This window comes from Methanosarcina vacuolata Z-761, from assembly GCF_000969905.1.
Taxonomy (GTDB): Archaea; Halobacteriota; Methanosarcinia; order Methanosarcinales; family Methanosarcinaceae; genus Methanosarcina; species Methanosarcina vacuolata.
Window position 1 is genome coordinate 2,018,501 of sequence record NZ_CP009520.1, and the last position, 922,746, is coordinate 2,941,246.

The 922,746-nt window shown below is 39.6% G+C and carries 730 protein-coding genes, 7 tRNA genes, 34 pseudogenes and 1 CRISPR repeat array (2 of these 772 only partly in view); of the genes and pseudogenes, 381 read left to right on the plus strand and 390 right to left on the minus strand.

Annotated features, from left to right (window positions below):
* The 4 genes from MSVAZ_RS21180 to MSVAZ_RS08445 all read right to left on the minus strand — a co-directional run.
* A protein-coding gene (locus MSVAZ_RS21180; RefSeq protein ID WP_048120165.1) for a PAS domain S-box protein crosses the window boundary here: on the minus strand, nt 1-1,977 show its 5' end (the start). The gene continues 4,032 nt to the left of window position 1, outside the view; 1,977 of the gene's 6,009 nt are visible here — the first part of the coding sequence; it begins with the start codon at nt 1,975-1,977; its stop codon lies beyond the left edge, outside the window.
* 885 nt (nt 1,978-2,862) lie between these two features.
* The gene (locus MSVAZ_RS08435; protein ID WP_048120167.1) at nt 2,863-4,098 is read right to left on the minus strand and encodes an adenosylhomocysteinase; all 1,236 of its coding nucleotides are present in this window, start codon (nt 4,096-4,098) and stop codon (nt 2,863-2,865) included.
* A gap of 181 nt (nt 4,099-4,279) precedes the next feature.
* The gene (locus tag MSVAZ_RS08440) at nt 4,280-5,578 is read right to left on the minus strand and encodes an amidohydrolase family protein (protein ID WP_048120169.1); all 1,299 of its coding nucleotides are present in this window, start codon (nt 5,576-5,578) and stop codon (nt 4,280-4,282) included.
* Nucleotides 5,579-6,131: 553 nt separating this feature from the next.
* Nucleotides 6,132-8,399 carry a PKD domain-containing protein gene (locus MSVAZ_RS08445; RefSeq protein WP_052727928.1) on the minus strand — a complete coding sequence of 756 codons (2,268 nt, stop codon included), beginning with the start codon at nt 8,397-8,399 and terminating at the stop codon, nt 6,132-6,134.
* Between the two features lie 523 nt (nt 8,400-8,922).
* Here MSVAZ_RS08445 and MSVAZ_RS08450 point away from each other — a divergent pair.
* Nucleotides 8,923-10,551 (plus strand): IS1634 family transposase, encoded by a 1,629-nt coding sequence (locus MSVAZ_RS08450; RefSeq protein ID WP_048120172.1) that lies wholly within the window; start codon nt 8,923-8,925, stop codon nt 10,549-10,551.
* 182 nt (nt 10,552-10,733) lie between these two features.
* On the opposite strand, the gene MSVAZ_RS18810 is transcribed toward MSVAZ_RS08450, so the two are convergent.
* The 5 genes from MSVAZ_RS18810 to coaBC all read right to left on the minus strand — a co-directional run bounded on the left by MSVAZ_RS18810 (nt 10,734) and on the right by coaBC (nt 18,847).
* A complete protein-coding gene (locus MSVAZ_RS18810; RefSeq protein ID WP_052727929.1) occupies nt 10,734-13,826 on the minus strand; it encodes a tetratricopeptide repeat protein in 3,093 nt (1,030 codons plus the stop codon).
* Between the two features lie 839 nt (nt 13,827-14,665).
* Nucleotides 14,666-15,319 (minus strand): HD domain-containing protein, encoded by a 654-nt coding sequence (locus MSVAZ_RS08460; RefSeq protein ID WP_048123820.1) that lies wholly within the window; start codon nt 15,317-15,319, stop codon nt 14,666-14,668.
* A 2-nt stretch (nt 15,320-15,321) separates the two neighbouring features.
* A complete protein-coding gene (locus MSVAZ_RS08465) occupies nt 15,322-16,083 on the minus strand; it encodes a 4-phosphopantoate--beta-alanine ligase (protein WP_048120174.1) in 762 nt (253 codons plus the stop codon).
* A gap of 481 nt (nt 16,084-16,564) precedes the next feature.
* The gene (locus MSVAZ_RS08470) at nt 16,565-17,467 is read right to left on the minus strand and encodes a pantoate kinase (protein ID WP_048120176.1); all 903 of its coding nucleotides are present in this window, start codon (nt 17,465-17,467) and stop codon (nt 16,565-16,567) included.
* Nucleotides 17,468-17,587: 120 nt separating this feature from the next.
* Complete coding sequence (gene coaBC, locus MSVAZ_RS08475; RefSeq protein WP_048120178.1) at nt 17,588-18,847, minus strand: bifunctional phosphopantothenoylcysteine decarboxylase/phosphopantothenate--cysteine ligase CoaBC; 1,260 nt, start codon at nt 18,845-18,847, stop codon at nt 17,588-17,590.
* A 461-nt stretch (nt 18,848-19,308) separates the two neighbouring features.
* On the opposite strand from coaBC, the gene MSVAZ_RS08480 reads away from it, so the two are divergent.
* Entirely contained in the window at nt 19,309-20,205 is an 897-nt protein-coding gene (locus MSVAZ_RS08480) for a Vms1/Ankzf1 family peptidyl-tRNA hydrolase (protein WP_048120180.1), read from the plus strand.
* Nucleotides 20,206-20,788: 583 nt separating this feature from the next.
* Here MSVAZ_RS08480 and MSVAZ_RS08485 read toward each other — a convergent pair.
* Nucleotides 20,789-21,640, minus strand: a complete 852-nt coding sequence (locus MSVAZ_RS08485) for a 2-oxoacid:ferredoxin oxidoreductase subunit beta (protein WP_048120182.1) — start codon at nt 21,638-21,640, stop codon at nt 20,789-20,791.
* On the minus strand, nt 21,627-23,351 hold the full coding sequence (locus MSVAZ_RS08490; protein WP_232316262.1) for a 2-oxoacid:acceptor oxidoreductase subunit alpha: 1,725 nt from the start codon (nt 23,349-23,351) through the stop codon (nt 21,627-21,629). The genes MSVAZ_RS08485 and MSVAZ_RS08490 overlap by 14 nt, the downstream gene beginning before the upstream one ends.
* A 625-nt stretch (nt 23,352-23,976) precedes the next feature.
* On the opposite strand from MSVAZ_RS08490, the pseudogene MSVAZ_RS20250 reads away from it, so the two are divergent.
* A pseudogene (locus MSVAZ_RS20250) lies at nt 23,977-24,170 on the plus strand (IS5/IS1182 family transposase); the annotation flags it as partial.
* A gap of 124 nt (nt 24,171-24,294) precedes the next feature.
* On the opposite strand, the gene MSVAZ_RS08495 reads toward MSVAZ_RS20250, so the two are convergent.
* Both MSVAZ_RS08495 and MSVAZ_RS08500 read right to left on the minus strand, forming a co-directional pair.
* The gene (locus MSVAZ_RS08495) at nt 24,295-25,110 is read right to left on the minus strand and encodes a nitroreductase family protein (RefSeq protein ID WP_048120185.1); all 816 of its coding nucleotides are present in this window, start codon (nt 25,108-25,110) and stop codon (nt 24,295-24,297) included.
* Between the two features lie 144 nt (nt 25,111-25,254).
* A complete protein-coding gene (locus MSVAZ_RS08500; RefSeq protein WP_048120187.1) occupies nt 25,255-26,145 on the minus strand; it encodes an MBL fold metallo-hydrolase in 891 nt (296 codons plus the stop codon).
* A gap of 134 nt (nt 26,146-26,279) precedes the next feature.
* Here MSVAZ_RS08500 and MSVAZ_RS08505 point away from each other — a divergent pair, with 134 nt between their 5' ends.
* The 7 genes and pseudogenes from MSVAZ_RS08505 to MSVAZ_RS08545 all read left to right on the plus strand — a co-directional run bounded on the left by MSVAZ_RS08505 (nt 26,280) and on the right by MSVAZ_RS08545 (nt 33,978).
* Nucleotides 26,280-26,657: a winged helix-turn-helix transcriptional regulator gene (locus tag MSVAZ_RS08505; RefSeq protein WP_084626107.1), complete on the plus strand. Its 378-nt coding sequence runs from the start codon at nt 26,280-26,282 to the stop codon at nt 26,655-26,657.
* A 605-nt stretch (nt 26,658-27,262) separates the two neighbouring features.
* Nucleotides 27,263-27,907, plus strand: coding sequence for a YggS family pyridoxal phosphate-dependent enzyme (locus tag MSVAZ_RS08510; protein WP_048120190.1), 645 nt, complete (start codon nt 27,263-27,265; stop codon nt 27,905-27,907).
* A gap of 597 nt (nt 27,908-28,504) precedes the next feature.
* Entirely contained in the window at nt 28,505-28,720 is a 216-nt protein-coding gene (locus MSVAZ_RS08515; RefSeq protein WP_048120192.1) for a type II toxin-antitoxin system HicB family antitoxin, read from the plus strand.
* On the plus strand, nt 28,713-28,940 hold the full coding sequence (locus MSVAZ_RS08520; protein ID WP_048120194.1) for a type II toxin-antitoxin system HicA family toxin: 228 nt from the start codon (nt 28,713-28,715) through the stop codon (nt 28,938-28,940). The genes MSVAZ_RS08515 and MSVAZ_RS08520 overlap by 8 nt, the downstream gene beginning before the upstream one ends.
* Before the next feature lie 151 nt (nt 28,941-29,091).
* Nucleotides 29,092-30,525, plus strand: a pseudogene (gene tnpC, locus MSVAZ_RS08530) (IS66 family transposase).
* 628 nt (nt 30,526-31,153) lie between these two features.
* A complete protein-coding gene (locus MSVAZ_RS08540) occupies nt 31,154-32,635 on the plus strand; it encodes a tetratricopeptide repeat protein (RefSeq protein WP_084626108.1) in 1,482 nt (493 codons plus the stop codon).
* Nucleotides 32,636-33,606: 971 nt separating this feature from the next.
* Nucleotides 33,607-33,978, plus strand: a complete 372-nt coding sequence (locus MSVAZ_RS08545) for a PRC-barrel domain-containing protein (protein ID WP_048120200.1) — start codon at nt 33,607-33,609, stop codon at nt 33,976-33,978.
* 244 nt (nt 33,979-34,222) lie between these two features.
* Here MSVAZ_RS08545 and MSVAZ_RS21185 read toward each other — a convergent pair whose 3' ends face one another.
* On the minus strand, nt 34,223-34,546 hold the full coding sequence (locus MSVAZ_RS21185) for a hypothetical protein (protein ID WP_048120202.1): 324 nt from the start codon (nt 34,544-34,546) through the stop codon (nt 34,223-34,225).
* Between the two features lie 563 nt (nt 34,547-35,109).
* On the opposite strand from MSVAZ_RS21185, the gene MSVAZ_RS08555 reads away from it, so the two are divergent.
* Nucleotides 35,110-35,724: a transglutaminase-like domain-containing protein gene (locus MSVAZ_RS08555; protein WP_048120203.1), complete on the plus strand. Its 615-nt coding sequence runs from the start codon at nt 35,110-35,112 to the stop codon at nt 35,722-35,724.
* A gap of 29 nt (nt 35,725-35,753) precedes the next feature.
* Nucleotides 35,754-35,933, plus strand: coding sequence for a hypothetical protein (locus tag MSVAZ_RS20260; protein WP_157206052.1), 180 nt, complete (start codon nt 35,754-35,756; stop codon nt 35,931-35,933).
* Here MSVAZ_RS20260 and MSVAZ_RS08560 read toward each other — a convergent pair.
* Both MSVAZ_RS08560 and radA read right to left on the minus strand, forming a co-directional pair.
* Entirely contained in the window at nt 35,930-36,610 is a 681-nt protein-coding gene (locus MSVAZ_RS08560) for a phosphoglycolate phosphatase (protein WP_048120205.1), read from the minus strand. The genes MSVAZ_RS20260 and MSVAZ_RS08560 overlap by 4 nt on opposite strands.
* A gap of 134 nt (nt 36,611-36,744) precedes the next feature.
* Nucleotides 36,745-37,722: a DNA repair and recombination protein RadA gene (gene radA / locus MSVAZ_RS08565; protein ID WP_048120207.1), complete on the minus strand. Its 978-nt coding sequence runs from the start codon at nt 37,720-37,722 to the stop codon at nt 36,745-36,747.
* A gap of 318 nt (nt 37,723-38,040) precedes the next feature.
* Between radA and MSVAZ_RS08570 the strand changes: the two genes are divergently transcribed.
* The 3 genes from MSVAZ_RS08570 (at nt 38,041) to MSVAZ_RS08580 (ending at nt 39,897) form a co-directional block, all read left to right on the plus strand.
* Nucleotides 38,041-38,511, plus strand: a complete 471-nt coding sequence (locus MSVAZ_RS08570; RefSeq protein WP_048123822.1) for a phosphopantetheine adenylyltransferase — start codon at nt 38,041-38,043, stop codon at nt 38,509-38,511.
* A 205-nt stretch (nt 38,512-38,716) separates the two neighbouring features.
* Nucleotides 38,717-39,049 carry a hypothetical protein gene (locus MSVAZ_RS08575; protein WP_048120209.1) on the plus strand — a complete coding sequence of 111 codons (333 nt, stop codon included), beginning with the start codon at nt 38,717-38,719 and terminating at the stop codon, nt 39,047-39,049.
* A gap of 14 nt (nt 39,050-39,063) precedes the next feature.
* Nucleotides 39,064-39,897: a TIM barrel protein gene (locus MSVAZ_RS08580; protein ID WP_048120211.1), complete on the plus strand. Its 834-nt coding sequence runs from the start codon at nt 39,064-39,066 to the stop codon at nt 39,895-39,897.
* Nucleotides 39,898-40,151: 254 nt separating this feature from the next.
* On the opposite strand, the gene MSVAZ_RS08585 is transcribed toward MSVAZ_RS08580, so the two are convergent.
* Nucleotides 40,152-40,442: a DUF378 domain-containing protein gene (locus MSVAZ_RS08585; protein WP_198146825.1), complete on the minus strand. Its 291-nt coding sequence runs from the start codon at nt 40,440-40,442 to the stop codon at nt 40,152-40,154.
* Nucleotides 40,443-41,419: 977 nt separating this feature from the next.
* Between MSVAZ_RS08585 and MSVAZ_RS08590 the strand changes: the two genes are divergently transcribed.
* From MSVAZ_RS08590 to MSVAZ_RS08600, 3 genes are all read left to right on the plus strand, one after another.
* Nucleotides 41,420-41,635 (plus strand): hypothetical protein, encoded by a 216-nt coding sequence (locus MSVAZ_RS08590; protein WP_048120213.1) that lies wholly within the window; start codon nt 41,420-41,422, stop codon nt 41,633-41,635.
* Nucleotides 41,636-42,240: 605 nt separating this feature from the next.
* Complete coding sequence (locus MSVAZ_RS08595) at nt 42,241-43,761, plus strand: AMP phosphorylase (protein ID WP_048120217.1); 1,521 nt, start codon at nt 42,241-42,243, stop codon at nt 43,759-43,761.
* 58 nt (nt 43,762-43,819) lie between these two features.
* Nucleotides 43,820-44,353, plus strand: a complete 534-nt coding sequence (locus MSVAZ_RS08600) for a tRNA (cytidine(56)-2'-O)-methyltransferase (protein ID WP_048120220.1) — start codon at nt 43,820-43,822, stop codon at nt 44,351-44,353.
* A gap of 122 nt (nt 44,354-44,475) precedes the next feature.
* Here the strand turns inward: MSVAZ_RS08600 and MSVAZ_RS08605 are convergent, their stop codons facing one another.
* From MSVAZ_RS08605 to MSVAZ_RS08630, 5 genes are all read right to left on the minus strand, one after another.
* Nucleotides 44,476-45,930 (minus strand): phytoene desaturase family protein, encoded by a 1,455-nt coding sequence (locus MSVAZ_RS08605; protein WP_048120222.1) that lies wholly within the window; start codon nt 45,928-45,930, stop codon nt 44,476-44,478.
* 1,262 nt (nt 45,931-47,192) lie between these two features.
* Nucleotides 47,193-47,702: a hypothetical protein gene (locus tag MSVAZ_RS20265; RefSeq protein ID WP_157206053.1), complete on the minus strand. Its 510-nt coding sequence runs from the start codon at nt 47,700-47,702 to the stop codon at nt 47,193-47,195.
* A 794-nt stretch (nt 47,703-48,496) separates the two neighbouring features.
* Entirely contained in the window at nt 48,497-48,913 is a 417-nt protein-coding gene (nikR, locus tag MSVAZ_RS08615) for a nickel-responsive transcriptional regulator NikR (protein WP_048123824.1), read from the minus strand.
* Between the two features lie 676 nt (nt 48,914-49,589).
* Entirely contained in the window at nt 49,590-51,194 is a 1,605-nt protein-coding gene (locus MSVAZ_RS08625; protein ID WP_048120228.1) for an amidohydrolase, read from the minus strand.
* Nucleotides 51,195-51,258: 64 nt separating this feature from the next.
* Nucleotides 51,259-52,194 (minus strand): SAM-dependent methyltransferase, encoded by a 936-nt coding sequence (locus MSVAZ_RS08630; protein WP_048120230.1) that lies wholly within the window; start codon nt 52,192-52,194, stop codon nt 51,259-51,261.
* Between the two features lie 221 nt (nt 52,195-52,415).
* Here MSVAZ_RS08630 and MSVAZ_RS08635 point away from each other — a divergent pair, with 221 nt between their 5' ends.
* Nucleotides 52,416-53,063, plus strand: a complete 648-nt coding sequence (locus tag MSVAZ_RS08635; RefSeq protein WP_048123825.1) for a TetR/AcrR family transcriptional regulator — start codon at nt 52,416-52,418, stop codon at nt 53,061-53,063.
* A 28-nt stretch (nt 53,064-53,091) separates the two neighbouring features.
* Here the strand turns inward: MSVAZ_RS08635 and MSVAZ_RS08640 are convergent, their stop codons facing one another.
* On the minus strand, nt 53,092-54,276 hold the full coding sequence (locus tag MSVAZ_RS08640; protein ID WP_231592547.1) for a hypothetical protein: 1,185 nt from the start codon (nt 54,274-54,276) through the stop codon (nt 53,092-53,094).
* Between the two features lie 534 nt (nt 54,277-54,810).
* On the opposite strand from MSVAZ_RS08640, the gene MSVAZ_RS08645 reads away from it, so the two are divergent.
* The 4 genes from MSVAZ_RS08645 to MSVAZ_RS08660 all read left to right on the plus strand — a co-directional run bounded on the left by MSVAZ_RS08645 (nt 54,811) and on the right by MSVAZ_RS08660 (nt 60,473).
* On the plus strand, nt 54,811-55,608 hold the full coding sequence (locus tag MSVAZ_RS08645) for a class I SAM-dependent methyltransferase (RefSeq protein WP_048123826.1): 798 nt from the start codon (nt 54,811-54,813) through the stop codon (nt 55,606-55,608).
* A gap of 283 nt (nt 55,609-55,891) precedes the next feature.
* Entirely contained in the window at nt 55,892-57,553 is a 1,662-nt protein-coding gene (locus MSVAZ_RS08650; RefSeq protein ID WP_048120234.1) for an IS1634 family transposase, read from the plus strand.
* 180 nt (nt 57,554-57,733) lie between these two features.
* A complete protein-coding gene (locus MSVAZ_RS20830; protein ID WP_198146826.1) occupies nt 57,734-58,627 on the plus strand; it encodes a hypothetical protein in 894 nt (297 codons plus the stop codon).
* A gap of 289 nt (nt 58,628-58,916) precedes the next feature.
* Complete coding sequence (locus MSVAZ_RS08660; RefSeq protein ID WP_048120236.1) at nt 58,917-60,473, plus strand: sulfatase-like hydrolase/transferase; 1,557 nt, start codon at nt 58,917-58,919, stop codon at nt 60,471-60,473.
* Nucleotides 60,474-60,521: 48 nt separating this feature from the next.
* On the opposite strand, the gene MSVAZ_RS08665 is transcribed toward MSVAZ_RS08660, so the two are convergent.
* The 4 genes and pseudogenes from MSVAZ_RS08665 to MSVAZ_RS19480 form a co-directional block, all read right to left on the minus strand.
* Nucleotides 60,522-60,800: an acylphosphatase gene (locus MSVAZ_RS08665; protein ID WP_048120238.1), complete on the minus strand. Its 279-nt coding sequence runs from the start codon at nt 60,798-60,800 to the stop codon at nt 60,522-60,524.
* A 234-nt stretch (nt 60,801-61,034) separates the two neighbouring features.
* Nucleotides 61,035-61,139 (minus strand): annotated as a pseudogene (locus MSVAZ_RS20835) (ATP-binding protein); the annotation flags it as partial.
* Between the two features lie 73 nt (nt 61,140-61,212).
* A complete protein-coding gene (gene ltrA / locus MSVAZ_RS08675) occupies nt 61,213-63,021 on the minus strand; it encodes a group II intron reverse transcriptase/maturase (RefSeq protein WP_232316263.1) in 1,809 nt (602 codons plus the stop codon).
* Between the two features lie 509 nt (nt 63,022-63,530).
* Nucleotides 63,531-63,716 (minus strand): ATP-binding protein, encoded by a 186-nt coding sequence (locus MSVAZ_RS19480; RefSeq protein WP_269746821.1) that lies wholly within the window; start codon nt 63,714-63,716, stop codon nt 63,531-63,533.
* 421 nt (nt 63,717-64,137) lie between these two features.
* On the opposite strand from MSVAZ_RS19480, the gene MSVAZ_RS21190 reads away from it, so the two are divergent.
* Together MSVAZ_RS21190 and MSVAZ_RS08685 are read left to right on the plus strand one after the other, a co-directional pair.
* Nucleotides 64,138-64,803, plus strand: coding sequence for a restriction endonuclease (locus MSVAZ_RS21190; protein WP_232316264.1), 666 nt, complete (start codon nt 64,138-64,140; stop codon nt 64,801-64,803).
* Between the two features lie 1,607 nt (nt 64,804-66,410).
* Complete coding sequence (locus MSVAZ_RS08685; RefSeq protein WP_048120243.1) at nt 66,411-67,871, plus strand: WD40 repeat domain-containing protein; 1,461 nt, start codon at nt 66,411-66,413, stop codon at nt 67,869-67,871.
* A 163-nt stretch (nt 67,872-68,034) separates the two neighbouring features.
* Here the strand turns inward: MSVAZ_RS08685 and MSVAZ_RS08690 are convergent, their stop codons facing one another.
* The 3 genes from MSVAZ_RS08690 to MSVAZ_RS08700 form a co-directional block, all read right to left on the minus strand.
* Entirely contained in the window at nt 68,035-68,802 is a 768-nt protein-coding gene (locus MSVAZ_RS08690; RefSeq protein WP_157206054.1) for a CDGSH iron-sulfur domain-containing protein, read from the minus strand.
* Between the two features lie 199 nt (nt 68,803-69,001).
* Nucleotides 69,002-69,415 carry a pyridoxamine 5'-phosphate oxidase family protein gene (locus MSVAZ_RS08695; protein WP_048120245.1) on the minus strand — a complete coding sequence of 138 codons (414 nt, stop codon included), beginning with the start codon at nt 69,413-69,415 and terminating at the stop codon, nt 69,002-69,004.
* Nucleotides 69,416-69,706: 291 nt separating this feature from the next.
* Nucleotides 69,707-69,979 carry a hypothetical protein gene (locus MSVAZ_RS08700; protein ID WP_048120247.1) on the minus strand — a complete coding sequence of 91 codons (273 nt, stop codon included), beginning with the start codon at nt 69,977-69,979 and terminating at the stop codon, nt 69,707-69,709.
* Between the two features lie 316 nt (nt 69,980-70,295).
* Here MSVAZ_RS08700 and MSVAZ_RS08705 point away from each other — a divergent pair, with 316 nt between their 5' ends.
* The 4 genes from MSVAZ_RS08705 to MSVAZ_RS08720 all read left to right on the plus strand — a co-directional run bounded on the left by MSVAZ_RS08705 (nt 70,296) and on the right by MSVAZ_RS08720 (nt 74,342).
* Complete coding sequence (locus MSVAZ_RS08705; RefSeq protein ID WP_052727930.1) at nt 70,296-70,982, plus strand: LolA family protein; 687 nt, start codon at nt 70,296-70,298, stop codon at nt 70,980-70,982.
* A 54-nt stretch (nt 70,983-71,036) separates the two neighbouring features.
* Entirely contained in the window at nt 71,037-72,140 is a 1,104-nt protein-coding gene (gene dinB, locus MSVAZ_RS08710) for a DNA polymerase IV (RefSeq protein WP_048120249.1), read from the plus strand.
* Nucleotides 72,141-72,406: 266 nt separating this feature from the next.
* Nucleotides 72,407-73,429: an AI-2E family transporter gene (locus tag MSVAZ_RS08715; protein ID WP_232316265.1), complete on the plus strand. Its 1,023-nt coding sequence runs from the start codon at nt 72,407-72,409 to the stop codon at nt 73,427-73,429.
* A 4-nt stretch (nt 73,430-73,433) separates the two neighbouring features.
* Nucleotides 73,434-74,342 carry an MBL fold metallo-hydrolase gene (locus tag MSVAZ_RS08720; RefSeq protein WP_048120253.1) on the plus strand — a complete coding sequence of 303 codons (909 nt, stop codon included), beginning with the start codon at nt 73,434-73,436 and terminating at the stop codon, nt 74,340-74,342.
* A gap of 167 nt (nt 74,343-74,509) precedes the next feature.
* On the opposite strand, the gene MSVAZ_RS08725 is transcribed toward MSVAZ_RS08720, so the two are convergent.
* The 3 genes from MSVAZ_RS08725 to MSVAZ_RS08735 form a co-directional block, all read right to left on the minus strand.
* Nucleotides 74,510-75,313 carry a helix-turn-helix transcriptional regulator gene (locus MSVAZ_RS08725; RefSeq protein ID WP_048120256.1) on the minus strand — a complete coding sequence of 268 codons (804 nt, stop codon included), beginning with the start codon at nt 75,311-75,313 and terminating at the stop codon, nt 74,510-74,512.
* A gap of 732 nt (nt 75,314-76,045) precedes the next feature.
* A complete protein-coding gene (locus MSVAZ_RS08730; protein ID WP_048120258.1) occupies nt 76,046-76,972 on the minus strand; it encodes a hypothetical protein in 927 nt (308 codons plus the stop codon).
* A gap of 957 nt (nt 76,973-77,929) precedes the next feature.
* Nucleotides 77,930-78,541 (minus strand): superoxide dismutase, encoded by a 612-nt coding sequence (locus MSVAZ_RS08735; protein ID WP_048120259.1) that lies wholly within the window; start codon nt 78,539-78,541, stop codon nt 77,930-77,932.
* Between the two features lie 812 nt (nt 78,542-79,353).
* On the opposite strand from MSVAZ_RS08735, the gene MSVAZ_RS08740 reads away from it, so the two are divergent.
* Nucleotides 79,354-79,794, plus strand: coding sequence for an ester cyclase (locus tag MSVAZ_RS08740; RefSeq protein WP_048120261.1), 441 nt, complete (start codon nt 79,354-79,356; stop codon nt 79,792-79,794).
* Nucleotides 79,795-79,959: 165 nt separating this feature from the next.
* A complete protein-coding gene (locus MSVAZ_RS08745) occupies nt 79,960-81,012 on the plus strand; it encodes a metal-dependent hydrolase (RefSeq protein ID WP_048120262.1) in 1,053 nt (350 codons plus the stop codon).
* Nucleotides 81,013-81,480: 468 nt separating this feature from the next.
* Here the strand turns inward: MSVAZ_RS08745 and MSVAZ_RS08750 are convergent, their stop codons facing one another.
* Nucleotides 81,481-81,903: a secondary thiamine-phosphate synthase enzyme YjbQ gene (locus tag MSVAZ_RS08750; RefSeq protein ID WP_048120263.1), complete on the minus strand. Its 423-nt coding sequence runs from the start codon at nt 81,901-81,903 to the stop codon at nt 81,481-81,483.
* Between the two features lie 161 nt (nt 81,904-82,064).
* Nucleotides 82,065-82,580 carry a hypothetical protein gene (locus tag MSVAZ_RS08755; RefSeq protein ID WP_048120266.1) on the minus strand — a complete coding sequence of 172 codons (516 nt, stop codon included), beginning with the start codon at nt 82,578-82,580 and terminating at the stop codon, nt 82,065-82,067.
* 919 nt (nt 82,581-83,499) lie between these two features.
* Between MSVAZ_RS08755 and MSVAZ_RS08760 the strand changes: the two genes are divergently transcribed.
* The 9 genes from MSVAZ_RS08760 (at nt 83,500) to pspAB (ending at nt 91,297) form a co-directional block, all read left to right on the plus strand.
* Nucleotides 83,500-84,141 (plus strand): HAD family hydrolase, encoded by a 642-nt coding sequence (locus tag MSVAZ_RS08760; protein WP_048120268.1) that lies wholly within the window; start codon nt 83,500-83,502, stop codon nt 84,139-84,141.
* A 241-nt stretch (nt 84,142-84,382) separates the two neighbouring features.
* Nucleotides 84,383-84,637: a hypothetical protein gene (locus MSVAZ_RS18820; protein ID WP_052727931.1), complete on the plus strand. Its 255-nt coding sequence runs from the start codon at nt 84,383-84,385 to the stop codon at nt 84,635-84,637.
* On the plus strand, nt 84,630-84,797 hold the full coding sequence (locus MSVAZ_RS20270; RefSeq protein WP_157206055.1) for a hypothetical protein: 168 nt from the start codon (nt 84,630-84,632) through the stop codon (nt 84,795-84,797). The genes MSVAZ_RS18820 and MSVAZ_RS20270 overlap by 8 nt, the downstream gene beginning before the upstream one ends.
* Before the next feature lie 372 nt (nt 84,798-85,169).
* Nucleotides 85,170-85,592, plus strand: coding sequence for an IS1/IS1595 family N-terminal zinc-binding domain-containing protein (locus tag MSVAZ_RS08775; RefSeq protein WP_048120272.1), 423 nt, complete (start codon nt 85,170-85,172; stop codon nt 85,590-85,592).
* 737 nt (nt 85,593-86,329) lie between these two features.
* Nucleotides 86,330-87,079 (plus strand): AzlC family ABC transporter permease, encoded by a 750-nt coding sequence (locus MSVAZ_RS08780; protein ID WP_048120274.1) that lies wholly within the window; start codon nt 86,330-86,332, stop codon nt 87,077-87,079.
* Between the two features lie 236 nt (nt 87,080-87,315).
* Nucleotides 87,316-87,654: a branched-chain amino acid transporter permease gene (locus tag MSVAZ_RS08785; protein ID WP_048120276.1), complete on the plus strand. Its 339-nt coding sequence runs from the start codon at nt 87,316-87,318 to the stop codon at nt 87,652-87,654.
* A gap of 218 nt (nt 87,655-87,872) precedes the next feature.
* On the plus strand, nt 87,873-88,730 hold the full coding sequence (locus tag MSVAZ_RS08790; protein WP_048120278.1) for a 4Fe-4S binding protein: 858 nt from the start codon (nt 87,873-87,875) through the stop codon (nt 88,728-88,730).
* A gap of 932 nt (nt 88,731-89,662) precedes the next feature.
* Complete coding sequence (gene htpX / locus MSVAZ_RS08795) at nt 89,663-90,547, plus strand: zinc metalloprotease HtpX (protein WP_048120280.1); 885 nt, start codon at nt 89,663-89,665, stop codon at nt 90,545-90,547.
* A gap of 150 nt (nt 90,548-90,697) precedes the next feature.
* Nucleotides 90,698-91,297, plus strand: a complete 600-nt coding sequence (gene pspAB / locus MSVAZ_RS08800) for a PspA-associated protein PspAB (protein WP_048120282.1) — start codon at nt 90,698-90,700, stop codon at nt 91,295-91,297.
* 43 nt (nt 91,298-91,340) lie between these two features.
* Here the strand turns inward: pspAB and MSVAZ_RS08805 are convergent, their stop codons facing one another.
* Both MSVAZ_RS08805 and MSVAZ_RS08810 read right to left on the minus strand, forming a co-directional pair.
* Nucleotides 91,341-92,303, minus strand: coding sequence for a carbohydrate kinase family protein (locus MSVAZ_RS08805; protein WP_048120284.1), 963 nt, complete (start codon nt 92,301-92,303; stop codon nt 91,341-91,343).
* A 295-nt stretch (nt 92,304-92,598) separates the two neighbouring features.
* Complete coding sequence (locus MSVAZ_RS08810; protein ID WP_232316266.1) at nt 92,599-93,111, minus strand: DUF1670 domain-containing protein; 513 nt, start codon at nt 93,109-93,111, stop codon at nt 92,599-92,601.
* Between the two features lie 170 nt (nt 93,112-93,281).
* On the opposite strand from MSVAZ_RS08810, the gene MSVAZ_RS08815 reads away from it, so the two are divergent.
* Entirely contained in the window at nt 93,282-94,865 is a 1,584-nt protein-coding gene (locus MSVAZ_RS08815; RefSeq protein WP_048120287.1) for a transglutaminase-like domain-containing protein, read from the plus strand.
* 18 nt (nt 94,866-94,883) lie between these two features.
* On the opposite strand, the gene MSVAZ_RS08820 is transcribed toward MSVAZ_RS08815, so the two are convergent.
* Nucleotides 94,884-95,147: a hypothetical protein gene (locus MSVAZ_RS08820; protein WP_048120289.1), complete on the minus strand. Its 264-nt coding sequence runs from the start codon at nt 95,145-95,147 to the stop codon at nt 94,884-94,886.
* 883 nt (nt 95,148-96,030) lie between these two features.
* On the opposite strand from MSVAZ_RS08820, the pseudogene MSVAZ_RS08825 reads away from it, so the two are divergent.
* Both MSVAZ_RS08825 and MSVAZ_RS08830 read left to right on the plus strand, forming a co-directional pair.
* A pseudogene (locus MSVAZ_RS08825) lies at nt 96,031-96,978 on the plus strand (ankyrin repeat domain-containing protein); the annotation flags it as partial.
* A gap of 404 nt (nt 96,979-97,382) precedes the next feature.
* Entirely contained in the window at nt 97,383-97,898 is a 516-nt protein-coding gene (locus MSVAZ_RS08830; protein ID WP_048120295.1) for a hypothetical protein, read from the plus strand.
* A 600-nt stretch (nt 97,899-98,498) separates the two neighbouring features.
* Here the strand turns inward: MSVAZ_RS08830 and MSVAZ_RS08835 are convergent.
* Both MSVAZ_RS08835 and MSVAZ_RS08840 read right to left on the minus strand, forming a co-directional pair.
* Nucleotides 98,499-98,849, minus strand: coding sequence for a hypothetical protein (locus MSVAZ_RS08835; protein ID WP_048120297.1), 351 nt, complete (start codon nt 98,847-98,849; stop codon nt 98,499-98,501).
* A 14-nt stretch (nt 98,850-98,863) separates the two neighbouring features.
* A complete protein-coding gene (locus MSVAZ_RS08840) occupies nt 98,864-99,049 on the minus strand; it encodes a hypothetical protein (protein WP_048120300.1) in 186 nt (61 codons plus the stop codon).
* 388 nt (nt 99,050-99,437) lie between these two features.
* On the opposite strand from MSVAZ_RS08840, the gene MSVAZ_RS18825 reads away from it, so the two are divergent.
* The 3 genes from MSVAZ_RS18825 to modA (MSVAZ_RS08855) all read left to right on the plus strand — a co-directional run bounded on the left by MSVAZ_RS18825 (nt 99,438) and on the right by modA (MSVAZ_RS08855) (nt 103,133).
* Complete coding sequence (locus MSVAZ_RS18825; RefSeq protein WP_052727932.1) at nt 99,438-101,471, plus strand: tetratricopeptide repeat protein; 2,034 nt, start codon at nt 99,438-99,440, stop codon at nt 101,469-101,471.
* Between the two features lie 409 nt (nt 101,472-101,880).
* Entirely contained in the window at nt 101,881-102,567 is a 687-nt protein-coding gene (locus MSVAZ_RS08850) for an HAD family hydrolase (RefSeq protein ID WP_048120302.1), read from the plus strand.
* A 191-nt stretch (nt 102,568-102,758) separates the two neighbouring features.
* Entirely contained in the window at nt 102,759-103,133 is a 375-nt protein-coding gene (gene modA / locus MSVAZ_RS08855; RefSeq protein ID WP_232316267.1) for a molybdate ABC transporter substrate-binding protein, read from the plus strand.
* Nucleotides 103,134-103,202: 69 nt separating this feature from the next.
* Here the strand turns inward: modA (MSVAZ_RS08855) and MSVAZ_RS21195 are convergent, their stop codons facing one another.
* The 3 genes from MSVAZ_RS21195 to nikR (MSVAZ_RS08865) all read right to left on the minus strand — a co-directional run bounded on the left by MSVAZ_RS21195 (nt 103,203) and on the right by nikR (MSVAZ_RS08865) (nt 104,835).
* On the minus strand, nt 103,203-103,508 hold the full coding sequence (locus tag MSVAZ_RS21195; RefSeq protein WP_232316268.1) for a GNAT family N-acetyltransferase: 306 nt from the start codon (nt 103,506-103,508) through the stop codon (nt 103,203-103,205).
* Between the two features lie 9 nt (nt 103,509-103,517).
* Nucleotides 103,518-103,772 carry a hypothetical protein gene (locus MSVAZ_RS21200; protein WP_232316269.1) on the minus strand — a complete coding sequence of 85 codons (255 nt, stop codon included), beginning with the start codon at nt 103,770-103,772 and terminating at the stop codon, nt 103,518-103,520.
* A gap of 637 nt (nt 103,773-104,409) precedes the next feature.
* A complete protein-coding gene (gene nikR / locus MSVAZ_RS08865) occupies nt 104,410-104,835 on the minus strand; it encodes a nickel-responsive transcriptional regulator NikR (RefSeq protein ID WP_048120307.1) in 426 nt (141 codons plus the stop codon).
* Nucleotides 104,836-105,443: 608 nt separating this feature from the next.
* Between nikR (MSVAZ_RS08865) and MSVAZ_RS08870 the strand changes: the two genes are divergently transcribed.
* From MSVAZ_RS08870 to MSVAZ_RS08880, 3 genes are all read left to right on the plus strand, one after another.
* Nucleotides 105,444-106,208, plus strand: coding sequence for a peptidylprolyl isomerase (locus MSVAZ_RS08870; protein WP_048120309.1), 765 nt, complete (start codon nt 105,444-105,446; stop codon nt 106,206-106,208).
* Between the two features lie 153 nt (nt 106,209-106,361).
* Nucleotides 106,362-106,446, plus strand: a tRNA-Ser gene (locus MSVAZ_RS08875).
* A gap of 527 nt (nt 106,447-106,973) precedes the next feature.
* On the plus strand, nt 106,974-107,330 hold the full coding sequence (locus MSVAZ_RS08880; RefSeq protein ID WP_048120311.1) for a carboxymuconolactone decarboxylase family protein: 357 nt from the start codon (nt 106,974-106,976) through the stop codon (nt 107,328-107,330).
* Between the two features lie 1,596 nt (nt 107,331-108,926).
* Here the strand turns inward: MSVAZ_RS08880 and MSVAZ_RS08885 are convergent.
* The gene (locus MSVAZ_RS08885) at nt 108,927-110,243 is read right to left on the minus strand and encodes an acyltransferase family protein (RefSeq protein ID WP_232316270.1); all 1,317 of its coding nucleotides are present in this window, start codon (nt 110,241-110,243) and stop codon (nt 108,927-108,929) included.
* A gap of 853 nt (nt 110,244-111,096) precedes the next feature.
* Between MSVAZ_RS08885 and MSVAZ_RS21550 the strand changes: the two genes are divergently transcribed.
* A complete protein-coding gene (locus tag MSVAZ_RS21550; RefSeq protein WP_269746814.1) occupies nt 111,097-111,231 on the plus strand; it encodes a hypothetical protein in 135 nt (44 codons plus the stop codon).
* 248 nt (nt 111,232-111,479) lie between these two features.
* Here MSVAZ_RS21550 and MSVAZ_RS08890 read toward each other — a convergent pair whose 3' ends face one another.
* The 4 genes and pseudogenes from MSVAZ_RS08890 to MSVAZ_RS08905 all read right to left on the minus strand — a co-directional run bounded on the left by MSVAZ_RS08890 (nt 111,480) and on the right by MSVAZ_RS08905 (nt 116,747).
* Complete coding sequence (locus MSVAZ_RS08890; protein WP_048120315.1) at nt 111,480-112,547, minus strand: phosphatase PAP2 family protein; 1,068 nt, start codon at nt 112,545-112,547, stop codon at nt 111,480-111,482.
* Nucleotides 112,548-112,810: 263 nt separating this feature from the next.
* Nucleotides 112,811-114,438, minus strand: a pseudogene (locus MSVAZ_RS08895) (IS1634 family transposase).
* 381 nt (nt 114,439-114,819) lie between these two features.
* Nucleotides 114,820-115,647 (minus strand): methylthiol--CoM methyltransferase, encoded by an 828-nt coding sequence (locus MSVAZ_RS08900; RefSeq protein WP_048120317.1) that lies wholly within the window; start codon nt 115,645-115,647, stop codon nt 114,820-114,822.
* Nucleotides 115,644-116,747, minus strand: a complete 1,104-nt coding sequence (locus MSVAZ_RS08905; protein WP_048120319.1) for an MtaA/CmuA family methyltransferase — start codon at nt 116,745-116,747, stop codon at nt 115,644-115,646. Before MSVAZ_RS08905 ends, MSVAZ_RS08900 begins: the two co-directional genes overlap by 4 nt.
* A gap of 1,088 nt (nt 116,748-117,835) precedes the next feature.
* Here MSVAZ_RS08905 and MSVAZ_RS08910 point away from each other — a divergent pair.
* The 4 genes from MSVAZ_RS08910 to MSVAZ_RS08930 all read left to right on the plus strand — a co-directional run bounded on the left by MSVAZ_RS08910 (nt 117,836) and on the right by MSVAZ_RS08930 (nt 123,171).
* Nucleotides 117,836-118,777, plus strand: a complete 942-nt coding sequence (locus MSVAZ_RS08910) for a glycosyltransferase family 2 protein (protein WP_048120322.1) — start codon at nt 117,836-117,838, stop codon at nt 118,775-118,777.
* The gene (locus MSVAZ_RS08915) at nt 118,755-119,648 is read left to right on the plus strand and encodes a lysylphosphatidylglycerol synthase transmembrane domain-containing protein (RefSeq protein ID WP_048120323.1); all 894 of its coding nucleotides are present in this window, start codon (nt 118,755-118,757) and stop codon (nt 119,646-119,648) included. Before MSVAZ_RS08910 ends, MSVAZ_RS08915 begins: the two co-directional genes overlap by 23 nt.
* A gap of 509 nt (nt 119,649-120,157) precedes the next feature.
* Nucleotides 120,158-120,742 carry a class I SAM-dependent methyltransferase gene (locus MSVAZ_RS08925; protein WP_048120328.1) on the plus strand — a complete coding sequence of 195 codons (585 nt, stop codon included), beginning with the start codon at nt 120,158-120,160 and terminating at the stop codon, nt 120,740-120,742.
* Nucleotides 120,743-120,966: 224 nt separating this feature from the next.
* Nucleotides 120,967-123,171 carry a hypothetical protein gene (locus tag MSVAZ_RS08930; RefSeq protein WP_048123834.1) on the plus strand — a complete coding sequence of 735 codons (2,205 nt, stop codon included), beginning with the start codon at nt 120,967-120,969 and terminating at the stop codon, nt 123,169-123,171.
* A gap of 280 nt (nt 123,172-123,451) precedes the next feature.
* On the opposite strand, the gene MSVAZ_RS08935 is transcribed toward MSVAZ_RS08930, so the two are convergent.
* From MSVAZ_RS08935 to MSVAZ_RS08945, 3 genes are all read right to left on the minus strand, one after another.
* Entirely contained in the window at nt 123,452-124,150 is a 699-nt protein-coding gene (locus tag MSVAZ_RS08935; RefSeq protein ID WP_048120330.1) for a methyltransferase family protein, read from the minus strand.
* Between the two features lie 58 nt (nt 124,151-124,208).
* Nucleotides 124,209-124,838 carry a matrixin family metalloprotease gene (locus MSVAZ_RS08940; protein WP_084626226.1) on the minus strand — a complete coding sequence of 210 codons (630 nt, stop codon included), beginning with the start codon at nt 124,836-124,838 and terminating at the stop codon, nt 124,209-124,211.
* Nucleotides 124,839-125,153: 315 nt separating this feature from the next.
* Nucleotides 125,154-125,714: a YqhA family protein gene (locus MSVAZ_RS08945; RefSeq protein WP_048120334.1), complete on the minus strand. Its 561-nt coding sequence runs from the start codon at nt 125,712-125,714 to the stop codon at nt 125,154-125,156.
* Nucleotides 125,715-126,316: 602 nt separating this feature from the next.
* On the opposite strand from MSVAZ_RS08945, the gene MSVAZ_RS19485 reads away from it, so the two are divergent.
* Together MSVAZ_RS19485 and MSVAZ_RS08950 are read left to right on the plus strand one after the other, a co-directional pair.
* Nucleotides 126,317-126,514, plus strand: coding sequence for a type II toxin-antitoxin system HicB family antitoxin (locus tag MSVAZ_RS19485; RefSeq protein WP_232316292.1), 198 nt, complete (start codon nt 126,317-126,319; stop codon nt 126,512-126,514).
* Nucleotides 126,511-126,687: a type II toxin-antitoxin system HicA family toxin gene (locus MSVAZ_RS08950; protein WP_232316271.1), complete on the plus strand. Its 177-nt coding sequence runs from the start codon at nt 126,511-126,513 to the stop codon at nt 126,685-126,687. Before MSVAZ_RS19485 ends, MSVAZ_RS08950 begins: the two co-directional genes overlap by 4 nt.
* A gap of 614 nt (nt 126,688-127,301) precedes the next feature.
* Here MSVAZ_RS08950 and MSVAZ_RS08955 read toward each other — a convergent pair.
* From MSVAZ_RS08955 to MSVAZ_RS09020, 13 genes are all read right to left on the minus strand, one after another.
* Nucleotides 127,302-130,856, minus strand: a complete 3,555-nt coding sequence (locus MSVAZ_RS08955) for a tetratricopeptide repeat protein (protein WP_157206056.1) — start codon at nt 130,854-130,856, stop codon at nt 127,302-127,304.
* 14 nt (nt 130,857-130,870) lie between these two features.
* Complete coding sequence (locus MSVAZ_RS08960) at nt 130,871-131,983, minus strand: hypothetical protein (protein WP_048120339.1); 1,113 nt, start codon at nt 131,981-131,983, stop codon at nt 130,871-130,873.
* Between the two features lie 674 nt (nt 131,984-132,657).
* Nucleotides 132,658-133,185, minus strand: coding sequence for an LURP-one-related/scramblase family protein (locus tag MSVAZ_RS08965; RefSeq protein ID WP_048120341.1), 528 nt, complete (start codon nt 133,183-133,185; stop codon nt 132,658-132,660).
* 52 nt (nt 133,186-133,237) lie between these two features.
* On the minus strand, nt 133,238-134,728 hold the full coding sequence (locus tag MSVAZ_RS08970) for an arylsulfatase (RefSeq protein ID WP_048123835.1): 1,491 nt from the start codon (nt 134,726-134,728) through the stop codon (nt 133,238-133,240).
* 151 nt (nt 134,729-134,879) lie between these two features.
* Nucleotides 134,880-136,196, minus strand: coding sequence for an anaerobic sulfatase maturase (locus tag MSVAZ_RS08975; RefSeq protein ID WP_048120343.1), 1,317 nt, complete (start codon nt 136,194-136,196; stop codon nt 134,880-134,882).
* An 804-nt stretch (nt 136,197-137,000) separates the two neighbouring features.
* Entirely contained in the window at nt 137,001-138,113 is a 1,113-nt protein-coding gene (locus tag MSVAZ_RS08985) for a mechanosensitive ion channel family protein (protein WP_048120347.1), read from the minus strand.
* Nucleotides 138,114-138,354: 241 nt separating this feature from the next.
* Nucleotides 138,355-138,738, minus strand: coding sequence for a DUF1330 domain-containing protein (locus MSVAZ_RS08990; RefSeq protein WP_048120349.1), 384 nt, complete (start codon nt 138,736-138,738; stop codon nt 138,355-138,357).
* Between the two features lie 206 nt (nt 138,739-138,944).
* Nucleotides 138,945-141,296, minus strand: a complete 2,352-nt coding sequence (locus tag MSVAZ_RS08995) for an arylsulfatase (protein ID WP_048120351.1) — start codon at nt 141,294-141,296, stop codon at nt 138,945-138,947.
* 150 nt (nt 141,297-141,446) lie between these two features.
* Nucleotides 141,447-141,581, minus strand: a complete 135-nt coding sequence (locus MSVAZ_RS19490) for a DUF1269 domain-containing protein (RefSeq protein ID WP_082091080.1) — start codon at nt 141,579-141,581, stop codon at nt 141,447-141,449.
* A 216-nt stretch (nt 141,582-141,797) separates the two neighbouring features.
* Nucleotides 141,798-142,898, minus strand: a complete 1,101-nt coding sequence (locus tag MSVAZ_RS09005) for a mechanosensitive ion channel family protein (RefSeq protein WP_048120353.1) — start codon at nt 142,896-142,898, stop codon at nt 141,798-141,800.
* A gap of 142 nt (nt 142,899-143,040) precedes the next feature.
* A complete protein-coding gene (locus tag MSVAZ_RS09010; protein ID WP_048120354.1) occupies nt 143,041-144,327 on the minus strand; it encodes a cation:proton antiporter in 1,287 nt (428 codons plus the stop codon).
* A gap of 16 nt (nt 144,328-144,343) precedes the next feature.
* Complete coding sequence (locus tag MSVAZ_RS21205; protein WP_232316272.1) at nt 144,344-144,541, minus strand: sulfatase-like hydrolase/transferase; 198 nt, start codon at nt 144,539-144,541, stop codon at nt 144,344-144,346.
* Between the two features lie 375 nt (nt 144,542-144,916).
* Nucleotides 144,917-145,423: a DUF1269 domain-containing protein gene (locus tag MSVAZ_RS09020; RefSeq protein WP_048120358.1), complete on the minus strand. Its 507-nt coding sequence runs from the start codon at nt 145,421-145,423 to the stop codon at nt 144,917-144,919.
* A gap of 552 nt (nt 145,424-145,975) precedes the next feature.
* Between MSVAZ_RS09020 and MSVAZ_RS21210 the strand changes: the two genes are divergently transcribed.
* The 5 genes from MSVAZ_RS21210 (at nt 145,976) to MSVAZ_RS09045 (ending at nt 151,059) form a co-directional block, all read left to right on the plus strand.
* On the plus strand, nt 145,976-146,161 hold the full coding sequence (locus tag MSVAZ_RS21210; RefSeq protein ID WP_232316273.1) for a hypothetical protein: 186 nt from the start codon (nt 145,976-145,978) through the stop codon (nt 146,159-146,161).
* On the plus strand, nt 146,134-146,355 hold the full coding sequence (locus MSVAZ_RS21215; RefSeq protein ID WP_052727934.1) for a metal-sulfur cluster assembly factor: 222 nt from the start codon (nt 146,134-146,136) through the stop codon (nt 146,353-146,355). The genes MSVAZ_RS21210 and MSVAZ_RS21215 overlap by 28 nt, the downstream gene beginning before the upstream one ends.
* A gap of 210 nt (nt 146,356-146,565) precedes the next feature.
* On the plus strand, nt 146,566-149,373 hold the full coding sequence (locus tag MSVAZ_RS09035; RefSeq protein WP_052727935.1) for a HEAT repeat domain-containing protein: 2,808 nt from the start codon (nt 146,566-146,568) through the stop codon (nt 149,371-149,373).
* A gap of 271 nt (nt 149,374-149,644) precedes the next feature.
* Entirely contained in the window at nt 149,645-150,487 is an 843-nt protein-coding gene (locus tag MSVAZ_RS09040) for a fumarate hydratase (RefSeq protein WP_048120362.1), read from the plus strand.
* A complete protein-coding gene (locus MSVAZ_RS09045; protein ID WP_048120364.1) occupies nt 150,487-151,059 on the plus strand; it encodes a FumA C-terminus/TtdB family hydratase beta subunit in 573 nt (190 codons plus the stop codon). The genes MSVAZ_RS09040 and MSVAZ_RS09045 overlap by 1 nt, the downstream gene beginning before the upstream one ends.
* Nucleotides 151,060-151,339: 280 nt before the next feature.
* On the opposite strand, the gene MSVAZ_RS09050 is transcribed toward MSVAZ_RS09045, so the two are convergent.
* The gene (locus MSVAZ_RS09050; protein ID WP_232316274.1) at nt 151,340-151,615 is read right to left on the minus strand and encodes an ArsR family transcriptional regulator; all 276 of its coding nucleotides are present in this window, start codon (nt 151,613-151,615) and stop codon (nt 151,340-151,342) included.
* A gap of 249 nt (nt 151,616-151,864) precedes the next feature.
* Nucleotides 151,865-153,430: an MFS transporter gene (locus MSVAZ_RS09055; RefSeq protein ID WP_048123839.1), complete on the minus strand. Its 1,566-nt coding sequence runs from the start codon at nt 153,428-153,430 to the stop codon at nt 151,865-151,867.
* Between MSVAZ_RS09055 and MSVAZ_RS21220 the strand changes: the two genes are divergently transcribed.
* On the plus strand, nt 153,375-153,593 hold the full coding sequence (locus MSVAZ_RS21220) for a hypothetical protein (RefSeq protein WP_232316316.1): 219 nt from the start codon (nt 153,375-153,377) through the stop codon (nt 153,591-153,593). The two genes, MSVAZ_RS09055 and MSVAZ_RS21220, sit on opposite strands and share 56 nt — an antisense overlap.
* 137 nt (nt 153,594-153,730) lie before the next feature.
* On the opposite strand, the gene MSVAZ_RS09060 is transcribed toward MSVAZ_RS21220, so the two are convergent.
* Together MSVAZ_RS09060 and MSVAZ_RS09065 are read right to left on the minus strand one after the other, a co-directional pair.
* Complete coding sequence (locus MSVAZ_RS09060; RefSeq protein WP_048120366.1) at nt 153,731-154,111, minus strand: hypothetical protein; 381 nt, start codon at nt 154,109-154,111, stop codon at nt 153,731-153,733.
* Between the two features lie 33 nt (nt 154,112-154,144).
* Nucleotides 154,145-154,714 carry an HdeD family acid-resistance protein gene (locus MSVAZ_RS09065; protein ID WP_048123840.1) on the minus strand — a complete coding sequence of 190 codons (570 nt, stop codon included), beginning with the start codon at nt 154,712-154,714 and terminating at the stop codon, nt 154,145-154,147.
* Nucleotides 154,715-155,350: 636 nt separating this feature from the next.
* Here MSVAZ_RS09065 and MSVAZ_RS09070 point away from each other — a divergent pair.
* The 3 genes from MSVAZ_RS09070 to MSVAZ_RS09080 all read left to right on the plus strand — a co-directional run bounded on the left by MSVAZ_RS09070 (nt 155,351) and on the right by MSVAZ_RS09080 (nt 159,478).
* Entirely contained in the window at nt 155,351-155,872 is a 522-nt protein-coding gene (locus tag MSVAZ_RS09070) for a DUF367 family protein (protein WP_048120368.1), read from the plus strand.
* A 197-nt stretch (nt 155,873-156,069) separates the two neighbouring features.
* Nucleotides 156,070-156,588 (plus strand): TIGR00725 family protein, encoded by a 519-nt coding sequence (locus tag MSVAZ_RS09075; RefSeq protein ID WP_198146828.1) that lies wholly within the window; start codon nt 156,070-156,072, stop codon nt 156,586-156,588.
* A gap of 556 nt (nt 156,589-157,144) precedes the next feature.
* Complete coding sequence (locus MSVAZ_RS09080; protein WP_048120370.1) at nt 157,145-159,478, plus strand: DNA topoisomerase I; 2,334 nt, start codon at nt 157,145-157,147, stop codon at nt 159,476-159,478.
* A 643-nt stretch (nt 159,479-160,121) separates the two neighbouring features.
* Here the strand turns inward: MSVAZ_RS09080 and MSVAZ_RS20275 are convergent.
* The 3 genes and pseudogenes from MSVAZ_RS20275 to MSVAZ_RS09090 all read right to left on the minus strand — a co-directional run.
* Nucleotides 160,122-160,280 (minus strand): hypothetical protein, encoded by a 159-nt coding sequence (locus tag MSVAZ_RS20275; RefSeq protein WP_156151020.1) that lies wholly within the window; start codon nt 160,278-160,280, stop codon nt 160,122-160,124.
* Between the two features lie 183 nt (nt 160,281-160,463).
* Nucleotides 160,464-160,760 carry a hypothetical protein gene (locus MSVAZ_RS09085; protein WP_048120372.1) on the minus strand — a complete coding sequence of 99 codons (297 nt, stop codon included), beginning with the start codon at nt 160,758-160,760 and terminating at the stop codon, nt 160,464-160,466.
* Between the two features lie 947 nt (nt 160,761-161,707).
* Nucleotides 161,708-162,013 (minus strand): annotated as a pseudogene (locus MSVAZ_RS09090) (ABC transporter permease); the annotation flags it as partial.
* A gap of 64 nt (nt 162,014-162,077) precedes the next feature.
* Between MSVAZ_RS09090 and MSVAZ_RS09095 the strand changes: the two are divergent.
* Nucleotides 162,078-162,878, plus strand: coding sequence for a CHAT domain-containing protein (locus MSVAZ_RS09095; protein WP_048120376.1), 801 nt, complete (start codon nt 162,078-162,080; stop codon nt 162,876-162,878).
* Between the two features lie 254 nt (nt 162,879-163,132).
* Here MSVAZ_RS09095 and MSVAZ_RS18840 read toward each other — a convergent pair whose 3' ends face one another.
* Entirely contained in the window at nt 163,133-164,089 is a 957-nt protein-coding gene (locus MSVAZ_RS18840; protein WP_232316275.1) for a class I SAM-dependent methyltransferase, read from the minus strand.
* A gap of 673 nt (nt 164,090-164,762) precedes the next feature.
* Here MSVAZ_RS18840 and MSVAZ_RS09110 point away from each other — a divergent pair.
* Both MSVAZ_RS09110 and MSVAZ_RS09115 read left to right on the plus strand, forming a co-directional pair.
* The gene (locus MSVAZ_RS09110) at nt 164,763-165,956 is read left to right on the plus strand and encodes an MBL fold metallo-hydrolase (RefSeq protein ID WP_232316276.1); all 1,194 of its coding nucleotides are present in this window, start codon (nt 164,763-164,765) and stop codon (nt 165,954-165,956) included.
* 603 nt (nt 165,957-166,559) lie between these two features.
* A complete protein-coding gene (locus MSVAZ_RS09115) occupies nt 166,560-167,105 on the plus strand; it encodes a ferredoxin domain-containing protein (protein ID WP_048120383.1) in 546 nt (181 codons plus the stop codon).
* Nucleotides 167,106-167,406: 301 nt separating this feature from the next.
* Here the strand turns inward: MSVAZ_RS09115 and MSVAZ_RS09120 are convergent, their stop codons facing one another.
* Nucleotides 167,407-168,564, minus strand: coding sequence for an LL-diaminopimelate aminotransferase (locus MSVAZ_RS09120; protein WP_048120385.1), 1,158 nt, complete (start codon nt 168,562-168,564; stop codon nt 167,407-167,409).
* Between the two features lie 125 nt (nt 168,565-168,689).
* Entirely contained in the window at nt 168,690-169,835 is a 1,146-nt protein-coding gene (locus tag MSVAZ_RS09125) for a hypothetical protein (RefSeq protein WP_052727938.1), read from the minus strand.
* Between the two features lie 146 nt (nt 169,836-169,981).
* Between MSVAZ_RS09125 and tnpC (MSVAZ_RS09135) the strand changes: the two are divergent.
* Nucleotides 169,982-171,415: pseudogene (gene tnpC, locus MSVAZ_RS09135) on the plus strand (IS66 family transposase).
* A gap of 4 nt (nt 171,416-171,419) precedes the next feature.
* Here the strand turns inward: tnpC (MSVAZ_RS09135) and MSVAZ_RS09140 are convergent.
* Nucleotides 171,420-172,043: a hypothetical protein gene (locus MSVAZ_RS09140; protein ID WP_048120389.1), complete on the minus strand. Its 624-nt coding sequence runs from the start codon at nt 172,041-172,043 to the stop codon at nt 171,420-171,422.
* Nucleotides 172,044-172,583: 540 nt separating this feature from the next.
* On the opposite strand from MSVAZ_RS09140, the gene MSVAZ_RS09145 reads away from it, so the two are divergent.
* The gene (locus MSVAZ_RS09145) at nt 172,584-173,342 is read left to right on the plus strand and encodes a PKD domain-containing protein (RefSeq protein ID WP_048120391.1); all 759 of its coding nucleotides are present in this window, start codon (nt 172,584-172,586) and stop codon (nt 173,340-173,342) included.
* Nucleotides 173,343-173,608: 266 nt separating this feature from the next.
* Nucleotides 173,609-174,130 carry a protein-tyrosine phosphatase family protein gene (locus MSVAZ_RS09150; protein WP_048120393.1) on the plus strand — a complete coding sequence of 174 codons (522 nt, stop codon included), beginning with the start codon at nt 173,609-173,611 and terminating at the stop codon, nt 174,128-174,130.
* A 315-nt stretch (nt 174,131-174,445) separates the two neighbouring features.
* On the opposite strand, the gene MSVAZ_RS09155 is transcribed toward MSVAZ_RS09150, so the two are convergent.
* The gene (locus tag MSVAZ_RS09155; RefSeq protein WP_011307989.1) at nt 174,446-174,652 is read right to left on the minus strand and encodes a hypothetical protein; all 207 of its coding nucleotides are present in this window, start codon (nt 174,650-174,652) and stop codon (nt 174,446-174,448) included.
* 644 nt (nt 174,653-175,296) lie between these two features.
* On the opposite strand from MSVAZ_RS09155, the gene MSVAZ_RS09160 reads away from it, so the two are divergent.
* The 6 genes from MSVAZ_RS09160 (at nt 175,297) to MSVAZ_RS09185 (ending at nt 181,069) form a co-directional block, all read left to right on the plus strand.
* Complete coding sequence (locus MSVAZ_RS09160) at nt 175,297-176,511, plus strand: hypothetical protein (RefSeq protein WP_048120395.1); 1,215 nt, start codon at nt 175,297-175,299, stop codon at nt 176,509-176,511.
* A gap of 164 nt (nt 176,512-176,675) precedes the next feature.
* Nucleotides 176,676-177,869: a tetratricopeptide repeat protein gene (locus MSVAZ_RS09165; RefSeq protein WP_048120397.1), complete on the plus strand. Its 1,194-nt coding sequence runs from the start codon at nt 176,676-176,678 to the stop codon at nt 177,867-177,869.
* Between the two features lie 421 nt (nt 177,870-178,290).
* Nucleotides 178,291-178,863, plus strand: coding sequence for a DUF6155 family protein (locus tag MSVAZ_RS09170; RefSeq protein ID WP_048120399.1), 573 nt, complete (start codon nt 178,291-178,293; stop codon nt 178,861-178,863).
* Between the two features lie 24 nt (nt 178,864-178,887).
* Nucleotides 178,888-179,469, plus strand: a complete 582-nt coding sequence (locus MSVAZ_RS09175) for a hypothetical protein (RefSeq protein ID WP_048120401.1) — start codon at nt 178,888-178,890, stop codon at nt 179,467-179,469.
* Between the two features lie 24 nt (nt 179,470-179,493).
* Nucleotides 179,494-180,093, plus strand: coding sequence for a hypothetical protein (locus MSVAZ_RS09180; protein WP_048120404.1), 600 nt, complete (start codon nt 179,494-179,496; stop codon nt 180,091-180,093).
* Nucleotides 180,094-180,475: 382 nt separating this feature from the next.
* Nucleotides 180,476-181,069, plus strand: a complete 594-nt coding sequence (locus MSVAZ_RS09185) for a hypothetical protein (protein WP_048120406.1) — start codon at nt 180,476-180,478, stop codon at nt 181,067-181,069.
* 111 nt (nt 181,070-181,180) lie between these two features.
* On the opposite strand, the gene MSVAZ_RS09190 is transcribed toward MSVAZ_RS09185, so the two are convergent.
* Nucleotides 181,181-181,447, minus strand: a complete 267-nt coding sequence (locus MSVAZ_RS09190) for a hypothetical protein (RefSeq protein WP_048120409.1) — start codon at nt 181,445-181,447, stop codon at nt 181,181-181,183.
* 236 nt (nt 181,448-181,683) lie between these two features.
* Here MSVAZ_RS09190 and MSVAZ_RS09195 point away from each other — a divergent pair, with 236 nt between their 5' ends.
* Nucleotides 181,684-183,093, plus strand: a complete 1,410-nt coding sequence (locus MSVAZ_RS09195; RefSeq protein WP_048120412.1) for an alanine/glycine:cation symporter family protein — start codon at nt 181,684-181,686, stop codon at nt 183,091-183,093.
* Nucleotides 183,094-183,247: 154 nt separating this feature from the next.
* Here MSVAZ_RS09195 and MSVAZ_RS21225 read toward each other — a convergent pair.
* Nucleotides 183,248-183,364: pseudogene (locus MSVAZ_RS21225) on the minus strand (IS630-like element ISMba10 family transposase); the annotation flags it as partial.
* Between the two features lie 754 nt (nt 183,365-184,118).
* Here MSVAZ_RS21225 and MSVAZ_RS09200 point away from each other — a divergent pair.
* From MSVAZ_RS09200 to MSVAZ_RS09245, 10 genes are all read left to right on the plus strand, one after another.
* Nucleotides 184,119-185,684, plus strand: coding sequence for a hypothetical protein (locus MSVAZ_RS09200; RefSeq protein ID WP_048120414.1), 1,566 nt, complete (start codon nt 184,119-184,121; stop codon nt 185,682-185,684).
* 90 nt (nt 185,685-185,774) lie between these two features.
* Nucleotides 185,775-186,221: a hypothetical protein gene (locus tag MSVAZ_RS09205; protein WP_048120417.1), complete on the plus strand. Its 447-nt coding sequence runs from the start codon at nt 185,775-185,777 to the stop codon at nt 186,219-186,221.
* A gap of 325 nt (nt 186,222-186,546) precedes the next feature.
* Nucleotides 186,547-188,052 carry a COG1361 S-layer family protein gene (locus tag MSVAZ_RS09210; protein WP_157206059.1) on the plus strand — a complete coding sequence of 502 codons (1,506 nt, stop codon included), beginning with the start codon at nt 186,547-186,549 and terminating at the stop codon, nt 188,050-188,052.
* 125 nt (nt 188,053-188,177) lie between these two features.
* Nucleotides 188,178-189,383: an ABC transporter permease gene (locus MSVAZ_RS09215; protein WP_048120419.1), complete on the plus strand. Its 1,206-nt coding sequence runs from the start codon at nt 188,178-188,180 to the stop codon at nt 189,381-189,383.
* A gap of 202 nt (nt 189,384-189,585) precedes the next feature.
* Nucleotides 189,586-190,215, plus strand: a complete 630-nt coding sequence (locus MSVAZ_RS09220; protein ID WP_232316293.1) for an ABC transporter ATP-binding protein — start codon at nt 189,586-189,588, stop codon at nt 190,213-190,215.
* A 777-nt stretch (nt 190,216-190,992) separates the two neighbouring features.
* Nucleotides 190,993-191,457 carry a hypothetical protein gene (locus tag MSVAZ_RS09225; RefSeq protein WP_048120421.1) on the plus strand — a complete coding sequence of 155 codons (465 nt, stop codon included), beginning with the start codon at nt 190,993-190,995 and terminating at the stop codon, nt 191,455-191,457.
* Nucleotides 191,458-193,752: 2,295 nt separating this feature from the next.
* Nucleotides 193,753-195,261, plus strand: a complete 1,509-nt coding sequence (pap, locus tag MSVAZ_RS09230; protein WP_048120423.1) for a polyphosphate:AMP phosphotransferase — start codon at nt 193,753-193,755, stop codon at nt 195,259-195,261.
* 388 nt (nt 195,262-195,649) lie between these two features.
* On the plus strand, nt 195,650-196,432 hold the full coding sequence (locus MSVAZ_RS09235; RefSeq protein WP_232316278.1) for an ABC transporter ATP-binding protein: 783 nt from the start codon (nt 195,650-195,652) through the stop codon (nt 196,430-196,432).
* A 252-nt stretch (nt 196,433-196,684) separates the two neighbouring features.
* Nucleotides 196,685-198,097 carry a hypothetical protein gene (locus MSVAZ_RS09240; RefSeq protein WP_048123846.1) on the plus strand — a complete coding sequence of 471 codons (1,413 nt, stop codon included), beginning with the start codon at nt 196,685-196,687 and terminating at the stop codon, nt 198,095-198,097.
* A 103-nt stretch (nt 198,098-198,200) separates the two neighbouring features.
* Nucleotides 198,201-198,611 carry a potassium channel family protein gene (locus tag MSVAZ_RS09245; protein ID WP_048120428.1) on the plus strand — a complete coding sequence of 137 codons (411 nt, stop codon included), beginning with the start codon at nt 198,201-198,203 and terminating at the stop codon, nt 198,609-198,611.
* 591 nt (nt 198,612-199,202) lie between these two features.
* Here the strand turns inward: MSVAZ_RS09245 and MSVAZ_RS09250 are convergent.
* Together MSVAZ_RS09250 and MSVAZ_RS09255 are read right to left on the minus strand one after the other, a co-directional pair.
* On the minus strand, nt 199,203-200,606 hold the full coding sequence (locus MSVAZ_RS09250) for an aspartate aminotransferase family protein (RefSeq protein WP_048120432.1): 1,404 nt from the start codon (nt 200,604-200,606) through the stop codon (nt 199,203-199,205).
* A gap of 52 nt (nt 200,607-200,658) precedes the next feature.
* The gene (locus MSVAZ_RS09255; protein WP_048120434.1) at nt 200,659-202,140 is read right to left on the minus strand and encodes an aldehyde dehydrogenase family protein; all 1,482 of its coding nucleotides are present in this window, start codon (nt 202,138-202,140) and stop codon (nt 200,659-200,661) included.
* A 124-nt stretch (nt 202,141-202,264) separates the two neighbouring features.
* Between MSVAZ_RS09255 and MSVAZ_RS09260 the strand changes: the two genes are divergently transcribed.
* From MSVAZ_RS09260 to MSVAZ_RS09275, 4 genes are all read left to right on the plus strand, one after another.
* Nucleotides 202,265-203,257 carry a right-handed parallel beta-helix repeat-containing protein gene (locus MSVAZ_RS09260; protein ID WP_048120436.1) on the plus strand — a complete coding sequence of 331 codons (993 nt, stop codon included), beginning with the start codon at nt 202,265-202,267 and terminating at the stop codon, nt 203,255-203,257.
* 1,052 nt (nt 203,258-204,309) lie between these two features.
* Nucleotides 204,310-206,688, plus strand: coding sequence for a CoB-CoM heterodisulfide reductase HdrA2 (gene hdrA2, locus MSVAZ_RS09265; RefSeq protein WP_048120438.1), 2,379 nt, complete (start codon nt 204,310-204,312; stop codon nt 206,686-206,688).
* Entirely contained in the window at nt 206,688-208,145 is a 1,458-nt protein-coding gene (locus tag MSVAZ_RS09270; protein WP_048120440.1) for a 4Fe-4S binding protein, read from the plus strand. The genes hdrA2 and MSVAZ_RS09270 overlap by 1 nt, the downstream gene beginning before the upstream one ends.
* 339 nt (nt 208,146-208,484) lie before the next feature.
* The gene (locus MSVAZ_RS09275) at nt 208,485-208,700 is read left to right on the plus strand and encodes a winged helix-turn-helix domain-containing protein (protein ID WP_082091085.1); all 216 of its coding nucleotides are present in this window, start codon (nt 208,485-208,487) and stop codon (nt 208,698-208,700) included.
* 65 nt (nt 208,701-208,765) lie between these two features.
* On the opposite strand, the gene MSVAZ_RS09280 is transcribed toward MSVAZ_RS09275, so the two are convergent.
* Together MSVAZ_RS09280 and MSVAZ_RS20280 are read right to left on the minus strand one after the other, a co-directional pair.
* Nucleotides 208,766-209,206 (minus strand): universal stress protein, encoded by a 441-nt coding sequence (locus MSVAZ_RS09280; protein ID WP_048120442.1) that lies wholly within the window; start codon nt 209,204-209,206, stop codon nt 208,766-208,768.
* 287 nt (nt 209,207-209,493) lie between these two features.
* Nucleotides 209,494-209,655: a hypothetical protein gene (locus MSVAZ_RS20280; protein WP_156151025.1), complete on the minus strand. Its 162-nt coding sequence runs from the start codon at nt 209,653-209,655 to the stop codon at nt 209,494-209,496.
* 978 nt (nt 209,656-210,633) lie between these two features.
* Between MSVAZ_RS20280 and MSVAZ_RS09290 the strand changes: the two genes are divergently transcribed.
* Both MSVAZ_RS09290 and MSVAZ_RS09295 read left to right on the plus strand, forming a co-directional pair.
* Nucleotides 210,634-211,218: a UPF0228 family protein gene (locus MSVAZ_RS09290; RefSeq protein ID WP_048120443.1), complete on the plus strand. Its 585-nt coding sequence runs from the start codon at nt 210,634-210,636 to the stop codon at nt 211,216-211,218.
* A 316-nt stretch (nt 211,219-211,534) separates the two neighbouring features.
* Nucleotides 211,535-213,082 (plus strand): PKD domain-containing protein, encoded by a 1,548-nt coding sequence (locus MSVAZ_RS09295; protein WP_231592583.1) that lies wholly within the window; start codon nt 211,535-211,537, stop codon nt 213,080-213,082.
* A 263-nt stretch (nt 213,083-213,345) separates the two neighbouring features.
* On the opposite strand, the gene MSVAZ_RS09300 is transcribed toward MSVAZ_RS09295, so the two are convergent.
* Both MSVAZ_RS09300 and MSVAZ_RS09305 read right to left on the minus strand, forming a co-directional pair.
* Nucleotides 213,346-214,365, minus strand: a complete 1,020-nt coding sequence (locus tag MSVAZ_RS09300; RefSeq protein WP_048123849.1) for a glycoside hydrolase family 130 protein — start codon at nt 214,363-214,365, stop codon at nt 213,346-213,348.
* Between the two features lie 16 nt (nt 214,366-214,381).
* Nucleotides 214,382-216,457 (minus strand): amylo-alpha-1,6-glucosidase, encoded by a 2,076-nt coding sequence (locus tag MSVAZ_RS09305; protein ID WP_084626114.1) that lies wholly within the window; start codon nt 216,455-216,457, stop codon nt 214,382-214,384.
* A gap of 508 nt (nt 216,458-216,965) precedes the next feature.
* Between MSVAZ_RS09305 and MSVAZ_RS09310 the strand changes: the two genes are divergently transcribed.
* A complete protein-coding gene (locus MSVAZ_RS09310; RefSeq protein ID WP_048120446.1) occupies nt 216,966-218,126 on the plus strand; it encodes an iron-containing alcohol dehydrogenase in 1,161 nt (386 codons plus the stop codon).
* On the opposite strand, the pseudogene MSVAZ_RS21805 reads toward MSVAZ_RS09310, so the two are convergent.
* Nucleotides 218,098-218,172, minus strand: a pseudogene (locus tag MSVAZ_RS21805) (hypothetical protein); the annotation flags it as partial. The gene MSVAZ_RS09310 and the pseudogene MSVAZ_RS21805 overlap by 29 nt on opposite strands.
* A gap of 21 nt (nt 218,173-218,193) precedes the next feature.
* Here MSVAZ_RS21805 and MSVAZ_RS21810 point away from each other — a divergent pair.
* The 3 genes from MSVAZ_RS21810 to MSVAZ_RS09320 all read left to right on the plus strand — a co-directional run bounded on the left by MSVAZ_RS21810 (nt 218,194) and on the right by MSVAZ_RS09320 (nt 220,099).
* Nucleotides 218,194-218,277, plus strand: a complete 84-nt coding sequence (locus MSVAZ_RS21810; RefSeq protein WP_369799542.1) for a hypothetical protein — start codon at nt 218,194-218,196, stop codon at nt 218,275-218,277.
* 114 nt (nt 218,278-218,391) lie between these two features.
* Nucleotides 218,392-218,919, plus strand: coding sequence for an LURP-one-related/scramblase family protein (locus MSVAZ_RS09315; protein ID WP_048120448.1), 528 nt, complete (start codon nt 218,392-218,394; stop codon nt 218,917-218,919).
* A gap of 112 nt (nt 218,920-219,031) precedes the next feature.
* The gene (locus tag MSVAZ_RS09320) at nt 219,032-220,099 is read left to right on the plus strand and encodes an AI-2E family transporter (RefSeq protein ID WP_048120450.1); all 1,068 of its coding nucleotides are present in this window, start codon (nt 219,032-219,034) and stop codon (nt 220,097-220,099) included.
* Nucleotides 220,100-220,384: 285 nt separating this feature from the next.
* On the opposite strand, the gene MSVAZ_RS09325 is transcribed toward MSVAZ_RS09320, so the two are convergent.
* Together MSVAZ_RS09325 and MSVAZ_RS09330 are read right to left on the minus strand one after the other, a co-directional pair.
* On the minus strand, nt 220,385-220,588 hold the full coding sequence (locus MSVAZ_RS09325) for a hypothetical protein (protein WP_156151026.1): 204 nt from the start codon (nt 220,586-220,588) through the stop codon (nt 220,385-220,387).
* Nucleotides 220,589-221,091: 503 nt separating this feature from the next.
* Entirely contained in the window at nt 221,092-221,673 is a 582-nt protein-coding gene (locus MSVAZ_RS09330; protein ID WP_048123851.1) for an MJ0548 connectase family domain-containing protein, read from the minus strand.
* A gap of 627 nt (nt 221,674-222,300) precedes the next feature.
* On the opposite strand from MSVAZ_RS09330, the gene MSVAZ_RS09335 reads away from it, so the two are divergent.
* From MSVAZ_RS09335 to MSVAZ_RS09380, 9 genes are all read left to right on the plus strand, one after another.
* Nucleotides 222,301-222,696 carry a hypothetical protein gene (locus MSVAZ_RS09335; protein ID WP_048120453.1) on the plus strand — a complete coding sequence of 132 codons (396 nt, stop codon included), beginning with the start codon at nt 222,301-222,303 and terminating at the stop codon, nt 222,694-222,696.
* Between the two features lie 19 nt (nt 222,697-222,715).
* Entirely contained in the window at nt 222,716-222,922 is a 207-nt protein-coding gene (locus MSVAZ_RS09340; RefSeq protein ID WP_048123852.1) for a helix-turn-helix transcriptional regulator, read from the plus strand.
* A 179-nt stretch (nt 222,923-223,101) separates the two neighbouring features.
* Nucleotides 223,102-223,842, plus strand: coding sequence for an ABC transporter ATP-binding protein (locus tag MSVAZ_RS09345; RefSeq protein ID WP_048120455.1), 741 nt, complete (start codon nt 223,102-223,104; stop codon nt 223,840-223,842).
* Nucleotides 223,843-224,385: 543 nt separating this feature from the next.
* Nucleotides 224,386-225,744, plus strand: a complete 1,359-nt coding sequence (locus tag MSVAZ_RS09355; protein ID WP_048120459.1) for a COG1361 S-layer family protein — start codon at nt 224,386-224,388, stop codon at nt 225,742-225,744.
* A 34-nt stretch (nt 225,745-225,778) separates the two neighbouring features.
* Nucleotides 225,779-227,194 (plus strand): ABC transporter permease, encoded by a 1,416-nt coding sequence (locus tag MSVAZ_RS09360; RefSeq protein ID WP_048120461.1) that lies wholly within the window; start codon nt 225,779-225,781, stop codon nt 227,192-227,194.
* 411 nt (nt 227,195-227,605) lie between these two features.
* Nucleotides 227,606-228,115 (plus strand): phosphate-starvation-inducible PsiE family protein, encoded by a 510-nt coding sequence (locus MSVAZ_RS09365; RefSeq protein ID WP_048120463.1) that lies wholly within the window; start codon nt 227,606-227,608, stop codon nt 228,113-228,115.
* 529 nt (nt 228,116-228,644) lie between these two features.
* On the plus strand, nt 228,645-229,409 hold the full coding sequence (locus MSVAZ_RS09370) for an endonuclease III domain-containing protein (RefSeq protein WP_048120466.1): 765 nt from the start codon (nt 228,645-228,647) through the stop codon (nt 229,407-229,409).
* Nucleotides 229,410-229,738: 329 nt separating this feature from the next.
* Complete coding sequence (locus tag MSVAZ_RS09375) at nt 229,739-230,464, plus strand: HD domain-containing protein (RefSeq protein WP_232316279.1); 726 nt, start codon at nt 229,739-229,741, stop codon at nt 230,462-230,464.
* 120 nt (nt 230,465-230,584) lie between these two features.
* Nucleotides 230,585-231,301 (plus strand): histidine phosphatase family protein, encoded by a 717-nt coding sequence (locus MSVAZ_RS09380; RefSeq protein ID WP_198146829.1) that lies wholly within the window; start codon nt 230,585-230,587, stop codon nt 231,299-231,301.
* A 187-nt stretch (nt 231,302-231,488) separates the two neighbouring features.
* On the opposite strand, the gene MSVAZ_RS09385 is transcribed toward MSVAZ_RS09380, so the two are convergent.
* Together MSVAZ_RS09385 and MSVAZ_RS09390 are read right to left on the minus strand one after the other, a co-directional pair.
* On the minus strand, nt 231,489-232,112 hold the full coding sequence (locus tag MSVAZ_RS09385) for a SagB/ThcOx family dehydrogenase (RefSeq protein ID WP_198146830.1): 624 nt from the start codon (nt 232,110-232,112) through the stop codon (nt 231,489-231,491).
* 203 nt (nt 232,113-232,315) lie between these two features.
* The gene (locus MSVAZ_RS09390; RefSeq protein ID WP_232316280.1) at nt 232,316-232,630 is read right to left on the minus strand and encodes a metal-sulfur cluster assembly factor; all 315 of its coding nucleotides are present in this window, start codon (nt 232,628-232,630) and stop codon (nt 232,316-232,318) included.
* Between the two features lie 497 nt (nt 232,631-233,127).
* On the opposite strand from MSVAZ_RS09390, the gene MSVAZ_RS09395 reads away from it, so the two are divergent.
* A complete protein-coding gene (locus tag MSVAZ_RS09395; protein WP_048120468.1) occupies nt 233,128-233,358 on the plus strand; it encodes a ferredoxin in 231 nt (76 codons plus the stop codon).
* A gap of 226 nt (nt 233,359-233,584) precedes the next feature.
* Here MSVAZ_RS09395 and MSVAZ_RS09400 read toward each other — a convergent pair whose 3' ends face one another.
* Entirely contained in the window at nt 233,585-234,358 is a 774-nt protein-coding gene (locus MSVAZ_RS09400; protein WP_048120470.1) for a winged helix-turn-helix domain-containing protein, read from the minus strand.
* A gap of 323 nt (nt 234,359-234,681) precedes the next feature.
* Here MSVAZ_RS09400 and MSVAZ_RS09405 point away from each other — a divergent pair, with 323 nt between their 5' ends.
* Complete coding sequence (locus MSVAZ_RS09405) at nt 234,682-234,882, plus strand: hypothetical protein (protein WP_048120472.1); 201 nt, start codon at nt 234,682-234,684, stop codon at nt 234,880-234,882.
* 328 nt (nt 234,883-235,210) lie between these two features.
* Nucleotides 235,211-235,648: a hypothetical protein gene (locus MSVAZ_RS09410; protein ID WP_048120474.1), complete on the plus strand. Its 438-nt coding sequence runs from the start codon at nt 235,211-235,213 to the stop codon at nt 235,646-235,648.
* Between the two features lie 310 nt (nt 235,649-235,958).
* On the opposite strand, the gene MSVAZ_RS21230 is transcribed toward MSVAZ_RS09410, so the two are convergent.
* The 6 genes from MSVAZ_RS21230 to dph5 form a co-directional block, all read right to left on the minus strand.
* Entirely contained in the window at nt 235,959-236,105 is a 147-nt protein-coding gene (locus MSVAZ_RS21230) for a hypothetical protein (protein ID WP_157206060.1), read from the minus strand.
* Between the two features lie 547 nt (nt 236,106-236,652).
* Nucleotides 236,653-237,324 carry a diphthine--ammonia ligase gene (locus MSVAZ_RS09415; protein ID WP_048120476.1) on the minus strand — a complete coding sequence of 224 codons (672 nt, stop codon included), beginning with the start codon at nt 237,322-237,324 and terminating at the stop codon, nt 236,653-236,655.
* A gap of 120 nt (nt 237,325-237,444) precedes the next feature.
* The gene (locus tag MSVAZ_RS09420; RefSeq protein ID WP_048123856.1) at nt 237,445-238,344 is read right to left on the minus strand and encodes a carbohydrate kinase family protein; all 900 of its coding nucleotides are present in this window, start codon (nt 238,342-238,344) and stop codon (nt 237,445-237,447) included.
* A 266-nt stretch (nt 238,345-238,610) separates the two neighbouring features.
* The gene (locus tag MSVAZ_RS09425) at nt 238,611-239,000 is read right to left on the minus strand and encodes a DUF555 domain-containing protein (protein ID WP_048120478.1); all 390 of its coding nucleotides are present in this window, start codon (nt 238,998-239,000) and stop codon (nt 238,611-238,613) included.
* 295 nt (nt 239,001-239,295) lie between these two features.
* Nucleotides 239,296-239,577 (minus strand): DUF357 domain-containing protein, encoded by a 282-nt coding sequence (locus MSVAZ_RS09430; RefSeq protein ID WP_048120480.1) that lies wholly within the window; start codon nt 239,575-239,577, stop codon nt 239,296-239,298.
* 39 nt (nt 239,578-239,616) lie between these two features.
* Nucleotides 239,617-240,417 (minus strand): diphthine synthase, encoded by an 801-nt coding sequence (gene dph5 / locus MSVAZ_RS09435; RefSeq protein WP_048123857.1) that lies wholly within the window; start codon nt 240,415-240,417, stop codon nt 239,617-239,619.
* A gap of 157 nt (nt 240,418-240,574) precedes the next feature.
* Here dph5 and MSVAZ_RS09440 point away from each other — a divergent pair, with 157 nt between their 5' ends.
* Both MSVAZ_RS09440 and MSVAZ_RS09445 read left to right on the plus strand, forming a co-directional pair.
* Nucleotides 240,575-240,817 (plus strand): glutaredoxin family protein, encoded by a 243-nt coding sequence (locus MSVAZ_RS09440; RefSeq protein WP_048120482.1) that lies wholly within the window; start codon nt 240,575-240,577, stop codon nt 240,815-240,817.
* A gap of 55 nt (nt 240,818-240,872) precedes the next feature.
* Entirely contained in the window at nt 240,873-241,802 is a 930-nt protein-coding gene (locus tag MSVAZ_RS09445; protein ID WP_048120484.1) for an NAD(P)/FAD-dependent oxidoreductase, read from the plus strand.
* A 502-nt stretch (nt 241,803-242,304) separates the two neighbouring features.
* Here MSVAZ_RS09445 and MSVAZ_RS09450 read toward each other — a convergent pair.
* Nucleotides 242,305-242,586, minus strand: a complete 282-nt coding sequence (locus tag MSVAZ_RS09450; protein WP_048120486.1) for a MarR family transcriptional regulator — start codon at nt 242,584-242,586, stop codon at nt 242,305-242,307.
* Between the two features lie 242 nt (nt 242,587-242,828).
* Here MSVAZ_RS09450 and MSVAZ_RS09455 point away from each other — a divergent pair, with 242 nt between their 5' ends.
* The 6 genes from MSVAZ_RS09455 to thiI all read left to right on the plus strand — a co-directional run bounded on the left by MSVAZ_RS09455 (nt 242,829) and on the right by thiI (nt 253,525).
* A complete protein-coding gene (locus tag MSVAZ_RS09455; protein WP_048120488.1) occupies nt 242,829-243,338 on the plus strand; it encodes a response regulator transcription factor in 510 nt (169 codons plus the stop codon).
* Nucleotides 243,339-244,305: 967 nt separating this feature from the next.
* Nucleotides 244,306-245,184, plus strand: a complete 879-nt coding sequence (locus tag MSVAZ_RS09460) for a tetratricopeptide repeat protein (protein WP_048120490.1) — start codon at nt 244,306-244,308, stop codon at nt 245,182-245,184.
* 409 nt (nt 245,185-245,593) lie between these two features.
* The gene (locus tag MSVAZ_RS09465) at nt 245,594-246,253 is read left to right on the plus strand and encodes a nitrite/sulfite reductase domain-containing protein (protein ID WP_048120493.1); all 660 of its coding nucleotides are present in this window, start codon (nt 245,594-245,596) and stop codon (nt 246,251-246,253) included.
* Between the two features lie 689 nt (nt 246,254-246,942).
* Nucleotides 246,943-247,791 (plus strand): methanogenesis marker 8 protein, encoded by an 849-nt coding sequence (locus tag MSVAZ_RS09470; protein ID WP_048120495.1) that lies wholly within the window; start codon nt 246,943-246,945, stop codon nt 247,789-247,791.
* Between the two features lie 739 nt (nt 247,792-248,530).
* The gene (locus tag MSVAZ_RS09475; RefSeq protein WP_048120497.1) at nt 248,531-251,965 is read left to right on the plus strand and encodes a tetratricopeptide repeat protein; all 3,435 of its coding nucleotides are present in this window, start codon (nt 248,531-248,533) and stop codon (nt 251,963-251,965) included.
* Nucleotides 251,966-252,214: 249 nt separating this feature from the next.
* Entirely contained in the window at nt 252,215-253,525 is a 1,311-nt protein-coding gene (gene thiI / locus MSVAZ_RS09480) for a tRNA uracil 4-sulfurtransferase ThiI (protein ID WP_394297467.1), read from the plus strand.
* Nucleotides 253,526-253,714: 189 nt separating this feature from the next.
* Here the strand turns inward: thiI and MSVAZ_RS09485 are convergent, their stop codons facing one another.
* On the minus strand, nt 253,715-254,116 hold the full coding sequence (locus tag MSVAZ_RS09485; RefSeq protein ID WP_048120499.1) for a response regulator: 402 nt from the start codon (nt 254,114-254,116) through the stop codon (nt 253,715-253,717).
* 1,664 nt (nt 254,117-255,780) lie between these two features.
* Nucleotides 255,781-258,546 carry a HEAT repeat domain-containing protein gene (locus tag MSVAZ_RS09495; RefSeq protein ID WP_048120502.1) on the minus strand — a complete coding sequence of 922 codons (2,766 nt, stop codon included), beginning with the start codon at nt 258,544-258,546 and terminating at the stop codon, nt 255,781-255,783.
* A 712-nt stretch (nt 258,547-259,258) separates the two neighbouring features.
* Between MSVAZ_RS09495 and MSVAZ_RS09500 the strand changes: the two genes are divergently transcribed.
* A complete protein-coding gene (locus MSVAZ_RS09500; RefSeq protein ID WP_232316041.1) occupies nt 259,259-260,599 on the plus strand; it encodes a hypothetical protein in 1,341 nt (446 codons plus the stop codon).
* A gap of 150 nt (nt 260,600-260,749) precedes the next feature.
* Here MSVAZ_RS09500 and MSVAZ_RS09505 read toward each other — a convergent pair whose 3' ends face one another.
* The 3 genes from MSVAZ_RS09505 to MSVAZ_RS09515 all read right to left on the minus strand — a co-directional run bounded on the left by MSVAZ_RS09505 (nt 260,750) and on the right by MSVAZ_RS09515 (nt 265,002).
* Nucleotides 260,750-262,552, minus strand: coding sequence for a nitroreductase family protein (locus tag MSVAZ_RS09505; protein WP_048120506.1), 1,803 nt, complete (start codon nt 262,550-262,552; stop codon nt 260,750-260,752).
* 87 nt (nt 262,553-262,639) lie between these two features.
* Entirely contained in the window at nt 262,640-263,182 is a 543-nt protein-coding gene (locus MSVAZ_RS09510) for a DJ-1/PfpI family protein (RefSeq protein ID WP_048120508.1), read from the minus strand.
* 464 nt (nt 263,183-263,646) lie between these two features.
* Nucleotides 263,647-265,002: a TIGR00297 family protein gene (locus MSVAZ_RS09515; RefSeq protein ID WP_048120511.1), complete on the minus strand. Its 1,356-nt coding sequence runs from the start codon at nt 265,000-265,002 to the stop codon at nt 263,647-263,649.
* A 495-nt stretch (nt 265,003-265,497) separates the two neighbouring features.
* Here MSVAZ_RS09515 and MSVAZ_RS09520 point away from each other — a divergent pair, with 495 nt between their 5' ends.
* Complete coding sequence (locus tag MSVAZ_RS09520) at nt 265,498-266,928, plus strand: dihydrolipoyl dehydrogenase (protein WP_048120513.1); 1,431 nt, start codon at nt 265,498-265,500, stop codon at nt 266,926-266,928.
* A gap of 68 nt (nt 266,929-266,996) precedes the next feature.
* On the opposite strand, the gene MSVAZ_RS09525 is transcribed toward MSVAZ_RS09520, so the two are convergent.
* Nucleotides 266,997-268,028: a class I SAM-dependent methyltransferase gene (locus MSVAZ_RS09525; RefSeq protein ID WP_048120516.1), complete on the minus strand. Its 1,032-nt coding sequence runs from the start codon at nt 268,026-268,028 to the stop codon at nt 266,997-266,999.
* Between the two features lie 201 nt (nt 268,029-268,229).
* Between MSVAZ_RS09525 and MSVAZ_RS09530 the strand changes: the two genes are divergently transcribed.
* The 7 genes from MSVAZ_RS09530 (at nt 268,230) to MSVAZ_RS09560 (ending at nt 275,845) form a co-directional block, all read left to right on the plus strand.
* Complete coding sequence (locus MSVAZ_RS09530) at nt 268,230-268,637, plus strand: inorganic diphosphatase (protein WP_048120517.1); 408 nt, start codon at nt 268,230-268,232, stop codon at nt 268,635-268,637.
* A 538-nt stretch (nt 268,638-269,175) separates the two neighbouring features.
* On the plus strand, nt 269,176-270,318 hold the full coding sequence (locus tag MSVAZ_RS09535) for a TIGR04083 family peptide-modifying radical SAM enzyme (protein ID WP_048120519.1): 1,143 nt from the start codon (nt 269,176-269,178) through the stop codon (nt 270,316-270,318).
* Between the two features lie 93 nt (nt 270,319-270,411).
* Entirely contained in the window at nt 270,412-270,954 is a 543-nt protein-coding gene (locus MSVAZ_RS18845; RefSeq protein WP_052727939.1) for a hypothetical protein, read from the plus strand.
* 553 nt (nt 270,955-271,507) lie between these two features.
* Nucleotides 271,508-272,119, plus strand: coding sequence for a TetR/AcrR family transcriptional regulator (locus MSVAZ_RS09545; RefSeq protein WP_048120521.1), 612 nt, complete (start codon nt 271,508-271,510; stop codon nt 272,117-272,119).
* Nucleotides 272,120-272,379: 260 nt separating this feature from the next.
* Complete coding sequence (gene tes, locus MSVAZ_RS09550) at nt 272,380-273,897, plus strand: tetraether lipid synthase Tes (protein ID WP_048120523.1); 1,518 nt, start codon at nt 272,380-272,382, stop codon at nt 273,895-273,897.
* A 542-nt stretch (nt 273,898-274,439) separates the two neighbouring features.
* Nucleotides 274,440-274,616 carry a 4Fe-4S binding protein gene (locus tag MSVAZ_RS09555; protein WP_048123860.1) on the plus strand — a complete coding sequence of 59 codons (177 nt, stop codon included), beginning with the start codon at nt 274,440-274,442 and terminating at the stop codon, nt 274,614-274,616.
* On the plus strand, nt 274,613-275,845 hold the full coding sequence (locus tag MSVAZ_RS09560; protein WP_048120526.1) for a digeranylgeranylglycerophospholipid reductase: 1,233 nt from the start codon (nt 274,613-274,615) through the stop codon (nt 275,843-275,845). Before MSVAZ_RS09555 ends, MSVAZ_RS09560 begins: the two co-directional genes overlap by 4 nt.
* 553 nt (nt 275,846-276,398) lie before the next feature.
* Here MSVAZ_RS09560 and MSVAZ_RS09565 read toward each other — a convergent pair.
* The 3 genes from MSVAZ_RS09565 to MSVAZ_RS09575 all read right to left on the minus strand — a co-directional run bounded on the left by MSVAZ_RS09565 (nt 276,399) and on the right by MSVAZ_RS09575 (nt 280,301).
* Nucleotides 276,399-277,829, minus strand: coding sequence for a TrkH family potassium uptake protein (locus tag MSVAZ_RS09565; RefSeq protein ID WP_048120529.1), 1,431 nt, complete (start codon nt 277,827-277,829; stop codon nt 276,399-276,401).
* Nucleotides 277,830-277,889: 60 nt separating this feature from the next.
* Nucleotides 277,890-279,236, minus strand: a complete 1,347-nt coding sequence (gene trkA / locus MSVAZ_RS09570; RefSeq protein ID WP_048120530.1) for a Trk system potassium transporter TrkA — start codon at nt 279,234-279,236, stop codon at nt 277,890-277,892.
* A 288-nt stretch (nt 279,237-279,524) separates the two neighbouring features.
* Entirely contained in the window at nt 279,525-280,301 is a 777-nt protein-coding gene (locus tag MSVAZ_RS09575) for an exodeoxyribonuclease III (RefSeq protein ID WP_048120532.1), read from the minus strand.
* Nucleotides 280,302-280,787: 486 nt separating this feature from the next.
* Here MSVAZ_RS09575 and MSVAZ_RS09580 point away from each other — a divergent pair, with 486 nt between their 5' ends.
* Nucleotides 280,788-281,387 carry a thiamine-phosphate synthase family protein gene (locus tag MSVAZ_RS09580; RefSeq protein WP_048120534.1) on the plus strand — a complete coding sequence of 200 codons (600 nt, stop codon included), beginning with the start codon at nt 280,788-280,790 and terminating at the stop codon, nt 281,385-281,387.
* Nucleotides 281,388-281,864: 477 nt separating this feature from the next.
* On the opposite strand, the gene MSVAZ_RS09585 is transcribed toward MSVAZ_RS09580, so the two are convergent.
* A complete protein-coding gene (locus tag MSVAZ_RS09585) occupies nt 281,865-282,317 on the minus strand; it encodes a hypothetical protein (protein ID WP_048120536.1) in 453 nt (150 codons plus the stop codon).
* A 543-nt stretch (nt 282,318-282,860) separates the two neighbouring features.
* Between MSVAZ_RS09585 and MSVAZ_RS09590 the strand changes: the two genes are divergently transcribed.
* Nucleotides 282,861-283,316 carry a universal stress protein gene (locus tag MSVAZ_RS09590; RefSeq protein WP_197078750.1) on the plus strand — a complete coding sequence of 152 codons (456 nt, stop codon included), beginning with the start codon at nt 282,861-282,863 and terminating at the stop codon, nt 283,314-283,316.
* 139 nt (nt 283,317-283,455) lie between these two features.
* Here the strand turns inward: MSVAZ_RS09590 and pspAA are convergent, their stop codons facing one another.
* Both pspAA and MSVAZ_RS09600 read right to left on the minus strand, forming a co-directional pair.
* Complete coding sequence (gene pspAA / locus MSVAZ_RS09595) at nt 283,456-283,734, minus strand: PspA-associated protein PspAA (RefSeq protein ID WP_048120538.1); 279 nt, start codon at nt 283,732-283,734, stop codon at nt 283,456-283,458.
* A 2-nt stretch (nt 283,735-283,736) separates the two neighbouring features.
* The gene (locus MSVAZ_RS09600; RefSeq protein WP_048120541.1) at nt 283,737-284,489 is read right to left on the minus strand and encodes a PspA/IM30 family protein; all 753 of its coding nucleotides are present in this window, start codon (nt 284,487-284,489) and stop codon (nt 283,737-283,739) included.
* Nucleotides 284,490-285,274: 785 nt separating this feature from the next.
* On the opposite strand from MSVAZ_RS09600, the gene MSVAZ_RS09605 reads away from it, so the two are divergent.
* Complete coding sequence (locus MSVAZ_RS09605; RefSeq protein WP_048120542.1) at nt 285,275-285,508, plus strand: DUF2795 domain-containing protein; 234 nt, start codon at nt 285,275-285,277, stop codon at nt 285,506-285,508.
* 129 nt (nt 285,509-285,637) lie between these two features.
* On the opposite strand, the gene MSVAZ_RS09610 is transcribed toward MSVAZ_RS09605, so the two are convergent.
* The 6 genes from MSVAZ_RS09610 to frhA all read right to left on the minus strand — a co-directional run bounded on the left by MSVAZ_RS09610 (nt 285,638) and on the right by frhA (nt 292,966).
* The gene (locus tag MSVAZ_RS09610; RefSeq protein WP_048120545.1) at nt 285,638-285,937 is read right to left on the minus strand and encodes a carboxymuconolactone decarboxylase family protein; all 300 of its coding nucleotides are present in this window, start codon (nt 285,935-285,937) and stop codon (nt 285,638-285,640) included.
* Between the two features lie 616 nt (nt 285,938-286,553).
* Nucleotides 286,554-288,557 (minus strand): TIR domain-containing protein, encoded by a 2,004-nt coding sequence (locus MSVAZ_RS09615; RefSeq protein ID WP_048120546.1) that lies wholly within the window; start codon nt 288,555-288,557, stop codon nt 286,554-286,556.
* A gap of 949 nt (nt 288,558-289,506) precedes the next feature.
* Complete coding sequence (frhB, locus tag MSVAZ_RS09620) at nt 289,507-290,382, minus strand: coenzyme F420 hydrogenase subunit beta (RefSeq protein ID WP_048120547.1); 876 nt, start codon at nt 290,380-290,382, stop codon at nt 289,507-289,509.
* A complete protein-coding gene (frhG, locus tag MSVAZ_RS09625) occupies nt 290,375-291,199 on the minus strand; it encodes a coenzyme F420 hydrogenase subunit gamma (RefSeq protein WP_048120548.1) in 825 nt (274 codons plus the stop codon). Before frhG ends, frhB begins: the two co-directional genes overlap by 8 nt.
* Entirely contained in the window at nt 291,118-291,447 is a 330-nt protein-coding gene (locus MSVAZ_RS20840; RefSeq protein ID WP_198146730.1) for a hypothetical protein, read from the minus strand. The genes frhG and MSVAZ_RS20840 overlap by 82 nt, the downstream gene beginning before the upstream one ends.
* A gap of 148 nt (nt 291,448-291,595) precedes the next feature.
* Nucleotides 291,596-292,966 (minus strand): coenzyme F420 hydrogenase subunit alpha, encoded by a 1,371-nt coding sequence (gene frhA / locus MSVAZ_RS09630; protein WP_048120550.1) that lies wholly within the window; start codon nt 292,964-292,966, stop codon nt 291,596-291,598.
* 892 nt (nt 292,967-293,858) lie between these two features.
* On the opposite strand from frhA, the gene MSVAZ_RS09635 reads away from it, so the two are divergent.
* The 3 genes from MSVAZ_RS09635 (at nt 293,859) to MSVAZ_RS09645 (ending at nt 296,624) form a co-directional block, all read left to right on the plus strand.
* Complete coding sequence (locus MSVAZ_RS09635) at nt 293,859-294,191, plus strand: hypothetical protein (protein ID WP_156151031.1); 333 nt, start codon at nt 293,859-293,861, stop codon at nt 294,189-294,191.
* Nucleotides 294,192-294,659: 468 nt separating this feature from the next.
* The gene (locus MSVAZ_RS09640) at nt 294,660-295,718 is read left to right on the plus strand and encodes a hypothetical protein (protein ID WP_232316044.1); all 1,059 of its coding nucleotides are present in this window, start codon (nt 294,660-294,662) and stop codon (nt 295,716-295,718) included.
* Nucleotides 295,719-296,624, plus strand: coding sequence for a mechanosensitive ion channel family protein (locus MSVAZ_RS09645; protein WP_048120554.1), 906 nt, complete (start codon nt 295,719-295,721; stop codon nt 296,622-296,624).
* 173 nt (nt 296,625-296,797) lie between these two features.
* On the opposite strand, the gene MSVAZ_RS09650 is transcribed toward MSVAZ_RS09645, so the two are convergent.
* A complete protein-coding gene (locus MSVAZ_RS09650; RefSeq protein WP_231592163.1) occupies nt 296,798-297,697 on the minus strand; it encodes a mechanosensitive ion channel family protein in 900 nt (299 codons plus the stop codon).
* 308 nt (nt 297,698-298,005) lie between these two features.
* Nucleotides 298,006-300,486 (minus strand): plasma-membrane proton-efflux P-type ATPase, encoded by a 2,481-nt coding sequence (locus tag MSVAZ_RS09655; RefSeq protein WP_232316045.1) that lies wholly within the window; start codon nt 300,484-300,486, stop codon nt 298,006-298,008.
* A 412-nt stretch (nt 300,487-300,898) separates the two neighbouring features.
* Between MSVAZ_RS09655 and MSVAZ_RS21815 the strand changes: the two genes are divergently transcribed.
* Nucleotides 300,899-301,441 (plus strand): helix-turn-helix domain-containing protein, encoded by a 543-nt coding sequence (locus MSVAZ_RS21815; protein WP_394297487.1) that lies wholly within the window; start codon nt 300,899-300,901, stop codon nt 301,439-301,441.
* Nucleotides 301,327-301,928: pseudogene (locus MSVAZ_RS21820) on the plus strand (ISL3 family transposase); the annotation flags it as partial. The gene MSVAZ_RS21815 and the pseudogene MSVAZ_RS21820, both read left to right, overlap by 115 nt.
* Before the next feature lie 278 nt (nt 301,929-302,206).
* On the opposite strand, the gene MSVAZ_RS09665 reads toward MSVAZ_RS21820, so the two are convergent.
* Nucleotides 302,207-303,169, minus strand: a complete 963-nt coding sequence (locus MSVAZ_RS09665) for a glycoside hydrolase family 130 protein (protein WP_048120557.1) — start codon at nt 303,167-303,169, stop codon at nt 302,207-302,209.
* An 844-nt stretch (nt 303,170-304,013) separates the two neighbouring features.
* On the opposite strand from MSVAZ_RS09665, the gene MSVAZ_RS09670 reads away from it, so the two are divergent.
* The 3 genes from MSVAZ_RS09670 (at nt 304,014) to MSVAZ_RS09675 (ending at nt 305,829) form a co-directional block, all read left to right on the plus strand.
* On the plus strand, nt 304,014-304,688 hold the full coding sequence (locus tag MSVAZ_RS09670) for a class I SAM-dependent methyltransferase (RefSeq protein WP_048120559.1): 675 nt from the start codon (nt 304,014-304,016) through the stop codon (nt 304,686-304,688).
* Nucleotides 304,689-305,209: 521 nt separating this feature from the next.
* A complete protein-coding gene (locus MSVAZ_RS20845) occupies nt 305,210-305,359 on the plus strand; it encodes a hypothetical protein (RefSeq protein ID WP_198146731.1) in 150 nt (49 codons plus the stop codon).
* Between the two features lie 38 nt (nt 305,360-305,397).
* Nucleotides 305,398-305,829, plus strand: coding sequence for a response regulator (locus MSVAZ_RS09675; RefSeq protein ID WP_048120562.1), 432 nt, complete (start codon nt 305,398-305,400; stop codon nt 305,827-305,829).
* Nucleotides 305,830-306,173: 344 nt separating this feature from the next.
* Here MSVAZ_RS09675 and MSVAZ_RS09680 read toward each other — a convergent pair.
* The 4 genes and pseudogenes from MSVAZ_RS09680 to MSVAZ_RS09695 all read right to left on the minus strand — a co-directional run bounded on the left by MSVAZ_RS09680 (nt 306,174) and on the right by MSVAZ_RS09695 (nt 310,487).
* A pseudogene (locus tag MSVAZ_RS09680) lies at nt 306,174-307,761 on the minus strand (IS1634 family transposase).
* A gap of 527 nt (nt 307,762-308,288) precedes the next feature.
* The gene (locus tag MSVAZ_RS09685; RefSeq protein WP_048120564.1) at nt 308,289-308,651 is read right to left on the minus strand and encodes a nascent polypeptide-associated complex protein; all 363 of its coding nucleotides are present in this window, start codon (nt 308,649-308,651) and stop codon (nt 308,289-308,291) included.
* A 69-nt stretch (nt 308,652-308,720) separates the two neighbouring features.
* A complete protein-coding gene (locus tag MSVAZ_RS09690; protein WP_048120566.1) occupies nt 308,721-309,041 on the minus strand; it encodes a HesB/IscA family protein in 321 nt (106 codons plus the stop codon).
* 291 nt (nt 309,042-309,332) lie between these two features.
* A complete protein-coding gene (locus MSVAZ_RS09695) occupies nt 309,333-310,487 on the minus strand; it encodes a hypothetical protein (RefSeq protein ID WP_048123864.1) in 1,155 nt (384 codons plus the stop codon).
* A gap of 183 nt (nt 310,488-310,670) precedes the next feature.
* On the opposite strand from MSVAZ_RS09695, the gene MSVAZ_RS09700 reads away from it, so the two are divergent.
* Together MSVAZ_RS09700 and hisI are read left to right on the plus strand one after the other, a co-directional pair.
* Nucleotides 310,671-312,650, plus strand: a complete 1,980-nt coding sequence (locus MSVAZ_RS09700; RefSeq protein WP_048123865.1) for an amylo-alpha-1,6-glucosidase — start codon at nt 310,671-310,673, stop codon at nt 312,648-312,650.
* A 91-nt stretch (nt 312,651-312,741) separates the two neighbouring features.
* The gene (gene hisI / locus MSVAZ_RS09705) at nt 312,742-313,110 is read left to right on the plus strand and encodes a phosphoribosyl-AMP cyclohydrolase (RefSeq protein WP_048123866.1); all 369 of its coding nucleotides are present in this window, start codon (nt 312,742-312,744) and stop codon (nt 313,108-313,110) included.
* A gap of 523 nt (nt 313,111-313,633) precedes the next feature.
* Here hisI and MSVAZ_RS09715 read toward each other — a convergent pair.
* From MSVAZ_RS09715 to MSVAZ_RS09725, 3 genes are all read right to left on the minus strand, one after another.
* Complete coding sequence (locus MSVAZ_RS09715) at nt 313,634-314,089, minus strand: hypothetical protein (RefSeq protein ID WP_048120571.1); 456 nt, start codon at nt 314,087-314,089, stop codon at nt 313,634-313,636.
* A gap of 508 nt (nt 314,090-314,597) precedes the next feature.
* Nucleotides 314,598-315,488 (minus strand): DHHA1 domain-containing protein, encoded by an 891-nt coding sequence (locus MSVAZ_RS09720; RefSeq protein ID WP_048120572.1) that lies wholly within the window; start codon nt 315,486-315,488, stop codon nt 314,598-314,600.
* 504 nt (nt 315,489-315,992) lie between these two features.
* Nucleotides 315,993-316,997, minus strand: a complete 1,005-nt coding sequence (locus MSVAZ_RS09725) for an STING domain-containing protein (RefSeq protein WP_048120580.1) — start codon at nt 316,995-316,997, stop codon at nt 315,993-315,995.
* 603 nt (nt 316,998-317,600) lie between these two features.
* Between MSVAZ_RS09725 and MSVAZ_RS09730 the strand changes: the two genes are divergently transcribed.
* Nucleotides 317,601-319,523, plus strand: a complete 1,923-nt coding sequence (locus tag MSVAZ_RS09730; RefSeq protein WP_048120582.1) for a PINc/VapC family ATPase — start codon at nt 317,601-317,603, stop codon at nt 319,521-319,523.
* Between the two features lie 112 nt (nt 319,524-319,635).
* On the opposite strand, the gene MSVAZ_RS09735 is transcribed toward MSVAZ_RS09730, so the two are convergent.
* The 5 genes from MSVAZ_RS09735 to MSVAZ_RS09755 all read right to left on the minus strand — a co-directional run bounded on the left by MSVAZ_RS09735 (nt 319,636) and on the right by MSVAZ_RS09755 (nt 326,574).
* Nucleotides 319,636-320,361, minus strand: coding sequence for an RAD55 family ATPase (locus tag MSVAZ_RS09735; protein WP_048120583.1), 726 nt, complete (start codon nt 320,359-320,361; stop codon nt 319,636-319,638).
* A gap of 732 nt (nt 320,362-321,093) precedes the next feature.
* Nucleotides 321,094-321,735 (minus strand): hypothetical protein, encoded by a 642-nt coding sequence (locus tag MSVAZ_RS09740; RefSeq protein WP_052727940.1) that lies wholly within the window; start codon nt 321,733-321,735, stop codon nt 321,094-321,096.
* 628 nt (nt 321,736-322,363) lie between these two features.
* On the minus strand, nt 322,364-323,053 hold the full coding sequence (locus MSVAZ_RS09745) for a potassium channel family protein (RefSeq protein WP_232316046.1): 690 nt from the start codon (nt 323,051-323,053) through the stop codon (nt 322,364-322,366).
* A 298-nt stretch (nt 323,054-323,351) separates the two neighbouring features.
* Complete coding sequence (locus tag MSVAZ_RS09750; RefSeq protein WP_048123869.1) at nt 323,352-324,392, minus strand: potassium channel family protein; 1,041 nt, start codon at nt 324,390-324,392, stop codon at nt 323,352-323,354.
* A gap of 388 nt (nt 324,393-324,780) precedes the next feature.
* A complete protein-coding gene (locus tag MSVAZ_RS09755) occupies nt 324,781-326,574 on the minus strand; it encodes a site-2 protease family protein (protein ID WP_048120584.1) in 1,794 nt (597 codons plus the stop codon).
* A gap of 949 nt (nt 326,575-327,523) precedes the next feature.
* On the opposite strand from MSVAZ_RS09755, the gene cutA reads away from it, so the two are divergent.
* From cutA to MSVAZ_RS09770, 3 genes are all read left to right on the plus strand, one after another.
* The gene (cutA, locus tag MSVAZ_RS09760) at nt 327,524-327,847 is read left to right on the plus strand and encodes a divalent-cation tolerance protein CutA (protein ID WP_048120586.1); all 324 of its coding nucleotides are present in this window, start codon (nt 327,524-327,526) and stop codon (nt 327,845-327,847) included.
* A gap of 215 nt (nt 327,848-328,062) precedes the next feature.
* Nucleotides 328,063-328,145: transfer RNA gene (locus MSVAZ_RS09765), tRNA-Leu, on the plus strand.
* A 175-nt stretch (nt 328,146-328,320) separates the two neighbouring features.
* Nucleotides 328,321-328,405 (plus strand) — tRNA-Leu (locus tag MSVAZ_RS09770).
* Between the two features lie 363 nt (nt 328,406-328,768).
* Here the strand turns inward: MSVAZ_RS09770 and MSVAZ_RS09780 are convergent.
* A complete protein-coding gene (locus MSVAZ_RS09780; RefSeq protein WP_198146732.1) occupies nt 328,769-331,051 on the minus strand; it encodes a PKD domain-containing protein in 2,283 nt (760 codons plus the stop codon).
* Nucleotides 331,052-331,061: 10 nt separating this feature from the next.
* Here MSVAZ_RS09780 and MSVAZ_RS20850 point away from each other — a divergent pair, with 10 nt between their 5' ends.
* The 4 genes from MSVAZ_RS20850 (at nt 331,062) to MSVAZ_RS09795 (ending at nt 338,242) form a co-directional block, all read left to right on the plus strand.
* A complete protein-coding gene (locus MSVAZ_RS20850; protein ID WP_232316047.1) occupies nt 331,062-331,244 on the plus strand; it encodes a hypothetical protein in 183 nt (60 codons plus the stop codon).
* 808 nt (nt 331,245-332,052) lie between these two features.
* Nucleotides 332,053-333,591, plus strand: a complete 1,539-nt coding sequence (locus MSVAZ_RS09785; RefSeq protein WP_048120590.1) for a class I SAM-dependent DNA methyltransferase — start codon at nt 332,053-332,055, stop codon at nt 333,589-333,591.
* The gene (locus MSVAZ_RS09790) at nt 333,588-334,805 is read left to right on the plus strand and encodes a restriction endonuclease subunit S (RefSeq protein ID WP_048120592.1); all 1,218 of its coding nucleotides are present in this window, start codon (nt 333,588-333,590) and stop codon (nt 334,803-334,805) included. The genes MSVAZ_RS09785 and MSVAZ_RS09790 overlap by 4 nt, the downstream gene beginning before the upstream one ends.
* Nucleotides 334,802-338,242 (plus strand): DEAD/DEAH box helicase family protein, encoded by a 3,441-nt coding sequence (locus MSVAZ_RS09795; protein WP_048120594.1) that lies wholly within the window; start codon nt 334,802-334,804, stop codon nt 338,240-338,242. The genes MSVAZ_RS09790 and MSVAZ_RS09795 overlap by 4 nt, the downstream gene beginning before the upstream one ends.
* A gap of 253 nt (nt 338,243-338,495) precedes the next feature.
* On the opposite strand, the gene MSVAZ_RS09800 is transcribed toward MSVAZ_RS09795, so the two are convergent.
* The 3 genes from MSVAZ_RS09800 to MSVAZ_RS09810 are packed head-to-tail and all read right to left on the minus strand — an operon-like array spanning nt 338,496 to nt 340,083.
* Nucleotides 338,496-338,897 (minus strand): 5-(carboxyamino)imidazole ribonucleotide mutase, encoded by a 402-nt coding sequence (locus MSVAZ_RS09800; RefSeq protein ID WP_048120596.1) that lies wholly within the window; start codon nt 338,895-338,897, stop codon nt 338,496-338,498.
* A 20-nt stretch (nt 338,898-338,917) separates the two neighbouring features.
* Complete coding sequence (locus MSVAZ_RS09805; protein WP_048120597.1) at nt 338,918-339,205, minus strand: chorismate mutase; 288 nt, start codon at nt 339,203-339,205, stop codon at nt 338,918-338,920.
* The gene (locus MSVAZ_RS09810; protein ID WP_048123871.1) at nt 339,202-340,083 is read right to left on the minus strand and encodes a shikimate kinase; all 882 of its coding nucleotides are present in this window, start codon (nt 340,081-340,083) and stop codon (nt 339,202-339,204) included. The genes MSVAZ_RS09805 and MSVAZ_RS09810 overlap by 4 nt, the downstream gene beginning before the upstream one ends.
* A gap of 601 nt (nt 340,084-340,684) precedes the next feature.
* Here MSVAZ_RS09810 and MSVAZ_RS21695 point away from each other — a divergent pair.
* The 6 genes from MSVAZ_RS21695 (at nt 340,685) to MSVAZ_RS09840 (ending at nt 345,689) form a co-directional block, all read left to right on the plus strand.
* Nucleotides 340,685-341,323: a phosphate uptake regulator PhoU gene (locus MSVAZ_RS21695; protein WP_332310011.1), complete on the plus strand. Its 639-nt coding sequence runs from the start codon at nt 340,685-340,687 to the stop codon at nt 341,321-341,323.
* A gap of 774 nt (nt 341,324-342,097) precedes the next feature.
* On the plus strand, nt 342,098-342,739 hold the full coding sequence (locus tag MSVAZ_RS09820) for an Era-like GTP-binding protein (RefSeq protein WP_048123872.1): 642 nt from the start codon (nt 342,098-342,100) through the stop codon (nt 342,737-342,739).
* A gap of 5 nt (nt 342,740-342,744) precedes the next feature.
* Nucleotides 342,745-343,104 carry a DUF2073 domain-containing protein gene (locus tag MSVAZ_RS09825; RefSeq protein ID WP_048120601.1) on the plus strand — a complete coding sequence of 120 codons (360 nt, stop codon included), beginning with the start codon at nt 342,745-342,747 and terminating at the stop codon, nt 343,102-343,104.
* A 14-nt stretch (nt 343,105-343,118) separates the two neighbouring features.
* Nucleotides 343,119-343,631 carry a hypothetical protein gene (locus tag MSVAZ_RS09830; protein WP_048120603.1) on the plus strand — a complete coding sequence of 171 codons (513 nt, stop codon included), beginning with the start codon at nt 343,119-343,121 and terminating at the stop codon, nt 343,629-343,631.
* A gap of 260 nt (nt 343,632-343,891) precedes the next feature.
* Nucleotides 343,892-344,506, plus strand: coding sequence for a 6-phospho-3-hexuloisomerase (gene hxlB, locus MSVAZ_RS09835; RefSeq protein WP_048120605.1), 615 nt, complete (start codon nt 343,892-343,894; stop codon nt 344,504-344,506).
* Between the two features lie 70 nt (nt 344,507-344,576).
* A complete protein-coding gene (locus tag MSVAZ_RS09840; RefSeq protein ID WP_048120606.1) occupies nt 344,577-345,689 on the plus strand; it encodes a pyridoxal phosphate-dependent aminotransferase in 1,113 nt (370 codons plus the stop codon).
* 501 nt (nt 345,690-346,190) lie between these two features.
* Here MSVAZ_RS09840 and MSVAZ_RS09845 read toward each other — a convergent pair.
* The gene (locus MSVAZ_RS09845) at nt 346,191-347,369 is read right to left on the minus strand and encodes a right-handed parallel beta-helix repeat-containing protein (protein WP_198146734.1); all 1,179 of its coding nucleotides are present in this window, start codon (nt 347,367-347,369) and stop codon (nt 346,191-346,193) included.
* Nucleotides 347,370-347,942: 573 nt separating this feature from the next.
* Between MSVAZ_RS09845 and MSVAZ_RS09850 the strand changes: the two genes are divergently transcribed.
* A complete protein-coding gene (locus MSVAZ_RS09850; protein WP_232316048.1) occupies nt 347,943-348,881 on the plus strand; it encodes a cytochrome c biogenesis CcdA family protein in 939 nt (312 codons plus the stop codon).
* A 157-nt stretch (nt 348,882-349,038) separates the two neighbouring features.
* On the opposite strand, the gene MSVAZ_RS09855 is transcribed toward MSVAZ_RS09850, so the two are convergent.
* The 3 genes from MSVAZ_RS09855 to MSVAZ_RS18855 all read right to left on the minus strand — a co-directional run bounded on the left by MSVAZ_RS09855 (nt 349,039) and on the right by MSVAZ_RS18855 (nt 354,917).
* On the minus strand, nt 349,039-350,559 hold the full coding sequence (locus MSVAZ_RS09855) for an aminoacyl-histidine dipeptidase (protein ID WP_048120609.1): 1,521 nt from the start codon (nt 350,557-350,559) through the stop codon (nt 349,039-349,041).
* A 690-nt stretch (nt 350,560-351,249) separates the two neighbouring features.
* Nucleotides 351,250-352,794, minus strand: a complete 1,545-nt coding sequence (locus MSVAZ_RS21240) for a PKD domain-containing protein (RefSeq protein ID WP_052725406.1) — start codon at nt 352,792-352,794, stop codon at nt 351,250-351,252.
* A gap of 503 nt (nt 352,795-353,297) precedes the next feature.
* Nucleotides 353,298-354,917 (minus strand): PKD domain-containing protein, encoded by a 1,620-nt coding sequence (locus MSVAZ_RS18855; protein WP_052727942.1) that lies wholly within the window; start codon nt 354,915-354,917, stop codon nt 353,298-353,300.
* A gap of 803 nt (nt 354,918-355,720) precedes the next feature.
* Between MSVAZ_RS18855 and MSVAZ_RS09870 the strand changes: the two genes are divergently transcribed.
* From MSVAZ_RS09870 to MSVAZ_RS09890, 5 genes are all read left to right on the plus strand, one after another.
* Nucleotides 355,721-356,575, plus strand: coding sequence for a hypothetical protein (locus tag MSVAZ_RS09870; RefSeq protein WP_048120611.1), 855 nt, complete (start codon nt 355,721-355,723; stop codon nt 356,573-356,575).
* A gap of 16 nt (nt 356,576-356,591) precedes the next feature.
* Nucleotides 356,592-357,611, plus strand: coding sequence for an AAA family ATPase (locus MSVAZ_RS09875; RefSeq protein ID WP_048123876.1), 1,020 nt, complete (start codon nt 356,592-356,594; stop codon nt 357,609-357,611).
* A 202-nt stretch (nt 357,612-357,813) separates the two neighbouring features.
* Nucleotides 357,814-358,695 carry a DUF58 domain-containing protein gene (locus MSVAZ_RS09880; protein WP_048120613.1) on the plus strand — a complete coding sequence of 294 codons (882 nt, stop codon included), beginning with the start codon at nt 357,814-357,816 and terminating at the stop codon, nt 358,693-358,695.
* Nucleotides 358,696-358,703: 8 nt separating this feature from the next.
* The gene (locus MSVAZ_RS09885) at nt 358,704-360,680 is read left to right on the plus strand and encodes a BatA domain-containing protein (RefSeq protein ID WP_048120619.1); all 1,977 of its coding nucleotides are present in this window, start codon (nt 358,704-358,706) and stop codon (nt 360,678-360,680) included.
* Entirely contained in the window at nt 360,677-363,325 is a 2,649-nt protein-coding gene (locus MSVAZ_RS09890) for a vWA domain-containing protein (RefSeq protein WP_232316049.1), read from the plus strand. Before MSVAZ_RS09885 ends, MSVAZ_RS09890 begins: the two co-directional genes overlap by 4 nt.
* Before the next feature lie 774 nt (nt 363,326-364,099).
* On the opposite strand, the gene MSVAZ_RS09900 is transcribed toward MSVAZ_RS09890, so the two are convergent.
* Nucleotides 364,100-365,368, minus strand: coding sequence for a right-handed parallel beta-helix repeat-containing protein (locus MSVAZ_RS09900; protein WP_394297468.1), 1,269 nt, complete (start codon nt 365,366-365,368; stop codon nt 364,100-364,102).
* A 759-nt stretch (nt 365,369-366,127) separates the two neighbouring features.
* Between MSVAZ_RS09900 and MSVAZ_RS09905 the strand changes: the two genes are divergently transcribed.
* Complete coding sequence (locus MSVAZ_RS09905; protein ID WP_048123878.1) at nt 366,128-367,324, plus strand: aldo/keto reductase; 1,197 nt, start codon at nt 366,128-366,130, stop codon at nt 367,322-367,324.
* Nucleotides 367,325-367,547: 223 nt separating this feature from the next.
* Here MSVAZ_RS09905 and MSVAZ_RS19505 read toward each other — a convergent pair whose 3' ends face one another.
* Nucleotides 367,548-367,880 carry a flavin reductase family protein gene (locus tag MSVAZ_RS19505; RefSeq protein ID WP_232316050.1) on the minus strand — a complete coding sequence of 111 codons (333 nt, stop codon included), beginning with the start codon at nt 367,878-367,880 and terminating at the stop codon, nt 367,548-367,550.
* A gap of 464 nt (nt 367,881-368,344) precedes the next feature.
* Here MSVAZ_RS19505 and MSVAZ_RS09915 point away from each other — a divergent pair, with 464 nt between their 5' ends.
* Entirely contained in the window at nt 368,345-369,175 is an 831-nt protein-coding gene (locus tag MSVAZ_RS09915) for a hypothetical protein (protein ID WP_048120623.1), read from the plus strand.
* A gap of 332 nt (nt 369,176-369,507) precedes the next feature.
* Here MSVAZ_RS09915 and MSVAZ_RS09920 read toward each other — a convergent pair whose 3' ends face one another.
* Together MSVAZ_RS09920 and MSVAZ_RS09925 are read right to left on the minus strand one after the other, a co-directional pair.
* Complete coding sequence (locus tag MSVAZ_RS09920; protein ID WP_048120625.1) at nt 369,508-369,690, minus strand: hypothetical protein; 183 nt, start codon at nt 369,688-369,690, stop codon at nt 369,508-369,510.
* 33 nt (nt 369,691-369,723) lie between these two features.
* Entirely contained in the window at nt 369,724-371,364 is a 1,641-nt protein-coding gene (locus MSVAZ_RS09925; RefSeq protein ID WP_048120626.1) for a HEAT repeat domain-containing protein, read from the minus strand.
* Nucleotides 371,365-372,045: 681 nt separating this feature from the next.
* Between MSVAZ_RS09925 and MSVAZ_RS09930 the strand changes: the two genes are divergently transcribed.
* Entirely contained in the window at nt 372,046-372,363 is a 318-nt protein-coding gene (locus tag MSVAZ_RS09930) for a hypothetical protein (protein WP_157206063.1), read from the plus strand.
* Nucleotides 372,364-372,736: 373 nt separating this feature from the next.
* Here MSVAZ_RS09930 and MSVAZ_RS18865 read toward each other — a convergent pair whose 3' ends face one another.
* Nucleotides 372,737-373,120 (minus strand): hypothetical protein, encoded by a 384-nt coding sequence (locus MSVAZ_RS18865; protein ID WP_052727944.1) that lies wholly within the window; start codon nt 373,118-373,120, stop codon nt 372,737-372,739.
* 266 nt (nt 373,121-373,386) lie between these two features.
* Here MSVAZ_RS18865 and MSVAZ_RS09940 point away from each other — a divergent pair, with 266 nt between their 5' ends.
* Nucleotides 373,387-374,751 (plus strand): NAD-dependent succinate-semialdehyde dehydrogenase, encoded by a 1,365-nt coding sequence (locus MSVAZ_RS09940; protein WP_048120628.1) that lies wholly within the window; start codon nt 373,387-373,389, stop codon nt 374,749-374,751.
* Nucleotides 374,752-374,945: 194 nt separating this feature from the next.
* Entirely contained in the window at nt 374,946-376,580 is a 1,635-nt protein-coding gene (locus tag MSVAZ_RS09945) for an acetolactate synthase large subunit (protein ID WP_048120630.1), read from the plus strand.
* 449 nt (nt 376,581-377,029) lie between these two features.
* Here MSVAZ_RS09945 and eif1A (MSVAZ_RS09950) read toward each other — a convergent pair whose 3' ends face one another.
* The 6 genes from eif1A (MSVAZ_RS09950) to MSVAZ_RS19515 form a co-directional block, all read right to left on the minus strand.
* Nucleotides 377,030-377,359: a translation initiation factor eIF-1A gene (eif1A, locus tag MSVAZ_RS09950; protein ID WP_156151156.1), complete on the minus strand. Its 330-nt coding sequence runs from the start codon at nt 377,357-377,359 to the stop codon at nt 377,030-377,032.
* A 1,275-nt stretch (nt 377,360-378,634) separates the two neighbouring features.
* A complete protein-coding gene (locus tag MSVAZ_RS19510) occupies nt 378,635-378,838 on the minus strand; it encodes a CxxC-x17-CxxC domain-containing protein (RefSeq protein WP_082091092.1) in 204 nt (67 codons plus the stop codon).
* Between the two features lie 856 nt (nt 378,839-379,694).
* The gene (eif1A, locus tag MSVAZ_RS09970) at nt 379,695-380,039 is read right to left on the minus strand and encodes a translation initiation factor eIF-1A (protein WP_255678829.1); all 345 of its coding nucleotides are present in this window, start codon (nt 380,037-380,039) and stop codon (nt 379,695-379,697) included.
* Nucleotides 380,040-380,120: 81 nt separating this feature from the next.
* Nucleotides 380,121-380,264 (minus strand): hypothetical protein, encoded by a 144-nt coding sequence (locus MSVAZ_RS09975; RefSeq protein WP_157206064.1) that lies wholly within the window; start codon nt 380,262-380,264, stop codon nt 380,121-380,123.
* A 303-nt stretch (nt 380,265-380,567) separates the two neighbouring features.
* Nucleotides 380,568-380,774 carry a CxxC-x17-CxxC domain-containing protein gene (locus MSVAZ_RS09980; protein ID WP_048120641.1) on the minus strand — a complete coding sequence of 69 codons (207 nt, stop codon included), beginning with the start codon at nt 380,772-380,774 and terminating at the stop codon, nt 380,568-380,570.
* Between the two features lie 716 nt (nt 380,775-381,490).
* On the minus strand, nt 381,491-381,712 hold the full coding sequence (locus tag MSVAZ_RS19515; RefSeq protein WP_082091094.1) for a CxxC-x17-CxxC domain-containing protein: 222 nt from the start codon (nt 381,710-381,712) through the stop codon (nt 381,491-381,493).
* Nucleotides 381,713-382,553: 841 nt separating this feature from the next.
* Between MSVAZ_RS19515 and MSVAZ_RS09985 the strand changes: the two genes are divergently transcribed.
* The 8 genes and pseudogenes from MSVAZ_RS09985 to MSVAZ_RS10040 all read left to right on the plus strand — a co-directional run bounded on the left by MSVAZ_RS09985 (nt 382,554) and on the right by MSVAZ_RS10040 (nt 394,580).
* The gene (locus MSVAZ_RS09985) at nt 382,554-384,008 is read left to right on the plus strand and encodes a phytoene desaturase family protein (RefSeq protein ID WP_048120642.1); all 1,455 of its coding nucleotides are present in this window, start codon (nt 382,554-382,556) and stop codon (nt 384,006-384,008) included.
* 627 nt (nt 384,009-384,635) lie between these two features.
* On the plus strand, nt 384,636-385,289 hold the full coding sequence (locus MSVAZ_RS09995) for a methyltransferase cognate corrinoid protein (RefSeq protein WP_048120646.1): 654 nt from the start codon (nt 384,636-384,638) through the stop codon (nt 385,287-385,289).
* A gap of 19 nt (nt 385,290-385,308) precedes the next feature.
* Nucleotides 385,309-386,685 (plus strand): annotated as a pseudogene (locus MSVAZ_RS20305) (monomethylamine:corrinoid methyltransferase).
* Between the two features lie 784 nt (nt 386,686-387,469).
* Nucleotides 387,470-388,321, plus strand: coding sequence for a hypothetical protein (locus tag MSVAZ_RS10015; protein WP_232316051.1), 852 nt, complete (start codon nt 387,470-387,472; stop codon nt 388,319-388,321).
* Nucleotides 388,322-388,730: 409 nt separating this feature from the next.
* Nucleotides 388,731-389,369: a hypothetical protein gene (locus MSVAZ_RS10020; RefSeq protein WP_197078752.1), complete on the plus strand. Its 639-nt coding sequence runs from the start codon at nt 388,731-388,733 to the stop codon at nt 389,367-389,369.
* Nucleotides 389,370-389,901: 532 nt separating this feature from the next.
* Nucleotides 389,902-391,434, plus strand: coding sequence for a NosD domain-containing protein (locus tag MSVAZ_RS10025; RefSeq protein WP_052725410.1), 1,533 nt, complete (start codon nt 389,902-389,904; stop codon nt 391,432-391,434).
* A 316-nt stretch (nt 391,435-391,750) separates the two neighbouring features.
* Entirely contained in the window at nt 391,751-392,635 is an 885-nt protein-coding gene (locus MSVAZ_RS10035) for a hypothetical protein (RefSeq protein ID WP_048120659.1), read from the plus strand.
* A 682-nt stretch (nt 392,636-393,317) separates the two neighbouring features.
* Complete coding sequence (locus MSVAZ_RS10040; RefSeq protein ID WP_232316052.1) at nt 393,318-394,580, plus strand: ATP-binding protein; 1,263 nt, start codon at nt 393,318-393,320, stop codon at nt 394,578-394,580.
* 244 nt (nt 394,581-394,824) lie between these two features.
* Here MSVAZ_RS10040 and MSVAZ_RS10050 read toward each other — a convergent pair whose 3' ends face one another.
* From MSVAZ_RS10050 to mtbC, 3 genes and pseudogenes are all read right to left on the minus strand, one after another.
* Nucleotides 394,825-396,339, minus strand: a complete 1,515-nt coding sequence (locus MSVAZ_RS10050; RefSeq protein WP_048120665.1) for an APC family permease — start codon at nt 396,337-396,339, stop codon at nt 394,825-394,827.
* Nucleotides 396,340-396,362: 23 nt separating this feature from the next.
* Nucleotides 396,363-397,766: pseudogene (gene mtbB, locus MSVAZ_RS10055) on the minus strand ([dimethylamine--corrinoid protein] Co-methyltransferase).
* A gap of 63 nt (nt 397,767-397,829) precedes the next feature.
* Nucleotides 397,830-398,474, minus strand: coding sequence for a dimethylamine corrinoid protein MtbC (mtbC, locus tag MSVAZ_RS10060; protein WP_048120666.1), 645 nt, complete (start codon nt 398,472-398,474; stop codon nt 397,830-397,832).
* Between the two features lie 552 nt (nt 398,475-399,026).
* Between mtbC and MSVAZ_RS10065 the strand changes: the two genes are divergently transcribed.
* Nucleotides 399,027-399,776 carry a class I SAM-dependent methyltransferase gene (locus MSVAZ_RS10065; protein WP_084626118.1) on the plus strand — a complete coding sequence of 250 codons (750 nt, stop codon included), beginning with the start codon at nt 399,027-399,029 and terminating at the stop codon, nt 399,774-399,776.
* A gap of 259 nt (nt 399,777-400,035) precedes the next feature.
* Here MSVAZ_RS10065 and MSVAZ_RS10070 read toward each other — a convergent pair whose 3' ends face one another.
* The 3 genes from MSVAZ_RS10070 to MSVAZ_RS10080 form a co-directional block, all read right to left on the minus strand.
* The gene (locus MSVAZ_RS10070) at nt 400,036-401,760 is read right to left on the minus strand and encodes a hypothetical protein (protein WP_048120667.1); all 1,725 of its coding nucleotides are present in this window, start codon (nt 401,758-401,760) and stop codon (nt 400,036-400,038) included.
* Between the two features lie 124 nt (nt 401,761-401,884).
* Entirely contained in the window at nt 401,885-402,973 is a 1,089-nt protein-coding gene (locus MSVAZ_RS10075; RefSeq protein WP_048120668.1) for a radical SAM protein, read from the minus strand.
* A gap of 79 nt (nt 402,974-403,052) precedes the next feature.
* Nucleotides 403,053-403,250, minus strand: a complete 198-nt coding sequence (locus MSVAZ_RS10080) for a hypothetical protein (protein WP_048120669.1) — start codon at nt 403,248-403,250, stop codon at nt 403,053-403,055.
* A gap of 140 nt (nt 403,251-403,390) precedes the next feature.
* Here MSVAZ_RS10080 and MSVAZ_RS10085 point away from each other — a divergent pair, with 140 nt between their 5' ends.
* Nucleotides 403,391-403,708 (plus strand): DMT family transporter, encoded by a 318-nt coding sequence (locus MSVAZ_RS10085; RefSeq protein WP_048120671.1) that lies wholly within the window; start codon nt 403,391-403,393, stop codon nt 403,706-403,708.
* Nucleotides 403,709-403,895: 187 nt separating this feature from the next.
* On the plus strand, nt 403,896-404,774 hold the full coding sequence (locus MSVAZ_RS10090; RefSeq protein ID WP_232316053.1) for an SDH family Clp fold serine proteinase: 879 nt from the start codon (nt 403,896-403,898) through the stop codon (nt 404,772-404,774).
* Between the two features lie 158 nt (nt 404,775-404,932).
* Here the strand turns inward: MSVAZ_RS10090 and MSVAZ_RS10095 are convergent, their stop codons facing one another.
* Nucleotides 404,933-406,867 carry a DUF790 family protein gene (locus tag MSVAZ_RS10095; RefSeq protein ID WP_048120673.1) on the minus strand — a complete coding sequence of 645 codons (1,935 nt, stop codon included), beginning with the start codon at nt 406,865-406,867 and terminating at the stop codon, nt 404,933-404,935.
* A complete protein-coding gene (locus MSVAZ_RS10100; protein WP_048120675.1) occupies nt 406,854-408,359 on the minus strand; it encodes a DEAD/DEAH box helicase in 1,506 nt (501 codons plus the stop codon). Before MSVAZ_RS10100 ends, MSVAZ_RS10095 begins: the two co-directional genes overlap by 14 nt.
* A 389-nt stretch (nt 408,360-408,748) precedes the next feature.
* On the opposite strand from MSVAZ_RS10100, the gene MSVAZ_RS10105 reads away from it, so the two are divergent.
* On the plus strand, nt 408,749-408,937 hold the full coding sequence (locus MSVAZ_RS10105; protein ID WP_048120677.1) for a hypothetical protein: 189 nt from the start codon (nt 408,749-408,751) through the stop codon (nt 408,935-408,937).
* Nucleotides 408,938-409,265: 328 nt separating this feature from the next.
* Here MSVAZ_RS10105 and modA (MSVAZ_RS10110) read toward each other — a convergent pair whose 3' ends face one another.
* From modA (MSVAZ_RS10110) to MSVAZ_RS10170, 13 genes and pseudogenes are all read right to left on the minus strand, one after another.
* Nucleotides 409,266-410,120 (minus strand): molybdate ABC transporter substrate-binding protein, encoded by an 855-nt coding sequence (gene modA, locus MSVAZ_RS10110; RefSeq protein ID WP_048120678.1) that lies wholly within the window; start codon nt 410,118-410,120, stop codon nt 409,266-409,268.
* Between the two features lie 619 nt (nt 410,121-410,739).
* A pseudogene (locus tag MSVAZ_RS10120) lies at nt 410,740-412,349 on the minus strand (IS1634 family transposase).
* A 149-nt stretch (nt 412,350-412,498) separates the two neighbouring features.
* The gene (locus MSVAZ_RS10125) at nt 412,499-413,329 is read right to left on the minus strand and encodes a YihY/virulence factor BrkB family protein (protein ID WP_048120681.1); all 831 of its coding nucleotides are present in this window, start codon (nt 413,327-413,329) and stop codon (nt 412,499-412,501) included.
* A gap of 646 nt (nt 413,330-413,975) precedes the next feature.
* Nucleotides 413,976-414,806 (minus strand): energy-coupling factor ABC transporter ATP-binding protein, encoded by an 831-nt coding sequence (locus MSVAZ_RS10130; protein WP_048120683.1) that lies wholly within the window; start codon nt 414,804-414,806, stop codon nt 413,976-413,978.
* Nucleotides 414,807-414,813: 7 nt separating this feature from the next.
* Complete coding sequence (gene cbiQ / locus MSVAZ_RS10135; protein WP_048120685.1) at nt 414,814-415,749, minus strand: cobalt ECF transporter T component CbiQ; 936 nt, start codon at nt 415,747-415,749, stop codon at nt 414,814-414,816.
* A gap of 416 nt (nt 415,750-416,165) precedes the next feature.
* A complete protein-coding gene (locus MSVAZ_RS21245) occupies nt 416,166-416,480 on the minus strand; it encodes a PDGLE domain-containing protein (protein ID WP_048120687.1) in 315 nt (104 codons plus the stop codon).
* 9 nt (nt 416,481-416,489) lie between these two features.
* Complete coding sequence (gene cbiM, locus MSVAZ_RS10145; protein WP_048120689.1) at nt 416,490-417,209, minus strand: cobalt transporter CbiM; 720 nt, start codon at nt 417,207-417,209, stop codon at nt 416,490-416,492.
* A 1,238-nt stretch (nt 417,210-418,447) separates the two neighbouring features.
* Entirely contained in the window at nt 418,448-419,998 is a 1,551-nt protein-coding gene (locus tag MSVAZ_RS10150; RefSeq protein WP_048120691.1) for a flippase, read from the minus strand.
* Nucleotides 419,999-420,019: 21 nt separating this feature from the next.
* The gene (locus tag MSVAZ_RS10155) at nt 420,020-420,385 is read right to left on the minus strand and encodes a hypothetical protein (RefSeq protein ID WP_048120693.1); all 366 of its coding nucleotides are present in this window, start codon (nt 420,383-420,385) and stop codon (nt 420,020-420,022) included.
* A 1,559-nt stretch (nt 420,386-421,944) separates the two neighbouring features.
* Entirely contained in the window at nt 421,945-423,465 is a 1,521-nt protein-coding gene (locus MSVAZ_RS10160) for a NosD domain-containing protein (protein WP_052727945.1), read from the minus strand.
* Nucleotides 423,466-423,935: 470 nt separating this feature from the next.
* Nucleotides 423,936-424,067, minus strand: coding sequence for a DUF1328 family protein (locus tag MSVAZ_RS19520; RefSeq protein ID WP_231592638.1), 132 nt, complete (start codon nt 424,065-424,067; stop codon nt 423,936-423,938).
* Between the two features lie 621 nt (nt 424,068-424,688).
* Nucleotides 424,689-425,249 (minus strand): DUF1269 domain-containing protein, encoded by a 561-nt coding sequence (locus MSVAZ_RS10165; protein WP_048120695.1) that lies wholly within the window; start codon nt 425,247-425,249, stop codon nt 424,689-424,691.
* A gap of 329 nt (nt 425,250-425,578) precedes the next feature.
* On the minus strand, nt 425,579-426,643 hold the full coding sequence (locus tag MSVAZ_RS10170) for an AI-2E family transporter (protein ID WP_048120696.1): 1,065 nt from the start codon (nt 426,641-426,643) through the stop codon (nt 425,579-425,581).
* Nucleotides 426,644-427,355: 712 nt separating this feature from the next.
* Here MSVAZ_RS10170 and MSVAZ_RS10175 point away from each other — a divergent pair.
* Complete coding sequence (locus MSVAZ_RS10175; RefSeq protein WP_048120697.1) at nt 427,356-428,648, plus strand: TIGR00341 family protein; 1,293 nt, start codon at nt 427,356-427,358, stop codon at nt 428,646-428,648.
* Here the strand turns inward: MSVAZ_RS10175 and MSVAZ_RS10180 are convergent.
* Entirely contained in the window at nt 428,611-428,994 is a 384-nt protein-coding gene (locus tag MSVAZ_RS10180; protein ID WP_048120698.1) for a CRISPR-associated endonuclease Cas1, read from the minus strand. The genes MSVAZ_RS10175 and MSVAZ_RS10180 overlap by 38 nt on opposite strands.
* A 124-nt stretch (nt 428,995-429,118) precedes the next feature.
* Here MSVAZ_RS10180 and MSVAZ_RS10185 point away from each other — a divergent pair, with 124 nt between their 5' ends.
* Complete coding sequence (locus MSVAZ_RS10185) at nt 429,119-429,652, plus strand: hypothetical protein (RefSeq protein ID WP_232316054.1); 534 nt, start codon at nt 429,119-429,121, stop codon at nt 429,650-429,652.
* A 459-nt stretch (nt 429,653-430,111) separates the two neighbouring features.
* Nucleotides 430,112-430,249 carry a hypothetical protein gene (locus tag MSVAZ_RS20320; RefSeq protein WP_157206065.1) on the plus strand — a complete coding sequence of 46 codons (138 nt, stop codon included), beginning with the start codon at nt 430,112-430,114 and terminating at the stop codon, nt 430,247-430,249.
* A gap of 11 nt (nt 430,250-430,260) precedes the next feature.
* Here MSVAZ_RS20320 and MSVAZ_RS10190 read toward each other — a convergent pair whose 3' ends face one another.
* Nucleotides 430,261-431,598 (minus strand): NAD(P)-dependent malic enzyme, encoded by a 1,338-nt coding sequence (locus MSVAZ_RS10190; RefSeq protein ID WP_084626120.1) that lies wholly within the window; start codon nt 431,596-431,598, stop codon nt 430,261-430,263.
* Nucleotides 431,599-431,985: 387 nt separating this feature from the next.
* Between MSVAZ_RS10190 and MSVAZ_RS10195 the strand changes: the two genes are divergently transcribed.
* Together MSVAZ_RS10195 and MSVAZ_RS20860 are read left to right on the plus strand one after the other, a co-directional pair.
* Nucleotides 431,986-432,381 (plus strand): Mov34/MPN/PAD-1 family protein, encoded by a 396-nt coding sequence (locus MSVAZ_RS10195; protein WP_048120701.1) that lies wholly within the window; start codon nt 431,986-431,988, stop codon nt 432,379-432,381.
* A 572-nt stretch (nt 432,382-432,953) separates the two neighbouring features.
* Nucleotides 432,954-433,127: a hypothetical protein gene (locus MSVAZ_RS20860; RefSeq protein ID WP_197078753.1), complete on the plus strand. Its 174-nt coding sequence runs from the start codon at nt 432,954-432,956 to the stop codon at nt 433,125-433,127.
* A gap of 339 nt (nt 433,128-433,466) precedes the next feature.
* Here MSVAZ_RS20860 and MSVAZ_RS21560 read toward each other — a convergent pair whose 3' ends face one another.
* The 4 genes from MSVAZ_RS21560 to MSVAZ_RS10210 form a co-directional block, all read right to left on the minus strand.
* Nucleotides 433,467-433,598, minus strand: a complete 132-nt coding sequence (locus tag MSVAZ_RS21560; protein ID WP_269746765.1) for a hypothetical protein — start codon at nt 433,596-433,598, stop codon at nt 433,467-433,469.
* Between the two features lie 121 nt (nt 433,599-433,719).
* The gene (locus MSVAZ_RS10200) at nt 433,720-434,289 is read right to left on the minus strand and encodes an RPA family protein (RefSeq protein WP_048120704.1); all 570 of its coding nucleotides are present in this window, start codon (nt 434,287-434,289) and stop codon (nt 433,720-433,722) included.
* Nucleotides 434,290-435,561 (minus strand): replication protein A, encoded by a 1,272-nt coding sequence (locus tag MSVAZ_RS10205; protein ID WP_048120706.1) that lies wholly within the window; start codon nt 435,559-435,561, stop codon nt 434,290-434,292.
* 528 nt (nt 435,562-436,089) lie between these two features.
* The gene (locus MSVAZ_RS10210; protein ID WP_048120715.1) at nt 436,090-437,511 is read right to left on the minus strand and encodes a type IV pilin; all 1,422 of its coding nucleotides are present in this window, start codon (nt 437,509-437,511) and stop codon (nt 436,090-436,092) included.
* Nucleotides 437,512-438,298: 787 nt separating this feature from the next.
* On the opposite strand from MSVAZ_RS10210, the gene glmU (MSVAZ_RS10215) reads away from it, so the two are divergent.
* The 4 genes from glmU (MSVAZ_RS10215) (at nt 438,299) to glmU (MSVAZ_RS10230) (ending at nt 443,962) form a co-directional block, all read left to right on the plus strand.
* Nucleotides 438,299-439,516, plus strand: a complete 1,218-nt coding sequence (gene glmU, locus MSVAZ_RS10215) for a bifunctional sugar-1-phosphate nucleotidylyltransferase/acetyltransferase (RefSeq protein WP_048120717.1) — start codon at nt 438,299-438,301, stop codon at nt 439,514-439,516.
* A gap of 18 nt (nt 439,517-439,534) precedes the next feature.
* Nucleotides 439,535-441,388 carry a glutamine--fructose-6-phosphate transaminase (isomerizing) gene (glmS, locus tag MSVAZ_RS10220; protein WP_048120719.1) on the plus strand — a complete coding sequence of 618 codons (1,854 nt, stop codon included), beginning with the start codon at nt 439,535-439,537 and terminating at the stop codon, nt 441,386-441,388.
* A gap of 79 nt (nt 441,389-441,467) precedes the next feature.
* Complete coding sequence (glmM, locus tag MSVAZ_RS10225) at nt 441,468-442,772, plus strand: phosphoglucosamine mutase (protein ID WP_048123887.1); 1,305 nt, start codon at nt 441,468-441,470, stop codon at nt 442,770-442,772.
* A complete protein-coding gene (gene glmU / locus MSVAZ_RS10230; protein WP_048120723.1) occupies nt 442,769-443,962 on the plus strand; it encodes a bifunctional sugar-1-phosphate nucleotidylyltransferase/acetyltransferase in 1,194 nt (397 codons plus the stop codon). Before glmM ends, glmU (MSVAZ_RS10230) begins: the two co-directional genes overlap by 4 nt.
* Nucleotides 443,963-444,816: 854 nt before the next feature.
* Here the strand turns inward: glmU (MSVAZ_RS10230) and MSVAZ_RS10235 are convergent.
* Together MSVAZ_RS10235 and MSVAZ_RS10240 are read right to left on the minus strand one after the other, a co-directional pair.
* Entirely contained in the window at nt 444,817-445,620 is an 804-nt protein-coding gene (locus MSVAZ_RS10235) for a M48 family metallopeptidase (protein WP_052725412.1), read from the minus strand.
* Between the two features lie 517 nt (nt 445,621-446,137).
* Complete coding sequence (locus MSVAZ_RS10240; protein ID WP_048120726.1) at nt 446,138-446,509, minus strand: hypothetical protein; 372 nt, start codon at nt 446,507-446,509, stop codon at nt 446,138-446,140.
* 672 nt (nt 446,510-447,181) lie between these two features.
* Here MSVAZ_RS10240 and MSVAZ_RS19525 point away from each other — a divergent pair.
* Nucleotides 447,182-448,375: pseudogene (locus MSVAZ_RS19525) on the plus strand (ISH3 family transposase).
* A 408-nt stretch (nt 448,376-448,783) separates the two neighbouring features.
* On the opposite strand, the gene MSVAZ_RS10250 reads toward MSVAZ_RS19525, so the two are convergent.
* From MSVAZ_RS10250 to rpl7ae, 6 genes are all read right to left on the minus strand, one after another.
* Nucleotides 448,784-449,191, minus strand: coding sequence for a 30S ribosomal protein S6e (locus tag MSVAZ_RS10250; RefSeq protein WP_048123889.1), 408 nt, complete (start codon nt 449,189-449,191; stop codon nt 448,784-448,786).
* Between the two features lie 149 nt (nt 449,192-449,340).
* Nucleotides 449,341-451,116: a translation initiation factor IF-2 gene (gene infB / locus MSVAZ_RS10255; protein WP_048120728.1), complete on the minus strand. Its 1,776-nt coding sequence runs from the start codon at nt 451,114-451,116 to the stop codon at nt 449,341-449,343.
* 154 nt (nt 451,117-451,270) lie between these two features.
* Entirely contained in the window at nt 451,271-451,720 is a 450-nt protein-coding gene (ndk, locus tag MSVAZ_RS10260) for a nucleoside-diphosphate kinase (protein ID WP_048120730.1), read from the minus strand.
* Between the two features lie 40 nt (nt 451,721-451,760).
* Nucleotides 451,761-451,949, minus strand: a complete 189-nt coding sequence (locus MSVAZ_RS10265; RefSeq protein WP_048107264.1) for a 50S ribosomal protein L24e — start codon at nt 451,947-451,949, stop codon at nt 451,761-451,763.
* A 15-nt stretch (nt 451,950-451,964) separates the two neighbouring features.
* Nucleotides 451,965-452,186, minus strand: a complete 222-nt coding sequence (locus MSVAZ_RS10270) for a 30S ribosomal protein S28e (protein ID WP_048107265.1) — start codon at nt 452,184-452,186, stop codon at nt 451,965-451,967.
* Nucleotides 452,187-452,210: 24 nt separating this feature from the next.
* A complete protein-coding gene (rpl7ae, locus tag MSVAZ_RS10275) occupies nt 452,211-452,573 on the minus strand; it encodes a 50S ribosomal protein L7Ae (RefSeq protein WP_048120732.1) in 363 nt (120 codons plus the stop codon).
* Between the two features lie 308 nt (nt 452,574-452,881).
* Here rpl7ae and MSVAZ_RS10280 point away from each other — a divergent pair, with 308 nt between their 5' ends.
* The 4 genes and pseudogenes from MSVAZ_RS10280 (at nt 452,882) to MSVAZ_RS10295 (ending at nt 458,085) form a co-directional block, all read left to right on the plus strand.
* The gene (locus tag MSVAZ_RS10280; RefSeq protein ID WP_048120734.1) at nt 452,882-453,529 is read left to right on the plus strand and encodes a TatD family nuclease-associated radical SAM protein; all 648 of its coding nucleotides are present in this window, start codon (nt 452,882-452,884) and stop codon (nt 453,527-453,529) included.
* Between the two features lie 720 nt (nt 453,530-454,249).
* A complete protein-coding gene (locus MSVAZ_RS10285; RefSeq protein ID WP_156151040.1) occupies nt 454,250-455,032 on the plus strand; it encodes a hypothetical protein in 783 nt (260 codons plus the stop codon).
* A gap of 807 nt (nt 455,033-455,839) precedes the next feature.
* Nucleotides 455,840-456,884, plus strand: a pseudogene (locus tag MSVAZ_RS21830) (ISAzo13 family transposase).
* A gap of 634 nt (nt 456,885-457,518) precedes the next feature.
* Nucleotides 457,519-458,085, plus strand: coding sequence for a hypothetical protein (locus tag MSVAZ_RS10295; RefSeq protein ID WP_157206066.1), 567 nt, complete (start codon nt 457,519-457,521; stop codon nt 458,083-458,085).
* 263 nt (nt 458,086-458,348) lie between these two features.
* Here the strand turns inward: MSVAZ_RS10295 and MSVAZ_RS10300 are convergent, their stop codons facing one another.
* A complete protein-coding gene (locus MSVAZ_RS10300; RefSeq protein ID WP_048120740.1) occupies nt 458,349-458,864 on the minus strand; it encodes an NTPase in 516 nt (171 codons plus the stop codon).
* A 187-nt stretch (nt 458,865-459,051) separates the two neighbouring features.
* Here MSVAZ_RS10300 and MSVAZ_RS20325 point away from each other — a divergent pair, with 187 nt between their 5' ends.
* The 6 genes and pseudogenes from MSVAZ_RS20325 to MSVAZ_RS10320 all read left to right on the plus strand — a co-directional run bounded on the left by MSVAZ_RS20325 (nt 459,052) and on the right by MSVAZ_RS10320 (nt 463,182).
* A complete protein-coding gene (locus tag MSVAZ_RS20325) occupies nt 459,052-459,207 on the plus strand; it encodes a hypothetical protein (RefSeq protein WP_157206067.1) in 156 nt (51 codons plus the stop codon).
* A 440-nt stretch (nt 459,208-459,647) separates the two neighbouring features.
* The gene (locus tag MSVAZ_RS10305) at nt 459,648-462,149 is read left to right on the plus strand and encodes a CHAT domain-containing protein (RefSeq protein WP_048120742.1); all 2,502 of its coding nucleotides are present in this window, start codon (nt 459,648-459,650) and stop codon (nt 462,147-462,149) included.
* 36 nt (nt 462,150-462,185) lie between these two features.
* Nucleotides 462,186-462,272 (plus strand): annotated as a pseudogene (locus tag MSVAZ_RS21565) (tetratricopeptide repeat protein); the annotation flags it as partial.
* 42 nt (nt 462,273-462,314) lie between these two features.
* Nucleotides 462,315-462,506 carry a tetratricopeptide repeat protein gene (locus MSVAZ_RS10310; protein ID WP_255352001.1) on the plus strand — a complete coding sequence of 64 codons (192 nt, stop codon included), beginning with the start codon at nt 462,315-462,317 and terminating at the stop codon, nt 462,504-462,506.
* Complete coding sequence (locus tag MSVAZ_RS10315; RefSeq protein WP_048120744.1) at nt 462,503-462,712, plus strand: hypothetical protein; 210 nt, start codon at nt 462,503-462,505, stop codon at nt 462,710-462,712. Before MSVAZ_RS10310 ends, MSVAZ_RS10315 begins: the two co-directional genes overlap by 4 nt.
* Nucleotides 462,709-463,182: a hypothetical protein gene (locus MSVAZ_RS10320; protein WP_048120747.1), complete on the plus strand. Its 474-nt coding sequence runs from the start codon at nt 462,709-462,711 to the stop codon at nt 463,180-463,182. Before MSVAZ_RS10315 ends, MSVAZ_RS10320 begins: the two co-directional genes overlap by 4 nt.
* 184 nt (nt 463,183-463,366) lie before the next feature.
* Here MSVAZ_RS10320 and MSVAZ_RS21570 read toward each other — a convergent pair whose 3' ends face one another.
* The gene (locus tag MSVAZ_RS21570) at nt 463,367-463,495 is read right to left on the minus strand and encodes a hypothetical protein (protein WP_269746766.1); all 129 of its coding nucleotides are present in this window, start codon (nt 463,493-463,495) and stop codon (nt 463,367-463,369) included.
* Nucleotides 463,496-463,713: 218 nt separating this feature from the next.
* Here MSVAZ_RS21570 and MSVAZ_RS10325 point away from each other — a divergent pair, with 218 nt between their 5' ends.
* A complete protein-coding gene (locus MSVAZ_RS10325; RefSeq protein WP_048120749.1) occupies nt 463,714-464,040 on the plus strand; it encodes a DUF2769 domain-containing protein in 327 nt (108 codons plus the stop codon).
* A gap of 336 nt (nt 464,041-464,376) precedes the next feature.
* Here MSVAZ_RS10325 and MSVAZ_RS10330 read toward each other — a convergent pair whose 3' ends face one another.
* A complete protein-coding gene (locus MSVAZ_RS10330; protein ID WP_198146737.1) occupies nt 464,377-465,219 on the minus strand; it encodes an Mrp/NBP35 family ATP-binding protein in 843 nt (280 codons plus the stop codon).
* Between the two features lie 419 nt (nt 465,220-465,638).
* On the opposite strand from MSVAZ_RS10330, the gene MSVAZ_RS10335 reads away from it, so the two are divergent.
* Nucleotides 465,639-468,434, plus strand: coding sequence for a PocR ligand-binding domain-containing protein (locus tag MSVAZ_RS10335; protein WP_048120753.1), 2,796 nt, complete (start codon nt 465,639-465,641; stop codon nt 468,432-468,434).
* Nucleotides 468,435-469,011: 577 nt separating this feature from the next.
* On the opposite strand, the gene MSVAZ_RS10340 is transcribed toward MSVAZ_RS10335, so the two are convergent.
* Entirely contained in the window at nt 469,012-470,001 is a 990-nt protein-coding gene (locus MSVAZ_RS10340; RefSeq protein WP_048120755.1) for a hypothetical protein, read from the minus strand.
* A gap of 349 nt (nt 470,002-470,350) precedes the next feature.
* Here MSVAZ_RS10340 and MSVAZ_RS10345 point away from each other — a divergent pair, with 349 nt between their 5' ends.
* Entirely contained in the window at nt 470,351-471,226 is an 876-nt protein-coding gene (locus MSVAZ_RS10345) for a cation diffusion facilitator family transporter (RefSeq protein ID WP_048120757.1), read from the plus strand.
* A gap of 518 nt (nt 471,227-471,744) precedes the next feature.
* Here the strand turns inward: MSVAZ_RS10345 and MSVAZ_RS18870 are convergent.
* From MSVAZ_RS18870 to MSVAZ_RS10365, 5 genes are all read right to left on the minus strand, one after another.
* Nucleotides 471,745-473,625: a PKD domain-containing protein gene (locus MSVAZ_RS18870; RefSeq protein WP_052727946.1), complete on the minus strand. Its 1,881-nt coding sequence runs from the start codon at nt 473,623-473,625 to the stop codon at nt 471,745-471,747.
* A 692-nt stretch (nt 473,626-474,317) separates the two neighbouring features.
* On the minus strand, nt 474,318-476,105 hold the full coding sequence (locus tag MSVAZ_RS18875) for a PKD domain-containing protein (protein WP_052727947.1): 1,788 nt from the start codon (nt 476,103-476,105) through the stop codon (nt 474,318-474,320).
* Between the two features lie 411 nt (nt 476,106-476,516).
* Nucleotides 476,517-476,660: a PKD domain-containing protein gene (locus tag MSVAZ_RS21255; protein ID WP_232316294.1), complete on the minus strand. Its 144-nt coding sequence runs from the start codon at nt 476,658-476,660 to the stop codon at nt 476,517-476,519.
* Nucleotides 476,661-476,723: 63 nt separating this feature from the next.
* Nucleotides 476,724-478,421, minus strand: a complete 1,698-nt coding sequence (locus tag MSVAZ_RS10360) for a right-handed parallel beta-helix repeat-containing protein (protein ID WP_048120760.1) — start codon at nt 478,419-478,421, stop codon at nt 476,724-476,726.
* 658 nt (nt 478,422-479,079) lie between these two features.
* Nucleotides 479,080-482,820, minus strand: coding sequence for a hydantoinase B/oxoprolinase family protein (locus MSVAZ_RS10365; RefSeq protein ID WP_048120762.1), 3,741 nt, complete (start codon nt 482,818-482,820; stop codon nt 479,080-479,082).
* Between the two features lie 217 nt (nt 482,821-483,037).
* Between MSVAZ_RS10365 and MSVAZ_RS10370 the strand changes: the two genes are divergently transcribed.
* The 7 genes and pseudogenes from MSVAZ_RS10370 to MSVAZ_RS20330 form a co-directional block, all read left to right on the plus strand.
* The gene (locus tag MSVAZ_RS10370) at nt 483,038-485,671 is read left to right on the plus strand and encodes a COR domain-containing protein (RefSeq protein WP_052727948.1); all 2,634 of its coding nucleotides are present in this window, start codon (nt 483,038-483,040) and stop codon (nt 485,669-485,671) included.
* Between the two features lie 1,260 nt (nt 485,672-486,931).
* Entirely contained in the window at nt 486,932-487,213 is a 282-nt protein-coding gene (locus tag MSVAZ_RS10375) for a ferredoxin-thioredoxin reductase catalytic domain-containing protein (RefSeq protein WP_048120764.1), read from the plus strand.
* Between the two features lie 674 nt (nt 487,214-487,887).
* Nucleotides 487,888-488,352 (plus strand): (Fe-S)-binding protein, encoded by a 465-nt coding sequence (locus MSVAZ_RS10380; protein ID WP_048120766.1) that lies wholly within the window; start codon nt 487,888-487,890, stop codon nt 488,350-488,352.
* Nucleotides 488,353-488,362: 10 nt separating this feature from the next.
* Nucleotides 488,363-489,610 carry a formylmethanofuran dehydrogenase subunit B gene (locus MSVAZ_RS10385; RefSeq protein WP_048123893.1) on the plus strand — a complete coding sequence of 416 codons (1,248 nt, stop codon included), beginning with the start codon at nt 488,363-488,365 and terminating at the stop codon, nt 489,608-489,610.
* The gene (locus tag MSVAZ_RS10390; protein ID WP_048120768.1) at nt 489,610-490,008 is read left to right on the plus strand and encodes a molybdopterin dinucleotide binding domain-containing protein; all 399 of its coding nucleotides are present in this window, start codon (nt 489,610-489,612) and stop codon (nt 490,006-490,008) included. The genes MSVAZ_RS10385 and MSVAZ_RS10390 overlap by 1 nt, the downstream gene beginning before the upstream one ends.
* Nucleotides 490,009-490,117: 109 nt before the next feature.
* Entirely contained in the window at nt 490,118-490,405 is a 288-nt protein-coding gene (locus tag MSVAZ_RS10395; protein WP_048120770.1) for a hypothetical protein, read from the plus strand.
* A 60-nt stretch (nt 490,406-490,465) separates the two neighbouring features.
* A pseudogene (locus MSVAZ_RS20330) lies at nt 490,466-490,742 on the plus strand (IS1 family transposase); the annotation flags it as partial.
* A gap of 229 nt (nt 490,743-490,971) precedes the next feature.
* On the opposite strand, the gene MSVAZ_RS10400 reads toward MSVAZ_RS20330, so the two are convergent.
* A complete protein-coding gene (locus MSVAZ_RS10400) occupies nt 490,972-492,438 on the minus strand; it encodes a tetratricopeptide repeat protein (RefSeq protein ID WP_232316055.1) in 1,467 nt (488 codons plus the stop codon).
* Nucleotides 492,395-492,895, minus strand: coding sequence for a PASTA domain-containing protein (locus MSVAZ_RS10405; protein ID WP_048120772.1), 501 nt, complete (start codon nt 492,893-492,895; stop codon nt 492,395-492,397). The genes MSVAZ_RS10400 and MSVAZ_RS10405 overlap by 44 nt, the downstream gene beginning before the upstream one ends.
* Before the next feature lie 1,174 nt (nt 492,896-494,069).
* Here MSVAZ_RS10405 and MSVAZ_RS10410 point away from each other — a divergent pair.
* The 3 genes from MSVAZ_RS10410 (at nt 494,070) to MSVAZ_RS10420 (ending at nt 495,892) form a co-directional block, all read left to right on the plus strand.
* Complete coding sequence (locus MSVAZ_RS10410) at nt 494,070-494,423, plus strand: hypothetical protein (RefSeq protein WP_048120774.1); 354 nt, start codon at nt 494,070-494,072, stop codon at nt 494,421-494,423.
* A 51-nt stretch (nt 494,424-494,474) separates the two neighbouring features.
* The gene (locus MSVAZ_RS10415) at nt 494,475-494,957 is read left to right on the plus strand and encodes an Ig-like domain-containing protein (protein ID WP_048120778.1); all 483 of its coding nucleotides are present in this window, start codon (nt 494,475-494,477) and stop codon (nt 494,955-494,957) included.
* 710 nt (nt 494,958-495,667) lie between these two features.
* Nucleotides 495,668-495,892 (plus strand): hypothetical protein, encoded by a 225-nt coding sequence (locus tag MSVAZ_RS10420; protein WP_232316056.1) that lies wholly within the window; start codon nt 495,668-495,670, stop codon nt 495,890-495,892.
* 298 nt (nt 495,893-496,190) lie between these two features.
* On the opposite strand, the gene MSVAZ_RS10425 is transcribed toward MSVAZ_RS10420, so the two are convergent.
* Both MSVAZ_RS10425 and MSVAZ_RS10430 read right to left on the minus strand, forming a co-directional pair.
* Nucleotides 496,191-496,433, minus strand: coding sequence for a hypothetical protein (locus MSVAZ_RS10425; RefSeq protein ID WP_048120780.1), 243 nt, complete (start codon nt 496,431-496,433; stop codon nt 496,191-496,193).
* Between the two features lie 398 nt (nt 496,434-496,831).
* The gene (locus MSVAZ_RS10430; protein WP_048120782.1) at nt 496,832-498,124 is read right to left on the minus strand and encodes a hypothetical protein; all 1,293 of its coding nucleotides are present in this window, start codon (nt 498,122-498,124) and stop codon (nt 496,832-496,834) included.
* A 621-nt stretch (nt 498,125-498,745) separates the two neighbouring features.
* Between MSVAZ_RS10430 and iorA the strand changes: the two genes are divergently transcribed.
* The 3 genes from iorA to MSVAZ_RS10445 are packed head-to-tail and all read left to right on the plus strand — an operon-like array spanning nt 498,746 to nt 502,525.
* Nucleotides 498,746-500,596: an indolepyruvate ferredoxin oxidoreductase subunit alpha gene (iorA, locus tag MSVAZ_RS10435; RefSeq protein WP_232316057.1), complete on the plus strand. Its 1,851-nt coding sequence runs from the start codon at nt 498,746-498,748 to the stop codon at nt 500,594-500,596.
* Nucleotides 500,593-501,192 carry an indolepyruvate oxidoreductase subunit beta gene (locus tag MSVAZ_RS10440; RefSeq protein WP_048120785.1) on the plus strand — a complete coding sequence of 200 codons (600 nt, stop codon included), beginning with the start codon at nt 500,593-500,595 and terminating at the stop codon, nt 501,190-501,192. Before iorA ends, MSVAZ_RS10440 begins: the two co-directional genes overlap by 4 nt.
* A gap of 25 nt (nt 501,193-501,217) precedes the next feature.
* A complete protein-coding gene (locus MSVAZ_RS10445; protein ID WP_048120787.1) occupies nt 501,218-502,525 on the plus strand; it encodes a phenylacetate--CoA ligase family protein in 1,308 nt (435 codons plus the stop codon).
* Between the two features lie 133 nt (nt 502,526-502,658).
* Here the strand turns inward: MSVAZ_RS10445 and MSVAZ_RS10450 are convergent, their stop codons facing one another.
* Complete coding sequence (locus MSVAZ_RS10450) at nt 502,659-503,714, minus strand: mechanosensitive ion channel family protein (RefSeq protein WP_048120789.1); 1,056 nt, start codon at nt 503,712-503,714, stop codon at nt 502,659-502,661.
* Between the two features lie 506 nt (nt 503,715-504,220).
* Nucleotides 504,221-505,141 carry a mechanosensitive ion channel family protein gene (locus MSVAZ_RS10455; RefSeq protein WP_048120790.1) on the minus strand — a complete coding sequence of 307 codons (921 nt, stop codon included), beginning with the start codon at nt 505,139-505,141 and terminating at the stop codon, nt 504,221-504,223.
* Nucleotides 505,142-505,488: 347 nt separating this feature from the next.
* Between MSVAZ_RS10455 and corA the strand changes: the two genes are divergently transcribed.
* Nucleotides 505,489-506,553: a magnesium/cobalt transporter CorA gene (gene corA, locus MSVAZ_RS10460; protein ID WP_048120792.1), complete on the plus strand. Its 1,065-nt coding sequence runs from the start codon at nt 505,489-505,491 to the stop codon at nt 506,551-506,553.
* Between the two features lie 75 nt (nt 506,554-506,628).
* Here corA and MSVAZ_RS10465 read toward each other — a convergent pair whose 3' ends face one another.
* Nucleotides 506,629-506,814: a hypothetical protein gene (locus MSVAZ_RS10465; RefSeq protein WP_048120794.1), complete on the minus strand. Its 186-nt coding sequence runs from the start codon at nt 506,812-506,814 to the stop codon at nt 506,629-506,631.
* A 149-nt stretch (nt 506,815-506,963) separates the two neighbouring features.
* On the opposite strand from MSVAZ_RS10465, the gene MSVAZ_RS10470 reads away from it, so the two are divergent.
* From MSVAZ_RS10470 to MSVAZ_RS10480, 3 genes are all read left to right on the plus strand, one after another.
* Nucleotides 506,964-507,707, plus strand: coding sequence for a DUF432 domain-containing protein (locus MSVAZ_RS10470; RefSeq protein WP_048120795.1), 744 nt, complete (start codon nt 506,964-506,966; stop codon nt 507,705-507,707).
* A complete protein-coding gene (locus tag MSVAZ_RS10475) occupies nt 507,695-508,606 on the plus strand; it encodes a mechanosensitive ion channel family protein (protein ID WP_156151045.1) in 912 nt (303 codons plus the stop codon). Before MSVAZ_RS10470 ends, MSVAZ_RS10475 begins: the two co-directional genes overlap by 13 nt.
* Before the next feature lie 396 nt (nt 508,607-509,002).
* Nucleotides 509,003-511,045 carry a M3 family oligoendopeptidase gene (locus MSVAZ_RS10480; protein ID WP_232316058.1) on the plus strand — a complete coding sequence of 681 codons (2,043 nt, stop codon included), beginning with the start codon at nt 509,003-509,005 and terminating at the stop codon, nt 511,043-511,045.
* 118 nt (nt 511,046-511,163) lie between these two features.
* On the opposite strand, the gene MSVAZ_RS10485 is transcribed toward MSVAZ_RS10480, so the two are convergent.
* On the minus strand, nt 511,164-511,535 hold the full coding sequence (locus tag MSVAZ_RS10485; protein ID WP_048120797.1) for a hypothetical protein: 372 nt from the start codon (nt 511,533-511,535) through the stop codon (nt 511,164-511,166).
* A gap of 1,090 nt (nt 511,536-512,625) precedes the next feature.
* Between MSVAZ_RS10485 and MSVAZ_RS20875 the strand changes: the two genes are divergently transcribed.
* From MSVAZ_RS20875 to MSVAZ_RS10500, 3 genes are all read left to right on the plus strand, one after another.
* Nucleotides 512,626-513,159 (plus strand): methyltransferase family protein, encoded by a 534-nt coding sequence (locus MSVAZ_RS20875; RefSeq protein WP_255352002.1) that lies wholly within the window; start codon nt 512,626-512,628, stop codon nt 513,157-513,159.
* A gap of 334 nt (nt 513,160-513,493) precedes the next feature.
* A complete protein-coding gene (locus MSVAZ_RS10495; protein ID WP_048120798.1) occupies nt 513,494-514,918 on the plus strand; it encodes a hypothetical protein in 1,425 nt (474 codons plus the stop codon).
* Nucleotides 514,919-515,474: 556 nt separating this feature from the next.
* Nucleotides 515,475-516,914, plus strand: coding sequence for a hypothetical protein (locus MSVAZ_RS10500; RefSeq protein WP_048120800.1), 1,440 nt, complete (start codon nt 515,475-515,477; stop codon nt 516,912-516,914).
* A gap of 306 nt (nt 516,915-517,220) precedes the next feature.
* Here the strand turns inward: MSVAZ_RS10500 and MSVAZ_RS10505 are convergent, their stop codons facing one another.
* Both MSVAZ_RS10505 and MSVAZ_RS10510 read right to left on the minus strand, forming a co-directional pair.
* Nucleotides 517,221-517,415 carry a hypothetical protein gene (locus tag MSVAZ_RS10505; RefSeq protein ID WP_048120801.1) on the minus strand — a complete coding sequence of 65 codons (195 nt, stop codon included), beginning with the start codon at nt 517,413-517,415 and terminating at the stop codon, nt 517,221-517,223.
* Nucleotides 517,416-517,878: 463 nt separating this feature from the next.
* On the minus strand, nt 517,879-518,694 hold the full coding sequence (locus MSVAZ_RS10510) for a G1 family glutamic endopeptidase (protein WP_052725417.1): 816 nt from the start codon (nt 518,692-518,694) through the stop codon (nt 517,879-517,881).
* A gap of 534 nt (nt 518,695-519,228) precedes the next feature.
* On the opposite strand from MSVAZ_RS10510, the pseudogene tnpC (MSVAZ_RS10520) reads away from it, so the two are divergent.
* The 3 genes and pseudogenes from tnpC (MSVAZ_RS10520) to MSVAZ_RS20335 form a co-directional block, all read left to right on the plus strand.
* Nucleotides 519,229-520,479 (plus strand): annotated as a pseudogene (gene tnpC / locus MSVAZ_RS10520) (IS66 family transposase); the annotation flags it as partial.
* Between the two features lie 105 nt (nt 520,480-520,584).
* Nucleotides 520,585-521,775 (plus strand): ISH3 family transposase, encoded by a 1,191-nt coding sequence (locus MSVAZ_RS19535; RefSeq protein ID WP_082091142.1) that lies wholly within the window; start codon nt 520,585-520,587, stop codon nt 521,773-521,775.
* 207 nt (nt 521,776-521,982) lie between these two features.
* Nucleotides 521,983-522,171: pseudogene (locus MSVAZ_RS20335) on the plus strand (IS66 family transposase); the annotation flags it as partial.
* 221 nt (nt 522,172-522,392) lie between these two features.
* Here the strand turns inward: MSVAZ_RS20335 and MSVAZ_RS10530 are convergent.
* Nucleotides 522,393-522,977: a cysteine hydrolase family protein gene (locus MSVAZ_RS10530; RefSeq protein WP_232316059.1), complete on the minus strand. Its 585-nt coding sequence runs from the start codon at nt 522,975-522,977 to the stop codon at nt 522,393-522,395.
* 689 nt (nt 522,978-523,666) lie between these two features.
* Between MSVAZ_RS10530 and MSVAZ_RS10535 the strand changes: the two genes are divergently transcribed.
* Both MSVAZ_RS10535 and MSVAZ_RS19540 read left to right on the plus strand, forming a co-directional pair.
* The gene (locus tag MSVAZ_RS10535; protein ID WP_048120802.1) at nt 523,667-524,200 is read left to right on the plus strand and encodes a hypothetical protein; all 534 of its coding nucleotides are present in this window, start codon (nt 523,667-523,669) and stop codon (nt 524,198-524,200) included.
* Nucleotides 524,201-524,445: 245 nt separating this feature from the next.
* A pseudogene (locus MSVAZ_RS19540) lies at nt 524,446-524,709 on the plus strand (restriction endonuclease); the annotation flags it as partial.
* A 366-nt stretch (nt 524,710-525,075) separates the two neighbouring features.
* On the opposite strand, the gene MSVAZ_RS18885 reads toward MSVAZ_RS19540, so the two are convergent.
* Nucleotides 525,076-525,600, minus strand: coding sequence for a DUF4405 domain-containing protein (locus MSVAZ_RS18885; RefSeq protein ID WP_052725418.1), 525 nt, complete (start codon nt 525,598-525,600; stop codon nt 525,076-525,078).
* 1,545 nt (nt 525,601-527,145) lie between these two features.
* Here MSVAZ_RS18885 and MSVAZ_RS10545 point away from each other — a divergent pair.
* The 5 genes from MSVAZ_RS10545 to MSVAZ_RS10565 all read left to right on the plus strand — a co-directional run bounded on the left by MSVAZ_RS10545 (nt 527,146) and on the right by MSVAZ_RS10565 (nt 533,654).
* The gene (locus MSVAZ_RS10545) at nt 527,146-528,120 is read left to right on the plus strand and encodes an ABC transporter ATP-binding protein (RefSeq protein WP_269746767.1); all 975 of its coding nucleotides are present in this window, start codon (nt 527,146-527,148) and stop codon (nt 528,118-528,120) included.
* A gap of 9 nt (nt 528,121-528,129) precedes the next feature.
* Entirely contained in the window at nt 528,130-529,602 is a 1,473-nt protein-coding gene (locus tag MSVAZ_RS10550) for a COG1361 S-layer family protein (RefSeq protein ID WP_084626121.1), read from the plus strand.
* Nucleotides 529,603-529,733: 131 nt separating this feature from the next.
* The gene (locus tag MSVAZ_RS10555) at nt 529,734-530,978 is read left to right on the plus strand and encodes an ABC transporter permease (RefSeq protein ID WP_048120803.1); all 1,245 of its coding nucleotides are present in this window, start codon (nt 529,734-529,736) and stop codon (nt 530,976-530,978) included.
* A 481-nt stretch (nt 530,979-531,459) separates the two neighbouring features.
* Entirely contained in the window at nt 531,460-532,422 is a 963-nt protein-coding gene (locus MSVAZ_RS10560; RefSeq protein ID WP_232316060.1) for a transglutaminase domain-containing protein, read from the plus strand.
* A 587-nt stretch (nt 532,423-533,009) separates the two neighbouring features.
* Nucleotides 533,010-533,654, plus strand: coding sequence for a YkgJ family cysteine cluster protein (locus MSVAZ_RS10565; protein WP_232316061.1), 645 nt, complete (start codon nt 533,010-533,012; stop codon nt 533,652-533,654).
* A 270-nt stretch (nt 533,655-533,924) separates the two neighbouring features.
* Here the strand turns inward: MSVAZ_RS10565 and MSVAZ_RS10570 are convergent, their stop codons facing one another.
* The 6 genes from MSVAZ_RS10570 to MSVAZ_RS10595 all read right to left on the minus strand — a co-directional run bounded on the left by MSVAZ_RS10570 (nt 533,925) and on the right by MSVAZ_RS10595 (nt 539,498).
* Entirely contained in the window at nt 533,925-536,114 is a 2,190-nt protein-coding gene (locus MSVAZ_RS10570; protein WP_048120805.1) for a sensor histidine kinase, read from the minus strand.
* Between the two features lie 451 nt (nt 536,115-536,565).
* Nucleotides 536,566-537,420, minus strand: coding sequence for a DUF1638 domain-containing protein (locus MSVAZ_RS10575; protein WP_048120807.1), 855 nt, complete (start codon nt 537,418-537,420; stop codon nt 536,566-536,568).
* A gap of 107 nt (nt 537,421-537,527) precedes the next feature.
* Nucleotides 537,528-537,749 (minus strand): hypothetical protein, encoded by a 222-nt coding sequence (locus tag MSVAZ_RS10580; protein WP_048120809.1) that lies wholly within the window; start codon nt 537,747-537,749, stop codon nt 537,528-537,530.
* 101 nt (nt 537,750-537,850) lie between these two features.
* Nucleotides 537,851-538,087: a hypothetical protein gene (locus MSVAZ_RS10585; protein ID WP_048123906.1), complete on the minus strand. Its 237-nt coding sequence runs from the start codon at nt 538,085-538,087 to the stop codon at nt 537,851-537,853.
* Nucleotides 538,088-538,177: 90 nt separating this feature from the next.
* Nucleotides 538,178-538,582 (minus strand): pyridoxamine 5'-phosphate oxidase family protein, encoded by a 405-nt coding sequence (locus MSVAZ_RS10590; protein WP_048120810.1) that lies wholly within the window; start codon nt 538,580-538,582, stop codon nt 538,178-538,180.
* A gap of 247 nt (nt 538,583-538,829) precedes the next feature.
* A complete protein-coding gene (locus tag MSVAZ_RS10595) occupies nt 538,830-539,498 on the minus strand; it encodes an SAM-dependent methyltransferase (protein WP_232316062.1) in 669 nt (222 codons plus the stop codon).
* Between the two features lie 376 nt (nt 539,499-539,874).
* Here MSVAZ_RS10595 and MSVAZ_RS19545 point away from each other — a divergent pair, with 376 nt between their 5' ends.
* A complete protein-coding gene (locus MSVAZ_RS19545; protein ID WP_232316063.1) occupies nt 539,875-540,627 on the plus strand; it encodes a fasciclin domain-containing protein in 753 nt (250 codons plus the stop codon).
* Between the two features lie 434 nt (nt 540,628-541,061).
* Here the strand turns inward: MSVAZ_RS19545 and MSVAZ_RS10605 are convergent, their stop codons facing one another.
* The 3 genes from MSVAZ_RS10605 to MSVAZ_RS10615 all read right to left on the minus strand — a co-directional run bounded on the left by MSVAZ_RS10605 (nt 541,062) and on the right by MSVAZ_RS10615 (nt 544,517).
* Nucleotides 541,062-541,502: a pyridoxamine 5'-phosphate oxidase family protein gene (locus tag MSVAZ_RS10605; RefSeq protein ID WP_048120815.1), complete on the minus strand. Its 441-nt coding sequence runs from the start codon at nt 541,500-541,502 to the stop codon at nt 541,062-541,064.
* 514 nt (nt 541,503-542,016) lie between these two features.
* Nucleotides 542,017-543,006, minus strand: coding sequence for a GAF domain-containing protein (locus tag MSVAZ_RS10610; RefSeq protein WP_048120816.1), 990 nt, complete (start codon nt 543,004-543,006; stop codon nt 542,017-542,019).
* A gap of 521 nt (nt 543,007-543,527) precedes the next feature.
* Nucleotides 543,528-544,517 carry a GAF domain-containing protein gene (locus MSVAZ_RS10615; protein WP_048120818.1) on the minus strand — a complete coding sequence of 330 codons (990 nt, stop codon included), beginning with the start codon at nt 544,515-544,517 and terminating at the stop codon, nt 543,528-543,530.
* A gap of 520 nt (nt 544,518-545,037) precedes the next feature.
* Here MSVAZ_RS10615 and glgP point away from each other — a divergent pair.
* Both glgP and MSVAZ_RS10625 read left to right on the plus strand, forming a co-directional pair.
* Entirely contained in the window at nt 545,038-546,714 is a 1,677-nt protein-coding gene (glgP, locus tag MSVAZ_RS10620; protein ID WP_048120821.1) for an alpha-glucan family phosphorylase, read from the plus strand.
* 465 nt (nt 546,715-547,179) lie between these two features.
* Nucleotides 547,180-548,580 carry a tripartite tricarboxylate transporter permease gene (locus MSVAZ_RS10625; protein ID WP_048120823.1) on the plus strand — a complete coding sequence of 467 codons (1,401 nt, stop codon included), beginning with the start codon at nt 547,180-547,182 and terminating at the stop codon, nt 548,578-548,580.
* Between the two features lie 377 nt (nt 548,581-548,957).
* On the opposite strand, the gene MSVAZ_RS10630 is transcribed toward MSVAZ_RS10625, so the two are convergent.
* Complete coding sequence (locus tag MSVAZ_RS10630; protein ID WP_048120825.1) at nt 548,958-550,097, minus strand: hypothetical protein; 1,140 nt, start codon at nt 550,095-550,097, stop codon at nt 548,958-548,960.
* Nucleotides 550,098-550,383: 286 nt separating this feature from the next.
* Between MSVAZ_RS10630 and MSVAZ_RS10635 the strand changes: the two genes are divergently transcribed.
* The gene (locus tag MSVAZ_RS10635; protein WP_157206068.1) at nt 550,384-550,623 is read left to right on the plus strand and encodes a hypothetical protein; all 240 of its coding nucleotides are present in this window, start codon (nt 550,384-550,386) and stop codon (nt 550,621-550,623) included.
* 21 nt (nt 550,624-550,644) lie between these two features.
* On the opposite strand, the pseudogene MSVAZ_RS20340 reads toward MSVAZ_RS10635, so the two are convergent.
* Nucleotides 550,645-550,755: pseudogene (locus MSVAZ_RS20340) on the minus strand (hypothetical protein); the annotation flags it as partial.
* Nucleotides 550,756-551,049: 294 nt separating this feature from the next.
* Between MSVAZ_RS20340 and MSVAZ_RS10640 the strand changes: the two are divergent.
* Complete coding sequence (locus MSVAZ_RS10640; RefSeq protein WP_231592194.1) at nt 551,050-551,388, plus strand: hypothetical protein; 339 nt, start codon at nt 551,050-551,052, stop codon at nt 551,386-551,388.
* A 630-nt stretch (nt 551,389-552,018) separates the two neighbouring features.
* Here the strand turns inward: MSVAZ_RS10640 and MSVAZ_RS10645 are convergent.
* Complete coding sequence (locus tag MSVAZ_RS10645; RefSeq protein WP_048120829.1) at nt 552,019-553,101, minus strand: DUF7544 domain-containing protein; 1,083 nt, start codon at nt 553,099-553,101, stop codon at nt 552,019-552,021.
* Between the two features lie 382 nt (nt 553,102-553,483).
* A complete protein-coding gene (locus MSVAZ_RS20345; protein WP_157206069.1) occupies nt 553,484-553,657 on the minus strand; it encodes a hypothetical protein in 174 nt (57 codons plus the stop codon).
* A 22-nt stretch (nt 553,658-553,679) separates the two neighbouring features.
* Here MSVAZ_RS20345 and MSVAZ_RS10650 point away from each other — a divergent pair, with 22 nt between their 5' ends.
* On the plus strand, nt 553,680-554,366 hold the full coding sequence (locus MSVAZ_RS10650) for a hypothetical protein (protein WP_048120833.1): 687 nt from the start codon (nt 553,680-553,682) through the stop codon (nt 554,364-554,366).
* A 54-nt stretch (nt 554,367-554,420) separates the two neighbouring features.
* Here MSVAZ_RS10650 and MSVAZ_RS18890 read toward each other — a convergent pair whose 3' ends face one another.
* The 13 genes and pseudogenes from MSVAZ_RS18890 to MSVAZ_RS20350 all read right to left on the minus strand — a co-directional run bounded on the left by MSVAZ_RS18890 (nt 554,421) and on the right by MSVAZ_RS20350 (nt 564,116).
* On the minus strand, nt 554,421-555,281 hold the full coding sequence (locus tag MSVAZ_RS18890; protein ID WP_052727951.1) for a DUF2726 domain-containing protein: 861 nt from the start codon (nt 555,279-555,281) through the stop codon (nt 554,421-554,423).
* Between the two features lie 285 nt (nt 555,282-555,566).
* Entirely contained in the window at nt 555,567-556,472 is a 906-nt protein-coding gene (locus MSVAZ_RS10660; protein WP_048120835.1) for a F0F1 ATP synthase subunit gamma, read from the minus strand.
* Nucleotides 556,469-558,187, minus strand: coding sequence for an alternate F1F0 ATPase, F1 subunit alpha (locus tag MSVAZ_RS10665; protein WP_048120837.1), 1,719 nt, complete (start codon nt 558,185-558,187; stop codon nt 556,469-556,471). Before MSVAZ_RS10665 ends, MSVAZ_RS10660 begins: the two co-directional genes overlap by 4 nt.
* Nucleotides 558,188-558,294: 107 nt before the next feature.
* Nucleotides 558,295-559,317, minus strand: a complete 1,023-nt coding sequence (locus MSVAZ_RS10670; protein ID WP_048120838.1) for a F0F1 ATP synthase subunit B family protein — start codon at nt 559,315-559,317, stop codon at nt 558,295-558,297.
* Nucleotides 559,318-559,336: 19 nt separating this feature from the next.
* Entirely contained in the window at nt 559,337-559,612 is a 276-nt protein-coding gene (locus MSVAZ_RS10675) for a F0F1 ATP synthase subunit C (protein ID WP_197078757.1), read from the minus strand.
* Between the two features lie 37 nt (nt 559,613-559,649).
* Nucleotides 559,650-560,339, minus strand: a complete 690-nt coding sequence (locus MSVAZ_RS10680) for a F0F1 ATP synthase subunit A (protein WP_048120840.1) — start codon at nt 560,337-560,339, stop codon at nt 559,650-559,652.
* A complete protein-coding gene (locus MSVAZ_RS10685) occupies nt 560,329-560,643 on the minus strand; it encodes an N-ATPase subunit AtpR (protein WP_048120841.1) in 315 nt (104 codons plus the stop codon). Before MSVAZ_RS10685 ends, MSVAZ_RS10680 begins: the two co-directional genes overlap by 11 nt.
* Entirely contained in the window at nt 560,636-560,974 is a 339-nt protein-coding gene (locus MSVAZ_RS10690; RefSeq protein ID WP_048120843.1) for an AtpZ/AtpI family protein, read from the minus strand. The genes MSVAZ_RS10685 and MSVAZ_RS10690 overlap by 8 nt, the downstream gene beginning before the upstream one ends.
* Nucleotides 560,967-561,401: a F0F1 ATP synthase subunit epsilon gene (locus MSVAZ_RS10695; RefSeq protein WP_232316064.1), complete on the minus strand. Its 435-nt coding sequence runs from the start codon at nt 561,399-561,401 to the stop codon at nt 560,967-560,969. Before MSVAZ_RS10695 ends, MSVAZ_RS10690 begins: the two co-directional genes overlap by 8 nt.
* Nucleotides 561,398-562,087 carry an ATP synthase beta subunit C-terminal domain-containing protein gene (locus MSVAZ_RS10700; RefSeq protein WP_332310047.1) on the minus strand — a complete coding sequence of 230 codons (690 nt, stop codon included), beginning with the start codon at nt 562,085-562,087 and terminating at the stop codon, nt 561,398-561,400. The genes MSVAZ_RS10695 and MSVAZ_RS10700 overlap by 4 nt, the downstream gene beginning before the upstream one ends.
* A gap of 47 nt (nt 562,088-562,134) precedes the next feature.
* Nucleotides 562,135-562,914 (minus strand): hypothetical protein, encoded by a 780-nt coding sequence (locus MSVAZ_RS10705; protein ID WP_269746769.1) that lies wholly within the window; start codon nt 562,912-562,914, stop codon nt 562,135-562,137.
* A gap of 416 nt (nt 562,915-563,330) precedes the next feature.
* Nucleotides 563,331-563,868 (minus strand): annotated as a pseudogene (locus tag MSVAZ_RS19555) (transposase).
* A gap of 110 nt (nt 563,869-563,978) precedes the next feature.
* Nucleotides 563,979-564,116, minus strand: a complete 138-nt coding sequence (locus MSVAZ_RS20350) for a hypothetical protein (RefSeq protein WP_157206070.1) — start codon at nt 564,114-564,116, stop codon at nt 563,979-563,981.
* Nucleotides 564,117-564,697: 581 nt separating this feature from the next.
* On the opposite strand from MSVAZ_RS20350, the gene MSVAZ_RS10710 reads away from it, so the two are divergent.
* From MSVAZ_RS10710 to MSVAZ_RS10730, 5 genes are all read left to right on the plus strand, one after another.
* Nucleotides 564,698-565,714 carry a type II glyceraldehyde-3-phosphate dehydrogenase gene (locus tag MSVAZ_RS10710; protein ID WP_048120845.1) on the plus strand — a complete coding sequence of 339 codons (1,017 nt, stop codon included), beginning with the start codon at nt 564,698-564,700 and terminating at the stop codon, nt 565,712-565,714.
* Between the two features lie 230 nt (nt 565,715-565,944).
* Nucleotides 565,945-566,751, plus strand: coding sequence for a bifunctional fructose-bisphosphatase/inositol-phosphate phosphatase (locus tag MSVAZ_RS10715; RefSeq protein ID WP_048120849.1), 807 nt, complete (start codon nt 565,945-565,947; stop codon nt 566,749-566,751).
* Between the two features lies 1 nt (nt 566,752).
* Nucleotides 566,753-567,580 carry an NAD(+)/NADH kinase gene (locus MSVAZ_RS10720; RefSeq protein ID WP_048120851.1) on the plus strand — a complete coding sequence of 276 codons (828 nt, stop codon included), beginning with the start codon at nt 566,753-566,755 and terminating at the stop codon, nt 567,578-567,580.
* A gap of 688 nt (nt 567,581-568,268) precedes the next feature.
* Entirely contained in the window at nt 568,269-569,486 is a 1,218-nt protein-coding gene (locus MSVAZ_RS10725; protein ID WP_048120853.1) for a homocitrate synthase family protein, read from the plus strand.
* A 253-nt stretch (nt 569,487-569,739) separates the two neighbouring features.
* Nucleotides 569,740-570,024 carry a hypothetical protein gene (locus MSVAZ_RS10730; protein WP_052727952.1) on the plus strand — a complete coding sequence of 95 codons (285 nt, stop codon included), beginning with the start codon at nt 569,740-569,742 and terminating at the stop codon, nt 570,022-570,024.
* Nucleotides 570,025-570,176: 152 nt separating this feature from the next.
* On the opposite strand, the gene MSVAZ_RS18895 is transcribed toward MSVAZ_RS10730, so the two are convergent.
* The 14 genes and pseudogenes from MSVAZ_RS18895 to MSVAZ_RS21845 form a co-directional block, all read right to left on the minus strand.
* Nucleotides 570,177-572,804, minus strand: a complete 2,628-nt coding sequence (locus MSVAZ_RS18895; RefSeq protein WP_052727953.1) for a tetratricopeptide repeat protein — start codon at nt 572,802-572,804, stop codon at nt 570,177-570,179.
* Between the two features lie 43 nt (nt 572,805-572,847).
* The gene (locus MSVAZ_RS10740; protein WP_048120855.1) at nt 572,848-573,258 is read right to left on the minus strand and encodes a hypothetical protein; all 411 of its coding nucleotides are present in this window, start codon (nt 573,256-573,258) and stop codon (nt 572,848-572,850) included.
* A 597-nt stretch (nt 573,259-573,855) separates the two neighbouring features.
* Complete coding sequence (locus MSVAZ_RS10745; protein WP_048120859.1) at nt 573,856-574,170, minus strand: protease inhibitor I42 family protein; 315 nt, start codon at nt 574,168-574,170, stop codon at nt 573,856-573,858.
* 672 nt (nt 574,171-574,842) lie between these two features.
* Nucleotides 574,843-577,743, minus strand: coding sequence for a DNA gyrase subunit A (gene gyrA / locus MSVAZ_RS10750; protein ID WP_048120861.1), 2,901 nt, complete (start codon nt 577,741-577,743; stop codon nt 574,843-574,845).
* Nucleotides 577,744-577,754: 11 nt separating this feature from the next.
* On the minus strand, nt 577,755-579,656 hold the full coding sequence (gene gyrB, locus MSVAZ_RS10755; protein WP_048120864.1) for a DNA topoisomerase (ATP-hydrolyzing) subunit B: 1,902 nt from the start codon (nt 579,654-579,656) through the stop codon (nt 577,755-577,757).
* A 1,033-nt stretch (nt 579,657-580,689) separates the two neighbouring features.
* Nucleotides 580,690-581,196 (minus strand): hypothetical protein, encoded by a 507-nt coding sequence (locus MSVAZ_RS10760; protein ID WP_048120866.1) that lies wholly within the window; start codon nt 581,194-581,196, stop codon nt 580,690-580,692.
* A 495-nt stretch (nt 581,197-581,691) separates the two neighbouring features.
* A pseudogene (locus tag MSVAZ_RS21260) lies at nt 581,692-582,025 on the minus strand (transposase); the annotation flags it as partial.
* A gap of 667 nt (nt 582,026-582,692) precedes the next feature.
* The gene (locus tag MSVAZ_RS10765; protein ID WP_048120869.1) at nt 582,693-583,802 is read right to left on the minus strand and encodes a DNA topoisomerase IV subunit A; all 1,110 of its coding nucleotides are present in this window, start codon (nt 583,800-583,802) and stop codon (nt 582,693-582,695) included.
* 2 nt (nt 583,803-583,804) lie between these two features.
* Nucleotides 583,805-585,670, minus strand: a complete 1,866-nt coding sequence (locus MSVAZ_RS10770; RefSeq protein WP_048120871.1) for a DNA topoisomerase VI subunit B — start codon at nt 585,668-585,670, stop codon at nt 583,805-583,807.
* 527 nt (nt 585,671-586,197) lie between these two features.
* Nucleotides 586,198-586,356 carry a hypothetical protein gene (locus MSVAZ_RS21840; protein ID WP_082091103.1) on the minus strand — a complete coding sequence of 53 codons (159 nt, stop codon included), beginning with the start codon at nt 586,354-586,356 and terminating at the stop codon, nt 586,198-586,200.
* Nucleotides 586,352-586,762 (minus strand): hypothetical protein, encoded by a 411-nt coding sequence (locus MSVAZ_RS10775; protein WP_048120873.1) that lies wholly within the window; start codon nt 586,760-586,762, stop codon nt 586,352-586,354. The genes MSVAZ_RS21840 and MSVAZ_RS10775 overlap by 5 nt, the downstream gene beginning before the upstream one ends.
* 531 nt (nt 586,763-587,293) lie before the next feature.
* Entirely contained in the window at nt 587,294-587,524 is a 231-nt protein-coding gene (locus tag MSVAZ_RS10780; protein ID WP_048120875.1) for an Lrp/AsnC ligand binding domain-containing protein, read from the minus strand.
* A gap of 965 nt (nt 587,525-588,489) precedes the next feature.
* Nucleotides 588,490-589,185: a hypothetical protein gene (locus MSVAZ_RS10790; protein ID WP_232316065.1), complete on the minus strand. Its 696-nt coding sequence runs from the start codon at nt 589,183-589,185 to the stop codon at nt 588,490-588,492.
* A gap of 329 nt (nt 589,186-589,514) precedes the next feature.
* Nucleotides 589,515-589,580: pseudogene (locus tag MSVAZ_RS21845) on the minus strand (SHOCT domain-containing protein); the annotation flags it as partial.
* 608 nt (nt 589,581-590,188) lie between these two features.
* Here MSVAZ_RS21845 and MSVAZ_RS10795 point away from each other — a divergent pair.
* From MSVAZ_RS10795 to MSVAZ_RS10840, 11 genes are all read left to right on the plus strand, one after another.
* The gene (locus MSVAZ_RS10795) at nt 590,189-590,815 is read left to right on the plus strand and encodes a magnesium transporter (protein WP_048120881.1); all 627 of its coding nucleotides are present in this window, start codon (nt 590,189-590,191) and stop codon (nt 590,813-590,815) included.
* An 83-nt stretch (nt 590,816-590,898) separates the two neighbouring features.
* On the plus strand, nt 590,899-591,390 hold the full coding sequence (locus MSVAZ_RS10800) for a magnesium transporter (RefSeq protein ID WP_048123914.1): 492 nt from the start codon (nt 590,899-590,901) through the stop codon (nt 591,388-591,390).
* A gap of 206 nt (nt 591,391-591,596) precedes the next feature.
* Nucleotides 591,597-592,796, plus strand: coding sequence for a potassium channel family protein (locus MSVAZ_RS10805; RefSeq protein ID WP_048120883.1), 1,200 nt, complete (start codon nt 591,597-591,599; stop codon nt 592,794-592,796).
* Nucleotides 592,797-593,074: 278 nt separating this feature from the next.
* Nucleotides 593,075-593,953 (plus strand): DUF362 domain-containing protein, encoded by an 879-nt coding sequence (locus MSVAZ_RS10810; RefSeq protein ID WP_048120885.1) that lies wholly within the window; start codon nt 593,075-593,077, stop codon nt 593,951-593,953.
* 193 nt (nt 593,954-594,146) lie between these two features.
* Nucleotides 594,147-594,305 (plus strand): hypothetical protein, encoded by a 159-nt coding sequence (locus tag MSVAZ_RS20365; RefSeq protein WP_157206073.1) that lies wholly within the window; start codon nt 594,147-594,149, stop codon nt 594,303-594,305.
* Between the two features lie 136 nt (nt 594,306-594,441).
* A complete protein-coding gene (locus MSVAZ_RS10815) occupies nt 594,442-594,648 on the plus strand; it encodes a hypothetical protein (RefSeq protein ID WP_048120887.1) in 207 nt (68 codons plus the stop codon).
* A 304-nt stretch (nt 594,649-594,952) separates the two neighbouring features.
* A complete protein-coding gene (locus tag MSVAZ_RS10820) occupies nt 594,953-595,537 on the plus strand; it encodes a YbhB/YbcL family Raf kinase inhibitor-like protein (RefSeq protein ID WP_048120889.1) in 585 nt (194 codons plus the stop codon).
* Between the two features lie 132 nt (nt 595,538-595,669).
* Nucleotides 595,670-596,215 (plus strand): peptide-methionine (S)-S-oxide reductase MsrA, encoded by a 546-nt coding sequence (msrA, locus tag MSVAZ_RS10825; RefSeq protein ID WP_197078762.1) that lies wholly within the window; start codon nt 595,670-595,672, stop codon nt 596,213-596,215.
* Between the two features lie 252 nt (nt 596,216-596,467).
* Nucleotides 596,468-597,292: a hypothetical protein gene (locus MSVAZ_RS10830; RefSeq protein ID WP_048120891.1), complete on the plus strand. Its 825-nt coding sequence runs from the start codon at nt 596,468-596,470 to the stop codon at nt 597,290-597,292.
* A gap of 263 nt (nt 597,293-597,555) precedes the next feature.
* Nucleotides 597,556-598,530, plus strand: a complete 975-nt coding sequence (locus MSVAZ_RS10835; protein ID WP_048120893.1) for a hypothetical protein — start codon at nt 597,556-597,558, stop codon at nt 598,528-598,530.
* Between the two features lie 139 nt (nt 598,531-598,669).
* Nucleotides 598,670-599,767 carry an NADH:flavin oxidoreductase gene (locus tag MSVAZ_RS10840; protein WP_048120895.1) on the plus strand — a complete coding sequence of 366 codons (1,098 nt, stop codon included), beginning with the start codon at nt 598,670-598,672 and terminating at the stop codon, nt 599,765-599,767.
* 13 nt (nt 599,768-599,780) lie between these two features.
* On the opposite strand, the gene MSVAZ_RS10845 is transcribed toward MSVAZ_RS10840, so the two are convergent.
* Nucleotides 599,781-600,257 carry a GNAT family N-acetyltransferase gene (locus MSVAZ_RS10845; RefSeq protein WP_048120897.1) on the minus strand — a complete coding sequence of 159 codons (477 nt, stop codon included), beginning with the start codon at nt 600,255-600,257 and terminating at the stop codon, nt 599,781-599,783.
* A gap of 977 nt (nt 600,258-601,234) precedes the next feature.
* Between MSVAZ_RS10845 and MSVAZ_RS10850 the strand changes: the two genes are divergently transcribed.
* The 3 genes from MSVAZ_RS10850 to MSVAZ_RS10860 all read left to right on the plus strand — a co-directional run bounded on the left by MSVAZ_RS10850 (nt 601,235) and on the right by MSVAZ_RS10860 (nt 604,121).
* Nucleotides 601,235-601,813 (plus strand): helix-turn-helix domain-containing protein, encoded by a 579-nt coding sequence (locus MSVAZ_RS10850; RefSeq protein ID WP_048120899.1) that lies wholly within the window; start codon nt 601,235-601,237, stop codon nt 601,811-601,813.
* 103 nt (nt 601,814-601,916) lie between these two features.
* Entirely contained in the window at nt 601,917-602,360 is a 444-nt protein-coding gene (locus tag MSVAZ_RS10855; RefSeq protein ID WP_048120901.1) for an acyl-CoA thioesterase, read from the plus strand.
* A 108-nt stretch (nt 602,361-602,468) separates the two neighbouring features.
* Nucleotides 602,469-604,121: an AMP-binding protein gene (locus MSVAZ_RS10860; protein ID WP_048120903.1), complete on the plus strand. Its 1,653-nt coding sequence runs from the start codon at nt 602,469-602,471 to the stop codon at nt 604,119-604,121.
* A gap of 1,632 nt (nt 604,122-605,753) precedes the next feature.
* Here MSVAZ_RS10860 and MSVAZ_RS10870 read toward each other — a convergent pair.
* From MSVAZ_RS10870 to MSVAZ_RS20885, 3 genes are read right to left on the minus strand one after another with little or no spacing between them, the layout of a single operon-like run.
* Nucleotides 605,754-606,536: an energy-coupling factor transporter transmembrane component T family protein gene (locus MSVAZ_RS10870; RefSeq protein ID WP_048120907.1), complete on the minus strand. Its 783-nt coding sequence runs from the start codon at nt 606,534-606,536 to the stop codon at nt 605,754-605,756.
* Nucleotides 606,533-608,110 carry an ABC transporter ATP-binding protein gene (locus MSVAZ_RS10875; RefSeq protein ID WP_048120910.1) on the minus strand — a complete coding sequence of 526 codons (1,578 nt, stop codon included), beginning with the start codon at nt 608,108-608,110 and terminating at the stop codon, nt 606,533-606,535. The genes MSVAZ_RS10870 and MSVAZ_RS10875 overlap by 4 nt, the downstream gene beginning before the upstream one ends.
* Nucleotides 608,107-608,631, minus strand: a complete 525-nt coding sequence (locus MSVAZ_RS20885) for a tryptophan transporter (RefSeq protein WP_048120912.1) — start codon at nt 608,629-608,631, stop codon at nt 608,107-608,109. Before MSVAZ_RS20885 ends, MSVAZ_RS10875 begins: the two co-directional genes overlap by 4 nt.
* A gap of 591 nt (nt 608,632-609,222) precedes the next feature.
* Here MSVAZ_RS20885 and MSVAZ_RS10885 point away from each other — a divergent pair.
* Nucleotides 609,223-610,146, plus strand: coding sequence for a hypothetical protein (locus MSVAZ_RS10885; protein ID WP_052727954.1), 924 nt, complete (start codon nt 609,223-609,225; stop codon nt 610,144-610,146).
* A gap of 295 nt (nt 610,147-610,441) precedes the next feature.
* On the opposite strand, the gene MSVAZ_RS10890 is transcribed toward MSVAZ_RS10885, so the two are convergent.
* Nucleotides 610,442-610,519, minus strand: a tRNA-Glu gene (locus MSVAZ_RS10890).
* Nucleotides 610,520-610,805: 286 nt separating this feature from the next.
* On the opposite strand from MSVAZ_RS10890, the gene MSVAZ_RS21850 reads away from it, so the two are divergent.
* Both MSVAZ_RS21850 and tnpC (MSVAZ_RS10900) read left to right on the plus strand, forming a co-directional pair.
* Nucleotides 610,806-611,087, plus strand: coding sequence for a DUF6444 domain-containing protein (locus tag MSVAZ_RS21850; protein ID WP_394297469.1), 282 nt, complete (start codon nt 610,806-610,808; stop codon nt 611,085-611,087).
* 15 nt (nt 611,088-611,102) lie between these two features.
* Nucleotides 611,103-612,232, plus strand: a pseudogene (gene tnpC, locus MSVAZ_RS10900) (IS66 family transposase).
* A gap of 96 nt (nt 612,233-612,328) precedes the next feature.
* On the opposite strand, the gene MSVAZ_RS10905 reads toward tnpC (MSVAZ_RS10900), so the two are convergent.
* The 9 genes and pseudogenes from MSVAZ_RS10905 to MSVAZ_RS10950 all read right to left on the minus strand — a co-directional run.
* Nucleotides 612,329-612,406: transfer RNA gene (locus MSVAZ_RS10905), tRNA-Glu, on the minus strand.
* Nucleotides 612,407-612,606: 200 nt separating this feature from the next.
* Nucleotides 612,607-613,023 carry a helix-turn-helix transcriptional regulator gene (locus tag MSVAZ_RS10910; RefSeq protein ID WP_048120916.1) on the minus strand — a complete coding sequence of 139 codons (417 nt, stop codon included), beginning with the start codon at nt 613,021-613,023 and terminating at the stop codon, nt 612,607-612,609.
* Between the two features lie 32 nt (nt 613,024-613,055).
* Nucleotides 613,056-613,280: an LSM domain-containing protein gene (locus tag MSVAZ_RS10915; protein WP_048107204.1), complete on the minus strand. Its 225-nt coding sequence runs from the start codon at nt 613,278-613,280 to the stop codon at nt 613,056-613,058.
* A 497-nt stretch (nt 613,281-613,777) separates the two neighbouring features.
* The gene (locus MSVAZ_RS10925; protein ID WP_048120920.1) at nt 613,778-614,179 is read right to left on the minus strand and encodes a DUF3467 domain-containing protein; all 402 of its coding nucleotides are present in this window, start codon (nt 614,177-614,179) and stop codon (nt 613,778-613,780) included.
* 180 nt (nt 614,180-614,359) lie between these two features.
* Entirely contained in the window at nt 614,360-616,837 is a 2,478-nt protein-coding gene (locus MSVAZ_RS10930) for a DUF5814 domain-containing protein (protein ID WP_048120922.1), read from the minus strand.
* A 513-nt stretch (nt 616,838-617,350) separates the two neighbouring features.
* A complete protein-coding gene (gene mtnP, locus MSVAZ_RS10935; RefSeq protein ID WP_048120924.1) occupies nt 617,351-618,127 on the minus strand; it encodes an S-methyl-5'-thioadenosine phosphorylase in 777 nt (258 codons plus the stop codon).
* Nucleotides 618,128-618,218: 91 nt separating this feature from the next.
* A complete protein-coding gene (locus tag MSVAZ_RS10940; protein WP_332310048.1) occupies nt 618,219-619,163 on the minus strand; it encodes a DUF373 family protein in 945 nt (314 codons plus the stop codon).
* Nucleotides 619,164-619,367: 204 nt separating this feature from the next.
* The gene (locus MSVAZ_RS19575; RefSeq protein ID WP_082091142.1) at nt 619,368-620,558 is read right to left on the minus strand and encodes an ISH3 family transposase; all 1,191 of its coding nucleotides are present in this window, start codon (nt 620,556-620,558) and stop codon (nt 619,368-619,370) included.
* A 104-nt stretch (nt 620,559-620,662) separates the two neighbouring features.
* A pseudogene (locus MSVAZ_RS10950) lies at nt 620,663-620,863 on the minus strand (DUF373 family protein); the annotation flags it as partial.
* A gap of 325 nt (nt 620,864-621,188) precedes the next feature.
* On the opposite strand from MSVAZ_RS10950, the gene MSVAZ_RS10955 reads away from it, so the two are divergent.
* The 3 genes from MSVAZ_RS10955 (at nt 621,189) to MSVAZ_RS10965 (ending at nt 622,939) form a co-directional block, all read left to right on the plus strand.
* A complete protein-coding gene (locus tag MSVAZ_RS10955; RefSeq protein ID WP_048120928.1) occupies nt 621,189-621,530 on the plus strand; it encodes a hypothetical protein in 342 nt (113 codons plus the stop codon).
* A gap of 242 nt (nt 621,531-621,772) precedes the next feature.
* Nucleotides 621,773-622,165 (plus strand): RDD family protein, encoded by a 393-nt coding sequence (locus MSVAZ_RS10960; protein ID WP_048120930.1) that lies wholly within the window; start codon nt 621,773-621,775, stop codon nt 622,163-622,165.
* Nucleotides 622,166-622,318: 153 nt separating this feature from the next.
* Nucleotides 622,319-622,939, plus strand: a complete 621-nt coding sequence (locus MSVAZ_RS10965) for an HAD family hydrolase (RefSeq protein ID WP_048120932.1) — start codon at nt 622,319-622,321, stop codon at nt 622,937-622,939.
* Nucleotides 622,940-622,999: 60 nt separating this feature from the next.
* On the opposite strand, the gene MSVAZ_RS10970 is transcribed toward MSVAZ_RS10965, so the two are convergent.
* Together MSVAZ_RS10970 and MSVAZ_RS20370 are read right to left on the minus strand one after the other, a co-directional pair.
* A complete protein-coding gene (locus MSVAZ_RS10970) occupies nt 623,000-623,824 on the minus strand; it encodes an alkaline phosphatase family protein (protein WP_048120934.1) in 825 nt (274 codons plus the stop codon).
* Nucleotides 623,825-624,090: 266 nt separating this feature from the next.
* Nucleotides 624,091-624,369 carry a hypothetical protein gene (locus MSVAZ_RS20370; protein WP_157206074.1) on the minus strand — a complete coding sequence of 93 codons (279 nt, stop codon included), beginning with the start codon at nt 624,367-624,369 and terminating at the stop codon, nt 624,091-624,093.
* Nucleotides 624,370-624,513: 144 nt separating this feature from the next.
* Here MSVAZ_RS20370 and MSVAZ_RS10975 point away from each other — a divergent pair, with 144 nt between their 5' ends.
* The 4 genes from MSVAZ_RS10975 (at nt 624,514) to MSVAZ_RS10990 (ending at nt 627,159) form a co-directional block, all read left to right on the plus strand.
* Complete coding sequence (locus MSVAZ_RS10975; protein WP_048120936.1) at nt 624,514-624,978, plus strand: hypothetical protein; 465 nt, start codon at nt 624,514-624,516, stop codon at nt 624,976-624,978.
* A gap of 532 nt (nt 624,979-625,510) precedes the next feature.
* Nucleotides 625,511-625,765, plus strand: a complete 255-nt coding sequence (locus MSVAZ_RS10980; RefSeq protein ID WP_332310015.1) for a hypothetical protein — start codon at nt 625,511-625,513, stop codon at nt 625,763-625,765.
* 73 nt (nt 625,766-625,838) lie between these two features.
* A complete protein-coding gene (locus tag MSVAZ_RS10985) occupies nt 625,839-626,132 on the plus strand; it encodes an ArsR/SmtB family transcription factor (RefSeq protein WP_048120939.1) in 294 nt (97 codons plus the stop codon).
* 154 nt (nt 626,133-626,286) lie between these two features.
* Nucleotides 626,287-627,159: a nicotianamine synthase family protein gene (locus MSVAZ_RS10990; RefSeq protein ID WP_048120944.1), complete on the plus strand. Its 873-nt coding sequence runs from the start codon at nt 626,287-626,289 to the stop codon at nt 627,157-627,159.
* Nucleotides 627,160-627,253: 94 nt separating this feature from the next.
* On the opposite strand, the gene MSVAZ_RS10995 is transcribed toward MSVAZ_RS10990, so the two are convergent.
* Together MSVAZ_RS10995 and MSVAZ_RS11000 are read right to left on the minus strand one after the other, a co-directional pair.
* Nucleotides 627,254-628,849 carry a hypothetical protein gene (locus MSVAZ_RS10995; protein WP_157206075.1) on the minus strand — a complete coding sequence of 532 codons (1,596 nt, stop codon included), beginning with the start codon at nt 628,847-628,849 and terminating at the stop codon, nt 627,254-627,256.
* 254 nt (nt 628,850-629,103) lie between these two features.
* Nucleotides 629,104-629,958 (minus strand): MerR family transcriptional regulator, encoded by an 855-nt coding sequence (locus tag MSVAZ_RS11000; RefSeq protein WP_048120948.1) that lies wholly within the window; start codon nt 629,956-629,958, stop codon nt 629,104-629,106.
* A gap of 649 nt (nt 629,959-630,607) precedes the next feature.
* Here MSVAZ_RS11000 and MSVAZ_RS11010 point away from each other — a divergent pair.
* The 3 genes from MSVAZ_RS11010 to MSVAZ_RS11020 all read left to right on the plus strand — a co-directional run bounded on the left by MSVAZ_RS11010 (nt 630,608) and on the right by MSVAZ_RS11020 (nt 634,221).
* The gene (locus tag MSVAZ_RS11010; protein ID WP_232316067.1) at nt 630,608-630,964 is read left to right on the plus strand and encodes a hypothetical protein; all 357 of its coding nucleotides are present in this window, start codon (nt 630,608-630,610) and stop codon (nt 630,962-630,964) included.
* Between the two features lie 735 nt (nt 630,965-631,699).
* Nucleotides 631,700-632,509, plus strand: a complete 810-nt coding sequence (locus MSVAZ_RS11015) for an epoxyqueuosine reductase (protein ID WP_048120954.1) — start codon at nt 631,700-631,702, stop codon at nt 632,507-632,509.
* 365 nt (nt 632,510-632,874) lie between these two features.
* Entirely contained in the window at nt 632,875-634,221 is a 1,347-nt protein-coding gene (locus tag MSVAZ_RS11020; RefSeq protein ID WP_048120956.1) for an APC family permease, read from the plus strand.
* Nucleotides 634,222-634,519: 298 nt separating this feature from the next.
* On the opposite strand, the gene MSVAZ_RS11025 is transcribed toward MSVAZ_RS11020, so the two are convergent.
* From MSVAZ_RS11025 to uvrA, 4 genes are all read right to left on the minus strand, one after another.
* On the minus strand, nt 634,520-635,395 hold the full coding sequence (locus MSVAZ_RS11025; RefSeq protein WP_198146740.1) for a hypothetical protein: 876 nt from the start codon (nt 635,393-635,395) through the stop codon (nt 634,520-634,522).
* 872 nt (nt 635,396-636,267) lie between these two features.
* On the minus strand, nt 636,268-638,280 hold the full coding sequence (uvrB, locus tag MSVAZ_RS11030) for an excinuclease ABC subunit UvrB (protein WP_048120959.1): 2,013 nt from the start codon (nt 638,278-638,280) through the stop codon (nt 636,268-636,270).
* Between the two features lie 170 nt (nt 638,281-638,450).
* Entirely contained in the window at nt 638,451-640,010 is a 1,560-nt protein-coding gene (gene uvrC, locus MSVAZ_RS11035; RefSeq protein ID WP_048120964.1) for an excinuclease ABC subunit UvrC, read from the minus strand.
* Nucleotides 640,011-640,153: 143 nt separating this feature from the next.
* Entirely contained in the window at nt 640,154-643,201 is a 3,048-nt protein-coding gene (uvrA, locus tag MSVAZ_RS11040) for an excinuclease ABC subunit UvrA (protein ID WP_048120966.1), read from the minus strand.
* A gap of 1,084 nt (nt 643,202-644,285) precedes the next feature.
* On the opposite strand from uvrA, the gene MSVAZ_RS20375 reads away from it, so the two are divergent.
* The 7 genes from MSVAZ_RS20375 (at nt 644,286) to MSVAZ_RS11070 (ending at nt 652,969) form a co-directional block, all read left to right on the plus strand.
* Nucleotides 644,286-644,426, plus strand: a complete 141-nt coding sequence (locus tag MSVAZ_RS20375) for a hypothetical protein (protein WP_156151057.1) — start codon at nt 644,286-644,288, stop codon at nt 644,424-644,426.
* Nucleotides 644,427-645,010: 584 nt separating this feature from the next.
* Nucleotides 645,011-645,541, plus strand: a complete 531-nt coding sequence (locus MSVAZ_RS11045) for a metal-dependent hydrolase (protein ID WP_048120967.1) — start codon at nt 645,011-645,013, stop codon at nt 645,539-645,541.
* A 680-nt stretch (nt 645,542-646,221) separates the two neighbouring features.
* Nucleotides 646,222-647,964: a bifunctional metallophosphatase/5'-nucleotidase gene (locus tag MSVAZ_RS11050; RefSeq protein ID WP_052727955.1), complete on the plus strand. Its 1,743-nt coding sequence runs from the start codon at nt 646,222-646,224 to the stop codon at nt 647,962-647,964.
* Between the two features lie 769 nt (nt 647,965-648,733).
* A complete protein-coding gene (locus MSVAZ_RS11055; RefSeq protein ID WP_048120969.1) occupies nt 648,734-649,243 on the plus strand; it encodes a shikimate kinase in 510 nt (169 codons plus the stop codon).
* A 518-nt stretch (nt 649,244-649,761) separates the two neighbouring features.
* On the plus strand, nt 649,762-650,040 hold the full coding sequence (locus MSVAZ_RS11060) for an ACT domain-containing protein (protein ID WP_048120970.1): 279 nt from the start codon (nt 649,762-649,764) through the stop codon (nt 650,038-650,040).
* A 98-nt stretch (nt 650,041-650,138) separates the two neighbouring features.
* The gene (locus MSVAZ_RS11065) at nt 650,139-651,500 is read left to right on the plus strand and encodes a PFL family protein (RefSeq protein ID WP_048120973.1); all 1,362 of its coding nucleotides are present in this window, start codon (nt 650,139-650,141) and stop codon (nt 651,498-651,500) included.
* Nucleotides 651,501-652,168: 668 nt separating this feature from the next.
* Nucleotides 652,169-652,969, plus strand: coding sequence for a thiamine pyrophosphate-dependent enzyme (locus tag MSVAZ_RS11070; protein WP_232316068.1), 801 nt, complete (start codon nt 652,169-652,171; stop codon nt 652,967-652,969).
* 27 nt (nt 652,970-652,996) lie between these two features.
* On the opposite strand, the gene MSVAZ_RS11075 is transcribed toward MSVAZ_RS11070, so the two are convergent.
* The gene (locus MSVAZ_RS11075; protein ID WP_048120979.1) at nt 652,997-653,893 is read right to left on the minus strand and encodes a hypothetical protein; all 897 of its coding nucleotides are present in this window, start codon (nt 653,891-653,893) and stop codon (nt 652,997-652,999) included.
* A gap of 446 nt (nt 653,894-654,339) precedes the next feature.
* Here MSVAZ_RS11075 and MSVAZ_RS19580 point away from each other — a divergent pair, with 446 nt between their 5' ends.
* On the plus strand, nt 654,340-654,945 hold the full coding sequence (locus MSVAZ_RS19580; RefSeq protein WP_269746825.1) for a phosphoribosyltransferase: 606 nt from the start codon (nt 654,340-654,342) through the stop codon (nt 654,943-654,945).
* A gap of 445 nt (nt 654,946-655,390) precedes the next feature.
* Here MSVAZ_RS19580 and MSVAZ_RS11085 read toward each other — a convergent pair whose 3' ends face one another.
* From MSVAZ_RS11085 to MSVAZ_RS20890, 5 genes are all read right to left on the minus strand, one after another.
* Nucleotides 655,391-655,819, minus strand: coding sequence for a hypothetical protein (locus MSVAZ_RS11085; RefSeq protein WP_048120981.1), 429 nt, complete (start codon nt 655,817-655,819; stop codon nt 655,391-655,393).
* A 66-nt stretch (nt 655,820-655,885) separates the two neighbouring features.
* Nucleotides 655,886-656,233 carry a P-II family nitrogen regulator gene (locus MSVAZ_RS11090; protein WP_048120982.1) on the minus strand — a complete coding sequence of 116 codons (348 nt, stop codon included), beginning with the start codon at nt 656,231-656,233 and terminating at the stop codon, nt 655,886-655,888.
* Nucleotide 656,234: 1 nt separating this feature from the next.
* Nucleotides 656,235-657,644, minus strand: coding sequence for an ammonium transporter (locus MSVAZ_RS11095; protein WP_052727956.1), 1,410 nt, complete (start codon nt 657,642-657,644; stop codon nt 656,235-656,237).
* 613 nt (nt 657,645-658,257) lie between these two features.
* Nucleotides 658,258-658,995, minus strand: a complete 738-nt coding sequence (locus MSVAZ_RS11100; RefSeq protein ID WP_084626126.1) for a metallophosphoesterase — start codon at nt 658,993-658,995, stop codon at nt 658,258-658,260.
* A 364-nt stretch (nt 658,996-659,359) separates the two neighbouring features.
* Nucleotides 659,360-659,533 carry a hypothetical protein gene (locus tag MSVAZ_RS20890; RefSeq protein ID WP_198146742.1) on the minus strand — a complete coding sequence of 58 codons (174 nt, stop codon included), beginning with the start codon at nt 659,531-659,533 and terminating at the stop codon, nt 659,360-659,362.
* 293 nt (nt 659,534-659,826) lie between these two features.
* Here MSVAZ_RS20890 and aspS point away from each other — a divergent pair, with 293 nt between their 5' ends.
* The 8 genes from aspS to MSVAZ_RS18905 all read left to right on the plus strand — a co-directional run bounded on the left by aspS (nt 659,827) and on the right by MSVAZ_RS18905 (nt 677,464).
* Nucleotides 659,827-661,161, plus strand: coding sequence for an aspartate--tRNA(Asn) ligase (gene aspS, locus MSVAZ_RS11105; protein ID WP_048120987.1), 1,335 nt, complete (start codon nt 659,827-659,829; stop codon nt 661,159-661,161).
* Nucleotides 661,162-661,316: 155 nt separating this feature from the next.
* The gene (gene rpiA / locus MSVAZ_RS11110) at nt 661,317-662,015 is read left to right on the plus strand and encodes a ribose 5-phosphate isomerase A (protein WP_048120989.1); all 699 of its coding nucleotides are present in this window, start codon (nt 661,317-661,319) and stop codon (nt 662,013-662,015) included.
* Nucleotides 662,016-662,260: 245 nt separating this feature from the next.
* The gene (gene thsA, locus MSVAZ_RS11115; RefSeq protein ID WP_048120991.1) at nt 662,261-663,904 is read left to right on the plus strand and encodes a thermosome subunit alpha; all 1,644 of its coding nucleotides are present in this window, start codon (nt 662,261-662,263) and stop codon (nt 663,902-663,904) included.
* 362 nt (nt 663,905-664,266) lie between these two features.
* Nucleotides 664,267-667,428, plus strand: coding sequence for an ATP-binding protein (locus MSVAZ_RS11120; protein ID WP_052727957.1), 3,162 nt, complete (start codon nt 664,267-664,269; stop codon nt 667,426-667,428).
* Between the two features lie 205 nt (nt 667,429-667,633).
* A complete protein-coding gene (locus MSVAZ_RS18900) occupies nt 667,634-671,077 on the plus strand; it encodes a midas domain-containing protein (RefSeq protein ID WP_052727958.1) in 3,444 nt (1,147 codons plus the stop codon).
* An 875-nt stretch (nt 671,078-671,952) separates the two neighbouring features.
* Nucleotides 671,953-672,705, plus strand: coding sequence for a nucleotide exchange factor GrpE (gene grpE / locus MSVAZ_RS11130; protein WP_048120993.1), 753 nt, complete (start codon nt 671,953-671,955; stop codon nt 672,703-672,705).
* 1 nt (nt 672,706) lies between these two features.
* A complete protein-coding gene (locus MSVAZ_RS11135) occupies nt 672,707-674,338 on the plus strand; it encodes an Hsp70 family protein (RefSeq protein WP_048120995.1) in 1,632 nt (543 codons plus the stop codon).
* Between the two features lie 342 nt (nt 674,339-674,680).
* Nucleotides 674,681-677,464: a PKD domain-containing protein gene (locus tag MSVAZ_RS18905; RefSeq protein WP_052727959.1), complete on the plus strand. Its 2,784-nt coding sequence runs from the start codon at nt 674,681-674,683 to the stop codon at nt 677,462-677,464.
* Between the two features lie 387 nt (nt 677,465-677,851).
* Here the strand turns inward: MSVAZ_RS18905 and MSVAZ_RS21700 are convergent, their stop codons facing one another.
* Nucleotides 677,852-678,754: a DUF2119 domain-containing protein gene (locus tag MSVAZ_RS21700; RefSeq protein ID WP_332310017.1), complete on the minus strand. Its 903-nt coding sequence runs from the start codon at nt 678,752-678,754 to the stop codon at nt 677,852-677,854.
* Complete coding sequence (locus tag MSVAZ_RS11150) at nt 678,678-679,388, minus strand: SAM-dependent methyltransferase (RefSeq protein ID WP_048120997.1); 711 nt, start codon at nt 679,386-679,388, stop codon at nt 678,678-678,680. Before MSVAZ_RS11150 ends, MSVAZ_RS21700 begins: the two co-directional genes overlap by 77 nt.
* Before the next feature lie 555 nt (nt 679,389-679,943).
* On the opposite strand from MSVAZ_RS11150, the gene MSVAZ_RS11155 reads away from it, so the two are divergent.
* The 3 genes from MSVAZ_RS11155 (at nt 679,944) to MSVAZ_RS11165 (ending at nt 684,739) form a co-directional block, all read left to right on the plus strand.
* Nucleotides 679,944-680,924 carry a bile acid:sodium symporter family protein gene (locus MSVAZ_RS11155; protein ID WP_269746770.1) on the plus strand — a complete coding sequence of 327 codons (981 nt, stop codon included), beginning with the start codon at nt 679,944-679,946 and terminating at the stop codon, nt 680,922-680,924.
* A 614-nt stretch (nt 680,925-681,538) separates the two neighbouring features.
* Nucleotides 681,539-683,620 carry a M13 family metallopeptidase gene (locus MSVAZ_RS11160; RefSeq protein ID WP_048120999.1) on the plus strand — a complete coding sequence of 694 codons (2,082 nt, stop codon included), beginning with the start codon at nt 681,539-681,541 and terminating at the stop codon, nt 683,618-683,620.
* Between the two features lie 315 nt (nt 683,621-683,935).
* Nucleotides 683,936-684,739 (plus strand): hypothetical protein, encoded by an 804-nt coding sequence (locus MSVAZ_RS11165; RefSeq protein WP_048121000.1) that lies wholly within the window; start codon nt 683,936-683,938, stop codon nt 684,737-684,739.
* 254 nt (nt 684,740-684,993) lie between these two features.
* Here MSVAZ_RS11165 and MSVAZ_RS21575 read toward each other — a convergent pair whose 3' ends face one another.
* Nucleotides 684,994-685,119: a hypothetical protein gene (locus tag MSVAZ_RS21575; RefSeq protein ID WP_269746771.1), complete on the minus strand. Its 126-nt coding sequence runs from the start codon at nt 685,117-685,119 to the stop codon at nt 684,994-684,996.
* Between the two features lie 637 nt (nt 685,120-685,756).
* On the opposite strand from MSVAZ_RS21575, the gene MSVAZ_RS11175 reads away from it, so the two are divergent.
* Nucleotides 685,757-686,518 (plus strand): DUF488 domain-containing protein, encoded by a 762-nt coding sequence (locus tag MSVAZ_RS11175; RefSeq protein WP_232316070.1) that lies wholly within the window; start codon nt 685,757-685,759, stop codon nt 686,516-686,518.
* A gap of 52 nt (nt 686,519-686,570) precedes the next feature.
* Complete coding sequence (locus MSVAZ_RS11180) at nt 686,571-687,329, plus strand: hypothetical protein (protein ID WP_048121007.1); 759 nt, start codon at nt 686,571-686,573, stop codon at nt 687,327-687,329.
* A gap of 180 nt (nt 687,330-687,509) precedes the next feature.
* Here the strand turns inward: MSVAZ_RS11180 and MSVAZ_RS11185 are convergent, their stop codons facing one another.
* Nucleotides 687,510-687,842 carry a hypothetical protein gene (locus MSVAZ_RS11185; RefSeq protein ID WP_232316071.1) on the minus strand — a complete coding sequence of 111 codons (333 nt, stop codon included), beginning with the start codon at nt 687,840-687,842 and terminating at the stop codon, nt 687,510-687,512.
* A gap of 58 nt (nt 687,843-687,900) precedes the next feature.
* Between MSVAZ_RS11185 and MSVAZ_RS11190 the strand changes: the two genes are divergently transcribed.
* Together MSVAZ_RS11190 and MSVAZ_RS11195 are read left to right on the plus strand one after the other, a co-directional pair.
* Nucleotides 687,901-688,095: a YwbE family protein gene (locus MSVAZ_RS11190; protein WP_048121009.1), complete on the plus strand. Its 195-nt coding sequence runs from the start codon at nt 687,901-687,903 to the stop codon at nt 688,093-688,095.
* A gap of 886 nt (nt 688,096-688,981) precedes the next feature.
* Nucleotides 688,982-689,734 carry a hypothetical protein gene (locus MSVAZ_RS11195; RefSeq protein WP_048121011.1) on the plus strand — a complete coding sequence of 251 codons (753 nt, stop codon included), beginning with the start codon at nt 688,982-688,984 and terminating at the stop codon, nt 689,732-689,734.
* Nucleotides 689,735-689,863: 129 nt separating this feature from the next.
* Here MSVAZ_RS11195 and MSVAZ_RS11200 read toward each other — a convergent pair whose 3' ends face one another.
* The 8 genes from MSVAZ_RS11200 to MSVAZ_RS11230 form a co-directional block, all read right to left on the minus strand.
* Nucleotides 689,864-690,466: an aminodeoxychorismate/anthranilate synthase component II gene (locus MSVAZ_RS11200; RefSeq protein WP_048121013.1), complete on the minus strand. Its 603-nt coding sequence runs from the start codon at nt 690,464-690,466 to the stop codon at nt 689,864-689,866.
* Complete coding sequence (locus MSVAZ_RS20380) at nt 690,463-690,600, minus strand: hypothetical protein (protein WP_156151059.1); 138 nt, start codon at nt 690,598-690,600, stop codon at nt 690,463-690,465. The genes MSVAZ_RS11200 and MSVAZ_RS20380 overlap by 4 nt, the downstream gene beginning before the upstream one ends.
* Nucleotides 690,601-690,633: 33 nt before the next feature.
* Nucleotides 690,634-692,274 carry an anthranilate synthase component I gene (gene trpE, locus MSVAZ_RS11205; protein WP_048121015.1) on the minus strand — a complete coding sequence of 547 codons (1,641 nt, stop codon included), beginning with the start codon at nt 692,272-692,274 and terminating at the stop codon, nt 690,634-690,636.
* Nucleotides 692,261-692,977, minus strand: a complete 717-nt coding sequence (locus MSVAZ_RS11210) for a phosphoribosylanthranilate isomerase (RefSeq protein WP_048121017.1) — start codon at nt 692,975-692,977, stop codon at nt 692,261-692,263. Before MSVAZ_RS11210 ends, trpE begins: the two co-directional genes overlap by 14 nt.
* The gene (trpD, locus tag MSVAZ_RS11215) at nt 692,974-694,071 is read right to left on the minus strand and encodes an anthranilate phosphoribosyltransferase (RefSeq protein ID WP_048123927.1); all 1,098 of its coding nucleotides are present in this window, start codon (nt 694,069-694,071) and stop codon (nt 692,974-692,976) included. Before trpD ends, MSVAZ_RS11210 begins: the two co-directional genes overlap by 4 nt.
* A gap of 137 nt (nt 694,072-694,208) precedes the next feature.
* On the minus strand, nt 694,209-695,000 hold the full coding sequence (trpA, locus tag MSVAZ_RS11220; protein ID WP_048121019.1) for a tryptophan synthase subunit alpha: 792 nt from the start codon (nt 694,998-695,000) through the stop codon (nt 694,209-694,211).
* A gap of 1 nt (nt 695,001) precedes the next feature.
* A complete protein-coding gene (trpB, locus tag MSVAZ_RS11225) occupies nt 695,002-696,282 on the minus strand; it encodes a tryptophan synthase subunit beta (RefSeq protein WP_449288752.1) in 1,281 nt (426 codons plus the stop codon).
* 175 nt (nt 696,283-696,457) lie between these two features.
* Nucleotides 696,458-697,264 carry an indole-3-glycerol-phosphate synthase gene (locus tag MSVAZ_RS11230; RefSeq protein WP_048121022.1) on the minus strand — a complete coding sequence of 269 codons (807 nt, stop codon included), beginning with the start codon at nt 697,262-697,264 and terminating at the stop codon, nt 696,458-696,460.
* Nucleotides 697,265-697,844: 580 nt separating this feature from the next.
* Here MSVAZ_RS11230 and MSVAZ_RS21855 point away from each other — a divergent pair.
* The 5 genes and pseudogenes from MSVAZ_RS21855 to MSVAZ_RS11260 form a co-directional block, all read left to right on the plus strand.
* A pseudogene (locus MSVAZ_RS21855) lies at nt 697,845-698,573 on the plus strand (6-bladed beta-propeller); the annotation flags it as partial.
* Nucleotides 698,550-699,467 carry a PKD domain-containing protein gene (locus MSVAZ_RS21270; RefSeq protein WP_394297489.1) on the plus strand — a complete coding sequence of 306 codons (918 nt, stop codon included), beginning with the start codon at nt 698,550-698,552 and terminating at the stop codon, nt 699,465-699,467. The pseudogene MSVAZ_RS21855 and the gene MSVAZ_RS21270, both read left to right, overlap by 24 nt.
* 501 nt (nt 699,468-699,968) lie before the next feature.
* The gene (locus MSVAZ_RS11245) at nt 699,969-701,576 is read left to right on the plus strand and encodes a PKD domain-containing protein (RefSeq protein WP_052727961.1); all 1,608 of its coding nucleotides are present in this window, start codon (nt 699,969-699,971) and stop codon (nt 701,574-701,576) included.
* A gap of 539 nt (nt 701,577-702,115) precedes the next feature.
* Nucleotides 702,116-703,549, plus strand: a pseudogene (tnpC, locus tag MSVAZ_RS11255) (IS66 family transposase).
* A 139-nt stretch (nt 703,550-703,688) separates the two neighbouring features.
* Nucleotides 703,689-704,324 carry a hypothetical protein gene (locus MSVAZ_RS11260; protein WP_048121023.1) on the plus strand — a complete coding sequence of 212 codons (636 nt, stop codon included), beginning with the start codon at nt 703,689-703,691 and terminating at the stop codon, nt 704,322-704,324.
* 670 nt (nt 704,325-704,994) lie between these two features.
* Here MSVAZ_RS11260 and MSVAZ_RS11265 read toward each other — a convergent pair.
* From MSVAZ_RS11265 to MSVAZ_RS21280, 4 genes are all read right to left on the minus strand, one after another.
* Complete coding sequence (locus MSVAZ_RS11265; protein ID WP_048121026.1) at nt 704,995-705,543, minus strand: hypothetical protein; 549 nt, start codon at nt 705,541-705,543, stop codon at nt 704,995-704,997.
* Between the two features lie 404 nt (nt 705,544-705,947).
* Nucleotides 705,948-706,724: a GTPase gene (locus tag MSVAZ_RS11270; RefSeq protein ID WP_048121028.1), complete on the minus strand. Its 777-nt coding sequence runs from the start codon at nt 706,722-706,724 to the stop codon at nt 705,948-705,950.
* Between the two features lie 181 nt (nt 706,725-706,905).
* Complete coding sequence (gene hepT / locus MSVAZ_RS21275) at nt 706,906-707,187, minus strand: type VII toxin-antitoxin system HepT family RNase toxin (RefSeq protein ID WP_332310050.1); 282 nt, start codon at nt 707,185-707,187, stop codon at nt 706,906-706,908.
* Nucleotides 707,183-707,332, minus strand: a complete 150-nt coding sequence (locus tag MSVAZ_RS21280) for a hypothetical protein (protein WP_232316072.1) — start codon at nt 707,330-707,332, stop codon at nt 707,183-707,185. Before MSVAZ_RS21280 ends, hepT begins: the two co-directional genes overlap by 5 nt.
* A gap of 163 nt (nt 707,333-707,495) precedes the next feature.
* Here MSVAZ_RS21280 and MSVAZ_RS20385 point away from each other — a divergent pair, with 163 nt between their 5' ends.
* Nucleotides 707,496-707,648 carry a hypothetical protein gene (locus MSVAZ_RS20385; protein WP_156151061.1) on the plus strand — a complete coding sequence of 51 codons (153 nt, stop codon included), beginning with the start codon at nt 707,496-707,498 and terminating at the stop codon, nt 707,646-707,648.
* A gap of 303 nt (nt 707,649-707,951) precedes the next feature.
* Nucleotides 707,952-708,449, plus strand: coding sequence for a GNAT family N-acetyltransferase (locus tag MSVAZ_RS11280; RefSeq protein ID WP_048121030.1), 498 nt, complete (start codon nt 707,952-707,954; stop codon nt 708,447-708,449).
* Between the two features lie 118 nt (nt 708,450-708,567).
* Here the strand turns inward: MSVAZ_RS11280 and MSVAZ_RS11285 are convergent, their stop codons facing one another.
* Entirely contained in the window at nt 708,568-709,059 is a 492-nt protein-coding gene (locus MSVAZ_RS11285) for a DUF1648 domain-containing protein (RefSeq protein ID WP_048121032.1), read from the minus strand.
* Nucleotides 709,060-709,391: 332 nt separating this feature from the next.
* Nucleotides 709,392-709,880: a C40 family peptidase gene (locus MSVAZ_RS11290; protein ID WP_048121034.1), complete on the minus strand. Its 489-nt coding sequence runs from the start codon at nt 709,878-709,880 to the stop codon at nt 709,392-709,394.
* Between the two features lie 353 nt (nt 709,881-710,233).
* On the opposite strand from MSVAZ_RS11290, the gene MSVAZ_RS11295 reads away from it, so the two are divergent.
* Together MSVAZ_RS11295 and MSVAZ_RS11300 are read left to right on the plus strand one after the other, a co-directional pair.
* Entirely contained in the window at nt 710,234-710,752 is a 519-nt protein-coding gene (locus tag MSVAZ_RS11295) for a 4Fe-4S dicluster domain-containing protein (RefSeq protein WP_048121037.1), read from the plus strand.
* Nucleotides 710,749-712,512 carry an aldehyde ferredoxin oxidoreductase family protein gene (locus MSVAZ_RS11300; protein WP_048121039.1) on the plus strand — a complete coding sequence of 588 codons (1,764 nt, stop codon included), beginning with the start codon at nt 710,749-710,751 and terminating at the stop codon, nt 712,510-712,512. The genes MSVAZ_RS11295 and MSVAZ_RS11300 overlap by 4 nt, the downstream gene beginning before the upstream one ends.
* Before the next feature lie 70 nt (nt 712,513-712,582).
* On the opposite strand, the gene MSVAZ_RS11305 is transcribed toward MSVAZ_RS11300, so the two are convergent.
* Nucleotides 712,583-713,329, minus strand: coding sequence for a class I SAM-dependent methyltransferase (locus MSVAZ_RS11305; protein ID WP_048121046.1), 747 nt, complete (start codon nt 713,327-713,329; stop codon nt 712,583-712,585).
* A 997-nt stretch (nt 713,330-714,326) separates the two neighbouring features.
* On the opposite strand from MSVAZ_RS11305, the gene MSVAZ_RS11310 reads away from it, so the two are divergent.
* From MSVAZ_RS11310 to MSVAZ_RS11340, 7 genes are all read left to right on the plus strand, one after another.
* On the plus strand, nt 714,327-715,259 hold the full coding sequence (locus MSVAZ_RS11310; RefSeq protein WP_048121048.1) for an ABC transporter ATP-binding protein: 933 nt from the start codon (nt 714,327-714,329) through the stop codon (nt 715,257-715,259).
* The gene (locus MSVAZ_RS11315; protein WP_048121050.1) at nt 715,252-716,217 is read left to right on the plus strand and encodes an oligopeptide/dipeptide ABC transporter ATP-binding protein; all 966 of its coding nucleotides are present in this window, start codon (nt 715,252-715,254) and stop codon (nt 716,215-716,217) included. The genes MSVAZ_RS11310 and MSVAZ_RS11315 overlap by 8 nt, the downstream gene beginning before the upstream one ends.
* Before the next feature lie 273 nt (nt 716,218-716,490).
* Entirely contained in the window at nt 716,491-718,086 is a 1,596-nt protein-coding gene (locus tag MSVAZ_RS11320) for an ABC transporter substrate-binding protein (protein ID WP_157206078.1), read from the plus strand.
* Nucleotides 718,087-718,392: 306 nt separating this feature from the next.
* The gene (gene nikB / locus MSVAZ_RS11325; RefSeq protein ID WP_048121052.1) at nt 718,393-719,337 is read left to right on the plus strand and encodes a nickel ABC transporter permease; all 945 of its coding nucleotides are present in this window, start codon (nt 718,393-718,395) and stop codon (nt 719,335-719,337) included.
* Nucleotides 719,321-720,154, plus strand: a complete 834-nt coding sequence (gene nikC / locus MSVAZ_RS11330) for a nickel transporter permease (protein WP_048121054.1) — start codon at nt 719,321-719,323, stop codon at nt 720,152-720,154. The genes nikB and nikC overlap by 17 nt, the downstream gene beginning before the upstream one ends.
* A gap of 167 nt (nt 720,155-720,321) precedes the next feature.
* On the plus strand, nt 720,322-721,617 hold the full coding sequence (locus MSVAZ_RS11335; RefSeq protein WP_048121057.1) for an MFS transporter: 1,296 nt from the start codon (nt 720,322-720,324) through the stop codon (nt 721,615-721,617).
* A 309-nt stretch (nt 721,618-721,926) separates the two neighbouring features.
* Nucleotides 721,927-722,457: a putative ATP-dependent zinc protease gene (locus MSVAZ_RS11340; protein ID WP_048121059.1), complete on the plus strand. Its 531-nt coding sequence runs from the start codon at nt 721,927-721,929 to the stop codon at nt 722,455-722,457.
* A gap of 68 nt (nt 722,458-722,525) precedes the next feature.
* Here MSVAZ_RS11340 and MSVAZ_RS11345 read toward each other — a convergent pair whose 3' ends face one another.
* On the minus strand, nt 722,526-725,036 hold the full coding sequence (locus MSVAZ_RS11345; protein ID WP_084626128.1) for a PocR ligand-binding domain-containing protein: 2,511 nt from the start codon (nt 725,034-725,036) through the stop codon (nt 722,526-722,528).
* 659 nt (nt 725,037-725,695) lie between these two features.
* Between MSVAZ_RS11345 and MSVAZ_RS18910 the strand changes: the two genes are divergently transcribed.
* The gene (locus tag MSVAZ_RS18910) at nt 725,696-726,085 is read left to right on the plus strand and encodes a hypothetical protein (RefSeq protein WP_052727962.1); all 390 of its coding nucleotides are present in this window, start codon (nt 725,696-725,698) and stop codon (nt 726,083-726,085) included.
* 509 nt (nt 726,086-726,594) lie between these two features.
* Here the strand turns inward: MSVAZ_RS18910 and MSVAZ_RS11355 are convergent.
* Entirely contained in the window at nt 726,595-727,323 is a 729-nt protein-coding gene (locus tag MSVAZ_RS11355) for an HAD family hydrolase (RefSeq protein ID WP_048121062.1), read from the minus strand.
* Nucleotides 727,324-727,573: 250 nt separating this feature from the next.
* Between MSVAZ_RS11355 and MSVAZ_RS11360 the strand changes: the two genes are divergently transcribed.
* Entirely contained in the window at nt 727,574-728,764 is a 1,191-nt protein-coding gene (locus MSVAZ_RS11360) for a tetratricopeptide repeat protein (protein ID WP_048121063.1), read from the plus strand.
* Nucleotides 728,765-729,055: 291 nt separating this feature from the next.
* Here the strand turns inward: MSVAZ_RS11360 and MSVAZ_RS11365 are convergent, their stop codons facing one another.
* Entirely contained in the window at nt 729,056-729,454 is a 399-nt protein-coding gene (locus tag MSVAZ_RS11365; protein WP_048121065.1) for a hypothetical protein, read from the minus strand.
* A 151-nt stretch (nt 729,455-729,605) separates the two neighbouring features.
* On the opposite strand from MSVAZ_RS11365, the pseudogene MSVAZ_RS11370 reads away from it, so the two are divergent.
* Nucleotides 729,606-730,017 (plus strand): annotated as a pseudogene (locus tag MSVAZ_RS11370) (transposase); the annotation flags it as partial.
* 321 nt (nt 730,018-730,338) lie between these two features.
* On the opposite strand, the gene MSVAZ_RS11375 reads toward MSVAZ_RS11370, so the two are convergent.
* The 6 genes from MSVAZ_RS11375 to MSVAZ_RS11400 form a co-directional block, all read right to left on the minus strand.
* Entirely contained in the window at nt 730,339-730,746 is a 408-nt protein-coding gene (locus tag MSVAZ_RS11375) for a DUF1699 family protein (protein ID WP_048118606.1), read from the minus strand.
* A 101-nt stretch (nt 730,747-730,847) separates the two neighbouring features.
* Nucleotides 730,848-732,149, minus strand: a complete 1,302-nt coding sequence (gene hisD / locus MSVAZ_RS11380) for a histidinol dehydrogenase (RefSeq protein ID WP_048121067.1) — start codon at nt 732,147-732,149, stop codon at nt 730,848-730,850.
* A gap of 282 nt (nt 732,150-732,431) precedes the next feature.
* Nucleotides 732,432-734,639 carry an ATP-dependent DNA helicase gene (locus MSVAZ_RS11385; protein ID WP_048121068.1) on the minus strand — a complete coding sequence of 736 codons (2,208 nt, stop codon included), beginning with the start codon at nt 734,637-734,639 and terminating at the stop codon, nt 732,432-732,434.
* A gap of 219 nt (nt 734,640-734,858) precedes the next feature.
* Nucleotides 734,859-736,625 carry a ribosome biogenesis/translation initiation ATPase RLI gene (locus MSVAZ_RS11390; protein WP_048121071.1) on the minus strand — a complete coding sequence of 589 codons (1,767 nt, stop codon included), beginning with the start codon at nt 736,623-736,625 and terminating at the stop codon, nt 734,859-734,861.
* Nucleotides 736,626-737,076: 451 nt separating this feature from the next.
* Entirely contained in the window at nt 737,077-737,490 is a 414-nt protein-coding gene (locus MSVAZ_RS11395; protein ID WP_231592205.1) for an EMC6-like membrane protein, read from the minus strand.
* Between the two features lie 375 nt (nt 737,491-737,865).
* On the minus strand, nt 737,866-738,885 hold the full coding sequence (locus MSVAZ_RS11400) for an MBL fold metallo-hydrolase (RefSeq protein WP_048121075.1): 1,020 nt from the start codon (nt 738,883-738,885) through the stop codon (nt 737,866-737,868).
* Between the two features lie 402 nt (nt 738,886-739,287).
* Here MSVAZ_RS11400 and MSVAZ_RS11405 point away from each other — a divergent pair, with 402 nt between their 5' ends.
* The 4 genes from MSVAZ_RS11405 to MSVAZ_RS11420 all read left to right on the plus strand — a co-directional run bounded on the left by MSVAZ_RS11405 (nt 739,288) and on the right by MSVAZ_RS11420 (nt 746,230).
* A complete protein-coding gene (locus MSVAZ_RS11405) occupies nt 739,288-741,018 on the plus strand; it encodes a class I SAM-dependent DNA methyltransferase (RefSeq protein ID WP_048121077.1) in 1,731 nt (576 codons plus the stop codon).
* On the plus strand, nt 741,008-742,420 hold the full coding sequence (locus tag MSVAZ_RS11410) for a restriction endonuclease subunit S (protein ID WP_048121079.1): 1,413 nt from the start codon (nt 741,008-741,010) through the stop codon (nt 742,418-742,420). Before MSVAZ_RS11405 ends, MSVAZ_RS11410 begins: the two co-directional genes overlap by 11 nt.
* Before the next feature lie 10 nt (nt 742,421-742,430).
* A complete protein-coding gene (locus tag MSVAZ_RS11415; RefSeq protein WP_048121080.1) occupies nt 742,431-745,589 on the plus strand; it encodes a type I restriction endonuclease subunit R in 3,159 nt (1,052 codons plus the stop codon).
* Between the two features lie 449 nt (nt 745,590-746,038).
* Complete coding sequence (locus MSVAZ_RS11420; RefSeq protein ID WP_048121081.1) at nt 746,039-746,230, plus strand: hypothetical protein; 192 nt, start codon at nt 746,039-746,041, stop codon at nt 746,228-746,230.
* A 202-nt stretch (nt 746,231-746,432) separates the two neighbouring features.
* Here the strand turns inward: MSVAZ_RS11420 and MSVAZ_RS11425 are convergent, their stop codons facing one another.
* The gene (locus MSVAZ_RS11425; RefSeq protein ID WP_048121083.1) at nt 746,433-746,840 is read right to left on the minus strand and encodes a DUF1699 family protein; all 408 of its coding nucleotides are present in this window, start codon (nt 746,838-746,840) and stop codon (nt 746,433-746,435) included.
* Between the two features lie 682 nt (nt 746,841-747,522).
* Nucleotides 747,523-747,789, minus strand: coding sequence for a thioredoxin (trxA, locus tag MSVAZ_RS11430; protein WP_048123938.1), 267 nt, complete (start codon nt 747,787-747,789; stop codon nt 747,523-747,525).
* Between the two features lie 43 nt (nt 747,790-747,832).
* Between trxA and MSVAZ_RS20390 the strand changes: the two genes are divergently transcribed.
* Both MSVAZ_RS20390 and MSVAZ_RS11435 read left to right on the plus strand, forming a co-directional pair.
* Nucleotides 747,833-747,976 (plus strand): hypothetical protein, encoded by a 144-nt coding sequence (locus tag MSVAZ_RS20390; RefSeq protein ID WP_157206079.1) that lies wholly within the window; start codon nt 747,833-747,835, stop codon nt 747,974-747,976.
* 1,108 nt (nt 747,977-749,084) lie between these two features.
* Nucleotides 749,085-749,279: a hypothetical protein gene (locus MSVAZ_RS11435; protein ID WP_156151064.1), complete on the plus strand. Its 195-nt coding sequence runs from the start codon at nt 749,085-749,087 to the stop codon at nt 749,277-749,279.
* A 365-nt stretch (nt 749,280-749,644) separates the two neighbouring features.
* Here the strand turns inward: MSVAZ_RS11435 and cofE are convergent, their stop codons facing one another.
* From cofE to folP, 4 genes are all read right to left on the minus strand, one after another.
* Nucleotides 749,645-750,454 (minus strand): coenzyme F420-0:L-glutamate ligase, encoded by an 810-nt coding sequence (cofE, locus tag MSVAZ_RS11440; RefSeq protein ID WP_048121086.1) that lies wholly within the window; start codon nt 750,452-750,454, stop codon nt 749,645-749,647.
* Between the two features lie 473 nt (nt 750,455-750,927).
* Nucleotides 750,928-751,806 carry a methylenetetrahydrofolate reductase gene (locus MSVAZ_RS11445; protein WP_048121088.1) on the minus strand — a complete coding sequence of 293 codons (879 nt, stop codon included), beginning with the start codon at nt 751,804-751,806 and terminating at the stop codon, nt 750,928-750,930.
* A 353-nt stretch (nt 751,807-752,159) separates the two neighbouring features.
* On the minus strand, nt 752,160-752,774 hold the full coding sequence (locus MSVAZ_RS11450; protein WP_048121091.1) for a methylenetetrahydrofolate reductase C-terminal domain-containing protein: 615 nt from the start codon (nt 752,772-752,774) through the stop codon (nt 752,160-752,162).
* Between the two features lie 2 nt (nt 752,775-752,776).
* Complete coding sequence (gene folP, locus MSVAZ_RS11455) at nt 752,777-754,003, minus strand: dihydropteroate synthase (protein ID WP_048121093.1); 1,227 nt, start codon at nt 754,001-754,003, stop codon at nt 752,777-752,779.
* A gap of 1,450 nt (nt 754,004-755,453) precedes the next feature.
* On the opposite strand from folP, the gene MSVAZ_RS11460 reads away from it, so the two are divergent.
* Nucleotides 755,454-755,861 carry a DUF1699 family protein gene (locus tag MSVAZ_RS11460; protein WP_048121095.1) on the plus strand — a complete coding sequence of 136 codons (408 nt, stop codon included), beginning with the start codon at nt 755,454-755,456 and terminating at the stop codon, nt 755,859-755,861.
* 646 nt (nt 755,862-756,507) lie between these two features.
* On the opposite strand, the gene MSVAZ_RS11465 is transcribed toward MSVAZ_RS11460, so the two are convergent.
* Together MSVAZ_RS11465 and thiD are read right to left on the minus strand one after the other, a co-directional pair.
* On the minus strand, nt 756,508-757,806 hold the full coding sequence (locus tag MSVAZ_RS11465) for a TrpB-like pyridoxal phosphate-dependent enzyme (RefSeq protein ID WP_048121096.1): 1,299 nt from the start codon (nt 757,804-757,806) through the stop codon (nt 756,508-756,510).
* 515 nt (nt 757,807-758,321) lie between these two features.
* Nucleotides 758,322-759,668 carry a bifunctional hydroxymethylpyrimidine kinase/phosphomethylpyrimidine kinase gene (gene thiD, locus MSVAZ_RS11470; protein ID WP_048123940.1) on the minus strand — a complete coding sequence of 449 codons (1,347 nt, stop codon included), beginning with the start codon at nt 759,666-759,668 and terminating at the stop codon, nt 758,322-758,324.
* A gap of 436 nt (nt 759,669-760,104) precedes the next feature.
* Here thiD and MSVAZ_RS11475 point away from each other — a divergent pair, with 436 nt between their 5' ends.
* The 4 genes from MSVAZ_RS11475 to MSVAZ_RS11485 all read left to right on the plus strand — a co-directional run bounded on the left by MSVAZ_RS11475 (nt 760,105) and on the right by MSVAZ_RS11485 (nt 763,853).
* Complete coding sequence (locus MSVAZ_RS11475; protein WP_048121098.1) at nt 760,105-760,323, plus strand: LSm family protein; 219 nt, start codon at nt 760,105-760,107, stop codon at nt 760,321-760,323.
* A gap of 148 nt (nt 760,324-760,471) precedes the next feature.
* Nucleotides 760,472-760,642, plus strand: a complete 171-nt coding sequence (locus MSVAZ_RS19590) for a 50S ribosomal protein L37e (protein WP_080942245.1) — start codon at nt 760,472-760,474, stop codon at nt 760,640-760,642.
* Between the two features lie 49 nt (nt 760,643-760,691).
* Nucleotides 760,692-762,125 (plus strand): amidophosphoribosyltransferase, encoded by a 1,434-nt coding sequence (gene purF, locus MSVAZ_RS11480; RefSeq protein WP_048121099.1) that lies wholly within the window; start codon nt 760,692-760,694, stop codon nt 762,123-762,125.
* A gap of 663 nt (nt 762,126-762,788) precedes the next feature.
* Complete coding sequence (locus tag MSVAZ_RS11485) at nt 762,789-763,853, plus strand: bactofilin family protein (protein WP_048121101.1); 1,065 nt, start codon at nt 762,789-762,791, stop codon at nt 763,851-763,853.
* Nucleotides 763,854-763,973: 120 nt separating this feature from the next.
* On the opposite strand, the gene MSVAZ_RS20400 is transcribed toward MSVAZ_RS11485, so the two are convergent.
* Nucleotides 763,974-764,111 (minus strand): hypothetical protein, encoded by a 138-nt coding sequence (locus tag MSVAZ_RS20400; protein ID WP_156151066.1) that lies wholly within the window; start codon nt 764,109-764,111, stop codon nt 763,974-763,976.
* A 320-nt stretch (nt 764,112-764,431) separates the two neighbouring features.
* Here MSVAZ_RS20400 and MSVAZ_RS11490 point away from each other — a divergent pair, with 320 nt between their 5' ends.
* The 10 genes from MSVAZ_RS11490 to MSVAZ_RS21290 all read left to right on the plus strand — a co-directional run bounded on the left by MSVAZ_RS11490 (nt 764,432) and on the right by MSVAZ_RS21290 (nt 773,916).
* On the plus strand, nt 764,432-765,151 hold the full coding sequence (locus tag MSVAZ_RS11490; RefSeq protein WP_048121102.1) for an alpha/beta hydrolase: 720 nt from the start codon (nt 764,432-764,434) through the stop codon (nt 765,149-765,151).
* Between the two features lie 264 nt (nt 765,152-765,415).
* Entirely contained in the window at nt 765,416-766,051 is a 636-nt protein-coding gene (gene trmY / locus MSVAZ_RS11495; RefSeq protein WP_048123942.1) for a tRNA (pseudouridine(54)-N(1))-methyltransferase TrmY, read from the plus strand.
* Between the two features lie 129 nt (nt 766,052-766,180).
* Nucleotides 766,181-767,476, plus strand: a complete 1,296-nt coding sequence (locus MSVAZ_RS11500; protein ID WP_048121105.1) for a tRNA pseudouridine(54/55) synthase Pus10 — start codon at nt 766,181-766,183, stop codon at nt 767,474-767,476.
* Nucleotides 767,477-767,624: 148 nt separating this feature from the next.
* The gene (locus MSVAZ_RS11505; protein WP_048106216.1) at nt 767,625-767,918 is read left to right on the plus strand and encodes a 50S ribosomal protein L21e; all 294 of its coding nucleotides are present in this window, start codon (nt 767,625-767,627) and stop codon (nt 767,916-767,918) included.
* 657 nt (nt 767,919-768,575) lie between these two features.
* Nucleotides 768,576-768,929 carry an RNA polymerase Rpb4 family protein gene (locus tag MSVAZ_RS11510; protein ID WP_048121107.1) on the plus strand — a complete coding sequence of 118 codons (354 nt, stop codon included), beginning with the start codon at nt 768,576-768,578 and terminating at the stop codon, nt 768,927-768,929.
* Between the two features lie 355 nt (nt 768,930-769,284).
* Nucleotides 769,285-770,007 (plus strand): DUF655 domain-containing protein, encoded by a 723-nt coding sequence (locus MSVAZ_RS11515; RefSeq protein WP_048121109.1) that lies wholly within the window; start codon nt 769,285-769,287, stop codon nt 770,005-770,007.
* A gap of 219 nt (nt 770,008-770,226) precedes the next feature.
* Nucleotides 770,227-771,063, plus strand: a complete 837-nt coding sequence (gene rsmA, locus MSVAZ_RS11520; protein ID WP_084626234.1) for a 16S rRNA (adenine(1518)-N(6)/adenine(1519)-N(6))-dimethyltransferase RsmA — start codon at nt 770,227-770,229, stop codon at nt 771,061-771,063.
* Between the two features lie 65 nt (nt 771,064-771,128).
* Nucleotides 771,129-771,737 carry a HemK2/MTQ2 family protein methyltransferase gene (locus MSVAZ_RS11525; protein ID WP_048121114.1) on the plus strand — a complete coding sequence of 203 codons (609 nt, stop codon included), beginning with the start codon at nt 771,129-771,131 and terminating at the stop codon, nt 771,735-771,737.
* Between the two features lie 962 nt (nt 771,738-772,699).
* Nucleotides 772,700-773,029: a hypothetical protein gene (locus MSVAZ_RS21285; protein ID WP_232316314.1), complete on the plus strand. Its 330-nt coding sequence runs from the start codon at nt 772,700-772,702 to the stop codon at nt 773,027-773,029.
* A gap of 47 nt (nt 773,030-773,076) precedes the next feature.
* Complete coding sequence (locus MSVAZ_RS21290; RefSeq protein ID WP_232316300.1) at nt 773,077-773,916, plus strand: right-handed parallel beta-helix repeat-containing protein; 840 nt, start codon at nt 773,077-773,079, stop codon at nt 773,914-773,916.
* A gap of 274 nt (nt 773,917-774,190) precedes the next feature.
* Here MSVAZ_RS21290 and MSVAZ_RS11535 read toward each other — a convergent pair whose 3' ends face one another.
* Nucleotides 774,191-775,348: a multidrug effflux MFS transporter gene (locus MSVAZ_RS11535; protein WP_232316073.1), complete on the minus strand. Its 1,158-nt coding sequence runs from the start codon at nt 775,346-775,348 to the stop codon at nt 774,191-774,193.
* A 312-nt stretch (nt 775,349-775,660) separates the two neighbouring features.
* Here MSVAZ_RS11535 and MSVAZ_RS11540 point away from each other — a divergent pair, with 312 nt between their 5' ends.
* Together MSVAZ_RS11540 and MSVAZ_RS11545 are read left to right on the plus strand one after the other, a co-directional pair.
* Nucleotides 775,661-776,425 carry an alpha/beta fold hydrolase gene (locus tag MSVAZ_RS11540; protein WP_048123946.1) on the plus strand — a complete coding sequence of 255 codons (765 nt, stop codon included), beginning with the start codon at nt 775,661-775,663 and terminating at the stop codon, nt 776,423-776,425.
* 72 nt (nt 776,426-776,497) lie between these two features.
* Nucleotides 776,498-777,133 carry a LysE family translocator gene (locus tag MSVAZ_RS11545; RefSeq protein ID WP_048121123.1) on the plus strand — a complete coding sequence of 212 codons (636 nt, stop codon included), beginning with the start codon at nt 776,498-776,500 and terminating at the stop codon, nt 777,131-777,133.
* A 317-nt stretch (nt 777,134-777,450) separates the two neighbouring features.
* Here MSVAZ_RS11545 and MSVAZ_RS11550 read toward each other — a convergent pair whose 3' ends face one another.
* Entirely contained in the window at nt 777,451-777,756 is a 306-nt protein-coding gene (locus MSVAZ_RS11550; RefSeq protein ID WP_048121124.1) for a DUF3303 domain-containing protein, read from the minus strand.
* A 1,308-nt stretch (nt 777,757-779,064) separates the two neighbouring features.
* A complete protein-coding gene (locus MSVAZ_RS11555) occupies nt 779,065-779,559 on the minus strand; it encodes a hypothetical protein (protein WP_048121125.1) in 495 nt (164 codons plus the stop codon).
* Nucleotides 779,560-779,940: 381 nt separating this feature from the next.
* Here MSVAZ_RS11555 and MSVAZ_RS11560 point away from each other — a divergent pair, with 381 nt between their 5' ends.
* Together MSVAZ_RS11560 and MSVAZ_RS19595 are read left to right on the plus strand one after the other, a co-directional pair.
* Nucleotides 779,941-780,258 (plus strand): hypothetical protein, encoded by a 318-nt coding sequence (locus tag MSVAZ_RS11560; RefSeq protein WP_157206081.1) that lies wholly within the window; start codon nt 779,941-779,943, stop codon nt 780,256-780,258.
* A 429-nt stretch (nt 780,259-780,687) separates the two neighbouring features.
* A pseudogene (locus MSVAZ_RS19595) lies at nt 780,688-780,925 on the plus strand (IS5/IS1182 family transposase); the annotation flags it as partial.
* A 333-nt stretch (nt 780,926-781,258) separates the two neighbouring features.
* Here the strand turns inward: MSVAZ_RS19595 and MSVAZ_RS20895 are convergent.
* The 4 genes from MSVAZ_RS20895 to ileS form a co-directional block, all read right to left on the minus strand.
* Entirely contained in the window at nt 781,259-781,480 is a 222-nt protein-coding gene (locus MSVAZ_RS20895) for a hypothetical protein (protein ID WP_048121128.1), read from the minus strand.
* 1,196 nt (nt 781,481-782,676) lie between these two features.
* The gene (locus tag MSVAZ_RS20900) at nt 782,677-782,889 is read right to left on the minus strand and encodes a hypothetical protein (protein WP_198146743.1); all 213 of its coding nucleotides are present in this window, start codon (nt 782,887-782,889) and stop codon (nt 782,677-782,679) included.
* A gap of 1,603 nt (nt 782,890-784,492) precedes the next feature.
* Entirely contained in the window at nt 784,493-785,125 is a 633-nt protein-coding gene (locus MSVAZ_RS11575) for a 6-hydroxymethylpterin diphosphokinase MptE-like protein (RefSeq protein WP_048123948.1), read from the minus strand.
* A gap of 71 nt (nt 785,126-785,196) precedes the next feature.
* Entirely contained in the window at nt 785,197-788,373 is a 3,177-nt protein-coding gene (gene ileS, locus MSVAZ_RS11580; protein WP_048121135.1) for an isoleucine--tRNA ligase, read from the minus strand.
* Nucleotides 788,374-788,456: 83 nt separating this feature from the next.
* Between ileS and MSVAZ_RS11585 the strand changes: the two genes are divergently transcribed.
* Entirely contained in the window at nt 788,457-788,858 is a 402-nt protein-coding gene (locus tag MSVAZ_RS11585) for a tyrosine-type recombinase/integrase (RefSeq protein WP_269746827.1), read from the plus strand.
* A gap of 243 nt (nt 788,859-789,101) precedes the next feature.
* On the opposite strand, the gene MSVAZ_RS18915 is transcribed toward MSVAZ_RS11585, so the two are convergent.
* From MSVAZ_RS18915 to MSVAZ_RS11605, 4 genes are all read right to left on the minus strand, one after another.
* Nucleotides 789,102-790,973 carry a tetratricopeptide repeat protein gene (locus MSVAZ_RS18915; RefSeq protein WP_052727963.1) on the minus strand — a complete coding sequence of 624 codons (1,872 nt, stop codon included), beginning with the start codon at nt 790,971-790,973 and terminating at the stop codon, nt 789,102-789,104.
* A gap of 87 nt (nt 790,974-791,060) precedes the next feature.
* The gene (locus tag MSVAZ_RS11595) at nt 791,061-792,119 is read right to left on the minus strand and encodes an IS5-like element ISMeva1 family transposase (protein WP_048121142.1); all 1,059 of its coding nucleotides are present in this window, start codon (nt 792,117-792,119) and stop codon (nt 791,061-791,063) included.
* A 959-nt stretch (nt 792,120-793,078) separates the two neighbouring features.
* Nucleotides 793,079-793,465 carry a hypothetical protein gene (locus MSVAZ_RS11600; RefSeq protein ID WP_048121145.1) on the minus strand — a complete coding sequence of 129 codons (387 nt, stop codon included), beginning with the start codon at nt 793,463-793,465 and terminating at the stop codon, nt 793,079-793,081.
* 10 nt (nt 793,466-793,475) lie between these two features.
* Nucleotides 793,476-794,846, minus strand: a complete 1,371-nt coding sequence (locus tag MSVAZ_RS11605; protein ID WP_084626131.1) for a hypothetical protein — start codon at nt 794,844-794,846, stop codon at nt 793,476-793,478.
* A 713-nt stretch (nt 794,847-795,559) separates the two neighbouring features.
* On the opposite strand from MSVAZ_RS11605, the gene MSVAZ_RS11610 reads away from it, so the two are divergent.
* Nucleotides 795,560-795,832: a hypothetical protein gene (locus MSVAZ_RS11610; RefSeq protein ID WP_048121147.1), complete on the plus strand. Its 273-nt coding sequence runs from the start codon at nt 795,560-795,562 to the stop codon at nt 795,830-795,832.
* A gap of 25 nt (nt 795,833-795,857) precedes the next feature.
* On the opposite strand, the gene MSVAZ_RS11615 is transcribed toward MSVAZ_RS11610, so the two are convergent.
* The 7 genes from MSVAZ_RS11615 to galU form a co-directional block, all read right to left on the minus strand.
* The gene (locus MSVAZ_RS11615) at nt 795,858-796,823 is read right to left on the minus strand and encodes a DMT family transporter (RefSeq protein WP_048121149.1); all 966 of its coding nucleotides are present in this window, start codon (nt 796,821-796,823) and stop codon (nt 795,858-795,860) included.
* 169 nt (nt 796,824-796,992) lie between these two features.
* Nucleotides 796,993-798,684: an adenosylcobalamin-dependent ribonucleoside-diphosphate reductase gene (locus tag MSVAZ_RS11620; protein ID WP_052727964.1), complete on the minus strand. Its 1,692-nt coding sequence runs from the start codon at nt 798,682-798,684 to the stop codon at nt 796,993-796,995.
* A 313-nt stretch (nt 798,685-798,997) separates the two neighbouring features.
* On the minus strand, nt 798,998-799,465 hold the full coding sequence (locus tag MSVAZ_RS11625) for a peptidylprolyl isomerase (protein ID WP_048121151.1): 468 nt from the start codon (nt 799,463-799,465) through the stop codon (nt 798,998-799,000).
* 513 nt (nt 799,466-799,978) lie between these two features.
* Nucleotides 799,979-800,212 carry a hypothetical protein gene (locus tag MSVAZ_RS11630; RefSeq protein WP_048121153.1) on the minus strand — a complete coding sequence of 78 codons (234 nt, stop codon included), beginning with the start codon at nt 800,210-800,212 and terminating at the stop codon, nt 799,979-799,981.
* 125 nt (nt 800,213-800,337) lie between these two features.
* Nucleotides 800,338-800,859 carry a thioredoxin family protein gene (locus MSVAZ_RS11635; protein ID WP_048121155.1) on the minus strand — a complete coding sequence of 174 codons (522 nt, stop codon included), beginning with the start codon at nt 800,857-800,859 and terminating at the stop codon, nt 800,338-800,340.
* A gap of 780 nt (nt 800,860-801,639) precedes the next feature.
* Nucleotides 801,640-801,840: a hypothetical protein gene (locus MSVAZ_RS11640; protein ID WP_048121157.1), complete on the minus strand. Its 201-nt coding sequence runs from the start codon at nt 801,838-801,840 to the stop codon at nt 801,640-801,642.
* A gap of 173 nt (nt 801,841-802,013) precedes the next feature.
* The gene (galU, locus tag MSVAZ_RS11645) at nt 802,014-802,946 is read right to left on the minus strand and encodes a UTP--glucose-1-phosphate uridylyltransferase GalU (protein WP_156151071.1); all 933 of its coding nucleotides are present in this window, start codon (nt 802,944-802,946) and stop codon (nt 802,014-802,016) included.
* Nucleotides 802,947-803,219: 273 nt separating this feature from the next.
* Between galU and MSVAZ_RS11650 the strand changes: the two genes are divergently transcribed.
* The gene (locus MSVAZ_RS11650) at nt 803,220-803,399 is read left to right on the plus strand and encodes a hypothetical protein (RefSeq protein WP_048121162.1); all 180 of its coding nucleotides are present in this window, start codon (nt 803,220-803,222) and stop codon (nt 803,397-803,399) included.
* A 46-nt stretch (nt 803,400-803,445) separates the two neighbouring features.
* On the opposite strand, the gene MSVAZ_RS20420 is transcribed toward MSVAZ_RS11650, so the two are convergent.
* The 3 genes from MSVAZ_RS20420 to MSVAZ_RS11660 form a co-directional block, all read right to left on the minus strand.
* Nucleotides 803,446-803,583, minus strand: a complete 138-nt coding sequence (locus MSVAZ_RS20420; RefSeq protein WP_157206083.1) for a hypothetical protein — start codon at nt 803,581-803,583, stop codon at nt 803,446-803,448.
* 746 nt (nt 803,584-804,329) lie between these two features.
* The gene (locus tag MSVAZ_RS11655) at nt 804,330-805,307 is read right to left on the minus strand and encodes an NADH:flavin oxidoreductase (protein ID WP_048121164.1); all 978 of its coding nucleotides are present in this window, start codon (nt 805,305-805,307) and stop codon (nt 804,330-804,332) included.
* Nucleotides 805,308-805,793: 486 nt separating this feature from the next.
* Nucleotides 805,794-806,171: a response regulator gene (locus MSVAZ_RS11660; protein ID WP_048121166.1), complete on the minus strand. Its 378-nt coding sequence runs from the start codon at nt 806,169-806,171 to the stop codon at nt 805,794-805,796.
* Nucleotides 806,172-807,235: 1,064 nt separating this feature from the next.
* Here MSVAZ_RS11660 and MSVAZ_RS11665 point away from each other — a divergent pair.
* Nucleotides 807,236-807,706, plus strand: a complete 471-nt coding sequence (locus MSVAZ_RS11665) for a beta/alpha barrel domain-containing protein (protein WP_052727965.1) — start codon at nt 807,236-807,238, stop codon at nt 807,704-807,706.
* Here MSVAZ_RS11665 and MSVAZ_RS11670 read toward each other — a convergent pair.
* The 6 genes from MSVAZ_RS11670 to MSVAZ_RS11695 all read right to left on the minus strand — a co-directional run bounded on the left by MSVAZ_RS11670 (nt 807,651) and on the right by MSVAZ_RS11695 (nt 814,603).
* Nucleotides 807,651-808,349: an ABC transporter ATP-binding protein gene (locus tag MSVAZ_RS11670; RefSeq protein WP_048121168.1), complete on the minus strand. Its 699-nt coding sequence runs from the start codon at nt 808,347-808,349 to the stop codon at nt 807,651-807,653. The two genes, MSVAZ_RS11665 and MSVAZ_RS11670, sit on opposite strands and share 56 nt — an antisense overlap.
* Nucleotides 808,331-809,356: an ABC transporter ATP-binding protein gene (locus MSVAZ_RS11675; RefSeq protein ID WP_232316076.1), complete on the minus strand. Its 1,026-nt coding sequence runs from the start codon at nt 809,354-809,356 to the stop codon at nt 808,331-808,333. Before MSVAZ_RS11675 ends, MSVAZ_RS11670 begins: the two co-directional genes overlap by 19 nt.
* Entirely contained in the window at nt 809,353-810,312 is a 960-nt protein-coding gene (locus MSVAZ_RS11680) for an ABC transporter permease (RefSeq protein WP_048121169.1), read from the minus strand. The genes MSVAZ_RS11675 and MSVAZ_RS11680 overlap by 4 nt, the downstream gene beginning before the upstream one ends.
* Entirely contained in the window at nt 810,299-811,258 is a 960-nt protein-coding gene (locus tag MSVAZ_RS11685) for an ABC transporter permease (protein ID WP_048121171.1), read from the minus strand. The genes MSVAZ_RS11680 and MSVAZ_RS11685 overlap by 14 nt, the downstream gene beginning before the upstream one ends.
* A gap of 174 nt (nt 811,259-811,432) precedes the next feature.
* Nucleotides 811,433-813,217, minus strand: a complete 1,785-nt coding sequence (locus MSVAZ_RS11690; RefSeq protein WP_048121173.1) for an ABC transporter substrate-binding protein — start codon at nt 813,215-813,217, stop codon at nt 811,433-811,435.
* A gap of 381 nt (nt 813,218-813,598) precedes the next feature.
* Nucleotides 813,599-814,603, minus strand: coding sequence for a PHP domain-containing protein (locus MSVAZ_RS11695; protein ID WP_232316077.1), 1,005 nt, complete (start codon nt 814,601-814,603; stop codon nt 813,599-813,601).
* 213 nt (nt 814,604-814,816) lie between these two features.
* On the opposite strand from MSVAZ_RS11695, the gene MSVAZ_RS11700 reads away from it, so the two are divergent.
* The 3 genes from MSVAZ_RS11700 to MSVAZ_RS11710 all read left to right on the plus strand — a co-directional run bounded on the left by MSVAZ_RS11700 (nt 814,817) and on the right by MSVAZ_RS11710 (nt 816,681).
* Nucleotides 814,817-815,062 (plus strand): hypothetical protein, encoded by a 246-nt coding sequence (locus tag MSVAZ_RS11700; protein ID WP_052725441.1) that lies wholly within the window; start codon nt 814,817-814,819, stop codon nt 815,060-815,062.
* 325 nt (nt 815,063-815,387) lie between these two features.
* Nucleotides 815,388-815,819 (plus strand): thioesterase family protein, encoded by a 432-nt coding sequence (locus MSVAZ_RS11705; RefSeq protein ID WP_048121175.1) that lies wholly within the window; start codon nt 815,388-815,390, stop codon nt 815,817-815,819.
* A 10-nt stretch (nt 815,820-815,829) separates the two neighbouring features.
* Nucleotides 815,830-816,681 (plus strand): methanogenesis marker 8 protein, encoded by an 852-nt coding sequence (locus MSVAZ_RS11710; RefSeq protein ID WP_048123961.1) that lies wholly within the window; start codon nt 815,830-815,832, stop codon nt 816,679-816,681.
* 116 nt (nt 816,682-816,797) lie between these two features.
* Here the strand turns inward: MSVAZ_RS11710 and MSVAZ_RS11715 are convergent, their stop codons facing one another.
* Together MSVAZ_RS11715 and MSVAZ_RS11720 are read right to left on the minus strand one after the other, a co-directional pair.
* Nucleotides 816,798-817,736, minus strand: a complete 939-nt coding sequence (locus tag MSVAZ_RS11715; RefSeq protein ID WP_048121177.1) for a hypothetical protein — start codon at nt 817,734-817,736, stop codon at nt 816,798-816,800.
* Nucleotides 817,737-818,028: 292 nt separating this feature from the next.
* Nucleotides 818,029-819,165, minus strand: coding sequence for an ABC transporter substrate-binding protein (locus MSVAZ_RS11720; protein ID WP_048121179.1), 1,137 nt, complete (start codon nt 819,163-819,165; stop codon nt 818,029-818,031).
* A 673-nt stretch (nt 819,166-819,838) separates the two neighbouring features.
* On the opposite strand from MSVAZ_RS11720, the gene MSVAZ_RS11725 reads away from it, so the two are divergent.
* The 5 genes from MSVAZ_RS11725 to MSVAZ_RS19600 all read left to right on the plus strand — a co-directional run bounded on the left by MSVAZ_RS11725 (nt 819,839) and on the right by MSVAZ_RS19600 (nt 823,390).
* Nucleotides 819,839-820,870 (plus strand): FecCD family ABC transporter permease, encoded by a 1,032-nt coding sequence (locus MSVAZ_RS11725; RefSeq protein WP_048121181.1) that lies wholly within the window; start codon nt 819,839-819,841, stop codon nt 820,868-820,870.
* Nucleotides 820,867-821,676, plus strand: coding sequence for an ABC transporter ATP-binding protein (locus MSVAZ_RS11730; RefSeq protein WP_048121183.1), 810 nt, complete (start codon nt 820,867-820,869; stop codon nt 821,674-821,676). The genes MSVAZ_RS11725 and MSVAZ_RS11730 overlap by 4 nt, the downstream gene beginning before the upstream one ends.
* A gap of 52 nt (nt 821,677-821,728) precedes the next feature.
* A complete protein-coding gene (locus MSVAZ_RS11735; protein WP_048121186.1) occupies nt 821,729-822,814 on the plus strand; it encodes an ABC transporter substrate-binding protein in 1,086 nt (361 codons plus the stop codon).
* Nucleotides 822,815-822,912: 98 nt separating this feature from the next.
* Nucleotides 822,913-823,122 carry a hypothetical protein gene (locus tag MSVAZ_RS11740; RefSeq protein ID WP_048121188.1) on the plus strand — a complete coding sequence of 70 codons (210 nt, stop codon included), beginning with the start codon at nt 822,913-822,915 and terminating at the stop codon, nt 823,120-823,122.
* Between the two features lie 28 nt (nt 823,123-823,150).
* Complete coding sequence (locus MSVAZ_RS19600) at nt 823,151-823,390, plus strand: hypothetical protein (protein ID WP_232316301.1); 240 nt, start codon at nt 823,151-823,153, stop codon at nt 823,388-823,390.
* A gap of 116 nt (nt 823,391-823,506) precedes the next feature.
* On the opposite strand, the gene MSVAZ_RS11745 is transcribed toward MSVAZ_RS19600, so the two are convergent.
* The 12 genes from MSVAZ_RS11745 to nifH form a co-directional block, all read right to left on the minus strand.
* Nucleotides 823,507-824,007, minus strand: coding sequence for a LeuD/DmdB family oxidoreductase small subunit (locus MSVAZ_RS11745; protein ID WP_048121190.1), 501 nt, complete (start codon nt 824,005-824,007; stop codon nt 823,507-823,509).
* A gap of 201 nt (nt 824,008-824,208) precedes the next feature.
* Nucleotides 824,209-825,390 (minus strand): ABC transporter substrate-binding protein, encoded by a 1,182-nt coding sequence (locus MSVAZ_RS11750; protein ID WP_052727966.1) that lies wholly within the window; start codon nt 825,388-825,390, stop codon nt 824,209-824,211.
* Nucleotides 825,391-825,543: 153 nt separating this feature from the next.
* A complete protein-coding gene (locus MSVAZ_RS11755; protein WP_048121192.1) occupies nt 825,544-825,975 on the minus strand; it encodes a NifB/NifX family molybdenum-iron cluster-binding protein in 432 nt (143 codons plus the stop codon).
* Between the two features lie 25 nt (nt 825,976-826,000).
* The gene (locus MSVAZ_RS11760; RefSeq protein WP_048121195.1) at nt 826,001-827,341 is read right to left on the minus strand and encodes a nitrogenase component 1; all 1,341 of its coding nucleotides are present in this window, start codon (nt 827,339-827,341) and stop codon (nt 826,001-826,003) included.
* Nucleotides 827,326-828,855 (minus strand): nitrogenase component 1, encoded by a 1,530-nt coding sequence (locus tag MSVAZ_RS11765; protein ID WP_048121197.1) that lies wholly within the window; start codon nt 828,853-828,855, stop codon nt 827,326-827,328. The genes MSVAZ_RS11760 and MSVAZ_RS11765 overlap by 16 nt, the downstream gene beginning before the upstream one ends.
* 79 nt (nt 828,856-828,934) lie before the next feature.
* The gene (locus MSVAZ_RS11770) at nt 828,935-829,621 is read right to left on the minus strand and encodes a ZIP family metal transporter (RefSeq protein WP_048121199.1); all 687 of its coding nucleotides are present in this window, start codon (nt 829,619-829,621) and stop codon (nt 828,935-828,937) included.
* Nucleotides 829,622-829,638: 17 nt separating this feature from the next.
* Nucleotides 829,639-831,024 carry a V-containing nitrogenase subunit beta gene (gene vnfK / locus MSVAZ_RS11775; RefSeq protein WP_048121201.1) on the minus strand — a complete coding sequence of 462 codons (1,386 nt, stop codon included), beginning with the start codon at nt 831,022-831,024 and terminating at the stop codon, nt 829,639-829,641.
* A gap of 19 nt (nt 831,025-831,043) precedes the next feature.
* Nucleotides 831,044-831,382 carry a V-containing nitrogenase subunit delta gene (gene vnfG / locus MSVAZ_RS11780; protein ID WP_048121203.1) on the minus strand — a complete coding sequence of 113 codons (339 nt, stop codon included), beginning with the start codon at nt 831,380-831,382 and terminating at the stop codon, nt 831,044-831,046.
* Nucleotides 831,379-832,821, minus strand: a complete 1,443-nt coding sequence (vnfD, locus tag MSVAZ_RS11785) for a nitrogenase vanadium-iron protein, alpha chain (protein WP_048121205.1) — start codon at nt 832,819-832,821, stop codon at nt 831,379-831,381. The genes vnfG and vnfD overlap by 4 nt, the downstream gene beginning before the upstream one ends.
* Before the next feature lie 20 nt (nt 832,822-832,841).
* A complete protein-coding gene (locus tag MSVAZ_RS11790; protein ID WP_048121207.1) occupies nt 832,842-833,213 on the minus strand; it encodes a P-II family nitrogen regulator in 372 nt (123 codons plus the stop codon).
* Nucleotides 833,214-833,260: 47 nt separating this feature from the next.
* Nucleotides 833,261-833,578, minus strand: coding sequence for a P-II family nitrogen regulator (locus MSVAZ_RS11795; protein WP_048121209.1), 318 nt, complete (start codon nt 833,576-833,578; stop codon nt 833,261-833,263).
* Nucleotides 833,579-833,596: 18 nt separating this feature from the next.
* Nucleotides 833,597-834,424: a nitrogenase iron protein gene (gene nifH, locus MSVAZ_RS11800; RefSeq protein WP_048121211.1), complete on the minus strand. Its 828-nt coding sequence runs from the start codon at nt 834,422-834,424 to the stop codon at nt 833,597-833,599.
* Nucleotides 834,425-835,149: 725 nt separating this feature from the next.
* Here nifH and MSVAZ_RS11805 point away from each other — a divergent pair.
* Complete coding sequence (locus tag MSVAZ_RS11805) at nt 835,150-835,362, plus strand: hypothetical protein (protein ID WP_048121213.1); 213 nt, start codon at nt 835,150-835,152, stop codon at nt 835,360-835,362.
* Nucleotides 835,363-837,264 carry a radical SAM protein gene (locus MSVAZ_RS11810; protein ID WP_048121215.1) on the plus strand — a complete coding sequence of 634 codons (1,902 nt, stop codon included), beginning with the start codon at nt 835,363-835,365 and terminating at the stop codon, nt 837,262-837,264.
* Nucleotides 837,265-837,639: 375 nt separating this feature from the next.
* Here the strand turns inward: MSVAZ_RS11810 and MSVAZ_RS11815 are convergent, their stop codons facing one another.
* Together MSVAZ_RS11815 and ilvD are read right to left on the minus strand one after the other, a co-directional pair.
* Complete coding sequence (locus tag MSVAZ_RS11815) at nt 837,640-838,152, minus strand: thioredoxin family protein (protein ID WP_048121217.1); 513 nt, start codon at nt 838,150-838,152, stop codon at nt 837,640-837,642.
* Nucleotides 838,153-838,648: 496 nt separating this feature from the next.
* Entirely contained in the window at nt 838,649-840,310 is a 1,662-nt protein-coding gene (gene ilvD / locus MSVAZ_RS11820; RefSeq protein ID WP_048121220.1) for a dihydroxy-acid dehydratase, read from the minus strand.
* A 231-nt stretch (nt 840,311-840,541) separates the two neighbouring features.
* Between ilvD and MSVAZ_RS11825 the strand changes: the two genes are divergently transcribed.
* The 4 genes from MSVAZ_RS11825 (at nt 840,542) to MSVAZ_RS11840 (ending at nt 843,980) form a co-directional block, all read left to right on the plus strand.
* Entirely contained in the window at nt 840,542-840,823 is a 282-nt protein-coding gene (locus tag MSVAZ_RS11825) for a MarR family transcriptional regulator (RefSeq protein WP_048121222.1), read from the plus strand.
* A 679-nt stretch (nt 840,824-841,502) separates the two neighbouring features.
* Complete coding sequence (gene purS / locus MSVAZ_RS11830; RefSeq protein ID WP_048118445.1) at nt 841,503-841,754, plus strand: phosphoribosylformylglycinamidine synthase subunit PurS; 252 nt, start codon at nt 841,503-841,505, stop codon at nt 841,752-841,754.
* A 63-nt stretch (nt 841,755-841,817) separates the two neighbouring features.
* On the plus strand, nt 841,818-842,516 hold the full coding sequence (gene purQ, locus MSVAZ_RS11835) for a phosphoribosylformylglycinamidine synthase subunit PurQ (protein WP_048121224.1): 699 nt from the start codon (nt 841,818-841,820) through the stop codon (nt 842,514-842,516).
* Nucleotides 842,517-842,954: 438 nt separating this feature from the next.
* Nucleotides 842,955-843,980, plus strand: coding sequence for a right-handed parallel beta-helix repeat-containing protein (locus MSVAZ_RS11840; RefSeq protein ID WP_048121227.1), 1,026 nt, complete (start codon nt 842,955-842,957; stop codon nt 843,978-843,980).
* 174 nt (nt 843,981-844,154) lie between these two features.
* Here the strand turns inward: MSVAZ_RS11840 and rnhB are convergent, their stop codons facing one another.
* Nucleotides 844,155-844,826, minus strand: a complete 672-nt coding sequence (gene rnhB, locus MSVAZ_RS11845; RefSeq protein WP_048121229.1) for a ribonuclease HII — start codon at nt 844,824-844,826, stop codon at nt 844,155-844,157.
* 549 nt (nt 844,827-845,375) lie between these two features.
* Between rnhB and MSVAZ_RS11855 the strand changes: the two genes are divergently transcribed.
* The 5 genes from MSVAZ_RS11855 (at nt 845,376) to pheT (ending at nt 854,114) form a co-directional block, all read left to right on the plus strand.
* The gene (locus MSVAZ_RS11855) at nt 845,376-847,706 is read left to right on the plus strand and encodes a CRISPR-associated endonuclease Cas3'' (protein WP_198146744.1); all 2,331 of its coding nucleotides are present in this window, start codon (nt 845,376-845,378) and stop codon (nt 847,704-847,706) included.
* Between the two features lie 13 nt (nt 847,707-847,719).
* Nucleotides 847,720-848,391 carry a type I-C CRISPR-associated protein Cas5c gene (gene cas5c, locus MSVAZ_RS11860; protein WP_048121233.1) on the plus strand — a complete coding sequence of 224 codons (672 nt, stop codon included), beginning with the start codon at nt 847,720-847,722 and terminating at the stop codon, nt 848,389-848,391.
* Entirely contained in the window at nt 848,388-850,280 is a 1,893-nt protein-coding gene (cas8c, locus tag MSVAZ_RS11865; protein ID WP_048121235.1) for a type I-C CRISPR-associated protein Cas8c/Csd1, read from the plus strand. Before cas5c ends, cas8c begins: the two co-directional genes overlap by 4 nt.
* Nucleotides 850,277-851,125 (plus strand): type I-C CRISPR-associated protein Cas7/Csd2, encoded by an 849-nt coding sequence (cas7c, locus tag MSVAZ_RS11870; RefSeq protein ID WP_048121237.1) that lies wholly within the window; start codon nt 850,277-850,279, stop codon nt 851,123-851,125. Before cas8c ends, cas7c begins: the two co-directional genes overlap by 4 nt.
* Nucleotides 851,126-851,177: 52 nt before the next feature.
* A CRISPR array of direct repeats spans nt 851,178-852,327; the repeat unit is 32 nt; unit sequence GTCGCACCCTTCGCGGGTGTGTGGATTGAAAT.
* A gap of 158 nt (nt 852,328-852,485) precedes the next feature.
* A complete protein-coding gene (pheT, locus tag MSVAZ_RS11875; RefSeq protein WP_048121239.1) occupies nt 852,486-854,114 on the plus strand; it encodes a phenylalanine--tRNA ligase subunit beta in 1,629 nt (542 codons plus the stop codon).
* A gap of 93 nt (nt 854,115-854,207) precedes the next feature.
* Here the strand turns inward: pheT and MSVAZ_RS11880 are convergent, their stop codons facing one another.
* Together MSVAZ_RS11880 and MSVAZ_RS11885 are read right to left on the minus strand one after the other, a co-directional pair.
* Nucleotides 854,208-854,828, minus strand: coding sequence for a restriction endonuclease (locus MSVAZ_RS11880; RefSeq protein WP_048121241.1), 621 nt, complete (start codon nt 854,826-854,828; stop codon nt 854,208-854,210).
* A 482-nt stretch (nt 854,829-855,310) separates the two neighbouring features.
* Entirely contained in the window at nt 855,311-856,108 is a 798-nt protein-coding gene (locus tag MSVAZ_RS11885; protein ID WP_048121243.1) for a helix-turn-helix transcriptional regulator, read from the minus strand.
* 545 nt (nt 856,109-856,653) lie between these two features.
* Here MSVAZ_RS11885 and MSVAZ_RS21295 point away from each other — a divergent pair.
* Nucleotides 856,654-857,352 carry a formylglycine-generating enzyme family protein gene (locus tag MSVAZ_RS21295; RefSeq protein ID WP_269746772.1) on the plus strand — a complete coding sequence of 233 codons (699 nt, stop codon included), beginning with the start codon at nt 856,654-856,656 and terminating at the stop codon, nt 857,350-857,352.
* 681 nt (nt 857,353-858,033) lie between these two features.
* On the opposite strand, the gene MSVAZ_RS11895 is transcribed toward MSVAZ_RS21295, so the two are convergent.
* Entirely contained in the window at nt 858,034-859,395 is a 1,362-nt protein-coding gene (locus MSVAZ_RS11895; protein ID WP_048121245.1) for a right-handed parallel beta-helix repeat-containing protein, read from the minus strand.
* A 179-nt stretch (nt 859,396-859,574) separates the two neighbouring features.
* On the opposite strand from MSVAZ_RS11895, the gene MSVAZ_RS11900 reads away from it, so the two are divergent.
* The gene (locus tag MSVAZ_RS11900) at nt 859,575-860,096 is read left to right on the plus strand and encodes a hypothetical protein (protein ID WP_048121247.1); all 522 of its coding nucleotides are present in this window, start codon (nt 859,575-859,577) and stop codon (nt 860,094-860,096) included.
* Between the two features lie 8 nt (nt 860,097-860,104).
* On the plus strand, nt 860,105-861,487 hold the full coding sequence (locus MSVAZ_RS11905) for a M48 family metalloprotease (protein WP_048121249.1): 1,383 nt from the start codon (nt 860,105-860,107) through the stop codon (nt 861,485-861,487).
* A gap of 58 nt (nt 861,488-861,545) precedes the next feature.
* Here MSVAZ_RS11905 and MSVAZ_RS20425 read toward each other — a convergent pair whose 3' ends face one another.
* The 3 genes from MSVAZ_RS20425 to MSVAZ_RS11920 form a co-directional block, all read right to left on the minus strand.
* Nucleotides 861,546-861,815 carry a hypothetical protein gene (locus MSVAZ_RS20425; RefSeq protein WP_048121252.1) on the minus strand — a complete coding sequence of 90 codons (270 nt, stop codon included), beginning with the start codon at nt 861,813-861,815 and terminating at the stop codon, nt 861,546-861,548.
* Nucleotides 861,816-862,403: 588 nt separating this feature from the next.
* Complete coding sequence (locus tag MSVAZ_RS11915) at nt 862,404-863,810, minus strand: glutamate decarboxylase (RefSeq protein WP_082091121.1); 1,407 nt, start codon at nt 863,808-863,810, stop codon at nt 862,404-862,406.
* 147 nt (nt 863,811-863,957) lie between these two features.
* Nucleotides 863,958-865,511: a M20/M25/M40 family metallo-hydrolase gene (locus MSVAZ_RS11920; RefSeq protein WP_048121254.1), complete on the minus strand. Its 1,554-nt coding sequence runs from the start codon at nt 865,509-865,511 to the stop codon at nt 863,958-863,960.
* A 1,543-nt stretch (nt 865,512-867,054) separates the two neighbouring features.
* Between MSVAZ_RS11920 and MSVAZ_RS11925 the strand changes: the two genes are divergently transcribed.
* Nucleotides 867,055-867,393 (plus strand): hypothetical protein, encoded by a 339-nt coding sequence (locus tag MSVAZ_RS11925; protein ID WP_048121256.1) that lies wholly within the window; start codon nt 867,055-867,057, stop codon nt 867,391-867,393.
* A gap of 71 nt (nt 867,394-867,464) precedes the next feature.
* Here MSVAZ_RS11925 and MSVAZ_RS11930 read toward each other — a convergent pair whose 3' ends face one another.
* The 4 genes from MSVAZ_RS11930 to MSVAZ_RS21300 form a co-directional block, all read right to left on the minus strand.
* A complete protein-coding gene (locus MSVAZ_RS11930; protein ID WP_232316080.1) occupies nt 867,465-868,433 on the minus strand; it encodes an MBL fold metallo-hydrolase in 969 nt (322 codons plus the stop codon).
* 165 nt (nt 868,434-868,598) lie between these two features.
* A complete protein-coding gene (locus MSVAZ_RS11935; protein WP_052727967.1) occupies nt 868,599-869,447 on the minus strand; it encodes an SAM-dependent methyltransferase in 849 nt (282 codons plus the stop codon).
* A 632-nt stretch (nt 869,448-870,079) separates the two neighbouring features.
* Nucleotides 870,080-871,084 carry a tetratricopeptide repeat protein gene (locus tag MSVAZ_RS11940; RefSeq protein WP_232316081.1) on the minus strand — a complete coding sequence of 335 codons (1,005 nt, stop codon included), beginning with the start codon at nt 871,082-871,084 and terminating at the stop codon, nt 870,080-870,082.
* Nucleotides 871,081-871,230, minus strand: coding sequence for a hypothetical protein (locus MSVAZ_RS21300; protein ID WP_232316082.1), 150 nt, complete (start codon nt 871,228-871,230; stop codon nt 871,081-871,083). Before MSVAZ_RS21300 ends, MSVAZ_RS11940 begins: the two co-directional genes overlap by 4 nt.
* Nucleotides 871,231-871,672: 442 nt before the next feature.
* Here MSVAZ_RS21300 and MSVAZ_RS21305 point away from each other — a divergent pair.
* Nucleotides 871,673-871,882 (plus strand): annotated as a pseudogene (locus tag MSVAZ_RS21305) (IS4 family transposase); the annotation flags it as partial.
* Nucleotides 871,883-872,080: 198 nt separating this feature from the next.
* Here the strand turns inward: MSVAZ_RS21305 and MSVAZ_RS11945 are convergent.
* The 3 genes from MSVAZ_RS11945 to MSVAZ_RS11955 all read right to left on the minus strand — a co-directional run bounded on the left by MSVAZ_RS11945 (nt 872,081) and on the right by MSVAZ_RS11955 (nt 876,162).
* Entirely contained in the window at nt 872,081-872,785 is a 705-nt protein-coding gene (locus MSVAZ_RS11945; RefSeq protein ID WP_052727968.1) for a pentapeptide repeat-containing protein, read from the minus strand.
* A gap of 368 nt (nt 872,786-873,153) precedes the next feature.
* Nucleotides 873,154-875,346, minus strand: coding sequence for a hypothetical protein (locus MSVAZ_RS20905; RefSeq protein ID WP_052727969.1), 2,193 nt, complete (start codon nt 875,344-875,346; stop codon nt 873,154-873,156).
* Nucleotides 875,347-876,068: 722 nt separating this feature from the next.
* Nucleotides 876,069-876,162, minus strand: a tRNA-Arg gene (locus MSVAZ_RS11955).
* Nucleotides 876,163-876,635: 473 nt separating this feature from the next.
* Between MSVAZ_RS11955 and MSVAZ_RS11960 the strand changes: the two genes are divergently transcribed.
* The 5 genes from MSVAZ_RS11960 (at nt 876,636) to MSVAZ_RS11985 (ending at nt 882,408) form a co-directional block, all read left to right on the plus strand.
* Nucleotides 876,636-877,343, plus strand: coding sequence for an ATPase domain-containing protein (locus MSVAZ_RS11960; RefSeq protein WP_048121260.1), 708 nt, complete (start codon nt 876,636-876,638; stop codon nt 877,341-877,343).
* Nucleotides 877,344-877,347: 4 nt separating this feature from the next.
* A complete protein-coding gene (locus MSVAZ_RS11965; RefSeq protein WP_084626133.1) occupies nt 877,348-878,205 on the plus strand; it encodes a methanogen output domain 1-containing protein in 858 nt (285 codons plus the stop codon).
* 557 nt (nt 878,206-878,762) lie between these two features.
* Nucleotides 878,763-879,620, plus strand: coding sequence for a hypothetical protein (locus MSVAZ_RS11975; RefSeq protein WP_048121265.1), 858 nt, complete (start codon nt 878,763-878,765; stop codon nt 879,618-879,620).
* A gap of 546 nt (nt 879,621-880,166) precedes the next feature.
* A complete protein-coding gene (locus MSVAZ_RS11980; protein ID WP_084626134.1) occupies nt 880,167-880,631 on the plus strand; it encodes a PadR family transcriptional regulator in 465 nt (154 codons plus the stop codon).
* Between the two features lie 4 nt (nt 880,632-880,635).
* Nucleotides 880,636-882,408, plus strand: coding sequence for an MFS transporter (locus tag MSVAZ_RS11985; protein ID WP_198146745.1), 1,773 nt, complete (start codon nt 880,636-880,638; stop codon nt 882,406-882,408).
* A 405-nt stretch (nt 882,409-882,813) separates the two neighbouring features.
* Here the strand turns inward: MSVAZ_RS11985 and MSVAZ_RS11990 are convergent, their stop codons facing one another.
* From MSVAZ_RS11990 to MSVAZ_RS12000, 3 genes are all read right to left on the minus strand, one after another.
* Nucleotides 882,814-883,218: a carboxypeptidase regulatory-like domain-containing protein gene (locus MSVAZ_RS11990; protein WP_052727971.1), complete on the minus strand. Its 405-nt coding sequence runs from the start codon at nt 883,216-883,218 to the stop codon at nt 882,814-882,816.
* Between the two features lie 626 nt (nt 883,219-883,844).
* Nucleotides 883,845-884,534, minus strand: coding sequence for a hypothetical protein (locus MSVAZ_RS11995; protein ID WP_084626135.1), 690 nt, complete (start codon nt 884,532-884,534; stop codon nt 883,845-883,847).
* 177 nt (nt 884,535-884,711) lie between these two features.
* Complete coding sequence (locus MSVAZ_RS12000; RefSeq protein ID WP_048121272.1) at nt 884,712-884,930, minus strand: hypothetical protein; 219 nt, start codon at nt 884,928-884,930, stop codon at nt 884,712-884,714.
* Nucleotides 884,931-885,745: 815 nt separating this feature from the next.
* Between MSVAZ_RS12000 and MSVAZ_RS20430 the strand changes: the two genes are divergently transcribed.
* Nucleotides 885,746-885,958, plus strand: a complete 213-nt coding sequence (locus MSVAZ_RS20430) for a hypothetical protein (RefSeq protein ID WP_232316083.1) — start codon at nt 885,746-885,748, stop codon at nt 885,956-885,958.
* 247 nt (nt 885,959-886,205) lie between these two features.
* Here MSVAZ_RS20430 and MSVAZ_RS12010 read toward each other — a convergent pair whose 3' ends face one another.
* From MSVAZ_RS12010 to MSVAZ_RS12020, 3 genes and pseudogenes are all read right to left on the minus strand, one after another.
* Nucleotides 886,206-886,667 carry a peptidase associated/transthyretin-like domain-containing protein gene (locus MSVAZ_RS12010; RefSeq protein WP_048121276.1) on the minus strand — a complete coding sequence of 154 codons (462 nt, stop codon included), beginning with the start codon at nt 886,665-886,667 and terminating at the stop codon, nt 886,206-886,208.
* A gap of 41 nt (nt 886,668-886,708) precedes the next feature.
* A complete protein-coding gene (locus tag MSVAZ_RS12015) occupies nt 886,709-887,191 on the minus strand; it encodes an Ig-like domain-containing protein (RefSeq protein ID WP_048121279.1) in 483 nt (160 codons plus the stop codon).
* Between the two features lie 669 nt (nt 887,192-887,860).
* Nucleotides 887,861-889,071 (minus strand): annotated as a pseudogene (locus MSVAZ_RS12020) (ISL3 family transposase).
* 705 nt (nt 889,072-889,776) lie between these two features.
* On the opposite strand from MSVAZ_RS12020, the gene hisH reads away from it, so the two are divergent.
* Both hisH and MSVAZ_RS12030 read left to right on the plus strand, forming a co-directional pair.
* The gene (gene hisH / locus MSVAZ_RS12025) at nt 889,777-890,385 is read left to right on the plus strand and encodes an imidazole glycerol phosphate synthase subunit HisH (RefSeq protein ID WP_048121280.1); all 609 of its coding nucleotides are present in this window, start codon (nt 889,777-889,779) and stop codon (nt 890,383-890,385) included.
* A 202-nt stretch (nt 890,386-890,587) separates the two neighbouring features.
* On the plus strand, nt 890,588-891,913 hold the full coding sequence (locus tag MSVAZ_RS12030) for an AIR synthase-related protein (RefSeq protein ID WP_048123982.1): 1,326 nt from the start codon (nt 890,588-890,590) through the stop codon (nt 891,911-891,913).
* A 152-nt stretch (nt 891,914-892,065) separates the two neighbouring features.
* Here MSVAZ_RS12030 and MSVAZ_RS12035 read toward each other — a convergent pair whose 3' ends face one another.
* The gene (locus MSVAZ_RS12035; protein ID WP_232316084.1) at nt 892,066-893,394 is read right to left on the minus strand and encodes an NfeD family protein; all 1,329 of its coding nucleotides are present in this window, start codon (nt 893,392-893,394) and stop codon (nt 892,066-892,068) included.
* Between the two features lie 53 nt (nt 893,395-893,447).
* Entirely contained in the window at nt 893,448-894,230 is a 783-nt protein-coding gene (locus MSVAZ_RS12040; RefSeq protein WP_048121282.1) for a slipin family protein, read from the minus strand.
* A gap of 561 nt (nt 894,231-894,791) precedes the next feature.
* On the opposite strand from MSVAZ_RS12040, the gene MSVAZ_RS12045 reads away from it, so the two are divergent.
* The gene (locus MSVAZ_RS12045; RefSeq protein WP_048121284.1) at nt 894,792-896,924 is read left to right on the plus strand and encodes a DHH family phosphoesterase; all 2,133 of its coding nucleotides are present in this window, start codon (nt 894,792-894,794) and stop codon (nt 896,922-896,924) included.
* A gap of 422 nt (nt 896,925-897,346) precedes the next feature.
* Here MSVAZ_RS12045 and MSVAZ_RS12050 read toward each other — a convergent pair whose 3' ends face one another.
* Together MSVAZ_RS12050 and MSVAZ_RS12055 are read right to left on the minus strand one after the other, a co-directional pair.
* Nucleotides 897,347-897,961 carry an orotate phosphoribosyltransferase-like protein gene (locus MSVAZ_RS12050; RefSeq protein WP_048121286.1) on the minus strand — a complete coding sequence of 205 codons (615 nt, stop codon included), beginning with the start codon at nt 897,959-897,961 and terminating at the stop codon, nt 897,347-897,349.
* Nucleotides 897,962-898,172: 211 nt separating this feature from the next.
* Nucleotides 898,173-898,673 (minus strand): NOB1 family endonuclease, encoded by a 501-nt coding sequence (locus MSVAZ_RS12055; protein ID WP_048123986.1) that lies wholly within the window; start codon nt 898,671-898,673, stop codon nt 898,173-898,175.
* 617 nt (nt 898,674-899,290) lie between these two features.
* On the opposite strand from MSVAZ_RS12055, the gene MSVAZ_RS12060 reads away from it, so the two are divergent.
* Together MSVAZ_RS12060 and MSVAZ_RS12065 are read left to right on the plus strand one after the other, a co-directional pair.
* Nucleotides 899,291-899,887 carry a sugar O-acetyltransferase gene (locus MSVAZ_RS12060; RefSeq protein ID WP_048121288.1) on the plus strand — a complete coding sequence of 199 codons (597 nt, stop codon included), beginning with the start codon at nt 899,291-899,293 and terminating at the stop codon, nt 899,885-899,887.
* Nucleotides 899,880-900,431 (plus strand): flavodoxin family protein, encoded by a 552-nt coding sequence (locus MSVAZ_RS12065; RefSeq protein WP_048121290.1) that lies wholly within the window; start codon nt 899,880-899,882, stop codon nt 900,429-900,431. The genes MSVAZ_RS12060 and MSVAZ_RS12065 overlap by 8 nt, the downstream gene beginning before the upstream one ends.
* Before the next feature lie 533 nt (nt 900,432-900,964).
* Here MSVAZ_RS12065 and MSVAZ_RS12070 read toward each other — a convergent pair.
* The 4 genes from MSVAZ_RS12070 to purD form a co-directional block, all read right to left on the minus strand.
* The gene (locus MSVAZ_RS12070) at nt 900,965-901,654 is read right to left on the minus strand and encodes a DUF169 domain-containing protein (protein ID WP_048121292.1); all 690 of its coding nucleotides are present in this window, start codon (nt 901,652-901,654) and stop codon (nt 900,965-900,967) included.
* Nucleotides 901,655-902,311: 657 nt separating this feature from the next.
* A tRNA-Leu gene (locus tag MSVAZ_RS12075) sits at nt 902,312-902,396 on the minus strand.
* Between the two features lie 222 nt (nt 902,397-902,618).
* Complete coding sequence (argF, locus tag MSVAZ_RS12080; protein ID WP_048121295.1) at nt 902,619-903,527, minus strand: ornithine carbamoyltransferase; 909 nt, start codon at nt 903,525-903,527, stop codon at nt 902,619-902,621.
* A gap of 207 nt (nt 903,528-903,734) precedes the next feature.
* Nucleotides 903,735-905,036, minus strand: coding sequence for a phosphoribosylamine--glycine ligase (gene purD, locus MSVAZ_RS12085; RefSeq protein WP_048121296.1), 1,302 nt, complete (start codon nt 905,034-905,036; stop codon nt 903,735-903,737).
* A 553-nt stretch (nt 905,037-905,589) separates the two neighbouring features.
* Between purD and MSVAZ_RS12090 the strand changes: the two genes are divergently transcribed.
* On the plus strand, nt 905,590-905,901 hold the full coding sequence (locus tag MSVAZ_RS12090; protein ID WP_048121298.1) for a carboxymuconolactone decarboxylase family protein: 312 nt from the start codon (nt 905,590-905,592) through the stop codon (nt 905,899-905,901).
* 36 nt (nt 905,902-905,937) lie between these two features.
* On the opposite strand, the gene pyrE is transcribed toward MSVAZ_RS12090, so the two are convergent.
* The 6 genes from pyrE to MSVAZ_RS12120 form a co-directional block, all read right to left on the minus strand.
* Nucleotides 905,938-906,501, minus strand: a complete 564-nt coding sequence (gene pyrE, locus MSVAZ_RS12095) for an orotate phosphoribosyltransferase (protein WP_048121300.1) — start codon at nt 906,499-906,501, stop codon at nt 905,938-905,940.
* 89 nt (nt 906,502-906,590) lie between these two features.
* Complete coding sequence (locus MSVAZ_RS12100) at nt 906,591-907,118, minus strand: CDP-2,3-bis-(O-geranylgeranyl)-sn-glycerol synthase (RefSeq protein ID WP_048121303.1); 528 nt, start codon at nt 907,116-907,118, stop codon at nt 906,591-906,593.
* A gap of 649 nt (nt 907,119-907,767) precedes the next feature.
* Nucleotides 907,768-908,001: a hypothetical protein gene (locus MSVAZ_RS12105; protein WP_048121305.1), complete on the minus strand. Its 234-nt coding sequence runs from the start codon at nt 907,999-908,001 to the stop codon at nt 907,768-907,770.
* Nucleotides 908,002-908,152: 151 nt separating this feature from the next.
* A complete protein-coding gene (gene pyrG / locus MSVAZ_RS12110) occupies nt 908,153-909,757 on the minus strand; it encodes a glutamine hydrolyzing CTP synthase (RefSeq protein WP_048121308.1) in 1,605 nt (534 codons plus the stop codon).
* A 1,016-nt stretch (nt 909,758-910,773) separates the two neighbouring features.
* Entirely contained in the window at nt 910,774-911,517 is a 744-nt protein-coding gene (locus tag MSVAZ_RS12115) for a DUF7524 family protein (RefSeq protein ID WP_048121311.1), read from the minus strand.
* Between the two features lie 14 nt (nt 911,518-911,531).
* Nucleotides 911,532-911,714 carry a methytransferase partner Trm112 gene (locus MSVAZ_RS12120; RefSeq protein ID WP_048121313.1) on the minus strand — a complete coding sequence of 61 codons (183 nt, stop codon included), beginning with the start codon at nt 911,712-911,714 and terminating at the stop codon, nt 911,532-911,534.
* Nucleotides 911,715-913,096: 1,382 nt separating this feature from the next.
* Here MSVAZ_RS12120 and cooS point away from each other — a divergent pair.
* The 6 genes and pseudogenes from cooS to MSVAZ_RS20435 form a co-directional block, all read left to right on the plus strand.
* A complete protein-coding gene (gene cooS, locus MSVAZ_RS12125; protein WP_255351931.1) occupies nt 913,097-915,022 on the plus strand; it encodes an anaerobic carbon-monoxide dehydrogenase catalytic subunit in 1,926 nt (641 codons plus the stop codon).
* 13 nt (nt 915,023-915,035) lie between these two features.
* Nucleotides 915,036-915,545: a 4Fe-4S dicluster domain-containing protein gene (locus MSVAZ_RS12130; protein ID WP_048121315.1), complete on the plus strand. Its 510-nt coding sequence runs from the start codon at nt 915,036-915,038 to the stop codon at nt 915,543-915,545.
* Between the two features lie 179 nt (nt 915,546-915,724).
* The gene (locus MSVAZ_RS12135; RefSeq protein WP_048121317.1) at nt 915,725-916,180 is read left to right on the plus strand and encodes a universal stress protein; all 456 of its coding nucleotides are present in this window, start codon (nt 915,725-915,727) and stop codon (nt 916,178-916,180) included.
* Between the two features lie 260 nt (nt 916,181-916,440).
* Entirely contained in the window at nt 916,441-917,379 is a 939-nt protein-coding gene (locus MSVAZ_RS12140) for a nucleoside recognition domain-containing protein (RefSeq protein ID WP_048121319.1), read from the plus strand.
* Between the two features lie 904 nt (nt 917,380-918,283).
* Nucleotides 918,284-918,739, plus strand: a complete 456-nt coding sequence (locus tag MSVAZ_RS12145; protein WP_082091127.1) for a universal stress protein — start codon at nt 918,284-918,286, stop codon at nt 918,737-918,739.
* A 158-nt stretch (nt 918,740-918,897) separates the two neighbouring features.
* Nucleotides 918,898-919,101, plus strand: a pseudogene (locus MSVAZ_RS20435) (IS1182-like element ISMac20 family transposase); the annotation flags it as partial.
* Nucleotides 919,102-919,300: 199 nt separating this feature from the next.
* Here the strand turns inward: MSVAZ_RS20435 and MSVAZ_RS12150 are convergent.
* The 3 genes from MSVAZ_RS12150 to MSVAZ_RS12160 form a co-directional block, all read right to left on the minus strand.
* Nucleotides 919,301-920,530, minus strand: coding sequence for a clostripain-related cysteine peptidase (locus MSVAZ_RS12150; protein WP_048121321.1), 1,230 nt, complete (start codon nt 920,528-920,530; stop codon nt 919,301-919,303).
* Nucleotides 920,531-921,178: 648 nt separating this feature from the next.
* On the minus strand, nt 921,179-922,489 hold the full coding sequence (locus tag MSVAZ_RS12155; protein ID WP_048121323.1) for a TldD/PmbA family protein: 1,311 nt from the start codon (nt 922,487-922,489) through the stop codon (nt 921,179-921,181).
* Between the two features lie 2 nt (nt 922,490-922,491).
* Nucleotides 922,492-922,746: the final stretch of a TldD/PmbA family protein gene (locus MSVAZ_RS12160; RefSeq protein ID WP_198146841.1), read on the minus strand. Its footprint extends 1,074 nt past the window's final position; the window shows 255 of its 1,329 coding nt (coding positions 1,075-1,329); its start codon lies off the right edge, out of view; it ends in the stop codon at nt 922,492-922,494.

The following is a 922,746-nucleotide window of genomic DNA, read 5'->3' on the forward strand; positions in this document are numbered from 1 at the left end:
TGACCGCACAAGGTCAGCCCGCTTGTCTCCGTTATGCTGTACGTCTTCGGAAACGATAAGGCAACCGTTACTGGCTACACAGCCACATATAGCAATTCCTTCATCAAGCCATTCGATCTCTTTAGCCGACTCTGCGCTTGTCCCACCGTAAGCTTTGAGATGTAGCCTGCTTTGTACCTCGTCAAAAACGTAGTTAAAGAATACATCACAATTCAGGTGTCGCATTACCTTCTCGGCGATAGTCTGAATCGTGGTTTCGGGCTCTTTGCTTGAAAGGAGGAGGGCATTCGCCTCGCTTAGGAGCTCGAAGCGTTTTTTGCTTTCGCTTAATGCTTCATAAGATTCCTGAAGATCATCGGTCTGAGCCTCCAACTCTTCCGCTTGCACCTGAATATTCTCATAAGCCTCACGCAAAGCATCTTCTGCACGAGTTTTGGCAATGGCAATGGCAAGATATTCAGCCAAACGTTCCCACAATGAAATTGTTTCAGGAGAAAACTGCCCTTTACGTCTATCGTTCAACTGGAGAAGACCTAAACATTCGCCGCCCACTCGTAGAGCAATCAGAGCTACAGATTCGTATCCTTCACCATTACACCTGTTACGCGTGTTTGCTTGACGGTCAGCATCAGTTGTGGTAGCGAGAAGTTCAGTAGTGGAATTTGTGCAGAAACTTCCCTTCTTTGTGAAGAACAACTTCGATGGATCAAACCTTCCGTGAATAATGTTTCCGCACATGCATTCATGGATTGGATAGCCATTACTATCGCGAATAGGCTGTCCGATGGGATCTCTTGTACAGAGGCTATTCTCAAACCTTACAAATTCCTCAGGGAAACCAGAAGTTTCGAAGTAAGGATAATCTTCGCCTTCCCTGAGCCTAATGCCGACAGCCTCAAAGCCGGAGCGTCCCTTAAAGAATTTCACGGAAGAATGAACTAGTTCTGATGTACTTCTACTTTCATTTACGAGACGTAAGAATTCCACAATAATCTCACGTTCTAGTTCGGCACGTTTGCGTTCGGTGATATTACGGGCAACATGAATAGATCCAACAATTTTTCCTTCATAGTCATGAATAGGAGATACACTTACTATGAAATCGCCACCCAGGCTGTCTTCGTGAACCTCTGTTATATGTTCAAGTCCGTCTGCAAGCAACTGACGGTGAGGACAAAAGGAGGGCGGTTTGTTCGTCCCATGAATAGCACGATAACATTTTAACCCTACGCATTCTTCTGGTGTCACTCCAAGCCTTTCAGCTATGGCTTTGTTTGCACGAACAACTCGATATTCCTCGTCGATTATAGCTATTAGGTCTGGTACAGAGTCAAATGTATGTTCCCAATTTTTTGTGGCTTGAATAGCTGTTTTTTCGGCTTCTTTGCGCCTGGAACTCTCGATTTGTGTCCATTTCTCTTCTTTTTTAACCAGGGCAAATTGGTGGTTGATAACTACATCAATAATTTCGGTTGCACTGCACCTCTCGAGGCAATATGTGCACAGGGCTATCATGGAGTAATTGCCAATGATGCTGTCGATCTCTTCTTCATAATCGACAAAATTGTTCCAGTCTTTTTTTTCCAGCCAGAAGGTGTTTCCGCTCAACCTTAAACCGTCGTAGCCGTTAGCCAGGGCTCGGTTGAGTTTTTCTATCCAGCCGTTAAGCACTTTTTGAGAATCGAAAATTCCCTCTTTGACATACCAGTAAGTGTAAGGAATAATCTCAATTTGTCCTTTTTCCAGATAAACATCAATCTCAGGAATAGCTTTTCTAAGAGCTCCTTTTGCCTCTTCCACATCAAGGGGCTCTGATGTAACCCACATGCAGAATTCGTTATTTTCCAGGCCGGCTTTAAAATAAGGAACAAGTATGTCAATTAAATCCTGTTTTGTCTGGTAGAATTGGCAGAAGTGCGTTCCCCAGGGTACCTCTCCAATAATGTCAATCCCAGATTTTCTCAAGCTTTTTTCCATTTCAACCCTTTCCGAATTCAAAGGTAATTTAAAGCTAGTATTTAACCAGGTGCGAGAAATTCGTAACCTTCAAGTTATTTGTCACCTATAAGATCAGGCAACTTTTATAAAATTCTGCCATATCAATCAGTTTATTCATTATCCCTTTGTCAGGACTTTCAAAACCCAGAACCTGACAGTAAACATTTAGATGCAATCGCTCAATCTAATCGTTTGATGTTCAACGCTAAATTTTTAACCCACTTTCTGTAACGTTTAAGACTCTGGATGTTTTCTCATACGCCAGATGTCCATTATTTTCTAATTTATGTTAATCAATAGTTTGTAGTCAGGATCTCAAGATTGCTTTACAGTTATCATTGCTATCGATTTCACGTAAACGTTCCTTATTAAAAGCGAGTTTAAATATTTTTATAAAAAGTAATAAATACTTTATTTTTCCAAAGGCAGTTGTAAATAAATTATACATTCATTATGTCCTTTACGAGTTATTAGTTATAAAACTGCCTATAATAAATGTCAAAATATTTAGTCGTAATCAAAAATTATTAAAAAAGAGGCGCAACGATTATTATCACATATAAAGAATAGATATAATGTATGGCAATACTTATGAAGTAAAGTAATTTTTATAAGGCAACATTTATTTTATAATTATGTTAAGTTTTTACAGCACATGTTAATCTTTTGCAGAGTTTCGTATTAATTTTTTACAGAGTATTGTAGTTTTTATAAATGCCGTAAAGACCCTGAAATGCAGTAAATAGTATCACTTTGTGAAGATTGAACGCTATCAAAAATTAAAAGCAATAATATTCACCGCATTTCTAAAATATTATAGTTTCTTGATTGCGGAAATTATTCTCTACTGCTTTTTTTTCTAAATTACGTTCCGCACTCCCAGCCGCTCATGTAGCATTCCTGAGTCGTCGTGAGTTCGTCGATGGTTATGCCCATTGACTGAAGTTTCATTCTTGCCACAAAAGTATCAAGTTCCAGAGGTACCTTATGGACTCCGTTCGGAAGCTTATTTTCGGCAATATAACGCACACAGAGGGCCTGGTTTGCAAAACTCATATCCATAACCTCAGCGGGGTGTCCGTCACCGGCAGCCAGATTGACCAGCCTACCTTCAGCTATGACATTGATGCGCCTGCCGCCGATATCGTATTCCTTTATATTGTGTCTTACAGTTCGGGTGGATTTGGCAAGGGAGGCAAGGGCTTCCATATCGATTTCCACATTGAAGTGGCCGGAGTTTGCAAGGATTGCCCCATCAGGCATGGACTTGAAATGTTCGGCTGTGAGGATATCGCGGTTTCCGGTGGTGGTCACAAAGATTTCACCTAATTTTGCAGCATCTGCCATCTTCATGACCCTGTACCCGTCCATCCTTGCTTCAAGAGCTCTTACAGGATCGACTTCGGTAACGATTACATTTGCCCCAAGGCCTGAAGCACGCATTGCAACTCCGCGCCCGCACCAGCCGTAGCCTGCAACAACGACGTTTTTGCCTGCTACCAGGAGGTTTGTCGTCCTGTTAATCCCGTCCCAGGCTGACTGGCCTGTCCCATAGCGGTTATCAAACAGGTATTTGGTCATGGCATCGTTTACTGCGATTACCGCCATTTTCAGGGCTCCTTCTTTTTCCATCGCATGAAGCCTGTGGACACCAGTTGTTGTTTCTTCGCAACCGCCAAGGATATTCGGAAGCAGGTCGGTCCTTTCTGTATGTAATTTGAATATAAGGTCTGCCCCATCATCTATTGTGATATCGGGTTTAATGTCCAGGACCCGGTCGATTGCTTCGTAATATTCCTGGCTCTCGACACCGTATCTTGCAAAACAGCATATGTTCTTGCGAGTGCCGAGGGCAAGGGACACGTCGTCCTGAGTGCTTAGAGGATTGCAGCCGGTAATTGCTACCTCTGCACCGCCTGCAGCGAGAGTCTCTACAAGGACTGCAGTTTTTGCTTCCACATGCAGAGCCATCCCTACCTTCATCCCCTTAAGGGGTTTTTCCTCCTCGAATTTTTTCCTTACGATGGCAAGTACGGGCATATGGTTTCTTGCCCAGTCCATCTTCATGTTTCCAGATTCTATGAGTTCTTTTTCGGTCATGTTGATCCCGTGATATCAAGTATACAGTTGAGTTCGATCTTTATTCTAGCTTCGAACATAAGTGTTTATCTTTTACTCACTCAGATTACTAATTCAGGTCCCACAGTGGAACATTATTGGCATCAATTATTCTTGACATAAATTATTCTTGACATATATTTTTTTGTCATAAATAGAGTTTTCAGGCGTTTACCCTTGCAACAAGCTCTTCTGCGGTTTTTTGAGCCTCTTCCATTACCTTCTGCTCGTCCAGGGTCAGCACTTTGTAATCATCCATAAGGACTTTTCCATTTACAATTGTTGTCCTGACATCGCTTCCTTTTGCAGAGTACACCAGGTGAGAGGGAACGTCAAAGCAGGGGGTAAGATGCGGTTTTTTCATATCTACCACGATAAGGTCCGCCTTCATTCCGACTTTCAACATGCCGGTTTCCGTGCCAAGGGCTTTTGCACCGTTTATCGTACCCATTTGGAGCACTTGCTGCGCAGGAAGGGCAATTGGATTGAAAGTATTGACTTTATGCAGAAGAGCAGCCGTTTTCATTTCCTCAAAAAGGTCAAGGTTATTGTTTGAGGCACAGCCGTCAGTGCCAAGGCTCACGTTGACTCCTTTTTCGAGCATCTTGTGAACAGGTGCAATCCCTGAAGCCAGTTTCATATTACTTATGACATTATGGGAAACATTCACTCCTCTTTTCCCCAGGATTTCTATGTCGCCGTCCGAAAGCCAGACGCAGTGAGCAGCAAGCACATCCGGCCCTAAAAACCCTATGTCTTCCAGTAGATGTACCGAACATTTTCCGTACTTTTCTTTCATAGCCAGGAGTTCGGCTTCCGTTTCAAGGAGATGGATATGGATTCCTGCACCGTCTCTGTTGGCTTCTTCCCTAACCTTTGCAAGAAATTCATCAGAGCAGGTATTCGGAGCATGGGGCCCATACATTGTTTTTATCCTGCCGTCAGCCGCTCCCTGCCAGGCCCGGACAAAGCGCTTCCCTTCCTTAAGGTCTGTTGCCCCTTTTTCTTCGTTCCAGAGTTCTATGAGCCCATGGCAAAGCGAGGCCCGAAGCCCTGATGCCTCAACAGCTTTTGCAGTCTCGTCCATATAAAAGTACATGTCTGCAAAAGATGTGGTGCCTGACCTGATCATCTCCATGCATGCAAGCAGACTGCCTTTATATACATCGTCTGCAGTCAGCTTTGCCTCGGCAGGCCAGATATGCCCTTCAAGCCAGTCTGCAAGCTGTAAATCGTCGGCATAACCCCGAAAAAGAGTCATTGCGGCATGAGTATGCGTGTTCACAAGCCCTGGCATTACTACCGAGTGTTTTGCATCAATCACGGTATCGGCACTTTCGCTGGTCTTTTCCCCGATCTCCGTAATCTTTCCATCTTCGATGACAACAGTCCCGTTTTTGAGGTCTCCCGCATCAGGGTCCATTGTCATAACGTAAGCATTTTTTACAATTATGTCAGCCATACAATCAGATCCGTAAGGTAATGAACTGAAACTGTTAAATTATTCTCTAAATTTAATAATTCTATCCAAATTAAAGAAGTACTGGACTTAACAGACAAATGAAATTAAAAGGTATTGGAATTAAGAGGTTATCCTAAAAAAAGTTGTCCTGAAAATTACGCTAAAAACATGTGAAAAATTCATAAATTTATGAGAAAATAAGAATTCCTGAGAAAATAGGAATGAATCAGTTCCAAAATCTAGTGATTTTTTATTTTTACTTTCATCACAGATTTTGGCATTGTGTCCACAGAAGCCTAAAATTATATAGGCGGCGTTTTGTTGGAATTTACCAAATCTATTGTAGGGTTCTTTAAACTCATATTTCAAATTTTAGCATACTTGTACAAACTCATGGTACAAATATGCCACTTTTTTGAGGTTCTATTAACCAAATGGCTACTATACAGGAATTATTTGTCCCTATTGGGGCAGGGGGTGGAAATGTGGATTTAAAGAACCGCTGACATTTAGGTTTTTAAAAGCACTAATCGGATAGAGATATACCATCGTTTTATTCGCTTTCAGAGTATATACCCGGTCTTGTATTCGTTGTCACTGTTATGTAATTTGTTTTTGTTGTAGTATTGCTGCCTGCCACATTGCTTACTGTAAGTGTAACCTTATATTTTCCTTCCTGTAAATACTGATGTTTTGGATTCTGGACTGTTGAAGTTTTTCCATCTCCAAAACTCCATTTCCATTTAGTTGGCACCCCTGTACTTTTGTCAGTAAAAGCAACAGTCAATGGAGCTTTTCCTGAGGTCGGTTTCGCAGAGAATGAAGCAACCGGCTTCGTTACCACTTTAATATAATCTGTTTTTGTTGCAGTGTTACTACCTTCAGCGTTTGTTGCTGTAAGTTTAACAGTATATCTACCTACTTTGGAATACTTATGCGTTGGATTCTGCTGGGTTGAAGTTGTTCCGTCTCCAAAGCTCCATTTCCATTTAGTCGGTGTTCCTATGCTTTTGTCAGTAAATGAAACTGTTAATGGAGTTTTTCCTGAGGTTGGGGATGCAGAGAAAGAAGCAACTGGTTGAGTAGATGCTACTTTAGCAAACTTCTGAATTCGATTATTTAAAGTATCGGCAACATAAACATTGCCCAGGGAGTCGAGAGCAATCCCTTCTGGTTCATTAAATTGGCCGTCGCTGTTGCCATCAGAACCCCATTTGGTAATAAATTTCCCACTGCTATCAAATTTTTGAATTCGATTATTGCCTGAATCGGCAACATAAACATTGCCAGAGGAATCTACAGCGACACCAACGGGACCATTAAATTGTCCGTCGCCGCTGCCCTCTGAACCCCATTTGGTTATGAATTTACCGTTGCTGTCAAACTTCTGAATGCGGCTATTGCCCGTATCGGCAACATAAACATTGCCTGAAGAATCTACAGCAACACCCTGAGGCCAATAAAATTGCCCGTTACCGCTGCCCTCTGAACCCCATTTGGTAATGAATTTACCGTTGCTGTCAAACTTCTGAATGAGACTATTATCATCGGTAACATAAACTTTGCCAGATGAATCGACAGCGATACAATTTGGTTTAACCTCACCATCCATAGGGTCCATATACCATGAATCTGAACCCCATTTGGTTATGAATGTGCCGCTACTGTCAAACTTCTGAATGCGAAAATTCCATGAATCGACAACATAAACATTGCCAGATGAATCAACGGCAACGTCAGGTGGAGAATCAAATTGTCCGTCGCCACTGCCCTCAGAACCCCATTTGGTTATGAACTTACCGCTGCTGTCAAACTTCTGAATGCGATTATTTAAAGTATCGACAACATAAACGTTGCCAGATGAATTGACAGCAACACTCTCAGGATACTCAAATTGACCGTCTGCGGTGCCGCTTTTAGAACCCCATTTGGTAATAAACTTCCCATTGCTGTCAAACTTCTGAATACGATAATTCTCTACATCGGCAGCATAAACATTGCCTGAAGAATCTACAGCAACACCCTTAGGCCACTCAAATTGTCCGTCGCCGCTGCCCTCTAAACCCCAGTTGTTAATGAATTTACCGTTGCTGTCAAACTTCTGAATGCGATTATTTAAAGTATCGACAACATAAACATTGCCAGAGGAATCGATAGTAACACCCTCAGGATCAATAAATTGACCTTCATCGCTTCCTTCAGAGCCCCATTTGGTAATAAATTTTCCACTGCTGTCAAATTTTTGAATTCGATCATTGCCTGAATCGCCAACATAAACATTGCCAGAGGAGTCTACAGCAATACCAGACGAGCCATCAAATTGACCGTTGCCGCTGCCCTCTGAACCCCATTTGGTAATGAATTTACCGTTGCTGTCAAACTTCTGAATGCGATGATTATATTTATCGGCAACATAAACATTGGCAGAGGAATCGATAGTAACACCCTCAGGACCATGAAATTGTCCGTCGCCGCTGCCCTCTGAACCCCATTTGGCAATAAATTTTCCACTGCTGTCAAACTCCTGAATGCGGTTATTGCCTATATCAGCAATATAAATATTGCTAGAAGAATCAACAGCCATACAGCCTGGACCATTTAATTGTCCGTCGCCGCTGCCCTCTGAACCCCATTTGGTAATGAATTTACCGTTGCTGTCAAACTTCTGAATGCGGTTATTGCCCGTATCGGCAACATAAACATTGCCAGAAGAATCGACTGCAACACCCATTGGATTGTAAAATTGTCCGTTGAGGCTGTCATCAGAGCCCCACTTTGTAACAAAAGTATAAGTTTCAGCATGCGTAACAGAAGCGCTCATCAATCCAAAAAATAATACAATAAAACATAAAAACACTTTATTTCGAATAGTAAATTGTTGAAATCTAATTTTTAAACCCTCCTCATCTATTGGAATTCATTTAGAAAGTTAACTCCCCTGAAGTAATTTTTTTTAGAAGATTGCCGATGCGAAACTTAAAATTGATGAAAATAGCTTACTGTAACTGTCTGTTTTTAAGCTATTACTCGCAAATTTACCCTTTTAAATAAAACAGTATATAAATTCAAAGTATATAATAATGTGCATATGTTAGGATGTTGATATATTTCAGTAAGCAATGAGAGGGACTTATCCTCTTTAAGTGATAACGTTTTTCAAAATTCCATAAAATTAAAAGGCAATTGAAGCTCCTGGAGCTAAAAAGCCATGTGGCGATCTTGGCAATAAAATTTACGAATTTTTTCTCAAAGCAGATTTAAAGTCAAAAACAAAGAGCCTAGCTTCGGCAGGTAAACATATAATTTAATATAATTAATTTTCCTATCTCTTTTCTTGATCTTCCATGGCAGATAAAAACAACAGTAGAAGAGTTGAATCCTCAATAAAACGTACAAGCTTCTTAGGTCACCTTGGTCTCATTGCTGGAGTTTTCCGCGAACTTGAAGTTGACAAATTGATCGATGAGAAACTTCCTAAAGAACGAGATCACAAGGTTCCTCACTCCGTCTGTATCCTTGCCATGGTACTCAATGGTCTTGGTTTCATAGGGCAACGTCTGTACCTTTTTCCTGATTATTTCAGGACTATTTCCATAGGAAGACTTTTTGGAGACAGCGTCACACGAGAAGACCTGAATCAATATGCTATTGGAGAAACTCTTGACAGAATAGTAAAGTATGGTCCTACAAAACTGTTTACGGAAATCACTCTTCACATTATGGCTCGTCTACCTATTCCTCTCCATTGTTTACACGCTGACACTACAAGTGTCAGCGTTTATGGCGATTATGAAGACGAAGAAACTGAGTATATTGATATTACTTTTGGAATACCAAAAAACGGAAGATGGGACCTCAAACAATTTGTTTTGAGCTTGATTGTAAATCAGCATGGGATACCACTTTTCATGAACACCCATTCAGGGAACGCTTCAGACAAAAGCACAATTCTGGAAGCAATCAAGTCTCTCAAATCAGCTTTAAGCCCTGAAAGCAAAGTGTACTATGTAGCTGATAGTTCTTTTTACACTGACAATAATATCAAGAACATAGGAAAGTCATTCTGGATCAGTCGTGTTCCTGCAACAATTAATGAAGCAAAGGAACTGCTAACTGCAAATCTAAACCTGAAAACGTTGAAAAGCGACGAAAGATACTCATTTTATCAAACCTTTGTAGAATATGGTGGAGTTAAACAAAAATGGGTTTTGTTACTCTCTCATAAAATGAAAGAAAAAAAAGAGGCAACTCTAACAAGAAAGCTTGAAAAAGAGCTTGAAAAAGCAGAAAAGTCGCTTAAAAAGCTGGCAGGAGATGACTTTTTCTGTGAAGAAGATGCATTAAAAGCAGCAGAAAAATGGATTGCAGATTTCCCTTCTGTTCTTTTTGAAAAAGTAGATTTGAAAACCATTAAAAAACGTGAAGCAGGTAAAAGAGGCAGAATTTATAAAGATGAGAAATTGAAGACATGTTATAGGATTGATGGAATTATAAAGGTTAATGATGCTTTTGTTTTGAATGAAATGGAAAAAATGGGACTTTTCATTCTTGCAAGTAATGATATCCGTCTTTCCCCTGAAGAGATGCTGAAGTATTACAAAGGACAGGATAAAGTAGAAAAAGGATTCCGATTTTTGAAAAGTGATACCTTTAGCATATCGAAGGTGTATCTCAAGAATAAATCAAGAATTGAAGCGTTGACAATGATAATGGTTCTCTGCTTAATGATTTATGCAATTGCAGAATGGAAATTAAGGACAAAGTTAGAAGAAGAAAATGAAACGGTTCCAGATCAAAAAGGGAAACCAACAAAAAGACCAACAATGAGATGGATATTTTTCAAGTTTCAGGGAATTACAGAACTTATAACGCAGAAAAAAGGGAAAACAAAGTCAGAAATACTGAATATGGAAGAAATTCACTGGAAAATATTGAGGCTCATGGGGGAGGAATATGAAAATATATATCTCTAGTTGCGTTAACCTGCCGAAGCTAGGTTCTATTGCTGCGAATTCCAATGCAAGTATGTCGATTATGCATACTGAAGGTAGTTTGCAATTTTTCTGATATTTGTTATTTTACAAAAATTTCGCGACACTGCCTTTTGGTATCATCTCACTGGTTAGAGGGATATTTCATTAGAATTTTGTAGATTCTACTTGTATTTATGTTGTATCTGTTTGAAGTGTAGAAATTTAATATCTAAATTATTTGATTCGAGAGCTTTAAGTTTCCTTTCGATCAAACTTGGAGCAAGTTCGAACGTAGAAGGGGGACGTATTTCTATTTCTATTTGGCTACTTTTGAAGCGCTGCAAAATTGGTGAACCTAAGATAAAAATTATGATTAAAGCCATAAAAGTTAGTGATATCGTGTTATCTTGCCAATTAATTGAAGAAAAGAAACCGCCTAAAGAAATAATTATCATTGATATTAATGATTTAATAATCGGATAATTTAATGCTGGTTGATAAACAGAAATAGTTTTCAATACCAGGTCATTTATAAAATTAATCATTTTACTGAATACAGAGGGAAGTAAAATTCCAAACAAAGAAAAAATAAGTATTACAAATGTTACCCTTCGAGTCCAGCGTTTTAAGGGTGAATATAACCACCAGACCCAGATCGAAGGTCTTACTTTATTATCCCATATATTGTTGAGAGTCTCACAAGCTGATCTCTTAGTATCATAATCCGATTTCGAATCAGTGCACTTTTTTAAACAGTCGACTGCTGTAGAGTAATCATTGATTTTATAGTAAAAACAACCAAGGAAATAATAATTATACGCTATGATCTTAGGATTTTCTAGCTTGCTTATCAATATGTCCATTTTTTCGGACATGCTTACTGTTAATTTTTCACTTCTATTTAAATAAATTAAAGTACTTTTTGCAAGTTTTGTTAAGTATATAACCAAACTTTTTAAACATTGAGGAATCATTTTTAAATTATTTTCTTCTTGAGAAACACATGTATCTACCTTTTCAAGTTCTCTTATGATTGCAAGTAGCATATCTTGATACTTTTTTTCACTGGATGAAAATTCTAATTCTGCATTTAAGTATTTCGCATAAGAATCCCATAGAAGATAAGTCGGATTCATTAAATCTGAAGAAATTGCTTTTTTAAAATACTTAATTGATTCAATATAGTCTTGTTCCTCAATTTTGATCTTGCCTTTTAGGCCTAATGCAAATGCATTTTCATTATCCATTGAGAGAACTTTTTCGACATACTTTGACGCATTTATAAGATCACCAAAGGTTAAATAACATTCAGCTAAGTAGTTATTAACACTAGGCTCATCTGGATCAATTGAAATCGCTTGTTCTAATGAATCTTTACATTCGATGTATTTACGGCGTCTTTTTGAAATAATAGCCTTGTTTATAAATAAATTTATTTTCTTTTTGTCTAGTAAAGTTGCTTTACTAATCAGCTCAGAAGCACGACCATATATCTCTAAATCGATAAATATATTGCTTTTGCCAACCCATGCATCTGTATTTTCCGGGTCGATGCATATCGCATTATTAAATGCTTTCAGAGCTTCTTTGTACTTCTTAAAATAGTTGGTTAGAATAGTCCTTTTATTGTTCCACGCCGTTACATTATGAGGTTTTATCTCTATTACTTTTTCAAATACTTCCAGAGCTTCTTCATATTTCTTAAAATAATTGGCTAAAACTGCTCCCTTATTAAGCAATGCGCATATGTACTTTGGCTTAATCTCTATCGCTTTTTCATATGCTTCCAGGGCTTCTTCGTGCTTACCAATATCTTCAAAGATTTTGCCTTTTTTAACCCATACCATTGCGTTATCTGGTTCGATCTCTATTGCTTTCTCAAAAGCTTCTAGAGCCTCTTCGTACTTTTCAAAACTGTCGGCTAGAACTATCCCTTTACTAATCCATGCATCAGAGTTTTCTGGCTCGATTTTTATTGCTTTCCCAAATAATTCCAGAGCCTCTTCGTGCTTACCAGTATCTTCAAGGAGATTACCTTTTTTAACCCATACCGTTGCATCATCCGGTTCGATCTCTATTGCTTTCTCAAAAGCTTCCAGAGCCTCTTCGTACCTCTTAAGATTATTTAAAACTGTTCCTTTATTGCTCCATGCTGTTGCATCATCCGTTTTGATCTCTATTGCTTTCTCAAAAGCTTCCAGAGCCTCTTCGTATTTTTTAAAACCGTTGGCTAGAACTGTTCCTTTATTTCTCCATGCTGTTGCATCATCCGGTTCGATCTCTATTGCTTTCTCAAAAGCTTCCAGAGCCTTTTCGTACTTTTTAAAATGGTTGGCTAGAACTGTTCCTTTATTAATCCATGAACTTGCGTTATCCGGTTCGATCTCTATTGCTTTCTCAAAAGCTTCCAAAGCCTCTTCGTACCTCTTAAGATTATCTAGAACTATTCCTTTTTTAACCCATATCATTGCGTTATTCGGTTCGATCTCTACTTTTCCATATGCTTCCAGAGCCTCTTCGTATCTCTTAAGATTATCTAAAACTATTCCTTTATTGCTCCATGCTGTTGCATTATCCGGTTCGATCTCTATTGCTTTCTCAAAAGCTTCCAGAGCCTCTTCGTACTTTTTAAAATGGTTGGCTAGAACTGTTCCTTTATTAATCCATGAACCTATTTCCTTTGGCTCAATTTCTGTTACTTTCTCATATGCTCCCAGAGCCTCCTCGTATTTTTCAAGATCAGATAAGGCATATCCTTTAACAGTCCATGCTGTTGCATTATCCGGTTCGATCTCTATTGCTTTCTCAAAAGTTTCCAGAGCCTTTTCGTACTTTTTAAAATGGTCGGCTAGAACTATTCCTTTATTAATCCATGCTGTTGCATTATCCGGTTCGATCTCTATTGCTTTCTCAAAAGTTTCCAGAGCCTTTTCGTACTTTTTAAAATGGTCGGCTAGAACTATTCCTTTATTAATCCATGCTGTTGCATTATCCGGTTTGATCTCTGTTGCTTTCTCAAATGCATCCAGAGCCTCTTCATACCTCTTAAGATTATCTAGAACTATTCCTTTATTGCTCCATGCTGTTGCATCATCCGTTTTGATCTCTATTGCTTTCTCAAATGCTTCCAGAGCCTCTTCGTACTTTTTAAGATTAGTTAGAATCGTTCCTTTATTGCTCCATGCATCAGAGTTTTCTGGCTCGATTTTTATTGCTTTCCCAAATAATTCCAGATTGTCGTCTTCAATCAATGTATCTGTATTCTCTATTTTCATATCACTTATAATACTATTTGTTTAGGTCAATAAATTAAACTATCGTAATTATTTAATGAGCCTATCCCAAAACATCATACAATCTCATTATGGGGTACCGCCAACATTTCCGACAAGATACCCTAGTGCCGAGAAAACGTAATTATGGATCGCCTGAATAAGCTTTGAATCCCTTTACTCAAAGAAGCTTGCTCTTGTCGATTTGTTATGAATAACTATCCAAGTTTTATGCTCCATAACTAAATTTTCGTGGTACTAGTGTAAATTTACAGAAAACCTAATACATTGCCCTATTCCCAATATAAGCTAATTACTTTGCGTCTATGGAACATGGGTATTTTGCAGCTGCCAGGACTCAAGTGAATCCGAATAGCTTTAGGGGAAAATCTGTGTATTTTTGCAGTTTATTCAATGCACAGGTTTTATTGTAAAAGCTCTGTGACGGCAGTTGTCCAAAATACCTTATTTTTTAAAAGAAAGAGGTAGGCTGCTGCTTCATAAGAAGTCAGTCCGATATCCTGAAGAAGCCTCTTATTTTGCATATATAACTCAACTGCTGATATTAAAATATGTTTCAAATCTGGGATTCACTTTTATATGAGAGCGTCGTAAAAGTCCATTTGATTCTATAAATAGGATAAATTAATGTCCAATAAGGTTGGTGTTTACCTAAATTCTATGCAAAATCTTACAACCATATTTAAAGTCAACGTTTTGATGATCCAATTGTAGAATTGTTTTGACTTTTGCGACGCTCTCTTATATATGAAATAAAAGATCGAAAATAATAAAAAGTCTCTAAAAATTACAATAGGTAACAATACTTTTCGGATAGACTCTTAGAGCCCTCTTTCGTCAATTCCGGCCTCTAGGTTCAGTGCTTCGAGGTAAAGGCGCATGATTTTCAGCCTTTCCTCGGCAATCTTTTTTGCAGCATCGGTATTCAATTTTTCAGGAATGGTGAAAGGTTTGTACTGCATATATTCATTAAAGCCTTCAATAGGGTCTTCGATGTACACGGTTCTTTTTGAACTTCCCTTATCCATCCCAGTTGTGTGCTTTAACATCCTGAGAGCTCCCATCGAAAGAACAGCCCTGAAAATCCCCACTGCTCCAAGGGCATCAATCCGGTCGGCGTCCTGCAAAATTCGAGCTTCGAGACTATCCGGCTTTTCCCCTGCGCTGAAGCGGTGTGTCCGGATACAACTGGTAACAGCTTCAATAACCTCTTTTCCAAGCCCTGTTCTCGAAAGAAATTCAGAGGCGATATCGGCACTGTATACGGCATGGTCCCCGCCTTCTTCATGTTCCTTAATTACGCCGACATCATGGAGGAGAGCTGCAAGCTGAAGTACGAGAGGGTCTCCCCCTTCTTCCTTCTGGATTTCCAGGCAAAGGGCTTCTACCCGGTTTATATGGGACATATCGTGGGAACTGGGCTCACCTTCAAGAAAAGTGGCTACAAATTCCCTCGTTTTTTCTATCAGGTCCATATTCATTGTTCCAATTCTACAGCCATAGCTTTAAGGTATTCCTGGATTTCAGAAATCGCCTCTATGAGGGTTTTTTTATTATCATAAGTCGTGATTAATTTCACAAGTTCTTCATTTCTCTCCTTTTTCAGTTCCACTCCGAACTTGATCATGTTTTCTAGTGCACGGGTAAGGTTGTCAACTATCGAGATTGTAGACATCTTTGAAGTCCGTGAGAGAGGGTTCAGGTCAATAGCTATGACCGTTTTTCCCATTTCTACAAGTTTCTCACACCGGTCTCCGTCTTCCAGCGGGACAAGAACTACGTCTGCAGAATATATCCCCCGGCTTTCTACCAGCCGCCTGGCATGAGATAGTTCAAGGCTTGCATCCGGATTTTTCCCGAGCACCTCGGAAGCCCCGTTGGCTTTGAGTTGTTCTATTATAAGGTGGACCCTTGTTTCGGTCCTGTGAAAAAGATTGACCTCGAGCTTTGCTCCTGTTACATCTGCAAGGGAAACAATTTTATCAGGAGCGAGAGCTGCAGCATTGCCGTTTACGGAAATTACAGGATTTTTTGCCAGTAGCAGAGCAGCAACTGCCGCTCTTTCAGCATACAGGGCAGACTTGGTGCTTCGCTCGCCTATAAGGTAATCAAAGCTTTCGCCTCTTCCCTGAGAAATCAAACCCTGAATGCTTGTCATTCCCATTTTTACCCCGGCTGCAACCTTTTCACGGGCTAGCAGGGACTCATACCTCGGGTGGTCTTTGGGTATCTCGGTCATATCGGTCGCTTACCTTTTTTTAATTGACTTTCCAGCATCTTTTTTTATTTATGAACTTAATCCGTAAATGAGTTTTATCAGTTTTAACATAAACTAATTGAGTATCAGTTTTAGCATAAACTGCTTGAGTATCAGTTTCAACATGAACTGCTTGAGTATTAGTTACAACATAAACTACTTGAGTATCAGTTTTAACATAACCTGCTTGAGTATCAGTTTTAGCATAAACTGCTTGAGTATTATCAGTTTTAGCATAAACCGCTTGAGTATTATCAGTTTTAGCATAAACCGCTTGATTAGTTCAGACACTCAAATAAAAAACTAAAATGAGTAATCTGAATTATATATTACTATTTGATCCCAACTTTCGACCTTTACTTTATTTTAACTCTCTTTAAGTTATAAGGAAATTAATTACGCAGCAATTTTCTGCAAGTATTTTTTATTTTCCTGGCCCATTCAAAATATGTTCTGCCTGAACTCATTCGTTCATCAGCTTCGGCACACAGGTGCTTATGCCGTATTCCAGCACCACCCCGAATTCCTGGAGGGCTTCGTAGAGACGGAACTGTTCGGAGTAAGGGGCAATTGCGAAAACCGTATCCCCAAGCATTGCCTGGGAAGCTAGCCCACCATTTGCGTTTGCAGCTTCGATCACATCTTTTGCCTTGCTGCTCATAAGGTCTGCTTTACTGGCAAACACTTTTGACTGCTGCATGAAGTTCTCAAGAGTGGGCTTTTTAAGCAGCTCGGACATAGCTTCTTTTCCCGCGCTGTTAATTCTTGAGGCTGCAGCTTCATCTCTCAGGACCGAACCGGTAGAGATCTCGCCAAGCACAATACAAAAAACCCTGGCTTCGGAAGTCGGAATTCTGTCCACAAGCCCAAACTCGGGTCCACCCGGCTGCAGTCTGATCACGACTCCACCGCTTGACTGGGCAGCAATATCGCCAAGTCCGCTGCAATTGATGACCTCAGCCACATGGGCATATTCAGTCAGACTTTTTACGGTCTGATCCAGGGAAAGTGCACTATTCAGGGCATAGGCTGTCCCTAGAGCTCCTGCACCTGAAGCTCCAAATCCGCATCCGGTTGGGATTTCTGACCAGCTCCTTATTCTTACAGGCAGTTCCGTCATCATCTCTGCGACAGTCCGAGTAGTTCTGCCTTCAACTCTCTTTCCATTAAGGAAAATTTCGGTTTTTTCCACAGATCTCCCGATCTTTACTTCGGTGGTTACGCCTCCATTCAGGACGATTCCGCAGCCTGTAGAACCCTTACGATGAGGGTTTTCATGCTCGTGGATCTGGAAAAAACCTGTGATGTGTCCCGGAGCATAGGCTTTTGCCTGAATGTCTGCTCCTTCACTCTCATATGTATACATAGAAAACGCCTTTTTGCCACTTAAATCATTTTTTCAAAGTTCGTTCGTGTTTTGCAGGATACTTTGCAAAATGCTTTCGGATTTTTGTGAAATACTCTGGGATACTTTGCAGCAGATTTTTTACTTTAACAGATCGGCTACCTCTTCAAGGATAAAGGCTGCAAGTTTGCGTTTGTTCCCACTTACGTGCCCTGGTTCGTTTTTTTCCCGTCCAAGCAGGTACAGTTCATTCTCTTCAGTACCCATTCCGCCTTTTGCGACGTCGTTTGCTGCAATCAGGTCCAGTTTTGAAGTTTTAAGGGCTGAAGCTGCCCTTCTAAGGAGTTCGTCTTTTTCAATTCCGGTCTCAGCTTTGAAACCTATAATCACGAGGTCAGGATACCTTTGACGGCATTCTTTAATCAATTTGCGGGTGGGATTCAGTTTCAAGGTAAGTTCTCCTCCCGATTTTATCTTTTCGGGAGAAGGATTAACTGTATAATCTGCAATTGCTGCTGAACTGATAAGGACATCGTATCCTTTTTCAAGTTCCGAGAGGACAGCATCAGTCATGTCGGCGGCGCTTTCTGCAAAAATTTCCCTGATCCCTGCAAACCCAAGTTTGTCCCTATGGACCAGGGTGACATCGGCTCCATTGCGATAAGCTTCAAGAGCAAGTTCCCTGCCAGTTTTACCCGAAGCCCGGTTTGTGAGAATTCTGATGGGGTCCAGGCTTTCGGCAGTAGAACCGCTTGTGATAATTATCTTTCGGTTTTCGAGGGTTTTATTTCCGAGAGCTCTTTCTACCTCGAGCACGATTTCCTCATTTGCCGCAATTTTTGCGATTCCTTCTTCAAGTCTGGGGCCTACAATAGAGATTCCCCAGCTTTTCAATTTTACCAGATTCTCAGCTACAGCAGGGTGCCTGAACATTGATTCGTGCATTGCAGGAACAACCATCACAGGCACACCCGAGCCAAGGGCAGTTGTTGCAAACGAGGTAACAGGGGTATCATCTATCCCGTATGCGATTTTTCCTATGGTGTTTGCGGTTGCAGGAGCTATAAGGAGAAGGTCGGCCCTGCCTTTAAGCCCGCAGAACTCCACATGCTCAACCCTGCCTCCAAGTTCGGTAATTGCTGGATTTCCGGTAGCATAGTGCAGGGCATCAGGGTGCAGGATATGTGTAGCAGCCTCTGTCATAACAGCATGGACCTCAGCCCCGTTTCTGATTAGCTCTCTTGCAAGTTCAACTACCCTGACTGCTCCAATGCTTCCCGTAACGCCAAGAACTATGGTTTTTCCGGCAAGGAAAGAGCTCTTTTGCCCCTGGATCCAGAGTGTGGGATGGAACTTTTCGGCTCTGGACCTGGTGGCCTTTTGCTTATCTTCTTTATCCATTTCATCTACTCTATCCGGTCCCTTTGACCGGGGCTTTCCTGTTTAGGGTCCTTCTGCCTGTCCGGGTTTAAAAGTCTTTTAATAATGTTTCATTCAGGCAGTGGAGTGATCTATAAGGTTAATATCTGGGCAACAATTTTTTAAATCAGCCTGCTTTTCAGAAAATGATCCTGAAAACAAAGTGACATTCAATACGATATTATTAAAACTTTCGAAATAATAAGGATTAAAATTAATTAATAAATAAACTTTATAGAGAGTTATTATTTTATTAATCCGATATCCAAGTCAAAAATAACAGAATGTGAGGGAGACAAATCAGCGACAAAAACACAAAAAAAGAAGCCTCTGAAGTTCCAAAAAAAGGTTTAAGCACATTTTTAGGGAAGATTTCAGGGAAGGAGCAGCTCGAACTTGAGATAGAGAGTCTCAACTCACAGATTGTTAAACTGGAACTTGATTTGCAGAGTGCAAAAAACCAGCTTGAAAAGAAAGATATTCTTGCAAGGCAGGCAGTTTCGGACAGGCAGGAAGCTGAGGCTCTTTTAAACCAGGAACGTATTCGCACCCGGACTATTTCTCACGAACTCGAAACAATCAGAGCTGAGTCCCAGAGTAAACTGAAATTTCGCGGAATTGAAACCCTGAGCCTGCAAGCTATTCAGGCTTACCTCTCCAAGCTCAAGTCCTTCCACGCCCCTGCAGACGACCTGCTGACCGCTTACCTGCCCTCCGGTACCCGACTCTCAGGTGTGATAAGTGAAAAAGTTCTTGAACGCGTGGAAGAGGAAAACCTTACCCTTCTTGACAGGCTTGAGACTGAGACCGGCATTGTACTTTTTTATGATATTCACCGAATGATCTGCGAAGCTATAGCTCCTTCTTTTCCAGTTACTTCCTCCTCCTGGCAGCTTGGGGACAGTTTTGAGGTTTCTTTGCTTGAAGAGATCTTAAATAAGGACTACAGGATGCTTGTCCTTGTCCTGCACGCCGGCGAATCCTTCATAGGTTTTGCTCCCGATGCTCGGGTTTTCGATACCGAGGAGCTTATCCGCAGCAGCGTAAAAGAGAAGCACAGTAAAGGAGGCTTTAGCCAGCGCCGTTTCGAACGCCTCAGGGAAGAGGATATCGCACACCACATGGATAAGGTTATCGAGGCTCTTGATAGGGTTCTTGAAGAAAACAAGCTTATCGACTGCGTTATTCTAAGCGGAGATTTTCAGCTAATTGGGGAAATTCGAAAACGCCTTCCTTTCAATCTTGAGATAATTGAAAAGCCGTCTGACATCAGGGTCGAGAAATCAGGCGGTGAAGAGATTCTCAGGACGGTCTTGAGCTCCAGAAGATATCTGCTTTGAGAAGATATTTACTGTAGGATTTCAAGAAAGATATGTTGTAAAGTTTCGATAAAACGCTAGAAAAAAGGAGACGAAACTTCATCTTTAAGAAATTCTCTGTAATCAGGTTGTATCAAAACCATTTTGATTTCAGTCAAATACCCCGCCATGCGTCTTCGGTTAAGTGAAAAATCATGATAAATTGCGTCAATTTTCCATAACATTTGTCAAATATTTTAATAAAAAAGGTGGGTAAAAACTACTTTCATTTCTTTGTGCCTGTTATTCGAAGAATTTCATGTGTTGTTTGGTCAGATGTACACAGTTTTCTAAGAAAACTGTATACATAGTCTTAGTCCTGATCATGCTTATGTCTTAGTCCTGATCATGCTCATTTCTGAGTTCTGATCATGCTCGTGTATTAGTTCTGACCGCACATATGTCTCGATCCTGATCATTCTCGAATACAAGCTCCCAGGAAAAGAAGCGATTCTCTGAGTATTTGACTTTCCTTTGTCGCTATTCTTTTCCTGGACTATTCCTGACTGGAACCGAAATGAAGATATCCTTTTTCTAAACATGTCCCAAACAGGAAGCCGATTAATTAATAAAATTTTTCAATTTCGTGCTTTACGTCCTCAATAGAGAATTTTTGTCTGACAAGAGGCTCTTCCTGAATCGTCGGTATTCCTTCTTCAAGCGTTTCTCTTTCATTTTTATAGAAAATGCCGTTAGGAATCCTATCTCCCCATTCCAGAGACCTTTCGAACGCTTTTAAGCGGTTATGTGGGTCATATTCTTCTTCGAGTTTATACACCCTGTCCCGATACCACTTAAAAGTGTTTATCTTATTAAAGGTAACACAGGGCTGAAGGATATCAAGAAGAGCAAAACCTTTGTGTGATATAGCAGCCTTCATGAGCTCTTTCAGATAAGCCTTATCTCCTGCAAAACCTCTGGCTACGAAACTGCAGTCCTGAGATATTGCCAGAGCAAGTGGGTTCAACGGCTCTTCAAGGACACCATAAGGCTGGATTTTGGTGCGAGTTCCCTGAGCTGTGGTAGGAGAAGCCTGCCCTTTTGTCAGTCCGTAAATCTGGTTGTCGTGCACTAGCAGGGTAATATTCGGGTTGCGGCGAATTGTGTGAAGGAAATGGTTTCCGCCTTCTCCATAACAGTCCCCATCCCCTGCAACTGCTATTACGTGCAAAGAGTGATTGGCAAGTTTTGCAGCCGTAGCTACGGGCAGGGTCCTTCCATGAAGCCCATTAAATGTGTGGCACTTAGTATAATGGGGTAGTTTTCCAGACTGTCCTATCCCTGAAACCATAAGCACTTCCCAGGGCTCAATGCCAAGTTCTACAAGTGCCTCTTCGACAGTCGAAAGGATATTGAAATTTCCGCACCCTGGACACCAGGCAGGAACCTGGCCCTTATAATCTTCAGATGTAGGCATGCAATTCCTCCTTCAGATTTTCGATTGTAAAAGGCCTCCCATCATACCTGAGAATCTGGTGGGAAAATTCAAACCCTGTTTCTGCTCTCATTAGTTTTGCAAACTGTCCGGTAGCACTGTTTTCTATACAGATGGTAAGATCAGCATTCTCAAGAAGTTCAATATAATCAAACTTATCCCGCTCCGGAAGAGGATAGACCTGGCTAAAGTGCATCATCGCAACCTTGTGATCCTTAGAAATAGTATCGACAACCTCTTTTATCACACCATAAGTAGAGCCACGCCCTACAAGCACGATTTTTGGAGAAGAATCGCCATAAAGAAGTGGTGGGTCAATCTCTTTCTTTATAAGAGGCAATTTATTCAATAACCTTTTCTGGACCATTTTGATCCGGGTCTCGGAATCTTCTATGATATGCCCTTCTTCGTCATGTTCATCGCTATCCGCTACAACGAGGTGTTTTCCGGTTTCTCCGGGAACTGCAAGAAGAGAAATTCCTGTACTGGAATATTTAAAACGTTTATAAACCTCAACACCTTCAAGGTCTTTTTCTCTCAGCCGATAATCATTGTAAATTATATTCTCAAGGTCGAATTTTTCATAAGTCCATTCGGTATCCACAAGATACTGGTCTGACTGGATGAACACAGGGATCTGGTACTTTTCCGCAAGCTCGAAGGCCCTGTTAGTGAGGTAAAAAGCCTGTTTTGGGTCTCCAGGCTCAAAAATCACCCTTGGAAACTCTCCATGCGCTGCATAAAGGACAAAAAGCAAGTCTGCCTGTTCCGTGCGTGTAGGTAAGCCGGTTGCAGGCCCAGGGCGCTGCATTTCTGCAATAACGATAGGAGTTTCGGTCATTCCTGCAAGAGAAAGGCCTTCTACCATCAGGGCAAATCCTCCACCCGACGTTCCGGTCATTGCCCTTACGCCTGCAAAAGAGGCTCCTATCGCCATATTAATAGCTGAAATCTCGTCTTCAACCTGTTCAACGACCAGGTTGTACTCTTCTGCTCTGGAAGCCATATAGTTTAGAATCCCTGTTGAAGGCGTCATAGGGTAACCGGAATAAAACTTACAGCCCGACATAAGGGCGCCCATTCCAATTGCATTAACCCCGTCAATAAGCATGAGTTTTCTGTTTTCAGGTTCACGGATTTCGGGAGCTTCGCAACGGAGACAATTTTTACGAGCATAATTATACCCCGCTTCTGCGCAGGCTATATTTCCCTGGATTACTTCCTCCCCTTTTTTCTCGAAAGCTTTTCTTAGAACATTCCTGAGGGTTTCAAGCCCAATATCAAGAATCCCAAGCGCTGCTCCGGTAGCTACAGTATTTGCCATCACGCTTTTTTTTCCTACATCAAGGGCTATTTTTTTGAACGGGATATCTATGAACTCGGGTTCTTCAAATTTCTTTTTGGTAATTTCGGAATCATAAAGAATAAATCCTTCATCCCGTACGCTTTTTCTATGAATTTCTATAGTGTCCAGGTCAAGAGCCAGGAGGATATCAACCATATCTCTTGAGGCAGAGATTTCCTTTTCAGAAAAGCGAATTTGATAAAAATTGTGCCCACCACGTACCCTGGACATATAGTCCTGGTGAGTAAATACGTGAAATCCTGTTTTGGAAAAGACCTGTGCAAGAGCTCCACCTATGGTCTGCAGCCCCTGTCCGGCCTCTCCTCCTACTCGAAGTGTGTACTCCAAATATTTTACCCCCAAATATTTTTTATTTTTTAATTTTGGTTCGATTGTTCGAATAAGTTCAAGTCACTAATACGAACTCTAATACAAAACTTGTTTGAGCAGTTTCGTAATGATTGCAGCAAAACAGAGATTCTTTATCAACTTCCTTTTTTATGTTGTTATTAACCCTGTTTAACCGCCTTATCTTTTCAGCTCCCTGAATAATAGTTATTATTCAGTATTAAATATTCTTGTAACTTGACTATTTTCGAAAAGAATACGCCTTTAAGGTAGTGTCAAAATTGACAGAAGGCTGTAGATATAATCAAGGTGAAAGGTTGATTCCCTGGACAGTAGGTGAACGAGAGTTCCCTTACCAGCAGGAAAATATGAAGCCTATGTTCTTACAAAATCTGTCTGAATACTATGATATTATAGACCTATTGTAAATTTTCAACATGCATTACTGACTTTTCGGATAGGCTCTTTGATTGAAAATTGGGGGGACTTAAACCTATTAGGACTTAGAACTATTAGGACTTAGAACTATTAGGACTTAGAACTATTAGGACTTAGAACTATTAGGACTTAGAACTATTAGGACTTAGAACTATTAACTTAGAACTATTAGGACTTAGAACTATTAGGACTTAGAACTATTAGATCTCTCATAGAGGACGAGTTTTAATTAGACAAAAAACGTGTAATACGGAGAATTTAAACCAATATACAATGATCTCCGTAAAAAGATACTGTTCTCTGGCTGTATTTTTGATAGGGGCAGTTATAGCTTTCTTTATTAATGATAAAAAGGGATTAAAACGCTTGGCTGAGAGTTAAGAAAAAAAGCACCATATTCTGTGCTTTTTATGTTCTTTTCTTTGCCACTAAATTTTAATTCCATATTTATGATTTTTTGCACCAGAACCCACAAAACAGCAAAGAACCAATAACTTTGATATGGTTATCTCCATATAATATCCGCTTTTTTTCTACCGGGTATTTTTCTATGTTTATATTTTGGGTATCCAAAAAGCATTGGAAATTGCAAAACAAATCCTGCAGGAATACCAAGAGCTTCTTTTAATGGCTGATATTCTACTGCTGCTCTATGTAGTAGTCCTACCCAACAAGTTCCAAGACCAAAAGAAGGAGCAATGAGATCAAAGGTTGTCAGGGCTATAATGCTGTCAGTGTATCCAGAGGCATTTTCTGAATAAGCATAGACAAGTCCCGGAGAATTTCTACAAATGGGATCAAAGCCTGCATCAGCGAGAGCAACAAGAATAGGAAAATAACGCTTAAGAGGATGGTCTGCGTCTTTTTCTGCCATCATTCTCATCCAATCAATAGTAAGATCTGCAAACTTTTTAATCTTCGATGCATCAGTTACAACAAGCCACTTAACAGGTTGTCCATTCATGCCAGATGGAGCAAAGCGGACGGCTTCAAAAATATCTCTGATTTTCTCTTTTTCAACGGGCTTATTTTTGAAAATCCTTATCGAGCGTCTGCTTTGAATATATTTTTTAAGTTGTTCAGGGTTAATCTGCTCAATGCTAGCATTATCATCTTCAGGAGGGAATGACTGATAATTTACCATAATTGCATTCGCAGGACAAACAGCTTCACAGTGCCCACAACGAGTACAAAATGCCTCATATTCGGTGGGTAAGGACGGAGCACCTTTTTCTCCAGGCATGATTATATTTACAGGACAAACCATAGAACAAATTCCACAAGCTGTACATTTTTCCACGTCAAACGAAATAAGGCTCATTTGCTAACCTCTTTTTACAAAACTACTCTTTATTTAACTCTTTTTTCCGTTCGGTTGCAATCTCGGCACGTTTAAATATCAACTGCAATAGATCGCGACAAAGGAAACTTATCAATTCCTGACAACGCAACAGAAACTCCTGCGTCAGCAGAACTGCCACACAAAGCGGCCTCCCTTACGGGTTACGCGCCCCGCTGAGGTCTCTGCAAAATGTGAACTGAAAAACAGGGCATGCCGGTCTGCAAGATAATCCAGCGCCCACCGCCGTGAAGCACGGGCTTGCAGTGCATCTTCACAGTACACCGAGTTCCATTCAGGGCGGTATACCTGGATGGGATGGTGCATGACATCCCCACCAAAAAGAGCTTCTTTTCCGCCGGAAGTAAGGCAGACTGCCATCTGGCCAATGCTGTGCCCGGGTACCGGATATAAGGAGATTCCCTCAAGAAACTCCGTCCCATCAGGTTCAATGATTTCGGCCTGCTCTGCCTGGATCACCGGCAGGATGCTGTCTTCGTATACTATGAATTTGACGCGGTTATTCACCGGGTAGTTTTCCGGGTCGGAATAATGCATCTGCTCGGCCTTTGAGAAGACATACGTTGCATTGGGGAATGTCGGTTCCCATACACCATCAACAAGCTGCGTATTCCATCCAACGTGATCCACGTGAAGGTGTGTTAAGATAACATAATCCACCATTGCCGGAGTCACACCTGCGGCTTTGAGCCGTTCCAGGTAGGGGGATTTCAACCTGTTTAACCGGGGCATCCAGATACGTTCCTTGTCGTTTCCCGTCCCTGTGTCAATAAGAATCGTATGTTGCTTTGTCCGCAGCACCCACGTATGGATACTCTGGAAGACATGCGTACGGGTCTTGTCCATGTTTCCGGGAACCAGCCATTTTTCATGCTCCTGAATGAATGAAGGGTCCCACTGGGGATACAGATATTCAGGAGTGTTTGAATCGAGAATAAGTTCGGATACGCGGGTTACTGTGGCCTCGCCCACGCGATATACGCGATTTGTGTCCATGATGCTTCTACCTTTTTGCCCGTCTTTTCCTGTCCGGGCCGCTTCAATGCAGGTAAAAGACCGTAAGTGCTGTAGTATTAAAAAATGAGCAGTTTGCAAAATCGTATATACTATTATAAATGATACTATTGCTTATGCAAAAATCTCCTCCTGTAGGAAAATGTCCGATCCAGATTTCTCTCTCAGTCATTGGCGGAAAGTGGAAGCCAATAATCCTCTGGTTTCTCAAAGACGGACCGGTCCGGTTCTCTGGGATCCAGAAGAAAATCCCCGGGATCACCCAGATGATGCTGACAAAACAGCTCCGCGAGCTGGTTGCCGATGGGATGATCGAAAGGACAGTCTATCCCGAGGTCCCACCACGAGTCGAATATAGTATCACTGATGACGGCCGCTCGGTCTTTCCCGTTCTTATGGCATTAAACGAGTGGGGAAACGAGTACCAGAAGAGGAAATACGGAAGCTGGAACCAGAAGTGTGCGGAAACTTTTCGCGATGATATTAAAGAGTAAGATTAGGTCATGTCAAGTTGTCGGGAGTTAGATCAGGTCTATGTCGAAGATATCTCCTTTATCTCCAAAGACTTGATAGAACCTTTTTTGGTGCTCTGACAAAAGGCCGAAAAAGGCCGCAAGATGACAATAAAAATCCGAAGCAGTTCACCGCGTAAGTAACCCTGGCCTGAAAGAGACCACCTTATGAATAGGATAAAATCGACATACTTATAATATTTTTGTAATGATGAAAGTTTAATAAGTGTAATTCTTATTTTATCTTTTAATTTATATAAAGAAAATGTTCTTTTCAAGCAGAATTTTCCACAAATGCCTGAATGTTTGTTTTCTCGATTGTTCTATGATATATAAGAATAAACTGGTTTCCTCTGATGAACTCCATGGTAAATGCAAAAAGCTTAAGAAACAAAGAAGCAAGACTGAAGCATTAACTTAAGAAACGATTTAGCCATAACTGATTTTTAGGTCTACTTAGTTTAGTTTCATATGTAGTACCGACTCAAATTGTATTAGACGATTACTTCATACCAGAAATACTTATTATAAAAGAGACAAAATACTGAAAATCTCTGCATAGAATGATACCCGTAGAATGATAACATATGATAGAAGACAATGTAAAAGAACTTTTTAAAATGATACCATCTGATGTAACACTTGTCGCCGCAGTAAAATACGCGTCAAAAATACAAATAGACGAAGCCATAAAAGTAGGTGTTACAGACATCGGCTTCAATCATTATCAACAGATGAAAGATCTGGCCCCATATCTTCCACCTGAGATCAAAACCCACTTCATCGGCACACTTCAGTTAAACAAGGCAAAAAAAGTAGTAAACCTGAATCCCTACGTGATAGAAAGTGTTGATTCGTACGAACTTGCAGAAAAGATAAACAACGCCGCAAAAGAAAAAAAAAGGGTCCAGAAAATCCTCATACAGATGAAGACAGACGAAAAAAAACACACTGGATTAGATCCCGGTGACCTCTTAAAGCTTATAGACCAAATCTCAACCCTCGAATACTTAAGTTTTGAAGGCCTGATGACAATCCCGCCAAAAAACGAAGACCCCGAAGATTCAAGAAAATATTTCAAAGAATTAAAAGACCTGAAAGACAAAGCAGAGAAGCACTTAAAAAAACATCTTCAGTATCTCTCAATGGGAATGACAGACGATTATCAAATAGCAATAGAAGAAGGTGCAAGCATCGTCCGCGTCGGTAGAAAAATTTTCGATGTATTATGACAACGTAGAATCATTCTCATTTTCGAAAGTTTTGATAATAAAATAATCCTTTCCGGGCAGAGTTTTACACAAATGCCTATGTCTTTGTTTTCTCGAGTATTTCATGATCTAAAAATATGCTTGTTTCCTTCTGTCAAGAGAATATCAAATGCAAAAATAATGCAAGAAACATATAGGTACTTTTCTCAGTGTCTATTCTTGATGATAAAAAAGATAGTTTTTAGGTGTAAGAGTCCTGCAGCGTCTTGTTGACTCTGATGGTATTGTCAAATTTCTTTTTAAAATTCAGCTGAAAACTTCCCTCCACGCCCGCATGCTCAAGAGGTGAGCATATATCGGGTGAACAATGGGGAAAAAGCCACTGGCAAAAAAGAGGGGCAGAACCCAAAAACACAACCATGAAATAATACACAGATTTTATGGTAAAACCTACGCACAAAAACAAATTGAGTTTCAATCTCTCTAAAACTCAATGGTATAAAGCAAATTTTGAAAATTAAGCATATTACTCGATCAGACAGTTTTCTACGCTAATATAAATAGAATCGCAACAAATATTTTGAAGAAAAACATGTAAAAACTAGGCTTGGAGTGACCATGAGACAATTTCTCGTAGCTATAACAAAAGAAGATGACTTCTTTATTGCAAGATGTCCTGAACTCAATGTGACTTCTCAGGGTAAGACCCTTGAAGAAGCCGAAAAAAATATTAAAGAAGCTATAGAACTGTACATTGAGAGTTTCGGGACTGAAGATCTTCCGCAACAAGTTTCCAAACCTTATCTGACTCTTGTGGAAGTCGCCCATGTCTAAATTGCCAGTTGTATCCGGAAAAGAACTTGTAAATGCATTAGAGAAGGTTGGGTTTGTTGTTGTAAGGCAAAAAGGAAGCCATGTATCACTTCAAAAGATAACCAGTGAAGGAACTTACAGAACAGTTGTTCCTTTACATACAAAACTTGCTAAGGGGACACTTCTTGATATTCTTCATCAAACTGGATTAAGCAAAGAAGAATTGATAGATTTACTCTAAACGTCATAAATGGAGCAAAAGACAGTGCACTGGGTCCATAGTGCATCTAAAAAGATTGATTTTTTGTAACTATTCAGGTAGCCTTGTTAAGGCTACACAATTTTTCCTCGTTCCGAGGAAAAATTGGATATAAAATGAACCATTTTCTTCCTTGATGAAACGTGAAGAGATTCTTGCTTTGTGTGCTTCAAACCCTGAAGTTATTGCTTATATTATAAGTCTTGAATCTCAAATTAAAGACCTCACTGAAAGATTGCAAGTTTTAGAATTTCGCTTAAATCAAAACAGCCGAAACAGCAGTAAACCTCCTTCTAGTGACTATATTTCCAAAGGAAAACCTAATCCAAAGAGTCTCCGTAAACAGAGTGGCAAGAAACCTGGAGGTCAAGAAGGTCATCCCGGGACAACTCTCGAAATGGTTGATAATCCTGATTAGGTAATAGAGCATTCTTTGAACTGTTGCGAAGAATGTGGACATAATCTTAATAATGTTGAAGTTAAAGCTTATGAGAAAAGACAGGTTTTTGATATTCCCCCTGTAAATCTTATTGTTACAGAACATCAAAGTCAGATTAAGATCTGTCCTTGCTGTGGAAGGTTAAATAAAGCTGAATTTCCAGAATCAGTAAATTCCCCAGTTCAATATGGTCCTAATATCGTAGCTTCAGCAATTTACTTTAAAAATCACCATTTCATTCCTTATAAAAGGATTTCTGAATTGTTTCATGATGTAATGGGGATAAAAATCAGTTCTGCTACCATTATTGAAGCAGAAAGAGAATGTTTCCAGAACCTTGAAGAATTTGAAAACGTAATTCGAGAAAAGTTACTCTCTTCTCCTGTTATCCATTGTGATGAAACTGGAATGAAAGTTCACGGAAAAAGACATTGGCTTCATGTAGCTTCTACTGACAAATACACTTGTTATTTTGCTCATCCGAAAAGAGGATCAGAAGCTATTGATGCTATGGGAATTCTTCCAGAGTTTAAAGGGGTAGCAGTTCATGATGGATGGAAACCTTACAACGGTTATAATTGTGATCATGCTCTTTGCAATGCTCATCTCCAAAGAGAACTTATTGGAATTGAGGAGAGTTATAAACAGCAATGGGCTAAAGATATGAATGAGCTGTTATCTGAAATGAAAAAGTATACTGATGAGTGCAAAGAGCAGGGCAAATATCTGGATTTTGAACAAGTTAAGGCATTAGAAAAAAGGTTCGATACTGTAGTCGCGAAAGGAATTGAAGAAAATCCACCTTCTCTAAATCCTGAAAGACAAGGAAAACGTGGTATGTATCCAAAAACCAAAGCAAGGAATCTGCTTGATAGGTTTATAGAACATAAAGAAAAGATTCTGAGATTCCTGAAAGACTTGAAAGTTCCGTTTGAGAATAATCAAGCAGAAAGAGATGTCAGGATGATGAAACTACAGCAGAAAATATCAGGAACTTTCAGAACTACACGGGGAGCGGAAGCTTTCTGCAGAATTAGAGCATATATTTCCACAATAAGAAAGAATGGTTTACCTGTTTTAGAGGGTATTCTTGCGGCGCTCAAAGGAGCGCCGCTAGCTATACCCTGAATAGTTACGATTTTTTAAACTATTTTTCTTATTGGTTGATGGGTACTGTATGGTTTCAAATGATTGAAAATTTACTTGCTCAACCGTAGATGGAGAAATTCTTATCCCCCATAACTACACAAAATCTATTTTTCTGATAGGCTTTGAGTTGCCAAATTTCTTTTTTAAATTCATCTTAAAACTTCCCTCCACGCCCGCATGCTCAAGAAGTGAGCAAATATTAGAAGGTTGCTGGCAAGAAGCAAAGGCTGCCATAAAAAGTGTTTTATTAAGGGCTCTTCGCCGTTCTCTATGGATAAAAATGAAGAGAAATTGAATGCAAAAATACACCTGTAAGAGAGGCAGGAATTGTGGACTCAATATGGACTTTCAGAGGACTGTTGACATTCATGTGTTTTAAACATCAATCGAATAAAGATAGACCATTAATAATATAGTCCACTTCGAAAATCGGTAGATGAAAAGCAAGATAAATGTGTTTTTATCATTTGGAAGTCAGTCTGATAGAAACTATTGAATATAGAGACGTTCCAGAATATTAGAGTCGATGTACTAGATTTCCAGAAAGATGTTTATATTTTCAGATAAAGATATAATTATACTACTTTTTGTTCAGGAGGGGTAAAATATGACTGATTTTAAGAAAAACTTGGGAAAAGAAGAGATTTCTGACGAAAATACCTCTATCAAAGCTAAAGACAAAGATCCAGAGGAAGAAATTAAAAAGGGAACAGGAAAAGAAATAGAAATCGAAACAAAAAATCACAGAACTCTATTTGAAAGGTACGAACAGCGCCTGAAAGATCTGGATCCGGAGCTTATCACCCCTGAAGATGAGATTGCTTTAAAGGAAGCTTTTATACATGCAAAGGAGATTTTTGAGCCAGAGGAACTGGTAAGCTGGTTCACAGTTAAAGCCGAGCCTTTTTACAGGTCCGTATCATGGAAAGTGCTCCTTCCCCTCTATGAAGAACTGCTTGGTATTGTGGAAAAAAACACTGGACCCGAAAGTCCGGAAACTGCTTCTGTACTGAATGGGCTTGCAGGAATCTACCGATATATGGAGAATTATGAAGAAGCCCTCAAGTTTTTTTTAAGGGCCTTAAAAATTCGTGAAAATCTCCCAGACCAGCCCAGACCTGAAACCGGGAATACGCTCAGTGAGCTTGGAATTCTTTATACTCTCATGAATCGGCGTGAAGAAGCTCTTTCGTTCTATACCCGGGCACTGGAGATCCAGAAAAAATTCCTTAACCCTAGAAATCTCGGTGCTGTCAGGACCCTGAACAGGACGGCTTTTTTTTATAAGGGGCTGGAAAAACCCGAGAAAGCTGAAGAATGCTTCATGCAGGCTCTCAAACTTCTTGAAAAGCTTCAGGAGCAGGAACCGGACAACCGCGTGGTTATGGGATACAGAGCCGGGACCCTGAATAACATGGGTGTTCTGCTCTCGGAAATGGGCAAACTTGACGAAGCTGAAGACAGGTATGGGCAGGCTTTAAAGCTTCAGGAAAAGGTTTACGGTCCTGAACACCCGCAAGTGGCCCAGACTTTGAACAACCTTGCCCTGCTTTATTTCCAGACCACAAGGTATGAGAAAGCCTTGATCCTCTATACACAGTCCCTCGAAATTATGGAAAAACTCGGAAAAACCGAGCATACTGGCTTTGCTACAACCCTGAACAACCTGGCAGGTGTATACGTCCAGAAAGGCCGCAACGAAAAAGCCCTGGAACTCTATACAAGAGCTCTCGAAATCCGGGAACGTGTCCTTGGCCCTGACGACCCTGACGTTGCCAAGACTCTAAACAACATGGGCGAACTCTACAGGATCCTCGGACAGCACAAAAAAGCACTTCCTCTCTACACCCGCGCCCTCAAGATCTACGAAACGACCCTGGGCCCGACACATCCAGATGTCGGCACAACCCTGAACAATCTCGCAGGCCTCCACGAAAGCATGGGTGAATACGAAACCGCAATCAATATCTACGAAAAAGCCCTCGATATAATCGAAAAAGAGTACGGACCTGAACATCCTTATTTCAAAATCACACGGAATAATTTAATTGGCCTGTATGAGAAAATGGAGAGAAGCTGGCGGAAATAAAAAAACTTAATCATTTTATCTCGATTTGTAAGCTTCAATTTTTTAGACACGGAATTTCTTAAGGCTTCGTAAGTAACCGTCATAAAATTAATTAGGTAAATTATTCCTAAAGTTAATTTTTAATTGGCGACATTAATCTTGAAAATCAAGGTGTGCAATCAAAATTTATGTATCGTTTATTCTGTGACAACTCCTGAACAGAAGGAAATTGCCTGTTTTTGATAGTTGTTAATATGCAAATAAAGTTAATAAAATCAGATACTAAATAATTTTATTAAGCTGAGCTAACAGGCTGTCCGACAATTACTGATAGTAATGCAAAATTTCTTCTTTTTTAATTTAAACTTTGCTTTCAAAGATGAGTGATTTTCCATTATCTTGTGGCTGTTGTATCCTGAAATAATTTCGCAGATTCAAAATCCGTTAAAAGTTTAATGCCCAATACAACAGCAGGCGACGCAAAGAGTTAAACGTTGAGTAAGTACAATTCCATTTTGGTATTGTGGAATAATCATGTAAAATGAAACAAGTTCGAAATTGGAGTAAAATAGTGGGTCAACTGTATATGATATATGATTAAAATAAAAAATATTAAAAAAGCGAAATTATTTTGGGATGAAATAGTAAAACAGAATTATCTTTAGGAAATGAAAATCTTTGAATTTATATTTTTGTCATTCCTTAGCATTACAGCAGTTGCAAAAACACCTTCAAATTTGGGAGTAATTCATAGACGTTCTTTTGATCACCGGTTTAGTTACTGGAGGAAATGACCTCAAGTGCGTAAAGAATGTATATTATTAATGAACTATTAATATTAATGGGAAAACTCATGGGGGTAATCGAGAAAGGAAACTTACATACTTAAGTCTGGAATGGAGAACTGACAGGCGAAAAGAATGTAATGCTTCTCAGTACGTTTGAAATTAATAAAATACAATAAGTGAATAATACATTAGGAGCTGAAGTATATGGGAATAAATGAAGAACTGTACGTTGCAAAAAAAATGAATTTTGTACCGGCAACTAGAATAAAAGGATCTAAGGTCTTAACTATTAACGATGAAGAACTTGGAAAGATTGAAGAAGTCATGATTGATTCTGAAAGGGGAAGAATAGCATACGTAGTACTTGCTTGTGATTGTTTTATTGGTATGTCCTGTAAATTATTTGCCATTCCTTGGGAAGCTCTTAAAGCAAGTCGAGGTGATTATATCCTTGGAGTTGAGAAAGGAGCATTTAAAACGGCAGAAGATCTGGGTGACAACGTGTGGTCTTTAACTCATAATGATTTGACTAGCATATATGAAAAGTATAATGTTCCTCCTTACTGGAAAGTTTAAAAGCTCATTTTCGAGTAATGAGATGAAAATTGTTGTTTCCAATCCGATTTTCTTACAGAAGAATACAGGAAAGACTTGAGGTTATCAAAAACCTTACTATTTTTGAGAATATGCCCTCTTTTATTGAATAATTTATTTCAGATTTGGAAAAAGAAAATAGCACAACTGGCTAATGTAAACATTTAAACATCAGCCAGTTAGGATTTTTTTATTTAGATTCAACTTTCAATATGCTTATACGTTTTTACTTCCAGTACCAGTAGCCAGGAATCCAGTATTTTTCAGAGGTATACCAGAGAGATTTGTGTTTGCTATCCTTGTTGTGCTTTACTTTTTTATATCCCCAATGACCTTTCATAAAGTATTTTTTCTTGCCATAATGGTTATCGTACTTGTTCTTACTATCGTACTTGTCCTTACTATCGTACTTGTTCTTAGCATCGTACTTTTGCTTACTATCGTAATTGTTCTTAACATTGTTCTGAGTCGCACTTACTGCTGCAGCTGTCACTGACAGCACAAAACAGAGTGCCAGCAAAATACCCAGTATTTTTCTCATTTTCATCATTTACCTACCCCAAAATATTTGCTGTCCTTGTAGCCTTAGTTTGTAGCCTTAGTTTATTATCTAAATTATCTCGCTGACTATTCGCAGCTTGACAATTCCGATATACGCCGGTTAAAATATAAACATACTTATAAATAAAAAAATATAAAAATAAGCTAATTATTAAAATGAGTGTTTTAAAAGGATTAATTGAAAAAAGACAAGTTATAAAAAGTATTTATAAGAAGATAATGAGTTAAACCAGTTATTTACTAAAATAAAGGTTTTAAAAAGTTTATTTTACCTGCGCCCATAAATAAGACATTAAGTCACGATACTACTCTTTTAAAGTTGTATATTTTAAAAAGAAAACTCATTCTAAGCCAATTCTATTTCTAAGTCCATAATATTTCAGAATTGTTCTTATGAGCAGAAACTCGATTGAGGATTCAAAATATGAAATCCAGAAGAGCAATTGGAGTTTCGGAATCAGTTCACAGGCAATTTTAGAAAAGTCGGTTTCTATGTCATACTTAAATTTCATATAGAAGGGCCTTTTAGTACTTATTGACAGGCGAGTAAAAATGTATACTGAAAGCGATAATCTTCAGGATTACCTTAAAAAGAGTGAAGTCATAGACTTTGATAACAGGCTGATCGTTGATAAGTGCCTCGAACTACAGAAAGGCACCGGCGACGAAATCAGCCTGATCAAGAAGGTTTATGAATTTGTTCGGGATGAGATTCATCACACCGGTGATATCGGAGAAATGAGCGTTACCTGCAAGGCATCAGAAGTTCTGGAAGCCGGCCACGGGATATGTTGTGCCAAAGCCCATCTGTTTGCAGCCATGTTGAGATATTTCGGGGTTCCGGCCGGGTTCTGTTATCAGAAACTATCTTCAAGTCGTGACATAAACATAAAATTCCTGCATGGCTTAAACGCGGTATATTTAAAAGATCTGGATAAATGGATAAGATTGGATGCAAGAGGCAACAAGCCAGGCCGTGATGCTCAGTTTTCCATATACGAAGAAAAGATTTCAAAGAAGGTAAATAAAGAACTTGGGGAAGAAGACAGTCCGGTAATCTTCACAGAGCCCAATCCTACTGTTATTGAAATATTAAAGACAAGTAAAGATATGAAAGAATTATGGGATCAATGGGATCTTGGGTTGAAAGACCTGTTTAAAACTTAAAAATTGATCAAGCGAGCCTGAGAGGAGCTTTGAGAAGAGCTTTGAGAAGAGCTTTGAGAAGAGCTTTGAGGAGCCTTAAGATAAATAGGAAAGCTTTAGGGGAGCTTCAGAGGAGTTTCAGAGCTTCAGAGGAGCTTCAGAATAATCTCAGAGAGATTCAAGGAAAACTCATAGGGTTCAGGGAAGGCAGTGAAGATAGAGTTTTTTAAATCCAACCCTTTGATTCAAGAAACTCAAGGGCTTCTACGGCTCCGTCCCCATATGAGGCTTCTGTCACATAATCCGCGGCTTCCTTTATTATTTCATCCCCGTTTCCGACAGCAATCCCGAAACCTGAGACTTCAAACATTTCTAAGTCGTTTTCTGAATCTCCTATAGCTACGAAATTTTTGGATTTCAGGTCCATCATGCCTGCAAGCTTCTGAAGGCCGACCCCTTTATTGATTTTCGTGCTCTTGAGATGGATGGCATATTTAGTATCAACCATCTCGATGTCCAGATCCAGGGTCTTGAGAAGGTATCGAGCTTTTTCGAGATTAAAGTCTCTCCTGAGAGCGATCTCGGTTTTTCGGTATAAAGGGTCAAGTTTGGTGAGCTTGAAATAGTTGGAAAGAACAGAATAGGCTTTCTCGCATTCCTCAAGGCTTTCCTCAAAAGTGCCCTGCAAATCGAAGCGGGAAGTAATAGCCCCTCCGTTTTCTGCGATTACCGCTCCATTCAGGCCGATAAGCCTTGAAGCTGTCCTCGCATAACACAGAGTATTTCCTGTGGCAAGCACGACAGGAATTTTAAGAGAACGGATCTTTTTCATGGCTCCCAGATGAAGTTCCCTTTTCTCGCAGGTGATTGTACCGTCTATATCGGCTACAATAGCTTTGAATTTCATAAAAAAGATTGGGTATGGGTAGATAAAATGTTTCCCTACCCGGCTTTGAATATGTTTATCGGTAATGTATTTACCATTAAACATTTACCGTTAAATTTACAGTTAAAATTGTTTGTATCGTATGATTCACACGTTCACTGGTCTGTGAGTCCTGCTGTAGTAACTGCGATAACAGCTTCTCCTTCGGGCAGGTTGGGAGAGTCAACCAGACGTATGATCCTTTTGTCTCCTTTGGATTTCCGCAGGTAGAGCCTGAAAGTTGCTGTGTGCCCGACTACGTGCCCTCCAACAGGTCTTGTGGGGTCACCGAAGAAAGCATCGGGTTTTGCCATAACCTGATTTGTTACAACCACGCAGGCGTTGAATAAATCCCCGAAGCGGAGCAAGCCGTGCATGTGCTTGTTGAGTTTTTGCTGCCGGTCGGCCAGGGTTCCCCTTCCCACATATTCAGCCCTGAAGTGAGCCATAAGCGAGTCAACAATCAGCAGGCGAACGGGTTTTCCCATATCCCTAAGCTCGTTTGCCAGGTCTGTTGCAGATTCAACAAGAAGGATCTGGTGATTGGAATTGTATGCTCTTGCGACATGGATATTCTGGAGGAACTCTTCTGGGTCAAGCTCCATGCCGTATTTCTCGGAAAGCCCTTTTACCATCTGGGCGACCCTTTCAGGTCTGAAAGTGTTTTCAGTGTCTATGATGATAACCGAACCGTTAAGCCCTCCATGTTCCCTGTCCATCTGGACATTGACTGCAAGCTGGTGGGCCAGCTGGGTCTTTCCTGAACCGAATTCTCCGTACAGTTCGGTAATTGCCTGGGTTTCTATGCCCCCACCCATCATTTCGTCAAATTCAGTACAACCGGTAGTCAACTTGCCTACCATTTTCCGCCTTTCAAGCACGATGTCTCCGGTCTCAAAACCTCCGATATCAGCAGCTTGCCTTGCGGCATTGATGATTTTTGCAGCCGTTGATTCCCCTATTTCGGCTGTAGTTGCAAGTTCAGAAGGAGAGGCAACAGCCACTGCTTCAATGGTATTAAATCCAGCTTCTTTGAGTTTTTCTGCGGTTGCAGGGCCAACTCCGGGCAACTCTTCGAGTGCTATTTGGCTCATTTACAAATTCTCCTAAGATGCACATGTTTGTATAAGGTGCATAACAGTTGCTCCACAATGGTTTTGCAGGTATAAATAACTAGAGGAAGCGAGGTGAAAGTGTTCTACAATGCCTCTAAAACGCGGTTATATTACCGGGAAACCAGGTAAATGGAGGAAAAAAGAAGGTTTTTTCTGGCAGTCATATTTAAGAAAGTAGAAGAAAACAGAGGAAATGAAAATGAAAGAGAAAGAAGGAAAGGAGAAAAATGAGTGAAAATTTCCAAAAAGCCGAAAAAAAACCAAAAATTCTTTTTACTTGGTAGATTATCACCCATCATGCCAAAGGTCGCAGTCGGCGGTACGTTTCAGTATTTTCATGACGGTCACGCCAAACTGATTGAAAAAGCATTTGAGATAGCAAAGGATGGAAAAGTCCACATAGGGCTTACCTCGGACGAGATGCTAAGTAAAAGTCACAGCGTCGATAACTATGAGAAAAGGAGAACCTGGCTGCTGCAATACATAAAAGAAATGGGAATCCCAGATGATAGATACGAAATTACAAAGCTGAATAACCCCTACGGCCCTGCTCTAGAAGAGGATTTCGATTATATAATTGTCTCTCCTGAGACTTATCCGGTCGCCCTCAAAATGAATCGTATCAGGGAAGAAAAAGGAAAGAAGCTCCTTAAAATCGAATACGTTGAGTATGTAATGGCTGAAGATGGAATCCCTATTTCCTCGACAAGGATTGCAAAAGGGGAGATTGACAGGCACGGCAGATTGAAACAGAACACTAAGAATTGAACACTAAGAATTGAACACTAAGAATCGAACACTAAGAATTGAACACTAAGAATCGAACACTAAGAATCGAACACTAAGAATTGAACACTAAGAATTGAACACTAAGAATTGAACATTAAGTAGTTTCACTAACACTATACAATTAGACTTTATTATAATTAGATTAAAGTAGCTATAAATCAGGATAGAGCCATAAAGTGATAATATGCCCAGAGAATTTACACAGAAGGACATTGAGATTTTTAACAAGCTTGCGCCTGAAGCCAAAGGAAACTTAACTTCCAGGGAAGCAGGGCACCAGTTTCCCTTTATCCTGCGCCCGGTATCACACAAGTTTGCCGAGTCTTCTGAAGATTTCAGGAAAAGGCTGGAGAGGCTGAACCCTGAGGAACTTGATTACCTTGTAGGGCTTGCCCTTGAAGGAAAGGAGGATGTTCAATCCCTGGACGAAGATCTTGAAGAGCTGGTTGCGGTAGTTTCCGAAAAGCTGTCTCCTGAGAGGGCAAAGCAGTTAAAAGATTTTGTGGGAATTTTCTAAAAGGATAGTTGAAAATGCCCTCAAAAGATCTACTTTTCGGAACCGCAGGAATCCCGAGAAGCACAAAAGGAACAGGCAGTGTCTCAGGAATCAAAAGGATCCGGGAACTTGGCCTTGACTGTATGGAGCTTGAATTTGTTCAGGGAGTGCGCATGAGCGAAAAAGGGGCAAAAAACGTCCTGGAAGCTGCAAATAACGAAGAAGTGGCCCTGAGCGTCCATGCCCCGTATTACATCAACCTGAATTCTTGTGAAGAGGAAAAATTAAAAGCCAGCCTGGAAAGGATTTACAATGCCGCAAAAATAGGCAACCTCTGCGGAGCTGAATCAATCGTATTGCATGCCGGATTTTATCAGAAAAGTACCAAAAAACACACCTTTGAGAGCATATCAAAAGCTCTAAAAGAACTTACCGGACAATTCCGGGATGAAGGAATCCCTGCAGTCCTGCGGCCTGAAACGATGGGCAAGCGTACGCAATTTGGAACGCTTGAAGAAGTACTTGCGCTAAGTGCAGAGATCGAAGGGGTCATGCCTTGCCTTGATTTTTGTCATCTGCATGCAAGGGAAGGTAAAGAAAATTCTTATTCCGAGTTTATGGAAATTCTATCAAAAGTAGAGGAAAGCCTTGGAAAGGAAGGGCTCTCGAACATGCACATGCATGTCTCAGGAGTTGAGTACGGCACGAGCGGAGAAAAAAGGCATCTGACTCTGAAAGAATCCGACTTAAATTATCCCGAGCTTCTGAAGGCCTTAAAAGAATTCAAAGCCAGAGGAAGGGTCATACTTGAGAGTCCTATTCTTGAAGAAGACGCACTTATGCTGAGGATGCTTTATAACGAAATATAATTTTGATTTTAATTTTATAGTTCTTTAAATTTACCTGGACGCCCATAGCCCAAAAAAATGTATCTGAGATTTCAGATAAGACTATCTAATATAGTTCTTATTTTTTTGCTTAAGCTTTTTAGAAAAATAGCTGCAGGTAAAAGGGATTAATATGTGCTTGGTATTGCAAGCACATATTATTCAAGATACTATTAAGGACGCATTCTAAGCAAATCCGATTAAGCAAATCCGATTGATAAAGCAATTCCTGTATTTTATTGAATGCCGCTCCAACTGTATTGCTTACCGCTATATTGGCGCTTACCCTTTTTAGCCTCGCGCTTTGCTAAATACGTTGCCTTGTATTTTATCACTATGTAAACTCCAGCCAGGCCCACAAGAATGTAGACCAACCGCGAGAGAATGGATTTTTTTCCAAATATAGCCGCTACCAGATTAAAGTTCAGGAGCCCTACAAGACCCCAGTTAAGAGCCCCGATTATCGTTAGCAGCTTAGCCGGAATGTATAGAGTATTATCCATAAGCATTCTATGCATTTTACACATCTTTATCAAACCTCCCCGCTGAAATAGAGCACTCACAAAGGACAGATCATCTTTTTCTGACTTTTTCTGACTTGGAAATAACTCCAGGCTTTTGGATGATCAATCACTTGCTCTCGTAAACAATGTTGGAGATAAGATATTATGAATCTATTCCTTAACCTGGATATCGAGTGTAAAAAATGAGTTTCTATATACTCCTCGATTGAAGCGTACTCAAAAAGGGATAGTAAAGCTGTAGGATTAACCTCAAATAACGTGAATACATTAGAAACCATCTTAAACCGATAATCATTTGTCCATTTGTCACATAATGTCACAAACACATTACAGCCTGATTCTGTTCCTTTTGGTTAAAGTGTATCAACCTGCTTTCGCTTATTTCACTTCACGATTCTTACGATGGTTCACTTTACGTTCCTCATGGTATCTTGACCCTAACAATTATCAAAGCCAGGTTCCTTGAGTTCTTGATATTGTCATATGAGCTTCACACACAAACATTACCAGTTTTGAATGTCACAGTATGATTGCCTCAAATGGAAAAGGTAGCGCGTATGACGCAATTCGCAGTATATCTTCTTGCCGCACTTGCCTTGCCGCACTTGCGGAAAGTTAAACAAAATAAAAAAGTTCATTGAGTGAAAATTGAGGGATTACCGCTCAATTTGAATAGGATACCCTTTTTTAGAGAACCTACTATCAAAAACATGAAACTTTCTGTCTATTTGCACCTGAGGGATTATAATTTCCTAAGATTTATATGCAATTACCCCAATTCTCTGATACATTTCAGGAACCATTATGCTTAGCTACAGACTTACCTTATCCATGAGCTCCCACCTATGGTTTCTGTTACGAAAAAAGTTTACTAAAATAGCTTGCCTTTATAAAAAATTTATTAACCCAATTATTTAATATGGTGTTTTATAAGCCTTAAACTTTAATTTAATGATAATTATTTCAGGATGGATCGGAAAATGGGCAGGGATACTGGAAAAGCTTTAGGAGGCCCGGCAATAGCCTTGGTGGGCATTGGAGCAATAATAGATATCATTTTATTTTACTTCATGTTCAAGTTTGCTGATGAGGAAAACTTGTTTATGGTTCTCTTAACCGCAGCGCTAATAGGAATTATCGCACTGGGGATTGCAAAAGGTCTTGTTTCCCTTTCCAGGCGCAACTATGAAAAATAACTGAATGAATGAGTAACTTTGAAGATTTAGATGAAATACGACTAAATGGTAACTGAGTAATTTTAGATAACTGCTAAGCACTAACATAAACACTAACAGACGCACTAACATAAACACTAACATAAACACTAACTAATGAGAACAACCGATATCCTGGAAGTAAAAATTACTATTCCAGTTTAATTTGTTCCCATTAATCTCTATTCTTTCTTTACTCAAGATCAATTTAAACTATAAAAAAATCTTTTTTTTCAAAATTTTTTGAATTTACTGAAGATACCCGGCAGAAGTTGAAAAGTATATTCCAGTCATAATTACAAATTTTTTTTAATAGTACTCATTTTAATCTCTTTATTCTTGTTTCTTAAGTTTTTTGCGGAATTATTTTAAAATAATATGAAGGTCAATATGTCACCTCAGTTTAGCATTTACAATTTACTCTACTACTCATATTTACTACTCATACTATTGATCTACCTGGTTTTTTCAGGCTGAACTGTCAGTTTTTCAAATAGAGAAACAAACAGAAAGTATGGATTCCAGGGAAACAAATTTCAGTCACAGATTTACACTTATAACAAGAACGAAACGGGAGGAGTTTACTCATGCAATTGAAGTTAGAACATTTTAGCATAAAAATAGGGCAGCACAAGGTATTACTAAATATTGTCGATGCCAAGGAACTGGGGGTTAATCCGGGGGACAGGGTCCGTATTCGCGGGCGTGAAAGCCTTTCCGCAATTGCGGATACAACAGATGATATGGTTCCTCCAGGCACGCTGGGTGTTTTTTCCGAGGTATATGAACACTTTGTAACCTGGGACAAGCCGGTCGAAGTTGTTCCGGCATTCCGTTCAAAATCAGCGTCCGTGATCAAGAAAATGATGGATAAAAGACCTGTTGCGCAGGATGAGATTAAAACACTCGTAAACGATATCGTAGAAGAAAATCTCAGTGAGATCGAACTCTCGGCTTTTATAACATCTTCGTATATTCACGGAATGACCGATGACGAGGTTGAATGGCTTACCAGGGCTATGATTGAGAGTGGAGACACAATTGAATTTGACACTCACCCTATAATGGACAAACATTCTATAGGAGGAGTGCCTGGAAACAAGATTTCTCTCCTTGTTGTGCCTATTATCGCTGCAAACGGCCTTCTTATTCCAAAGACAAGTTCCAGGGCGATTACAGGAGCAGGCGGAACTGCTGACCTTATGGAAGTGCTCTGTCCGGTAGAGTTCAGTTCTCAAGAAGTAAAAGAGATAACCGAAAAAGTCGGGGGTGCACTTGTCTGGGGTGGAGCCACAAACATAGCACCTGCCGATGACAAGCTCATAAGGGTTGAATACCCCCTCTCCATTGACCCTTACTACCAGATGCTTGCCTCGATTATGGCAAAAAAAGGAGCTATCGGAGCAGACAATGTGGTAATGGACATTCCGGTCGGGCCAAGCACAAAAGTTCCAACTATTCAGGAAGGGCAAAAACTTGCGAGAGACCTTATTAACCTCGGGCACAGGCTTGGAATGAACGTTGAATGTGCAATTACCTATGGTTCCTCTCCAATTGGAAGAAAAGTAGGTCCCTCGCTGGAAGTCAGGGAAGCCCTGAAAGTGCTGGAAAGTATGGAAGGCCCTAACAGCCTTATTGAAAAGAGTGCGGCTCTTGCAGGTATCCTGCTTGAGATGGGAGGTGCGGCTCCAAGGGACCGTGGAAAGGAAGTTGCACTGGAAACACTCAGGAGCGGAAAGGCCCTTGAGAAGATGAAACAGATTATTGAGGCCCAGGGCGGAGATCCGAAGATTACCTCGGCTGACATCCAGGTAGGGCAATATACTGCCGACATTCTCGCTTCTGCGGACGGATATGTAATCGAGTTTGACAATAAGTGGATAATTGAAATTGCCAGGCTTGCAGGAGCTCCTAATGATAAAGGAGCCGGGGTCGCTATTCACAAGAAAATGGGAGAATCCGTTAAGAAGGGAGACCCTATCCTTACAATTTATGCTGAAAAAGAGTTCAAACTAGATACCGCATTGACAACGGCCCAGAGGACAAACCCGATAGTTGTTGAGGGCATGCTTCTTAAGAGAATTCCCGGAATCTACGGGTTCCAGTAATCTTCTCTTCTTTTTTTCAGTGAAACCCTTTAATACCTTGCAGGGTTTTAGCACGAGCATGAAAAGAATTGTTTTGCTGCGTCTGGGGCACCGCCCTGAAAGGGATAAAAGAATCACAACTCACGTAGGCTTAACTGCCCGGTTGCTTGGTGCAGAAGGTATGCTCCTTGCCTCGAATGACCCCGGAATAGTAAAAACTCTTGAAGACGTTGTCAGCCGCTGGGGCGGAAATTTCTATATTAAAAATAATGTCAATTACAAGCAGGAAATCAAGGAATGGAAAACTGCCGGTGGAAAAGTCTGCCATCTTTCAATGTATGGGGTCAATCTGCCCGATATTACAGACGAGCTTAAAAGCTGTGAGAATCTTATGATCGTGGTAGGTGCAGAGAAGGTGCCTCCTGAAATTTATCAGCTTGCGGACTGGAATGTTGCAGTTGGAAGCCAGCCCCATTCCGAGGTTGCAGCAGTCGCAATTACTCTGGACAGGATTGCAGACGGCGAGCCACTTGAAAGAGAGTTTCCCAATGCTGAGCTGACAATTGTGCCAGCAGAAAGGGGCAAACAGGTTATAGAAAATTACAAGGATTAAGTTTATTCCCCTTTAACTTTTCTTCGCAGCCTGTGTCTTCTATTTTTCAGGATCTTTTATTTTTTTCATGACCTTACTTTTGGCCTGGGTTTTTAATTTTCAGATTTTTTTCTTTTTATATTTTAATGAAGATTCCCATCCTCATTAAGAATCTTCAGGAGCTCAATGATCGAATACGAAGCTCGGGTAATTCCCATGCTGCGCTTGTCAGTATCGGTACCAGCTACATAGAGGTTCTGAACCGGGGTTCGAATATTTGCGAACTTTCCATTAATTGCGACTGCAGCCTTTTCTGGAATCATTGTTTGTTCGTGTTGCATATCGATATATTTCTCGATTTCTGGATGGGCACGGAAAATTGTATCATAGGCTTTTTTAATCTCCTGCTCTTCACTTTTATTTTCGTCGATTACGAAGGAAAAGCCTATAAGCTGCTTATCCTTTGGGGCTAGCGAAGGATCATAGTTACTTATAGGAGTTGCCCAGTAGGCGAAATCCTTGAACCAGATCTCTGAGCCTGTATAATTAAAATTGGGAAACTCTTTTTCCAGTCCAAGCCAGATGGTCAGGCTTTTACTGTGGACAATTTCCTTGAGGTCTTTAACATACTCTGTGGGAAGATCCTTTATCATCATGGGAATCTCGGTTGCAAAACCTGTGTAGATGACAAGGCCAGACAAATAAATTTCATCGGCTTCCACGCCTGAAACCTTTCCGTCCTGTACAAGAATGGCTTTAACCTCACATTCTGTTTTGATCTCAACAGTTTCGGGAAGGGAATAAATGATGGCGTTGAGAATGGCTTTTAACCCCTTTCTGGGATAGCCCTGAGAGTTGTTTACGTCATTTGTTGCAAGCCTTTCCAGGGATGTAAACGGCTGAGTAACCTTGGTCATTCTTGCATGAAGAGAAGCATGGAGATGATACGGAAGGATGGAGGCAAGGATAGATTCTGTGGACTGGGATTTTTTCGATTCCAGTTTCCCTATCATGGCATCAAATTGTTCCTGGGTAATGCTGTCTCTGACAAAATTGCTGCCATACAGGATACGTTTAGCTGAGGTCTCTTTCATAGATTTCCCAGAAAGGGAAATTGACATTGTGTCCACAAAATCATAGGTATCCTTTGAAAGGCTCTTTGGCAGAAAATCATAAACTGCTCGGTCTGAGAGGTCTATGCCAAATGAGGAAAGGGTAAAGGCTTTGGTGAGAGTCTGAGAGAGTATAAGCCTGTCTTTTCTCGGAAGTATGTCAAAAGTCACGAAATCTTTCAGGTTTGAAGGAACTTTGACAAAAGCATTTTCAGTCCGAATGTAGTAATGCCCATAGTCCTCAAATACAGGCAAAAAATCAAAGTAATTATCCATTAACCTCTTCAGAGGTCCTTTACTCAAGTGGGTGATCGCGTGTACCCCTGTATCTACCTGATAGCCATCTACCATGTAGCTATTGCAATTTCCTCCAATATGCTGATTTTTCTCAAGAACAAGGACTTTTTTCCCGTGTTTGGAAAGCGTTAGAGCTGCTAAAAGCCCGCTTATGCCTGCCCCGACAACAACTGCGTCATACTTTTTCATTTCCAAAACGACCTCTCTTTTTACGACCTATATTTTTTCCGTGAGGCAAGTTTCTAGCCAGTGTAACTGTTTTAATTGTTACGACTCAAAACTTGATCATAATTTTAGACTCTCTCCTTTGAATTTTAACTTTGTGGAGCTCTTTAATTAACAAAAATTTGTACAGGGGCACAGATATATCTCTAAATAAATCTCTGATAACCAGATAATATTTTTATTTATTATTACTATTTGTGAGAAAAGTATTAAATATAAGTTATAGATTGGGTAAAATGTCTACAAACAGACCAGTTCCTCCTGCGGTATTCAGCTTAGCCCTCATATATTCCATTAAATACTCTCCAGGATCTCTTGTTATTATCATATTTTTACTCTGAACCTATCCCAAAAGCTCATTTACTCTGAACTTGTCCCAAAAAGGCTCACATTCAATTATGCGGAATCAATTATATCCAGCATCAATATCCAGCATCACAAAACCTGTGTTCTATCTTTCTATTATCTATCTTTCTATTATCTATCTTTCTGTTATTGAAAAGCCGCTTGTAGTTATTCTCAGTAGTTCTACCGAAGCTGTGCCAGGATCATTAGGGTCAGGGAGACTGTTGAGCCTCCGGTAACAGAAGAGGAAATTAAAATTATGTCTGAGGAAGGAGCTTTATACCTGAAAGTGCCTAAGTCCTGAAGCTTCTCGAGTAGTTTAAGGAAACCGGAGGCATATTGCTTTTATAATGCACATTCCGAACAACTGCCAATTTGGGATAATCATTAATGGCTCTTCTCGGTTCTGTGCGAATATCCTCATGATGTCATCATAAAAATCAATGCGATTTTGGATTAAAATTATCTTAATCCATGGGGAATGACGAAGAGCCATAAAATGGACTTAAATAATAATAACATAAACATCAAAAAACGAAAGGCTAAAACATCATGTAAATTAAAAAAGGAACTAAACAAGCTGTCTCAAAACGATATTTGATTCTACAAATAGGATAATATGCTGTACTTTAAGGAAAATACATAACTGAATTTCAGAGTAACTTTCGATCTGAATTGAAAGTCAACAATTCCAATTATCCAATTGTAGAAATGGGTCGATTTTTGAAACAACATGAAAGAGAATTTCGATAAATCATAAGTGATATTGGGAAATATATAATTACCAAGATAAAGTACTCGAAATTCTCCTCTTGTTTTTATCAAACTTGAATCATGACAGGGTTTTTAAAAGGTTTATTTTTGCATGTGTTCTTTTAATTTCATGCGCAATCTTGGTCGCAGATGACTATGCAGTCGGCAGAGAAGTCGTTTGCGAAATCGTCATCGTCACAGTTTTCACATTCAGAACAGTTTTCACATTCGGAACAGTTTTCACATTCAGAACAGTTTTCACATTCGGAACAGTTTTTACAGCACTCAGCACAGTTTTCACATTCGGAACAGTTTTTACAGCACTCAGCACAGTTTTCACATTCAGAACAGTTTTTACAGCACTCAGCACAGTTTTCACATTCGGAACAGTTTTTACAGCACTCACCATTGCAACTCTGGCCACAGACATCTGCACATTCGTCACAGCAGTTTCCTTCACACTCTGCGCTGTTACAGTTGCCATTGGATGAGATATATTGATAATTATAATCAGTAGAGTCAGCAGTGGATTTCGTAGCTGGACATGCCGAAGCTGCAGAAATTCCTAATATCAACAACATTAATACAACAGAAACAGATGCCGTAATTTTCCATATTGACTTTCTATTATGATTCATTTTTTTCCTCCTTATTCCATTGTAAATAACCACAACAATAATAACTGGATAAATTAATATATAAACATACTTTCTTATTTATACTTTTATAAAACTCAAAAATGGAATTTAAAGCTTTATAACTCTTCATTTTAGTACATGAAAGAGTATAATGTTGTAGATTGTGCGTATCTATACTTTTTATTAGTTAAAAACAAAATAGAGGTCTTTCTGGAGAGTCTTATCTCCTAAAAAGTTAATATAGTTCACCATATTCAAAAAAACCGGTAGGATACTATTTTTTTTACACATGCATGTGTTATTAAGACCACATACCCTTTTTAAAGCTATAATTGTCTTTTTTTAATTAAAAGGTGGCATAATAGCTGCAATATGTGTCTCTTTATTATATTGCCCGTTTATTTTACTTGGAGTCCGTGTAAAGCCAAGCCTTACTCACGCCATGTTGAAATAAATTTAAATATTTAGTTGTATGGTCAGATATTTTAACAGGTCACATCAAAACAGTTTTGATTTCTACAATTGGGTGATTTTCTATCTCAATATTCCTCTCGTATACAGAATTCATTAATTTTCATTAATCAAAATATCTTATTTGCTATATTCTCGCTATAATTCCTCTTTCGTTACAGCTCTGATTTCCTCCTCTAGTGTTGAGTCAAGAAATGCAAAAATACACCTGCAAGAGAGGCAGGAATTGCAGAGTCAATATGGACTTTAAAGGAACTGCTGACATCAGGTGTTTTAAAACATCAATCAAATACAAATTGGCCATAGGTACATTTATACGTACATTATTTATTTAATGATATAGTTGTAAGTTTTGAAAATTTGACTCCTTTCAAGGCTATTATGGATTCAGCAAGTTCTGCAATATCTTCACCTTTTCCATTGATAAAAATTAGCTCAAAACAATTTTCATGATCAAGGTAAACATGAACTGAAGATCTTATCAGGTGAGAATAATTGTGCTGAATATTTGTTAAAATATTTGAAAGCCCTTTTTTTGTGTTGTCATAGATAACCGCAATTGTTCCTATACGATCGCCTTTAACATCATTTATCCATTCATAATGGGAAATATAACTCTTGATAGCATCTCTCATGCCTTCCGAGCGGGAAGAATAACCCCTTTTCTCAACAATCTCATCAAATTTACTCAGAAGGGTGTCTGGAAGAGAGACCCCTATCCTCATAAGTTCAGTTTCTATCATATCACCCACCAGACAGTTTAACTTTAATCGCAAATATTACAGTATTTATTGTATGTATTACCATATATGCTTTTTTCACATATATATTAATATAAAATAGTTATATTAATTAAAAAATTATGGTTGAAGAACGCTTTAGTAATGGGATAAAACAGGAAAAGGACACTTTAGTAATAGAAAACAGCAGAAAAAAGACACTTTAGTAATAGAAAACAGCAGGAAAACGCTTTAGTGGAAAACGCTTTAGTAATAGAAAACAAGCATAAACTAGCATAGCCATTTTTGTATAACAAAGTGATCTTTTTGTAAAGCAAATTGACACAAAAGTACCGATATCTATTTTGGGAGTTAGAAAAGTTGGGACTAAACAAAATTATTTACTTTGATCACACTAATATGGCATTCAATCTTCAATTACAAAAATTTGGTTTTCATTCATTAAAAGCCTCTTAAAAATGTTGGTGAACAAAATAACTTATTTAGGACTTACGCAGTTGAAATGAAAAATCAACAGCATCAGACCGCCAACTGTTTAAAACGTGACTTTAATTCACAGTCTTTGCTGTAATTGATTTTGTTCCTCAAGTGCGTAAGTCTTATTATTCTCCAAATAACACGCATCCACATTTTTTCAATTTTTTCATTTTCACTCATATTTATAATTTTCAAAACTTCAAATTCCCAGGACTCGATGGTCATATACCTTCTTTCCTGCTACCCAGGTTTCAGAAACAACAGGAGGGTTTTTAGGATCAAGATTACCTTCAAGGACTACAAGATCCGCAACCATACCTTTTTTCAACATACCACGCTCTTTTTCCTGTCCACCGGCGTAAGTGCCCCCTGCGGTATACATCCAGAGCCACTGCTCAAAAGGAAGCACTTGATCCGGAAAGATGACATTGCCTGCTCCATCGCTCATAGTTGATCCCATCACAGAACCCTCAATCGGGTCGCGAGCATCCATAAATCCTCCGGGGTTGTCACTACCTGAGGCCACAGTCACTCCTCCCTTCACAAGATCACCATAGGCATACCACTTTCCATCATCTAACACAACCTGTTTTGTATTTTGCGCCCTGGACAGAAATTGAGGTTGGATACACGCACATCCGCCCATGGCGGCAAGGCGTTTGATCTGAGATGTACTTATGAGGGTTACATGTTCAAGGCGTGGGCGCATTTCAAATCCAGCCGGTGCTCGAGTAACAGCATTTTCAAATGCCGTAAGCACCGCATCAGTTGTTGCATTCCCAAAAGAATGGACACATACTCGGAATCCCTTTTCTGTCGCTGCAAAGAGCATTTCCTCAAAGTCATCCCGGTAGTTACCGCTGTTTATAGTCTGCCCTCCGATTTTAAGAGAAAAGGCTACTGTTTCTGCGGTTGCACCGTCAGCGAATAATTTGACAGGACCTACACGCAGCTTTTCATCACCCACTCCGGTGACCGGTCCATGAAGCCTATAACCCAGCTGATTGTCCAGAACGGTCTCTCCATGTGGCATCATAAGTACCGATACCGGAAGCCGTTCTTCATCGTGAAGCTTTTGATATGCCGCCTCAGCAGCCGGTGTGACGCCGGGGTCGTGGACCGCAGTGATACCGAATTTGAGAAGCTCTTTAGCACGCGCCTCTATGAGGTTCGCAAGTGTTTCCGTGTCCGCTTCCATTACCAGTCGGAACACCGGAACCTGTGCATATTCCACAAGCACGCCTGTTGGCATTCCGTTACTTTCCCGGAGAATAATTCCGCAACGAGGCTCCGGAGTTGAGCGGGTGATGCCCACAAGTTCCAGCGCCTGGCTGTTTACTACACTCTGATGGAAGGTAGCCTGGATAAGAAGAACCGGCCTGTCGGAAATAATCTCATCCAGATCGTTTTTCGTCAGGTCGAACCCGCCAATCTTGGCATCGAACCAACCGAAGCCGACAATCCATCCTTTTCCCGGTTTTTTTCGGGCATGCAGTTGAATTTCCTCCATTACGGATTCCTTTTCAGTCAAGCCTATCAGGTTCGCCCAGGTAGGAAAAAAACAACCGAATGAAGATAGGTGGTTATGTGAATCAATGAAAGCAGGAAGTAGAACCCGACCTTTCAGGTCATGAATTTCCGCATCAGGATAAGCTTTAAGGAGACTCCTATCACCAACGTCTACAATATGACTTTCCTTGATAACTACGGTTTCCACGTATTTTTGCTCGGAGTCCATAGTAAGTATCTGCCCACCCGTGAATGCAATCATCGAATCGTTCTTTGCGTCAATATTATTTTTCATAATAAAGCTCCGAAAAGTCTCATTTTCTACTGTCTACGATTGTTTGGCAGTAGCTGATAAGATTTTATTCCACTATTGCATAGGCGAAGTGTGACAGGTAACATACTGGTCGTTTTTCATTAATTCCCTGAAAATAGATCTTTTTATAATCCTCAGTGGTCACATTGCAAACTTGAGAAAAACCGCTCTGAACAATGAATGTTTCTAACATCCCGTCCTTGACGCCGAACTTATAAGGTTCCCCCTGTTGTGCCATGCCTTTTTTAGCATCCATTATTGCAATCTGGTCGCATGCCGTACACTGCACGCCGCATATTCCATTTGTTCTATCAATACTGGACTCATAGACATAATCGAAGATAATGGCACTCCCGACGCCCGAATTCTTTGCAATAAAGCACAACATCTCATCCACGGTTTTTGGCGGAAGGTAGTAGATGAGTCCTTCCATGATAAAGACGGTCTTCTGCGACCTTTCATATCCATGTTCTAACAGCCGATGACTGAAATCTTCGCTCTCAAAATCAACCGAAACATACTCGACGTGATCCGGGAGTGAGCCGAAGATATCTTTGATTTTTTCGATTTTCATGCTTTGAGTTTCAGGGTGGTCAACCTCAAAAATTCTAATCTTACCCCCGAGTCCTTCGATTCTGTATGCCCGGGTATCGTACCCTGCACCCAGAATGACAAGCTGTTCAAGCCCTTCATCAATAAACTTTTTTACGAAATCATCAAAATATCTGACTCTTGCTGAAAGTGAGTTGTGTATTCCGGGGAATGGGGTTTTAGAGGAATCACGAGCTGCCATTTCCAAAAACGTCAAATATTGCTGACTAAGAAAGCGGACGGCGAATGGGTCATAACAGATGCGTTCGCCCTCTGGCTTGAGCGATTCAAGGGCTCTGACGAATGCTACATTCTCAGCTGTAATACTTGATCCTTTTCTCTTTCCGCTAGCCTCAAGAATTCTGTTTTCGGTATTTTCCGGTTTTTCCATGAAAATCCAGCCTCTTACATATGTTTATGCTTTTCTTGATCCTAATCTTGGTTATCCCGATTTTATCCAGGTTTTAATCTTTTCCTTCATGGCTGACAAGGATTTACAATACCAATAATACGTTATAGTAATTAAAGTTACTTATTAGTAACTTTAGTGTTTTATTGGTAAGTTATATATAAATTGACACCAAAACATGAAAGGGTGATTGTTTGTCAAAGATGCTTCCGGAGTACAGAGAAGAAGCAAAAAAAAGAATTGTTGAAGCAGGGCTGGAGGTAATGTATGAGAAAGGATACTGTAACACTACAATGGAAGATATCGCTCGCCGCCTTGATGTCAGCAAACCAGCCCTCTATCGATACTTTAAAAATAAGGATGAATTAATCATAGAAAGTGCAAATTATCTGCAGGCACAATACCGTGATATAAAAACAGGCTGTAATTCTGACATCTGCCCGGTTGATGCGTGGATAGGAATCTTCGATCAGATAATGTCACCTGATATTAAAATACATGCATTATATTTTGAAATTCTGGGAATGACAGTACACAAACCTGAGGTCCAGAAAAGATCAATCGAAGGCATGAAGCATGGTCTTGACCAGCCAACTCATGAAATTGAAGAACAGCAGCAGAAAGGCCTTATTCCATCCGAAACCGATCCGCGTACCCTTGCAATCGCTCTTGTATCATTGTTTAATGGAATGCGGGTTCTGATCCTTCTTGGCGTTGATTGGAAAGAAGTCCGCTCTCGATGGATCGAAACACTACAAAATTTATTTGGAATTATAAAAAAAGGAAAGCAGGCAGAGTGCCCCAGGGATTGTAAAAGATTTGAAGCTTGCAACATTGCACCAAAAGCATGAATGTAATCTTCTCAGGAAAAGTTCCTACTTAAGTATAGTAGTCCCATTGAAAAACTCCCCTGAAGATATCGCAAATGTAATGTCTTATTTGGGTAGAGAGGCTTTCTGATGTACTTCCATATCCAACACTTTCTCCATTTGCAGATTCAATATTCTTGCCACTCTCATAGTCAGTATCCTTCCCGTCATCAGACTCAGTGTTTTTTCCACCTTCATACTCAGTGCCTTCTCTATTATTCGCCAACTTAACTAACCATGCGTTCCCGTTTTTAACGCCCGCAGCTACATATCCACCATCTGAAGTCTGTTGAACGGAATATAGCGTGCAATTAGAAAATATTTTCATCCACTCCTGATTACCTTCACTGTCTGTCTTAAGTATGAAAGCAGCACCTTCAGTACCATAGGAACAGAATTCGGTGTACCTACCAGTCAATAAATAGCCATCATCAGAAGTCACCGAAAGAGAAAACGCAGAATCATCCAGTGGTCCACCAAAGGTCTTGTTCCATTGCTCTTGACCATATTCATCAGTCTTGATAAGCCATATGTCATAATTACTGTTTGTTTCATTTAGATTGACTTCACTGGCAACTACATATCCGCCATTTGGAGCCTGTTTGGCAGAACTTAACAACGGATCTAACGTTTCGGAACTATTCTTTTTACCAAAAGTATTATTCCACTGCTGGATACCATTTATGTCATATTTAGTTAATCTGATATCAGCATCAATTATAAGCAAATCGAATTCACTTCCAACTTCATACTCAACCATATCCCCAACTATGTATCCTCCATCAAAGGTACGTTCAGCTCTATACTGAAGGTAATCTTCGTGAGTAATATTATCAGAAATTTTATCCCACATTTTATTTCCATTCTTGTCGGTCTTAATCAGCCAGGGTTCACCATAACCAGAAGGAAATGTGTAACCTGAGAGCACGTAACCACCATCTGAAGTTTGTCGGGTGAAATATCCTCCATCAAAATAAGTTCCCCCGTAAGTTTTATTCCACTGCATATTCCCACTTTTATCAACCTTGATAAGCCAGGCGTCCGGACAACCTTCTGTACCTTTGCCGTATGAAGCCGTTGTGCCTGCCACTATATACCCTCCCTCTGAAGTCTGTTGAATGCACCAGGCACTATCTTCACCATTTCCACCAAAAGATCTGTTCCATTGTTCTGCAGGTTCTTCTACAGCTGCCACATTTGATACCTGTAAAAACAGAACTAAAAAAAGAAAAATTTGAAAGATTATATATTCAACATTTTTAATCACTGTGCTTCCCTCAAAAAACAACTGTAACAGATAAGTCATGACTTTTGATTAAATATTTAAAGAGTTTTCTCTAAATATGAATGTTGCGGATTATTAATATATTAATATTAAGGGAAAACTTAGGTTTAGAGACCTGTTCCAGACCTATGGATCGGGTAATTTTCAGAGTGTTGTCAAAACTGGACTTTGAGACATAAAACTTAAGCTCCACAACCAAAAACCTGCCATCAAGTTTAAGGTGGAAAGCAATTTAGAAGAGAAAGAATGCAAACCAATGTTATACATTTTTAAATTTGAGCATATTATTCTAATACATAGTCATATTTGTTTAAAATATAATATATTTAGATAAACAGAGCATTTATAAAAATACTTATTTAGCACTAAATTCCTGTACACATAAGTACATCAAAGGACAGATTAATAACAGAAAAGCAATTATTGTGGAATTCGGTAGATAAGATGGATTACGTACACGGATATTCTAATAGAGAGAATTCTAGACTTTGTGATCAGGCAAATGCACTCACTGAGCTATTACATCATGATACTATATACCCTCCAGGAAGTAAAGTGCTTGAAGCTGGCTGCGGTGTGGGCGCACAAACAGTCATACTTAGCAGAAATAGCCCCGAAGCCAGCATTACATCAATTGATATTTCAGATGAATCAGTTGAAAAAGCAAGACAATTGGCTGAAAAAGAGGGGGTGAAGAATGTTGATTTTCAGGTAGCTAGTATCTTCGATCTACCCTATGAAGACGAGACTTTCGACCATATTTTCATATGCTTTGTACTTGAACACCTTAAAAATCCTCTTGATGCCTTATTGTCAGTTAAGAGGGTACTTAAAAAAGAGGGTACGATAACTGTCATAGAGGGTGATCACGGTTCAAGCTATTTCTACCCCAGGAGCGATGAAGCTATGCAAGCAATAAAGTGTCTGATTGATTTTCAGGAACTTTTGGGGGGCAATTCTCTTATAGGCAGAGAAATTTATCCGCTATTAAATCGGACTGGTTTTAAAAACGTAATTGTCTCCCCCAGAATGGTATATGTTGATTCGAGTAAACCCGATCTGGTAGAGGGATTTACGAAAAATACTTTCACTGCGATGGTCGAGGGTGTCAGGAAGCAGGCGCTGGAACTAAAGATGATCGACGAAAAAACGTGGAATAAAGGCATTAACGACCTCTACCGGACAGCCGGGCAAGAAGGCACGTTTTGTTATACCTTTTTTAAAGGCACAGCTATTAAATAATCTCGCCATAGGTCTGTGCTTTCTTGACTCTTTTTGCCAGTATGAAGTCGATCAACTAAGAGATTGTGCAAGGTTTTTAACCAGGCAAACTTATAATTGTTTATTTAAACTTTACTTTCAAAGAAGTGCGATTTTTGCTTGGATTTCTCCTCAAAACCACTATCAGATGCCTTTTCATTTCTCTTTAATTTGTTGATCCTAACTACTAAATTCACTTTAAAAGGTCTAATACTAACGATTTAATTGGAAAAGTATTTATAAATGTTGATCCTAATTAAAGAGTATGGTATTTTTGAGAAAGAAACTTATCAAAGGCAAACCTTACTGGTACATTGTAGAAGCTGCCAGGGTTAACGGAAAGGTAAAGACTGTTTTTCAGATTTATCTGGGTAGTGCAGAAAAAATACTTGAAATGAAAAAACAATGTGAATCGATGCCTTATGATAAACTTAAGTCTTTTGAGTACGGCAAGCTTGCCGCACTCCTTCATGTAAATGAAGAACTTGGATTCATTGACATAGTAAACAAGCATACTGACAAAAAATTAATAGATGGATTGAGTGTTGGAGAATACCTTTTACTCGATATAATTGGGAAAAGTCACGGCATTTTAAGTGAAAACGGGATCGAAGACTGGTTCAAAAAATCCCCAATATCTTTCATGTGGAAGTTTCCTCACAAACTAAATTGCCAGAATTTCCTGAACCAAATGAGTTACATTGATTCAGATACGATGAAAAAGATTGAAGACGACCTTTGTCGGGTTCTTGTTGAGAAGGGGTTAACTCCATCAATAATGTTTGTTGATGAATCAAACTGGTTTACCTTTGCCACTAATTATGATGAAAAAAGTGAACTGCTTCATAAAGGATATAACAAAAAGCATCGTAAAGACAAAAATCAAATTTGTGTATCACTGGCTGTAAATGAAAACAATATACCCTTTATTCACGAAACTTATCCTGGAAATGTTCCTGATTCGGAAGAATTTTCGGGCATTGTAGACAAAATCATAAATCGACTGACTGAATTAAATATCTGTTCTGAAGATCTTGTTCTTGTTTTCGATAAAGGTAACAACTCTAAGGATAACATTGAAAAGGTAATCTCAAAAATGAGTTTTGTAGGAGCCGCAAAAGCAAATCAGGCTGAGGAACTCCTTGATGTTCCACTTTCAAGGTATAATTACTTGTATAAAAACACAAAAGGTAACGAGATTTTTGGATATAGGACAAAACATCAGTTCTACGGAACAGAATTCATAACCGTAATTACCTATAATGAAGGGACTTACAAACTTCAAAAAAGCACTTATGAAACAAACAAATCAAAAATAATTGATCAACTCCAAGACCTGCAGAGAAGATTAGAAAGCAGTAAAGGAAAAGAGAGAAACAGAAGCAGTGTCGAAAATGAAGTTTCAGAAATTATTCTGAAAAAATTCAGGACTGTCATAAAATACGAAATAATTGAAGCTCCTGAAGGTAAGAAAAAACCTCAGTTGAAGTTCTGGGTTGATGAGGAAAACGAAAAAAGGTGTGAAAAAACGTTTGGTAAGAATATTCTGTTTACGGATAAGCAGGAGTGGCATACTAAAAAGATAGTGAAAACATATAACAGTAAAAATCTTGTTGAAGACGATTTTAAGCTGTTGAACGATCATTTACTTGTCCCTGTAGGACCAGTGTATCACCACAAGGATGAAAATATAAGGGTTCATGTATTTTTGGCTATGATTGGCCTGCTTTTCTACAGATATTTGGCCTGGGAAGCAAAGATATATGGGTTTTCTATGAAACAACTGATTGAAAAACTGTCTGAAATTAAGATTGCAGTAGTTCAGGAAAAAGAATCCAAAAAAAGCAAAATTATTGTGGAAGAAATGGACACTAAACAAGCATCGTTATTTTCTTTTCTGAATCTGGAGAAATATCTGCCATCGTAATAGAATCGTTATTGGTAGGATTATTCTTTTATTAGGCATACACAGATAAAGCCGCAGGATAACGTAAAATCAGTCATCTTTGAAAGCAAAGTTAAAATTTCCTAATGTATTCACAATGTATTGGTGAATTCTGTCTTTGTTGGTAAACTCTGTCTTAACTCCACACGCCGAGGCTAAACCATGAGAAATATTGTAAAACATGCAATTTTTTTAGTTGGAGCTCTTTTTTTGCTGACATTAAACGCTTTAGCACTGCCCGATCCTTCAAATGACACTTTCAAACCCGAAAACAATAGTGAAGAACCCATTGGTGTTGACATATGTATAGATTTCGTACCATACAACCATGAGGAGTTGAGAAATTATTCCGACATGATTGTAATAGGCACCGTTAAAGAAATACTTCCGTCCAAATGGAATACCATAGATGGGAAACAACCTGATAAACCAATTTCTGAACTCTACTTTGAAAATATTATTTACACTGACATCGTTATAAGTGTTGATGAGTACCTGAAAAACCCGCTATCATCCAGAGATGTTATTGTGAGAGTTACTGGTGGGACAGTTGGAAATGTCAAAATGACTACAGATGCTGATCCAAGCTTCAAAACGGGTGAGAAAGTTTTGATTTACCTGAACAAGGACAATAATTCAAATACAAAGGATTTTGGCCCTGAACATTTTACAGTTACAAATTTTTATCGGGGAAAATATACATTAACTGACGATGGAAAAGCTATAACACTATATGAAAATACTACTCTTAATGAGTTGCTTCGTACGATTAATAAAACCAAAAATAAGGCAAATGATGCTGGAATATCAAATGATGCTGGAATATCAAATGATGCTGGAATATCAAATGATGCTGGAATATCAAATGATGCTGGAATATTAAATGATATCGGAATATTAAATACCGGAATATTAAATGATACGGAAACGGCGAGCAAGCAGGAACAAAATTCCAGTTCTACTCAGGAACCAAAAAGTGCTCCTTTCCTGAGCTCTTTCTGGGCGTTTGCAGCAGTGATCGGAGTAATCATATATCAAAGAAAGAAAAAACAATAACTGTGTATGTTCTTTCTTCGATTTATTGATTTTTGATTCAGATTTGGGAAGAAAATAGAAAAGTGAGTGTTCATATTAATGGCATTCTTTTATTCAGGTTCAGGAATGAGAGACTTGAAGTAATGCTAGTTCACTCGGGTGGACCAATCTGATCAAAAAAACTATGGAGTGGGGTCAAACCCAAAGGGCTATCCGGTGTAAGAAAATCGGAAAGTAATACAGAATACCCGGCAGAAAGTTTATCCTGAAAAGATAAATTCTTTATAGCTTGAAACTAAACTAATTTACAATGTTTGTGACCGTCCGAAAACCCCACTCCTTTTCAGTTCTATTTATTCTTTTAACGCTTATTGTCTTTTTCATTTTTCCAGTTCCTGCCTCCGGACTGACCGAAGTGGAGGTAAATCCTGTTAACACACCTCAGGGCGCAGTCGTGCTGATTGTAGACGGGCTAAGTGCACCTTTTATCTATCCTGAACTTACACCGCATGCGCTTGACGGGGCATCCCTTGAAAAAGCCGAACTTGAAAATCTACCCGAAATAAGTAAGGAAAGTATCAGAGTTCTGGAATTCCGAGCACCTCAGACCTTTACCGAAGGAGGGCATTCAGTACTTGTCACGGGAAACCCGGGTGCAGACAGTGAACTTGTAAGCTTCAAAGATGCCACTATTTTCGATATTCTACACAGGGAAGGCTATCTCTGTATTGCAGTTATGGAAAGAGGGGATTCCTGGTCAATCCGTGCCGAGCAGGATGTCATTCTCAGGGATGAAAATAACTCTATAAATAAAATAAAAATTGTTCTCGAGCAACCCGAACCTTCCTCTGACAGGTTGGAGGTGCCTGAAGGGCTTTTACAGGTTATGGGAGAAGCAGTTGACAAAGCTCCCGGATATGTCACATCAAAAGAGACACGGGAAAAGTATAGCGGATATAACCGATGGGGAGTCGAGACTGCGTGCAATATTGTTAAGTATATGGCTAGAAACAGGCCGGAACAAAAATACATGCTCACTATCAACGTAGGCGCTGTAGATTCAAGCGGGCACCACCGGGATAATTATGGGTATGTAGACTGCATTGAATGTCTTGATACTGATATTTACCCTCTTTATGAGCTCTGCAAGAAAAATGACCTTGCCTTTGTACTAACAGCAGACCATGGAATGGGTTTTTCCAAAGACGATTCCAAGGGCGGTCATCAGTCAGAGAAATTTACGGAGACTTATGAAGCACAACTCATTCCCCTTATAGTGCATGCCCAGGATGTTGAAAGCGGAATTATCAAGGGAAAGCATGGTCAGGAAGACTTTGCTCCAACGCTGCTTGGAATTCTGGATATCCCAGACAGGCCAAGATTTGCAGAAGGAAAGCAGATTCTTCTGACAGGCCATGTAAACCTGAAAGTGGAACTTCCGGAAAAGGGCTCTGTAGAACTAAGAAAGAATGGGGATGGAAAAGACGGAAACGTGCAGGACGGAAATATTGTAGCTTCCCTGCAACATGATGACGAGTTTCTCTTCCTGGGGCTTGATCCAGAAAGCACCTATACGGTCAGTGCTGTTCTTGATTCCGGAAACAGCCTTGAAGGGCAGGAAAAAGAGCTCACTCTTGAAACCGACTCGGTACTGGAATTCACTGAAAAAGGGCAGAAAATCGAAGAAAGTAGTGAAGAAAATTCAGAATCAGTATCAAGTTCAGGAAAAAACTCTACTGCTAGTTTCTTGAAAAAGGAATCTGGAAAATCTAATTCGAGCTTAACGCACCTGATAGGATACTTTGTAATAGGATTGGTCAATCTTGTAGGAATTGTGATTATTGCAAAGATCCTGAAAAAAAGCTGAAGAGATATTTACCACGCCTTTTTCCTGCTTTTTCGTTCAAGCCTTTTTTCAAAAGGCTTGGTAAACATTTCCAAGGGCTTCTTTAAAAGTGACATCGACATCTTCCACATGAGCAAACATGGGCCCTTTCCTGAGTTCAGCAATATAAAGTTCCACAGATTCAGGTCTTCCTTCGGCAATGACAAAAACCCTGCCGTCCCTTAAATTTTTAGGGTTAGATTCTACGCCCAGACGCTCGGCAGCATTTCTAGCAAATCTTCGAAAACCCACACCCTGCACCCTTCCGGATACAAGGATTTCTGCCCGTACAGTTTCTCCAGAGGTCACAAGTGGCTATTTTGAATAACCCTGATTTATAGTTATGGTTATTTCTGATGGGGAAGTTCGAAGGGAGGTGGTTTTTGAGATCTAACAAGAGGCGAAATATAAGGGAAATAAAGAAAGTTTTCTTAACGCAAATTTGTAATTCAGCATAGTGTCAAGGCCGATTTTTCTTCATTTTAGCCGGATTACTTTTCCCCATCTTTTGATATGAATTTTACTCAATTTTTCATAAACTTGCTATAAATTATTGACAAATATATTTCCTGTTTTAATTCCCTGCATCTTCTTTTCTTTCAGCCTGTAACTTTCTCCTTTGATGTTAATCGTCGCACTATGCTGAAGGTCAGCTAAGTCGGGGAGATTACTCTCCCTTTCTCGCCTAAGAACTGTACGTGAGACTTTCACCTCATACAGCTCAAGCATCTCCTAACCCTTGTGTTGGGCAGCAGTTATTTGATTTGGAGTTAGTTGCGTGGTATTGTCTATGACAGTGTGCATGCAAATAGATTAAGTTGGATGTTCTGTTATCTTCGTGGCTTCCATTCTTGTGATGTAGAGGTCTTTCTACTGCATCAGTATTAATGTCAATTGGAAAATTGCAGATAGGACATATGCCTTCTTGGTTATCCCACACTTTCTTGAATTTTCCTGAAAGCTTTCTTAAGCCTTGATTGTATTTGCGTTCAGAATAGTATCCTTTGTCGAGGTAAGGATTTATACCTAATGTTAGTTTGATGTGTCTAACTATCTTTTTATTTGATAAAAGCTTCAGTTGGTTTGTTTCAGTTGAAAATACCCAATGTCTTGCTCCCTTGGTATGCCAGTATTTCCGACTTATCCAGTGATGGGATCTACCTGGGTGTCTTCTCTTGGCCCACTTCCATGTCATACTCCAGATTCTTTTATCCATTTCAGAGAATATTTCTTTGGATACCACGCCTTGATGGTAATTAGACCATCCAGTTATGATTGGGTTAAGAGTTTGGATTAATTTTTCTTGTGTCCAAGGTTTGCCATTCTTAATGACATCACTGATTTTCTCAGTGACTTTCTGAATGGATTTTTTGGATGGTTTGATAAGAAGCTTTCCTTTGTATTTTCTGAAATTCCAGCCTAAAAAGTCAAAACCATCGTTAATATGGGTAATTAGTGTTTTTTCTTCCGATAATTCCAGACCTTTATCCTTTAGGAATATTTTAATCAGTTCTTTGGCTTCTTCCGCTATTTCCTCAGTTTTTGCAGTAACAATGAAGTCATCTGCATACCTTACAAAATTTACGTTATGTTTATCACGTTGAAATTTTGTTATTCTTCCACTTTTTCCGCGATGATATTTATTTGCCAATATACCTTCAATCCCATCTAAGGTCATGTTGGCAAGAATTGGGGATATGATACCACCTTGCGGTGTACCTTTTTTGGTCGGAAAGAGGTTTTGTTTAAAAACGAAGCCTGCTTTAAGGAATTGTTTAAGAACTGATTTGTCCATTGGAATATTGTCAAGTAACCATTGGTGACTAATGTTATCGAAGCAACCTTTTATATCTCCTTCCAGTATCCAGGATGCAGAGAACTTTTGACATGTGCATCCAAATATTTGTTCGCATGCGTCATGTGTACTTCTGAATTTTCTAAATCCAAAGGAGTGTTTGTCTGCCGTAGCTTCTGAAATCGGGTTAAGTGCTAATGCATATAATGATTGCATAGCTCTGTCGTACATGGTTGGGATACCTAAAGGTCGTTTCTTTGACTTCCCATATTTTTCAATATGAACTCTTTTTAATGGTTTGGCTTTATATCTTCTGTTAGTTAGACTAAGGGAGGCTTTCATCTTGGCGTCGGGAGTTTTCCACAATTCACCATCGATTCCTGCCGTTTTCTTACCTTTGTTCTGAATTACCTTTCTGACAGCTAACAATTTGGCGTAGAAAGAGTGGGTTAACAAATAGCTTAATCTTTTAACTAAGTTCCATTTGCCTTTAAAAACCGCTTTCGTAATCCTGACTTGTAGCCTATTAACATGTGTTTCAACTGCTTTCCAATTGATATTGTTCCATCGAAATTTCAGTTGTTTGTTAGTGAGCTTCTCGTTGATTGGTTCAGCTTGTTCACTATAACAGCCAGTCTCTCTGTTTGTTTTATTCCATAAGAGATTGACAGCAAGTGTTTCTGCTTTCTGAATCAGCGTATTTGAATGACTCCCTTTCATAGGACATACTTTCATTCTTACGTTTTGATACCATAGAGTAAGTCAGCATCCTTTCGGATTAGGGCAAATTTGGAACCCTTATACAATTGATTACAAATTGTCATTCGCTTGCTACTCCCTTCCTCTACCCTCTATGTCATTGTTATCCTTTGCAGGATTCCTACCCTAGGGAACATATAGGGCTTACCAAGTTCTATAACATGAATAATTATGAATACCTTAGAAGCCATCTCTAAGCCGAGAGTTCTTTGTCCATTTCCCATTACGTCGAATAAGCCATAATGGTCTGACTCTTCACCTTTTGGTTCAAGTGTATCAGTCTAATTTCACTTGTCACTTGTTACGACTCTTACAATGGTTCACATTACGTTCTTCATAGTATTCTTATCCTAACAGATGATTTAGATTAGACTTCCAAATTTCTCCATATTGTCCTATGAGCTTCACACCTTGACGTTATCATCAACGCATGTCATAGTAGGATTATCCCAAATGGAAGGGATAGCATTTCTGCAATTCATGCTTTAGCTTTCTTGTCGCACAGTCCTATCAAGTACAGCGACCGCTATCACATGGTCCTTAAATATCTCCCCACATTCTCCCAATGACTTATTCGATGTTAAGGTCGTTTGCTTCTTTTCATAACGTCTTGAGATCAGCTGAAATAGGCAGTGATCTCCTTCTTCGTCAAATGGGAGATATTTAGGTATTCAATTATTACTTGCCACAGAAAAATTGAGTTCAGTATTGGAAACGGCTTTTCAAACGACAGTATATTTATATTAAGTTATTCTTTTAATTGGCAAGTTGCTCTTGGGTTTGAATTGCCTTTCGCTAGAGAGGTATTTCTGTATCACACGATGCAAATGTCATAATAAACAAAGGCAAATCTCCATCGAAATTTAACCTAAGTTTGAGACTTCTACGAAAACCTAAAATTGTCCCGTTATTTAGAGTCTATTCGAAAAGTGGTTATCTACTGCAACTTTTACAGTAATAGGATGAACAATAAAGATGAACAATAACAGGATGAAAAACCAAAGCAGCTACTCTGATTATAGACTTATTGTGACTTTTCAACATATATCATAGATTTTCGGCAGACTTTTAAAAACAGAAGGAAGTACATTGATGAAAATCGGAAAGAGAGAAAAAAGAAGAAAACAACATCACCTTATTACTGAAATATTTAAAATTGTGCTATATCTTTTTCTAAAATTAATAAAGCTACTGTTTAGTTTCCCAATTTACTTACTGAAAGCAATGAGGTTATTGTTTAGTTTCTCACTTCATTTACTGAAAGCAATGTGGCGACTATTCAGTCTCTCAATGCATTTACTGAAATCTTTATGGCTACTCTTCAGTTTCTTAATTCACTTACCGCATAGGCTTGTAAAACAATTCCTTAAAAAACCATCAAAACCAGTACTACCCACATTAGCCGAAATTGATGAAATGAACGGATACAAATTTGAAGAGTTTATGAAATGCGTTTATGAACAGTTAGGGTATTCAGTCTATCACACTCCATTTTCAGGTGATCAGGGTGCAGATCTGATTCTGACGTCAAAAGAAAAAACGAGAATCGCTGTTCAGGTCAAACGATACTCGGGTAAGGTATCAAACAGTGCAGTACAGGAAGTTGTAGCTGCAAAAGGCTTTTACAAATGTACCGAAGGCATAGTAGTTACGAATAGTTATTTCACTGATTCTGCCAGAAAATTAGCTGAAGCAAATCTTATTGATTTAGTTGATAGAAATGAACTTGAAAAACTGATTAATACTATCCTGAATTAAGCTTTGAAAATGGATCAAGCTTGAATGTGAACTGCTTGCTTTTGTGTGACCTTTTGTCTGACCTTTTGTGTGACTTCGTTAAGTAACTATCTGCTCATTCTTCCGGTTTAACTAACCTCTAATTAAACCTTAGTTTGACAGATTCTGTTACTTAATACATTATTTTTTACAAAAAACGCCTCGCGTTGATACATCATTTTGTGGAACAGTAAAATATGTTAAAACTCTTTAAACACAAAGAATAAATTTGAATTGTATAAACAAAACCGAAGTCTGAAGTCAATTTATACATTATGAAATATATGTTTTTGTCAATTTTGGGATATTAAATAATATATATATTTTCCGATGTCTTCTATTCTACTCAGTAAAGAATAATTAGATTTAGAAAGGATAGATGGAAAAAATACCCAAAAATAAGAGAACTTTCCAATGGATATATTGTCAGAATTCCATCACAATTTATTATTTTTAGATAGTAACATTGAGTAATATCATCTCAAATGGTATGATATTTATATTAAATTGCTCATTTAATTAGTAAGTCGCCCTCAGATTTGAGTTCCTTTTCACTAGAAAGGTATGTGTGTTGTTAGACTACGCAGATATTATACTAAACCGATGCGTGCCATACTAAACAGAGGTCTGTCGTACTAAAAACGAACATGAGATTCTTTGAATAACATGCACAACCAATGAAAATGCTTGCAGATGGCAGCATTTTCATGCTAAATAGAGGTAAATCTCATAGAAATTTAAACAAAGTCCGAGAATTTCATGAAAACCTAAAATTGCTCTGTGACTTAGAGCCTGTACGAAAAGTGATTATCCACTGTTGCTTTGAAAATATGCAAGATGTAAAACCGAAGCTGATAAAAGAATATTTAGATCGATTGTAATTTTTACAACATTCGATTACTGACTTTTCGGATAGCTCTATTACCTAATAAATCAAAATCAATATCTGTTACCCCTGGCAATGGTACCAATATTCAATACTAATTAGGCATATGATTACATAGTAGGCATATGGTTACATAGCCAAAAATTTCGTGGAGTTGAACTACGTGAACCCACTACGGCTAAGAAAGAAAGTAGATGTGCTCAAAAAAGCAATAAACCCATTTACCGTTATATTTTGGATATTTGCATCTGTGACTGTAGCCTTTACGTTGCTGGTTTTGAGACGAAAGAAGTCACCTTGATGAAAAATAATTTTATTTTTTTCTTTTTATCCTGAATTGGCAAAAATCCTGATCTCAATTGTTCCTGGATGAAGACTCCAACTTTGAATTTGTTTCTTTTACTTAATCATTCCACAATACCAAAATGGAATTGGAATTTATTCAACGTTTAACCTTTTGTATCGCAGGCTGTTGTATTATGAATTAGACTTCCAAATGATTTTGAGTCTGCGAAATCATTTCAGGATACAACAAAATCTAAAATATGTCAGTTTATTATATAAGATCAGTTAAATAATAATATGACACCATCCGTTATAAAATGATGTTCTGTTTTCTATAGTGACGTTCTTTTTCCCTTTATCTAATTGTGAACTCTTACAAAAAATTCATGTGGAATAAACTCCTAAACTATACATTACTATGAGACAGTTAGCGGGAATATGGTTATTTATAGTACTGGGTCTGCTTTTCGGCCTGTTTGTAGATTTGGGGGCTGCAGATCCTGTTGCCTCGGGCGGGGACGTAAATATTTCAGAACTCAGAGCTTTTGACCTGCTCTGCAGATGTGAAACAGGATGTATAGTTAATACGGTTTCTCTTTCTTCTGACGGAAATTATCTTGCAGTTGGGGATTTTAATCATAATGTTTCTCTTTTTAATTTCGAGGGGAAGAAACTCTGGAATTATACTACTGGAGATATTGTTTACACTGTATCGATCTCTCCCGATGGAACTGGCGTAGCTGCAGGAAGCAATGATAAGAAGGTATACTTTTTTAACAGGGAAGGGAAAGTGCTATGGAGTTACAAAACCGGGGGCAACGTGAATTGTGTTGTGATCTCTTCCGATGGTTCATATGTAGCAGCAGGCAGTGACGACGGCAAGATTTACTTCTTTAATAAAGAAGGCAAGCTGTTATGGAATTTCGATTCCGGGGCTTCCGTCCGCAGTATAGCCCTCTCCAGAGAAGGCCCTTACGTTACAGCCGGAGGTTCTAATTATTGCATTTATCTCTTTGACAAAGAAGGGAATAAAATCTGGGAACGAAGGACAGGTAGTGTAATCAATTGTGTATGCATTACTCCACAGGCCCATTATGTGGCTGCCGGAGGGTCCAATTATAATGTATATTTCCTTAACCAGAAAGGAGATTTTTCCTGGATACACAACCCTGCTTACTGGATCAGCAGCGTTTCCCTGACAAACAACGGTTCATATCTGGCAGCAGGAAGTTTTGACGATAAAGTATATCTGTTTAACAGCACAGGCACAAAACTCTGGGATTATAAGGTAAAAGATGATGTCTACAGTGTTGCAATTTCGCCGGATTCATCATTCATTGCAGCCGGAAGCTGGGACGATACGCTTTATGTCCTCGATCTCGATGGGAAGGAATTCTGGAACTACAGTTGCGGAGGAAATATTAATGACGTGTCCATTTCTCGCGATAGCTCGGCCCTTGCTGCAGCGAGTGATAACGGAGCAACATATCTTTTTGAGCGAAATTCCACGGTTTTTGCACGGCTCTTTAAAGATTCGCGTTTCCTTTCAGGAGACGGGCTCGGACTGCCTTTAAAAGAAGGTACGGCAGTAACGGGAGGCATTGAAAATGTAGTTGAGATTGCTTCAGCCTCTTCAGGTAAAGTGCCAGGTGATACAAAAAGTGAAAATGATCATGCTACGGAGAGTTCAGCTTCTACAGAAAGTTCATCAAGGCTTCAGGGACTACTTAATTTCTTTAAATATCCAATATTCCTTTTACTGGCAGTTTTAATAGTGGCGATCTACCTGAAAAACCGAGCCTTTAAAAAACGGGCAAGAGAAGAAACTACGGAAGACTTTGAGAACCTTGATGATGAAAAACACAGGCCTGAAAACTAATAAGAAAATTCGGAAATCTGAAATTTCAGCTCTGGAGGCTTAAACTTCCAGTTCTGCAGATTTAAGTTATGGAATTTGAATTCATTTGGGCTCGGTTAGGGAACAAAAACTAAGAATAGTTTTGAGACAGCCTGTTGACATCTCTTCATTTTCATCCATTTTCTCAATCTTTCTCAATCTCCGCATGGCTCCCATCGCAGAACGGTTTATTTCTGGATTTCCCGCACCTGCAGAGAGTGACCCTGTTTCTGATCTCGTACTGTTTGCCGTCGGCATATTTTATCGGGATGCCCCCACGTACCCATAGAGGACCGTGCTCGCCCTGGTGAAGCCCTTCCACAACAACAATCGATTTTTCAAGCTCAGGATCAATCGTTTTTCCTGTGGCATTGTCAATAATTACCAACCTGCCTGAAGGGCAGTTACTTGCTTCTTCTATAGCAATGTCTCGAGCTTCCGAGTTTTCGGGTTGCTGGACAAGGTTCCATATTTTCCCTGCCTGTGTGCAAAATCCTGCATGGACACATAGATGCTTATTGTCAATAAGAGTCAGCAAAGAGCCAGTGATAACATTAGTTTCACTAAAGGGCGCAAAGTCTCCTGACTCGGTTCCGTCAAAGTGGATCTTTGAATGTGTCCCATCACAGAAAGGCTTATTCCCTGACTGGCCACATCGGCACAGAGCATACCGGTTCCTTATAGGGTATTTCTTGACTTCACGCCATATTAGACGTTCAGTGTCTTCATCTTTACAAATTTCCCAGGTCATAAGAGGAACTCTACCTGTCACCATATATGGACCGTTCTTAAACACAGTGATCTTCATGGAGTCATTGAGTAAATTTGATTTTTTTTCCATTTCTTCGACCATCTTGCAGCCTCCTATGTGTCTCAGTTTCTCACAATTTTCTATGGCAGAATCACCAATCATTTTCAATATTTTCAAAAAAAGATTGTGAAGATTTATCATCTTCATGACAAGAAAATCATAAACTTATGGATTGGCTAAATTATGGATTGGCTAAATTATGGATTGGCTAAATTATGGATTGGCTAAATTATGGATTGGCTAAATTATGGATTGGCTAAATTATGGATTGACTAAATTATGGATTAAGCTTTAAGCGGGATCAAAGCAGTTTCTGTCCTGGCTCTGCCCCAGCCCCGGGTTTGCACTCATAAACATCAGTAATTTTCATAACTGCAAGGGCTTTTGCAGGGAACCTGTCTCCTTTGCTCTTGACCATTTTATACATTTTCTCGTAATCTTCCCCTTCAGTCTTAATCTCAATATCTCCTTTTATCTGGTAGCAGCTTTTGATTTCCGGGCCCCATACATAGATCGCTCCCCTGGGGTTTTCATCAAGATTGTTGCGAGTTTTATTAAAATAGTTGTCTGCGATCCAGATTGTTTCTCCATCTTCCTGTAGGTCACACATGCCTATTGGTATGACATTTGGTTCTCCACCTTTAGATGCAGTTGCAAATGGAAAAATTTTCATCTTTGCAAAGTCTTCCTTCATTTCATCAGTTAACTTCACCATTTATTTCACCCCTTATTGAATTGGTTTTTATTAATATGGTTACAATCCTTATATAACTTTGAAGGTCTCAAATATATAAAAAGTCCCGGTGATTTTTGTTCCTTTTTTGTGGCTATAAGAAAGCGTACTGGAAGGCATAGAAATATCTGCCGGACTCGACAATCTGAGGTCACCTAATCTCAGCTATTGTCATATTTGATAAACAATCCCCACACCCCTTTAACCTCAATCTTTTTTATCGTTTTTAATCTTGAGGATTATTGTATCCTCTTCAAATTGAGTGGAAGTCCCTCAATTTCCGCTCAATGAACTTTTTTCACTGATGAGTTGAGCCAGAGGGGCCATAGATGGTATCTCGAATTTGTTGGCGACTCTATCACATATGTACTGATATGCATTTACACCCAGTTTCTTTGCTGTCTGAACAATCGTCATAAATGTGTCATTTGTTTTTGTTCCTTCCTCTGTTATGGTCTGAAGGCTCACATCCTTTTTTCTGACCTTTGCTCTCGACGCCAGTTTCGCTGCATTGTTATGCAGTGGACTCTCTGGAAAAATCAGCACCTTTAACAGCTATTCCTTGTTCTCCTTCGTTTTGGTGATTCTTTCATCCAGCTGTTCATATCTTGTTTAGAAATATTCAAAAAATAACTTCATGTTTTTACATTGGAAATTGCTTTATAACTTCACTTCCACAAATAATCATCAAATACAATTTTCATTTTTTCCTTGAAGGTCTCACTTTTTAGCCGCAATCTTGTGCCGGGCAAAGAAGGCACCGAGGTGATGTCAGGTCTGTCTCTGGATAATGTCAGCCAGTAGCAGCAGTGTCACCCTGTGAATACGAATTCAACGAACAAAAATAAAGAGGATGAGTAAAGTGAAAATAAAGAAAATATTCAAGTCAATGCTCCTGTTAATTTTCATAACTCTGGCTCTTTTTACTTCAGGCTGCACGGAAAAAAACCTGAGTGCCGAAGATATTGCAACCCAGATGCTGGAGAAACAGGACAGCATTCAAGATTATTCGTATACAATGCATTCTACTTACTACACCGGGGAAAAGGCCATAGAAACCGAATTTAAAACCATATACAAGAAACCTCATATGATTAAGAACTTTATACAGGAACCAGGAAAAGAGGAAGAGACGCTTGTACTTTCAGATGGAGAATTCCGGTGGACCTATACCCCCGGCACAAATACAGTAATGAAAACAAAGCTCCCCAAAACTTCTGAACTAACTAAAAGTGACTATCTGACCCTAATAGGAATTACCCTTAATGATACGAATGTCTCTTTACTGGGAGTTGAGAAACTTGACAATAGGGAAACGTATCTGCTGAAAACAAGTCCTAAAGAAACCGGAGAAAGTGCTGCACAATACTATACAAAAGTCTGGGTAGATAAAGAAACATGGATGCCTCTTAAGTACGAGATGTACGACAGTAGTGGAAACCTGACAGCAAAAGTCGAAATATGGGATCTTAAGGTTAATTCCGGAATTCCAGATTCTGAATTTGTGTTCAATATTCCTGATGGCGCTGAAATAAAAACAACAGGTTAATACTTTCACTCGACTTCCTCAAACCTTTTTTATATTTTTTTCTATCTAAGAGTAATGCCTATTTCCATTTCGAAAATAAATCCCCCTGAAAGGCGAATTACCTTCCACGCAGATATGGACAGTTTCTTTGCGTCTGTTGAGGTAAGAGAGAGGCCAGAACTAAAAGGTCTGCCTGTAGTTGTGGGATCTGACCCAAAAGGAGGCTCAGGAAGGGGAGTTGTAAGCACTTGCTCGTACGAGGCGCGGAAATACGGAATTCACTCCGCAATGCCCATTTCACAGGCTTACAGGCTCTGTCCGAATGCGTTTTTTCTGCCTGTGAACATGAAACTCTACGCAGGCGTTTCGGAAAAAATAATGGAACTTTTGAAAGGATTTGCAGACAGGTTCCAGCAGGTCAGCGTGGATGAAGCCTATCTTGTACCAGGGCCCGAGATCACGAGTTTTGAAGAGGCTGCCCTTTACGCTCTCAGGATCAAGGATGAAGTACAGAAACAGGAAGGAATTACCTGTTCAGTCGGAGTCGGGCCGAATAAGTTAATCGCAAAAATCGCGTCTGGTTTCCAGAAGCCTGATGGGCTTACCGTTGTCAGGCCCGAAGAGGTGAGGAAATTTCTTTTTCCGCTGCCGGTTTCAAAAATTCCCGGAATAGGAGAAAAAACGGCTGATACACTGAAATCGATGGGCTTAAACAGGGTAGAAGAACTTGCAACCTGTGATGTACAGCTTCTTTCTGAAAAGTTCGGAAAAATGGGACTTCGCATGAAGCAACTGGCAAACGGACTTGATTTTGGGGAGGTTCGGGAAAAGGAAAGTGTAAAATCAATCAGCAGGCACGGAACTTTTGCTGAAGACACCAGCGACCCTGTAAAAATCGCCTGTTCTCTTGACCTGCTTGCTGAAAGTGTGCATAAATCCCTTCTCAAAAACAGGTTCCTTTTCAAAACCGTAACCCTTACCGTGCGGTTTGAGGATTTCTCTACCTATACACGCTCAAAAACCATCCCTATCTGGACTTCGGACATCTTTGTGATCAAAAGGACATCCATGCAGCTTCTTTCCGAATTTATAGGGAATCAAAAACTCAGGCTAGTAGGCATAGGAGTCACCAAACTCCGCGAAAGGGACGAAAAGCAAACCCTGATAACGGATTTTTGATAACTTTGAATATTTTTAGTTCAATCTCAAGCCTTTTGAAAAAAGGCTTGAGCGAAAAACCCAAGCAACGACAGGTCGGCGTGATCAACCGGCGCAACGGTTGATCGAAAACTCCTGGCAACGTTTTAATTTGAGTTCCTTATCCCCGCACCCTATCGGCGTGATCAACCGGCGCAACGGTTGCGGGCCAACGGTTTATTTGGAACAGTCGTAATTATATTTTAATAATAGAAAGCCAATTAAGTTTGATGAAAAAAGCTGTAAAGATGACTTTGGCCCTTCTCATAATTGTTGTTCTGACTGTGCTTATTGCTTATGCTACACTTCCTTTTTTAAATTATATTTTTGGGGCCCTGATCCTTTTCGTTATATTTCGTCCTTTATATCATTTTCTCGTAAGAAAACTAAGGCTCCAGAAGCAATTAGCAGCCATACTTGTAATAATAATTTCTATCTTTGTTGTACTGGTCCCTCTTTACTTTCTTTTGAATACAGTCATCGACGAAATTGAACAGCTTTTAGTTAATCAGGCATCTATTCTCACGTCTATTGAGGCTGGAGGCCACTTTTTAACTGATTCTCTCTCAAGGTTGAATATTCCTGTAGATATATTCCAGAAAAAAATTGAAGAAAAAGCAATGGAACTTGCTTCGCGGGCCGTTAATTACACAAGCCTGTTCATTGTGGGGTCAATCCAGAGTATAAGCCAGCAGTCCATCGGGCTATTGATAATGTACTTCATGCTCTATTACCTCTTTACTGGAGAAGACTCGGATTTTATGCGTCAAGTCTCTGTTGCAGTTCCTTTCAATGAAGAAAATACAGCCACTCTTCTGGATGAATTCCGGAGAATGGTTCGGACGACTCTTATCGCCAGCGGGGCAGTTGCTCTTGTCCAGGGTGGAATTCTGACTATAGTATTTGTTATCTTTAATATCCAGGGAGCTTTCCTCTGGGGCTTCATTGCAGCAATTCTATCCTTCTTGCCTGTTGTCGGAGCGCCTGTTGTCTGGGTTCCTGCAACTATTGTCCAGTTTTTCCAGGAAGACTATACTGCAGCGCTTGCTATACTTGCAGCCGGGATTTTTATAAGTGTTATTGACAACTTCCTCAGGCCCATTATCCAGAAAAGAGTTGGAGAAATCCATCCATTTCTGTCCCTGCTTGGGGTTGTTATAGGAGTATCCCTTTTCGGACTGTTAGGAATCGTTATAGGCCCCCTCTTGCTCTCCTACTTTGTTCTGACCGTACAGATGTTTTCCAGAGAATACCTTTCTGGAAAGGAGTGAAAATGTGCAGATCGAAATACTCGGGTGTGAGTCTTTTGGAGCAAGATCTCTTGCCTGCGTTGTAAAGACGGACGATAGGACGATCCTGATCGATCCCGGAGTTGCGCTTGCACGCTTACGTTCAGGCCTGCTTCCCCACCCAATAGAAGTTGCTGCTGCTTTCAGGATAAGAGAAAAAGTTCTTTCTGCATTTGGGCAGGCGACAGATGTTGTTATCAGCCATTTTCACGGTGACCATATGCCAATGAGGGCTGAAGATCCGTATCAGCTCCCGATGGAATCCCTCCCTTCGCTTGACGGGATAAACTTCTGGTGCAAAGGCCCGGAAAAAATCTCAGGTCTGTCTTCAAAGCGGAGGCGTGAACTTTCGGATTTTCTGGGTTTTCCTCTCCCGGCTTCGGAAGGCGTGAAGTCTGGCAATATGGAATTTTCTTCTCCTGTTCCTCATGGTGCCAGAGAAAAAGGCTTCGGGACTGTAATGATGACCCGGATCTGCGAGGGAGATGATGTTTTTGTCCATAGTTCTGACATCCAGCTTCTGGACAGGGAAACCGTCCTTAAGGTGCTTGCCTGGGAACCTACAATTGTTTTTGCCTCAGGCCCTCCTCTTTATCTTTCACACCGCGTTCCTGAGGCAGGAAAACAGGCCTTGGAAAATGCTCTCCTTCTAGCCAGGCGTGTTGATACTCTGATTCTGGACCACCATTTGCTCAGGTCTTTTGAAGGGTACAACTGGTTAAAAGAACTGGATGGAATGGTTGAAACCCGCGTCCTCTGTGCTGCAGAGTTTATGGGAAAGACCCCGAATCTTCTTGAGGCTCAGAGGAAAAACCTTTATGAAAAAATGCCCGTACCTCCGGGCTGGCACGAAGAATATTCAAAAGGTAAAGCAGGTTTTGAAGAATATCTCTGAAAGGCGGCTGGAAGAAATAGAAACACCCCTTTTTCCCTGGAGCATATAGGCTCACAGGTTGGTTTTTAAAATTCCAATTTTATTCGGTCAGGGGACGCCGGTATAATTATTGATATTCTGCATTGGATGCGATTGTCTATATTACACGTGGGTGTAATTGTCTATATTTACGCTTGGGTGTAATTGTCTATATTCTTAATTTGTTCAGAGTGCTGTTCATAGTAGTCATAGAGTTCTTTTCCCCAGGCCAGAGCTCCTGGCTCAAAGCAGATCACATATTTTCGGTCAAAGACCGTGCTTTTCGGGAAAAGGGCCAATGCCATAAAATTATCCGCGGCTACAACCGCAGATATCCTTTCGCAGTCCGTGCAGACAAAAAGTTTAGCATTTTCCTTTTTCAGGTATTGTTCGGTCTGTTCCCTGTAATCTTCGATCCATCTTTTCAGGATGGACTCGGGGAGTAACAGCGATATAGGGATTCCTTTTTCGGCAATTTCCAGGTAAAAAGAAGGGAAAAGCGGGTGGAAATATGAAATTGCAACCCTTAGCTCTTTTGCCATCCGGACATTTCTGACGTATTCCGGGATCATCTCAAACATATAGTCTACCTGAGGTTCGATTATAGTGCAGTGCCCAAGCTCGCAAATTCTTTGCAGGAGAAAAGGTGGAATCTCATTCACTTCCCTTTCTGCCCAGTAATTCGCGTTCTCTTCTAGAACAGCAAGCGTGTCCACAAGAGGCTTCATCTTCTCAACCACAACTCTGCCTATCTCGCTAAGCTTATAGAGGTTTTTTTCCTGGACTATCAGGTGCTGCTCTTTGAGCTTTTTTACCTGGGGCTGGACTGCGGTTGCACTGGCACTGAGAGCTTTTTTTATTGTTTCAATATCCTTTGGTCCTTCAAGCAGAAGAAGCAGTACATTCTTTCTTTTTTCAGAGAGGAGGATCAGATCGAGTAGATTGTTTTCCATATTATGCACCTTGACCGACTGCCTGCAGGCTTGTAAATGTATAGATGTTTCGTAAATTAGAAGAAGATTCGCAATAAGGAATCTTCACACTAAAAACTGGATTATACTAATGTTAGCATGAAAATGCTGCCATCTGCAAACATTTTCATTGTTTGTGCATGTTATTCAAAGAGTATCATGTTCGTTTAGCATGAAAATACTGCCATCTGCAAGCATTTTCATTGTTTGTGCATGTTATTCAAAGAGTATCATGTTCGTTTTCTATAAAGTTCGTTTTCTATAAAGTTCGTTTTCTATAAAATTTGAAAATTTATAGTTAATATATTTTTCTCTTAAATTTATGAACGTAGTGCATTTTTATCCATTTTTTTCCAAGTAAGTGCTTTTTTCCTGAGAAAAACTCAACTCAGAAACTCAATTTCAAAATGCATATTTGTTCAACGAATTATGTTTATTGAGGTGAAACTCCCAAATCGAGCTACCCAAATTTCACTCTGGAACTTAGAGATCAGGTTAATGGATTCCAGAAACCATTGATAATAATCCCATAAAATTTGGAAACCAAATAATTAGCATGAAAATGCTGCCATCTGCAAGCATTTTCATTGGCTGTGCATGTTATTCAAAGAATATCATGTTTGTTTTTTAAGGAATTAGTTTGCTGCGAAGAATAGATATTTGTCATTAAGAGATACTGTTAATATGAATTAATATGAATTACTTTTTAAACTTTCAGAACAGTTTCGCTGAGCCGTCATTATAGGCTTTATAGTACTTACTATAGTACACATTGTCCAGCCAATATGATTTACTTCCGGTTCCAAAAAATTTAGCAACTTTGGTTTCTGCGTTTTCATATCCATCTACTTGATGTCCAGGAATAATGAGAACACTGTCATCGTGGTGGGCATTTGAAACGACGTTTCCATTTGGTAGTTTCCAGAGCCGTAAATGATAGCCACCGAGAAGTCTGTATTTATTGTCTGCCATTCCGTCTCCAGCAACCCAATTTCCATTAGGATATGATATATAATGAGTGTATTCTACGGGATTGTCAATCCATTTTTTCTTAAGGATCGTATTTTTAACTGTCTTTAGACTTTTCTGTTTCCATATTAAATTTATGGGGTCTGCCACTACGTAATAAGTATTCTGTCCCGAGGTAATCTTTGAGAAAGTCCATTGGGGGTAGGAAATAGAGGCTAAAGAAGAACTGTTCCACCACTCAAAAGGATCATTGCTAGTTGTAATCACTACAGATTTTTGGGTTACAAATTCTTTCTTATCTCCTGGTTTCAGTTTCAAACTATCGCTTTTTGTACTAAGAGCGATCTCTTTTCCGTCAGAGACTGGAAAAGTCTGAGATCTTGTTAGTTCATTTTCCTTAAATTTAGACTTAAGTCCTATTCCCGAATAAGTTTCAGTGATTTTGAGTGTGCCATCTGTTTTATAATCATAAACCGTTGTCACTTCAACTTCCATGGTATGAGACTGTTGCCATTCACTCCATTGTAAATCATCAACAGATTTCTGTTCACTCTCTTCTTTCTCTGTGACTGGTTCTTCCGAAGTGGCATTTGCCACCGGGCCAAGCACTATCCCAAAAAACAGGGCCACTAAAAGCATAACTATAAGCTTTAATCTTTTGTTCTTGTTCATTTGCTCTACTCCGGGTAATTTCATAGAGTGATATGAATAAAGAGCTAGTCTTTTATAGAAACTTGGACACGTATATAACTTTACTAATTTCTCATTTCGTATATATTTATATACTATCAATTGCAGCATTTCGAGAACTTGCAGTCCTTTTCATTGCCTGAGTCCTGTCTCGGGAAGACGGTGTCCTTTTCGCTACGCTGCACTTCGCTCAAAAGGACTGTTTTCGGGAAAGTTTCAAAATTGTATTGTCACGCACGCAGTGTGGCCTTTCAGAAAAAATTAAAAAACATGACAAGTATTTTTGTTTTTTAAAAAACATACATGATATTCTTCGAAAAATGAAGTAACTATTCAGCGTAGGAAAAACACTCTCAATAGGCATCTTCTTAAATTTAAAATGGGCAAAATTCTATTGTCCAATTTTTCATAACTGTTGTTACTGATCGCGCTTTTTGGTTTTATACAGTTGGTAATTCTATGCTTATGAAACATTAAAATCAATAGCAATAAACCTGTTTTTTGTACGCTGAATAGATGCCAATAAATTACCATTTTTCTTGTATTTTTCCTATATGGGAGAAGAGAATCAAACCATTAAAGTAATCAATACAGGTTAAAACAACACAAAGAGTCATTGTTTAAAAACCGGATTCAAGATGTATATCTAAAATATTTTTTTATAAAAATATTATTTGACTTGATGAAGTTAGTTGTTATTTGTTTCATGAAACTATATTTATAACGGAAAAATTATACTTCACGGTTGGGCGTGGAAAGGAAATGTGACAAAGTCAAGATAGAAAGCCCGTTTAAATAAGCTGGAATTGATCTCGATAAAAAACTACCCCTGAAAATAATCTGATTCCAAAAAAATAATCTGATTCCGATTACTTATTTTCCCAATAATGATAAACGTAATCGGAATAGGCGTGAAATCTTTAAAAAGCAACTTTCAAATTATTTCTGGACTTTCGCGAAGTATTTATCGATTTCTTCCCAGTCGATTATATTCCAGAATCCTTCAATGAACTTACCTCTATTGTTTTTGTAATCGACATAGTAAGCATGCTCCCACACATCGAGCGCCATGAGGATAGGGTAATCCGGAGCTATATTTACATTGTGCTTTTCGATCTGCATTATCATAAGTCTATTTGTATCATTACAGAAGGTTAAGGCTGCCCATCCGGAACCCTCAACGCTTGATGCAACCTGGGTAAACTCCTTTTTAAACCTGTCAAAACTTCCAAAGTTATCTTTGATCACCTCGGCCAGTTCACCCACGGCCTCTTTGCTCGCATTGCTCTCAGGGGTCATCTCCCACCAGAAGTAATTGTGAAGGATATGTCCACCCAGGTTGAAAGACAGGGCTTTTGCAGTTGCCTTGTAATCAAAGTCAGTTCCTTCTTTCCTTGCCTTGTCCATCATTTCTATAGCTGCATTTGCGTTAGTAACATAAGCCTGGTGGTGCTTGTCATGATGTAACTTGAGTTGTTCTTCGGAAATATAAGGTGCCAGGTCGTCATATCCATATTTCAAATCCGGTAATTTGTATAATCCTTTATCCATGTTGTTTTACCCTCTTACTGATCGCCGGTTTTGCAAAATTTGTTTGAAACTTAATCTGAAATTTAATTTGTTTGAAGCTCATGTATCGAACTCAAGCTTTAAGACTCGGTTCAATAAAACTCCATTACAAATTCTGCTAACCAGTTCTCCCCTTAACGATATTAACAGAAATCTGTCACTTAAACGATTCTGCTTAAGGCAATTCTAAGGTGAATCTAAAGTGACTCAAAGGTCACTATGCCTTTTTATCTCGTCAATTACATACTAAATTGCCGCATGACAATTCCAGATGTAAAATATAGTTATACGCCACATCTATTTAAAGGTAAAAGATGAAAACTAATAAAATATTTTTGTAATTATTCATCTGGGATTAATATTAAAATTTTGAATATTAAAATAACGATGATTATTTTCTTATGTTTCCAGTACTTAGCAAATTTATATATACCAGAACATTTCGCTACAAAATACAGAATTAAAAATTAATAAATGAAATTTTTGTTAACATTTATAGTTTCCAGTACTGGAGTACCATAAATTTTGTAAGAGAGGCAAAACTCAATTGAATTAATACAAAGCTGCAAGAATATATCTGCATTGAATTATATAATTAACAGCGGCTCAAAAACGTATTTTAAAATTAGGCTCAAAAACGTATTTTAAAGTTAATAAGTACATCCATTAGCTTCCTGTTGGGATTTTTTGGGATAATTGGTACCTAATTATGGGTTTCATTAATTGTTCTGAATCTGTAGTTTAAATTAAATTTATTGATAATCGTTTTTAGGATCTAGAGTAAATAGGGGATGATGGGAGTGACAGTAGAAGAAAACCTGCAACTGATGGTGACTCTGGATGATGCATGGAATTCACAGGACTGGGATACCTTCAAGAAACGTCATGCTGAAGAAGTTGCTGTGTACTGGCCGGGTCAACCGGAACCGACAAGAGGAAAAAATGCACATCATGAAGAAGCCGTGCAATTTTTTCAGACATTTCCGGACAACCATGTCGAGAACAGGCCGTATAAGGTGCTTTTTGGCCAGGGCGACTGGACATGTTCAGTAGCCACATTCACAGGTACCATGAAAGGACCTATGAAAGGGTCCAATGGAAAAGAAATCCAGCCTACTAATAAGAAATTCAAAGTGGAATTCTGTACAGTTGCTCACTGGAAAGATGGTGAGATCATCGAAGAGAAGCTTTTCTATGACCTTGTGGGATTGATGAAGCAGATTGGCCTGATGTGAGGAAAAAATAATCATTTATTCAAATCTACCCTGGAGTTTCTGGTATTTTCTGTTTTTGATATTTCTTCATTTTTTATTTCTCCTATTCTGGCAGATTTTTGCAAGTCCATTCAATTAAACATATATATTTTAACAGTTTTCTTCTTTAATTAAGGGAGAAAGCAAATGGTAAATACACTTTCCCACCTGGGGATCGGTCTTCTGATTGCCCTAGCCTTTGGCTTCAAAGGAAAAAAACGAAATTCTCTCGGGTTTCTGGCAATCCTTCCTGACCTGGATTTTATCCCATACATCCTGTTTGCTCTCATCAGCGGCAGTGTAAGCCACGAGACACGAAACCAGCTCTTCTACCTGCTTGGCCACAGGGAATTCCTGCACTCAATCCTCTTCATCCTGCTTGTCACACTTTTCATCTGGTTTAAAACAAAAGACCACCTGTTCACAGCAGCCGGCTTTGCAGCCATATTTTCCCACATCTACCTTGATTATGTGACAAGCTGGAAAATGCGTCCCTTCTACCCTTTCAGTACCGAGACGTCTACTCTCGGAGCTATTTATTTCTTCGATCCTCTGGCAAATATTCTTCCCCTGCTGCCCGTTTTCGTTTTAGTTATAGCATACATGAAAAGCCGCGGAAAATGGAAAGGAAAATTCAATGATTTCTGTGCCTTTGTCACGAAAAAACGGAGTAAACTCTATCCCGCGCTTTTAATTGTGCTTTTGGTATGGCTTGCAGTCCTGCCGGTGGTAAAATTATTTTTTGTGAATTATATTTCCGGCGCTGAAGGCGCAAAAATCAGCTATCAGGACACCTATCCGTCTTCTGTAGGGAAGTTTATTTCCGCGTATTCGTATAACTCCACTCATTACAGGATTATGGAAGTTAGCTACTGGTCCGGGATCGAAAGAAACAATTACATCGAAAAAGTCAACGTGATCGGCGCTGTTCCGGATGCCTCCGTGTATATTGAAAGAACCGGAAAACTTTATAGTACAGCCGTTCCTCAGGAAATCGATTATCCTGTTTACAGCGTTTCGGAAGAAAATGGCTCGGTAACTGTTACGCTGAGCGATGCAAGGGATCAGTATGTTAAATACTGGGCTTATTTCAAAGCGGTTTACAGGTTCGTTTTTGAGAAGGAAAGCGAGGAATATATTGCTTATGCAAGTGAACCGGGGGAAAGGGAGAAAAGATTGGAGAAGAATTGGTTTGAGTAAAAAACCTATAGAAACATAACAATTTTTGAATATTTTTAGGTCCTTCGTTTTTTTGTGGATAATAACCCCTAGTGCATCGACCCTTATTTTAATATATAATTAAACATTATATTAATTATATAACATTGCTTATGCCTCGTATAAGTCATCGTCCTAAATGAGGAAATTAAGATAGTGTCGAGTCAATCATCAAGGATTCAATGGCTCTGAATAATTGCAATTGATTTTATACGACATTTTGCGGTTGACTCGACAATAGTGATTATTTCCTATGTTGAAAAACCAGGTATTCAGGCAATTGGAAATGTTTAACGCTTCGTGGCTGAATATCATCGAAAGTTTTTTCAGTAAAATGGTGAGAGGCGTGTTGAGATGAATAAAAATATACTCAATAACAAAATTAAAAGAACAATTTAGTCAATATATACCCCAGTTTAACGAGATCCCTCTTTTAGAAAACAAAACTGTTTAACAGTCCCCGAGAATCTGCAGTACGATTCTTCTTACTTTTTCAATCCTGTCAAAGTTAATGTACACAATCTGTTGCCAGGTTCCAAGAGTAAGGTTTTTTTCAACAAAAGGCACTGTAAGGCTCGGACCGATAAGCATAGCTCTTAAATGCGAGCCTCCATTATAATCTCCCCAAGTTTCGTGATGGTGATAGTCCCTGTCAAGAGGAATTAGCTGATCAAGCGTTTCAGAGACGTCTTTTGAGAGATTAGGCTCAAATTCCATCGTGGTTATTGCTCCGGTTGACCCAATACAAAAGATCGTAACCGTTCCATTTCTTATTTTTGATTTTCTTATTTCTTCTGAGATTATTTTGGTAATATCAACAATTCCGCAGTCCTCTTTTCCGGTTACAGAGATATCCCTTGTTTCCACTGGCATGAAAAGATGATTGGTGAGTTGTATTGATAAATTTTTCTAAGTATCTGAGAAATCTCCTGTTAGTCTTGCTATTTTGCACTGCTTCTAAAGAGTAGAATCGATGCAAAAATCAGGAAAAAGTATGGAGATATCCATTTTTTGATTATATAACGCCAATTGCATTAACTTTCACTCTTGAAGCTAATTTGGCGACCCTGTTTTGTTTCACTGCTCGCGCTGGTTTCAGTGTTCGTTCTGGTTTCACTATTCGCGCTGGTTTCACTATTCGCGCTGGTTTCACTATTCGCGCTGGTATTAGCTTTGCTGGTTTCATTATTCTTGCTGGTTTCGAGAGCCTGGCTGTTTTCGAGAGCCTGACTGTTTTCGAGAGTCTGGCTTGTTCCATGTCCCTCTTGGCCTCCAAGGTCTAGTTGACCATCGGGGTAACCTTCATCATAACCGTGTATGTAACCTTCGTTATAGCTACTATTCTCACCTAAGCCACCTTTTACATCATAATATTTGCCATTGAAAGCAGTCTGATAGCTGTCTCGGTAGCCATCTTCGTAGCCATGCTGGTAGTCGGGAGACCTCATGCCCGACATTCTTACTCCTAGTATCAAAGTTAGTATGACAAAGACTGCCAGCAAAACTACACTCACTTTAATCCAGTTTCTATTATTCGATTCGTTTATCAATCAACTTTCCCTCGGCAGATTATTAATAATAGATATTCACACTTATTTCTCTAAATAATATTAAGTAAATAATATTAAGTAGTATTATTATGTCAATTCCGGGCAAAATCTTTTAGGTTATATACAGAAGATTTACATGTGTTTAAAGGTCTTATAAAGAGCTAGTTTGTTTTGTGTTACTTCTTAATGTGTATATTTCTTTTGATTTTATTCTCTTAACCAGCTCATTTATATCTGTTTAAATCTTATTTTTTAATATAAGTTATGAAATAAAATCATACTGGTAATTTTGATCTGGAATTCCAGGACATCAGAATATCCACCAAAAGCTTCAAATTCTGGAATTAACTCATGAAATAGCTTAATTAATTCTAATTAAATTATCCTGTATATGAATTTTTATTTTTTTGTTTAATGGTTATGACAAAAGTACTTGTAGCAAGTGCCTTTAAGAATAATATCTACCCTACATTTTATGGACTCAGTACCAAAATCCAGTGATAAACGTGAAATTGAAAATCACTAGATTTTATAATTGGTTATAATCCATTAAATACGTCCTCTCGATGGAAGTCTTTCGATATCAAATATTGAGTTTGATTGAAGAACGAATTCTTCCTGCAAGTTCATGATTTCAATCGAAAAATACAAAAATCACTAGATTTTGGACCAGAGTCATTTTATGTCTTTAATTCTAAAAATATAAGGCATGCGAATGTAAGGAGTAAATAAAAAACCTTTGTTTTTGGGCGAAAAGATATTATGCCAGTACAGCAGGACTTTATGTTGATATTGCAGGATTCGATGTCACTCTTGCAGGATTTTAGTCCACTCCTGTGGAATTTTAGTCCACTCCTGTGGAATTTTAATCCACTCCTGCAGGATTCTCTATCAACAGCAGGACTCAAGGCGGGAGAGTATGAAATATAGTACTGTTATTTTTGATTTTGATTACACATTAGCCGATGCAACGAGTGGTATTGTGTCAAGTTTCAATTATGCCTTCAGCAAGCTGGACATTCCCTGCTTTGACCGTGAAAGTATAAAAAAAACTGTTGGACTACCACTCGACAAAGCATTTATTCAGCTAACAAAGAACGAAAACGAAGTTTTGATAAATCAGTTTCTAAGCTTGTTTCGGGAAAAGGCTAACGAGGTAATGTCCAGAGATACAGTGCTGTATGCCGACACAGTAAATACTTTAGAACGATTAAAACGGAGTGGGCTCAATACAGGTATTGTAACCACAAAATATCATTTTAGAATCGATGAGACCTTAAACATGCATGGGGTCCTGGATTTAATAGATATTATTGTTGGAGGAGAGGATGTTAAAGTCCCCAAACCGTCTCCAGAAGGATTATTCCTTGCAATTGACAGCCTTAGTGAACAACTTGATAATGTGCTATATATTGGAGATAGTCTGATTGATGCTAAAACGGCCCTGGCAGCAAATGTTGATTTTGCGGCTGTGACAACAGGAACGACAATGGGAACTGAGTTTTTACAATATCCTTATGTAAAGATAGTGAAAAGTTTGTCCGAACTTTTTAATGAGTAAAGACTATTTCTTTTATTTTTGGATCAGCGTATACTTAAAATAACGTAGTCCCAACATTCAGCTGCGGATACACTGCAGACAGGAGAAGAAGAATGCAGAGTTTTGTATCAGGCGTACAAAACCTGGCTGAGAGTGTAGGTGCTCCAATTGAGGCCACAGAAGTGGCCCTGTAACCGTAATTGAAACGCTAAGAACCATGAACCCGAAAGTTATGTAATCCCTTTTGCCAGGCGAGGAGAAAATGAAGGACGTGATGTCCGGCATAGATGCGGTAGGTTATCAGGTCATGGAGAGGGCTGATCCCTTAAAAAACCGGGTGATAAGTAACCTTGTAAGGTTAGTAAACCCTACAAGCCTTCCTGGAATTACAGGACTCTTTACTGAGGACGATCTGGACAGCGTCAATGAACATGCTAAAAAACGGGTATATTCTGCCTTTTGGGCAGTTGTGGGAAAAAGGCTTAACAATTGGAACAGTCCCTACCCCAGTGAATAAAATCATTTTGATGCTCAGGGATACAATAATTGCAGGTGAGGCAAAGCCAGGCTTTATTGTAGGCCACAGTATCTCTATTGAGGACGCGACTGCCGCCTACAGGGAGTTTTCTCAGCGTGCAGAAGGTTATACGAAAGTGGCAATTAAATATGAATATTAAAAAATTTAGATATAACTACCATGAATATAAGTTTAAAGTTAATAATTATGAACAGTGAGGTTTTTAAAACTCATTTTTCATTTTCCCGGGCTAATGAATGTAAAATGTCTCTCTATATGGTTTTGAATGATCTTATGGGATCTAAGTTTCTAATAAATATGAAGTTCATGAGAAAGGCTCTGAGACAGTTTTTATCCATTCTCATAAATAATAAATACAATGGATTTTATTTGTATAATTGTATGAGCCAATCTGATAATGAATTTTAAATAACGCTTGTCTTTATGCTGATGAATCAATCTGAAACAAAGTGTTTGAAACGAACCGAGCAAAATAAATATATTATTGAAGTTACAACTTATTGATTATATTATGTCAGTTGAAAACCAAAATGAGACTGTTTGCCCAAATCCTGAATGTAAGTATTATCTCAGGATAGAAGGGAAAGCTATTATAAAACGAGGAAAGTATAAAACCGGCCATCAGCGGTACTACTGTAAGCACTGTGGAAAATTTTTTATGGATACGAAAGGTACCGCTGTTTATCGCAAGCATCTATCTGCAGATGAGATAAGACTGATATATCGGCTATTCCTTGAAAAAAACGGGATAAGAAGTATTGAACGAATAACAGGGCATCATAGGGATACAATAAGCCACTTGATAAAAGACACAGTAAAGAACCAGAAAACGGAAGAATACTTTGTCAAGCAGATCGGGCTTACAGCCAGTGAATGTGAAAAATTATGGGGACTTCTTGAAAAAAAAAGAGAAACTTCTCGAAATAAACTCTGAAATAGCAGTCATATGTTTATTTTCCTGAGTATAGGCAGACCGATGCATAGTGTCCGAAAGTATATAGCCTTGCAAAAAGAAATATCCGACACTTATGGAAGCATTTAGGGCTTACCAAGTTTCTATACTGCATAATGTGAATACCTTAGAAGCTATCTATAAACCGAGAATCATTTGTCCACTTGCCATAATGTCCGCAGACACATTACAGCCTGATTTCGTACCTTTTGGTTTAAGCATCAACCTGTTTTCGCTTATTCCACTTCACGATTCTTACGATGGTTCACTTTACGTTCTTCATAGGGGTTCACCCTACGTTCTTCATAGTATTCTTATCCTGACCAATTATCAAAGCCAGATTCCTTGAGTTATTGATATTGTCATGTGAACTTCACAAAAAAGTTACCATTTGTGAATGTCACACTAAGATTACCTCAAATGGAAAAGGTAGCCTATAACGCAATTCATAGTATAGCTTCTTGTCGCACCTGCAGAATGTGGGATTCTATTTATCAACAACATTTATCAACATTTGTCAACAGTTTATATTTATTTCATAAATACTCCGTTGCTTGCAGCGGAGTGCGTTAGTGCAAATTTGATTTCTAAATGCAAGCAGTCTGACGGTTCTTACTCCCGAAAGTAATTCTATGTTGACAAAAGATATATATGATAGATATAATTTCTGTATTTCATTTTTCAAAAGAAATTACAGCAGGCAGTAGAAGATAGATAGCATGGTCAGAAATGGGGAGTACAAAAGGGAAGCAGGCGAGCAAAATAAAGATCTTTTAACCATCGCTTTCAAAACCACAATTCCTGTGCTTCTTGGGTACATACCTCTTGGAATGGCTTTTGGGTTTCTTCTTGACGGTGCAGGATATCACTGGATCTATGCTTTTATTATGAGCCTTTTTGTCTACGCAGGTTCTGGCCAGTTTCTGGCAGTAGCTTTACTTTCTGCCGGCGCAGGACTAACTGAGTTTGCCATAGCCACATTACTTCTGAATTTCAGGCATGCTTTTTACGGTTTGTCCCTGCTTGAGAAGTTTTCCGGTATCGGAAAGGTTAAACCTTATCTTATCTTTGCACTAACCGACGAGACATATGCTCTCCTGACCACAACAGATGTCCCGCAGGGCAGCTCAAAATCAAAGTTTTACTTTTATATTGCAGCCCTTGACCACCTCTACTGGATCGCAGGTTCAGTTATGGGAGCTGCACTTGGTTCTGTACTGGATCTTAATCTTGAAGGCATGAGTTTCGTTCTGACCGCGCTATTTGTAGTGTTGACCATAGAGCAATATTTCAGTTCAGAGGCGCGTTTTCCCTTCATAGCCGCAGTTGGTGCGGGGGCCCTGTCTCTTATTCTGTTCAGCTCTGACAACATGTTGCTTGCTTCAATCATTCTTGGGACTCTGATTCTGATTGGCAGGGAAAAGTCAATGCAGAGAGCACAAAGAAAGCAGAAAACACAGGAAACATAGGAAACGGAGAAAACACAGGAAACGGAGAAAACACAGGAAACGGAGAAAACACAGGAAACGGAGAAAACACAGGAAACGGAGAAAACACAGGAAACGGAGAAAACACAGGAAACGGAGAAAACACAGGAAACGGAGAAAACACAGAAAATGCAGGGCATTTCACAAATAAAGAAAGAAATTCGGTTGATTAATACATCCATGCAGTCTGTTGAAGATAAAATAAAGGAGGAAAACTGATGCTGAGCGCTCTTCAAATGTTCATTACCATTGCAGTCATAGCGCTTGCAACCTTTGCAACCAGAGCTCTTCCATTCCTGTTTTTTGGCTCAAGGGAACCCCCTGAAATGCTTGCGGTTATTGAAAAAAACCTGCCTCCTATGATTCTCCTGCTGCTTGTTATCTACTGCTTAAAAGACGTTCAATGGCTTACAGCTCCTTACGGGATTCCGGAATTTGTCACCACAGGTGTCGTTGCCGGGCTGCATTTCTGGAAAAGAAATGCCATGCTTAGCATCTTTATAGGAACAGCGCTTTATATGGTACTCGTGCAGTTCAACGTTTTTTCATTTCTCTGAATTTTTCTCCTGTCTTTCATTGATCCAGTTTTCTTGCCTGTATTTGATAAAAATCTCCTGTTTTCTCTGGTACAGGTATGTTTCCAAATTATTTACATCTCAAGGTTCGGTTAAAGCTGCAATCTTTAAAAAGCCGAAATCTATTAAAAAAGCCAACTGAAAAAAGACAAAAATATTTATATAGGTCAATAATAATGCCTTTGCATAAGTGACCTTATATGAATGATAAAAAAATCGATGTGTCTTTACTAAAAAGTAAAGGATTTCTGCCTCAGAGGCAGGAAAACATGTTTTCAATGCGTCTGAAGGTCGTGAGTGGGAATCTGGATGTCGAAAAACTGCGGGCAATTGCAGATGCAGCCGAGAAGTATGGCTCTGGCTATGTTCACATAACCTCAAGGCAGCAGATTGAGGTTCCTTTTGTTAAACTTGAAGATGCGGAAGCAGCAAACAACGAACTTGAAAAGCAGGGTATTTTTGGAGGCTCTGCCGGAAAAAGGGTAAGAGCCGTGGTTGCCTGCCAGGGAGATAGGGTCTGTAGAAACGGGTTAATTAACTGCGAAAGCATAGCTTGCAAGATCGATGAAAAATACTTTGGGGAAGCTGTCCCTAAAAAACTCAAGATTGCAGTAACAGGCTGCCCTTCAGCATGTGTAAGACCTCAGGAAAATGATTTTGGAGTCATGGGTACTGTAAGTCCCAAAACCGTCGAAGAAAATTGCGTCGGCTGCAAGCGCTGTGAAAAGGCTTGTAAAGTGGGAGCAATAAAAGTCCAGGAAGATAAAGCTTCTATAGATACTGAAAAGTGCATCCTCTGCGGGGCATGTATTGCAGCCTGCCGGAAAGATGCCCTGAGAGCAGAAAAAACCGGATGCACGATCTTCGTTGGAGGCAAGGCCGGACGCCAACCCATGCAGGGGATAAAGCTTCTTGAGCTTGCAGACGAAGAGCAGCTTTTCTCAGTCCTTGAAAAAACCTTTGAGTACTACAGGAGAGAAGGTCTTGACGGGGAGAGATTAGGAGAGCTCATTGAAAGGCTCGGTATTGATAAGTACAGGGAAGAAGTCCTTTCCTGAGCTTTGTAGAAATTCGTAGTTTCAGCTTAAATGAACTTACAATTTCTTTGTTTATTTTGTACCATCACTCTTAATTTTATTTTTTTTATTGATCTTCATCTCTTCTTTTTCTTCTGGTTTCTTGTATCCTCTTCAAATTTTATGGGCAAGAGTAAATTTCATGTATTTGATGAAAATTTAATAATTAAACCAAGTTTAAAAAACAACCTCAAGTGATACATTCAACTTTTCAACTGGATTATAAAATTGTGCACATTTTTTGAGTTGGAAAATTCGACATTGAATTTGAATATGATACGATTTATTTTGTTTAATGGTGTATTAATGATAAGCATATGATAAACATCAGATTTTTAATGATAGACAGTAATTCTTGTCGAATAAAAGAAGCTTTGAGCCTTTCCAGAAGGGGGAAAGGACTTTAATCTTTGAGGAAATATTTTATCCGATATATAGCTGGATTATTTCATATTCCCAAAGAGAAAAACAATCATGTTATGCCTTCGTAACTCTTTCCCAAATCTTACTAAAAATTTTTCTTTTTGTGTGCAGCCTTCTTTGAGTTACAGGTCAATACCTGTAAGTACACTCAGTCAGACTTGGCTTCCATTTAACGGAAGCTATATTTATAAGTTTAATATCAGTATGTTTGATATTTCATATTTAATATTTGTAAGCTTAATATCAGTATATTTAATATTTGCAGGTTTAATATTTTATTTAACATGGGTTTGATTATAATTTAAACTCAGACTTAATAATCATTTAAAACGCGCTTAACTTTAACCGCATATAACTATAATCGCACTTTACTTTAGTTGCAATTCGCTGCAACAGCACTTTACTTAAGGAGTAATCGATTGAAATCATGCATAAGCGCAATTAACAATCAGAGATTTCTACATGTAAATCATACTCAGGAGCAGTAATCAATGAAACGAAAGTGGGAACGGGATTTGGGACTTCAGGGACGGATGATTTTCACGATGTTTCTTCTGGCAGCAGTTTACTTTTTTTTCCTGTTGTTTCTTTCGTACAACGGGACTCCGCCAGTGTTTATGATGCTTTTTGTAGGTTCTTTCATGGCTATCCAGTACTTTTACTCGGATAAACTGGTGCTGTGGTCAACAGGCGCACAAATCGTTTCTGAAAGCGAGGCCCCACAATTACATGGGATAATTACGCGTCTCTGCGCAATAGCTGACCTCCCGAAACCTAAGGTGGCAATTGTCAGGACTCAGGTCCCGAATGCTTTTGCAACAGGCCGAAACCAGAACAACGCTGTTGTTGCAGTTACAACAGGAATTATGGACAAACTATCTCCAGCCGAACTCGAGGCCGTGCTTGCTCACGAACTTACCCATGTCAAGAACAGGGATATGGCTATCATGACAATTGCCAGTTTTATCTCAACGCTGGCTTTTTACTTTGTTCGTTACAGCCTCTACTTTGGAGATATGGGAGGAGACAGGAGAAAAGAAGGCGGAGGCATTTTGCTTGTTTGGTTAGTTTCACTTGCAGTCTGGGCTGTTAGTTTCCTACTTATTCGAGCCCTTTCCCGCTACAGGGAATATGCCGCAGACAGGGGCGCAGCCATTATTACCGGACAGCCGTCGGACCTTGCATCGGCCCTAATGAAGATCAGTGGCGTCATGTCCAGAGTCCCGAGTGAAGACCTCAGGTCAGTAGAGGGGATGAATGCCTTTTTTATCATCCCTGCAATCTCAGGTTCTTCCATAATGGACATTTTTTCCACTCACCCTTCTGTGGAAAAAAGAATAGCCAAACTTGAAAAGATGCAGCAGGATCTGGGCTAACCTGGTGTACTGGCAAAATCCTGGTCACAGGATTAATCCCATTTACAGGACTAATCCCATTTACAGGACTAATCCAGGTCATAAAATATTAGTTAACAGAAACAAATTCATAGCACGAATTAAGAACATGACTTAAAAAGGAGAAACTAAATGGGTCTTCGCGATTTAGTGGACGCCGTTCTAGGGAAGAGTGCGCTTCCGAAAGCAAAAAGTGAGAAACTATTTGCAATGTCTACAGCCAGTATTACTCTGGAAAGCAATCTTGGCCTGAAGCCTTCAGGATCGGCAGGAATCTGTTTTAAGCCAATAGGGGCTTCAGCGTACGAATCTGCGCGAAAGGAAATTCAGGAGCTTCTGGAGTATAGTTCAAAGGAAACAGAAACCGAGTTCAGGCTGGAAAAAGATGAGTTCAATTTCCTGTGGGCTATTTTTAAAGACCCGGATTTAGAAGATCTTGTTGCAAACATTCACCTTGTAAGTGAAACCCTTGAAGAACACGGCTTTGGCGGGCAGCTTCTCTGTGCCATTTACAGGTTTGACAGCGAACCCGAAGCCGGAAAATCCAGCCGTGGAGAAACCGTTTACTGGATCTACAATTTTAAGCAGGGAACTTATTATCCCTTTATCCCGCTTTCCGGCAAGCAGAGAGACAGCCCCTTTGAATTCAGGTTAAGGGCAGAAATGGAAAGGGAAATGCCTATCGAAGAAAATGTAGAAAAGTGGTATCCTCTATGGGGAATTCCATTCTAAAAGACTGCGGTGCCTATAAGTTCAACTTGGTTTTTGATCACGTTCAGGTTTTGATAAAGCTCAGCTTTAATCCTTGAGCTTTGAGCTCTTCCATAAGCTCTTTTGAATAATCAGGTACTGCACCTGCTTTTGATGCAACATACGTTCCAAGGATGCAGGCGATTGAAGCGGCTTTTGAAACTCCGTACCCTGAGAGGCAGGTGTAAAGAAAACCTGCGGAAAAGGCGTCTCCGGCTCCGACGGTATCTACAACCTCGATAGGAGTGGTTTCTACCTCCTCATAAATGCCTTTGTGGTAAATCGCAGCTCCTTTAGGCCCCCTTGAGATGCAGACCACGGAAATTTCAGGATATTTTTCAGTAACCAGGCGGCAGAAAGCTTTGTAAGAAGTAAGAGGCTTACAGGTGTCGGCAGTGCCAGAAAGCAGGCAGGAAATAGTGGCGGCTTCTTCCTCATTCAGTTTTAAAATAGTTGTGTGTTCCAGCGAAGACAGTATCCATTCTTTTTCGTAATTCCCTGTCCTCAGGTTTACATCGTAAAAGAAATATTTTGTTTTTATTTCCGAAAACAGCCTTTGAAGAGTTTTTCGGTTTTCTTCCGATCTCTGGGCAAGGGTTCCAAAGCAGAAAACATCCCATTCTTCCCCGGAAAGATCCCTGAACTCTTTTTCTCCAAGTGTAATTGCATCCCAGGCAACACCTTTGTTAATCATGAAAACCGGAATTCCTTCAGCCTGCAGTTCAACAGTAACCGTCCCTGTCGGCCTTTTTTTATCAATTACGACGTAAGAGGTATCAATCCCCATTGCTTCAGCTCTGGCAAGCAGGCTTTTTCCAAGCTCATCCCTCCCGACTGCAGTAATCACAGCCGATTTTGCTCCCAATTTTGCAAGGTGGGCTGCGAGGTTCAGCGGAGCTCCTCCAAGGTGGGCTGAACCCTTTATAATATCAAAAAGAGCTTCTCCGAATGTAAGGGCTTTAATTGGCTTTAGATGATCCTTTTTCACTCTTTCACTCCTTTATACCACTTATATTAGTTCATCCCAAAACTTGATTTAGGAATGATTCAAGTATAATCTCAAGGTATTTGTTGCCAAGCATCATTATTGAGATAATGAAATTATGGATCAACTCCTGAACTGCAAATTTGAAGTTATATTTTCATTGGTCATCGATTAAGGTTTAAAATGTTATTCTTGCCACTGATTTTACATTACTTAAATATATTCAATTTATTCAATTTATTCAATTTATTCAATTTATTCAATTTATTCAATTTATTCAATGATGTTCCAGCCTCCTCTATTCTTGAAAACACGATCCGGAATATTTTCCCTTAAATGTGGTTAAAGAAACTTGCCAAAAAGAAAGACCAATATCTTTGACCACTCTTTTCAGGGGAACATAAAGTCTCTTTTCTCGGAAATTCTTTAAGTCCTTTTTTATAGTACTGTAACTGCGTTTTAAAAGTTTTACAAGATCTTTGATTGTTAAATGAGCATGCTGATTTCTAGCCTCTTGAGTGATTCGTAGCAATATGCCTTGTCTGTATGCTGAGAAACCAAATTTTTCGTGGACATCCATGTCTTCAGGAGTATCTAACGTTAGGATAACCTCTACATGCTTTGAACCAAGAAGTGATTTTCCAGGACCATCTTCATCAGAGATGGAAAGATAAAGAATTTGACCATTACAAATTCCAGAATTATTATTCTGAAAGAAATTTTTACTAATAATAACTATTGTATCTGCAATTATATGAGCGAAGTTGAAACCATTTATTAAACGAAGACGAAATATTTGCTCCTTAGTCATCCTACTCTTTGTAACATATATGTCGTTTATATGAGCCACCAATGATACATTTAGGTCGTGGGGGCATATGAACCAATAGGAGAAACTTTCAAATAACTACACTTACATAATATTCTTTTAAAGTTGAGCTGGGTTTACAGTATAATTTCTGTTTTCAGGGGGGTGTACTTTTGATTGATGCTGAAATTTCACATACAATCGCCAGGCTAGCCAAGCTAGCAATATTACTTGTTGTTTTGTATGGAGCTGTTCACAGGCTCAGGTCCAATTATACTGCTCCGGCAATACTAATTATTGCTCTCTGTGGGGTAGGGGTGGTTATTGTGGATTTTGATGGAGACAAATTAAATACACCCAGTGAGATTCAGCATGATACCAGTATATTCGCATCTGATTCGGATTCTGACGGAATTTCGGATGGATATGAGGTCAACACACTCCATACTGATCCTGCAAACGGCGATACAGATTCCGATAAAATCTCGGACTTTGACGAGGTAAACAAGTATAAAACCAATCCGTTAAGCGAAAATTCTGATGGAGACTTATACGGAGATTATCAGGAGATATTTGAGTTCGGTACAGACCCCAATTCCAGGACGGTGTCAAAGATAATAGTCAAAACTTCTCCTGTGAATGGTGATATATTCATAGATGGAGAATTTCAGGGTAATGGGCAGATATCAATAGAGTTGAAGCCTGGTGCATACAAAGTGCAATACGGTAATGTAAATAATTATCATTCTCCTCAGTCTCAGTTAGTGACCTTAAAATTTGGACAACAAATGAATATTGTTGGGGATTATGAGTCTTACTCCCCTTCAAAACTGGCGATTTCAAGTGCAGTATCCGATATGTCTGGTGTGAGTCCGGCAGTATATAGTTATTATGTAAATAACAAGAAGAAGCTTTTCCAGGTGACTATTGCTAACAAAGGGGAATCGTCTGCAGAAAATGTTATTCTGTCTACTCGCATTGAAGGTGGAGATTGGATCTCATCATCAATCAATGGGATCTCTCCGAATAAAGTATCGAAAATCGGGGTAACCCCAAGCATACCCGAAGAGTTATTTGAAAAAGCCGGCAAAGAATCAACGAAAAATCTGTATTTGAAACTCGAGTACAGTTCATCAGGAACAAAACAGCCTTTTGTGGAAAGCACTATTCCCCTCAAGGTATATGGTAAAAATGCGCTTCCATTAGCAGATACTTCCAGGCTGGCATCTTCAGATGCAGGTATCTCATCAAAATCGTTTTATTCGTATTACATCGATCCACATGACTCAAATGTGAGGAGTATTGCAGCAAATGCAACAAAGGGCACTGATGACGATCTAGAAAAAGCCAAACTAATTTTTGATGCGCTTGGCCAACACGGAGTATATTATGTTTCCGATCCCCATGACCCATTGGGGACTGGTATAGATTATATCCAGACTCCATCCGAAACTTTATCTCTGAAAGGTGGAGATTGCGACGATCTGGCTGTACTTTATGCGTCTGCACTTGAGTCTGTAGGTGTGAATACGGCACTGATCCATATCCCTGGTCATGTGTTTGTTGCATTTAAAGTGGATGGGATATGGAATTTAATTGAAACAACGATGATTAAAGCTCCGGAGAGTACTGACGACGATGAAGTCTCATATTTTGATCAGGCGACATCCTCTGGATATGATACGTATACAGAAAATGCAAATTCAGCACTAATCGTGATGACTGAAGAAGCCTGGGAACAGGGAATTACGTCGTAAACGGTCTATATAATGATGTTATCTTAAGAAAGCCGTGAAAAGGTTGTGGAGAGGCATGAGGAGGAACGGGATTACAACTGACATTAAAGTCTCCATTTCCTTTTTATGCTTTTGATAATTCAGGTAACATTTTTGCTGTTGTTTTTCACCAGACCGACTGAGAATAATAACAATTAAAAAAGTTTTATAAATGTCTAAACCACAGGCTTTGTCTATGACTTTAATCCCACAAGCTTTGTCTATGACTTCAATCCCACAAGCTTTGTTTATGACTTCAATCATCAAATAATATCACCCAATTTATTTGGCAGTGAAATTGCCTAAAAGCCAGTTTAGCATACGTGATCAAAGTCACACTTGAGCTTTCGATGGCAATTCACTGATTAGTTTAGGGACGGTTTTGAAAAACCAAAATTAGGACAACCTTACTGCCCAAGGTAATGAGGGCTTAATAGTCAAAAAAGAGGGGAGAATATTTTCATTTAGTTGTGCCTGTTATTCGAAGAATTTAATGTGTGTTTATGACTCAAATGTACGAACTTGGAGTAGTTTTGAGATAGCCTGAAAATGGGAATTTTTGATCCTAACTTGAACGCGAAAACACCTAAAATTCCTCATCTGCTGCACATACAGGTAAAGAATTCAGGAGTTATGCGTTCAATTCACAGATTTAGGAGGCTTTTCTATTTTTGTCTGTTCGCTTAGACATATGATACATACGATGAACTTCTATTTAATACTTTTCTTTATGTTTATCATATTTGATGTTATTATATTAAAAACTTGTATTACTGCTATAGATCAACGTCCAGGAAAGATATCTTAACTTTTAAGGTACCTGAGAAATATGGAAATATGAATTGAATTTATGTGCTTAAAAAGCGGAAGTTAGATATGAAATGTGAGTTTAAAAAATTCTATATAGATTTGGTAAATTCCAACAAAAGATCACCTATATTACTTTAGGCTTCTGTGGACTCAAATCCAAAATTTACTGATTTTTACATTTACATTCATCAATGAATTTTGGTACTGAGTCATTCTGAGTGATAAAACTTATATTTTCTCTGAGTTATAATTATATTTTATCTGAGCAATAAAAATTGTACTTTTAATTCCATGCTTCAATCAAAAACGTCAGAATAGCTACAATCAGGTAAATACAAAACATTCGATATTTAAGGAGAAAACAGTGATGGACTTTATATCCAATTTATTTGGAAAAGATAAAAACCAAAATCTTTTCGAGGCTTCTAAGTTAGGGCAGGTAGAAAATGTAGAGAAACTTTTGAAAAGCGATAAAGTTGACATTAACTCGCAGGACACATATGGTAAAACTGCTTTAAATTATGCGGTGAATAAAGGATACAGAGACGTTGTACAATCGCTTATTAAAGGCGGTGCCGATCTTAATATTCAAGATGAAAACGGGGATACCGCCTTAACTTCTGCGGCAAAGATCGAACGTGGGGATATTGTTGAGCAGCTCATTAAAAGCGGTGCCGACCTTAATATTCGGGACGGAAACTGCGAGACTGCTTTGAAGTTTGCAGTAAAAGTAGGATACAAGAGCATTGTTGATATTCTTCTTGAAGGTGGAGCCGATCCTGATATTCAGGGCAGGAACGGTGAAACGGCTTTGATTTCTGCTGCATCCAGGGGGCAAAAGGATATTGTGGAGTTGCTCCTAAAAGGTGGAGCAGACGTTAATCTTCAAGACGAAAATCTTAACACTGCTTTGAATGCTGCAGCAAAGATTGGACATAAAAGTATTGTTGCGTTGCTTGTTAACGCCGATGCTGATCTTAATCTTCAGGATAAAAACGGAAATACAGCTTTGACTTATGCAGCAGATAGAGGGTACAGGGACATTGTAGACTTGTTTATTGAAAGTGGTGCCAGTATCGATGTTCAAGAAGAAAATGGGCTTACCGCTTTGATGCTCTCATCACAGGCGGGGCATAGGGACATTGTAGAGTTGCTTATTAAAAGTGGTGCTGACCTTAATATTCAGGACGAAAATGGCAATACTGCTCTGGATATTGCGGCAGAAATGGAGTTTACCGAGATTGTTGAGTTGCTCCTTCAAAGTGACGCGAATTTAAGGTCGTGATTTGTTCAGAAGGATTAACTTAATAACATTTTCAGGAGAAATACAAAAAACGCACATGAAATTCTTCTAATCACATGCACAAAGAAATGAAAGTACTTGGAAGAACTTTCATACCAAATAACCTGCAATAGAATAAAATGCTTATCAAAAATCATTGGGTCGTCCAGTGTTATATGGTTGATATTGCCATGGTTAAGTATTCATTATGACAAATACTTGCGTTTTTGTGCAAGGAACGCAAGTCAGCTCCATTTGACTGAGGATCGGAGCAAAAGGGCCTAAAAACGACTTTACTAGCATTCTGGGAATAATATCAACCAGGGCATAAAGGATGACCAAAATCATTGTAATTTTGATTACAGTAAAGAAAACAGAGAAAGCCCTCGTATAATTGATATACCATCGTGACAATCCTTACTGCTATGAATGACAGTGAACCCGAAAATTCAGCTTCGCCTTCTCACTTAACTGACCGTGCAGCCCGCGAAAAGGCCCTTGCCGAAAATCTCACTCCTACTTATGAATCAGTTTCGTTTTCAAGTCCGGTCCTTGACCAGTTCAGGGGACTTATGCCTGATTTCAATAAACGCCTCTCACCTAACAGGGATCTTGGACTCTCTTCTTCTGATCACCTCCGCTTGAGTCCGGAAACTCTTCCGAGGCTTGTTTCCAGCTCCTTTACCGGAATAAAATCTACTGGTCTTTTGGAGTCCATGCCCAAAAGCCCGAGGCTGCCTGCAGGAAAAGGGCTTGAGATTTTCCCTGACTTGCCTGGAAGAATGCTGACAGAATCAAGGATAAGCTCTCTGACGCTTAGTGCAGACCTTCCTATGGCTCCTCTTGCAAGCAGGCTTTTAATGCTCAGGCAGACAGATGGGCTGAATGAATCAAGAAGAACAGAGAATAAAAACAAGGACTGAATAGATAAGGGAAAATGTATTTTCTCTTTTTTATTTGAACAATCCGTAGTTATTTGTTGGGTAGGTCAGGAGGATTACTCCTCTTTTCTCCCCAGGAACCGTACTTGAAAGTTTCCCTTCATACGGCTCGAGTGTTTTCAAACCCTTTCTGTATCAGACATCAGTAATTTGCATAACTGATTTTGTGATTCTGGATATAGTCCACTAACATTGTTGTCTGTAAGCTTCTCACCTATTTTGTGTCTTTGAGTATCTTACATTCGTGAGTTTCTCATCGATCAATTTGTCAACTTCAAGCTCTTGAAAAAACCCAACAATGAGACCAAGGTGACCTAAGAAGCTTGGACGTTTTATTGAGGATTCAACTCTTCTACTGTTGCTTTTATCTGCCGTGGAAGATTAAGAAAATATATATGAAAATTAATTATGTTAACTTATATGTTTACCTGCCGAAGCTAGGTTATATGTCTGTCATCTTAATACAATATTTATTGTTAGGGTTGTTCTTTTATTAGGCATATACAAATAGAGTCGCGGGATAACGTAAAATCACTCATCTTATAAAGGAAAGTTTAATGGTTGTGAAATCCGATCTAAAATTCATTTTTCCTCTTCCCCATGCACCAGAGATGCAAAATAAGCTTCTTCAATGTAGTTGCATAATTCAAGAATTCGTGTTTGATGAGTTTCTTCCAGTTTGCGGAATGGATCATCATATACAGCATCCAGCATTTTGCCAGTGTTTTCCAGATATCCAAGGGATTTTTCATCTTTTACTTTATTCTTCAGGACTTCCACAGTTACCTTGACAGCAAAAGCGTCATCGTTTATGCACTGGTTCCTGAGCTCATTAAGGGTTCGTGAAAGATCAAGGGCAGCAAGTTCTCCATCTCTTCTTTCTCCAGTATTCTGAGCTTCTATCCTCATCAATTCGATTTTTGCCTCGGCCATTTTAGCTTCATTTTCTATCTGCTGGTACCCGGCTTTCTCTTCGAATCTCTTTTTTTGAGTTTGTGGAGAAGTTCAAGGCCCTGATTTGCTTCTTCCATATCGGATTTGAATTCAGTGATATCTGCATCTCCTGTGCTTTCAATATTTCTTCCACCTATAATGATGGAATCCTTTATGGTAATTGATCTTGAAGGTCTCATGCCTTTTTGTTATGTTTGTACCTATTTAACTTATGTTATTACATTTTGGAGAAATAATGTAAAAATTTAGATATGTTGTGATAATAAAAATGTTTAGAAGTCTATGCTTATTAGTGAATATCTAAATAGTTTCTGGCTTTATCTCATAAGGACATTTACTCGCTTTTGGGAAATGCGCTGGGTAAAAATACAAAAAAATCATGAAAATCTACCCCACCGGGGTATGCTACTGAGTGGAGCGGACTGGGTGCTTACTAACTATAATTAGGGAGTTACATTCTGATAAAAAGTTTAAGTTCAAATATATTTCTTGAATTTTTTCCACAAAAGCAAAAATTTGATAAATACTTCACTTGTATTATTCTCTCTGACCCGGAGCTGAATATTTATGTCTTCCCATCCCATCACAATAACCCGTACCATATATGATCCTGCCCTCAAAAATTTCGTTTTTGATTCTCCTGAAGAGAAGGTGATGCCTAACGTCAGGAAGTGGATAGAGAAGGAAAACCCTGTTATTTACTGGTACATTCTTCGTGTAGACAACCCTTTCGAACTCCTGTTTGATCAGTGGGCTGTTGAACTTTACACTCATCAAGCTCTTTCCATTACAGATGCTTACATTGATGGCATCGACCGCCGTTTTGAAATGAGAAAACGTGAACGTGACCCCTGGAGCGATAAATATGTCCTTTCAATTCCCAGACAGCTGGGAATTCCCATTGTTGGAAAAGGGATTCGCCGTATTTTCTTCAAAGTTGACATTAACTGCCGTGAAGGTCTGATGCACGAATATGGAATTTCTGGCAAGTTCGTTGCCGAAGGTATTGAGGCTATCGATATCCCGGAAAAAATGTTTCGTTATTCCTGCAAAGTCGGAGAGTTTCGTCAGATCTTCGATAATAACCCTGATGAGGCTTCCATCTATGCTGAAAAACGCCTCTTGGCCCGTTATTCTTCAAATTCCATCCAAGTCTTTACCAACAGTTTTCGGATGATACACGAGCTTTACAAATACTGTCATTCCGGTGATATTGTAAAGGACGACCTTTTTTACAAGCTCAATTCACTGTATTCCAATTTCGAAAAGATTCCCGAAATTGCCGATAAACGTATCAATCCTCTTCTAAATGATGGCATCAAAGTGCTTACTATTCTTGAAGAAGGCAACATGAGCGAATTCAAGTCGCGATACCTCCGGCTCTGTGACTCTCTTGTGGAGCAGTTGCATATCGAAGTTGTGGGTACTGATTTGAAAGCTAATGAGGCGAGTTCCCCTGCCCAGGACCTTTCGCCCAAACGGAATACGGAAAGTATGAAAGAGGATTCAAAATCAGACAATGGGCAGCTGAGATGTCCTGTCTGCAAGAATCTGATTGATTCCTCCAATCGTTCTTTGTTATGTGGGAAATGTGGAGCACATTTTTGCCAGATCTGTGAGAGCTGGTCCCGGGAAGAGAGAGAACGTGGGGAGAGGCCGCTATGCAAAAAGTGTTTTTCAGCTGAACAGGAGAAGTTGAGGGAACAGATGGGAGAAGAGGAAGATAAGGAAAAGGAAAACTCAGGAACAAGCGAGGCAGAAGAAATAGAGAACTTCACAGAGGAAGCGATTCAACACTTCGAGAAAGGGCTGGCATTTTATAAATTAGGCAGATATGAAGAGGCAATAATAGCTTATGAAAAAGCTCTGGAGATCGACCATAAACATATCGATTCTTGGAATAACAAAGGTATTGCTCTTTATTGCTTGGGCAGATATGAGGAAGCACTACAAGCTTATGATCAATCCCTGAAGATAGACTCGAAATCTATCTGTGCATGGAATAATAAGGGTATTACCCTTTATGATTTGGGTAGGTATGAAGAGGCAATAATAGCTTACGATCACTCCCTAGAGATAGACTCGAAATCTACCTATGCATGGAGTAACAAAGGTAATGCTCTTAATAAGTTGGGTAGATATGAAGAGGCAATAAAAGCTTGTGACACAGCCATATCGATAGACTCAAAATGTGACGATGCATGGAACGGAAAAGGGATTGCCCTTAAAAAATTGGGTAGATATGAAGAGGCAATAATAGCTTATGATAAAGCCATTGAGACAGGCCCGAAATATATCCATGCATGGAATAACAAAGGTATTGCTCTTTATTGCTTGGGCAGATATGAAGAGGCAATAATAACTTATAAAAAAGCTCTGGAGATCAACCCTAAATATGTACCTGCATGGAATAGAAAAGGGAATGCCTTTAATGATTTGGGCAGATATGAAGAGGCACTACAAGCTTATGAAAAAGCCCTAGAAATCGACCCGAAATATGTCTATGCATGGCATAATAAAGGTATTGCCCTTGAAAATTTGGGCAGGCATGAAGAGGCGTCTGCTTGTTATAAAAGGGCTGAAGAATTGAAGAATAAATGAAGAAGAAAGATTTAAGATTTTTTAAAAGAAGAAATTATGGCTTATAGAGTGGAACCTTGATTTAGGGAGTAACGGCAAGAGTAATAGGAATAGATGTTTTTATCCGGTATCAACCATTTATATCATTACTTAAATTAACTTGCTGTTTTTGGATTCCTAAAATTCATTTATCTTTCTTCCCATGTACCAGAAATGCAAAATAAGCTTTATTGGTCATCGGTCAAGGAATTTTCTTTCCTGAAAGCTGTCTATTTTGCATTAGAAGCCGACCTTAAATTTTGGTCTGTTTATATGAAATCAATACCATGTTCCAGCGCATAACATATAAAATATTTAGCAAGCATTCTGGAAATGGACGCAATTTGTCAAGATTCCTTACTTAACTGAAGATGCATGAAGGAGTATTACAATGCATAAAAAATATCTTCTGTGGGACTTTGATAATACATTGGCTTATCGGGATGGAATGTGGGGACAAACTATATACGACCTATTACAGGAACATGGATACGGCAGCATTAAACTTGAGGATATTCGTCCACTTCTTACCAGAGGATTTCCCTGGCACACTCCGGAAATATCTCACGAAGAGTTTTTAGGGGGAGTCCAGTGGTGGGATTATATGACACTGCACTTTTCTAAAATAATACATGAAATTGGGGTCAATGAGACATTATCAGCTGAAATTGCAGGTCAAATAAAAATGAAATATTTATATATTGAAAAATGGCATCTTTATGATGATACAATTCCCTGTTTAGAAAGGGCAGTAAGTAAAGGTTATGAAAATATAATCGTTTCAAACCATGTACCTGAATTATCCAGTCTGGTCAGAGATTTAGGAATAAGTGATTATTTCTTTCAAGTATATTCGTCAGCACAGATAGGGTATGAAAAGCCAAATATCCAGATATACAGGAGAGTGCTTGAAAAACTCGAAGATACCAGTGAAGTAACAATGATCGGCGACAGTTATATTGCAGATGTCGAAGGGGCAATAAACGCAGGAATTAAAGCAATATTGGTAAGAAAAGAGAACACTCATAACTATCAAAATTACTGTAAAAGTTTAGATGAGATCGATGCTATCTTATAGGGGAATGCAAAACCTTAAACAAACGTCTGAATTTCATTCTTTTAACAGTAGTGTTTTACACTGGTAATACACCGCAACGGTGCGCTCTTACTTCTTCCAATAGTTTTCGTTTTTGGAGTTTTTAGCTTCCCATGTGGTCATCCGGAATCTTGATCCACACTTGATGTAAAAAATCAAACATATTTAGCGTTGTGACTGAAATCGGCGTTGGAAATCCTGATACAGTTCCTGTCGGAAATTATACACGCACCGCATTGACTGAAGCGGGTTTGTGGAGTCAGCTCGAAAATAAGATGGTATTTGCTGAAGACGTCAAACAAGTACTCACATACGTGGAAAGAGGAGAAGTTCATGCAGGGTTTGTATACACAATCGACGCAAAAACTGCAGAACCAGGAACTATCAAAATCGTTAGAAACGTGCCTGTTAGTATTCCTGTTAAGTGTCCTATAGCTGTGATTTCTTCTTCCGAACATAAAGAAGAAGCTCAGAAGTTCCTTGATTTTGTGACCGGAAAAGAAGGACAGGATATACTGAAAAAGTATGGTTTTGTTTCTCAATCTTGATAAAAGATGAGACTTGCCATTGGAATTAAGGAATTAGAGAGGTCAAGGAATTAGAGAAAGACCTGAGAATTAAAGAATTCTTAATTCCATTTCATAACATGTCTCTTTCGAGCCACAGATGTCTTTTATTTCTTTAATTATCTTAAAGCCCATTTTTTCATACAACCCTATGGCAGGAAAGTTTTCCGTATTTACATATAAGAGAATCGAAGATATCCTATTTATCCTCATTTCTTTAATGCTTTCTTTTAATAAATTCTCTCCATGGTGCTTTCTTCTAAAATTCTTATCTATTGAAATTGAATAGATTACGGATTTTTTCTTAAAACCCTTTAGGGATAGAACAGGCTTCAAATAATATATGCAGTAACCCACAACCTGATCCTAGCTTTTTATCACATAGAAGATCTTTTTCATTCTTTTCGAATATCGTTTAACACCATTTTGGTTTTTAGTTCCAAAACCTTCGGACTGAATTCTGATAATTTCAGGAAGCATGGAATCCTCTACGGATACAACATTTTCTTTCTCTATCTGTATCCATTTTCTAATAAACAGATTAGTTATTACATCCTTCGCCAATCTCTCAAAACTCGTTGCATATACATTTAATGTAACCTGAATTTTTGTTAGACCCATAAAGATCACTTTTAAGCGAGCATAACGATTTGCTAGCTTACCCCTTAATAATTCCTTATATTCTATCCGATGAATTGAGTTTTTCCGCTTCTGAACAAATATACGAGTGGTTTCCGATTCCATGTCTTCAGGAATACTCACAGCTTTTGAAGTGGAATTTAATATCTGAAGTTTGAATAAGACTCTGGTCCAAAATCTAGTGATTTTTGTATTTTTCGATTGAAATCATGAACTTGCAGGAAGAATTCGTTCTTCAATCAAACTCAATATTTGATATCGAAAGACTTCCATCGAGAGGACGTATTTAATGGATTATAACCAATTATAAAATCTAGTGATTTTCAATTTCACGTTTATCACTGGATTTTGGTACTGAGTCTTGAATAAGTAAATTTTAAACTATTTTCCATGATCAGAAAGCTTTAATTCCCATTTTATATTCACTTTTCATGCGTCTTCTGTGAAGTGGAAATCGTGACAAACTGCGTCCATTCCCACAATGCTTGCTAAATATTTTATTAAGTTCTGGGCTGGAATAGGGTGTCGATTTCATGTAAACAGGCCAAATTGAAAGCTGGTTTCTGATGCAAAATCAATACTTCCTGGCAAGAAAATTCCTTAACCGATGACCAATGATTCATTTTTCAATCTTCTCTTCTGGAACAGTTGTTAACCTGGAGTGCTTGACTCCCTTCAAACTTAATATTTTTTCAGTCAGTTCTATTATTTTCTCCCCTTCTCCCTGCAGAATTATTACCTCAAAACACAAGTTTGGCTCAATATGGAAGTGCACTGAGGAATTTATCAGGTCCAGGTACTCGTGCTGAATGCTTGCCAGGGTGCTCGATACCCCTTTTTTTGAGCAATCATATACTATAGAAATCGTTGCAGCTCTTTTGCCCTTGATCTGCTGCATCCAGTCATAGTGCTGGTTATATGTCCTGATGGCATCCCTTATTCCCTCGGATCGAGAGGAATACCCTCTCTTCATAAGAGTTTCATCAAATTTGTCCAGAAGTTCCCCTGGCATGGAAACCCCTATTCTCATAAGCTTCCTTTCCATATACCTCTCCCGAAAACAAAAGTTTTCTGTTAAGTACCTATTCCACACATCTGGTGGTAAAACTCAACAGGACACTTAGCGGAAAAAACTAATAGTAGACCCCAAATTCTCCACTGTGATTCCCAGAATTATACTCTAATATTTGATTGTAATTTCGTTGCATAAATAGTAATCGAAAGACATATGAAATATGAGAAAGTCATTAAACTTAGAAATCACCGACTCTCCGGCTCTCAAAGTGTCGGGATAGAAATTTTTCCTGCCGGAACCTCTGCTTTTGTTCAGGTTGTTTGCAGGAATGCACTCTTTCTACAAAAGCTGGTGCTCACCATAAGCATTAAAATAAAATAGTTTTACCTGCTTATTTTCAAGCCAGTTGTCTGCTAAATGTAAGTCTCAAGGTCGAATGATAGTGATTCTGGTAAATCTTTCCTAAAACTACAATTTTTTGAAAGTATCCGTAAAATCGACAGTAACCCTGTGGATTCCCAAAAAGCTTATTAAAGGCAGAGTTCTATAGCGTGAAACACATTTACGCTGAATTGGCTGACAATGAATAATTTTCTTGCTTATCAATTTAGTTTATTTAATAAAAAGAGTTGAAAATTATGGCAATCCAGAAAGGCGATTTCATAAAGTTGAACTACACAGGTAAGTTCGAAGACGGCAGAATTTTCGATACAACAGACGAAGAACTAGCAAAAAAGGAGGATATCTTTAATCCGCGCGGGCTTTACGGCGGAGACGTTGTTATTGTCGGGGCAAATCATACTATTGAGGGACTTGATGAAGATCTCGAGGGAAAGGAAGTCGGCTACAACGGAAGCGTTGTAATCCCTCCGGAAAAGGCTTTTGGCCTGAGTAATCCCAAGCTTGTAGAAACGATTTCTATCACAAAACTGAAAGACCGAAATGTTCACCCTGGTCTTCCTGTTGAGGTAGATGGCAGAAGAGGAGTTGTCAGTAGGGTTATAGGCCGCAGGGTCACTGTAGACTTTAATGGTCCTCTTGCAGGCAAGACCGTTACCTATGAGTATACTATTGAAAATGTTCTTGAGACTGAAGTTGAGAAAATTCAGGGTCTTCTTGCCCTCTATACCGGCCTCAGGGATCTGGAAATCGAGGCTGTTGACGGTGTTGCAAAGATTTATACTCCAACAGGTCTGACCTTCAACCAGCGCTGGCTCATGGCAAAGGATAGGGTTGCATCCGAACTTTTCAAGTATGCTGGTCTTAAGGAAGTCCAGTTCATTGAAAAGATTACAGCAGAACCCGAAACTCAGATACCAGCCAAGCCCGAAGCTGAAGCAGAGGCTGAACCCGAATCTGAGTCTAAACCAGAAACCGAGGAATCCTCAGAACCGGAAGTCTGATTTCAGCTTTTAATTGTTCAGAGAGGCGAAGAGCACTTTCTCTTCGCAAATTTTATATACCATAATCGGGTTTGTTGTATACGCTTTCCGGAATCAAATGCTAATCTGTATATTTCCCTTTGCGGGAAGCTGTAAGAATGATTTTTTCAACCTGCTGAGGTAGCCCAGCGGACTACGGCGCCGGTCTTGAAAACCGGTAGCGCTTTGCGCTACGGGAGTTCGAATCTCCCCCTCAGCGTTAATTTACTGGGAATATTTTGAAAAAGAAATCTGTTTTTTATTTGTGAAACTTGATTAAATTCTGTTATGGAGTCGCGGCACTTTTAGGTGATGTTATGGCCTCCGTGGCTTGGTTACGGCTTAAATAACAAAAGCAGAGAACAAAACCATAGTATATACTAAAAAGTGTAACTCCAAGCTAGAGTTCATTCAAAAACCTATAGTTGTTTCTCTAAACGTACATGATATTCTTCGAATAACAGGCACAAATGTATGAGTACTTTTTACTACTTTTCACCCACACTTTTTTGATTATTGATCCTGTCATTACCTTGAGTAGTAAGGTTGCCCTAACTATGGTTTTTCAAACCATTGCTAAACTGAGCAGTGAATTGCCATAGAAGGCTTAAATTTGAGAAGGAGCAGAAAATCAAAAGGAGCATCGTTTTTGACACAACCTGAGAAGTTAGTTTTCGGATCAGTTTAATTAAACTAAATAAATACTTAAGTAGAGTTAGAGTAATCCTATTATCGGGATGTGACTACATGGATAAATTTGTCAAAGATAAAATAAATCAAAGTATAAACGATAGAAAGCAACACCATTCTCAATTTTTAGAGAATTGTATTACTTATAACTCTTTTCTTGAATTAGAAAAGAAAGCATTTGAAGCTGGTTGCCTTTCACGGAAACATAAGGAACTAATGGCTCTATCTATTTCTATTGTTACTAAATGTGAACCCTGTATTGAATGGCACGTTCAACAGGCTTGTTTAGCAGGTGCATCAGATAAAGAAATATATGAAACTATAGATGTGGCCATCGAGATGGGAGGAGGGCCAGCTGCTGCTTACTCACGATTTGCATTAAATGCATTGGATTTTCACAAAGACAAAAAATAGAAAACATAAATTTACTTAGCGATTAATTAAAATCTGTGGGATATATTTTAAGAAAATAGGGAGTGATGCATAAGTCACAAGTTTTAAGATTTGCTGGGTGGAGCCTCCGCAAAAAATGTGTCAACATATTACTGTTTTTTATCCAGTATTCGTGTAATAATATTTAGCAGTTTAAACAGAATATAAAACACAAGCCATATCATAAAAACGAGAACTAAAAGGTTCAAAATAAGATTCATGTGATCCACCCATTTTTTCCAAAGATAATAGTTTTTAAATATAAAATTGAACTTATTTTTTTGAGTATAATACATGTTTTAGTATATAACTACTAATTTTATAACATTTATAGTATTTAAAGTTTTATTTAATTATTTTTTTAAAATAATTAGATAATATGTGTAAAATGAATAAAATTCATGTGTTAATCTATTAGACCCCTTGAAAAATGAGTAGTTTTTTAAGGGATATTAAATCTTATTTGCCCAATTAAATATAGTGTCAGCCCTCCCCCCGTTAAGGTACATTTATTAAAGGATCTATTTGCTGTTTAAAGGGTATAAATACTTTAATTGGTAAATTAAACGTTGATTTTTCCTTACTTTTAACATTGGATTTTGTATGGGTAAAAATGACATCAGATGCCTTGTTCATAAATAAATATAAATTGTAAAAGAATAAAGTATTTATCTCGCTCTCTTCTTGATTTAAAAGAGTATTATAGATTATTTATCTAAAAAATTGATTTTTAGAGTGTACCTTAATTGGGGAAACTCTAAATGCATACCTATTATCCAAAATAAGCATTGTATACCCTTAGTTTTAGTACTTATTTGGAAGGACCCTATAATCTATAGAATTATACAAAAATAGAATATGTTAACGACCCTATAGTCACGAGGCTAAATAATGTAACTGCTCTGAGGTACAATGAAGTGTTTTGTTGCAACAATTACAGGCGTGACTATAGTTAAAAAGTGTAAAATTAAATAATATATAAAATCTTTTAGGGTTTGATTAAAAGCTGTGGAACATATTTCAGATAAATTTCAGATAATCTTCTTTTAATTCAGTTTGTAATATGGTCATAGATGTCTATATCTTCTTTCTGAGAGTCTCCCCGGAATTCAGAGATCTGGGTCTGGGACAACCTGCATGCCTTAGCTAGGCCGTGAAGAAATACCGTAAGCAGTGTGGTGTAAGTTTTCCATTTAGGAATGATTCAAATATAATATCAAGGGTTTTTGTTGCCAAAAATGATTATTTGGGAAAATAGAACTATACATCAACTCCCAAACTAAAAATTTGAAGGAATATTTTTATTATTCCTTAGTTTTCCCTGGGGATTATGGGAGCCCAAACGATGAACCTGTTCGGTTGGACCGGACTCGAACGAGACAGAAATAAGGTAAGTTAACCTTCTTGATTCATCTCAGTATCTTCATTATAATTCAGCCTTCTTGAGAAAAGCGAAGCATAGCAAAAATGGTCCTGTCCTCCCGAGATGAGATTCGGGAGACGAAACACGGGAATTAGAGATTTCAGTTCTGAATTTTGAAACTCCGATTTTTTTCACAGGAATTTTTCTACCATAATTCACTTGCCAGAGCTATTTGAATAACCTCTAAAAGGAAAGTCTTTGTGAGTCGCTTTCTTATGAAAAAGATGCTTTTTCAAATATAATTCAAGAATCTGCAGGTGATAAGAGATAACGACCAGGAGAGGTAGCGCTATGAAGATAAGGATTACATCATGCAGGAGTGGATTACTTATAAAGTGCGTCACTGAATTCCAGAGCGCCAGAAATGGCCTGTGGAACAAATAGATACAATATGAAGCTGTAGCGACATACGTAAACGCAGAACTCAGGGAGCTTGAAAATTCATTATTGATAAATTTCATTGCAAATCTGTATTCCAGAACACAGAATATTATAACGAATAAGTTAAGAAGCACAGAATCAATGATGAATTTTAAGATCAGGTAACTCAGGCCCAGTGAATTTGCCATATTTCCTAGCATCGATATCACTGTAGAAGACCCTATCGTGCCACTGCCTGCAGATTCAATAGTAAATGTAGTCTTTGGGTCCAGGAGAAGGGTTGTTCTCGAGCCCAAAACGATAACCAGTACCAGCATAACAGGGAGGGCCGCCAGCAATATCTGGACAAAAGGATTTTTCCTGTTAATCATCATTGACTTTTCAAATAGGCTTTCCTTACAGGTAAGAATCCCAAAAACGAACATTGGGAAAAACGTATAAAAGCGGTACTCAATGATGTTAAAAGCTCTCGAGACTAACAAGCACCCGAGAAATATGAGAGAAGAATAAAGTAAGATCTGTTTTGAACTTTTTGAAAGCATAATGATAAGCGGGTAAATTGCGTAGAAAACAATAATTAAACCTACAAAGTATAATGTCAGCATTGGGGACGCATATGCAGGGGCAAGAAAGATTTGTAGTCCCAGTACATGCATGATTAGATTGTGAAAACTAAACACATGTGCGGCATTGGGAAATTCAAAACCTGAGTTTAGCCTTGGAGCAAATATAAAGAACACAAGTGTAAAAGCAGCAATCGCTGCCCAGTAAAGGGGAAAGATCCTCAGGAGTCGGTTTCTGTAGAAAGACAATACGTTCTGGAACGATTTTATTGAATGGTTGTTATAATATAACAAATATCCACTCATAAATATAAAAAGTCCCAGTCCCATATTTGCAACAAAAGGATCAACGGCATAAAGAGCTAACTTGAGATAAGTGAAAGATAAAAAGTTACTTAAGTGAGCCGGAATAATCATCGCTATTGCTAAAGCCCTCAAGAAATCAAATGCAATTATTTTGTTTTTCATAGTCTCAATTCCTATAAATGAAATTTCATGTAGATGTGAATTGACCTCTGTAGCAACCATTTACTGGCAAGCCAACTTACAAAAATAATTGTTATTTAATAATCATACTTGTATTAAAAATGTACCACTTCCCTTTCTATATAAATTCTACTATTTTTTTATTTACTTTTCGATATAATAAATACTCCGACGCTAATTTTTATATTTATTGCTACAGGTAAAATTTGGGTCTTGCAGATATATTAAATCTTTCGTATCTTCTTCAAATTGAGTGGAAATCTCTCACCTTCCACTCACTGAGCTTTTTTCTCTAATGAGTTGAGCCAGAGATGGCATCTCAAATGTACTGCCGACTCTATCACATATGTACTGATATGTACTTACCCCCAGTTTCTTTGCTGTCTGAACAATCGTCATAAATGTGTCATTTGCCTTTGTTCCTTCCTCTGTATGGTTTGAAGGCTCACATCCCTTTTTCTGACCTTTGCTCTCGACACCAGTTACACTGCATTGTTATGCGGCGGAACCTCTGGCAGAACAAGTACCTTTAACAGCTATTCCTTGTTCTCCTTCGTCTTAGCGATTCTTTCATCCAGCTGTTCATATCCGATTTTGCTAGAAAACAACTGATCAAACTTAATAGATAATTGCTATGTTACCTCTTGAATCTGGTTTTATTCTAAACTCACAAAATTTACCATAAAAATCCCAGTAACTATCCAGCCGACCTTCCGCAGATGTCTTGAAAAAAAGAACATTTTTCTGGCTATTGTTTTTGTGCATTTGTTCAATAATTTGCAATTATTATCTCAACTGAAACTTCCGGAAATAGAGGTTAGAATCTTTCAATGAAATTTGAATAAGCAGGGTAATTTTCAGAAAAAACGATAGCAAGAAAAATTGTGAAAATCGAATGGACATCTGCGGAAAGTCAGATCTAGAAAAGCTGGAAGCTTTTCTCTATGATAAGGAACTATCGGCCTTGATTTCTTGTAGTTTCTACCATCATGAATCCAGCAAAGAGCATGATGATATGCAATTTGCCTGAATTGATGTGCATCATCACGCAAAAGTGCGGTAACCACAAAACAGGCAGTGTGCCAATTATTCTGTAAAATCACAAAACTCAAAAAGTTGCAGGGTCGAAAATTCCATATTGGCAGATCAATTATCGACAAATACGCAAAGACTTGACTTCAAATTTACAGCAAATTTGAGACACTGCCTAATAGATTTCTACTTCACCGCGTTCTTTTTAATGTATTTCTACTCCACCGAGTCCTTTTTGATGTATTTCTACTCCATTCCTTGACCTGGCTGCTCAAGATTTCCTTTCCGGCTGCTTAAGAATTCCCTTTCTCTTCTATACAGGTTGAGCTTTGTGCAGATAACTACAGACACCCAGATTGTAGATGCAGGTATAAAAGCTTTCAAGAACTCGATGAGTGTAGGGCCAAAATAGGCTGCAGTTTCAATATTCTCGAACCCGGTACTCAGAATAAAGCTTGAGATCCCGAACAGCAGAAACGCAATAAATATCCTCAAAACTCTCTGTTCGGTACTTCCAGCATCATCAGGGAGCCCTCTTCGTATAATCAACACATATGCCGCATTCGTGCCGAGGAAAAAACCCGCTGCTTCTGCACTTATCATAGATGAAGCTATAAGAACAAGAGGGATAACAAACATAACGAAATATAAAATTAGGTTCTTGCGTCTGAGTGCAAGTTCAAAATTCTCTTTCTTGAAAAAATCATCTTTCAGGGAGCTTTTGAGAAAGAAGGTAAAAGCAGTCAGGAAAAATAAACCTATAATAGCTCCTCCAAGAATATCTCCAAGGAAATGTCTTCCAAGATACATTCTCGATAAAGCTACAAGCAATACCATAAAAGGAGCCATCATTTTGATTTTCCGGCTGTTGAAAATCGTGGAGCTTCCCCCCCAGAGTGCAGTCGTAATTGCAACATGCCCCGAAGGGAAACCGAAAGGTGACGGGGAAAGTGTTTCTTGAAGACGGAAGGTTTCGAGAACTTCTTTATCGGGAAGTCCGAACACACAATCAGGCCCACTCCCATTGAAAGGGGACGTGCTTTTCACTCCGTATTCAAGGTTCAGTACTCTATTATCTACATAGTCCGGCCTTGGAAAGGCGATTACTGTTTTAATGATCTCGGTAATCAGCCCTGTCCAGATTAAAAGCTGGAACAGAAGAAAACCTTTCCGGAAACTAATCCCGAAAGTTACGATAATTACTATGGAAACTAAAAAAGCCGATGATCCCATTGAAGTTATCAGAATCATAAGGGATGTAAGCCAATCGTTTCCAAGGGATTGCAGGTAGAGTATAGGTTCAGTCTGGAACAAGGGATTTGACTCCTGATTAAATATTTGTCTGCAGATATACTCAGTTTTATCTAAAAAGTCCCTGGTTAAACTGGATATCTGGAATAAGTAAAAAATTTAGATTCGTTTCGTATATTCATTTCGTATATTTGTTTCGTATATTCGTTTCGTATATTTGTTTCGTATATTTGTTTCGTATATTTGTTTCGTATTATTGGGTTTATGACAATGTATTCTGGAGAACTATTTTAAATTTGTATCCTAGATTCGGCAGGTTAACGCAACTATAGATATATATTTTCATATTTCTCTCCCATGAGACTCAATATTTTCCAGTGAATTTCTTCCATATTCAGTATTTCTGACTTTGTTTTCCCTTTTTTCTGCGTTATAAGTCCTGTAATTCCCTGAAACTTGAAAAATATCCATCTCATTGTTGGTCTTTTTGTTGGTTTCCCTTTTTGATCTGGAACCGTTTCATTTTCTTCTTCTAACTTTGTCCTTAATTTCCATTCTGCAATAGAATAAATCATTAAGCAGAGAACCATTATCATTGTCAACGCTTCAATTCTTGATTTATTCTTGAGATAAACCTTCGATATGCTAAAGGCATCACTTTTCAAAAATCTGAATCCTTTTTCTACTTTATCCTGTCCTTTGTAATACTTCAGCATCTCTTCAGGAGAAAGACTGATATCATTACTTGCAAGAATGAAAAGTCCCATTTTTCCATTTCTTTTAAAACAAAAGCATCATTAACCTTTATAACCCCATCAATCTTATAATATGTCTTTAATTTTTCATTTTTTAAAGGTCTGCCTTTTTTACCTGCTTCGCGTTTTTTAATGGTTTTCAAATCTACTTTTTCAAAAAGAACGGAAGGGAAATCTGCAATCCATTTTTCTGCTGCTTTTAATGCATCTTCTTCACAGAAAAAGTCATCTCCTGCCAGTTTTTTAAGCGACTTTTCTGCTTTTTCAAGCTCTTTTTCAAGCTTCCTTCTGAGAGTTACCTCTTTTTTTTCTTTCATTTTATGAGAGAGTAACAAAACCCACTTTTGTTTAACTCCACCATAATCCACAAAGGTTTGATAAAATGAGTATCTTTCGTCGCTTTTCAACGTTTTCAGGTTTAGATTTGCATTTAGCAGTTCCTTTGCCTCAGTAATTGTTGCAGGAACACGACTGATCCAGAATGACTTTCCTATGTTCTTGATATTATTATCAGTGTAAAAAGAACTATCAGCTACATAGTACACTTTGCTTTCAGGTCTTAAAGCTGATTTGAGAGACTTGATTGCTTCCAGAATTGTGCTTTTGTCTGAAGCATTCCCTGAATGGGTGTTCATGAAAAGTGGTATTCCATGCTGATTAACAATCAAGCTCAAAACAAATTGTTTGAGGTCCCATCTTCCGTTTTTGGGTATTCCAAAAGTAATATCAATATACTCAGTTTCTTCGTCTTCATAATCCCCATAAACGCTGACACTTGTAGTGTCAGCGTGTAAACAATGGACAGGAATAGGTAGACGATTCATAATGTGAAGAGTGATTTCAGTAAACAGTTTTGTAGGACCATACTTTACGATTCTGTCAAGAGTTTCTCCAATAGCATATTGATTCAGGTCTTCTCGTGTGACGCTGTCTCCAAAAAGTCTTCCTATAGAAATAGTCCTGAAATAATCAGGAAAAAGGTACAGACGTTGCCCTATGAAACCAAGACCATTGAGTACCATGGCAAGGATACAGACGGAGTGAGGAACCTTGTGATCTCGTTCTTTAGGAAGTTTCTCATCGATCAATTTGTCAACTTCAAGCTCTTGGAAAACTCCAGCAATAAGACCAAGGTGACCTAAGAAGCTTGTACGTTTTATTGAGGATTCAACTCTTCTACTGTTGTTTTTATCTGCCATGGAAGATCAAGAAAAGAAATATGAAAATTAATTATATTAACTTATATGTTTACCTGCCGAATCTAGGTTGTATTGTTTCGTGCCTGTGTATAGCGGGTATTCTCTTCAGGGTCAGATAATTTTTTTTAAGTTTTTTACTGAGTAAAATTACTCTTGTTAGATTACTGTTTCCTCTTTATGGATGTGTAAATTTTCACTAGCAAGAGGAGTATTCAACCAAAATATTTGAAAATTGAATCTGACGCTATTTTCACTTTCCAGCATTCTTTATTTGTTATCGTAGAACGTTTCTTTCCCGATATAGAGTTAAATAAAAAAATTATGGTTGAATAATAAAAATAAAAAAGAAGAATAATAAATAGAGATGGAAGTAAAGTAGAATCAGTAAAGTTCCTGACGGGCTTCTTTCCAGCTCTTTCCTGCACAGATCTTCTTTGCGATTTTTACTGCGTCAAGTGGAGTTTTTCCATATATTGAGTTACTAAAGGTCTCGACGAAATTTCTGTCGATTGCAGCCCCGCCACAGGCTACGGGAACATCTTCAGAATAAAGGATTTCTGCAAGGTCTTTAAGGCCGCCTTTGGTTGTGCTCATGAGAGTTGTTCCGGTAACAAGGTCAGCATTTGTTGCCTTTACGGTTTTAACGGCTTCTTCTACCGTTACATCACTCCCCATATCAACTACCTCGAAACCATTTGCTCTGAGAATGGCAGCTACAATGTTCTTGCCTATATCATGCACATCTCCTTCAATAACGAGGGACACTACTTTCCCCCTGGAGGGGACTTCGCCTATCCTTTCCTGGCAAAGTTTCACTCCTCCTACAAGTGCTTCATTTGCCAGCAGGATTTCAGGTACGTAGCTCTCTCCTATGTCGTAAAGCTCACATACGGTCTGGATTCCCGGCATAAGGGCATTTAATACCAGGTCTGTAGGATCTCTTCCTGCTGCAAGCAGAGCAGTTGTGAGGTTTACTGTTTCGGCGCTGTCCCCCTCGATCACTGATTCTGCCACGGCTGCATATTTGGGATCTTTCGGCATGTTCTGTTTCTTTATCTGGTCGACAGCAGTTATTTCTTTACTTTTGTCTCCAATGTCAACCCCAAGGCCGATCATGATTCCTTCGTCAATGAGTTTTTTAAACCTGGAAGGTTCTTTCTCTTTCATCTCGAATATCTTCTGAACCGCAACGTCGATGTGCCTGATCATTCCTGCACCCCTCCCAGCACATTTTCTTTCATATTCCTACCGATACCGACTCCAATCTGCCTGACAAGATCTTCAACATCATCGCATTTCGGGATTGGGGTTTCTTTACAGGCTCTAACATACGCTCTGAGATTTTCGAGGGAGGTTCCATATGAGACCCCACATGAAGTCCCTACAATATCAGCTCCCTGCAAAATGCATTCCCTAGTTCTGTTATAAACCTGTTCGGGGGTACCGTTTGGCATCAGGTCTATGACATCCAGACTTCCGAGAATGGACATATCGTTGCCCATTACCTTACGGCAATACCAGACTGGAACGGCATCAAAGGAGAAGCAGTCAATTCCACTTTGTTTTATGTAAGGCAAGAGTTTACTGGTATTTCCGCAGATGTGCAGGATCTGAGGGCAGCTTATTTCCTTTGCTATTCTTTTGTGGGAAGGAAGTATAAATTCCCTGTATGTTTCCGCAGAAATCAGGTCCCCAGAAGCCGAAGGATCAGCGAGGAAGATGATATGTGCCCCGTAAATAGTCTGCAACTTCCCGTAAGCTATCACGAAATCGGTTGCTGCTTCAATGAAGGCATGGGCTTTTTCTGGGTCGGTCTTTGTCCACCTGGCTATATTTTCAACACCTGCTATGTGACCTGCTACCGTAAAGGGGGATGTAAGTCCTGGGATTATAGGGAGCATGCCATCGTAGCGCTTTCTCAGTTCTTCGATTGCCCCGAGCACTACCGGTATTCTTCCGGCTTCTTCCAATTTATCGGGCCAGGTTATATCTGAGGAGTCTGTATAAGCAGGGCCAGTTACAGGAGGCCTGTCCGGTTTATTCCAGTCAAGTTTGCACCCAAGGACTTCTGCTTCGAGAGAAATATCGAACTGGGGACGTGCAGCCTCAATGCCGCAGACCTCATAGGGAGCGGCTGCAAGGTCTGCCATCATCTTGCTGTCAAAGTGGGCTTTTGGCCAGGAGGCATTGCATATCTGCATCAGTTCGGTTGTGGTTTGAGCCAGGGGATTTGCAGGGGGTACATAGTCAACCCTGCCTCCAAGCACTGCTGCCAGAACTCTTCGGGTTGGAGTCATTTCACTTACCATGCTATACATCTCCGTTTGATCTGCATTTGATATCAACTATTCATTATATATTTATATGTTTTATTTTGCAGTTAGATCACTACAGAATGCGTTTTTGAATGCTACCCATAGGGTAAAAGAAGTAGTGATCTGTTGTCAGGTAAAGGCCTGTAATGTCTTGTTTTCACGATCCTTTTGCAAGTTTTTCCCGAGTTCCTGATATAAATAAGAAAACTATTTTCTTTTGTGCAAGATCCCACAGTTTTACATTGACATATATTAATATGGATATTTCAATATTTAACTGGATGCTGTTAGCACAACATAGAAAAACTTATATATTTCTCAAAGTTATAATATCAATTTCTTTTGACAGTTGTCTTGTTTTATCTGATCATGGAAATGTTTCTTACAAGAAGAATGAAAAGTACAGTTTTTCCTGTTAATAAGACGCTATTTGAAGAAGATATAAAATAACTTTTATAAGATTATAATTAAATCTTAACTTTTATATGAGAGTAATTTTATTGTTTTTAAGATAATTTCGAGGAAAAACTTTTGGTGAGAATTGAAGATTTTTTCTACGCCAGTAATCTTTATCTAGGTTCATTTTATAGAACAAGAAACTTCAGAGATGAATTCATGCGTCTTCGGTTAAGCAAGGAATAGTGATAAATTGAGTCTGTTTTATAACTTAATAAAAGAATTTGCTAAGTTATAAGCTGGAACAGGGTATTGATTTCATGTAAACAGGCCAAATTTAAAGGCTGGTTTCTAATGCAAGATCGATAGCTTTCTGGCAAGAAAATTCCTTAACCGAAGATAAATGGAGATGCATTAAAAATTGATCTAAAAATACATAAATAAGTTCTGTAGAGACTTCAACGTGGCTAAACAACGTGGCTTAAAGCATGACTAAAAATATAAAACATGACTAAAAATACTGTTGTAAAGAGGCTTTGTTCCAATTTGCTGTCAATTTCAATTCAAATCTTCCTCTATTGAAACTGGCTCTAAATTAAAGTTTGAGATGTATTCGTTTGGTTTCAGAGACTCCTTAAACTACAATTTTACAGTAAACTGAAACACTGTTTAGGAGAAAACGGTAAATGTCCGATAAATTAGATCTCTCAATCATAATCCCGGTTTTCAATGAAGGAGAAAACGTAGGGGAATTATATAATCAATTGAATGTAGTTCTTTCCAAATTGGGAAAAGCATCTGAGATTATTTTCGTAGATGATGGATCTATGGATGATACTTTTAAAAAGTTAAAAACAATCAAAGATAGCAAAATTAAGATTGTAAGATTCCAGAGGAACTATGGAAAAGCTGCGGCTCTTTCCTGCGGTTTTAAGAAATCACAGGGAAATTTTGTTATTACCATGGATGGAGACCTGCAGGATGACCCCAAAGAAATCCCGAGATTTCTTGAAAAATTAGAAGAATATGATATGGTCTCAGGCTGGAAGAGTAAAAGACATGACCCTGTTTCAAAAACCCTTCCCTCAAAATTCTTCAACGCATTAACTCGACATATCACAGGAGTCAAAATTCATGACTTCAACTGCGGGTTTAAAGGTTATAGAAACTATGTCGTAAAGAATATAAGATTATATGGAGAATTCCATCGTTATATTCCAGCTCTAGCTCACTGGAAAGGATACACTGTTGGAGAAATTGAAGTCGAACACCATCCTAGAATTCATGGAAAATCAAAATATGGATTTGAAAGACTACTTAAAGGCTTTCTGGACCTGATCACAGTCACATTTTTGAACCTATACAAGAAAAGGCCTCTTCACATCTTTGGAGGTATCGGCTTCTTACTAATACTCTCAGCAATGATCATAAACCTGAACCTGGTCTCGCTATGGTTCAGGGGTATCAAGATAGGAGATAGGCCTCTGCTGATGTTGAGTATATTAATCACAGTTCTTGGAGCTCAATTTATTTCCCTTGGCCTGATCGGAGAACTGATCACAAACTCCAGAAATAACGATGATTATATTATAAAGTACGATAGCTATGAACTGGAAAACAATAGGTAAAACTGTAGTCAGTTTGGGGCTAATGTTTTACCTGATAGCCAAACTTGACCTGAGGACAATCTACGAGACCTTTACCCAGATGAACCTGGAATTGCTTTCGCTCTCGTTGCCTTTTATTGCTCTGATGTACCTGATAAAAGCGATAAAATGGCAGTCTCTACTTAATTGTATAAATGTCCAAATTCCCGTAAAAAGGTCGCTTGAAATAATTTTGATGGGTAATTTTTATGGAGCCCTTACTCCGGGCAGGGCAGGAGAAGTTTCAAGAGCCTTTTATTTAGATGCTGAGAACTCCAGAAGCATACCAACCGTAGTGATGGACAGAGTCATAGATATGGTCTGTCTCCTGGTTTTAAGTGTACTATCTATAGCTTTCTTTTTTAAGGACAGATATCTAATCTATATAATGACGCCAATGATAATGATTTTTGTCGCAGGTATTTTTGTTATTACAAATGAAAAGATCGTAACTCTTATTTTTGGGATATTTTCGAAGAAAAGTGAATTTAAAGAAAATTATATTCAAACGATAAAACAAATCACTGGAAATAAAAAAGCTATTTTTTCGGTTTCTGCATTAACTCTTGGGTATTATTTACTCAATTTATTTGTATACTGGGTAGTTATAAAATCCTTAAATCCTGCATTAAACAGCTTACTTACCTTTTCCCTTCCAATAGTAGTAGTTCTGGGTAATTTTCCAATTTCCATATCAGGGTTTGGAGTTAGAGAGTTCGTAAGCGTTACAATATTCAAGTTATTGAATGAAAGTTCTGCATATGGTTTTTCCTGCTCTATCGTTCTATATTTCTTGACTACACTATTACCAGCGATATTTGGATTCATGCTTACTTTAAGAAAAAAACCTTAAAATTTCAAGGCAGGTTAAATTGTTATAAAAAGGACATTGGGAATGGATGTTGAGAACGGACATCAAGAGCGGACATAGAGAATGGACATAGAGAACGGACATCAAAAACGAATATTGAAAACGAATATTGAAAACGGATATTGAAAACGGACATAGAGAACGGACATCAAAAACGAATATTGAAAACGGATATTGAAAACGGACATAGAGAACGGACATAGAGAACGGACATCAAAAACGAATATTGAAAACGGACATCAAAAACGAATATTGAAAACGGACATAGAGAAAGGATATCAAGAAAGGATATCAAGAAAGGATATCAAGAAAGGATATCAAGAAAGGATATCAAGAAAGGATATCAAGAAAAGATATTGAAAATGGACATTAAAAATAAGTCAAAACAATTGACACAAATTCAAAATAATCGGGCTATTAAGAATAAAAAGTTAAAACTGAATATTACGAAAAAACAAAATTAAAAACGCGTGTTAACCAGGTGGGGCTAAATGGATCAGAACCAGAGTAGAAATTACAAAAAATACAACTCAAAAAATCCGCTTATGGGCGTAGTGATATCCAATTTTATGAAAAACTTAAAGGAAACGGCCGTTCCTTTAAAAAATATAAATAATGTTATTGATATAGGCTGTGGGGAAGGATTTGTCATTAACTGCCTTAATTATCCAAAAATAACAGGCGTTGATATTTCCAGAAATGCTCTGAGAATTGCAAAGGAGAAAAATCCAGAATGTGAATTTTGTTCAGGCAGCATATGTGACATTTCGTTTAAAGAAAACAGTTTTGATCTTGTTATAGCAACCGAAGTACTGGAACACCTCGATAAACCGGATTTAGCCCTTCAGGAGATCCGACGAATAACCAAAAATTACTGTATTATCAGTGTGCCTAATGAACCCTATTTCCGTGCTATGAATTTCTTACGGGGTAAAAATTTAACACGTTTTGGGAATGATCCTGAACATGTTCAGAACTGGAGTTCAGGAAAGTTTGTGAGTTTAATAGAAACTTATTTTGATGTTCTGGAAGTTCGAAGGCCGTTTCCCTGGACTATGGTTCTATGCAAAAAATAATTATTAATATTTACTTTTTACAAACGTAATCATTTTAAGAGTATATGCATAGTTTATTAAAATAGAGATATATATAGATTATTAAAATATATCTTTTACTAAAATTTACTTTTTGATAAACTTTGTATTTTAATAGCATTTGCCTTTTAATAACATTTATATATTATTCAAAATTTATTTTGAAAAAAGAATAAGAGATATTCAGGAAATTGGGAGACAATTTCGTGGAAATAAGAAAAACATCTAACCCGGAAAAAAACAAAAGTCTTAAGAATAAACATTTTTACAACTCATTGGAATATTCTCTGGTGGGAATCTCATATACTCTTTTGACAATTATTCTTACTTATCCTGTCCTATTTAAGATAAAAACCGATATTCCTGGAACGGGAGCAGATTCGTTTCAGTGGATGAGAATATTATGGTACACAAAAATAGCAATAAAAGAAGCGGATTTAGCAGCTTTGACGCATGACCATCTCCTTTTTTATCCGAATGGCATAGAATCAATGCCCTTTTCATCAGCCTTCAATCAAATGCTATATGTATTGCTGTCGCCCTTTTTAGAACTGCATGTCATATACACGATACTATGGCTCTTAACTTTTATAATAGGGGCTATTGGTTCGTATCTCCTGGTAAAATATCTTACTGATAATAAATATGCTGCCTTTATTGCAGGAATTGTATTCGCATTTTCCCCGTACCATTTTTCTAGAGGACTATACTTTTTTGGGGCAGCAACAGTTCAGTGGATACCCTTTTGTGCACTGTATCTCATGAAAACAGTTAAGGAAAAAGGAATCAAGAACCCGATCCTTGCAGGAATATTTTTCATTCTGGTAACAATGAGTGATCTGCAGTACCTGATCTTTATGGGGATCTTTGCAGGGTTAGTATTCTTCTATGATTTTTACCTGACTATCAGTTCCGGGAAAAACTTTACTCATTCTGTGAAACAAATAATTATAAAATACTTCATTTTTGGCGGGGTCGCTTTTCTCGGAGTACTGCCTTTGACCATTAATGAGATACTCACTGCCCTTTCAAATCAAAACTTCTTAAAGCCAAACGCAAATGAAATTCCCAAATTATCAAATGATTTGATGAGCTTTTTCCTCCCATCTCATCTACATCCGTTGCTCGGTCAGTTTACCGTAGACTTATATTCGAATATACAAAGCTGGCCTGCTGAACATGTGAACTTTATAGGATATATTGTCCTCGGACTTTCAGTCCTTTCACTCCTGAAATCAAGTAGAAAGCCTGATATAAAGTTCTGGTTAGTATCTACGTTTTTCTTTACAATAATTAGCTTAGGACCCATTTTACACTTCAATGGAGCGGTTGCTTTCACGGACTCCAACCTGAAAATTCCACTTCCATATCAGATACTATACAACACGGTTCCTTTCCTGAAAAACTGCAGGACAGTTGGCAGGTTTTTTGTTATCGCAACCCTTGGGTATTCCGTCCTGGCAGGGTATGGTTTTTCAGAATTACTAAAATATAAGCCCGATAGAAAAAAGCTTATCTTTACAATAGTGGGTTTCCTGGTGGTTTTCGAATACCTGGCTATTCCGTATCCGACCACACAGGTAAATGTTCCTGATTTTTACTATAAAATTAGTAACGATGAGGATAACTATTCGATGCTCGAAATCCCACAAAACTCTAACGCAGGATATATGGATTTTCGGTACCTGTACTATCAGACAATTCACAATAAAGCTCTTGTCGGTGGATACGCAGCAAGATATCCGGCCAACGTTAGTGATTTCCAAAGGAAGACTCCGTTTATTAAAGAATTACAGTATTATTCTCTAGGAACTAAAGATATTTTACAGGAAGATGTTACTGATATAGGTACGTCTGTCCTGAATGCCAATAATATAAGGTATGTTATTGTCCACAAAAACCAGTTGTCCAGTGAACAGCTTGAGTTTGTAACCAATTTACTGAAAAAAACCCTTAAAACCGAACCTGATGTATACGAGGAAGACGAGCTTATTGTTTACCGTGTTCCAGATGAAACAATTCAGCCCTTCATGCTTTTAGGTACAGGGTGGAACCGCCTGGAGAATTGGGACGGCACAATGACCAGGTGGATATCAAACAAGGCTACATTATCGGTTTATTCAGGTGTTGCTGAAAATGCAGTATTGAAAATCAGCGCATGCAGTTTACATTCACCAAAGACGCTCGAGGTTTATAATGGCAAAACTCTCCAGAGTAAACAAAATATCAGCACTAATTTAAGCACAGTAAATATTCCTGTTACCTTAAATCAGGGAAAGAATGTCATTCTTTTGAATGTACCTGAAGGCACAGAAAGACCATGTGACTTTCCGGAACTAAAGAATAACGACACAAGAGCGTTAAGTATAGCAATTCAAGGGGTTGAGTTAATTGATTCGTCTGCAAATTGATTCAAAGCCTATCCGAAAAGTAAATAATACATATTGAAAAGATCCGAAAAGTAAATAATACATATTGAAAAGCAACGGTAAGTATAGAATACTAAGAGTTAATCACTGGTAATCTAAGAGTTAATCACTGGTAATCGGTTAAGGAATTTTCTTGCCTGATAGCTCTTGATTTTGTATTTAAAATATATAATACCAATCGGATACAAATTGGCCATCAAAAATTTTGCGCTGAAATTTTTTTGATGGCCAACCATTAGCTACTTTTACGGCTCTATATAACTTACCACAAAAATGGAATTAATCTATAACGAACTTTTTGACAGTATTCTGTATAGCCTTGTAGATTTTTGGATAGAAACTTTTCTTCATCAAGAAGTCTCCAGAGAATTACCAGCGTAAGGGGAATAAATGTAAGTAAGCTCCACCACGATCCAAGCGCGAGAGGAGTGCCTAACATAATAATGAGACCACTCACGTACAGTGGGTGCCGAACTATACTATACGGCCCAGTTGTTATTACTTTTTGATTGGCTGTTACTTCAACAATTGAAGATGCAAAAGCGTTTTCTCTGAAGACAAGAAAGAGTAAATAATATCCTGACACTACAAGAACGTCGCCAAGAACTACAATATAGAAAGGGACGTGCGACCAACCAAAACGATGGTCAAGTGCAGAAATAACGAGAAAGGCAATAAATAATAAGATAACAAAAAAATGTGTAATCTTCTGAGTCTTTTCTTTTTCAGCGCCTGGCCCCGCATTAACCCTACGAGCCAGAAGTTCAGGGTTTGTTTTCCATAAATCAAAAGTAATCGTTGCTGATGATACAACATATATAATTGAATAAACCCATGCTTCCCAAAAATTAAATGAACCTGCAGGAACGAAAAGGAACAAAACGATGATGGCAATAAGCTCTACAAAGCTAAGCAGAGTTTTTATTTTCAGGCTAGAAGTGACTGTGTCAGCAGTATTCATTTAATTAACTCCCCTCTATTGTGGAAGTTACAGATGGTAACTATTTTCGGATAAGCTCTTATTTAGCAACGCGTCCTAATATATAGCTTACAGAGAGGAAAACGGCAATAGCAAGAATAGCGTAAATGGCAAAAAGCAAAAATGAACCGTACTTGCTCAGGATAGGACTTGTGTTATTTATCTGCTCATTTGTTGGATACATAATGTCCTGCTTGTCATTGCTGTGATCCAATCCCAGCGCATGCCCCAATTCATGTTTTGCAATGGCGAGCATTGCAGTATCAGTATATGGGACCCACTCTCCCCATTGAGAAAATCCAACTCCAAGCGTTATATCTATGCGTATAAATCGCCCATCGATAATATATGGAATGGCATCACCTGCAACTCCAGGAGGAACATCCTGTTCTTTCTGCAGGTCTTCGACCCATCTTATTTTGATATCAGCTTTTTCGGAATCCACAATTTTAAAAACAGGGGTGTAATCCAGTTTTCCATTTCCTCCTTCTGCCCAGTAATTCAGAGCTTTTTGTACCTGTGTGTAATAGGTAGGACTATAATGTGGAGGAACACTTTTGTTATCTATATATACGGTTATAGGAGAATGATCCCAGGGATTATCTAATATTTTTGGATAATTAAACTCCGAAGCTGCCTGAGCAATAGGTAAAATAAGTACCGTCAACAACAGTAAAAAGAGTAATCTTATTCCATGCATGCTGTTTCGGGTAATATAAATCTGCCTCCATAGTATAATTATTAAATGATCCTTATTAAAATGATCCTGAGAACTTAATACGATATTATCAACAAAACGCAATTAAAAGTAATTGCTGATCTACACAGGAACTAAGAGCGATCTGCAAAGAAGAAAAGTGAGATAATTGATCTGACTTCAGTCTCTCTTTTTGTTTGTTAACCAATTTAAAAGTGAGACATTTATCTGACTTCAGTCTCTCTTTTTGTTTGTTAACCAATTTAAAAGTGAGACATTTATCTGACTTCAGTCTCTCTTTTTGTTTGTTAACCAATTTGATTCGCTGTTCACAGAGGTCACTTCGCCTATGGTTTTCGTTTGTTCCTCTTCACTACTCCCTTTGCTAATATGTGAGCGTACTTTCATGAAGTAAGCCAGGGCTGCAATGGGCAGGGCATAGCCTATTCCATATACCGCTAAATCTGTCTCTTGCGGTTCAAAGATAACGCTCAAGAAGTTAACCCCAAGTACGACAACAGTAAGTCCCACGAAGTTCAATTCCAGCTCTTCAATATTGTTTACTTTCAGCCATTCTGGTAAAGGTAGCGGCTGGATAAACAACTGGTATAGCCCGAAAGATGTAAGGAAAAGCACCGTACCGACCAGGAAAAGGTGTACGGTCTCCACAATTTCAACAATGACACTCTTTTCTGGACTTTCTTTTGCCATTCCTGTAATGAGTTCTCCCATGAAGTGAACAATATCTATGCCACCTTTAACAAATAAGACACAAGCAGCAATTGCCAACCCTATCACTGGAATCAACACAAAAAAACGCATTCCTGCAATAAACCTTACAACTTTCATTGGCAGACTCCTTCTTGCTTTCCCCAGATGACCAGTATATTTGGTTTCTTTTCTTCCATTCTTAACCCCCAAATTGAATGGTTGATATCTCGGTCGGCAATTTAAAGCAGCCTTCCGAAGTTTGATAGATAAATTTAAATTTTTTTTCTTCGCTATACCCCGTTTTTTCTAACTATTGTATCAGTAATCCAGACTACATCTGAATTTCATCGTGTTGAGCAAAAGAAACAGTGGAAGGAGGTGTAATCGTATTTTGACTGTTTTGCTTTAGAAGTGCCACTATATCTTGAATTTCGTCGCATTTCATGTAAAAACACTAGCATGTAATTTTATAATAATAAATATGTAAATTATTAGCAATGAATGTAATAGAAAAGTAAGTTCGAAGTAGAGGTAACTGAACTTGCTCGTGGACTTATTCCACTGGAATTTTGGACGGGTTGTGCATAGAACCCCATAATTCAACAGTTCTTTATTTTTTATATTTATTTACTTTATTTTTAAATACTTTACTCGTTATAGCGGTAATATGTCCGAGATCACTAAGATCAAGATAACAAAAAAGGTGATAAAAGACGAAAGTAAAAGAATTCCTTGTAATAATTGAAAAAAGTGAAGATGGTGGCTATGTAGCTTTTGTTCCGGATTTACCTGGATGTCATACACAAGGAGATACATTGGAAGATATAAGAAAATACATTAAAGATGCAATCCAGCTTTATCTTGAAGTCGAAAAAGATTATTTAGATGAAGAACCTACAAAATTTGTGAGTGCTGAAATGATTCAGGTTGAAGTATGACAAAAATTAAGCCTCTTTCACATAAAAAAATAATCAAAGCACTTGAGAAAGTTGGTTTCCAACCTGTCAGACAAACCGGCAGTCATTTATTTATGAAAAACCCAGATGGTAGAACTACCATTATACCAATTCATTCAAAGAAATTAAAGTTGAAATCATCAACGCAATTTTAAATGAAGCGAAAATTTCAAGAGACGAATGGATAGAATTAGTTCGAAGTTTGATTATTTTTTAGTCTTCTTTTATTCCTTCAAGTTAGGTATTTTTGCCCAACCTCTCCAAAAGATACAGTAAGGTATTATCGTTATTTGAATGCGTTTTTATTTTTCTTTTTGTAGTACTTATTCAAGTTTAAAATCGATATCATTAGGCGCTATTTAAATGGAGTATGTGTTTCTATGTATTTTTTACATTTGATGGGGGGTTATCGAAGGAAACTAGTGTTTTGAAAATTTAGTTATTGGTCTTATGTTAAATCTGAATAGATATCTTTTGATGAAAAGCTATCAAAAATTATGTTCGATAATTAAGTTGCCATAACACTAGTGTATTCTTATATACCATGTAATGATCGAGAAAACAAATACATAGGCAATTGTGGAAAAATCAGCCTTTAATTGGCAATTTTTATTATAATAATTAGACGATAAAACAAAAATAACATTTTTTGTATTACGGCTTTTAGCAAAATTATGTTAGTTCTGCATACTAGAGGTATTTTGTAATTTTTCAGAAATCTGAAACTTTTATAATATCCATAGGTTATACCATGTAAACCTATTGTTAATTACAAAAGTACTTTTTCGCAGAATATTCTACTTTTTTTAGCTAGATCAGACATATCACGGTTTTGATGTATACAATGGGATACCAATGAGCTATGCATGGTCATGAGTACCCAGACAAAAGCTTTATTTTTTGGATGCTCCGACCAATCTGTAATGCTTTCATAGTCATCATGAATTATCAAGAATGTAGGTGGTTGTTGCTGACCCCACGGTACATTACTGCCTGTAGCACTCGCAGGAAATCCTTCGGATAAAGAAACTTCCATATTACAGTTTTGTACTGCGTCGCTTCTTGTGATCATTTGAAGCGAGAATCCCTTTTCTTTAATTTCCCCAAATTCTAAAATCGTTTTTTGGATATGATCCTTATTTGATATTAATATAAGAGAAAGAGACATTGCCAAACGCTGAACAATAGAATCATCACTTAAACAAATAATTTGGACAATAATAGGTTGTTTCCAGTCAAGTCCAATCGTCCAAATTTTTTTACCATCATGATGTGAACGATAATGTAGATGGTCTATCTTATGGGAGATATTTTTTGCTAACTCTTCAAGTTCATAGACTGAAAGCAATTCGTCACAAGACTGCTCAATAGAAATTGCTAGTGAATTCAATATATTGCTAGACGAAGTTTCTTTAAGTTCAGAAATAAATAGACTTAGAGCTGATTTTAGATAATTGGTTCCATTTCTATATTTAGTTCTTTTACAATAAGCAAGATAATTATACATAAAACAAGTAAATGACAAAAGGGTTCCTTGCTTCAGAAAAAGCTGTAATAAGTTTAGATATTCTTCTTCGCTAACTTTATCATATTCGTCTGGGAAGCTCTCTATAAAATATTCAGTTTCACAATTATCACTTTCACTTAAAAAATTACATTTTAAACTTTGAGAAACACAATAAAAAGCGCGATCAAATTGGGCGAGTGAATTCCATAAGCTTGCTGCTTGGTCAAAGTTAGATACTGCATCATCCCATTGTCCAGCTTTCCCATAATGTATCCCTGAATTTTCATTACTTTTCGCAGCCTCTAGATAATCTCCTAAATCTGTATATGAACGAGCCATATAATTCAATGCTGAACCTATTTGTAGATAATCTCCTATCTTGTAATAAATATTGAGTGCATCTTTCCCAAATTTTATGGCTTCCTCATTAAACCCTTTTAATTGCTTTATTCTCGATAAAAGCATAAGAGCTCTAGCTTCTTGATTAAGGAACCCATTTTCTTTTGCTTTAATTAATGCTTCATTATATGCTCTTTCTGCATCGTCATATTTATGTTGGTCTCGTAGTGCATTTCCAAGGTTTATAATATTAATAGTCTCAGACTCAGTGATTCCAAGTTTTTGGCAAATTCTAATACATTCTTCTAAAACATTTTGAGCAGCCTCAGGATTTTCTTCACGCCTTTTTACCACAGCAAGATTATTTAACCCAGCAGCTTTTAGTCTTGGAAGATTTTTTGTGTTCGCTATCTCAATAATTTCCAACGCATACTTTTTTTGTAATTCGTTATCTCCAAGTTCACCAACACAACCGGCGAGATTCACAAGGCTTTTGTAGATTCCAGATTCATCATTTAGCTTAGTAAATAAATCGAAAGCTCTTTGTGATGCTTTAAACCCTTCTCTAAAACGGGATACTTGAATATAGGCATACCCAAGGTTTAGTTGAATAAAAGCCTCCTTAAAAATATCTTTCCCTTTATAGAACTCTAAAGCATTTTGATGAATAGAAATAGCTTTTTCTACGTCACCTTCTTCAATGAAGATCAAACTTGACCAAATTCTAATAATTTCTATCCATTCACTTTCATTTAATTTGACAAATATTTCGAGTGAAATGTCTGCTTCACGTTTGGCATATTGATACTTTCCCATTTCTTGATATACTTGTGCTAGTAAATACCTCGCGTGAGCTTCACCGTAATTATCGCCATTATCCAAAGTATACCTAATTTTGCATTGAAGAAATTCTTCTGCAAGTATCCAATCTCCATGAAGAGATGCTGCAGTTGAACCTTCTATCAAATATTTTTCCACATTGGGGTTATTAGAGCGAAGAAGATGGAATGCAGTTGGCAAAATCCATTGTTTTTTTATTGCATATTCGCTTAGGATCTGATGATAATGAATCGAGATATTATTCTTGTCAGCCGTTTCTAGAACATAATCTTTAAAATATGGGTGGAATATTTCGTAATATTGACCAGTTTGATTAATAATAGGAGATGCTAAATCAATGAGCTTTTTTGTCTCCATAATTGTTGATGTTACGCACTGTTGCGAATTTATTAATGTATGAATATCTAGTGTGTTAAGAAGTGAGTAACTATGTACAATAAAATTAATAATTTCTTGTTGTAGTGGTGAAAGTTCTTGCCATATAATAGATTGATATTCTGCAAGGTCACTTGGATAAGGAATTACTTGTTTCTGAGTAAAATAATAAAGATACAAAGGATTGCCTTGAGAAGCTGTATATAGTTCTTGCAATTTTCCCGGAGGTAATTTTATGTTACTAATTTCTAGAAAAAGCCTAAACTCATCGTAATTAAATAATTCAACATCAAATTTTGGTATTTGTTGAAAAAGTTTAATTTCTTTAGAACGCGTTGCGTAAACAACACTACAATTGAATAAATCAAGTCCTAAAAGTAATTTTGCAACAATTGGATTTTGATCAACATCATCAATGAGGATCAACTCAGAATTATTAGCAAGTTCCTGTTGAAGTGTAGCATATGCTTCATTCTCAGAAGGAAGAGATTCAGGGTTGCGGTTACGTCTCACTGAGAGATGATTTGCAATATAGGAAAAAACTTGTTGAGCAGTTTTATTTCTTAATGAAATATAAATCGCGTTAAGTTCTGAACCAAGTAGTCCCAACAAATACGTTTTCCCTGATCCAGGATCACCATATAAAACCAGAACCTTTTTTTGATTCAATTTCTCTTTAATTTGGTTTATTAAATTTTCGCGCTTCAATATCGGTTTTTTATCCATTTCTTTACTTAGAACATCTAAGTTATTTTGGAGTACAGGTCTATCTTGTTGTTGGAAGGTATCTAAACCGAAAGATTCGGATAAAAGCTGCATTAAATCATTTTTGAATATTTCAACTAATTCTTCGCTTGTTTTAAATGATTTGTAGCAAATATTTCCTTCATTACGGATACGCTGTAAAAGTTTCTCAAGATTAGGATCTCTTCCTTCTGTAGCCTCTTTTATATATACAAGACGCTTTTTTTGAGAACTAAGATTAAATTCGTCTTCTAATCCAGAGATAGTCATTTTGGGAGAGATCCAGCCATAAGATTTCCAAAAAATACCAACATAGATATGACTTTGCTCAAGATATGCCCGATACACCTCCTGTGGATTGTCGGGACGTGCACCCACTTCAAAGAAGACAGGGTGAAGTTTAAGATCGATTATTGCATTCTTTATTGCCTCACGCTCTTCTTTGAGTTCTGTAATTGTAGAACTAATAAAAACACGTACACGTTGATCTGGTGTTCGTATATTTATTCTTTCAATCATGTTTTTCCCTATGATCACTTGTTTGACAAACAAAGCCTTATGAGTTCACTTTGTGTCTCTTCTGGACTCAGATTCTGTTTTGGTAAATTTGTGTGATCTAAATAACAAATTAACTCAAAGGAATCTGCTTTAATTTGTTCACATATCTCTGAGATTAATAAAAAGTCCAGAGATGGATAAGACAGGGATATATCTTCAAAGTTGTAACACAAATATTTTAATACCTCTATTTGGACCTTATCCTTTTGTTGTTTATTTGAGAGGTTTGTATCTTTATCAAAAAGCTCGGGAACTCTGTATTTTAATATAATGTTACATGTAGCTTGATAGATCTGCCAATCGTAGTAACCCTTTTCATTAAGTTGATTCTTCATCTGGAGAAATTTAAAATTAAATCTTAAATATTCTAGTGAAACAGGAAAAAAACGACTTAGTTGAGTTTCTCTCCGTTTATAAATCTCTATTAGATCCGTTTTTGCTTCAAGAGGAGTTTGAAATGGTTTTTCAAGATCATTACTCTTACAAGACTGAAGCAAAAGAGATTCCATAGTTTGCTCTGAAATCTCGTTTTCTTTATAAAAGTTCACTCTTTTTTTTATTATTCCCAAGTCCAAAATTGATCCATAGTTCAGGGTCCCAGGTGCTAAAACAAAATTCAATGCCTCCACTACAGATTTAAAGTGAGTATAACTTCCGCTTATATTTGAAAATTTTTTAAAAAAACCAGTTGCCACTACAATTGGTTCTATATCAGAAGCATATATTTTAGGTATTGAGCGATTAATAATTTGTTGAAGATCTGGATAAACACAGACACCATAATCTCCCGTTTCGAATTCAATAAAACTAATAGCTATTGCATCTCCATCTTTAGATTCGTAACACCAACTGTTAAAGCGTGAAAAGCATTCTTCCGCTAAATTTTCATCGTTGAACATCATTATTAAAAGTGGAGCATTTGATAAATTCCCAAATTGAGGGACGTAACCATAGCCAAGAGCTATAAATCCATCTCTTAATAATCTTGGAAACTCCATATCTCCTATTATCATTAACCTTGGCTTAATGCCATAATCGTATCCTACTGAACTTTCCACAACAATTCCTTCTATTTTTAAAACTTCCAATGTAGCTTCAAAAAAAATCGATTCTTTTTTTTGTAAAAGGATATGAGAAAATATATACTTTTTAAATAAAAAATATTACGTTTTCAATTGAAGCTAAGAATTTGCACAGGTTTTATTGTAAAACTTGTGTATTTTATCCGCTTTTAACCCAATTTTTACATTAAAACGGTACGAAAAACGTAGGAAATGCACAGGTTTTAGTAAAACCTCATTATTTGTGTATATTTGAGACACTCATAAAAAATCCCATTTGTCTAACTTCCATAATGTTTTATGTAGAAAAGAATATGAGTGCCCAGGTACCTGCCGCAAGTATGATGAAATCGAAAGGTAAAATAAACAAGTTCAACTGAGCAGTTACAAAGAAACTAAACCATCTGTTAGGGTACAAAAATGAAAATGTGTCTTTTCACTTTTGGAGAACGTTAGAACTTGTCTTTAACAGCTTCTTGATTTCTACTTAAATTTAAAAATTGAGCGAAACAGACATGGACTATCTGCGAACACTGAGACTGAAGGAATACAAATGATTATAACTGGTTCTACACGCGCACAAATTTAACTTGAATAAAACCACAATTACAGTGCGCCTCAATGCGAAATCTATCGCGTTGTCAAGTTAACTGCAGATTCGAAAAAGAAAAGGCTCAATTTACTCTTCTCCACCTATCTTATCAATCGTGGGCCATCTGATCGAGCGCAGCTGCAATCGCCAGGATAAGCGCACTGTCCTGTCCGGGCTCAATCTCCACACCATAGGTATCTCTTACCCGGAACCATCTTTTTGATACCTCGGCGACTTTTTCCCTCCCGGCTTCAATCTTATACTCATGGTCAAGAATATTGCCCTGGACCTCCATTTCAGGCCCATCTGCTACTTCAACTTTCCAGCGGTCGCGAAGAGGTGAGATCAGGGCTTTTTTGATCGTTGCGACTGTTTTCCCATCCGCATCCTGGAGGTCCATCGTATCTTTTATCCTGAGAAGCTTCTCCTGGAGTTTATATACCTCATTACCCTGTACATCCTTGATAATCAGGGTGTTGCGTAGGCGGAGAGCTTTGCCGTCCACATAAAATTCCCTCTCCCCAGCTTCGTTTTCTATCCAGTAGTCGTCTCCTATGGAAACAAGTTTTTCGTGCATTTTGTAGCGTTGTATGCTTTCTTCTCCACGGCCTCTGAGACCGCCCATGATTCGTCTCATCAATAATCACTCCTTTTCCTGCAGATTTTTATTTCAAATAAAGCTTTAACCTTCAGTTGCTCCCGATTCCCTGCACAAGCTTTTCCATTATCCTGTCAACGGTAAAGCTTGCTGCTTTCTGGCGTGGAGGGAATTCTTTAAACGTTGCCAGGAAGTCTCCCACAATTCCCTGAGCAGGAACAACCATGAAGGCGTGGTCGAGAAGCCAGTCGTAGTAAGTATTAGAGGTCTGATCTGCTCTTTCATATGGGTCGGTACGCAGATTGAATATTTTTGGTACGCGCAGCGGAACAAAAGGTTCAGCCCAGACCAGGAGCGTACCGGCAGCACGCTGCTCCAAAAAGACCATTTTCCAGTTGTCGTATCTCAAAGCCACCAGGTCTCCATCGTCTGAGAAGTAAAAGAACGCAATACGTGGAGATTTTTCTTCCTTTCCGGTCAGATAGGGCAGCAGATTATAGCCATCAAGATGCACTTTGAAAGTTTTGTCTATTGCTTTGTGGCCTCTTTTAAGCTTCTCCTTAATATCCGGCTCTCCGGCTGCTGCAAGCAAAGTGGGCAGCCAGTCCAGGTGGCTTACAATCTCATTAGAAATTGTGCCTGCCGGGATCTTGCCAGGCCAGCGCATTACCTCAGGAACACGGAAAGCTCCCTCCCAGCAGGAGTTTTTCTCGTTGCGGAACGGAGTCATAGCTGCATCGGGCCAGGAGTTCATATGTGGTCCGTTGTCCGTGCTGTAGAGAACAATGGTATTATCGGCAATGCCGATTTCGTCCAGCAAATCAAGCAGCACGCCTACCTGCCGATCATGCTCAATCATGGCATCATGATATGCGGATTGCCAGCGCCCCGACTGTCCTCGTATCCTGTCAGGGATGTGGGTCCTGAAATGCATTCTTGTGGTATTGAACCAGACAAAGAACGGCTTTTCCGCCTCATGCTGACGTTTAATAAAATCGATGGCTGCATCCAGAAATTCCTGGTCTACGTCTTCCATTCTTTTTTTGGTCAATGGACCGGTATCCTCGATGCGGCCGTCGGCATAGCTATGGATTACGCCCCTGGGACCATAGTTCTTTCTGAAATTAGGAAAATCTTTTTCAGGTGGATAATCGCGTTTTTCAGGTTCTTCTTCAGCATTCAGGTGGTAGAGATTGCCAAAGAACTCGTCAAAACCGTGGTTTGTGGGCAGGTATTCGTCCCGATCTCCGAAATGGTTCTTTCCAAACTGACTTGTGGAATAACCCAGAGGTTTCAGCAGTTCGGCAATTGTCGGGTCTTCGGAATGAAGTCCCATCTTAGCTCCGGGCATTCCCACCTTACTCAGTCCGGTACGGAAGGCGCTCTGGCCGGTGATAAACGAAGCTCTTCCGGCAGTACAACTCTGCTCCCCGTAAGAGTCCGTAAATCTGATACCTTCGTTTGCTATCCGGTCAATGTTTGGTGTTCTGTATCCCATCAGCCCGTCGCTGTAGCAGCTCAGGTTGGTAATTCCGATGTCATCTCCCCAGATGACCAGTATGTTTGGTTTCTTTTCTGTCATTCTTAACCCCCCAAATAAATTGGTTGATATCTCACTCGGCAATTTAAAGCAACCTTCCGCAGTTTGAGAGATAAATTTAATTTTTTTCTTCGCTATACCCCATTTTTTCACAATCGTATAATTGATCCAGACTACGTCTGAACCCTTTGCTTTATCTGATTCTCGTCTCCCCTTTCGCATTATTTTTCCTGAGACCATGACAGCGTTTAAACTTTCGGCCGCTGCCGCAGGGACAAGGGTCGTTTCTTCCGGCTCTTGCAAAAGCCTCTTCCAGAGCCAGGATTTTCATCACTTCTGTTGCCGGATAACCCCTGCGTATAAGACCTGCCAGGATCTGCATCGGAAAGTCGATATGCCGGAAGAAAGCTTTCAAGCCCTCGCATAGGTAGTTAAGTCCGGGTTCCCCAGCAGGAGTTGTAAGGAAGCGGTTTTTAGGGCATTCTCCCCTGCAGGCAAAGAGCACCTCACATTCCCGGCATACCTGCGGGAGAGTGTTGCTTTTGTCCTGCCCGAACCTGTACTGCTTTTCCGAAGCAGCAAGCTCAGAAATCTCATTTTCCAGAATATTGCCAAGCAGGTAGTCCGGTTCCACAAAATGGTCGCATGAGTAAAGATCGCCATTGTGTTCCAGAACAAGCCCAATACCGCACATTTCCTCAAAAACGCACATGCCTGAAGGAAGCCCCAGCCATCTGCGCGCAGAAGCTTCAAAAGTCTGCACGAATACCTTTCCCACATCGTTTCTTACCCACTCGTCAAAAATACGGTTCAAGAAACTGCCAAACTGCTCTGGCTGCACAGAACGGTCCGAAACTGTGTCTCCTCTCTGGTAAAGAGTATGCCCCTCTTCATTGATTCGCTCTACAACCGGAATAAACTGCATCCAGTCTGTCCCTGCTTCATCCCGAAGGAAGTGGTAGACTTCAAGCGGATAATTGGCGTTGACCCTATTTACTGTGGTCAGGACATTGTATTCAACACCGTGTTTTTGCAGCAGTCGAAGCCCCTTCATGACCTGGTCGAAAGTTCCATTCCCCCTTTTATCCACCCGATAGACGTCGTGCAATTCACGAGGACCGTCGATGCTGAGCCCTATGAGAAAATTGTTTTCCTTAAAAAACCGGCACCATTCGTCGTCCAGCAGCGTGCCGTTTGTCTGCATCGTATTTTCGAAAGTCATCCCCGGTTTTCTGTACTTTTCCTGCAGTTCGATTGCACGCCGGTAAAAGTCTATTCCCATCAGAGTAGGTTCCCCTCCCTGCCAGGCGACAGTTACCTGCGAGCTGTGGTGGGCTTCGATAAGCTGCCGGATGTAGTTTTCCAGAACTTCATCTGACATGCGGAACCTGCTGCCTGGATAAAGCAGCTCTTTGTCCAGAAAAAAACAGTAGGAACAAGCCAGATTACAGATCGCTCCTGTTGGCTTTGCCAGTATATGAATTCTGGGAGGCAGGTAGTTTTGTGCCATTCTAACTCTCTTATCAGGTTTATTTTCAGTCCATTCTGTAAACACTTTGTACTCATAGCCTGACAGATCATGTGTAAGGGGTATTGATCTGCCAGGCTGTATATTCCACCATGAGCCAGCGAAGCAATCGTCGTCGTGTCACCCTGTTAGCCAGTAGTCACTTCACCAGCTCGATTTCCCTCGAAGGCAAGATCAGGTATTTACCGCCCGCACCCCTGTCCAGACCGACGATCCCCAAATCGGTGGCATAGCGGAAAGAGCCGAAAATAACTTGCCTCATAAACTGGCAATACGGATCTTTGCTTACAAAAAATTTTTGTAGCTATTTTTCAACAGACTATTCTGGAGAAGCAATTTCAGATTTGTAGACTTTTTAACAGTGGATAGTCCAGGGATAATTTTGTTTGTGACCGAAAAGCAATGAATTTGGTATTCTTCGCCTTCCCGCGCAGAACTTACTGAACCCTGACATCGGGCCGCAACCGTTTTGATTCGAACGGAAAAATAGTATTTTACTCTCTCTTTTTTCCCGCATCCTTTCAAGCTAGCTGATGAAAACCTGTCAGGTGACTGAATTATAATGTCAAAGATGACATTCCAGGCCCGCACCCGACTAATTTTGAGACTATCTGCCTTCCCCATCCATTACTGAACTGCGATATTTACCCCCAAGTTTGCAGTCCGATAATCGCAGTTGTATATTTAAATTTTTATGTATATGAGTTTTATGTGTAGTTTAGTATACTTCTTACTCAATTTTATTGGGTTCCCTGGCATAGAGTGCAAGGTTCCATAGAAATGCAATTAACCGTTCTTAAAATCATTGCCATTTCTGGAAATTGTTAACTCATTTTCCCGGTCAGCGAAATGAACAATATTATGTAAAGAAGGCGCTGCGATACCTGCATTTATCAGGGCCTTGTAAATTGCCGTGTTGAGCCGATCCTCCAAAATCCTGGTTTCCACGAAGTTTTCTATCCAGCATCTGACTTTGAACTTCACTCCGAATTCTGTAAAATCGAATAAAAGTGCCTGTATCGGTTTATCTTGCATGACCCAGTCTTCGTGAGCCAGAGCCTCAAGAATCAGATTTCGCACGTACTCGATATCCGGGCCATAGGATACAATGACAAAGGTCTCGATACGAAACATCCTGTCGGGTATGGAATAATTTGTGACAAGTTCTTTGCCGATAACAGAATTGGGAATTGCTACCTCACGGTTATCCCTGGTAAGAATGCGAGTTGACCGCCAGCTTATCTCTATCACATCCCCCCAGGTGCCGAGCTTTTCTATTAGTATACGGTCTCCAGCCCTGAAGGGGCGATCTATGGAAATTGCAATCCCCGTAATGATGTCAGAAAGCGTATTCTGGGCTGCAAGGCCAATTATAATGCCTCCGATACCGAGAGCAGTAAGTGATTGATGAAAAGCAGCCGTTGTGATCCCGAAACGCTCAAGAAGTATGATTACGGCAAAAAAACTGAAAACCAGCTGAGAAGTATATTGTATGGAGCGAACTGCCCTGCGGTCGATTTCTTCCCTATCCTTCAGGGGTACCCTGGAAAGGTACCAATCTGAAATGATGGACATCAAGCTAAGAACAATATGCGTCCCTATACTCCAGTAGAGAAGGAAAAAGAAATTATCTATAAGTTCTGCATAGAGACTGAAATACTTACTGAACAGCCTTACTGCGGCTTGCGTACTCTGCAGAATGATGATGCTCAACAGGATGCTTTCTAAAAGGAGGAAAATCTTATCTGCAGCTTTTGTTTCTGTCTTTTTGATTGCCGGCCAGAGCCAGCGCTTCAAAATTGATCGGCTGATTATTAAGGCACCGATCATAGCTAACAGAATAACGACCAGCCTCAAGAGAACTATGCTGAGTGACAGCATCCGTCCAATATCGATCACTTATATCCCCCGAGCTTTGGATCTGTTGATCCCACAAAATCATCAGGTATGCCCTTCTTACCTCCCCCCTTTATAGACCAGGTATCAGCTATTTACTGTGCAGCGAGACAAGTTCTGCGGGACTGTAAGAATTCAGTGTCAGGTTATTGAGCACAAAAATTTCGTAAACTCTTTGCACTCATAGACTGAAAGAGGTACAGAGGACGCTGAATCTGTCAGCCTGTCTTCGGTTAGACGACTTTTACTTAGAGAATCGTTCCCCTTCTCCCATTGATGACATCGCATACAACACGGTACGCTCCAGGCCTTGTTCACGGTCGACATGAGCCTTTTGGTATTCCGGACTGTTAATCATCTCCAGAAAGACTTTGCGCGAAGGATACTCAACAAGTATAATGGCATCCCATGTTTCATCGCCCACAAGCAATTCGGTAGCCTTACCTGAATAGACTACGCGTGCGCCACGTGCTTCAAGTATCTTCGAGACGTTTTTCATGTAACGTCCGTATGCCTGGGCTCCTTCTTCACCCCTGAACTTCAGCAGGTTCAGCATAACAACGATGCTTTCATCCGGATTCGAGGCCAGGGCACGCAATGCTTCATCATTTGGTAGAATCGAACTCATACATACTCCTTCTGTAGTTCCGTGATACCTTTAAGAGGTGAAAATGGCCCAAAAATCATTAATCGTTTTCATACTCTTAAGTGGTTATTTTTGTGCCATTCTCACTCTCGTTTCAGATTTATTTTCAATCTATTCTATAAACACTTTATATCATAGCCTACAGATCTCAGATGTAAAGGATACTGAATCTGCCAGACTGTATCGCTTTATTGCCGGGCCATGACCATACGCGCTTCAGCTTCCTTATCCTCGATCAACTGGCCGCTTACATCCACGGTCACGCTATATATCTTGCCGGTAAACTCAAAAGGCGGCTGGTATTCAGGCACAACTGGCGCTCCATGAGCTGCGCCGCAGCTTAACCCGGTTATCCCCCATGAAAGCGGAGTCGTCACAGGTACATCAATTTTGCCGACCAGCTTTTTATCTATATAGAGTTGAGCTATTCCCGGTGCACCCTTGCCGTTAGCAGGATCTGGCTTACCTGTCACCTCGAACTCGAAACCGAGTTGATGTCGCCCTTCAGGAATATTCTCACCGGACTCTACATGATAGAAGGCCTTGGTCACGTAATTGTGTACCCAGTGCAGCTTTCCGCCTTTTACATAGAATATATAGCCAGCCTCAATATCACCCTGGGAGATCAAGACCCCTTCAGCACCTCCTGCAGGGATTTCGACGTCAGCTATGATACTATGCGGGCGGTTGAGGACCCGGACTGCTGCGTTTGCGGGAATCGGCTGAGTTCCGGGATAATAAACGTAGCTGGGCCTATCGGCTGTAATCTGCGGCCGTTCATCGGCAAAGCGCATGACTCCTCGAGAATCTATGGGTAGCACATTATATTTTCCGGCTTCTGCATACCAGGCGGAAATCATCGCTATCAGTCTGGGTCGATTATCTGCAGCCACATTATAGTTCTCTGCCCAATCCTTCTCGACGTGATAAAGCTCCCAGCCTTTTGCATCAAGCTCGGTCAGCACATCTGCCGTAATCGGTGCCCCGAAGAATTTTCCTGATTCTGTGAACGAAGGACCAGGCCATGGACATACGGCACGCCAGCCTTCGTGATACAGGGAGCGGTGCCCCATCATCTCGAAATACTGGGTGTGGTGCCTGGTAGGTGCACTGGCATTGTCCAGAGTATGTGCAAAACTTACGCCTTCAATAGGTGATTGGGTTACACCTTTGATAACCATCGGAGGTTCAATTCCAAGGCAGTCCAGAACCGTAGGAACCATATCGATAATGTGGGCATACTGAGTTCTGATTTCACCTCTGTCTTTTATTCCTTTGGGCCAGTGGACTATAAATGGGTCGCTGATACCGCCACGGTAGGTTTCACGTTTCCAGCGGCGGAAGGGTGTGTTTCCAGCAAAGGTCCAGCCCCAGGCATAATGGTTGAAAGTCTCGGGGCCCCCGAGTTTATCCAGAGCTGCGAGATTCTCCTCCACAGACTCAGACACATTATTGAAAAATCTCATCTCGTTAGTCGATCCCGTAGGCCCGCCTTCTGAGCTTGCTCCGTTATCGGAAATCACCATAATCAACGTGTTTTCAAATTCGCCAATATCTTTGAGGAACTGTAACAACCTGCCAATGTGGTAGTCGGTATGTTCCAGGAACCCGGCAAAGACCTCCATCATACGGGCATATACTTTCTTCTCCTCAGGAGAGCACTGGTCCCAGGGCTTGACATCCGGATCATGGCGAGATAGCTCTGTTTCTTTTGGGGAGATGCCCAGCTCCTTCTGCCGGGCTAATGTCTTCTCCCGGTAAACGTCCCAACCTTCATCGAACTTGCCTTTGTATTTGTCTGCCCATTCTTTAGGAACGTGATGAGGGGCATGCATAGCTCCCGGGCAGAAGTACATGAAAAAGGGTTTGCTGGGTGCTATCTGTTTGGAGTCGGCAATGAACTGGATAGCCCTGTCCACTATGTCTTCATTCAGGGTGTACCCTTCTTCGGGAGTTTTTGGAGGGGCTACTGAGTGATTGTCATAGACCAGCTCAGGGTAATACTGGTGTGTATCTCCTCCTAAAAAACCATAGAAACGCTCAAAACCCCGTCCCAGAGGCCAGCGTTCATAAGGTCCGGCTGCCGAAGTCTGTTCTGCAGGTGTCAGGTGCCATTTGCCTATCGCATAGGTGTTGTAACCATGCTGCTGCAGTATCTCTGACAGAAAGCCGTTCTCAAAAGGTACATTGCCGCTATAGCCCGGATAGCCGGTTGAGCCTTCAGTGATGCAGGCCATATTATTCGAATGATGGTTTCGGCCGGTAATTATACACGAGCGGCTGGGAGAGCACAGTGCGGTAGTATGCATATTGTTATACCTGAGTCCTCCCGCAGCCAGGCTATCAAAGTTAGGTGTCTGGATAGGGCTGCCATAGCACCCAAGTTGTCCAAATCCTGTGTCGTCCAGCACAATGAAAAGTACATTTGGAGCTCCCTCTTTGGCGCGCAATGGTTCCGGCCAGGCTGGTTCAGACTGGTCAAACGTGCGCCCGACAACTCCTGGAAAAGTGGTTCCTGATTTGTATTCTTTAAGCGGCATTTATCCCCCGATCTATTTTGGATTACCTATAAAATTTATAAAAATAAGGGTGTGGAGAGGAACTGAATTTACCCTGTACTCCCACTCATTTTCGTTTTGAATTTTTTTCTTGACTTAAATAAAAGACAGATTTGTAGCAATGATTTCAAACTAGAACTGTTTCATGGAATCTTCTACTCTATCTCCTATGGCATCGCTAGTCATCAAAAAGAGAGCTGAAGCGCCTTCAATTACTTCGCTGCATACTGACTTTATGAAATTCTCACTGATGCCTGCATGAGTCATGGAACCTGCAATACAGGCTAATTTTTACACTGTCAACCCTCCCCAATAGAACCTCCGATATCTCCCCAGGCTCGGTGTTCAATAAATCACTTTATATAATTATTCTTTTATATATATTATTTTATGCATGTTGACTAATTTTATCGGGTCTGCTGAGGAGGATTATTCTATAAAATTAAAGATGTTCTCTTCTTTCTGCTAATCTTATTTCCTTTTTTAATCCTCGTTTCTTTTGGAAATTGTTAACACATTTTCCTTGTCAGCAAAATGAATAATGACATCAGAAGAAGGCATCGCTATATTTGCATTTATCAGAGCTTTATAAATTGTCGTATTTAATCGATCCTCTGAAACTCTTGTCTCCACGTAATCCTCTATCCAGCATCTGGCTTTGAGCTTCATTCCTGACCCTGTAAACTCGAGTAAGAGGACCTGTATGGGATTTTCATGCATGATCCAGTCTTCGTGCTTCATAGCTTCAATAATCAGGTTTCGTACGTACTCTATATCCGGGCCATAGGATACAACTACATCTATCTCGACGCGGTATATTTTATCGGGTATGGAATAATTAGTGATCAAATCCATTCCGATTACAGAATTGGGGATTATTACAAGCCTATTGTCTCTTGTAAGAATACGCGTTGACCTCCACCCAATCTCTACCACATCTCCCCACGTATCGAGTTTTTCGATCCGAATACGGTCTCCGATTCTGAAGGGGCGGTCAATTAAAAGCACAATCCCGGTAATGATATCAGCAAGGGTTGTCTGGGCTGCAAGTCCAATGATTATTCCACCGAGACCGAGAGCTGTAAGTGATGCAGTAAGTGCAGTACCCGTGATCCCGAAATGTCTCAGGAGTATAACTATAGCTAGAAAACCGAAAACAAGAAGAAATATGTATTGTATGGCGCGAACGATTCGCTGGTCAATTTTTTCCCGATCCCGCAGGGGTACCCTGGATAAGTACCAGTTTGAAGTGATAGATATGAGGCGAATAATTATATAGGCTCCTATACTCCAGTAGAGAAGGAAGAAGAAATCATCCACTAATTTTGAATAGATACCTACAGATTCACTGAACAGCCTTACTGTCGCCTGCATGCCCTGCAGAATAATGTAAAGTAACAGGAGATTTTCCAGAAGGCGAAGAATTCGGTCATCAACCGTTGTTTTTGTCTTTTTGATTGCCGGCCAAAGCAAGCGCTTCAGAACTAATCGGCTTATTATTATGGCTCCTATTGTCAGTACCAGAATAACGGCCAGCCTCAGGAGAATTCTACCAAGCGGCAGTATCTGTTCAATTTCAACCACTCACATTTCTCCCAGTCCCTAATTGTTTATGCTCTGTGACCGGTAATGACCGCTTTTTATTTTCATATTTTGCAGTGCTCCGTGTTAAAATACAGCAGGGCTGCCTTTTTCACACTAATCATTTTCTTTTATACCCAGCTAATCAGGTTTGATGGTCCAGGTTATCGGAGCTTATAGAAGGTTCTCCTCCTTTCTTCCTTTCAGGTGCATCAGTAGGCAGCGCCGCTACTATGCGGGAATACCACTCACTTCCAGGGCCTGCTGTAGCTCCCTGGACAAAAACGCTTAGAAAAACAGTCGTGATCACGGCAAGAATTAGAGTTTCACTTCCCCCAATTCCTCCCGTTTCTTCCATAGCAATCAATAACAGAACAACAGATGCGAGACCTCTGGGCCCAAACCAGCCCAGAAAAAGTACGGTCTTAGTATGCAATTTCATGCCTATCAGGGAGATTGCCACAGGTATCATACGGATAAGCGTAAGGCTCAACACCGCATAGATAAATATCGGCCAGCTGATTAAAAAAATTCTTGCAGCCGCTGTAATTCCGAATATGAAAAAAACTGCAAAACTAAGTATGCTTCCTTCAGCTTCTGTAAGGATGATTTCTTCTTCTGTAGCTTTTATTTTACCTGCAGCCTGAGTAATGAGACCACCTGTAAAAGCGGCAATGAACCCACTACCGCCAATGAAGTCTGCTCCAAGCCAGGAAATGACAGCCAGAGACATAAATCCAATTTTGCGGTAAAGCCCCGTCATCCACCCGACTCTTACAGCTTTGCTCGAAAGCCATCCCCCTGCAAGCCCTATAGCTGCGCCCACAAGCACCCCTATACCTATCTGTTCAAACGCCAGGACGATCAAGGTACCTACTGGCCATTTTAGTGCCTCTCCTCTTGCTAGTATCAGAAAAAAGAGAAAGAATGGAATTGCACCCCCGTCATTGAGTCCACTCTCTACGTTAAGTGCCTGCCTGATTTTTGCAGGTACTTTTGTATTGTTAACTATTGCCTGACCAAGTCCTGCATCGGTAGGAGAAAGCATGGCTCCTATAAGACCTGCTTCTGCAAGTGTTATATCTTTTAAAAGAAAAGCGGCAACAATAGCTCCGAAGGCAATTGTTAGCGGCGTTCCAATTATTAGAAGCCGTCCTGGAAGTTTCTCTTCACTCAATAGTGTTTGCAGCTCAATTTTTGAGGCATCCGAGAATAAAGTCAGGACAAGTGCAAGCTCAGCTACACTAAGAACTGGAGTGCTGCTTGAAGAGAAACTCAAAAGGTCAAGTCCTTCTGGGCTGAGCAGCATTCCTGCTGCCACAAAGATCATAGGGGCTGTAACTACAGTACCTGAGATCCTTCGGGAGACAAGGCCAAAGAGAAAGAGCAGCACTGCAAAGGCTATGACAAAATATTCAATTTCTGATGTCATGAAAATTCCTTTTGTTTCAGGTTATGCCATTATGTTGCGTAGTCGATTGTTTTGGAATCTGCTTCTTGATCCTCCGTTGTACAGGCCATGTTGTTTGAATAGTGATTTCGGCCGATTTGTAAATGAGGCCTCCCGCGGCCAGGCTATCCAGGTTTGGTGTCTGGATAGGGTTGCCATAGCACCCAAATTGTCCAAAGCCTGTGTTGTCCAGCACAACGAACAGTACATTTGAAACACTCTTTTTGGCGTGCAATGCTTCGTTCAGGCTGGTTCAGACTGGACAAACGTGAGCCCGATAATTCCTGGAAAAGTAACTCCTGATTTGTATTCTTTGAGTGGCACCCCCTCTATTAATTTTAAAATTCTGTTGAAGTAATAAAAATAAGGGGAAACTTATTTGGCATGAAAGTTCTTTCAAGTACTTTCATTTCTTTGTGCCTGTGATTAGAAGAATTTCATATTCGTTTTTTGTTTTTCTCCCCAATTCATCTTATATTGAATTATTTTTATTGAATTATTTTTCTTGCTTTGCAATCGATCCCAGAAATATTTACATTCCCGGGAGAGTGGCTTGCTTGTCTATCAAAATTCAGTATGCAGGTGCTGCTTCTTCTTCGGCAAACGCTTCACGAAGTTTCTCTTCCTCTTCCTTAGACAGGTTGGATGCAATTATCTCAAACTTGAACTGTTTCATGGATTCGAAGACCCTATCCTGTACAGCATCACTGGTCATCAAAAAGAGGGCTGAGGTGCCTTCTGTAACTTTGCTGCGGACAGATCGGATAAAATCATCATTAATCCCAACATCCGCCATTGAACCGGTCAGTGCACCCAGTGTAGCTCCGACGACCAGGCCAAATATGGGGACAAAAAAGATCAGGCCAAATAGCATTCCCCAAAAAGCTCCGCTCAATGCACCCACGCCCGATAAATCAGTCAATTGTTTGGTTTTTGGTTTCTTTTTACCTTCAGGCCAGGTGACTATGGCTGCATCATGCAGGTTGATCAGATTCTGCTTGCTCAAATCCTTTACCACATCAAGTGCACGTTCTGCACCGTTAGCTGTGTCAAATTTCAGAACTGTTAAAGTTGCCATTCTCAAGCTCCTTTCTGCTTTTAGATTTCTGCTTTCAGATTTCTGCTTTCAGATTTCTGCTTTCAGATTTATTTCTGGTTATCGTGCCAGCCCGCCAATCAGGATTCTGGAGAAGAGCATCTCAGGTCCACAGTTTCTGGTGAGTATCCAGAGATAATTTATTTTTTCACCCAAAAAACCAGGCATATCAAAAACCAGGCATATGATATTTCCACCTTCAAGCAAACAACTTGCTGAATGGTGACATATGGCTGCCGTTGGTATAATCCAAAAGGAAATTTCGACTCTCCCCCTTATTGAACTGCGATATCCACCCCCAGAATTCACGGCCCCACAATTGCAATTGTATATTTAGATTTTTATGTATATTAGATTATACATATAATTCTATTTTAGTAGGATTTTAGTAGGTTCGCTGTTCTATAGAATCACAAGTCCATTTAAGTGCTAATATTAATTCCTGAAATCATTCTATTCTCTGGAAACCGTTGCCTTATTTTCATTTGAATACCCCGCTAGCTTGCTGCGGCGTGCACCAGCGCAACTTTGATTGTGATAAGCCAGATACTTGACCGGCTGAGCAGGCTAGAAGAAAAGTTCCAGGCACATGAAGAGTTAGCTTCCGGACATGGAGAAATTTCACAAGGAACAGCGCTTAAGGATGGGCAAATTTATTCCCTGCTAAAAGATCTGGTCGACCCAGGGGTAGGATGGATATCGTCAAACTGGGACTGGTAAAGGAAGTAATAGTCGACGGACCAAATGTAGACGTAAACCTTGTATTGACAACAAGCGCCTGCCCCATGATCGAGTACTTTAAGGAACAGATCCGGCGAAAAGTCCTGAGTGCGGAAGGGGTAGAAAAGGTTAATGTCAATATCCTTGATGAGCCCTGGAGCTGGGACCGAACCAAAAAAAAGGTCGTTCATTAAAAGTAAACGTCTGTTAAAAACTGTTTTAACTCACTTTTGGATTTTTTGTTTTCAAGACAAGGAATTAGAGGAAAGTTCATTTGGTAATCCAAAGGATAGACTTGAACTCATGCCTGGATTGAAGCAAAATAATCTATGCTATCTATTTTCGAAAACCAAAAAGGAAAATTTTTAAACACCTACTTAATATGATTTTACGGTGTTTGGCAGTTGGTCGACCAGGAGAAAATTCATAATCAATGTCTAAGCGATGATTCAAAAGAGCGTATACATGCGTTAAAGGAATTAAAGAATTTCTTCTCATTTATACCAGATAAACAACAAGCATGGAATGATTTAATTAAACTGATAAATGATGAAGACAACTGGGTTGTGAGATTTATTGCTTCCGAAGCTCTAGGTTCTGCTTTTTCTCAAATGTCAGATAAACAACAGGCATGGAATGACTTAATTAAACTGACAAATTATGAAGACAGTTATGGGAGTTATGTTGCTAAAGCTCTTGATTCTGTGTATTCTGAAGTGCCAGATAAACAACAGGCATGGAATGACTTAATTAAACTGACAAATGATGAAGACATTAATGTGAGGTTTAGGGCTGCCAAAGCACTTAATTCTGTGTTTTCTGAAGTGCCAGATAAACAACAAGTATGGAATGACTTAATTAAACTGACAAATGATGAAGACATTAATGTGAGATTTAGAGCTGCCAAAGCACTTAATTCTGTGTTTTCTGAAGTGCCAGATAAACAACAGGTATGGAATGACTTAATTAAACTGACAAATGATGAAAACATTAATGTGAGATTTAGAGCTGCCAAAGCACTTAATTCTGTGTTTTCTGAAGTGCCAGATAAACAACAGGTATGGAATGACTTAATTAAACTGATCAATGATGAAGACAGGTATGTAATGCCTAATGCTGTCTCTGCTCTTGGCTCTGCTTTTTCTCAAGTTCCAGATAAACAACAGGCATGGGAAGATTTGGTTAAACTGACAAAAGATAAAGACTATGATGTGAGGTCTAATGCTGCCTCTGCTCTTGGTTCTGCTTTTTTTCAAGTTCCAGATAAACAACAGGCATGGAATGACTTACATAGACTGACCCTAGACAAAGACAGTTATGTGAGGTATAGTGCTGCCTTTGCTCTTGGTTTTTCGTTTTCTCAAGTACCAGATAAACAACAGGCATGGAAAGACTTACATAAACTTACCTCTGATCAAGATAACCTTGTGAGGTTTAATGCTGCTAATGCTCTTGGTTCTGCTTTTTTTCAAGTATCAGATAAACAACAGGCGTGGAGCGACTTACATAGATTGACCTATGATGAAGACCATGATGTAAGATTTAATGCTGCTAATGCTCTTGGTTCTGCGTTTTCTCAAGTGCCAGATAAGCAACAGGCATGGAATATCTTGATTAAACTAATCTCTGATGAATACAGCTCTGTGAGATCTAATGCAGCCTCAGTTCTTGGTTCTTCATTTTCTCAAGTGCCAGATAAACAACAGGCGTGGAATGATTTACATAACCTGACCATAGACAAAGACAGATCTGTGAGGTTTAATGCTGCTAATGCTCTTGGTTCTGCTTTTTCTCAAATGCCGGATAAGCAACAGGCGTGGAATGACTTACATAACCTGACTAATGATGAAGACAGGTATGTAAGGTATCATGCTGCCTCTGCTCTTGGTTCTGCTTTTTCTCAAGTGCCAGATAAACAACAGGCATGGAATGACCTACATAGACTAACCAAAGATGAAGATAGTAGTGTGAGGAGAGATGCTGCCTCTGCTCTTGGTTCTGCGTTTTCCCAAATGCCAGATAAACAACAGGCATGGAATGATTTACATAGACTGACCAATGATGAAGACAGGTCTGTGAGATCCTCCTCAAATCATTCTCTTGGAAGAGTTTCAATATTTATGGCTTCTAAGGCGGCAACAGATGAAGATTACAAAAAAGAATTAGAAAAGGCAATAGAATTTTTCGAAATCGCAGCAAAGGAAGCAGTTGGCTTTAATCCAGCTCAGTTTTGTCTCCCTTTTTATCGCTCATTCCATACAATAATTTTCAAAAAACAAGAAGCCAGAGAAGAAGTAAACAAATATCTGAAAGAAGCTAAATCTGCAATTAAAGGATCAGAGAGCAAAAAACAGCTTTTTGAAGCTGTTGAAAACCTCGCAGAAGCATTAAAAGAAGTTCAGAGTATGGGAACTATAGATTTGCCTAGGATGAAAAGTGAGATTAATTTCTATAGGAAATACTGCGAGCATGCTGCGGAAATAATGAAATGCACTGATGAAAAAGCACCGTTTGCGACAGAAGTTCTGAGAAAAGGGCTACCCATTTTAGATAGAAATCTAAAAGAGCTTATTGAAGAGATCAAGGAAAAAGCAGAAGCTGCATGTCAGTTATCTCAAGGAACTGCTAACAAAGAAATTGCATGCACGGTTAACAAAGAAATCCAAAAATGGGAAATCGGCAGTCCGGAAGAAATGAGTTGGTATGTAAACAATCTTGTTACAGTTCTTAAATCAAAAATTCCTCACAATACTGAAAACAAAGAAATTCTTGATATGATTGAGTACATGAAGTTTGAGAAAGACCTTACAAATCAATATAGAACTCTATCTACTGTTATTGGATTAATACCTACAGTTAACGTGGTTGAAGTAGAGCCTGTCGTTGGAAATATTAGCAAAGGATTTCAAGAATTAGGAACAAAAGTAGATGGTCTTTCTCAAGAAATGAATGAGATAAGGATTAGCTTAAGCCCTGGCATAACGCAAGAAATTGAAATTTCTTCAGGAATTGAAATTGCAGGAACAGGTGCAGCGCTAATAACAACGATTCCTTTGCAAGAAATTTCTTACGCTGAAATTAAAGAAGACTTGCAAAGGATAAAAGGAGAACATATTAGCAAATTGTCTGAGCTCCCAAAAAGATTAGCTAACAAAATTAAAGGTTATTTATTACTGAAAGACAGAGAAGATATTGTTGAGCAGTTAACTTGAAGTGGGTTATTTTTAGTGATCAGTCAACAATATATCTATTGCCTGTTTTACTCACTTCATACCTGAACATAAAAACGGCTTTAATCTACCACTTTCTACCAGACAACTGCACAATTCCAGAATATGGGCCGCTCGATATTTAAACATTAAAAACAAAAAAGCGCCCAGAAATTTATCTCATAAAGCGCTCACTGTGTATCCTGTGCAGGATATATATTCATGCCTTCCCTTTGTTCTAAAGAATTCATTTCTCCTATACAATGGTGATCTTTTGTCTACAAAAATTAGCCGTGAAAGTTTTATTCGGTCTATTGCAGACCTATTAAGAAAAACGGAAACCGAACTTCCTGATGATGTGGTAAACGCAATCAGGAACGCTGAGGCCGCAGAAGAAAATAAGGTTGCAAAATTTCAGCTTCGGGCAATCCTGAAGAACCTTGAAATTGCAAAAAAACACAGAGTCCCCATGTGCCAGGACACAGGCATCATGATCTTTTTTGCGGAAATCGGGAGCGAATTTCATCCAGGTTTTGACCTTGAGGCTGCAATCAGGGAAGCAGTGGTCCTTGCAACAGCCGAAATTCCTCTCCGGCCGAACGCAGTCGATCCCCTGACCCGAAAGAACAGCGGAAATAATACAGGAGTTGGAATTCCGGATATTCACTGGAAAATCGTTCCCGGAAGCCAGTTAAAGATCACAGCAGCCCCTAAAGGCGCAGGTTCGGAAAATATGAGTTCGCTGCATATGTTTAACCCTACAGAAACCGGAAGCATCAAAAACTTCGTGCTAGAAACCATAGTGAACGCCGGAGGAATGCCCTGCCCTCCACTGACCATAGGAATCGGTATTGGAGGTTCTTTTGATGCGGCAGCCAGGCTTGCAAAAGAATCCCTTCTTGAGCCTCTTGACGCCCCGATGGAAGGACTGGAAAGAGAAATTTTTGAGTCTGTAAATGCCCTTGGGATAGGCTGTATGGGGCTTGGCGGCAGCACAACTGCCCTTGCAGTGCGCGTGAAAACTGCTCACTGCCACACTGCGTCCCTTCCGGTTGCAGTAAATATCCAGTGCTGGGCGAATCGACATGCTTCGGTTATGTTTGGGGGGGATGAGTAATGGAATATCACCTGAAAACTCCGCTGAAGAAAGAAGATATCGAGAAACTCAATGCCGGAGATATTGTCTATATCTCAGGGGAAATCCTGACAGCCAGGGACGAAGCTCATGCCAGAATTCTTGAAATGGGAGAAAAGAAAGAAGCTCTTCCTTTTTCCCTGGAAGGTGCTGTAATCTACCACTGCGGCCCTCTGATACAGCAAACCGAAAACGGCTGGAAAGTAGTATCTGCCGGCCCTACAACCAGCGGCAGGATGTCAAAAATGACTCCTCCTCTCCTGAAAGCCCATAACGTCCGGGCAATCATTGGAAAAGGCGGGATGAAAGGCGTAGCTGATGCCTTGAAGAATGGGTCTGTCTATCTTGCTTATACAGGCGGATGTGCAGCTCTTGCGGCAGAGTTAATTAAGGAAGTAAAAGCCGTCCACTGGCTTGACCTTGGAATGCCTGAAGCTGTCTGGGTGCTCAGAGTGGAAGAATTCGGGCCGCTTATTGTAGGGATTGATATAAAAGGAAAGGATATTTTTGCCGAGGTAAGGGAAAAAGCTCAAAAACAGCTTGAAAAGCAATGATAAATTTTTAAAAAGCTTGAAAACCAAAACTAAATTTTTAAAAGGTTTGAAAAACAAAGATAAATTCTTAAAAAGCTTGAAAATCAGGGATAAGGCCAGTATTTCTTCATTAGCTGGCAGCAGAGATTGAGGGTTACAGGAAGATGTCGTCCGGGTCTTTACCTTAATCTCGAATAGGCTGCCGGTAGCTAATTCGGAAAAAGGTTTTTGAATAGGCTGCCGGATTAGCAGGTTCAGGAAGAAGGGTTTGCAGATTTTTGAAGATATCTCAAAGCCCTGCTTACTTGTAATTGTTTTCAAGCTGTCTGAAGGCTTTTACAAGAGATTCCATTTTTCTAACAATGATTTTCCCGAGAAGGGAAAGCTCATATATCTTTTCCTCCTGAATCACGAGCCCTTTTTCCTTCAGTTTTTTAAGCTGGGGCAGGATCGCGACTGAGTTCGTATCAAGCTCATTATTGATCTCTTCAATGGTTCGAGGCTTTTCTTTGAGGAGGAGAAGCAGGTCAGTCCTTTTTTCGGAGGACAAAAGAATTGTGATCAGGTTAGATCTCATCACCTTTACTTTATAAAAGATAAATATATATTTTTTCATCCTTAAATTTAAATTCCTTAATAAATTAGTTCAAGGATTTTGCTTAGTAGAAAAGTCCTGTTTTTCAAATAACATTACCAGAAAATAGATAGACGTGTTTACTCTCAATAAAATGGATAAAATAGAAAAAGCATATTCATCCTGCAATATATTTCAAAAAATTCATCCAACCTTAAATCTTCTCATATTCTTTCGAGCTATTGACCATTTTTATATCTTAGTTTGCGGAGGAACCAAAATTTCAGGTGGCAGAAAGATTGAGACAATTATACCAAGTATCGCAAAAACCCCCAGTCCCCAGAGGGAAGCTTTTATCCCGTGGATGCGGACGATTTCGTTTACTCTCAAGACCTTCTGTGAAAGGTCAGGAGGAGCATCTTTCAGGATAGCTGTCAGTTCTTCATTGCTCAAAAAGCGGGCGTGATCCTCTACTGCCGATATCACGGAAGGCTTGAGCTCCTCTGGAATAGCGGTACTGTCATTAATGAGGTTAGTGGCTCCTCCTACCAGGCCCACAATAACTATGGAACCCATCAGGGCAGTTCCAATAGCCATGCCCAAATTCTGGGAAGTGCTCATAAGAGCAGCTGTCTCGCTTGTTCTTTCAGAAACTACCTGAGAGAGGACGAGGTTCATTATCTGCGATGCTATAACTCCTGCGCCTATGCCTATTAAGGCAAAACCGGTCAGCAGGGCAAACCCTTTGACCTCCACATTAATGGTTGCAATAGCCAGTAACAGCCCTGCTATAAGTACGAGTAGCCCTACCTGAATAATGCGCTTTGGGGCTATGCGGGAAGATAACCGAGATGCTGTGAGCGAAGCAATTAAAAGTGGCATGGAAAGGGGAAGGTAGAGAAAGCCTGTCTGCATAGCATTGAGGCCCAGGGCTATCTGGAGGAAAAGAGCCATGCTGAACAGGAAACCTCCTATAAGAACGGTCTGAACCATCTGTACAAAAATACCTGAAGTGACCCTGCGGTCCCTGAGCACGTCAAGTCTTACGAGTGGCATTCTACCCAGATTAATGACATGAAGTTCCCATAGGGCAAAACCCACCAGGATAATGCCTGCTGCAATAAATACAGGGGTAGGAGAAAGGCCGAATGGAGAAATTTCAATTCCTCCTATTGAGAAGGGATGACGCGCCTCCCACCAGCCATAGGTCCCTGCCAGTAATATCCCAAAGACAATAAGCCCCATTCCCAGCGCAGAAATTATAGAGCCGACTATATCCAGCCTGGGTTTTTCTTCAGTCTCAAGGGGTGCATCCAGAATATACCGGCTTAACAGTAAGATTATGAGCACGATAACTACTTCCCCGCCAAAGGCAAGCCTCCAGGTGTACTCAGTTGTCAGCCAGCCTCCTATAATGGGCCCGAGTGCAATCGCGCTTGCAACGATTCCCCCTAATATGCCGTAAGCAAGTGCACGGTCCTTTCCGCTGTAGTTTGAGGTCACAAGCGTCTGAATGGCAGGCATTACAAGGGTAGCTCCTAGCCCTTCAAGGATTGACCAGCCTATAAACAGCACGGCCATTGTCGGGCTGATTGCAGTCAGGAAAGAACCGGTACCGTAGATGATCAGTCCTGTCCTCAATGCCCTTTTTCGGCCAATAATATCTCCAAGCTTTCCTCCGGTGATCATAAGTGATGCCATTACAAGAGAATAGAGTGTAATGGCAGCCTGGACAGTGGCAACGTTAGTGTCAGAATCTTTGATGAGTGTAGAAATAGAAACATTCATTATCGTCGTATCAATAACAAGCACAAACATTGCAAGCACGAGAGCAGCAAGTACAGTCTTTCTTTCTATGTCAACGCCTCCTGTAGTAAAATATAAAGGCGTAATCTCTGCGGGAAGAAGCTTACCTCATTCTGTTTATCTACAGAAAGAAGCTTACTTCATTCTGTTTATCCACAGGAAGAAGCTCACATAATTATGTTTATCTGCAAGAAGAAGCTCACATAATTATGTTTACAGCCAGTAGACCCAGAAATTAAAGAAGAAGCAGGAAGGCATAAACTTTTTTCATTACTTAAGAACCGTAATCTATGCCACCTGCATCTTCGCTCGTTAACCCATTCTGAATGCTTCCCTTACACCCGGCAGCATGATATAGATGAGAATTAGGGTATTCGCGAGAACTGATAAATTCACATCATACCATGAACCTCCTGTAACCAGTAGCACAAAATCAATACACAGGTTGAATATCGTAATAATAGCCAGAAACATCCAGGCTTGCTGGTCCACCTGCCAGAGCATCTGAGCCAGCCACACCCATATGTAGGCGAGCAGGCCATAAAGCAGTGCATACCATAGACTGAAAACACGGCCCTCGATTACCCCTAAAAAAGGCAAAAAGCCGAGAAACCGAAGCATTACAATAGCGTTTAAAAACGCCAGAACAACAGCTACAAAAGTCAGTATTGTGACACCAATAGGTCTTTCCATACTCAAATCTCCCCTGTGCTGCGATAACCTGCGTCAGGTTCTCATTTTTAATCCCCAGATAAGTGACCCGATTCCTCCGAGAATAAGGAAAAAACCGAATATCCATGGCAAAAACAGGACTCCTACCAGAGAATTGGTTAGAAGAAGCAGGCCGAGAATTATGGTGAGGACACCGATGATTCCTATTCCCCATCCTCCTCCTTTAAGGGCCAAGACAATTTTTACGACCCCGTTGATAATAGCCCATACCCCTATGAAAATAACGAATAATGTAAGGACTATGAAAGGACTGTAGATTGGGTACGTCAGTATAACAACTCCTGCAATAATGCTCAGGATACCCGAAAGCAATTTCCATACCCTATTTCCCGAAAATATCAATGCCCCTATGACAGAAAGAATTCCTTCTGCCAGCCAGAAAATACCAAGAATCTGTACAAGAAAAACAGTGGTTCCTGCAGGCCTGTATAAGAGGAATAATCCTACAAGGATGGCAATGATCCCTTCCAGAAGAACCACCCACCAGGGTACCTGCAGTATTTCATACCCAATTTCATATTCAGATTCAATTGATTGTCCCGTGACATCAGCTGGTTGTTCCATATAGTTCACTCCCCAAACATTTAGTTCTTCAACCAGTACTCCCTGCGGCTGGAATATAGACCTGAGCACCGTCAAAGGAATATCTTTTGTCCCTATATGGGACTTCATGTTTCTGGATGACTTATTTACACTTAGAAATAGCCAGAGTCAAAGAGAATATCCTTCCCCCTCTCAAAGAAGAATAGTCTCCTTCTCCAGGTTCAATTCATCGATGGAGCCAGCCATAATTGTGCAATCTCCCCTCATAAATACCGCATAACATTGCTGTTAAAGAACATTGACTGAATGCACTTTTACTAAATGCAATTTTAATGAATACGCTTTTTCCATCGCGAATTACCGGTATGACGCAGGCTAACGTAAAATGTTTATTTATCGCTCAACATCACGAAGATAGGATACTATAAAATATCAGTTTTCAATATTTATCCATCTTCAAGCTTTACCAGAGACGAAGCAGTGGTCTAAATAATTATATATTAATTATTATATATAAACTATTTTATTATTTGTTTTCAAAATATTTTCGAGTTAATAATAAATGTTCGATAACATTCCGCAGGCAAGCAGATAAAAGAGAAAACAGGTAAATAAGGAAGCTGTTTAAATAGTATCTCATCGTCCAGAGGATCAGTAATGAATCCGACAAATCAACGGGATATTCCCCTTTATATCTATCATGCCGGGCAGTGTGACCCGAAAAAATGCACCGGAAGGAAATTGGCTCGCTTTGACCTTGCCCGTCTTTACGACAGGATCTCAAGGTTGCCAAGGTCAGCGATCCTTCTTGACCCTACTGCAGAAAAAGCCATTTCTCCTGCCGACGATTACAGAAAAGGAATCATCGTACTCGATTGCTCCTGGGAAGAAGTGGAAAGGGTTTTCCCCGAACTTGCGAAGCTGAACCTTGAGCACAGGGCCCTTCCATACCTGCTTGCAGGCAATCCTGTAAATTTCGGAAGGCCCTTCAAACTTAATTCAGCCGAAGCTTTTGCAGCAGCTCTCTACATTCTGGGGTATAAAGAACAGGCTGAAAAAGTCCTCTCCAAGTTTAACTGGGGGCACAGTTTTCTTGAACTCAATAAGGAACCACTTGAAGAGTATGCAACCGCAAAGAACAGTACGGAGATCGTGGAAATTCAGAGTCATTACTTCTAATTACATATTGTGCATTATCTCTGACTATCCATTGTCTATTATCTCTGACTATCCATTGTTCATTATCTTTGACTATCCATTGTCTATTATCTCTGACTATCCATTGTCTCTAACTATTTTTGACAGCCAGCAAATCGGGCTTATTCAAAGAAAAAGACTCTTAAAAGACCTGAAATGAAGAAAAGGGTGTTTGCGCAATGAACGTACCTGTGAAAGCAGAGGCCAGAAAACAGATAGGAGTTATAGGTGCAGGGGCTTGCGGCAGCGAGGTCAGGGCTCTTGCAGAAAGGGTGGGAAGAGAGATCGCAAAAAGAGGGGCGGTTCTGCTCTGCGGAGGTCTGGGCGGAGTTATGGAGGCTGCTGCATACGGAGCAAAGCAGGAAGGAGGAATAACCCTGGGGATTTTGCCCGGAGCCCAGAGGGAAGAAGCAAATCTCTGGATAGATATTGCGGTTGTTAGCGGAATGGGGCATGCCAGAAATGCTCTTATAGCGCAGTCCTCGGATGCATTGATTGCGGTTAATGGAGAATACGGAACACTTTCAGAGATAGCTCTGGGTCTGAAGATGGGGAAACCTGTAGTCGTGGTTGAACCAGGCTGGAAAATCGAAGGCGTTCACAGGGCAAAAAATCCGGAAGAAGCCGTAGAACTTGCTTTCAGGCTGATTGAAGATAAGGGAGCATCTTTAAAGGAAAGTACTGGGGAAAATTACTAAAAAAACAGCTAAATACAGTTTAATACCGTTAAATACAGTTAAATACAGCTTAATACATCTTAATACAGTTTAATACTTCTTAATAATTCTTAATACATCCTAATATACCCTAATACATCTTAATACCACTAAAACACAGCTAAATACCGCTTAATACAACTAAAACACAGTTAAAAAACAGCTAAATACAGTTAAAAAATAGTTAAATACAGCTAAAAAATAGCTGAAAAATTTGGGAAGACTTAAAATATTGAAAAGAATTAACAGGAAAAATATCCCATAGAAAATCGTATCCCATAGAGTTGTGAAGAGAGGAATAAGGACAGATAAGTAGAAGAGTTTAACGGATGGATGAAGACTCTTGAAAGGCAGATGAAGAGCTCTGAGCCTAATTATAGTTACGGATGACAGCGTATTTTATGATTCAATCCAAAAATATATATTGGAAAAGGAAACTTCAAAGAATTAGGAGGCAGGCTTTGTCTCAGACTGGAAGGAGTTTTGGGGTACGCTAGTATTCCTCCAGAGAATTTAAAAAATTATACCGGAGTGTTAGATGCACCTTATTGTAACGGAAAAAAATATAGCAGCAAGGAGGATAGCTGCGATTCTGGCTCCAAAAAACCCAAAGAAAGATAGAGTCAGCGGAGTAGACGTATACCGGTATGAGATTGTGTCCGATGGAGAGAAGCAGGAGACTGTAGTTGTAGGGCTGTCGGGCCATATCGTGGGGATCGATTTTCCCAAGGAGTACAATAACTGGCAGAAAGTGGAGGCTAAAACTCTTATCGACGCCGACATCATAACGACTCCTATCAACCGGAAGATCGTAACTGCCCTTAGAAGCCTGGGAAAAGAGGCAAGCAGGGTTACGATTGCTACTGACTATGATCGAGAAGGAGAACTTATAGGAGTCGAAGCCCTCAATATTATAAAAAAGGTGAATCAGGATGTTCCTTTTGACCGGGTGCGCTACAGTGCAATAACCCCAAAGGCGATAGACGCTGCATTTTCAAATGCAACAGATGTTGATTTTAATCTCGCAGACGCCGGCCATTCCAGACAGGTTATTGACCTCGTCTGGGGTGCAGCCCTTACCCGTTATATTTCTCTTGCTGCAGGCAGGCTAGGGAAGATGTTCCTTTCCGTAGGTAGGGTACAGTCGCCAACTCTTTCTCTTATTGTTGACAGGGAAAAAGAAAGGAATGTTTTTGTCCCAATTCCTTACTGGGAAATCTATGCCGAACTTCAAAATACAGACGGAGAAACCTTCTCAACTCAGCACTCAACCCGCCGTTTCCTGGATAAAAAGGAGGCAACAGGAGTCTTCAAAAAACTGGGAAAAAAGGCCGAATTAAAGGAAATTGAAAAAGGGAAAAAAACCGATCAGCCCCCGACTCCGTTTAATACCACAGGTTTCATAAGCGCAGCAAACTCAATCGGGCTCAGCCCCGCAAACGCGATGCGTATAGCTGAATCTCTATATACTAATGGTTATATTTCGTACCCCAGAACTGACAATACGGTTTATCCCGAGACCCTTGACCTGAGGGCGCAGATTGAGATTTTCAAAGAAGGCCCCTTTAAAGAATACGCAGACGCCCTGCTTGAGAAAGCCGAACTCACCCCTACGCGAGGAAAAAAGGAAACTACCGACCATCCACCTATTTTTCCGGCTTCCCTTGCAAAAGAGTCCGACTTAAAAGAGGAAGAATGGAAAGTCTACGAACTTGTAGTCAGGCGCTTTTTTGCGACCTTTGCCGGGCCAAGCGAGTGGGAAACTATGCGCCTGAGGCTCGACATCAACGGAGAAGAGTTCAGGGCAAACGGGGCAAGGCTTGTTGAACCGGGCTGGAGATGGTACTATCCTTACAATGCGCCTGAAGACAGGTTGTTCCCTGAACTTCATGAAGGCGAGTCCCTGAAAGTGATTAAAACAGAGATGCTGGATAAAGAAACCCAGCCTCCAGGCCGTTACGGACAGGGAAGACTTATCAATATTATGGAAGAGCTCGGGCTCGGAACAAAAGCAACGCGACATGAGATAATCAGCAAGCTTTATTCCAGGGCCTACATCCACGGAAATCCTGTGCAGCCTACGAATACCTCTTTTGCAGTAATGGATACTCTTGAGAAGTATTCTCCTACTATCACAAAACCGGACATGACAAAGCTGCTTGAAGAAAACATGGACCTGATTGCTGAAGGCAAGATCAAAGAGTCTGCCGTTCTTGAAGAATCGCGGGATATATTAAAGCAGGTCTTCTCTGAACTCGATAAAAACCGGGAAAAAATCGTGGAATCTCTCCAGGCAGGCCTCAGGGAAGACAAAATCATAGGCATTTGCTCAGGCTGCGGAAACGAACTTATTATCCGGCGTTCGAAAAGGGGAGGCCGTTTTATAGGCTGCAACAATTATCCTAACTGTACCTTTTCCCTCCCTCTGCCCAGAAGCGGACAGATTATAGTTACTGACAAGGTCTGTGAAGCTCACGGCCTGCACCATATCCGTATAATTAATTCAGGAAAACGGCCCTGGGACCTTGGCTGCCCTCAGTGTAATTTCATAGAATGGCAGAAAACCCAGCAGGAAGAACAGGCCAAGCAGCCCAAAAAAGAAAAGCCCAAATCAATTAAGGACCTGGAAGGCGTTGGAAAAGCCATAGCAGGAAAACTGGAAGAAGCCGGTATTACAAGCGTAGAAGCTCTGGCAGAAGCCGACCCTGTAGAGCTTGCAAAAGCAATAAAGACCAGTGTAAAGAGAGTAAAAAGCTGGCAGGTCTCATGCAACGGCACAGTTACAGTAGAAAGCAATAGCACAGATGAGGGCAGTAGTACAGTTAAGGGCAGTAGTACAATTAAAGGCAGTAGTACAGTTGAAGACGCATGAAAATAGTACTCAATGGAATCGTTTTTTCTATTTTTGCCTGTTGTCATATAATTGATGTATTTGGCAAAAGTAGAAGGTTGGTGTTGTATCCTGAAATGATTTCGCAGATTCAAGACTATTTGGAAGTTAATATACGATACAACAGCAAGCGACTCAAAAAATTAACTTGATTTAATTACAATTCTATTTTGATACTATAGAATGATCATGTAAAATGAACCAAATTTGAAGTTGAAGTAAAATGGTGAGTCATTTGTACGCAATATATAACTGCAATAAAAGAAATTTAAACAGCGAAATAATTTTGGGATAAAACAAAAGTAGAAGGTTGGAAAATTGAATATAAATTCTGACCCATGTAACCTTATTCGCTGTCCCATGTCGTTTATATCACGCTCGACGAAGGAGAGCGGTCTTGCAAAATAGAAGAAAAAGAAGAGAATTGGCAAATAGTAATCTATCTCTTTTTACTCCTTTTTACATATCCTCTTCAAATTCAATGGATAATTTTCCAACTCGAAAAATATGCAATATTTTATTATACAATTATAAAGTTGAATGCGTTTCTGCGTTTCTTCTCGTATCCTGCCTGATAATAACCCCGATAATAACCCCGAAAACAACCTGTTTCAATGAGGATATTTCACAAGCCACTTCTCACCCGAACACGCCAGCCCGTAGACGGTTTTACTGCGCATTCTCCATTATCGAACCATGCGCATTGTTCCTCAAGGCATGCTGCAAAGTCAGGTGCTCTGTTTCCTATGGGAGAATTCGGACGCATTGGACATAATTTTGTCATCTTAGTTCAACTCCTTGTAATCCAAAACTGATTTAATATGTTTATACTGTTACTAATAGATAAGATCTTTTCTATGGAGTCCGGTCAAAAGAGAAATCTTGCCTGAAGTGCAACTAATATCGCAGAAGGGTAACTATTAAGAAAATAAGGAATCTCTACAAAGCCAGAAAACGATCTATAAGTTCAGGTAATGTGTTTTATAACCTGTAGAGCCGTGCGCAAACCACCTTCGATAAAGCCCTGGAAATCCGAGTAAGCCTCGCCACATATATGAATATTTTTATTTGATAGCAGTGAACCCTGTAATGAGAACGCAGTTAACTTTTTTATTGCCTCTTCAGCACGGACGCCAGCTTTCCAGATATGACAACCCGCTTCAAACGGCTCACGGCTCCAGTCCCTTATACCGAAACAACTTATTAGTTCCTCTGCTTCTATTTTTTTAACGTCGGTATTGTCAGGACTTGACACTAGTGTCAAGAAAATTTAGTTATTGGTTATTTAAAGCTCAGAGTCGCATTCCTGCCGAAGAAATCGTTTCTCAAGGAGTATCATAGTTTATTTGGCCAGTTAACAGAGAAAAATGAAGATTTAAGAAAGAAAAAAAGAGAAATCACTAAATTATGAAACTGAGTCGCAAAGCAGGAAGAGAAAATAAAGAAACTTAAAGATGACCTTGCTAGACGACAGGAGCAGCTTAATAAGCTGGCAGAACGAGTTAGAGAGGTAGAATAGGGTAAATTATGATAAAAAGAAAAAGAGATAAAAGCAATTTGGTAAATGATGGAATAAAATTAATAGTTCTATGCAAATACGGAGGACTTTGTATTAAGCATCCTAGGACTATGGCAGATGTTATTTGCTTAGGATGCGAGAGAGAAGTAAAAAGGTGAAAATACATATTTAAAAGCTGAATCAAAGTCGCACTGACTCACCTTGCTGCAAGAAACTGAGTAGTCAGCCCCAAAATCTAGCTTACTTCTCTCCCATAGCCTCTACACTCAATTAAAAACAGCTACCTTACCTCTTTTATCCCGAAACATCTTTAGATAATTATTCAATAAGTCTATATATTGACACTGTTGTGACAGATCTGGCACAACAAGGAAACATAGTAGAAAGTTCTAATGAAAGCAAAGGATATAAAGGTTTAAAGCACTCATTTACTCATTTAAATTGCTTGTAAAGCTGTCAGGGATATTATTCTTGTTATTTCTATTTCATAACTCTTTATTTTTAGGCTCTGTAAAAATCCTCAGAAATATCCAATTTTCATAATTTGACTGAGTAATATGATGAGGTTTTAGTCATTTATCTTTAGTCTTTTATAGCTGATTTAGATAGGTTGTCTACAGAGCCTATTTTTAAATTCAATGACAATGAAAGAGGAAATTAAGAAAAGGAATTCAAACCTTCCTTTCCTCAATTTATTCATATCTAAGTGCATCTACGGGCTTTAGTTTAGAGGCTCTATATGCAGGGATAACTCCAGATGTCACCCCTGTTAAAACTGCAAGGACAAGACCTTCAACTATTAGGTAAGGACTTATTCCACTTCCTGAGGTCATATCTCCCATCATTGACTGAAGACCACTTGAAATAGTAGATCCAAGCATAACTCCAAGAAGCCCTCCAACAAAACCTACTAATGCAGAATTAAATATTAATATCATGAGAATATCTTTGTTTTTCGCTCCAATGGCTTTCATAGTTCCTATTTCTTTTGTCTTTTCCCTTTATTTCAGTCAAACGCTCGAATCAGGTTAGTGCATAAGAACCGGATCTTTAACATAACCTTTGAAGCATACAAGGTTATTTCAGATACCTTTCGGAGAATTAAAAAGTCAAACAGGAGTTTACTTCCTTGAAAAATATACAATTAATTATGCTAGTTCGATTGCTGTAATAAAACAAAATATGGAAAGTAAAAGTCTAATAAACCCTTCTATAAATTTAGATCTGCTTGCTCTTGTAAACCCTAAGCCTCTTCTGAATCCAAAACTACAATCACTTGATTTTGCTGAAAATAATTTTTACCGAATTAGTGAATTCTATAATACTTGTACAGTTTTTAAAGGAAATGAAGCTACAAAAGAAAGGTTTAGAGAAGAAGCATCGAAACACACGGTAATTTTTTTAGTGACTCACGCAGAAATATCTAAGAATAGCTCATTAAATCCTTATATTGCCCTGGCAAGAACTACTTGTGACGAAGGACTTTTTGAAACTTCTGATATTTTTACTTTAAATTTGTGTGCTGACCTAGTAGTCTTACTTGGATGTAAAACAGGTGTAGGAAAAATTACAGGGGATGGAGTAATAGGTTTAAGCAGAGCTTTTACATGGGCTGGAGCCTCCTCGCTAATAATAAGTCTTCTGGATGCTCCAGAAGAACAAAGTTTACAGCAAATTTATGAATTTAATGAAAATTGGTTAAGAAAAGGAGAATCAAAAATACAAGCTCTTCGGAAAGTTAATGTGGTCTTTTGCGTCTCCAAGGTCTACAAACACTGCTTCACAGAACAGACACGGATAAAAGTTTTCCATGTAAAAATTTACACGCGCCTACTATATAAAAATATTAAATATGTTGTGTGATGCTCGGATCTGCCTATAATTGGAAAGTTCTGCTTGGTTAATGTATAAAGCAGGAGAATTCCCGAGCCATTTAAGTCAATAATAAAAATATTCATCGATTTCTGAAAAATCAAGAAGTTAAAAAGGCCTGAGAGATGAACAAAAAAACTGAAATATCGAATGGATGAAGAGCCCATTTCTTCATTATATGATTTCATGTTTCTAGTTTTACCTTTTCCGGCTTCTTCACCTTAAGAAAAGACTATCTATAGTTCTCAGATTTGTAAGTGAATTATCTTCATTCTTCCTTTCTCGTCCGTGTAATTCATGAATTGCCTGATTGACGTACTCAGCGAAGGATCACGTGGAATATTTTTAAACATGGAAAACTGTTCTACAACTTTAATGCGGTCGTCCCACTTTGTCATTTCATTTGCATCATCCAGTGCCCATTTACAGGTGATTCCAAGGGATGCTCCAAACTCATGCATTGTCTTACTTTTTTCCTGAGCATTTAGCTCATTCCACCATGTTTCGATATCAACCCATTCTGTTCCGCTGGGTTTGGTAGCTGTTGTCAGAGTACCTAGCACTTTATCTTTCAAACTCTGTGGAATTGCCTTCCAGGCGTTCTTAAACGACTTGAAACGCTCTGCTAGCATTGCGTCTCGTTTTTTAGGTTCATCGTTACTCCATCCTGCTCCGTAGCCTCCTCCATCAGCATCACTGCTCGATTTTGATTCTATATCAAACACAACTTCGCAACCCGGGAAATGATCTGCAAGTAAAAGGAAGAGCTGGCGCACCTTTGCTTCATCGAAGTAACGCAGAAGCCCACAGGCGATGATAAGTACGCCATTTTGAGTGTCAATATCCGTACACCATTCTGGATCTAGAAACGACTTTGCAATGCATGTTGACCTATCCGTTTCCGGAAGCAACTGCTTTCTGACTTCAATTAGCTCGGGAAGGTCAAGATCATACCAGTGGATTTTGCCGTTATCAATGCGATAAAATTCCGTCTCAAATCCAGCCCCAAGATTAACCACAAATGCAAGAGGATGCTTTGTGATGTACTCCTTTACCTTGTTGTCAAATTGCATCGCTCGTGCTGCGGAAGCAAACAATAAATAATCAGTAATTGCCTTTTCAGTTGAAAAATCGTAATCCAATCGTTCAACGAGCTCAAGTGCTTTAGTATCATTGAATAATGAGCCATGCTCTTTACTCACCTTTGCTCGTCCATAAAGGATCAATAAGGAAGTTTGCGGTATGCCACTTAAGTCAACTTTTATTTTGCTCTGTTGCAAATCTATCACTCATCCATTTTAACATTCTGGCGTGGATATTGTTCTATTATTCCAAGACTTTAGTACCTATGGTTAATCTTTCACCGGTACTTGAATAGTTAAAAATGAAATATTTTTCAGATATAATCGTTTTGAAATTGCCTACTTTTTGTCTATCTAACTGTAAAACCCTGGAACTAAGCTCCTTGAAACTAAACTCCTTGAAACTAAACTCCTTAAAACTAAACTCCTTGAAACTGCATAACTCTTCCAAACTGTCCCTGGTCAGAGTCTTGCATGACTGTGAAAACCGTGAGAAAAAACATAAAGAAGATAAAATTGACATGTTTCATATAACTGCAGTATACAGCAGTATACAATGGAACTTTGCTTTTTGGAGAGTGAATACAGTTGAAAACAGCCAGAGAACCGCTCGAAATAATAAAATAAGCAAAATTATTGAGAACTAAGCTTATTAAACTATTAGGCTTAATAATTTAATAAGCTGAATAAATGCGATAGAATTTATTAAATTTAATAAATTCATAAATTTTAAAGAGGTTTTATTCTGGAACTTACCTTTAAAGGCGGGTGCAGGGAAGTAGGACGTTCGGGTTTGCTGGTAAACGAGGAGATTCTGCTTGATTACGGCATAAAGACTGGGGATATCCCGGAGTATCCTCTCAACGGCATGGAACCAAAGGTTGTGCTCGTCTCACATGGACATCTTGATCACTGCGGGGCTGTTCCAAACCTCATGTACCAGAATCCTGAGGTTTTCATGACCCCGCCGACTGCAGATCTAACTTTCCTGCTTGGAAAAGACACCCTGAAGATTGCAGAAAGAACGCTGTCAGGAGTGTCTCCTTTTGATCCCGATGACCTCCAGAAGCTTGCCAATCGGACACAAAAAATCGATTATGACAAACCTTTCAAAAGTCATGGGTACAGAATCTGTTTTTACAACGCGGGTCACATCCCTGGAGCATCTGGAATCTTCCTTGAGTCGGAATCTGGAGAAAGTCTGTTTTATACCGGGGATTTTAGCCTTAAAGAAACAAGGCTTGTGCCCGGTGCAGCCGAATTTCCCGAGGCCGATACTCTTATTCTCGAGAGCACATATTTTGGGGAAGAACATATCCCGCGAAAAGAGACCGAAGAGAGGTTTATCGAATCGATCCTTAGCACTATAGATAGGGGAGGCACTGCCCTTATCCCTGCATTTGCCATAGGCAGAACTCAGGAGATACTTATGCTGCTTGATGCCCACGGAATTCAGGCTTATGTGGACGGCATGGGCAGGGACGTTTACAAGCTCCTTAAAAAATATCCGGAATACCTTAAAAACCCCAAGCTCCTTGACCGGGCTTTCGGGCGTGCCATTTCCGTAAAAGACCATCAGCGGGATTCAATACTTAAAGAGCCTTCGGTTATTGTTACTACAGCCGGGATGCTGAACGGAGGGCCTATACTTTATTACCTGAGCCGGCTTTACAAAGACCCCAGTTCCAAAGTCCTGCTCACAGGTTACCAGGTTGAAGGCACAAACGGCAGGCTGGCTCTGGAACATCGGATGATAGAAACCAACGGAGATGTCCTGGCTCTCAAACCCAGGGTAGAGCAGTATGACTTTTCCGCACACAGTGGAGACGGTGAACTCAAAAAAGTTGTGAAGGATTTCTGCAGGAAAGGTACGGAAAGGGTATTTGTAATGCATGGGGACAAAACCGAAAGCTTTGCACAGTGGATTTCGGAAGAAATCGGCGTGGATGCATATGCGCCCGCAAACGGGGAGTTGTTTACTTTTTAATGAAGATAATGAACTTTTACATTAAAATGCATAGAAAATGATAAAAAGCATTTTTAGCTTTTGCAACTGTTGGAATTTTTAACTCTTGAAGCATAAGAGAAATAACTTTTTAGGAACCGCGAATTACTTTATTTTAGCTTTTTATATAAAGAAGGACGCGGAATTCTGCTGACAGAGGATGCCGATGCAGCCATTCTTACATTTTCTTAAATGTTCATGTTCATAGCTGCAATGGGTATGAATCATGTGTTGATTTTAGAATTGTGGTATGAATCATGTGTTGATTTTATAATTGTGGTATGAATCATGTGTTGATTTTAGAATTGATGTTAGCACTTTCACTTATAAAGCTATATTCTATTGTCAAGTTTTGTTCTGGAAGCTGTAAATACTACAGAAGCCGCTTGACTTTGCTCTGAAACTCCAGGTATAAGGTTCTTTGAAGAAGTTTCAAAGGTAAAACTTGAAACGATGGCAGCGAGACATGAATAAATAGTTGCTCCAGGACAGTATAGCATTGGTTGAAATACCATAGATGCCTGATTTACTCGTGGGAGCTGTCACCTGCAAAGCCTTAAACTCCAGAAGTTCCATTAACTGAATATGATTCTCAATCCTGAATCCGAAGTGCTTGAAACACTTGCAAAGAGTATACTTCTGGCTGCACGGACTGCCCCGAAAGCCAAAGGCGTAGATGATATAGTGACTGCCCTTGTTGAGAAACCTGATATCGAAGTACTTGCCTCGACAATGGAAAGGCTGGCAGAGGAAAAAAGCGCAGGGTTTGCTTTTCTGAAAAGGGATGCTGCAAATCTTCGAAACGCAGGGGCTGCTGTTCTTATCGGTGTTAAAACCAGTGGGGCTGCAGGCCTGGACTGTGGAGCCTGCGGCTCTGAAACCTGTGCTGAGATGCTGAACCGGCAAAAGATAGAAGGAGATTTCAGGGGTCCGAATTGCATGCTCAAATATGTGGACCTGGGAATAGCTATAGGTGCAGCCGTTGCAAAGGCTAAGGATTTCTGCATAGACAACAGAGTAATGTACTCAATTGGTGCAGCTGCCAGGGTTTCTGGTTTGCTTGATGCAGATGTCGTTTTTGGAATTCCGCTGAGTGTAACCGGGAAAAATATCTTTTTCGATAGAAAATAATGCTTGTAAGAAAACAAGACTTGTAAAAATAAGGCTCATGTCAAGGCTTGTAAAAATAAGGCTCATATCAAGACTTGTGAAAATAAGGCTCATATCAAGACTTGTAAAAATAAGGCTCATATAAGGACTCTCAAAAAAGACAGATTTTATATAAAAGAGAAATTTATTCCGGCCTGGCATCCAAGGTGTCTGGCCAGATTATTTTTAATGTTCTAATCTTTAGAATTAATGAAAGCGTCTCTGAAGTTGTAAAGGTGATGAGAGCCTCTCTAAAGTTTAGAACTTCTTCAAGTGCAGTCAGTTAGAATTTCAGTTTTTTCATCCTATCGACTGCTTCTTTAATTCTATCGACCGGTTTTGTAAGGGCAAACCTGATGTAACCTTCTCCAGCGTCTCCGAACCCGACACCAGGGGTTGCAATGATTCCGGCTTCTTCGAGGAGGAGTTTTGCAAAACTCATTGATGTAAAACCTTCAGGTACCGGAGCCCATATGTAGAAAGTAGCTTTTGGCGGCTTTACTTTAAGGCCTATCGCTGTAAGCCCTTCTATGAGAGCATCCCGCCTCTCCTGATAGATTTTATTTGTTTCTTCAACACAGTCCTGGGAAGAACAGAGAGCTGCAATGCCCGCGATCTGAATCGCGTCAAAGACGCCTGAATCTACGTTGGATTTGACCTTGCCGAGCCCTTTTATAAGGTCTTTATTTCCGACTGCAAACCCGAGCCTCCAGCCTGTCATGTTATAGGTCTTGGAATGGGAATAGAGTTCCATGCCAATATCCATTGCCCCGTCGGCAGCAAGGAATGAGGGAGATTCGTACCCGTCGTATGTCATCTGGCAGTAGGCGTTGTCATGCACTGCAATGATGTCATTCTTTTTGCAGAACTCAACGACCTTTTCAAAAAACTGCATATCAGCAGTTGCAGCAGTCGGGTTGTTCGGGTAATTAAAGAAAAATAGCTTTGCTTTTTTCAGGACATCCTCAGGAATTGAGTCCAGGTCAGGCAGGAAATTATTTTCGGCAGTCAGCGGCAGCGGATATGGTTCTCCACCCGCAAACATTGTTCCTATTTTGTAGACAGGATACCCGGGATCAGTATAGAGCACGACATCTCCAGGGTTGACAAAAGCGAGCGGAATGTGTGCAACCGCTTCCTTTGACCCGAGCAGGGCAAGGACTTCAGTTGCAGGGTCAAGCTCAATCCTTTTGTACTTCTTACACCAGTCCGCTGCCGCTTTTCTGAATTCCGGCATCCCGGCATAAGATGGATAATCGTGCGTTTTTGGGTCGCAGACAGCTTCTCGCATAGCCTCCACAATGTGCGGGTGCGTCGGCAGGTCAGGATCTCCTACGCCAAGGTCGATAACATCGACTCCCCTGGCAATCAGTTCGTCCCTCGCTTCGTCTATAGTAGCAAAAAGATATGGGGGTAGTGCATTGATTCTATCAGAGTACATTGATAAAGTCACCTGAAGATGATTGGCGTGCGTAAGTTTTCATAGTTACGGTATTTGGAATATTAAAAGGTATGGGATAAATGAAAACTGTGAACTTTAACATATGTATGGTTAACAGACGTAAATTAAGAGGCATCCAAAGAGTTGTTGCTTTTTAGGAATAACTCGTCCGATTTTTTAACAGGAACTTTAAGTTCGATTCCAACTGGGCCAGACTCTACAAACTCAACTTTCTTATCATTAACTTGAATTCCCAAAATTTGAGTTTTTATATATCTATGTTCTCTTTTTATTATTAACTCGTCATTAGTTTTCATCTTAGGAGACAGATCTAGAAGAATAACTTTTCCATTATGCAATATCTTCACTGGTTCGTCTAATGAAACACAGTTTTGAGGTGAAAATTCAATCAATCCATATTTTAATAAAGCTTTCCGTGCTTCTTCTTTTGATATACAGCCATTTTTTATGGAGAAGTACAAGTTAAATAACTGCCACGTTGTCAATAAACCTCTTTTATCACTTTCAGTATCTTGTATCTGTTCCCTTTTAAACGGAGGATTTTCTCTTAATAATGGAGGCTGATATCTTTGATGATTGACAATATATAAGCCAAAAACGTCAAAATTCTGTCTCTCCTGCATCCTTCTGTTTTTTATTTTTTCAATTTGACTACACTGTCCGTCTGTTGATGTGCCTCCAATACCTTTGATTTCTATAACTAGCAATCCATCTTCAGTATCCACTTGTAAATCTTCTTCCAATAATCCTTCACTTGCATCATCCATGATTCTTATTTTCTTAAAGCCTAACCATTCAAGAAAAGCCTTTACGGATTTTACAAGTTCATCCCCACTTTCTGTTAATAAACGATGTAGGCATTCATACTTTTTGTAGTTAGCTTCAATTTCTTTTTCTTTTTGTTCAATTTCTGCATCGAATCTTTTAATTAGAGATTCTTTTTCTTCAAGCAAGTGTTCTACATTCGGTAACATATACGCTTCTTGTTCAAGCCATTTAAACTTTGAATTAAATGGAAATAGATTTGGCCATAAGGTAGGTAATTGATTTGTCAGTAATTCTTCTAAAAATGAACTTTTTTCTACAATTTGGGGAAATACAAAAAGTAGGCAATTGTCAAAGAATCTAAAAAAAGAAACAATTTCCCCATGAGAGTTTTTAATCAAAGGCAGGAATACTTCAGTTTCTTTATTAATATCTGGATTGCTAAAAAAAATATGATAAGTAGCTCCCTCAGAGTATTTGTTCAAAAAATCATGTAGATTCAGTAGATCTGATTCTTTTTGTATAACTAATTCTCTACCAAATTTGTAACTATTCAGGTAGCCTTGTTAAGGCTACACAATTTTTCCTCGTTCCGAGGAAAAATTGGATATAAAATGAACCATTTTCTTCCTTGATGAAACGTGAAGAGATTCTTGCTTTGTGTGCTTCAAACCCTGAAGTTATTGCTTATATTATAAGTCTTGAATCTCAAATTAAAGACCTCACTGAAAGATTGCAAGTTTTAGAATTTCGCTTAAATCAAAACAGCCGAAACAGCAGTAAACCTCCTTCTAGTGACTATATTTCCAAAGGAAAACCTAATCCAAAAAGTCTCCGTAAACAGAGTGGCAAGAAACCTGGAGGTCAAGAAGGTCATCCAGGAACAACTCTCGAAATGGTAGATAATCCTGATTAGGTAATAGAGCATTCTTTGAACTGTTGCGAAGAATGCGGCCAGAATCTTGAGGATGTTGAAGTTGAAGCTTATGAGGTAAGACAGGTTTTTGATATTCCGCCTGTAAATCTTATTGTTACAGAACATCAAAGTCAGATTAAGATCTGTCCTTGCTGTGGAAGGTTAAATAAAGCTGAATTTCCAGAATCAGTAAATTCCCCAGTTCAATATGGTCCTAATATCGTAGCTTCAGCAATTTACTTTAAAAATCACCATTTCATTCCTTATAAAAGGATTTCTGAATTGTTTCATGATGTAATGGGGATAAAAATCAGTTCTGCTACCATTATTGAAGCAGAAAGAGAATGTTTCCAGAACCTTGAAGAATTTGAAAACGTAATTCGAGAAAAGTTACTCTCTTCTCCTGTTATCCATTGTGATGAAACTGGAATGAAAGTTCACGGAAAAAGACATTGGCTTCATGTAGCTTCTACTGACAAATACACTTGTTATTTTGCTCATCCGAAAAGAGGATCAGAAGCTATTGATGCTATGGGAATTCTTCCAGAGTTTAAATGGGTAGCAGTTCATGATGGATGGAAACCTTACAACGGTTATAATTGTGATCATGCTCTTTGCAATGCCCATCTCCAAAGAGAACTTATTGGAATTGAGGAGAGTTATAAACAGCAATGGGCTAAAGATATGAATGAGCTGTTATCTGAAATGAAAAAGTATACTGATGAGTGCAAAGAGCAGGGCAAATATCTGGATTTTGAACAAGTTAAGGCATTAGAAAAAAGGTTCGATACTGTAGTCGCGAAAGGAATTGAAGAAAATCCACCTTCTCTAAATCCTGAAAGACAAGGAAAACGTGGTATGTATCCAAAAACCAAAGCAAGGAATCTGCTTGATAGGTTTATAGAACATAAAGAAAAGATTCTGAGATTCCTGAAAGACTTGAAAGTTCCGTTTGAGAATAATCAAGCAGAAAGAGATGTCAGGATGATGAAACTACAGCAGAAAATATCAGGAACTTTCAGAACTACACGGGGAGCGGAAGCTTTCTGCAGAATTAGAGCATATATTTCCACAATAAGAAAGAATGGTTTACCTGTTTTAGAGGGTATTCTCGCGGCGCTCAAAGGAGCGCCGCTAGCTATACCCTGAATAGTTACCCAAATTTATTAGTTGCATAGGGTATTTTAGAACAAAAATCATAGTTATAATACGTTTGCACTTCTTCCAAATGAGTTCCAGAGCTTGTGTATGTGGCAAACTGATATTCTTTTTTTACGTAAGCACTAGCAAAAATAATTAAAATAAATTGATGGCCATTATTCTTAGCAATTTCACACCTCAATACATAAGAACCGTAAGGTCTTGGATCAAACAAATTTTCTGGGTATTGACTAAGAAAAAAGCCATCTGAAAATCCTTGAATATACTTTTTAGAATGATGGCCTACATTATATGGAATTACTTCCTTATTTTCCAGATCTAGTACAATAATTTCATACTCATGAAGATTCGGAGGAAAAGATAAATTTGAGAGGCACTTATGACTATTGGAATTATAATTATCTTCATTCGAAACTTTAATTGCTTTACCCAACGTTCCAGATTCGACATTAAGCCCCTTTTTCGTTAAATTCTCCTTAATTTTATCCTCAATATCTATGAGACATATTTGAGGTTTTTCTTGAAAGATAACTTCTTCTTGGACTTTATCCTTCTCCACTATTCCACTAATATTTTTTTCACTTTCTTTTTTGCCTTTCACTAGCTTTCCCATCATTAATTCTCACATTATTTTATTAATTTATGCTTTTAATAAGTTAGACTGATTGTATAAATACTAATTGAGTTTCTTCATTAAACCAAAATTTCGAGATGAGATAAAACACTTTTGACAGTAACATATGCCATACTTTGTTCCTTTCCAAGATTCCTTTCGTAACTCATAATTCTCAGATTTTTTTGCGGCTTGTGAAGTCTACACCTACTTTTTCTAACTTCTCAATTCACTTTTTCTTGTTTTTTCTACAAATCGGCAGATTTTGATAAATTTATTCTATGAATTATATCTGTGCCTTTCAGCACGCTTTTTATCATCAATGTACAACCGACGGCCAGGAAATAAATATAAATAAAGAGAAATTAGTGTTACAGGACTTACACGTTTGAGGGGGTATAATCAAACACGAACGAATTTTTCATATTCTTGTAGTCAAGACAATTAGAAGTCTAATGCTTTGATTTTTCCCTCAACAGCCATGTAAGTCCCATGAAAAACAATTAAACAAGGATAAATGAAATATAAAGAAGGCAATAAAAAATGAAAAATAGGGAAAAGTTGTATGTACTTTTAGCTTCAACAGCCCTTATTTTATCCTTTTCAGTTTCTGCTTTATCCATTTCATCGGCGTCGAGTGACCAGAATGGTCCGGTAATTGTTACTCAGACTCAGGTTATGACAAGCAATGGGACAGTAATCAATGAGTCGTCCTCGCAGTCCTCTCCTATTGTCTACAGCAGCAAAGTCGTATGGCATTATGACAACAGCACTGATAATGGTAGTGTAGATAGTGTAAATATTTATGCTTCCAACGTCTCGACTTCCAGAAATGTTCAGATAGTCTCAAATGAGGCTAATCAGTGGCTGTCGGATGTTCCATTTCTTTCCAGTGAAATAAATAATTTGAGACCTTTTATCTCAAATGACAGGACAATATGGGACAAATGGTTCAACGGGTTCATAAACAAGGACTTCAATAATGACATTAATTCAGATGATTGGTTCAATGACCTTCTGAATGACGATTTACGCATGGATTCTCTTGACTCGAACCTTCAGAAAGTTGATTTTTCCGCAACTCCAACTTCAGGAAATGCGCCACTGAAAGTCGCTTTCACTGATAATAGTACAGTATCGCCCACATCATGGAACTGGGACTTTGGAGATGGGACGAATTCGACAGAAGAGAATCCTGTGCACACGTACAACAGCTCAGGACAATATACAGTTACTTTAACAGAGAAAAACAATACCTACTGTGGCACTAAATCCGTATTTGACTATGTCAAAGTCGCATAAGGGAAGTGAATGCCTTAAATTGAAAAACGATGAAAAGTGAAAAACAGTAGTGGGTAAAAGTGGGGGTTATTTTTCTTTTTCTACAGAAGCTTACTTTTCTGTAGAAGCTTACTTTTCCGTACAAGCTTATTTTTCTACATCGGCTTCTTGTTTAGAAACCTCATTAATTATTTTATATTGGGTAAATTCCTTGACTGTTACACTTATACCTCAAATGTTCTGTCCTTAAATGAAGTTTATATCTTCTAACTCCATACTCTTATAGCATGGCATCTTCTTTATTGAGTCCTCTGGCGATGCCTGAAATAGAAGGCATCCGAATCCCAATGAATTTTTATGTAGTTCTTAAGGAACCTGTACCTCTGGCTGGCATGTCTTATCCCGGAATGTACACGCCCTGGAAGAAAATTAGAAATGCAGGTTTCTCAAGCGTTGTATGTCTCTGTGATTCCGAAGTATCTTATAACCCCTATCCTCTCAAGGTCCTTTTTTCTGCAGAATTAGAAGACCTTCATCATGGCAATTTTCCATATGACCCTGATACACTGGAATGGCTCGTAAGAAGGGCAACTAATGTAATATTAAAAGAAATAGACGCAGGAAAAGGCATTGTTGTCCATTGCATGGGAGGTATAGGCAGAACTGGAACCGTTCTTGGTTGTGTGCTCAAAGATCTTGGTTTTCAGGCTGATGAAGTGATAAATTATCTGGACGATATAAACAAGTTGAGAGGATTTAGAGGCTGGCCGGAAACAGAATGGCAGGCGGAAATGGTACGCAGGTATTAATTCATTTGAAAATTAGTTATTAACGAATATGAGATCAGTTTAATGATGCCGTTCTCATTTTTGAGTTTTATCAATTTAATAGATATTAATGGATATTTATAAATATTAATCGTAAAATAAAGAGATAGATTAGACTCAACCAGATGAAGCTGACTCATAGAGAATAATTGAAAAAATAGAATTACATGCCCCTGAGTTTTAAAAAAGTTTGATGTATAGCTAAGTAACTTAGCTTACTATACACTCGTTTTATTCTTTTCAGATTATATCCTTTTCAGATTACCTTTTCGGGATTGCTCTCAAGTCTACTTTAATTCAGGCGTTGTAGGCGTCATAGAGCTGCCATACCCATATAATCGGCCATAATAAAAATCCAGCCCCGAAAATATGCATCGTCCCTGTGATAATGAAGGCTATCCAGATGCCCAGTGCCTTGAAAAGATGTCCCTTTACAAGCTGACCCAGGCCAGGGAAGAAAAAAGAAAATAAGGCTGGAATTCCGTGTGTTCTGCAATAGTTCATAGAACTTACCTTCTTTAAGTACTTAATAAGAGGGTGTATATAAATAGTTTACATAAAAAGACCTTTCCCTTTAATATAAAAATCTTTTCTTTTTAAATAGTCCCCCTCTAAAAAATATACCTTTCAAAAGTAATTAAACAGCTCAAAAAGTAATTAAACAACTCAAAAAGGAATTAGACATCTAAAAAATGAATTAAACAGCTCAAAAAGGAATTAAGCATTCCAAAAAGGAATTAAGCATCTATTATAAAAGTTTCTTAACCTGTTTTTCATGCACCATAAGCATCGTAAATCTGCGCTATCCAGACAATAATTCCGATTAAAAATCTGATTTCTATGACGCTCTTGAAGATTATAACATTGATCCAATTTGACGGTAAATTGAAAAATTCTGAAGTTGAACTCTTAAGTTGAACCCTTAGCTTTAATCCTTAAGTTTTATCCTTTCTTCTAACTTTTTGAAAATATATCCCCAAATTAATAAATATATATATTATTAAACTATGAGATATATTCTAATTGCGATGCAAAAAAGAATCGAATGTGTAACTTATATTTCAGGTTACCTTTCCTGAAAAATATTGTTTTTCAACCTGCTAAACATGGTTGTTTGTTTTAATTTATAGGTTGTACGGAGTCTAATTATGGATAAAGAGGATAGTAATAATTCAATTGGGGAAAAAATTAAGTCAATGTGGAACTCATTGCCAGAATTTTTAAAATTATTAGGTACCATCCTGAGTATAGCTATAGCTCTAAAAGCTCTTTTTCCTGCGGCGGCGGTCGGAATTAGCAATTTTGATGCCGGCCCGGAAATTATCGTACCTGGAGGATCTTCTGTTTTGAACTGGGACGTTTCTGGAGCTGATAATATTACAATAGAGCCTGGTATAGGACCTGTAAGTTCAAATGGATCCATTTCTGTATCCCCTTCAGAGACTACAACCTATAAATTGATAGCGACTGGTAGAAGAAATGAAAAAGTTGCGCTCTGCACGGTTACGGTCAATAATGAATCTAATGAATCTCAAGAGCCTTTTCTTATCAGCTCATTTGATGCAAGTCCTGATTCCATCACACCAGGCGAGAGTGCAGTTCTCAACTGGCACGTTTCCGGGGTCTCGAATGTTACTATCGAGCCTGATATGGGAGTTACAGAGCCCACAGGAACATTTAATGTGTCTCCTGCCGGTACTACGACATACAAACTTACAGCTTCAAATGGCGAGAAAGAAGACGAAGCTTACTGTACTGTTGCAGTTGAGGAAAATGCTGCATCCTCCGAAAACGCTTCCACATCAAATATTCAGTCTTCGGAAGAAAGCCTGACATCTCAGGAGAGTTCATCGACTAAGGAAAATCCGACATCGGAAGATACTCAGGCTTCCCAGGATACTCAGGCATCGCAGGAAAGCCAGTCATCGGAAGATAATCAAGCATCACAAAATAATTCGGCACTTAAGGAGAGTCAAACATCTAAAGAAAGCCTTCCATCTATCGGTTCGTTTAATGCGAATCCTGATACTATCGAGGAAGGGGAGAGCTCAAAGCTTGTCTGGAGCGTTTCTGGGGCTTCGAAAGTTTCTATCAAACCTGGAATAGGAACCGTAGGTTTAACTGGCAGCCAAAGCATATCCCCCAGTGAAACCACAACTTATACCCTGACAGCCACAAATGAGGTTGGAAGCACGGTGGTTACTAAAGTCGTACTTGTAAAGGAGTCCTCCGCGTCTTCTTCTCAACAAACGGCTTCTAACTCTAGTACGTCAACTTCAACGCAAGAACAGCCCTCAACGGATAATGAGACAAAACTCAATGATTCAACCTCAGGGACTGACTCCTCTGAGAATGGGACATAATAAAAGAGTTAATCTACGATTAAATCTGTAAACTGAGATAAGCATTTGATTTCAATACGTAGTTTCCAATAAAGAATGAAATATTTTCAGTACAAAAACTTCCAAAAAACGAAAAATTTCCGGTAAAAAGAAAAAACTCTGCAAGAAAAAACCCTGCCAAAACTATGATTTGCAAAAAACCGACCTCAAACCCTCCGGAATGGGACCCACCTGCCCCTTCAACAGTCTATATCAAAATTAAAAACATCCCGTACGAGACTTTCAAAGCACGGCTGAATGAGGGGTTGGTTACAACTGAGCTTGACCAGATCCGGTACCGACTGGAAAGGAGAATCTACTGCTGTGAGGTATGTTCCAGGCGCGTTAACGGATACTGCGTTGTTACAAACCGGAAAGTTGAATCTGGATGGATTTGCAAGTCTTTTGTGCCAAAAGAAGAATTCATATACCTCGATTCAAGGCCTGGCTCGGAAACATCTCCGGATTTCAGATACCTTTCAGAAACCGGACTTCGAAAAAGCTATCCTGAAGGCGAGGGTCCGGAAGAAAGTAACCCGAAAAGTGCAGAGAGCTTCTATGAGGAAGGAGTAATTCTTTACAGGCAGGGCAGGCTCAGGCTTGCACTTGAGGCTTTCGATACGGTACTTTCTGAAAACCCCAGGCATTTTCCAGCTCTTTTTCATAAGGGAAATACCCTGTTAAAACTTAAACGCTATGAAGAGGCCCTTGAAACGTTTGAAAGTGCCTCCAGGATAAAACCGGATCATCCAGGGCTCTGGACCAATACCGGGTTTGCGCTGCTAAAGCTTGAGCATCTCAGGCAGGCACTTGAAGCTTTTGAGAGGTCTATTTCCCTGAACCCGGTGCAGAAAAATGCCTGGGATGGGAAGGAAACTGCGCTTGTTAGGGTGCATAAGTGCGAAGAGAAGCTGAAGGAATTTGAAAAAATCCTGGAAATAAATCCTGATGATGCAGGCATCTGGTTCGAGAAAGGCAAATTGCATTTAAAGCTTGGAGAAATTGAGGAATCCAGAAAAGCTTTTGGAAAAGCCCTTGAGGAGAAACTTGAGAATGCAGAGGCCTGGCACCTCAGAGGAAAAGTACTTTTTGAAACCGGCTCTGAAAAAGAAGCCCTGCACGCTTTTGAAATGGCAACCCGGAAGAAACCAGACTTTCCTGAAGCCTGGTATGAAAAAGGCAGGGTTTTCCTGAAGCTTGGAAACCCGAAAGGAGCAGAAAATGCTTTCAAAATCGCGGCTGATCTCTGGAAAAGCAAGGGTCTTGAGGCAAATGCTGAAACTGCTCTTGCAAGGGTTAAAAGCCTGGTTCTGGAGAAAAATGAATTTTCAGGGAATTAAAAAACTGAATGGTCCATCTTTATTTGATTAATGTTTTAAAGCACCTGAATGTCAGCAGTTCCTTTAAAGTCCATATTGAGTCCACAATTCTTGCTTTTTTGCAGGTGTAGTGTCGTATGCGCCTGGAATATTTTTGTCCTCTTGAAACGGTTGAGTTTTATAGGTTTGCTACTTCTTTACAGGGATTTTAGTTCTAGAATTATTGTAACTACTTAGCCTAGGAAAAACAACATCATTAGCCTGATTTAACAGAATTCAATTGGCAAATTTCAGAAAATGTATTTTATTTAATTGTTGGCTATCGGTTGCGTTTTTTCAATTCTCACTGGTCAGAATTCAGACATGCCGATTTCATCAAAATCGATAACGATAAATAGATTCTGGCCTGAATAGTTACACTTTTACTTTATGGGGCTGTAAAATGAAAAAAGATCTGGATTTAGGGTGGTTTGACTTAAAAAAGGCCCTACAAAACACAGATAGAAAAGAACTTATTAATATTATTCGGGATCTTTACAGGTATTCTGAGGAAAATAGAAGGTATCTGCTTGCCAGATCCATAAATACAAATGCCGAGCCCGGAATTCTGGAAGCTTACAGGGAAGTAATAAAAAATGAGTTTTTTCCGGAAAAATGGCATGGGACGCTCAGGTACTCGGTTGCAAAAAAAGCAATTAGCGACTATTCAAAGGCTTCAGGGGATTTTGCAGGGACAATGGAGTTAATGCTTTTTTACGTCGAAAATGGGGTGGAATTTACCTGTAAATACGGGGATATAGACGAGGAGTTTTATCAAGAGATATACAGCGCCTTTGAAGAGTTCTGCACCAGGTTAGAAACACCTGAAGGCAAAACCCTTTATGCCGGTTTCAGGGAAAGGCTTTTGAAGATCCGCAGGAAAACAAAAGGAATGGCATGGGGATTTGGAGACGGAATAAAACTGCGTGTGAAAGAAATTGAAATTTTTTTTGAAGACGCGCAAAGTGATTCATAACACAAAAAATGGAGGTGGGTTTTCATGGAAAAAGCAGATTCTGTAAAATGGGCACAGGTGAAGAAAATCCTGCAGAAAGCCGAAAAAACAGAACTCATCGATCTTATTCGTGAACTTTATGGACATTCGGTTGGAGACCGCATGCTCATAAATTCCAGATACCTTGGGGAGAGCATAAAGACGAAAATGAATAAGATGCTGGAGCAGTATCGGGAAATCATTAAAGAAGAGTTTTCAACGGAGAATGTATCAGGAAAAATCCGTTACTCTACAGCAGAAAGAGCTATCAGTGATTATTCAAATTCTTCGGGAGACCTTATGGGGACTCTGGACCTGATGCTTACATACGTTGAAGGAGGGGTTCAATTTGCCCGTGTTTATGGAGTCATAGACGATGAATTCTATGACAACATTGAAGGGATGCTGGAGAGGTTTTGTGAACAATTAATAACTGAGGAAGGACAGAAATACTATCATTTTTTCAGGGAAAGACTGCTTAAGGTCGATGTGGGTCTGGAAAATGTCGGATGGGGTTTTGAGGAGGCAATTTACGACCTCGTATCAGATATTAAAGATTTCTTTGAGGAAGAGCAAAGTGACTCGTGAATCAAAAAACTCAGGTGAGTTTTAATGGCAGAAGAAGCAACTATAAAATGGTCTGAATTGAAGAAATCGTTACAAGAATCAGACCAGAAAGAACTTATCAACCTGCTGCACGATTTGTACAAAAAATCCGCTGACAACCGCAGGTACATCACTGCCAGGTATGCAAAAACAGAAGACGAGAGCAAAATTCTTGAGGCATACCGGAAAAAGGTTATAAATGCATATTATACCCCACGGGGGGCAGCCAGTAGGCCCCAATATTTGGTAGCAAAACAGGCTATCAACGACTATTCAGAGGCTTCCGGAAACATAAAAGGGATAATGGATCTGGCTCTTACACTTGTGGAAAACATTATGAAGTATATTCATGAATTTTCAGGCATTGACGAAGCATCTTACGTTGGTGGATCTGATATGATGGAAAAGTTTTGTGAGCTGGCCAGGACTGAAGAAGGGCAAAATTTTTACCCGTACTTCAGAGATAGGCTTCATAAACTATACCGGAAATCGGAAAATAGCCCTTACGTAATAGGGGACAATTTACAGTATTATATCTCTAATCTGGTTGATGATATCGCGGAACAGGATGACGATTTTTGTGAAGAAGACGTGCAGGACAACTGATGGTTAGTCCGTCCCGTTTTATTCTGGTTTGTGAGAAGGGAAGTTTCCCTGTGGGAATTAATAATAGATGAATCAATTTTCAAACATCTACAAAAATTTAAATAAGATAAGTCGGTTAAATAAGTACATGGAACTACAGTTAAAAAAAGATTTAATTTCAGCCATTGGTTGGCTTGTCCTCTGGATTATTATCAGAAGCTACATAAATGCCTGTACCTCTTAATTTTGGGACTCTAACAAAGAAACTTAAATAATTTTCAAAGGGAATTCAAAATTACTGAAAGCTGCATAAAATAATTTATGGTTTAACCTTCAGATTTGAAGGCACTGCAGGGAGATTACAAGAAACAATTTTTTATATTTAAAATCCAATTTATTCCCAATGGCTGCTTCCTGGTCTCGATCAAAAACCCTTGGGACAAAGCAGAAGGTCTTTTCCTGGCGGATAGACAGTCGAGGAAACCTTTTCATAAAAAGGAAGTTCAGAAAGAATCGTTTTCCCCGAATCGATAAGATTAGCTGCCGCCATCTTGACAGGCTCTGTGAATTCATGGAGGATAGGGAATGGAAGACCCTTGCAAACAATGCTGCAAAACTGTGCATGGGCACGGAAAAGGACGGCATCGGGAAATCCCTTTATAAACTCCGTCCCGAAGTCTCTTATGCTCAACTTTCAAGCCAGTTAGGAGCTATTTTTTACCAGGCTGGAGTGTGGGAATGGAATGAGCAAAAAAGAGGGATGAAGTTCTTGCTGCTTTCGGAAAACTGGCAGGAAAAAACAACAGAGTATTATAGAGATTCGCTAAGTCCAGAAGATGAAGCCGCTTTTTTTGATAACATTCTTGAGCCTGTTTTTGAGCCCGGACTTGAGCTTGGAGAAATAGTAAAATCTAAGAAACAACAAAATCAGGAAGGTCAAAGTAAATCAATCCAGAACATCGAGCAGATGAAACTTTCGGCTTTTTTCCGGGATTAAAAAAGAATAAAAATTCAGAAATTGGGGACTCATTGAATAATCTAAAAAAGAAAAACCGGAAAAAAAAGAGTTTAGAATAAAAGAATTTTTTTGACGAGTTTCTCTATCATATCAGATAGTTTCAGTCTCTATTTCGATGCCTCCAACCTGTTTTGCAACAATATTATATATTGTGCCAATAAGAAATCCCGCTATTGCTCCCGCAATCCCATAAAAAACAATAAGGAATACAGCTATGAATATACCTTCAGTAAGACCTGTCCCATCCATACTTACCATGAAAAGAATAAGCGGCGAAAATACAATTGCAAAGCAGAGATACATAAGACTCAGGACTTTTGCCAGAGACATGCTATTTAAAGCTGTGATACGCATCATATTAAATCCCCTAAAAAATAAAAAGATTACTTAGTATAAAAATTTACTCTGTTTAACGGGGGAGAAGGTAACCTTTTGCTTGTGGGGATATTTTTCCACATATTTTAAACTCGAAACTCAGTTTTACAGCGAAAGTGCCTGAACATCAAAGTTTAAGACCAGCCTGGAACAAATACTGAGTTAAAATTATCTCAAGACTATGCCTTTTCTTAAACTATCTTTTTGCTTTCTGGGGGCTGGCTTTAACGGAATTATCGGGTGTTAATGTACTTGAGATCCTTACAGGAATAGATCAGTTAATCTGGGGACCACCACTTCTGGTTTTACTTGTAGGGACCGGGATTTTCCTTACCTTGAAACTCGGAATGATTCAGGTCTTCAGGCTGCCTCTTGCTCTCAGGTATGTGCTTAATTCCAGAAAAGCCGAAACTGGAGTACAGGGAGACGTTTCGAGTTTTGGAGCTCTCACCACTGCACTGTCCTCAACTATCGGGACAGGGAATATAGTTGGGGTTGCAACTGCAATAAAAATGGGAGGTCCAGGCGCTCTTTTCTGGATGCTTCTTGCGGGCTTTTTTGGGATGGCAACCATGTATTCCGAGTCCCTGCTTGCAGTCAAATACAGGGTCGTGGACGCAAAAGGGCAGATGTCAGGAGGGCCTATGTATTATATCAAAAATGGGCTTGGGCAGATGAAGTACAGCCGCGTTCTTGCAGACGCTTTTGCTTTTTTTGGGATGAATGTAGCCCTATTTGGAATAGGAACATTTCCGCAGGTGAATGCCATTGTCGATTCGGCAAGGATTGCCTTTAATATCCCTGAAAACCTGAGCGCTTTTGTAATAAGCCTGCTTGTGGCGTTTGTAACGCTTGGCGGGATCAGGAGGATTGCAGCAGTAGCCCAGCTGCTTGTGCCTTTCATGGCAATAAGTTATGTATCGAGCTGCCTGATAATTCTTGGGTTAAACCTTGAGAAAATTCCTGAAATCCTTTCTTTGATAATAAACACTGCATTCACAGGAACTGCTGCACGGGGAGGTTTTCTTGGTGCAGGGGTGATGCTTGCAGTAAGAATGGGAATTGCGCGTGGAATATTCTCAAACGAGTCTGGCCTTGGAAGTGCTCCAATAGCCGCTGCGGCTGCAAAGGTAAAAGAACCGGCCAGGCAGGGGCTTATTTCCATGACAGGAACTTTCTTTGACACCATCATTATCTGTTTCATGACCGGAATCGTCCTGATCGCGACGGACTCCTGGACAGGCAACCTTGCAGGTGCCTACATGACAAGCTACGCTTTTTCCACCATACTTGCAGAGGCCGGAAATTACATCGTAACAGTCGGGCTCATTTTGTTCGCCTTTACAACTATTCTGGGTTGGAATTACTATGGTGAACGATGTGCGGAATATCTCTTTGGCGTAAAAGGAATTCTCCCTTACAAAATAATTTACATCCTGATTGTTGCCTCAGGTGCTTTCCTGACTATAGATATTATCTGGGTACTTGCCGATATAGTAAATGGGCTCATGGCTATCCCAAACCTTATTGCCCTGCTGGCTCTGCGAAAAGTTGTTACGGCCGAGACCAGGCAGTATTTTGAGAAACTTAAGTCTGAAGCCTCGAGTTCGAGAGAGGTATCAAAATAATCCAAACGGACCACTTCCTGCTGAAACCCAAGATTTTCGATCAACCCTTTCTTATTTGAATAAATACCTTTTTGTTGCCTTATTGTTTTTTAGAAAGTTCGATTTTTTTGTTATCTGACAAAAACCTAAAATTCCTTCTTTTATAGTTCTTGCCTCAATTAAATACACTTTTAATTTTAGGATGGAAATTTTCCATCCATTTCTTTGCAAATGATAATGACTTCCCTATTCTTGCAAACTCATCTTTGATTATTTCCATTAGATGTTCTTTTTATCTCATATCAAATGAAATTCAGAACGTTGAACAAAAAGGTATCAATTTCTGCTGTCAATGAAATTATGAAGTATCATAATCCTCTGAACGCGATGAATAGCAGGTTAAAAGGATCATAATCTTTGATATTTTAATTGAAATAGGATGAATTCCCGCTATTGATACTGGTAAGTCTATATTTTTGCTGGAACTGGTTGTAAATTTATAGTAGATAAGGCTCTCAATTAAGAGAGATAGGATTTGCAGAGTGGGAAAATGAATAAAAATCTTTTAAAATCATGGGGCAGATGGGATAAAAAAGTAAGTAGAATCCGAAAAAAGAAGTTAATCTGACAATGTCAAGGTAGTTGAGATTTCGCTTTTTTCAATTTCTTCTCCAAGATGCCCTTCTTTTCGACTTTCTCAAGTTTTATGCACAACTTCAAAATCATGCATAGCGATTCTCCTGTATTAATTCATAGATATTCACATAGATGATAATAATTTATTTGCATTTCATACCATAACCAAATCCAAATGGGAAACCCTTTGATTGAAAATCACTTTCAAGCTTGATGTTTCTATTTTTGCCTAACTATTTTCAACACACAAAACAGTGAAGAGCCATATTTCTATTGTAATTCTTAGAGTAAAAGTATCTAATGCACCTCTATATAATTATATTTATATGAAAAAATTAAAGAAAACGCTTATATTTTAGTTACACTTAGACTGTTTTAAAAGATTAAAAAGTTGTTTTTGGTGTACACATATGAGAGCTGCGTTTAAAACCTCGAAAAAAACAAAAATGACGATAACTGTACTTTTATTAATATTTGGAATTGTCATGTTAAGTGGTTGTTTAGAAAATTCTAAACAGAAGGGATCAGGTGGAACAACGGAAGAAACTACAGATTCAGTTAGCCTCCTCCCATTGGCAGAGAATATTTCTAGTGACTATGGTATTGTATCTGAATATAAAGAAGGTTTGTCTGCAAAAAGAATTATTGTGTTTGAGGAAACTCATGATTCAAGGGCAGTCCAGATTGAAACCGCAATTATGCTTAATCGGCTATATAACAATGGTGTTAGGATTATCGCCTTAGAAGGACTCAAACAAGGGGAAACATTAGATGTTGAATGGTTTCATAGCCTTTCCGATGATCCTATAAAAGAAGATGTTGCTGTAGGACTTCTAGGAGATGGCGAAATAAGTAATGCAGAATTCATGGCCCTTTATTATCCAGACGTTGAGGTAATTGGAATTGAAGATCCTAAGGAATATGAAGTGGATATATCAGAAGACGCGGCAAATTCATTTTTATTTTATTTATTAGCGATTGCAGAAAATTCGCTATCAAATGAGCAAATAGATCAGGCAAATAATCTAATTGAACAAGAAGACTACAATGGATACATAGATTTTGTAATAAATGCAGATCCCTGGACCAGCGAGCGATACAAGACGTTTCTAGAAGCAAATCAAACAAACTCCTTAGAGGACCAATTGGGTATTTTAAAAGAAATTGAAGAAAAAGCAACATCATCTGGAGCAGAAATTGACGAGGAAACTGAATCAGACTTTGAAGATTTAAAAGCATTCTATCAAGCTGCATCAGCACGCAGTAATACAATGGTTAATAATGCTATCCCTCTATGTTCAAAGAGTCCAGACGCACCTATAGTTATGATTATTGGTGCAGCACACACTGATAAAGTGATAGATTTACTAACGGATCAATCTGCTGCATTTGTGATCATTTCACCAAAGTCTTTGGAAAAATCGGATGATAAGAGCGAACTCGATTCTGCTGCTTATGAAAGAAAAAATAATGCCTTATCAGTAGATTCTGACGGCTTGCTTGGATCTTATTTGGACAGAAGACCTGTTAACTATAAGAAGCCACCTTCTGTCACGGGGGAGACATGGTTTAAATCCAAAGCTGAAATGTATTTTGTAACAGAAACAATTGCCACAGCCATCAGTGGAGGAGCTAAAGAACCCTATGACTTCTTGGACAAATTTGATGACCTTGATGATATTAAAGTGGATAACTCGTCTATAAATGTCAAAGATGATTATATAACCTTTAATGCTATGGTATTGGATGAAGAAAATCATGAAATAAAGATTTATGTCCTTGCGCATCACATAGATGCAGGATCTACAGTCAATCTTGAAGATGTTCTTAAAGAGATATTAACAGATGTAACTAATTCAAACACAGATGACAGCGAACGTCTTAATAAAATAACTCAAAACACAGAGGCTATGTATAGTACAGATGTTGAAGAGATAAATGAAGAGTTAAGGAAAAAAATGGTTAGTGATACTTAAGTGATTAAGAATCTCAGCTAACTTATGACTTATACTCCTCTATCAATTTATTTTTTTATTAGGGACTTCCAAATTAGGAATGGTTTTTTTATGAATTTTACTGACATGCTTGGTGTTCTTTTAGCATTTATCTCATTAATTGTGGCTATTTTAGCGTTGAAATCCGCAGAAAAGGCTCTAAAAGCAACCAATCACTCCTTGTTGTTGTCTATATGCTTGCATAAGAGAACTGATTTGATTAATAGTCTTACTTATTTTTATTATCCATTGAATGAGTATCTATTGATTCAAATCACTTCTCAAAGAATTTCTTCAAAAGAATCAGAAGTGGTCGATCTTGAAAAAGAATTGATGCGTGTTTTTAATGAACATATGTATTTAGACGACTCTAACATTAAGGGTGATTTGCCTAAATTAATTAGTTATACTGAAACTGATTTAAGAGATCTAAAACTTCGTGTGAAATCAATAATGACTAATAAAGAAAAAGAAATAGACCAATTGACAAAGAGAATAAAAGAACTTAACGGAGAATGATTATTGTGAAATTATTAATTCAATAATTAGCGGCTTTTTTTGGAGGAATCTGTTCTAGTCGATCCTGTCTCGGAAGCTAGATACGTTCGCTCACATCTTTTGATTGATGCCAATAACATACTCCTGCATCACCACTATAGCCATTGAAAAGGGTTTGTGTGAACGGTTGTGCCACAACCGTTAAGACGCAACCGTTGCGCCGGTTGATCACGCCGCTGTCAGGAGCTTTTCGATCAAACCTTTTTTGAAAAGGCTTGGAATACAACATATTATAGGTTGCAAATAAAGTGTAACCGTTATAAACTAGGCATAAGGACTGTTATATATGAAGCCCGCCTGTCCAGAAAAGCGTTCCTGCATCGGGAAAAAGAAGCAGAAGTTAATAGATCAAATGTCCGCAGACCGAAAATTGATGAGTAAAATATCGGGAGATCGAAGTTCAGTAGACAATTCAGTAGACAAAACATTGGAAGATAAAAGAGCAGTAAGTAAGACATTTGTAAATCGAAAAGCAGTAAGTAAAACACCGGGAAATCGAAGAGTGGTAGATAAAATACCGGGAAATCAAAAATCGGTAAACAGAACACTAACAGATAGAAGCTCGGTATTGCCTCTTCGTTTTGTACTTGCCTTATTGATGATAACTGTCTTTTTGACAGGCCCGGCTTCTGCAGTTGTAGTGTCAGGAAACACTCACCTTGGAGTTGAGGTCTCGGAAATCAACCCCAATCCTGCCAGGCCGGGTGAAGATCTGCTCATAAAGATCAATATTCAGAATGCCGGAGACGAGCCTGCAGAGAACGTGATAGTAGGAATTGAGGAAATTCATCCTTTCATTTTTAAGTATAGTACGTCAGAACTTTACGGTTCCGGGACGAACACGGAGCGAACTTTCCGGATTGAACAGATACAGCAGCGTTCCAAGGTAGAACTGAACTTCTATTTGAGGGTAGATCCAGAGGCTGAGTCAGGGATCTATCAGATCGAGTTTACTATCAAAGACAAGAGCGGAACAAGTTTTTCTAAAAGAATTCCTGTTCGGGTGGAAGGAAATCCCGACCTTGTACTCAGCGGCACTGAAATTCTTCCTGTAAATGATGGAAATTCTTCTTCAGGAGCCATAGTTCCTGGACAGGAGTTCTACCTGAGGACAACAGTTAAGAATGCGGGAAATGGAAACGCAAAAAATGTCAGGGTAATGCTTAACCTCAACAACTCGTCACCTTTAATCCCGCTGGAAGATAATGTTCGTTTCTTTGAGAACCTGAGTGCAGGCAGTTCCGAAAACCTTTCTTTCAAACTTCTCCTGGGCAGCAACGCCGATGTGAAGCCTTACAGGATTCCACTGCGGATAACAGCCTCGAATAATACGGAGACCTTCAAGATAGAAAAGGTCCAGGAAATTGGAATTAACGTACTTAATCGGGCGCAAATTGATATTTCAAGCCTGAAATTTGACCCGGAGATTCCTGTGAAAGGACAGCAGGCATCCCTTACTTTAAGGCTCGAAAATGTTGGGGAAGGAGAAGCTCGCTCAGTTAAAGCCAGGCTTGAAGGACTTGAGGGCAGCGGGAGTACGGGTGCTTTTCTCGGGCGGCTGGATAAAGACGATGATGCTCCTGCAGTTTTTACATTCACTCCTGAAAAGACAGGTGATCAGAATGTGACCCTGCTGGTAGAGTATGAGGATGATTTTGGCGAGCACCAGATTAGCGAGCACCTCACTTTTAATGTGCAGAGGCAGGAGGGAAGCGTTCTTCCAATTGTGCTCGGAGCCGTTCTGGTTCTTGCAGCTGTCAGTTTCTATATGAAAAAGAAAGGCAAGATCTAATATCCGGAAACAAGAATTTTGGAAACAAGAATTTCGGAAACAAGAATTTCGGAAACAAAAATTTCGGAAACAAAAATTTCGGAAACAAGCCCGAAAATGGAATTAACCAGAAAGGATGGCCTATTATGCTCGAAAAAGCGAGAGTTTCCTTATTCCTTGCCAGCCGCTCCATAACCAGAGGTAATAAAGGGATTACAATCTTTACGGTTTTTGTCCTGACCCTTATCTTTATACAGCTTGTGCTTTTTTCAAGCATGCTGGCCGGGGTTACGCTCAAGTTCAATGAACTTATGGTGAACTTTCAGACCGGAAACGTCGTGGTCGAACCGAAGGAAGAAGAACGCTATATAGAGGACGCATCAGCTCTCCAGAAGAAGATAGAAAGTCTCCCGCAGGTAGTAGGGACTTCGGCTCGCTTGAAAACTACTGGAAACTTCCGCTATAAAGAGAAGGAAATAGGAGCTACGGTTTATGGGATAGATCCTGCGGATGAGATTTTTGTAACAGGCCTTGAAGACGCTATAATAAGTGGGGAATTTCTGAGCAGGCCTGATAAAGGAGAAATAATTCTGGGCAGGGAGGTCTCGGGAGGTTTCGGAGCCCTTATGGAATCAAGGTCTTTAGGTGGTGTGGAAGTAGGAGACACCGTTGAACTCACAATCGGAGGCGTAACCCGGGAGTTCAGGGTAAAAGGAATTTATACAACGCGCTATTTCATGGCTGATGCCTCGGCTTATCTTACCAGATCTGACCTTGAAGATATGCTGGGTATTGAGGGCAGGGACCTTGCTCAGGAAATAGCCGTTAAAACCGCAGATGGCACACCTGAGGACGATACCAGGACTGCGCTCCTTTCTCTTGGCATCAGTGAGAATATCCGTACCTGGCATGAATTTGCAGGTATCCTCCGGCTGATCGAAAGCACACTTGGGCTGGTCCGGAATATTATGAATGCTATCGGCTTGCTAATTGCTTTTGTGATCATCTTTGTGGTTATTTACGTAAATATTGTGAACAAAAAAAGACAGATAGGGGTTCAGAAAGCAATAGGGATAGAACAAAACGTGATAGTTGCATCCTTTGTGCTCCAGGCCATGCTTTACGCAGGCGCAGGCGTTATACTTGGCTACTTGTTTATGCGCTTTGGGCTTGTGCCTTATACGGTTTCCCACCCTGTAGAAGTCCCGCTTGGAGACATGAGCCTCAAGCTGGACAATGCAGAAGCCTTAAACCGGGCAGTCCTACTGTTTCTTTCTTCTGTAGTTGGCTCGGTAATTCCTGCGTACAAACTGGCTCAGAAAGATCTTCTTGACCTGATATGGGGCAAATAAATGAGGTAAATAAATGGGGCAAATAAAAGGTGAAACTATGAAAATAATCCAAAAGCAGGCTGAGGAAGCAGTAATAAGTGTGGATAAAATCCGAAAGCAGAATGGGGATGCAGTAAAAAGGATAGATGAAATCCAAAAACCGATAGATAATACTATTGTAGATACTATTATAGAAGGTATCGATATCGTGCGAACCTTTAAGATGGGAGAAGTAGAGGTTCGGGCCCTGCGCAGCGTAAATGTGAGAATCCGGCGTGGAGAGTTTATTGCAATCATGGGCCCGAGCGGTTCAGGCAAGACCACGCTTTTGAACCAGCTCGGCCTGCTTGATACTCCAAACTCGGGAAAGATCCTTATAGACGGTACGGATACCTCCAGACTGTCGGACAGCGAAAAAGGCAAATTCAGGCTTCATAACCTTGGTTATGTCTTTCAGGACTATGCTTTACTTCCAGAACTCAATGCTATGGAAAATGTCTATATCTCTCTTATGATGCAGGGCAAAAGTAAAACCGAATGCGAATCCGCAGCCGCCGAAATTCTTTCTGCAGTTGGGCTTGGCGACCGCCTGCAGCAACTCCCGTCCAAAATGAGTGGCGGCCAGCAGCAAAGAGTCTCAATAGCAAGAGCTCTTGCCCATTCCCCAGAAGTCCTTTTTGCAGACGAGCCTTGTGCCAACCTTGATTCCGAGACCTCAAAGGAAGTCCTTGACCTTTTCGAGAAATTCAATCAGGAAAAAAGGCAGACGATTGTAATGGTTACACATGAAGAATGGCATGCCGAATACGCAGACAGAGTAATAAGGTTGAAAGATGGAATCGTTCAGGAGTGAAACTTCTGTGCAGGATTCTATTTTTCAAAAATTACCTTAGCCAAAATCAATGCTTCTTTTCAAAACTTAGCGAGTTCATCCCTAAATTCAACCTTGGTTCTCTGAATCTCGAATTTTAAAAGATCAATCGAGTTTCTTGTCGTGGAATATAGCTCTAAAATTTGTATTGGTTTAAATATAAATTTAGTAAGATGAACTCAGTGAGGATGAACTCAGTGTTATCTGAACTGGATTTTCAGAGGTTCTCATATTGTCCCAGAAGCTTTGAACCCCATCATTAATGGCGCACATTATGTTAGGGTTACCCCAAATGGAAAGGGTGTATTAAAGCAATTCAGGACATGATTTTATTTAATAGCAAGATTTCAAAAATTATAAAAAATTAGTCTACGTTTTAGAGGAAAATAGTATTTTTGTTCAAATAGATGTATCCAAAATTAAAATAAAAACTGTAATTTTATTTAATTACATAAATTAATTGGAACCTATTATAATTATTGTAAAACGAAATATATAAGAAAAGTCATACTGAATAATAAGAGTATAAAATACAGGAATTATTATGTGAAGAGAATTCTATGAAATCCTCTCTGGAGGACAGGAAAGTAAAATATTAAAATTTTATAAAGGGATGTAAAAATATATGATTTTTCGGATATCCTTACCCGATTAATTTTAATAGGTTTATAACCTTTACAAAGAAAGAGAGTGAAAAACAAGAAAAAGCCTAAAAATCAATAGCATTGGCCCTCTCAGATTCATCCAGGAGCGAATAATATGGAATACAGCTATGACCTTAAAGGAAATAATCTCTACATTGGGGATAACCAAATAAATGCTTATAGCCTGGAAGAAAATGAGATTGGTAACTGCACCATATGCGACTCTATTCTTATGAGCCTTAGTTATCACACGGCAGGAGAAAGAAACGTAGTAGTAACAAAATGCATCTCTTGCGGGTCTTTTTATGCAAACATCTATGATTCTGAATGGAACTGGGTGGATGAGGTCCAGATATCTTTGCTTCCTATTCCAATTCCTATAAGCAGTCAGAGGATCGATGACTGGAAAGGTCTTGAGTCAATTCCCATAAAAAAGCTTGAAGCTGTCTTCTCTAAAGGGGAAATAGAAGCTCTTTTTGCAAGGGCAAAAGATGAAACTCCCATCCGTCAGTACCTATACAGGGCCCGCAAAAAATACAAACTTTTTGAAGAAATATTTGACCTTGAGCTGGCATTATAATTTTATTATATATTTTTAGATTTCTCTTATTTTTTGAAGAGTACGGTGCTTTAATTTGTATTTTTAATTGTAATTATATAATAATACATAAAAATTTGTTAAATGATCTATATAATAATTATTAAATTTATCTATTATTTTATAAAAATATGTATGAAATCAATATATTATTAAAGTTAAATACTAATTTTTTAAACTATATTTTTTAATATATTTATATATTATCTTTAAATAGTATATTGATATTCATGTAATCTCTCAAAATTTAAAGAGTAAAACTAATTTTTATATGTTATTTAAGATCTCTATATATTTTAATCGATAAATCTTAAAGCACGTTCTTGGGGAAAATTGAGTGAATTGTTGGTATGTTTTTTTATTAATTTTTCGCATAGTAAGTCTACACCAATTGAGTTAAAAAGTATTATATAAATATAGGGGCATAATAAGTGAACGTTTATTTTTATATTGTACGTAATATATATTTGCTATATAAATAAAAGTTGGATTGAAAAAGCTTAAGAGAAATTTACAGAAATATACAAAAAAACTAACTTATTCAGACAGACTTCGAGGCTATCCCAAAACCAATTTTATTCTCAAATCGATAGGTTTTTTAGAATTGTTTTCGTGATCCGAAGTTCAATTAATTATTCCAAGTTTGATATTCAGAGATGTAATTTTGAGTTTTGGGATTAGCTCTTCGTCTATTTTTCCATGTATTCCTTATATTCCTTTATAATTATCTGGAAACTCTTACTGAAACTCTTACTGAGTGAACAAAGCTCGGTTTTTGTAATAAATTGTATATCTGTTTATATTGGATATGCATAACAAGAATATTATTTCATGCTGTTTGTTTTATGAAAATTTTCTGCAGGTTCAGACAGCTAAATAAAAGAATCTATTCCTATATATTATAAGCATGTGATTGAAAATTTTCATAAAATCGTTTTTAGACCCCAATTTTGTAAACTCATCTGTTACAATGACTATAAGAATATGGTGTATTTGGCCGACAACCGCCACAGTAAATGCATAAAATAATAAAAGAAAAAAGACAAAGAACTTAACAGAATTCATACTCATATACTATAAGAATGCTTACATTTTTTTCATGCAGAATATAAAAAGGTCTTTATTTTGAAATATCATTATACTTGTCCATCTGTCAACATGCTAGATATATTATAAGATTATTTGTTCCTTTTATAAATATGTGTATTAGTCAAAATTTAAACTGATTAGTGTACACTAATTAGTTGAAAAAGCATATTATAAATATAGTGTTATATTAATAACGTTTTGTAAAAATAATTAAAAATCAGAAAATACATATATATATATTTCAAATGTTTCTTTGAATTAGATTAGTATGTTGAGTGTATATATTTGTTTTAAGGAGTAACTATATTTAATAATATACTCTAATATCGTTTTTATCAAACAATCAAAATGATGATTATTATTCGTAATAACTAGGAAGCAATAATATTAAGATACATAATATACAATACATATCTTTAAATGAAGTATCTAGTTTACAACGTCTTGTCAAAATACATATTCAAAAATACACATTTTAAGTATATCATTTTATAGATATACATGATAAATACAATAAAACATACATTCTAAAATATCTTTACTTAGGCCAGAATAAAATGTTACAAAATAAAACAGTTTATTCATAATCTATATCATATTGAATATTTTTAACTATACGTATTATTTTATGTATTCTTATTATACAAATTACAGATCATTAAAAACATACTTTAAAATATAGGTATATTTGTAAACTATTATAATATAAATTTAAGTATGCTATATACTCTGTATTAAATTATATTGTTTTTTTGCATATTAATAGTTTATTAATACTAAATAGAATTAACTGCTAACTATATTATCTATGGTGACTAAATACAATATATATACTTAAAATCTAATAATTATTAAGCTATGGTTATAAAATAGTTTTCTGTTCTGTTTGTATAGACTTTTATGGATGAATATTGAGCGAAACGAATACTTTGTTCCATAAGTAGGAATTTTCATTATTTTCTATAACATGGTCTAAATATTATCAATTTATGGAATCAGACAATTGATATATATGTTAATTGAAAATAAGTTAACATCTGCAAAAAGACGAAACTAAATTAAATGCAGGTTACGTATCATATTTATTCAGAAAGCTATTATACCCAATTAACTAAATCTTATAAGCCTATATTAAAATATATTATTACTGAGATTAATTTTAATTTAAAAAAATAAGCAGGGCCATTTATGCTTGAAAAAATAGATATCTCCAAGACAATAACAACTGCCGAGTACAAAAAAAATCAAAAAGCATTTAAAGCCATCCTCGGAGAACTACAGCGCAAAGCCTGGGATTTGAAGATACCTGTTATCCTCGTTTTCGAAGGCTGGCACGTGTCCGGAATGGCAGAGGATATCAATCGTTTTATTCTTTCTCTTGACCCCAGAGGATACGATTTTCATACCATGACCAGGCCCTGCTATGAAGAACTCCTTAAGCCCTTTATTGTACGCTACTGGTCTAGAGTTCCTGTGAAGGGAAAGATTGGAATCTTTGATAGAAGCTGGTACAGCAGGGCAATTATAGAGTGTCTGGAAAAGAACAAATCTGAAGAAGAACTGGGGAAATACCTGGAAGAAATAAACTATTTTGAGCGACAACTTGCCGATGATGGGTATCTTTTAATAAAAGTTTTCCTTCACATCAGTGAAAAAGAGCATAAAGAACGTTTTAAAGATCTTAAAAAAATTGATATCCCAATATTTGACGAGTATGAGGATGAAGCAAGACCGGACCTTGACTTCATCCATAAATACAATGAGTATATGCCGCTTGTCGAGAAGATCTTAGAGAAGACCGATATGCCTTATGCCCCCTGGACAATAGTGGAAGCTAATGACCGAAACTTTGCAACTTTAAAAATTATGACGACGGTCATCCATGCGATTGAAGACTCTATTGAACAGGCAACTAGAACACCGGCTGAACAGACCCTCAAATATCTTGATACGGAAACCCCAGAGGTCCCCCAGCTTAACAATTCCATTCTAGAAAAGGTTGAGCTTTCCAAAAAGATGGATACCGATGAATATAAAAAATCAAAAAAGATATACCAGCAAAAACTTGCAGACCTCCAGTATGAGCTTTTTGAGAAAAAACGTCCCCTGATTCTGGTCTTTGAAGGCTGGGACGCGGCTGGCAAAGGAGGAAACATTTACCGCTTTGTAGAAAATCTAAATCCCAGGCTTTACAGGGTAGTTCCTGTGGGTTCGCCAAATGACATCGAAAAAGCCCATCATTACCTCTGGCGTTTCTGTGAAGGAATCCCTCGAGCCGGCCATATAACAATTTTTGATCGGAGCTGGTATGGTCGCGTCATGGTAGAAAGAATTGAAAGCTTTTGCAGCGAGGAAGAATGGAAAAGAGCCTACAGGGAGATCAATGAATTTGAAGAAATCCTGACACAGGCCGGATCAATTGTAATTAAGTTCTGGCTTCACATTGATCAAGAAACTCAACTGGAACGTTTTAACAGTCGGCAACATGACCCTGAGAAAAAATGGAAAATTACAGACGAGGACTGGCGGAACAGAAGCAGATGGGAAGATTATAAAATCGCAGTCGATGAGATGCTTCAGAAAACAAGCACAACAAATGTCCAGTGGATTATTGTAGAATCAAACGACAAACGGTACTCCAGAATCAAAGTACTGAGAAGTGTTGTTGAAACCATTGAAAAAGAGCTGAAAAAATAACATTATTTCAATAGATAATTTTAATAAAATTTTTTCAATAAATATTTTTAATAAAATTCTTTCAATAAATATTTTTAATAAAATTATATTTTTGTTTTATTCTGAAATAATTTCACTTTAAACTTTTTTCATTTTTCCATATTTCACAACCCAAACAATATCATTCCTGTTCTGAATTAAATTCAAAAATATTCTCCGAAACTCTTTTATATATTTTTAGATAATAAGAACTTATAGTAAATTTTTATTCTGTACTATATTACAACTAATCACTATATAATTTCCTTTAATTTACTCTAATTTACTCTAATTTACTCTAATTTACTCTAATTTACTCTAATTTACTCTAATTTACTTTAATTTACTCTAATTTACTCTAATTTACTCTATGATTGGCGTCGTATCTTATTTGCCTGTAAATGTCGGGCTTTCAGGAGCCTTAAAGATGATTGAAGTAAGAAATCTTTCTAAATCCTACGGAAGTACAAAGGCAGTAAATGACATTTCCTTTTCAGTTGGAAAAGGTGAGCTTTTCGGGCTTCTGGGTCCTAACGGGTCAGGAAAAACAACCATAATCAAAATGCTTACTGGTCAAATAAAACCAACTTCAGGTTCAATCAGGGTACTGGGAGTGGATGTGCTCGAAGACCCTGTTCGGGTTCGGAAACTTGCAGGTATTGTTCCTGAACAGGAAACCCCCCCGAGTTTTTTGACGGCAGAAGAATACCTCTATTTTGTTGCAAATATCCGGAAAATGGAAAACTATGAGAAAGCCTGTGAAAAATGGTTCGAATTCCTGGATTTTGGCGACCAGAAAAATTCACTGTGCAAAGACCTCTCAAGAGGCACAAGGCAGAAACTGATGTTTGCCCAGGCTTTTCTGCATGAGCCGGAGCTAGCAATTATTGATGAGCCTCTAATCAATCTGGACCCTGTAATGCAGAGAAAAGTAAAGGATTTTCTCGCAGGCTATGTGAAAAGCGGGGGAACAGTTTTTATTTCAACACATATCCTCGAAATTGCAAAACAGATCTGTACCAGCATTGGGATCATTTACAAAGGAAAACTGGTATATACAGGCCACCTGGACGATCTTACCCTTCAGGAAAGAAACTTTGAAGAATTCTTTCTGGAACTGGTAGGCCAACCAGGGAATTCGGCATTGGTTTGATTATATCTGCACAGTATGCATAACAACATTTCAGGATGTGAGACTCTTTTATCACGCAGGAACTCGCAAATTTACACAAAGATAAGAGCAAAAATCCGCCTGAAATAAAGAAGAAATTGCCTGAAAATAAGAGCAAAAATTGCCTGAAAATAAGAGCAAAAATTGCCTGAAATAAGAGCAGATATCACAAAAACAAGCGTCAAATGGCGCGAAATCAAGACTGAAACTCGGACTATATATAGAAGGGATTTTATGTTTGAGATTTTCAAAAGCATGCTCAAAGAAGAGTGGCGAATGCATTCAAATCTTTTCGGGAACAATGGGTTTTCCCTATTTCCGGTTTTTATTTTCCTGTTTACTTTCTGCGTAAGTCTGGTTCTGCCGGTTTTCAGCGAAATCTTTACGTATGCCCAGATCGCACTCGGAATGCATTATCTTTTCTTGCTTCTGGGAGGCATGGTAGGCGCCTTCGGGCTTATGAGCAGAGAGTTTATGAACCGGCGTTTCGGGCAAGCAAGTCTGATAGCATATTCTGCAAGGACGCTTCCTGTTTCAGAAAGATTGATCTTTGCAAACTTTCTTATAAAAGATATCGTATACTATTTTGTCCTCTATGTGATGCCTTTCATTGCAGGTTTTGCGCTTGCTGTAGCCTTTATCCCGGCAGGAAACTTCCATTTTCCTGTTATCCTTCTCCTTCTCCTGACACTTTCTCTTTCTTTTATGATCGGGCTTTCCCTGGTGTTTTTCTTATCTACTATCTATGCCTATTCCGGAAAACTGTTGACCTGGGGTTTACTGGCAGGCTGCGTTTTCCTGCTTTTTATTTCCGGAAATCTGGATTCAAGAATCTTTTATAGCTTACCTGGCCTTTCTCTTTTCCTGCTTCCTTCAAAAAGCTGTTTCCTGCTTTCCTCTGGGCTTATAATCATTCCTTCAGCTTTATCCCTGCTTTTCCTGAAAGTGGATTTTCCCCAGGCAAGAAAGAGCTTTTCAAATTCATTTTCCAGGCTCTGCAAGGAATTTGGTTCTTACAGGTATGCAGCTTTTGTCGCAAAGGATTTTCTTGACCTTAAAAGAAGTGAGGGAGGACTCGGAAAGTTAATTTTTTCATTTCTGCTGCCTGCAGCTCTTATCTGGATGCTCCTTTCAGCCCTGGAAAAGGTTCTCCCAGCTTTAAATATTTTAATCCTGTTTTCCCTTGTTCTGGGAGTACTTTCCTCTTCAATGTACAACTGGCTTACAGAATACGATATCTTTTCCTCATATGCTTTCTTTCCCCTGAAAGTTTCGGATATGATAAGGAGCAAACTCAACAGTTACCTTTTCTTGAATCTGGTTCCGCTTATACTTCTTATCCTGCTAATCCTTAAAAAAGACCCTGCATTTCTACTACCAGCCCTGCTGCTTTTTCTTTCAATGTCGTTTTACATGGTTTCGATACTTATTTACCTGACAGGGCTTTCCCCTTCGATAAACCTCTATAACGGCAGGACTTTCGCAGTATATGTACTCTCAGTCATGCCTCTTTTGCTGGTTAACATTATTCTGTCAATGTTTGGCCCGTACTATGTGCTTGTAAACTTCCTGCTGGTGCCTCCTTCCCTCTATCTGCTTGGACAAAGCTTCAGAAAGTGGGACAGGATTGAAAGCCCGCGCTTCTAATAGTCGTATAATATCTCAGTCATCTCCCAGTTACGTCAGAATTTACAGCTTGAACATACCTTTTTTTAATCTCAGATTGAAAATATGTTTGGAGAGAAAGATAATGATTCCTTTTCTTTACACATTCTGGACATTTCTGAAAACACTAAAAACGCTGCTTAAAGATCCGAAGTTCAGGGCCCTCCTATATCTAACTGTGATAACTCTCGCAGGAGGTACTGTCTTTTATCATAAAGTCGAAGGCTGGAGATGGCTCGACTCTTTTTATTTTTCGGTTATAACCCTGGTAACGGTGGGATATGGAGACTTTGCCCCTAAAACGGACCTGGGAAAAATTTTTACTGTAGTTTATATTTTTATAGGGCTCGGAATCCTGATTGGTTTTATCAATCCGATTGGAGAATATATTATAGATAAAAGGTTCGAAGTAGTGGAGAATAAAAACGAAGTCAAAAATTCTGAAAACAAATTTTATTTCTTAGGATACCTGGGAAAGATCAGGAAGAAAAAATAGCATTTATAACAGGAAAAAGCTATGCTGAGAAACTGAACTGTTCGACTTACTTATTATGATCACCTTCTCAGTACTGTAAATGTGCGCATGGCTATACATAACTTGTCCTTTAACCTGTTTCAATCTTATCTCGATAACTTTTCAGAGTATTGTCTCTGACTCATATGTCGTCTCTTACTCATGTATTATCTCTGACTCATATGTCGTTTCTGACTCATGTGTTATCTCTGATTCATGTATCGGAATATAATCATCTCAATTTCCATAAAATCTTTTTAGAGATGTGTTACCTTAATGCAGATGATTATCCCTAAGAGACTTACTGCCATTGCAATAGCAGTTATGAAAATAATCAACGCGAAACTGTCTTTCTCAATTAGATCATTGTTCTTATATTCCATATTATTATATATGTAATCTCTACATAAAAGCATTACAATTTTCATTTAATTATTGGGCAGAAACATATTGAACAATCCTTTAATTTATTTATGAAGGCTGCAAAACTCAGCCAGGAAGTCTTTTTATTTTTATTTATATCCGGAAACTCTTTTATTTCATTATATTTTTCGGAAGCTCAAATGCCTGAGCTCAAATGCCTGCTTTTTTCAGAGCTTTTTGGAATTTCTCAAGTCCAGAGTCGAGTTCTTCATCTGTAATAACCAGCGGTGGAGAAAAACGAATTACCGAATCCCCGCAGGGGAGGAGCAGAATTCCTTCTTTAAAGGCTTCCCTCAGAATCCTATCCCTTCGTATCGGGTCTATTGATTTATCAGGTTTTACAATCTCGACTCCGACCATCAGGCCGAGGCCGCGTACATCCCCTATGCATGGAAAGTTTTCCTGAAGTTCCCCCAGGCGTTGCTTCATCTGGGAACCAAGCTCCTTTACTCGGTCCTCAATATTTTCCTTTTCCAGAAATTCGAGAGATGCGAGAGATGCGGCTGAAGCCAGAAGATTTCCTCCAAAGGTGTTTGAATGGACACCCTGGGGCCAGTCCATAATCTCGCGGTCTGCAAGCATTGCTCCCAGTGGAAGCCCTCCTCCAAGAGCTTTTGCAAAGCATGAGATCTCAGCCCTGACCTCAAAATTTTCCATTGCAAGGAAAGGACCTGTCCTGAAGCAGCCTGCCTGGACTTCATCCGCTACAAGGAGGACATCATTATCAGTGCAGATTTGCCTTACTTCCCTATGAAACTCAGGAGGAGGGACGATATATCCACCTTCTCCCTGGACCGGTTCCACAAAAACTGCAGCAGTGTCCATTGGGCTCAATTCCCGCCTGAAAATCAGGTTTTCAAGCTCTTTTGCACACTCGATCCCGCAGGAAGGATATTCGAGTTTAAAGGGACAGCGGTAACAGTAAGCATAATGGGAATGAGCTGTGCGAAGCGCAGGAAAATGTTCCTTTTGCCTGGCTTTTGAGCAGGTAAGAGAGAGGGAGCCCAGAGTCCGACCGTGAAATGAGTTATAAAAAGAGATAAGACCCTGCCGTTTTGTTTTCCAGAAGGCAAGTTTGATTGCAGCTTCCACGGCTTCAGTCCCGCTGTTACAGTAAAATACCTTTGAATAGCCTGAGAGCTCTGATAACTTTTTTGCAAGCTTCACAGGAGGCTCGGCAAAGAAATCCCCGTATCCGCAGTGAGTCATTTTTTCAAGCTGGGCTGAGATTGCAGCTTTAACCTCAGGATTGGAGTAGCCTGCGTTCATAACAGCAATTCCTGCAACCAGGTCAATGTATTCTCTTCCGTCAATATCCCTGATTACGGAACCCTTTGCGCTGTCCACAACCAGAGGATAGGGACGGGCTGTACAGGCTGATGTTATTTTACAGTCCTGTTCGATTATCTCCCTGGCTTTCGGGCCAACGGTATTAAACATTCCTGCTTCATGCTCAAAAAAATCAAAATACTGCCCCGCTTCCATTGCTTTATTTTTTCCCGGCTTTTCCACTCCCTGCGCCTTTTCAAATTCTTCGGTTTTTTCCTGAGCCAAAATGCACTCCTCCCCAGTTTCTCCACACCCTTGAAGTTTAATCCTGTGAATTTTATTCCGTTGAATCAATCTGGGCTTTTTGCAGCCTGCCGCTGTAGTCTATATACACAGCTTTTACCTCGGAAAACTCCTTGACGGCCTCAGTACCGGCTTCCCTAAAACCGTTTCCTGTCCCTTTCACGCCTCCAAAGGGGAGATGGACTTCAGCCCCTATTGTAGGAGCATTAACATATGTGATTCCGGCTTCGATTTTCTCGATTGCCCTGAAAGCGTTTCCTATATTCTCGGTGTAGATTGCCGAAGAAAGCCCGTATCTGGTATTATTGGCAAGCGTTATTGCCTCTTCAAGGTCTGAAACCGTAAAAACCCCGAGGACTGGCCCGAAGATCTCTTCCTGTGCAATCCGCATGTCTGGCCTGACATCCGTAAATATTGTGGGCTCGAAGAAATAGCCAGGAAGCCCGGGATCGATTCTGTTTCCCCCATAGAGAAGAGTTGCTCCTTCTTCTTTTCCTATTTTCACGTATCTCTCGATCTTCTCAAGCTGCGCTTTGTTGATTACAGGCCCGATGTCTGTCTCAGGAAAGAGTCCGCTACCTATCCTGAGAGCTTTTGCTTTTGCAAGCAGCCTTTTCATGAATTCGTCCTTTATTTTCTCATGCAGAATCAACCTGCTCGTAGCAGTACAGCGCTGCCCTGTAGTCCCAAAAGCTCCCCACAGCACGCCCTCAAGGGCCAGTTCAAGGTCGGCATCATCCATAACAATTACCGGGTTTTTGCCTCCGAGTTCCAGAGAGACTCTTTTCATGGTTTTTGAACACTCTTCCATTATCCATTTCCCGGTATCAAGGCTGCCTGTAAAGGAAATAGCCTTTATGTGAGGGTGCTGGACTACAGCTTTACCGACAGTTACTCCGGGCCCTGTTACCAGATTTATCACTCCGGGAGGCAGGCCTGCTTCACTAAGCACCTCTATCAGCTTGAAGGCAAGCAGAGGCGTGTCACTTGCAGGCTTGAAAACAATCGCGTTTCCAGCTACAAGGGCTGGCATAATCTTCCACGCGGGAATAGCAATAGGAAAGTTCCAGGGCGTTATTAAGCCAACTACCCCTATCGGCCTGAGTATGGTCATGCAGAATTTTTCCTTGAGTTCGGAAGTCGTCGTCTCCCCAAGCATCCGCCTTCCTTCCCCTGCGGCATAATTTGTGATATCAATGGCTTCCTGTACATCTCCCCTTGTCTCAGGCAGCACCTTTCCCATCTCTTCTGTCATAAGGACAGCAAGTTCTTCCTTCCTTTCCTGCAAAATCCGGGCTGCCCTGAAGAGTACCTCAGCTCTTTTTGCAGCCGGGATATCGCTCCATAGCCTGAACCCTGTTTCAGCAGCTTCAACTGCCCTGTCCACGTCCTCTGCTCCAGCGACCTGTATTGCTGCCAGGCTTTCCAGAGTAGCCGGATTTATATCCTCAAAAGTCTCTCCGGTTGAAGAGTCTTTAAATTCTCCCCCTATAAACAGCTTGTACTCCTGAACCATAAAATCCCCCCATAAAAGCATGAATATACAAGGAAATAAATATATTCCAGAAATCTTTTGTAGCAGATGAAAATAACATTATTAAAGGTTAATAACATTATTAAAGGTTAAATAATAGATATGTATGTCTCTCGCACAAATTAATAAAAGGTTACTAATTATCTTGTTGTTAATTATTATCGCTTCGGCATTTTATATTTTCCATACAAAAAATAGTGAAGTATATCCCGAAACATGTCTTGGTAATATTAATAACAATTCAATAAATGCTGAAGTGTACCCAGGAGATTCAATACAAAACGCGATAAACAATGTCAGTTTCGGTGGCACGGTTATTGTTCACCAAGGACTATACAAAGAAAATTTGATTGTAGGCAAACCACTGAAGGTTATAAGATCAAACGAAGGAGAAGCCGCATATGCTGCCATTCAAGCTGCAGACCCAGAAAAAGATGTATTCCACATAACTGCGGATAATGTGACAATTATCGGCTTCAATATAACTGGGTCACAGGATAAAGCCGGCATCTATTGTAGCGGGTCTGGTGGCAACATAACTGGAAATAAACTAAGTTATAATAACTATGGAGTTTACCTTAACGATTCAAGCAGGAATATCCTGGAAAATAATGAAGTGAATAACAATTCACTTGGAATCTATCTGAGAAATTCTAATAATAACCAATTAAAAAGTAACAATATCACAGGCGTTGGGATATTTGTTGGCTTAGAGAATAGTGCAACGGGAATTTATCTGGAAGATTCAGACAACAATAAATTAATGAATAACACCATATCAAAGTTATGGGATGGTGTAAACTTCACTGAGTCTTCTAATAATGAGCTAAATAATAACTCGATTTTACATAACTACTTCAGCCTTAGTCTTGTTAATTCAAATAATAATAAAGTTTTGAATAACACTATTTTGAGACGTGGCTATTCGTTTTCAGTTGTTCTTGCCGATTCTCAAAATAACACGTTTCAAGGCAACAGTAAATATTTAAATACTGATTTCAAAATATGTTATAGCTTTAAAAGCACAAATAATACGTTAGAAGGGGAACTCTACACTTCAAACGAACAGGGTACTGGCGGTGTTTTCAGAGTAAAATAGCGTAAAAGTTTACCTATATGTAAAGAAGTTATTTTTGTAAAGAAGTTGTCTTCCTTATGTAATTCCAATAGTAGCGTGCTGCTTTCAGTGAATCATGTTGCTATCAAAGTCTGGCGCACGTGGATGATTATAGGCAACTGCTATGGGTGATAATTTTGCAGTCAAAGCCCGGTTGCACATTCTCCTCGCTACTAGGCTGGGGGAGCAAGAGTATTCAAGATTTTTAACAAATAGATGTACACCTGCACATTGCACATATATGCATACCCAAATCCCTGGCCACTGATTTTTGATTAGTTCTCCACCAGTTTCCCTGACCACTGATTTTTGATTAGTCCTCTACCAATTTCCCTGACTACTAATTTTTGATTAGTCCTCTACCAATTCGGATTTACAGCAGATCTAAGTATTAGAAAACATTGATTTTTATATTGTCTTCTCAATATATCTGTATAAGGATGTATTATAGAAACCCTTATATTATCACAAAAACAAATATTATTTATGTTATGTTATAAAAAAGTAAGTTTAAGCTCCCATTTTTGCTTAATCGACTATGCACACAGATTTCAAATTTTTACAGTCTTGTCAATTTTTCTTCTAATATTATTAAAAAATAACCCAACATTGATAAAGATATTGAGTTGAATCCCCTTGATAAAATAAAGGTTTTGATTTTGTATAAAACACCTATATTTTTATTCAGTTCAAAAGATAAAGTATAGGGATATGTAAAAGTAACTGATTTGTGACTGAGCGCCTAGTTCACAACTGAGTGACAAATTAATTGATAAGTAATAACTGAACTGGTATTAGCAAATTCATGAACTTGAACTGATAAAAACCCTCTCAGTTTAAAAAAAGTCTTTGTTGATCAGCTGTACCAACCTGACTTTTCTGTATAGTAAAATGCCATAGATACACGGTTCTGAATTATGGTCCAGAAACTCTCAGAAATTATAACTTTCAAGTTATATGTAAAACATATTAAAAACTGATTGACGTAATCATTAACATTCAACATAAAACACAGATATATGGAGTCACCAATTATGCGAATCGGAGTCTACATTTGCCACTGCGGGCTAAATATTGCTGGAGTAATAGATGTATTAGCTCTGCAGGAAATGGCGGCTAAACTGGAAGATGTGGTGCTCGCCCGGGAAGTACAGTTTCTATGTTCCGATTCCGGACAGGAAGGCATCATTAAGGATATAAAAGAAAATAAAATCGACAGGGTTGTAATAGCTGCCTGCTCCCCAAGGCTGCATGAAAAGACCTTCAGGCATGTAATGGAAAAAGCCGGGTTGAACCCTTACCTTATGGAGATGGTAAATATAAGGGAGCAGTGTTCCTGGGTACACGCCGATGACCCCCAGATGGCGACCCAGAAGGCTTTTGACCTTATAAGGATGGGAGTCGCAAAGGCAAAGTTCCTCAAGGAACTCAGTGCAACAAGTTCAAAAGCCAGCAGAAATGTCCTGATCATAGGAGGAGGGGTCGCCGGAATCGAAGCAGCCCTGAACCTTGCAGAAGCCGGTTTTCCAGTCACAATGGTAGAAAAGGAATCCACAATAGGGGGCAAAATGGCCCTGATGAATGAGGTCTTTCCTACAAATGACTGCTCCATCTGTGTGCTTGCCCCTAAAATGACGGAAGTTCAGAACCATCCGAATATTACACTTTACACCTACTCCGAAGTTACCGATATTTCCGGATCTGTAGGCAAGTTCCACGTAAAAGTCACACGCAAGCCCAGGTTCATACTTGAAGACAAGTGCAAAGGCTGTGTCGACCTCTGCTCTGCGGTCTGTCCTGTAGAAATCGATAACCCTATGAATTACGGGGTCGGAAAGTCCAGAGCCATATATATGCCAATTCCCCAGTCTGTCCCGCAGGTAGTGCTCATAGACCCTGACCACTGTGTAGGCTGCGGGCTGTGTTTACAGGCCTGCCCTGCCGATGCTGTGGATTACGAGCAAAAACCTGAAGAGATTGAGTTTGAAGCCGGAGCAGTTGTTGTTTCAACAGGTTACCAGCTCTTTGATGCATCACGGAAAAAGGAGTACGGATTTGGGAAATATCCTGATGTTATAACAAATATGCAGCTTGAGCGCATGCTTAACTCTGCAGGACCTACAGGTGGAAGAGTCGTTGTGCCTTCAACGGGCAAACCACCAAAAAGCGTTTCGTTCATCCAGTGTGTCGGGTCAAGGGATAAAACCGTTGGCAATGAGTACTGCTCAAGAGTTTGCTGCATGGCTGCACTCAAGAATTCCCAGATGGTTAAGGAACGCTACCCTGATACCGAGATCACAATCCACTACATTGACATCCGGGCTGCAGGGGAGATGTATGAGGAATACTATGTAAGGACGCAGGAAATGGGCGTGGATTTCATCCGGGGAAAAGTTGCCGAAATTTACGCAGGCGAAGACGGCAGGCCTGTACTCCGTTATGAAAATACCCTTGAATCCCGGGTCGAAGAAGAAGCCTGCGACCTTGTTGTGCTTTCAACAGGTTACGAGCCCAGCAAAGCGGCAGAAGGCATAGGCCGGATGCTAAATCTTGCCCGGCGGCCTGACAGGTTCTTTGCAAGTGCCCACCCGAAAATGCGTCCTGTAGATGCCCCGGTCAGCGGGGTTTTCCTTGCAGGCTGCGCCTCAGGACCCAAAGAGATTCAGGTTTCGATTGCCCAGGGAAGTGCATGCGCATCCAAGGTTATGCAGCTCCTCGGGACAGGAGAACTTGAAGCCGATCCTATGGGAGCTCATGTTGACCCTGAAAAATGTATAGGATGCAGGACCTGTCTTGATGTCTGCAAGTTCGGGAAAATCAAGATAGAGAATAAAAAAGCTGTTGTAGACGAGGTTTCATGTTATGGCTGTGGAGACTGCAGTGCTGCATGTCCTGCAGGGGCAATCCAGATGCGAAACTTCGAAAACGAACAGATTCTTGCCCAGGTTCGGGCTGCAACTGCTCACAGGTCCCAAAGTCCTTTTGTTGTGGCTTTCCTCTGTAACTGGTGCAGTTACGCCTGTGCAGACCTGACCGGGATGTCAAGGCTCCATTACCCGACAAACATCAGAGTTATCCGTACTATGTGCTCGGCAAGGGTAAACCCGGAATTCGTGCTTGAAGCCTTAAAAGGCGGAGCCGACGGAGTGCTTGTTGCGGGCTGCAGGATGGACGAGTGTCACTATATCCACGGGAACTTTGACGCAAAACAGAGGATGGATGTCTTAAAGGAAGTTATAAAGGAAATCGGACTTGACCCCAGACGGCTGAGGACCCTCTGGATCTCGGCTGCCGAAGGAGAACGGTTCTCAAACACAATTAGCGAGTTTGTAAAGGAACTTGAAGAAGTCGGGCCCATAGGAACCGAACTCAAGCTTGGAGAACCCGAAGCTGAACCTGAGGAGGTGGCATAATGAGCGAGGAACACACCGAACAGGAAGTTCACATCTGCAGAGGCTGCTGCGGGGCCGGAGAAAACGAAGTTACGGAACCTGAAGCCACTGTTGAGACCGAGGATTTTGAAGCCGAGGACCTCGAAGCTGAAGCTCCGGAGACTGCTGAGGATGAAGCCCAGGAAAAGATCACAGTTACGACCGGTATGGACCTTCAGGGCTCCCATTTTATTTATACCCAGACAACCGAGAAATCCATTAAAACTCTGGATTATGATTACAAGCGCTGCAATGGTTGTGGAATCTGTGCAGAAATCTGCCCAACAAAAGCTCTTGAAATGGGGCCCCTTCATGAGATTGCAACCGGGCTTGATGCGCCTGCGGTGATGATGGACCTTGAGAAATGTACCTTCTGCAGGATGTGCTCAAACCTCTGCCCTGTGCATGCCATAACCTTTGAGGCTGTGGGGGAAATTCCTGATGAGAAACGGTATCCTAAGTACGATGCCTTTGTTAAGATTAACGAGAAATGCCTCCCCTGCGCTCTCTGTGAGGGGGCCTGCCCTCAGGATGCAATCGAAGTTGAATTCACCTTCCCGAAAAAAGAGGAGATTGCGCCTTTAAAGGAAGGGGCAGAAGGAGAGATCGAAATTGACACTGAGAAGTGCAATTTCTGCGGAATCTGCGCCCGGTTCTGTGATGCCTTCATCCTGCTCGAGCGTGAGCCCACACCTGATAACCCCGTGCCTTTCGAGCAGATCCTTGTGGACGAGGATAAATGCGATTATTGTGTACTCTGCCAGGACATCTGCCCTGAAGAAGCAATAAAGGTTAAAGGGGAACGCCCCTGCGAGGCTCCGAAAGTTGAGGGGAATGTTAAGGTAGACGAGCTGAAGTGTACACAGTGCGCCCGCTGCAAGACCGTCTGTCCGTATGAAGCCATAGACCTGCAAAAACCTATGGAAGGAGGACTGAACCTTATTGAGACAAACCTGAAGGAATGCGATCCCCAGGGCTGCCGCGGCTGTTTCAATGTCTGCCCTTCCAAACTCTGGTATGTGCCCACAGATCCTGAAGACCCGCGAAAAATTGCTTTTGCAGCGGATTTCTGTACCTATTGTGGAGCCTGTGTGAAGGCATGTCACCTTGACGCTATTAAAGTGGAAAGGACCGATGTCCACCACACCGATATTCCTGATGCTCCCTGGGCTGCCCAGTGGAGGGATGCAATCGAGTCCCTGAAAACTGGAGTAAGGAAAGGAGTAGACCGTGCAATACCCAGGGAAACCGAGACCCTTAAAGCCCAGAAGTTCATGGGCATAACGCCCCCTGGAGTTGACGAGGAAATGCTTGCAGCCGTGCAGGCGAAGCTTGAGGCTTTAATGCCAGCTCTCAGGAGCGCGAAAGTCAGGAAACTCTGGGAAACTGACTCTCCGAAAAATGCAGCTGCAGCTGTGAAAAAGAAAATAGAAGGTTAAACAGTGAAAGTTGAAGAAAGTAAAAGTGAGAATTGAAGAAAGTAAAAGTTAATGGCTCTTCGTCATTCCCTGTGGATAAGACGATTTTCAATTCGAGACCGCATTGGTTTTTATGAAGACATTATGAGGATATCCACACAAAACAAAGAAGAGCCGAAATTCTCACTTTACTATTAAACCATTTTTACTTATTGGAAAAGACCTTTACAGAAAAACCTAATATATTGACCCAACATATTATTTAAGGTCTGCCTATTTGGAATTCATAAACTTATAATTCTGAAAACCGTACTTTCTTTTTAAAATAAAACAGTTATGAGGATGAAATTGGTGAGAAATATGCCAGAGAACATGAACTTAAAAATCGGAGAAGCTGCAGGAGTGTTGTATCACAAGCTCGAAGAAGGTGAATGCAGTTTGAACCAGGTAAAGATTCACCTAAGTGCCAATGGTTTTGATTCTCAAATGGCTTTGATGTCTATTGGCTGGCTTGCTAGAGAAGATAAGATCAACATTGATAAAGAATCCAATCGTTGGTATGTCCGATTGAAATAACCCTTCTTGAATTTTTTGATAATATACTCTGTTTTACATCAAAATGATTCTCCATTATGTTTCTATTAGCTTGCTTTTTCTTCAGACTTGCTTTTTTCTCTTACAACCATAACAGGGACCTTTGAGTGCCGTACAACATTTACGGCAACGCTGCCTAAAAGCAACCGATCAATTCCTGTTCTGCCAAGAGTACCCATGACAATAATATCCATTTTCTCTTCTTCGGCGTATCGGATCAGCTCAGTGGCAGGGTGACCTTCAAGCAGGACACACTTGACATTGACATTTTCCATTTCTCCTATTCCTTTTACATAATTAACGGCTTTGCATCCGTCTTTTCTCAAAGCCTCATGCATTCTCTCCCAGTTAAAATCCACAGCCATCGAAGAAAAATACTCCGTTGATATTACATAAACTGCGTAAACCGTCCCTCCACTTAACCTGGCAAGTTCTATTCCTCTATTGGCAGCAAGCCTTGAGCAAACCGAGCCGTCAGTTGCAATCATTATTTTGTTAAAAGTAACGTTCTCTATGCAAAATCCCCCAGTTATTCATTCACTTGCAAGAAATATAATAGCATCGGGTTTCATGAAGTGAGGCCAGGAAATCCATTCGAAAATTTTTGATCTTTCATAAAAGATATAGTGGTGGAAGAATATTTTAAAATTATGAAATTTTCTACAAGAAATACAAGGCAATGCAAACCCCCAACTAATGCAAAGGAATCTGTTATTAATTTGTCGAATTTATCGATGGATTAACCAGATCTCTATTATTTTTGCTCTTCTTCTGTCTAATCAGTACATTTTATGTTATGCAAACTACGCTTACCTTTGTAATGACCAATTAAATAGCCTACACATAAGCCTTTAACAAAACCAATTAAACCAACGCCCACAACAACACCAAAAGCTATTTTTGCAGCTTTTTTGCACATTCTTTTAAACTCACCCATATATACACCTCTATTATTTTAATTTTTGATTAAGTTTTTCTTTATTTCATTGTACTGCTTTAGTTTTATACTACCAAGTGAATATACATTTTGCTATGCTTGGCTCATCGTTGAGATCTATGCGCCAACTAGCTTCATTTTTATGAGCTCGTCCCAAAACCAATTTTTTCTCAACCAGTAAAAGTTTCAGAACTATTTTCCAAGATAAGAAACTGATTGATCATTCCAAATCCGAGATTCTGAACATAATTTTGGGTTCTGGAATAGGCTCTATATATATTTTTGAATATGAGTTGGGGTGTATACTCAAATAAATTACTTGTGGCCAAATCATCCAACAATCAAGGATTCTGAAATAATTAATGATTGAGCTCATCCCAAAACCAATATTATTCCCACATCAATAAGAGTTTCAGAATTATTTTTCAGGATTAGAAGCTCTTATTGATAATCCAGAATACGATATTCAGAGAAGCAATTTTGCGTTTTGGGATCAGCTCATTCGAAAAAAAGTATGAAAAATGGATAGTTTAATGATCTGGTGAAAAAGTTTGTGGCTTATATATAATGTATTAGTAATAGTTTATGGAGTTCAAAAGTACTTTCCAGGTAACCCAAACGCACATCTATTAAATGATGGATGAAGTGGTTGCTATTGATGACCAGACATATTATTATAGAACAAGCAGATCTGAAGGAGGGTTAGGGAAAACTGGTTCATTTGACGATGGGACTCCAATTTTTAGTCAACTTACCTCCAAAATAAAAAACAATAGACATGTAGTTAGTCTGATTCCAGGGCATGTTCAAGTCTGTAGAGGATACTCAGATTCTGGCGTTGGACTACACTATTTGAAGATTAATGCTCCACTACCCATTGGATCGGGGCACCAATTTCTAGAAACTTGGGGAGCTGAAACTTGTCATATATATGTGAAGTGAAGAGCTAAAACTCTTCACTTTTTTGGGGTAATTGGTATGAGTAGAATTAACAAGAAAGTTGCTTTTTTTATTGTTTTTCTGATTCTAGTAATAATTGCAGGGTTATTTGTAAAAACACCAGTAGATACGGAAACGCAAGTTAACGATGAGCTTAAGGTAGGTGATATGTATATTCAATTTGAAGATGGAATTTCCGATTCGGAAGTTCAAACCATTCTTGAAAGCTACAACCTTACTATGAACTATAGCATAAAGTACAATATTGATCACCCGGCGGACAAATACTACATAATGTTAGACAAAGACAATTGGGATATAAGACGTGAACTAAGTCAAAAAATGAAAGAGGAAAAAAAAGATTGGATTACATCTTCTCCTGCTCATGTAATCAGGAAAGGAGATGATTACGTATTTACGGTATCTGAACAAGCTGTTCAAGATGAAAATTTTCTTGAAATACTCGATAAATATGATATTCAAGTGAAAAAGTCTACCTGGTGTTATATTCGTTTTGAAGATGGGTCCAAGAATTGGATTCCGGAAAAAGATGCAATCAGAATAAAAAGTGAGCTCGAAAAGAACGAAAATATTTTCTCTATATATCTTGATTACCGTTATTAGCTGTATCCTCTTCAAACTTTATGGGTAAAAGTAAATTTCATATATTTACTGAAAATTTAAAAATATCTCCATTTACATTATAAATTTGTTCACATGAAAGAAATATAACGCTATCGGATAATGCCCTCAGATTTCAGAAAGTGAAGATCTCCGGTGTTATTTCTTTTTATTTTGGGATTATTTTTTTTGGAACAGAGTCTTCGAACGAGAAAGTTTAAAAATTTAAATAACCAAAGTATTAACATTTTTTATATTAAATATAAAAGGAAGACATAGGAATAAGATAATGAAAATTAACAAAAAATTGCATTCAACAATGTTAGCATTAGCAGCTTTGATTTTTCTAATTTTCGTTATATCTACAGCATCGGCAGCAACCGCACAAAATAATTCACCACTGATCACTGAAACCCAGATCAGTACCAGCGGATCAGCACCTGCTATCTACGGGGATAGGATAGTCTGGCAGGATGACCGCAATGGAAACTGGGATATCTACATGTATGATCTTTCCACTAAAAAGGAAACCCGTATTACCACCAATAAATCAAATCAGATCAACCCCGCTATTTACGGAAACAGAATCGTCTGGGATGATGATCAAAATGGAAAACGGGATATCTACATGTACGATCTCTCCACTAAAAAGGAAAGTAAGATTACAACCAGTGGAAAAACATTGAGGCCCAGAATCTATGGCAACAGGATTGTTTGGATGGATGGCCGCAATGGAGGAAGCCTGGACGAAAGTAACTGGGCTGATGGAAACTGGGATATCTACATGTACGATCTTTCTACCTGCACCGAATACCAGATAACAACTAATGAATCAACACAGGAATATCCCGATATATACAGAGATAAAATTGTGTGGGAAGACAATCGCAATATAGATCATCATAGATTCGATATTTTCATGTACGATCTTTCCACTAAAAAGGAAACTTGCATTTTTAAAGAGGAATTCCAGAGTCATGATCCCAGGATTTACGGGGACAGGATCGTATGGATGTATGAAGATGGAATGGGAGAATACCTTATTAATATGTATAATATCTCCAATCCCACCGAACCAGGTCCCTCTTTCGAGTATATCGAAAATTTCTTACCTGCAGTCTATGGTAACAGGATAGTGTGGACTGATGGTCGTAACTCCTGGGCAGGAAATGATAACTATGATATTTACATGTATGACCTCTCTACTTCTACGGAAACCCAGATAACTACTGATGAATCATATCAGGGCAGGCCTGCCATCTACGGGGACAGAATAGTGTGGGAGGACGGTCGCAATCCAGGAGGTATTTACATGGCTACTCTCAGTTATGGCCCAAGCCTTCCAGTTGCTGATTTTTCTGCCTCTCCTACTTCAGGAAAAACACCATTAAACGTTAAATTTACTGACACAAGCACTGGATCCCCAACTTCCTGGTACTGGAACTTTGGAGATGGGTCAAAGTCATACCTCCAGAATCCCACGCATAAGTATTCCAAAGTAGGGAGTTATACTGTTAGCTTAACAGTAAAGAATGCTAAAGGCAGTAACAAGGTAACAAAAACAGATTATATAATAGTGATAACAAAACCTGTTGCTGCATTCTCTGCATCTCCTACCTCCGGAAAAGCACCATTAAAAGTTAAATTTACTGACAAGAGTACAGGAACACCAACTAAATGGAAATGGAGTTTTGGAGATGGAACAATTTCAAGAGAAAAGAATCCAACACATCAGTATACACAGAAAGGAAACTATAAGATTACGCTTACAGTAAGCAATGCCGCAGGCAGCAATACTATAACGAAGACAAATTTCATAAAAGTGACAACAGATACAAGACCTGGTATATATTCTGAAAACAAATAAAAGGTTAACATAAAAGGAGTGGGGAACTTTTTATAATGTTTGCCTATGTGAGACTAAATTGAAGATAGGTAGATGGTTAAACCAGTACCATCAGGCTTGAGATAAAACATATCTAATTCTACACCTTTTCTTGCGCGATCCGGCATAGAGTTAGAAAAACAGTAGAGAGGATGCATTAAACATTAGGTTTCTTCCATATCAATGTTAAAACTAAATATACAGGATTATGGTTTTCAGTAGACAATCCAAATCCAGTTCCAGATTTATCCTCTTCTCAGATCAACAGTCTTTCCCCTATTTTCTTCAAACCGCCTGCAGTATTCTTCAGGGCACTGTTTTCCAGGGCATCCGCAGATATACTCCATAATATCGCTAAATTTTGCGCTGGCAACTGATACCGAGGTATCGGCAGCTCCGTAATAAATGCGGAGTTCATCGTTTACTACGACCCATCCACAGGGAAAAACAACGTCATTGACATCTCCACTGCGTTCGTATGGCTCACGAGGCCCGAAAATCCAGCCTTCCGACCTGCGGAGCACTTTTGTGGGATCTTCAAGGTCAAGAAGAGCCAGCCCGAGCCTGTAACTAATTTTGGAGGTCGTCTGGCGTACTCCATGGTACATAATTAGCCAGCCTTCAGGTGTACGGAGCGGCTGCGGGCATAAACCGATTTTATAAGCATCCCACCATCCACCTTCTCTGGCATATAGAAGAACTTCGGGTTTTTCCCAGGATTTCATATCATACGAAAAGGAGATCCAGATATTAGCCTTCAAAGTGTGAGTAGTAGGCGCAGGCCTGTGTAATATAGCCCATTTGCCGTTAAACCTTACAGGAAAAACGGCAGCGTCTTTATTATCTGGAGGCATCAACGGTCCTGCTCGGTCAAAGTTACGAAAATCCTCGGTAAAGGCAAGAGCTGGCAAAGGGCCACTATCCGAAAAAGCCACATATACTATAGCCCACTTTCCCATCTCATCGATGTAAGTTATGCGCGGGTCTTCAATGCCATATATCTCTTCAGGATAATTTGCGGGGTCCGGAAAAAAGGTTGGCTCACTGTCAATTTCCCAGCCATCAATTCCGTTTTCACTCCTTGCAACTGTAAAATGAGAAAAACCCCTGTGGTCCTCAACCCTGACCAGCAACAGAATTTTACCATCGATTATGGCAGCTGCTGGGTTAAATACTGAATTGGCTCTATAAGGCCAGTCTTCAACCGTAAGTATTGGATTTTTTCTAGACCGTATAAATAGCTCCCCATGGTCTTTCCAGGTCATATTATTCCCCTTCAGCTTATGTTGTTTTCTCATTTATCTTCATAGATGAGAAGCTCATCATATCCATTTCCTGGGATATTGTGCTTAAGACTACCGGGGATATTGTGCTTAAAAGTGGCCTGACCTCAAGCACATCCTCTACATATGCTCTAAAAATTTCTGCAACGCTCCAGGCCTGAGCTATGCACCCGCCTGGAGAATGAGGATAATCACCATTAAAAACTTCGGAAATGGTACCAAAGCCTGCGGTTTCGAAATGCGTGTCAAAGCCCTCAAGGAGAGCCCTCATATCTTCAAGACTCTTTTTGGAATAATTGTTAACTTTCCGGTAAGCTCTCACATAAGCGCCAAGGAGCCAGGGCCAGGCTGTCCCGTTATGATAAGCTGTATCTCGGGTGAATGCATCCCCGTGATACTGTCCTTTGTATAAAGGATGATCACTCGAAAGACTTCTAAGCCCAAAAGGCGTCAAAAGGTCTTTTTCAACTCTGTCCACAATCGCTTTTTCTTTATCAGGGGGGAGCATGGTATTAGGAAGAGCTACTGCGAAGATTTGATTGGGGCGAATTGCAGGGTCTTTAACCTCGTTTCCGGCTTCATCCTGACATACAAGGTCAAAGAGACAGTTAGTTTCCGGGTTCCAGAAAGTGCTTTCAAAATTTGAGGCAACACCATCTGCAAGCATCTCATATAAAAAGACCTCTTTTCCAAGAATAGTACCCAGGCTGGAAGCAATTTTCAAGGCGTTGTACCAGAGGGCATTGATTTCACAGGCTTTACCTGCTCTTGGAGTTACTGCCCGCTCTCCAATTTTAGCGTCCATCCAGGTTAATTGAGGCCCCTGTTGAATAAGATGATCAGAATCCATGCAGATTCCAAAGTTCGTACCTTTACGGTAGTTATCTATAATAGCCTCTATAGTGTCCCAGATATCTGCGAGGAAAAGAAAGTTGCCCGTATATGCAAAATAGCGGCTAACAGCATGGATAAACCAGAGAGAAGCGTCTACCGTATTATATACTGGCTCTCCTCCAAAAGACGGAAAAGTGTTGGGAATTAAGCCTTTCCTGCAATATTTAGCAAAATTCATGAGAACGGACCTGGCCTCTTCATGACGATAAGGAATTAGATACAGGCCAGTCAGAGAGATCATGGTATCCCTTCCCCAGTCAGAGTACCAGTGATATCCTGCAATTATAGTATTTTCACCTGAAAAAGGATTCTTCACTGTAAAAGTGTCCGTCGCCCTGAGAAGTTTAAGAGCAAAGGGATCTGTAAGCCTGGAATTGAGAATAAGGAGGTTCTGTCGGTTTACTGCCCTTTTATAGAGTTCATCAACTTTCCTGAGGTTAAGAGGAGGAATGTCGTCTGTTGAAGCAATGATAAAGAAACGAGAAGTTCCAGGTTTGAGTTTGCCTTCGAAATAGCCAGGACTGAAATTATCTTCCTGATAGTTAAGCCCTCTTTGCTTTTCAGCATCATACTCCAGGTTATAGTACCACCTGGGATCAGAATGATATTCAAGGTTGGATGAAAGAGAGAAGGTAAAACCATTAGAACTCTCCAGATCTACTCCCTCTGGATAAGCTTTCTGAGAAAAAGAAAGGTATCCTGAGCGAGCAGTGTAATGGAAGTCTCTTGAGTTTATCAACGGAAATATTTTCAGTAAAGCTTCTTCTGTTATGGATTCGATATCATAGAGAATACAGGTCGTGTTACTGTTATGGACCATGAAGACTTTTTTCTTCACGGTAAAATCGCCAGGCTGGTAAACCCAGAGAGGAAATGGGTTCTGAACGTATTCGGAAAGGCAATTGAAGCCCGTGGGAGAAACAGTATCTGTAAATTTATGGACGGCAAGTTTATAAAGTTCTTCATCAGTAGAGATTTCCTCATCAAGAGAAGAAAGCAGTACAAACCTTCCTGGTGAGTTCTCTGGAGCAGCCACAAGCAGCCCGTGGTAAGTCCTGGTCCCTGCCCCGATAACAGTAGAGGAAGCATATCCTCCAAGTCCGTTTCCTATAATCCACTCTCTTTTTATTCCTTCTTCGTATGTTGAAAGACAATCTGCCCCAAGCCTGATCCCACTCATGTATATTTAATTAGGATTGATTTATTAAATAGCTATACGTTTAGAAAAAAACAAGCTTATCCGGAGCTATTGGCTCTTTTTTGTATGTTTTTCAGTTCTCTCGCTTGTATATATTTTAAAATTTATATATGTAGTTATATTTATATTTGTATTTTCATTTACACTAATATTTATACTTGGATTTATATCTATATGAGTATTTTAAGTTTCATTTTGGTAATGTAGAATGATTCTATAAAATGAAACAACTTCGAAGTTGAAGCGAAATGGTGGTCACCTGTATATGACAGATCATTGTAATAAAAGAAATTAAAAAAGCGAAATGATTTCGGGATAAACACTTTACTCTCATAACTTTTGATCACGGCTTCAAAAATTCTGTCACGGAGCAAAACTTTATTAGTTACCGGGAAAAATGATTTCCATTAATATTTTGAGTTTTCAATAAAAAATTCATAAAGATCTGTTTAGAGGTATCTAAAAAGAGTTATCAGGGGGAGTATAAATAATGACCGAAAACAGGACATATATCTATCTAAACCCAAAAGTAGCCCTGATGGGGGCTGGCTGCGTAAAAGAGATCGGCAAGCATGCAAAAGACCTTGGAGCTACAAAAGCCCTTATAGTTTCCGGCAAAAGCAAGCATGGAGAGCAGCTTGCACAGAACATCTACAAAATTCTTAAAGATTCAGGTCTGGAAGGCACCATCTTTCCAGGAGCAGACCCAAATCCGACCGATACTTCAGTTATGGAAGGAGCGGATATTTACAGAAAAGAGAACTGCAACATAATAATTGCTGTCGGAGGAGGAAGCCCTATGGACTGCGCAAAGGCAATTGGAATTGTAGTATATAACGGTGGATTGATCAATGACTATGAAGGCGTAGGAAAAGTTACAAAAGGAACTCCTCCACTTATCACAGTAAATACGACTGCTGGCACTGCGAGTGAGATGACAAGTTTCACAATTATTACGGATACGAAGCGGCATATCAAAATGGCAATCGTCGACCCGCGCATTACTCCTGATATTGCAGTTAACGACCCTGAACTCATGGTAAGCATGCCGCCTGCACTTACGGCTGCAACCGGTATGGACGCTTTAACCCATGCAGTTGAAGCTTATGTTTCTACCATGGCAACGCCTACAACAGATGCAGCTGCTATTAAATCCATAGAACTTATCTCAAAATATTTACGTGAAGCCGTTGCCCACGGAGAAGACGTGGGGATCAGGGATATGATGGCACATGCCGAATACCTCGCAGGTATCGCTTTTAACAATGCAAGCCTTGGTTATGTACATTCTATGGCGCACCAGCTAGGGGGGCTTTATAACTTTCCTCATGGGGTTTGCAACGCGATTCTTCTTCCGTATGTGGAAGCATACAACAAGAAGGTCGTTCCGGAACGTTTTGCCGATATTGCTCGGGCAATGGGAGAAAAAGTGGAGGGATTAAGCTATGAAGAAGCTGCAGACCGAGCTATAGAAGCCATCAGGAAACTTGCATTGGATATAGGAATTCCTTCTGGCTTAAAAGAACTTGGCGCAAAGGAAGAAGATCTCGAAATCCTGGCTGAACATGCAATGCAGGATGTCTGCCGCCTGACAAACCCCAGAGAACTTTCAAAGGAAGATATTATCGAAATATACAGAAAGGCCATGTGAAAAATGCCTGGAGAGAACAATTCTGGAGAGAACAATTCTGGAGAGAACAATTCTGGAGAGAACAATTCTGGAGAGAGTAACTCTAGAAAACTCAAACCTGGAAAGAGCATGCCTGGAAAGAACACCTGAAATTGAGATTTTAAATTGTTAACTATCTTGCCAAAAAACGAACTATTATTATCCTTCTTTGTTTTATGATAAGATCAGTAAATTGCGTCTTCAAGAGAAGGTTTTGAGATTGAATAAATAAGGAGAATGATTCTTGATGAAACTATTTGGCGGCCATGAAGGCCATGACGAAGAAAAAAAGCACATATACAGAATGCACGAAAAACTTGTTTCCATTGGAGATGATTACTGGATCGAGAATGAAGAAGGAAAACGAGAATTTTATGTTGACGGTAAGGCATTTCGTCTCCGAAACACTCTGATTTTAAAGGATTCACAGGGAAGAGATCTTTACAAAATTCAGGAGAGGTTACTAAAAATAAGGGATACAATGGATATAACGCGAGTAGATGACGGCCTGGCTGCAACAATTAAAAAATCGTTCATTAATATTTTGAGGGACAGCTGGACTGTTGAAATTTCGGATGGGCCGGAGATGAAATTAAAAGGCGATATTCTTGATCATGAGTATCGAATTGATGTTGAAGGAGAGAGAATTGCAGAAATCTCGAAAAAATGGTTCCACATCCGGGATACCTATGGAGTGGAAATCGAACCTGGACAGGACAATGCATTCATTCTGGCGATTACAGCTGCACTCGATCAAATGGCACATGAGGACTGAATCCTGGCCTGAGAAGAGCTAAAAGATATAGCTGTGCTAAGGCAAGTAATATTGATAGATTTGACAGATGTTACTTCTATAGGAGGAAAAAGCAGGGCACAAATTTCTATGGATGACTGCGAAAGAATATAGGGGGGATGAAAATATAAATTCAAATGATCACTCAGTACCCGCTAAAATTTTACTTTACAGCACCGCTGCCGTTATTTTGACAATAGGGATGCGGGAAATTGCATCAATACTTACAGTAGTCTTTTTCTCTGTGTTTACTGCACTGATCTTTACTCCACTTGTCCGCTGGCTAAAACAACGAGGGATTCCAGGTACACTGAGTGTTATTCTGGTAATCTTACTATTTACTTTAATTATCCTGGTTCTTGGGGTAATAGTTGTTGAAGCAGCATTGCAGTTTGGAAATCAGATCCCGAGTTATCAAGCTCAGTTGACTGAATTGGCGAATAACCTTACAAAATATATCCCTTCATATGAAGAATTTTCCATACAGTCGATTCTCCGTAGTATCGTGTCGATAACAATTTCTCTCATGGCAAATACCGTTAACGGAATTGTGAATGCTGGAGCAACAGTCGGAATTATTATTGTTACAGCAGCATTTCTGCTAATTGATGCCGCCAATACTTCTGAAAAAGTAGACTCGGAAATTGGAAAGCAGTCCGAACTCCGCTTGAGGATAAGTAAATTTAGCAAGAAGCTGGTAAAATTCATTGTCATAAGAGCAGAAATAAACCTTATAACTGGTATTACAATTGCTCTCCTCCTCTTCATCGGAGGCATTGACTATGCTATTCTCTGGGGAGTCCTCATATTTCTGTTAAGTTATATTCCCTATATTGGTCTGGTTATTGCTTCTGTTCCTCCAATAATGCTTGCGCTTTTTAAGTATGGGCCTCTAGGTGCTCTTGCAGTCATTCTAATTATTGTTGCTGTGGACGCGCTTGCAGAAAATGTTCTTTTTCCATCACTTATGGGAAAAGGCCTGCAACTATCTCCTGCTTTCCTGTTTCTTGCTCTTCTCTACTGGAATTTCGTGTTTGGACTTGCAGGTGTGCTGCTTTCAATACCGCTTACAATAGTTTTGAAGATTATACTTGAAAGCTTTGAGGAAACAAAATGGCTGGCCAGATTGATGGGTCCGATTGAAGAAACTGAAGAAAGTTGAGGAAATGGACTCTTCAAAAGTAAACTTTTGTGGAAATTTTCTTCAAATCAGGATCGATATCGAATCCGAAAATATGAACAAGAAATAAGAAATCGTTGTCGAATCTGAAAATATGAACAAGAAATAAGAGATCACTGTCGAATCTGAAAAGAAGAGTAAAAACAAGAAATTAGTGAAAAAATATGAAACTTTTTCTGTGAGGAATAAAATGTAGAGGTAAATCAAAATCCATGTTTGCCACCTTAAACAGGGATTTTCAATACCTTATGTAGGGTAATTGATTGATCACCATGCTACCCTGTATCCAAAAACCGTGTCCTGACATCCCTGGCACAGTCCTGAAATCTTGAATTCCTTGACAAACGCTTCGCTTCGGAATTCGTCTTCGTCTACTCTCTCCTCACATAACGGACATGTACACTTTGCAACTATCTTAATTTCTCGCCTAAATCCTAGTGATTTTAAAAAGCTCTTTTTTTCCATTTCCATATCTATCAACTCTATAATTCCATGATACAATATGCTGTTTCCGAACAACCACCCAAAAAAAGAAGCAAATATAGATGGCTCAATTATTTCAGCTTAAATGACAGATGCTTTTCAGCATATGTATCAACAAACAATTCTGTCTGCAATTTGCAGTAATGTTTTTATTTATGTTTAGCATGAAAGTTCTTTCAAGTACTTTCATTTAGCACGAAAGTTCTTTCAAGTACCTGCATTTCTTTGTGCCTGTTATTCGAAGAATTTCATGTGTGTTTTGGTATTGCTCGCGAATTTTTATAATATAAAAGTAGTGTAGAATTTTCCTACCGTTTTAACACCTGTTCTAACAGATCTTATTCGCGTATATAATAATCTGCAGAAACCAATATAAATTTATTGGTTTTTTGGTTCTTATTCATTCCCTATGGATAACACTATTTTCAATTCGATATCCGCTGGACTTATAAGAATAGCTGGATTTATTTTCGGTTATTTCTTCTGCTTTTTCAGTTATTTCGGTCCTTCTCTACAATTTTTAAAACATCAACGTTTGAAGTAGTCTGAATCAAAAAGAACTGCTTGCTCACAGACGCGGTTTTCCTTGCTGCAGTTTCCATACAGAGAATGAGAATTTTGATGGCATCCTGAAAAGTGCTCTTCTTCGTCCAGTTGTCTTTGAAGCACTTATTGGCTACCTGCTTTGTGAAATCGTTCCCGAGAACTATTAAATTACTTCCCTTTGTGTGTGAGGTTAAAGTTATCTCGGAATCCCTGATCTCGGCAATTGCGTGGTTCCCGGCTGAGGCGTACAGCCTTCTTTTTTTGGTGACCCCGCCTTCAATTGAGGATACTTCCCCTATTAAAATGCCGTCTCTTTCCGAGATCTTGCTTTTGCAGTCCGTAACAGTTATGCCGACCCCGAATTCTCGGGCTTTTTTTGCGAGCTCGTCATCCGTGACTATTGTCCCGTTGTAAAGATCTTTTTCAAGCTTTTCTCTGTTCTGCTTCTCTCCTTCAAAAGTTATTTCCCGCAGGTCTCCGGTCATTACTGCACCGTTCTTCCCGATAAAAGCGATAACAAGGGTCATTTTAATCCGCTCCAGAACCTGTATAAAAAATATTCTGCATTTTAAGGGATCTTCTGCCTTATAAGCCATTTGTGTTTTTGATCCACTTCAGCTATTTCTGATCTTACATCTACTGGAATATTCTTCTAGTTGTATCGAAATAAATGTCTTGTGGGCTTTCTATGGCTCTGACCAGCGCATAAAATATGCCTTGTATTATGCTTTGTAGCTTTGTCAGAACATTTGTCAGGATAGTCTGGTGTCGAGTCAATCATTAAGAATTCAATAGTTATGGATAATTGCAATTGATTTTATACGACATTTTACTGTTGACTCAACTAGCAGATCAAATGTGAGAAGGACATTTTCAGAAAAAGCTAGATAAAAGAAAAAAGAAAAAAGAAGAAAGAAAGTTTGATTTTGACTCCGGGCTAAGATTTCTTTTTTGATAAACTTTAAATATGAATATATGTTATATGGATCTAATATATGTTAACTATATCTAACTAAATGTTAGAGATAATTAATTAAATGTTATTAATATCTAATAATATGTTGTAAATAAGAAACAATACCGTGGTAATGTAAAATAAAATAGACTCCACTAGGCTACGCTTATTGAAATCAAGATTATTCAAAGGGATAGCTATGAAAAATATAAAAAAGATATATATGTACAAGCTTGCTTTAGGAGTTATTATTCTGCTTGCTGGAATAGTATCAGCAACTTGTTATAAACATGAAGCTTTGGCTTCAAGTTTTCTAATCAGCATGGGGCTAATTCTCTTTATTCTAACAGCTTTCAGGTTCTTCAGGCAGGGTGACTTTCCAGATAGGGATGAAAGGACAAAAAAACTAGCAGCTTATGGGATAACTTATTCCTGGCTTCTGACACTGGTACTCATTTCAGTGTTCTATTTGGCGGACTACTTCAAAATGGTTGAGTTTACTGCTGGAAGCGTGCTTGGTATACTTCTTATCTTCATGATCATTTCAGCAAACGTTTTCAGGTGGTATTTCATGCGAAAAGGCGACATTGAGTAAGGCTTTCGGAGGGCAAACCGTGAAAACAAGAATCAAGGAATTCCGAGCCAGGCATGACCTTACTCAGGAAGCCCTTGCAAAAATGGTAGGTGTCAGGAGAGAAACCATTGTTTTTCTTGAGAAAGGAAAATACAACCCCTCACTAAAGCTTGCATATAGGATCTCAAGGTGCCTGGACACCACAATCGACGAGTTGTTTCTTTTTGAAGATTCGGATTTCGAATGAGTCCTAAAAAATACCTTCGTCCTCACAGTATTTTTAGAACTTTTGTATTTTTTCATTAATTGAAGTTTATATTTTCTTTTATTTTTCTATAAATAGGTATGCCGTTTTAAAAAAAATCAAGATAAACTTTTAAATAATTTAATATTATAATAAGTTTGCTAAGTTTTGCAGGAGAAAACATGGAAAATATACTTATAGCCTTTCAGAATGTCTGGAAAATTTATCAAATGGGAGAAGTCCAGGTCAATGCCCTCAGAGATGTGAACGTGGAGTTCAAAAAAGGAGAGTTCGTTGCAATAATTGGGCCCTCCGGAAGTGGAAAGTCCACGATGATGAACCTTGTTGGCTGCCTTGACACCCCTACAAAAGGTAAGATTTTCCTGAAAGGCCGGAATATAGCTCGCCTTGAAGAATCGGATCTTGCAGCCCTGAGAGGCAGAACAATTGGGTTTGTTTTCCAGCAGTACAACTTGATTCCTGCCATGACAGCTCTTGAAAATGTGCTTTTGCCCCTGGAAATCCAGGAAATTGATGACAGGGTGGCAGAAAAACGAGCAAAGAAAATGCTTTCGCTTTTAGGGCTTTCGGATAAAATTCAACATAAGCCCTCTCAACTTTCAGGTGGCCAGCAACAAAGAGTCTCGATTGCAAGAGCTCTGGCCTGTAACCCTGAAATCATTCTTGCAGATGAGCCAACAGGAGCTCTGGACAGTGTTACCGGAAAAGAATTACTGGGAATTTTATACAGGCTCTGGAAAGAAGAAGGAAAAACAATTGTTATGGTTACTCATGACCTGCACCTTGCGAAATATGCAAGCAGGCACATCGAACTGAAGGATGGTAAAATCATCAGGGATGAAATGAATGAAGAAAAAATTGACCCAGAAACTCAACAAAGGATGCTGGAGACCGAGACCTGAGAGGAAAACTATGGAGCGGTTTTAGAATAGATCCAACTTATATTCAATCTAAGTTTGTATTGCAGACTAAACTAAAGGCTAAGACTAAATTACAACTACTAAGACTAATTAAAAACATCAGGTTTAGCTATGATTGTTTCAGATTAAATTCAGATCATTTCAGATTATTTGGATTATTCAGATTATTTGGATTATTCAGATTATTTGGATTATTCAGATTATTTGGATTATTCAGATTATTTGGATTACTTCAGATCATTTGAATTATTTCAGATCATTTGAATTATTTCAGATTATTTGGATTATTCAGATTATTTGGATTACTTCAGATCATTTGAATTATTTCAGATTATTTGAATTATTTCAGATCATTTGAATTATTTCAGATTATTTGGATTATTTCAGATTATTTGGATTATTTCAGATTATTTGGATTATTTCAGTATTCAAATCATACCAAACTCTATTCGGACCATGTACGCCCGATAAAACCTTTTTGGACATTTTTAGAGTTATGAAAAAAGTAAAAAATGAGGAATTGAGATGGGTTTTAAACTTACAGGTTTTATTTGCTTGCTCTTGCTTTTTTTCTTTTGCGTTCCCCCTGCCCTGGCGGAAGATACTTCAGAAGATGAGAGCACCTCCAATATTAGTTCGGGACTTGATGAAGGCTTAACTCTGGATCTGCTTAACCAGGACCCTGACCCGGTAGAACCCGGAGATGTCCTTGAAATCAGGCTTTCGATTCAGAACACGGGATATGAGGATCTGGAGAACTGTGTTCTGGAAATCAAGCCAGAGTACCCTTTCAAGGCTCTTGCCGGCGAGACGCTTGTAAAGGATATAGGCACTCTGGGAAAACGCTATGCAGATAACCGTCAGAAGGTCGTAAAATTCAAGCTGGGGATTGAAAACAATGTCAATGAAGGCACATATCCTCTAAAAGTATACGTTTACGCAACTAAGGACGACAGCCGGCTTACTCTTACAAAAGATTTTGATATTGAAATTGATAGCGAATCAAACGCTGAAATAGAATATATCAGTGTCGAAAAAATGGTGCCAGGGCAGAAAACCAATCTTGTTTTCGGCATAAAAAATGTGGGAAATTCTCCTCTGAAGAATGCGATGTTTTCCTGGGACTGTACTAATGATGTGATCCTGCCTGTCGGAGCAAGCAATGTTAAGCACATTAACTTGATTGACATCGGAGACACTGAGAATGTCAGCTTTCAGGTCCTGACAAACGTCAATACAAAGCCGGGACTTTATAAGCTGGACATGGTGCTCACCTATGATGATGTCGAAGAACTTCAGACTATAACGGAAGCGGGCACTGTAGAAAACCAGAAGCGAAAAGAGATCACAAGCAAGGCAGGAGTCTATGTAGGAGGCACCACTGATTTCGATATCGCATTTATGGAAAGAAGTCCGACAGGAGCTTATACTTTTACGGTTTCGAACATCGGAAACAACGCGGCAAACTCAGTCAAGATTTCTGTCCCCTCACAGGCAAACTGGACTGTTACGGGTGGTAGCAGTAACTCAGTAGTTCTTGGGAACCTTCAAAAAGGAGACAATACAATTGCCGATTTCGACCTGAAGCCGGTAGCAATGAATAAAGAACTTCCTATTAAATTTGAAATTAGCTATACCTCAAATGACGGAATAAGGCAGACTTTGGAAAAAGAGCTCCCTCTTTATTCTTCGTCTTTTACCCCATCAGCCGAGTCCGATGAATCGGAAGGGGGTAATTCTAGCTCACTGATGTATATCGGATTACTTATACTCGTCTGTGTAGCGGGCGCTGTCATCTACAAAAAACGTCAAAAGAAGATCCAAATGAAGAACGCACAGGAAGATGAGCTTAACAAAATAAAGTTCGATGACCCGGACAAGTAAATCAAAAGAACGCGGAAAATGGAGTCTGTGTTCCATGAAACCGGGAAAAATTTTAAAAATTGCCTTTAGTATGGTCAAAGCCAATAAGCTGAGGAGCTGGCTGACTATAATAGGGATAATAATAGGCATTGCCTCGGTAATGGCGATTGTCACTACTGGGGAATATTTTGAGAAAGAGGTAACTGAAACTCTGGAAGGCTTCGGTGGTGATATCATCACAATCGTAGCCTCAACTCCCTTCCAGGTAAACGATGAAGAATCTGTAGTAGTTGACTCGGAAAATACGGAAGGAAGTTCAGAAGTTTCTGAAGATAGCCTGGAGACAACTGTAGAGACCGAAGAGAACGGAGAAAGTGAAGAGGAAACTCAGATCAATACATCTGATACTGTCGATTTTGAACAGATGACGGAACCTCAACTTACAAATATGGATATACTTACCCTGCGCCGCATTCCGGCTATCGAATATATCAACGTTAATGTTGAAAAAAGCGCAGAAATGAAGATAGGAGCCGAGAGTACCGATGTCTGGGTGACAGGCGTGGACCCAGCTGTCTGGCCTAAAATCTCAAAAAAGGATGTAGAGAAGGGCCGAATGCTGGAAACCGGAGATAGGAACGTTGTGGTTCTTTCAAATGAGCTAGCAAAGAAAACTTTCGAGAGGGAAATCAGGATTAACGAGATAGTTCTATTGAATGGCAAATCGTACAGAGTAGTTGGGATTCTGGCAACAGGTAGTGGGATTCTTGGAGGTCTTTCAGGACTTTTCGGGAGTAGTATATATATGCCTTACCAGGATGCATATTCCCTTTCCAGCAACGAAGACCTTTCTGAGACCGAAACGGATGACTACAGCACAGATGACTACAGCACAGATGTTTACAGCACAATAGAAGTTAAACTCAAAAAAGATGCAGATTATGAAGTAGCCATTAAAGATATCGAGCGCAGCCTAAGGCTCTCGAGAAGAGTTACTGAAGATACCCAGGACTTCTATGTGAATTCTCAAAAAGAAGCAATTGATAGCACAAGAAAGATGATTAACGGCCTTACCGCCTTCCTGGCGTTCATTGCAGGTATTTCTCTCCTTGTAGGCTCTACAGGAATTGCGAATACAATGTTTACGTCTGTCCTTGAGAAAACTAAAGAGATCGGGATCATGAAAGCCATAGGAGCAAAAAACCAAGATATAATGCTGATCTTTCTTTGCAATTCTGCAATGATTAGCCTTGTAGGCGGAATCATAGGTATTCTCCTCGGCACAGTTGCAGTGCAGGCGGTCCTTTTCTTCATCTCTATAAAAATGAATGCTCCCTTCGAATTCGCCCTCAGCTTTAAAGCTACCTTTATTTCGACCTTAGTTTCCATAGTTGTGGGTCTGATTGCAGGTCTCGTGCCTGCAAAGAATGCATCGGAACTGAAACCAGTGGATGCACTGAGATATGAATGAACAGTTTGGAATGAACAGTTTGGAATGAACAGTTTGGAATGAACAGTTTGGAATGAACAGTTTGGAATGAACAGTTTGGAATGAACAGTTTGGAATGAACAGTTTGGAATGAACAGTTTGGAATGAACAGTTTGGAATGAACAGTTTGGAATGAACAGTTTGGAATGAACAGTTTGGAATGAACAGTTTGGAATGAACAGTTTGGAATGAACAGTTTAAAAGAAGAATGTCTTACTAGAGATTATTTCACCTGAAATAATCGTCTTAGAAAGTAACAGAGAAATAGAAAAAGGAATAGAAAAAGAGGTGATTATAAGTCAAAAACTATATTTCTTGAATAAATATGAAGAATTATATGAAAAACTATATATATGGCCTAAAATATGAGAAGCAGTGGATATAGGAGATAAAATGGATAGTATTAAACTATTTAAAAAGGTCACTGATAGTATCAGTATAATCTTTCTTTATATACTACTGCTGGCTTTAATTATGGGAATGGTAAAGACCTTGCTGGATATCCGTCTCATTATTTTTGAGTCTCTCGAAAGCGGATTCAGTCACATGGTAACAAGTGTATTGACGGTTTTTATTGTGATTGACCTTTTCAAAGCTTTTGTTGATTACCAGGAGAACGACAGGATCAGGCTTACGGATATCACAGATGCCACAATATTTATAGTCCTGCGTGAAATTGCAGTCGGACTCTATTCACAGGAATTCGGATATGAATTTATTTTAAGTCTGGCGGCTTTATTGTTTGTACTCAGTATAATGAGGGTGCTTGCTATCAAATATTCCCCCGCAAAATCCCGGGCTCCTGGAGCTGATACAACTAATGTACAGAGTGAAGGGCAAACTGCAAAACAGAGTGTTAGTGCCATCTTAGATAAATGCAAAGCTGCCTCTGAGAGCAATTAATTTCTTTTTTAAAGCGTTTGAGCAGTCTCGCCTCTGCTGTGTTATATTCTGCCTCTAGAAGACAGAATAAAATATTTTTTCTTTTTGATCACGACTCTGGTCCAAAATCTAGTGATTTTTGTATTTTTCGATTGAAATCATGAACTTGCAGGAAGAATTCGTTCTTCAATCAAACTCAATATTTGATATCGAAAGACTTCCATCGAGAGGACGTATTTAATGGATTATAACCAATTATAAAATCTAGTGATTTTCAATTTCACGTTTATCACTGGATTTTGGTACTGAGTCTTGATCACACATGTAAGGATAAATTTAGAATAAATTTTGGCTACGAAGATTAAGTAAAATTAGTAAAGTTAGTAAAGCTGGAAAACTAGAAAGCTGGAAAACTAGAAAGCCAGAAGGTTAGAAAGGTAGTAAAGGCTAGTAAAGCTGGAAAGTTAGTAAAGCTGGAAAGTTAGAAAGGTAGTAAAGGCTAATCCTGAAATAAAAAGTTTTAAACTATTCTTGAGTATGAGATGTTTAAATGAAAGAGAGTGCTCAAAATCTCAATACCGAAAAAAAAGGGCTGAAGCCTGTTATCAGGAAAATATACGATTGTCTCCTTGGCTCCTATGGCCCTCAGGGTTGGTGGCCTTTAACCGAACTTCGTGAATCCGGTGGGACAAATCCCACAAAAACCGGCTCTATCCAGGGGTATCACCCCGCAGATTACACCTATCCACAAACCAGAAACCAGCAGTTTGAGATTATCTGTGGAGCTCTGCTTACGCAGAACACGAGCTGGATACAGGTTGAAAAGGCTCTTCTGAACCTTAAAGATATCCTTAGCCTTAAGCAGACACACTCCTTTTCTCCAGAAGTAATTCTTTCCCTTGACCCGGAAGTCCTGAAAGAAGCTATCAGGCCGGCAGGTTATTACAACCAGAAAGCAGTGCGCCTGAAAAATCTTGCCTTCTGGTTTTTGGAACTTGAAGATCGAATTCCTGCACGTAAAGAGCTTCTTTCTTTAAAAGGCGTGGGTCCTGAAACTGCAGATTCTATTCTGCTCTATGCCTTCAAACAGCCTTCTTTTGTTGTTGATGCTTATACTAAAAGAATAGTGACAAACCTGGGTCTTGTTGACGAAAAGGCGGGCTACAATGAAATCAAAGCCCTGTTTGAAGAAAATTTGCTTGAAGACCTGGCTGTTTACCAGGAATATCATGCACTGCTTGTGGAGCATGCAAAGAGATATTATCAGAAAAAAAGCATTTGGACTAATGATGAGATACTAAAGTGTATATTGTAACATTCAATATATTTTTAGTGAGACTTCAGAATATAATGCCCATCACTAGCTTTTTTAATAATTTGAGTATATCTTAGAGGAATCAGCAAGTAAGTGAGAAGCCATTTATAGTGTCGTGGCGCCTTATTTATGGTGCATAGTATTTTGACATTTTTTCGTCAGCAATCTTTCTGTCCATTTTTAACAAAGTCTCGGAGGTATTGCTCCTAATTATCTTTATCCACAGTATTCCAGAGTTTACAGTACTTATTTATTTGAGCCATTATATCATTTTTGAAGTTTGGACAAAAATAATATTAAATTAATTAATACCAATACAGATAAGAAATGTGTATAAAGGAAGAAATGTGTATAAAGGGGGTTTTAATTCGAATTCGGCCAATAAACCTTCAAGAAGTAATCAGCTAGAGGAAGGTTCAAGCGCAAGGCTATCAGTAGATAAAAAACCTGGGAAAGCCCTTCGTCCCGAGCCTTTGCCTCTGGAAGATCTCTACTACATTTATGAAATTGAACGTAGCCATGCCAATAACGTGGCCAGAAACGCCCTAGAACTCTTTGACATTCTTAATTCAATACACAGACTGAACCCCGAAATGAGGAACCTGGTAGAAATCGCTGCTCTCGTTCACGATGCCGGCGTGACAGCAGATCTTGAAAACCATCACAAAGCAGGAAGGAACATTTTACTCCTTCACCCGCCTTTAGAAGTGCCCGAAAGACTCAGGCCTGTTGTTGCCTGGACTGCTTTCCTGCATAAAAAGAGTGTAGGTAAAGAGAAAGTTGAGAAACTTAAAGGAAAGGACTTCGGGAAAATGCCTGAGGATCTTCAGAACCTCACCCTTAAAGTAGCTGCCCTTGTCCGGCTTGCCGACGCCCTTGATTATAGCAGGATGGAAAGCAGGTTTGGAAAAGTTACCTTCGGGAAGCAAAGTATCAGATTCGAGATCGAAGGGCAAGGAGCTGTAATTGATGCAGAAAGAATGGCAAAGAAAGGCGATCTATGGCATCTTCTCTACAATACCCGGCTTGAGTTCAGGCCTGTACCGAAGAAGTAATAAACCATAGTGTTTACTGGTTTCTGACTATATTTACTGGCTTCTAGCCTTACTTACTGGCTTCTAGCTTTGCTTACTGGCTCCTGGCTATAGAAACTGATTATATGGAGTATCGTTTTAATGGGTCATCTTATACTTGTCAGGCATGGAGAACCTGGCTTAAAGCCCGAGGAAAGGCTTGCCGGCTGGGTGGATATTTCTCTCAGCAGGAAAGGGATCGAAGAGGCTCTTCAATGTGCAGCAGAGCTTGAAAAGTTCGAACTGGACCTTGCTTTTGCCTCAAACCTTGTGCGGACGCAGGAAACACTTTTCTTAATATTGTCCGGGCAGAAGAAAACAGGGGTTGTTGTCCATGAGATAACAGGAAATGAAGAAAATCCAGGGAAAATGGCCTGGTACTCGTATCCTGAAAAGCTCGGTAAAAACCTTATTCCGATTTATTTCACGCCTTCTTTAAACGAGCGCTACTACGGGAAGCTCCAGGGCAGGAAAAAACAGAAAATAGAAGAAAAATACGGAGCCAAAAAACTTGCCTCATGGCGGTGGAACTTTCAGCCAGGCCCACCTGAAGGAGAAAGCCTCAAAGTCGTGTACGAACGTGCAGTGCCTTATTTCAAGGAGAAAATCCTGCCTGCCGTAAAGGCAGGGAAAAATGTGCTGGTCTGTGCCCACCAGGGCAGTCTGAGAGCTCTGGTAAAATATATAGAAGGGATTTCCGATGAGGATATCAGGGAAATCAGGTTTTCCACAGGCGAACTTGCGATATATCAGTATTCTGAGGGCAAGCTAACACGGGAAAACTCTGAGATGAGCCCTGAAACTAAAAAGAACCTCTAAGTTCTTTCTTAAATTCCTTTTTTAGATATTTTTTAGATCTTTTTTAGATCTTTTTTAGATCTTTTTTAGATCTTTTTTCTCCTGTTTTCTTTCCCACTTTTCTGGTTTCGCAGTTTTACATATTATGGTACTGGAAAGGAGTTTGATCGTAAATGACTCTTCGAATGGTTCTGGCGCCGGAAAAGGTTCACATGTAACCCAGAGGCAGAATATAGAGAGGATCTTCGTTTGCTGGCAGTTTAAGCACTTTTCTTACCTCTTCGTCCTCAAAAGCTCCTACTGTACAGGTTCCTATCCCGAGTTCCACTCCCAGGATACATACGTTCTGTGCAGCGTGCCCTGCTTCCATATGAGCATAACGAATGCCTCGACTGCCGTATTTGCCTGTTATCCTTGGATAAACCGCGGAGATTACAAATGAAACGGGAGCATTTCTTATCATGGGCTGTAAGAGAGCAGCTTTTGAAAGTTTCTCCCTCATATCACCGTCAATTTCCCGGACAAGAGTATGGCCTTCGGGAATGTATCTGTAAACCCCAGGTTCAAGCTTTCCATCTTCTCCGGTAACTACATGAATTTCAAGAGGATAAAGCGCACCCGCTGATGGTGAAGTCCTTAAACCGCCATTAGAACTTATACCCTGCGCAGCCCAGAGCAAGCGAGAAATAACGGACTCGGAGAGTTCCCTGTCTTTATATCTTCTTACAGACCTTCGTTTTGCAATGAGTTCCTCGATATGGCTTCTATCCGCAGCTTCTGGCTCAGGCAGTTTGACTTTCATTGGCAGGTCTGTAAGACCCTGATTTCCCATACTTATTTCCCCCATACTTTTGGTACAACATTTTTATTCCTTAATTATCCCTTAATTATCCCTTAATTATCCCATAATTATCCCTTAATTATCCCTTAATTATCCCTTAATTATCCCTTAATTATCCCTTAATTATCCCTTAATTATCCCTTAATTATCCCTTAATTAGTTCTTTTCCGTAATTATTCCTAATTATTCCTTAATTATTTTGTAATCCGCTTCATTGCTTCTTCTGAAATCCTTTCAGGAGTCCACGGTGGGTCCCAAACGAGCTCGATCTTTGCTTCTTTTACTCCTTCTATTGCTTCGACCTTTCGCTTTACATTCTCTATAATGAGCTCTCCCATAGGACAGCCAGGCATAGTTAGAGTCATTTTTATCTGGACCCGATCCCTTTCTACCTCTACCCCATAAACAAGTCCAAGGTCAATAATGTTTATCGGAATTTCGGGGTCGTAGCAGGTCTTTAGAACTTCGATAACTTCTTCTTTCGTAACGATGGTACCATCTCCCCTCAAGTTATGGATCTAAAACAATTTTATGCATTCCATCTAATAAAAAGGTGAATAGAATTAAATAAATTTCCCAGAACCTCAACAAAGGCTGTTCTCCAGTTTGAAAACCTGTGTCCAGCAGTGAAATTATTCAAAAAAAATTACGCAGTTGAACTGATAAATCAACAGCATCGGACCGTTAACTGTCTAAAACGTGATTTTAATCCACAGCCTTTGACGTAGTTGATTTTGTTTCTCAAGTGCGTAAGTCCTAGAGGATACAAAAAAGCTAACGAATAGATGCAAAAAAGTTAATGAATAGATACAAAAAACCTAACGGATAGTTACTAACCCAGCTAGTTACCAAACCAGCTCTTTTTTCGAAATACATGGATGTACGGGACTGTATAGATTATCGAGGAACTTAATTCACTGAAAAAGTCATTTTCAAACGTTAAATTATATATAAAAATCCTCTTAATTACTCTTATTGTGAAATAAACACAATGGGGGAGTGAAGTATAGCCGATAATTCAGATAAAGTTGCTGAAAATATTCCAGGACCTTATTATTGTGACTACAACTGTATAGCCTGTAATCTCTGCGTGGATACTGCACCTGAAAATTTCAAGATGAATGACGACGAATCCAATGCCTACGTATATAAGCAGCCTGAAGACGACGAAGAAAAAGAACTTTGCGAAGAAGCGTTAGAAGCCTGCCCGGTTAACGCAATAGGAAATGACGGCTGAATGATCGTCTGAGGTAGCAGATGATGTAACGGCTGGTAATTTGTTTGATTTAAGCCAATTTTCTGGCTTTTTTTTAGTTTTATTGATTATTATTGCCTTTTTACATCATTATTGCCTTTTTACATCATTATTGCTTTTTTATACCACTATTCTTCATTATTACTTCCTTTTTAAATTATTGCTTTCTTTTACCGTTTTTTATCGCTTTTTCACGGCTTTTGCTTCTTTATTCATTTTCAATTTCAGAATATATTCTGGAAAGCCCCTGCAGGGTAGAGTAACCTTTCCTGGTAATGATATAGTCTCCCCGTTCATTTCGCTGTAAAATCATTCCTGTTTCAAGGAGTTTCTGAAGGTGAAATAGCAGATTCCCGCCGCGCAGGCCTGTAAGTTTGGAAAGTTCAGAAAATGTTTTGCTTTCCCCTGAAAGTGCTTTGAGCATCAAGAGGCGCTGTCGGTTTGCTACCGGCTCGCAAACTTCAGTGACCAGTTTTTCGGGCTCGATTTCGCTAATGTCTATTTTTTTCTCCTCTTCGTTCTTTTCTTCATAGATCTGGAGCGAACGCATAAGTTTGACCTGCTTTTCAAAAAGATTCGTCACTTCCGAAAAACACTTGCTGCAATTTGAGGTTTTAGATTCCTTTTTTACTTCTTCCAGCTTATCCCGATAAAGCTTTATGGTTTCAGCTTCGATCCGGCCTCTTCCAACAAGCCCTGCGGTTTCATGCAAGAGATCACGAAAAGCCTTTTCACAAAAATCCCGCATCCCACAGTCTGCTGTCATCCGGGTATGCATCCTATCGCTTGCGTCCTCACAGAGATAGTCTACCATGGGCCTCATGAAGCTCTTTCTCATCTCCTCAATCATCCCTTCAATATGCTGCTGGTTTGCCTTCTGCAAAAACCGTGAGAATTCGTTCCGCAGGGATGTTACTTCTTCCTTAATAGAGTGAAGTTCTTCCCGGTAATAAGTCTCGGAATTTTCGTTAGCTATTTCCATTTTTTATTTGCCTCGGAAACTTTTTAAAAACTGAACTATAAAAAATTAAAATTATTTTAGTTAAAGTTTGTTGTAATCATGGCCAATAATTACTGTTACTAAAAATGCTGTTAATTGAAGGCACCATTGAATGTATTTATTAAAGTTGAACTTGAAGGGCTTACTAATGGTGTTTATTAAGACTGATATTTGAAGGAATAAGTGAAGGGATTATTAAAGTTTGTTCATTTAAGGTCATTTTTCTATACAATCGGAAGTATGTATATAATTATGACGCTCAGGTATATAAATATACACAACCTTTCTGATGCTGGTGATAAATCATGGAATTACAGGATATAAACAATTTCGTACAGACCGCAAATGAAGATCAGCTCAAAGCATTTGGTTTTCTGGGGCAATGGATGGCGGAAAACGTCCCAAAGTACTGTAACTGTCCCTCAAAGTGTTCTCAGAACTGTGAACTTGCAAAGGCACTCGGCGGAGCGCTTCAGGCGGCAGGACAGAAGCTTCAGGGACAGTAAGCAGGATAAATAGGTAAAAATAGGCAAAAATAGGAAAAATAGGCAGAAATAAGCAGAAATAAGCAGAAATAAGCAGAAATAGGTAGAAATAAGCAGAAATAGGTAGAAATAAGCAGAAATAGGTAAAAATAAGTAGAATCCTATTCGGATCTGCGCTCCTTTTATATTTTTAATCTTTATATACTTCTTTATACCATTTAGATATTATCCGGCCTGATATCTCAGAACCTCTTCCTGTGGTGGTCGGAAGCTGGCTGAAAACTGCGTTGTGATTTTTATATGAGCCAGAAGATATACTTAACTTAGAATCTAATAGGGGGAACTCAAGATGGAACCAACGACATCCGAAAGGGAAAACTTCTGGAACGCAAAAACCTATGCATTCGTCACCGATAATACAAAGCCTGCAATGAAGTGGGCCATATCCGAACTTAAAAACCGGGGCAAAGACGTCTATGTCATTGATCTTTCCGACAAGCCGGAACCCGGCTCTTTAAGAAAAGTCTCTGAACTTCCAGCTGGCCTCAACCGCGCCGTACTGGGCGTCACAATAACTGACCCTGGAAACTTTATCTCTGCCCTGAAGGAGAAAGGCATAAATAAAATCTGGCTCCACTGGAAAACAGAAACCGAAAAAGCTGTTGACACCTGCAAGACAGAAGGCCTTGAATGCATGACCGAACACTGCCCGATGATGTACCTCGGAAGCGGGTTCAGTATACATGGGATACACAGGACGATTGCGAAGATGACGGGGAAGTATTAAAAAGGCGTACTTTACCCGGAACCTTTATTGTCCACATTTTTAAACCCGCTTCCCATTTTCGCCCACTTAACAGCCGGCTTTTGCAGAAATCAATTCGAAAAGCAATATTTGCACACCGGATGATGTCAATTTCAGTGATTTCATACTGGGAAGCAAACTTCACCTATTATTTACTTCAGTATTGGAATATCAACTTAATCAGAATTTAGCTGATGCATCTCACTATCAGAATTTAGCTGGTGCATCTCACTGCAAGCAACGGGATACTCGACTAAAAAAAGAGCACAGGATATCATTAAAGAAATTGTTTTCATTCTCCTACTTCACTTACACTTTTTGATATACCCCGATAATTGCAGGCAAGCAGCATGTCACAAATGGTTTCAGGGGTTGCCACTTGTGCCTGAGCGGGTGCTGCGACTGCTGCGCAGGAAAAACTTGATAACCTCGTCGACAAGCCGCAAGGCAATAACAACGATGATGAAGATCAGCCACTGGTCATTGCTCAGCGAGGTCAGGCCCAGGATTCGTTGCAGGAGACGAAGCTCAGTTGCCCTATCTTGAAATGTATGTAGTGGAACAGATTTTTGTAGATGTTATGACTTTATTCCACTAATTTGACAACGGTAGTAAAGTTGTCGTCAGGACTTTTGTTTCGGCCCGCTGTGGATCGATGATGCCAACTACGACCAGAAGAGTGAGATCCTCCACCAGGTTTGTTCACCTTGGTCTTGTAGGTTAGGAATTGTAGGGAAGGCTCCTTGTTTTGTGATGTACATTGTATCCAATAACCCAAAACAAAGAGCACTTATTTTTATTTAACTTTCAAAGTCAGGTTGAAGAATAAAAAATGAAAAGTTGAAGAATAAAAAATGAGAAATTAAAAAATCTAAAATACAAAGATCATGTTTTAAAGAGTTATAGTGCTTATGGCACTTCTAAATTGTGAAATAAATGAATATATCTTTGGGATTAACCTGTTTCTCAGGAAGCTTTTTTGACAATCACTTTTTATCGACAAGTTTTGCTTCCAGGATCTTTAAGGAGCCAGTGTCACCCTGCCATTCAATTTCACTTTTTACAATCTCAATCCGCTTTTTAAAAAAGGGGGCATCGAGCACAACAGTCTCATATTCTCCGCCTTCTCCGGCCATGTGAACCATGTACCGCTTGTTCAGCGCTTTGAGATGCTCAATCGAGTTTACATTAATAGGGCGACCAAGCCAGGACTCGTCAAGGCCGTCAGCTGCGACTCTGACGATCCGGATATCGAGCACTTTTGACATCTCATTGAGCAATTCTTCAGGGTCTCTGTGCCAGAGAGGAGTATAGACCTTAAGCCCCAGGGCATCGCAGATCTTCTTCACCCTGCCTGCCTGGTACTGGGACTCAATTGCACCTACGGATACGCCGTCTACATCTACTTTCTTGAGGGCAAGGGTCAGGTCATCCAGTTCAAGTTCCTTTATTCCGCTGGACTCCTGCTGAATCAGGGGGATTTCACAGGCGGCAGAGATTAGTTCTACCATGTGGAGGTTGACGGAATGGTACATATAGGAATCGTCCCTTGCGGGAACAATATTAATCAGGTGGGTGACTTCATGCCCTTCCTGGAGGGCTTTATATATGGCAAAAATCGAGTCCTTGCCACCGGAAATCAGTGCTGCGAGTTTCATCTGCATCCCTTTTTGTTTTAATATCTATTTCGTACGTCGGGGGGTTATAATGCGTGGATCATTATGTAATATTTTATATACTTTTTGACTTTTGATCATGCTTCGTCGGCATTTGCAATTTCAGCACTCTTTCTCAAGCCTTCCAAAATTAACTTCATAACGAGCTTTCATTTCTTCCCAGGTGGGAAGGTCTGTCTGGCAACCTCGTGCTTGTACAGCAAAAGAAGCTACGGTAGATCCAATTTTACCGCAGGTGGTAAGCGGGTATCCTCTTGTGAAGGCGAGGAGGAATCCTGCCCTGTAAGCATCTCCTGCTCCGGTGGGATCTGAAGCCTGGACAGAAATTACAGGAATTAAAAATTCGTCTTTACCTGTGTAGATCCTGCTGCCCTGAGAATCATATGTGACCACAATGATGTCGATCATCGCCTTGAGTTCAGAGAAACTTTTTCCGGTCATCTCTGAAACTCGCTTTATCTCGTGCCGGTTCGCAAAAAGGATGTCAGTATGAGCGAGTATGAGTTCAAGGTTTTCTTTTGAATACGTAACAAGATCCTGTCCAGGGTCAAAGGAAACGAAGCCGGCAATTTGTGCAAGTTTAGCGTTATACACCGAGTCAGCGGTTGCAAGATGAACAAAATCAACAGGTTCGGGTTCAAGTTCTTTGAATTTTGAAGAAGCTCCCCAGTAAAAATAGGTTGTCTGGTTGTCTTCCCTGTCAGTGAAAATAAAGGCTTTAGAAATTTTCCGGTCCTCAATTCTATAAAGGCGGGAAAGGTCAACATGCGCGTCTGTAAGGAGTTTTTCATATCCTGAACTTACAAAATCTGTGCCTACAGGGGAAATCAACTGGCTCTTTCCACCCAGCTTTGCAATGGCAACCGCAATATTAGCAGCCCCTCCACCAGGATATTCTTCATAGTCAATGACAGGTGATGACTCGTTTTTTCCTGCGATTCTTTCAACATCTACAATGTAATCAAGGGCAGTATGCCCTACGATGGAAATTATTCTGTCCATGTAGTGTCCTCTTTTTTTCATGGGTTGTGAAAAAACCCGGTTCTTTACGCCGGGTCCAACTTTAAAAACAAAGCCTGAAGGAGAGATAAAACTTGCTTTTTTGCTGGGATTCGATCAGTGATAGATACTCTGTTCTTATGAAAGGCTCTTTTCTTAACAAAATATTCTTTTTAGCCTTATAAAGTAAGTCATGAACAAAACCCATAGACATAACTAACTGCATCATAATGTTTTATTCTTTCCCAAAAGGTTCTGGGAAAAAACTTTTATTTTCCTGTTTTGCTCTTATGCTGCTGTTCGCTCTTCTCAGCTGGCCTTTCGAATTCGGTGACTTCCACAACTGTCAAAGGAATGTCCCGGAGAGATTTTCCGATCACAGATTTTGCGATCCTTTCCGCATGTTCGGCAGACTCAGCATCAAAAACTTTCATCTCAAAAATAAGACCTACAAGAGCAGTGTTTGCCGCTATGAAAACACTGCTAAAGGGCTCACCACATACCGGACAGGATGTAGTTCCCACGTCAACCTCTACGAAATCCAATTTAGGATTCAGGCGTTTTCCAGCTTCTGAAATCGCGACTCCTATAGCATCATCAGCCGTCTTTACATCTCTAACCAACCAAGCTGCTTCAAGTACCACATGGAAGTTTTTCATTATTGTCCACCATAATTATTCAGTTATGCACGTTTTTTAAGAAGATTTCCCGATAGGGAAAAGTTTTCACAGAATCTAAAGAATAGAATAATGTATATAAAATTGTTTCTGCTTCAAATAAACAGTATCATGTTTGCTTTTATATGGTTTTTCAGTTAAGTTTTTAATTCTTGGTCCCACAACTTTAATCCTTTCAACTGAGTATCTATGCTTTCTTCCAGAATCAGGTTCAGGCATTTTTAATTTTCTCTAGTCATTTTCCTCTAGTCATTTTTCTTTTATTCTCATTTCTCATTTATATAGTAAAAAGAGTTTCATCATCAACTGCAAAAACCCCTAGTTTTGCTCCCGCATCGAGCCAGGCGTGACCATAGCTGAAGGAGGCAAGGGCATTTACAGGATCTCTATTTTCCAGAAAATACACCCCATCTTTATAGTAGGCTTCTGCCATTGTATAATAATCCTTTGCAACGGCATACATATGAGACCCCTGGATTGGGGAATATTTGGCTTTCTGGAGGGCTCTTTTTAACATATCCTCGTATCTTTTGACTTTTTCATCAAGATCAGCAGGCATTATAATCACCAGTAGGCGCTATAAACAGTATTCTCTTTTTTACTCCACTTCTTTCATAAATCCTGCTGGGCCTCCTGCAAGTTTCACAAGCGCTTCGGCTTCAAGAAAATGCAGTTTTCCGGGAATTACGAGGATGTGGAGAGGTTTTCCAAAATCAAAGTCCTTGAGTTTTTCCGCATAATCTGCTTTTACGACCGGCTTTTCAGAGCCTGCCCTGGCTATTCCTACTGCAATAGCTCCTCGCATAATTCCTTCTCCCCTTTTTTCCTCAACCTCAAGGAGAAGCTCAAGGGCAGTATTTACAGTCATATAGCCTTTTTCCTTATCTATATCCAGGAACACCAGGGTATGCAGGCCAAGTTCCAGGTTTTGTTTTATAATATCATAAGGAGTTTCCGAGATTATCCTTGTGCCTCTTCTGCTCTCATAGGGATGAGGAATACTTGCGGATTTCCCGAAGCGGTAGTTCTGCAGTCCTGCAAGACCCGAGACAGCCGAGGCAATTGAAGCCCCATGAACCAGGCGGGTCTCTATCCCCAGTTTTTCAGCTCTCAGGCGTAAGTCTACATGAGTTGTGGAGACCATTGTATCCCCGCCAGTCAGGAAGCAAAGATTGCTGTCCTTTGCTTTGGAGAGCCAGTCAGGGTGCTGCTCCACATCCTCTCTTGAAAGCAAAAAGACTTTCTTGCCGTAGAGTTTCTCCATTTTTTCAAGGTTCGTACCCATGAGAAAAGATGTATAGAACTCCGCGTAAACCATATCAGCTTCCCTGATAGCCTCAAGTCCCTTTAAAGAAATGTCATATTCGTCGAAAAGGCCCAGACCTATAAATGTAAGCATAGCCCGCTTTAAGAGCCCTGCTAGTTTAAAGCTTTTTGTTTGAGCAGATCCAGGCAATAATTCTTTATTTTCCGAATTTGAGGATATTCTTAACTTATTTATATATGTAAATTAATATTAGAATGGATTTACAACTGTAATTTTTAAAGGGGTTTTTATGGCTAAAGTTACGCTTATTCACGCCAGCTGGTGTACTGCCTGTCCGGCAGCTCGAAGATTCTGGAAAGACCTGAAATCCGAGTATGACTTTGAATACGAGGAAATAGATGTGGAAACTCCAGAGGGTCAGGCATTGATAGATAAGTATGGCATAGTTGGAGTACCTACGACTATTATTGATGGAGAGGTAGCTTTTACAGGCCTCCCGAAAAAAGCTGATGCTATATCTCGTATTAGCTGAGTAAATCTCAAAAGGGTATTCTATTGAAACTGTTTTCTGGGTTCAGGAGGTAAGTATGTATGACCTTATAATCATAGGAGGAGGACCTGCAGGGCTCGCAGCCGGTATTTATGCCGTACGCCTCGGACTTAATACTTTGATTCTTGAAAGAAGTGAAATTAGCGGACAGATTGCGCTTTCAGATCTCGTGGAAAATTATCCTGGCTTTCCAGCTATCTCAGGGCTAGAATTAATGGAAAAATATAAGGCTCATGCTCAGGCTGTCGGGGTAGAAACAAAGATAACTGAAGTCCTCTCCGTTCGCGCTGAAGGAGAAAAGAGAATAATCTCCACGGACAGTGGAGATCTTGAATCAATAGCTGTCATAGTTGCTACAGGTGCAAACCCCAAGCGTCTGAACGTGCCTGGTGAGAAAGAGTTTATCAGTAAAGGGGTTTCTTATTGCGCCATATGTGACGGGCCTTTTTTTAAAAACAAAACTGTTGTGGTGGTCGGGGGCGGCAACTCAGCAGTTACGGATGCTCTTCTTCTTTCAAAAATTGCCAGGAAAGTATATCTTATTCACAGGAGAGACCAGCTGAGAGCTGTTAAAGTCCTTCAGGATAGGGTTTTTGCAACTCCGAATATTGAATTCATTTTTAATGCCCAGATTCTGGAAATCATGGGAGGCAGCGGGGGAGTTCGAAAAGTCGAAAAAATAAACTATAAGGACCTTAAAAGTGGAGAACAGCGCGAACTGGCTACAGACGGTGTTTTTATTTACGTGGGTATTCATCCAAACACTGAAATCATTGACGTGGACAAGGATGATGAGGGCTTTATCAGGACGGATAACTTACTTGAAACCTCAAAGAAAGGAATTTATGCTGTAGGAGACTGTCGTGATACCCCAATCTGGCAACTTGTGGCAGCTGTTAGAGATGGAGCACTGGCAGCTACTGCTGCGAGCGTGTATATAGAGGACTTCAAAAAAGAGACTACATGAAAACTATCTAAATAAGGATATCTGGCTAAAGTTGCTTGAGATTGGTTACCTGAAGAGTCACTCTTGATTAGAGTCACTCTAATCAAGAGTTGCTCTAATCAAAAGTCACTCTAATCAAAAGTCACTCTAATCAAAAGTCACTCTAATCAAAAGTCACTCTAATCAAAAGTCACTCTAATCAAAAGTCACTCTAATCAAAAGTCACTCTAATCAAGAGTTACTCTAATCAAGAGTTACCCTAATCAAGAGCGATCCTAATCAAGAGCGATCCTAATCAAGAGTGATCCTAATCAAGAGCGATCCTAATCAAGAGTGATCCTAATCAAGAGTGATCCTAATCAAGAGTAATCCTAATCAAGAATGATTCTAATCAAGACCTTCAGGCTGAATTTGCCTTAAAGTTTAATTGTTCAAAATTCAAAACTGTTCAGAAATTTAAAAGACGGGACAGTAGACCGTTTCTGCCCCTATTTTTCGTTTTCCGTACTTTTGTTTTTAAGGCTTATTCCAGCATATGGTTGATTTTATCGTAGAAATCTATTATCAGCCTTGTTGCCTCATTGTCCATGTTCAACTGGAAAGTCCGGATTTGCTTTCCCAGAGGCTTTTCTATGACGATGCCCGATGCGATCAGGGGTGTAATAACCCTTGATACGCTGGAGTGAGACAGGCCAGTTTCTTCAGCTATCCCCGAAAGGTAGGTTGATTCGTTCTGGTGTTCAATTAGATTCTTGAGTACTGTCATCTGTGCGGTTTTACCAAAAATTTTTTCCATTGGATCCATTTATATCATCTCAGAGGTGGCTGTTCTCTGTAAGTGATTCTTATTTCCAATATTAACTTGCTATTTACGGTTATAAACTTATCTCCTAATTGGTCAAGCCGACGATTCATAAGAAGTCTTCTGAATATTTGGATAACTCTATACTCTTTAGACTGTGTTAACTTTAAAACAATGTGATTTTTAAAAGATTTGAGAAATGTTTAAAAGCTAAGAAAATATATACTGTATGGTGATGGAGGGTGATGAATAATAAAAATCTTGATCATGAGATTTTGAAATTAATCGAAACACAACCTGAAATAAGTGAGAGAGAGATTGCATCCCGTCTTTCAGTTCCAGAAGAACTGATTAAGACCCGAATCGCAAATCTTATAGACACGCGGCAGAAAATACTAATAATGGGGGATGGAAACAGTGCCCTCAGTATTAAGGCAACACTTGAAGCTGAAAATTATAATGTTGTCAAAGTCCCTGGTGGTTTTTCCTCACTTGAAGCCATAAAAGCTGAAAAACCCGACCTTGTCTTGTTGGATACTGGGCTTGCAGACCTTGAAGGTTTCAAAATCTGCAAACAAATTAGAACAAGTTCAAGATACTGGTGGATACCGGTTATGGTGCTCAGTGAAAAAGGAGAGGTAAAAAACAGGATTGAGGCTTTTGAATCGGGAGTTGATGACTACGTTACTACGCCTTTTAACCCTGTGGAACTGCGAGTCAGAGTAGGAATGATCTTGAAACGTACGCATTTCTAACTCCAAATCCAGCTTCTAACAGAAAAACTCTTTTGTATTAAAACTAGTAGGATATAAAGGCCGCTCTGAAGGGCTTTTCAGAGCATCCCTTTAAAATTTTTAATTTTTCTGCGTGTCAGAAATACTTTTATGCATTATAATTATTATTAAATAGATTCAGAAAATTTCCTGTTAAATTCCTTATCGAATGTCTTTCTAAAATGTCTCTATCATTATTTTTACGAGCGCCCAAAATTACACTAATTAGTTTATAAAGTGTGCCGGGACTCTTGGGATATTTATCGTTATTATTTTTAAATGATGTTTTTAATAAACTTTAAAAAGATTAGGGGGTATTCAGAGCTAAGTTCGGCCCTAATTAAAGCATCTGGTCCTTACATAAGTTTCTCCAGACCAGAGAATTCCTCAATTCCTCAATGTAAAAAGTCGATAATTAGACTTTTGGCAGGCCGTGAGAGGAGTCAATCTTAACTTTTACCAAAATCAAACTTACCGGATTTTTCAGGTTTTATTTTATAGATCAACTTTCCTCATGTCAGGGCAAAAACACTAATTAAATAAAAGAAAGACGGAGGAATTTTGAAGCTATAATAAATATATTTTTATTAATTTTACAAATAATTGAAAAAACATGTATAAAGTTATCTAACTTTATCGAATTCTTGCTCGCTCTGTGAAAACTCTATTTTTAAAATATTAAAGTAAATGAATTTTTCAAAATCCTTAAAAAAGAGCAAAAACATAGATTATCATGTATAACTGTAAATCATGTATAACTGTAAATCATGTATAACTGTAAATTTGTCTTTAACACAGAAATTATGACATGAAACTGTAGATATCTCCTTATTTTTAGTATGGAGCTAAAGTACAAAATTAATTTAACGCTCTGAAGGCATATTATTATTGCTAGAGTAGATGTGATAAAAAGTGGAAAAACATTATTGGAAAAAGGTGTGGTTGAGTGATGACTTTGAACGAGTGGTACAATACAGGTGTTGCACTCCATGAACTTAGACGATTTACAGAAGCTCTGGATGCATACAATAAAGCTCTGGAAATAAGCCCTGACAATGCAAAAATTCTGTTTAGCAAAGGTATGGTTCTGAAAAGCCTTTTCAGATATGATGAAGCTCTTGATGCTCTTAATAAGTCTCTTCAGATCAATCCTACGGATGCGAAGACCTGGTGCTCTAAAGGTGAACTGCTTGTAGGTCTTATGCAGTATAAAGAAGCTATGGATGCATACTACCAGGCTACATATCTCGCTCCTGAAGACCCTGAAGTCTGGTACAGGCGGGGAATGGCTCTGAGGGAAATGAAGGCATACGAAGAAGCTATGGATGATTTTGAGAAGGCTATCTGCCTCTATGAGAAAAATTATAATTTGGGTTCCATGAGCGCAAGTGAGTGGTGCAAGAAGGGTATGGGGCTCTGCAAGATAAAAAGTTATGAAGAAGCCATCAGCGCTTTTAACAGGGCTCTTGAGTTAAACCCTGCGAATGGGAAGGCCCTTTATAATAAAGGTGTAGCTCTCCGCTGGCTTGGAAAACACGATGAAGCAAGACTTTATACCAAAAAAGCCGTGGAGGTTTTTGACAACAAGATAAAGACAAATCCCGATAATGCTCGGTTCTGGTACAATAAGGGAATTGCCCTGAGAGACCTGGAAAAATACGAAGAGGCACTTCAAGCTTTTGAGAGAGCTATCGATATCAATCCAAGTTTTACAAAAGCCTGGATTGGTAAAGGCATCGTATACGACAGGATTAAGAAACACCAGAAGGCAATGGAGGCCTATGAGAAAGCAGTTGATATAAACCCGATGTATTCTGATCTCCTTTGAGTAGCCAGACCTCAGTTTTTTCCATGTAAATCAAAGACCCAGAGCTAGAAGAAGCCGTTAGTCGAAAACTCCTTTCCAGAATTCTCAGGACTGACGGCCAAAAGTTTTCTTTTCTCCTGACATATTTGCACTATGTCGCCTCGTAACTATATAATCATAAATATTTAAATGTTGTTTGCTAAAAAAACATTTTATGCGGAGATATTATTTGTTCAGAACCAATTTTTCATATAATTAATTATAAATAAATTTAATAATTATTATAGTTTGTAAACTAAAGGGAACAGTCAAGTCTACTAGAGTTAGATATATTTTAGGTTCAAATGCCGCTGTAAAGATATGTTAACCTTTGTAAACTTGACTTAATCACTTGAAAACACTTGACTTAATCGCTTGGAGACATATCTATATGAAAGATAATTTACTTGAAAAAGGCGCAATTGTTCAAAGAGACCGTGAAACTTACACAATAGCTCCCCACATTCCAGGAGGTGTTGTAGATCCTGCAACTCTCAGGAAGATTGCTGATGCTGCTGAAAAATATGGAGCAGCTGCTCTTAAAATAACTTCTGCCCAGAGAATTGCAATTGTGGGCTTGAAAGAAGAAGATCTTGATAACATATGGGCTGATCTTGGAATCAAACCAGGGGCGGCTGTAGGACTATGTGTAAGGAGCATAAAGATTTGTCCCGGTACAACTTTTTGTAAGCAGGCAAAGCAAGATTCTCTGGGGCTTGGTCTGAAGCTCGATGAGAAATATCACGGAATGCCTATGCCTTCCAAACTAAAGATAGGCGTCTCAGGATGCCCAAACTCCTGCTCTGAATCAGCTATTAAAGACATTGGGGTAATTGGCACTTCCAAAGGATACACCCTGATGGTGGGAGGTGCCGTGGCTGCATCTCCAAGACTTGGTGACGTTGTAGCAAAGGAATTATCTGAAGAAGAAGTCCTTGAGGCCATTGATAGGATAATTGATTATTACAAAAATTCAGGTACTAAAAAGAGACTTGGAAAATACATTGACGACGTTGGTCTTGAGAATTTCAAAGCTCAAGTCGGGCTATAAGATCCTGGTGCAAAAATTGGCAAAGCCGGCTGTCTCAAAACTCGACTCATTCCTACAATTGGGCAATTTATATTGTTGACTTTAAATGTAAGCCGGAAATTATTCTGGAATTAAGGTACACACTTGCTTTAAAATCTAATTTTTTAACCCATTTGTAGAATCAAATGTTATTTTGAGACAACCTGAAAAATATAATTTTTCATTACAATTCCTTAAATTTGAGCCTTCGATGGCAATTCACTGGTTAGTTTCTTGACGGCTTCAAGAACCGAAATAAGTACAACCTTCTTGCCCAAGATAATGATGGAGTTAAAGGGTAAAAAAGTAAGGTGAAAGTATTTTCATTTGTCTGTTCATGTTATTCGAGAAATTTCATGTGCTTTTTTAATGTTTTTATCTTAGATGTTTTTCAGAGTACAGAGCAACTGTTTTTGAGACAACCTGACAAAGTAATTATTTAATGCTTAACCCGATGAAGCATGGGCTCAACTTTCCAAACTCAATGGATCGAGAAGTGGCCTGCAAACTACAGTTCAAGTATTGAAAATTTCCAGGTAAAGTTAGGATAAAATCAAAAATTCCTAAAACCAAAAGCTATTATATAAATAGCCACAAACCTTAACTGTTGTTTTTATCTAATTTTAGTTTCTTAACAATTATTTTTTTGCTCAGCCAGTAAAGGTGGAACTATGCCTCATATAATGGAATTACTTGGAAAAACAAGAGTCGTCGTAAAAGATGGAAAGGTTATCGAAGTAGGAGAGCCTGAAGTCGAATGGTGCCCCCTCTTTGCCAAAATCCGCGGAATTAAGAAGATCACCCCTGAAGAAGTCAAGAAGAACATGGAATTCAGGATCAATGACTTTGGAATGTTCACCGACAAACGCCTACTGGAACTCGAGGATTTTGTTGGGTTTGGAGCATCGGAAGTTATGATGACAGGCCTGAGTAGGGGTTTACTCGACACAACAGTAACAGCTTGTGAAGGTGCAGGCACTGTAATTTCCAATAACCCTATTCTCGTTCAGGGCATGGGCGGCAGGATGTCCGGTCTGGTCGAAACCGAACCAATCGATGCCATCATAAACGGCATTCAGGAACGTGGCGGAATTGTGCTTGACCCTTCAACTGCAAAAATGGACCCTGTTGCAGGTATTAAAAAGGCAGCAGAACTCGGGTACAAAAAAATTGCAGTAACCGCAGCTTTCGCAGAAACCGCAAAAGAGTTACGGAAACTTGAAGCCGAACTCGGGCTTGATTTGATAGTAATTGGCGTACATGTCACAGGCTTAAACAGGGAAGAAGCTCAGAGCCTGGTGGAAAATTCAGACATTGTGACCAGTTGCGCTTCAAAGCCTATCAGAGACCTCGTAAAGCCTCTTGCTCAGGTGGGAACTGCAGTTCCACTTTTTGCTCTTACCCAGAAAGGAAAGGAACTTGTGATCGAAAGGGCAAAGGATATCAAAAGCCCGATTCTGATCAATACTATGGCTCTACCTGTGCTTCCTGATCACAAACAGCCAAAAGAACTGAAGTAAAAATGGCTTTATAGAGTCATTATTTTTTTCTTTTTTGAAAAGTCAATGTTCTTTTTAAATCAGGCTTTTTAACTTGACGTTGTCAGATTAGACAGTTATTTCAATCGCTGTTATCGATTTCACTATGAACGATATATTTGACCCACGAGATCTACTGATGGCGTTTTACCTGTTAATGTGATATAGTCAAGTTAACTAAGGTTTAAAAAATTAAATTCTTGTTCTGATTACTGGCAAGTATCAAATTTAGACAGGAAAAATTAACGACAGTGAAAATAGTGAAAGTTTTAATAAGCCGGAAATAAAAACAAAAAACAAACACAACAGGGCAAAAATATTTAAAATTAACTATGTTTGGGTGGAAATTTGGGTGGAAATTTGGGTGAAAATAGGCTGTAATATATACAAAAATGGGTTAATGTGACAATGTCACGTTATTTCTCTAACCATAATATACTGTTGAGTTAAATATAGAGCGATCTGAGGGGTATTTATAAACTCCATAAATTTTATATGGATTAACTGCTAAAATTAAATGGTAATGAATGCGACTGATTTCTCGAACTAACTAAATTATCCACGAGTGGAACAAAAAGATTTTATTTAGTTACTTTTATTCTTTAATTGTTCGCGCTTACGCAGAGTATAGAGATAGTACAGAATATTGAGTATAATGATAGTTTGATACTCTTTGTGAAAAGTCTTCATAAGAACTCATTAGAATAAACAGGGGTATTTAATGAGCTCAGTTAAGAAAAATAATTTGATTGTCGGATCTTTTATTCTCCTTGCATTGATGTTATATTTCGTTTCAGGTTTTTTATCTGTAGCAGGAGCTATTATGGGTAATGAACTGATTGCAGAAGACAATGAGAGGAATGAAGTTTATGAAAAAACTGAAGCCGCTCCTGATTCTTATGAGAAAATGGCACAGCGCCCATCTTCTATAGAAGGTCTAATTGATGAGGGAAATGCATTATACTTTACAAAAAAATATTCATTATCTATAAACTGCTATAATGATGCACTTAAGATCGATCCTAATTCCTCATTGGCCTGGTATGGAAAAGGACGTTCTCTGGTCGGACTGGGAAAGAATGATCAGGCAGTCAGCTGTTATGAGAAGGCCCTTTCGACTTTTCCGGCCTCTTCCGAAAACTGGTATGATAAGGGTAACAAGCAGCTTGAGCTAGAGAAATATATTGAGGCTATCAACTGCTATGACAAAAGCTTTGCTGCCAATACTTATCTCTCCACAGTGTGGTATCGAAAAGCTCTTGCTTCTGGGCAGTTGGGGCTTAATCAGGAAGCTCTGAACTCTTATGACAAATCTATCGAACTGAATTCCAATTCTTCCAGCTCTATGCAGATGCAGGGAATGGCTTACCTCGGCCTTGAAAAGTATCCTGAGGCAATTGAATGCTTTGACAGTGCTCTTAGTATCACTCCTGACAATGCTGAACTCTGGTATCAAAAAGGAGTGGTTCTCGATAAGTCCGGTGATTACGAAACTGCAATAGGCTGTTATGACAAAGCAATTTCTTTTAATCCGGATATGATAAACGCCTGGAATAATAAAGGTGTTAACCTTGAAAAGATGGGAATTTATGATGAGGCGCTTACTTGCTACGAGTTTGTTCTTCTTTCAGAGCCTGAAAATCTTGATGTTTTACAGAGAAAGGGTGTATGCCTTGAAAGGCTTGGGAGAAATGAAGAAGCTCTTCAATGTTATGACGAGGTTCTGGTCTACAATCCTGGCAATTCCGAGGCCTGGTATAGTAAAGGCTCTCTGCTTAATAAGACAGGTCAGTATGACGCTGCAATAGCATGCTATGATAAGGCGCTTAACCCGGACACAGGGATTCAGGTTGAAGAAATCGGAAGTGATTCACTCGAACAGCTAAGCGCTTATGAAGCTGCACTTCCGTCTTATCCCAAAAATCCTGAGTTTAAATCATCTACAGTTAAGATCTGGTACGAGAAAGCCCTATCTTTTGATAAGCTTGAAAAATACGAATCTGCAATTGACTGTTATGATAAGGTTCTTGAAACCGAGTCCGGACATGCTGTTGTCTGGTATATGAAAGGACTGGACCTGGAAAAGCTTGGCAGATATGAAGAGGCAATTGAATGCTATGAACGAGCCCTAAAACTGGGTTCCGGATATGCTAAAGTCTGGTATCAGAAAGGCTTAGACTCTTCAAAAATCAAAGAATACAACGATGCAGTAGAAAGTTATGATAAAGCTCTCGAGATTGACGAAAACTATACACTTGCCTGGGCTGGTAAGGCTTTTGCCCTGGCGAAACTTGGAGAATACGAAAGCTCTCTTACATGTTACAACAAAGTCCTTGGAGCCGTTCCCAGCAGTGCAGTTGCATGGTACAATAAAGGGCTTGCTCTTGATGAACTTGGAAAGCATGAAGAAGCTTCAGAATGCTATAACCAGACTCTCCTGATTGATCCCGAATATTCGGCTGCACGCTTCAAGTTGAACAAAAACATGGAACAGGACTCAACAGAAACTCCAGTATTGGAACACTTTAAAAACAATAGTGCAGATTCCAATCCTTCCCAGGTGCTTTCTGGAAGTTTCTGGGCTTATCTTCTGGACTATGAATACTCAAGTCCAGAAGACCTTGCCGAACCTTCCGAAGATCTGGACCTGTTTAGCCCAGAGGTCAGTTACGATGCTGCATGGTATGGAAAGGCCTCAATCTACAGTAAACTCGGAATGTACGACGATGCACTTACTTCTTATGATATGGTACTTGCAATTAATCCTGCACGCGCCGAGGCCTGGTATGAAAAAGGCTCGATACTTGATAGGTTGGACAGAAGTGAGGAAGCTCTGGAATGCTACAGAAAAGCCCTGGAACTTGACCCTCAGTCAAGTACAGCCCTTTATGGGATAGCCTCTACTGTAGATGATCTTGGAAAGCTTGAAGAAGCAGTCAGTTACTATGACCAGTTGCTTGCTCTAAACTCCAGCAACTCGGATGCCCTACTTGGAAAAGGTCTTGCCCTCTCGAACCTGAGCAGGTATGACGAGGCAATTTCCTGTTACACCACACTTCTCAAATCTGAGCCTAAAAACCTTGAGGCTCTCAGAAGTCGGGCTCTTGCTCTGTCGAAATCCAATAAACCCAATGAAGCGCTCGCAGATTACGACAGAATAATTAAGCTTCAGCCTGAAAATTTCCAGGCCCTGGCTGAGAAAGCTTCTTTACTTGAGGCACTTGGCAGGTATCAGGAAACTGCTGCATGTTATGATAGAATGCTTGAAATCTCACCTGACAACAGGGAGATAATTTACAAACAGGGAAGAGCTCTGGAGAACAGCGGAGACTTTGAGGGGGCAGTAGGCTGTTACGACAGAATTCTTGCGCTGGATCCGGGAAATCTGAATGCATATAATAACAAAGGCTTTGCGCTCTACAAGCTGGAAAAATACCAGCAAGCTATTGACTGTTACAATAAAGCTCTGGAGTACAGTCCAGATAATGTTACAGCCTGGTATTTCCAGGGCTGCACTTATCTCACATTAAGCAGCAATAAAGCAGCCCTTAATTGTTTCAACAAAACAGTACAGCTTAAACCCGATTGTATCACAGCCTGGTATAACAAAGGATACATTCATAACATGATGGGAGAAACTGAAGAAGCAGTTTCATGTTATGACAATGTACTTGCAATTAACCCGAACTCACCTTCAGCCCTCTACAATAAGCGGTTTGCGCTTTATACTCTAAAGAAACTAGATGAGGCTGCTGTGTGCAAGTCAAAATTAGATGAAATCGACCCCGGTTTCGCGGAAGCTCTGCAGAAAAGAGGAACTAAGTTCTTCCTTCCTGAATATTACAATAGTGCTCTGAATTACTCCCTGCCTTCAAGATGGTATGGCGGAGAGGAAAACGTTTCAGGTAATGTAAGTACAAACACGACTGTGCCTCCTCAATCAGGAAAGATAACTGAACTCTCTAACAGCCCGGAAAATAATAGCAGCAATAATAATAGCAGCAATAGCAATAGCAGCAATAATAATAGCAACAATAATAATAGCAACAATAATAATAGCAACAATAATAATAGCAGCAATTATAATACGGAGCTTGATGATGGACAGGAAAGTGAAGATCCAGATTACTGGTATGTTCCTGAACCTGATGAGTGAAGAGAAAATAGCAGTGAAGAATGAAGTATTACAGAACCCGGCTAAAATTCGAATTCCGAAAAATTGAAAATCAGAAACCTTTTCCGGTATGCATCTAAATGCACACCGGTGCAATTTGTATTTATTGTTTTTTATGCTACTGCCCTGCTTTATTAACTTTTTTCTGGCTTACTGACTCTGCAACTTTTGCAAATAAAATTTTTTTATCCTGAAAGTTTTAAGCTTTATGCTACCCTAACCTAAGTATCCATGACAGACAATTCCAATGAGATCGAGGCAAAGCCTCAGGCTTATGCTCATACCTCGAGAGAAAACAAGCATACTCTGGAAGGTTATATCGAAAACCCGGATAACCCCGGTTCCGACCCCTCTTCTTTAAAGCTTGAAATTCCATATAATGTAGTCATAGTTCGGTATGGCGAACTTGCTCTTAAAAGCACAGGAGTTCGGAACTGGTATGAAAAGATTCTGATGAAGAATATTGCGGCAATGCTGGATTCTCGAGATATTCCATATTCCCAGATACGTCGGGAATGGGGCCGAATATTTATCGAGACTACGGATTTCCGTGCAGCTGCAGCAGCTGCTGACGTTTTTGGGATTGTCTCTACTTCCCCTGCATTGACGACTGAACCTACCCTCGAGAATGCAGCCAGTATATGTGCTACCCTGGCTAAGGACCTGATTTTAGAAGGCGAATCTTTTGCCGTCAGGGCCAGAAGAAGTGGGAACCATCCTTTTTCTTCAGTGGACATAGGCAAAACCTGCGGAGATGCCGTATGGAGTGCTCTGGAAAAAAAAGGAAGGCACCCTAGAGTTGACCTGAGCTCTCCTGATAAGGAAGTTTTCGTCGAAATGCGGCAAAATCTCGCTTACGTCTATCTGAAAACATTCAAAGGCGTAGGGGGTCTTCCTCTCGGCACGCAGGGAAGTATGGTCGTTTTAATGTCCGGCGGGCTTGACTCTCCGGTTGCAGCCTGGCTTATGATGAAGCGCGGAGTTACGATTATTCCGGTATACTGCAATACTTCACCCTATGCCGAGAATGCCGCAAGAGAACGCGCTTTTGAATGTATTCGTCAACTACAGAAGTGGGCTCCAGGGCATCAGTTTAAGACTTATGAGCTCCCTCACGGCCCCAATCTTCGGACCTTTATCGACATCTGCAACCGAAAAAATACCTGTCTTCTCTGCAAACGCATGATGTACCGAGAAGCCTATGAGGTTATGAAAAAAGAAGGTGCAAGCGGAATTATCACTGGTTCTTCCCTGGGACAGGTAGCTTCCCAGACGGCTGCCAATATGTATGCTGAAATCTATCAGCTTGCTATCCCGATTTATCATCCCTTAATCGCCTTTGATAAAACAGAGATAATAGACATCGCCCGCAAAATCGGAACCTATGATATTTCCAGTCAACCCGCAGGCAGTTGCACTGCTGTGCCTGAACGGCCTGAAATAGGAGCAAACTACGACCTTGCCGTAACTGAAGAACAAAAAATGGATATCGAAACTATGGTTTTCAATGCTATGAAAGCAGCAAAAGTCCTTAAGCTCTGAAAAAAGTGATGATTCTTTCAATTAATTCTTAACACTTTCAATTTATTTTTAACACTTTCAATTTATTTTTAATAATTTTAATTAACATTTAATACTTTTAATTAATTTTTAACATTTTCAACTAATTTTTAACATTTTCAACTAATTTTTAATATTTTCAATTAATTTTTTATAACATTAACTTGAGCTCTAAAAGCTCTCTGATTTTTTCTTTTTTGACCGGCTTTTCAGAAGAGCGGTCTCTATATTTTTACACAGGTCTTCTTCTTTGAAAGGTTTCGAAATATATCCTTCGGGGTCTGTTAGCTTTGCTCGTTCGAGGGTCTCAAAATCAGTACAGGCAGTAAGGTAAATTATGGGTATGCCAAAGCGTGATTTAATAATCCGTGCCGCTTCAATTCCATCCATATCTCCTTTTAACATAATATCCATCAAAACGATATCAACGTTTGTAAGCTCAGCTTCTCTTATTGCTTCTTTCCCTGAACCCACAGCACTCGGAACAGCATACCCTAAATTTTTTAGTCGGTTTCTAATGTTCAGGGCCACAATAGTCTGGTCTTCAACAACCAGAATTTTTGTTTTGTCCATTTTTGTCATCCGTCTTTTGTATTTTTTGAATTGTTTTTCTATTTTTTGTTCATTTACTATTTTTTAACATTTCTAAAATCGCGCTTCTCTATAACTACATGTTCAAAGTCACGCATCTCTAGAACTGCACCCGATTATCTCGATTTTCCCCTTTAACGAAATAACTGCAGCCTATAAGCTAGATAAGTTGCAGAGTAATAGAACTCCCAATCTTCTTATTCTCAGGTTTACGTATGACCACCAAAAATTATACATTTATTATAAACTCTTTTTTTATTAATGTTGCTGTTGCCCGCAAGCCTTTCAAAAACTGCTTGAGCGCAAGCCTTTACAAAAAATCTTAAGCAAAAACTCCAGCAACAATATGTTCGGCGCGATCAACTGGAGTAGCGGTTGTGTCACACCCATTTTCAAAAAAAAGCTTGACTGCAAACCTTTTGTAAAACTATTTGATAGTAAAACTATTTGATAGAAAACAAGACAGCGTTTGAATTTGAAGAACTTATCCTCTAACCCTAGCGTGATAACAACCCTTTTCAAAAAAAGCTTGAGCGAAAACCCCAATAACCGTTTGAGTTTGATAACCTTATCCCCAAACCCTATCGGCGTGATCAACCGGCGCAACGGTTGCAAGTAAACGGTTTTGGAGGTTTGCCCGAGAGTGTCTGCCCTCGAGCAATATTCAGCATGAAAATACTGCCATCCACAAGCACTTTCATTGTTTGTGCATGTTATTCAAAGAATATCATTTTCTTTTAGTAAGGTTTTAGTAAGGTACTACATGGTTTTTACAGGATTTTGAGAAGTTTATACATTTACATGATTTTTAGTGTTTTACACATTACATGTTTTTGGAGATTTGCTCGAGAGTATCTACCCTCGAGCGATATTTGATAGATATTGAAAACCAGATTGTGTTTTTAAAATTTTATTTTTAAGGCTGCCAATTTTCATTCTTCGTCAATTGCACTGACGTACCTGGGAAACAGGAGCATGTAATTTTCCTGATAAGATTTCCCATCTTCATTAATATCAAGAGTCCATATTATCTCAGGTGTTCTTGCTATTGATTTTTGTTGAATCGTCTAATACCTCCGAACTCAATTTCATTTTAGAATTTGCTCGTTTTCAATTTTGGTGCACGTCTCCAGGAAATGTTCATTCCCGAGACGAGCACCAGCTTATTGCATGTCTGTTTGCACATAGAGGATTGAATTTTCCCACCTCTAACTAAACTCGAAAACTAAGTAAGGATATGGATTTGGGTAATGGATCTTAGCTTCAGAGATAATGTAAATATAAAAATAGAAATAATAGAAATATTACATTCATTTTACAGTTTGTGGATAAGGATCTCAAACTCAAATGGTCAGGGTTTTCGGTCAAGCCTTTTATGAACAGAATTGTGATCACGCCGACCACGTTGTTGCTGGAGTTTTTGGTCAAGCCTTTTTTGAAAAGGGTTGCAGGCAAGACATTTTTTAAAAGGGTTTTCGGTCAAGCCTTTTTTGAAAAGGGTTGCGGGCAAGACATTTTTGAAAAGGGTTGCAGGCAAGACATTTTTTAAAAGGGTTTTCGGTCAAGCCTTTTTTGAAAAGGGTTGCGGGCAAGACATTTTTGAAAAGGGTTGCGGGCAAGACATTTTTGAAATGGCTTGAAACTTCTCATTTCTGGTCAAAAATTCTGTTTTTACGGTCTTTTGTTAAGGCTGCCTTCTTTTTCTCTACCCGCTCAAGAAGAGCTTTGCCAAGGTTCGAATACTCTTTTTTCACAGTTTTTTCTTTTTTCACGGTTTTTTGGGTGAAAATAGCCTCTTCTTCTTTTTTTCCAAAGAGGCCTGAAAATTGATCAAAAAGCAGAATTGAAGTTTCAAGCAGTTTTTTCTGTCCTGAAAGGTTGCCAGGAGAAAGCTCACCTGCGCGTGTAAGAAGCCCTGAAAACTGTTTAAAGATCTCAAGCAGTTCCTGGTTTTCAGCTTGCTCCCTTACCTCATCTGTCATTTTTGAGAAGTATCGCTCACTTTCAGATTTTGCTATACCAGGCCGGTCGCTGAAAAGGATGAATAAAAGCGCTTGATAAAAGGGATAATAGAATTCTGGAATATGAAAGCCAACAGAGGCTTCGGATGCTTCCTTAAAGTAATTGACGGCTTCTTTCAGCCCATAAATATAAGTAGCTTCATTTTCTGCCCTTAGCGCCCTCCAGAGAGAAGCTCTTCCAAGCGAGCGGAAAGCATACCTTCGGACATAAACGTAAGGATTGTCAGTAAGCGCCTGCAGGTCTCTCCAGGCCTGGGTTTTATCAGGCATGTAGAAAAAAGCAGGTCCAAGAGTCTGTGTTGCTGTCCTTTGCACAAAACTGTCGCTGTGGTCGGAAAAACTTAACAGGTCTTTCCAGGCTTTTTCCTTATCTTGCACCTCTACATAGCCTGAAGATAGGGCAAGAACCGCTCCTTTCCGGACTTCGCGGTCTTCAGATGATGCAAGTCTTACAAGTTCGTTCCAGGCTGCCTGCTTATCTTCACAATAGGCAAAAGCGGCAGCAAGAAGTTCTGCAGCTCTCCTCCGGAGCCGGACATCCTGGCTTTCAGCAAGCTTTACAAGGTCGAAAAAAACTGTGGACTTTTCCTCAACCGCTGGAAAAACCTCTGAAAGCAGGTCTGCAGCATCCCTTCTGGTGTCTGTCTCCTCTTCCCCGGTCAGTTTAAGCAGTCCGTTCCAGATATCCTGTGTTTTGCCGGTTCGGGAGTAGGCTGCAAGCAGGGATTCTATTGCGCCTCTTCGCATCTGAGGATCCGGATCCGAAGCCAGTTTAATAAGCTTATTTACAGCTTCTTCTTCACCTGAAAGACCAGAGACTGACCCAGTAAATAAATCCGTCATATTTTTTCTTCGTACGTATGCCCTGTTTTCGGCTTCAAGCCCGGAATTATCAGACACTGATTTTTTAAAAAGGTTAGAGACTGGTTTTCTGTCTTCTGTTTTTTCAACCTGGAGACCACCAGTTTTTTCATATTCTCCAGTTTTTTCTTTTTCCCCTGATTTCTCCCCTGATTTCTGTTTTTCTCTAAATTCACCTTCTTTTTCGGGTTTGCTGTCTCCCTCCGATTCATACTCCTCCCAGAGTTTCTCCAGTTCTCCTGAATTATTTTTCCAGGTTTTATCCTGCTCTCCATAGTTGCATTTTCTTATCTCTTCCCACTCCACTTCACTTACCTCAGGTATACTGCATAACTCCGGATAAGCAGAAGTAAGCGTATCCACAACCTTTCGGAGCACAGGGCTATCCTTCATTTCAGCCAGGTGTACAAGCTCGGAATATGCCTTTCTTTTGCAGGAAATGTGTGGAAAAGTCTTCGTGAGAATGTTAACCATTGTACTCTGCTTGCCTTCTTCCTCATTACCTGAGAGTTCAATGAGCTCCTTCCATAGTGAGTCTTTATTATCCATACCTGAAAATAAGGATACAAGCGCATCAGCGGCCATGTTCCTGATATAATGATCTCTGGCTTTCGCAAGGCTCAGGAAATCAGTCCAGACCTTTTTCTTGTCCGGCATCTCAGGGAAAATAAAAACCAGGGCATCGATAGCCTGCTTTCGAATATACTCATTCTCGTCATCTATAAGCCTGAGGATGTCACACCATGTTGTTTTCTTATCCGGGATATGAGAAAAAACCGAGGGTAGAGCCAGAAGGGCTTCTTTTTGGACTTCAGGGTTTCCTGATACTGCAAGTTCCATCAGAGTCTCAAGAGTTTCATCCTTCATCTCGTCTGGCATCTGTGTGTAAATAACTCCAAGAGTCCGGGTAGCCTGCTCCCTTATCTTTTCATCCGCAGATTCGCTAGCCAGTTCAAGTACTTCGTCCCAGGCTTCTTCTTTTTCTTCGTCTGTCAGTTCCGGAAAAACAAGGCTCAAAAGCAAAGTCGATTTCTCACGCACATAAGAATATTCTGAGGTTCCCATTTCAAGCAGATCTTTCCAGACCTGCACCTTATCAGGAATTTCCTTTATTAAATATTGAAGTGAGCTGACAATTTCCCTATTTACATCTTCCATGCTTGATCTGGAGTTTATCAGCCCGGCAAGATCTTTCCATGCTCTGTTTTTGTCCGGCATAAGGGAAAAAACACTTATTAGAGCACTGGCTGCAGCGATCATTACGGACTCTGCCGGATAAGCTGTCAAATTCACAAACTTGTCCCATACGAGCTTCCTATCCGGAACATTAGGGAAAACCGCAACAAGTGACTTGACGGCTTCTTCCCTGACTGCGTCATCGTCGTCAGAACAAAGCCTTAACAGATCTTCAAAAGCCTGTCTTCTGTCAGGCAAAGCCTCAAAAAAAGTTCCCAGCTGCTTTGCAGCCTTTATTCTCTCATCCGAAGACTGATTGAAAACTTTATTATGTATCTCTGGCTGCTCACTCAAGAATTCCCACCAACTTTGCTATAATACCGTTCTATCTAACTATTCTTTATTTACTATCTCAATCTGGCAGGTTTCCTCATATAAGTATTGATTCTGGATTTTAGCTGGAAGTAAAAATTATTAGTGTCTAACCGGAAATTACTGCCGTCTTTCAGAAATTAATTGCAACCATTATTAAAAACCATTACTGGATAAACTAACCGGACATATGGACAAAATATCTTTTATTAAGTAGAAGGCAAAAGGTGAGGATACAGTTTTCTTGGCTTTTCGTCGAATGCTATATCCGTATAAGTGCCTGGACTGCGTGTAGAGACACCTGATCCTTGTACTCAGGAAAAGTAAAACATGCAATTTTCTCCCTGTTGTTTTCTGGAGGAGATTTAAACGCACATATGATTACACATTGCTTTTCTTCAAGTATAAGGTAAACAATTAATAGCGGGACGGCCCTTCGCTTACACTTTCTCACCTTTCAAAAAGCTTAAATACCTCTGAGTAGCAGATAGGTTCTCAATCAAAGATATATTGCATTATATTATTGTTTATTTATGCCATTACAAATTAATTATTTTAGTCCAAAATTGTTTAACTATGGACCTGTATCACGCTGAATTATAATGTACTTATATAATTGTGAATTATAGTATCCGATAGGATATAAAAATAGAAGGATGAAATAATGCGGCAACAGGACGTAATAATTAAACAGTTGGCACAAAAAATAGTAGATTTTATCGAACCTGTTATTCCTTATCTGGTTGTTGGGTCTAAAAAAGCGGCTGAAGAAGCCTGCAAAAAAGTGGGGTCTGGAGTTTGGGAGACTAAAAGAAAGCTCTGGGAAAAACTGTGTTCAACAGAATGCACGGAATTAAAAGAAGCCGCCGCAGATATGATTGTTGCTCCCTCGGATATGGATGTAAGGCAAGTTTTTATTCAGGAGATATTAAAATTGCTTGAAAAAAACCCTGATTTAGTTAAAGAAGTTTCGTCTTTTATGGATTATAAAACAGTACAGAAGCTAATGACCGAAGATAGTTCGTCCAGGATTATAAAACAAACCTCAGAACAAGGTTCAAAACAAACTTTGATTGATAGAATCCAGGTGTTTGACGAATTTAACAGGCTGCTTGAGGCCTTCGTAACAAGAAAAGGTGTTTCTCAGGGTATGGAGCGAGAAGGAATGCCAGATACCGAAAAACCTGTTGCTGGTCTGGGAGCCACAGGCGAAAAGAGTCCCAGCGACTTACGAATTGAGCAAATTGCAGAGATTAAACATATCACAAAAACAGATTCTGCAAGAGCCAACGTTGAAAAAACAGATAACGAGATTCAAGATAAGGTTCAAACAGCAAAGGCTCTTTTAATGACAATCTCAAGTCTGGAAAATCCGGAAAAAAGAGGGATTATGGAAGAGGCCCTTGACTTTGCCTCCCGGATCCAGTATGGAGATTTAAGGTCACAGGCCCTCTCCCTGTCTGTCCTGTACCTGGACGAGCCAAAAAAAGCCGAATCTATTGAGAAAGCCCTTGAATCTACCTCCCATATTCAGGATGAGAACGAAAGAGCCCTTGTCCTTTCCTCACTTCTCCCTCACCTGAGAGGACCAGGCAAAGAAGAGCTTATTGAAAATATCTTTTGCTTCTCACACCATCTCCAATATGGAGACACGAAATTCCAGATACTTTCCTCGCTTGTACCGCATCTTTACGGGTTAAAAAATGAAGCTATTATTGAAAGAGCCCTTGAACTCATAGAGGTAATTTTCTCTGACTATCAAAAAGTACAGGCTCTCTCATCTCTTATTCCATATCTAAATGAACAGAAAAAAGAAGAAGTGCTGGAACAAGCCCTTCAATTAGCTTTCGGCCTTAAAGATAAGGACATGAGGCCCGAAGCTCTCTCGTATGTTCTCCCACACCTGGACGAACCCAGAAAAGAAGAGATTATTAAAAAAGCCCTTAATATGGCGTCCGGAATAAAATCCGAGTCCCAAAAAACTGAGGCTCTATCCTCACTTGCTCCATATATTGACGAGCTGGAAAAAGAATAAGTTATGGCCATGTAAAACGTTTATAAATAAGCTGCAAGAGGCTGAAATAATTATAAACATTCAGCCTACTCAGCTCAATTAATCTACTTAGTTATATTGCATAATTTTTATAAAAGTCGTTTATATTATGCGACGAAGAACAATAATAAATTACTCTTCGTATGCAGGAAGAGTGATAACACCTATCTCTGGAAGTGGATAGCCAACAGCGAAATGGTAGAGGTCCTGGAACTCAAGCCCTTTGAGCCCTATAGCCTCATGCAAAGGGTCATCAAAGAAACACCCGATTCCACAACCCCTGAGGCCATATGCTTCGGCTTCAAGGTAAAGGAGCTGCCCCAGAACTCCACACTCCCAGAAAAGGTATGGATATATCCAGGCCCCGAACCTGTTCAGAGGCTCTTCGAACTCCGAGAGCATGCAGGCAGTAAAACAGGCATCGGCAGCTTTTCTCTGTGTACAGGAAAGCTGGGCTGCAAAATAATCCAGAGTTTCTTCCATCAACAGGTAAAATTCAAGGTCTGACGGACAATTTTTCGGTTTTTCCCATAAAAAGTCCGACCTGATCGCAGCTTTAAACCTCTCTTTTTCTTCGGGTTTGCGAAGGAAAATATAAAGTCCCGGAAGTATGTCCTTTACGCGGTTCACGAAAATAAGCAGGTGAGTAAAGGAACCAAAAGCAAGAGAATTGAAAATCGGGTTGTTTTGCGGAAGGGTTCTTTGCAGCATCGCATAGAAAGTTTCTTTTTCCAGGTATGCGCTGTTATTCATCTCAATAGCACTTCTCCTTCCCCGGATAACTCCGCGCAGAGGAACTTTATCAAGCTTGGACAGGTTCACGAAGCTGCTGGTTTGTAGTGATGAAGCAGTCTGCATATAGGATTTTGGTCCTTCATTTGATTCTTCATTTGATTCTTCATTTGATTCTTCATTTGATTCTTCATTTGATTCTTCATTTGATTCTTCATTTGATTCTTCATTTGATTCTTCATTTGATTCTTCATTTGATTCTTCATTTGATTCTTCTTTTTTCTCAAAATAATCGGTTCCCTTCTTTTGAGCTGATGAGGCCGCTTTTTCGATACTTACCCATTCAACATGCCCCGGGCTTAAACTGTTAGGAACACCTTCCCATGAAAGATTTTTAAAAGCAGAAACCGCTCCGGAAGAAATCCTGCCTTTAGTACAGGTCTTTCCTGCCGGATAGACCGCAAGCAGACAGGCAGGTTCCTGTTTTTCAGGACCTTTCTCTCCGGAAATGCCAAGAAGCACTGCAATCTCTTCCGAGCCCATGTCTGCAAGAAGGCTGGTTTTCCAGCCGAGCCCGGCGGCAGCAAAGGTCAGGGCAGCGATTGCATGCCCAATATCATGCTGTGCATATCGAAAGGCTCTGAGCCCGTATTTCCAGGAAACCCGCCAGAAAATTGAACTCAGCCCCACGAAAAAAGTGCCTTCAGGAAAGCCCGAACTTAATAACTCCCAGGTCTCTGGCGAAAATTCCGCCCTGAGTTCAAGGGCATGAGGCAAAGGAGCATAATGGCAGACAGACGGGTTTTTCAGAAGCCCCTTCACAGGGCCGGAAAGGAGGTACACCTCGGTAGGATGGAGGTTTCCACTTGAAGGATTAACGCGAAGAGGCCATTTTGTACCCTCTGCTCTCTTCCAGGCAGAAATAGCAAAACTGTCAAAAAAAAGCCTGGAAATCGATTTCTCACTCAGCTCATACGGCTTTAGTTTTTCCGGTGAGAAAGCCTGTTCATAGGCAGGAAAAGTCTCAGTTTTTATACGCTCATCGCTCCAGATCTCCAGATTAAAAAGTTGAGTTCCATGATAGTTAAGGAAGGGATCGGGCTTGAGAGGCAGATCCAGGTGGTAAGGGCCCGGAGCATAAGCTTTGAAGTTGTGTTTACTTGCCTGGTGATAAGCCAGTATGGCTTCAAGTTCCGCTGTCATAATAAGCACATCCGGTAACCGGAGAAATCTAATTCTCAGACAATTTTTTCGGTAAGGAGATCTACTTTTCAGAATTCTTGATGAAAATTAAGCTTTTTTAAGGGCTTCAAGTACGGCTTTTCCAAATGCATCAGCACTTGCAGGATCTCGCCCTGTGACCACACGACCCGAAACCACTACTTCTCTGTCCAGATAGATAACCCCGTGTTCCTTAAGTTCACGTACAGTATCAGGACTTTTGAAGACTGTGCTCTCTTTGCCCTTCAAGATGCCTGTTCTTGCCAGTACTACAGGGGAAATACAGATCGCGGAGATCACTTTTTTCAGGTCATCAGCTCCTTTTACGAGTGCCTGCAGAGCTTTGTTATTCCACAGGTATTTTCTAGAGCCTGAGCCCCCTGAGATTACTATTGCATCATAGTCGTCAATTCTGGCGTCTGAGATCGCGATATCAGGCTTGATTGTTCCTCCGAGCACCCCTTTAGCCGTTTTCTTAGATTCGGCTGCAACAGTAACTTTTAATCCTGCAGCCTCAAAAAGCTTTTTCGGAACAAAACATTCCTCGTCCCTGAATTGCTCCTGGGCGATTACAAGCAGGATTTTCTTATCTTTATACTCGGTTTCTGTCATCTGGTTACCTTCTGTAAACTTGAAAATTAAGAGTCGAAGAAATGAAAAGTGAATGGTTCAGTACCCCTGTTTCCTTAAGGATATGTTATAAACATATAAATGGATACTTCTTTTCGGTAGTGAACAACCTGAGAAAATCTGTGAAGATTCTGGAAAAATATAGAAAGATTATAAGAAAAAATAGAAAAATTATTAGAAAAGTATAAAGATTGTGGGAAAAGTAGAAAGATTGTGCTAAAAAATAGAATAATTATGAGAAAAATAGAAAGATACTGAGATAGGTGTAAGAAGCCAGAGAAAAATACATAAAAACACTGAAAAAATTTTAACTAGTGAACAAGTTTTTGAAGCCTCGGGAAAGTTGTGAAAAAATGAAAAAAAATGAAATACCAATGTAAAGGGTCTGAGAGTCTCAGAAAGAGTCTAAGAAAATAGAAATCAATAAGACTTATTCCGTACCCGGTTCAAGTTATAAGGAAATACAGAATAGCGGAGATTCCTGCCCCTGCAAAGGTCGCCACTAAATTGACTCCGCTGTTTGATAGCACTCCCCTTTTCTGAAGCGTAGCCCCAAGGAAGCTGTCCACATTTGTCCCGACAAACCCTCCTGCGGTTGTAATAAGGACTGTTAATATAAAATTGTCCGAGATCCCCAGTAAATATGCAAGGACTCCTATCACTGCAGAACCGAAGATTGCAGCAAGTTCACCAAGTAACGATACGGCCCCATCTACTCCGGGTTCCGAGAGTTTGAGGGTTGTTATCATTCTTGGCCTTCCTTTTGCTGTTGTCCCTATTTCACTTGCCAGGGTATCTCCGGTAGCTGTTGCAACCGTGCCCATATAGGCATAGATGATCGGAAGACTGTGCTCCGGGAAAACCCCGTATGCTACTGCAAGAGCAAGGGCTGCTGTACTATTCGAAAATACGTTTTCGTAACTCCGGATGCCGTCTTTAGCCTGTGCAATCCCTATGGATTCTTTGTATGCATATTTATACTTTGTAAACCCGCCTCCGAGAATAAAAAACGTGAGCAGGAGCAGGTACCAGGAAAGCCCGCTGAAGACAATTATCAGGAATCCTAGAAGGGCAGCACTCAGAAGGGCAGAAACATCTGCAATCTTCGCCCTGTAAGCCAGCACACCCAGGATAAACGAGAATACAAGTGCTACTACCATTTTTTCAGGAGACACCCAGTACCTGAAATCTTCAAAAATCCACATTGTCATGCCTGCACCCAGCGGCACAGAAATATTCTTGTCTATTTTGGAGGGGATTGACTCGAAAAGAGAACCGGTAACCGCCCCGATAACAGCTATGAAGAAAATCAGGTTATATGAAACCGGCAGTTTCTGCCAGTAGACAACCCAGCTTGCGGCAAAGAATGCAGCACTAATCCGAAGTGCCAGGAAAGCCGAACTCCAGAGTATTGAAAAACTCCTCTTTTTGATTGTTTTCCGCCTTAAATTAGAATCAGGTACAGAATCTGTTTCAGAAAAAGAGGTTTTATGGTTTCCGACTGCCGCAATCGCAAATGCGGCGAGCACTATGTAGAAAGGATAGGTATAAGAAAAGTCTCCAGAAATCACGGAAACAAAGAGCATGAGAGCCAGGGAAAAAACAAGGCTGGTAACATCTCTGTCACACAAAATAGGGTTTCCAGAAAACCTTAATCCCAGGAAAAGAATGACAGAGATTAGAAAAAGAAGATTAATCCCTGCAAAAGGAGCTATAAGAATGAGCAGGAGATACAGGATATGCATTACAGGAATTCCCTGGCAGAAATCCCCGTTTTTAGTGAATCTGGCAGCTCTGTTCATTATAAGACATCTTTTGTTTTTATTCATTATGGAAAGTTACATACAATAGGCTTATCTTTATAAATAAGTAGTTGTTTTTCTTTCAAAGATTATCTAAAAATATGTATCAAAATTTAAAACGATTTGTTTTAACAGTTGTAATCAAGGAAAATTTACGCAAATACTTCAAGTCCTATAGAGATTAGTCGATGAATAAAATAACTTTTGCCTCACATTTTATTATTCAAGGTTTCTCTTCTTCGCAGTATCTCAAATTTGCTGTTAATTTGAAGTCCAGTTTTTGTATACTATAGAAAAAACTGATTTCAGATATGGAATTTTCTACCCGATGATTTATTGAAATTTGAGAGTTTACAATAAAAATTGACACACTGCCTTTATGTTTCTTTCTATAAATTATTTAAAATTCTAATCCATAAATATAACCAGAATAAATTGTATATTATTTATAGCCAGCAAAGCTGGATGCTACATATTATGCGGTGAGGGATAAGTATGGAAAACTACGACCTTATTATAATAGGTACGGGTTCTGCAATGAACTACATAAATCCTATTTTTGATTCAAAACCGAAAATGAGAGTTGCCGTTATCGACAAAGATGAACCAGGCGGGATCTGTCTTACCAGAGGGTGTATTCCTTCAAAAATCCTGCTTTATCCTGCCGAACTAATCCGGGAAATTGAAACTGCATCTATTTTTGGAATTAAGCTTGAAATAAAAGACATCGATTTCCTTGCCATTATGGAAAGGATGCGCAGGAGAATTGGAGAAGACATAGAGGCAATAAGGAATAGTTTGGCCGATGACCCGTATCTTGATTACTATCACGAAAGTGCGGAGTTTATCTCACCTTATACCCTGAAAGTAGGTGAAAAAACCCTCCACTCCGACATGATCTTTCTCTGTACCGGCTCAAAACCTTCAATTCCTCCCATTAAAGGCCTCGAAGAAGCAGGATACCTTACAAGTGATACTATGCTTAAGCTCACGGAATGCCCAAAAAAACTCGCCATCTTAGGAGGGAGTTTCATTGCAGCCGAATACGGGCATTTTTTTTCAGCTATGGGAGCCAGTGTCACAGTTATAGGAAGAAATTTCCAGTTTCTTCCACAGGAGGAAACCGAGATCTCCAGGCTTGCCAGTATGAAGATGTCGGAGTACATGCAGATCATTACAAACCACGAAGCTATAGAGGTTAGAAAAGAAGAAAACGGGCAGAAAACGGTTGTTGCAAGGGATAGAAATTCTGGAAAGGAAGTAAAAGTCACTGTAGACGAGATCCTTGTGGCAACAGGAAGAGCTCCGAATACCGATATTCTCCACCCCGAAAGAGCCGGGATCAAAACCGATACCCAGGGCTGGATTCTGGTGAACGAGTTTCTTGAGACCTCACAACCGAATATCTGGGCATTTGGGGACGCAAACGGAAAATACCTGCTAAAGCACGTAGCAAACTATGAGTCCGGAATAGTTTACCTTAATGCGGTCCTGAAAGAAAAAGTAAAGGCAGACTATCATGCCGTACCGCACGCAGTATTTTCCTGCCCTGAAATTGCTGGAGTAGGCATGAGAGAGCAAGAAGCCATAGAAAAGTATGGAGAGAAAAGAATCCTCATAGGCCTCAAGTTTTTTGAAGATACTGCAAAAGGATCGGCTATGGAAATCAGGGATTATTTCGTAAAAGTGATTCTGGATTCGGAGGAAGAAAAAATCCTGGGAGCCCACATAATAGGCCCTCATGCTTCAGTCTTGATCCATCAGATAATTCCTCTCATGTATACGGAGTCAAAGAGTCCTGAACCAATAATGCAGGGTATGGATATTCACCCTTCCCTGAACGAAGTTGTAACCAGGGCCTTTTATTCGCGGCTGCCGCTTGAACATTATCATCACTTTCTTAAACATATCGGGCTTGAGGACTGAAAAGATCTACTCAATGAGACTGAAAATATCTACCCAATGAGACTGAAAATCTATACTTGTTTAATAACTCAAGTCTCTACACTTTCTTTCTTCACACCTATTTTTTTAAGGTCAAAAACCCACCTGCTGATGCCTGGAGCAACGTTTCCAGCCCGCCTGTACAGTACTACTTCAAGCCCCATTTTTTTGTATTCGTCGATCAGCCCAGGAATCTGAGATTCGGCTTTGAAAGTGTAGAAGTGAATATGCCCTTCCTTCCTGACAAGTTTTGTGATTTCAACAAGAAAATGGTCCATTCCATATGGTGTAGGCACTATGGCTCTATCAAACCCGCTGCCCGGAACTTGAAGCTCTTTATTTTTTCCCTTGCCGGGAACTGGGCAGGCGGACAGGCCAGAAAAAGCCTTATTTCCTACTTTATCGCCGTTTTCTATTTTTTCACTATCTCTGACTTTTTCGCAATTCCCACCACGTCCGTCATTTTGAGATTCTTTATGGGTTTTTGAATCAAGTATCTGGAAAATCTCTCCAGTCCGAAAAAGATTTTCAAAATCATCCTGGATTACAGTTACTTGCCCTTCAAGCCTGTTAATTCGGATATTTTCTCGCAGGCAGGTACAGGCATCGGGATTTATTTCGATAGCATAAACCCTTGCCCCTTTTCCTGCAGCAGGAAGTACAAAAGGGCCCACTCCTGCAAAAGGGATTATGATATTTTCTCCCGACTTGATTTTTGAAGCTACCCGCCTTCTCTCAGAGTATAGACGGGGATTAAAAAAGACTTTTTTGACGTCCAGCTTATAGGCATAGCCGTTTTCCCTGTGAATAGTCTCAGTCGTGTCCCCAAGCAGAAGCTCAAAGTCCGCAACTCTGTGCTCTCCTTCGAGTTTGCTCACCTTATTAAGCACGGCCCGCGTATTACCTCGCATGGAAAATAGCTTTGAGGCAATAGCTTCTTTATAAGCCCCAAGCTCTGGAGGGATCGAGATTACGGCCACGTTCCCGATATAATCAAAACGTTTCGGAACCATAGGAAGCAGGGGTTCTTCAACTATTCCTCTCATTGCATCTCGCAAGCTCACATTTTTTCGGAAACTCATTCATATGCCTCTACTTATCAGATTCCAAACTTTCACTTTAGATTTTAGTTTCAGATCTTAGTTTCAGATTTTAGTTCTGCTTTTAGGAAGCATTTTTAATATATTCCTTTTGGGAAAAAGCTGAGATAGTATGGAAAAAGATAAAGCCCAGAAGAAAGCTTAAACGGCTATTCCTTAATAATTCAGGCAGGACTATTTCCCATGAAAATTGTTATAGAGACTCCTAAATACAGTTTCTGGAAATATAACAAAACCGAAAATGGCTATGAAAGGGTTTTCTTTTCCCCCTTGCCCACAATTTTCAATTACGGCTTTGTAGAAGGAACGGAAAGTGCAGATGGCATGGAAGAAGATGTGGTAGTGTTAGGGCCCCGCCTGTCAAAAGGAAGTACACTTAAAAGGGATGCTTTTGACGGAATGGTAAAGTTCCTGGACGATTCGGTCAGGGACGATAAGAAAATCGTATATATCAGTGGGTTTCGCTCTTCTGTCCTGCTTGCTTATTACTTCAGGCTTTATGCTCTTTTTAAAATTTTTTTGTATGTTTTTCGCGAGGGAAGAATTGCAACTTGCAGGTTTGAAGGAATCGAATTCCGAAAATTGCGCTGAGACTTTTATGTCTCTGCCTTTATTTTTAAATTCATGCACTTCTATTTTATGCACTTTCAGTCCTCTTCAGAGTCGTCTTCCAGTATAAAGATACGTACACCTGCGGCACTTAATTTTACTGACTTGATGCCTTTCAGACAGCCTTCTTTTCGTTTGTAACTGGCTTAAAGCTATAATCTGCCCGATTCTTGCCCTCAACCTGAAACGATATCTTCCGACTTCGTCTGTAATAAAACAAGTTAGAATTTGTAGTAAAATAGTAGGCCAACTGGGGCCAACTGTATACTATATATAATTGAAATAAAAAAATTAAAAAAGCGAAATAATTTTTGGATAAAACATATGTGGAATTTGGGTGAACTTAATATAAACTCCTGATTGACAAAAAAGTAAAGAGAAATTTCGAAGAGGTTGAGTCGAAGAAGTTATAAAAACTGAGTATATAAAATATTAAAGAGTATCTCAGCCTTATTTTTCTCAATAGAACTTAGAAAAGTACTAATAATTTAAAGAAGCTTAAAAAAAAGGTGCTTTAAATATGCCTTTTCATGTGATGCTTATCCCGACCCTTGGTTGTCCTGCTAACTGCAGCTACTGCTGGAGTTCCGAAGAAAAGTCCCCGATAATGAGCATTGAAACAATAAAAGAAGTGGTTGAGTGGCTTAAAACTTTTAGAGGAGATGCCGTAACTTTCACTTTCCACGGTGGAGAACCACTTCTGGCAGGGGCAGAATTTTATCGGGAAGCATTGCCTCTTCTGGTTGAGGGTTTGAGTCCCAGGAAAATCGCGTTTGCGATACAGACAAACCTCTGGAAAATGACCCCTGAGATAGCCGAAATTTTTGCGGAGTATGGAGTTCCGATAGGCTCCAGCCTGGACGGCCCAAAGGAACTTAATGATCTGCAGAGAGGAAAAGGATACTACGACAGAACCATGAAAGGTTATGAAATTGCTAGGGAGCATGGGCTTAATGTGAGGTTCATTACCACTTTCACTTCGCATTCTGTAAAACAAAAGGAAGATATTTTCAATTTTTATCTTGAGAAAGGATTAACGCTCAAGCTGCACCCTTGCCTTCCTTCTTTAAAAGGTGATAATCCTGATAAATGGACTCTTGCTCCTGAGGAGTACGGAGAATTGTTAATCTATCTTCTGGACAGATACCTGGAAAACCTGGGCCGTATTGACGTTATGAACATTGATCAGCTGTGCAAATGTGTATTCACAGGCAGGGGAACAGTCTGTACTTATGTTGATTGCATGGGAGATACCTTTGCAGTTGGTCCTGACGGAGATATATATCCCTGCTATCGTTTTATAGGAATGCCTGAATATGTCATGGGCAATGTTTATGACCGCCCGAGCATGGCAGACCTGGCTCAATCCGAAGCCTGGAAGAAAATGCACCAGTTTAAAGAATATGTGGACACTGCATGCAGCAAATGCGCCCATATCAAATATTGCAGAGGCGGGTGCCCGTACAATGCAATAGTGCCCACCGATGGCGAAATAAAGGGTGTAGACCCGCACTGCACCGCCTACAAGATGATTTTTGATGAAATAAACAAGCGTGTCAATGATGAAATGTTTGGGGGTTCAGGTATGGATAATATGTTTATGCCCCAGACGATGAAGCCTTCAAAACCAGGAATAATGTCCCTCATGCTTAAGAAACTCTGAAACAAGCTCAAAATGTATGGGATTATGAACTTGTATGAAATCTATGAAGTAGCCACATTTTTGAAATAAAAAGGGATTTTAGAGGTATTATTGATGAAAGAAAGTTTGAAAATTGTAGCAATGCTCTTTGTTGTTGCTACTGTTGTCTTTGCAGCCGGATGTTCCGAAAAGACAACAAATCAAGGAAACGAAACTTCCGAAAATGTAGTTTCAGAAGACGAAGTTTCAGGTAATGAAACTCCAGGTATCTCAAACCAGATCGCTCCAGCAGTAGCAGAAACACCCTCCTCTGTTGAAGCATCAAACGTAACCGAAAAAACCAATGAAACTGTTGCGGAAGACAATAACACTGAAAAAACTGAAAATATAACAAAACCTGTAATCAGGAAATCAACTTACGTAGCCCCGCATCAACCCAGTTCTGAAGCAAACCAGATAACCTATACTACATACAATAACAGCAAAAGTAATACATCAACTGCTTCAAATCAGGGTACTCTAAAGATTATATCAAATGGAACAAACACAACTCAGGAAAATACAACTCAGGGAAACACGACTACGACCAGTGATCCCCTGCGAAAACAAAAGATTGCTCAGAATCACACATCCAGTAATGGAACTATAAGTGTCTGAACTACAAGCAACATACTATAAAGCATCCGCGAATGGCAACGAAAACAGAATTTGACCTGTGATTTGACCTGTGATTTGACCTGTGATTTGACCTGTGATTTGACCTGTGATTTGACCTCGTTTTCTTTTTAATTCTCTATTTTTATTAGTTGAGAGAGTCGTAATAGTCAAAAAACTATTGAATTTATATTGACAAGTTACATATTTTATTTCTTTTTATGTCATCAAGGCTCTTCGCTATTTCGAGTGGGTAACTTACATCTAGCTCCTGAATGTTGAAGTATCATATATAAGACATGAAAAAAATTGTTGTTGAAAAATCACATTCAAGCTTGATGTTTTCATGTTTTATCTGAATACTTTTTAGTAAGCAATTATTTTCAACCCACGCAAAACAGCGGAGAGCCAATAACTTTAAATAAATAATATCCCTATTAAGCTATGAATGAAAAAACAAATGATTCATTGAGATTAATAAATTAGCTCTTGAATGGATAAGTTAGAAGATTACGGAGTCAGCAAAATCTGAGAGAGCTATTTTCAGAGGAAAGCTATGAGATCTTTTACAGATGAAGAAAGAGAGATTATAAGAAGGAAAATTATAGACCGGGGCAAAGATTGCTTTGCAAGATACGGGATCAAGAAAACAAGCATTGAAGATCTTACTAAAGACCTGGGAATTGCAAAGAGTTCTTTTTATTCATTTTTCAGTAGTAAAGAGGATCTCTTTCTACAGATATTTAAAGAAGAGCGAGAAGCTTTAAAGGACAACTTACTCGAAAATTCATTCCTGAAATACAGGACAGAACCTGATAAAGCTGTAAGAGCTTACCTCCATTACTTGCTGAATATAGTGAATAACCACCCAGTCTGGAAAAAAGTTTTCATAGAAAAAGAGTACGTTGAGCTGACACTCTTCCTGTCTTCGGAAGAAAAAATTAGAAATATTCATAGAGAAAACGTGGCAATGATTCTGCCTTTTTTTGAAGAGTGGGCAGATGCTGGTCTCCTTATAGACAAAAATGCCAGGATTCTTGCCGAAACCACATGCGCGGTTTTTTCCCTCACACGTTTCAGGAACGAAATTGGGGATGAGGATTTTCCGAAGATTATGGATTTTTTTATTGATCTCCTGGCAGAAAATATTGTAAAAAAAGACGAGTAGAGCTAATAAAAGGACAGTGTGTCAATTTTTCTGTAAAATCAGAAATCTAAATAAGTTATTGGGTCGAAAATTCCAAATCGGAAGATCAATTTTGTTCATAGTACTCAAAAACTTGACTCCAAATTTACAGCAAATTTGAGACAATGCCAATAAAAGAGATATGTAGAGCTAATAAAAGGGATGAAGAGAATCCCCTTAAGAGAAAACAGGCTTTTTGAAAAAAACCTGATCATTATCAATAATGTGTATAAGGTGTTTGAATGAAACACATTTTATCTGTTTGTCCAGAGTGCAAAAAAGTTATTGATTCCATTATGTTTGAAGAAAACGGCAAGATAATGTTGAAAAAAACTTGCCCCGAACATGGGACATTTATGGACATTTACTGGTCGGACAGCAAACTATACGACAGGTTCAGACGCTATTCTTATGTAGGCAATGGAGTTTCCAGTGAGTCGACCCTTACTTCTAATGGCTGTCCCTGGGACTGCGGAATTTGCTCCAAACATAAAACAGGGACTTTGCTTGCAAACATCGATGTTACCAATCGTTGTAATCTTAGTTGTCCGGTGTGCTTTGCTAATGCCAAAGCAAGTGGCTTTATATACGAGCCAGATTTTGAACAGATAAGAGAAATGCTGCTGACTCTCCGGAATCAAAAACCTGTTCCCTGCTATGCCGTCCAATTTGCTGGAGGAGAGCCTACAGTCCGGGAAGACCTTCCGAAAATTATCGAAACGGCTCAAGAGCTTGGGTTTACACAGATCCAGATTGCAACTAATGGTGTCAGGCTCGCAAAAAGCCAGGAATACTGTGAAGCTTTAAAGGCCGCAGGGCTCCATACTGTATATCTATCCTTTGACGGAGTCTCAGAAGAACCATACATAAAAAATCGAGGATTTAATGCCCTTCCTGTAAAACAAAAAGCTATTGAAAATTGCAGGCAGACCGGCCTGAGTAGTGTTGTGCTCGTGCCCACCTTGATAAAAGGCGTTAATGACCACCAGGTCGGAGATATTGTCCGCTTTGCGGCTAGAAATGAGGACGTAGTGAGAGGCGTAAACTTCCAGCCTGTAGCATTTGCAGGCCGCATTGATCAGGCCATGCGAAAAGAACAGAGAATAACAATTCCCGATCTAGTATCACTTCTGGAAGAACAAACCGAAGGAGAAATTCCCAGTTCAGCCTGGTATCCTGCATCTGCTGCAGTCCCCATCATCCGATTCGTGAGTGCGGTGCGAAAGGTCCCGCTTCCCGAGTTCACAGTGCATCCTCTCTGTGGAGCTGCCACTTATGTCTTTGAGAGAGAGGGAAAACTAATTCCTATAAACGAGTTCGTAGACGTGGATGGGTTACTTGAGTTCCTTGAAAGTATTACTCCAGAATTTAAGGGGCAAGGTTCTAACGTAACGAAACTTGCAAAAGTTCTCCGCAATGTCCCGCGCTACATTGATGAAGCCAGGAGTCCAAAGGACCTTAAGATAGTCTCCCTCATAAATAATTTTCTTAAAAACGGTACAAGAGAGCATGCTGCTCAATTTCATAGAAAATCACTTTTCCTTGGAGCTATGCACTTTCAGGACCTCTACAACCTGGATCTGGAAAGGGTTGAAAACTGCGGAATCCACTATGCTACTCCTGATGGCAAAGTGATTCCCTTCTGCACTTATAACAATTTTCATAGAGAAGGAGTGGAGGCAAAGTATTCAAAACAATATAGGAAAAACATGGATTTTGATAAGAAAACCCTGGATGTTCTGGAAAGAGAAACACCTTGATTTCTCCTACAAAGGAAAGAATGAAAATTTTCTAAAAGGTAAAAATATAATTCGGTGGTGTAATACAAAATATTTATATTAGATAAAAAATTAACTGAATGAAATTTTTATATCGAATAAATTGGTTCAATAGAGCCAATAACTTTAACTGGACAAATACATTAATTGTGAAAACTATTCAGAAGAGTAACCATACAAAATGTAAATCTGAATTCAAATCTGATCTTTCTGAGGAAGAAGTTAGAGATGAAAACTAGACCTCGGAAATTCAAAAAATATTCATTGACCGAAAAATAAAAGTTTAAAATTATAACGGTTAAAAAGAACTTTCAGGACTCTATTGAAGTAATCAGTAGAAACCCTCAGAGCCTTTGGCACATGCATGAAACATGAGAAACTTTATACTGGTGTTAAAGATTTTCATGGAAAATAATGTGGCATTATACTGTGATGCCTTTCGGTTCATGCCACAGCATTTGCAAGAAAGAAGATTTCTACTGGTTAAGCATTATATATTAATTTTAAAATGTACAGGTGAGCTGGTGAGCCTTAATATAAACAGATATAAATGTGGATACTGTGGTGCCTGTGTGGGAGTCTGCCCTAAAGGAGCACTCGAACTTGTAGAGACCTGGGTCGAAGTAGACGAAAGTACGTGCATTACGTGCGGGATATGCGATCGAATCTGCCCTGTCGGAGCAATTGAGGTAATGAAATGAAGGACAGTTATGATGTTTTAGTTATAGGAGCAGGGCCTGCAGGTTCCATTGCCGCCAGAACTGTAGCCGAAAAAGGGCTGGATGTACTTTTAATCGAAAAACGCCAGGAGATAGGTGACCCTGTACGCTGTGCCGAAGGCGTGAGCAAAGTATATCTCAAAAAACACGTGGAAATTGACAATAGATGGATTTGTGCTGACCTTAATGCCTCCCATATTTACGCGCCGGACGGTACAAAGATAGAGATGGCAGAAGAAATCGCTGGTGGAGAAGTAGGCTACGTCCTTGAGAGAAAAGTGTTTGACCGGGCACTTGCAGAACAGGCCGCCAAAGCCGGGGCGGAAGTGAGGGTAAAAACCAGAGCAACCGGACTTATCATTGAAGACGATTTTGTCAAAGGAGCCAGGCTCATGCATCTTGGAAAAGAATACGATGTACGGGCCAAGATAGTAATAGGCGCTGACGGGGTAGAATCAAAGGTAGGCAGATGGGCAGGCATCGATACCTCTTTAAAGCCGATAGATATAGAAACATGTGCCCAGTACCTGATAGCTGGATTGAACATAGACCAGCACCACTGCGAATTTTACATAGGTAATGAAATTGCACCGGGCGGCTATATATGGGTCTTTCCGAAAGGCGGTGGAAAAGCCAATGTAGGGATCGGGATTCTCGGGAGCAAGACTGGAAAATTCAAACCAAGACCTGTAGACTATCTTAACAAATTTCTGGAAACGAAATTTCCCGATGCCAGGATAGTCGAGATGGTTTTCGGAGGAGTTCCGGTTTCTGGGAGCATTGAGAAAACTTCCACTAACGGACTTATGCTGATCGGAGACGCTGCCCGCCAATCCGACCCTATCACAGGCGGCGGAATTCTTAACGCAATGGATGCCGGAAAGATGGCAGGAGAAGCTGCATATACAGCTATATCCGCAGGCGATGTCTCCCTAGAAAAACTCGAAGAACTTTATGAGAAACCATGGAGAGCAACCCTGGGTCACGAAATAGACATGAGCCTCATCGTAAAGAATTGCTTTATCAATCTAAGCGACGAGGACCTCAATTCGCTTGCGTATTCCCTGAAAAATGTAAAATTCGAGAGAATGAGCCTTCTTGACCTGTTACAGGCCCTCTTTAAAGCCAATAAAAAACTTCTCTGGGACCTTCGAGTACTTTTCAAAGACGCCGCAAAAGAAGTGGTAAAGAATAAGCTGAACGCAGACTAAATGTAATATAGAGTAAGATGTAACGCCTGGAAGCCCAGGCACTTTCTTCCATTTATTAGACTTCTTTTTTTAGGAACACCGAAGCAGAATCCCCGCATATTCAAACGTGGGATGAATGCGCAATCTATCTCAGCATCACGCTTTTAACTCTGATGAGATATTTGTTTATAATCCCAGAAATTTGAGTAAATTAGCTCTCCTGAGAGCGTTGAAAATATAACCTTTTTCCAGAGATTACTCCGCTTGAGCGAACGAAGTGAGCGAAACGGCCCCGTCCTCCCGAGACGGGACTCGTGAAGCGAAACTTTTGTGTTCATAAATTACCCCGCTTGAGCGAACGAAGTGAGCGAAACGGTACCGTCCTCCCGAGACGGGACTCGGGTGACGGGACTCGGGTGACGGGACTCGGGTGACGGGACTCGGGTGACGGGACTCGGGTGACGGGACTCGGGTGACGGGACTCGGGTGACGGGACTCGGGTGACGGGACTCGGGTGACGGGACTCGGGTGACGGGACTCGGGTGACGGGACTCGGGTGACGGAACTCGGGCGATTACTTGCTCCAGAACTCGGGCGTAAAAAGTAGAATTACAGTATAGACTTCAAGCCTACCGATCCACATATTTGCAATAAGGACCAGTTTACCCAGAGGTGGAATAGGAGCAAAACTGCCCATTGGACCTACGACATTCAGACCTGGCCCTATATTACCAAGCGTAGCTATGGACGCAGTAAATGAAGTTATAATGTCCATGCCCAGAACCGAGAGAATCAGGGTGCTTAAGAGAAAGACAAGCAGATATATGACAACAAATGAAACAATCGAATTGACAATCTCATCGGGTACATTTTTATTGTTAAATTTAACGGCTTTTATGGCTCTCGGATGAATAGCTTTGAATAACTCCGCTCGACTGTGCCTGAGGAGAATAAGAACACGCACAACCTTCATGCCTCCACCTGTAGAACCGGCGCAGCCTCCAATAAACATCACCACTATAAGTACCATTTTGGCAGAATCGGACCAGAGATTAAAATCTGTTGTCGCAAATCCTGTACTTGTCATGATCGAAACTATCTGAAAAATGGCAAATCTGAAGGAGTTAAAAAATCCTGTGCCCATATCCCGCCAGAGCAGAATAGCAAGAATCGCGGTTGCTGAAAGGACCAGGACTGTATAGAAACGGAATTCATCGTCTTTAAAAAGAAACTTTTTGTCTATGTAAATTGCCCGATAGTGAAGCGCAAAGTTTGCACCGGCAATGAACATGAAAAAGGTTATTATGAACTCAATAAGAGGGCTATTAAAAGCTTCAACGCTCAGAGCGTAATTGGAAAAACCTCCACATGCCATTGTAGTAAAAGTATGATTAAAAGAATCATAAAGGGAGACTCCCGCAAGCAGGAGGACAATAACCTGAAGAAGGGAAATTGCAAAGTAGACTACCCAGAGAATTCTTGCAGTTTCCTTTACCCTTGGCTTTAGTTTATCCTCAGTAGGCCCAGGCGCTTCGGCCCGAAAAAGCTGGCGGCCTGCAACTCCGAGTTTGGGGAGGATAGCGATGAAAAGCACAATAATACCCATGCCACCAAGCCACTGGATCATTCCTCTCCAGAAAAGAATGCCTTTTGGATGGCTTTCTATGTCAGTAAGAATTGTTGAACCTGTAGTGGTAAATCCGGACATGGATTCAAAGATAGCGTTTAAGGGAGAAATCCCATCCAGCATGAAAGGAATTGCACCGAAAACAGCGGCTGCAAGCCAGCTCAGGGCAACGATTGCAAAACCCTCTTTGCGCATCCATTCTTCTTCAGTCTTATAAGTGAGCAGGAGAAAACCTGTAAGGGTAGTTATTAGAATCGAGACCAGGAAAGGAGTTAAACTCTCTCCGTAATAATATGCAACTCCGAGAGGGACTACCATGATCAGTCCCAGGAGCCGGAGCACACCACCAAGTGCATATAAGACAACTCTAAAATTCATGTGGGCCCTCGATTTTAAAAACTAATATACTGTTTTGAATTTTTTATATATATATATTATTTACTTAAAAAATTTCTCCACTGCCGAAACCGTGGAAGAAAGCGCAAAAACTATTACTCGGTCTCCTTCCCGAATTATGGAATCTCCTCTAGGTATGATGATGTCATCATTATGAACAATAGTGGTAACGATTGCATCTTTAGGGAACTTGACCTTGTTGAGGGCCTTTCCTATAATTTTTGAATACTTTGAAGTCGTGTACTCTATGATTTCCGCCTTTTCACCTTCCAGCATGGTAAGCTTTTCAATACCTTTTCCCATTGTAAGCTTAAGTACTTCATTTACGGTTGCTTCCCTGGGGCTGACTGCCATATCAATCCCAATCATTTCAAAAAGAGGCACATAGTCAGGGCGGTCAGCTCTTGCGATCACTTTCTTTGCCCCCATTTGCTTTGCCAGAAGCGAGCACAGAAGATTTTTTTCGTCATTGTCCGTAACTGCAAGCACGACATCCATGTCTTCGATATTCTCTTCCCTCAGAAGGTTGACGTCAGTGCCATCCCCATTTAAAATAAGAGCGTTTTCCAGCATCTCTGCCACTTCTATGCAGCGGTTCTTCCTGTACTCGATAATCTTAAGGTCGGCATTCTCATCTTTGTCTATCAATTTGGCAAGATAAAAACCCACAATACCGCAGCCTATCAGGAGAATTCTATTTCTGTGAGGTTCTACGTTCCCAAAGACACGGCCAAGTTCTTCCAGAGCTCTGGGCTTGCCTACAACTACCATATGGTCGTTTGCCTTAATTAGATCATTTCCATGAGGAATAATTATTTCATGTTCTCGAAAAATCGCACTGACAATGCAGCAATCATCAAGCATGAGATCCTGGATTTGCTTTCCTACAAGTTTGTTGTCAGGACGGATGGCAAATTCCATCATCTGAACTTTTCCTCCGGCAAAGACCTCCGTATCTATAGCTGACGGGCTCGAAAGGACCTCGGCAACCTCCGAGGCGAGCGCAAGTTCAGGACAGATCATTGTATCGACTCCAACCTGAGACCTTGAAGTTACAGGCACATCGATATAATCAGGGTTGCTAACCCTTGCAATTGTCTTTGTTTCTTTCCATCCTGGATGAGACCTTATGATCAGTTTTGCAGTCATACAGGCAACAATATTGACTTCATCAACACCTGTGACAGCAACCAGAATATCCGCATCGTGAATTATATTGGCAAGAATATCAGCGTTTGCACCATTTCCCTCCAGAACCTGTACATCGAGTTCATCGGCCCTTCGTGCGACATCCTCATCTTTTTCGACAACAATTACATCGTGTGTGGCGGAAAGAAACTTTGCAATATGATATCCAACCTCGCCTGCCCCTATCACTATTGCTTTCATAAGGTTCCCTCGAAAAAAAAGTTTGATTCCAGATAAATTAACCTGCTTACTTAAGTATTCTTTGGAAAAGGGAACTTAAAAGGGCATATTCTAAGGAATACTCTTTATGTAGAGGAATAGCTTAAGGTTCAGAGCGTTTAAGATGTGTATTTTATTTTACACCTTAACTATGTACTCATTTGACATGAAAGTTCTTTCAAGTACTTTCATTTCTTTGTGCCTGTGATTAGAAGAATTTCATATTATCGATTGAAATTGATTTTTATAAAGTTTTATTACAAGTTAAATTCAGAATTCAAGCTCAAGCCCTACAGGACAGTGGTCCGACCCCATTATTTCACTGTAAATCGAGGAGGATTTTACGTTTTCTCTCAGATTTTCGCTTATGAAAAAATAGTCCAGGCGCCACCCTACATTTCTTTTACGTGCGCCTGTTCTCATTGACCACCAGGAATAGTTTCCACCTTCGCGATTAAACATTCGAAAGGTGTCAAGATAGCCAGCAGCAAGGAATTTATCCATCCATGCCCGCTCTTCAGGAAGAAAACCGGATATCATTTCATTTTGCCTGGGACGGGCAAGATCGAGCTCTTTGTGAGCGGTATTTACATCCCCGCAAATGACAAGTCTTTTGCCTTCAGTTTTGAGGGCATTTGCGTAATCTAAAAAAGCTTCGTAAAAATTCATTTTATATTCCAGGCGTTCCAGAGAGGCTTTGCCATTGGGAAAATAGATATTCATTAAGATAAAGTCCTCAAAATCGGCCCGCAGAAAGCGGCCTTCTCTATCAAATTTTTCGATTCCCATGCCAGTTTCGAGCTTCAGGGGCTTTTTCCTGGAGAAGAGCCCAACCCCGCTGTAGCCGTTCTGTTCTGCTGAGACAAAATAATTGTGGTAGCCTGGAATGTTCTTTGCTTCTCTCGGGAGTTTATCAGGAGAAACTTTAGTTTCCTGAATGCAGACAATATCAAATTTCTGTTCCAGCAAAAGCTCAAGAAAGCCTTTTTTCATTGCAGCCCGAAGGCCGTTTACATTCCAGGAAATGAGATTATATTGACCAGACATTTTTTATCCCTAGCGATTTTTTGGAATTTTGCATTACAATAAAGGACCCGGAGAAACAGAATTTAAGCCGTTAAACTGAATTAAGTAAACAAAATTAAACTGGAAATAATTCAGAGTTTTAGTAAATAAATGCTCCCTATTCTATGCAAAAAGCCTGCTTTGAGGATCTCAAATCAGCTTTTAAAATCTCCAATCTGATACCCACTTTTTGCAACCTGCTTTTTGTAGCTACTTTTTCAGTTTATAATTGAGTCGATATAATTGAGTCGATCCCAAAACTCCAGATTGTTTATACTCTCATTTTTAAGTTTCCTTTCCTCTTTCGGAGTAATTATATGTTGAGTAATTATATATTAAAGAAAATAAAAGTACAATTGCTAATTTCCTGTAATTTGCTTCACACGCCATTGTCCGACTGACTTAAGGCTAAATTTGAAGATATGGGGGAAATTTTAGAAGAAAAACCGGTTGGGGAGCCGTGATGTTATGGATCTTAATGAAAAGATAGACATGATAGGGCGTTTATATCTTGGGCTTGAACAAATAGAAGACTGTGAGGAATTCTCATCTTTGATTCCCGAGGTTCGAACAAATTTTGTTTATGCCTCAAAAGAATCAGCCACTCCTGAAGATGTTCTTGCAGTCGATGGGAGGATTTCGGTAGTTGATGGGTTTCCGAAAGCTATAGGAAGAATAAAATTCGGGGCTTCTGGCTTTATGGCTCATCTTCTGCTAGAAATCCAGAAAAAAGATTCTGAGATCAGGTCTATTATAGATTTTGCAAATAACCCGAAGATTGCCGAGTTTTTGAAAGATTACTGTAAAGAAAAGGAATGGAATTTTTCAGTTGTAGACCGGCGCTTTGAACCTGATAATATGAAGGATACAGAAGGGGAGGCTATCTCATGGATGGTCGAAGAGGCTATTCGGGCTGCAGGGGGAAAAATACCCAGGATCTTTTACGAGACAGGTGCAGTTGGAAAAGAGCCGGTGAGTATTCTTCTAGGAAAAGACCCGCTAGAGGTTGCAGAACAGATCTGCGAGCTTGCCAGAAACTACCATGAATCAGGGCAAAGAACGAGATAAAAAGAAAAGGCCATATTTGAAAAACAGGAAATGGTACCGAAAGTGGGGAGGAGCGGGGAAAGGGTCATAGAAGCCCTCTCCTCCCATGGAGTAATGAAGAAAACCAGTTTTTCGGCTCTTCAATATTAACCGGCATCAGGAGGTTGGGATTGCCGAGTTCGAAATCCATTTTGAGATGCGCGGTTTGTTCGCATTTACACAATATTAAATAGTATTTTTGAATATTTAAAATTATGTGCTGTGTTAGTATACCTCATGATAGCACGCCACAATTAATTTAATATTTTGAAAAACCATCGTTTTTCTAGAGAGTGTATAGTTGCCAGCTATAAGAGTCCTCATAAGTACGATTAAAGAAGCGGTCTTAAAATAGAAAACAAAAGTGTGAACACAAAATGAAAAAAAAGAGGGATATAAATCAAATATCTCATATGAAAAGCAGAAAAAGAGATAAGTATTGGCTCTTTTCAAATAGGCTTAAACATCTCCCGAGTTTCCAAGCTCAAGCGTCCTTCCTGCTCCGTCAACGATTGTCTTTTTTCCGTCCACGTCGATGAACCTTACTGAGACATTTCCATCCTTGTCGTATTTTGTCCAGACCGTGGTATTCTTATCTTCGGACCACATGTACTCGAATCTGGAAGTATTTCCTTTAGTACCGGTTTCTACACAAGCTCTACAGAGAGTTTTGTTTTCAAATTTTTCGGTTCCGGTAATTGTCAAATTCAGGATTTTTCCGGTAGCCGGATCTTTGACCTGAAGCTGAGAACCTACAGGGCACGAGCTGCCATTACCTGACTCCGGAAAACTGACATTTATTTCAGTCTCATTATTTGAAACCGATAATTTTGTTCCCTCTTTAAAGATACAGCCAAAGCTGAGAAATGCTGCAAGAATGAGCAAGATAACTAAAACTCGTTTTTTTGACAAAATCTACCACCTTAATTCGTGAATTTCAATTAAAATATTCAGGGCTTTTCACTCCATTAAATGCCTTTCATTTAAATTCCAAACTATACTTTAGAATACATTGAACAAATATAGGACTTACGCACTTGAGGAACAAAATCAATTACGACAAAGACTGTGGATTAAAGTAAAGTTTTAGACAGTTTACGGTCTAATGCTGTTGATTTTACGGTTTAATGCTGTTGATTTTACGGTCTAATGCTGTTGACTCTTCAGTTCAACTGCATAAGTCCCAAAATATTATCCACTGTAAAATAAAGTCTCGGATTCAAATTTCAAGAGATATATTTAGAATACATTGAATAAATCTGGGTAACACTTATTTTTATACAGAGTTCTTGCTATCCTGCGCATGATAACATATCCCATATCAAGCGTTCTAGTTGATATTGCAGTTCAAGATAACACTCATTTTTTAATTAAGAATAAAAAGTAATATATTTTAAAATAAGAATATATATCTTTTAAAGCAAGAATGGAAGATATGCCTTTATCGTATCATAAATGGGAGTGGATAGAACGGACGGAAGTCATTTCAAAAGAATTCTGATTGCAACCGATGGCTCGGAAAATGCAGAAAGAGCGGCTTCTTATGGAATTAATCTCGCAAAAGCAGCAGGTGCTGAAGTAGACGTTCTTTATGTAATTTCGACTCAGCACGCAGTAACTACACGAACGGTCAAGGGCTGGAGCGAAGGATTGGAAGAATATCTTACGGATAAGGGGAGAGCTGCAATTAACTATGTCGAAAAACTGGGAAAAGAAGCCGGGCTTGAAGTTAAGCCCGCGTTCCTGAAAGGCATTCCTGCTGATAAGATCCTTGAATATGCTCAGGAAAACAATATTGACCTAATAATAATGGGCACACAGGGTCTGACAGGCATCAAAAAATTCCTTATTGGTAGTGTTGCAGAAAAGGTTGTAAGGCATTCAAGGATTCCAGTAATGGTTATTCGGTAAATGCAGGCCTTATGGGCCTGCTAATTCTTATTTACGATGTCGGAAATTATTTCTTAGATTTATTCTTAGATTTGCTTTAGAGCTATTTGCTTTAGGGCTTGTTCGTATATTTGTTCTTTATTGTTCTTAGGTTACAGCTTCAATCTTCAAAGATTCCTGAACCTTTAAACACGTCTTTTGCTTCTTCAAGGCTCAGGTCTTCAGGGGGCACGATAATATCGGATTTCAGAAGCTCTTCCGCTTCAATCGGCTCCCCTTTTTCCTTTATTTTGGAGATCAATCTGGCAAGTTCGCTTCGGAACTCCTCGACTTTTCCTTCCTCAACAAGAACCACAATCCGGTTATCAATCTGGTTCAGTTCATCACAGAGAGCTTCAGGTGCCCTGTACTGGCCTTCACCCATAATCCTGATTATCAACTTCAGACCTCCTTTCGTTCTTCCGTGCCTTCTTCTCCGGTTTTTGCTTTTTCAGGCCCTTTTCCGGACTCGGACTTAAGTCTGGCAAGTTCGGATTCTACATTACTCTGGGCACTGATTTTTGCAAGTTCCCTATCAATTTCGTCCCTGCCGCCTGTAAGGTCTTCGAGTGTGCCAGCTTCCATAAGCTCGTCAATTGCCTCAGCCCGCGCTTTCATTTCTTCGGTTTTATTTTCGGCCCTTTCGAGCGCAAGGCCCACATCTGCCATTTCTTCGCTGATACCGGTAACAGATTCGTTTATTTTCACCTGGGCCTCAGCAGCTGAGTACTGGGCTTTAATTGACTCTTTCCGGGTCCTGAAAATCTCCACTTTCGTTGAAAGGCGCTTTTCCGAGGCTATCAATTTTTCCTGCTGCTTTTCAAGATCTGAAACTTCCCTGTCGATTCCCTCGATCTGTTGCGCAAGGGCTGCTTTTCTCTCAAGGGCCAGCCTTGCAAGATCCTCCCTACTAGCAGCAACTGCATCTCTTGCCTGCCCTTCAAGCTTGTCTATATTTTGAACCAGTTTTGCACGCTGGAGTTCAAGGCGCTTTTTTGAACTTGTAACTTCCGCAACTCCTCTTTTCACGTTCTGAAGCAGTTCAAGTTGCCTCTCATAGGAATAGTCCAGTGTTTCCCTAGGGTCTTCCATCTTGTTAAGCACTGTATTCATCTTCGATTTAAATACTGTTTCCATCCTTTTGAATAATCCCATGTACTTTCCCCTTTGCTTTTTTTAAAGATCTCAAGTCGAATAGATTTGCAGTTTCTGTGCTTTCTTTATTATTTCTGACAAATTTTTTCCGACACCTAATCCGGTATTTCTGTTATTTTTGTATATTTGTTTTTTATCTATTTTTCGTTGGAGTAATATAATTAGCTTACCTATATTCCTATCTGTGAACTACCACTCAGCAGCAGATTAGAGACAATAATTGAGGTTGCTAAAACCATTAACAGTATTGTACAGTTAATAAAAAGAAATGCTAGAGGGCATCGAAACATTAAGTATTTTATTACTATAATATAGATAAAATTCAGAAAGTTAGAGTTCAAACTACCCATATGAAATGACGAAGAGCCAAAATTCTCTGAACCCTGTTATGAATTACCGATCAAGTCTCCAATATTTTTATCTTTTTTCTTTAAATGCACATATTTTAGTTCATTTCTGTTTTAAATATATCATTAAAAATTTCTAATTTAAACTATATATTGTTACCAAAATAAATTGAAGTATTAATTTTTAAGATATTATTACAGAATAATGTTAATGCTTAAATAGTAAATCGCCATTATAATTCCTACTAAAAAAGTTCATATTCCTTCTGAAACTTCAAAAAGTATTGATATTTTGCAAAGAAGGAATATGTTAAGTTATAAATAAAAACGCTATGGGAGACACTCTATAAATATAATACTCTTCGGAAAAGGAGTACAGAAAAGCTGTAGATGTCGCCAGGGAATAAGGAGACTAAACAAAAATAAAGGGGAAATAAAATGGAAACTGAAAACAAAGCTGGATACATTACCGAACTTCCTATTGAAATTCAAAAAATATTTAAAAATCTGGATTTTCCTATAGAAAAGAACGGGATTATTGAACAAGCAAGAAAAAGTAAAGCAATTCCGGATATACTGCGGGAACTTGGCATGCTTCCTGACAAAAAGTACAATAGCGCTGAAGATATTGCAGAAGAACTTCATAAAACTTACATGGGGGTCCCAGTCTAAAAAAAGTAAGTAATTTTCTCATTTGTTTTAATATTCTGCCGCAAATGCGGCAGATCTATTTTCAATGATCTCGTTCCTGATTTTATAAAGTGCTCTATAATTAAATTTTCCCGATATTTTTTACTCTCTTTACATAATGTCCTTAAGGGCTTCAGAAGCTGTATAAACGCTTCCAACTCCAAAAATATACTGAGTTATTCTTATTGCCTGCATTACTTCTTCTTTTGTCGCCCCTTCCTGCATAGCCTGAACTGCAAGGAATTTTACTCCGTTTACCGCACCATTAGCTGCATCCAGGGACATTGCAAGCAGCAATTTGTACTTGAGAGGTATTCCGTCCTCCACGAAAGCAAGTTCGCGTGTATTTTCAAGCAGGGCAAATAATTGAGGGTCCTGGTCCACAATAACCTGTAATGGATTTTCTGTCAATGTACCATCTCCGTTTCTCTTGAAGGAATCTTGATTTTATTGCCTATTCCATTTATTAAATCCGTTTTTTTAATTATTATACTCATCAATTAATTTAAAGTCCTTCCTTCTAACTTTTGACGATAAAAAATATGTTTTTCAGACATAAGGGTCCCGCAGCGCATTATTGACTCTGAAAGAGTTGCCAAATTTCTTTTGAAAATATATCTGAAAACTTCCCTCCACGCCCGCATGCTCACGAAGTGAGCAGATATCGGGCGGTCGCTTGAAAAAAAGAAGAAAAGAAGAATATGTAGCTGCCATAAAAAGCTCGTTATAGCTGGCACATTGTTAGCAGCAACTATGAGAGCAAGTCTGGATCATAGTCTATGAGCTGATCCCAAAACTCAAAATTGCTTCTCTGAATCCTGTATTCCGAATAATCAATCAAGTTTCTGATCATGAAAACAATTCTGAAAATTCTTGATGATTAAGAACTAAATGGCTTTTGGGATAGGCTCAATATATAACTACAATAAAAGAAATTAAAAAAGCGAAATAGTTCTGGGATAAAAAATTGTACTCATTAGTTATTGAAATATTCCCTAATATCTAAATTCTCACATATAATATTATACTAATTATTATTTTTATTCTTTATTATATTTTCAACTATTTCAATCGCTAAATTAGTTTGTTTTATTTCTATTTTAATTTGTTCTTTTTCATACGAATCTTGAGAATTTGAAGAATTCAAACGATTCATTGTATGCTTCAACGTGAGTAGTAATTTATTATCTATTAAGGCTGGAAACATATTGAAAAATTCTTCCATGATCTTTTTATCAGGAATAATTAAAGCTATTACTAGTAATCTATTTTCTGTATTCAACTGCGGTAACATTCTTCGACTAATAACTGTACCATCTTTTTCGCCCAATTTAATTAATTCTTCTTCTACTAGATACAATAATTGCTCTGCTTCAACTCTGGTCTGTTTCTTACCCATTCCAAAATTTGTGACAAATTCGACATATAATTTTGTAAAGTCCTCGTTTAATTTTTTTATGTTATGAGAAGGCATAGTAGCATTGTTTATCCATGGTCCTTTAGGAATATTATTTGGCAAATTAAGACCAAGAACTTTAGCTATCATTTTCGCAAGTGTTTCCCATCCATTTTTATCATAAATATCAACAATTTTTTCCATATCAATTTTACAATACAAATCTTTATCCCGAATGTGTTTTATATCATTATATGAAGTCTGCGCTAAAACGGTAATGATAGATTTATTCCCACTTAGTTCAATCCCAACCATAGGACGTTGAATACTTACGGGTGTAGCTATATATAATACACACTTTGACTTACTACTAGCTTCGTAGACAAACTGAAATAGAGGTATTCTATCTTCTGGCCTGCTACAATATATTTTTAATGAGGGCCAAATATTTAATAACCATTTATTAATATTATTAACTAGCTCTTGATCAAAATGTGCATGCGATATAAAAATATCAATATTTTTAGAAGATTTTAATGAATTGGATATCGTAAGTCGGTCGTCATATGCCTTTACATGGCACACGTATTTAATTGATTCACCTATATCTCTGTTTGAAGGTATACGAATTAATTTCCCCTTTGGGTTTTTAGTTTCAATTACATATTTTTTATCATGAATATCAATAAAATTGGCAAATGTTAAATAATTTATTTTTATATTGCTTTCACCAATTATCTGTAAGACATGTGACATTTCATCTAATGTAATGTTACTTGCTGGCTGAGAATTCACTATTTTTGATAACAAAATATTGTTATACAAATCTAATACAAAAATAGCACATTTGGATTCTCTACATAGTCTAAAAGCAGTATTTAAACCCGATATAGGTAAATCCTCATGTTGAATAATATGTATACCATTGATTTCTTGAGATATAGGGAATAAATTTAGATACATATTCTGCCATAATGGGTCATCAAAGTCATCAAAAACAACTGGAAGGACATGCATTACAGCAGGAAGTGAAGGAGGAACTGCATCAATTGAAATAATTATGCTTGCGTGGGTATCATCATTTAATTGTGAACGAATTTGCGATGTCGAATGTTTTATCACAACTGCGGGTATAATAGAATGATTATAACGAATTAGTTCAATCGAACCAGTATTTTTTTTTGAATATGTGATTTTATCTTTAAAATTTACCTTCCCGGTTCGTAGGTCTTCGTAATCCGGATAATAATAAGGATCACGGTATTTATTACCTTCAGATAAAGCAATCTTTGCCTCAAAAAATTCAGGGTCAGTTTTAATTGCCATCATCATACATTGAAAAAAATCCTCTTGATTTTCTTTTTTAAAACTTTTACTAAAAAAAATATTTTTTAAATTAAAACCATTTCTTTGATTATTTACCACGTTTATGTATCTACTCAGAATCCCTAACCAATAGTATTTTAAAGCCTCGTATTCCTTTGTTGAACGATCAGATAGGATCAGTTTCCTAGATTTTAAAAAAAATTGCAGTGAATCTTTTTTTAACACAGGTTTAGAAATATCTCCATTATAAACAGGATAGCTAAAAGCTTTATCAATAGTAGTTAAAATATCTTTAATTTCCTTATTCATATCTAACACCTTTATTTCTTGGGTGAATACTTAAGTAGGATATGCTGAAGATATCATTTTTATATACTCTTAGAACGTCGAAAGATATTGATTATAACCTGAAAGCAGATGAGACATGTCAGATGCAAATCTAGGCAGATTTAGCCTATATGCTTTTAGAGAGTTTTTTGATCTAAACAACTAAACCTTTTTTGACGGGATATGCAAAAATATCCACTTTTACTGAGGGTGCCCAAAATATAACACAAAGTCTTCAATTATGTTTTTGTGTCTTGGTAACCTTGCTTTCTATTTGGAGATGATAATTAAAGGACTTCTGCACTGGGGTAAAAAATCAAAATCTATTAAATGGTTGCAAACAATATAGCGCAGTGCATGAAAGAAATTTTGCATCTATTCTATTTACTGTTATTTTTATTGGAAAATATGTAGATATATTTCAAATAATAAAATTACATCATTATATATAATTAATTAATGCAGTTGCCAAAAGGCCATCAGACATATCTCCAAATATTCGTCTTACGATATAAAAACAGATTTTTATCTGTATTTGAACATATAATTATTTATAACCTCGAGATCTTCCATAATAGTTTAATTCCTTTTTTTTGGTTAAGTGTGAATCCAAAAAATCGTTATATTTTTAAAAAATATGATGACTTTAAAAAGAGAAGAAGACCGATATATGTTAAAGAAGTTCAATCAAGTTGTAAGTTGATGGAGAAAAATCAATGGTGAGGGTTTGTCTATCATCTATAATGGTGAGGGTTTGTCTATCATCTATTTTCCTGAGTTTAATACCTCTACACTGCTAGGCTTATCCTCAACCCTTCGGTTACAAACCCTGATGAATGAGCTACAGAAATAAAAAGTTAAATTTGGGATAAACCACATCCACATATTCAGTTAGACAATCAAATAGTTTCAAAAAAGAAAAAATAAAAAATTAGGCGTAAGGGTCCCTTAACGCCTTATTAACCCCAAAATTCCTGCGTTCCTCGAGCGTCTTCCGATTCTTATCGATCTTCTCCTTCGCAAGCTTCATGACGAGCCCAAGACCGGGCTTGACCTCTTCGATGGGCTTTGTCTCGAACAATCCCTCAGCGACTGCTTTAGACCAGATCTCGTTCCCTACCTTTGTGCGAATGAAGACTGTAGACCAGCCATCCGGGCTTCCAACCGAGCCGGTAGATATGTCAGCGAGATTAGATACATAATCGAGGCAGACATGGCAGCCTGGCTGCTCGTACTTATGCGTCTCCTTGAGAGGGACGGTAGTGACATTTCCGCGCTCGGTGTGGACAAAGAATTTTCCCTTCCCAAACTCCATCTTCTTCACGGAACTGAGGCTCTGGTTTGCGTGATCTTCAACAAGGGCCTGTATGGAATCATATGGAAAGTTCACCATGCAGAAGAGCCCTACTGTGAAAGCGATCTTGCCCGGGACATCCCTCATGTTGATGGGATAGAGCTGAGCCTTCCTGACCGCCTGCATCTGGCAGCAAACACCGGTAATCCCAACCTTGTCGAGACCAAATGACCGTGTTGCCTCCTTGAGCCAGGAGATCTGGGGGCTGATGTTGTATTTCGCCCTCTGTGCCTTGAGGATGTCCTCACGGCTCATCGCAACAAACGGTCTGGGCTTCCATGGCAGGTCACCCTTGCCTGCCACAATAGCCCCGTCGATGATCCCCTGCTCAAGTGCATAAACCATGAGAGTGGTGGCTATGCCGCCGTCCTGTGCTTTCTTGAGGATCTCCTTGTCCGTGCTACGTGCCGAGACGCATGTCAGGTATTTACCGAGATACGGATCTTCAATCATCCTTCTCACCTTCCTTAAGCGCTCCAGCAATTATCTCGCTGATTGCTTCGAATTCAGAAATCACATCAGAGTTGAAGAACGACCTCGGACAGGCGCCATAGCAGGAGCCGCACTTGATGCAGAGGTTAAGGTCCCCCTGCGGCTTCCCGAACTCGTGCGTTATCGCCCTCACCGGGCAGGATGCAGCGCAAATGCCACAGCCTATGCAGAGTCCCTGGTTAATCACGTCGTTCATCAGGTCACAGAAGCATCCGGTCGTGCCGCGCTTCGCAAGGTCCATGAGAGGCTTTAAGTACCTGCCTGCAAGGGCCTTCTGTTCCTCGTTTCCTTCAAGGAGCAGGTACGCCATGACAGCGACGTTCCTTATAAGCTCCGGGCTTGGAGGGCATCCTGGAATGTAAACATCCACGTCAATTAGATCTCCGATAGGGAGGTAAGACTCGTGCTGAGGCTGATTATGCTGCCCGCCACGGCTGAAACGGGTGATGTTACCATAGCTCGCGCAGGAGCCGAGGGCCACAACGATCCTGGACTTCTTCCGTGTCTCCTTTATATCCTCCACAGATTCACGGTCCTGGATGCAGACCGATCCCTCGACGATTGCCACGTCCATCTCCGGGATATGCCGAACGTCGGTAAGAGTGAGGCCGTAGACGAGGTCGGCATAGTCGTCCAGGATTTTAAGAAAACCCTGATAGTTATCGGCCACGGACACGAGGCAGCCGGTACAGCCGCTCAAGTGTACATGCCCGAGCTTGATCTTGTTTGCCACTGGTTTCGCCTCCTTTGTAGCTTCCACCTTCTTAAGCAGTTCCATAATTCATCCCGATTCCCTTCAGTATCTCGGATTACAGTATATCGGATTACAGTATATCGGATTATAGTATCCCGGATTTCAGTATCCCGGATTTCAGTATCCCGGATTTCAGTATCCCGGATTTCAGTATCCCGGATTTCAGTATCCCGGATACAGTGTCTGAAATGGCTCTCTGTACTTCGTATCCGTATGACCATCTTGAGGTTGACCATCTCAAGGGCAGAAATGTATTTCTTCTGGTATGGCAAGGACCTGGATCAGGATACCGTTCTTAATATACTGGATCGGTTCGGTCAGACCCAGAGTGGACATTCTTGTAACCCCCCAAGAAGAGTTCGTTAACGGTGAGCCACCTGAGCTTGCGAGTCCCCCAAAAATCCGCAAGTTTTATTCCCTTCACCACTGCATGAGCTTCTGGGCGACTACCCTATTCTCCTCGTTCACCACTATCATATGGGTTGCACACGAGACGCACGGGTCATAGGCGCGGATAACCATCTCGGCGATCTGCCAGGGTGCTCCAGTCAGAGCGCGGCTGCAGGTAGGGAAGTTCCAGGTAGTGGGTACAAGCATCTCGTACCGCAGCACCCTCCCATCCTTCACCCGTGCGATGTGGACATCGGTACCGCGTGGCGCTTCGTTTGCTGCCCAGCCCATAGATCCGTTTCCCAGAGGGATATTGTCAGCAAGAACCTTGCCCGAAGTATCCAGGTTGTCAAGGCAGTTGAGGATGGTGTAACAGCAATCGGTGTACTCCATCTGCCTGGCGATGTGCTGGGCGAAGGTGCCTTTCTCGGTAAAGTGCTTGAAGGTAGCAAGCCTTGCTCTCGGGCCGACCTCAACTGGCTGGCCGTCGTAGGTCGGAACAGTATTGCAGGCCTCCATCCGAGGATTGACTCTGGTGCCAACCTTCGTGGTGCCGCCAATCGGATAGCTCGGGTCCTCAAGATCGATGGTTTCCTCACCCATGTACCAGTCCCATGGTCGAGTCTCCTTCCATCGGGTAAAATCCCACATGGGCTTCTCGTCCAAACTGGATGAGCCGTACATTGGGGCTGTGGCCATGACCCCCTGGTTGTGGTATCCAAGCGTCCTGGGAAGCGGGATCTGCTTGCCTGCAACCTCGACAAACTCCCGGTCCTGCATGTTTCTGATTACATTAAGCATGAACTCCATCTGCTCGTGGGCAAGGACAAGACCTTCTTTCGCCAGGTCGGCAATCTTCTGCTTTGCCCTGGGACTTACGTTACGGTACATCCCGCCAACCCTCGGGTTTGAAGGGTGGATAGCCTCTCCGCCTGCGACGGCTCCAATGGTCTGTGCAATCTCGCGGATGCGGAAGATCCTCGTTGCAATGCTCCTTAAAGGCTGCTCCTTAGAAAACGGGTTGATCTTCGTTTCCGTACCCGGGATGTAAAAGTCCGGGAGGATCAGGATATTGTGCAGGGCATGGCTGTGAAGGCGGTTTGCTGCATGCAGAATGAACCGCAGGAGTTTTGCGTCCGTGGGGATCTCGCAGCCAATCGCAGCCTCCATGGCCTCAATACCCGCCAGGGTGTGGGCAATAGGACAGATACCACAGACCCGAGAGGCAATCTTTGGGACCTGATCCATTGTCTTACCTATTGCGAGCTTTTCAATACCCCTGACTGGGGTAATGGAGAGCCAGTCTCCTCGCTCGACAATACCCTCATTATTCACTTTCAGGGTGAGCTTGGAGTGGCCTTCGTGTCTTGTGGTTGGAGAGATCTCTATGACTTTTGTCAATGGTATACCTCGTTTTCTGTTCGGTGTTCTTCAGGCTGTACCGCAGTTGAGGCACTTTCTGTGAGATTATTCTAAAATAGTTTCCTATACACCCTGGACATAAAGTACGTTAACCCCCCTTATTTCTCCATTGCACAGCTATCGTTTTCGATTAGAATACAAAAAATTTTGATCGATTTAAAAATCACAAAGCCCGGTATTCCTAAAACAATATTTAGATCAGTCCTGAACTCCTGATTCATCGGAACTCCTGATTCATCGGAAACTCCTGACTCATCGAACTTTCTACGTGAAAAAGTTGAGCTTAAAGGAGTGATATACCTGGTACGTTGAGGAATGAATCTGAGATCTTCAGGAAATGAGCAAGGCTCAGAACGTCGATGAACTATACCCCCCGCGTCTAAATTTAGACATGAACCGCAGATTTACCTTAAGGATTTCTTAGTGCTGTGCCTACAAGTATTTCGTTTCCAAATTATATCCATAAAATATTATATTGACTTCTATATAATAACGTTGTGCCTCGCATAAGTAGCCTGCCAGACAGCTCTATTTTTCTGGCTATACAACCATAAGCTGATTTCTAGCTTAAGCTACCAAATTGTCTGTTTTCGCCATTTGGCGTATATTTCAAAGCATCCGAACTTGAATCGTCCTCATATCGTAAAAATCAAACTAGTTTCTGTAATTGATAAAGATTAATTATTTATAAACGGCCAATTGTTATTTACTTATTAATATATAATTAGTTTTATTCAATGAAACCAATTTTATTCACCAGATTCAAATGATCTAATTTTTTTGGGGGTAAAGAAGGAAAGTGATATTGAGAATTCCTCTGCTAATCCTATGCTTAGCTCTTTCTCTTGGATTAACGCAAGCGCAGACTGGTATGACTGGAAGTATGACCGGAAATATTACTGAGAATATAATGATCAATGATATGGGTAACGTAACCGGAAGTATAAGTGGAACCATGATTTGCAACATGACTGGAATGACTGGAATGCAAAATATGACCGGAAATATGAGAAATATGCCAATGATTGGAATCATAACCGGAAACATAACCGGGGGTCATATAACCACAATGCAGAATATGACCGGAAATATGGAGAATATTCCAATGACTGGAAACATAACCGGAAACATAACAGTGTATATGAAGAATATGACAGAAATGCAGAAAATGAAAAATGCAGAAAATGAAAAATGCAGAAAATGAAAAATGCAGAAAATGAAAAATGCAGAAAATGAAAAATGCAGAAAATGAAAAATGCAGAAAATGAAAAATGCAGAAAATGAAAAATGCAGAAAATGACAAAAATATGGAATGTGACAAGAACAGAGAAAACTCATAACTAATCTGTTGCTCGTGCCTAAAAGAATAAAATTCCAAATATGTTATGCGGAAGATCACGGTTTAGATATGAGAATGGGGTTCTTCGTCATTCCCAATGGATAAAATGATTTTCAATTCAAGACAGCATTGGTTTTTGTGGAGACATTACGAGGACATCCACACAAAACAACGAAGAGACAGAAATAACTCGTGAGCTTAAACTTAAGAACACAATTCGGTGTCAATAGAAAAGGCTATGTATCCAAAAACGCGGAACTAAGGATATAATTATTTTCGACCCATATGAAACAGCGAAGAGACACATCTTAAGTGCAATAAGCAAAATATAATATGGAGAATATGGTGGGTATTCAGCATAGCAGTTCCAGGGAAAAGGACTTTGTGGAAGTTCTCGGATTAAGGGAGGAGATCGAGAAAATCCAGTCAACAATTGCTGATTTTGAGACGGGAAAAAAGCTGAATATAGCCATTGTAGCCGAACCTCTTAAAGGAAAAACTACCCTGAGCGACAAAATAGAGAGAATAAATTTAAACAGGGCAGCAAAAATCACTTTTTCTAAAATTGTACAGAATAAAAACGAAATTTCCCTCCCGGATGATACAAAAAAAATTGTAATTCTTGATAACTGTCATTTCCTGTATATGAGAAAGCCAGGTGGTTTTGATATCTTTTATGAGTTTTTGGATATGATTAGTTTTCAGAACAGGATATTTATCACTACCTGGAACACTAATTCCTGGAAATTCTTAAACGAAGCTTTCGGGCTTGGAAAATATTTTCCAGTACAGATCTTCATCCCTGCTTTTGAAAAGGAAAATCTCAGACTTTTTATTCTCAACAGATATGAAAAAGATGAGATAAAATTTGCTAAAGACGAAGAATCCGAAGAAGAACCCTTCTTCTATATAATGAAATATCCTTTAGAGCTAGCATTATTGGGCAAAAAAATTTTCATTCTTGTTCCTAAAATAAATATATCTTATCTCAAGAATCGCCTTCTGAAAAAACAAAAAATAGAAGCTGCTGAAGACCAGGTATTTGAAAAGCTTTACCTGGAATCAAAAGGCAACCCCGGAATTGCTTTGAGAATCTGGGAGCTTGGTCTTGACTATCCTGTTATGAAGCCTAAAAATATAGGCCAATTTTCGTATGAAGTAGACCTTGAATATGAAGAGGCTTTTACTTTGAGCCTTATTCTTTCTTATCAGGGCCTTACAAAATCTGAAATCACCGAAATAATGGGCCCCATGTCGAGCGTGGACAAAATTCTCTACCAGCTCTTAAGCCAGGAACTTATTTTAAAAGATGAAAATGACTCATATCGTGTCAGGCCTGAAGCCTTGAGCAGTGTTACTACATATATGGAAAAACTGAGGCTGGTGTGGTAAGTGGTAGACGGGAACACAAGCAGGGAGCAATTATTAGAAATTTTCAGGTCAGTTGATACGCAAACCCTCATAACTATGGCTCTTATTTTTTTAATTGCATATGTTCTTGGAAGGATCATTACCATTCTCTTATTAAAACTTTCAGAAAAATTGAGCCACACTGGCAGAATAAAAGTAGAAGTAGTTATTCCGATCATAAAATTTGTAATCTACCTCATAGCTTTTTATTTCATCTTTAGAGAAATATTCAAAATTTTCGGACCGGAGATCTTTCTCCTTGCGGGACTTCTGGGTGCAGCCATTGGATTTGGGCTTAAAGATCTTTTTTCAGATATTGTTGGAGGGCTGGTAATTACATTTGAAAAACCTTATCAGATAGGGGATAAGATTTCAATCGGGAATTATTTTGGAGAAGTTACTGATATAGGTCTAAGGTCAACGAAACTGTTCACGCCTGATGCTAATGTCGTTACAGCCCCAAACAGCCTGATTTTCAAAGAAACCGTTGCCAGTGCAAATTATGGGGTCTCGGAAATGATGGTTGTAATAGACCTGTATATTGCAGGAGAGTCACATGTAGAAACTGCAATGAGAATTTTATGGGAAGCAGTCGTGAGCTCTAAATACGTTTATATCTCCAAAGAAAGGCCTGTTATTCTGCTGCATAAAGCCCTTCCATTCTACACGAGGTTAAGGGCCAAAGCTTATGTCAATGACCTTAGGGACCAGTTCAAGTTTGAATCCGATGTTCACACAAGAGCCTGGGTAGAATTCCAGAAGAATGGGATCAGGGCTCCCCAGCTCCATATTTTGAATATTCCTTCAATAGAAGAAAAGTATGAATCAGAAGCTACAACTCGGAGAAATATGGGGTCAAATGCAGAAGGTCTTAAAGATTCCAGATAAAAGAGAGCAAATTCACAAAAGTTTTTTCTTTGAGTCTTGATAACAATGTCTGTTACTTTTGTTTTTTCAGGCTGAAGCATTACATCCAGAGAATTCATAAATGACGATGGCGATTGTATTTGTTTTGTTCAGACTGAATCGCTACATCCAGAGAAATCGCTACATCCAGAGAATTATCGCCCCATAAGGTCGATACTTGTAGCAGTTCCAACCATTATGTCTTTTTCTTTTTCCAGGGCTTCAAGAATATTTGAGACCAAAAGGTGGCTGATTGCTCTCCTTTTCCTGGGTTCAACTACATATCTTAACCGCATTTCGATCCAATTTTCCTCCATTTTCATATAGAGCTTTGTCTGTACATCATAGGTAGTAATAAAATATTTTTGTCCCATTTGACGGAGTTCTTTCTGTGCCAGGTCTTCGAACTCTCCTAAAATTGAGCCTGCAACATTGAGAGCAATCCCTTCAGCTTTTTTCCAGTTGCTCCCATAAATAAGTAAAAACCGAACTTCATCCCAGATGAAGGAATAATCCCTAGTATAGTTTTTTATCGTCTTATTGAGGGCAAAGCTGTTAGGAATATGGAGAATTCTGCCAGTATACTGATCTGCATCCACCCATTCCCTTATTTCCATTATTGTGGTGCTTATGCTCCCTATATCGAGCACATCGCCTACATTGTCTTCAACTTGAATCCGATCTCCTGCTTTAAAAGGGTGATACAAAATTAGGAGAATCCCTCCGGCTATGTTTCGCAAAAGGTCTTGAAGTGCAATTGCGACTCCGGCGCTGAGAATCCCGTAGGCAATAAACAGGGTGCTAGTTCTCTTGAACCAGATTGCAAAAAGTGCGGCAAAAGCGAGTACTGTGATAAGGATAGATGCAGTTTTCCTCAGAGTGTATCTGTCTCTGGCAGTTGATACTCTTCTAAGAATAAGATTTCCGGTAATGGAATTTATTATATAGGCCAGAAAAATCACAAGCAAAGAGATGAGAAGAGCATCCAGGAGAGACCGGTCCTCGAAGATGTAAAAGTTAGTCAGGTATCGGATATATGCGATAAAAAGTATCAAAATGAGCAAAATAAAAATATTCAGTCTCCTGATAACCCTCATGCATATAAATATAATGTCTTTTATATATCAATATGGCTGCAGTGACCGAGACTCCTTGATGCTTGATTCGGTCAATGTTAGTTTTGGACTAAGAGTTTATCCGAAAAGTAGTTACCTGCTGTAACTTTAACAAGCGGCAATATGTAAAACCGGAACGGATACTCAGATATTATAGCTCGATTGTGATTTTTCAACATGCATTACTGACTTTTCGGATAGACTCTTAGCCAAAGACGCATATATTTCACTTATTTCACTTCGTCTTTTCAAAACCACCTTCTGCGGTCCATTATCTCATAAAGTTTCACTTTCATAAAATCGGTTATAACAAAAGCCACAAGTGCGTAAATCCAGACAAAACCTGCCAGTTTCCATCCAATTGGAGATATATAGAATCCATATACTGCAACGAGCGTTGCCAATACTTTTGTAACCACTGCAGCCCAAAAAAGGAGTTTTCCCGGAGGAGGAGACCAGAAGTGCCCCCTGTTGCGGGCAACGAATATGGTCAGGTGCCCGGCTATTGCAAGTTTCAGGAATATAAAAGACTGCAGTACACCCGGACTGAGATAAAGAACTCTGGCTCCGATATAGTATATTGCAAAAGAAAAAACCACACCTACTATTCCCAGAAATGTGGACATTCTCAGGACTTCACGCATATTCCATTTTTCTGGCATTAAGGAATATTTTACATTGTCATACGCAATAGCCATTATAGGAGCATCATTGAGAATAGCAAGCAAAACAATCATTATAGCAGTTACAGGATAAAAATTAAACACAATTATTGAAGTGGCAATAAAAAAAAGCACCCTTACAGTCTCAGCGATTCTATAGATAGAATAGCTCTTCATCCTCTGAAATATCTTACGGCTTTCTTTTATCGCGTTAATAATGGTCGAGAGCCCTGAAATTGTAAACACTATATCTGCAGCGGATTTTGCAGCATCTGTAGCCCCCGCAACAGCAATTCCAGCATCAGCCATTTTAAGGGCAGGGACGTCGTTAACCCCATCGCCCGTCATGCCAACAATATGCTCTTTTTTCTGAAGGAGTTCAACAATCCTGTATTTGTGTTCGGGAAATACCTGGGAAAAACCGTCAGCCTTCTCTACAATTTCCTGGGCTTCGGAATCGGATTTTTCTACGAAATCATCAGCTGTAACTATCTTCGTACCCAGGCCTACCTGGCTTGCTATCTCTTTAGCAATGGCAAGATGGTCTCCGGTTACCATTTTCACGTCTACTTTAAGGGAGTTTGCCGTCTTTATGGTCTCAGCGGAATCTTCATGCGGTGGGTCATAAAGTCCAAAAAGTCCTGCAAACCTGTATTTTCCGTCCTCTTCTACACAAACCCCCAGGGCACGATATCCTTTTGAAGCCATAGAATTTACTTTTTCTTCTACATTCTGCCTTATTTCTTCTTTATTGCTTGACATACCCAGAATAACCTGGGGTGCGCCTTTGGCAATTTTAAACTCTCCTTCGGGTCCTTTAACCGTAGCTTCAGTGTGCTTTATGACAGGGTCAAATGGAGTGAATTTTGTCACTTCATAAGTTTTCATTTTCTCTTCAAGGGATTCCGTATCTTTCGCTTTCTGGAGGATCGCATTGTCAATCGGGTCATTATCCTCTTCTCTTGAAGTAAGAGAACCATAGATCAGAAGGTCGTTTTCTTTAAAGTCTCCGAAAGGCACTAACTCGGATAATTTTAGCTTGTTCTGGGTAATTGTACCGGTTTTATCCGAACATAGAATGTCCATTCCTGCCATTTCTTCTATGGAGACAAGTTTACTGACAATAGCTCCTTTGTTTGCAAGTTCGGTAGCTCCTACAGCCATTGAAACGGACATTACTGCTGGAAGGGCTGCAGGAATTGCAGCGACTATCAGAACAAGAGCAAACTGGAGGGTTTCCAGAAAAGGAGTGTGCCTGAAAAGTTCTTCTATAACTAAAACAATTGCAACAATACAGCCTGCAAGGGCAATCAGGTAGTTTCCGATTTTGAGGACAGCTTTTTGAAAGTGGCTCCTGGTCCGAATTTCAGCCACCAGTTTTGTTGTCTCTCCAAAATAGGTATTCATGCCTGTAGCCACAACCAGAGCATTCATTTCCCCTTTCTGGATAACGGATCCTGAATAGGCAATGCCATCAGATTTTTTCTCTACAGGCAGGGATTCTCCCGTTAGGGCTGATTCGTCTACCTGCAGATATTCTCCTTCGAGGAGTTTGAGGTCAGCAGGAACAATATCCCCTGAACGTACACGGACAACATCTCCAGGGACCAGTTCCCGTGCAGGTTTTTGGGTCCATTGTCCTTCTCTGAGTACTCTGGCATTCAGGGCCATTTTCTTCTTAAGAAGTTCAATCGCATTGTCAGCCTTATGTTCCTGCCAGAACCCCACAACCCCATTTAAGATAAGGAGCAAGGAGATGATCACAAAGTCTTCCCATCGATGGATAATACCTGAAATTGCAGCTGCCACTTCGATCATCCAGGGAATTGGACCCCAGAAATAACCTAAAAATTTTCTAAGTGGGTTGACCTTCTTTTCGGAAATTTCATTATAACCATACTGCTTTATCCGATTTTCAGCTTCCGATGAAGAAAGTCCTTTATTACTGGAATCAAGTTTTTTCAGGACTTCATCTGCAGGCGAATCCTTTATTTCATCGATTTTGAGCTTTATATTTTCCCCTATAAATAAGCCCCCAATCCGTGTTTTCCCAATAAAAATGTCCAAAATTCAGACTTATTTGTACTGTTGATCTCTTCTCTTGGACCTCTTCTTTTGGACCTCTTTTTTTGGACCTCTTCTTCCGAACCTGTCATTTTTCGCAGTTGTAAACCTGTATCATAAACCCGATAAAATTCGGCTCTTCGCTGTATAATATGGGTAAGTTATTATATTAGTAATATAATATAAATAAGTATTATATTATTTAGTACAAATAACTGCAGGAGTTTGATATCCCATTTGCGAAAAAACATTTGAAATACCTTTGAATGTCAAAGACCCTTGGCAAATAACCAGTACTGAATTTGATTTAACATCTGAAAAACTTAATATTTGGATTGATTTTACACGTGGTTCCAAATTTCCCTGTCCTAAGTGTGGCAAACCAAACTGCTCAGCTTATGATACTAAGGAAAAAGTGTTACGGCACATTAACTACTTTCAATATTCTACATATTTATACTGTAGAATTCCAAGAATAGAATGTGAAAAATGTGGAGTTCTCCAAATAAAAGTTCCATGGGCTCGCGAAAAAAGCAACTTTACTCTTCGAATGGAAGCTCATATCCTGGAGCTCTCAAAAAGAATGCCAGTGTTACAAATTGGGAAGTTGCTTGGAGAAAATGACACGAAACTTTGGAGAGTCATAAACCATTACACTGACAATGCAAGGTCTAAAGAGGATTTATCGGATGTATGTGTTGTTGGTATAGATGAAACTTCATGCAAGAAAGGACATGAATACATAACTCTTGTTGTTGATATAAAAGATTCAAAAGTAATATTTGCTGTGAAGGAAAAGACTCTTCGACTATTACCAGTTTTAGCAAAGATCTGCAAGATCATAATGGAAACAAAAGCAACATTAAATCAGTATGTTGCGACATGTCTCCCTCATATATCAGTGGAATTTCTAAAGAATTTCCAGATGCAAAAATTACATTCGATAGATTTCATGTGATGAAAGCGATGAATGAAGGATTAAATGAAGTAAGGATACAAGAACAAAAAAAACCAAGGAACTCAAAAATACCAAATTCATATGGATTACGAACAAGGAAAATCTAACTGATAAACAGAAAAAAAAGCTTTTAAACCTCCAAAATAAAAAACTGAATACATTCAGAGCATATAATATAAAAGAAAGTCTTAGAAAGTTCTGGGAATGCAAAAGCCGAGAGGAAGCTGAACAATATCTAAAAAAGTGGTATTTTTGGGCAACTCATAGCAGATTAGAGGCAATAATTGAGGTTGCTAAAACCATTAAAAGTCATTGGGATGGAATTCTAAACTACTTTGATTCCAGGATTACTAACGGAGTTGTGGAAGGTATTAACAGTATTGTACAGTTAATAAAAAGAAATGCGAGAGGGTATCGAAACACTAAGTATTTTATTACTATGATCTATCTAAAATTAGGAAAGTTAGATTTCAAACTACCCATATGAAATGACGAAGAGCCTAAAATTCCCATTTAGAACATAGAAGCAGAAAAAATAAAAATATATGACATAACTTATAATTTATTATTGACCCGGAAACCCTGGGACCTCATATATAATGGCAATTTTTGGCAGTGAGCCCAGTATCTCCAAATGATATATGGATTTTGCATGCAGCAAGCTAGTTCTAACGAAAAAATAGAGTTGTTCCTGTATTCTGTTTTTTCAAGTTCTTTGCAATATTTTTCAAGTTATTTACACTATTTTTCAAACTATCTGCAGTATTATTCAGGACATTGCATCCCTGGACATTCATGGATATACTGCATAATGTCGCTCATTTTTGCACTGGCCATTGCTACAGACATATCTGCACTTCCGTAATAAATGCGGAGTTCATCGCCCACAAGGATCCATCCACACGGGAAAACAACATCATTAACGTCTCCAGTCCGCTCATACATTTCACGAGGCCCGAAAATCCAGCCTTCTGACCTATGGAGCACTTTTGTAGGATCTTCAAGGTCAAGAAGGGCAAGCCCGAGACGATAGCTCGTTTTAGATGTTGTCTGACGTACCCCATAGTACATAATTAACCATCCATCAGATGTTTTCATTGGCGGAGGGGCTAATCCAATTTTACGTGCATCCCACCATCCACCTTCCCTGGCATACAGAAGAACCTCATGTTCTCCCCAGTATTTCATATCAGGCGAAAAAGATATCCAGATATTTGCCTTTGCACCCGCAATGTTAGATACGGGCCTGTGTAACATTGCCCATTTGCCATTAAGTCTTGTAGGAAAAATAGCAGCATCTTTATTTTCAGGCGGCATTATAGGCCCTACTCTCTCAAAATTAGTGAAATCATCGGTATAGGCAAGCGACGTTAATGGACCAGAGTCCGAAAAAGCCGTATAAGCTATAGCCCATTTTTCCATCTCATCAATGTAAGTTATACGTGGATCTTCAATACCATATATCTCTTCAGAATAGTATGTTGGATCCGAGGAAAAGGTTGGTTTGGGATCAATTTCCCAACCGTCAATTCCATTTTTGCTTTTAGCTACGGTAAGATGGGAAAAACCTCTGTGGTCTTCAACCCGTACCAGTAATATAGTTGTATTGTTGACCATAATCGCTGCAGGGTTAAATACCGAACTGACCTTATACGGCCAATAATCAACTGTAAGTATCGGATTCTTCTTATATCTTACAAATAATTCTCCTTCATCTTTCCAGATCATATTATTCCCCACTCCTCCTGATTTAGAGCCTATCCTAAAATGTGTGACGAATTGAAAATATTACAATGGCCACATACACAATTTGAATAGTGATAGATATCTGGTGATGCTAGTGTCATGGCAAGTTAATTATTGGGCATAATACTTGGTGCCTTCTCATCAGCGTACAACGATTCAAAGTTTACTGGATAAGCAATAACTAAGTTTTCTTGACACTAGATATTGTAGTTAAATACCTGATGATGCTAGATATTATAGACTTATTGTATCTATATATAGACCTATTGCAACATTAAAACACGCTTTTACTGATTTCGGATAAGCTCTAGGTTTTAGATAAGCATTAGATAGGTAAAAAAGCAGGCTTTTTTATTCCGCAATATCAGTAACAGTTATTCTATTGCTGAAAGTTACTAAACTTTTTTGATCTTCCTAAATCTGTTATTCGGTTCTTCTCTGTTTCGAGTGGGTAATTTATACCCACTTTCTATATGTGAGAGTGACATATATAATATTTAGAAAAGTTTGTTGTTGAAAATCACATTCAAGCTTGATGTCTCTCTATTAGATTTGAATCTTTTTTAACTGATCAATTATTTTTAACACACACAAAACAGCGAAGAACCAAATAAATAAAATGTCATAGAATACAAAGCCTTTTGCATCAATTAATTGTCTAAAAAGTGAAGTAATTCGTTTATTACCTGAGGTAATTGTCGGACAGATTTTAAAGGACAGGGCATTCGTGACCCTCTGCGCTCTCTTAGTAATAAAAAACTAATATAGCCCCTGGCTGAATGATGCGAACAAAGTTAAGCAAAAATATAAAATTTTGGAGAAAAAAATGAGCGAAATTAAAAGAAAGTTTGACGAAATTTCAAAAAAATATGATGAGCAGAGAAAGAAGTTTATTCCTTGTTTCGATGATTTTTATAGAGTGTCAGTATCCGTGGCATCCGTAAACACGGAAAATCCAAAAATACTGGATATGGGGGCTGGAACAGGACTTTTATCAGCGTTCTTGATGGAAAGATATCCAGATGCCTCATTTACTCTTATTGATATCTCGGAGAAGATGCTGGATATAGCAAAAGACCGGTTTAGAGGTAACTCAAACGTAAAATATATTGTAGCAGATTATTCAAAGTATTCTTTCGTCGAAGATTATGATATGGTAGTGTCTGCTCTATCTATCCATCATCTGGAAGACGAAGAGAAGAAGAAAATTTACAAAAAAAGTTACTCTCTACTTAAACAAAATGGGATTATTATTAATGCCGATCAGGTACATGGAGAAACTCCTTTCATAGAAAACTTCAACAAAAATATCTGGAAACATTATGTAGAGAATAGTGGTTTGCCCGAAGAAGAACTCCTCGCTGGTTATGAAAGAACTAAGCTTGACAAGGACTCAACATTAGATCAACAAATCAACTGGCTTAAAGAAGCAGGATTTTGTGATGTTAGCTGTATGTATAAATTCTACCAATTTGCAGTGATGTTTGGGAAAAAGGTATAGTTTCGGGATTATCTTAACTGTTATTTATATTTTATTTTTCACTAACGTTTGGATTTGCAATGTCAGTATAAAAACGTCAGTATAAAATTAACTCAAACAAGCGGTCTCAAAACTATATTTGATTCTATAAGCAGGATAATGTGCTATATTTCAAGGCAAATACATACCTGAATTTCAGAATAATTTTCGATATGAATTTAAAGTCAACAATTCCAATTATCTAATTGTAGAAATGAGTCGAGTTTTGAGGCAACCTGCAAAGAACAAAATTCAAAAAAAATAAATATTTTTGATAGAAGATTCATAATATGTAATATTTTAGTTATCAAAATCGAAACTATTGAATATAATTAACGTGAAATAACCGGGATAAAACATCAGAATAGAAAAGAGAAATCCGAATAAAACTAGCTGACGAGAATGTAAAGAATAAAAGTATAAGTAATATCACCAATAATATTGGTGCAAAGAGCTCAATTAATAAAAGTAGTCAATATTTACTGGTAGTTTCGGACAATGGGTTGGGTTTTCCGGAAGGTCTTGATTTCAGGAACACTGGTTCTTTGGGTCTACAGCTTGCAAACATTCTTGTTGAACAACTGGAAGGCACAATTGAACTTCAAAAAGATTCAGGGACTACCTTCAAAATATTATGTAGGGAAAACAACTGATTATCCGGAGGCTTATCCGATATCAAAGGGGAGATACAATGAAAAAAGCAAAAATTCTGGTTGTCGAAGACCAGAATATAGTGGCTCTTAATATCAGAAACAAACTGAAAAATCTTGGTTATACTGTGCCGGGTACTGCATCCACAGGAGAGGAAGCAATAAGAAAAGCAGAATTGACGAATGCAGACCTTGTTTTGATGGATATCATGTTAAAAGGTGAAATGGACGGAATTGAGGCCGCCCGTGAAATTAAAAACCGGCTCCGAATTCCAGTATTATATCTTACCGCCTATACTGATGATGAAACTCTTGAGAGGGCAAAAACGACAGAGCCTGCAGGATATATTTCAAAACCTTTTAAGGAAGAGGACCTGCACAGCAATATCGAAATGGCACTTCACAAGCACAGAGCCGAAAAAAAAGAAACTGAAAAAGAAGCTGGCAAAGAAAATGAAAAGACTCCTGAGTAAATGTTTTACTGCATACAGGGACCTGTCAGATCTCGATAAAAACTTTAGACGAAATTCTTACTGGATACAGAGGATTTGAAAACCAGAAAAAAGTAAAATTAAAATTGGAGAAAATAAGCAGAGAGAATAATCTCATCCAATGGTAAAAGGATCCTCTGACTCCTTGTATAAAAGACAAAACACTATTTTGATTCACCTGTAAAATTGAAACTAAGAAAGTTTTTTCTTCAAAATGGTTTCTTTCCCTAAAAACATCTTATCTATCTCCATTTTGAATCAATGAGACCCACTAAAAGCTGAAAGTATCCCAGCACTCATTCTTTAGAACCTGACTTCCGCTTTTTTTAAGCGCATAAATTCAATTTTTCCATAATTTCTTTTTGCTTTCTTGTGAGTTCTGTAACTATTACCTCTCCATTTTGCAGTTCTACTTTTCTGATCTTCTCAAGCTCTAAAAGTAAACTCTCTACTGTATAATCCTCAATAATTTTTGTTTCCTTCATCATACTCAGTAGCTTCATTCTAATAATTAGTCCGATAAAGCAGACAAAAATGAATCCCTTTGTTGTTGAATCTTTGTTTGTGTTTAGTGGAAGCGACTGAATATCATTTTTCATTACTTTGAATCCTTTCTCAACAATATCTCTTTCTCTGTAGTAAGTGAGACATTCTACCCAATCACGTTCTCCATAATAAAAAAGGAAAAACTTCCCCATTCTGTTTATTCTCTGCGATACTGCATTTTTCTTGATATTGATTTTGAAATGGTCATCTATCTTTTTCCACGAATAGAAACTTGCCATTTCCCTTGCTCTCTCTTTGAACACCTCTGCCGCATTTCTCCATCCTGGTATTGCTGTTTCTTCCAGTTTTTCCTTCATATCATAAAGACGGGAGTAAAATGTGCTTTTTTCGTCCATTTCTCTCTTTGGATCATAGAAACAGTATCCATTGATCTTGAATTCCTTTTCCTCAAGAGTCACTGGCTTTACAAATATTGGTTTTTTGTGAAACTTATGAAGATATTCCGGACTTTCGATGTCTTTTTGTACTGAACTCATAAGCTCTTTGACACTTTTAAGTGCCATTGTAGCTGGCATAATAAAAGGAATCTTTTCCCTTACTAATTCCTCAATGTTTCCCTTGCTGAAAAATCCTCTATCCATTACCAGTGTATAGTTTTCCATTCCATGAGCTTCTATCTTTTTTAGAGTATTTTTAAGAGTTGTAACGTCTACAATACTTCCAGGATAGATGTCATACATCACCGGGAATTCCTTTTTCCTTATCCACAATCATGGAGAGATTTATTTGAGGAAGATCGCAATTGTCTCTATTGTATCCGTATTCAAGAAGATTAATTAGTTGTGAGTAGCTCGATAAACTGGTAAGATCGTACATTAATGTGCGTTTTGTCCCAAGATTTCTAAACATTTTACCCATAAACATGGATGGAATGTCGCTATTACCTACTTTTGCAAGTAGATTACTGATGTTTTGACTTTTCAAGGGTAACTCAGGCCACTGGAGAGAAAGAACAGAATTCTCATACCAGGTTTTAAGGTTATACATAGCTGTAGGACGAATTACACGATTAAGTGCCATTGAAAGTATCATGTTTCTGTCTTTCTCATTGAACAGATCACCAAGATACTCTTCAATTTTGAGTTCTTCTACGATTTTTTGCAATGGAAGGAACTCACCATAGTTATAAGCATTTATAGGTTTGCTGGAAACGAAAGAAGTCTCATCTTGCACGATTTCATCGGAAGAGTTTAATGCGTCACGAACTCTAACAGGTTTACCGCTTATGTTTCTGCCAACATATTTGGATTTATGGCGAATTTGTTTCTTTTCCTTATCGTAATAAGGAATATCTTCGTACCAGTACTCAATTCCATTTATTTTCTTGATGCGGAGTGTGGACTTCATGTGCTTATTATATAAGCACATAAGAGTATATAAAAGTTTTGAATTGTTGTTTGGAAATGAATAAGTTCGCATGCATCTGCACACGAATTAATTGAGCAAAATAGGGATACAAGAATTATGCGCTTAAAATTTGGGAATTAAGGTTAGAATGTATCGTCTAACAACTATTGACTCGCAAACGTTGACCCGCAACCGTTGCGCCGGTTTATCACAAACCGTTGCGCCGGTTTATCACGCCGATAGGGTTTGGGGATAAGGTTATCAAACTCAAACGGTTATTGGGGTTTTCGATCAAGCCTTTTTTCAAAAGGGTTGCAGGCAAGCTTTTTTAAAAAAAGTGTGATCACGCTTATTGGTAGTCCAAACGAAATTTGGGTAATTTGGGTAAATATACCCATGGACAAATTGAAAATCAGTGTCTCAAGCCCATAATTCAGCCCTCTTGAGCGAACGATGTGAGCGAAAAGGACACCGTCCTCCCGAGACGGGACTCGGGAAAGAATTATAAAAATCCACAAAAAAATAAGTCAGGCAGAAGAAAGTGCCACAATGGCTTCTGCCAGATCTCCATTTGAGTTCTTCAGGGCTTTCCGGGCTTCATCTTCAGAGACACCGGTCTGCTCCATTACAAGTTTTATATCTTCAGAGGGAATTTCCAGTTCTTTCGGGACTTCTTTTACGTCACCTACGATCTGGTATGTTTCCGAACCCTGGACTTTCATGATAGTGACATTTGCATTCTCTATAATGATATTAGAGTCTGCAGTCTTTATTACTACTTCCTGAACGTCCTTGAGTTCTTTAACATCAATCCCCATCTGTTTCATCATCTGCTTCATTTTAGCCGGGTTCATTCCCCGGCCTCCCATACCTCCCATTCCTGGGAACATAGGCTTACTTCTCCTTTATTTTCGTTTATTTTTCAGATTTAGGTTCAATATCAGCGCAATTTTACTTATTTAATGGCATCCACCACAGGTGCCGCATCCAGCGCCGGCACTTGGATTGCGGATAAGGAATCCCTTTCCGTTTTCGTCCTCAATAAAGTCAATACTGCCCTCAGAAAAGTTCTTCTCTATATCTTTTGCCATAACGAGTTTAATCCCGTTACTTTCCATAGTCACGTCATCTTCCTTTGTTTCATCATCAAAGGCTAAGCCATACTGAATTCCACTGCAGGCAACCCCGGCAACAAAAATTCTGAGAGCAAGCTCAGGCTTCTCTTCCTGTTCAATCAGTATTTTCAATTCTGCAGCAGCTTTGTCTGTTACTTCTATCATTTACGCACCTCTTTTTTATTTTTCATACTTACATAGTTGTGGTTTTATTTCCTATAAGATGCCATCCGTTACAGCTCAAGGATAATTTCCAAACTTTATATACTCTTGCATCGGTCAAATATAACATTTATCGTAAAATTGCGCTTTTTTCTGAAAAAGACTTTTTCACAGGAATCTTGGAGGATAGGGTCTGGATTCTTTTTCAAGAAATCCTTTCTATTCTGCCAGTATATATAAATCTATTTTCTATTTTATATATTTTTCTTCTAATACTTTTTTCAGATTCCTGATTCACAGAAATTCAGCATCTTCATCAACAGGCTCCTCAAGAACCTTTGCATTATAAGCATTAATCTCCACGGAGTTACGTTTTCCCTTCACTTCCCAGACAGGGATATACACAAGCTCCATATCGAGCTGTATTTCATCAGACCTGGGGCCGATATTCCTGTGCTCATATATAACAGCCTGTCCTTCTGTATTGTTAAAACGTATCTCGCGTGTATTTTCCTCTTTAATATAGTCCAGAAGAATCCTTTCTGCCTGTTTTTTGTCCACATTCGGTCTTTTTAACTCGTAATGCACGGCAGGAACCCTTGTAGGTGTGCCAAACCCTTCTATCTCCATCTCTTCCTTTGACTTATTTAGAGCATTAAGAAAACCCTTTCCCTTTCCGGCAATACTCAGGACTTTTGACCTGAAGCGTTTTTCTGCTTCAACATTGTATCTATATTTCCAGAAAGGTACAAACTTTAAAACTGAATCCATAGAGTTGTATATATAGGGTTTTGCAATAATAATAGCCTGGTTTTTAGAAATCCTTGGTTCTACAGACCGTATATTCAGCATTTCGTACGATTCAGTTTCCGGGGCCTCAACCTGTTCCGGCTTCCTTAACTCTTTTTTCTCTTCCAAGCTCCGTCTCAGAGGTTGATATTCAAAATGAATTTTCTCAGCCTCTGATTGCTGGTTCTGCAGAGGCAAGAGATCTTCTTTAAAGTAAGGTTTCTCTCTGGATTCTTTTTTTAACTTCCAGCTTTCGACAGGTAATTCGAAAATTGTTTGCCTGTGCTGGTCTCGTGAATCATTTGATGTTTGAGCCTCCGTTTCAGGATACGAAATCTTTGATTTCTGCTCCAGATTTACAAGAACCGATCTTCCAATTTGAAGAGCCAGTTCATCCCTATTCCAAACATGGATCCCAAGTTCAGCTGCATAATCAATTAATTCTTCAGGCCCTTTCTGGGTCATCACATAGATTCCTGTACAGTCCACTATCTTTTCTGAAAAAGCTTTTATTTCCTCGCGACCTGGCTGTAGGGCACATTTGACATAAGCTTTATGCCTGTTTTTCTCCACAAAAATGTCATACTGGCTGGATATTGTGGCATTGTATCCGGAGGATTTGAAGATATCAACAAGGATTTCTAAAAGGTCTTGCTTCATGATTCTCACTTTCTTATATCCTGCACAGCTAAAATAGTTTATGATTACATTAGAAATTTAATAACCTGGCATATTTTATTATAACTTGATTTTTTTCCCTTCTTAGATCTCCTCAACTTTTATTCCCAGGGATACAAATATTTAAGAAATTAAATCCTAACCACATATATTATGAGTGGAATTCTGAGTGGAATCAGGTTTGGAGCAGATTCCTTTTCCACATACGAGGAAGGGATAAAGAAAGAGTGGATCGTAGGGAACGGACTCGGGGGATATGCCTCATCTACAGTAATAGGGGCAGGCACAAGGACTTATCATGGACTGCTTGTGGCAGCTCCAGAAAACTCTCCAGGAAGGTTTGTATTGCTTTCTTCCCTTGATGAGGAAATTTCGATTAACAAGGAAGTTTATCGGCTTGCAACCCATAAGTATCCTGGCACTGTTTTTCCTTCAGGCTTTAGTTACCTCTCCAAATTCATCCTTGTTCCTTTTCCTCTCTGGGTTTACCAGCCAGGCGATTTTACCATAAAGAAAAAAGTCTTCATGACTCACAATAGCAACACAACCTGCATTCTCTATGACATCAAGTCCAGGAGAGAAGGAGCTCTGCTAAGGATCTTTCCACTGGTAAATTCCAGAAATTTCCATTACACTGTTCGCTCAGGAGAACTTTCCTTTACTCAGAAAACCGACCCTGAAGGAGTAAAATTGCAAAGCTCAAACGGCTTTACCTTCTCGCTTTCATCCAATCTCCAGTATCATTCCGATCCCAAATGGTATTATAACTTTGAATATGATGCTGAGAAGCAAAGGGGACTCAACTTCCAGGAAGATAATTTCAATCCGGGTTACTTTGAAAGCAAACTCAAACTGGGCACTTCCCATTTTTTCATTGCCGCTTCAACCGAAGATATTTCGTCTCTTACTCTCGAACAGGTCGAAGAATTCTATACAAGGGAAACTTACCGACAGAATCTTCTTGCCTTCAATTCAAGGCTTACCGAACCCTTTGCTCTTAAGCTTCTCAGGGCAACAGACCCTTTTATAGTGAAGAATCCTTCTTCAGGTGAAAGTACGGTGATTGCAGGATATCACTGGTTTTCTGACTGGGGGCGGGACACCATGATCTCCATGCCTGGCCTGCTTTTAATTCCCCGTCGTTTTGAGGAGGCAAAATTCATTCTCAAAAACTTCTCCAGGAATTGTAAAAAAGGACTGATCCCGAATGCTTTCCTGGCACTTGGAGGGGATCCAATTTATAACACTGTGGACGCTTCTCTCTGGTTTATTCACACTGTGGGCCGATACTTCGCATATACGAAAGACTTCCTTTTCCTCTCGGACGTCTGGGATACCGTGGAGAATATCATAGAGAATTACCGCAAAGGTACGGACTTTGGGATCGGCATGGACTCCGATTATCTTATCCGGCAGGGCCCTCAGCTAACCTGGATGGATGCTAAAATAGGGGAACAAGCAGTGACCCCAAGAGCAGGTAAAGCCTGTGAAATTAATGCTCTGTGGTATAATGCCCTGAAAACAGCCTCCAATCTGGGCACCTATTTAGGAAAAAACATTTCCTCATATGAAATTCTTGCAGCCGGAGTGGCTTCAAATTTTGAGAGTGTTTTCTGGAACCCTGAGACCAATTGCCTCTTTGACCTCGTGTCTCAGGACAAAGCAGGAAATGAGGTTAAAGACCCTGCGATCCGCCCCAATCAAATTTTCGCAGTAGCCCTGCCTTATACTATCCTTTCACCTGAAAAAGAAAAAGCAATAGTGAACAGAGTTGAAAAAGATCTCCTGACTCCTTTTGGACTTAGAACTCTTTCAAGTGATCATCCCGCTTATAAAGGACACTATCAAGGAGATGCCGCAGCCAGAGATGCCGCTTATCATAACGGGACAGTCTGGCCCTGGTTACTTGGCGCTTATGTAAAAGCTTACCGGAAGGTTCACAACTATTCTAAAGAAAGCCTTGAAAATATGCGGGCTCTTCTGCAGGGTTTTGATATAAACCTTGAAACTGCAGGCATAGGCACAATTTCCGAAGTATTTGATGGGGATTATCCCTACACTCCAGGAGGCTGCATTGCCCAGGCCTGGAGTGTGGCGGAAATTTTAAGGGCATATGTTGAGGATGTACTTGGGATCAAACCCTGAAAAAAGAGCCAGGTTTAATTTCGTCTCTATTGCGCTTCCCTTAAGATCTAATGCCCTCTCTTTTTTATACTTGTTCTGCAATCTATCTCCCATGATTGATTTTGATTCTTTGAAATCCGAAAAGGGTCTTATACTTGCTGTGGTTCAGGACCAGCTTAGCAGGGAGGTGCTTATGTGCGCCTATATGAATCGGGAAGCTCTTGAGAAGACCGTGGAGACCGGAATCGCACACTTCTGGAGCAGAAGCAGACAGCAGTTATGGAGAAAAGGAGAGACTTCGGGACATGTACAGAAAGTGAAAGAAATCAGGGTCGACTGTGACATGGATTCTCTTCTCCTGCTAGTGGAACAGGTAGGGGGAGCCTGCCATATGGGATACAGATCCTGTTTTTATCGAAACCTTGAAGGAGAGGTTGTAGGAGAAAAGGTCTTTGAGCCTGATGAGGTATATAAACCTTAAAATTAAAGAAACTAAAATTGAAAAAACTAAAATTTAAGAAACTAAAATTGAAAAAACTAAAATTTAAGAAACTAGAATTAAAGAAACTAGAATTAAAGAAACTAGAATTAAAGAAACTAGAATTAAAGAAACTAGAATTAAAGAAACTAGAATTAAAGAAACTAGAATTAAAGAAACTAGAATTAAAGAAACTAGAATTAAAGAAACTAGAATTAAAGAAAATAAAAAAAATATTGAGTTATTTGTTTCTTATTTCATTTTTATATTTTATGGAGAGGACTTACGCGGTTAAATCAAAAAACAGCGGTATGCAATCTGAAATATACTTATTACAATACTTGTTACAGAATTCTTCGCACTTCATTTTAGCTCATTTACTGCATATAGTCCTATCCATAAAAGACTCAATATACTTTTAGAGTTTCACTGTTTCACTATTTCTGCAATCCGATGCGGAGTGTACAAATGAACCGTATTAGTATAATTTATCTACAGTTTAATCTATTGTTAGGATTGTCAACAATTAACAGTCCCAACAGTCATCCCAATCGTCGCCGAACCATCCGTTGTCACAATCGCATCCCCATCCATTGTCACAACTGCATCCCCGACTGGTACCGAACCAGCTATTTTCTACGAAGTCTAACAAGTTAGTGCCCACTTTATCATTATCTACTACCTTTCGATCAAAGACTCTTTCTCTAGCTGCCTTTTTAACCACTTTTTCTTTAGCTACCTCTTTAACCACCTTTTCTTTAGCTACCTTTTTAACAGCTTTTTCTTTAACTGCCTCTTTAACCGGTTTCTCTTTAGCGACTTTTTCTTTAACTCCCTTTTCTTTAGATACCTCTTTACATTTGCCATCGCTAGTCTTTGAATACCATGCACTTGCTGATGCAGCTGTCAATGATAATACTAAAAAGACAGCTAACAAAATAAAGACTGTTTTCTTTATTTTGTTATATCTTTGTTCTCTCATCTATATCATCTCCATCATTCTGCTAGGTTCGATACAATTTCACCTTTACTGGTTCCCCAATTCACTTTTTATGGGCAAATCTACTTGATTTAAGAATAAGTAATCTGCTTACATTTCTGGAAGACTATCTAATGAGTAAACTATGTTGCTTCATTATTTGCCGCTAAAAGTGATTTTTTATTGTATCGCTAGTTTATTATTATCCAGCGCATATAATAATTGTAGAAATATAAATTAGAAACCGATATTAATTACAATCCGATTTTTGATATTCAAAATAGTTTTAAATATTTATTAGATTACTATATTTATTAAAACTAGAATTTAAAAGTTTAAATGATAATTTTATTCAAAATAATTATGATTAAATTTAACCCAGTACAAAAATTCATTGAAGAATGTTAAATATAAAATCACTGAATTTTGGTACTGAATCCTTGTGTGGCTAATTTTATATAAATAATGTTATCATTATGAATGCATCCAAAAAATAAGATTATTTGTTGAGTTAACGAATACTTGAAGCGACATCTGTCGCAAATAGTCTGAGCGAAAATTCTCCGCCGCTTTTGACCCTAAAGCCCGCCGCTCCTCTGTGACCTCCTCCACCATATTTCTGAGCTATTTCGGCACAGTCTGTAGAGTTCGATCTAAGCGATACCTGAACCATATCATTAACGATCTGCCACATGACAGCTATATCATATTCTGGCTTCTGGTAAACATATTCTCCAATGTCGCTGGCATCCGATGTAGTATTGATAAGTCTCGCTCTGAGACCGTGAAAATTGATGTCTGTGCCTCTTTCAAACGCTTTCTCAATCCTAACTTTCTGTACGTCTGCAAGTGCACGTCCAATTATTAGGTAGAGTTCAACTTTTTCTTTTCCATTGTTGCTCGATGCCAGCAAATCTTTCCAGTCTTCATCTTCTGGGGAATGAATAAGAATTTGGCAAGCTTCCGTAAATGCTGAAATTTCCTCCTTCTTGTCCCCGAATTGCCAGATGTCCCGCCTAGAAATGTACTCAACTGCTGTAGGGAGTGGCTGATCATTTTTAAAATATTCCCATGTAAGCTGGGAGGCAGCTTTTGTGATATCCCTTTTTCCCAGAATGTTTGAGTTCCACAATTCCTTGTGCTCTTCCATTGTCGTTTTGTGATGATCTATCCATATTAATTTTTTTCCTGCTATTTCTACAAGAGTTTCCATATCTGGAAAAGTGAAATCGAGGACATAGACTTCGTTAGCTTCTTCGATTTCTTCTTTTTTCCATGTATTGCCACTATACTGCACTGCAATGCATTTTATTGGATTATAGGTAGTTTTTTCCGTTGCCTCTCTGGCCTGAGCTGCTGAGCACTGACCGTCAAGGTCATCGTGATGATATATAACAATCATTTAGTTCTACTCCTTTGGTAAATCCCTACACTTGTAACTCACATAGTCTGAAATATAGGCAATTATTATTGATGTCACTTGGATAATGACGTTTGCGTATGTTGACATCTAGTTTCCTCCATTTTAATAGGAAAGAGGGTCTGCAAAATTCTTAATTTGCTGCAAACTGTTCCGCATTTTTTATCATACACAACCTTTTTAGTGAAAGAGAGGAGGGAGAATCATTCATCATTTAAAAACTCTCAGTAAATTGCCTATTCTTCCAAGCTATAGTTTAATATTTAACAGTAAAACAAAAAAGAATCGTATTCTTTTCAAATTCGATGGAGAATTTTCCAACTCGAAAAATATGCATAATTTTATCATACATTTATAAAGTTGAATACATCTCTTGAAGTTCTTTTTTAAACTTGGTTAAATTTTTAACTATTTAGTAAATACGTGAAATTTACTTTTACCCATACAATTTGAAGAGGATACAAAGAATCTACTAAATAATATTCCTTAATTGTTTTCAAACAAATTTTTAATCTCGGTAGCTTTGAGATCTTTGATATCTTTAATATTAAAAGTTTTGAAATTTCTTAGAATATTTGATGAATGAGTGCCTAAATCATTATATGCAAATCTCTCAAGGTAACGTTTAAACTGTAAAATTTCATCGGATTGAATTTCCTGATAATCAGGAGAATTTGGCTTGGGATTTGCATTTCTACCTAATCTGGAAAGAACACTCTCTCTCAGACTCGCTAATGTAGTAGGAATGTCAACAATAACTGGATCCGCATTCTGTAAAATCTCGTCTGACAATAAATATATAGTGATTTCTCTTCCATAAGCATTCAATTTGACAGGAACAAAACTTCTTCTTTTAACTAAAAAATCAATTTCGCGGCGAGTAGCTTGTTCCAAATTCCCAGGAATGATACAAACCATTTTTCTATCAATTATTTGACTCTCTTCCTCTAAAGCAAAATCAGGTCCATCTATTATTTTTCCTTCAAAACATGGAACTACTAAATTGCGATAATAACTTCTGGCAATCCCATAAGCTGAAGACATACTATTCAATGGTATTCCAAAGTAATCTGTCATAGGATTCTCTATTAGATCTCCATCTTGCCGTGCTTGAAGAACTTTGTGGATAACCGGCCCCAATTTATTTATGGCTTCTTCCGTTTCACGAGCATTAATCTCAAAGTGGCGATATTGAGCCCTATCAAAAAGCTGGAGATCTTTTTCATTATCTGCAACATCTCTTATTTTGACAGGAACGCAGGGTCTTCCCATTGCATCGATAATAGCCATTTCGTAAAGGACATTTGGATTGTTTCCGGTGACATCAGCAATTACTAGCTGTGCTCTGTCACAGGAACGGATAATATGGTGCATAATATTCCCGAATTCTGGCACATCAGGCGTGAAGACTTCGAAGTTATTATTCTCAAGAATCTTTTCTACTACATCATGAGCGAGCCATTCCAAAAGTTTAATATGTTTCTCGTTCATTGGCCCTATAACGAAACAACGATTTGTCATAATAACATATTAACTATCAAACTTATAAAACTAGCTACTATAAAGACTGAAATTATAATATATTTATATTATATTAGATAAATAGCAGGGCATCATATTTTATTAATAAAAATAAATTTATAATATAAAAGTTTAATATATAATTTGCAGATAATTCTAATTAAAAATAAACCAATCTACTCAAAAGTGCTTTGTCTATTATTGTGTCAATTTAGTACATTAGCTACATTAATATTAAAATAAAATTAATCATAATAATACACTTTTCGGAATATTTTTTTGATAATCAATACTCCTTACGATAGCGTTTTCTAAATCATCTTCAAATAAAAGAGAAAACAAATGAAACTTGGTGAAAATTGAATACTACCGTTTTTTAGTTTCTAAATACGTCAAATTTAAAAGGCTTCCAAACCGATCATAGGAATTTTAGTATTTTCGTCCGACATAACACTATCAAAAATAATATTAAGTATAATAAGAGTTTGTAACTCATTTGAATCCTACATTAGAACTTATGGTACCGCCTAGGGTATAGGTTATTATATATCATCTAGTTCTATATCTCCTTTTATGGCAGAAGAGAAGCAGATGCTGAGGATTATTCCGGATACGAGTACCGTTATTGACGGGAGGCTTTCGGTTAAGGTCAAAAGTGGGGAATTCAGAGGTGCTGAAATCGTAATTCCTGAAGCTGTGGTATCTGAACTTGAAGCTCAGGCAAATAAGGGTCGGGAAATAGGTTTCAAAGGAATCGACGAACTTTTAGAACTTCGTAAGCTTGCAAATCGGGGAGAAATTAACCTTCAGTTCAGTGGAGTTAAGCCCACTCTTGAAGATATCCAGCTGTCCAACGAAGGCAGGATAGATGACCTCATCCGAAACACAGCTAGTGAAGTAGGGGGACTGCTTGTGAGCGAAGACAGGTTACTGTCTCTAGTAGCTGAGGCTAAAGGGCTTAATGTCGAGTATATGCATCCTAAAGTCCTGGAACCATCCGAACTTCCGCCTCTTAAAGTAGAACATTTTTTTACTGACGATACGATGTCCGTACATCTTAAAAATGGGGTATCTCCTATGGCCAAAAAGGGGCCTGTAGGGGATATACGCTATGTAAAAATTCGTGATGAGCCTGTTACTTCTGCGGAACTTTCCAGTATCTCAAGAGAACTTATTGAAAGGGCCAGACTGGACCCCGAATCTTTTATCGAGATGTCTTCAAGTGGAGCTACTGTCCTGCAAATCCGGAATATGCGAATTGCAATTGCTCACCCGCCTTTTTCCGATGATATGGAAATTACAATTGTGAGACCAACTGTGGTTGTGGACCTTGAACACTACCGGCTGAGCGATAAACTCAAAGAACGGATTGTAAGCCAGCGTGGTATTCTTATTGCCGGCCCTCCCGGAGCCGGAAAGTCTACTTTTGCCGCCGGAGTTGCTCGATACCTGAATGACCGCGGACAGGTAGTTAAAACAATGGAGTCACCAAGAGACCTCCAGGTGCCTCCTGAAATCACCCAGTATTCACCTTTGAACGGCAGGATGGAAAATACTGCAGACCTTTTGCTTCTGGTCAGGCCGGATTATACAATCTATGATGAAGTCCGTAAGACCGGCGATTTTCTTATTTTTGCGGATATGCGGCTTGCAGGCGTGGGAATGATCGGGGTAGTACATGCAACCAGGGCAGTGGACGCAATTCAACGCCTGATAGGAAGGGTTGAACTGGGCGTGATCCCTCAGGTAGTCGATACCGTTATTTTCATTGATAAAGGAGAAGTGGCAAAGGTTCTGGTACTTGAGTTTACCGTCAAGGTCCCTCATGGAATGACCGAACAGGATCTTGCAAGGCCGGTAATCGTCATTGCCGATTTTGAGACCCGAAAAACAGAATATGAAATATATACCTATGGGGAACAGGTTGTTGTTATGCCAGTAGGGCCTCCTACCGAGCTAAGGAAACCTGCCTGGAAGCTTGCGGAAGAGGAAATAAGAAATGTTATTGGCAGGTACGCCTCCGGCCCGGTTGAAGTTGAAGTGACTTCAGACGACAGTGCACTCGTAAAGGTCCGGGAAGACGAGGTACGAAAAGTTATTGGCAAAGGTGGGAATGTCATTGACCGGATCGAAAATGTTCTTGGCCTGCATATTGACGTAAGAGAACTGGAAATCGGAGCCTCAGGGGCTGCAAAAGGCCGGAAGTATGGAGCTGAAAGTAAAGCTCTCCGAGGGAAACTAAAGACAACCAGCTTTGAGGAAGAGCCCAGTGTTTCTTCTGTTCATCCTTTCATAGAAAGAGATAAAAAGCACCTTATTCTTGGAGCACCGGAGCTTGCAGGAAAGGATGTGGAAATATATCTTGAAGACCAGTATCTGTTCAGTGCAACCGTAAGCCGACATGGAGATGTGAAACTCAGGGCGAACTCGGATCTTGCATCTGAGATTCTGGATGCTCAGGATAAAGGAGAAACAATTGAAATCAGAATGATCTGAAAAGTAACTGCCGAAAGATAAATTAGGCAACACAGATAAAGCCGCAAGATAACGGAAAATCACTCATCTTTGAAAGTAAAGTATAAGGTTCTTCATGTTTCTAATAGGCCCTTCACACCTCCAATAGGTCATTCATGCCTTTAATAATTTTTATCCCTTCTGGGGTAATATCAAATAGGGAATACTTGATCGGGACAGCCTTGTCCCGCATTTTCTCAATGTAAAGATATTTCTTTGTCTTTCCGTAGTTGAAATTCTCCTGTGAAGTAAGCCTGATTAACCCGAAAACCATGTAGCCAGTAAGCCTGTGGGTGAGATTATAGGAATCCTCATCCATAACAAAAAGACTTGTGCACCCGTTTTTTAGAAGTATAATGCTTATCGAACTGAATTCATCGGCAAATTCTCTTATGTCATGGTTTATGGCCATTACCCCTATGTTGTCGATAACCATGACATCAACTTCCGAAGACATGGAACTTAAATACTCGATTATATCAATATCCACAGCACATAGCCCTTTACCAAATTTCGAAGCGCTTTTGATTTTGTTCATTTTATCTTCAAAGATATTCTTGATACTGAGGTGTTTACTTTCAACGAAAGGCTTGAGGTCAAGGTTAATGCTTAGGGATTGGCTGAGGATATCTTCCGTAAGCTCTCTTGTAAGAATTAGTATGCACTTCTTGCCTTCATTGCAGCTTCTGTGCAGGAAATGAATTCCAAGAATTGTTTTTCCGGCGCCTGGAGGACCCGTAACCAGAATGCTTTTTCCTTTAGGAAAACCTCCGTCCATTAGCGTATCCAACCCTTCAATCCCTGTAGATAAACTTTCCATACTATCACATCTTAAACTCAGGTATATTTCTTAGTTATTTTAAGGTGTTTTAAGTAATATACTCTTCCTTTAAAAAGTTCATAAGTTGGTTTGGATCCTCAAAGGAAAAAGCAATGCTGGAGATAACATAACAAATTATGTGAATGCAAATTCCAATGTAATCAAAAGTTATGCTAAAAAGCAGAAAAAACGAAAAGAAAAAAATCATATTACCAAATGAAAATAATCGATTTCAAGAAATCATTATAACCATAGTGAGGGCGCGAACATACCCATTGCTTGCAGCGGGGTGCACCAGAGCAACTTTGATTCATTTTTAATCAATAAGAGTTTATCAATAAGAGTTTATCAATAAGAGTTTATCAATAAGAGTTTATCAGTAAGAGTTTATCAGTAAGAGCTTATCAATAAGAGTTTATCAGTAAGAGTTTATCAATAAGAATTTCAGAGCTATTTTTCACGATCCAAAACCTGATTATTTTGAATCTGAGGTTTGTGGAAGTGAAATTAACTGTTTACTATTACAATTGCATCGCAACTAAAAAAACAAGGATTTTTCCTTCCCGAGAAAAATTCAGGCAAGATGAAGCTCAGGGAGAATAAATCCTTGTATTTCTAATTTTCTGCTTATTTTTATTTATTCATTCTATTGCATGTTAATAGCGTCACAGGACTTTAATTAGCAAATTCAATTTTTAATAATATTTTTCATGAAGTCGGATTTCAGAAGGGTTATTTCTTATTTCCAGGCTTCAGCTCAATTGTCTTTTTAGAATCTCCTATATATATGGTGTACTTGCCTGCCGGCATCCCGGAAGTGTGGTAATTGAATTCGAATTTCCCTTTTGAATTAGCTTTCAGGGTCTGAGATGCCTCAACTTTAAGGTTTACAGAGTCTACACTCGGGGCAGCATCGCCATCAATAAGAACTTTGTAAGTAAAGGGCGGAATATGTCTCTTAGAAATAACTGCAATTCCTTCGGGTGATGCATCAGAAGACCGCTCGATCCAGAATAGTTTTTTTAAGTGTATGTTCAGGTTCTTTACTTCCTCGGTCGTGACCGTAAAGCGGGCATTTTTACCTTTAGGGATCTTTATCTTATCAAGCGAATACTGGTATCTGCCATCGGTAACAGAGAGTTCCTTTACAAAAGAAACTTGAGCTCCAAGTTCCTCTCCCGGAGAAGCCGTACCTTTTATTTTCAGAGTATCTCCCACAGTAGGATTGGAGGGAGAAATCTGCCAGTCAGTCTTAGCTGCTGACGGAGAAATAAATAAACCAAGCAAAAGAAACACAGACAGAAACCCGAAAACAAGTTTTGTTCTTTTTAATTTCACGAGCTTTATGTTGTTTATATAACTATTACTTTTCACAAGAAACTCCTCTTTTTAAGATTAACAGATATTAATAAAAACACAAAACATTTTTAAATTATTTTTATTTGATTTTAATATTAAACCCTGGCAAAAAAAATTTTAACTAAATATAAATTTTAGATAATACGTTTTTTAAGATCTAACGTTTGTTTATTGTTAATAAGGATTTTGTCTTATAGCAAAATTATGAGAAATTAAATGCAAATTGTGTATTTTTAGCCTAAAATGTGAAGATATGAAGTCTTTATAGATATAGATATAAATAAATTGATCACGTCATTTAATATATTAAAAAACTAGACTATTTGAGCAAACAAACGTTGATAGTAAAAGTAAGTCCATAAATACTAAAAATATGGACTCTGGTCCAAAATCCAGTGATTTTTGCATTTTTTGATTGAAAATCTGAATTAGCAAGAAAAATTCGGTTTTCACTAAAATCAATATTCGGTATCTAAAGACGTCAATCCCTAAGTTGTATTACAAGGATTGTGACCAATTACAAAATCTAGTGATTTTGAATTTTACATTCATCACTAGATTTTGGTACTGAGTCAAATATGTGTAAAATAATAATTTTTGTCAACTTTAACAAAATATCAGTCAAATAAATTTTTAAAAAGCCTCAATTAACATACCTTTCCTTAAACTCTAAAATCTGCTTGCTGCTTCCCACAACTGCAATGATGTCTCCTGCCCTTATTGTTGTCTGCTTTTTGATAGCCGTTATGACGAGTTTTCCTCGCTCGATGCCTATTATAGTACAACCGATCTGTCCTTCCAGGTTAAGTTCCTCTATTGACTTGCTGTCAAGAAGAGAACCTTTATCAATGTGGCATTTCTCGATTTCTATGCCTTCGTAAAGCATTATGTCTTCATCGATTCTACAGCTTTTTCCCATGCAGTTTGCAGTCATTTTGGCAAGCATCTGCCCGGCTACTATAGAAAGAGAACCTACATAGTCGGCTCCTGCTTTGTAGATCTTTTCAATCGATTTTACGGAATTTGCCCTTGCTACAATGGTAATTTCCGGATTCAGGTTCCTGGAAATGAGAGTTGCGAAAATAACATTGGTATCGTCATTAAGAGCCACAAACTCAAAGGAAGCTGTCTTTACTCCAGCTGCCAGCAGTATGTCTTCATCTGCCCCGTTCCCAACAAGATGTTCGAAGTCTACGTTTTCAAAAACCTTATCATTAGAGTCCACAACTACAAAGCGAAACGGACTTCCATAAAGTATATCTACTATGCTCTTTCCGACATCCCCATATCCCAGTACGATAAGGTGCCCTTTTGGCTCCATTTCTGCTCCCATGTCCTGTAAATTTTATTCGCCAAATTCAGTTTAGAGTTGTTAGCTTAGAGTTTTTATCCTTAAAGCTCGCCTTTTTACCCGCTAATGCAAATAAATTTGGCGGGCATATTATATTATTACAACTGTTTCGTATTTCTTTCAGTTTTGAATCTCAGATTTATGTGTCAATCTCTCACATTTGTGAATCTCAGATTTATGTGTAAATCTCTCCCAGTTTTGAATATTATATCAGTGTGTAAGTTTCTTCAGTTTTGAATATTATGTCAGTGTGTAAGTTTCTTCAGTTTTGAACCTCATATTAATGTGTAAGTTTCTTCAGTTTTGAAAGTTCTCCACGAGTCCCTACCGCCAATAAAACGGTATTCTCCCGGACAATATCTTCTTCCTTGGGATCAAAAGATAGAGTCCCACTATTCCAGATTCCTACAATCTTTGCACCTGTGAGCTGCTGGTTGGAGATTTCCTTAAGTGACTTACCTATAAGAGGACTTTTCAGGTAAACGGGAAACTCAACAATATGGACTCCCTCAAAAACCTCAGTCGCCCCCGTAACCCGGCTTCCGAGCCTGTCCATTGCCTTCCTGCCAATAAACTCCCCGAACATCGATTTAGGAGAAACTACTGTATCGGCTCCTGCATATTTGAGATATCTTGAGTTAGATTGGTCCTCTACAATAGCAATAATGTTGACATACTGAAATTCCCTGGCAGTCAAAACGATATTCGCATTTTTTTCGTCCGACTTATTTGCAATAAGGAGTTTGGCTTTCTCTATGCCAGCGTTCAGAAGGGTTTGCTTATCAGTCGGAGACCCAAAAATGCAGGGAATATTTTTATAAACAAGTTCCCTGATGAGGTCTTCTTCTTCTTCGACTATTACAAAAAGCATATCCTCCTCGGTCAATTCATCTATCAGGGTTTCAACCAGTTGATTGTATCCGCAGATAATTATGTGATCTTTCATGCCTGAAGAGACCATTCTTGGCATCCTGAACTTGATAACTCTGTCCATCCAGGGAGCAACAACATAGGTTATAAGAAAACCCGAAATCAAGATTATGCCCATAATCTGCACGATTATAGCAAAAAGTCTTCCTGGCAGGGAAGTGAAGACTACGTCGCCATACCCAACGGTTGCAATAGTTGTTGTGGCCCAGTAGATAGCAGTAATAAGGTTTGCATTTTCGGGCTGGTTCTCAAAAATCATGAGATACTCAAAAGTAAAAACATAGATAACAAACAGGAACACAGCCGCTATTTTGTACGCGATATAGGGATGCCTGTGCAGTATCTTCCGAAACCCTGATAACCTGAAATTCTTGCGCCCGGAAATAACCATCTTTGAATCCCCGCCTGAATTTTTCATATAAGGTTAAGCTGAAGCGTCCTGTAGCTGTTTTACTTGTAAACGTCTCGTGGTTTTTACTGGTAAATGCCGTAACTATCTACTGAAAAACATCTTATAGCCGACTGGTAAGCACCTTATAACCATTGCTAATAAATGGCTTGTGATGCTTGTAGATATTACTGATATTTCTATATATCTCCAGTTTAACAAAAATTTGATGCAAATAATATTTTGGGATTAAAACTGGAAAAGGGTTTTGAGAGCAAAAAGAAAAAAGTAATTGAATGATATTGCATGAATAAGAAACAGGGAAAGAAAGTAAAACCCAAGCCTTATAACTTCCTTGAAGGCCAGGGTTCATCTGAGATTTCGATGTCAATCACATCCACTGTCCTATATAGGGCCCAAATATCATAAATATAAACGAGAACAGGATCAACATCGAAAAGCTCGCTGTGATAGAGTTTGAGATCTTTTCTGAGATTGAATCGTTCCTTGTGAACCGGTATACAAAGGAATAGATGGAATCCTTAAACACGTGTCCTCCGTCCAAGGGTACGGCAGGCAGACAGTTGAACAGTCCTACATAAAAGTTCAGCCAGCCAACCCAGAGCAGAGTATTTGCAATCCAGAAAATCCCTATTCCCAGAGGTTCTGCCCAGCCCACAGGATGGAAAAACTGCATGAAAGTACCTGAAAAACCTCGGAATCCTTCACCTGCAAATCCATAGATGGGAAGTCCAAAGAGAATGATCCAGCCTGCAGGTATGGTTAGCAAGGACGGTATTTGATTCAGGGCTTCAAGATACACCTTTGATTGGGGTATCAACACGGAAATTCCGAGCATAGGGAGTTCCATAACTGCATTATTCCCGTAAATAACTCCTAGGAAACCGTAATCATTTTCCGAATTAGATGATAGTTGCACATCGAAAACGACAGTGCCTTTTTCAGTGAGGTCGCCTGTGTAGTTTTCAGAGGGAAGAAGTTCTACTTCTACGGTCTGGTTTACCCTTGTGGTTTTCATAAAATTTACGAAACTTGAAACATTTTGCATTTCTGTGTTGTTGATCCTGATCATTGTCATTCCGGTTTTGATCCCTGCAGATTCGGCGGGACTTCCTGAAACAATTCCTCCCACGGACACTCCGCCAATGTAGTCTTCGGGGACTGAGGCAACCTGTAAATCATGCGTGGATAATGTACCGTTTTTTGTGGCATAAATATGAACCGTCTCTCCGGGACTGATTTTTTCGAGGTATGTTTGTAGCTCTTCGGCTGTAGTGATATTGGTATCATCAATCTGTGTTATTATCATGCCGTTCTCAAGCCCTGCATGGGCAGCCGGAGAACTTTCGTTTACACTCATGATCATTGCATCACTTAAAGGCGCGATTGCCCCGAGTACGGGCCCGAAGAAAAGCAGGAAAGCGATAAAAGCCACGGTAAAATTGGCCATAACACCTGCTGCAAGAATCCGGGACCTCTGAGTTCTTGTTGCGCCTATAACAGGTTCGGGCTTCGGCTCCTCAGGCTTTGTGATCTCAGTTTCTTGCCTTGTTTTTTCTTCTTTTTCCCATTTCTCGATTTCTTCGATTGTGGCTGTCAGTGGAAGTTCTCTTGTTGTTTTCTCTTTAGTCCCGAAAAGCTGTTCATCGTCAGGCTCCGCAAAGCCTCCTATAGGAACCAGAGCATACAGGATTCCCATCGATTTAACCCGGATGCCTTCAACTCTGCAAAGAATCGCATGCGAAAACTCGTGCACGACAAGCGTGACTATAAGGGCAATAGCTCCCCAGGTAAAAGGAATGAACTCATTTAATCCCGGAATGAGAAAGATATTTCTCGGAGAGTTATATTTTCCCGGTTCAGGCATGTTTCCGCTAAGGAAAGAAGTATACATCCCAAGATCCGAGATAGCTATGACTATAAACATTGCAATCATGCCTGCAAACATCAGCAAGATTCCAAGGTTTGCAAAGTTTCTCCAGTAAGATTTCGGACGGGCGAGTACATCGAGCAGCTTGAGGCCCTTAGTTGTCCTAATCATAAGGATGGGAAGTGGCCCAAAGGTGCTTATGTTATACTTCTCCAGAATACCTTTCCTGTCAAGAACGGAAACTGCGAACCAGTACAGTAAAAAAATACTCAGTGCAATGCTTGTGCCATTCAAGGGAATTCTCCGAGTTATTGAACTGAACAAATTATAATTAAGCTTAACCGTTCATGAATTAAACGTAAAGTTCGCGAATTAAGCCAAATCAGTTGTTAATTAAATTTAATCAGCTATGAAGTAAGTTAAATTGGTATGTAATCTAGTATAAATTTTAATATTTATTTTAGTATATGGTTTAGTATATATTTTAGTATAAATTTTAGTACATATTTTAATATGAAATTTATATTAAAATTTGGCATGAAATTTAATATAAAACTAATATAAATCATAATATATATTTTGATATGCTTTTTAATATAAAATTTATAGTAATTTTAATATAAACTTTATTTTAAAGCTAATATAAATTTTAATATATATTTTGATATGTTTTTTAATATAAAACTTATATTAAATTTTAATATAAACTTTAATATAAATCTGATATAATTTTTAATATCCATTTTGGTATAAATTTTGAATTAAACTGTATATAAGAATTAAACTGTATATACAAAACTGTTGAGAAAAATATATTTATAAATTTTTTTATTGTTGCTATGTATATATAAACGTTAACATCGTTATTATATAACTCTGCGTATAATGTTCTGCGCCAATTAATTCATTGTGTTAAGTTCTACTGCTCAATATGATATAAAAATATTATATTATGCCTTACTATTTTGAATCAATATATATTCCGTTCCTTTTCAAAAATACTCTTATCTGGAAAAGGATACATAGCAATACATACTAATTATATAAAAATATATATGAAAGTTTATATAATAGCCAATGCCGAGACATTTTATAGCCAATGCCCGGGAGTTCGAATGCCAGGTAGATAGACACTATTTACAGATGGAATAATGTGCTTTAAATTAAATATCTTGTTCACTAAATCAGGTTTCTGTGGAGATCAGGTTTCTGTGGAGATCAGGTTTCCGTGAGGTGTCTGCTTATGCTTGGAATTGTGTATATTACCGCAGGAAACATGAAGAATGCGTCACAGATTGCAAGAGAACTGGTTTCAAAGAGGCTTGCAGCCTGTGTGAATATGTTTCCGGTATCTTCGGTTTACCGATGGAAGGAAGAGATTGAAGAAGACAATGAGATTGCCATGTTTGTAAAAACTGATTCTTCACGCTTTGAAGAAATCACAAAGCTTGTAAAGTCGCTACATACATACGAGATGCCTGCAATAGAATTCTGGGGAATTGAAGGAGAAAAGGAGTATCTTGACTGGGTTCATGTTAACAGTTCAGGCGAAGAAACCAAAAAATAAGGCAAGACTTAAAGTTTGAAGGCTGAAGGCCTGAAATCGAAAAACCTAGTTAATAACGGCAATAACTCCCGAATTTAAATTTTTACAGAACTGGTTTACTTATAGAATTAGTTTAATTTTCAAGAGATTCTACTTACAGGATTTTGCAGAATAGTTTGTTTACAGGATTAGGTTTATATGTTAGTTCTATCGTTACCTTATTGGATTCCGTAAATGCGGGAGTAACCAAGCGGTCAACGGTGGCAGACTCAAGATCTGTTCGTGCAGACGTTCAGGGGTTCGAATCCCTTCTCCCGCACTAAAATTATTAAGTTTTTCCTATCTTTTTTAGATTATTGTTTTCGCTCAAATTCTCTAATTCTATCTAATTCTATTACATTTCTTTTAAGTTGCGGCAAGCAACTCAGTCAAGGTACTGTATTCAAAGTACAATATAGAGGACTAAATAATATCAAAGGTAAACAAACCAACATGCAAGAGTTGCCCAGCCAGGTCAAACGCGCCAGGTTCAGAGCCTGGTCTCGTAGGAGTTCGTGCGTTCGAATCACACCTCTCGCACTAAATTTTTAATTAACTCTTATTTTCACTTAAATTATCTAATTCTATTTCATACGTCTTTGAGTAAGTGGGTTCTGGTGCAAAAATACTATTTCCGCAGTTTGATACTATAATTTCTACCTTTAGGTACCATTTTCCCAGGTGATGATATTTGATTAACTTTCCTAATTGCGAAGGATTACACTGATTTTTCAAGGAAGCCAGATTTTTTGCAACGGAACCTATCTCTTTGGGTAAAAGTAAAGAGACTCGTACGCTTACATTTTCAGTAAGTGACACCACGACCGAGAAGTAAAACAAAAAAATAAGATGAAGATATTGAATCTTCATCTTATTTTTTTGTTTATTTTCTTATTACTTTCCTTACTTTCTTTTATGCAAAAATACAGCAAGCAAGCTAACCACACCGTAAATAGTTTCAAATCCAGGTGTTTTCATACTTCCATTCCTAGAAGTTTTTGGGCTTTGCGTCTGCTCTACAGTTTTTTCTCCTATAAAATTTCCCAAGGCCTGAGGAGAGCCTCCTACAGGCACTGTGGCTGTAACAGAGTCGGTTGAGGTGTCAATTACAGATACAGTGTTGCTGACAGAGTTCACCACATATACTTTTGTCCCTGCAGGATTGACTGCAACTCCGTAAGGATAGCTTCCTACAGGCACAGTGGCTGTAACAGAATTGGTTGAGGTGTCGATTACAGAGACAGTATTGTTGCCATCATTTGACACATATTCCTTTGACACATATACCTTTCTTCCATCTGGAGTGATCGCAATTCCGTAAAGATAGCTTCCTACATTTACAGTAGCTGTAACTTTATTGGTTGCAGTGTCAATTACAGAAACAGTGCCGTTTCCAGTAGCCATGTCATTGCTCTCCACATATACCTTTGTTCCCATCCGGTTGACTACAACTCCATAAGGAGAGCTACTTACATTCACAGTAGCTGAAACAGTATTGCTTGCTGCGTCAATTACAGAAACATTGTTGCTGTTTATATTTGTCACATATACTTTTGTTCCTGCCGAGTTGACTGCAACTCCGAAGGGAGAGCTTCCTGCAGGCACAGTGGCTGTAACAGTGTTTGTAGCTGTATCAATTACAGATACGCTGTCACTGCCAGAGTTCGTTACATATACCTTTGTTCCTGCCGAGTTGACTGCAACTCCATAAGGAGAGCTCCCTACAGGCACAGTAGCTGAAACAGTGTTTGTAGCTGTATCAATTACAGATACGCTATCACTGCCAGAGTTTGTTACATATGCCTTTGTTCCCGCAGAATTGACTGCGACCCCCCAAGGTGAGGGACCGACATCCACCGTGGCTATAACAGTGTTTGTAGTTGTGTCAATTACGGAGACATTGTTGTCCCAAGAGTTCGTAATATACGCATATGGTCCCATGGATGAAGAATTCTTAACATCTATTTCGTTTGTCTTTGAATCTGTACCGTTCGCATTGCTTACTGTCAAGTTAACTTTATAGGTTCCTGCTTTGGAGTAAACATGCGTTGGATTCTGATGTGTTGAATTAGCTCCATCTCCAAAATTCCATTCCCATACAGTAGGTGTACCTTTGGTTTTGTCAGTAAAGGTGACATTCAGAGGCGCCTTTCCAAAGAGAGGGGATACAGAGAAAGCAGCAACTGGAGGAAGTTTGACAGGGAAATGGCAGATGAAATCATTTTCAGAGGAAGCATCAAATGGGAGTTTTGAACTAAGATTATACATGTAGAGATAGGGGATTCCATTGCGATAATTCATCCAGGCTATCCTATCATCATAGATGGCAGGACTATCTGCTGATACACTGAAAACGAGTGGAGTTTCGATGGAAGTAGAAAGGTTGTACATGTAGAGACAGGAGGGACCACGAGAATCAATCCATACTATCCGGTCTCCGTAAATAACAGGGGGGTTTGCGGATCCGCTGTTGGTTATTTGAGTTTTATTGGAGGTGGAAATATTGTACATATATATATCGAAGCTTCCATTGTAAATATCCCAGTGCTCCCACACTATTATGTCTCCGTATATAGCAGGGTTAATTTCAGATCCATCTGTGGTGATTTTAGTTTCCATATGAGTGGAGATATTGTACATATAGAGGTTGAGATCTAAGTTTCCATTGCGATTATCCACCCAAACTATCCTGTCACCAGAGATAGCAGGATTCCCTTGAGTTGAGTTACTAGTGGTTATCTGGGTTTCAGTGGAAGTGAAGATATTATACATATAGACATTGGAGCCATTTCCATTACGACTATCTGCCCACACTATCCTATCACCAGAGATTGAAGGGTTACCTTTAGTTGAGTTATTGGTAGTTATCTGGGTTTTAGCGGAAGTGGAGATATTATACATGTAGATATCGGAGTTTCCATTGCGATTATCCGCCCACACTATCCTATCACCATAGATTACAGGATTGGTTGCTGATCTGTGGTTAGTGACCTGAGTTTCGTTGTGAGTGGAGAGATCGTACATGTAGATATCGGAGTTTCCATTGCGATTATCTGTCCACACTATCCTATCACCATAGATAGCAGCAATCGATCCTGTGGTAATATCTACTGATTCTTCATTGGCAGAATTCTCCTCTGATACTTCGGTAATAGAATTCTCCTTTGATGCTATAGTATTATCCACTAATCGGTTGGTGATCATCGAAGTTTCAGTTATTGTGGGCGAAGCGCTTTGTGCAGAAGCCATCGATGCTGCAGATGAAATGAGAATTAAAAATAAAGGAAGTGCTATTAAAGCTAAAACAACTTGGTCTGATCTTTCCTTCTTTCTCATTATATTTTCAGCCTTTACTTTATATCATTTACAAAAGATATAAGATTAATACTAAAATTTATACACAATTCTTAAAGTTTTTGTTTTTAATCTAAAATTTATAAGAATAGTAGGATTTTTTATGGATAATATAATCCTATTTGCCTTATTTTTTACTAAACTCCCAATTGACCAATAGGAATCTAGACTTGTCATAACTTGTTTTACCCATCAGTCATTCTTCTGTAGTTAAAAAATGTTAATAGTTCTAATTAATACTATTTATCAAAATATACATACGATTAAAGTGAATGGTGTTTAATTCAAGTCTTACTGAGCACGTAGTAGCAAAAAAACCATAAAGTAAGTCAGTTCATTCTAAGACCACAAGATAAGTTTTCTTTTGTTGGAAGAATAATTTCCTCGTCTTAATATCTATTGTAGGGGTTCTTATGAGACAACTCTAACTTATTGTAAAAATACTGTTCTAACTAATAGTAAAAATACTATTTAGAAGATCTTACTGAAAAAATCAGCACGTAAGCAGGAAATTTTTTACCAAGGTTAAAAAGCTAATTCAAAACATTTATTTTTACTAACTGTTATAATATAAACTGTATAATATCATTCAAAAGAAAAATCGTGATTTAAGATAGTGAAACTTACCCCCCTTAATGTGAAAATTCGTAAAAAGAGCAAAAGTTAAAAATAAACGAGAATAACTGAGTACACGGCAAGAAATCACAAAACCACTAGCTGAGAAAGCATAGGATAGACAGTGTATCGACAGTGTATCCCTGAAAAATATGAGAATCATTTCCATGTGCTTGCTCTTTCCATGCATTCCAACCTCATGATTTAGAGGAATAACAATGATCACAGGTGAACTGAAAAACAAAATAGACCGCATATGGGACACTTTCTGGTCCGGCGGCATAGCAAACCCCCTTGAGGTTATCGAACAAATTACCTACCTGCTATTTTTACGGAGGCTGGACGACCTCCAGACGCTTGAAGAAAACAAATCAGTCCGCCTTAAACGCCCTATGGAACGCCGTATTTTTCCTGAAGGCCAGGACGATAAGGGCCGATCTTACGAAGACCTGCGCTGGTCCCATTTCAAAAACTTTACTCCGGCAGAGATGTTTACAATAGTCAGCGAACACGTCTTCCCCTTCCTGCGAAACCTGGGCGGAGACGACTCAACCTATGCCAAACACATGGAAGGCGCCCGCTTCACCATTCCCACGCCTGCCCTGCTTTCAAGAGTGGTGGACCTTCTTGACGACGTGCCGATGGAAGACCGTGATACCAAAGGCGACCTATACGAGTATATGCTCGGCAAGATCGCATCTGCTGGCCAGAACGGACAGTTCAGGACCCCGCGCCATATTATCCGCCTGATGGTTGAGCTTACTTCGCCGCAGCCGACAGACATCATATGCGACCCCGCGTGCGGGACAGCCGGATTTCTGGTATGCGCTGGCGAACACCTGCGGGAACACTACCCGAATATCTTGCACGACGAAAAGCTGAAACAGCACTTCCACCAGGATATGTTCCATGGATTCGATTTCGATAACACCATGCTCCGCATAGGCAGCATGAATATGCTCCTGCACGGCGTGGAAAACCCGGACATCCGCTACCGCGACTCTCTTGCCCAGGACTATTCCAGCGACGAAGAAGCTTATACTCTTGTCCTTGCAAATCCTCCTTTTGCCGGCTCGCTGGACTATGAGAGCACTTCTAAGGAACTCCTGAAGGTCGTCAAGACCAAAAAGACCGAACTGCTTTTCGTTGCCCTTTTTATGCGCCTTTTGAAGCCAGGCGGGCGGGCGGCTGTTATCGTTCCTGACGGCGTGCTTTTCGGCTCAAGCAAAGCCCATAAGGAGCTTCGCCGCATGCTTGTCGAGGAGCAGAAGCTTGACGCGGTTGTTTCACTTCCGGGCGGCGTTTTCAAGCCATATGCCGGTGTTTCTACTGCTATCCTCCTTTTCACGAAAACAAATTCAGGAGGCACAGACCATGTCTGGTTCTACGATATGCAGGCCGACGGCTGGAGCCTTGACGATAAACGGAGCCCGCTTTTGAGCGAGGACAAACTGGGCCCTGTTCCTTCAACCGGGCTTAACGAGGACGAGCACGCCAAAAATAACCTTCCTGACGTCTTTGCCCGCTGGCAGGAGCGCAATAAGAGTGAACTTAAACGCGCCAGGACCGAGCAGAGTTTCTGCGTGCCAAAAGCCGACATTGAAGCCCAGGGGTACGACCTTTCCCTCAACCGCTACAAGGAAGTTGTGTATGAAGAAGTGGAATACAGAGCCCCGAAAGAGATACTCGAAAGCCTCGCAAAGCTGGAAGTTGAGATTCAGCAGAGGATGAAAGAACTGGAAGGGATGTTAGGATGAGTGCCACCCTTCATATGGAAAAGCTTTGCAATGTTGCTGAACTGAACCCAAAATTCAAGGAAAAACTGAAAAGCGACTCAAGTGTTTCTTTTGTGCCAATGGCAGCAGTTCTAGCCGAGATGAGCACAGTAACCGGCGAAGAAAAACAATATTGTGAAGTAAGTAAGGGCTACACATCCTTTGTTGATGGCGATGTGCTGGTTGCAAAAATCACTCCCTGTTTCGAGAACGGAAAAATTACTCAGGCGAAACTAAAAAATAGAGTGGGATTCGGTTCAACAGAGTTTCACGTAGTTCGTCCTGTTGAAGGAAAATTAGATGCACGTTATTTACTTCACTTCTTAAGACAGGAACGTATCCGACTAGAGGGTGAAAGAAAGATGACTGGCAGTGCAGGACAACGCCGTGTACCTGCGAATTTTCTTGGTAGTTTGGAAATCCCTCTTCTCCCCTTACCAGAGCAAAAGAGAATTGCAGATATTCTGGATCGTGCGGAGGCTCTTCGAGCTAAACGTCGAGTAACTCTCGACCAGCTTGATGAACTTGTTCAATCTATTTTTATTGAGATGTTTGGAGATCCTCGCTCTCCAACTAAAAGAAAAAATGAAAAAATTAGAGTGAGAGATGTAATCGACATCATTGTCCCAACTAGAGATAAACCAAAAAGTTTTACAGGAAATATTCCATGGATCACTCTTCCTGATCTTGCAAATTCCATTTACATCGAAGATTCAAAATATAAACTCTCGAAAGAAGAAGCAAGACCTACAAAAACTCGTTTGTTCCCGAAAGAGACTGTCATTCTTAGCTGTGCCGGAAGCTTGGGAAAGGTTGCAATATCTACGAATGAAGTTTATACTAATCAACAATTTTATGGTTTGGTATGTGATAAAAAAAGAATAATTCCTGAATTCTTAGCGTATTATCTTTTACTTCTTGGTGAAGATTATTATCGAGGTATTAGTGGAACCTCAATTCTAGCTTTCTTCAAAAAGGAGTCTGCGCTAAATATCGAGATCATGCTTCCTGAGATCTCCAATCAAATACATTTTTCACAAACCGTTAAACAAATAGAAAAAATTAAGCAATCTCAGCAGCAATCTCTTCTCGAACTCAATAACCTCTTTGATTCACTAGCGCATGAAGCCTTCACTGGAAAACTTTTTTCACATCAATTATTTGAGCAAGAAATAGAGAATGGAGTAAAGATATGACCAATTTTGCCTTTCTCGAAGCCGAATGGCCTTCTTTGTATGAGGCAGCCGAAAAAGCCTCAAATGCGGTTTATCCTGACCCTCGCACTGCCTGTTTTTACGCTCGCAGGGCTCTGGAACTGGCTGTGCAGTGGATATACAAGTACGATTATTCACTGCTCCTGCCGTATCAGGAAAATTTGAGTGCTCTCATTCATGAGCCTACATTCAAAAAAGTTGCGGGAGAGGCAATCTTCAACAAAGCACGGGTCATTATCCAGCTTGGAAACGAGGCTGTGCACAGCAACAGTTCCATTCAGGCATATGATTCAGTGACAGCCGTGAGTGAACTTTTCCACATAACCTACTGGCTGGCACGCACCTATGCCCGAAAAGAAAAGCCTGAGCCCGGGCTGAGCTTCAACCCTGACGACCTGCCGAAAACAACAGTCCCGAAGCAGACAATAGAGCAGCTTCAAAACCTGGAAAACAGCCTCCGGGAAAAAGACGAAAAACTCTCTCTACTTCTGGCCGACAAATCCGCAATGGACGAAGAACTAAAACGCCTGCGTGCCGAGGTTGCAAAGGCAAAAGAAGCTTCAGCCCTACAGCCGGACACACACGACTATTCCGAAGCTGAGACCCGAAAAAGCCTGATTGACCTCCTGCTTAAAGAGGCAGGCTGGGCCCTTGACAAAGCTCAGGACAGGGAATTTGAAGTCTCAGGCATGCCAAACGAAAGCGGGGTCGGTTTTGTAGACTACGTGCTCTGGGGCGACGACGGAAAGCCCCTTGCCCTCGTTGAAGCAAAGCGCACTACCAGAGACCCGCAGGTCGGCCAGCAGCAGGCAAAACTCTACGCCGACTGCCTGGAAAAACAATTCGGGCAAAGGCCTGTGATCTTCTATTCAAACGGGTACGAAAACTGGATCTGGGACGATTCCAGTTATCCTCCGAGGCAGGTGCAGGGTTTCTACAAAAAATCCGAACTCGAACTCCTTATCCAGCGGAGAAGCAGCCGCAGGTCTCTTTCTGGAGCCAGAATTAACTCAAAAATTGCAGACCGCTACTATCAGAGCCGGGCCATCCGCCGCATAGGAGAATCCATTGAACAGGACAACGACAGAAAAGCCCTGGTAGTAATGGCAACAGGCGCTGGCAAGACCCGTACAGTCATTGCACTCTGCGATCTTCTCATGCGCTGCAACTGGGTTAAACGCGTGCTTTTCCTGGCCGACAGGGTAGCTCTGGTCAACCAGGCAGTAAACTCCTTCAAGCGGCACCTCCCTGACTCCGCACCTGTGAACCTTGTAACGGAAAAGGACACCGACGGGAGAGTGTTCGTTTCAACCTACCCGACAATGATGAAGCAGATCGAAGAAATGAACAACGGACAGCGCCGCTTTGGGTCCGGGCATTTCGACCTTGTAATTATCGATGAAGCGCACCGTTCTGTTTTCAAGAAGTACAGGGCGATTTTCGACTACTTTGACTCTTTCCTTGTTGGCCTTACAGCAACGCCCAAAAATGAAATCGAACGAAATACCTACAGCCTCTTTGACCTTGAACCCGGCGTTCCCACAGACGCCTACCAGCTCGAAGAAGCTGTAAAAGACGGTTTCCTTGTCCCTCCAAAAGCAGTTTCAGTTCCCCTGAAGTTCCAGCGCCAGGGGATCAATTATGACGACCTCTCAGACGAGGACAAGGAACAGTGGGAATCTCTTGACTGGGGAGACGAGGAAGGCGAAATTCCTGGCCGTGTAGAAGCCGATGCCGTCAACAAATGGCTGTTTAACAAAGACACCGTAGACAAAGTGCTGGCTCACCTGATGGAACGGGGCCTGAAAGTCGCTGGCGGTGACCGCCTGGGCAAGACAATCCTCTTTGCAAAAAACCAGGCTCACGCTGAGTATATTGCCGAGCGGTTCAATGCCAGTTATCCGCATTTCAAAGGCGAGTTTGCCCGTGTTATAACTTTCAAGACCGAATACGCCCAGAGCCTGATAGACAACTTCTCTATCAAAGAAAAAGCCCCTCACATTGCCATCTCAGTGGACATGCTTGACACAGGGATCGATGTGCCTGAGGTCGTAAATCTTGTTTTCTTCAAACTGGTGCGTTCCAGGACAAAGTTCTGGCAGATGTTAGGACGCGGTACCCGTCTCTGTCCCGACCTTTTCGAACCCGGAACAGACAAACAGTTCTTTTATCTTTTTGATTACTGCCAGAACCTGGAGTTTTTCAGCCAGAACCCGGAAACCACAGACGGTTCACTGGGAGATTCTCTTGGCACGCGCCTGTTCAAGTCACGTCTTGAATTGCTCTCAGTGCTTGACCGAAAACTTGAATCTGACAGCGATTGCGAAGCCGGTGCCGAGACCTCGGAAATATACGGTGAACCGAAAACGGAAGCCGAAGTCCGCTTTTCGGTTGCCGGAATGCTGCACAGCGAAATTGCCTCAATGAACCTGGACAACTTCGTAGTGCGTCCAAGGAGGAGGCTGGTCGAAAAATACTCAAAACCCGAAGCCTGGATAAAATTATCCAGCGAAGACCTCTCCGAGCTTTCCCATGAAATCGCAGTTCTTCCCTCAGAATTACAACCGGAAGCCGAGGAAGCAAAACGTTTTGATCTCCTGGTCCTGAACCTGCAACTGGCTTTACTGCGTGCCGAGCCTGCCTTTGAGCGCCTGACCAATCAGGTAAGAAATATCGCAGGTCTCCTTGAAGAAAAATCAGCCATTCCAATGGTACGTGACCAGATGGCTCTAATTCTTGATGTGCAGACCGATGAATGGTGGGAGAATGTGACAACTCCCATGCTGGAATCTCTTAGACGGCGCCTCCGAAACCTGGTTAAACTCGTAGAAAAACACCACAAAAAGCCGATTTACACTGACTTCAAAGACGAAATTGGCAGCGAAACCGACGTGGAATTACCGGGCTTTGCCGAAGCCGGAGATTTTGAAAAGTTTCGCGCAAAGACCCGTGCCTTCCTCCTGGAACATCAGGACAATAATGTAATCCACAAGCTCCGGATGAATATCCCACTGGCTGCACCCGATCTTGACGAACTGGAACGGATACTCTCTGAAAGCGGGCTGGGAGGGCCGGAAGAAATTGTCCGTGCCAGAGAGGTGTCAAACGGCCTCGGCCTCTTCGTGCGTTCACTCATAGGGCTTGATAGGGAAGCTGCAAAACAGTCGCTGGCCACATTCCTTACAGGTAAGACCCTGACTGCAAACCAGATAGAGTTCATAAACCTGATAATTAATCATCTTACCGAACACGGAGCAATGGACGCTGCATTACTTTACGAGTCGCCATTTACCGACCTTACGCCACAGGGCCCAGATGGGCTTTTCACCTCAACTCAAATTGATGAATTGATAGCTACATTGGAACAGATCACGGCAACAGCATTAGTGCCCCCATGCTCGCAACAAATTACGGCTTGAAAATCTTTTGAGATGCTTTGGATAAGTAAGACTTTCAAACAATGGCAGGGAATTTATTCAATGCCCATTTTGAATGAACGGAAAAGGGTTAAACATAAATCACACAATTAACATTATTTAAAAAAGAGTTTTCGGAGTGAGTCGACCAAATTTTGTAACTAGCCGACTGAGTTTACTGCCGATTCAATTTAGTAGTTGGTTTTTAGTAAATGTTACGTATTAAGCCCGGAAGCAAGAGCTTTTTACAGGCTTCTTAAGGCTTCGCGGTGTCAATCAAATCCAGGATTCTCAGAGCAAGATGTGCGCCGTTTGCTCCATTATCGATCCCTACGCTTCCGACAGGCACTCCTGGGGGCATCTGGGCAATGGAGAGCAGGGCATCGAGTCCGCCAAGTTTCGCGCTTACCGGGACTCCTACTACAGGTCTTTTTGTCCTGGAAGCTACAACCCCGGGAAGGGCTGCGGACAAACCTGCAATCGTAATAAAGACCTTTGCATCAGTGCTTGAGACATAATTTTCAAGTTCTTCAGGGTTCCTGTGAGCAGAGATAACCATTACTTCGTAAGTGTATTTACTCTTTTCAAGCACGGATACCGCACGGTTGGCGATAGGCCTATCGGATTCGGAACCCATAATTACTGAGATATCAACCATTTTTAGCTTCTCCTGAGCAGTCAGGGCAGGCTTCCTTTGCCGCTTAACTCGTTTTGGCGTTCAATACTCATCCTGATAAGAGTCTCAAAAATAGACTTTACAGACCCAAGATCAAGGTTGAGCTCGGTTGCGGCATTTAAAGCTCTGTTAATTACAACCTCATTTTGCTTCTGGTCATTTATCGAAGTCCCATTTATTCTTTTTGATTCAAGTACTCTTTCAGCCAGATTTACTCTTCTATCAATGAGGGCAAGAATTTCCCCATCAATCTCTTCTATTTCTCTGCGGACATCCTCAAGTTCGCTCAAGTGAACCCCTCGTTTTCTAAAGACATTGCGTCTCTGTTATTTATAGAGGTTTCTATAACCCTGCCTTCGATCCCACAGCTTTCCCAGGCCGACCTGAGTTCTTCAATCTGGTTTTCTTTGACAAGCGCAACATACGCCGGGCCCGACCCGGATAGACTTGCCCCTTTTACACCACATTCCAGGGCTCGAAGAATGCACTCAGTATCAAAACCAAGAGCGCTGCAGTAGAGAAAACCGTTTAAAGTCATTGCTTTTTCATACTCTCCTGCAAGTGCAAGTTCATATGCCATATCTATATACGGAGCAATGAGTTCTGAACGTTTAACATTTGTTTGTGAACTGAACACTTTTCTGTTAGGCGCAAAAATCAGGACTTTGGAATTGTATTCTTCTCTTTTAATCAGTTTCAATTCCCGGTTATCAGTGATCACAACTCCGCCGAAAAAAGAAGCACATGCGTCATCAAAAGATCCTGTTATGGTTACTTTTGCTTCTCTTGCAGCTTTTACCCCAAGTTTCACAGCATCAAGAGGAGGCATTGATTCACCTATAGCGTTTAAAGTTGCCAGCACAGTTGCATTGGCGGCTGCACTGCTGCTCTTAAGTCCACCTGCAAGAGGAATATTGCTGCTTGTTTTTACCTTGCCCCCAAGTTTAATCTCAAAGTGTTCAAGCACAAGTTCAACACACCTTTCAATAAGAAAAGTGTCTGCTTCAGGCATTCCCTCAATCGATCCGTGGACTTTTTTCTCGCGATCCGAGAGTTCCACCTCTGAATATGTTTTTAAACCAGTTCCAAATGCCGCACCTTTCCAGGTTGCAAATGCCGCGATAATGGTTCCTGCTCCTGATGCGCAGGCGTGCCCTTCAAGTATCATCATGCTGAGAATGCGCTGTTCTTTAATATTTTTTACTGCGTTCTTCACAGGACCCAGGTCTCCTGAAACGCAGAGCTCTGCAACATATTCATAAAAAAAGCGGAAATCCACAAATATAAATAGTAAAGTTAAATCACGTATATAAAAAGAGACTTCTAACTATTATTAGAAAGTTATATTTGAATCAGGAATAAACATTTCTAATTCCAGGTCTAGCAGATTAAATCAAAAACGGGGAATTATTATCGAAACCAGGAAAGTACAGCAGACAGGTGGATCTACTTACATTATTTCTCTCCCTAAACAATGGGCTGAAAAAGTTGGGATCAAAACAGGCACTAGAGTCTCCATTCAACCCCAGCCTGACGGAAAATTACTGATAAATCCCATTCTTGAAGAGCGGTCAATCAAAACAAAAAAGATTGATGTTACAGGCTGTGGAGCAAAAGCACTTGAGCGAGATATTATCGCTGCATATCTCCATGGATATGACAGGATTGAACTTTTCTCGGAAAGGATACTCGTCGAACAGAAGCAAACAATTAGGAAGGTATGCTACAAACTCATAGGTCCTGAAATTATTGAAGAAACCTCAAACTGCGTGATTATCCAGGATCTCCTTAACCCGAATGAACTTCCGATCAAAAAAAGTGTACAGAGGATGTTCCTTATTGCGGCGTCCATGCAAAAGGATGCGGTAAGAGCCTTTAAAACTATTGATTATGACCTTGCACTTGACGTAAGTCAGAGAGATGACGAGGTTGACAGGTTATATCTCCTGATCTCCAAGCAGTTTCGCTCGATTCTCTGTGAAGGAGGAATGCCGGGCACTACAGAAACAGGTATAGAGGAATACCACGAGTTCAGAATGGCGGCAAGCCCGATAGAAAGGATAGCCGACCACGCACAGAAAATAGCAAATACCGCCTCAAAGATGCAAGAGATCGTTGATGATAAGGTAATGGAAGAAGTCGATAAACTCAATGCTGCTTATATGGAACTTGTAAAACAGTCAGTTGAGGCCCTATTTGAAGCGAATACTTCTCTTGCAAATCAGGTAATAGACAACGTTGACAACATGCGCGCATGGGTAGAAGAACTGCATGAATCTATTCTGAAATTGGAATCCAATGAGATTATGATTTCACTCGGGACAGTCGTAGACAGTTTATCCAGAATAGGAGACCTTAGCTCCAATATAGCCGAAATTGCTATAAACATGGCAATTCGGGATAGATAAGCAAAATCCTATCTGAGAAATCAGAAACTCTTTCCAACTTGAAAATGTAAAGGTAAATAATAGATATTTCCAGGTAAAATTTCTATGTGTTTCCAGGTAAAAGCTCTCAAAAGTAATAAAAAAGTTAAATATATAACTAAGGTCTGAAATCGAAATAATAGGCTTAGCTTTCAATGCTCTGAGTTGCTCAAAAAATATATTTGAATTTATAAAACGATCTCAGAGTTTCTAAAAGATATATTGAAATATATAGAGGAAAAATGAGCTGTAAAAATTATAAAAAGAATTAAGTGAGAAAGACACTAGAAAAAATATTCTCATAAAAACGATTTATATTTTTAAGGTTGAATGAATAAAAATCGGAAAAAATATAAAGGAAAGTGCAGAACATCACTGCACATATAAAAATTTAGTACTAACAAAAAGAGTTCGTGAGAGCTCAAAGTCTTCTGGATAACAAGTTTTTTATCTCTGGATAAAAAGCTTTTTTATGAATGTGGTGAGGGAATCAGGCGATAGAAAGCAATTTATATTCTGGTGTTATTTCCACGGAGGCACTTTCTATTCTACCGTAGAAAGGGTCTTGAATTTCCTATTTATTCCCAGGCATACTGGAGAAGAAGAATATCTACAATTTCCCCCAATCCCCTCAGTACGATAAATAGAAGTTACTTAAGTGCATGGATCAATAGATTAAAAATTTAAGTACCAATGCGTAAAGGAAAGCAATCCGAGAAATCCTTAGGTACTATGCTTTTCCCAAGGAGGGAAGCCATGAATATGTTAGAACGATTTAAGGTAAGCTTTTCAAAAATGTTCAATAAACTGTTCAAGAAAAAAGGAGCATGCATAGGAATCTACGGCCCCCCCAATGCCGGTAAGACGACCCTTAGCAACCGGATCCTCAAAGATTGGGTCGGAGCCGAAGAAACAATGGGTTCTGTTTCTCATATCGCTCACGAAACCCGGCATGCCAAGAGAAGGAACGCAGTAAGTATTGAGTCCAATGGACATACAATCAGCCTTGATATTGTAGATACGCCCGGGCTTGCCACAAAAATCGATTTCCATGACTTCATGGAGCAGGGAATGAGTGACTCCGAATCCAAGAAACGGTCCAAAGAAGCAACAGAAGGCGTAATCGAAGCTGTCAAATGGCTGGATGACCTTGATGGTGTCATACTTGTTATGGATTCCACCGAAAATCCCTATACTCAGGTCAACGTAACAGTAATAGGGAATATGGAAGCCAGAAACCTTCCGCTCCTCATAGTAGCAAACAAGGTAGACCTTCCTGATGCCGATCCAGCTGTCATAAAGGAAGCTTTCCCCCAGCATCCTATGGTGCCAGTTTCTGCTCTTGAAGGAGTGGGAATGGACTCGTTTTATGAAGCTCTGGCAAAACAGTTCGGGTGATCTACATGCAGGGAATTCAGCTTGATTTGATATCCGAAGCCAGAATCTCTCAGATGGCTTCAATGGAAAAAGTCCGATACATAATCGATGAGGTACGGAAAGGTAAAATTCTTGTGCTTGAAAAGGGCCTGAACCCGATGGAGGAAGCAAAGCTTATAGAAATGACAATGTCAGCGATCCAGCCTGATGTTTTTTCGGGCATAGAGATGCAGAGCTATCCTGCAAATACGGATGGTTCATTACTTGGTAAAATTTTCAAAAAGCAGAGCAATAAGAGACTTACGGTAATAGGGCCTGCAAACCAGCTAAAAACCCTTAAAAAAGATCGGAATCTCATAAGTGCACTTGTCTCTGCAAGTAAGTAAACGAAGTGGAAGCAATGTGTGCCCAAAAGACCCAAGACGAGGAAGCTATAATATACCCTCCCCAGTCTCTAGGTTCCTTTGAGATGGGCAGGAATGATGTTAACTTAGTCTGCACTTACGGGAAAATTGCCGTATGGTTTGGACGGAAAGTTCCTGATTATATTATAGCGCAGATACTAATCGGAATTTCAAAAGTTGACCAGTCTACGGTTCATGAGTTTGAAATTGTCTGCAGTTTTGATGATATTACAGAATATGAGAGTAAAGGGTACACACTCGTGTCCTACGGAAAAACGGCCGGTGGTTATCGCGTAAATTATAGTATTCCTTTTTCCAATAAAAAAGCCCTTTTTCACTTATCAAAATTTATACTTGAAGAGCTCCAAAAAGGAGAAACACGTAAAGACTTTTATTGGAATGGGAATGACTGTGATATCCAGAGACTCTATCACGAATTTAAAAATAATATTGAAAACTGGGAACTGAAAACTATTAATTATAAAACTGAGTCGCAAACAAGCAGGTAATACCTGAACTGCTTGCATTGCGGCAAGGTGGAAAGAAAGCTTCCGAAACTTGCTCTGAAATCTGACTGTAAATATGAAGAAGGGTTTTGGTAAAAGTATTTCAGGGGCGTTTTTATCATTAACACAGGCAGGTAACTATTATTAACAGAGACAGATAAATATCATTAACAATAAGCAGGTAAATAAAATTTAATCAATTAATTATTATAGAATTAAGCATTTAACCAGGCACTTAACTCAATGTTTTTCGGAGAACTCATATGGAAAAAGTTCAGGTAAACGACTGCGAAGACGTACTATTATCAATGAGAATGATTTCAGTAAACCTAAGTGAAATAATCGATAAACTTGACAGAAAAGCAATAAAATCGATGATTCAGAAAATTCTGGAAGGCGAAAGAATCTTTTTGATGGGGGCTGGAAGGTCAGGGCTTGTTGCCAAAGCTTTTGCAATGAGGCTTATGCACCTGGGATTCAGCGTGTATGTGGTTGGTGAAACTACAACGCCTGCTGTCCGGCCAGAGGATGTAGTGATTGCTATTTCAGGGTCAGGAGAAACACACTCTATAGCTGACCTCGGAAAAATAGTAAAAGACATTGGCTCAACTCTCATAACGGTTACATCTAAAAAAGAATCTACATTAGGTAGAATCTCAGATGTTGCTATGATCCTTCCAAGCAAGACTAAAAATGACCCTGACGCAGGCGGCTACCTTGAAAGAAACATGCGGGGAGGTTACAAAACCATGCCTCCGCTGGGTACATCTTTCGAAATTACATCGCTTATTTTCCTTGATTCGATAATCTCTCAGCTTATTACGCTTACAGGTGCCTCTGAAGCCGAACTGAAGTCGAGACATACGAATATCGAATGAAAGCTAATCGCCAGAAAGCAGAAGGTAAATCTAAAAATAATTAATTTATAGGGATACAGGAGAGCCTAATTTGAAGGAAATAAAGTTTTCAGAGAACGTAGCCCGAATAGATACCTCAGGTATCAGGAAGATTTTTGAAGCCGCGGGCTCGGACGCTATTAACCTCGGGCTGGGGCAGCCTGATTTTGACACTCCAGAGCATATAAAGGCCGCGGCAATAAAAGCTATAAACGAAGGCTTTACGGGTTATACGGTTGGTCCGGGAATTCCGGAGTTAAGAGCGGTCCTGAGTTCCAAGTTCAAGGAAGAGAACGAGTTCTCGGTTTCCCCTGAGGAAATAATTGTAACTTCTGGAGCATCAGAAGCTCTTGCAATTGCCCTTGCAGCTCTTTTAAACCATGGGGATGAAGTCCTTATTTCAAACCCTGGCTTCGTTTCCTACAATGCGCTGACCGAAATCCTGAGTGGAAAAGCCGTAGGTGTTCCCCTTGCCGAAGACCTTACCATGAAGCCTGAGGCTGTGCTTGAGAAAATCACTCCGAAAACTCGAGTCATCGTTCTTAATTCTCCTTCAAATCCCACAGGCACAGTTGCAAGCAGGGCAGATATAAAAGCCCTGGCCGAGATTGCAGACGACCACAATATAACCATTATTTCCGATGAAGTCTATGAGTACTTCGTTTACGAAGGAGAACACGTAAGCCCTGCCAGCTATTCGGACAATGTGATTACTGTAAATGCGACCTCAAAGAGCTATGCAATGACCGGATGGAGACTAGGGTACGTGGCAGCCAGAAAAGACTACATAAGCCAGATGCTTAAGGTGCACCAGTACTTCCAGGCCTGCGCTAACTCAATCGCTCAGAAAGCCGCTTATGCCGCGGTGACAGGACCCAAAGACTCTATCAAAGCCATGCGAGAAGAGTTCAGAAAGCGCAGGGACGTGCTTGTAAAAGGGCTGAATGATCTAGGAATGGAATGTGCTCTTCCAAAAGGAGCTTTCTACGCTTTCCCGAAAGTCCAGAATTCCGCAGAGGTCGCCTCGAAATTTATCTCAAACGGTGTTGTTGTTACTCCCGGAACAGCCTTCGGAAGTGAAGGGGACGGACATATTAGAATTTCCTACGCGGCTTCAATGAAAGATATCGAAAAAGCCTTAGGCATCATGGAAAAAGTACTCTGAAAATTCAGAGATACTGCTCTAATAAAATATTCTTAGAGGATAGCTTAAGGAATATTAAAAATAATCTGAAGAATCTTCAATAATTTGGAGAATCTTCAGATAACTTTCAGATAACTTTCAGATAACCTTCAGATAATTTTCAGATAACTTTCAGACAACTTTCAGATAATTTTCAGATAACTTTCAGACAACTTTCAGATAACTTTCAGATAACTTTCAGATAACTTTCAGATAAAAAGAATATTTTTCTAGGATTTTTCTTTCTATATCTTTCTCTTCTTCCCATGTTTCTGCTGTCTTTTTCTTTTCCGGCTGTTTTTTTGGTGCGTTTTAGTTTTCCCTAAACTTAAATTATAGGCTCTTCGTTGTTTTGTGTGGATATCCTCATAATTTTCTCATAAAAACCAATGCGGGCTTGAGTTGAAAATCATCTTATCCATACGGAATAGCGAAGAGCCAAATTATATAATGGTTACCGTGAATGATCGCTTTAGTTTACACTTAATGTTTACGCGTTTTCCATGATATAATTAAACCTGCAATTATTACCGCTAGAAGTGATGGTATATGACTCTGGAATAACAGTTCTTGAGCTGAGTCGCTTTCTTGAGCTGAGTCGCTTCCTTGAGCTGAGTCGCTTTCTTGAGGCAAAACAGCGTTTATCATATTATTTTCTGGATCTACAACGTGAATATTCTTTTTACCATTCGAATCTGCGATATTGCCAGTCAATATGTTTCCCGTGCTGGAATTATTTAGATTTATGCCGTGATATGAATTATTTGAGGCATTATTGTAATCTAACCTGTTGTTGTTTGATTTTATCAAGAAAATTCCATTATTCTTGTTAAAATTTGCAGTATTATTGCACAGGGTATTACTGTTACTTTCTTGAAAATCTATACCATTCCAGTTATTTGAATTTGCTACATTATTAATGAGAGAATTCAGTTTTGATCCGGTAAGTAAAACTCCTGAATTGCTATTTAATACTGTATTACTGGTAAGATTATTATTATCAGATAAAGATAGAGCAACCCCACTTCCGGAATATGTAAAATTCACAGTGTTATTATTCAACTCATTATTATTGCTTAATTCATATAGATATATACCCTCATGATTAGTTGTGTTTATGTAATTATTGTACAGCCTGTTATAGCTGGAATTCCACAAAAAAATGCCGCCGATGCCACTCATATATGCACTATTATCTGTAAGTGTATTGTTGTACGAGTCATGTAGAAAAATGCCATAACCATTTGAATAGACATTATTTTCCGTTATGATACCGTTATTGGCCCCTTCAAAATAAATCCCGGCTTTATCATCTCCGTATTGATCTATTCCAGCGCCTGTTATGCTAAACCCGCGAATAGTTACGTTATCTGACACAATAGTAAAAACATCATTTTTAGAGTTAGCAGCCTTAACAACCGTATCAAGCGGATTCCCAGAAAGAGAACTGATTATTAATTCTTTGTCAACATATACATTTTCCGTATAGTTTCCCGGAAAAACAAGAACTGTATAGCCAGCAGTTGCATTCTTGATAGCATCCTGTATACTAGCGTAATCTGCTCCTTCACTATCAGTGCCTACTGTGATTGTATCTGCTGATGCACCTGAAATATTTGCCACTACGAAAAACACTATTAAAAAAACAGGTACTTTTTTCATGTATACCTCTTTTAGTTGATTTATGGTTAATCCGTTGATAAAGGTCTTTTTTGGAATGGTATTACTCCGTTGAACTTTCATAGCTTTCCTATACTTTTTTGCCGGGAAAAGTCACTTAATTCTTGATTAATTCTTGATTAATTCTGGATTATATCATCCTGCGTGGTAAGTGTGGTAAGTGTGTCTCAGCCGTTTCAAAGCTAGAACCTATTAGAATATACTAAACTCATAATTTAATTAGAAGAGTTTTAATTTATATTTAATCCTGGTTAGCTCAGATAGACTATTATAAATAGATAATATCTCAACAAAATTAATATACAGATACACAAATTAAAACTAAAAGTATGAACACTGATTAGTAAAATCGAAAGAAATAATTGTTATCAATACATAATTTTTTTACTATAAAAGAGGAAAATTAAAGAATGAAAACTCGATCTGGATATACAGGTCTCTCCTTCCATAAGAAAAGACCTTAAAACAAGTAAAAATCTGAATTTCAGTAGAGATTATGTGTCTATTGGTCCCGGATGTTTAAAATCACTTAATAAAATAGTTCTGGAAAAATATATGAACAAGAAAAATGTGCCTAAGTTGTTTGTACACAAAGGAATTTTTGCGCTGGTCTGCATTTTTTTGTTGCTGACTCCTGCGTCCATCGCTTCAGCAACGGTATCGGGAGGCCGGTTGACAAGTGGTTTTTATGAAATGTATATAAGCACAGCCAGTTTTTTTCTGACGGAAACCCAGATACCTTCTACGCTTCTTGCCGAGAATCTTTCGCTCCCCATGACAGGTACTCGAGACGGAAAAAACAAGCACCTTGAAAAAATCAGCCCCTTCTTACTTCTGGCAGCAGGCATTCTTGCGGGTTTTAATCCCTGCCTCCTTGCGGTAATGGCTTTTCTTGCTTCAGTTACCCTTGTCAAGCATGGAAAAAGAGAGGACATGCTCAAAATCACACTTGGTTTTTCGGCAGGAATCTTTGCCATGTATATGATTGCTGGAATGAGCATCCTCAGTGTTGTTAATTTCCTGCCTGAAATCCAGGAAAGTTTTATAGGAGCTTCAATTCTGATAATTGCCCTGCTCGGCTTCTGGCATATTTTTGATGGCTACTGGCTGAAAAAGCATGCGAGAACCACTTTCCGGACTCCCAAACCATTAAAAAACTTTATGGGCAAAATGGACCAGAACAGCCTTGTGTCGCTGTCCTTCCTTTCAGGAAGTATGTTTTCTCTGGTCAAAGCACCCTGCGTAGGAGCGATTTTTCTCTCACTCCTTAGCATCCTGGCAACAAAAACCGACATTGTCAAAGGAACGTTATACATTGGCATTTACCATATAGGGCTTCTGATTCCCGTAATAGCTCTTGGTCTCCTACTTGCTTTCGGACTCAGCCCGAATAAAGTCACCGAATTCAGGGAAAGATGGAGAGTGGAAATAAGGCTGACGACAGGAATCATACTGATATCCGTCGCCTGGCTCATGCAGCTTGGAGTAATTTAACTAGCTTGACCACGCCGGCCATGTTGCCGGGGTTTTTGCTCAAGCAGCTTTTTAAAAGGCTTGATTCTCAAATACAGTTTGTCACTTGCTTCCACTGAATAAGAAGCTACTGAATAAGAAGCAACTGAATAAGAAGCAACTGAATAAGAAGCCTTTTTCAGCAATAAGTTTTAAACAGGTTTTCCAGGAATATCCAGACTTTCTCAATCGAAGGAATGAAGATTCTTTCCGAAGGAGAATGTGCATCTTTGATAGTAGGCCCAAATGAAATCATTTCCATACCTTCATACGCCGAACCTATTATTCCGCACTCAAGCCCTGCGTGAATCACTTCAATCTCAGGCTCTTTCCCAAATGTTTCGGTATAGACTTGCTTGCATTTCAAGAGCAGTTCGGATTTCAGGTCGGGCTCCCAGGCAGGATATCCGGGCTCATGTTCAACCCATGCGCCTGCAAGCTTTGCAACTGCTTCCACTTTTCCGCTAATTTCAGCCAGCCTGGGATTGTTTGAACTGCGCTGGCTTGATACAATCATTACTTTGTTTCCAGCCGTCCGCACTGTTGCAAGATTATTAGAGGTTTCAACAAGCCCCTGAATAACGTCCGACATCCTATAAACTCCATGCGGCAGCCCCAGGATCATTTTTATAAGTTTGTCTTCAGTCTCTGGCGAAAAAACCCAAACATGAGATACTTCCCCTCTGGGGACCTTATCGTCTGCAACTTCAAAGATTATTTCTCTGCTAATTTCCTCAAGATTCAAAATAAGTCCAGGATCAGTTTTTGCATATTCAGCTTTAAATGCATGTCTGAGATCTGATATGGTTTCGTCGGCTTTTTCGAGTTTTTCCCTGTGGAGTACAATAAAGGCTTCTGCAGTACTGGGAATTGCATTATGGACACTGCCACCGTTAAGCAGGACAAGCCTTACATTTTCTGCCCCAAGCTTTTCCCTTAGTTTGGCCAATGCCAGAAAGAGTAGCTGTATCCCGTTTGCGCGCTGTTTGTTGATTTCAACCCCGGAATGACCGCCTTCCAGTCCCTCAACCGAGAGTCTGAAAAATTTGAATAAATTTTCTCTTTTAAAGTCAGGTTTTTCCCACTCAACAGGAAGTGTGATCAGCGAATTCTGCCCGCCTGCACACCCTATTACAAAAACGCCTTCATCCTCGGAGTCAAGGTTCAGAAGCCTTTTTCCTTCAAAAAAGCCAGTCTCAAGTCCTCTCGCTCCTGTCAAGCCTGTTTCCTCGTCCACCGTAAAAAGCAGCTCAAGTTGTGGATGCCCGATTTCTCCGTTCTTCCCCGCTTCTGCCAGTACCAGTGCAAGTGCAAGGGCAATCCCATCGTCCGCACCTATGGAAGTCCCATCTCCTTGCATCCAATCTCCGTCGCAAATGCTTCTTATAGGGTCTCTGGAAAAATCGTGCCCGGAATCCTTACATTTCTCGCAGACCATATCCATATGCCCCTGCAGAATAAATGTGGGAGAATTCTCAAATCCAACCGTTGCAGGGACTTTGATGAGCACATTGTTTAAGGAATCGGCTTTTACCTCAAAACCTCTGGATCGGCCCCATTCCTGCAGCCAGGTTGAAATCTGTTCTTCATGCTTTGAACGTCTCGGGATTTTATTGATTTCTTGGAAGACTTCGAGGATCTGTTGAGTTTTGGGGTGCATAGGAATCAATTTTTTATTTTTTTACATGAGTTATTTTTAGGGTAATTTCTAGGGTAATTTCCAAGGTAATTTCCAGGGTAATTTCTAGGGTAATTTCTAGGGTAATTTCTAGGGTAATTTCTAGGGTAATTTCTAGGATAATTTCTAGGGTAATTTCTAGGATAATTTCTAGGGTAATTTCTAGGGTTGTCTTTAGGAGTTATTGATGTTATCAGAGTTATTATTAGGTTGCTATTAAAGTGTTATTTGTTTAGTTTACGGATTCACATATTTTTATAATTTATTGAAAACTGTCATGTAGTTTGAATAAGTTTGCATAATATACCCAAATTATATATTCAGTTCGAGTTTTCAGGATTATGTGATTTATTGCTTTGTAATTTAAGGCAAAAATTCAAAATTCTAAGACCTGATGAGTATAACATAGTAATACCAATGTTTCGATACAAAAATGTAAACAACAAAAATGAGATAAGGCGATAGACGTTTTAAGTTTGCTTAAAATCAGTTAAAGAACTGGATTATTGCGTAAAATCAGATAAGGAACTGGATTGGGAGTCAGTTTCAAAATTTATATAAAAAGGTAATTCTCAAATCTGAATAAAATTACTTTCACCATTTTTATCCAGATTTGATCGATGATCCTCACGATCCTTTAGTTTTTACTTTTTTCTCATTTTTATTTAAGGTTTATTGATTTTCAGCGTATATTCCAGGTCTGGTATTTGTTGTCACTGTTATGTAATTTGTCTTCGTTACAGTACTGCCGCCTGCCACATTGCTTACTGTAAGTGTAACCTTATATTTTCCTTCCTGTAAATACTCATGTTCTGGATTCTGTTCCCTTGAAATTGTCCCGTCTCCAAAACTCCATTTCCACTTGGTCGGTATTCCTGTACTTTTATCAGTAAATTTAACGGCTAATGGTGCTTTTCCTGAGGTAGGTGTTGCAGAGAATGAAGCAACAGGTTTTGTTACCACATTTATATAGCCTGTTTTTGTTGCTGTGTTACTGCCTTTATCATTTGTTGCTGTAAGTTTAACAGTATAACTCCCTACTTTGGAATACTTATGCGTTGGATTCTGCCTGGTTGAAGTTGTTCCGTCTCCAAAATCCCATTTCCATTTAGTCGGATCTCCTGTGCTAGTGTCAGTAAAAGAAACAGTTAACGGAGCTTTTCCTTCAGTAGGATTGGCAGAAAAGTTTGCTACAGGAGCTAGTGAGAGATGACCTATAAACAGCCCGAAAGCAGATGGATTGCTTCCTACAGGAACAGTAGCTATAACAGTATTGGTTGCTGCGTCAATTACAGAGATAGTACTATCCCACTGATTCACCACATATACCTTTGTTCCATCCGGTGTGACTGCAACTCCACAAGGAGTGCACCCTACAGGAACAGTGGCTGTAACAGTATTTGTAGCTGCGTCAATTACAGAGAGCTTTCCACTATAGTCGGAGTTCGTCACATATACCTTTGTTCCATCTGGACTAACTGCAATCCCAAAAGACCATCCTCCTGCAGGCACAGTAGCTGTAACAGTGTCTGTTGCTGTGTCAATTACAGAGACAGTCCCATCATAGTCGGAGTTCGCCACATATACCTTTTTTCCATCCGGGCTAACTGCAACTCCCGAAGGTCCATTTCCTACATCTACCGTAGCTATAACAGTATTGGTTTCGGCATCAATTACAGAAACAGTGTTGCTGCCCCTGTTTGCCACATATACCTTTGCTCCGTCCTGGTTGACTGCAATTCCCTGTGGATAACTCCCTACAGGCACCGTGGCTGTAACAGTATTTGTAGCTGCGTCAATTACAGAGACAGTGTTACTGTCGAAGTTCCCCACATATACCTTTGTTCCATCCGGGTTAACAGCAACTCCCCACGGATTGGACCCTACAGGTATACTGGCTGTAACAGTATTAGTAGCTGCGTCAATTACAGAGACAGTATCACTGTCGAAGTTCGCTACCCATATCTTTGTTCCATCCGGGCTAACTGCATTTCCATAAGGACCTCCTTCTACAGGTACAATGGTTGTAACAGTGTTTGTTGCTGTGTCAATTACAGAGACAGTGTTATCCCCACTGTTCGTAATATATGCATACGTCCCTGCAGACGAAGCGCCTTGCTCAGTAGTTGCGGATGCCGCAGATGAAACAAAAATTAAACATAAAATCAGAACTGCTGATGCTAAGGCGGCTGATTGCAATTTTTTGTTAGTTTTCATTTATCCTACTCCTCCATTCTTCGTTATTCTAACATTTTTCATGCCGCAATTGTTTCTTCAAAATATAGCATTGATTTCGTTAGTAGTCTATTGCAAAAATCTCTTTACAATAGTGTATAAATTTACAAAATTTATTAAAAAACTTATATCTTGTCCTTTATATAAAGCACTTTCCAAAATTATTATATTTATATTATTAATTATTTGATTTGTTGAAACGAAGTACGCAATTTAATTAACATTTCATTATTAAAACAGTTGAAGGCTTTTTGTTGCTGTTTTTCAGCTGAATTGTAGATACGAGTTAAGAACACTTCAATCATAAGTACTAATTGAGAATTTCAAACACTTACAAAGAGTTAATAAATTAAAAGAAAGACCAATCACTCAAAATCGAAAAGAGGAGAATATAAACTAAGGCTAAAAGGGTTGGTTTTTTCATATCTGATTGATGATCATACATACCCTTTAGCCTTGATCTTTTTATCGTTTCAATTTATAATTTATTTATTTTCAGCGTATATGCCAGGTCTGGTATTTGTTGTCACTGTTATGTAATTTGTTTTAGTTACAGTACTACTGCCTGCCACATTGCTTACTGTAAGTGTAACCTTATATTTTCCTTCCTGTAAATACTCATGTTCTGGATTCTGTTCCCTTGAAATTGTTCCGTCTCCAAAACTCCATTTCCATTTGGTCGGTATTCCTGTACTTTTGTCAGTAAATTTAACGGCTAATGGTGCTTTTCCGGAGGTAGGTGTCGCAGAGAATGAAGCAACCGGTTTTGTTACTACTTTTATATAATCTGTTTTTGTTGCCGTGTTACTGCCTTTAGCATTTGTTGCTGTAAGTTTAACAGTATAACTTCCTACTTTGGAATACTTATGCGTTGGATTCTGCTTGGTTGAAGTTGTTCCGTCTCCGAAATCCCATTTCCATTTAGTCGGGGATCTTATGCTTTTGTCAGTAAATGCAACCGTTAATGGTGCTTTTCCTTCGGTGGGTGCTGCAGAAAAGTTTGTGAAAGGAGCCAGTGAGATAGGACCTATAAACTGCCCGAAAGCAACCGGACCATTTCCTACAGGCACGGTGGCTGTAACAGTATTAGTTGCTGCGTCAATTACAGATATAGTGTTGCTGTAATAGTTCGCCGCATATATCTTTGTTCCATCCGGTGTGACTGAAACTCCAAAAGGATGATCGCCTACCTCCACCGTAGCTATAACGGTGTTTGTTGCTGTATCAATTACAGAAATGATGTTGCTTTCTTCATTTGCCACATATACCTTTTTTCCATCTGGACTAACTGCAACTCCTAAAGGCCATTCTCCTACAGGCACGGTGGCTGTGACAGTGTTTGTTGCTGTGTCAATTACAGAGACAGTGTAGCCGGCATTCGTCACATATGCCTTTGTTCCATCTGGAGCAACTGCAATTCCAAAAGGAGTGTATTCCACATGTACTGTAGCTGTAACAGTATTTGTAGCTGCATCAATTACAGAGACAGTATTAGTGTTAAGGCCCGTTACATATACCTTTTTTCCATCCGGTGTGACTGCAATTCCATTGGCATTTTCTACAGGTATAGTGGCTGTAACAGTATTTGTAGCTGTGTCAATTACAGAAACAGTGCTGCTACCCCGATTTGCCACATATACTTTTGTTTCTTCCGGGTTTACTGCAACTCCAATTGGATAACTTCCTACAGGCACAGTGGCTATAAGGGTGTTTGTTGCTGTGTCAATTACGGAGACAGTTCCTCCATCAGTTTCTACCTGTTCCGTTGTTATTTTTGAGGATTTTGATTTCGCGTCAACTGATAGTGAAAGGGTATTTTCATAGTCCTCCCCATAAAAGTTCGCCACATATACTTTTGTCCCAGATGGGTTGACTGCAACTCCAGCAGGTTCGTATCCTGCAGGCACGGTGGCTGTAACAGTGTTTGTTGCTGTGTCAATTACAGAGACAGTACTGCTGAACTCATTTGTAATATATGCATATATACCTGCAGACGAAACGCCTTGGTCAGTATCTGCGGATGCCGCAGATGAAACGAGAATTAAAAATAAAATCAGAGCTGCTGGTATTAAAGCTGCAGATTGCAACTTTTTGTTAATTTTCATTGATCCTACTCCATTATTTTTCTTTTCTTTAATATTTTTAATGTAAACTGGTCTCTTCAAAATCTAGTACTGATTTTGCTGATCGTTTGCTGTAAAAATTTCTTTTCATAAAAGCAAAAAATCTGCAACATTATCTATAAATAGTGATGGCTTGTCCTTATATAAAGCACTTTCTAAACTTATTATATCTTTGTTAATATTTATTTTATATGTAATGCCAAACATACAATTTAATTAACAGTTTATTGTTAAAACAGTTGAAGGCTTTCTGTTGCTGTTTTTCCAGTTGACGAATTAATCCCAAAACTTAATATTTGCTTCCTGGGCCTTGTATTTTGAATAATCAATCAAGCTCATGATCATGAAAACAATTCTGAGAATTCCTAACGGACTTAAAAAGAGTTAATAAATAAAATCAGGATATCGTCTCCTGAAATTATTTAGCAGATTAAAAACTCTATGAAAGTTTAATGTTTAATACCTTATACAAGAGCAGGCAACACATAAGTTAAATTTTGTTAAATTTTGAGTGAGTTCCAACTTAATTTTAGTAGCGAATCTTTGATCAATTCCGAAAAAGCAAGTGCATTCATTTTATTTGGTAAAATCAAACTGTGCCGGATCACTTACTGTTTTTATTCCGGGAATCTGGACTTCTGCTCCCGCAAACTATCACTTTTTTCGGATTTTTTACATCTATCGGATTCTTTCCATTGTTCTAAATGCCAAAAATTATTGGAAAAGTATTTTAGTAACATCTACAATATATTTAGCGTGAAATTCCAATAATGGGAAGGATTTACATGTTTTTTGAGCCCGTGCTGATAAAATATAAAACTTATTTGAAGCGCTATTACGGGTTTTTGCGGCTCTTAATAATAGCTGAGAGATTTACCTTTCTTTTCCTGCTTATGATTTTATTCAATGCCTACGAGTTTGCTTATTTTCTTCCCGGAATGGCTACATTTTCTAAAACCCAGAACTACATTGACCCCTACAGGTTCAATATTATTTTAATGGCTGTGGGAGCGGTTATAATCACTTTTTTCGCAGTTGTCTGCGATAAATTGCTCAGGAAAAAAGGGGAATTTAACCTCATAAGCTTGCTTGAAAGGAACTTTCCGGGGCTCAGGACAAAGCTAGGTACGGCCTGCGATAACAACCAAAATTTTAACATAGTTACAAATAAACTTTTTCTTGATGTTCTCAAAGAATTAATCGGCATTGATATCAAAAAAATTGCTCCACTCAGACAGATTCTCCGCACATTTGTGATATTTTTGCTATTTAGCGGATTGATTGTTTTCTGTGTAGCTGAAGATTTTAGCTTTGACATTTCTCCAAGCCAGTTGAAAGAGAAAATTCCGGATTTACCGGCAGGAAAGGCAGCAGGCGATGTGGAAAATGAAACTGTTGATGATACCGAGTATGGTGTAGAGACTGTCATAATAAAAAACGGAGAACAGATTGAAATGGAGATCAACCCGAGCCTGGGACTTGGATTTACAAACCAGGTCGATTCAGAGACCGCAAATGAATTAAATGGAAGCTCAAACGGCTCTAAAAAAGGATTCAGGTACAGCCAGTCCTATAGTGAAGAACTGCCTGAAGAATATGAACCGCTGATAAAGCAGTACTTTGAAAAGCTCTCATCTTGAAAAAAGAGGAGTTCCAATGCGAGAAATACAGGAAGTCCAGCTTGAAGATTCGGAACTTAATTTAAAACCAACCTATGAAAAAGCATCTGAAATTTTCGAGGTTATTTTTAAAGAGATAGGCAATGCCATAGTCGGCCAGAAAGAAATGATAAGGCAGATCCTTATAGCCATGCTGTGTGAAGGGCACGTGCTGGTAGAAAGCAACCCCGGTCTGGGTAAAACCCTGACCATATCCACAATTTCCCAGATTATGAACATGAAATTCAGCAGGATACAGTGTACTCCTGACCTCATGCCTGCGGATATCACAGGCACTGACATAATCGAAGATGACGAGAAAGGCTCCAAACGCTTCAAGTTTAAACAGGGCCCGGTTTTTGCAAATATTGTCCTTGCCGATGAGATCAACCGCGCCTCGCCAAAAACCCAGTCTGCGCTGCTTGAGGCTATGCAGGAAAAGCAGGTTACAGTGGCAAATACTACATATCTGCTTGACAAACCCTTTTTTATACTCGCTACCCAGAACCCGATTGAGATGGAAGGAACCTATGCCCTGCCCGAAGCCCAGCTTGACAGGTTTTTGCTGAAAATCCAGCTACAATATCCGGACAAAGAAGAGGAGTTTGAAATTGTAAACCGGTATGCTGAGGCATTCAGACCTGCTGTCAGACGGTGCATAGACAAAGAGACCTTCCTTGAACTCCAGCAGATCACCCGGAGAATTCCAATTTCCAACAAACTAAAAAGGTACGCAATCGAGATCGTAAACCAGACCCGAAATCTGCCTGAACTGATAGAAGCCGGTGCATCCCCGCGTGCTTCAATAGCCCTTATTCTCTGTGCAAAAGCAAATGCATTTCTTGACAACCGGGGATACGTCGAAAAAGAAGACGTAGACGCTATGGTACTCCCTGTCCTTCGCCACAGGATTATTCTCTCATTTGAGGCTGCACGGAACAATACTACCAGCGATAAAATTATACAAAAAATCCTCGAGGATAAAAAACAACTGTATAACGAACGAGAGCGTGGCTGAAATTGGAGATAAGCACGGCTGAAATTGGAGATAAGCACGGCTGAAATTGGAGATAAGCGCGGCTGAAACTGGCAGTAAATCTGTCAGGAGGCCGGGATAGATATGGTCGGGTGTAATAGAAAATGGCAGGGAGTCGGGATAAGTATGGCTGGAAGTGTAATAGTAAGTGGCTGGAAGTATTGGACGGAGGCAGAGACAGGATATGGACGGTAAAAAACATAGGATAGATACTTCATTCCTGACTCAGCTCGACAGGTATGCACTCCCGATCAGGAACAGAGTAGCAGCCATTCACTCAGGCAGCCATCTCTCAACAAAGAAGGGATCCGGGCTTGACATTGTAGACCACAGAAAATACAACCAGGGAGATTCATTAAAGAAAATTGACTGGAACCTCTATGCCCGTACTGAAAAGCTGTATATACGCAGGTTCGAAGAGGACAAAAACCTGAACATGGTAATACTGCTTGATGCCAGCACCAGCATGCTCATTCCTGAAAATAACCCTAACAAATTCGAATACGCATCAACTGTAGCTATAGGAATTTCTTACATCGTAATGCGATACAACGACCAGTATATGATTGCAACCTTTGCAGAGAATGTAGATTATACTAAAGCCCTCAAAGGAAGAGATGAATTTCTTCGGACCATTGACAACCTCTCCCGAATCTCAGTCAATGGAAAAACAAAGCTTGCAGACTGTGCAGATTCCATATACCCCAGAATAAAGTCAAAATCAATGGTCTTAGTAATTTCAGATTTTCTGGATGATCCTGACTCTATCCGATATGCTGTCCACAGATTGTGCAGGCATGAACTCGTGCTTATACATCTCTATGACGAAACCGAGATCAACCTGCCTGAAACCGTAGACGGCACAGTCAAATTTATTGACAGTGAAACAAACGAAGAGTTCAGCATCTCAGTGGGTCAGGAATTCAGGAAGGAATATGCAGCCGAATTTGGAAAGCATATGGCTGAGCTGGATAAAATCGCACACGATTTCAAGATCCCCTATTTCAAAATCAGTATTGATAATCGGCCTATTGACACCGTGCTCACGGTCATAGGTAAAGGGTGACTCTGCCTATGGATTATGAATTTCCCCTGGGTCTGGCTGCGCTTGCAGGTGTAATTCCCCTGATTATTGTTTACTTACTTAAACCCCGCCCAAAACTGATAATCCTGCCTTCTTTGATGTTTGTCCGGAAAATCAGCAGGAATGCATTCGACTCCAGGCGTAAGCTCAGTAAAAAAATAACAGATCCGCTCTTCTTTTTACAATTACTTGCATTGATCCTCCTGGCGTTTGCCATTGCAGGTCCTCTACTTGAGAATCTTACGAAGGAGTCGGAAAGAGTTGTGGTTATTATAGACTCGTCTGCCAGCATGGCTGTGCCTGACAGAATCGAAGCTGCAAAATCCATAGCAATAGAAAGCCTGGGCAAGGAAAACACGATTATCGCTGCCGAAAGCATGCCTGTGGTACTTGGAAAAGCGATAGAAGCCACTGATGCTGAAGAGCTAATCAATAGTCTGGAAGTAAGGGATACTTCTGGCGAGATTCCTGAAGCTATTCTGACCGTTATAAACGACGAGGGAAATCAAAAAGCAAAAATTGTAGTCATCTCCGACTTTGAAAACTGGGCAGGCAAAGCCCCTGAAACATATATCAAAATCGCCAGGGCGAAAGATATGGAGCTGGAGTTCAGGCAGGTCGGCAAAGCAGCTTCCAATTATGCAATTATAAGCGGATATCTCAAAGACCAAAATGACGGGACCTATGAGTACACCTGTACTGTCAAAAATTTTAATAATGAAAGTGTGAAGCTCGATGTGCAGCTGGAAAGCAAATCAGGCCTGATTTCCACCCAAAAAATAAGCGAGCCTGTATCGCTTGGGGAATTCGGGACCCAGCAGATAAAATTTTCCAGTATTCCTCAGGGGATATCCACCGTGAAAATTCTCAATAAGGATGCAGTACCCTGTGATAATATTGCCTGGATTTCTATCCCTGAAATCAAGCCGAAACAAATGCTGATATTAACAGACCTTGAAACAACCCTTGACACAATAAACCCTGACACAACAGACCTTGACCCGGCAATAAGCAAATCTCCTGTGATTACGGCCTTGTCCCTTATGCCTGGCCTTTCGGTCGATGTACAGCACGACCTTCCACACGAACTTCTAGCAGGTGTTGAAAAATATGATACTATTGAAAAATATGATACTATTGAAAAATATGATACTATTCTCATAGATTGTGAGCATAAACCCCTTCCAGCTTCCACCATAAAGAAAGTCGTTTCTTACGCGCAAAGCGGGAAAGACCTGATAGTTATAGGAAACGGATGCCTGTATAATTCTTCAGAGATGCACGAGTTATATCCTGTCCTTCCTGTAGAGATCAACTCAATTGAAGAAGACTCCAGCCATACGATTGAGACCGCAGGGAGCGGTACAAAGGTTTTTGAGGGAATTTCATTTAACGAAGTGTATACTCGAAAATACCTGGCTGCGGTTCCGCGTGAAAATTCCCTGGTGCTTGCCGGACTCAAAGGAGCGGGGCCTGTAGTCTGTACCTGGAAGATTAACAACGGGACAGCAACTTATGTGGGGATTAGCGATACTACTGGAAATGATGCGTGGAACAATTTCCCTACGGTTCCCACGTATCCGGTATTCTGGGTAAAGCTTCTCAAATACTTATGGGGAGTCGGGGACATCAGTGAAACAAATGTAAATACAGGTGGATACGAGGCGTTTGACCAGAATGTCAGAGTCAAAACCCCCGGGGAAACGATCAGCAATAAATTCGTTTACTACGATAAATGCGGGCTTTATGAGCTGAACCAGAAAACCGTTGCAGCTAACCTCTATGATTCCACGGAGTCAAATACCTTTACTGAGAATCGATTAAATCTGACAGGTGAGAGCAAAGATATACAGAAAGAAGACCTGTATACGAAATCACCTGACAAACTCCGAAAATACCTTATTTACGCCCTTCTGCTCCTTCTTGTTCTTGAGAACGTGCTCATGTTCAGGAGGAGAATAATATGAGCTTTGATTTTATGAGTTTTGATTTTATGAGCTTTGATTTTATGAGTTTTGATTTTATGAGTTTTGGTTTTCTATATAAATCCGAGTTGCTTCTCCTCCTGCCTCTTGCGGTTTTCCTGCTTTTCGGACTGGGAAAAAAAGCCAGTAAAAAACATCTGTTTTTTCATGTACTTGTTGCATTCCTCCTGATCCTGGCACTCGCAGCTCCGTATTCCGCAGAGATAACTTCCCCAAAGACCAATCAATCCAGGATAACCATAATTTCGGATGAAACCGCAAGTATGGAACTGCTTCAGAAGGGAGTTCCGCAGGATATATTAGAGAAACTTAGCGGCAAAGTTCCTGTTACGGTTACAAGCATTTCAGGCTCGCAGACTTCGCTTGGGGATACTATTCTGCAGCAGGCATCACCTGAAAATTATGTGCTTATAGTTTCTGACGGGCAGAGCAACTCAGGTACTTCAATTGAAGACGCACTTTCCTACTGCTACAAAAATGGCTTTCCTGTAGCTGCACTTATTCCTGATGCGGTTAAAGAAGACCTCAGCGTAGAGATTGAAGGAGAAAACGAACTTGTAATCGAAAATGAGGCTCCTTTCAAGGTTCATGTCCGTAAGTCAACTGAAAATGAAATGAAGTATGAGCTGAGAGTTACGGTTGACCGTAAGCAGGTGATGGAAAAGAAGGTTACCCAGACCGGGAGGATAGAAAGTTTTGATTTCAACCATACATTCGATACACTGGGACCGCATACGATAAAAGCAACACTTCATCCCGCAAGCATAAACGTTAAAGGTCTTGATTATTTTGAGAATAATAACCAGTACATGAAAGGTGTATATGTAACGCCAAAACCGAAAGTACTTTTTGTGACCGATGAACCTGATTCGCCTCTGGCAGCTATACTTAATGAGGTTTATGAAGTACATACTGCACGGTCATCTGGCTCCCTTTCATCTGGTTCCCTTTCATCTGATTCTCTTAACGGCATGGATGCAGTTATAATCGACAATCAGGCAGTATCGACAATTTCAAGTTCGGAAGTTGAAGTCCTCAGGAAGTATATCATTAATGGCGGCGGCATGGTAGTGGTCGGAGGAGATGCTTCTTTCGATTATCCTGCCGAAAATACATATCAAAATACGCAATTCGAGGAACTTCTGCCTGTTACATCCAGCCCTTCAAACTGGAGAGGCGGCAGGAATATTGTCCTGATGCTTGATGTCTCGCCGAGCACTCTGCAAAGTAACAAAATTGGAGGGCGTGTTTTAGATGACATACTTTCCAATGCTATTGTGCTTCTTGAAAACGAGCACCTGAAAGATGCGAGAGTGGATGTTATCACATTCGGGAGCAAAGGACAGGACATTACAGACGGGTTTGTGGACATGTCCAAAGAATCGAATAGAGTGTGGCTTGAAGGCGAGATCAGCAAAATCACCCCTTCAGGAGACTCGACATCACTTGAACGAGGAATGTTAACTGCACGCAGCCTGCTTAGAGGACAGAACAGCAGTTCAGATGCTGAAATTATAATCGTTTCTGATGGTGGGATAGGCAATAAATACGAGGGTGATGAAACGTTTGAACAGGCGGTAAGCTGTGCGGATTCGCTTCGGGAAGAGGAAATTGGCATCCATTTTGTCCATATCCACTCTCCAAGCACTGAGCGCCAGGTCAATCCCAATGGCAATTATTACGCTTACCTCCTGATGAATAAAATCGGTTTATCGAAAAATTATAACAGGATTGAACCGGGACAGCGGGTAAATGTCAGTTTTTCTGCGAGATCGGATGAGTCTGAGGAGATAGAAGACGATTATTCCAGTGGTGCACTGATTGTCTATGACCCCAGGCATTTCATTACAAAGGAAATCTCCGAAATTCCCTGTGATCTTCTGGGCTACAATGAAGTAAGCCCAAAGCCGGAAGCAAACCGTCTTGTAACAACCAGGCTGGGAAAACCCGTAATCACAGTCTGGAGACTTGGCCTTGGCCGGGTTGCAGCTATTACAACTGACAATGGATACGGTAATGGAATTCCTTGGGCTCATGCGCTGTACTCCGGAAACGACAGTCTTGTGATTACAAGAACCCTGAACTGGGCAGTTGCGGATATCGAGATGTACGAGAGCCTCCAGTTAAAAATTCCTGACCTTAAAATAAACCAGCAGGGCAGGGTCCTTATTACAACCAGGGAAGAAGGAATTCCTGAGCTTTATTTTGACAAAAAGCCTATGGAAATAACACCTCTCGGAAACAATATGTACGAATCATATGTCACCCCAACCACCTTTGGACTCCATAAAATATCCGAAAAGCCTGCTGGCGTAAATCATACTGAGGAATTTATACCTGAAAGCTTCGGCATCGAAGATATTTCATGGAGACCTGCCTCTGCGAACTGCCCTGATGAGTATATGCATGTAGGCGAAAACCCATTATTCCGAACAGCCCTGCTCGAAAACGGCGGAAAAATTTATACAGCAGCCGATATTTATTCCCGGATAACAACCGATTCCATGACCCGTACCGAAAAGAAAGCCGTGGCAAAAATAATGTATACTAAATATATCCTTGTGCTTGCCTTTCTCATATATCTGATATATACGGTATATCACACCTATAACACCCGTATGAAGTAAGCTGTATTCCAGGTTGATTTTCATCTGCATAAGGCCAATTTCATCTGCAATTACTTTACCTGTATTCTTTTATTCTGGAACTTTCTTTCAGAGACTTTTTAATATCGTCTGGGACCGTCAAAATATAACATGGATTCCGATAACAGTTGACCGTCATCTTTCAAAAAACAAGAAAACAATAAAAAATCTTGAAAATAATAAAAAGTCTCTTCTTTAATTCTGAAATAATATTCTCTTATATCTTACTAAAAATTTTGAGTTGTTTCAGAGCGTAGTTTACAAGATTGTACGATCATTAAATTAATGAAACAAGCGTTTGTTTAATGAACTAAAGTTAGCAAGATACACAAAAAAAGAGAAATAAAATAAGGTTAACTGTTAAAAATATTATATACAATAACTGTGTAGTATAAATTGCGTTCTCATCTCTTTAACACCCCACTAGCAAAGAGCACCTACTCCAGAACATTACTCCACAATAAGGGATATAGAAAGAGAAATTCGCAACGATGAGTCAAGTACCTCAATACCTCTTCCCCAACTATAATAAAGTGAGTCTCTTGAATACCGTTCGGAACTCCCAGGTTTTTTCGGATGAGAACGCTACCTCATTTTATAAAAAATTTTTAAGAACGTTACAAGTACCTTTTATCTGGGCGACATCCGAGTCCTTCGCTCGCTTTCCGTCATCCGAGTTCGTTATTTGAGCATTGTATGCCAGTTCAAATTAATTATTCCTGGCAACAATACTTTGATATTGTACTTGAATCATTCTTAAGTATATCCGGCATCAATGCAAGGAGAGTTTGGCTCCAAACGATAATCGTGTATACTCTGGTTTACAAAGAGAGGATCTGCATAGATGTCTGTACTTGATGTGCAGTTTCGGTAGTTACCTGCAGAGTTATTGTACAAACAGTTATTTTCCAACACAAAAGTGTGTGTTTCAGGTAGATAATTGATTACTGCATATCCGGTTCCCTCAGGGTCTGTTTTGCACTTCTGAGTATTTACGATTATGTTGTTACGAACAACTGTTGTGTATTTTGTGCCTATGGATGAAAGACTGAGACGAGCTTCATAGGTAGGAGAAACGTGGGATCCTGTAGGTAACATATGAATAATTGCCGCATTATACACCCCGTCAAAGATATTGTTTTCGATGAGAGTATCGTAAAACCCACTTGTTATTATACCTCCTACCAGGTCAATATTTGGGTTCATGCCAGTATTATAAAAGATATTATTAAAAATATGGACATTCTGGGCTTCTTCCCTGGGATAAGAATCTAACCAACCTATTAACCAGATTCCAGACCCATAAGTATCATGGATAGTATTGTTATATATTTCTACATCGTTAACGACACCTGTTGTTTTTTCAACCATAATGCCAGAACCACCTGCACTCCAGTGATAAAAGGAATCGATTACGTTATCATGAAACTTCACATGATTTGAATTTAAAACTCTAAGACCACAATCCGTTCTGATGGTTATTTTATTGTCCCATGTCTCTAAATTCTGACAATCTTCTGCAAAAAAAGCATTGTGGCCCGTTTTATACACAGAGTTATTGTAAAATTGAACCTTGGAACTGTGGTCTATTTTCAATCCGTCTCCGTGTCCATCGTGCATGTACATATCATGAACTTGAATGTCCGTGGAATTGCAGAACTGGATCATATTGTAAAATCCATATCCATTCGTTTTATCTAGATTATTGTCATGGTTTCCGTCTATTTCAAACCCTTTTATAGTTACTCCATTTATTTTGTTACTGTCCATCTGAGTTATCAGTGGCTTATCAACTGCCCAGCCCGCGTTGTCTATAAGTTTAATTACAGCTGTAGGATCGCCTTCCAGGGTCGTGTTATTTCCAATAAAAATACTATCCGAGATGACGTATGTATATGGGCCTTTTAAATGAACAGTTGTAAACTGAGGATCTTCCGCAACATATTTAAGAGCTTGATTTATCTCGACCTGATCATCAATTCCATCGCAGTTGAAGTCTCCACTTCCATCTCCAGTTACAGACACCGTCTTATTCTGTATGAGGTTACCATAGCATAGATTATCCAAATATAATGGATTGTATGTGGTATTATTTTCCGTCATTGTAGCCGTACTATTTTGTTCAGTAACTGCAGATGTCGTAGATGAAAAGAAAATTAGGAATAAAATCAGAATTGACGACATTAAGTTTACTGAAAAATACTTGTCCACCCGTTTCATTATTATATGCCCTGATCATTTATTCTTTATTAAAAAATATTGATATTATTTTGGAAAATTATATAGTTAAACTTTTCCATTAAAGAACAGTATTTTAATATTAATATAATTTAAGAGAATTTATAGTATTGTTTTAAATTTGCTGTAAAATAAAAGTCAATATTTTGTATGCTGAAGGATAAACACATCTTTTGATATTGAATTCTCCAAACAATAACTTTTGAGATTTATAGTTTTCAAAAAGTCGGCACATTATGAAATACCACACTACTGAATTCTTTATGGTGGCAAAAGGCTCTGTCCTTCTAAAGTGCAACTCTCGCTGTCCTCCCGAAGCTAAATTAGTTTCTTTATCTAGAAATTACCCCTCTTGAGCGAACGAAGTGAGCGAAAAGGGCACCGTCCTCCCGAGACGGAACTCGGGTGACGGAACTCGGGTGACGGAACTCGGGTGACGGAACTCGGGTGACGGAACTCGGGTGACGGAACTCGGGTGACGAAACGCAATTCGGATGTAGAAACCCTTAAAATAGTGTAAAAGCTTAAAACAGAAGGGTAATGGAAATGCTTTACCGAAAAGTACCAGAGAACGGAGATGAACTTTCTATACTTGGGTTTGGGTGCATGCGCCTTGCGGTCAGGGACGGAAAGATAGATGAAGAAAGAGCTACCCGGCAAGTTAGATACGCAATCGATCACGGAATAAACTATATCGACACGGCCTGGCCGTATCATATGGGAGAAAGCGAGCCTTTCCTTGGCCGGGCCCTTGCAGATGGATACCGAGAAAAAATTAAACTTGCTACAAAGCTTCCCTCCTGGACAATAAAAAGTAGGGAGGATATGGACAGGATCCTGAATGCCCAGCTTGAAAGGCTCAGGACTGACCATATCGATTATTATCTTGTGCATGGACTTGTTGGGCTTTTATGGGACAAAATGGAAAAACTTGGAGTGCTGGATTTTCTTGACAGAGCAAAAGCTGACGGCCGAATTATAAATGCAGGTTTCTCCTTCCACGGATCTGCAGGGGATTTCAAACGGATTGTGGATGCATATCCCTGGACTTTCTGTCAGATCCAGTATAACTTTCTGGATGAAAAAAACCAGGCAGGAACGAAAGGGCTTGAGTATGCTGCTTCAAAAAACCTGAGTATTATTATCATGGAACCCTTGCGCGGAGGCAAGCTGACAAATCCTGTACCTCCTGAAGTGCAGAAGATCTGGAATGAAGCTCCTGTAAGGCGCACTCCAGCCGAATGGGCCTTTCGATGGATCTGGAACAGACCCGAGGTTACGGTTGTGCTTTCAGGCATGAATGAGGAATCCCATATTGAAGAAAACCTGAAAATCGCATCTGAAGCCTATCCGAACTCCCTGACCGACGCCGAACTGCAGCTTGTAAGAAAAGTGGAACAAAAATACAGGAAACTTATGAAAACCGGTTGCACAGGCTGTAGATATTGTTTGCCCTGCCCTTCAGGCGTGGACATTCCTGGCTGTTTTGAAATCTTCGATAACTTTTACCTGTCAGGCAATGAAAGGGAAGCAAAACTTATGTATGCATCAAAACCCGGAGGAATAATAAGAGGCGACGTGCCAGGGTATGCTTCCCAGTGCGTCCAGTGTGAACAATGCATTGAAAAATGCCCACAGCACCTGGATGTTCCTTCCCTTCTCGAAGCCGTGAAGGAAAAATTTGAGGGAAAAGACCTAAGAGGATGGAAGATTTTCGCGAAAAAGACGTTTAGGAAGGAATAAAAAAGAATTTGAAATGCATAATTTTTGTTACTTTCAATTACTTTACTTTATTTTACTTTACTTTTTAGTTTTTGATGTTGCGTTTTCGTTCAACACTCCTTGTCTATCTAAAAAGCTTTTCCAAGATTACACCCGAAGCCATAATATTTTTCATTCCCTGGGTTATATAATAATAGGCTTGATTTTCTCAATATCGGTTTTTCCTTTTTCATCGAAAAAGGATTCATCGGCTTTGATATCCAGGCACCGACTTTGATATCCAGGAGTTCTCTTGCAGGGTATGGAGCCCTATATCAAAGTTATGCAGAAGCTTGCGCTCCAGGACAACAGGAAATTCACCCACATAAGGGGCAGGCACAAGCTTGCTTCTTACCGGCGTCAGGCAAAACTTATCTTCATCCCTTCCACCTGCGGTTCCAAAGTTATCGGTCTGTTTTAAATAAGCTTCTGATGTGGTACTGATTGTAAATGCCCTATTTTCCATGATGCCCGCATAGCTGTAAGTCGCTTTTCTTAAAGATACGCTAACGCATGGAGGGGGTCGAAACGATAGCAAGAAAATTATTCATTTTAAGAGAACATCTGCGGAAAGACAGGTGTACAGGTGATCCATTATTTAACTCCAACTTCGAATTTGTTTCATATTACATAATCGTCCCACAGTACCAAGATGAAATTGGAATTTACTCAACGTTTAACCTTTTGCGTCGTCTGTAGTTGTATTAGACATTAAACTTTCAACTAATTTTGAGTTTAAAATCTCATTTCAGGATACAACACGAAAAATGAAGTATTTAAGGGCCGAAGTATTTAAGAGTCCTTATAAGTATTAATCAGTAGATTTAAAAGATTCTGGCGGAATCTAAAGTTCAAAAAAATTATTCGTTAAATTAAATTTCTATAATTTTTTCTGTTTCTGAAAGTAAGCTTATATTTAATCCAGTAACTTCAGGACTGTCAACAGGAAACAGCGCTGAGACAAAAAGAGCAGGAAAACATGGTAATTAACGGAGGCAATCTATGATAGTAAAAACATTAAAGTTGATTTCCCGTTTTGCGATGGTGCTGATTATATTGAGTATTGTCCCTACAGGGTCTTTTGCTTCAGAAAACGCAACCCTGGAAAACTCGACGGATCTGATTTATGGTCCGGGATCTTGTCCTTCTTGTCCTGCAGGCAATATAAGCGAAGAAAATTACACTGAAGTTCAGGCAGACATGTTGGACTCAATCAGTAAGAGAATTACTGAACTTCAAAATCTTTATATTGAGATAAGTAAGGTTTCAAATGCATCCGACTTCCAGACGGTTTTGTCTAGAAAAAGGCAGGCAAATGAGGGTATGGAAAATGACGGAAGGAATGTGGAACCTGATGAAATGCAAACAGAGACTGACGAAGGGCATGAATTTTGTCATATCCTGCTTGAAAACATAACTGATGAAAATTTCACTGATGTTCAGGCTGTTATCCTTGATTCCCTCCAGAATATGACTGAAAGAGCCGAAGCCGCTCAAACCAGGCTTACGGAAGCCGGCGATAGCAGCAAAGCTGAAGAGCTCAACGAGAAGATTACTGAGATTCAAGACCTGTATACCGAGGTGAGTGAAGCCTCTACTGCAGCAGAACTCAAAGAAGTCCTGTTAACCCATGAACAGGCAAAGGCACTTGATTCCGTTGAGGAGAAAATAGAGCTTCTTAAAGCCAGAGTGAACGAAAGCGAAAACGCGAGTGATGAACAGCTCAACAGCAGTATTACTGAACTTACGGCCCTGATGAAAGATATCAAAGGAGCCGAGTCTTTTGACGAACTGAAGAAAATAATGCACTCATCCAGGGATTCCGCCGTGTAAAAACAGAAAACGTATATCGACGATTCTGTGCAACAAAAGTCTTCGGCCCTATTTGCCTCCCTGGCCGAATTCAGGATACCTCAACTGAAAGTAACGCAAACGTCAGCATTGGAATCTAACGCAAAAGTCCCAACCGATTAAAGAACCATAACCTGCCGAAAAGAGAAATATCCCCCCTGAACGTAACTCTGAGAAATTCACCCTCCTGATAGAACTTCAGCACCTTTGTCTCAAGATCAGCCTGTTTGACCCGCAACCGTTGACCCGCAACCGTTGCGCCGGTTTATCACAAACCGTTGCGCCGGTTTATCACAAACCGTTGCGCCGGTTTATCACAAACCGTTGCGCCGGTTTATCACGCCGATAGGGTTTGGGGATAAGGTTATCAGACTCAAACGGTTCTTGGGGTTTTCGGTCAAGCCTTTTTTGAAAAGGGTTGCGGGCAAGCCTTTTTTGAAAAGGGTTGCGGGCAAGCCTTTTTTGAAAAGGGTTGTTTTAAAAAGGCTTGTTACCATGTAGACAGCCTTTTCCGGGAAAAGCGGTGGGTTTTAATATTTCAGCTTCAACTTCATCCCGCAGAAAGGACAGAAGTTGGGAGCAGTGGTGAGATTCAGGCTTCTGGAGCAATATGGGCAGGTCAACCCGATTCCATTTTTCTTCTCGTTAATTGCGTTTTGGTGGGCTCTGGACTCCTTTGTTTCTTCAACAGAAATTGAAAGTTCAAGCTCTTTAAGAGAATTCATATTGCAGATATCACCTGAGAGAGTTGAAGTTTCAGTCCGAACTTCAGAATCATCATCTGTCAAGCGGCTCCTAATAACAGGCTTTGTTCCAGGATTTTCGGTCTCATCAGGAGTGGGTGCAGGTGAGGAATTTGTTTTATTAATTTTTTCAAGAGCTTTCAATGCAGCCCTTCGCACGCAGGCATCTGTACTTTCAGTAGCTCTGATAAGCCCTGCAACTGCCTCTGGGGTTCCGATTTTCTCAAGTGAGCAGATAGCGGCTTTTTGCATTGGGCTATCAGGTTTTTCAAGGATTTCCACCAATTTAGGAACAGCTTGCTGCGCTTTGAGATCCCCAAGCGCAGAAGCCGCAGCTTCTCTCACTGCTGCCTTAGTGTCATCCAGAGCTCTTAAAAGGCCTGAAATGGCTTCATTAGTGCCTGATCTTCCAAGGCCCAGAACTGCTGATTCCCTTACCGAATTATCAGGGTCATTAAGAGCTTTAACCAGTCCTTCTATGGCTTCAGGGGCTCCGCTTTTTCCAAGAGCACAGGTAATCGCCTTCCTGACGGAGTTTTCATATATATCAAAAGCTTTAACCAGTCCCCGAACCGCTTCCGGAGAACCTATATCTCCCAGGGCATCTGCAGCGCGGCTCCTCAGATACCAGTCAGGGTCATCCAGGGCTCTCAAAAGCCCTGCAACTGCTTCAGGCGTTCTGATTTTCCAAAGAGTTTCAATTGAAACTTTTCTTATATCCCTGCTCGAAGCTCCGAGAGCCTTGACCAGCACAGGCACTGAAGTTGACACACTTACAATTTTGCAAAGCGTTTCGGATGCAGTTTCCTGCACAGGTTGTCTTGGGTCCCTGAGGATTTCCATTAGCTCATCAAGCACATCCGACTTACCCCTTTTTCCCAGGGTTTCGGCAGCTTGCTGCCTTGTTTTGTTATCCGAGTTTTCAATTGCCTTTACCAGGCAGAGAGCAGCTTCATAAGTGTCGATTTTTCCAAGGGCTATTATTGAAATCCTTCTCAGCGAATAATCCGGATAAGATAGGGATTTCTCAAGGGCGTAAATTGCATCTCTTGAGCCTATCCTCATCAAGGATTTCACCGCTTCCTTCTGGACAAACCTGTCCCTGTCCTCGAACCCTTTCACAATGCCTGAGATAGCTTCAGGTGTGCTAATTTTTTCAAGAGAAGCAATTGCAGTCTTTTTAACCGGACTATCAGAATCATTAAGAGCATTTATAAGACCAGGGATAGCTTCCGGCATGTTGAGTTTTCCCAGGGCTTCTGCAGCAGCAGCTCTTACTTTCGGATTTGAGTCATCCAGCGCTCCAATCAGCGCGGTTAAAGCACAAGGATCCCCTAGATCACCAAGTTTTTCGGCAGCAGTTGCCCGGTTTCCTGCAAAGACCGAGCGTTCCAATTTCTTAATAAGATTTTTGATATCGTCGTCCATTTTCCTTCTATCCCCCATTGGTGTAAAGCTTATCAGGAACCTCTAAAATATAAAAAATATTTTAAAGTATGCAGCCCGTTATACTGAAAATAAATAGGATGTCTTTCAGTCTTTTAATTCTAAAATTGGCACTTTCAATTCCTGTTTTTCCAGAGCCTTATGCGTATCTAATTTTTACATAGATGGCAACGTCTATTTAAGCGAGACTGAAATATTGCAAATGACCCTCTTCTTTATACCATTAAACTCAGCTCTTAATCTCCCTTAACATTCTACATTTTTTAATATATTACATTCTATGATATATGAACTTTTAGATTGTTTTTATAAATAATATGTATATTCGATTGCCTGTGTTTTCTCCTAAAATTATTTCGTTTTTTGAATATTTGTAAATCCATTATTGGGGGAATTAGAATCACTTCTGAAATCGATTTTTCACAATTTTTTTGCTGGAACAAAGATTGTCCTGATTATGGAATTAATAATCAAGGAAATATAGTCCTTAAAGAAAGATATGGTAAAAGGAAAAATATGGTAAAAACAACCATGCGCTTCTTAAATGTAAAACTTGTAAAAAATGTTTTAGTGAAACGAGAGATACAGTATTTTTCCAACTTAACACTCCTGAAAAAGAAATTCTAAAAACAATATATCTGATTCCCGAGAAAGGAGGAATTCGTGGACTTGCGAGAGCTACTGGACATAGTAACAGAAGATTTCTCCTTTTCCACCACGAAGGAAAACGTAGTAAAGAAAAAGATAAAAAATTATGTAGTTGAAAATATTCAACGTATTATTTTTGGAGATCCTAAAAAAATATCTGAAATGCTTGGAGCTAATTCGGATGATTACATTGGTACTTCATATGTAGAAAGGATAAAGCTTACTATCAGGACATCTCTTGTAAGATTTGTAAGAAAAAAGGTGAATTTCAGTAAAATAATGAAGAAGCATACGAAAACATTTGATTTATTCCAAGCATGGATAACTTTATAAAACCTCACGACTCTCTAAAATTAAGAATAGACTCTGAAATAGAAAATGGTTACAAAGAACTCCAGCAATTGCAGAAGGAATAACAGATCGCATAACAGATCATATATGGAGTTTAAAGGAATTACTAATGTTTAGAGTTCCTGTTCAATAACTAAGGGACACAACCCTGTTGTTATCTTATTTTTTTGTTTTATCTTACTTTTTTGTTATTATTCTATTGTTGTTATAAAGTTTAACTTTGAATACTTATTGAGTTAGTTGCCAAAAGAAAATTCACAGCTACGTCCTTATAAGTTTAAGAGTTCGCGTGTAAAGGCAAACTACACAATAAAATATGGATAAGAGGTAGAGGTCTAAGCTATCCTCAAACGATTTAGGAACCTTTACTGGGAGTTACCTTGATTACTCTACCTCCACTGGTATTATTTCCAGCTTGAATGTTCTCCAGAATACGTTCCTTCTTTCTTTGGGTACTACTTATACGCTTAGTTACGTTTTCTGTTTCAGTTACATTTTCTGCTTCAGTAACTGCTTCAGCCGGAGTTACTTCTGTAACAGGAGTTTCTTCTACAGCCTCAGTTGCGGTTACAGCTTCCTGAACCGGAGTTACAGCTTCAGCTCCGGTTACTGCTTCAGCCTCGGTTACGGCCTGTTCTGGAGTTCCTGTTTCATTTGGAGCCCCACCTTCCTCACCAGCGCATCCTATAGCCAGGAATACACCGAACAAGACTATCAGAATAATCAATGCATTTTTCATTATTTTCCCCCATATATAATTATATACGTTATTAATTGATACTTTATAATTGATATCTGGATTTTATAACAATTCCTACTAGATTCTGAACATAATTCATCACATGAGATTAAAAATGGCTATATGCCAGGATATTTCCACTTTATTGTGTTTTTTGAATGTAGTAAGATCCGGATTCTTTATATTCCATTCAATTTCCTTAAGTTATAATACTGGGAATTCCAATATTGTTAAATGATTTTTTAATGACTTTTTGGGGGGAAGTCATGAGAATAAAATCCATTAATCCTTACACTGAAGAAGTAAACTGGACATACGATTCTTTTTCTTTTGAAGAATGCGAGTCCATGATTGAAAATTCCAGGACTGCGTTTTCCGGGTGGAGTTCGTTGTCTGTTGAGGAAAGAACAAAATACTTTTCAAGGGTTGGGAAGGTCCTCAGGCAGAATGCCGAAATTTATGCCGAAATTATCACGAAAGAAATGGGAAAACCTATCAGGCAGTCAAGGGACGAGATTGAAAAATGCGCCTGGATCTGCGATTATTATGCAGAAAACGCGGCCGAATTCCTGAAAGATGAAGTTGTGGATATCGGAGCTGAGAAAAGCTACGTAACCTTTGAGCCTCTGGGAGTAATTTTCGGCATAATACCCTGGAGTTTCCCGTTCGAGCATGTTTTCAGGTTTGCAGTACCTTCAATGTGTGCAGGAAATGTGTGCATAATCAAACATGCTTCAAATGTGCCTGCTTCGGCCCTTGAAATTGAAAAAATCTTTCTTGAGGCAGGATTTCCTGAAAATGTTTTCAATACCCTGTTAATTGACTCAAAAACTGCAATGGAAATTATTGAAGAAGAACTGGTAGATGGGATTTCACTTACTGGCAACATAGACGGAGGCTCGGAGATAGGTGAACTTGCAGGAAGCCTGGTAAAGCCTCTCGTACTTGAGCTGGGAAGTTCGGACCCTTTCATAGTACTCGAAGACGCTGATCTCGAAAGAGCTACGCAGGTTGCTGCAAAGTCCAGTTTTCTAAATACCGGACAGAGCCATATTGCTGCCAAGCGATTTATTGTCCTGGAAACGATTGCTGTGGACTTTATTGAGGCATTTGAGCTTGAAATGCAGGAACTGAAAATCGGGGACCCTATGGATGAGGAAACCGATATTGGTCCTCTTGCAAAGAAAGAATTTCTTGATAGTCTTGAAAGAGTCCTTAAAGACGCAAAAAAGAAAGGTGCAGAACCTCACGTTTACGGAGAGGATCATAGTAAAGGTTTTTTCTTCAGGCCAACCCTCATTCCTGCAGCCAGTACCGATATGAAGGTTTGTAATGTAGAGGTTTTCGGGCCCATTGCCCCGGTAATCACAGTAAAAAACGAAGATGAAGCCGTCAAAGTCGCAAACGCCACAGAATTCGGGCTTGGGGCTGAAATATGGTCCCGAGACCTTGAAAGGGCTCAGAGGCTGGCAAAAAGAATAAAATTCGGATTAGTTGCCATTAATGGAATGGTTAAATCCGACCCGAGGTTGCCTTTTGGAGGAGTTAAAAAATCAGGAATCGGGCGAGAGCTTTCTCATTATGGGCTCAAGGAATTTGTGAACATAAAGACGGTTGTGGTCAACAAGTGAGTCTAAAGGACTGAGAATTGATTGAAGTTTTTATTGAATAAACCTTGTCCAGAATTAATTATGAGAATTTGTTTAATCCTAAATAGTAAACTCAATTAAGGTTAACAAATAACTTAACCAAGGCTTATAAACAAACCTTATTTAAGGAAAATTCGGCTTAAATAAAAGCCATATAGCTATATTGGAGTTTTTTCATGAAAGCTTCGGATCTTTTTGTTGCCCAGCTTGAAGAAGAAGGCGTTGAGTATATTTTCGGACTGCCAGGTGAAGAAAACCTTGACCTGCTTGAGTCCCTGAGGACTTCCAGAATCAAACTGATCATAACAAGACACGAACAGGCTGCGGCTTTTATGGCTGCAACATATGGGAGGTTGACCGGAAAGCCAGGAGTCTGCTTTTCAACACTTGGACCCGGAGCCACAAATCTTGTTACAGGCGTTGCCCAAGCACAGCTTATAGGAGCACCTCTTATTTCTATATCCGGACAGAAGTCTCTGACTGACAACTGGCAGGCCCGTTTCCAGCTTGTAAACACTGTCAGAATGATGGAGCCTCTCTGCAAAAAGGCTGTATCCATTACCGATCCGGGAATGATCCCTACAGTGATCCGTAATGCCTTCAAACATGCCGAAGCTGACAGGCCGGGAGCTATACATATTGAGCTTCCGGAAGACGTAGCTGAAGAAGAAACTGAGGCCACGGTGCAGAAGCGAAGTGAAATTAAAATTCCTTACCCCGATCCTGAGGCTGTAAAAAGAGCTGCGACTATGATCTGTGAGGCTAAAAATCCCCTGATAATAGTTTCATCAGGAGCAAACCGAAAAGCTATCACTGGGGAGCTCGAAAATTTTGTCGAGCAAACAGGCATCTACCTGGTGCATACCCAGATGGGGAAAGGAGTCGTTCCTGATGATTGCAGCTACAGTCTCTTTGCCACAGGAATTCATGCAAGGGACTATGTTAACTGCGGAATTGACGGGGCTGACCTTATTATCACTATTGGTTATGATATAGTCGAATATCCTCCTTACCTGTGGAACGGTACACTGGACAAACAGATCATAAATATTGATTTTGTGGAATCCGTGCCTGATAGGTACTTTAACCCCACAGTAGAAGTCATAGGGAATATTGCTTCTTCAATCCGGGAACTTGCTGCAAGTATTCCGGAGAAAAGGGAGTTTCCTATCTTTGAACACACCAGGAATTTCATTGAAGAAAAAATAAATGCTGTTGCCAGGAAAAGCTACCCTCCTGTTCCACAGGCTGTAGTTAAGAGTGTCAGAAAGGCGCTGGGGAGAGAAGATATAATTACACTGGACAATGGAATTTATAAACTCTGGTTCGCTCGCCTTTACAAGACCTATGCTCCCAATACTGTGCTCCTTGATAATGCTCTTGCAACCATGGGTGCAGGTCTCCCTTCAGGGATTACTGCTAAGCTTCTTCATCCGGAGCGCCGTGTGCTTGCAATCTGTGGGGACGGAGGTTTTATGATGAACTGCCAGGAACTTGAGACCGCAATCCGCTATGGAATTCCTGTTGTTGTCCTTATCCTCAATGACAATGGTTTCGGCTTTATTAAGTGGAAGCAGAAAAAAATGCATTTTGAGGATTTCGGGCTGGATTATGGAAATCCTGATTTTTCTCTCTTTGCCAGGAGCTTCGGGGCTATGGGTGTCAGGATTAAGGAAGACGACGACCTTGCAGAAGTTCTGGAGAAAGCTTTTGCCTTGAATAAGGTGGCAGTTATTGAGTGCCCGATTGACTATTCCGTAAACTATGAAACTTTCTCGATAGAATTGGGAAAGCTTACATGTAAGTTCTGATTGGAAACCGATTAAAGGGACATTCCCTACGGGAGACTGAAATTCCGACAAATACTTGTTCTGGCTTGATAAATAAGGAAAAAAGCGTTAAAACAAATAAAGCGTTAAAATGAATTAAAAGCGCTTAAATTGGGTTAAAAGTTATTGATTAATAACTAAGTTCATGGCAGTAACGCCAGGAAAATGAACGGGAGAAGTTTTTCCCACATTATTTACAGGTTGATTGATTATAAGTTGACTATGGGATTATTAACTAAAAAATTTTAGTTATACCGCCTCGGGACCAATCAATTTGAATTTCAGACATTTAATAGTAAAATTTAAGCGGTTCTTAAGCTTGTGGTTTCATGTCCTGATTTTAAACCTGACTTCCAAAGCAAGAGGTTGCCACAGGTTAGTTGAATCGCAGATTAAAGTTACTATAAGTGAATAAAGTGTTTCAGGCATCCTCAGTTAAGGTATCCTTTTCTTTCAAGCCATTCAATCTGAGGCCTTGTATATTTCCAGGTAACATCGGCTTTGGAGTCCTGAATTTCCCATGGGTTCGCTATGACTATATCGCCTTCGCGAATCCACATTCTCTTGTTTTTGGACCCGGGAATTCGTCCCATTCGGACCACACCGTCCATACACTGTAGTGTGACTCTTTTAGAACCGAGTAAACTTAATACTGTTGCCAGAACTTCGTTTCTGTCCTTTCGAGGAGTGCGTACTCTTGTTACTTCATGAGTATCTCCTGCAACCGATTTTTTTGATCCTGAGTTTTTCTGTCGGATAATGCTTCTATAATTAGCCAAATTAATTCCTCCAATACTGGTTTTGTTTCAACTGCTTTAATTTAAAATAAGCTTTCTCTGATTTTAGTCTCAGTTCGGCTTGTTTTTCCGTCTTTCCGGATATCTTTATAGATTTATACCATAGAGATCTTAACATTTTTAGGGATACTTGGTTAGATTCTCTGATTAAATTGTTATTTTTTGTTCTGTTTTTATTTTCCAAGAAATCTCCCAAATAAAAGGTAAAAACAAAGAGAATAGTCAGTGAAAGTGAATTGAGTATCAATTCGGACTATATCTTAAACTGGCTCAGCTTTGATATAGATGCGCAGATATTAGTATATTTGAGACCTTCAGTGATTACAAAGTTCTTATTTGTCAATAAACCGACCTTCCTATGGTCTGTTTGAATGGAACTTCGGTCTCAACCCTGTATTCAAGTAGCCAGAACAGATAAACTTGTGAATTTCGCTCGGGTTGCCGTTACCGCCTCTGAAACCTTCTCGGTGAATTTTTCGGTTGCCGACAAGGTAAGAATTTCCTCTCATAAAAACCCATTTTCCTCTGTCATAAAAACCCATTATTGTTTCACCTCCGTTTATAGCGGATACATATATTCGATAAAAACATGATCGGATATCATCGATAAAACAAAAATGGAGCTATTAATAACAGATTATATATCTCTTTATTTTCAACCGCTTCTACGTAGTTATTTACTTATATAAATTTTCCTGTGAACAAATGGCCAGAAAAGTCCAAAAATTCAAAGTAAATTAAAAGAAATAAAGATCTTTTTCAAGAAATAAGCATCAATATACTTGAAATAAACATCAATATACTTGAAATAAACATCAATATACTTGAAATAAACATCAATATACGTGGGAACTTGTTGGCTTAATTTAAATAATTACAAAAGAAGACTCAGTACCAACATATAGTGATAAAAGTAAAATTCAAAATCACTAGATTTTGTAAATGGTTATCATCCGTGTAATAAAACTTAGTTATTCAAGTCTTTAGATAGCGAATGTCGATTTTGATAAAAACTGGATTCTTCTTGCTAATTCAGGTTTTTTATCAAAAATGCAAAAATCACTGGATTTTGGAACAGAGTCCAAAAGAATCTAAAATACATAAATCAATTAGAAGAATATTATTATCGTTCAAATAAAAATATTATTCAATACAATATATAAAAGAAGAGAGTCCGTTTTGCTGCTCAAACTAAACGGACATAATTTGTAAAATAGAATATTTTGAGTGAACCTAGAATTAATATCTGTTCTCTCTGGGTTTCCTATGTTTAGGAAGACACTCTCTGCAGTAGACTGGTCTGTCAGGGTCAGGCTTGAAAGGAACCTGAGTTTCAGCGCCGCAGTCAGAACAGATCGCGGTGTACATTTCCCTGGGACCTCCGAAACCTCCACGGTTGCTGTCTCTTCCCCTGAAGGAATTTCCTCTGTCATTAAAAGCCATTTTCTTTTCACCTCCGCTTACAGCGGATAGTCCATAGTTTAAAAATAAGGTTGTATATTACTCTTTGATTAAAAACAGAAACTAGTTTTTAATAACAGATTATACATCTCTTTATTTTTAATGTTCTTAGTATACGGTCAAATTATATAAGTTTTACTCATAAAAATCAAAATCACGCCGAAATTTTTGCTGCTTTAGAGTTGCTTCTGCTTATTAAAAAACTCTGACCATATAGTTTCTTACGGACAGAGACACAGTTGCAAGTTGAATTCCACTATCCAGATGAGAAAAACTAAGAGGATGAACTACTCATTCCTAAACTCCTTGAATTTCTCAGAGTTTTGAGGGAGAAACTTACAGGACGCAAAGCCCAAAAAGAATACTTAGTATTCTTCTCTTAGTGTTCTTCTCGTTCCATTCTCCCGCCTATTGGCGACGAGTCTACAGGGCCTACTCCACATTTTGCAGGTGAAGGAATATCAAAATGTAAAATATACAAGCGTGATAATACTTGAGATGCTATTAAGCTTCCGGCTTTCATTTCATCTATCACTTGTTGGCTCTCGCAGAAAATTGTTGAGTACGGGGAACTTCCCGCCCTGGAGTTAAAAACTAAGTTAGTGAAACTGAGTAAGTGAGTGAGTCAGCTAAATAAATTAAAGGCTGTGGAGTGAATTATAAACAAGTTATAAAAGTTGAAGTTGAGTTAAAAAGAATAAAGGTAAGGTGAAGAGATTAAAGGCAAGAGCTTGAAGAGGGAATATGTAAGTGGGAAGAAGTTAACCGCAAACTGTTAAAACTGGAGTATAATCAGAGTAAGCTGGTTTTATCAAGTTTTACGGTACTATTTCGGTACTTATTTGAGGTACCCTTTTCTCTCGAGCCACTCGACCTGGGGCCTTGTGTACTTCCAGATCACATCGGCTTTAGAATCCTGAATGTCCCACGGAGCGACGATTACTACGTCCCCCTCATGTATCCACATTTTCTTGTTTTTGGACCCGGGAATCCGGCCCATTCGGACTATACCGTCCATACATTGCAGCGTAACTCTTTTTGAACCAAGTAAACTTGATACTGTTGCCAGAACTTCGTGATTTTCCCTACGCGGTGTGCGTACTCTTGTTACTTCCTGAGTAGCGGGCACTGAACTTCCAGTTCCTGCTTTTCTTTTTCTTATATTGCTTCTATAGTTCGCCAGGTTAATTCCTCTTATTATTAGTTTGTTATGTCAAATTTATTACGATCTGCTTTTTATTACTCTGCTTTTATTATGTCATATTTATGATGTCAGATTTTTCAAAGCTTCTGTATCTACGGATGCATCATGTACTTTGATGTTAAGGTTCATAAATGGATAGGGATTAAAGAACCCTTTAAGATCTGAAATCCCGGAAAAAACCTGAATCTCAGGAAGCGTTCTCATTTCAAAGATTCTTAAAGACCCTTTAATTGTTCTTAGTGTTATTTTTCGTTTATACTGAGAGTTTGCTTCAAACACTTCATAGCACTTTTACATCATAGCACTTTTATTTCACATACAAATTATAAAAACGCCTGTAATAGTACTCAGGCCCCACTCAACAAACAAATTGTAAAGAGTCATTAAATTCAGGGTTCCGATATCCTTCACCAGCTATAAGGTAAAAATATAGCTTAAAAATGGAATATGTGTTGAGATTTTTCAAAATCAACACTTTACCTTGAGTTTTACTTAAGAAGCTTTATTTTAAAACTTCCTGTGGTTAGGAAGGCAATCCCTGCAATAAACTGGCCGGCCTTCGGTCGGTTTGAATGGAACCTCAGTTTCAACCCCGCAGTCAGAACAGATAACCTTGTGCATTTCTCTGGGGCCGCTGTTGCCGCCTCTGAAACCTCCGCGGCCGCTGTTTCGGTTGCCACCACGGTAGGAACTTCCTCTGTCATTAAAACCCATTTTCGTTCACCTCCATTTGCAACGGATTCATATGCTCGATAAAAACATGATCGGATATAACTTATTATTTAAAAACAAAAATGGAGTTTTTAATAACAGATTATATGTCTCATTATTTTTACTATAATACATAACCACTTCCATGTTATATAAGATTAATCCAAAAATAACTGAAAAAAATAGAAGCGGACTCCTCAAAATCACATTCTGCCCCCCCTCCAAAAAATAAGGTGATTTTGCAACAACTAACTAAACTTTTTTGAGTCAGTTGTGAGCACATGCTCAACAAAATCAATGATTTTGGCTTGAATCCCACAATGTTCAAAAAAATCCAGTTTAAATTTTGAGAATTCAATAATAATTTCGGCAGATCTAACGATATGTAATGAACATTAACTCATTAATAGGGAATAAAGAGTAAAATTAGTAATATAATATAATTCAATAATAATTTCGGCAGATCTAACGATATGTAATGAACATTAACTCATTAATAGGGAATAAAGAGTAAAATTAGTAATATACTATATAACTAAATAAATTAAGTTGTGTTTTTTGAGAGGGGTCGGAGTGCGAGCTCAAAGAGAAAAGATTCTGTATGAGAATTATATATAAGAATAAAAGAAGTTTGAAGAATAAAAGGAGTCTGGAAACCTCTGTTACAGAAAGGTTTCCAGTGATAAAATTAAAATAAGAAAATTCTGGAATTTCTGGATTTAGAACTTTCTGTGATTTGGTAGGCAGTCTCTGCAGTAAACCGGTCTTCCTTCAGTTGGCTTGAATGGAACCTGTGTCTCTACACCACAGTCAGAACAAACGGCGGGATACATTTCTCTGGGACCGCTGTTGCCCCCTCTGTAACCTCCGCGATTGTTGTCCCTATTTCCCCGGTTGCTATCTCTTCCCCTGAAAGAGTTCCCTCTGTCATTAAAACTCATTTTCGTTTCACCTCCGCTCATAGCGGATATAGTCTAGGTTGCTATAAAAATAAGATCTATACATTCTTTTATTAAAAACAAAAATGAAGTTTTTAATAACAGATTATATGACTCTTTATTTTTACTGCCAATATTTCCCAAGCTCTTATCGTATATAAACATATCTGCGAAGACAGTAGTTTAATCTTTAGAATCTCAAGTTAGCTTTTAAAATATCTAATCTAATTCGATACTGTTTTTAGCTTTTAAAATCTCTAGTCTAATTCGATACTGTTTTATCCCAAAATTATTTCTCATTTTAAATATGGCTCTTCGTCATTTCCTGTGGATAAGATGATTTTCAATTCAAGACCGAATTGGTTTTTAAGAGAATATTATGAGGATATCCACACAAAAAATTGGAAACGATGGGAAAATAAATATTATCTTAAAAAAATTCTGTTTTATTTTTACGTTAGGGGGTCGAGATGTAAAAAACTTTATACGAGTTGCAATCTACGTTTTAGCCATAGCAAGTAGTATGTTAAGAAGATAATCTACGTTTTTGGTGATTTTCACCACATCAACTGTTAACTATAAATACTATTTTTCTCTCTATGATACTCTACAAATGTAAGCCAGAACTCAAATGTAAGCCAGAACTCAAATGTAAAAACATAAATCATAAATTATATAATATAATTTCAATACATTCCGGAAGTAAAATAATTTTTATAGTTTTAACATATTTTGTTCAATCCTTCCACTAATATAGAATTCTATTGTGAGTTGAGAGAAATAAGGTGCATACTGCATTTGACTATAACTTAATTCACTGGAAAAAATTGAGGTAGTTTAGGGTATGAAAAGATACGATGTAATTGTTGTTGGGGCGGGCATAAGTGGACTTCTTGCAGCGCTTACGCTTTCAAAGCATGGAAAAAAAGTCCTTGTTCTTGAAAAAAGACGACATTTGGGCGGGAACTGCAACAGCTACATGGTAGATGGCTATCAGGTAGATACAGGAGCACATGCAATTACCCATCTTATTGAAGGCCCTCTGAAGAGGTTGATGGACAACTATTTCGATTTTTTACCTGTGTTTGAAGACTATGGACATTACTATGTTCGAACTGAAAATGCTTTTGTCAAAATTCCTTCCAACCTGAAAGATTTCGTGACTTTTGATGTGCTTCCAAGAAAAGACAGGGTATTGCTTTCCCAGACCCTTACAAAAGCCTTTACCCTTTCATCATTCGGAATAGATCTGTCCAACCAGTCAGTATATGATTTCCTGCCGAAAAGTCTTTCAAAGGAAACTTACGACTTTGTGGATACCATATCAGCTTTTCTCTCTGGCAGGTCAATGAAGGAAACTTCTGCCCAGCGTGTTCTGTCTGGAAGCAGTTTTGTCAGAGACAGCATCACCCAGGAACAATTTGATGCAATGATCGGAAGACTGGAACAGAAAAAATCCCAATCTACAGAGTCTATCCTTGCCTCAATCCTTCCATATCACCTCCACGCTTCTCTTCAAGCCAGGATGACAAGGGTCACCCAGCCTTTTACCTCTCTTGAAAGGCTTGCAACAAATAATGTAAATTATTCTCAGGGCTATCCCAGAAAAGGCTTAAAAGCCCTGCTTAACGCCATTCTTTACTCTCTGCCGGAAACTGTTGAAATCAAAAATGAATGTGAAGTTAAATCCATCCTTGTACAGGATGGAAAAGTTTCAGGCGTAGAAGCCGATGAAATATATAACTCTGACCTTGTTATCTACACAGGTTTTGCAACCGAGCTTCCCAGACTCATAAAAGATCTCCCTGAAGAATATATGGAAAATCTCAGAGGTATCGTCCATAGTAAAAGCCTGACCATCTGGCTTGGACTGGAAAAAGATTTTCCCGATTTTAATTACACGGGCTCAGAGATCTGGTTCAAGGATTTTGCCTACTGGGCAACTCCTATCAGTAACTATGACCCTTCGCTTGCCCCAAAGGACAAGCAGCTTATTGGATTTTCCTTCGTGATTGATGAAAATAAAAACGAAGAACAGGAGACAGAAAAAGCCTACGAGACGATTTTCCGGGCTCACCCAAACATTGAGAAATATATCGATATGCAGCATGAACAGATAATGGTCCCGGAAAAAGCCGCAGTTACGATTGACGGGAAATTTGCAGATATTCGAACCCCTGTTCGCAACCTCTATGTAGCGGGCACTGATACTGACAAACGCAGCATGGGAATTACCCGGGCTTCATATTCGATTATTGAGCTCCTAAAGATTCTTAATGAAGATGGGAATCTTCATTAAAGTATCTGTTTTATGTTAGAGCAGGAAAAAATAATATTCTGACTAATACTTAAGGACAGATCAATGTTTTATCATAATTTTTATAAATTGGAATAGGACTTACGCACTTGAGCAACAGAATCAATTACGAAAAAGACTGTGGATTAAAGTCGTGGTTTAGACAGTTGGTAGTCGGTTGCTGTTGATTTTCAGTTCAACTACGTAAGTCATGGAAAAAGTTAGTGATATTTCAAATTTTAAAGGAATATTAAACTTTAAAAGAAATATTATGCCTTATATTTGGGCCAACAGGTATAATTTTCTCTTTTTTCAGATGACTGTGAATTTAATCGAAAGTTTTTCATTTTTAAATAGTTTTTTTCTTTTATATAGAAATTTTTCATTTCTGCTTCAACTTTTTTTATTATTATAGTGAGATTCTCTTGCTTTTTTTCAAAAAAATCAATCAAAATATATTTATAGTATTTATTGTTGCCCGCATATCATCTAACACAAAATATATATACCATCTACGTTGAGGCAAAAGATATATATATAGATAAGAGGTAATGAGATTCCGTTATCCGGCAAGTGGAAAACTAATTCCTGACCGGCCAAACGTGAAAAACAAAAAGAAGTGATAATGGGATGACAAATACTGAAATCTTTGATAAGTTACGCGACGCAATCGTAAATCAAAACGTCGCAGGTACTCCAGAGCTATGCAAGGAAGCTCTGGCTTCAGGAATTCCGGCACTTGACATTATTACAAAGGGCCTTTCCGTTGGAATGAAAATTGTCGGTGACAAGTTCGAAGCCGCCGAGATTTTTTTGCCTCAAATTATGATGTCCGGAAAAGCAATGAGCAATGCAATGGAAGTCCTTACCCCTGAACTTGAAAAGAACAAGAAAGAGGGAGAAGAAGCAGGACTTGCCATCACCTTTGTTGCAGAAGGGGATATTCACGACATTGGTCACAGGCTTGTTACCACAATGCTCGGAGCAAATGGGTTCCAAATCTTTGACCTTGGAGTTGATGTGCTTAATGAAACCGTTGTAGAAGAGGCTGCAAAGCACAAGGGAAAAAAAGTCCTCTTGGTAGGCTCTGCCCTTATGACCACCTCCATGCTTGGCCAGAAAGACCTTATGGACAGGCTCAGAGAAGAAAACCTGAGGGACGATGTAAAGTGCATGTTCGGAGGAGCCCCTGTGTCTGATAAATGGATTACCGAGATTGGAGCGGATGCAACTGCAGAAAACGCTGCTGAAGCTGCAAAAGTTGCACTTGAGGTAATGAAATAATCCTGGGAGGCAAAAGAAAATGACATTTAGAAAGTCCTTTGATTGCTATGATTTCTACGACAGGGCAAAAGTAGGAGAAAAGTGTACTCTGGACGACTGGGACCTCATGAAGATCCCTATGAAAGCAATGGAACTCAAGCAGAAGTACGGGCTTGACTTCAAGGGAGAGTTTATCCCAACAGACAAGGATATGATGGAAAAACTCTTCAAGGCCGGCTTTGAGATGCTCCTTGAGTGCGGAATTTACTGTACCGATACCCACAGGATCGTAAAGTACACTGAAGACGAAATCTGGGATGCGATCAACAATGTCCAGAAGGAATTCGTGCTCGGTACAGGCAGGGAAGCAGTAAATGTCAGGAAGAGAAGTGTTGGGGATAAGAGAAAGCCAATTGTACAGGGTGGACCTACCGGCTCTCCAATATCGGAAGACGTGTTTATGCCTGTTCACATGAGCTATGCTCTGGAAAAGGAAGTAGACACCATCGTTAACGGTGTAATGACTACAGTGCGTGGAAAAGCGCCTATTCCAAAAAGTCCATACGAGGTCCTTGCCGCAAAAACTGAAACAAGGCTGATTAAGAATGCTTGCGCCATGGCCGGTAGGCCTGGGATGGCTGTTTAGGGCCCAGAGACCTCCCTGTCCGCTCAGGGAAACATTTCCGCTGACTGTGCCGGCGGAATGACCTGTACGGACAGCCACGAGGTCTCGCAACTCTGTGAACTCAAGATCGATCTCGATGCAATTTCAGTTATTGCTCACTACACTGCAAACAGCGACATCATTATGGACGAGCAGATGCCGATCTTTGGCGGGTACGCTGGCGGCATTGAAGAAACAACTATAGTCAACATTGCAACCCACATCAACTCAGTTGTCATGAGCAACGCAAGCTGGCATCTGGATGGGCCTGTCCACATCCGCTGGGGTTCAACCAACACCAGAGAGACACTGATGATTGCAGGCTGGGCATGTGCAACAATTTCTGAATTTACGGATATACTGTCAGGTAACCAGTACTACCCATGCGCAGGCCCATGTACTGAGATGTGTCTGCTCGAGGCTTCAGCCCAATCCATTACCGACACGGCTTCAGGCAGAGAAATTCTCTCAGGAGTAGCCTCAGCAAAGGGTGTCGTTACCGATAAGACCACAGGTATGGAAGCCAGGATGATGGGAGAAGTAGCAAGGGCAACGGCAGGCGTAGAAATCTCCGAAGTAAATGTAATCCTTGACAAGCTTGTAGCCCTCTATGAGAAGAATTATGCAAGCGCACCAGCAGGAAAGACCTTCCAGGAATGTTACGACGTAAAGACCGTAACACCAACTGACGAGTACATGCAGGTCTACGACGGAGCAAGGAAGAAGCTCGAAGACCTGGGACTTGTATTTTAAAATAAAAATAAACATAGTTTATTAAAAATGAAAACTGCTTTCAAAATAGAATTCAGTTGAGAAGTTGCTTAATTCTTCAACTGTGTCTGGACTTTTAGTCCAGACTTCCATACTTTTGAGGTACTTTCTGAATACTTTGAATACTTTCTGAATCCTTATTGAGTGCTTTTTTTCTATACTCCTCTTCACTGTCGGTATATATTTAGCATGAAAAGGTACCATCTGCAAGCAGTTTCATTGGTTGTGCATGTTATTCAAAGAATGTCATGTTCGTTTTTCTGTGGAAGTAACATCCTTTTTGAGTGCATCTATTCTTTCAGGCGCAGGTACATAATCCAAACTGGTTGATTTTGATAAGAGGAAGGCATTAATTGACTCAAACAAAGTTGTACAAATGAGTTTCCTGCAATAGGTACCGCACTCTGAATATCAGATTTGTAAAAAAATAGAATAGCTGCTTGCGAGAAAACGGTTAGAGACGGACAAGAAGAAGGGAATGAAACTTATCCTTCATAATAATCGTTTTGGTCGTGGTGTGTGAAATGAGGCTTTAAGATCTACCCGCAAGCAACCGGATTCTTATTACCTATAAGTGATATTTATATTTTTCGATGAGTGCTATTTCATAATAACAATTTCCAGTTTATTCCGACCTTCAAGTGACGAAACATTTCTCAACAGTGCTTTTTCCATGACAAAGCTCATATTCTCACATATCCATACTTACTTGAGAGAGAACCTGGGGGCATGAAGGATTATTCTACCGCTCGATGAAAACGAAGCTTTGGAACTGGGACTTACTCTGGTTAATGAAAGAAATGAAACCGAAATCAAAGAAGTCCTTAGCTACCTCTTCGAGCTTGCACTGAAATACGCAAAAGAAGGACAGGAAAACGACACAAAAAGATTGATTGAATATATCAAAAATATAGGAAAAGCGGCAGCTATTGCAAGGCTTGAACCGATTGTTGTCAATACGCTTCTGCTTTTTCCCCAAGTTGCCACAGAGGCATGCAAGCAGAATATGCAAAATGCTCTTGTGAGCATAGCACTCGCATTCGGAGAGATTGGAAAGGCCGCAGCAGGACAAAAAATGGAGGTTTCCGCAAGGATCGCGTCTTCCTGCCTTGGCGAGATGGGAAACACTGCAGCTTCGCGAGGAGCTAAAAAGGAAACAATTGCAGTTATTTTCGCTCTTGGGGAGATTGGAAAAAGCGTTACATGGCAAAAGCTTGGTGATGTTGCAAGCAGCACAGTTGTCCTTCTCGGGGAAACCGGAAAGGCTGCTGCAAGCCAGAAGTTTGAGGACGCGGTATTAAACGCCGAGCTGTTGCTACAGGAGATCGGGACAGGGGCGATTGAAAAAAACCTGAAAGAAACTGCAGACATGAGTGTGCGTTCTATCCAGGATATAGGAAAAACTGCAGATATCCAGGGTCTTGATAAGGCTTTGCTTCAGGCAGCCTATTCACTCGAAGCAATTAAATTTAATGCCGAAGACCGCTATCTGATGAGTGCATCCATAATTGCCGAAGTAGCTCTCCTGCACTTTGAAAGATTGAAAATTGAGAGACTGGAAGATAAGCTGAATAAAATTTCCAGGGGAAAGAAAAGATCACCAGGTACAGGTTTATGAACTGTTACACTCAGTTTAACGATTATTCATATTGAGTTAATCAGTTTGAGTTAATCAGTTTGAGTTAATCAGTTTGAGTTAATCAGTTTGAGTTAATCAGTTTGAGATTAAATCGCAACTCCCGCCTTCTTTACAGGGAAAAGAGTGCAGGAAGGATTATCTGGTCTTAAGGTGCCTTTTCCCAATATAAACTTTTAGTGGGGTGTTCTGAACGTCTATTTCAAACGAAACAGGGGCAACGGATCTCGGGCTAACTTCAGTTAAGGAAAATGATGAGCTTGGAGTATTACGGTCCATAGATTTCCTTACGGAACGAGGAACCGAATATATAAATAGAAAACTTGAGCCCGACGCAAAAAAGGCTGTTATCTGTATAAGGGACATAGGTAGCGCGGCTGTCTTTCAAAAAATGGAAATTGGAGTATTTTTATCACTTTTTTCGCTTGGAAAGATGGCTGAAATTGCAAGAGAGCAGAAAATGACTGATACCGGTTTAAGCATCCTTTACTCTCTCTGCGCAATTGGTAAAGCAGCGGTTGGGCAAAACATGGAGTCTGCGGTCAGGATTGCAGTCGCATATCTTGGAGAAATTGCGAACTCTGCCTCACTTCAGAAGACGGAGAGAGAGGTGCTTGCAGCAGCTCTTGCTATAGGGTCCATAGGAAAGGAAACCTTCGGGCAGCAGAGTATCCGGGTTCCGGAAAACGGAGGATTTCTTCCTCCAAAGTCATGTATCCTTTTATCTCAACCTCCTGGAAAAGAGGCTATTCTCTTCTCTAGAGAATTTCCGGGTATTTTTAGCCTGCTTGTTCAACAGGGAGGAGAAGCTGATTCTCTTCAGGATATTCCTGTCCTTTTGGAGAGCGAATCTTCTTATACGGGTTTTACCGAGTTTGAGAATCTAATCATAAGAACTGCTAATTCTCTAGGAACAATGATTTTTGAAGTTAAAGATAAATTTTTAATAAGCCACATGCTTATGACAAAACTTGCCCTTGACACTCTCAATGGATCTGAATATATACACGAAGCCGAATCTCTTGATTGAAAACTTATAAAATTTTAAAATGCCGTTTTATCCGAATAGCTTTGATTCTGATTGTGTTCCTGGGAATCACCAGATTTCATGGGAACTGTAAAACTGGGAATCAACATAATTGAGTTCATGCGTCTTCTGTTAAGTGAGAAATTGTGACAAACTGTGTCCATTTACACAATGCTTGCTAAATATTTTATCAAGTTATAAGCTGAACCAGAGTATCGATTTCACGTAAATAGGCCAAAATTGAAAGCGCTGGTTTCTAATGCAAAATCGATACTTTCTGGCAAGAAAATTCCTTAACCGATGACCAATATAATTGAGTTAAGTGGCTGCATTGGTAGAGTACTGAAAACGGTTCTAATTCTAGCTACTGTTGAGTGGTTTGAGAAATGCGGGAAACTTTAACATTTAAGGTATATTTTTCAGAATATATATTTCATAATGATTTTTATTCCCATTATTCCTCTTACAAGTTGTTATAAAATCAAGATTTCTTTTTTGCCAGGTTAATTTTAGTAATTTTAGGGGTCGTTGGTTCATGGAAAGGAAATTCACTCAGGCTATTCTCATAATTTCCCTATTTATACCTTGGACAGTAATTACTCAAGCTGAGGCTGCGGTTGTAATTGTAAATAACAGTGGAGATAATAACAGTGGAGCTGGAAATTATACTTCGATCCAGGAAGCTATCAATAATGCACATGACGGGGATACAGTCCTTGTTAGCCCTGGTGTATACAGTGAAAATATAATAGTCAACAAGAAACTTACAATTCTCTCCCATGCCATGCTCTCAGGCAGCCAGACTAACCGCACTTATATTATAAGTACAGCTTCTGACAATGCGGTCTTCAGTATCAGCTCAGATAATGTGACGATAAACGGTTTTCATATTGCAGGAGGTCCTTTCGAAAAGAATACATCTCAGGAGGTTGGACTTTACCTTGAAGGTGTAAGAAACTGTTCTTTAAAGAACAATACGCTGATACTAACTGATAAGGGGATTGTTCTCAAGAATTCTCAGGACAACTACCTTAATGGAAACCTTGTAAGCTTCGGGAATGAGGGAGTTGTGCTTGATAATTCAGAGGAGAATGTACTGTCAAACAATTGGGTAATGAAAAATAATCAGGGAATTTCGCTGAATAATTCCTTTAACAATACTCTTGTTAACAACACAGCAGGTTCAAACGGAGTGGGCATTCTCCTTCAAACATCTCAGGGAAATAAGCTTGCTTATAACCTCATTTTGAAAAATGAATATGGGGTTCTCGGCCAGAAAGCATGGTCCAATATTTTAACCAATAACAATCTTTACCTTAATGACATTGGTGTGGACCTCAGGAGTTCATCAAATAATTCGTTCTATGAAAATGAATTTATTAACTTTCTGAATGCCGTAGACGAAGGAAATAATATATGGAACAGTAGCTCGGCAGGTAATTTCTGGAATGATCATACAGGGATAGATTCCGATGGAAATGGTGTAATTGATAATCAGTACGTCATTAACCATATCATCGGAGCAATTGACTATATGCCTATGGTAAATATGCCTATGGTAAATAGGATTTCTTCAGGCAATAGCTCCAGAGCTTTGGGAGCTAATGGCAACATTTTGTTGTCGCTATTTGAAAAAAAATACCCCGAAAACTCAGCGAGTAACCGCAAAAAAGGAGTTGTTATCGAAACAACCGAACTTGGACAGATAAACAAATTCCTTGAGAGAGGCCCGGTCTTTTTGAAACTTGGAGCTGAATGGTGTGGAGCCTGCCAATCTATGAAACCTATTATCGATGAGCTGGCTTCCAGGTACGGAGATAGAGCAACAATAATGTCCATAAATATAAACAAAAATCCTCAACTTGCAACTTATTTTGATGTCGGCTATATTCCAGACTCTTCCATGATTATGGGTATTGAAAATGGAACATATGTTTACATGCAGCTAGATGGGAATATTACCACAGATAGAGTAAAGGCAAGAATTGTTGGACTGAAAGACAAAGAAGTGTACGAAAAAGTTCTGGGAAACGCCCTTGCCTATAAAGAAAAAGACAAATCGGGATGAAAGAGTCCATTGGTACGTAATTTCAACTGAATTCAAAACATACTTTCTGAAAAAACGGAAACTCTTTTTTGAATGAACTGCTTCGGTTACAAAATAGTAACACTAATAACCTCGTAACTTCATAGAGTAAGCCAGACTCTATTTCCTGCGCAGCCCGTATATCTTACGCAATAATCTGAAGTCGAAAATAGTGATGAAACATACAGGCAAGAATTATAAAACCTGCGGGATAAAAGTTGAAGCTTAATGTGTTCTATCAATAATAAAGGACGCTAAAAATGAAGAGGGATACTAACAATAGAGAGGGGCAAAAAGAATGATTACATTAAATGAGGCAGAGGCAGTTGAAGTAAGTTTATCTGCAGTTGACGAGGGAGATGAGAGCAGAGCTTTCCAGGCCCTTGACTCCCTTACAGGAATTGCGGCAGATTTCCTTTCAGAGAATGAAGAGGCAGATGCCGAGAGAGTTATCCTATCGATTGAGAGTGGCGCACAGGCAGCTGCAGAGAGAGAGATGGAGCTCGTTACGATCAATTCTATCCTGTCCCTCGGGAAACTGGCAAGGAAAGCAGCAGACAAGGGATTTGAGTCTGCCCTGGGCAGGGCTTTCATAGCAATCGGAAAACTTGGAAAAACTGCAGCCGCACATTCCCTTGAAGCCGGTTCAAAGGTCGCTGCTACAACCCTGATGGAGATCTGGAACTTCTTCCCAGAAAAGTGGGATCAGGAAAAAGTAATTGCCTTTTCTTTGCTCTTTAAAGAGATCGGAATCTCTGCTGCTATAAATGGTATGGAGGACGTTGTACTCAGTGCAGTAACGGGCCTGGGAGAGATCGGGAAAAAGGTTGCAGCAAAAAGCCTTGAACTTGAAACTATAAGCAGCATGCTTTTGCTTGAGGAAATAGGTAAGATTGCAGCTGAGAATTATTTTGATGAAGCTCTGAGTTCAACAGCGCTTTCCATAGAAGAGATAGGAAAACTATCTGTAAAGAAGGAGCTTAATGACGCCGTTTTGCAGTGCCAGTGGACACTTGAGACTCTGAGAGTCCAGGCTGAAGAAAAGGCTCTAAATAACTCCTCAATTGTGGCGGAAGTATCTCTGGATAACTTTAAAGATATCAGTTGTACGGATTCCGAAGAAAAAATGGAGAAGTTCCAGGAAATAAAAGTTCTTCAGAAAAAAATCCAATCTACTCTGTAAATTCAGGGAAGAGAAATTTTCTAACTCATCTATTTAGGACTTACGCAGTTGAACTGAAAAATCAACCACAGCAAACCGTTAACTGTTTAAAACGGGACTTTAATCCACAGTTTTTACCGTAATTGATTCTGTTTCTCAAGTGCGTAAGTCCTATATTGATATGACAAAGCGTAAAACCCCTGAGTTTAACTCAGGGGACATGGATAACTCAGGAAGCCCATAAGTCTTTTACTTAGGGGTAGTCCATGCTTCAAATGTAAGAGAAAAGTATTTCGTATGTATGCGCTGCGGGAAAACAAAAATAGTTTCTGAACCAAAAAACGAATAAGATTCCAGAAAAACTTAAAAAACCTGATCTTTACCTGTTGATCTGATTCTTACTTATAATTGGGTCACACTTGCCCAATTATTTATATGTTTCTATGAATTTTTTTTAATCCCATTAAATTGATACCTTAATTACGCAGGTGTTTATAGAAAAACGCTCTCTGCTAATGAAAATTTTAAGTTCATGAGCATTCAAGAATCTCCTTTATTTTTGTAAATTTTCTAGTTTTATGTTTTCAGATAATTGCTGGATGAAAGACTTATTAGCGCCAGAAAAACTATATAGTTTCATCTCACAAATTATTTTGATAACATGCAAAATTTTGACAACAGACAAAAATTGGAGCCCCTCCCCATGATCTGCAGTCACCACAATTTTTTTCAAAATGCCCCGGATTTAATCCCCAGAGAGATCTTCCCTTGCTGTTCCGTGGAAGGCAGTGAAATTAAACTCATCTCTGGACCCACTCATGCAGGTAAAACCACTTTCATGAGCCAGGTTGCCAGTAATATGGTTGGAGTAAAAATTTATATTGATTTTGAAGATAGGCAGATACCGGAGCCGGTATCTGGAGATTTACAGGCTATTGAGGAGACTGCAGCCGAAATCCGCAAAAAAGAAACTGAAGACGGAGAAGGGCGAATTTTCTACTTTTTTGATGAAATCCAGAATCTTCAGGGTTGGGAGAACTGGGTTGACAGGCTTCACAGGCAGGGGGCAGAAATTTATCTAACTTCATCGAGATCAAAATTAATAAATGAGTTTTCTTCCAGGTTTTCAGGTAGATGTAAAATTTTAAGGCTTTTTCCTTTCTCTTTCAGGGAATACCTGCAGATTAAAGGTAACAGAATAGCAGAGCCTAATTTTCTAACGCCATCAAGCAGTGATGAGCTATTATGCATGTTTTTGCAGTATTTCGAAAACGGTGGTTTTCCGGATGTAATCAAAAAAGATGACATCAGTCTTTCCCGTAAATATTTTGAAGAAGAGTTGAAAAAAGGCGCTGCAGCCGGATATGATGTCCAGAAGTTAAAAAAGCTTGTCATATTTCTAATTTCGAACATGGCTTCGGAATATTCCCCCGACACCCTGAAAAAAATTAGTGGAATCGAAAGCGGGGAACTCATAAACACCTATCTGGACTATCTAGAAGACATTTTCTTACTTTACAGGGTCCCAAAACTCAACAGCCTCCAGGAAAGCGGGAAGGAAAAAGACGTTCCCTGTAAGATTTATGCAGGCGATACCGGCCTTTTCAAAGCAGTATATCCCGGTTACCCCGACAGCCTTGGACTGAGATTTGAAAACCTTGTGTTCCTTGAACTGCTGAGAAGGGAAAAACAGGTATTCTACTTCCGGAACCAAAGAGAATGTGATTTTATCATTAAGGAAAAAGACAGCCAGAAAGTTTCGGCTGCAATTCAGATTTCGGTTTGCTTCGGAAACCCTGCAGTAATGGAAAGAGAAATTCTGGGGCTTACGGAAGCTATGGACGAGTACGGCCTTGAAGAGGGGCTTATTCTGACAATGGACGAAGAAGAGACCATTAGAGTTAATGGCAAAAACGGAAAAAAAATAGTCATGGTTAAATCAGTGTGGAAATGGATGCTGGAATAAAGAAAATAAAGAGCAAAAAGGCGACATTCATGTAAAATGTTATAATAACTCCCGAACCTGTGCTGAAATACGTAACAGAAGGTAAAAATGAAAAAAAACCGGAACGTGAATATTCCAAACTTAATTTTCTATTCGGGACTTTTCCCGAAATCAGAAAGTCTTAAGGGAATAGTTCAGGTTCCTTTTATTCTGAGATCTCTGTTTGTATTTCGCTACTTTGATTCTTGTTTTATACTTAAGTTTCTTACACTGAAATTTCACCAAGAATGACATCTTTTTCCGCAGCTTTTCCTTCTTTTGCTTCTCTCTGGGAATAAAACCAGAGTGGGATGTAGAGACAAAGCACGAAAAAACCTACCCCTGTAGTAGCCCAGCCTAGTTCAAGGCTGTTGAGGTAAATTATCCCTACAAGAAAGAAGGGAACATTCAAAATTGCCGTTGCCAGTGCTACGTTTTTCCAGCCGCGTGGGGCTTTAAAGGGTCTTTCTAACCTTGAGAACTCAGGGTCATTCCTTACTTTGAAATACGTATAGAGACTGATTCCGTTAGCACACATATACCCGATTGCAGAAGCTGCAAGAATTGCAGTAGGATTTCCCAAAAGAATTAAACACATATTGAACATGGCATCTGCAGCCATTGCATTCATCGGGTGTCCGTGAGAGTTCAGTTTGCTTAGAAATGCGGGAAGATTGCCTTGAATTGACATTGAATAAATTGACCTTGCCGAGGAGAGAAATGCAGTTTGGATAATCAGTAGCATGGCTCCGATAAGCATTATTATCGAGATGGAAGCCCCAAGAGAACCTAGAGAGATATTTGCAAGAGGAAGCATAGGAGACACAGGCTGGGCAATTACTTGATCAACTCCAAGAGTGCCTATTACAGATGTCTGAACCAGTATATAAAGCACAAGACAAATTCCTCCGCAGACTAGTAGTGCTTTTGGAGTATCAGTATTAGGGTTCTTGTATTCTGGCCCGTAAATTGCTGCTGTTTCCCAGGCACAAGCACTCCATTCTGCCATTGCGAAAAGCCCGAAAATGATGAGTACATGTTGCAGGTCCCAGGTCCAGTCAACAGGGAACCAAGAGCCTGTGATATTAGCAATATGAAAGTCCCCTGTGAGGAATGGAGCAAGTGTAATAACCATAAGAGGAATCAAAGAGACTACCGCTAAGACGTACCCTGCTCTTGCTCCATTCTTGAGTCCTTTTGAATTTATAACTGCAAGGGAGCCAAAAATAAATCCACCTACCAATAAGGAAAGGAAAGTCTTGGGGATTACGGCAAGGGCTGGTATCAAGCCCTGAAAGTAGTCCCCTATCAGGATCGCATAAATTGCAAGCACAGGACTCCAGCCGAACCAGTAACTCCAGGCGCTGAAACCACCTATGAATTTACCAAACTTAAATTTTCCTTGATTAATTTTATTCGAATTTGAGCCAAAAACGGTTTGGGTATAACCTGGCAAACCCGATGCCTTAGGAAAAACCGTTGCAAGCTCTCCGAATGCGAGGTTCTGGATAAAGCCGAGTAAAATAGTCAGGCCCCATAATATTATTGAAAAAGCCCAGACATAGCCTGTAAAGTAACCTATCGACGGTAGGATTAACAAAGGAACGCCAAGAGCTATTGCAAGCCCTTGCTTCCAGTCAATACTTCTTTCAAGCTCCTTTGGCTCGCAGTGTGCCCTGCTGCAATCTCCTGCTGGATTCAGGTCAGTTTGAGGATGGGAAGGATAATGGTCACTGCTCATAAAATCACCTTTATTCAAATTTTTCAGGCAATCTGCTTTCTGAATAGGTTGCAGGAATTAATTTTAATGTCGAGCAACTTTTCAATGTTCATTTTTGCAGCAATACCTTTTGCAGCGCCTGGTACTGACGTTATAACTCCGATATCTAGTTCCTCACGCAGCTCGCGCATAACGTGCTCGTCCACAAGGTCCATCTTGGCGACCCCGAGTTTTTTTGCGACGTACTCTTTTGCCTCGCCTATGCGCATATTTTTTGAGAACTCCATCCTTGCAACAAGGTCACCTGCAGCCCTAATTCCAGTCATACCTGAAGCCATTATGTGGGAAATCGGCATACCCATCGGGTCGCCGACTCCTATCTATATGCCGTCGACGCCTGCAATTTCGACCATCGCCTTGCTTGCTCTGGTAACCGCATCAATCGGAGGAGTTTCAAGCATTGGAATTCCGCCAACTCCCATTCCCATATTTACGTGACAGGGGATCGGAGACGCTTCGACTGCAGCTTTGATGAAAGTAACTGCACGAGCAAGGTTCCAGGCTGAGGTCTTACTGGTATTGGTGTTGCATACTGGTCCGAAAACATTTGCTCCGGCTTTTGCAATAAGCGGAGCCTGTTCATGCGGCCATAAACCTGCGAGCCGCATTCCATCATACTCCAGTTCTCCGTGCATACCTAGCACCATCTCGCCAGCCATGCCTGCTTCAATGTACATATCAGGGAACTCTTTTCTAAGGGCCTGGATTGCATAAAGTGTGCCGTACATATCTCCATCGCCTGCCGCGCCGGTTGTATCAAAGTTAACGCCGTCAGCCCCGGAGGCAAAAAGTTTCTGCATGACCCAGACCGTGTCTCTGGTAAGGTGTTCGGCAGCGTGTTCCATGGATTCTTTTGCCTTATCAATCTTGAATAGCTTCATAAGGTCGCCAGGGTTCTCAAAAGGCCCATCAGGGGTGTAATAAAGTCCCATATTGGGCATCGCCCCATAAAACAACGGAATGATCATGTTTTGCTGACAGACTTCCATTGCTTGACACTCGTTTGATACAACAGGTTTTACCGGCTTGAAACTGTAATCAATGTGCCCGAGTTCCATCGTGTCGGCACCAAAAGCACGCTCGTGCATCATGCAGCCAACTAAACGGCTGGAAGGAATGCCAACTCCACTGTTGCCCTGATCACCATCAAGCCTGATAGTACCAATGTCGTGTGTTACAGGAATTTCCATACCCTGTTCGACGCTCACAGCCTTGCCGGGCATGGTAAGGATCTCTGCAAGCTTGTCCATTTCATTGGCGCTCAGGGTAGGGATCTCGCCAAGGTCGGCAGCGTTTGCAGTACCGGCTTCGATTTCCTCCATTATTTTTTCTTTGGTAAGGAAGACACGTTTCCCGTCTCCCATTCTCAAAGCGTATTCGGTTGCCATTTTTATGATTCTCCTTTTGACAAACTTAGTTTAGATGATATCGATTTTATTGAGAGTTGAGGCTCATAGCAGCAGTTCTTTTGCTTTTGCCACGGCTTCGCTTGCGTTTTCAGCATAGCAGTCTGCACCGATTTTGTCAGCCCAGGACTGGGTTGCAGGGGCTCCGCCTACCATAACCTTTACTTTGCCTCTGAGCCCTTCTTCCTTGAGGAGTTCAATTACCTCCCTCTGCCCCTGAAGGGTCGTCGTCATAAGGGCGGAAATGCCGATCATATCAGCATTGACTTCCTTTGCCTTTTCTACGAAATTCCTTGTAGGCACATCCCTGCCAAGATCATAAACTTCAAAACCTGAGGACTGGAGCATAGTAGAGACTATTGACTTGCCGATATCGTGGACGTCGCCCTCGACAGTTCCGTTTACGATAACCCCCAGTTTCTTTTCCTGTGTGCCTGCTGGCAAATCTTCTTCAAGCAGCTTTACCCCGGCAGTCATTGCGTCGGCTGCCATCATCACATGGGGCAGGAAAAGTTTCCCTCTCTCAAAAAGAGTTCCTACCTGGTTCATGCCTGACGAGAGCCCTTTTTCTATGATCTCTTCTGGGGGGAGCTTTAACTTCGCTTTTCCTACCGTTTCGATTACTTTTTCCTTTTTACAGGAGATTACCGCATCAGCAATCTCGAGGAGTAATCCTTCTGTATCTGCCATTTTTTTCGGTCCCATTTTTATTTGGAAGTAGTTGACGTTTTTCTTTATGATTATTCGGAAGACGGTAAGTTAGTTCCTACTAATGTTATATATATTTTTCTAAAATTATATAATAAGGTCTTAAAAATATAAAGGAGACTATAAAATAACGGCAAATATGAATGTCAAAATTTTTCATAAAGAGTTTAACTTTCTAAAATAAGACAAAGTTCAAAAAAGCTTTGATACTAAAAAATTTTGGAAATTTGTACTGTTAATATATCTTCAGCTTAGCATTCTTCAGTGACATTATCTTTCCAGAGATCAAGTATATATTTCATTATCAAAAATAGGAGTATTAGGGGGAGTGAAGAAAATAGCGTACTATTCTTAAGATAAGGGGACCTGAAGATTCTTTCTGGAAGAGAACAGAATACGCTATTTTTCTATTTAATAAATTAATTGGAAGTCTCTGCTACTTCATTACAAATTATGTAATTGATAAATAGCATAGTTGTTAAAATATAAATTAAAAATTATATGTAGTAAAGAATTAGATCAGGGGGAAGAGGCATGGAAGTAGAAAGTAGAAAAAAGATGAAAAAAACACATATGGGGCCAAAGAATACTTGGGAAGGCTTTTTTAAAGATAAGACACACGGAGGGCACAGATATTCGTCTGAGGAGTTTCTTGCTATGGAAGCCAGGGAAAAACTATTCCACCTCGACGGAGGCAAAACGCTGCTTGACTTCGGGTGTGGTTCTGCAGAACTCCTGACCTACTATGCTCCTGAATATGACCAGCTTTTAGGAGTAGACTTTTCCCCATCCATGCTTGGAGAAGCAAGTAAAAGAATCAGTCAAAGAAAATGTAATAATATTGACCTTATACTTGCTGACCATGAGACACTCTGGGAAAACCTTGACTCAAACTTTGATCGAATAACTGCAGCCGGAGTGATTCAGTACTTAACGTTTCAAGAAATTGATGACTTTATTGCTAAGGCATCAGAGTATCTCAGTACAGACGGTAAAATAGTATTTTTTGACATACTGGACCCGCGATTATACCCATTGTGGAAACTAGGAGTATTTGCACCGAATGCAGGGCTTTTAAAAGCTTTGTACCGAGTAGGTTGCGATTTTCAGAGTTCAATATTGTCGGCCTTAAAAAACCGTCCGAGAAACATTTACGGTTTTACCCACAACCCTTACAAAATCCAGAAAATTGCGAACAAACACGATTTAGAGATGCGCTATATACAATCAATGTACTATGAATATAAGTATCATGCAATAATGGGTCGTGTCCCCGAATTATAGATCAATTCCGAAAAAGCGAGTACATCCCACGCATTTAATGAATATATTGAGAGACTCTTGCGCTTTCGGTTTTCAATGATTCAAACCCACGACCCAATAATGTTTCGGACTTAAAAGGATGAACTGAAAAAGGCAAATGAATTCCTAAAAAGTGGAAGAAACTTTACCTTCTTATTCCAGCTTGCCTGCAGTACCCAGATTTTCCTGATTATGTATTATCTTCGGTTGTATCTCTTGACTCATGGCGACGACCTCGTTTTCAGCTTAAACTTATTCCACCAGCTATTTTTTCTGCTTTCTGTGCTTTTTCTTGGAACTCTTTGATTTTTGTCATTGAGTATCCACATAACTCTTCATATACCTTTTCAATATTTTTATTCTCGCTATTTGCTAATGCTTCTGCTTCGCTTTTGCAGTCGCAGATTTTCTCAAATACATCATTTGGATTACAGTTTTTCAGGTCATCAATATTTCTTATATCTGCGAAATAATAAAGTTTGAATGCCAGATCTCTGCCCATTCCTAGTTCTTTGACTAATTCTGATTTCTCATCCATTCCCTTGTATTCTTGTGCCATTTTTACATACATTCTAATGGACTCAATTAAATAAGATTTTTCAGCAGGAAGATCTGCTCCTTCTAGGTCTCGGATATTACTGTTAAATTTATTAAACAGATACTTAGGATTACAAAATGCAAGTTCATCTATTTTTCGTATTTTCGCATTGTACAGCCTATATGCAACCTCTTCGTCAAGTCCCAGTTTTTTGACAAAGTCAGAATTTTTAACCTCATTTTGGATTCTGGATTCAAACTCAATCTTTTTATCCCCTGGGAGAAACTTTTGAACCCATGCATATATCCATTCTTCTATTGTTTTGGTGAATGCACCAACAATAAAAGAAAATACGAATACAAAAAAATGATTTATATCCTTTAGATCTCCTGCCATATTTATATGTAAGAGGTAAATCAACAAGTAAAAACCTATGATCGCTATAAAAGGTGCAATAAGGAATCTCCGGAGGTACGACCAGACTTTGCTTAATTTTTCGTACTCCGGAATAAGGTAACTGAAATTCTGTTCGATGCTTAAAAGACTGTAAGAGATAATACCAATGAGCGAGGCAGTTATTATATAGACAGGGAACTTTAAATCCTCAATTCCATTAAAGGTAACATATTGTATTTTATAATAATAAAAATAAACCAGTATGGCAGGCCATATAAGTAGGGCGCCAATTATGTTAATACTTCTTGCCTTGAAAAGAAAGTTCTCTTCTATATTTCTATCTAGTTTTGTATCATCCTCTATTTTTGTATATTTATTATAAGCAACGTATAATAATAGCAGGTGTATTAATAAAATAGTAACTAAAATTACTAAAATGTATTCGAGTACTAAAATATATTTAGTAAAATTTGATAACACTATTATAAAATATATTAATAATATCGCATCAAGTAATAAAACAAAATTTAATTTTCTATTTTTAGAGTCTAGTTCTTTGATCTCATAATACAACTCGTATAATAAAAGCAGGAGTACTAACGGAATCGATAAAAGTACTAGATTACTTTTGGTAGATCCTATTAATAATATCACAGCTAATAACAATAATAACATAAGTAACACAAAACAAGAAGTTAATTCAGGGAAATATCTGCATACCCAGCCTAAAAAAAGAAAACACCCAAAAAAAAGTGGTAATAGAAGAGCCCATGAAAACATTTGTGTGTTTCTTACAGTACCATCTACTGTGCCATTTACAGTACCATTTATAGTGCCAATTATTGTTTTATTTGTTTCGTTATATATTGTACCATTTATTTTACCGTTTATTGAGCCATTAATCTCTGCTATTGTGTCATTTGAATTCGTATTTGTTTCATTATTTGCTTCTGCTGCCCAGGTCCCCTGAACCAGCAAACTAAAAGTGAAAATTATTAATAGAAATTTACAGACTCCGCTTCCCCTCCCCATAAATAGTAATTTGTAAATTCAAATATAAATATATTCTTTTTTATATATATTATGTTGAATGTGGGCCCCACCTACTCTTCTGCCATTTCCTTCCAAAAACAGCACAGTTCATTTACATGTACAATCAGACCAGTAAATCCTCAATCCCTGCCTCTCTCACAATATCGATCGCCTTAACCTCTTCTTCCTGAGTCAGGCGGCGTCCAATCTCCGGATACTCCATAGCCCGGTAGCATGGCCTGTACTGGAACATCAGGTTGAACCTGATTTGAGGGATATGTTTTGCAACCCATTCGGCAATCGGCCTTGTACAGCATTCCAGATGGCCTGGCAGCACAAGATGGCGAAGGAGAATTTCGGAGGTTTTGTAGGCGAATTCGAAATTTGGCTGCACGATTTCCAGGTAATTTTTTATTTTTGAGTATTTCCGGGCGCATACATCGTTTCCGTACTTGAAATCTCCAAGGTAGACATCCACAACCCCTTCGAGGATTTCTGCAATTTCAGGGGAATGGTACATATTTGAGTTCCAGACCACAGGCGTATTTACAGAGATTTCCCGGACTATCTTCAGGACGGTATGCGCGTGCGGAGTCGGGGTAACGAAATTTACGTTCCTTGCCCCGTGCATTCTCCGGAGGTCGATAAGCTTTGCAAGTTTCCTGGGCTCAATTCGAATTCCAGCATCATGACAGGTCGAAATATCCCAGTTCTGGCAGTAAACGCAGGCAAAGGTACAGCCTGTAAAAAATATCGTGTGAGATGGTACAAGCTCAGGCTCTTCTCCCATGTGCAGGAACTCAGAAGCATAATTGGAAAGGTCTGTCAGCCTGCAGAATCCTTTTTCGCCGGCTTTCCTGTCAACCTCACAGCGCCACCCACAGCACTGGCATTTTTTCAGCATTCTGTCTACAATCGCAATTTTAAGGTCAAGAAGAGAGGGACTGGCTTTTGGAAGCTCCAGGAAGCTTCTGGTAAAAAATGCCAGCCTGTCATTTGCATTTTTATAGTCAAGGACTTCCGCGGCTTCTCGTTCAAGGTCTTCTTTGAGTTTTCGGTACTCTTCGATCTCGTTACCATGAATTTTCCTTAGCTCTTCAAGCTGCATGCCTGGATCAAACTGGACCGGAATTCTTTCGGTTATCTTAAAAAGGGAAGGCATTTCATCTCTCTGCACCTTGAAGTAACGTTTCAGGTACTTCGGGGCTGCCATACTGAAATATTATTCCACATGGGTTAAAGGTTTATTGTCTGTTTCTTCTGGTTTTAATTCCAATATCCGGTTCTGATTTTTAGTTCTGATTTTTAGTTTTGAGTTCCAGTTTTGAGTTCCAGTTTGAGTTCCAGTTTGAGTTCCAGTTTGAGTTCCAGTTCTGATTTCCGGTTATGATTTCCAGTTCTGATTTCCAGTTTGAGTTCCAGTTCAGACTTCTATTTTGATTTTTTAATTGCTGATTTTGCTGGTTTATTAAATCTGGATTTACATTCATTAGCGTACTTTTTAGAAACGAATAGGCTTTTCCAGGCTCTTCACATGCAAGGTTATAAGAATAAAAAGGCTTTTAACACTTTTTGACTGCTATCCTCACGGGTAACTCTAAAAATTCACATAAGCAGGTTGGGAACGAAAATGGAATGGTTCTTTCTTTTTATCGCAGGTCTTTTTGAAGCAGCCTGGGCAATAGGTCTGAAATATACGGAAGGTTTCACGAAGCTTTATCCAAGCATCTTCACCGTCGTGTGCATGTCTCTTAGCTTCTATTTTCTTTCCCAGTCCCTGAAGACTCTGCCAATCGGAACCAGCTATGCGGTCTGGACCGGAATCGGGATTATCGGCACTACGATTCTTGGAGTCCTGCTCTTTAATGAGCCCATGGACTTTGCCAGGGCTTTCTGTGTTATTTTAATATTCTCAGGGATTATCGGGCTCAGGATAATTTCTCCATAACCTTTTGCAGAACTCCTGTTCTTTTTCAGGGCCTTTCCTGTACTACTGGAAGTAGACCTTTTTCTGCGGTTGGGAGCCAAAAATTAAAAACCTGCAAGACAATTTATAATGGGATTAAACCCGAGGGTTGTTTTGGTTCCGATTTTATCTTACCTTTTGATCAAGTGGTCAAAAATTAGCTTTAAAGATGCCCGCGGGAGACTTTTGGGGGAATATTCTGGTTACGCTTGACAGCACGACAATTAGTCTCTGGGATTTAATGTCCCTTCTGTTTGTACTTCTGTTTCTCTATGCAATAATCTACCCGCAGTCGCAGCTAAAACAAATCCGGTTGCGGCGCATGGCAAAACTGAAAGCTATGGAAAAAAGCCACGGCTGCAAGGTGCTCACTATGATTCACAGGCGGGAGGCAATCTCTCTTTTCGGGATACCGGCCTACCAGTACATAGATGAAGAAGATGCCGAGCAGATCCTGCGCTGGATAAGAAAATACAAAGATTACCCGCTTGAGCTGATCCTGCACACGCCAGGCGGTCAGCTCCATTCCAGTATCCAGATCGCACGCGCCCTGCGGCGGCCCCCGAAAAACACGAAAGTTATTATTCCTCACTATTCGATGTCAGGAGGCACAATCATCGCCCTTGCCGCAAATGAAATCGTGATGGATAAGGACGCGGTTATCGGGCCAATCGACCCCCAGATAGGAGACTTTATTCGCGGGATGTACCCTGCTCCCTCCTGGATATATGCTGCAGAAACAAAAAAGGAACAATCCGATGACATCACCCTTGTTATGAGCGATATCTCAAGAAAAGCTCTCAAATTCACCAGAAATGTTGCAAAAGAGCTTCTTGAAGGCAAAATCCAGCCAGGCCCGGCTGGGGAAAGCAGGCTCGATGAAGTGGTCGAAAAACTGGTCAGCGGAGAAATGATCCACAGCACTCCTCTCTCAGCCGGCGAGGCAAAAGAAATAGGGCTTGTTGTCAGTACGGATTTTCCGGAGGACGTGCACGAGTTTATGAAGCTCTTTAAGCCTGTAAAAAAGAGTGTGGAATACACTGAGTAAACTGGAATGAAAATTGGCTTGAAGAAGTGAAGTTAGAGAAGTTTAGGCCTTGGAAATAAATTTACATAACCTATTAAATTTATCCATTATTTCATAGGATATTTTTATTCAACCCGTTTTTATCTAAAAACTTTAGTTCAAACTACTGTGAATTTTATTCAAACTCCTGTTTTCTTCACCCTTGCACTCTCCTCACTCAGCCCTGCCCATATAACCTTATACTCTAGCTGTTCAAGCACTGGATAATAGAGGCTGCGGTCAAGCCCGAAACCTTCAAAAACCTTTACCGCATCAGCATACGTTTCTACTGCCCCCGGTCTTTCAAGTTCTTGATCTATTCTCTCAAGCAGTTGTCTGTGAATTAAGTAGTTTTCAAGGAGTACGTAATTTTTATATTTCTCCAGATCTTCGACCTTTCCGAATTCTTCGGCTTTTCCGGATTCCCTGATTTCTTCTAACTCTCTTGCTTTTTCGAACTCTCCAGTTCTTTCTGATTCTCTGATTTTTCCGAACTCCCCGATTTCTTTCAGTTCTCCAGCTTTTGCGAGCCTGTCTGCAACCACTTCCTTTAAAGCATCTGGCAGGACTCCTTTTCCGACTGCGATTTCCTCAAGGTTTACCAGTTCTCCTGAAATTGGAAATTCCATTTCCTCCAGTCTTGACCGGTCTTCTAAAAGCTTTTTTCCCTCGTACTTTCTGAGTATTTGCATGACTTCGTTTGCAGGGATTTTTTTGTCAAAGAAGATTACGTCCTGCGAAGGGAAATCCTTTTCAGAACACTTGAGTTTTCTGTCAATCAGGAGAATTACAGGTTCCTTTACCTGCTTGAGCTTCTCAATCTTATTTTCCAGATATTCGGGAGTCCAGAAACCCACTATTTCCAGGTATACCCTCATTCCGTCCCTATGGAGAGAGAAGTCCGGAACAAAAGCGTATTTTCCGGCTTTAAGAATCGTTGGCTCCCTTTTTATTTTCCAGCTTCCCAGACTGAGGCTGCCAAACATCTGCTCAAGAGTGCTGTCATATGTAGCTTCTTCGGCATCGATTTCCTCAATCCTGGCTTCTTTTCCAGCTTCTTTCCCGGTTTCTTTCCCAGTTTCTTTCCCGGTTTCTTTCCCAGTTTCTTTCCCAGCTTCATATTTTTCCTTTTCTTCTTTAATTTGAAGCTCTGGCGAAAGGGCCTCTGGGTACACTGCTGCTTCAGGAGTGATTTTGAAAAACTTTTCTGAGTCATCAAGGGTAAAATTCAGGATGCGTTTCCCCTGGTAGCCTTTGTGAAGAATGCCTGCCTTGAGCCTCCAGCCTTTTGACCTCAGCAGTGCAGGAAAGATTTTTGCAAAGGAATTCCCATAGCGCTCCGAGATCCGAAAAAGAGAGGCAGGCCCGTCAAGGTGCAGATGAACGGCTTTTAATTCTTCGAAGTTTTCTCTGGTTTTTCCTTCCTTTCCTTCTTTTTCTCTATTGATTTCTCTATTGATTTCTCTATCGATTTTGCCTGTTTCCTCATCAGTATCTTCAAGGGAATACATAAGCCCCGAACGAAGGATTTTCCAGAGGATTTTCTGAAAATCGCCTTTTATCCAGATATCGAGGTCAACTGCACGGAAAAGCAGAGTCTGAGTCAGAGAAATATTGTACTGTTTTAGGATTTCTGCAGGAGAAAGAGGTACGAAACTTTTGACGACCTGGTTTTCCTCAAGGTCCGCCCAGAGTGCTTTTTCAAGTTCTTTTTCCGAAATTGAAAGTTTTTTTGCAGCATTTCGCAGAGCCTCTTTTCTCTCGGCAGGAGAAAGTGCCATGCCTCCGCAGGCTTCAAAAACAGCTTCTCTCGCCAGAGACGGGTCAACAGCTGCATCTGTTTCTATAACGGTGCGCCTTCCAAGCAGCTGGGAAAGACCCCGGATAAAGCGGTAATTCATTTCCTCGTAACCATCAAGTTCAGCCAGAAGGTCACCATAGGTTTTTCCGATATGCTGCTCGAAAGTCTCTATCAGAAGCCTTGCAGGTTCAAGGTTTTCGGGATCAAAAGCTGCGTATACAGGCTTTATTTTCCCTCCGGAGATGCGGGTTACAAGAAGGTCAGAAGTGAGCAGGTGAGCCGCCTCCTGAGCTTTTTTCGTTCTTCATCTGTTTTTCCTTTCCTTGTTCTTTTTTTATCTGGTTTTCCTTTCCTGATTCTCTCTTCATTTGATTTTCCTGCGTTGATCTTCCAGAGCCTTTTTGATTTGAAACAGCTTCTTTTCTTCTCCTGGCAGTTCCGGCTTCGGTCGTTTCTTCGGATATAATCTCATAGAGTATGGCTTCTTTTCCTTCTTTCTTCCTGAGGATCCTTCCCAGGCGCTGGATATACGCTAATTTACTCCCTGTACCGCTTGCTATAATCCCTATGTTTGCCTCGGGGACGTCTATGCCCTCGTCAAGAACCTTTGAAGTAACTACAGCCCTGTATTTTCCTTCCTTGAACTTCTCAAGGATGGAATTCCTTTCTTTTGCAGGCGTCCTGTAAGTGATTGCAGGGATAAGAAATTCCCTGGAAATCCGGTGGACAAGACGGTTATGTTCCGTAAAAATGAAGACCCTGTCTTCCCTGTGTGTATTCAGGATCTCTTTTAACTTTTCAATTTTAGACTCCGTGTTGAAAGCAAGTTCTCTTGCTACGTTTCTTGCAAGAAGGGCTTTTCTGGCTTCAGGGTCTCTCCCACTTCTCATAACCAGTTTCTGAAAATCCCCTGGCCCCCGAAGAACCATCCCGGTTTTCCGGAGATAATCTGTATAAGCCGAATAACATTTGTCGTATTCTTTTCTTTCCTCATCCGTAAGTGCAGCAGCTATCCGTTTTATTCTGTAAGGAGCAAGGTGGCTGCCTGCAAGTTCCGATACGTGCTTTTCGTATACTTTTCCCCCGACAAGCCTGTTAAGCTCCGAGTGTAATTCGTCTTCCCGTTCGTAAGTGGCTGTCAGCCCAAGCCTGTAAGGCGCTGCGGAAAACTCAGCAATGCTCCTGTATCCGGTTGCAGGCAGGTGGTGGACTTCATCAAAAACAAGGAGACCAAACCTGTTCCCGAGAGTTTCGGCGTGAATGTAAGCAGAGTCATATGTGGAAACGGTTATCGGAAGAATTTTCTTCTCCCCGCCCCCAAGCTTTCCGATTTCCATTAAAAAGGCTTCTTCAAGCTGTTTTTTCCATTGTTCAAGCAGATCAAGCGTCGGGACAACCACAAGGGCAGGGGTATTGCAGCCTGCAATTGCCCTGATCCCAACAAGAGTTTTTCCGCTCCCTGTTGGCAGGACAAGCACTCCCCATCTATTATTTTCTCCCCAGGTCACAAGAGCTTCAGCCTGATAATCCCTTAACTTAAGTTTCTTTCCGGACGCTTCATAAGCTGCTGCCAGGTCAGGACAGGGGAAGAGGTCAAGAACTTCGTCTTTAAAAGGGATCTTAGAATTTTTCAGATAATCTGTTATATCTCTGTAATAAAGAGCAAGAGCTCTAAAATTTCCGCTTCTTTCATCCCAGACTGCATTGGGAACTCTCACATTACCTTCTATAAGAAGCGTTCCCTGCTTGAAGCTGATTTTGATCATTGTTTATTAAAAGTCTGGACATTATATATAATAATTGAGTTATCAGCCTCGGTTTCCATTGCCCGAAGTTAGAGTTGCTGCTCTCCAACCCGAGTTCCGTCACCAGATTCTCATCTCGGGTGGACTAACCCTTTTCGCTCACCTCGTTCGCTCAAGAAGGCTGAATCATAATAAAGATGCTTGACTACGTTTTCAACTATCTCAGGATGTTTAATTTACCCGAATTTTTGTATGGATCATCCCGACAAAACAAGCCTGAAGAAGGAAAAAGATAGCTTTGTTTGAGGCAAATACCTGATTGCTTTTTTTCTTTTGTTCAGGTTATTTATAGTTTTATTCCAATATAAACATTAAAAAATTTATCTTTATCGTCAACGGGGGCGTAATAAATGATACATCTATGGGAGTATGATTCTCGCAAGCTTAACGGCTTAAACATGCCGCAATTGATGAGCGAACTTGAAAGAATAGGAAATGAAGGGTGGGAACTGATTCTGATGAAGAACGATATCGATGAAGAAGGCAGAGTAACTGCAATTTTCAAGCGGAAAAAAGAAAGTGAGACTATAGCTTTATAACTCTACTTTTGTATCCTCTTCAAATTGAGTGGAAATCTCTCACCTTCCACTCACCGAGTTTTTTTCTCTGATTAGCTAGGCTAGAGATGGCATTTCAAATTCACAAGAAGGTAACCAGTTACAGCGGTGGGAAGGACAAGGGGAAGGGTCACGAATAACCCCGCAAGCCCTTTTCCCCGAAAATCACGGCCTTACAAACACATAAGCCATGATTAACGCCACGCAAAGGAAGAGAATAGAAGATATGGCTATGCCCGGAGCTTAAGAAATAAAGGAAACCATATCTTGCCAAGCATGGAAATCATTTTTTATGTTTTTAGCTTATTTTTTATTCGGATTCTGGAGTAAATCCGTATTTTTCCAGTATTTCCTGTCCTTCTTCTCCAGTTACGAAATCCACGAATTCCTGTGATTCTTCTTTGTTATCAGAAGCAGAAACTAAGGCTATAGGATAACTGATGGAAGTATTAACAGGGACGGTAGCAACGATTTTTATAGTTCCGGGGTCTGCGGCCTTTGCATCGGTCATGTACACAAAACCTGCATCAACCTCTCCTCTTTCCACGTATGTGAGTACTTGTTTAACGTCTTCAGCAAGTATCGTCTTATCTTTTAGCTGGTCCCAGAGTCCTGCGTCAGTCAATGCCTGGGTTGTGTATTTGCCTACAGGGGCAGTTTCGGGGTTTCCAATGCTGATTTTCCCCACATCTGAGGCTGTCAGGTCTTTTATTCCGGTTATATTAAGATCGCTGTTTGAAGGGACTATGAGCACAAGGGAGTTCTCAGCAAAGTCTTTCCTGGTACTGTTGTCGATAAGGGTCTCATTGGCAAGCATGTCCATGTTTTTCTGGTCAGCAGAAGCAAAAACATCAACTGGAGCTCCTCCTTCGATCTGTTTACGCAGATTTCCTGACCCTGCAAAATTTAAATTCACATCCGTGCCAGGGTTTTCAGTTTCAAACTGGGATTCCATATCCGTAAAAGCTTCGGTAAGGCTGGCAGCGGCAGATACTGTTATAGCGTCAGGGTTCTGTTCAGAAACCGACGTTTCATTTGTGGCTGCACCCGTTTCGTTTGTGGCTGGAGTAACAGTTTCGTTTGTAGCTTCATTTCCATTACCAGTACACCCTATTGCAAGGAATACTCCTAATATTACTAACAGAACTATCAGTTCTTTTCTCACAATTTCACCTACTCAAAACATTATTATAATTAAGTACTTACGCGGTTGAATTCAGAATTGATAACAATGAACCTGCGGCAATACAAGTTGTTTTTTTATTTTACTCATGCCTGTATTTTCTGACAAGGCAATATTATGTTATAAGTCGCGTTAGTCAGAGGAAATATATGGCAAATAATGCGTTATGTTTACTAGTACATAACGTTTTTCTCACATTTCTTTTAATAGTATAAGAAGATTCCCGGTGCCGGTCTCAAAGAGAATTTTAAGATCGACTTATGGATAGTTTACAGTCGGATACAGCTCTTTAACAAATCTTTTTATACCAGGATTTAACAGATACCGGAATTTCATGAAAAACAAATCGTAAAATAAGACAGAATCAAAATTAAAAGAATAATTAGCCCTTATTTCTTGAGGTGAGCATTTTTAGGTCATTGCACTATTAGTTAGTTGGTGTTATTTCCAAAACATTTTTAGTGGCTTATCGTACCTTTTTTGCAATTCAGTAAGGTTAATAGCATGCTTGATGCACGAAACATAAGGCATTTTTTTCAGCACCGGAAAATTAATCACGAAAACATCAACCGTGTAACCTAGATTCGGCAGGTTAACGCAACTATAGATATATATTTTCATATTTCTCTCCCATGAGACTCAATATTTTCCAGTGAATTTCTTCCATATTCAGTATTTCTGACTTTGTTTTCCCTTTTTTCTGCGTTATAAGTTCTGTAATTCCCTGAAACTTGAAAAATATCCATCTCATTGTTGGTCTTTTTGTTGGTTTCCCTTTTTGATCTGGAACCGTTTCATTTTCTTCTTCTAACTTTGTCCTTAATTTCCATTCTGCAATAGAATAAATCATTAAGCAGAGAACCATTATCATTGTCAACGCTTCAATTCTTGATTTATTCTTGAGATAAACCTTCGATATGCTAAAGGCATCACTTTTCAAAAATCTGAATCCTTTTTCTACTTTATCCTGTCCTTTGTAATACTTCAGCATCTCTTCAGGAGAAAGACTGATATCATTACTTGCAAGAATGAAAAGTCCCATTTTTTCCATTTCTTTTAAAACAAAAGCATCATTAACCTTTATAACCCCATCAATCTTATAATATGTCTTTAATTTTTCATTTTTTAAAGGTCTGCCTTTTTTACCTGCTTCGCGTTTTTTAATGGTTTTCAAATCTACTTTTTCAAAAAGAACGGAAGGGAAATCTGCAATCCATTTTTCTGCTGCTTTTAATGCATCTTCTTCACAGAAAAAGTCATCTCCTGCCAGTTTTTTAAGCGACTTTTCTGCTTTTTCAGCTTTTTTCAGCTCTTCTGAGGAGTACTCTTTTTTTCTTCATTTTATGAGAGAGTACAAAACCCACTTTTGTTACTCCACCATAATCCACAAAGTTTGATAAAATGAGTATCTTCGTCGCTTTCACGTTTCAGGTTTAGATTGCATTTAGCAGTTCCTTTGCTCAGTAATTGTGCAGGAACACGACTGATCCAGAATGACTTTCCTATGTTCTTGATATTATTATCAGTGTAAAAAGAACTATCAGCTACATAGTACACTTTGCTTTCAGGTCTTAAAGCTGATTTGAGAGACTTGATTGCTTCCAGAATTGTGCTTTTGTCTGAAGCATTCCCTGAATGGGTGTTCATGAAAAGTGGTATTCCATGCTGATTAACAATCAAGCTCAAAACAAATTGTTTGAGGTCCCATCTTCCGTTTTTGGGTATTCCAAAAGTAATATCAATATACTCAGTTTCTTCGTCTTCATAATCCCCATAAACGCTGACACTTGTAGTGTCAGCGTGTAAACAATGGACAGGAATAGGTAGACGATTCATAATGTGAAGAGTGATTTCAGTAAACAGTTTTGTAGGACCATACTTTACGATTCTGTCAAGAGTTTCTCCAATAGCATATTGATTCAGGTCTTCTCGTGTGACGCTGTCTCCAAAAAGTCTTCCTATAGAAATAGTCCTGAAATAATCAGGAAAAAGGTACAGACGTTGCCCTATGAAACCAAGACCATTGAGTACCATGGCAAGGATACAGACGGAGTGAGGAACCTTGTGATCTCGTTCTTTAGGAAGTTTCTCATCGATCAATTTGTCAACTTCAAGCTCTTGGAAAACTCCAGCAATAAGACCAAGGTGACCTAAGAAGCTTGTACGTTTTATTGAGGATTCAACTCTTCTACTGTTGTTTTTATCTGCCATGGAAGATCAAGAAAAGAAATATGAAAATTAATTATATTAACTTATATGTTTACCTGCCGAATCTAGGGTGTAATGATGGAATACCAGAAAATCAACCGAATAACGATGAAATACCAAAAATCAACCGAATAATGGCGGACTACCCATTTTTAAGATTCCGAATAAACTTTTGTAAACTCCGCACCAAGCGTAATCATAATTGAGGAATAGTAAAATAGAAGAAATAATCCTATAACAGACCCTAATGCTCCATATACGCTTGTAGGGTTACTGTATGCAAAAAAAAGTGCAATAGCGTATTTTCCTATTGTTACAAGAAATGCTGTTACGAGAGCCCCTACAAAAACCGATTTCAAATCAAAACTCTTATCGGGAAGCACTCTATACACAAGTATGAAAAACAGCACAAGAATAAGGAAGCTGGCTATTGGACCTGTATAATCAGCAATTACAGGTGAAAATGGTAGAAATTGCTGGAACAATTCTGAAGCCGCATAAAGAAATCCTTCAACAAATATGCTCATTACAAGCAGCCCTCCAAAGAAAATAACAATAACAAAGGACATGATTGCATCCTTTGTAAAATCTTTAATGCTACTGGATTCAGCGGGTTTGATATCCCATGCTCTCTCAAGGAAATTCTTCAATTGCCTGAAAACGTTACTCGCACTCCAGAGAAGAAATACAAAACCTATTAATGCGCTTATTGAGAGAGAATTTAGTTCCGGAATACGTTCGAAAAGTAGAATTGTCATATTGATGATTCTCTCATCAGCGGCTCCTTGCAGGTGGTTTATTATTGTACTCTGGAGATTTTCAGATTTCAAAAAAATACTCCCTATAGATACTGAAAATAACAGGAGAGCAGGAAGACTCAGTACAAAATAATACGCCAGCGCGGCGCTGTAAGTCATTGCATCATCTTCCAGCCATTCCTTTATCGTTCTGGTAACCAGATTTCTTACGTATTCCCGGCTCATATTTTCCCCGATATGTAATATATTGCACTTTTATTAAATAGTTCTTATTAAATTTTGTGGACTTTGCTGTTTCTGCAAAGGATGGAGTAAAAAAGAAAATAGAATAGGGTCCTCCAAAATCAGTGTGTAAATTAAGATCCCAAAATGCTTATTTGAGATTATATGTATGTAATTTGAGTTCCCCAAGCAAAAATACACTCGAAAAATCCAAATTTTAAAATAATAACTAAAATTAAGCTTTAAAATTGAGAACCGAATGTAATAATAACTTTATTTTTGACAAACTATATTTATTTGTAATTATGGCATTCGATCACATTTTTTCTTTATACTAAATTTAACATTAAAGAAGGACTAATCAGCATCTAAAACTGAAATTGAAAGAATATTTTACTTTAAATACAAAATAAATTGTTTTTCATATGTATTTTACTCTGGGGGATAATGAAACAATATTTAATCTAAAAAATAAAGCTCATTAATCCTTAAAAAGCGGACCAATTTTTAAGGACCCTAAAATAGAAATTATTAATGAAGAGAAAAATAAAATAAAATAAAAAGGAACATTTAGAAGATTTTTTTAATATATATTGTGTGAAGAATTGGAAAATAATGACTGAAAATAATTTAAATGAAATAAAGCAACTCAATTTTTGTACTCGTGTATATGCTCTCTATAGTGAGCATGTAAATGTTCATGCATAAGCTTGCCGTGAACGTGCATGTGTTCATGGATAAGATTTGTAGAAAGTAAAAGTTCCCTGTTATTGAGCACCTTTTCCACATCTCCATCCACAACAATTCTATGATCTTCACCCATTACTATGGCTCTTTTGCTAATCTGCGCTACTGTTTCAAGGTCATGAGTAGCGGTAATTATCGTCTTTCCTGCCTTCCCAAGTTCCTGTAATAGCTCTATCAACCAGAGCTGAGTCCTTGGGTCCAATCCTGCAGTGGGCTCATCCAATAGAAGGACATCCGGGTTATTAGCCAAAACAGCGGCTATACAGACTTTTTTCTTCTCTCCTCCACTCAGTGTATGAGGATATCGATCTTTAAGCTTGGTAATTCCAATCATCTCCAGGACTTCTATCACTCTGGTTTTAACTTCTTCCAGAGTCATATTGAGTTGCAGGGGTCCAAAGGCAACCTCTTCATAAACTGTGGACGAGAAGAGCTGTACATCTGAGTTCTGAAAGACAAATCCTACTCTTTTCCTGAAATAAGACCTGAATTCATTATCTTTAATGGCATCGAAAACATCTTCGCTTATCTCATTGTCAAAAGCATAGAATTCTCCCAAAGTAGGATATATAAGTCCATCCAGAAGGGTCAGTAGAGTCGATTTCCCACTCCCATTAGAACCCATTATAGAGATTTGCTCACCTGGCATCACCTTGAAGCTGATATCATTTAATGCATTTATTTTTCCAACATATGTATATGATACATTCTTCACATCAAAAATTGTTTCCATGTTCATATCACCTTATGATGTTATGGGAGATCAACACTAGCAATACGCTCATGGATATCGCAATTGCCACTGAAATGTAATCGCGATTGCGCATTTTGAACTCCTGCATTATCTTAACATCACCATTGTACCCTCTGGACATCATGGATGCATGAACTTTTTCACTTGTATCCAGAGACCTTATTAGCGTATAGCCGATTCGTCCACCAACCCACTTTTGCTCCTCGAACATGCCTCCAGTCTTTATGGTCCTGGCTTTCTTGGCAATGTATATCTCCCGCACCATATCAGTTAGCAGAAAAATGTACCTGTAGGCCATCTCCAGCGTGAAAACATAGATTTTAGGAACGCCGACCGAGCGCAGAGATTTAAAAAGAACCTGCTGAGGCGTGGTGAGAAAAAGCAAAACTACGGCAGATACGCATGCTGCGACACGCATTATAAATATCACAGCAGAGTTGACGCCTTGTTTGGTGATATATATGCTCTCGGGGAGTGAAAACGGTCCCAGGTGTGCCCCAGGGCCAAGATAAGCTAACCTGATAAGAGGGTCTCCTGGAAAGAAAACATTGAAGATCATTGGTATGGCGATGATTCCTGCAAAAATTGGTATGAAGAGCCACACCCGCTTGATAAAGAATAAGACATCGATCTTGCTGAGATATGCAAAAAGCAGAGTAAGCATATAAACAAAGATCAGTACTCTCAGGTCTCCGATTAAACTCGTTGCGAATATCACGGTCAGGATGGAAATCAGCTTGGCTCTAGGGTCCAAACTTTGCAGGAAACCATCGCGTTTCGAGAAGCTATCCGAGACAAAAGCTTCTTCCAAAAAGCCAAAGATTCCGTCAATCGTTTTTCCTATAAAACCTTTCTTACCGTGATGCACCGCTGAGCACTGACATGAAACGGTATCTGTTTTTTTCATCCAATCTGGGATCATTGTTAACCCACTCTAAAACCTGAATTCCAGCTAGTATTAAAATATGATATGAGTTAATTATAAAAATAAACAAAAATTAAAATTACAAAAAGGTGCCGATTTTATACAAAATTTTATATTCCAAAAGTTATGGGAAAGGAATTCCACATAAAGAGAACCAAATTATAGAGAATTTCAATAAATCTCATTAATCTATATTTTATAAGTATTATAAACGATCCCTCAAACTTACGGGTTTATTGAAATTCTCACAATACCAAATATTTGTGGCTTTTCGTCATTCCATATGGATAAAATGATTTTCAATTCAAGACCGCATTGGTATTTATGGAGACATTATAAGATATCCACACAAAACAGCAAAGAGCTATATTTGTTTTCAATATATGATAAACTCACGGCAATATTTAAAAATTTTAATTTTTGGCAGCTTTTTTTCCTATAAAATACAGTAGGCCACCGCATATTACTACTCCTATCACTGCTGACAGAATATATGCTACAGAAGACATGGTCATCGACTCATCGCCGCCCGCAAAAGCATAATCAGGCATTGGAGCGCTCCAGAAATCAGAGAGCTCCTCAAGCCCTGGAGGCACAAAACCGAGCTTCTCCTTGACCTCTTCAGGTCCCCACTCACCGAAGGTTTCGCCGACGGCCAAAAGACCTAATGGTGCAAAAATCATAAGGATTATCAAGCCAATGCTTAAGTTTCTTATTATTTTCTCCATGTTTTTACCTCAGGCTGTAACTGCCTTCTTCATTTTTTTCTTTTGTGCTTCGGATGTTTCCACATAAAGTATAGATGTATCCGTTTTCTGGATATAGGCAAAAATAAGTGCTGTAATCAGTGCTTCCAGGATGCTAAATCCAAGAGCATGCTCCAGTACCATGGCAGGAACAGTTACACTCAATGGGTAGGGCATATAAAGTGGGGTTCCAGCTGCAGTGTGATGCAAAATGGGCTGTATTCCGAATTCAACACCTGTACAGAAAGCTGCGATTGTTAAAGATAAGTAACCAGCTATAGCCGAAGCAATAACTCTTTTAGAGGACGTGATTTCAGAATTTCCGCTAATAAACTTGTAAATATAGTAACCGACAAAAGGCATCACCACTCCCATGTTGAAGCAATTCGCGGCTATGGCCGTTATTCCCCCATCACCGAACATCAATGCCTGTAACACCAGAGCTACAGAAATAGATATAACTCCTGCCCATGGACCCAGGACTATGCCGATAATTGCACCTCCAACAGCATGACCTGTGCTACCTCCAGGAATAGGTACATTGAACATCATTATTACAAATGAAAAAGCAGCTGATAGTGCCAGCAGAGGGACCTGTTTGGACTTAAGTTCTGCATTCAGTTTTTTTCCAGCGTAATACCATATCGGAATCATAATGATCCAAAACGCGGTATAGGTATACGGCCCTAAATATCCATCTGGAATATGCATTTTTATTTCTTCCTATATTTATTTATTATAAATATAACTTTGCCTAAAAAGAAATCCCAGCTTCTTTAAATATCTTGCAACATTTTGCTGGTTATTTTTCTAAACAATGCCTTGACATGGCAGTATTGTTGAGTACTACTTATATATATTTTGGTATTACTTTTTTTGATAAATTTGTATTTAGATAGAATTCAATATTCATATTTAACATAAAAATAAAATTAAGTATTCTTATCTCTGTCTTTTTATATCCCGAAATAGTTCTAATTAAATATTTTTTATTGGCTTTGTAGAAATTCTTTCTGTAAATCAACATCAAAAAGCTGAAAGACGTGAGTAAAAATAGATCAAACCATTCAGTTCAAATTAATGGAGATTTTTTGGAGAATATTTACGGAGCCTTCTATCTTTCTTTAATTATCTGAACCTTATCCCTATCTGCTTTCACAGACCAGGTAAAAAGAAGTTCAGGCACTTAAACTATTCAGGAAGTGGTTTAAGGTTTGTGTCTGTTTGCTAGAGACATATTATCTATACTACTAATTAATATTTAATACTTACTTCTTATTTTTTATTACTATATATTATTTTTTCCAGATTTATTATTACGCATTTGGAGAAAAATCAGTTTGAAGAAATCAGTTTGAAGAAATCAGTTTGAAGAAATCAGTTTCTTGGAAAGTATACTGTCTAATAATAGTTGGCAAACATTGAAAATGAGTTGAGAACCTTAAATTAAGAAAATTTTTCAATATATCTCTTTCTCAGAACCTTATGTTACAACCGGGACAGAAAAAGGTAGAATAAGTTCCTCTGTTACTCTGAATAAAAAAGATCCCATATGCCCTAACATTTTTATTGCTAAGGGAGTGAAAAGGGTTACGAATACCCGGTCTTGTGTTACATAATTCCATGTAACTTTAAAATAATATTTGTGTCATAAACTGCAATTATTTTCTTATTATGAATTTATCTGAGTAATCGATACACTAGTGTCGAGTCAATCATCAAGGATTCAATGATTCCGAATAATTGCAATCGATTTTATGCGACATTTTACTGTTGACTTGACACTAGTTCTGAGACTTTCATTGATTTGGGAATAAAATTGGTTTTGGGATGAACTATAGCATTGTCTGTATTTTCTTTTCGACTTTTTTCAATTCAATCCACGAAGGCTCAGGCCGCGGATACTCTTCAAATATAAAGATTGCCGGCTTTTCCCTGCACGGATTAAATTATGATGCAAGGGTCTTGAGTGGTTGAATGCGGAGACGGAGTCTATACCTGAAATTCTTCCTGATCTCGCCTATCATCTTCATTTCAGCATTGTCAAGGATTTTTGCGCGGTGAACGATCAGGAAATATCCAATTATGAAGGCTGTGTACTCCCATAGTGCTCCGGTAAGTAGATGTGCATTCTTGGCTGCGAGCATGGACCCGACCATCAAGATAACGATAAAAGTTAATTTCCTGTACATCGAGGTGAAAGGATGCATATTCTGCTTTCTCCAGGCCCTTAAAGTCATCAGAACTTCGATGGATGAAAAGGACACTGCAGTCCCTATAGCTGCACCTACCATGCCATACTCAGGTATAAGCATGAAATTGATTGCGACATTAATGCCTGCACTTGCGACCGAGCACTTCATAAGGAAATCCGAATCACCAGAGGCTAACAGAGTATGATAGTTAAACCCGAAGTACGAATTTGTTATGAACCCCAGGGCAAGGATACGCAGGGCTGTGGAGCCACTTACGTATTGCGCCCCATAGAGCTTTGTAATAAAGTACTCGGGATACACGAATATGAGTGCGAAGAGAGGGAATGTAAGCAGGAAACACCATTTAGTCATTACCTCATAAATTGAGCCAAGTGGAGCAGTCTCGTTTTGACCCCAGAGCTTTGATGTAACAGGGACATAAACAAAGCCTATGGAAGATATTACCAGAGACAAGAACCCTACAAGAGGGTATACTGCATTGTAAATTCCAACGATTTCAGCCGACTTGAAATAGCCAAGCATTATTGTGTCTATCCAGCTCATAATGTTAAGCAGAGTTGCGGTTATCAAGAGTGGAAATGAATACCTTATTAACTGCCTGGTTGTGTCACCAAATTGAATTTTCCTTTCCTGCTTGACTGTCTGCTTGATTGGAGGCTTCTTTATAAAGTACACGGACATTATGCCAAAGGTAAAGATCATTGAGAGCAGATCCGCAAATACGACTCCCTTCAGGGAAGCATTGATAAATACGGCAACTGTGGCAAACCCAAGTAGAGATACCGGCCTTATAATGTTATAGAAATACATGTTAACATTCGTACGGTCGAATCCTCTGTAGATTGCTACTGTCAGGTTCAGGAGTATGGTAAACGGAACTGCAAAGATAAGAGTCTTCACTACGGACAGGACTTTACCCTGTGCATCAAAGCCATTTCCTGCCAGAGTATGGAACAGGGAGGGTGATACAAGAATTGAAAGCAAGCCTGCAATCAAGCCCATAATCATGGCTGAGATTATTAATTCATGCACCTTCTGTTCCTCATGCCTGCCCCTGAAGAACGCAATATATCTTGGAACTCCTTCATTGAGTCCGAGGGTTGCGATTGCACCTGTAACTGAGATCACAGTGAGTGCAAGGGCATATGTGCCAAAGTCGGCTGGCGCAAGGTGTGACGTGAGTACTTTTTTGGTGATAATGTCGAGAAGCATTCCGATGAAGGTTCCTGCAAGTATTACACCGGAACCTGCCACTATCCGGTTGACCGAGTCGTTAACTGACATGTTAACACCGTTTTACTGCGTTTAGTTCCCGATTCTCTGGGTCAACGGGCAGGAGCAATGTTCGGTTGCCTTGCCAGTGACTGCTTGTAAAACGTTCTCAGTTGACTGAAGGTTAAAGCCTGAAAAGTCTTTCTTCGCAGTTTGCAGGATAGATAAAACTGGCCTTTCAACCTTGCAGGTACTACCAGATAGGGTACTGTTACTGTATGTAATGAAAAATCTCATTTTGGGGTTTAGGGTTTCAAAGTTAGTTGTTTCGAATTCCTTTGAACATCTGTAAGTTTTAAGTTTGTCCGTATGTCGGCCTTTTTGCTCAATTTTTTGTCTGGCTACCTCTTTCTGAGCTTCCGAGACAAGGTCTATTTCGGGTTTCTTGATAAGCTGCATGATTTCTTACGACCTTCAGGATTGGATCGGAGCTAAATCTTGGATTGGATCGGAGCTAAATCTTGGATTGGATCGTGGGGTCAACTTCCAGGTTGTACAGGGGTTGAGTCCTGTTGGGTCCCAAACTGACTCGAATGCGGATCTTGGGCTAATCCTCGGTTAGGTGCTGAATATTCGAAGCTGATTTGAGGCTAATTCAGGAGGATCCCTGTTGGATCACAGGTTGGGTTTTGGGTTAAATCTGGAAGACCCCTGTTGGATCGCAGGTTGGATTGGGTTAAATCCGGAAGACCCCTGTTGGATCACAGGTTGGGTTTTGGGTTGAATCGCAGGTTGGATGGGTTGGATCCATTTTAGGATCTCAGTGAGTTGCAGGGTGAATCCCGGGTAAGATTTATGGCTGGATTATGAAAGACGGATCTGGGTTTTACCCGCCTTGCATTAATTCTGATTTGCTTCTGCTAATTTGCATCTTAATTCAATGAACGCTTCGCCTGTTTTTCGAAGCTTGGAATCTGTTTTTGCATTCCTGGAACAGCTTACGAAACTCATCGAGTCTTTTTCTTTTCTAACTCCATAAGCGTCCGTAACCAATTTAGCCTTCAGAGGGCTGGCAGAGCAAATTCCGGATTATGTCGTTTTTTCTGAAACTTGAAGGAGAATAACTAAATATATATTTTTCAAAGTTCCCCCAAGATTTCCACGAAGTACCTCATCGACTTAATATAAAAGCTTTTTGGAATCATCCCTGCATTATCATAATGAGGTAAGATCGCGGCCTGAAAGAAACCTTATTTGCTATGTCTCCTGTCAAAGATCGGTTGGATTTCGCTTCTCGGCTTTTGCAGCTTTAACCTGAAGCGATTTTCAAGGCAATTAAAAACCTCAAATTGAGGAAATAAGCCTTCAAAGAGGGTTTCAACTCTTTGAAAATCCTGATTACCCATACAGGATAATCCCAATTTCTTTTATTTGGTCAGGAACAATCCTGATGGAAAGGAGTTTTTTTCGGTATTATTCAAATGCAGCCAGAGTAGAAAAAACGTTTTCGAAGATAAATATCTTGAGATGGAACTTTTTAAATATCAGTAGTAATCATTTGAATTGTTTTTTATAACTTCACTGAAAATATTTAGGGTAATATTTGATAATTATTATAATTTACTTAATATGTACTTATTCATCAGTACAGAAGGCAGAAAAAGTCTTCATCAGTATGAGGTAAATAAGAGTTCACAAGGATCTTCAATTTACTCTTCAAAGTCATACAGAAAAGAAAAATGAAGGTTTAAAAACCTCAATTTGTTATTTAATTTTTCGTTATTCTAATTAATTTTTTGGCTCTTCGTGGTTTTGTGTGGATATCCTCATAATATTCTCATAAAAACCAATGCGATCTTGAATTGAAAATCATCTTATCCATAGGGAATGACGAAGAGCCTAGTTTTTGTTAGGTTCCGCTATAGTTTTTGTTAGGTTCAGTTACAGTTTTTGCGGGATTATGTTACCGTTTTTTAGGTTCAGTTATCATTTTTACTCGATTCATCTGCCGTTTTCATTTAATTTCCTGGTTTTACTTTTCTGTACAGGAACACAGCAAGCAAGGAAACTGCTCCGTAAAAGATTTCAAACCCTGGAGCATCTGTTTTATTTTCAAGTGCATATTCAACACTTGAAGTGTTTATTCCTCCATTCGCTTCTTCATTAAGGCCGGAAGCTTCTGATCCATTCTGGGAATCGAGCTCCACATTGGCAATTCCACTGTCCTCAGTTTGATTGTAATAGGTTCCGTTACCGCCTGCCTCAACATTTGTCATGTTACCGGAACTTCCATTTGCAACTGTTGCGTTTTCGCCAGCTTCGGAATCATCGGTAATATTGTTCCCGGAGATGTTTTCTACAGGATAGGTAACCATAACAGGATGTGTGACAATTACTGCGGCAGTTTTTGAATCTGTTCCATTTTTATTCGTAGCGCTGAGGGTAACAGTGTAAGTTCCGATTGTCGTAAACACGTGAACAGGGTTTTCCTCCGAAGAGTCGATTTTCCCGTCACTCTCAAAGTCCCAGCTCCACGAGTCTGCATTTTCGGACATGTCGGTAAACTGGACTGAAAGAGGAACAGAACCATTGCTATTGTTCATTTCGAAGTTTGCTACCGGAGGTCCGGACCGCTGTGAGTTGGAAGACGAAATCAGAGGTAACTGATCAGAGTAGGTACTTTGCGAGAGCCTGTATTCGGAATCCGCAATTCCATCTCCATCCGCATCGACTGCTGTATCCGAAAAACCTGTACCATCAGGTTCTGCCCAGAAATTGCCTCCAATGTAGGAACCGCCGACAATATTCTCGCCTTCGGTCTTTTCTGTGTTGTAGGCATTTCCGACTCCATTTTGAACCTCTGCATTGACGGTGTTGTTGAAATAGTTATTATAAATCAGATTGTCGTCACTCTCTGGACAGACGAAAAGGCCGTAAACGTCGTTTGAGGATACGTTATTGCCTGTAAGTGTGTTACCGTCGGAAGTGCTGATATGGACACCAGTGTCTTTATTTTCCGAAGCCGTATTTCCGGAGAGGGTATTATTGGTCGAGTCCGATAATAAGATTCCATATTTTTCATTATCTGTAATCACGTTATTTGACAGCTTATTGCTTTTAGAGTTCGAAAGGTAAATTCCATAACCGTTGTTCAGGATTTTGTTATTCTCAATGATACAGTTATTACTTCCTGAGAGATAGATTCCTGCATAGCTGTTTTTTGTTCCTGTAATCCCAAGTCCACTAATTTTCACGTTATAAGCCTTTAAAGAGATTACATGATTGTCTGAGCTCTTAGCCGTAATTATCGTGTCATCAGGATTCCCAGATTCCGAAGATATTACGAGGTTATCTTTGTCTATTTTAATATTCTCGGTATAGATTCCTGGTTTTAAGATAATTAAATCACCTGAGACTGCATTATCCAATGCGGTTTGTATCGAATCTCCAGGCTGGACGTAAACCTCAGCCGCAGCTCCGATACCCGAGCCTAATGTTAAGAGAAGAAAGACTGCCAGTAAAATAGTTAACCTGTTCAATTTGATTCCCCAGTACATTCAAAGTATGGGTGATACTTCGATTAATTAACCGGAAATTAATATAAAGGAATATAAGTATATTGGTACATATTATAGTGAAATTGTGGTATTAATGTGCATATTGGAGTATTATTTGCCAATACGCTGTTAAAAGATTCAATTAAGTTTAATATTATTCAAGAAGGGCTAAGTTAATTAAAAAAACTCTATATAAGCTGGCACAAATGACTTGAAAAAATATAAAATGTTAAAAATGAATTGATTAATGTGTAATCATCTTATCTGAGAAGAAAAATAAGCAAATTGGTTTTTAATGTGCCTGAGAAATAACATACACAGTATAAGAAAAAGTAAACTGCCCTTGGTCTGTTGATATATATTGCTCTCTCTCACCTTGAGTCTATAAGCAAGTCTATAAGCGCAAGTCTATAAGCTATCCAGAGCCATTGTTAACTTCGTTAAGGCTACCGTCATAACAGGAACGAAATGATTGCAAGTATGATAAAGATTATGACGAGCCACTTTGCAATCTCCATTGATAAACCGGCAACTCCCCTTGCGCCCAATATATATGCAATCAATGCCAATATTAAAAAGACCACAGCAAGTCCTATCAAATCCGCTATATTTCACTCCCCCAGTGATTATTTCCCGATAAATTAATAATTAGATTGAAGGTATTTATAATTTGACTGTCAAAGTAAGTCGTTTTGTTATCTATTGACATCTTTTTTTAATTGAAATCGTTCCTATTAAGATTAGATAAAACTATTCTAAGTACTTCCTGGCCATCACAATTAAACCGCATCGGGTTCTGTAGTCAGACACCAGAATGTAATTAAGGAATGACACAAATATGATACCAGTATATGATACCAGGTGGTTTTGTTGACAAGGATGATTATTTAGGAAAGTGGAACAATGGATCAATTCCCAAACTGAAAATTTGAAGTTATATTTGTATCATTCCTGATCATCTGAATTTCAAAAAATTTTTTGAGTTTCCTGCAAAAAAGTTTGAATAATGTCAAATCTGAATTATAATATCCGCAAACGTTATCGATCCAGCATCTGGCTTTGAACTGTATCATATCTGGCTTTGAACTGTATCATATCTGGCTTTGAACTGTATCATATCTGGCTTTGAACTGTATCATTGGTCTCGATACAGAATACTTTCTCGATACAGAACACTTAATGCTTAAATTTGAGCAGGCAGCCTTTCAAAACGCAGCTGCTGCCTGAGGCCCCTTTTTCTTTTTCTCTGCAAATTTAACCGCTTCTGTCAGTTCTTCTCCTACTGCAACGAGCAGCTCAGGTGTGAGCATACCCTGAGAGACCAGTACTCCTCCTGCATCTCTTATTGCCTGTTTCAGGCTTTTTGCCCATAGGTGTTCGATAATAAGAATAGCAGCGGCGGTACCTTCAGGTATAGCCTCGGTTATCTCCAGAATATCTTCTTCAGTGATTCCATAATTCTCCTGGGCTGCTGCCAGGATTCCTGCCTCTGTGCCTCCTATAGCTCCTTCTTCACCGCCAGCCCCATACCCTATAAGTCCCCCAACGACAGCACCAAAATGCATTCTTTCCTCTTCATCCAGTTGTGTAGCCTCAAGAGACTTGATGTTACCAGCTTCGTCTTTCCATATGAACAGCAAATCAATAAGCCTGACCATCCCTTTATTCATGACTGATTCAAGTTCACGGCGGATCTGGCCGTGGAAGTTCGGATTGTCGAATACTATGACTAAAAGCTGCATTGGTCCATACATTACTTCATCCATTTATTTACTCCCCCATTTGAAATTCTTTCCAGTTCTGCTGTCCCGTTTCTGTTGTGCTGTTTTTCACGGATAACTGGTGGTCACATTAATGAGCTATGAAATCTCGTACAATTCCTGTAGTCTTCTTCCCCCTCTGTCAGGAACTCTACAATCAAAAAACAATCACAGCAGTATTAACACAAAAGATGTATAAAATTTAAAATATATATAAACGAGCATATATAAAATTCAGGTTAAGATTACGAGTGAACAGGCAAAAAATATAGGCGGATTTTATTGTATATTTACAAAACCGATAGCTTCCGAGTATCTCTTCATCGGTCCAGATTTTAGTTTTCTTCTTCCTGCCCTGCACTTTCCTTAGCCTCTGCTTCATTTCCTACTGGGCCCATCAATCTGGCAAGCCATCTGGTTTCCTCAAAACTCTCCAGGATAATCTTCAAAACCATGGTAAGAGGCGTGGCAAGCAGCATTCCTGTAGCTCCAAGCACATAATTCCAGTAGAGAAGGGACAAAAATACAATAGCTGGAGATAGTTTCAGGCCTTTTCCTGCGAGTGAAGGAAATATTACGTTTTCAGTGAGTGCATTGACTATCGAGATAGCAATAATAACAGCCAGAGCTCCTATAAGCCCATACTGGATTAGCCCGAAGAACGCGGGTGGAATTGTAGTTAGAGCCAGGCCTATATATGGAATATAACCAAGAAAAAATGCCATGACACCCCAGAAAACCGCAAAGTCGATACCTCCTATAAGGAGAATAACCGTAATTCCGATGGCCGTAACAAGATTTACCTCTGTTCTTATAACAATAAATTCTATCAGACCCTTACCAAATTTATTCAGACGTGATTCGAATACGAGCTGTTCTTCAGCTTTTTGTTCTGTTTTTTCCTGAGCTCCGGCAGCGCCCAGCAACAAAAATGCTGCTGTGACTATGATTATTCCAACCGTTGTCCCGGCATTTATGAGTCCGTTAAGGACGCTTACCATAAGGCTGACTGCAAGTGATGCAATACCACGAAAAACGGACTGCAGGGATAGGTCTTCGGTGGATGGAAGATACGGTAAAAGTTCGTCCAGGATCTCTATCAACTGACTCTGATAGTTTGGAAGTTGGTTTCCAATCTGGATTGCAGCACCTACAATCACTGCCCCGAAAACCGAGATAAATAGAGTTAATAACAAAATTACCAGAAGCACGCTCAGTACTCCGGGAATGCCTTTTCGCTTGACCCAGCGGACAGGTGGGGTAAGTATCAGTGCGACGAAGATAGAGAAAAATACGGTTGTGAGTATCGGAGATATTTCCTTCATTCCTATTGTCAGGATAACAGCAAAAGTACTGTACACTAAAATCTCAGCAGGTACCGAGATTCTATTTATTTTCATATTTTGCAATTCCCCCCATGTCATTTTACAGTAAGCTGATTTTTTATTTCATAACCCGTTAACACAGGTTGATTGATTAACGCCTCCAGATAAATATTGTATCCGATAATCTTTATAGAATAGGGGAAGATTATCTGGTTAGCTTTCCAACCCCTGAAACCATAATAACACTCGAACCTTCTCCCAAATCTAGTTCAAACTAATGGCTCTTCGAATCATCCCACACCTGTTTTCATGAGCAAATAGATGTAAAACAATATATATTCAAATTGATTTATAATATCTTGCATTTTTATGAGCTTAAGATATCGTTGTGAATTTTAAGGAAGACTATGTATTAAATCGCGGAGTATTGCCATAATACGCCACCTTTTGCCCGCAAAATTTTGAATTTCCAGTTTAAAGTATTTTCCATGAAATAGCTTTCCTGTAAATTCGGTAATATTTTCTGAGATTTATCCTGGATTTATGAGCCTGAAGATGTCCTGTATGGAGTTATCGGCCAGAAATTCGAGAAAGTTTTCCTTACTTACACCGAGTTCTTTTAAATTCAGCATGGTTCTTCACATCTCTTGCTATAGTTTCCTTCCCATAGGCAACTGCTTCACACAAGTGTTTCAAAATAAGTTCTAAAATTAAAAACATTCGATTAACTGCGAATATTTTTTGAAACCAATTAATATAAAATATATATTATATATATAACCATATTATGCGTCTTGTTCAGGTACTCATTCCAGTGGGTAAGCGACAGCCTGTGCTCGCCGTGCTAGATGACGAAGGGATAGACTATGCCGTATGGGACGAAACAGGCAGAAAGGACTTTGAAGCCCTTGTCCAGTTTCCAATTCCTCCTGTTGGTGTGGAACCAGTACTTACCAGATTGCGCAAGGCTGGAATTAGCGAAAATACCTATACTATCGTCCTGACACCTGAAACTATAGTATCAAGACGCATTGAAGTTCTAAAGCAGCGCTACTCTGGAACCCGTATCTCGCGAGAAGAATTGATTGCACGTGCAGAGAACCTTGCACCTGAAACTTCTACTTATCTTGCGTTTCTTGTTCTGAGCACGATTATTGCAACTGGAGGACTCTTGCTTGATTCGGCTGCAACAATCATCGGAGCAATGGTCGTGGCTCCCCTTATGGGGCCTGCAATTTCTGCAAGTGTAGGCACTGTGCTTGACGACAGAAAACTTGCGTCTCGAGGAATTAAGATGCAGATTGGAGGGCTTCTGCTCGCAATTGCAGTGGGTGCCCTTATCGGCATACTTCTTAAAGAATCGATACTTTTGCCACCTGGCCTTGATATCCGAGAAATATCCCAGATAGCCGAGAGGACCAGCCCTAATTTCCTTTCTCTTTTCCTTGCTCTGGGATCGGGTATAGCAGGAGCTATCAGTATTATCCGGAATGCAGGGTCTGCCCTTGTGGGTGTTGCGATTGCAATCGCTCTCGTTCCACCAGCTGCAACGGCAGGGTTGGGACTCGCATGGGGGCTACCCTTAGTAGCAATTACAGCTGCCGTGCTCGTGCTTGTTAACCTGCTTGCTGTCAACGTGTCAGCCCTCATAATGTTCTGGGTTTCCGGTTTTCGTCCGGTAGAGAAAGAAGCAGTTGTACATGCCCGTTCTTCTGTGATCTCGCATGTAGCTTTACTTGTCATTGCAATTGCCTCACTCTCTGTAGCTCTTGGGCTTGTTACCTATTCTTCTTTTCAGACATCTCTTGTTGAACAGGAGATTAACGGAGAAATGATAGCTATGTTCAAAGATCCCGAATATGCAGAAAAGGATTTGACACTTGAAAAAGTTACAGTCGGCTATATGCCTTTAGATTTCTTGTTAAAAAAACCTGTAAAAGTATCCCTCCTGATAGGCCGCAAAGTAGGTCAGGAAGTCCCTCCAGATATGGCCAGTAAAGCTGCTTACCGCCTGACAGAAGCTACAGGTAAAGATGTCAGAATTAATATTGGCTTTGTAGAGTCACAGAAATTCCCGTAAGTGCTCCATTAAGAATCTTCTGCCTCATATCATAAGAATCAATTCTCTCAATCTCATATTCAGGCTTAATAAAATCCAGTTTTTCCTTTTTGCTCGTAAGATTATGGGCTAGTTCTCTTACCTTCAGGAAGATAACATAGCTCCAGATGCTTTCTTTTCCCCGGTAACTTACTTTTTTGTTCAGCATATTGGAAAATTCATTAACAACCTTCCTGGATCCTGTAGGCTTTAATCCAGGATTATGATTTTCTGTCCTGATAAAGTCCTTACCTTCCATAGCCCCACTTTCAACCAGGCCAATAACCACCGGATCAACAAGGAGCCCGAAAGGCTCCAAAAGGGTCATAATGCTAAGCTGTTATATTGTGTCGTTTCCGTTCAAAAGAGGAAGCTTCATTAGAAATCAACCTCCTTTTTTTCTTTGAGAATTTTACGCAATAAACAATGGCGATAACATGAACTATAGCAAAATGACAAAGGACGATTTTGACAGAATTCTTTACACACGTCTTAATGAGGAAAATCTTCAGTCAATAGTTAATATTCCGGGTGTTTCTGAAATAGTATCCAGGCATTTCAATAACGATACACTTCTTAACGAGGAAACTCTTCAATCAATAATTAATATTCCAGGCGTTTATGAAATAGTGTCCAGCCATTTCAATAATGATATACTTGAAGCGTGGGAATATGAGCAGTATATAAAGGTTAAAGATATTGTAGAAAGAATCGAGTTGTGGAATCCAGAATTCCAGCGAACCATAGTATTGTTAAATTTACTGAACAAATTAACTGAAATTCTTTACGATACCCTGGATCTAAAACTGGACAAATATGTTAACCTTCGAGCACTTCCGGTCAGGGAGTTCCACAAAGAAACTGTGGACAAATATTCAGCATATCCTATCTGGACATGCGATTTTGAAGGGTCCTGTCTTGTTGGCGCTGAGAAGTTTGAAATCGAACCTATCGATTTAATTCTTCACCGCTTTGGGGATGATTAAAGGGTCCTGTGTGAGCTGATCCCAAAACGCAAAATTGCTTCTCTGAATATCTTATTCTGGATTATCAATAAGAGCTTCTGACCCTGTAAAAATAATTCTGAAACTCTTATTGATGTGGGAATAAAATTGGTTTTGGGATGAGCTCCGTGAGAAAGTACCCCATTGATTCTCGATTAAGGAGTTTTCTTGCCTGAAGCTATCGATTTTGCATTAGAAGCTGGCCTTAAATTTTGGCATATTTACATGAAATCAATACCATGTTCCACCTCACAATCTATTGCAACATTTTACAAACGTTCTGGAACTGAAGACAATTTATCACTATTCCTCACTTAACCGAAAACGCTTGAATATACCCGAATTTCAAAATAAATTCCCGGATACAACAGTGAGGGTTAGTCGTGAAGATTAGTCGTGAAAGTTAGTCGTGAAGGTTAGTCATGAAAACATTCATGGAGCTTGACACTAAGAAAAAGAAGAAAGAAAACAGTCCTTGGAAGCATTTGTGCCGAAGATATTTACAAAGGAAAAAAGCAAGAAAAGCTTATTGGCCGGAGAAAGCAGAAAACCTGTCCTGATGCCGGGTTTTTAGCCTAAATTTTGCTTTCTCAGGCCTTGTCTTCATGGCTTTTCCTTGCAACGCAACTTTCAAGTGATGCACCTGCAACAGCTTTTGCAACCGCAGGCACTACACGCTTGTCAAGAGGGTCAGGAATTATGTAATCTTCAGAAAGTTCACTGAGCGTTACGACCTCCGAAAGAGCACGCGCCGCAGCTATTTCCATCTCAGGTGTTATTTTTCTCGCACAGGTGCTGAGAGCACCTTTGAAAACCCCAGGGAAGCTCAGGCAATTATTAAGCTGATTTGGAAAGTCCGACCTGCCCGTAGCAACAACCCTTGCTCCTGCCCGCTTTGCGGCATCAGGCATTATCTCAGGTAGAGGGTTTGCCATAGCCATTACAATTGCATCTTTTGCCATGGAACGAACCATTTCCTCACTGATTATCCCTCCCACGGAGACACCGATAAAAAGGTCAGCTCCCGGTAAAGCATTTTCAAGCCCCCCTTTCAATTTTCCATGATTTGTGAGCCTGGCAATTTCCTCTTTTACGGGGTTCATGCCGTTTTTCCGGCCTTCATACACGAGCCCTTTACTGTCGCAGACAAGAATTCTTGACGGATTTGCTCCTGCTCGAACCAGGAACCGGAAAATTGCTACTCCTGCCGCTCCCAGGCCTGAAATCACTATACGGAGTTCATTTAACTTTTTATTCACAATTTTAAGAGCATTGAGAAGCCCGGCAAAAACTACAATGGCTGTCCCATGCTGGTCATCATGCATAACTGGCAGATCGAGTTCTTCGCGTAGCCGCTCCTCTATTTCAAAGCAACGAGGAGCACTGATGTCTTCAAGGTTAATACCTCCGAATGCAGGAGCCAGATGCTTTACCGCTTTTATCACTTCTTCGGTTTCCTGTGTGTCAAGGCAAATTGGAAAGGCATCAATGCCTGCAAATTCTTTGAAAATTATTGCCTTTCCTTCCATAACAGGCAGCGCAGCATAAGGTCCTATATTCCCAAGCCCCAGAACTGCCGATCCATCAGTGATAACAGCAATAGTATTTCTCTTCAGGGTATAGAGGTAGGCAAGTTCAGGGTCCTTGACTATCTTCCTGCACGGCTCGGCAACTCCTGGTGTATAGGCGACGCTGAGGTCGTGTATCGTTTGAAGGCTAACTTTACTGGCAACCTCCAGTACGCCCCCAAGCCGTCGGTGCACGGCAAGTGATTCCTGATATAAGGATGTGTGTGGATCAGTGCCTTTTTCCTGGTACTTTTCCAGATCCTTCCCTGAATCCTTTTCCAGAGTTTTTTCGGAATTTTTTTCCAGATCTTTTCCGGAGTTCTTTTTCAGATCAGTTTCCAGCTCTGAGTCTGAGTGCATATTTTTAATCGCAGTACCCCCTGACAATACTTAATATTGTAGCAAAGCCTTAACGCGACTGAATTCCAAGAATTAAAACTTCCATATAATTTTAAAGTTATTAGCACAGCCTTAGTCCATTAAATTTTAAGAAATAAACTTTCCGGTGTAATAGTCTACGCAGGCCGTAGATAAACCCACTGGCTAGAATTATGAAACTGGTCCATTGAACCAACCGACTTTAACTCACCGACCTGAATTAACTGCCTTAATTCTATGTTTACTGGCAGTCTTTGCAATCCAGAAGATTCCCGACCGATTGAATTGCGGAAAAACTCGGCTGGCGAGAATTAATGCACTCTATCATTACCGCAGAAAAGATATACTATTTAAGAAGAATAGTCCAGTATGCAAATTAACGGAATAGCTCGTGATACTCTTAATTTTATCCTGGAGGCTAGTAAGTCCATCGCTCCCCAGGAATTTGCCGGACTTTTGCAGGAAAAAGATGGCATCATCACTGAAGTTCTTATATTACCTGGCACGGAATCCAGTGATTCAAATGCCGTTCTCAGGCTCTATATGATGCCGAACATCAAAGCCGCAGGTTCAGTCCACAGCCATCCAGGCCCGAACCGTAGCCCTTCACAGGCTGACCTGCTACTCTTTTCAAAAACAGGCAACTGCCATATCATAGTTGGCCGCCCGTATGATAGTCAAAGCTGGACATGCTATAACAGGGAAGGAGAAGTAATTGAGCTTCCCGTGCTTGATGTTGAATTTGATGACTATGAAGAGATTTGACTCAAGAACCAGCTCGGAAAAACGCTCGTCCTCCATGAATAAATCATCACTTTTGGAAACGTTCATCCAGTCAGAGATACTTTTCTGCAAACACGGTCATTAACAAAAAAGTACGGTATCCATAGCTGTCAAGTAATATCAAATAAACGACAGGTAGCTAGCAAATAAACGATAGGTGGCCGGCAGATAGTCATTAAACAGTTACCAAATAATTAATAAATATCTATCAAATAACCAACAAATGGCTGTCAAATGATCAATAAGTAGCTGCCAAATAATCAGCAAATAACTACAAAATAATCGCAAATAACCGGCAAAAGCTTTCAGGAGGGGGGTATAAATAACTTTAGTTAGTTATCTTAATTTTCCGGCTGTTGACCGGATGCAAATCCCTACCTTCATTCTGTTAGCCTACCAAAAATGTTTTATTTACAGATACATATTATTTAGAGGATACATCCGTACTTAAGGTATCTGAAAATAAGTGATATCTTGCTTCAGAGGTTGTATCCGGGCAAACACTCTGGGACTAAGACCAGGTGGCCTTCATATAACTGGAGGTAGTAATCCGAATGCCTACATGCCAAGATTGTAGATTTTATACGGCTATTGATGAGCTAAAAGGCGAATGTTTCAGCCTGGGTTTTGAAGTGCGCGGAAAAACCGATTCCAAGAAGTGCCCGGAACGGGCTTTCAGGCCAAACAAAGGCCCCAAATCCAGAAAATCCGGAGCGCATAATTACTGAAAATGTGAAAAATAAAAGGCAGAAAAAGCTCAGAAGGAAGAAAGAGCTAGCTCAAAAAAGAGGTTTAAAATGTTAAAATGAATTGAAGCGAACCTCCAGCCCTAACATAAATTCCGGTGTACCTGAATAACTTACTTTTTGTTTGCCGGAATTAAACAAGCTTAAACGAAATATCATTAAATTTTTTTGTTTTGTATCTATTTTTAGTACTATTATAACTATTCAGCCCAGGAAAAACAACATCATTAACCTGATTTAACAGAATTCAAGGGGTAAATTTCAGAAAATATATTTTATTTGATTATTGGCTATTGATTGCGTTTTTTCAATCCTCAAGAGTTAGAATTCAGACATACCGATTTCATCAAAATCAATATCGATCAATAAATTCCGGAAGGCTGAATAGTAATCAATTTTATAAGGATTGATGGCCAGTGAAAACAGCGATTGTTTTAAAGCTTCAAGTTCCATTTTCTACCCCAAAATATGATGAGAGAAAATGGAACAATTATTATATTTTTCAGTGGTTGAAAATCCATTAAATTTGAAGAGAATGCCTGATTTGATAGTATGGTTTCTACTATTTTTGGCTTCATTTCCTTTCTTTGAGGGACTCAAGAGCTTTTTTGACTATAGTGCGGTAGTAACCGGTATCAGTCGAATAGTGTTCTTTTGCAAGTTTTGAGTTTTGATCCTCCTCTACCTCAATTGCCCTTATCCTTTCAAGAGTCTGTTTTGCAGTATCAAGCACCCAGAGATCCCGGGTAAGTTCATCTACCTGCTGGATAGATTCTGGACGGATAGAAGTAAGGACATTCCCATCATCTGTAGTATAGGTACTGGTTTTGCCCACAACTGCTACAAAAGCTGGCAGTTCACACTCGGCAAGAAATTGAGCTGCTTCGGGCTGATACTGTCCGGCATAGACCAGGAAAGAACCTGTCGGGTCCGAAACTCTTCCCCTCCAGTACTCAGAATCAGTGCCGATATCTTCTTTTTCGATAAGTGTGCCAACAAGGAAGATACGGTTTACTTTAGCTCCCGTGGGCGTCAGGACATACTGTGGAGCATACTGATCAGTTTCATCCCTTGAAGTCAGATTCGAATCCTTCAGTTCCTGGGCAAAAACCCTGCGGGCAGCTTCTCTGAAAAAACCTGGCATTTACTGCACCTCCATCCTGGCAAGTGTTTCATTAAGCGACAGCATTTCATCAAGCATCTCTCTATCCAGAGAAGTTTTTGGTGTAATGGAATCCACAAGGATATAACGATCAAGCTTGTGTCCGGTTACAGTATAGTACCTGCCTACCAGCTCATGTTTTAGATTATCCAGCACTACTCCGGGGTCGAGAGCGTCAGCGGCCATTGCAATTGCAGTATTAAGAGAAAGCCCTGCAAGCTCCTCGGTAAGTTCTCTGTTAATCAGGATGTCCTGAGTGGAAGTTCCGGAATCCAGAACCGCTTTTATCCTCAGGTCGTATTCACCTTTTACTTTTCCGTGCTCGGGACAGGCACCCTTAACCAGAGCCCTTTTACATTCGGGACAACGTTTTATGAGGCCTGAACCGGTCTGGATGTCCACCATTGCTCCGAAGTATGTGGAAGTTAAGGACCCGACTTTGATATCTTCATCAAGTTCTTCTATGGAACTTGACCGGTTAAGCTGAATCTGGATCTTACCTCCCCATTCGTTGACAACTACATTTTTCAATATGTAGCTTTTGCCCTCTTCCATGTCAGGAAGCTCGGAACTGGCCCAATTAGTAAATTTGATAACCCCTGTGGGGTCTCCTATAAGCCCTGCCTGTTCAATCGATTCATGAGAGTTTTCCCAAAGTTGAACCACTTTTCCTTTAACTGTAGCCCACTGGCCTCCGGCAAGGTCAGAGATGTTCCTGAGTTCAGACTCCCTTGCAGCCGGGATGAAGTCCCCGCCTCCAACTCCAATAGCCTCATCCAGTTTTTCGATAGAAGTATTCCTATTAAGCTGTACCTGGAACCTGCCATTGTACTCTCCTACGACAACGCTCCTGAATAAATAACTCTCACCCTGTTCAAGCCCAGGCAGTTCGGCATTTTTCCATTCGGTAAACTTTATAATTCCTGTTTCATCTCCCAGGAGCCCTACCTGAGAGATTGAGTCGTGAGTGTTTTCCCAGAGCTGGACAACTCTTGCCTTAATATTTGCCCATTGCCCATTTTCAGAAATATCTATTATCTTGGTAAGCTGCGGCTCAGCCTGCCTGGTATAAAATTCATTTTTAGGAATAGAGTATTTCTTCAAAAAGTAATTGGTCACACTACGCTGGGCTTCGTTTGAAGGAACTTTAAATTTAGTAATCAGTTCATCAAGTCTGCTTTCGATATCCTCTACAGGTACGTCGATGCCAAGCTTTAAAAATCGATCTCGAATAGATTCAGCTATCTGTTTCATTCTTCCTACCTCAAGCCTCTTGTTTATCTTTATTTATAGAGAGGCGTTTTAATCTACAACGCCACAGCATATAAAGTTAAGGAAAGCGGAGTGAAAGTATTTGCATCAAGGTCATAATTGGTATCTGGTGAAATTCTTCTTAAAGACTGATAAACCATGAAATTAACCCCTGCAACTCAATTCCATGCAGTGGAAATACTATTATTTTGAAACTGTTTTTAAATTCCCTATGCATAATACCTGCTTCCTGCTTGAGTTCAATTTTGAAATTACTTCAATGATTCATTCAAATTTTTTTAAGAGATTATGTGTGTACTATACTTAAACTTATTTACCCAGAGATTTTGCAGCATTATTACAAAGAGCCTACTAGTCTTTTATTAAGAATTAAAAACATGCCAATTTTTGTAAATTTCTATTTCAGTAGGCCCTCTTCGGACGCTTATAAGCTTTTACAAGTTATTTTCTGTTTTTGGAGCTGAGTCCCGTAAAGGTCAGCTCCATTAATATAATCCCCGTTAATATATTTCATTTAATCATAATGCTTCCAGAGTAGATTAAGGATTTGCTTCGGACATCCACTATTTTTATAAATATGCGGTCCCCCTGACTAAAGGTAAACTTGTTGCGAGTCTCTTCATCATCATATTTAAGATCAAAAGTGACTGAATCCCCTACTTTGAAGGCCCCAATCTCCGTGAAATTGAGGTTGCGTTGTTCGTCTCCTTTCTGAATAATAACTTTTGTCTCATTATTAAATTTAAAATTAATTGTATCTCCCCCAAGGTGCTCGATTACGAACTTGAGGGCAGTTCCACCTTGGGTTTCGTTTGAGTTTTCATCTTGGCTTTCATTTTGGCCTTCATTTTGGCCTTCATCCGGGGGTTCACTAAAGTCCGCTTTATGGGATTCAATTGCAGACTTTGAGGCATCTTCTCCGTTTACTGAAACCAAAATGACAAGATCCTGAAAATCAGCACCGGAGCTGTCCAAGTCTGTATTGCCCAGCTCAAAAATATATATAGCCTCATTTTCCTTGAGCTTGATACTACCGTTTTCAATGTACCCTTTTACAAAATCTTCAATCGAGTCCTGACCTTGAAATCCGGGGATATCAGGAACAGGGTCTCCGTTCTTAAGGACCTTCACATTTAATGGCAGAGTCGAAGTATTAACTGTAAGGATTTGTTTTGGTTTATATTCCCAGAAATATTCCCAGAAATATTCCCAGGAGCAAGCTTCGACCATTACAGGCGTATCCGCATTATAGGAAATTGGAGACTCCCAGAAGCGAGGATTTTTTCCATCGTTGATATTCCCTTCCGATACATTCGTGTAATCTCCCCAGGGATCATAAGTATAGTTCCCTAACTTAAGGCGGCAAGTAACCGGAGACTGGCCCCAGTTCCTGCTAAAAGCACAACCAAGCACAGTTGCATTGACTGTGAAGTTTTCCTTCGGTACTACCGTATTGTTGTTTATCACACTGAAATTCACGGTAAAACTCGCTTGAATACTGTGACTTGAAGATACATTATTGAAGGTATAGGTGGAAACCGGTCCAGCGGAATTTCCGTCCACCAGCACATCAAGAACTTTATGGTTTTCGTCATGTATCATACTGAAGATCTTATTGCCGCCAGCAGTCACAGAGATACTTCCCTCAGGAGAAATATTACCTCCAGACCCCGAAGAAGCCTCAATTAAATAGCCGGCTGGAGTCGTTTCATCCTGCGTTGGTGTCTCTGCGTTCTGCGTTGACGTCGTCTCATTTTGCGTAAAATTATGAGCTTCGATCAAGAGATTTGCCCTGGGTGCACTTTCCGGGATATTGGGATACACCAGTAATGCAGCAAGTAGGATGGTCACCACAACCATTAATATTTGCCCGTATACTTCTGAGACTGCCTGGCATTTCTCGCCAGGAGTCCTTGACTTTTTACCCTCCACGATAAAAATCACCTTAAAAAGATTTATTTCCTGACTATTTAGACTGCCACTCTTTGATATTAATTTAACTGTTTGAGAAAACTATTAATTTTAGGTGTTATAATGATCGATTACTCAAGGCTAAAAAGAGAAATTTTATTTATTTTGGGTTATAGAAGTCTTTTTAGTCAGCCGGTATGTTAACATTCAGGAACATGGGACTTATGACCGATCACGCTTTAGAGAAAGAGTATGAACGCAGGTTTTCAGGGTTAATCGAAAAAGTGACCCTCAAAACTGATTTTCCAGAAACTGAATAACTAGTTAATATTTTTTACTTTCTGACTTTATATAAATTCTAAAGTATTCCGAAGGAATTTAAGGATTGGAGTAATATTTTCAGCATGTTGTCACAACTATATATCAAATGTGTGGCAGTTAATGAAACGTTCAATAGAAAAAGTTCCTTAAGAATTGTCCGGGTTTTCAAAGGTTAGGAAGCATAAAACATAAAAAGTAGGAAAGACATACAGGATTTTATGAAATAAATAAGTTTCGAGACTGTTAAAAAGATAAAATTGCCTGTAAAAGCTAGAAAATGGGATGGAATTCTTATTAGAATTACTGGATTCATGTTATGGAGTTGTTTATCTTGTAGGAAGAACTTATTTCTCAATTACGTAGGATTACTTTTTTATTGTTAGCTGTACCTTATTCAGATATAAAACTCTAAATATATTTACAGATAGTTTATTCGTATAAAACTTTTGAAGGTAACGTATAAATTCTAAAAAAGGTTCTTAAAATTATGAAAGCTATTATCCTTGCAGCAGGAGAAGGGCTGCGCTGCAGGCCTCTTACTCTAACTCGTTCAAAAGTAATGCTTCCTATAGCCAACAGACCTATTTTAGAGCATGTAATAGGTTCGCTTGAAAAAAATGGAATAACTGACATTATATTGATTGTTGGATATAAAAAAGAACGCATAATGGACTATTTCGAAGACGGGCTAAACTTCGGAGTGAAAATAAAGTACGTTGAACAGAAAGCTCAGCTTGGGACTGCACATGCAATTGAGCAGGCAAAAAAATGGATTGACCCCGAGGACTCTGTATTTCTCGTGCTCAATGGAGACAACCTGGTGGAACCGAAAACTATAGCGGATCTTCTAAATAATTATGAAGGGGATGCAAGCCTTCTAACTGTTCAGATGGAAGAGACTGCAGGCTATGGTGTGGTTCTGAAAGAAAAAAAGAGAGTCACAAGAATTCTGGAAAAAAGGCCTGGAGACCTGAGCCGTATTGTAAATACAGGAATTTATATTTTTACGCCGAAGGTCTTTGAAACCATCGAAAAAACCCCGATATCCGAAAACGGGGAGTATGCAATAACCGATACCCTTCAGCTTATGATTGACGAAGGAAAAATCATTACTTCCGTCCCTACCGAATCAAAATGGCTTGATGCTGTCCATGCTTGGGACTTATTAAAAGCTAATGCCATCGTCTTAAATTCAGCCAGGGAACCGAAGCTTGAAGGGGAAATTGAAGAGGGAGTTTTCCTCAGTGGAAAGGTGGCAGTAGGAAAGAATACCAGGATTCGCTCAGGAACTTACATTGTAGGCCCTGCAGTCATAGGGGAAAATTGTGATATAGGTCCCAATGTAGTTATTCTTCCCTCCACAACAATAGGAGACAATGTATCGATCAGGTCATTTACCGAAATACAGAACAGCATAATAATGAATGACTGCAGGATATACTCTCATGGGCAGATCTCTAATTCCATAATAGGAAGCAACAATACAATTGGCTCAGGTTTCTTTGTTGAAGAAAAAGAAGGTCTATCGATCATTATGAACGGAAATATTCATCGAGCTCCCAAACTCGGCACCATCTTCGGAGACGACAACCGGATTGGGAATAGCGTACTTGTAAAGGCCGGAGTAACAATAGCTGTTGACTGCCAGGTGGAATCTGGAAACACCATATACAGGGATCTGTCCCGTCATTCGGTTGTTCTTTAACCCTATAAAGGTGGAAAAATGTGTGGAATTGTAGGATATGCAGGGGAAAACTCTGCTGCATCTGTCATCATAGAATCTCTCAAAAAACTTGAGTATCGTGGATATGATTCTGCTGGGATTTCAATTCTGGGCAGCGGAATCGATACTTACAAGTCAGTGGGCAAAATCGTAAACCTTGAAGCCACAATCCCAGAAGGAATAAGTGGCAACATCGGAATAGGGCACACCCGCTGGGCAACCCACGGAAGACCCAGCACAATAAACGCTCATCCGCATACCTCTGGAAACCCATGTAAGATCTCAGTTGTGCATAACGGAATAATAGAGAACTACATGGCATTGAAAGAACAGCTTACTGCAGAAGGATATGAATTCAAATCGGAAACTGATACCGAAGTGATCGCACACCTCCTGCATAAGCACATATACGGTAAGCCAGATGGAAGAGAAGCAAAATGCGAACTTCTTACAGGACTGCGGGAAGCGCTAAAAGAGATCGAAGGTTCTTATGCTCTTGCAGTTCTCTGTGCTGACGAACAGGGAAAACTTGTGCTTGCCCGGAAAGACAGCCCACTTGTTATAGGACTCGGCAAGGGAGAGAACTTTGCCGCATCGGACGTAACTGCTTTTTTGAATTATACAAGGGATGTAATTTTTGTAAATGACTTTGAAACCGCAGTTCTAACTCCTAACAGCGTAGAGATCTTTGACAGAGACGGAAAAGTCCGCGAAAAGAAGATAGAAAAGATCGAGTGGGACTTTGAAGCTGCCGAAAAAGCCGGTTACGAACACTTTATGCTCAAGGAAATTCACGAGCAGGTGAGTGCGATTCACAATACACTTGCAGGCAAGGTCTCGGAACTTGAAGGAAAGATAGATCTCAAAGAACTTAATATGACCGATGAAGAGATAAGGAAACTTTCAAGGGTCCAGATTCTGGCATGTGGGACTTCCTGGCACGCAGGGCTGCTTGGGAAATACCTTTTTGAGCAGCTTGCAGGAATTCATTGCGATATAGACATCTGCTCGGAGTACAGGTACAGAAGCCCGGTTATAAGTGATGGAACCCTTGCCATTGCAATCACCCAATCCGGGGAGACTGCAGATACCCTCGCAGCTGTTAGGGAAATAATGTCTTACAACTGCCCTACACTTGCTATTACAAACGTTGTAGGAAGCACTATTACAAGAGAAGCTAACAGTGTGCTCTATACCAGAGCAGGACCTGAGATTGGAGTTGCCGCGACCAAAACCTTCAGTACCCAGCTTACACTTCTTTATCTGCTTGCTGTCAAGTTCGCCCTCTCAAGAGGTAAGCTAAGTCCTGATTATGTTAAAGGATTCATTACGGGTCTAAGAAAAATACCAGGTCAGATTCAGCAGATTCTCAACCAGAAAGAAGCAGTAAAGGAATGTGCAGAGAATTTTGCTCATTCAGATAACTACTTCTTCCTCGGCAGGAACCTTAACTATCCGATTGCCCTAGAAGGAGCTCTCAAATTAAAAGAAATTTCATATCTGCATGCTGAGGGTTTTGCCGCAGGCGAACTTAAACATGGACCGATTGCGCTGCTTGAGAAAGGGACGCCTGTAGTTACTATTGCAACAAAAGGGCAGACTTACGATAAGGTGCTGAGCAATATAAAGGAAGTAAAAGCCAGGGATGCGACGGTTATCGCAGTGGCCGATAATAAAGACACCGAGATCGGAAAATATGCGGATGTTGTTCTTACAATACCTCCGAGTAGCGAATTGCTTTCTCCGTTGCTCAGCGTTGTAGTCCTCCAGCTGCTTGCTTATTATACTGCTCTTGCTCGTGGGTGCTCGATTGACAAACCACGCAATCTTGCAAAAAGTGTCACAGTTGAATAATTAAATGCCCGAAAATTTAAAAATTAAAAAACAAGATAATTTAGAGAAAAAAACTTTAGAAAATTTCGGAATGGGATATATGAAACTCTTCGGATCTTCAGGAATAAGAGGGATAGCAAACAAAGAAATTACGCCCGAACTTGCACTTAATGTAGGGCTTGTACTTGGAAGCCGAAAAAAAACTGCAGTTATCGGGAGGGACCCCAGAGTTTCGGCCCCTATGATCGAGCATGCCCTGATTGCGGGAATGACTGCAACAGGGTGTGCTGTCACAGAAATAGGCCTTGTATCTACCCCAACCCTGGCATATGCATCCAGAGAATACGAATGTGGTGTAATGGTTACAGCCTCCCACAACCCCTCAGAGTATGTAGGGATCAAGCTCTGGAACCCTGATGGCATGGCCTTTGACTCGGCGCAGCAGGAAGAGATCGAAAAAGCGATTGAAGATGCGGACTTTTCCCTGGTTCCCTGGAACCTGATAGGCAAGTTCGAAGAAGACGGAAATGCTATCCGGGCCCATATGAATATGATCAAAAAGCTTGTAGGAAGTTCCAGCCTGAAAGTTGTACTGGACTGCGGATGCGGAGCGGGAGGAACAATTACACCCTATCTCCTCCAGGAGCTTGGTTGTGGGGTAATAACCCTGAACGCCCAGCCTGACGGCCACTTCCCTGCGAGAAACCCTGAGCCAAACGACGAAAACCTTTCCATGCTCAAAAAAGCCGTTGTGGATTTCGGAGCCGATCTTGGAATTGCACATGACGGTGATGCGGACAGGATGATGGCAGTGGACGAGAAAGGCAATTTTGTTTCAGGAGATGAAATGCTTGCAATTTTTGGGCTGTATGAGTGCAGCGGTAAGAAAGGAACAGTCGTCGTGCCTGTGGACACATCAATGATGGTTGGGGATTCTCTTAAGGGTTCGGAGATTGTGAGGACAAGAGTCGGGGACGTTTACGTCGCAGAGGGCATAAAAAAGTGTGGTGCTATCTATGGAGGCGAGCCATCAGGAAGCTGGATTTTCCCGAAGATTTCCTACTGTCCGGATGGGATTTATGCAGCCGCAAAACTTGTTGAGATTGTCAAGGAAAAGAAGTTAAGCAAGCTTCGAGAAGAGCTTCCCAGGTACGCCACAAAAAGAGGAGCCCTTCCCTGTGCAAATGACAAAAAAGCAGAGTTTATGGAAAAAGTTAAGGCTAAACTCGAGCCCATGGGAAAAGTCCTTGATATCGACGGTATTCGCGTGGAAATGGACAATGGCTGGGTACTTATCCGCCCCTCGGGAACAGAAGCAAAAGTTAGAATCACAGCTGAAGCCCGGGAAAATGTTGATGAGATTTTCGAGATGGCTGAAAAGCTAGCAAAGGAGGCACTTAAATGAAAGCGGTTGTCCTTGTGGCAGGCAAAGGCACAAGGATGGAACCTCTAACTTCCGGCTGTCCTAAAGTTATGCTCCAGGTTGCAAATAAGCCAATCCTCGAACATATACTCAATTCAGCCATAGAAGCAGGCATTGAAGGCTTTGTCTTCATTACTGGTTATCTCGAAGAGCAGATCAAAGAGTATTTCGGGGACGGAAGCAAATGGGGAGTAAGCATAGAGTATGTACAGCAGAAGGAGCAGTTAGGGACTGCAAATGCAATAGGCTGTGCAAAAGGCTATGTTGATGGAGCTTTCCTTGTACTTAACGGAGACATGCTCATAGGAAAGGAGGACTTAAAAGCCCTGGTCTCAAGGACAGAGGAAGCTGTCATCTGCGTAAAAGAAGTGGAGAACCCGTCGGATTTTGGAGTGCTTGAAACTGAGAATAATAGAGTTGTCAGGATAATAGAAAAACCTAAAAATCCTCCTACTAACCTTGCAAATGCCGGAATATATCTCTTCAGGGAATCTGTTTTTGACTTTATTGACAGAACCCAGGCTTCAGTGAGAAATGAATTTGAGATTACGGACTCCATCCAGATGTTGATCGATAGTGGAGCAGCCGTGGGTTACAGCCCTCTCGGAGACAGATGGATAGATATAGGGTATCCCTGGGACCTCCTGAAAGCAAATGAGTACCTCCTGAAAGACCTTAAGAGCAGCTTTGAAGGTACCGTGGAACCGAATGCTACGATAAAGGGAGAGGTTGTAATCGGAAAAGGCACTCTTATCAGGAACGGTTCTTATATCGAAGGCCCGGTGATAATAGGAGAGAACTGCGATATCGGCCCTAATTGTTTTATCCGTCCTTCTACTGCAATCGGGAACCATGTCAGGGTGGGAAATGCTGTAGAGATAAAAAATACGATTATCATGAAAGATACTCATGTGGGACACCTGAGTTATGTTGGAGACAGCATTATCGGGCACCGCTGCAACTTTGGAGCTGGTACGAAGGTTGCAAACCTCCGCCATGATGGAAAAAACATAAAATTAATGGTAAAAAGCAGGATTCTTGACTCGGGCAGGAGAAAACTCGGAGTGATTATGGGAGATGACGTGCATACCGGTATCAATACAAGTATAAATATCGGCACGATAATGGAAAAAGGAAGATATACATATCCTGGAGAGATTGTCAAACATTAACCTTTGATACTAAGGAATGATAAAAATATAACTTCAAATTCTCGGCTCTTCGTCATTCCCTGTGGATAAGATGATTTTCAATTCGAAACCGAACTGGTTTTTATGAAGACATTATGAGTATAGCCACACAAAACAACGAAGAGCCAAATTTTCATTTTGGGAATTGATCTATAGAGGCTGTCTTAAAATTCAAATCATTTACATTCGTCATCAGTTAAGATACGCTCTGTTAAAAACGTGTTACTATTATCCTGTTTTTCTGTAAACCTGTAACGTAAATCAAGATGCGTAGATAAATGTAGTAGTATATCGATTCTCAAATATATACATAATAAGAAAATAAATACAGCTTATGACGCAAATATTATTTTAAAGTCACATGGAATTTTGTAACACGGAAAACGCAGCCTGTCGCATAGTGATTCTATCTGGATATTACAACTACGGAAAGCACGGAAAGCACGGAAGAAACACGCCTTTACTACTGATTTGCGTGTCTTCCGTGCTTTCAGTGGTTTTTAAAAAATTCATTTTTGACATACTTTGGAATCGATGCAGTAGTCATGTTATGGTTAACTGATCCCTTAACCGAAGACGCATGAAATCATTTTACAATTGGATGATAGGCAACGTTCCGTTTAAATTCATATTACGCACTCGATGTATAAAATCAAATACAATAAACATCATGGTTTAAATTTTCGTTTTGGACATTAGCAGTTTGACACTCCGTTTATCAATTCAAATGCATAAGTCCTATCCCAATTATAGAACCAAATTTAATTTTACGACGCTCTCTCTGAGAATAGACAAAACTTTCCAGCTTTATTCTAACAGATTTTTTAAATTTATCTTTAAAAAATCTTTCCCGGCCTGTCTTCGTTTATGGCTCTGACCCTTCTGAGCAATACAGGATGGGTTGAAAACAGATTGGTAGTCCAGACCCAGAAACCTTCAGGACTTATTGTGGCTTCAAGGTATTCCTCATAATCAACAACTTTGTAGAGGTGTTCGCCTGCTGAAAGAACTATGAGTCCTTTTTCGCCTGAAGGGACAAGCCGAATTGCAATTCTGTCCGAGGTATATTCCCTTGCCCGGCTCAGGGCAGTCCATAAAAAGTCCTTGAGGACAGGCACAAAAGCAATTGGAAAGATAGAAAGATTGTAGAGCAGGGTCACATGGCCTGCCTTTATGTGGGCCAGCTCATGAGCAACGATAAACTCAAGTGAATCAAAATCTCCTTCTCTATATGCGACCTCAACTATATCCGCGTAAAAAACCACATAATTTTTTCGGAAGTACAGCCGGGTAGCAAACGCATTTAACAGTCCGCCTTCCTGGATTAAAAAAGCATCCGGAACTTCTTTAAAGTTCAGTTCATGAGAAAGGCGTTTTATGATTTCATAGAGTTCAGGAAACTGCTTTTCTGAAAGCTTGATCGCATTTGACATCATTCCTCCGTAGGTCTGCCCGGAAACAAATGAGAGAAAAGCAATCGCTGCCGGAACTACCAGTATATATTCAGGTCCCAGTTCTTCAGGATATAAAAGCGGAACTGTCATTAGTGTGACATAAATAAAAATACTGATCAGCAGACAGATAACAAAAAGAGGTATTTCGGCAGGATGTCTGAGATTTCTTACTTCGCTGTCTAGCAAGTTATTCTTTCCTCTACTTTTTCTAAAGATTGAAAATACATTATTAAGTTAAGTAAAGAGTATATTACATAGTAATTACATATTAATTTTATTAACAAAGATGGCGTTAGGCCTCATGAAACATATCTAATCCTTTCATTCTCATGAAGCTCAAGCAAAAGAACCATGTAGAGAAAAGGAGATTGAGATATGGAGAAATCCTTTCTTTTTTAAAAAGTAGCCAGGAGCAAAAGTAAAGAAATTATTATTTTGCCGTTAACAACCGTTTTTACCATTGACTTATCTATTGCGATGTCTCCTTTCCCTTAAAATAAAAAATTATTTCAGTATGATTAAATTATTATTGTTTTGCACGATTTCGAGAGAAAATCTGAAGACCAGAAAATAATAAAAAGTCTTATTAATTAACAGAATCTGTCAAATTTAAGGTTATTCGCTAATCGATTAACCCTTCTTTAAATTTGGAATTAAATTTGAAGAGAGTACTTTTAAACTGCCGTATTAAGCGCAATACGGATTATATGTAGTACTCAACATAGAAACGGTAAGCAACCTGAACTTCTTCGAGCTCCCTGGTTTCCAGTTCAAAATCAGACTGGCTGGTTTTGTAAATCTTATCTCCAACATTCTTAAAGGTGACTTCACATTTTATATTTTCTGGAAGTTGAGCCTCAAAGCTGCTACATTTATTACGGATTCCCATGACAAGCTTTTCGATTTCTGCGGTACTGAAGACTTTTTTCTTTATAGGTACGTAATTTACCTCAACTATCAGTTCTTCTTTGCTCGTTAAGTCTGCCCAGAAGCCGGAAAGTTCGGTTCCTTCTATCCTGTAGTCCTGAAGCTCAAAACTTCTCGTGATTGTATTCTTCATTTTACCTTCTTCCATATGCGTAATTTAGAAAGTGGATATATATAAACTATCTTAAAAACAAAGCAGATTCTTAAGAACACAGTTATTCTTTATTACATCAGGAACTTACATCAGGAACGCAAAGGATCACGAATACCCGTTCCTTCAAGTAGGGAATGAAGTGACCTCTTTCCTCTTTGTTTTTCTCTTCAAAAGCGCATAAGATTCCTCGAATAACAGGCACAAACAAATGAAAGTACTTTTCACCTCACCCTTCTTTGACTATCGGCATCGTCATTACCTTGGGTAGTAATGGTGCCCTAATTTTGGTTTTTTGAAATTTTGCCAAAATTAACGAAAAAGCGTTAAAAGCAAAAAATTGCATAAGGTAACTTAGTTAATCAAAAAATTACATCTAATGCCTGTAAAATAGCATTGCAAAATGTAGATGGATATAGAGGTCAGTGATAAAAGCCTAATTAAAGATACCTATTGATAAAATATTAGCATTTTATGCGAGTTTCTTTTAGAACTTGAGTAAAAAACACAAATAGTAGTTACATGTTGAAAATTTAAATAAGGCATTTTTTTATTACACAACTACAGTAGTTCCGAATAACCCAAGTTCCGAATGCTGAATTTAGAACATTAGTAACTAATTAGAATTAGCCGAAAAAAAGTTTTATTAGATCATGGAATTTATTTTTAATGCCAACAAAAAACGATTCCATGACCACAGATACAGCCAGCTTGCTGGCTGTATCATCTGAATTGATTAGCAAATATAATATAATAACTTTGCCAGAATCTGCAAATTATGAATGTCAGGACACTTTAAACATATTGCTGCATGCCGCAACATCCTCTACAGACTCTCTTGAATCTGCAAGTAATGATTTGCAAAGAAAAAATCCTGACTTAAGAATACCTTCAGCAGATACTATTTTCAATTACATCAAAGAAAATAAAATTGAAGATATTCTTTCCTCTTTTAGAAAAATGAATCTTGAGCTTTTCAAGATGATGAAACTTGAAAACAATATTCATGATATAGCTATTGATTTTCATGACATTTCGTATTATGGAGACAAAAATACTCCTGGTATTAGAGGAATAAAACTAAAGAATGGTAGTTCATGGGGTAAATCGTTCTGTACTCTTGATATAATTGGAACTTCTCACTTAACACTTGACGTAATAGACATCAATAGTTTGAACAAGAATTATTCTCTTTTAATCGAATCTTTATTCAAAAGACTTAAAAACGATAGGTGTTAAAAACAGGAACAACATACCTTGATAAAGAATTTTTTAACACAGATGTAATTTCAAAGTTGGATGAACTTAAAGTCAATTTTGGTTATAGCAGCTAAATCGACTCAGGTTATCAATAGAGAACTTAAAAATCATCAAAAAGAGTATGGAAATACTTCGACTATTTTTGAATATCGATTCCAGAAAGGAGGACCTTCTTTCAATGTTGTGGCAATATATAATAATAAAAAGAAAAAGTATCTTCTGTTTGCTACAAACAAAAAAGCAGAATCAATTGAGAAATTTGAAAAGATGATTCCTGAAGAATATAGAAAACGATGGAATATAGAAACTGGGTATAGAGTGAAAAACGAGTTCAAGATACGATCATGTACAAAATCTCCAGTAGCAAGAGTATTGTTCTTTATTATTCAATGCATCATGTACAATGTGCTAAATATGCTAAAGTCAGTTCTAGAAATTACAGCTTATGAGCTAAAATCATTAATAAATGAAGACATAAAAAAAGTTGTAAGATATGGACTAAGGTCGCTGAATTTTATTCCTGTTAGTGTGTTACTGGATTGTTTGAGATGGGTCAATGAAGAAAGAAATCGAGTGCTACGCACTCGATTAACTATAATATAACTCATCTCAAATTAAAATTTAAGAACCTAATAGCGTATGCTATAAAATTACTCAATGTGATCTGATTTTTTGAAAAATGTAAGTGAAAGTTATAGCTTAAGAATTTTAATATCTGATCAATAATATAGTCTACTTTGAAAATTAATGGATAAAATGTAAGTTCAATTTGTTTTTACCATTCGGAAGTCAGTCTGATCGGAACTACTGAACTAAAAGGTACTATAATTAAAATTATTGGCAGAAAAATTCATTAAATTGAATTCAAACTGCTTTGAACAAATTTTTTGGTAAAATATATATTATTATCTAATATTATTGAAAACGAAGATATTTTATAAAAAACAGTGAACCTCAAATAAATAATTATTTAAAGCCCGCCCGCAGGCGGGAACTTGAAATTGATTGAAATTACTCTGCCGGAGCTTCTGCTGCGGCTTCGAGACCGAGAAGAGCTTTTATGGATTTGCTTCCGTACTCAACGACTTTTGCATTTATCTGGACAATGTCATGAGCAATTTCCTTGCCGCGGACCATCTTTCGCCTGCGCTGCCCTGGATGTTTAGGGGTATACCCCACACCTACTGCCATCAGAATTCTCTGTCTTCTGGGGCCTGGAAGGTCGGGTTTCATAACAAAACCGCTGCCATCACAGCCGCCTGTGATCTTGACTTTGTAGCCGGACATACCGAAAATTGAACCATCAACAACGTTGCCTATTGACTTTCCGATTAATGCATTTGCTTCAGCGTCTTTTACATCGACCTGGTAAGCACGCCCTTCCTTTGGGTCAGAAACTACAACTTTGAAATTAGCCATGTGAAATCCTCCAATATCAAATTTACTTTTAATAATTCCTTTGCCTTGCCTCTTCATCCGAGACTTAACCCGGATTTTCCTGAATTTTTACCTGAGCTTTCCGTGCATTCAGAACATAATTTCTGAATATAATTGCGCACTTGTAAGCATTATTTTGCCCAGAACGGATTATCTTTTCTTTTCAGGGAAAGAAAAATATCAAGAGTTTCCTTTTCATCGGTTGAAAGAGAATCGTAGATCTCGTGCTCAAGAACTTTGGCATGCCTTTCAGGCACATTGATATAGAGCACGTCTTCCTCTTTGATCTGCCTGCCTACGGTTGCACCGTCAATTGCCATTGCAACCTCTTTGCCTACCCCTGCAGACGGGATATTCTCTCCTTCGATCTGCAGGCCTTTGATCTTGCCTACAACGTTTCCGTTCTCAAGCATCACATCGGCATTTGTCCGCACGACTCCACCAAGCACTCTTACGCCAACAACTGCTGGTTTACTCTGACGGAATATGCAACCTGGAAGGATTTTGAATTTTCCCGGACGGATTATTGTTTCAAAAATCTTCTTTTCAGCCTGTTCCTGCTGCTCTTTTACATATTTTTGGTAATCTTCAACCAGACGATAAATCACGTCACTCGTGAATACCTTCACAGTGCTTTCCTGCAGGAAATCTCTGGCGTCAGGGTGAACTTTGACATTGAAACCTATAACCACGGAATAGAGAGGATCTTCAACCGTCGAAGCCTCAATTGCATCCCGGTGTGAAATATCTCCTACTTCGGCTTTCCTGATAGGCACATCATCTTTCTGGAACTCATGGACAAGGGCTTCAAGGGAGCCAAGTGTATCGGCTTTGATCATAATCCCGACTGAACCAGTATCAATCCTGACCTCATCGATCTCGGATTTTACCTGGGCTGCAATCTCGTCAAGAGTCTCTTCGGTAGCAACCCTTATTGGAGAGCCTGCAAGTGCACCTTCAAGGCCGGGAGCCGAAATCTTTACTCCAGCCGCAGCAGTAACCTTATTCACCTGCTTGAACTTGCTCTCATAACGCATCTCAGAAAGTTCCCTTGGCTTTAAGAGAGCCCGGACCTTTGTCTGAATTGGTTTTCCCAGGCTTCCAATAACAACCGTATCGCCCTTTTTCAGAGTGCCGTCATAGAGAATAACATCAAGCGTTGCACCAAGTCCTTTTTCTTCCTTGACCTCAAGCACAGTGCCAACTCCAGGACCTTTTGCACTGTAATGCAGGTTTGCTTCAAGGAATTTCTGGGCCAGACCAAGAAGCACCATCAGGACATCAGGAATTCCTTCGCCTGTCATAGCACTTACAGGAACTACACCCAGGGTTTTCTGGAAATTTGTAACCCTGTCATACCGTTCTGCTGCAAAGCCCTGGTTGTATAATTCACCAATTACCTCGTAGAGCTTTGTTTCAAGCCGGGCCTGGACGTCTTCGGACTGTTTTTTGAAAGTGGCCGCAAAAGGCAGATCTTTTTGTGAGACCCAGCCGCCAATCCTGTCAATCTTATTCGCAACAACAACAAAAGGAGTTTTGAACCGCTTTAAGATCTGCAGGCTTTCGTAGGTCTGGGGTTTGAAGCCTTCGTTTATGTCCACTACAACGATTGCAAGATCTGCAAGAGCGCCTCCCCTGCTCCTAAGAGTTGTGAAGGCATGATGTCCAGGTGTATCGATAAAGAGCAGTCCTGGCACTATGAACCTATCCCGAAGCCTTGGGTCCCCAAGCTTGTTGATAATTACATCTATTGGGACTTCAGTTGCCCCGATATGCTGGGTGATGGCACCGGCTTCTCCACTGACAATTGCAGTACCCCTGATCTTGTCCAGGAGAGTCGTTTTCCCGTGGTCGACGTGCCCCATCACGCAGACTATAGGAGTCCTCAAATTTTTCTTGTCGGCCATATGCAAAACCTCTCTCATTCCCGCGTCTTATTTGCTGCAGGTCCAGAAGGGTCCGGGTTTACCCTGACGGACCCATATTGCAGGTCGGATGAACAAAGGCCTTGAATCGTGCCCTGAAGTTTCAGGAACGAGAAAAGGCTTTGATGCACCTGCTTTATTCGTACAAACAGACCTCGTCGATCCTGGAATAGTTCCCGATTTCGGAGTCCTTAAAGTGAATTGCAATTTCCCTTGCAGCAGCTTCTGGGGAATCGGAAGCATGAACTACATTTCTGCCTACATCCAGAGCAAAATCCCCACGGATTGTACCGGGAGCCGCATCTACAGGATTTGTAGCCCCGTTTATAGCCCTCATGACCCGAATTGAATCTTTTCCTTCAACTACCATTGAAACTGAAGGTCCCGACGTTATGAATCCGACAAGGCCGGGGAAGAAAGGCTTGGCTGCATGTTCACTGTAATGCTCTTTTGCAGTAGCTTCACTGATAACGTTCATCCTGAGGGCAACGATCTTCAGACCTCGCTTCTCGATTCTGGAAATTATCTCTCCTACCAGCCCGCGCTGGACTCCGTCAGGCTTTACCATAACGTATGTCTGTTCCATATGAACACCTTAATTATCCGAACAAATAAACTGACAATTCTTATGCTTTCTTCAACTGGATTTTGCCTTTCTCAGTCCATTCGGTACGCCTTGGAAGCCTACCCAGGTTGAAGTTATTCATACACTTGGAAGAGTGCATGTAATAGGTAGAACCGTCTTTCTTGACGTAGAGCTTGCCGGTTCCGGGCTCCAGCATTTTCCCGCAGAAATAGCATTTTCTCTGTTCCATAATCTCACCGCTTTCTTATCTGGTGGTCAGTTTCTTTGCTTCTCTTGAGGTTTCAAGAAGCATCAGGATGTCACCTACGCGGACAGGGCCAACGCAGTTTCTTGTAATAACACGGCCCTTATCCCTGCCTTCCAGAACCCTACACTGGATCTGGCTGGCTTCACCATGCATACCTGTATTCCCGATAACGTCAATAACCTCAGCAGCAAAGCCGCCGGTTGTGCTTTCATCAGCCATAATTAGCACCTCATGTTATCAGGATTATTTAAGGGCTTCAAGTTTCTGGGCAATGTCCTGGATCATTTCACCTGCTTTTCCTGCATCTACGATTGCGACAGTTGCGCAGGACACACCAAGCCCACTGGCTGCACCAAGTTCTTTCTGGTTTTTGATGAAGATGTAAGGTGCTTTCTTTTCCTCGGAAAGTGGAGCGATGTGAGCAACAATTTCGGCAGGCTCGATATCTTCTGCGATCAGAACGAGCTTTGCATTTCCTCTTTCGATTGCTTTTGTGGCTTCATTGGTGCCCTTTTTAATCTTTCCAGTATCTCTGGCAAGCTCCAGAGCTTCAAGTGCTTTGTTTGTAAGTTCTTCTGGAACGTCGAATTTAGCTAATTGTGCCATATAATATTCTCCTTCGAAATTGCGAGTATCGCAATTTTTCATCAATCATAGGTTTTTAACACACATCTGTCAACATTGAAATCAAATCTTAAATCGAAACCGTATAGACTTCAATGCGGAGAGTAAATGAGTTGAAATATAGATACTGCTAGCTAAATGCTGCAGATCGAACCTTACAAGTACATGATCACCTATAAACTTTCTGCTTGAAAACATGAGTCATAGACCAAAAGCAGAAGTAGATCGATAAGAAATTCATATATATAAGGCTATTTTCAATTCCAGGATAAAAAATGAACTAATACGTCATGGTTATAAGGAATGTAAGAAATTTTGATCTCATGGACACAATTTACTATGAAGCTCATAAAAATCTCTATATTAATCTTACAAACCGCTGCAGTGCAGACTGCGTCTTTTGTATCCGTAATTTTGCAGACGGGGTTTACGGATATGACCTGAGGCTTTCAAGAGAACCGACAACAGAGGAAGTTATAGGAGCCCTTGAAGGACTGGACCTTTCAAAATACAGAGAAATCGTATTCACAGGCCTTGGAGAGCCAACAATCAGGTTTGATGTAGTGCTGGCAGTAACCCGCTGGCTGAAAAGCCGGAATATTCGAGTAAGGCTAGATACTAATGGACAGGCAGCCCTTATAAATCCGGGAAGATATGTGGTCTCAGAACTGAAAACCGCAGGTCTAGACTCTGTTTCCGTAAGTTTGAATGCCGAGTCCGAAGATAAGTATAACAAACTCTGCAGACCGATTCATAAAAATGCTTATTCTGCAGTACTTGATTTTGTTAAGGAAGCAAAGAAGGCAGGAATCAGTACAAGGGTTACAGTAGTTAATGTGCCCGAAGTTGACCTGGAAAAATGTAGAAAGCTTGCAGAGGAGCTGGATACAAGCTTCCACATAAGGACTTTATCCGAAGCTGCAAGCAAAGAAATCTGAAAACTGTTAAAAGTTAAAATACTTAAGAAATAACGACTTAAGAAGTATAACTTGAAAAGTATAACTTGAAAAGTATAACTTAAAAAGTATAACTTAAAAAGTATAACTTAAAAAGTCTGACTTAAAAAGTATAACTTGAAAAGTTTAACTTAAAAAGTATAACTTGAAAAGTATAACTTGAAAAGTTTAACTTAAAAAGTATAACTTGAAAAGTTTAACTTAAAAAGTCTAACTTAAAAAGTCTAACTTAAGAAGCCCAGATACTTAAGATTCGAGAAAGATTGATCCGCTCTATAGTTGAAAGTTGATAGATTTGGGAAATTACATAACTGAATTATAAAATTGAAATTAAATAACTGAAATTCATTTATGTTCGATTAATATACGAAATGTATAGTCACGAGGCTAAATAATGCAACTGCCCAATGAGGTACAATGAAGTTTTTTGTTGCAAAAATTACAGGCGTGACTATAAGTGATGTATTATTTTGTAGTGATTTATGTACTTAGAACCACGAAATCTACATCCTTTGTAAATTTGAGTAGCCATTTTGAAGTTAACCTCTTCTTTAACCGAACACAAAGAAAGAAGAACCTGAAACTATGAAGAGAATCTTGACATCTGAATCTGAAAGTTCCGTGTAGATACAAATTTGAGGGTATAGCATGGATAGAACAACAGGTAAAGAGCAAATCTTCCGCCTATTGCCCAAGTATGATATGGAGCACGCATTGAGGACAGCCTGGGATAAAAAGGCGTCAATCTTCAGCAAAGGATTGGTAAGTTTAATCTCGCGCCCTAAACCAGAAGAAATTAAAATCACGGATCAAAATTACTTATATGAGCCTTTCTGGCATATCAAATGCAATGTGCACTACGAGTATGATCGCACACGCGATTATAACTTTTCGATCCTCGATCCCGAAGTTAAGAGTGTGACGATCGATGGTAAGGATTACTCAGTAGCGACCACATCGCGACAGTTCACTATTATGGGGATTGAACACTGTATAACAGAAGGCAGTAAAGAAGTTATATTCGATGCTGTGAGCAGACAAGAAAAACAGGATTGGGAGAAATATTTGCTCTTTGAGAAAGAGTCAGTGAGTGATGTACCCGAGCTTTCCACTGATGGAAGCACCTATGTGTCGCCAGAAATGCTTCCAAAAGCTGCGGTACAGCAAGTATTCTCCTCTTTACCTCAACCAATCAGGCCTGATACAACTCCTGAAGAAAAAAAGGATGTCAGCATAGTGAATCTTTATTTTCGGCCAGTCTACGTCTTCGAATATAAGTGGGAGAGAAATGGCAAAACAGCAGTTGCTGAATTCGATGGCTTAACTGGGGAGATGACCTTCGTTGGGGACATTACATTGCGCCAGAAGATCGAGAAGGTAATGACCCGCGATCTTTTCTTTGATATAAGTACAGAAGCAGCTAACCTGGTTATCCCTGGTAGTGGTATTGCAGTTAGGGTTATTAAGGAAGTGGCAAAAAAATAATGAATAAAGGTTGTCTCAAAACTTTTCCTGGTTGTACATTTGGGTCATAAAAATCACCAATATTGATCTTCCTTAAACGTAGTATTACATAATACATAAGAACTAGTATCTATTCAGCGTAGGAAAAACAATCTCAATAGGCATCTTCTTAAATATAAAATGGACAAAATTCTATTGCCTAATTTTTCATAACTGTTGCTATTGATCGTGCTTTTCGGTTTTATACAGTTGGTAATTCTATGCTTATGAAACCTTAAAATCAATATCATTCGGCCTATTTTTTGTACGCTGAATAGATACAAGAACTATAGTTATAAAGAAAATCAATTACAGTGTTTCTTATGTTCAAAAAGAATGAGCCACTTCAGGAAAAACACTTTACGGCTCTTCTTTATTTTATAGAGGCAGTTTGAAATTTAACTTTCCTAATTTCAGATAAATCATTGTGATAATGAAATTATGGATAAATTCCTGAACTGCAAATTTGAAATTATATTTTTATCATTCCTAAATATATTTTTACGACGCTCTCACTATAAAGGAGTCATTTAAGGAATGACAAAAATATAAATTCAAATATATTCATTGCCTAAAGCTAATTCTGTTTTAACTGATACAACCAGAAAGGACTTTACTTAAATGCTACGCAAAAAATACCCTGAAGAAACAGAAAAGCAAATGAAATCATTTTTTGATTCTTTGAATGAGAGAGACAGAAGGAGATACGCAGCCATAGAAACAATGAAGTTAGGTCATGGCGGACAAAAGTATATAAGTAGTGTAATGAGCTGTCATTTTCAAACTATCATGGCTGGAATTAATGAAATCACTAATGGTATAGAAACTCCAGATAACAGGATTCGAAAGCCTGGTGGAGGTAAAAAGAAAATCATCGACAATGTGGAAAATATAGATGAAGTTTTCTTTGAGATCTTAAAAGATCATACTGCTGGAAGTCCTATAGACGAAGAAATAAAATGGACAAACCTCTCCCTTAAAGATATTTCAAATGCTTTCAAATCGAGAGATATGAATATATCACCATATGTAGTAAAGCAGCTATTGAAGAAACATGGTTTTGTAGAAAGAAAAATGACTAAAGCTGTCACAATGAAAGACTGTAAAGACAGAAACAGGCAATTTGAGAGAATTAAAGAGCTGAAAGAAGAGTACTCTAACAGCGAAAATCCGATTATCAGTATAGATGTTAAAAAAAGAATTCATAGGTAATTTCTACCGAGACGGAAAATTTTATTGTACTGGACCGGTAAAAGTATATGATCATGACTTCAATACATTTTCAAATGGTGTCGTAATTCCACATGGCATATACGACGTGAAACTTAATGAAGGCTATATCACTTTAGGAACCAGTAAGGATACGAGTGAATTTTGTTGTGACTGTATTAAATACTGGTGGGAAAATTACGGCAAGGAAAATTACCCCAGTTCATATAGCATTTTGGCTTTTGCAGATGGTGGTGGAAGCAACTCAAGTAGACATTATATTTTCAAGGAAGATTTACAAAAGCTGGTAAATGAAATTGGAATTGAAATTCGAATGGCTCATTACCCACCATACACTTCGAAATATAACCCAATTGAACATAGGTTATTCTGCCATGTAACGGCTGCCTGTAAAGGTGCCGTTTTCAGCAATATTGATGTGGTTAAAAGTCTGATTGATAAGACTTCGACATCAACAGGATTGAAAGTGTTTTCGACTATCAAGGATAAAGTTTATGCGACAGCAAGAAAAGTAAGTGAAAACTTCAAGAAAAATATGAAAATTGTATTTGATGATTATTTGGGAAAATGGAATTATAGAGTAATTCCAGAAGTGAAAACTTGAAGTTATATTTCAAACGTTCCTAAGGAGTTATCTGAGCAAGAATTTTTTACTGTTATGAAAATATTACCGCAATAATATATTAGAATATCAATATATTATTAAGAGAAAAAACATATTAAAATGTAATGTTTAATATTTTTAAACAGACAATAGTAAATAATTAATTAAGAACAGATTAACTGTTCGTGATGCATCCATCCAATCGGCTGGAGATCTAACCCTTCCAAAATTAAGTCCTGTTTTTTTCCTGCCCATTTGCCAGAATACTGATATATTTAAATCTAAGAAACCATGTACCATTATTATTCATACCAGTCTTCTCTTTTTTCATCCAATATTATTAAAATAAAACATATAAATATATAAATCAGCCGGTAAAGCCTCACTAAAATTGAAAGCCGGATGAAAAAACATCCAGTATCCGGAATAATTTCAGATTTAACGTTTGAGGATTTGGAATGAAATCGAATAAGATATGTGTGAAGTTGCTAGTACAGAAACAATTATTCCTACAAATATATATATGATTGTAAAATAATAGCTCCGGGATATATTAATCAAAACAGAGAAATATTCTTGACATAGCATCAATATAACACAAAAAAATAAACAAGTAAACATAAATCTAATGGGAGTGGGAGTAATGAGACAAATTACGGCATTAATCATGGCACTGGCATTATGTATTATTGCGATGCCTGCTATAGGGGGAGCAGCGTCCCTGGGAGATGATGACGACATCTGGATTGCTATCTCTCCTACGGAGAGCCATCCGGCTCTTGTTGACAGACCGGCAGCTGTATTACCGTCAATAGGTTCATACCGTATTAGGGTGGCAGTGTACAGCAATCCTTACCAGGAAGTTACATATGACGGCACTAATCCTTTCGATGTTACTTTACTAGATGAAGATACGGTGAGGCTTCAAATCCCAGGCGGTACAAGTGTAAAGCCTTATACAGTGCATAAGGAGAGCACCGAGAAATATACATACATATTCATGGTACGTGATTTCAAGGGAGCACTTAATTCAGACGTCACTAAACTGATCTTCACTGCAACAGAAATAGATGGAGTTACTACCCATCAGGGAAGTGGCGCAGTGAAAATAACTGATGCAGCAAAGGGCAACGGTGGCAATGGCGGCAACGGTGGTAATGGCGGTAACGGTGGTAATGGCGGCAACGGTGGTAGAAAATAAAATCCCTTTGTTTCTGGAATAATTCCGGAATGCCCCCATAGAAGGTTACAAAACACTGAAGCATTTCAATATAAATTTTGAGCTAAAAAATAGACCGAAAATATATAAAAAATGATTAATGTGAGATATATAAGGGGAATAACAGATCATAAAAATTTGCAGGTTATCCTTGAATATATTTCACTGTTTATATTTATATAACGTATAGAAATAAACTAACCGATAATCCTATTTTCGAAAAATGTCATTTAAAGTCGCAGACCTCATCTTAATATGGCAAAGATTTTTTCAGGCAGCTCATCACGGTTTTCCTCATTAACTATAAAAACCTCGAATTCTTTCCTTATCCTCTGAGCCAGCTGGTTACTGCTTGACCGATGCAGCACTGCAAGAACCGGTTTATCGGATTCCAGGACTACCTCAACTGCCGAAACAAAAGCTTCGGATTTTAGCTCCATCGGCCCGACCTCATCGATAACTATAAGATCACATTCCAGGGCACTCCTGAGAGCATTTGCCCCGATATTTTCAAGGTCTTCCAGGTTGACGTGATATTTCCCAACTCTCGGCCCGCGTCCTCTAATGCTGCCCAGAATTCCGGTTTTTCCTGTAGCAAGGTCCCGTATCGAAAAACCTTCTCTCTTTCCTTCTTTCCGGATTTCGGAAGTCTGGATGCCTCCTATTTTGAAGCCAGGCTGGTCGGCAAGTTTTTCAGCAGCTCTTGCCACAACTGTTGATTTTCCAATACCCGGACTGCCGGTTACTGCTATTCTCAACATGGTATTTTTCGTCCCCCTTGTTATCCCATTTCCCAGAAAAATAGAACTTGATTTTACTTAAATTAGCCAGCAGTGAGGTTTTACGTTGACTATAAAATGATTGCAGGATATACTGGAATATACATCGAAAGCTTCAATTAATCTAAATTTAGTAAATATATATGGAAATATATATGGAGTTGAAATTATGACCACAGACCAGGAGATTCTTGCCAGACTACAGGAGATAGAGAAGAAAATGGAAAAGATGGAAGCTTCACTCGAAAATATTAACAATATCCTGAAAAAGGTCGAGCAAAATACCTATTTTGGGTGCTATATGCCGGAGGAGAAGCCGGAGTGAAGAGATAAAGAGGAATAAATTTTTAGATTTTACATATAATTTTACAGATGATTTTACAGATGATTTTACAGATGATTTTACAGATTTTACTTTTTTCGACGCTCCTCTGTTAATCATTTGATGTTATTCTGAGGCAACAAAAAAGCGTATCAAGGTTTATTGTTTCTCACCGAGGCGCGGCTGGAACTAATTGGCTTTGATCGAATGAAAACTGAAATCTCTCTCGCTATGAAAGAATTGAGGTAAAATCTCAATTTTTTAGCAGTTGGCGGCCTTTTTTTCGACTTTAGCATGAACTCATTTTTTCATTATGAGCTCTATTAATTCTACATTTTCGTAAAAAATACTTTCTTTTTTATATTTATAGTCACTTCTGACAATAAAAACAAAACTATAAATTTGATAGTTTCTAATTTTTGTTACTGAGAAGGTGTTTTTTTGTGGACTATTATTCCCTGGACCTGCGAGTATCAAAAGGACCTGAAGGTTCCTACAACCAGTATACAGCTTCAATTCTTGAAAATGGAGATGCTAAAGCCACCCAGAACTTTGAACTCCGGCGCGATCTGAAACTTATTCAGATGCTGGACCGGATTGAAGAAAAAGTTATTATTCCCAAACCGCAGCCTGAAGAGACAACTCATATCGAATTTGGAAAAATGCTGTACGATACTGTATTTTCAGGTGAACTGGGAGAGTACTTCAACAAACGTCTTAACGAAGGCCAGGACAAAAATTGCGGACTCAGGATTTCAATGCAGTTTGCTGAAGATATTCCTGAAATTGCAGCTTTGCCCTGGGAATACCTGCACAACGGAGAAGACTTTTTAATCACCAGAAGGAGCATTTTGCTCTCAAGGCTTCCACCTGAAGTAAAGAAAAACGAATCTCAACCTCTTGATTCCATTCTCCGAATGCTGGTAGTAATCTCAAGTCCAGATGGTCCCGGAATTTCACCATTAAACACTGAAAAAGAGCAGGAAATTATTCTGGAAGCCCTGGACAAACTCCAGAAAGACCAAAAAATTAAGGTAGATTTTACAGAAGACGCCACTTTTGAAAACGTCCAGGGTTACCTGAATGAGCAAAACTATCACATTGTTCATTTCACAGGGCACAGAGTAAGCAGAAACGGCAAAGGACACCTTGTATTTGAATCCGAAGATCGAACAGCCAGACTCATAGATAATAAAATCCTTGCAGACCTTTTTACAGACATGGGCATAAAGCTTGTTGTGCTCAGCTCCTGTGAATCAGCCAAAGGCTCGAACAAAGAAGCTTTCGGTGACCTTGCCAGTATGCTTTCGAAGCAAAGAATCCCGGCTGTAGTAGCCATGCAATATTCGGTACTTGATGACGTGGCAATCCAGTTTGCATACACTTTTTACAGGACGATTGCAAGCGGAAAATCGGTTGATGTTGCACTCAAAGAGGCCAGAATTGCGATGAAGGATTCGGAAAAGAGCAATGGATTTGACTTCGCAACTCCTGTTCTGTATCTTTCAGACTGCAACTGCGTCCATACAGGAAAAATAAAACCGGAACCTTCTGAATTCGAGTTCAAACCCAATAAACTGTCAGATTTGCTGGATTTGCCAGTGATGAATAAAGGCTTCGTTGCCAGGAAAAAAGAGCTTCGAATTCTGGAAAAAGGCTTTAGATCCGATGTAAAGCGTGCTGCTATTATTCATGGTTTTGGAGGTATGGGAAAAACCGTTCTTGCAACCCGACTTGCGCTAAAAATGAATGAATATTTTGACGGAAATTTTGGGATGAAGTGCACTTCAACCACCCGACCTGAAGATATCCTGAACAAAATTAATAGCTTTTTAATGATGAACGGAAGATCTGAACTTAACCAGGTTCTTAATCAGCCTGAACCACTTGAAATTAAAACCTCCAGACTGGTAAACATACTCAACCAGTTTCGTTTCCTGATAATCCTTGACAACTTTGAAGATTGCCTGGACGAAGACCGAAAAGACATTGAAAACCCCGAACTCAAGGCATTCATCCGACATCTTCTGAATAATACAATCAGCAATACAAAATTCATCATAACAACCCGTTACGATTTTGATCCTCTGGAAGGCAGGCTGCCTGAAAGCATTGAACATATTTCCCTTCCTGAACTCCATTTCTCGCAGACCAACTGGCTGATGAACAACTATACGGAGTTAGCAGATCTGGATATTCCGAAAAAGAAGCAGATATACGATGTAATAGGCGGACATCCCTGGACGGTGGGGCAGTTTGCTAAACGTGCTTCGGTTCAGGGCGTGGACAGTTTAATGCTGGACTTGAAGCCCTTGAAAAAGGAACTTATGGAGTTTACCCTGCTGGAGAAATCTTTCTCAAAACTTGACTCAGATGCTAAAAAACTTCTTCTTTATGCTTCTATTTACGGAGAAGCCGTTCCTGAAGAAGCATTATCGTGGATTATAGGAGACGAAAAAGACGAAAGCTCCTCTATCGTAGAGCCCCTGCAAAAACTAATCCAGTGGGGTTTGATCTCAAAAGAAAAATATGACCAGACTGTCTACATGGAACATACAATAGTCAGAAATTTCGCTCAAGATAAGCTGAAACAAGATAAGCTGAAACAAGAAGGACTGGACAAAAAGAAGCTTCTCATCAGGGCTGCCAAATATTACGAAAATCTGGTATCTCAAACTGGAAGTCTCTGGGATTATCTGAAAGCACGAGACTACTACTTCGAAGCAGAAGATTGGAAAAGGGCAAACGAAATTGTAGAAAATGTCTCAGACCTTATGATCTGCTGGGGACACATTGAACTTGCAATGAACCTGTTAAATGATTCTATCAACACGACATCAGGAGATACGAGAACAAACGCTGAATATACCCTTGCGACGATTTACTACCGCCTCGGAGACCTAAATACAACATTAAAAATATATAATAACATAAAATATAAATAGGAGGAAAGGGGGGATAATAGGGGGGTTGCAGTTGTACTTCATGCAATTGGAATGATTCATCAGGATCAGGGCAACTACGAAGAAGCAGTGAAAAAGTATAACCAGTCCCTGAAAATGAAAGAAGAGCTGGGAAACAAAAGCGGAATTGCAATAACATTAGGGCAGATGGGAAGGGTACTCGAAGAAAAAGGAGAGTATGAACTTGCCCTAAAGGATTACTATACTGCGCTTGAAATATTCGAAGAACTCAAATCTCCGAACAGGGAACTTGTTCGAAAATGGATTGCAGGATTAGAGGGAAAAAGAGAGAAGAGGAGTTTAAAAACCATAATTGGAAAAATTTGGGGTAAAAGATGACTATTGAACTTATTAAATGCCCTCATTGCGGGTACAAATATAAGACTGATGTAGAAAAAGTTGTTAAAGATGGAGAAACAGTTGTAGTGCTCGTGGGGTTTTCTGATACAAAGGATAAACTCAGGAGAAAAACTGCTAAAAGCTTATTTATAGATCTCACTTGCCCCAATTGCAAGAAAGAATTTGAATATGAAGTGAAAACATGAATAGTGAGGATTCCGGAGGAAAAGGTGCTGAAGAGGAAGCTCCTGTAAGGGAAGCGGAACCGAACCCTTTCTGGAAGCAGAATGCCGAAAAACTTGTTGGGGAATCCATTTCCAGCGTGGAAGACACTGCAAAACAGTTTGTTATCATTACAGGGCTGCTAGAAGGGATTTATTTCCATGCCATAACGTTTTCGGATGTAAAGAGCATGGAAGGAGTTTCAGTCCTGATATACGCGGCTCCGCTTATTTTGTGGCTCATAAGCCTTATTTTTGCGGTGATGGTGCTGGTCAGGAAAAAATATGGTATAAACATAAATTCAAGCCGGGATTCTAAGGAAAAATTTGAGAAGATCCTGGAAGGGAAATCTCAGCTTATACGGATATCCGGTTTGTTTTTGATCCTCAGCTTTGTGGCACTTACTATTGTTCTCCTGGATTACCTGGGGATTATTTCGTACCACACATTTTGAGATCTGGCAGAATTCTTCAGTGTAATTGTTCCAGAAATAATTATTTCTTCTTTTAGGTTTGCGTCTTCTTAGTCTTTTTTCTCAGTCTTTTTTTCGGAAAAGCCGGTCGCTTGCGACCGGTGAGATTCCGGGGTTAAGAAAAAGCAATGACCTGATGGCCCGCGAAAAGTAAATTCAGCAATTCTCAATTGTTTTTCCTGTTATGAGTAATTTCACAGCTTCCATTTCCTCTGACTGTGCGGTCCCTGACAAGCTTTTCTCCTGGGACAAGATTCAGTTTTTCCGGCATCCTGGCGGATCTTTTATTCTTCATCCATTTTACAGGCCCTGAGGAAATTTTCGGCTTTTTCGGAAAAATGGAGGTCCATCTTCTTCGCCTGCCAGGATTAACTTTTCAACATATATCGCTGGCTTTTCAAATAAGCTCCAAGTCACAACAATTCTGAAAACTGAAAAAGATTTTATCCTATAAATCCAGAATACGGAATGAATATTATTTCACAAATATTATAATATTGAAGGGGGAGTAAAATGAGTAATATGAGTAAATCTGTAGAAGTTCCGTATATTGCATCAAATCTCGAGAGATGTATGTGTTCGCAGTGTCCTGTGCAATCTGAGAGTGCATGCGCATTGGAAAAAATGGGAAACTTCAAAAGTGAAGCGAAAAATTTAGGAGAAGGTAAATCTCCATCGCCGAAAAGTGTTCCTGGAGTCTATTGTTCGGCAGGTGAAGCTGCCTGTAAAGACTTAAATCCTAACAAAGACTGCATTTGTTATACCTGCGCTGTCTGGAAAGAGAACAATCTAGAGAATGCAAACGTAGTTAAGTATTACTGCAATAACGGGAGGGCCTGATTCCCTTATTTTATTTTTTTAGGATTTATGCAGCTGAACTGAAAAATCAATAGCTATTAAATCTTTTAACTATTTAAAACGCAAATTAAAACCATAGCGTTTACTGTAATTGATTTTAATGTGATTGATTTTAATGTGATTGATTTTAATGTGATTGATTTTAATGTGATTGATTTTAATGTGATTGATTTTAATGTGATTGATTTTAATGTGATTGATTTTAATGTGATTGATTTTAATGTGATTGATTTTACTGTAATTGATTTTACTGTAATTGATCTTGAACCCCGGTGCGTAATTTTTAACTGCATTAAATTCTTTAACTATTTATCTCGCTTATTTTTCGTACAGGATTTTTTCTACTGTGGCCACAAAATTTTCAAAGTTCTTCTGCCATTCCGTGTCATGTTCAAGCATTTCCAGGATAACTGTGCCTTTATCTTCCATTTCTGCGACTTTTGGCTCTATAGGAAGTCTGACAAGGATAGGGATGTTGAAATCTTTTGAAGCTTTTTCCACTCCTCCATTCCTGAACACTTCTATCGGCTTGCCGCAGTGAGGACAGACCAAACCATGCATGTTGTCGACAATGCCTATAACAGGAACATTGAGTTTTTTAGAAAATCCGATCGATTTACGGACGCTGACGAGAGCTACGTCCTGAGGAGTTGTTACAAGTATTGAACCGTCAATATTGGGGATCAACTGGGCCAGGCTCAAGGGTTCATCACCTGTGCCCGGAGGCAGATCTATAATCAGAAAGTCAAGTTCTCCCCATACGACGTCTTCCAGTAACTTTTCGATAATCCCCATTTTTAATGGTCCTCTCCATATGATGGGAGAGTCTTTATCTTCGAGTAGAAAGCCTATAGACATCAACGAAAGATTGGGAAGGACCTCAACTGGCATTATGCCTTCTTCGCTAACTTCTGGCTTCATAGATTCCATGCCGAAAATCGTGGGAATGGTCGGGCCGTGAATATCGCAATCCAGAAGTCCCACTCTATATCCATGCAGAGCCAGTCCGATAGCCAGGTTTGCTGCAACTGTGCTTTTCCCAACTCCGCCTTTTCCACTCATAATCAGGATTTTACGCTTGATGCGTCTGAGGTTGACTATCATTTGGGGTTCAGTGGACTTTTTTGATAAGCTTACCAGTGGTTGAACCGGATCTGTCATTTTGATCTCCTGTTTAAATTTCCCCTTTTCCCGTTAGTTATCTCTTTAAAGGAAAGCATCTTCACTAATAAAGGAAAGCATCTTCACTAATAAAGGAAAGCGTCTTCACTAATAAAGGAAAGCATCCTCACTAATAAAGGAAAGCATCCTCACTAATTAGTTGAAAGAAATTTCATGCAAACTCTCATGCCAACTTTCATGGCAAATAGTTACAATAAATGATATATTTCCAGTTTTGTATTGCATTAGTCAACATTTCTTATTGTTTTTCAGGTTTGGCGATATTATAAATTTTAAGATAGCATTTAAATTTAATAAATGATATATTTTTTTAAACTAAAGAAGATACTCAAGCTTGTGAGTGGTCGTAACAATATAGTAAAGTTAGGCCATCAAATAGAGGAGCTTGAGGGGGGATTATGGCAATAGACCTGGAGCTATTTCCGTCAACAAATCCGAATCCTGTACTCAGTGTGACAAATGATTGCACTGTCCTTTACTCAAATAAAGCTGGTGAGACCTTATTACATGAATGGGGTGTGGCAGTAGGAGAGAAACTGCCGTCCTATATCGAAGGTGTCGTAAAGAATGTAGTTTCCCTAAATAAACCTGAAAAAATAAAAGTTGAAACGGGAAAAGGAGTATATCTTGTCAGGTTTTACCCGATACCTGAAGAAAAACGCGTAAACATTTATGGATTCGATATAAGTGACTGGAGAGAATTTGAAGAAAAACTTCCGGAAAGTGAAGCTGGTGAAGTGGCAAACCTTGATCTGACTGATATTATTGATGTTCCAGCGATCCAGGCTCTCATGGATAATTTCTATAGGCTTGTTCACATTCCCGTGGGCCTGATCGACCTGAAGGGCAATATTATTGCGGGCGTCGCATGGCAGGATATCTGCACAAAATTTCATAGAATCAACCCCGAAACCTGCAAAAACTGTGTAGAAAGCGACATAAAGTTATCCGTTGGTGTTTCCCCTGGAGAGTTTAAGCTTTACAGGTGCAAGAACAATATGTGGGATGTAGCGACCCCAGTCATGGTAGGCGGTAAGCACGTTGCCAATATTTTCTCAGGGCAGTTCTTTTTTGAAGACGAAACTGTGGACTATGAACTTTTCAGATCCCAGGCTAGAAAATACGGTTTCAACGAGGAGGAATACATAGCAGCGTTTGAAAAAGTTCCACGGTTAAGTAAGGAATCTGTGAACAAAAAAATGGCATTCTTCGTGAAACTTGCCAGTATACTATCACAACTAAGCTACAGTAACTTCAAGCTTTCTCAGTCGCTTGCAAAAAGCGATATCCTTGTGGATAAGCTAGAGAAAAACAGGGAGGATTTCGATCGTGCTCAAACCGTGGGAAATATCGGAAGCTGGCGTCTGGATGTGCGCAAAAACAAACTAACCTGGTCTGATGAAAATCACCACATCTTCGGTGTCCAAAAAGGTATCCCTTTAACCTATGAAACTTTTCTTTCAAAAGTTCATCCGGATGACAGGGAATATGTTGATAGAAAATGGAAGATGGGATTAGAGGGCGAACCATACGACATCGAACACCGAATTGTCGTAGACGGGAAGATCAAATGGGTGCGTGAAAAAGCATATATTGAATTTGACAAAGACGGGATGGTGACCGGCGGCTTTGGTATAACGCAGGATATAACTGAGCGCAAAAAAGCAGAAGAAGCCCTTAAAAGAGCACATGATAGTTTAGAAGCAAAAGTTAAAGAACGTACATCAGAGCTTGAAAAGGCTTATGAATCACTGATGGAGGAAGAGAGAAGACTCTCTGAAGCCCAAAAATTATCCCATATTGGAAATTGGGATTGGAATCTTGCAACTGATGAAATGTACTGGTCTGATGAGATGTGCCTTATCTTTGGGTGCGCTCCCCAAAAGCTGTTTCATACATATCGTGAGCTCTTAAACTTTACACATCCCGAAGATCGAGGCTATGTGGATAATGCCATTAAAAGTGCTTTAGCTGGAAAGTCCTTTAGCATTGATCACAGGATTATCTCAGTTGATGGCGAAGAACGTATAGTCCACGCGCAGGGCAAAGTTGTTTTTGATAAGACAGAAAGTCCAATTCGACTGAGGGGAACAATTCAGGACATTACAGATCGCAAGAAAGCAGAGGAGAAGATCAGAATATTAGCGGATGCTGTGGAATCATCAAATGATGCTATTGTAACAGAGTATTTTGATGGTACTATTACAAGCTGGAATAAAACGGCAGAACATATTTACGGTTATTCTGCTGAAGAAATTCTGGGTGAAAATGTCTCAATACTGGAACCGGATAATCTAAAAGGGGAAATAAAAAAGATAATTGAAAAAGTAAAACATGGAGAAAAAGTCCATCATTACAGAACTTTACGGCTAAAAAAAGATGGCACAATGACAAATGTTTCAATAACTTATTCTCCCGTTTTTGACGCTTCTGGAAAGTTGATTGCTATCTCAGCTATTGCAAGAGATATTACTGAGCAAATCAATGCGGAAAGACTACTTGTAAAAGCTGAAGAAGCCAGAAAAAAAGAAATCCATCACAGAATTAAAAATAATCTGCAAGTGATCTCTTCTCTTCTTGACCTGCAGGCTGAAAAGTTCAGAAGCCGAAAATATGCTAAGGATGTGGAAGTTCTTAACGCTTTCAAAGAGAGTCAGGATAGAGTAATGTCAATCGCCCTTATCCACAAAGAGCTCCATGAAGGCAAAAGAACAGATACATTAAACTTCTCGGCATACCTTGAAAGGCTTGTTGAAAATCTGTTCCAGACTTATAGAGTTGGAAATATCAATACGAGCCTGAACGTCGAGCTGGAAGAAAACATTTTCTTTGATATGGATGTCGCTGTTCCACTTGGAATAATCATTAATGAACTTGTTTCAAATTCCCTGAAGTACGCATTTTTAGGCAGAGATAATGGGAAAATTCAAATCAAACTTCGCAAAGAAAACTCTGTAAAGCACGCAGATGAAAAGCAGGGAAGAACAAAAGAAAATTATAACGTCACTGATTTTACTTTAATAGTCTCGGATAACGGGACTGGTATTTCTGAGGAGTTTAATATAGAAGATTCCAGATCTCTTGGCTTACAGTTAGTGGAAGTCCTGGTAGACCAGTTAGGGGGCAAAATTGAACTCAAAAGAGGTTCTGGGACTGAATTTGTTATAAGGTTCAAGGTGCCAGTGCAAAATTGAAAAAAATAGTAAAATCGAATTCTCATACAATGATCAGTTGACGAGAATTCATATACTGTTTGTTCGCTATGCTATTGCATGTAAACATCAGAGGCAAGTAATATATAATTAACTTGGATTAAATTTCAATCGTATAGATATATCAGTTGAGATTGAATTTTTTAATGAGATTTATTATTTTAACCTCAAATAATCGAAGCAGTTAATTGCACGCCGACCATCAAAGTGTCAAAGAAAAAGTATTTTGTAGATCGGCAGCCCCGGATTTTTGTGGAGCCGATAGAATAGCGGCAATATCGTCAGCACTGCAACAAGGCTATATTATACAGGCATACACAACCTATCTGCCCTTCATCCGGACCACCTGCAAGAGAAGAAGGAATTACGGAGAATATCATGTCCGTTTGCTATATGTCTCCTTAGTTCTGGCTGTATTTAAGTTCTGGTTGTCGCTGATGCTTCCTTCTTAAACATACATGATATTCTTCGAATAAATGTGTCGTACTTGTAAACTGAACTTCGAGAGGAGATACACAAGATGTTATATCAGCATCAAAAGTTGCTGTCGGTTTTCGGGTTAGTCTACAAGGTTGCATAAATAGATATCATTATCATCCGCACTATCAACATAGTTCTTGTCTATTCCCCATACAACAATATTATCGTATATTTCTGGCGTCGTATAAACGTCTTCAGGATACTTATATACCAGTGTACTTTTTCCTGTTGATATGTTATACACATATACTCCAGGTTTGCCTTCATAATCATCAACGCATTTATTGTATACAATTTTCTCATCCTGTATGTCAATGTGCGTCCCTGTACTGGCACCGTATTCATTCCCAGATGGATCGGTGTCAAGTTGATGTGTGACGTCTACGGTTTTCTTTGTTGAGATATCATACATCGCAATATATCCCTGGTGATTATATACGTCAGCCCAGATGACTTTATTACCCCATATACGTGGTATATTTGGATCTCCAGATGAAGTGACAGTTATTTTTTTCTTCGTTTTGAGATCATACATTCTGATAGCCATATCCGCGTTTGGATCTTCCGAATAAGAATAATAAACCACTTTTGTATCGTAGATATCGGGATTACTACCGCTTCCGATTTTAGTCTGTTTGGATTTAGATATATCCCTCAGATACACACTTTCATTTGCACTCCAGACAACTCTGTTGCCGTAAATAGCAGGTTTGCTATATTGGTCTACATTCCGTGTGATATAACTTTTTGTGGCTGTTGGTATATCGTACACGGCAAGTCTTGGTCTTCCACTGCTTTCATCACGCCACACTAATTTGTTGTCATAAATATCAGGACATGATGCTCCAGAAGAGCTAACCGTAGTGTCTGTTTTGTTGGTCAGATCGTATAGATGAATAACAACTCCATTTGTCCATACTACCTTGTTACCATAAACAGCAGGATCGTATCCAGTACCAATTTTCGTAACTTGAGCCGCTGAAGCTGCAGCTGAGATTAAAATCAAAAAAACAAAAATCAGGAATACTGAAGCTAAAGCTATTGAACATAGCCTCCCCTTATTTTTCATTTATTTTCCCCCAAATAGCTTTATTTTCAAAGTTAATGTACAGTTTGTAATTAAGATCTTTTCAGGTTATGTAATAATATCTGAATCATCTATTACTAAAGTCACATTAATCCAAACCTGGATTATTTACCCAGCCAATTATGTGATAAATCAGTAAAGAGACTAAGTAGATATTATATAATTTTACGAATAAAAGATTATCTAATCTTTATTGCATCAATTTTTTTATGAACTAATATGAGTTCAGACCTGAAAACTTCAGACCTGAAAATTTCAGACCTTACTGTTTTAAGTTCTCAGTTCCATTGGAACATAAGGTTTAACAGCAACATGAGTTAATGAACTATTTATGGGGGATAGGGAAAAAAATGTAGGGTTTGCTGCGGCTTTGAACATACTCTTCACATTCATAGAACTGATTGGAGGATTCTTAACAAACAGCCTGGCACTGATAGCTGATGCATTGCATGATTTTGCGGACAGTTTTGCGTTAATAATAGCCTGGTACGCGGAAATAAAAGCAAAAAAACCTGCAACAAGTAAAATGACTTTTGGATATCGAAGGTTATCTCTCTTATCTGCAACGTTTACTATTATTGTACTTGTAGCCGGATCGTTGTTTGTACTTACTCAGGCCGTCCCGCGTCTGATCAGTCCGGAACCTGTAAACGCCGAAGGAATGGTTTTAATTGCAGTCATTGGAATTACCATAAATGGCCTGGGATATTTTCGATTAAAGAAAGGGATAAGCCAGAGTGAGAAAGTATTATCCTGGCATCTTCTGGAAGACATTTTGGGATGGATAGTCCTGCTTATCGGGTCGATAATTATACGGTTCTGGGACAAACCAGTTATTGATCCTATAATGACAATCGGATTCACTGTTTTTGTATTATGGGGAGTTTCTAAAAACGCAAAAGAAATATTTAACCTTCTTCTAGAAGGAGTCCCGGAGTATATCGACATTGATGAGATTAAGAAATCTATCTTATCGGTTGAAGGAGTGAAGATGGTTCATGATCTCCATATATGGTCTCTGGAAGGAGAAACCGTTCTTTTAACAGCTCATGTAGTTGTGGAAGACAAATATTTACAAACACCGGATAAAATGAGGCAATCTATTAAAAGCAATTTAGAGGGACATCACATAGAGCATTCAACCCTTGAACTTGAAGGTGAAGGACTTTGTTCTGCAACAGAATGTCTTTTTGAATCGAAGAAATAATGCACAAAGGATGGTAGCAAAAAGGAATGAAATTACATAGAAGATCTAACAAATTTTTAAAAATTTAAACGAATTGTCAAGCTCAATTAGACCAAAAAGAAGGAAAATATTCAGTATCAATTAGGGAATGCTGTCAAACTAAGTTCTAAACCAAAAAACGATATCATTCAATTTTCACCAGGCGCTATCATGAGCCATAATTACTTGAATATGTTCCAAAAACTTTAGCATGGAAAATATTAGTTTTTGTAAAAATACTGCCGAATGTGGGTATTATTAAAAAATAAGGAATTTTGAGGAATCTAGCAAATCATCAATCAATTCGTGAGTTTACTATATTCCTCAATTAATTCATGAGTTTACTATATTCCTCAATTAATTCGTGAGTTTACTATATTCCTCAATTAATTCATGAGTTTACTATATTCCTCAATTAATTCGTGAGTTTACTATATTCCTCAATTAATTCGTGAGTTTACTATATTTCCTCAATTAATTCGTGAGTTTACTGTGTTTATTTACTGGACTTTAATATATCCGGAAATAGTTTTAGTGCTACTGCCTTTAGCATTCTTTACTGTTAAGCTTACAGTATATTTTCCGGCTTTACTGTATTTATGCGCAGGGTTCTTGGATGTTGAAGTTTTTCCATCTCCAAAGCTCCATTTCCATGAAGTTGGACTATTGGCGCTCTTGTCAGTAAACTGCACATTTAGCGGGGCTTTTCCGGAGGTCGGTTTTGCAGAAAAAGCAGCAACCGGCGCTTTCAGCGCGTTTACAACAATATAGTTCTTTATTGTTTTCGTACTGCTTCCTGCAGCATTCTTAACTGTTAAGCTGACAGTATATTTTCCTGCTTTACTGTAGGTATATGCAGGATTCTTGGATGTTGAAGTTTTTCCATCTCCAAAACTCCATTTCCAAGAAGTCGGACTATTGGTACTTTTGTCAGTGAATTTTACTTTCAGTGGTGCATATCCTGAAGTTGGGGATGCAGAGAATGCAGCAACAGGTTTTACAGGAGCTGTTTTTACGGTTATATAATTCTTTATTGTTTTTGTGTTTGTTCCAGCTGCGTTCTTTACTGTTAAACTGACGGTATATTTTCCGGCTTTAGTGTACGTATGTGCAGGATTCTTGGATGTTGAAGTTTTTCCATCTCCAAAGCTCCATTTCCATGCAGTTGGTGACCCGGTGCTCTTGTCAGTAAACTGTACCTTCAGTGGAAGGTTTCCTGAAGTTGGGGATGCAGAAAAAGCAGCTACAGGGAGGTCTGAACCGAGAGTAGCCATGTAGATGTCGCCTTGCGGATACCATTTTGTATACACAATCCTATCACCATATATAGCTGGATCTACCTGATACGGATTGTTATCATGATCTTCCAAGTCCTCGAAGGTTATCATGGTTTCCTTATTAGTCGAGAGATCATACATGTAAATATCCGTGTTTCCACTTACATCGTTACGGTTATCCTCATACACAATCCTGTTACCATAAATGTCTGGCTTGTATGAAATCCCATCAGAAATTCGAGTTTCCTTGTGAGTGGAGAGATCGTATACGTAGATTGCCGAGGGATAGTCATAAAGGGTATCCCACACTATTTTGTTACCATAGATCCTAGGATCATCTGCTGTTCCACTAGTGGAAACTTGATTTTCTTTTTGAGTGGAAAGGTCGTAAATGAAGATATCGTTGTTTCCATCACGTTCGTCCTTCCACACTACTATGTTTCCATAGATATCAGGTTTGTATGCTGTTCCACTGGTAGTGATCTGAGTTTCTTTATTAGTAGATAGATCATACATGTAGATATTCGAATTTCCATTACGTTTGTCCTGCCAAACTATCCTATTATCATAAATTGCAGGATCATATGCTTGGCTGCTTTTTGTAATCCGAGTTTGTTTTTTTGTAGAGAGGTCTTCCATATAAATGTCATGACCTCCGTTGCGCCCATCCTCCCATACTACCAGATTTCCATAAATAGCAGGAGTTATCTGATCTGTTGCATTGGTAGTGTGAATTTCTTTTTTAGTTGAGAGATCAAATATGTATATGTCCCAGTTTCCATTGCGGTTATCCTGCCACACTATCTTGTCACCGTAGATATCTGGATTGGCTGCCGTTTCATGAGTAGTAATTCTAGTCTTAGGGATATTTGGTGCTGCAGCTTGTATAGATTCTCTAGCCGTCGCATTTCCTTCTGTAGCTACATCCTCGGACAGAACCTGGTCATCTGGTGTATTCCCTGTTTCACTTGTGATTTCTGGTGGAGTAATGTTATGATGATCTGGTTCAGTTTGTGCTGATGCCGTAGATGAAACCAGAACTAAAAATAAAATCATAATTATTGATTCTAAGGCTACTGACTGTAATTTTTTGTTAATTTTCATTGTCCTACTCCTTTTCTTTTATATGTTTTCATAATTAGCCCCAAAACTCGAAATTACTTCTTTAGATCTCTTGTAAATAATTAATCGAGGTTTTGGATTTTTGACTTCAATCTTTAATTTTGCACACGACTGAATTCCAAACTTTACAACTTTTAACCATCAATATAAGTTGTATGACCAAAGTCCCTAACAATTAACACTTTAATAAACTTAATTAAATATTAATTGCCAAATTTAAGCAGTGTGAAAATCATACTTTGAGGTTGTAATATCAGCAGCAATACCTAAATTAAATCAAGTTTTGGGATGCTCCCTCATATAAAAAATGTTAATATTTTTAAGTTGTTTATATTCTTAAACTTTTTTATTAAAATCCTAAATTTGTAAAAATAAGGAAATTGTAAAAAATTCTAGAAAGGTTTGTCAAGTAATAATGATAGAAGAGAGGCAAATCTGCAAAGAAATATCTGGCTGCATTGGCGCAAAGAAATGACGGAGGGTTTTAAAAATCATAATAAGATAAAAATAAATTAATAAACTGGATTATGAGAGTCAGTTACTGAAAATTGTAAAAAAAGTAATTCTCGAGTCTGATTTAAAAGAGTACTTTTGCTTTTTTATTCAGACTTGCCCGCTAACTCTCACTATCCTTTAGCCTTTACCTTTTCACTTTATTCAATTTAGGGCATTCATTATTTGCTTACTACAATATATCCGGAAATAGTTTTAGTGTTACTGCCTTTAGCATTCTTTACTGTTAAGCTGACAGTATATTTTCCTGCTTTACTGTATTTATGCGCAGGGTTTTTGGCTGTTGAATAAGTTCCGTCTCCAAAGCTCCATTTCCATGAAGTTGGACTATTGCTGCTTTTGTCAGTAAACTGCACCTTCAATGGTGCTTTTCCTGACCTTGGAGAAGCAGAAAAAGCGGCAACCGGAGCTTTCAGCGCGTTTACAACAATATAGTTCTTTATTGTTTTCGTACTGCTTCCTGCAGCATTCTTTACTGTTAAACTGACAGTATATTTTCCTGCTTTACTGTAGGTATATGTAGGACTCTTCGATGTTGAAGTTTTTCCATCTCCAAAATTCCATTTCCATGAAGTTGGACTATTGGCACTTTTGTCAGTGAATTTTACTTTCAGTGGTGCATATCCTGAAGTTGGGGATGCAGAGAATGCAGCAACAGGTTTTACAGGAGCTGTTTTTACAGTTATATAGTTCTTTATTGTTTTTGTGTTTGTTCCAGCTGCATTCTTTACTGTTAGACTGACAGTGTATTTTCCGGCTTTAGCGTACGTGTGTGCAGGATTCCTGGATGTTGAAGTTTTTCCATCTCCAAAGTTCCATTTCCATGAGGTTGGAGAACCTGTGCTCTTATCAGAAAACTGAACCTTAAGGGGCAAATTTCCAGAAGTTGGAGATGCAGAAAAAGCAGCTACAGGGAGGTCTGAACCGAGAGTAGCCATGTAGATGTCGCCGGTTACATAACGGTCACTATATTGCCATACTATATTATTACCGTAAATAGCAGGATAGTATGCCGATTCTTTGGCGCTAATTTTCATTTCCTGTTTAGTGGAAATATCATACATGTAGATACCATGATTTGTATTACCATCATCTCCACTATCATCCTCCCACACTATCTTATTGCCATAGATAACAGGACACGCCTGAACACCTGAAATGTTAGTTATCTGAGTTTCTTTTTTAGTAGAAAGATCATACATGTAGATATCATCATACATGTTATCCGACCAATTGAAATCTGCACTATAAACTATCTTGCCGTCGTAAATTTCAGGCACACCAATCTGGCCTTTACCCCAGTAGGCTTTAGCGATTTGAGTTCGGGTTTTTGTGGAAAGGTCATACATGTAGATATAGTAGTTTCCACCGTTGAATGCGTCAAAGTCTAACCACACTATCTTATCACCATAAATGGAAGGACCGTGTGCTGAGCTTTCCGTTGGTATTTGAGTTTCCTTTTTTGTGGAAAGATCATACATGTAGAGGTCATACCAACTTTCCCTCTCATTAAAAGCCTGCTTGACATACACTATCTTGTTTCCATAGATGTCAGGCGTCGATGCTGCACCGCTTGTAGGAATCCGAGTTTGTTTTTTTGTAGAGAGGTCTTCCATATAAATGTCATGACCTCCGTTGCGCCCATCCTCCCAAACTACCAGATTTCCATAAATAGCAGGAGTTATCTGATCTGTTGTATTGGTAGTGTGAATTTCTTTTTTAGTTGAGAGATCAAATATATATATATCCCAGTTTCCATTGCGGTTATCCTGCCACACTATATTGTTTCCATAGATATCTGGATTGGATGCCGTTCCATGGTCGGTTATCCGAGTTTCAGTGATTGCAGACGATGAAGCTGCTGATGCCGTAGATGGAATCAGAATTAAAAATAAAATCAGAACTGTTAATACTGAGGTTACTGAATATAATTTTTTGTTAATTTTCATTATCCTACTCCTTTTTTTTATAGATTTACCATATAAAAATGTTAATATTTTTAAGTTGTTTATATTCTTAAACTTTTTTATTAAAACCCTAAATTTGTAAAAATCAGGCAAGTGTAAAAAATTCTAGAAAGGTTTGTCATGGAATAAGTATAGAAGAGAGGCAAATATGCAAAGAAATATCTGGCTGCACTGGTGCAAAGAAGTAGGAGGAGAATTTTGAAAATCTTAAACAAGCTGAAAATAAATTAATAAACTGGATTATGAGAGTTAGTTACTGAAAATTGTAAAAAAAGGTAATTCTCAAGTCTGACTAAAAGAATACTTTTGCTTTTTTAGTAAGACTTGCTCGATGACTCTCACTGTCCTTTATCCTTTACTTTTTTACTGTTTTTAATTTAGGGAATTCATTATTTACTGAACTTTAATATATCCAGAAATAGTTTTAGTATTACTGCCTTTAGCATTCTTTACTGTCAAACTAACGGTATACTTCCCTACATTTGAATAGTTATAAGCTGGACTTTTGGCTGTTGAGTTTGTCTCGTCTCCAAAAATCCATTACCATGAAGTTGGTAAACCTGTACTTCTGTCATAAAACTGTACCTTAAGTGGGGCTTTTCATGGATTTGGAGATTCCAAAAAAGCAGCAACAGAAAATATCGGGCCTTCGATTATCTTGTTTCCGCTGATTTCGGGGTTTTGAACATTTTTGACTGTGACTCCGGAGGATGAATTTGAGGTATTCACATTTTTTAAGATATTATTTTGTATTTTCACAGCACCATTTTTCAAGGAATTCCCATCGATATATATTCCTTCCCGGCCCAGGTTTTCAAAAGTGTTTTTAGAAATATCTGAGTTTACCCCGTTTATTAGAAACTTCTGATACACTCCCTGATGAGATAGATTGCTAAAAGTGTTCTCATTTATTACTATATCCTTGAAACCTCCGTAAAATGGGAAAATAATTCCACGCATCCCACTGTTTTGAATATTATTCCTTATTATAAGCGTCTCATCCGTTCCATTTCCTCCTTCATACATATTACCCAACATATCATTAAATGTGTTATTTTCGTAAACGTGTACTCCGTTACCTACAGCGCCACGTGCAAATATCCCTCCATATCCGCCAAAAACTTCATTGTTAGAGAAAGTAGACTGTTGTGTGCCATCTGAAAATGCAAAATAGAATGGAAGCTCTTGCGGTGACCGGTATTCCAGAAATGTACAATAGTACAGGGTTTCAGATGTTATTTGCGGGTATATCTTGTTTCTAGTTACTACAAAATTAATAGTATCAGCGTGAGCATCAACAACATTAGAGCCGGTGATACTTGCTCCTATTAGAGTATTGTTGGCAATAAAGACATCTCGACTTAAAGACTTGAGTTCAGCTGAATTTCCTGTTATAGCATGCCTGCAATTCTCTATGTGATTCTGTTCTATATTGACAAAAGCCGTACCGCTAGCTACGTTTACACCGTACCCAGAATTAGGGAGAGTTGAATTGTAAATCTCATTATTATTAACACTCACATTAAAACAGGAGTACAGACAAATAGCACCGAAACCACATTCATTAAACCAGGAGTCAGTGACAGAACTATCCTTGCAATATTGCATAGCCAGTCCATGATGAGACATAGCCTCACCTGTATCCTCTAGCCTTATATTTTTTATATGTATTTGAACAGGTCTGTACACCTCGACATTTACAGTCTCGGATAATTTGTAGTCTCTAAGAAGTGGTTGATTTAAAGTAACAACATTTCCTGTTACACTTTTAACAGCATAAATTTCTCCTGTCATTTGATCAGGATAATTATCAGGATAATTTGAAGGGCACCAAGGAACATTTTTCCAGATTTTAATTAAGTCATTCTTGCTAACCTTGGAAGCATCAGTTAAGACCACTTGAGATGAGTCTTTCCTGGCATCAGTACTCAGGGTTCCGCTTGTGATCTGTGATCCACCGAAATAAATATCGTTATATTCTGTATTAGAAGTTTGAATGTGAAGAGTTACGTTTCCTTCTCCTATTATATTCAGGTTTTTATTTTTTTGATATATTCCTTTTGTGATATAATAGTCCCCTTTGCGGATAGTTATTGTATCCCCACTTTTTGAGTAATCCAGTGCCGCTTGAATACAGGCTGCGTCGTTTGCATAGTTAGGTGTATGAAAAAAACCTGGTTCAGCGGGTCCAGTTTCTTTGTCAATCACGCTATTTGCCGCCAAAGCTGCAGGGCTAATTAACACAAGACAAAAAAGAGTAAGGATAAATATTGTCGTAAAATCTTTAAAATTTTTCATTGAAGATTCCTCCTAAACCTGTTTAACTTATAACCTATTTGAAAAGTGTTATGATCACTGACTTTTACAACTAGTATATCGAGTTTCAAATATATATATATAATAAGGAAATAAACACAGTTTATGACGCAAATATTATTTTAAAGTCACATGGAATTTTGTAACACGGAAAATGCAGCCGGTCGCAGAGTGATTCTATCTGGATATTACAACCACGGAAAACACGGAAGAAACACGCCTTTACTACTGATTTCCGTGTCTTCCGTGCTTTCAGTGGTTTTCAAAAAATTCATTTCTGACATACTTTGGAATCGATGCACTAGCATATTCAGAACTGGAGTGTGCACTCAATATTAGAGGTCGGTTCTAACTTAATATGCCGGTGTTGGCCTTTCAGAAGACTCTAAGAGGATTTCAACAAGATAAGATTAAAAAATTTCGTATCCTCTTTACATTTCGACCCTCTCTCAAAAAAAGGTGATTTTTGCAACAACTAAACAAACTTATTGAATCAGATATGGGCACATGCTCAACAAAATCAATGATTTCAACTTGAATCCTAAAGCATTCAAAAAACTTGATAAATATTAGGGAAATCGGTGCAATTTGTTACTATTTCCCACTTAACCGAAGACGCATGAATTTTAGTTTACAGTTTTTAGTCTTCCTTCCTACCATATCCCCCGCCGCCTGGGGTTTCGATCACAAAAAGTTCTCCTGACTTCAGCTCAACTTCGGCCTGACCTCCAATGTCGAGAACACTACCGTCCCTGCGGACAATTGCGTTTCTTCCGCATTTTGCAGGCATTCCACCTTTGAGCCCGAAAGGCGGGAATTTCCTGTGGCTTGAAAGAATGGCAGCATTCATATCTTTCAGGAACCTGAGCTTTCGGACAACCCCGTTTCCACCTCTGAACTTGCCATCTCCACCGCTTCCTTCCCGGATGGAAAATTCCTCAAGCAAAATCGGAAACCTTGTTTCAAGTATTTCAGGGTCGGTAATTCTGGAATTGGTCATGTGCGTATGCACAGCATCAGTTCCTGAAAAGCCCGGACCTGCCCCGGAACCTCCACAAATGGTCTCATAGTACTGAAAATCATCATTCCCGAAGGTGAAATTATTCATTGTACCCTGGGAAGCCGCAAGCGTGCCAAGAGCTCCGAAAAGGGCATCAACAATGTACTGCGAGGTTTCAACGTTTCCTGCAACAACAGCAGCCGGCGGCTCGGGCCTTAGCAGGGAACCCTCAGGAATAATAATCTCAAGCGGCCTCAGGCAGCCTGCATTCAGGGGAATATCACTTTTTACAAGCGTCCTGAAGGCATAAAGTACAGCAGCTATGCAAACCGATGCGGGAGCATTGAAATTATTTGAGAGCTGTGGAGAAGTACCTGTAAAATCAATTATAGCACCCCTACGCCTGCGGTCAATTGTGACCTTCACTTTAATTGCATTCCCGTCGTCAAGTGGATACGTGAATTTCCCGTTTGCAAGCCTGTCAATAACTCTTCTGACCTCTTCCTCGGCATTATCCTGAACATGGCCCATGTAAGCTTCAACTGTTTCAAGGGAAAATTCTTCAACCATCCTGAGCAGTTCAGAAAGTCCCTTTTCATTTGCTGCGATCTGAGCGCGGATATCGGCAATATTCTGGTCAGGGTTTCTTGCAGGGTATTTTCCCGAGCCCAGCCAGGCCTTTAGCCTTTCTTCACAGAAATGGCTCTGTTTTACGATTTTCATGCCCTCGCTCAGCACCCCTTCTTCGGCAATGGTCCTGCTACCCGGAGGCATAGACCCTGGGCTGATCCCTCCGACATCGGCATGATGGCCTCTGGAAGCCAGGTAGAAAAGAATTTCTCTAGAGTTTCCAAACATCGGGGTAACAACCGTGAAATCAGGAAGATGGGTTCCTCCGTGGTAAGGGGAGTTGATCAAATATATGTCTCCTGCATTCATTTCCTGCAATTGCGTCCTGATAAGTGCTTTTACACACTCCCCCATTGAACCCAGATGTACAGGGATATGAGGGGCATTTGCTACCAGGTTTCCCTGACTGTCAAAAAGTGCACAGGAAAAATCCAGCCTCTCCTTTATGTTTACCGAATGGGCCGTGTTCTGCAGGGTAAAACCCATCTGCTCGGCAACTGACATGAATCTGTTATTAAAAATCTCAAGCATCACAGGATCAACATTAGTTCCAATGGCTGTATGGGTTGGAAGCGGAATTTCTCGTTTAAGGAAAAGGTGGTTGCGTTCAGTAATCGTGCCTTCCCAGCCGGGTTCGAGCACAATGGTTGTGTTTTTCTCTATGAGCACTGCCGGGCCACTCACATGGGTTCCGGGATTGAGTTCATCCCTCTGAAAAACCGGGGTATCATGAAACTCACCATTGCTGTACATCAGCACTGTAGCGACAGGAGAGAAAACAGGATTCTCTTCCCTTTCCAGCACAGGGTCCAGGACCCTCTCATTAATTCCGATGGTCTCTACGGAAACTGCTTCAACAACCATGGCTTTGCCATCCATTACAAACCCGAAGCGCTTCCTGTGGGCGTCCTCAAAATCCTTCCGTAGACCAGCCGTATCCGCAAAATCGATGACAAGCTGAGTATCCGAACCTGCATAACGCATATGCACCTTATAAAGTGCAGTAATTTTTGCTTCCTGCACGCCCTGTTCGAGCATGAGCAGGCGACCTTCATTCTCAAGCTCGGAAAACACTGTTTTCAAACTCTCTACCAGCGTGTCCGAGAGCTCGCTGCCTATATAGCGCTCTTTAATAAGCCTCTGGTCTGCAAGTCCCATGCCATATGCCGAAAGCACACCTGCATACGGATGAATGAAAATTCTTTTGATCCCAAGGCTGTCTGCAACCCTGCAGGCGTGCTGGGCAGCAGCTCCTCCGAAACAGCAGAGGGTATATTCTTTTATGTTGTATCCCCTCTGGACAGAGATTTTCTTGATAGCATTTGCCATATTCTCAACTGCAACCGAAAGGAAGCCTTCGGCTACCTGCTCGGGTGTCCGGATATTGCCGTCATTTTTGCCTTTGCTTGAAACCTTTTCTGCAAGTTCCTCGAATTTCCTGCGCACAAGCTCGGAGTCAAGGGGCTGGTCAGCATTGGGCCCAAAGATTCTGGGAAAAAACTCAGGCTGCAGTTTTCCAAGCATGACATTGCAGTCAGTGACCGTAAGCGGCCCACCTTTTCGATAACACGCCGGCCCAGGGTCCGAACCAGCAGAATCCGGGCCTACCCTGAACCTGCCTCCTTCGTAGTGAAGTATGGAACCTCCGCCTGCTGCAACCGTATGAATACGCATCATAGGCGAACGCAGGCGTACTCCTGCAATCTCGGTTTCAAGGCTTCGCTCGTATTCCCCGCTGTACTGGGCTACATCCGTAGATGTGCCACCCATATCGAAAGTGATTATTTTTCTTGCTCCTGCCATTTCCGAAGTTGCAACTGCTCCAACGATCCCGCCGGCAGGACCGGAAAGGATACAGTCCTTGCCCTGAAAAGTTTCCGCATCCGTAAGCCCTCCGCTGGACTGCATGAACATGAGCCTGGGACTTCTCTTAACTTCGTTCTCTTTTCCGTCCCCGCTATTTTTTTCTGTCCCATCTTCACTTTTCGCGCTATCATTTTCTTCCCTCTCCCCGTTTTCTTTTTCTCCTTTTCCTTCTTCCCCTTTTTCTTCTTCCAGGGATTCCTGTACCATATTAACGTACCTGCGGAGCACAGGAGAGAGATACGCATCCACTACGGTTGTTTCCCCTCTACTTATGAGTTTAATTAACGGGCTTGCCTGATGGGAGAGAGACACCTGCATAAAACCGATTTCTCTGGCAAGCTTGCCGAGTTTGAGTTCATGCTCAGGATACCTGTACGCATGCATAAGTACGATTGCAGCCGAACGAATCCCGGCTTTGAAAGCTGCTTCAAGAGCTTTTTTTGCGTTTTCGAGGTCAAGAGGCACAAGCTCTTTTCCGTCGGCTCCGACCCTTCCGGAAACCTCGATAACCCTTTCATAAAGCTGTTCCGGAAGTTCGATTTTCTGAGCAAAAATATCCGGGCGGTTCTGGTACCCGATTCTTAAAGCGTCCCCGAACCCCCTGTTTATAACAAGTACAGTCCGTTCCCCTTTCCGTTCAAGAAGAGCATTTGTGCCGACTGTTGTTCCCATTTTCACGGATTCTATAATTTCAGCAGGTAGAGGTGCGTTTCCGGGCAGCCCGAGAATCTGCCGAATTCCATGCATAGCTGCATCTTTATAATGACACGGATCGTCGGAAAGAAGCTTGTGAGTAATCAGTTTTCCATCAGGGCTGCGGGCTACGATATCAGTAAACGTGCCTCCGCGGTCTATCCAGAACTGCCATCCGGCTTTGGGGGACATGAAGAGAATAATGTAGAGGTGGTATTAATTGTTAATCGGGGTTTGAAGTTTGAGCTTGGTTTTCAAGAGGTATGGAACTTATTTTCAAAATGACTGGGAAATTTGTATTCTGATAAAAATATTTGAATAAAAAGAAAAAGCTTTTAGAGTTAAAGTGTGAAGGGAAAGTAAAGAAATTGAAACTTTTTCATAGTTGATATGTAAATGAGGTAAATCAATGACAAATGAAAGGGTGATGCAGCTTATTAAAGAAGCTTATAAAAGAAACCTTACAGAACTCGATTTATCTTGGAGAAAACTGACTCAACTGCCACAGGAAATTGGAACACTCAGAAACCTTACAAAACTTAACTTATCTGGTAATAATCTATCTCAACTACCACCAGAAATTGGAGAACTTAAATATCTTACAGAACTTTACTTATCTGTGAATCAGCTGACAAACTTCCCACTTCAAATTACAGAACTTAAGTGTCTTACAACACTTGATTTATCTCATAACCAACTGACTCAACTACCACGAGAAATTGGAAAACTGAAAAATCTCACTAAACTTTCTGTAATTAATAATCAGCTGATAGAATTACCATCTGAAATTATAAAACTTGAAAAACTTATAACACTTAACTTGTTACGTAACAATCTTAAGAGATTGCCACCCGAAATTTCAGAACTTAAAAAACTTAAAACAATCAACTTATCTCAAAATCAGATGGTTCAACTGCCTAGTGAAATCAATAAACTTGAAAACCTCATAGAATTTGATTTATCCTATAACCAGCTGACTCAATTACCATTTGAAATTACAGAACTTAAAAACCTTACATTACTTGATTTATCTCATAACAATCTGACTGAATTGCCACCGGAGACTTGGAAACTTAGATATCTTACAACACTTAACTTATTTGACAATCCCTTAACTATACCCCCTCCAGAAATTGTTTCAATGGGAGTAGAAGCAATTTTCACTTATCTGAAACAATCAAAAACTACTGAACATAATGAAGCAAAGTTGATACTGGTAGGTAATGGGGAAGTTGGAAAAACATGCCTTGCTAACAGGTTAATTACTGATAAATTTGTAGAAGATAAAATTACTGAGGGAATAAAGAGATCTAAATGGAGTATTCCTTCTCCGGGCTCTGGAAGCAGTTCAATCAAGTTAAATATCTGGGATTTTGGAGGACAGGAAATATACCATGCAACTCATCAGTTTTTCCTGACAAAACGCTCAGTCTATTTATTAGTATGGAACGCCCGGAAAACAAAGGATTATGACAATATATACTACTGGTTGCACACAATTGAGGCTTTTGGAGGGGACAGCCCGATAATCCTTGTAATGAGCAAGGTGAATGAAAGTGATGATGATCTGGACTTAAAAGATCTAAAAAGCAAATTCCATATTGTTGATTATTTAAAGATTGACAGTAAAGATGGAAGAGGAATTTCTAGGTTAAAAGAAAGCATTAGTGAAGCTGCCTGGAATCTTCCTTTAATGAAGGTTAAATGGGTGGATTCATGGTATCAAGTGAGAAAAAGACTGGAAGAAGTCAAGGAAAATAGCATTACTTACAATGAATTTTACGAAATATGTAAGTCTGAAGGATTAGATGACGAAAATATCAATATACTCGATGGATACTTAAATGATCTAGGAGTAACTCTTCATTTTAGAGACAGAATCGCACTAAGGAACATAGTAATATTAAAACCTGAATGGGCAACAGGAGCATTTTATAAAATTTTGTCTACGAAGTCTGTTCTACAACGCGAAGGTGTACTGTTACGCAGCGAATTAGATGAGATATGGGATAAAGAAACTTATCCACCAGACATCTACCCTCAACTTATGGAGTTAATGAATAAATTCGAACTTTCGTATGAACTCCAAGATAAAAATAGCTATCTTATTCCCGAACTATTACCCAAAAGTTCTCCAGATTTTGATTGGAACGATGAAGAAAACTTGTATTTCTATTATTCTTACGACTCTTTTCTGCCTTCTGGTATAATTACCCGCTTTATTGTGCGTATGCATCAGGACATCGAGAAAAAAGAAAATGGTATGCCTCTCTGCTGGAGAGAAGGAGTAGTATTGAAACTCCGAAATTCCATTGCTCTTGTAGAGATGAAATCTGATAAAAGGCAAATCGAAATTAGGATAAAAGGTGATAATAAAAGAGGGGCTCTCGAAGTAATCTGTTATCACCTTGACCACATTAATGCTTCAATAAAAAAGATAAATGTCAGCAAACAGATACCTTGTAACTGTTCCAATAATTGTCCTGAAAGATACTCGTACGATAAATTATTAAAAGCCGAAAAAAACAATGTGGAAATTATCCAATGCCATGAAAGTTATGAGAGCATATCTATTTCATCATTATTAGATGGTTACAAGAGAAGAGAAGAAAGGTTTAGAGGCTTAGGAAAAACTGATAATTTGTTTGAATATGATGTCTTCATATGTCATTCTTCTAAAGATAAACCCATTATTGAATCTCTAGTTAAGGATTTGAAAATGAAGAATGTAACTTACTGGGTTGATAAAGAACAAATCAATTTTGGTGATCCAGTCACTCAAAAGATCGAAGAAGGTTTAAAAAACAGCAAGTATGTCGTTCCATGCCTAAGCAAGAATCTTACCATCTTAGGTTGGACAAGAGCAGAATATGGCTCAATTCTCAATAGAGAGTTTAGCGGTAACTCCAAAAGAATCGTTATACCATTAAAGTTAGACAATTGTGAAGATGCTGATATCCCAGATTTATTGTACGATAAGAAAAGAGTAACCTATTCGAATAAGACCGAATTTAATGAATTTATTGAATTTTTAAAGAATTGAAGAGCAGTGGTTTACTGAAGATATTAATAGCTAAACATAAAAATAAGTTAAAGTTGCTACTTGTAAAATCCGGTGACAAAAGTTCAGAGTAGAATAAACCCACTAAAGGAACCGAAAAAGGCATAGAACTTGCACAAAAGCTTGCCAGAACCTATAACAAATTTGCCCAATGGCTTGCAATGCCTCAGGTTCCAGACTTGTTCCTCGGAAAATAATTTTGGTTCTATTTTCACAGGTCAACATTAGAAACCTTCACCCAAGTTCAAAAGTCGTGACCCCGTAAACCTTTCCAAGGTTTATATCAGGATCTTCCCGGCTGAGGCTTAAAGTCTTCTTATTCTCCCACAAATTTCAAAAACTAATAATTGTTTGACATCAGCTTATTGAGGGTTAATTTGTATCCGATTGGTATTATATATTTTAACATCATATGTTTATATTATAGGAAAAAGAGGTCCAAAACCCCAATTCTTTTACGTTGCTTGTCTGACCAAAACCTGCAAGATCTATGAAATTTATAATTATTGGCATAATAATTTTCTTATTCACTCCAGGCTAACTAATTAACTAGTGTCAAGAAAACTTAGTTATTGATTATCCAGTAAACTTTGAATCGTTGTACGCTGATGAGAAGGTACCAAGAATTATGCCCAATAATTAACTTGCCATAACAATAGGGTTTAACTTTACAGCCTGGCTTTAGAACATTGACTCTTTAGAATATTGACTCTGCTTTGAATTTCCGTAGTTTGACTGATATCTACTGGATAACGGACAAAAGCCTTAACATCGTTAGTTCGACCTTATTACCAGAGTTTTACCAATTGATTTATAGTTTGAGAACTTAATTCGTAATCTAGAAACCAGTTTCAAAAGGACAATTCAAGAAAAATCATAATGAAAAATTGGTTATATGGGCGCTAGTGGGATGAAATTGGTTATATGGGCATGAGTGAAAAAAATTGGTTATACCGCCTTTAATCCATTAATTCCTGCAGGACAAGATATTCTATAAATAGCTTTAACAAAATTAGAGTAATAAGTTACAATTGAAATTGACGCTAAACACTCAGGTTATTCCTATTAAGTGTTTCATACAACTTAAAAGTCTTCAGTATACTTATTCTAGTATACTTTATCCTGTTCCATAAATGGCTCACGTAGATTCACATATGATCCACATATGATCCACATATGATCCACATATTCTTCTCATCGAGGTTCAGGATTGCTTCAATTTAAAGCGAAGGAGTTCTTTGTATGGCTGATCATAATGAATTAAAACAGAAAATGTATGAATGGACTCAGAAATATGCAGACAAAGCAGGTTACAGGCTTAACCCTGATAAGGAAGCTCTTGACTATGTGCTTGATGGACTTACAGTTAAGCTTGAAAAATTTGGACGGCGTTATTGCCCCTGCAGAATAGTTACCGGAGATGAAAAGGAAGATCGAAAGATTGTATGTCCCTGTATATATCATAAAGAAGAAGTAGAACGGGACGGAAACTGTCACTGCGAACTTTTCTTCAAAGCGAATTAAATTGAATTCAGCGTATTCGGTTTGCCTGCAAAGAGGCTTCATGAATTTCTTTCCAGAAAATAGGAAAATTTATTTGCGAGATCTTCTGACCCAGAAGGTCCGGAAAGAAAAGCCTGCTTACCTAAGTGCATCAAACTCTTAAGGCTTTCCCGCAAGCCTTTTCAAAAAAGGCTTGACCGAAAACCCCAAGAACCGTTTGAGTTTGATAACCTTATCCCCAAACCCTATCGGCGTGATAAACCGGCGCAACGGTTTGTGATAAACCGGCGCAACGGTTGCTGCTCAACAATTGCAGCACAACCCGTTTTTAAAAAAGGCTTGATTGCAAACTTTTTGAGAAAATATTTGATAGAAAATGTCGCAATGACGTAATAAATCGGAGAAGCAGTTTACAAAAGCTTTTTTAAAAAAGCTTAAGTGAAGACAGTTTTTTAAAAAGCTTGAGTGAAGACAGTTTATAAGTGCTTGTGAAGAATTTTTACTGCAATTTAAAAGTAACACCGAAAACAAAAAAGCGAGAGTTTAAGGAAGAGTACTTAGATATATTTAATTAAAGGTTATTTAATATACATTTTCAGTGACACGCTTAATCTTGCTTTTTAATTATACTTCTTAACTTTCATACTCTTTAATTAAAAACTGACATAAAAAATTCGACTCAAGGGTGACCTGTAATGACAAATGCAATGGAACTCTATCAGATGCTTCCAAAGACTAACTGCAAAAAGTGCGGAAAAACCTCCTGTATGGCGTTTGCAGTAGCTCTCATGGCCCACGAGCTCACACCTGAGGATTGCCCGCCTCTTAAAGATGAACCCAAGTACAGAGAAAGCTATGAAAAGATAAGTGAAACCTTCAAACCTTCCGAAGGCGTAACTGAAACCGGGCTTATAGTGCATGAAGACTTGTGTTTTGGCTGTGGAAACTGTGTGGTTGCCTGTCCTCCTAACGTAGCCAATGATCCACACGGAGTAGGCTCGGGAAATGCCCCTACTAATCCTAATAAGCTGGTCCTGAGCGTAGAAAACGGCATTGTAAAAGCCCAGAATTTAGAGGAATGTCGACGTTTCGGAAAGAACAAAATTCTATGTAATGGCTGTATAGTAACCTGCCCTGTAGAGGCAATCGAGTTTGTGTGAGGAAGCGGATATGGAGAAAAACTATCATGTATGCACAGGCTGCGGCCTCCTTTGTGACGACATTGAGGTTGAGTCCGAAAATAACACTGTAACTAAAGTTTATACAGCCTGCAGAGTAGGGGTTGCCCATATGAAGGAGGCAAGAAGGGGTGAAGCAGATTTTCTGGTTGACAATAAGCCTGTAGATGAATCTACTGCTATCAGTGAAGCTGCCTCGATCCTTAAAAATGCCAGAAATCCTCTGATCTTCGGGCTTGGGACTTCTACCAGTGAAACCCAAAAAATAGCAATCGAGCTTGCAAAGAAAATCAATGCTACTCTTGATGATACCTCCTCTTTCTGCCTGGGCCCTCTAGCTGAGGCTCTTATTCAGGATAAGCTTAAATCCTGTACTCTTGACGATGTAAGGAATAAAGCTGATGTCATTATATACTGGGGAACAGATCCATCGGACTCTCATCCTCGCCAGCTTTCTAAGCATTCCTACTTCCCAAGAGGAATCGAAAAGCAGAGGGGCTGGGAAGAAGAAAGGACAGCCATCGCAATCGATGTCCGAAAGTCACATACTGCAAAAATCTGCGGGAATTATTTCTTCCAGATTCCTCCAAAAGGAGATGCAGAATTTATCGATGCTCTAATTGCAGGGATTTCAGGAAAGCTTCCCAAGACCTCCTACAATTACCCGCCTAAAAAAATCCTTGAGCTGGCAAATATCCTTAAAGGAGCAAAGTTCGGAGTGATTTTTGCAGGACGCGGGCTCATTTACTCGCTTGAAAACCTCGAACCCCTTTTCAAGCTTATGAAAATCCTGAATGAAAAAGCAAATTTCCACCTCATACCAATGATAAGCAGCTATAACACAATGGGCTTTAACGAAAACCTCTTTGCAGAAACTGGATACGTGAACAGTGTAAAGTTCGAAAATGGGACTGTAAAGCATGGGCCTGAGTACTCAGTTGTTGAGTCTCTTAAGGCAAAAACTGTGGATGCAGCCCTTATAATAGGTTCGGACCCGCTTTTAATCCTTCCAGGATCTATTGCAAAGAACATGCTGGAGATTCCTGTTATCTCTATGGACCATTGTGAAACCCTGACTTCAAAGCATGCAAAGATCTACATGAATACCGCAATAAACGGAGTAGAAGCAGGGGGAAGTGCTACACGCATGGATAGGGTTAAAGTTAGCTTTGAGCCTGCTATTGAGACAAAGCACCCGTCTGAGGAAGTAATTCTCAAGAAAATAATGGAGGCACTCTGATGGATTTCGGATCTTTTCTTGCAGCTCCCGAAGTAAAAGTCAAAGTCATAACTTACAGGGACATCTTTCAGGATAAGGCTATGCTCGAAAACCGCTTTGGGAACGAATACAAAGACCTGTCGGCGGTAATAAAGCTGGACCATGCAGATCTCAAACAGCTGGATGTGAAAAAAGGCGATACAGTAATTTTAAAAAATTCCTTTGGAAGAGTTGTGGTAAAGGCTATGGAATCTGGATACGAAACTCCTCACAAAGGCATCGCATATATGCCTAAAAGCCCCTGGTCCAACATGCTGGTATCAGATGAAACCGGAGGTACAGGAGTACCCAAATTCAAGGATATATCCGTAACTGTTTCCAGTGCAAAAGGGGAAAAAGTAACTGAACTCATGCTTTAAGTGCTTTCCCTGGTAAGATTAACAAATCCCTCAAAAATTGCCGTAAAAGCGGCAAAATTATTTTCTATTCCTTTTTCATAACTTGGTTAGCTGCAGATTGGATGAAAGCATGGTTGATGTACTTTTAAAATTTACAAAAATCTTGAAAAACGGAACTACTTTTTATCACTTTGAAGGTTTTGAAAATGTGGACTCAAGGTGGGAGCTGCCCTGTGAGTATCTTTCAGGCCCTCATTTTGCAGCCTGGAATGGCGTTTTTCTGTATTCTGGCGGAAATAAGATAAAAACTCTCTGCCCAGGTAACTTGATTTCCTTGAGTGAGTATCAGGAATTGATGGAAATTATTCAAGTAGGGAAACAAAGGCTAAAAGAGATAAAACATAAAATGGATAATTAAAGATCAACTGACATTTATATTTGGTTGTTATTATATTTAAACTTCATATTTTTATATTAGAAAAAGAGGTCCAAACCACAATTTTTTGACGTTTCCTGTCCGAACAAAAACTGAAAGCTCTATGGTCTTATTAACCAGGGCAATATTACTGGTAATGGAATTTACATAAGTCGTGGGAAAAACCAGAGATATCTTACACCGGTGCGGTAAAGTATTCAATGACCACACCGGCACTTTTTATCACGATCTTCGCAAAGATGAGCAAACTATTGATTTATCTCCAAAAATGTCTATGAAAGGCATGAGCATTGAAGCCATTGCCGATGTTTTAGAGGTATATCTGCCAGTGTAAAGCGATAGCTCGTGAAGCTGAACCCATGGTATCCCCTTCAAATTATATGGGTAAAAGTAAATTTCATGTATGTACTGAAATTGTAAAAATTTAACCAAATCTGAAAAACAACCTCAAGCGATGCATTAAAACTTTGTAACCGTATGATAAAATTGTTGCATATTTTTTGAGTTGGAAAATTCCCCATTGAATTTGAAGAGGATACAAAAAGAAATTACTTAAAGGTTTTATCCTTCTGTCTCTGGATTTCTGAAAGGATTTGCACCTTTATCTCAAGCGCAGGAGCGAAGCCAGGTTGCAATTCCAGGGCTCGATTACAGTTTTCAAGTGCTTCTTTCTGTTTACCCATTTCCAAAAGGACAAAACCCCTTATCGCCCAGAGGCGTGGCTCTTCAGGGGCGAGATGAAGCGCCTTATCGTAAACCTTCAGGGCCTCCTCGTACCTGCCTAGCCTGGAAAACAAACTTCCGGTCGAAGTAAGGGCCTCAAGGTATTCAGACCTTATCTGAAGAGCTGAACTGTAAGCTTCAAGGGCTTCGTCTTCTCTGCCGAGGGCCGAAAGTATGGAGCCTTTTCCTGCCCAGGCTTCAGCATATTCTGGATATCTCCGAAGAATTTTATCGTAGGTTTCTAGGGCTTCTTCAAACCTGCCAAGCCTTGCAAGCACAACTCCTTTGTTGTCCCAGGCAATTTCAAAAGACGGTTCAAGCTCAATTGTCCTGTCATAAGCCGCAATTGCTTCTTCGAGCAGGCCCAGTTCCGAGAGAATGACGCCTTTGTTATACCAGACCCTGTGGTCTTCAGGAATAATTTTCAGCACCTTTGCGTTAAGCTGCAGGGCAGTTTCAAACCGCCTGGCCTTATACATGAGCACGGCCTTCTGAAAGAGAGCTGTAGCATCCTGGGGATCCTTCTCAAGCTGCTCAGCGCAGGCATCAAGTTCTTCGAAAAGGGGCAAGGAGCTATAAAGGTCTCTTACAGCCAGGAAAAGAGGCAGGATTTTATAGGTGTTTCCATGATAGGTAAGTTCCTTTGCTTCAGTGTTATATAGAAAAGAAGCCGATTTTCCTTGATCGAGCTCTTCTTCCGATAAACCTTGCTTTTTTTTGTTCCTGAAAGCCTTTTCAATTTCTGGACTATTTTCTATTTCTCCAGCTTTTTTTATTTCTTCATTATTTTCTATATCCTCAGATTTTTCTGTTCTGTCGGTATTCTCTATTCCTTCAGTATTCTCTATTCCTTCAGTATTCTCTATTCCTTCAGTATTCTCTATTCCTTCAGTATTCTCTATTCCTTCAGTTTTTCCTACTCCTTCTGTCTTCTCTTTCTCTATTCCTTTAATCGCTGCTTTCATCCCGGAAAATGCTGCTGGAGAAAGAGGGGAACTATTAGAGACTGAAATCACAGATCTGAGGTATTTCCCGAGTTTTCTATCATTTTTGTCCCATAAGACCATTGAAGCGCCCTGGCATTCGTGGAGGAATTTTTCCAGGCAGAGCCTCTGGGATGCATGACTCCCGGAATGCTCAAGCGCAGAAAAGGCTGAAATTGCTGCCCTGCAATGTTTCCGAAGTTCGTTCAGGGAAATATTTATTCTGGAAGAGTAAGCCTCCGTTTTAATCCCTCCTTTTCCTTGTTTAGCTACGGTCGGAAAAAGCGTCGCACAGTGAGTTTCGATCAAGTGGTAAAAGCTTGCCTTTTACCGCAACTACAAGTTTTACGGATGATCCTGCCGGAGACTGGGTGCCTGGTTTCGGTTCCTGCCTGAGGATCTCTCCTGCCGTAACCCCTATGGGAAGAATTCCTTTTTGCTCAACAATCTCTCCCGCGGTAAGCCCTGCGTCTTCCAGAAATTTAATAGCTTTTTCAAGGGGCTGTCTTATAACATTCGGAACTTCCACGTTTCCTGTGACAGTTCCGGGCCCTGCCCTGGTTTCTGGCACTTCCGCACTTTCTTTTTCTTCGAGCACCTCTTCGAGCAAGTCAATTGCCCCGCTAATACGAAGGAGAGTCTCTTTCAGATTTTTTTTCCGGTCTTCAAGTTCTGAAAGCTTTAATTCGATGTCTTTGAGGATCTTCTGTCCGGATTCGTATTCTGCCCTGAGTTCAGTTAAACGCTGTTCAAGTTTTACTGCCATATTTCTGGATACCCCTTCTGGCTATTTATTTCAATTTTATTCGATCTTTTCCGCTTTATTCAAAATTATTCACTTTATTAAAAATATATTCTAATTAAAAATTTTCTTTATTATTTGGAACTTTCTTTCTATTTGGACTCGACCTATTTTACTTCAAAAAAGCCGCAATTGACTATTTTTACATTATTTTTTGTATTATAAATTATATTTTTGTATTTATTGTCTGATTTTACCTTTTTAGTTTTATTGATTGTTTTATTGATTGCTTTATTGATTGTTTTATTGATTGCTTTATTGATTGCTTTATTGATTGTTTTATTGATTGTTTTATTGTTTGTTTTATTATTATTTTCTTCTTTATATCAGATGCTTTTTAGCTCTCTGTACATTTCCAGCCCAATACATTTTAAGTTTTATATTTTTACACGCCATCGGATTGAAAAAGAACTATTGACCTGGATTCATATATCCTAAATTTGGAAGGTTAACGCAACTAGAGATATATATTTTCATATTCCTCTTCCATGAAACTCAATATTTTCCAGTGAATTTCTTCCATATTCAGTATTTCTGACTTTTTTTTCCCTTTTTCAGAGTTACAACTCACGTTTCAAAAATAGAATAAAAACGATATAAATAGACCGCACAATCACTAATTATGTCTAAAATTAGTCCTAATAATAACGATTATGGATAACTTATATCAATTGTTGAATTTTGATATTGATATTGATATTGATATTGATATGAGTAAAGCCCACACGACATACTAATACTTTGAAGTTGGTACTATGTTTCATGTTCAAGCCTATGGTATTTTTGTAATAATTTATCACATATTCTGGCAAATTAGTGAAGTTATCTACCACTAAATCCATAAAAATTCGGTCTTCGTTACCATTTCTAAAGATTCTCTTCTCTCTAGAGTCTTAAAGACAGTTTTTCAATGTGGGGATTGCTGCACCATTTCCAATAGTTTTCGGTTTTTTTAGCCGGGAATCTAACATCCCCACAAGCCGGTACTCAGTTAAAAATTATTGAATATTTTATATAGTTGCCGTTAAATAATATGCGAGCCATAGGATACTTATAGGAGTATTAAATTCATTGCTCCCCTTTCCGGACGAAATTGCAAGGGGCTATCCGGCAAGGGATAAATTGAGGGGGTGCAATATTGAAATATGTAAACAAATACGGTAAGCTATTGCTCAGTGCATATATAATGAAGAAAATGAAGTCAGTCAAGTCTCCAGGGAAAAAAGGAATATTACGTAAATATGCTAAGCTGGCCCTTGGCGCATATCTTCTGAATAAACTCCGGTCAGAAAGGCTTGAAAAGGAAGTAGAAGCCGAATTTGAGCCGGAAGAAATAATGCTTAGTGAAGCAGAAGAAGCGGAAAAAGGTAAGGGGAGACCTTCAATGAAAATGGGCAAAATAATTCTTGGTGTTCTGGCAGGTACAACACTCTTATACGCTGTTAAAAGGCATGCTGCTAAAAAAAGAAAGCATAGAATCGAAGTGGAATGAGCCTGGAGGAGGGTAGACCTGCACAAAATAAATAAATGGTGTAAAATCCTGATGGGTGTACTTGCAGGAGCTGCCATTATACATGCCGTTAAAAAACATATGTGCTGCAACAGAGTTATTCCAGGAGCTTTTAAATCTTTTTCCACTTCTTTCAAGCACAGACAAATTCCTCCAAAGGTAAAATCCATCTATCCTGACAGACAAACCTTTGCTTTCAGGCATGACCACCCTATCTGGGTCGAGTTCGATAAGCCTATGAACAATGCAACCATTACGAAAGAAACCGTAATAGTTAGAAGTTCTGCATCAAAAGAGCCTGTGGACGGATTACTGGACATAGGGTCCAGAATGCTGATGTTCCGCCCTTATGGCGAATATCCTATGGACGAATCAGGTGCCAAAATAACAATTACTTTACTTGGGAGCGAAACCGGATCAGGATTCATAATGGATGAGCGTGGTATTGCTCTGGATGGAGATGAAGACGGAAAGCCTGGCGGAAACTATGAATATACTTACAAGATTATAAGATAATTATAAGATAAAATTGAGAGACTTTTTATTATTTTCTGGTCTCTTCAGATTTCCACTTTAAATCGTGCAAAACAATAAAATTTTAATTTTATAAAAATAAATTATTTTTTATAATAAAAGGGTCGAGATTCGGCAGGTCGCCATAAAGAACTTAAATCGTTTTTTTGATATCGTTTTAGAACATCTGATAAATTTGTATTAGATTTAAAACTGGTTCACTTGTAGCTTAACTTCCACGACACATATAAACACTGAACTGCGTTCCTTCCATAAATATAACCTGAGAAATCAAGTATCTCTATAAAGTCCGGCTGTCAGATCGGGTTGAGTTAATTTTTCATCTTAGAGCAATAATTTATACTGTTTTGAAATAGATTTCCCAAAACCAAAAACATAATGAAATCGGTATCATTGCGATCGGTGTACCTATTGTGGATGACAGAAAAAAGCTATAGCGCACCTTAATCCTCAACCTCTCTGGTTAAGTTTCAAACTAAAGATAGAATTGTCAGTATATCTTTTGCCACAATTTCATTTTCATAGCCTTATTCTATACATTATTGGATTCTAATTTATATTTCTTTAGTTATTATATGTCAACAGTAATAATCTATTTATGACACCCAGAGGCTTTTTCCTGATTTATGAGTCTTTACTTAATAACAGTAGGTGCCAGAGAAATAAATGTTATAGAAAGGGGGTAATTAAACATGCACGAAGGAATGATGGGGCAAAGTCATATGCATCATTGCGGCTCGATGCCTGAAATTTGGGAAATGCTAACTGATGAACAGAAAAAAGAAATTGCACTAATGAAGATGGATATGAAAATCCAATGGTTAGAAATGAAAATCAGCGAAATGGAAAATATGATTAAGTTAAAGAAAAAGGCCATCGAGAATATTAAAAAGTTCCAGCAAACAATGAGAAAATAAGATTTAAGGATATCAAGAGCGTCAAATGCCGCGCTGCTTGCCCACGACGCTGCCATATGGTTTCGATCAACCGTTGCGCCGGTTGATCACGCCGTTCCTGGGGAAGAATTTCATCGCACCATTTTCGCTCAAGCTTTTTTGAAAAGGCTTGTGATCACGCCGACAGGGTTTGGGGATAAGGTTCTCCAACTCAAACGCTCATCGGGTTTTTGGTCAAGTTTTTTAAAAAGGTTGTTTGAAAAGGCTTGTGGGCAAGCAGTTTTTCAAAAGGCTTGTTAAAAAGGCCTTGTATTTTCAGTTATTTACTCCTTTTAATCTCTTCAAGTATACTCTTTTGCGTTTCTGCAATCTCTTTTAACGTTGCATTGATTTCTACCATCAGTTCAGTTGTATTTTTTGTTATCCCGATTTCCGGAGTTTCCTCGGGGGAACTGTCGTTTTGCTCCCGTTCTTCATCCTGGAGTTCACGTAAGAGCTGTCCCATTGCTCCAAACTCACGGCTCTTGTCAGAGATAGCTATCGTTTTATCTTCCTGATTCATGGCTTTAACAATGCTGCAAAATGTAGAAATAATTTCCGATATGCTACGAAATCTATTTTTCCGGGTCGAATCATCCAGGATTTTCTGTCTGAACTTGAAACCTGAATATAAATTCAGATTCTCATTTCAATACGGATGATTTAGATAATATTGACCAGATATGACTAAAAAAATTCGTTCTTCGTTTTTAAGAGTCAAGTTTAAATAGAACTGTAACATTATATTAGATGGGCAGTGGGGAAAAATAGCGTATGTAACGGGATCTCTCTAAATTGGATAAAACCTCTATCATGAACCCCACACCCTACAGGTTATGAAAAAGACACTTTTTTGGAATCTCTTTGTTCTCATTCTAGTTTTTGATATTTTTCCGTGGTAGCTTACACTTCAAAGGGCAGTTAATCGATCATCTGGATCAAGGCCGCTGAGAGCACAATGAATGCTACAAAAACCAGAATCAGCGAGAAGAACAGAAATATGGCCATTAAGGTTCTCTCGATGCTCATATCATGTACAAACTTGCCGCCCACAATATAGAGATAGAACTGATAAATCCCAAAAATCCAGCCGACAAAAGGAAGCCAGATAAAAGGATATCTCTTTTGATCAAATAGTGTATTTAATTTTACAAAAGAAGTGATTAACTTGTCATCGTTGTCTGATAATATCAGATGTTTTTTAATGTAAGCTCTTTTGTTGCCTAACTCACTTTTGCCATAATCCTTTGGGTATTCTTCCCTAGTTTTAGCAAATATCTTTTTGGCAATATTTTTTACTAGTGTCTCAAAAAAGGATCTTAAATTTCCAATCATTCCACTATTAACTGATTGCCAGTTAGATAACTCAGGTAATTCATCAATTTCAAGTAAAAATTTCTCCATCGCTGGAGGAAATCCATATTTTGAAATTATTTCAATTACTTGCTCCTTATGAATGTTTAATTCTTCATTAAAGGTTTCAAGCTGAGTTTTCAGTCTGTTATATCTCAATGTAGTAACTTTACTTTCAAACTCTTCCCTGATATTTAGTGACTTCGGAAAATTACAGTTTACTATTAAAATTAATAAATTAAGAAGAGTCTCATCAAAGTAGACAGGTTCAACATGCATAAATATTAATATGTCATTAAATAATCCTTCAATATCGTCTATGCACTTGTAAGCTTCAAATTCTATGACTTTTCCTGAATCTGAATCTATATGTCTGTCTAAATATACACTTTCCTTTATTTTTGTTTCGAGTGCTCTAACTATTAAGTCATAATTACTTATTTTCAACAGAAAATAGAATGCTAAGGAGGCGCTGCTGTGGAGTTTATAGCTTGTATAAACCGTATCTACACAGTTGATGTTAATAGGAACAGCAATAGAAACTAAATTTGACAACTTTTTTTCTAGATTGCTTAAGAATATGTTTCTGCACCCCGGAAGATGCTCTATTTTATTATATAACTTTTTCAAATATGTGTATGTGTCCCATTCTAACTCCCATTTATCGTTTGGAGATAACTGCAAATCCATTAAAGGACGTTGTCCAGAAGGATATTTTATAGATCCAGAAGTATCTTTTTTTGTTACGACTATTTCTCTAAAAGTTTGAACATAATGAAATAGATTATTATTTTTGATATTTTCCTTTTCAAAATCAAAAATTATATCAATATTCTTTTCAATGCATTCTCTATCGACCATGAATCTCAACTTGGGTTATCGATTTAATGGATTCACTACGCTAAAGTTATATAATTTTCTATATGTTCCCAAAATAACAAAAAGGGCATTTTGTATACCTTAAAATCTCCTTAAAAAGATATTTACATATTTTCTGTCTTTTGGATGAGCAGTGTTCCAAATTTGTTGTAATTTTAAGTCACGTTTTGTATACTACATCTAAAACTGGCCTACCACGATTGCGTTTTCGATGTAACTACTTTTTAAAATTTGTTTTTTACAGAACTTTCAGTACACTGCTTTTTGGATGTATAAATAATGATCTTATTTACAATGTTGTCAAAAAATATCTATTTATATCAAAACCAATAACCACGTAGATTCATAAAACAAAAACTTTATATGCAAATTTTACGTACTTCTTCCAGGCAGCATTGTACATAGATGAACATCATCTTTTCCGTGACGTAAAATTGCGGTAAAAGACTTTAAAATAGATTTTCAAATTCTCAAAATGACTTTAATAAATAGCTTGAGAATTCAAATTCTTTTAAACTTTAATTATTTTCTTATAGATGTATCAAACTGTTAAAATATTACCCTGAATTCGAGATGAGTTTATTGACGGATAAAAAGTTGTTAATGGGTAATGAAGCCATCGCACTTGGAGCCATAGAAGCCGGCGTCCAGGTGGTTACAGGGTATCCCGGGACTCCTTCGACCGAGGCTCTGGAAACGATTGCCCGGTATGCAAACAGGTGCGGAATCTATGCCGAGTGGTCCAGCAATGAAAAAGTTGCACTTGAAACAGCCGTTGGAGCAGCTTATTCCGGGGCAAAGGCACTTGTAACCATGAAGCAGGTAGGGCTAAACGTTGCATCCGATCCTCTTATGAGCCTGAGCTATATCGGGGTAAAAGGAGCTCTTGTCCTGCTCGTTGCCGACGATCCCGGGCCTCATTCTTCCCAGACTGAGCAGGATACTCGGGCTTTCGGGCATTTTGCAAATATCCCTGTCCTGGACCCTGCAACCCCTCAGGAAGCCTACGAACTGACAAAGCTTGCTTTTGAGCTTTCGCATGAATTCGAAATTCCCGTTATCCTGAGAACTACCACGCGGGTCTCCCACAGTTGCGGGGATGTAGTGGTCGAAGCTGCAGAACCTGCTCCGGTTGAAGCTATTGAGGGTGGCTTTGTAAAGGATAGGCGGTGGACGATCTTTCCGAAGCTTACTGCCGAAAGGCACCCCTGGCTTGAAAGTGTGCAGGAAAAGTTTTCCGAACGCTTTTCCGAGCTTTCCTTCAATTCGGTATCGGGATCGGGAAAAATAGGGATTATTGCTTCAGGCGTCTCAGCCCTTTACGTAAAGGAGGCTATAGAAGCTGTAAGGGGTTTTAAAGAGCTGTTTACACTCTTCAGGGTCGGGACAGTATATCCGTTTCCGGAAAAGGCAGCTCTTTCTTTCCTGAAAGGCATTGACTGGCTGATCGTGGCCGAAGAGCTTGACCCTTACCTTGAAGAACAGGTGCTCCAGCTTATAGGAAAAGCACATCTGCCTGTAGATGTTTATGGAAAGAAGAACGGCTTTTTCCCTGTGAGTGGGGAATACAATGTGGATATTGTCATTGACAGCATCAACCGCGCACTTGCAGCGTATGGGGAAAGTTTGCGCCTTTCTCATGCTTCCCCTGCTGTCTCAAGAGAAAAGCTTCCTCCCCTTCCGATCCGGGCCCCTACCCTCTGTGCCGGTTGCATGCACAGAAATGTTTTTTACGCTTTCAAACAGGCTGCAAAACAGCTTAAAAAAGAGTCTCAAACTGATACGATTTTCTCAGGAGACATTGGCTGCTACACCCTTGGAAACGCCTATCCCCTTAACATGGTAGATACCTGCCTCTGCATGGGTGCAGGGATAAGCCTTGCAGGCGGGCTCTCCCGTACTAACCCAAAGGCAAAAAATGTAGCCTTTATCGGGGATTCTACTTTTTTCCACTCAGGCATTCCTGCAGTGATAAACGCTGTCTATAACGGAGCTGACATTACCCTTGCAGTCCTTGACAACCGCACAACTGCAATGACAGGACACCAGCCCCATCCTGGTGTAGGCTTAACTGTACTTGGAAATACCTCAAAGGCCATTGAGATTGCAGACGTTGTTCGGAGCTGTGGGGTTGAATTTGTAAGGACAGTAAATACTGTAGAGCCGGACAGCCTGGAGAGTTGTATAAAAGCCGCAAAGGAAGCCATGAATTTCAATGGGCCGTCGGTTCTGGTCTTCAAAGGCAAGTGTGTAGGGATTACAAAACCCGACAAATATTACACAATAAAACCTGAAGTCTGCACAGGCTGTGGTTTCTGTATAAAAGAGCTCGGCTGCCCTGCGCTTAACCTTGCTGGGGATAAGCCTGTCATACAGGACAACTGCAGCGGCTGTGGGCTCTGTGCACAGATCTGCCCGTCGGAAGCCATCTGCATAGGAGGCGTAAAGCTGTGAAATATGATATTCTTATTGCAGGCGTTGGTGGGCAGGGTGTTGTGCTTGCTTCCCGCTTGCTTGCACTTGCTGCGATGAAGGCCGGATTCCACGTAAGCACTGCCGAAACCATAGGCATGTCTCAGAGGGAAGGTTCGGTCAGCAGCCATATAAGGATAGGAGACGAAGTTTCCGGGTCACTTATTCCCATCGGACAGGCAGACCTGCTTTTAGGCCTGGAACCTGCAGAAACTGTACGAAACCTGCCTTTTCTCAAGGAGGGCGGAAAGGTTCTGGTAAATACCCATGCCATCCCGCCGGCATCAAGGCCGCCTGGAAGCCCTGAGTATGACCCTGCAGCTTTGATCTCATTTTTGTATGTATACTACCCTGATATTCTCTGCTCCGATTTCACAGAGCTTGCAGACAAGGTAGGGACATACAGAGCTGCAAACGTTGCAATGCTTGGAGCGGCCGCAGGCGCACGAGTACTACCTTTTCCGGAAGAAATTCTAAAGGCAGTACTGGACGCCGAAATCCCTGAAAAATACAGGGCTGTAAACGATGCCGCATTCGAACGCGCAAGGAAATGTATTAGATCTGTCTCCAGCACCTGAACTGAGGAGCAGAAGGTGAAATGATATGTATGAAGCACCCACTGAGGCTGAACTTGATCCCAATGTACAGCTTTACCATCCCAAAATCTCGGAAGAAGATACCTTTGCAAAATTGAAGGCACTGCTGAAGCGCGTAGTTGAAAATAGTCCTTTTTACCAGAAAAAGTTCAGGGAAGCAAATGTCGATATCGAGGATATAAGGTCGCTTGATGACATGAAGCTTCTACCCTTTACGAATAAAGAAGAACTCAGAGACGCTTACCCTCTTGGGTTACAGTCCGTGCCTGACTCAGAAGTCGTAAGGATCCACTCCTCGTCCGGGACTACAGGAAAACCCATAATTATTCCTTACACCCGAAAAGATGTGGATGTCTGGGCCGAGATGATGATGCGCTGCTACATGCTGGCAGGCCTTACCAATCAGGACAGGATCCAGATTACCCCGGGGTACGGGCTCTGGACTGCAGGAATAGGGTTCCAGCTTGGTGCTGAGCGCCTGGGGGCAATGGCCATACCTACAGGCCCGGGAAATACCGAAAAACAGCTTGAGCTGTTTGTTGACCTGAAGTCCACAGCCCTTGCAAGCACTTCCTCTTATGCGCTTTTGCTTGCTGAAGAGATTGAAAAGCGCGGGCTTAAGTCTCAGATTCAACTCCGGAAAGGCATTATAGGTTCGGAGCGCTGGAGCGAAAAGATGCGCAGCCGAATAGAAAACGAGCTGGGGATAGAGACTTTTGATATTTACGGGCTGACCGAGATCTACGGGCCAGGAATAGGCCTTGATTGTTCTCTTCATGAAGGCGTCCATTACTGGTCTGACCACCTGCTCTTTGAAATAATTGACCCTATTACGGGCGAGCAGCTTCCTGACGGCACGCTTGGAGAACTTGTAATTACAACTCTCACAAAGGAAGGGGCTCCCCTCATCCGCTACAGGACAAGAGACCTGACCCGGATAATTCCTGGGCTCTGTAAATGTGGTTGTCCTTTTCCGAGAATTGACAGGATCCTTGGCAGGTCGGACGACCGCATAAAGTTCAAGGCTGTAAATATCTACCCTGGCCAGATCGAAGACCTTGTCCACAGGATTCCTGGCGTAAGCAGCGAATACCAGATCCTGCTTACCCGTAAGGACGGAAGGGACAGCATGATTTTCAGGGTCGAGATCGAAGATGCAGAAGACCCCGCAAAGAAAGCAAAAACCGAAAAAGCTCTCGGAAAAGCTTTCAAGGACTTTATAGGCGTAACTGTGGACGTTATGGGCGTAAAGATAGGGGAACTTCCTCGCAGTATGAAAAAGACAAAAAGAGTAATTGATGAAAGGGAACTGTGAAATCCCCTTTTGACCTTTCATCCCTAATTTTTTTATTCAATTCATTTTTACTTGATTTTCTCATCAACCGGCTAATTGCTTAATCGTCAATATCTTTTGCCCGGTATTTTACGCTATTCAACTATTTTACGGCCTATTCAACTTTATCTCCCTCTGTATGGGATAATTTTTCAGTTGCCTTCTTTTCTTTTCCAAGATCGGTTTTATACACAATAGTCCTGTAAGGGTAAGGAATTTCTATGCCTTCCTTATCAAAACGCTTTTTAATAGCTTCCCTGATTTCGCATCCTGAACTGTACGCAACACTCCTGTCTTTGAACCAGACATTCATGCGGAGATTTACGGAAGACTCCCCCAGTTCGACAACGTTTACTTTAACTCCTCCTCTCTCCCTGAAGTCCGGGTCTACGGGATGAAGCACCGGAGGGTCAATAAATCCCATTCTAAGTGTTTCGGACTTGATTAAGCTGGGTTTTACAACGCTGTACTGAACTTCCTGCGGGGGCATTACATTTGGATGTTTCCGGGCTTCTTCGATCATGATTTTTCTCGCCTGGTCAATGTTTGCATCATAGCTTATTCCGACGTCTATTGGCCAGATTACTGCAGGGTCTTCTATAGTCCAGTTAATTATCGCTTCATTGCTGATCATGGAATTCGGGATTATAAGCCGCCTGTTATCCCAGGTTATGATGACAGTGTGCCTGAGATTAAGGTCCGTAACTTTTCCATATTCATTCATAATATCAAGCCGATCTCCAACCCTGAAAGGTTGAAAAACGGCAAGGGAAATACCTGCGATAATATTGCTCAGTGTGTTCTGGGCCGCAAAACCGATAACTATCCCTGCAATCCCTGCTCCGGTAAAGAGGGCAACCGAAAGGTTTCGAAGACTGGGAATGCTAAAAATAACAACAACAATCCCCATAAAATAAATTAATGCGACCACAATATGCCTGAACATCCGGAAGGATGTGGGGTCCATATGCAGCCTGCTACTTACTTTTACGAAATGGCGTTCCAGAAGACTGTTTACGTTCCTCGCGACAATGGCAGTGATCAGGCCAATAAAAAGTATGAATAAAAATGTACCAAAGTTATTTGAAAACCACGTAAATGCCTGCTCCAATACTGTGTCAAAATAAGACATATTCTCTGCAAAAGAAGTGTGGTTATCGGGGGTTTCCATGCCATGCTTGATTGGCAAGAAGCTTTAAATAAATATTGATTTAAAAAAGATTAAAACTGTATAAAAGTGGGAACTGTATCAAATTATAATTAGGCAAAGAAAGTTGTTACAGCCTGAATATTCAGGAAATTTAAGCGAAATGAATTACAAAACATAGATTAGTAAACCGAAAAAAGTAGTTTCGTGAACGGAAAGTTCCTTCTGAAAGTTCCTTCTCCGTGTTCTATAGGGTTTTTAGTTCCTTTATAGGATTTTTTAGTTTCTTTCTTCTTTACCTCTTTATATCTCATCCTATCCTTCTTTACCGATTTAACATCTCATCCTGTCCTTTTTTACCTCTTTACATCCCATTCTATCCTTCTTTCCCTTTTTACATCTCATCCTATCTGGTTTTACCTTTCAGTTTCCTCAGACATGCAGGTTTTGTTGCAGGAAAGGTTATGTGAAAAATATACTCGATTAATCAGGACTGGTAAGAGTTGTCTTAAATAAATGAAAGAAAGGAATTACTTCCTTTCTTTGGCATATGCAACAATTGCGTCTTTAACTCCGTATTTAAATGCGATCACGACTGCAAGTCCCCATGCAAGTGGCCCTAAGAACAGATAGAGTATGCTCGTATTAACCAGCATAGTATCCAGAGCAAGCAAGATTACTATCAGATACAGGAAGCCTCTTAGAAGAGGGAAAAAGATGTTTACCTCTTCTACGTTAATGCCTTTAAAAGCACCGGAAATATAGTCCATGACCACATCAATGGAAAGGAATCCGAGTATCAGGATCAAGATACCTGTAAAAAGGCGTGGCAGGTACTGAGTAATATTTATAAATAACTGAGTAATCATGGTCAACTCTAAGATATTAGAGGCAATCGAGAGAAATACCAGGTACCCAAATAGCCTGATCAGTCCGGATACAATTCCTGATACTGTCAGTCCTCCAGATTTGACTGAGGCTCCAAAAGCTGTTTCTTCAAACTTTTCATCTACTCCTGTTGAAACAAGTACTTTTTTGGCCAGGTCACTAATGAAGTCAACTACCAGTAGACCAACAAGTAGCACTATGAAAGCGGAGACCATAAGTGGAATATAGAGTACGATCATGCTGACGAAATTATTCACCGCCTGGATATTCAGCAGGTCCAGAATGATCATAGCAAAGATGATGTAGATGAACCACCTGATTACGGCATCAAAAAAACCTACCGTACTCATCTGCGCTCGTTTTATCATTCCACCAATTATGGTTTTGTCGACAAGGTCATCGAGTCCGACTTTATCCAGAAACCTTGCTCCGAGCTTTCCAAGAAAAGTTCCTACTATTTTTCCTACGATAATCAATATGAGTATCGCCACTAAAGTAGGAATGAATGCAATAAACTGATCAATTATGTTGATAAAACTATTCGTAATTTCAGTTCCAACCAAATTAACCACTCCCTAGATCTTTGTCCTAAAAATGACAATTTTTCCAGTTCCCAATTCCTGGAAAAACGTTTATATAATTATTCTATTATTATATCCAACAAATAATACATATATTTATCTGAAATTTGCCTGCAAGCGTTTAAAATGCTTTTTTTTAAATGTAAGTCGTATATACTTTAAAACTACTCAAACTGTTTTAAAACTACTCAAACTGTTTTTAGACTACTCAAACTGTTTTGAAACTTCAAAATAATTATCTGGATAAAAAACGTGCGCAGGCTTAAATCAATAGAGCTTTAATTACTGAATAATCTATTTTTATTAGAATCTGAGGCAGAGAAATAAGCATGGTGACTTCTGGAAGAAGAGGATCACAAATTGGACTTGCACCTGGAGCGCTTGTCCATGTCGGAGAAAAGAAGGTAGACAAGGTAGTAATCAGGGTCCTGGCCTATAATAGTGAAGAGCTTGTAGAAAGAAAACTGGAGAAGATTGAAGATTGCCTGGAATTTAAAGACCATCCCAATCTCAATTTCTGGATAAACGTGGACGGTCTGGATAGAGTAGACATTATAGAAAAGCTCGGAAGCTACTTCAATATCCATCCTCTTACTCTTGAAGATGTACTCAATACAAGGCAGCGGCCCAAGACTGAAGATTATGATTCATATATTTATTCGGTTTTAAAAATGATTCTCCTTGATACGAAAACGAAAGAAATCACTATAGACCAGGTAAGCATTATCATCGGCCCTAACTATGTCCTCTCTTTTCAGGAAAGGGAGGGGGAAGTTTTTGACATGGTGCGAGAAAGGTTTAAAAATCCGGCTTCTCGCCTGCGGAAAAGCGGGGTGGATTATCTTGCCTACGGCCTTATTGACGCTGTTATCGATAACTATTTTGTGATCCTTGAGCATTTTGGTTATAAAATCGAATACCTTGAAGAAGGGCTGGTATTACATCCAAGGCCTGAAACCCTCAAGACTATTCAAAAGTATAAAAGAGACATGATTACCCTCCGTAAATCTATCTGGCCTCTTCGGGAGCTGATAAGCGGTTTGCAGAGGATTGAGTCTGATCTTATTAAAGAGACTACCCGAGTTTACCTTAGAGATGTTTATGACCATACCATCCAGGTAATAGATACCGTCGAAGATTTTCGGGATATTTTGTCTTCAATGGTTGATATCTATCTCTCCAGCATAAGCTTCAGGATGAATGAAGTTATGGAGGTCCTGACGGTCATAGCAACGATTTTCATTCCCCTTACTTTCATATCAGGCGTTTACGGAATGAATTTCGAATATATGCCTGAACTCAAATGGCGCTGGGGATATCCGACAGTAATGTTTGGAATGATCCTTCTAGCAGTCAGCATGTTTGCCTATTTTAAGAAAAGGAGATGGGTTTGACTTTCTTTTTTCCTGGAGACTTTTTCTTTTTGTCTCCTATTCCATTAAGCATTCCATTGAGCTTTTTATTCTTTTTTATCCGTGTTCATCCTTCATTTTGCTCCTCTTATCCAATTTTCGTTTTGTCAGGTCTTCCACCAGCTCTCTTTTTGTCAGCTTTTCCATCTTTCCTTTATTTCTTATCTCCTTTTTTTTCTCTCCTTGTCTTCTCTCCTGGCTTTTACTCTGTTTTTCTTTTGATTGCCATGAAAATGCTGCCATCTGCAAGCACTTTCATTGGTTGTGCGTGTTATTCGAAGAATATCATATGCGTTTAGAAAATGGATTCAAAAGCAAAATTTTTATAATGTAGTACATCTATATTAAGAAATTTAGACAATTCTTTAAAAAGTATTAGTTTTCGGGATATTATGTACGGCCGTTATAATCCCCCTTTTTCAGTTGAACAGGAAGGAATTGCCATTTCCGTGGAAAAAACCGGAGAGCAGTGGATATACAGAAGGACGCTAGGAACGGAAAATGTAGAGAAAATTATTCTTGGAGATGAAAAGTGCCTGATTATAAATCCAGTAGAGCCCTTAAACACTCCTAAAGAAATTACTCCAAACCTGCTTATAGAATTTGAGAAACACCTGCTGCTTTCGGGAGGAGCTAAAAGGAAGATTTTTCTGACTTTTCCTATAGAGATAGGTGTTTTTATCGCGGATAAAGAAGAAAAAAACCTTCAGCTTCTTGATGTGCTGAGCCTGGTGAAGCAGAAGTTTACCCTTTATGGAGAGGTTTCAAACGGAGTCATCTGTAAGCACTGGAAAAGCCAGATATATTCAATTTCTCCTTCCCCTAACCCTCTGCAGGAAGGGATTATTGAACTGACTCTTCGAAATACCTCCTCGGATTGGGCTTCGATCTCAAAAGTAGTTTTCAGTGCATATGGTATGAAACTTTACTATGCTGGCGATGTTTTCATGCGAGCGCGTATGGACATCCTCAACAGAAACACAGCTGAAACAGGTTTCGATCTGCAGCACCTTAGCGGGGAGCTAAAGAGCAGTTCTCTTAAAGATTTTAAATCCAGGAAAGAAGCTTTTGGGGTATATAGCCTTCAGAAGCTTGGCTTCGTACCTCTTAAATTTTACATGGGGTGGGGATTTTGATTGTAGATCTTGATTTCCTTGACACCAACCTGCCCATCTTTGATGGCACCGTGACTCTGGGATCTGTGATAAAGTTTATACTTATTCTTTCTTTTTCAACCTTCTTTGCTAAAATTCTTTCACTTTATATGCGCAGGTCTCTCAAAGATAAGGTCAGTAAGGATGCAGGGGAGACTATCATCAAAATCGTTTACTATGGCATACTTACTATCGTGTTTTTTTCTAATCTACGTCTTATAGGAATTAATCCTTCAGGGTTCCTGCTGGCAGGAGGGGTGGCAGGTATTGTCCTTGGTTTTGCAAGCCAGAACATTGTGGGAAATCTGGTTTCGGGTTTTTTCCTGATGGTCGAAAGGCCAATTAAAATAGGGGACCAGGTTCAAATCAGTGATGTGGCGGGTTATGTCATAGATATCCGAATTATTTCTACCCTTATACGGACTTATGATGGGCTCCTTGTTCGCATCCCTAACCAGCAGGTCTTTACAACAAATATCACAAATATTGTAGAGCATCCTGTCCGCAGGTTTGAGCATACAATCAGGATCCGTTATAGCGACGATGCCAATGCCGCAATCTGGCTTATCAAGGATCTTATCGACAAAGAACCATTTGCCCTCCTGAATCCTTCACCTTCGGTTTTCGTAAGCGACCTTGGAGACAGCTCGGTAAATATTACTGTAAGGATCTGGGCGCCTGTGAACGAGTGGTTCGGAATAAAAACCAGGATTCTATGGGATATAAAACAGACCCTGGAAGAAAATGGCATCGAGATTCCTTTACCGCAGCGCGTAGTTCACATTCAGACCGATTCAAAAAAGGTTCCTGATAAACTGGAACCGGTGCCGGAAAAAGAAATCGAAAGCGTACTGAATTACGAAGAAAGAGTTTTAGCCTGAGTAAACCTGTTACTGAGTAAATCTATTATTGAGTAAACCTGTTACTGAGTAAACCTGTTATTGAGTAAACCTGTTATTGAGTAAACCTATTAAACAGACATATTTGCTTAAATAGTCCCTGACTATCGAAATAAAAAGGATTTTTGACTAAAATAAAGCAACATATTATTATATTTGTTGGTATATAGTAATAGGTCTAAAACGAATAGCATTTTTACATAAATTAAGTGAAACTATGAGATCATAGTGAAATATGAAGTCAATGAGATTAATGATATTAATGAAACCAATGGTCCTTAGATCAACGTCAATGGAAAGATAATATAACAGATATATCACAGATGGATATTCTGATATTATACCAAGTTTGATATTATACCAGAGGATAGCGATCTTATGAAATTAAAATCGGTTAAAGGGCTTATAGCTTCAGGGATGTTCAAAGGCCCTCTAGCTCTCGGAGCATTACTGTCTCTTGCAGTTTTTCCGGAAGGCAGGGCTTCTGGAAAGCTGGAGAAATCTTTTGAAGGCACAGACAATAGCACAGACAATGAAAATGCAGGCAATGAAAATGCAGGCAATGAAAATGCAGGCAATGAACATACTTCCGAGATACTTGATCCCGGTAAGGTTCCGACAGAATGGAATGATGCATATCTTTTCAGTAGCAGGGAAGATGCTTCGAAAGAGCTCGATAGACTAAAAAATGGGCCACAGGAAATAAACGAAACTTTTCGTCTGAAATTTGAAAAATTGTCAGGGCCTGTTATGCTTGAGTATCTGGAAACCGAAAAGGCTTACTCAAAATCGATTGATGTCCTGTATACTTATGCATATACTCAGCTCAGTAAAAACGTTAATGAATCGTTCCTTATTTCCCTGCTTGGAAGTGTTCAGGATCTGCTTACCGAATACAAGAAAGCCACAGCCTTTGCAACTGTAAAATTGACCTCGCTTGGGAAAGAGGAATGGAACAGGCTTTTTTCCGAAGAACCCGGACTTGAGTCTTACAGGGCCTATCTTGAAGCCAACTATATGAGGTTTATAGAGCACAGGCCAAGGGATGAAGCCCAGGCTGCGTATCTTGCAGAACTTGAAAACCAGCGCATGAAACTGGAAACTGAAGCACTTTCCGAGATCACGAATAAGGTTACAAAGGCGGGAGAAATCACGCTTGAGAACGGAGAGAAGTTTTCTGTTAATTCCCAGTCCTACAGTACTTTACTATCAACAGACCCGAGCCGGGAAAACAGAAAAAACTGTTATGATAAGAGGTTCTACCACCTGATTAATGAATCCGATTCCATGGCAGCTCTGTATTCCAGAAAAGCCAAGCTTGATGACCTTGTTGCCAGAGAGTTGAACTATACGGATTTCTATGACTACAGCCTGTATAACCTCTATCTAACTCATGCCCAGGTTGAGGACATGAATGCCGTTTTCAAGCAGGGGAAAGAGGTTTTTGAGGCTTACAATGAGTTCAGAAAGAAAAAGCTCGGGCTTGACGTGCTCAAACCATATGACCTTATTCTGCAGCTGACGAACCAGCCTGGAAAGAAATACGCTTACATAGATGCTCTGCAAGAGATTCAGAAATCCTACTCAAGGATGGACCCCAATTTCAAAGAGATCTTTTTGAAAATGGTTACTGGCGGTTTCATAGATGTATACCCTGACCCTGAGCATGGAAAACAGCCAGGGGGTTATTGCACCGATTCCTGTGCGCTGAAAGCTCCGCCTCTGATTTTTATGAACTATGACGGCCTTATCAGAGACCAGAAAACTTTAACCCACGAAATGGGACATACCATTAATTTTTACCTTATGGGCAACTTCGTAGACTACCTTTACTGCACAGGTACGATCTATGAAATGGAAATTCCTTCTACTTTCAATGAAGAGCTATTTGTTGATTACATTGTCGAAAATTCGGATAGGGATACCGCAGTTGCAGTCCTTTCCCAGCAGGTCGATGATTACCAGAACTTCTTTACCAGGCAGCCCTTGATTACGGAATTCGAATATAAAGCACACAGGCTCTGTGCAGAAAAAGAAGCGGTAAGCGGAGCGGAACTTAATGCTATCTGGACCGACCTTTCTAAAGAATACAGGAGCCGTTCAGTAGAGTATTACCCTGAAGATTCCGCAGAATGGACTTATATCAACCATATTTACCTGACAAGCAACTACTACACCTTCAACTACGCGGTTTCAAAGGCAATAACCCTTGCTCTCTTCAAACAGTACAGGGAAGAGCCAGACGCTTTTAACAAAAACTATGTTGCGTACCTCTCGGCAGGCTCGACAATGCCTCCGGAAGAAAAACTCAAGGAATACTTCGGGATCAAAATCGACAGGCAGCTTTTTGAAGACGCGATGGACGTTGTTGAGTTGAGGATTCAGGAATTGTATAAACTGGCAAGGGAAGGAGAATTCTGAAAGGTGTTCGGGAGAGGAAAATCTATAACGTTTCTATTAAAGACGTAAGTCATTAACTGTAAGTCTTTGAATCTTTTTTACATTTTTCTTAAGCAAGAAGAGTTAAGAACGTTTGTTATTAACTTGAAACTGTACAATTGATATAGTAGCCTACTATAAGAGATGTCAATAGAAAAATTGTTCCAATTCCAGTATATAATTTAGATTTTAATAGAGATTCAGCTTTATCTAAATTATAATTCCATTTTGTCGAGGAAAATTCAATTATTGATTTTCCTGATTCTATTGCTGAGTACCCTACTAGTGATGTCCCAATTATACCTATGGTCAAGTATATTTCAAAAATAAATCCTGTAAGTAACTTAAATGACATATAGAGAAAAATAACATTTAGAAGAATACATATAATAATTTTCCTCTTATTTATAGTGTTTTTTTCTAATATGTATTTCTGAAATGATTCCTGATCCTTAACTTCTGCCCTCTTCATGAAGGTACTTAAGCAAATTTTACTATTTGATTGTTTAGTTTTTTTGAGTTGGATTTTCTCTTAGATCTATCTCAAAATATTTTTATTTACCATTTACATTTCGACCCCCCTCTCAAAAATAAGGTGATTTTTGCAACAACTGAACAAACTTATTGAATTAGATGTGGGCATATGCTCAACAAAATCAATGATTTTAACTTGAATCCCACAATGTTCAAAAAAATTCAGTTTAAATTTAGAAAAATAGTTAAAAATTTAGGAATATATAAAGACATATAGTAAATCATACGTGATTAATATGGAAGTGGAATCACAATTATCAATGAACTGTGTGAATAAAAAAATTAAGTTGTGTTTTTTTGGAGGGGGTCAAAATGTAAAATTACAGGAAACTTATAAAGGAAAAGCAGAAAAAAACTATTTCAGAACTTCCTCTAACGTCGGTATTGGTGCTTCCATAAAAATTCGCCATAACTGATATTAGATATTTTTATTGCTGGGACTCCTTTTTCACAAAAGTTTTTGCTTTTAAATGCAAAACCAGACGTTATTTTACAGACCGAATTGATTGTAGTCCAGCTCCGTCCTGTTGGAAGTGTCTGTAGATTTTCAGTGTCAGTCATCTGGATCTCCGTGAGTTTCAAAAGAACTTAATTTATATAATCGTTCTCTTTTAGAATTTGGCTGAACCAAACAGATTATTTTGGGATATTTATTCCTATATACTCTCATTATGCCGCCAGAACCTCATTTAATTCTATCTCCCAACTTATCCCCCAACTTTTCTTCTAATTTTTCACCGAACTTTCGCCCATTCTACTCGAAATTTATATTTAACATTACCAAAATTTGTAATGTAAGTTCTGAATAAAAAATTAATATGATTGTTTAAGTTTCAAAATAAATCACTAATCCTTTTAGTACTTCAGGAAGAATTATTATGAAAAAGACACTGGGTAGTCATATTTTCGAGGATGCTCCGATCACGTCAATGGTTATTGTTTTGCTATTATTTGCCATTTTTCAATTGCAACACCGCTCAGTTTTTCCTGATGATTGGTTTCCTTCTCAATTTGCAGTTTCATCTTTCATGATTCTCTTTTGTGTGTGGATTTTAAGTGAAATTATAAACTTTCTTTTTAGCAGGAAGAATTCTCAGACGACAAATAAGGATAAGGGTTCTTGTTGGATCATTATAGCAATGGCCTGGTCAGTACTCTTTATTGCTTTTACGTTACGTGGTTCTGATATAGGAATATTCGGCGGAAATTTCCAATATGCAGGACTTGTTTTGATTGCGGTCGGTATTATACTCCGCGAATGGTCAATCTGGATTCTTGGAAAGTATTTTACTGGGCAGGTACAGGTTCGTGAAAAAGCAAAGCTCGTAACAAATGGACCGTACAGATATATTCGACACCCATCCTATACTGGAGGTATGCTGTCCCTGATAGGGATTACTCTAGCGATTGGAACCTGGTTCGGAGCGCTCGTTGCATTCCTTTTAAGCTTAATCGCATATCAGTACCGCATACGTGTTGAAGAAGAGGCATTGCAAGAAGCTTTTGGTTCAGAATATGAGGAGTACAAAAATAGAACATATAAGCTATTTCCAGGTTTTTGAAAAGAACCTGCGAAGTTACTTACTTTTGTTTTGTTACTTACTTTTGTTTTACGCCGCCAGAGCTTCATATAATTCTGTATTGAAACTTTTCTCCGAACCTTCCTTTCTTAATTTTGAAGCACTTTTAAGATGTCAGTTGATTAAATAATTGTCTACTTGTGTCTTTGGATGTAATCAAAAATTAGGCTCTGTAGAAAGCTTCTCTAAAATAGCTCCAAGAGGCTGAAAATAAACAAACAAAAATATATAATGTAGTTCATTCTAAATTAATGAATACTTCATATTTCAGAGGATTTCTACAAAACCCATTGAAATTGACCGGGGATGATTGGGATTGCGAATATTACTACTTATTCTAACAATCTTTATTATTTTTAGTGGATGCATTGAAGAAAATAATCTTACTCAATCAAATGAGTCAGCATATCAAAGGCCAGGAAATACGACACCAGAAAATCTGTCCTCAACAACCCTGTCATCCGATGAAGATATCCCTGAAATCGAAGTAACGTCCTTCTCAAGCATTTATATGCATGATAATTCAGAAAATGTATTAAGTTACCTGTTTAGTTGGGATAATGTTCCCGGGAACGAAAGTAAAAAACTCAGTGATTACCTCAAGAATGATCTGAAAATTGATTGGGTAAGTAATGCGCAGATCATTAAAACCAATGACAATAATACAATCCGTGTTTTCACACCCAACAATTCTCTGGAGTTAAAGCTTGCAGACGATAAAAATACGGTTCTAATAACCCCCAATCACATTCAATTAAAAGTAAAAGAGGAAAATGGTAAGCTTTGTATATACAGAGCTAAAGAATATGGCGGAGCGGACCCCGAAGAAAACAAACTTGGATATAATTTCAATGAAAGATATTACGCAGCATATGGGCTTTCAATAAAGAATAATGGTTCAAAAAATCTCGATTTTAAATTAAATGAACTTCATATACGTGATGGAGATCAGATATTTAATACCATAAATATGGACCCTTACGGTTTTTATGTTAGATCAAAACTGGAGGTACTTTCAACCCTAGAAAAAGAAAATAAAATTGAAAATACAACTCTATCTCCAGGACAAACTATAAACGGATCTGTGGTTTTTCAGGTTAATTCATTGTATAACGAGTCATTTTTACTGATGTATAATGAAACTCCTATTTCCTCAGCATCTTTTGAAAAGAGTATAAAAGCTCTGAAAACAGCAGAACGTTACAATTACTCAGTAGTTTTTGGCATACCGCCTTATTTTAATGGTGATTTTGAAGCTTTTGAACCGAACCTTAGAGTGTATCCGTTCATATATCCCAACTGGGTAAACAGAAGTGTATTTGAATTCTTCAACAAGGTAGATTCTGATAGCGTTTTGATGTCCTCTCCCAATGACATGAATTTTACCAGAATTGTCTATGCATTAAAAGTCGTACCTGAAAAAAACATAACGATGCTTTCTGGAAAAACACGTATCAATGTTGTTGATGATGCTGGAGAGGAACTAATTAACACATCCGATTCTTATGGGGATGATAAAATAGCAATTCTCAGGAATAAAACCTATGAACTCTATTCAGGAGAGAGTATAGACATTCCACAGACAAATTTATCTAACGTTACAATCATTCAAACTTCATTTGAACGTTATGGAAATATGGATGTTGGCATTATTTGTTTTAATAATCAGGATATTATAATGGATGATTCTCAAAAGATAAATATAGCGATATCTAATAATTTAGGGGTTCATTTCCCTTAATAATCAGGATTTCATTTTTACGCTGCCAGAGCCTCATTCAATTCAGTGTTCAAACTTTTTACTGAACTTTTCACCGAACTTTTCATCGAACTTTTCTCTCAACTTACTTTCAAAAATTAAGTTCTCTATTTTCCTTATTAACTTCACAATATCCGCCTTTATCTGGACCTATTCTCTTTAAAAGCCCTTTGTCTTTAAGATTTGTTATCTGTTTCTCAACTGCATGCGAGCTAATTCCTAAGATTTCAGCTAATTCCTAGGCAGAAATATATTTATTTTCTGATTAAGTCCGAGTATTTTCTCCGAACCTTTCTCCGAACATTTTATTATCAATTTTGAAGTACTTTTAAGATGTCAGTTGATTAAATAATTGTCTACTTGTGTCTTTGGATGTAATCAAAACTTAGGCTCGGTAGAAAATATATCTAAAATAGCTCCAAGAGGCTGAAAATAAACAAACAAAAATATATAATGTAGTTCTTTCCAAATTAATGAAAACTTCTTATTTCAGAGGATTTCTACAAAACCCATTGAAATTGACCGGGGATGATTGGGATTGCGAACTTTAATCTTTATTCTGACAATCTTTACCATTTTTAGTGGATGCGTTGAAGAAAGTAATGTCACTCAATCAAATGAATCGGCATATCAAGGGTCAGGAAATACAACACCAGAAAATCAATCATCAACAACCCTGTCATCCGAAGAAGAAAATATCCCAGAAATCGAAGTAACATCTTTCTCAAGTATTTATATGCACGATAATTCAGAAAATGTATTAAGTTACCTGTTTAGCTGGGATAATGTCCCGGGTAACGAAAGTAATAATCTCAGCAAATACCTCAAGAATGATCTGGAAATTGATTGGATAAGTAACGCGCAGATCATTAAAACCAATGACAATAATACAATCCGTGTTTTCACACCCGACAATTCTCTGGAGTTAAAGCTTGCAGACGATAAAAATACGGTTTTAATAATTCCTAATAACATTCAATTAAAAGTAAAACAGGAAAATGGTAGGCTTTGCATATACAGAGTTAAAGAATACCGTGGATCAAGTGATCCCGCAGAAGTCAAGCTCGGATATAATCTCAATGAAAAGTATTACGCGGCATATGACCTTTCAATAAAGAATAACGGTTCAAACGACCTCGATTTTAGATTAAACAAACTTCATGTACGTGATGGAAATCGTACATTTAATACTACAAATCTGGACCCTTACGGTTTTTATGAGAGATCACATCTGGAGGTGCTTTCAAGCCTCAAAGAAGAAAATAAAATTGAAAATATAACTCTGTCTCCCGGACAAACTATAAACGGATCTGTGGTTTTTCAGGTTAATTCGCTGTACAATGAATCATTTTTACTGATGTATAACGAAACTCCTGTTTCCTCAGCCTCTTTAGAGAAAAGTATTGAAGCTTTAAGAGTTGCCGAACGCTTCAATTACTCAACGGTGTTTGGTATACCGCCTTATTCTGAAGACCCTTCTGAATTAAATAGTGAAGGAACTCCGTTATTTTGCAGCTGGGTAAACAGAAGTGTATTTGAATTTTTCAATAAGGCAGATCCGGAGAACGTGATGGAACCTTCTCTCTACTCTCCCGATGAAATAAGCTGGACCAAAATTGTCTATGCATTGGAAGTCAAACCTGAAAAAAACATAACAACGCTTCCAGTAAAAAATAGGGACTCACATACGTACAGTCTTCTTGTTGTTGATGATGCCGGAGAGGAACTAATTAACACACACGAGATTGAAAAAATAGCATTTCTAAGAAATGGAACCTATCAGCACTATTCCAGAAATTCTCAAGATGTCCCACAGATGAATTTAACTAACCACACATTCGTTAGAACTTCATTTGAACGTACTTATGGAACTCCTATGAATGTTTACGTTTCGATTAATAATCAGAATCTTATACTGGACGATGACCTGAATGCAATTCTGGTAAGATATAGTGACGGAGGTTATCATTTCGTTTAATATCAAGATTTTATACTGCATTATTTTTTATGGATGCGTTGAAGAAAATAATGGCACTCGATAAAATAAGTCAGTATATCAGTGACCAGTATTCTGTTCACTTTGTTTCAAAACAGTATCATGATGTTGCTTGTTAAACATCAGGAATGAAAAGCTGAGAAAAGCAGTAAAAGAAGAGAAACGATGTTTATACGCTTTAAGTTTGATTAAAAGAGTGAATAAAGGGTTCACAAGGTTTAGTCTGCAACAATGAAGTTTATTGCTGGATCAGATTTTATTCTGTCCTGAATTTGCTTCATTTCAAGCTTATGCGTCAGTGAAGTAGATTTCGAGATCGGTTTTCAAGCCGTCTTGAATTTGCTCCATTTTAAGCTTACACATCACGAAGTCTATTACGGGATCAGGTTTCAGACTGTCCTGAATTTGCTTCATCTCGCAGTTTACGCCATAAATGAAGGATATTACTGGATCGGTTCTTAAGCCGTCCTGAATTTGCTCCACCTTATAGCTACGCGCCAATGAAGTATAATACGGGATCAGGTTCAGACTGCCCTAAATTAGCTTCATTTTAAGCTTACGCATCAATGAAGTAGATTTCGAGATCGGTTTTCAAGCCGTCTTGAATTTGCTCCATTTTAAGCTTGCACGTCAATGAAGTTCATTGCGGGATCGAATTTTACTCTGTCCTGAATTTGCTTCATTTTACAGTTTAGTTCCTTGTGAACAATATATACTATGTAAGTTCCTGTATATAATACCAGCGGGATAATTACTTAGAGTAATACAAATAGTTTGTTTTTTTATTAAGTTTGCCTGTAAATCATCAGTCATATACTCTGTCGATAAGTGTTTACATCAAATGCTTATTAATTTTGATATCCTTAAACAACGTCCTATGGTTCACATATATGACTAAAAATCCATTATATGTATTTCTTTTAAAAGGAAATAAATGAAAAGAAGTTTAACTAGCTCGTTTCCAGGCTACGTTAAAACTTGTACCGCTGCTGCTGAGTGCAGAAGGCTGCGCTTTTACTTGCCCTTTATTATTTACCATAGTGATACTATTTACTGAAGATCCGTATGAAGAAATATTACCAGAAACACCATTAATTGCAGCAGAGCAAGTACTATCAATAAAGGTATAATCAGATCCAAAGGACGTAGTCCCAAAGTTTGCTAACGGCAGGATTCTATTGAACCAGGGAGCCTCAACAATCCATTCGGCAGATTTCTTTTCATAACCTGTATCGGCATGTTTTGCTGAGTATGACTGTCCAGTTGTTTTATCAGTAATATTTGCATAACATACTCCATCTTCAAACTTGATTTCTGCAGACATTAAATCTCCTGGCTTTACCTGTATCGTATCAATCTTGTAGCAGGGCTCAGGATAGAATTCAAACCAGGCGTAGTAGCTCGCAGTATTCTTAGAGGGATTGTCACTGCTAGTTCCTACCTGCTCAACAGTACTTGATGTATCACCATCAATACCAATCCAGTTCGCAGAATATGAATTTCCAACCTTTGAGTTAACTGCAGGTACAATCCATGACCCTTTCACACTGGTTACTTCACCCGTGGAAGTAACTACATCATAACCAGCCCAGTTGGTTGAATATGAATTTACCATTCCATTCTTTACAGTGGATGGTATACCAGCAGGAACTTTTGGATGTCCATGATAATCATTTTCTTGATGATCATTTGCTGCAAGCACAGGGCTTGACATAACAACAAGAAGTATCACTAAAGTCAATGTTTTTTTGAAAACGTTCATGAAAATACTCCTATATTTGTATTAGAATTTTATATATGTCATATTATAAAGAAAGTTTAATACAATATATATTTATTATAATTGTAAAGATAAACGAATCCATTGACATATAAAAATACATAGGTTTATGAACGGTCAAAGGGTGGTCAAAAAACGATCAAAAAACGATCAAAAAACGATCAAAAAACGATCAAAAAACGATATTACTAAGGCTGTAACTACAGTTAACTTTGAAAAGTAATTCTTAATAAGATGAAGCAAAAATACTTGAGAATGATATCTCGGTTGGCAACATTGCTGAAGCTGAAAACTCTCCAAGAAACGTGATGGGCCTAAAACATATGAATATCTTCAGAAAGCAGGAAAATGGGCTTTAGATATTGCCTGTAAGATTAGTGTTCAAGTAGCTACTGAAGTATTAAAAAATTAACAAAATTAAAAAAAGTAGGTTACTATTCAGGTAGCCTTGTTAAGGCTACACAATTTTTCCTCTTTTAGAGGAAAAATTGGATCTACAATAAGTTATTTTTACCTTTGATGAAACGCGAAGAGATTCTTGCCCTGTGTGCTTCAAACCCTGAAGTTATTGCTTATATTATAAGTCTTGAATCTCAAATTAAAGACCTCACTGAAAGATTGCAAGTTTTAGAATTTCGCTTAAATCAAAACAGCCGAAACAGCAGTAAACCTCCTTCTAGTGACTATATTTCCAAAGGAAAACCTAATCCAAAGAGTCTCCGTAAACAGAGTGGCAAGAAACCTGGAGGTCAAGAAGGTCATCCCGGGACAACTCTCGAAATGGTTGATAATCCTGATTAGGTAATAGAGCATTCTTTGAACTGTTGCGAAGAATGTGGACATAATCTTAATAATGTTGAAGTTAAAGCTTATGAGAAAAGACAGGTTTTTGATATTCCCCCTGTAAATCTTATTGTTACAGAACATCAAAGTCAGATTAAGATCTGTCCTTGCTGTGGAAGGTTAAATAAAGCTGAATTTCCAGAATCAGTAAATTCCCCAGTTCAATATGGTCCTAATATCGTAGCTTCAGCAATTTACTTTAAAAATCACCATTTCATTCCTTATAAAAGGATTTCTGAATTGTTTCATGATGTAATGGGGATAAAAATCAGTTCTGCTACCATTATTGAAGCAGAAAGAGAATGTTTCCAGAACCTTGAAGAATTTGAAAACGTAATTCGAGAAAAGTTACTCTCTTCTCCTGTTATCCATTGTGATGAAACTGGAATGAAAGTTCACGGAAAAAGACATTGGCTTCATGTAGCTTCTACTGACAAATACACTTGTTATTTTGCTCATCCGAAAAGAGGATCAGAAGCTATTGATGCTATGGGAATTCTTCCAGAGTTTAAAGGGGTAGCAGTTCATGATGGATGGAAACCTTACAACGGTTATAATTGTGATCATGCTCTTTGCAATGCCCATCTCCAAAGAGAACTTATTGGAATTGAGGAGAGTTATAAACAGCAATGGGCTAAAGATATGAATGAGCTGTTATCTGAAATGAAAAAGTATACTGATGAGTGCAAAGAGCAGGGCAAATATCTGGATTTTGAACAAGTTAAGGCATTAGAAAAAAGGTTCGATACTGTAGTCGCGAAAGGAATTGAAGAAAATCCACCTTCTCTAAATCCTGAAAGACAAGGAAAACGTGGTGTGCATCCAAAAACCAAAGCAAGGAATCTGCTTGATAGGTTTATAGAACATAAAGAAAAGATTCTGAGATTCCTGAAAGACTTGAAAGTTCCGTTTGAGAATAATCAACAGTAGTTCCGAATAACCCAAGTTCCGAATGCTGAATTTAGAACATTAGTAACTAATTAGAATTAGCCGAAAAAAAGTTTTATTAGATCATGGAATTTATTTTTAATGCCAACAAAAAACGATTCCATGACCACAGATACAGCCAGCTTGCTGGCTGTATCATCTGAATTGATTAGCAAATATAATATAATAACTTTGCCAGAATCTGCAAATTATGAATGTCAGGACACTTTAAACATATTGCTGCATGCCGCAACATCCTCTACAGACTCTCTTGAATCTGCAAGTAATGATTTGCAAAGAAAAAATCCTGACTTAAGAATACCTTCAGCAGATACTATTTTCAATTACATCAAAGAAAATAAAATTGAAGATATTCTTTCCTCTTTTAGAAAAATGAATCTTGAGCTTTTCAAGATGATGAAACTTGAAAACAATATTCATGATATAGCTATTGATTTTCATGACATTTCGTATTATGGAGACAAAAATACTCCTGGTATTAGAGGAATAAAACTAAAGAATGGTAGTTCATGGGGTAAATCGTTCTGTACTCTTGATATAATTGGAACTTCTCACTTAACACTTGACGTAATAGACATCAATAGTTTGAACAAGAATTATTCTCTTTTAATCGAATCTTTATTCAAAAGACTTAAAACGATAGGTGTAAAAACAGGAACAACATACCTTGATAAAGAATTTTTTAACACAGATGTAATTTCAAAGTTGGATGAACTTAAAGTCAATTTTGTTATAGCAGCTAAATCGACTCAGGTTATCAATAGAGAACTTAAAAATCATCAAAAAGAGTATGGAAATACTTCGACTATTTTTGAATATCGATTCCAGAAAGGAGGACCTTCTTTCAATGTTGTGGCAATATATAATAATAAAAAGAAAAAGTATCTTCTGTTTGCTACAAACAAAAAAGCAGAATCAATTGAGAAATTTGAAAAGATGATTCCTGAAGAATATAGAAAACGATGGAATATAGAAACTGGGTATAGAGTGAAAAACGAGTTCAAGATACGATCATGTACAAAATCTCCAGTAGCAAGAGTATTGTTCTTTATTATTCAATGCATCATGTACAATGTGCTAAATATGCTAAAGTCAGTTCTAGAAATTACAGCTTATGAGCTAAAATCATTAATAAATGAAGACATAAAAAAAGTTGTAAGATATGGACTAAGGTCGCTGAATTTTATTCCTGTTAGTGTGTTACTGGATTGTTTGAGATGGGTCAATGAAGAAAGAAATCGAGTGCTACGCACTCGATTAACTATAATATAACTCATCTCAAATTAAAATTTAAGAACCTAATAGCGTATGCTATAAAATTACTCAATGTGATCTGATTTTTTGAAAAACGTAAGTGAAAGTTATAGCTTAAGAATTTTAATATCTGATCAATAATATAGTCTACTTTGAAAATTAATGGATAAAATGTAAGTTCAATTTGTTTTTACCATTCGGAAGTCAGTCTGATCGGAACTACTGAATCAAGCAGAAAGAGATGTCAGGATGATGAAACTACAGCAGAAAATATCAGGAACTTTCAGAACTACACGGGGAGCGGAAGCTTTCTGCAGAATTAGAGCATATATTTCCACAATAAGAAAGAATGGTTTACCTGTTTTAGAGGGTATTCTTGCGGCGCTCAAAGGAGCGCCGCTAGCTATACCCTGAATAGTTACAAAAGTAGTAAGATTAAGAAATTAACAGGACTTTAATTAAATTTTAATATATAATTATGCTCGTGATCAAAACAAAGCAGTATAACCTCTTCTATACAGAGCTTGACAGCTTTAAGTTTACCTTCAGCATGATGAATTTGATATCCTTACATTTATTGAGTTGTGGTTTAAGCCAGTCATCCAGCAATATTCGGGGCGATTCTTTTAGCTTACTCAATTATACCTTCCCTCAAGCACATTCCTGATCGTCTTTACGGTCATGGCCCCAGGGGTTCCTTTCATATTGTGGGGTGGCCAGGCTCCTGACTTTATTTCTTCGGAATTTTCATCATGTTCGTCTTCGAGGAGCAGGATAACTTTGATGTCTTCAGGAATATCATCAACCATTTTTGCTCCGCATCCCGTAAGTTCACTAAAAGCCTCTCTTCCTTTTTCTTCATCAAAAGGCGCAGTACAGCCTTTTACGATGTTTGTTCGAAAGCCCCTTTCAAGGAAACAAAGGCTATTAACGTAGATGCAGACTTCCTCAACCAGGCCCGTCATGAATACTTCATCGATTCCCAGCTCTGCAGCTTTCAGTTCGAGTTCGGGGTTCATAAAGGCATTTAGGTGATCTTTCGGAATCCTGATAACACTGACTGTTCCCCCTTTTACTACCTTTATTATTAGCCTGGCTATTTTGTCAACAATTGCCTTTGCCATAGGGGCTACAAGTTTTCCCTCATATAACGTTCCTTCATGTTCGTAGGTCTCATATACGAAATCGTTAGTCATATCTATAATAACCAGAGCTTTCAAAGTTTCACCACTCCTCTTTGATTCCGTACCACATTTATTTTTATCGATCTTAATTTTAATTTATTGAGCCTATCCCAAAAGATATTTTATTCTTAATCGTTAAGGGGTTTCAAAGATATTTTCATGATCTCGTGTTTGATTGAATAGTAGAAATTAAAGGCCCAAGAAGCAAATTTCAAGCTTTGGGATGAGCTCTAAATCAAGTTTTTGTGTACTATAGAGAAAATTGACCTTCCGATACGGAATTGTATATTTGATAACTTCTTAATTATACTTGATAACTTATTGATAGTTGTGATTTTTCAGAAAAATTAGCACACTGTCGTTTTTCAATAATTAGTATTGCATGTAATATATTTATAATAATGAATTTTAAAAAAAGAAAGCTTTTTAATTAATTCTCTATTTTTATTATTTGTTGTATTCTGAAATGATTTCGCAGATTCAAAACCATTTGAAATTTCAACATTCAATACAGCAGCAGTCGAGCTGAAAAATTAAATGTTGAATATATTTAAGCTTCACTTTGGTAATGTGGAATGATTATGTAAAAGAAAAAAATTCGAAGTTGAAGCGAAATAGTATATCATCCGATACAATAGGTCATGGTAATAAAAAATTAAAAAAGTGGAATGATTTTGGAATAAAACATTATTTTCATTATTACTTTTTATAAAGAGGACTAAAAAATGGAAGATTTTTCGTCAGTGGTAGATAAAAGTACTCTAACAACCCCATCAGATGTGAGTACAGTACCAATTTCATCAGAAGATAATACTATAGCAGATTCCCCAATATCTAGTACTCCTGTACCCCAGCAAAAACCTAAGTTTTCAAATATTTCCCGGAAATTTATTTATTTTTTTGTAGGATCAATATTTGTGTTTGCAGGGTTGAGTATGTTATCAGAAGGATTGTTTTTTTGGAGTTTAGTTTGCTTTTTAATTGCAATTACAACTTTTAAATTTGAAGTTGGTACTCTAATAGCTCCACCGCAACCAAAGTTTTCACACATTGTCTTGTATATAGGTTATCTTATTGTAGCATCGGTTAGCTTTATTTTTGGGTTATTGACCATATTAGGCACTCCGATAGTGGGTATATTGTTTCTTTTGATGACAATTATATTTTTAAATTTTGCTTTTTTGTGGAATCCTGAAGAACAAATAAGCCGTTCAGAGATCGCCTGGAAGAATTTTTTGAAAGGATTAGAAAAGGGGTAGAACAAAAAAGACCAAAAATAAACAGGTCAAGAGATATAAATCCAGGATTAGATACGATAAATGTCTCCGGAAGGAATTTTTTTAGCTGGTTGACAAAATGGTTAAAGCGAGAAAGACCAAAAATAAGCAGGTCAAGAGACCTAAATGCAACATTAACTAAAATAGATGTGATGGAAGGCGAGGATTTTGAAAACTTTTTGAAGTCTGTTTTTGAAAACTTAGGATATTAAGTAACAGGGACCAGAAGAACAGGCGATCAAGGTGCAGATCTTATTCTATCAAAAGATGGGAAAAAAACTGCTGTTCAAGTTAAACGGTATTCAAGTAAAGTTTCAAATAAAGTAGTACAGGAAGTTGTAGCATCTAAAGCTTTATACAAATGTACTGAAGGTTTGGTAGTTACGAATAACTATTTTACAAATTCTGCAATTGAATTAGCTAAAGCGAATAGTATAGGTTTAATTGACAGAGACGAGCTTACAAAAATCATTAAGAAAGCATATATTTAAACAACGGTTGATATACGGTGACGGATGTTAGTGCCATATCTGTCACCGTTTGTTGTTATTACATAATACAACTACTTCTGACTTCTAATGCAAAATCGATAGCTTTCAGGCAAGAAAATTCCTTAACCGAGAATTCCTTAACCGATGATTTCTGAACCGATGATTCCTTAACCGATGATTCCTTAACCGATGATTCCTTAACCTATGGTTTCTGAACCGATGATTCCTTAACCGATGATTCCTTAACCGATGATTCCTTAACCTATGGTTTCTGAACCGATGATTCCTTAACCGATAATTTCGTAACCGATGATTCCTTAACTGATGACAAATGAATTCTTTTTTTGCCTTAGATTTTTACCGACCTTAGTCCACAGGCATATAGTTTGCCTCGATAACTTCACCCTCTTTCATTTCTCTTTGTCTTCCGAACAAATTCTTTGTGGTGAACACGATCCATCTCCAATGGAGTGCAATGTGGGCAACAAAGAAAACCAGCATCAGGATTCCAACTTTATCATGGATCAAACTCAAGATTTGGCCTGCTGCATGGTGGTTGAAGAACATTATAAGACCTGAATAACCAACCAAGGCAAATTGAACGAAAAATGCCAGGTCTACGAGATAGTTGAGTTTTACTTTTCTCGACTTTTTGATTTGTTTTTCTTTTCTGAAAAAGTTCTTTGTGGTGAACACGATCCATCTCCAATGGAGTGCAATGTGGGCAACAAAGAAAACCAGCATCAGGATTCCAACTTTATCATGGATCAATCTTAAGAGTGAACCTGCAGAATAGCGATTGAAATACATTATAAGACCTGAATAACCGACCAAGGCAAATTGAACAAAAAGTGCCAGGTCTACTAGATAGTTGAGCTTTATTTTTTTCATTTCCTCCCTCCTTTTTAATATTTACAGCGACATTTTTGTAAGATTATCAATTTCAGTCCGTTTGATTGATTTTCGTTTTATTGATTTTTGCTTCACGAACCGTTTACATAGCGGTTCTGCTGTTCTCCAATGACTGCTGTGCGCTCCCTTAATTGGCAGAAAAAGAAATAAATATACTTGCAAAAAATAGACGTAAATAGAGGTTTACTTTCAATTTAAAAGTTAAAAAACTCATTTATTTGCAAATAAAACTTAATTAGTGCATATTTTTCATAATCTAAAAACTTTTAACCTATGTTTCTTAATTGTCTGTTTAATAAGAACCAGAAATTAAGGGGAAGGAAAAAAACTTTCCAGAAGATGAAATACTCCCAGAATTAAGTTAAAATCAGGTTAATTCTTGTTGGGCACTCATGAATATCCTCTTTCCTGAATGCAGGACTCCTTACTTCATTACCGTTGATAGGAATAGTAAACACAGAGTATTACTTAAATAAGCCTTCTCTGATTTTTTTTAGAAAAAGATTAGACCTAATGAGTAAAACTTGAATGTAAATAAAAAATTAATTATATGGGGAAGTTTGGGATTTCGTAGTGGTCGCTTTCACTATGTCTTCATATATATAACTTTTGCAAATACTTTTTAATGAGCTATTCCAGATTTAGCTATTCCATTTTTAACGACTCCATTTTTAGCTACTCCAGCTTTCAAGCATGTCCTGTTAGCTCGGGCATGTATCTAAAAAAATCAGATGAGTACTGGAAAATCCTTGCCTTTCAATCTCAGGTAAAATTCCGAAACTGGGGCAAAGTCCTGAAAAATAACACTCTAAACCCTAGTTTTGTCGAAGAAAACGGCTTCTATGAAAGGTCTGAAGATTTTTTGAGAAGACCCCCTAGCAAATAATACTTTACTGAGATTTAATTTTTTACTTAAAATGCAATTAAAGATTAAATTCAATAACTAACGCCTAGAAAAGCTTCATTGATAAATTAATTCCGTATATCTCCTATTTTTGCTAAGTATGCTTTTATTATTAAATGCAAATGAAGGAGATGACTGCCTTCTCCTAGAAACTGACAGGTAAGGTATCTGCATCTAGCAGATACCTTTAATCCTGTACGGCTCAATGGGAAAGAAGCAAATAGAAACAGGATACCTCGCCACTCTTAGCGACCATTAGATCAACACAAAAGTTCACCATTGAGAAGCGATAGAAGGGAGCAGTCAAACCTACACTCCAGAAAATGAGGCACTATGCAGCTTGCAGGTGCCTCAAAAACGAAGATCGATTTAAATCCTACTCCATAGATGAGGCACTGTGCAGCTCGCAGGTGCCTCAAAAACGCATACCACTAAACGCATATCACTATTATCCGTTACTAATCCTGTAATTCAAGAAGGACAGTTAAATAACAGTAAAACTTGAGTACAGTATAAAAAAGATAATTATGTGCCCTAAGATTCGATGATTCAGGCAGATATGAACAAAATCAAAATTAATCCGACAACTCTGAAGCATGAACATGGTTTAGAGGGTATGTATGACGCTTATCAAGATCATAGAGATATTTAAAAAGAAATTAAATACCTCAATTTTAAAGCCACTTGAGAAAGCAGCAGATTTCTACAGTGAATCGAAGAATGATTCCAATATAAATGGTCCAGGGGGGTTCAAGAAAAATAGCCCTTACGGCAGTCCAGCCCGTAATTTTGCTAAAAGTCCTGATTCAGGGAATGCCTCCAGGAACGTAGAGATTCCATTTATCAAACTGACCGATGTCTGGAAAATTTATCAGATGGGGGAAGTTGAGTTTGCGGCTCTTAAAGGAATAAACCTTGAGATTTATGAAGGGGAGCTCCTTGTAATCCTGGGCCCCAGTGGAAGTGGAAAAAGCACGCTTATGAATTTGCTGGGCTGTCTGGACATGCCATCAAAAGGTACTGTTTGCCTGAATTCTAAAGACATCTCAGAACTAAGTGAATCCGAACTCGCCGTCGTCCGAGGACAGATGATTGGCTTCATATTCCAGAGCTTTAACCTCCTTCCAACCCTGAATACGGAAGAAAACGTGCTTTTACCTATGGAATTCCAGGAAGAGGATCGAAAAACAGCCCGACAAAAAGTCTCATATCTGCTTGAAATTGTCGGACTCTCAGATAAGAAAAAGAACCTTCCATCACAGCTTTCAGGCGGACAGAGGCAGAGAGTTGCAATAGCTCGCTCCCTCGGTGTAAACCCGCCCATAATCCTGGCAGATGAGCCTACAGGAAACCTGGACAGTAAAACAGGAGATTATATCCTGGATTTTCTGGATGGGCTGCAGAAACGTGAAGGTAAGACGATCATCATTGTAACACATGACCTTGAACTTGTAAAATATGCAACAAGAATTGTGTACATCCGAGACGGCGAGATTGAAAAAATAGAAACACATCCGAAAAACGAACAAAGTATGAAAAACGAACAAAGTATGAAAAATGAACGAGGTACGAAAAATGAAATAAATCTAAATTGAGGAATTAAAATGAAGAAGTGCTCTTTACTAATATTTTTACTGCTGTTTTCAGCGTTCACATATCCTGAGGCTGGGACTGCGCTTGCCTCTAATGGGGATATAAAGTCCGCATCTCTGGAAGTAAACCTGGCTAAACAGAACCCTGATGCTGCCCGTCCTGGAGAACCTGTTGAACTCACTATCAGCGTGCAAAATGTAGGAAACACTGACCTGAAAGACATTGCTGTCACAGTTAACCCTGAATATCCTTTCAGTAAGGTTTCCGGAGAAGACCTGACAAAAAAAGTCTCCTACCTGAATGCACGGCAGGATGATGACGATGCAGCAGTCCTTAAGTTCAAGCTTATGACAGATGCCAATGTTTCAGAAGGCACATATGATATCGATATTACCACCACTGCTAAAGAAAGCGGGTCCTCATTAAACACGATTACTACTACAAAAACCGTCCAGCTTGAGGTAAGGGGTAAAGAGTACGCGCAGATTGTTACCATAAACAAAGCAAGCATTGACCTGGCACAGGAAGAACCTCTGGAATTCATAATAACAAATACCGGAAACTCACCTCTGAAAAACATGGTAGTTTCCTGGAAAGACCCAAAAGGGGTAATTCTGCCAGTATATTCGGATAATACAAAGTACATCAAGTACCTGGCTGCAGGTGACTCCGTAACCGTATCTTACTCTGTAATGGCAGATGTAAACGCAGACCCTGGACTCTATACTCTGAATGTAGACCTCAAATTTGAAGACTATGAATCGAATGAGAAAAGCATTGCTACCACAGCAGGGCTTTTCGTTGGTGGGAAAACTGATTTTGATGTTTCTTTTTCAGAAAGCGACCAGGGAGAAGTTTCCCTTTCAGTTGCAAATGTGGGCAACAACATGGCTTATTCCGTGAAAGTTTCAGTCCCTGATCAGGACGGTTACAGGGTATCAGGAAGCTCTTCAACGATTGTTGGAAACCTTGAGAAAGGGGACTATACAATTGCATCTTTCAATGTTGTGAGCATACAGAGTCCTGGAGGTGCTGAAAGTGGAGGAACACCAGGGGTTGCAAGAGCAAGCGAGAAAGACGAAAATGTGACTTCCACGGTTTCCAATCCCCTGAAAGTCCAGATTGAATATACGGATGCAAGAGGGGAAAGAGTAACGGTTGATAAGGAAGTAGAACTCGAAACGACTACCGGGAATGTAACTGCACAGGGACGAGGAAGGATAGGAGCGGCAGGTAACAGCAGTGTATTCAGTTCATATCTGATTTATATTGTTTTAATAGCGGTCGCAATAGCAGGTTTATTCGTTTACCGCAGAAAAAAACAGGCCGAAAACGAGAAAAAATCCGGAAATAAAAAGTCTGAAGACCAGAAGCACGGCTCAGGAACAGGTGCAGGGACAGGTGCAGGGACAGGTGCAGGGACAGGTGCAGGGACAGGTGCAGGGACAGGTGCAGGGACAGGTGCAGAGACAATTAGAGATTGAAAAGGAAATCTCCATAGAAAATGGGAGGGTGCAAGATGAAAAACACAAACCTTTTCAAAAAACTGCTTGTCTGCAAGCCTTTTTAAAAAAGGCTTAAGCGAAAATCCCAGCAACGAACGGAAAGATGCGAGATGAGAAACTCAACGTACCTGAAAATGGGTCTGAACATGCTTGTGCATAGCAAGCTCCGAAGCTGGCTGACCATTATTGGAATAGTTATAGGGATCGGATCTGTTGTTGGCATCCTTTCCCTTGGAGATGCTATGCAGGAACAGGTGCAGAGCAGGCTCGCCGAAATGGACCTGACGAAGATAACCATAAGTCCGGGGTATACCAAAGCGTCATCCAACATGCCTGGCCCTCCTGGGATGAGGGGTTCATCAACAGATGCTGAATTAACAGATGATGACATCGAGGCTCTCCATGGCCTGGATGGAATACAGTACATAGCAGGAGATATTTCCGGCAGTGAATCAGTGATTTACGCAGCGCAAAATGCAACTCTCTCAATTACTGGTGTGGATCCTCAGGTCTGGAAGTACATGACTACCCTGAAAACACAATCCGGAAGATTGCTTGAACCGGCTGATAAATATGTTGCAGTTATAGGAAGCGGGGTTGCAAGTGGAATTTATGACCAGGAAATAGGGGTCAATCAGGTAATAACTGTAAACGGTAAAGCCGTACGCGTTGTCGGCATCCTGGAAGAAGAAGGTGGACGTGGAGACCGAAGCATTTACATGCCGATCGATGGGGCAGTAAACCTGCTTGATGACGCAGAAGAAGGTGTTTATGATAGCATCACGGTGAAAACCAGGAGTGAAGATCTGGTTGATGAACTGATGGAAGATATCGTGGATAAACTCATGGTTTCAAGACACATTATTCAGGAAGATGACAGGGATTTTTCAGTGACAGCTTCTAAATCGATGGCCGAGTCTGTTACCGAAATGACGAGTTCAATGACCCTGTTTCTTGGAGCTATTGCAGCCGTATCCCTGCTTGTAGGAGCCGTCGGGATTGCAAACACGATGTTTACCTCTGTCCTGGAAAAGACAAAGGAGATCGGGACCATGAAAGCCATTGGGGCAAAAAACATGGATATACTAATGATTTTCCTCTTTAATTCCGCAATGGTTGGCCTTGTTGGTGGTATCCTGGGAGATATTCTTGGAGCATTTGTTTCAACTCTCTTCCCTATGCTGGGTCTACAAATGATGCGAGGAGCAAGTTCAGGTTCTTCAGAAATTTATTTTGCTCCTGACCTGATGGCTTTCGGGCTTCTACTGGCAGTTTTAATAGGAGTAATCTCAGGAATCGTCCCTGCATACAGGGCTTCAAAGTTAAAACCAGTAGATGCACTGAGATACGAATAAACGGAAAAGAAAAGGAATCGCCTCTTTCTTAATTTCCTGCTTAATTTGAGACGAAGAAGAAAACGGAAGGTGTAGATTATCAGATATGGCAGTACCGGGAATCAAGAGTTTGACTGAGTTGCCGGACTCACTGACTTTCGGAGAAAAACTCTAGAAAAACTCTATATCAGTTAAAGAGTCACGGTTTAACCTCAATAAAACTTTGAAGATTTCTACATTTTTCGTCTCCTGCTTCCATTCAGAAATTCTTAATCTATATAGAAAATTTGTGGAAAAAATATGCATTACACTGAGAAAAATTTATGAATTTTATGAGGAAGCTTCAGAACCTGAGTTTCAGAACCTGAGTTTCAGAACTGGGCTTTTGACATGTTGAATCATGAACAGAAAAAATTAGTGTGAGAATATGAAGAAATTGCAAAACATACTGGTAGATGATTGAATGAGAAAAATGAATCTAATTTTGACAGTTGCCCTTATATTGGCTATATTTCTTTGTACTGGTGCGAGTGCTAGAAATGTAGAAATGGGAAACAGTCCAGAATACAGGAATACTCTAGATTGGTTATCTTTTGAACCTCAGAATCTTGGGGTTCAGTGCTGCAGTTTCGTAGGTATTGTTGAAAGTGGAGTACATGAGTTTCAAAACTTAAATTTGAGATTTTCTCTGTCTCCTGGAGAAAGAAACATAAATATGCCACAAAATTTCCAACCCACTTATAATAACGGAGGACCTCAACAGTTACCTCCTGCTGTCTCCAGAGAAGATCCTTCAAAAGGGATATCTCCTGACATGAGGGCCAGGAGTTTTCTGGACGAACAATACATAACGCAGCAAAACACTTCCTACTATCAATCCTGTGTTACCCCATATGCAGATGCTGTAACCTCTTACCTTGAGGAAAATGATCTTGACGATAAGTACGAGATCTATCAAGCCGCTTTATCGTGGACCTGGGTATCCGATGAGACCCTGAACGGTGTAGATGAAAAATGGCTTACTCCAACAGAGTTTCTTGATGAAACCCCTGCATATTCCAGCAATCCGGATTATGGAGAGCCTGTCAGTGATTGTGAAGAACAGGCAAATACTCTTGCATCCCTGCTGATTGCTTCGGGAGAATATAATGAAAGTACCGTGCGTGTGGCTATAGGAAAAGTAGATTTTGGAAATGTCAGTGGTGGACACGCCTGGGTAGAAGTTTATGAAGACGGGGAATGGTTCCCACTTGACCCAACTGAAGGACCCTACTACGATGATGACAATTGCTCTATAGTGTCTGCGGATGTGTCAGACATCGATTATGATGAGTACCTGGAAAGTACATATCCGGCTGTAAGAGTCTGGTATTATTACAATGACAAGTACTTTATGGAAGTAGGGAAACAGAACGGAGATGTTCCAGCATTCTGGGACGAACAACCGGAAAGTTATCCGAACTGAACACCTGGCGGATAAGGTATTTTTAATCTTCGCAGAATTATCAAGTGTTTTAGATCCTTGAGAAATCGGTATTCGAAAAAAGAAGGGAAGGAACACCTCAGAGATTTTCGTTCTTTTCATTTAAGGGAAGCGAAAAACCAGAGGCACTTCCTTTCATGATTCATTTTTGAGCCTCAGATTGTCTTGCCGGGATCGAAAAATTTCTTTTATTGGAAGCTATTTCTTCTTATTTTTTAATGATTAACAGATGTCCCAGGTCTTACTTATTTAGAGTTAAACTTAATATATTTTCTCACCCCTTGACTCCTGAAAGGTGGGGGCATCTTTTAAAACTTTTATAGTATATATTTTTTTCGTAAGATGGACGTTTCAAAATTAGTCTTTTTAAATATAATCTGATTATTATTTTTTAGTATCTGAAAAAGGAAGTATGATCAGGAATACATGTAAATATAACTTATGAAAAATATATGCAATGGTAATGCTATAAGAGTGGGTTTACAGGTCGATTTCAGGCAAATAATGTGAAAATATATACAGATTTTCAAAGAGGTTTTTGGGTGTTATACAAGAAAATACCAATTCAAATGTATGAAAACTTTCACAATATATTCAGTGGAAGTAATCAAAATACTTTAAAAATCTGCAGGGAATGTGGTGGAGTGTGCGAGCATAATAAAATCGGAACTCTGTTGCCCGGGGAAGAGGAATATATGGCAAAAAAACTGGGTATAAGTGTTTCGGAATTCAAAATTCGCTACCTTGATGCTCTGAAAATGGATGACGAAACTTTAATACATGTATTAAAATTAGGGAAGTTGTGTCCATTTTTAAGTGAAGAAAATAAAGAATGTGAGTGCCGGAATTTTAAGCCTATATTCTGTAAAATCTATCCTGTAGTTTTGACGCTTGAAGATAACAAAATAAATTTTACAATAGATAAATGGTGCAAACTGTCAAGAAAAAAAGCTTGCAGGCTTTATTTTGAAACTGCCATCCCGCTTTTGTTAAGCCTTGCAATTCCGATAGAATGGTTAAGACATGTAATTAGCTATGATAATCTCTGCTTTGACTACGATCAATTGAAAAAATACAGGCGCGGAAAAAACAAGTATGCAATTTTTTCTCTGGAAGAATTGTTGAGTTTGCAGAAAGCCGAGATCAAAGCCACCAGTCTGCGTGTTGACTTCAGTCATGATTTTGGTCAGAAAGTGGAAGAACTTGTTTTTTAACTTTAAACTGGAATGGTCGAGTCCAAGCGCTTGCAGGAGTTGAGTTCGCGATCTGGCAAAATCAACTTTTTATTTTTCAGCTTTCCTATCTTTTTCAGCTTTTTTGTTTATCGGACTTACGGCACATGGAGTACAAAATCAAGCACTTTCGAAATTGTGACTTGTTTTGTGTTTCAGACAGTTGAAGGTTTAATGCTATTGATTTCTCAGTTCAACTGCGTAAGTCCTAATTTTTTTCAGCTTTTTTATCTTTTTCCGCCGTTTTATCTTTTAACTCTGTACTTTACCATCTAACCTGGCAGTCCCATCTTCGACTTTAATACCTTCTATCGGAATCACGAAAGCAAAGGTGCTCCCCTCTCCAGGTTCGCTCTTGAACCATATGTATCCGCCGTGCAACTGCACAATCTGTTTAACCAGAGAAAGACCAAGCCCAGTTCCCTGAAATTGCTTGGACAAAAACGAATCCACCTGGCTGAAAGGCTTGAAAAGTTTACTCTGATCCTCAGGTTTAATCCCGATTCCTGTATCCGTGACAGTTATTTCTACCATATTTCCCTTTTTTCTTGCCCATATTTTTACAAACCCGTTTTCATAGGAGAATTTTATGGCGTTATCCACAAGGTTGTACATTATCTGAACAAAACGGGCTTCGTCAGCATATATATTGGAAAGGCTGCTATCTATATAGATTTCAATTTGAATATTTTTCCGATCGGCTATAGGATATAAAAGATTTTTTATTATGTGAAGCTTACTGGCAAGATCAACCTGTTTATAACTTAGCTCCATTTTTCCAGCTTCTATTTTAGAGAGATCCAGGATGCCATTTATTAAATTCAGAAGGTGTTTTCCACTTTTCGAGATGTTCCCGACGGATTTTAGCTGTCTTTCATTCAGTTCGCCGTAGACCTGTTCATACAGAAGATCAGAAAACCCTATAATAGAGTTAAGCGGGGTTCTCAGTTCATGGCTCATATTCGCCAGAAATTCGCTCTTGGTACGATTTGCGGCTTCTGCGATTTGCTTTTCCTGAAGGAGGGTTTCTGTGGCTTTACTTTCCGTAATGTCCCTACACATTTCGAGGACTCCTATAATCTTTCCACCCTCTTCAGTTACAGGAATTGCCTGAACAATCCAGACTCTGCCATCTTTCCCAGTAAATTCTCCTGATTTTTTATTACCTGTCATGAAAATCTGTTCAAGATCCAGGGAGTCGGATAATGGTATACTTATATCAGGGGTATTCTTAAGGCATTGACCCATTGCTTTTTGAAGATCTATCTTCATAAATTCCAGTGCAGCTTTGTTCGCCCAGATAATATAAAGTTGAGGGTTTACGAAAATAGCCAGCTCATTTAGAGAGTCAAGCAGGACCTTCTTTTCTCGTTCCTGTGCCTTTAACTCCTGTTCGGCAAGCTCTATTTCATTTAACATTCTGTTTATTTCCTTTGAAAGACGGTAAAGTTCATCGTTGTTTTTAAGAGGCAATCTTCGGGAAAGATCCTTTTCCGACCGGACTTTGGTAACAAAATTATCAATTCCTATTAACCTTGAGATAAATAACTTATCAAACGCAAATTTAACCCCTACTCCGGTCATGAGACCGGTTAGCAAAAGGAAGAAATACATGTTATTCAGGGTTTTCTCACCGTACTTATAGAGTTCTCTTGGAAAATCCGCTCTTATAATAAGAGCGGGCTTGCCTGATACATCTAGCAATTCAAAATAGCCAGCTACTTTATTTTCGCTAAGGGGTTCGACAATAGTTCTATCCGGGTTCTCTGAAAGGCTTTTTAATTTGGTCTGGAAATCAGGAGGCAAATCTTCATCAATTCTGTACATTAAAAGGGAAGAACGAGTAGAATCTTTGAAATCATTAAGAAGTACGTCGTCGAAATATCTCCCAAAAATCAAGGTGCCTTTCATAGGCCCATTATATTTTGTCGTAAGGATCGGATGGCAGGCAACAAACATAGGATCTTCATCGAGCAAAACGAAACCGCTCTTCTTGTCATTTTCGGATTTTGAAAGAAGAGTTCCGTCTTCAACCATTCTAAGAAGCTTTTTCGGAATTGGTTTTTCCTCTCCAGTATACATATCTACTGATTTTGCATAGACAACAGATCCGGATTTATTTACAAAAAGCATCACATTAACCTTAATTCCTGTAAGAGTTTGATTCTGAAGGTTTACTTCCGTATAATTCGGATTCTTGTCTTCAACAAAACTGCAAGTATCATCCCAGCAAGCCCAATCCTGTACTGTACGATTAAGATATCCCTGCTCGGTTGAAATGACATTTTGCACCCTTTCTACATTGTCCGCGGTGTCCACTTTTTCAAGCTCTAAAAAATTGGAAAGCTGCATATTATGGGTGAGTGTAAACGCAGCTGTGAGAACGCCAAAAATTAAGAAAGTTATTAGAAGAACCTTTTTACTAATATCTATTCCAGACACCCCAAAAACTTATTATAAGAACTAGTGTCTTGGCAATTTAATTGTTGAGCATAATCCTGGTAGCTTCTCATCAGAATACAATGATTTTGAACTCATTAGATAATTAATGAATTTATCCCAAAACTCAAAATTCGTTTTATATATTTTGTATTTCAAGTGACGACCCGAGCTGTTGATCGTGAAAATAATCGGAGTAGTCCTTATCGGAGTGATCCTGATAATTGAGAGCAAAAATGGGTTTTGGGATGAGCTCAATAACTAAATTTTCTGACACTAGCTTGAAAGTAATATATTATTGATATTAAAAAGGTGAGAAAGTATATAAATTTTAGTAGATGTTAGACAGAGTTTAAGATCAATTGAGGTTTGTTCTTCCTTTTTCATCAAGGGATTCTACCTAAAGAGATAAGATAAATGAATAGGCTTTCAATAAAAGCTTAAACCAGCTTCATTATTGTTTTTCAGTTGTAACGTCTCTAGCGTTCAGGTATGATTGTTCGGTAATTTTCGGATTTCCTCTTATGTTCACAACTTTCATATCAAAAGTACGGGCAAACTCTTTAACATTTGTATGGAACTCCGGACTATCTACAAGCCCGCTATCGATTTTTGCAGCCAGGCAGTAGAGTGGATTTTTCAGATAATAGTTGTTAAAGTCCCGGTTCCCGTTTTTATTTTCCAGCTTCTTCCAGCTAGAAGCCCACATTGGGGTCAGGTAGATCGTGCCCATGCCCTGGAATCTGGTCATAGCCCTTGCATAAGCCTCGTTTCCTCCAAGCGCCAGACTGATGCAGTCCTCTATGATTTCTCCGTTTTGGTCTTTCAGGAAGAAAAGAGGACATTCCAGATCCGAGAAATCTTCTTTCAGTTTTCCAAGTGCATGTCCGCAGATCCCATAAAAAACCAGGATTCTGTCGGAAAAAGACGACATTTCATGGATATTTCTGTAAACTTCAGCCTTTAAAATCTCAAGATCGGCATGCAGGTCCAAGCTTAACAGGTTTACGACAACAATAACCTCTTCCCTGAGTTTCTTTTTCCTGCAAAATTTTTTGAGGATCGGGAAGCTTGAAAGAAGCCTTGCAGGAACTATGAAACCAGGGCTGGAGCGGCTCTTCAGGAGCATTGGTACCCTGTCCAAAAAAGCTGTTCTTGGGTTGCAATTTCTCAACCTGAGCTTACGGAGGAAACCTGAGCTTTCCCGGTTTTCCACAACGATTAGCTGCTGTAACTCACGGTCTTTTGATAATACATGTACAAGCTCGTCTTCGAGCATTCCACAAGCAACAATGCTCAGTACAGACATAATTCGGATGTCCTTCCTTGTAACTTTTTTCTGGAATCCTTTCTGGAAGTTTTATTTTCGTGATTTTTTCTGGTGAATCTTTGTTTCTAGGATTCTTTCATGTAATTTTATGTTTGAGATTTTTCTTTGTAGATCTCTATACCCAGATAATCTTCCATACCCAGATAAACTTCTATACCCGGATAAACTTCCATACCCGGATAAACTTCCATACCCGGATAAACTTCCATACCCGGATAAACTTCCATACCCAGATAAACTTCCATACCCAGATAATCTTGTATGGTAAAATCCAGGGCATTAACAAATTTGCCTATGAAATCAATCATAAAAAATTTATCTATATTTACAGATAAAATGCAATATTAATAAAAAAATTTTAGAAAACAAAAGAAAGTAAGTAGGAACAGGAAGAATAGATACCTGTTCCTTATTTCCTTCTACCGTTCTGTTTTTGTTTATTTTTTGAATTCACAGGGAGTTTTTTATCAGGAGTGACTCCGTAATATTTTGTCCTTGCGGCTCCCCAGATGCAGCCGTTTTTCCCGAAGATTTTCAACTCAATATTCTGGATAGCCTTGCAAATTTTGTTTCCTTCTCTTGCACCCTTGCAGACTATACAGTACTTTTCACAAAAAACAGGGGCATTTTCCTTATTTTCAACCATTTCTACACTCTCAGCCATAGTTTATTCTTCTTATCCAGGTACTTATGAGTGCTTATCCAGATATTATGCTGAAGATATGGTTAAATTTGATTAGAGTAATTTCTTTCCTGCGTCAGGGCCGGGAGCGCACTGAAATACGTCGCTAATCCTTACTTCTATAAGGTTCTTTGCAGGAAGCCCGGGCTTTGCTGCATGCACGATTGCTTTCATTTTTTCAAATTTTTCTCCGGAAATGATAATTTCAGCCTTACCTTTTATCTGGAAGCAACCGCCGGTGTCTGGTCCCCATACATAGACTGCCACGTTTGGATTTTCCTTAAGGTTTGCCAGGGATTTGGCCATGAAGTTATCTGATATCCAGATTGTTTCATCATCTACAAGCTGGCAGAACCCTATGGGTATCACATTCGGAATTCCTTCATTTGAGGCCGTAGCTACGGGAAAGATCTTTACCTTCGAAAAAGCAGTTTTCATCTCTTCATTTAATTTTACCATGATATCACCATCAAGATGGTTGCAGTATAAATTTATATATTTAAGCGTCAGAATTGTGTATCGAAAGTCGGATTTATGTATTTTAATAACCTTCATGGAAAAGGTTAAGTCGAGCTTTAAAATATAAAGGGGAAAACATTGAAGCTCAATGACAATAGAGAATCTTGGAGTAGACGTATTCAAAAAATACAGTTTAATAATATTTTTTAAATCTTGATTAAGTCAAAACCTGTTATCTCATAATGTTTCAACAAATTCTTAACATTGTATTTCCACCCTTTTGAAATTCATATGCTACCTTTATTTCCTCTACATCTCGATTTCTTGCCCTTAAAAAATTAATTATAGGCTCGACATATGGTGATCGGTCGGCGTTTACGTCCAGTAGCGGAAATATTCTGACCTCATTTGAAACCCTGCACAATTCCTCTACCGATTTCAAATGAAATTCCAGTGATAGGTTTTTTGTATAGAGAAATAACAAATGCGAGCACAGTGCCAGATCAAACTCTTTATCACTAAAAGGCAGAAAGGGAAGTTCACCAGATACATACCTATTTTGCACCACGCCTCCTGAAAAATCTTTCAGAAATTTCTCCATAGCTGACATTCTTATTCTTCCAAGTTCTTCAACTGAGCCAATTTCTTGCCAGATAAATTTATCCTGGTTTTTCTGGGTCTGATCAATAATGTCATTATAGGTTTCATGAATTCTCTGTCTAATCTGATCAGCACTGAAAAAGTAGACAGGGTCAACTGATATGATATTTCCGCCTCGTTCTGTAAGTTCTGCGTTGAAGCTCGCAGGTCCGTCTCCACAACCCAGGATCTTTCGCTTGAGATCGTCAGGTGTTAAGTTAAACATTCTGACGTATTCTTTGAGATACCTTCCCCATGGCTTAATATTATGATACATAATTATCATACGCTGTACACTAGAGTATATATATATACAAAATATATAAATTAGTATTCCCTAATAACGAGCCAATCCAATAACTAACTTTACACAGAAACTAGAAGAGTTTTAGAACTGTTTTGAAACGTTGTCATTAATCATGGTTAGAAGAATAACCAGGTTTAGAGGCTTTCTCAGAATTCAAACTAAACAAATTATTAATCAAATGTTAGTCTCCAGCTCGGTGGGCACCAGCGTAAATGAGAATTTACTTTTCAGTGGCATAGCTGTCTTTTTAACATAATTTTCCTGCAAATATAGATAAGATTATATCAAAAGAACATGTATTATGAAATGAAAATTTAATTATAAAGTATATCTTTTAAATATATATTTGGGGGGAAAAAATATTAGAAAATCTGGAACTCTTGTAGTTTTACTTTTAGCAATAGTATTTATTTCCGGCTGTGCGGAAAATGCTCAGGAAAATAAGACAGAGAGTGAAGAAATGGTAACTCCGGTAGAAGGTGCTACCCCTGGTGTAACAGAACAAGTTACAGAATCGGCAGAGGGGGACACTGGAGAAGGGTTACTGTCTGGTCAGGAAGAAACTTCCCTGGATGAAGGGAAAGAAGTCATAATCCCGGGTGAAGAGAACTCGAGCCAGGAAGTGTTGGATGAAGAAAACTCAGGCCAGGGCAATGAAACTTCTTCTGAAAACCAGGTCCTGGATAACAATCAGACAATTGTTCATACTGCAGAAGAGGCAGGATATACTACCTTTGCTTCACTTGCGAGGGATGCAGGACTTGAATATACTCTTAATGAAGGAGGGCCTTATACTGTTTTTGCTCCTACTGACATAGCTTTTGAGAGCCTTCCAGAAGGCATGCTTGACGACCTTCGTAATGATAGAAATAAGCTGAACCGTGTGCTAACCTATCATGTGATCAATGGAGAATACAGGGTTGCAGATCTTAAAAATATTGATTCTTTGTCTTCCCTGGAGACCGAAAAGCTGGCTGTGAATACTACAACTAACGGAATGATAATGGTAGGAGATGCAACTGTAATAGAGCCTGACATCGTTGCAGCTAATGGAGTAATACATGGGATTGACAAAGTAGTGATTCCATTAGAAGTCTGAAATAGAAACCCGGAACAGAAGCAAAGCTTATGTTGATTTAAAAATCACGTTGATTTAAAGATCATATTGATTTAAAGATCATATTGATTTAAAGATCATATTGATTTAAAAATCATATTGACTTCAGATAACTTTGATTTGCTTCTTTTATTCCTTTTTTACCTTACTTCTTAGATAGCTATCCTGTCAGTCAGCTTTCTGTCAGTCAGCTTTCTGTCAGTTAACTTTTGTTCAGTTTTGCTAGCCAATTATTATTCCATTAGTCAAGTTTTATTCAATCTCGTCGGCCAGGCTTTTATCGTCTGATTGCTCACAAACTTTAAGACAATTGCATAGAAGAGTTCAGGAGATATCAGAAGCATGAAAAGAAATCACATTAAGTACGAAGGGATTATTTTCAGCACTGGCTGTTCCCAAAAATTAAAATGCAGGTTTTATAGGTTCACCTGCTCCCTATACCCGAACTTAACGCTGTAATCAAGATAATAGATAACTTCTGGCTTGATTTTTATCATGATACTCTCCGGGTCAGGTGGCGTGTCTGCAGCAACCGGAAATTTGGCTGCCATTATTTCCCCTACTTCTCGTAATTCGTTTTCATTGGTAACTATTGATGCCTTTCCTTCAATCTGAAGGGCTTTCATCTCAAACCAGTCTGGATCATCCTCGTCGACAGTATATGCTACATAAGGATTTTGCATAATATTCTGGACTTTCCGGGTATTCTTATTGGTTGCCACGTATACAACAGCATCTTCGGATACATATGCCATTGTATGTGCCATTGGCCTGCCCTGCGGGCTTACGGTTGCAAGGTTCAGGTAGTAATGATTTGAAAGGTACTCGTAAATCTTATCTTTAAGCTTTTCTGCCATAGTCCCCACCAAAATGTTTATAGCTCTCAGCTAAAACCCCAATTGATTGGATTTTTACCCCGGTTCTGCCATAATATTATAAATTTGGCGTAGTCTTTCTAATCCCGTGGTATGACTTCCAATCTTATGACTTCCAATCTTGAACAATTTCCGACTCTGTAATAGACTCTGTAGTAAGTATTAGTCATGTAATAATTAAAAGTCCTTAAACAAACTTTTAGTCCTATAATACAAAAAAGGAAAAACGCGGTTCATTCTGTCTTTCCCCCATACAGTTTAGAGGGACAAAATTTATAAATTTTACTTATATCTTCAGTCGGTGGTAGTATCAAGGTTATAGCTTCATGATTTTTCCCAGAGTATATCAAAAAGATAGTGAAATAAGACTTACAGAGATAACGCAGGACTGAAAGAGTTAAAGAAAGGCCGAAGGAAGTTAAAATAAAGGCCAAAAGAAAATAAGAAATGACTGAAGAGAGTTAAAAAGGATTGAAAGAACAAAAAGAAGTCTTATTTAAGACTTTCTCTTCTTTCTGCATTCTTTTAACTTTTCTTCCAGGCGGATACGAGATATAAAGACTCCGAATTGCGTCGCAATGGTTTCAATGACAGTGCGCACGCTATCCGGAATCTCGAATTCAAGGCTCGAAGCAAGACAAAAAGCTGCAATAACCTTTTTTCTTGATTTTACGGGGATAACTGCGGTAGCCCTGAGATTTTCATGTCTGAGTGCATCATCTCTTGCCGTGAGAAGCAGATCTATATGCTGTTTATAAACCGGCTGCCCTATCATAACAAGTTTAGTATTTGGGGAATTGGCGCTGTAGTGGGAGGCATACTCGACAAAATTAGGGGAAAAACCACGGTGAATGGCGAGCGTCATATCTCCTGTTTCTTCATCGATAAGATAAATTCCTCCAGCATTGATCTCATCTATCTGGAGGCAGGAATCCAGTAGTTTCTCAAGAGTCTCGTTCATGGAACTGGAAGTGCTGAGCGCGATTCCAAGGTCTCTCTGGATATAGAGCAGTTTTTCTTTCCTCTTCCGCTCAGTGATATCCAGGACTATCCCCTTAAGGTACTTTACAATTCCATTGTCATCGGCTTCAATGAAAGTCCTTTCTTCAACCCAGCGCACTTCGCCTGATTTTGTCAGGATGCGGTATTCCTGAGAGAAATCCACGTAATCTTCGTCTATCCTTCTTAAGAGTTCTCTTTCCACTCTCTCCAGGTCGTCAGGATGCACAATATTGCCATACATGACTTTTCCTGATGTAAACTCTTCTACGGTATACCCGAATTTCTTAATGTTTTCTGAGACAAACTCGGCAGGCCAGTACTTCTCCGGCCTCCAGAGGAAAACCGTAACAGGAACTTTATTTATTACCGAGATCAGCTCCTTTGCCATCTCAAGAGCATTACATAAAGCTAATTCATTCAGGTATTTACAGGCTTTCTGCCTACCATTCCCATTTTTAGCCGAGTTTGAAACCACTTTGAACATCTCATTCTCCGTAGATAAAAAATCTCTTACAGGAAGCTCTGAACACATTTCCGATATTTACGTTTTTTGCTTTGCAAGCATAGAAGTACACAATAAATTAAAAAGCTTGTGATTAGAGATTTCAAATGTATCAGGATGCAGAGACTTAAATGTGAGAATATATAAAAAGATCTTACAAAAAAAAGCACATAGATATGATATAACATAAGAGAAAAATATATATACAACATCTGGATTAATAGCCAGTATAGTTAATAACTATTCTATTTATAGACCTATTTTCTTATCTCACGTTTGAATAGTGCACTTACGATAAGTGAAGTAATTTGTCTATTTTGCCAATAAAACTCCTGAAAAGTTATTGATAAAAGCTGAAGAAGACATAAAGAAAGGCTTACTAATGCGTGAATGCTCTATCTGAAAACATCTTTTAGGTTTCAAGGAATTTGCCTATACGTCTTTGTCCTCTTAACTACTGGTTCCTGAAAAGAATATCCTGAAAAGAGCAAAAAATATCTTATTTAAGACTTTGTCTTCTTTCTGCATTCTTTTAGTTTTTCTTCCAGGCGGATACGAGATATAAAAACTCCGAATTGCGTCGCAATAGTTTCGAGGGCAGTGCGGACGCTATCTGGAAACTCAAGTTCAAGGCTCGAAGCAAGATAAAAAGCTGCAATAACTTTTTTTCCTGATTTTACGGGGATAATTGCGGTAGCCCTGAGATTTTCATGTCTGAGTACGTCATCTCTCGAAGTGAGAAGAAGGTCTATGTGTTGTTTGTATACAGGCTGCCCTATCATAACAAGTTTCGTATTAGGAGAATTGGCACTGTAATGAGAGGCATACTCGACAAAATTAGGAGAAAAACCACGGTGAATGGCAAGCGTCATATCTCCTGTTTCTTCATCGATAAGATAAATTCCTCCAGCATTGATCTCATCTATCTGGAGGCAGGAATCCAGCAGTTTCTCAAGAGTCTCGTTCATGGAACTGGAAATGCTTAGTGCAATGCCCAGATCCCTCTGGATGTAGAGCAATTTTTCTTTTCTTTTCCGCTCAGTAACATCCATAACTATTCCCATAAGGTACTTTACAGTTCCATTTTTATCCGCTTCAATGAAAGTCCTTTCATCAACCCAACGTATCTCACCTGATTTCGTCAGGATACGATACTCCTGAGAATAGTCCACGTAACCTTCTTCTATTCTCCGTGAGAGTTCTCTTTCAACCATTCCCAGGTCATCAGGGTGTATGATATTGCCATAAAGAAGTTTTCCGGATGTAAATTCTTCGGCAGTATACTCGAATTTCTTTATGTTTTCTGAGACAAATTCAGCAGGCCAGTACTTCTCCGGCCTCCAGAGAAAAACCGTAACAGGAACTTTATTTATTACCGAGACCAGCTCCTTTGCCATCTCAAGAGCGTTACATAAAGCTACTTCATTCAGGTATTTACAGGCTTTCTGCCTGCCATTCCCATTCTTAGCCGAATTCGAAACCACTTTGGACATCCCGTTCTCCGTAGTTTAAAAATCTCTTACAGGAAGCTTTGAATAAATTTCGGATATTTACATTTTGTGCTTTGTAAATATAGAAGTACGCAATAAATTAAAAAGCTTGTTATTTGAGTTTTAGAATGCATCAGAAGGTAGAGACTTGAAAATTGGAATCTACATAATGATTTTATAGAAAAGAATAAACATATATGAGAAAACCTTTAAGAAAAATATATATCATATTAAGATTGACAACCAACTTAGTTACTACAATTTAGTACTAACTAATCTATTTTTAAAGGCACGAGGCTAAATAATGCAACTGCCCAATGAGGTACAATGAAGTTTTTTTGTTGCAACAATTACAGGCGTGACTATAGACCTGTTTATTATCTCACATTTGTAACGGTTCTTATTCTCTCTGCCTCAGGTACAATTCTATTTCTACATGATTTCCAAGGTCAATTTGATATATAACCGATGATATATTTTTAGATATATCTCTACGAAAGATAAAAAGAGGCGAGTTGAGAATATGGATGACCTTCAGGGAGTATTGAGAGGACAGAAGATTTCTTACTTTTCTATGGAAATAGGGCTCAGCAGTGAAATCCCTACTTATGCTGGAGGGTTGGGCGTACTTGCAGGGGATACTATTCGCTCGGCAGCGGACCTGAATATTCCGCTGGTAGCAGTAACACTGGTAAGCAATAAAGGCTATTTCAGACAAATTCTTGACTCTTCCGGAAACCAGATCGAGCACACCGAAGAATGGAATCCTGCTCATTTTATGACACATCTCACAGCAGAGGTAAGCGTAAAAATCCAAAACAGAGAAGTTAAAATCAGGGCCTGGCTGTATAATTGTAAAAGCCTTACAGGAGGCTGTGTACCTATTATCTTCCTTGATACTGATGTCGAGGGGAATGACCCGGAAGACCGCAAAATTACGGATTTTCTCTATGGGGGAGACCAGCGTTACAGGCTCAAGCAGGAAATAGTACTTGGGATCGGGGGGGTAAGAATGCTTGATGAACTGGGCTTCAAAATCCGGAAGTACCACATGAACGAAGGCCATTCAAGCCTGCTTGGCCTGGAACTCCTTAGGTGTAATGGCATTGACCCTATGAAAGTAAAGGAGCTCTGTATTTTTACAACACATACCCCTGTGGAAGCAGGACATGATAAATTTGATTACGGGCTTGTAGAAGACCTGATCCGGGACAAAAACTGTGTGGATGTCCTCAGGAGATTCGGAGGAGCCGAACGCTTTAACACAAGCCTTTTTGCCCTAAACCTATCGAACTATATCAATGGAGTCACAAAAAGACATAGCCTGATCTCGAGCGAACTCTTTCCGGGCTACAAAATTCAGGCGATCACAAACGGTGTCCATTCATATACCTGGACTTCTCCTTATTTCAGGAAATTGTATGACCGATACCTGCCTGGCTGGGCAAATGAACCTGAACTTCTGGTACGGATAGACGGAATTCCGGACACTGAGATCTGGGAAGCTCACTGGAACGCAAAAAAAGCCCTTATCGATGAAGTAAACAAAAGGACAGGTGTGGGTATGGACTATGAGAGCCTGACAATCGGCTTTGCACGGCGCATGACTGCATACAAGCGGGCAACCCTGGTTCTATCCGACCTTGAAATGCTCAAAAAAATAAACAGGCGGGGTAAAATTCAACTTATTTTTGCAGGCAAATCCCACCCGAACGACGGAGCCGGAAAACAGCTTATCAGAGATATTTTTAAAAACATTGAAATTTTAAGGAAAGAAATCAAGATTGTTTTTCTGGAAAACTATGATATGGATCTTGCTGCGAAAATGGTCTCCGGGGTTGATCTATGGCTGAACACACCAACCCGCCCTTATGAAGCCTCCGGCACGAGCGGTATGAAAGCTGCCCATAACGGAGTTGTAAACTTCAGCGTGCTCGATGGATGGTGGATTGAAGGCTGGATTGAAGGTGTAACAGGATGGGCAATTGGCCCTCAGCCCGAAGAAAAACTTTCCGAAGAAGAAGCAAAAGCAGCAGAACTCAGCGACCTTTACAATAAGCTGTATTATATTATAGTCCCCATGTACTACGACCGCAAAGATGAATGGGTTAAGCTAATCAACAATTCCATAGGCATGATAGCTTATTATTTTAATAGCCACAGAATGATGAGGCGTTATGTCACACATGCTTATCTGTAATGTACTCTGATTTTTCAGAGGATTTTGTGAGCATAATTTCGGTTCCCTTATTTTGGGAACGTAGGTAAATTTTGGAAATACAGATGAGTCAAATATTTGTAGACTACTTTTTGTAGACTACTGTAAAATTTTAGTAAATCTTTTTTGGTGGATGAGAACTGACCAGGCATTACTGCTTTGGTTACCACACTTCCTCAGAACTAATTTTTTGCGATTTTTATACTGAAATCAACATTTTTTGGCATCGTCTTCAAATTGAGTGTAACAATTACATTTTAAAATCTAAGAAGATGAAATATTGCGTAGGCAATATCATGAATACTTTTGTTAGAAAGAAACAGAGTGTAGTTAATCATCAATCATCAGATATATTTTTAAACAGTGCGTAGTATAATCTCTAATGCATCTTTACAAAAGTTGGATTTAAATAACAAAAATTTAGTTAAGTTTTAGAGGGTTGGCCGGGTGGAAGATATCTCATTAATTTTACTTTTTTTATCAGTTTTAGGAGGTTACCTGCTTGGCATAATCTCAGGGCTCCTGCCTGGAGTGCATAACAATAATTTTGCGCTTGCCCTTATAGCCCTTGCCCCTTTCCTGGCTGAAAAAGGGCTTTCACCTTTTTACATTGCTGTAATTATTCTCTCAAATGCTGTCTCCCAGACTTTTCATGACGTAATCCCTTCAGTGTTTCTAGGGGCACCGGATGGGGATACTGCGTTAATGGTCCTACCAGGGCACAGGCTTCTGCTTGACGGAGCAGGAGCCGAAGCAGTCCGGCTTTCAGCACTGGGAAGCGCGGGCTCGGTAGTTGCTTCCCTAATTTTCGTACTTCCGTTTTCGCTTTTCTTTAAGGCCATTTATCCTTATGTTGAAGCGCATATGGCATTGATTCTTATTTTAATCGTATTTCTAATGCTTGCAAGTGAAAAAGGTGAAAGTGTTGAAGATTCAAAGGAGAAAAGCCCATTTGCAAAATATAAATACAAAATTTTTGCTCTGGTTTTGTTTCTGATCACAGGCGTACTTGGACTCTTTGCTTTTGATAGGGAATCTCTTATGGTTCCAGTTGTTAATTTGGGAGAGCCGTCGATACTCCTACCTCTGCTTAGTGGGCTTTTTGGGGCCTCCCAACTAATAATAAGCCTTCTCACAAGCTCAAATATTCCTGAGGAGTCCGTATCGGCACTCAAGCTTTCTCGAAAAAGAATTCTCAGGGGAATCCTTACAGGCAGCGCAGCAGGCTCACTTGTTGCATGGCTACCAGGCCTCTCTTCAGCGATTGCAGCACTACTTACAGGCCTTGTTGCAAAAGTTGATTTTGACAGAATTCCGCTTAAGAAAAAAATTTCAGAATCTGATTTAGGAAGGTTAAAAACCTCCCTTTATTCTGACCCTTATGCCAGTAACCCTTCAACTCTTGAGAGCTCTAAGGAATTCATAGTTTCAAACTCCGGAGTAAACACTTCGAATGCTATTTTCGGGCTGGTCGCTTTTGTAGTAATCGGAAGAACCCGAAGTGGGGCAATGGTTGCCATAGAAACTATTTTGGAGACAAATACGCTTAATTTACCTGTACTGCTGCTCTTTTTTGCCGCTATGGTATTAACTGCGCTTTTTTCCTACTTTTCTACGATCTGGATAGGAAACAATGCCCATCTCTTTCTAAAGAAAGTTAACTACAGTAAACTCTGTGCAGGTGTCCTTATCGGACTTGGAGTAATGGTTTATCTTTTCACAGGACTTTTCGGTTTTTTTATTTTTTTGATCTCAACCCCAATAGGAATGCTCTCCTCTTTTATGAATGTCAGAAAATCCCATGCAATGGGGGTCATCTTACTGCCTGTGATCCTGTACTTCTTGTAAAAAAGTAGCTTTTTTAATTGTATAAGTTCCAACTTCCGTCTTTTCAGTTTCAGATATGCTTTTTTTAGTTTCATAGATGCTTTTCCATTACCTATGAGGTAAGATAACTGCGATTTAAAAATTTTACATCATGTGCCCGTTATTCAAAGAATATCATGTGCGTTTGGGAGAAAATCAAAGCAAAAATAGCGTTTCTTTGAAAGTTGAGCCAGAATTATTGATAATTCTGGAAATATATTGATTTCCATCCTGAGATAATATATTGAAAACTGTATAAAAACTGTAAACACAAAAACTCCCTTTTTTCTAAAAAAGAAATGCAGGAGTTTTTCTAAATTGAGTAATAACTCTTATACATTTCTTTAAACTGTTATTATTTACTCCTTTCTTAAAAGAAATACCATTATCAATATCATTACGAGGCTTGCCGCTCCAAATCCAGGTGTATCAGGAATAGGAATGGTAACGGACTTATCCTCGGAAATGGGTGTTTCAGGGGTTGAATCTTCTACATGAATAGGAAGATCGAGCGTGTAATATTCTCCATCCTCTTTGTTATTTCCAAAATAATAAACTACTTTGCCTGTGACAGTAAAATCGCCAACCTGGTTGGCTGCAATTCTCACTTCAATATCCCTTCCCTTGCCGGGTTCAATATCATATGTAGTTGTGTACTGTCCCGCGCCGGACTCAACAAACTCGGAGGAAGAAACACTCATCCCGGACGGAGGGATAATAATCGCCTGGACATGCATAGTAGGTTTTGTGATAAAATTCACGGCTGAAAGCTTGAGCAGGATATCTTCTCCTTTAAGGACTGACGTTTTTTCGCCGTGAAGGTCAACACTTGCAGAAGATTTTTCCGAGTGGTCGGCTGATGTTTCTTCAGTTTCTTCGGGTGTATTTTCAGATTCTTCTTGTGTGTTTTCAGGTTCTTCTTGTGTGTTTTCAGGTTCTTCTTGTGTATTTTCAGGTTCTTTACTATAATAATTGTTTACAGTAGTTGTTTGCGTGTTAGTTTGTGAATTATCATAAGTGTTTACAATAGTTGTATCATAATTGTTTACCGCACCTGTTTGTATGTTTTCAGGTTCTGTTGTCGAATCGTTTTCCTCTTCGTCCTCAGTTTCTTTTACATCCTCTTTGCTTTCATCAGAAACAGCCTTTCCTATGTACTTATTTACCAGATCGACTTCAACTCCACGCATGGAGATCTCTTCCCCTAACTCATTGAAGTATATGCTATCGAATCCTTTTGATGAGTCTGGATCTACATAATACAAGCTGAGCATCTGATTGCCATTTTTATCTTCCCATGTATCACAGTTCCATGTAGGCTGTTCATCTTTCACGGCATCAAATACTGTGTTAATATAGTTATCCGATACTGGTATACTAGCAATAAAATCAGTTATTTCTTCTTTTGTCGGGAGATCTTTGGGTTCAGTTGCTGCTACACACGATGTCAGCAGAGCGAAGATTAAGAAGATACCTATTATTTTTAGTGGTAGTTTCATTTTAACTCCTGTTTTCAATCTGTCCTGAATAATTTGTATAATCTGAATGATGGCATTATAACGAAGTACGAAAACATACACATGCCAGCTATGAAGTAACATGATCCAATGGTCAGGTTCTGTTGCAAAAATAATAATATCCTCAGTTTGATACTATAATTCACACTTTTGTGTATCATCTTCTCCGTGGTGAGATTGAGTAACTTTCCTAGTTGTGAAAATTTTCACTGATCTTGTAACAAAGCTGGATTTTTTGCAACGGAACTTAGATATTTATGCACATATCGTGGAAGAAGAACTTTTAGTTGTTACTAATGCAGTAGGTGAAAACATAATAAATAGTAATAGAAAGATGGCTGAAGCTAAAACAACCAGGCGTGATTTTTTTGTTTTCATTATATTTTCGTCCTTTATAGTATTTTTCAAAAAATATAGATTGAATAATTTAGTTGTTCAAAGAATCTATAAAACTTTCCATTTTATTCTGCTCCCCATAAAAATAGATGGTCCACCTTTATTCAATTGATGTTTTTAAAACACCTGGATGCCAGCCTTTCGCTTTTGAAAACTCTATTGTTTTTCTTGAAACTCTGTTGTTGTCCTGCCTAAAAGTCAGTTTTTGTCTTTCGAGTAGAGTTGTTAAGATTTCGCTCTTTTCAAGGGCTTTTCTAAAACCTATCAGTTTTTAAAGTTTATTTTTCCTTTGACCAGCGGCAGAAGCTTGAATTTCTGGGTGTAAGGATTTCTATAATATCTACTGCTTTTTCCACAAACTTTATAAATTTTTAAATACATAAATTCAACAAAAAACAATGAATAAAACATTAATATGTATATTATAAGGAATATTTCCTAGTTTCTAAGTTTATTTTTGTTTAACTCCAGGGAGCTTTACTTAAAAAGCGAGTAAGCACACAAACACATTTAAATGAAAGGAACAGAATAATAATAGGTGGTAATATTGGGGGAAACCATTGAGTATTGTCATTATGGTCGTTATGTAAAAATGCCTGGAAAACTCCTTGAGCCTATAGATAGTATGGCTAAAATCGGTTTAAACAAAGACGAACAAAAAATTTTACAGGGGTTTGTGCACAACAAAGCTGAACAAAAAACCGGTTACTACGACAAGAAAATAGCCGAAATGAAGCAGAAATACGACATGGACTTTTCAACTTTTCAGAATATGATCTATTTAAGGAAAGCAGAGATAGATCTTGAAGAATGGAACGATTTCGTGCTATGGGGAAGTTACGTCAAAGCACACCGATATTGGGCACAGTTTTGCTGAGCGAAAACTGAACCCGTCAATTTATCATTCTCTCCAGGACTTCATGTGAAAAAAGAAACTCCATCAGCTTTGCAGACCTGACAAAGAGCATTTTGTAGTAAAGGTTAGTTTTTCAGTTATTAGCTTTTGTAACATTAAATATATAATTATTAAATTTTTAGTTGTCAATTCGGTGATATTAAATTTTATATGAAGTCGCGGAGGATTAAAGTACAAAGATGAAAGAGGAGTTGAATGCAAAAATACACCTGCAAGAGAAGCAGGAATTGTGGACTCAATATGGATTTTAAAGGAACTGCTGACATTCAGATGTTTTAAAACATCAATCGAATCTTTCGTGTCTTCCTTGGTTATAAAGTAAGTTCAAGTACTTAGATGGCCCATCTTTAACGGAAGAATTATACCCCTATTTCCTTTTATTCTGTGTTTTCCGTGCTTTCCGTGGTTAACCCTTCAACTTGAGATTGGGAAGAAATATTGATCCTTGACTATAAAATCGGCTGGAACAATGGTTCAGAGCCCTGAGCTCTTCCCATCCGGGGCAAAACAAGCTCAGAGCCTTGAACTTTTCCTTTTCGTTCAGAAACTTAGCTCAATATCATGAACTTTCTTTCTTTATTTCTTTTTAGCTCAAAAACTCGGCTCAGGTTCATCAACCTTAACTTCAGGTTCCAGAGCAGGAGCATCAAAGAAAGGAATTTCTGCGTTTTCATACCAGGCTTCAAGAAAACTTAACAGATGGTATTTAAGGAAAACGGAAAGAGGTACACCGAGGAAAAACAGAGTTCCCATAACCAAAATCAGTTCTATAACGATAAAGGGGATCAGGAGTAGCCAGAGAAGAAAGTCCGATAACAGGGACGAAAAGAGGAAGTACAGAGCCACGTCGAAAATAAGGAAAGCAATCCCTAAAACCAGTACCACCAGTACAAAAAGGAAAATTGCAAGAATTGTGATTCCTATATCGAGTAGTAGCCTGACAAACCAGTAAACTATAACTTCGCGCCAGCTTTTCCTGAAATTTCCGAGAACAAGCTTGAAAGCCGAAAGAATTCCTTTATTCCGGTAAATGGCAAGCGGAATTGCAAGGCTTAAAAGGGAATTTATTGCAACTGCAAGCATAATTAGCACAATAATTACACCGACAATCCAGAGAAATCCTCCAAGACTGGCAGGCAAGGAAAAGTCTGAAGGTACTTCACGAATAACGGGTATAAGAGGAAGAAGAGATAGTCCGAAGAGCGCGAGAAATACTAGCCCGAAAACTAAACGTACAAGCAGGAGGCGGAATCCTTTTCCCAGAAACTTTCTTGAATAAGCCCAGAATTTTACTTCATTTCGTACAAGGGATTCCACAAAAACAAACTCCATAATACTGGAAATGTACGAAAAAATCAAGACCAGGATAATAAGGGAGATTATTAATGCGGCTACAGTTGCCAGGTGTGGCACCTGATAAATATATCCGAAAGCAATACTGTGCATGTCAAAAGGAAGATCAGGCATCTGACCGGGCTCAATAAACGAAAAATTATTTTTTAAGTCTCCTGAACCTATATTGTAGTTGCTCGTATTTCCATAACTCGAAACCCCGCCTAACAGAAAAGTGATGATTGCGAGTTTTACCCATTTCCAGAAATCAAAAGGTTCAAGAAGAGCTTCTCTTGTTCTTGAGAGAGCTCTGTCTACTGCACCTATCGCATACCAGCTCATAATATATAATTTTTGTAAAAAGATATATAATTATCTATAGTTAAATGTGAGATTTCCCAGACAAATTTAGGGATACTCAGGAAAACTTGAGACTTTTCAGACTTATGAACTCTTTTATTCAACAAAGATTCTTCTAAACTTCGCAATAGTTTTATTCAATATTTATTTCCCTGAGTTCACAATTGTTTACTCTTGAGTTCGTTTCAAAATGACTTCTGTATCTTTTCCCAATAAATAAAAAATGTTGCTATTCATTACTAACGCCCTGTATATTTTATCCAGCCTTTCATACCTTAGAATAATTCTTCTAAACCTAATTTTGATTTTTGAATAGAACCTTTCTACTACTGATCTTTTCCAATACGATTCTTTGCTAAATCTTTTAGGTCTTCCTCTTTTTCTCTTCTTTCTGCTTTTTGTTTTCTGGAATTGAAGCTTTTATTTTCTTCTGCGCAGGTACTGTCGTACCTGCCGCATCATCATAAATAGAATCTGCCACTATCTTTTTTGGTCTTGTTACTGACTGTGTTCCGTCCTTATTTATAAGAGGATGCACATTTTAACTTTTGTGATTTTAAATGTATGACGATAATGTAAACAGTTTACAAATGGATGCCAGAGAAAGTATAATTCAAGCAGGTCTTATTTCTATAGCTAGGTCAATTCCGTCTATAGGAGTTGTGGTTGATGCTTTTATGGAACATAAGAATAACAATAGATGGAATTACGTTGGAAAATTCTTTGAAGATGTCAGCCAACAAATGGGAGTTCTCGAAGAAAAAATAAATGAGTTATGTGCTATAACTGATCCCAATGAGATTCTTCATTTAATGTATATTGCTATTGATAATGTCGAATTTGAATATCAAGAAAGTAGAAGAACTAAGTATGCTGAATTATTTGTTAATAGTATTCTACTTGGAAATCAAATTAATTTTGATGAAAAGAGGTTTTTTTTCCATTTATTTAATGAACTTTCAGATGCGGATATTTCTTTTTTAGGGAAGTTTTTTCAGAAATCAGCAGAAACTCAAAGTGGAGTTCCTTTAAAATTATTTCGCCCTAATTTAAGCGAGGTCGTTCCTATAGTGGCTAGATTGGAATCGAGAGGATTGATTGTTAAGATATTTGACGTGATTGATGGTGGTGGAGCAAGCGGTTGGGATGAATCTATCACTAACTTAGATAGCCAATGGCAAGATAAGATATATGATTTTACACCAGTGGGCGTAAAGTTCTGTAGATTTCTGAGTGGAGACCAGTAACTGTTGCCTTACTTGATGGGATAGCTAGTGAAACAGGTATCGCATTCGGGAGCATTATTCTATTAGTTGGAGGTTATAGGCGCATAGCTTATGTTGCTTTATAAAGTCCCTTTGCTTTTTTGATATTTCATCATGTGTAGAAATATTAATTTTATATCTTTCAAGATATTTTTTAAATTCTTTATATATATTGTAAGCTGAAATTTCGGTCGCAATTTCACGTGCTGGTATTGCAAAGTAGTTTATTGCAAGACATTCCACTGAGTCGATTATGTATTTGTCATTTTGGAGTTTTAGTATAGATAGAGTGGCATAAGATTTACTATCTTTAGAACGCCCAGACATAAACCCTATCAATGGATCGCAGCATAAACCTTTCTCATAGGCTTTTTCGATAAATACTCTATAACGGACAACTGGGTCATAACCAACTACACTAAACCACATCCAAGGCTCATCGGGAGGAATTTGTCCTTTGTCTTTCGCATTGTAGAAAATTTCCTGTAAAAAATAAAGTTCGGTAATCCAGCTCAATATTGTTGGGAATCGTCCTATTTTCTCAAAATATGCTGACGTTATCCTTAGAAGAGGCAAGTCAAATTTACAACAAATACTGTTTTTTAACTCATCCCTACGAATTGCTGACGCATCGGTTTTATGCTGCAATCCATCAAATTCAACTGCAAACTTTGGTATATGATCTTTATCAGTGACTAAAAAATCAAAATGAGCCATTAACGCATATTTATATTCATTGTCATGTAGTCCACTGTTTCTTATTTCAAGCACATCTGCAACTCTAATTTTAGTATGTACACTTGCTTCATATTTACTTGTGACATCATTTAGTATTTTATTAGTTACTTCTTCTGGCTCATTTAATATTCTCTTTAGGCGATAATTTCCAATTTCCATCACAGTTTTCATGAAGTAAGTAACGTAAATGCTTTTTGATTTATTTCTATCTGCAATACACATGCCCATATAATCACACACGGGCACTTATGTGTGAGCAAAACGTGTGCATGTTCACGGTAACGCTTTTTCTGTTCTAGGTCTATACCAAGCAGTATAAACCATAGTTCCTACAGGTTTGAATAAATAGAAATAGTAATATTCAATTGTGCGCTTATAACTTGACAATATACTGACTGAGTAGTTTTTTTAATTCAAAGTATCAGGTATTATTGGTAGTCTTTTTCACCGATGAGATCCATGGGACCTGGACAGAGCTTCAAAACCTGACACGACTTCAAACAGCTCTTCATCAATGCCGCTCTGGCGCACACGGTAGTATTCTCCACTGAGATTATTAAGCAGCTCCTCAATGTTTTTATCGGCACGTTGCATTGCTGCCAGTCGACTAGAATTTTCACTTGCAAGGGACTCGGCACATGCCCTAAAAAGCGAAACGAAAAGGTACTCGCGGATGAGTGCCCGTAAGGTCTCTGTGATATCGCCAATTACCTCAGGCAGCAAGTTTTTGGTTGGCCAGGAAAGTTTGGTCAGGTCATCTCTCCAGGTTTCATCAAATGGCAGCAACCGCTGGCTAACCGGTTCGTAGGTAACTCTGGTTTTGTGGCGGTTGTAATATAGATAGAGTTCGGCATCTTCATCCTGGCTGCGTAGTTTCTCATTTTCCACAAGAATTTGCGCTATAAGAGGGGTAATTGCCTTAACCGAGTTTGGTACATTAAAAAGCCCGATCGGCGCCAGGCCCTCGTCTGTCAGGCGCGAATAAACACGCTCTCCTACAGCCCAGACCTGAGCTTTACCTGGCAAAGCTTTCAGTTCCCTGACCGCATGACCGGTAATTATATCATTAAACTGACCCACAAGTCCCTGATCTGAACCGAAAACGACAGCCCCTATAAAGCGTGTATTCTTTTGTCCTTTTCCTTCTTGCGGAGCTGGCATGAGTGCAATTTTCCTGAAACATAAGCCCAAACCCATTTCTACTGTGTGATAATAGTCAGATAACGCAATAACTGATTTTTCATATTGCCCTATATTCGAAGCTGCCAGGGCTTTCATCGTGCGGACGACAGACTGAAGATCTTTTGCCCTATCAATCTTTGTACGCAGACTCTGAGTGTTTTCGGTCATGATTTATCCTGAGCCTCCGGCTCGGACTTGCTTTTAGTCTGGGCTTCGGACTTACTTAATTTTTCCTCAGTTTCGGCCCCTAAATCAGTTTTTTCGTCGGTTTTAGTTCCTGGCTCGGGTTTACCCTTAGTTTGGGTTTTTGACTCAGTTTTCTCTTCAGTTTTAGCTTCCGGCTTCGGTTTGGATTCAGGGTTTGGCTGGTAAGGTTCCAGTGCTTTACGGGCAATATCAAGGATAGTTTCACGGTCCTCGTCGCTCAATTCTTTGTCGCCTTTGAACCGATCGCGCACGTCTGCAGGAATATCTGGTACTGCCTTGCGCAGGGAGCTTTCAGCCTCCACCATTTTGTCAAGTGGCACATTATCGAAGAGTTTTGAGTTCAATGCAACAAGGATAACAATCTGATCTGGCACGGGTACAGGAGAGTTCTGAGGCTGCTTCAGAAGGGCACGGATCCGTCTCCCATGATCAATGAGCTTTCGTGTATTTTCATCTAGTCTTGCACCGAACCGGGTAAACGCTTCGAGTTCTTCAAATTGTGAATAGGCAAGCTTGAGGTCTCCAGCCACTGCTCTATAGGCAGCAAGCTGTGCTTTACCGCCGACTCGGGAAACGGATTTGCCAACATCAACTGCAGGCAGCACACCCAATTCAAAAAGCGAAGGTGAGAGGTAAATCTGCCCATCCGTAATTGAAATCAGATTAGTTGGAATATAGGCGGAAATATTCTGCGCTTCGGTTTCGATAATGGGGAGAGCAGTTAGTGATCCGCCACCAAGTTCTTTGAGCAGGTGCGTAGACCGCTCCAGCAGTCGTGAATGAATATAAAAGATATCGCCAGGATATGCTTCCCGTCCCGGAGGCCGACGAAGTAAAAGAGAAAGTTCTCGATAGGCGCGTGCGTGATTGGTTAAGTCATCGTAAACAATCAGCACGTCTCGACCTGCTTCCATAAAATACTCTGCAATGCTGGTCGCAGCGTAAGGAGCGATATAGATTAACCCTGACGGGTCATTGCCTTCAGTTACAACAACAATCGTGTAATCCATTGCGCCCCTTTCCCGTAAGTTTGCCACTGCTCTGGCAACTGCTGATGCACGCTGGCCAATGGCACAATAAACGCACAGGACGTTAAAATTGCGCTGGTTGAGAATAGTATCGATTGCAATTGCAGTTTTGCCAGTCTGGCGGTCCCCTAAAATCAATTCTCTCTGACCGCGTCCTATTGGGATTAACGCATCAATAACTTTAACACCGGTCTGGAGAGGCACGGTAACAGGAGCTCGATCCATAATTGCAGGACTGTGCCGTTCAATAGGCAAGCGTTTACTGGAAACTATTGGTCCTTTATTATCAAGTGGACGGCCTAGCGGGTCAATAACTCGTCCAAGCAATTCTTCGCCTACGGCAATATCCATAACCCGTCCAGTGCGTTCAACCTGATCTCCAGCATGCAGATGTGAGTATTCACCCAGTAAAACGGTACCGATTTCTTTTTCATCAACATTAAACGCGATCCCAAACAAATCCCCTGGAAACTTTATAAGTTCATCAAAACCCACAGTAGGGAGGCCAGATACATTTGCGATACCTGTTGAAACTGTCAAAATTCTGCCCACCTCCTGAGGGATGAGCGTAGGGGTCACTGATTCCCTGGCCTGATGTATTTCGGTAAAAACTTTGTCGAAAACGTCTTTAAGACTTTTAGGTTCCATGTTAACTGGCTCTTCATGTAGGCTCTGGTTTGGGATTAATCTCCTGCTTAGCCACAGATTCGGACTTAGTTCCAGATTGATGTTTAAACTCTGACTCTTGCTTAGCCTCAGACTTTTTTTGCATCAAGTTCTTGTTCAGTCTCTGACTCTTGTTTAAACTCTGAATCTTGTTTTGCATCAGGCTCTTGTTCAGTCTCTGACTCTTTTTCGATCCGGGCATTAGAATCAGTTTCAGGTCTGTTTTCAATTTTGGATTCAGTTTTCGATCTGGGTTTATTAGTCTCAGCCTCAGGCTCCTTTTCAGCCTCGAATTCGTTTTCCGATCTGGGTTTATTATTTTTGGTTTGAGGTTTGGGTTTGGCTTTACTCTCAGGCTGTTCTTTCAGCAGTTCGTCTATAATTTTTTGCATCGATGTAAGATAATCCGCAATGCTCCACGCAACTTTTTGTCCGTCTGTGTTTAATTCGATACCACTGACAAGGTCTGGTGCAGTCTCAAACCTGAGTTGAATTTCTATACCAAGAGTTTCTTTAATCGCCTTTTTAATAGAATCACGCTGTGTTTGTGGAAGATCAAATGCAGTACGGATGAGCACCTGACCTGGTGATGTACTGAGCGCTGAGGCTAACTGCTTCTTTTCATTATCTTTCAGATTGCGCAGCCTTTGAACAAACACGTTAACTGTGCGTTCTTCCAGACTGGTTTCAGCCAGATCGGTCAGTACTTTTTGAGCTATGTTAAATACTTCCTGTTGTGTCCGGCGGCCGATTTCCTGACTTAAGTTCTGTCCTTCGTTCCTTAATGCCTCCTGTTGTTTTGCTCTCAAATCGGAGGCTTCCTCCCTCACATCTTCGAAAAGCCGCTGACGTTCGGCCTGTGCTTCTTCCTTTGCCTTGTTCATGAGAGCATTGTGCTGCTGGTCGAACTCTTCGTTCTTACGCTTGAATTCTTCTTTCTCTTTTTGAGCTTCTGCTTCTTTTGCATCCGCATTCTTAAGTTCATCTGCGACCTTCTTCTCGCGTGCGTCGACTGCATTGAGTATCGGTTTGTAAAGAAAACGCTTCAACAACCACACCAGGATGAGGAAGTTGATCACCTGCGCAATGACGGTGAACCAATCGATTAGCATAGGCTATTTCCTCTTTATTTCAGGCAAGTGCACGGTTCCAGAACGGGTTGGCAAAAATGAGAATCATTGAGACAACGAAACAATAGATAGACAGAGACTCAATCATAGCAAGGCCAACGAACAGCGTCCTGGTAATGGTCGCCGAAGCGTCGGGTTGCTGTGCCAGTGAGCTCAGGGCCGTCGCAACAGCTCGCCCTTCACCAATTGCGGGTCCGATAACCCCAATACCTATTGTGATACCAGAAGTGGCGATTGATGCCACCGCGATTATGGTTGTATAGGTGTCCAAAGCCATAGTTTTTCCTTCCATTGTTAGAATTGCTATTCAGTTCTTATTGTCCAGTTTCACTTCTGGATTTGCTGGTCCTCGTGGCGGCAGTAATGTAAACCGTAGCCAGGATACTGAATATATAGGCCTGCACCATACCAACGAGCAGACCAAGTGCTATCATGAGATCCGGAAAGATGAACGGTGTGATGGTAAGCAAAATGGCAACGATCATCGAGCCGCTCATAATATTGCCGAACAGACGGATTGCAAGAGCTAACGTGCGGGAGATTTCACTTATAATATTAAATGGCAGCATGATTATTGTCGGCTCTGTGTACGTCTTAAGGTAGTTACCAACTCCCTGTTCTTCGATACCGAAAAGTGGCACGGCTACAAACACACATAATGCAAGAGCAGCCGTAGTAGAGAGAGATCCTGTTGGCGGTTCATAGCCTGGAATTATGATGCAGAGATTGGCTACGGCGATTAACAGGAAGACCGTGCCCAAAAAGCCTAGATACTTTCTTGGCTGGTCCAGGCCAACGTCCTCAATTTGTTCCAGGATGCCTGTGACAATAATTTCCAGAATATTTTGCCAGCGGGAACGTTCCAGACCAGTAGAGAGTTTGCTGGTAATGATTTTTGAACCAACTACCATTACCAGCATAAGTCCCCAGGTGTATACAATCGTGGCATTGAGTTTGATAAAGCCGTACTGCCAGAAAATCAGCTCATCAGGGCTAAGTCGCATTACTGGCCTCCTTTGTCAATTGGTTTGAGTCTTCATCTGGCAGTCTGGTAAGCCTGACTATTATATGGCGCATAACAAAAAACCCAAACAGGCATGTTAGCAATCTCTCCCAATGGCTATCCGAGACGAAGTAGAGTCCAGCTATGACAATGCTGGTCCGTATCAACAGGCTGCCGAGGAACCAGAACGCGGGCTTTCTGGATGAAAGTCCCTTCCGAACCGTCCACCAGAGCCCGCCGAAGAAAACAGCTCCGAGCAGAAAACCAGCTATCAGAGACAAGACAAGATTCAATATTTCATTCATTGTAATCCTCCTGTTCCTCCTGCATTTTCTGGCGCTCTTTGGTTACCCAGTGCCATGCATTCAAGCAGCCGATAAAAAGGCCGATGATCAGCATCGTGAGTGTCCAGGAAAAGCTTTCTGGATAGTGTTTATCTAACCAGAGCCCGATTGCAGCCCCAATTAAAGTTGGAATTGCTACCGACCAGCCTATGAGTCCCATCATGCCTAAACCAAGCCAGATAGTCCTGTCCACATGACGTTGCGCCCTGAGTTTGCGTTCAGCTTTTGTCCCAACCTGACGGGCCAGAGGTGATTCATCCTCCAAAGGTTTCTCTGATAGTTTGTCAGACATTTCGAAACTCCGCTAAGCGGCGTATAAGCCCGGTTTCCAATTTTACCATTACCGAACGAATTTTTTGCTCGTTTTCATCTAAAGTCAAAAACTCTTTCTCTACAGCCTCTTGTAATTGGCTTAAGTCTGTCCCGAAAATGGCATCACGTACAGAGACAAGTACATCCTGACCGGTCTTGATGAGTACGCCTTCATCGACTGCCACATAAATCTCGCCCTCGGATTCGGTTTCGTATGTTAGAATTCCAGGCTCCAGAGCCGCGACACAATCGAGTCGGTGTGGCAAGAGCCCAAATGAGCCCTCGCGGCCCTCTGCGACTATGCGTGATACGCCTTTTTTTTCGGCAAAGACCTGGAAAGGCAGAAGAATCGTAAGATTAATAAGTCTTGAATTTATGATTCCTGCGTTCATGAGTTCTGAATTCATGATTTTTCCCGGCTTGATTTTTTGGCTATTGCTTCGTCAATTGTTCCGATCATGTAAAGGTCGCCTTCAGGGTAGTCTTTGAATTCATCACGCAAGATACGTTCGCAGCCGTCGAGCGCATCTGAAAGACTGACGGATTTGCCTTTAATACCTGTGAACTGTTCAGTGGTGAAAAACGGCTGCGTCAGGAAACGTTCCAGGCGGCGAGCGCGGGCTACCACATTGCGGTCCTCAGGCGATAGCTGCTCCAGGCCAAGCATTGAGATAATATCCTTGAGTTCTGAGTATTGCGCAAGCGTCTGCCTGATTTCCTGGGCCAGGCGATAATGCCTTTCACCAATAATGCCAGGTGTGGCCATTTTGGAGTTTGACTGCAAAGGGTCAATAGCCGGATAAAGCCCCTCGCTTGCTCTCTTGCGAGAAAGGACAATTGATGCCGAGAGATGTGAGAATGTATGCACAGCCGAAGGGTCAGTGAAATCATCAGCAGGCACATACACAGCCTGAATCGACATTATGGCTCCGGCATCGGTGGTAGATATGCGCTCTTCTAACTCGGATAATTCAGTTCCCAATGTCGGCTGATATCCAAGGCGTGAAGGCATCTGCCCCATCAAGCCGGATACTTCGGAACCGGCCTGAATAAACCTGAAAATATTATCGGCTCTTCGTTGTTTTGTGTGGATATTCTCATAATATTCTCATGAAAACCAATGCAGTCTTGAGTTGAAAATTATCTTATCCATACAGAATAGCGAAGAGCCATATTATCTATAAGCAGCAGCACATCCCGGTGTTCGTCGTCCCTGAAGTACTCTGCCATTGTCAGCGCCGTATGCCCTACACGAAAACGGGCGCCTGGTGGCTCGTTCATCTGGCCGAATACCATAACCGTATTCGGAAGCACACCCGCGTCTTTCATATCACGATAAAGTTCTTCCCCTTCTCGACAACGCTCGCCTATTCCACAAAATATGCTCACTCCCTGGTGTTGTTTGACTACGTTATGAATCATCTCGGTTAGCAATACTGTCTTTCCAACGCCCGCTCCTCCGAATAAGCCCGCTTTACCTCCGCGTTCAAGAGGTACCAGCACATCTATAGCTTTGATTCCAGTCTCGAAGATTTCAGACGTGGTGGATCGACGCATCAGCGGTGGCGGAGTCTGATGGATTGAGCGCCACTGGATATCAGACAGAGGTTGCCTGCGGTCTATGGTATTTCCAAACACATCAAACATTCGCGAAAGGATTTCCCTACCAACAGGCGCTTTCAAAGGCCCACCCGTATCTTCCACTGCCATGCCTCGAGCAAGACCTTCGGTAGGTGTCAGAGCAATTCCGCGGACACGATGAGCGTCAAGCTGGGTCAAAACCTCTATGGCAATCTGGCTTTCCTTTCTTGCGCGTAGCAGCGTATATACAGGTGGCAGGTGCTTCTCGAACAATACATCTACAATGCTGCCGCGCACCGAGATGACCGTCCCGAGATTCAAGGGCCTTCTATTTGCCAATTTAACAGCTCCCCCAAGCTTGCATCATATTCAGTTTTGGAGTTCCCTTTTCCTGAGACCTGGGTCATAAGAACTAAGAATGTAATGAAAACTCCGACTGCCTCATTCACAAAGTCCACAGTGATCAGGAAACGCTAAAGAAAACATGGAATTGAATCGATTTTCAATTATTGTTTTTATAATGAAATCATTACAGTGTCTTCATAGTGTCTTTACAGTGTCATTACAGTGCCTTATATACCCCATTTTTATATACCCCATTTTACCAGGAATTTTTTATTACTTTGTTTCCCTTTTTCCATAAAGAAATATATCATTTCAATATATTAATTTGACTCTAATATCTTTTTTATATTTCTCGCGAAATATAAGATGGTCTCTCTTTATTCGATTTATGTTTTTGGCTCTTCTTCATTTCATAGGGGTAGTTTGAAATATAACTTTCCTGATTTTAGATAAATCATAGTAATAAAATACTTGGTGTTTCGATACCCTCTTGCATTTCTGTTTATCAACTGTACAATACTGTTAATACCTTCCACAACTCCGTTAGTGACCCTGGAATCAAAGTAGTTTAGAATTCCATCCCAATGACTTTTAATGGTTTTAGCAACCTCAATTATTGCCTTTAATCTGCTATGAGTTGCCCAAAAATACCATTTTTCGCGAGCCCATGGAACTTTTATTTAGAGAACTCCACAATTACTACAACTTATTCCTGGAATTCTACAGTGTAAATATGCAGAATATTGAAAGTAGTTAATGTGCCGTAACACTTTTTCCTTAGTATCATAAGCTGAGCAGTTTGGTTTCACACTTAGGACAGGGAAATTTGGGACCACGTTTAAAATCAAGCCAAATATTAAGTTTTTCAGATGTTAAATCAAATTCAGTATTGGTTATTTGCCAAGGTTCTTTGACATTCAAAAGTATTTCAAATGCTTTTTCAGAAATGGGATATCAAACTCATGCAGTTATCTGTACTAAATAATATGATACTTGTTTATATAATAGTTTCAGTATAATAACTTGCATATATTAATCAACAAAGAGTCATTTTATCTTTATCTCCTTTTTTCTGATTTTCGCTCCCTTTTTCTGTCTTCCTCTCCTTTTTTCTGTCTTTCTCTCTTTTTTTCTGCCTTCGTTTCCTTTTTTCTGCCTTTATCGTCTTTTTCCTTTCCTACTTGTTTTTCAGGCATAACCTCTCGGAAAAGGGTCTGTAAGCTCTAGAATTTAGGAATCTGTCTTATAGTTTCTTTAATTGATAAGATATCTCGGAAAAGCATTTATCTGACTTTACCTATAACTCTGTGTTCCAGGATACCAGATACAGACTTAAGTCAAGACATTCGAAGAAAGCCTGCTAAAGCAATATCTTGGATTATGTGTAGGAGAGTTTTCGACAAACTGGCCAAGATTATAGAAAAAGTTATAATCTCGGGATACACTTTAAATTTATGCCTACACTCTAGACTTATGTAATCCCCTGTCCAGAATTACGATATCCGGCTAAATTTAAATTTTCGGTGATTTAGGCTATATATCAATTTGGATAGAATAGGATTAAACGGAATTGGATGAAATGGTAAAGCAAAAATCTCAGTAAATGGTTACGTAACTATGGAATAAAATTTTTTTTGGAGACAGAAATTTCTGACCAACAGTTGATTTTTATCATTGGGCTGGCATTAACTTTTGCACATTAATAAGTATAAAAATAAATGAGTTAAATTATATTTAGAAAATTAGAAAATAATAGGATTAAAAAGGATTGGATAAAATGGTTAAAGCAAAAATCGCAGTAAATGGTTATGGAACCATAGGAAAAAGAGTTGCAGATGCCGTTAGGGCTCAGGATGACATGGAAGTTGTCGGAATTTCCAAAACAAAGCCGAACTATGAGGCTGCAGTGGCTCATCAGCTAGGATATGACATATATGCCCCAGCTGCAAATCTCGGAGCTTTTGAGAAAGCCGGGATGCCTGCAGCCGGCACAATTGAAGAAATGGTCGAAAAGGCTGACCTGGTTGTAGACTGTACGCCCGGAGGAATCGGTGAAGGAAACAAGCCTCTGTATGAAAAAGCCGGGGTAAAGGCAATCTGGCAGGGCGGCGAAGATCATTCACTTGCAGGTTTCTCATTTAACGCGATTTGCAATTACGAGCAGGCTGTGGGCCGCGACCTGGTCAGGGTAGTCTCATGCAATACTACAGCTCTTTGCAGGGCCATTTACCCGATAGACAAAGAACTGGGGGTAAAAAAGGTCAGGGTAGTTCTTGCAAGGAGGGCAACCGATCCTAATGATGTAAAGAAAGGGCCAATTAATGCAATCGTACCCGACCCAATCAAGCTTCCGTCCCACCACGGGCCTGATGTAAAAAGTGTGCTTCCACAGATTAATATTACAAGTGCAGCTCTGAAGATCCCAACAACTCTGATGCACGTGCACACCGTGAATATGGAAGTTGAGAAGGACTGCACTGTAGATGATGTTAAAAACATCTTTGGTTCCCAGCCAAGAATCCGTTTCGTGGGACTGGGTATGTCGTCTACAGCAGAAATTATAGAATTTGCCAGGGATATGAAGCGCCCCAGAAATGATATGTGGGAGAACTGCATCTGGCCTGAATCAATAACTGTAGAGGACAAGGAGCTTTATTTCTTCCAGGCTGTCCATCAGGAATCTATTGTAGTTCCGGAAAACGTGGATGCTATAAGGGCCATGATGGAACTTGAAAGCGACGGTGCAAAGTCAATTGAAAAGACAAATAAGGCTATTGGCCTGAATAAAAAGTAATAAAAATAAGGTGCCGGAATCTAAGTTTATATAGACTCCGGCTTTGACTGTTTCTGGATATTCAACCTGAATATCTGGAACTGGATTTCTTGGACCCAGAAATTCCATACATAAATTATATATTTTGCATTGTATCTCTTACTACCTCAAAGACCGAAAATTCGAAATCCTTATCTTTTGAATGAAGAAAATAAGATTTGGAACTTTTAATTGGAAAAAATGGCTAAGACATGAATTCAACAAATTCAGGATTTTTGAAATTATCTCGAGAGGCTTTTAAAGCCGCATCAGATTCTATCTGTGATCTTGCAGGTACTGATGCTGCAGGCAGTTTTGTTTGTATGGGAGCCGATGGTACTCCGACTACCAGAATAGACCTTGCAGCAGAGGACGCTATCGTTGAAGTCCTTAAAGAAGACGGCAGGTCCATGAGAATTATCAGTGAAGAGCTTGGCGAACTTATTTTAGGGGATTCACCTGAGTTTTCTGTTGTTCTAGACCCGCTTGATGGGACATATAATTCCGCAGTAGGAATTCCATTTTATAGTGTTTCTCTAGCCGTTTCTTCTCATGACCTTTCAGACCTCAGGTTCGGGTATGTGAGTAACCTTGCATTACGCGAGGAATACTACGCAGAAGCTGGAAAAGGGGCTTACCTTAACGGAAAAAAAATAAAAGCTTCCGTTAACTCGGATCTGATGAAATTGTGCGTCAGTGTTTATGGTTACCGGCAAAATATAGAAAGAACCCGAAAGATATACAGTAGCGTCAGGAGGGTGAGGTTATTCGGGAGTGTAGCTCTCGAGTTGTGTTATGTAGCCTCAGGCCGACTTGATGCTTTTGTTGACGTCCGAAATGCTTTGCGTGTGACTGACGTGGCTGCAGGGCAGTTGATTCTGGCCGAAGCGGGCGGGCTTGTTACAGACGGATACGGAAACTCTTTAAGACTTCCTGATAATGTTACTTCAAGAGTGGAAATGATTGCGTCCAACGGACACGTGCATGAAAAGCTTTTAGAATTACTCTTCGGAGGATAAGTTGGCGATAAAGAAAATAGGGATATCTGCTCGCTGCGACAGGCCTGAAGTAATTGAAAAGGTAAGGGAGATTCTTGCCCATTTCAGCTCAAAGGTCCAAATTTTTGTCGCCACTCCTACGGCTGAGGTACTCGGAATGGAAGGTACTCCGATTGAAAGAATGAGGGGAGAAGGAGTGGAACTTATTATTAGCGTAGGAGGGGACGGTACAGTCCTCCGGAATATTGCCAAAATGAAAGACCCTCTTCCTATACTCGGAATCAATATGGGTACTCTTGGTTTTCTTGTAGATGTTGAGCCAGAACATGCTCTTGAAACTATAGAGGAAGTGCTTTACGGTTTTTCCTACAGCGACAGAATGCGAGTCGATGTTTTTCTTAATGGGGAAATGCTTGAGACTGCAACGAATGAGATTGCAATAATGTCTGCAAAGCCTGCGAAGATCATTCAGTTTGAGGTTTATGTCGAAGATTGCCTTCTTGACTCTATGCGTGCGGATGGTGTGGTTTTTGCAACCCCTACAGGCTCTACTGCCTATGCAATGAGCGCAGGCGGCCCTATCATCAGTCCAAGGGTAAGCGCTATTGTGGTTGTCCCTGTAGCTCCTTTTAAACTCTCTTCAAGGCCCTGGGTTATCCCGTCAGACAGCGAAATCACTATAAGGTTGTCGGCTCCAAAAAAAGAGGCGGTTATTGCAATTGACGGGCAGAAGTCCTACAGGATCAAGCCCGATGATGTCGTCAAACTTAAGAAGTCCAGATTTCCTGCACGCTTTGTAAGGATTTCAGATACCTGTTTTTATGAAAGGGTCCAGAGAAAACTTACCTGAGAGCAAGCCTTTGATTGAGAGCGGGCCTTTACTTGAGAGCAAGCTTTTAATTGAGAGCAAGCTTTTGATTGAGAACGAGCCTTTTTACTTATTACTCAAAGAGCAGGTCTTTACTTACGAGTCTGAGAAAACCTTTACTTGTTAACTTGAGAGAGCCTTGATTTAGTATTGAGAAAAGTCTTTACATATTCCCAGAGGAAAACCTTTACTTATAGTTTAAGTTTTCCCATCAGGTTGAGTACTTTTCTCTGACCTGTAAATCTCTCAATTTTTCCATGCGACTTTTAACTAAAAATCTACTGATATAACCTAACCTATAGTCCCGAGGCTAAATAATGCAACTGCCCAATGAGGTACAATGAAGTTTTTTGTTGCAACAATTACAGGTATGACTATAATTTGCCAAACTTGAGCTCGTTTTTATCCTGTTTTTCGAGAAGCCGTTGCCGGAAATTCTATTCCTCCAAGGAAAACATTTATACATATGCAGGTAAAGCTATGCTTAATTTTTACGAGATACAGGATTTTCTGACTTTTAGGGACGTTTGAGTCCCAGTACCTCTTTATTCAGCCTTTGAGTTATTTCTCAGATAAATCATCTATATATCATTAAAAATAATTAAAAATATTCCTCCCAGTAATTAAAAATATTCCTCATAATAATTAAAAATCACAGGAAGTAGTAGTAATGCCAGAGAGCGAGCAGTATTCTAGAAACAAACTTATGGATTTTATCGAATATCGCCCCCTTGATATCGAAATCTGTGACGTGACCCTGCGCGATGGGGAACAGACTCCAGGAGTTGTGTTCACAAAGGAACAGAAGCTGGCAATGGCCACTGAGCTTGATTCTATTGGTGTAGAGGTTATAGAAGCCGGATTTCCGGTAGTTTCCGCAAACGAAAAGGAAACCGTTAAGGAAATTGCAAATCAGGGCTTTAATTCAAGGATATGCTGTCTCTCAAGAGCAGTAAAAGGGGACGTGGATGCTGCACTTGAATGTGATGTCGATATTGTGAGTATTTTTATTGCAATGTCGGATATGCACCTCAAATACAAGTACCATCGAAGCCTTGAGGAGATGCTTGGCTGTGCCAAGGAAACCATTGAATACGCTACCGATCACGGGTTAAAAGTACGTTTTGCAGCCGAAGACGCTAGCCGGACCCCTATCGACCGCTTAAAACAGGCTTTTAAGGAAGTAGAAAAAGAGTATAAAGTGCAGTACGTAAGCCTTGCAGATACGATTGGTATCCTTAACCCTACAACGACACACTACCTTGTTAGCGAAATTTTCAAGGAAGTTAATACCTCAATCTGTATCCACTGCCATGACGACCTCGGAATGGCTACCGCAAATACCCTTGCAGCCGCCGAAGCTGGTGCAAAACAACTCCATACCACAGTTAATGCAATCGGTGAAAGAGCAGGAAACGCTTCCCTTGAAGAAGTGATGGTCGCCCTCAGGGTACAGTACGGTATTGACCGCTATGACACCACAAAGCTGACCAACCTTTCTAAAATGGTCTCGGAATATTCAGGTATTACACCCTCGGTAAATAAAGCCGTTGTCGGGCAAAATGCCTTTACCCACGAGTCCGGAATCCACGTTGCCGCGATTCTTGAAGAACCGCGCACCTACGAACTCTTCCTCCCGGAAATGGTCGGCGGGAAGCGCAACCTTGTCGTAGGAAAGCACACCGGCACAAAAGCCCTAAAAGGCATTATTAACAGCATAGGCTTATGCCTTGAGCGGGAGGAACTTTGCGCCCTGATCGAGAAAGTCAAGGTCTGCACCGAAGAAAAGCATAAAAGCATCTCACGGGACCAACTTGAAAGGTTGATTACTCAGGTCAGGCAGGAAAAAGAGACAACAGAAAAGGGAGAGGAGAAGTTTTCTATTTGAAAACTCTGAATATTTCACATAGATTCATTTGCTTTTTTCATCATTTAAATCTTGTTTCATTTATTTTTTGATTTTCATTTATTTTTCGATTTTCAGTTATTTTCGGGTAAGTCGGGAGGATTATTCTTCCTTTCTTCCCCAGGAACCGTACTTGAAAATTTCACTTCATACATCCTTATAATTCCACCCATTACAGGATTATGGAGGTGAGCTACTGGTCCGGGACCAAAAAATATTATATCGAAAAATTAGCGTGACCAGCGCCGTTCCCGACGCCTCTGCGTATGTAGAAAGAGCCGGAAAACTCTACAGCACAGCCGTTCCTCAAGAAATCGATTATCCTGTTTACAGCGTTTCGAAAGAAAATGGTTTGGTGACTGTTACGCTGAGCAATGCGAGAGATCAGTATGTTAAATACTGGGCTTATTTCAAAACGGTTGACAGATTTGTTTTTGATAAGGAGAGCGGGGAGTATGTGGTTTATGCGAGTGAGCAGGAGGAAAGAGAGAAGAGGCTGGAGGAGAATTGGTTTGGGTAAAAAACTCTAATCTATAGGTCATCGTATATTCATATTCTTCTTTGTCTTTCATTTCTTAATAATTTCAGTTTTTCTTCTTTTAACTTCCGTTTGATTGCTTTGCCACATCTGTTACTTATTTCCAATTTGATTATTCTAACCACTCTGCATACTTACTTACTTGTTTCTTTAATTAAATTGGCTTGCTCGTAGTATTTATCTGCTTTCTTAACTTCTCCAAGTTGGTAGTAGGCAGAACCTAAGTTTCGAAGATTTTCTCTTTCTATAGACTTGTCACCTAGTTCTCTTGAAATATATAATGCTTGTAAGTAATATTCAATCGCTTTCTTTGGATCACCTAAGAGTGTGTAGATGAAACCAAAGTTTTCAAGGCTTTCTCCCTCGATTTTTCTGTCACATACTTCTTTCGAAATTAATATTGCTTGATTTCCGTATTCGATTGCTTTTTCTATGTTACGAGACATTACATAGGCAAAACATAATTTTTCAAGTAATCTTGCTTCCATATGTTTATTTTCAATTGTCTTTACAATTTGTAATGTCTTTTTATAATATATAATCGATTTTTTCTCTTCATTCAGATGAAGATAATTATCCCCAAGTTTTTCGAGCAGTTTCTCTATTTTTTCGTCACCTAAAAATTTTAAAATTACTACTAGTGCCTGTTCATAGTATTCAACTGCTTTTTTTACATCTCCAAAATCACTGTAAGCATTTCCTAGATTTATTAGTTGGTTCTCTTCAAGGCGTCTATCTTCAATTTTTCTTGCAATATATAGTGATTTTTTGTGATATTCAATTGCTTTTTCCACTTTTCCGAGACTTCTGTGAATACTTCCCATGTTTCCAAGTATAAGTCCTTCGGCAGGGACATCTCCTAATTCTTTTGCAATTAATATAGCCTGCTCGTTATATTTTTCTGCTTTTTTGAACTCTTTGAGAGAATAATATACATTACCAATATTTTCAAGCTGATGCTCTTCTATACGTCGATTCCCAATATCCCTTGCAATTCTTAGTGCTTGTTCATAAAATTCAATCGATTGTCTTAGTTTACCAATACATCTATAGGCACTTCCAAGATTTCCAAGTAAGTTTCCTTCTCCTTCTTTGTTCTTCAAGTCTTTTGCAATTTGTAATGCTTGCTCAAAATATTCAATTGACTTCTCAAATTTAGAAAGATCTCTGTAGGAAATCCCAAGATTGCAAAGGAGACTTCCTTCACTATTTCTATTCCCGATATTTCTTGAAAGTTCCAATGCGAGTTCGTAATATTCAATCGCTTTTTTTGTCTCTCCTATCTGGTTATAAGCAATTCCAAGATTTCCAAGAACAAAAATATGACTTTCTATGTTTAATAGCGGCTTATCTTTGAGGGGATTGTTGGGTAATAGTTTTGTATAAAGTTCAATAAGTGTTCTAGGACTACCCCATAAATCCAATAAATGATGAAGATTACTATTAACAATAATTTCTATACACTGGTTATATTCTTCTGCCATACATGCATGATAATGGGCTTCAATTAAAGATTGTACGTCCTCTTTTTTTGCAGGTTTGGCTGGTAAGGAAAAGGAAAGGTAGTATTTGCAGGCAAGTTTGTGGCACTCTAGTTTTTCTGATAGCTGGGTTCCTGCATACCTGCATATCAATGACTCTTCCCAATAATAACCATTTTCAGTTTTCTGTATAAGAGATTTATGAGCCAATTTCAATGCAACTTTCTTTATCCTGCGTTCGGTCCACTTCGGATGATTTGCTACTATTTCGATGGCCTTTGTGGGAGCAGGTTGTCGGAAAATAGATATATACTGCAGAAGTTCGCGTTCATCTTCAGATAGCCTTCTATAAATTTTAGCCAAAATATTCTCTGCTACTTCTCCCTCTTCACCAATCCATAGAGAACCATCATTCAGGAGAGTAGAAAGCGTATCTGCCTCTTCTCTCACAAGTTGAGCCAGAAGAATAAGAGCAAGTGGATGACCATCGGACAGTTTTATGGCTTTCTTTAACTCAGTTTCCGATTCATTAAGAAGTCCCTCGTGTCTTAATAGAAGAATTCCAGCCGACGTATCCAGTCCTCTAATTTGATATGAAAAAGGTCTGATTCCACGTTCGCTTGCAAGAGAATCCCAGCTTGTAAACAGAATCTTGCTTCTAATACAACTTTCCTTTGCTGATTCTATCAGCTCAGAGAAGCCGACTTTTGACTCCAAAGGTTTGTTCGTTTGGGGATCAAGTATAACCTCAAAATTATCCAGAACCAGAAGATAAGAAGCTTCGTTTAATTCATTAAATAGAAGGTTTATTTGATCTAAGATCTTGTAGCGTTCTAGGTCTTTCACAGGTTTGCCAATAACAGTAAAAAAGCTACCTATAATTTCACTTATATCAGTAGTTTCATCCACTTTTCGCCAATATATCCCAGCAAATTTTCCACTTTCTCCCATTCTGTCAACGAACATGCTTGCCAGAGTAGATTTGCCGGTTCCGCGAAGACCCGTAATAACGAGTGCACTATTATCTTCTAAATAATTCTCAATTTTCTCAAGCTCTGTTTCTCTTCCGAATACTCTTTTCGGATCAATAATAAGTCTGGCTCCTTGAGTGTAAATCCATGAATATCCCTGTTTAGTTGAGCCATCAGGATAGACAAAAGTACAGTTAGTATACTGTATCTGCGATATATTACTGCCTATGGCGCTTTGACCGGAGATATTCCCCTGTGTAAAATTTCCACCCACGTCTATTATTGGAACCGAAGGCTCATCTGCTTCCATGTGATAAACCTCTAATTAAAAGAATATTCTTATAAAGCCGTAATCAGAGCGTTATACCGAGTAAAGTAGCTGCTATCTTTATCGAGCCACAGATTTCTGATATGTTTTTTACTGTCTTCCCGGCGTCTTTAAGAGTTTCAATGATATTTTCAACCCTTGATTTGATATTTTGTAATTTTGGCTCTTCTTTTCCGGCTTCTTTGATAGCAGCACTCATATCACCTTTGATGATATCTTGGTCTTCGGAAGAAAGATCCAGATTAGAGAGTTCTTTCTGTAAATCAAGGAGACTTTTCTTAAGGTTCTCAATATCGGTAGGTGATGGAGATTGAACTTGGGATATATTTGTACCAATTGCAAATTGCCCACTAATATCACCAATATGTACATCCCCACCGGCATTTATTCCGTAGCCTTTATCCCCCACGTTCTTGGAACCATTTTCTTCGTACATTCAAAACCTCTCTTATATTTGAATGATTTATGCCGTCACAAGTTCGGGTATTTTTTTATGAACCACATTAATAAATAGTGTAGAAATTAGAACGTCTTTGATATAGAGATTTCGAATTAGTTTAAAAGTAGACATGTACGTATCCCTCAATTTATTATCATAGCTTCATAATTCTAATCTCCAAAAAAAACCAAGAATCATTTTGGAAATTTCGCACTTCGCCGCCTGCTTCTCAGTCGTATGGTACCCCGTTTTAAGATTCCTCGAAATTCTTCTAACCGGCCCTGAATTCAGAAAGTCTTCAAAATTGTACTTACCGGCGTAGTTCACTCAAAAAAGCGATTCAAAAAACCCGCCCCGAAAAATAAGTCCGTCGCCCGGCTCCCCTCCGGAAAAAAAGCCCGCTGCCGGAAATTTCCATAAACGTTTTTACTCCTGTGGAATCTCATTGATTTTTGTCAGAAATAATTGGCCCTGAATAAAAAATCCGCAAAAAAACAGGTTGAGGAGTAGTAACTTTGACTGAAACTTCGAGTAAAACAGATGAACAGCTATAACAAAAAAATGGAAAGTGGGTGGCAAAATAATGCCATTTCATTACTCTACTATAACAAACCTTTGTTGCATAGGAGTAGGTTCCAATATATCCAGCGGCTGAGAGAACTTTACACTATGGAAAATAATTGGACCGTTCCCGCTTTCGACTGCAACAAACTTGAAATTGCTGGTTCCACCTTTTCCCGGTATAGTGGGCTCATCAGGTACATACGTTGACTCTACAAAGTAAACACAACTTGGCATCTCTGACAGTAAGCAGTTATAGCCGGTCGAAGAAGGGTTCGAGGGGATTGAAATTTCGAATATTTCTCCAACTGCCGCATTTATCGGGGGTAATACTTCTAATTCTTGCATTCTTTAATTCCTCCTTTATATCAACTCCCTCACCATTTTTCAGGTAATATTGTGTGTGAAAATACTTTACACAATTTATCTAAAATGGTTGAGTTATAAGCTAAAATGTAGTTTAAGTATATACAACTTTTTAACATTATATATTAATATAGAAGAAAAATTTTTTATTTCATCACAACAAATATACATAAATCCAGTATAGATGATAATTAATATGGATCTTACAGGATTTTTCTCCATTAATCTCTGTTCGTTCTATGGACTTTCTATTGACTCAGCTCTTACAGAACCTGTTTTTAAGAATCAACAAAACTTAAATAGTCCCTGAACAACAAAAAATCGTAACATTAACCGGCAATCAGAAAACATTTACTCTTTTTAATCACTAAATTACAGCTTAGAGTTTATTTATAAACACTTATAAAACGCCAGCGAGGTCTATATAAGTAAACTTTTAGATTCGCAGCATAAGGTTCTGAAGATAATGAATAAACACACCTTCCGGTACTCAATCCCTCAAAAAAATCGATTCAAAAAACCCGCCCCGAAAATAAGTCCGTCGCCCGGCTCCCCTCCGGAAAAAAGCCCGCCGCCGGAAAGAAATCCCTAAAAAGTCTTGACTCCGGCAACAGTTTGAGTGAAGAATTATTTTTCTTCACCCGTATTCGTTATTCACTCTTTTTCAATTTCTTCTGCTTCATCCTCTTCTGCTTCATCCCCTTCTGCTTCATCCTCTTCTACTTCATCCTCTTCTACTTCATCCTCTTCTACTTCATCCTCTTCGGTTTCCCCGGTTTCTTCAGCTTCGTCGGCAGCTTCAAGGTCTTCCAATTCGTCAAACTCATCTAGACCTTCAGATTCGCCTTCCGGAGCTTCGGCTTCCTCTTCTGCTCCAGTTGCTTCTGCGGCTTCTTTATCATTAAAGGCTGTGAGTTTAAGGTTCTTTTCGGCTTTTCCGTTCTGGATCCTGGCTATACCTGCGACTGTGTCGCCGGGTTTTAGATTCATAATTCTTACACCCTGGGTGTTTCTGCCCTGGATCGAGATCTCTTTAGCAGGAATGCGGATAATGATGCCGTCGGCACTGGTGAAGATAAGTTCATCGTCATCGGCTACGGATCGGACTCTTGAGACAGGGCCATTCCTCTCGTTGGTAATGATTGTTATCACGCCTTTTCCACCGCGGCGGTGCGCAGGGTACTGGGAGTACTCGGTTCTCTTGCCAAAGCCGTTTTCGGTCACCGTCAGGAGGGTTGTTGTTTCGTCAACAAGGTCCAGGCTGACAACCTCGTCGTCCGGGCCTTCAAGAGTCATACCCCGGACACCTCTTGCAGTTCGGCCCATCGGGCGGACATCTTCTTCATAGAAGCGGATAGCTTTGCCTTTCTTTGAAACCATCAGGACTTCTTTTTTGCCATTGGTAAGGAGAACTCTTACAAGCTCGTCATCTTCGTCAAGGGTGACTGCAATTATGCCTGCTTTTCTCGGGTTCTTGAATTCCGAGAGAGGAGTCTTTTTAATGGTACCTGCCCTTGTTGCCATAAGCAGGTAGTGGTTTTTGTCAAATTCCTTGACCGGGATCATTGCATTGATTGTTTCGCCTTCCTTAAGCTCCAGAAGGTTTACTATGGCTTTGCCTCTGGACTGACGGGAGCCTTCAGGGATCTCATATACTTTTTCCCAGTAGAGCCTGCCAAGGTTTGTGAAGAAAAGGATATAGTTATGGGTTGAGGAAATGAAGAGATTTTCCACGAAGTCTTCTTCTTTCATTTCCATGCCGATTATACCCCTGCCTCCGCGGCGCTGCATAGTGTAAGTCTTGAGTGGGATGCGCTTTATGTAGCCTCCATTGGTAATCGTGACAACAACTTCCTCTTCATGAATCAGATCCTCATCTCTAACTTCAGAAGCAGCCTGCACGATCTTTGTCCTGCGAGCATCCCCATACTTATCCTTGAGCTCCAGAAGTTCATTCCTGATTATTTCGTACTTGAGCTCATCGTTCTCAAGGATTTTTCTGAGTTCACCTATCAGCTTTACAAGCCCTTCAAGCTCCTCAAGCACCTTCTGGGTTTCAAGTCCTGTCAGGCGCTGCAGGCGCATATCAAGGATAGCTTTGGACTGGACCTCGTCAAGGGAAAAATTCTCCATTAAACCCTGCTTTGCTTCATCAGCATTTGCCGAGCCTTTTATCAGAGCGACAACCTCATCGATATTATCCAGGGCGATCTTGAGCCCGTCAAGGATATGGGCTCTCTCCTCGCTCTTCTTGAGGTCATAAAGGGTACGCTTCTGGATAATTTCCACCCTGTATTCAAGATAGATCTCAAGAAGTTCCTTCAGGTTCAGCTCTTTTGGTTTTCCGCCAACAAGAGCCAGATTGATTACCCCGAAAGTAGTCTCCATTTGAGTATGCTTATAAAGCTGGTTTAAAACAACCTTTGGATTCGTGCCTCGAGAAAGCTCGATAACTACCCTGATTCCTTCCCTGTCAGACTCGTCACGAAGGTCGGAAATTCCCATGATTACCTTTTCCCGAACTAGCTGGGCAATATTTTCAATCATCCTGGCTTTGTTTACCTGGTAAGGAAGTTCGGTTACGATAATTTGCTGTCTGTCTTTTTTTAACTCCTGAATCTCGGCAACGGCCCTAATCTTTAAAGAACCCCTTCCGGTCATATAAGCCGATTTTATGCCTGCTGTCCCAAGAATATGAGCACTTGTAGGAAAATCCGGCCCTTTGATTACAGTCATGAGCTCAGGAATTGTGACGTCAGGATTTTCAATAAGCATGAAAATGCCGTCGATGACCTCTCCGATGTTATGAGGGGCCATGTTTGTTGCCATTCCTACTGCAATACCTGTGGACCCATTGACAAGAAGGTTCGGAAGTTTTGCAGGGAGGACTTCGGGCTCTTCTATTGACCCGTCGTAATTTGGCATGAAGGGGACTGTTTCCTTGTCGATGTCTACCAGCATCTCTTCTGCGATTTTGTCCATACGGACTTCAGTGTAACGCATGGCAGCAGCCGCGTCCCCATCTATTGACCCGAAATTTCCCTGCCCATCAATTAAAGGGTAACGAAGAGAGAAATCCTGGACCATACGCACAATAGTGTCGTAGACCGCAGTATCTCCGTGAGGGTGATATTTACCGAGCACGTCTCCTACCACACGGGCTGACTTCTTGTAAGGTTTGTCATGCGTAATCCCTGCCTCTTTCATGGCAAAAAGGACCCTGCGGTGAACTGGCTTTAGGCCGTCTCGGGCATCGGGAAGTGCCCTTCCAACGATTACACTCATTGCATAGTTAATGTAAGAGCGTTTCATCTCATTTTCGATGAGGATGGTAGTAACCCCACTCCTTTCTGGCTCCAGACCTTCGTCTTCGGGATCATCTGAAGCAGGGTCGGATACGTTTAATTCCAGTTTTTTGCCTGGATCTTCTTGTGTAAGGGCGGCCGAACCGTCCTCATTTTCCGGCTCTCCATCTTTATCTTCGGGGATAAGGGTAGACTGATAAGATTTTTTCAATTCATCTTCAGATTTATTCTCGTCTTCATATTTTGCCATTTTTAGCCACCTCAGATGTCCAGGTTTACGACCTCTTTTGCATGCGCTTCTATGAAGTTCCGGCGTGGCTCAACCTCATCTCCCATGAGGATTCTGAATATCTCATCAGCCCGAATCGCATCTTCCAGGGTCACCTGTAAAAGAGTCCGGCTCTCAGGTTTCATGGTGGTTTCCCAGAGCTGTTCAGGGTTCATTTCTCCAAGCCCTTTATAACGCTGGATTCCAAGTCCTTTTTCCCCGAGTTCTTTCTTCTTTGCTTCCAGTTCCCTGTCAGAGTGTATGTAGTACTCAGCTTTGCCTTTCTTTATGCGGTAGAGAGGAGGCTGGGCAATGTATACGTATCCCTCGTCAATAAGAGGCCTCATATAGCGGAAGAACAGTGTGAGAAGAAGAGTCCTGATGTGTTCTCCATCCACATCAGCATCAGTCATGATAATGACCTTATGGTAACGGGCACTTTCCAGGTTGAAGTCCTCGCTGACTCCTGTTCCAATGGCAGTGATTAGGGAAATGATCTCCTCGTTTTTCAGGATCTTTGCAAGTCTGGATTTTTCCACGTTCAGGATCTTGCCTCTGAGAGGTAAAATAGCCTGAAAACTCCTGTCTCTACCCTGTTTTGCCGAACCGCCTGCCGAATTACCTTCCACAATGTAAATCTCACAGGCTGCAGGATTCTTTTCCGAGCAGTCCGCAAGTTTTCCTGGAAGAGTGCTTACTTCGAGAGCATTTTTTCTCCGGGTCAGTTCTCTTGCTTTTTTTGCAGCTTCTCTGGCTTTCTGGGCAAGAAGGGCTTTTTCAAGAATAACATTTGCAACCTTGGGATTTTCCTCGAAGTATTCCGCAAGCCCGTCAGTTACAAGGGAGTCCACAATTCCTTTGACATCACTATTTCCAAGCTTTGTCTTGGTCTGCCCCTCAAACTGGGGTTCCATTAGTTTGACACTGATGATTGCAGTCAGTCCTTCCCTTACATCATCGCCTGTGAGCTTTATGTCTTCTTTGGAAAGCTTGTTAGCTTTAATATAGTCATTTGCAACCCTTGTCAGTGCGGTCTTGAAACCGATTATGTGAGTTCCGCCTTCGTGGGTATTGATGTTGTTTGCAAAGGAGTACACGTTTTCTGTATAGCTGCTTGTGTACTGCATTGCAATTTCTACTACCATGTCGTCCCTTTGCCGCTCAAAATAAATCGGGTCGTGAAGAGGCTGTTTCTTATTGTTCAGATACTTCACGAACTCCACTATTCCCCCTTCGTAGGTGAAAATCTCAGCCTGCCCTTCTGGGGTTCTTAAATCCTTGAGGCTGATAATAAGGCCCCGGTTCAGGAAAGCCAGTTCTCTTAAACGGTTTGAAAGGATCTCGTAATCGAAATCAAGTGTCTCAAAAATTTTCTCATCGGGTTTAAAAGTAGTTTTTGTGCCTGTAGTTTCTGAAGTTCCGATTTCCTGAACGTCAGCCTCAGGCTTTCCACGGGAATAGCGCTGGAAATACTTCTTGCCTTCTCTTGACACTTCAACTTCCAGCCATTCCGAAAGTGCATTTACAACAGAAACCCCTACTCCATGCAGTCCCCCTGAAACCTTATAGGTGTTCTTGTCGAACTTCCCTCCTGCATGCAGAACAGTCATTACAACTTCAAGAGCTGATTTTTTGTGAAATGGATGGAGGTCGATAGGTATACCTCTTCCATTATCCAGGACTGTCACACTCCCGTCCGGGTTGATTGTAACATTTACCCTGGTACAGAAGCCTGCAAGAGCTTCATCAATACTATTGTCTACTACTTCATAGACTAGGTGGTGGAGCCCGCGACCATCCGTGCTCCCTATATACATGCTGGGACGCTTCCGGACAGCCTCCAGGCCTTCCAGCACCTGGATGTGCGAAGCATCGTAAACCTGTTTATCACTCATCTTAGTTGATTCTCCATAAAAATCTAGTAGAGTTATCTAAATCACGTAACATTACATTTTTTTAAAAAATTCGCGGGGAAACTTTTGTCAAAATAGATCTTAGAATTCGTATCAATCCAATAAGACTACAGTTTTTATTTACTGCTTTTTATATATTAATATTATCTTTTCTACCACGAACCAAATTCAATATGCGCTCATACATTTTAAGCCTTTAGATTCCCTGAAAATTACACAAGATTTTTCAGTATCAATCCTCTCAAAACAGCTAATTTTTAGCATAATTTTATGCCCAAATATGCGCTTTTCATACTAATTTTTTAATACGTCTTTAGTTTAAATTAATATTTGCTGTTTCGCTCGCAAAAATTCTTGTCTCAAAAGGATTTAGAGTAAGAGTCGCGGCATTTACACTGTTAATCAGCAGATTTTTACATATATAGTTACAAAATCTTTTTAGGCATCACAATTAGTAATTTCCGGATAAAAAAGCCAACCCTGAATAAATCCGATTCTCGCGGCATACTTATTGAATCTCATGCTGTACAACAAACCCTATAGGATTTACTCACAGTTTACTTTAAATCCAAATATCTATACAGTAACTTAAAATGTATTTATATAAACTTAACCAGCTTCAGGTTCTATAACAACAGAAAATGACCACAAAAAAGCCAGAATAGCACAGCATAACTACTAGAGCGTGTCTTAAAATTAAATTTGAGTTTACAATTGGGATAGGACTTGCACACTTGAATTGAGAAGCATTAATATTAAGCCGTTAAATGTCTAAAATATAATTTTAATCAATAATGCTTATTGAATTTGGTTTTATACCTCTAGTGCGTAAGTCCGATAGGATTACAGATTATCTTTAGGTCAATCTGTACCTGAATTGCTGAAAAAATTTACGGTATAAATTTTAAAGTTAACATTGTCCATTATCCAAATGTATGAATGATTTGAATTTTAAGACAGCCTCTAAGTTATGTAGCCATCATCTTTCCTTTCACTATAAGCCAACCAGTCACGATCACTCATTTGATGAACCAAATAAAGTTCCTAGTCCACTGAATCTATCTTTTTTTTCAATGTTTATTTTGTATACTATTGGATGCGTATTGCGATCGTAAGATTTGCGTTCGGTAGTATCCCACTTAATATTGTAATCTTTTTTTATCCGCTCCCTAGCTCTTCTGGCTATATTGTTGAAAGATAAAAATATTAACGGTTCGTCTTTCGATTTTATTCTTCTACCAAAAAATTTGTTCAGCAACTCTACACTATCATGCGCAAAATTTTCTTTAGAGATAATGTATTTTACAACCTCGTTGACAGTTGGAAGAGTTGTGTTCATGTTTTCTTGCTTACAAGTCTTCGTTTCTGGCATATTGATATTTGTATCTGAGTTAATTTCCTTGACAAGCTGAGATTTGGAAATTTCCGCCAGTGATGAAAGAATCTTTGCGAGAAATTCAGGGTCGTCTTCTTCTAAATATATTGGTCCTAATCCTTCGAGATGTAACTTTACTTTTGTCATAATACGAAATTCCTTCGAGGTGTAATTTTACTTTTATCATAATCAGAAATAGGCGTTTTAACATCATACGTATTTCGTAAAATACGAGAAATTTGGTAATTAGTATTGGTTATGGTTGGATTGCAGCTGAGATTTGGAAATTTCCGCCAGCGATGAAAGAATCTTTGCGAGAGACTCAGGATTGTTTTCTTCTAAATATATTGGTCCTAATCCTTCGAGATGTAACTTTACTTTTGTCATAATACGAAATAGGCGTTTTCGTAATATAAATATTTCGCCAAATTCGAGAAATTTGGTATTGGTATGGTTATTGCTTGGATGTTATTAATCTCTCGTTTCGTGGATATATACAAAAATAGAACTTATTTATCAATTTGCTTAAGTCTTATCCCTAAGACTGTCTGAATATTCCTTTTCACTTGCTTAAAGATTTGATACGAGCCTTGCAGTATTATAACCGCGTACTCCTGGTGTTTCTGTGGTTTTAACCAACTAGCTATCTAAAATTGCTGCACTAAGCTCTGGTTCTCTCCCATTTGCAATTCTCAGTTCTGTTCTCAGTGCAACGTTTACACGCTATCAAATTCCATCAAGCCGCCAAAAACGGAAATAGCGGTAACAGTTTTCCAATGAAGAAATTCATGTGGTAACATTCACCATGCACAACCCGAACGTAGTAAATAAAAGATGGCGTTTAATATCTTTCGATAGGAATGAATGCGTTTTCTGTCTCTATTGGTTCTGCAACTCGGAATATGAGGCTTAATTTTTCTCATTTTTAATTGGAGAAATCACTAGGATAAGGAATTCTTTTATTTTGAGCTGGCACTAACGAACAATCTGGTTACAGAAATATTTAATTTTAAAACAGCCTCTTAGATCCACAACTGCGAAAGAACGAAAAAAAGGTATCTGTACCTTTACTCAGTATTTTTTCAAGCCGTAACAACTTATATCACTATCTTATAAACTAGTTCGCCTGACCACAACCTTTGCGCTGCAACTGTTGCGCCAGTTGATCACGCCGACCACGTTGCTGCTTGGTTTTTCGGTCAAGCCTTTTTTGAAACCTAAGTTCCGCATTTTTAGGCGCATAAATGTCTCCTGATATCGGAGTATGCGCTTAAATTTAAGCACCTGATCTTTGTAGCAAAATTTCAAAATCGAGATCTGGTAACTTCACATCTTCTCGTTACTACATCTATGCGCTTAATATTTGGGAACTAAGGTTGAAAAGGCTTGTGATCACGCCGATAGGGTTTGGGGATAAGTTCATCAAACTCAAACGTTACTAGGGTTTTCGCTCAAGCCTTTAAAAGAGGGTTGTAACCACGCCCGCTGCATGGTCCAAAACGAAATTCGGGTAAATCAGACGCCCTGAGCTCGTTGAGAATGTAGCCTTCCTGACCCCTAATTCAGCCCTCTTGAGCGAAGCGTAGCATAGCGAAAAGGGCACCGTCCTCCCGAGACGGAACTCGGGTGACGGAACTCGGGTGTTACAGCATACCCATATCTTTGAGCCTATTGGGCAGGTATACCTCGGTTACGAAATCAAGGCCTTTGCCTGCAAAAGCCTGCTGTTCGGCCTTTTTCCCTATATCGAGCTGGAGCTGGATTTGTTCTTTCCAGTAGTCGGACTCGAAACGCGGGTCGGAAAGTTCGCTACGCAGTGCATTTATATCCTGATCGGTAAGCTTGTCGGTCGAGAGTTCGTATTCAACTATGTCTGAGGGCTGGAGGCCAAGGAACTTGGCTGCGGGGGTTGCCATAAATTCCGAGAGATGAGCACTTTTTATAGCCCCGTAGGCAACAGAGGCATAGATCCTGTAAGACCATGGATCGCCGTCCGTAAAAACGGCTACGGGGATGCCCAATTCCTCGTTCATGCGCTTGATAATCCTTCGGGTTGAACGGGCAGGCTGGCCTTTGAGGTGGACAAGGATCGCATTGTAGGCTTCATCAAACCCGTTTTCCATTAGACGTGCGTACATACCACCGGTTTCTATAGCAATAATCATGCTTGCATCATGGGCTTTGAATTCGATATTTTCCACATTGAAGGGAATCTGGTACCCTCCTTCCCCCACGTCCTTTTGGCAGTGAATATTCCGTTCTCCGCGATTTGTCTGCTCTGTAATTTCAATAGGCCCGAACATGGTAGCTCCGTCTTCTTCAGGGCGCATATGGAAATACTCTCTCTGAAGGCTTGTGAGAAGTTCAAGGTCTTCGATCAGACGGTCGCTCTCAGCCTGTTCTTTGAATTTCGCAGCTTCCCAGCCTTCCGAGATATAGTAAAGCTCTCGAAGCGTTGAACCGCGGTTCTGGGCAAGGTGCTCGTTTATAAGGAACTCGGTGGCGTAAGTAGTTTTCAGGAGCTGGAATGCCCCTTTTACGGTTTTTGCACTTCTCTCGCTTTCCCGGTCTCCGTAGACCCAGACATCGCTCTCGTCGGAATATTCCAGATTTGACTTTGTCCGGCTTGGAAGGCTGATGCTTGGGACAACCTCATCTTCAAACTGGTTATAAATCTTCTCTGCAAGCCCAAACAGCTTTTCTTTTGCCAGGATGTCTCGCTGAGCTTTTTTATTACTTATTTCTCTAGCCATTTTTACGCCCCCTTAAAGGCTTTTGCCCCGGTTACAAGCTCTTCTTCAAGCCCTTCCACAACAAGGTCCGGAAATTTCCCGAGTTCTTTGTCGGTTGCAGATTCTATCCTGTAGCTTAGAACCTTTGAAGAACCAGTTGCTGCGGAGATATCCCATACATAATCGTAATCATTGCCCAGAGTCACAACCTTTGGTTCGGGCTTTGCTCCGAGTATTGTCCAGGGAAGCATTTCATGAACCCTGAAAGAGTATGTAGAGGTTCCGAAATTCTTGACCTTTATTATAACGTCTGCAGTCCCATCCTCATTTTTCTTCACTTTTCTGTGTACCAGCAGGTTTCCCATAATCTTTGCAACAACTGGATTAATGTCAGGGACATCTTTTTCCAGGATGTTCGCAACTTTTACAGCCATCTTAGGGAGGACCTTTGTAATAATAATCTCTTTTTCCCGGCGCTTCTTGAGGTTGCTCTGCTTACTCATGTAGTGCTTGAGCTTTCTTGCAACGTCTTTGATCGCGAGGTCAATCTCGTCCTTAATCACAGGAATGTCAGCAATAGCATCTTTTGATTCTGAAGTGAAAGGCACGTTAATAGAAGCAATATGGATAAGGAGGATAGCCGGTCCTGCAGGAACTCCCCCTCCGGGCTGGTTTAAGCCATACTGTTTCCATTTAATGTCTTCTACGGCATGTGTTGTCACACAGCCTCCCTGCTGGTAAAGCAAAGGCACACGGTTAGCAAAACGCATTATACTGATCTTTTCTTCTTTTGGAAGTTTTCCCCCGTAAGCGAGTCCAACTTCCACCACAAAAGGATTTCCTGAATATACTGCGGGTTTTCGGGTGCTTGTGGCAATAAAATCCACATTCGTTTCTTTTTCAAGCCCCCTGTAAATCAGCTCTTCTCCTATTGGGGAAAGGCAGTCTGTAGGAGGAGCCATGATCTTTACCTTCTCAAAAGCCTCAATTAGCTTTCTTGCCTCGTGGCGGCCAAGGGCATGAGGGTCGATCTCAGGGTCAAGCCCTGAAGCTTTGCAGATTTCCTCGGCAGTCAACAGCCCAATTTTGCAAAAAGAGTAGCGGAGGAACGGGGCAAGTTTCTGGCGCTCAGTATAATGGAGCATCTTCATTAGAGTGCCAAGTTCTATACCTTCAGGATGGGGCAGGATTTCTTCGGCTGGCTCGGGCATCTTATCCGTGGCTCTTTCAAAAACTTCCTCATTGCCGTCAGGTTCTATAAGGGTAATTCTTGCATGGGGGTTCACGATTGCAGTAGCTTTGAGGTACTCGGAAATTGACTGTCTTCTTCCTTTTACGTAGGCAGCCTTCATTTCCAGCTCGATCTGAGTCCCGTGTGGGCGGAACCAGTCTTTTATCTCGTCTTTCAGGATATCGGGCTCATTCGTGCTGGTATTGATCATAAGTTCGTAATAATGTGCAGGGTTACCGGAGCCGGTTTTGGAGAGGATTTTCGTCTGCCTGCCCGCAGTCATCTGGGAATAGAGCACGGCTGCGGAAATCCCTATTCCCTGCTGTCCCCTGCTTTGCTTGAGGGCATGGAACCTGGAACCATAGAGAAGCTTTGCAAAAACTTTGGGAATTTGCTCTTTTACAATTCCTGGCCCGTTATCTTCTATAATAACAGTTACGTAGTCCTGTCCGGTTCTTTCAATCTGGACAAGAATATCGGGCAGAATTCCTGCTTCCTCACAGGCATCAAGGGCATTGTCAACAGCTTCTTTTACGGTTGTTATGAGGCTTCGAGGAGCCGAATCAAAACCCAGGATCTGTCGGTTTTTTTCAAAAAATTCTGCAACGCTTATTGACTTTTGATTTTTGGCAAGTTCTTCTGCAATGGTGAATTCCATGAAAATTTACCTCAGGTTGAAAAATCAATGTAACTTTATACTACTTTAAATATTCTTTTGCACATATATCTAAAGTAGGAATTTTTGCCTTAAAAGTAATGCGATTGTTAAGATTTTAGGGTTTTAGCGCCTTACTGTTCTAGTGCTTTACTATTTTTGCATTTTACTTTTCTAGTGATTCGATTCCAAAATCAATTCCTTATTTCCTGAAAAAAATATGTGATCGTCGTAGCTATTCAAAGGTCACGTTTTATGAATCTACTTCGGAATCACAGTACTATTGTTTGCGATTTTAGTATTTTACTTTTCCAGTGTTTTATGATTTTAGCGTTTACTGTTATCTAATGCTAATTGTTTTAGTATCAAGAAATTCAAAGTTTTGATTCATCTGTTTTGTAAAATCCCGATTCTCAAAGAGCATTGACTTATCATATTTCATTGTTTAAGATTTACGCACTTGAAATATAAAATCAACCACAATAAACAGTGTAGTCAGAGATTCTTTTTAGACCGTTAAAGGTTTAACGCTATCGATTTCTCGTTTCAACCGCGTAAGTCCTAATTGTTATAAGAACAAGAATGAGGGCAGATCTAGGAACAAGAATGAGGGCAGATCTAGGAACAAGAATGAGGGCAGATCTGCAATTATGCACCATTATTCCATTGGCTACATAGCTCTCATTAATTTATCTGCATAAGGCTCTGTGTTTTAACCTCCCTCTTTTCCATGTAAAGAGTGATCAAAAGTATTGTAATGTAACCTCCTGATATAATCGCAGTCTTATTAATTTCTATTTTCAACAAGGTTGCAATTATTATTACAATAAGCCATAGGAAAAAACCCAGTAAATTACTTTTAAGCCCTATTATGTCTTCAATTCTCTTTTTTTCGTCAATTACTTTTCTGGAGACTATATAATGCCCCAGTATTATGAAGAAAATGGTAAGACCTATATTAACCCAAATAACTATTTGATTAGAAAAATGTAATACATCGCTCGTCTTAAAAGACAACCTGAACATAATAAAACTAAATACAGCGCCTAACACTAAACCAAAAATCTCTTCAGATTTGAATTTTTGTACTTTCACAAAATATCACATTTTAAATTAAATTTTTGTAATCATCTTACCTCAAATTAATTAAGAATTACATATTTATGATACAAAATAAAGTACAATAGATATCATAGTTGAAATTTAAGTTTTGAAAGTTACGAGTTTAAGGCTGTTGGTTTTGTAGTTTAAATCGTGAATCCTATTATCTTATATTTGAAGAGCGAGAGAAAACAATTCTAAATATAAAAAGGCAAACTTCTATAAAGTTCGTCCTGGTATTGCATCATTGATGATGTACGTTTATGGATTTGATATACTTAAGACATTCCATAAAGTATAAGAAGTAATTCTAAAGTATCGAAGCACTGTTATTTTTCTACATCACTAATTGTTTCAAGCACGTGGATGTGTTTAAGTATTTTTTAAAAGAAAAATACCCAACAGTTTCGATCTCAATAAAAGGTTAAGGTAGAAAGCCATGACATGCTAAAAAATATGTTGCTTTCGTTTTGTCGTTCCTTCTGTTTTATTCTGGCAGAATGCACTAATATTTAAGCCGGAGAATTAAAGTTCTGCTCCGATAATTGTCTTGGTGGTTATTACAGTTTCGCTTTCCCTGACTCTGTCTACCACGTCGTTCAGGAGAGTCATGTCTTCAACATCTATTATTATTACAAAGTCATACTCCCCAAAGACATGGTAAACATCCTTAATCCCCTCGATGTTCTTCAATTCTCGGTATGCTGCCTTTTCATAACCTGGCAGCACATTTACCATTGTGATCCCTATTACCATGTATATAAGGTAACGGCTGCAAGTTATTTATCTTTTTTCCGGAAACCGAAAAAAACTGATATAACTGATTTTGGTCCTCTACTCTTTAATTTATTACATTGGGATGCGGAGGATCACGAATATCCCTTTCTCTAGAGGCTGTCCGACAATTCAATTTCAGAACAAAAACATGTGAAATATAAGGCATGTAAAACTCTTATCTCGAAAAAGAAGGAATTTGATTATTACTTACAGCAATTGTCGGACAGCCAGTTTAGGATGCGCGGTCACCCGTAATACTATTTTTATATACCAACCTACATAATTATATTATTTATTTCGAAAGAAATGCTTTACTTTAATAGATCAATATTATTTGCACTATCCATCAATCTTCAAAAATGACTTCATAGGTTGTGAGACTTGTTTTTTGTATATAGAAATAATAATTGCTTAATGATACTTTATACATTATGCTGGAAAGTCAGAAAGTATTAAATATATGCACGTTACTATATATTATTACTGAAACAAATATCTCAATATAAGGTGATTTATATAGCAAAAAATAATCCAACTGGCGACAATCGAAGAATTGGAGCTGTCAAAGACAGATCACAGACGTATAATCCAACAACTGATCAATGGGTAAAGCGTGACACTACAACGGGGCAATTTATAGACGTAAAAGCTGATGGGAAACCATTCAAAGGAGTCAGAAAAGAAAAATAATAATTTTCATTGTTCATCGGTTAAGGAATTTCTTGCCTGAAAGCTATCGATTTTGCATTAGAAGCCGACCTTAAATTGTAGCCTATTTACATGAAATCGACACCAAGTTCCAGATCATAATTTATTAAAATATTTAATTAATGTTGAGATAATTGACGCAATTTGTCTCGATTCATCACTTAACCGATGAACAATGAAAAAAGTAACAAAGCTGTTAAGATTCTGAGTATGCTGTAAGCTTCTACTCACATATATTATTTTTTTAGCTTCAATAACTCGTTTTTGTAATCTTCTATGTCTTTTGCTATTTTCTCTTTTAAGTTTATATAATATTTACATTTAGTATTGTCTTGTATAATACCTGATTGGTCTTTTGGTGAGCATTCATTGTAATGCTTGCAGTAGTCTAAATTATGTGGACATTTATCATATTGGTGATGGCAACCACTCTTGTAATCTTCGCATACCGTAAAACCTTTGGGTTTATTGCTATATTTATCTTGACATGTGATTTCTTTTGTCTCTTGACAATTTGATTCTATATATGTCTCGTATGCCTTGTATGTTTCTTTATCTGCTAGATAACTGTATTTTCTAAGGTCTTTAAGTCCAATATAATTAGTTGGTAGCCATCCGTTTATTGTTTGTTCACGATTTTTTTTCAATTTACCATTTATTATGTCTTCTACTGGTATGTAGAACTTCTCAAGTCGGTTTTCTATGTCTTTTATTTTTTGTTCTTTTTTTGATTGTCTTAACGCATCCTGTGAAGATGATAAGCTAAGTGCTGAGAAAATGACAAGCCCTAAAGTAAGTATTGTGTTAGCGAATATGCTTACAAATTGTGATGAATTTTGGTTAACAAAAGAAGGTAGATCTACGAACGTACAATTCTGACCTGAGCAAGAGAAAACAAGAAAAGAAAAGTAAGACAAAAAAGTTGCAAGCATTATTATTACTGTCAACATCGCAAATAGAATAACTGCCAACTGTATATACTGAAACTTCCTGCTCTGAAATATCTCAAGAATGAACAATGAAGATCCCTTTTTTTATAGTGAACATCTAAGCGTAATTTACAAAATCTGTTTCGTTTGAAATTAGATACCTAACTTCCGCCTTTTTAGGCGCATATATTCTTATCCATATTTATGTGAGGTCAGATAATTGCAATTTAATAATTTTACCTTGCATATGATGTGCTTAAGTTTAAGCACATGTATCGATATCAGACGACAGTTATGTGCTTAAAAATGCGGAACTAAGGTAGATATCTTGCTTACAAATCCAATATTTCTTTTTTCTTTGCTTGGAATTCTTCGTGGGTAATTATTCCATCATCAAAAAGCTATTTATATTTTCGAATTAAATTGAAACCATTATATTTAGGTTGATCAAACAAAGTCTGGTATATTTTTTTCAGATAACATGCCATTGATTTTTTTGTCAACGTCAGATGCCTTTCTTTCATATGGGATATTTAAGAATAAGCTGTTTTAGCTGTTTTCAAATTTAATATAAAGATTCGTATTTATAGGTTTATCCCGATACATTCTTATAAACTGACAAATTGTAGCTAATCCAGCTAATGTTGAAATTGCAATATTTCTGGCAAAACAATTTCCATTTTGAATATTATCATAGTCTAAATATCCATTTAAGGATACATTTTTATATTTATTATTATTTATTTCTTAGTAATATCTGACTAGTTGTGATTCCTTATTCATTTTCACTATTATCATTGTGATCCCTATTACCATGTCTATAAGGTAACGGCTGCAAGTTATTTATCTTTTTTCCGGAAACCGAAAAAAACTGATCGAGCTGGTTAGCATCCCACATCGACTTATTTATTATCCAGTCCTATGAGCCTAAAGGTAGAAAATTTTTTGACAGACTTTTTTAAGAGTTAGCGATTATTTTAATATTATCAGCGTGTAATACAAGCGCATGCCCTCAGAGTCTCACAGGGACGAAGACCTTTTCGAGTCCCAGTATATTGAAAAATACCTGAGCGAGTACGCGAGTGTTTCATCAATAGTACGTGAGGCGTTGCCCTTTGAACTTATTGCTACTGTTGGGGGAGTAGTTGCAGGAATTATACTTTCGGGAATGACAGATGAACTTGGAATGATCCCAGGACTGCTTGTGATTTATCCCGGAGTGCTCGGGCTCAGGGGAAATATTTCCTCGACCCTTGGTTCAAGGCTTGGCAGTGCAATTCATCTGGGGCTGATTACAGATCTCGACAGGCATAATCCCGAACTAATGAATAATATCTCCGGTTCCCTGATCCTGAGTGTTATTACCGCTTTTATTCTCGGAATCCTCGGTCACTTTGTAACTCTTGCTCTGGGCTTTGAAAGTGCCGGAGTCTTAAAACTTACCCTTATCTGTGTGATTTCAGCCTTTACATCCGGGGTAATTCTCTCTTTTGTTGCAGCTCTACTGGCTGTAGGAATGTTCAGATTTGGTTTTGATCCTGATAATGTTGTTACGCCTTCGATTGCAACTATCGGGGATATTGTCTCTATGCTCATGCTTTTCCTCTCTGCCAAATTGGTGGTGATGTTTTGAGGAAAAGAGGGCATCATACTCCTTACTACACAATCAATGGTATCATTCAGCGAGGGCTACCAGTACTTATAATCACATGTGTAATGGGAATCCTTGTAGGGCAGCTTCTTAACTCAAGAGAAAAAAGCCTTATATCTATGCCAGCGATACTGATTCTAATTCCTTCCCTTATCAAAATCGGAGGGGATACCGGCAGCATGCTTGGAGCCCGGCTTTCATCGGCTTTCCACATGGGGCTCGGAGATAATCTCAGGAGTAACCCGGTCGTACACAATAGTGTTATTGCAGCTGCAATCGTAGGATTTGTTTCTTCAATTTCTGTTAGTATACTGGTCTATCTGGCAAGCAGTTTCCTGGGGTTCGGGATGCCTTATCTCACCCTTCTGGAAATCAGCCTCATAGCCGTTATCATAGAGCTTGTCGTTGTGTATTCTGCAACTGTCGCCATAGCTTTTATTTCCCACAGGTTCGGGATAGACCCTGATGATACGGTCATTCCTTTCATAGCAAGCCTTGGAGACCTCGTTGGGGTTACAGGAATTTTTATAGCTCTTTACTTTTTAAAAATATTATAAAAACATTTGAATACTTCAATAAAATACTTCAATAAAATACTTCAATAAAATACTTCAATAAAATATCAGTTGTAATATTATTAATATATTATATTTTAATCAGGTTCTTAAAGCCTGAATAATCAAAAAGTAATAATTAATAATTAATAATTACTATTAGTATATACTCATACACACCAGCACAAGGTAGAGTTGATCTAGAGACCATGTTCCCTAAAGAATTCAGATACAGTCCAAAGAATCTTAAGGATCTTTTGACTGAGATGAAGGACACTTCCGAACTCATGGTAGACCTTGCATACTCTGCAATGATTTACGATGATGAGGACGTTGCTGAAGAGGTACTTAATCTTGAAGATAAGATGGATACCCTCGATTATCACATTAAAATGGCCGCGATGTTAAGCACACGCAGGGTTGACGAGGCCGAAGGCCTCCTGGGAGTTTTACAGGTTGCTGCGTGTTCGGAAAATATCGCTAATGCCGCAGGCGATATTGCCAAGATAGTTCTCATGAATATGGGAATTCCGATGGAACTGAAAATAGCCCTCAGGGATGCGGAAGAGACCATAGTCAGGGCAACAGTCGCCGCAGAATCTTCAATGGCAGGACGCACTCTTGGCGACCTCGAGCTTGATATCGAGACAGGCATGTGGATTATTGCCATCAGGAGAAACGAAGACTGGATTTATGACCCTGACAAGGAAACTCGTCTTCGGCAAGGCGATGTTTTGATTGCCAGAGGGCATGATGAAGGAGTCACGCTATTTTTCGAGATGGCCACAACAAAAAAATTCGTACCTAAGGAGATCGAGCACAATAAGCTTTTAAAAGACCTTGAGCATGCAGTGGATATTATAGTAGATATGAAGAACATGTCCGAACTCTCAGTAGGGCTTGCATACTCTGCTATTCTTTTTGACAACGAGGATATTGCATATGAGGTTAGTGCCCTGGAGTCCGAAATGGACTCTATGAAATATGAACTTCAGCACTGGGTGCTTGAAACCGCAAAGCATTTTGAGGATGTGAACATGCTACGGGGAATCCTCCACCTTGCAAGTGCCTCTGAAGCAATTTCCGATGCCGCCTACGGAATTGCGGATACTGTGCTCAGGGACATAGAACTCCACCCCATTATAACCCTCGCAGTCAGGAATTCCGAAGAAGTCATAACCAGGCTCCAGGTAGAGAAATGCTCTCCTATAGTCGGAAAGACTTTTTTTGAATTGAAGCTTGAAACTGAGACCGGGCTGCACGTAATGGCAATAAAAAGGGCTGACCGCTGGGTCTATGCTCCGAAAGGCAATACGGTTGTTCAGGCAGGAGATATGCTTATTGCACGCGGGTCAAGGATTGGAGAAGGGGCGCTTATAGAGATGTGTGAGTGTAAACTGAACCAGTAATCCCCTTTGGTAATTTTCACTTTTTCCTGCTGCTGAACAGGCTCATTCACAGGAAATATAACCTGAAATGAAAGTTTCGGAATAATTTTACAAATTTTTTATTTTATCATTTTTGATTTGTAACTTTTTTGTAACTTTTTTGTAACTTTTTTGTAACTTTTTGTAACTTTTTTGTAACTTTTTTGTAACTTCTTGGAAGCTTACTAGCTCCCTGTTTTTATATATCTGGCTATATTTTTATATTTCTGGCTACATATTACTATGTGGGAGTTTTGAGTATGGCAGTTATTGGGCTTTCAAGAAACAAAGATACTCTGGAATCCGTAAGAGTGGCAGTAGAACTTGCAGGAGGGCTTGGGATTAAAAAAGGATCTACTGTACTGATCAGGCCAAATGCAAACACCGCAGATCCGTCTCCGGGTTCGACAAATCCCGAGGTCCTGAAGGGAGCTATACGGGAAGCAAGAAAATGCAATCCTAAAAAAATTATTGTTGCTGAGAAATCAATGACCACGCTGGATACTGAAATGGTGCTAAGGAAGCTTGGGCTCTGGCAGGCTGCGGAAGCAGAAGGAGCAGACGAAATCCTTACTTTTGACCACATGAAGCGCTATCATATGAAGCCTGATGGTGCTTCTTCCTGGCCTGTAGGTTTTTATGTTCCCGAATTTCTTGATTCGGTGGATTATGTGATTGCGCTTCCTGTAATCAAAACTCACTGGACTGCAACCTTTACCATGGGCTTGAAATCACAGATTAGCATAACTGCAGACACGGACAGGAGACAGCTTCCTCACGGCCTGCACATGGACGCGCTTTTCGGGAATATGATTGCCGAATCAAATCTCATTTATAAGCCTGATTTCTATATTTCGGATGCAACAAAATGCTTTGTGACCGGAGGCCCTGATCTTGGAACTCTTAGAGAGCCTGGTATTGTGCTGGCAAGCTCGGATGTGGTCGCAAACGATGTTACGGGTCTTGCTCTCCTGAAAACCCTTGGTACGGTTCCGAAAATCCAGGATCATTCAGTCTGGTCCCAGCCCCAGATCAAAAGGGCGGTAGAACTTGGGCTAGGAGTACGCGGCAGGGAAGAAATAACTGTAAAAAGCTCAGGGGTTAAGGAAATCGAAGAGATTCTTTCCAATCTTGCTTGATTGCGTCCTGGAATCATTTGGTGGAGATAGCAAAGGGCAGGAAAATAAGGCATGTATGCCTCTATGTAGGCTTCAATAAATCGAATAATCGAATTTCCTGCCACTTGAATTTAAAAATAAGGCGGCTCTTCGCTATTCCGTATGGATAAGATGATTTTCAACTCAAGCCCGCATTGGTTTTTATGAGAAAATTATGAGGATATCCACACAAAACAACGAAGAGCCAAAATCATTTAACAGCCTTATAGTTAACAGCCTTATAGTTAACAGCCTTATAGTTAACAGCCTTATAGTTAACAGCCTTATAGTTAACAGCCTTATAGTTAACAGCCTTGTGGTAATTTTGAAGTAACTCTAAAGTAATTTTATTTTATCTTGATTCCGATTTCCCTTTTTTGCCTCTGATTTATCCTGACTGTACAAATATGCTCACACGTTACCATAATTTATTTATTTTCTACGTTCCCATAGATTATGGAGGAATTTTTATGAAATGCGAAAGCTGTGGAGCAGAGAGTGAAGGAAGATACTGCAAGAAATGTGGCGAAATAATGGATGAAGTTGTAAGGCGGGTAGGAGAAGCACGCTGGGCTGCAATGGACGATTGCTCATTTATCTATCCACTTGTCCAGCGCGTAGCTAAAGGAGAACTTACGGTCCACGATATTATTCAATCCCTTGATGTGGAAGACTAAACTGCTTATCTCAGGGTTTTATCATTAGTTCCTGAAGACGACTTGCAGGGCTTTTCTTCTGAGATTTAATGTAAGGCTTTACGACGAGGTTAGCGGAGGAACTAACCTTGTGCCTGCCAGATCTCTTGCTTGAAATAATTACTGAAGGAGTATACGCTTCAAATCAGGTATCTAACTATGCTGAAACCGATATTTTGAGATTGCTTATAGCCCAGCCTTAGCTTTAAGCCTTAAAGTTATATCTCTTTAGCTTTAATATTTCAGTGTTGAGCAGTTTTCCTGCTGTCAGGAGCTGGTGCCATCTATGAACAGAAAGACCGGTACAGTTGTTCTGATATTCTTGTTTGCAGCAATGGTTTTCATTTCGGGGTGTGTCCAGAATGAGAAAACCCAGACACCTGTAAATAAGGAGTCTCCCGAAACCGGTAAAGGGGATGAGAGCATGAACATTCAAAGTATAAAGGTTTCTAGCAGCGCATTTGTATCTAACGGCAGTATTCCAGAAAAATACACATGTGATGGGCAAAACATAAATCCACCACTGGAATTCGAAGGAATTCCTGAAAAGGCTGAGAGTTTGGTACTCATAGTAGACGATCCTGATGCTCCCGAAAAGACATTTACACACTGGATTGTCTGGAACATAGAGCCTGTGGCGAAAATAGAAGAAGATAGTATACCTGGGGTTGAGGGTTTAAACGATTTCAAGGAAATTGGATACGGAGGGCCACGTCCACCCTCAGGTACTCACAGGTATTTCTTCCGGGTCTATGCTCTGGACAAGAATCTGGACCTTAAAGCAGGAGCAGTAAGAAAAAGCCTTGAAAATGAAATGATAGGGCATATTATTGCTGAAGGGGAGTTGATGGGAAAATACAGAAAAAAATAATTTTGGCTCTTCGCTATTCCCTATGGATAAGTTGATTTTCAATTCAAGACTGTCCTTGGTTTTTATGAGTACATTATGAGGATAGCCGCACAAAACAACAAAGAGCCATAATTTTCTTACGGGGGAAACAGAGTGGAAGAAAAGCAAAAAGCTGAATTGAATCCTGATTATTTCGAAAATCCCGGAAGCGGCCTGGAAAAAGCAACCTTTGCTGCAGGCTGTTTCTGGGGCATTGAAGAGGCTTTCAGGCAGGTTAAAGGTGTAGTTGCAACTGCGGTTGGCTTCAGCGGCGGCCATTTTGAACGCCCTACTTATGAACAGGTCTGCACCCTCGATACCGGGCATGCCGAAGCAGTTCGTGTGATTTTCGACCCGAAAGTGGTGTCTTATGAAACCTTACTTGATGTCTTCTGGAAAATCCATGACCCCACTACAAAGGACAGGCAGGGCCCTGATGTCGGAAAGCAATACCGCTCAGTTATCTTTTACCATGACGAAAAGCAAAAAGCTGCGGCGTTAGCTTCAAAAGAAAAGCTCGAAAAATCAGGGGTTTTCAAAAATTCGATAGTCACTGAGATTGTGCCGATTTCCGAGTTTTATATGGCTGAAGATTATCATCAGCAGTATTTTGAAAAAAAGGGTTTTCTGCAGAATGTACTCCGAGGTTTGAAGAAATAAACCCCAAAAAGAAAAACGCCACTTAACAATTTAAATCAAAAAAATAACCTTTAAAATAGCCATTTAGCTGAATAGCGCTTAACTTGTGTTCCTGTTACTTCATAGAATATTTTTTGTTTTTCTAACTCTTTTTGTGTTGTTACATAATTTGATAAACATTCTAGCAAATACATATAGTAACTCATTAATTTTTAAGTCAATGTTATTTTAAGTCAATGTTATTTTGAGGCAATGTTATTTTGAGGCAATGTTATGCGTTTTAAAATTCTAGCCGCTGCAATGTTAATTTTGTTGGGGATTGTCGTTTTTTCTGTTTATTCTGGCTCTAGCAATGAAGACATCTCGGACGACAATGATATCATTCAAAAAATAGAGGTTAACAACAGCAGTTTTCTTGAGTTCTCGAAAGATTTGGATGATTTTGAAACAGTAACCCTAGATATTGATAAACTCAGGAAGGCCGCAGACAGTGGACATGTATTTCTTAGATTAATGGAAGAAGAATATGAAATTCGAATCCAGGAGGCGTCCAGATACACTGAAGATGAATACTTTTATGCGGGGCCTGTTGTAGGGTATAATGAGAGTAGAGCTGACTTATATTTACAAAAAAACAGTTTTTGTGGGTCTGTTGGGCTGGGTAAACCCAGGAATGTGACATATAACATTAGACCTGCCGATGAGAAATATAATGGCAAAACAGTTTACATTGTATTTATGCAAGATTGGGAAAAAGAAAAGGAAAAGATGGAAAAGATGGAAATTGATCCTTTACAATTTTTCCTCATAAACAGTGATTTCAAAAAGCATGTAATGTCTATTGAGATTTTTGATTTTAATAATAAGTCCGTGTTCAAAGAAAACTACACAATAGACCCTGAGGAAAAGATTTCCTCACCGAAAATAAATGCCGAGCTGGGACAATACAGGTATGAAATTATTCTGGACAATAAATTTACTTTTGAACAGAAAATACAGGCAGATTACGCCGCTGATGTTAGTTCTTCAGAAACACTATACATCTACATTTCTGATGATCCAGAAAACCCTGTTACGTTCGGAATTACAGTTGCCTGAGTAAATTTTTGTAACTCGTATGAGGGGTAATATGAAGCTCGTATAAAGGGTAATATGAAGCTCGTATAAAGGATAATATGAAGCTATAAAAGTAAAGCTGCATATTATCTTTATATATATTACTTTATATAAGCTAAAGTATTAATTCATTTTCTAAGTTTTTTTATTTTATAGGTTATAAAGTCAAGATTTCAGTTATTTTTATACTTTATAGACTAAGTTTAATATATCTCGTAATGATACTTACTTTTTGAGGAAAAGTTATGCGTGTTATAATTATAATTACTGCAGCTCTAATCTTGTTGGGAATTGTAATTTTTTCGGTTCCTTCTGATTCAAACAGCGGGGTCATTTCTGATAATAAAAATCTGATTCTAAAAATAGAGAATAATAGCAGTTTTCTTGAGTCTCCTATAGAGTGGGGCGGTTTTAAAATAGCAACAGCAGATATCGACAAAATCAGGGAAACCTCTGTTAGTGAAAATTCAAAGAAGAATTTGTCGGAAACTGATGAGAACGCTATATTTAAAGAAATAAAATTTGACAGGAATTCAATTGTGGCTCCTGAATCATGTGATAGTTTTGAAACTGTAATAGTGAACCCTGCGAAGTTCAGGGAGTTAGCCTCGAACGGAACTGTAAACCTGGACCTCATGGGAGAGGACTATGAACTTAAACTTCAAGAAAGAGAGATTCAAAAGCCAAATGTAAATTCTTATATGGGATACATTGCAGGAAAGCCGCAAAGTAGTGTTTTTTTCACAGTAAAAGACGAGTCAATTGACGGTTGTATCAATGTGGATTTTTTCAATCAATCATATGGGATTGCTTCAACTGACGAGAAGTATGATGGGAAAATTGTCCATCTTCTGTGGAAGTATTATAATGAAGGAGGAGAGGAAGAAATTAAGAAAAATCACTCTTTAGATCCATTAGAATTTTCTCTGAAAAATAATGATAAGAAGAGCCATGAAATCCATATCGAGCTTTTGGATTTCTATAATAACTCTGCATTCAAAGAAAACTACACAATGAATCCTGAGGATGAAATCTTTTCGCCTGAAATAACTGTCGAACCGGGATACTACAGGTATAAAATTATTTTAGATAATAAATTTACTTTTGAACAAAGAGTAACGGCAAGTTACGCTGCTAATTTAGGTGGTTCAGAAAAAATTTATCTCAATATCCGTGACGATCCGGATAACCCTATTGAATTCGTAAGTGAAATTTCCTGAGTAAATTCTTTTTCTTTTTCTTTTTCTTTTCTTGCTGCAGTTGAAAAGAACTTTATTCCTAATGCAAGATTTCCTTTATTCAAGTCCTTTATTCAAGGGTCGAGATAATTATTTACCTTCCCTTATCCTATTTTTCCTCATGATTTTTGACCCTATCACTATCTGCAACCTGGAACTTCAGAACCGATTTGTAAGGTCCGCAACTCACGAATTTCTGGCTGAAGAAGACGGAACGCCCACTTCCCGGCTCGGAGACCTTTATGAAGAGCTTGCAAAAAATGAGGTCGGGCTGATCATAACCGGCTATTCCTATGTCCTTCCGGGCGGGCAGAGTGATATCTACCAGCAGGGCATCTATAATGACCGTTTTATCGAACCCTATCGGAAGATAACCGAAAGGGTGCACAGGTACAAAAGCAAAATTGCGCTCCAGATCGTTCACGGAGGGCGGCAGGCAAGTGTTTCGGATGAATATCCGGTCCCAATGGCTCCTTCGGAAGTAAAAGACAGCCATTCGGCAGTCGTGCCGAGAGAAATGACCGAACAGGAAATCCTGGAAGTAATCGAAGCTTTTACAAAAGCGGCGGTCAGGGCGAAAAAAGCGGGTTTTGATGGAGTACAGCTTCACTGTGCCCACGGCTTTCTCTTAAGTAATTTCATATCTCCCTATACGAACAGGCGGACTGACCGCTGGGGAGGCTCGGTAGAAAACCGGTCAAGGATAGTCACGGAAATTGTCAGGCGCATAAAAGAAGAGGCTGGAGATTCTTTTCCCATTCTGGTCAAACTGAATGCAACCGATGGCTTCCAGCCCTGTTGTTCAAAGGCTGAACTGGGACTTGATATTTACCAGGCAGTAGAAATTGCAATGCTTCTGGAAAAGGCTGAAGTCTGCGCAATTGAGGTAAGCGGAGGAATCGGTGAAGCTGGTGGGGTAACTATAAGGACTGCAATCAATAACCCTGCAAAAGAAGCATATTTCAAGGATTGCTCTAAAGCAATAAAAAGTGCAGTAAACATTCCGGTTATTCTTGTTGGCGGCATCAGGTCGCTTTCGGTTATTAATGACCTGCTTGAAAACGGGTCTGCAGACCTGATTTCAATGAGCAGAGCCTTTATCAGTGAACCTGACATTGTTCCGAAATTCAAATCAGGGAAGGTTAAAAAAGCAAGGTGCGTATCATGCAACCTTTGTTTTGATCCTGAGGGCATAAGCTGCAATTTCCAGTTTGAGTAAAGATTGGAGTGAACTACTCCTCCCGGAGTCCTTCACCTAATGGCTTAGGTTCCAGGGAAGAGTGTTCATCAAGAACTGGAATCCAATTCTCCAGGTTTAACTGAAGAAACAATCTGTCACGCCCTTGTCCATATTCATTCTTTCGATATTCTGCACATTTAAATCCAAATTTGTCACAATAAATATGCCGGGCTCGTAAATTGTTTGGATCAACAGTTAAGAAAACAATAGATAATCCGTTCTTTTTCAGGTGAATTAGAGATTGTAGTAAGAGATAACATCCATATCCTTTTTCCTGGCTTTCTTTCTCTACTGCTATCTCTAATAGATAAGCAAATCTGGGATTATCCCATTCTTTCATAAATATAGCAAAACCTTTCAAGGAGTTACACGCAAAGAGACCGAAAGCGTGTCCATATCTTAGATAAGGTACCAAAGACCAGTTACTAAGTATATTCTCATCAAAAGCATCATAATCAATTTCAAGCATTCTCGCGATATTTTCTTCATCTTTCTTAATTGATCGAACATTAATTTTTTGCTCATTTACCTTATTAATAAGTTCAACTCCTCAAAAATACTATTTATGTACAGTTCGTTTTTGGTCTTTGCCTATTTTAAATCATGTTCTAGAATTTTTGTTGTTATTCTTCATATCATGTTTTGCTCTTTACATCTTATTTTGCTCTTTACATCTTGTTTTGCTCTTTACATCTTGTTTTGCTCTTTACATCTTGTTTTGCTCTTTACATCTTGTTTTACTCTTTACATCTTGTTTCAGACAGTGTATAGTTAATCTGGACGTCATACTTTCTATGCACACTTATGTTTCATTATAAATATTTAAGACAAATTTTTTAAGTTTTCTGGATTAGAGCAACTTGCCTTGAATAATAAAAGTTGCGGTGGCGCACTCCACAGCAAGCTAGCTGGGTATTCAACTGAAATAAATATCTCTTACTCTCAATTACCCTTACAACCAATGTTTCATTTGCTCACATTAGAGCTTCAGAGATACAAAACTTTTAAACATTAGTTTTATGACGATGTCCAGAATTAGTTCTCATAACACCTTCACACAATTTAATAAATCATATTTGGACCTCGATAATATATCTTTGTTTATATAAATAGCATTAGAGAGCTATTATGTTATATTCGATATATGAAAGCAAAAACATATTCAGGATATATAAAGCAAAAATAGATATCATTCAAAAAATTACTCGGTTTTCAAGAGTTACTTTTGATCAGTCCGGTTTACTTTTCCTTTATTATAGTTCCAGGCCGAACTTAATAGTTTAGCGTGATCTTTATCATCGCGATTTTATAATAAGGGCAGCCATTAAAGATATTTTTTTATAATAGATGGATACAAAAGAGATAAGCCTTCCAGGCAATTAACAGGACTCTGGTTTATATTTTTGCCGGGTCTGCTACCTTAAAATATTTGTGAGGAAAGTAAGAATGTCAGAAGAGAACCGTGTCGGTAGTAAGATACGCCAGCTTAGAGAAGCCAGGGAAATGACCGTTGAAGAATTGGCTGAAGCCAGTCAGAGCAGCGAGGAGTTAATCCAGCAGCTAGAAAACGGAGCCCTGGTCCCTTCCTTAACACCTCTTTTAAAGATTGCCCGGGCTTTAGGCGTCCGCCTCGGTACTTTTCTGGACGATATGCCCCAGAGCGGACCTGTAATTGTCAGGGCAGGGCTGTCAGAGAATGTAGTCCGTTTTTCGGGGAAGACTGAGAAACCCAGGAAAAGTGCTCTTGAGTTTTATTCCCTTGCCTCCGATAAAGCAGACCGCAATATGGAGCCCTTCATCATTGATATTCATCCGTCTCCCGAGGAAAGTCACCAGCCCTCTTCTCACGAAGGAGAGGAGTTTATTTATATCCTTTCCGGGGAAATCGAGATCTTCTACGGAAAGGACGTCCACAGGCTAAGCGCCGGAGACAGTATTTATTATGACTCAATTATCCCGCATGATGTCCACGCAGCAGGGAAAGAGGACGCAAAAATTCTAGCTGTGATCTATGCTCCTCTGTAAAGCCGCAGTCAGGTAGATGAGAAAGTGGGCACTTACTTTTAACTGGCTGGAAACTCCAGATTTGAGAAATTAAACGCAAGTATTTAGAGTTAAGGAATCAAAAATGTTCAGTACAATTGTTAGTCCGCGCTTTGGGGACATAGACGGGCTTGGGCATGTGAATAACACTGTCCTCCCGGTCTGGTTCGAAATTGGAAGAAACTCAGTATTCCGGCTTTTTTCACCGGACCTTGATCTTAGCCCTGATGTATGGCACCTGATTCTTGTCAGGACCGAGTTTGATTTTCTGCACCAGATGTATTTCAGGTCGGACGTGGAGATAAGAACTTTCATTACAAAGATAGGAAACAGCTCATTTACTGTCGGGCATGAGGCGTGGCAGGAGGGCGAGCTCAAGGTGAAAGGTCAGGCAGTCCTGGTTTATTATGACTTCAAGCTCCAGAAAGCAATGCCCCTTCCTGATCCAATCCGCGAAATTCTGACCACGCATATGTTTCCTGCGATGGATAATGCTGAAACGGACACGGATTCCCCTTGCTCAATTTGAATTTATTTAACTGACTGCCTGCAAACCGAACTTTAGAGCACATGAGACTTCTCTGTTCGCAAATCAACGTCTCTAAAAAGTTGATAATTCAAGTGAGAGGCTAATACAATGAATCTTATAGAAGAGTCCCTCGGTAATTACTTTGAAAAACAGGTGGCTGTAGACCCTGACCACGAGTTTATAATTTATCCTGACCGCAACCTTCGTTTTACTTATGGGCAGTTCAATGAAAGGGTTAATAACCTTGCAAAAGGGCTGTTAGCTATAGGGATAACAAAAGGGGATCATGTAGGAATCTGGGCAAAAAATGTTCCTGATTGGCTTACCTTCATGTTTGCCACGTCAAAGATCGGAGCAGTACTTGTTACTGTAAATACTGCCTACAAGAGCCATGAGGTCGAATATGTGTTAAAACAGTCCGACATGAAGGCCCTGGCTATGATTGATAGCTATAGAGACGTTGATTATCTAGAAATAATTAATGAACTGGTCCCTGAGCTAAAAACCTCTGAGAGAGGGAGATTAAAAAGCAAAAACTTTCCCTATCTTAAGAGTATAATCTACGTAGGACAGGAAAAACACCGTGGTATGTATAACACAAGTGAGCTTCTGCTTCTTGGCAGCCATTATCCCGATGACAATCTCCGCGAGATTATGGCCAGTGTTGACTGTGACGATGTTGTCAATATGCAGTATACATCAGGTACGACAGGTTTTCCTAAAGGAGTCATGCTGACCCATAAAAATATCCTGAATAATGGGCTTTCTATCGGAGACCGCCAGAGGTTCACCTATGTAGACAAACTCTGTTTTCCGGTACCACTTTTCCATTGTTTTGGGATAGTACTCGGAGTTATGGCGGTTCTGACTCACAGAGCAACGCTTGTTATGCTTGAGATTTTTGACCCTCTATTAGTGCTTGCTGCGGTACACAAAGAGAAATGTACAGCTCTTTATGGCGTGCCTACAATGTTTATTGCCGAATATACGCATCCAATGTTTGACATGTTCGACCTATCTTCTCTCAGGACAGGGATTATGGCAGGTTCGACCTGTCCCGTGGAAGCCATGAAAAAGGTCGTAAATGATATGCACTGCTATCAGATTACCAGTGTTTACGGGCTTACGGAAGCTTCTCCCGGTATGACTCAAACTGCTGTGGATGATCCTCTAGAACTCAGGGTCGAAACTGTTGGTAAGCATTTCCCGGGCGTAGAGGTCAGGGTTGTCGACCCCGATACCAATGAGCCTGTGCCTTCAAACACTGTAGGAGAAATATGCTGTCGCGGGTATAATATAATGAAAGGTTACTATAAGATGCCTGAAGAAACGAAAAAAGTTATCGATAAAGGCGGCTGGCTTCATAGTGGAGACCTTGGAACCTGTGACGAAAATGGTTATTACAGGATTACAGGCAGGATTAAGGATATGATTATCCGGGGAGGAGAAAATATCTATCCCAGGGAGATTGAGGAACTCCTGCTTACCATGCCAGGAATTACAGATGTCCAGGTTGTTGGCATCCCCGACAAAAAATACGGGGAAATTGTAGGCGCCTTTGTGATTCTCAAGAAAGGGGCAGACCTTACAGAAGCCGATATAAGGGATTATGCCTTAAGCAAAATCGCTCGCTATAAGGTTCCAAAGCATGTATTCATTGTAGACGAATTCCCATTGACAGCAAGCGGTAAGATTCAAAAGTATAGGCTAAGGGAACTGGCTGCAGAACTTATTAATAAACAGGGGAAAGATAGCAATTGATTAAAGGCAGTAGCCATTGACAGTTATTGACAACTCTTGAACTCATATCATAAAAAGTTAATCAGTTGTCATTAACCACACAGGTTGTTTTATCGGCCATTCAGGTCAATTTTCTTTTTTAATTTTATTTCAATTCGTTAATTCTTTTTTCAATTCGTTAATTCTTTTTTCAATTCGTCAATTCTTTTTTCAACTCGTTATTCTTTTTTCAATCCATTGATTCTTTTGCTCTAAAATTTCAAAGCCATTAAAAAATAAGATGTTATCAAATTTTAAATATTGATTACATTTTTGAAGGGCATTTTAATTTGTTCTCATATCAAAAAGTGTATGATAATACAAAAACGATAGGCAATTGAATATTTGACGTAATTTATTATATATACGATTTCAGCATTAGAAGGTGTAGTTGTAAGAGAAGCGCAATAGTGCACCTTTGTGCATAGCGTATGGGGAATTTTTCTGTAGGGGTTTCATCGATTGAGAGCTCAGGGATCAAAAGGAGCTCTCAATCAATCACCACAACCAATTAATGTCTGCACTGTGTTCTCTTGCAACTAGATGAAGAATATGAGGGAGTATTCTTCAAGGGGGTTTCACCGATTGAGAGCCCAGGGGTCATCAAAAGAGGGCTCTCAATCAATGACCAACTTTTAACTTAATTTGAAGTACTTAAACTATTTTTGATTAATAAACTATTTTGATTAATAAACTATTTTGACTAATAAACTATTTTTAACTAAACTCTTCGCACAATTTATTAATTTTCATAAATCGTACAAATAGTTTAATTTTTCTCCCAGTTTCCCCCGGTTGAAGTTCAGCTTTTGAATTTTTACTATTTCCCAACCCTCACCTTTTCAAATCTTTCAAACAATCAATAACTGTCCTATTCTATTTAAGTCCTTTGATGAGTCACTTTTATTTGTGTCTACACTAACAAATATTGGTCATTTTGTGATCATACTTTTTATTTGAAAATATTTTATAATAATATTAGCAATATAGGGCAATTAGAAAACTCCTAACTAAAATATAAATTTTAACTAAAGTTCTTAATTAAGATTCTTAACTTTTCCAAAAATCGATGTACTGAGAAACATTGCAGGAATTAAACGAAACATTTCGACTAGAGGATCAGTTTTTTTAAAATTTGGCAAAGGCACCAAATCAGATTTTGATTCAACAGTAGAACAAATACTCAGTCTCAACCCTCAAAGTCGGAAACCTGGTCTCTAGAAAGTTCAAAGATATTAAATGCCTCTAATGAGAATAAAAGTCCGATATTTAACTTATAACCGCTGATGGGACTTGAAAAAACAGCTAGCCCACGATACATCAAGTGAGTTTTTTCCTTTTTTTCTTGGGGTAAAAGTTGAATAGCCTTCTTATCTGATAGAGCCGGTTTATATTACGAAGCATAAAATCCCTCCTGAATCTTGAAATCAGGAAATATAAGCTTCAACTTTTTCTGTGACTTATCAGGTCTTAAAATCAGGCAAATAAGCCACATACATGGGATATTTTCAAAAAAGTGGCAGACTCTGTATAAAAGCGGCGAATCCAGAAAGAAAAGTGAGAATTTTTGAGAAGGACTGGATATTTCGACTTCCCCCATTTTTGGAGGATAATTTATATCAGTCCTGTAAGCACTACGCCGATTCCCATAAGCGCCACACAGCCCACGGCCGCAAAGTCCACCTTATTCCAGGCAAGCCTGTTGTCCACACTGTGTCTGTCCCTGTATCCCCTCATATCCATCGTCAGGCCGAGGACCTGGGTCCTTCCAAGAGAATTTGCCACCAGGGGCACAAGAAGCGGCTTTATACTCCTTACCTTTCCACGAAGCCCTTTTCCTGGGTTATAGCCCCTTGCAAGCTGGGCTTCATGAATACGCTGACCTTCGACCTGCAGGCTCGGGATGAAGCGAAGGGCAATTACGAACATAAGCACATAATCCACAGGGATGTGGATTTCCAGAAGGGCTTTCATGAGGTCACTGGGCCTTGTTGTGACCACAAGAAGCTGAAAGGCGAAGAGCATTGCAAAGAATCGGAGGGAAAGGACCACTCCAAAATCCAGAGCTCCGGTAGTGACTGGAAAAATCCCGTTGGTAGTAAGAGTTCCTGCCGGGATAAGAAAACCCAGGGTTACTCCGCTTTTCATGGTAAAGACCGTTAGCAGAATCAGGCTTACACTCAGAAAAACAAGGAGCTTGAGCTGTCTGAGAAGTTCATGATGGAGTCGGGCTTTGATGGACACCAGAAAGATTCCCAGTACTATAAGGGCCAGGCACATGGAATTCGTTGTAAAAACACTCAGAACTATAATTCCTGCGACAGCCGTAATTTTGGAGAGTGGATTCATTCTATGTAAAAAGCTGTCACTGTTAATGTACTGCATAATCTCCTTCATGCACAAATGCCTCCATGCTCTCTGCTCACCTGTTCACTGTTCATCTGTTCTCTACCTGCAGTTCCCCTGCGAGTATCTTCAACGATTTTTCCGGCCTCCATGCGAATAATCCTCTCAGCGTGGTCTTTTACTATCTGCATGTTATGGGTCACCATGACTATTGTGTGCCCTTCCTGCTGAAGTTTTCTCATGAGCTGCATCATACTGTCCGATTCTTCGGCGTCCAGGCCTGTTGTAGGTTCATCGAGCACGATCAGTTCGGGCTTCATGGCAATTACGCAGGCAACCGCCAGCCTCTGCCTTTCTCCCCTGCTCAGGTTACGGGGAAAAACCTTTAGTTTTTCGCCAAGATTTACAAGTTCAAGGGAATCGGATATTGCTTTTTCAGCCTCAAGCCCTTTTATATTAATGTTATTTAATCCGAAAGCAATTTCTGCTTCGACGGTATCCTCAAAAAGCATATTGTCCGGGTTCTGAAAAACCAGCCCGGTGTGTTTGACAAGCTCGTTTACAGGAGTTTTTGAAGTTTCAAGGCCTTTTATTATTACACTTCCGGAATAAGGATGTAATAGACCATTAAAATGCTTGACAAGGGTTGTTTTGCCTGAACCGTTCTCACCCAGCACAGCAACGAGCTCACCGGGATAAATTTCCAGGTCTATGCTATCGAGCGCCAGGACTTCCCCGTAACGCTGTGTGAGATTTCTTACAGAAATAATGGGCTGCATTTCCTTTCCCTTATTCTGAGAAATATAATGGGCCTGTCGATCAGTTTCAGAAATTTCCTGTTCAGAAGCAAGAGAAGACTCCGTAAGAGAAGATGCTGTAAGAGAAGATGCTGTAAGAGAAGATGCTGTAAGAGAAGATGCTGTAAGAGAAGATGCTGAAAAATCAGCCGGACTTTTTATAGCTTTTATTCTGCCTTTTTCAAGCAGCACGACCCGATCCCCAATTTCAAGGAAATCGTCTATGTTGTGGTCTATGATTATGATAGTCTTCCCGGCTTCTTTCAGCCGTTTCAGTATTGAAAAGATTCTTCTTACGGCCTTTGTATCCAGTTCGGCTGTAGCTTCGTCAAGGATAAGGACTTCGGTATCGAGGGCAAGGGTTGCTGCAAGTGCGGCTTTTTGCTTCTGCCCACCAGAAAGAGTATGTGGTGCTCGGGTTTTCAGGTGGCTGATTTCGCATAATTCCATTACTTCTTCCAGTCTGTTCATCAATTCCTTTTTGGAATATCCTCGATTTTCAAGTCCCGAACGGATTTCCTCTTCGACACTTGTGAAGATCAACTGTGATTCCGCATCGTCAAAAACCATCCCGATATGCCGGCTCAGTTCCTTCATGCCGTTAAAACTTTTCACGTTCCGGTTTTTAAAAATGATTTCTCCTTCGGTCTTGCCCCCGATTTCATGGTGCAGGATGCCTGCCATAGCAAGGGCAAGCGTTGTCTTTCCGGCTGCACTGTGCCCGGTAACCAGAAGCAGTTCTCCCTGTCTAACCTCAAGGTTAATTTTATTCAGGACAGGGGTTTCAGCTGTTCTGTAGGTATATGAAAAATCTTTCAGTACTATCATGCTCTCCCCCGGGCAAGCACCCTTGAGGCAGGCAGGTAAAGTATCTGCACAATGATGGCATTGGCGACCGCAGTTAATCCCACAATCGGGATTATAGCAGCTACAAAAGCTCCCATGGTTGCGAACTTGGACAGGATCGCAGGAGCGACCAGAATCATCGCAACGACTACAAATGTTGAGCCGCTAATCAAAGTTCCTACCAGCGTTGAAGGGGCAGGAGAAAGTGAAAACTTATTCCTGAGACTTTTGTACGTGACCAGGCAGGCAACGGCCCCCACAGGCTCACTGATAAGGTTTGCAGGTGGAAATATTGAGTGACTGAGAAGTGCGCAAACTATGCCTGCTACAATCCCAATACCTATGACTTCTGTGAATGTGGGCATCACAAGGATAATAGCAAGGCAGTAAAACGCTATTACAAGATTTGAAACGATAGGGCCCGGAATTACAAGGGATAAATAGCGCACTATTGCGCCGACTGCAAGCAAGATTCCAACAATGGCAATATCCTGAGATTTCATAAAAAACCACACATCCTGTGAATCCTCTTCGGGAAATTCTCCTGTAAGCTGAATTACTGTGATTATAAACTCGATAATTTGATTAAACTCGACAATTCGATTAAACTCAACAATTCGATTAAACTCGACAATTCAATTAAACTCGATAATTCAATTAAACTCGATAATTCAATGCCACAACTTAGTACTACAGAGCATAATAATGTACATTAATATATAAACTTTATGCTTTAGTAGCCTACGTTATACTTTTTAGTAGCCTATAGTATACTTAGATCTGTATCCTCTTCAAATTCAAGGGAGAATTTTCCAATCCGAAAAATATGTGATAATTTTTCCATGTGGCCGTTTTATTATACAGTTTTGAAGTTGAATGTGTCTTCTGAGCGTGTTTTTAGACCTGGTTTAAGTTTTAACTTTACCATAAATATGTGAAATTTACTTTTATACATGCAATTTGAAGAAAATACTTATATTCCATTTTCACCGAATCCTTACCCTGAAGATTGTAGGGTTGAAGAGCAAGTCGGAAGCCGCTTTCGATAGGAAAACTAATCAGGAGTAAGAACAATAGGATTAACAAGGACTATTGTGGGGTTTGATACATCGCCGGTAGATGTAAACGAGCTGGATGAAGTCCGGGCTATTGAAGAAGGATTCAAAAAAGCGTATAGTGGGGACTTGAAAGGAACAGTAGAAGCTGTCGACAAACTCAAGGGCTTCGCACTCCAGTTGATTCCCCTGGATGCCGATGCTGAAAACGAACTGGATATAAAAGCACTGGTAATCTCTATAGGGGACATAGCAAGGGTATCTGCCGAAATGAAAATGGAGCAAGCATGCTCAGTTTCAGGTCGTGTTCTTGGAGATATATCACTTGAGGCTGCCGGCCAAAAAAGGGAGACGATTGCTATAAAGGCTCTATCTATTGTAGGGAGCCTTGCCCTGGAGTTTGCTGGAAAAGGCCTGGATGCAGCAGCCATAAGTGCAGCCGAATCACTCGGAACTTGCGGAAAGGGCTACTCAATAATGAAAATGGAAACGCTGATAAGCCTTGCTGAGGCATACCTTCTGCAGATATCACTGCTATCCATAGAAAAAAGCCTTAATAAGACCGGAATTGCCGCTATAAGCTACCTTGGGGAGATAGGAGTCGCTTCGGCCAAACAGGCAATAGAAACCAGCACTCTGGAAGCTTCGGTCATTCTTGAAGATCTGGGTAATGCCGCTGTAAGAGAAAATAACGAGTCCTGCACAAAAGCAGTAATTGAGGCACTCGAAAACCTGGGCACCGAAGTATCTCAGGGAGGAATGAAAAATATACTTGTCCAGATCGCATGGTCTCTGGAAATGATCCGGTTACTCGCTCTGGAGCAAGGTATGAAAGGAGCTTGCTTTGCCGCAAAAGCTGCGCTTGAATCCATCAACACGGCAGGCCTGCTTGACGCAGAACAGAACCTGGAAAAAATCAGGGAAATAAAGGAATTCCATTCTTTTATCCTGAAAAAGAGTTAAAGAAGCAGTTGGGGAAAGTTAGAGTTAGGGAAGCAAAATAGGGAGTTAAAATAGGGGAGTTAAACAATAAAGAAACTTAAAACGCCGGAAGTAGAGCTTGAAAAATTTATTTTTCCGCATTTGAGTATAAAATAATTTAGAAAGAATACAAATAGTTATAGGAAAATCATAAATCACTGTAGAAAAATCACTGTACAAAAATCATAAATCACTGTAGAAAAATCACTGTACAAAAATCATAAATCACTGTAGAAAAATCACCCTAAAAAAGAAATTCGATGTAAGAAATTAAATATGGTGCTCCGGCCGGGATTCGAACCCGAGTCTTCGGCTCGAAAGGCCGGAATGATTGGCCGGACTACACTACCGGAGCACATTGCATCTCACAGCGAAACCTTCAATAGACTTAAGTAATATATAAATCTGTCCCTTGATGGCCCTTTCTGGTGTAATCTATTAACAAGATAACCTTTTATGTGATGACTGTTAAAATTAATTTTTGTTACGTTATATAGGTAAGACGCAACTCTTCGAAAAAGATCCTCTAAAATTCTGAAATCTCAAAATATTGTAACTATTCAGGTAGCCTTGTTAAGGCTACACAATTTTTCCTCGTTCCGAGGAAAAATTGGATATAAAATGAACCATTTTCTTCCTTGATGAAACGTGAAGAGATTCTTGCTTTGTGTGCTTCAAACCCTGAAGTTATTGCTTATATTATAAGTCTTGAATCTCAAATTAAAGACCTCACTGAAAGATTGCAAGTTTTAGAATTTCGCTTAAATCAAAACAGCCGAAACAGCAGTAAACCTCCTTCTAGTGACTATATTTCCAAAGGAAAACCTAATCCAAAAAGTCTCCGTAAACAGAGTGGCAAGAAACCTGGAGGTCAAGAAGGTCATCCAGGAACAACTCTCGAAATGGTAGATAATCCTGATTAGGTAATAGAGCATTCTTTGAACTGTTGCGAAGAATGCGGCCAGAATCTTGAGGATGTTGAAGTTGAAGCTTATGAGGTAAGACAGGTTTTTGATATTCCGCCTGTAAATCTTATTGTTACAGAACATCAAAGTCAGATTAAGATCTGTCCTTGCTGTGGAAGGTTAAATAAAGCTGAATTTCCAGAATCAGTAAATTCCCCAGTTCAATATGGTCCTAATATCGTAGCTTCAGCAATTTACTTTAAAAATCACCATTTCATTCCTTATAAAAGGATTTCTGAATTGTTTCATGATGTAATGGGGATAAAAATCAGTTCTGCTACCATTATTGAAGCAGAAAGAGAATGTTTCCAGAACTTGAAGAATTTGAAAACGTAATTCGAGAAAAGTACTCTCTTCTCTGTATCCATTGTGATGAAACTGGAATGAAAGTTCACGGAAAAAGACATTGGCTTCATGTAGCTTCTACTGACAAATACACTTGTTATTTTGCTCATCCGAAAAGAGGATCAGAAGCTATTGATGCTATGGGAATTCTTCCAGAGTTTAAATGGGTAGCAGTTCATGATGGATGGAAACCTTACAACGGTTATAATTGTGATCATGCTCTTTGCAATGCCCATCTCCAAAGAGAACTTATTGGAATTGAGGAGAGTTATAAACAGCAATGGGCTAAAGATATGAATGAGCTGTTATCTGAAATGAAAAAGTATACTGATGAGTGCAAAGAGCAGGGCAAATATCTGGATTTTGAACAAGTTAAGGCATTAGAAAAAAGGTTCGATACTGTAGTCGCGAAAGGAATTGAAGAAAATCCACCTTCTCTAAATCCTGAAAGACAAGGAAAACGTGGTATGTATCCAAAAACCAAAGCAAGGAATCTGCTTGATAGGTTTATAGAACATAAAGAAAAGATTCTGAGATTCCTGAAAGACTTGAAAGTTCCGTTTGAGAATAATCAAGCAGAAAGAGATGTCAGGATGATGAAACTACAGCAGAAAATATCAGGAACTTTCAGAACTACACGGGGAGCGGAAGCTTTCTGCAGAATTAGAGCATATATTTCCACAATAAGAAAGAATGGTTTACCTGTTTTAGAGGGTATTCTCGCGGCGCTCAAAGGAGCGCCGCTAGCTATACCCTGAATAGTTACAAAATATTTTTAAAATAGTGTATAATTTGGATCTGGACAAACCGATCAAACGTCGTGAACTTTCACGCAATGCTTATAAAAAAGAATATGGTGCTCCGGCCGGGATTCGAACCCGAGTCTTCGGCTCGAAAGGCCGGAATGATTGGCCGGACTACACTACCGGAGCTTTTATTGTATCTTATTTTTCCCCTTATTGAAGGGGGTTCTTCAATAAGGGTTTTTTCTATAAATAGTTAGCGGCTGCCGATACCTTTCAAAATGTTATTAGCTGTTGAATTAGGCGATATCACAAGCCTTTTTAAAAAAAGCTTGACCGAAAACTGTCTTTAAGAATGATATTGGCTGTTGAGTCCAAAAATTCTTTTTTCACATTTCTTCTTCAGCTTTGTCCTCTTCAGCTTCGTCCTCATCTTCGACATCGGCTTTTATTTCATCTGTCTCTTCCGATTTTTTATCCTCTTGCACGAGGTTGCCAATCCATTCGCTGAGTCTCCCACAGTATTCTGGTTGACAGTCGCCAGTGCAGCCTGTACAGGACGAAAACAATTCTCCTGCAAGCAGAAGGTCATATTTTTCCTTAACCTCTTCCTTCGCTTTCAGTAGGTATGTTCTTGCTCCGTTTGAGACTCCAACCTCTCGTATAATAAGGTCTTTATCCAGAAGTTTTTTTATGATTCTGGAGCATTTTCTGCTGTCGATATTCAACTCTTTCCAGATGACGTTCTGGAAAACGCCTTCTTTATGTCTTTTTATTATATTATAGGCTTCTTCTTCAAGATCCATGATTTCACACTAATAGAGTTCCTTATGAAGTTTTATTCTTCTACAGGAGTGATCAGTATAATGTTATTACCGCGAAGTACTACTGAACCAAGGGAACGAACTTTTTCTCCTTTTACGATCTCCATGGTGTCCACGAGATGGAGGTTCATATAGTCGTCCACGCTCTTAAGAGTGCCTTCGAGCAGATTAAGATCGCCTTTCATTTCTACCTGGATTCTTGATCCAACAATTTTCTGAACTTTTTTATTTGGGAACAAATTTAAACCCTCGCTGATTTATTCTGAATTCTCCCCGTACTCACTTATGTTTTTTACGTCCCAAGCCAGTGAGGAGCAAGTCGCATCAGAACCGCATCCACACCTGCGGTTTACTTGTTGCCTGTATCAGACGCCTCATGCCAGCGACTGAGAAATTTCTTTATATTGTCACTCCACCGGCTTTTAAGAAAACTGAAAACTACATACCCTTTACAGAGATATATAACCATCGATCTCCAAGAGCTCTCAAATGCCCCCTGGATCAAATAGCTCCTTCCATAAACTGCAGTTCAAATTTTTCTGTTTACCAGCAACCGTTGCGCCGGTTGATCACGCCGATAGGGTTTGGGGATAAGGTTATCAGACTCAAACGGTTCTTGGGGTTTTCGGTCAAGCCTTTTTTGAAAAGGGTTGCGTTCAAGCCTTTTTTTCAAAAGGCTTGTGATCACGCTGATGGGGTTTGGGGCTAGGGATCTCTAAAACTTAAACATAATGGGTCAGATGTAACCCTGGAGGTCCGTACTTTCGTCAACAAGCTTTGCAGATGACTCCTTTTTTGGTCTCGGGATTGCTCTTGCAATGGGCCCAAAAACGGATTCATATTCATTTATATGCTGGGTCAGCCAGCGGGAAAGCTCAAGTGCAGCTACCGGAGAAAGTATCACTTCGGTTTCTACACGCCTCTGGATAACTCTTGATTCCGAGGAATCCCCAAACAGTTTTGGAGTGTCATTATAAAAACCGATCCTGAAATCATAGGGGCTGTGCCCACCTGCAGCTCCTATAGCATATATCTGCCTGAAGTTCTCAGGCTTCATAAATTCGATTGTAATACCTTTCTTAATCTTTTTAGAAGCTGCGCTTTCAATATTTTCCCTGGATTCAACATCCTCGGTCATGAAATTACCTCAATTTTTACTCTCACGTATCTTATAAGATTTTTATCTCATATCTCATTATACTGATGACCGACCCTTAAAAAACCGGCCAATCTTCTCAATATAAACAAAGCATTCCCACACAAGCAGGAACATTTTAACTCATTATACAATGTTATCTGCAAAAACGTTTTTGATCTTTTAACCCTGGACTTTCTTTTTAAGTTTTTTTGCTTCCTCTGCAACTCCCTTTTTAGAGTGTACTTTTGCTATAAGTTCCACGGCGTCAAGGTTCCTGACTGCGTTGTCCAGGTACCCGAAAACATCACCCTGATAGGCTGAGATGCCGTATTTATTTTCAAGTTTATTTACTATCTGTGCAGGCTCAAGCGCTTCTGTACGTAGCTTGATTATTTTTTCCGAAAACTTCTGTTCTGCGCATCCGCAGTAAGGCGAATCTTTGCATTTACAGGTTAAAAAGTCCGAAGCAAAGTTTAACAGGAGTTCCTGGAGTTTTGCATCAAGCTGGGAAAGAGACTCCCCGTCAAAAATTATATCAAGGGTAGCTCCCTGAAAAATCCTTGAAGGCATATTCACATGCAGGGAGCTTCCTATCTGGTTTGCATACTTGAAATATGCTGCATCAAAAAACTCCAGGTTCGTTGCGATCTTCAGGGGTTCATTATCTCCAAGCACTGCATCTCGAATCAGAAAAGCTTTCGATACCGGAAGGAAATGTGCTGCAGTAATTTTTCCAAACCGCGTAAGCGTTATTCGGTTTCCTTTTTTTTCCACAAAACGGTAGCTCTGAAGACGCAGAACCAACTTATCCAGGTCATAGTCTCCAAACATCTGGTTGTGGATCATTCTGAGGTCCTGCACCGAGGAGGTAACTGCAACCGATGCAAGCACTTCCTCGAGCTGTTCGGCTTCTCCATAATGTACGCCTGCTGAGATCATTTCTCCCTGGAGCAGTTTAATTGCAACCTCTTCTTCGGTATCGGACTGTGAACCGGAATACGATTTTCCAGGCACGGGCATAAGCACAACAACTCCCCTATCATGATAGTCAGGTCTCCCTGCCCTTCCGCTCATCTGCAGAAAATCCTGGACTGATATCCAGTCAATTCCCATTGCCAGGGATTCAAAGATCACCTGGGAAGCCGGAAAATCCACCCCAGCCGCAAGAGCAGCCGTGGTCACAATTACCGGAATCTCTCCTTTTGCAAAACGAGTTTCAACTTTCTTTCTCTCGTACTGTGAAAGCCCGGCATGATAGGGAGCCGCCTGAATAGAAAGAGCTCCTGCAAGCTTGTGACAGTTTCGACGGGAATTTGTAAAGACAATTGTCTGTCCCCTGTGCTTTTTGGAAGATAACATTGAATATTCTTCTTTCGCGAGCTGGGAAATCAACTTTGCTTTTTCGTTTTCCTGGCAGAAAAGAAGATGCCTGTCAATAGGAACCGGCCTGTGCTCGTAACGGACAAGCTGAGCTCCAAGTTTCTTCGCATAGCCTGCGGGATTTGCAACAGTTGCAGAGAGATAGATGAACTGAGCTTCGGGTGCCACATATCTCAACCTTCCGATAAGCCCATCCAGCCTGTGGCCCCTCTCCTGGTCTTCGAGAGTATGGACTTCATCCACTACCACAGTTCCGATTTTGCCCAGAAAATCGGCATTTCCCGACCGAAGCATGTGGTCTATACCCTCGTAGGTCCCTACAATAATATCCGCACCCGGACTGGTCTGCATCTTCACGCGCTGAGAAGTTTTTATAAGAATTGCTCCGATCTTTATGGAGGTTGTGAACCCGAGTTTTGAATATCGTTCTTTGAACTGTTCATACTTCTGGTTTGCAAGTGCAACCAGGGGGACGAGGTAGAGCATTTTTCCTTTTTTGTTGAAGAGGTTCTGGATTCCTGCCATCTCCCCTATGAGGGTCTTTCCAGTTGCTGTTGCCGAGACTACAAACTGGTTTTTCCCTTCCAGAAGCCCGGCTTCTATCGATAATGTCTGGACAGGCAGCAGGGTCTCGGATTTTTCGAGCAGCATTTCCTTAAATTTCTTTTGCAGAGGCAGGCTTTTTACCCTAACTGTAGCACTGGCAGGATTTGTTCTTATAGTGTCATAGCGTGTGAATTCAGGGTCAAGCCTTTCAGGGCTCAGCATCCGGATAGTCCTGTCAAGGTCTCGGGTTTTTGAAAGCACCTGCTCCAGGAAATCTATGGATTTTTCCCCATACTGCACACCAGCCGAACGGACTGCACGCAATAGTTCTTCTTTTGCACATTCCAGGCAGATGAGTTCATTATTGTACTTGATGGATTTACTGTTTACAAAGTTGAAACGTTTATTAATCCAGCAATGTTTACAGATTTTTACTTTGTCCGCATCAAGTTGAAAACCTTTAAGCATTTCCAGAAAAGCAGCCTCATTTGAAGGATCTCCTCCTTCTGCGAACATTATTCGGTTTGCACTGCGCAGGAGCTCTATAAACTGCTGAGGAGGAATGAATTCTTCTTTTTTGCCGGTGAGGAGCCTGATTTTGAGAGGGCGAGGCCCTTTGTAACTATCTTTTATAACGAGCTCGGCCATATAAAGCGGCTGTTTCATCCGGTCCTTTATAGCCATAACTCTTATCTTCGATTTTTCAGCATAACCTAGGACCCAGAGCATGATTTTTTATCCTGATATATAAGTGGTATAAGTAAGATTTCCTTAAAACCTGTAAATTTCCCTTCAAAGTTTAAATTTTGAAGTTTGAGAAAACCAACATTCTGCTGTCTTCTTAATTTCTGGCAGCATAATTTGCGTTTACAGGTGAAAATCTATTTAAATATTGTTTATACTTTCAGCGTTGTTTGGGGAGTACTATATATTCTCCCTTAGCACACCTTTCGGACTTCTACTTTTCCATCTCACTTGCAACCTCACTTTATAGGTAACTATTATATAAATATTTTATTACTCAATAATTATATTATTAAATTTACTGGAAAATTTCCTAGAATAGCAATAGTATTGAATTCATCAATTAAAAAATTGTTTTAAGGAATTAGTTGGAGGAAGATCTAAAATAATTATTTAAAGAAATTGTTTGGGAGAAGCAATTAGAGAAACTACCTCTCGAAAATGCTAGAATAAAACTCTCTACATAGAAGCTACTTACCTATTGCTCCTTAAAGTACTGTTTTATAAACAGGCTCCTTCCTTAGCAAATCTGCACCTGCAGTTTCGAGTTTCCGGAATCTTTTTTATTGTATCCGAAATAATCTCAAAGATTGCATCCTGAGCTTTTCCCACAACTTCGGTAACTTCGTCAGCAGTTAGTTTCTGTGTGGTCATTCCGCAGGCCTGATTTGTGATAATGGCAAGAGAAGCATAACAGAGGCTGAGTTCTTTTGCAAGGCCCACTTCAGGTACACCCGTCATGCCCACAACATCGGCAAATTGGCTCATCATGCGGATTTCGGCCCTGGTCTCAAAACGTGGGCCCTCCGTGCAGGCATAAATTCCTTCGGTATAAGGTAGTCCCTGTTTTTCCAGAGCGTCTCTAAGGGCTACCCTGATCTCAGGGCAGTAAGGTTCAGATACATCGACGTGTACGGTTTTGTCATCATAAAAGGTAGAAGGCCGGTTCCGGGTAAAATCTATAAAATCGTTAAGTACTACAAAACTACCCACCGGATGCCCTCGCATTGACCCAACGGAATTTGTGGAGATTACACGTTTTGCCCCGATACAATCTACAGCCCAGATATTGGCCCTGTAGTTAATCCTGTGAGGAGGAATATGGTTTTCTCCTGCATGCCTGGGGATTACTGCAACTTTTTTCCCTCTTATGGTAGTAAGATAAACTGTAACTTCTCCATATGGAGTGTTTACTAACTTGCTTTCAAATTCCTGGTAAGAGTTAAAACCGACACCACCGAGCACTGCAATTTCAACGTTTTCAGGTATTTTTTCCATTTTATGATCTTCCTGACGGTTTTTACTATTACCCCCCATTTTCGATTTTTAACCCCGTCGAGCTTCAAAATTTATGACAGGTCGCCTGCAGTCAGGCGAGTTTTTTTCTTCTTTTATCTCTTCCTCTATCTTCATTTTCGGAGGCCTGATTCGATACGCTGTATTTTATTCCTGCAAGGGCAATGAGAACCGCAACTGCGACCGAATACACAAAGTACTGGAGGGCAAGGGACGCATCACTGGTAATGCCTTCCGAAAGGGACGCCGTCGCTAAAATGTATGTACTTGCACCCCAGAATAGCAGCCCTGTTGCGATCACGAATAAAGAGATTGCGACGTTTTTATAAATGGGCTTATTTTCCATCCTTAAATCGAAGATTTTTCCAAGGTCGGCAAGCAGCATCGCTCCTGCATACCACCAGACTGAAGCATTGATGAATACTGAGACAAGCGTAAGGATCCCCTGATACCAGACCCCATCTGCCGAGTAAAGCTTCCATACTTCCATAGCTCCGTATGCAGTTGCTACAAGCATTGTAAGCAGGGAAGCCGTATAGCTGATAAAAACCATCCTCTGTTCCAGAAAAGCATCCCAGAGCTTTTCTTTTTCAAGAGCGACAAGATCGTCCAGCCCAAAACCCCTGTACAACATGTAAAGCCCCACAGCTGCAAGAATTCCCACAATTGCACCTTCGGGATAGCGGGCAAGCAAAAATATTGCATAAATGAGAAAAGCAAGCCCTAAAGGTACAAAGAAAGTCTGGGAGATTTTCGGGTCGCTAAAGACGTGTTTCAGGATATAGTAAGTACTTTCAAGATTCTGGCTCTGCATTATTACAATTCTTTTCACGGAGTCAATTCTCATACGGGACTGGACAATAGGCACAAGCGTTTCGTCCTCTGCCCCATCCGAGACGAATATCGCCCTCTGCACGTCGTACATATTGAGAAATGTTTCAAGCTGCTCGGAAATTTTCTGGTCTGAGATCACTCCAACGTTTTTGTCTCCTGCAAAAGAAACTATCTCAGCATCCAGTAGTTCCGATCAGACTGACTTCCGAATGGTAAAAACAAATTGAACTTACATTTTATCCATTAATTTTCAAAGTAGACTATATTATTGATCAGATATTAAAATTCTTAAGCTATAACTTTCACTTACATTTTTCAAAAAATCAGATCACATTGAGTAATTTTATAGCATACGCTATTAGGTTCTTAAATTTTAATTTGAGATGAGTTATATTATAGTTAATCGAGTGCGTAGCACTCGATTTCTTTCTTCATTGACCCATCTCAAACAATCCAGTAACACACTAACAGGAATAAAATTCAGCGACCTTAGTCCATATCTTACAACTTTTTTTATGTCTTCATTTATTAATGATTTTAGCTCATAAGCTGTAATTTCTAGAACTGACTTTAGCATATTTAGCACATTGTACATGATGCATTGAATAATAAAGAACAATACTCTTGCTACTGGAGATTTTGTACATGATCGTATCTTGAACTCGTTTTTCACTCTATACCCAGTTTCTATATTCCATCGTTTTCTATATTCTTCAGGAATCATCTTTTCAAATTTCTCAATTGATTCTGCTTTTTTGTTTGTAGCAAACAGAAGATACTTTTTCTTTTTATTATTATATATTGCCACAACATTGAAAGAAGGTCCTCCTTTCTGGAATCGATATTCAAAAATAGTCGAAGTATTTCCATACTCTTTTTGATGATTTTTAAGTTCTCTATTGATAACCTGAGTCGATTTAGCTGCTATAACAAAATTGACTTTAAGTTCATCCAACTTTGAAATTACATCTGTGTTAAAAAATTCTTTATCAAGGTATGTTGTTCCTGTTTTTACACCTATCGTTTTAAGTCTTTTGAATAAAGATTCGATTAAAAGAGAATAATTCTTGTTCAAACTATTGATGTCTATTACGTCAAGTGTTAAGTGAGAAGTTCCAATTATATCAAGAGTACAGAACGATTTACCCCATGAACTACCATTCTTTAGTTTTATTCCTCTAATACCAGGAGTATTTTTGTCTCCATAATACGAAATGTCATGAAAATCAATAGCTATATCATGAATATTGTTTTCAAGTTTCATCATCTTGAAAAGCTCAAGATTCATTTTTCTAAAAGAGGAAAGAATATCTTCAATTTTATTTTCTTTGATGTAATTGAAAATAGTATCTGCTGAAGGTATTCTTAAGTCAGGATTTTTTCTTTGCAAATCATTACTTGCAGATTCAAGAGAGTCTGTAGAGGATGTTGCGGCATGCAGCAATATGTTTAAAGTGTCCTGACATTCATAATTTGCAGATTCTGGCAAAGTTATTATATTATATTTGCTAATCAATTCAGATGATACAGCCAGCAAGCTGGCTGTATCTGTGGTCATGGAATCGTTTTTTGTTGGCATTAAAAATAAATTCCATGATCTAATAAAACTTTTTTTCGGCTAATTCTAATTAGTTACTAATGTTCTAAATTCAGCATTCGGAACTTGGGTTATTCGGAACTACTGGCATCAGTTCCTTTTGCTCGTAATTCATCAAGAATCCTGATTCCACCGAAGATAGTGTTGGTATCAGAATCCTCCGGGTCTGCGATCCCAAGTGCAACGGCAGCCTGAACATTTGCCTCCCGCCCTACTATTGGGGTTTCGAGTTTTGCTTTTTCGCCCAGATCGTTATCTCTGTCTATGCATATAACTAAGGTCTGCATATATCCTCTATAGCTTTCAATGGCTTACTCTATCGCAGAGAGTTTTTTTATGAATACGATATCCTGATTTGGCTCTTATATATTTCCTGCCGGAGTTTTGCATAAACTCTTTTAATCAGTTAAATCGCTTTACTTTTTACAAGCATACTATTTTAATTTATACTTTATTAAGCTTGTAGCGCAACAGAATTTACTTTCAAAAATAAATTTTCACTTCTAAAGATACTCTTATAATTTCGGAAACCAATAAGTAAATGTCTATAAAAACAGGCTCTCTTTCTGAGAGAAATTAATTATCTTTTATCAAAAATAAAAAGGGGTTTATATGGCACAACCAATGGAAAGCGAAAGTAAAGAAGCCGAAGCTGGAAAAAAGAGCAGAATACAGGAGAAAGTTGGAAAGCTTGGGAGCGACATTGATACTCTTGCAAAGAAAACAGGAGACGAAGCCTCAAAACTTGCAAAGAATATAAATACCGAAATAAAGTCTATCTCAGGGGAAATAAAATCAATTGATGTGAAGGATGAGGTAAAGAGCATCACTGCAAGGGTTGAAAAACTGGTTGATACAACCGGCGACAGCGCAAAAAAACTTGCCTCCGATATCAAGAACGATGTAAAGAAACTGGTGGATAAGATCGAAATCCCTATTTCAAAGAAAAAATAATAACGGTAAAGTAATAAAAGTGACAAAGTAACAGACAAGAAGGTAAGAATCTCCCCTGAGGGGAGAAAATACCTTCTTAACCTTCTCTTTATTATCGGCTCTGCTTTTCAATGCATATTCATTGAATCGGTTTGGATTCAACATTCCAATGCTTTCAACATTTTTCTCTTTTATATTTTAATTATAGAGTTAACTTTATTATTCAACACCGCATCTGTATAAATAAGATGAGAAAGATTTTGATGCAACCATACTCTGGCATTTCCAGGAGGCTTATAGCTTCAATAATCGACATTTTCGTAATTATTTCCCTTTTTATGTTTTTAGAACTAATCACAGAAACCATAGATGAGGCCCTCTTCTATATTCTGTTCTTTCTCGCAATGTGGGCTTATTTTGTCTTTCAGGAGAGTTCTACCCTGAAGTCAACAGTGGGCAAGCAAGCTGTGAACATCATTGTTACTGACCTCAACGGAAACAGAATCTCCTTTATACAGGCAACAAAGCGATTTATTCTGAAAATTTTCGCTGTAATTCCCTTTTTTGCAGGGTTTCTGCTGATCCTTTTTACTTCAAAAAAGCAGGCTTTTCACGATATTATTGCAAAGACGTTGGTATTTATTCAGGAGGACTGATCTTAATACTATTCTTCTCTTCTAAACTTCATAGGTCATATCAAACTTCATAGGTCATATCAATTTTTTTACTATGAGTACTTTTTTTTATTATGGTGTCTTAATGATTAATGGGAAGTCATTTGCTACTAGAGCAATCAAGGGAAGTTTATTATGTCTATTTCCTTCAATAATCACAATTTTATCCAGAACAGACCTGTAAGCTTTCAGAGCTCTCTCTCAAGCCACTTACATGATACCTCTTTTTCTTCCGGGACCGTGGAAGGAATAAAACTCTTCCTTGATATGGATGGAGTCCTTACGGATTTCACCTCAGCCTGTGAGAGGCTCAGTGGCAATATGATGTTCTGGTACAGTAACGACAGAGAACTCTTCTGGAAAAAGATTACATCTGCAGGAATTGAGTTCTGGTCCGAAATGTCCTGGATGCCAGGCGGGCAGGAATTGCATGTTTTCCTTAGAAGCTCGGGCCTTTGTCCGACAATCCTTTCTGCGCTTCCCGGACCTGAGAGGAAAAAAGCCTTAACCAATGCGAGAGAGGGAAAAATCAAATGGCTCAGGAAAGAACTCGGGCCCTCTTATGCAGAGGCTGCAATTCTCTGTTACCGCCCGGAAAAAGCCTTACAATCAGGGTTTGCAAGGGTTCTTATTGATGATAACTCCGATAATATCCGCGAATGGGAAGAAGCAGGAGGTATCGGAATCCTGCATAAGAATACCAATCGGACGATCCGGTGTTTCACCAGGGTTCTTAAAGTTGAGCATAAGTTCTGATATGCTAACCTTTACAGGCTAACTTTTACAGGCTAAACTTTACAGGGAGACCGAAAAGGCTTATGCTTCTTGATTACAGGCTACGATAAGAGCCACAAAGTTTTGCCTGTGGTTTTTGACATATTCTCCTTCCACATCTTTTAACCACTTTTTTCCTCCGTGAATTGCGTGATCCCCGCAGATAAAGAAAATCGTTCCTTTTTCCGCATTTCTGTAAATCTCACCCAGGTTTTTATCCACAGCCATTGCAGCCTTTTTCAGTTCTTCCCAGCTTTCAGCCCTGTGGGAAAAACGGTCAAGGGTCCTGAGGTGAACTGCCAGGATATCGGGCTTTTCTTTGAGGGCATGTAATGCATAATTCGTAATTTGGAGGTCATAATCCAGGATATCCTCGGAATTCGGGACTCCATAAAAGTCTTTTATCCTTCCCCTGAAACTTTCCGCACCTTCGGACTCTATGACTGCTGACGCTTTCATGCCCGCCCTGCAAGCCCATTCCATAATGCTTTTTAGTTTCGGGTTTTCCGAGTCTTTTGTCCTTTCAGTATAAATGTCTGCGGTAGAGTAGATATTATGCTCTTCTGGCAGATATCCTGTAAAGATTGATGCAATAGCAGGAGAGGTTATTGTTGCTGGGGATTTGCACCTGAAGAGGAGCCCTTTTTCGGCGATTTCGCTCAAGTACTTCATTATCGGAGAAAAATATTTATAAAGAGAATAACCCAGACTGTCAACCACAATAATTACTGCTCTTTTGCAGCCTCTTTCCTTTGCGTAGCTCTCTACTTCCTGAATTGGCCTGCCAGTTGGCGGAACCATAGGGATTTTCAGTAATCTCGAGATCGTAGGGGCAATATCAATGGTGTTGCATTCTAAAATTTTCATATGCTCTCTAATTACATTATCTAACAAGCCGGCTTATATGTGTTCCTGTATTGCTATTGTGGACTTAGATAACTGTAAATGATTATGTCGGATCAGGTACGAATGTCCAATGGACAGAATATGAGTATCCGGGGTAGAATAACGCAAAAAATGAAGAGTTACCTGAAATAGAGTTACCTGAAGTAGAGTTACCTGAAGTAGAGTTACCTGAAATAGAGTTACCTGAAGTAGAATCCCTTGAAGAAGGGAAGGGTTTTCAGAATTAATTAGGTATCCCGGATGTCACCTCTTAGGGCTTCTGTCAGGCATTTTTCGGGACTCTCATAATTGCCGCGAAACCCTTTGAGATGGTGGTTTGTTCTAACGCTCATGCTGGCAAGCCTCTTTGTAATCAAACTTGTTCCTTTCGAACTGCCCGGAGCCCGAACTCCCGGGTTTAGCCCCATAACCCAGATTTTTACAGCCCTTGAAACCACTGCTGAAAACCTTTGCCGGGTATCGCCGCTTGTTGAGTGGGTAAATGAAAAGTACCGCTGACTTTTCATGAAATTAAGCAGTACATGACAATAATTATATATCTTTATGCCAAAGTACATATGTAGCCTAAACACTACATATGATGTGATAACAGGAATTTACAGCTAATTACAGGTTACAAATAAAAGAAAAATATGCGTAAAGGTGTAAAAATGAGAAAAGCAATTATAGCAATTCTTCTGGGAATACTGTTTATAGGGGTTTCCGGAGCAGCGGTAGTCAGTGCAGTTGCTTCGGATAATGCAGGGACAAACTATGGCTCTGGATTAATGCACAGGTGGGCTGCAAGGAACATGGATTCTGGCTCACGTTACGGAAACTTTTCCGACTGTCCTTATTTCAACTCAAATAATACTTCGGAACTTGAGGTCAAGACCATAGATGAAGCACTCGAAATCGCAAAAACAAAAATAGACAGCAACGTTTCCAAAGAGGACATTTCTCAGATGCGTCGCTGGTGGATTGTTTCCTACAAGGACGAGGACGGAGTTTACAAACAGGCAAGAATTGATGTCGTCAGCGGTGAAGTGTTTACCGATTATCCTGTTTGTACAGGAGCACAGACAGGCAGCAGATACGGCAGGGGCCAGGGCTACTGCAAGGCATCTGCCTTTTGAGCAACAGTACTTCAATATTAATTGAGTATTGAAGCCATCACCTAACACTATCCTTTTTATTTATTTTCTCAGATTAATTTTTCAAGTTACTGGTTAATTCTTCAAGTTACTGGTTAATTCTTCAAGTTGCGGGTTAATTCTTCAAGTTACTGGTTAATTCTTCAAGTTACTGGTTAATTCTTCAAGTTACTGGTTAATTCTTCAAGTTACTGGTTAATTCTTCAAGTTACTGGTTAATTCTTCAAGTTACTGGTTAATTCTTCAAGTTGCGGGTTAATTCTTAAAGTTACAGGTTAATTCTTCAATTCATTGCCCTTTTATCTATCTCGGCTCTTCGTTGTTTTGTGTGGATATCCTCAAATATCCCCATAAAAACCAATGCGATCTTGAATTGAAAATCATCTTAACATAATGGATGGCAAAAAGCCAAAATCTCTAATGGATTTTTATATTTGCATACCTTTTTCCGGATATTCTTTTATATTTATGGTAGCAATATCTGAGAAAAAAGTCGGTGGAATAAGAAAAACCGATGATCTTAAGAATATCTGTTATTTTCGAGGTGGAAAGCTTGAATGGCATGGGATATGGCATAACTAGTTCCTTTTGGGGATTTCTCCTGAATCTTTTAATCATTCTCCTTATAGTAGGTGCAACGGTAGTGCTGCTGAATAGGTCCGGGTACACAGCTCCAAGGGATAACGAGCGAATCATCAAAATGGAAAAAGATATCGAAGAAATCAAAAAAACAGTAGAAGATATAAAATCCAAGCTAGAAGAAATCTAAAGCTTTATATCTGCTGCAGGCTCTGGAACTCTTCCAGTCCAGGTGCAACCAAAAGTATGCGAGGACATTCCGAATGGTAAAATCACTTCAACAAATAGTAGATATTGGTGAGGCGCTCTCTCATCCCATAAGGCTTAAACTGCTTTACCTGCTGGCCGAAAGGGAAAGATATGTATACGAACTCGCCAAGGACCTGAATCTCTCAAGACAGGTAGTAAACCTGCATTTAAAACGCCTGGAGAAAGCCGGATTTGTTGAAAGTGATCTCAGACTTGAAGATGATGACCTCAGGGCCAAGAAGTTTTATCGGTTAAAGGAATTTGATGTTTCTCTCGGGATGGAAGATCTAAAACGGATTTTCGAGTGAAGTCTGGATTCTACCAGATTTCTATATTTTTCATGTTATTCAGTTTTTTTACTGCCAGAATAATTATATAAGCCTCAGCCTTCTGAGTTTCAGGACCTGATAATTCTCAACAGGAATATATTCAGGCGCACCATAATACTCTTTGGGGATTAGTATGGTTGGTGCGATTGGTAAGAGTCTGGAGCTTTCAGAGTTTGTTCTCAAAGAAATACTTGATCTGTATAAGGATATAAGAGAACTCTCTGATGAAGTGATCTTATCCGGCTCTTCGGACAAGCCCGAAAAATTGTTTATGAAGCTGGATGCTTTAATTACCCGGGACCTGGGAAATGAAGTAGTTTCTATTCTACTGAATAAACAGGAGCTAGAACCAATTTTATTTCACCTGAACCGATTCAGGAATTTGTATACGGTAAGGCTGGAAACCGGATATGCAAAAGAAATTCTTGCGGGTCATTCCCCCTGGGACATCCTTAAGAAATTCCCCTTTTACAAAAATTACCTCCGGCTGGTACGAACAGAATACGAGGGTTTCGGACTAAAAGCCGGGGACAGAATTTTTTTTCTCGGGAGTGGACCTCTTCCCCTTACGCTCATTGTTTTCTTCAAATATTATGGGGTAAAAGGCACAGGGATAGAACAGAACTCTGAAAGGGCAAGGCTTTCAATGGAAGTACTTGATAAGCTTGGGCTTTCTAAAGACATCACCATAGTTAACGGGAGCCATTTCTCCATGAACCCGATTGATTTTCTAGATACTGATACAGGGGTAAAGGCTCTCATGATAGCTGCCCAGGCTGAACCTAAAAAAGAAATTCTTGAATATTTACTAAAAGTAATACCGGCAGGCTGCAGGATTTCTTACAGAATTTATGAAAAAGGCTTAATGAAACTGCTAAACCGGGACTTTCTGCTTGATTTGCCAAACGGTTACAGGGAATATAAGAGAATCCGGCCCGACCCTCCTGCATATAACACGGTTGTATTTCTGGAAAAAAAGAGTAATTGCTCCGGAATTATAGAGTAGTAATAGATCATTTTTAACGGATTACCTATAAGGTATTTCTCCATGACCTTTGATACACGCCATAAGTGACATATATCAAAACCTAATCAATGGGTTAAGAACTCTGCTTTAAATACATTTCCAAATCACAAAGAGGAAGGATGTCAATATCTTTATAAGATTCAATATCTTCTTTTATCAACGTTACTATCAAGCCTTTAACTTTTCTATGATTTTTAAATCCGAATTCATTTTGTTTTTCTTGGAAGTATGCCACTCTATCTATGTGTTTATTGTCAATTTCATCTATAATTCCATCATTTTTAGATATTCTTTCCTGTCGTTCATATTTAAAAATATATCCTGGCTTGAATGAATTCCTTTTACATTCGACTACAAATAATAATTTATCGTTATATGGTATTAAATCTATTTCTCTTGATTCTCCTTCTTTTTCGAACTTAATTTTTTTTCTAACCAATTCTTGATCTTTATGTACGGGATGCCTCAAACTAAAACCATTTGATTCAAAAATTGCTTTAACTTCATTTTCAAAATCATCGCCTAATAAATATGAAGATGATTTGTAACCTTCTCTGTCTGTATCAAATTTTATTAAACTTACGATAAAAAGAAGAGTTTTAGGACAAACCAATATTTTATTTTCGTATTCTACGAGTAAGGGGAATTCTTTACAATCATCCTCAGAAGAAATTAAAATTCTCCGTACTTCAGTGAAATCTAAGCCTTTCGAATCACACAAAGTTTTAAATTTGCGAATTTCTATTTCGTAAAGGAACTGTTCCTCTCCTAGTCTTTCGGATAAACTTTTAATTTCACAAACACTGTCTTCGATAATCAAATCAATAAAGTCGATAATCTTCGCATTTTTGCCTATTTCTTCAAAAGAAAAAAAATCTTTATTATAATAAACACTATGAAATGAATTATAAGTTATTTCATATATTTCTGCTCTGGACGATTTTTCTATATTTGATAGCTCTGTTTCCAATCTTTTTTTAGCCTTTTTTCCGGCACGTTGAATTTTTAAAATAATACCTTTCTTCTTTTTAAGATACTCCTTTACTTTAACGTTTACATAATTTTTAGTTTGGTCAAATCTTTCGTCAGGGCACATTTGAACTGTTTTCATCATTTCTAAATAATATCGCCATTGTTGAGCAGGAAAAGCCAAATAAGTTTTACCTTCAGTTTCTATGGTCTCACGAAAATAGTCAAATGTTGTCGTTGAATTCACTTCAAAAAGACTAAAGTGTCCTTCTTTTACTTTAACTAAAAGGTTCTCGGATTGAATTATACATGCATAATATCGAAATAATTCAGAAAGGTTTTGTGCCGTGAATTGTTTTGACGATCTATTGTTATAATTGCCTTTAATGCAATCTCTTATGATAAGACTAGACCATAAGATAGCTTGGACGTGGTTATTTTCCATCTTACTTATGTTTCTTGATTCCATCTCTCTTGAATTAAGAGCTGCAAAGAGCAAAGCACTTTTGGAAAAGGTTCGTGCAACTGCTAGTGCGTTTTCTCGAGTTTCTGTTATGTAGTTTTCACATACATTTATTGCTTCGTTTATTTCAAGAAGGTTTAAACCTGAACAAAAAGGACACCAATATTCATATGAATTTTCTAAAACTTTGCCGATAAATAACTCTCTTCCACAAGTTTTGCAATTAACTTCATACATATTTATCATAATACCAGAAGATATCATTAAGTTTTTCATGAAATTGTTCTGATAATAAGCCACAACATTATACAATAAAGTCTTGGCTTTAAATCCAGATATTAATTTGTAAATCAAAGGGCAATTATTGTATAGAAACAGACAAACATTTTCATGAAAGATCTGAGAATAGATTTAGATACACTCAAGAAATATGTAGAAGCTAAAATGTGTCAAGAAAAGAACTGCTCCAGAGAACTGGAGCAAGGAATAAATTATTTCTCCCTTATCGGGACCTGAATTTCAGTCATAAGCTCTTCTTCAGGAACTTCTGCAGGGTCATTGAAATACAATTCCCTGCTTGGGCTCAGAGTCTCCAGGTTATTTTCCCTGGCATACGAGAAAATCAGGTTGTAACCGGCTTCAACTCCGGGATACGGCCCCCGGTAGACTACTGAGACAACTTTTATGGCAGGTAGGGCTTTTACTTCCATTTTCGGGTCTTCGACTGAAATCCTGCCCGATACCGGCAGGGCAATCTCGATATCAGCTCCGGTTTCTTTGTATTCATCGTCATGACAGAGGAACATAACAGGACCTGTAACTTTTACACGGTTTCGCTGGTTTTCAGGGCTGCCGACGCTTGTGCAGATTTCACCTATAAGTTTTCCAATAGTTGCCACGAAGTCTCCTTTTTCGCGCTTGCTTATTACTCGCATTTCGGGTATTTCCTTTATAACTGGTTCTGTAACAGACATTTTGAATAACTCCATAACTTTTCCATTGTGTTTGCAGGCGCCCTGCAAGATCCCTTCGATCCTTTGCAGCTGTCCGATTTCCAGCCGGGTTTGATCAAGTTTCTTCCTGAAGCCTGTTCCTATGTACTCAAAGTCTCCTTTGCTTTCCGCATCCAGAAACAGGGAGATTTCTTCCAGGGAGAATCCGAGGAAGCACAGGGTTTTAATTTTCATCCCCTGCTCCAGCTGGGAAACGGTATAGTACCTGTATCCCGTAAAAGGGTCCTTTGCTTCCGGAACAAGCAACCCTTTCCGGTCATAGAGCCTGAGTGCTTTTTGCGAGAGGCGGGTCATGAAAGAAAACTTACCGATTGGAATCTGATCGACTGACATCTTGCTCAATCCAGTAATTGTCCTGAAATTAGATAAACAACCTTACTTTTCCCCGGGGGAGACTTCCGCGTTAAGGTGGTAGAAGGTATATGTATTTCCTCCTGGGAAAATCCAAGGAAGCACAGGGTTTTGATTTTCATTACCTGTTCCACCGTCATGAGTTTATTCCAAAAATTGTTTTACTAGAAATCATAGGAGTTTTCAGGATCATTTTCCATGATCAGATACTCGATTTACTGTTCCAAATACGAGATTTATGTATCCTCTTCAAATTAAATGGACCTATGACAGAATAAAAATATAATAATTTTTCATATGTGTTCTGTTAAGTGAGAAATCGTGACAAATTGCGTCCATTTTTTAAAATCACCATCAACAAAAATTATCAAAAAGGAAATGTCGACCTGCAGAATTAAGATTAAATACATCGAAGATATTTTTCCAAACTTTAGATACAGATTAACCTTATAGTCAAATACAACATCTCAATTGTAAAATCAAGTTTACTCTTGAGGCGGCCTGTAAAGTGGGTATCAAATTAGATTAGAGATTTTAAAAGCTAATTTGAGATCCCCTCAAGAATCGGCTTTGTTGTTAAGATAGTTTATATATGTCCACTTTATAAACTACGCATATGGAAGAGGGTAAAATGAAGAATACAATCACGAGAAGTTTTGAGCTTCAGGACTACAGGATAGAAGGAACCGAACTTTCCGGCTTCTGGGCAGACTTAACGAGCAAAGAAGAACTGATAGTTGAGGTAAATTACGTCCCTGAAAAGAAAAAAGTCTTCAGTACCGCAGAAATCGAAAAGCTTGTCATAGAAATCCGTAATAAATGTGGCAGCTTTGAGGCTCAACTTCCCGAAAATATAAAATGCGAAGTAACTTTCAAAAACTTTGGAGAAAAAACTTACAAAACCAGCCAGCCTGATTTTGAACTGGAACCCATGGAGCTGGAAGAAGTTCAGGTTGCTTACCGTTTCTACGTTGAGTACTACATATAACCCGTATTACGCTTAATGCAGCAGTTTAAAGTCTGCAGTTTAAAGTCTGCAGTTTAAAGTCTGCAGTTTAAAGTCTGCAGTTTAAAATCCATAGTTTAAAATCCAGATTTAAGGAAGAGTTGATCGGTTCGCGGATAAATAATAAAGTTCAGATTCGTGAATACTTTGGAATCGAAGAACTAAAACCCGTGGGCTTAAAGCTTCTTATAATTTATTAGGTTCAGGTTAAACAGCATTAAAAAATATGGGTAAGGTTCCGGTTTAGAAACTGGTTTAGAAACTGGTTTAGAAACTGGTTAGAAACTGGTTTAGAAACTGTTAGAAACTGTTTAGAAACTATAACTATGGATGTCATTTCATTTGTGTGAATTAATATGAAGAAGAGATCTTCTCGATTATTGCTTCTCATTTTCTTTTTAATTTTTTTCATTCCTATGATATTATTATCGAGAGAACTTGATTTCTGAATTATTCAATGTCATTTTTTGGATCATTAATAGGATCTCTGATTTTGTATTTCGTTATAACCCTGATTATAAATATATACAATAGATTACAGTCTTTGATTTTTCCTGGTTATTCTTCAGTTCAAAAACTATAGAAGTCTACCAAAGTTAATTAATCAGTTTACTCAGATTGGAAAGTCCTGGACATATTAATAAGTTGAAACGTTCAAATGAGTAAACAAAACTATCTCCCTGTAGCAATAATGACTCATAAAGAAGGGATGAATCTATGACTGAAGATCTGAAAAAAGCCCTCCTGCAGAAATGTAAAAGTATGGACATACCCATGGTTGGAGTTGCCAGTGTTGAGAGATGGAATAAACCTCCTTTTTTGCCGTGGATGCCTGAAGAATTCTATCCTCAATCCATATATCCTGAAGCAAAATCAGTGATAGTTATCGGACTTCCGGTACCTTTACCAGTACTGGAAACAGCCCCTTCTTTATATTACCACGAACTGTACAATACGATAAACACCTTATTGGACCAATACACATATAGGCTTGCCAACTTCCTGACCGAGAGAGGATACCCATCTATTTTCGTACCTAGAGACGGGTATGGAAGCGTTCAGGTACTCATTGAAAATCCTACTGCATTCTTTTCTCACAGGCATGCTGCTTTACTCGCTGGATTAGGAACTTTTGGAGTAAATAATACGCTCCTTACACCAGAATATGGCCCCAGGGTCCGTTTCGGTTCAATTCTGTCCACAGCCGAGCTTCCTCCAGATCCGATGCTAGAAACTGAACTTTGCACCCGCTGTATGCGTTGTGTAAAAATGTGCCCATCGAATGCTCTTAATAAGGAAGATTACCCCAGCGGACTTACAGATAAGAAAACCTGTTCCTCTTATAGTGCTGAATTAAACAAGCGTCACATTTCTCCATGTGGTATATGTATCAAGGTCTGTCCAGTAGGAAAGGATAGAGTGGTATATAATAGGGATAATGATGCGATATATGTAGATAAGGACCTTTTTGCCAATCACCATAAAGCCTGGAAGCACGTTAGATCTTATGGCGGAAAAAATCCGTAATTATCTGACCTTCTCCGGTGAAGTGTTTCGAATTCTGTAAATCCGAAGCCAAAATTTAAAGGATTATTGTAACGAATTCAAAGTGGAAATAGGAACTAATAACAGCGATTGAAAACTTTTGTGTTAACATACAGATAGTGAACCGACACCTTCACTAGCAAAATTGCCTGTGGAAAATTCATGTGGAAAATTCGTGTGAAAAATTTCTGTGAAAAATTCATTTTAATCGTTGAGATGAGCTAGTATATCGACTCCATTTTCAAGTTAGTGTATTGATTTCATCTCAAGTTAGTGTATTGATTCCATTAGATATCATAGAATGTTTTACTAGATGACTTTAAGATAAACATAGGCTTAACGATAAAATGACAGATCTAGAAAAAACAATTACCTTAAAGAGAGGTATAGGGCTTGCAATCTGCATGCTCATAGGCACAGGAATCCTCGCACTGCCCGGCCTGGCTCTCAGCGTGGGAAATGTCCATGAAGCAATCCTTGGATGGCTCCTTATTACCTTCGTTACCATTCCGAGAGTCCAGATCTGTTCCAGGCTTGGCCTGAGATTCCCTTCGACAGCCGGGCTTGCCGGCTACGCAGAAAAAGCAGTAGGCCCCTGGGGAAGATATTCGGTTTCTTATCTTGTAAGCGGTTCTTATCTTTTTGGGCTTCCTGCTATTGCTTTTATTGGCAGTGAATATATGCGGCAGTTTTTTAATCTCTCCGAGTTGGGAGGAACCTTTTGTGCAATCCTTCTTGTAAGCCTGATGTTTATTTCAAACCTGTTCGGGATAAGAGCTATCACTCTAATCAACTACTTAGCCCTGACTGTACTTTTTCTGCTCATAGGGCTGATTATTGTCTTTAACTTCGATTTTGTCGGTTCCGGGCTGGGGATTGCTGGAGAAGCTCTGAGCGGCCACGGAAACGTGGATCCAAACATAGTGTGGAATGTTACAGCTTTGCTTTTCTGGGCCTTTTTGGGCTGGGAAAATCTTTCTTTTTCCCTTGGAGAGATGAAAGACCCCGAAAAAAACGTTCCCCGCCTGTACTGGTTAAGCTTTGTTCTGGTCGCTGCCATCTATGTTTTACTTGCCCTGATAAGTGTAGGAGCCAGTGCTACAGGAGTTTCCCTCAAGGGAGCTGCCGGTCTCTCCAGCCTGGCTCTTTTCATTCCAGGCGGAAATTTTCTGATATGGCTTATAATTGTAGTGCTTGCAGCAAACGCATGTTCCTGGAACTTTACTGCGAGCCGTCTAATCTATGCAGCTGGCAAAACAGGTGTTTTTCCTGCAGTATTCGGAAAGCTCTCAAAAAGAAATATTCCCCTAGCCAGCCTTGTGACTCTATATGCAATGTCGGTTTCTCTGATTACAGGGTGCTATCTTCTCAAAGTTCCTATTACGGCTATGATGATGCTCGTAAACCAGAACTTTATTTTCCTCTGCGGCTTCATCATAATTGCTTACTGGAAAACAGAAATCGGCTGGCAGAAATGGATCTTTTCGGTTCTTTCACTTCTGTCTTTGAGCTTTCTGGCATCAGGGTTTACCTGGAAGATCATATATCCGCTCTTTCTGATAGGGATTGGCTACTTCAGGTTTACCGTAAAAAAGAAAGATAGATTATTTTCGCAGGCAGTAGACTCGCAGTCCAGACAGGAACTCGTAATGCTTGAAGACTCCCAGGAACTCTCTCAGTCTATGAAACAATAAGAACAGTTTAATCTGACCTGATTAAGAACCGTCTACCCGTAGAAACATTATTACAATATTTACTTTAGTAAATCTCATATTCCGATTTCTGAGATTTTTGTACAATTAAAAATCATAAAATAATAATTATGATAGTCACCTATTAACAAAATAGCCAACGTCAAGTGATTGTTATCCCAAATTGGCAGGGGTTTGTAATGTGCATATAATTACGCTTACCTGCCAATCCAGGATATAATTAATTACTAATTGAGTTACAGTCTATTACTAATTGAGTTACAGACTATTTCTAATTGAGTTACAGACTATACCACTTGTGCTCCATAGTTTTATTTTCACCTATAGCGAAAACATCGATACGCTGTGAATCCCATGAGACTGCTGCAGGTGCAGAGTACAATGCCCCGCCTCTACACATCCATTCATGCCAGGAACCGTCATACCATTTATGCTTCAGTGTATTATAATCACTTCCAACTGCGAAACAATCCAACCGATAGGATGCCCAGGAGGAGGCAGCTACACCGTCATTAAATTCTCCACCTAGACTTTCCCAGTCATACCAGGTGTCATTAAACGACTTATGCTGCATAGATTTGTCTTTGCCTAAAGCGAAAACGTCGATACGACGTGAATCAGACGAGACGGCTGCAGGTGCAGAGTACAGTTCACCGCCCAGGTCTTCCCAGCCATGCCAGGAGCCATCAAACACCTGATGCTGCAGTGTCCGATCAGCTCCAACTGCGAAACAGTCCAACCGACCGGGTGCCCAGGAGGAAACAGCTACACCTTCAGTAAGGTCGCCACCCAGATCTTCCCAGTCATGCCAGGAGCCATCAAACACCTTATGCTGCAGAGTTTTATTTTTACCTATCGCGAAAACATCAATACGATTTGAATCCCATGAGACGGCTGCAGGTGCAGAATACAGTTCACCGCCCAGATCTTCCCAGTCATGCCAGGAACCATCATACCACTTGTGCTGCAGTGTCCGATTAGGTCCAACTGAGAAACAATCCAACCGACCGGGTGCCCAGGAGGAGACAGCTACACCTTCAGTAAGGTCGCCGCCCAGATCTTCCCACTTGCTCCAAACTGGAGAAATGTTTTGTGACGCAACGTTGTCGGTAGTTGAAACGGAGTCGGCACCTGCTACTGCACCTGATAGTGTCAATGCAAATAAGATTGCAAGCAAAATAGCCAGTGTATTTTTGATTTTTCTTTTCATTCTATGCATTCCCGAATTTATGGTTCAATCTTACAAAATTTGACAGTATCACGAATTCGCTGTAAATTTTGAATTAAGTTTTCGTACACGGACGACGGAATTAACTTTAAGATATAGAATTTTGACTCCTTACCTTTTTAAATGTATGATTTTACAGAAAAATCTGCACACTGCCAAAATTCCAGGGTATATATTCAGTATTTTTTAGAAGTAACTTCGTATATTGTATTAAAACATGAATATTAATAATTTGTTATATATCTTTCTAAATTTATGCCAATATGTATTCCTGAAGGTTATGGTGCAAAAAATCTGGCCTTGTTTCAAAATCAGTGTAAACCTTTACAATTAGGAAATTTAATTCTTCTCATAACCGGGAAACTGGCACACAAAGACAAAAATACTAGTATCAAACTGCGAAAATATCATTTTTGCACTAAAGCCCTTCATCTAGCCGTCTCCTAAATGTTCAATAGAGAGCCGGAGAATATCCCATTTTTTGATATAAGATTGCGAAACGAAAAGGCAAAAGTTCTCCAGAAATTCTATGGAAAATATACAAAAAAAGTGTTAGAGATAAAGAGTGTTAGAGTGAAAGGGTGTTAGAGAGAAAGAGTGTTAGAGAGAAAGAGTGTTGGAGATAAAGAGTGTTAGAGAGAAAGGATGTTAGAGAGAAAGGATGTTAGAGAGAAAGGATGTTAGAGAGAAAGGATGTTAGAGTGAAAGGGTGTTAGAGAGAAAAGATGTTAGAGAGAAAGGTCTTATACACTCAAGCTACTTTCCTCTCAGGATATTTTCCTCCTCAAGTCACTTTCTTTTCAGACTACTTTTATCTCTTTCTCCAGCTTCTTTATCAATTCCCTTACCTGAATTGCCCTTTCGAAGTCCAGCCTGTCAGCAGCTTCCCTCATTTCGGTATCCAGTTCGATAATCATATTGGGAATATCGGTTTTCGGGATGTGTTTGGTGTCAGTGATATCCACGACCTTTTCCCTGATGGGTTTCCTGATAGTTTCCGGGACGATGCCGTGTTCCTTATTATAGGCAATCTGCATGGAGCGGCGGCGTTCTGTCTCTGTAACGGCACTTTTGATAGAATCCGTCATATTGTCGGCATACAGGACAACCTTCGAGCTGGCGTTCCGGGCTGCGCGGCCTATGATCTGGATAAGGCTTTTTGAGTTTCTAAGGAAGCCTTCTTTGTCTGCATCCAGGATGCCAATGAAACCCACTTCCGGAATATCAAGTCCCTCCCTGAGCAGGTTGATCCCGACAAGGACATCGAATTTGCCAAGGCGGAGCTCGCGGATAATCTCAGTTCTTTCCATTGTTTTAATGTCCGAGTGCAGGTAACGAGCTTTGATTTCATTCCTGGCAAGGTACTCAGTCAGTTCTTCTGCAAGCTTCTTTGTCAGGGTAGTTACAAGAGCACGGTCTCCCCTTTCCACAATCTTCCGTACTTCCTGCATAACGTCCCTTACCTGACCTTCAAGAGGACGAATTTCCACTTCAGGGTCGAGAAGTCCTGTAGGACGGATAATCTGCTCCACGATCTGAGCTGAATGCTCATGTTCATAGTCTGAAGGAGTCGCCGAGACAAAAATCACGTTTTTCATGTACTCCTCAAATTCATCGAACTTCAGAGGCCTGTTATCGTAGGCACTCGGAAGCCTGAACCCATAGTCAACAAGGTTCTTCTTCCTTGAGCGGTCTCCGTTGTACATCCCGTGAAGCTGAGGGATGGTCTGGTGACTCTCATCGATGACCATCAGGAAATCCTCAGGGAAATAGTCAAGCAGGCAGAAAGGCTGTTCTCCCGGCTGTCTGTGGTCAAAATGTCTTGAGTAGTTTTCAATACCCTTGCAACTGCCGGTTTCCTGAATCATTTCCATATCATAAATCGTGCGCTGCTTCAACCTGTGCGACTCAAGAAGACCAAGCTCAGGAAGATGTTCTTCAAGCTCTTCGAGGATGGACTGAATTGCACTTTTCTGCTCTTCCTCAGGAATTACATAGTGCCTTGCAGGATAAACAAAGAAATAGTCCATTTCTTCCGTTCGCTGACCGGTCTGCTTGTCCACTTCAGAAATCCGGTCGACCTCATCTCCGAAGAGCTCAATCCGGATAATATTGTCAAAGTATCCGGGAATAATATCAATGGTATCTCCTTTTACCCTGAAGCGCCCTGGCATAAGTTCAAGGTCGTTTCGCTCAAACTGTATTTCAACGAGCTTTTGCAGGATTTCTTTTCTGGGAACCTTATCTCCAACCTTTAATTCAAACCCCATTTTCTGGAAATTCTCAGGATTGCCAAGCCCGTAGATACAGGATACTGATGCAACTACAATAACATCCTGGCGTGACATCAGGGAAGCAGTAGCAGCAAGCCGCATTTGCTCGATCTTCGGGTTAATCTGAGCATCCTTTTCAATATATTGGTCCCTGGCAGGAAGATAGGACTCAGGCTGATAATAGTCGTAATAGGAAACAAAATACTCCACCCGGTTCTCAGGGAAGAACTCCCTGAACTCATTATAAAGCTGGGCGGCAAGGGTTTTATTGTGAGCAATAACAATGGTCGGTTTCCTGACCTGGTTTATAACGTTTGCAATGGTATAGGTCTTCCCTGACCCTGTTACTCCTAGCAGGGTCTGGTATCGCTCTCCTTCTGTCAGCCCTTCCACAAGTTTTTCGATTGCCTGCGGCTGGGAACCCTTCGGCTCAAAATCGGAAACCAGCTTGAACTGCGGGCTGTCCCAATATCGGGCATCTCGTAGTGTTTCGGATATTTTATTAGATACAGCTTGGGATGTCTTATCAGAAGATTTCATAGAACCAAAACCTTAAAATTCCGGAGATTTAAATGACGGACATATATACCAACAGTAGCAGTAACTAATTAATGATTTTTAGGAATCAATCATTTTCAGGAATCAATCATTTTCAGGAATCAATCATTTTCAGGAATCAATCATTTTCAGGAATCAATCATTTTCAGGAATCAATCATTTTTAGGAATCATAGATTTTTGTCTCAGCAAGCGGTTGTAGGTAATTGCAAACCTGTGGGCTTCGTCCCGGATCTCCTGGACAAAAAGGGAGGCTTTCTCGTCTTTTTTGATGGGAAGAGGAGACTTGATTCCGGGCACATAGATTTCTTCTTCCCGCTTAGCTATCGAGATAAGAGGAACCCTGACTTTGAGCTTTCTAAGTTCCTGAAAAGCTGAAGAGAGCTGTCCTTTTCCCCCATCTATAATAATAAGATCAGGCAGGTCATGCTTGTCCTCAAGCAGGCGGGAATAACGCCTTCGTACGACCTCGGCAATAGAAGCGAAATCATCAATTCCTTCAACACTCTCGATCTTGAAGCGGCGATAATTGTGTTTATCAGGTCTGCCTCCCCGGAACTGGACCATTGAACCGACCGTAGCCGTGCCTGAGAGATGGGAGATGTCGAAACATTCTATGACATTCGGAAGTTTCGGAAGGGATAACTTACTTTGCAAGGCTTCGAGCTTTTTCCGGTCTCCAAAGAAACCGATCTCAACGTTTTTCAGGGCAAGGTCGAGAAGTTCCTTTTTCTCTCCCTGCTTCGGAACCGTAACTTTCACTTTTGTTCCTTTTACATGAGAGAAGAAATCGACAAGCGACTCTTCTAGAGGTTCGGGCAGGATCAGTTCTTCAGGCGGCTCGTTCTCGGAATAATACTGCACCAGGAATTCTTCCAGGAAATTTTCCCCGAAGGCAAAAACAAAGTCCTGCTTGTCCTCAAGCGTACCTTTGTAGACCTTGAAGAGCATGAGATAAACAGTATCATCCCTGACAATATAGTTCAGGATATCCTCGTTGTGCTTTTTCTGCCTCTCCATGTTTTGTTTTTCGTGAAGGTACTCAAGGGCTGCAATCTCATCCCTGAGAGCTATGGCTTGCTCGAATTGCTGCCTCGATGCCAATTCCCGCATTTCTGTTTCCATGGATTCTATAAGCTCTTTGATATTGCCTTTAAGAACAGAAGCAGCTTTCTTTACTTTCTCGGCATAGTTTTCCGCAGAAATTGCACCTATGCAGGGACCGCTACATGCCGCTATATGGCATCTGAGGCAGGCCCGTTTAGGCATCTGTTTGCAGGTTCTGAGCTGGAAGGTCTTTCTTACAACCTCAAAAATATAATCTCTTTCCTTCGCCGAGACAAAGGGCCCAAAAAAACTTCCACTATCAGCCCTTTTCCGGGCAAGCCTGATCCTTGGAAACTTTTCATCAGTTAAATGAATGCAGGCATACCGTTTTGAGTCCTTAAGAGCAATATTATACCTTGGCCAGTGTTTTTTGATCAGGGTGTTTTCCAGAAGAAAAGCCTCTACTTCAGTGTTCGTGACAATAAAATCAAGGCTCATTACAGCCTCTATAAGGCTCGCGGTTTTTGGGTCGTGGTCTCGTTTCTGGAAATAGCTGCTCACCCGCTTTTTAAGGTCCTTTGCCTTGCCTACGTAAATCACAGTCCCTTCTTCGTTCTTGAAAAGATAACAGCCAGGCAGGTGAGGAAGAGCTTCCAGGTCAATCATTTTTAAACCTCTTATTCAAGTTATGAAATCTTTGCAGAGAGCTTAAATCAGCTTAAATTACCCAGATCAACTTTAAGCAGTTTAAATCAACTTTAAGCAGTTTAAATCAACTTTAAGCCGGTTAAAATCAACTTTAAGCCAGTTTAAATCAACTGCTCCTGAAATGCGTTATTGTCCTTATGTTTACTGTGCTTGAAACCTCTGGAGCCTTTGGAATCTTCCTCCGAGCCTTCTTCAAAGTCTTCGGAATCTTCCTCATTCTGATCGTCATTAAGATCTTCACAATCGACCTCAAACTCTCCTCCTTCTTCAAAAACGGCCTCAAATTCGCCTCCTTCTTCGAAAACGGCCTCATAAGGTTCTTCTCCCGACATATCAAGATAGGACTGTGACAGTTTAGGAGCAAGGAAGCGTGCAGTATAGCTTCCCTGAACTGTGGACACTTCTTCCGGGGTTCCTTCGGCAACAATTTCTCCGCCTGCGTTCCCGCCTTCGGGACCCAGGTCGATTATATAGTCTGCTGATTTGATTACATCCAGGTTATGCTCTATTACAACTACTGTGTTTCCTTTTTCCACAAGCCTGTTGAGAACTGTAATGAGTTTTTTGACGTCATGGAAGTGAAGCCCGGTTGTAGGTTCATCAAGTAGGTAAATCGTTTTTCCGGTACACATTTTAGAGAGTTCTTTTGTCAGCTTGATCCTCTGGGCTTCCCCTCCGGAAAGCGTTGTTGAGCTCTGGCCGAGTTTGATGTAGCCCAGTCCAACTCTTATTAAAGTATCGAGTTTGCGTTTAATTGCAGGGATGTTTGCAAAGTGTTCGGCAGCCTCTTCGACAGTCATATCAAGGACTTCTGCAATCGATTTTCCCCTGTACTTTACTTCGAGAGTTTCCTGGTTGTAGCGTGTACCCTTGCATTCCTCACATTCTATATATACATCGGGCAGGAAGTTCATTTCGATTTTTATCAGCCCGTCTCCCTGGCAGGCTTCACAGCGTCCTCCTTTTACGTTGAAAGAAAAACGCCCACTTTTATAACCCCGGATTTTTGCTTCCTTGGTTTCGGCAAAGGTCTGTCTTATGGTATCAAAGACCTTGATATAGGTGGCAGGGTTTGAGCGAGGAGTCCTGCCAATAGGGCTCTGATCAATAACAATTACCTTATCTATCTCGGAATCAAAAACCAGCTCATTATAGTCTCCTGGCGTTACATTTGATTTATTAATCTTCTTCGTCAAGGCCTTGTACAGGGTATCGTAAATTAACGTAGACTTTCCGGAGCCAGAAACACCTGTAACCACGGTCAGGACCCCTATGGGAATATTTACATCTATGCCCTTGAGGTTGTTTGCCCTGCATCCTTTAAGCCTGATGAATGCATCGCTGTGCCGGCGAAGAGCAGGCGGTTTTATCTGTTTTTCTCCTGAGAGGTACTGGCCTGTCAGAGATTCCGGGTTCTGTTCAATTTCTTCAGGTGTGCCTTCGGCTACTACATAACCTCCATGAACGCCTGCACCTGGCCCGATGTCAAACACATAGTCTGCAGCCCGAATAGTATCTTCATCATGTTCAACGACTATCAGAGTATTTCCCAAATCTCGCAAGGTCTGGAGGGTCTGGATTAGTCGCTCGTTATCTCTTTGATGTAACCCTATTGAAGGCTCGTCGAGCACATAGAGCACGCCCATGAGGTTTGAGCCAATCTGAGTAGCTAGCCGGATTCGCTGTGCTTCTCCGCCTGAGAGAGTGCCTGCACCTCTCGAAAGGGTAAGATAGCCGAGCCCCACATGCTCTAAAAAACCGAGTCTGGAACGGATTTCCTTTAAGACTTGCTTTGCGATTTCTTTTTCCTTTTCCGAGAGCTCCACGTTTTCGAAAAACCTGATACACTCCAGGATCGAGAGGTTGGCTATATCTACAATAGATTTCCCGCCGAATTTCACTGCAAGCACTTTTTCCTTCAGTCGCTTGCCTTCACATTTTGGGCAGGGCTTAACCTGCATGAATTTCTCAAGTTCCTTCCTACGGTACTCGGATTTTGTCTGTCTGTAAAGCCTCTCTGCCTGTGGGAGCAGCCCTTCCCAGGTGCCTTTGTGAGACCAGTAGGCATCACCATTTTTCATGCTCATGCTGAACTGCATGAGCTCGTCCGAACCGTACATGAGAACATTATACTGTTCATCTGTGAGATCTTCAATAGGAGTAAATATGTCAAAACCAAAGTGTTTTGCCACGGCTGTCAGATACTGACTTCGGTAACCATCCAGGAAATTCCTGTATATGGCAACCGCACCGTCTGCAATACAGAGAGTTTTATTCGGAATAATGAGGTCAGGGTCAAACTCCATCTTAAACCCTAGCCCATTGCAGGCTTCACAGGCCCCAAAAGGACTGTTGAAGGAAAACATCCTGGGCTGGAGTTCTTCAAAAGCCATGCCGCAGACCGGACAGGCCATATTAGAGGAATAAAGGTGGTCTTTTCCTTCAGAATCAACTGCAATTAAGAGTCCTTCGGCTTTCTTGAGAGCGATTTCGCAGGCTTCGACAAGCCTTGAGCGGTCTTCTGAAGGGTCCAGCCGGTCAACCACGACTTCAATATCATGTTTTTTGTATCGGTCAAGAGTAATCTCGTCGTCAGTCCTGTGAATCTCGCCGTTTACCCTCATCCGCGCAAAGCCTTCACTGTTCAGTTCTCTGAAGAGCTGCTGGTATGTCCCTTTTTTCTGGCGGACTATAGGAGCAAGAATGGTAACCATTCCCTCACATTCCTTGCGAAGGTTGTCCGCAATTTTTTCAGGCGACTGGGCCTCAATTTTTATGTTGTGGGTCGGGCAGTGAGGTGTACCGACTCTTGCAAAAAGAAGCCTCAAGTAATCGTAAATTTCAGTGACTGTCCCTACCGTACTTCGGGGGTTTTTCGAGGTCGTTTTCTGTTCAATGGATATTGCCGGAGATAAACCTTCGATGCTGTCCACATCCGGCTTGTTCATAAGCCCGAGGAACTGCCGCGCATAAGCCGAGAGAGACTCCACATAGCGCCGCTGCCCTTCGGCATAAACCGTGTCAAAAGCCAGGGTGGATTTCCCTGAGCCTGATACCCCTGTAATAACAATTAATTTGTCCCGCGGGAGTTCCAACGTGATGTTTTTCAGGTTGTGTTCCCGTGCCCCTTTAATAATAATATTTTTCATTTTCCTTCTCTCGGGTTTTTGTCCAGTTGAATCGGTTAGATGAGAATTTAAGGTTAGAGTAAATTCCGGATTCTTACATTAGAGTAAATTCCGGATTTTTACATCAGAGTAAATTCTGGATTTTATTAGAGCAAAGCCTGGATTTTTAAGTTAGATATCTAAAAATCCAGAAATGATATGAATTTATGAATTTTAAGAAACTTTTTTGAAAAACCTGAAGTTTATATTCACTTATCAAGCAGTTTTTTTCAGGCAGATAATTCCATGTATTATTATAAATAAGTAGTGATAATTACATGAAGTTGATTTCACTCCTCATATATATGACAATTTTCGGATTCATGCTACCCCGTTTTTCGATACATACAGCAGAATGCAGACTTTTTATTAATAGAGTAATATAGCGGAGTGAAAGTATTCCGCGGTAAACAACCGGTTTTTTGAATTTAGACTTGGTAGATTGCATTCATCGATATGGAATTGTATAGTGTTCTTATCTTCAATTTTTAATCTGTTTGCCTTCAATACTTTCAGTCCAGAATGATCATTTTCTCTACAAACCAGCGTGAATAACCTTGTCAAGCTAGGAACTGATTTCCAAAAAAGAAGGAGAAAAACATCGGTAGACTGTAAAAAGAGCGAGTTTGAACTTTTAATTATATAACAGATGGCTAGACTACGCCGATTACAAATAATTATCTACTTTAGAATATTTTAGTAGATTTATATTAAATTTACACAAGAGTACTAATATGAGAAGTACCCTGGTGATAGTACTTTAATATTTTCTGTCTTCAAAAAGGGAAGGGTATTTATCTTTAAGTAAGTTAGGAAATTCTTTGCCTATTTTTGTATTTTGAGAATATTTTAACTCTCAAGAAGTGATAGTAGTTAATTAGTTAACTTTGTTTTTCCTGAGAGTAAGTCTTATAAACAGATTAAAACAGTTCATTAAAATCAGAAAACGAAGGTTCAGAATTAAAAACGTATTCATAGCTTCACATAGTAACTTGCCAAACATTTAACTATTATTAAATGAGTTAAATGAAATAAAAAAGTAACGATAATAAAAGGAGGTGAAGAAATGCTTGAGGACAGAGAAAAATTGATACTAGCTATTTTGCTGGCAATAGGCATTGTATTAATAATAACAAATACGGCATCAGCTTATTATAGCCTTCCTGGTCCACCAGTTACTTGGAACGACAGTGTATGTATGATCTAATAATGTAAAACATGAAAACAGTTCTAAAAACGGTTTTTTTTCTTTTTAGGAATCTTAACTTATTTTCTCAGGGCAAATATCATTTAATAACCCACATTTTATATATTAGATTTTCAAAGATCAAACATGATAGCAATTTTTTGCCTTAAAAAGTTTATTGAGGCATAGTGCACAGGATTTTTTCGGCTAAACAAAAAGCGTGAAACAAAAAACTAAGCACATCGGAAGGTCAAATTTTCCGGAATTTTTTATAAGTTTCACGTGAAATCCTGCTCGGCTTCAAGGAAAACTTGAATCGCCTCTTTTATTCTCTCCATGGCTTGCTCAACATTTTTTCTCTGAGTGTAACAACTCTATATGTCAGGAATTTTGCAGTATATAACCCCCATCCTGATATTTGAAAAGTAGAAAAAATGACAAAACAAGTCTTTGAAAATTCATAATTTTTTAGTTTTTAAAATATTATTTCTCTAAACTATCACTTTTTACAATAAAAAGACACCCATATTTAAAACACATAACTTTTTGAAAATTTTGAAAACCGTTGACTATAGTTATATATAACTGAAGTCTTGTTAATTTCGATGCTTCTTTTTGGACATATTGGGGTTACATTGGGAATATTCTTCGGACTTGGGTTTTTCATACCTCGGCTAAAGACCATTATAGATCCAAGATACTTAGCCATTGGAGCTCTCTTGCCCGACTTAATAGACAAACCTTTAGGAATGATTATCTTTGCTTCTACCTTTGAAAACGGACGCATTATAAGTCATACTCTATTATTCGTTCTTTCATTATTCCTGGTGGCTCTATATCTATACGAAAAGAAAAAAGATATCAAGGTTCTTAGCCTTGCTTCAGGTTCTTTCTTCCACCTTATGGAAGATCAGATGTGGGCAACTCCTAAAACTCTACTCTGGCCACTCCTGGGATGGAATTTCCCAAAAAGTCAGACGGATTTCAATGGGATTGAATACTTAACAAAACTGTTTGAAAAGTCGTTTACATTTCACATCTCGTTTTCTTCCGTTCCTGAAATTCTGGGGATGGGAATAATAGTTATTTTGGCTTTACACTGGTTAATAAAAGAATTTGGACAAAACAAATTTTAACAACAAAAACAGGCTCTTAAATTGAAAACAGAAAGGAATCTTCAACTCATATCGGATTAAGGTGTACGGGATGAAGAAGATTCAGAAATACATTAAAATTTAATTATTTAATTTTTTTAGAAACTCGCCAGGATAGCCATCATTTTCCATAAAATGCTGCTTTTCTAACTTTCAGGTTTGGTTCTTGAATCTTTTAAGATCTGGAAATTGATTATAGCAACCTTTCGGGAAGTCCTTGTACAAAATACCCTCTAAATTACTGTCCCCAGTGAATTGCTTTTTTTACAGAAATCCAAAAATGGAGAAAATTTATTGAAAATTTGAACAATATAACATATAAACAGTATAACATATAAACGATTTAAAATATAAATAATTTAACATATAAACGGGTTAATATATAAACTATTTAATATACAAACGAGTTAATATAGAAATAATTTAACATATAAACAATTTAACATATACATGTTTTAAAATACTAAGATATCTAAAAATTTGTACTTTCAGAATTTGACACTTTTGGTACAAATTAAAAATTATGAAATTGTAGTTAAGCGGTTCAGTCACTCAAGTCCTAATTATATAAAAGCTGTAGCAAGGAAATATAAGAACCGGTTTTTAGACTCAAATTTTAACGCTTAAAGAGGGGATAGATATTGTTAAAAAAGTACAATTGTTTGACAAATAAGCCCAATAGGCACCTTGCCCTTTATTTATGCCTGATGATACTTGTCTCTCTGGCCTCACTTGGCTGCCTGGAGGCTTCAGGGCCTGAAAAGGGTACATTAGAGGATACGCAGGAAAATACGTCAGAAAATACACTAAAAGTCCAGATCCTGGCCATTAATGACCTCCACGGTCAGATTGAACCGTCCACCAGCAAAGTGGTTACGGGTTATAATGAGACCGGAGCTCCCATATGCGTTGATTCCGGAGGCATGGAGTATCTGGCCACTCACATAAAGGAACTCAGCTCTGAGAACCCCAATACATTTGTGGTATCGGCAGGCGATTCTATGGGTGCCAGCCCGCTTTTCTCAGCCCTGTTCCAGGATGAACCGACAATAAAAGCTCTCAATATGATGGGGATCGACTTTTCAGCCGTAGGCAACCATGATCTGGACGAAGGACTGGGCGAGCTCATGCGTATTCAGAATGGCAGCTGCCAGCCGACAGATGGCAACCTGAGTAACTCCTCCTTTGAAGGAGCACATTTCCAGTTTCTGGCTGCAAATATAGTCAATGAGAGCACCAACGCCACAATATTCCCTGCCTATAACATTACCTACGTCCAGGGAGTTCCAATAGGGTTCATTGGAATTGCCCTAAAAGACACACCGTACATAGTGACTGCCTCCAAAGTGAAAGGGCTCAGGTTCCTGGACGAAGCCACGACCATTAATGAACAGGTCAAAAAGCTGAAGAGTATGGGCGTAAAAACCATAGTGGTGATCATCCATGATGGCGGTTCCCAGGAGGGACTATATAACGAGAGCCTGAACATGAGCGGCCCTATTTTAGATGTCATTAATGCCACCGACGATGAAGTAGATGTTTTCATCACTGGCCATACCCATCAAGCTTACAATGCCGTTATTGACGGCCGTCTGGTAACAGAAGCCGGTTCAGCAGGTAATTTACTCACGGATATCGATCTGGTGATAAGCAACGAGACCTGTGATGTAATCGAGGAAAGGTCCAGAAATGTCATAGTTTCCAGAGACGTTCCTGAAGACTCCGAAATAAGCGAGCTGATAGAGGAATATGAATCTCAGGTTGCACCCCTTGCGGATCGGGTGATCTGTAACATCACAGAGAATATTACAAGTACAGCCAGTGATTCAGGTGAATCTGCTCTGGGCGACGTCATAGCCGATGCTCAGTTATATGCTACTTCTAACTCAAGCAATGGCGGTGCTGTTATAGCTTTCACGAACCCAGGCGGTATTCGTACAGACCTGGTATATGATCAAATTAGCGGTGAGGAACTTCCCGGTCAGGTTACTTATGGAGAGGCCTTCAGTGTCCAGCCTTTTGGAAACGACCTGGTCACAATGACCTTAAACGGCACTCAGATCGACGCCTTGCTGGAACAGCAGTTTGACAACCCATCCCCTGGCAGTAAGCGAATATTGCAGGTCTCAAAAGGCTTTAGTTATACCTGGAACGAAAGCGCCCCCACGGGCGAGAAGGTCGATATATCCAGTATAAAAATCAATGGAACTTCTATCGATCCGAGCAGTACTTACCGCGTAACAATGAATGGATTCCTGGCTGATGGAGGAGATAATTTCTCTGTAATGAAAGAAGGGACCGATAGGATGGTAGGATCTCCAGACTTAGATGCCTTTGTCAATTACCTGGAGACCTTTTCTCCTCTGGCTCCCGGATCTGAGAACCGCATAGTTATGGAAAAATAAGAATATAGAAGAATATCGGGAAGAACATAGGAAAGAATACAGGGAAGAATCTATAAAAATATATAAAAATATATAAAAATGTAGAAAAATATAGAGAAGAAGATAGGGAAGAATATAGAGAAGTGAGTTACCAATCCGGCAGTTTTCCCTGCCGGGATATTTTTTACTGACAACTTCCTTCCCACCATGAATAGGCTGTTCGACAACAACTGGCAATCAAAGTTGGGGTGGTGCATCCAGATGCCAGGCAAGGAAGTATTAGACTGAAATAGATCTAGCAACGGAACTGAACTGGGTAACCTATCTTTTGCCTGATTTTCAAAGGTTCACCGCATAACCCAAAGCAGTGTGAGCTGCTAACAGGTACTGTCTTGTAGAATCAAATGTAGTTTTGAGACAGGTTGTTGTAACAGCTTTTTGCATTTTTTTCTCTATGAAACCACGTTTCTTCAAAAGTTACTTTACAACACATGGTGCTATATTCATACCCTTTGATTCCTTATGCACTCTTTTCCACCATGCCCTAATTTATTGCTTCTATACATGCGTATTTTCTTACATCGTTCTCGTTCAAAGTTTCAAAAATTCTCTCATTTTTGTTCGATTTCTTCTGGATACTTTTGACCATTTTCAGGTAAATGGAAACATTGTACGTTTTATATAGCTGGAGAGTATATTTTGTTCGAATAATTTAAGGTTCAATAGCCTTTGTGCTGTGAAGCTTTAGGTAGCGGATTCCTTGATTTTCAAAGTGTGGAGGAGTGTGGCAATGAATATCACATTAATTGGCATGGCCGGAGCGGGGAAAAGTACTATTGGGAGAGCCCTTGCGAAGCGCCTTGGCTATACTTTTATCGATGTGGATCACCTGATAAGGGAAAGCACCGGAATGCCCCTCCAGAATCTGATTGATAAAGAGGGAGATTCGGCTTTTATCAGATTTGAAGAAGAAGCCATTCTAAAGCTTGGGCAGGTGGACAGGAGCGTTATTTCTCCTGGCGGGAGTGTAATTTATTCCGAAAAAGCCATGACTCATTTAAAAAAAATCTCAAAAATAATCTTCCTGGACGCTGCCTTTAGAAGCATTGCCAGAAGGCTTCCCAATGCACGAAAAAGAGGTATAGTAGGACTCAGGGATAGGAGCCTGAAAGAGCTTTTTGAAGAAAGGAAGGTCTTTTATCAGAAATATGCTGATTTTTCAATAAAGCTCAAAGGGAGAGAAAATATTCAGGAAATTGCTGAAAAGATTGTTGAGTTATGTTTTGAAGAGAGTACCTGAAATTGTGGCTTAAACTGGTTTATTAAGGTTTACAGTTGTGTTTTAATATAATTGCTTTTTCGAGGTAGAGATTTTTAGATTTATCCATTTTAAATTTTCTATCAGAGTCTCTAACTTTAAGAATAGCTTCTTTTAAGGACATTTTCATTCAGGAACGGTTTTATTTAAGAACAATCGGCTTTATGGATGACATACTTTAAGGACAGTTTACTTTAAAGCAGTTCAGATATATGGTTTACCTCATTAATAGCCTGTTAGAACAGCTTACTTAAAACAATAATAGCCTGTTAGAACGGCTTACTTAAAGCAATAATAGCCTGTCAGAACAGCTTACTTAAAACAATAATAGCCTGTTAGAACGGCTTACTTAAAACAATAATAGCCTGTCAGAACGGCTTACTTAAAACAATAGTTTACTTTATTAGCAATCAGGTCTTCAATCTGAGCAAAATCTCTCAGTTTATAACGTTTAAGCATCGGCCTGCAGGAAAAAAGGTCCGAGCAGCAGGAGACATAAAATGGCATCAAGTCGTTTCATAATTACGGTTATAGGCAGCGACCGGGTAGGAATTGTTGCCAGGATCACTACTGTGATGGCAAGTTTCAATGTAAATATTGTTGACATTACTCAGACTATCATGCAGGATATATTTACCATGATTATGCTTGCAGAAGCTCCACAGGAGAATTTCGACCTTGCAGCTTTCCAGGAGGCTATGAGTACCGAGGGAAAGAGCCTTGGAGTCGAGGTCAAGGTACAGCACGAAGACGCATTCCGTTTCATGCACAGGATCTGATCTGGAGACTATCTGAAAATGATCTGGAAAATGATCTGGAAAATGATCTGGAAAATGATCTGGAAAATTAATCTGTCTGGAATGAGAGGTAATTTTTCATGTATATAAACCCAAAAGAAATTCTGGAAACAATCCAGATGGTCAGGATGGAACATCTCGACATCAGAACCGTAACAATGGGTATCAGCCTGAGGGACTGCAGCCATCCTGATATTGAGGTTTTCAATGAGAATATCTACGAAAAGATAACCACCCGTGCAAAAGAACTTGTGGGTACAACGAATGAAATCCAGAGCCTCTACGGAATTCCAATAATCAATAAGCGAATCTCAGTAACTCCAATAGCTGTGGCAGCCGAAAGTTGCAGGTCTCCTGATTTTGTTTCCATTGCAAAAACCATGGACGAAGCTGCAAAAGACGCACAGGTAGACTTTATAGGAGGTTTCAGTGCCCTTGTCCACAAAGGCGCAACCGTTGGGGATCTAAAGCTTATCAATTCCATTCCTGAAGCTCTTAAAAGCACGGAAAAGGTATGCTCGTCGGTAAATGTTGCCACTACAAAAACCGGGATCAATATGGATGCAGTTGGCTTGATGGGCAGCATCATTAAAAAGACCGCGGATTTGACTGCGGATAGGGATGGGATAGGCTGTGCCAAGCTTGTGGTTTTTGCAAATGCCCCTGAAGACAATCCCTTTATGGCAGGAGCCTTTCACGGAATTGGGGAGCCTGAATGCGTTATCAACGTTGGGGTCAGTGGGCCTGGCGTTGTGAATGCTGCAATCCGCGAGCTTGAAAAACCGAATCTTACAGAAATTTCGGAGACAATCAAAAAGACAGCCTTTAAAATAACCCGCATGGGAGAAATGGTAGGTCGGGAGGTTTCTCGAAGGCTTGGAGTCGAATTCGGGATTCTTGACCTTTCCCTGGCTCCGACGCCTGCAATTGGGGACAGCGTTGCTGCGATTCTTGAAGCAATGGGACTTGAACGCTGTGGGGCTCACGGAACGACTGCAGCCCTTGCCCTGCTGAATGATGCCGTAAAAAAAGGCGGAGCAATGGCTTCCTCCTCAGTAGGAGGCCTGAGTGGGGCTTTTATCCCTGTCAGTGAGGATGCGGGCATGATCGAAGCCGTCAGGGCCGGAGCCCTCAGCCTGGAAAAGCTTGAAGCTATGACCAGCGTCTGCTCGGTCGGCCTTGATATGATCGCAGTTCCTGGTGATACTCCTGCTTCCACCCTTTCGGCTATTATCGCTGACGAGATGGCCATAGGAGTAATAAATAGAAAAACAACGGCAGTCAGAGTTATCCCGGCTCCTGGAAAAGGGGTTGGGGATTCCGTAGAATTCGGCGGCCTGCTTGGAAATGCTCCTATTATGCCGGTAAGTGATTTCAGTTCCGAAGTTTTCGTAAAACGGGGGGGAAGAATCCCGGCTCCTATACAGTCACTTACAAACTGAAGGGTGAACCAGCCGGTAAATCCGGCACCTTATTTTTTGTTTTTCGGAAGCGGGTCGACAATCCATCAAGTATTTTTCAATATGGAGCTACTGATTTTTGTCATGGAATAATATCTACAGGGCATTTTTTTGAAACTGTTTTGGCTTAAATGTTTTGGCTTAAATGTTTTGGCTTATAATTTTTTGGCTTATAATTTTTTGTCCGGAAATAATATTTGCTTGAAAGCAATTTTTTGTATAATTAATTTAAAATAATTTACGCTACTCGTATATCCTGGAGTAAGGGATAGATGGGGTATCATCGAATAAATGAATATCCTGAGGCCGCTGATCCTTCTCTTCGAATACGTGTTTGGGGGAACATAATATTTCGGAGAGGCTGTATTGGGGGATGCAGTAAGTGGATTCAGCGCCTCAAGTGGATTCGGCGCTTCAAGTGGATTCAGCGCCTCTGGACTTCTTCTTGCTGTTCTTTTGATTTGTTTTTGATTTGTTTATACTTTTAATTGAAGAATTCAGGATGCAAAGCTCCGAGTTCCGCTTGAAAGCCGGTATCTGGACCTTAAGGAGGCATAGCAACGAGTAGAACTGCACCGAAAACGTATATCACATCCGGACACAGTGCCTGTCCGGGTTGCTGTGATGCTTTTGCTGCAAAATTTACACTCATGGGAGCAGGTCCTGACAGTATTGTTGTCAACCCTACTGGCTGCCTGGAAGTTACAAGTACGCCTTTTCCGCGTTCTTCATGGCAGGTTCCCTGGATCCACTCCCTTTTTGAAAATGGAGCTTCAGTGGCTTCAGGTATTGAAGCTGGCTTAAAAGCCCTTGGTAAAAAGAAAGATACTAAAATTATAGTTATTGCAGGCGACGGTGCCACGATGGATATAGGCTTCGGGGCTATTTCAGGTGCGTTTGAGCGGGGCCACGACTTTACCTATGTATGTATGGACAACGAAGCCTATATGAACACCGGAGTCCAGCGCAGCAGTGGAACGCCCTATGGTGCAAGCACAACGACCACTCCAGCCGGAAAATTCTCCTTTGGAAACCCTTTTCCCAAAAAGAATATGCCTGCAATTATAGCAGCTCATGGATCTCCATATGTGGCCACGACCTCCATAGGTTTCCCAAGAGACATGATTCGTAAGGTCAAAAAGGCAACTGAAGTCATAGGCCCTACCTATATCCATGCTCATGCTCCGTGTACAACAGGCTGGGGTTTTGATACCTCAAAGACTCTGGAGATCGCCAAACTCGCAGTTGAAACCTGCCTCTGGCCCATGTATGAGATGGAAAACGGGGAAATTACCCAGGTCAGGAAAATTAAGAACCCAAGGCCGGTCGAAGAATATCTGAAAGTCCAGAAAAGGTTCAAACATCTCTTCACCATGGAAGGCGGTGAAGAAGAAATAAAGAAGATTCAGGCCATGGCGGACTGGAATATAAAACATTTCGGGCTTCAGTGAAAAATGAAGTTCTTGTATCATGAATTTTTATTTCGAATTTACCCAGAGCGCCCTCATCGTTTCCCTTATTGCTTCGATATTTTTTATATTATCTTCATCATTTATGATATCAAGTTCATTAAAGGATTCAAGAGCTATCTTAGCTGCAATTGAGGCATCGTTCAGATACTTGCTCCCTGCATAGCTCACAATGGTCTGGAGGGCAGAAGATGCCTGGAAAACCGCACTTTCCATGTTTTCGTCCTCAGCTTTTTTCCCAACTTCTTCAATAGAACCTGCTATACTTCTCACCGTGTCCTGAAGGTTTTCTTGCATGGCTTCAGCAGCCATCTCCTGAAGCATAAGCTCTACTCCCACTGCAGCCTCCTCAAGGTTTTTCTGGGCAGTAAGTTTTCCAATATCCCCAAGGCATGAGATACATATTGCCGTATTTTCCGAAAGATTTGGAAACTTCACTCTGGTAACTGCTTTTCCGATTTCTCCAAGCCCGATTATAACTGCCATGGTTTCTCTTTCATTATTGAGAAGAGCTGCCGTATTTCCGCTTTTCCCGAGTACTGAAGCTGCGAGTTTGGCTACCGTTTCCATCTGCTGTTCAGCAGCTATTTTTCCTATAGCTCCAAATGAAAGTAGCACCTGGATAGTTGTGTCCTGCATATTCTGCTCTATGGAGCACTGCAACAGCCTTTCAAGGGCGCGGATGGCATTGACTGCGGCATTCTCCATGCCCTGGAGAGTGGCAGCTTTTCCGATTTCCTTTATGGAAACTACAGTTTTTTCAGCTTCTGGTTCTTTTCTCTCATTTAGATAACCTGTGCCGATTTCGGTCAGAAAATTAAGGGCCTTACTAACTCCTTCGTCAAACCCTTCATTAATGGAATTAAAGCCCATACTTACCATTTTGTCTTCTTCCTTTGAAATCATGGCATAAGACTCCTTTTCAGCTGTTAGGCCTTCTCATAAAAGATTTGCGAGAAGAGCTTTAGTACACGTTTTTCTTAAAAAATCTGTTATTCTCGTCAATTAATACTCCGTTTTATTTTTCTACTTATTTTCCAGATGATCTTGATTTATGTTTTCCTTTATTCAAATATTTTCAGGTAATGGTGAGCTTTCAGACGAGTTAATAAGTCATTAAATTGATAAACTCATTAGATAAAATTATTAAACTGGCTAGAAAAGGATTTTATTTCTCCTTATTAGGTATCCGCCAATTCGCATTACCCGCAGTCTATAAAACATGCATTAAGAAGGCGATTTATCTGACGCAGGAAAGAAAAATTCAGTCTCAACAATCCCGGTGCCGGGCAGAAAAGGACTCATTCAGGTGTGAGCTTATAAGCTTTAATGAAGTCTTACGGCTTTCCAGAATTCTTGCCCGAAAAATCAAAGCTTCTGGCTATATGCCTGATCTGATTGTTGCCATCGGGAGAGGAGGTTATGTGCCTGGAAGGTTGGTTTCCGATTTTTTACTCTTCAATGACCTTACCTCAATGAAGATTGAACACTACTCAAGAGCTGCGGACATGCGGGAAGAAGCAAGGATAAAATTCCCTATTCCTGTGGAGATAACAGGAAAAAAAATCTTGATTATCGACGACGTAACCGATACCGGCGAGACGCTTAATCTTGCAGTAGATTACGTTTTAAACCTGAATCCTGCGTCCGTCAGGACTGCAGTGCTCCAGCATAAAATTTCCTCTAATTTCACGCCTGATTTTTATGCCCAGAAGATTATCAAGTGGCGCTGGATCATTTACCCCTGGGCAAGGTATGAGGACCTGGCAGGGTTTGCAGAAAAAATTATTCAGAACTGGACTCTCGATCTCTCTCAAATTATAGCCGAGTTTAAGCACAGGTATGAGCTGGATCTCAAGGAAACTGAACTTTTAGAAATTCTTGATGATCTTGCTGAAAGAGGTGAGCTTGAAAGCACAGAACTGGACAACAGAAAGTTATGGAGCCTCAAGCAATAGACACTTCAGGAAAAAAGTTCTAATCAAAAAATCAGATCTGCCGAATTAACGTATCAATCGAATTAACGTATCAGTCGAATTAATGTATCAATCGAATTAATGTATCAATCGAATTAATGTATCAATCGAATTAATGTATCAATCGAATTAATGTATCAATCGAATTAACATATCAATCGAATTAACATATCAATCGAATTAACATATCAATCGAATTAACATATCAATCGAATTAACATATCAATCGAATTAACATATCAATCGAATTAACGGACCTGTAGAAGTGACAGCTCCCGCCAATGAATTGATGGGCATCTACGGAATTTCAACCGATGCAAGACAGACGCGCATTCATCCTACGTTTGAAAACGCGGGGATTCTGTTTCGATGTTGTAATAAACAGTATGAAATTTGTAGTTATGAGGATATGATAAACATACCTCATTTAGAGCTTCAAAATTCCCAGATCAAGGCTCAGGGACACCACTATTGCAACAATTGAAAGCACTGAAATGATAAGGTAATTTGCACGTTCTTTTGATACCGAAAGGCTGCACAGCAGATATTCCAGTCCTTCCAGGTCTTTATCTGAAAGTTTCTGCCGATTCCTGACTTTTTCCAGCAGGTCCAGGTTTTTGACAACGACAAACCTTCTCTTTGCAATATGGTATCTGTGTGTGAAGAACCAGAGGTAACCCACTACTCCAATATACCAGATTGCTTTTCCCCAGAATGCGCTGTAATGATCAGCTATAATTATACTTCTTAACAGGATGGCAGAAATCAACCCTACGTAAAAGTATAAATTGATTACAGGCATCCCATATCTATGGGGGACTTCAAATGTCGGAGTTTCATATTTTAACTCGTTCATGGTTCTTCTACCTGATTACTAAAGTTGTTAATAAATAACTGTAAATAAAGAAAAAGGAGATGCAGTTTAAAGAGCATCTCCGTCTCTTTCTCCAGTTCTTATTCTGACTACGGTTTCTATAGGGGTAACAAATATCTTCCCGTCTCCAATTTCTCCAGTATACGCTGACCTCTGAATAATTTTCACAATATCTTCAATTTTTTCTTCAGGTGCTGCGATCTCTATTTTGGTTTTGGGGAGAAGATCCACACAATATTTCTTACCTCTCCACTGCTGTACGATTCCTTTCTGCTGTCCACGTCCTTTGACATCAGTTACTGTCAGGCTAGGATACCCGGCTTCTTCAAGGGCATCTTTTACCTCATGCAGTTTCATGGGCTTTATTATTGCTTCGATTTTACACATTTTAGTCATGTTAGTCCTCCCTCATCAGGTATTCGGGATACTCTCTGATTCCGTGTTCACTGATATCAAGGCCCATGATTTCTTCTTCTTCTGACACTCTAAGCCCTATTACGGCATCGAGGATTTTGAAGATTATATACGAGATCCCAAATCCCCAGACCATGGTTACCAGTACGGATATAAGCTGGATGAGTAGCAAGCTGATTCCTCCACCGTAGAAGAGTCCAGGTGCTCCAGCAGCATATGTGGCATCTGCAAGAATTCCGTTTCCTATCCCTATAGAAAAGAGCCCTACAGAGATAAGTCCCCAGCTTCCACAATATCCATGCACTGCAATTGCACCTACAGGATCATCCAGTTTCAGTTTGTTTTCATTAAACATGACACCTACATAAATTATTATCCCGGCAACAAGACCAATAGCCAGGGCTGCCCAGTTTGATATCGAGCCACAGGGGGCGGTAACGGCTACAAGTCCACCGAGAAGCCCGTTTGCAGTGAGGGAGGGGTCCGGCTTTCCGGTCTTTATCCAGGTAATAATCATGACCGTAAGAGCTCCTGCAGCGGCTGCAAGGAAGGTGTTGACTACTACCAGGTTCATATAAGGATCATTTGCATTGAGGGTACTGCCTCCGTTGAATCCCAACCACCCGAGAGCCAGGATAAGAGTTCCCAGGAAGGTAATAGTCAGGTTGTGACCTGGAATAGGTACGGGTTTTCCGTTTTTGAATCTCCCTATCCTTGCGCCCACAAGAATCACACCAGCAAGGGCAGAATATCCTCCTATTGAGTGTACAACTCCAGAACCGGCAAAGTCATGACTCGCCACTCCTATTGCTTTTACTAGTGGGCTATCGGCACCACTTAAGAGAGCCATATCCGCTCCGCTCCAGATCCAGTGGCCGTATACAGGATAAATTACGGCTACCATCATGACGCAGTAGACAAGATAAGCCTTAAAATTGGTTCTCTCAGCCATTGCCCCTGAAACTATAGTAGCACCGGTAGCCGCGAAAACCATCTGGAAGAACCACGAGTTCCAGGTTGCATTGTCCGCGCCTGCCAGGAAGAACTGATTGGTTCCTATTAAACCTGCGGCATCAGCTCCATACATTATGCCCCAGCCAACAGCCCAGTAGACGAGAATACCCAGGACAACAGTCATGAAGTTTTTCATAAGGATGTTGGCGGTATTTTTACTTCTCGTAAGCCCCGTTTCCACGAGCGAGAAACCTGCATGCATAAAGAATACCAGTCCACTTGCCAGTAACAACCACATAAACGTTAGTGTAGTCTTTATTTCCTCAATCGAGGCTGCATTTTGGTCAGACGTTACTGCAAAGGCTGGTGAAACCAGTGCTATAAGTAGAACAAACGTAACTATTGATAATTTTTTTATTCTTTCCATCTTTTTCACCATATTTTTCTTTTGCCTCCATTTCTTCACCGGAAACCAGTAACCGGTTGACTACTCTATATTATATATACTTTTCGATTGCTTGCAATAAGTATTACAATGTATATAGAAAAATTAATGAATAAGTTATCTGCCACGCATATCCAGAAATAAGTAAAAGACGTAATTTGTTATGGAAACTAACTCTTAGTTTTGTAGAAAAAACTTTCCGAATCAGCTACAAAAGGCTGAACCATAGAAACTTAAATCGCATGCGCCTGCGCAAGCCTTAAAGATTGGACATGCTGCCGGAACTCCTGCTCGATTTCTTAAAAATATTCAAATCTCCTTTTGCTAGATTCCCTTAATATGAAGACTGAAACTCCAGTTTGGATACATTTTTTAGCGATTTATTGAATATTTCCTCAAGTGCTAGTGGAATATTTAAAAAGAGTAAATGTACGAAAGAGATAAAAAAGCACGTAAGACTTCGTTTTATTCCCGACATGCTGGACGGTTTTTTCAACTTTTTGTCTCTCAGAGTAATTAAAAAGGAAAAAGGAAAAGGAGAAAAGAAAAAGGAATCCGAAAAGGAAAAAAGGAAAAAAGACCGAAATTTTAAAATGTGTAAGGTCCTTTACATTACTGTTTCAGTGACCAGTTCCCGATCTCCTTTTGAAAAGACTCTGGATACCCGGACTTTCCAGTCTCCATCGGGATTCTCTTTGTCGGCCTGGATGAGGTTATAGCACTGCTTTGTCCTTCCCCTTGTTTTGGAAGAACAGAAGGTGCCTGCATTTACCACAAGCATGTTATTGAGGTTCCAGACCCAGGGAATATGGCAGTGTCCGCAGAGGACAAGATTCACCTTGCAGCGGTTAAGAAGTTCGAGTACATCGCCTGCATCCACAAGGACAGTATTTTCCCTGCCTGCCAGAGGTATAGGTACAAGGTGATGGTGCATGGCAAAAACCTTGAAATTTTCCCCTGAAAAAGCTTCTTTGATCCAGCCATAGTTTTCCCTGCCCAGATGACCTTCATCAAGATCGGGCTGTGAAGAATCGGCCCCGACAACCGTAACATTCTCAAAATTCCGTGAAAAATACCGGTCTGTGAAGAGGTCTTCAAAGTGCACATATCCTGCATTTTTCGAATCATGGTTTCCCGGGACAAGAATTTTATTTTTACATTCAATCCTGTCAATAAACCTCTTTACTCCATCATATTCTGCTGAAAACCCATTCTCGGTCAGGTCACCTGTAATCACGACAAGGTTCGGTTCCAGCCGGTTTATACCATCAACCATAGACTCTGCAATCTCCGGAACAAAGTACGCATCTGAATAATGGATGTCTGAAAGGTGTACAATCTGTATAATTTCTTCTTCCTCTTATTTTCTTAATTTTGTAACATATATTGAATCTCTTATATTCAGAGCACAGGATTTCTTTACCATTATATATAGGTATCTCTTAAATCTACATATTTGGAAGTATCTAATTATAATTCGTTAAAAAAAGATTGTTGGATATTAAAACCTCATTTGAGTACTATAAATATGTACCTAATTATTATTCATGGACAATGTCTATAAAAATTACAAACCTAAATTCTCCGATATGCCCCCAGCTCATTTCAGCCTATTTTCTACCAGTAGTCGGGCGCGCGGCAGACTTCGGCCCATCAATTTGTCAAAAAATACCAAAACGGATCGGGCAGCAGGACCAGAACTTTTTAAATTAGACGGCTTTCAAAAGTGTTGACCCGAAACCGTTGCGCCGGTTTATCACAAACCGTTGCGCCGGTTTATCACGCCGATAGAGTTTGGGTATAAGGTTATCAGACTCAAACGGTTCTTGGGGTTTTCGGTCAAGCCTTTTTTCAAAAGGGTTGCGGTCAAGCCTTTTTTTCAAAAGGGTTTGCGTTAAGCCTGTTAACGGTTCGGTTATATTAGGTAAATCAGCCTTCCTGAGCAAGTTAAAAACGTAACTTTTCTTGCCCTTTAAGTAGCCTTATTGGTCCATTTTAGTTTCACTAGCCCATACTTCAGCCCTCTTGAGCGAACGAAGTGAGCGAAAAGGGCCCCGTCCTCCCGAGACGGGACTCGGGCAACAAATAAATTAATAATGAGTTATGACTATTCACCTACGTTTCAGCTTCATCATTACATTTTTCATTTAATTTACCCCACAATTAAGGTGAATTTATGTCATTAGCAAAACTTAGAACACATTATACAGCCGATGTTAAACCCGAAAAAGTTGACAACGGTCAGAAAATTACTTTGGCAGGCTGGGTCCATGAGGTAAGAGACCTCGGAGGGATCTGTTTTGTAGTGCTTCGAGACCGAGAAGGAAAAGCTCAGGTTACTCTCGTAAAGAAAAAGATTGACAAAGAGCTGTTTGATGCTGCAAGAAGGCTTGTACGCGAGTCAGTAATTTCAGTAACCGGCTCTGTTAAATTCGAAGAGAAAGCTCCGAACGGATACGAGCTACTTCCTGAGGAGATCACTGTCCTGAATGTTTCAAATTCTCCATTGCCAATGGATACTACTGGCAAGGTGGCGGCTGAACTGGATACCAGGCTGGACTCGCGGTTCATTGACCTCAGGCGGGCCGAGACTACTGCGGTTTTTAAGATCAGGCACCAGGCTCTCCAGGCTATCAGGGAATACTTTGTAGAAAACGGATTTATCGAAACTGCAACCCCAAAGGTCGTAGCAACTGCAACCGAAGGAGGTACTGCACTTTTCCCGATTACTTACTTTGATAGAGAAGCTTTTTTGAACCAGAGTCCTCAGCTTTTCAAACAAATCCTCATGAGCGGGGGTTTTGACAGAGTCTTTGAGATTGGCCCCATTTTCAGGGCCGAAGAGCACGATACTCGCAGGCACCTGAACGAAGCTACTTCTATTGATGTCGAGGTCAGCTTTGCAGACCACTTCGATGTAATGGAAATCCTCGAAAACCTTGTGGCTTACGTTTATGCCCAGGTTATTGAGAAGTGCAAGTCTTCCCTTGAAACACTTGAGGTTGAGCTCAAAGTTCCGAAAACTCCTTTCCTTAAGCTTACCTATGACGAAGTAATCGAGATCATAAACGCCCGCTCTGAAGAGAAAATGCACTGGGGAGATGACCTCGGCACATTTGGAGAGCATATTGTGGGCAATTACGTCTACGAGACCACAGGAGAATCTCACTATTTCATTATTGACTGGCCTACTGAGATTAAGCCTTTCTATGCCATGCCTTATGAGGACAGGCCTGAGTTCAGCAAGTCATTTGACATGATGCACCGTACAATGGAACTCTCCTCAGGAGCTCAGCGTATCCATATTCCGGATTTACTTAAGAGCCGGATAGAATCACAGGGCCTTAACCCTGATGGCTTTGAGTTCTACCTTAAAGCATTCGAATACGGAATGCCTCCACATGCAGGCTGGGGTATGGGCTGCGAACGTTTCATCATGACCATGCTCGGAACCGAGAACATCAGGGACACTGTACTCTTCCCCAGGGACAGGAGAAGACTTTCTCCCTGAAATCCCTTCTTTTTGGAGTTTAAACGTTTCCAGCTTAAACACTTCCAGTTTAAAAATTTCCAGTTTGAACACTTCCAGTTTAAAAATTTCCAGTTTAATCTCCAGTTTAGGAATTTCATAATTTTTTCAGGATTCGAACCGGAAGGGAACATAGTATGACAGAAAGAAATATATCTACCGATTCCCCGGAAAAAAGTGCAGCTGGCATCGCTGCATCTCGGATGGTAGAATCGGGAATGGTTGTGGGGCTTGGAACGGGCTCAACAGTTGCATATACAATTAAAGAACTCGGCAGGCGGGTCAGGGAAGAGGGGCTCGAAATCCTGGGCGTTGTTACCTCATACCAGTCTGAAACACTTGCCATAGAAGCCGGTATTCCTCTGGCCACCCTTGCCCAGCATCCGGAACTGGACATTGCCATTGATGGGGCAGACCAGATCGATTCAAAGCTGTACGCAATCAAAGGCGGGGGAGCGGCCCATACTCGGGAAAAAATAGTATCGGCATCTGCAAAGCGTTTTCTGGTCGTAGCTGACGAATCAAAAACGAGCACCCAGCTTGATAAGCCTGTGCCGGTTGAAGTCCTTCCCTTTGCAAAAACCCTTGTGATTAAAAAAATAAAGGAGCTGGGAGGAAAACCTGAGCTGAGGTTAGCTCTGAGAAAAGACGGGCCTGTGATAACCGACAATGGAAACTTTGTACTTGATGTAAATTTCGGCGTAATAAACGATCCTGAAGGTCTGGCCCTTCGACTATCTTCAATTCCGGGAGTTGTTGAGCATGGAATTTTTTCCAATGTGGATGAACTCTATATCGGGAAAAAAGATGGATCAGTAGAGATAGTCAGAAAGTGAAAGTAATCAGGAAACATAAACGTTTCACCTTCTTGAATCGGAATATACCCGGTATGTTTTTATAGAAGTATTATCAGTTATTTTCTGATCAAATACTGCTTCATACAAGGCAACTGATGAAATCATATTTTCAGGCTGATCTGGGGCTAAAAGCGACTATAGCCAGGACAACTTCAAATTATCAAGTAAAAAAGCTTCGATACACTTCGATACATATACTTCATTTTAAGGAGGTTTTGGTTTAGATGGAAAAAGGTGGCCAGCCAATCATAATAGTAGATCCTAGAAAAGAGCAGACAAAGGGAAAAGAAGCGCTCAGCATGAACATTGCGGCTGCAAAGGCAGTGGCCAGTATAGTCAAGAGCACACTCGGACCGAGAGGAATGGACAAGATGCTTGTCAATCCTATAGGGGATATTACAATCACAAATGACGGTGCAACCATTTTACATGATATGTCCATTGAGCACCCGGCAGCCAAGATGGTAGCCGAAGTTGCAGAGTCACTTGAAAGCTCGGCTGGGGACGGGACTACAAGTGCTGTCGTATTCACAGGCAGCCTGCTGGAAAAGGCAGAAACCCTTATTGAGAATGGAGTCCACCCGACAGTTGTTGTCAAGGGATACAGGCTTGCAGCCGAGAAGGCTGTTGAGATTCTCGAGAACCTTGCAATCTCAACTGCCGAGAACGAAAAGGAAAAGCTTTTAGAAGTTGCCAGAACCTCTATCACGGGCAAAGCTTCCGAAAAGTACGGCCGTTTGATTGCGAAACTCTGCGTGGATGCTGCGCTCTCGATTCGTGAAAGGGGAGTCGTTAACCTTAAAGACGTTATTCTTTCAAAAGATGTCGGCGGCAAGATCGAAGATACCGAGTTTGTTGAAGGCATTGTAATAGACAAAGTTGCCCTGGACAAAGAATTTCCTCTTAAAATTGTGAATCCTGCAATCGCTCTGATCGATACCTCCATGGAGATTGCCAAGACCACAAACAAAGCAAAACTTCAGATAAATGCATATGGCGATCTTGAGGGTTTTGTAAAGCAGGAAGAGGCAGCTCTATTCGAGATGGCAGACTATGTCATCAGGGCAGGGGCAAATGCGGTTTTCTGTTCAAAAGGCATGGATGACAAAATCGCAGCCTACCTGCAAAACCGGGGAATTTATGCAACCCGCAGGGTTAAGAACGATGATATGCAGCACCTTGTAGATGCCACAGGCGGCAGGCCTATCCGCAATCTCAAAGAACTGACAAAGAAAGAACTCGGACATGCCGGTCTCCTTGAACAGGACCGGGACGGCGACCAGGGTAAGACCTACCTCAGAGACTGCAAGGGTGCAAAATCCGTATCAATTGTCATCAGGGGCGGTACTGAACACATAGTTGACAACCTTGAACGCGCAATTGACGATGCCCTCAGGGTAGTAAAATGCGCCATAGAAGACGGCAGGATAGTTGCAGGCGGCGGTGCTTCCGAAATCGAAGTCGCACTCGAGCTTCGTGCATATGCCGCCAGCATAGGCGGACGTGAACAGATGGCAATCAGGACTTTTGCAGACGCCATTGAAGAAATCCCGAGGACAATTGCCAGAAACGCAGGCCTGGACACTATCAACACAATAGTGAACCTCAGGGCAAAGCACGCCGAAAACAAAAACGCAGGCCTGAACATCAATACCGGTGCTGCCGAAGACATGCTCGAAAAAGGCATTGTTGACCCTCTCAGGGTTAAGGTCAACTCTGTCAAAGCAGGTTCCGAAGCCGCAGTGATGGTGCTCCGTGTGGACGATATTCTTCGAGCCCAGAGCTCCGACATGCAGGACGTAAAACCCGAGCACAGGGCAAGCACTTATGATGGCATGGCAGCTCCTGCACTTAACATGCGCAGGTAAAGCCGGGTTTAAGTTAAAATATTTAGTAAACATAGAAAAGCTGCAGGTTTTATTCTGTGGCTTTTTTCAAAATCTTTTTTCTGAACTGATTTTTAACTTTTTTACATAGTTTTGTTCTTCAGGTTTAATTTTAAGTCCTAGACTTATAGTCCCTGATAGATTGGCAATAAGCTTGTGACATAACAATAAATATTAGGAAGTTGTCAGGTAGATAATACCCCCTGCATCTTAGAAATGCTGCCTGATTTTAATTCTATGATTTGAGAACAATATGAAAATATATATCTATAATTAGGTCAACTTGTCGATTAGGTATAAAGGCGGTGTAAGATGACTATTTCGCCAAAATAGAGGCCTAACTTATGAGATATATAGAAGAACGGACCAAAATGCAAAATCGTGTTTCTGAAATCATGCAAAGTGGACTGGAAATTGCAGACCTGTTTATAAATAAAAACTATTTAATTGATATCGGTAAATGCGACCCGATACCATTAGAGGATATTCAACGCTCTTTCTCGTATATCTCGATGTTTGAAGTTAGTAAAATTGTATATGACGTTGATGAGAACATTAACGATAAACTCGTTAGTGTTTATAGTGCATTATCGAATTTTGGAAGTTCAGCTTTACTTGTTATTTTCAGTGATAAAGAAGGTGTAAAGTTTTACCTCGGAACAAGAGATGTTAATCAACCAAATACCGCAAAAGAAATTTTGCAGAAAAGCTTGAGAGGAAATTTTCCTGGTATTGAAATAAATGAACAATCATCTTCAGAAATTGAAAGAATATTAGAGTCTCATATTCCCAGCGTATATTCTAATATGGCTGTTTCCTCCGTTTCAATTGTTCCTAGCGCAAGAGACGATGATAAGGATAAATTTGTACAGGGAATGGAGAAATTTATTGATTCTATGTCAGGTGAAAAGTACACTGCGGTATTAATCTCTTCACCATTAAGTAAAGCTGATTTGGAGAATAAGAAACGAGGATATGAAGAGCTTTATTCCACACTTTCTCAATTTTCACAGGCAAATATGACTTATGGCGAAAATAACAGCGAAGCTGTAGCTATAGGAATAAGTGATAGCTTCTCAAAATCGATAAATGAAGGCATTAGCGACACAACTGGAACAAATACGAGTACTTCCAGTGGAACAAGTAAGTCTCGGTACCATGGTCATAATTATTCTATTTTTTTCATGGGGTTTAATTCTGGTGAAAATGATGGAACAAGTACTGGGAGCTCTACCGGCTCTTCTACTGGCCATACTGACACTCGTTCTGAATCTGAGTCTACGAGCAACACAAAATCAGATACAAGGACGACTACGGAAGGAACTTCTACAAGTATAGCAATTACCAGACAGAATAAGACTGTACAGGAACTATTAGAGAAGATAGATGAGCAATTAGATAGAATCAAAAATTGCGAAGCATACGGATTATGGGACAGTGCCTGTTATTTTATTTCTGAAGATCCCGAAACATCCATTGTCGCAGCTAATACGTATAAAGCGTTGGTTGCTGGAGAAAAGACAAGTGTTGAAAATTCATTTATAAACCTGTGGAATAATGAATATGAGAATTCAGATAATAGCTTAATAATTTTGGATCATCTCCGACATGGTCTTCATCCTCAGTTTAGATATCTTCCTAATAGTGGAGAGGGCAATTACACAGAACAAACAATTACTCCAGCAAGTATGATTAGTGGTGTTGAGTTGCCTATTTTAATGGGAATTCCACACAAATCTGTAGTCGGTGTGACATCTGTTAATTCTGTTGCATTCGGAAGAAATGTGTTTGTAAAAGAGCAAAAAGATAACTCTCGAAATATTGACATCGGGGCTGTCTACCATATGGGAGAGGTATTCGAGAACAATAGAGTGAAGTTGGATTTAGAGAGTTTAACAGCACATTGCTTCATAACCGGATCAACCGGCTCAGGAAAATCAAACACAACTTACAAAATTATAGATGAATTAATCTCACAAAAAAACAATGTTAAATTCTTGGTCATTGAGCCAGCAAAAGGTGAATACAAATTAGCTTTTGGTGGTATGCCGGATATTAACATATTTACAACAAATCCAAAATATTATGACATGTTGAGTATAAATCCATTTGAGTTTAATGGAGAAATTCATGTATTAGAACATCTGGATAGACTTATAGAAATATTCAGTGCATGCTGGCCATTATATGCAGCTATGCCAGCATTTTTGAAAGCATCATTTGAGAAAGCATATATTCTTCATGGCTGGGACTTAAATCACTCTATACATATTAATCGAGGGAACGGAAAATTCCCAACATTCAAAGATATCGTTGACATCTTGCCTAAGTTGCTCAAAGAATCTAAGTTTTCCGATGAAGTAAAGGGAAATTATGTTGGATCTTTGGTGACCCGTGTTGAATCTTTAACAGATGGTCTGGTCGGACAAATTTTTTTGGGGCATGCAATCGACGATGATGTGCTATTTAATCAAAATACAATTGTTGACCTGAGCCGTATAGGATCTGTTGAAACAAAGGCATTGCTAATGGGCATGTTGGTATTAAAGTTGAGTGAGTTTAGACAATCAACGTCACTTGGCACAAACCTGCCACTTAAGCATGTAACCATACTGGAAGAAGCACATAACCTTTTGAAAAGAACCTCTGTAGACCAGGATCAAGAATCTGCAAATGTTCAGGGCAAATCCGTTGAAATGATAAGCAATTCTATTGCTGAAATGAGAACATTTGGCGAAGGCTTTATTATTGTCGACCAATCCCCAACGTCTGTAGATATATCCGCGATAAAAAATACTAATACAAAAATAATTATGAGGTTACCTGAAAGGAATGATTGTGAGGTTGCCGGTTGTTCAATTGGTCTAAGTAATGAGCAGATTATGGAATTAACTAAACTGGATAAGGGCGTTGCTGCGATATATCAAAATAACTGGTTAGAGCCCGTTTTAACAAAAATAGATAAGAGCAGTGATCTATATGAAATATCATCAACTCCGATTCAGGACAGGAAGAATAGAACGGCTTTAATAGGAGAATTACTTACTGAACTTATTCTCCAAGATGAAGATAATATCTTTAATATGTCGTGGTTCAATACAATTATTAATTCTGCAAAAGTTTCCAAGCTCGCCAAAACTGATATAAGAAATCTTCTTTTGGAATATCAGAAAAAGTTTGAGACGGAACAAAAACAATTTGCTTTTTTTGAACTCATTTTTAAACTTATGAATTGTAATGATTTGTTTAGGATGTTTGAAGATAAATTACCAAACACATCGGAATTACAAAAGCTTCCAAAAAAGTCGGAGATTGATAATCCTGCTGTTAAAGCTTGTAGAATATATGTTGATTATATCACTAAGAACTTGGATCTCTATGCAGATTTTGATGAACAAACAAGAAGAACAGTATTTATAAAACTCTTAGACTACAAGATTCAAAGTGAACCGAACAATAGTGAGAGATATAAATTTGTACATTATTGCGTCAATAAGTTGTTTTAATAATAACTATCTCAAAATATAATTATTAAGCCAAAGAGTTTACTGCAAGAATTCATCCTAAAACCAGTTTTATTCCCACATTACCAGAGTTCTAAAATTTTTTCGTAGTTATAGTCTTGCGTGATAATTCCAAATTAGAGACTTAGAGAACTCAATATGGGATTATGGAGAAGTGGCAACTATACTATTATCAGAAGGTAAGTGCATGTCTGAGATTGGAGGCCCTGAAGGCCCTGAAGGCCCTGAAAAATTTAATGTGACTGACAATAATGAAGTCGCTGAAAAAAGTAATATCGGTAAAGAATTAGACGCTTATTATACAGATGATTTTGATGATGATTTAAACGAGGATCCAGTTGATGAAGTTGACGATGATTTAAACGAGGATCCAGTTGATGATGATTTAAACGAGGATCCAGTTGATGATGATTTAAACGAGGATCCAGTTGATGATGATTTAAACGAGGATCCAGTTGATGATGATTTAAACGAGGATCCAGCTGATGATGATTTAAACGAGGATCCAGTTGATGATGATTTAAACGAGGATCCAGTTGATGATGATTTAAACGAGGATCCAGTTGATGACGATTTAAACGAGGATCCAGTTGATGACGATTTAAACGAGGATCCAGTTGATGATGATTTAAACGAGGATCCAGTTGATGATGATTTAAACGAGGATCCAGTTGATGACGATTTAAACGAGGATCCAGTTGATGATGATTTAAACGAGGATCCAGTTGATGACGATTTAAACGAGAATCCAGCTGATGATGATTTAAACGAGGATCCAGTTGATGACGATTTAAACGAGGATCCAGTTGATGATGATTTAAACGAGGATCCAGTTGATGACGATTTAAATGAGGATCCAGTTGATGATGATTTAAATGAGGATCCTGAAGAAAATAATGAGCTTAATAATGAAGTCGCTGGGAAAAGTAATGTCGGTAAAGAATTAGACACTTATTATACAGATGATTTTGATGATAATTTAAACGAGAATCCTGACGTTATTGATCCTGACGCTACTACTGATAATTTAAACGGAAATTCTGATTTAAATGAGAATGCTGACGTTATTGATTCTGACGCTACTACTGATAATTTAAACGGAAATTCTGATTTAAATGAGAATGCTGACGTTATTGATTCTGACGCGACTAATGATGATTTAAACGGAAATTCTGATTTAAATGAGAATGCTGACGTTATTGATTCTGACGCGACTAATGATGATTTAAACGGAAATTCTGATTTAAATGAGAATGCTGACGTTGTTGATCCTGACGCTACCAATGATGATTTAAACGGAAATTCTGATTTAAATGAGAATGCTGACGTTATTGATTCTGACGCTACCAATGATAATTTAAACGGAAATTCTGATTTAAATGAGAATGCTGACGTTATTGATTCTGACGCTACTAATGATGATTTAAACGGAAATTCTGATTTAAATGAGAATGCTGACGTTATTGATTCTGACGCTACTAATGATGATTTAAACGGAAATTCTGATTTAAATGAGAATGCTGACGTTGTTGATCCTGACGCGACTAATGATGATTTAAACGGAAATTCTGATGTAAACGAGAATGCTGACGTTATTGATTCTGACGCTACTAATGATGATTTAAATGAGAATGCTGACGTTGTTGATCCTGACGCTACTACTGATAATTTAAACGGAAATTCTGATTTAAATGAGAATGCTGACGTTGTTGATCCTGACGCTACAAATGATAATTTAAACGGAAATTCTGATGTAAACGAGAATGCTGACGTTATTGATTCTGACGCTACTAATGATGATTTAAATGAGAATGCTGACGTTGTTGATCCTGACGCTACAAATGATAATTTAAACGAGAATTCTGATGTTATTGATTCTGACGTTATTGATTCTGATGCTACAAATGATAATTTAAACGGAAATTCTGATGTAAACGAGAATGCTGACGTTGTTGATCCTGACGCTACTACTGATAATTTAAACGGAAATTCTGATTTAAATGAGAATGCTGACGCTACTGATACTGCTGATGATTTTGATGATTTTAATGAGGAACCTGAAGAAAATAATGAGCTTAATTATGAAGTCGCTGGAAAAAGTAACGTCGTTAAAGAATTAGACGCTTATTATGATCAAAATAGAGTGACCAAGCCTGAAGGTAAGCCTGAAGGAAATAATGATGACTTAAATGAGAACCCTGAAGGAAATAATGAGCTTAATAATGAAATCGTTGGAAGTAACATCGGGAAAGAATTAGATGCTTATTATGACCAAAATAGAGGGAATACAGAAACTAAAGCTGGTGAGACTGGGACAGATGAAGACAACGCAGATTCTAACGTTGAAGTAACTCAATCTAATTCTAACATTAAACCTAATGCAGAAACTAAAGGTAGTGAGACAGATAAAACTCGTGAAATTGGGACAGATGAAGACAACGATAAGATAAAAGCTGGTGAATCTAAGACCAAATCAGAAAACGGTAAGATAAATGTAGATATTCAACCTAATGCAGAAATTCAAGAAAAGAGATCTGAAAGTTTAGAGAAGAAATCTGATAGTAAACCTGAAAATAAGAGAGGAGATAGTAAGGGTTACCAATATCAGAGTCATAATTCACGAAAACGAGAACATAAAGAAACACTTAATAAATGGCTTGATGATCAATATGTACAGATCAAAGATGCGGCAGTAAAAGGTGATAAGCTAGCGGGAAAAAAGCTTAAGTCTTGGGACGAACAAGTCAAGAAGTGGAAAGAACAAGTCGAGAAAGGAGAAAAAGAGAAGTCAAACACTAAAAATCCAGAAAAAGAGACTGAATCTGAGATAAGTCAGAAAAAGGCTGAAGCTAACTTGGCAAAGAAGAAGTTTGAGATCGCCGAAGCTTGGAACAAACATGTCAAGAAAGAAGAAACACGTAATAAATGGATCGATGATCAATTTGTACAGATCAAAGATGCGGCAACAAAAGGTGATAAGCTAGCGGAAAAGATGCTTCAGTCTTGGAATGAACAAGTCAAGAAGGGAGAAAAACATAAGCTAAACAATGAAAAATCTGATATAAGTCAGAAAAAGGCTGAAGCTAGCTTGGCAAGGAAGAAGCTTGAGATCGCCAAAACTTGGAACAAACATGTTCATGAAGAATCTGCGATGAGACAGAAAAATGCTGAAGCTAGCTTGGCAAAGAAGAAGTTTGATATCATCCAAAAACGAGCGGCACAAGGTGATAAAAAAGCTATAGATGTACTACACGACTGGGAGAAAAGCGTTGAGAAAGAGAGGTTGGGGCCTGCCGCGAGAACAAAAGACTGGATAATTGCCACGAGAAAGAGCATCCTCGAAGAAGCCATGTCTGACAAGTCAAAACTTCCAAATAACGTCATCGGTTGGTATAAACAAGAGAAAAGTAGAATCATCAATGACCTTCAAAAGAGTGCACGAGACGGAGATACGAAAAAGCAACACATTTTAGAAGATCAAAATCTACTAGCTGATTATTTAGTCGAGAATATGCGTGAGCCACCTGGATACGATCTTGGTCACCAGCTAGGAGATAAGCTTGGAGATAAACCTGGAAGACTAGAGTTTACGGCAGATAACCGTGGACGAGGAGGTAAATTCAGGTTATAATTATATCAATATTCATTGGTCATTGGTTAAGGATTCATTTCCTTGTCCTGTTACTCTTTTTGAACCAAATTCTTTCATTTTTTATTCAAACCATTCATCTCTAAACCTTTCTCTGTTTACATGCGGATCCAATACTTGACTTTCATATTCACTCACTATCGTTTCAAAAGTTCTTCATGGATCTACGGTTAAGTGAGGACTCGTGACAACTTGTGTTAATTGTCTCAACAATTTTCAAATATTTTAATAAATAATGAGCTGGAACAGAGTATCGATTTCGTATAAAGAGGCAAAAATTTAAGGTAGGCTTCTAGTGCAAAATCAATATCTTTCAGGCAAGAAAATTCCTTGACCGATGACCAATAGTAACTGCTTTAATTCTGCTATTTACACAATTAACATTCCGTTCTTTTTATTACTCCTGCTTTTTAATAGTTTTTTATAATAGTAATTGAATAACTATCTTTTAAAATAAACATTTTTTATAATTATGTATCTACATTTAATTTCAATAAAAGAAGTGTTGGAACAAATAGACAAATTTAAGAATTATAAATTAAATTATAACTTTGTTAACACTTAGAATTAGAATTGCTTAATAGTCGATTGCTTTTAGTAAACTAGAAGGATTATTAAAATGGTTGGCAGCTACACAGATATACAAACTTATACGACTAAAAGGATACTAATTTTCTCAGCAGTATTTAATTTCTTAGCAACCGCGCTTCTTTTCTCAACTTGAGTTGCACCTTTTGGTGCTATTGTAGTAATGTAATAGCTTTTGTCAACTATTCTAGACACTCTATGAGCACACAGTCTGTGTTTACAGATGTCCTTTTGCATTAGAAATCACTGAGATACAAGGAGATTAAGAAATGGGCAATAATGACAAAGAAGAACCTCCTACTGATCAAAGAATGGTAGATGATGCGTTTTCTGAAAATATAAAAGATGATGTTTCCGATACAGTTACAAGCAACGAAGAAATGAAAGAAGAGAAATTGATACTCGATGAGCCTCTCAATGGGCCGAATGTCGAAAAGTGTACTGAAAAGGAACTCGGAAAAGCTGAAAATGTAAGCATCAGCAATGATGATATTTTGCAAAACATTACCGACCTTTCGGCTAAAATAGACTCCCTTAATCAACTCTTTTCCGAAAAAACACAGCATATGGAACATAAGGGAAAAATTATCGATCAAATGCATAAAGAGCTTCAGAAGTATAAGGATGACATTTACTCACAGGTTCTCAGAGAAGTTATTCTTGACATTATTGAAGTTAGAGATAGTATTTTGAGAATAACCGATTTTTACCTCAAGAAGCCTGAAGGAGAATGGGATATTCCCAACGAAACTTTTGCAGGATATGCTCTTGACATTCAAGATATATTAGAGAAAAATGGCGTTGAGATATACGAAAGCAGTCCTGGAGATTCTTTTTTGCCGTTGAAACAACGGGCAATTAAAAAAGTGATTACAGGAAGCAAAGAATTACATGGAAAGGTAGCCGAGTCTCTAAGCTGTGGTTATAGTTATAACGGAAAAACGATTTCTGCAGAAAAAATTGCTTTTTATTATTATGAAGAGCCAGCTGAAATAATGGCTAAGAATGGCACAGAGGTATAAAATGGCTAAATATGTATACGGTATTGACCTTGGTACAACATATTCATGTATAGCTTATGTTGATGAAAGTGGAAGGCCTAACGTTATTAAAAATTTGGAAGGAACAAATACTACTCCTTCTGTAGTTAATTTTGCAAGTACGAATCAAGTTGTTGTAGGACAAGCGGCAAAGGAGACTGCTGTTATTGACCCTAAGAATACGGTCTCGCTGGTAAAAACTTTAATGGGAAAAAGCAATTTCGCCATAAGTTATAATGGTGAAGATAAATCTCCTGAAGAAGTGTCGGCCTACATATTAAGAAAGCTCACCGGAGATGCGGCAAAGGAAATTGATGAAGAAGTAAAGGATGTAGTGATTACTTGCCCTGCTTATTTTGGTACTGCTGAAAGAATAGCGACAAAGAATGCAGGAGTTATTGCTGGTCTCAATGTGCTGGAGATTATTAGTGAACCTGTTGCTGCAGCAATTTACTATGGATGCACTAAAGAACTTGAAGAAAAAACTATTCTTGTTTACGATCTGGGTGGGGGAACTTTTGATGTTACTATCATGAGTATTGGCTCAGAAAAAATTGAGATTATATGTTCTGATGGGGACCATGACTTAGGTGGTAAGGATTGGGATGCTGCAACCATGCGTTACCTTGCAGATGAATTTGTTTCTCAAACAGGAAATAACTGTGACTTTGATGAATATGCTCAGCAAGATCTGCGTTTAAAAGCTGAAAAAGCAAAACAGCAATTGTCTGCTAGAGAAAAAACTCCTGTGGTGGTTGACGTAGCTGGAAAAAAAGCAAGAATCGATTTCTCAAGAGATAAGTTTGATGAAATTACTTCAGCATTATTAAAATCTACACTTGATAAAACTGATGCTGCTATTACTGTGGCACAGCAACGCGGTTTTAAAGTGAATGAACTTCTTTTAGTTGGCGGTTCTACAAGAATGCCACAGGTAACCAGAGCACTTGAAGATAAGTATGGTATAAAACCTAAAATTCTTGAACCGGATGAGGCTGTTGCTAAAGGAGCTGCTATTCATGCTGTTAATGTTTACATCAACAAGCAACGAAGTTATTTCAAATGGGGTGAAGACAACAAAGGCGACGTGACTTCAGATTCCGTTTCAAATCCGTCTAATAGTGTCGAACAATTATCTGTTGATCCTAAAATGATGAGCAACGATGGAAAAACGCTTTCGATTGTTGTGGCTACAACTAAAAGTTTTGCTGTAGAAGCAATTGTAAATAAGGATCTAAAATGTTGCAATATGATTCTCAAAAACGATCCTATGCCTGATGGTGCCATATCTGTGTCCCAGATATTTGGAACGAGTCGAAAGAATCAGGGAGAAGTTGAAATCGTTGTTTATGAAAGCGATTTTATGGATGAATTTTTTGAGATTGATGAAGATTATGCAATTGGTACAGTAATCTTAGAATTGCCGAACAATCTTCCCAGTGGTGCGCCGATTGAGATAACTTTAAGCCTTAATAATGAAGGCATTTTAGAAGTCACTGGTAAAGACATAACAAGCAATAAAGAGGTTCATGCAGCTATGCGGTCAAAATATATCATGAACAGCGAAGCGGTTGAAGAATTAAAAGAAAAATCAAAAAACATGGTTGTTATGTAAATACAGTTCATTGGCATCGGTTAAGGGATTTTTCCTAAAGCCATCGGTTTTGTATGAGAAATCCCCTCCACTTTTTATTCATTTTACAAAATCGAACCTCACTCCACTTCCTGATCAACTAAGGTTTTTAAGTAATTGTAAAAGTAGTGAACACGACTTATCATGATCCTCACTTAACCGATGACGAACAAATTAGCTTTGCTTCTCACAATACTCATAGACCGTAACAGATCAACTTAATTTGAAGAAAAAAGCGGATAATTTTCAAAGACCACTCAAACAATTAGCGAGTATGCCACTGGTTTGAGGGTGATGTAATTATAGATACAGAGTGGTATTTTCATGAATGAGAACTGCTATTTACTATTAGAGTTAGATTTCGACCCTCCCATAGAGGATCAGTCCATAATAAACGAAAGAATTGAAGAAAAGACTAAATTTTGGTCTAGTAATTACAATGATTTCAAAAGAGGTACAGAGTACAGACATTATCATCAAATGCTTCCAAAAATAAAAGAAATAATGAACGACCCCAGCAAGCGTAAAAAGGAAGCTGCTTCTGCTCGCAATATTGCATATGCTTTGTTAGATGAGGATCTTAAAATACTTGGCATGAATGGAGAAATTTCCGAAGATGTCGTTGTAAACATTGCAGATAAAAAAAAGATGTCTATTAATATAGTTAAAAAAAGAGCTTCTGCTCTTGGGATAAAAATTATCCCGAAGGTTGATTTTCAGATAACTTATGACAAGTATTATAAAAACAAACCTCAGAATGCTGATGAATTCGAAAGTGTAGTAGTCTATCTCAAGCCATTTAATAAAGATAATTTGTATGACTTCCTAAATCCAGGTACTATGCAGAATGTGGACAAACTGCCATGCGATAAGCTCAAACAACTAGCACAGGAAAAAAAGAAAAACGAGTTCTATAAAAATGATACTGCGAGCAGTTCCGGTAAAAAAGTCTGCGAAGCCTGTGAACTGGCTTTTAAGGACGAAAGCCGCAAAACAATTTATGATGATTATTTAGCATGGTGCAAAAGAAGAAGTATTTTAGACCATGCAAAAGAAATATCAAAGGTAGCTGATGGAAACTTGTCTTATGAACAAGGTAATTTTTACATAGGGCAGTTAACTGAGTTATTTAAGGATAGAAAATTGGCTGAAAATATTTTTATTGCCTTTTGTAAAGTTGAGAAAATAGCATATAATCCAGAATTATATAATCCAGATTCGCAGAAAAGAAGAAGAAGCGAGAAAGAAACCAATAAAGAGAAAGCAAGAGAAGAAGCTGAAAAAAAGAAAGCAAGAGAAGAGCAAGAGAGGTTACATAAACAGAAGGAAGAAGCCGAAAATAAAGAAAGGGAAAAACAAGAAAGGTCACGTAAACAGAAGGAAGAAGCCAAAAATAAAGAAAGAGAAGAACAAGAGAGGTCACGTAAACAGAAGGAAGAAGCTGAACAGGCTGAAAATAAAGAAAGGGAAGAACAAGAGAGATTACGTGGACAGAAGGATAAACCTGGAAATATAGAAGGACATGATGTACTAAAAAAGTTAGCTATCGGGGCAATTATATGTCTTCTAACGCTTGGTGGAATTGCACTGATGAGTGGGAACAATGAAAGTCAATCTGAAGTTTCAGCACCATATCAGACAGTAGGCGAGAGAGGATATAGTACGAATTCAAATATAAATGGTTCAGAACAACCAGTACACCCTGTTGCCGACTTTTGGTCAGATATAACTTCCGGAGAAGCACCATTAAAGGTACAGTTTTTTGACGAGAGCACCGACTCACCAACCTCCTGGAACTGGGACTTCGGGGATGGAGTTACTTCAACCAAGCAAAATCCAATACATACCTATACAACAGATGGAACTTACACGGTGAAAGAGACTATAACAAATGAAATAGGTGGGGATACAGAAACAAAAGAGAGTTATATCACTGTTACAGCTCCTGCAGAGGCTCTAACTGCTGTTGCTCCAGTTCCTGATTTTTCTGCATCCGTAACTTCAGGAGAAGCACCTCTTACAGTATCTTTTACTGATGAAAGCTCAGGATCTCCTACCGAATGGCAATGGAATTTTGGAGACAGTTATGATATCTTCACCGAGCATAATCCAACGCATACCTATACAAAAGCTGGAACTTATACAGTAACAGAGACTGTAACCAATGAAATAGGTGGGGATACAGAAACAAAAGAGAGTTATATCACTGTTACCGCTCCTGCAGAGGCTCTAACTGCTGTTGTTCCAGTTCCTGATTTTTCTGCATCTGTAACTTCCGGAGAAGCACCTCTTACAGTATCTTTTACTGATGAAAGCTCAGGATCTCCTACCGAATGGCAATGGAATTTTGGAGACAGTTATGATATCTTCACCGAGCATAATCCAACGCATACCTATACAAAAGCTGGAACTTATACAGTAACAGAAACTGTAACCAATGAAGCAGGTCAGGATATGGAAACAAAAACAGACTATATCACTGTTACCGCTCCTGCAGAGACTCCAACCGTTGTTGTTCCAGTTCCTGATTTTTCTGCATCTGTAACTTCCGGAGAAGCACCTCTTACAGTATCTTTTACTGATGAAAGCTCAGGATCTCCTACCGAATGGCAATGGAATTTTGGAGACAGTTATGATATCTTCACCGAGCATAATCCAACGCATACCTATACAAAAGCTGGAACTTATACAGTAACAGAGACTGTAACCAATGAAGCAGGTCAGGATATGGAAACAAAAACAGACTATATCACTGTTACAGCTCCTGAAAGTGATGACACAACATCCGATAACAAAGAAACTGATTCAGGCACTGACACAACATCCGGTGACACAAGCCTTCCCACTGAATCTGAGGTATTAACATTTGTAAATAATTATCAAGGGGTAAGCGACTTTATAGAAACTGTTTCAGGAGATTCGGAATCTTCTAATCCTACGTGGAAATGGGATATATGGCAAGATCAGTATGGAGATAGATTGATAAGCTTCTACTACTACCAAAATAATCCCAAAGGATATGACAGCACCTATTTTGACAGCGAAGGAAACATAATTTCAACAAAGGATTTGGAGTTAACATTGTTGAATAGTTACAAAGGAGCTTAAAGGGATATTCAAATTGAAATATCTCTTTTTACTTTTTTGTCTGTTCAGCAGGAAAGCTTCCAGACAGTGTTGACCTATGGTTTCAATTCTTGTTTTAATGGATTTCTTCGGGAATGAGTAAGAACATCATCACAAATAACATCATACTCAACACCCATCCACACCATCGAACTTATAGGTATGCTCAGTGAATAGGATTTGGAATCTGCAACTGTGTGAAGCCTTGTTTGAGTCAAAACAGTTGGGTGTACCCTACGGGCAAAAGCAGAAGAATTACGCATATATAATGACTTAGAGGCTATAACTTGATAAGATCAGCTATGACAAGCAGAGGGTCTGGCAAGAGCTTTCCTGGTATCATAGGGATCTGAACAGAATTAAAGGGATTCACATTTCTCCGTAAAACCGCAGGTAATCTTCCATTGCCTTTTTTGCCTGAGCAGGATACTCTTTTTTCATATATTCAATGAATTCGTCCCTTGATTGAATTTCCTTCAAAACTTCGAGCATACGGGCGGCAAATTTTCTTGATTCCATACTTCCTTTCCGAAGTTCAAAAGAAAGGCAGAGAGCCTCTTTAGGAAAATACTTTCTTCTAACCCAGGGAGATACCGAACCAAGGAGCACTCCTTCTTTTAGAATGCTGTAAGCAGGCACTCCTATAAGTTCAAGCCTGTTCTTTCCGGCCAGCTTTTCAATATTTTCGCCGGAATAGGAATGAAGCTCAATGTAAATTTCGGGTTTTAATTCTTCAATCGCCTTGATGATCTTTTTTCCTATTTCGGGATAGTAATCCGGGTTCAGGGTTGAAATGTACTTTCCGCAGTCTACAAGTGGGATCAGGGCCAGAGAACCGATTTCAGGAGGTTTGATGTCTTTCAGGAGTCCAGTTGTATCTTTCCATTCATCTCCGTGAAGGCCTGCAACAAAGAGCCTAACTGGCCTTCCGCGACCGTATATTCTCATCCCGATATATGGACACGAATCTGGCCGCGTTTCTATGCTTTCGTGCTTGCCGAAAAAAGAATCCTCGGAATTCTCTTTTTCGTTGGTCCATTTTCCTTTAGAATTCTCTATTGCTTCAGAATTCTCTATTCCGCCTGAATTCTCTATTGCTTCAGAATTCTCTATTCCGCCTGAATACTCTATTGCTTTAGAATCCTCTATTCCGCCTGAATGCTCTCTTCTGTCAGTATTCATCTGTTTTGAGGCCTCAAAACTCATTTTTTTCGGGCTGATCTTCTGTGAGCAACTCTTTATCTTCGGGTAGAGGCTTTCTCGCGACCACATAAATTTCCTGCTTTTTAGGATTGATAACCTGTTGAATTTCAAGCCCAAGGTTCTCGATTTTACTAAGTATCGGTTTTGGGTTCTTCTTTTTCGGGATTTTGATAACCTGAAGCAGCTTTCCCCCGGGTTTCAGTAGAGGCAGCACTATCGAAAGAGCTTTTATTGAGTCCTCAGGTTCCAGGGTCATATCCGAAAGAATAACATCTACGGGCTCTTCTGAGAGCAAATTCAGAGGTATGGTGAAGACATCTCCGAATGTTACTTCAACATTTTCCTTTTCGTATGCAATTTTTCCAAGTTCGCTCCTGAAGTCCTTGCTGAATTCCACGCCTTTCACATGGCCTGCAATTTCCGAGGCAAAGAGAATAAAGCCGCCTGCGCTGGAGCCAAGGTCAAGCACTTTATCTCCAGGCTTAAGAATTCCACTTTCCTCCTGAATAAGCTTGAGTTTGAAATAGCCCTGAGGCTGGTCAAGGCCCTCAGTAACTTCGATTATATCATCAGTAGACACGTCTCTGGAGGCTTTTGTTATTGCCGTGCCGTTTACCTTAACATTTCCGGCAAGGATAGCCGTCTTGGCTCGTCCCCGTGACTTGAAATGGCCCATATCTACAAGGTATGCATCCAGTCTCATGGGGCATTGTATCGGCAGAGCCTGTATATATAGATAGTATAGGTAGCAAATCGGTGAGTGTTGGAATATTCGATTATGGGGGATCCTGACAATTGTCCTGATTTTTAAAAATGAAAAAGTCATTTATGTGTTTGATTATATGCAATGTTCAAGAGCAGGGTTCAAGAGCAGGGCACATACAGAGCTTCGAAATTATTTACAGTTTCAGTATCTATTGTAAAGAAATAGATATATTTTTAAACAATAATTTTTTACTTATTTTGTAATTGAGGCTTATATTCAGGTCTTTATTTCAATATAAGGTATTTTTTCAAAAAAGGTACTTTTTAAAACGAGGTACTTTTTAAAATGAGGTACTTTTTAAAACGAGGTACTTTTTAAAACGAGGCTTTTCAACACAAGATATTTCTAACAAATTAAGTGTGTGTGCATAATGTGCTGTTTATAACATAATAACATATTATTTGTACGAGTTTATTTTATTGAACTTACTTAACTAACCTCTAATGCTTATGCTTCAGGAATGCATCTCCATCCTGCAAATCTGGTGAGATAGTGTATCAAAAAATACTTCAAAAATTTACGTCTCTGTTTCCCCTCTGGGCGGTTCTCTTATCGGCCGTTGCATATGTTTATCCTGAGTACTTTGCTCCCCATCAGGGACTTATCGTACCTTTTCTAAGCTTTATTATGCTTGGGATGGGAATCACCCTCTCGGTGGACAGCTTCCTTGCAGTATTGAAGAGACCTTCAGCAGTCATCCTGGGCACCTTGATGCAGTACACAGTTATGCCACTTGCAGCCTGGATAGTTTGCCTGGTTCTAAAGCTTCCACCTGATCTGGCTGCGGGCGTGATCCTGCTGGGCTGCTGTCCTGGCGGTACGGCTTCGAATGTGATCTCTTATCTGGCAAAAGCCGATGTGGCTCTTTCAATAGTGCTTACTTCGGTTTCTACCCTTCTCGCTTTTCTAGCAACACCTTTCCTTACCTGGGTTCTTATAGGTCAGACCGTGGAAGTCGATGTCATGGGTATGCTTGTGAGCGTTGTAAAGGTAGTAATCGTGCCTGTTGTGCTCGGGCTTGCAATCAACTACTTCTTTGAAAAAAAGATAAACGCAGTGAAGGATGTCTTTCCGGCAATCTCAGCCGCAGCCATAGTAATTATCATCGCGGTGATTATAGGGACAAACAGTGCGAACCTTGGAAAGAGCGGCCCGCTGGTACTGCTTGCAGTGATCCTGCATAATGGGCTTGGCCTTGCAGGCGGTTATGGGGTTTCAAAGGCCCTGGGGTTCAGCGAGACCGAAGCAAGGACTATTGCAATCGAGGTCGGGATGCAGAATTCCGGCCTGAGCGTCGCTCTTGCGATAAAACATTTCACAGCAACAGCCGCGCTTCCGGGTGCGATATTTAGTATCTGGCACAACCTGTCCGGAGCTTTCCTTGCAGGACACTGGTCAAAACATAGTGTATCCGTTCCTGATGAAAGTAAGGTGCCTTCCAAAAAGGGCATCCATAGTAAGAAATTGGGGTGAAATCTGGAGATTTCACAAAAAAGATGTTGGAAAGCAGGAAAAATCTGGAAAATCTATAGAGATCACCGGATTTTTCCTGTATTCATTTAATTATCTCATTTTTATCTATTTTCATGGTTTATTTTCTTCTTCTGAATTTCTTTTTTCTCTTTCATTTTTTTCCTTTATTTTTCTCTGCCAATTTATCATATTTAACAATTTTATATTCCTGTTTTATCCTGAAATTATGTTTTCAGCCTTCCAGGCCACTAAATATGGAAAAGTTTCAAAATTTTGGAAATAAGTTGACTTTTTGTTTCCTATTCAGTTGCAAGCCAGTTGGACGTAGGATTAAAAATCACCAGCTTTAGGACTAGGGTTAGTTTTAGTATCAGTAGTTTAAAATAATTATGGGAATAATTATGTTCTATAACGGGAGCAATAGGACTTGTGGACAGCTTGTAGTATGGCAAGATTACAGTTAAAAAGCAGTATCTAAACAGAATTTTGTAGTTAACTTAATCATAACGTCTATTCTGTGTGATTTTGTACTCCAATATGTATCCTATACTTATGTATCCGATACTGCAAGATTAAAGAGTTTTACAAAGTTTAAATATAGGAGTTGAGGGGACATGAAGAAGGGAGTAATAGGTCTGTTCGCTTTTGGCATTGTACTGGTTAACACTTTAACCCTTGTGGCTTTTGGTTCTTCTGAAACCTTGAGGAGTAACATGAGCACTTCAGAAAAGGAAAAAGCTTTCGACCCCGAAAGTATGAATCTCTCAGTAAAACCTGGAGACGACTTCTATGAATATGCTGAGGGAGACTGGATCAAAAACCACCCAGTACCTCCGGATAAGTCCCGATACGGAGCGTTTGCAATAGTAGAGGACAGGACTTATGACCGTGTCAAAGGAATTTTGGAGAGTGCAGCCAGCAATACCTCAGCTCCTGATGGAAGCCTCGAGCAGAAGATCGGCGAGTTCTACAATATGGGAATGGATAATGCCACTCTGGAAAAGCAGCATCTTGACCCAATCAAAGGCGAGCTGAAGATGATAGACAATATCTCCAGTGCTTCCGACCTCCAGACCGTTTCGACGCAAATGATGGAGTACGGCCTGGATCCTTTCTTTTCAATATATGCTGCACCTGACAAGAAGAACAGCAAGATCATGATTGCTACCCTTACTCAGGGAGGGCTAGGCCTTCCGGATAGAGATTTCTATTTCAGACAGGACAATGAATCTATTAAAATCAGAGAACAGTATTTGACTCATGTTACCAGGATGTTTGCCTTCCTCGGCGATAGTCCAGAGGTTGCTGAAAATAATGCCAGGACTGTGATGAGGATAGAGACCAGGCTGGCCAATGCATCCTTTACCAATGTTGAAGACCACGATGAGGTCAAAACGTATAACAAGATGAGCATTGAGGAGCTTCAGGCCTTTGCACCAGGCATTAACTGGTCCTGCCTTTTTAGCTCTCTGGGTTATCCGGATGTAACCGAGGTCAACGTCAGAAATCCTTCTTTTTTTAAAGAGCTAAGCAGCGCCCTTCAGGACGAGAGCATAGCCGATTGGAAGACTTTCCTGCGCTGGAAGCTGATTTTAGGTACGTCTCCTTACCTGAGCCCCGAAGTAGAGGAGGAGCACTTTGATTTTTATGGACGAAAACTCAATGGCCAGCAGGAGATGAAGCCCCGCTGGAAGAGAGTTATTGAAGCGGAAAATGAGGCTATGGGCGAGGCCGTAGGCCGCATCTATGTGGATAGATATTTTGACCCAGGTTCCAGGGCCAGGATGCAGGATATAGTATTCAACCTGAAAACGGCCTTTGGAGAGAGAATTCAAAACCTGATATGGATGGAACCTGAAACCAAAAAAGAAGCCCTCAAAAAGCTTGAAGTTCTGGATGTACAGGTCGGCTACCCGGATGAATGGCTGAACTATTCGGAGCTTGAAGTTAAAAACGATTCATATGCCATGAATGTGCTCAGGGCTTCTAAATTCAAGTTCTATCACGGTCCCAGTGGTCTGGATAGAATAGGCCAGCCTGTAAATCGCAAGCTGTGGGAGATGAATCCCCAGGAGACTAACGCCTATGCGGACTACAATAAAATAATTATAGTCTTCCCGGCAGGCATTCTTCAGCCTCCTTTCTTCAATAAGGATGCTGATGACGCTGTTAATTACGGTGCCATAGGTGCTATTATAGGACACGAGATGACTCACCATTTCGACAGCCAGGGAAGAAAGTTCGATGCAAGTGGAAATTTGACGGATTGGTGGACACCAGAAGATGCCAATAACTTCAACAAAAGCACGGAGGTTCTGGTGGACGAATATAACAGATTCGAGGTTTTGCCTGGCCTGTACGTCAATGGGGACCTGACCCTGCCTGAAAACGTAGCAGATTTTGGCGGATTGACCGTGGCCTATCACGCTTATAAGCTCTCATCGAAAGAGGATCCGGAAATGATTGATGGATTCACTGGAGACCAGAGGTTCTTTTTAAGCTTCACCCAGGTATGGAGAGAATCGGACACAAACGAATCACTTAGGACGTTAGCACTGACTGATACCCATTCACCAGCCAGGTTCAGGGTCAATGGAGTGGTTTTCAACGTGCCTGAGTTTTACAGGGCGTTCCCGAGCGTAAAGCACTCGGATAAACTCTACAGACCAGAAAGTGAGAGGCCGGTGATATGGTAAAATTATCGCTGGAAGCCGTTTCGTTCCTGAAAGCGAAATACAGCACCTATGAAAAGTCATGAACCCTGAACGATAGTACCTGTCGGGCAGCTCTACTCTGCTTTGAAGTTATGCAGTGAACCTGTGGGGGCCCGGCAAAAGATAGGCCACCCCGTTCAGTTATAGTGCTACGATTCCCACATAAATCCATTATTTTGTGAGAATTGTGAGGAATTTGTTCATCGTAGACGGATTTTGAAGTTTGGGTTTATGGATGTAGTCTAGAATCGATGCACCAGAAAGTAATTAAAGTAGTATCGGGAAGAAGAGCAGATCATGGACAAAAAAGTCATAATCCTATCGATTGCTTTTGCGGCCATAGCCTGTATTCAGCACTTAATTACAAAAGGCAATATTAATAGGGAAACACTCACGATTGCTATATTAAGTTCAATAATTCTCGCATTTTACTTTACATGGTTTATGCCTGAGCTCAACCTCAGGAAAAGGGACACGTACTTTCTGACATGCATTACGCTGTTTGTTGTCGCGAGCCTTAACAACTTCATTGAGGCATACTTCTTCACAGATGTATTCAATACAACTTTTACTCTGGTAGCCGCCATCACAGTTTCGTTATTGACCACTTTAATCCAAACGTCTCTTGCAATCTATATTCTGAAACCTGAAGGCAACATGACTCTGAGAAATGCCATCCGTGAACACGTGAGAGCAAATGAACATTATGTACTGCGTATTATAGCCGCATCCCTTGTCTATTTTCCGGTGTACCTAACATTCGGTCTCATCATATCACCTTTCGTGATCCCCATATACACAAACCCTCAAAACGGCCTTTCAGTCCCCTCTTTCTCACTTATGTTCCCGCTTGAGCTAGTGAGAGGTGCAATATATGCCATTGTCCTTGCAGCAGTTTTTGCCAGCCTGAAAAAGCAGAAGAACCTTAATTTCAAAGTTGCTGCAACTCTACTATTTATTCCCGGCGCCTTCATACCGCTCCTTTCAAGTCTCACACAGGCAAATGCATTCAGCCAGGTCGCTCCATACCACATATTCGAAATTCTCGGTGATTCCATAGTTTATGGTTATATAGTATCCCGAATTTTTCATAAAGTGTAATCTCAGAAATTTGCAATTTCAGCCTTGTCTCTACAAGTAAATGATTATGAACATGATTCTGAGCATAAAATTGCTGGCTGTATTTTTGAGATCTTAGAAACTCTGGCAACCAGCGTTTAGAAAAACATTTAATTTTGAGTTTTTGAACCGCAGATGTGTATAGATTTTTGGACCCCCGAGTACTCAACGACCGCGAAGCGGGCGGCCTTTCAGAAAAAAAGAAAAAAAAGATTAAATCCGAAAAAGCAGCAATATTATCGTTTATTCTCACCTTCCCCTCTCTTATTCTTAATCCTCTCAAGCAAAACCTCCGCCGTCTCATAATCCCTGCCTTCTCTTCTTGCAATCTCAGCCTCTGTGTCTAGTATATCGATTCTCAAATATATCCATAATAAGAAAATAAATACCGTTTATGACGCAAATATTATTTTAAAGTCAGATGGAATTTTGTAACACGGAAAACGCAGCCTGCCGCATAGTGCTTCTATCTGGATATACAACCACGGAAAACACGGAAAGCACGGAAGAACCACGCCTTTACTACTGATTTCCGTGTCTTCCGTGCTTTCAGTGGTTTTCAAAAAATTCATTTTGGACATACTTTGGAATAGATGCACTGGTCCCCTGAAAATAACTTTATTCAAGCATCAGGATTAAATAGAATCTCGAAGGACCAACGCTCTCTCCTCATTCTCTCCTTTTCGAAATTGATACTTTAACTACGTGAATTCTTATTGAACCTAAAACTTAATGTTACCGTAGAAATCTATAATTCTGTCAGAATTACATTTAATAAATTGATTAATTAAAAAAATCATCTAGTCAAAATTTACAAAAATTTGCGAATTCAAAAAGTTATATAAAAATCAAATGAAAATTCTATTAATATAAACAAGCAAGATATCTGGTAATTTAATGAAAAATCTAAATCATAAACAAAGGGCTCTTCTTTACACTATAGACAGACTCCACGAGAGGGACTTATCTTCCAGGTTAATGATAACGAAGAGTCTTTTTTTGTCATCCCACGTAGAAAAAATAGACAAATTAATGAAATTCTATCATTTTTTTCCTCATCATTACGGACCTTTTTCCAATGTTTGCTATGCAGATATCTCCACACTACAAAAAGAGGGCTATATCATAGAAAAGGAAAAGAAAATTGAATTAACCGAAAAAGGGAAAGTAGCCTTGAAAGGAATTGACCAGAAAGCAACATTGAAAATAAATCGGGTTGTTAGAAAATTCGACTCAGAAAAAGAAATTATGGAATACGTATATCGAAAATTTCCTGATTATACCATAAGAAGCAAACTTCTTCCCCCTCAAAAAAATGTAAAATATGATCCTGGCCTTTTCACTATCGGTTACGAAGGAAGAGATATTGACCTTTTCCTTAATATCTTAATTCAGAATGCCATAGATGTTCTTGTTGATGTCAGGAAAAACCCTTTCAGCATGAAATTCGATTTCACAAAAAATAGCCTTAAAAATTATCTCGAAAACTCGGAGATTCGATACCTCCACATCCCCGAACTTGGTATAGAAGGAGAAAAAAGAAAAGACCTTCTCACACTCAAAGATTACGAAAAACTCTTTGAGTACTACGAAAAAACAACAATAAAAAACAATCCCGAGCTTTTAGATAATATTGTGGAATTAGGCCGAAGCCACCGTGTAGCTCTAATGTGCTTCGAAGCCGATGTAAATATGTGCCACCGTGGAGTTATTGCAAGAAATATAGTTCAGAAAGAAAATGTGGAAGTATTAAATATCTGAAACACATAAAAGATGTAAAACTACTGTTATATTTTTTGGAGGTTTCTCCTGATTGAAACAGGAAACCGAGAAAATCTTAGTTCTGGTGAGGGCTACACCAGAAGAAAGTAGAAAGCATGGATATCTTGTATGTGTTGCCGGAATAAATGAGAAAGGAGAATTCAGGAGAGTTTATCCTTTTGAATTTAGTTATGGGGGAAAGTTAATCGGTTTTAAGAAGAAAGACCGGATAGAAGTTGTCCTGACGGAACCGGATAACGATCAAAGAAGAGAAAGCAGAAAGCAAATCAGCTATAAGAACCTGCATTCCCCTGTTGAGGACGAAGAGCTAAGAAATTTACTCAAGTCAAAAGTGAGTTCAATTGAAAAATTAAAAGAAGAAAATGCAAGTCTTGGAGTAGTTAAGCCTGAACTTTTAGACATAAAGATCGAAATAAATAGCACTGAAATATACGACCGGCAGCAGTATTTCAATTTGATGGGCGATTATCTGGTCGAGAAAAGAGAAAAAGTCAAAATGCCTGTCGAATTAAGATACCATTTCAGATGCAAAAATGATCCCACCTGCAAAGGACACCAGATCATTCTCCTTGACTGGGAACTTAATGAACTTGCAAGAAACGTCATGCGGACAGACATAGATCCGGCATCCATAGAAGAAAAGATTAGAAACAAATTCTATGACTACATGAAGAAAAGAGACCTCTATTTTGTGCTGGGAACCCATTTCCGTTTTAAGACCTGGATGATTATAGGAATTTTCTACTTTAAGAAGAAAGACGAAAAGCAAAAGAACCTTTTTGATTTTTGAAAGTTAAGGTTTTTTCCATTTCTAATAGTAACTTTAGGGACCACATATACGCATTTTTCTTATTCAAATCAGGAACGGATGATTTTTGATATTGGGTACCGATGCTCTCACCGGCTGCCAGGCAGCCGGCCTTTTCCTTAATGCAAAAAGAAAGAGACTGAACTTCAAAAAGCAGCACTGTTATTTTTTCTTATCTTTTATCCCTTTCTCTGCTTTTATCCTCTCAAGCAAAACCTCCGCCGTCTCATAATCCCTGCCTTCTCTTTTTGCAATCGCAGCCTCTGTTTCAACAAGTTGACCGGAAAATGCTTTTGCAAGAATGGACTGCCTTAGTTTTTCCGTTTTTTCCCTGGCCGCTGTAACTTTAGCTTCAATTGAGTTGGCAAAGGCAAAGAGGGCATCAACACGACGAACAATTTCTTGTTTTGTTCGTCTGTCATTAAGAAAAGCCGCTTCGCTTCGCGAGCGGGACAAGAACGACCAGGATACAACAGTAAGGTTATACTTTTTCAAATTCAAAGTTGCTTTTTCAAACGTACACTTTTATATAATCCTGAACTTACCTTCTGCCATGAGCAACGGTACTGTCAGAGCAAACATTAAAGAAGGGATGAATGTCGGAATTGTCCTAAAAGCAGACCAGAGGACCGGAAAAATTACCCAGGGCATTGTAAAAAGAATTTTAACCAACTCTTCAACGCATCCACACGGAATAAAAGTTCAGTTAACGGATGGCCAGGTTGGAAGAGTCAAGGAAATTTATTGAAAGCTACAGGACAAATTATAGGGATAAATTAAAGATAGCTCTTTTTAAAAATTGATAACAGTGTGATTTGTTGATGCAGACTTTTCTGGGGATATAAAATCTGAAAATATTGAGGTTGAAATTGTTCCATATCCTTTGGACTCCACTGATTTGGATGATTAAAATACGGGCGTAACTGAAACCATTGAAATTCCTGAGCGAACATGTGAAGAGAATAAACAGTCCTATTCAGGTGAAAAAATTGCTGAATTAAGGGAGAAAAGCGTTCTAGAGAGGAGTTCCCGGTAAAGCTGAAATAAGTCCCGAGTACTCTTTGAAAGTTTCTCACTTCTTTGAAACCATAAGTTTTAAATAAATTACTAAAGTTTTACTCTAAAGCAAATTATTGCTTCCTTAATAAGTGCTTGAGGTTTCAAAATGAAGTGTTATAAGAGGCATTTAGATTTAGACTGCATTTAGCATACAACATAGTTGTTCAGATAGGAGGAAGGTAAGGAGTAGAACCCTTCCCCCTACCTCGGAGGTTGACTTACTCACGCAGAGAAATATGCCAGAAATCCTGCGTGAGTTTTTTACTCAGATGATATATATTATGCATGAAATGTATTTAACTCTTTCTATTTTGTAGCTATGTCTATAACTCAGATCAGTTTTTATTTTAATCTCAGTTTTAATTTCAGTTTAAATTTCAGTTTAAATTTCAGTTTTAATCTCAGTTTTTACCAGGTAAACATATAAATAAAGTATAATTTTAAATAGTAATCTTAAAGTTCCCTACATATTTTGAAAATTATAGGAAGACTAATATCTGAGTAAACCTATATAAATACTTAAATTTTTCAAATCCAATAATTTTTAACGAATTTTACTGGAAAGGGGTTTTAATATGTTCTCACTGAACGAACAAAAGGCTATTGAACTTGGAGAATCTGGAGAACGAGCAATAAGAGAACAGAATGAATATGATGCGCTCCAATATGCTGAGTACCTCCGGGAATTCGGGCAAGAGTTGCTCGAAGGAAATTTAGAGAAAGATTTAAAGCGAGTCGCGATCTCACTCCGGAATATTGGTAATAAAGCAATCCAGAAAAAGATCGAGAACGTTGCGTCCACGGCTCTTAGTGACCTTAACTCTCTTTCTGAAGCTGCACTTGACAAGGGCTTTTCCAATGCAATGTGGTCTTTTTCAAAAGCTGTACAGGAAATAGGAAAAGGAGCGGTACAGTTCCAGATGCTTGAATCTGCAAAAATTGCACTCGATACGCTTAAAATGATAGGACTGGGTGCGGTAGAAAAGAAAATGGAAGTTGTAACCCTCTGGACGACCATGTCAATTGAGGAAATGGCTTATCTTGCAAACCGGCAGCAGCTTGAAGATTTAACCAAGGACGCAAAAGAAGCAAGAGAAGAAATTATAGAATACTCCGAAGCCTCGGGGTTTGTTACAAGGGAACAGATTGAAAAATACCCACAGCTTATCGCCCAGACCGTAAGTCAATTCTCAGAGCTTCAGAACCTTCAACCTGCAGGTTATGCGGCAAAGCCCAATGAGGAATTCACAGAAGAGGAATTCTTTGAGGAAGAGGAAGAAGGAGAGGAGCAGGAGCCTGAAACTGAGGCTGCCAAAAAGGAAATGTGAGCCTGGTAATCAGGAAAAATTAGCCTGAGAATCAGAAAAATGATACTGGTAATCAGGAAAAATTAGCCTGAGAATCAGAAAAATGATACTGGTAATCAGGAAAAAATTTCCGGGAAAATTTCTGGCTGCTTACACAGCCGGATGTTTTTTATTATAATTTTTGGAAATTTCCAGAAAACTTTCTATTATTTTCAGCCCATTGGGAGTAAGCACGGATTCGGGGTGGAACTGCAGGCCATAGATTGGATACTTTACATGTTCAACTGCCATAATGCTCCCGTCCTCAGCCCTGGCGGTAACTTTTATCCCGGGCGCAGGCTCCCCAATCTCAAGTGAATGATAACGGCCTGCTTCGAATGGGCCATCAAAGGCTGAAAATAATGCAGAGTCCTCATGCAGAATCTTCGAACTTTTTCCATGCACCGGGCCGACCTTGCTTCTTCGGACGACTCCGCCGAAAGCCACATTTATTGCCTGATGTCCAAGGCAGACTCCAAGAAGGGGAATTTCCCTGCCCATTTCCCTGATTATGTCCAGGCAATTTCCTATATCCCTGGGGTCTGAAGGATTCCCTGGGCCCGGCGAAATAACCAGAGCATCAGGTTTAATCTCCCTGAGTTCCTCAAGGGAAACCGTATTTGGAAGTACCAGAGTATCTTTTTCGAAATAAGAGATATAATCTACAAGATTCCATACAAAGGAATCCTTGTTGTTTATGAAAACCACTTTCATCTGAAAACACCTCCTGAACTTATCATTTTTAGTTCATTTTCTCCTCGTATCTCTCCTTTAACCTCCCCTTTCATGAAAAGCCCGTTTCCTTGAGTTTTTTTCGGTAAAACGTCCCTATCTGAACTTCTTTTCATAAATTTCACCCCAAAATCACTTAACAAATTGTTTTAAATTTCTCCTTCGATTGCCGCAAGCATTGCTCCCATCTTACGTTCGGTTTCCCTGAATTCATAACCAGGATCAGAATCAGCTACTATTCCAGCTCCGGCCTGCACTGATGCTTTCTTGCCTTGTACAATAATAGTCCGAATTACGATTGCAAAATCGGCGTCTCCGTTCCAGCTATAATATCCGACTCCTCCCCCGTATATCCCTCGCGGGGAAGTTTCAAGTTCGGAAATAATTTCCATGGCGCGGATTTTCGGAGCTCCTGAGAGCGTTCCTGCCGGAAATATTGCCCTGAAAGCATCGAACTGGTCACATTCCGGTCTCAGAGTGCCTATAACCTTACTTTCGATATGCTGGACATGGGAATACTTCAGGACTTTCATGAATTCGGATACCTTCACTGAGCCGCTTTCCGTAACCATTCTTACATCGTTTCTCCCAAGATCGACAAGCATCACATGTTCAGCCCTTTCTTTTTCATCATGCATCATGTGTGCAGCAAAGGCCTCATCTTCGGCTTCGGTTTTTCCACGGGGACAGGTGCCTGCAATCGGGTTTGTGATTAGAGTCCTTTCATGGACAGTCAACAGAGTTTCAGGGCTTGCCCCAACAATTGCCAGGTCTCCGAACTCAAAAATGTACATGTAAGGGCTTGGATTAATTGCCCGAAGCTGCATATAAAGTTCAAAAGGCGACTGTTCGAGCGTAAACTCGCATTTTCTGGAAAGGACTGCCTGAAAGATATCTCCTGCAAAAATATGCTCTTTCGCCTGGACTACCGAGTCCTCAAACTTCTGCTTTCCGGCATTGCAGTCCGAAACAGGTAAGCCTGGAAAGATTGATCCGCCTGGTATTGCAACTTCTGCCGAGTTTCCTGAGAGTGCAGCTTCTTTAAGTATGGCATAGAGCTTCTCGGCTTCCAGAAGAGCTTCTTCATAGATTTCTCCGGCATCCAAACCCGTATTTACGAAAGGAGTGATTACGATATATATCTCTTCAGTTATATGGTCGAAAACAAACGTTTTCGAAACCATCAGGTACTGGAGTTCCGGAATTTCGGACTCAAAGCCTTTTTTGACCCCTAACCAGCTATCGTAAATAGCATCATAAGCCGTATAGCCTATGGCCCCGCCCAGGAAAGTCTGCCTGTCAAAACGTTTTGCGTTCAGGAGTCCCATCCCATTTCCAGGAGGAAAAACCAGGCGAAGAGCATCGAAACCATCTTTTCCCTCAGGAATTGGAGCCGTGAATTTTAAGTTTCTCAGTTCTGAGTTTTCTTTCTCCAGATTCTCCTCTATGGTTTCACACCCACAGGTATCTTTGATTTTCGACCGAGCTTCTTCAAAAAAAGGAGACGCATTTGGGTTAAGGAGTTCAAGGGAAATTTTCCTGTCACTTATCCTAACTACGGCATCAGGATCATTTCCAACAAAAGAGTACCTTGCCTTAGTTTCCTGTTTTTCCACTGATTCCAGCAGGTACGAATAACCTGAGGTCCCTGAGGCCCGCAGGGCGCGGTAAAGTTCAAGAGGAGAACATGTAACATTATCGATTCTTGCAAGGAGCTGGATAAAGCCTGGCTGGCTTACTCCTGATGCAAGCTCTTTGAATTCTTCTTTTCCAAGGTCAAAGGAAAGCATTGGCACACCTCACTTCTTCAATAAAACTTTTGATTTTTACGGCATCTTTTTTCCCGCAGGTCTCAACCCCGGATGCCGTGTCTACAGCATAAGGCGAAACAGCCCTGATTGCTTCCCGTACGTTTTCAGGCTTGAGCCCGCCTGCAAGGATAAGGGGAAGCCGCGTTTCTTCTAAGATTCGCCGGCTCAGAGTCCAGTCGTGCACACAACCTGTGCCTCCGGGCTTTTCGGACTTTGCCGTATCAAGCAGAATGGAATCTACAATGTCGGCTTCTTCCAGAAGACTGACCTCTTCAAGCAGGCTTGAGACAGAAGTCGGATTTCCGGAACCTTCGTTTGAAGCTTCTCCCTGTGCAGGTACGGACAGAGTTTTTATGATAGGGATGTCCGTTTTTTCTTTTATTATTTCAAGTTCAAGATGGGGCAGCCTGGAGTGGATCTGCACGATATCGGGTTTTATTTTTTTAATCAGACCCACGGCAGTATCCGCGTTTTCAGGCATGATAACCAGTACGGAACTCATAGTTTCAGGGACTCTGGATACGAGGTAGGCAGCAGTATCGGAATCGAGCTTTCTTGGGCTCTCGACAGGAACTTCTGTAATAAACCCAACTGCATCGGCTCCGTAAAAGGCTGCGAGTTCGATTTCTTCAGGGCTGCGGATCCCACAGATCTTTATTCTCGTTTTCACTTTCGCTGTCATGCCCTCTCTCCCGAGGCCGGGCTTAATATGGGCGTTTTTGAGCGCATTGACATGCTTTTTCCCGAAAGACTTCCCTTACTTTTCTGTCTAAACCCCGAAGTAAAAGTCTTGAACTGGTTGAATTTAACCATGACCTTTCCACTGTCAATGGCATCCTCGGCAATAGGAATTGCTTGCCGGATAGAACCTACTATCCCGCCTACATAAAGGGCGGCAGCCGCATTCAGGACTACAATGTCTCTTTTAGGCCCTTTCTGACCCTTAAAGATGCACAGCAGGTCTCTTGCATTTTCTTTTGGAGTGCCACCCTTTATATCCTCGGGATTTGCCTGCAACATGCCAAGATCTTCCGGGGTCAGCGTATAGGTTGAAACCTTGCCGTCTTTTAACTCCGCAACATAGGTTTCGCCCGTGTTTGTGATCTCATCCATTCCATTTCCGTGCACAACAAGAGCATGCTCGGTCCCGAGTTCCGCAAGAGCACAGGCTATTGGTTCACAGAGTTTTTTATCAAAGACCCCTATCACCTGCCCTTTAGCACCTGCCGGGTTGGTCATGGGTCCCAGAATGTTGAAAACCGTGCGGACTCCGAGTTTTTTCCTTACCCCTGCAACTCTCTTCATAGCCGGGTGAAAAACCGGAGCAGCCATGAACCCTATTCCTATCTCTTCGATTGTTTGCCTGACAGCTTCGGGCTCCAGGTCAATTTTAATTCCCAGGGCTTCAAGCACATCCGAACTCCCTGACATTGAAGTGGCAGCCCGATTTCCATGCTTGGCTACAGGAACACCTGCTGCAGCAGTAACAATTGCAGCTGCTGTCGAGATATTGATTGTATTAAGGCCGTCTCCTCCTGTCCCACAGGTATCAACAAGCCTGAAAGATGTTTTGGGCCGGATAGTGTTTCCGGCTTTTTTCATTCCCCTTACAAAGCCTGCGATTTCTTCGGGCTTTTCACCCTTTGCCCTCAGAGCAAGCAGAAATCTTCCGATTTCCTCATCCTGTGCTGTACTCAGAATTTTATCTATTGCAGCTTCAGCTTCTTCGGGGCTCAGATCGTGCCCTTCTTCCAGCTTTTGAATATATCTCTGCATTTCTCCTCCCTCCTTTGAACTCCTGATTTCTTCTTTTCCAATGTAATTCAAGATTCAAAATCTTCTCAACTGTTGATGTTCTTGATTTTTCGGATTATTTCTCTTTAACTGGCTCTTCTGATTCCGGACCATTTCCTTTAACTGGCTCTTCTGATTCCGGATTTGAGTTCCTTTGCAAGAGCTTCCAGCCTTTCGTTTACGTCTTTTCCTTCCTCTATAATCTTGACAAAAGCCGAGCCGACTATAACTGCATCTGCTCCGGCGTCTCTAACTTCTGCAGCCTGTTTTCCTGTTGAGATCCCGAATCCCACAGCCTTAGGAAGCCCGGTTTCTACTCTGGAAAGCAGCTCTCTGGTGGAGGATGAGACATCTTCCCTGGCTCCAGTGACCCCAAGCCTCGAAACAAGGTAAAGGAAACCTGATCCTCTTTCCAGGATTTTCTGGATTCTTCCCTCGGTTGTTGTAGGCGCAATTAGAAAGATCAGGTCAAGCCCGTGCTTTTCGCAGCTATTTTTCAGGTCAGCCGCTTCTTCTACAGGGATATCGGGTACTATCAGTCCGCTTATTCCGGCATCTGCAGCCTTTTCCACAAATTTTTCCACTCCATACCTGAATACAGGGTTGTAATAGGTCATGCAGACAAGTGGAATCCCAACATCCAGGGTTTTAATGAGCTCAAAATAACGCTGTGTATCCATGCCTGCTGCAAGTGACCTCTGTCCTGCCACCTGGATTGTCGGGCCGTCCGCTACAGGGTCTGAAAAGGGGAAACCGAGTTCTATGATATCCGCACCTCCGTTCACCAGAGCTTTTACAATCTCCCCGGTTTTTTCTGAGGACGGGTCTCCTGCCATTACGTAACAGATCAGAGCACCTTCCTTTTTCTCCCTGAGTTCTGAGAATTTTTCGGAAATTTTTTGCCTTTCCATTTTAGATCCCTCCTCTCAGGCTAAGGACGGTTTCCAGATCCTTATCGCCTCTTCCAGACAGGTTTACAACCACTACATCTCCCAGTTCTCCGGCTTCTGAGGCTTTCTTCAGGTAAGCAAGGGCATGGGAAGATTCCAGTGCAGGAATTATTCCTTCATGCCTGCTCAGTTCATGGAAAGCTCCAAGTGCTTCATCATCAGTTGCATATCTGGCTGTAACCCGGCCGATTTCGGACAGGTAAGCCAGTTCAGGCCCTACCCCTGAGTAGTCAAGCCCTGCGGAAACGGATTCGGATTCAAGGATCTGCCCGTTTTTATCCTGCAGTACTTTTGTTCTTGCACCGTGCAGGATACCTTCTTCTCCTGCACAGAGAGAGGCTGAGTGAAGGGCGGCTTTTTCCGTACATTTAAGGGCTTTTCCTCCGGCTTCGACAGCAATCAGTTTGACATCCTTATCCTCAATAAAGGGGTAGAAGATCCCCATTGCATTACTTCCGCCGCCTGCACAGGCAATAATGGAATCAGGCATACACCCTTCTTTTTGCAAAATCTGTTCCTTTACTTCACGACCTATAACGCTCTGGAAATCCCTTACTATTACAGGATAGGGATGAGGCCCTACAACCGATCCTATGAGGTAATGCGTGTTTTCTATGTTCGTGACCCAGTCCCTGAAAGCCTCGTTAATAGCATCCTTAAGGGTTTTTGAACCGGATTCCACGGGTACTACTTCAGTGCCCATGAGTTCCATGCGGTAGGCGTTCATCTGCTGACGTTTGACATCCCTGGCCCCCATGTAGACAACAGTTTCAAATCCGAGATTTGCCCCTGCCATAGCTGTTGCAGTCCCATGCTGTCCTGCACCGGTTTCGGCAATCAGCCTGGTTTTTCCCATGTATTTTGCAAGCAGGGCCTGTCCTATTGCATTATTTAATTTGTGGGCCCCTCCATGCACAAGGTCTTCCCTTTTGAGGTAGATCTTTGACCCGTACTTTTTGCTCAGGTTCCTGGCAAAATAAAGAGGTGTTTCCCTGCCTGCAAAATCCCGCAGGTAATGGTCAAGTTCGGCAAGGAATTCAGGGTCATTTTTATACCGTTCGTATCCCTCTTCCAGCTCTTCTAAGGCCGGCATGAGGACTTCTGGTACGTACTGCCCCCCATATTTCCCGTATTTTCCTTTTACCTGGCCTGTCTGCCCGTTTTTCAAATTCTTCTGCGAACCTGCGAGTTTATTTAAGTATGAGTCCTTTGCAGGAAATTCTGAAACTTTAGTTTCTGTCAATTCAATTACTCCCTTGTCTTTTTGATGAATCCTGTAACATAATTTTGATATCGCGTTTGTAAGCGTAGTTTTTGAATACACTTTGAATGAATATTGAATGAATTTTAAATGAATTAGAGTGGATTTTCCAACCTGTCCAGTCAGGCTAAAAGCTCCGAAAAGTCTGGAAAAACAGTTAATAACGCCAACCAGCGCCCTGGACGAATTCTTTCGTTTTATCAAAAACAGAATCACTTTCCATAAGTGCGGAACCTATCAGCACGGCATCCGCGCCTGCCTGAATTACCCGTCTGACATCCTGTACGCTGTTCATCCCACTTTCGCTTATTATAAGGTGCCTGGTTCCGTGATCAAGGTCACATTCCCGGATAATGGGAGCCAGCTCTTCTGTGGTTCCGAGGTTGATTTTAAGGGTCTCTAAGTCCCGGTTATTAATTCCTATAACTCTTGCATCGGTTTCCAGAGCTAAATCGAGTTCTTTCCTGTTGTGGACCTCTACCAGAGGCTCCACTCCTTTTTTAAGGGCAAGCTCAACAAAAGTCCCGAGTTCTTCTCCAAGGATACCTGCAATCAGGAGTACAAGATCACTTTGAGCTTCTTCAAGCTGCACCCTGTCAATAATGAAGTCTTTCCTCAGGACAGGCAAGCAGACCTTACTTCTAACTGAGTCCAGGTTTTCAAGTGATCCCCTGAACACCCCAGGCTCGGTCAGGACTGAAACCGCAACAGCTCCGGCTTCTTCCATCTCCCATGCAAGCTCAGCAGCCGTTGCAGGTGGAATATCCCTGAAAGTTCTCCCTGGCGATGCGGGCTTGACCTCTGCAATTACAGGCACCCTACCATCGGCTTTTGCGTCTGCCACAGCCGAGATAAAGTCCCTTTTCTCAAATCCCATCTCCTGGCTTTCACTGGAGGTCTGCGGCCCAAGGGCCTGTATACGGGTTTTTGTTGTGTTGAGGATGTGAAGAATTGAAGCGTGCATTATTTATCACTAAAGTATATTTTTGTACATCAACGTCTAATGAAGTACTTTGTATAAAAAGGTTTTGGATAAGCACAATATGAACTGAAATTCTTATTTCGTAAAAGTCGCAAATCCTTGTACTCAGTTAAACATATTTTGGATTTTAAGAATGGAGTTTATTCCTTGCTCATTTCCAACACTGCACTACTTCTCACTTATTCAGAACAGGAAGAGAAAATCGCAAAAATGATTCTGTTTTGAAGGAACTGCTAACGTGTTTGATTTTCGTTTTTTACTCCATTGAGTAAGGAAAGTTAGGAATTATTCAAGTATAATATCAAGGTATTTGTTGCCAAAAATCATTATTGAGATACTGAAATTACGGATCAATTTCTGAACTGCAAATTTGAAGTTATATTTTATATCATTCCTTCAAATTTAAATAAAAAACTTTATAAATTAGGATAGTTGTAAATTACTAACATTTTTTTATATAAATATGAAGCGAAATATAAAGGAGGACCTTAAAATAGAATATCGAAACGCTAACAAATTTAGGATAACGTTACTATTTTTTATTATCCTTTTTCTGGGATTAATGAGTGCATCAGTTACGCACGCTGAAAGTTATAAGTTTGTTACCAAATGGGGTTCTTATGGTGATGGTGCTGGACAATTAAATCATCCACGTGCCATTGTTGCAACTTCATCTGGATATATTTATGTTGCCGATACAGACAATCATCGGGTTCAGGAATTTAATAACAATGGCAAATTCATTAACCAATGGGGCTCTACTAATGATATATCACTGGGGTATGTAATCGGTGTTGCTGTAGATTCTTCAGGTAACGTTTATGTTACTGATACTAACAATCGCATTGTGAAGTTTGACAAAAATGGTAATTTCATTACAAAATTTGGTTCTTATGGAAGTGGCAATGGACAGTTCAAAGATGTTCATGACTTTTGTTTAGATTCATCTGGCAATATTTATGTTGTCGATACGGGCAATAATCGAATTCAGAAGCTCGATAACAATGGAAATTACTTGACCCAGTGGGGTTCTTATGGCAGCAGTAATGGGCAATTCAAGAATCCCATTGATGTTGCCTTAGATTCTTCGGATAATGTTTATGTTGCTGACAAAGATAACCATTGCATTAAAAAGTTTGACAGTAGCGGCAATTATCTAATGCAATTCGGTAATTCTGGCAATGGCGATGGACAGTTTAATAACATTATAAGTGTTTTTGTTGATTCTTCTGGCGATATTTATGTTTTGGACATAGGGAATACTCGCATTCAGAAGTTTGACAGTGACAGCAATTATCTAACACAGTGGGGTTCCTATGGGACAAATGATGGGCAATTCAGAAACCCTGAAGATGTTGCTGTAGATTCTTCAGGCAATGTTTATGTTGCTGATGCTGACAACAATCGCATTCAGAAGTTTGCTCCAGTATATCCACCAGTAACTAATTTTGTCAGCAATGTTACCACAGGCTATGCTCCCCTGACAGTAAAGTTTACTGACACAAGTACAGGAACACCATTTTCCTGGAAATGGAACTTTGGAGATGGGGCTTCTTCAACGGTAAAGAATCCGATACATACATATTCCAAAGCAGGAAAATACACCGTAAAACTTACTGCAACCAATGAAGGGGGCAACAGTACTGCAACAAAAACAAATTATATAACTGTCAAAACGACTACTGTAAAACCGGTTGCATCTTTCTCTGCATCTCCAACATCAGGGAAAGCGCCATTAACAGTAAAATTCACAGATAAAAGTACAGGAACGCCGACTAAATGGAAATGGACTTTTGGTGACGGAGCAACTTCAACAAAACAGAATCCAACTTATAAGTATTCAAAAGCAGGAAAGTATACAGTGACACTTACGGTTACCAACGCAGCAGGTAGTAATACGGTAACAAAAACGAATTATATAACAGTAGTAGCAAAACCTGTTGCTGCATTTTCTGCGTCACCAACCTCCGGAAAAGTTCCATTAAACGTTAAGTTTACTGACAAAAGTACAGGAACGCCGACTAAATGGAAATGGACTTTTGGTGACGGAGCAACTTCAACAAAACAGAATCCAACTTATAAATATTCAAAAGCAGGGAGTTATACTGTTAAGTTAACAGTAACGAATGCTGCTGGAACTAACACTAAAACTATTTCTAAGTATATTACAGTGAAAAGTAAATAATATTGTTGACGAGTAACCAATGAAAATAAGCAAGGTATAAAAGGCATTCAAATTCTATTGAATATAATCCTTTTAACCTTGCTTTAAATTTTTGAGAGATATATAAACTTTCTGTTTTATTCGTTAATCTCCAAGTCATATCTTGAAAAAACTGGCTCTTCGCCATTCCCTATGGATAAGATGATTTTCAATTCAAGGTCGCATTGGTTTTTATGGGGACATTATGAGGATATCCACACAAAAAAAAGAAGAGCTAAAGAACTACAAGAATTTCAAGGAAATCCTAACTTATCCTCTTCAAATTGTATGAATAAGTAAATTTCATGTATTTGTTGAAAATTTAAGAACTTAACTAAGTCTAAGAAACGTATACACACCTGGGTATAAAAACAACAGCAGTAAGCTAACAATGTCCTAAACTCAAAATTTTACATATAATGCTTAATGCATGTGATTTTACCTCAGGAGTGCAGAAGTCCAAAAACATACTGAGGTATATAAATGAAAAAAATTAAATTTGATAAAACATGCAGAAGACATTTCCTCATTAAAGCTTTGGGAATTACGGCACTTACACTTTTAATGTTGGTGAGTATCACAGGTGCAGCACCATTTGCATATATTGTTAATAGTGCTGGACCTGCTGGCGACGGGGGAAGTTTTTCAGTAATTGATACCGCTACAAATACTATTACAGCTACCGTATCTGGAAATCTAGATGGTCCAGGAGTTGCAGTAAATCCAGCAGGAACAAAGGTATATGTTACAAACTCAGGTTCCTACAATGATCCGGGAAATACTGTCTCTGTAATTGACACCACGAAAAATAAGGTTACAGCCACGGTAAAAGTAGGAAATGGTCCTTATGGAATTGCAGTAAGTCCTAATGGAAAAAAGGTATATGTTACAAACTCAGGTACCTATAATGACCCGGGAAATACTGTCTCTGTAATTGATACTGCAACAAATAAGGTTACAGCTACGGTAAAAGTAGGAAATGGTCCTTATGGAGTTGCAGTAAGTCCTAATGGAAAAAAGGTATATGTTACAAACTCAGGTACCTATAATGATCCGGAAAATACTGTCTCTGTAATTGATACTGCAACAAATAAGGTTACAGCTACGGTAAAAGTAGGAAATCGTCCTCATGGAATTGCAGTAAGGCCTGATGGAAAAAAGGTATATGTTACAAACTCAGGCACCTATGATAATCCCAGCTATGCTGTCTCTGTAATTGACACAGCAACAAACAAGGTTACAGCCACGGTAAAGGTGGGCCTTGCTCCTGAAGGAGTTGCGGTCAACCCGGCCGGAACAAAGGTATATGTAGTGAACTCCGGCGACCCTGCAGAAGGTTGCTTTGTCTATGCTATTGACACAGCAACAAATAAGGTTACAGCCACCGTATCTGCTGGAATCTTTAATAACGGGGGAATTGAAGTCACTCCAGATGGAAAAAAAATATATGTGATAAATTGGGGAGAGACTGATGTTGGATATGGTATCACTGTAATTGACACAGCGACAAACAAGGTTACAGACTTTGTGGAGAATGGATTTCATCCTTATGCTTTCGGACAGTTTATAGGTCCTTCAGTAACACCTCCAAAAAAACCGGTTGCAGCTTTCTCTGCATCTCCAACCTCCGGAAAAGCACCATTAAACGTTAAGTTTACTGACAAAAGTACAGGAACGCCGACTAAATGGAAATGGACTTTTGGTGACGGAGCAACTTCAACAAAACAGAATCCAACTTATAAGTATTCAAAAGCAGGAAAGTATACAGTGACACTTACAGCAATAAATGCTAAAGGCAGTAACACGGCAACAAAAACGAATTATATAACAGTAGTAGCAAAACCTGTTGCTGCATTTTCTGCGTCACCAACCTCCGGAAAAGTTCCATTAAACGTTAAGTTTACTGACAAAAGTACAGGAACGCCGACTAAATGGAAATGGACTTTTGGTGACGGAGCAACTTCAAGCAAGCAGAATCCAACTTATAAATATTCAAAAGCAGGGAGTTATACTGTTAAGTTAACAGTAACGAATGCTGCTGGAAGTAACACTAAAACTATTTCTAAGTATATTACAGTGAAAAGTAAATAATATTGTTGACGAGTAACCAATGAAAATAAGCAAGGTATAAAAGGCATTCAAATTCAATTGACTATATTCCTTTTAACCTTGCTTTAAATTTTTGAGAACCTTTTTAACTTTCGATTTTAACACCTATTACTCGTTTCTCTCAAGCAACACTAAGCCCACATTGTCTGAAGTCCTAAAAGCAAACTTATTTTGCAGGGTCAAGTGCTCATATCTGTCTGGAGAAAAAATTAATGAATTAATGTACCACAAAGACAAACCTGAATTATTGCAGTTTTTCTCTGGGGTTCAGTTCGAAAGATGTTGTTCTTACTGTAACATTTCAATATGCATTACTGAGTTTTTGGATATATTATAAGTATCAGATAAATCCTGCGGAGTTTCACTCTTATGTGGGCAGAAGGTCATTTGAAACTCTCTGATAACCCTCAGCATAATTAATTTAGTAAAAATAATGTAACTATTCAGGTAGCCTTGTTAAGGCTACACAATTTTTCCTCGTTCCGAGGAAAAATTGGATATAAAATGAACCATTTTCTTCCTTGATGAAACGTGAAGAGATTCTTGCTTTGTGTGCTTCAAACCCTGAAGTTATTGCTTATATTATAAGTCTTGAATCTCAAATTAAAGACCTCACTGAAAGATTGCAAGTTTTAGAATTTCGCTTAAATCAAAACAGCCGAAACAGCAGTAAACCTCCTTCTAGTGACTATATTTCCAAAGGAAAACCTAATCCAAAAAGTCTCCGTAAACAGAGTGGCAAGAAACCTGGAGGTCAAGAAGGTCATCCAGGAACAACTCTCGAAATGGTAGATAATCCTGATTAGGTAATAGAGCATTCTTTGAACTGTTGCGAAGAATGCGGCCAGAATCTTGAGGATGTTGAAGTTGAAGCTTATGAGGTAAGACAGGTTTTTGATATTCCGCCTGTAAATCTTATTGTTACAGAACATCAAAGTCAGATTAAGATCTGTCCTTGCTGTGGAAGGTTAAATAAAGCTGAATTTCCAGAATCAGTAAATTCCCCAGTTCAATATGGTCCTAATATCGTAGCTTCAGCAATTTACTTTAAAAATCACCATTTCATTCCTTATAAAAGGATTTCTGAATTGTTTCATGATGTAATGGGGATAAAAATCAGTTCTGCTACCATTATTGAAGCAGAAAGAGAATGTTTCCAGAACCTTGAAGAATTTGAAAACGTAATTCGAGAAAAGTTACTCTCTTCTCCTGTTATCCATTGTGATGAAACTGGAATGAAAGTTCACGGAAAAAGACATTGGCTTCATGTAGCTTCTACTGACAAATACACTTGTTATTTTGCTCATCCGAAAAGAGGATCAGAAGCTATTGATGCTATGGGAATTCTTCCAGAGTTTAAATGGGTAGCAGTTCATGATGGATGGAAACCTTACAACGGTTATAATTGTGATCATGCTCTTTGCAATGCCCATCTCCAAAGAGAACTTATTGGAATTGAGGAGAGTTATAAACAGCAATGGGCTAAAGATATGAATGAGCTGTTATCTGAAATGAAAAAGTATACTGATGAGTGCAAAGAGCAGGGCAAATATCTGGATTTTGAACAAGTTAAGGCATTAGAAAAAAGGTTCGATACTGTAGTCGCGAAAGGAATTGAAGAAAATCCACCTTCTCTAAATCCTGAAAGACAAGGAAAACGTGGTATGTATCCAAAAACCAAAGCAAGGAATCTGCTTGATAGGTTTATAGAACATAAAGAAAAGATTCTGAGATTCCTGAAAGACTTGAAAGTTCCGTTTGAGAATAATCAAGCAGAAAGAGATGTCAGGATGATGAAACTACAGCAGAAAATATCAGGAACTTTCAGAACTACACGGGGAGCGGAAGCTTTCTGCAGAATTAGAGCATATATTTCCACAATAAGAAAGAATGGTTTACCTGTTTTAGAGGGTATTCTCGCGGCGCTCAAAGGAGCGCCGCTAGCTATACCCTGAATAGTTACAAAATAATTACAGAATTCTTTACATAAGATCAATGAATGGTGCCGCAGCACACAAGAGGATTTTCCTTGAGTGCCATGGCGAACATTATATATATCTTAACCTGATGTATGCTCCAGATTGAGGTGCAGCCGTGGAAACAAAGACTGTTAAAATTAGTGCCGAGCTCTACGAGGCGCTTGATTTTTGTAGAGACAGAAATAGTGACAGTGCCTGGGAGTCAAGGAGCACGATAATTAGAAAACTATTAGCTCGATACGATGACACCTGCCAGCTTATACACGAAAACGGTAGCTACTGGTTCGTCATTAATGGCAGGAAACGAAGTTTCCCGGAGCTCTCGCATACTACGGAGAATGTGAGAATCACGCAGGGCCTTCATGACAGGCTCAATGAAGCGAAAATCCACCCTGATGAAACAATAAATACTGTTTTGCAACGTTTGTTGTTTTCGTACTATGGCAACAAACTGGTTTATCGTATTAACATAAAATCCAGCAATAACAAGGACAGCCAGGATTTAATATTTTTCATGCACGAAGTACTTCTTACAGAACCAAAATTTAATAACGCATTGTTTGTCGAAGTTGTAAATGTAGAAAATTACCCGGAAATAAAAAGCAGATACGAAAAAAGCACGTTACCTCTATCGATATTGTACGATTTTGAAGACCATGAAGTATGGCGCATGGAAGGAAAGCACGATTTATATGAGGTAAGAAGAAATTTAGAGTCCTTTATCGATTCATTAGAAGAGTTTATTGATTGACGTGCGGCTGGAGCTTGCAAACAGGCGATTCTCCGCACCTCATTTCAGAAAGCTTTTGAATATATTTTCCTTTTTATGTGATAGCAGTGGACTAACATATTATATGGTCCAATACAGACATTTTAACCATAACAACCCGTAGTTGAACCTTAACTTTTTTTTCTTTTCAGGATTTGTTATTTTCAGGATTTGTTATTTTCAGGATTTGTTATTTTCAGGATTTGTTATTTTCAGGATTTGTTATTTTCAGGATTTGTTATTTTCAGGATTTGTTATTTTCAGGATTTGTTATTTTCAGGATTTGTTATTTTCAGGATTTGTTATTTTCAGGATTTGTTATTTTCAGGATTTGTCCTTTTAAGAAGTTTCCAATTGTCACTGGAGCCACTGAGTTTTCCATTTAATCTATTCAAATATAAATAGGCTCTAGCCGTGCCGAGAAAAAAAACGTATGCTAAAAACATCGGCCAGTTCAGCCGGAAATAATACCATCAGGTTTCCTGCGAACCGCAAAAAAGAAAATTAATCTGCCGACAAGAAATCGGCTTAAAGCAATTAAATTATAAACCTGTATCTCTGACCTGAATATCTGGCAATGTGAATATTTGCTAAAAATCTGCTTGTTGAGCTTGCAAATTTAGTAAGATCCTCTTATTTTAGTATTGCAATCTCAGTCAAAAAACTCTGTCATTGCTTTTACACTTTTGAACATCTCGACAATCATAGGTGTAGTACTATTAGGTTCTCCAAGTGTCGAGTTAGCAGCTTCGATCATACTGTCAGGGTATCCGATGCTTGAATTAAGCCGTCCCATGTTCTCGTTTAAGGAAACCACGGAATTTTCCATCTCACTCAAATTTTCAGGGTCCGATTCCAGCACACCGAGTATGGAATCCGTTGTTGCTATGCCTGCTTCTGTCCCTTCGATTGTAGGCTGCAGAAACGGATATTCCTCAACGCGGGCGTTCAGGGTTCCGTTTATGAGGTTAAGGTTGAGGTCAAGCATCTGAAGCATGGATGTGAGAAAACGGAAGTTCAGACCTATTTCCTGATCCATCAGTTCATTTTCGTTATACGTTGACGCGAAATTTGTTTCATTGTTTTCATCTTCAAAATTAGTCTCCGCTACGTCAGTTCCTGCTAATGAAATTGGAAGCGTTAACAAAATAACCAGGAAGCATGTAGCTATCCTCAGGCAAAAAACCTTGGTTCTGTTCATAAAAATTTCCCCCACTATTACCTGTCCAGTTTAGTAAAATTACTCCCTGTCTAAAAATACACCTAATAGTCTATAAAAACGCAACGATTTATTTAAAATAATGTAGAAAGTAGAAAACCTTCATAAAGAGAAATTCAAAGAGTTATGTCAAAAATTACTGTCCTGTAGCTATATTTTTATTGGAGTGAACTGTAAACTATAGGAGAAAGTAATGTAAAAAATCACAGTTTATCTAAATGTAAAGAAAGACAGGACTATATAATGTACTCATAATATAATGTACTCATAATATAATGTACTCATAATATAATGTACTCATAATATAATGTACTCATAATATAATGTACTCATAATATAATGTACTCATAATATAATGTACTCATAACTGGAATTTCACAAATTTTTCAGATAAGCAGTAGCCCGTTTTGCCAATCATTGATTATTCTGGTAGCAGTCCGTGTTTCGTCCACTTCACCTTTTTTTTGCAGGAAATTGCACTGTTTGCCTATCAGTTCAAGCACATCATAGGAAGTCTCATCTTTGATTATAACACTATAGAAGGATTCAAGGACCGTTTTATTTTCGGCAAGCATTTTTTCAATTATCTCCAGAGCGACACCGATTTTGTCCTTAAGATGAGTTGCATCCTTTATTCCGAGCAGGCCCTGCAGGTACTCGTCTTTTTCATCAAAAGGAATCACTCCAGGTGTATCGATAAACATGATGCGTGAGCCTGCATCCACATGCTGGACGCCTTTTGTGTGGCCGGATATGGGAGACGTGCTTGCCCGGTGCCGACCTGTAACGCCGTTGATTACTGAAGATTTGCCAACATTGGGATAGCCCAGGGTGCCGACAAGAACATCCTGCCCTTTTATATCGGCTTTCACAGCGGCCGACGCAAGGATCTGGTGCCTCAGCATCGTTGTTCCGGACCGATCCTTGCTGGAAACAAAAACTACAGGTGCAATTTTTGAGAGAGGGGCTTTGGTTTTTTCAAGTTTTTCTCTTGATACAAGGTCGGATTTATTGAGTACTATAATGAAAGGTTTGTTCAAGCGGATTATCTCGCGCTCAACTTCACTGTTTCGGGTCTCTTCAGGAAACCTGGCATCTATTACTTCAAGAAGGACATCAGCTTTTTTGATAACATCTTTTACAAGGGCTTTGTAGCTCGCCATATGCTCTGGCTATGGCACAAGCTGGTATATAAGATAGTGAGTCAGGTTCAAAAGAGAGAAGATCGAGGGTTCGGCTTGTGAACACGGGCATGGGCATGTGTAAGTTCATGAATATTGAGTTTTGAGTAAAGCTGCAGTTTGCGGCTTTATTTTTCTTATTTTTTCTTTTTAATATCTCATTTTACTCTGCAAGCTTCGCTGCGTATTCTGCAGCGTAAAAGGCAAATATATCAAAGTCTCTCAGGTTTTCAGCAAGCAGTTTTCTTAATATGTCAAGATCTACCTCTTCATAAACATGGACCAGGATATTTCTGAATCCAGCAGAAAATGAAAATTTTTCTGCGAACTCTTCAGGAATTATTTCGTATCTGCCAAGAATCCGAAACACACTCCTATAATCTTCAGGCCTTTCAAGCCCCTCTTTTGAGATAATGATTTCTCCTATGTCAATAGCACATTCAATTGCAAGTTGAAAATTTCTCTACTGCGGAACGCTTTTCATAGTTGCTTTCAAGGTTCAGGCTTTCGGGATCTATTGATTTAAGGTAGTCTACGCAACGCTGCATAAAGCTCAATTTTCTATATGGATTAAAAGTCAGCACTGCCATTAATCCAATTATAAGGAGTTTGAGGTTTTCAGACAGCTTCTGTGTCAAGATGATAAAAACGCTTATATTGTAAAAAAGTAATAAGACATACACTGTAAGTTAATTTCAATAGTTTTGACAGACTCATAAAAGACAAAGAAACAACAGAAACGGAGGACGTAAAATGAGTGGAGACGAAATGGATAAAAAGCGTAAGAAGATCGCAAATAAAATAATTAGCGATATGACGATAGACGGTGCTTCCAAAGAGGACCTAAAAATTCAAAAGAAAACAAATAAGGAATTATTAGGACATGAAGGCGAAGTGGAACTTTAATATTTTTTCTCTGTAACTGACATGCAATTGTCGAGTTACTTTCTGATATTTTTTGTATTTAGTCAAATACCCCGAAGTTGCTGTGGGGTAAATCAACGCATCTTTGATTTAATCTTTCTTTCATTACTTATTTCATTTTTTAATATTTTACATTTACTTTGCGAATCTTGCTGCAGCTACGAATTTTACAGCATAAAAAGCAAATTTATTAAAGTCTTTCAGGCTTTCAATAAGTAATTTTCTTATAGCCGTACAAAATGAGTAATTATATTTGCCGGATGTTGTCAAAAGGATGTTGTCAAAATGAATTTTGAATTGAGAAAGTGGAAAAAAACCGATGCTGAAAGCTTTTTCAAGTATTCCAACAATACAAAAATTGCAAAAAATATGAGAGATTCTTTTCCCTCCACTTTAGATGACTGCAGAAAAACTGTAGAAAGCTTTAGCTGTAACGATGAAACACAGCAGTGCTGCAGGGCAATTATTGTGAACGGAGAAGTTGCAGGGAGCATTGCATTATTCCTTAAAAATGATGTTTATTGTAAGAGTGCAGAGATTGCATACTGGCTTGGCGAACCTTTTTGGGGCAGGGGAATAATGAGCGAAGCAATAAAACAGCTTTGCTGGGCAGCTTTTGAACAGTATGATATTGTCCGGATATTTGCAGAGCCTTATGCACAAAATATCGGCTCAAGAAAAGCTCTTGAAAAAGCCGGATTTGTTTTAGAGGGCATAATGAAGAAAGGAGTCTATAAAAATGGTAATTTCTTTGATTATTGCATGTATGCTCTTGTGAAATAACTTGTGAAATAACTTCTGCCTTGTCACTGGTACCAATATTCTCAAATCCGAATTTTAGAGAAACTTTAATTTCTAATTGATCAACAACTCAAGCGACCTTCGAAGGAATTGAGTATGCTCATAATTCACGGTTATGCTTTTTTTCATTTCCTAATCGAATGGTCCGTACGATGAAGAATATTAATGTGCCAAATATGATTATCAAAAAAATAGGTAAAAAAATGACTGACAAAGGCTGTACAGTTACAGTATGATAATTCAGGTAAAAGAATATAGCTAAGATCTCGACTTTCATGAATATAATTAGATTCCTTGTACTGAGGTACACAGCTTCTTTGTTTTCCTCGGTTATTTGAACAGGAACATTCCACATCTGTGGGAAAAAAGATACTACAGTAATGAAAGTATAAAGCAAAATACCTATGGCTGGTAAAATAAGGGTTTGATATTTACTTCCCCATCTATCGATTTCACCCAGCGCATTATAGTGCATAGGAACTTGTTGAGGAATTTGGTCCCACTGAGTGTAAATAAAAACGATCATCCCGACTAAAAATAGAAGTCCTATAATTTCCAAAACAAGTTGGAGTTTAGTATACTTCAATTTCATAGTGAGATTCTCCCTAATAAACAAAACACAAGCTTCTATTGCTCGTATTATCTGTCTTTGGCACATGCCTTATTTTATAACATGCCCTATTTTATACCCTATTTTATAGTAAAAGGGGACAAACTCTTCAATTGTACAAAATATATAGGCAGTATATAGCGCTAATGTACTTATAACTTATTTCTACAAGAAGCTAAAAATGGAAGGGGAGATCGTTTTAGATCTCCTATTCAATAGTCCCTTCTTAAGTATCTTCACTGTGATCTCTTAAATTGATCTCTTAAATTGATCTCTTAAATTGATCTCTTAAATTGATCTCTTAAATTGATCTCTTAAATACGTGACCATCTTGCAAAGTACGGCATTCCTTCTTCATACACACCAGTGATATTTTCTGTGGTAACATTTTTTGTATCAAAAGATGTGTCTATGAACTGATTATTTCCTATGTATATTCCCACATGAGTGGCAAGCCAGTATATTCTGCCGTTTTGGGGAACGTCCTTTTGCCAGAAGATCACATCTCCCGGAGCTGGAGAGCTTGTATTTACATAATCTGTATTATTTTTCATATCAGGTACTTTCTGGAAAAATATGTCTTTGGCGCCTACCTGGCTGTATACTTGATATACTAAGTGAGAACAGTCAATGGCAGTTGTATTATTGCCCCCATGTACGGATTTAACTCCAAGCCAGTTGTTTGCGGCTTCTAATGTTGCGTTTTCTGAGGTTCCAACAGGAGCTGCTGCTCCAAGGGGTATGAATGCTATTAAAATAGCCAGAAGGAATGTGACTATTAATCTTTCTTTACTTATCTTCATTTTTTCTCATCAATATCCGTGTTTTTACCAGTGTCGAGTAATCATCAAGGATTCAATAATTCCAAATAATTGCAATTGATTTTATGCGATATTTTGTTGTTGACTCGACGCTGGCCTAATTATTGTTAAGGCTTGTTTATTATACATCAGAATAAATTTATTTTTATAATTGCCACTACTTAACGACGTTAACATATATACATAACGGCAGGAGTCCATTTTGGTATGAAAGTAGAGACTCTGAAATAAGAATTAACTAAAAGTTTCAGGTTTGATTTGCTGATGCCTGTAGTACCAGATTATATAAACTGGGGATACATACTTTCTGAATACAGGAATCTGAGGGGGAAATAATGGCAAAAAGGTTAAAGGTCGCAAATCCGGCCCGTTGTATAGGCTGCTACTCCTGTATGATGGCCTGTGCAAGAACCTGGTATGATACTATATCTTTGAAAAACAGCCGAATTGATATACAGACCCGCGGGGGGATCGAAACTCCTTATTCTCAAATCGTCTGCCATGCCTGCATAGACCCTCCTTGCATGAGGGCATGCCCGCTGAGCGCGCTTACCAAAAGGAAGGGGGGAGGAGTGAATCTCAATAAAGAGATCTGCGATGGCTGCGGAAACTGTATAGAAGCCTGCCTGGTGGGAGCTATCCATCTGGACGCGGAGAAAAAAGCCGTAATCTGCAAACACTGCGGCGTATGCTCGAAGTTCTGTCCCCATGATGTGCTGGAAATGATTGAAGTCGAAGACAGCGGAGAAGTAAAGCTTACTGACACGGGCCCTGCTCTGGATACAAGCCCGGTTAGTCCTACTGCGTCTCATAAAGACCTCTACGGAGGGAAAGAACCAGGGGAGGGAAAATGACAACCGAGCAATACGCTATTGAGGGGCTTAAGAATATACTCTATATTGACCTGAGCAGCCATAGCTATCATATTAAGGAAAGGCGCGACCTCTATGAGAAATATCTGGGTGGTGTGGGAGTTGCCACAAACCTCATGCTTGAAGAGTACAGAGAAGGCACAGGGCCACTTGATCCGGAGATGCCAATAATCCTCAGCACAGGGCCGCTCTCGGGAGTATATCCTACATGCACCAAGACAGTTGCATTGTTCCGTTCCCCTCTCAATGGAGAATTGGGAGAATCCTATGCAGGTGGCCATCTTGCTATGTCCATGCGCTATTCAGGGTACGAAACAATTGTTATCAAAGGGGCCTCCCGATACCCTGTGTATGTGGCAATCCACAACGACAAAGTTACCTTCAGGGACGCCTCTTCCATATGGCATCTCTCTTCAGCAATTGATGTGGGAAAAATCCTGCGCGAAATAGAACCCGGTGCAGGCAGGCGCAGTATTATCAGAATTGGGCCTGCAGGAGAATGTGGGATCACATATGCCGATGTCAATGTCGATACCTACCGCCATTTCGGGCGCCTCGGGCTCGGAACGGTCTTTGGGGCAAAGAAACTTAAAGCTATGCTTATTTCCGGAAACAGGGAGCTGAAAAGCCCTGAACACAATGCTTACCGAAAGACTGTCAGTATGCTCTATGACACTATTGTGAAAACCGGGCTCACTGAGAAGTACCATAACCTAGGCACAAGCGAAAATATTCTGGTTTTAAACGAACTTAAAGGCCTGCCTACCCGAAACCTGCAGGCAGCTTCTTTCGAAGGAGCTGAAACGATTTCAGGAGAGTTTTTTGCCGAGAAATATCTTCTCAGGCGGGTCTCCTGTGCAGGCTGCCCAATTGGATGTATCCACGTAGCCATGCTAAAGCGAGCCTTTTCAAAAGCCCATGAATATGAAGCATTGAATATTTCTTATGATTTTGAATTGATCTATGCTCTGGGATCGAACCTTGGCGTAGCTGATCCTGAAGCCGTGCTTGAGCTTATTGATGCCTGTGAAAAAACGGGGGTTGATATAATCAGCATGGGAGTTGTACTCGCCTGGGCAACAGAGATGCAGCAACGCGGGAAGATTTCTACTGACGAGACTCTGGGGCTTAAATTTTCCTGGGGAGATAAAGCTACATATCTGAGAGCAATAGACCTTGTAGTCCAGGCGCCAAACGAATTTTACTCAGACCTTGGAAAAGGGGTGGAATATGCCTCCAAAAAATACGGAGGAGAGGACTTCGCAATTCGACTTGGAGGACTGGAAATTCCGGGCTATCACACAGGGCTTGGAAACATTCTTGGACTCACCGTAGGTGCCAGGCACTCCCATCTTGACAGCGCAGGTTATTCCGCAGATCAGAAAGCATTTAATCAGCCAATTTCAGATGAGCAGATTGTTGATTATATAATTGATGAAGAAAACCGGCGCAATGTCCTGAACTGCATGATTTCCTGCCTTTTTGCCAGAAACGTCTACACATACGAAAACGTGATTCTGGCCCTTAAGGGTCTGGGAATAGAAAGAACCGAAGAGGAATTAAAAGCACTGGGAAAGGATATTTTCAGGAAAAAGTATGCATTAAAAGAGAAATTCGGATTCAGGTTCGAAGACCTTCGAATCCCCAAAAGATTTTTTGAAACTCCTTCCACCACAGGGATAATTGAAGAAGAAAGAGTTAAAAGAGCGATTGAGCTTTATCGAAAGAAAAGGGGAGTATGATCGACGATAGAGTAGAACCTGAAGGATAAAGCAGGACCTCTTACTTCGCAAACCCCCAGGATTATAAAGATTACTTTTTAACAGCTTTCATAAGGTAGATGGGATGAGCATAGTCAAGCTTATCCAGCAAATTCCCTTTTTTCCTTGCAGAACGGCATAGGGAATTCATACGCTCAATATTTATATTCTCAAAACCCGCATCATTTAAGAACCTGGATACCTGGTCAGGTTTTAAACTATAAAGAGGAAGGTCTTTTTTTATCGGGTTATAGTGTTGATTAAAGGGGTTATGAAAGTTTCTTTCCTTTATGGAACGTATGCCATCCGAGATGGTTCGGATCGATTTAAGGAATATACCAGAACTGAACCAGTCTCCATCGATGGCAATGATCATACCGTCTTTCTTAAGCACCCGTTTCCATTCAGACAGAGCCTTCTGCGGATCAGGAAGTGTCCACAGGAGAAATTTGCTGGATACCACATCAAATTGCATGTCCGGAAGCTGCAGATCCTCGGCATCCCCCTGGATGAAGTTTATGTCCAGAGACCTCATCAAGGCGTTTTTTCTGGCTTTTTCAAGCATCCTTGTCGATAGGTCAACAGCAGTCACATGATGACCCAGCTCCGCAAACATCAGGGCAAGTTGACCTGGCCCTGTACCGACATCGAGTATTTCAAGATGTTCTCTGCTATCTACTATTGATGAAAGCATGTTTTTCCAGGTAGCCCATTCCTCCTCGGATTGTTCCACAATGCCAGTATTATAAGTCTCACTGCGATAATCCCAGTAGTTTCTTATCACTTCTTTAGCTTCCATGTGTTCACTCCACAAATATGAGTTTGGGAAATGATTTTATGAATGATAAATAAATGGCGATTTAACGAATAAAAATCTTATTTATTGTAACACTATATTGAATGAAAATATAAAATATTATCGTTTTTTAACACAAGTATTAAGTAGCATAATAATTATTGGAAGACAGAGCAAACGAAAAAAAGCCCGGCTATATAAAGTAAAGTTTCAGGGAATTCAGGTGTAAAATAAGGCACGATGAGTACTGAGGTAAGATGAATGTTTTAGATAATTGAAGGTTTGAAGCTTGCTGGTTTCTCAGTCAATCGCTTAAGTGCCATCAGTTTCTAAAAAATCCAATCCATGACTTAGCTTAAAATTAGAGAGACTCAGAAGTTGTCTGTTTTGAAGGACATAAGATTGTAAGACTTGAGTTATATGAAAGGTGAGACTCAGAAGTTGTCTGCTTTGAAGGACATAAGATTGTAAGACTTGAGTTATATGAAAGGCGAGACTCAGAAGTTGTCTGTTTAACATGAAAGTTCTTTCAAGTACTTTCATTTCTTTGTGCGTGTTATTAGAAGAATTTCACGTGTGTTTTGAAGGTAACTGCATAAGTCATATGAGATAAGATCTTTTTTTATATTTTTGAAATTTCTGAGAAAATACTCCAATATATTATTATTTTCCTATCCGCGATTGTTTCGAAAGTTTTATAATGGTTATGTTTTTTAAATATTTCAGCATAAAAATTGATAGAATTTTGTTATTAAATATCATTAGATTTTATAATTATCTGACAAAATTTTTAAAAAGGTAAGAAAAGACGAAAAATCGTGTATGTGAAAAAGGCTGCAATAAGTGCAGGATTGTTGTTCTACATGCAAATTAATACTGAAATAATTTGCAAAGAAGCTGTGCTGGAAAAAACACAGATCAAAATTCGAACCTCTTAGACAACTTTGTTGGATACCATATGGTTTCAAGAGTGTTCCTCTGAAAAAAGGGTGATTTTAAGTTGAACTTCCTCACAATTTCTAATTTATATGTGACTTTTCCTACTGAAGATGGTCTGGTCAAGGCAGTAAACGGCGTAGATCTTTCTATTGCTGAAAGCGAAATTGTAGGCTTAATAGGTGAATCGGGCTCCGGCAAAAGTGTCCTTGGGCTCTCTATCATGAGACTGCTGCAGGATGACGTAATCTTTAAAGGAGACATTCTCTACCGTGGAAAAAACCTGTATTCTATTGAAAAAGAGGATATGAGAAAACTAAGGGGTAAAGAAATCGGTATGATTCTCCAAAATCCAGGAAGTTCTCTCAATCCGGTACTGACCGTGGGTTTTCAGATAGCTGAGCCTCTCATGCTGCATAAGCACGTAAAAGGCAGCCTGGCTATCGAGATGGCACAGGAACTTCTGGGACGCGTAAAGATCAAAGAACCTTCTAAAAGAGTAAAGGAATACCCTCACCAGTACAGCGGAGGAATGAAAGAAAGAGCAATAATCGCCATGGGTATCGCCAGTGAACCGCGCTTTATAATCGCTGATGAACCAACAAAAGGCCTTGATGTGACTGTAAAAAGGAACATAGTGAAACTGTTAAAAGAAATATCTGATAAAAAAACGATGCTAATCATCACTCATGACCTTGGAGTTGCAGAGGAATTATGCGACAGAATTGCTGTGATGTATGCCGGAGAATTAGTTGAAATCGCTCCAGTAACCTCGATATTTGAAAGCCAGCTACACCCATATACTCAGGGTTTTTTTAACTCCCTTCCTGCCAGGGGGCTCAAACCTGTAAAAGGTAACAGCCCTTCTTTGATCGATCTCCCTGATGGATGCAGGTTCCACCCACGCTGTACCCATTGCATAGACAGATGTCGAAAAGAACATCCTCCGATGGTTGAAAAAAACAGAAGGCTTGTGAGGTGCTTCCTCTATGCTTGAAGTTACGGGTTTAAAGAAAACGTTTACTTCCGGCATAATCTCCAGAACTGTAACCAGAGCAGTAGATGACGTATCTTTTTTTATAGAGAAAGGAGAGACCCTGGGCCTGGTTGGGCAAAGCGGTTGCGGGAAATCTACTCTCGGACAATGTGTACTGAGGCTTATTGAACCAACAGCAGGAAAGATCGTGTTCAATGGCACGGATATCACTGCCCTTGATAACAGAGCTCTGAACAGCATCCGGCCTTCAATGCAGATGATATTCCAGAACCCTGACTCTTCTCTTGACCCTAAAATGACGATTGGGCAGAGCATAGCAGAACCGCTAAAACTTAAAGGAAATAACAGGGAAAAGACCGAAAGCAAGGTTGTTGAGCTTATAAAGCAAGTGGGGCTGAGTCCTGAACATATCCACCGTTTTCCTCACCAGCTCAGCGGGGGCCAGAATCAGAGGGCAGTTATTGCAAGAGTGCTTGCCCTTGAACCTATTTTTATTGTTGCCGATGAGCCTACAGCCTCCCTTGACATCTCGGTACAGGCCCAGATTTTGAACCTGCTAAAGGACCTCAAAGAAGAATATGACCTTACCATGCTGTTCATTTCTCATGACCTTGAGCTGATGAAACACATGTGCGAGAGGGTAGCTGTGATGTACAGGGGAAAGATTGTGGAAACTGGAAAGATCGAAGATATCTTTCAGCATCCTCTGCACCCTTACACAAAATTGCTGTTGACAGGGGATTCTGATTTCGAAATCAGTACAGTGGACTATAAGGGAGCCAAAAATCAGGGAACTAAGAATCCGGTATGTTCGTATTATTTTGAATGTCCTTTGAGATCAAAAGCATGCTTAACAGAAACACCCGAGTTGAAGAAAGCTTCAAACAATCAACTCGTGGCATGTCATCATATATTGAAAAACGTGTCCGGCAATATAATCCGGATGGAGAATAAGTGAAAAAAATATTGTTTAGACAGCTTGAGTCTGACATTGTTTCTGGACTTCAAGAAAGTGAAAATTCAGGAAATCGAGAAAGGAAAGTGAAAATTTAGAAAATTGAGAAAGGAAAGTGAAAATTTAGAAAATTGAGAAAGGAAAGTGAAAATTTAGAAAATTGGGAAAGGAAAGTGAAAATTTAGAAAATTGGGAAAGGAAAGTGAAAATTTAGGAATAGGGAAAGGAAAGTGAAAATTTAGGAATTGGGAAAGTGTAGATCAGGAGTTTATAAACTTGAGTAAAAAATACAGAATTACAGTTCTTGTCATGCTGTTAGTCATGGCAACAGTCCTTGGGTCGCTATGTATCGACCAGAAAAGTGATGAAAAAACTGCTACTGCCAATCAGTCAGGCGTACAAAGCCAGGAAGGCGCACTAAGATATGCAACTGCTTTTTATCCCGAAGACACTCTTGACCCGGCAGTAAAATGGACTGGCTGGTACATGCGAGAAGCCGGAGTCTATGAGACGCTTTTCAGTTATGACGAGAATATGAACTTACGGCCTGAACTTGCTAGCAAATATGAGAAAATATCAGATACTGAATGGAGGATCTACCTTAGAGACGGAGTAAAGTTTCATGATGGAACTCCCATGAATGCAGACGCTGTGGTGTATTCACTCAACAGGATACTGGATGATAATAATTCAAGAAAAGTAGAATACAATTTCATCCAATCCATAAGCAAATACTCTGACGATGCAATTACAATAAAAACAAATTCTACATACGCTCCTACTATAGCAAGCCTTACAGACCCTATAACTTCCATAGTCAGCCCCAGTTCAAAAGACCTTAATACCACAGCAATAGGAACAGGTCCATTTAAAGTTAAAAGTTACACCAAGGATGTAAATCTCGTTCTGGAGAAGAATGAAAACTACTGGAACGGTACACCTAAACTGGACAATGTCACTATCTATTTTGTCAAAGACGACATGACCAGGCTCTTCAAGCTGGAAAGCGATGAAGTGGACATTGCTGACGGCATTCCTCAATCAGAAGTGGCAGACCTGAAAAACAATTCTGACTACACCTTATACAGTAATGCGACTTTGAGAACATATTTCCTGTATGTAAATATGAATAAAGAGCCTCTGAATAATGTAAAAGTAAGGCAGGCCCTGAACTATGCTCTTGATCGCCAGCAGATTGTGGATACGGCTCTCGAGGGTGTTGGAGGAACTCCTGCAAAGAGCTTTTTCCCGTCCGTCATGAACTGGTCAATAAACAATAAAATCGATATGGTTTCCCAGGATGAACAAAAAGCCAGGAGTCTTCTGACCGAAGCTGGCTTAAACGACACTAACGGGGACGGCTGGCTGGAATACAATGGTAAACCTTTCGAATTGAACATAAAGACCTATACTGGTCGCCCTCAGCTTAAACCCGCTGCCGAGGTAATTGCAACCCAGTTTGAGTCAATCGGGATAAAGACAAGTGTCACTGTCCTGGAAAGTGGTGCATTAACGGATGATATGAACAAAGGAGACTACGATCTTGCCCTCTATGCCTGGACAGTAGCCACTACCGGGGACCCTGACTACTTTGTTTCAAAGCATTTTGAGTCTACAGGAGCTGAAGCACAGAAGACAGGTTACTCAAATCCCCAAGTAGATGAATGGATAAAGGCAGGTGAACAGACCATGAACCAGACTCAGAGAAAGGAATATTACGACAAAGTTCAGGAACAGGTACTGGAAGACTGTCCGGAGATATTCGTATTCTATCAGAACTCCATAGTTGGAGCAAACAAGAACGTTGGAGGGATTAAACAGTTCCCGAATGAGATCTCTTTCCTTACCAAGGACATCTACATCAAACAGTGAATTCCATAGAGTCCAATGAACTCGATAAGATCCAGTGAACTCGATAAAGTCCAGTAAACTCGATAAGGTCCTGGAGTTTTTTCCGGGGCCTTACAAAAAAATTGGGAACTAAACTGGACACAAAAAAGTCATTTAAAACTTATGGGTTATCGAAGAAAACTACTGGATTATCGAAGCAGTAGTTAGATTAATGGAGTCATTAACACTCAGGAGAAGACTATGGAAGTTTATACTTACATCAGTTATAGAAGAGAAGTAAAATTAAAAATAAAGCAAACTTTGCAACATAATAGAGAGGACTGATAAGTGATAGAGTTTATAACTCGAAGGCTTTTGCTCCTTCTCCCTGTCCTTTTACTGGTATCTGTAATCAGTTTTTCTATAATCTATATCTCTCCAGGGGATACGGCAGAAAATGCTCTAACGAATCCCGGAGGAGGGGTAGACCAGAGAGCCGTAGAAGAGTTCAGGGCTAAAACGGGGCTTGATGACCCAATACATATCCAGTACATTCACTGGATGGGTAGAATCATCCACGGAGACCTTGGAAAATCATACATGACAGGTGAAGATGTCTCGAAGGCAATTTTCAGATGCTTCAAAGTCACCCTGAAGCTTGCCGTAATCAGTATGCTGGTGTCTCTAATCATTGCGATCCCACTTGGTATCATCTCAGCTCTGAAAAAAGGAACATCTATAGACGATGTCTGCAGATTCTTTGCCCTTGCAGGAGTCTCAATGCCCAATTTCTGGCAGGCATATCTCCTGATCATAGTCTTCGCGCTTACCTTGAAGGTCTTGCCTTCTTCAGGATATGGAGACGGAGGCATTGCTGATATCCTACTGCCTGCCATCACCCTTGGAACGGGCTATGCCGCTGTAACTATGAGATTGATGAGAGCAAGCATGCTTGACGTGATGCAGCAGGATTATATCCGGGCAGCCAGAGCCAAAGGAGTTCCTGAATACATGATTATTCTCAAGCATGCTTTGAAGAACTCCCTCATACCCGTGGTAACAGTTGCAGGGCTGAATTTCGGATATCTCTTGAATGGTTCTGTTATAGTTGAGACGATCTTCTCGTGGCCGGGCATAGGAAACCTGATTGTTTCATCCATACTCAGCAAGGATTACCCCATGATACAGGGCTGTGTGCTGTTCATTGCTGTGATATTTGTACTGATCAATTTTGCAGTGGATATATCATACTCTTACCTTAACCCAAAGATCAGATATGAAACTAAGAATTAAAAACAAAAATCCGGGATTGTTCCTTAGTGCAGGAATTCTTATTTTTTTCATGCTTTCAGCGCTTTTCGCAGGGTATATAGCGCCCCACAATCCCGAGAAAGCGAATCTTGAACTTCGACTTAAAGAGCCCTGTCATGAGTATCCGTTCGGAACCGACCATTTAGGACGCTGCATATTAAGCCGGATAATTTTTGGCGCAAGAGTATCTTTATCAGTTGGACTTCTGGTAGTAAGCTCCTCTCTGATTTTAGGTCTTACCATTGGCGCTCTATCCGGATATTATGGAGGATGGCTGGATGAAATAGTTATGCGGGTAGTTGACGCTTTTCTGGCCTTTCCCAGCCTGTTACTGGCTCTTGGAATAGCCGGGCTTTTCGGTGCAGGATTCATGAATCTGGTCATGGCCCTGATAATAGTGGACTGGGCTGGTTATGCCCGCCTGGCCAGAAGCTCTGTCATGGCTGTAAAAGAACAGGACTATATTAAGGCTGCAAAAGGGCTTGGAACAGGGGATTTACATGTTATTTTACACCACGTAATCCCAAACGTGATGTCTCCACTCATAGTAATGGCAACAATAGGAATGGGATATGTCATACTGTCTGCAGCAGGACTCAGTTTTCTGGGTTTTGGAGTGCAGCCGCCTACTCCGGAATGGGGCTCCATGCTGAATGAAGGAAAAATATACATCCGATCTGCTCCCTACATAATGATCTTTCCCGGAATTGCTATCATGCTTACGGTCCTGGCGTTCAACTATCTTGGGGACGAGTTAAGGGACCTGCTTGACCCGAGAGAAACGAAGGACATCGACTGAAATTAACCCTCAAAGAAGGGCATCGACTGAGCTTAACCTTTGAAAAAAGAAGGGTATCGACTGAGCTTAACCTTTGAAAAAAGAAGGGTATCGACTGAGCTTAACCTTTGAAAAAAGAAGGGCATCGACTGAAACTGTATATTCGATATTTCTTCAGAGCAACTACCATGAAAAAATACTCATCATTTAACAGCAAGTTTATTTTAAACGCAACCATCAGTGTTGTTGCCGGATACAGGGAAAAATTAAATTGTTTCAGTCGAAATGCGTGCCTGTTCTTAGGATATATTTTCCTCATCTCTTTGAGCCTGGGAATCTACGAGGTAATCTTCAATCTGTACATCTTAAGGCTCGGGTTCAGGGAGGACTTCCTGGGACTCATGCTCTCACTGGTTTCCATATCCACCGGCTTGTTTGCAATCCCTGCGGCCATGTTCTGCGACAGGGTAGGCAGAAAGAGCACATTGTTATTGTCCTGCCTTCTTCTCCTGTTTTCCTTTGCAGTCCTGTACACCACTACCTCGACATTACTGCTGGTTTTATTCAGCATTCTCTATGGGGTATCCTCATCACTTAAAATAGTTACAGCATCTACGTTCATGGTTGAAAACTCCACGAGTTATGAAAGGATGCATCTGTTTTCGATGTACTACCTGTTATACACCATAGGCGTCATGATAGGAAACTTTGCGGGCGGCATTCTACCGCAAACCTTTACCAGCTCACTAAAGATTGACCCAGCAGACCCAACGGGTTACCAGCTCTCACTATATGCATCTTTAACTGCTGTGTTAATTTCCCTGCTGCCCCTGATATTCATAAAAAACAAAAAACCCGCTCTGCCAGGAAAGTCAGATCTGTTTTCTACCCTTTCTTCGACTTTAAGGTCAAAAACGATCCAAAAATTAGTTCTGGTAAACGGGCTTATAGGTATGGGATGGGGGCTGGCTCTTCCCTATTTTAATGTTTATTTTGACATTGTCCTTGGAGCAAGTTCCAGGCAGATAGGTTTCATCTTTTCCCTTTCCCAGGTGGTCATGATGTTCACCTTATTATTTGTCCCTATACTTACCGAATGGTTAGGGAAAGTGAAGATCGTAGCCCTGGTTCAGCTCTCCTCAATCCCATTTCTTCTGCTTTTTACATCTACATCCCTACTTACAATAGCTGCTTTCGGATACATCATGAGGTCAGCTATAATGAATATGTCAAACCCTATATTGAGCAGTTTCAATATGGAAGTGGTCAGCGAAGACCAGAGGGCAACTGTTAACAGCCTGATATGGATGAGCTGCTATACCTGTGTTGGACTGAGCACCTATGCAGGTGGTTTGATGATGGCTCACAATTACTATAGCCTTCCTTTCCTTCTGACCTGCATATTATACGTAGTTGCTACTGTACTTTATTACTTGTTCTTTGAGAAGATGGAAAAAGAGCAAAGAAACTTAGAGGTTGTCTGAATATTATAATTCTCTTATTTTGTAATTATTGAGGCCATCCCAAAACCAACTTTATTCTCAAAACAATAAAATTTTCAGAATTGTTTTCATTATCCGAAGATCAAATAATAATCGCAAATTCGAGATCAAGAAAAGTAATTTTGAGTTTTGGGATCAGCTCATTATTATTTTGTTATTATTTTTATTATATTTATAGATTTGAGAACCGATACAGTAGCATTATTTAATTTTAAGACAGCCTCTAAGGAATTTAATAAAGAAAAATTAAATAGACTTAAAGATTCAAATTCTTAAAAAGGGGAAGTGAATATGGATATTGAAGAAATTCAAGCAATCTTCAAATTTTCAGCCCTTGAAAAGCACATGATTTCCAGTTTTGGAATTCAAGAAGATCTATTTCTTCCTTTTCTGCTTTCATTAAAATCAGGAGGCTCCTGGAGTTATGCCTCCGAAGAAACAAAAAGCATGGCAGTAAAAGACGTGATAACTTACTATAGTGAGGAGAGCAAGACCGGTTATACTCTGGAAAAGATATACTTCTTTATCGAACCCGAAGTCATAGCTGAAGAAGGGGTCATCCAGAGGCTGGAAAAATGCGGAACAAAAGAAGAAAGAGAACTGGTTGAAAGGCCCTATATAATAACCCTGCATGCAAAAAAAATCATATTTGCAGAGGTAAACCCTGATCTCAGGAAAATAACAGTCAGGGAGTTAAAGAAAAAACACATAAAACTAAAAGGTACGCCGGCATATAGCGCAGCTCATGAGATGGAACATCTTGAAAAGGGAGAAGTAGGAGGAATTCCGCTCTGGACTTTTGAGTACATTAAAGGTCAGTAAAAATGTTTAGAAAAATAAAAATATGTTAAACAACTGAACATTGTATGAGAATTTGATTTTAATATTTTTCAATTTTGTACTGGTACTGTAAATCTGATACAGAATTCAGTCCCAAAAGCTCTTTTGAGTTCAATTTTGCCCCCTAACTGGTCTACCAGGGTTTCCACTAACTGTAAGCCAAGAGAATTGGAATCTTCTAAATAAAATTCATCAGGAATACCAATCCCATTATCCGAGACTATTAAAACAAAATCAGTGACATTAAAACTTTCTTTTGTGTTTTCCTGCTCTTTGTTTGCGTATTCTGCAGAGTCTTCTTTGTATAGTTTGATTTGAATTTTCCCGTTATCTCTGCCTAAAAATGCGTACTTAAGGGAATTTGAAACAAGTTCGTTAATGATTATTCCCAGCGGGACGGCTATATCCATATCAAAGAAAATGTTTTCTTCCAGTTCGATGTTCAGGATCGTGTTGACATTTCCAAGTTTATAGGTCTGGAAAAGATTTTCAACAAGCCTTTTAATATACGAAGAGAAGTTTATTGTATCGTTTCCTCTGCCTTCATGCAGTTCTTCGTGGATAAGAGCAATTGACATTACCCTGTCCTGGCTTTCTATGAAAGCGTTAAGAACTTCTTCATTCTCAGCATGTTTTCTGTTTCTGAACTTTTCAGCCTGTAAGTCAAGAAGGGAAGAGATCACTTGCAGATTATTTTTAATTCTATGATGGATTTCTTTTTTTCGGGCATCTTCGGCTTTTGCCAGAAGTCTTTCCGCATTGACTTGCTCAGTAATGTCTCTGCTAATAGCTGAGACAGCCTTCAGCTTTCCAGAAGCGTCAAAAACTGGAGAATAAGTTATTGACACATTTATTAGTCTACCATCTTTTTTTAGCCGTAAAGTTTTGTGATGCTGGACTATTTCTCCCCGTTTAACCATTTCAACAAATTTTCTTATTTCACCTTTAAGATTATCTGGTTCAAAGATTGAAACATTTTTACCCAGAATCTCTTCAGCCGAATAACCATAAATCTGCTCTGCGGCTTTATTCCAGCTTGCAATAATACCATCTAGAGTCTCAGTTATAATAGCATCATTTGATGATTCCACGACATCGGCTAATGTCCTGATCTTCTCTTCTGTTTTCATGATATCTGTAATATCCTGAATTGTTCCTCTCAGGAGAATTGGGCGTTTTTTCTCATCAAAAACAACTTCACCATGTGAGTGGACTACGCGATCTGACTCATCAGATGAGATAATCCTGTGATCAATGCTAAAGAACTTCCCATGTAAAGCACTATTAACAGTGTTATATACGTAACTTCGATCTTCGGGATGTATAAAGTTAAAAAGTTCACTGTACTTGTGAAACACTTTTTGGGGAACACACCCAAAAATACGACACATCTCATCAGACCAGTACATTTCATTAGTTGCAAGATTCCAGTCCCAATTTCCAATATGAGCTATTTTTTGGGCTTCAGAAAGTCTTCTCTTTTCTTCCATCAATGATTCATAAGCCTTTTCAAGCTCATCTGTACGTTCTTTAACTTTTGCTTCTAAACCATCATGTGCTCTTTTAAGCGCTTCTTCTGCTTTTTTGCGCTCCGTTATATCCTGCGTTATGCCGAAGCCGCCAACAATCTCTCCATTTATGTCAAATTCAAAATATGCCTTCTTACGAACCCATTTGACCTTTCCATCTACGATAATCCGGTGTTCTATACTATATGGTTCACCCTTTAATTTTGCTATCCATTCTTTCTGGACATATTTTCTGTCATCCGGATGGACTTTAGAAAGGAAAGTCTCATAGGTCAAATGAGTGCCTTTTGGGATACCAAAGATACGATAATTTTCATCAGACCACGTTAATTCTTTTTTACGCGCGTCCATACGCCAGCTTCCTAAATTACCAACCTCCTGAGCGCGATCGAGATCTTCCTTGTTTTTCTTTAGCTCATCCACAAGGATATCGCATTCCTCCAATGCTTGAGAAAGCTTGAAGTTGCTATGACTTAGTTGTGAGATCATGTTGGCAAGTTTCATAAGGAAGGACATGTTTTTGTTCACAGTTTCCCTACTTAACCGTGGAACTTTTTCGAGCGCCTTTATATATTCCTCTTCATTGAAGCCATATTTTCTAGCCTGGGATCGGAAAAGTTCATAGTCCAAAGTCTCATCTTCAAAAAAGAAATGTCCTGAGAAGATATTGGCGATATGTTGTCCTTCCACGATCAGACCCGTCACAAAATTCCACATATTATTCTTACACTTATAAAGCTTAAATTCTCCAGGAGCAACGCCCAGTGATAGCTGTGTATCGCTTTCTATGCAGTGCCTGCAGGTCTCTGGATGGACTCTGTGGAATCTTGTACATATATCCGGCCATCCAATACTCATAAGGACATTGCCTTTGAGATCAATAATAGATATGGTGATGTAAGTAAGTTGAGATAAGTCATTCATAAGAGACTTGAGCGCTGGAACATCAAGAATATCAACTAATTCAAGGCTCGCAGCACTGAGCGCAGGATTCGAGTTTGTTGTCTTTAATTGCTCCAGGTCTATTTTCATAATTCCTTCAGACTCCTCTCTTTGACGTCGACATACTTAACTTTAGTATACTACTGTGACCACTCACAAGCGAGAGTACATCTTTAATTTAAAAAAATATTTAATGTATAAAATTTAACTGATTTCTCAGGTATAATATTACTAAATTTAAAAAAATAGTAGATAAAGATATTTATTTTGTGTGTGAAGCTCACATGACAATATCAAGAACTCAAGGAACCTGACTTTGATAACACCCTTTTTGAAGTTTACCTCACCATTTTTGAAGTTTACCTCACCATTTTTGAAGTTTACCTCACCATTTTGACGTTCACCTCACCATTTTGACGTTCACCTCACCATTTTGACGTTCACCTCACCATTTTTTGACTATTTATCTCGTCATTACCTCAGGTATGAAGATTGTCCTAACGATGTTTTTTCAAACCATCGCTAAACTAATCAGTGAATTGTCATAGAAGGCTTAAATTTGATAGGGTGCAGAAAATTAAAAAGAGCATTGTGAGCCATTTTTGTTCCGTACTTTCATGCTAATCAATGTACTGTGCGCCAGATCGTAAGAAGAATTATGTTCAGAATTTAGCAGTAATTATTATAAAATCTCAATGTTAATTATAACGCACTTAATATAAAATGCATTAATTAAGTGGAGGGAAAATATGAAAAAAGCACTTATCATATTGATAGTGTTATTCGGTGTATTCCTGGCCATAGGATGTGCTGGTCAGCAAGATGGAGCTCCAAATGAAACGGGAACTCCGGTCCAGGCTGTGACTGAAGTTGTAAAAGAGACTCCTGTTACAGAAGTAACTCCAGCCACAGGAGTGAACAAGACTACCTTACAGGACAATAATACTACTGCAAACAGGACCGTTATATATGGTAACAACACTACTGCAGCTAGAACCACCATAAAAAGCAACAATACTACTGCAAAAAGGACCGTTATATCTGGTAACAATACTACTGCAGCTAGGACCACCATAAAAGGCAACAATACAACTATAACCAGTACCACTATAGTCAAAAAAACTCCTGGAAACGATTAATAAGTCGTTTAGTGTCTACCAGGTACTGAATTTTTAATGTAGGACTTACGCTGTTGGACTGAGAAATCGATAGCATTAAACCTTCAATTGTCTAAAACACTAAACAAGTCACAATGTCGAAAGTGCTTGATTTTGTACTTCAAGTGCGTAAGTCCTATAATGATAAATCTGAACTCTATACTTTTCATTGGGGATCGGTTAAGGAATTTTCTTGCCAAAAAGCTATCAATTTTGCATTAGAAACCGGCCTTAAATTTTCGCATCTTTAAATGAAATCGATAACTGGTTCCACTTTATATCCCATTAGAATATTTGACAAATGTTGTGGAAATGGACGCAGTTTGTCACAATCCCTTACTTAACCGAAGACGCATGAATTCAGATTTTCAATCAAGAAATGCAAAAATCGCTATATTTTGGAACAGAGTCATCTTATTTAGCATGAAAATACTGCCATCTGCAAGCATTTTCATTGGCTGCGCATGTTATTCGAAGAATATCATTTTCGTTTAGTGAAATAAGTCAAGCATATCCGAAAAAGTATCGAGTCTGAAGTCGAAGCACTGATCCTTTTCTTCTCCGGGTCTCCAGTCTCCATAAGAAGCGTAAGCGGTTCTCAATCCAAGTTTGCGAGCAGGGACCATATCCCTTTTGATGTTGTCTCCCACTACCAGAGTTTCTCCGGGTTTTATCCCGAGCTCCTTAAGCGCGAAAAGAAAATGTGCCGGATCTGGTTTTTTTGTGCCTGTCGTATCCGCAGCCACGATAAGATCGAAGTAATTAAGAAGCCCGACCCTTGTAAGCCTTGCCAGGGCATGATAACTATCGGCATCCGTTATAATCACGAGCTTTAAGCCCAGCTTTTTAAGCTTATCAAGGGTATCCGTTACAGCTGGATAGAGTTCGAGATTTTGCAGTTTTTCCCGTTCATAGATCTCACAGCACTTCCTGTAGCCCTGAGCTGTAAAAACATTTCTCTCCTGCATGTAGTCTCGAATATTTTCGTGATCTTCAAAACCGTAAACTCCTCTCAGGAAGTATCTGAAAAGTACAGAAGGTTCTTCCGTAATATCTCCCTTCCAGATAAAAGAGAGAATCTCCCTGCAAGCTTCCAGTTTTGCAGCTACGAAATCAAAAAGAGTGTTATCCATATCAAAAAGCACGGCTTTCAGAACTCCGGGATAAACTCGCTCCAGATCTTTCTGAATTATATTCATGTTCTTCTCAACTTCTTCCATTTTCTTCGTGCCTGCTGCTTTTTCTAAACCATGTAAATTTGCTTTTTCTTTCTCTGCTTTTTCTTTCTTTACTCTTCGTCTATGCTCTTCTTTCCGGAACTATTTTCAGAGCTTTTCGGGGAGAGGCTATAAAAGCCATAAAGGACAGATGTATAAATCATAAACGAACAACGGATTTAAGTAAATACCGAACGCGGACATTTTAGAATCCGCAGGGTCTACTATAAAAGGCAGAGCAGGAAATTTTGATATGAGCTCCGACGAACCAAAAGATGAAACCTTCAGGAAAGAAGGCAGTGAAGAAAAAACTGAAGAAGAGACGGTTTCCGAAGAAATGTTTGTTCTAAGCGATTCGGGGGATACATGTAAGCAGGAAATCAGCGATAAAGTCATTGCGGCCAAGCTTAATGAATACGGACTTGATTTTCTCAGCTGTGGAAACTTTAATGAGGCAATGGAGGCTTTTGATAAAGCAATCGAGCTTGATCCAGATAATATAGACCTATTAAACAATAAGGCTCAAGCTCTTGAAACCGTTGGAAAATACGGCGAGGCTCTTGAGTTTTATGAAAAAGCTATCAAAATCAATTTCGAGGACCCAGATCTCTGGAATAATATGGCTTTCTCCTTGTCCCAGGTTGGTAAGTATGAAGAAGCTGTTAAAGCCTATGAAAAAGCCCTTGAGCTCAGACCGGACTATCCCAATGCATGGTACGGAAAGGCCCTGAACCTGAGCCAGGCAGGAGACTATAAAGCAGCTATCGAAGCCTATGAAAAAGTCCTTGAGGAAAATTCCGATTATAAAGAAGCATGGGTAGGAAAAGGCATAGCTCTGGGTCAAATGGGTAAGTACGACGAAGCAATTATCGCATACGACAAGGCAATTGAACTTGATCCTAACTTTACCGAAGCCTGGCATTATAAAGGCGTGGACCTGGACAGCCTTGGAAGTTACAGGCCGGCCTTAAAAGCATATCAAAAAGCTGTGGAGCTTGATCCTGAGAACGATGATGCCTGGAATAATATGGGGATAGACCTCGAAAACCTTGAAAACTATGACGAGGCAATTAAAGCCTTTGACAAAGCAATCGAAATCAACGCCGAAAATGCCGATGTCTGGTATAATAAAGGCTTTACCCTCAGCCAGATGCAGAGATTCGAGGAAGCAGCAGAGGCATACAGGAAAGCTACACAACTTGACCCTGAGTATTTAGAAGCTTATTCCAGTCTGGGTTTTGTGCTTGCTCAACTCAGACACTTTGAAGAAGCTCTGGAGACTTATGAGCAGGCACTCAAGCTTGATCCTGAGGCTGCAGACTCATGGTTCGGAAAAGCTGTCTGTCTGAGTTTCCTCGGGCAGGAAGAAGAAGCAGAAGAAGCATACAGGAAAGCTGTAGAAATTGATCCCAGATATGCCGAAGTAGGGGGAAATACCCAGTAATCGAATTTTTTACATACCAGCCTATTTTTATTCGATAGCCTATTATTATCCAACGTTTACTTTTTTCAAGATTTTTAAATTTTTATTTTTTCGGTCATACATACTATAGCGCCTTACTGTTTTATGTTATGGGCAGAATTCGGATTATTACTAATTGTACTAATTGTTACTCGATAATTCGGCCTTTGCTCAGAATTACCAGGTCTTTGCTCAGAATTACCATGCCTTTGCTCAGAATTACCAACTACTCTGCCCATATTCATTTTTTATAAGTTTTTCAGGCCTGAGCCGTTATTTGCCCTTGCTAGGTGTTACGTGGATTACTCCTGTGTCCCCGGTAGTACCTGTAACATTTTTGGCTGGAGTTTGTACTTTGGTTGGAGTTTCCAATTCAATTGGAGTCTCCTGTTCATGTTTCTTTGTTATGGTTATGTTTGTCGGTTCGGTTACATTTTCTACTTCAGTAACTGCTTCAGCCGGAGTTACTTTTGTAACAGGAGTTTCTTTTACAGCCTCAGTTACGGTTACTGCTTCCTGAACCGGTGTTACAGCTTCAGCTCCGGTTACTGCTTCAGCCTCAGTTACAGCTTGGACTGGAGTTCCCGTTTCATTTGGAGCTTTCTGACCAGCGCATCCGATGGCCAGGAATACACCGAACAATACTATCAATATAACAAACGCTTTTCTCATGTTTTCCCCCATTCAAATCATGTGTTTTATAATAAATGCTTTATAATTGATATTGAGGTTTTATAATAATTACTGCTAGATTCTGAACATAATTCTCGATGGTCAATTTGTATCTGATTGGTATTAATATTTGAATAACGTATGTTTAATTATGGGAAAAAGAGGTCCAAAACCACAATTCTTTGACGTTGCCTGTCCAAACAAAAACTGCAAACTCTATGGTCTGACTAACCAGGGCAATATTACTGGGAATGGAACTTACATAAGTCGTGGAAAGAAAACAAGAAGATATGTTTGCCACAATTGCGGTAAAGTATTCAATGATAACACAGGCACTTTTTATCATGATCTTCGCAAAGATGAGCAAACTATTGATCTAGCTCTAAAAATGTCTATGAAAGGAATGAGCATTGAAGGTATTGCCGATGTTTTAGAGGTACAATCTGCCAGTGTAAAGCGATGGTTAGCTCGTGCAGATGAACAATGTGATAAAGTAAATGAAGTATGATGAAAGACCGGGATGTACCCAGATAGAAATGGACGAACTATGGGTAATAATTGAGGGTTTGCCAAAATTAACGAAAAGGCGTTAAAAGCAAAAAAGTCCGATAAGAACACATATATTCTTATTAGAAATTGTAGGGAAAGCTCTCTGTTTTGTGATGTCCATTGTATCGAATAGCACAAAACAAAGAGCACTTATTTGGTATGAAAGTGCTTTCAAACACTTTCATTTTTTGGACATGTTATTCGAAGAATATCATGTATGTTTTTATTTAACTGTCAACGTCAGGATTTGTTCCTATCCACCGCCCTTCACAGGATAAGATTTAAAAAAGTCATATCCTGAAATACACCTAGAAGATGGCGAAAGAATTAACAGATTAATCCACAATTTTTTTGCTCAGGATGTACAGGATCATATCCGAATTCAATTTACTTTCCCTGGAAAGCTTTTCAGCAATAACCTCATTGGTAAAGCGGTCGGCTTTTAATTCCTGAATTTTCTCCAGAACATTCTGAGAGACATTATAATATTCGTTTATGTCTTTCCTGTGTCCCCATACATCGCCTTCCAGAAGATTTATCTTCTGCATCTCCAGGAACATTTCAATTGACTTGGAAACCGTCCTTCTGTAAGATTTAGGAAGCTGTATAGCTTCAATTTTCGGACATGTTTCCGCAAGCATGAATACATCCTTGTTAGATGGCCTGAAAGCAAGATGGATAACCTTTTCGTTCGGGTTCAGGGTAGGAATTTCCTCCCGTGAACTAACTACTCTTATTTTCATACTATCCCCACTCCTTATTTAATAATTAGATTTTCATTTATTTAAAAATCAAATTTTGTTTACGCATTTACATTTTAAATACATATCGATTAGCCGATATATTATTTAGAGGGTTTATACCCAAAACGAGTTCTAATAGAATCAGCATGTGCCTGTAGACCCTCTTCCTCGGCTAATGCGATTACAGTTTCTTTCAGACTTTCAAGCCCACTCTTGCTGATTCTCTGAATACTTGAGTATTTAATAAAATGGTTTATATTCAGACCAGAATAAACTCTGGCATATCCGGATGTGGGAAGCACGTGATTTGTCCCTGAGGCATAATCCCCAACAGGAACCGGAGAATAGTTTCCTATAAAAATCGATCCTGCGTTTTTAATCTTCTCAAGTACGAAATCCGGGTCCGATACCATAATCTCAAGGTGTTCGGGAGCAAACTTATTGCTAAAGCCAATACATTGTTCCAGGGAATCTGCAATAAGAATTGCGGCATTTTTAAGAGAAGCCTTTATAATACAGCTTCTTGCAGCCTGTTCCGCCTGAACCAGAACCTCTCTTTTTACAGCTTCTGCCAGCGTATCCGAACCTGTGACGAGTATTGAAACTGAATTTGGATCGTGTTCGGACTGTGCGAGAATATCCGAGGCGACCATAACGGCATCTGCCGACTCATCTGCAATAATGAGCACCTCGCTTGGGCCGGCTGGAAAATCAATTTCTGCAAAATCCCTGATCTGCATTTTGGCAGCTGTGACAAAAATATTTCCAGGTCCTACGATTTTATCCATCTTAGGAACGGTTTCAGTCCCGTAAGCCATTGCCCCTATAGCCTGCACGCCTCCGAGCTTGAACACCTTGTCCGCTCCTGCAACCTTTGCAGCGGCAAGCGTAAGCGGGTGTACGGAACCGTCCGGCCTTGGAGGGGTACAAACAATGACCTGCTCCACGCCTGCAACCCTGGCAGGGATTACAGTCATGAGCACGGTTGAAGGATAGGAAGCACGCCCTCCAGGAGCATAAGCGCCCACACTTTCCAGAGGCGTTGCCTTTTGACCCAGCACAATCCCTGGCTTTAATTCCATAAACCAGGTAGCTTTCGGAAGCTGAGCTTCATGGAAAGCCCGTATGTTTGCAGCTGCAGACTTAAGGTGATCCAGAAGTTCAGGACTTATGCCGGAAAGAGCCTGTTGAAATTCCTCCTCACTTACCTCAAAGTTTGCAAGTTCGACTTTATCGAATTTAGCCGTATATTCCCTGAGCGCAGAATCTCCTCTGGTACGCACATCAGAAAGCACAGCTGAAACGGTATTCGCTACGTCCTCAAGCCCGGAGCCCCGGGAGATTAATTTTTGCATTTCAGCTTCCGAAACATCAGACAACTTTTTGAATAACATCATGACCATCTCTAAAAGAACCTGACATAACCTACAGGTTGAAATCCGAAATTTGATCTCGAAATTTGATATAAACTGACTACTCAAATCTGATATAAAATAACTCTACTACAAATTAGTTATCGGCAATCTGAGAATTGAATAAGAGGATAATTGGTTAACTCGATAATCCGATTCAATTAAATCCCTGCTCTCATTTAATATTTTATCCCTTACTGAGCCCATTAACAGAGATAAAACCACGTAAGAATTCCCAATTTATAAAAATAAAAGAAAATCAGGCAGGTATAATCAATAATCATTAATTGTTTTTTGCCCTGAATACGGACTTTTCTCAGAAGATTCAGGCCCAGTAGGAGGCTCAGACTCAATAATCCCAGACAATGTCCCTCTGTTCCTGATCTGCTTGAAAATCCGGTCTGCAATTTTCGGCCCAAGAAGAGCAGCCACTTTCTCAGGATCAACTCCCGCAAGCTCTGCTGAGGATCTGAAGCCTGCTTCATAGAGCTTCCTTGCCCTCACGCGCCCTATACCTCTGATATCGAGCAGACCCATAAGTTCAGGGGCTGCTCCGTAATGGATCCGCTTTTCAAGTTCTGCGGCTTCTTTTGCACCTTTGAGGTCAAGGAGCCCGGCAAGCTGAGCGGTGACATGCATTATCCATTCCGCAATATCCGCAATTGAATGAATGTCACCTTCCCCGGTGCCGAACTTTAAGCAAATCTCGTTTTCAGATTTTTCATGGACCCAGTCAAGCAGAAGGAGAGAAGTCTTGACTTCCCCAAGGAACCATTCATATTCCGTAGCATCAAAGGGACTGGGCACCTTTACAAATTCGCTCGCATGAGCCATTACATAATCGTTGATATCCTGATAATCGTGGCTCCGCATGTAAAGCAGGCGCATGTCAGGTGTGCTGCACACCAGATGAAGCAGGGTAAGCTCGCTCAGGCTCTTTGCTTCTTTCAGGCCCTTTGCAATCCGGGCGGCTGACAGGGGGTCGATATAAAGCCTTGAGACAAGCTTTCCGAAGCTTGTAGGAATAAGGGCATCGGTTTTCTCAATCATCCCTTCCTGACGCAAAAAAGTAAGGCATTCGTTCACAACCGTAGAAAGCCCGAAGTTCGAGTACTGGAAAGCGAAAAATGTTGCCTCAAGAAAATCCATGAGTTCATCATATGTACGCGCAAAACCGTTAGAGATCGTAGAGAGCACATGGGTCCTGAGAGCGTTTTCGGTTCCGAGTTTAGACCAGATATCTTCGGCATTAGCTTCGATGTAATTTTCAAAAAGGAAAACAAACTCCTTATATGATTTTGCAACAAGCACGGCTTCTCCGTATGGGTCAAGCCTCGGCCTGCCTGCCCTGCCTGCCATCTGTTTGTACTCGAGCACAGGAATAGGCTGCATTCCGTCTTCAGAGGAATAGCGCCGATAATTTCGGATAATTACTCGTCGAGCAGGCAGGTTGAGCCCGGCTGCAAGGGTAGGCGTGCTCGAAATCAACTTTATCTTTCCAGCCCTGAAACCGTCCTCCACAAGTTCTCTTAAAGGCGTTGTAAGGCCTGCGTGGTGAAAAGCCGTGCCTGAACGAATACAGGCTGCAAGGTTCGTTGAAGTATCGGTTTCACTGTTTTCAAGGATCTCGTCTGCAATTCCTGCAAGGACTTTCCTGTCTTCTGCTGAAAGGGTCTTATTAACAGTTGAAGCCGCCTTTTTTGCAAAAGCCATGCAGTTTTTTCTGCTGCTTTCGAAAACCAGGCACTGCCCATCTTTTTTGAGGGTATCCAGTGCAAGGTTCACAGCTTCGTCTTTTGTGGACTGCTCAACAGTTTTTTCCCTATCTTTGCAATAGAAGGTCCCATTAAAGAATACTCCCTCAAGAAGCTCGGTAGGCCTCCATTCACTTACTACAAGCTCGGCTTCCAGCCAGGTTGCGAGTTCGTCGGCATTCCCGACGGTTGCAGACAGTGCAAGGATCTGGCAGGAAGAGTTCATTTTCCGAAGCTTTGCAAGGGTAACCTCAAGCGTTGGGCCCCTATCCGGCGAGTCTATAAGATGCACCTCGTCTGCCACAACAACCGAAATTTCCTGCATCCAGGCAGTCTCGTTTCTGAGCAGGGAATCGGTTTTCTCGGAGGTTGCAACAATAATGTCGTTCACTCCGAGTCCCTCGTCCCGCATGTCATAGTCCCCTGTAGAGATCCCGACCCTAATTCCAAGTTCCGAAAATTCCCTAAACCGCCTGAATTTCTCTGAAGCAAGAGCTCTGAGAGGCACAATATAGAGTGCCTTTCCTCCTGCCAGGATGGACTTCAACATTGCAAGCTCGGCAAGGAGAGTCTTCCCTGAAGCTGTAGGGATTGCAGCAAGCAGATTTCTTCCTTCAAGCAGCCCTTTTTCCACAGCTTCAGCCTGAGGGGGATAAAGTTCCAGAATCCCGGAATTGAGATAAAAACGCTTTACTTCGTCGGGCAGATCGAGACTTTCTATCTTCATTGAAAATCAGAAACTCACACATTAGATAAAAAACTATTTTGGAATTGAATGCCAGTATCAAAAAAGTTGGTATCTGCAGAAACCTCTTTAAAAGTCTCTGCAAAAAACTTTAGTTTCTATTCAGAGAAACTCAACTTTTTGTATTTTTCCAACTTTTATGATTTTTTGAACATAACTTACTCAGTACTACTTATCAAATATCAGTAACCGATGCCGAATTTAATCACCTGCTGAGTAATAGTAATTTCCACTCTCTTTTTGCTCCCGGTCAAGCCTTGAACCCATATTATTCACACGCGGCCGCCTTGTTTCCTCATCCCTGCGGAAGGTTATGCCCAGGTTTTTCAAGAATCTGTTCATACCATCTTCCATGCTGAACGGACCATGCGCTTCACCGTATACCGAAGGCTTGCCTTCAAAAACCACGAGTCTCTGGCTCAGCATATCTATCATGTAAATATCGTGGTCTACGACGAGGGCTGTCTTGTTGTTGTTTTCGGCAAAGCGGTTGAGGACTTTTGTGACCATTGAACGCTGTTCAACATCCAGGTGGGCACTGGGTTCGTCCAGGATATAGAGGTCGGCTTCCTGAGTAAGGCAGGCTGCAATCGCAACTCTTTGCAGTTCTCCGCCGCTTAGTTCTGTAAGCAGGCTGTCATAGATCTTATCAAGTTGTAGTGGGTTTGAAATCTCTACCTCATAATAGCTGGTCCCAAAATGCTTTGAGATCCCGCGCAGGAAGTCCTGTACGCGCACAGGGATGTCGGCTTTAATATACTGAGGCTTGTAAGAGATTTTGACGTCTATGCCTGGATCGCCCTCATCAGGTTTGATTTCCCCTGCGAGCACTTTTACGAAAGTCGACTTTCCTATCCCATTGGGGCCCACTACTCCGAGCACCTCTCCCTCACGAAGGCTGCCACCTGTGGCTTTCAGGGAGAACCCATCTCCGAATTTCTTTGAAAAACCATTAAAGGTAACCATAGACCTTAACTGGTGGTCTTCTCTTGGAGGATGGACTTCAAACTTAATGGCCTCAGGTCGGATCCTTATATTTTCTTCATGGAGATAGCCTTTGAGATACTGGTTGATCCCCACACGTACACTCTTTGGAAGAGTAACCACACCGAAACCTGCAGGCTCTCCGTAGGCAATGTGAATGACGTCTGTGAGCATGTCCAGGATTGCAAGGTCATGCTCTACTACAAGTACAGCCCTGTCCTTTGAAATCTCCTGGATCAGGCGGGCGACGTTAATCCTCTGGTAAATGTCAAGATAAGGGCTAATTTCGTCAAAGAAGTAGAACTGAGCGTCCTTTGCCGCACATGCTGCTATTGCCACACGCTGCAGTTCTCCACCGCTCAATTCCGAGATTTTTCTGTCAACTATGCTTTTTAAATCGAGATAGTCGATAAGCTCATCAAGGACTCCTCGTTCATCGGTTTTTTCGAGCAGTTCGGAGGTTTTTCCTTTGAAAGCTTTAGGGATGAGGTCTACATACTGCGGTTTCTGGGAAACCCGGACTTTCCCGTCCACGACATCTTTAAAGTAATCATAAAGTGCAGTTCCGGCATAGTGTTCAAGCACAGTATCCCAATCGCCTGTTTTCTGTCCGAAGTTAGGGATCAAAGTTCCTGAAAGAATCTGGACGGACGTACTTTTTCCTATCCCGTTAGGGCCGAGAATCCCTGTTACTTTTCCTACCCTGGGTACAGGCAGCCCGAAGAGGGCAAAACCATTTACTCCATACCTGTGAGTGGGTTCCTTCAGAGCTTCAGGAAGCCCTATGATCATAATGGCTTTAAAAGGGCATTTATTAACGCAAATTCCACAGCCTACACAGAGTTCCTCGGAAATGACGGGTTTTCCATCCTCCTCAAAAACAATAGTTTCATCCCCTGTCCGGACCCTCGGGCAATATTTCTCGCACTCCTTACTGCACCGTCTGGGCTGACACCTATCTTTATTAAGTATAGCTATTCTCATGATAGTCCCCGAAAATTACGTTTTTCGTTAATTTGTTAAGTAGTGTTAGATAAAGCACCTGCTGTGAGTTCAAGCGTAACTGGAGCGTAGTAATATAAGTTCCATAAGTTCCTGCTATAGCAGAGAACAGTTATCACGGCAAGGCAGTTGATAATGTAATGTCCAGTATTAATGTTAAGAGGATATTGCATGTATACAGCAGTTATCTGAGAGGTATTTCGGTATACAGTTGTTGTATACAGTAGTTATCGGTTATGAAATGCCTGCTCTGGTATATGAACCGTTGGACTAACTGCATACATAAAATACCAGTCATACAGGAGTTTAATGAAATAAACGGCCAGGTAATACAGAAGCTGAGGAAATCAAAAAGGTAAAAACCTGTGATAAAAAACTGTATAAAAGGCCCTTAAATTTAAGAGAGCCTTTTTGCAATTCAGGAAATTAAATCTTAATTCAGGAGGAGAGTCCAGACTATAAGGAAAAAATCAATGACTATAAACTCTACGTAGAACCAGTCCTTGAATTTGAACTCCTTTGTACTGATCTGAAGTTGAGGATAAAGAAACTTCTGTATGAAATACGTAATTCCAATGACGATTGTAAGTACAGCATACCAGATCCTGTCTTCTCCGGTCCCGTACACGTGGAAACATAAAACTCCTGCGATTGTGCCGAGTAATGCGGCTACTACTGTCTTTACAATTCCGTCCCTATGCTCCTTTTGCTTTTCCTCAGGCGTCCTTTCCTTGATAAAAGTCTTCTTCTCTGGAGTCTCAATCTTTGCTGCAGGAACTGCTGAAGTAGCCTCTGCTATTTTTGCAGGTTCCTTTCTGGACTTTGACTTCGGATTTTGCTTACTCAACCTGTATACTCTCCTGAACGGCAATTAACATTCCCTGGATGTAATCGTAGTCAGAACCTAATCTCGGTTAAAAAATTAGACCTGAATTGTAAGATTTTAATTTGCGATAAGATATTGATTTGTACATAAGATTTTAATTTGCGGATAAGATATTGATTTGTACATAAGATATTGATTTGCATATTTGAGATCTCAGATTAAAATCATTGTATTTAAAATTATTAGAATCAAATTATATATCAGGTAATTATAATTTTTTGCTGAAATAAGATTCTTGAATTACAATACGGAATTAAATCCTTGGAGTTTAGTTTTTGATACAAGATTCTCGAAATTGAATTGTTGAAGTTACTATTAAGACTGGATTTCACAGCTTTAAATAAATTCATTACTTAAAACATTACCGATCTGATCTATAGATATCGAATCAATTCCTATCGAATTTAAATGTTTTGAAAATTTTGAAGGTCTATTCCCTCCTGGGTGATAGACAAGAGTGACTTCAGGAGAAAGTTTCCGGACCATATCTTCAAGCCCGCAAGCATCAAGATGGTCGCTTATCCTGATTGTTGGGTAAGGATAATCCATGCGGCAACTTAAGACGTATTTTTTCATGTTCCAGGGCAACTTGTCAAGGTCCCAGGGAGCAACTATAAAAACCCCGTCATCTTCTCCGGAGTCAAGCCCTACCAGTTCCCCGGCATCCTCAAGCATGCTGCGGGTAAGAGCCCTTGTCCTTGCCTCCATACAGATGGCGCCGTCATATCCAAATCCTCTTATAAGTTCAACTGCACGCTGGGCCTTTCCGAATTCATACGCTCCAAAGGCTACAGGCCCGTTTTCAAAAAGTGCAGATTTCATGCCTTCAAGGTCATCTGCAAAATGGCAGGAAGGATCAGCAGGGTCGCCATAGTTAGCTTCAGTGATAAGGACATCACAGGAAGGAAGGCTGCTTGCATCTTTGACGTCGCCTGTAACCAGAATCCTTGTCCCTACATCGTTTTTCCAGTAAAAAGCACTCGCTCCTGCGGTATGTTCCGTAGGATAAGTCTTTACCTTTGTTCCTTCAATGTCGATTTCATCCCCAAGCCTGCACATGCTGCCCGCATATTTTCTGTCGTGCCTGATTTCAAGCGCCACAGCAGTTTTTTCCGTACACACGGCATTGGGGGAGAGCATAGCCGATTTTCCGTTGTGGTCGGAATGGGCATGGGTGATCAGATAGGCATCGGGCTGAGGATGCTTTCCCAACGTCCTGGTAGTATCAATGGAAAAGGTGCGCAAATCCCCGGCATTGTCCCTGAACCGGAGAGAAATATGCGGTTTAAAAGTCCCGCGAGAATTACGCTGCCTGAGCGCCAGCACACCAAGATCAATCAGTTTTTTAGAAATCACGCAAATCCTTGAGGAGATAAGACTTAAGGTATTTAAGGTTAGGGAAATCTCGTAGACTCGTAATATGCCGACTTATATATAAATAACGGACAGTATATAAAGTTTTAACCACCGCGAAATGAACAAAATTAAATAAATTTTAGTAACTGATTTATATCAAAATCAATATTTTAAGTTATACGATTGTTTATAAAGTTTATACGAATTTTAAGCCCGGTAGTATTACGGTCAAGGTACAAAAATATGGAGTAAAGTTCAGCAAACTTAAAGCGATGGAAATACGAACTTTAAGGGCCGAAGTTTCACTTTATGGCTATCCATATACCTATAAAGTATTTATAAACTAATGATTTCACCACTTTATCAAGTTAATTTACAATTTAATAACAGAAGGCATTAATAATGATTGATATTGAACAGCAATTTTTAAATGATCTCGATAACCAGCTCTGGAGGGCCGCCGACAAACTGCGCTCTAACCTGGATGCCGCCAATTACAAACATGTGGTGTTAGGGCTGATTTTCCTTAAATACGTGTCCGATGCCTTCGAAGAGCGCCAGCAAGAACTTACTGAGCTGTTTCAAAAAGACGATGACGACAATATTTATTACCTACCCCGCGACGATTACGACAGCGATGAAGCCTACCAGCAAGCCATAGCAGACGAGCTGGAAATTGTCGATTACTACACCGAAAAAAATGTCTTTTGGGTACCTAAAACCGCTCGCTGGAACGATATGAGAAATGTGATCACTCTTCCTGCTGGCAGCGTTATTTGGCAAAATGAACAGGGCGAAGACGTTAAACTGAGATCCGTGTCATGGCTGATTGATAATGCCTTCGACGACATTGAAAAAGCCAACCCAAAACTCAAAAGCATTCTCAACCACATCAGCCAGTACCAATTGGATGCAGACAAGCTTATTGGCCTTATCAATGAATTCAGCCGTACCAGTTTTAGTAACCCCGAGTACAACGGCGAAAACCTTAACCTTAAGTCCAAAGACATTCTCGGCCATGTTTACGAATACTTTTTGGGTCAGTTTGCTCTTGCCGAAGGCAAACAGGGAGGCCAGTATTACACACCTAAATCCATCGTTACTTTGATCGTGGAAATGCTGGAGCCCTACAAAGGCCGTGTGTACGACCCTGCCATGGGCAGTGGGGGCTTTTTTGTTTCCAGTGACAAATTCATTGAAAAACACGCCAATGTAAAACATTACAATGCTTCCGAACAGAAAAAACAAATTTCGGTGTACGGGCAGGAATCCAACCCCACCACCTGGAAGCTCGCTGCCATGAACATGGTCATTCGCGGCATTGATTTTAACTTTGGCAAAAAGAACGCCGACTCTTTTTTAGACGATCAACATCCCGACCTGCGGGCCGATTTTGTCATGACCAACCCACCCTTTAATATGAAAGATTGGTGGAACGAAAAGCTGGCTGACGATGCACGCTGGACGGTTAATAACAATGGCGAAAAACGCGTCCTTACCCCACCGACGGGTAACGCCAACTTCGCATGGATGTTACACATGCTGTACCACCTGGCTCCCACAGGCAGCATGGCGCTTTTATTAGCCAACGGCTCCATGAGCAGTAACACCAATAACGAAGGTGATATCCGCAGAGCTCTCGTCGAGCTAGACCTGGTGGAATGTATGGTGGCACTACCGGGACAACTCTTTACCAACACTCAAATTCCCGCTTGTATCTGGTTTTTAACCAGGGATAAAAGTGCTAAGAACGGCAAGCGTGATCGAAACGGCCAGATGCTGTTTATCGACGCCCGTAACATGGGTTACATGAAAGACCGTGTACTGCGAGATTTCACAGATGAAGATATCCAGCAAATCGCAAATACCTTCCATAATTGGCAACAAGAATGGTCAGAGGAAAATAACCAGGCAGGATTTAGTTTTTCGGCAGATTTAGCGGCTATTAAAAAGAACGACTTTGTACTGACTCCTGGCCGCTATGTAGGTGCAGAAGCCGAGGAAGACGACGGCATCCCCTTCGCTGACAAAATGACTACACTAACCAGCCAGTTGAAAACACAATTTGAAGAAAGCGAGAAACTGGAAGCGCAGATTAAACAAAATTTGGCAGGGTTGGGTTATGATATCTAAATGGCAACATCTCTCACTTAGAGAAGCTGGAATCTCTCTAATTGATTGCGTGCACAAAACTCCAGAAGCGAAAAATGATGGATATCCATATGTAGCCATTCCCCAAATGAAAGATGGTCGAATCGATTTAAGCTCAGCCCGTAAAATTAGCCATGATGATTTTTTAGAGTGGACAATTAAAGCAAAACCAGAAGCTAATGACGTAGTTTTATCCAGAAGATGTAACCCTGGCGAATCAGCTTATGTGCCGGAAGGTGTTGAATTTGCACTTGGCCAAAATTTAGTTTTGCTTAGATCTGATGGAAAGAAGGTGCATAAGCCATATTTAAGATGGTTACTAAACAGTCCTTTCTGGTGGGCTGAAATTCAAAAATTTATGAATGTTGGCGCTATATTTACAAGTTTAAAGTGCGCAGATGTGCTTAAATTTACACTTCCAATTCCACCTCTTGATAAACAGGAAAAAATATCTGAAATACTGTATTCGATAGATACAAAAATCGAACTAAATCGCCAAATAAACCAAACCCTCGAAACCATGGCACAAGCTATTTTCAAAAGCTGGTTTGTGGATTTTGAGCCGGTGAAAGCCAAAATAGCCGCCATCGAAGTAGGTGAAGATACCGAAGGTGTAACCCGCGCCGCCATGAGTGCCATCTCCGGCAAGACCAATGAAGAGTTGGACCAACTGCAAGTCGAACAGCCAGACAATTATACTCAACTCAAAACCACCGCTGAACTATTTCCATCCACCATGCAGGATTCGGAATTCGGGGAGATTCCAGAGGGATGGACTTGGAAACGAGCTGATGAAACATGCGATATTTCAATTGGCAAGACCCCTCCACGCAAGGAATCTCAATGGTTCTCTTCATTCCCAGATGGATTAAAGTGGATTTCGATAAGAGATATGGGAGAGTGTGGAGTTTTTGTTCTCGATACATCTGAAACACTAACTCATGACGCAGTAAAAAAATTTAATGTAAAAAAGGTACCTGATAATACGCTTATCCTGAGTTTTAAATTAACCGTTGGTCGAGTTGCAATAACATCAGGTGAGATGCTTACAAATGAAGCTATTGCTCACTTTATACAAAAACTCGGAACCAATATTCCGACCAGTTTCTATTATTTGTATTTAAAACAATTTGATTACAACTCGTTGGGTAGTACATCATCAATAGCAACAGCGGTAAACTCTAAAACCATTAAAGCACTACCTATCATTAATCCATTAGAAGATGTGGTTGGTAGGTTTGACGCAATAGTCGAGCCATTATTTTCTCAAATAAAATTAGTAGAAAAACAAAATAGAGATCTTTCTCAACTCCGCGACACCTTGCTCCCCAAACTTCTTTCCGGTGAACTCTCTGTTGATGCCGCCAAGTTAGCGGAGGAATAGGGGTTAAACTATGAACGAAGACGAATTAGAACAACACTGCCTTAAATGGTTTCGTGCTAATATCTGGGAAGTGGAGTACGGCCCTGACATTGCCCCTGATTCAGACAAACCCGAACGCAGAGATTACCACGAGGTAATTTTAAAGCGTTATCTACAAGAGTCGCTGGAGAAAATTAATCCGCATCTCCCTTTTAATGCTATTGAGCAAGCCATCGCCCTTGTTTTAAAATCTGAAAGCCTCGATTTGACAACTAATAACCACGCCTTTCACCGCTTGTTACTGGAAGGTGTACCTGTCGAATATCGTAAAGATGACGAGACTATTCAAGACCGCGCTTTTTTAATCGATTTTGAAAACATTGCAAATAACCGTTTTTTGGCAGTAAATCAGTTCACCATTCAAGGAACGAAAAGACCGCGACGCCTCGATGTGGTCTGTTTTATTAATGGCTTGCCCATTGCAGTTTTAGAGCTTAAAAGCCCTGACGATGAGAACGTCGATATCTGGGATGCCTTTAATCAGCTGCAAACCTACAAGGATGAAATCAGCGACCTCTTTGTGTTTAACGAAGCATTGGTGGTGAGTGATGGTTATAATGCCCGTATCGGTGCGCTAACGGCAAACCAGGAGCGCTTTTCACCCTGGCGTGCTGTCAAGAATGAAGATGATAAACCACTGCTGGAATGGCAGCTGGAAACCCTGGTGCGGGGTTTTTTCGACCGCGAAATGTTGCTTGATTACATCCGCTTTTTTGTGCTTTTTGAAAACGATGGTGGAGCAATCATCAAAAAAATCGCAGGTTATCACCAGTTCCATGCTGTGCGAGAAGCGGTAAAAGCCACAATCATTGCTGCACAGGAACCAAAAGGCGTGGCAGAAAAGCGTGCAAAATACGGTGATGAGGTGGTGCCCGGCAGCAAAAAGGCTGGTGTTGTGTGGCATACCCAGGGTTCGGGTAAGAGTATCTCTATGTGTTGTTATGCCGGTAAGCTATTGCAGCAACCTGAAATGAATAACCCTACCTTATTAGTCGTAACAGATCGCAACGATCTGGACGGCCAACTTTTCCAAACATTCTCCAATGCCCAGGAGTTATTTAAACAAACACCGGTGCAGGTTAATAATCGAGATGAACTTCGCCAGTTGCTCTCTGAACGGGAATCAGGCGGCATTATTTTTACCACGGTACAAAAGTTCTCACCTTTAGATGGCGAAAGTGCCTACCCGGTCTTAAACGACCGCCATAATATTGTGGTCATTTCCGATGAGGCACACCGCAGCCAATATGGCCAAAAAGGTCACTTTGTAAAAGTGAAAGATAAAGACAAAAATGTAATAGGTGACAAACTTGTATTCGGCTTTTCCCAATACATGCGTGACGCCTTGCCCAATGCCTCGTTTATTGGTTTTACAGGTACACCGATTGCTCTTGAAGACAAAGACACCCGCGCAGTATTTGGTAATTATGTTTCTATTTACGATATTCAAGATGCCGTTGAAGATGGCGCAACTGTGCCTATTTATTATGAATCCCGCCTGGCCAGGCTTGATTTAAACCACGCTGAAATCGAAGCTTTGTCTGCTCAAGTTGAAGAAGTGGTGGAAGACGAAGAAGATGTGTCTAACCGCGAGAAAACCAAAGGAGAATGGAGCCGTTTAGAAAAACTGGTGGGGGCTGAACCGCGCATTCAGCAAGTAGCTGTCGATCTGGTTGAACATTTTGAAACACGCACAGCGTTGATAGATGGCAAAGCCATGATTGTGGCCATGAGCCGCGATATTTGCGTTCATTTATATGATGCCATTGTGGAATTGCGTCCTGATTGGCACGATACTGATCCCAGCAAAGGCGCGATTAAAATTGTGATGACCGGTTCGGCATCTGAGCGCAAATTGTTACAGCCGCACATCTATACCAGACAAACTAAGAAAAAATTGGAGAAGCGTTTTAAAGATAATAACGATCCTCTCAAGCTGGTGATTGTGCGGGATATGTGGCTCACCGGTTTTGATGTGCCCTGTTGTCATACCATGTATATCGACAAACCGATGAAAGGCCACAACCTGATGCAGGCCATTGCACGGGTAAACCGGGTATTTAAAGATAAACAAGGTGGCGTGGTAGTGGATTACATTGGCATTGCCAGTGAATTAAAGCAAGCACTGAAAACCTATACTGACGCCAAAGGGAGAGGCGAGCCCACGCTACGCGCCGAAGAAGCGTTTTCGGTGTTGTCGGTAAAAATGGATGTGGTGCGTGGGCTTTTCCATGGTTTTGATTACAGTGACTTTATAGACCAATCTTACAAATTGCTGGTGCCAGCATCGAACCACATATTGGGGCTTGATGACGGTAAAAAACGCTTTTTAGATGCAGTGCTGGCGATTAACAAAGCATATTCATTGTGCGGCACCCTGGATGAAGCAAAAGAACTACGTGCTGAGATCGCTTTTTTTTCGGCCATTAAAACCGCCATTAGTAAGTTCACCTCTGTCGATAAAAAGCTCACCGAGGATGAAAAAAATTCAGTTCTCAAGCAGATCCTGGATAATGCCGTGATTGCCGAAGGTGTTGTCGATGTGTTCAAGCTGGCCGGGTTAGAGAAACCTAATATTGGTCTGCTGTCGGATGAGTTTTTAGAAGATGTTCGGCAGATGCCCTATCATAATCTGGCAGTAGAGCTGCTAGAAAAATTGCTGAAAGACAACATAAAATCGAAAACCAGTAATAACGTGGTGCAGGAGAAGAAATACAGCGATCGTTTGCAGGAAACCCTGCGTAAGTACAATAACCGTGCAATTGAGACTTCCCAGGTGATTGAAGAACTGATTCAAATGGCTAAAGAGTTTCAAGAGGCACTCAAACGCAATGATGAACTTGGCTTGCAACCGGATGAAGTGGCTTTTTATGATGCCTTAGCGAATAACGAAAGCGCCGTTCGTGAGTTAGGTGATGAAACTCTCAAAAAGATTGCTGTAGAAATTACCGCGAAACTGCGTAAATCCACTACAGTAGATTGGCAGGTGCGCGATAGTGTAAGAGCCAGATTGCGTATTCTTGTCCGCCGTACATTGCAACGCTACAAGTATCCGCCGGACAAGGCAACAGATGCCATTGAATTAGTGTTGAAGCAAGCTGAAGCACTTTCAAATTCATGGACAAATTAATGGATCCTGAAACTGGTAACAACGGCTACTTAACTACCGAAAAACGAAATTTAAGCTCGCAGGTTCTGGAGTTCAACACGTTGTGACTATCCCCTTACAAAAAATTCATGTTCCGAATTAAGAGAATAACTGAATAAAATAAAAGGAAAACTGAAATAAATTATCTAAGCTACCTGAAAGATTAGCTGAAAAAATTAAAGTCTATTTGATCCTGATTAAATCAAAAGATCTTCTTGAAATGCAGATCTCAATTATACTTTCAAGTTTTCTCACTTCCCCTAAGTATAAACTTACTCAAATACAAGATTTAAGCTGGAGATCAGATCGCAGAAGCTCTTTAGAGTTTCCTTGAAGAAGTACTCACAAATGAAAATGCACTGATTGAAGAAATATAAAACTCTTCTGCACCTCAAGAAGAAAAAGAAGAATCAAAAACCAGTGTCTCGAAAATGAGATCAGTTCTCGATAAAGTCAAGAAACCCATAAAGTCATTTGGGAAAAATGTCACAAACGAAATTCTCGTGGGTTACGCCGCTGAAGAAATCGTGAAACTTGTTTTCCAGTTAGTATTGACAGCAACTTCCACAGCAACTCTGGGAGTCCCAATTACTCCACAGATTATAAATCTCTTAAAAAAGTAACAAAAAAAGTTAATAAATAAGAAATCCTCTTAAAAAGCGGATCTCAATTATGTTTTCAGGGTTTCCTACTTTCTCCAGGCATAAGCCTTCTCCAGTAGAAGATTTAAGCCGGAAATCAGATCGCGAGAACGCGAAAGATTCAACGCCTTTGCGGTTTAATCTCCAGTGAAACGCCTTGTAGCGTATTTTATCCAGTTCAAATTCAGGCAGGGGATTCCTTGGTTATGATATAAGCAACCATTTCAGGGTTAAGCATATTTTCCCTTGAAATCTTTGCTTCGATATCCTCAGTGGATATACCTTCAGATCTCATTTCCTTTATTTTTTCAGTCACTGAGGACGGAATCGTGTAATACTCGTTTATATCTTTCCTGTGGCCCCAGACGTCGCCTTCAATGAGTTGGATTCTCTGCATCTCAAGGAACATTTCTATGGATTTTGAAACTGTAGCCATATAGGATTTCGGCAACTGAATTACCTCAATTTTTGGGCAGGTCTCAACCAGGCCCAAAACGTCCTTGTTCGATGGCCTGAAGGCCAGGTGAACAACGCGCTCATTCGGATTAAGTGTAAAGATTTCTTCTCTGGAACTAACCACTCGGATCTTCATGTTTTTTCTCATCTCACTTTAAATTTTTTTACGTTTTTACATTGATATAATTAAGATATACTGACTATAAATATTTATCCCATTGAACTAACATTATTTAGATAGTATTAGAGATTTTTGATTCAAGAAACATTTCTTTAATCAAAATACTCTAGTTTACTCATATAATTATTTTATATTAACTTATTAAATTATTATGATATTTACAGAATTTCATAATTTTTCAAACAAAAATCTCAGGGACTCACTTCCCGCAGCAAAATTCGGTACATGCATAGTTTCCCTGCTATTGTTTTTTAATTTAATATGAACCTGCGGGGATTATATGAAAAAGTTAAGAACAGATACATGGTTTTAATTTAAAAACCAAAAAATGAGAACATTAAATCCTATCAATTTTCCACCCACATACTATAATATTAGGATGAGTTTTAAAGTACTATTAATAAATATGCTCAGTTTTAAAACAAATACTAAAGAATCCGGCAACAAGACTTATTCTATTTTAGGGATATAGAAAAAGCTCAAATCAAAGTTGCGCTGGTGCGCCTCGCTGCAGGCAACGGGGTATGTTCGCGCCCTCGCTCCAAATTCGACTGAAATAAACAGATAAAAAGGATATGGAAAAAGATAGCCCCAGGTTTCTGGAACCCCGGGCGGTCTTTGTCAGAAAAACTGAGGGTCAGAGGATCTTATCGAGTTCCGACGCCAGTACACTACCCTGGGTAACTCCCATGAAGCGCTTTACCTCAATCCCATCTTTCTGGATAATCAGCGTTGGGACAGCATGTATGCCATATTTGGAGGCCATTTCCTGGTTTTCATCTACATCTACAACTTTGAACTCAACCTTATCCCCGTACTTTTTTTCAAGCTCTTCAAGAATAGGTTTTTGCATCCTGCAAGGTCCACACCATGTTGCGGAAAAGTCCAATAACATTGGTTTCATAAAATCACCTTTATATTTTGAAACGTCTGGGAATTTCTCTATTTTGTTTAATCCATTCCGGGAAGCATACAGAAGAGTCGTACATACACTGCCTAAAGGCCTGTACGACAAAGCTGCCGGAAACCCAATCCTGATGATAGGCGACATGAAAGCTGGATTTACCAAATACAGGGTCGGGACTCAATAATTGTATATTATCTTCGATGATGAGAAATAATTCCAAATATCCAATTATTTATTCCTGCTTCATTCTCTCTACCGATAATAAATCCACAGGCCCTACCCTGGAATCCCCAGGTGAATTATTTCCATATCGAAGTGGAATAGTCTTATATTGATCGCTGCATTTATATTTCTATCGTGTAAGATCCCAAAAAGGATCAAATCAATACTATCCGTTAGAAACCAAATTCTAATTGAGATAGTAGCAAATATGTACACGATTGGGATAATGGCTTAAAAGTGCCAATTTGCAAGTATTTTTTCCAATACCAGAGAGCTCTATATTCCAATCGGGAGATAAAGCTGCTCATGAAGCATCACTTATTGCCTACGTAAGTTTGTGGTTTTCTTCGGATTATTCATAATACTGTGTTTATTTGTAGAGCTCATCCCAAAACCAATTTTATTCCCACATCAATAAGAGTTTCAGAATTATTTTTCAGGACCAGAAGTTCTTATTGATAATCCAGAATACAACATTAAGAGAAGCAATTTTGCGTTTTGGGATCAGCTCGTATAATACTGAATTTATATACTGCGTTTCTATAGCTAGTGTCATGAAAATGTAATTATTGAGCAAACCTTTGATAGCTTTCCATCAACAGATAGCGATTCAGAGTTAACATGTGACCAATAACTAAATTTTCAAGATACTAGCTTATTGGATAGGAATTAAAGCTATTAAGGTGTTAATACAAAACTGAACCTATTTTTTAGCTAGTAAGCTGAACCTATTTTTTAGCTAGTAAGTACAAATTCCCCAAAGTTATTATTAATAAGGAATAGATATTCTATTACTATTATATAATATATAATTATATTTATACTTGTACTCATGTCAATTAAAGTTGAACATTTTATCCCAAATAAAAAGGAGAAAAATGAATCATTTCTAAAAATAACTGCCACGGGTACATTACAGGATTGGGGAGGTTGATGAGGAATTTAATCAGATTGTATCCTGATTTTAAAAATCATCTCCTCCAGTATGCAGAACGAGTATTAAGAATATGAAGCGAATATGAAGCAAAAAAATATAAAAAGAATATCGTAAAATCATGGAGGTAAATACAATGGGTGGAGGATTTGGAGTATTTGGAAGAGGAAGAGGATTTGATGGTTGCGGCGGCGGTTTTGGAGGCTTTGGAGGCTGTGGTGGATTTGACGGTTGCGGTTTTGGTGGCCGCTTTGACTGTGATGATGGATTCAGAAGGCGTCGCGGCGGCCGCAGAAGAGGATGTGGTCGTGACTTCGACTGGGACTGCTAATAATAACGACCGAGTCTGAAAAAATTACTAAGTATGAAGGGAAAAAGCATAATAGCTATCTTTTCACGGCATGACGGACAAGTCCCTGAAACTCGTCTTTTCTTGAATCGGTGACTGTTTACTTTTCCTTTCATTTAACACACTTTTTTAAAATAGTGGCAAGTTCTTGCAGGCTCTCCAATGGGAGTTCCGAAGGAATAATTTTCTGAAGGAATAAGACCTGGACTTGGCACTCTATTTATTATAGATATCTATTTATTATAGATAATTCCTGCAAGAAGACCAGCTAACTCTAAAAAACTTTCAGTTTATTGAAGAGCAGTTAGAAAGAAAAATCCGCTTTTATCAGGGAACCAGTTAAGGAATCATACATTTTTTTCGCAGTTTTTATCCTCGAGCCGACCTTTTATTATATTGCCGAAATACATACAGCCTTCCATTGGAATCGTTGGCATATCAGGTGACTCATTTATCATACTTACCGGCGCACCACGGATAAGCACGCATGGCACTCTTTCCCCAGCTTCTCCCATCAGGAGTTCGGCAGCCGAGACAAGGTTATCTGCTACAGCCTTGTATGTAATACGGAGAGGTTTCCCGTATATATCGTCAGTTCCCCGCGCATCTTCCACAGGCACAAAGCCTGAAACTCCAAGCGCAATTCCCGAGCAACCAAGCCTGAGAGGTTGAGTCCTGCTGTCTCCTATAATTACTCCTAGTCTGCATGAGTAACGCTGCTCAAGCCGGCTTCTGATAATCTCGGAACTTTTTCGCGGGTCTTCTGGGAGCAAGATCACATAGCCTTCAGGGGCATTTGAAGCATCAATCCCTGCATTAGGAGCCAGAACGCCTTTTGTAATTGTAAGGGCAGCTCCAGGTACACCTCCAAAAATCTCATCGCATTCCTGAAGCACGAGTTCCATTTCCCTGGGATCGATCCCGTACTGTTCCCCAAGCACTTTTGCCTTTTCACCTGGATTCACACTTGCAAGCCTGACGGCTCTTCTTTCCGCAGTGCCAACTGCAGATTCTGCAAGTACGAAAACATCCCCATCAATAGGGACAAGCCCTGCTTCCTCCAGAGCCTTATCTAGAATCTGTACGATATCATCCCCTTCCCTTATAATAGGGGTCTTAATCCCAAACATCTGGATGGAAGTATTTTCTGAACTCATACTCTGCTGCCCTTAGGAGTTAATGACTAAATTGGTTTGCTGAATCTAAAATAAATGCGAAATCAAATCGTAAAATGCCGGAGGATATTGATAAATGTATCCGACGGCTCCCAAAAAGATGTGAGAAGAAATTCAAAAAGATGTAAGAAGATATTCAAAAAGATGTGAGAAGGTATCCAAGAAGATGTGAGAAAAGATCTAAAAAAATATAAGAAATTGCCAAAAAAATATTATGAAGTATTCAAAAAGATGTGAAGAAAAATCTAAAAAGATGTGAGAAAAAATCTAAAAAGATACGATGCAAAATCTAAAAAAATATAAAAAGTGGCCTAAAAATATGAAAGGATACCCAGATAAAATAATCGATGAGAATAAAAGCCTGAAGAAGAGAATACAGAAAGTAAAAATCTTACCGCTGAAAAAGAGGAAAAAGAGTCTTCCGGTATAGATAGTGATTTTTACCTGTAAGAAAATTATTTCCCGGAAATTCCAGCCATCGAAAGTAGTCTTGCAGTATTTTTATGAGATCCTATAGGCATAATATGAACCCCTCGTGAGAGTTTCATAAGCTCCTTTATAGTCTCTGAAGCTATTGAAAGACCTTCTTCGACAGGATCAGGTGCATCTTTTATACGAAGCATGATTTCTTCAGGCACATGAATTCCCGAAATGTTCCTGTTCATGAATTCAGCCATACCCAGAGATTTTAGAGGAATCAGGCCTGCAATTACAGGTACTTCAAGGTGGCTTATAGCCTCCATAAACTCCTCAAACATGCCCACATCATAGACCGCCTGAGTCTGGATAAAATCAGCTCCACAGCTGACTTTCTTTTCAAGCTTTATAAGTTGCAAAGGTTTTTCAGGGTCTATACCAGAAACCGCACCTGCACAGAAAGAGGTGCCTCCGTCCAGCCTGTTTCCTGCAAAATTAGTGCTTGAGTCAAGCTTCCGAACAAGTTGAAGGAGCTGTACGGAATCAAGGTCGTATACGGGCTTTGAACCTGGATGATCTCCACACGAAGGAAAATCTCCTGTCATCACACAGATGTTCCGGATACCCAGAGCATACGCTCCAAGAAGATCGGACTGAAGTCCTATCCTGTTCCTGTCCCGACAGGTGAGCTGCATAATAGGTTCATGTCCCTCATCAAGCAAAAGCTTGCTAAAAGCCAGGGAGCTCATGTGCATAATTGAGCACTGATTATCCGTAACGTTTATAGCATCTGCAATACCTTTGAGCTGGTGAGCATCTTCAAGGGGAACTGAGAATCTTGTGCCCTTAGGAGGGGAGACTTCAGCAGTGACCAGAAATTTGCTGGAATTCAGTTTTTCACGAAAATTAAAGAGCATTGAGTAAGAATATTAGGGATGAAATTATTTAAACCATGCTCCTGAATCGTGCACCATCAGTCGGTTAATATTATTTTCAAAAACCTTTGTGCCGCATTATCCCTTTTTGCAGATCAGACAAGTTACTTTTTGCAAATCAGAGAGGTTACTTTTTGCAAATCAGAGAGGTTACTTTTTGCAAATCAGAGAGGTTACTTTTTGCAAATCAGAGAGGTTACTTTTTGCAAATCAGAGAGGTTACTTTTTTGCAGATCAGAGTGGTTATAGCAGACTTGCACTGATGCGTCAAAGACATGTATTTCAAGCACGGGAAAAAATATGATTTAAAAATTAAATAAAAAATGTGAATGAATTTAATCAACTCTATGCTCCTGAGGGGCATGAACTGTGTAAAGGAGATCAAGCCTATTGATTTTTTTCAACCTATTATAAATCAAAGTCCATACGCAATCGTTCTCTCTGTTGACTTCACACATCCCGTCAATAGCTCCCCCACAGGGCCCATTTAGAAGTCCTTTAGGGCATCGTGATTTAGGACAGATGCCTCCAAATTCACCAATTGTGCATTTTCCACACATTATACACTGGCCTGAAAGCAGCTTGCCTTCGCTTGAACCTCCCAGAGAAAGCGTATCATTTGAGCCGAATACAGGAACCTCCGTAACACCGGAAACCGTTGAAACTCCACTACCGCAGCCCATAACCAGAATACAGCGTGCTTCAGTTATTTTTTCATTCTTTTGGACCAGGGAGTCAAAAGACCGGACACTGCAAGCTGCTGTGGGTAGAGCCCAGCCTACTACACGCTTTCCGCTTTTCTCAAGCTGTCTGATCATCTCAAGCACTTCGGGTTCTCCACCGGTCTTCAGTTTTGCAGCACAGACATTGCATCCGATAATAAATATGTCATCTTCGTCCTGTAATAGGGCCAGGATTTCTTCAAGGGGTTTTGCTGAAGTTATGATCATAACTACCTCAAATATCGATATTCCAGATCGCTCCGCTTTGCAATACATTCGTGGATCATTTCGGCAATAAGTGGTAGGGAGCGCGCCTGCCCTTCAAGTTTCCTGGCAAGGCGCCCAAGCTGAAGCAGAGTACCCATTACAAGCACATCAGTCATCTCCGTTTCGTGGGAAACTGCATTCCTTGTCAGTGCTGCATCCCCTCCTCGGGAGAGTATCTCCTGTTTTATTATCAAAGCCTCTGTGGTCGTAAGATTACGAATTTTCAGCATAAGATGGATACTTTTATTCTGCATTACCTTTGAGCCTGTCGTGGTAACTCCAAGTTTCCGCATTGCAATGGCTGCATCCTGTGGTGTCTTTACCTCAACCACAGAGACCTCATACCTGCCATCTTTTACTATACTTGGACTACTCCTGATAGCTCCTGAAAGCTTTACGACGTCAGCGGTCTCAGGTACATCATGTGTACGGACAATATGAGCACCTTTGTAGACTGCAATAGCTGCTGCAGCCAGGCTGCCATAGAGCCTCTCAGTTGCGGGTTTTCCAAGTACATCTCCTATGAATGATTTTCTTGAGAGAGCTGCTAATAAAGGCTTTTCAAAAATTTGAAGGCGTTCAAAATCGTCAAGAGTTTCAAAGTCATAAATGGAAAGTTTTTCTTCGATCCACCTGCCGGATGCAGGATCAAGTATGAGTTTTTCTGGGTTTATGCCACCTGCTTCAGCAGCCTGTATAATAGAATCAAGGGATTGTATAACGGCATCCATTCCGAGGGGATCACCCGGAACTTTATTTGAGGCCATGACAACAGCAGGACATCCGTAGTCTGCCACTACTTCAATCATTCTGGGGTCTGCAGTAAAACCGGAGACGTCATTTATGATATCAGCTCCCCTTTTGAGAGCTTCTTCTGCGATTTCAGAAAACATCGTATCCACAGAAATCACAGCATCCACATTGCCTTTCAGTGCTTCAAGCACTGGCAAAATACGTTCAAGTTCCTGTTTCCTGCTAATAGGCTCGGCATGTAACCAGGTTGAACGAGCTCCAAGGTCCAGAAAAGTTGCTCCTTCCTCAACCATTTTTAGAGCTGTCTCAAGCGCAGAATCAGGGTTTACGACCGAATTTCCGTAAAAGGACTCAGGACTAAAGTTAATAATACCCATTACATGTGCAGGGTATCGATCTCCTATTTTTATACCACATATTTCAGTATCAACAACCATTTTTGACAACCAGGATCTATAAATTTCAATTAAAATAACGCTAGCTTGCGCTTAATAAACATTGGTAAATAGGCTGGGGGAAGCCGGCTTTACAGAGCTTTCTCACTGTCGGAGATTTCAACGATATGCCTTTAAATCGCGAAAATATAGTTTATTCCGCTTTACTACATTCCGTGAAAAATCTTTCTATTGCGTCCGCAGAGGCTTCCAGACAGAGGGAATTTTATTTATCAATTATTATCAGGATTAAACAAATAATCACTATAATCATATATTAATTAATACATATAAACTGACTTTATCAGGTATACTTGTTTAAGGAATTTTTAAGATACATTAAAGCAGGTTTCAAGCCTTGCTGTAGGCCTCATTTTGCCGACCGAACATTATATATTAATAGGATTATGTGTAAAACCAAATGATTATTTTGAATATTATTAACAGTAAACGCTATTATAGTATTATAAGCTCCAATAATACATAAAAATATTGATGTGTAGAATTGATATGGTACAATTAGGAAAGCAGCGTTTTATGGTTTTAAGAATTATGATTCTTCATTGTTTTGTGTGGATATCCTCGTAATGTCTTCATAAAAACCAACGCGGTCTCGAATTGAATATCGTCTTATCCACAGGGAATGACGAAGAGCCGAAATTATCTGTAAAAACAATTACTAATATTGTAAACTGGTAAGAGCGAAAGAATAAGGTTGCTTTCCCTAATCTGGTACAATTGGGAAAAACAACTTTTCTTGCTCTAGTATAAATGATTTTTACCAAATCTAGTGTATTGATTCCAAAGTATGTTAAAAATTAATTTTTTGAAAACCAAAGAATACACGGAAAACACGAAAATGAGTGATAAAGACCTGGTTCTTCCGTGCTTTCCATGTTTTTCGTGGTTGTAACATCCAGATTGGATCACTCTTTCGAATCACTCTTTCGAATCACTCTTCGGAAGGCTGCGTTTTCCGTGTAACAAAATTACATATGACTTTAAAATAATATTTGAGTTATAAGCTGTAATTATTTTTTTTAGTATGTATTTATTTGATAATCGATGCATTAACTTATGAAACCTTATGACTGACATTCTGACCCCTGTCAAATTGAGACAACAATCAATTGATGTTGGCCATTTTGTTAATGGATTACTATAATAATTATCCTTTTATGATTTGAATTATATAAAAGTATCAAAAATCGGGATGTGCACTACGAAACATTATTATATTTTTTATATTTATTAATATTTTATAATCAAATTATATAGATTTGAAATATAAAAGTATTTTTTAGCTTTTTAGTTCTGCTTTTTCCATATACTTCTTTTTCAGTATTCTCAATACAACAGGACAAAATCGATGAGTACACAAGAAAAATATTTAAATAAAGTAGTGTAACTTATTTTATTGATACTTTAGTAAGTTTTGGGTCGGGGGATCTATATGAGAATACGAGTTATCAGTTCAAGAAATGAAATTCTGTCACTGAATCCGAATGAAAAGGTAGTTCACTTCGCATTCAGGCCGTCAAATAAAGATATTTTTCTGCTTGTTGAGACCTGTCCGAAACTGGAAGTAATCCAGCTTCCAAGATCATACATAAGGACAGTTTCAAGAGCCATAGAGATGTTTATGGAAATGCAAAAAGTTCAGCTCATAGAAGGGGATGTCTGGGGCCACAGGAAAGACATTAATGAGTATTATACTGTCCCCTCATCCGTAATTTCAAAAATGAGAGGCATGAAAGCTGAAGGCATTCCCAGTGAAAAAATTGCGGAGAAATTAGCGCATGAGAGCAAACTTAGTCCTGAAATGATTTCTTACATTCTGAACAAAAAAGATTTGGAGTAAGAAAAAAATCTCTGCCCTTGTCCAGCTAGCCTTTTCAAAAAAGGCTTGAGAAAAAACCCAGCAATGACATGGTCGGAGTGATCAACCGGCGAAACGGTTGTAGAACAACCCTTTTCAAAAAAGGCTTGACCGAAAACTATTGCTAAACCTAAAACGTCATGAAAGCGTGATCAAAAGGGGCAACGGTTGCAGGTAAATGGTTTCTGTGCAACATTTGTGCTCAAGACGACGAGTTCAAATTCATAATCAAGCAACACATCTTTAAAAAAGACTATAAATAATCAAAAAAGCAAAAATATTTAAAAAGAACATAACTTTTAAAGAGGTTTTTGATTATACAAGAAAACGTCTTTCTATATAAAGTTATATGAGCAAATATGATTTTGGAATCTAAATATTAAATTTTTAAACTCTTAAACATCCTTGAGACCAAATAATCCTGAAGTATTTTGACCAACTTGAGATTTCATGGAGTGTTCCTGGTTCTCTTGGCTACATCTGTACAGATGCGGTTTTTATAATGTCTTTCTATTCTCTGTAGCATTATTGCAGAAGGAGTAGAGGAGTGTGGGTTTCCTGATTGCCAGGATGCCTTTAAGGCATCCTGTTGAGTTATATCTTGAATTTTGTCTTTTTCAGTTGTTTTTCAGGCGAGTTCCTTGTTGAAATATTTATCATAGGAACTCATGTCGAAATGTCCGTGTCCACTGAGGTTAAATAGGATTGTTTTTTCTTCTCCGGTTTGCTTGCATTTGAGAGCTTCGTCGATTGCACAGCGGATAGCGTGGGAGGATTCCGGAGCAGGGACTATGCCTTCAGTCCGTGCAAACTGCACAGCGGCATCAAACACCGGGTACTGATCATATGAAACAGCTTCAATAAACCCTTCAGCGCAGAGTTTACTTATGATTGGGGAGTCACCGTGGTAACGGAGTCCGCCTGCGTGGATGGCAGGAGGCACATGTTTGTGGCCGAGGGTATACATTTTAAGAAGCGGGGTCATTTCCGCAGTATCTCCAAAGTCGTACCTGTATTCTCCTTTGGTCAAGGACGGGCAAGCTGAAGGTTCGACTGCAATTACTCTTGGATATCTTTTTCCTTCAATCCGGTCTTTAATGAACTCAAGAGATATTCCCGCGAGGTTGCTTCCTCCTCCACAGCAGCCTATAACTATATCAGGATAGGTTTCAACCTTTTCAAGTTGCTTCTTGCATTCGGCCCCGATTACTGTCTGGTGGAGCATAACATGGTTGAGGACACTTCCCAGGGAGTACTTAGTGTTATCGTGTGCGATTGCATCCTCCACGGCTTCACTGATTGCTATCCCCAGGCTTCCCGGTGTTTCCGGCTGCTCTTTCAGAATCTTTCTTCCGAATTCGGTATCTTCGCTTGGAGAGGGCACAACATTTCCTCCCCAGACTGTCATCAGGGATTTTCGATAAGGTTTCTGGTAAAAACTGGAACGGACCATATAGACTTTACATTCGAGGTCAAAGTAATTGCAGGCAAGAGCTAATGCACTTCCCCATTGTCCTGCCCCTGTTTCAGTTGTGATCCTCTCGGTTCCTTCTTTCATATTATAATAAGCCTGAGCAAGTGAAGTATTTGTCTTATGGCTGCCTGCAGGGCTTACCCCTTCATTTTTATAGTATATCTTTGCAGGAGTTTTGAGAAGTTTTTCCAGCCTGTGAGCCCTGTAAAGAGGACTGGGCCTCCAGAGCTTGTAAATTTCAAGTATCTCTTCAGGGATATCAATAAACCTTTCACTGCTCATTTCCTGCTTAATAAGACCTTTCGGAAAAATAGGTTCAAGAGCTTCAGGAGTTATAGGCTCCCAGGTCCTCGGATCAAGAGGAGGCTCGATAGGAGAGGATAAGTCTGAAAGGACGTTATACCACTGATTAGGCATTTCATTCTCGTCAAGGATAATTTTGGTCTGTTCCATAGGTTTTCTCCGTAGTCGTTTAGGTACAGATTCGTACTTCGACGTATATAAGTGTTATTTATTTTACATTTAAGGTGTTCGCATCCCATTTATGTACTTTTGGGAAACAGGTGTTTGAAGAAAAGCTACTTATTAAAAATAGAGCTTGAAAAAAAGAAGACTGCCAGAAGTTGGAATTGAAAGAAGGGAAAACAGTTAGAAGCAAAAACCGGGAAAAAAGTAAACCGGACAGAAATCGGAACCGAATAAAACAAAAAAGGTCATAATCTCTCAATTCTATAAAAGCTCGATTCTACAAATATTCACTTTATATTCTGAGAGGTTCGCTTGATATTCTGAGAATCTCACTTGATATTCTGAGAGGTTCGCTTGATATTCTGAGAATTTCACTTGTTTAGCATGAAAATGCTGCCATCCGCAAGCATCTTCATTGGTTGTGCATGTTATTCAAAGAATATCATGTTTGTTTAAGATGGCTTGTAGATAACTGAAATTATTGATTCTTAATCGGATTTTTACTGTATCTGTTCTGCAAGCTCCACAGCAAGTTTTGCCACTTCAGTGGCACATCTTCCGAGCAGGCGTATCATTGGTTCTTTTCCCTGACCCCCTTTATCATAGATGACTTTCGGCATGCTTCCGTATTTTTTGATTGCTTCGGTTGTACCCCAGTCCATAGTACTGGAGTTTTCCGGTTCTTCAGCCCTGTCAAAAGAGGAAATTCCAAGTTTCATATCTCTGCAGGCTGAAAGTGCCTTCCTGGAGTATTTTACGTTAATTGCGGCCCTTATTTCAGGATCATAACGAAGGGACGCAAGAATAATACTTGCTACATGTCGGCTGGCCCCAAAATCCACACAGCCCACAGGAACTGCCCGTCCCATGTACCTTACTATCCTGCCTTCAACGGCAGCAACGTCTTCGTAGCTGTTGGCTTCGGGAATAGCCATTCCGATGTTGCAGCCTACTTCGGGAATCAGTTTTGAAAAATCAGGGCTGCCTTCAAGGATCGAAACTGCTTTTTTTACATTTCTTAAAACCAGGTAGCGCTCTTTTTCCTCCAGAATCGCTCCAAGCTGGTTTACAGGACTTACTCCCCTGCCTGCAGGCCGGCTCTTGAGAATTGCCTTTTCAACGAATTTCTTTGCTTTCCTTGCAGCTCCTTCCAGGTTATCTCCAGAGGCTAAGAAGGCAGTCACTGCTGCAGAGTAAGTGCAGCCCGTGCCGTGTGTCCCTCCTTTAACAAAAGTGCCCGGAATACGGGTAAAAGTCTCAGAATCAGCTTCATAAATCAGGTCAGTGGCATCCAGATGTCCTCCTGTAATAATGACAGCTTCAACACCCAGGTCCGTGATTTTTCGAGCTGCAATTTTCGCGTCCTCAGGAGTTTTTACAGACATGCCAGCCAGTACACCTGCTTCGGATGCATTGGGCGTCGTAACCTTGCATAAGGGCAGCAGTTCTTCAGTAAGGACAGAGATAGCTTCTTTTCGTAGCAGGTTCCCTCCTGCTTCAGCAGCTATAACAGGGTCCAGCACAAGGGAAAGCTCATATTTCCTTACTTCTTTTGCAACTTCCCTTACGATCTCCGATGAGGCAAGCATACCGCTTTTTGCCCACCTGACCTCCATATCGGTGCAGACAGCTTCAATCTGGCTGGCGACAGTTTCAGGAGTGAGGTCAAAGGTTTTCAGCACTCCAGTAGTATTCTGTGCAGTAACCGATGTAATAGCGCAGGTTCCGTGCACTCCAAGAGCGGCAAAAGTCTTCAGATCCGCAGCAATTCCTGCTCCTCCACCTGAATCCGAACCTGCTATAGTCAGAACAATTGGGGTTTTTATTTTCAAGGGTTTTTCGGTCATGGATGTCTCTCTTTCTTTCATTCGTTTTCCTGCTACTTTATAGAGCTCTTTCTTCTGGAAATATGAAATTAATTTAATATTGTGCCTTTCAGGAAGATTTTTATAAGTTTTAATAGAATTATTTGTAAAAAATCTTCTCAACAGGATTAGGTGATCCTTTGTTTTTTCTGAAGGGTTATCTTTGTCCTGAAGGAATTCCCGTTCATTTCGCATTTATATCAGGGTATTTTGTAGAGAATTCCCGTTCATAGCAGGTTTTTTTTCTGTATGATAACTTAAAAAGTGATATATTGCTTCGATACATTTATATATTGTATTTGCGACTTTGATGCAAATAATCAAATTTAAGACGCGGCGATCAATTTAAATCTGGATTAACTATTTATATTGATATAGATAATGACTTGATTTATAATGTTTTAAGGGGACTGTAAGGATGGCAAACCGACCTCTGGATATTTTGAACAACGCATTGGACACACCTGTAATCGTTAGATTGAAAGGCGCACGCGAGTTTAGAGGTGAGCTGAAAGGATACGATATTCACATGAACCTCGTGCTTGACAATGCTGAAGAGCTAAGAGAAGGAGAAATTGTAAGTAAGTTCAGCAGTGTCGTTATTCGCGGTGACAACGTGGTATACGTATCTCCGTAATCTATATCAAGCACTTCATCTATTATCGTAAAACCTCGATGACCAGGACTTATTGTGACTGGCCGCAGAGAGTAAATTCAGATGAATAGAATCGCTTCAGATTATCGAATACTGCTCTAACAAATTAATTTTATCAGGAGATTTAGGAATGAGTAAAGGTACGGCATCAATGGGAAAAAGGCAGAAACGCACACATGCTAAATGCAGGCGCTGTGGGAGTGTTTCTTTCAACGTGCATACAAAACAGTGTACTTCATGTGGTTTTGGAAAAACATCTCGAATAAGAGCTTACAAGTGGCAGGCAAAGTGCAAGTATTAAACCTGTCTGTTCCACTTTCTCTATTTTTTACCTTCACCGGAGGTCGAAATTGAAAGAAGAATGTGGCGTTGCAGGCATAATTCTACCAGGCGACAGGCCTCAATCCAATACTGTCGCATTCAAGCTGTATTACGCCTTGTATGCCCTCCAGCATAGGGGACAGGAATCCACTGGCATAATGGTATATGACGGTACATCCTCTCATTCCATTAAAGGCATGGGTCTTGTTCCTGATGTATATAACAAAGATTCTCTGGGGCACCTGATCGGAAATGTAGGAGTAGGGCATGTCCGCTACTCAACTACCGGAGGATCAAAAATAGAAAACTGCCAGCCCTTTATCCTGAATTTCAAAGGAGGAGCAGTTGCAATTGCCCATAATGGGAACCTTGTTAATGCCAGAAAGCTCAAGGATGAACTTGAGTGTGAAGGCCGTATTTTTATCAGTGATTCCGATACCGAAGTTATCGGCCACCTTCTTGTAAAAGAACTGATAAAACACGACCCCATAGAATCTATCCGGAATGTCATGCGCAAGCTTGTCGGTTCCTATTCTCTGGTTATCCATATTGGCGGTGCTCTGTATGCTGTGCGGGATCCTCTCGGTCTTAAGCCGCTTTGCTTCGGAAAAGTCGATGGCGGATACGCAGTTTTCTCGGAAAGCGTAGCCCTTGATACCCTTAACGGCACCCTTATCAGAGATGTGCGGCCAGGTGAGGTAATAGTCTTTACGGGCGACGGCTTTGAGAGCTGCCAGATAGGAAACGAGCCTCATCCTGCTCATTGTGTGTTTGAGTTCATTTATTTCGCAAGGCCTGATTCCATTATTGATGGAAAACTGGTCTACAAAGTGCGGGAAAATATTGGAAGGGAACTCGCCAGAGAGCATCCGGTAGAGGCTGACATTGTTTCTCCTGTTCCGGACTCTGGGATTACTTCGGCAATTGGTTATGCCAGGGAATCAGGTACTAAATACCTCGAAGGCCTGATGAAGAACCGTTACATAGGGCGTACATTTATCCTGCCTGGCCAGGAATTGCGTGAAACCGCAGTCCGGCTTAAAATGAATGCTATCCAGGATAATGTCAAAGGCAAACGTGTCGTTCTGGTTGATGACAGCATTGTCCGAGGTACAACCTCCAGGCGGATTATAGATATGGTCCGCAGGGCAGGTGCGTCAGAAATTCATTCAAGAGTAGGAAGTCCCGCAATTATTGCTCCTTGCTATCTGGGCATAGATATGGCTACCCGGCAGGAACTTATCGCCTCTTATAAAACCGTAAAAGAGGTTGAAAGCCTAATTAATGCGGATTCCCTCGGATATCTGAGTATTGACGGACTTATGAGGGCTCTTGAGTGCGATAAGAGTGACATGTGCCTTGGTTGTCTCACAGGAGAGTATCCTGTAGAAATCCCTGGAGAAAATTGCACAAGGAAACAGACACGTCTGGATGATTTTGATAATAAACCGGAAAGTTCCTGAACGGCTCTTCCCAGTCAATTCATAAGGAACTTTCTTCACTATTCTTTTTGATTTATCACTGTATTTTTAAATTCTTTCACTATCTATTTGATTTACCCCTACTCTTTTTGAATTATCACTATCTATTTGATTTTCCACTACTCTTTTTGAATTATCACTATCTATTATGTTGTTTTTCAAAAACTCACACACGACATCTACGATATTACTAAAATATATTTTTTCAAGCTGTCTCAAAACTACACATAATTTTACAAATAGGATAATGTACTATAATTCGAGATTCTGTTCCAAAATCTAGTGATTTTTGCATTTTTGGATTGAAAATCTGAATTCGCAAGAAGAATCCAGTTATCATCAAAACCAATATTCGATATCTAAAGACTTCAATTCTTAAGTCGTATCACAAGGATTGTGATTAATTACAAGGTCCAATGATTTTGAACTTTACATTCATCACTAGATTTTGGTACTGAGTCTAATTCGAGGCAAATAAATATCTGAATTTCAGAATAATTTTCGATCTGAATTTAAAGTCAACAATTTCAATTATCCAATTGTAGAAATGGGTCGAGTTTTGAGACAACCGGTTTTAGAGATTTTTTATAATTAAAGGAAACAATTAAATGCAAAATTGAGCAAAAATACAAAGAGGGTTGATTTATGGAAAAGAAGCTGGTATCAGGTCTTATTTTATTTATAATACTTTTTATTGTACTGCCCTATTCAGCAGTAGCTGCCGATGAGAACTTTCTTAAACATACAAGCTCAGGAAATGCCTTTGGGGGTGGTGAGGACCTTCAGATCAACCAGGACATTCAGGGAGACCTGGTGCTTGCAGGGTCTCAAATCGAAGTAAACGGGAACACAGGAGGTAATTTCCTGGGTGCAAGCGGGGATATAATTGTTAATGGAAATGTTTCAGGAAACATTCTCGCACTAGGAGGCTCCATACGGATAAACGGAAATGTAGGTGGAGATGTAGCAGCACTCGGCGGTCAGATCATTCTTTCCCGGGACAGCGTGGTTGAAGGGGATATTCTACTTGGCGGAGGGGAAGTAACGCTTGACGGGATAGTTAACGGAAATGGGGAAGTCTCAACGAGCACCCTCAAAACCGGAGACGACTTCGAGCTTAAAGGAAATCTTGCACTTCAAGCCGATAATTATCCACCCAATCTGAACGATAAGGTTGGTGGAAACCTGAATATTACGCAGGTAAATGCAAAGGAAGAAAGTTATGAAAGTGTTACCAAAGGATTTAGCATTTTCTCCTTCATCCTGAGATTGCTCGCGTCCCTGGCTCTGGGCCTGATCCTTATCCACCTTTTCCCGGGTTTCGTAGGCGGGCTTGCGGAACTAGTAAAAGATTCACCTCTTAAGGCAGGATTACTGGGTTTTCTAACTCTAATTTTCCTTCCAGTGCTCTCAATAATCCTGCTTATTACTTTCTTTGGGTGGAGCCTTTCGATCCTGATTATCCTGCTTCTGGCACTTGCACTCCTTATCGCGACAGTGCCGGTGAAACTGCTTGCAGGCGAGATAATCTATAATAAAATATTAAAAAAGGAAGCGGGAAAACTGATGTACTATCTTGTTGGGGCAGTCCTATTTGCAATTATATACGAAATTCCTTTCCTGGGAGGGCTTATACGTTTTATTGCCCTCATTATTGGGTTAGGGGCAATAGTAGTTTGGCTTGCGACTCGCGCCAGACCAACTGATTAAACTGGCGGACTTTTCAAGTGAGTGAAATTTCAATTTTCTCGTGCAGGTGATTTCAGTCAGATTTTCAAAAAACTTGAGAAAAACAGAAAATTTGGAGGGAATCAAAAAATTTGGAGGGAATCAAAAAATTTGGAGGGAATCAAAAAATTTGGAGAAAATAGAGGAATTTGAAGGAACTTTGGCATATCTTTCATCTTTAATTTCATCAGGATTGATGTCCAGTGAAGCCAGCACTTTTTTTAAAGCTTCAAGTTCCATTTTTTACTCCAAGATATGAGAAGAGGAAATGGAAATATTATTATATTTTTTCTGTGGTTGGAAACCCATTTAATTTGAAGAGAATACACATAGTCACGCCTGTAATTGTTGCAACAAAAACCTTCATTGCACCTCATTGAATATTTGCATTATTTAGCCTTGTGACTATAGTTGCCGTTATATGTGTCACAACACTATTATATAATTATAAAACTATAAATTTATATAGTGATGTTACACTAACTTTTATCACCAAATTTTGGAACTTAGTCGAATGAATGCGAATTAAATTTATTTTTTGCTCAGAGATGGGTGAGAGAATGGAAAAAAGGCATTTTTATATCTCAAATAATAAAATTCATATTCCTGCCATCCTGTGGGGAAAGCAGAGTGAAAAGCTGTTGATTGAAGTTCATGGCAACCTTTCTAATAAAGAAGACACCGTAATTTCCATGATGGCACAAAAAGCCGTTGAAAAAGGTTACCAGGCATTAAGCTTTGACCTGCCCATGCATGGTGAACGTGCAAATGAGGAATATGCCTGTATTCCTGAAAATTGCGTAAGTGATCTGACTGCTGTTTATGAATATGCAAAGTCACTTGCATCTGAAATTTCTTTGTTTGCGTGCAGCATGGGAGCTTATTTCAGTCTGCTTGCCTATCATGACCTTAACATAAAGCAAAGTTTGTTTCTCTCGCCCGTCGTCAATATGGAATGCATCATACGCAATATGATGAAAGGCTTCCAGGTAAGTGAAGAAAGACTAAAAGCAGAGCATGAAATCCGGTTGCCAATCGGACAGACATTGGAATGGAATTATTATTGCTACGTAAAAGAAAACCCTATTTGTTTTGAATGGAAAGTACCTACTGCCATTTTGTATGGTTCTAACGATAATCTGTCTGACTGGGACGAGATTTCAGCATTTGCAGCGAGGTATCACTCAACAATTAAAGTCCTGGACCACGGGGAGCATTACTTCCATACGGAAGAGCAATTGAAGATATTTGATAGATGGGTAGATGAAAATCTGCTGTAAAACTCAGGAATGACAAAAATATAAATTCAAATATTTTGGTAGTCCATCGTTTGTTGATTGATATTAATCCAAAATAATCGAAATACAGTGTACAGCTATTCCTTTCCTACATTTTTAGCACTGCTGTGGCCGGTCTGCTGTGTGAATACATAAACGCAAGCAAAGCCATGTTTGAGACTATGCCATGAAAACATCAATCAGGTATTGGTGGACGACCAAAAGCTTACGTATATCTTTTATACCTCTTGCGTAAATATAGTGCCCATGCGCGATATTGTTATTATAGGGCATAAAGCAAACACAAGCGGCGACTTTACATTAAATGACCTTCCAGGTTCTGCAGGAAGAATGGATATCCTTTGCCGCTGCGTGAGTTCTGCCCTTTTTCTCTCTTTCGGAATGCGCAGGGATGTAAATGTGCACCTGCTCCTTCTGGGAGAACCCAATCCCGGAAAAATCCTCAGGTTTGAAGGACTACACCTGAGATACCTTAACCCGGACGAGCGAAGCAGCGGTTCGCTTATCCAGAAAGCCCTTCAAAAAGACGCAAGCGAACAGGATATCCGTTCCACTCCAGGCGTCTGGGTTCGCAAAGGAGATCTCGATTCCCTGCTCTCGGAATTTGAAGGACGCCCCCTGCTCTATCTGAGAGAAGATGGAGAGGATATCAGGGCAATTGCAAGTGAAATCCGCGACCCAGTCTTCATCCTGGGAGACCATTTAGGAGTTACCGAAGAAGAGGAAGCACAGCTCCTTAAGGCAGGGGTGAAAATTATCTCGGTAGGTCCTCTTTCTCTCCATTCTAATCACTGCATAACCCTTATACACAATGAACTTGACAGAGCTGAAGCTGAAAGAGGAGAGATCCCCGGAGAAGCTGACAGCAGGGTTGAAGATTGAGTGGTGACAGATTTAATGATGACCAGAAATATTAAGTGATAAGGAGCTTTCATCTCATACTTATCCCTTAATTTTGTCACTCATTCCCAGGTCAATTTCCCGAAAAAAGCTTAAAGAAAGTGAAAGAAAATGGACGTACTCGATATTTCAAAAAAGATTTTGCATGAAGGCCCGATATGTGACAACTGTCTGGGCCGTCAGTTTGCAAAATTATCCACAGGCCTGAGCAATAGAGAACGTGGGCAAGCCTTGAAACTCGCCCTTGTCCTGGAAGGGGACCGGATCTATAAAGCTGAAAACGATGAGTCTCTTCTCAAAGAACTTGCTCCTTGCAGTGTATTTGCGAGAAAGGCTCTAGGAACAGAAAGCGAAGATGAACAGTGCTGGGTCTGCCTTGACCAGTTTAAAAAGCTGGATGAATGGGCCGATGAAGCTGCAAAAACCCTTGAAGGGCTTGAATATTCTACCTTTCTTGTAGGCACAAAGGTCAGCGGGCTTCTTAGTGAAAACGAGGAGCTGCTCTGGGCTGAGGCTGGGACTGCATATGCCGAACAGCTTAAGACCGAGCTTAATAGGGAAGTTGGCAAGCGGATATCAGAGAAAGTCCATAAAGACGTGGATTTCGAAAACCCTGATATTACAATTACCCTTGACCTTGGAAAAAACGAGCTTGATCTCCAGCTCCGCTCGGTATATATTCTAGGGCGCTACCGCAAACTTATCAGGGGAATTCCTCAGACACGCTGGCCTTGCAGGAAATGCAAGGGAAAAGGATGTGAGCGCTGTAATTTTACAGGGAAACAGTATCAGGAATCCGTAGATGAGCTCATAAAAGGGCCTGTAGTTGAGGCTTTCCAAGCAGTTGATACGGCTTTTCATGGTTCGGGCAGGGAAGATATCGATGCCCTGATGCTGGGAAGTGGCAGGCCTTTTGTAGTAGAAGCAAAATCTCCTGTAAAGCGAAGCACAGACCTTGAAGAACTTATGCGAAATATTAATGAGAAAGCTGCCGGAAAAGTTGAGGTAAGAGAGTTTTCTTTCGCTGGAAAGGATATGATTGAGACCTTGAAAAGCTCAAAGGCGGATAAAACTTATAAGCTTAAAGTTACATTTAAAGAGCCTGTTTCGGAGGAAAAGCTTAAATCCAGCCTTGAGGCTTTGAGTGACATAGAGATCTCACAGCAGACTCCAACGCGGGTAGTTCACAGGCGGGCTGACCTTGTCAGAAAAAGGCATGTGCACCGTATCAAGCTTGACGAACTAACAGACGAAGGTTACGCTTACATAACAGTAAACTGCGAAGGCGGGCTGTATGTAAAAGAGCTTGTTTCCGGAGATGAGGGCAGGACAAACCCGAGCCTGAGCGGACTTTTAGGGATTCCTGCGCTTGTGGAAGATCTTGATGTGGTCAACGTTGATATTTAAACTCAATCTGAATCAGCGTTATTTAATATATAGAGTCAGGAAAATACTGCCTGACGAAACGTCTTATTTAAATAATATCCATCTTATCTAGAGAAAAACTGTATATACTATAGACTAATTAATCGAGCATTCTAAGGAGGAACATGCGATGACAAATTCCCACGGCGAAAAACGCTGCACAAGGTATAAACTACAGAAGACAGTTCGTGAAAGAGGGATTTCCCCTGTAAGCAAGGCAATTCAGGAATTCGAAGAAGGACAAATGGTCCACATTGACATTGATCCGAGTGTTCAGAAAGGTATGCCCAATCCGAAGTTCCAGGGTTCTACCGGAAAGATACTCGGACAGCGCGGTCGTTCGTACATTCTTGAAGTCCGCAATGGAAATGCGATGAAGGAAGTTATTTCCCTCCCTCAGCACCTTAAACCGCAGAAGTATTAATTCCCATTCCAGGCAGTTAGGTTGTAAAACCTAACCCATTTTATCTGAGTTTACAGTATGCAGGCATTTACCGTAGGATCAGGTTCTTGCTAGGGGTTTTCAGTAATTTGTAAGGGCTGGGTCTGTAATTAAATGTAAGAAACTCAATGACTCCTGGATAACTGCTTAAAGGGAGAGGGGACTTAAAGAAAACTGATTTTAAAAACTTGTCTCTTATCCCTATATAATGGTTTATTATCTCAAGATGGTGATCTCTTATCACGAAATGGTGATCTCTTATCACGAAATGGTGATCTCTTATCCTGAGATGATGGTCTCTTATCCCGATATAGATATCTCTTATCTCGAGATGGGACTATCTATAATTATATATCGGTTGTCAGACATATACCGATCCAGATAAGGAAAAGATTATTCGGAACAATTTCAGATTATTATTAAATACGATCGAATTTCGTGCATAACGGCAATCTGAAGAAGGCCTATACATGAAAAGAGTTAAGCAATCTATCTCGAGGCCAGTTCAGATTTCCGGATGCTGACAGGCAGAAATTTACTTGCCAGGAACTCCTGGAGAATTGAAGAGTGACCTGAAGAGATTACTCAGCAGGGAATGGCAAATTGTTACAACTTTTAAGTCGAAAAGAGTGTATTCCAATGATAGTTAAGGAAGTCCTCAGTGAAGAATTATTGACTTTAGCCGAAGTCAGAGATCTACTTAACAGGATCGCCGAAGAGCGCAGAGAGAAGGGGCTTGAAGTAGGATATGGATTTAGAAAAGCTCTGCACCATGCTGAACAATTCTCAAAGATCAGTGGAGAAAAATCAAGGGAACTGGTTAACAAGCTGTTAGAACTCGAAAAAATGAAGCCTTCAATTGCGATCAGGATCGCAGATATTCTGCCTCAATCCAGGGATGAAATCCGATCAATCTACGCTAAAGAAAAATATACCCTGAGCAATGAGGAACTTGATCAAATTCTCGATTATGTATTGGAAGCTATTGAATAAAACTGAGACGCAAAGGGAATAACCTATATAGAAGTTTTCATCTTCTTATTTATAAGGGAAGTATCCAAAACTTAGAGTACTTTAAAGTGTCAGGGAGTGCCTGACCCGAATTCAAACATAGTGGACTTGTTGGGTTGTTGAAAATATAGAGTCCGGGGATGTCGGTTACAGGGTAGTCTAAAGTTTTACGGGACATATAGAACACCAGAAATTTGTGAATAGTCGGCAGTTCCGATTAATGGATAGATTTCAAACCGGATGGAACCGAGTTAAGCATATCAGGATAAGATATATCTTGAATATCCTGAACACAGATTTCCATGGGATTTCAGATTAATTGATAGGATGGGTGCTGATGAGAGTAGAGAAGTCGCAATCAGGTAGACCGTACGCTGGCAGATCAGCTGCTGAAAAACCTTCTTATGGCGGCAGGCGTCCGACAGGCAAACCGCAATCCGAGAGACAATCAGAAAGAGCTCCGCGCTCATCCCGAAAGTCCCAGGAAAGCTCACAGGACAGAGAGGAATATGCATGGGTTCTCGACTATCTTCCCTATGGGAAATCAGTTGACGGCACTGCCGCATACCAAAAAAAGCCTCTTGTTCAGGCTGTGGGAGATAAAAAATTTACTCTTATGGAGCTTGTTCCCAAAAACGGTGTGGTTCCTCAGATCCAGTCAAGAGTTTATATAGGATCGGGAGACAGGAATGAAATCGACCACGTAAAGCAGAGAATAGGCTATTTAGATCTTACGACAGGAGCGAATCTCGAACTGCCTTTTATCCTTGAGGCGTGTGTGAGGTATCAGGAGGTACGCTTTGTAAAGTTTTTCAACGAGGCTCACTCTATAACTACCCGCCTGCACATGCTTGATCTTCTTCCCGGAATAGGCAAAAAACTCATGTGGTCTATAATCGATGAGCGCAAAAAGGGAGACTTCAAGAGTTTTCAGGATATCCGGGAGAGAATCCCAAGCCTGCATGACCCGGCTAAAGTCCTTGCCCACAGGATTGAAGAGGAACTCAAGGATGATTTCATCAAGTACAGGCTGTTCACAGCTCCACCGCGCCGACAGTAAGCCGGATGAGATGAACTCTCTCGGCTCTATTTTTTCCAGTAAGGCTCTCAAAATTAACTTATTCAGTTTTTGATTGTCGTCATTTAAATTATAGCAATTCCTTATTGACCAAAGATTCTATTATTGATCAAAGGTTCCATTATTGACCAAAGATCCCGTATTAGATCAAAGTACTCAATTTACTCAGCAAATTACCCAATTTACTCAGGAGGTTTCAGTCTGGTTCGTTCTCTTCTTAAAAAATATAATATAAAAGGAGGCACTTTTGATCAGCATTTTCTGGTCGATGCAGGCTATCTGGACAGAATAGTGGCTGCTTCTGAGCTTGGGCCTGAGGATGTAGTTCTTGAAATCGGTGCAGGTATCGGAAACCTGACTGAAAGGCTTGCAAAAAAGGCAAAAAAAGTAATCGCAGTTGAACTTGACCCTGTCCTTGTCAGAGTTCTCCATGACCGTTTCGATAAAATCGAAAATATTGAGATTATTGCAGGAGATGCACTGAAAATCAAGCTCCCAGAATTTGATAAGGTCGTCTCTAACCTTCCCTATTCCATCTCTTCAGAGATAACTTTCAAGCTTCTTCGCCATAAATTCAAACTTGGCATTCTCATGTACCAGTATGAGTTTGCAGCCAGGATGGTTTCCTCGCCCAATTGCAAGGATTACTCGCGCCTTACAGTTGATACCTGTTATTTTGCTGATGCCTCTATTTTGATGAAAGTCCCAAAAAATGCTTTCCAGCCGGCACCTGAGGTTGATTCTGCAGTTATCAAACTTGTTCCCCGCCCTGCACCATTCGAAGTCAAAGACCAGGCTTTTTTCATGGATTTTGTGGCCGCAGTCTTCAGCCAGCGCCGGAAAAAACTGAGAAATGCGGTTCTGAACATGAACCATGTACTCGAGATTCCCAGCATTAAAGAAGTAATTGCCCAGCTCCCAGAGGATATGATGAGTAAACGTGCTGAAAACTTGACTCCTGAAGAGCTTGCAAAAGTTGCAAATCAAATAATTGATTTAAAGACATCACTTCTTGCGAACGAGTTAAAAGGACAGTAAAAAACCAAGAACACTGAAAAACTAAGAACAGTAAGAAATCAAGAATAATAAAGAACTCGAAAATTATGGTTGAAATTGAATACAGAAAAGCCCGGATAAAGCTCGGGGACACGGACCTTGTCTATGAGCCTGCAGAAGATTCTTTTTTACTTGCCGATGCTGCTCTTAAAGAAGCAAAACCAGGAATGCGAATTCTTGAAATTGGAACAGGGTCGGGTTTTGTATCTGCTGTACTTCTTGCAAACCTGAAAGAGATTCGTCTGGTCGCTACGGAAATTAACCCCCATGCCGCCCGCTGTGCAAAAATGAACGGCATAGAGGTTATTCGTACTGATCTTTTCAGGGGGATAAAGTCCAAAAATCCTGAAACTCTTTTTGACCTTATTCTATTTAATCCGCCCTACCTTCCGACTTCTGAAGAAGAAAAAGTTCCAGGCTGGCTAAATTATGCTTTTGACGGCGGGATTAGCGGAAGAGACACTCTGGAAAAGTTTCTGGACGAAGTAAGAGATTATCTCAAGCCTGGAGGAGAAATTCTTGTTCTTATCTCTTCCATTACTGGGTTGGATGCCGTTAAGGAGAAAATGGAGACGCTGGGGTTTGCAGTTGAAGTTGTAGCGAGGAAAAAGGTTTCTTTTGAAGAGCTGATCGTTGTTAAAGGTAAACTTTTGTGACCAAGTCTACCTCAAAACTAATATTAGTTTAAAATTATAAATATTATAGTTTTTTATTCCGTTTTACATTTTGGAGACTTTTTGAGGTTTTTTAGACGTTTTAAGATGTTTTAAGATTTTTTGAAATGTTTTAAGACATTTTAAGACATTTTAAGATTTTTTGAGACTTTTTATTACTTTCTGGGCTCCAGATTTTCTCTCTAAATTGTGCAAAACAATAAAATTTTAATTATATTGAGATAATTTTTGATTTATGGGAAAAGGAAACATCGCAATAGATAAATCAATGGTAAAACCGATTGTTGATACCAAAATAATAATTCCTTTACCAAGGATTTTGGTTACTCCATAAATTTTAAAAAATTATTAAAATAATTTTTCAAAGTTAATTTAAATTTTGGTTGCCCCATAATAAATTAAAAAGTGTCTAACGTTTTAAACCTTAACCGATGACCAATGAAGAGATATTTAAAAACAAGGAAGTAGTTAATATATAAATTATTAATTTCATCTGTATATTAACAAATTATCTTCATTAAAATCAATAACTGTTGGCTTAAGTTTATCTTATTCTAAGCCGGAGGGACTGTATAAAGTTTATGGGGGTTTTGTTCTGGGAATCGCGCTTATCGAAGATTATCATAACAGATGGAGGTTCAGTGCTGCATTTGTTACCATCTTATTTCTGTATTCAGCAGGTGTTGGAAGTGCAGAGGTTATTTATGTAGAACCCGGCAATTCAATCCAGGCTGCAGTAAATAACTCTACGGCCGGAGATCTAATCATTGTAAAAGCTGGGGAATACCAGGAGAATATTATTGTCAATGTTTCAGGGATAAAGATCAGTTCGGAGTTTGAGAACCCTGAAGATGTGCTTATAAGGACCAGGGATGAAAATTCCAGCGTGTTTCAGATTAAAGCCGATAATGTAACTGTCAGCGGCTTCAATATAACTGGTTCAGGTGAGGCTTCCAACATTTCTGTTTCCAGCATCTCCAATATTTCAGGTTCTGCAAATTTTTCCGAAATGGGAAGTAATTCCAATAACTCCAATAATTCCAGTAACTCCAATAATTTCAATAACTCCAATAATTCCAATAATTCCAATAATTCCAATAATTCCAATAATTCCAATAATTCCAATAATTCCAATAATTCCAATAATTCCAATAATTCCAATAATTCCAATAATTCCAATAATTCCAATAATTCCAATAATTCCAATAATTCCAATCCTGGGCAGGCTTCCGGTTCAGAGCCAGATAAGCCTATTTACCAATGGGATGGATTAGGTTGTCCTGCAGCAGGGATTTGCCTTGAGCAGGTTAGCAACTGCACAATTGAGAATAACACGTTTTTCGGAAACCAGTACGGGGTTTATCTGCAGGACTCCAAGAACAGTACAGTCTTGAAGAATACTTTTTTCCGCAACGGCATCTGGCTTGATGAAGGGTGCGGCAAAAACCTGCTGATAAATAATTCTATTGAAGAGAGTAAATTCATTATTGGGGCTAACTGCTGGGACAATATAATGTTCCAGAATCGGGTTTCAAACGGTGAAGGAATAAGTATTGCCTGCTGTGGCGGAAACAATCTCGTCTCAAGGAATGAAATCGTAAACTGCAGTAATGGAATTGACATCTATGACGTTCAGGCAAGGACCGTTCTACGTGACAACATTATTATAGGCTGCGAGAAAGGGATTTATCTAACTTTTGTCTTCGATTCCAGAGTTTATAATAATACTATCTCAAACGGGACCACAGGCATTTTTCTAAGAGAGGACTGCCACGATAATGAGCTGTCTAACAATACAATAACAGCGAGTAACGAATCTGGCATTTACTTGCTGGACTACAGTGCAGATAACCGCATTTATAACAACTACTTCAATAATAGCATAAATGTTAAAGCCGAGAATACTAAAGGAAATATCTGGAATACGACACAGTCGCCAGGGACAAACATCGTAGGAGGACCAAACCTGGGAGGAAATTTCTGGGCAGATCCGGAAGGAACCGGCTTCTCTCAGGTCTCAAATGATTCAAACTCGGATGGTATCTGCGATTTGCCATTCCAGATTAATGGAAGCGATTTTGATTATCTTCCACTTGCCAGACCTCCTTTCGTAACCGGCGTGGATCTTGAAGTCACAATCAGAATTCCTGAACCAAAATAATGCCATGGACATTTCCATTGAAATTTACAGAGAGACCCCTAATTTAGGAACCATGATCTTCAGGCGGTCAACAGACAGTAGTTCCGAATAACCAAAGTTCTGAATAACCAAAGTTCTGAATAACCAAAGTTCTGAATAACCAAAGTTCAGAATAACCAAAGTTCCAAATAACCAAAGTTCCGAAGCTCGCAGGTGTCATTCCGGATTGAGACCGTCTTTTGTAATATGTATCTGTGCACATACACAGAAATAAAGTTTTATCGCTTGCCTATGTTCAAGCAATTCCCTTTACCCCTCTTTTCTGTATAATAAACCATGCTGCAAACACCAGAGCTCCGCAGCCTACAGCAGTGGTTCCGAGCACAGGGATCTTATCCGCCCATTCCAGAGAGATGAACCACATACTCACAGCTCCAAAGGTGAAATACGTGAAAATCAGCAGGGAAGAAGCTGAACCTATATCCCGGTCAACCTGTTCCAGCACAAGGTTATTGCTGGGAGGACGGCTTAAACCCAGGGAAAACGAAACCATAAACATGGGAAGAGCAAAGCTCCAGGGACCATGTTGTCCCATAAAAAGCAGGAAAATACCACCCAGGAAAACTCCCGCAAATGCGATTGTCATCAAGTGCTTTGAATTCACCCTTCTTGTTAACCGAAGGCAAGAGAAGGCCCCACTCATAATGGCAAGGGCATTGAAGGCAAAAAAGTAGCTGTATTTTTGCTCGCTAAGGCCAAACTCGTTAATATAGATGGCAGAAGAACCTGCAATGAAACTAAACAATGGGAAAAAACTGACTGACATGACTAGAACCATGATCATATACGAGGGATTGAGCAGCAATCTGCCGTAGGTATTCATGACCTGAGATAAAGGAGCTTCAGATTCTTCTGGCAGTGTTTCAGGAAAACGGAGAACGCCAAACATTGCGATAATTCCCATGAATGCCTCCATTAAGAATATCCAGTGCCAGGACAGATACAGAAGGATCCACCCGCCAATGATCGGAGCAAGCATGGGAGCAAGGCCCATGATTACAGCAATATATGCAAGAATTCTTTCCCTTTCCGGACCTACGAAAATGTCTTTAGTCATTGCCATGGATATAGAGGAACCGGCAGCAGCTCCTGCAGCTTGCAGTATGCGAGTACCTATCAGCATGGGTGCACCGGACACAAAAGCACCTAGCAGGCTTGTTACGATGTACACTGCAAGCCCTACAAGGAGAGGACGTCGACGTCCATAACGGTCAGAAATCGGGCCGTAGAAGAGAAGGAAAAGCCCATAGGTCACAAAGAAAAAAACCAGGTTCAGATTAATTAGCGATAGAGAGACGTTCCAGCTTTTGGCCAGAGAGGGAAGGGCCGGTAAAATCATGTCTGTGGTAAGAGGAGGAAAGGCAGACAGAAGTGCCAGAAGCGGCACTGTCACTTTCAAATTTTTTTGTATTTTCTCTTTAGAAGCGTTTGTTTTTTGTTTGAAAGCCATAGCTAAATCCTTTATCATTATTGACATTAGAAGGTTATTAATGGAAGTTATTAATGGAAGTTATTAATGGAAGTTATTAATGGAAGTTATTAATTCAAAATATGGTTACATATGCAACTATGTCGTATGAATACCGAAGGAATATAATTGTATATAACAATTACGATAGTAAAAATGAAGCCCGGCAAATTTGATACCCGTTTATAATAAAGTCAAAAAACAGAACTGGATACTATAATGAAAAATTATATAAACATGAATAAGTTGAGAAAATATGGAAAACCACCTTTTGGTCTTGCTGTAATCCATGGCGGCCCGGGAGCTCCGGGGGAAATGGCACCTGTTGCAAGAGAACTCTCCGATTTTGGAGGCGTACTTGAACCGCTTCAAACCGCAGTAACCGTTGAAGGGCAGGTCAGGGAGCTCAAGGAAGTTCTGGAAGGTCACAGCGACCTGCCGGTTACATTAATTGGTTTTTCCTGGGGTGCAATGCTCAGCTTTATTTTTACTGCCCGGCATCCCCACCTGGTAAAAAAGCTAATACTTATCGGGAGCGGCCCATACGAAGAAAAATATACTGAGTGCGTAGCGAAGACCCGGATAAACCGGCTCGGAAAAGAAGACCTGGAGAACTTCATTTGCCTGACCGAAACCCTGAACGATCCTTCAGCTAAAAACCGGAATGAAGCCCTGTGTAATTTTGGGAAGTTAATCTCGAAAGCCGATACTTATGATCCGCTTCCCCATAAAGATGAGGTGCTTGAGTGCAACTACGAGAGCTTCAAAGGCGTATGGGAAGAAGTAAGTGAACTGAGAAGCCAAGGAAAACTGCTCGAAATCGGAAAAGAAATTCGCTGCCAGGTAGTTGCAATTCATGGTGACTATGACCCCCATCCTTTTGAAGGAGTTAGAGACCCTCTTTCCGGGGTTTTGAAGGATTTCAGGTTCATTTTGCTGGAAAAATGCGGGCACAAACCCTGGATCGAAAGGGAGCAAAGGAAAGGTTTTACAGTTTACTGAGGAACGAAATTTAAGTAAAAAAGAAAAGCGGGAATAAGGAAAAGTGGAAAAGAGAAAAACAAAAAAGGAACAGTGAGAATCTTGATAGAACAGTCTCAGTTAATATATTTTATTGCAGCCTCTGCGGCACTTACGCTTCTTCCGGGCCCTGATATTCTATTCGTAATTACCCAGAGCATTTCGCAGGGCAAGAAAGCAGGAATTGCAACAGCCTCCGGCCTCTGTACAGGCGTACTCGCCCATACTACGGCAGCCGCACTCGGAGTTTCCGCCCTTGTATATAAGTCTGCTCTTGCTTTTGAAATTGTAAAATACGCTGGCGCAGCTTATCTGCTCTACCTTGCCTGGCACGCCTTAAAAGAAAGTGAAGAGCTAATATCTTCGGCTCCTGTTAGGGAAAACAATACCTTTGCCCTTTACAAGCGCGGGATCTTTATGAACGTTTTAAACCCAAAGGTTGCCCTCTTCTTCCTCGCCTTCCTGCCCCAGTTTGTAAACATAGATTCGGGAAACGTCCCGATGCAGATGATATTTCTGGGAATCATTTTCATGGTTCAGGCCTGGCTGATCTTTTCCGCTGTATCGGTTTTTGCCGGAACCGTTGGTGAGAGAATAATACAGAAGCCGGGAGTTGGCAGGTATATCAACTGGGGAAAAGCAGGAATTTTCACGTTTATTGGGATAAAACTTGCATTGACTCATAAATGAACCGGAAATCAATGAAAACACACATGAAATCCTTCTAATCACAGGAATAAAAAATGAAAGTACTTGAAAGAACTTTCATGCTAAATCATGAAAATTAATAGTGAAAGCTGGTCGTCGTTAAAAAAATTAACATTGACGTCTTTTAATTGCGGCTGGCTTTCTGGCAGAAACAAAGTTAGAACTGAATATCATTAAGAGAATCTACAAAAATACAGTTAGAACTGAAAACATTGAGTTTCACTATTCAAGCTCAACTACTCAAAAATTTCAACAATCATATATGGTTTTCATTTTTTTAAGTAAAGAATATCCATACTTTATTGAGAATTATCTGGCCTGCTCAATCTTTCAATCTGGTATACTGTGGAATTTTTAAAATCTTTGGCCTCTATGACAGGAAACACATCAATCTGGCATAAATCAGTAAATGGCAAATTATAAGCCAGATAATCTTTAACAGTTTCTACATCAAATAGAGTTATTACACGTCCTCCTCCTGCATCAAACCACTGGTTAATAATCTTCAACCCATCTGGAAAAACCGTATTTTCGACCTGTTCCCATCGTTTAAATAGCTCTATAGTATTCTTAGGGTCAAAGGTTGTTATGTCTAATAATAACATATTTTTATTTCCTGATCTGGTCTTGTAATCTATAATAATTTTATATGTACAATATAGCGCATTTAACTTATAAATATTTTGTAAACAGATAAATGATTATATTAAAGAGAGAGTCGCAAAAGTCCAAAATTAACTAAAATCCTGCTTTCGGTAGGTGCGACATAAAAATCCATTCAATTTTTCTAGTTATATCGTTTTATTAGAACTTTTGAGATTCATTTTAAATCAAAAAGTACCAACTAGTAACGATTACATAATTAATATATATTAATAGTGAGTGAAATAAAAGACCGCCACTGCCAGATATATAATTCGCATGATACTGGTTTTTAAGTGAACCTGTAAAAAATAACAATTAAAAATATTTGAATATTATGACGTGCTTGCTGCCGAATGTAGATAAAATTCAGCCGACCATATCATAGCAAATAAATTTCATAATTTTATATAATGCCGATTTATGAAATTGAAGTTCGATGACTGTATGTAATTAATTAGAATCTCTAGACTTTTACAACGCTCTCACTACATATATAAAACTCAGATTTCTTCCAAAATATTAAATAAAACTACATATAAGATTAATAATAACCCAATCAGACTTTTGATAGAAAGGTTTTAATATCTATACGACATATTAACTGTATATATAATATGGGGGTGATGATGGTGGCACAATCAAATAAACTTATGAAATATTTAGTCCTCGGTGTTTTCGTAGGGATGTTACTGGTTTATCTTAAGTTTAAGAGAGTAAATATTGAAAAATAAGTCCCAAAGGACTTTATCTATACATTTTTTAAACTGAAAAACTTTATTTTCTTAAAATATTTTAACTCATAACGAGCGGATCCCAAAACGCAAAATTGCTTCTCTGAATATCGTATTATGGATTATTAATAAGAGCTTCTGATCCTGAAAAAATAATTTTAAAACTCTTATTAATGTGGCAATAAAATTAGTTTTGGGATGAGCTCAACAAGTAATGTCACTGAAAAATAACTAAGCAAGATGTGTAGCTTTGAAAAAGCTATCCTCTCAGACTACGACTCAGTTCCAAAATCAAGTGATAAAAGTAAGTGTAACATCACTATATAAATCCGCCCTTCCGCAGGTGCGACAAGAAGCTATACTATGAATTACGTTACACTACGAGTTACTATTCTCTTTAAGGAATGATTCAAGTATAACATCAAGGTATTTGTTGCCAAGAATCATTATTTAGATACTGAAATTACGGATCAATTCCTGAACTGCAAATTTGAAGTTATCTTTTTATTATTCCTAAATTACAACTATCTATCAGCCTTAAAACTTCAAGCCATCATCGGTTATTGTGATATCGTAGTTTCCAACAAAAAAGGTATCATGCACATTTACACCGTTTATGGTTTGCCTGGGAGTATCGTTTATTTCCACAGTACGGTCAGTTATATGAATTTTCTTTCCTCCTACATAGAAAATTCCGCTCACTGCTACATATCCGTCTTCTGTGATTTTAGCATTGAAAATAACATCACCGTTTTCCCTTTTTGTTAACGTGATCCCATTTTCGGTCTCGATTTCTCCCTGCACATCAAAGTTTTTGTTAATTTGAGTGAGCTCGTTCCTGTCGATTTTTGCTATGAGTTCTGAGTTTTCATCCCTGATCTCGGTTGTCAGAGTAAGGTTGCCATCGGAGTTTTCCAAGGTAAACAGGTTTGTTCTGTCTCCGGTTTTTATATCTGTCTGATATGACACCATGTATGCCTGGTCTGCATAGACGTTTGATCCCAGAATTAGCATATAATCGTCGTGAGTCATGTGATTTTCGCCTGTGATTTTATGTATCTATTTACTAATATGATTATATAAAACGCTTCTTAATCAACTTTTATTGTGGAAAACGGAACATCCTAACAAAAAGGTATTCATGTGTCTTCGGTTAAGTGAGAAATCATGACAAATTGCGTCAATTTTCACAACATTTATTGAATATGGTAATAGACTGGAAAATGGAATATGGTATTGACTTCATGTAAATATGCCAAAATTTAAGGCCGGCTTCTAATGCAAAATCGATAGCTTTCAGGCAAGAAAATTCCTTAACCGATGACCAATGGGCCCTATTTGTTCCCTTTAAGAGGTAGGAACTTCGGAAGGAGCAACAATGGCAAAGAGTGTAAAAGATTCAGTGAAAAGCGAATGTCAATCTGCAAAGGATTGAATAGTGGTTCAAACTTTGCCCTGATCCAAAAGAATGCTAACTTACTGATGTTGTTTTCTTGTGTGAACCGAAGCAAACTCACGAATGTAAGGTACTCAAAGACACTGATAGGTGAGAGGCTTACAGACAGTAATGTCAGTTGGCTATTATCAAGAATCACAAAATCAATTATGCAAATAGCTGATGCCTGGTACAGAAAAGATTTGAAAACACTCGAACCGTATAAAGGGAAACTTTCAAGTACGGTTCCTGGGGGAGAAATGAGGAGTAATCCTCCCGATTTACCCGACAAATAATTTAAGTACTTCAATAAACTCTCATAATATAGCAGTATAAACTCAATTTTATATATTAATAAGTATTATATTTAGTTGGGCATCTGTGTACTCTTCATTTAAACACCCTCCATCTATCTCCGTTCCTCCTCTCTAAAGACGGATGCCCTCTTTCTTCTAAAACTTTCTGAATTCTTTGCCGAGAAATATATGCATGAAAAACAAACTCAGCCCCTTTAACTTTTGTTTTACTCTTTTGATTTTTTCTCTTTTCTTCGGACCTTCTCCTTTTGACCTATTTCTCCTTCCTTCTTACTCCTTTTGACCTTCTTTTGGCTCTTCGTTGTGGCTCTTCGTTGTTTATGCGGATATCCTCGTAATGTCTTCAGAAAAACCAATGCGGTCTTGAATTGAAAATCGTCTTATCCCCAGGGAATGACGGAGAGCCCATATAAAAGACTAGCAGCGAAATTTTTAACTGTGTGGGGAAATTGGGGGGACTTAAGCCTATTAGATCTCTCATTGAGGACATACTTAAAGTGACCAAAAAACGTCCAATATGGAAAATTTACACCGATATACGATGCGTTCTGTAAAAGTATTGTTCTTTAGCTGTATTTTTGACAGGAAAAATTACTGCGTTCTTTATTAGTGATAAAAAGGATTAGAACACTTGGCTGAGAGCTAAGAAAAAAAGCACCATAAAATAAAAGTAAATGAAAGTGCCCAAAATTAAATTGTTTGAGTTCTTATGTAATTAGTTTTTCAACTGAATTATTAGTTCTGGATGAATAAAATGAGACTGGGCTTATTCGTTAGTCCTTTCTTATGAGTGACGGTTAATTGCAGGAAAACCTTTCAATACGTATCAGGGTTCTGATGCAATCAAGGTTCTCCTGCTTATATATCCCGGCGGAGGATTGTACAAATGAGCCCACAATCGGTTTTTATGTCTTTATAGATATTTATTTAACCTGTGGTTAAATTAGTCAGCATTCAGCTATTGGACTAGCGATTGCTCTTAGCAGTCGCCCCACCAGCCGTCACCACAGCCGCCGCTTTTAATCTTGCAGGCACGAACTGCTGTTATGCAGCAAGCCTCTTTCTCCTTTTTGCATCCACAACCACAGCCGCCCCAGCCGCCACCAAAGCCGCCAAAGCCGCCAAAGCCGCCAAAGCCGCCCCAACCGCAGCCGCCGCATCCACAACCATCGAACTTTTTAAAGAATGGAAATCCTCCCATATAACTACCTCCAGATTTTATATTTTATTGTTTTATGCTTTTTAGTTAATTTATACAACTTTTTACATATCGGAGCAAATATACTTTTTAGACTGAAGTGTATTTCTCCAATCAAATTATATATCGACTCGCCAACTCTACTGTTATTCCTGACAACCGTATTTTGGTCTGTCTTCGCGTAAAGAGATGCAGATTTAATTTCAGTTGTCAGAAAATACAATTTATAATATAATTGTAGATTATATAAGCATAATAGAATAATATGTCCTTAATATTAAATAGTCATTGAAAAAGCTGGGAAATCATGCTCGGTAAAATGCGTTTAATTTTACGTTTAATTTACGAATTTTAGTTCCTTTAATTTATATAAAATCAGGATTTCAAGCTTCCAATTAATGATTTATTCAAAAATATAGTCTCTATGGCACAAAGAAATTATATTATCCAATTATAACCTTTTTAGAGGTTTAATACATGTGAATTTAGCAGAGGAAAATACTATTACTTATCTGATTTTTGAACTTTAATACTCTAATGTGTTTATAAAAAAGTAAATAATTGAGAAAGTTGACTGTTTCTTCTAAACACTTAATTTTCGATTAAATTATTTCTAAAACTGAACTAAAAAACTAATCTGAAGCTGTAATCTGAAGCTGTAATCTAAAGCTGTAATCTGAAGCTGTAATTAGGAAAACAAGATGAGACTCTATTGTTGAGTCGTGTTGAGTCAACCGCAAAATGTCGTATAAAACCGGTTGCAATTATTCAAATTAATGAATCCTTGATGATTGACTCAACAGTATTTAACACTATTATATGATTAGCAAGTAGGTAATATGAAAAGTCAGGATAGCTTGTAGAAAAGCAAATTAAATGCAGATCCAAAAACAGATCTGCAAAAATTCTCAGAATTATATTGTTTAAACTCTTATGCGACTGGTTTTTCAATTAAACTGCGTTAATGCTGATGAATAAAGAGAGATGGGCTCATTCATTAATCCATTTTAAAGGATACCGATTAGTTGCAGAAGAGGTCTTTGAATACATCTATAACTCTGATGCAATCAAGATTTCCCTGATTCTATATCTGGAAAAGGGCTGTATGAATGAGCCACCACTGGTTTTATGTTTTATATTTGTCTATTCAATCCATGGTTCGATTAGTCAGCATTCAGCTATTGGCCTGGCGATTGCTCTTAACAGTCGCCGCCCCACCAGCCGTCACCGCAGCCGCCGGATTTAATCTTACAGGCACGAACTGCTGTTATGCATTTAGCCTCGGGCTTACCACATCCACAGCCGCCCCAGCCGCCACCATAGCCGCCAAAGCCGCCCCAGCCGCCGCCCCAACCGCAGCCGCCGCAACCATCAAATCTTCCTTTTCCAAATAATCCAAATCCTCCACCCATAATATTTACCTCCATATTTACTATATTTTTATAGATTTTTTTATTATTTTCTTTTTATTTTTATACAATGTTTTATATATTGGGAAAGATATAATTTTAGATTCGAGTACATGTTTCTCCAACCAAATTTTATATCGACTCCCCAACTCTATTATTACTCCTGACAATCACGTTGTAACCTATCTTCACTTAAAAAGAAGCAGATTTAACTTTAATTGCCAGAAAGTACAATCGATAATATAATTGTAAATTATATAAATCAAATAGAATAATAAGTTCTTAACACTAAATAGTCATTGAAAAAGCTGGGAAACCATGCGCTGATGAATCATGTTTAGTTTTATATTTAATTTATGGAATTTGAGTTTTTAAATCTCTCGAGAAATCAGGACTTATAGTCTGAAATTTAATATTTATGCAAAAATAAAACCTGGATGGTATAGATACGCCATATTCTCTAATTATAATTAATTTGGGGGCTCAAAGGGTATGCATTTAGTAAAAGAAAATAGTACTACTCATTCTGTTTTTGAACTTTTTCACTTGGGAAAGTTAAAACTAAAGTATAATATTCCTAAAATAAATTATTCTTACAAAATAGTGAACTTTTGATTTAATTAGCCTGAATAGAAACCCGCTTTCAAACACATGAAGCTTGTAGTTGCTAACTTGCAGTTAATAAAATGCATAGCCATCAATTCAAGACAATTAATCAGAAGTTATCTTTCTATCTTGAATTGATAGCTATTTTTATTCATCCATACTTAACATTTCACGGGCTCAACGATTGACCTGGCGATTATTCTTAACACCAATCGCCCCAGCCGCCGCCCCAGCCGCCGCAGCGGCGCCAGCTACGACGCCAGCCCCAGCCGCCGCCCCAGCCGCAGCCACCAAACCATCCACACATTATATTTACCTCCAGGATTTTACTATGTTATTTTATACTTTTCAGATACTATACAGGTAGGCTTTTAGATTAGAGAATTACACGCTCTAATCAAACTTTTTCACCCACCCCCAATCATACTTTCATGGCAACTTTTTAGAAATTATTAGAGTACTCATTTCTTTTTAGAGAGAAACAGTTCTCCCATGTTCTCCCATGAAAGTACAATTAAACATATAATTAGAAATTATATAAAAGATCTAGAATAACTGTTTCTGAATATAAATAATCTATATAAAATTGAAGAAACCCTCTATCAATTAAACAAGCTTACTTTTGAAATTACTCTACAATCCCTAGTTCTATAAAAACTCTCAATAAATCAGGAATAAAAATCTGTAATTGAATATTCAGCCAAAAAATATCACCTTAATAATCTCTATCAGCTCTATTTCCTGGCTAAATCCAATTTAAAGCCTGAAAATAACTGAATTTTGTTGAAAAAGTAGTACAACTCTTTTTAGTATTTAACTTTAGAACTTTAGTCTTTTTATTTTATGCAAAATATCAATATAAAGGGCGACGATTAAATAGGATAATTTTTTTGATTCAGCTTATGAATAAAAAAAATCGAATTTGTCAATTTATTGTCTTTTTATTAGTTTCAGTAGAATCATTAGCACTTTTAATTAGATCGTTTTCTTTTTAAAAATCTCAGATCCCTATCAGTTTCTTTGCCCATTTCAATTTCTTTTTCTTAATCGGGTTTACATTGTTATCTTCAAAATCAAAACCTGCTAGTCTGATTTTATTAGCTCCAAATTCCCTGGCTACAAAAAAACATCGGTCTCCATCACTGAAGCCGCCAAAATTATAGATATCATCAAAAGGCTTTGCCTGGGTAGTTGCAATAAATCGTTTAAAGCGGGGAACATATTTCTCAAGCTTATCGATATTATCCCCATGCGCATGAATAAGGACTATTGAGCCCTTTTCACAGGCAAGGATCTCTTTTTCGATATCAGCTTCGGAATTGCCGTCAAGGTCGGTACAGATGACCTCAGGCACTATGCCCATATCCATTAGTACAGCAGCAGCTCCATCGGCTGCAATTACCGTAAAAGCAGAAAAATTGATTTCCAAAAGGTCACTCCTGAGCCCTGGAGCATTTCCACAGACCAGGACAGGCTTTCCGGAAATTACTGCTTTGAGCTCAGACAGGCTGACCGTGTTTTCTTCTGTCAGCTTGTGGGAAAGGAAGAGAGCTGCCTTTTCATCGCCTTTTCGGTCGAACCCGAAATCCTCAAGGATTCTTTCGTAAATCGGTTCCCAGGTAGCAAAATCCATATGAATCAGTTTCCTTTCCGTTTTATAGGTTGAATTCAAAACTTCTTTAATTTTCAACTCTTTTTAAGAGTTTATTTCTTTGCAATTCCCATCTTCATGGCAATGCCTTCGACATCCCAATCCTTTACAAGGGCGCCGGAAACATCGATATCACTGCCAAGGTCAAGGATATCGGCTCTTACCTCTTCTGCAATCAGGTCTTTGAGGGTTTCAACAAGTTTCAGGACTCTTTCATCTTTGATCTGGACTGAGGCACGGATGTTTTCATCCACTACAAGGTCAAGTTCTTTCCGCATATCCTGAAGCCTGCGAATTACTTCCCTTGCATACCCTTCAGCTTCCAGTTCCGGAGTAAGGTTTGCGTCCACATAGACAAGACCGGCATCAGACTCTGCACTCGCTGTACTTTCTGGCAGAGTTTCTTTGAAGTTTGCCATACCCGGAGTAACTGTAACCGTTGTTCCGTCTGCAAGGGAGAGTTCAAACTCACCAGCCTCAGCAAAGGCTTTCTTCAAAGCAAAACCGTCAACTTTCTGCAGGGCAGGAATGACTTTTCCTGCATCCTTCTTAAACACAGGACCTATTTTGCTCGGGTCAGGAATTACTTCAAGCCCAAGTTCATCCCAGCTCTCACCAACTGGCGTCAGGACAATTGCCTTGGAATTTGTCTGATCCATAAGGACTGAGCGCAGTTTCTCGACAGCCTTTGCTGAATCCTCATTTTCAGGGGAAACAACTATTCGGGAAACAGGCCACCTGAGCTTTCTTCCTGCTTTCTGGCGGGCGTTTGAAGCAGCTTCCACAATAGAACGTGCAGTATTCATGGCCGCTTCGAGTTCAGGGTCAAGATAGGCTTCATTGACTTTTGGCCAGTCGCACATATGAACCGATTCCAGTGCATTCGGATCTACATTTCTCATAAGGTTCTGATACATCTCTTCAGCCAGGTAAGGCATAAAAGGAGAGATCAATTTTGTAAGGGTTACGTAGACTTCATAAAGCACGCAGTAAGCTGCAAGCTTGTCAGGGTCATCAGCTTCAGTCCAGGTTCTCGGGCGGATAAGCTGAATATACCAGCGGGAGAGGTCCTCCAGAGTAAATTCAAGAATCTCACGCACTGCCTTATGCAAAAAGTACCCACTCATTGCTTCATCTACGGCCTTAACAACGGACTGAACTCTTGAGAGAATCCACCTATCCTCTTCTCTGAGAGCGTCTTTTACGGAATCAAGGCTAACCTTAAGCGGATCAAAATTATCAAGTGCCATATAAGGCAGCGGGAACCTGAAGACATTCCAGAGGATATTGATTGAACGATTAACGGTTTCTACTTCTTCCAGGTTAAATTTAAGGTCATCCCAGGGCGCACTTGAAGAAAGCACATAGGCACGCAGAGTGTCAGCTCCGTATCTGTCGATGATCTCAAGCGGGGAAACAACGTTTCCAAGGCTTTTGGACATTTTCTTTCCGCCGGCATCAAGCGTAAAACCATGCATGAGTACACTCTTGTAAGGAGCTTTTCCGAAGCCCACCATACTTGCTCCGAGCTGGGAGTAGAACCAACCGCGAGTCTGGTCATGTCCCTCAGTGATAAAGTCAGCAGGCCACCATTTATCGAACTCCTCCCTGGTCTGAGGGAACTTCAGGGTAGCCCAGGAAGCAACAGCCGAATCAAACCAGACATCGAAAACGTCTTCAACACGTTTTTTCTCTCCGCCGCACTCACAGGGAATAGTTAGTTTGTCCACATAGGGGCGGTGAAGTTCAACATCGCCGACTATTCCGGATTTTTCCAGCAGCTCGGCTTTAGTTCCTACTACCTCAAGTTTTCCGCATTTCTTGCACTTCCAGACCGGAATCGGAATTCCCCAGTAGCGCTGCCTGGAAATGCACCAGTCTCGGGCACCTTCTACCCAGGTCCTGAATCTGGCTGAACCTGCCCAGTCAGGGTACCAGTCTACGGCATCAATTGCCTCAAGCATTTTGTCCTTTATCTCTGTAACCTTGAGGAACCACTGCTCGGTTGCAAGGTAGATTATAGGCGTTTTGCAGCGCCAGCAGTGCCCGTACCTGTGAGTAACCGTTCCTTCTGCAAGCAGCTTGTTGCGTTTTCTCAGGTCTTCAATAACGATCGGGTTTGCCTCTCTGACGTTCTTCCCCGCATATTCCCCGGCTTCTTCAGTATAGGCACCGTTCGGGCCCACAGGGCAGAGGATTGGAAGGTTATACTTCACGCCAACGTTAAAGTCATCCATACCATGCCCTGGGGCAATATGTACACAGCCTGTGTTTTCTGCAGTTACGTAATCGGCAAGATAAATGCCATGCTTTATCTCATTCTGCACAGGCACCAGGTCCCCAACAGGGCTTTCATACTCAAGTTTCGTCAGGTCTTCCCCGAGCATTGTCTCAAGCACTTCGTAGTCAACATACCTGCCCTGTTTAAGGACGTTCTCGATCAGGTCGGTAGCTGCAATCAAAATCTCTTCAGAGCCGTCCTGCCTGATTGCCCTGAATTTTGAGTATTCAAAACCAGGATGTACGGCTACAGCTACGTTTGCGGGAATTGTCCAGGGGGTTGTTGTCCAGATGACTATGAAAGTATTTTCTTCACCTTTGATCTTAAACTTCACATAGATTGAAGGGTCTGTCCTCTCAGCATATTCGACCTCGGAGTCTGCAATTGCAGTCTCACAGCGAGGGCACCAGTTGACTGAACGTTTGCCCACGTCCAGAAGGTCTTTCTCACTGGCCTGCTTGAGGGTCCACCAGGCAGCTTCAATGTAATCGTCTTTTAAGGTCATGTAGGGGGCATCCCATTGCATCCAGACCCCTAACCTCTGGAACTGTTCAGTCATTTCCTGCTTCTGGTTGATGGCAAATTCCTTACATTTCTCAATAAAATTCTCTACCCCGAAGCTCTCAATGTCCTTTTTGGACTTGAAGCCGAGCACGCCTTCAACTTTGACCTCAATCGGCAGGCCGTGCATATCCCAGCCAGGACGCTCGAGAATATTACGGTTATTCATGGAGTAATAGCGAAGAATGGAATCTTTAATGATCTTATTCCAGGCAGTTCCCAGGTGGATATGTCCGGTCGTATACGGGGGGCCGTCAACAAAAAAAAGTCTTTTTCCAGTCTTGCGGTGCTCTCGGGTCTTTCTATAAGCATCGCTATCTTTCCAGAGCTGCGTTATCTTTTTTTCGATTTGCTCTGCGTTGTACTTGGCAGTGATTTCTTTTATCATAGAAGAACACCAAACGTGACGTCTTTTATAGGATATAGTTTATATATCTAAACATTGAGAATGAATTGATCTTTAATGAATACTTGCAACGGTTAGAGGATGATGGATTAAGTAAACGAACATTGGATAATAACATATTCATATTAAAACCTTTTATCAAATGGCTTGATGGACAAGAGATTACAGACAAAACTGTTTTAGCTTACCTCAGATCACTAAAGCCCAAAAACTATAGTGATAGTACATTGTACCAATACAAAGCTGTCTTAAAAAAGTTTCTATCCACTATATCACCCGAAGGGGTGCGTAGTATAAAACTCAAAGTAAAAAGGAGAGAACCGCCCATTATTTTATCACAGAAGGAAATAGAACAGCTTATAGAAGCATGCAGGAATCCAAGGGACATAACCCGAATATCTTTTTTGTATGAATCAGGTTGCCGCAAGGGTGAAATGGTATCAATCAAAATTGAGAATGTGACCTGATTATGAGGCAGCGGTCACAATTCCAAAAGGGAAAACAGGAAGTCGTACAATACCTATTGTATATTCAGCATCTTATCTTAACAGCCGGCTCCATGTCGAACCGACTCTTATCCTGGTTAGTCTGCCATGCTCCCAGAGGGCGGCTATCTGGCTCTAACTAGCTTAAAGTTGCCGGTGAGACTATCCGGCATGTGCGGAGTAGGGAGAAGTACACAAGAAGAACTTAGTAAAGCCTCAATTCCCTTATGAAAATTTATGTGAGGCATTAAAAAATTTGCAAAAATATTTTTTCAACTTTTGGTATATATATTTTATTTTAATCAAACTAATAATTCCAATAACTGTTAAAAATCGCTCCATCAGGCTGAAAATTTTATCAATTGATGTTTCTTCTTGCTTATTATTTAATAACTCAATTAAAACCGAATCATGTGCGATTCCATATTGATCAGCTTTACTGAATATTGCGTTTGCATCTCTCAATCTAGCGTAACTATTTGTTTCATAATATCCAGTAGTTTCCTTTTCTTTATAATCAGTAACTAGTTTACCAATTTCACGATAACCTATTCCTGTTAATTTACTATAGTTAAAAATTCTATCAATTTGTTCTTTGTATATAAAGCCTATAACATCTTCTTCTGCCTTTTCTTTTGTCCAATCCTTTTTCAGATCACTTTTCATAATTACTTTTGAATCGTTTAATATTAAAGAGCCATTGAATATTAATTCTCCTTTTCGGAATACATTATTGGAATCAATGTAAGTAATGCCATTAAGATGGGCTCCTTCGCCCAATATGATGGGAGCGTTAGTAAGTTTATATAAAGAACTATTACTAGAGTTATTAGCGTAAACAAATCCATCTCTTATGCTGTAGTTCTCCATATCAGAAATATTAGAAACATTACCTCCGTAGAAGATTTGTCCAATAGAAATATTAGAACTATTTCCAGTTATTGATAAACCCCTTATCGAGGGGCTATTCAATTCTTCATTATTTATTATAGGAATCAGTTTTTCAATTGGATATGGTACTTTAGTTACCTTGCTTTTGTCAGTAGAATGTGGAATAAACGTTACAGATGCCCCATTTGTGTTAGAAATAGTTGCGTTCACTGAATATGGATAGTTTTGATAGAAAGAAAATAGCCCTAAATCATCACTTGTGAGATTAGATTCATTTATAATATCTTCATAGGTTTTCAAATAAATTTGCGCATATTCAAGTAAATCATCTTCTTCCACGAACATATTGCTATTAGAGAAAAGCGATTTATTTGAGTTTAAGAGAATTGATTCTTTTAGACTCAAAGCATATGAGTATTGAGGATCAATTTCAATAGCTTTATCTAAAGCTTCTACTGCTTCATTGTACTTACCTAAATGTGCAAGACAAGTTCCTTTATTGTACCACGTGTCTGAATCTTGAGAGTTAATATCAATTGCTTTGTCAAAGGCTTTTACTGCTTCTTCGTAGTTGCCCAAACACTCAAGAGAATATCCTTTATTGTACCATGCATCTAAATATTGAGAGTTAATGTCAATTGCTTTATCAAAGGCTTTTATTGCTTCCTCATAATTGCCTAAACATTCAAGAGAATATCCTTTATTGTACCATGCCTTTGAGTCTTGAGAGTTAATATCAATTGCTTTATCAAAAGCTTTTACTGCTTCTTCGTAATTACCTAAATACCCAAGACAAAGTCCTTTATTACACCATGCGTATGAATTTTGAGAATTAATTTCAATTGCTTTGTCAAAGGCCTTTATTGCTTCCTCGTAGTTGCCTAAACATTCAAGATAATATCCTTTATTGTCCAAAGCACCCGTATTTTGAGGTGTAATTTCAATTGCTTTATCAAAGGCCTTTATTGCTTCCTCATAATTACCCAATTCTGCAAGACAAAGTCCTTTGTTATACCATGCTTCTGAGTTTTGAGAATTGTTTTCAATGGCTTTATCATAGACCTTTATTGCCTCTTCGTAATTCCCCTGAAATACAAGAGCATTCTCATTGTTGGCTGCCAGTGCAGTCGATGAGAAAATAATTAAAAATAAAAAGAGGGCTGTTAAAGCTAAAACAAGTGGATATAATTTTTCCCTCTTTTTCATTATATTTTTATCCTCCGGTTGCAATATTCTCGAAAAGTATTGAATGAATACAGAAAATTATACAAATAATTTATGGTGCTTTTTTTCTTAACTCTCAGCCAAGTGCTGTAATCCCTTTTTATCACTAATAAAGAACGCAGTAATTGCCCCTGTCAAAAATACAGCTAAAGAACAATACTTTTTTACAGAACGCATTGTATATCGGTGTAAATTCTCCATATTGCACGTTTTTTTGGCTAATTTAAATATGTCCTCAATGAGAGATCTAATAGGCTTAAGTCCTCCCCAATTTTCCATCAAAGTTTTAAATTTTACTACAAGTCTTTTATATATTTTCTTATCTTCTTCCGTATTTCTTTTTGAATCAAATATGTTCAAAGGATAGCTTAACATGTTGAAAAGTTTGTTATAATTGCAATTAATCCTTGGAAAAATAATCGGAACTATTTTGTATTTCGCTATTCCTATTACATAGTTTTCATATGAAAAATAACCTTTATCGAAATAAAGTACATCTCCTTGTCTTATTTTCTTCCTTTTCTTTAGCTCTTCTAGAATCTGAGGATAAACCGTGTATTCACTAACATTTGCTTCATTAATAATGAAAGTTAAAGGTTTTAAGCTTGGATATTCTATGGCAAGACTCAGTTTCATCCCTATGAAATAACCTCGATGCTTAGAGTGTCCCCATTTAAATTCTCGATCTTCTAACATCTTTTTGCTAATTTTTCTCTTAAACCAGTTAAGATCAAGATTGATGTCTGTGCTATCGATTATGATATGGCTTAAACCTCTTTTACGCTGAGAACAAACATTGTTAAGTAATCCAATAACAAAGTTGATAAACTGCATAGGATCAAAGCTGCTTATGATACTGTATACTTCATTTTCAGAAGGTACTGATGTTATTCTCATAAATTTTCTTAATTTCTTCTTTTCTTCCAATTCTCTGACTACATAGGAAATCTCAAGGCAGAAATACATGCTCGTAATAACGATTTTCAGAGCAGGTATTGATCTTTCGAGAGGTAAGATTTCATATTGTGAAAGAATTTGCTTGGTGGATCGTAAATCAAAAACGTTTAATATCTCTGAAAGCAATTTCCATTTGTAATCTTCGTTTATTGGGATAAGCGGAGGTTTCACAAACAAACACCAAAGGAGGATTATACATCCTCCTCAATAAATTTTACGATTTTTAACGAGGTAAAATCAAATTTTAGACAAAAAGAGAATGTATTTTTTTAAGGGAAAACTAAATTTCATGTTATTTGAGGGAATAAAACAATTATAACACTCATTGTTTCATAAGATTTTTTAGGTCCCTAAAATAATTGTTAAAGTTTTCTATTTTAATATGGCCTTTATAAAAATACTGATAACTAAATAAGACGTTTTACCAGAATTTCCACAAAGTTTATTTATATCTGTATTTTAGCTAATGATTTTATAAATTAAAATTATTGCCCAAAGTAGAACAGTTTTTATTAGTTTCTAAATTTAGGTGCAAGTCCCATACTTAAGGTTACTTGATAAATCCTATGCCCTGTCGCCTTAGGCATGTACTTGTTTTCAATAACGGGTAACGATAGGGCTGTTATACATGATCTAAGGTACAAATCGGGGTTCTAGAGTTTGAGAACGTATGGCTTGGGCTGGCGGGTAGTGTCTCAATAATGGGTATAAGGGTTCCTAATACCTACGTATGGCTCGCGGTGGTATCGGTGGGCAGTTGGTATCAGGTGCAGGTGCTAAGGGTCTAAGACCTGCCGCATGGTTTGGGCGGTGCATGTGGGTAGGCTGGTCTTGTTCTTTGCGTATAAAGACTGGATGAAACTTTAGGTATATCTCTATAGGTTTTCCTAAAGCTGGATTCTTTGTCCGGTCTTTCCCTGCGGGCAGGGTAGCAAAAAGAGGTATTTTTCTTAATCCTTTCTAGATTTGGTACAGATTGATTGCCTAAATTAGTAAAAAGGGAAGTTAAGCCGGAGCGGGAGGGAAGGCTTGCCTTCCCTCCTTTCAAAATTTAGTTTATTTGTATCTTTTTAGTGAGAAAAAGAGTTCTGTTTAGCTAAATTGACAACTAATTTTTTACGTGACGACGTTTATCTATATTTGTATTTAGTTGAAGGGCTAGCTGTTTCGATATCAGATACCTTTCCATCGACTACCCAAACCCAATTTCTACCATAGCCCTCCATTATGTTATTACATCGGAATTTTTCCATAGCATTTTGATACTGAGAAAGCATTATTGTTATATCACTATTAGTAGGTAAATCATCTTCATCGAAAAGTTCGAAGTCATTAAATGGCTTAAAGTTCTCTCCTAGAATTTTATTTGCATTTTCTACGATTTTATTTATGTATGTAAGTTTGAATTTATTTATGGCATTATCAGGTTTTTTCTTGGACATTTCAGATATTTCTTTGTGCATATCAAATAACTGCGCATTAACTGTTATAAAAAAATCTACATCTTCTTCTTTCATATTATCACCTTCAAGATGGACATAATCTCATAAACTCAACATATTTTTTCTTAAGTACATCAATTGGTAAACGCTGTTTTGTTTCGTAGAGTAAGCACATTGTCTTAAGGTCTTCATCGTCTAAAATTAATATACATCTTCTTTGCCCAGACCACAAATTAATTGTATTTTTTACTATTTTTGAAGGAGGTTTTTTCCGGGTAACAATGACTCCAAATTTTCCAAAGTTATCATTTAAGTATCTATTTAATTGATAAATATGGTCTCTTGAAATCTCTTTTACATTTTTTAGCTCAAAAACGATTTGTTGACTTCCGTAGTTATCATATATATCCTTTAAAAAATCATATGAGCGATTGTTATAAAATATCAAGTCCCGAATTAAAACACCTGAATCAGTTCGGCTTTGTTCGGCAGCAAAGTCTAGCTTTGGATAGAATAATGACGCCAACAACTGACATACATAATCTTCATATTTTTTATCAGCATTGTCAGTTTTCCCAGTCGGTAAATTTATTATTGTTGATAATTTTCTCTGACTAGAAGTAACTGGAATTGGTGCAAACAATGGATCGTTTTTGCAATCTGAACTTGTTCTCTCTTTTATTTTTATATAAGTTTGAATAACATCATAATTTTGCCTGTTATAGTTAAGTAAAGACACATGCTCAGTTTGTTTACTATCCCCACTTTGAACGTTTTTTATATAATAGCTATGTAGATAGTCCTGATAATTTATCCATGACATTCGCCTTAACCATCTTTTTGGGACTAAAATTATTGGACTTTTTGTGATGGGATTTACAGGTAAGGTCACATCTTCTTCATCAAGAACATGCTTTCTATAATTATAGACAGTAATATGTGTGCTTTCAGTAGGAATACTGTGTTCCTCACATTGATCAATTGTATAATCTATTAAGAATGATTTTAAAAAGCTGCACGCAAAATCGCTTATTCTATCAGTTGATATCTGTTCTACAAATAACTGTATTTCTTCAAAGTGAACAAAACCAGATGAGTTAATCTGAGGTATGTTTTCAAATAATGAGAGAATTCTTTCAGCCACAGCTTCTCCTATTGGCATTCCTTTTCGTGTTTTTGAGTTCCCTAAACCCACCTCATCACATTCAGAACATTTTACTAGAACGTCAATAGCCCCTGATTTTTTTCCTTTTCTTAGCAAATAACCTAGATGGTTAAAACTATTTACTAAAGAAGTATGCAAAGAGTTGTCTTGTAAAGAAGGGGATTTCCATAAAAGAAATGGGTCTAAATATAAGGGTATATCCTCATCCAAAAAAGGGATTGCAAAATCAACTTCTTCTTGAGTAAAAGGCAAGTTGTAGTAATCATTTAATCTAGGTCTGATTAAAGACAATTTTGTACCACATCTTGTGTAGATTTTTATACACTTTTACAGTTAACATTCATATATAGCTTTGTTTTTTTATTAGTATAACTATTCAAAAATATAATTTCCACTCTGATATGTAAGTTGCGGCATAGTAATGTTTATAGGATTTTAGCGCATCATCATATAACAGCAAATTTCCGATAAGAATCCTTCAATTAGTAATTCTTATAGGAATTTGCAATGTATGACTACAATACTTTGTTGCTATGGTTTGCATATTTCTTCGAAAACTTTTACCTTATAAAACTTATTTTTTTTCAAACAAAGTAAAAAGAGAAAAGTAAAAGATCTCAGGTATAACTATCCTCTATCATATAGGGTCTCCCTGAAGAAGATTAGCTAAAGTGAAAGTGCGGTCAGTGCAGTCCCGTCCTGAAGATGTCCTGCAGCTGTCCGATAAGTATTGACAATAAATTTCTAACCGGTGGACTGTTGGAAAACTTTACTACCGGCCGCTTATATATTTAACTTCAAATAAGTATTTAACGAACACAATATCAGTATTCGGGAAAGAATGCCTTTACCTGTTGAAGGAAACGGACCTTCCACGCGTCAATCAATTTATTCAGTAATTACTGTACTTGATTTAAGCTTTGTTATACTGCAAGCCTTTAAAAAAATTGCTTGCTCATAAGCCTTTTCAAAAAAAGCCTTAGAGAAAAACCCTTCGGAGCGGCGTGATCACAACCCTTTTCAAAAAAGGCTTGACCGAAAACCCTGACCATTTGAGTTTGAGAGCCTTATCCCCAAACCCTATCAGCGTGATCAACCGGCGCAACGGTTGTGGGACAACCCTTTTCAAAAAAGGCTTGACCGAAAACTTCAGCAACGTGGTCGGCGTGATCAAACAGCGCACAATGGTTGCGGGTCAACGATGCGATCAAAAGGAGCAGAAGCAGGTTAATTTAAGAAAAAGAAAAAGGAAAGGAAAAAGAAAAAATAGAGTTTAAATATAAATTATATTTAATATAAATTTTATTTATCTGGAGATCTTAAAACCGGTTTTTTTCTGACAAACGTCCTTTTACCAAAGGCTGTCCTGTCCCGGAAAAGCAGTTTTTTCATGGAAAATGAATCATCAAGGCTTATTACAATTGCTCCAGCAAGGATGAAAACGCAGCCGATAAGCATCCCACTGTGAATCGGGCTTCCAAGTACCGTATAATCGAAGAATATGCAGGAAACCGGCTCAAGCAGAGTAAGGAGACTGCCTGTAATAGCATTCACGCCTGCTACACCCCTTATATAAAATACTGCACCGATTCCTGTGATTAATACCCCAAAGAGCACCAGGACTGGAAGGTTTGTGATAAGTGTATCCCGTGGAACGGAAACTGCAAACGGTGAAAGGAAGAAAAGGCTAATTGCACTCTGCCAGAAGAGCTGAGTAAGCCCGTTATATTCATCTCTGAGATAACGAACCGAGATTATTACGCCACTGCTGAAAAGACCTCCAATAAGCCCGAAAAGCACTCCCTTAAGATAACTACTGCCAAACTCAAGCTGTTCAAAACCTCCTTCAGGCCTTGTTATATAAAAGATCCCTATCAAACCAAGGAAGAGGGCAAGAATAGTTTTTCCCGTGTTCTTTTCTCCCAGAAGCAGAGGGGAAAGAATAGTCAGATAAATCGGGTCCGTATAGAGAAGAAGAACAGCTGAAGAAGCTCCTAGATACCGAATTGCCGAATAATAGGAAAACATTTGCGAAACATAGAAAACTCCCAGGAGAAGCAGGTACTTCTTCTTTCTTTTTAGAGCGAGCTGGCCTAAATTACCGGTAATTGCAAGATAGAATAAAAGAGCTGTTAGTCCAAAGAGTATTCTGTAGAAAATAATTGAGCCTATGGACATATCCTCAAGCTGTTGCATGTAGATCCCAACGGTGCCGTAAATGACGCATGCGACTAGCAATTCAAGGTGATGTTTAGAAGTATCAGTCATAGATTATTTAGAGTGATCAAATGTATATATATTTTTAGTAAGATATCACTTTTTAATATTTATTACACTGTTTAAAATTATAATTCTTTGCAGGTCCCAAACTCAGTTTTGAGATCACAAACGTTTTTTACAGGCTACAACCTTTGTATTTTTTACAGGCAGGACGGCTTTAATTTTTAAATTTTTGGAGGCTGAGCACCACATGCTGTCTGCTTCCAGTTCTATAGATAGTAAGCCCCTTCAAACCCTGTTTCCAGGCATAAACCAAAGCCTGTTTGATATCCTCTTTTCCTGCAGAACCAGGCATGTTTATAGTTTTCGAAATACCGGCATGGCAGTGTCGTTGAAACGCAGCCTGCATATCAATATGGGCCTTCCAGTCAATGTCAAGAGCTGACCTGAAAAGCTGCTTTTCCTCTTTACTTACAAGTTCTGGACTTTCCACATCCTGCAACGTACCGTATTTATAGACATGATCCAGAAGCCAGTTATAGTCAGCTTCCGAAAGTTTTGATTTGAAATGAGCCTTGAAAAACGGATGCACAAGCATAAATTCTCTGCCTACGGTTTGAGTTCGCCTGTAGACCCAGCTGAAAACAGGTTCAATTCCTGCCGAACAACCGGCAAGAATGCTGATCGTGCCTGTCGGAGCGACTGCGGTTAATGCAGCATTCCTCATAGGAAGTTCCCATGTGGAATTCTCATATTCCGGAAAACTTCCTTTTTCCACAGCAAGCTTCCTTGATTCCCTGATAGAAGCCCATGTAATCTGTTCCATAAGCTTTTCCGCAAGCTCGAGAGCCTCCTGTGAGTCGTAGGGCAGCCCGAGCTTTAAAAGCATGTCGTGAAGCCCCATTACTCCAAGCCCTATTTTCCTGGTCCTCTTAGTTGCAGCCTCGATCTCCGGAGCAGAATATGCGTTCTTATCAATTTCGTTATCAAGGAAACGGATAGCTTTTCCAGCTACTTCTCTGAGAAAGTCCCAGTTTACTTTCTCGTCCATAACGAAAAGGGAAAGGTTTATGCTGCCCAGGTTGCAGGCCTCAAAAGGCAGAAGTGGTTCTTCCCCGCAGGGGTTTGTGGCCGAGATATCACCAAGTGCAGGCGTGAAGTTATCCCTATTTATTCGGTCATAAAAAAGAATACCCGGTTCGCCGTTTCTCCAGATCCCTTCTACAATCTCGGAAAATATGCGCCCAACTGTTACACCGGTTTGCCCGTTCCAAACTTCGTCAGCCTTATCTGCTTCAACAAGTTCCATGAAAACATCAGGTACCATAACCGAGAGATTGAAGTTGCTCAACTCGCCTTCGACATGCTTTGCCCTGATGAAAGAAAGGATATCGTTGTGGGAAATATCAAGGATGCCCATGTTAGCACCCCGTCGCCTTCCAAATTGTTTTACGATCTCAGTTGCTTCATTAAAAAGTTTCATGACAGCTACAGGACTGCTCGTCGTGTCATTGTCATATGTGCTGGAAGACCCTTCAGGGCGTATTTTTGAGAAATCAAAACCTGTGCCTCCTCCGGTTTTCTGGATCAGGGCTGCAGTTTTTATCGAATCGAAGATTTCCTCAACCCTGTCCTCCACAGGAATTACAAAACAAGCTGCAAGCTGTCCGAGTTCAGTGCCCGCGTTCATGAGCGTGGGTGAGCTCGGAAGAAAAATCTTTCTGACCATGAGATCTTTAAAATCAAGATACTCTTCCTCAGTTGCTGCTACTGCCTTTGCAACTCTCTCACATACCTCCTCCCAATCCTTTTCTCCCTCACGCAGATACCTGGCTTTAAGGGTTTCACTTGCCAGAAAATCCAGTCCCTTTTCTGTTTCCCACACAAAAATCTCCTCTCCTGTGAGCATTCAACAGGCTTAGTCTCCGATAAAAGAAGTTACTCTTATTAGGCGGGCTTTTTTATCATTGTATCCGAAAATATGATCATAAATTGTGATCAGAAATAATGGTCAAAAATTGTGATCAGAAATAATGGCCAAAAACTAACTTTCTCATAAAAACCAATGCGGTCCTTGGATTAAAAATCATTTTATCCATAGAGAATGACGAATAGCCAAAATGATGGTAAAAAATAGAAATAAAAAGCAGAATGTATAAAAATAGAAAGCTGGAAAGATAGGAAAAATAAAAAGCGGGGGTTGCCCCTAAGTATAAGAAGTTTCAGACCAGCTCAGCTTTTATAATTTTTACTTCGGTTTTCGGGCGGTCCTGACGGTCAGTTTTCACTTTTCCTATAGAATCCACAACATCCATGCCCCCCACTACCTTTCCGAAGACAGGGTGCATCTTGTCGAGATAATTATTGTTCACAAGGTTGATAAAGAACTGGCTGCCGCCGGTGTTCGGGCCTGCATTTGCCATGGATAGAGTGCCCCTATCATTGCGGTTATGGCTTGTGAATTCATCCGGGATCTCATAACCTGGACCTCCCATGCCCGTACCTGTTGGGTCTCCGCCCTGGATCATGAATTTGTCGATTACCCTGTGGAAAATAACTCCGTCATAGAAACCTTTTTCCACCAGTTTTGCGAAATTTCCTACCGTAATCGGCATGTCTTCAAAGAGCTCGATTGTTAAATCACCCATAGTGGTATGTAGAACCACTTTCTTTCCTTTCCATACAGCCATTGCTTTTCCTCAGCTAGTCATCCAGTTTTATTTTTATTTTCGCCTGTCTTTTTGTCGGCTTTTCGTGCACTTTATGTTCACCTTACATGTAAATGCTTCGCTGCCCGAGTCCCGTCTCGGGAGGACGGGGCCCTTTTCGCTCACGTCGTTCGCTCAAGAGGGCTGAATTCGGGGGGGTAAAAAATCCACATTTTCAAAGAATTCAGGATGATTTACCAAATTTCTTGTTGGACCTGTGGAGGGAGTGATTACAACCCTTTTTAATAAAGGATTTACTGCAACCCTTTTCAAAAAAGGCTTGACCGAAAACCTCAGCAACATTTGAATTTGATGAACTTAGCCCCAAACCCTATCGGCGTGATAAACCGGCGCAACGGTTTGTAATCAAACGGCGCAACGGTTGCAACCCAACAGAAAACCGATTACATAAAAATTATGGCAGAGTGAAGTTTTACTGAGGAAAATTGGTTTAAGAATGAAATAAGTGTAAGAGATTGAAAGCGTACTTCTACCTTACCACAGTCCTATCAATTTTAGAGAATACAAAAACATAATCCCTGAAAGGATATTGAGTGCTACAAGTTGACCTTTCCTTTTCCTCCATCTTTTTGCCATGACATGATTCATCCAGTAGGCCATCGAAGTCGCCAGCATCCCGACCACGAAAGCAACACAAACATCAGGGAACCCAAAAATTCGACTGAGAATAAATCCGATTCCTCCAACTACACATACTGGGCAAACCATAGCTATCCTCTTGCTCTTCGATTCTATTCGAAACCTTAATTTTACCTTAAGCTTTAGTTTTTAAGCTTTAGTTTTTAGGCTTCAGTTTTCGATTTATATATGGACGTTGTGATTAAAGTTATTAGTCAACGTTTCGTTTCATTTGCATCTGTTTTTTCCTGTTGAACAAGGGCAAGATCCAGAACTTTTTTAAACATTTCTTCGTCAGTATCATTTCGTCCAACAAACCTGGCCTTATATCTGTCTGCGCTGAGATTTCCATTCTCCTGCATATAGACATATGTTCCATTTTCAATGCCCACAATCACAAAAGAGTCAGGAATAAACTCTACTTCAAAATATTCTGCAAGTTCGGGGTTTTTGTCTGCATCTATGGCAGCAATAGTCGCTTTTCCCTGGTATTCTACTGCTAAGTTATCAAGAACAGGTTTTAAAGACCGACACTCTGGACACCATCTAGATCCTATCTTCACAAAGACGGGAGTTTTTTGAAGGGATGTGTTTACTTGCTCCAGTTGGGTTATAGCCACAACACTTTTCTCCGTGTTTGCTTCTGAGCTTGTTGAGTTTTTTGGATTTTTTTCATCACATCCAGCCGTAAAGAGTACTAATACAAGCAAGATCAGTAATATAACTGATTTCTTCATGTTTGGTCTTCCATTATTTTCAATATTAGATGATTGATTTTTTAAAATCTGTAAGTGTTAAACATCTCGTAACAGTTTCAATAATTAATTTATAAAGTCATCTGGACTACACATTCATATTATTGAAATAATGAGCCAAAATTTACTCCACTTAAGAGCATAAATGTATATAACTAGATAATAAATAAAAACAGCCGAACAATTTATCCTTATTATTAAAAACTTTAAAAAATAGGTAACTATTCAGCCTATCAAAATATGTCTATTGATATTGATTTTAGTGAAAGCAAGAAATCAAAGAAATAACCTATAGAAGAAGACGAAATGCAGTCATTTGCCAACAGTTCCATAAAATCAATTTGCAGAAATTTGTCTATTGAATTTTTGCAAAGATGGCTATTGATTCTGTATTATATAGGCTGAGTAGTTACAAAAATAGATATCTTTTTATGAATCAGGCTATAGTGGGTCTGCGGACATTATTGCAAATGGACAAATGATTATCGAGTCTCATGGGAGATAAATATGAAAATAAATATCTCTAGTTGCGTTAACCTGCCGAATCTAGGATCTACTCATCGAGATTCACATTTTGAGGTTTACAGAAATAGCAAAATAATGCATTTTTGATGGATCGTATCTTAACCGAATCCAAATGGATATTTGCGTAGTTTTCAAACTGAATTCGGATTTACAATGCAGGTCTGATTAAAAAGATCTTTTTCAAAAAAGATAAGTACTGTGAAAAAACGTATAACTATTAACAGTATAACCATGTTTTTATATATATTCTTGCATATTTATAAGTGAGGCATCTGAGAAAAACCGATTTTTATTGTAAACCTCAACCAATATTTTTCCCCCCAAACCCCACTCCCAATACTCAGATGCCCTCTCCCCAATACCATTTTTTCTAATACCCCGGCATGAAATTACGCGAGAATAATGCTTTTCGCATACTCTCTCCATCTTTTTTCCCATAATTTCAATTATTCCACTAATATTGTTATTTGTTCATCAACTGAAAATGTTTCAGTTTCAGAAATTTTCCTCAATAGAAGAGACTTCAAGGTAATGCCTGGATAGCTCTATCTCATATTTTAATTTACTATTCTTCACTCAATTTCTCATCCTTCGCCAAATTTTCCATACTCTCAAGTTGTGATCTTGTCAACCGACGGCTCTTCCATAATATCAGCTTTCCCCTGTTCCGGGATCTTTTCAGCCTCAAGGATCTCCCTCAGGTATTCGAGTATGTCTTCTCGGAGGTTTTCGTTTTGAAGAGCAAAGTCCACTATTGATTTTACGTACCCTAACCTGTCGCCTGTATCGAACCTTTTTCCTTTGAACCTGCAGGCATAGATAATCTGAGACCTGTTAAGAACACGAATCCCGTCAGTCAGCTGGATTTCATTTCCCACCCCGGTACCGGCTTCTTTTATGCAGTCAAAGATTTCAGGGGTGAAAACATAGCGTCCTATTGCTCCCAGATTGGAAGGAGCATTTTCAGGTGACGGCTTTTCGACGATATCCTCAAGCATATAGAGGGAGTCGCAGAGTGGCTTTCCTTTTATAATTCCATAGCTGCTCAGTTTTTCATAAGGAACTTCTTCCACTGCGAGCGTGGATCTCCCATACTTTTCAAAATTTTCAATGAGTTGAGCCGTGCAGGGTTTGTCATTCACAATAATATCGTCTCCAAGAAGCACGGCGAAAGGTTCGTCTCCAATATGGTTTTCTGCCCTGAGGACCGCATCCCCTAGTCCGTTAGGTTCTTTCTGACGGATATAGTGAATATCCACAAGGGAAGAGACATCCCTAACAAGTTTAAGAAGTTCGGTATTGTGCTTTTTCGCAAGATGCATTTCGAGTTCGGGAGAATCATCGAAATAGTCTTCAATTGCCCGTTTACCCCTCCCCGTGATAATGATTATATCCTCAATTCCCGATGCAATGGCTTCCTCTACAACGTAGTGGATTACGGGCGTGTCAATTATAGGGAGCATTTCTTTAGGCATGGACTTGGTGGCAGGCAGGAAACGGGTCCCAAGGCCTGCTGCAGGGATAAGTGCTTTTTTGACAGTCAAGAAGGACACTCCAAAAAGAGTTTGAAGTAAGAATATAAAATTTTAAATTAAATCTTGTTAAATTATACTTACCTTATAATTAATTATTCTCTGCCGTGATACCAAAGAATCAAAGTGAAGGACAATTGTAACCTAAGATATTACTTTTCTGAGTAAACTAAGCCATTAACAGATATCTAGTTTTGTCTGGCTCCTATAGATTTGATCTGAAGATATCTGGCTTTATCTGGCTCCTATACTGTTTGTATCTAAAAATAGTGACCGAGCAATCTGATGCCTGTGAAACCTTTATGGATAGGTACTGGGAAAATCAATACAGAAGGGAAAGAAAGTGTTACGAAAAGGATTATTTTTGGTAGGTTCAAAGCTATTAATGTTCAAATTGCTGGACAAAAAAATCCAAAAAATCCAAAAAATCCAGAAAAGCCAGATTTTAACGAAAAGACAAGATAGGATTTAAAAGGAAAGACGAGAGCCTCAAATCTCTTTCTGGCAAGAATTATATGCATGCACTGAAGTTCAGGCTATCGGGGTCAATATCTTTTTGGGTTTTAACGGCACATTCAATGCAAAGTTTTTGCCCTTTGATCTTTGTTAAGTTCTCAACTTCTTTTCCGCAACTTTCACATTTTCCCATTTATTCACCTTCAAATGGTTTTTGAGTCCATATGTAAATATAGTCACCCATGTAATTGTTGCAACAAAAAACTTCATTGTACCAATGGGCAGTTGCATTATTTAGCTTCGTGACTATAGATGCCTTCACAGTATAATTTAATTCAAGATAAGAAATAATTTTGCTACCACAATAAATTTTGAAAGTGGTTTCAGCAGTAGAACCTGACTTTGATAGTTAAATAAAAATAATGTGTCCTCTTCAAATTGTATGGTAAAAGTAAATTTCATGTATTTGCTGAAAATTTAAGAATTTGGTCATCCTTTATTATTTGGTTGATATTGTTTCCAAAACTTACACAAGAGTATAATCAGCTATCTGGGGATTTTTGGTTCTTACATTTGGGGAGAATAAAAAGAGGATGTCGACTTTGATATTCTTACAGAATTTTCTATAGAGCCTGACCTCCTCGAATTCATTGGCTAAAAAAGGAGCTTTCAGAAATCTTAAACGTAGAAGTGGATCTTGTCATGAAAACTGCTTTAAAAATGAAGGCAGGGAAGAAGATTCTCGAAAAAGTATTGAAGGTATGGATATTGTATGAAAAAACTTAAAACGTGTTCTCCTTTGGATCTCTATAATTTTATGACTTACGCAGTTGAACTGAAGAATAAATAGTATCGGACCGTTAATTCTCTAAAACGTGACTTTAATTCACAGTCTTTGTTATAATTGATTTTGTTCCTCAAGTACATAAACTCTAAATTTTATTCCTTTTCTCTTGCCGGGCATAAGGTATCGTCAGTAAACCAGAAACACCTCTCACATCCCAGGCAAGTATTTACAGGCTCTCCATTTATCACATGATTGGCAAAATTAGGGTCAGCCAACATGCCCCTGCCAACAGCAGCAAAGTCCACATAATTATTTTCAATTAAGAACCGTACCTGTTCTTCAGTGCGGATCTCATTGACTGCGATAACTGGAATCTTTACTTCTTTTTTGATCTTACAGCCGCTATAGGTTATGGGACTGCATATAAAACCGTCGGGAACCGGATTTGCTGGGGGCTGCATGCCAAATGAAATGTGCAGTAAATCAATACCAGCTTTCTCAAAGGCTTTGGCTGCTTCAATGCCGTCCTTGCTTTCCGGCAGATACTCACCCATGCGCACACTGATAATGAAATTATAATGAGTGTTGTTCCGAATCTCCGGCAGAATTTGTGTTAAAACTCTTGCTCTGTATAGAGCGTCGCCACCGTACTTATCGGTTCGGCGATTGTAAGAAGCATCAAGAAACTTACATAAGGTAAATCCGTGGGCAAAATGAAATTCAACGCCGTCAAACCCCATTTCACAGGCACGAATAGCTGCCCGCTTCATATTTTTTTGCATTGAATGAATCTCTTCGGTTGACAACTTATTAATATCCATATTGCCGCAATGAAGCTGCATCATTACTGTTGCAGCATATTCATGGCAGTTGCTCGCAATTTGCTTTAAAGCTGAGATATCACCTGGCGACCACATGCCTGTTGAATCTATAGCCCCAAAAACGCTGGTCGCCTGCACGATGATAAGGCCGGCACCGCCTTTTGCACGTTTCGTATAATGTTCAATGTGCTGCTTGCCATAATAAGATCCATTATCTCCGTGAAAAGAAAAAGTAACCATAGGAGGCATCACAATTCGATTTTTAATGTGATTGCCACGAATTACTAATTCGTCTGTTATCTCAGTCATTTTATTTTCCTGCTAATTTCTTTCTTTTAGGATTAGTGAATTTTAATGAATTTCCTTGATTTCTTTCTATATGGTTTTTGCCGCAGAAATTTGGGGAATGAAAAAAGCAAGACCACATTTTTGCAGAATTCCTGATTATCTACTAACAAAGTATCCAATTATCTGTCAAAATATATAATTTTCTGTTAAAATATATAAAGATTTATCAAAATATTAAATTGTCTGTTAAAATATCCAATTATCTGTTAAAATATGTAATTATCCGTTATAATATATAATTATTTATCAAAGTATTTAATTATTTACCAAAATATTTAATTGTATATCAAAATATTTAACAAACATGTTAAAAAAGTAAAGAAAAATTCACATAAGGAATCGGGAAACTTGAATTGAGCCATTTAGGTATTTACCTGGATTTTAAATCTATATAAATGGTTAATGACTTGCAAAAGTCTAGAAACCAATTATAATCTCACATTCAAGTTAGTTTGGCTCGGCAATTATTCTAATTATACTTAACATCCCTGGATCAAAAGGGTTTACCATAAAGCCCATGGCACCTATTTTTGGGGATTCAGTTATGAGGATCTGCTGGCCAAGAGAGGAAAACATTGCCATTTTTGCTTCCTGGTCTATAATAAGAAACTTGTTCAGCAAATTTTTCCAATTCACATTATCTGGCACGCTATCCGGCATCGTTATATCCATTAACACGAGGTCTGGTTTTACCTCCAGATATTTTTCAAGGGCTTCATCGTCGTCAGCCACTTCAGCAACTACTTCATGCCCATGTTTAAAAAGTGTATCCCGGATTGCCATTCGCATAAACTCGGCATCTTCTACGATCATAACTCGTGCCATTTACTATTCCTTCTTTTTATTTTTATTAAGATAACTATGTTATTCCATGTTTATCAGTCATACATTTTTTAGTCGAGTACTCCTCAGCTTACCTGTAAATGAAAACTTACTCGAAAATATTAAGAACTAAATGATGTTTAACTTTATTAATTTTTTCATTCAGCTTTGCTAAAGAGTACGTCCGATCTTCCCGTAACTGTGTCACTATTTTGAACTACTGGTTTCTGGAAAAAGTATTTTTATAAACACAATCCGATTCCACACATTCACATCTGTGAATCCCAATCAAAAATTCAACATTAACAACGCTTGGCAAAAGAAAGCTATCGGAACCAGTGATCGGCATAGAATCAAGGCGGATATAAATTCAGGGAAAGCAACCTTTGTCCGGCGAAGAATGATTATTTGAGTTGATCCCAAAACTCTAATTACTTTTTTAGATCTCTTGTAAGTAACTAATCGAGCTTTTGGATATTGGGTTCCAGTTGTTAATTTTACACACAACAAATTCCAAACGTTACAATTTCTAAACACCAATATAAGTTGTATTACCAAAGTCTCTAACAATTAACACTTTAGTTGACTTAATTGAAAATTGATTATTGAGGGTAAGCAGCGTACTGGAAAAATCAGACTTTGAAGTTGTAATGTCAGCAGCAATCGGAATTAAATCAAGTTTTTAGATGAGCTCTTCAGGTAGCGGAAAATAATGTAAACTTGTTCTATCATTTTGTGTTGCACCTGACCTTTCGCAGATGTCTTCAAAATGATAACATTTTTTTCTGCTATCGTTTTTGGAAAATTATTTGGAAATCTGCAGTTATTGTCTCAACTGAAGCTTCGGGAAATAGGCGCTGGAAGTTTTCAATGAAGACAAAAGGCAGAAAATTGTGGGATGTTTCAAAAACATATGGTTGAGTAGACAGGACGATTTTCAGAAAAAACGATAACAGGAAAAATTGTGAAAATTGAACGGGCATCTGCGGAAAGTAAGATAAATTCAGAAAAATGAGACTATAAAGAAACGTTTTTAAAAAACGTGCGTATCGGATGGATTAATCATTATGAACCAGAAAGGCTTCAGCCGGAAAAGTTCCCTTTTAAAGGAAATTGACTTCTATCTTGTAACGGATTCCGGACTTTCAAAGAAAGGGACTTTATCCAATGTCAGAGAAGCAGTCGAGTCAGGCTGCAGGATTGTTCAGTACCGGGAAAAGAATAAAAGTACGAAAGAAATTATTGGCCAGGAAGATATGCCTGTTGAAACGGCAAGAAAGCTCCTTGGTGAGGATAAAATAATCGGCCTTCACGACTCTTACAATGGTTTAATTTACGATGGTTCAATTTATGATGGTTTAATTTATAATGGTTCAATTTATGATGGTTCAATTTACGTTCCCCATGCAGACCTTACCCTAGCAAGTTATCTGAAATGGACTTATCGGTATGATAAACCGGTGCAACGGTTTTTTGAGAGTTTCAATCAATTACTCTCAACTGCCCATTCTCAAGCAATCCGCATCTGTCTGACATGAAACGGATAACAGCTTCATCATGGGAGATCAGGAGATATCCTATACTCTTCTCGGCCTGAACTTTTTTAAGCATGTGCAGGACCTGGGCCTGGACCGAGACATCCAGGGCTGAAGTTGGCTCGTCAAGTACGATATATTCGGGTTCGAGCAGGAGAATTCGGCCGAGGGCAAGGCGCTGTAGCTGGCCTCCTGAGAGCTGTGAAGGATAGCGAGAAAGAACTTCTTCTGGAAGGCCAATGGTCATGAGCATCTCTTTTGTTTTTGAGGCATGTTCTATAAGGGGAATTTTGAGGAGTTTCAGGACATCGAAAACTGAGTTTCCTATTTTTTTCCTCGGGTTAAAAGCGCCCGTAGGGTCTTGAAACATTATCTGGACCTTGCGGCGAAAAGCCATATGTTCGGTTTTTTTCATTTTGGGAAGTGGAGAACTCTCATAGTACACAGTACCGTATGTGGGCTTCTCAAGCCCGGCAATAACTCTCCCCAGCGTGCTTTTTCCTTCCCCGGAAGGCCCCATCAGTCCAAAAGTCTCTCCTGACCTGATTTCAAAAGAAACTTCTCGGAAAATACATCTTCCCTGGCTTAACAGGCTTTTTCCGTATGTCTTTGATATGCTGTCTGCTCTCAGGGATATAGAAAACACCTCACAGCCCTTTGACCAATTTCTTTGATTTCGGGATGGATTTGAATGCAGCGCTTTTCCCTCAAAGGGCATCTCGGATGGAACCTGCATCCTGAAGGAAGGCTATTAAGAGGCGGAGAAAAACCGGGTATGGGAATAAAGCCCTTATCAGGCAGGCTGTTCAGTAGACCTCTGGTGTAAGGGTGTAAAGGGTTCTCAAAAAGGCTTGATGGGTCGGCGAGTTCAACAATCTCTCCTGCATACATCACGGCAATTCTGTCTGCAAGCCTTTGCACAAATCCAAGGTCATGACTTATTAGAAGCAGGGCACTCTTCCTTTCAATTTTCAGATTTCTGAGTTCAGCTTCCAGTTCAGCTATGCATTTTTTGTCAAGTCCTTTGCTGGGTTCGTCTGCTATAAGGAGTGCAGGATTAAGTATAGTTGACGCAGTAATCAAAAAGCGCTGGTTCATCCCACCTGAACACCATGAGGGATAGTAGTTCATGCATTCAGAAAAGTTCGCAAAACCCATACGTTTCAGGGCTAATGCGGCTCTGGAAAGTGCTTTCTTTTTCTTTTCCTTCTGATGTACACACAGGGGTTCTGCAAGCTGGTGACCTATGGAATACACGGGGTTGAGGGCAAGTGAGGGGTTTTGAAAAATAATAGCAATTTCTTTTCCTCTTATCTTTGCCATTTCTTTTTCGTTCATTCCGAGCAGGCTTTTTCCCCTGAATTCGATACTTCCTTCCACCCTTGACTCAGGAGGCAGGAGGTTCATAACTGCATGTGCGACGACAGATTTCCCACATCCGGTCTCTCCTACAAGAGCCAGAGTTTCATTTTCTTTAATCGAAAAAGAAATTCCCGAAAGTACGTTTACGGTTTCTATTCCCTGAAATGAGACCTTAAGGTCCCTTATTTCAAGCAATGTATTCCCTTCAAGTACTGTATTCCCTTCAAGTACTGTATTCCCTTCAAGCGATGTGTTCCTTTCAAGCAATATGCTCCTGGAATGGGCTTTCATAGCGTGTCTACACCTTCTCTTGAGTGTTCTTCTTCCTTTGCTTCAAGCCCGAAACCTATCAGCGCGATAGACAGTACACAGAGGGTGATACAGATCCCTGGAGGCATATACCACCACCACATATCCCGAATAAAACCACCTTGAGAAAAAGCAAAAGAAAGCGTCATTCCCCAGCTTTTCATGCTTACGTCGCCAAGTCCCAGGAAAGAAAGGGATGCCTCAGAAATCATTGCCGAAGCAGTTGCCAGCATGAATTTGGGAAACAGGACGTGGATAATGTTTGGGAATATATCTGATTTCATGATGTGGTAAGAGGAAAAACCCATACACTGAGCACTTTTTACGTAACCTGCTTCCCTGAGCTGTAAAGTCTTTGAACGGGTGACTCTGGCAGTGGATTCCCAGGAAAGAAGCCCCAGTATAGCTATCAGGATCCAGATGCTCGGCTTCAGAAATGCTCCAAGGACTATAATAAGGGGGATTTTGGGGATAACAAGGACAACATCAGTAAAGCCCATTAACAGCTCATCAATGATTCCTCTGAAATAGCCTGCACAGAGACCTAACGTAGTCCCGATGAGAGTTGAGATCAGGGCTGCCATAAAACCTACTGTCATTGAGATCCTTGCCCCAAACACCAGTTCTGAAAGGACATCATTTCCTATGTCATTTGTCCCAAGCAAGTGTTCTTCAGACGGGGCTTCGTAGGGTATGAAACGCTCTTCTGGGGCATAAGGAGCAAAAATTGAAGGAAAAAGAGCCATAAAAATGAAAAGTACAAAGAGAAGAACGCCTATCCAGTTGGATACTCCCTGGAAACCTTTCTGTTTCTGAAAAATCCAGAAAGAAGGTTCTCCAGGAAATTCAAAGCGGGAAGCTTCGGATTTTTTCTCAGAAAAACCTTCAATGCCTGCTTCTTTCATACAGGGAATATCAGTACAGTCAGATTGATTCATCCAGGCCTCCTCTCACCCTGGGGTCAATTAAGGCATAAAGCAGGTCAGCAAACATATTTGCTAGCAGAACGGTAAGGGCGATTACCAGAAATGCTCCTTGAAGCAGAGGGTAGTCTTTTCCCATTATTGCATTGTATATCATGACCCCCATCCCGTTTAAGGAAAAGATGATTTCTATAAACAGCGCTCCGCTGAAGAGAAAACCGAAATCCAGGGCAAGCAGGGTAATTATCGGGAGGGAGGCGTTTTTTATGATATGCCTGAAAAGTATATCGGTATTGTACAGGCCTTTTGCTCTGGCATACAGTGCATAAAGCTGCTCCTTTTCCTGAATTACGCTTCCTCGCATGACCAGAAAGTTTCTGGATGCTGAAAAGACAGACATTACACAGATAGGTAAGAAAAGGTGATGCAGCACACTTCCGAGTTCAGGGGTGTCATAAAAGCCTTTGGAGGGAAAGAGCCCCAGTTTAAAAGAAAAGAGATAGAGGGTCAGGAGGGCAAGAAAGTAAGGTGGGATACAGGAAAGTACCACAAAAATAAAACCTGTAAAATGGCTCATTTTTCTTTCCGGTTTCCAGCCTGCAAGGGCACCGAGAAAACATCCAAGCAAGGCCCCGATAACCACTGATACTCCCACGAAAATTAGTGTCCAGCTCATCTTATCCAGAAGAATTTCTGCTACAGGGGCATGGAGGTGATAGGAATACCCCAGGTCAAGGCGCAGGAGGTTGGAAAGATAGGAGGTGAACTGCTCGGAAAGGGGCAGATTAAGCCCCAGTTCTGCCCTCAGTTCTTCCATCACTTCTTCTGAAACATAAGCGTCTTCACCAATCAGGTTTTTTACCGGGTCTCCAGGCATGAGCCTCGGGAGGGTAAAGTTGATGACAATTATCAGCATCAACGAGGCAAAATACCTGGTTACTTTTCTTGCTATTTCTGACATTGCTCTATTTCTGACATCGCTCTTTTTACTCTGTTCTTGCTATCTCTGATATCGCTCTTTTTAGTCTGTTCTTGCTATCTCTGATATCGCTCTTTTTACTCTGTTCTTGCTATCTCTGATATCGCTCTGATTACCCGTTTTCTTCAATCGGATTTCTTCTTCCGAGACTGAGTTTTACGCCTCCACCTTCGTTACATTTGTAAAAGTATCCAGGTTATATATTCCGTAAAGTGGATCCGCGTACCAGCCTTCGAAGTGCCTGTTAAATGGAGTAACCGTCTTGCTCCAGTAGAGGGGAATTGCAGGCAGATTTTCTGCATAGTAGTCCTGAAGCTCGTATGCATACTTCTGAAGTTCTGCAGAGTCCGTGGTTGCAAGGATGTTATCGCAGAGTTGCAGGAACACAGGGTCTTCTACATTATGCATAACTCCCTGGCCTGTCCGCCTGGAATCAAAATAGCCGCTTCCCCAACTTGAGTGCATAAGCATACCCCAGGGAGTGGAACGCGTTACTGTCAGGTCATAATTGTAACTGTCTTTAAGAGTAATCCAGGTATCTGAATCCACAGTTTTGAGGTCTGCAGAAAGCCCAATGTTTTCAAAGTATTCATCGAGAAGTTCGCCTGTTCTGGCGTAATCAGGTCGGATGAGGATTTCAAGCTTTATGTCTTTTCCATCTTTTCCTTCCAGTATTCCATTCCCGTTGCTGTCCGAATATCCGGCTTTTTCCAGGATTTCTCTGGCTTTTTCGGGGCTGTACTCCAGTTTTTCGGTTTCCTTATAATTTTCCATGGATGATGGCACAAAACCACGATTCGGAACTTCTCCGTACCCCAGGGTTTCAAGACTTGCAAGTTCTTCATAATTTATAGCATAGGCCAGGGCTTCCCTGAATTCCTCATCTGAAAACGGGGCTTTTTTCAAATTGGGAGCAAGGAAAACAAGCCCGATACTGGTCTTTTCCATGAAGTCAAAATTTCCAGTTTTATTAAGTTCTTCTATACTTGAGTAAGGGTATGATCCCGCATATTTATAGTAAGTGTCAGCTTCTCCATTTTTAAGGGCTAGAGTGGCAACATCCACATTTGAGTAAAAATGGATCTCGACAGTTTTGAATTCAGGAGCCTTTCCTTTCCAGTATGGGTTTTTCTCAAAAACCAGTTTTCCGGCATTGAGGTATATCAGTTTTAGATAGTAGGGCCCGCAGCCGACATAAGGGCCGTTGTTTGTGTATTCTACCGGGTCCTCGATATTTTTCCACACATGAGCAGGGAGGATATCATAGGTTGCAAACTCCATACTGACCCGGGTGTAAGGCTTGTTAAATTTGAAGGTCACTGAATTGTTGGCATCCGAAACTGTTGAGTTTTCCAGGGTATCATTAATCCAGCTTGCCCAGGGGGTTTTTTCACCGTAGTAGCGGATTGAGAACTCAACATCTTCTGGTGTTACTTTTTCTCCGTCATTCCAGTAGAGGTCGTCTCTGAGGTAGAAGGTCCAGAGCGTGTTATTTTCCGATACACTGTAATTCTCTGCAAGCTGCCCTACAATATGTCCTTCCGAATCCATTTTCATGAGTGGCGGGTTTGAAAGATGGGCAAAAACCCCCAGACCTGTATCTCCAACCAGGGACGCAGACTCTATTACGTCCGGAGTTGCAATTTTCAGGACTGCGTCTTCAGAATCTGCTGACTGCTGAATGTCTGCAGCGCCGATTTTGGAAATTTCTCCTGAACTCTGCAGGTCCCCTTCTCCTGAGAACAGGCTTTTTACATATGTGATAAACCGGTCAAAAAATCCTTCTTCCGGGGCTGTCTGGTTGTTTTCAGAATCTTCCTGCCCTACCGCTCCTGAAGAAAATACGGTTGAGCAAAAGGTAAGAACAAGTATTGTAAGGATAATCGTTCGCTTTAATCTTACTTTTAATCCCAATCCCATTAAGTGTTTTATTTGTTTCATCTACTGCTTTCCCCTTTTTGAGCTCTTATCATCCAGGTTTCAAAAACATTTTTACAGACTGCAAATAGTCCTACAGACTGCAAATAGTCCTACAGACTGCAAATAGTCCTACAAACTGCAAATAGTCCTACAGATCCTAATTACTTCTTGAGTAACATTTCTAATCTTTGAATCGGGAACTTTTCCCATCATAGTAATAATTAACAATAATATCATATATAGTAGTTAAAAATAATACAAATTATTCATTTTTTATGCTAAATACTCTAAACAACTTCATAATATAAACTTTTTGATATTTTACTATTCAAAAAATAGACTGGGGAAAGCCCTTTTATGCAGGTTGATTCGAGTCATTAAAAAACTGAAAAAATCGCACTTTTAATTTTGTTTCTCGATTTCAATCTGCCTTTCAATATCTTTTGCCAGATTTTCTGCCGAATGAATGTAGACTGATGCAGGAAGCCCCGTGTTTGAGATCATATAAAACAGGTTCATGGTTGTCCTGTTGAGGCCAGGAAAACTGCTCAATAGGGTGCTTCTGGAGATTTTGACCATTGTATCAAGAGATTTTATCCCGGTAAGGTAGCCTTCTATGTCCCTGTTTTTCTGGCTTTTTTCAAAAATCAGATCTATCCAGGTATTCATTTCGTCGATCAAAAGCTCTCTGGTAAGGTCTTCGGGAACGATGTAACTTTTTCCCTGCGTTACGTTTTTGAAAAATTCATTGAAATTATCTCCTTTTGCAAGGGTGTATACTTTACCGATTCTTCCTGTATGAGTATCGGTTGTCGCGGCAATACCTTTGCCAAGGTTTTCTGCAAGAGCAATTGTAAGTTCGTTTTTCTGCTTGAGTTCGTGCATATTGTATTCCAGTACAGGGAAAAGTTTTGCCAGCCTGGGGACTGAAGACGGATTCGGTACACTGTGAAACTCAAACCAGAATGGATGGTTATAAATAAAAGGAAGCTTGTGCCGCCTGAGGTATTTGATAAAGCTTCTCAGGTCATGTTCGATTTCCGCAATTTCCATGAGCTCAAAGAACTCCTCCCTGTCAAGCTCGAAAATATTAATATGAAGCGAATGCCCTGCAAACTCCGGGTCATATACACTTATTTCAACCCCGGGGATAAGCTTTTCACGGTTCCACCCGAGAATTTCATATGCCTCAATGGTATCGTGGTCTGTAAATGTCACGTAATCCATTCCCATCTTTAGAGCCTTCTCATAAAGGCTCTCTGGGTGCAGGTCTCTTACAGGAAGCACGTCAAAAGAACAGGTTGTATGAACGTGCAGGTCTGCTCGCCTCCAGCCCTCTTCTATAAGCTCAACTGCTTGTTCCGGAGTTATCAGTTTCTCCTCGTAATTTCTCGACCCTCTCCCCATAGGCGTAAAACCTTGAACTTTTATTCAATTTTGATTATTTTTAGCAAGTTTTTAATTTATCCCCAATATAGTATATCCTTTTTTTAGATTAAGGTTTTCCGGAAGAATTCCTGGAAAAATTACAGGCCCACAAATGAAATATTACAGGTTCACAAATGAAATTTTTTGTGTTGAATGCAAATTCAGATCCAGGCCCTTCAAAGGTAAACTCCAGTGGTCATCACCCAAACAGCTTGGAAGATACAGAGTCTTGCAAAAGACAACATTATCCCGTTCTATGATGTGGTAGAACTCGGCGGTAAAGCCAGAAAACATAAAAGAGTGCTCGGAATTTCCCTAAAAGAAGCAAAGTCTCCTGCACTTTCTATGGAGATTATTGAGAAATTGGAACGCCGCTCAAAAAAGAAATTCTTCTGGAAAGAGAGACAGAAGGAGATACGCAGCCATAGAAGCAATTAAGTTAGGTCATGCTCGATTTATAAAATCAAATGCATTAAGCGTCATGGCTAAAATGACGAATCTGGTGGCCTCTTAAACATTTTTAGCTAGAAATCAGATAATTAAACATCTTCCTGATGTTGAGACCATAAAAATTTAATAGAACTTAAAAGAACCTTAAATGTGATACTTAAATAATTGAACTAAAAAACAAAAGTTGCTATACGTTGTTGTTTTAATTTGTATTTTAGGTAGTTAATGTTTAGTGCTACTTTTTCATCAGTTCAACTGCTAAAGTCCTAGCTAAAGAAGTTTTTGTGTAGAATGTCCTAAAAGGAGGTTATATATGGATAGTTCTTCTTTGAAGCCCGATCTAGCTTACGAATTCAAGTTCAAAATACCAGAGAATAAGACTGTTCCTTTCCTTTATCCAGAATCACCTGAATTTCAGGTTATGCCAAAGGTTTTTGCCACTGGGTTCATGGCTGGATTATTTGAATGGACCTGTATTCAAGCAATAAATCCCTATCTAGACTTTCCCGTTGAGCAGACTGTAGGTACCGATGTTAAATTAAGCCATTCGGCGGCTACTCCACCCGGTTTGACCGTTACGGTAAAGACAAAATTGGAAAAAATAGAGGGAAGGAAGCTCACTTTTTCAATTATGGCTGATGATGGCGTTGACAAGATTTCTGAGGGCACAGATGAGAAATTTATAATCGACGCTGCCAAATTTAACTCCAAGGCAGAAGCCAAAGCTAAAAGTGCCAGTAATTGAAGGGATAATCATGCCTCATATAATGGAAATAATGGGAAAAACAAGGGTAGTAGTAAAGGATGGTAAAGTAATAGAAGTTGGAGAGGCTGAACTTGAGTGGTGTCCTCTCATTGACAAGCTAAGCGGTGTACAGAAAATTACCTCTGAAGAAGTCAAAAAGAATGTGGAGTTTAAGATAAAAGAATACGGAATGTTCACAGCCAAGCGACATCTCCTTGGACATGATACTTTCGTAGCTTTTGGAGCCTCAGAAATAATGATGTCTGGCTTGCGAAGCGGTTTTCTTGATACAACTGTAACCGCCTGTGATGGAGCAGGTACTGTTATATCCAATAATCCAGAGCTTGTTCAGGGTATAGGAGGCAGGATGTCAGGTCTGGTCGAAACTGAACCTATTGAGGATGTCATAAATGGAATTCAAAAACTCGGTGGAATTATCCTCGATACTAAAACTGCATCTATAGACCCCGTTGGCGGAGTTAAAAAAGCTGCGGAACTTGGTTACAAAAAAATCGCAGTCACCACTGCTGATTCAAAAACTGCAAAAAATCTGAGGGAAATTGAGACTGAACTTGGGCTTGATCTTATAGTAATTGCGGTACATGTTACAGGAGTCAGCAAGGAAGAAGCTCAAGGTCTTCTGGAAAATTCAGACCTGGTGATCAGTTGTGCTTCTAAGTATATAAGGGAGCTTGCAAAACCCATAGTTCAAGTAGCTGCTGCAATTCCACTATTTGCCCTTACTAAGAAAGGAAAAGAATTAGTGATTGAGAGGGAAAGAGATATTGAAAGCCCAATTTTGATAACTACTACAGAACTGCCAGTTGTGCCTAAACATAAGCAGCCGCGGGATTTGAAGTAAAGGGTTATGTGCGGTATGTGGAAGCTTTGAGTATTTTTCAGTTTTCTTAGAGCCTATCAATGTTTCAGCTCCAGAAAGCACACAACACACTTATTTTTCGGATAGCTCTAATAGCCTTAAATACCCCCATTGCAACCGGAACAGTTATCGCACGATTTTGCTTTCATATAGTTGCCGCGCATGATCAGGAATGTGCATTCAGCTATCTTGTAGACGACCTCTTTGGTATCGTCACCAACGCTTACAGTATTATCATCAAAGACTAACTTAATCGGCACAGTTTCAAACTCAGTTGTCAGGCCCGGCCTTAACGTTGGAAAAATTATTTCCTTTTCGCCATTTTTTTTCCGGACTGTAATGATGTCAAAAGTAGTGAGAGAAGTTAATCTTCCTCTTTCGTCAAAGCACACGGAGTTTTTATCCGCATCAATTCCAAGTGCATCTGCATCATATGCATTTATCGAGCCAATAGGGGTTTCAATTGTGAATGGTTCTGCAGGTTCTACAGATTGTATGCTCCCATCTTCAAAAAGCTTAAATCCGATTCGAACTGGCATTTTTCCTGCAGGTGTGTCAATTATAATTCGTTCATTCGGCCACAAAATCAGGCTTCTAACTTTTCCGTCCGGATAAAACCGCAAACCTATTATTTTTGCATAAAAGTCCCCAAATGGGAATGAAAAATGGAATTTTTGTGCAAGTTCGCCTTCTTCTTCCTCTGACCAGAAACCGCTGATCTGGCCGTTTAGAGGGAACAAACTATTGATTGATCCGTCCTCAAAAAAAGTAACCAGTTCGGCTGGAAATGTTCCTGTTGGTGTGCTTATTTCAGTCTGCTGTTCTAGAGAAATGCTTTTAATTTTTCCACTTTTATAAAAAGACAGTACTGCTAACTGCTTTTTTCGAAATCCTGGATCACCATATTGTGGAACAAGATCTCCGTACTTTGTGTGAATCAAATTATACTCTTCAAGCTTACAGTCCTTCAGTTCACCACCATCATATGTGGTAAAGCTCGTTATTCCTTTGAGTCCACTTGTTTCAACAGTTAACATTATGTACCATCCTGGGTTAAAAACTAATTAAGTTCTTAGCTTTATATATTTGAGACAAATTCTGCATATTTTTGTATTTTTAGTCATTTTAATATAATTAAAATTATATTTTATATATTAACTAAAAACATGCTAAACAAAAACATGCTAAACAAAAACCTTAACGACCTTTGATTTCTTCAGAGATTTCATTAGAAATACTAGCGTTGATTCACTACTTCGATTAATTTGTCTGACTGATTTTGATTAATTTGTCTGACTGATTTTGATTAATTTGTCTGACTGATTTTGATTAATTTGTCTGATTAATTTGATCATTCGTCACGTTATTATCAAGATATACTTTTGAATAAAATGTTTTTACCTCTTTGTTCAGGTCAATTTTCACTTTATCCGGATAAAGCATTTTTGCGGTCCACAGAAGCCCCATCAGTGATTGTGTCCGGTCAAGCATCTCGTATTTTGTAGATGCGTAAACACGCTTATTCTTTACGGCAGCAATATCTTTCCAGGCGTCTTTCGAGAGAATTTCATCACGACCTTTCGCAGTTTTGGTAATAATAACATCTGGATTCCACTGATAGATTTGTTCCAGTGAAACCTGGATTTCTTCACTTGTATTGGCCGATTCCATTTGTGGATTTGCTTCCATGAAGCTTATGCCCCCCGCCAAACTGATGATAGACGCCATAATGGTTCTGGACCCAACCGTCTTGGTGACATCTGGTTGCGCATAATACACTTTGAGCTTATCACTTTCATTAATTTTCGAGGTTTTATCGGTAACCTTTTTGATGGTTTCATCCCAGTAATCCCCAAGCTCGTTTCCTTCTTTTTCATTTCCAACAATTTTACCGATTAATCTCCATGAATCTGCAATCTCTTCAAGCGTATCTTTTGACGCAGCAACGAATGGAATGCCAACTTTTTTTTGTTCGGATTCGATTTTTGTATCCTTTGTTAACGTTATTACTATCTGAGGACTGACTGCTAAAAGATCTTCTACGTTCATGTCGCTGTGGAATTCTCCATTAATCGGAAGAGCCAGCAGCCTCTTTTCTTCATCATCTGACATAAATTCTAGCCGTTCAGTAAACTGCTTGTCCACACTCACAAGTTTTTCCGGTGCCAGCCTCCATACCATTTGGCACGGTATCGGATGTAACACTGAAATCCTGATAATATCAGCAGGCAATGTAATTTTTCTGCCTGCTAAATCGGTAATTTCCCGAGTATCTGACAGTGCAGTGTCCGATATTGTTGTTTCTTGCTCAATATTTGTTGCAGCAGTTATCTCAGCTTTGGGATTTGATGTCGTATCCATAAAATCGCTTGTTTTCTGTGAACATCCACTTACAAGCAGTATAGGTAGTGTTATTAAAAGACACAGCACGATAAACAAACTTAGTGGACTTTTCTTTGTTCTCATCTTGATAGCCCTTCAATATTTTTTGAGTCCATCCCAAAACTTACGATTTTACTTCTTTGGATACGGCTTTAAAATTTTATACTACAGTTGGCATGTGATATGTACTATGTGACATAACAAAAATTATATTTAGCTAATACAGAAATCAATTACCTATTATCTAATATATATAATTATTCCATAAACTGATTTTTCAAGTTTTCAGTTGAAATATGTTATTTCAAAAGGAAACTACGAAATTCAATCACAAAAAGGGATAAAGGCAAAATTCAAATCAAAAAAAGAGATCTCGGCCGGATTAAAAAAGAACATACCTTTCCAACTGAGGTGCTTCTATTAACTCCTTTTTATTCGCTCGAAGGCACGGTAAGAATGCGAGTTCGTGGGAGATTATTTATACTAGCATCTAGGAAATTGATTACTGGTATTTTAACATATATAATTTGTTATGTATGAATAAACATAACGCCTACGAAACGTTCGAAGAAATTCAAATTGAGAAATAAATAGTACAGGAGGAATTAAAGTGCAACATACAAAATTCACATATTAACACAGAAAACCAGTAGTTGAAGCCTCAAACTAACTACAATATGAGCTCGATGAGCGTACTTGAAAAAGATACTCCAAAAGAAACTATGGATAATTTGTAAACCTTTGGTGTGAAAGAATAATGAACAGGCAAATAAATTGGGAAACCATTCGAAATATATCTTTAACAACCGCGTTGATTGTACTCCCAATACTTTTGTTCTTTGGATCTTTTATGATTGGCAGATATCCAGTATCTCCCATGGATGTAATACTGTCTATTGTATCGGTTTTTGTGCCGATCACCACAAATTTGGATTCAACCATTTATACAGTAGTTTGGGATATACGTCTGCCACGTATAATAGCTGCGATGATTGTGGGTGCAGCTCTCTCAATCTCAGGTGCTTCTTTTCAGGGGACTTTCCAGAACCCACTGGTTTCTCCAGATATCCTGGGCGTTTCATCAGGTGCAGGTTTCGGAGCTGCAATAGCTATTTTGTTCAGTTTTTCCGCAGTAATGATTCAGGCTACAGCCTTTTTATTCGGCCTTGTTGCAGTTATCCTCACTTACTCTCTCAGCAAAAGACTTAGGGGTAATAGTATTTTGGTGATGGTGCTGGGAGGGATAGCTATCGCAGCACTCTTTTCTGCCCTCATTTCGTGTATCAAGTACCTTGCAGATCCTGACAGCAAACTGCCAGAAATAGTATACTGGCTTATGGGTAGCCTCTCTGCAGTTAACAGTAACAATGTCTTGATGATAGTAGGGCCTGCTCTGCTCGGATTCACAGCACTACTGCTTATTGGATGGAGAATTAACGTTCTTTCAATGGGGGATGATGAAGCGCGTTCACTGGGCGTAAACACAGAAAAAATGAGGTTGCTGGTAATTTTTTGCTGTACGTTCTTAACAGCTTCCGCTGTAAGCATAAGTGGCATCATTGGCTGGGTGGGCCTTGTAGTACCTCACGCGGCCAGGATGATCGTGGGCCCGGATCACAGAAAGCTTTTGCCTGCAAGCATTTCACTGGGGGCTACTTTCCTTCTGCTGGTTGATGATGTGTGCAGAACAGCCACATCCATTGAAATTCCTCTGGGAATACTAACAGCCATAATAGGAGCACCCGTTTTCATATACTTACTCCAAAAAGGCTACGAGGGATGGTCATGAGCAATATTATGGATATTAAGAATGCAGAGTTCTCTTACAATGGAAAGAAAAGCGTCTTCAAAAACGTGAATCTCTCAATAGAGGAGGGAGACGTCTTATGTATTCTGGGGCCTAATGGAACCGGAAAATCTACTTTAATTAAATGTATGAACAGCCTGCTTAAACTGAAAAGCGGCGAGATATTACTGAAAAATAAGAGTATTTATTCAATGAAAGAAACCGAACTTGCAAAAATCATCGGATATATCCCACAATCAAATAGTTCGATTTTTGCGTTTTCGGTTTTCGATATAGTTCTGATGGGCAGAACTCCCCATTTGAGTTTAACGTCTGTTCCCGGAACGAAAGATTATAAAATTGCTGAAGAGGCCCTGAAAGGTCTTGGAATCTTGCATCTAAAGAATAAAATCTACACTGAAATCAGTGGCGGTGAAAGACAGCTTGTTTTAATGGCAAGAGCAATAGCTCAACAGCCCGAAATCCTTCTCCTCGACGAACCAACATCCCATCTGGATTTTGGAAACCAGATACGAACTCTCAAAGTCATAAAGGAATTGTCCAAAACTGGACTATCAGTTGTAATGACTTCACATTTTCCAGACCACGCCTTCTTATCCTGTAATAAAGTAGCCATCATGAATCAGGGAACAATTATGGAAACCGGAAAACCGGAAATTGTTGTCACTGAACATAATATGAAACAGGCCTATGGAATAGATGTCAAAATTCTGGATGTAAATGAGCATAGGAGAGCATGTATTCCTATGCAAATACAAGAATCACACATGAATATAGGCTGTTCCTGATCTGAGGTATAATAGCAAGAAAAATAATAGCAAGAAAATTTGAGGTGATTGAATGGATAAAAGGGGTGTAATGGCAGTTGTTGTGGTTATTTCAATCCTTGCAATAGTATCTGCTGCTATACATGTAGGTCATAGTAACACAAAATCTGACCAAGGTAGTGATATCGGGTCGGAGAAATACGTTCAGATAACAGATCAGGAAGGAAGAGTCGTAACTATACCGGCAAATGTGACTCGTGTGGCTGCTATTTCGGGTCAGGCATACGAAAAATTGATATTGTTGAATCAAACCGACAAGATCGCAGTGACGATGTCTGCGTGGACCAATTTGCCCTGGTCATCTAGGATAGCTCCGCAGCTGAAAGGTATCCCTATAGAAGACGATCCAAATGTTGAAGATCTGATGAGCAAAAAAGTACAGGTAGTATTTTGTCGGTCATATGATGGTACTAAGGAGAAACTGAACTCAACCAATATAGCTGCTGTAGTCACTCAGAAAAACTCAGGAAATCCTGATAACGTAGACTCATTCGTGAAATATGTGAAGCAGGAAATCGCGCTTTATGGTGAAGTAATGGGCCCTGATGCAAAAAAGACTGCTGATAAATGGGGTGCATACTTTGATCAGAAAGTGAATTATGTGACATCAAGAACTGCGAACCTTACAGATAGTCAGCGACCAACAGTGTACTATGCCAGAGATGCGACGACAACACAGGGTAAAAACTCTTATCCGCAGTTTTACGTGGAAATGGCTGGCGGTAAATATCTTTCTGGAGATACGGAAGGAATTGAAACAATTACACCGGAGCAGCTACTTGTATGGGATCCTGACGTAATCTTTGTAGGTCGAGTTAACAGTACGGATATAATTATGAATGATTCTAAATTTAGCAATCTGGAAGCTGTGCAAAATAACAAAGTATACCTCTGCCCACTGGGGATCGTCTACTGGGACTATGGCGCTGAAGGGGTGTTGCTTATGGAGTATTTTGCCAAAACCCTGCATCCAGACTTATTTGAAGACCTGAACATGACCAATGAAGTCAAAGATTACTATTCGAGGTTCTACCACTACAACCTGACCGATGATGAGGCAAACAGGATACTGCAGCATTTGCCGCCTGCCAGCACTTAACATGACAAATAGAGGAAAGTTTGTCAGATTTACAGTTTAAAAATAGGATAAGGAACTGGAAAGGTAACTAAAAAGAACAACAAGAGGAGTGAAATATTGTGGAAAATAGGTGTTCTTTAGATTTCTCCACAGAAAGAGATGACTATATGTGTGAAACCGAACTGTGCAGCGGTGAACTTTCGCCTGGAGAATTTGATTTTATTGGGAGAATTCCGGTTCCATTAAAATACACTTTCAAAATCCGACTAAATTGCTATTTTCCTATGGGTGGAGGAAGCGGTTATTTGCCCTTAAATTCATGCGCATAATGATTTCGGCCTGGCCGTAGCAAATACCCTGGCAGCATATAAAGCGGGAGCAAAGTTTGCAAGTGTAACTGTAACAGGGCTTGGAGAACGTGCTGGAAATGCCTCAATGGAAGAGACCGCAGTTTCATTAAAACATTTTTATAACTACGATTGCGGAATTGAGCTTGAAACTTTGCCGTCTCTGGCTGAAATGGTCTCAAAAGCCAGCGAAAGGGCATTGTTTCCATATAAACCATTAGTGGGGTCGTTAGCGTCTAATCTGTTTTAGGTACAATATAATTTAGAGTCTTTCGATTAATTTCACATACTTTTTTAAAATTAAAATATTACAATATAATTTAGAGTCTTTCAATTAACTTCACACACTTTTTTAAAATTAATATATTATAAGTTTATATTTTTGCTCGCGCTTTGCTTTTTTCGATGAGCTACAAGTCCACCATCATTAAGTATCTCAAGCAGGAAATCCGGCAATTTGTTCCCTTTAAATATGTCTCTATCTGAAACCGTAACTTCACCTTTGGCCAGATCAACTTTAACTTTATCTCCTTCCTGGCACTCAATATCAACCTCTATGAGAGGTAGCCCGATATTGATCGCATTTCTGAAAAAGATTCTGGCAAAAGACTTTGCTATAACACATGATACTCCTGCATATTTCAAAGCAAGAGGAGCCTGTTCTCTTGAAGACCCACAGCCGAAGTTAGTGCCTGCAACAACGATATCTCCAATCCTGAACTTTTTTGTAAATTCCTGATCAATTCCTTCCATTGCATGAGCTGCAAAGATCTGTACATCTTTGCTCCGCAAATACTTGCCCGGGATTATTTCATCAGTATTAACGTTGTCTCCGAATTTCCAGACCCGGCCTATAATAAGACTCACAGTCACACCTCACCTGAAAAGTAATTTTCGTTAATGTTTCAATAATTTAGTAGCTGTCCACTTATTTACTGTAACTGTCCACCTGTTTACTTATTCTGAGGTCTTGAACACAAAGCTAAAAGGCTGAGTTGTTTAATGTATCTCAACCTTACAAAACAACCTGATACCTCTAAAGGACCAAAGTTTTCACTAAAGTTTCTATTAATCTGGAGCCTGTGCATTCAAAATTTTTTGAACATCCTCATCTGTAAGCTCGTAATCAAAAAAGGTCTTGTAGAACCACTTTGTTTCATTATTTATATCAATGGATTGAAACATATCCGGATTGATGGTTTTTGCAGCCCATTGAATCTGAAGCGCTTCTTCTGCTCCGGCTCGACTCCATATAAATGCTCCCTCCGGATTAAGATATACCCTGTTATTTTGAACTGCTTTAACCTTCTTCCAGGACTCGCTATTCATTATCTTCTCTTTTTCTTCAGATTTGGCGTTCACGCCAAGAATAATCACATCAGGATTCCACTTCAAGATTTGTTCCATTGAAACTTCCTGCATAATACCGCCTTTTACTTCTTCAGCAGCATTGATGCCTCCTGCAGCTTCAATCCAATCACTTATGATATTTCCGCCGCCATCTACGCATAAAGGTGATAGTGATACGAGATGGAGAACTTTTGGTCTTTCGTTGTAAGGTATTCTGGATGAAATATTTCTTACCGATTCCAATTTGCTATCAAGGTATGCATTATATTTTTGTGAACGTTCTAAAGCCTCTTTGTCTCCCAAAACATTCGCGGTATCTGAAAAACATTTTTTCATAGAATCGAAGTCTGTAAAACTTACTTCTACAACAGGAACTTCAAGAGCGGATACTTTCTCGATATTTTTATCTCTGCTTGGCATGAAAACAACATCTGGCCTGGTAGCAAGCAAAGCTTCCACATCATATGTTGGGCTGAGTGTTACAGCATTATAATAGGCCGGGCAAACTTTATACGCCCATGGTCTTGTTTTGGGGCTGAACATGGTTGCAACAATCCTGTCATCAGCTCCGAGCATAGCCAGCACTTCATTGTGTCCCATCCAGGTATCTGCAACTCTTTCTACTTTTAAAGGAACTGTTACCTGTCTGCCTGCCGAATCAGTAACAATTCTAGTTTCCCCGCTTTTATCGTTTGAAGTGGATACGTTTGTTGCATTTTCCACATTTTTATCGTTTGAAGTGGATACATTTGTTGCATTTTCCACATTTATATCGTTTGAAGTGGATACCCCTATAGTATTATCCTGTGCCACCTGACTGATTTTTTCTCCCGTACAGCCGGTGAAAACTAATACTGCCGTGATTGCAACAAATAGAATAACTATTGTTTTATTGTTCATCCAGGTACCTCTTTTTATTTTTAGAATACAGCAATAATTTTCCAGTCAAATATCAGTGGCAAAGGTACTCTTGACATAGCATCCGCTATCATCAAAAGGATACCTCTTAATATGGCAGCTTATTACTGTCTGGAATCAGGAAAAATTATTGACTTAAGATAATGCTGTAGAATGTAGGCTAATTTTTTTCATTTGTTTTTGCTTTCTCATGGTTTGCAAATACTTTAATCCCCTCTCAACGGTGTAACAATATTCAACGCACTCGATTCCGAATTCCCCAAGCTTTTTTTGTGCACCCAGGCCTATTTTCATCGAAAGCACAGCATCACAATCAGAGATAGTTTCTATTGCTTCTTTTTTTCCACGATATCCATTGTTAAGCTTGTTACCTCCATTGCAGTACTTCTTTGTCGAGCGTATTTCGAGAAACTTATAGTCCTCACCATTAATCTCAAAAATCATAAAATCGGTTGCTTGCCCAAAGTGCTGGTCAACAAGTTTTCCACTTGTTGAAGTAACTGCCACCTTGAATTTTTCAGAGCTCTGTTTTTCTACCTCATTTAAAGTTGTACATTCAGTGTCCATATTACAAGCTCCATTTTTTAGCTAGTTACGAATACTCTTCCCAGTTAATGTGCTTTGAACGCAGAGCCATTTCCCAATCGTTTGCAACATTTTCCAAAAAGTTCAGCATGCCTTCATATCCGAAATATGCCCTGTTCAGGTAATTCTGCCGGTTTGTCGGGTTAAAAACGTCAAACACAAACTTTATCCCCAGTTCTTCAGCCAGATAATACTCCCAAGAAGAGCCGAATACAGCATCTACACAGTTCTCCGACAGCGATTGTTTTATCTGATATCCATCCGCCGAAAAGACAACCTTCGGGGAAATTCCCATATCGATAAGCTCATTTTCCAGCAACAACTGAGAGTCAGAAACAGGTGACCTGAACAGCAACAGCTCCGGAATCATTTCCAGCTCTTCAAATAACATTCTGGTCAGGCCTATTCCCATAGTTGCATCCGCAGAAACGGCTACTCTGCAGTTACGGTATCTGGGAATCATCATCAGACCCCTGCGTCTCAGCACATCGATGGCCATATCTTCTCCGTCTTTTATTATTGCCTCAACCTTTTCTTCAACGCCAAAGTAATTTCCCACTGCACGAAGCCATCTTGCAGTATTTTTAAGTCCTATCGGGAGTGGAATGTCCGATAGTATAAGCGGTATGTCGTGTACTTCCTGCATTTTTAACCCAAACTTATACCCCGCATCGTGGCTGAGAAGTATATTTGCCGATGCTAGCCCAGCATTATCCAGTTCTTCCAGAGACGTATCGTGAGGAAGTACGGCCTGAACTTTAATTCCTATTTTTTCAAGAGTTTCACGTACCCATTTCAAATCTGCCCACCATGTAGGGTTCAGGTTTGCCTGAGGCGCTATTAGGTTCACGCTATCCGGAATTTTTTCTTCCTGTCTTCGTATAAATGGAAATAATGCATTCAGTCCCAGTTCAATACCATCATAGAGGTTTCCTCGAAACCCTCCTGCCATCAAGGGAATAAGCTTCGCATTAATTTGCGGCTGGATATTTCTGCATAAACCCTCGATATCCTCACCAATGATATCAGCTGCACATGTACCGACTACGAATATCGCCCTGGTTTTAAATTTTGAATCAGCTTCTTTGATTAAGTTTTTCAGCTTGCTTGACGCGCCCATAACCACATCAGTTTCAAAAAGCCTGGTGCATGCAACTTTTCTTTTCGTAAAATCAATTTCATGGACATCATAGGCTGCCGAAACCGTTGAAGAACAGCCTTGCGGGGAATGTATGACAATACTAATGTCTTTGATGCCAGCCAGCACTCCGGTGGCGCCTTCAAGAGCACATCCGACCATAGGGTCTTTGCTATGGTTGCAGTTATCGAATTTTAACTCATCATACATTTGCCTCTCTCCCTTCCTGCATAAACCGTGCAATCCGGCAAATCCTGAGCCAGCTTCGGTGTAAGGGACTGGGCTGAACATAGCCCGGAATTTTCAGGGAATACCATTTTTTTCGTTACCCAGCTACGCGGTCTGAATGAGTACTCAAGAGCAGTGCAGATACATTTAGCTACCTTTAAAGCTCCTCTATAACCAAATCTGGGGCGGTTTAATATGGCATTTAAATCAACTACTGGAATATTCGGAAAGCTCATTGATGATCCAAAATATACCGTAGTCTCAGGATTCAGGTCTCCCAGATATTCCATAAGCTCATTTTCGGTCTGGACCATTGCCTCATATTTTCCAAAGGCAAGTGTACCTTTTGTGATCAGTATTTCCGGATCAAGCCCGGTCTCTAAGAGGTAATCAATACTTGTTTCTCTTGCCTGCGTACTCCAGGGATGAAAATTGTATATAACCGCCCTCATACCAAAATCGCGTTCGAGCATATGAGCAATTGACAGCGATTTTATCGCATCATGCCCTTCAACAATTGCCAGCTTGCCTGCAAGGTATTTTTTTGCCTCTTCAAACTCTATGCGGATGGCTCCATATTCTCTTTTGATCAGTTCTTCCGCTTCATTTTCCAGATGTAAATGCTTTGCTGCTTCTCTCAGCCACCTCTCAGTTGCGCTTATACCATACGGAAGAATAGTGGAGTTCAAAGGAGTATTAAACTGGTCAAGCATCTCTCTTCCTATCGCATACCCCAGATCAAGGCAAAGGGTACAATTTACAGCTACACTGGGAGCCTGTTTTATTTCTTCCAGTGAACAATTGCCTGCTATTACGGCATTTACACTTGCGCCCATGCTTTCGATTAACCGCCTCAACTCTTTAACATCAGTTTCAATCTCCGTCCTCTCAGGACCCATTTTGCCCCCTACGATGTTGACGGAGTTGGCAAGCCTTGATCTGCTTTCCGAATCAGGCTTATCCATAAGCTGAACAATCTGCCTGAAAACCAGGTCAAACCCACTCCTGTACTCTCCCGCAAAGCCTTCGCAGTGAATGGCCATGATTTCGGCATTAATTTTGGGCTTGATTTTATTCACTATGGCGTCTACATAATCTCCAATTATTCCGGTGGCACAGCTTGTTGCTACGAAAATAACGTCAGGCTTATACTTTTTGTCCACCTCCAGTATGGCGCCTTTCAGTTCCTTTTCGCCACCGTATACAATGGCTTTTTCATCAATATTTGTAGTAATAATGGATTCGTATGGAGAACCACTATTTCTACAATTTGTTAGTTTGTAAGCCTGTTTTACTCCAAATGCGCAGCCACTTGGTCCATGAGCAATAACGATAGTATTTTTAATGCCGCTTAAGATTTTCATTGCCGTCCAGAATTTACAGGGACGGGTATGGCTGCCCTGTAGTTTAGTTTCAATTTTCCCTTCTTTAGCCAATTGATAAAGCTCGCTTAAATGCCCAAAAAACACTACACTTTCGTTAGCAATGCCGACCATATTCCCCTCTATGTTTCTAGTTCATGAAATTGGTTTCAACCAAAAAATAAAAAATTTGTTGATCGCGTTAGCTACAACTTTACGCCATCAAACAGGATATCCAGGCAATTACTGCTCCGAAAACCGCTACAGAAGATAGCGTAGTTATATTTAGATCGTGCTTTTTACTTAGTTTTCCTTTATCGATTGCAGTTCCATAATTCTCGGAAATGATCGTGACCAACAGGTTTCCTACGACATAAAGGATAACACCAGCACTAAGCGCCATAAGCGGTTTTGTGATGCTTTCAGGGATGGGTATAACCGCACCGACTGGAATTAACAATGCGATCAAAGCTGCAATTGCAAACCTGGTTTTGTCCTCTAATTCGTCCAGTAATGAAAAGGAGACCATTCCTTCTGGGAGTTTGTGCAGAACCGCTCCGACTGCTAAAATCGGAGAAATCGGTCCGAACTCAGTGGTTATAATCACGCCTTCTGCAATGTTGTGAATCGCTAATCCTAAAACGGCTGAATACTTTCCGACACTTTTTGTGTAGAATCCTGCAGCAAACATTGCAATGAACCCGATCGCGACCAGCCAGTATCCTGCTGAAAAATCTTCGGTAGCATCCGGGATGATATCCAGAAGGACAACTGCAATGGCAAAGCCAAGTCCAAGACAGGTCAATAACGTCCTTTTCACAGAATCTTCGGTTTTAAAATAAATTAAAGCTCCCAACAATTCCGCTATGACAAATGCTGCAACTACCAGATAATTCTCCATTTTTTGCCTCCTTTCATTTACCAGACATTAATTATCCATTCTCTGTCATGCTTACTTTCCATGGATGCAAAAATCGTATTGGCAATTGTTTCAGCTAACCATTCTGCTCCTTTGTATCCGATTACTGGATATTTCCACAGCCCTGCCCTGTCAAAGGTTGGGAAGCCTACCCTGACCATGGGGATATCATTGTCTATAGCAATGTAGCGTCCTTTTGAATGCCCCAAAATCAAATCAACGTCTATGGATTTGTTCTTGATACGGCTTTCCAGTTCCCATAAATCAGCGTTCCAGATAGTCTTTATATCGCAGTTTGCTTTCTCTTCAAGTGCTTTGAGCCTTGGGTCGCTTTTATACAGCGTATTATCATCACCTAAAAGCAAAAGCACAGGCTCAAGTTCACATTCCAGACAAAACTGCGCAAGACCGAAGACAAGATCCGGATTGCCGAAAATGGCTACTTTCTTATTCGCGAAAAACATATGGGCAAGGTCTACAATCGCATCTATCGCTTTTCCGCGTTCGATAACCAGTGATTCGGGTATTGGATTGCCGGTAAGCTTGCTGATATTTTCAAGAAAGATATCGGTGTTGCTTATGCCTATAGGAGTTGGCGTAACAATTGAAGGCACGCCGAATTTGTCTTTTAAATATGTTGCAGCATTTGCTCCCTCATAACGGCTTAATGCAATTGACCCGAGAGCATTGGCAGAGTCGGCTATTTCCTCAATTGTTGTATTTCCATATGCGAATGCCGATTTGTCAGGCATAACAGGAGCATCAAAGGTCTCTGTGTCCAGAAGTATATTTCCGTCAACCTGCATCTCAGATAATATATGCTTAATTTCAGAAACATCTCCCGGATTGACCCAACCAGTGAATATATTCAGCTTTCCGGAAGGTTCATCTTTTTTTGCAAGAGCTTTTACAACCGAGCTAATGGCCGTATCGTAACCTGTCACCTGGCTACCGCTGTAGCTTGGAGTATGCACAGCTATAAGCTTCACATCTCTGTCAGGATGCTTTTCTTCAATTATCGTATTTACTTTCCGGATTATACCTTCAATATCGTCTCCAATTGTTTCGGTAGAGCAAGTAGTTATGATAGGTATGATCCTCAGCTGAGGGTACCTCGCAATAAGCGTTTCAACCGCTTCTTCTACCCTTATCGAGCCCCCGAAAACGGCGGCGCTTTCATGTAGAGACGAAGACGCAATGTCAAAATTTTCTTTAAAATGCTGAGCGAACAATAACCTGACAAACATGCTGCAGCCCTGACCGCCATGTACAAGCGGAATGCAATCCTTTATACCAATTCCCACAAATTGGGCACCTGCAGGCTGACAGGTATACATCGGATTAATTATTCCTGTTCGCTCTTTCAACATCAGCTCACACGACATCTTTTTTACCGCCTTTTATTTAGTAATTTGACAAGTTCAGTTCGCAGTTACGTGACTTTTTTACAGTAATATAGAGCAATCTTTTTTTGACGCCTTCAATTAATTCCAGTACTCCTGATTTGTCAAGTTCGGAGATCCAGGGGATCTTTTTCTGAAGATCAGCAGCAAGGATTTTTGCATCGGAATAAAACGCTTTATCTGCCGGAGTTACAAGATTTATTTTATCTCCGTTCAGAATTTTACCGGTCATTGTCATAATACCTTCAATGTTTTCCTCTCTGTCCCAGCTTCTTGAAAAAAACTGCCATAAACACTGTTCCTGGATAAGAGCCGTAACTTCCCCTATTTTTTCATTCATGACTCCTGCACCACACTAGGATCTTTTTCAGCTAAACTCCACATCGGAGAATCCACCACTCTTGGATCCTTTCCAGCTAAACCCCACATCGGAGAATAAATCGCGTTATACATATCTCTCGCCATGTTTACTGCGCCTTCAAAGCCCATGTATGGGCCGTTGTGATATGCATGTCCGTTAATGTATGGAATGTGCAGTTTTTTGACCAGGTCTCCAACTCTGGGCCCGGTTAAAATCAGGTCTGCATGGATACTCTCCAGTACTTCGAAAAACTCAAGCTCATTTCCATCATCAATATAAATCGTACCGACCCGTCCCCTGGCAATAACCTTTTCAAAGTCCTCCTGATGACCGAATTTAGATGACATGGCGACAACTTCCATGCCCAGGTCGTCTTCAAGAGCTTTTGTCCAGTGCCACAGTCTTGGCCCCCCAGTCCAGATACAGATCTGTTTTCCTTTGAGCCGTTCCTTATACCAGTTAAGTTTTCCTTCGTATTTTGCAACCTCTTCTGCAATTACTTCTTCAGCTTTATCTTCCAGTCCAAAAAAAGATCCTATCTTTCTCAGTGCTACCTTAATGTACTCAAAACCCCAGGTATCGACATCCATTCTTGGAATGTCATATACTCTCTTAAGTTCGTTGGCTATATATCCTGCAGAACGCGCACAGTTGACCACATTAAGCTTTGCTCTATGCATGCAGCGCAATTGATCATAGGTTACGTTTCCGGTAAAATGTGCAATGACCTGTATGCCCATTTTATCAAGATACTTTTGCAGTACGTAGGTATCACCCTGAATATTGTAGTCACCGATGACATTAATTGTATATTGACTTGTAATTTCAGGTTCCAGCGTTCCGACTTTATCCCTCATCCAGCCGATATTCAGTTCATGATGTCCTTTTGACTGGCTGACACCAGCAAATCCCGGACATTCTACAACGAATATATCGACATCTCCAAGTTCTTCCTCAATCTCACGACATACTGCTTTGGGGTTGTCTCCTATCAATGCGGTTGTACAGGTAGTGTAAACAAACATTCTCTTTATTTCTGGAAATTCTTTGAAAGCTTCCTTGATTGCTTTTTTGAGCTGTTTTTCAGCCCCGAAAACAATATGTTTTTCTTTTGTGTCTGAAGACCAGATATATTTTAATTGAAAGTTGTCATTGTCGCTGGGATACCTTTTCGTGTGCCAGGTATCATATGCACATCCTACCGGTCCATGTATCATTTGAATACAGTCTTTAATTACTCCACCAATAACGAGTTTTGCTCCGCAATAGCTGCAACCCCTTTCTGATAATGATCCGGGTATTGTTTCTATATTTGAGAGTGGGAGAAACTGAGTTGTGTCTTCTCCTTCTTCTTTTATGTAAACATGGTTCTGGCGCTCCGGTATGCATTCATCGCAACAGAATAGTTTTAACGGCATTTTACAGGCCTCGTATCTGTTTATTTTAAAGCTAGTTCTCCTTTTTCGCCAGTCCTGATCCGAATAACATCGTCAATGGACTCGACAAAAATCCTTCCGTCACCAATCTGGGCAGTCTGATTGACTTCAATAATGGTTTTAATCACCAAATCCACATCTTCGTCACTTACAACTACGCTCAGAAGTCTTTTGGGTATGTATTTCATACCGGTACTGTACCTTTTCGCAAGCAGCTTTGGTTGTATTCCAAAATTGAGCTCTCCCGAGATGCCTCTTTGCTTGCCTTTTCCTAAAACTGGAATTGCCGTCATTGCAGGAAAGCCGATTTTATCCAAAGCGTCTTTCGTAGCAGACATCTTGTTAGGTCTGACAATCGCAGTAACTTCTTTCATACGGAACCCTCCAGGTGTTCAAAATTTCCGGCTTTCAGAATTACTACTCATAATCCCTTTTCACCCGAGCTAATTGTGTATGCATCTTCAACCGTACTCACAAAGATTTTTCCATCCCCCATGTTGCCGGTATATGCTTTTCCGGAAATTATTTTTATTACCTCATCAACTGCCTCATCTTCTACTGCCATCATGATCATTGTTTTTGCGAGCTCATCGTAATGTACATCCCCGACAGTGATCCCTTTTTGTTTTCCTCTTCCAAAGACATTTATTTTCGTAAGGGAGTAATAACCGGCTTCTGCAAGTCCGTCGGTTACTTCTTCAGTCCATTCAGGACGTACTATGGCACGGACCATTTTCATTTCTCATTTCTCCTTGAATTAATCCATTAGACCATATCTTGCGACCATTTTCTCCAGCTGGTCAATACTCAAGGGTTTTGGAATCACAAACATGTCATTCTCTAAGATTTTCCTGGCGAGTTCCTTGTATTCAAGCGCCTGGTTGCATTTCGGGTCGTACTCTATAACCGTCTTTTTATTGAACTCCGCTTTTTGGACAATATTGTCACGCGGTACAAAATGTATGAGCTGCGTTCCCAGTGCAGAGACAAACTCTTCCATCATTTCCAGCTCATTATCCACCTTACGACTGTTGCAAATAATTCCTCCCAGCCTCACCCCGCTTTGTTCGGCATACTTCAACAGGCCCTTACAGATGTTATTTGCAGCATAAGTCGCCATCATCTCTCCAGAAGCAACTATGTATACTTCCTGGGCTTTTCCTTCTCGAATAGGCATTGCAAAACCGCCGCAGACAACATCGCCCAATACGTCAAAGTGAATAAAATCAAGATCTTCAGAATAGGCTCCCATTTCCTCCATGAGATTAATTGCAGTAATAACTCCCCGGCCAGCACAGCCAACACCGGGCTCTGGGCCGCCGGACTCAACGCATTTTATTCCATCAAAACCTGCATTGATGACATTTTCAGCTGTCACAGCATCCTCGCCAAGCTCCCTTAGAGTATCCATTATCGTAGTTTGAGCTACTCCACCGAGCACAAGACGAGTACAGTCCGCTTTGGGGTCACACCCGTGAATAAAAACTTTTTTGCTATGATAATATGCCATAGCAGCTGCAGTATTTTGTTGAGTGGTGGACTTTCCGATTCCACCCTTTCCATAGAAAGCAATTTTTCTTGTCATTTTACACTCCTTCAGTATTTACGCAAACATTGCCCAGAAACTCATTTGCTTCTTTGAACTTAGTATCTTGAGCATCCATTTAAATTTTTAAACAAAGTTGTCGGATCTTTTATGTTGCCTACCCAAATTTATACATAATAAATTATTTTTATATGAAATGTGTTTATTTTCACACAACGCCTCTTTTTGCCTGTGTTCTTGTATTGTGTACTCCACCATATAAAATTTAAATTATTTTTTGCAGTTGATATGTTTAGATAAACATAACATCCATTTATTAAGCGGAATACAGCTTCTTATTTCCTATCTAATTGTATATATATATATATTTTCATTGGCCTAAATACAAAGAATGTTATTAAAAAAGAAATACATAGCAAAATTATATAAATAGTTATTACTGCAAAAACGATATCAATTGCTAGATATTCTCCCCAAATTAAAGAACAAATTCCAGCTTAAAGATAAAATTAAGGTTATATTTATGAACGTTAAATATTGTTTTATGACTGAGAACTCCAATTGTAAGAAGCAACTTATAAGGATCTAAAATCTCGAACCGTTATGTATAAATATGCATAACGGTCAAACCATTAAATTATAGTAATGCGGTATTTTGACACAAAAATAGAAGGACCATTACAATGTTGAATCCTGGTACATACCGCCTTGATAAAATATAGTATCAATATGCAAGAATAGACATAACGCTTAGAACTTAAAAAATGAATAATGATGGTGTTTTAAACATAAAAAAGGTTAAAGCAACAAGTTGTAAAAAAACAAACACAGTTTTTCCGGAAAGGAATGTTAATTCAAAAACGCCCAAGTTAGGAAAACTTCAAATTATACGCGAAACTGGAAAACGAAAAGATATTTCCTGCCATATAGTTCAGGATGGCTCCGGCTTCATTGTGGTATTATTTGAGGGAGGTTAAATGCAATGCAATGTATGCGAAGTCAGGTGCGAAATCGATAAGCATAGTATGGGCAGATGTGGCACTTATGTAAGCACTGGCAATACTGTAATCCAGTACCCTGATATGGGATATCTGGGAGCACTTCCGGTTTCAATAGAAGCAGTTCCTTTACTTCATTTCTATCCATCAGGCAAGTTCCTGCAAGTTTTCAGTACAGGATGTAATTTTCAGTGCCCTGGTTGTATGGCACGGATGCCAGCATCAAGTAGACCTTCGGTCCAGCAAGCCTCACTCAGGCCGTCCAAGATAGTAGAAAAGGCCTTACAACAGGAGTGTCTGGGCGTAATTTCAGCAATAAATGATCCTGTTGCTAATTACTATCTTTTCAGGGACCTTGCAGTACAGGCACAGGAAAAAAGTTTACTTGTAGGTTGTTCAACCAATTGTTATTTCACAAGTGAGACTTTAGAAGAGTTTGGACAGCTCGTTAACTTTGTAAACGTGGGAATTAAAGGTTATTCTGACAGGAGTTATAGAAATTGTGGAGTTAATTCATCAGCTCCTGTTTTTCGCAACATCTCCAGACTTTTTGACATGGGAGTACATGTTGAAACTTCAGTCGTTTATTCAAAGGGAAATGAGGATGATGTTATAAAAGTCGCAGAGGCAGTGTCTGAGATTTCTTCTAATATTCCGTTGCATGTCATGAGATTCCTTCCCTTTGGCTATGCTCCAATAGAACTGGAACCATCAGTGGGAGACGCAGAAAAAATATGTTCCGGCTTGCGCAGATATCTGGATTTTATCTACCTCTTCAATTCGCCAGGCACGGAACTATTAAACACATACTGTCCCGAATGTGGCAGTCTCCTGATAGAGCGGGAATTTCACAGGCCTTTTGGCTCCAGGCTTGTGAAACCATGGGTGAGTCACACATGTAGCTGCGGTGGCAGCATTCCAGTTCAGGGAAAAGCTTCCACTGAAAGTTTCAATGAAACAGGTTTCATGGACAGTTACAGTATAAGTCAGGATTTCAGTATGGTTCATGCAGTACTTACATGTCTGGGAGTACGGGATGATTATAAATTAATGGATGTCTGGGGTGAGGATAAATTAATGGATGTCTGGAGTAAGGTCTCAGACTCCAAAACCCTTACGCAAATACATAATATGATACGTCAGCCATATTCTTATCTTGAGTTCATCAGATTTATTGCTGAAATAGCTAATATGCCGGAAAAAGGAGAAGAACTTGTTTCTTTCATTCATAAGCGATTGAAAATTGTCCAGAATCTTTCAGCAGGAAAAAGCAGTTATAATGTGTATTACTGCATGGGATCTCCGCTCTTTGCCCTGAATGCCGGCAGAATGGAAAATAACCTTGTGACATTTTCCGGTGGTGTGAGTATCAATAAGCAGCTTCAAAAGGAAGGTAAACTGGGTGTAAATGTTTCCCCTTCCTTCATCAATAAGCACAATCCCGGGGTTATTTTTGTCTCCGGTTTCCTTTCTCGCCCTCTCGATGAGTTCTATGCTCTGTGCCAGAAATATGGAATACATGCCGATGCTGTGACACAGCATCGTGTCTATGAAATTCCGCCTTCCTGGGATTTCGGAAGCCCTCGCTGGATATTGGGATTATTGTATATAGCAGACAAGCTGCATCCCGGAAAACTTGGAGTTGACCTGAGAAAGGAAGCAGATGATTTTTATTTGCAGTTTTATGGTATGCGGTTTAAGGAAGCAAGACCTAACAGGTCTTTCCACAGGCCTTCCTCTGGCATTTGGCCACACACGCAAACACTGTATAATGACCTCAAAATAGAGATTCCAAAGCAGGGCTCTACTAAAAATTTCGGCAATGAGATTATTCAACCTTTTAACATCCTGCCAGCTTCTAAAATCAAGCTCAAAGGATGACTAAGTAATCGAACGAGTTTCTGATGATGAAATGATAGCTCCAAAGCTTTTGAGTTTGGAGGAAAAAATTGTACTCGAGCACTAATAGGTAGCGTTTCTGTAATTTAGGTTCGATCCTCTATCTGCACTCAAGAAGGAGAGGGGAATATGGTTTTGGGTATAAAATTTAATTAAATTTCATGCGTCTTCGGTTAAGTTAGGAATCGTAATAAATTGCGCCAATCCCCTCAACATTTATTAAATATTTAAATAAATTATGAGCTGGAACAGGATATCGATTTCATGTAAATAGGCCAAAATTTAAGGCCGGTTTCTAATGCAAAATCGATATTTTCAGGCAAGAAAATCCCTTAGCCGATGAACGATGAATTAAATTTAACTTTTTTCGTTCTGGAGAGCTAGATCCAGAACATTTTCGTATACTTCTTTACCCTCTATTTTTAAAATCCTGGCCGTTGACCTTTCAGTGGTAACGTTCCCATCTTGCTGCATATAAACATATGTCCCGTTTTCAATGCCCACGATTACAGAAGAGTCAGGGATTACATATATTCCAAAATAATCAGCAAGTGTCGGACTCTTGTCTATATCTACAGTCACGACTGTGGCTCTGCCTGCATAATCTGTTGCAACCTGAGCCAAAACAGGATTTAACTCCTGACACTCTTCACACCACTCAGCTCCGAGTTTCAAAAGAACTGGCCCTTTTTCGAGAGATGTGTTTATCTGATCCAGTTGGGTAATCTCTAAAACAGTACTGTTTTCCTGAGAATTTGTAGAATTTTCCTGTGCTTCCTGAGGACTCGTGACATTTGCCTTGCTATTAATACAGCCAGCTGTTAAGATTACAGCCGCAAGGAGAATCAATAGTATAACTGATTTATTCATATTTGTCGTCTACTATTACTGATTTTTTTTAAGCCCATAAAGGTTTTAAGACCTTAAAGGTGATACAGGTATAATATTCACACTGTTATATATATTGTATTTACATCAATTCTTTATTTAAACTATTTGGGTTACCATCTATCTATCTGTGTGTACTAAAATATGCCTCAAGGCACTAACAGCAGCACTTGTTTTCCTGGACATAAAAACGTTTGGTCTTTTGCTTAATTCTTTGGATTTCAGGTTTGAAAAAAAAGTAGTAGGTAAATCGCTAAAATCAACGACAAAACGGCTAGCTTTTGAACCTAAACGAGTCTTGACAACTTATTGTGTATTTCAAAAAACTAAAATTTAGCCCATAGTCCGAGGGATTAAATGACTACAGGAAAGTACTGAAATCATCTCTCCAAAAACACTTGAAGTAGAAAATAATTAAAAAAATAATGGAGAAAAAAGCTCTCCAAACACGTAATACTTCTAAACATAATCAGACAACTTAGTCAACTATCCCGCCTGTGTTTGCGGAATGGACTGAGCGCTGGTACCTGGCAAGGTAACCTGTGATCTCGGTTTTCGGAGGCACAAAGGCAGCTTTCCTCTGCTTAAGTTCTTCGTCTGAAATTTTCAGGTTCAGGGCTCTTTCAGGAATATTGATTTCGATCATGTCCCCATCTTTTACAAGAGCAATTGACCCTCCTTCAATAGCCTCAGGGGAGACATGCCCTATGCAGGGCCCACGAGTACCTCCGGAAAAGCGTCCGTCAGTTATCAGAGCCACAGATTCCAGCAGTCCCATACCTCCAAGTGCGGCTGTAGCTGCAAGCATTTCCCGCATTCCAGGGCCGCCTTTCGGACCTTCGTATCGTATGATAACAACGTCTCCAGGTTTCACATTGCCTGCAAGGATATTTTCCATAGCAGCTTTTTCACCGTCATAAACCCGCGCAGGGCCTGTATGAACATGCATCCCTGGATCAACTGCAGCCTGTTTTACAACCGAGCCTCCAGGGGCAAGACTGCCTTTCAGGACTGCAATTCCTCCCTGAGCATGAATTGGATTTTCAAGAGTTCCAATAATTTCTTTATTAAGCTTCGGATTAACAATGTCCAGTTCTTTCAGATTCTCCCCGATAGTCTTGCCGTTAACAGTACGTTGTTCCAGATGCAGCTTAGGGGAAAGCCTCTGCATAATTGCCTGAACTCCACCTGCTCTGTCAAAGTGCAACATGAAGTTTGACCCTCCAGGACGAAGTGAGATCAGATGAGGAGTTGCCCGGCTAAGTTCATCAAATTTCTCAAGAGGGAGATTCAGCCCGAATTCATGGGCAAGGGCAGGAAGGTGCAGAGTGGTATTTGTGCTCCCTCCGACTGCCATGTCTACCATTATCGCGTTTTCAAAAGATTTAAAAGTGACAAGCTTTCTGGGAGTCAGGTTCTCTTTAACCATTTCGACGATACGTTCACCGGATTCCTTGGCAATTCGGACCTTTTTTGCATCCACTGCATGGGCAGTTGCACAGCCTGGAAGGCTCAGGCCAAGCGCTTCAGTCATACACGCCATAGTATTTGCTGTAAACATCCCTGCACAGGACCCCGCTCCATTACATGCAAAATTTTCAAGCCTTTTAAGGTCGTCGTCTGAAATCTTGCCTACTCTATGAGCCCCGACTCCTTCGGAGACTGAGATGAAATCTTTGTGACCGTCATCTATGTATCCGGGGAGCATAGGCCCTCCGGTTACAACAATTGCAGGGATATCAAGCCTGCCTGCTGCCATAAGGTGACCTGGCACAATCTTGTCACATGTGGGAATGAGGACCATACCGTCAAACTGATGAGCTTTAACCATCAGTTCAATTGTATCCTCAATAATTTCTCTGCTAGGAAGGGAATATTTCATACCCTCGTGTCCCATTGCGATTCCATCGCAGACTCCTATGGTATGGAACTCAAAAGGAACTCCCCCCGCATTTCTGATTCCGGCTTTTACAGCCTCAGCAAGTTTTTTCAAGTGCATATGGCCAGGAATTATATCATTCCAGGAATTGACAACTGCGATAAACGGCTTTCTCATCTCGGAATCTGTGACTCCGGTCGCTTTTAAAAGTGAGCGATTGGGGGCTCTTTCCGGTCCTTCTTTGATGATATCGCTTCTCATGTTAAATCTCCATATAATTTCGTGGTGAGGATAAAAGTTATAATGTATATACTACTTACGCGCTTGAGGTAAGTTAGAAGATTACATTCTCGAGAGAATAGATCATCCAAATATTAGGATTATTTGTACAGACCTCTAACCTATTAAATTAGAAGATAGGTTTATTAACCGTCAACAGTTATTGGGACTGGAAATCACTTATAGAGAATAGCCACCTCTGAGATGATATCAATGGATTCAATGGAAAAAATATTTGGAAAAACCGCACAGATGACAGTTCTTAAGAACTTGATAGAAAACCAGGACGAGCCAACCTATCTTTCAGGGATAGCTGAAGAAACTGGCCTGTCTCATTCCAGCGTATCAAGGGTTATCACACCTCTGGTTCTTTCAGGCATTGTTCAGGAAAAACCCCTGGGTAAGCAAATCCGAACTTTTCAGCTGAATATGGACAATGAGGCAACTAGTGTTATTATAGATTTTTACAGCAAAATTAATCAGATGCTGAACTAAGTCTGAGTAGTAAGAATCAAGGGAAGTTAAAGCTTCCCAAAATTATTTTTTTATTTTTTGTTTCCTTTGTTTTTATTTCCTTTGTTTTCACGTAGTTTTATCGCTTGGCAGACAAAACTCCAGCAACCATGTTTATTTTCGGGGAAGTTTGACCTGATGTAGTCATTTATACTTTTTTAAAGTATGATTTGTTGCCCCAGAGGCCAGTAAATGATTTGGATTTTTAAAGTAGGTTTAAATTTTTAGAGTAATATTTGGATTTTAAAATGATTTTTGAATCTTAGAGGAAGTTTTGAGTTTTAGAGGGGAGCCGAAAAATGACAAGTTCAATGGTATTTAGGGAACCTATAAGCATTCAGTACTTTATCAAAATCTCTATTTTTATCACTTAGCCAGCCGGTAGCCAAAACAAACTGAAACCCATAAGATTAAATATGTTTTATCCTTATTTCCCTTGAAATCGGCGCTGGTAAGGCGAGTTAAAAACCAGCTAACGCCCAAAAATAAACAAAAGATATATTCGGGAAACCTACACTATAGTTCTCGCCAAAAAATAAATCAAACCCCTTATAATTATTATAGTGCAAACTGAAATTTACCTATTTATTTAATCCCGCATTCGAGTCCCGAAAAGCGGGGACATTCAGTTAATTTCAAAATTTAAAATTGAGGCTTATAAATGCAGTACCAGGCAACAGTTAGAATTGAACAGAAAGCAGGTATGCTTGACCCTGAAGGCACTACCGCAAAAAGGGCTCTCGGACAACTTGGCTATCAGGTCAGCAGCGTAAAGACCGCAAAGCTGTATGAAATCGTGCTTGAGGCCGAGTCTGCCGAGATTGCAAACCAGAAAGTTGATGAGATGTGCCAGAAACTAATTGCAAACCCAATTATCCATAATTATACAATCGAGCTCAAGGAACTTAACTGAGGCGTGTGGATAAGCGATTGAGGCATAAGAAAAAGCCAAAGCTTTGAAAATTGAGGGAAAAATATGAAAATTGCCATACTTCAGTTCGGAGGCACAAACTGCGACCAGGACGTCCTGCATGTCCTTAAAGACGTTGTGGGTGTGGACGCCGAGACTGTCTGGTACAAACAGGAAGATCTGACAGGTTTTGACGGAGTCGTCGTCCCTGGAGGCTTCTCCTATGGGGACTATCTCAGGGCAGGAGCAATTGCAGCCCGCACTCCAATAATGAACTCAGTAAAAAAACTTGCAGCCGAAGGCAAGCCTGTGCTTGGAATCTGCAACGGCTTCCAGATTCTTACCGAAGCCCGGGTGCTTGAAGGAGCTCTGACAACTAACGAGTACCCGAAATTCCGTTGCCACTGGACTAACCTCAGGGTAGAGACCGTTGATACGCCTTTCACCTCGAAGTTCAGGAAAGGCGAGGTTATCAGAATGCCTATTGCCCATATGGAAGGTCAGTTCTATGCCGAAGAGAAAACTCTGGCCGAGCTTGACGAAAACGAGCAGGTTGTCTTCCGTTATGTGGATGAAAACGGAAAAGTAACGGATGCAGCTAATCCTAATGGTTCCCTAGAAAATATTGCAGGAATTGTAAACACTTCAAGAAATATCTTAGGTCTCATGCCCCATCCAGAGAGAGCCTCCGAGTCAATCCTGGGCTCAGACGATGGTCTGCGGGTTTTCGAGTCCATGGTGGATTATATCTCTGAGAATTTCTAAGAACTTTTTAATATATATATAAAAATCTATAAAAATTTGGGATATTCCAATTTTATTTTCCTATATTTCCGCATTTTTCTTTACTTTTATTTTTCTGGACTTCTTTGTTTTTAACATAATTTATCCAGTTTTACGAATTTGCTCTTTTACACTCCTATGTTACTCTCTTATATCTGTCTTGAATTCCTTTTCATGACCTCTATTTTTTTCTTAGACAATCATGCTGGACTCAAAATTTAATATTTTTGACATTGTATTCAATTTTCGATGCCAAGTGGACCTATTGATTATACAGGCAAAAACAAATTCAGGTTTATTTTTCAGAAAATATGTTTCAAAATCATTTTATTATTAGAGATTATTATTCATACGAGTTATTATAAAAACAAAAATTGTATTTCTATATATATAATTTAGAATTAAGGGGAGTATTAGTTCATGAAAGGGAAATCAATCCAAAAAATCTGTATAATCTTTCTTCTTGTGCTAGGTGCAACAGCTACCCAGGCAAGTGCTGCGGCTTTTACCGTAGGAATTAACGGGGGAGAAAATTATACTTCGATTCAAGAGGCTGTCAATAATTCACAGAACGGGGATACGATTGTTGTAAGCCCTGGCATATACATAGAAAATGTAAATGTAACTAAAGAACTTGCAATTGTCTCAAAAACTGATGTTTCGGGCGACAGAGCGAACCGTACCTATGTAATAGGCGCAATCCCGGCAAATGACGTCTTCAGTATTAAATCAAATAATGTGAAAATAACCGGTTTCCATATTATGGGAGGTCCTTCAGGAATTGATGCTTATAAGGAAGTAGGGATTTACCTTGAAGGCGTTCAGGGCTGTTCCTTAAGTAACAATACCCTGATGTTAAATGATGTCGGCATTGGCCTCGAAAATTCTCAAGGCAATTTCCTTGACAACAATCAGATATGTCTTGGCTCGACAGGAATCATTCTTTCCAGATCAAACGAAAACAAGTTGTCAAACAACCTGGTAGAGACAAATGACGAGGGAATCCTGCTGGATAACTCTACTAACAATACTCTCATGAATAACACTGCAAAATCAAACGATATAGGACTCCTGCTTGGCACTTCAAGAACTAACATGCTTGAAAACAATTCCATTTCAAAAAACAGTTATGGAGTAGTACTTGAAAATATGGCAGAATCTAATACTCTGACTAATAACAGCCTTTCCATGAATGGCCTTGGAATATATCTTAGAGGGGCTACCAGTAATATGATTTTCCTCAATAAATTCTTCAACTTCATCAATGCAGTGGATGAAGGAACGAATTCCTGGAACAGCAGTTCAGCAGGCAATAAGTGGAAAGATTATAACGGAACAGATGCTGACGGAAACGGTATAGGTGACACTCCTTATGTTGTTAACCAGACAACTGGAAGCATAGACTACATGCCTCTGGCAAATAACGTTTCCTCAAATAATCAATGAAATATGAGATCTAAGTAATGAAATATAAGTAGCAATTACACTGGAATGTTGTAAAGAGTACTAAATAAAGAAATCTGCTAAACTTTTGCTGGTGAGAGCTTAAAAACAAAAACAGCTTGATTTCTTTTTAATTTTTTCTTTTTTTCAGCTCTCCTTTTTTAGTTTCCCGAATACTCACTTCAGTTCGGCTTTTTTCAGTTCTTCCCTGATATTTTCTACAGTCTGCCAGGACTGCCTGACTATTTCAGGGAACTCCCCGGAGTGCTCTTTTCCCCAGTTCAACAGGAATTCTTTTGTCTTCGGGTCTGAGGGGTAACCGCTGCCGAAGTCGAGGCCCCATTCTTTCTTAAGCTCTTCGATAAGCTCATCCCTGCGCACCTTTGCAATAATAGAGGCTGCCGAGACAACAGGATAAATAGCATCGGCCTGATGCATGGAAATTATATCTATTTCCTTTGCGTGGTCAGGGCTGGTTTTTGCGTACTGCCTGCGGAGGTTGGCTCCAAAACGCTCTGCATTGACATCAGCAGCATCGGCATATAGGAGGTCAGGTTTTAGCTGTTCAAGCACTTTTGAAAAACAGACCACCATGATTTCATTCATTGTCATGATCTTGCGGAGTTCGTCAATCTGGGAAGGGCTGACCTCAAGAACAAAAAAGCCATCTGCATGTTTTTTAATCTGAGTTGCGAGCTGTTCCCTTTTTTTTGGTGTCAGTTTCTTGGAATCTGCGACTCCCAGGACTTTAAGGATATGGGCTCTGGACTCTTCAATTTTTACGCCTCCTATGCACATGGGCCCGATTACAGGGCCTTTTCCGGCTTCATCAATTCCTGCGATCATCATTTTCCGGCTGCCTCCTGATTTGAAGAAAGAGAGCTTCTTATTATTTATAAAAGTAGGTAAAGGTATAGTTTACAAAGTATTAATATGGAGCTCTATTAGAATCCTATGAAAACAAACCTTCATTAATTTGAACTTAATAGCTTGATGCAGTTTCACTTCTCATTTTTAGTTTCTCACAGATAATTAGCAGGTTTTTTATGAAACAAATATTATAAAGTTTCAACTATATATAATGCGATATTTATATTTTTACTTTTAAATAAATACTAGGTGAAATAGAAAAACTTAACTGTTAAATATCTTAAAGGAAACTTACTTTATTATTTTAAAAGAAGACTGTGGAAGTTAAAGAGCCGAGGCAGATTTCAAGGTGTTTAAAGAATTAGGAAGCTTTTCCAATATAGTGACATTTCTTTCTTAGTTGGAATCCTGAATATCTTCTCATGTACATCCTTAAAAAATGATATTTTATCTTCCATATTTAACTTTTCACTCATGATATTTATATTAATTATATGGCCTGCCTCTGTATCATAAGAAGCAAAGTCGATGTACAAAAAAGAGCACAGTGAAATAACTATGTACTATGCCCACTCTACAGACAGACAAGATAAGTCTGATTGGCAACCCCTAAAAGTTCATCTGGAAAATGTAGCAGATATTGCCTCAGGATTTTCTAGAGAATTCAATGCAGAACAATTTGGATATGCTTCGGGTTTACTGCATGATATTGGTAAATATTCCCCCGAATTTCAGAGACGTTTAGACGGAGTCAAGATCAGAGTCGATCATTCTACTGCAGGCGCACAAGAAGCTAGAAAACTCTACGGAATATTTCAAAGTCGTATTCTGGAATATATCATAACCGGGCATCATGGAGGCCTTCTCAATTATGGGACTAAAGAGTGTGGACTCGATGAACGCTTATCAAGGCCTATTTTATCTGATTACTCTGCATATAAAAGTGAAATTTTAGTTCCAGATCTGAACAAAGTTCGTCCCAGTCTTACACCTATCAACAATAAGATAGGATTTGCAATTTCGTTTTATACCCGTATGCTCTTCTCATGCCTGGTTGATGCTGATTTTCTTGATACAGAACGATTTATTTCACCTGACAAATCTTATTTCAGAGGACAGCATGAGTCGTTCGATAAGCTTTTCACAAAATTTGATAACTACATGAAAACCAAACTTTCAACAGCTGCAGAAAATTCGATTAATAGATATCGAAGAGAAATCTATGAACAATGTATAGAGAAAGCCGAATTACCTCCACAGATGTTTTCTTTGACTGTTCCTACAGGTGGAGGGAAAACTCTCTCATCAATGGCATTTGCCCTGAACCATTTGAAAAAGCATAATTTGAACAGAATTCTCTATGTTATACCATATACAAGCATTATAGAACAGAACGCAGATATATTCCGCGAAATTTTTGGAAACAAAAACGTGCTTGAACACCATAGCAACTACGATCCGAAAAATGAAAAATCTGAAAATACTGATGTTGCACAGGAGAAATTGAAACTTTCATCTGAAAACTGGGATATTCCTATTATTGTTACAACCAATGTCCAGTTTTTTGAATCTCTTTTTTCCAATAGAGTTTCTCGATGTCGTAAGCTGCATAATCTTGCAAAGAGTGTAATAATTCTTGATGAAGCCCAAATGCTACCTACGAGCTTTTTAAAACCATGTCTTGCAGCTCTTTCTGAACTGGTAGTCAATTATGGATCAACGGTCGTTATATGTACGGCTACTCAGCCTAATCTCAATGAGCTTCTGGACCAGCGCGTAAAGCCTGTTGAGATTATACACTCACCTCAGGAGCTGTACGAAGCTTTCAGGCGAGTTCATGTAGCAGATTTGGGAAATATATCCGACAGTGACCTTTCAGCCAGGCTAAAAGCACATAACCAAGTTTTGTGTATTGTTAATACTCGTAAACACGCACAAAATCTGTATGAGCAACTTTCTAAATCAGATAACTGTTATCACCTGAGTGCAAGACTTTCAGCTAAGTTAAAAGCGCATAAACAAGTTCGGTGTATCGTTAACACACGACGTAAACATGCACAGAATCTGTATGGACAACTTTCTAAATCAAATAGTTGTTATCACCTGAGTGCAAGAATGTGTCCGGTTCAGAGGAGAAAGAAACTGAAAGAGATCAAAGATTTACTGAGAAAAGGGGCTGAATGCCGGGTTGTTTCCACCCAACTGATAGAAGCTGGAGTTGATATTGATTTTCCCGCTGTGTATCGGGCAATGTCTGGAATTGATTCTGTCTGTCAGGCTTCTGGGAGATGTAACCGCGAAGGAAAATTGGCTTCTGGAGAAGTTTATGTTTTTCGATCTACTGAAGATTATGGAAAGGCAACGCACTGGCAGAGCCGGGTTGCTGAGATTGGAAGCATGGTCTTTGATGAATGGGATGACCCGTTATCGCTCCCGGCTGTGGATGGATATTTTGAGAAACTTTATTCATATGAAGGCGACGGACTTGATAAAAAGAGAGTTCTGCCCGCTTTTGAAGAGAGACTGAAGGATGTTGCATTTCCGTTTGAGGATGTAGCCAATGTATTCAACCTTATTGAGAATGATACGCGAGATATCATTATTCCTTATGATGAGAAAGCCAGATCCATTATCAAACAGATTCAACAGACTGGATTGCCTGGGAAGTACATTCGAAATCTACAGGGATATACAGTAAGCATTTATGTAGAAGAGTTCAAGGCACTCGAAAAAAGCAATGCGATCTTTTCGATAGATGATAGATTTTTTGTTTTGAAGAAATTGGATGACTATTATTCTGAAGATACTGGACTTTTAAACCGAAAATATAATGATGAAGACTTATTGCTGATTGCTTAAGGAGGTGATTTGAATGGGATTTGGAATCAAATTGAAAGTATGGGGAGATTATGCCTGCTTTACACGACCTGAAATGAAAGTTGAACGTGTAAGTTATGATGTCATAACTCCCTCAGCAGCGCGAGGTATTCTTGAAGCAATTTACTGGAAGCCTGCGATTTTCTGGAAAATTGATAGAATTCACGTTTTGAACCCGATAAAGTTTGACAACATCCGCAGAAACGAAAGGCCGGGAAAAATACTTGCAGGTAACGTGAAAGCTGCATTCAAAGGAAATGATGTTGCCCTTTATCAGGACTCCACCGAGGATACTGTTCAAAGGGCTTCCCTTGTTTTGCGTGACGTCTGCTATGTTATTGAGGCTCATTTTGAGATGACAGACCATGCAGGTCCCGACGATACAGTCGAAAAACACTACAATATCGCACTTAGACGGATGCGAAAAGGACAATGTTTTCATCACCCTTATTTTGGCTGTCGTGAGTTTCCGGTTCAGTTTGAGTTAATTGAGAATGAAGTTCCCGTGTCTTATTATTATGGAAAAAAAGAAGGAAAAAAAGATCTTGGGTTCATGCTTTATGATATTGACTTTTCTGACAAGATGAAAGCCGTCTTTTTCCGCGCCTGTATGGTGGACGGAGTTATTGATGTTCAGAAATGTCTGTCTAGCGGGGGAGTCTCATGATCATCCAATCACTCTGCCGCTATTATGATATTCTTGCTAAAGACGAGAACGCAAATATTCCAAAGCTAGGATATAGCAGCGCTAAAGTCTCATTTTCCCTTGTCATTTCTCCTGATGGCATTCTTTCGCATATTATAGATCTTAGAAGTGATGACAAGAAGCCAAAACCCAAAGATATTAATGTGCCTATCCAGAAGTCCCGCGCTAACGGTATATTTCCATATTTTGTCTGTGAAAATGCAAAGTATGTTTTTGGTGTCGAAAAAGTAAAAAAAAGTGAATTTGAGAAGAAATTTAGTTTGAATTCAAAGAACAGTACTGATGACTATAAAATACTTGAGGAAAATGATAAAGAAGTCACTCTTGTCCATCAGCGTTCCAGAGAGTGCTTTGAGGCTTTCAAAACACTTCACCATAGTATATTGGATGGTCTTAATGATCAAGAAGTCCGCGGATTCCTTTCTTTTCTGGATGGATGGAATCCAGAAGAGTTCCTCGAAAATCCAAAGACCAGAGAGTACAAAGATGATATTCTTGCTGGCGGAAACTGTGTTTTTGAGTGTAACGGGAATTTTTTGCATGAAAAAAGTGCGGTTAGAAACGCCTGGGAAACTTACTCTCAGAATGAAACTGGCAGCACGTTTGCCCAGTGCCTGATAAGTGGAAAAGTAGAGCCGGTAGCCAAGATACATCAAAAGATAAAAGGTGTTGTCGGGGCTCAATCGGCAGGAGCTTCCATTGTCAGTTTCAATAACGATGCTTTCTGTTCTTATGGAAAAGAACAGAGTTTTAATTCTCCAATCAGCGAATCCGCGATGTTTAAGTATACAACTGCCCTGAATCATCTTCTTTCAAGTCCCAGTAACAGGATAAGGATTGCGGATACTACAGTTGTTTTCTGGGCTGAGACAAGTAAAAAATCCTGTGAAAAATCCTGTGAAGAACTTGTTAAATTCTTTTTTGACCCTCCAGAACCAGAGAAAAAAGAAGAAAAAAATGTAGAGGGCTCTCGAGTACAGGACATAACCACAGTCAAAGAAATAGAGGAAATTCTCAATAAGGTCAGAATCGGCAAGAAAGTAAATCAAGAGGACATTGGGGCAGATCCAGAGACGAATTTCTATATTCTTGGTTTGTCTCCCAATAATGCACGGCTTGCTGTACGTTTCTGGTATGTTGCCAGTATTGGGAGTTTGATTGAAAAAGTGGCTCGTCACCATCTGGACATGGAAGTTATCAGAGATGATTATGGTCCAAGATATGTCTCAGTATATCGCCTGTTGAATGAGACAGTCCCTCAGAGTTCTGACAAAAAAACAGTTTCTCCACTTCTTGGTGGTCTTATTTTGCGCTCGATTCTTACCGACACAGGCTATCCTATCTCATTATATAGTGCAATCCTGAGCCGTGTTAAAGTAGATGGCTCAATAAATTTTGTCAGAGCTGGTTTTATCAAAGCATATCTACTCAGATTGAGCAGAGCTGGATTATCGAATTTGAGTCAGGATTTGATTACCATGAGTTTAAACGAGGAAAGTTCTAGTGTGCCATATCGTTTAGGAAGGTTGTTTGCCGCTCTTGAAAAGGCACAGAATGATACGAACAGAGAGATGAAGAGCACCATTAACAGTAAGTACTTTAGCAGCGCCTCGTCAACACCCGCTGTTGTATTTCCTGTGCTGTTAAAACTTGCACAACACCACATTGCCAAATCAGAATGGGGTTTCAGGTCTAATCAGTTGATTGAACAAATTCTGGAAGGCGTGGATGAGTTTCCTGCGTACCTGAATCTTGAAGATCAGGGTATGTTCATGCTTGGTTACTATCACCAACGTAAGGCTTTTTTCACGAAAAAAGAGGTTCCATCAAATAAGGAGGTGCCATTATGAGCGAAATAATCAAGAATCGATATGAATTTGTGCTGTTGTTTGATGTAGAGAATGGAAACCCTAACGGCGATCCTGATATGGGAAATATGCCCAGGGTTGATCCACAGACAGGTAATGGAATTGTTACCGATGTTTGTCTGAAGAGAAAGGTCAGAGATTATGTTGATCTTGTGAAAAGTGGAAACGCAGGATATGAGATCTATGTTAAATCCGGTGCTGTCCTCAATAGTCAGCACAAGAAGGCCTATGATTACCTTGGAATAAACCCAGATTCCAAAAAACCCAAAGATGACGAACTGACAAAATTCATGTGTCAGAATTTTTTTGACATTCGGACATTCGGTGCTGTAATGACAACAGAGATTAACTGTGGTCAGGTTAGAGGGCCTGTACAGTTCAGTTTTGCACGCAGCATTGATCCAATTTTCCAGCAAGAAGTAACAGTTACTCGTTGTGCCGTCACCAATGAGAAAGATGCTGAAAAAGGTCAGACTATGGGCAAAAAACAGATTGTGCCGTATGGGTTGTATCGCGCAGAAGGATATGTCTCCGCTCATCTGGCTAAAAAGACCGAATTTACAGAAGATGATCTTGAACTTCTCTGGGACAGCCTGGTCAATATGTTTGAGCATGATCATTCGGCAGCAAGGGGAAAAATGTCTGCAAGAAAACTTATTGTTTTCAAGCATAACAGTGAACTTGGCTGCTGTCAGTCTCATGTCCTTTTCGATAAAGTGAAGGTGGAAAGGCTTTCCTGTGATATGCCTTCTCGTTCTTTTGCAGATTATAAAGTAACAATTGCAGATGACATGCCGAATGGTATTGAATTAATTGAGAAATTATGATCGAAAAGAAATATGCCGAAGATGAGTTGCTCTCGTTGTCAGGCATACAACAGTCGCACCCTTCGCGGGTGTGTGGATTGAAATAACTCCCATTGGAGAATTACATCTTTTCCAGGTCGCACCCTTCGCGGGTGTGTGGATTGAAATTGGTGGACATGTGGGAAAAGTGCTCTCGGCGGGGCGTCGCACCCTTCGCGGGTGTGTGGATTGAAATATATAATGACCTCGCCTGGACATACGGTTTTGAGGTCGCACCCTTCGCGGGTGTGTGGATTGAAATTAAGGTAAGAAAATGAGATGTACATATATCCCATTTGTCGCACCCTTCGCGGGTGTGTGGATTGAAATAGGTGAAAAAAGACTACGTATACTTCTTTCTGACGTCGCACCCTTCGCGGGTGTGTGGATTGAAATTACAATTAAGGGAACGACAGTATCAAACTCTAAATAGTCGCACCCTTCGCGGGTGTGTGGATTGAAATCAATATATAAGATTGATAGAACAGATCCCGCACTGTCGCACCCTTCGCGGGTGTGTGGATTGAAATTGAAATTACGGAGAAAGATATCAAATTCCGTTGTCGCACCCTTCGCGGGTGTGTGGATTGAAATCCTCAACATCCACATAAGAATAAGTCACGGAAGCGTCGCACCCTTCGCGGGTGTGTGGATTGAAATCTCTTTGCAGACCCATCATCCAGTAATTCCAGTTGTCGCACCCTTCGCGGGTGTGTGGATTGAAATTTTACTAGCTGGTGAGATGTGAGATAAAAAACCCGTCGCACCCTTCGCGGGTGTGTGGATTGAAATTTTAAAAGGATTAACTCTTTTAGCTCTTCTATTGGTCGCACCCTTCGCGGGTGTGTGGATTGAAATAGACCGATGCAAGAATAAACTACAGATTATACGTCGCACCCTTCGCGGGTGTGTGGATTGAAATACATCATGAAGCAAGATAACACCAGGTATTATTGTCGCACCCTTCGCGGGTGTGCGGATTGAAATATAAAAAGAGAGGGAAAGGCTTACTAATGGACGGTCGCACCCTTCGCGGGTGTGCGGATTGAAATTGGGTTGAAGGTCAAACCGTTGTCAAGAAACCTTATGTCGCACCCTTCGCGGGTGTGCGGATTGAAATTACTGCGTCTATACTGGTTACATGGGTCATTTGTCGCACCCTTCGCGGGTGTGTGGATTGAAATTAAAGGAGCGAAAGCGTACCAGGCTTTCTGCCTGCAGACTTCCAGAGCTTCAAATCCGCGTTGAGGTTCTTCAAACACCCTCCGAAACAAAAACATTAAATCTGAAGTTGAGTATGTTTTGGGTTAAGTTAGCGAGCAAAAGACGAGATGAATCACCTATGCCAGTAATTACCTTACAGTACGACGACCTTGAAAAACTCACAGGAACCGATAAGGAAACCATCATAAAAAGAGCGCCCATGATAGGGGCAGATATCGAAAGAGTTGAAGAGGAATCTATAGATATCGAGTTCTTCCCTGACAGGCCTGACCTTTACAGTGTGGAAGGAGCAGCCAGGGCAATGCGGGGTTTTCTGGACCTTGAGACCGGACTGTCCGAATATGAGATAAAGCCGCCCAGGGTTTCGATCTCGGTCAGTGAGGAGATCCTTAGAATCAGGCCTTTTCTTGGGTGTGCGGTTGTAAGGGGCATAAAATTCACATCCTCGTCCATAAAATCCCTTATGGACCTTCAGGAAGACCTGCACTGGGGGCTTGGAAGAAACAGGAAAAAAGTGTCTATAGGCGTACATGACCTCTCGAACGTTAAGCCGCCTTTCAGGTATATGGCCGTAGATCCGGGTTTTGAGTTCGTGCCACTGGACTACACCGAAAAAATGAGCATGACCGAAATCCTGGAAAAGCACCCAAAAGGCACGAGATTTGCACATCTTGTCAGGGGCTTTGAGAAATACCCAATAATCCTGGACTCAAACGATAACGTGCTTTCCTTCCCGCCTATCATTAACGGGACACTTACAAGTGTGACCGAGCGTACAACCGACCTCTTTATCGATGTCACTGGACTTGGAGAAGCCGTTTATACCGCCCTGAATATCGTTGTTACCGCCCTTGCGGAAAGGGGTGGCCAGATCGAATTCGTAAAGGTTATCAGGCCCGACTCCGGAGAACTTATCCTGCCTGACCTTGAACCGAAGACCAGGTTCATTACAAAGACTGAAGTAAAAGACCTTCTGGGCATGGAACTCTCCTTAGAAGAAATCGTTAAACAGCTTGAGAGAATGCGCTTTGGAGCAAAAGCCATTGACGAAGAAACCATCGAAGTAAAAGTCCCGGCTTACAGGGCCGATATTCTTCATAACTACGACCTTGTAGAGGATATTGCCAAGGGTTATGGATATGAAAACATCAAAGTAAGTATTCCTGAAACTTATACCCCAGGAAAGTCTCACCCGATTTCCTTACTTCGCGCTCCCGTAAACGAGATAATGGTAGGGCTCGGCTACTATGAGGTCATGCCGTTTACGCTTACCAACGAAAAAATTAACTTCGATAACATGCGCAGGCCAAAAACGGATGATGTTACCTATGTGCTTCACCCGATCAGCGAAGACCAGACAATGATCAGGACAACCCTGCTTCCGAACCTCCTTGAGATTCTTGCCTTAAACCAGCACAGGGAATTGCCTCAGAAGATTTTCGAGTTCGGCGAGGTCGCAAATAACGAAATAACCGGCCAGCACGTAGCTGCAGTCTCGATTCACCCTCAGGCCAACTTTACCGAGATCTATGAGGTTGTAGACGCTCTGATGAGGGAAATGATGCTTTCCTACGAGGTAAAAGAGTCCGAAGATCCCGCATTCCTCGAAGGCAGGCGGGCTGATGTTTACGTCAGAGGCAAAAAACTCGGAGTCTTTGGAGAATTCCATCCTGAGGTCATAAACAATTTTGCCCTTGGATACGCAGTTGTCGGGTTTGAACTTGACCTCAATGACCTTATTGGTTAATATTGGTTAAAAATTAGATTTTAAGTTGAGAAGAGACTCTTCTCTCTTATTTCCTTCACTTTTATTTCAGCACATTTTTATTTCAGCACATTTTTATTTCAGCATTTTCTCCATTTCGGCTGCGATTTTTTGGACTTCGGATATTTCTTCAGTCTCAGCTAGCCTGTAAGTAAGTTCAAGCAGCCTTTCTTTCAGGGAGCCAAGTTCATCAAGGGTACAGTTAAGCTCTTCAAGAAGGACCCCCAGGGTTTTTATCTCAGTTGTCTCTGAAAACTTTTCAGGGCCTGCTTCTATAAGGAAAAGTGTCTCAGGAGAACTGAGGTCAACATCGTATTCTTCCTCGAAATCTCCCTTCGGGATCGTTTTAGACCAGCTCACACTCCTGATATGCCTGACAAAATCACTTATCTGCCGATACTCATAATCTCCGGTAACTTTTCCAATCAGCATCTCGTTCCTGGTTTTTAGTGGGACCGCCACAAGGTCTCCTTTCTTTATTTTTGTGATAAAAGAGTAAATCTCTCCTGCCCAGGCAGAACTACGCTCGTCCTGCATCCCGGGATATTTCTCAAGAATTAGTTTCTTTACCTGTCCTTCGTCTTTAATACTGGACAAATCCGGAAGTTCAGACCACCCGATTGTAATTATGCTGTTTTCCAGAATCAGCTCTTCATCTTCCAGGGTGCCTGCAGCTTTAAGTAACCAGAATTTCATGACTTTCCCCCTTTTCGTTTTAATTTTGCATTTTTCTAGAAATTCTACTTATATTCCCAATTTACCATTTTCCAGGTTCTTATAATTGGTTGTCAATCAACCGTTGCGCCGGTTGATCACGCCGGATAGGGTTGGGGGATAAGGTTCTCAAACCCAAATGATGCTCCGTCGTTTTCGCTCAAGCATTTTTTGAAAAGGATTGTGCCACAGCCGTTGCGCCGAGTTGATCACAAACCGTTGCGCCGGTTGATCACGCCGATAGGGTTTGGGGATAAGATCCTCAAACTCAAATGCTGTCCCGTCGTTTTCGCTCAAGCATTTTTTGAAAAGGATTGTGGACAAGCAGTTTTTGTCAAAAGGGTTTTTGAAAAGTCTTGAATGACATACTTGATGCGCTTGCGGTGGGCAGTTACTACAAAATTACATCCGTGTGATCTGTTACCGGAGATCTAAATCAGTACAATCGGAGCCTTAATCAGGTGCTACTGAAGGAAAGATTTCTCATTTAGAGGTTCGGCTGCTTCCATATAGTACTTGAAGAGCTCTTTTCCCCAGCACAGGGCTCTTTCCCCAAAAGACAGGATTAGCTGGTCTCTTAATTTTCCATTGTTTTCAAAGAGTTTAAATGCAACGACCTTATCCGTTACAATCAGAGATGGGATTGTTGTTGACCTTCGTGATATAAAAAGCCTGGAGTTCATGGCTCTGGACAGTTTCTCTGCTTCTATACGATTATTTAAAAATAAACGCTGTGCAACACTTTCGGTCATACAGAGTGCGATTTCAGCTCCACTCTCCGCAAGCTCTGTATAAAGTGAAGGAGCTTGAGGGTGAAAATAAGCTGCAAAGGTCAGTATCTCCCTTGAGCTTAGAATACTATCCCGGAGTATTTGTGGGGTTTCAAAAATGTGTCCGGCGTCAGGTTCCAGTAGCTCACAGTGCCCGAGTTCGCCTATTCTCTCCAGCAGGAAATCAGGAATCGAGCTTAAGTCGTGGCTCAGCCAGTACTCAGTATTTTCTTCTAAAAGCCCAGCCATACTGAGCATAGGCTGCATATTTTCAACTATTATCTCCCCGATATCGGACAAACTGTATATTTTATTTTTTTGGGTTATCAGGCCGGAATCTTTCATTTTTTTCAAATGGAGCTGGATTGAACTGGAGGTCACGTTAAGTGATTCTTTTATCTCACCGAAGTCTCTTGATTTTTCATTTAAGAGTAGTAAAATATCTTTTCTTCTACCCGAAAAAAGAATCAGGTTAAGAAGGCAGTGTTTCATTTTTGCTCACTTCCGGTCTCTACCTTTGCCTCTATACCAATATCATAAAAACTTTTTGATTATAAGCCCACTGTATTTAACTATTTTATTGTATTTTATGTTCTATGCAGGATTTGATTTGTCCAGTTTTATTGGTTTAAGAAGTAGCAACAACAAAAAAGATAAACCTTGAAGTATATTTTCGATTTTTAGAGCAGGTTTTTGGTTATTAAATTAATGTGGTGAGAACACTGATTCCTGAAAAAAAATTCTCTTTACATTACAAAGATTCTGAAGAAATTGAACCTCTTAAATCTGGCTGTTTGGTTAATGGTTCAATCAGTAATTCAATCCACAGTTATGGTATTTCGGTGAATAACCCAATAGACAATGTAGTCCACAACTCAATGAGAAACTCAATAAATAACTTGGTCAATGACCCAATAATCTCGATAAATAACTCAATGAATAACTCAATGAATAACTCAATGAATAACTCAATGAATAACTCAATGAATAACTCAATGAATAATTTGTCCGGTAGCTCAATAATTAACTCTATTGGAATGGAATTTGTCCTGATTCCTGCTGGAGAATTTAACATGGGTTCTCCAATGCGTGAAAAACGAAGGAAGCTCTGGGAAAGCCCTGTGCATAAAGTAACAATCGAAAGGCCTTTTTACCTTGGCAGGTACCCGGTCACACAGGAGCAATGGCAAAAAGTCATGTGGGACAATCCTGCGTACTTCAAGGGCGAAAAGCACCCGGTTGAAAACGTTTCCTGGAATGAGATTCAGGTCTTTTTCCGGAAACTCAATGCTCTGGAAAATGCAGATGGAATTTCCCGAATCTACCGCCTTCCAACTGAAGCCGAATGGGAATACGCAGCCAGGGCAGGAACTGAAACCGCTTATTTTTTTGGAGATAATGAATCGAAACTTACAGAATATGCCTGGTTTCTGGAGAATTCAGGGTTTGAAACTCATCCTGTCGGCCTGAAAAAACCAAGTCCCTGGGGACTTTACGATATTTATGGAAATGCAGGGGAATGGGTACAGGACGAGTACCATATCAGCTACAAAGGCGCCCCGGAAGATGGAAGGGCCTGGGAAAATCCTTTCCCAAACGTATCCACTCCAGTAAGGATAAGGAGAGGCGGAGGCTGGAATGGAAACGCAGGCTGCTGCCGGTCGGCTGAAAGACTTTTTGCGGCCCAGGATAAAAAGTTAAATAGCCTGGGATTCAGGGTGGTTAAGGAAGTTTAATTCCAGTGAAATCACATCCTGTATCCTGCATCAGAGTTTGCCAGCACAACTTTGATTTTTATTGCGTTTATGTCGTATACAGAGTTTGATTAATCCGGTTTTATTGGTCTAACCTAACTTCCGCATTTTTAGGCGCATATATGCTTTTCTGTATCTCTGCGAGGTCATATGATTACGATTTAGAAATTTTTACCTTACATATGATGTGCTTAAGTTTAAGCACATGTATCGATATCAAACTACATTTATGTGCTTAAAAATGCGGAACTAAGGGTCTAAGAGGCAGTAATAGCAAAATAAAGATAAAATTTTAGTAACTATTCAGCCTATCTAAATATGTCTATTGATATTGATTCTAGTGAAAGCAAGAAATCAAAGAAATAACCTATAGAAGAAGAAGAAACGCAGTCATTTGCCAACAGTTCCATAAAATCAATTTGCAGAAATTTGTCTATTGAATTTTTGCAAAGATGGCTATTGATTCTGTATTATATAGGCTGAATAGTTACAAATTTTAGAGTATATCTTCATTTGTATTCGATTAAGATACGATCTATTAAAAATGTGTTATTTTTGTTGTTTTTTCTGTAAACTTATAAATGTAAATCGAGATGCATAGATGATTGCAGTAGTCATTTTGACGTTAACAGATTTCTTAACCGAATACAAATGAATTAGATTTCATTTTTCTTTTCTTTTTTTTAAAGAGATAATAATAACGGTTAACAAAATAATTAAAGCAACACCAATAAAAATTAACTTTGGCAATATTTTACTAGTTGGGGCTTTTTCAATATCATTTTTATTATTTTTAAAAATATTACCACCTGTTATATTATCATTAGATCTTTCAATATAAAACCCGATGATATTATTATCTATCTCATTTATATTATATTCGTTATTGTCTTTACATTCACATGTGTCAATACCATATTTGTTAGAGTATATTTTATTGGCGGAGAGTTTATTGCCAGGTGCGTTCTCTAGATAAATCCCTTCTGAATTTTTTAATATACTATTACTCTCAAGAGAATTATTAGTTGAATCTTTCAGATAAGTACCAAAATAATTTTTTTCTGCAGTATTACTAATAAGTATGTTACTGCTGGAACTAGAGATCGAGACTCCACAATCCCGATTCGAGTAAACATAATTATTTTTTATATCGTTGTAATTTGATTCTGTAAGAGTAATCCCCGAATATTCAGTTGAATTTACAATATTATTAAAAAGAAGATTACTAGTTGATCTTTCAAGAAAGATACCCTCCATTTTATTTTTAATTGCACTGTTATTTTTTACATTATCTTTGCTACAATTACTTAGAGTAATTCCAGAAAACTCGTTTAAAGTTATAGAATTATTTTCAACTGTGTTATATGTAGAGGAATAAAGAGAGATGCCTGACCCTTTATTCAAATTTGCAATATTATTAAGAATTTCATTTCTACTACAGTTATCTAGAGTAATTCCATCAAAACCATTTGAATTTGCTGTATTATTTTCAATTATAATATCTGTGGAACAATTGAGAAAAATGCCCTGATTTCCATTAGAGCTTGCTGCATTGTTTAAAATTTTAGTATTGCTAGAAAATTCTAGCCAAATTCCGTCATTATTATTAAGAAGATCATTACTAACAATCGTTGAATTGTGACACTTATAAAAGTATATCCCAGCATAAGGTAACCTTGAGCCAGTTATAGTGAAACCGCTTATAGTTACATTATCTGCAGTAACGTTAAATATAAAATCTTCATCACTGGAAGTTTTAATTATTGTATTTTCGGGTCCAGATACTGATCTAATTATCAAGCTTTTAACAATATCAACATTTTCTATATAGGTACCAGAGTTGACAAAAATTGTGTCACCTTCTGATGCAGAATCGACGGCTTTTTGTATCGACGAATAAGCAGCTTTTCCATCTTTGCTTACAGTTAAGGTAGAAGCCTTGGCACTTTCCGTAATCAGAAGTAGTATAAAGAGAAATAGCAGAATACGAATACAAATAGTTGTATTGTCTCTTAATTTTAACATATTAACACCATTAATCTATAATTTGGTAGCAATATTTCAAAAATATGATTCTCAACCTATAAGCGTTTAATATTTGAAAAATTATTTGATTTTAATTTATTATTTATGTTAAACATTAGAAAAGCTCAAATATCTGATCTCTTACATTTCTTATATTAATATATTAGAAGGGCAAAAAGATGAATTCAGATATAGTTGAGATTTGGTCCACAAAAATAGCAGAGGTTGCAGCGCCAGAAGAAGTAGATTTTGCTCCATTAATAACGGAAGCCTTCATCCAAGGTGGAAATGAAAGAGAAAGTCTTTTCTCCAAACAACAGGAAAATGTACTTGGAGGGTTTGGCGGCACAGAAGCTATAATGTTGTTTCCTTTGATATTGCAGGGTATAGCAAATACTGCTCAATTGATTACTCAGATTCTATCTCCTGTATCTCCTATAAAAGATATACAGAGTATATTGAATGAAATGAAAGATCAGCACGAAACAACATCTTTTAATCAAAAGAGAATGGAAGTTTTGCCCGAGGAATTTCGTACAAGTTTAAAAAATTTCTTAGAGATTTTTACAGACGAGGTCTCAAAATCCGGGCTTCCAAAAGAGAAGTGTGAAATAGCTGCATATCATACTCTGTTGAGATTACTTGAAGAACCTTCAGGATCTATTTGTTTTGTAAAAGAAGTATCAAAGTCTAAAAAGTGAATTCCTAAATGAGTAAAGAAATGCTTCAAAAGAACTGTGCGTTACCACCCTGGCTGTGGTTTTGGCTAATATCCTATTTGTTGATGTTTCCTATCGAGTTAAATTATTGGAAATCGTACTCTATAGACCTCATTTATGTTTCAGACCCTTTATTTCTTGCAAACATCCCGGAACTATTGCCTTCATTAGCATTGTTTTTAGGGGTCATTACTGTATTTTTTCCAAAAATCCGTGCACATCGGCTAGAAAGAAGATTCTCTCTTGTTGAAAAAAATTCCGCTTTACTGAAATTGCCTGAAAGAATGAAGCAGACAGGCGCAGATATTGAATATTTCTTGAAAGTTCATGTTCCAAATATACAGATTAAAGCTAATTTTGGCCTTTTTAATCAGAATTGTTTTTTATACACTTCAGGATACCACAAAACCTCCCTAGCTCTATTCGGAGGCATTCTAATACTCTGGAAATTAGACCGAAAAGTTGCAGAATCTATTCTCTTACACGAAATTGGACACTATCGAAATGGAGATGCTTTCATAATAGGCGCAGGAAGCTTTTTTGAGTGGGTTCTTAGACACTGCTTAATTATTACTACACTTTTTTTCATAATTCCATTTATTTGGAATATGACTAACCAAGAAGTTACCTTTTTTTCTAATAATGTTAATCAAGAGCTCATTTTTTTAGATATTATGAAAGATAACGGAATGCCTATAAAAGAGATTATTTTTAGTTTTCTAACTTTTTTATTTTCAACAATTATTTACAGATTTAAATATCACCTCTTTGTTACACTTCCTGGGATATTATTACCCATATTCTGGTTGCTGTTATGGACAATTAACACTTTCATTCCACCTATTGCTGGAATTTGGTGTGCAGAAATGAATGCAGACAGATTTATGAAAAGGAAGTCAACTTCTCCAGATGCTCCGGCAAAGGCTTTAGATAGAATCTCTGAAGATGTGTCGATTGTCAATTGGCTCATATCACAGGTTTCTCACCCTCCAAAATGGCTCAGGAAATGGGCGATAAAAGACACTAAAAAAAAGGAAAGTACATTGGTATTTCTTTTAATATTTCCACTTGCTTACTTCATAACACTGGTAGAGCCTTTTGTCCGGGTTTTGACAACTTATTCTATTGGGGAAAGAAAAATAACTGATGCTCTGGAAGTATTAGATATAAGTACAGGGAATTATTTACGCATAGTCTATAATATATGGCTTTTTAGTGCTTTTTTTATTCTATTGTGGCCGACTATGTCAGTTTATTGGATCAATTTTTTTTCAGGAAAAGTTGAACTTCCAAATTGGGAAGATTATAATGAATATATCTTGGGTGCTGGAGTTGTATTTTGCTTGTTTATTTTAGGATACTTTATTGCTTAATTTTATTAAAGTATTCACTATTCTCTTTTGATATTATTTGAGAGCAAGTCATAGAGGGTTATACTTGTGGCCTTCTAGACTTAGTTTTTATTTCAAAATTTGAAGGGTCTTCTATTCTAGCCATGTGAATTACAATTATAGGTATATGAAGTGAACGTATAGAATCAAAATGGGAATATTCAGCCAGGGCCAGAAACTCAACTACCTTAATCTTTCGGAGATAAAGAATCAAAACGCGTAGAATACGCCTGGTTTCTGGAGAATTCAGGGCTTGAAATCCATCCTGTAGGCCTGAAAAAACCAAGTATCTGGGAAAATCCTTTTCCAAGCGTATCCACTCCAGTAAGGATAAGGAGAGGCGGAGGCTGGAATGGAAACGCAGGCTGCTGCCGGTCGGCTGAAAGACTTTTTGCGGCCCAGGATAAAAAGTTAAATAGCCTGGGATTCAGGGTGGTTAAGGAAGTTTAATTCCAGTGAAATCGCATCCTGCATCGGAGTTCGCAAGCACAACTTTAATTTAAAAAAACCCAGAAGAAACTCTTGTTTTCGGCCAGGCGCAGGCGTAAGGACTTTTGGCCAACACCCCACGTCGTTTTTGCTATTTACCATTTCAAAAGTAGCCTTTTTGAAGATCTCATCACTTAAAGTGTACGAGTCGTTTGTTCATCAGGTAGAAGTGAAAGGTTTTTCTTTCTTTTCCCGGACTATTCATTTAGTTTCATAGATTTATTTCTGGCAGAGATCTTTGAGAGTCATAGTGTTGTTGCCATTCAGACAATAGCTTTCCAAGTACTCGACGACCAGCTAAGGAAGGACTTAAGATACTGACGCTCCACGTCATAGAGACGCTTAAATCCGTAATCAACTTTGGAGGTCCTCTTTTTCAAAAAAAATAAGTTTGCTGAGGTGCAAATTTTCAGCAAATGTGGACCATACCGTCATCAGATGGGCAAGGTTTTTTTGTTTCGGATTTTCTACCATTTTCAAAAAACTGACATGCATTTTCAATATCGTTAACAAGAATTGCTGCCATGTCCGAAGTGAAGTTTTCTCTTACGACAATGCGCATTATCTCAATATCAGCCGCATTTTCCGGAAGACAGTATGCGGGAACTATCCAGCCCTTCTCTCTCAGCTTATACGAAAGCTGCTGCAGGGAATAACCAGTTTCCTCTTTTTGTCTGAAAGCAATTATAGGAAGCCTTTCTCCTTTGTTCAAAATTTCGAAACGGCCCAGTCTATCAACCCTCTCGGCAAGATCCTGGGAAACCTCAAGGATATTTTTCATTATCCCAGTATAGCCAGCTCTTCCGAATCTTAAAATATTGTAATATTGGGCCACGACCATTGCACTGCCTCCTGAAAAGTTCAGGGTGTACGAATCTTCCATTTCTCCGAGGTAGTTCACATGGAAAATCAGGTCTTCGGGAAGGTCACTTTCGTCACGGAAAATCAGCCAGCCAAGACCCGGATAAGTTAATCCGTATTTATGTCCTGAAACGTTTATCGATTTTACTCTTTCCAGTCTGAAGTCCCACTCAAAATCAGGTTCGGTAAATGGCAATATGAAGCCGCCACTTGCAGCATCTATGTGGATGGGTATGTCCCAGTCTTTTTCTTTCTTGTATCCCAAAAGCAAATCATTAATATCCTTTACAGGATCGATTTCTCCTGTAAAAGTTGTTCCCAGAACGCAACCAACACAGATTGTGTTCTCATCAATCTGCTCTGAGACAGCATCTGCCGTAATTGTACGTACATCTTTGTCTATAGGAATTTTTCTAGCTTCAACGTCAAAATATTTGGCAAACTTATCCCAGCAAACGTGAGCGTCATTTCCAAAAATTATGTTTGGCTTGCCTGTGCCTCGCCCTGAGTTTTTCCAGCTCCATTTGTGAGCCAGCAGACCCAGCATTATAGCTTCTGAAGAGCCAGCTGTTGCCGTACCCATGAATTCGGTATGATGCCCATTAAAAAAGCGCCCAAGCATATTCACAATATTCCTGTGAATAACTTTGTCAGTTTGAGGATATTCGAAAATATCTATGATGTTTTTATTTATGTTTTCCATGACAAGCTGGTCTGCTTCCGGTTCCATCCATGTGTTGACAAAACTTGCCAGGTTCAGGAAAGGATTGCCGTCGAGGCTCTGTTCATCATGTACCAGTTGATAAGCAGCTCTTGGACTCATTCCCTTTTCAGGGAATTCATACTTTGGAATTCCTTTTTCTTTGACCTTTGGGATATATCTGGCACTGTATGCTCCAACACGATACTTTTTAGACTCGTCTAAAGTTTCCAGATTTACTTTCTTTGAAATCATGACTTCAACTCCTAAAAACACAATTGCAAAATACTTTGCCTTTTACAGCTTACTTTGAAAAATAACGAAAAAATGAGAAACAATTGAATGCAGAGTTTATGCTTCCAATTATTGTATTATTCACTTTTTATGCTTCCAATTATTGTATTATTCACTTTTCTTAAAAAGTTCCTGAATAAGATTTGTTACTGCCTTGTAAAAAGTTTCCACTGTGTCTGCCTTAAGGCGTTCGCCCCCGGTATGAGGGTTCATTATAGTAGGCCCTATAGAAATGCAGTCTATAGAGTCACCGTATTTTTCCACAATATAGCTGCATTCAAGGCCTGCATGGATTACGGTTTCCTTGTGGCCTTCAGGGTATATTTGCTTGTACACTCCATCTGCTTTATGAAGTAAGTCCGAATCGTCATTTGGTTTCCACGCCGGATAAGAATCACTTACTTCTACCGTGTGCTTGAAGAGTTCCCCTATTGATTTTTGTATTTGGATAAGGGAAGTCATGGAATCCATATCCGAACTGCGGTTTGAAGCCTTGATTAGCACGTTTTGCAGGATAATATTTGCCAGGTTACTTGAAGTTTCCACCAGATCAGGTTTTTCCGGGATCATGCGGATGGCTCCATGGGGTATCCGCTGAAGCAGGCACAGAAGTGCATCTGTCGATGCTTCATCAAAAGAATTTTGAGTTACCTCTTCAATCTCATAAATTAAATTCTCCTCTGGTTGAGACTGTACCTTTAAAGCTTCACAGTAAGCCTTAAAATCATTTACAAATTTTTCCTTATCGCCGCTAGGAATGGTAATTATGGCGCTGGCACAGCTTGGAATTTTGTTTGAGATAGGATCTTCATCTCTTTGCAATGAAATAAGACGAAGATCATAACTTTTAATGCCCTCGCCATCAATATCAATATTTGTTAGCCGCTTATTGAACCTGATGAGGATTTCGGTGAGAACTTTGATGGCATTAAGCCTTCCACTATTGATGTTGATTCCGGAATGCCCTCCAAGAAGACCTGAGATTGATAATTTCAGGTTGATAAAACCGCCTGGAATACTTGATAAAGTAAAATTTCCTTCGTACTGGACACTACACCCTCCTGCACTGCCATAAATAATAGTATCCACAACTTCAGCGTCAAGATTTATGTACCTTCTACCGATCAAGAGACTTTTATCAAAATTTGCAGCCCCTCCCATATCGGTCTCTTCCTGAACCGTGAAAAAACACTCAAGTGGATAGTCTTTGAGTTTCTCATCCTCCAGAAGGGTAAGGATGCTGGCTACCCCAATTCCGTCGTCTGCACCCAGGGTGGTACCTTTTTCTGGATTATCAATGCTGTCAGTATGCCCTGCTTTTATCCATTTTGCACCTTCGTTATCAAGATAACCAAAGACATTTAATGGAAAAATTTTCTTATCAGGGGAACATACCATATCCATATGAGCCTGTAGAGTGACATAAGGCTCACTGGCATAATCCCCTGAGCCCTTTCTACGAAGGACGATTACTCTTTCTCCGGGATCTTTAGCTCCTGGATCATAATGAATGACTTCTACACCTTCTATTTTTTTGGCACACTCTATAACATACTCACGAACCTGGTTCTCCTCACCAGATGGGTGATATTTTGTTGTTAGTTTCATAAAATGGTCATGCACTGCCTTTGGCTCAAAAGAGTCATCTAATATTTCTGACATTTACACCTTACTCCTGAATATTTATCGCATAAGCTCTTTCGCTGTATTGATCATTCAGAAGTACATCTCAAAGAAACCAGCATTTGATCTTCTTTTATCTGGACAGAAAAATAGTTCAGAATTATTACAAAGTTGTTTATGGATAATGATTCCCCTGACATGTTATCCAATTGAACAAACAGCATTGTTTTAGTTTATTTTCGAGAACATCTTCATTACTACCGTTTTTATTTTGATATATTTCTATAATTTTGTAATAAGAATCCCGGAGGAATTGTTTAATGTTTGATAATACTTGCGCGCCTGAAACCCAAAATAAAGCAAAACTGTGTTTATTTGAAAATGCACGTTTTAGATATTTTTAACGTTTTACCGGGTGACTTATGCTCAACCGTGTAAGTATTATTAAAAATGTGTGACCGTGTATAAAATACTTTCCGCTTTTTATTAATCATTAATAACTTCACTCCAAAATGAGAAATTTAGTAGGACTTACGCACTTGAGGAACAAAATAAATAATAGCAAAGATTGTGGATTAAAGTCACGTATTAAACCGTTTACTGCCTGATGCTATTGATTTTTCAGTTAAACTGCGTAAGTCCGAATTTAGGAAAGGAAGTTTAATCAAACAAGCTTTAATTAGACTTTGAAGAGTTTTAACCTCTGGTTTCAGTTCAAGTATATAGAAGTAGAATTTAAGACAACCAGTCACTAAGACAACCAGTCACGGAAAAAATGTAAAGTGGTATAGTTTCAGATTAATTCATACTTAGATAATTGAAGATTTATATATGAAAAAACATAAATAACGCGTCATCAAAAAGAATACTTGAATTTAAATACTTCTATCTTATAGAAGAGTGTGTAAGAATATAGTTCACGGCTTACAGTGGGGTAAAACACCTTAAATCTGATTTCTTATTCTTTATTCAGCACCCTGCCCCTGTCTGTTTTACTCCGCAGGCAGGGGGCAAAAGAGATTCTGGTGCTTTCAACAATCTAGGAGGCGATTTAGATCGTGTCTATTCAGAGAGACACTTAGTTATGCTACTCGTGTCTGTTTGGTAGAGACACTTAATTATACTACAAACCAGTATTTAATACTTTTGATTTCTTTTTTACTACTTTGTATTACATATTATAATTATTGTTTTACTTAAGCTGAGGAAAATTCTTTACGGAATTATTTCCAAATAATTTTAGATGAACTTTTGATAATATGCGGTTGACAGAAAATTGCGTGACCGGAAATTTATCAACCGATAACAAGTTTCGGGAAATATTCAAAGAGCATAGATATGCCCTGCTTTTCAAGCTCAGGTATTCTGTGCAGGCTGTGTGAAAAATGCAGTGTGAAAACGGAGATCTTCCTCCATTCAAATCTGACAGTATCATCCCGTTAACTGTCTAAAACGTGACTTTAATCCACAGTCTCTGACGTAATTGATTTTGGTTCTCAAGTGAATAAGTCCTAAATATTTAGAACTCGGACAAAAAAGTTTTTAAACATTATTTTCTTCAATAGATTAGGGTGTTGTACAATTGACAGATTCTAAAACTAATATTCAATGTAGCAAAAATAGTTCTAAATTTCTTTTTTTAAACAAAAAGACTATTATCAGGCTTTATATCGTTATAGTCTGGTTTACAATTGCGCAAATCTTATTGATTATGACTGAGATGGCATCTTATGAAGACATTAAGTATTTCTTCTGGATAGAATCAGTCTTAGTGCCATTATTTTTTGTGCTGTATATAAAGGGAGTACCAGATCACCTATCCAGAGAACAAGAAAAAGAACAGAAAAAGGCAATCTTTGTGCTTGTCTTTTCTTTTGCATGTATGTTAATGGTGCTTTTTATGGCTATGTTAAATGGGTAATAAAATTTGTTCAAATGATGGCATCTGTGTACTTAATTCTTCAAATTAAGATGCCTGCTTAAGTGGCTCTGTTAATTTCCATTAAATACATAAGTTGTGCCTACAGTATTGAGCAGGAACTGTTCTGGCATTGCTTCTTCAAGCCTGTTTATGGCTTTCCAGCCTGTACAGTGCATGGGTACGACATAATCAGGTTTTATCCTTCGCATCTCATCAATTGTAGGCTGAATTATCGGGTCAAAAGTCCTGCCTGTCAGATGAAAACCTCCGAGCACTGCATGAACCTTATCCATTCCTGCAAGTTTTTTTGCGTATTCAACTGTGTTGATAATTCCGGCATGTGCGCAGCCGCTGATTACCACAAGCCCCTTGCCCTTAAGTTTTATCACAAGTCCCTGATCGTCCCGGAAAGGGTCAGTTGTCCATTTACCATTGATTTTTGCTTCAGCCCACGAAAACCCTTTTTCAAAAGCTGTTGTGCGTTCAACTTCTCCGGTTGTATAAATAAGGTCGTCTGCAACCGAGACAGGTTTTTCAGATTTTATTAAACTAACTCCTGCTGATTTCAGGGTGCTTTCATCAAGCGAAGGCACTGTGACCGGGCTCCCGATTGCGGGAACATTGAGACGCCTTTCAAGAAAGACATCGGGATGAAGAAAAAGCGGAATTTTAGTCTTTCCCTTTTCATTTAGAAACTTTAGGATTTCTTCTAGCCCGAAAAAATGGTCCGGATGTCCGTGACTGAGAATAATGGCCTCAAGCTCGCTCAGGTCGGCTTTCAAAAACCTTGCGTTACTAAAAAGGCAGGCTGGAGTTACTGCCGCATCCATCAGCAAGGTATGTTTCTCATCCCCGGCAAAGACTTTAATTAAACACGAAAACCCGTGTTCTGCAAGAAGTGTATGAGGAATAGGTAAATGCGGCCTTTTGCATATGTCAGTACTTTCTACCAGCATATCCGTATAATTATCTACCAGGATTGTTACTTCCAGCCGGTCAGCTTCCCGTATATTCAGCTTGTTCATATCGGTGTTATTCATATTAAACATCAGTAACTTTTAGTTTCTCTAACCGTTTTTGTAATACTACAGGATTTATACAGGGGATATAGGATTTATATGGGAATATAAAATTTATAGAGAAAATATAAAATTTATACATGTGAATGGATGGAAATCTACTCATCTATATGTTCTTCTCCATACTCATTGTGCTTTCCTTGCAGCTATCGCTATCCAGTCCCCGCCTTTACTGTATAACTCTCCTGAGAGACTGTTCCATGCCTGTTCAACTTTAAACCCATTCTTTTCAAGAATCCGACTTATAATTTCAAGGGAATAGTCATGCAGCCATAGCCTGTAAACCTTTACAGTCCCATCTTCATCCACGATTATATACTGATTTAGCCAGGTATCATTTTCCGGATAATCAAATCCTTCTTCCAGCACAAAGTGCCTGCCCGGTCTCCAGAACCCGCCTTCGGAGAAATACCACCTGTTTTTGAGCCCTTCCCGCATGCGTAGCTCTCTTGTGGACACGTCAAAGATGAAAATTCCGTCGTCCTTAAGTGCTCTGCGAACGAGGCTCAGGAGCATGTCGCGTTTTTCATCGGAAAAGGTACAGATTTCCCCATAGACCTGAAGAACGGCATCAAAAATCCCTTCATAATCGATATTGAAAAAGTCTGCACAAATATAATCGATATCATGTCCATCTCTTTCAGCCTGAGCCCGCGCATAATCTATAGACCGTCTGGAAAGGTCGATGCCAGTTACTTTCATACCTTCAAAACACAGCCTACTGCTGTACAGCCCTGGCCCACAGCCAAGATCAAGTACCCGATCTCCGGTTTTCAGGAATCCTGAGGTTACGAGATGGCAAACTGTTTTTTCGATCTCAGCATTTTTTCGACTAGCTCCGTCATGGGTCTGGTTAAGATGAGCTTCGAGCATGCTTTTCGAGATATATGGATCGTCCCAGAAACGAGGCTCACCGGGTTCGAAAAGAGGGGGTTTTAAAGGTTGAGAGAAAATAGAGAAAAGATTGTGGGGCATTTAAATAAATTATTTGAGGTTCTTATATATAAAGTAAATAGGACTTACGCAGTTGAACTGAAGAATCAACATTGTGTTATTCGATCAAACGAACATCACAAAACAGAGAGCATGACCTACAATTCCTAATATATGTCTTTCTATTGGAACACTGCCTGCCTTCAATTCTACCATGAAAAGCTTCATTTCTGTGATATTTTTAGCAAGCATAAAAGCAAAGGTCTTAATCTCAATAGTTTACCATTGGTCATCGATTAAGGAATTTTCTTTCCTAAAAGCTATCGATTTTGCATTAGAAGCCGACCTTAAATTCTGGCCTATATACATGAAATCGATATTCTGTTCCAGCCCATAACGGATTGAAATTTTTGATAAGTGTTGTGGAAATTGACGCAATTTGTCACGATTCCTCATTTAATCGATGATCAAATGAATAAAAATTAAAATGGGTATTATCCAATTGTACAAATCAAAATAGTGTACAAATCAAAATGGTGTACTTGACGGGGGGGTTAAAAACCGCTCGCCCCCAAATTAGCGGTATCTTTTACTCCTTTTTCTACAGAGAGAGAAGAGAATTATTTCTTTTTCTCTTTTCCTATAGTTATGCTTTTGTAAGGCTCGCCGGTTTTTTACTCTTTCTTTGTTCGTAAGTTCTTCCTGCTAATTTTTCTTATTTTCTCTTTTTCCTGACCCAGACTTTCCTTTATAATCTCACTTGTTGGCTTTTTTCTTGTCCACATACTTTTCTTCACTTTCGGCTTTTCTTCTTCGGTTCTTTCTTCTTCGTCTTCATCGAGATCTATTCCGAGCTTAGAATTTACGGAAAACAGGGCTTTTTTAGCCTCGATATGGTCTGGATTGAGCCGGAGGGCCCTTTCAAGAGCTCCGAGAGCTTCTTCATTTTTATCAAGGCCTGAAAGGGACATGCCTTTGCAGTACCAGGCATCGGAAGAATCAGGTTTGATTGAAATCGCTTTACTGCAGGCTGCAAGAGCTCTTTTGAATTTGCCGAGCTTGAGGTGGACAAGGCCTTTCCCTATCCAGGTCTTTGCATTATCAGGGTTTATTTTGAGGGCAGCGTCATAAGCTATCATGGCTTCCACAGGCCTGTCCAGGTTGTATAGAGCAAAACCTTTACCCACAAGGGTTCTTGCAAGGTTCGGGTTAAGATTAAGCGCGGCGTCATAAGCTTCTATGGATTCTTCATATCGGCCCAGATCCGCAAGCACAGAACCTTTTGCATGCCATGCTCCTGCAAGCTTCGGGTTTGCAGAAAGGGCTTTTTCAGAATCCGCAAGAGCTTTTTCGTGCTGCTTTAGCCTGCAAAGTACTGAAGTTTTTAGATTCCAGGATTTATCGCTGTCAGGTTTTATTTCGAGTAACCTGTCAAAGACCTGTAACGCATCTCCTTCCCTGTTGAGCTGCAGGAGCACAAAAGCTTTTTCGTAAAGGTAGTGAGGGTTTTCAGGCTCGATTTCAAGAGCTTTTTTAATCGCCTTTAAGGATTCACTATACCTTCTGTGCTTTAGAAACACTGCTGCCTTGCCAGCCCAGGCTGCGGCATCTTCAGGGTTTACCTTAAGGGCCTTTTCGTGTGCTTCAAGGGCTTTGTTCAGGCGGTCATAAGCTGTCACAGTAGTTCTATCGGTTCTGCCTGTTCTCTTGCCTGTTTTGCCTGTTCCACCCGCTCTACCACTTTTACCTGTTTTGCCTGTCCCATCTGTTTTGTTTGTTCTGCCCGGTTTTCCTGTTCGTCTGCTTCTATTTTCTTTAAAATCATTTGCCATAATATCAGTTCCATATGATTCGGTTTAGAGTGATGATACGGTTTAGAGTAATGATACGGTTTAGAGTGATGATTCGGTTTAGAGTGATGATTCTTTGCAAAGGGAAGTCAGTAGAATCCTGTACACACCCCACCTCTCCTTATGAGTAGTAAATTTTTCGGGAAATTTTATTCCAAACTCCGTTTTCTTATTTCAAGCTGATCCTGTTAATATTAAATCCAGGGTAATAGATTGTCTTGCAGAAAGGGAGAACTCACCCTTGAGCGCAAATTTATCTATTCAAGCTGTCTCAAAACTACATTTGATTCTACAAGTAAGATAATATGCTATGCTTCAAGGCAAATACATATCTGAATTTCAGAATAATTCTCGATCTGAATGTAAAGTCAACAATTCCAATATATCCAATTGTAGAAATGGGTAGAATTTTGAGACAACCTGCAAAAAGATGTTTTGGATTCTGAAGACATTGCAAAGTTATACAGGGTAAGATGAGACATAAAACTTCTTTTCAAAGAATTAAAAAGTGAATATAACCTTGATGTTCCTCATACAAAAAATGTGCACATAATTGAATTTCTAATATGGACTCCTATATTAACGTTAATCGCTATCAAAAGAATATATTCTATTGTAAGGAACTCAATACAGGATCATAAAAATGGATTATAGAACAGTAGTTACTTAATCTCTTTAAATCCCGTCTCATTAGACTAAACTATTTCTTGAGAATCAGAAATAAAAAACATTGAAACAGTTAAGTCTGCAGGCGATAAACAAAAAAATTGATGTAACCACTTGAAATTTTCAGTATTATTCTTAACTCATTTTTACCTGAGCTTTTCAAGCGGTAATGTATTGCTCGTCAAGTAGCGTAAAATTTTCTTCATCTAATTTTGCGTTATGAAGAGTTTTTACTTTAGAGAGCTGGTCAAATGATAAGTTTTTCACGTTATTTAGATTAGCTCCTTGAAGATTTGCTTCATGAAGGTTAGCTTCTTGAAGGTTTGCTTCTTGAAGGTCAGACTTTTGAAGGTCAGCTACATAAAGATCAGCTGCCTGGAGGTCAGCCCCGCGCAGGTCGGCTCCATAAAGACTAGCTCCCTGGAAGTTAGTTCCTTGAAGATTAGCTCCTTGAAGGTTAGCCAGATGGAGATTGGATAGCTGGAGGTTTGCTCCTTGAAGGTTAGCCCCCTTAAGGTTTGCCCTTGTAAAGTTAACCCCTTGAAGATTAGCTCCTTGAAGATTAGCTCCTTGAAGATTAGTGCCTACACCCTCTAAAAGGTAAGAATTTGAGAGGTCGGCTCCTTGCATGTTTGCATCCTGGAGGTTTGCCTCCTGGAAGTTAGCCCCGCGCAGGTCAGCCCCGCGCAGGTCAGCTCTATAAAGATTAGCCCCTTGAAAATCAGCCTGTGTAAGGTTAGCTTTTATGAGATAAGCTTCCTGAAGGTTAGCTTCTTGAAAGTTAGCCCATATAAGGTTCTTTTTTTCAAGATGAGCGCCTGGAAGGTTAACTCCTCTATAGTTTTTTCTCTCTATAATGTTCATATGTAATAATTGGTGTTCCATAAAAATAAATATTACTATTCTAGGAAGATACCATCCGTTCTCCGAGGTTCATTCATCCGGAGCGAAATTTACAGGCTAACTGTGTTCAAAAAAAGGGAAATCTGGCTCTTCGTTATTCCCTATGGATAAGATGGTTTCAATTCAAGACCACGTTGGTTTTTATGAGAATACAATGAGGATATCCACACAAAACAACGAAGAGCCTTTGTCCAGAGTCAGGCTTTCTGCAGGCTTTAATTCGATCTTTCTGCAGGCTTTAATTCGATCTTTCTGCAGGTTTTAATTCAATCTTTCTGCAGGTTTTAATTCAATCTTTCTGCAGGTTTTAATTCAATCTTTCTGCAGGTTTATAATTCAATCTGCTTTTCAACGCCACCGATTATTACTTTAAAACTGCCTGCCGGTATAGACTTAGTATTATATTCATAGTTGAGATTTCCTTCTGAATCTACTTCCACCTCTTGCACAGCTGTGATCTTGAGTTTGACAGTAGAACCACTTGCCTTTCCATCGATCCTGATATTATATGTCCCTGGAGGAACACCCATCTGGGAAACAGTAGCAATCCCGTTTTGTGCCTTTGCGCTTTTTGTTAACCACAGAATAATCTTTGCTCTCACATTAAGGTCATCAGCTCCTGTTGCCTGCACCGTAAAACTGTTGTCGAACCCGGAGGGGATTATTATATTTTCAAGCATGTACTCGTATTCTCCATCCTGTACCGTTACATCTTTTTCGAAGGACACCTGAACTTTCGCAGTATCTCCCACAAAGCCGGTTCCTTTTATCTCTATTACATCTCCAGCGGAATTCTCAGGAGTAAGTTCCCAACTGCCAGCTCCATCTGCTCCAGAAGACAGGTTTGAATTGTTGTAATCGATACGAATTGGGCCCGCGAAGGAATTGAAAATCAGATCATTATTTTCCAGGTACTCCAGCAATGCATATGCCCCGTTTCCGAAGTTCGCATCGCCAAAAATCGTTTGATGGACAGTTTCACCGGTATCCCAGTCAAGTCCGAGCACTTCCCAGCCATCTGGCAACCTGTAACCATTGATGAGGGCCATATTACCCAACTGGCTGTAAATCGGAACCATGCTCGTCGACGAAACATCTGATCTTGCCCATACTGAAGACCATTCATTTGTTGATGTGTTCCATTGGAAGCGCTCGGCACCATATGCAGTATCATATGCCGGGCCCATGAGCGAGACCTGAAGAATCTTGTTCTGGCCTAACAGGTCAGAGCTGACATTTTCCGGAATGTTATTCACAACAAAGGCCCCGTATCCAGATACGACTACGGACTGCTCCGTCTGTATCCACTCGGGAAGGGTTGTAAAATTGCAAGTTACCGGAATCTGCCCTGCGATACGTTCGGATCCCTCAGGGATTTCGTCGCGCCAGAATGCCACCAGGTTCATCTGTTTGGCACCATCGGTTATGGCCGCCAGCTTATCCTCATCGTCGCCGAATCCCATGAGCGTTGGAGTGGACCCTGTGCCATTGCCTACCTTGATCATAGGAGGTTGTTCCGAATTGGTATATGGGCTTGACCATGCACCATCAGCTTCATTGTCGGAAAGATTCTTGCCGTTCCAGACGAGCTTGTGCATGACACTATCACTTGCCAGATATATGCCATTGTTTTCATCTACAGCAACTGAGTTGCTAACGTACTCACCGCTCCCAAGCTTGTAAAAAGATGTAGAGGTTGTGTTGAGGTCGCGATTGATGACTGCCACTCCATTGCTAAAAGTGATAATAAGGTAGCCGTCGTATGTCATGGAAAGGCCAAATAATCTTGCGTACGGCGGGTGGTCATCGCCCTGGATAGCAGTGACTACATCTTCTAGCATGTAGAGTTTCTTTATGCCTGCAGATGGGTTGTTCGGATCGTTTAATGCAAACGCGTAGAGGTTATCTCCATAATTTGTATACAGCACGTTTTCGTTATCGACTACCGAGTACAGCCCATTCCCAAAGCGGTCTGCGTAATTTTCACCGAAAAGGCTTTTCAAGGAACTATTCATCGAGCTTGTGTTCATTCCCACCGCAGACGACTCGCCAAAGGTACTGAAATTTTCATCCGGAACAGCCGGAGATGAGTTGTTTGACGCATCTGCAAGTGCCTCATATTTTGCCACCGCAGTCCAATTGTTGTCGGTCGCATTAACGTAGCTTACGCGATCGCTTCCAACTGCCCACATGTAACTCTTATTAGTGGATGCAAGAGTTATGATGTTTATCGGGCCGCCAGAGACAGTTGGTTGAGTCGTTGGGTCTACAGTGAAGTTACCGCGAGGAGGCCCGTAGGGTGTAGAGTCGCTCTGCGAAGAGTCAAAATGTGTGATGGCATAAAGTGAAGATGCCAGGTAGGGATTAACAGTGGGTCCGTTGACCACGTCGGATGTGGTATTTGCGGATTCCTCAGCATAGGCGTTTGGAATGACGCCAAAAAGCACGATAGCGCACACCGAGATTGCAACCGTTAATACTAATCTTTGATTTGATTTCAGAGGATTTTCTATAGTCTTCATGAACCGCACCTTTTGATTTATTTATATTTGTATAAAGTTTAGGTGCTTGAAGTATAAAATGTATCTTATTCAAGTTGTATAATAAAAAATAAATTTTTCATATATGATGAAAATTTAAAAATGTGGTCAAGTTTGAAAAACAGAATCTTAAGACATATTTTACTATAATGTGAATTTAAACTATAATGTTTCATGTACTTGATTTTATACATCGAGTGCGTAAGTCTTTGGAATTAAGTACTATTTTTAAGGTCATTGTGTACATGAGTTTCGGAATAGTTTATGATCTTTCTATAAAGTTTACCTTATCAAGTATCCAATCCAGTTTCCACAGATATACACAGGTATGCGATCTATTTTCCCGATCTGTCAGTAATTCAAAAATGTACTTCCCGTTTATGTGCTCCCGGTTAAGGCAAAAATCTTTCCTGACAGCTTTCCTGAAAGTGAATTTTTAGTTACAGGTCTCAGTGTACGTTTGTAAGTTTAATATAAAATTTAGGACTTAATAGTTTGAAGATGGTGTGGACATAAATATGGAAAAGGATTGCATGAGACGAAAAGAGTTCCACAGCCGATGATCTATGAAAAAGAATGCATTGCTTTTGAAGAATAGAGAATACAGGCAAAAGGCAGGCAAAAGACAGGAAAAAATAGTAAAAAACAGGAAAAGACAGGAAAAAATAGTAAAAAACAGGAAAAGACAGGAAAAAATAAGTTAGCGGGCCCGCCGCGATTCGAACACGAGTCAATGGGTATCTTCGTAATTATCTTACTTCGAAGCCCATTAGGATATCCTGGCTACCCTACGAGCCCTTGGTGCAGCACTATTGATAGAAGCTATCCATATTAAACTTTTCTCTCAAAATTAAGGCTGCAGGGAATACAGGTAGCGAGAATTAGGCCAGGAGTAGGATTTTATGTCTCTCAAACTATTTTGAATTTTAAATATCATATCTGGGAAAAAAACATTTCTGAAAATTCAGTACAAAATGTTCAAATTGGATAAGGATGGCAGAGGAGTAAATAAAAATATATAGTAAGTGAAACAGAATTAGCAGTACAAACTGAGTTAAAAAAATAAAGTAGATGATTTTCATGGAAGATGATTTTCATGAAATTACTGTAAAGCTAATGAAAAATAGTAAACCTTTCTCTATTTATAAACAGCTTCTAAATCTCAGGGTCATTTAGAGACTGTTCTAAGCCTTTAAGTTAAGAATCTTATATATATTCACAGTCCGGGAAGCTATAAGGGTAAAGTACAGAAAAAGTGAGGATTTACAAAAATGGAAAGGGTTTCAACAGGCATAGAGGAGCTGGACAGGAAGCTGAGTGGGGGTTATCCTGCAAATAAAGTAACCCTTATAACCGGTATAGCAGGAAGCGGGAAAACAATCTTTGGAATCCATTTTATTTATAAAAATTGTCTTGAAGGCAAAAAATGTATGATTATCGCAACTGAGGAAAGTCCTGAAGATATTCTTTATCAGGCAAGCCTGCTAGGGCGCGACTTCACAACGTACTATGAGAGTGGACAGCTTATTATACAAAATATCTTCGAAAGCCGTTCGGAAATAATAGAACAGACCAGATACGGTTTTAAGCCTGAAAGCCTGAACCTCGAAATCCCGAATCTTATAGAATTAATACATGAAGGAACGGAATGCCTCGTAATAGATAATATAGGTACCTTTGCTCTCAGGATTTCCATAAAAAAGCTAAGAGACCAGTTTGACGCGCTAAACTACATGGTAAGGAAGAAAGGCTGTACAGCTCTTTTAATCATGGATGAGTCCGCACACAACATGACCTACCAGCTTGCTGAATATTCGGTTTATGGATCTATTCACCTTTTAGTAAGGGAAAATTCTTATCTTGGAAAAATGGAGCGCTACCTGAGCATACCCAAGATGCGCAGTACCCCTATTTCCCCTGAAATGTCTGTTTTTGAAATTACATCTGAAGGGATTGTAATTCGTGAGTCTAGGGGGTGAAACCTTGCAGAATGAAAATAACAAACCTAAAATCCTTATTGTCGATGATGTGCTTGAGAACATAGAGCTTATAGAGGCCTACCTTTCGGTGGAGCCATATGATCTTATTACTGCCAACAGTGGAAAGGAAGCTATCCAGAAATTAAAGGAAGAAAAGCTCGATATGATCTTGCTGGATATCATGATGCCTGAAATAAGCGGCTATGAGGTATGCAAAATTATCAAAAAAGACCCCGAAACTCAATTCATTCCGGTTCTGATGCTCACCGCTCTTTCTGAAATTGAAGACCGAATAAAAGGAATTGAGGCCGGGGCTGATGATTTTCTTACGAAACCTATAAACAGGCTTGAGCTTAAGACCCGGGTAAAATCCTTACTCAGGGTAAAATGCATGCATGACCGACTGGTAGCTGACCGCAACAGCCTTGAGGTAAAAAACCGGGTACAGAGTATTCTTACCGCAATTATTCCCACTCTTCTAAGGGTTATTTCTAATGAGGAAAAAAAGGTCATAATTAACCAGATGACAGGCATGGTCGAAAAAATGCTGTTCGACACATATCACCTTGAGAACAGGGAACTGGACTTCGCCTATGCAGGTGAGGTCTGTGCCGAGATAATGAATCAGCTGGGTGGAAGCTTTTCCTCTGAAAAGGGTGAAAAAGAAAGTTCATGGATAGTCAGGGGAACAAAATGCCCCTGGAAAGGAGAAGAAGCCCGTAAAAATCCTATTTTATGCACCTTGACCCGGAAAATTTTTTCGGACATAACTTTGAAAGTGGACTCTGATTTCAGTGTAGAGGCGCTGAAGACTATAGGGAACAGGAACGATTGCTGTGAATTCCTTATAAAGGTAGTGTGAAATTTAGTTTTCCTGAAATCAGTTTTTTACTAAATTTCATGTTCAGCGAATGGCCATAGCTCGAAAGTTGCAATTTCATATTTTCAGCATTTAGATTTTCTACCTTGACTCCGACTTTTTGTAGGGAATATATTGAGATCAATATTTTTTCATGAGTTTTTTTCAGTCTTTATGACTTTTCTTTCAAAAAAATGCGATTTTGACCATGATCTACAATAAATAAAAATAGCCTGTGATATCTTTATAGCTTGTGATATCTTCATAGCTTGTGATATCTTTATAAAATTATTTTTGTATTGACTATTTTTCATATTCCAATTAAACGTATCCTGGAAATGTCCTGATTCGGAAGAATTTTCATGCATTGTAGACGAAATCATAAATCGGCTGACTGAATTAAATATCTGTTCTGAAGATCTTTCGTTCTTTCCTTTTGTCATTCTTCTTTTCTGGTTATGACTTTTTGTTTTACTAATCTTAACAACACACGAACCTCAAAAATTTTATATAGTCTTGGGCCTGATTCTGTAGTACAAAATTAAGGGGGTAATGGTTAATTGAATAAGTTACGTCAGGCAGATCCCGAAGTCAGGGAGGATTTGCAGGGAAGAATCGAGGTTTTCGATCAGAGCATAAGAAGTTTTGAAAAACGACTCCGGGCGGTCGAGAGACGCCTTTCTATGGGAGCTTCTCCTGAAATGCAAACTGGCAGAGTTTTCTCAGGAAATTTTACAGGACTTTATCCGGGGGAAAATGCAGGAAGCATCGCTTCACACTCCTCAATTTATCCACAGGTGCCGTCGGTTTCTCCTGAAGCTTCTATTCACGGAAATTCTTTTTTTTCGGATTTAGTCCCTTCAGTTTCGGAAGGAAATATTTCAAATTTTGAATTCAGTGCAGTACTTCCTTCGAGCGAGCCTTCGAATTTTTCTACATTTTCCGGGGAAAATTCCTCCGAAATGTCCGGAGCCAATTCTAAAATCAAGAGCATAAATGAGGTTTTTTCAAGCCTATCCGAAAGTCTCCGTTCCCTTCATGCTGCTCTATCCGAACTTTCGAATTTTACTTATAACAACCTCAAACCCGAAATCGAAAAACTGGATATGGAGTTCCGTAATCTCAAGGTTCAGCAAGATGAAAAAAGTGAGTATATAAAGGAACTTGAATCCCGTTTAGAAATCCTTGAAAACCAGAACAGGTTTACCCTCGGCTCTATGAAAATTCCTTTTGAGATTTCAGGAATTGCCGGGTCTTCAGCGCTTTTCCTTACCGGCTTCCTTGTCTGGTCAGGTAGATGGGATGTCATAAAATCTCCATATTTCTCTGCCGGGCTTGCCTTACTGATGGCAGGAGCCGTTTTCATGAAGTTTTACACGGCCAACCGCAGGAAGAAAGTACTGACAGACAAGTTATGAAAAACAGACAAGTTATGAAAATATAGTCTCTACCGTAAAAATATACTTCAATATTTACTTCAATATTTACCTCATTTTTGGGAGAAACCAAAAGAAGACCCAGAGATGAGATCCAGAGAGAAAGCCAAGAGATGAGATCCAGAGAGAAGACCAAAAAATATATCGTTCCCAATTATTTGGTTGATTGTATTTCCAGAGTACCTTAATACTGTTCACAGCTTTTGTATCCTGTTTCGGTGAAGTTAAGCATATCTTAATCCCGTGAACCAAAAAATAATGTAACTATTCAGTCCAGGTAAGACCGCATCAATAACTTCCTTCATTCAGATTTAACTGGTAAATTTCAGTGATTTTGTCGTCTTTAATTATTATCAAATGATCCTACTTTTTCTTTTTTCATCATTAGTTACCTGGCATATATTACTTCAAAACCAATAGAATCGAACTAATTTTAGATGATTTTTAGATGATTAATAGTTACCAAAAAGATATAAATACTATATTACCTACCGATATATCACTTGCCGATATATCGGAGTGCGAACTATGGAAGAAAGCATCGAGAATAATAAAATGTGTACAGAAATCAGGCGGGCTTTTCTCAAGTATATCGTGCTGAAAATTATTAAAGAGAAACCTACTCATGGTTATGACATCATCAAGACGGTCGAGCTCCGCTCAAACGGGCGATGGACTCCGAGCGCAGGCTCGATCTACCCAATCCTGGAGAAACTTGAGTCAAAAGGATTCATCCAGAGCGAGGGGATCGAACGCAGAAAAGTATACACGATCACTCCCAAGGGAGTGAAAGGACTGGACCGCATGACACAGGAAAAACTGGAGCTCCTGAACGAAATGTCCCGGATCGTCAACAATGTGATTGAAGGTGACGATAACAGTGATGCAAAAGGGGAGGTCGACGATACCCAGGGTGTTATGCAGCAGTCAAAGGCAGCGCAAGACTGTGATTTCCAGGATCAAGAAGATGATAACAATAAAAACGGAAGGTAATAAATTGAGTGAAAATCACAATGGTAAAAGTATTGCATACAAATGGGTTGCACTGTTTAATGTGACCCTTGCATCACTGATGGGCTCTATTAACGGCAGCATTATCCTGATCTCCCTTCCCGCAATATTCAAGGGAATCCATATGAACCCAATGGCTCCGGGTGCATTCCAGTACTTACTGTGGCTCCTGATGGGTTTTGGCCTGGTAACGGCTACACTGCTCCTCACTATTGGCCGGCTGGCGGACATGTATGGTCGGGTAAAATTGTTCCGGCTTGGATTCCTGATATTCGCTATCGGTTCAACCCTGCTCTATCTAACGCCTGGCACAGGCAATGCTGGTGCTCTTGAGCTAGTTATTTTCAGGCTCATACAGGCTGTAGGCAGTGCATTCACTATAGCAAACGGCTCAGCAATTATTACAGATGCATTTCCGGTCAGCGAGAGGGGAAAGGCACTCGGCATAAATATGGTTGCCTTCATGTCCGGCCAGTTCATTGGCTTGCTGCTCGGTGGTGTACTGGCAACGTACAACTGGCGCTATGTTTTCCTGGTCAACATTCCCTTTGCGGTTCTTGGAACAGTGTGGTCCTACTGGAAGATGAAAGATATTTCGTTCCGGGCATCCAGAACCAGCCTCGATATTGTGGGAAACTTACTTTTTGTCGGCGGGCTGACCTCGCTTTTGATCGGTGTCACTTATGCCCTGATGCCTTACGAGCATGATGGTATAACCGATGCAATGGGCTGGAACAACCCCTGGGTAATGGCAGCGTTAGGTATCGGGATCTTATTGCTGATCGCTTTCCCGTTTGTCGAGAGCAAGGTGAAGAACCCTATGTTCAAGCTGGAGTTCTTCAAGATCAGGGCTTTTGCCTACGGGTGTCTCGCCAGTTTTACTGCAGCTATTGCACGAGGTGGTGCAATGTTCATGCTTATTCTTCTGCTGCAAGGGATCTGGCTGCCACTTCATGGTTACAGCTTTGAGGACACACCGTTATGGGCAGGTATCTATATGTTACCTATGACTCTCGGCTTTATGGTCATGGGCCCGATTTCCGGGATGCTCTCGGACAAGTATGGTCCTCGATGGATCGCCACTACAGGGATGGCTATCGTTACATTTGTCTTCGTCGGGCTCTCGCTGCTTCCCTATAACTTTGACTACTGGGAGCTAGGAATACTGATTTTCTTCATGGGTATTGGTAACGGTATGTTTGCCTCTCCTAACAGCTCATCGATAATGAATTCTGTGCCGCCTCAAAACAGGGGTGTCGCGTCGGGCATGTTGTCCACGTTAGCGAACTCAGCCAGTACCCTGAGCATGTCCGTATTCTTCACCGTCGTGATTGTGGGAATTCAAAAAGCTTTCCCAGGTGCAGTTAAGGCTTCGTTAGCCAGCTTTGGGTCTGAACAGATTATCCCTGCTGTGCAACAGCTCGCCAGTTATCTAGCCAGTATGTCACCGACCAACGCTTTGTTCTCTGCTTTCCTGGGCTACAACCCTATGGATTCAGTTCTGAAATCTATGGATTCGAGTATTGTTAGCTCAATACCGCAACAAATCGTGACCACACTGACAAGTAACTACTGGTTCCCGCAGACATTACAGCAGGCATTCATGCCAGCGCTGCGGATTTCGTTCATAATCGGAGCTTTACTCTGTGGTATAGCTGCCGTGCTGTCGGCAATGAGGGGACAAAGGTATGTGTACGAGGCTCACAACTCGGTTAGCAATATTGGTGATCTTGCAGCAGTAGAGGAAACGCATACCTAATGCATTGATTCCAAAGTATGTCAGGAATGAATTTTTTGAAAACCACTGAAAGCACAGAAAACACAGAAATAAGTAGTAAAGGCGTGTTTCTTCCGTGCTTTCCGTGTTTTCCGTGGTTGTAATATCCAGATAGAATCACTCTGCGACCGGCTGTGTTTTCCGTGTTACAGAATACCATGTGACTTGAAAATAATATTTGAGTCGTAAGCCGTAATTATTTCCTTATTATGTACTTGGCAGGAATTATCGCAATGTAACAAGAATGAAAAAACAGGAAGTACGGAGAACAGAAAATAAGGAGAACAGAAAATAAGGAGAATTGGAAGTACGGAGAAATGATGCAGAAACAAGATCCAGTATTTTTTCTGCTTCAGATTCTTCCAGCATAAATATATCCAGAGCAATTCAACTCCGAATCACCTTCAGAAAATAATCGCTGGTGAAATCTCTGTATCCTTCTCTCATTACTTTTATCTTGATGTATCCTTCAGCTTTTCCCGGAGGCAGTTCGGGATTCGAAATTTTCAATATTACATTTCCCTCGAGGTCGGTAACGCCTGAATAGGCTTTCTTCCTATCCAGACTCCAGGCAATCACATTTGCGTCCCCTATACCGCGATTCTCGCTGTCAAACACTTTTACAAGCAAGCTCAGGTTTGTTTCCGTATTACTGCCTCCCTCAGTGGACGGTAAGGAAAGTACACTCATATTTGCTGTAGCATACATAGGTTTTGGAGGAGTAGGGGCATTGCTAAGGGCCGAGAGAACTGCGCAAAATCCTATAAGACCCACAACAGTAAGAAAGGGCAAGGGACACCAGAAGAAGCGCAAAATTATTGTTGTGTATCCCGGGTAGAAAACATGAGATTATATCCAGCAGGTAACCTCCGAGAACTGAAAAAAAAGTAAGAGTTAGGAGACGTCTTCTACTCAGCCAACTGCCCAGAATTTGATTCAAACTATAGTAAAGATACACCAGAGATCGCAATTATAACTGTTTATAAATATTTTTAACGTCTTTGGTAAAGAGATTGTTCTGGTCGCGTTCGTGAGTTATTGATTAATTATGAAACTAATTTTCTTACTAAAAATTCAGACAAGTTTTTCGAAAATACTTAATTCGAACATCTGAAAACTTCCTCAACGCCCGAATGCTCACGAAGTGGGCAGATATCGGGTGGCCACTGCAGAAAATAAGAAAAATTTGCATCGATACTATTGCGTTTACATGTTGGTACATATCAGAAGAAGCCCAAAGAGCTCAGTATGAACGGATACTCGGATATACGGGTTTATTGCAATTTTTATAACATATCATTTTTGACTTTTCGGATAGGCTCTAAATGAAAGTTGTGGGCTGGTGAAGATGTATAGTTTCGCCCTTGCTTGGAGAGGGACAGGATGAATCAATAAGGCCTGCACACGTAGCGCAATTGTTACTTCTTCTTTCTTACATACATGACTGCCCCAAGCACTGCTGCAAGTACCCAGAAAGAGCTTATAAAGGGAGTACTTTTTAATTTAGTATCATTGGATTTTCCTTCCTGCTTACCTGCTGTTCCTGTATTTTCCGTTTTTCCATTATCAACGGTCTTATTTTCGGTTACATTCTCTTCCTGCTTGCTTGCTGTTTGTGTATTTTCTATAGTTTCAGTTTCGTTCGTCTTATTTCCGGCCTGACCTTCTCCTTGCCATTTACCCTGAGCTTTCAACTCCTCGATTACTGCATCTCTATCTGAAAAAGGGTGTTTTCCTGGAACGCCGATACCAACACGGAAAAGTTGTTTATTGAGATCCACATCATTCAGCATTAAGAGAACTGACTCGTTCTGGATGAACTCAACTTCGACTTCGGTCTTTATATTAGTTCCCCTTTCAGATCTCACTTTTATAGTTTCTGTAGGCAGGGGGTTATAAAGCCACTCGCTAACTGTAATTGTAGCAATTGTATGGTCACGAAACATATCAACATTACTTACTGTACCAATAACTATACGGTCAGAGTTGTTTATCTGGTACGGGATTTCTAATGCTTCTGAAGCAAATGAAGCTACTGCGAGATTTAAAGTCAAAAAAAGTAGAACGAATGTAAATAATAACATGGAAAATGAACTTAATCGTTTCATCAAAATTCTCCCATTCCTTATTGTAAAAGATAAAATGATTAATCTCATATTCAACTTATTAATCCTAAAAAATTGTGTAGCCTTTGAAGGCTACTTGAATAGTTAAATTACTTTTAGATTGTACTCAGTAACTCTTCCTGACTAACAGTTTCATCAGGTCTTATAGCTTTTCCATCGTCAGTTAATGTGAATTTGCCCTGCATTGTTCCATGTATTTGTAGATACAGTTAAAGCGCTTGACCAAGAACTCGGAATTGTTGAATCCTTCTGGATATAAGGATGATGAGATTTCCACTTATATCCGGGATATGAATATGCTGATGCCGGAGCTGCCATATTTACTAAAAGAGTAGTTAATAAAAGTACTCCTAACAACATTCTTTTATCATACTTCATTTATTTCACTCCTAGTTATTTTCCCCTAGGAGGCAGAATCAGACAAGCTTAAATATACGCAAAGCTAACATAATCACTGCCTCTTAGGCATACTTTATGGAGGTAGGGCGGTACCTGGAAAACACTTCTGAACTCCATAATCTCTTTTTTATTAAATCCTTTATAAGTTTTCTGTGTAAATATCAAACTGATTGTTTTTAGCATTCCTTTGAGTTAGTAAATGCTTTCTGATCTTTGATTGTTTGAGAGTTTGCACGGAAAGTTTATATAGTCCTGCATGCCGCGAGTATCCTCCAGGTATAACTAAAAAAGAAAGGTATAATTATAAATACTAACTAAGATAAATATTTATGAGATACTCCCTTAAAATAAAAATACTTTTTACTATATTTCAATAAATTAAATAAAAATACTCTATAGATGACGAATTTTTAATAGGAATAAAATTTTTGAGTTTACTAATTTTTATTACTTTAAACAACAAATTTTGGGTCGTATATTAGTAGATGGTTGATATTTTGTGTTTGAGTGTTTTTGCTCAAGTTACATCTGTTTTCTAAGCTTACCTGCATATAGGAAATTAAGTGTACACAAAACAGAAAATGAGAGCGAAAAGCGAATTCGTGAGTACTAGAAGAAATATCAATTGATTATTAATGGACTATCGACCCTTGAAAGATGATTAGTTTTTTAATGGATATTAATCCTTATTTGCCCAATTAAATGTAGTGTCAGTCCTTCCCCAATTAAGATACGTTTGTTAAACAGTTTATTACTACGGGAGTGCAGAGGGTCACGAATACCCCATTCAAATCGTGACCACACTGACAAGTAACTACTGGTTCCCACAGACATTACAGCAGGCATTCATGCCAGCACTGCGGATTTCGTTCATAATCGGAGCTGTACTCTATGGTATAGCTGCCGTGCTGTCGGCAATGAGGGGACAAAGGTATGTGTACGAGGCTTACAACTCGGTTAGCACTATTAACGGTGATCTTGCAGCAGTAGAGGAAACGCATACCTAATATTTGGCATACCGGGTAGGAATTATCGCAACGTAACAAGCATGAAAAACAGAAAATACGGGGAACAGGAAGTACGGAGAACTAGAAGTACGGAGAACAGAAAGTACGGAGAACAGAAAGTACGGAGAACAGAAAGTACGGAGAACAGAAAGTACGGAGAACAGAAAGTAAGGAGAAATGATGCAGAAATAAGATCCAGTATCCTTTTTGCCTCAGACTCTTCCAGCATAAATATATCCAGAGTAATTCAGCCCCGAATCACCTTCTGAAAATAATCGCTGGTGAAATCTCTGTATCCTTCTCTCATTACTTTTATCTTGATGTATCCTTCAGCTTTTCCCGGAGGCAGTTCGGGATTCGAAATTTTCAATATTACATTTCCTTCGAGATCTGTAACCCCCGAATAGGCTTTTTTTCTATCCGGGCTCCAGGCAATCACGTTTGCACCCTTTATACCGCGATTCTCGCTGTCAAACACTTTTACAGGCAAGCTCAGGTTTGTTTCCGTATTACTGTCTCCTTCAGTGGAAGGTAAGGAAAGTACACTCATATTTGCTGTAGCATACATAGGTTTTGGAGGAGTAGGGGCATTGCTAAGGGCTGTAAGAATCGTGCAAAATCCTATAAGACCCACAACCGTAAGCACGACAATCCTTATTGGAAGCCCCAGAGTTCCTGCTTCGTCATGTTTGAATTTATCACGCAGCATGTACGGCTCCTCCTTTCAATTTTACTTTTGGAGATGCACAATCACCTGGTCTTGATGATCATTACAGCATCTTTTTTCTCGTAGTCATAAAAACCGTCAGCCACAATTTTCAGGTCCATTGTTCCCTCATTCTGGTTAGGGTCAAGCCTGACCTCTGCATTATCCGGTGTTGTCAGGGTAGTGAACCCATTAGCATCCGTAGTATTTGATGCTGCTCCACCAAGCCCTCTCAGAATAACGTTTGCATTTCTTACAGGATTTCCGTCGCTGTCAGTTGCCTTTACAACTACGGTTATTGCAAAAGGGTTTTCTGCAGTACTGGCATCAACTATTATTGAGTTTCCGTCCTCGGTGCTTACACCAAGCCCTGCAGATTCCACAAATACCGACATGTCCTTTGTCGGGGTCGGCATGATCGAAATGAGTGTTGCAAGGGCAACCATCCCGACAACCAACATGACTACAATATTTATAGGGAGTTCCATAGCTTTCTCATCATGTCTGATAAATTTAAATTTCTTCATGTTATATCCCCCAAAAACTTTGTTAAATTATTAACACTGGACTTTATTAATATTTTGCTACAGCAGTGTTGTTATCTCTTGAAGCTCTAAAAAAATGCAGATAGGAAGCCTGTAGAAGAGCAAGGTTGTAACTCGGATCTTGAGAGGCCTGACCTGGCTGTATTTCTGAGTTTGAAGAACAAGACGAGCTCATAGAATGTACTTAGAGACTGTAAGATGGTATTAGCTGTAGGCCTCAGGAGAAAACTGATCCACCACATTGATTTTATGTTTCTCTCAAGAAGACATAGGAGAGATCAGAAAGCAGTTTGAAAAGAAGTTTCCTAAAAGTTACTGTGCTTCCTGGAGATTTCTGCTCAGGAAAATTGTAGAAAGTTTGAAGCATCTCCTAATATCAAAACGTTAAATTGTTTTTTAATAAATGGAAAAATAGTCGATAAGAGATGCACTATTTTGGCAAAATCTGAGAGTGCATATAAAGAATTTACTGAATTGAACAAAAGTTACATGGAAAGAATGGATCCAGGTAGTAAGACCGCCGAAGAGTAGCAGTTCATCGATTTGTAGAGTACCAAAAACTGAGAATGAACGCATCTGCCTGGATTCATTTTCATGTGCTATTTCTGGAGACTTTCTAACCTTCGTGTAAAAAATTGGCTCTTCGTCATTTCATATGGGTAGTTTGAAATCTAACTTTCCTAATTTTAGATAGATCATAGTAATAAAATACTTAGTGTTTCGATACCCTCTCGCATTTCTTTTTATTAACTGTACAATACTGTTAATACCTTCCACAACTCCGTTAGTAATCCTGGAATCAAAGTAGTTTAGAATTCCATCCCAATGACTTTTAATGGTTTTAGCAACCTCAATTATTGCCTCTAATCTGCTATGAGTTGCCCAAAAATACCACTTTTTTAGATATTGTTCAGCTTCCTCTCGGCTTTTGCATTCCCAGAACTTTCTAAGACTTTCTTTTATATTATATGCTCTGAATGTATTCAGTTTTTTATTTTGGAGGTTTAAAAGCTTTTTTTTCTGTTTATCAGTTAGATTTTCCTTGTTCGTAATCCATATGAATTTGGTATTTTTGAGTTCCTTGGTTTTTTTTGTTCTTGTATCCTTACTTCATTTAATCCTTCATTCATCGCTTTCATCACATGAAATCTATCGAATGTAATTTTTGCATCTGGAAATTCTTTAGAAATTCCACTGATATATGAGGGAGACATGTCGCAACATACTGATTTAATGTTGCTTTTGTTTCCATTATGATCTTGCAGATCTTTGCTAAAACTGGTAATAGTCGAAGAGTCTTTTCCTTCACAAGCAAATATTACTTTTGAATCTTTTATATCAACAACAAGAGTTATGTATTCATGTCCTTTCTTGCATGAAGTTTCATCTATACCAACAACACATACATCCGATAAATCCTCTTTAGACCTTGCATTGTCAGTGTAATGGTTTATGACTCTCCAAAGTTTCGTGTCATTTTCTCCAAGCAACTTCCCAATTTGTAACACTGGCATTCTTTTTGAGAGCTCCAGGATATGAGCTTCCATTCGAAGAGTAAAGTTGCTTTTTTCGCGAGCCCATGGAACTTTTATTTGGAGAACTCCACATTTTTCACATTCTATTCTTGGAATTCTACAGTATAAATATGTAGAATATTGAAAGTAGTTAATGTGCCGTAACACTTTTTCCTTAGTATCATAAGCTGAGCAGTTTGGTTTGCCACACTTAGGACAGGGAAATTTGGAACCACGTGTAAAATCAATCCAAATATTAAGTTTTTCAGATGTTAAATCAAATTCAGTACTGGTTATTTGCCAAGGGTCTTTGACATTCAAAGGTATTTCAAATGTTTTTTCGCAAATGGGATATCAAACTCCTGCAGTTATTTGTACTAAATAATATAATACTTATTTATATTATATTACTAATATAATAACTTACCCATATTATACAGCGAAGAGCCAAAAAATTGTTTTATTTCCTCAAAAAACGTTATAAAATGATTAATATTAAATTTCATTAATATTTTAATAATATGGTTTCACTCGTTTATTTTTAGCCATACATATCTCCCCATAGCAGAACTCCTTTATATTTTCCTAAAAAAACTATGTATTTATATAGTTCTTTTAACCATAATTTACTTACTGTTGTAGAATAACCTTAACAATCAGAAACGAGGAGAAACAGTTTTTTGACTCAGGAATGCTCTGATGACTCAGACGAATCGGATCGTAACCGTAGTTTCTTGTGTTTTTTAGGACTGCATGAATGGAAGCGGAAAAGCGGTGCATTGTGCTTTTTGCCAACAGTGCTCGAAAAACGCTATGAATGTATACATTGTGGCAAATACAAGGTGACTTTTGAAAGGGAAAATAGCTCTTACAGCCTTCCTGCTGGGAGGTCTTAACTGCAAAAGATTTTACAATCCCTTTATATTTTGTCTAATTTTTTCGTTTCATTTTTATCTTTCTTTTAATTGGTTTCCTTCTGTCCTTCAATTATCTTCGTGCTGTACTTTTCGTTACGCGTAAAGTTAATCTATCTTAACTTAGTTTGTTAGAGCTATGAAAAGAATTGTGATTCTCGATTACGGGCTTGGAAACCTCCGCAGTGTTCAAAAAGGGCTTGAACAAGTCGGATCAAGTCCCGCAATCTCAGGGGATCCTGAGGAGATTCTTGCCGCAGACGGTTTAATTCTCCCGGGCGTCGGCGCTTTTGTGGACGCGATGAAGTGCCTTGACCCCATCAAAGGGACTATAGAAGAATACGCACAGTCAGGCAAGCCGATGCTCGGGATCTGTCTTGGACAACAGGTTCTCATGAGTTCTTCGGAGGAAGGAAAGCTTACTGATGGGCTTAACCTTATTTCCGGAAAGGTGCTGCGCTTTCCAAAGTCCGAGCTAAAGGTGCCTCATATTGGCTGGAATAACATTAAAATCGAGCAGGACCACCCTCTGTTTAAAGGAATTCCTGACAACTCTTTCGTATACTTCGTCCATTCCTACTATGTGGACACAGCGTCTGAAAACACCCTTGCATCCTGCAATTATGGGCTGGACTTTTCAGCGTCTGTCGTAAATTCCAAAGGTAATGTTATGGGTACCCAGTTCCACCCTGAAAAAAGTGGAACTATCGGATTGAAGATTCTGAAAAACTTTGTAGACATGTGCTGAAAGGATTTCTCTAAGGAATTTTCCTTGGCTCAAAATTTATTTTTTCATTTTTTCTGGTTATTTAATTCTGATTCCTGTGCACTTTACACTAAAGTATCTAAAATCAACAGAATACCTAAAATAAATGGATTGATACTTGAATGCCAAACTATCCTGCCCTGCATACCTTTCAGGGCAGAAATATCTGCAAGAGATGGTTACTATGGATATAGAAGGCTACGCAAAACGGGCTCTCAGGGAGAACCCCTCAAATGAAGCAGAGCTTGAGGCAAAGCTGGCTTCAAGAATTCTTGAAATTAAGCATATAAACCCAGATAGGGCTCATGAGATCGCGGCTGCGGTTGTTTGTGAGGCAAAAGCAACACTTGATGTGACAGGTGATGTGTTAAGCCCCACTTTCTCAGGAGTTTCAATGGGAGAATTCGGGGTAGGTTCCAGGGGTACAGGGGATTTTTACGTTCATTCCAAGCTTGGAGAAGTTATAGGCAAGACAGGTGCTGTTGTGGATAGCTCTCAGCTTGATGACTCTGGAGTTGTCAAAATCGGCGAAGACTACCTCGTGGTTACAATTGACGGAATTCATTCTCGCCTGAGCGACTTTCCTTTTCTTTCGGGCTTTCACGTAGCTCGGGCAGCTCTGCGTGATATATACGCTATGGGAGCTCGCCCCCTGGCAATGCTTTCCGACATTCATGTAGCAGACGACGGAGATGTAGCAAAGATCTTCGACCATATTGCAGGAATAACCACGGTCTCGGAACTTACCGGAATACCTCTTATTACAGGAAGCACGCTTCGAATCGGCGGGGACATGGTCATAGGTGAACGCATGACAGGCGGAGTTGGAGCTGTAGGCATAACCTCTTCTCTGACCTCGCGGAACCGGACCGAAGCGGGAGACCTCATCCTTATGACAGAAGGCGCAGGTGGGGGTACGGTTTCCACAACTGCACTTTACTATGGGATGCATGAAGTTGTGGAGGAAACCATTAATATCCGTTTCCTGGAAGCCTGCGAGGTCCTGTTGCAGTCCGGACTGCATAAGAAAGTCCATTCGATGACTGATGTAACCAACGGCGGGATCAGGGGAGATGCAAAAGAAATTTCAAAGACCGCGAGGGTAAAACTGGTCTTTGAAGAGGAAAAGATAAGGGCTCTTGTGAACCCAAAGGTGCTTTCAATGCTTGAAAGCCTGAAAATCGACTATCTTGGAGTTTCTCTCGATGCCCTGCTTATAATTGTTCCCCCTGCATATGCTGATGAAATTCTTGATACTGTCAGAGCTGCAGATATTAAAATTGATGTCATAGGGCGTGTTGAGGAAGGAAACGGAGCTGAAATCTTCTTAAATGGTGAATGCCGGGACTTCACACCAAGGTTTAGAGAGTCTGCATATACACCAGTTAAAAAAGTTCATGGAGAAGAGAATCCCAGGGACTTTGAAGAAATGAAAGCAGCAATTGATAAGGCCGCTCTTGAAGCTATTGAAAAGAAACAGAAAGTCCTCGAAAAAATAAGAAGCAAATAAAGCCTTTTTTTCAAAGGCTTTTAAAAAAGGCTTTAGCGAAAAAAATGTTTAAATTAGATGTCTAAATTACTTAACACATTTTAGTCAAAAGCCTTTTCAAGTTTTTTAAAAGGCGTAAAAGAAAAAAAATTGAGCCGGAGGAGAGGGGATAATTACATTTTTCTTTTTACTAAAAGGGTTTCCCTTACTTTTCCAGTAATTTCGACCTCTACCTTCGGTTCAATTTCCTCTTCTGAATGAGCTTTCCAGTATTCTCCTTTATAGCGGACAAAGCCTGCTTTTTGAGGCCCTAAAGGGTCTATAGTTTCGGCAATTTCCCCTATAAACTCCCCAATAACCGGTTTTTTATTTCTGATCTCTGTTACTTTGTAGATTGCAAAAACCAGGAACAATCCGAAAACAACCGTTGGGGCAACGACGGTCAGGGCAAGAACCTTTCGAAATTCTGGGGTGTAAATATTTTCGCTTCCCATGGGTACAAGGAGTATACTTCCTATTATGAGACTGATTAGGCCCGCAAACCCAAATATCCCAAATCCAGGTACTTTAATCTCAATGATCAGAAGTCCTATTCCTAAAAGAATAAGGAAAATTGCCCCTATATTAATATCAAAGCCTGTGCCTATCAACCCGAGTGCGATTGAGATGAGTCCAAAAACTTCTGCTCCTGCTCCCGGACTTGAGATTCCAAAAATTAGCCCGTAAATTCCCAGGGTCAAAAGAAGGGATGAGATAATCGGGTTTGAAATCAACCCTAAAAGGGAGAGAGAAAGTGGAGATTCATAATTTTCTATCCCTGCATTTTCGGTTTGCAGGACTTTTCCTTTTACCTCCTGCCCGTCAATCTGTGTCAGCAAATTCGGGATAGAAGGTGCTACATATTCTATTACGTTGCTCTTCAGAGCTTCCTGTGCGTCAAGATTTTTATTTTTCGTTATGACTTCTTCTGCAAAGGTCTCGTTTCTCCCGTGTTTACTGGCTGTTGCAACCGAAAATTTGACAAGAGCATTTATTATTTTCTCTTCTGTTATGGGTTTTGTCCCTTCTGCCGACATCTGAACGGGCTGAGCTGATCCTATAACCGTGAAAGGCGCCATTGCAGCGATATCGGTTCCCATGAGGATGAGAGTCCCGGCTGACCAGGCTTTACCACTTTCGGGCACATACCCGATAACAGGCACGCTCGCATTCTCAATTGCGCTTATGACTGTTTGAGTTTCATCCAGGCCTCCACCTGGAGTATTCAAGCTAATTACAAGGGCCTCAAAATTTTCATTTTCAGCTTTTTCTATGGCATCTGCTATAATATCATCTGAAGCTGGTGTAATAGCCTCGGATATTTCAAGCACAAGTACTTTCTGTTGAGGTCCTGCATCCACAGAGGGTATAGAAACGGCTATGAGGATGAAACATAGGAAAAAAATAAAGAAGAGATTTGGACCTCTTTCTACAGACATGGTTACCGGTCTTTTCTTGCTCATTCATTTCCTTCAGTTCTTTTGCTGTTATTATCCTTTTTTAAGCTTATTTTTGTTTACTGCTCTTTTCTTTCCGCAATAGCCGTAGATAAAGCCGCTATATTTCCGGTTTCAAGAGCCTGGGATTGGGTAACTACTATGAGGTTCTTTTCCCTGGCAATCTCGGCTAAAGTTTGTAGCTCCCTCAGCTTGATTGCTGCGGGCACACCTTCATAGCAAATTGCAGCTTCTCTCATTTTCTGCGCAGCCTGGGATTCTCCTTCCGCAAGGATAATTCTGGCACGCTTTTCTCTTTCGGCTTCAGCCTGTTTGGCAATTGCTCTTTTCATCGTATCAGGCAGGGCAACGTCTCTAATTGTAACTCCTGTAACCTTGATCCCCCAGGGATCTGTAGACTTGTCCAGAAGCTCTTGAATTTGTTTATTGATACTTTCTCTTTCCGAAAGCAGCTCATCAAGTTCCATCTGTCCCATAACGTCTCTCAGGGTAGTCTGTGAGAGGGTAGAAGTCGCAAACATGTAATTTTCAACCTGAGTTATGGCAGCTCCAGGTTCTATGACCTTGTAATAAACAACCGCATCAACCTCAACCGTGACGTTATCCCTGGTGATTACAGCCTGCTTGGGTACATCGATTGCAACAACTCTCAGATCTATTTTTAAGGCTCTGTCGACAATTGGGATAATCAAAAAAATTCCAGGGCCTTTTACGCCACTGAGACGTCCCAACCTGAAAATAACTACTCTCTCATATTCGTTAACCATTTTTATTGATTGTGAGAGTATTAATATTACAACTAATAATACAGGAAGGTAGATTTGACTGGCAAAGATGCTCATAATTTTTATGACCTCTTATTCCATTAATATTTAAATTAGACTTAATAATAACTAAGTATTCTTTATTCGGATAATCAATAATAAACTTTCTATAAAATAAGTATTCATAATTCAAAAATTTTGCACCCTGCACTCTAGAAACATCTGAAAAGCTTATATTATTATTGTATTATTTATTATTTCTTCCTTCTCTATATCTTCATTGACCTCAGTTTTTCAGATTTTGAGCAATACCGGAGAAGGAAAAATGTCAAAAATGCAGATGCCTGATTGGATGAAATTATGAAGAAACTTTGAGAGACTCATTCTGAGAAATACTTGTCTCTGAAAACACTTATATTTGGAACATAGAAAATATAAAACAGGGAAAAGTGAGTTAACAGGGAAAAAGAACCAGAATGATATTGATTTTTGGCCCTGATAAGGCCGCAGAGTTAGATCAGCATACTTAAAAGCTGACACTAAGAACGAGAAACACTGTCAGGTTCAGAAACTTATTCTGAGCCACAAACAGTAAGTCAAGAAAACGCAGGTTCGGAAGAACCATTGGTGTTGATACTAATGAGTAAGGAATGTCCAGACTGCCACGGACGTGGCTATGAAGTTGTTTCAACTGAAATCTGCCCTCAGTGTAAGGGCAAAGGTAAATCAAAATCAATTGATTTCATGAAAATGTCAGAAAAAAATATTGACAGCATTTTAAAAAATGGTGCTGCCTGTGAGAAATGTAAAGGCGCTGGAAGTATCGAAGTAACTACTCCCTGTAAAACCTGTAAGGGGCTGGGGAAGATATACACATGCAAGATTTGTGGAGCACGTATTGAGAACCCCCAGGATCCCGATGAAGAAGTATGCGATTCCTGTGCTCATTCTCAGTATGTTTATGCCCTTGATGAGTCCTGCGACCTTAAAGATGTGGAAGCAGGAAAACTTTATCATGGGGTAGTGAGCAGTAAAGCGTCTTTTGGGGTATTTGTGGACCTTAACCCTCACGTAAGAGGGCTTATGCATTCTAGCAATGTCGGAGTTCCTCCAGAAGTGGGAGATGCCGTGATTGTACTGGTAAAAAGCATTAAGGCCGGAGGAAAGCTTGATCTGATCCCTAAAACCCTTAAAAAATACGAAACTGTCGAGATTGAAAAAGAGCTTCCGCTCAAAAATTCAGCTGAAATCGACTCCAGTATGAAGGGCAGGCTCCTCAGAATTGAAGGAGAAGTAATTCAGGTAAAGCAGACCAGCGGGCCCACGATTTTTACAATTAGCGATGAGGGAGGCTTTGTGCCCTGTGCAGCCTTTGAGAGCGCAGGGAAAAGGTCCTATCCGCATATTGACATAGAAATGATTGTTTCCATTACCGGAGAAGTGACTTTGCGAGATGACCAGATCCAGATCGAGGTCATGAGCATGAAATTGCTGACCGGAGAGAAGGAAGCAATTGTCAGGGGCAGAGTTGAGAGAGAAATTGACAAAAAGGCAGCTCCTGCGGATATTCCTTTCCTTGTCAAAAGCGAGATTATGGAGAAACTTAAACCCAGGATGCTCCATGTAGCCAAAGAAATCAAAAGAGCTATTCTCCATTCAACCCCGATTATTCTAAGGCATCATGCCGATGCCGATGGCATTACCTCGGCAATTGCAATTGAAAGGGCCATCCTGCCCCTTATTACGGAAATCGGAGGAATGGATGCAGAGTATTACTTCTACAAGCGTGCCCCGTCCAAAGCTCCTTTTTATGAACTTGCCGATGTTACGAGGGATATTTCGTTTGCACTTGAAGATCTTTCCAGGCACGGTCAGAAAATGCCTCTTGTAATCCTGGTAGACAACGGATCAACGGAAGAAGACGTACCTTCAATGCGGCAGGCCAAAGTCTATGGAATCGACATGCTTGTTATCGACCACCACCATCCGGATGAGATTGTTGACCAGTACCTTATAGGGCATGTAAATCCTGCGCATGTGGGAGGAGATTTCGGGGTTACTGCCGGAATGCTCTGTGCTGAAGTTGCTCGTATGATCAATCCCGATATTAGCGACACAATAAAACATCTTCCAGCGGTTTCGGCAGTTGGAGACCGTTCAGAGGCTCCGGAAGCTGAGAGGTATATCTCTCTTGTCTCGGACCGTTATAACCTTGAAGAGCTGAAAGAAATGGCTCTGGCTCTGGACTATGAGCAGTTCTGGCTGAAATTCAGTAGTGGAAAGGGCATTATCGACGACATCCTGGATCTCGGGGATCATGAAACCCATAAAAACCTGGTTTCCCTGCTCTGCGAACAGGCAAATACCATGATCCAGGACCAGCTTGAGACCTGCCTCTTTAATGTAAAGTCTCAAAAACTGTCAAATGGAACTATCATGAACGTGATAGACGTTGAAAACTACGCCCAGAAGTTCACCTTCCCGCCACCAGGAAAGACCTCAGGAGAAGTTCATGACGTGCTTACCAAAAGATATCCGGATAAACCTGTGGTAACCATTGGCTACGGTCCTGATTTTGCGGTCATCCGTTCAAAGGGTGTGCTCATGAATATTCCGAAAATCGTCAGGGAACTCCGGGAAGAAATGAAAGGTGCAGGCGTCAGCGGAGGAGGACATCTGGTTGTAGGAAGTATCAAATTTGTAGAAGGAATGAGGACTGAGGTGTTATCAAGGCTTGCTGAAAAGATAGGAGCCACCGATGTCGAATATTAAAGGGCTTTAATAGCCTCTTTCCTTCCTTTGCTTCTATTCTGGATAGAAAAATTCTATTTTTAAATAGTCTATTTTTAAGAAATTGAGTTTTTAAGAAATTGAGTTTTTAAGATATTGAGTTTTTAAGAAATTGAGTTCTTAAGAAATTGAATTTTTAAGAAATTGAGTTTTTAAGATATTGAGTTCTCAAAAAGTTATAATCTTAAAATATGCCCTCTTAAGAAGTTCTAATTTTTACACAAAATTTCCTTGAAAATGACTCGTTATTTGAAAATGACTCGTCAAACTATTTTTCATAAAAAATAATAAAGACAATCTTAATTAAACACTAATTTTAAAAAATGCTGCAAGTTATGGGAAACCTCTCACTTGGAAAGGCTCCCATACAAAAGAGTATTAACAGTTTATCCTTGCTTTGCTTTTTAGTCCAGGCGTACAATCCTTACAAGAGACTGGATCGGGACATTAGCAATCATATCTGCGCCTTTTTTATCTACAAGAACTGCTACAGCTCTTGGTTTTGCGCCCATTTCCCGAAGCTGCTCAATGACTTCCATAGTTGTGGAACCTGTGGTAATAACATCGTCTACGATCACACAGTTCTTGCCGGCAACGCCTCCGAAGTTTCTGCTTATTGTTCCTTTCTGGCCTGGCTGGACTACATCCTGTCCTTTACGGGAATGATATAGAGCAAAGTCAGCTCCCAGTTCATTTGCCATCATGCTTGCTAGGGGAATGCCACTGGCAGCGACACCGACAACAACGTCAACTTCGGCGTTTGTTTTTTCCAGAGTCTCAAGCACCATATCGCAGAGCGCAAGCGAGATGTAGTGGAGCCGTGTAGCACTTTTTCCTATGCTGCTCCAGTTTACGGAAATATCCTTCGGAGCGGGGGCTGCTACTTCTTTTTTTGAACGGGTTAAAAGCCAGGTAACCGTTTCCCTTGAAACGTTGAGTTCGTCGGCAATCTGGCCGGTTACAAGCCCGTTACTCTGCAATTCCACAGCTTTCTGGATTAAATCTTCTATGTTCTTCATGCCTCCATTCCCACCTGAATTTTTATCTGGCTGTATTTTTCGGCACTTTATTAGGTACTTTATTAGGCACTTTTTCGGCACTTATTAGGCACTTTTTACAACTAATTCACAACGTTTGCCTCGAATACTGCCTGGAAAACTATATTCAAATGTACATTCTCTCAATTAAAGACACTATTACATTATCAAGCATTATATCTTTTTCTTCAGCTCAAGAGTAACTCTTTTCTTTTCTACTTTTTTTCCTTTTTTTCTTGAGGGGAGAACCGCAGATAGGGCAGACATCCCCTTTGTCAAAAGTCTTTTTGCAACCTATACACTGCTTTTGCCAGATAATAATATCCTTTATTTTTTTCTGGGCAATGGGCTTAACCTGAATCCCAAGCTGCACAGCAACGTTCTGGACTGCATAATCATCCGTAAGCAATATGCCCCTATCCCTGTATTCAAGAGCTTTTGCGAGGATTTCCAGGTCCGTTTTTGAGAGCTCTTCGGAGTCCCGCGTGTGCTCAGCCATTTTCCGAACTTCTTTTACCATTTCAGGCTCTGGCCATTCCACACGTAACCCACCTTCTTTTGCAAGATCAAAACGAAGCTCGGAATCCTTACTTTTCAATTCATCCGCAACCGAAGGAACGGTAATTATGAGAGAACTGTCCAGGTCACAGTTTCCCATTATAAAAACAGCTGAGTCTGCTATGTAATAGGTCATTTTTCTTCTCTTTTCTCTTTTAGTATATAATTGATTCCCGTCTGGGTCCCATCTTGGCAGAGTTGCGGCTCTACAGCCTAAGTTCTGTCTCAGGAAGACTGTGCTCTGTTCAACAGTTGGTAGCTCTGTAGTGTACCCAAAATTCCGCATAGAGAGCACGAAATCTGTTTTGCTCAATTCGACTGCTCAAGAGGACTAATCTCATGCGAAGTTTTAAACTCTACATTTCCAACACGCACTGAAGCCATTTAGTAACATGTATACGTTGCAAAAGTAATATTATTGTGCCATTATTGTGCCATTATTGTGCCATGCATCAAATTAAAAAAAATTCACTAAGTTTTATATTTAAAAACTTATTTTTCCATCTTATTTCTACTTTTCCGGATGAGCTAAACTTTCGCATGACGAAGAAATATGTTCAAGATAATTAATCTGGTTTTCAGGTTAAATTCTGTCCGCTATAGTTATCAAAATTATGCCTCAGATGCCTGTTCCTTTTATTTATAAAGAAAATGATTATTAAAAAAAGCCAATACGGAACGGCTGCTTACAACATACAACTAGAAAACTTAAAGTGATATCGTCAATTTATTGAAAGATCTAAGGAATTTAAAATGAAAGAAAAAGATAAAATGTTAGAAGGCAAACCGTATAGAGCTTTTGGGGAAGAACTGGTCGCAGAACGTCAGGCTGCAAAGGAATTGATTTTTGAGTTTAATGCTCTGCACCCCAGCAAAATTGAGCAACGCGATAAGATCATTAAAAGACTTTTTGGCAAAACGGGTAAAAACTTCATTATTGAACCGCCCTTTCGCTGCGATTATGGATACAATATCTCCATAGGGGAGAATTTCTATGCCAATTATAATTGCACGATTATCGACTGCGCTAGAGTTACCATCGGTGACAACGCTTTTATCGCACCCAATGTGAGTCTTTTTACCGCAGAACATCCCATACATCCCGACATACGGAATGACCAGTTGGAATATGCCATTCCTATTTCCATAGGCAACAATGTTTGGCTTGGCGGTGGCGCTATTGTGAATCCGGGTGTTACTATTGGCGATAACACTGTAATCGGTTCAGGAAGTGTAGTGACAAAGGATATTCCGGCCAATGTAATAGCTGTTGGCAATCCGTGTAGGGTGAAACGCAAAATTACAGAGAAAGATAAAACTAATTTTTTGGAGATGTTATATAATGAATAAAAATATACTGATACTTACTGGTAGTCCACGAGATAATGGAAATAGCGATATGCTAGCAGATGCCTTTATGAAAGGAGCAAAGGAAAAGGGGCATACCGTAAATAAAATCAAAGCGGCAAAACTCAATGTTAGTGGATGTAAGGCCTGTATTATGTGTTGGACAAAAGATGGAGCCTGCGTTCAATGTGACGATATGAAAGAAATTGAACCACTACTTGAAAGTGCAGATATGCTTGTACTGGTTTCCCCGTTATATTTCTTTGGAATTTCTGCACAGTTAAAGGCTGTAATTGACAGGTTTTGTGCCTACTGTGTGGACAGCCGTAAAAAATCTCTCCTAGTAAAAGAATCTGCTTTAATTATGTGTGGAGAGTGCGATGAAGAACGATTTTTCAGTGGTGCCATAGACACTTACAAGTATACGGCAGATTATATGAAATGGGAAGACAGAGGTATCTTAATAGCTACCAGCGTCTCAGCAAAAGGAGATATTTTACAGGGAGATTGGCTAACTAAAGCGCAAGCCTTTGGCACTAGCATTTAAATAACTTATCCTTTATCACAAACCGGGTTTCGCTACCCGAATTGCATTTCGGGAGTCCGTTGTCCTTTTAGCTACGCTTCACTCAAGAGGACTAATTTATGGTTTTGAGTCTTGCTCCTCTTAAATAGATTAATTTACGGTCCAGGATTGTTTTTTCATTGTTTTATCCGGAATTACGCCTTAGAATAACAAGAAAAGGTTATTATTAATTCAAAAAAACGAATTGGATATTTCAGGCTCTTCGTCATTCCCTGTGGATAAAACAATTTTCAATTCGAGACCGCATTGGTTTTTATGAGAATATTATGAGAATATTATGAGAATATTATGAGAATATTATGAGGATATTATGAGGATATTATGAGGATATTATGAGGATATCCACACAAAACAACGAAGATCCTGTTTAATATATACATATCCAAAAGTTTTCTCCTGTGTAGTTGACAAGCCCTTTCACGATTTTTTGGAAATATTGTAAAGGGCTTGAGCTGAAGAAATTTTACTTTAAAGGGAAATACGCTTTCCGGATTTTACTTAGGGCAAATTTCCTTGAGGCCAGCAGCTACATCAGCCAGAAGTTCGATAGGAATTCCCATAATCATTTCTTCGTCTGCGATTTTGGTGTATGTCCTGCTGCCGCTACAACCGACTGTGACTCCGATTTTGCCTTCTTTATATACATTTACAACTCCGTCTGAACACAGGCTCTGCTTCCCTGCAAAACTCGCTTCGACCCGGCCTCCGGTTTTATACATTGCAGCCTGTGTGAGTAACATTATTTGTTTAGGCTTACCGATAATCACAACAACATCAGGGATAAACGTGGCTTTTTCCAGAGGGGAGTACAGGATAGCTTCTGTTGAGTTTGGGGGAAGCTTGGGAACTCTTTCAAGGGTACGCCTTGCAGCGCCCTGGGTGCTGAACTGTTTGAGTTTATTAAAATAAAACTCTCCACTTGCGACCTTAGGAGGCATTTCGCCAAGGCCCATTGCGCCAGCGCCACCTTTACACATCTGGTCATCGATAAGGGTATAGAACTCCTCACCTGTTCTTCTCACTCTGTCAACCAGCTGGCAGTGCCTCATAGCTTCATCTACTTCTTTCATTCCTCCAGGAATTTCTCCTCCTTTCGGGATCAGCTTCACTGCAACAGGAGAAGTCTCCAGTTTCAGGCAGTCTACAATTTCTTGTCCATATTTATTTATCTCTTTTACATCCATGTTCTCAACTCGGGTTTTGAAATTTTTGTTACTTTTAAGATAGTAATACTGTTTTAGAACTTCATAAGTATTTTCAAAATTTGTTTGTCTGGTTGTCTAGTTCCGACAAATAAAACATGACAATTTTTGATCAAAATATTCCTAAAAAGTTTAAGAGTTATTTTATCAGTTACGGGCAAATTCTTGTAAGATACAGACAAATAATACATGATAAGATTCAATATAAGTATTCCCGAGTTTATATGAATACAGGCAATTTCTCGCAGTACTGTCTTTTTTGTCCGATTTTATTTCAGTACTGAGAACTTACTAAATGAAATTTAGGGGTTTTGGGAGTATGGAAAATTCACCCTATATTTGGTAGGTCGACATAAGGGATTTGAATATTATGTATCATCTTCAAATTGTATGGGTAAAAGTAAATTTCATGTATTTGCTGAAAAGTTATAAACTTTATCAAGTATGAAAAACAACATCAAGCGATACATTAGACTTTATAACTACATAATAAAATTGTGGCATAATTATTGAGTTGGAAAATTCTCCATTGAATTTGAAGATGATACGATAGCGTAAACTAAAGAACCTTGAGAATCCTTGAAAAAAACCTGTAGAAATGTATGAAACCTTAAATAAAAGCTAATAAAAAAGTTTGAGTGCGAGAGGTGCGATTCGAACGCACGAATTCCTACGAAACTGGACTCTGAATCCAGCGCCTTTGACCTGGCTGGGCAACTCTCGCACGATGTAGCTTATGTTGCAGGAGAAATAGTAGTGCTCTTTGTTCTTATACTTTTTCCTTGAAAGCCTGCTCGGCGGGCGAAATTCGTTTAAACTCTTACAATAATTTCCTTTTTTAGGAACCGGTTTTAAGCAAGTTTAAACTAAGATTTAAAACCGCAGAAGCCGAAAAATCCCTGAGCATTTATAATCTATATAAAGTAGGTTGGAATTGATGAAATTTTCATCTCATCAATTTCAGGATAAGGGCTTTTTGCGCATGCAGACGGTTTTCAGCCTCTTCAAAAATCACGGAATTCGGGCCGTCCATAACTTCATCCGTAATCTCAAGGCCTCGACGGGCTGGCAGGCAGTGCATAACTATTACGTCCGGCTTTGCAACTCCAAGGAGTTCAGTATTGACCTGGAAAATGGCAAAGTCCTTCAGGCGTTTCTCCTGCTCGGCTTCGTCGCCCATGGAAACCCAGACATCCGTATAAATGATATCCGCATCTTTTGCGGCAACTTTCGGGTCATCCGTAACTGTAAACTTGCCTCCGAGGGCTTTTGCCTTTTCAAGAAACTCGGGCTCAGGTTCGTATCCTTTCGGGCAGGCAACTGCGAATTCCATTCCCATAATAGCCGAGCCTAGCAGAGCTGAATTACAGACGTTGTTTCCATCTCCTACCCAGGCGAATTTCAGGCCTTCGAATTTGTCCTTGCACTCCATTATGGTCATGAAGTCGCCAAGGATCTGACAGGGGTGTTCCCTGTCCGAAAGCGCATTGATCACAGGTATGGTTGAGTATTTGGCTAATTTCTCTACGGTATCGTGGCTCATAACTCTGGCCATGATTCCATGAAGGTAGCCTGAGAGGGTTCTGGCAGTGTCCTCAATAGTCTCGCCTCTCCCTACCTGGATATCTCTGGAATTCAGGTAAAGGGAATGTCCTCCGAAATCAGTCATTGCAACCTCAAAGGATACCCTGGTTCTTGTAGAAGATTTCTCAAAAATCATTCCCAGGCTTTTGTTCTTCAGGTACTCTGTAGGTTCTCCAGCCTTGCGTTTTTCTTTCAGGTCCATGGCCGATTTGAGGATTTCATAAATCTCTTCTCTGGACAGGTCAGTTATCGAAAGTACATCCTTCTTCATCACTTCAACCCCGACTTACTCTAGCTGAATTTACTTCATTCAAGCCTGAGTTTCTCTTTTTTAACAACTTACTTCATTCTGGTTGAACTTAAGTTTATATTACTGCATAGTACTTATTTGCACGCCGTACTTTTGCAGGACATTTCAGGCAGTTAGCTTTGTTTTCAGCAGTAATCCTTATTTTCTTGGCAATTAGCCTCTAGGCAGTTAGCCTCTAAGTTCTTTCATATGGTCAATTCTCTTCTGGATAAGAGCGGTAGTCCCAATGTCTTTCCGGAAAAACAGCTTGCCGTGAAGATTTTCAAGGGCATTCTGGGCAATTTTTTCGGCTGCAGCTATAGTTTCGGCAATCCCGACAACTGCAATGGCGCGGGAGCTGGTTGTGTAAACTTTTCCTTCTTTTTCATAGACACTGGCATAATAAATGGATGCATCCCCTATGTCTCCTACAGTTACCTCGCTGTCTTTTTCAGGATTTTCAGGATAGCCGGCAGGAACTGCGTATTTACAAACAGTTGCTTTCTTGCTAAAGCTTACAGGTAAATCTCCAAGGGTCCCTTTAACCACCGCAGACATGATATCCACGAAGTCTGTTTCAAGGAGAGAGATCACATTCATGGCTTCGGGGTCACCGAACCGGGCATTGAATTCCACGACCTTGGGGCCGCTAGCTGTAAGTATGAACTGCCCATAGAGAATCCCCTGATATCCGGCACCAGTTTCCTTAGAAAGCGCCTTTACGGTATCCTGCATGATCTTCTTTGCCTTCTCAAGATCTTCAGGAAGCATAAAAGGCAGGATTTCCCCGGCATCAGTGTATGAACCCATACCTCCTGTATTGGGCCCTAGATCTCCTTCATAGGCTCTTTTGTGGTCCTGCACGGCAGGGAAGAAAACAAGGCTTTTTCCGTCTACAAAGGCCTGAAGCGTAAATTCCTCTCCTATAAAGCGTTCCTCGATGACTACAGACCCTTTTTCAAGCAGCTCACTTGTGTAGGATTTGGCGGCTTCCAGGTCAGGGAGCTGGTCTCCCATAACTTTTACGCCTTTGCCCCCTGTAAGACCTGAGGGTTTGACTGCCACATCGCCCAGTTTCTCTATGAAAGCGTGCGCAGGTTTTTCCTCTGTGAAAACTTCATAGGCAGGGCAGCCTTCGATTCCATATTTTTTCATGAAATTTCTTGCCCAGGCCTTGTCAAACTCTATAATTGCACAGGCTTTTTTAGGTCCCACAACCGGAATTCCGGCTTCCCATAGGGCATCTGCAACTCCTGCTGCAAGAGGGGCTTCAGGGCCTACAAAAGCCATTTCGACGTTTCTGGCTTTTGCGTACTCAACAACTTTTTCAACTTCAGTTTCCTTCTCAAGGAGAAAGTCCTCACAGAGGGCGGCAATTCCGGGATTTTTTTTCGCCATTAACGCATAAAGAGAGGGATTATGCTTGCTTTTCTTGATTCCTTCGGCGATTGCGTGTTCCCTTCCGCCTCCGCCGATAAGCAAAATTTTCATTTTTATTCTCCTGGTTTTAAAAAGATTCCTATTATTTTCAAGTATAAGTATGGTTTCAATATGTACTCATAATAAGGTGAAATAGATGAGATAAGAAAAAGGTAATGAATTTTCAGTCCTCAAAACCTTTCAATGCTGCTTTATGCAGCTGTCTCTTTTTATTGACAATTTGCTGATTACTCATTAACAATTTGCTGATTACTCATTAACAATTTGCTGATTACTCGTTAATTATTTATTTGCAGTTTGTTGGCAACTTGCTGGCAATTTATTACCAAATACTTTAGTAAAGAATATACTGAAGGACCTCCTAGTTCTTTATTTCTTCTAATAAATATCTTTTCATTGTCAGGCTCCAAATTTAACTAAAAATTTTCCTTTTTGAGATCGGTTTCAGATTTTTGCTCCACCTTTTCCAGTGATTGAAATCCTTTTTCCATGAATAGGATATCTCAGGTTTTCCTGGCGGGGTAAAACCAGCCCTTTTCCTGAGACGAAAATCCTAATTTTTATAAAGTAAAAACTAATTAGACTATTTCAGGAGATGAAAAGCATGAATCAAAATCCATATGAAATCTTCCAGAAAGAATGTCCTGAAGTAGCAGCACGTTTTAATGACCTTATTGAAGCCCAGAAAGCGTTGAAAGGCCTTGATGCTAAAACAAAACAATTGATTACCATAGCCATCCAGACTGCGAACCGAAACCCACGAGGCGTACAGATGCATGCAATGATGGCAAGGAACGAGGGTGCAGCTCGTGAAGAAATTATCGCTGCAGTGGTTCTGAACCTTCACCATTCCGGTTTTGCTAAAGTTCTTGAGTGCCTTCCTGCAGCAATTGATGGATTTGAAGGTAAAATCTGAAAAACTTCAGTATCGATAAGTGCTCTCGCACTTCCTTTACTTTAAGAGGTCGCGTGCACTTACGAGAGGTACAAGCTCCGTACCTGCCTCTTTTAAGTTTTCTATTGCTCCTTCTTCCCTGTCCACAACACTGATTACATATTTGACGCTTGCTCCGGTTTCCCTGACAACCTCAATTGCGTTCCTGACCGAACCTCCACTTGTTGTTACGTCTTCGAGCATTACAAGCCTGTCTTCCGGTCTAATATCGCCCACAAACCTGCTCTTTGTACCGTAGTCCTTTATAGATTTCCTGACTATAAGCAGAGGAAGCTCGGTTTCCATAGAAACTGCAGTTGCTAATGGCACACCTCCAAGTTCCACTCCTGCTATTATGTTCACATCCATCTGTTTTATCCTGAATGCTGCCTGTCGTGCTATAAGTTTCAGGGTTTTAGGGTCAGTACTGGCCTTTTTGATGTCTATATAATACTTGCTTTTCTTTCCTGAGGCAAGTGTGAAATCCCCGTAGCGAACGGCTCCGCAGGCCTTGAGGGCTGCGATTAGTTCCTGTTTCTGATTCTCAATGTTATTTCCTGTTTCTAAATTTGTTTTGCTCATTCTCTCACCGTATTTGCAGCCTTATTAGCGCTATAAGTGCTTTATTAAAGTTCTTCCTGTACTGATTCTTATGAATTTCCAGTATAATTTCACCAGGGTTCTTTCTTTACACCTATAAAGTATCCGATTATATTTGTTGCAAGATGGAGCAGAGGCGTTATTATAATAACGGTAAGCATGATCCCGTGAGTGAAATTACTCACAAACCACTCAGGGGCTACAAGGTATGTAAATACCCAGGCTCCCACAACAAAATCAAGCTGGTCTACCAGAGGAAGAGATGCTCCTCTTTTCAGGCCCATCCTGCGCTTGAAAAAGCTCTTGAACATATCCCCGAACAGAGCGCCGGATGCGAGGGCGAGCACAATTATTAAAGAGCTTTTGTAATCCGGGCCAAAGGCAGGCATTTTGATCCCCATAACCTCAAACCCTCTGGAACTCAGCCAGATCTCAATACATCCTGCAATAAACCCGCAAAATATACCTGAAAAGAGCCCTCTATAAGTCTTTCCGTCTCCAAGGATCCTTCTTCCATCCTTATAGGTCTTACCCCAATCAATCGGCTTTCCGCCACCAAAAACAGCTGCAAATGGATTGGAAAGGTATGCTGGAAGCATCAACCAGAAGGCTTTAATTATCAGCTCGATCGTGATATCAACTCTTTGTATAGGTTTGTTTTTTGAGGCGAGCTTAACTTTCTGGATATCGCCGTACTTTTTAATTCGCTATTACTTTTTAATTCTCTATATAATTGCCCACGGAGCATACCAGTAACTTTTGCTCGCTGTCTTACTCTGCTTTTTAATCAGTCAGTTACGATTAAGATATCGACTTAAAAATGGAGTTATCAATTGACTTAAGTAATTTAAGTAATGGATCTTAGATAAGGGCTTAACGTACTCAATTGATGGGATTATGTAACTATTGACTCTATTTAATTGTATTTCTTTTTACGTTTTAATCTTAATTAGCGCTTCCCAGTGCCTTTATACTATGCTATCCTTATACTATGCTATCCTGAATAGTTTTTCGAAGAATAATTAAATTTGAGATGATGAGAAAAGTCTATGAAAACGAAGAAAAACAAGTGCCAATGAAATCTCATAATAGGAAAGTAAGGATTTAGAAATGTGAAGGTTTCTAGATAGGTAATGGAATTTTATAGCACTTTTTGTACAATCTTGAAATAAAAATTGGTGTCGATCGGGGTGAATAGTCCCCAGATCTTCTCACACGCTATATAGAAAAGAAACGCTTAATAAGGAATTATTTTTTTCTCTTTTCCTTTGCAAGTTTCTTTTTGGCGTCCTTGCTACCTGCAGAAGCCAGTTTTTCCAGCTCTTCCATCTTTTCTTTTTTAGCGCTCTTCTTCTTATCCATATCTTTTTTAGACATTGCCATAGTGAGTACCTTCATAGGTTTTGGTGAAGTTGCGATATCTGTACAGGCATTGCTTATGTAAGATGCCTCAATAGATCTCGCGTAATCTACCTTTTTCAATTTTAAAAGTATTTATCAGTTTCCAGCCAAATTAATCTTTTTGGCAGAGTGCCATGTCAGGTTAAAGGTTTTAACTTCTCCGATAAGATTGAAATATTCATGAAAAAGGGAATTAAAAGTGATAAATTCCCTAAAATAACTTTTACTTGCGTTATCGTCCTTCTCTTTCCTTCCTGTATTTGCACATTGCCGCGACGAGACCATTGAATGGAGGAGACGGCCTTCCAGGCCTTGACCTGAACTCAGGATGGAACTGGGAACCAAAGAAGAAGCGCTTGCCAGGAATCTCGGCAATCTCCATCCTGTTCTTGTTTTTGCCGGAAAAGACAATGCCGTAAGACTCAAGTCTTTCAACAAATTCCGGGTTAACTTCATACCTGTGGCGGTGGCGCTCGACAATGTAATTGGTCCCGTAAATTTTAGCGGCAATAGAGCCTTCTTTCAGGATGGCTTCATAGTCCCCAAGGCGCATGGTTCCGCCCATGTCTGCAACACCGTTTTGCTCAGGCAGGAGGTCAATTACAGGGTAGGGTGTATCTTCGTCAAATTCCGTACTGTTTGCCCCTTTGAGTTTGGCCACATTTCTGGCAAACTCGATGACTGCAAGCTGCATACCCAGGCAGATCCCAAGGAATGGAATATCGTTTTCCCTGGCAAACTTAATTGCCATCATCTTGCCTTCTGTGCCTCGCCCGCCAAAACCGCCCGGAATAAGAATCCCATCATACTGTGTCAGCTTCTCAATCTCGGCTGGATTTTCTTCCAGGATTTCGGCTTCAACCATATTGACTTCAACCCTGCATCCGTTATCAATTCCTCCATGCTTGACAGCTTCAAGGATGCTGAGGTAAGAATCCTCAAGGTTGGTATATTTTCCGACAATTGCAAGTTTTACCGTATCAGTTGTAGATTTCATCCTTGCAACCATCTCTTTCCATGCACCGTTTTCAACATTGGAATCCAGTTGCAGGTGTTTCATGAGCTGGGTGGTTAATCCCTGCTCTTCTATCTCAAGAGGCACTTCATAAATATCATCGGCATCATGAGCGCTGATAACCAGTTCCTGGGGCACATCACAAAATAGGGCAATTTTCTCTTTGGCGCTTTCCTGAAGAGGAGACTTTGACCTTACAACGATTACTTCAGGACTGAGCCCAAGGGCACGGAGTTCCTTTACGGAATGCTGGGAAGGCTTGGTTTTTTGCTCTCCCTGAAGGTCTTCCATAGCCAGGGTGACATGAATAAATGCAATATTTTCGGAAGGTTCTTCCCTGTGCATCTGACGTACAGCCTCAAGGAAAGGCATGCTTTCAATGTCCCCAACAGTCCCTCCGATTTCAATAAGACAGATATCAGCCCCACTCCGGGCTGCAACCTTTCTGATCCTGTTTTTGATCTCATTTGTGACGTGGGGAATAATCTGAACGGTTTTTCCGAGGTAGTCTCCTCTCCTTTCTTTGGAAATTACTTCTAAGTAGATCTTGCCTGTGGTAAGGTTATGGTCCCTCGTAAGTTCAGTGTCAAGGAACCGCTCGTAATTCCCAAGATCCAGGTCAACTTCACCTCCGTCTTTGAGCACAAAAACTTCCCCATGCTGGTAGGGGCTCATGGTGCCTGCATCAATATTGATGTAAGGGTCGATCTTGATAGCCGTAACTTTATAACCTTTGTTTTTAAGGTTTCTTCCAATGGATGCGATGGTAATGCCTTTTCCAAGCCCGCTCATCACCCCACCGGTAACTATGATGTACTTCATGGATAAGCTTCCTCATTAGTTTTTCCTAATAGTGGTTTCAGACTACTATAAAGGTTATTACGCGGAGTTAGACAGGAAATAATCAAATTAGTAATGTATAAAAATCTGTCATTAATCCTCTTGTACGAACACAATACCAATATCTTCATGATATAAAAATTACTCCCAACTTCTAAAAATGGACAGACTCAAATAAGAAGTGAGAGTAAGAGAATAGACCTGATGATGAATAACTCATAAAGTAATGGCTAAAGTGCCGGCCGACGGAAAATCTGGATTGAGGGAGAATAAGATTCAGTAAAGCACATTTTTTCTAGTTTTTAGATAATTCAGAATTATGAATATTTGGAATGTATTTTTCCATGCATTTTTATTGATTTTGTTGAGCATGTGCTCACAGCTAATTCAAGAAGTTGATTCAGTTGTTGCAAAATCACCTTATTTTTGAGGGGGGCAGAATGTGAGTTTATAACTGAGATTAACTTCAGGTTTATAACTCAGAATTTACCTCTGAAACCGAAGTGAGAATTAGCTTCAGGTGCATAAGTAAAAATTCATATGGTTCTTCGTTGTTTTGTGTGGACATCCTCATAATTTCCTCATAATTTCCTCATAAAAACCAGGGGAGTCTTGAATTGAAAATCATCTTATCCATAGGGGATGACGAAGAACCATTCATCTTATTCAGAACTGATTTTTGGCTTGAATCCCACAACGTTCAAAAAAATCAAATTTAAATTTAGAGAATTAAATAAAAATTTTGGCAGACGTGAAGATACATGGTGAATATTAACTAATTAATGTAGAATGAAGAGCAAAATTAGTAATAAATTGTATAAATAAAAAAATTAAGTTGTGCTTTTGAAAGGGGATCGGAATGTGAGTTATAAACCTGAAATGAGCTCTGACTGAACCTGAAAATCAACTTTCAGTTATAATCTGAAGTGAATTGAGTGGATATCAGGTTCAAAATGGATATAAGTCTCAGGTTTAAAACTGTAATTCTCCTAAAGGTTTTAGCTCTCTTCTGCAATTTTTAGCAGAATATATATCATGCAGGTCACAAAAAGTATTGAAAACAAAACCGACTGGGCAAAGCTGACCTTAAACTGCAGGCCCGATGGCAGTATAAAGTAGAGGAAGAATAAGCATGCAAGTAGTAAAAAGCCTCCAAAAGCAATATTCAGAGGAAGTTTTTCGTTATCACTTATATGTATTGGACTCTTTCTTTCGGTGGCTGAAAAGCTTCCTTTAAAACTTCTGTGGATAAAAGATGAAAACCCGCCAAAATCGTTTCCTGATTTAGGGTGAGAGAGTTTTATAGGTAGTGTAGTTGAGGATCTTTGAGAACTCAATTCATCTTCCTGATTTCCTGCATGGGACTCGTCTTCGGAGTGTTCCTGCGGCTTTGGATCGATTTTTCCAAGCTGGACTGGAAAACCTTTCTTTCTGGAGCCATAACCCGCTGTGATATAGATCTGCCCTTTTGTAAGCACCCTGCCTTCTTGCGGGATTCTTGCAACTACAGAAACGTATTCTTTCTGAAGCACATATGGGTTATCCCTCAGAAAAATGATCTGACCTTTCAATTCGTCACTTACTGAGAAGTGAATATGCGTAGGGGACCCGTAGTTTGTGATCAGGACCTCAAAGGTTTCTTCTCCGCCGGGAGAAAGAGAAATCTCAACACTTTCCTTTTCGAACTCAATTGAGTTTATCTCTTGTCGGTTGATAATAACATTCTGGAATGTCTGCTGCAAGTTTAACCCTCACATCAGTTTCTAAGGTCAGGAGGAAGTAAATTTGGGATTCCTTCGTCGATGGGATAGTGCTCTTTGCATACAGGGCAGTAGAGGGTTCCGGATATAACCTCTCCTTCATTTTCTTCGACAACGTTCAAAACCAGGTCGCCCTTACATATAGGGCAGGCCAGAATATCCATAAGATCTCTTTTCACCAAAATTCACCATTAAAGTCGCTTTACCTATAAGAGGAGACAAAGTTTAACATTAAATAAGGAAAGTTGATTGTTTTTAATCCTTGCTTTTTGTTCTGCGGATGTGAACTTTATCCCGTTACTTAACCGTATTCAATTCATACTCCTATTTTAATGTAATCTATATTTTTACAGGCACTTCTGATTTGAAGCTTGTCTACTCTATCGAATGTTGTTCTTTATATAAGCTAATATCAAAACTAATATCCTAGTAATGTTATAAATATAAAATTATAATATTTCTCCCTGGGTTACGGTATTCAAAAAAGACTTTTAGGTCTTTATTAAATATTAAATGAGTTTTACTAGAGAATTATAAGTTACAACCCATTAACTCTATAAAACCTTCCATTTATAATATGTCAAACATTTTGAAATGAATTTTTATTGTTAGATTTCTAAGTTTAAACCGGGCCAGTAAAATAAGTTTAGAGATATAGTTTAGAGAGGTTTGCCTATAGATCTTTTTAGAGTGGAACCGCTAATTTTTGCACTACATGAAACTTTTGCTTAATTCTTTTTACTTATAAGCGGCTTTGCACAAAATCTCTCTTGCTTACAAGCACAATTTACTTATATTTATAAAAGGAAATAGGATTCCGCTCTTCCGATGAGTAAAAGAACTAATAAAACGTAGAATAGAGGAGAACCAATTAATTAATAAAAAACAGAGAAGAAGCTTTCAAAGCAAATTTCACAAGGATCCTTGTCAGGAATGGCATGTTTTTAACTTATGATAAAACCTATTAAACATATCGGGGTTCTTTGTGCAACATTAATCTAAGCTTAAAAATAAATTGGAAAAAAGGTATATATCAAAAATTTGTTAATAAGCGACCTTTAGGCAGCCTCCAAAAACTTATCTACACAACTTATCTACACAACAGTCGAAACACAATTTAATAGAACAAAATTTGAAAATAATGAAAGAGTGAACTAGCCTCTAAGTAATCCACAAACATATCAATAAAGTCAAGAATTTTTAAAGAGTTGATAAATGTTTGAGTTCTTCCAAAAACTCAATTCATTGTTCCAAATTCGAGATCAAGGGTGTCAATTTTGGTTTTAGGGTAAGCTCTATCTGAATATAGTTGCAGTTTTTTTTAAAAAAGTTTATAAAACAATAAAATTTGATAATTCTGAAGAATTTTTTCCATATTAACCAGTTTTAAGACTATACAGAGCTGGAAATCAAGAAATAAAAAATCAGCCAGGTAAAGTCTTCAGGATCACAGATTTAGGGACTAATTCTTCAAATCAGAGTGTTTGATCCGAAGTTTCGGATAGTTCCAGAAGGAACAGAGAAAACAAACATGATATTCTCTGAACAAAATGCACAACCAATGAAAGTGTTTGCAGATGGCAGCATTTTCATGCTAAATGTGGGATATGAGATGAAGACGGAAATATATGAGAAAAGCATTGACCTTGCAAGCCAGAAAATGCTTCAGAAGGCCGAAGAAGAAGGCATTGAAACCGCCTGGGATAGATATGAAAAACAACTACCTCAGTGCAGTTTCGGGCAGCTAGGAGTTTGCTGTCGGAATTGCAATATGGGTCCATGCAGGATTGATCCCTTCGGAGAAGGAGCTCAAAAGGGAATTTGCGGTGCTACCGCAGATATCATAGTTGCAAGGAATTTCCTTAGAATGATTGCCGCAGGCGCAGCAGCTCATTCCGACCATGCAAGAGATGCTGTTCTGACCTTTAAGAAAATGAGTGAAGGAGAAGCTGGCAGCTACAGGATAAAAGATGAAGCAAAACTGCTGTCTCTTGCTTCGGAATATGGGATTCCCTCAGAGGGCAAAAGCCTGGAGGAAGTCGCAGGCAAACTTGCCGACACACTGCTTCAGGAATTTGGAAAACAGGACGGACATCTCCAGTGTACCAGAAGAGTTCCTGAATCAAGGCTCAAGCTCTGGGCCGAGCTTGGAATAGAGCCCAGGGGAATTGACCGGGAAATCGTGGAATGTATGCACAGGACTCATATAGGTGTGGACAATGATGCGGTTCATATCCTGCTGCAAGGACTACGCACAGGGCTTTCCGATGGCTGGGGAGGTTCGATGATCGCCACCGATGTCCAGGACGTACTCTTCGGAACCCCACAGCCTAGAAGAAGCACAGTTAATCTGGGAGTACTGTCGAGCGATAAAGTAAATGTAATTGTCCACGGGCACGAACCTATTCTCTCAGAAATGATCGTGGAAGCTGCAGAAGATCCCGAACTCCTTAAACTGGCAGAGGAAAAGGGTGCATCAGGCATCAACGTTGCAGGGATCTGCTGTACTGGCAACGAGACCCTGATGCGGCACGGTACTCCAATAGCAGGAACCTTCCTTCAGCAGGAACTGGCAGTAATTACAGGCGCTGTGGAAGCTATGGTTGTCGATGTCCAGTGTGTCATGCCCTCGCTTGGGGAACTTACAGGATGCTACCATACGAAGTTTATATCTACGTCCCCAAAGGCCGATTTTCCCAACACCGTAAGAATGGAATTCCATGAAAACAGGGCTTATGAAACTGCAAAAGAAATCGTAAAGATTGCTGTCGAAAACTTCCCTAACAGGGTTCCGGAAAAGGTTACCATACCTGAAGAGAAGCAGGAGTGCATGGTTGGCTTCAGTGCCGAAGCTATCCTCAGTGCCCTTGGAGGAAGCCCTGATCCTCTTATTGAGGCAATAAAAGGCGGGGCAGTTAGGGGAATAGGAGCTGTTGTCGGCTGCAATAACGTAAAAATAAAGCACAATTACGGTCATGTCAACCTCGTTAAAGAACTGATCAAAAACAATGTGCTTGTGGTCACAACTGGCTGCAATGCAATTGCATGTGCCGAAGCAGGGCTTCTTCTGCCGGAAGCCTCCGAAATGGCAGGCGATGGGCTAAAAGCCGTCTGTAAGGCTCTGGGCATACCCCCTGTCCTGCATATGGGCTCCTGTGTTGATATCAGCCGTATCCTTGTGCTTGCATCCGCGATTGCAAACCGCCTGGGTGTGGACATAAGTGATCTTCCAGCAGCAGGAGCAGCTCCCGAATGGATGAGCGAAAAGGCGGTTAGCATCGGGGCTTATGTGGTTTCATCCGGCGTATTTACCGTTCTCGGGACTATTCCTGCTGTTCTTGGAAGTCAGGCTGTTACGTCCCTTCTGACAGGAGGCTTGAACGGTGTGGTGGGAGCAAGTTTTGCGGTTGAACCTGATCCCCTTAAAGCCGCAGACCTGATGCTTGAGCACATTGACGAAAAAAGAAAGGCTCTGGGCTTGAACTAAGAGATGATTTACAATGAAGGATTTAATGATTCGCCCCGAACGCTGTATGGGCTGCCGCTCATGTGAGACTGCATGTGCCGTTGCACATTCCGAGAGCAAAAGCCTCTTTTCGGCTATAGGAGAAAAGCCGGCTCCGAAAAAACGCATCAATCTGGAGCCTGTCCCTGACCTTGGAGTTTCTCTTCCCATTACCTGTCGTCACTGTAAGGAGGCTCCCTGTGTTTCGGTTTGCCCTACAAAAGCTATCTATCAGGATGAAAACGCCAGCATGGTAAGCTATGACCCGAATCGTTGCGTAGACTGCTGGATCTGTTCTACGGTATGTTCACGTTTTACTCCTCTCTATCATATGATTCTTGTTATGGGCTGCTGGACCAGTTCCATGAATCACAATCGTAAGGTAATCAGCAGGCAAGCTGAAGCAGGGATAAAATGTGACCTTTGCGAGGGTAGAGATATGCCTGCCTGCGTTGAAGCCTGCCCTACACATGCCCTTATTTTCACAGAGGCGAACGAGGTTTAAAAGAAAAGTTACCTTAGCTGAACTGCCGTAGAACTTGCAAGTAAATAGAATCGTGATGGCGCATTCTCGGTTTCAAGCAATATTCCTATCTGCGCCATCGCTTCTTTCCTGAATGATACTTTATAAAGGATTATGTCATATCAACAACCATAACTTCAAAAGAAAATGGGGAGTCAGGTATGACTAACAGTTTTTACAGGAAGATAATGGTTGCAACCGACGGTTCGGAATCTGTTAGAAAAGCGGTCGAAACAGCAGTCGAAATCGCAAAAATAAGCGGTGCAAAGCTATATGCTGTGTACGTGATTGCTTCGGAAAGGTTTTCGATAACCTATCCAAAGGACATTGGATGGGAAAGGGCCATTTTTGAATACTTCAAGGCTGAAGGCAAGGAGGCTACGGCTTATGTCGAAAACTCCGGGAAAGCTGCAAATGTCGAGGTTGAGTCCGTAATCCTGCAAGGAATTCCTGCAAATGAGCTTGTCAATTTTGCAGAAAGAAGCGACATTGACCTTATTGTCATGGGCACGCTAGGAAGGACCAGAATTGAGAGGTTCTTGCTCGGGAGCGTGGCAGAAAATGTGGTAAGGCATTCAAAAAAACCGGTACTCGTCGTAAGGGGAGAAATTGCTTAAAAGGTCAAATAAACATAAAAAGGTCAAATAAAAAAATAAGATAAAAAAATAAGATAAAAAAATAAGATAAAAAAATAAGATAAAAAAATAAGATAAAAAAATAAGATAAAAAAATAAGATAAAAAAATAAGATAAAAAATAAGATAAAAAAAATCAGATAAACATAAAAATTAGCTAAATATAAATTTAAAATTTTTCATGGATAGAGTCCCAGACCTTTTCTGGATATATTTATTACTTTTCCATGGGAACAACTAATAATGATAGGCCTTTTCATCAAAGTACTTGATTTCGCGCTTCCAGTACTTGCAATGATTTTTGTGGGGCTTGTGGGTACAAGCGTACTTGTAGAACTCGGCCTGATGCAGAAATTTTCTAGGCTTGTAAGCCCTATCTTTGCCTACACTAACCTGCCCGATACCTGCGCTTCAGCTTTCCTGGTATCAATAGGGTCTACGGTAGCTGCAAATAGCATGCTTTTTCAGGCAAAAAAAGAGAATTGCCTGGAAAATCGAGAGGTCTTACTCTGTGCGATGATGAATTCTACGCCTGTTTATTTTCGGGAACTTTTCACTTACCAGATTCCGATAGTTCTGCCTGCACTTGGCCTTATGGTAGGGGGATTTTATTCTATTGTATTCGTAGTCACAGCATTATTCAAAATCCTGGTAATTGCAATTGCAAGCAAACTGTTCCTTAAAGGCAACTCCTGCAGAATCCCTGAACTGCAAAACAGGGAGAAAATCTCCTTGAAAAGTGCGATTATCCGGGCTTTCAGGAAAGAGTTCAGGATTTTTTTAAAAATTGCAGGAGTTTACGTTATTGCAACTACCATTATTTTTGTACTTCAGGAACAGGGCTTTTTCGAAATTTTCAGTGTGCTCCCCCTTGCTGAATTTTTTAAAATTCCTCCTGTGTCCATTGTCCCGCTGACAAGCTATGTGGCTAGCCCAATCCTGGGAATCTCACTTCTGGGCCCTATGATTCACTCAGGAGAAATTACAAACATACAGGCAATGATTGTGCTCATGCTTGGCAGTATGTTCATGCTCCCTATTTTTGCACTTCGAAGCCAGCTTCCAGGAAAAATAGCGATTTTCGGGACTCAATTGGGCTTTCAGATTGTCATATACTCAATGGCAATAAGCGTGTTTGTAAGGCTCGCAATCCTTCTAGTACTTTTAAGTATCGCTCCATAGTTCAGAGGCTATCAGTGGGAGCTAGCGGCGCAAGAGCGTAGCAATACGGAAGCTATCGGTGTAGGGGCAGTGGTACAGAAGATAGCAGTGAGGAAATTGTCAGGAGGAAATTTCTCTCAAGGTCTGTGACCAAGAATTGAACAGGGAGTTCTAACAGAAAAGATATTAAAAAAATAACTAAAAATTACTTGTATAAACTTAAGAAAGATATAAAAAATATGTTTGTGAACGGGGTTTTTTGGAGGAGGTTAAAATATGTTGGATATAATTATTGTCAATAACAATTGAGTTGAGCTTACCCGTTCACCATCCCTCAGTGAGGGTTAAGCTATATATAAGTGTTCTGGTGCGCAAAACGAGAATTCCTTTTTGTGCCATAATTGTAGGGAATAAATTCAACTTCAAGGGCTTTTTGTCCTTATATAGCTAATAAACGGAATTAATACAGTAAAACAATATTAATACAATAAAATCAATATTAAAACAATACTATTTTTTCTGTTGTATATCAGGGTTAAGGTAATCTTAATTAGTAAATAATAAAACTTAACGAAAAAGTAATTTATATATGACTCTATATATCAGTATTGGGAGATGTATTTTCCCGGCAATTGTGAGTAAATATAGAAATGTTTGCACAAGAGAGATTTTCCACGGATGTAATAGAAAGCTCCAGAATAAGAGTTTGTGCAATGTAGTGTAAAAATATAATTCTAATAATTGTAATGTAAAAATTGTAATGTAAAAATTGTAATGTAAAAATTGTAATGTAAAAATTGTAATGTAAAAATTGTAACGTAAAAATTGTAACGTAAAAATTGTAACGTAAAAATTGTAATGTAAAAATTGTAATGTAAAGATTGTAATGTAAAAATTCGTAGTATTAAAATTGGGGGATTTTATTTTGGAAGGCAAAAGTTACGACAAGATAATGATTGCAACTGACGGTTCGAAACAGGTAGAAAAGGCAGTCGAGGCAGCAGTTCAGCTTGCTATGTTTACTGGAGCAAGACTCTACGCCGTATACGTAATTGCCTCAGCGGGCTATACTCCGAGAAATTTCGGGTGGGAGGAGTCTCTGAGAGAAATTCTCAATGCTGAAGCGAAAAAAGCCGTTACTTTTGTTGAAGAGGCGGGAAAAACTTTGGGGGTTAAGGTCGAACCTGTAATTCTTGAAGGGCATCCTGCAAACAGAATTATGGAATTTGCAGAACAGGAAGACATGGACCTTATAGTTATGGGCTCGCTTGGAAGAACCGGGCTTGACAGGTTCCTGCTTGGGAGCATAGCTGAAAATGTAGTAAGGCATTCAAAAACACCTGTAATGGTCGTAAAAGGCGAAGCCGAAAAAGAAAATTGAAAAATGATAAGAGCCAGAAATTTTCATTTGTTTTAGGGCGGCTATCCCACCCTAAACAGGTTGTCCGACAATAACCTTCGGTAATTAACCTTTGGTAATAAGAGTTTTCTGTTCAATTAATATATTACTTATTTTATATTGATTCTTTGATATTATTTGTGGTATTCATCAAATCTTCAAAAAATCAAGTATTGAATTTACCTCCAGATATCCGAGATCTTATTCCTTCAGATCACATTTCTATTTGGTTGAGTCTTTTATAGATGAGATGGATTTTAGTTAATTTTAAAAGGTCTAATGGTTCTGGACATTCTTCATGTCATCCATGTATAATCAAAATTTTGCTTCAATCCGTGCAAGATTTTGCTTCAATCCATGCTTGAGATGGGATGTCGGTAACCCTCTGCGCTCCTGATGTAATTAAATTTCATGCGTCTTTGGAATAGGCCAAAATTTAAGGCCGGCTTCTAACAAAATCGATAGCTTTCAAGCAAGAAAATTCCTTAACCGATGACCAATAAATTAAATTTTTAGTTCTTCCCGATCATTACTTGTGGTATATTACTCGTGGTATTTTTGAAGCATAAGTGGCCAATTTTTGCAGTCTTTCGCAAATTTTAAGTCTGCATAATATTCCGAAACGGGAATAAGTGGCGGAATTAAATAGATTGATGCTCCACAACATTGGTCGTAGCCATTTCCGAGATGTGATTCTGCAATAATGAATTTTTTCGAATTCGGTTCGAATTCAGTGATAACTTTTTGTATCGCCTGATTTAGATTATCGTCCTGAATTAAACCTGATAATACCTTGCAGAAATGAGACACATCCCATAGAGAGTAGGTGCAAAAGCTCTTTGATTTGTTTTGAGCATTCTGCATATTATTAATTACATCAGGCATCTTATCGATCAATTCTTTAGCCAGCAAATCTAAACTCTTTGTGGCATCTTTAACTCTTGAAAGGTCGAAAGCCGACTGAGTCACATTAGATCGGCCCCATTTTTTGTAAGTTTCTGTATAAACCCTCACGATCTCACAACAAATATCTGGCGTTGAAATCTCCGGGGTTTTGGACAGAATGTCAAGTATGGCTTCGTATGGCCACCCTTCATTAGGCTCATTTGCCTCAGATGCAACAATATATTTTACGTATGGTGCTGCTTGATAGGCCACCTCTAAGTTACTCATAAGGCAAGCATCCATGCCCAGAATATCCAATGGTTGTCCAATCATTTCTTTTGCATAAGCAAGAACTTTGCCTAGCTCTATTGTGTCTAGAGAATGGCCTGATCCATCATCGATACAGATCTCTCTCAATTCCGGTAAGTCCAAATTAAGGATATTACTAATAGTCGTATTGAATAAGGTTCTCTTTAATTCTGAAGCTGATAAAAAATTCGCTTCACGTACATTCCAATTCCTGGTTCTCTCATATCTAGCGAGCCTGTCAAAATCACCAGGCTTCCACCCACCACCATGATTCCACAAAATCAATGCGTAGCGCTCGGCTGGATAATGTTTACAAGACCAGGCTATGAAATTCTCGAGGACAAGCGGATCTCCAGAGTCGGTTTTTCCTAAACATTCAACCTTCTCATTGATACCCCCGCGTTGAACATAAAAACGCCTGGTGCCTTCAATACCCGCATTATCAAATTGGACTAAAACATTAACTTCAGGGCTCGAGCCGACTTGCCTCATCTCTTTTAGATCTTCATCACCAGCCGTTGATAAATTATTATCGCCGGCCATATAAACCATGTACGTCCATTTGGCTTTCGTTTCCATTATCTTCACCTTTTTATTTAAAAGCTAATCTAAAAACTCAAAAATATTTCTTCGGATCAAGTACTCTGTCTTCGAATCAAGTAATCTGAGTGATCAAAGTTAAAATTCGAAAAATAATCCCCCACTTAATTCCCCACTCAAAACAACACAGAGCCGTATTTTACTGATTGTATTTTTTACCTGTAAAAGTGATGTTTTTTAATAGTTATTATATATAATTAAGAACATATAATTATTAGAGAATCTGTATTTAGGACTTATAGTCACAATTGCATGTAACCTATATTGGCAGGCAGATATTAAAATGTGAAAATTAATTGTTAATGATGTTTTTGAAACTATAGCTGTATCTCACATGTTCATGAGATCACATATGTCCCAACCATGGGTTCATATAAAAGTGGACTTGTGGTATTGACATGTTAGAAACAAGTTAGTTATATGGCAAAACAGATTCGAAAGGAGATGCACCGAAAATACAAAGTACTTGCCGAAAGCAGGATCTAAATAATAAAAAAGATCTCATGTAAAATAATTTTTATTAAAACCCTGGAGTAATAGTAATCAACCTTAGTAATCAACCTTAGTAATCAACCTTAGTAATCAACCTATCAATTCTTGAAAAAAGAGAAGGCTCTTTACGAGCCCTTAACCTATAACACTCATATCCGAAACCCGGATAGAAGGTGTAATTATTCCTCCAACTTTCCTGACATCAAAGCCTGCTCCTGAGATCTGCTTCAAGAGTTCGAAAGCATTGCCCGAAATCATGAGGGATTTTATAGGCTTATCGAGTGCTCCGTCTTTAATTGTGAAAGCATTTCTGGCTTCTACGGAGAAATCTCCTGAAATTGAGTTTGCCGTGTGGGCGCCGATTACTGTGTTTACGAAGACCCCGGACTGCGTATCAGCAATAACATCCGTCTGAGGATAATCAAGAATAACGTTCCTGAGTCCTACTGAAGGGGGGCTTGTATAAGAAGACCTGGAGCTGTTCCCTGTACTCCTTACGCCTGCTTTTCCTGCAGTATAACTGTCATAGAGGTAAGTCTCAAGCACACCTTTCCCGATCACGGTAGTGCGCTGCGAAGGAACACCTTCGTCATCCGAAGCCGATGTTTCAATTCCAGCTTCAATGAGCCCGTCATCGTAAATACTAAGTTCAGGCACCGCCAGCTCTTCTCCGACTTTGTCTATCAAGCCTGACCTTCCCTTCTGGACATTATCCGCGTCAAGTGAAGGAGCAAGCGCTTCTTCAATAATGTCTGAAATAGCAAACGGATGGAAAATCACATCAGTTTTTTGCGGTTCGATCTTTATTCCGCTATTAGACTTCAGGGCAAGATCGGCTGCATTCTTTCCTATGGAAAAGAAATCAATATCCAGTGAACGAGAAATCCCAAAGTCATAGGCTGTTGAAGCCTGCCCATTAACAGTAATGACATCCACAAAGCCGGAAACTGCTGTTGATTCCTCTTCGATTTCTATGCCATTAGTGTTCAGGATAAGTTGCTTGCCCTTTGACCGGGTAAAGCCTCCTGATGTTGGAAGCGTGCCTGGGACTTCTTTTGTGCCTTCAATAAGTGCCAGGGCATACTCAATACAGGATTCAAGTTCCAGAGTCTCGACTTTTTTATCAAAGATACCCGAGACAGTAGGATATTTCCCGTTAGAAGGAAGACTTACCCAATCAGGGTCGCTTTCTCTGACCCTGGCTTCGGCAACTGCGACCTCGACGGCATCCTCTATTTGTGCTGCCGAATTCGTGCTGGCAAAGCCAACGGCTCCGTTTACTATAGCACGGATTCCTATGCCTTCCGAAAAACGGTCTTTAGCGTTTTCAAGGGCATCTTTTCTAAAGTTCACACCAGTTGAGTGGTTTGCAGCGTAATAGATTTCAGCTTCTTCAGCCCCTGCTTTTTCCGCAAGCCTGAGGGCTTTTCTTGCAAGCTCGTACATCTTCAGGCACCTCCCACAAGGGCTTTTGAGATTGCAAGATGAGGAGAACCATCTGATACGGGTACAAGCTGCCCGGCTTTTCCGCATCTGCCTGCAGTCATTTTAAGGTCGTTACCCACAAGGGCCACATGGTTGAGAATCTCAAGAGTTTTGCCTGAGAGAGAAACGTCACGTATGAGTTCTGTGAGTTCTCCGTTCTTTATCAGGTACCCTTTTTCGGCATTGAACTGGAAAATCCCTTCTCCGGTATTTACCTG

Coding starts and splice junctions, on each gene's coding strand:
- MSVAZ_RS20365 (WP_157206073.1), top strand. CDS start 594,147: ATGAGGATATCCACACAAAACAACGAAGAGCCAAAATCATTTAACAGC.
- MSVAZ_RS11210 (WP_048121017.1), bottom strand. CDS start 692,977: ATGACAGCGAAAGTGAAAACGAGAATAAAGATCTGTGGGATCCGCAGC.
- MSVAZ_RS09730 (WP_048120582.1), top strand. CDS start 317,601: ATGGCAGAAGAGAAGCAGATGCTGAGGATTATTCCGGATACGAGTACC.
- MSVAZ_RS11630 (WP_048121153.1), bottom strand. CDS start 800,212: ATGGTTTGCCCAGTATGTGTAGTTGGAGGAATCGGATTTATTCTCAGT.
- MSVAZ_RS20860 (WP_197078753.1), top strand. CDS start 432,954: ATGCCTACATGCCAAGATTGTAGATTTTATACGGCTATTGATGAGCTA.
- MSVAZ_RS10315 (WP_048120744.1), top strand. CDS start 462,503: ATGACTATTGAACTTATTAAATGCCCTCATTGCGGGTACAAATATAAG.
- MSVAZ_RS18875 (WP_052727947.1), bottom strand. CDS start 476,105: ATGAAAATTAACAAAAAATTATATTCAGTAACCTCAGTATTAACAGTT.
- tes (WP_048120523.1), top strand. CDS start 272,380: ATGAAACACATTTTATCTGTTTGTCCAGAGTGCAAAAAAGTTATTGAT.
- MSVAZ_RS11905 (WP_048121249.1), top strand. CDS start 860,105: ATGAGTAAAGAAATGCTTCAAAAGAACTGTGCGTTACCACCCTGGCTG.
- MSVAZ_RS12155 (WP_048121323.1), bottom strand. CDS start 922,489: ATGTACGAGCTTGCAAGAAAAGCCCTCAGGCTTGCGGAAAAAGCAGGG.
- uvrB (WP_048120959.1), bottom strand. CDS start 638,280: ATGAAATCTTCTGATAAGACATCCCAAGCTGTATCTAATAAAATATCC.
- MSVAZ_RS09820 (WP_048123872.1), top strand. CDS start 342,098: ATGAATATGTTAGAACGATTTAAGGTAAGCTTTTCAAAAATGTTCAAT.
- mtbC (WP_048120666.1), bottom strand. CDS start 398,474: ATGGCAGATACAGAAGGATTACTCCTCGAGATTGCTGATGCGGTAATC.
- MSVAZ_RS08500 (WP_048120187.1), bottom strand. CDS start 26,145: ATGGACACAAATCGCGTATATCGCGTGGGCGAGGCCACAGTAACCCGC.
- MSVAZ_RS10265 (WP_048107264.1), bottom strand. CDS start 451,949: ATGGAACAGAGAAAATGCTATTTCTGCGGGAAAATGCTGGAGCCCGGA.
- MSVAZ_RS08685 (WP_048120243.1), top strand. CDS start 66,411: ATGAGACAGTTAGCGGGAATATGGTTATTTATAGTACTGGGTCTGCTT.
- MSVAZ_RS08880 (WP_048120311.1), top strand. CDS start 106,974: ATGGATAAATTTGTCAAAGATAAAATAAATCAAAGTATAAACGATAGA.
- MSVAZ_RS09295 (WP_231592583.1), top strand. CDS start 211,535: ATGTTAGCATTAGCAGCTTTGATTTTTCTAATTTTCGTTATATCTACA.
- MSVAZ_RS10105 (WP_048120677.1), top strand. CDS start 408,749: ATGATACATCTATGGGAGTATGATTCTCGCAAGCTTAACGGCTTAAAC.
- MSVAZ_RS09060 (WP_048120366.1), bottom strand. CDS start 154,111: ATGGAAAGACCTATTGGTGTCACAATACTGACTTTTGTAGCTGTTGTT.
- MSVAZ_RS08645 (WP_048123826.1), top strand. CDS start 54,811: ATGGATTACGTACACGGATATTCTAATAGAGAGAATTCTAGACTTTGT.
- MSVAZ_RS09745 (WP_232316046.1), bottom strand. CDS start 323,053: ATGGGAGCAGAAATGGAGCCAAAAGGGCACCTTATCGTACTGGGATAT.
- MSVAZ_RS08790 (WP_048120278.1), top strand. CDS start 87,873: ATGAATGATAAAAAAATCGATGTGTCTTTACTAAAAAGTAAAGGATTT.
- MSVAZ_RS11715 (WP_048121177.1), bottom strand. CDS start 817,736: ATGTTAACTGTTGAAACAAGTGGACTCAAAGGAATAACGAGCTTTACC.
- MSVAZ_RS21570 (WP_269746766.1), bottom strand. CDS start 463,495: ATGAAGAATAAAAGATCCGCCAGGATGCCGGAAAAACTGAATCTTGTC.
- MSVAZ_RS11810 (WP_048121215.1), top strand. CDS start 835,363: ATGCAATGCAATGTATGCGAAGTCAGGTGCGAAATCGATAAGCATAGT.
- MSVAZ_RS11855 (WP_198146744.1), top strand. CDS start 845,376: ATGTACAAAAAAGAGCACAGTGAAATAACTATGTACTATGCCCACTCT.
- MSVAZ_RS10375 (WP_048120764.1), top strand. CDS start 486,932: ATGGCTGATCATAATGAATTAAAACAGAAAATGTATGAATGGACTCAG.
- MSVAZ_RS09335 (WP_048120453.1), top strand. CDS start 222,301: ATGAAAAATATAAAAAAGATATATATGTACAAGCTTGCTTTAGGAGTT.
- MSVAZ_RS10415 (WP_048120778.1), top strand. CDS start 494,475: ATGGGTGTACTTGCAGGAGCTGCCATTATACATGCCGTTAAAAAACAT.
- MSVAZ_RS11615 (WP_048121149.1), bottom strand. CDS start 796,823: ATGACTGATACTTCTAAACATCACCTTGAATTGCTAGTCGCATGCGTC.
- MSVAZ_RS10270 (WP_048107265.1), bottom strand. CDS start 452,186: ATGGCTGATGAAAGCACAACCGGCGGCTTTGCTGCTGAGGTTATTGAC.
- MSVAZ_RS20385 (WP_156151061.1), top strand. CDS start 707,496: ATGAGTGGAGACGAAATGGATAAAAAGCGTAAGAAGATCGCAAATAAA.
- MSVAZ_RS10310 (WP_255352001.1), top strand. CDS start 462,315: ATGGGAAGGGTACTCGAAGAAAAAGGAGAGTATGAACTTGCCCTAAAG.
- MSVAZ_RS11515 (WP_048121109.1), top strand. CDS start 769,285: ATGAGAGTAGAGAAGTCGCAATCAGGTAGACCGTACGCTGGCAGATCA.
- MSVAZ_RS11070 (WP_232316068.1), top strand. CDS start 652,169: ATGGGAGCAGGTCCTGACAGTATTGTTGTCAACCCTACTGGCTGCCTG.
- MSVAZ_RS10670 (WP_048120838.1), bottom strand. CDS start 559,317: ATGCTAATCGATTGGTTCACCGTCATTGCGCAGGTGATCAACTTCCTC.
- MSVAZ_RS10405 (WP_048120772.1), bottom strand. CDS start 492,895: ATGGCAGTAAAACTTGAACAGCGTTTAACTGAACTCAGGGCAGAATAC.
- MSVAZ_RS08750 (WP_048120263.1), bottom strand. CDS start 81,903: ATGCCAGTGGAAACAAGGGATATCTCTGTAACCGGAAAAGAGGACTGC.
- MSVAZ_RS11560 (WP_157206081.1), top strand. CDS start 779,941: ATGTCAATCTGCAAAGGATTGAATAGTGGTTCAAACTTTGCCCTGATC.
- MSVAZ_RS11760 (WP_048121195.1), bottom strand. CDS start 827,341: ATGTATGATGAGTTAAAATTCGATAACTGCAACCATAGCAAAGACCCT.
- MSVAZ_RS11190 (WP_048121009.1), top strand. CDS start 687,901: ATGAGCAACGGTACTGTCAGAGCAAACATTAAAGAAGGGATGAATGTC.
- MSVAZ_RS11735 (WP_048121186.1), top strand. CDS start 821,729: ATGGATAAAAGGGGTGTAATGGCAGTTGTTGTGGTTATTTCAATCCTT.
- MSVAZ_RS08950 (WP_232316271.1), top strand. CDS start 126,511: ATGACAAAAATTAAGCCTCTTTCACATAAAAAAATAATCAAAGCACTT.
- cas7c (WP_048121237.1), top strand. CDS start 850,277: ATGAGCGAAATAATCAAGAATCGATATGAATTTGTGCTGTTGTTTGAT.
- MSVAZ_RS11475 (WP_048121098.1), top strand. CDS start 760,105: ATGGCAAACCGACCTCTGGATATTTTGAACAACGCATTGGACACACCT.
- MSVAZ_RS09170 (WP_048120399.1), top strand. CDS start 178,291: ATGAAAAAAGATCTGGATTTAGGGTGGTTTGACTTAAAAAAGGCCCTA.
- MSVAZ_RS09505 (WP_048120506.1), bottom strand. CDS start 262,552: ATGACAGCGGAACTTGAAGCCATACTGGCTTATCACCAGGCAAGTAAA.
- MSVAZ_RS10630 (WP_048120825.1), bottom strand. CDS start 550,097: ATGAAACTACCACTAAAAATAATAGGTATCTTCTTAATCTTCGCTCTG.
- MSVAZ_RS11750 (WP_052727966.1), bottom strand. CDS start 825,390: ATGAACAATAAAACAATAGTTATTCTATTTGTTGCAATCACGGCAGTA.
- MSVAZ_RS11360 (WP_048121063.1), top strand. CDS start 727,574: ATGAGCTCCGACGAACCAAAAGATGAAACCTTCAGGAAAGAAGGCAGT.
- MSVAZ_RS09920 (WP_048120625.1), bottom strand. CDS start 369,690: ATGGTAACAAGCCTTTTTAAAACAACCCTTTTCAAAAAAGGCTTGCCC.
- MSVAZ_RS09725 (WP_048120580.1), bottom strand. CDS start 316,997: ATGAACGAGAAACATATTAAACTTTTGGAATGGCTCGCTCATGATGTA.
- MSVAZ_RS09845 (WP_198146734.1), bottom strand. CDS start 347,369: ATGAAAAAAGTACCTGTTTTTTTAATAGTGTTTTTCGTAGTGGCAAAT.
- MSVAZ_RS10510 (WP_052725417.1), bottom strand. CDS start 518,694: ATGAACGTTTTCAAAAAAACATTGACTTTAGTGATACTTCTTGTTGTT.
- glmM (WP_048123887.1), top strand. CDS start 441,468: ATGAAACTCTTCGGATCTTCAGGAATAAGAGGGATAGCAAACAAAGAA.
- MSVAZ_RS11410 (WP_048121079.1), top strand. CDS start 741,008: ATGATATCTAAATGGCAACATCTCTCACTTAGAGAAGCTGGAATCTCT.
- MSVAZ_RS10240 (WP_048120726.1), bottom strand. CDS start 446,509: ATGGAAGAAGGTAAAATGAAGAATACAATCACGAGAAGTTTTGAGCTT.
- MSVAZ_RS11200 (WP_048121013.1), bottom strand. CDS start 690,466: ATGAAAGTGGTTTTCATAAACAACAAGGATTCCTTTGTATGGAATCTT.
- argF (WP_048121295.1), bottom strand. CDS start 903,527: ATGAAGAAGGATGTACTTTCGATAACTGACCTGTCCAGAGAAGAGATT.
- MSVAZ_RS09115 (WP_048120383.1), top strand. CDS start 166,560: ATGATTCTCAATCCTGAATCCGAAGTGCTTGAAACACTTGCAAAGAGT.
- purQ (WP_048121224.1), top strand. CDS start 841,818: ATGAAAATTGCCATACTTCAGTTCGGAGGCACAAACTGCGACCAGGAC.
- MSVAZ_RS11720 (WP_048121179.1), bottom strand. CDS start 819,165: ATGAGAACAAAGAAAAGTCCACTAAGTTTGTTTATCGTGCTGTGTCTT.
- MSVAZ_RS19590 (WP_080942245.1), top strand. CDS start 760,472: ATGAGTAAAGGTACGGCATCAATGGGAAAAAGGCAGAAACGCACACAT.
- MSVAZ_RS08850 (WP_048120302.1), top strand. CDS start 101,881: ATGCATAAAAAATATCTTCTGTGGGACTTTGATAATACATTGGCTTAT.
- MSVAZ_RS12060 (WP_048121288.1), top strand. CDS start 899,291: ATGAAAGAAAAAGATAAAATGTTAGAAGGCAAACCGTATAGAGCTTTT.
- MSVAZ_RS10780 (WP_048120875.1), bottom strand. CDS start 587,524: ATGGTAATAGGGATCACAATGGTAAATGTGCTGCCAGGTTATGAAAAG.
- MSVAZ_RS11390 (WP_048121071.1), bottom strand. CDS start 736,625: ATGAGAATAGCTATACTTAATAAAGATAGGTGTCAGCCCAGACGGTGC.
- MSVAZ_RS10035 (WP_048120659.1), top strand. CDS start 391,751: ATGATTACATTAAATGAGGCAGAGGCAGTTGAAGTAAGTTTATCTGCA.
- ltrA (WP_232316263.1), bottom strand. CDS start 63,021: ATGAAAGTATGTCCTATGAAAGGGAGTCATTCAAATACGCTGATTCAG.
- MSVAZ_RS10485 (WP_048120797.1), bottom strand. CDS start 511,535: ATGAAGAGGGCAGAAGTTAAGGATCAGGAATCATTTCAGAAATACATA.
- MSVAZ_RS21550 (WP_269746814.1), top strand. CDS start 111,097: ATGGACATCTGCGGAAAGTCAGATCTAGAAAAGCTGGAAGCTTTTCTC.
- MSVAZ_RS09185 (WP_048120406.1), top strand. CDS start 180,476: ATGGCTGCTTCCTGGTCTCGATCAAAAACCCTTGGGACAAAGCAGAAG.
- MSVAZ_RS10815 (WP_048120887.1), top strand. CDS start 594,442: ATGAAATGCGAAAGCTGTGGAGCAGAGAGTGAAGGAAGATACTGCAAG.
- MSVAZ_RS09280 (WP_048120442.1), bottom strand. CDS start 209,206: ATGATTGCAACTGACGGCTCGGTTTGCTCAAGGCTTGCTGCCAATAGA.
- MSVAZ_RS10280 (WP_048120734.1), top strand. CDS start 452,882: ATGGTTATAAGGAATGTAAGAAATTTTGATCTCATGGACACAATTTAC.
- MSVAZ_RS09300 (WP_048123849.1), bottom strand. CDS start 214,365: ATGACCTGGAAAGACCATGGGGAGCTATTTATACGGTCTAGAAAAAAT.
- MSVAZ_RS20900 (WP_198146743.1), bottom strand. CDS start 782,889: ATGGGTGGAGGATTTGGATTATTTGGAAAAGGAAGATTTGATGGTTGC.
- MSVAZ_RS08635 (WP_048123825.1), top strand. CDS start 52,416: ATGCTTCCGGAGTACAGAGAAGAAGCAAAAAAAAGAATTGTTGAAGCA.
- MSVAZ_RS11290 (WP_048121034.1), bottom strand. CDS start 709,880: ATGAAGATAAGTAAAGAAAGATTAATAGTCACATTCCTTCTGGCTATT.
- MSVAZ_RS10090 (WP_232316053.1), top strand. CDS start 403,896: ATGCCCGCGGGAGACTTTTGGGGGAATATTCTGGTTACGCTTGACAGC.
- MSVAZ_RS11555 (WP_048121125.1), bottom strand. CDS start 779,559: ATGACTCACGACGATTATATGCTAATTCTGGGATCAAACGTCTATGCA.
- MSVAZ_RS09925 (WP_048120626.1), bottom strand. CDS start 371,364: ATGGACGACGATATCAAAAATCTTATTAAGAAATTGGAACGCTCGGTC.
- MSVAZ_RS20830 (WP_198146826.1), top strand. CDS start 57,734: ATGAGAAATATTGTAAAACATGCAATTTTTTTAGTTGGAGCTCTTTTT.
- MSVAZ_RS11085 (WP_048120981.1), bottom strand. CDS start 655,819: ATGAACGAGTTAAAATATGAAACTCCGACATTTGAAGTCCCCCATAGA.
- MSVAZ_RS18855 (WP_052727942.1), bottom strand. CDS start 354,917: ATGAAAATTAACAAAAAGTTGCAATCTGCAGCTTTAATACCAGCAGCT.
- MSVAZ_RS09445 (WP_048120484.1), top strand. CDS start 240,873: ATGTATGACCTTATAATCATAGGAGGAGGACCTGCAGGGCTCGCAGCC.
- MSVAZ_RS09995 (WP_048120646.1), top strand. CDS start 384,636: ATGACAAATACTGAAATCTTTGATAAGTTACGCGACGCAATCGTAAAT.
- MSVAZ_RS20275 (WP_156151020.1), bottom strand. CDS start 160,280: ATGACAAAATTATGTCCAATGCGTCCGAATTCTCCCATAGGAAACAGA.
- MSVAZ_RS09690 (WP_048120566.1), bottom strand. CDS start 309,041: ATGATAGAAGTAACAGACAAAGCTGCTGCAGAATTGAAAATACTGATT.
- MSVAZ_RS10590 (WP_048120810.1), bottom strand. CDS start 538,582: ATGGTAAAATTAAATGAAGAGATGAAAACTGCTTTTTCGAAGGTAAAG.
- htpX (WP_048120280.1), top strand. CDS start 89,663: ATGAAACGAAAGTGGGAACGGGATTTGGGACTTCAGGGACGGATGATT.
- MSVAZ_RS11285 (WP_048121032.1), bottom strand. CDS start 709,059: ATGAAATTGAAGTATACTAAACTCCAACTTGTTTTGGAAATTATAGGA.
- MSVAZ_RS11420 (WP_048121081.1), top strand. CDS start 746,039: ATGAGATCAGTTCTCGATAAAGTCAAGAAACCCATAAAGTCATTTGGG.
- MSVAZ_RS11900 (WP_048121247.1), top strand. CDS start 859,575: ATGAATTCAGATATAGTTGAGATTTGGTCCACAAAAATAGCAGAGGTT.
- MSVAZ_RS10990 (WP_048120944.1), top strand. CDS start 626,287: ATGGTTGGTGCGATTGGTAAGAGTCTGGAGCTTTCAGAGTTTGTTCTC.
- MSVAZ_RS08945 (WP_048120334.1), bottom strand. CDS start 125,714: ATGAAAGTTGTAAGGTTTATTGCAGGAATGCGTTTTTTTGTGTTGATT.
- MSVAZ_RS09455 (WP_048120488.1), top strand. CDS start 242,829: ATGAATAATAAAAATCTTGATCATGAGATTTTGAAATTAATCGAAACA.
- MSVAZ_RS10820 (WP_048120889.1), top strand. CDS start 594,953: ATGAACAGAAAGACCGGTACAGTTGTTCTGATATTCTTGTTTGCAGCA.
- MSVAZ_RS12135 (WP_048121317.1), top strand. CDS start 915,725: ATGACTAACAGTTTTTACAGGAAGATAATGGTTGCAACCGACGGTTCG.
- MSVAZ_RS10465 (WP_048120794.1), bottom strand. CDS start 506,814: ATGGCAGCATTTTCATGGCAATCAAAAGAAAAACAGAGTAAAAGCCAG.
- MSVAZ_RS10195 (WP_048120701.1), top strand. CDS start 431,986: ATGCAAATTAACGGAATAGCTCGTGATACTCTTAATTTTATCCTGGAG.
- MSVAZ_RS10960 (WP_048120930.1), top strand. CDS start 621,773: ATGCAACCATACTCTGGCATTTCCAGGAGGCTTATAGCTTCAATAATC.
- MSVAZ_RS09325 (WP_156151026.1), bottom strand. CDS start 220,588: ATGGAAATGGAAAAAAAGAGCTTTTTAAAATCACTAGGATTTAGGCGA.
- MSVAZ_RS11160 (WP_048120999.1), top strand. CDS start 681,539: ATGAAGAAGGGAGTAATAGGTCTGTTCGCTTTTGGCATTGTACTGGTT.
- MSVAZ_RS11675 (WP_232316076.1), bottom strand. CDS start 809,356: ATGAAAGCCCATTCCAGGAGCATATTGCTTGAAAGGAACACATCGCTT.
- MSVAZ_RS11930 (WP_232316080.1), bottom strand. CDS start 868,433: ATGAATAACACCGATATGAACAAGCTGAATATACGGGAAGCTGACCGG.
- MSVAZ_RS11680 (WP_048121169.1), bottom strand. CDS start 810,312: ATGAATCAATCTGACTGTACTGATATTCCCTGTATGAAAGAAGCAGGC.
- MSVAZ_RS08575 (WP_048120209.1), top strand. CDS start 38,717: ATGCCCAGAGAATTTACACAGAAGGACATTGAGATTTTTAACAAGCTT.
- MSVAZ_RS09440 (WP_048120482.1), top strand. CDS start 240,575: ATGGCTAAAGTTACGCTTATTCACGCCAGCTGGTGTACTGCCTGTCCG.
- MSVAZ_RS08900 (WP_048120317.1), bottom strand. CDS start 115,647: ATGATCAGGCACATCGACGTTGCGGTTCAGAAGATATTCGAGATGAAA.
- MSVAZ_RS10925 (WP_048120920.1), bottom strand. CDS start 614,179: ATGACCGAGGATGTTGAATCCAGGGAAAATATTGAAAGCGCAGCTTCT.
- MSVAZ_RS11460 (WP_048121095.1), top strand. CDS start 755,454: ATGAGAATACGAGTTATCAGTTCAAGAAATGAAATTCTGTCACTGAAT.
- MSVAZ_RS11195 (WP_048121011.1), top strand. CDS start 688,982: ATGTTCTCACTGAACGAACAAAAGGCTATTGAACTTGGAGAATCTGGA.
- MSVAZ_RS12140 (WP_048121319.1), top strand. CDS start 916,441: ATGATAGGCCTTTTCATCAAAGTACTTGATTTCGCGCTTCCAGTACTT.
- MSVAZ_RS21245 (WP_048120687.1), bottom strand. CDS start 416,480: ATGGAGAAAATAATAAGAAACTTAAGCATTGGCTTGATAATCCTTATG.
- MSVAZ_RS08760 (WP_048120268.1), top strand. CDS start 83,500: ATGAAATATAGTACTGTTATTTTTGATTTTGATTACACATTAGCCGAT.
- MSVAZ_RS08975 (WP_048120343.1), bottom strand. CDS start 136,196: ATGGCACAAAACTACCTGCCTCCCAGAATTCATATACTGGCAAAGCCA.
- MSVAZ_RS09355 (WP_048120459.1), top strand. CDS start 224,386: ATGGGTTTTAAACTTACAGGTTTTATTTGCTTGCTCTTGCTTTTTTTC.
- MSVAZ_RS09410 (WP_048120474.1), top strand. CDS start 235,211: ATGGAACCAACGACATCCGAAAGGGAAAACTTCTGGAACGCAAAAACC.
- MSVAZ_RS08965 (WP_048120341.1), bottom strand. CDS start 133,185: ATGAGACGAATCATGGGCGGTCTCAGAGGCCGTGGAGAAGAAAGCATA.
- MSVAZ_RS09215 (WP_048120419.1), top strand. CDS start 188,178: ATGCTCGAAAAAGCGAGAGTTTCCTTATTCCTTGCCAGCCGCTCCATA.
- MSVAZ_RS09575 (WP_048120532.1), bottom strand. CDS start 280,301: ATGTCTGGTCAATATAATCTCATTTCCTGGAATGTAAACGGCCTTCGG.
- MSVAZ_RS11660 (WP_048121166.1), bottom strand. CDS start 806,171: ATGGCACGAGTTATGATCGTAGAAGATGCCGAGTTTATGCGAATGGCA.
- MSVAZ_RS10555 (WP_048120803.1), top strand. CDS start 529,734: ATGAGAAACTCAACGTACCTGAAAATGGGTCTGAACATGCTTGTGCAT.
- MSVAZ_RS10335 (WP_048120753.1), top strand. CDS start 465,639: ATGGCAATAGACCTGGAGCTATTTCCGTCAACAAATCCGAATCCTGTA.
- MSVAZ_RS09370 (WP_048120466.1), top strand. CDS start 228,645: ATGAAAGAGAGTGCTCAAAATCTCAATACCGAAAAAAAAGGGCTGAAG.
- MSVAZ_RS09360 (WP_048120461.1), top strand. CDS start 225,779: ATGAAACCGGGAAAAATTTTAAAAATTGCCTTTAGTATGGTCAAAGCC.
- MSVAZ_RS09155 (WP_011307989.1), bottom strand. CDS start 174,652: ATGAACTATTGCAGAACACACGGAATTCCAGCCTTATTTTCTTTTTTC.
- MSVAZ_RS10955 (WP_048120928.1), top strand. CDS start 621,189: ATGGCACAACCAATGGAAAGCGAAAGTAAAGAAGCCGAAGCTGGAAAA.
- MSVAZ_RS11620 (WP_052727964.1), bottom strand. CDS start 798,684: ATGCTCACAGGAGAGGAGATTTTTGTGTGGGAAACAGAAAAGGGACTG.
- MSVAZ_RS11450 (WP_048121091.1), bottom strand. CDS start 752,774: ATGATCATAACTTCAGCAAAACCCCTTGAAGAAATCCTGGCCCTATTA.
- MSVAZ_RS09945 (WP_048120630.1), top strand. CDS start 374,946: ATGAAAGCTTCGGATCTTTTTGTTGCCCAGCTTGAAGAAGAAGGCGTT.
- MSVAZ_RS10125 (WP_048120681.1), bottom strand. CDS start 413,329: ATGAGCCGGGAATACGTAAGAAATCTGGTTACCAGAACGATAAAGGAA.
- MSVAZ_RS08570 (WP_048123822.1), top strand. CDS start 38,041: ATGCCAAAGGTCGCAGTCGGCGGTACGTTTCAGTATTTTCATGACGGT.
- MSVAZ_RS09975 (WP_157206064.1), bottom strand. CDS start 380,264: ATGAGAACGCTTCCTGAGATTCAGGTTTTTTCCGGGATTTCAGATCTT.
- MSVAZ_RS21560 (WP_269746765.1), bottom strand. CDS start 433,598: ATGGAACTTGAAGCTTTAAAACAATCGCTGTTTTCACTGGCCATCAAT.
- MSVAZ_RS09850 (WP_232316048.1), top strand. CDS start 347,943: ATGAACAAGAAAAATGTGCCTAAGTTGTTTGTACACAAAGGAATTTTT.
- MSVAZ_RS08540 (WP_084626108.1), top strand. CDS start 31,154: ATGACTGATTTTAAGAAAAACTTGGGAAAAGAAGAGATTTCTGACGAA.
- MSVAZ_RS11165 (WP_048121000.1), top strand. CDS start 683,936: ATGGACAAAAAAGTCATAATCCTATCGATTGCTTTTGCGGCCATAGCC.
- MSVAZ_RS09890 (WP_232316049.1), top strand. CDS start 360,677: ATGAGCTTTGATTTTATGAGTTTTGATTTTATGAGCTTTGATTTTATG.
- MSVAZ_RS20875 (WP_255352002.1), top strand. CDS start 512,626: ATGATTCTCTTTTGTGTGTGGATTTTAAGTGAAATTATAAACTTTCTT.
- MSVAZ_RS10130 (WP_048120683.1), bottom strand. CDS start 414,806: ATGGAAACAATTTTTGATGTGAAGAATGTATCATATACATATGTTGGA.
- MSVAZ_RS09665 (WP_048120557.1), bottom strand. CDS start 303,169: ATGATCTGGAAAGATGAAGGAGAATTATTTGTAAGATATAAGAAGAAT.
- MSVAZ_RS09475 (WP_048120497.1), top strand. CDS start 248,531: ATGAGCTCAGTTAAGAAAAATAATTTGATTGTCGGATCTTTTATTCTC.
- MSVAZ_RS10645 (WP_048120829.1), bottom strand. CDS start 553,101: ATGAGCTGGTATGCGATAGGTGCAGTAGACAGAGCTCTCTCAAGAACA.
- MSVAZ_RS19515 (WP_082091094.1), bottom strand. CDS start 381,712: ATGAGTTTTAATGACAGAGGGAACTCTTTCAGGGGAAGAGATAGCAAC.
- MSVAZ_RS12040 (WP_048121282.1), bottom strand. CDS start 894,230: ATGAGCATCTTTGCCAGTCAAATCTACCTTCCTGTATTATTAGTTGTA.
- MSVAZ_RS11650 (WP_048121162.1), top strand. CDS start 803,220: ATGCCTGTGAAACCTTTATGGATAGGTACTGGGAAAATCAATACAGAA.
- MSVAZ_RS09050 (WP_232316274.1), bottom strand. CDS start 151,615: ATGAGATCTAACCTGATCACAATTCTTTTGTCCTCCGAAAAAAGGACT.
- MSVAZ_RS10050 (WP_048120665.1), bottom strand. CDS start 396,339: ATGAGCAGTGACCATTATCCTTCCCATCCTCAAACTGACCTGAATCCA.
- MSVAZ_RS10325 (WP_048120749.1), top strand. CDS start 463,714: ATGAGTAATATGAGTAAATCTGTAGAAGTTCCGTATATTGCATCAAAT.
- MSVAZ_RS09160 (WP_048120395.1), top strand. CDS start 175,297: ATGGATAAAGAGGATAGTAATAATTCAATTGGGGAAAAAATTAAGTCA.
- MSVAZ_RS11435 (WP_156151064.1), top strand. CDS start 749,085: ATGGGTGGAGGATTTGGAGTATTTGGAAGAGGAAGAGGATTTGATGGT.
- MSVAZ_RS09420 (WP_048123856.1), bottom strand. CDS start 238,344: ATGGACAGAATAATTTCCATCGTAGGGCATACTGCCCTTGATTACATT.
- MSVAZ_RS11245 (WP_052727961.1), top strand. CDS start 699,969: ATGAAAAAAATTAAATTTGATAAAACATGCAGAAGACATTTCCTCATT.
- MSVAZ_RS09670 (WP_048120559.1), top strand. CDS start 304,014: ATGAGCGAAATTAAAAGAAAGTTTGACGAAATTTCAAAAAAATATGAT.
- MSVAZ_RS10575 (WP_048120807.1), bottom strand. CDS start 537,420: ATGTCTGTACTGAGCATTGTTGCTTGTGGAATGCTCGAAGACGAGCTT.
- MSVAZ_RS10745 (WP_048120859.1), bottom strand. CDS start 574,170: ATGCAAGAATTAGAAGTATTACCCCCGATAAATGCGGCAGTTGGAGAA.
- MSVAZ_RS12130 (WP_048121315.1), top strand. CDS start 915,036: ATGAAGGATTTAATGATTCGCCCCGAACGCTGTATGGGCTGCCGCTCA.
- ilvD (WP_048121220.1), bottom strand. CDS start 840,310: ATGAGAAGCGATATCATCAAAGAAGGACCGGAAAGAGCCCCCAATCGC.
- MSVAZ_RS09330 (WP_048123851.1), bottom strand. CDS start 221,673: ATGACCCTTGTTATCGCTTTTATCGGGAAGAACGGTGCAGTAATGACC.
- MSVAZ_RS09065 (WP_048123840.1), bottom strand. CDS start 154,714: ATGGAACAACCAGCTGATGTCACGGGACAATCAATTGAATCTGAATAT.
- MSVAZ_RS09485 (WP_048120499.1), bottom strand. CDS start 254,116: ATGGACAAAACAAAAATTCTGGTTGTTGAAGACCAGACTATTGTGGCC.
- MSVAZ_RS08970 (WP_048123835.1), bottom strand. CDS start 134,728: ATGACAGAAAAGAAACCAAACATACTGGTCATCTGGGGAGATGACATC.
- MSVAZ_RS09425 (WP_048120478.1), bottom strand. CDS start 239,000: ATGAAAAACTTCCATGTGGTACTTGAAGCAGCTTGGTTGGTTAGAGAT.
- MSVAZ_RS20280 (WP_156151025.1), bottom strand. CDS start 209,655: ATGGGTGAGTTTAAAAGAATGTGCAAAAAAGCTGCAAAAATAGCTTTT.
- MSVAZ_RS10470 (WP_048120795.1), top strand. CDS start 506,964: ATGTACGGCCGTTATAATCCCCCTTTTTCAGTTGAACAGGAAGGAATT.
- MSVAZ_RS10395 (WP_048120770.1), top strand. CDS start 490,118: ATGGTTGATGTACTTTTAAAATTTACAAAAATCTTGAAAAACGGAACT.
- MSVAZ_RS18885 (WP_052725418.1), bottom strand. CDS start 525,600: ATGAAAAAAATAAAGCTCAACTATCTAGTAGACCTGGCACTTTTTGTT.
- coaBC (WP_048120178.1), bottom strand. CDS start 18,847: ATGGATAAAGAAGATAAGCAAAAGGCCACCAGGTCCAGAGCCGAAAAG.
- MSVAZ_RS10980 (WP_332310015.1), top strand. CDS start 625,511: ATGATCTTAAGAATATCTGTTATTTTCGAGGTGGAAAGCTTGAATGGC.
- MSVAZ_RS11405 (WP_048121077.1), top strand. CDS start 739,288: ATGATTGATATTGAACAGCAATTTTTAAATGATCTCGATAACCAGCTC.
- MSVAZ_RS11635 (WP_048121155.1), bottom strand. CDS start 800,859: ATGAAGAAATCAGTTATATTACTGATCTTGCTTGTATTAGTACTCTTT.
- MSVAZ_RS10875 (WP_048120910.1), bottom strand. CDS start 608,110: ATGATAGTACTGAAAGATTTTTCATATACCTACAGAACAGCTGAAACC.
- MSVAZ_RS10855 (WP_048120901.1), top strand. CDS start 601,917: ATGTTCAGTACAATTGTTAGTCCGCGCTTTGGGGACATAGACGGGCTT.
- iorA (WP_232316057.1), top strand. CDS start 498,746: ATGGGTAATGAAGCCATCGCACTTGGAGCCATAGAAGCCGGCGTCCAG.
- MSVAZ_RS18895 (WP_052727953.1), bottom strand. CDS start 572,804: ATGGAAGCAGATGAGCCTTCGGTTCCAATAATAGACGTGGGTGGAAAT.
- MSVAZ_RS18870 (WP_052727946.1), bottom strand. CDS start 473,625: ATGAAAATTAACAAAAAATTACAGTCAGTAGCCTTAGAATCAATAATT.
- MSVAZ_RS08740 (WP_048120261.1), top strand. CDS start 79,354: ATGGGAGTGACAGTAGAAGAAAACCTGCAACTGATGGTGACTCTGGAT.
- MSVAZ_RS20905 (WP_052727969.1), bottom strand. CDS start 875,346: ATGAAGACTATAGAAAATCCTCTGAAATCAAATCAAAGATTAGTATTA.
- MSVAZ_RS09070 (WP_048120368.1), top strand. CDS start 155,351: ATGAATCCGACAAATCAACGGGATATTCCCCTTTATATCTATCATGCC.
- MSVAZ_RS10390 (WP_048120768.1), top strand. CDS start 489,610: ATGGATTTCGGATCTTTTCTTGCAGCTCCCGAAGTAAAAGTCAAAGTC.
- MSVAZ_RS08445 (WP_052727928.1), bottom strand. CDS start 8,399: ATGAGCGCTTCTGTTACGCATGCTGAAACTTATACTTTTGTTACAAAG.
- hisI (WP_048123866.1), top strand. CDS start 312,742: ATGATTGATTTTGATTCTTTGAAATCCGAAAAGGGTCTTATACTTGCT.
- MSVAZ_RS11365 (WP_048121065.1), bottom strand. CDS start 729,454: ATGAGAAAAGCGTTTGTTATATTGATAGTATTGTTCGGTGTATTCCTG.
- MSVAZ_RS18900 (WP_052727958.1), top strand. CDS start 667,634: ATGTCTGAGATTGGAGGCCCTGAAGGCCCTGAAGGCCCTGAAAAATTT.
- MSVAZ_RS09255 (WP_048120434.1), bottom strand. CDS start 202,140: ATGGTTCAGGAGTACAAGCTGTTTATAGGGGGAGAATTTAAAGACTCT.
- MSVAZ_RS10605 (WP_048120815.1), bottom strand. CDS start 541,502: ATGGCAGAAAAGCTTAAAGATAAGATTTACGAGTACCTTTCAAATCAT.
- MSVAZ_RS20370 (WP_157206074.1), bottom strand. CDS start 624,369: ATGAAAAGTCAGCGGTACTTTTCATTTACCCACTCAACAAGCGGCGAT.
- MSVAZ_RS09985 (WP_048120642.1), top strand. CDS start 382,554: ATGAAAAGATACGATGTAATTGTTGTTGGGGCGGGCATAAGTGGACTT.
- MSVAZ_RS10365 (WP_048120762.1), bottom strand. CDS start 482,820: ATGTCCCCCAAAGCCGGATGGCAGTTCTGGATAGACCGCGGAGGCACG.
- MSVAZ_RS09220 (WP_232316293.1), top strand. CDS start 189,586: ATGGGAGAAGTAGAGGTTCGGGCCCTGCGCAGCGTAAATGTGAGAATC.
- MSVAZ_RS10170 (WP_048120696.1), bottom strand. CDS start 426,643: ATGAAAATAAATAGAATCTCGGTACCTGCTGAGATTTTAGTGTACAGT.
- MSVAZ_RS09695 (WP_048123864.1), bottom strand. CDS start 310,487: ATGAAGCAAGACCTTTTAGAAATCCTTGTTGATATCTTCAAATCCTCC.
- MSVAZ_RS21220 (WP_232316316.1), top strand. CDS start 153,375: ATGAGTGTAGAAATAGAAACATTCATTATCGTCGTATCAATAACAAGC.
- MSVAZ_RS20885 (WP_048120912.1), bottom strand. CDS start 608,631: ATGAAATCTCAGGATATTGCCATTGTTGGAATCTTGCTTGCAGTCGGC.
- frhG (WP_048120548.1), bottom strand. CDS start 291,199: ATGGAACTGCTTAAGAAGGTGGAAGCTACAAAGGAGGCGAAACCAGTG.
- MSVAZ_RS10715 (WP_048120849.1), top strand. CDS start 565,945: ATGAATTCAACAAATTCAGGATTTTTGAAATTATCTCGAGAGGCTTTT.
- MSVAZ_RS08725 (WP_048120256.1), bottom strand. CDS start 75,313: ATGGAAAACAATCTACTCGATCTGATCCTCCTCTCTGAAAAAAGAAAG.
- glmU (WP_048120717.1), top strand. CDS start 438,299: ATGAAAGCTATTATCCTTGCAGCAGGAGAAGGGCTGCGCTGCAGGCCT.
- MSVAZ_RS09875 (WP_048123876.1), top strand. CDS start 356,592: ATGCGAGAAATACAGGAAGTCCAGCTTGAAGATTCGGAACTTAATTTA.
- MSVAZ_RS09080 (WP_048120370.1), top strand. CDS start 157,145: ATGCACCTTATTGTAACGGAAAAAAATATAGCAGCAAGGAGGATAGCT.
- MSVAZ_RS09415 (WP_048120476.1), bottom strand. CDS start 237,324: ATGAAACTCGCAGCACTGATTTCCGGTGGCAAGGACTCGATTTTTGCC.
- MSVAZ_RS20350 (WP_157206070.1), bottom strand. CDS start 564,116: ATGCCTGAAAAACAAGTAGGAAAGGAAAAAGACGATAAAGGCAGAAAA.
- MSVAZ_RS10800 (WP_048123914.1), top strand. CDS start 590,899: ATGGGAATCCTTGTAGGGCAGCTTCTTAACTCAAGAGAAAAAAGCCTT.
- MSVAZ_RS10675 (WP_197078757.1), bottom strand. CDS start 559,612: ATGGCTTTGGACACCTATACAACCATAATCGCGGTGGCATCAATCGCC.
- MSVAZ_RS08545 (WP_048120200.1), top strand. CDS start 33,607: ATGGGAATAAATGAAGAACTGTACGTTGCAAAAAAAATGAATTTTGTA.
- MSVAZ_RS09510 (WP_048120508.1), bottom strand. CDS start 263,182: ATGACAGAAACCGAGTATAAAGATAAGAAAATCCTGCTTGTAATCGCC.
- nifH (WP_048121211.1), bottom strand. CDS start 834,424: ATGACAAGAAAAATTGCTTTCTATGGAAAGGGTGGAATCGGAAAGTCC.
- MSVAZ_RS10385 (WP_048123893.1), top strand. CDS start 488,363: ATGGAGAAAAACTATCATGTATGCACAGGCTGCGGCCTCCTTTGTGAC.
- MSVAZ_RS18915 (WP_052727963.1), bottom strand. CDS start 790,973: ATGAAAAAGAGGGAAAAATTATATCCACTTGTTTTAGCTTTAACAGCC.
- pyrG (WP_048121308.1), bottom strand. CDS start 909,757: ATGAAGTACATCATAGTTACCGGTGGGGTGATGAGCGGGCTTGGAAAA.
- MSVAZ_RS20895 (WP_048121128.1), bottom strand. CDS start 781,480: ATGGGAGGATTTCCATTCTTTAAAAAGTTCGATGGTTGTGGATGCGGC.
- MSVAZ_RS08690 (WP_157206054.1), bottom strand. CDS start 68,802: ATGATTGGTGATTCTGCCATAGAAAATTGTGAGAAACTGAGACACATA.
- MSVAZ_RS10535 (WP_048120802.1), top strand. CDS start 523,667: ATGGAAGATTTTTCGTCAGTGGTAGATAAAAGTACTCTAACAACCCCA.
- MSVAZ_RS09790 (WP_048120592.1), top strand. CDS start 333,588: ATGAGTGCCACCCTTCATATGGAAAAGCTTTGCAATGTTGCTGAACTG.
- MSVAZ_RS21200 (WP_232316269.1), bottom strand. CDS start 103,772: ATGGGTCTAACAAAAATTCAGGTTACATTAAATGTATATGCAACGAGT.
- MSVAZ_RS21185 (WP_048120202.1), bottom strand. CDS start 34,546: ATGATGAAAATGAGAAAAATACTGGGTATTTTGCTGGCACTCTGTTTT.
- MSVAZ_RS11315 (WP_048121050.1), top strand. CDS start 715,252: ATGCTTGAAGTTACGGGTTTAAAGAAAACGTTTACTTCCGGCATAATC.
- MSVAZ_RS10740 (WP_048120855.1), bottom strand. CDS start 573,258: ATGTACGAAGAAAATGGTTCCAAGAACGTGGGGGATAAAGGCTACGGA.
- MSVAZ_RS11305 (WP_048121046.1), bottom strand. CDS start 713,329: ATGGAAGCTAAAGAAGTGATAAGAAACTACTGGGATTATCGCAGTGAG.
- MSVAZ_RS11510 (WP_048121107.1), top strand. CDS start 768,576: ATGATAGTTAAGGAAGTCCTCAGTGAAGAATTATTGACTTTAGCCGAA.
- infB (WP_048120728.1), bottom strand. CDS start 451,116: ATGGCCGACAAGAAAAATTTGAGGACTCCTATAGTCTGCGTGATGGGG.
- MSVAZ_RS12050 (WP_048121286.1), bottom strand. CDS start 897,961: ATGAAGAACATAGAAGATTTAATCCAGAAAGCTGTGGAATTGCAGAGT.
- MSVAZ_RS09530 (WP_048120517.1), top strand. CDS start 268,230: ATGAAAATTGTTATAGAGACTCCTAAATACAGTTTCTGGAAATATAAC.
- MSVAZ_RS09940 (WP_048120628.1), top strand. CDS start 373,387: ATGAGAATAAAATCCATTAATCCTTACACTGAAGAAGTAAACTGGACA.
- vnfK (WP_048121201.1), bottom strand. CDS start 831,024: ATGTCGTGTGAGCTGATGTTGAAAGAGCGAACAGGAATAATTAATCCG.
- MSVAZ_RS10300 (WP_048120740.1), bottom strand. CDS start 458,864: ATGTTGAGAATAGCAGTAACCGGCAGTCCGGGTATTGGAAAATCAACA.
- MSVAZ_RS09225 (WP_048120421.1), top strand. CDS start 190,993: ATGGAATACAGCTATGACCTTAAAGGAAATAATCTCTACATTGGGGAT.
- MSVAZ_RS11020 (WP_048120956.1), top strand. CDS start 632,875: ATGACAGATCTAGAAAAAACAATTACCTTAAAGAGAGGTATAGGGCTT.
- MSVAZ_RS10695 (WP_232316064.1), bottom strand. CDS start 561,401: ATGAATTCAGAACTCATGAACGCAGGAATCATAAATTCAAGACTTATT.
- MSVAZ_RS11540 (WP_048123946.1), top strand. CDS start 775,661: ATGAATAAGTTGAGAAAATATGGAAAACCACCTTTTGGTCTTGCTGTA.
- MSVAZ_RS10910 (WP_048120916.1), bottom strand. CDS start 613,023: ATGGATCTTGAAGAAGAAGCCTATAATATAATAAAAAGACATAAAGAA.
- MSVAZ_RS09685 (WP_048120564.1), bottom strand. CDS start 308,651: ATGTTCCCAGGAATGGGAGGTATGGGAGGCCGGGGAATGAACCCGGCT.
- MSVAZ_RS08590 (WP_048120213.1), top strand. CDS start 41,420: ATGGGCAGGGATACTGGAAAAGCTTTAGGAGGCCCGGCAATAGCCTTG.
- MSVAZ_RS09055 (WP_048123839.1), bottom strand. CDS start 153,430: ATGTTTGTGCTTGTTATTGATACGACGATAATGAATGTTTCTATTTCT.
- pspAB (WP_048120282.1), top strand. CDS start 90,698: ATGGGTCTTCGCGATTTAGTGGACGCCGTTCTAGGGAAGAGTGCGCTT.
- MSVAZ_RS11770 (WP_048121199.1), bottom strand. CDS start 829,621: ATGGAGAATTATCTGGTAGTTGCAGCATTTGTCATAGCGGAATTGTTG.
- MSVAZ_RS11505 (WP_048106216.1), top strand. CDS start 767,625: ATGACAAATTCCCACGGCGAAAAACGCTGCACAAGGTATAAACTACAG.
- MSVAZ_RS10965 (WP_048120932.1), top strand. CDS start 622,319: ATGTCTATTTCCTTCAATAATCACAATTTTATCCAGAACAGACCTGTA.
- MSVAZ_RS11060 (WP_048120970.1), top strand. CDS start 649,762: ATGGCATCAAGTCGTTTCATAATTACGGTTATAGGCAGCGACCGGGTA.
- MSVAZ_RS10070 (WP_048120667.1), bottom strand. CDS start 401,760: ATGGGGAGGGGAAGCGGAGTCTGTAAATTTCTATTAATAATTTTCACT.
- MSVAZ_RS09800 (WP_048120596.1), bottom strand. CDS start 338,897: ATGGTTGATATCTCAGTAATTATGGGTTCCGAATCCGATAGGCCTATC.
- MSVAZ_RS18825 (WP_052727932.1), top strand. CDS start 99,438: ATGTCTTCCCATCCCATCACAATAACCCGTACCATATATGATCCTGCC.
- MSVAZ_RS11425 (WP_048121083.1), bottom strand. CDS start 746,840: ATGAAGATCCGAGTGGTTAGTTCCAGAGAAGAAATCTTTACACTTAAT.
- MSVAZ_RS12055 (WP_048123986.1), bottom strand. CDS start 898,673: ATGACCTATTACATAGCAGACTCAGCTGTTTTTATAATGGGAAACTGT.
- MSVAZ_RS10830 (WP_048120891.1), top strand. CDS start 596,468: ATGCGTTTTAAAATTCTAGCCGCTGCAATGTTAATTTTGTTGGGGATT.
- MSVAZ_RS10190 (WP_084626120.1), bottom strand. CDS start 431,598: ATGCACTCAGACTCAGAGCTGGAAACTGATCTGAAAAAGAACTCCGGA.
- MSVAZ_RS10075 (WP_048120668.1), bottom strand. CDS start 402,973: ATGGCAGCCCCGAAGTACCTGAAACGTTACTTCAAGGTGCAGAGAGAT.
- vnfD (WP_048121205.1), bottom strand. CDS start 832,821: ATGCCGTTAAAACTATTCTGTTGCGATGAATGCATACCGGAGCGCCAG.
- trmY (WP_048123942.1), top strand. CDS start 765,416: ATGCGCGATATTGTTATTATAGGGCATAAAGCAAACACAAGCGGCGAC.
- purS (WP_048118445.1), top strand. CDS start 841,503: ATGCAGTACCAGGCAACAGTTAGAATTGAACAGAAAGCAGGTATGCTT.
- MSVAZ_RS19510 (WP_082091092.1), bottom strand. CDS start 378,838: ATGGCTTTTAATGACAGAGGAAATTCCTTCAGGGGAAGAGACAGCAAC.
- thsA (WP_048120991.1), top strand. CDS start 662,261: ATGGAAAAAGGTGGCCAGCCAATCATAATAGTAGATCCTAGAAAAGAG.
- thiD (WP_048123940.1), bottom strand. CDS start 759,668: ATGACCGAAAAACCCTTGAAAATAAAAACCCCAATTGTTCTGACTATA.
- MSVAZ_RS09175 (WP_048120401.1), top strand. CDS start 178,888: ATGGAAAAAGCAGATTCTGTAAAATGGGCACAGGTGAAGAAAATCCTG.
- MSVAZ_RS10085 (WP_048120671.1), top strand. CDS start 403,391: ATGGAATGGTTCTTTCTTTTTATCGCAGGTCTTTTTGAAGCAGCCTGG.
- MSVAZ_RS11755 (WP_048121192.1), bottom strand. CDS start 825,975: ATGGACACTGAATGTACAACTTTAAATGAGGTAGAAAAACAGAGCTCT.
- MSVAZ_RS08505 (WP_084626107.1), top strand. CDS start 26,280: ATGCAAAAATCTCCTCCTGTAGGAAAATGTCCGATCCAGATTTCTCTC.
- MSVAZ_RS09545 (WP_048120521.1), top strand. CDS start 271,508: ATGAGATCTTTTACAGATGAAGAAAGAGAGATTATAAGAAGGAAAATT.
- MSVAZ_RS09045 (WP_048120364.1), top strand. CDS start 150,487: ATGGAATATCACCTGAAAACTCCGCTGAAGAAAGAAGATATCGAGAAA.
- MSVAZ_RS10100 (WP_048120675.1), bottom strand. CDS start 408,359: ATGATCAAAATCAGCTTCAAGCAGGGAACGCTTCTTATAGAAGGTAAT.
- MSVAZ_RS09200 (WP_048120414.1), top strand. CDS start 184,119: ATGAGAGCTGCGTTTAAAACCTCGAAAAAAACAAAAATGACGATAACT.
- MSVAZ_RS09590 (WP_197078750.1), top strand. CDS start 282,861: ATGGGAGTGGATAGAACGGACGGAAGTCATTTCAAAAGAATTCTGATT.
- dph5 (WP_048123857.1), bottom strand. CDS start 240,417: ATGCTTACATTTATAGGTCTGGGCCTTTTCGACGAATATGACATTTCT.
- rpiA (WP_048120989.1), top strand. CDS start 661,317: ATGACAGAAAGAAATATATCTACCGATTCCCCGGAAAAAAGTGCAGCT.
- MSVAZ_RS10330 (WP_198146737.1), bottom strand. CDS start 465,219: ATGACAGATCCGGTTCAACCACTGGTAAGCTTATCAAAAAAGTCCACT.
- MSVAZ_RS18890 (WP_052727951.1), bottom strand. CDS start 555,281: ATGGAAATTGGAAATTATCGCCTAAAGAGAATATTAAATGAGCCAGAA.
- cbiM (WP_048120689.1), bottom strand. CDS start 417,209: ATGCATATTCCAGATGGATATTTAGGGCCGTATACCTATACCGCGTTT.
- ndk (WP_048120730.1), bottom strand. CDS start 451,720: ATGGAACAGACATACGTTATGGTAAAGCCTGACGGAGTCCAGCGCGGG.
- MSVAZ_RS12045 (WP_048121284.1), top strand. CDS start 894,792: ATGAGTAAGGAATGTCCAGACTGCCACGGACGTGGCTATGAAGTTGTT.
- MSVAZ_RS09320 (WP_048120450.1), top strand. CDS start 219,032: ATGACTGCGAAAGAATATAGGGGGGATGAAAATATAAATTCAAATGAT.
- MSVAZ_RS09150 (WP_048120393.1), top strand. CDS start 173,609: ATGGCATCTTCTTTATTGAGTCCTCTGGCGATGCCTGAAATAGAAGGC.
- MSVAZ_RS10840 (WP_048120895.1), top strand. CDS start 598,670: ATGATTTTTGACCCTATCACTATCTGCAACCTGGAACTTCAGAACCGA.
- MSVAZ_RS21215 (WP_052727934.1), top strand. CDS start 146,134: ATGGATATCGTCAAACTGGGACTGGTAAAGGAAGTAATAGTCGACGGA.
- MSVAZ_RS10970 (WP_048120934.1), bottom strand. CDS start 623,824: ATGAAAATTTTAGAATGCAACACCATTGATATTGCCCCTACGATCTCG.
- MSVAZ_RS10185 (WP_232316054.1), top strand. CDS start 429,119: ATGACAAAGGACGATTTTGACAGAATTCTTTACACACGTCTTAATGAG.
- vnfG (WP_048121203.1), bottom strand. CDS start 831,382: ATGAATGAAAAAATAGGGGAAGTTACGGCTCTTATCCAGGAACAGTGT.
- MSVAZ_RS09905 (WP_048123878.1), top strand. CDS start 366,128: ATGCTTTACCGAAAAGTACCAGAGAACGGAGATGAACTTTCTATACTT.
- MSVAZ_RS10710 (WP_048120845.1), top strand. CDS start 564,698: ATGGTTAAAGCAAAAATCGCAGTAAATGGTTATGGAACCATAGGAAAA.
- MSVAZ_RS08885 (WP_232316270.1), bottom strand. CDS start 110,243: ATGGTTGCTACAGAGGTCAATTCACATCTACATGAAATTTCATTTATA.
- MSVAZ_RS12015 (WP_048121279.1), bottom strand. CDS start 887,191: ATGAAGAAATTTAAATTTATCAGACATGATGAGAAAGCTATGGAACTC.
- MSVAZ_RS09785 (WP_048120590.1), top strand. CDS start 332,053: ATGATCACAGGTGAACTGAAAAACAAAATAGACCGCATATGGGACACT.
- MSVAZ_RS12070 (WP_048121292.1), bottom strand. CDS start 901,654: ATGGATGTAAAAGAGATAAATAAATATGGACAAGAAATTGTAGACTGC.
- folP (WP_048121093.1), bottom strand. CDS start 754,003: ATGGTTGTTGATACTGAAATATGTGGTATAAAAATAGGAGATCGATAC.
- MSVAZ_RS11695 (WP_232316077.1), bottom strand. CDS start 814,603: ATGGGGAGAGGGTCGAGAAATTACGAGGAGAAACTGATAACTCCGGAA.
- MSVAZ_RS09465 (WP_048120493.1), top strand. CDS start 245,594: ATGAAAGATAATTTACTTGAAAAAGGCGCAATTGTTCAAAGAGACCGT.
- MSVAZ_RS11575 (WP_048123948.1), bottom strand. CDS start 785,125: ATGGATTTTGCTACCTGGGAACCGATTTACGAAAGAATCCTTGAGGAT.
- MSVAZ_RS08905 (WP_048120319.1), bottom strand. CDS start 116,747: ATGGTAAGTGAAATGACTCCAACCCGAAGAGTTCTGGCAGCAGTGCTT.
- MSVAZ_RS09715 (WP_048120571.1), bottom strand. CDS start 314,089: ATGAGAGAACAAAGATATAACAAAATAAAGAAAACAGTCTTTATTTTG.
- rpl7ae (WP_048120732.1), bottom strand. CDS start 452,573: ATGGCACAATTAGCTAAATTCGACGTTCCAGAAGAACTTACAAACAAA.
- MSVAZ_RS11340 (WP_048121059.1), top strand. CDS start 721,927: ATGGATATTGAAGAAATTCAAGCAATCTTCAAATTTTCAGCCCTTGAA.
- MSVAZ_RS08745 (WP_048120262.1), top strand. CDS start 79,960: ATGGTAAATACACTTTCCCACCTGGGGATCGGTCTTCTGATTGCCCTA.
- nikR (WP_048120307.1), bottom strand. CDS start 104,835: ATGGAAAGGAAGCTTATGAGAATAGGGGTTTCCATGCCAGGGGAACTT.
- MSVAZ_RS08715 (WP_232316265.1), top strand. CDS start 72,407: ATGACTTTGGCCCTTCTCATAATTGTTGTTCTGACTGTGCTTATTGCT.
- MSVAZ_RS11120 (WP_052727957.1), top strand. CDS start 664,267: ATGAGATATATAGAAGAACGGACCAAAATGCAAAATCGTGTTTCTGAA.
- MSVAZ_RS08735 (WP_048120259.1), bottom strand. CDS start 78,541: ATGGATAAAGGATTATACAAATTACCGGATTTGAAATATGGATATGAC.
- mtnP (WP_048120924.1), bottom strand. CDS start 618,127: ATGGAAAAAATACCTGAAAACGTTGAAATTGCAGTGCTCGGTGGTGTC.
- gyrA (WP_048120861.1), bottom strand. CDS start 577,743: ATGGCAAAATATGAAGACGAGAATAAATCTGAAGATGAATTGAAAAAA.
- MSVAZ_RS11230 (WP_048121022.1), bottom strand. CDS start 697,264: ATGCACGCTTCAATTCTTCACATCCTCAACACAACAAAAACCCGTATA.
- MSVAZ_RS09855 (WP_048120609.1), bottom strand. CDS start 350,559: ATGCACCCCAAAACTCAACAGATCCTCGAAGTCTTCCAAGAAATCAAT.
- MSVAZ_RS11685 (WP_048121171.1), bottom strand. CDS start 811,258: ATGTCAGAAATAGCAAGAAAAGTAACCAGGTATTTTGCCTCGTTGATG.
- MSVAZ_RS20400 (WP_156151066.1), bottom strand. CDS start 764,111: ATGGAACTTGAAGCTTTAAAAAAAGTGCTGGCTTCACTGGACATCAAT.
- MSVAZ_RS12035 (WP_232316084.1), bottom strand. CDS start 893,394: ATGAGCAAGAAAAGACCGGTAACCATGTCTGTAGAAAGAGGTCCAAAT.
- MSVAZ_RS09075 (WP_198146828.1), top strand. CDS start 156,070: ATGAACGTACCTGTGAAAGCAGAGGCCAGAAAACAGATAGGAGTTATA.
- MSVAZ_RS10430 (WP_048120782.1), bottom strand. CDS start 498,124: ATGGTCGATAGAGAATGCATTGAAAAGAATATTGATATAATTTTTGAT.
- MSVAZ_RS10975 (WP_048120936.1), top strand. CDS start 624,514: ATGAGAAAAGCAATTATAGCAATTCTTCTGGGAATACTGTTTATAGGG.
- MSVAZ_RS11415 (WP_048121080.1), top strand. CDS start 742,431: ATGAACGAAGACGAATTAGAACAACACTGCCTTAAATGGTTTCGTGCT.
- MSVAZ_RS08840 (WP_048120300.1), bottom strand. CDS start 99,049: ATGAGACCTTCAAGATCAATTACCATAAAGGATTCCATCATTATAGGT.
- MSVAZ_RS11825 (WP_048121222.1), top strand. CDS start 840,542: ATGGATTCAATGGAAAAAATATTTGGAAAAACCGCACAGATGACAGTT.
- MSVAZ_RS10760 (WP_048120866.1), bottom strand. CDS start 581,196: ATGACAAAAGTAAAGTTACATCTCGAAGGATTAGGACCAATATATTTA.
- MSVAZ_RS10835 (WP_048120893.1), top strand. CDS start 597,556: ATGCGTGTTATAATTATAATTACTGCAGCTCTAATCTTGTTGGGAATT.
- MSVAZ_RS11655 (WP_048121164.1), bottom strand. CDS start 805,307: ATGACTGAGATAACAGACGAATTAGTAATTCGTGGCAATCACATTAAA.
- MSVAZ_RS09615 (WP_048120546.1), bottom strand. CDS start 288,557: ATGAATAAGGAAATTAAAGATATTTTAACTACTATTGATAAAGCTTTT.
- MSVAZ_RS18845 (WP_052727939.1), top strand. CDS start 270,412: ATGAAAGAAAGTTTGAAAATTGTAGCAATGCTCTTTGTTGTTGCTACT.
- MSVAZ_RS11375 (WP_048118606.1), bottom strand. CDS start 730,746: ATGAAAATAAGAGTAGTTAGTTCACGGGAGGAAATTCCTACCCTGAAC.
- MSVAZ_RS20265 (WP_157206053.1), bottom strand. CDS start 47,702: ATGAATCATAATAGAAAGTCAATATGGAAAATTACGGCATCTGTTTCT.
- cooS (WP_255351931.1), top strand. CDS start 913,097: ATGAAAGTGTTTGCAGATGGCAGCATTTTCATGCTAAATGTGGGATAT.
- purD (WP_048121296.1), bottom strand. CDS start 905,036: ATGAAAATTTTGCTTATCGGCGGAGGCGGAAGGGAACACGCAATCGCC.
- aspS (WP_048120987.1), top strand. CDS start 659,827: ATGTCATTAGCAAAACTTAGAACACATTATACAGCCGATGTTAAACCC.
- glmU (WP_048120723.1), top strand. CDS start 442,769: ATGAAAGCGGTTGTCCTTGTGGCAGGCAAAGGCACAAGGATGGAACCT.
- MSVAZ_RS10770 (WP_048120871.1), bottom strand. CDS start 585,670: ATGGAATTCACCATTGCAGAAGAACTTGCCAAAAATCAAAAGTCAATA.
- MSVAZ_RS10065 (WP_084626118.1), top strand. CDS start 399,027: ATGGAAGTAGAAAGTAGAAAAAAGATGAAAAAAACACATATGGGGCCA.
- MSVAZ_RS08820 (WP_048120289.1), bottom strand. CDS start 95,147: ATGATTGAAGTCATAAACAAAGCTTGTGGGATTGAAGTCATAGACAAA.
- MSVAZ_RS11150 (WP_048120997.1), bottom strand. CDS start 679,388: ATGAGACTGGATGCATACCTTGTAGATATGGGCCATTTCAAGTCACGG.
- MSVAZ_RS10200 (WP_048120704.1), bottom strand. CDS start 434,289: ATGCCAGGTTTTTTCAGAGAAGCTGCCCGCAGGGTTTTTGCCCAGGAA.
- hisH (WP_048121280.1), top strand. CDS start 889,777: ATGAAAAGAATTGTGATTCTCGATTACGGGCTTGGAAACCTCCGCAGT.
- MSVAZ_RS11935 (WP_052727967.1), bottom strand. CDS start 869,447: ATGCCCCACAATCTTTTCTCTATTTTCTCTCAACCTTTAAAACCCCCT.
- cas8c (WP_048121235.1), top strand. CDS start 848,388: ATGATCATCCAATCACTCTGCCGCTATTATGATATTCTTGCTAAAGAC.
- MSVAZ_RS09270 (WP_048120440.1), top strand. CDS start 206,688: ATGAGCGAGGAACACACCGAACAGGAAGTTCACATCTGCAGAGGCTGC.
- MSVAZ_RS09140 (WP_048120389.1), bottom strand. CDS start 172,043: ATGATGGGAAAGCTAGTGAAAGGCAAAAAAGAAAGTGAAAAAAATATT.
- MSVAZ_RS11095 (WP_052727956.1), bottom strand. CDS start 657,644: ATGGTGAAAAAGATGGAAAGAATAAAAAAATTATCAATAGTTACGTTT.
- pyrE (WP_048121300.1), bottom strand. CDS start 906,501: ATGAGCAAAACAAATTTAGAAACAGGAAATAACATTGAGAATCAGAAA.
- MSVAZ_RS11065 (WP_048120973.1), top strand. CDS start 650,139: ATGTATATAAACCCAAAAGAAATTCTGGAAACAATCCAGATGGTCAGG.
- MSVAZ_RS11265 (WP_048121026.1), bottom strand. CDS start 705,543: ATGAACAGAACCAAGGTTTTTTGCCTGAGGATAGCTACATGCTTCCTG.
- MSVAZ_RS08925 (WP_048120328.1), top strand. CDS start 120,158: ATGGATCAGAACCAGAGTAGAAATTACAAAAAATACAACTCAAAAAAT.
- MSVAZ_RS08520 (WP_048120194.1), top strand. CDS start 28,713: ATGTCTAAATTGCCAGTTGTATCCGGAAAAGAACTTGTAAATGCATTA.
- MSVAZ_RS09980 (WP_048120641.1), bottom strand. CDS start 380,774: ATGGGTTTTAATGACAGAGGAAGTTCCTACCGTGGTGGCAACCGAAAC.
- MSVAZ_RS11885 (WP_048121243.1), bottom strand. CDS start 856,108: ATGAAACACTGCCTTCTTAACCTGATTCTTTTTTCGGGTAGAAGAAAA.
- MSVAZ_RS09345 (WP_048120455.1), top strand. CDS start 223,102: ATGGAAAATATACTTATAGCCTTTCAGAATGTCTGGAAAATTTATCAA.
- MSVAZ_RS11765 (WP_048121197.1), bottom strand. CDS start 828,855: ATGGTCGGCATTGCTAACGAAAGTGTAGTGTTTTTTGGGCATTTAAGC.
- hdrA2 (WP_048120438.1), top strand. CDS start 204,310: ATGCGAATCGGAGTCTACATTTGCCACTGCGGGCTAAATATTGCTGGA.
- MSVAZ_RS10345 (WP_048120757.1), top strand. CDS start 470,351: ATGGGGGATAGGGAAAAAAATGTAGGGTTTGCTGCGGCTTTGAACATA.
- MSVAZ_RS10850 (WP_048120899.1), top strand. CDS start 601,235: ATGTCAGAAGAGAACCGTGTCGGTAGTAAGATACGCCAGCTTAGAGAA.
- MSVAZ_RS10985 (WP_048120939.1), top strand. CDS start 625,839: ATGGTAAAATCACTTCAACAAATAGTAGATATTGGTGAGGCGCTCTCT.
- radA (WP_048120207.1), bottom strand. CDS start 37,722: ATGAGCCAAATAGCACTCGAAGAGTTGCCCGGAGTTGGCCCTGCAACC.
- thiI (WP_394297467.1), top strand. CDS start 252,215: ATGACAGACAATTCCAATGAGATCGAGGCAAAGCCTCAGGCTTATGCT.
- MSVAZ_RS11525 (WP_048121114.1), top strand. CDS start 771,129: ATGGTTGAAATTGAATACAGAAAAGCCCGGATAAAGCTCGGGGACACG.
- corA (WP_048120792.1), top strand. CDS start 505,489: ATGGTGACTTCTGGAAGAAGAGGATCACAAATTGGACTTGCACCTGGA.
- MSVAZ_RS11665 (WP_052727965.1), top strand. CDS start 807,236: ATGAACCAGAAAGGCTTCAGCCGGAAAAGTTCCCTTTTAAAGGAAATT.
- MSVAZ_RS11490 (WP_048121102.1), top strand. CDS start 764,432: ATGGAAAAAAGGCATTTTTATATCTCAAATAATAAAATTCATATTCCT.
- MSVAZ_RS08465 (WP_048120174.1), bottom strand. CDS start 16,083: ATGACCGAGATACCCAAAGACCACCCGAGGTATGAGTCCCTGCTAGCC.
- trkA (WP_048120530.1), bottom strand. CDS start 279,236: ATGAAAGCAATAGTGATAGGGGCAGGCGAGGTTGGATATCATATTGCA.
- rnhB (WP_048121229.1), bottom strand. CDS start 844,826: ATGATGATCGCAGGAATTGATGAAGCCGGAAAAGGCCCTGTAATCGGG.
- MSVAZ_RS11730 (WP_048121183.1), top strand. CDS start 820,867: ATGAGCAATATTATGGATATTAAGAATGCAGAGTTCTCTTACAATGGA.
- MSVAZ_RS21700 (WP_332310017.1), bottom strand. CDS start 678,754: ATGTGGTCGCGAGAAAGCCTCTACCCGAAGATAAAGAGTTGCTCACAG.
- MSVAZ_RS08435 (WP_048120167.1), bottom strand. CDS start 4,098: ATGACCGAAAAAGAACTCATAGAATCTGGAAACATGAAGATGGACTGG.
- MSVAZ_RS08775 (WP_048120272.1), top strand. CDS start 85,170: ATGTCAGTTGAAAACCAAAATGAGACTGTTTGCCCAAATCCTGAATGT.
- MSVAZ_RS11075 (WP_048120979.1), bottom strand. CDS start 653,893: ATGATTTCAAAGGAAGAAGACAAAATGGTAAGTATGGGCTTTAATTCC.
- MSVAZ_RS11135 (WP_048120995.1), top strand. CDS start 672,707: ATGGCTAAATATGTATACGGTATTGACCTTGGTACAACATATTCATGT.
- MSVAZ_RS10175 (WP_048120697.1), top strand. CDS start 427,356: ATGCGTCTTGTTCAGGTACTCATTCCAGTGGGTAAGCGACAGCCTGTG.
- MSVAZ_RS09915 (WP_048120623.1), top strand. CDS start 368,345: ATGATAGTAAAAACATTAAAGTTGATTTCCCGTTTTGCGATGGTGCTG.
- MSVAZ_RS11945 (WP_052727968.1), bottom strand. CDS start 872,785: ATGAACATTATAGAGAGAAAAAACTATAGAGGAGTTAACCTTCCAGGC.
- MSVAZ_RS09605 (WP_048120542.1), top strand. CDS start 285,275: ATGGAAACTGAAAACAAAGCTGGATACATTACCGAACTTCCTATTGAA.
- MSVAZ_RS09885 (WP_048120619.1), top strand. CDS start 358,704: ATGGATTATGAATTTCCCCTGGGTCTGGCTGCGCTTGCAGGTGTAATT.
- MSVAZ_RS11690 (WP_048121173.1), bottom strand. CDS start 813,217: ATGAAACAAATAAAACACTTAATGGGATTGGGATTAAAAGTAAGATTA.
- MSVAZ_RS09870 (WP_048120611.1), top strand. CDS start 355,721: ATGTTTTTTGAGCCCGTGCTGATAAAATATAAAACTTATTTGAAGCGC.
- MSVAZ_RS10845 (WP_048120897.1), bottom strand. CDS start 600,257: ATGCTTGAAATTGATTATGATGCTTTTGATGAGAATATACTTAGTAAC.
- MSVAZ_RS09825 (WP_048120601.1), top strand. CDS start 342,745: ATGCAGGGAATTCAGCTTGATTTGATATCCGAAGCCAGAATCTCTCAG.
- uvrC (WP_048120964.1), bottom strand. CDS start 640,010: ATGATTGACCTGGAAGCTCTTCCTCACCTGCCTGGCTGTTATCTTTTC.
- MSVAZ_RS09525 (WP_048120516.1), bottom strand. CDS start 268,028: ATGAGTTTCCGAAAAAATGTGAGCTTGCGAGATGCAATGAGAGGAATA.
- nikC (WP_048121054.1), top strand. CDS start 719,321: ATGAAACTAAGAATTAAAAACAAAAATCCGGGATTGTTCCTTAGTGCA.
- MSVAZ_RS10565 (WP_232316061.1), top strand. CDS start 533,010: ATGTATGAAAACTTTCACAATATATTCAGTGGAAGTAATCAAAATACT.
- MSVAZ_RS20380 (WP_156151059.1), bottom strand. CDS start 690,600: ATGAAAAGAAGTTCAGATAGGGACGTTTTACCGAAAAAAACTCAAGGA.
- MSVAZ_RS09260 (WP_048120436.1), top strand. CDS start 202,265: ATGTCTCTCGCACAAATTAATAAAAGGTTACTAATTATCTTGTTGTTA.
- MSVAZ_RS09240 (WP_048123846.1), top strand. CDS start 196,685: ATGTTTGAGATTTTCAAAAGCATGCTCAAAGAAGAGTGGCGAATGCAT.
- MSVAZ_RS08995 (WP_048120351.1), bottom strand. CDS start 141,296: ATGCCGCTTAAAGAATACAAATCAGGAACCACTTTTCCAGGAGTTGTC.
- MSVAZ_RS09600 (WP_048120541.1), bottom strand. CDS start 284,489: ATGGGATTATTCAAAAGGATGGAAACAGTATTTAAATCGAAGATGAAT.
- MSVAZ_RS08440 (WP_048120169.1), bottom strand. CDS start 5,578: ATGGCTGACATAATTGTAAAAAATGCTTACGTTATGACAATGGACCCT.
- MSVAZ_RS08650 (WP_048120234.1), top strand. CDS start 55,892: ATGGTATTTTTGAGAAAGAAACTTATCAAAGGCAAACCTTACTGGTAC.
- MSVAZ_RS10420 (WP_232316056.1), top strand. CDS start 495,668: ATGCACGAAGGAATGATGGGGCAAAGTCATATGCATCATTGCGGCTCG.
- MSVAZ_RS09275 (WP_082091085.1), top strand. CDS start 208,485: ATGCCAGAGAACATGAACTTAAAAATCGGAGAAGCTGCAGGAGTGTTG.
- MSVAZ_RS19575 (WP_082091142.1), bottom strand. CDS start 620,558: ATGCCAACAAAAAACGATTCCATGACCACAGATACAGCCAGCTTGCTG.
- MSVAZ_RS08510 (WP_048120190.1), top strand. CDS start 27,263: ATGATAGAAGACAATGTAAAAGAACTTTTTAAAATGATACCATCTGAT.
- MSVAZ_RS08660 (WP_048120236.1), top strand. CDS start 58,917: ATGTTTGTGACCGTCCGAAAACCCCACTCCTTTTCAGTTCTATTTATT.
- MSVAZ_RS10725 (WP_048120853.1), top strand. CDS start 568,269: ATGCCAGAGAGCGAGCAGTATTCTAGAAACAAACTTATGGATTTTATC.
- MSVAZ_RS08450 (WP_048120172.1), top strand. CDS start 8,923: ATGGCAGATAAAAACAACAGTAGAAGAGTTGAATCCTCAATAAAACGT.
- MSVAZ_RS11500 (WP_048121105.1), top strand. CDS start 766,181: ATGGACGTACTCGATATTTCAAAAAAGATTTTGCATGAAGGCCCGATA.
- MSVAZ_RS10615 (WP_048120818.1), bottom strand. CDS start 544,517: ATGTCCAAAGTGGTTTCGAATTCGGCTAAGAATGGGAATGGCAGGCAG.
- MSVAZ_RS11895 (WP_048121245.1), bottom strand. CDS start 859,395: ATGTTAAAATTAAGAGACAATACAACTATTTGTATTCGTATTCTGCTA.
- MSVAZ_RS21300 (WP_232316082.1), bottom strand. CDS start 871,230: ATGATTTTAAAGAAAATAGAAGCAGACGAACAGGAAAACCGGGCAGAA.
- MSVAZ_RS12065 (WP_048121290.1), top strand. CDS start 899,880: ATGAATAAAAATATACTGATACTTACTGGTAGTCCACGAGATAATGGA.
- MSVAZ_RS10545 (WP_269746767.1), top strand. CDS start 527,146: ATGACGCTTATCAAGATCATAGAGATATTTAAAAAGAAATTAAATACC.
- MSVAZ_RS11300 (WP_048121039.1), top strand. CDS start 710,749: ATGACAACCGAGCAATACGCTATTGAGGGGCTTAAGAATATACTCTAT.
- MSVAZ_RS10025 (WP_052725410.1), top strand. CDS start 389,902: ATGGAAAGGAAATTCACTCAGGCTATTCTCATAATTTCCCTATTTATA.
- MSVAZ_RS11795 (WP_048121209.1), bottom strand. CDS start 833,578: ATGAAAATGGTCCGTGCCATAGTACGTCCTGAATGGACTGAAGAAGTA.
- MSVAZ_RS12150 (WP_048121321.1), bottom strand. CDS start 920,530: ATGGAAACGAAAGCCAAATGGACGTACATGGTTTATATGGCCGGCGAT.
- MSVAZ_RS12030 (WP_048123982.1), top strand. CDS start 890,588: ATGGATATAGAAGGCTACGCAAAACGGGCTCTCAGGGAGAACCCCTCA.
- MSVAZ_RS09405 (WP_048120472.1), top strand. CDS start 234,682: ATGGAATTACAGGATATAAACAATTTCGTACAGACCGCAAATGAAGAT.
- MSVAZ_RS09640 (WP_232316044.1), top strand. CDS start 294,660: ATGGAGAATATGGTGGGTATTCAGCATAGCAGTTCCAGGGAAAAGGAC.
- MSVAZ_RS11995 (WP_084626135.1), bottom strand. CDS start 884,534: ATGAAACGATTAAGTTCATTTTCCATGTTATTATTTACATTCGTTCTA.
- trpD (WP_048123927.1), bottom strand. CDS start 694,071: ATGCAGAGATATATTCAAAAGCTGGAAGAAGGGCACGATCTGAGCCCC.
- MSVAZ_RS09315 (WP_048120448.1), top strand. CDS start 218,392: ATGAAACTATTTGGCGGCCATGAAGGCCATGACGAAGAAAAAAAGCAC.
- MSVAZ_RS11015 (WP_048120954.1), top strand. CDS start 631,700: ATGACTGAAGATCTGAAAAAAGCCCTCCTGCAGAAATGTAAAAGTATG.
- MSVAZ_RS10080 (WP_048120669.1), bottom strand. CDS start 403,250: ATGAATGTAAATCCAGATTTAATAAACCAGCAAAATCAGCAATTAAAA.
- MSVAZ_RS09515 (WP_048120511.1), bottom strand. CDS start 265,002: ATGAACAGAGCTGCCAGATTCACTAAAAACGGGGATTTCTGCCAGGGA.
- MSVAZ_RS10610 (WP_048120816.1), bottom strand. CDS start 543,006: ATGTTCAAAGTGGTTTCAAACTCGGCTAAAAATGGGAATGGTAGGCAG.
- MSVAZ_RS11355 (WP_048121062.1), bottom strand. CDS start 727,323: ATGGAAGAAGTTGAGAAGAACATGAATATAATTCAGAAAGATCTGGAG.
- MSVAZ_RS20325 (WP_157206067.1), top strand. CDS start 459,052: ATGACCACAGACCAGGAGATTCTTGCCAGACTACAGGAGATAGAGAAG.
- MSVAZ_RS10020 (WP_197078752.1), top strand. CDS start 388,731: ATGGAAATTGGAGTATTTTTATCACTTTTTTCGCTTGGAAAGATGGCT.
- MSVAZ_RS09880 (WP_048120613.1), top strand. CDS start 357,814: ATGGACGGTAAAAAACATAGGATAGATACTTCATTCCTGACTCAGCTC.
- MSVAZ_RS09810 (WP_048123871.1), bottom strand. CDS start 340,083: ATGATACTTGAAGGGCACGCCTGCGCATCAGGAGCAGGAACCATTATC.
- MSVAZ_RS10790 (WP_232316065.1), bottom strand. CDS start 589,185: ATGCTTGCAACTTTTTTGTCTTACTTTTCTTTTCTTGTTTTCTCTTGC.
- MSVAZ_RS11055 (WP_048120969.1), top strand. CDS start 648,734: ATGAATATCACATTAATTGGCATGGCCGGAGCGGGGAAAAGTACTATT.
- MSVAZ_RS21280 (WP_232316072.1), bottom strand. CDS start 707,332: ATGGCAGTGCTGACTTTTAATCCATATAGAAAATTGAGCTTTATGCAG.
- MSVAZ_RS09580 (WP_048120534.1), top strand. CDS start 280,788: ATGGATCTTAATGAAAAGATAGACATGATAGGGCGTTTATATCTTGGG.
- MSVAZ_RS08695 (WP_048120245.1), bottom strand. CDS start 69,415: ATGGTGAAGTTAACTGATGAAATGAAGGAAGACTTTGCAAAGATGAAA.
- MSVAZ_RS11485 (WP_048121101.1), top strand. CDS start 762,789: ATGGAAAAGAAGCTGGTATCAGGTCTTATTTTATTTATAATACTTTTT.
- MSVAZ_RS11345 (WP_084626128.1), bottom strand. CDS start 725,036: ATGAAAATAGACCTGGAGCAATTAAAGACAACAAACTCGAATCCTGCG.
- cofE (WP_048121086.1), bottom strand. CDS start 750,454: ATGAGTTCAGAAAATACTTCCATCCAGATGTTTGGGATTAAGACCCCT.
- MSVAZ_RS10765 (WP_048120869.1), bottom strand. CDS start 583,802: ATGGCTAGAGAAATAAGTAATAAAAAAGCTCAGCGAGACATCCTGGCA.
- MSVAZ_RS09180 (WP_048120404.1), top strand. CDS start 179,494: ATGGCAGAAGAAGCAACTATAAAATGGTCTGAATTGAAGAAATCGTTA.
- MSVAZ_RS18810 (WP_052727929.1), bottom strand. CDS start 13,826: ATGAAAATAGAGAATACAGATACATTGATTGAAGACGACAATCTGGAA.
- MSVAZ_RS18905 (WP_052727959.1), top strand. CDS start 674,681: ATGAATGAGAACTGCTATTTACTATTAGAGTTAGATTTCGACCCTCCC.
- MSVAZ_RS11465 (WP_048121096.1), bottom strand. CDS start 757,806: ATGGAACAGACCAAAATTATCCTTGACGAGAATGAAATGCCTAATCAG.
- MSVAZ_RS21850 (WP_394297469.1), top strand. CDS start 610,806: ATGAAACGTGAAGAGATTCTTGCTTTGTGTGCTTCAAACCCTGAAGTT.
- MSVAZ_RS08870 (WP_048120309.1), top strand. CDS start 105,444: ATGGCAATCCAGAAAGGCGATTTCATAAAGTTGAACTACACAGGTAAG.
- MSVAZ_RS08470 (WP_048120176.1), bottom strand. CDS start 17,467: ATGTATACATATGAGAGTGAAGGAGCAGACATTCAGGCAAAAGCCTAT.
- MSVAZ_RS09010 (WP_048120354.1), bottom strand. CDS start 144,327: ATGACATCAGAAATTGAATATTTTGTCATAGCCTTTGCAGTGCTGCTC.
- MSVAZ_RS08585 (WP_198146825.1), bottom strand. CDS start 40,442: ATGTGTAAAATGCATAGAATGCTTATGGATAATACTCTATACATTCCG.
- ileS (WP_048121135.1), bottom strand. CDS start 788,373: ATGATAAAAGAAATCACTGCCAAGTACAACGCAGAGCAAATCGAAAAA.
- MSVAZ_RS11790 (WP_048121207.1), bottom strand. CDS start 833,213: ATGAAAGAAGTTACTGCGATTGTCAGACCTAACAAGATGTCTGCTACG.
- MSVAZ_RS09735 (WP_048120583.1), bottom strand. CDS start 320,361: ATGGAAAGTTTATCTACAGGGATTGAAGGGTTGGATACGCTAATGGAC.
- MSVAZ_RS09470 (WP_048120495.1), top strand. CDS start 246,943: ATGCCTCATATAATGGAATTACTTGGAAAAACAAGAGTCGTCGTAAAA.
- dinB (WP_048120249.1), top strand. CDS start 71,037: ATGCCTATTTCCATTTCGAAAATAAATCCCCCTGAAAGGCGAATTACC.
- pheT (WP_048121239.1), top strand. CDS start 852,486: ATGCCAGTAATTACCTTACAGTACGACGACCTTGAAAAACTCACAGGA.
- MSVAZ_RS11000 (WP_048120948.1), bottom strand. CDS start 629,958: ATGTCAGTCGATCAGATTCCAATCGGTAAGTTTTCTTTCATGACCCGC.
- MSVAZ_RS09400 (WP_048120470.1), bottom strand. CDS start 234,358: ATGGAAATAGCTAACGAAAATTCCGAGACTTATTACCGGGAAGAACTT.
- MSVAZ_RS08580 (WP_048120211.1), top strand. CDS start 39,064: ATGCCCTCAAAAGATCTACTTTTCGGAACCGCAGGAATCCCGAGAAGC.
- MSVAZ_RS19490 (WP_082091080.1), bottom strand. CDS start 141,581: ATGACTCATGCAGGCATCAGTGAGAATTTCATAAAGTCAGTATGCAGC.
- MSVAZ_RS08605 (WP_048120222.1), bottom strand. CDS start 45,930: ATGAAAAAGTATGACGCAGTTGTTGTCGGGGCAGGCATAAGCGGGCTT.
- MSVAZ_RS11280 (WP_048121030.1), top strand. CDS start 707,952: ATGAATTTTGAATTGAGAAAGTGGAAAAAAACCGATGCTGAAAGCTTT.
- MSVAZ_RS10685 (WP_048120841.1), bottom strand. CDS start 560,643: ATGAATGAAATATTGAATCTTGTCTTGTCTCTGATAGCTGGTTTTCTG.
- MSVAZ_RS09305 (WP_084626114.1), bottom strand. CDS start 216,457: ATGAGTGGGATCAGGCTTGGGGCAGATTGTCTTTCAACATACGAAGAA.
- MSVAZ_RS09750 (WP_048123869.1), bottom strand. CDS start 324,392: ATGGTTATTTCCGGGCGCAAGAATTTCAGGTTATCAGGGTTTCGGAAG.
- MSVAZ_RS11805 (WP_048121213.1), top strand. CDS start 835,150: ATGAATAATGATGGTGTTTTAAACATAAAAAAGGTTAAAGCAACAAGT.
- MSVAZ_RS09290 (WP_048120443.1), top strand. CDS start 210,634: ATGAGTAGAATTAACAAGAAAGTTGCTTTTTTTATTGTTTTTCTGATT.
- MSVAZ_RS08595 (WP_048120217.1), top strand. CDS start 42,241: ATGCAATTGAAGTTAGAACATTTTAGCATAAAAATAGGGCAGCACAAG.
- cutA (WP_048120586.1), top strand. CDS start 327,524: ATGCTTGGAATTGTGTATATTACCGCAGGAAACATGAAGAATGCGTCA.
- MSVAZ_RS11920 (WP_048121254.1), bottom strand. CDS start 865,511: ATGTCAGAAATATTAGATGACTCTTTTGAGCCAAAGGCAGTGCATGAC.
- MSVAZ_RS09720 (WP_048120572.1), bottom strand. CDS start 315,488: ATGATTGTTATATATCATCACGATGACCTTGACGGTCAGTGCTCAGCA.
- MSVAZ_RS08625 (WP_048120228.1), bottom strand. CDS start 51,194: ATGAAAAATAATATTGACGCAAAGAACGATTCGATGATTGCATTCACG.
- MSVAZ_RS09385 (WP_198146830.1), bottom strand. CDS start 232,112: ATGGGAAATCAGGGTCTTACAGACCTGCCAATGAAAGTCAAACTGCCT.
- MSVAZ_RS10040 (WP_232316052.1), top strand. CDS start 393,318: ATGATCTGCAGTCACCACAATTTTTTTCAAAATGCCCCGGATTTAATC.
- trpA (WP_048121019.1), bottom strand. CDS start 695,000: ATGGAAAGGCAAAAAATTTCCGAAAAATTCTCAGAACTCAGGGAGAAA.
- glgP (WP_048120821.1), top strand. CDS start 545,038: ATGGATGACCTTCAGGGAGTATTGAGAGGACAGAAGATTTCTTACTTT.
- MSVAZ_RS08935 (WP_048120330.1), bottom strand. CDS start 124,150: ATGAATACTGCTGACACAGTCACTTCTAGCCTGAAAATAAAAACTCTG.
- MSVAZ_RS18820 (WP_052727931.1), top strand. CDS start 84,383: ATGAAGGACGTGATGTCCGGCATAGATGCGGTAGGTTATCAGGTCATG.
- MSVAZ_RS10425 (WP_048120780.1), bottom strand. CDS start 496,433: ATGAATCAGGAAGATAAAACGATAGCTATCTCTGACAAGAGCCGTGAG.
- MSVAZ_RS20420 (WP_157206083.1), bottom strand. CDS start 803,583: ATGGGAAAATGTGAAAGTTGCGGAAAAGAAGTTGAGAACTTAACAAAG.
- MSVAZ_RS10340 (WP_048120755.1), bottom strand. CDS start 470,001: ATGAAAAATAAGGGGAGGCTATGTTCAATAGCTTTAGCTTCAGTATTC.
- frhB (WP_048120547.1), bottom strand. CDS start 290,382: ATGATTGAAGATCCGTATCTCGGTAAATACCTGACATGCGTCTCGGCA.
- MSVAZ_RS10870 (WP_048120907.1), bottom strand. CDS start 606,536: ATGAAGGAGATTATGCAGTACATTAACAGTGACAGCTTTTTACATAGA.
- MSVAZ_RS12010 (WP_048121276.1), bottom strand. CDS start 886,667: ATGCTGCGTGATAAATTCAAACATGACGAAGCAGGAACTCTGGGGCTT.
- MSVAZ_RS10155 (WP_048120693.1), bottom strand. CDS start 420,385: ATGCAGCTTATCAAGAAACCCGAAATAGACCTTGTCTCGGAAGCTCAG.
- MSVAZ_RS11090 (WP_048120982.1), bottom strand. CDS start 656,233: ATGACTAAAATGTGTAAAATCGAAGCAATAATAAAGCCCATGAAACTG.
- MSVAZ_RS11600 (WP_048121145.1), bottom strand. CDS start 793,465: ATGAAAGAAGAAGATGTAGATTTTTTTATAACAGTTAATGCGCAGTTA.
- MSVAZ_RS11725 (WP_048121181.1), top strand. CDS start 819,839: ATGAACAGGCAAATAAATTGGGAAACCATTCGAAATATATCTTTAACA.
- MSVAZ_RS09235 (WP_232316278.1), top strand. CDS start 195,650: ATGATTGGCGTCGTATCTTATTTGCCTGTAAATGTCGGGCTTTCAGGA.
- cas5c (WP_048121233.1), top strand. CDS start 847,720: ATGGGATTTGGAATCAAATTGAAAGTATGGGGAGATTATGCCTGCTTT.
- MSVAZ_RS08600 (WP_048120220.1), top strand. CDS start 43,820: ATGAAAAGAATTGTTTTGCTGCGTCTGGGGCACCGCCCTGAAAGGGAT.
- MSVAZ_RS11980 (WP_084626134.1), top strand. CDS start 880,167: ATGGAAGAAAGCATCGAGAATAATAAAATGTGTACAGAAATCAGGCGG.
- trpE (WP_048121015.1), bottom strand. CDS start 692,274: ATGCTTTCCTTTGACCTTGGAAAAGAAGAATTCAAAGAGCTTGCATCA.
- MSVAZ_RS10360 (WP_048120760.1), bottom strand. CDS start 478,421: ATGAAAAATTTTAAAGATTTTACGACAATATTTATCCTTACTCTTTTT.
- MSVAZ_RS08810 (WP_232316266.1), bottom strand. CDS start 93,111: ATGACTAAGGAGCAAATATTTCGTCTTCGTTTAATAAATGGTTTCAAC.
- MSVAZ_RS08915 (WP_048120323.1), top strand. CDS start 118,755: ATGAACTGGAAAACAATAGGTAAAACTGTAGTCAGTTTGGGGCTAATG.
- MSVAZ_RS09565 (WP_048120529.1), bottom strand. CDS start 277,829: ATGAATTTTAGAGTTGTCTTATATGCACTTGGTGGTGTGCTCCGGCTC.
- MSVAZ_RS09120 (WP_048120385.1), bottom strand. CDS start 168,564: ATGTACTCTGATAGAATCAATGCACTACCCCCATATCTTTTTGCTACT.
- MSVAZ_RS12100 (WP_048121303.1), bottom strand. CDS start 907,118: ATGCTTCCAGCATACCTTTCCAATCCATTTGCAGCTGTTTTTGGTGGC.
- pap (WP_048120423.1), top strand. CDS start 193,753: ATGCTTGAAAAAATAGATATCTCCAAGACAATAACAACTGCCGAGTAC.
- MSVAZ_RS09310 (WP_048120446.1), top strand. CDS start 216,966: ATGACCGAAAACAGGACATATATCTATCTAAACCCAAAAGTAGCCCTG.
- MSVAZ_RS08955 (WP_157206056.1), bottom strand. CDS start 130,856: ATGATTGAAAGAATAAATATACGAACACCAGATCAACGTGTACGTGTT.
- MSVAZ_RS11815 (WP_048121217.1), bottom strand. CDS start 838,152: ATGAATAAATCAGTTATACTATTGATTCTCCTTGCGGCTGTAATCTTA.
- cbiQ (WP_048120685.1), bottom strand. CDS start 415,749: ATGATCCCAGATTGGATGAAAAAAACAGATACCGTTTCATGTCAGTGC.
- uvrA (WP_048120966.1), bottom strand. CDS start 643,201: ATGAAAAATATTATTATTAAAGGGGCACGGGAACACAACCTGAAAAAC.
- MSVAZ_RS09380 (WP_198146829.1), top strand. CDS start 230,585: ATGGGTCATCTTATACTTGTCAGGCATGGAGAACCTGGCTTAAAGCCC.
- MSVAZ_RS08785 (WP_048120276.1), top strand. CDS start 87,316: ATGCTGAGCGCTCTTCAAATGTTCATTACCATTGCAGTCATAGCGCTT.
- MSVAZ_RS08495 (WP_048120185.1), bottom strand. CDS start 25,110: ATGAGCCTTATTTCGTTTGACGTGGAAAAATGTACAGCTTGTGGAATT.
- MSVAZ_RS09190 (WP_048120409.1), bottom strand. CDS start 181,447: ATGATGCGTATCACAGCTTTAAATAGCATGTCTCTGGCAAAAGTCCTG.
- MSVAZ_RS10810 (WP_048120885.1), top strand. CDS start 593,075: ATGGCAGTTATTGGGCTTTCAAGAAACAAAGATACTCTGGAATCCGTA.
- MSVAZ_RS09520 (WP_048120513.1), top strand. CDS start 265,498: ATGGAAAACTACGACCTTATTATAATAGGTACGGGTTCTGCAATGAAC.
- MSVAZ_RS10795 (WP_048120881.1), top strand. CDS start 590,189: ATGCCCTCAGAGTCTCACAGGGACGAAGACCTTTTCGAGTCCCAGTAT.
- MSVAZ_RS08835 (WP_048120297.1), bottom strand. CDS start 98,849: ATGGCCGAGGCAAAAATCGAATTGATGAGGATAGAAGCTCAGAATACT.
- MSVAZ_RS19535 (WP_082091142.1), top strand. CDS start 520,585: ATGCCAACAAAAAACGATTCCATGACCACAGATACAGCCAGCTTGCTG.
- MSVAZ_RS21240 (WP_052725406.1), bottom strand. CDS start 352,794: ATGAAAACTAACAAAAAATTGCAATCAGCCGCCTTAGCATCAGCAGTT.
- MSVAZ_RS11045 (WP_048120967.1), top strand. CDS start 645,011: ATGCTTCTTTTTGGACATATTGGGGTTACATTGGGAATATTCTTCGGA.
- MSVAZ_RS10370 (WP_052727948.1), top strand. CDS start 483,038: ATGACAAATGAAAGGGTGATGCAGCTTATTAAAGAAGCTTATAAAAGA.
- MSVAZ_RS10580 (WP_048120809.1), bottom strand. CDS start 537,749: ATGATTGATTTCATAGGCAAATTTGTTAATGCCCTGGATTTTACCATA.
- MSVAZ_RS08460 (WP_048123820.1), bottom strand. CDS start 15,319: ATGGACCTGATAGAAAAAACGAGGGAATTTGTAGCCACTTTTCTTGAA.
- MSVAZ_RS10805 (WP_048120883.1), top strand. CDS start 591,597: ATGTTCCCTAAAGAATTCAGATACAGTCCAAAGAATCTTAAGGATCTT.
- MSVAZ_RS10690 (WP_048120843.1), bottom strand. CDS start 560,974: ATGTCTGACAAACTATCAGAGAAACCTTTGGAGGATGAATCACCTCTG.
- MSVAZ_RS08485 (WP_048120182.1), bottom strand. CDS start 21,640: ATGCCTACATCTGAAGATTATAAGGGCCAGGTTCCTGCCTGGTGTCCA.
- MSVAZ_RS09245 (WP_048120428.1), top strand. CDS start 198,201: ATGATTCCTTTTCTTTACACATTCTGGACATTTCTGAAAACACTAAAA.
- MSVAZ_RS10445 (WP_048120787.1), top strand. CDS start 501,218: ATGTATGAAGCACCCACTGAGGCTGAACTTGATCCCAATGTACAGCTT.
- MSVAZ_RS08910 (WP_048120322.1), top strand. CDS start 117,836: ATGTCCGATAAATTAGATCTCTCAATCATAATCCCGGTTTTCAATGAA.
- MSVAZ_RS08560 (WP_048120205.1), bottom strand. CDS start 36,610: ATGAAATTCAAAGCTATTGTAGCCGATATAGACGGTACAATCACCTGC.
- MSVAZ_RS11710 (WP_048123961.1), top strand. CDS start 815,830: ATGCCTCATATAATGGAAATAATGGGAAAAACAAGGGTAGTAGTAAAG.
- MSVAZ_RS09635 (WP_156151031.1), top strand. CDS start 293,859: ATGACTGGAAGTATGACCGGAAATATTACTGAGAATATAATGATCAAT.
- MSVAZ_RS09830 (WP_048120603.1), top strand. CDS start 343,119: ATGTGTGCCCAAAAGACCCAAGACGAGGAAGCTATAATATACCCTCCC.
- grpE (WP_048120993.1), top strand. CDS start 671,953: ATGGGCAATAATGACAAAGAAGAACCTCCTACTGATCAAAGAATGGTA.
- MSVAZ_RS11010 (WP_232316067.1), top strand. CDS start 630,608: ATGAAGAATACAATCACGAGAAGTTTTGAGCTTCAGGACTACAGGATA.
- MSVAZ_RS10285 (WP_156151040.1), top strand. CDS start 454,250: ATGGAGCACGCATTGAGGACAGCCTGGGATAAAAAGGCGTCAATCTTC.
- gyrB (WP_048120864.1), bottom strand. CDS start 579,656: ATGAGTGATAAACAGGTTTACGATGCTTCGCACATCCAGGTGCTGGAA.
- hxlB (WP_048120605.1), top strand. CDS start 343,892: ATGGAAAAAGTTCAGGTAAACGACTGCGAAGACGTACTATTATCAATG.
- MSVAZ_RS09210 (WP_157206059.1), top strand. CDS start 186,547: ATGAAGCCCGCCTGTCCAGAAAAGCGTTCCTGCATCGGGAAAAAGAAG.
- glmS (WP_048120719.1), top strand. CDS start 439,535: ATGTGTGGAATTGTAGGATATGCAGGGGAAAACTCTGCTGCATCTGTC.
- MSVAZ_RS11625 (WP_048121151.1), bottom strand. CDS start 799,465: ATGGCTGTATGGAAAGGAAAGAAAGTGGTTCTACATACCACTATGGGT.
- MSVAZ_RS11880 (WP_048121241.1), bottom strand. CDS start 854,828: ATGAAATTCTGGTTACTTAAAGCTGCAGGCACCCTGGAAGATGAAGAG.
- MSVAZ_RS21190 (WP_232316264.1), top strand. CDS start 64,138: ATGAAAATCGGAAAGAGAGAAAAAAGAAGAAAACAACATCACCTTATT.
- MSVAZ_RS10860 (WP_048120903.1), top strand. CDS start 602,469: ATGAATCTTATAGAAGAGTCCCTCGGTAATTACTTTGAAAAACAGGTG.
- MSVAZ_RS18910 (WP_052727962.1), top strand. CDS start 725,696: ATGAAAAAAGCACTTATCATATTGATAGTGTTATTCGGTGTATTCCTG.
- MSVAZ_RS10480 (WP_232316058.1), top strand. CDS start 509,003: ATGAAATTAAAATCGGTTAAAGGGCTTATAGCTTCAGGGATGTTCAAA.
- MSVAZ_RS20375 (WP_156151057.1), top strand. CDS start 644,286: ATGCTTGAGGACAGAGAAAAATTGATACTAGCTATTTTGCTGGCAATA.
- MSVAZ_RS12090 (WP_048121298.1), top strand. CDS start 905,590: ATGAATCAAAATCCATATGAAATCTTCCAGAAAGAATGTCCTGAAGTA.
- MSVAZ_RS11550 (WP_048121124.1), bottom strand. CDS start 777,756: ATGTTATTATTAGACATAACAACCTTTGACCCTAAGAATACTATAGAG.
- MSVAZ_RS10650 (WP_048120833.1), top strand. CDS start 553,680: ATGTATGACGATAATGTAAACAGTTTACAAATGGATGCCAGAGAAAGT.
- MSVAZ_RS10450 (WP_048120789.1), bottom strand. CDS start 503,714: ATGGAAACCCCCGATAACCACACTTCTTTTGCAGAGAATATGTCTTAT.
- MSVAZ_RS09205 (WP_048120417.1), top strand. CDS start 185,775: ATGAATTTTACTGACATGCTTGGTGTTCTTTTAGCATTTATCTCATTA.
- MSVAZ_RS11840 (WP_048121227.1), top strand. CDS start 842,955: ATGAAAGGGAAATCAATCCAAAAAATCTGTATAATCTTTCTTCTTGTG.
- MSVAZ_RS09460 (WP_048120490.1), top strand. CDS start 244,306: ATGACTTTGAACGAGTGGTACAATACAGGTGTTGCACTCCATGAACTT.
- MSVAZ_RS10165 (WP_048120695.1), bottom strand. CDS start 425,249: ATGGATGAAGTAATGTATGGACCAATGCAGCTTTTAGTCATAGTATTC.
- MSVAZ_RS11270 (WP_048121028.1), bottom strand. CDS start 706,724: ATGGCGAGCTACAAAGCCCTTGTAAAAGATGTTATCAAAAAAGCTGAT.
- MSVAZ_RS10180 (WP_048120698.1), bottom strand. CDS start 428,994: ATGACCCTTTTGGAGCCTTTCGGGCTCCTTGTTGATCCGGTGGTTATT.
- MSVAZ_RS09430 (WP_048120480.1), bottom strand. CDS start 239,577: ATGCCTGCTGATCTTGATGAAAAAGTCAAAAGATACGAGGATATGTTA.
- MSVAZ_RS09450 (WP_048120486.1), bottom strand. CDS start 242,586: ATGGATCCAATGGAAAAAATTTTTGGTAAAACCGCACAGATGACAGTA.
- MSVAZ_RS09795 (WP_048120594.1), top strand. CDS start 334,802: ATGACCAATTTTGCCTTTCTCGAAGCCGAATGGCCTTCTTTGTATGAG.
- MSVAZ_RS11640 (WP_048121157.1), bottom strand. CDS start 801,840: ATGGGAAAAAAGATGGAGAGAGTATGCGAAAAGCATTATTCTCGCGTA.
- MSVAZ_RS08630 (WP_048120230.1), bottom strand. CDS start 52,194: ATGGAAAAACCGGAAAATACCGAAAACAGAATTCTTGAGGCTAGCGGA.
- MSVAZ_RS09675 (WP_048120562.1), top strand. CDS start 305,398: ATGAAAAAAGCAAAAATTCTGGTTGTCGAAGACCAGAATATAGTGGCT.
- MSVAZ_RS10150 (WP_048120691.1), bottom strand. CDS start 419,998: ATGTCAGTTAACGACTCGGTCAACCGGATAGTGGCAGGTTCCGGTGTA.
- MSVAZ_RS09145 (WP_048120391.1), top strand. CDS start 172,584: ATGAAAAATAGGGAAAAGTTGTATGTACTTTTAGCTTCAACAGCCCTT.
- MSVAZ_RS08555 (WP_048120203.1), top strand. CDS start 35,110: ATGTATACTGAAAGCGATAATCTTCAGGATTACCTTAAAAAGAGTGAA.
- MSVAZ_RS10250 (WP_048123889.1), bottom strand. CDS start 449,191: ATGGCTAATTTCAAAGTTGTAGTTTCTGACCCAAAGGAAGGGCGTGCT.
- MSVAZ_RS11915 (WP_082091121.1), bottom strand. CDS start 863,810: ATGATTTCAAAGAAAGTAAATCTGGAAACTTTAGACGAGTCTAAAAAG.
- MSVAZ_RS10665 (WP_048120837.1), bottom strand. CDS start 558,187: ATGGAACCTAAAAGTCTTAAAGACGTTTTCGACAAAGTTTTTACCGAA.
- MSVAZ_RS11385 (WP_048121068.1), bottom strand. CDS start 734,639: ATGAAGATAGAAAGTCTCGATCTGCCCGACGAAGTAAAGCGTTTTTAT.
- MSVAZ_RS11445 (WP_048121088.1), bottom strand. CDS start 751,806: ATGCTCTTTAATTTTCGTGAAAAACTGAATTCCAGCAAATTTCTGGTC.
- MSVAZ_RS10680 (WP_048120840.1), bottom strand. CDS start 560,339: ATGCGACTTAGCCCTGATGAGCTGATTTTCTGGCAGTACGGCTTTATC.
- MSVAZ_RS11705 (WP_048121175.1), top strand. CDS start 815,388: ATGGATAGTTCTTCTTTGAAGCCCGATCTAGCTTACGAATTCAAGTTC.
- MSVAZ_RS12000 (WP_048121272.1), bottom strand. CDS start 884,930: ATGAAGTATGATAAAAGAATGTTGTTAGGAGTACTTTTATTAACTACT.
- MSVAZ_RS10595 (WP_232316062.1), bottom strand. CDS start 539,498: ATGTATCATAATATTAAGCCATGGGGAAGGTATCTCAAAGAATACGTC.
- MSVAZ_RS09560 (WP_048120526.1), top strand. CDS start 274,613: ATGAAGGACAGTTATGATGTTTTAGTTATAGGAGCAGGGCCTGCAGGT.
- MSVAZ_RS10380 (WP_048120766.1), top strand. CDS start 487,888: ATGACAAATGCAATGGAACTCTATCAGATGCTTCCAAAGACTAACTGC.
- MSVAZ_RS09020 (WP_048120358.1), bottom strand. CDS start 145,423: ATGGCAACTTTAACAGTTCTGAAATTTGACACAGCTAACGGTGCAGAA.
- MSVAZ_RS10205 (WP_048120706.1), bottom strand. CDS start 435,561: ATGAAACAGATAGCTGAATCTATTCGAGATCGATTTTTAAAGCTTGGC.
- MSVAZ_RS09535 (WP_048120519.1), top strand. CDS start 269,176: ATGCCTTTTCATGTGATGCTTATCCCGACCCTTGGTTGTCCTGCTAAC.
- MSVAZ_RS08515 (WP_048120192.1), top strand. CDS start 28,505: ATGAGACAATTTCTCGTAGCTATAACAAAAGAAGATGACTTCTTTATT.
- MSVAZ_RS18865 (WP_052727944.1), bottom strand. CDS start 373,120: ATGAAAAATGCATTGATTATTCTGATAGTCTTGTTCGGTGTATTCCTG.
- MSVAZ_RS08990 (WP_048120349.1), bottom strand. CDS start 138,738: ATGAGTTCGATTCTACCAAATGATGAAGCATTGCGTGCCCTGGCCTCG.
- MSVAZ_RS08730 (WP_048120258.1), bottom strand. CDS start 76,972: ATGAACAAGAACAAAAGATTAAAGCTTATAGTTATGCTTTTAGTGGCC.
- MSVAZ_RS11335 (WP_048121057.1), top strand. CDS start 720,322: ATGAAAAAATACTCATCATTTAACAGCAAGTTTATTTTAAACGCAACC.
- MSVAZ_RS08780 (WP_048120274.1), top strand. CDS start 86,330: ATGGTCAGAAATGGGGAGTACAAAAGGGAAGCAGGCGAGCAAAATAAA.
- MSVAZ_RS11960 (WP_048121260.1), top strand. CDS start 876,636: ATGGAAAGGGTTTCAACAGGCATAGAGGAGCTGGACAGGAAGCTGAGT.
- trxA (WP_048123938.1), bottom strand. CDS start 747,789: ATGAAACCAATGTTATTGGACTTTTCCGCAACATGGTGTGGACCTTGC.
- MSVAZ_RS21295 (WP_269746772.1), top strand. CDS start 856,654: ATGGAATTTGTCCTGATTCCTGCTGGAGAATTTAACATGGGTTCTCCA.
- MSVAZ_RS10550 (WP_084626121.1), top strand. CDS start 528,130: ATGAAGAAGTGCTCTTTACTAATATTTTTACTGCTGTTTTCAGCGTTC.
- MSVAZ_RS11295 (WP_048121037.1), top strand. CDS start 710,234: ATGGCAAAAAGGTTAAAGGTCGCAAATCCGGCCCGTTGTATAGGCTGC.
- MSVAZ_RS10995 (WP_157206075.1), bottom strand. CDS start 628,849: ATGTATGAAGTTAATTGCAAAACTTGTGGAAGAGAGTTATTTATCGGC.
- hisD (WP_048121067.1), bottom strand. CDS start 732,149: ATGGTCATGATGTTATTCAAAAAGTTGTCTGATGTTTCGGAAGCTGAA.
- MSVAZ_RS10320 (WP_048120747.1), top strand. CDS start 462,709: ATGAATAGTGAGGATTCCGGAGGAAAAGGTGCTGAAGAGGAAGCTCCT.
- MSVAZ_RS09365 (WP_048120463.1), top strand. CDS start 227,606: ATGGATAGTATTAAACTATTTAAAAAGGTCACTGATAGTATCAGTATA.
- MSVAZ_RS09165 (WP_048120397.1), top strand. CDS start 176,676: ATGATTTGCAAAAAACCGACCTCAAACCCTCCGGAATGGGACCCACCT.
- MSVAZ_RS10660 (WP_048120835.1), bottom strand. CDS start 556,472: ATGACCGAAAACACTCAGAGTCTGCGTACAAAGATTGATAGGGCAAAA.
- MSVAZ_RS10585 (WP_048123906.1), bottom strand. CDS start 538,087: ATGGTTGAAAATAAGGAAAATGCCCCTGTTTTTTGTGAAAAGTACTGT.